The sequence below is a fragment of the Millionella massiliensis genome, assembly GCF_900104655.1.
Classification (GTDB): Bacteria; Bacteroidota; Bacteroidia; order Bacteroidales; family Rikenellaceae; genus Rikenella; species Rikenella massiliensis.
In genome coordinates, this window is record NZ_FNWD01000002.1 from 459545 (window position 1) to 1382290 (window position 922746).

The window sequence follows — 922746 nt, forward strand, 5'->3', positions numbered from 1 at the left end:
GCATTTTTTGTCTATGCACAAGGCAAACAGAAAAAAGAAGTTGCGGAACTCATTGCCAGCGAGAACCTGAATGAAAAAGAGGCTCGGCATTATCTAGCTGTCTCCTTGAAGCGTGAATTTGCCAGTGAGAACGGGACTGACTTTAATAGTATTCTACCCAGAATGAGCCCATTGAATCCATTGTACCTATCAAAAAAACATCAAGTTTTTGAGCGAATTTCGGCTTTCATAGAAAAGTTTAAAGGCGTAGGAGGGGAGCTGTAGTTTAATATGTTTTCTTAATTAACACCTAATAGGGAAAGGACATGAAAGAAAGCATGTTTAGGGTAATTATTCAATTCTATCCGAAGATCACAGCCCAATTAACATACAATAGCTAACCTACCTCTCGTCAAATTTACTCATAGCCTCGGCTTTGATACGGTCGGCCACGTCGATATATGGTTTCATCGCCTTATAGTCGCTGTGGCCGGTCCACTTCATGACCACCTCGGCTGGGATCCCCATCGACAAGGCATTGCAGATAAACGTGCGACGACCGGCGTGCGTGGTCAGCAGTTCGTATTTCTTGTGGATCTCGTCATAACGTTTATTTCCACGATAGTAAGTAATAGTCACCTCACTGTCCAATCCGCACATCGCTCCCAACTCCCTCAAATACTCATTCATCCGTTGATTGGAGATCACAGGTAGCGCCCGGTCATTCGGGAAGGATGCACCCTGATACTTTTCCAGAATCGAACGAGAATACTTGTTCAGATCTATCCGCAACGAATCGCTCGTCTTCATCGTCGTTACCTCTATGTGGTCAGCATAAATATCCGATTTGCGCAGGTTCTCCACATCCGAATACCGCAACGAGGTAAAGCAACAAAAACAGAAGACATCCCTAACCCGCTGAAGGTACTTCTTGCTTTCCGGAATAGGGTAGTGGTAAACCGTCATCAGTTCATCCCAATCTAAAAAGATAACTTTTTTCTCGGCACTCTTCAACTTCGGAGCAAACAACGAATATGACGTGTTCGTGTTGTATCCTTTCTTCGTAGCCCATCGCAAGAACCATTTGAGAAAACCGAGTTGCTTTCCTATCGTTGAATTTCTCATTTGGCAGTTGTCCTTCAAATACCCAACCCACTCCGTCAGCTTGGATTCGGACAACACTTCAAAGGTCAGCTCCCGGTCAAAATCCCACAAATGTGCTCGCAAAGCCGCAAACTTCTGAATGGTTGCCGAAGTCCAGTCATTCAGTTTACCCTGTTCCTTAGTAAACTCATCGAAATACTCAAATAGCGTACGTCGCACCACGACAGGAGCCAACCCCAGGGAGTCCCGGTTGGCAGCATTGAAGCTCTCCCGCAACTGATCGGGAGTAGGAATTTCCTCTTGTACTTCCCATGCTTTAAACACATCGTCCATCAAAGTCTCTAACCGCTGAATCTCTTTATTGATCTCCGAAGCAGTCTGTTTGCGCCTATTGGTCGTGTTCGCCTTGCAGCGTTGTGTTTCCGTATTCCATTTTTCAATATCCACACGATACCCCACAGAGAATGCCACAATATGCCCGGCATACTTGATCCGATAACGCAGTTTAGCATCTGTTTTCCCGGGTTCTTTGTCGAGTAGGAATTGGCATTTACGTTTGATCTCCATGTCAGATAATTTTAGTCCCTGTTCTACAAAAGTAGGGACTAAAATCGGTATATTCTAATGAATTTTAAAGATTCGCACAAGGACGTGAAAAATGTAAATCACTCTGTTTTACAGAGTTTTGTATATTATGCTATGTTCTAAGATTCATAACGTTCGAGAGCCCCTCTCTCCGCAGAATTCAATCAATAAAGAGCCGTAAAACGAATGTTTTTACGGTTCTTCTCTTTTACCCCCAAACAATCTCTTCCCCAATAACATTACGTCCACATATCGATGCACTAATTTTTTTAGATTTAACGCATTCCCTCTGTAACAAGGACGCAAGATACTCCTAAATCGATCACCAAAGAGAAACTGCTACCGCAAACTCTCAGTCTACTTTTTTTCAGAAGATAATCATTACCCTTGAAACATCATATTCGTAGTGCAATAAGCATCACATTAATGATACTAATAATAGATGTACCGCGATGTTGACGAAACCATTCGCACTCACTCCATCTTGCTGAAGTATCGTAAATAGACGATCGGCATGGTGAAACGCAATGTTCTCACCATGCCGATCATTTTACGGTCTACCATTATCAATCTTACAAGGGATACCGCATCCATGGACTTTTCGTATCGGTTAGCAACGTGTCCGCCTTGCCCTTCATCACCGAATTGTAGGAGCGTTTTCCGCCCCACATCGAACGACCAAGAATGTAACTCATTGCCAGATCATTCCATGACGAAAAATGTTCACGTGCCAAACGATAGGCCTCTTCGATATAATGCCACGCTTCGTTTTCGGTCAAATAACCCATTTCGAAGCAGGCACGGGCCAGAAAACAGCCCCGCCCGGCATCCCAGCCGACCACTCCATAACGCTGTATATCTGCCTTCGACGCAATCACACCGCAAGTGATCAGCTCATCGTAGGTTTCCTGCAAATTGTGGAGTTGCGACGTCACCTTGTCGTAATCCTCCTGAGAGGTCATGTTTTGCTGGAAGACACGATCCTGGTGCTGAGGATCATCCAACAGAAAGGCCTCCCACACAAACGGGAAATAGTAGCGAAAACCTTTCCCTGCCAGATAATCAAGCTCCTCGACGGCATCGTCATGGTTTTCTATTCCCCACCAGTTACCCAGAATCTCCGGCAGCTCATCCCGAATACCCGTTTCGAGCGAATTCTGATAGGCACCCTGTTGAGCCGCATAGAGAGCTCCGACAGCCAGCATCTTACACTGCTCGGCATCGAGTGTTGAGTGGGGGTTGAGATAAACACTGCGATAGGCCCGACGGATTTTACGAGCCATCGCTACGGCTCGTTTCGCTTTTTTGAAAATCCAGACGCCAGCGCCAACGACCGCAATCGTCAGCATGATATAAAATTCGTAACTCATCAATTTCAGTTTTTAGTCAATTTGATTGTTAGCACAGACAGCTCTTCGTCGAACAAGTATCAAGCATCGCATGACCCCAAAGGAAGAGAGACCCGCGTATGGATTAAAACAAGGAGGCCGAAACAAGATTCCATAAAACAGTCCTCTTATCATATGGATCCGTCAATAGTAACCTCACCGACAGCATCCACAGCAAACAGATACACTATGAATACGAAGAACCTGATCCGCGATTCCCACAGTTTCTCCCTTTCAGGAGAATCGGCAAACCAATTCCGGCAGGCAAGCCGCGGGAACTTAGCTCTCAGACAGAAATTAATGACCGAGGATAGCTCGGAACTCTTCGAACTCCTCCCAAGAGTCGAAATACTTGGTTTCGAAGATGACGAATTTATCGGGCAGCGACACCTTGCACTGGTGTTCTTCGGCGTCGTCCTTAATGTATTCGATATCCGAAATGAGGAACGAGTCGTACTCGACCTTTCCCTTGTTGACAGACGGATAAGTGACACGACCTCCGTCAATAGTGATCGTTCCGCCCTGTGCCGCAAGCGTACGCGCCTTACGCATGCTGAAGAAGGTGAACAGTAGCAGCAATGCGCCCCCCACCATCAGAATTGTAGAGAATACGGCAGGCGAAAGAATACGCACCTGTCCGATCCGGATACCGAAGGGCCAAATGGCCGGCACAACGATCATGCCGATGCCGAAAGCCAGATTCGACCATTGATTCGTAAACATGCTTCCCGGGGTGTAGTTGAAACTTTTGTGAAGCGTTTCAAAAGGTTTGTTTTCCATAATTTATTACCGATTGGTCATTTTTAGTTTCAACAAAGGTATAATAAAAAAGCAAAAATATGACCCTCTGGTCATATTTTTGCTTTTACTATGAAAATTCGAGTTCCTAACGTTTGAGCAGACCGTATATATACCTGAAACGGCGACCGAGTTGCTCCGTGTCAAGCCCCGTGAAAAACGACATTTCGAACGAGAGTCCTACGAACACCTGCCTGAAAAGAGCAACCGCCTCATCCACATCCGTATCGGAACTGATCTCTCCACTCTCGACAGCTCGGCTGACCACCCGCCGCCAATGGTCATACTCCGTCGCAAAGAGCTGATCGATTTTTGTTTTGGAATCGGGATAGTAGGCCAGGACCTGTTGTATGAAATGGAAATAGCCCGCATTGGCCGAACGACCAGGCATGGTTTCGATATCGAAATTTCCCAGTCTGACAATCTCGGCCATCGTTCGTTTCACCCCCTGCACATACTTTTCGAGATAATCGGCCAGCGTTCCGTCCGAGTCATCATACTTTTTCTGAGGATCCTGCGCCACGAACAGAAACCGGTCGGCCACAGCCACGAAAAGATCCTGTTTGGTGGGGTAGTAGTTGAAAATTCCAGTTTTGGTCAGACCAACCTTTCGGGTAATCATCTGCAAACTGACCCGCTCGTAGTTCATCGACATGAACAACCGAAGCGCATTTTGCAGAATCTCTTCACGATTCGTTTTCATAACAATACCAACTTCATCAAAACAGAGATGGATAGAGTCAGACAACAGTCTGCACCTACTTTCACCGGCGCACCTGCAGCCAGTGGTTTACGTAGCGATCGGCCAATCGTCCCGTGAAGCCGACGCTCTTGCCGATCAGGATAGCCGAAATCAGCGTACCGACTCCCACACCGACCACTTTATGGGCGATAACCAACCCCGAAAGAATCGTAAACGTCACCAGCAAAATATCGAACCGCACACGCAGATACGAGAAGGGACGGTTCAGCGTTCGACACAACGTATCGACTATTCCGTTACCGGGGTCGAGCACCAGGTTGGCTTTGGTCATGCCATAGACACCGATTCCCGTCAGAATGTTCGACACGACGAGCAACACCAGCCCCAGTGCAAAAGGCGGATTTATTTCGGGTACGATCCAGTCGTACAGCCCAATGAAACAGCCGACCAGACAAGCCATCGGAATCTGCAACAACAGTTTCGGCGACAAAGATTTAAGAAGCAGTGCCTGGATGGTGATAAAAATAAAAAACAGAATGACATTCGCCGTTCCGAAAGAGATATGCAGGAATTTGGAGTACGAATAGGCTACCGAACTGATGGCTGCCACTCCCAGCAGCGAACGTGTACTTAAAAGGATGCCCAAAGCCATGACGTTCATCCCGAGCAGATACAGAATTGTACGTCGATTACAGAAATTACGCAAACTCATAATGACCTTTCAGATAACGTTCATCGCACACGCGCTTCCGTTTCGCCCAGCGACCTTCCACTCCTTTCAGACATTCACTCCCGCACGTGCCGAAACACCCCGCACAATATCCACCATCCGCCCATGCCAGAACGTTCAGATTGCAAAATTAACCATTGGAATCGATAAACCGATACATTTTCCGGATAATCAACGGTATTGTGTCGTCAATGCCACTTTCAACACCCGAAGAATACGATTATATACGATTGTTTCCGGGCCACAGGTACGTTATCGGACAGCCGCATTAATCTGTAGGCGATATTCAGACGGAGTGCGGCGCATCACCTCCCGGAACTGACGATTGAAATGCGAGAGGTTATTATAGCCCGACTCGTAGGCGATTTGCGAAACGGTCAGATCGGAGTGAGCCAGCAGTTTGCAAGCATATTCGATCCGCATCTCACACAAGTAGCGGAATATGCTTTTATCGGTCCGCTGCCGGAAAGCCCGACATAACGCTGCCGGGTTCATCCCGGCCACATCCGCCAGTCGCCCCAGCTCGATTCGTTCACGAAAATGGCTGACCAGGAATGCACAGACACGTTCCGTCGGGCCACTCCCCATTTCGCCCCCTCTACCTTCAGCACCGAACTCCACTTCCGACAACACGCAGTAATCCGACGACTGTGCCAACATATCCAACACCTCCAACAGCACCACCAGTTTTTTTACACCGGCACTGTGATCCAGAACATGCATCTGCTCGACGACACGACCTGCCAGCTCTTCGCTGCGAAAACGAAGTCCCTGGCGACTTTTATCCAGCAACCGCGCCACACGTGCATATTCAGGGATACTGCTCATCGCATCCGGAAAAATCGTCGGAGGGAATTGCAGTGCTTCACCCGAACTCGGCACCCCAGCCGCAGCCGACAACACCGTATTACACAGATGCAGATGCGGAATATTACTGCCAATCAACATCAGGTCACCCGCCGTGTAATCCGCAGCCGCTTCGCCTACAAACACTTTCCCGCTTCCGGCCGTAATCGCCATCAGTTCGAATTCCGCGTGACGATGGCGCGGCAACACGAACCGCGGATAGATCATGTGGCTGAACGACGATTCGACTCCATGCACGATTTTACGTTCCAATATAGCCATACGCAAATATACGCAGCAATGATGCAAAAATAGCATCATACAGAGAAAGATCACATGAGTAATTTTGTTACCTGAAAAAACAAACATCAAACTCAATCGCTATGAAACATACCCTGATTTGCCTGATGGCCGTTGCCGGTATGGCGACAGCCGGGCTGACGGCTCAGGCCGCGACTCCGCTTGAACCACAGACCCAGACCCTGCAACCGATCAAACTGAACACGCCGAACCTCAAACGCGGCGAATCGATCATGCAGGCCCTCTCGAAACGTCAATCGATCCGCACGTACGCCAACAAAGAGCTCAGCACGCAAGACCTTTCGGACCTGGTGTGGGCCGCCAACGGCATCAACCGGCCCGAGTCCGGCAAACGTACCGCCCCATCGGCCATGAACAAACAGGACGTAAAGGTTTACGTCTGCACCGCCAAGGGGAGCTACCTCTACAATCCGCAACAGCGCACGCTCGACCCGCTGACCGCCGGTGACGCACGGCCGACCCAGCAGGCACCGGTCGTACTGGTGCTCGTCACCGACACCAACGAAAGTTGGGCACCGCTCGATGCTGGGATTGTGTCGCAAAACATTTCGCTCTTCTGCGCCGGCACCGGACTGGGTACCTATGCCCGCGGCACCATGGATCGCAACAAGTTGAAAACGGCCCTGAAACTGACCGGCACACAAACCATCATGCTGTGCCACCCGGTAGGCTACGTCAAATAATCATGGAGACGAACGAACTGCTCGGCCGGTACGGTACACCCGCTGAAAGGGTCACACGCGCCGCAGCCGCCCTGCGGGAGGGTAGGGGCATCCTGCTCACCGACGACGAAAACCGAGAAAACGAAGGCGATCTGATTTTTGCTGCCACGACGATGACCACCGAACAGATGGCCCTGATGATCCGCTCGTGCAGCGGAATCGTCTGTCTCTGTCTGCCGCCCGACAAAGCCCGGGAACTGGCCCTGCCGCTGATGGTCGAGCACAACACCAGTCGATACGGTACCGCCTTCACCATCTCGATCGAAGCCGCCGAAGGCGTTACAACCGGCGTTTCGGCCTCAGACCGCATCCAGACAATCCGCGCAGCGGTCGCTCCGAACGCAACACCCGCCTCGTTGAGCCATCCGGGACATGTTTTCCCGCTGATCGCCCGCGCAGGAGGCGTACTCGAACGCGACGGGCATACCGAAGGGAGCGTCGATCTGGTCCGTTTGGCCGGTCTTTCTCCCTATGCCGTGCTTTGCGAACTGACCAACGAAGACGGCACCATGGCACGTCTGCCACAAATCGTCGAGTTCGCCGAACAGCATGACTACCCGGTGGTGACCATCGCCGACATTCAGGCCTGGCGAACGACCCACAACGACTAAACCTCACCGCCATCACGCAACAGAGCCAGACTCATCACATTGAGTCTGGCTCTGTTGTTTATTTCCTACGACAGAGGGTCAACACTGTTTTGAAACCATGTCACATCGTTTTGCCCTGAAAGGAGTAAATCGTTCCACCGACTATCTCTTTCCGCGCACCGCATTGCCGGCCGTCGGCTTCAGCAGCGCATAGCCGAACAGGTGCAGGAAACCGACCGCAGCAATCATCAGAAAGGCCAACCGGAAATCAGGCACGGTATAGTGTCCCGCCACCCCTCCGTCGAGGATATTGGCAAAACGCAACGCCACGGCCCCAACCGCAATTCCCATCCCGGTCGACATCTGCTGGATCGTGCTGTACAACGTATTGGCCGGCGTCATTTTGCGTTCGGCAATATCGGCAAAAGCCAGCGTCGTGAGCGAACTGAACTGCATCGACCGCACCATCCCGGAAAGGAACAGCGTCAGGACGATGATCCAAACCGGCGTTTCGGGCAGGAACAGCGCCGTGAAGACCGTAAAGAGTGCCACCAGCGCCCCGTTGACCAACAGAATCGTCCGGAACTTGAAATGACGGATAATCCACACCGTAGCCGATTTCATCGAGAGGTTGCCCACCATCGTGGAGAGGAACAGTAGCCCCGATTCAAAGGGGCTGAGGCCGAACCCCTCCTGGAACATCAACGGCACCAGGTACGGAAACGAACCGATCACGATTCGCGACACGGAGCCGGTCCAAATGGTGATGCTGTACGTACGGATCCGCATCACGGAGTAGTCGATCAGCGGAGCCTTCATCCGTTTCGACAGCCAAACGTTGACCGCCAGCACAGCCAGACTTCCGCCCACAGTCGCCAACGCAGCCCAATACGAAACATCGGTTTTGCTGAAAAGTTCGACTCCGTACATAAAGCCGGCCACCGCCACGCCGCTCAGCACAAAGCCGACCCAGTCGAACGGTTTTTTGACGACCGCCCGTCCCGTTCGCGGTTCCTCGTTGGGGATGTAGTGCCACGCCAACAGGATACAGGCGATACTGATCGGCACATTGAGGTAGAAAATCCAGCGCCACGACCAATAGGTAGTCAAATAACCACCGATCATCGGCCCCACGATCGGTGCCACAAGGGCAGGCACCGTAATGTAGTTCATGGCCGCAGCCAGCTCATCTTTCGGCGTAACCTTCAGCACCGCCAGCCGTCCCACGGGCACCATCATCGCCCCGGCCATCCCCTGCAACAGGCGATAGATCACGAACTGAAGCAGGTTCTGAGACGTGCCGCACAACACCGAGGCCAAAATAAAAAACGCAATGGCCGAACAGAAGACCCGCCGCGTACCGTAGCGGTCTGCAATCCAGCCGCTCATGGGGATAAAGATGGCCAACGCCATCAGGTAGGAGGTCACGCCCGTACTCAGGTGGACCACATCCGTTGCAAAGGCATCGGCCATGGCAGGAATAGCCGTATTGACCGCCGTGGTGTCGAGAAACTGCATGAAAAAGGCGATCGCCACCACCAGTGAGACCCGTATCGTCGTCCGTTTGTCCATTACACCCGATTTTTACCCGTCCGATTGTAGAAACGTCCCATCATCATGAGGCCCGCCGAGAGCAGCCCTATCGGGAAGCCCCACCAGATTCCGAAGATCCCCCCGTGCAGCACGAAACCGAACAGATAGCAGAGCGGCAGGGCCAGCACGAAATAGCCCAGAAGCGAGATCACCGCCATCGAGGTCACGTCGTTCATCCCGCGCAGCGCATTGGCATAGGTGACCTGGAACACATCGCCGACCTGCAACGTCAGCAGAATCAGCATCAGCACCGAGACGATCTCCGCCACTTCGGGCGGAGCATTGAAAATACGGGCCATGAAGGGACGGAGCGCCAGGAAGGCACAGCAGATCACCACGGACATCGCCGCCATGAGCTGCAGACCGGCCCGCACGGTTCGCCGCACCCCCGTCGAGTCGCGCCGTCCGTAAAAGTGGCTCACGCGAATGGAGATCGCCGCACCCGTTCCGTAGTAAAGCAGGATACCGAGCGTCGAGACCGAGAGAATCACCTGATGCGAAGCCAGTTCGACCGCGCCAAGCCATCCAATCATCACGCCAGCAATGCTGAACATACCGTTTTCAATCCCCATCTGCAGACCGACCATCGTACCCATACCGGTCAAAGTTCGTATCGACGGCCAGCACAAACGCCCGTCGCGAAACGCCGGACGGTAACGCCGGTAACGCTGCGTGTAAAAAAAGATGACGGCAAACAGCGCGGGCATCAGCACACGGGTCAGCAGGGTGGAGATACCGGCACCCGTAGCCCCCATGTCCGGCAGCCCCAGTTTACCGTAAATCAGGACGTAGTTGCCGAGGATGTTAAAGGCATTTCCCCCGATCATGATATACATCGGAAGCCGCGTATCGGTAATTCCGTCCGCAAACTGTTTGAATCCGTTGAACAGCATGACGAACGGCAACGAAGCCAGTTGCAGGGCGAAGTAGGGTCGGATCAGCGGCAACAACTCTTCGGGTTGCCCCATGCGATCCACATTCAGGTAGAGCACCCCCATCACCGCCATCATGACGACAGCCACAGCCATGTTTACCGCCAGACTGTTTTTCAACCACTGGCCGATGCGCGACGTATCGCCCGTGCCGTAGCTTTGGCCCACGAGCGGGGTCAGACCGTAGGAAAATCCCAGGCCGAAAAGAATGGGAATATTGAAGACACTGTTTACGAAGGATACGGCTGCCAGATGGTCCATCCCATAGCGTCCGACCATCAGCCCGTCCATGAACCCGACAATCACGATTCCGAGCTGGCCGACCATGATCGGCAGTCCGAGTTTGAGCAACTCGCGGTAATCGGAACGGTAGCGAACGAAATAAGACATGGCAACAAGCGGGAGCGGACCGGCCACCCCGAAAAAACGCCCCAAATTTACGCATTTTGCAGTAAAAAACGGCCTTTGTTCTTCCGAGGCATCAAGCTGCGGCGGGCGTACCGGAACAAAGGGGCAACAGGCAACCTGACAAGCCGACCAGCGATCCCCGACAACACCTCTCCGCCCCCAGAAAGAGCAACGGCGAATGAAACCGCAAGATTATGCTTCGGCCGGGACAGACTTCATCGAGAGGCTGATCCGTTTACGCGAGAGATCGACCTCCAGCACCCGAACGCGAACCGTCTGCCGCAATTTGACCACATCGGCCGGATTCTGGACGAAGCGGTCGGCCAGTTGCGAGATGTGCACCAACCCGTCCTGTTTGGCCCCCACATCGACAAACACGCCGAAGCTGGTGATATTGGTCACGATACCGGGCAGCACCATCCCCACCCGGAGGTCTTCGATCGAATGGACGTCGTCGGCAAAACGGAACTCCTGCGCCTCGGTACGCGGATCGCGGCCTCCCTTGGCCAGTTCAGCCACAATTTGCGTCAGCGTCTGCATCCCTACGCCGGGTGCAACGTAGCTCTCGAGCGGAATGCGTCGGCGCGTCGCTTCGCTTTGTATCAGTTCCCCGACGCTGACCCCCAGATCGGCCGCCATCTTTTCGACGATAGCATAAGATTCGGGGTGTACCGCCGTATTGTCCAGCGGATTGGCAGCCCCGTCGATACGCAGGAAGCCGGCCGACTGTTCGAAAGCCTTGGCTCCCAGCCGCGGCACCTTCAGCAACTCTTTTCGAGAGCGGAACGCCCCATTGGCGGCCCGGTAGGCCACGATATTACCCGCCAACACCGGCCCCAGACCCGACACATAGGTCAGCAGATGTTTCGAGGCGGTGTTGAGGTTGACCCCCACACGGTTCACACAACTCTCGACCACCGTATCGAGACTCTGTTTCAGTTTGGTCTGATCCACATCGTGCTGATACTGACCCACGCCGATCGACTTCGGGTCGATCTTCACCAGCTCGGCCAACGGGTCCATCAGCCGCCGACCGATCGAGACCGAGCCGCGAACCGTCACGTCGTAATCCGGGAACTCCTCGCGGGCCGTGGCCGATGCCGAATAGACCGAAGCGCCGTCCTCGCTCACCAGATAGACGCCGACCGGCCGACCGTCGGCAGTTTTCAACGCCAGCTCCTGCACCAATCGTTCCGACTCGCGCCCGGCAGTCCCGTTACCCACGGCGACCGCCTCAATGCGATAGTCGCGCACCAGGCGGCGGAGTACCTCGCCGGCTTCGGCACGTCGGTTCTGAGGCGCGTGCGGGTAGATCGTCTCGTTGTGCAGCAGGTTTCCCTGCGCATCGAGACACACCACTTTGCAGCCAGTTCGATAGCCGGGGTCGATGGCCAGCGTCCGTTTCTGTCCGAGCGGAGCAGCGAGTAGCAACTGACGCAAATTCTCGGCGAACACACGAATCGCCTCTTCATCGGCCCGCTCTTTCGAGAGCCCAAGCAGTTCCGTTTCGATCGAAGGACGCATCAGCCGTTTGTACCCGTCCGCAGCGGCCCGTGACACCACCTCGACCGCCTGACGATTACGGGCATCGCGCCGTACAAAAATCCGCGTCAGCCGTTCCAGCAGGGTACCTTCGTGGTCGGCGTCAGGTGCAAGCGACAGGCGCAGCACGCCGGCCTTCTCGCCGCGCACCATCGCCATCAGCCGGTGGCTGGCGCAACGCCGAATCGGCTCGCTCCAGTCGAAATAATCGGCATATTTGACCGCCTCTTCCGCCGCCGGATCGACTCCGCGTGCCAGCGTCGAGGTAATCACGCCGTTCGAGGCGAAACTCCGTCGCACACAGTCGCGCGCGGCTACCGATTCGTTGACCCACTCCGCAATAATATCCGACGCCCCGGCCACAGCCGCATCCGTATCGGGGACCTCGTCCCCCTTCACAAATCGACGGGCCAGCACCTCGGGATCGCTCTCCTGCCGCATGATCATCGCGGCCAGCGGTTCGAGCCCCTTTTCCCGCGCGATCGTTCCACGCGTGCGCCGCTTCGGCTTGTAGGGCAAGTAGAGGTCCTCCAGCACGGCACTCTCCCAGCAGTCGTCGATCGACCGGCGCAGTTCGGGGGTCAGTTTTCCCTGCTCCTCGATGGATTGCAGGATGGTGGCCTTGCGCTTTTCGAGCTCGGTATATTTCGAGTAAAGATCACGAATGCGCTCCACGGCCACCTCGTCAAGACCACCGGTAGCCTCCTTGCGGTAACGGCTGATAAAGGGAACGGTACAACCGTCGTCCAGCAGACGGATTGTATTTTCGGTCTGTGCGAGCGACGGAAGCGATAACTGACGGGCAATCAGCCCCGGAATAACGGACATAACAGAAAAGTAAAAACGAATGAGCCCCAAATGTACGTTTTTCCGGGGGAAGTGCAGACGGGTTTCGGATTTCGGCACAAAAAATGCTATATTTATTCCCGATATATTCCCACTATGAGAACACTTCCGAACACCACCGATCGCTACGGCGAATTGAGCGTGACGCCCATCGGCCACGCCTCCCTTTATCTGGACTATAAAAGCGAACGGATCGCCGTCGACCCGTACAGCGAAGTGGCCGATTTCTCGACCCTTCCCGAAGCTACGGTCATCCTGATCACACACGACCACTACGACCATTACGACCCGGAAGCGATCCGCCCGATCGCCACCCCCGAAACGACCTTCATCGCCCCGCCCCAAGTGGCCGAACTGTTGCGTAAGGATGGTTTCGAGCAGCCGATCATCACCCTGGCCAACGGTGACATTGCGGATTACAAAGACCGGATGCGTATCGCAGCCGTACCGGCATATAACATCGTCCGCGAACGCGCACCGGGCCAACCGTTCCACCCGAAAGGCGAAGGCAACGGCTACATTCTGACCATTGACGGAAAACGGATCTACATTGCAGGTGACACCGAAGTCATCCCCGAAATGCGCGAGATCAACTTCATCTTCATCGCATTCCTGCCGATGATGCTGCCCTATACCATCAACGAAGAGGAGTTCATCCAGGCTGCAAAAATCATCGAGCCCGAATTCCTCTATCCGTACCACTACACGTCGATCAACAAGCAGGAGCTGCAACAAGCCTTGCCGAACATCACGATTCGCTAAATCTGCCCGTTAGCCCCATGGTCGCATGTCCGTATTACGCCAAATCACCCTGGGAGCCGTCTGTTGCATCGGCTGGAGCTGCGTCGGCACACGCTGTCTGATCTGTGCGCCGCCTCCCGGAACGGAATCTCCGACGCAAGGCGACCCGGTCGCATACGTCGACACGCGCGGTGATACGATCATTCCCCGTGGAGAGGTTTTGTACTGTGGCGCCGATACAATACGCACGTGGGGATTCGTCATACTGCGCGACGAACAGCGCAAAGGCCCCCACGACCGCTGCATCGCCATCAACCGACGCGGACACAAACTGTTCAACGCCTATTGGTTCGACAACGGACCCGACCTTCCGCAGGAAGGGCTGTTCCGCATCCGGGACGATCGGGGACGCATCGGATATGCCGACACCGCCGGACGCGTGGTGATCGCTCCACGTTTCGAGGCCGCTTTCCCCTTCGAGCATGGACGGGCCCGAGTGGCCCTACAGGCCGAAGAGCTGTCTGATGGGGAGCACACCCGATGGGAAGCAAACAACAGGCTGATAATTGATCGACGGGGCAGGGTAGTCGCCCCATAACCGGCTGCCACTACCACGCTACCCGCACAGACGTGTCATTCCCCGGAAAATCGAGCCGCGGGACAGACAGAAATAAAAAATCTGTCTGCCCCGCGGCTGTTTCATAATTTAACGGTTCGGATACCGTCGGTTTGTTGCACCCGTAGTGTCTGTTTTCTCTCTGCACTAGAAGCAGGGATAGCTCTAAAGCCATGAACCGACACCATAGAGGTACGCCCAGCCGCCCCCGGAGTTATCGCAGAATGGCGTTTTTATGCACCCGGGCCAACATGCACACCAGACCCGCCGCATAGGTATCCCAGTCGGTAATTTCGCGCGTGGCTACGCCCGATTCGATGGCGGCCTTGGCCACAGCCACCGACACGGTAGTCAGCAGCCGTTTATCCAACGGCTTCGGTATCAGGTAGTCGCGCCCGAACGAGAGATGATCGAGGTTATAGGCATGCAGCACTTCGCCGGTCACGGGCTTTTTGGCCAAACCGGCAATCGCTTTCGCCGCAGCGATCTTCATCTCCTCGTTGATGGCCGTAGCACGCACATCGAGTGCCCCACGGAAAATATAGGGGAAACCGATCACATTATTCACTTGGTTAGGATAGTCGCTGCGCCCGGTGGCAAAGATCAGGTCGGGACGCGAAGCCTTGGCCTCCTCGTAAGGGATCTCGGGATCGGGATTGGCCAATGCGAAGACGATCGGATCCGCAGCCATCGTCTTGACCATCTCACCAGTCAGCACACCCGCTTTCGACACACCGAGAAACATGTCGGCACCGACAAGCGCTTCGGCCAGGGTCGAAATATTGCGATCGGTGGCGAACTGCGCCTTTTCGGGGGTCAGCTTGTCGCGCCGGATCGTAATGACGCCTTTGCTGTCGCACATGACCAAATTCTCGCGCCGTACGCCCAGCGAGAGGTAGAGCTTGGCACAGGCCGTGGCAGCAGCTCCTGCCCCGTTGACCACCACCTGAATCTGGTCGATCCGTTTACCGACAATCTCCAGTGCATTGAGCAGGGCCGCCGAGGTGATAATCGCCGTACCGTGCTGGTCGTCGTGCATCAGGGGCAACTTGACCTCCTCCTTCAACCGGCGTTCGATTTCGAAACACTGCGGAGCCTTGATATCCTCGAGGTTGATCCCGCCGAAAGTCGGCGCAATCATCTTGACAGTCTGCACAAACTGGTCCACATCTTCAGTATCGATCTCGATGTCATACGTATTCACACCTGCCAACACTTTAAAGAGCAGTCCTTTGCCCTCCATCACCGGTTTCGAGGCCAACGCACCGATGTTGCCGAGCCCCAGCACGGCCGTACCGTTCGAAATCACGGCCACCAAATTCTCTTTGGCGGTGTATTCATAGGCTTTTTCGGGGTCGTCGTGAATCTCCATACTCGGGACAGCCACACCCGGTGTGTAGGCCATCGAGAGGTCGTATTGGGTCATAAAAGGCTTGGTGGGAACCACTCCCAGCTTGCCTTTCGGCGCCGAGCTATGATAGCGCAAAGCTTCTTCTTTCAGATCTTTCATACAAAAATGGTTTGTTTATGGATTTGGGGTTGTTTGCATTGAATGAATAAACGGATCGATGGTCCGTTTATTTTAACAAATTATAGAATTATTTCCGGAATCACCATTCTTCGGGAAATTTGCACCCGCGAGAGACAGAAATGACAGCCGCTCAGGAAAAGTGCGACTGCCATTTCATCATGTTTCCAGAACAGAAAGGTCAGACGCAGGCCTTCTCCTGCTGTTTTAGGTTGTTGACCATCAGGTGGAGCCGGTTTAGCACGTTCACTTCGCTCACGCCGCTGTCGAAGTCGAGAAACAGCAGCCCCATCTGAGGGAACATGTCACGAACCTTTTTCTCAATCCCCTTCGAGATGATGTGGTTGGCGATGCACCCGAAAGGCTGGAGGCTGATCACATTCCGAACGCCGGAGTTGGCAAAACCGACCATCTCGGCTGCAATCAGCCACCCCTCGCCAAACTGGGCCGTCAGCGGCACCAGACGTGAGGCATGTTCGGCCTCCTCGAAGATCTGACCAAACGGGATGTGGTATCGGAATGCACTGCACGCCCGATTCGCCTTGTCGAGATAACCGTTGGCCCACTTGTAAAGCTGGTCGAAAACAAACTCCGGAATGATCGAACCACCGGTCAGGTGAGCCGCCTTGTTGACCTTGCGGTTAACGAAAGCCTGCATAAAGAAGTTGATGATCGTGGGGGGCACCACCTCGATTCCTTCATCGGCCAGCCAATGCAGGATATCCTTATGGCTGAACGAGTTGAGTTTCAGGTAAATTTCGCCGACCACCCCCACTTTGGGACGCGGGGTGGCGTCGGGAACGACAATCGCATCGAAAGCGGCGGCCGCCTCACTCAACAAGCGGAACAGCGCATCCGGATCGCGACGTTCAATATGGGGAAGCGCACGCTCGATATAGGTTTTACGCAGCTGTTCGGCCTCGCCCTGGATACGCTCGCGAATAACGGAGGCGAAGTAGAATTTGGCCATACAGTCGCCGTAGATCAGCCCGGCCAGGGCGATCGGCGCCATTTTGAACCAGTTGATTTTCAACCCGGACTCGATCTCGCCGCCCGACGTGAGCGAAATGACGGGCACCTGCGAGAATCCGGCATCCACGACCGCCTTTTTCAGCAACGTAAGGTAGTTGGTCGCACGACACTGACCGCCGGTCTGCGTTACGACCAGAGCAACCTCGTCGGGATTGTAACGCCCGGACTCCAGCGCTTTGACCAGATCGCCGACCACCAGCGTAGCGGGGTAGCACACCTCGTTGTTGGCATATTTCAGGCCGCAATCCACCGTAGCACCGTCGGGGCGGGGCAGCGTCTCAGCCTGATAGCCGGCCGCACGGAAAAGCGACTCGATAATCTCAACGTGGGCATCGGAGAAGTGGGGGATCAGGAATTTACGTTTTCGGTCGGCTTTCGTATAGGGCTTCGTCGTGACGAAAGGCTGAATGGCAGGCGCATCGGCTCCGGCCTTGAATTTCAGGCTCTCGATCAACGAACGTACGCGCAATTTCAACGATCCGATGTTGTTGACGTCGTCGATCTTGAGGATCGTCAACGTTTTGCCACGACGTTTGAGGATCGCCCGCACTTCGTCGAGCAGGAAGGCGTCGGGGCCACAGCCGAACGAGGTCATCTGCACAAAATGAACATCGTCGCCCTGTTCGGCCACCCACTGCGCCGCCTTCAGGATACGATTCACGTAGCTCCACTGCGGCACCGAGTGAACATGTGTAATATCGATGTCGTCATTGCCGCGAACGACATCCTCCGAGATAACATTCACACCAAAACCAGCGATCATGTCGGAGAGTTTGTGCTGGATCAGCGGGTCGGTATGGTAGGGGCGTCCGGCCAGCAGAATGGTCCGCTCGCCACGGCGTTTGCTGCGCTCCATGAGGCGGAGGTTCATGATTTTGACCTTCGACCGGTACTCTTTTTCAGCGGCCAACGCCTTTTCGACGGCCCGTTTGACGGTTGCATCGGCGACACCCAGCGTACGCAGGTAGTCCCGACAGCAGAGGTATAGCCCCTTGTGATCCTTGAACGTGATGGTGGGCGCATCGAAAGGAATACCGTACTTGCCGGCCGGGTCGATCGAGTTTTTCAGCACCTCGGCATACCCCGAAACTACCGGACAGTTGAAACTGTTATTCTCCTGCACGCCGTCACGCTGTTCGTATATGGTGAACGGGTAGAAGATGCGGTCGACTTTGCGGTCAATCAGGTCGAGCACATGGCTGTGAGCCAGTTTGGCCGGGAAACAGATGTTATCCGACATCACCGATCCGACCCCTTGTTCGTAGCGCCGCATGGTCGAAGGCTCCGACAGCACGACCCGAAAACCGCTCTCGGTAAAGAGCGTATGCCAGAAGGGGAAATCTTCGTACATCCCCAGAATACGGGGAATGCCGATGGTCACAGCGGGAGCCGGTACGATCGGCCCCTTAACGACACCGGTCGGTGCCGACGCGGGAATCGCAGCCGGGGGAACAACCGCCGCATCGGGTCTAGACGCAGCGGCAGCCCGTTCAAACAATAACTCGTACTTACGGGTATAAACGTTATCACCGGTACGACTCTCGGCACCGCGGTTGGTAAACACCTTTTCGCACTTGTTGCCGGAGTAGTAGACGTTACCGTTATTGAAGGTGTAACGGGTCACGAAACACTGGTTTTCGCACCCTTTGCACTGGGTCTGGCGCGACGTATAATCGGCCGTCTGCAGGATCTGGTTCAACGCCACCCCTTTTTCCCCCCGGGCCTGCTCACGAGCGTACAGGGCACACCCGAAGGCCCCCATCAGCTCCGGAATATCGGTAAAGGCAACGAGCACGCCGGCCAGTTTCTCGAAAGCCCGTACGATCGACCGGTTGCGCATCGTGCCGCCCTGTACGACCACATGGTCGCCCAATTCGGCAAGGTTTTTCAGTTTCAGCACTTTATAGAGACAGTTCTTGACAACCGAATAGGCCAGCCCGGCCGAGATGTCGGCCACGGATGCCCCCTCGCGCAGGAACTGTTTCACTTTGGAGTTCATGAAGACCGTGCAGCGCGTCCCCAGATCGCACGGGGCCTCGGCCGTACAGGCCATCGACGCGAATTCGGTCACCGAGTGTTGCAGCGAACCGGCAAAGGCCGAAATAAACGATCCGCAACCGGATGAACAGGCTTCGTTGATCTCGACACGGTAGAGCGCACCGTTTTCGACGAAGAGCGCCTTCATGTCCTGCCCGCCGATGTCCAGAATGAACGACACCTCGGGGTCCACTTTACGGGCTGCCAGGTAGTGGGCGATCGTTTCGATGATGCCACCGTTCAAGCCGAACGCAGCACGGAGCAGGTCCTCGCCATAACCGGTCGAGCAACTGCCCTGTATCTGAATCTCCCGACCGGCCGCAGCAGCTTCGTCAAGAAAACGCTGCAACCCCTTCTGAGCGGCTGCAATCGGGTTCCCTTCGTTATTCGCATAATACGAAAACACGATCCGCTCCTGCCGGTCGATGGCCACGATCTTCGTGGTGGTCGAACCGGAATCGATCCCCAGAAAGCAGGTCCCGTCGCATTCCGCCATGGGAACACGCGGAATGCAGGTCTCCTTTTTCGAGTCTTCCCACGCACGGAGCTCAGCCGCGTCGCGGAACAGCGGTTCGAGACGATGGGTCTGCACGAGATTCCCGTTCTGGTCGCCACGCCGCAGACTGCCGATAAAATCGGACAGGTTCAGCGACTGATCGGCTTTCGAAGGCGAAAGGGCAGCGCCCCAGGCCGAAATCACCGGAGCATTTTCGGGTACGATATACTCCTCGTCACGGAGTCCGAGGTAACGGACAAACGCTTCACGCAAGGCGGGCGTGAAGGCGAACGGCCCGCCGCAAAAGAGCACTTTGGGCTGAACCTGGAATCCGTGCGAAAGGGTGGTAATGGTCTGCACGGCGACGGCATGAAAAACGGATGCCGAGACATCGGCCTTGCTGACGTTTCGTGCAATCAGGTTCTGGATGTCGGTTTTGGAGAATACGCCGCAACGCGAGGCAATGGGGTGAATTTTGGTTCCGGGCTGCATGGCCAGTTGTCCCATCTCGTCGACCGAGCATCCCAGCAGGGTAGCCATCTGGTCGATGAAAGCCCCGGTGCCGCCGGCACAGTTGCCGCTCATTCGCATGTCGGGCAACGCGCCCTCGCGGAAAAAGACCATCTTGGCATCTTCACCGCCAATATCGATCAGGGTCTTGATCTCGGGGTAAACTGTCCGGATCAGGCTGGTAGCCGAAACGACCTCCTGTTCGAAGGGGAGCAAGAAACGTTCGGCGATCCCCATCCCGGCAGAACCGGTCACGGTCAACCGAATTCTCAGGTCGCCAAACCGCTCCATAACATCCGAAAACAGCGTTGCGGCTGTTCCCAACACATCGGCGTGATGGCGTTTATAGGCCGAATAGATAATCTTGCCCTGTTCGTCCACCAATACAATTTTGGCAGTAGTCGATCCTACGTCCAAACCGGCTCGGATCCAATCTTTCCCTTGTCCGCTCATACCTATTTTATCCAGTGGCGCCAAAATTAACAAAAATTTATTGAACTCGTTCCTATTTTTCAGATCTCAACCGACCCGTTTTTTGTCCACCGGAACCCGGATATTATCCTATTCACTGCGCGTCAATAAAGCCTACCCAGACCACACACGTACATATTGCGGCGACATACCAAACAGGAATTTCCTGCAACAAATCTTCAATTTTATATCACACAATCTTTTATTCATAACTCAAAAAGATTACAAAATATTACAACCTCTTGTAATCGAGTAAATTTGAAACACTAAACCGAGAAAAATACCCCATGAAATTACAATCCATTTCCGTATTAAGTCTATTGGCAGCACTGACCATGACTTCCTGCCGTCTGGACAAACCCAATCCCCTGCCCTCAGGAACCACCTGCACCGTTCAGCTCAGCCCCAAACACGAATCCGGCCTGACCGAGAGCGACGAACCGCTGACCATGGCAACCGGCGCAAAAGATCTGTACGCTATCCAGGTTTACAAAAAAGGCACTATCAACGAAGTGAAATATGCCTACGGTATCTTCGACAACGAAGACGACATGCAGCTGGAACTGAGCGCTGGCACCACATATCGCATCGAGATCTGCATGATCGAAGAAGGAACGAGCCGGATCGCGCAGGACGATAACGGCGGTTACCACGAACCGTTTGTTCTCAGCGGATCCAGCGGTGGCCCCGGCAAGATCACCAATCAATTCACGGCATCGATGACTCAAGGATTGAAAACCCTGACCACCGGTTACGCCTATGTCAACCAGGAAGGGGACGAAGCAGCAGGTTACAACCGTCCTCCGATAAGCCGATACTACGGGACGGCCGAAATCACCCCTACGGAAGACACCCGACTAACTATCGACCTGAAATGGGTATGTTTCGGGCTCACCGTCGTTCCGACAGACTTCACCGAAGGACGCATCGAAGTCGAAATGGAGGGAGCTCCGCTACTGACCGTCTCACCCGACGCTCCCGATGCCGTGACTAAACAGATTTTCACGTTCGACCACAGCCTCAGCAGCGACGACTGGACCGCAGACGACTACTCCGAAGAGGTTCCCATCTCCATTACATGGATCAAAGACGACGGCAGCAAGGTGCACTTCCGGTATGCCACCGATCCGACAACCATCAAACGCAAGACCAACAAGATATTCCAAATCTCGTGCGGCAGCAGCTCCTCGGACGGCAACATGACGATTACGAAAGAGGACCCGATTCTGACCGATGAGATCGAGACCCTTGCACTTCCATAAAAAAATCGTATATTCGCCCAGTAACCCTTATTTATAATCGTTACAGGACAAATGGAAATAGTCATAATCGTCCTGCTGCTCCTTTTGAACGGAGTGTTCGCCATGTACGAATTCTCTCTGGTATCGAGCAGCAGGGCGCGCCTGAAGAACGAAGCGGCCCGAGGCAGCCGCAGAGCTGAAAAGACCCTCCGGTTGCTCGACGAGCCGGAAAAAATTCTCTCCACCATCCAAATCGGCATCACCCTGATCGGAATCGTATCCGGTGCATTCGGGGGTGTTTCGCTGGCCGACGACGTCAAACCGCTATTTGAGAAAATCTCCTTTTTGGCGCCATACGCCAACGACCTGGCCATGATCACGGTCGTCGCGCTGATCACCTATCTTTCGCTGATTATCGGGGAACTCGTACCCAAATCAATTGCCCTGGGAAACCCCGAACGGGTCGCTACGTTGCTGACTCCCATCATGATCGGCCTGACCAAAATCTCGTATCCGTTCGTATGGCTGCTCAGCATCTCGACCAAGGTCGTCAACCGCCTGCTCGGTATCAAGAGCGGCGACGAACGTTCGATGACCGAAGACGAAATCAAAATGATAATCCGCCAGAGCACCGAACAGGGAATCCTCGAAAAGGAGGAGACCGAGATGCTTCAGGACGTCTTCCGTTTCACCGATAAACACGCCAATGAACTGATGACCCACCGCAAGGACCTGGTCTATCTGTTCACCCGGCAGAGCCGAGAAGAGGTGCTCGAAACCATTGCCACTGCCCATTACAGCCGTTATCTGCTCTGCGGCGACTCGACCTCCGACATTGTCGGGATGGTATCGGTCAAAGACATCCTTGAACTGTGGCGCGACGGCAAAACCTTTGACCTGCGCGCCATTGCCACCGAACCGCTGCTGGTGCCCGAGAACCTGCAAGCAACACGCGTTCTGAAACTCTTCAAACAACATAAATGCAGCTTTGCAGCCGTCATCAGCGAATACGGCATGATCGAAGGCGTCATCACCCTGCACGACCTGGCCGAAAGCATCCTCGGCGAAGTACCGGACGAAAATGACACCGCCGAACCGGCCTACATCAAACGCAACGACGGGTCGATTCTGGTAGACGGAACCTACAGCGTCGATGATTTCATGGAAGAGATGGGCATCGTTGCAATCGATGACCTGCAAAAAGAGGATTTCAACACGTTGAGTGGTCTGGCCATGTTCATGTTAGGACGCATCCCGACCGAAGGCGACCAGTTCGACTACCGCAATCTCCATTTCGAAGTAGTTGACATGGATGCCAGCCGCGTCGACAAACTGCTGGTCACCGTCAAACCCGAATAATTCATCTCCGGCCGTTTGGCCAGTTCCGCGGAGAACGGTTCTTGAAATCGCAAGCCGAGAACGAAATCTTGCCGCTTAACGGAACCATACAAGCAACAAAGTAGGGAGCGGGATTTCCGTAAAAGGGAAATCCCGCTCCCTATTTCATATCACTAAAGGTTAGCCGGAGATCTACATATTATACTCTTTTCGAGCCATTGAAAATAGCCCCACTCTCATATCAATAATTCACCCCCAAGGAGGCCACCCCCAGCAAACCTTCCGGTCATATTATCATCCCGTTAGAAACATTAACCCTACATGAGAAGGGTTTGTTTCCGGGCCAAATTTCCCGGGAAGGAGATAGGCCTAAAGGTGAATAGCCTCTTCGTGAGCAGCAGCCGCCGCTTCCATCATCCCTTCCGACATGGTCGGGTGCGAATGGATCGTGCGGATAATATCCTTGGCCGAAGCACCGAGTGTCAGGGCAAGTGAAGGCTCGGCCACCATCTCCGTAACGTTCAGCCCGAAGAGGTGTGCCCCCAGCAGCTGGTCGGTCTCTGCGTCGAAGATCAACTTGACCATCCCGTCGCGATTGCCGGCCGCCGTGGCCTTACCCGAAGCCGTATAGGGGAACTTGCCGATCCGAAGCGAATAGCCCTTTTCGCGTGCCTGCGCTTCGGTCAAACCGACCGACGAAACCTCGGGAGTCGTGTAGATGCACGACGGGATCACCCGATAATCGACCGGAGCCGGATTTTTTCCGGCGATAAACTCGGCACAATGGATTGCTTCAGCAGTAGCCACATGGGCCAATGCGGCCGTCGGAATCAGGTCGCCGATGGCATAGACACCCTCGGCAGAAGTCCGATAGTGCTCATCGACCACCACTTTTCCGCGTTCGACCTGAACACCGGCAGCCTCCAGACCGATATGCTCGATATTGGCCGCAATGCCGACAGCCGAAAGCACCACATCGGCCTCCAGTTCCTGTTCGCCCTTCTTGCCGGCCACCAGCACACGACACCCCGTGTCGGTTGTCGTCACACCTTTGACTTCGGTAGCGGTCATCACGGCGATTTTCGCCTTACGGAACGAACGTTCCAACAGTTTGGAGATCTCCTCGTCTTCGAGCGGAGCCAGCGTAGGAGCATACTCCACGATCGTCACCCGCGTCCCCAGTGCACTGAAGAAGGTGGCAAATTCGGAGCCGATGGCACCCGATCCGATTACGACCATCGAAGCGGGCAGCTCGGTCAGCGTCAGGGCATGGCGCGAGGTAATCACCCGCCGCCCATCGACCGGAATAAACGGAAACTCACGCGGACGCGCGCCGGTAGCCAGAATGATATGCGATGCCTCGTACTGTGCGACAGTTCCGTCAGCCGCCGTTACGGCCACCGTATGAGGCGTGTCGGTCAGCGAGCCGGTTCCAACGATGACCTCCACCTTGTTCTTTTTCAACAGGAAATCGATCCCCTTGCTCATCTGCTCAGCCACGGCACGGCTGCGGGCGACCATCTTCGGCAGATCGGCCCGGCAGGCACCTTCGGCAATTTCTACGCCGTAATCGGCAGCATGGGAGGCATAGCGATAGACTTCGGCACTTTTAAGAAGCGCTTTTGTAGGAATACAGCCCCAGTTCAGACAGGTTCCCCCCAGTTCGGCCCGTTCAACCACGGCCGTACGGAGACCCAACTGTGCACAGCGTATCGCCGCGGCGTAACCGCCCGGACCGCTGCCGATGACAATCACATCGTATGACAACATAGTTTCGTTCGTTTTTTATTGAGTGGGTTATTTCGGTAAGATATTCTGTTTCGACCGCGGGTTGTAGAGCGGGTTGATCTCCAGTTTGCGTTTGGGCTTGGGCAGATCGTCCAGGTAGTCGGGACGCCGCTTGTACACCTCGCTGTAATCGAAATAATAGCCTTTGTTCTTTTTGTTAGGCATGTTGTAAACCGGAGCGTACTCCACGGTGCTACTCAACACGATGAATTTGGTGAATCGCACGTCCATCAGGTTCAGCAGGTCTTCGGCGTCGTTCATATAGATGATATACCACGGTGACTCTTCACTCAGACCGGTGCCGGTGGAGCGGATCGCCTCCATGATGCCGCGGATTTTATACATCTGAACGGCCGCCTTATCCTGCTCGTCAAGCATCTGATAGGCAAAAGCCAGTACATTGAGGTCACGCATGCTGAACGGGGCGTCTTTCAGAAGTTCATGGGCAAAACCGGCCACCCGACGATAATCGGCCGCCTCGAGGCGCGTCTTCTTGCCGAACGCCCGATTCAGGCTGTCGGCATAAGGCGAGGTCCAAAGCGGTTTGTATCCCGGTTGTTCGGGATAGCCGTAGTAGAGGTACCGGAATTCATCGACCGTGAGGGTCGTATCGCCGCGCTGATAGCGTCCCATCAGCCGGGGGTAGTAGTAAGGCGAAGTGGGGTTGGAGACTTCGGCCGCAATTTGTGCGTAATCGACGGGGATGACCGCCAATGAGTCATCCGTCTGAGCATGAGCAACACCACACAGGGTTACCATGACGAACAAGATCAGTTTCCGCATAGACAAAATTCAAAAAGCCCTGCTCGCAGAGGGCGGGGCAGGGCAAATATACGTAAATTATGCGACTGGGAAAGTCGCCGGCGGCATCTCTTCGGGATTAGAGGCCGTACTTGTCGATCTGATAGCGAATTTTGGCAATCAGCGCATCGCTGGCAGGTACGAGCGGCAACCGGAGGTTGTTTTTGATCATTCCTTTGATCGACAGGGCCGCTTTTGCTCCAACGGGGTTTCCTTCGGCAAAGAGCAGGTCGGTCACTTCGTGGAGGCTGAGGTTGAGCGGAGCAGCCTCATGCGTATTCCCGGCCAGTGCGGCGTGGATCATGCAGCAGAAGGTGTCGGGGAAGACGTTTGCCGATACGGAGATCACACCGTCGCCCCCCATGGCGATCATGGCCAGCGAGAGGTTGTCCTCACCCGAAAGGACGAAGAATCCTTTGGGCCGGTCGCGAAGAATATAGGCAGCCTGCGACAGATTGCCCGAAGCCTCTTTCACGGCAATGGCTTTGCCGGGGAATGCGTGCGCGAGTTTGAGCGTGGTTTCAGCAGTCATGTTGACCCCCGTACGACCCGGTACGTTATAGAGGATCACGGGCAGCGGCGAGGCTTCGAAAATGGCACTGAAGTGAGCATAGAGCCCATTCTGGTTCGGTTTGTTGTAGTAGGGGGTTACCGACAGAATGGCGCTGACGCCGCTCAGGTCGAAGGTCTGAATGGTACGGATCACTTCGGCCGTATTGTTGCCGCCGATACCCACAATGATCGGCAGGTTGCCGGGGTTGTTTTCCACACAGTGACGTACGACGCGGTGTTTCTCTTCGGCGGTCATGGTGGCCGGTTCACCGGTAGTGCCCAGCACGATCATGTAATCGACGCCACCGTTCGTAATATGCTCGATAAGCGAAGTGAGGGCAGGGTAGTCCACCTGTCCGCCGTCCGTAAACGGCGTCACCAATGCTACGCCGACGCCTCTGAGGTTGAGTGCCATAATCTGATTTTCGTTTTTTATGATTCCGCAAAGTTAAATTTATTCCCGCGCGCTCGCTTCGCTGGGTCGTTTTTTCAACTAAAACAGGGTCTGTTGTTTAATTTCCAACATCCCATCCGTTTTTTCGACCGATTTTTCGCCGATCATCTCCATAAATTCCTCTTCAGAAATGATGCGAACACCCAGTTTCGTAGCTGTCTCGAGCTTCTTGGGGCCTATTCCGGCACCGGCCAGCAGGTAGTCGGTCGTTTTCGAGACGCTGCTCTGATTGGTCCCCGAGTGCAACTCGATGAGTTCCTTGAGTTCCGGCCGCGAATGGTGGTCGAACGTCCCGGAAATAACGATTTTCTTACCGGCCAGCGTGGCTGACAGTTTTTCGGTCTGCGCGGCCTGGAGTTGCACACCGGCCCGACGCAACCGTTCGATAATCTCGACATTACGCGGATCGGCAAAGTAATCGATAATGCTGTCAGCGATTTTGCCGCCCACCTCCTCGACTTCGAGCAGCGCCTCGCGCGAGGCCGCCATCAACGCATCGATCGAGGGAATGGCTGCAGCCAGTTTCTTGGCAGTCGTTTCGCCGACATAGCGGATACCGATGGCAAACAACACACGGGAGTAGGGCACTCCTCGCGACTTGGAAACACTGTTGAGAATATTCTCGGCCGACTTCTGTCCAAGCCGGTCGAGCGGCACGAGATCCTCCAATCGGAGATCATACAGATCGGCGACGTCGTGCAACAGACCGTGATTATAGAGCAACTGGACGGTTTCGTCACCCAGCCCCTCGATATTCATCGCCTTGCGCGAGATGTAGTGCACGATACGCCCCACAATCTGCGGCGGACAACCGGTCGCATTCGGACAGTAGTGTTTGGCTTCGTCCTCGGCACGCACCAGTTCGGTTCCGCACTCGGGACAGTGGGTAATATACGGGAACGGGACGCTGTCCGCCGGGCGCTGCTCGCGGTCGACCCCGACAATCTTGGGAATAATCTCACCGCCCTTTTCGACCAGCACCATATCGCCGACACGAATATCGAGCAGTTCGATCTGTTCAGCATTGTGGAGCGAGGCCCGTTTGACGGTAGTCCCGGCCAGCCGCACCGGCGTCAGGTTGGCCACCGGAGTAATTGCACCGGTACGTCCCACCTGAAAATCGATCGAAACGAGCCGCGTAGCTGCCTGTTCGGCTTTGAATTTGTAGGCCACGGCCCAACGCGGAGCCTTGGCCGTTGCGCCCAGGTCACGCTGCAGACGGGTGTCGTCCAGTTTGATGACCGCTCCGTCCGTTTCGTAGGGCAGTTTGTGCCGTTCGGTATCCCAATAATGTATGTACTCCATAATCTCTTCGACGGAGTGGCACAGCCGCACGGCCGACGAAGTCTTGAATCCCCACTCTTTCAGTTTCTGCAACGTCTCGTAGTGAGACGGCGCAACCGGGGCATCGGCCTGCAACGCATACAAGACGGCATCCAGGCCCCGTTGCGCCACAACGGCCGAATTCTGCTGTTTGAGCGTCCCGGCCGCCGCATTGCGCGGATTGGCAAAAGGCTCTTCGCCGATGTCGGCCCGTTCGGCATTGAGCCGCTCGAAACTTTCGTGAGGCATATAAATTTCGCCGCGAATCTCCATATACTCGGGCCATCCTTCGCCCATCAGGGTCATGGGGATGCTCCGGATGGTGCGCACGTTGGCCGACACGTCGTCGCCCACGGCGCCGTCACCACGGGTCACAGCCCGCACGAAACGGCCGTTTTCATAGGTCAGGCTGATTGCCGTACCGTCGAACTTCAATTCACAACAGTAATTTTCCTGCCGAGAGGTCTCACGCTCGATCCGCCCGACGAACTCACGCACCTCCTCCTCGGAGTAGGTGTTGGCCAGCGACAGCATGGGGTAGCGGTGGCGCACCTGTTCGAATTCACGCGTCAGGTCACTGCCCACGCGGCGGGTCGGCGAATTGGGATCGTCGTACTCCGGATGCTGCGCCTCGAGTTCCGACAGTTCGGCCATCAGCCGGTCGTACTCGCGGTCCTCGGCCGAGGGGGCGTTTAAAACGTAGTAATTATAGTTCAAGCGGTCGAGTACCCGACGCAGGTGGTCGATTTGGAGCTTTACATCATTCATAACCAGAGATTCCGTTCCGCCATACGAATTAATGGCTCCCAAAGGTAGGGAATCGGTTGTTGAAAGAAAAATAGCCCGACCTTTTGGAGGTTCTAATTTTTGCTTATACTTGCAGAAAATTTCCAACGACAAGACTATACTCACAAGAAGAATTATGGCAAGCAAAGCTGCTAATGCAAAGAAGCGTGTGATCGTCAGCTATTCGAACCTGAATCCGGATCTGCTCGAGGAATTCAAAGCCACCTATCCCCATGGATACAGCGAGGTATTGATCCGGATCGACAAACCCAACGGTGATTTCTTCTATGCCGTGCCGTTCGAGACCGAAGAGATCAGCTACCTGGTCAAAGTCGACGTCAAGATCGACACCAAGCCGGACGAAGACCTCGACAAAGATTACTACGGCGACGAAGACGAGATTACGGGTGCCGACCAGATTGCCGACACCGCTGCCGACGACGAAGACGAAGATGAATAGTCGGAACCGTACATACAGTAACGGAACCATCACCGTGGTGTGGCAGCCGGCCGAGTGCATACACGCCGGCGAATGCTTCACTACGCTGCGTAAAGTTTTCGACCCAAGCAAACGTCCGTGGGTGCGGCTCGACGGTGCCTCGACCGAAGAGATCATCGGCGCTATCGAGATGTGTCCGTCCCGAGCCCTCACCTTTTATTGGAACGACCCCCAGCACCCCATTCCCGGCAAGGAGCACTCCCCGAAACTGTTCGACACCACACAGTTGGCCAGACTGTTTCCCCAATCCGAAAACGAGGGCCCGGCTGCCGTCACCGACGGTGCCGAAACGCTGTCCACGACCTCTGTATCGGACACCGCCGCCCAAGCCGCGAAAACCCGAATCGTCTACCGTCCCGGATGTCCGTTGGTCATCGAAGGCGAGTTTACCCTTATTGACGAAAACGGGGCCCCGATTCACCCTCAAATGAAAATGATGTCGCTCTGCCGCTGCGGCCACTCCGATAATCAACCCTTCTGCGACGGAGCACATTTCAAAGCCGGTTTCCGTCGCTGACCAACCGATTCCACGGTATTCAAATCCGCTTTTCCCACAAAAAACTTCACACTTTTCAAACCGTACCGCTCGCTTTCCGCTCCCCATGATGAGCACGATTGTGAGGCGGTATCATTTTTTATTTCATAAGATTCCCGGTGAGTTTCCATCGGGACACATGGATCGTTCCCTTCCCGAACCTCCGAACATGTAGCGAAAACTCCAAGGCGTCCTTATCAATAAGCGCCCCGACCCCCTCTTTTCAGTCCCCACAAGCCCTCACACATACACAACTTTTCGAGGTATCCCCGATCGGTGGCACCTTTGCATTCAAAAGATTTGTACCTGCACGATAATTCGCCAAAAACATTTCCAAATTCGCCCAAAATGAAGTAACTTGGCACACATGGAACAGAGCAACTATTCGATCCGCATCACCCCGCATCAGTGTGCGGGGTGTTATCGTTGCGTTCGATCATGCAGTGTCGGCGCCATCACCGTCCGCAACCACCGAGCCTCCATCGCCCAGGACGAATGTACCCGTTGCGGGACCTGCCAACAGGCCTGTCCCCACGGCATGATCTCGATCCGCGACGACATCGACACCGTCCGCCGGATGCTCAAAACCTCCGACGATGTCTTCGCCTCGCTCGACCCCACATGGGCCGGCGAATTCGCGGGCATCACCCCCCAACGACTGATCGAAGCTCTGAAACTGCTGGGATTCAGCGGAGTGGGGGAAACCCTGCTGGGACAGGTCAAATACGACGAAGCAACACAGGAACAACTCCAGCGTCATCCCCGCACCGTCATTTCGACCACCTGTCCCGTGATCGTCCGCCTGATCCGCCACCACTATCCCCGGCAAGCCGAAAAACTACTGCCGATCGCCCATCCCGCCGTGTTGCACGCACGGATGATTCGCCTTTGGAAGGGACAGCGTACCAAAGTCGTCTATATCACCCCCTGCATCGCCGCAAAAACCAACCCCGACGAAATCAGCGAACTGGATGCCGTCATCACCTTCGACGAGTTGCGTCGCTGGATGCATGAAGACGGAGTCGAATTTGACCTGATTCCCGGCAACGACAGCTACCGTTTCGAACCCGGCGAAGCCGACTACAAGCCTCACCGTACGCTCGACGGAATCGCCACCCATTTCACCTACTCCGGACTGCCGGTCATCCGGGAGTTGCTCCGACAGATCGACACCGCACCCGCCACCGAAAGCCGTGAGCCAATCCTGCTCGAGCTGTTCGGTTGCACCGGCGGCTGCACCGGATCACAAGCCCAGTTGGCCCCTGCCGCCTCGGCCATCTCCAAAACCATCGCCTGCCGACACTACTACGACGAGCGCACTCCGCACAACGCCCTCTACAAACTGCCCTACATACCGACCGTAGCAGCATACCCTGCCCAACCTGCCGAGCGATTCCAGATAGCCGCCTCGCAAATCAAGGCCGCCCTGGCCTCGATCGGCAAGTTTACCGAGCGCGACATGCACAACTGCAACGGCTGCGGCTACGAGACCTGCCGTGAATTTGCCGCCGCCCTCTGCATCGGCCGGGCCGAACCCGAAATGTGTCTGAGCTACACCCGCAGCATCGCCCAAAAAAAATTCTCCGCCCTGCTCAAACGCATGCCCTCGGGCGTGATGCTCGCCGACGCCGATCTGCGCGTGCTGGAGGCCAACCGCAACATGGCCCAACTGCTCGGCCCTCAGGTTGAACAGCTCTACGACTCACGCCCCGGCATGAAGGGGAGCGACCTGCAAAAACTCACCCCCTTCGGATCGCTGCTGCGACAGGTACTCGACAGCGGCGAAGAGCTCGCCGAACAGGATATCCGTCTCAAAGGCAAACTGTTGCACGTATCGGTCTTCACCGTCGAACCCCACAAACTCATCGGTGTGATGGTCAGCAACCTGATGCTCCAGGGCGTACAGAGCGACGAGATGATCCAACGTACCCGTCAGGTTATCCGCGAGAACCTTGCCACCGTACAGCAGATCGCCTGCCTGCTGGGCGAAAACGCCTCCCGTACCGAAGCCATACTCAACTCCATCGTCACCGCAGCCGATGAAAGCAAACCTCAGTAAATACTTCATCGAAGCGGAGAGCTGCCAGCGCACCGAAACCGGCTCCTTCGCCAGCGGCGACGTCTGCATGAGTCGCCGTACTGACGACGGCCGTACGCTACTGACCCTGATCCACGGCCGCGGCAGCGGCATCCAGGCCAACGTCACCGCCACGGTCATCTCGTCAATGATCGTCAGCTACGCCCTGCGCAATGCCCCGATCGGTCAGGCCGTGCGCTCCGTACTGAACACCTTCGGCGGCCACGGCAGCACCACCGATGCCACCTTCGTTGTGGCCGACATCCAGCCCGACGGCATCGTCCGCATCGCCGAGTACGACTTTCCCCCCTTCCTGCTGCTGCGGCAGGGAGCCCCCTGTGACAGCCCGGACATCCAGTACGAAACCCAGACACTGACCACCGACAACGGCCGGGAACACACCATTCGCCTGACCCGTTTCCAGGCTCAGCCCGAGGATCGTCTTCTTTTCTATACCAAAGGTGTACTCCGATCCGGTTCCGGCACGCAGCGTCTGCCCGAAGGATGGAGCACCGAAGGAGTAGAACAGGCCGTCATCCGACTGCTCGAGCAGACCCCCGGCCAATCGGCCCGCGACATCGCCACCGCCATCGTCAACCAGGCCGAAGCCAACGACCTGTTCATCGCCAAAAGCGATCTGAGTTGCCTCTCCGTCTATTTCCGCCAGCCCCGTCGACTGTTGCTGTGCTCCGGCCCCCCCTTCAACGAAACCAACGACCGGGTTCTGGCCGAAAAGGTCGCCCGGTGGGACGGCACCACCGTCATCTGCGGCGGCACGACGGCCGCCATCGTCGCCCGCGAACTGCGCCGCGAGATCAGTGTCAACCTGCGCCGCGACATCTCCGGCCTGCCCCCCACCTCGACCATGCCCGGCGTCGACCTCATCACCGAAGGGGTGCTGACGCTGGCCCGCGTCAAGAGCCTCCTCGAACAGACCCCCACCTCCGATCTCCCCGGCCAGGGCACCGATTTCGAGCTGGCCCGCATCCTGCTCGAACACGACCGGATCGATTTTGTCGTCGGCACCCGCATCAACCCCCAACACCAGGACCCCGCGCTGCCCGTCGAACTCGAACTCCGCCGCAACGTCATCAAGGAGATCGCCCGCCTGCTGGCCACCAAATTTTTGAAAGAGATCCGCATCGAATACCTCTGATACCCGCCACCTTCGGCCACACCTTCCGCAACGAGCGGCAGCGATGGCCGGATGGAGGTCGAAAATCGGTCGGAAAATATTATCTTTGAACCCACACAGACACATAAAGATCACCCCTATGGAGAAACTGACCGTGCGCATCTGTACCGGAACCCTCTGCTACATCATGGGCGGAGCCGAACTGCAACTGCTGGGCGACTACCTGCCCGAATCGCTGGCCGACAAAGTCGAAATCCGCGGCGCCACCTGCCTCGACTTCTGCAATCAGGAAGGTAAAGGCAAAGCCCCGTTCGTGCTGGTCGGCGACCAGCTCATCACCGGTGCCACCGTCGCCAAAGTAGTCGAAGCAATCAAACAGAAACTCGGATAATCCCCCCGCGCCATGGCCGTCACCAACAACACCATGATCCTGCGTCGCGAACTGCTCACGCGGATCATCAAACTCCTGCACGAAAACACCCTCGAAGAGAACATCGACCGCATCCCCTACCAAATGCGGCCCAAAGGCTACGAAGAGGTCTCGCGCTGCTGCATCTACAAAGACCGCGCGATGCTCAAGTACCGCGCCATGGGCGTACTCGGATTCGGCATCGATGAAGAAGAGGACGAAATGACCACCCTGGCCGAATATACCCGGATGGCCTTCGCCCGCGAACACGTCTCCGAAAATCCCCTCTCGGTGATGACCGACGCCTGCTCGGCCTGCGTCAAGGTCAACTACGTCGTGACCAACATGTGCCGCGGCTGTGTGGCCCGTCCCTGTGAAGTGAACTGCAACAAAGACGCCATCCACTTCGTCAACGGACAGGCCCACATTGATCCGGCCAAGTGCGTCAACTGCGGCCTCTGCATGAAAAACTGCCCCTTCCACGCCATCATCTACATTCCCGTGCCGTGCGAAGAGTCGTGCCCCGTCGGAGCCATCAGCAAAGACGAACACGGCAAGGAACACATCGACCCTGCCAAATGTATCTATTGTGGCCGGTGCCTTTCGGCCTGTCCGTTCGGCGCCGTGGTCGAAAAGTCCCACCTGATCGAGATCTTCAAAGCTTTCCGCTCCGACAAACCCACCATTGCCCTGGTGGCCCCCGCCGTAGCCGGACAGTTCAAAGCCCCGCTGGCCAGCATCATGGGCGCCATCAAACAGCTCGGCTTCGACGACGTGATCGAAGTAGCCAAAGGAGCCGACGTGACCACCACCAACGAAGCAGCCGAATTTGCCGAAAAAGTGCTCGAAGAGGGGCAGGCCTTCATGACCACCTCCTGCTGCCCGTCATACTACATGTTGGCCCACAAGCATATCCCCGAGGTAGCGCCGTTCGTGTCGCACACCCGCAGCCCCATGTACTACGCCGCCGAAATCGCCCGCAAACAATATCCCGACGCCACGATCGTTTTTGTAGGGCCGTGCGTAGCCAAACGTAAGGAGGCCTATTCGGACCCGAACGTCGATCTGATGCTGAGTTTCGAAGAACTCGGCACCATGTTTGTAGCCATGGGCATCGAAGGCTTCTCGGAAGAGACGGCCGTCACGCTCGACGACAAGATCATGCCCAGCAGCCGCGGTTATGCCGCCAGCGAAGGGGTAATGAGCGCCGTAGCCGGCCAGCTGCCGCCCCAATACAAGGAACGGATCAAACCGATCGTCATCAACGGGATCGACAAACAAGCCATCCGCGACCTGCGGAACTACGCCAAAAACTGTCCCGGCAACATGGTCGAAGTGATGGCCTGCGAAGGCGGCTGCGTAAACGGCTGCAACGTGATCGCCAATCCGAAAATCGCCACCCGTCAGGTCAAGGAGCTGGCCAAATAGGGGAGAGTACCCCCCCGGACAACCCGGAGCACACTGCGTTATGAACCGCTAAAACCGTAAAATATTCAGACAGACAACACAAAATATGAACCTGAAAGTCAAAGTCAGCGACCGGATCTACTGGTTGGGAACCAACGACCGTCGCAAAGCGCTTTTTGAAAACCTGTGGCCGCTGCCCGACGGGGTAAGCTACAACTCATACCTCATTGCCGATGACAAAACCGCCCTGCTCGACACCATCGAAATGGGCACCGGCGGCGACTATGTCGGCTGGATCGAGCACCTGCTCGGCGAACATGGCCGGACTGACCTCGATTATCTGATCATCAACCACATGGAACCCGACCACTCGGGAGAGATCGGCGACATCGTGCGCCGCTGGCCCAACGTTCAGATCATCGGCAACGGCAAAACCTTCAAAATCCTCGAAGGATACTACGGCATCACCGAAAACCTCGTCGAAGTCAAAGAGGGCGACACCCTCGCGCTCGGCCACCACACCCTCCAGTTCGTCATGACCCCGTGGGTACACTGGCCCGAAACCATGATGACCTACGACACCACCGAACAGATCCTCTTCTCGGCCGACGCCTTCGGGACCTTCGGGACCCTCGACGGTGCCATCTTCGACGACGAAATCGACTGCTTCGACGAAAAATACCTCAGCGAAATGCGCCGCTACTACTCCAACATCGTGGGGAAATACAGCAACATGGTGCAGAAAGCCTTCTGCAAACTGGGCACCGTACCGTTGAAGGCCATTTGCCCGCTGCATGGTCCCATCTGGCGCACCAACCCCGCCAAAGTCGTCGAACTGTACGACCGCTGGAGCCGCTACGAAGCCGAAGACGGCGTGGTCATCATCTACGGATCGATGTACGGCAACAACGCCGCCACGGCAGACTACATCGCCCGCAAATGCGCCGAAGCCGGCATCCGCAAGATCAAAGTGCACGACGCATCGAAAACCCACCTGTCCTACCTGATCAACGACATCTGGCGCTACCGCGGCGTGATACTGGGCAGCTGCGCCTACAACACCAACATGTTCCCCACCATGGAACACCTCACCACCGAACTGCTCCACATGGGCGTCAAGGAGAAACACCTCGCCCTGTTCGGCTCCTACAGCTGGAACGGCGGCGGCGTACGCAACCTCAAATGCTTCGCCGAAACCATTGGCTGGCCGCTGGTAGCAGAGCCCGTTGACGTCTTCGGCACCCCGACTCCCGACAAACTCACCGCCTGCGACGCCATCGCCACCGGCATGGCTGCCGCCCTGGCCCAACACGAATAAGCCATGCAGCAGATCGCCATCGGCACCGCCCACACCTCACACCTCACCGTGGAAGAGCGACACACCGCTCAGGCCCTCGGTTCGGGCAACCTGCCCGTGCTGGGCACCCCGGCCATGACCGCCCTGATGGAGCATGCCGCCATGGAGGCCATCGCTCCGCAACTCGATCCGACAGAAAGCAGCGTCGGCATCGCCCTGAACATTACCCACGACCGGGCCAGCCGGGTAGGGGAGACCGTCAGCGCTACCGCCACGGTCAGCACTACGGACGGACGCCGGATCGACTTCACAGTCAAGGCCGTCGACTCCGCAGGCCGCGTCATCGGACAGGGCACCCACAGCCGATTCGTCATCGACGTCAAAAAATTTATGAGTAAAATCGAAAAATAATCGTAAATTTGAGGATAGATTCCCAACCAAGGAACAACACACTTAAACATACAAGAACCATGAGCGACAAAAAATTTCCGGCAGGAGTTCTCACCGGCGACAAAGTAGGCCAACTCTTCGCCTACGCCAAAGAAAAAGGTTTTGCCATCCCCGCGGTTAACGTAACCGGCACCGACACCATCAATGCCGTACTCGAAGCCGCTGCAGCCGTCAACTCTCCGGTCATCATCCAAATTTCCAACGGCGGCGCCGCATTCGTTGCCGGTAAAGGACTCAAACTCGAAGGCCAGGAATCTCAAGTACTCGGCGCTATCGCTGCCGCCAAACACGTTCACACCGTAGCTAAAGCCTACGGCGTACCCGTTGTGCTCCACACCGATCACGCAGCAAAAAAACTGCTGCCCTGGATCGACGGCCTGCTCGACGCCAGCGAAAAACACTTCGCCGAAACCGGCACCCCGCTCTTCAGCTCGCACATGCTCGACCTGAGCGAACAGATGCTGGCCGAAAACCTCGAAATCAGCTCGAAATACCTGACCCGCATGGCCAAAATGGGCATGACCCTCGAAATCGAACTCGGGATCACCGGTGGCGAAGAAGACGGTGTCGACAACTCGCACGTTGACTCTTCGAAACTCTACACCCAGCCCGAAGATGTGTGCCAGGCTTACGAAACCCTGATGAAAATCAGCCCGAACTTCACCATCGCAGCCTCGTTCGGTAACGTACACGGCGTATACAAACCCGGTAACGTAGTCCTCGAGCCCAAGATCCTGCGCGACTCGCAAGCCTACATCCACGAAAAGCTCAACACCGCCAGCGACAAACCCGTTAACTTCGTATTCCACGGCGGTTCGGGCTCGGAACCCGAAAAAATCGCTGAAGCCATCAGCTACGGCGTCATCAAGATGAACATCGACACCGATACCCAATGGGCCTTCTGGAACGGTATCCGTCAGTTCTACCTCAAAAACGAAGCCTACCTGCAGGGTCAGCTCGGTAACCCCGAAGGTCCCGACAAACCCAACAAAAAATACTACGATCCCCGCAACTGGCTCCGCGCAGGCGAAACTTCCATCATCGAACGCATGAAAGTCGCCTTCGAAAACTTGAACTGCATCAACGTTCTGTAAGCCGCAGCGTACGGAATTAACAAAACCCACGAACAGCCCCGTCCTCACGGGGCTGTTCTCTTATAGGGCTGTCAATTCAAAAATTTTTCACTAACTAACCTACAACCTAACCGTTATGAAAAATGCAGTAGCTATCCTTTGCGCCGGAGGTCCCGCCCCCGGAATCAATACCGTCATCAGCGCCGTGACCAAAATCTTTACCCAAAACGGATATAAAGTCATCGGTTTGAACGGCGGTTATAAAAGCCTCGTGAGCGACGAACCCGACTTCGTATACCTCGATTTCGAAACCGCCGACAATATCTACTGCCGCGGTGGATCGGCCCTGGTCATGAGCCGCTACAAACCCAGCGACAAAGAATTCCGTACCGACTTTTTCGAAAAATACAACGTCAAGGTCCTCGTTACCATCGGTGGCGATGACACCGCCTCGACCGCCAACCGACTCACCAAGTTCCTCAAACAGAAAGGACTCAACGTCTCCAGCATCCACGTACCGAAAACCATCGACAACGACCTCCCCCTGCCGGCCGGTTACCCCACCTTCGGCTACAACTCGGCCAAGGAAGAGGGCGTAAAACTCGCCACCACCCTCTACGAAGACGCACGCACCAGCGGCAACTGGTTTGTCGTATCGGCCATGGGACGCGAAGCCGGACACCTCGCATTCGGGATCGGAGCAGCCTGCCACTATCCGATGATTGTCTTCCCCGAAATGTTCAACAAAACGCCGATCACGTTCGACAAGATCGCTCGTCTGGTCATCTCCTCGATGGTCAAACGCCGCCTGATGGGCATCCCCTACGGCGTGGCCATCATCTCCGAAGGCGTGTTCCACTTCATGACCGACGAAGAGGTCATCAATACCGGCGTACAGTTCACCTACGACGAACACGGCCATCCGGAACTCGGCAACGTCAGCAAATCACATATCTTCAACATGCTCGTACAGCAGAAACTCAAAACGCTGCGTATCAAAGTCAAGAGCCGCCCGAACGAAATGGGTTACGAACTGCGCTGCTGCCGTCCGATCGCCTACGACCTCTCGTACGCCACCCAACTCGGTCTGGGCGTATATGAACTCTACGAAGCCGGCCATAGTGGATGTATGGTTACCGTCGGTCGCGACGGTTCAGTCGAGCCGCTCTTCATGGATAGTGTGGCTGACAAAGACGGCAAGATCATGCCCCGTTTGGTCGACATCAACTCCCGCAAGGTGCAGCAGATCATCCAAAACAACCTGCACTACATCACGCCCGAAGACTACAAGGGAGCAGCGAAATATGTCGACAATCCCGAAGAATACGACTTCATGAAGATTCTCGAATGGGACAAATAGGTCATCGACCGTTCATGCCTTCTACAAACAAAAATCCTTTCCTCGAAATGAGGAAAGGATTTTTTGTAAACTGTATTACGTTCCGTAGATTATCGCAGATGAGTTATAACGCGTTCCAAAATCACCTCGGGCTTCAAATCATTCAGGCAGGCATAATCCCCGCGCCAACACTCCTTATGTCCATAAACTGAGCAGGGACGGCACGGCATATCCAGTTGCACGGCATCCTCCACACTCTGACCGAGCCCCAGGAATCCCGCATAGGGATGTGTAGCTCCCCAAACCGAAACCACGGGAACGCCAACCAACGACGACATGTGCATCGCCGACGAATCCATCGACACCATCAGATCAAGATTCGCGATCAGATCGATCTCCTCGCGTAACGAGAACCGCCCAACCACCGACACACACCGTCCGGCAGGAGCTTCACCTGCCGCTTCGTCGGCCAACTGTTTCTCTTCCTTACCACCTCCGAACAGGAATATCGTCACCGACGGATCGCGGTCAATCAGCATTCGGGCCACAATCCGCATCTTTTCCATCGGATAGACTTTTCCCTTGTGCTGAGCGAAGGGGGCAATGCCCACCCAGCACTCACCCGGGGCCTTCACTCGCCCGAGTCCGGCTGGAACAGGACGCTGCTGCCGGTAACTGGACAAGTCGGTTGAAATCGGAGGAAGTTCAAAACCGGCCGCACGGAATACGTCGGCATAACGTTCAACGCTGGTTCGCAGCTGTTTGAGTACCTTTCCTTTACCGGGCTGTGCGGTAAGCGCCTTTTTCTCCGAACGCCCTTTGTCAATCGACCAGGTACGCACCCCATGCCATGCATAGGCTTTACGCAACAGTTTGGAGTAGATCTTATCTTGCAGATCAATGATCCCGTCAATATCGGGATGCGCCGCCCGCAACTCACGCCACAGACGCTTCAACCCTTTCCATCCGCGGTGGTAGTCAGCCAGATCGACCGGATGGAACTGAAGACCGGTGAGATGATCGAAAAAGGGCTGGAAAAACTCCCGCGTCAGCAACACCATCTTCGTTTGGGGATAGCGACGCGCCACTTCGGCCAGTACCGGAGCGGTCATCGCCACGTCGCCCATGGCCGAAGAGCGAATTACCAATATGTTGGTCGGAACGTTTTTCACTGCCTGGCGATCCTATTTTTTCGCATACAACACCGGATTCAGTGCCGGATCGTTGTACATTTTCATCTGTTTGTAGAGTTTCATGTATTTCCGCCCGGCCTCAATGTCGGCCAACAACTCTTCGATCGCCTGCGAAAGATCGGTCCGCTGGGTCAGCAGCACATCGAGTTTCGCCTGACAGGCCTGACGGTGTTCGGGAGCAACATCGCTGCGCAACACCTCCTGTTGCATGTGGTAGATTTTCAGCGCCAGGATCGACAAGCGGTCCACAGCCCAAGCGGGCGTTTCGGTGTTGATCCGGGCATCGGGTGCCGGCACTACCGCTTTATAGCGATCAAGGAAATAGCTGTCGATATATTCGACCATATCGGTACGCTCCTGATTCGACGCATCGATCCGCCGTTTGATGGCGAGCGCCTCTACCGGATTGATTTCCGGGTCACGGATGATATCTTCGAGGTGCCACTGCACCGTATCGATCCAGTTTTTATGGTAGAGCAGATGTTCGATGCTACCGGCCGAATAGGGATTTTCGATGGGGGCGTCCACCGAATCGGTGCGGTGATAATCGTCGATGGAACGTTGAAAAATCTGATTACAAAGGGCGGTGAACTCCATAGTTTTTTCGTTTGCAGGGCAAATATAAGACAATTTTGACGGAAAGCTCCTTATTTTCTAAATTTGCCCGGCACCATCATGCACAAATTCATGCAGCTACATCGCATCGGTCTGTGTGCCTTGCTGTTGCTGATACCGGCAGCGGCACAGGCACAATACAAAATGACCACTCAGGAATACATCGACACTTATAAGGAACTGGCCATACGCTCGATGGAGGAGTACGGCATCCCGGCCAGCATCACCCTCGCGCAGGGTCTGCTCGAATCGGGCAACGGAGGTAGCCGCCTGGCCGTGGAGGGCAACAACCACTTCGGCATCAAGTGCAAAAGTAACTGGACGGGAGGGCGTATCTACCACGACGATGATGCGAAAGGGGAGTGCTTCCGCAAATACCGGAACGCCGAGCAGTCGTACCACGACCACTCGAAATTCCTGACCGAATCGCCCCGCTATGCCGATCTGTTCAAACTCGACATCACCGACTACAAGGGTTGGGCCTATGGGCTGAAAGCCGCCGGTTACGCCACCAACCCCCGCTATCCGCAACTGCTGATCGACCTGATCGAAAAGAACCGACTCTACCAGTTCGACCGCGAAAAGAGTCGTGGCGGAATCCTGGCCCGCCGCACGGAGCGCAAAGAGGCACGTGCCGAACTGAACGAGCCGCTGCCCGAAAAACATACAATCGAACGTAACAACGGAGTCCGCTACATCGTCACGTTGGAAGGGGAAAGTTTCGCCTCGATTGCCGCACAGTACAATCTGTCGGTCAAACGGCTGCTCAAGTACAACGACCTGCGCAATTCGTTCCCGCTACCCGCAAGGACAGCACTCTACATTGAGCCCAAGCGTAACCGCTCATCGTCGGCCGCGATGCACACCATCGAAAACGGCGAATCATACCACTCCGTGTCGCAGAAGTATGGGATCAAGCTCAAACGTCTGCAGAAGATGAACCCGGTGACCCGTCAATCTGCGCCTCGTGTGGGTCAGCAACTTCGCCTGCGCTAACCATGCGCGTAGCGAAGGGTAAAACCATCCACCCCGCACGTTTTTCCTAACAATGCCCATAGCAAAAATGACGGAGGCGTCGATTCTTTTGATCGACGCCTCCGTTTAGTATTCCCTCAAAAAAGGATTTAGTTTTTCCCGTAGTGGAAAATGACCGTCTGTTTCAGATCGGGATGCAGCGAGTTGGCCACCGGACACTCGTGAGCTGCCACCTCCAGAATCTTCTTCACTTTCGGATCGTAATCCGACGGGAAGGTCAGTTCAACAACAACCTCCACAATTCGGCGCGGAGCGGTGCCCATAATCTTGGAGATATTCACCTCCGTTCCGTCAATATTGAATCCGTGAGCTTCGGCTGCCTTGCCCATAATGGTCAGCATGCAGCTGCCCAGCGCAGTGGCCAACAAGTCGGTCGGCGAGAAAAATTCGCCCTTACCCCCATTGTCAACCGGCGCATCGGTCGTAATTTTGTTTCCGGACTGCAAATGTTCTGCCTCGGTATGCAAACCGCCCAAATAGCGGGTATGAACCGTGATTCCCATAATTCAATGCGTTTAATTGGTTTCAGACACCAAAGATAAGGTATATCTTCGTATCTTTGCAACCCTTTTTTCCACCGAAAGACTGCCGTATGAAGCAATACAGCTACCGGAACATCTGGCAAGTGGCCTTCCCGATTCTGCTGAGCCTGCTCATGGAACATATGATCGGGCTGACCGACACCGCCTTTTTGGGACGTCTCGGCGGACACGCCGGCGAAGTGGCCCTCGGCGCATCGGCCCTGGGCGGAGTCTATTACATCGCCGTATTCATGCTCGGCTTCGGCTTCAGCGTCGGCGCCCAGATTCTCATGGCCCGCCGCAACGGCGAACAACGCTACCGAGAGATCGGGCCTATTTTCCAACAAAGTGCCGTATTCCTGATCTTTCTGGCCGCCGTCGTATTCACCTTCTCCAAGCTCTTCGCGCCCCGCATCCTGAGCAACCTGATCTCTTCGAGCGAGATCTACCACGCCACACTGCAATACCTCGAATGGCGCGTTTACGGTTTCTTCTTTATCTTCCTGGCCGTTATTTTCCGTGCCTACTACGTTGCCATCACACGTACCAAGATACTGACCATCAACTCGATTGTCATGGTACTGAGCAACGTGGTACTGAACTACGGCCTGATTTTTGGCAAATTCGGTCTGCCGGCCCTCGGCGTGGCCGGTGCAGCCATTGCCTCGTCGGTAGCTGAACTCGTCTCGCTGCTTTTCTTCGTAATCTACACGTCGCAGAAGATCGACTGGCGCAAATACGACCTGTTCCGCCGCACTCGTTTTAACTTACGACAGCTGGGCCACGTGCTGAGCCTATCGTCCTGGACCATGGTTCAGCAATTCGTGGCCGTCAGCACCTGGTTCATGTTCTTCATCGCCATCGAACACCTCGGCGAACGACCGCTGGCCGTGACCAACATCGTGCGGAGCGTCTCCTCGCTGCTCTTCATCATCGCCAGTTCGTTCGCCACCACCAGCAGCTCGCTGGTTAGCAACATGATGGGCGCCGAACAGCCCCAGCAGGTCATGCCTACGGTCTGGAGGGTCATCCGGCTTTGCTACATGATTATCCTGCCGCTGCTGGCCGTAATCTTGCTCATCCCGCACCTGGTACTACGCATCTATACCGACAACCTCGAACTGATCGACGCCTCGGTACCGGCCCTGATGGTCATGTCGTCGGCCTACCTGATCCAGACCTCGGCCTTCATCTGGTTCAACACCGTCTCCGGAACGGGCAACACCCGTGCTGCTTTTACCCTCGAAATGGCCGCCATCATCAGTTACGCCCTCTACGTCTATTATGTAGTGATCCACCTCAAGGCCGACGTCGCCTGGTGCTGGACCTCGGAACACCTCTACGGCATCGTGATGTTCACACTGGCCTTCCTCTACATGTGTAAGGCCGACTGGCGAAGCAAAAAAATATAACTACCTTTGAGCCATGAACATCGCCTCCGCAACCTTTCAGTGCAGCAGCCAGAAGGCCTCGCAATGTCCGGCAAGCTCGATGCGTGAATTCGCCTTCATCGGCCGCTCGAACGTCGGGAAATCATCGCTCATCAACATGCTCACGGGTCGCCCCGGCCTGGCCAAAGTCTCCAGCACCCCCGGCAAGACAAGACTCATCAACCACTTCATCATCAACGAAGAGTGGGCACTGGTCGACCTGCCCGGCTACGGCTATGCCAAAGTCTCGCGCCGCGAACGGAGCGGATTCTCGTCACTGATTACGGACTACGTACTCAACCGCGAGCAGCTCTACTACCTGTTCGTGCTGGTCGATTCGCGCCATGAACCGCAAAAAATTGACCTGGAATTTATCCGTTTTCTCGGAACCCATGGCGTACCGTTCGGCATCGTCTTCACCAAAGCCGACAAACTCTCTCAGGCACAGCTGAATCGAAGCATCACCACCTACAGCCGCCAACTCAGCGAAGAGTGGGAAGAGCTGCCCCGAATGTTCGTAACCTCGTCGGAGAAGGGTCGCGGACGCGAGGAAATTCTGGATTTTATCGAAATTTGTTTAGAACAGAGTTAAAAAAAAGTTACCTTTGCGGCTGTCGAAACGACACCTTGATATACAACAACACCTAATATCCGAAGCGTAAATCATGGGCGAACCTCACAAAATCAAATTCTTCACCTGCCGTAACTCGCGTTACCTGGCCGAAAAGATCGCAAAACACTATGGTTCTGAGTTGGGTAACTCCGTCGTACTGGAATTCAGCGACGGTGAATTTCAACCGGCCTATGACGAAAGTATCCGCGGTTGCACCGTATTTATCGTCTGCTCGACCTTCCCGCCGGCAGACAATATGATGGAACTGCTGCTGATGGTCGATGCGGCCAAACGTGCCTCCGCAAAACGCGTCGTTGCCATCATGCCTTACTTCGGATGGGCACGCCAGGACCGCAAAGACCGTCCGCGCGTGTCGATCGGTGCCAAACTGGTAGCCAACCTGCTCCATGCAGCCGGCGTTGACCGCATCATGACCATGGACCTGCACGCCGACCAAATTCAGGGCTTCTTCGACGTTCCGGTCGACCACCTCTACGCCAGCGGCGTCTTCGTTCCCTACATCAAGAGCCTGAACATCGAAAACCTGACCGTTGCAACCCCCGACATCGGAGGTTCGAAACGTGCCAATGCCTACGCACAGTACCTCGGTGCCCCGATGGTCATCTGCCACAAACACCGCTCGAAACCCAACGTCGTCAGCGAAATGACCGCCATCGGCGAAGTCAAGGGACGTAACGTCGTGCTCTTCGACGACATGATCGACACCGCCGGTACCATCACCAAAGCGGCCGACATGATGAAAAACATGGGCGCTCTCTCCGTGCGTGCCGTCGTCACCCACCCGGTGCTCTCCGGCCCCGCTTACGAACGCATTGCAGCCAGCGCACTCGACGAGATCATCACCACCGACACCATCCCGCTGAAAGAGGGTAAAGACATCTCGAAATTCAAGGTTCTCACCGTAGCCGACATCTTTGCCGACGTGGTGGAACGCGTATACAACTACAAGGAAATCAGTTCGATGTTCATCTTCTAACGCGCAAGAGAGACATCGTTCCCGAATAAACACCTGTTTTCCCGTCGGCACATACTTTCGGTTCACCCGCCCCCACTGAATGAACCGGAAAGCCGACGGGATTTTTTATACCCGCCTGCTCCATGATAGAAGTACTTTACGAAGACAACCACGTGATCGTGGTCAACAAACGCCCCGGCGAACTCGTGCAGCCCGATCCCACCGGAGATCCTGCATTGGAGGATACCGTAAAGGCTTATATCAAAGTTAAATACCAGAAACCGGGAGCCGTATTTCTGGGCGTCGTCCACCGCATCGACCGCCCCGTCGGCGGAGCTGTGCTGCTGGCCCGTACCTCGAAAGCGCTTGTGCGGCTCAACGAGCAACTGAAACAGCGTCAGTTCCGAAAAATCTACTGGGCCATTGTCGAAAACAGACCGGAGCAGAACGAAGGCGAGTTGCGGCACTTCATTGTCCGCAACGGGAAGACCAACAAATCAGTAGCCTACGCCACGCTGAACGCCGTTCCACGGAATCTGCAATCCGACGCAAAGGAGGCGATCCTGCGCTACACGCTGCTGGCATCGAGCGACCGGTATCATCTGCTGGAGATCGAACTGCTGACCGGTCGGCACCACCAGATCCGGTGTCAGCTGTCGAAAATCGGCTGCCCGATCAAAGGCGACCTGAAATACGGAGCCAGCCGTTCGAACAAGGACGGAGGGATTTCGCTGTGGGCGCGCCGCCTGACGTTCGAGCATCCCGTTACGCACGAAACGATCACCGTCGAGGCGCCCACTCCGCGTGAAGACAAACTCTGGGCCTACTTCGAAGAGTCGGTCAAAAAACAATAACCGCGCCCCCTAATAAGCCACAACGGGACGACAGAAAGAAGAGGGGAGAAGAAGAGAAAGGGAGAGAGAAAAGGAAGGGAGAAAGATAAAAACTGCGGAGAACTAAAACGGCATCCTATGATTAATGGCGAGGCCAGTCCCCGGAACAGCCCGGCCATCGCACGAATTCCCTACGCACAAAAAGAGCAAAAGGCCGCTTTAGGTCAGCGCAACCGTCGGATAATACGAGCCGGATTGCCTGCCACCAGCACATCGTCGGGGACATCTTTGGTCACCACGGACCCTGCCCCCACGACACAACGGCTGCCGATCGTCACGCCGGGACAGATCACCGCGCCGCCTCCGATCCAGCAATCGTCACCGATCGTGACCGCTTCGCCCCACTCCTGACCGAGCCGCCGCGTGTCCGCATCCATCGGATGAGTCACCGCATAGATCTGAACATTAGGACCGATCAGCACATGCGACCCGATCCGTACACGCCCCACGTCGAGAATCGTGCAGTTAAAATTCAGAAAAACTCCTTCGCCGCACGAGATATTATAGCCGTAATCGCAATAAAACGGCGGTCGGATCCTCGTTCCCCGCGGACAGTTCGGCAGAATTTCGGCCAACAGCTCTTCAGCCTCATGCAGCGGACGGGCCGCAAATTCGGTATTCAGCCGGTGCAGTCTCGGCAACAGATAGGCACGATCACGGTCGAGTTCAGGCTCCCTGGGTTCAAACGGTTCACCCGCCAGCATCTTTTCCTTTTCGCTTTTCATAAGGGGATTACGTTTACGACTCAACAAACGGAAGGCACGTACCGAAGAAAACTATTTAAATTCAAAAGCGAAAGGCAGCAACTCGGTCGCCATCGCCTCACGGCACAATTCGCCGGTCCGATCGGCCATCACCACACGGATATCACAATTGTGCTGGGCGCGCACCGCCTCCAGCAACACCTCGCGACACCCACCGCACGGAGTGACCGGCACTGCCGAATCGGGCGACGCGATGGCAATGGCCTCGATTTTCAGAGCAGGGTAGGTGGCCCGCGCAAAATTTACAGCCACACGTTCCGCACAACTCCCCAGCGGATAGGCACGATTTTCCTGATTATTCCCGCACACGACCGTTCCATCCTCCAACAGCACGGCCGCACCCACCCGAAAACCGGAGTAGGGTGCCCAGGCTCGTTGTGCAGCTTCCAGCGCTTTGGCAATCAACTGTTTGTTTTCCATGTCGTTCAAAGATTTTCGGCAGTTCTTCGCCGAATCGCTTACTCCATCGGTCGAACCGCCCGCACCATGTGGCGTTTGCCCAGCGCACCCGGCAGACGTGTCACCTCGAACCCCGCAGCACGCAAAGCCTGCTTGACCGTTCCCTTGGCGGAGTAGGTCACCAGCACGCCACCGGGCCGCAAAAGCGTGAACATTCCGCCCATAATCTCCTCGGTCCACAGTTCGGGCTGGGCATCGGGAGCGAAAGCATCGAAATAGACCAGATCGAAACGCTCGGCCAGCCGAGTAAAATCAAACGTCGTCAGGTCTGCGGCATATTTCGTCAGCGAAACGCCCTCGGTCCACTCGTGCGCAATGCCATCCCACGGAACAGCGTGCATCCGTACAAACCGCGGATCATCGGTATAGTGCATCCCGCGGAGCGTCTCTTCGTCCAGCGGATAGAGGTCAATGGCATGATAGTCGATCTGCAGGCCCGATTCCTGAGCACGTCGGGCGGTGAGCCACGCATTCAGCCCCGTCCCGAAACCGACTTCGAACACCGCCACCTGCCGACGACCCGTCATCGCGACAACCGCGTCCAGCCCGGCACGGAGATAGACATGCTCCGCTTCGCCCACCGCCCCCCGGTCGGAGTGGTACAACTCACCCAGTACCGCGTGCCGCAGGGTCAGCGATCCGTCGTCCGTTTCGATCCATTCCGCCATGTGCACCCCTCCTGTCTCAGCCAACTATCGACGCACCAGCTGCACCACATTTTCGACATGGTGCGTATGGGGGAACATATCCACCGGCTGTACGCGGGTCACGCGATAGGCTGCATCGAAGATGGCCAGGTCACGCGCCTGCGTGGCCGGGTTGCAGCTGACATAGACCATCCGTTCGGGAGCTGCCGCCAGAATGGTCGCCGCCACATCGGCATGAATACCGGCACGCGGCGGGTCAAGAATTATCACGTCGGGACGACCGTGACGCTCGATAAACTCCGCGTTCAGGACATCCTTCATGTCGCCCGCAAAGAACAGCGTATTGTCGATTCCGTTCAGTGCGGAGTTCTGTTTGGCATCTTCAATCGCCTCGGGCACATACTCGATACCGACCACCTTCCGGGCACGCGCCGCCACGAAGTTGGCAATCGTCCCGGTTCCGGTGTAGAGGTCGTACACCACTTCGCTACCGGTCAGTTCGGCAAACTCACGCGCCACTTTGTAGAGGTTGTAGGCCTGTTCGGAGTTGGTCTGGTAGAACGATTTGGGATTCACGCGGAAGGTCAGATGCTCCATGCGCTCCTCCATATAAGGCTTGCCGGCGTAACAGAAGACCTCCTGGTCGCCGATCGAGTCGTTCAGTTTTTCGTTCACAATGTAATTAAGCGACGTGATCTGCGGGAACTCCCGGATCAGTGCATCGAGCAGCGCTGCGCGCCGTTCGGCATCGTCCCGCGCGAAAACGACCGTCACCATCACCTGACCGGTCGTCGCGGTACGGATAATGATGTTCCGCAGGAAACCCTGATGGTCGCGCAGGTTGTAGAATTCGAGTCCCTGCTCTTCGGCCAGCCTTTTCACCGCCAACCGAATGGCGTTCGAAGGCTCGGCCTGCAAGTGACACCACTCCACGTCGAGCACCTTGTCGAACATGCCGGGAATGTGGAACCCCAGCGCATTACCGTCGCCGGTAGCCGCACCGGCCGCCACCTCGGAACGGGGCACCCAACGCTTGTTGGAGAAGGTGAACTCCAACTTGTTGCGGTAATATTCACTCCGCTCCGACCCGATAATGGGCGAAATTTCGGGGAGTTCGATTTTTCCCAGCCGACGGAGCTGATCCTCGACCTGTCGCTGTTTGTATTCGAGCTGCATCGGGTAGGGCAGCGCCTGCCATTTGCAACCGCCGCACTCGCCGTAGTGTTTACAGAAAGGTTCGACCCGAATGGGGGAACGCTTCACGAAGTTCACCACATAACCCTCCATAAAGCGACGCCGTTTGTTGTTGATCTGCACATCGACCACGTCGCCCGGCACGGTGTGGGGCACGAATACCACAATGTCGTTATACTTTCCGAGCGATTTGCCCTCGGCAGCTATATCGGTAATTTCCAGACCGTCGATCTGGGGATACTTGCTCTTTCTCGGCTTCATAAATGATGGCTATCGGTTCAGATACGGGCAAAGATACGGGTAAAATTCGTAAATTTGGAACCGAATAACCTTATCCTCGTCCCTTATGATCAAACTGGCAACGCTCACCTTCAACCCTTTCGGTGAGAATACCTATATCCTCTTCGACGAAACCCGCCAGTGCGTGATCGTCGATGCCGGATGCAGTTCCGACAAAGAATGCCAAACACTGGTCAGCTTCATTGAGAAAAACGAACTGACCCCCATCATGGCCCTCAATACCCACGGGCACGTAGACCACATCTGCGGCGTGGACTTCGTCAAACGGCAATGGGGCATCCCGTTCGCCCTGCACCGTCTGGACAAACCGATCCTCGAGCTGGCCCACGCATATGCAGACTGGGGATTCGACGTGGAGCATATTCCCGTCCCGGAGATCGATCTGGCCGATACCCCTGAAATCGAGGTCGGCAACAGCACCCTGCGAATCTTCCACACACCAGGCCACACGCCGGGCCATGTCGTGATCCACGCCCCCGAAGCCGAACTGCTGCTGACGGGCGACCTGCTGTTCAAGGAGAGCATCGGTCGTACCGACCTGCCCGGCGGGAGCTATCCCGACCTGATGGAGAGCATCGTCGAACGGGTCATTCCGCTGGGAGGCGACACCCGCATCTTCCCCGGCCACGGTCCGCAGAGCACCATCGCACACGAAGAGATGTTCAATCCGTTCATCGTGGAAGCCCTGCGCGGCGACGTGAACTACAAAGCCCGTCAGACCCATGAGAATTGACATCATCACCCTGCTGCCCAAACTGTTGGACGGCGCCCTGAGCGAATCCATTATCAAACGGGCCCAGGACAAAGGGCTGGTCGAGATCCACATCCACAACCTGCGCGACTACTGCGAAGACAAGCACCGCACGGCTGACGACTACCCGTTCGGAGGCGAAGCCGGGATGGTGATGAAAGTCGAACCGATCTACAAGATCATCACCCGGCTCAAGTCCGAACGCACGTATGACGAAGTGATCTATACCTCGCCCGACGGAATCACCTACAACCAGAAGGAGGCCAACCGTCTCTCGACACTCGGCAACCTGATCATCCTCTGCGGCCACTACAAAGGGGTGGACTACCGCGTGCGCGAACACCTCATCACCCGCGAGATTTCGATCGGCGACTACGTGCTCACCGGCGGGGAACTGGCCGCCGCCATCATCACCGACAGCGTCGTGCGGATCCTGCCGGGCGCCATCGGTGACGAATGCTCGGCCCTGACCGACAGCTTCCAGGACAACCTGCTGGCCCCGCCCGTCTACACCCGTCCGGCCGAGTTCAACGGTTGGCGTGTACCCGACGTACTGCTGTCGGGCAACTTTGCCGAAATCTCCCGCTGGCAGGAAGACCAAGCCTACGAACGGACGCAACGGTTGCGCCCCGACCTGTTGGAAATCAAATAGAACGGTATGAGATACTACATCATCGCCGGCGAAGCCTCGGGCGACCTGCACGGGTCGAACCTGATCAAAGGGCTGCTGCACACCGATCCCGAAGCCGAGATTCGCTTCTGGGGCGGCGATAAAATGATTGCCGCTGCTGGCTCGCACGGAACGCTGGTCCGCCACTACAAAGAGGCCTCGATCATGGGCTTCTGGGAAGTGCTCAAAAACCTGCGGCGCATCGGCCGGCAGATGCGCTTCTGCCGGGAAGACATCGCCGCATGGCATCCCGATGTACTGATTCTAATCGACTATCCCGGATTCAACCTGCGGATGGCCCGCTTCGTCCATACCCACCGCTGGCCCGATCCCGACAAACGTCCCCGCGTGTTCTACTACATCGCCCCAAAAGTGTGGGCCTGGAAAGAGAAACGCGTGGTCAAGCTGCGGGAATACGTCGATAAACTCTTCATTATCTTCCCGTTCGAGATCGAATACTTCCGCCGCCACGGCATCGAAGCCTTCTACGGCGGCAACCCGCTGATGGACTCCGTCTCGCAACGCCCCGCCGTCACACCCGAAACAGCCGCTGCGTTCCGTCGCGAAAACCACCTCGACGAACGCCCCATCATCGCATTGGTTGCCGGCAGCCGGACCTCCGAAATTCAGTACAACCTGCCCAATATGGTCGCCGTTTCGCGGTTTTTCCCCGACTATCAGTTTGTCGTGACCGGTGTGTCGTGGCTCGACCGTTCACTCTACGACCGTTACCTCGGCGGAAGCGACGTCCGTTTCGTATGCGACAAAACCTACGAAACCATTGCCCTGTCGGCCGCCGCACTGGTCACCTCCGGAACGGCTACCCTCGAAACCGCCCTGCTGAACATTCCGGAAGTAGTATGCTTCCGAGGTTCCGGCATCAGCATTTGGATCGCAAAAAAACTGGTCAAACTGCGCTTTATCTCGCTGGTAAACCTGATTATGGACCGCGAAGTGGTGCGTGAGCTGATCCAGGAGATGTTCACCCCCGCCATTGCCGCCGACGAGTTGCGCGCCGTACTGCCCGGCGGGTCGAAACACGAACGCATGCTGCAAGACTACCGCGACCTGCGTACCGCCATGGGCGAAGCCGGCGCATCGGAACGCGTCGCCGCCGAAATGGTCCGCATCCTAACCGAAAAACAACCCCAATGAAAATCATCTGCATCGGCATGAACTATGCCGAACACGTCAAAGAACTGCCGTCCGTGTGGGACGGCAAAGAGCGGCCGATTCCCCGCGAACCGGTCTTCTTCATCAAGCCCGACACGGCCCTACTGCGCAACAACGACCCCTTCTACATTCCCGACTTCAGCGAAGACCTCCAGTACGAATGCGAAGTCGTGGTACGCATCAACCGCCTCTGTAAACGGATCGAAGAGCGTTTCGCCCACCGCTGTTACGAAGAGGTCGGACTCGGCATCGACTTCACCGCTCGCGACCTGCAACGCAAATGCAAGGCCGCCGGTCTGCCGTGGGAGATCGCCAAAGGGTTCGACTACTCGGCAGCCATTTCGCCCACCTTCATCCCGAAATCGGAACTCCCCGACATCCAGAGCCTCCACTTCTCCATGGACCTGAACGGAGAGCGGAAGCAGACCGGATTCACCGGCGACATGATCTTCAGCATCGACCAGATCATCGCCTACGTTTCGCGTTTCGTGACCCTCCGCATCGGCGACCTGATCTTCACCGGCACCCCCGTCGGAGTGGGGCAGGTCCACATCGGCGACCGGCTGACCGCCCAACTCGAAGGCCGCACGCTGCTCGATTTCGATATCAAATAGCTGCTTCAGACATGATTTGCGACCCACAACTGCAACAGATCGAGCTCATACTGGCCAGCGGTTCGCCCCGCCGACGCGAGTTGATGGCCGGCCTCGGCCTGCCGTTCCGCATTGCCGACGCCTACTCCGTCGAAGAGCGCTATCCGGCCGATACCGAGCCTCATGAAGTGCCGCGCTACCTCTCGCAACTCAAATCGAAGGCCTATCCCGACACGCTGGGCGAGCACGAGATTCTCGTAACGGCCGATACGGTCGTCATCCATAGCGGCCAGGTCATCGGCAAGCCCCGTGACCGGGCCGATGCGCTCCGTATCCTCGGCATCCTCTCCGGTTCGACCCACGAAGTCGTCACCGGACTGACCCTGCGCAGCGCCCGGGCCGCGACCACCCTGTCCGAGACCGCCCGCGTCACCTTCGGCCCCCTCAGCCCGGAACAGATCGCCTACTACGTCGACAACTACCGTCCCTACGACAAAGCCGGCGCCTATGGCATTCAGGAATGGATCGGATATGTCGGCATCGAACGGATCGAAGGTTCGTTCTACAACGTCATGGGCCTTCCGACCCGGCTGCTCTATACCGGCCTGATCGATTTTCTTCACACCCAACAAAACATTTAGACAACCGCGATACATGAGAAAACTGACCTATCTTGCCCTCACCCTCTCGCTGCTGTTCACCCTGCCGGCCAGCCGTGCCGACGAAGGGATGTGGCTGCCCAGCCTGATCGAACAGGGCCGTATCAAAGACATGCAGGCCAAAGGGTTCCGGCTCACCGCCCAGGACCTCTACGCCGTCAACCAGGCCAGCCTGAAAGATGCCATCGTCCGCTTCGGCAGCGGCTGCACCGGCGAACTGATCTCCGACCAGGGACTGCTGATCACCAATCACCACTGCGGCTACGGCCAGATCCAGCAACACAGCTCCGTCGAACACGACTACCTGACCAACGGTTTCGCCGCCATGAACCGCTCCGAAGAGCTTGCCAACCCCGGTCTGGTGGTTAGTTTTCTGGTCGAGATGCGGGACGTGACCGATGCCATCCTGAAGGGCGTCAAACCCGATATGGATGAAGCCGAACGTACAAAAATCATCGACCGCAACAAGAAAAAAACCGTCCAGACAGCCACCAAAGGCAACCACTATAAAGCCTCGGTAGAAGCCTTGTACTACGGGAACCAATATTTCCTGTTCATCTACGAAGTTTTCGAAGACGTTCGCCTGGTCTTCGCTCCGCCGTCGGCCGTCGGCAAATTCGGTGGCGACACCGACAACTGGATGTGGCCCCGTCACACCGGCGACTTCTCGATCTTCCGCGTCTACGCAGGCAAGGACAACAAACCCGCCCCTTATTCGCCCGACAACGTTCCCTACAAACCCCGCAAATCCTTCACCATTTCGCTGAAGGGGGTAGAGGAGGGTGATTTCACCTTTGTTTACGGTTTTCCCGGCCGCACCTACCAATACCTCCACTCCGAAGCCGTGCGCTACACCCAGGAGCTCGGCGATCCCCATAAGGTACACCTGCGCACCCTGCGGCTCGAGGTAATGAACCGGGCCATGGCCGCCGATCCCGCCGTCCGGATCCAGTACGCCGCCAAAAACGCCAGCGTATCGAACGCCTGGAAAAAGTGGCAGGGCGAGATGAAAGGTCTCCAACGCCTCGGCACCGTCGCCAAGAAACAGGCCTTTGAAAAAGAGTTCGAAAGCTGGGCCGCCGACAAACCCGCCTACAGCGGTGTCACCCGCCGTCTTGCCGCCCTCTACGACACACTGGAGCCCTACGCCTTCGCCCGCGACTACCACACCGAAGCCGTGATGGCCATCGAACTGCTCAAATTCGCCGGTAACTTCGCCAACGTAACCCGTTTCGACGACGAAACGATCGACAAGCTGCAGGCCGCGGCAGACAAGTTCTTCAAAGACTATGTACCGGCCATCGACCGCCAGACCGCCCAGACGCTGCTGGTGGAATACACGAAACACATCCCCGTACGTTTCCGTCCCGAAGGGATCAACCCCGGCACGCTGACCACCACCGTGTTCGACAACAGCATCCTGACCGATTCGACCAGCGTGCGCAACCTGTTGGCGAGCGGCGATACCACCGCGATCCGTCAGCAACTCCAATCCGACGCAGCCATTAAGGCCTACAAAGCCTTCAACGACACCTACAAAAACGAAATCGAACCGCGCTACAACCAGCTCAACAAACAGATCGACCAACAGTACCGCACCTACATGCGCGGCATGATGGAGATGCTCGAAGGGCAGCGCGAATTCTACCCCGATGCCAACTCCACGCTGCGCATCGCCTACGGCAAAATCGACGGCTACCGGCCGATGGACGCCGTCTACTACGAACCCGTGTCGACCCTCGAAGGCGTCATGCAGAAAGACAATCCCGAGATCTACGATTACGACGTTCCGGCCCGTCTGCGCCAGATTTACGAAACGAAAGATTATGGCCGGTGGGCCGTAAACGGCACCGTGCCCGTGGCCTTTATCGCCACCAACCACACCACCGGCGGTAACTCCGGCAGCCCCGTGCTCAATGCCGACGGCCAGCTGATCGGCGTCAATTTCGACCGCTGCTGGGAAGGAACCATGTCCGACCTCGAATACGACCCCACCGTATGCCGCAACATCGCGCTCGACATCCGTTACGCACTGTTCCTGATCGACCGTGTCGGTGGGGCAGGGTACCTGCTCGATGAAATGAAATTCGCAGAATAACACGCCATGGAAACAGCGAACACCATCCGGGAACGTCTGGCCGCCCTCCGCGCATGGATGCGCACCCAAGGGATCGACGCCTTCATCGTTCCCTCCAACGATCCCCACTTCAGCGAATACGTCGCTCCGCACTGGGGTTGCCGTGCCTGGATCAGCGGTTTCGACGGTTCGGCCGGCACCGTCGTTGTCACAGCCGAACAAGCCGCCCTCTGGACCGACTCGCGCTATTTTCTGCAAGCCGAGGCCCAGCTCCAGGGAACCGGCATCGAGCTGCAACGGCTCGCCCTGCCCGACACCCCCACGATTCCGGAGTGGCTCAACACTACCCAAGCCGCACGGGTTGGGGTAGACGGTCTGCTGTTCAGCAAATCGGCCTTCGATCGTTTGCAGCAGGAATTGAGGGGTTTCAGTATCACATTGAGTTCGACAGACGATCCGTTCGACACCATCTGGACCGACCGTCCCGCACTGCCGAAACAACCGGCCCGCCTGCTGGCCCCCGAATACAGCGGCGAAACGGCCCTCAGTAAACAGGAACGCATCCGAGCCGCACAACCCGACGGAGCCATCCGCCTGATCGCCGTACTCGATGAGATTGCCTGGACGCTCAACCTGCGTGGCCGTGACATCGAATACAATCCGCTTACGGTCAGCTATCTCGCCATCGAGCCCGGCCAATCGCTCCTCTTCATCGACCGCGACAAACTCACACCGGCCGACCGTGAACAACTGCTGCTCAAAGCCGGCGTAGCGATCCGCCCATACGACGAGTTCGCCGAGTACCTCGCTTCGCTGAGCAACCGACCGGTCATCGCCAACCCCAACGGACTCGACATTCGCCATTGGAACATCCTCGAAAAGGCCGGTGCACGGCTTCAACCCGAAACCACCCCATACGGACTGGTCACCGCTCTGAAAGCCGTTAAAAACCCGACCGAAATCGCCGGATTCCGCCGGGCCATGGAGACCGACGGCGTCGCCCTGGTGCGATTCGAAATGTGGCTCGAATCGAGTCTCAGCAACGGCGAGCACCCCACAGAACTGGAGATTGCAGCCCGGTTGCACGCATATCGTGCTGCCGGCGAAGGTTTCCAGGACGAAAGTTTCGAAACAATTTCAGGCTACGGCACCCACGGAGCCATTGTCCACTACAGCGCTACGCCCGAAAGCGACATCCCCGCCGGACAGGAGAGTTTCCTGCTGATCGACAGCGGAGGCCAATACCTGTACGGCACAACCGACATCACCCGCACCTACCACTTCGGCCGACCGACCGCCGAACAGCGCCGCGACTATACGGCCGTCCTGCGCGGAATGATCGACCTCTGTGCCGCCCGCTTTCCGGTCGGCACGCGCGGAGCACAACTGGACGTGCTGGCCCGCCGCTACCTGTGGGAGATCGGCCAGAACTACCTCCACGGTACGGGACACGGCATCGGACACTTCCTGTGCGTCCACGAAGGGCCGCAATCGATCCGAATGAACGAAAACCCCGTTCTGCTGGAGCCGGGCATGGTGCAAAGCTGCGAACCGGGTCTCTACCTGGCCGGCAAGCACGGCATCCGCATCGAAAACCTGACCCTCGTGACGACCGAAGGGTGCCCCGACGGATTCCTTCGCTTCGAACCGCTGACTCTGTGTCCCATCTCGCTGACCGCCGTCGATATCGATTCGCTCGACCGTGCCCAGCGCGAATGGCTCAACGCGTACCACACCGAAGTCTATCGTCGTCTGTCGCCCTACATGACCCCGGACGAGCAAAGATGGCTGCAAACGAAGACTTGTCCAATTTAGGCACACTTCTTGATCATTTCTCTTATCAGAGTATTCACCCTTTAAAAATGCCTGATGAGATGAAAAATGATACGATCAAAAACTTCGACCTGAACCGGTTTTTAGGTAAATGGTACGAGATTGCACGGTTGGACAACCGCTTCGAACGCAACCTGCATGCCGTAACCGCAGAATACACACTGCGCAAAGACGGAAAGATCCGCGTAGTCAACAGCGGCCACAAAGGGTCACCCGAGGGTCCGCTCTCGATGATCGAGGGACGGGCCAAGCTGAGCGCTCCCGACGATCCGCAACACCCCGGTGCCCTGTTGGTTTCGTTCTTTTGGATATTCTACACGCCGTACAATATCCTGGAGATTGATCCCGACTACCAATACGCCCTGATCGGCGGCAAAAAGCAGAAGTACCTGTGGATTCTCTCCCGCACTCCGGAACTTTCCCGGGAGATCACCCAGAAGCTGCTGACCCACGCACGTTTGATGGGATTCGATACCTCGACCGTACTGTTCCCGCAAGCTGCCAAGAAGTAAACACAAGCGGGGCGAACGGAAATAGATCCGTTCGCCCCGCTTGTGTAATGTCTCTCCCTCCCCCGGGATCAGCCCCTCCGTACTTCTGCAGCCACCTCTACTATCGTACCGTTCAGGTAACAAACAAGGCTCATTTCCCATTTTCGAATACCTACTCATTGCTTACCCGCAACGCAGAGACATTCGACAAATCTGTCTGAATCAGGGGTTATAAATATCGAAATTACGGAAGTTGAAAATCGCCTCGGTCATCTCCCGCATCTGACGGGCCGCCGTATGGCAGGGATCGAGTTCCAGAGTCCGGTTGAAATCGTTGATCGCTTTCCCAAAGTCACCATGCTGGTAATGCAAACGCCCCCGCTCAAAATAGTGATTGGCCACATCCGGCTCTTTCTCGATCAGTACAGTCCATTGCTCAATCGTCTTGATCATACGCGATACAGGTTTTTGTTCCGGATATACTCCTCGACCGACACCGGCAGCAGACCGTTCCGGAGTTCCTGTCCTGTCGCCACCGCCCGGCGAACCGAAGTCGAATCGCCTTCGAACATCGGAGCCTGAGCCATCTCGGGCGAAGCCGTGCCGTTATTACGAGGATATATCAAGAACTGTACCATTCGCTGCAATTCATCCGCCCGATACCACCGGGACAACTGATCGGCAATGTCACTCCCGGCCAGCACAACAAACTGCACATCGGGATAGAGCCGTTGCAGATGCTCGATCGTATGGATCGTATAGGAAGGCTGGGGGAGGGCAGCCTCCACATCACAGGCCTTGAGTCGCTCATCGCCGATCCCGGTCAGTGCCAGCCGCACCATGGCCATACGGTCTTCGAAAGGAGCCAGATCGGCCGGATTCTTAAACGGATTCTGCGGCGAAACCACCAGCCACACCTCATCGGCCAACTGACGCGCCACGACGTAGCGAGCCACGGCCAGATGTCCGTTGTGCACGGGGTTGAACGACCCCATCAACAGAGCCACCCGTCTCTTCCGTCCGTTCTCCATTACGGGTACTGAACTATTGAGCGCTGAGAAAATCGCCGACCACACGCGTAGCCTCGGCATAGGCCGTTTCGAGGTCGTCATTGACAATCACCCGGTCGAAACGATCGGCATAGGCGATCTCCTGTTCGGCCTTGGCCAGACGACGTTCGATCGCTTCGGGAGAGTCAGTGCCTCGTCCCTCGAGACGCACCCGCAGTTCGGCCACGGAAGGCGGCATGATAAAGACCGAAAGGGCCTGATCGCCGAAAAGTTTTTTGATATTCAGCGCCCCGACCACGTCGACGTCGAACACCACCACGTGGCCACGGTCCCAAATCCGGTCGATTTCGGCCCGCAACGTTCCGTAACAGGTTCCTTTGTAGACCTCTTCCCACTCGACGAACTCACCCTCTTCGACTCGGGTCATAAACTCCACGGCATCCATGAAATAGTAGTCCACACCGTCACGTTCCTCTCCTCGGGGAGCACGCGAGGTGGCCGAAATCGAGAACTCCAGCTCCGGAAAACGTTTCAACAGGTGTTTGACGATGGTCGTCTTGCCCGAACCGGACGGCGCCGAAAATATCAATACCTTCCCCATGTGGCAATCGTATTATAAGAGATTGAGTAACTGTTCTTTAATTTTTTCCAACTCGTCTTTCATCCGCACCACGATCTTCTGAATTCCGGCGTGGTTGGCTTTCGAACCGGTGGTGTTGATTTCACGCCCCATCTCCTGGGCAATGAATCCCAATTTGCGCCCGACGCCTTCCGATTCACCGGCCACGGTACGGAAATAGTCGCAGTGCTGTTTCAAACGCACCTTCTCTTCCGTGATGTCGAATTTTTCGAGGTAATAGATAATCTCCTGCTCAAAACGATTGCTGTCGACATTGACCTGCAGGGCTTTCAGATTCTCCATCAGACGGGTGCGCACGGTTTCGATCCGTTCGCCTTCGAGCGGAATGATCTGAGCAGCCAACTCCTGAATCGTATCGATCCGCTTGAGCAGGTCCTTAATCAACACTTCGCCCTCCTGGATACGGAATTTATTCAGGTTGTCGACCGCTTCGTTCACCGCGTCGGTCAGGGCCTGCCACTCCTGGTCGCTGACTACCACCGCTTCGGTCTGCATCACGTCAGGCAGACGCAATACGGTCGTAATCAACGGCTCGGTGGCGTTTTGGTCGCCCAGTTCACGCTGCAATTCCACCAACTGCGTATAGTAGGTTTTGAACAACTCCTTGTTGATCGATCCGCCGGCAGTCTTTGCACCTGCGATATTTTCCACCGTAACAAACAGATCGACCTTGCCGCGTCCGACGGCTTTGCTCACCGTGTTGCGAATCTCGTACTCTTTTTCGCGATAGATGGAGGGGATGCGGGTCGAAAGGTCCAGTTGTTTGCTGTTCAGACTTTTGATTTCGACAGTTATCTTGCGTTGGTCGGTGTGCCGTTCGGCACGCCCGTAACCGGTCATTGATTTTATCATGCTTCGGATGCTTTTTTCTTTTGCTTAGCAAAGATAGAGTGATTTTCCCATTTTCCACTCCTATAATAGCCATAGACGATCGCCAGACCTACTCCCCATCCGAACGGAACAGCCCACCAGATGCCCTGTTCACCCATCAGATGGGAGAGCCACATGGCCGCCGGAATACGGACAGCCCACAGCGACACAAGGGTCGAGAACATCGGCAGAATCACCGCCCCGGCTCCGCGCAACATTCCGTTCACGACAAACATTGCACTGAACACCAGATAAAACGAACTGACAATCACCAGGTACTCGGTCCCTACATGCACCACGGCCGGATCGTTCGTAAAGATTCGCAGAATATCGGGCCCGAACAGCACAATCACGGCCGTAATGGCCAGACAGGTAAGCGAAGAGTAGAGCAGTGTCATTTTCAACCCGCGCCGCACGCGATCCATCCGCCCGGCTCCCACGTTCTGTCCCGTGAAGCTGGTCAGTGCCATGGCAAAATTCATCGACGGAATCACCGCCAGGTTATCAACCCGGATGGCCGCACTGTAACCGGCAATGACGTCGGTTCCCCAGCCGTTCACAATCCCCATCAGGGCCACCATCCCGAACGCCACGAAAGATTGCTGCACACCGGTCGGCAGTCCGTAATTGATACACTGGCGAAATATCTTTCGGTCGAACTTCAGGTGGAACAGATCAATATGGAAAATCGACTTCCCGGAATTGATGTACCAGATGGAGGCAAAATAGGCCAATCCCTGCGCAATAACCGTAGCCCATGCAGCACCGGCTACCCCCCAGTCGAACCCCAGAATAAACAGAAAGTCGAGCCCGACATTCAGCACAGCCGATATCAGCAGGAAATAGAGCGGTGTTTTGGAGTCCCCCACACCACGCAGAATGGCGGCTACCGTATTGAAGCCGAACAGCAGGAACACCCCGCCCAGATAGATTCTCAGATAGCTTGCAGCCAGTGGAATCAGCTCTTGAGGTAGCGCAATCAGTCGAAAAATGGCCTCACTGAAAAATATCCCCACCAGGGCGATAATCAACCCCGCACCCAGCAAAAAGATATGAAGCGTATCGCTCGTCAGCCGGACCTTGTCGTACTGTTTGGCCCCGAAATATTGCGAAATCACAACACTGGCACCACTGCCGACCCCGATCACCATCGCAACCACCGCAAAAACCACCGGCGTACTGGCTCCGACTGCGGCCAACGCCTCCTTCCCGAGGTAACGTCCCACCACGGCACTATCGACAATCTGATAGAGCTGCATCACAAAGTTACCCAATATTATAGGTAACGAGAACAGTATGATTTGTCGCCCGACGGGGCCTGAAGTAAAGTCTTTCATAAAATTAACGGAGAAACAAAATTCGCATTTTTTTTCATTTCAAAATAATTTTTCCGATATTTGGTAGCCGCTTTCGTCAGTCGACAAAGCGGCATCTTGCTTAACGAAAAACAATAACCAAACCTCTCGAATATGAAAAAGCACAACTTCTCAGCAGGCCCTTCGATCCTGCCGCGCGTGGCAGTCGAAAACGCTGCCCAAGCCGTTCTCGACCTGAACGGCATCGGCCTGTCGGTGCTCGAAATCTCGCACCGTACCAAAGACTTTGAAGACGTACTCAACGAAGCCATCTCCCTGTTCAAAGAACTGCTCCATATCCCCGAAGGATACAGCGTACTGTTCCTCGGCGGCGGTGCCAGCATGCAATTCTGCATGGTGCCGTTCAACCTGCTCGAAAAGAAAGCCGGGTACATCAACACCGGCGTATGGGCAAAAAAAGCCATGAAAGAGGCCAAACTCTTCGGTGATGTGGTGACCGTCGCCTCGTCCGAAGACAAGAACTTCTCCTACATTCCCAAAGAATACACCATCCCGACCGATCTGGACTACCTCCACATCACCACCAACAACACCATCTTCGGGACCGAATACAAAACCGACATCGACTCGCCGGTGACCCTCGTGGCCGACATGTCGTCCGACATCCTGTCACGCCCGGTCGACGTTTCGAAATACGGTCTGATCTACGGAGGAGCACAGAAAAACCTCGGCCCGGCCGGCGTAACCTTCGTGATCGTACGTGACGACATCCTCGGCAAAGTGTCGCGTGCCATCCCCAGCATGCTCGACTACCGTACCCACGTCAACGGCAACTCGATGTTCAACACCCCGCCTGTATTCCCCATCTACGTCGTACGCGAGACCCTCAAATGGCTCAAATCGATCGGAGGCGTGCCCGCCGTACAGAAACTCAACCAGGAAAAAGCAGCCATTCTCTACGAAGAGATCGACCGCAACAGCATGTTCCAGGGAACCGCAGCCAAAGAAGACCGCTCGCTGATGAACGTATGCTTCGTGTACAGCGAACCGTATAAAGATATGGACATCACCGAGTTCGTCAACTTTGCCAAAGAACGCGGCATGGTCGGCATCAAAGGACACCGCCTGGTGGGAGGTTTCCGCGCCTCGATCTACAACGCCATGCCCAAGGAGAGCGTACAGGCCCTGGTAGCCTGCATGCAGGAGTTCGAAAAGCAATACGCCAAGTAGAGTAGGCGATACGCAGTATCGCCCGCTCCACCGCGAGCACGCGGGGCCCGCCCGGCGAGGGCAGTCGCCTCACAGTCAGGCCCCATATCCTCACAACAGTGTAATTATCCGATTTTAACCTGTGTTAAAATCGGATAATTCACCTTGCAGGCCACCCACTCAAATTTCCCCAACAAACCCGGGAAAAGCCATCTTTCATACAAGGAAGAAAGCCAAGCCCTAAAGCCCGCAATCTCGCGTATTGATACAGATTGACTTTACCCCTTAATTTGCATCCGGCCGTAGAGAAGCAGCCCAACACAGCCCATCCATTGCGATTCGGCAGTACAACGACCTGTTTTGAATACCCCGCACGCAAAGTTCTCCCGGTATCCCATGCCACTATCAATCAGGCATCCTGTTGTAGCAACAACTCCCACTCAGGAGCACCCCTGCAACCAAGTTGCCACAAAACCACAACCCACCCCATACGGCGTTCGTTGGAATCGGTACCCGGTCCGCCTTTCCCGAAGTTGAGTTCCCGCAACCAATCTGCGCTCAAGGACTCCGCCCTCGCGACAAAAACCACCGACACCCACCACAGAACCCGTACAGGACTAACCCTCAAACCATAACCCAACCATGAAAATCCTGGTAGCAACCGAAAAGCCCTTCTCGAAAAAAGCCACCGACGGCATTGCAGCCATCGCCCGCGAAGCCGGATATGAATGCGCCCTGCTCGAGAAATATACCTCCGTCGACGAACTTAAAGCCGCCGTGGCCGATGCCGACGCACTGATCGTGCGCTCCGATAAAGTCACCGCCGATGTGATCGCCGCCGCACCGAAACTCAAAATCGTCGTTCGTGCCGGTGCCGGTTACGACAACCTCGACCTGGCCGCCTGCACCGCCCGCGGCATCGTGGCCATGAACACCCCCGGCCAAAACTCCAACGCCGTAGCCGAACTGGCCCTGTCGATGATGATCTACATGGCCCGTAACCAATACACCCCCGGCACCGGCTCCGAAATCAGCGGCAAACGCCTCGGCATCCACGCCTACGGTAACGTGGGACGCATCGTGGCCCGCTACGGGAAAGCCCTCGGAATGGAAGTGTCGGCCTTTGACCCCTTCATCACCGATCCCGAAGTCTTTGCCAAAGACGGCGTGCAGATGGTCACCTCGGCAGCTGAATTGTACAAAAACAGCGACTACCTCTCGCTGCACATACCCGCCACGCCCGAGACCAAAGGTTCGATCGGCTACGAACTGCTCACCTCCATGCCTCAGGGCGCAACGTTGGTCAACACCGCCCGCAAGGAGGTCATCGACGAAGCCGGTCTGGCCCAGGCACTGAGCGAACGCACCGACCTGAAATACATCACCGACATCAAACCCGATACTGCCGATCAGCTGAGCGAAAAGTTCGGCAAACGCTTCTTCACCACCCCGAAAAAAATGGGTGCCGAAACCGCCGAAGCCAACGTCAATGCCGGTTTGGCCGCTGCACGTCAAATCGTCGGCTACCTCAAAGAGGGTATCACCAAATTCCAAGTAAACAAATAGTCCGCCCCCTATGGTCAAGATAAAACCGTTCAAAGGCATCCGTCCGCCTGCAAACCTCGCCAAAGAGGTCGCCTCACGCCCCTACGACGTACTGAACTCGGTCGAAGCCAAGGCCGAAGCCGGCGAAAAATCGCTGCTGCACATCATCAAACCCGAGATCGATTTCGCCCCCATCATAGACGAGCACTCCTCCGAAGCCTACGACCGTGCCGTCGAAAACTTCAAACGGTGGCAGCAAAACGGCTGGCTCGTGCAGGACCCCGCCGAACACTACTACGTCTATGCCCAAACCATGGACGGCCGCACGCAATACGGTCTGGTGGCTGCCTGCCACTTCCAGGACTACCTCGACGGCAAGATCAAGAAACACGAACTGACCCGTCCGGATAAGGAAGAAGACCGCATGATCCACGTGCGGAACCAGAACGCCAACATCGAGCCCGTATTCTTCGCCTACCCGGCCGACGCCGAAATGGATGCCATCATCCACGACATCGTCACCGCCAAAGCCCCCGAATATGACTTCGTAGCCGACGGCGACGGTTTCGGCCACCGTTTCTGGGTGATCGACGACCCGAAAACCATCAGCCGGATTACCGAGATCTTCGCCCGCATACCCGCCCTCTACGTAGCCGACGGTCACCACCGTACCGCCGCTGCAGCCCGCGTGGGTGCCGAGAAGAAAGAGAATCTCCTCAAGAGTGGCGCTCCCTACACCGGTGAAGAGGAGTTCAACTACTTCCTGGCCGTGATTTTCCCGGACAACCAGCTGAAAATCATCGACTATAACCGCGTAGTGAAAGACTTGAACGGGCTGACGCCCGACCAACTGGTCGCCGCACTCGAGAAGGACTTCGTCGTAACCCCCAAAGGCTCGGCCATCTACAAACCCACCCAGCTGCACGACTTCTCGATGTACCTGGCAGGACAGTGGTACGACCTTCAGGCCAAGGCCGGTACGTATGACGACAACGACCCGATTGGTGTGCTGGATGTGACCATCCTGTCGAATCTCGTTCTGGACAAGATCCTCGGCATCAAAGACCTGCGGACCGATAAACGCATCGACTTCGTGGGCGGTATCCGCGGTCTGCAAGAGTTGGCCGACCGGGTTGACAGCGGCGAAATGGCCGTTGCCTTCGCCCTCTATCCGGTTTCGATGAAACAGCTGATCGACATTGCCGACACCGGCAACATCATGCCTCCGAAAACGACTTGGTTCGAACCGAAACTCCGCTCAGGCCTCGTTATCCACTCGCTCAAGGATTAGGAGTTGAATCCAAAGAATATTTAAAGTTCAATAAAAAGAGTAACAGACTGTTACTCTTTTTTTATGCACTTTGGATATCGTAGAGAAAAACCAAAGAGATTTCACTTTTCGGATTCGACAGAATACCTTTGGGATAGCATCGAGCAACACAGAAAATTCAATATGGGAAAAATCAAAGGGAAGATCGTTGTAGACACCGAACGCTGCAAAGGCTGCGGCGTCTGCATCGAAGCCTGCCCGACACAAACCATCAGCCTGAACCCCCAAGTCAACTCGAAAGGGTATAACTACTGCTACATGTCCAATCCCGACAGCTGCATCGGATGCGCCGGCTGCGCCATCGTCTGCCCCGACAGTTGCATCGTCGTTTACAGAGAGAAAAAACAAGCGTAATGGAAGATATCAAACTGATGAAAGGCAACGAAGTGCTCGCCTACGCCGCCATCCGCTGCGGCGCCGACGGATACTTCGGATACCCCATCACCCCCCAATCGGAAGTGCTCGAAACACTTACCGAACTACGCCCGTGGGAAACCACCGGCATGGTCGTCCTACAAGCCGAAAGCGAAGTCGCCGCCATCAACATGGTCTACGGAGGCGCCTCCGCCGGTAAACGCGTACTCGTCTCCACCTCAAGCCCCGGTCTGTCACTCATGTGCGAGGGGCTTTCTTATTTGGCCGGCGCCGAACTACCCTGCGTGGTGATCGACGTATCGCGCGGCGGCCCCGGACTCGGCACCATCCAGGCCTCACAGGCCGACTATTTCCAGGTCGTCAAAGGCGGCGGTCACGGTGACTATCACACCCCCGTGCTCGCCCCGAACTCCGTCCAGGAGATGAACGACTTTGTCGATCTGGCCTTCGACCTCGCCTTTAAATACCTCAATCCCGTGGTGATCCTCGCCGACGGCGTGATCGGGCAGATGATGGAAAAAGTCCACCTCAGCCCCCAAAAGCCCCGCCGCACCGAAGAACAAATCCGTCAGGAATGCCCTTGGGCAGCCCTCGGGAAAGGCAGCCGCACCCAACGCAACATCATCACCTCGTGTTACATCGACCCCGAAACGATGGAGCACCACAACCACAAGTTGCAGGCCAAATATGACCAGATGGTACGCGAAGAGGTACGCTACGAAGCCATGGAAACGGCCGACGCCGAATACATACTGGTAGCCTACGGAGCCTCGTCGCGCATCTGCGCCAAAGTCGTCGAAGACGCCCGCCGCGACGGACTCAAAGTAGGGTTGATCCGCCCGATCACCCTCTTCCCGTTCCCCAGCGCCCCGATCCGCGAAGCAGCCGCCCACGCCAAAGGCTTCCTCTCCGTGGAACTCAGCATGGGACAGATGATCGAAGACGTCCAACTGGCCGTAGGCAACGCCTCGATCCCCGTCCGCCACTTCGGACGCACCGGCGGCATCATCCACTCGCCGCGCGAAGTATATACGGCCCTCAAACAATTTATGACCGAAACCGGAGGATTGTAAACCATGGCAGATACCACACAATTCGAAGTGGCCGAAACGGAAGCCAACCTCGTATACAGCCGTCCGCGGCTCCTGCTCGACACCACCATGCACTACTGTCCGGGTTGCTCGCACGGCACCGTCCACAAACTCGTGGCCGAAGCCATCGACGAACTCGGCGCCGAAGACAAAGCCATCGGCATCACCCCCGTGGGTTGTGCCGCCTTCCTGTATAACTACATCGACATCGACTGGGTACAGGCCTCGCACGGCCGGGCACCCTCTGTGGCCACCGCCATGAAACGGCTGTGCCCCGACAAACTCGTCTTCACCTACCAGGGCGACGGCGACCTCGCGGCCATCGGTACCGCCGAAGCCATCCACGCCGCCAATCGCGGTGACAACATCGCCATCATCTTCATCAACAACGCCATCTACGGCATGACCGGCGGACAGATGGCCCCCACAACCCTGCTCGGCATGAAAACCGCCACCACCCCTCAGGGACGTGACGCAGACCTGAACGGCTACCCCTTCAAAGTGGCCAACGTGCTGAGCCTGCTCGACGGCGTCACCTACGTCACCCGGCAGAGCGTCAACACCCCCGCCAACGTCCGCAAAGCAAAGAAAGCCATCAAGAAAGCATTCGACAACTCCATCAACAACCGCGGTTTGTCCTTTGTCGAGATCGTGGCCACGTGCAACTCGGGGTGGAAAATGTCCCCCATAGCCGCCAACCACTGGATGGAAGAGAACATGCACGCAGCCTATCCGCTCGGCGACCTGAAAGACCTCACCGGCGACAAATAAACCGCACTTACCACAACCATGAAAGAAGAGATCATCATAGCCGGATTCGGCGGCCAGGGCGTCCTCTCGATGGGAAAAATCTTGGCCTATTCGGGTGTCATGCAAGGTCAGGAGGTCAGCTGGATCCCCTCCTACGGCCCCGAAATGCGAGGCGGAACGGCCAACGTGACCGTCATCCTGAGCGACAACAAAATCAGTTCACCGGTACTGCAGGAGTTCGACACCGGGATCGTTCTGAACCAACAGTCCCTCGACAAGTTTGAAGAGACGATCAAACCCGGCGGCACCCTGTTGTACGACCCCAATGGCATCACCCACCCGCCGCACAGAACCGACCTCTCCATCTACACCATCGACGCAGCCGTCGAAGCCGCCCGCAGCGGAAATGCCAAAGTATTCAACATGTTCGTACTGGGCGCATTCCTCAAGATCAAACCCCTCGTGACCATCGAGAACGTCATCGAAGGGTTGCGGCACTCGCTTCCCGAACGGGCCCACAAAATGATCCCGGCCAACGAAGCCGCCCTGCGTCAGGGAATGGAGCTCGTCAAGAAAGTCCGCTAACCTCCGCGAGGGGGAGCCGAAAGAAGGGCCGGAGACCGAGAGAGTGGCGGCAAGAGAGGCTAGGGGACCGAGAGGGTGGCCGCAAAAGAGGCAAGGGGATCGAGAGAGGTCGAAAGAGGAACCGAGAGCCGAAAGGAACGCCGAGCATCTCAAAACGCCGAACCGGGAGAAAACAGGCGGTGGCAAGAGACGCGGGAAGACGAACGGAAAGAAAAGCGCAAAGGAAGGGTAGGAGAGGGGACCGAAAGGAGACACAGAAACAGGCAGACAGATTCGTTGTGATATGATCCGTGGATAGAACGACACTCCATCCGGACCCGGCTCTCCCGCACGCAAACACAGCACGGCAATACATACAGCCAGATGAAATGAAGAGGCAGCAGGGAAAGAGAACCTGCCACAACAAGTGCTCGGCCATACCCGCCACAACCACCAGTAAATCCAATCGACTGAAAGGCGATAATCATCCATCGATTATCGCCTTTTGTCGCCTCATACCATCTGCTGATAAAACTGAAATTCACCGTCATGGAACCCTATCTTGCACTGGCCGAACAGAACCAAAAGAAAGCCCGCGACATCATCCGCCGCACAGGAATGATCGAAACGTGGCGCTCCATCGGCGCCGAGCCCCGCCTGGTCGGCTCGCTCAGCATGGGGCTGCTCGTCAAACATCGGGACATCGACCTCCACATCTATTCCTCCCCACTGAATCCTGCAGCCAGTTTTCAAGCCATGGGGCAGATTGCAGCTCACCCCGCCATCCGCAGCGTCGAATACACCAATCTGATGCACACCGAAGAGGCCTGTCTGGAATGGCACGCCTGGTACGAAGACGAGGACGGAAAATTATGGCAAATCGACATGATCCACCTACTCAAAGGATCGCGTTACGACGGATACTTCGAACGAATGGCCCAACGCATCACCGCCGCCCTGACTCCTGAGAGCCGACAGGCCATCCTGCGTCTGAAGTATGAGACCCCGGACGACACGAAAATCCCTGGTATAGCCTACTACCAGGCCGTATTGCGCGACGGAGTCCGCAGCTATGCCGAATTTACCATGTGGCTCCGCGAACACCCCATCGAAGGCATTGTCGAGTGGATGCCATAGAAGTTTGTCCTACATCCGCCCCCGAGTCGACCGAAACACGGCGAAAATACGAAATAAGCCTCCTTATAAAGTTGTCCAGACCGCTGTAACATGCCCCTTGCTGAATGCTTTTTCAGGCAAGATACCACTGCAGACAGGCGATTCATGCACGCCAAAACACCTAAATTTTCCCGGCTGCCATCCACCATTCTTCCCAGAAAGCAACCGTCTCAAATAAAGTGAGCGTCCGACAAAGGAAATTATGATTTCCCTGCCGGACGCTCCTTCATTTCAGATCAACCGTGCGACCTATTCGGCCGTCAGTTCAACGATCGTACTGGTCAGATGAGAGGCCGAGAAGAGCGGCAGCCCGACCTTCATAAGATAGTCGCCCGAGAAACGTTTGCCGTCTGAATGGGCTCCCGGCATCAGATTGGTCTCGCGGACGGTATAGATTCGCTGCGGATCGAGCCCCTGCAGACGTACATTCCGCACCGGTTCGGCATAACGGGGGTTCAGATTGAAGGCAAAGACTACGGCACGATCCTGCTCCTTCGAGGCATACATCAGCGAGGCGTGTTCCCCGGAGTAGGGCGACACCAGACGGTAGAGATCGCCATCCAGAATCACCGGTTTCAGCCGGTTGTAGTTGGCCACAGCCGACTGTGCAAACTCCCGGTCCGACTGCGAAAGTTCGTTCACCCGGATATCGAAACCCAGTTTACCCATCATCGCCACATCGACACGGAACTTGAGCGACTGACGTCCCCACGAAGTCACATGCGCAGCCACCGCCTTGGACGGGAACAGATAGGAATAACCCCACTGAATGTAGATTCGTTCCAGCGGGTCGGTATTGTCGCTGGGCCAGAACTCCGTGAAATATTTCAATGCTTTGTAATCGGTACGACCGCCGCCGCCCGAGCAGAGCATCATCGGCAGAGCGGGGTACTTCTCCGCAATGCGGTCGAGTACCCGATAGAGCCCGCGCACATGATCGACATAAAGGTTCGACTGTTTATCTTCCTGATAGGGCGAATAAATATTGGTAATCGGACTGTTGCAGTCCCATTTGAAATAGGCGATCTGCGGATACTCGGTCAGCAGCCGATCGACAATCCCGAATACATAGTCCTGCACTTCGGGGTTGCTCAGGTCAAGCACCAATTGATTCCGGAAATAGTAGGTATCCCGGTTGGGCAGCTGAATCACCCAATCCTTGTGTTTTTCGTAGAGTTCGCTCTTGGGATTCACCATTTCGGGCTCGATCCAGAGACCGAACTTCACACCTTCACGTTTGGCCGCATCGGTCAGCGCACCGATTCCGCCGGGTAATTTCGTAGCTGTCACATCCCAGTCGCCCAAACCGGCATTGTCCGAGCTGCGCGGATATTTGTTGCCGAACCAACCGTCGTCCAACAGAAACATGTCGACACCCAGATCGGCCGCATCGGCAATGATCTTTTCCAGTTTGGCCTCGTCGAAATCGAAATAGGTTGCCTCCCAGTTGTTGAGCAGCGTCATGCGGTCGCCCGCGCCGTTTTTGAGTTGATAACGACGTGCCCAATCGTGAAAATCTCGGCTGGCAGGCCCCGCTCCGGCCGTGCTGTAGGTAAAAATAAACTCCGGCGTGCGAAACACCTCGCCCTTGGGCAGCACATATTCGGCTCCGACAGGATTGGCTCCCGACACCAGGCGCAGGTTGTTCACGTTATCGACCTCGAACGTAAACCGGAAGTTCCCGGTCCAGGCCAGCGTACCGACCACCACGTCACCCGTCGTTTCGGCCACCGGAGCATCAAGCCCCAGCAGGAAGAAGGGAGAAACGTGCATATTGGCCCGCGATCCGAGTTTCGTGTCGACAACCTTCTTCCCAAAATTCAACTGTTGTTCCGACATGTTGACTTCGCGAGCCCAGTCGCCCGAGAATTCGGTCATCCAGTAGCCGTTCCGGCTGAAATGGAGCATGGACGAAGCATAGTTGTAAAGCGTCACGGGACGTTTCTCCGCATGTTCGATCTCGGTCCACATCCGAATGATGTTCTCGTGTTTGTATGCCTGATAGAAGAGGCGCACCTCGAACGGATACTTTTCGTCCTGCATCACGATCCGCGTAGTCTGCACCGAGTCGTTCTCCTGCTGGTCGCTCTCCTTGTAGGTCAGCAGCAGCGAAGGATTGCCGTCGGCATGCAGCACACGAATGGCCGATTCGAAGTAATCCTCCATGCCATAAGTAACATACGCTTCGAAACCTCCGCCGGATCGAGCGAAGTGTTCCAAATCGACGTCATTCATCAGTTTCGGTCCCAGGTAGGTCTGCCGCAGACGATGGTCGTCGCCCACGCGCAAAATCAGATCGGTCCGTTCGGTTCCGATCCGGATCAGATTGTCGGGTGTCTCAGCAGCCCGGCACGTCGTTCCAATGCCCATAGCCATAAGGCCGGCCATCAACAGTTTTTTCATGCTTATATCGAATTTAAGGTTTGGGTTATTACACTTCTAACGGGCAAAGATGTTGCGGAAGGCGTCGCCAATCTCACCGAACACGAAACGCCAGCGCGTGGCGATACCGATCAGCAGAGCTACGATCAGTACATACATCAGTTTCTCGTTCAGCGTCTGTCTCTTCCACCACAGTTTTAAACGATTCATTCTTAATTTCTTCAGCAAGGTTAATGAAAGGCCACGATACCGACCGCCATGACCGCCATGCCGACGATCAACCCCCAGATGGCTACGTGATGTTCACCGTATTCGTGCGCTGCGGGGAGCAGCTCGTCGAGCGAGATGTAGACCATGATACCGGCAATCACGGCAAAGATATAGCCCAGCATGGCCGGTGTCAGGAACGGAGCCAGGATCAGGTATCCGACCAGTGCCCCAATCGGTTCGGCAAGTCCCGAGAGGAACGAGAATTTAAACGCTCTACGCCGGCTCCCCGTGGCATAGTAGACCGGCACGGACACGGCGATACCTTCGGGAATATTATGGATAGCAATGGCCACGGCAATGGCGATCCCCATCTGCGTATCCTGGAGCGAAGCCATGAAGGTGGCAATCCCCTCCGGAAAGTTGTGTATACCGATCACCAGCGCGGTCATAATCCCCGTCCGCAACATGTGCTTCGAGTGCGGGTGTCGGCCGGCCGCTGGCAAATCAACTTGCAGACTCTCGATGCTTCGCATCTCATGGGGGTTCTCGACCGACGGCACCAACTTGTCGATCAGGGCAATGAAAAGAATCCCGCAGAAGAAGGCAATCGCCGTTGCGATCTGCCCACCCCGCGCTCCATAGTCTGCCCCGAGAATTTCGATCGACTGCGGGAACAGATCCACGAACGAGATGTAGATCATCACACCAGCCGAGAAACCGAGCGAGAAGGAGAGAAACTTCCGGTTGGTCCGTTTGGCCACCAGAGCGATCAGACTGCCGATCCCGGTCGAAAGCCCGGCCATAAGGGTCAATAAGAAAGCGTATATTGCCTGTTGTTCCATGTGTTTTCATCATTGGACAACCGGATTCACCGTAATGTAAATCCGGCCACAAAAGTGAACCATCTTCGAAAAGAACGGGGAGATATCGTGTCTTCGTATCCGGAGTTCTTCGCCGCTTATCACGCATCACCTCAACCGAAAAGCTGCCCATCCCCGATAGCGTATAGGTTACAATCAACAAATATAACAAAAGAGACACTGTCATCAAAACAAACCGAACGCTGATCCAAAGATAAAAAGCCGCTTCCCGACACAGAAAACTCAGTTCGGAAAGCGGCCCAACATAACACCTGCGATCAGCGAGATTCGCCCGATTTATCCGCTGACCACCCTTTTAATTCCCCGCCCAAGCACTCTGAGTCGGCCGACGATATGAATCAGACCCGTAATCAGAAAGAGCAAGGCACCGACACCATGCCATCGCTCCAGAAGAAGCGTTTCACCGACGGGTTGGTCAATCAGCAGCCGCACCCCGGTGACAGTTAATACAACGCAACTCAGGGCGAGCAGGGTAGTGGTCAGTTTACGCCGCCGCAGGAGTCCGACCGGCCGGCGAAACCACGCCTTATGATCCCACAGATGTAGCAGAATACACAAGACAAATACCAGAGCGACCCCCGCATGCAGCGGATCGGCACCACCGATCATTCCTCCGGCCCGATGAAAGACAAAGCCAGAATACAGGGTCAAGACGAACAATACGACGAGTCCCGCGTCGGTTATGAAAATTCTTCGTTTCATCGCACCGGTTTTTGAGGTTGGGAGATCCATCGAAAAACGTGCAGCCGACACGCCTGCACACAGGTCCCGCATCCAACACAGCGATCCGCGTACCGAAACACCACATGGCGATGTCCAGGAAATATCACCCGACCGATTACCTGTCGGGGACAGGCCGGGATACACTCCCAGCAAGCCTCGCAAAGCCGCGAAACCAGTTTAACGAATTCCGTTTGTTTTCTGCTCATCGTTTTTTCGACAAAGGAACAACCTTCGGCGTGCAAAAAGAATGGAGCAAACGAGGAAAAGGCGGGACTAACCGCGGTACTTTTTCCGGAAATCGGTCGGCGAGAGTCCAACCGCACGGGTAAAGAGGCGTGAGAAATAGGCACTGTCGTCGAAACCGAGTGCTGCAGCTATCTGCTGCACCGAATCGGAGGTATAATAGAGCTGCCGCCGTGCACGCAGCATGATCTCCGTCCGGATATAAGCCGTCACGTTCATCCCGGTAACCGAACGCACCACCTCGTTCAGATATACGGGCGATATGTTCATCTTGGCCGCAAAGTAGGCCGGTCGGTGACGAATGGGGACATCCTCCCCGAGCAACTTCCGCAGTCGCACGACCAGTTCTACCGCCCGACGAGACGCAACACGCGACGACATCACCCTTTCCAGCGCTTCGACCACAATACCGACCGCAGCCTCGGCCAAGGAGCGCACAATTTCCCGACCGGTTGGTGTCTCGGCCGTGTGCAGCCTGCATTCCAATACTTCGACCAGGGCACGAAAATTCCGTTGTACTTGGTCGCTAACGGGAATTGTTCCCGGATTCAACATGTACTCAGCAATACTCCTTCGAAACGAGTCGTTGATAAACAAGGCATCGACGATCAGCAACACTGCCGTAAGCCCACCGGCCCGTACCAGCGCATGCACAGCTCCGGGCGCCACACAGATCGTTTCACCCGGCGTGAGGCGATACTCCCGAAAATCCACGTTCATCACACACGACCCTTCGACAACCATTCCGAACATGTAGTAATCGTCGCGATGGGCATAGTGCAGGAGCTGTGCGGGTTCCTCGGGACGAATCCACTTCAGGGAGACGCCGCACGAGGTAAGGCGTGACATTTCATGGGGCGGGATACGGGTCATGACTCGTCGTTACGATTATTCTTTCACAGGATATACGGAAACGCTCCGCTGCGGCACGACAAGATACGAAAAGAGCCGTTTTGCACATACAAAACGACTCCCTTTTTTCGATTCATGCGGGTCACTCGGAGAAGCATACAGCCACAGGCATTCCCGCTACCGATCGACCGGCCTCTAACCAACCCGGTTTTTGAATTTGACCTCGGCCAGTTCCTGGTTGGCTTTGGCGATTTTGTCGGCCAGTTCGGATTTGAATTTCATCATCTTTTCGTGCGCCTCGGGCTCACCGGTAGCGATGATTTGCAGGGCCAGAATCGCAGCGTTCTTGGCTCCGTCAAGCGCCACGGTAGCGACCGGAATCCCCGAAGGCATCTGCAGGATCGAGAGAATGCTGTCCCACCCGTCGATCGAGTTCGACGATTTGATCGGCACCCCGATCACAGGCAGCGGAGTCAGTGCTGCGATCACTCCGGGCAGATGGGCTGCTCCGCCCGCACCGGCAATAATCACCTTCACCCCGCGCGTGTGGGCCTTTTTCGCAAAATCCAGCACCAGATCGGGCGTGCGGTGTGCCGACAGTGCGTTGATCTCGAACGGGATATTCATTTCGTCGAGGAATTTGGCCGCTTCGGACATGATTTTCAGGTCCGAGGTGCTGCCCATGATGATCGATACTTTCGGTTGCATACGATAGGGTATTTTGTTTAACTTTGCGAAGTTATAAACTTTTCGGAAAACACGCTCAATCTTTTGGAACCAACCCTTACGATCCGCGATCTCCGCTTCGAACCCTACATCCCGGCGGAAAAGATCCATGCAGCCATCACCGCGCTGGCCGAACGGATCAACCGGGACTACGGCACGGCCCACCGTCCGCTGCTGCTGGTGACCCTCAGCGGAGCCGTCGTTTTTGCCGGCGAACTCTTCCGCCAGCTGGATGGCCCGTTTGAAATCGCGTTCGTCAAGCTCTCCTCCTACGGCGCAGGAACCACCACTTCGGGCCACGTCGCAGTCGATGTGCCCCCGACGGCCGATGTTCGCGACCGCGATGTGATCGTCGCCGAAGATGTGGTCGACACCGGAACCACCATCTACCGGCTCCACACCCTGCTGACCCAACAGGGGGCCCGCAGCATCCGTGTGGCGACGCTGCTGCTCAAACCCGCCATCTACTACCACCAACCGACACGCCCGAACCCGCTCCCGATCGACTACGTCGCCCTGGAGGCCGAACCGAAATTCATCGTCGGCTACGGCATGGACTACGACGAACAGGGACGCAACCTCGGCGCGCTATATACCTTGTGCGAAGACAAATAACATGACAACAGACCTGTACGCATTGCTCGACGGCGGCCGTCGGTTACCGCTGGTCGAAGACTTCTACACCATCCAGGGCGAAGGGTACCACGCCGGGAAACCGGCCTATTTCATCCGCCTCGGCGGATGCGATGTAGGATGCCGCTGGTGCGACGCCAAATTTACCTGGAACGCCAAACTTTATCCACCTACGCCCATCGAAGAGATCGTCGAACGAGCCGCCTCGCTTCCGGCCCAAGCCATCGTCATCACCGGCGGCGAACCGACGCTCTATCCGCTGGAGCCGCTCACCACAGCCCTGAAGGCCAAAGGGCTGGAAATCTTTATCGAGACCTCCGGCACCAATCCGCTCTCGGGCGAGATCGACTGGGTATGCCTCTCGCCGAAACGACAACAGCCCCCTCTGCCGGAGATGCTCAGCCGCGCCGATGAACTGAAAGTCATCATCGAAACCGAAGCGGATATTGCGTGGGCCGAAGAAAATGCCCACAACGTATCTGCTACCTGCCGGCTCTACCTCCAACCCGAATGGAGCCGCTACCAACAGATTATTCCGGTGCTGGTCGAGTATGCCAAGGCACATCCGCAGTGGAACATCTCGATCCAGAACCATAAATTCATGCACATACCGTAAGCCATGTTCACATTTCAGGAATTTTCGGACTTCATAGAGTCCCTGACCCCCACCATCCGCGAGACCGTGGGAAAATATATCGGCAAGGTCCACGTGGACTACAAGGCGGACGATTCGCCGGTCACGCTGGCCGACAAAGAGATCGAACGTTACATTGTCTCCCGCATCGAGAACCGCTTCCCGGACAGCGTGATCGTAGGCGAAGAAAGCGGCACACACCCCGCAGCCAGCACCTCACCGGCCGATGGCCCACTGATCGAATGGATCGTCGACCCGATCGACGGTACCAAAAGTTTCATCCACAGTGTACCGCTGTTTGCCACGCTGATCGGTGTCATGGTAAACGGCGAAGCGGTCTACGGTGCGATTTACAATCCGCTGCTGAACGACCTGGTGGTGGGCGACAACACGGTCACCCTGTGGAACGGTACTCCGACTCAGATGCGCCCCTGCGAGTCACTGTCCCAGGCGACCCTGCTTACGACCGATATTCTGGATGTGGACAAACACCGCAACATCCACGATTTCATGGCGCTTTCCCAGCAATGCCGTCTGTTGCGCACGTGGGGCGACGCCTACGGCTACTTCCTGCTGGCCACGGGACGCGGCGATATTATGGTTGATCCGATTATGAGCCGTTGGGATCTGGCCGCACTGATTCCCGTGATCCGGGGCGCTGGCGGTGTCATCACCGACTACTACGGCGGAAATCCCGCTACGGGTGATTCGATCGTGGCCTGCGGTCCGGCCCTGCATCGTGACGTGATTGAAGCCCTTAACCGATAAAGAACGGTCTGCACGTGTCCCTCGATTTTGCGAACGAAGAAAAAAACACTACCTTTGTTGCTCGAAAAATTCGGGGTGTAGCGCAGCCCGGTTAGCGCACCTGCTTTGGGAGCAGGGGGTCCCAGGTTCGAATCCTGGTACCCCGACAAAACAAAAAGCCTTTATAATCAGCACACTACGGCGATTATAAAGGCTTTTTTCTTTGACAAACACAAGCATATAAAGCCGATTTATCCCGATATTTCCCTATATTTACGAATAAAAGCGTGATAAAAAAATGATAGATCATGGCCAGTTCCAAAGTGTATTATGATAGCCGCAACCGCAAAGGAGAAGGGCTACTATCAATTATCATTCGGCACAAAGGCGGAATGTTTACGGTTCCTCTGAATATTCACCTAAAGGCAGACCAATGGGACAAACAAAAACAAGAGGTTAACCGCAAACATCCCCAAAATCGCCTGTACAATAATCACATCAGGAGCATATTGGCGAAAACTGAAGCTATATTTCTGGCCCTGACTGAGGAAGGACAACTCGATGGATTAACCACCCAACAATTAAAACGCATCGTCCTCAGCAAGCTGCAAACGAAGACAGAAGCCACGGCCATCAGCGTACAGGATTTTGCTGCCTCCATAATTGCCAACATCGCAACGAAAGGGACAAGGGAAATATACCAACAAACTATCCAAAAACTCAACGATTATACAGGTTCACGGGAGATCTATTTTGCCGATATTACGCTGGCTTGGTTGGAGAATTTCGATGCATGGATGAACCGGAACGGAATGTCCACCAACGGGAAATCCGTTCATTTGCGAAATATTCGAGCACTATTCAACAAGGCCATCGACAAAGAGATCATCCCCCAGGGCATGTACCCATTCCGCCGATTCAAGATCAAAAAAGAATCGACCCCCAAACGATCGCTGACCGTCGAAGAACTCCGCATGCTCCGAGACTATCCGTGCGAAGAGTGGCAGGAGAAATGGCGCGATATGTTCATGCTGATCTTTTACCTGATCGGGATCAACACCGTGGACTTGATGGCTTTGACCGAAGTACAGAAGGGCAGAGTAGAGTATCGCCGCGCGAAGACGCACCGTCTCTATTCCATCAAAGTCGAACCGGAAGCACAAGCCATCATCGACAAATACAAAGGGACGAATCACCTGCTGGTTTTCGCCGACAAATACGCCGACCACGGAGACTTCCGCCGACGAATGAATGCGGCACTGAAAAAGATCGGTCCGCTGGAATGGGTGGATAACCGGAGCCAGACGCATCCGAAGAAAAACAAAAAGCAGTACAACGCCCTCTTCCCCGGCCTCACCTCCTATTGGGCGCGTCACACATGGGCCACCATTGCCGCCTCTCTCGACATCCCAAAGGAGACGATTGCCGCAGCACTGGGCCATGGGGGCAATACCGTGACTGATATCTACATTGACTTTGACCAGCGGAAAGTGGACGAGGCCAACCGGAAAGTCATTGACTGGGTTCTATATGGCGAAAAGAATTAGAGGTGCACTTTTTACTTAGAACCTCCACAAACTGTACTGTACACCTATTCCGATATACGGGCCGGGCTTTTCGGAACCGAAGTTATAGCCATACCCGGCCTGTACCCCGATGCCCCAGCGTTTCTTTTCCGTCACCGTTCGTTCGACAGTGTTGGTGATAGTCTTGTAGATCGTTCGAGGATAGACCTCCAGGCGGTCGAGCGTAACATTGAATCCGCTGACGTCAAGCGAGTAGAGGCTGTCTCGGAAGCTGTACTGCCGGATCGGAACCGGCACATACAAGGTGTCCGTGCCACGATAGACGGTCAGCGTGTCGGTCCTCTTCTCCACAACCTTCACCGGGGTAGGGCGTTCTACGACCACCGTATCAATACGCGTGACGGTCACCGTGTCTGTCGAGGTCACTTCGATCACCTCTGTCCGGGAGCGCGAGCAGCCCCGGCCTAAGAAAAAGCCCGCCAGGATGGCGAGCCCTGCTGTCATCCAATAAATCGCTTTCATCACAGATGCAGGATTTGGTTTCGGTTTTTACCTGAGCGGTAGGAGACGTGAACCCAGGCGTAGTTCGACTCGTCGATCAACTGGTCGAAAGCAATCTTTCCAGCCTTCTGGAGCTCGACAATCTTATCGAACAGCCGCTTGTTGTCTCCCGCTGAGCCGACGGTAATATCCGCCGCCTCACCCTTCAGATGCTGGGAGGTAGCTACCCCGCCCACAGCCCGGTTGAGTTCTGGACAACGGTACCCGCTGTTCACCGTGATCGGGCCGCCCCAGGCAGCCCGGATCGGGTCGAGCAGCTGTTCGATTAACCGTTGCATACGCAGCCGAGCATCAGCATTCGGCGTGTTGTCAATTTTCTTTCTCTCTGCGATATCCGAGGCGCAGAGCTCGTCGATGGTAAAGTATTTCATGTGTGTGATGGAATCAAAAGGGTTCTACTTGTATTCGGGCAGGATGTACTGGATGTTCACCGCAGCCTCGTGCAACACGGCTTGCGTCACCTCCTGCGTGACGTTCATCGGGTGGGTAAACTCGCAGAAGATACTGCCCACCCAGTCGTGTTTGTTGTCGCTCATTCGTTTGATCGCCACCTGGACGCAACCGCACGAAGAGAGCAGGGCTTTGGCGTACTTGTCACTCACCTGCTCGTCGATATTGGTGATGTACATGAACAGGTTTTTACTCAGGTCGGCACTGAATCTGGCGACCTCCGACATCTTGAGGTCGTGGATCATATCCTTCATGCCTTCGACTCCCTTACGTTTCACCTCGTAATAGATCGAGAGCATGCACTCGTTGCCCAGCGGGTGTGGCTGTACGATATAGACCCGGTCGGCTTTCAGCTGGTAGAGGACGTTCCACAGTTCGCCGAATACGGTTGCCGAGCTGTCATTCCGCCGCCGGTTTTTGGCCTCCTCGTCCTGCTTGAACTTCTCGATCTTGAGATCGGTCAGCTTGTCTTTCGACTTCTGGTTATACTTGAAATAGAGGCCGAGTACGCCCGTAATGATGGTTCCGATTGCACTGATGATGACTGCTATGTACTCCATGTTTGAGATTCTCGATATCTACGTTCGCGGATGATTGATCCGGAGGTTGGACTCACTTAATATTTCACGTTACCCGATCTGCAGAACTTCCACCAGGCAAAGAGAGGTCGTTCGGCCGGATAGTCGCTGTTCCAGTCGTTCCGGTAGGCTTCCTGCTCGAAGGATACGGAGCGATAGGCGGATCGTCGGTCGATGCAGTACCGCACCAGCCACTCGAGGCCGTACCACACGAAGAACAGCACCCAGAACAGTTCGAGTTGCTGGCGGGCGTGGATTTGCTCGTGGGTGAGCAGCTGCCGGGTGACCGCCGTGTCGGTTCGGACGAAGACGAAGGGCCACACCGTGACAGCCGCAAACCCTCGGGCAACGATTCTGTCCGCCCATTTGTTTTGAATGACTTTCATGGTCAGGCAGGGTGGATCAGGTTTAGAATCGGCTCATGTCGATTCCCTCTTTGCGCGCATTGTAGACCTTCATTCCCCAGCGGGCGGCGAGAAAGGTCACCGAGGCGAGCGCCACGATCAGGATTCCGATGACAAAGTCACGGGATGCGATGGTGTCCTGGTAGTGTCCGATGGTCGCCACCACGTCCTGAGTGGCGAGTGCGACCGTGTCAAAGATTTGTTCTTTCATGGTTGTTTGGTAGATTATTATTGAACTGTTGTGATGTTGAGATTTGCGGTTTTCGACGTGGTGTCTACCGACATTTGTCCGTAGAATTCAACTGCGGAAGCACCGAGGTAGGATGTATCACCGGACAGCGTCAAGCCCGAACCGGTAAACTCTATCGAAGCCATCTTTACGGGGGTTACCTGGCCCGTAAATTTGAAGTAGATGGTCCGACCAGAGGCCATACTTCCCAGGGAGACCGTTTTTCCAGTGGTTGTAATATTGGAAGCCGTCAGGGTCTCCGAATTCGAATACGATCCCGCGGTAGTGCCCCATGCAACGGTGAGTGACGGGACAGAACTGTTACCGACGGTAACCGAGTCTGCCATGATCTTCAAGTATTGCGGTTTCGTTGTAGTTCCTCCTCCGGCACTTTGCGTACAGGAAGCCGTCACTTTGTCTCCATTCGGGAAGGTGAAAGTGACCGTTGCACTTCTTGAAGAAGATGAGGAGTTGGCGGTGACCGTAATACCAAACATATATTCGGGAACAGTCGGATTCCCGCCATAGTCCGTTGCATCTTTGACGGTAAAATACCCGCTGGATGATGCGAAGGAGGGTTTTTTCGATGTATCGACCACCTCGGTCGCTCCGGAGGTGTAAGAATAATTCTGTTTCTGCCTCAGCCTCAGATACTGTGTCGATGCGGCATTTCCAAAGGAAAGAGATTTGCTGGTTGCCTGCGATCCGTTGACCAGGATATAAGTCGACCCCGCCTTTGCCGCATTGGCCGCTTGGGTAACGGTAACGGAATTTGAGGTCAGTCCGTTGTACTTGCATACAACGGATATTGAGCGTGCGGTTCCGACCGTAGTTCCACGCCCTGCCGCAGTGACCGTCCACCCCGAGACAGTGAAGCCTGTTGCAGATCCGGACAGGGTTCCATATCCCGATCCTCCGACAGCCCGTGTGCCTGAGGCGTACATGCGATAGATGGTAGCGGTCAGGGTAACGCTGCCGCCAGCTGCTCCGATAGAGGTTGAATTAGCCGAGAGTACAATGTCATGGTCATACCACGTATTGGCTGCCTGATAAACGGTGGCCGAGCATGAACCCTGTTTTCCGTTGCAGGTGTAGTAATGGGTGAGGGTGCCCTTAGCTGTTCGCGAAGTTACGGTCGTGCCCAGGTTGGCCCCGCTGACGGCCGCAGAATAGGAGCTTGCCGATACCGTCGGGTTGGTCAGCGTGTCCGAAGCTCCGGAGGTAAAGGTTCGGGATTGGGTGATGGTTCCGCCGAGTGTACCGCTGGAGACGGAACCCCCGGAGGCCGGGATGTCGGCCACGGAGAGCGTTCTGCCGGTCGGGGTACCGTATCCGGTCACGGCATTGGCCGCCTGAGAACAAGTGCCGGTGGCTGTAGTGTCCCACGAGACGCTGCTGCCTCCGTATGCAGCATTGTTCGTAAACTTGCATGTTTGAGTAGCCGTAATTGTGGGGCTGCTGGTCACTCCGTTTACCGTAGTACCTTTGGACGATGCCGTCACCGCCCCGGTCGAAGTGTTCAGAGCCGTGAAGTTTCCGGAAGCCCCGGCCCATTTATAGCTCATGCCAGTTTGAGCGTTTGATCCGCCCAGTTTAGCTTGCGACCAGGTTCCATTTGCACCGGATGCCCAAGTGAATCCCCACAGTTTATCTATATCCGCATCAGTCGGATAAGCATCCCATTGTACATTCGAGGTACCACCTCCGGCACCTATTTGCGGATAGGTAAGAGTTCTTGTTTTCAATGCACGTGCCGCGGTAACGTAATTCGCCGCCTGCGTTATGGCAAGTGTTTTCCGATTCGTCGAGACCGTATCGGATGCCGTTCCAGCACCGATTAGAATCTGTGTATCCGTCTTGAAGGTCGTCCCCAGTGAACCTACGGTGAGGACATCCGCACTGACAGATGCGATTGTATCCGACACTGTGACATCAGCCGGTTGTGCCCAATTGGTCTCCGATCCCCCGCTTCCGGCCACACCGTTCCAGGTCCATGTTCGCTCAACCACCATGTGGATTTTAGCCGTTCCGCCACCGGCAGCAAACGAAGTGATATTACCTTCGGTTTCGAGACGTACGTTTTGCCAGGCCCCGTAGACCTTGGCGCCGGCCGTTTGCGAGAGCGAGCAGGCTGCCGACAGGTCTTCGGAGTTCACGGTAAGGGCTCCCGTTCGGGCAGTCGTCGAGGTGTTATTGGCGGCCGTGACCGTCACCGTAGCCGGTCCCGTGCCGGAGGAGGCCGACACCGAGAACCCGGCAGGGAGTGCAGCGATGGTCCATGCCTGCCCGTCGTTTACGGTGATGGCCAGTTGCTGCGCCTGTCCCGCCGCGGCAAAGCTCAGCGACGAGGCCGACAACTCCAGAAAGCTGTTCGGATAGACTTTTTCCGAGCCCAGCCAGGCCGCTTTCACCTTTTTGTCGCCGAGGTAGAGCGTTACATTTCCACTTCCGAGTTTAATCATCCCGAGGGTCTCCTATTTCGTGATAATGTAGAGTGTGTTCGCATCTTTGGTGGCGATGGCGTTGTATTCCGCTTCGGAGCCTTTCCAGAGGTGCAGGCCGTCGACCGTATCAGCGGGGACTTTTGTTTTACTCGTGTAGACCTCCACCCATTCTTTATCGGGAGTGAGGATTGTGATTCCGCCGACACCGTAAAAAACCATCTCGGCTCCGCTTTCAGACCCAAAACATACGTCTCCATCAATGGAAGCTATTGTCGCTGTTCCTCCGGAGGTGAGTTTAATCTGCGGCACAGTCAATTCTCCCGTCATCGTGTCGCCCGCTTTGTTCACCTTTCCCTCCAGCGCGGCATTCATCGTCTCGGTGGTCACCCGCTCGCCGATCATCTGCATCACCGTGGCCGAGAAGTTCGGGTCGTTACCCAGCGCCTCGGCCAGTTCCTGCAGCGTATCGAGCGCCTCCGGACTGCCGTTTACCAACTTTGCAATCGCGTTGTCCGCATAGCTTTGGGCATTGCCCAGCACCGCCTCGTCGCGTCTGTCCACCTCGGTCAGGATAGCGGTTTCACGTTTGTCGGTATAGTCTTTGGCATTTTGCAGCGTCGAGGCGTCGGCAGCGACCAGCTCTTCGCGGAGTGCACGATCCTGCCCGTCGGCATACTCTTTGGCTTCGGTGAGCGTCTCATCCACGGCCAGTTCCAGATCGGGCGCAAAGACCAGCTCGGCCGTACGCCGGGCGATCTCCAGCGTCAGGATGGCGCAATCCGTAAACGTTGCATGGAGGGTCACCTCGCGCAGCAGTTTGGCATCCCAGTCGACGGCATACGCCGCGACGCTCAGGATCCCGCTGGAAGCCAGTGCCACCAGTGCCACATGGTCGAGCCCGTCGTCCCGCACCACGACCATCGCTTCGTTTTCTGCTTCCAGCGCCCGGATCGCCGGCCACACCTCTTCACGTTGCAACTCCCTGTCGTCACCCGCCAGATCGAGGTTCACATAGGTCGCAGCACCGGGACCCTGCGGTCCGGCGGGGCCTCTTTCTCCGGTCAGTCCCTGTTCGCCGCGATCACCCTTGTCGCCTTTTTCTCCCGGCATTCCCTGTACGCCCTGGTCTCCCTTTTCGCCCTGCGGGCCGCGTGGACCGGTCTCTCCCTTTTCGCCTTGCGGACCTTGTGGTCCGCGCGCACCCTGTGCCCCCTGCGGGCCAGTTTCGCCCGGAATCCCCGGAATACCCTGAGGTCCCTGCGGTCCCACATCTCCCTGCGGGCCAGTTTCGCCCCGTTCACCCGGGTCCCCTTTCGGACCGCGCCATATCTCTCCGCCCAGCAGGAGCACATCGACATCTGTTACGAGGGGGTGGTCTTCCTGCGTTTTTCCGCCAATTTTGAATCCCATAAGCCTAAATATTAAAGGAGGTTTCGCCACGCGTCGAGCGGTGTACCCGGAACCGTTCGCGCGCGAGCATGTAAACCGTATCGGAGCAGGTGCACCAACACTCGAGTCCGTATTCGCCCAGCAGGCTGGCCGTAAGGGTCGGGGAGAGGTGGAAGCCCCATTTGCCATCCGTCAGTTTTTGGATCTTCAGTTCATCGTCCTCGGCCTCCGACGAAAAGGTGGCCACCACATTTCCCGAACGTTCCACCACACGGGCTTCGAACGAATGGGTTTCGGTCACTTCGCCCCGCGGTACGATGACGAACCAGGCTGTTTCGCCCTGAAAAATCTTTCTCATGCCTTGTCGTTTTGGTTGTCAGTTGGCCCCGCCGTAACCTCCACCGTGCGTGCATTGCTGCGCAGCAGTTGCAGCAGCGGTTTGGCCAGCGCGTAGGGCAGTGCTTCGATCTGTGCCACCAGCAGTTCGTAGGCTCCCGGCGGCAGCATCACCTGTTGTTTTTTGTCCATAATTCCATACTATGCGTTGCTACCCACCAGCAGCAGTTCAAAAGCCCCCTCGTTCATTTCATTTTCGTTTCCGATGTCCACGATGATCACATCCACGTAAGTTGTCGTGCAGTCCAACACCAAAGCGTTGTATTTCCACCATCCCCGGTCCGAAGTCGTCCGCGCCATGGCGAAGGCACTGTAATTCGTATGACCTATGTTGTGTTTGCACCGGAAGATCGGCCCTCCTTGCTCCCCCGACGAGAATACCCGGCTGACAGTTCCAAGAGTATAATATCCCCAGCGTTTGTATGCAGTCGTATTCGACACGTAGGCGCACAGCAGTACCCCCGGCATATTGGTTGCGCCCTGCACCCAGAGCGCCGTCCCCGACGAAGCCTTCAGGTAGGCGATCACGTCGCCCAGTCCGGCTTCGGCCGGCATGGCCTGTCCCAGTCCGACGATGCTGCCGTCTTCTCCATTCCAGGCCAGTCCTCTCCCGTTTGCATAGAAGTAGCCAAGTGTAAATCCTTCCGTGATGTCCACATTGCGAAGCGTTACGCGGTTTCCGTCCGACGACGCCTCCAGCAGCTTCACCCCGGATGTAGAGGCGGAAACGTCGAACATGTCGGCGGTGACGTGCACGCCCATGTCGTTCCCGTCGATTTCGATGCCCACCTTGTACAAGTCGTCTTTGGTGATCTGTAGTGTTATCTTGTCGGAGAGTTGCTGAATCGTACTTTCCATGGTCGTCACCTTGCCATCGATCTCCGTTGTCGTTTTCTTGACGGACATAAGCTCCTCGGCAGTGTTAGAAAGCTCGCTTTCCAGGGTCGTCACCTTGCTGTCGATGGTCTCGGTTTTCGTCGTCACTTGGTGCAATCCCTCGGCCGTGACGGTAAGCTCATTCTCCATTACCACCACCTTACCGTCGATGGTTTCGGTTTTCGTGACCAGTGCCGATATGCCCTCCGCCGTCACTTCGAACTGCGTTCCAACATCTGAGCTCACGCCGTTCACCTTCACCCGCAGCGACCCCGCTGCATAGAGGTTCCCGCAGTAGACGCCGATCCCTTCGAGCGGTCCGAACGCTTCGGTGGTGAGTCCGTCGAGCACGCCGGCCTGGTAGATGATCTGGTCCGCTTCGAAGTCCGGCGTATCGACCCCTTTCAGGATTCGTTCGTACCCGTGATAGCCGTCCAGATAGATTGAGTTCTGACGGTCGGGATCGGTGTAGTTCCCCGTGCGGACCACCGTCATGGCCGCCTGGGGTTGGCACCCTTCGACGATCGAGACCCGGACGCTGGAAGTGTCGAGGTACTCCGTGACCCGGTATATTCCAGTTTGGAACCCCGTCGGAGTGTGGAACACCGCCCGCAGAATGTCGTCTTTGTCGAATTCGTGAACTTCGCCCTCTTCGAGTTTGAAGACGAGGGTCCACGTTCCGTTCCCATTGTCCGTGACGGAGCGCACCGTTCCGGCCGACGTCACCCACAGCTGACCGCCCACGGCCGTGATGCGGTTGTATCGGAGTTCCGGCACCTCCAGAGAGTCGTGCAGGACGAGGCTTCTCATTTCGGCGCTACCGTCCCCCAGGATACGGAACCCCCGTCCGATGAATCCCGACACGAAATCTTCCGAGCGGATCGCTTCACGGACTACCATGTTACGGCCCGTGATGGTGTCCGATGCGGTCAGGTTGCGACACTCGATGTCACGGGCCCAGAAGTCGCGGTCCAGACGGCCCGAAGGGTCGCCGAACGATGCAACCACCGTATGGGCATTGTCGGGCAGTCCCTGTCTGAAAGTTACTTTTGCATACATGGCGTTTCTACATCAAAGCACAACTCAAAACACAACTACTTCAGTTGACAGCAGGGCTCGAAAGCCGCGATTCGGGACTCCACCAGCAGGAATGCCGCTTTCGATGCGATGAACGATTCGCCCGTGGCGCGGCTGGTCAGCCGGATTTCGACACGCACCACGCCCGGGTCGAGTCGCGCAGTCAGCGTCTGGGGGATGGTAGCTTCGAGCGTACCGTCATCATTCAGTGCCATTGGCAGCCATTCCGTTCCGTCGGCCGCATCGGACGACAGGGCGATGTGCTCCTCGTCGTCGCTTGTGAAGAGCAGCACGTCGACGCCGTAGCCGTCGAAGCTGCCCGGTGTTTCGAGCGTTTCGTCGAGGAAAGCTCCGATAGCCAGGTGAATGTCTTCTCCTTTGTAAAAGCGTGCCGTGGGTATCATGGTCAGAAGCAGTAAGAGGGTCGTTTGGCGGGGCTGTTCATCAGCGTGATGTGGTTCAGTTCTTCGGTTTCGCGTTCCATGTCGATGGAGGCGTTCAGTTCGGGGTGGAACCGGAGCCAGGCAGCCGTCACCCAGGTGGTGAGGAACCGTTCGACGGCTCCGGGCAGCAGCCCCTCCTGAGTGGGTGTTCGGCACACGACGCGGAAGATCAGTTCTTCGTCGTTTTGCTCGGCCTGCGGTCGGTCGGTGATGGTTTTGGCGAGGCGTTCCAGCAGCATGGCCGCCCGGTCTCGTGCTTTGCGGATCTGTTCGCGCGCCCAGGGAGCCTCGTCCACCGACAGAGCCGCATCGGGCGTTGCGTCGGGCATGGCGCCGACGATTTCGAGCGTCTGTCGGCAGGCATGTTCGAAGACCCGTCCGAGGTCGATGCGTATTTCCGTGATGGGGGTATTAGTGTCGAGCATGATCTCTGTATCTTTTGATAAGTGTTACTCCTCATTCGGGGTGCCCGGAGGCACCGCCCGCCCGGCGTGAGGGCAGTTCCGTACTGTTTTTTTGATTGGGGGATGGATCGGTCGGTTGGCCTTGCGGCGAACCGTCCGATACGTTCCCGGTGCCACGTTCTTCGACTGCGCTGCCGCGCGGGCCCCGCGTGCTCGCGGTGGAGCGTGCGATACTGCGTATCGCTTGTGGCGTTAGAAACTCCTCATTCGGAGTGCCCGGAGGCACCTTCTCGCAGCAGCCCCATCGACAGGTCGTACCGCTCGCGTGCCTTAGCGGCCGCCTGCGGCTCGCCCGTTACCGACAGCACCATCGATGCCGTCAGCCAGCACAACGGATCGGCCAGCATGTCCGGCAGGTCGGTGGGCGCCATCCGCACCACACACAACGCCTCCTCCACCTGGCGCGGCCACCCCGGCGGCAGGCTGAACCACCGTAGCTTCATCCCTCCGGCATCACGCACCAGCGCCACGACCGGTTTGGCAATGCCGCCCCGCGTGGTCCGGTTCAGCTGACGGGCGAAAGCCGCCCCTTCCGTACCGATTGCCCGCAGCGCAGGCCGCAGCCATCCCCGCATCCGGAACGACGCCAGCCGCACAAACCCTTCCGGCAGCGCCACCGTACCCGACCCGTCGCCCATGTCCGCGAGTTCACCCGCGCTGAAATCCGTCAGCGGCAGCAGCTCCAGCGGAGCCGTGCGCAGCATCTCCATCGTCGCCTCGCGCATAAACTCCGCTATCGGATAACGGGTCCCGATCCCCTCGATCTGGTTCGGGGTGGCCTCGTCGATCCGCATCAGTACGCCACTCAGCAGGTTGGTTTCGTTCATCGGTCACACAGCGTTATTTCCAGTCCGGGAACGATACACCGTGCAGAGCGGCCGCATTGCGCACCGCTTCGGCCCGGCAGGTCGGTTTGAGGCCGTCGATGCCGCGGTTTGCCGCCAGCCATTCGATCGCCTGCTGTTTATTGGTGACCCCGCTGACCACCTCCGGCCCGGTAACCTCCGGCGCAGCGTCTTCAGCCTCAGCCGCCACTGGTGCGATGCTTTCAGCCTGTGAGTCATCCATTTTCGCAGCTTCAGCCTCAGCCGCCACTGGTGCGGTGATTTCAGCCTGTGAGTCATCTATTTTCGCAGCTTCGGTCTCTGCACCGTTCAATTCAGCGCCGTCTGCGCCCTGCATCTCTACCGGTTGGGATTCATCGGCCGGTTTTTCCGGTTTCGCCTTCGGCACGGGGGTGATGCAGCGGAACACCCGGCCGTAACCGCTGTCCGCCTCCAGCGCCTGCTGCAACGCCTCGTCGCCGGTGGTGAACCATCCCCGTCGGATGTCCTCGCCCGTGTTCCGGCTGCCGCCCGCGAACGAGATCATTACGATACTGTTCCCCAGGCGCACCGGGGTGGTCAGGTTGATGTCTTTGATCAGTTTGTATGTTTTAATCATGGTTTTCGGATTTGTGGATTTTAGAAAGGGGCGTCCCGGATGAGAGAACACCCCTTGCGAATCGGCCCGGCGTTACTACGCCTTGGGGCGGATGATGGCGTGACAGTCCGGATAGCGGAGCGTGAGACCGCTGACCTCCTGCAGCACCTTGCCTTCGGCGTTTTTGGCACCGGTTTTCTTGAATTCCAGTTCCGTAGCGGTGAGCGGCACGAACTCGCGCTTGCACAGATACTGGATGTCGAGCACCAGCCCGTTGTCGCTCCAGCCGCTTTCGTCGAAGAGCGGGCTGTGCGCCACGCGGAGGGTACCGAAGGTCGAGAAGATTTTGGTGACGCGGACACCGAGGTACTCTTCCGACGAGGAGTTGATGGCCACCTCCTTGACCTTCACACGGAACAGTTCGAGCGCCTTGATCAGTCCGCTGCCCGCCAGCAGGATGCGTTCTTTGGAGCCGCTGTTGCCGGTGAAGATGTCACGCAGCCAGCTCATGTACATCTCGTCGCTGATCGAGCGGTCGGAGCCGCCGGTACCGTACTCCAGCACTTTGGAGATACTGCGGACGATACCGCCGGTGAAGTAGGTTTTGTCGTTTCCGTTCTTGATGACCCGTTTTTCGCCGAAGAGCATCGACATTTCCATCTCGGCGCGCATCGCTTCGATGCTGTCCACCTCCATGTCGTTGAAGGTGAAGTCGATTTTCTTTTTCTGCAGTTTGTGGAAGGTCGATTCTTCGATCTGCGCCATGAAGTTCTGCAGATACTGTTCGGTCGGTTCGGGGTAGATGGCCAGCGGGTCGGTTTGCATGGCCATTTCGCTTTTGGCCTGTCCCATACGGTAGAGTATGGCGGTTTTCGGGAAGTCCGGCACGACAGGTTTCCCCTTGTTTGCCCCGGTGCCGTAGAGGCCGCCCAGCGGGGTCAGCTCCAGCACGTCGCCCTGTTTGTCGCTGACGTAGAAGGCCACGTCGTATTCGAAGGTTGCGTCAGCCGAAGCCACCACCTCGACCGTCGCTTCGTCCGGCGTGCCCGGCAGGGTCAGGGAACGCATGACCAGCGTGTCGTGTTTGCGCCACAGCTGCGGCGTGGCCGGCTTGATGTAGATTTTCTGCAGCCCGTCGCCCGACGCGTAGGTGTAGGAGCAGGCCGGAGTGCCGAACGAGGTACCGTTGCCCGCCTCTTCGGCGATCGAGTCCGAGAGTGACTTGGCCGAGCGCTGATAGAAGACCACCTCCTGACTTTCGGCCTTCTGCGACTTGGCATATTCGCGCAGAATGGTGTCGAGCGGGTAGCGGTCAGGGTTGAGCTTGGTTACCTCTTTGGAGATGTCCTGTTCGAAGATTTCCGCATCTTCGAGATGGGCGGTGGTCGGGGTTTCGCCACCGGCCACGACGGCCGGAGCCGCCAGTGCCAGGGCCACGATACCGGTGGCCGTGAGGGCTTCCGGCGCTGCGGCGGCATCCAGTGCCAGGCAGAGCGCAGCCAGCAACAGGACGGGAATCAGTTTGATGAGGTTCTTTTTCATGTTGTGTTGGTTGATTGTTTGGTGATTGGAGTCTGTTTGTGTTTTCGAGGCGCCCGGGGAATTATCGGCTGCCCCAACTGTCCGTGTCGATGATGCGTCGCCGGGGCTTTGCCGGCGCGCCCGTGCCGCTGCCCGCATCAGGCAGACCGTCCGTGGCTTTGGCTCTGGCGCGTCGTGTCTCGATGGTCTCGTTGCGTCCGGCCACCTCGCCGGCAGCGTGCGCCGCCTCCATGTCCTCGTTGTATTTGTAGGCCTGCCACAGTTTGCCGAGTACGACTTTACCCATGTTGCCCTCGAACACATCATCGAAGAGCCCTTGCAGGAAGTCTGCAAACCCATTCTGTTCCTCCTCGTCGGCACCTACTTTCTCGAAGAAGTCATCGATCTCCACACGCGACCGGGCCTGGTTCTCTTCGATACGCTTGCGATGTTCGGCCACCTCAGCCTGCCGTTTTTTGAACTCTCCGGCCTCGCGCATGAAGTCTTCGTAGTCGGGATCCCCCTCCTGCGGACGTGCCGCGTCAAAATCGATCACACGGGCCAGCGCCACCCGCAGCGGCATCCCGTCTCGAATCAGGGCGAACACCTGGGCAAACTCCGGATTCTCCTGCAATAGATTGATCATCCGTGCGTTATCCTCGCGCAGCGCACCGTAGTCGTCCATCGTTTTGTCGTAGTCCTCGTAGAACTCCTTTTCGGCGGCCTCGGCGTCCGGGAACTCTCGGTCCGGGAAACGTTTCTGCATCCGTGCCATCCATCCCGGCACGGGCTGTTCCTCCGGACGGGTGTCTACCGGCGGTATCCGCTTTTCGTTATCCATCTTTTCCATGACGATTTATGATTGATTGCTACCGGCGAAAGTACTATGATTCAGGCCTGTAGAACAATAAAGATTACACGGATTCTTGCTATCTTTACATCAATCGATGTAATCTTTACATATGGCCGCCCGCAAGAAACACCATTATTCCACCAGCATCCGCCATCGTCAGGTATACAGCCGTTATAAAGAGCTGGTCGCCGCCGACCGGGACCGTCTCGCGTCCTTTCCCCAGATGATCTACAAGAACCATTATTACTGTCTGTTGAGTGACGAGTTCGGCTACGATTGCAACTACATCTGCCGAATCGTCAATGAACAGGAGCAACAGGAAAGGGAATCTAACTGTGGCAATCGACTTTGACGACATACCGGCCGTGTTGCGCGCCAACGCCGCACGGCGTGAGCAACTGTTTGGCCACTACAACCCCATTACCGGCGAGGGTTCTCCGCTGCCGCGTGTGAAACTGTGGTGGGACGACCAAAGCTATATCCTCATTCCGGAGCCAATGGCCGCACTGCCCCACGTGCACAGCATTCTTGACAGCGGCAGCGTGGCCGCCTTTGCCGCCCGCCACCGTTTGCCCGCCTCGAAACTCGAACAGGCCATTCTCCGGCTGCGCATCGAGTACGATTTCGAGTTCTGGGCCGCCACCTGCGCCCGCATTCAGGACAAACTGACCAAAACCACCGTCCCTTTCGTGTTGCGGCGCCCGCAGCGGAAGCTGCTGAAGGTGCTGCTGGACCTGCTCCATGCCCGTCGCCCGATCCGCGTGATTCTGCTGAAAGCGCGACAGTGGGGCGGTTCGACCCTCGTGCAGCTCTTCATGGCGTGGATCCAGCTCTTTCACAAGACAGCCTGGCATTCGGCCATCGTAGCCGACGTCGAGGACCAGTCGCGCAACATCAAAGCCATGTATTCGCGCATGGCCGAGAACCATCCGCGGGAGATTCTCCCCGTGCGCTTTCGGTCGTTCGAAGGCTCGACCAAAAACAAACAGATCGAAGGGCGCGACTGCGTGATTTACATCGGGTCTATGCAGCAACCCGACTCGATCCGTTCGGCCGACGTGATGATGGCCCACCTGTCGGAGGTCGGGCTGTGGAAAGAGACCAAGGGCAAGAAGCCCGAGGACCTGATCCAGTCCATCGCCGGCACCGTCCCGAACGAGCCGTGGTCCGTGATCGTTCTGGAGTCCACCGCCAAGGGGGTGGGCAACTATTTCCACCGGGAGTGGCAGAAAGCCGTATCGGGCGAATCGGGCTACGTGCCGGTCTTCGTGTCGTGGTACGAGATCGAGATGTACTTTTCGGAGTTTGGCGACGATGCCGAGCGACGCGCATTCATCGCATCGATGACGGACCGCGAACGCTACTATTTCGAGCTGGGGGCCACGCTGGAGGGGATCAAATGGTATCGGGAAAAGAAACGGCTGGAGAGTTACGACGACTGGCGGATGGGTTGCGAGTTTCCGACCACGCCGGACGAGGCGTTCCAGTCCACGGGTCGGCGCGCCCACGCGCCGGAGTATGTGAATCGCATGCGCAGCGGGGTTCGTCCGCCGCTGTATGTGGGCGAGCTGTATGCGGGTGCACGCACGGGTCGCGGAGCGATCGATGCGTCGCTGGAGTTTCGCGAGCAGCCGGGCGGCAGTTTGTGGCTGTGGGCGCTTCCCGACCGCGAGACCCCCATCCGCGACCGTTATGTGGTATCGGTGGACATCGGCGGTCGCAGCGACGGTGCCGACTGGTCGGTGATTTCGGTGATCGACCGTTATTTTCTGATGGAGGGCGGGGTAGAGGAGTGTATCGGCACCTGGCGGGGGCACCTGGACCAGGACCTGGTCATTTGGAAGGCGGTACAGATTGCCCGTTTTTTCTGCTCGGCAATGTTGGTGCCGGAGTCCAATTCGTTAGACGTGAAGGGCGACGAGGGCGACCACTCGCTGACCATACTGGATGAGATCAAGGACGAATATCCCCGGCTGTGGTGTCGGACCGACCCGCAGAAGATACGCGAGGGTTATCCGGCCCGTTACGGGTTTCATACGAACGTGGCCACGAAGACAGACCTGGTGAACCAGATGAACAAGCGGTTTCGGGAGCAGGGTTATATCGAGCGCGACGGTCGTGCGTTGGACGAGGTCGACTGTTACGAGGTGAAGCCCGACGGGAGTTACGGTGCCGTTGACGGCGAGCACGATGATATTTACATGAGTCGTGCGATCGGCCTGAAGGCCTCACAGCTGATGCCCGTCCCGGCCTATATCGATTCTCGCCCCGCCCCTCGCCCCGTCACTCGGCTCCTCACAGAAAGTAGCATATAAAAATACGAGTTTAGAGACTGCTTTTTAATTCCGTAATATGAGTCAGTTAGTAGACTGTCCTGTCTTTTCACATTAATTTAAATCGTTGGCTTTGGTTAGAGGATGATTTTTCTTTTAATTATAAATAAAGAATTCATGTGAAAATTACATTACCCATGATCCGCCTATATATCTCCAAATAATCAAACTCAAAAAATGAAAGATATGTTGATATTTTTAGAAAAATTCTGTATCTTCGCCTTGCAGATTCATTTTTGCGATACCCTAACGTATTCTGAACCTTAAATCAATAAACTATGGGATCTACACAACCTAAAACCAAGGCTGAGTGTCTTCGGCAGATCGAAAATTTGAAATCTGAAAACGAAAGAGATAAACGGTCTATTGAAAACACACAGATGCTTATAAAGACCTGCAAATCAGCCTCACCGTCCTGCATAAAGAGCTATAAAGATCACATCGCCTCACTTAAGCTCGACATCGCAAAAAGAAAAGCCGCGATTGATAATTTGAAAGCCCTGAAATCAACGTTAAAATAAAATTATGGGAGCACCTAAATCAAAGGCAGAATGCCTTCGCTTGATTGAACTGAAAAATAATCAAATAATCTTAGAAAAAAGAAATTTAGCAAGAATGAAAGCCAATCCCAAGAAAAGCGCTCAAGATAAAAACAATATTCAACATAGCAAATTCTTGTTAAGCAGATACATGAATGAGTTAAAAGAGCTCAAGGATCAACTCAAAAAGGCAAAATAACGTGAATTCTTTTGCTCGGGAGATTCATGCACTAACCATATCTGGAGGCAACATTCGTTGGGAAATTTATCGCAAACAAGAGCCTGTTTGTAGTCAATTTTCTATTGATACGTGGCATTTGATTGCGTCGGATATTGACACGGATCAACAATGGAACGAATTTATCGAATCTTATAGTGATGTTGTCGCTTGTTTTTTTCTGTATCATGCCAATGCCAACAAGCCGTTAGGTTTTGTGTATATTCTTTTCGAAGATCCTAAGAAAAGAATTGTATCATTGCATGGGGGTGGATGGGAACAATCAATCCGGGCTTCAATCACTTACTATATTGGGTTTATTCAATTAATTCGAACATTGATGATGCACCATATTAAGGTTCGCACGCAGTGCTTGATAGTCAACACAAGAGCTTACAGATTCTTACATAGCATCGGTTTCGTAAAATATCGCCAAGATGAGCAATGGTTCTATTTTTATATATCTGAAAAACGATTACAAAATAGAATACCTTCTCGATATTATAAGATTTAGTCCTAAATAGGGATAATTGCACAAAGTGAAAAATGACCAACGCACTGATTATCAATGAGATGAATTAGCGTCTTAATTAAATTTTACATAGAGGACAGACGTGGATATTGGTTTTAGTTGTCACTAAAAATGAAATCATCAGTTTCTAATCGAAGCCGATGATTAAAATTAATGCAAAAAGACAGGACAGTCTACTAACTGACTCATATTACGGAATAAAACGGCAGTCCTAAATAATACCTACATTTACGAATGAAAAGTGCCCATGTCGGCAGGTCTCGATATCTGCACTATAAAAAAGGATAGCGGAGTCCGACGTTTTGTCAGACTCCGTTTTTATTTTGGGTTTGAAACGGGAATTTACCTCAGAAACCGTCCCGCCAGCGCCAGGGCACGCGGATCAGCAGCGCCGGCACCGGCTGACTGTTGTTCCGTTCCGGAAGGGACAGTGGCGCCACCTTCAGCAGGTGCAGCCTGTCCGGCCACCTGTGCGGCCAGTGCCGGATCGACCTGTCCCTGCATGGCCTGTTCCTTCAGTTGTTTGAGGTCATTTTTCAGTTTGTCCGCAAAGGGCATCGACGTGTTGTCCAGAAACATCTCCAGCGGAATAGCCCCCGCCTGGAATAGCTGCAGCAGCATGTCGTCCGTGGCAGCCCGGAACACTGGCGTATCTGTCGATTGCGTCACCGCCAGGTTGAAGTCAACGATCTTGCGAGCCATCTGCGGATCGTAGAAGCGCGCCGTTTCCGTGTAAGCATCGCCCGACACATCCACATGTCGGCGATCCGTATAGTACTGCATCAGCACCTTGAGCAGTTTTTCATCACGGTCCTCCTTGAACCCCTTGAACGCCTCGAACACCACCCGGTAGTTCAGCATGCTGTTTTGGGCCTCCTGCGCATAGAGCGAGCTGGGCGTCCCCGATCGCGGCGTTTGTCCCTGTACTGCCCCGGAGATGCCCGCGATCTGCTGGAGCAGGTTCATTTCGAGTTTGAGCATGTCCCACGCCCCGATATTGGTAGCGTTCGTTGCGATCTGCTGCGGCATGGCACCGGTACGTGTCGGGCGGAAGACGATCACCCCGTTTCCCTTGACCCACTCCGCCGCGAAGTCATCCACCGTCATTCCCTCCGGGATGGCATCCTCCGGCACCATCAGCACCCCTTTGGCGCTCGCCCCCATGATGAAGTCGATCATCACGATCAGCCGGTTGATGTACCGCTGGATATCGATCAGGTCGCACAGCGCCCCGCGGATCGTACCGTCCACCATCGGCAGCACGCCGAACGAGTAGGGGTGTTCCTCGTGGGTGTAGGGCGACTCCATCTGGCGGATGCAGACCCCGTTCGGGGTGAGGAACTTCACCGACCAGAAGTACTCATAGCGACGTTCCGCATAGAGCAGTGCCACGTTGTCCGGGTCGAGACCGAGAGCCGTTCCCTGCGCGATTCGTTCAGCATTGATCCGTTCGACCTCCTTCAGCGGGAGCTCCGTGACCTGTTCCGTACCGTCCGCATAGTCGTGGACATAGGTGACCCACCGTCCCAGCCGCTGCCACACCTCGAACACCCGGCATTTGTAGGGATCGCGGGGTCTGAGGAACGAACCCGGTTCAGCCGCCTGCAAAACATCCCGCCCATAGAGCGATTCCGTTTCGCGGTAGCATCCCGCATAGAGGTCGCGCAGCACCTGTTCATCAGCCGGTGTGGTGGCGAAGAAACCGACCAGCTCGTCCGGCGTATAGTCGTGGATTTCGCCCACGCGTCTGAGGTCGAACAGTCGGGGGTCTTCGACGTCCGTGTTGAAGAAGAGCCGGTTTGCGCCCACCAGGTCCAGTCGTCCGTCGCCCCGGTTTTTGGTGGACCAGAAGGCATATCGGGTTTTCATGCAGACGAGTCCCCCCATGAGCAGCTCTTCGATGGCCGAGACATCCATTCGGGAGGTTCGGTTCAGCTGGTGGCACGCCTGGAGGGTATTGGTCAGCATATCTCCCAACTGCGCATCGTCTCGCGAGCGTGCATAGACGATACTTTTGGAGGGGTTTGCCAGGAGTTGTCCTTCGATGTTTCGGACGAACTGCTGGATGAAGTTGTGTTTGAGCGGCACCCGTCCCTTGGAGGAGAGCAGCACATCTTCGCGGATCTGTTTTCCGGTATCGGGGTCGGTGACCGTATCGCCCCACTGGTCTCCGTTTTTGTATCGGAGGTTTCGGGTTCGTTCGCGTCTGAACGGTTCGAGGTGGTTCCAGTCGTTCTGGCATGCCATCAGCAGGTCGAAGTTTTCGGAAGCCGCGTCGAAATTATCGGAGAGTTCGCGCACGGTAGCCTTCACCGAGCGGGGATGCGCGAACTGCGCCTGGGCGCGAAGGGTTTTGTTGTCAGTTTTCAGTAGCATGGTATAATAGGGTTAGGTAGTGTGTCATGTGGGGGCAATGCTTTCTGCCACTCCGAATAAGAGTTTTCCGGACTATGCCGGAGCCGCCCCCTAATCGTCACGGTTTCGCGTCCACCGCCTCAGCTCGTCATCGTAGTATCGGACGAACGCCGCGCGCATACGGCTCGCTTCGTTCAGTAGTCGGAAACGTTCTTCCGATCCCTCGTCGTAGGTGTACGCCTGATTGATCACCTCCTTGATCTCCTTGTCGGACTTCTTGAACTGGGGCCCGATGTAGTTCAGCCACTCCACATCCTCCTGTACCGCCTCCGGCGTGTCGTAGTAGGGAGGCAACTCGCCGTCTTTGAAGTTTTTTTTCAGCAGCTTTGTGCGCGTCTCGATCTGGTCACGCAGGTCGTAGTACATGCTGTTCTCGCCGACGCCCTGACGCATCTCGCCGAAGAAGCGGTTGATCACCGGAATGTCCCGTATCTCCCTTTGCTCCGACGGTCCGGCAATGAACTGCACCGTGCGCGTCAGTTCGCGACCGAGGCCTCCCGTGTAGGAGGTCCACACATGCTCCAGCGTGGAGGGGCTGATGTCCAGCAGGCTCAATGCCCAGTTCCGCCGCAGGTTGCCCTCGTCGTCCAGATAGTATCCCGCCGGGGTGTTTTCGTTGCCGCCGCCAAGCTCGTTCAGGTTACGCGACACCCATTGGGCTATGAAGTGCGCGTTGCGGCTGCCGAGGCTCGCGTCGGGCACTACTTCGCCGGGGAACGGAACGCGGTTGATTCGCCGCCCCGCGAAGTCGGTGTTCCACACGTTGATCTCCACGATCGGCTCGACGACCGTCGGCGTGACGGCCCGCATCGGCTGGTCGGGGTTGATCTCCAGCGGCGAGAACGCCTGCGCCAGCGCCGAGCCGAATTCCTTCATCGCCTCGTCCGCCCCCTTGCGTCCGGCCGTCACGTCGCGGATCAGCACGCCTGCGATCCAGAACGGCCTCAGTTCCATCGGCACCGGGATTTTGAAATACTTGTCATCCAGTCCCACCAACCGTCCCGGGATGATCAGGTTTGTGTAGCGTTCGTATTCCGACACCGACCATGTACCCTCGCCGTCGTCGCCATCCGAGAGGGCCTCCAGCGCCCAGTCCAGCATCAGGGCCGCCATATATCCCATGGCTCCCGCCGTGAGTATCATCACCGTTCCCGCCCGCGGATTGCGCTTCACGAGTTTGTACAGGTTGGCCACCCCCTGCACCGAGGCGTTGAAGAACATGAACAGCGAGTTCAGTCCCCGTCCCCACTCACCGCGCGTGTTGAAGTTCACCGTGATGTTTCGGGCGTAATTCACCGCCACGCGCACGTCGCGTCCGGCCTGCACCTGCGAGAGGAAGGTGGCGAAACGAGTCGAGACCTCCGTAAGGTCGCCAATGAGCTGGAACCCTTTGGCCAACTTGTGTGCCGCGGCTTCGCGCACCGTGCCCATCCGGTTGGTGTCTCTCTCCATTTTCGCCGCAATGTCGCGCGGCTCTTGCATGTAGGAGTAGCCCGTTAGGCCGCCCTCCATCCGGAAGTCGTCGTAGAGCGAGTCCATCACCCGCTTGTAGCCGAACCGTTCCACCGCCCGGGTGAAACCCTCTGGCGAATAGATGTTCACCTCCGCCCGTTCGTTGAGCGTCAGCGGATGGGCATGTCCCGACCCGGCACGGGCAATGGCCGCGTAGGAGTGGTGCACGTTGCGCACGAACCCCCGGAAGTTCCCCTCGCTGTCCACTGCGTTGTAGATGCCCGCCCAGACCATGTCGCGCAGGTTGTTCGGGATGAAGAACGCCGGGTTCCACTGCGTGCTCAGCGCCCCGACACGCCGCGTCCAACGGCGCGTCCACTCCACGGCGTTGGCCAGCGCCCCCTCAATCAGCTCTTGCCCGGCGTGGGTTACCGCCTGTGCTACCAGGGGATCGGAGAGGCGGATCACGGTTCGTGCCCCGTGGCGGAATACCACCACCTCGTGCGCCCGGTCGGCCATCTTCGATTCTCCGGCGTAACGCGCCCCGCGGGGCATCGTGCGTACCGCCGTGATGCGCTCGAAAGCGGCCTGTGCTGCCTCCGAGAGTTCGCGGCGACGCTCCAGCAGGGCCTCCAGCTTGTCGGCGTCCCGCTTCTCGACCTTCGATGCCTCCCTGTCGCAGTCGCGCTCGGCCTGCTCCAGCTCCTTGACGATCCGGGCGTGCTCGGCGCGGGCTGCGTTCGACGCCTCAATCTCCTCGCGGGAGGGAGCCTGCCGCACCCGGTCGTACCAGAGTCCCGCCTCGCGTTCCTCCTCCGTCATACGTGCCGGGTCACGGCGCACGTACCACTCCTCCTGTATTTCGAAGATGCCGCGGCGGCGATTTTGCGGCTCCGGCAGCGGAGGATTCTCGAAACTTTTGACTATCTTTGTTGCAGAAGCAACGGCCTCGGCGGCTGAGGTTCCCGCAATTGGAGCGGAGGGACGCAGACCGCTGTCGGTTTCTGGCCCTTCGTTCGCTGCATTTCCCGCAATCGGTGCGGAGTGATTGTACAGGAACGCAAGGGCCTTTTCTTTATTGACATACGTTGCGTATCCTTTATTGAACCAGTTAATCACCGATTCGTCCGCTTTCCCGAATACGGAAGAGACGACATTCAGGTTTGCGTCCGGCCCCGACCCGGTATCGATCGTTACCAGAAAATTCCCGTTATCCGTTCTCAGTTCCGTGAGTATCGACCGGTTCCCGTCCCGGTTTTTGTTGTTGAACACCGCTATCGGATCGGCCACGGCCCGCGGAAGGTCTCTCAACTCCTCAAGCTTGAACCCGTGCTTCTTCATCTTCTTGATCACTTTGTTCCCGTGGAGCTTCATCGGCCGGTCACCGACCCCTGCCGATTGCAGCGCGGGCGACGGCACGCCCAGCCACAGCACGGTTTTGTCCGCGTTCTCCTCAGTCAGAGATTGCAGTTTTTGGTTGAAAGCGTCGTTGACCTTTTCGAGTTCGGCGGCCCGGTTTTCCCTGCTCTCCTGCCGGTCGGCTCCCAGAGCCGCGCGGGTGTCTCCCTGCAACTCCGGGTTCTGTTCCACAAGGCGCAGCAGGAACAGTCGGGCTTTGTTTCGTTCGCCCGTGATCACCGTCGCCGCCAGGTTGGCCCGGAGCGTCGCCAGCACGTTTTCCGCCTTGGTAGTTCGCCCCATGGCACGTCGGAACAGATTGCTGACGCCGCGGCGTATACTCGGGTTTGCAGAAATCACCTTACCGAAAAGCTCCTCCGGCGAGGTGATGCCCTCGAACTCCGCATCTATGCCCTGCAAAGGGACATAATATTTCCAACCCCGGTTTTCCATCTCACGGTATTGCTGCGCCGAGATCAGGCCACTCTCCAGAGCCACGCGGCGCTGCTCGCGGCTTATGGCGCGTATACTCTCCCACAGTTCCTCCACAGCCTCTTGCGAGAACTCATCCTCGAAGTCCCGCACGATTTGGAACACCCGTTCCCGGTTCCACGGGTCGAGCGGGTTCTCGCTGTATGCCGTCACGCCAGACGCATGACGTTCGATCGAAGCCTTGGCAGCCGCATAGGCGTCAATCTGCTCCACAGTGAGGGTCTCCCTCATCTCGGCCTCGCTGCCCATGGCTCGCCGTGCGGCGTTTACGGCTCGCGTCACCCCCGGCATGAAGCGTTTGCCCCGCTCGCCGCGGAGTGCGTCTATGGCCCTGTCCATGCGGCGGAAGATCGTTTCGTTGTACCGCTGCATCTTTGCCGTCGCGATACCCGTGGCCCGGTTCATTGCCGAATGGGCGTCGGTCTCTATGCCCGTCTGTCCGCCGTGTTTGCGGACATAGTCCTGCAACTGGCGCACCGGCAGCGTGTCGTCCTGAAGGCGTCGCGCTGCGGCAGAGCCGAAGTTGCGTTTTGCCGTGAGTTGCGGATCGTTGGGGTTGGTCTGTTTGCGGCGAAAGCGCACCTCTTCCGCGTCGCGCGCAGCCATCTCTTCGGCCACCCGATCGACATACTGCATCGGGGTTTGCGGCTCCTGCTGTGCGTTTTTTGCGCTTTTCTGTTGATATTTCAGCGGTTCCGGTTGCAAAATCTGCAACAATCGCTTATCTTTGACAGTAGCAACGGGAGTTCCCGTTACCGCATTGGCGGCTTTATCATCATACACTTGAGCTTTTACCAAGTCCCTTTGATCGATAAGGTCGCCTTTCTCTATTTCAGTCAGGGCGGGTTGCAAAATTGATGGCAAACGCTTATCTTTGGTATCGGGAATAGGAGAGATGCTTTGCAGTCGATTCCCCGTTTCCGGTCGCCGGATGTTAGGCTCCGCCTCTCCCGCTCCGACCATTGAAGACAAGCCAGACGACGCGGAAAATCCCATTGGGGAATCTTGATTTTCGGTTACAGAGTTCGATAATCTGTACAGATCGTCTATCAAGGTTCCCTTTTCTATTTGGGTCAGTTTGTGGTCGTAATATCGATTCCCGTTATCATCCTGCGCCACGACTGCTTTTACAGTGTAGTCTGTATCTCCGATTTTGAGCCCAACCACATAATAGTCGTATTGTTTTACGTCAGGGTTTACTCTCCGGTCTTGATTCTGTTCTGAATCAATCAAGATTGAGTTTTCGATAATTTGCGGAATAGCTGCAACAGATTGTAAATGCTCCGGGTCCTTATAGTCGTGTTGGAGAACCTCTTTGATACCGCCGTTTTTACCACCAGCAAACAGGCTTATACGTTCGCCGCTATCCTGATTCACATACTCACCACGCAGCGTCTTGCCATACTCCAGGGCATTCTTCTTATACTGTTTCAGATCTTCGGATGGCTTGATTTCTTCTCCGGTTATTTGTATCGGCTCGCTGGCGCGGAGTTTTTCAAGCTGCTGCGCCTTACGTTCGCGAGCGGCCTCCCGTTCGGTCTGTGCACGCATGCGGATGTCCTGAGCGATCGTGTCCATCGCTTCGCTGACCGTCCGAGCCCGCGCGAGGTTGTTTTTGCTTCGCCAGAGGATATACCGCATCTCGGCATCCGTCACCTTCAGATCGATGCCCAGCACGTCGCGGAAGAAGCCCCGGATAGCGGCCATGATCCGTTTCCATACGCTCGGCGTGACGTCTCCTTCGGCCATCTCGGCCAGGTACTCGTCTCCGGCCACGGTTTCGGAGCCGTGCTCCGCCAGCAACCGGGCCTGCGTCGCGTCGTCCAGCGAGCGGAACACACGTCGGTAGAATTCGTCCGCGCGTTCCCGTCCCAGAAGTTCGGGGATTCCGTAGTGGCCGACGGCTTCGTGGAGAATGGTTTTCTGTACTTCGGCCGCATCCCGACAGTTGGGCAGCACCACGGCGATCTCGCCGCTTCTGCGGTCGTGCCAGCCTTCAGACCCCCGCTTGTCGCGAGCCATGCTTTCCGTATCCCCGATTTCACTTCGGTCGCGGACGATGCGCACCGGAACGCCGAGTTCTGCGGCCATTTCCTCTGCCGCCGCAACTTTTTCGCCATCCAACCGTGTCGGATTCTCAAAATTTTCGAGTATATTTGTTGCAACCTCTAAACCGTGAACCAGTTTGTCCACGTCAGCGGAATTGGACCGCTGTTGAGTCAACCGTTCAGCGGCATCGCCGCCGGTATTTTCTCCGTTTCCAAGGTAATTGGGCCCTTGAACCAAGAGAAAATCGGCGGCTTTTCCTTTATCCACCCACCGGAGTAACCCGTTATTGATCCAATCGATAATTCCGCCAACCCGGTCTTTGGGATAGAGACTTCGAATGTCATTAATTTCTATCTCCGTCCACCCTGGTCCTTTCTTTTGTACACGAAGAATTGCTACGAAATTATGTCCTTTGCTCTGCAACTCCGTAAGAATCACTTTGCTGTCCAGTCTGGTTTTGCTATCGAACACCGCGATGGGGTTTTGCAATGCCTGCGGCAGGTTTTCCACCTCATCCAGCGCGAACGGATGGTTGCTCGAATATTCGGGACTGGCCTTTTCTGCCAGTCTCGATGCGCTCAGTTCAATGGGTAGCTCCGGCACGCCGGCAGAGCGCAGTGCCTCGCTCGGCATTCCCAATCGATACACATGTCCTTCAGGCAGGGTTCCGTCGATCTGCTGTTTCAGCTCCTCGTTAAACCGTTCGTTGATCTCTTCGGGCGAGAGGGTAGCGGACTCTGCTCTGCGGAACCGGATGTTAAGTTCCTCCGTAGCATTCGCCACAATTTCCCGGCGTTGTTCCTCATTTCCTCTCTCGTAAGTCCGCACAGCAATGCCACGTCGTTCCAACTGCCGGATCAGTTCTGCATCGGTATCGACGGGAACAACAGCCAACCGCACCTCGTCGAAGCCTACAGCCCGCTGCGGTTTGGCCTCAAAATATCGCGAACTCATCTGTTGAATGTCCCGAACGATGTCCGCAATCTCTTCGGCCACCTCCATCGTCATTCCCGAATAAAACTCTTTCAAGTATCGGTAAATACCTTTGGCGGTGTGCGATCGCGCAACGGCATCCTTGATATTCTCCGCCATGTCCATCGTATCGGAAAAGCTGCTGCCGACACCCGGAATTTTCACATCGGAAAGACGGTCGGTAATGGCATTTTTCTGAGCCTCGATCTCATCATTGCTGATGTTTTTGATGACCCTTTTCGCCTCCTCGCGAATCTCATCTATCGACGGGTATTCCTTTTGTGAAGCCCCGAAAATGCTTCCGCCGAACAGCCCCTGACCGCCGCGTGCTGCCTGACGCTGCATAGCCTTGACAATATTGTCGAGCGTCACTTCGTCATAAAGAGCCTCCCATTTCCGACTATTGCCGGAAGGAGTGAAGGCATCCCGGTCGTTCCGAATACCTTTTTTCTCCACAACGCCATTGAACAGCTCGTGCAACCACGCTTCGAATCGCTGCTGGTCTATCCTTTCATCGATTTTCTGTTTGGTCGCCTCAACGTCAATTTCCGTTTTCTTATTCCCGTTTTCTGCATAATCGAGAGCCGCTTTGATCGTGTTGTTTACGCGAACTCCAACAACGTTCGGCTTCATTTGAGACAGGCCGACGCCGTGCTGCTCAAGAATCTCCCTTACCTCATCCCTCACGGAGTCAATATCGCCGTTCACAATTCTTTCGACGCCGATTCTCTTTAACACATCTTCATAGATGGGGATTTTGTCGGCCGGGTATTTCTCGACTTCGTGCTGTTCGTATTCTGTTATAGCATTCCCGTTTTCTGCCAGGTAGAACTGTTTCGCGTCGTAATTGTCTTTGAAATGCTCTACAAGACCTCCCGTGTCGAGCCCGTTGACATGGCGCTCGTAGTTGTCCGGATGGAACGTCACGGGGTTAAACAGCGGTAGATTTTTAACCTTGTTGGCCCGATGATAAATAGCACTCGTTTTATCCTCGTTCAACTTATAGCCTACACTTGGGAACGTAGGCGTCCATGCGTCACCGCCGTACACTTTGTTCTGCCTATTTACGGGATCTATGCTCGTGCGGTCGAAGAGCAGGGATATTTCCCCAAACTCCGTATGTCCCATCTCTGCATGGGTGATGGCGATGCTCGGCATGGGGAATCCGCCGAGTTCCAGCGACTTTTTCAGCTGGTCTTCAGTAGTATTGTGCACCGCAATCAGCGAGGCAGTTTCCTCTTGCGGCTGCTGGGTTCTGCGGAACCGGATGTCATCATTTCTGGTCGCCGGTCCGTCGTCTTGGGTTACAGTTTCCCCTGCCGGTAGAGTTCCCGGCTGATCTCGATCAACTCCTGTGTCGTCTTGCCCGGATACTGATCCTTGATGTTCTTCCGCGCCTGTTCCTCTGCTTCCGACGGATCCATTCCCTCCCTCATCAGCCGACGCTCTTCCAGGTATGTTACCAGCGGCATTCGGCAGTGCATGGTCAGTTCCTGACCCAGGAACTCCATCGGGTCTGCTCCTGCCGCTATCTGCCGTTTGACCTCCTCCGGATAGACGGTCAGCGTTCGATGTACCCAACCCCGCAGTCCCGTCTGCTCTCCGATAACCGGTTTCTGTTTCAGTTTGTTCTCCCATTCGGCCTTGGCCTTGAGAAACGCCTCGTCCTTGTCTGCTGTTTGCATAATGGATTAAATCGTTTAAGGTGTCAGTTGTGATGAACTCCCGATACGAAGGTAACGAAAAATCACCTTCGTAATCCGCCTCGTACAAATCGCCGGCATTGCTGTTTTCAGTCAGGTAAGCGATGTATTCACGCCCCAGCGCATACTTGTTTCTGGCGTCTGGATTTGCGAAATAGGCATTCACGCAATCCATGAATCCTGTGTCGTCAATATTTTCCGCCATCTCACTCACCCCGATGTCATCCACCAGCCGATCGCAGAACGCAGCAAAAGACGTTCTGTCCGAGAATGCCGCTTCCACATTTTTGTGTCCGGCCAATTCGTGTGTATAGACGTAATCGGCCGTTTGTTTGTCCGTGATCGCCGGCGCATACAGGTAGCATACATGGTTGAACGTAAGCCCCTGCACCATATATCCATCCTCCATAGCTTTTCGGACGTCGTCCCGTACCTTTTCGGGAAGTTCCTCCAGCTCGGCAAATACAACCACGTTTTCACCGAGTTCTTGGTTCAGCTCCTCGACCATCTCTTCGACGGCCTGCCGGTGTTCGGGCGAGAAGTCCAGCCCGATAGCCTCTCCTTCCGCTTCAGAACGGCGGAAGGGGAAATCGGGCACTTGCGCATCCATCCCGGCCTCTTGTTCCGCTGGCGATTCGACCTGCTCCGTCGTGTTTTCAACAGGTTTGGTCTCTTCCTGCTGCACCTCCGGAACAACACTGGCTCGTGAGGCATTGTACTCGGCTTGCAGTCGGGCCTCTTCTTCGGTCATGGAGCTACGCGGATCGTCTTCACGCAAAGCCATTGCCGCATCGAAAGCCTCCCGGTTAGACCGCACACGACTCAACACGTCCAGTATCGCGCTGCGCATATCGGCATCCATGGCCATCGGAATAACTCCGCGGTCCATGTCATGTTCGAGCGATTCGGCATAACGGTCCACGGTGGTTCCGTCATTCGACAGGATGTTGAATCGTGCCTTTCGTTCTGCCGGGCTATCCGAGAATCCCAGCTCGGTACCTAATCCTCGTTGTGCTCCGTTGTCGCTCCATCTGAACTTTAACCCTTCGGCTATGTCTCGGAGGATTTTATCCTCCACGGAGAGGTAGTCGCCCAGTCCCCTGGACTGTTCGCGCAACGTTGCTCGTCTTCCGTACTCAGTCTTTGTCTTGGGCGCAGTTTCGGTGGTTTCCTCTTCAAAGATGCCGGTAGCCTCGCGCAGTGCGTTGACCTTTTCCTGCAGCTCTTTAATTTTGGTCAGGTTTTCGAGCCGGGTATTGATATTTTCGGAGCGACTGTTCGAGAGTTTTTTGATTTTGCCTTCGTAGATACTGATTTGTTGTGCGACCTGCTCCCGTGCCACGTCTTCGCCGAAATCTTCTGCAATAGCCCGGAACATCGCATGGGGTTCCATGGAGCCATAGTCCGGTTTCCCATCTTTTTTCCGAGGTATCTCTTGCTCCGACGGTACGGAATTTATATCTTTGTTTACAGAAAGTTCAGACGAATTGACACCGAGCAAGGCAGGCTGATTGTCAGTTGCAGTAGGTCTGTTCGAATCGTTAAGAGGGACTGACCCCTCGACTTGTGCTGTCGGATACAAGCTGAACGCAGAATCTATCCAAGCTACATTGCTTTGTTGCAGTAGCTTGGATATTCTGTTTTCAGAGCGTTCCTGTGAAGATATTACAACCTCTCTGCCATTTTTACTTACTGTGACAGACGTAAAGTAGTAATAACGCGAACCATCTTGTTTTGCAAACGGTTTAACAAATACATACGATGTGTCTCGCTCGGATTTACCATCTTTTGCCGGTCGTGCGTCTTCCAAAATGATCGCAGGACTTTCAAGAGTAGGCTTGACCATGCCGAGTTTGCCATTTCTGCCTTGTTGTGCAAGTTTCAGATATTGGTTCTCGCCCTGCTTTACGTCGCCTATAGGAGTATTTATTATTCCGTTTTCTCCGAACTCCGCCATCCAGTTTTCTGGAGTCAGTTCCAGTTCCGGCGCAGGTTGCGCACCATTCTGCATTTCCCGAATCAGATCGTCGGCCTCTTCGGGGGTCAGCGATCGGCCGATGCGCGGGTCGGATACAGTATGCACCCCGGATGTAGTAGTATTACCCAGCTCCGGATTCATGCCGGGATTTTCGGCGCCGACCTGCCCCATAGGGCCTATAGCCGCATTCTCCATGCCGGCGTTTTGAGTTCCTACCGGCGTTCCGTCTTTTTCCCGGGGTATTTCTTGCTCCGACGGTACGGAATTTGTATCTTTGATATTGGAAACGGTTGGCTTACCGTTGGGTTCTGAAGACGTAATGCCCTCATGCCCGGCTTCAGAAAGCGAAGAGCCAGTCGAAACGGCATTATTCGGTTGTCGAGGTTCGGTCTTGACGACCGTTTCTTTTTTGTTTGAATATCCTTTGCGGAAAATCCCCGCACTATTCACATTCCAATACGATCCGTCTTTCGACAATTCAATAAACAGCGTATTGTCATGGGTGTCGGTAACCTGCAATAAATAGGTCGTACTACCGTCATACCTGCGTTTCCCGACACGAATATTGTCCTCGTCGTAATTCGTGGCGACAAACGACACAAAATCCACTACCGAAGAAAATCCAGCATTACGTATCTGTTGTCCATGATTGGCTTCGATATGCGCAAGTCCGTACCCTTTTCCGTTCTCATCTTGGAAACCTTCGCTCAATTTGATAGGTGCCGAAGGCAATCCGCTCTCTTTCCGGATTCCGCCGAATACGGTTGTTCCGTCAGAGGCTTTAACGAACGGAAGATTGTTTTCGTCTCTTTCTACCGTATTTGCTGCAGTCTGCTGTGTGGTAAGTTGTGCGGTTTGTGTCTGTACTGGGGGCGTGCCGGCGTTTTGAGTTCCTACCGACATTCCGTCGATAGCACCCCCTTGTGCGGGATCGATGTTAGTCTGCTCTCCGTCGTCGAGCGTTCCCTGCTGTCCATTCTGCAATTCAGGCGTCTGAGATGCCACCCCTTCGCCCTCGGATGACGTCGTCTGCACAGCAACGGTTTCGGGTCCCACGGGCACGCCGTCCACCGCCGTCACGTCCGCCACGTTCAGCAGACGATGTATCTCTTCCCCGTTCTCGCCCGTTCGGGTCATGCCGGTGGTCGGATCGAGCGGTACGATGTCGATCTCCGTAAAGTCATTTCCATTGGCCGTGACGCTGTTCACGAAGGCCGTCGATCCGTCACGCAGAGTGACCGTTTTCCCGGAGAGCGTCGAGAGGTCGATACCCTTGTAATCCGCAATCATCGGCATCGGGTCCGAATGGGTGGCGTCCGCCTCCTGCATGATCTCTTCCACGGCCTCCGCCTCGGCCTGTGCCTGAGACACCTTTCGAATCCTTTCCAACTCCTCCTGTTCGTACGCTTCGTAGGAACTTGTTTTTCCCCGTTTCAGTTCATCGATGCTTTTCTGGGATAGCACTCCTGTTTTCGGATCGACAACAAACACCGTCCCGTCGGCCGTTTCCTCGCCGCTGCGTTCGATCGATCCGCCCAGTAAGTAGAATCGGTTTCCCTGGGTGTCGAACACCTCTTCGAGCTGCCCGGTATTCCTGTTTTTGAACAGCTCGAATTGTAACGTCGCCTTCTTCGCCTCCTGCTGTTCCTGCATGGCCCGTTGCATCTCCTGTGCGACCCGGCCCTGCGTGCGGTGCATGATGTAATCCGTCGTGGCGGCCATATCGTGCAGCGAGGCATTGTCCCAGTCGATATTCGAAATCGCCTTCGCCTGCTGTTGTTGGGTGAAGTGTCCCATGGCCTGTGACACCTGCTGTCTGATGTCAGGGTTTTGGATGTGTCCGAGCAGCTCGGTCGAACGTCGACGGGATTGAACGTGGTCGTATGCGGTCATCCCCATTCCCACGCTCTGGAACACCGTACTCATGGAGAGAAGCCCCAGCAGCATCTCCAGTTGGGCCTCGCTGCTGAAATTCTCGCGGATCCGTTCCGGTTCGCCGGTCATCAGGGGTTGCAGCACGTTGTTCAATTCTTCTTCCATCGCCTCCATCGGCAGGCCGTCCCACCGGTGAACGTCGCCCAGATAGCGGTAGAGCCGCCGCATGGCGGGAGCTTCGGCGAGACGGCGGAGTGGGGCAGTGAAGCGATACACGCGCGTGCCGCGCAACGCCCGAGGAAAGAGGCGGCCCATTCCGGCGAACGTGCCCCACGCCTCCGATCCTCGCTCGGTCGTGCCCGTAACCAAACTCTTGTAGCGCCGTTCCAGCTCGGAGGTAGGACGTGCGTGCTCGGCCTCAATGCTTCCGTCCCTATTCATACGTACATCATACTCGCCGACAGTCCGGTCGGCATAGTCACGCGCCGTGACGGTTGATAGCGGCGAGGTTACCGCTCCTTCGGCCATCGCCCCTACGAGGTTTGCCCCCTGTTTGGCGACATATCGTCCCACACGGTTGCGCAGCGTCTTGCCGACCGCTCCGCGGATGCCTTTTTGCGCCGCGTTCTTTATCCCACGAGCTACGCCACGGCGGATCAGTCCTCGTGCCGCAGCTGCCGCCGGAGCTCCGAAAAATCCAGTCGTCGCCATCTCTAGCATAAACGGTGCATTGTCGCTGACGAACGCCCCCGTCTTTTCCCATCCGGTGGCTCCGCCGAGGCTTTCCAAGTCAGCCTGCGCGTTGCTGTATACGATATAGGCCCCCATCAACGCCTTTTCGGGATCGCTAATTGTCCTGCCCTGTGAGAGTTTCTCAGCAATATCGGCCACGTAGCCCAACACTCCCGATTCTCGGAACATGTCCACGTTATCCGCCGAGCGGGGCATTAGTCCGTGCAGGAAACGGCCCGCGGCTGTTTTTCCCGAACTTCCGTTCTGCGCATCGGCAATGGCCTGTTCCAGCGCTCCGACCGACTCATTGGCATACTGTGCGTAATCCAGCAGGGTATTGGCCCGGCGGTAGTGACTTTCTCCTCCGGGCAACTGCCCGATGGCATTGCCCGAGAGTCGCTCTTGCTGTTCGCGAGCGAAGGCTGCGTTGTTCTCGTTCCGGGCCTGTTCGATGTCCGCGGCGGTAGAGCGGCGGTTTGCCCATGCCCGCTGCCCGGCAGGAGAGGCCATCGCTTCGGTCACAGCCCGTAAGTTTTCCGGCGAGTCGTCATTTATCCATTTGCTAATACGGTCTCCCAGTATTTGTTCGGCCTGATAGTCCCGGACGGCATTCTCGGCCTCTTCGGGGTTTTGCTCGGCCCACTGCCGAACCAGGTCGTTTTCCTGTTGTTCCCGGCGCGATTGCCGTTGTTGCAGTTCCATGCCCAACTGCTTTACCGACGAGGTGGGGGATTGCATTAGGTTCTGCGCAAAATCCATCTGCTCCGCCTCGGTCAGTTTCCGTTGCTTCGGGTTCTTGTCGTCGCTATGCCACCCTTTCAGAAACTCGTCGCGAAACTGCTGATGCGCAGCATTCTCCGCCTCTATCTGTTGGAGCTGCTGCGCCTGCCAGTCAGCCTCCCAATCGTAAGTCCCTTCGGCAGGAATGATGTCTCCCGCGTCGGTCTGCACCATGGGTGTACCTTCCGGTACGGAGGCCGTGAAGTCCCGCTGTGGAGCCGCCACCGTCCCCTCTGTTTTCTGAGTCGTCGACGGGGTCCCGGAATGGTATCCCAGCAGAGCCGCCATATCGACGCGGTTGTTTTTTCCCGAACGGTCTTTGTGTCTTTCTTCTCCCGAGCCGTATCCCAGCAAGGCTGCCACATTCAGCCGGTTTCTGTCCGTCCCGGCATACGGTTCCAACGACCCCCTCTGCACATTACCGTCCGAAGCGACGGAGCCGCCATTCGCCGCCGCACCCTGCGCTCCCGGCAGGGCATTTCCATTGCCGTACACTCCCTCGGCAGGCGCCGCAGCACCGCCGTCCAGCCCCAGCAGGGCCACCATATTCAATCTGTTCCGGTTACTCATCTCGACCCGTTTTGTTCATTAGAAAATCATCCAGCGCCTCTCCGTACACCGTTTCCCACTCCTTGTCCGTGAGTTTGGTATCCATATTCGCGTTGGTCCGTTTGATGTCCTCGATCGTAGGGATGCCCCCTCCGAGTAGCTCGGCCACTTCTATTTGTCCGCGTACCGTGTAGGCTGCCTCATCAAGGAACTTTTGGACGCTCTTATTGACCTGGTCAACCTCTTTTTTGTTTTCGGGATTCGTCGGGGTCATCTTCGGTCGCTTGGGCAGGTCGGGGACCCCGAAGTCACTCATGTCGCCGTTTAGGGCTTTGGAATATGCGCCTGCGATTTTCGAATAGGCTGCGCTCGCCGTAGGATTCATGGTACCGTCCTTCGTGTATTTGTCCAGCGCAATCCACTGTTCATCCGTGAGCATATTATTGAGCACCTTCGGTTTCCGTCCCGCGTAGCCTCCCGGAGAATAATTGACCCCGCCCGATGTGATGGACAGGCCTCCGCTCTTGGTATCTCGCGTGCGCCCGTCGACGAGGTAACCCACCATCATGTCGAGCATCGCCCGTTTCTCTCGGGTCAGTTTAACCGGCTGTCGTGTGGTTCGATCTATGATAACAGGAGTGCCGTCCTCCATCTCCTTTTGCAGTCTTGCCCATTGCAACCCTTCGATGGCCCGGTTATGCTGTTGGGCCTCGCGTTGTGCTGCCTCTTTGAAAGCCACCTCCGTTTGATACTTCGAGGCTTCGAGTGCTTTGTCCGCCATTTTGCCGGCGATCTCGCGGTTGTTTTTGACAGCATCCGCGTACAGGTCCGCATAGGCCTGTCGACGGTTCTGGAGTTCCGCCACCGTGTTTTGTGCCGCCTGAGCGTTTGCCTGGTCTTTGCGGAGTGCCGCCAGCAATCTGTTTTGGTCATATCGTTCCCCCTCCTGTCGATAGATGTCGTCCAGTCTCTGGAGCCGATTTTGGATGTCGTATATGGGTTTGTTGTCGATGGGGCCGGGGCGTACACCGCCCGAAGCAGCGATTCCCCGACCGATCAGCGACAGCACGTTGTTCAGAGCCAGCAGTTTGGCATTTTGTCGCAGCCGTTCTTCCTCGTCCTCGTTGCGTTTTGGCTTCATCCCGGCCAGCACGATGTCGGCCAGCGGATTCCGTCCCGTTCGCCGATACTCTTCGATTGCCTGGGGGAGCAGGGCATCGATCTGTTTCAGTTGGTCGGCATAGGGTTGCGGGTCCGTCATTTGGCTATTCATGGCAGCGAGGAACGGCCCCATATCGGCCGTGTATCCCGACGTGGCAACCCGTGCCGCCTGTTCCGTACGCTGAGGGTTGATTCCGGGAATAGCCGCCTCGGCATTCCCCTCATTCGGAGTGCCCGCGGCACCGCCCGCCCGGCGTGAGGGCAGTTCCGTACTGCTCTTTTGATTTGGGGATGGATCGGTCGGTTTGCCTTGCGGCGAACCGTCCGATACGTCCTCTGAGCCACGTTCTTCGACTGCGCTGCCGCGCGGGCCCCGCGTGCTCGCGGTGGAGCGGGCGATACTGCGTATCGCTGCGCTGTCCTCTGTCGAGGTGGCCGAAGGCACCGTGCTCGCGAGTGGAGCAGATGATGTTTGCGGCGACTGTTGCTGCTGTTGTTGCTGCTGCGTGCCGGCGGATAGATCGTTCGCACCTCGCCCGTCTCCTCGTCCAGCAGGGCAAGATGGCCTTTGATGCCGCGCAGGAATTTTTCGCGGGTCTTGATGCGCTCTTTGAGAGCGTCGGCCTCGGCCTGGAGCCGTTCGATCTCCGGGTCTCCGCATACGGAGTAGTCATAGCTTACGCCGGCTTCGCCTATCTTGGCCGAGCAGTCTCCGATCTGCATTTCCCGGTTACTTCCGTGCGCTTCGACGTAGTCGGTGGCCAGTCGCAGGACCTCTTCGTGCTTGACCACTTCGTCAATCACACGCTTTGCTTTGCTGAGGTTTACATAGGCGATCAGCGGATCTATTTCTCCGTCGATGATGGCCGCTACCGCCTGTCGGGCATATTCCGATACGCTCTGCGGGTCGGTCAGCAGTTGGATGGAGTGTTCCATTTTGTCAGTGTTTTTGAGTGTATTTGTTGTATTCCGATACGACCCAGTCTATTTGCTGCGGATTGATTTCGAACCAGTAGGTCAGGTAATCGGACGGATTGAACTTCTGTCCCCGCTCAGAGGCTTCTTTGGCGGCCTGCGCCATCAGCCTCAGCAGCCGCGTGTCGCACATGCTGGCTTCGAAGGGGGGCTTACCGGAGGCCTGTGGCTGTTGCGGTGCGGGAGGTGCGGAGGCAGGTCGCCGTGTGTCGGGGGGCACAGGTTGAGAGGCCAGGTTCCCGTCGTCATCCTCTTCGGTGGTCAGGTTGAGCATCGTGACCAGCGAATAGCGGCGGCAATAGGTGATTCCGCTCCCGATCTGCTGGATGCTACCGGCCGGGATGGCCATCCGGCTGCTGATGCTCTCGCCGCTGGCCGCGTGCACCAGTTCGGTGATCACTTCGCCGCTCTCGATACGGCTTTTTACGGTCAGCCCGCAGTCGGTCAGCGGTTTGCGAACAGCATCCCACACACTTGACAGCGTTGCATACCGGCTTTTGAAATGCGGGTTCACCCCGTCCTTGCTGAGTTTACCCACCTGTCCCTGGAACATCAGAAGAGCTTCGTTCAGATTCTTTGCGGTTTCCATAATCGGTTGTTTTTCGGTTGTTTTTCGGTTGTTTGTCAGTGTTTGAAGTCGGGAATCATGTGAGCCGGGGCTACCACGGCCGCGCCCACAACGGGCACACCTATGCGGAAGTAGAGCGGTTCGTTACGCGGAGCGGTATCCATCATCGTATCTTCGCGTGCCACGATGCGTTTGCCATTGGCGAGGGTCCAGTAGACGTAATCCCCATCCACCAGTTTACGCAGCTCGGCGTGGGTGAACTGCACTCCGTTTGCCGGCGAAATACATTGCGTCGTGTTGTCCGAGCGGAAATAGGTTGCGCCCGTTTGGATGTTTTGAATCGGTTCCATAATTTTGTGTTGCATTTTCTATTGGGGGCAAAGCCCCGTGATTCATATTTTGTCCCTCGGCCGGCCGCCGGGGGATTATTATTTCAAAGTGAGTAGAAGTATTCTTCGCCGCGGGCCTCGGCCTCAGCGTCCAGTTCTGCGATACGGTCGAACAGTTCGTCCGCCAGGGCGATGTCGAAATCTTCGCGGTAACGGATGATGTCTTCGGCAACAGGACCGACCTCCGCTTCGTACATGTCGAGGTGACGGTAGGTGAAAGCGGTCATACACGCTTCGTGCACGTCGTATCCTTGAGAGGTCCGCACAGTGTGTTCGCGGTCGTGCGATTCGCCACACAGGGGGCACACCCAGTACGATGGGGTATCTTCGCCCGCGCCGAGCCATTCGGTGTACCGGGCGGTGTCGTAGCTTACGCTGTCAGGGCTGTATGTTCTCATGGCTCAGATTATTCGGTTAGTACTCTCCCAGTGTCTTTCACGGCGCTGGTTATCAGGGCGTGCAAACCGTTGTCGTCCGCGTCGGCAACCACCGGGATGCTGGCCGTCGATCCGTAAAAGCCGATCGACTTGCGCAGTTGCCTGCAGATGTATTGCCAGTTTCCCACCAATCCCCCCCGGTTGCTGCACTCCTTCAGCGAAATGCCCTCGTCGCACTTTCCGACGAACCAGTCCTGCGGGCGGGCATCATCGTTCTGATAGAAGGTTACTTTATCTCCAGTTTTCAACCCCAGAGCTTCACATGCAGGACGGTTGATCGAGATCCTCCCCCGGTTGCTGAATGTGATGGTCGGCTTCCCCTTGGGGACCAAACCCGGTATGTATTTTTTCATGCCTGTTTCGTTAAAAGAGTCTCCCGCCCAGTGATCTATCTTTAACCCAAACCTAATTGATACTATGGCAGCGGGCAGGAGACTCGGTGTTATCTGTATTTTTCTGTACTGTTGTGCCGTGCGGCCTCATTTTCGGCCTCTCGCAGTTTCGACGTATCGCGGTATCCCTGCTTTTCGGCCAGCGTCCGACACCATGCAGCGACTGCCGAGAACAGGACTACGAACAGCACCGCGAACAACTTCAATTCATCACTCATCATAGTCGGTTCTTTCTTCGTTATCGTCCATTTTTCGGGTTCCGAATCTCAGGCGGATACGTGGTAACTCCAGGAAATCCACCACACAGAGAGTGAGCCACAGGACTATTCCGATCAGCACCACGATTCCAGTAATCACGATTGCCATGGGAGAACAATTTTGTGTCGTTCGATGAATTCATCTACCTCTTTGACCTTGTACAGGATTTGATTTCCGAGGGCATAGTAGGGCAGTAGTCCCTGTTCTCTCCACTCTCGCTGTTTGTCGTCGGATCCGAATCCGACATATTCACGCAATTCGGCTGTTGTCAACCACCTTTTTTCGCAGTTGATCATGCGTCGAGTAGGTGTGCGTGGTGAATCCTTCGTGCGTTTCATAGGGATTATGCTTTATGTTTGCTCCCGCCCCGGTCTCGCTCCGGGTGGCGGTCTTGCTCCGCGGCGGGAAAACACTTAATTTTGAAGTGCCTAATCTTAAAATCAAGTGTTATGGAACTATTCATGTCATTCAACCTGGCGGACGGAACCACGCTTACATGCCGTACCGATTCCATTATTGCACTCCAGTCTCATCCTGATCTCCCCCGCTGCGCGAATCTTTGGGTTCGTGGTATCGACGCTCCTTTTGTCGTGGATGAATCCCACGACGATATTCTGTTGTGGATTGAACAAGCGTCTGATAAAGGAGAGGAGTAGCATCGTTGCGACCCTCGATGTAGTCATCCAGTTTCTTGGCCGCGTCGATAATTTGCTGAGTGTCCATTTTCAGTATGTCGATGTTCCGATTCCTAAATAGGAATAGCAGCAGTTCTTCGCGGCGTTTCTTCCGGTTCGTCTGCTCGACGAGGGGGACGATGCAGAGCCGGTGGTAAACCCACATGGCGACCAGCGAGGCGGCGACGACCGAGGTGGCAAGGAGTATGGATTCAATGTTCATAGCGTTTGTTGTGTTTTCTGTTCCCCGCCCGGACTCGAACCGGGTTGCCTGCCTGTCGGGGAAAAACGCTTAATTTTAAGGCGCAAACAAAATCAAGCGTTTATGTACACTCATCAGGATTTTCAAGACGACAAGGCTCATTTTGCGGAATTGACCCAGAAAGAGGTTGAGACACGATGCGGGTGGTTTCGACACATTCTGTCCGTAACCATAACTCTTCTCGCAATCCTGGTGCCTCTCCAATGGATGTCCGAACTTCCCCCACTCGTCCGTTATGGCTTGGCTCTTTCAGAAACTCTATTGTCAATCGGAACTCTGGGTGTTGCCATAGCTCTCTATATGTACGGAGCAGGTCTCGCACGCAAGGTTCGGTCAGCATTTCTTCGTGAACTGAAAGAAGCACATCAATCGGGTCGGAAGATGCAGCACGTTTCCGCCTGCCTGCCAGACTGGTTTTCAACTTTTGAAAAATGGGCATATGGTTTTTTGATAGCAGGTTTCGTCTTGCTGATCGCGACCAGTGTCGTGTCGCTGGTCGCTTTCTGACGATTACGCGATTCGGGTGACCTTCACCTCATCTTTCACCAACTCTACCGTCCAGACTCCTTTACCTTGGGCGTTCAGGCGACAAGAGGCGGTACGCATTCCGCCATACGTGTGGACTGTCGCTCTGAAACACTGTGTCTCTCCGACCGGAATTGCTTTCAGCGTTTCCGAGTAGCTCGGTCTGAGAATCACCCGTGAGCGTTTTATGCGTTCATTTTTCTCTCCCATTGCTTGCGTTTCAACTTATTATCGTTAAATTTGAGTGTTACGGCGTATGTTTGCCATCCGTTTACATGACAAATGTATGAACAATATTTGTCATTGCAAAACAAAATAATGACAAATAATTCACACGAAGCTTGCGCTTTTACACTTAATATTTGATTATGAGCAATATAGATGTAAGAGAAATTAGAACCAAGTTGGGAATAACGCAAGAAGAGCTTGCCGATATGCTAGGAGTTTCTCGTAACACAATAGGAAACTACGAACGCGGCGGTGTCATACCCGAATCAAAAAGTTCAATATTGTGCAAACTTCTCGACAAAATAAAGACAAAAGGAGAAGCTTCACCTGCAAAAACAGAGAAGAAAGTTCCATTTTATGATTTGGATGTGACGGCATCCATTACCGAAATTTTCAACGACATATCGGAAACTCCGCAGTACTATATCGACTACCCTCCGTTAGCAGATTGTACAGCCGCGTTCCCTGTGTACGGCGAAAGCATGGAACCCGACTTCTTTGCCGGCGAGGTAGTACTCGTCAAAGAGATCAAGAACGTAGACTCCATGCTTTGGGGTGAACCGTATCTCGTGATAACGAATGCAAACTGTGACAACCTGAGGACGCTCAAAAACGTCTATCTGTCAGACGACCGTAAGAAGTTTATCCTTCGCGCGACCAATCCACGCTTTAAAGGAGACACTTTTGTGCCATTGGAAGACGTGCTAAAAATTTTCCTTGTCAAGGGGAAAATAAACCGGAGACAACTCTAACCAACACGGAATATCAGGGTAAAAGTTTTATGATGGATTGCTGTTCTTCCTGCTGCTATAGCCGCCGCTGCTATTGGTTATGTACTGGCTATGCTATTTAATATGCTTATGGAGTACGTGTATTCGCTTGTTGGAACAAGTAATTCATGGTGGCTTCAGATTCTTCGATATGTGATTTCAGATACGATATTTGGTGCAGCTTTCGTATGGGGAGGCGTTTATGTAGCTCCTGCATACAAAAAAATCGCAGCTGTTGCTTTGTTGGTTCTATTGGGTATTTTAATTGGAATTTCGATAGCCTTATCGTTTGTCACAGGCTCATGGATAGAAGTGTCTATTGGCGCAATCCTGGCACTTGTCGGAGGAGGAATCATTTGCTACCAAACGTCAGACAAAAAAGTGGAAGACTAATAATACATCAAACCCTGCGACCATCCGCAAACTCTTCGTTGTGGAAAACGTATTGTCAGTGAAAACTGTTCTCTAATAAAGTTAGCTCGATTTATTTCTATATTCTATATTTGTAATAAATGCATACGACAAAAAATGACAGCAATACACACACCAGAAAATATAGTACAACTGAGGGACTTTTCTTCAGCATTCTCTCGTAAGGCATTTGTTGATATTTTAAATTACAATGACTATTCACACTTCAACTGGCTTTTGTCAAAATATGAAATATCAAAATGTACAACATATTTAGGATTAATCAATAAATTATACTCCTTAATCTCAAAACACTACAGATGTGAATATGTATATAAAAATGAACTAATAAAACTTCTTTTACAAAAGTACAGTACGAGCAACTCTGTATATTTTAGTGAATTTAGAGTTGGGAATTCTATTGCAGATATGGTAATGTTTAACGGAGAGAGCAAAGCGTTTGAAATAAAAACCAACTATGACACACCTCGCAGATTAAATAAGCAAATGGAAGACTACAAGCGTTTTTTTGACAAATGCTATATAGTTATTCCTGAAAATAGATTGGAAGAGTACTATAACATAACTGAACCTACAACTGGCATCATAACGATGAGCCATGATAATGGGCGTATTGTTCCCAAGGAAGTAAGATTGGCATATCAGAATACACACTTTGATCCAAAATCATTAATGTCTTGCCTCAGAATGAATGAGTATATGAATATAGCATTATCATTAGGTGCTTCCTTAGAAGGGGTGGCCAGTTATGATATATATACATATTGTTACAACATTATTTCAACAACAAATTCAGATATTTTAAGACAGTTATTCCTAGAAGAAGTAAAAAAACGCAAAAACAACACAACACTACTGCGAAAATACCCTATGTCAATTAGGCAAATGATGTTGAGTTTAAATTTGGCAGAAGCCAAGGCAAACAAATTGTTAGGGCAATTGAATGTTAACATAAATCAAGCATAGGTATGTATTATCCATATTTTCGAGCCAAGCAATATGAGCTGAAAGCAATAAAAGAGTTCTTTGCAGAACATAGCGAGCAAAGGTATATTGTCCCAATCTTAGAGCCGGTAAAACAGCAAACGAACGCTCTCAATCTTGCAATAACAGAGATGCTTAATAATGCTACAAGCATAAAATTTGCTCTTATTCTGAATCCTCATGACGGAGACTTTAAACACCCCACAGTTCATTTTGATGCTTGGCATCAGAACAATACTTTAAGTCAAAATCGTGACTATTGGATTCCAGCCTTTCTTTATTCCAAGCTTCATGCCAGTGAGATAGATCAAATGATAAAGCAACATTCCCTTAAGAATGTTATGATTATTTTCCAAACTTGTATGGATATAGATGATACCAATGCGTGGCAAATTATCAACTCACCAAATGTCAACTATGTTGTCAACTTTTTTGGATATAACCTCTCAAGAAGACTAAAAACCAAATTAAAACAAACCGGCAAACAAATTATTCGATTAGACGATTGTTTTAACTCAAGAATTCGTAATGCTGACTATGCCCTTCAAGTAGATGAATTATTTTCTGAGATACCGTTCTTCTATAAAGAAGATCAATTAGACGGATACTCGGACTATACGACATTACCCTCCGAATATGTGGAAGGAGGGATGATGCCATATGCCTTGGCTATTCATCTCTCGTACAAGAAGAACGAAGAGCAACTCTATGTTCATCATTTTGTATCGGACAGTAACGAGACCAATAGCGACATTCATGGAAAGTTTAAAGAAGCTGCAAGTAAAGTTGCTCCATTCTTTAACGACAAATATCAGACAAAAGCAGTCAAAGAAATCATAGAAAAAGCTAATGACCGTGATGGATATCCAGGCCTTGGATATTTGAAAAAATTGTCCATAAAGAATCACTTAGAACTAATACTATCATTATAAAAGAATATTGTGTATGTACGTATGTCAAAATTGTTTTTCTGATCAGGAACTCAAGTCCGACATAGCCTCTAATGCGACGAGAACTGGTGTATGTGATATATGTGGCACAACAGAAAAACTGATAGATTTCTCTGAGTTATATGATTTTTTCAGTGCATTACTTTCATTATTCACAGGGTCTAGCAATGGAAATAAAACCATTGTAGATCTAGTCCAAGGTGAGTGGTGTATTTTTAAAGATAAAAAAGTTGCGGACGCTTTATTAAGAATTGCTATATCTGCATGTAATTGCAATTACTCAATAAATACCATTGTAGATTATACAGATGATATTAAATATCGTATCGCGATTTGGGATAGACTAAAAAAAAGCATACGAGAAAATTCTCGTTTTTTTACCAATATAGATGAATTTGCTCAACATAAATACCTCACACCAGGAAAAAGTTTAAGTACAGGACACAAATTATATCGGTCTCGTATTCTGCCTATTGACAAAAAAAAAATAACTCGTAATCATATGGGGTGCCCTCCCAGAGAATACGCAACTGCAGGACGTGCTAATCCGATAGGAATACCATACTTATATTTGAGCGATTCAGCAAAAACAACATATTTTGAAGTTCGTGCTGTATACTTGGACAAATTATGCGTTGGTTTATTTGAAGTACAGCGCGAATTAAAACTCGTTGATTTTATATATGACGTAGATTTATATCTGGCTTATAATGATGCATCAACATCCCTAAAAGAGGTTGTTATCAAGAAAAAAGTAATTGATGCAATAAGTAATGATTTGTCCAAACCTCTTCGCAGATATGATTCTGAACTAGAATATGTCCCGACTCAATTTATTTGTGAATATTGCAAACAAATTGTTGGTGCTGACGGGATAAGTTTTACCAGTTCATTATTTAAAGAAGGGCGCAATTACGTTTTATTTGATGACAGCGCAGCAAAATGTATGACCACGAGAATACATGAAATAACACATATTGATATTGATCGAAAAAATACTAAAGCGAAGCGATACTAGCTTGCAAAAAAGTCAATGCCCAATACAATACAAGTGATAAAAACATGATAAAACCTCACTAACAGCACCATAGAAACATAATTATCAATATATTATATATTTCAAATCCTTTTCTTTGGGAGCAGGGGGTCCCAGGTTCGAATCCTGGTACCCCGACAAAACAAAAAGCCTTTATAATCAGCACACTACGGCGATTATAAAGGCTTTTTTCTTTCACATGTCTACCGAATCAACCTTCACACGTGTATTCCGAGAGATTGGAGCTCTTTAGCAATGAGAGCACTTACAATTCGTCTACCCACGAATGACTTTAAACAACACCTCGGCAAGCGTTATCCGAACAAAACATAGACTTGCGACTGGTATTGTCCCTAAAGTGGCGTTCCTCAGATAAAGGAATACCCACAAGAGTACAACTAACATTTGAAAACGAAAAACACGAATTAGGTTTGCAGTTTTTTACAAGCCGTCGATTCTGTCCAGATTTCACCTAAAATATCCGCAGAATCACAGTATATCTCGAATTATCGGGCATTACATTCTACTTGTTTGTGGACTATAATTTAGGGACATCCCCACACAACCTCCACGAAGAGAAACAGGCAAAGACTTATTGTAAATTCCTTTGATTTTCAGTGATATATTCACTGGCCCATTGACCAAAATATACGTCATCACTCCTTGTAAATGTTAACAAATTTTGCGATTATTGTATAAACTACGGTGCATGCTATGACTGTCAAGGCACAGATCGACCGTCTGTAATTGACCGGACATTCGCGCACACGTATTTTCACATATTAATTCCCTTATTTCTCCACCAACAGGTAAACGCTATGAGATTCTTTAAACTATCCGTCGCTTGCTTGTGCGTGGCTATGGCATCAGCGGGAGTTGCTTGGGGACAAGCCGACAACTACAAGGCTCACAAGAACGATACCCAGGAGCACGTCTCACAAGAAGAGATGGCCTTCTATCTCGTTTTCAAGAGCCACTTCGACATCGGCTATTCGGCTCTGGCTCGTGACGTCGTACACGAGTACCGGACCTCGATGATCGACAAAGCGCTGGATGTGATGGATGCCAATGCCAACAAGCTATCCGACAACGTTCATTTCGCATGGACAGTCCCCGGTTGGCCCCTGGTCCAGATGCTGTGGGACAAGCAATCGCCCGCCCGACGTCAACGCATCGAAAAAGCCCTGACGGACGGTAACCTGGTCACCCACGCCCTGCCGTTCACCACCCACACCGGTACGCTGGAATTGGAAGACCTTGTACGCGGACTGGGTTACGGATCCACACTGGCTCGGCAGTACAACCTGCCACTGCCCACCGACGGCAAAATGACCGACGTCCCCGGCCACACGTGGGTACTGCCGACCATCATGCACCATGCCGGCATCAAATTCTTCCATTTCGGTTCGAACCCCACCAACCAGGTTGTCAAAGTTCCCCTGCTTTTTTGGTGGGAAGGTCCCGACGGTTCCCGCGTTCTCACGATGTTCTCACAAGGATACGGAGGCGGTCTGTTCCCCCCCGAAGGCTGGAACCAGAAGGCGTGGTTAGCCTTTATCCATGCTGGTGACAACGCAGGTCCGCCCACGGCCGAGGCCGTCGAAGAGGTTATCGCCCAGATCAAATCGAAATATCCGAAAGCCACCATCCACATCGGCAAGATGTCCGACTTTGCCGACGCCATTCTGGCCTCCAATCCGGACCTTCCCGTCGTACGTGGCGACATGTCGGACAGCTGGGTACACGGCGTGATGTCCAGCCCGCAGGCTACCAGTACAGCCCGTCGCGTGCGCCCCATGCTGCCCGTGTACGACATGCTCCATACCGAGAATCAGGAGTGGGGTATCGCACACTATTCCATCAAGAAGGAGCTGGCTCACCTCTACGACCAGAGCCTGCTCTACGGCGAGCACACCTGGGGGCTGGCCAATCAGCACTTCATTCCCGGTAAAGTCGGCGAAAAATGGGACGTGGAGTACCGTGGAGGACTTGCTCCCAACTACGCCCACATGGTCAATTCCTGGAAAGAACATGCCGGGTATATCCAGGAGGTGGAGGACAAACTGCGCCCCGAATGGGAAAACGAGTTGTACACATTGGCCGAAAACGTTGCTCAGGAGGGATTCCGCTTCGTGGTTTACAATCCGTTGCCTTGGGAACGCGACGGTTTCGTCACCTTCCGTTTGCCGTCACAAGGCTCCATTAGCGAACCTTCGGTCAAGGACGTATCCACCGGAAAAGTCTATAAATTGAAGACTTACGGCGGTGATTCTCAACGCAACGGTTCGTTCTTTGCCGAAGACATTCCGGCAGGCGGATACAAGACCTTTGTTCTGACCCGGGAAGAAGCAACAGGCGAAAGTTCCCTGAAAGGCGACGTACAGTCCAATACGATCGAGAACCGCTGGTTCAAGATCACCTTCGACCCCGAACGCGGTTCCATCAAGAGCATTTGGGACAAAGTAAACGGCCGCGAATGGGTAGATCAGGCGGCTAAAGACGGTTTCAGTTCGTACGTGTACGAGCGCTACGACAAACAGCAGTCACTCGCATACCTGAAGGAGTATATCTTCAGCACCTACAAAGATTCTCACTACCGCATTACGGGCAAGTGCGAATACCTCAACGACAGCACCCCGGGCCGCCATGAATCGCCCCGCAACCTAAAATTCTACGTCGAAGATCACAAGAACAACATCCAGGGCGTATTAATTCCGCAGGGTGACGAACAGCAGCATACCGCAGGTATTCGCGTCACGCTCTATGAAGATGAACCCTACATCGACATCAAACTCAACGTAATCAATCACCCGGCCACCGAAGAACCCGAAAGCGGATGGATAGCCTTGCCGTTCCAGATGAAGAATCCGACCTACCGTATCGGCCGGCTCGGCTCCGTCATCGACCCGTCCAAAGATATTCTGGAAGGAAGCCAGTTCAACTATATCTGGTCGAACACCGGCGTCATGCTCAAAGACGGTGACTACTCGGTGGGCATCTGTTCCATCGATGCACCGGCCGTACAGTTGGGCAACCTGAATTTCATGCACTTTGCCGGCAAGTACGAAAACCCGCAGCCCCATCTCTATTTCAACCTTTTCAACAACCGTTGGAACACCAACTTCACCTCCTTCTGGAGCGGCAATCTACAAGCCGAAGTGCGGTTATGGGCCAACGCCAAGGGAGCTGACGACGAAGAGGGGCTGATTACACCGGCCTGGGAAACCCGTCTGCCGCTTCAGGTAGGTATCGCTCAATGCGGCGCCGGCAAACTTCCCATCGCCAGCGAAGGCGTGAAAGTGTCTCGCAAAGGGGTGCTGGTCACCGCCTATGGCGAGAATCCCGACGGTGACGGTAAACTCATCCGTGTTTGGGAGAATGGCGGCAAGAGTGGCGCTTGCGAAGTATCGCTTCCGACCAAACGCGATGGCGTAGCTCAACCCGTGAACCTCCGGGGTGTCCCCGAAGGAGCCCCGGTGAAGATTGTGAACGGATCGTTCAGTTTCGATCTGGGCGCTTTTTCTCCGGCCAGCTTCTTAATCTATTAGCAGTTAGTTTAAATTCACCGGTTGCCCGGCGTGTCACCCGAAAACCATTCGGTGGCACGCCGCGCTTTTTGCAAATGACCTCAGAGTGGAGCAGCTGCATACCTTTCTACAACTCCTCATGGCATGTTTATATCAGCTCTGCAATGGAGAGTAGAGTAGCACTATTCGCCAAGAAGGGTAACATATCCACGGTCTGTTTACTCTATACGCGGATAATCACTGTCGGATTTTTACCAAAACCAACACGGGTGGCTTACGTCCATCGTTCGATCGGAACCTATATCTCCTCCAGACCTATTGACTTGAGGTATTCGTAGGTGCCATTATAAAACTCAGGTAGTCGGGTTGCATCTTCCGGAAAACCGCCGACAGTCGTGTTGGGATTGCCTTCCGGGACGCAGATGACCATACCGATGCGGGCGCGTGTCAGGAGAACACGGTAGGCATTCAACATGTATTTCCTTCGCTCAATGCTGCTTTCGGTATGGCCTGTCTCTTCGCGCCAGGCCGTCCGACCGTTGAAGTTATAATATCGCCACTGCCCGTTTTCGCATCTCAGGTCAGCATCCCACAGGACGCAGGTGTAATCCAGTTCGAGACCTTGAACCTGAATTTCAGTTGCGGCATCCTCAAGGTAGTTGGAAGAACGAATGTCATTTTTGTCCTCCAGAAACCAGTGTACGGCATTTTCATCGCCTTGATCCAGAATATCGACGGCCAATGGTTTGAATCGAGCCGCGGCCTTGCTGACCAGCACACCTGATCGTTGCGAACCTCGGGTGTTCTTGCGCAGCCATGCCCTTGCCTTGGCCATATCTCTTGTCAGAACAATCGGATATCGCTCTTTTATCGTGTTGTACCAAGTGGAAGCATCCGAATTGAAAGAGAGTAGAGAGTGTACAAACGCAGAAAGGTTTTCAGCTCTGAACGAACGCAGACTAACTCCCAGATGGAGTTCCGGAGAGAATGTGACTTTGTCATTGTCGGCCAAAAGTTCATTGACCCGACCTTCGGCATATTCAGCCTCGGTTAACTTGTCGGAGATGTAGATCTTCCAGTGTGTAAATTTCTCGTTGAGGGCTTTGATCCATTCCGAAATGCCGGCCTCCCCGGTATTGATCTCCTGACCGCCGCCTACCAAACATACGATCGTTGCCCAGTCCTCCCGCTGATCCAAAGACCAAATTAGGAATGCGGCTTCAGAGTAGGGGAAGTTCGGCACCTTGAGTTTGTTCCCATAGGTACCGCCTCGTTTAAGGTAGTCTGCGAGCCTTTTATGCGTCCATGAACGCTGGGCTTCGTCAAAGATGGCCACATGCTCCACTTCTCCGTAACCGGATTTTGCCAGTTTCATCGCTTTCTGCGGGTCGATCTCGAGGACTCCGTTCTCAACGGGGTTCTTGATCTTGGCCAGCATATTATCGCGGTAGCGGTGAATCATCTGTATGAATTTGCCTACCTCCCTCCGAGCGTCCGACATATTCTTTTTCTCACCCCGGGCTTTGCATTTCTTGTGGCTGTCTATGGCCAAAGCCTCGGTAAGCACTGCGACCAGTGGTCCGTTGCCGGATAGGTAGACCGCACCCTCGTCCTCGACCAATTTATCACCATTCTGATAGGACTGTTTGACGGCGACATCTAGCCCGACTAAGGTCTTCCCCGCTCCGGGTACACCGGTTACAAAGCAGATGCTCTTCTCTCCTTTCTCACGACTTGTCTTGATCACATTGAGAATATACGCAATGGTGCGATCGGTCGATACCTTGTCGGCTTCGTGGCGGGTGATGTCCTCTACCGAGTGGTTTTCATAGAGCCTCTTGGCCGCTTCTATGATGGTCGGGGTGGGTGAATAAGGGCTAATAACCCAGTCGGCTCCCAAGCTGGGATCCGGGGCTGTCGCTCCGGCATGAACCAAAACATCCCCAATAAGTTTTTGCAATCCATTGGCTCCAGTCACCAATGGGTTGTATATGGAATCATCGTATACCGATGGAATGAACTCGCTTGAGCTTGTTCGGAATCGGGTAGGCACGAGAATCGGGACAATGATCCTGTTTTGGCTCAGCAAATGAAAGTTTTTCAGGTCAAGTGCATAATCCAGGACCTGTTCTATGTTGGATTGAAGCATCTCCCGCTCTCCGACCTTGAACTCGAGGCAGAAGATCAATCCACGGAGCAGAAGAACGACATCGATTCGTTTCCCCAGTCGCGGAATATCGTACTCGAAGATCACTTGTCCATCTTCATCCTTCCACGGTTGCAGAACTTCCTGCATGATGTGAATCTCGTTGGCCCACGCTTCATTGGTTGTGGTAAGTGCAGCCCCGTGGTAATTGTTCACGAAACGTCCTAACAGCGCCTCGGGGGACAACTGCAGAAATTCGCGGATTGTGGAATTATATAGACATCGTGCCATACGAATCCATTCACAGGTTTAAACAGCCCACCATGACATAGAAAGGCTGTGCGTACTCAACTGGCAGGGAATTTAATCTAATTACTTGATCTTCAACTCCTGTAAAATAAAGGGAACTGTGTATGTTTCCCAAGCCAATTTTTTCGGATGCAGACCATCCGGCACGTAGGTTCGGAAATGCTCTTCTCCCTGCTCCAGTACTTCGGTCCAATACGAATAATGATCGATAAGTTTCAACTTTCTTTTGCGCGCAATCTTGCGGTAGACATCATAATACTGCTCGATATTCGGGCGACTCTCCAGGTGCTCCCGAATCGGCATATTCATCACTTGCAGAACTATTTCACAATCGGGATAGCTCTCCTGTATGCGGTCAATCATGTATTCGACGTTGATACGGCAGGTCTCCACGGAGGTTTTATACGGGAGATAGGCATCGTTGATTCCGAATTCAATCAATACCATATCCGGTTGTTTCTCCAGCACCCGCGCATCCAGATTCTGCACGCCCCAAGTCGACCACATGCCGCTCTGAGCCGCATTAATCACCTCCACGGAATTCGGATACATTCGGTTGATGCTGTCCTGCAGCATGGCAGGCCATGTCAGGTCTCCGTCCGGCAGAGCACAGAGACTGGTCCCGTAAACGACAATCGTCTGTTTATCTCCGTTCTTGATTCGTTCAACTACGCTGTTCTGTGCCCAGGCCGACAACGCGAGGGGCAACGCCAGCAGCAGGAATACAATTCGTTTCATAGCAATAAATGGGGTTACTTTGGATTCTTTCCAACAAATATAGCGAAAACAACCGTCATACTGCCCCAAGCCTCCCTCCCCATACACCTAACCAAAGAACTGACAATTTCAGGCAATTATTTCGGCTGTTATTTTCCCATCGCTTATATGTACAGCCTTAGAACATCGGAACAAACATTTATAACAAGAGCCATATACCCTGAGGTGGTATATGGCTCTTGCCATTGAGTATGTATGAGTTCATGCTATTTAGAAAAACCGTCCCGATCGATACTGGAACTGTTTTTCTGCCTCAACAACGGCGACAGGTTTCAGTCTCAGAAAAGCATCATTGAAGCTGCCACCTGCCGGATCAATCAATCTGCAGGGTAAAGCCACCGCCCGGTGCCATATGTATTTTAATGGGCTGAGCGGCATTGACGGTAATCTGTTCCCGTTTATAGTCACGAGCCGCGCGATGAGCATTTACACCATCCTTGAAAAGGACAGCCTTGCGGTCACCGGCCGACAGGAACGAGAGGTCTACTTCAATGTCACGGGCCGTCCAGTTGTTCAATCCGCCCACGTACCACGTATTCCCCTTGCGTCGTGCCGTGATAATATATTCACCCATTTTACCATCCAGAATAATGGTTTCGTCCCACACTGTAGGAATCTGAGCAATGAACGAAGTCGATTCCTCCTCGCGCATATAATTGCTAGGCGAGTCGCAAAGCATATTGAGCGGCGACTCCAGAATAATATACAGGGCCAGTTGGTGACAGCGGGTACCCTGACTCATGGGTTCACTGTTGCTGGGGTAATAGTTTGCGCGTGTGGCATTGTGCATGGCCCCTTGCGTATAATCCATCGGGCCGGCCACCTGCCGGATAAACGGTATCATCACTTCGTAAGTAAGTTGATCGAAACCGGCCGGACGCCACTTGAGCTGTTCCATACCGTGAACTCCTTCGCAGTTCAGCACATTGGGATACGTACGATTCAGACCGGCAGGTTTGTGCGTTCCGTGCAGATCGAGAACGAGATGATACTTGGCACACATAGCGGCAGCACGATGGTTGAAGTCAGTCATGAGTTGGTCGTCACGATCCATGAAATCGACCTTGAACCCTTTGACTCCCATTTCGGAATAGTGGCGGCAGACATTTTCCATATCACGGTCGAAAGCGTAATAGCCTGCCCACAGAATAATCCCCACATTGCGTTCAGCAGCATAGTCGACCAACTCCTTCAGGTCGATCTCATCCACCACCTGCATCAGGTCGGCCTTCAGGTTGACGGCCCATCCCTCATCCAGAATGACATACTCTATGCCATACTTGGAGGCAAAGTCGATATACGCCTTATAGGTGGCGTTGTTTACTCCGGTTTGGAAATCCACCCCATACAGGTTCCAGTTGTTCCACCATTCCCAGGCTACTTTACCCGGTTTGATCCACGACAGATCGGCCACCTTGGAGGGTTCGGCCAACAGATAGCTCAGATTCGAGGCTGCCAGTTGGGCATCATTCGTGGCCACAACCGCAACGCGCCAGGGAAAGTTTCGCGGGCCGTCTACCTTGGCAATGTACCCTTCGCGTTCCTCCACTCTCATTTGCAGGTTATTATGTCCTCCCTGCTTCATCGTTTGGGGGTAGGGCGCCTGCACGCCGCTCAACGAATGCGTACCCCTGGCATTGGTCAGATACAGTCCGGGATAATTGTTCAGGTCGGTTTCCGTGATGCAGACTTTCACCTCGGGGGTCGCCTGAACTACCAACGGCAGGAACATCAGACGTTGTTTGTTGAGCTGCGATATCTTTTCCGTAGTGTATACATTCTCGAACGAATTGTGAAACTGGCTGTTGTAGTCTCCGTCCTCGCCGGACTGCACATAAGGAACGGTAGCATCGACGTCGGACGGAAAACGATAATCGACCTCCTCGCTGACAATGCAGAAAGGCTGCTTGGCGTGGTTGACGAATCGATAGGCAATCCCGTCATTATAAGCACGGAAAATAACGCTGTAATCACCCTTAAAGCGAAGGGTCAGTTCGTTGTAGTTATCCCGTATTTGCGAGGCCCGATAGAAGGGGGCTTCCACCTGCGCATCGTTGTTCTTTTCCGACGCTTTCGACAGACGCGCATTGTCGCCCCACACCTCTCCGTTGTCCAGACGGGCCGAGATGGGCGACGGAGCCAGGACTTGCTGTCCATTGCACAATATATCATACGTAAGTTTATCGCCTATGGTAATGGTAGATTTCAGTTTGTTGTCGGGCGACGCGAGTTGAAACTGTTTCTGAGCCTGCACGGAGAGTGCAAACAGGGCACAGCCACAGGTTAACCAAAGGTTAAGTCTCTTCATGGCGGTAGGGTAAAAAAGTTATTAAATGGGCTAGATGTTGATTTTCCATATAATTACAGGCAGACCGGAACTTTCTACGACTCCGAGTTTACCCGGATCACATACGCGACCTGTACACAATATATGAATTTTTCCCAGACATCTGCAAACACTTGAATATAAATTAAACAAACAGAGAAGGAAAATAACTCATCAAAATGTTATTTTTCAACCGTTTGTTCACACATACCCATATTGTACTTTATGCCCAAAACCTAACATTCTGCCTTTGCCTCAAAATGGTCTGATAGGGCAGTGCTGTCTCATAAGGAAGTAATTCTGTTCCAACCGCCTCAAAGTATTTCACCACCTCCCGGTAAGGCCACTGGCGCTTGCCCCCGTACCACAACGTACACAGACCGCACATAACCTCCGGCAAGCGCAGACCACGCAACCTAACCCTGTCCTCACGCACATTCCCTCATACCTGTCAATGAAAAACGCCCCGATACCCGGCAAACGGGTATCGGGGCGAGAAGCAACAGGTTCAGTCGGTTTATTGACACATCACTTCGATCGTGCCGGTTTTCAGACCTTCACTTTCGGCCTTTATGACGATTTTGCCCGTCTCGCCCTTTTTCGCCTTCACGATCACCAGCGCCAAACCATTGTATGCATGCCGCTCGTGGCTTTTGAAGGGGGTAAAGTCGATCGCATTACCGTTGTCGGTCGATACGATCTCACCGGCACCCTCCACCGAGAAGCGAATCAGCGGATGGGTCCGGGGGACCGTCTGATTGCGGTTGTCCTGTACGGCCACCGTGACAAAAATCAACTCCGAACCGTCAGCCGGAATCACCGAACGATCGGCCGATAGGGCCAGTCGGGTCGGTTTGCCCGTGGTGCGCACCTCGGCCTCGGACCATTTCTGGCCATCCTTGTATGAGACGACCTTCACCACACCCGGCTCATACTTCACGCTGTCCCATACCAGCCGGAAATCCTCGCCCGGGGTTTTCGTCTTGCGACCCTGGCTTTTGCCATTGACGAAAAGTTCAGCTTCGGTACCGGAGGTATAGACATGTACGGGCGTAATCTCACCCTTGCGTTCGGGCCAGTTCCAGTGCGGCAGGATGTGGGTCATCGGAAGGTCGGGACGCCAGTGCGACTGGTAGAGGTAATAGCGGTCTTTCGGGAAGCCGGCCAGGTCGATGATCCCGAAATAGCTGCTGCGCGAAGGGGGATTCTGTTTGGCCAGTGAATCCAGAATCGCCTCGAGTTCCTTTTTCTTGGCCGGGTCGTTACGGAAGTTGAGCAGGTTGGTCGCCGACGAATTGTAGGGGGTCGGTTCGCCCAGGTAGTCGAAACCGGTCCAGACATATTCGCCCAGCAGGTGGGGAAAGCGGGCCATCGTGCGGAACTGCACATCGGGAGCACACCCCCAGCCCGGCGACGCACGGTCGTACGAGGTAATCTGCCAATCCTGCATATCGGTACCGAAGAAATATTCGCCGCGCGAGGATACGCACGAAGAGGTTTCACTGCCGATGGTCGGCATGTTGGCGTAGCGCGGATCAGCATCCCAGCGGGCCTGCTGGCCGAAGAAGTAGTTGACCCCCATAATATCCAGTGCGGCAGCGGCTCCAGAGTTACGCCCGCCGTCCGGATCGTTGTACCCGTTCGAGACCGGTCGGGTAGGGTCGGCCTTGCGAACGATGTCCACCAAATGTTTGGTCAGGATCAGGTCCTGCTGTTCCATCACTTCGTTGCCGATGGACCAGATGAAGACCGACGGATGGTTTCGGTCGCGGCGCACCAGCGCCAGCAGATCCTTTTCGTGCCACTGTTCGAAGAGGCGATTGTAGTCATATTTGCGTTTACCGTTTCTCCAGGCATCGAAAGCCTCGTCCCATACCAGCAGTCCCATCTTGTCGGCCATCTCCAGCAGTTCGGGAGCGGGCGGGTTGTGGGAGGTACGGATCGAGTTGCAACCCATCTCCTGGAGCATTTTCAGCTGACGCACCAGGGCGCTTTTGTTGAAGGCGGCCCCGAGCGATCCCAGGTCGTGGTGGTTGCAGACACCTTTGATTTCGACCCGCCGACCATTCAACAGGAAACCGTTGCGAGCCGTAAATTCGATGGTACGGATACCGAACGGCGTGCGATAGGTGTCCATCACCTGTCCGTCGACTACGACCTGCGTTTCGGCCAGATAACGGTTCGGAGATTCAATGTCCCAGCGTTTGGGGTCGGCAATTTGAGCCGTCACGACGGTCGAAGCCGAACCACAGGCATGAATGTCGAGCGTTGTCGAGTTTTCGGCCACCTGTTTTCCCGGCACATCGTCCGCCCCGAGTTCGTAATAACGGGTGCGCAGTTCGGCCACGACCGGCATGGGCTGGAAGTTCTCGACCGAAATCTCGGTACGCACCTCGGCCGAACGGTCGGTAATCTCAGGGGTGGTGATATAGGTACCCCAGTGAGACACATGGACGGGGCGACAGCTCACCAGCCAGACGTGACGATAGATACCGGCTCCGCTGTACCAGCGCGACTCCCACTTTTCAGTGTCCAGCCGGACGGCCAGTACGTTCTCCTCGCCGGGTTTGATATAAGGGGTCAGGTCGAGCCGGAACGAAGTGTAGCCATAGGGCCATTCGCCGACATAGCGGCCGTTGAGCCAGATTTGAGCATTGGCCATGGCGCCGTCGAAATCGATGTAGGTGCGCTCGCCTTCGGCCGGATTGATCGTAAAGTGCTTCCGGTACCAACCAATACCCTGATAGGGAAGTTTGCCCGTTTCACCGGCGAGTTCAATCCGGAAAGGGCCATCGATGGCAAAATCGTGGGGCAGGTCGAGCTGCTGCCAGGCGGAGTCGACCGCCTCGGGTTTGAACAGTCCTGACGGCTCGGGCAGGGAAGTGCCGTCGGCCTGCAACCCGTAACGTGTGAACAACCACCCCTCATCGAAGGAGCGCACATTGGCATTCCCCATCCGGACGATCGGTGCGGAGGTCGTTTGCTGACCGTCAGCGGAGAAGGCCTGAAGGCTGAAAAACGCACATATCAGCGCCAGCCACGTTTTTCGAAAAACTGTCATGGATTTATGAGTTTGGTGTTAGTGTATTGACCGCATCAGAATGCGCAACATATTGACGCACGAGTCGTGTACACTGCTGATATTTAGCGAACTAATGCCATCGAGCTTTTAGTAAACAAATATCAAATGCACAACATCCATGCAATATTCATAAAATTTATCAAGAAATGCAAACGGACAGCCGGCGATTGGGCCACTGTGGGAAACCATTCATCAGCCCGGGATTAATCATAAAGGGATAATAAAAACGGCAGCTGAAAAACCTGTTTTCAACTGCCGTATCCTCCGTCAAAGAGTCCGCGGCTATAGTTTCTAATCTACTGCCAAACTAATATCCACGTGACGAGGAATAACTCGATCACTTTGATCATTTTCTACGGTTGATTCAAAGCATCGATAGATTCATCCATCCGGAAACACCCGTGCGTGTTCCCACGGATCAGAATTCACTCAACAACCGGGTCAACTGTCTGAAACGGGGCAGAATCTGCTCCTGATAAAAGGCAGCCCGATCGGCATCGGGTTCAAAACGTTTCTCGATCCGATGCAGTTGTGCAATACGGTCGTATCCCGACCAAAGCCCCGCGCCTTTGAGGGCCAGAGCTGCCGCACCCAACGATGCCGCCTCCTGATCGATGCAGGTTTTAACAATGGGCAGGTTATAAATGTCGGCAAAAAGCTGCATCCAGAAAGCACTTTTGGCCCCTCCCCCCACAATCAGCATGTCGCGCGTCACCGGCGCATAGGACTGCAACAAATCCAGCGCAATCCTGAGGTTCAGGGCAATCCCCTCCATGGCAGCCCTGATCAGATCGGCACGCGTATGCCCCAACTGCAGGCCGGCAAAGGCTCCGCATATGGTAGGCGAGGGTTCCAGCATCGACCCACCGGCCAGACTGGGATTAAAAAAGACCCCGTTGGCCCCCGCCACCGAACTCCCGGCCAACTCTCCCATCTGGTCGTAAGCATTACGCCCGGTCTCCTTTTCCTGTTGGAGCAGATCGGCACAGAGGGTGTCCCGAACCCAACGGAAGCTGTTTCCAGCGGAGAAGATACAGGTTGCCGAGGTATAAAGACCCGGAATGAGGTGAGCAAACACATAGGGTTTGCGCTCAAAATCGATCACCGGCGCATCGCCGATCGCGGCAATCCACGCCGAACTGCCCAGCGAGGTGTAGATCTCGCCCGCACGTATGCCGCCGGCTCCCAGCGCCATACAGGAGTTGTCGACCCCTCCGGCCATAACTTTGGTTCGGGGATTGAGTCCGGTTTCCCGGGCTGCCTCCTCGGTCAGCGTACCGACAACGGCATCGGAGGGGAGAATCTCCGGGAAAATGGAGGGATCCAACCCGGCAGCCTGGATATAGGCCGGTTCGTACTGCCAGGCACGCAGATCGAAAACGCCGCTCCCCGAAGCATACGATGCATCGGTACAAAGACGCCCCGTCAGCCGGTAGTTACAATAATCCTTCGTACCGATCACACGATCGATGGCCGCAAACATCTCGGGCTCGTGCGTCCGGTACCACATGATTTTGAACACCGAATAGCAGGCCGGCGGAAATCCGTTTCCGGTGCGTTCGTACCAGGCGCGGTAATCAGTCCGCGAGAAGAACTCTTCCGCCTCACGCACGGCCCGCTGGTCGGACCAGATCGGAGTGGTCCGACGCAACAGCTGCCCCTGCTTACCGATCGGCACAACGCCAAGGCTGTGGCCCGAAATGGCCAGCGAGACAATCTCATCAGGCGATACTCCCGACTTTTTCAACAGTTCGCGCGTGGAGCGGACCACAGCATTCCACCAGTCGTCCGGAGCCTGTTCCTGCCAGTCAGGCTGCGGGAAGTGGGTAGGGTAGGATATGAAAACCGACTCCAGAATTTCGCCCGCAGCCGAAAACAGGGAGGCTTTTATTCCCCCCGTACCCAGATCATAGGCAATTACCTTCGGGCCGTTCATAACCACCCCCGTTCTTCGGCCTCGCGCATGATGCCGAGCGCCGACTTATAACCGATTCCGAAACGCGACACTCCCATGTCACGCATCTTCAGCAGCGTATCCAACGAACGGACGCCGCCGGCCACTTTCAACGGGATGGTGTCACCCACAGCCGCCTTGATGACTTCAATGTGGTGTTCGGTGGTCGCACCGGCCCATCCGGTTCCGGTCTTGACAAACGCAGCCCCGGCATCGCGGATAATCTTCGACGCGGCAGTAATCTCCTCGTCGGTCAGCAACACCACCTCCATAATCACTTTCAACGGCAGGGGGCTGACCACCGCCTTGATTTGCTCAATCTCGGCCTTGACTTCGTCGAGCATGCCCGATTTGAGTTTACCGATGTTCAACACCATATCGACCTCGTCGCACCCTTTCTCCTTCATCTGCCGGGCCTCGAACAGTTTGGCTTCCAGCGTCTCGCCCCCCGACGGGAATCCGACAATACCGCCGATGCGCAGGTTCGGAATCTCGTTCCGGTAGGGCAGTATGCGATCGATCATGCCCGGCATGGAGAACACACAGATGAACGGGTATTTGGCGGTCGCCCGCAGAATATCTTCAATTTCGTTCCAGGTCGATTCAGCCCGTACCGCACTGATGTCGATCATGGATGCAATCTCTTTTATCGTCATTTTATCTTCTTGTTTTTAGATTATACCATTCAAAGATTCCGGATCGAAGTCACGCGGTTCGAGGCTCCCGGAATCAACCATGCCGAACCGGATGGCGACAGGAACCAAACAGATACCTTTTCCCTGCCCATGCCATCCGGATCCGGCAATTTGGAACCGCTACAACACCCGGCTCAGCACCTGGGCAATATCCTCCTGCGAAACCGGGGGGTTGCAGGCCAGATAGCCATCGCTGCCGAAGCTGACCTTCACCACATTTTGGACAATCAGCGGAATATCGGGCTGCGTTACCTTCATATCGGTCAGCGACAACGGGGTACCAATCCGTTTCAGGAATGCCCGGAAGGCTGCGATCCCCTCGCCAATCACCTCCTGCTGCGTCTTGCCGGCGGGCTGAACACCCATCACGTTCGTGGCAAAACGGACATAGATCTCCGGTTTGCGCGGTGCCATCACCTCCATCCAGGCCGGCATCAGGATCGACAGCGAAGCTCCGTGGGGCACCCGGTAGAGGGCCGTCAATACGTGACCCACCTGATGGATCGGGGTCCAGGCATCGCCCGGCGACGCCCAGCCGTTGATGGCGCAAGTTGCCGCCCACTGCAGGTGCGAACGAGCCGAGATGTTCTTCGGATCGGCCAGCACCTTGTCCACGTTATCAATGACCGTCCGCATCACCCCCTCCTGGAAGTAATGCTGCAGATCGCTGTCATCCTCACCGTTCAGATAGATCTCCAACACGTGTGAAATCGTATCGGCTGCGGCACAGGCCGTCTGGAACGGGGGCAGCGAAACGGTCAGTTCCGGGTCGATGATCGAGACTTTCGGATAGAGGCAGGGGGCCCAGATGTACGACTTTTCCTGCAAAGCCCGGTTGCTGACCACGGCACACAGGTTCATTTCGCTCCCCGTGGCCGGCAGCGTCGGAATCATCATGGTCGGCAGCGAACGTTCGGGCGGAACGGCCGACACCACACTGTGCCGGCTGTAGACCATATTCCAAAGGTCACCCTCGTAGTACACACCGGCAGCAATGGCCTTGGCGGCATCCATGGCACTCCCGCCACCGACACCGATCACCAGTTCAACCCCCTTCTCACGGCAAAAATCCGCACCGGCCGAAACGACCGTAATCTCCGGATTCTCTTCGATTTCATAGAAGGTAAAAACCGACAGACCTTCGGCGGCCAACAGCCGTTCGATGCGCTCCATCAGCGGCGCTAGAAAGGCCAGTTCCTTGTAAGAGACCAGACACACCTTTGTCCCCAGTTTGGCAGCCTCCTTGCCGCACCGTTCGACTTCGCCGGCTCCGAAAATCACACGGACCGGATTGTAATACTCAAAGTTTTTCATCTTGACTTACGATTTATCTTAAACTATTACTTTTCCATTTAGACTACTTCACATACCCCAGTTTCGAAGAGATTGCCATGGAAGCCTCCTGCAATTTGGCCGCCGTCGCCGGAAAATCAGCCTCACGCAGACGCCCCGACGGACCGGAGGTCCACAACGCCGCAATCAACATTCCGAACTGATTGTAGATTGGCGTAGCCACACAGTGTACACCCGCCATCTCCTCCTCGCGATCGACGGCATATCCCGCCGCACGCACCCGTTCGATCTCCTCGAGCATCGCCTCGCGCGAAGCGATGGTCCGCTCGTTATAGACCCGGAAATCGATGGTATCCAGCAACTGTTCCTGCTGGACGGGATCCTTCGTGCAGGCCAGGAACACCTTGCCAGGCGCCGAAGAGTGCAGGTCGAAACTGTTGCCTGCACGCAGCAGGAAGGTAAAGTTGTGTGAACCGATCACCTGTTCCAGCAGCACCACGCGGTTGTTGATCAGCACCCCCAGCATGACACTCTCACGGATCTCGTCCCGCAGAGCCTGCATCACCGGCAGGGCCAGTTCGACCAGGTTGGCTTCGCCCAGGGCCTTCAGCCCGAGGCACAGCAATTTCTTGGTCAGGTAGTAACGCGCGTTCGTCTCGTTTTTGTTCACGTAGCCCATCTGGTGCAGCGAACCCAGCAGCCGATAGATCGTCGTTTTCGATACCCCCATCGCCTGAGTCAGTTCCAGCATGGTGACCCCTTCCGGATACTGCGTCATGAGTTCCAACATATCGAATCCCTTTTTCAACATCGGAATCGTATAGTTAAATTCGGCCGTCATACTATTCTCTTGGTCCATGGTAGAAGTTTCAAATATGAATATTCGGTTTTGTATTTGCAAATGTATGAAATTTCTGATAAGATTGTCCTCCGTGATGCAAAATCCCCCGAAATTCGCTCCGAAGCACCGGAGAGGATGCCGCGATGAGCATTTGCAGAGGTCGCACAGCCCAACCGCCCCACATTCTCCGGACCGCATTTGATCCATAAGCAGAGAATCATTACTTTTACTGACCTAACATATAAACCCATCCGACTACACCCCATGAATTTATTGAAAACCGGTCTGCTACTCGCAGGCCTTGCCGTCGTATCGTCCCAGGAGGCTGCCGTCGCCAAAACCCGCTGGCAAATCGCTCCGGACAGCAGCATCGTTTGGAACATCGACAACTCAACACCCCATCAAGACCACATCGAAATGAGCGGGAAACGCGTATCGGTCGTCCTGCGCTACGGAGTGGACAGCGACGGAGCCTTCCGGCTCAACAAGAGTATGGTTTGGCCGTTGCTGCGGACCATTCCGAACAACACCCACGCCAGCCTGATGCGCCGCTACGACTGGAACCCGCTGAGCAGCGTGACCATCAACGGCCGCAGCCTCGACGGCGAAAAGGTCCGCTCCATCCGGATCAAAGGCGACCTGACCGTCGAAAGCCGCTTCGACCACGGCTCGTTCGGAACGTGGAAGCTCACCCGCCAATATTTCCCCTCGACGGATCAACCCGCGCTGGTCGAACGCTACCGGATCGTCAACACCGGCAACAGCTCGCTGGCCGTTGAAATTCCCGACGAACGGTTTACCGCCAGCACCGATCCGGCCCAGGGCGTCCAGGGGAGCTACACCATCGAAGGCCGCATCGACCGTTCCGGCTTCTTCACCCTCCAACCCGGCGATACGCTGCAATTCGCAGCCTCCCTCACGGCCCACACCGCCCAAAGTCCTTCGATCGAGCTGGACGCACGGGCCGAAAGCAGCAAACGCGCCGCAGCTGTCGATTTCTGGATGAGCCACCTGGTACTGGAGACCCCCGACCCGGTGATCGACCAGATGTTCGCCTTTTCGAAAATCCGAGCCTGTGAAAGCATCTACGAAACGCAGGGCGGCCCGATGCACGGTCCGGGCGGCGAATCCTACTACGCCGCCATCTGGGCCAACGACCAGGCCGAATATGTCAATCCCTACTTTCCCTTCACCGGCTACCAGTACGGCAACCAGTCGGCCCTCAACTCCTACCGTCACTTCGCCCGCTTCATGAACGACCGCTGGGAACCGATCCCCAGCTCCATCATCGCCGAGGGGCTCGACATCTGGAACGGAGCCGGCGACCGCGGCGATGCTGCCATGATTGCCTACGGAGCAGCACGCTACGTGTTGGCCCGCGGCGATGCCGAAGAGGCCGAGAGCCTGTGGCCGCTGATCACCTGGTGTCTGGAGTATTGCCACCGCAAACTGAACGCCGACGGGGTAGTGGACTCAGACACTGACGAACTCGAAAACCGTTTCCCGGCCGGCAGCGCCAACCTCTGCACCTCGACCCTCTACTACGATGCGCTGATTTCGGCAGCCTACCTGGCCGAAGAGTTAGACAAAGGCGCCAAAATTGCCCGCAGCTATCGCCAACAGGCCGAGACGCTCCGCCGAAACATCGAAAACTACTTCGGTGCCAAGGTCGAAGGATTCGATACCTACGCCTACTACAAAGGCAACGACGTCCTGCGTTCCTGGATCTGCATTCCGCTGGTAGCAGGCATCCACGAACGGGCCGAAGGCACCATTCAGGCTCTCTTCTCACCGCGTCTGTGGACCAAGAACGGTCTGCTGACGCAGGCCGGCAGCGAAACCTTCTGGGATCGCTCGACACTGTACGCCCTGCGCGGCGTATATGCAGCCGGCGCCACCGAGAAAGCGACCGACTACCTGCACCGTTACTCGACGACCCGTCTGCTGGGCGACCACGTGCCCTATGCGATCGAGGCTTGGCCCGAAGGCGAACAACGCCACCTTTCGGCCGAGAGTGGCCTCTACGGACGCATCATTACCGAGGGGCTGTTCGGCATCCGTCCGACCGGTTTCCGCACTTTCACCCTCACGCCGCGTCTGCCCCAGGCATGGGATCGCATGGCCCTGAAAAAGATCGGGGCATTCGGTTCGGAATTCGACATCACGGTCGAACGGGCCTCGGCCGGCAAACTGAAAATCACCGTTGCCGAAGACGGCAAACACCAAACCCATACCGTCACAGAGGGGTCGACGACTGAAATTCGATTGAAATAAATCCGCGACGCTCAACCCCATAAGCATTCCGGACACATTTCCTCCACAATTCCACAACAAAAAGAGGCTGTAATTCCACTTACAGCCTCTTTTTTATTGTACAACGCGCTTTCAGTCGGTCTTTCCGATTGCATTTCCACTCCGCAGCCCGAATTCCAACCATATCGGAGTATTGAATACAACGGCTTCACTCCGCTTCGCTCAACTTCCGCAGGACACGGCCACGAAACAACCACACCGTATACAAACAATCGTTTGAAACCACCCCTCACTTGCGTTCTAATTTTCGTCTTTACCCAAAAAGCATTCTGCGCCCCGGAAGGAACGTAATCCCCATAGGACCATACGCCGAATTATGGGTGTCAACAGGCAAACTCTCTTCCGATTCTTTCGGGTGCATTCCGACATTCCATTTCCGACAAGACAGCAAGGCTTTCACCCCGTCAAAAAGCAGGAGCGGGATAAACCGTTGGGTTCATCCCGCTCCTGCATATCATCCGAACCAGCCGTTACTGGACAAAGACCTCATCCATAAAGAGCCAGTTTTTCTGCCCGGCCCCCTTCATTCCGGAAGGCGTTACACCGTTCACCCCGACCACACGCACATAACGGGCCTCGAAATCGCCTCGCACGGTGAACGGGCACCGAACTTCAGCCACCTCTCTCATCTCTTCCGGCCGTTCGACACGCCCCACCTCGGTGAAATTCGTTCCGTCGTCCGAGAGGCTCACGGTCACTGCCTCGGGCAGGTAGATCCACGAGCTGGCAGCCTGCAGGAACGATCCGGTCACCTCCGAAAACTTCGTTTTCTCGCCCAGATCGATCACCACGTCGAAATCCTGTCCGTTGCATCCCTGATAACGCCCGCTGCGGGCATCCAGCGAACCGGTCAACCCGTCCACCAGCGTAATCGGTGTACCTTTATATGCCGAGCCCAGCTTCGTGTGATAGATCACCCGTTTGCCGGCTGCCTTGTGCCATCCGATACGCTGTTCGGTCACTGCTTTGGAGAATCTACGGCCATCCTTGCCCGCAATGGCCCGCACGGTCATGGTCGAGTCGATGCGGATCGTTTCGCAGTACACCGGCGACTCCATCGTCGGTTCGCTGCCGTCGAGGGTATAATGCACCTCGCCCCGAAACAGATCGGTGGTCAGCGTCATGAAAAAGGCACCTTCGACCGAATCGTAAACCGTGGAGACAACGATCCGATCGGCCCCCGGGTGGAAATTGGCACCCATCGCCCGATAACGATCGTTCTGGGTTTCGAGACGGGTCGCGAAATCCTCGTAATCGCGGCTCTCGCGCGGTGACCACACCACCTCGGAGAGGGCTGCCATACGCGGCAGCACCATGTATTCGACATGCTTCCCGTCCGGAATGTGCTCACACCACACGTTGGCCTGCGCGCCGAGAATATGCCGGGCCTCTTCGGCCGACAGTGCCGCAGGCACCGGTTCGTAGCTATATACGTGCTGGGTGGTGGAGAGTCCTCCGGCCGCACGCGGTTCGACCTGCGGGTCGTTCTGGTAAAAATCGAAGTAGAGGTAACTGTCCGGCGTCATCACCACATCGTGCCCCATCTGAGCAGCCCGAATGCCGCCTGTTTCACCGCGCCAGCTCATCACCGTGGCATTCGGCGCCAATCCGCCCTGCAAAATCTCGTCCCAGCCGATGATGCGTTTCCCCTTGGAATTGATATACTCCTCCATCCGGCGCATGAAGTAGCTCTGCAACTCGTGGGTATCCTTCAGTCCCAACTCCTTCATCCGTTTCTGACATTTGGGACACTGCGACCAGAACTTCATATCCACTTCGTCACCTCCGACATGGATATAGGGTGCATTCGGGAAAAGCTCGACCACCTCGTCAATCACCCCTTGCAGGAAGAGGAACGAGGAGTCGTTGCCAGCACAGAAACAGGTGGCCAGGTCGTCCGGGAAATAACCTCCGGGGGTAACGAACTGCTCCTTACCCAGGCACGAAAGTGATGGATAAGCGGCAAACACTTCGCTCGAGTGTCCCGGCATTTCGATCTCCGGAATAACGGTCACGCCGCGCGCCTCGGCATACTTCACCACGTCGCGCACTTCGTCCTGCGTATAAAAACCGCCATACGTAGCCTTTTCGCCGGGCATGGGCGGCCGGTTGGTATCCCAGCCGTCGGCTTCGCGATCGACACGCCAGGCCGACTTTTCGGTCAGCAGCGGGTACTTTTTGATCTCCAGGCGCCACCCCTGATCGTCGGTCAGGTGCCAGTGGAAGCGGTTGAATTTGTGCATGGCCAGCAGATCGATGTAGCGTTTGACAAATTCGACCGGGAAGAAGTGGCGGCTCACGTCGAGGTGCATGCCGCGCCATCCGAAACGGGGATAGTCTTCGACCGTCACGGCCGGAATCTCATAGGCACCCGCTCCGTTATCCCGCCCACTGTACACCTCGGTCGGCAGCAGTTGCAGGATCGTCTGAAGGGCATAAAAAACGCCATTATAATCGTTGGCCCGGACCGTCACCGCATCGGGGGTCACCTCGAGCGTATAGCCTTCGGCATGCCACCCGGTGGTGTCAGCGGGACGCTCCAGCCGGATCGCTTCGGAGGAGGCGACCGACGTCAGTTCCAGCGTGGTTCCGACCGCAGCACCGAGTGTTTCGGCCATCACCTCTCCCGCACGGGCCAGAATCGAGTCCCCTTTCGGATAGGTCACAACCGTGGACTTGTCGAGCGTAAAGCACTCCTCGCCAGTGGTCATGTGAACCGGCACCGGAATAATAGCGATGGTTTCGGCTCTGCGTCCGCCGGAACATGCCGTCAGCAGCGCCGCAACCGATAAAATCAACAGGGTCCTTTTCATCGCGTGTATAGTTAAAGATTTACATTTCGATACCACGGCCGCCCCTCCGGACCTGATAAAATCCAGGACGACCATTCATTACAGCAACCGATTAAAACGGCGGTTCGCTTTCGAATCCGCTCGAAGCAGCACCCATCGCCCCTCCAAAGGGATCCCGCGCCGCTGTTTCGGCCGTAGCGACCCGTCCGGCCGAGTCAAAATCGCTGTCGAAACCGCTCGACACAATAGTGCTGTATCCGTTGGGATCGTTCGCCGCCACGCTGCCGAAACCGGTATCGTCCCAATCGACAAATTTCGCCTGTTCGCTGCGGAAACGAAGCTTGATCGTATCGACCGCCCCGTTACGGTGCTTGGCCACGATGATCTCGGCCAGCCCCTGCGTCGGCTGGCCGTCTTCGTCCATTGTCATGCCGTAATACTCGGGACGGTGGATGAAGGCCACAATGTCGGCATCCTGTTCGATGGCCCCCGACTCACGCAGGTCGGAGAGCTGGGGACGTTTCGTTCCGCCGCGCGCCTCAACGTTACGGCTCAACTGCGACAGGGCCAGAATCGGCACGTCCAACTCTTTGGCAATTGCCTTGAGCGTTCGCGAGATGGTGGCCACCTCCTGTTCGCGGTTTCCGCGCGTGTCGGTCGTGCCGACGGTCATCAGCTGCAGGTAGTCGATAATCACCAGCTCGATGTTGTGCTGCGCCTTGAGGCGTCGAACCTTCGACCGGAACTCGTAGATCGAGAGGGCAGGGGTGTCGTCGATAAACATCGGAGCGGCCGCCAGCGGTTTGATGGCGTTTTCGAGGTGTTTCCACTCGTCGGGCGAGAGACGGCCGTTCTTGATATTGTGCGAGTCGAGGCCCGATTCGCCGATAATCAGACGGGTCATCAGCTGCACGGCGCTCATTTCGAGCGAGAAGATGGCCACGGCTTTCTGATAGTCGACCGCAATGTTGCGGGCCATGGTCAGCACGAAGGCGGTTTTCCCCATCGCCGGACGCGCCGCGATAATCACCAGGTCGGAGGGCTGCCAACCGAGGGTCAGCCGGTCGAGGTCGGTAAATCCGCTCGGAATACCGCTCAGTCCGTCAGGTTTCTGCGAAGCCTCCTCGATCTTCTGGATCGCCTTGCTGACAATGTCGCGGGCACTCTGGACGTCGCGCCGGATGTTCCCTTCGGCAATCACGAAGATGGCCTGCTCGGCCTGGTTGATGAGTTCTTCGACGTCGATCGAGTCGTCGAACGACTGCTTCTGAATCTCGGTCGAGGCGGCAATCAACTGACGCTGGACGTATTTCTGCGCCACGATCTTGGCGTGGAACTCCAGGTGGGCGGCCGAACCCACTTTCTGGGTCAGTTCGGCCAGGTAGGCCGGTCCGCCGACCATGGCCAGCTGCCCCTTTTTCTGCAACTGCTGACCGACGGTGTAGAGGTCGATGGGTTCGATGCGTGCCGAAAGGTCGAGAATGGCCTGATAGATAATCTGATGGGCCTCACGATAGAACGATTCGGGGACCAGAATCTCCTGAATCCCCAAGATGGCATGTTTTTCGAGCATCAGCGCCCCGAGCACGGCCTCTTCGAGTTCGACGGCCTGCGGCGGAGTGACGCCCATCTGCTGGCTCACGGCCGTTATCTCCTGCGTCTTCTGACGTCGGGTGGCTATTTTCTTGGCTTCCGGGTCTTGTTTGTATTCTGCCATGGTCTTTCGTGTCGTCGTTTGGGACCCGACGCCGAACGGCTGCCGTCGGCTGCGGGCTTCTTATACCAGAAAAAGTAGGCCTTCTGCCGCTCTTTCTCTTCACGGGTGCGGGCTACGTAGAGTTTTTCGCCGGTGTAGGGATTCATCCCCGTGTAGAACATCACCGAGCTGAGCGTCATGGGGGTCGGCGTGAGGTCCTGGACCTGTTCGAGGCGGAAGTGAAGCCGCCGCGTAATCTCGGCCAGTTGTTTCATGTCGGCTTCGGTGCACCCCGGATGGCTCGATATGAAGTAGGGGATCAGCTGGTAGGGCAGTCCTTCGCGCGAGCAAATGTTCCGAAACCGCTCGTTCAGTTGTTCGAACAACCGGAACGAGGGCTTCCGCATCAGGGTGAGCACCCGGTCGGAGGTGTGCTCCGGAGCTACCTTGAGCCGCCCGCTGGTGTGGTATTTGACCACTTCGTCCAGGTAGGGCGAGTCGTCGAACAGGTCGTAACGGATACCGCTCCCGATATAGGCGTGCCGAATTCCCTTCATGCCCCGGATCTTGCGGTAAAGCTCCAGCAGAGGACGGTGGTCGTTGTTCAAATTTGGACAAACTTTCGGGAATATGCAAGAGGGTCGGCTGCACTTGGCACACGCAGTCCGATTACGTCCCGCCATTCGGTACATGTTGGCCGACGGGCCGCCAATGTCGGAGAGATTGCCGCGAAAATCGGCCATCTGCGTAATCTGTTCCACTTCACGCAGGATGGAGGCTTCGCTGCGGGAGCTGATAAACTTGCCCTGATGGGCCGAAATGGTACAGAAGCTGCACCCGCCGAAGCACCCTCGGTGCATATTAACCGAGTGTTTGATCATTTCATAAGCGCTGATCGCCCCCTTGCCGTTGTAACGCGGATGGGGCAGACGGGTGTAGGGCAAATCGAAACTATGGTCGATTTCGGCCTCCGTCAAATAGGGGTAGGGTGGATTGACCACCACGTAGCGGTCGCCGGTCTTCTCGACCAGCACCTGTGCTTCGATCTTATTGGATTCTGTTTCGATGCGGGTGAAATTCTCGCCGAACTTTTCGGGCGACTCCACACACTCCTCGTAGGAGTGGAGGAGAAGTGCCCCCTCGGGGACCCGGTCTGACAGGTAGGCCACCTGCCCCAGTCGGGACAACCGTTTGAGGTTAAATCCATTATGAAGCGTCCGTGCAATTTCGACAATCACGCGGTCGCCCATGCCGTAGGTCAGCAGGTCGGCACCGCTCTCGACCAGAAACGACGGCCGTAAGCGGTCCTGCCAGTAGTCGTAGTGGGTCAGTCGCCGCAGCGAGGCTTCGATACCGCCCACAATCACCGGAACCCCGGGATACAGCTGTTTCAGAATCCGGGTATATACAATCGTCGGATAGTCGGGTCGTTGTCCGGCCCGGCCTCCGGGAGTATAGGCATCGTCGGAACGCAACCGCCGCGTGGCGGTATAGTGGTTAACCATCGAATCCATCGCTCCGGCCGTAACTCCGAAAAAGAGGCGCGGTTTGCCGAGTTTGCGGAAGTCCCGCAGATCGTCACGCCAGTTGGGCTGGGGCACGATCGCCACACGATACCCCTCGGCCTCGAGCAGCCGACCGATAACGGCGGCCCCGAAAGCGGGGTGATCGACATAGGCATCACCCGAGAAGAGGATCACATCCAGTTCCTCCCAGCCACGTGCGGCGACCTCTTTGGCCGACGTCGGCAGAAAACGATTCGTAGAATGAATATCGGACATGCTCACAGCACTTTCATTTTCCGGTTGCACGCATATCGGATTCGGGCATTAGCAGCGACGAATCGCCGTAGCTCAGGAATCGGAATCCGTGCTCCAGCGCATACTTGTAGACCTCCCGCCAACGATCGCCGATCAGAGCCGACACCAGCAGCAACAGGGTGCTCTGGGGCTGGTGGAAGTTGGTGATCAACCCGCGGAGCGTACGCCACCGGTAGCCCGGCGTAATCATGATCTCCGTGGCCGAATGAAGCCGGGTCATCCCCTGTGCCCGCATCCATGCCGCCAAGGCTGTCAGCGGCGACGGGGCATTCTCGGCCGTCGCCCCGTTCCGGTAGGCTTCCCACTGTCCGATAGTGCACTCCGGTTCGGCATCTCCGCCGAGCAGCACCCGTTCACCCAGCACGGCCAGCGACTCCAGCGTCCGCACGGAGGTCGTCCCGACGGCCACGATCCGTCCGGCATCGGCGGCTGCGGCCAGCCGCTCCAGCGTATCCAGTTCGACCTGGAAAAACTCCGTGTGCATGTGGTGATTCCGCGCATCCTTTTCCTTCACGGGCAGGAAGGTACCCGCCCCCACGTGGAGCGTCACCTCGGCCGTCTCGAAACCACGCTCGGGCAAGGAAGCGATGATCTCCGGCGTGAAATGGAGACCTGCTGTCGGCGCCGCCACCGATCCTTCCCACCGGGAATAGACCGTCTGATAACGCACCGTATCGATCTCCTCGCTCTCGCGACACAGGTAGGGCGGAATAGGCGTACGGCCCAACAGTTCCAGCAACTGTCCGAAAGTATGTTCCGAACTCCACGCGAAACGGATCACATCGCCCGCGGGGAGCCGTTCGGCCGACAACACCCCTCCGTCGTATTCGATCTGCAACGGGCCCTCTTTCCACTTTTTGGAATTCCCCACAATGCAGTGCCACTGGCAACTGCCCGTCACGGCAAACGCCCGCTCGTAATCGGCCGGTTCATGGGGTTCGAGGCAGAATATTTCGATTCGCGCCCCGGTCGCCTTATGAAACAACAGGCGTGCCCGGATCACCTTCGTATTGTTGAACACGACCATCGCACCGGCCGGCAGATAGTCGGCCACGTTTCGGAAAACGCTCTCACCGATGGTTCCGTCGCGGAACAGCAGCAGTTTGGACGCGGCCCGATCCTCCAGCGGAAAACGGGCGATCCGCTCGTCAGGCAACGGGTAGTCGAATTCCGTAATGTCTATTGCCTTCTCCATCAAAAACAGTTAAATTTGCGCAAATTTAACGATAAACAATGATTAAAGCAGGCAGCCGAGTGAAATTCATCTCCGACACAGGCGTCGGCATCGTTCGCTCCATCAAGGGCAACATCGCCTATGTCGAAGTGGAAGACGGATTCGAAATTCCGGCACTCATCAGCGATATAGTGGAAGTGGAGATCGAGGAAGAGAATGCGGCCATCGTCAAGATCGGCCCCAGCGATCCCAAACCTTCGGCCGGAGGCGCCGCCTCCGCCACCGCACCGGCCGGTTCCCCGCGAAAGCAGAAAGCCACCGTGCGCGGACTGAACAACTACGGCCGGGTGACGCTGGCCGACGACTACGAAGACGACGAACCGATCGACCTGTCGAAACTGCGCCGTTCGTTCGCCAAGAGCGCCGAGGAGCAGGTCGACCGCACCCCCGCCGCCCCCGAAAAGGCACCGTGGGAAGTGACCGACTACCAGGTTAAACTGCTCTTCGTACCGGCTCCCGACACCGACAAACCGGCCGAAACGGCCGACCTCGAAGCATGGCTGGTCAACGACAGCAGCTACACGCTCTTTTTCAACATCGCCCGCCGCGAACAACGCGCCGCAGGGGCCTACGTGCGGACCATCGAAAGCGGTACGCTGAACGCCGATTCCAAACAGAAAATCAAGCTCTACCGCCGCGCCGAACTGGCCGAAATATCGACCCTGCACATCAGTCTGCTGCCCTATAAGCCGACCGCATTCGTTCCGAGAGCCGTCGAAGCGTTCGACCTGGAGCTCCACCCGCTGAAATTCGTACGGGCCTCTAATTTTACCGAAAACGACTACTTCGACGCACCGGCGTTGGAGTTCATTCTGGCCTCCTCGGACGAACTCTCCGACAACGCCGCTCCGGTCATTCCGGCCACACCGGCCAAACCGGCAGCCCCGAAACCTGCTCCGGCCCACAAACGTTCGACCCGCGACGAAGAGGTGGTTGACCTTCACGCCGAAGCCATCCTCGACTCGACCGAAGGCATGAGTTCGGGCGAAATCCTGCAGGCACAACTGGCCCGTTTCACAGTCGCCCTCGACGGCGCCGTCAAAAGCGGTCACCAGAAACGGATCGTCTTCATCCACGGCGTCGGAAAAGGCAAACTGCGCTACGAGATCGAAAAACTGCTCAAACGCAACTACGCGCGTCTGCGTTATCAGGATGCCTCGTTCGCCGAATACGGCTACGGAGCGATCATGGTATTTTTGAAATAACGTTTCACCGCCACCGACCTCACCCAGTATGCCTGAAGCAGACAAGCAGTGGATCGCCGCATGCGGGCTCTATTGCGGCACGTGCCGAGCGTTTCTGAAACATAAATGTCCTGGATGCTCCTCGCCCCGAAAAGAGGCGAAGTGGTGCAGCCTGCGGAACTGCTGCCGGCAACGCGACATTCTCAGTTGCGCCGAATGCACCGAATACGGAGGTAACGCTCCGAAGACACTCCGGGATTGCAGGAAGTTCAATAACACGATGGGTAAAATCTTCGGTCTGATCTTCCGTTCCGACCGTTTCGGCTGCATTGACCGCATCCGCGAAGTCGGGGCCGAAACTTTTGCCCGCGAGATGGCCGAGAGCGGCAGTTACAACCGTCCGGCCAACCGCAAATAGCACCGATACACCGGTCCGAACGCTCCTCCTTTGTGCCATCGGCCCGCCAGTCGACACAAAACCGGGCAAGAGCAAGAACAGAGCGGGGGAGCATACCGGGCAGGTACAGACGTTTCGAGGCAGCCTTACCGAGAAACGCACAACGATATACTGAAGAGAAATACAAGCAAGGGGGCTCTGCCGCTGCTCCCGGCGCCCACGGGCGAACCGGGAGGGGAGGAAAGTCCGGGCAACACAGGGCACCGCACTGGTGAAACTGCCAGACGGGCGTAAGTTCGTGCCACCGTAACAGAGAACAACCGCCGCAGCTGAGCGCCTCGCCCTCCACGGGTGAGACCGGCCAGGCAAGGGTGCAAAGGTGGTGTAAGAGACCACCGGTGCCGGCAGCAATGTCGGCAGCCGTACGGACTGCGGGTTGCAAGACCATGTACACCGATGCTGCTCTGCGCAAGGGTTTCGATCCGGGCGCGAGGCTGAAGGGCGGCCCGTCCGAGTCGGGGGGTAGGTTGCTGACGATCCGTCGGGAGACCGTCGGGCTGGATAAATGGCAGAGGCTTGAAGGGGGGGACAGGTTGTTTCGGTTCTCCGGAGCAGGAATGACACCCCTCGAAAAGTACAGAACCCGGCTTATACCCTTTGCTTGTTCCCATCAACGCGGGGTTGCAATCGAAAATTGCAACCCCGTTTTTTTACTTTCTCCTCACCACCTTGCGCGATTGCAAAGATATTCGTACCTTGCTCCCGAAAACCATACCCTTTGATATAACAAACCAGACAAGACAATATTGATACATACATAAGAAGCGTTAGCTTTTCTTCTTGCTTTCCGAAACTTCGACACTTTCCCAAAAGCAACCAAGAGTAAAGCGGTAACGCTCACGTGGTGACACGTGGGCTTTACTTATTTGGTTGCACAGGTAGTCGAAGACCTCGGAAAGCAAATAAGATTCAAAGCCCACGCTTTTTGTTTGTAATCAGCGACTTCATTTTTCCACCAAACAAACAAAACACCATGAAAAAACTATTCGTATGGCTCAGTCTCGGGCTCACGCTGCTCAGCAGCTGCAACGACAAAAGCAAGGACACCCCTTCACTGATTACCGACCCCGTTTTACCACCCGTTACGGAAGAGTTCACCCCCGGGACAAGCGTCACAATCAGCGGTACCGGTTTCACTGCCTCAGACGAGATCTGGCTCCGTCTGCCGGTCAAAGCGACCGGAGGAGATATCCAGGCCACCATCACCTCGCAGACCTCCACGCAGATCACCTTTACAGTTCCGGAGGGCGTAACACCGGGAGAATATACCCTGATCCTCAAACGCGGCAGCGAAGAGATGCAACTCGGCGCCATCACCATCGGCGAGAGCAGCAGCGTGACCGATGCCAAGCTCTACGGACTGGGACCCGACGGAGTATACGGTATCGACAAGCAGACATACGCGCTCAACACGTTGGTCGAAACCGGCAACTGCAGTTTCAGCGGACGCAACGTGTATGACGCTTCGAAAAACACGATTTACAGCATCGAATGGGACGAAGAGTCAGCATCACAGGACGACGGTGACAAGTATGTCACGAAAAGCTGGCTGGGAATCCTTAATCTGAACGCCAACACCTACACCCGGCTCGATTTGCCCGACGACATCGACTTTTTTGTCCACTTGCAGGACGGTCAGCCGACCCTGCTGGCGCAACCGGACGAAAACGACGACCACATCCGAATCTACACGATCAATCTAGCCACGGGAGCGCTGACCGAGACCCTCGACCTGGGCTCGTGGAAAAGTGCTTTCGAGGTATCGGGCGACTATTCATTCCAAATTCTGGGGAGCTACCTCAAAGGACAATCGATCTATATGGCCGTCTCCATCACCGAACAACAGACCTATCAATCTGAATACCGCTACCTGGCTCTCGACCTGAGTTCACCCGCCATCATCCCCGGCGACACGATACAAAGTGACAATACGGAGAGCGACATCTATTTCTTTGAACGGCAGGGACAACTGTACACCACCCTCACCGTACATACCGGGACGGACGGTTCCGCTCCCTATTTCAGCCGCATCCAGCTTTTCGATCCGGCCAACCTTACCGTAACCGAAACGTTCTGTACATTGGAAGAGATGGACTGCTATGCCCCGCAGTACGATGCAGCCACCGACCGGCTCTACTGGCCGAGCTACTGGGAAAACGTCGAAGAAGGTACGGAAGACGTGACAACCCGTACCGACCTGTACGGTTTGGATTTTACCACCCGCACAGCCACTAAAATATACACCTGGGATGAGACAATCTGGGATTTGGTGCTTGCATATTAACGAAAGCTGACCGCAATTAACAGAGAAGGGATGGCACGATTGCCATCCCTTCTCTGTTTCTGGGGTTCGATACGTTAGAACTGAGATAGCATCGGGTAGTCCAGCGAGAAGTGCAACCCGACACTCTCTTTCATCTGCTGCGCCTGCTTGATGATCAGATACCCGACTGCGATCATGTTTCGCAGTTCGCACAGGTTTTTCGACAGCGTCGAACGCTTGTAGAGGTGCTCGGTCTCTTCGTAGATGATCTGCAGACGGTGCATGGCCCGTTCCAGACGGATGTTCGACCGCACGATCCCCACATAGTTCGACATAATCTGCTGCACCTCCTTGACACTCTGGGTAATCAGCACCATCTCTTCGGGATGTGAGGTGCCCTTGTAGTCCCAGTCGGGCAGCCCGTCCTGCCAGGTCAGGTTGTCGATCACCGACAGTGAATGCCGTGCAGCCTGCTCGGCATAGACCACAGCCTCGATCAGTGAATTGGATGCCAGACGATTGGCACCGTGCAGACCGGTCGAAGCCGTTTCCCCGATGGCATAGAGTCGCTTGATGGAGGTTTCACCGTTCATGTCCACCTTCACCCCGCCGCAGCAGTAGTGGGCCGCCGGAACCACCGGTATGAAATCTTTCGTAATGTCGATCCCGATCGACAGACACTTCTTGTTGATGTTCGGGAAATGGTCGCGTGTCAGTTCCGGATCCTTATGGGTCACGTCAAGATAGACATACTCTTCGCCGCGCAGCTTCAGTTCATGGTCGATGCTGCGTGCCACCACGTCACGCGGCGCCAGCGACCCCATCGGATGGTACTTCTGCATGAACTCTTTTCCATCCTGGGTCCGAAGAATAGCACCGAATCCGCGGATGGCCTCAGAAATCAGGAACGAAGGCCGTTCGCCCGGATTGTAGAGCGAAGTGGGGTGGAACTGGATAAACTCCATATTCTCGATAATCCCTTTGGCACGGTGAACGAGGGCGATGCCGTCACCGGTCGCACCGGCCGGATTGGTCGTGGTATGGTAAACGTTCCCGGTACCGCCCGTCGCCAGGACGGTAACTTTGGCCCGCACGGTAAACACCTCCTGTGTGTCGAGTTTCAGGATATAGGCACCGTAGCATTCGGTTCCGGGAATCGACCGTTTGACGAGTTTGCCCAAATGGTGCTGCGTAAGCAGGTCGACTGCAAAGTGGCGTTCCAGAATTTCGATATTGGGATGTTCGCGTACCCGGTCGATCAGTCGGTTTTCGACCTCGGCTCCCGTGTAATCTTTATGGTGGAGAATTCGGTGATGGGTATGGCCACCTTCACGCGCCAATTCATAACGGCTGCCGTCTGCGACCCGGTCGAAATCGACGCCCCAGGCTATCAGCTGTCGGATCTGGGCAGGAGCGTTACGGACAACCAATTCCACGACTTCGCGGTTGTTTTTGTGCGAGCCGCAGATCATCGTATCTTCGATATGCTGTTCGAAGTCATCGGGTTCATAGGTTACACTGGCGATACCGCCCTGTGCATGATAGGTATTGGCGTCGTCCAGGCGACTTTTCGTCACCAACAGCACCCGGCCATGGTCGGCCACCTTCAGGGCAAAACTGAGTCCTGCGATACCGGAGCCGATCACCAAAAAGTCACAATCTCTGTTCATTAGATTTATGCTGGGTAAGATGTTCTGAAATTGAATGAGTAAAGTTACACACAAATTCTGAAAATCGGTCGATATTTTTCAGATAATCTTCCGTCGGCCGTGAGTTTCTGTATGTGAGATAACTATTTTTGCGGGAGATTTTTTCACCGTATGACGACCTTAAATCCACACTGCAACACCTCGGAACGGCCCGCCGCGCGACGCCGTTCATCAAGCCATCTGGTACTTGGCTCGCTCGTCAGTCTTCTGACCCTTCTCCCGTCCCTGAAGGCCTCCGCCCAATGGAGTGTCGGACTGAACGGCGGTTACGCCCGCAACATTCTCACAACCAGCCAGGAGTATGCCGACGAACAACGCTACGAACCGCACAACGGCTTTACGATCGGCATTCCGGTTCAGTACGACTTTCGTTCGTGGTTCGGTCTGCGTGCCGAACTCAGTTTTGTGCAAAAAGGGCAGTCCTCCTACCGAACGGGATATTACGAAGGGATCTACACCGATACACGCAACAACTACCTGCAACTGCCCGTGATGGCGCACTTTTCGTTCGGGGGCGAGCGTCTGAGGGGGTTCCTCCACCTGGGCGGTTATGTCGGCTACTGGCTCTCCAGCCACCGACAGGGAGTTACGGCCGTACTGATGGGTTCCAACCCCGAGACCGGAGACCTGCCGTATCCGTTTGACGAAAAAGTTCCGTTCGATTCACGCCGCGACAACCGTTTCGAAGCCGGATTGGCCGGCGGGATCGGTCTCTACTACCGCATAACGCCCCGCATCCGCATCGAAGCCGAAGGGCGGTGCTATTATGCGCTGACCGACATGCAGAAAAACTACATGAAATTCCTGATCCCACGCTACAACACGACCTTCACAACGCAAATCGGATGTGTCATTACCCTGGGTAAACTCAACAAGTAAACTTGCCATGAAACACATATATCGCCTGATTCTTGTCGCCACCGTCATCACCCTGACATCGGTATCGTGCCGGCGTCAGTCGCCCGAACTCACCAACCCAAACGAGATACGGGTAAACACCGGAACCCCCTCGCAAGTTTTCCTCGCCTTCTGGCAGGGGATGAACAACTCGTACGGCTTTTGGGATATCGACCCCACAGACTGGGACGCCGTGTATGACCACTACCTGCCTGTATTCAAACGTCTGGATACCGAGCTGGCCGAACTGCCCACCACCGAAGATCGCATGAACCGTCTCCAAGAGGTGTACACCGAAATGTGCAAAGAGCTGATCGACCACCACCTGACCATCACCTTCTATCCGGAGACCGACTCGGCCTTTCGCATTTCGCCCGGCATGCTGGAAGCCCAGAGCCGTGATTATGCCCACCAAAAGCAACTGATCAACAACACGCTGCGCACGGTGTACGAGGCCAACAAGCAGGCCGGCCGCATCACGGACGACGTGGTAGGAATCTACAATGACCCTTCGGGCGAAAACTCCATACTGGCCATCTCATATCGAATAGACGGAGTTATATATCTGCATTTTACCTCTTTTTCATTTACGGGCGCCATCGAAAACAACCCGGGTAATCCGGCCGAAGAGGCCCTACGCAACTTCCAGCGGCTGATCCTCGAGACTCCTGACATCCGGGGCGTTATCATCGACGTGCGCGACAACGGCGGAGGCTACCTGGACGACATGAACGAATTACTCGCCTACATGATTGACTCCCCGCTGCACTTTGCCTACACGCGGGTCAAAAGCGGTCTGGGACGTTTGGACTACGATCCCTGGGTACCCGCCACGGTAGATCCCGCACCCCGACACCGTAAAATAGAAGCTCCGATCGTGGTACTGACCAACCTCTATTCGGTCAGCATGTCCGAACTGACAGCCATGGCCGTTTCGGCCCTGCCCAACGGATGCGTCATCGGCGAACGCAGCTTCGGCGGCACGGGTCCGCTGACCGGCGACTTCCTCTATTCCTATAATGGTTCCGTCTCCAACGCGGCGGTCAACATCTACTGCGCCACGGCCATGACCAAAGATATTCATGGCGAGATTCATGAAGGAGTCGGCATCGTACCGGACATCGAGGTACTGCAGGATGCGACCATGGAGGCCCAGTTGGCCAACGGCGTCGACCTGCAACTGGAACGGGCCCTGGAGTACATCCGCACGGGGAAATAACCCGTCCGGACACCCGTTTCCGACTGGCAGCTTCGACCGCTCACCCACCTACCGGCTCCCCCTCGGGGGAGCTTTTTCTTGACTATACCGTAAATTTTCCATTCGCATACACCGAAAAACTTGTTACTTTTGTGACCGCAACCGCCAGCGATTGCTCCCACCGATTCACACTAACCCAAATAAATGACCCACTCATCAGGAACCATTCGCCAAAGCGCTACGGTTATTCGCGTCGATGCGACCCAAATCGAGGTCGAAGTGTGTCGTCCCGAAGCCTGCGCCGCCTGTAAAGCGAAGAGCGTATGCAGCGAAGGGGGAGGGCAGGGCAAACGCATGACCCTCGCCAACGACGGACAAGGCTACCAACTCGGCGAACAGATCACCCTGGTGATGCGCCGTTCGGCCGGTCTGAAAGCCGTCGTAATCGCCTATCTGGTCCCCGTCATTCTGGTTGTGGCCGCCCTGCTGGTATTCCAGACCGTGCAAATCAAGGAAACCGTGGCCGCCATTTCGACCCTCGTGCTGCTGGGTCTCTATTTTCTGGTCATTCGACTGCTGCGCTGCCGCCTCAATCGTGAACTTACCATCGAAATCGAAAAAGAAATCGGACAATAATGAACGTAACACTAATCTACACCATCGCCATCCTGGTAGGGCTCGGACTCATAGCAGCCGTCGTGCTCTACTTCGTTGCGCAGAAATTCAAAGTCTATGAAGATCCCCGGATCGACGAGACTGAAGCCAAACTTCCCGGTGCCAACTGCGGCGGCTGCGGATTCCCCGGCTGCCGGGGGATGGCCGAAGCACTGGTCAAAAACGACGACATCTCGAACCTCTACTGCCCGGTGGGCGGCGCCCCGACCATGAAGGTCATCGCCGAATACCTCGGTAAGGCCGTCGCCGAAAAAGAGCCCATGGTAGCCGTGGTACGTTGCGGCGGCTCGCACTGCAACCGTCCCCGCACCAACACCTTCGACGGAGCCCGTTCCTGCGCCGTCGAAGCCTCGCTCTACGGCGGCGAAACCGGTTGCGTCTTCGGCTGCCTCGGCAACGGCGACTGCACCACCGTCTGCAACTTCGGCGCCATCCGCATGAACCCCGAAACCGGCCTGCCCGAAGTCGACGAAGAGAAATGTACCGCCTGCGGTGCCTGCGTGAAAGCCTGCCCGAGAAACGTGATCGAACTCCGCAAAAAAGGCCCCAAAGGACGCCGCGTCTATGTCAACTGCATCAACAAAGACAAAGGCGCCATCACCCGCAAAGCCTGCACCGTCGGCTGTATCGGCTGCGGCAAATGTGTCAAGACCTGTCCCTTCGGCGCCATCACGCTCGAAAACAATGTGGCCTACATCGATCCGGCCAAATGCCGCATGTGCCGTAAATGCGTAGCCGTTTGTCCGACCGGCGCCATCCAGGAAGTGAACTTCCCGCCGCGTCCCGCCGAAAAATCGGCCACGACCGACAACAACGCAGCCCAGCCTGCCGCCAAGCCGGCAGCAGCACCGGCTCCAGCCGCCGCACAACCGCAGGCAGCACCCGCTAAGGAAACCAAAACCGCAGAAGAAGGAGGGGAACAACATGCTTAAGACCTTCAGACTGGGTGGCGTTCACCCGCACGACTATAAAATCAGCAAAGACGCAGCCATCCGGGTATTCGACATTCCGAAAACCGTAACCATTCCGCTGGGCCAGCACATCGGCGCACCGGCCACCGCCACCGTCCAGAAAGGCGACAAGGTGCTGGTGGGCGACGTAATCGGCACCGCGACCGGTTTCGTATCCGCCAACATCCACAGTTCCGTATCCGGTACCGTCACCAGCGTGGATGCCGTGCCCGACGGAGCCAACCTCCGCAAACCGGCCGTGACGATCGCCGTCGAAGGGGATGAATGGAACCCCGCCATCGACCGCACCGACACGCTGGTCAAAACGTGCAACCTGGAACCCAAGGAGATCATTGCCAAAATCGCCGCAGCCGGCATCGTCGGCCTCGGCGGCGCCACCTTCCCGACCCAGGTAAAACTCTCCGTCCCGCCCGGCAAGAAAGCCGAAATGCTTATCATCAACGGCGTCGAATGTGAACCCTACCTGACCGCCGACTATCGTCTGATGCTCGAACACGCCGAAGAACTGCTCGTCGGATGCGAAATTCTGATGCGCGCCCTCGGAGTGGAGCAGTGCTACATCGGTATCGAAAACAACAAGCCCGCCGCCATCAAACACCTGAACGAAATCCTCGGCAGCGGCCAGTACAATAAAGGAATCAGCGTAGTTCCGCTGAAAATGCGTTACCCGCAGGGCGGTGAAAAACAGCTAATCGCCGCCATCTCCAAACGCGAAGTGCCGAGCGGAGGCCTGCCCATCGACGTCGGCGCCGTAGTTCAAAACGTCGGCACCACCTATGCCGTTTACCAGGCTGTTCAGAAAAACCGCCCGATCGTCGATCGCGTCGTTACCGTCACCGGCAAACAACTCGCCCAGCCGTCGAACCTGCTGGTACGTATCGGTACCCCGATCAGCGCCCTGATTGAAGCCTGCGGCGGACTGCCCGCCGATACCGGCAAAGTCATCAACGGCGGTCCGATGATGGGTCGCGCCATGGCCAACATCGACGCTCCCGTCACCAAAGGTACCTCCGGTGTGCTGCTGATGAGCGAGAAAGAGTCGCTCCGCACGCCCGAAATGCCCTGTATCCAGTGTGCCAAATGTGTCGACGCCTGCCCGATGGGACTCGAGCCCTTCCTGATCTCGAAACTCTCGCGGCTGCGCCTCTACGACCGCTTGGAGCCCCATCACGTGACAGACTGTATCGAATGTGGCTGCTGCGCGTTCACCTGCCCCTCGCACCTGCCGCTGCTGGACTACATCCGTCTGGGTAAAGCCGAAACCATGAAATTAATCCGGGCACGAAAAGCCAAATAAAGAAATTCCAGATTATGAGCAATAGAATAGTAGCCCCATCGCCTCACCTGCACGGGGAGTTGTCTACACCTCGGATCATGCGCGACGTGGTGATCGCCCTGATTCCGGCCTTCGCCTTTTCGCTTTTCATCTACGGTCTGAACGCCCTGGTGGTCACCGCCATCGCCGTCGTCTCCTGCATGCTCTTCGAATGGCTGATCAATCGATTCATGCTGCGACGCGCATCGACCCTCGGCGACTGGTCCGCCGTAGTGACCGGTACGTTGCTGGCCTTCAACCTTCCGGCCAACATCTCGCCGTGGCTGATCGTGCTTGGTGCACTCGTAGCCATCGGCATCGGTAAAATGTCGTTCGGCGGACTCGGCCGCAACCTCTTCAACCCCGCCCTGGTGGGTCGTGTCTTCCTGCTGATCTCGTTCCCGGTACAGATGACCCTCTTCCCCGACACCCCCGGTGTCGATGCCATCACCGGCGCCACCCCGCTGGCCTTCGTCAAAGAGGCCATGAAAACCGGAACCCCCGTTGCCGACATCATGCCCAACATCGACCTCGGCGGCATGCTCCTCGGTTTCAAAGACGGTTCGATGGGTGAAATCGGCGCCCTGGCCCTGCTGATCGGCGGCATCTACCTGCTGATCCGCAAAGTCATCACCTGGCACATCCCCGTATTCGTATTGGGCAGCATCTTCGTCTTCGCCTCGATTCTGTGGCTGATCGACCCCGCCCAATACATGAACCCGCTGTTCCACCTCTTCGCCGGCGGTGCCATGCTCGGCGCCATCTTCATGGCCACGGACTACGTCACCTCGCCCATGAGCAAGGCCGGACAGATCATCTACGCCATCGGGATCGGCGTAATTACCATCCTGATCCGCGTATGGGGAGCCTACCCGGAAGGGATCTCGTTCGCCATCCTGATTATGAACGCCACCGTTCCGCTGATTAACATGTATGTGAAACCCAGCCGTTTCGGCGGCCGCAGCCCTAAAAAGAAGTAAGAGATATGGCCATGCAAAGCTCACTCAAAAATATGGTGATCGTGCTGGGATCCATCACCCTGGTATCCAGCGCAGCGGTCGGCGGCATCTACCTGCTGACCAAAGAACCGATCGAAGCGGCACAGATCAAGAAAGTCAACGACGCCATCGCCCAGGTGATGCCCGAATTTGACAACGTTCCCTCGGAAGAGGCCATCGTCAAAGAGGCCGACGGCGAAAACGTCAACGTATATCCCGCCACCCTGAACGGAGAACCCGTAGGTTACGCCATCGAAACCTTCTCGAAAAACGGTTTCGGTGGTAAAATGTCCCTGATGGTCGGCTTCCTGCCCGACGGAACCATCAAAGACATCTCGGTGATCTCGCAGAACGAAACCCCCGGTCTGGGCGATAAGATCCAGAAATCGAAATCGAACTTCGCCGTACAGTTCGAAGGCAAGAATCCCGCCACCTTCAAACTGGCCGTCAAGAAAGACGGTGGCGATGTTGACGCCATCACCGCCTCGACCATCTCGTCGCGCGCCTTTACCGACGCCGTGCAACGTGCCTACAACATCCTGCAAGCCGTACTGAACGACACCCAGGTGGAAGCTACCTCCGGAGCAACTGCCAAAGCCGAACCCGAACCCAAAAAGGAAAAAGCACCCGTGTCGAAACCCAAGCCGCAGGAACCCGAAGAAGAAAAATTCGAGTTTGACCCGACCGCTGTCAAAGGGGCGCTTCCCTACGATGCCAACAGCGGCGCCACTGCCTCGGCAGAAAACAGCGACTCAAGTAGCACCCAGAAAGGAGGAGAATAACCATGACAAAACTTCAACTGATAACCAAAGGGCTGATTAAAGAGAACCCGACATTCGTTCTGATGCTGGGTATGTGCCCTACGCTGGGTACCACCACCTCGGCCATCAACGGCATGAGTATGGGTATCGCCACGATGTTTGTGCTCATCATGTCGAACATCGTGATCTCGCTGGTCAAAAACGTCATTCCGGCCAAAGTCCGCATCCCGAGCTTTATCGTCATCATCGCCTCCTTCGTGACCGTCGTGCAGCTCGTCATGCAGGCCTACGTCCCCGATCTCTACAACACCCTCGGCGTCTTCATCCCGCTGATCGTGGTGAACTGTATCATCCTCGGGCGTGCCGAAGCCTTCGCCTCGAAACACGGCCCCTTCGCCTCAATGCTCGACGGTCTCGGCATCGGACTGGGTTTCACCTGCTCGCTGACCCTGCTCGGCATCGTCCGTGAGGTTCTCGGCTCGGGTTCCATCTTCGGCTCGAAATTCCTTCCCGCCGGAGTCGACGGCATTCTGGTCTTCGTTCTCGCCCCCGGTGCTTTCATCGCGCTGGGCTACCTGCTGGTTCTGTTCAACAAATTCACCGCAAAATTGCGATAATCCGATCTTTCTCTCTCGACTATGGAATATTTCGTAATCATCATCAGTGCGATCTTCGTCAACAACGTCGTACTGGCCCAGTTCCTGGGTATATGCCCCTTCCTGGGTGTTTCCAATAAAGTGTCCACCTCGCTGGGGATGGGCGGTGCGGTGACCTTCGTGATGACCATCGCAGCACTGGTCGTTTACCCCCTCCAGTACGGAGTGCTCGTGCCGCTCGGCATCGAGTATATGCAGACCATCGTCTTCATCCTCGTGATCGCAGCCCTCGTACAGATGGTGGAAATCGTACTCAAAAAGGTCAGCCCCGCCCTCTATCAGGCACTAGGGATCTTCCTGCCGCTGATCACCACCAACTGCGCCGTGCTCGGTATCGCCATCCTGCTCGTCCAGAAAGAGTACAACCTGGCCGAAAGCGTCGTATTCTCCGCCGCCACCGCCATCGGCTTTACCGTCGCTCTGGTACTGTTCGCCGGCCTGCGCGAAAAACTGGAGATCACCGATGTCCCCAAAGCCTTCAAAGGTGTACCGATTGCCCTGATCGTTGCCGGTATCCTCGCCATGGCCTTCATGGGCTTCTCCGGGCTCGTATAAGCCAGTACACGGGATTCTACGAATCAGGAATATTTTGTATCTTAGCCAGACTTTTTTCAAGTCTGGCTATTTTTTAACCCCAACCCTACTTTTTATGAACTCTTTACTCAAAACCGGTATCGCCCTGCTGGCCCTCGGACAGTGTGCCTTGCCCGTCTGCGCCCAACAACGCATGGACCAGATGTGGGGCGAACAACAAGCCAAACAAACCGACACGACTACCCAACGGGGCCACCGCTTCGAATGGGGCAACTATGCCATGTTCATCCACTGGGGCCTCTTCTCCCACCTGGCCAACAAATGGCACGGCAGAACCTACTACGGCATCGGTGAGTGGATGATCGACGTGAACATGGCCAACGCCAACCGCGACGAATATAAAGCCACCGCCCGCGAATTCAACCCGAGCGAATTCGACGCCCTGAAAATCGCCCAACTCGCCAAGGATGCCGGCATGAAGTACATTATCGTGACCAGCAAGCACCACGACGGATTCGCCATGTTCCACTCGGCATGCGATCGGTTCAACATTGTCGATGCCACCCCCTTCGGTCGCGACCCGATGCGCGAACTGGCCGATGCGTGCAAACAGGTCGGAATCGGTTTCGGTTTCTACTACTCGCACAACCAGGACTGGACCACTCCGGGAGCCGCCGGCGCCCCGTGTGTCGATTATGAAGGCAACCCCAAAACCTTCGACGACTATTTCAAGACCAAATGCCTCCCGCAGGTCGAAGAACTAACCAAAAACTACGGCGATATCGAGCTCATCTGGTTCGACACCCCGGGCGGTATCCCGCAGCAATACGCCGAGCAACTGGTCGACGTGGTTCACAAGAACCAACCCAAAGCCCTCGTATCGGGGCGAGTAGGCTACAACCTGGGCGACTACCAGACGCTGGGTGATATGGAGGTGCCGCTGGAGAATATCGACGGTCTGTGGGAAAGTGTCGATGTGACCAACGACGTATGGGGCTACGCCTGGTATGATCAAAATTGGAAAAGCCCGACGCAAATTCTGCAGAACCTGATCTCGACCGTCGCACGCGGTGGCACCTATATGCTCAACGTGGGGCCCGACCAGCTGGGCAACGTCCCCGAATACGCCCAACGTGCCCTCCGTTCGGCCGGGAAATGGATCGCCCGCTATCCGCAGGTTATTTACGGAGCTCAAGCCTCGCCGTGGCGCCACGCACTACCCTGGGGCGATGTTGTGCGACAGGGCAACAAACTTTACCTGACTGTCTACGAATGGCCCAAAACCGGGAAACTCTACCTGCCGGGACTGCTCACAGAACTTCGCTCGGCTGCACTGCTCACGGAACAGAAAGCACGCAAACTGTCATTCAGCCGCACCGATGACGGATGGACGGTCCTTGAACTTCCGTGCGGACAACCGGATCCGATGATCTCGGTTATCGAACTGACCTGCGCCGACGAGGATATCCAGGTAGACAACACCATCGCGCTGGATCCCGAAATTGGTACCAACGAGTTGTCGGTTCACTTTGCTAAGGCCGATGGAGCCTCCATTTCGAAAGAGAGCTGGATGGAGAAATTCGGCGAATGGAAACACGCTGCCCGCACGAACGACCTGTACAAAGGGGGTAAGGTTACCTGGGAGGTCATGGTGAAGGAACCGGGGACATACCATGTGGAACTGAAGGTCAAAGGGAGTGGCCGACAAGTTTGGGAAATCGAAACCGACGAGGGGGTACTGCTGCACAACCAGCAGGGTTCTTCTTCGATTTACACATTCCGCCCGATGGGATGGCTCCGTTTCGACAACCCCGGGAAACACACCCTGACGGTTCGGTTGACCGATGGTGATCGGCAAAACGCCAGCCTCAGTGCCATTTCGCTCAAACCGGTGCTGTTCTAACACCGATCGCAAATCGCTTTCCGCAGTTTCAACAGCACTGACGATATAACGGAGTTCTTCTCTGTAAAGAACCACCTTCTATGGGCACCCAGCGTGCTAACGTTGCAATTCCCAATTATATTCGTATCTTACACCGGATTTTCGCATGAGGCGTGAATCCGGTATTTTATTTTGACTCACAAGCCCATTATACACTAAATACATGGATCTGTTTCTGCTGATTCTCGCTTTCGTTACGCTGGTGATCGCCATGGTCGGCTCGATCGTACCGGCCCTGCCGGGCGTACCGTTGGCCTACCTGAGCCTGTGGCTGGGGCGGTGGAGCGAATATACGCCTTTCAGCAATACTTACATGTGGATCATGGCCGGTGTAACGGTAGTGGTATTTCTGGCCGATTATTTCCTGCCCCCTATGATTCTCAAACGTTTCGGCGGAAGCAAGGCCGGAAGTTGGGGATCGGTCATCGGGATGTTTGTCGGCATTATCTTTACACCGATCGGGATGATTCTCGGCATGTTGCTCGGCGCCTTTCTCGGCGAAGTGCTCTATGCCAAAAAATCCGGAACGGATGCTTTGGTCGCGACCATCGGCAGTTTTATCGGTTTTTTGGTCGGTACAGGGCTGAAGTTAGGGCTTTGCTTCTATGTGCTGTATGAATTGATCTTAGCACTGATAGATTGACAAGTCGGTGTTTATCACTTTTTCAGTGGCGCTCCCAGCACATTGCCTTTCCCTCTGAAGGATTCTTATATCATGGTTACGACGTAAAAATATTTGCCCTACCAGTCGCCGCAGTCAACAAATCATCGCTCCGCCGCGAGCACGCGGACGCCGCCCGCGCAGGGCAGTCGATGAACCGTTTTATCTGAAAATAAAGCCTGCTCAATGAGAAGAACGATTCGCCGTTGTGCGAATCATTCGTTTCTGTTTTTTTCGCTTTCGCGGGCTTTTTGAGTATAGTATTGCGTACAGTACAGAACTGCCCTCACGCCGGGCGGGCGGTGGCTTCGGCCACCCCGTCAGAGGGGTATTGCCTCGAATAATTGCCTTAACAAAGTTTATGTAGTACGGCTGTTAGAGGCTTGGCCTGATTTCTGGGTTTGACAACTCTTAGAGGAACTACCAATCATCGCTCCGCCGCGAGCACGCGGACGCCGCCCGCGCAGGGCAGTCGATGAACGATTTATCTGCGAATACAGCCTGCTCAAAAAGAAACAAACGATCCACTTAACACGCTCTCATGTAGGTACTCTCAGACATTTACTACATTAAAACAGTACGAGTTACCTTGGTACTTAAAATAACCAAAGAGCGAGGCTAAACTTTTATGAAGTTTAGCCTCGCTCTTTGGGGAAGAATATAACCGATCGTGGTTACATGTTCTGTACGGAATCGGGATCAGAAATAAAGTGTTTCTGAGCTTTCAGCAAGTTGCGCGACTGAAGAACCATCGTCTTGGTCTCGTTGATAATCTCCAGGTACAACATACTGCTGCGAGAACTCGATGCGTTGTCGCGAACACGGTAAATCTGATTCTTGATCGCATGGGCAAGGGTTTCGAACAACTGGTCACGATGCATCAACGTTTCGTCCAGTTTGCTGAAATCCTTGGTTTGCAGCATGCGGATAATCTCGTCATAGATGGCCGATACGCGTTGGTTGATCTCCTGGAGGTCGGCCAACTGAGCGGGACTCAGCCCCTCGTGGTTGTTATCGATGTGCTCGAAGCTGGGACGAGTTATGTGAACCAACGCTTTGGCTACTTCATTCACATAGTCAGCCACCTGAACGTAATAGTGTCCGGTGTCGATATTGTTCGCTTCCAGTTTACGGAGAATCGGCAACAGGCGGTACTTACGTTCGTGCGCCTCCTGATACATCCGTTCGGCGGCTCGCATGGTGTCTTTCAGTTTGCGACGGTCTTCGTTAGCCAGGCCTTCGAGGGTGTCGCTGTAGAGTTTAGTCATGGTCTGCATGGCGTTGCAGATCTCCTGAGTCGATTCGTCGATGATGTTGACTTCTTTATCATCGGCTTTGTAGTAGGCCTGACGTGCAGCTTCTTTCTTCTGACGACGCGAGAAGAGGACTTTGCTCTGGAAGAGGATGAAAGCGCAGACGGCTGCCAGTACGAAGATGGCGATGTTACCACCATACATCAGGATCAACCCAACGACAAAGGCTACGGTAAACGCCACGGCTGCAGTGAGGAACCAGCCTGAGATGACGGTCAGCACGCCAGTGATACGGTATACGGCGCTTTCACGTCCCCAAGCGCGGTCGGCCAGCGACGACCCCATGGCTACCATGAAGGTGACGTAGGTAGTCGAAAGCGGCAGGCGCAGCGAGGTGGCCGAAGCGATGAGGATCGAGGCTACCGAAAGATTGACTGTTGCGCGGATCAGGTCAAACGGAGCTTTGTCTTCGGTTTCGGAGACGGCCATCGGTTCAAAACGACGTTCGATGAAGCGTTGCGCCCGTTCGGGAACGTATTTGGCGAATTTCTTGTTGAAGTTGACGGCGCCACGGACGATGGCACGGGAGAGTGAAGTCGAGCCGAAACGTTCCACGCCGTCATCCTGACGGGCGAGGTTAATTTCGGTATCGGAAACCGAACGGGCTTTTTTCGAGAGCCAGATGGTCACCACCATCACCAAACCACCGATGAACAGGATCAGCGGGTTGGCGGGAACTGCACCAGCCAGGCCCGACATTTTGAGTGTGGAGACATCGACACCGGATGCTGCGGCTGCCGAAGCGATATTATAAGAGTCGAAACCGGCCACAAATACGCCGATGAAGTTTACCAGGTCGTTACCTGCGAAGGCCAGTGCCAAAGAAAGGGTCCCGGCCAGCACGGTCAGACGCAGGATATTCAACTTCAACAGATACTGGATCAGCGCCATCAGGATGGTCCATCCGACGAAGCAGTAGATCAGCAACTGGAAGGTATGGGCATTCATCCACTCCATGGCCGCATGAGGCATGATGGAGGTATCTTTCAGCCCTTTGAAAATGGCGAAATAAGAGATCGCAGTCAGAGCGATACCGCACCACAGCGGACCGATGTAGCGGAACGACCGCTGGTAGTGGAACGAGAAGATCACACGGGTGATATACATCACCACGGTTCCGGTGATAAAGGCGATGATGACGGATGTCAAGATCCCGGATATGATCCCCAAAGCCTTTCCGGAGTTAATGTAGATGGGAAGCTCGGCCATACTGCCCCCTGCGTTCCAGATTTTGACCAGTGCCACGGCTACGGCCGAACCCAGCAGTTCGAAGACGAGCGACACGGTGGTGGAGGTGGGCAGTCCGAAGGTGTTGAACATATCCAGCAGGATCACGTCGGTAAACATGACCGCCAGAAAGATCATCATCATCTCCGGAAAGTAGAAGTTTTCCGGATAAAAAACTCCCCGGCGTGCCACTTCCATCATACCGCTGGAAAAAATGGAGCCGAGGAGAATACCTGCCGATGCTACAAGAAGAATAACGTACCGCGGAGCGGCTTTGGAGCCGAGTGCGGAATTCAGGAAGTTGACTGCGTCGTTCGAGACCCCTACGATCAGGTCGGAAACGGCGAGCGCCATCAATATGACGACGACTACCAGGTAGATATTATCCATATGGTGGAGGTTAAGATTTCTCTGTACTCAGCGCCCGGTCCGTTGGGCGCAAAATCTCAGGCGAAAGTACCTAATTAATCTTAAATTAACAATTATCGTGCGCTGCTACCGGTACTTTCGAGACACGTTAAAGTTGGGTAAGAGCCTGACGAATAATCGATTCCGCGCTGAGTGACGGATTTTCGCGACAGATCGATTTAACAATTTTTTCACATGCCGATTTCGGGTAACCGAGGATGGTCAGGGCCGAGATGGCCTCTTCGATGTTTTCGGTGACTTCGGCGAAGATACCCGGTGCGGCGTCGGATACGGCGGCGACGTTCAGCACTTTGTTCTTCAGATCAACAATGGCGCGTTCGGCGGTTTTCGCTCCGATACCCTTGATGCTTTTGAGGGCGGCTATGTTTCCGGTTGCAATAATCTGAACCATCTCGTCGACGCTGTACGACGAGAGCATGATCCGGGCCGTATTGGCTCCAATCCCCGACACAGTCAGCAGCAGGCGGAACAGCTCACGCTCTTTGGGTTGCGAAAATCCGAAGAAGAGTTGGGCGTCTTCGCGGATGATGTGATGGATATAGAGAGTCGCTTCGGTACTGTTGTTCAGTGCCGTATAGGTCTGAAGCGAGATCTGAAGCAGATAGCCGATCCCGCCGTTTTCGATCACGACGTAGGTTGGGGTCAGTTCTATGATTTTCCCTTTGATGTATTCGTACATGGCACGCGGATATGATAACCGAATGCAAAGGTAAATTTTTCCGGCCTGATTTTGGGGAGCAGGGTGTTGGAACGAATATTTTTCCCATATTTGTATCCTAAAACTGGAAACTCAACAATTTTTAACGGAAATATGAATCGAACTAAACTCAACATTGTATCTTTTGCAGCGATTGTGGCTGCTGGTTTGATGACGGTCGGTTGCGGCTCGTCGGAAAAAGGCGGTGCTGCCGCCGGCAATGCCGCCGATTCGGCCAAAACCGCTACCGTTGAAGCCGGTATCGACTATAACGGTAAGATCGTTTACATCCAGATCGACTCCATCATGCGCGGTTATGATATGGCGATCGACCTGCAGGCTGCCTTTGCTTCGAAAAGCGAAAAGGCTCAGAACGAACTGACTACCAAAGGTCGGAGTCTCGACAGCGAAGTGCGCAGCTATCAGGAAAAAGTGCAGAAAGGGCTTGTGACCCGTTCCGAAGCGCAGAACATCGAAGCCGGGTTGCAACAGAAACAGCAGTCGGTTATGGAGTATCGTGATAAAATGATGCAGGAACTGGCTGAAGAAGAGGCCGTGATGATGAACAAAATCAGCGATGCCATCATGCAGTATGTAAAGAAATACAATGCTGAGAAGAAATACAGCATGATTATCAGCACCCAAGGGGCCAATACGGTACTGATCGCTGATCCCGCACTGAACATTACCGACGATTTGCTGAAAGGACTGAACGAAGAGTATCGTGCTCAGCAGAACACTGAAAAAGCGAAAAAATAGTTTTAGATAACCCTGATAGATAACGGGGACTTCTCGATTTGAGAAGTCCCCGTTTCGTTTTTGATGCCCGGCGGTTATTTTTTAAATAAACCATCAATAATTTCGATAATGCTATTTATTACAGGTGTCGAAAGTTGGTAGCACCTTTAATTGCCAACATACTTAAACTTTCGTATTGCCTTTGTTTAAGGCAATACCCCTCATTCGGGGTGGCCGAAGCCACCGCCTGCCCGGCGTGAGGGCAGTTCCGTACTGTTCACAATGCTGTTTTTCAAAAAAACGCGAAGGCGATAAAGAAAGGAACGAATGATTCGCTCAACGGCGAATCGTTCGTTTCTCTTTGAGCGGGCTTTATTTTTAGATAAACCGTTCATCGACTGCCCTGCGCGGGCGGCGTCCGCGTGCTCGCGGCGGAGCGATGATTGGTAGTGCCTCTAAGTGTTGTCAAACCCAGAAATCAGGCAAACCTCTAACAGCCACACTACGTAAACTTTTGGATGACAATTATTCGAGGCAATACCCCTCATTCGGAGTGGCCGAAGCCACCGCCCGCCCGGCGTGAGGGCAGTTCCGTACTGTACGCAATATTGTACTCAAAAAGCCCGCGAAAGCGCTAAAGAAAGAGACGAACGATTTGCACAACGGCGAATCGTTCGTCTCTCTTTGAGCAAGTTTGATTTGTCAGATAAACTGTTCTCCGACTGCCCTGCACGGGCGGCGGCCGCGTGCTCGCGGCGGAGCAATGATTTGTTTGTGACAACCTCAATTCGAAGTAATCCCCCTCTGACAAAATATCCTAACACTCCGTGTTCGCTACGGAGCGATGAAGGGTAGTACTTCCAACTTCAGCAATTCAAACGATTAACAAGCTACTGCTAACCGTCTATATGCGTTCACTTATTTGAACAGGAAGAATTGCGGACGTCCGTACAAAACAAAATCCTTGACATTACCAGCCATCTTCGGATCGCGCTGACGCAGACGTACCGCTTTAACCGTCGAAATCTCACCCAGATCGATAATCACATGGTGGGGGAACGGTTTGGCTTTACCCTGCCATTGCGAATGCCAGTAGGTTTTCAGATCACCATCAAACAGATATTCGGCAATACCTTCGTTACCTACGGTCTCCTCCGTATCGACATAGATAACCTTCCAGGCATCCTTCTTCAGGGGTTTCCCATCGGCACCGATCAGTTCGATCTCGGTCAGGCAAGAATAGGTGCTGTCGTACGACGACATAACCTGCAGCCCCAGGTGACGCAACGTTGCCGTATTGGCCAGATCAAAGGTCTGCCAGTCATCTACTGCCTGCATCGTACCGCGCAAAATGATGTCACCGGCATCGAGAATCGGTTGTTTGCTGAGGTCGCGTTTGGGAGCCTTCACCGCATTGGGATCTTCGCCCAGCGAGTCCAGAATCGGCTCGGTCAACCCTTGGATCGTCCGTTTACCAGTGTTCTCCATAGCGAAAACGACAATCTCGTTTTTACCTTTTTTCAGCCACGGAGCCGGCAAATAGAGGGTCTGCTGCGGACCGATGTTCCAATACTTACCCAGTGAATGACCGTTCACCCAAACGGCCCCTTTGCCCCAGCCACGGGTATCGACAAAACAGTCGCCCACGCTGTCCATGGTGAACGTACCGCGGAAAAAAGCCGGTTGGTCGGTCAGATCTCCATCTTTGAACTTAAACTTACCGGTTTCGGCTTTGTAAAGGGGCAGGGGAGTGATGGTCCATCCGCGCAACTCCTGACCATTGAGCGTCACTTTTCGCGTGATCCCTTTACGGTTGTTCAGAATGTCAGGCCCATAGTTGACACGGCCTACGTTTTCAACCAAAATTTCCAGTTTGGCCGGGACCTGTTGAATGTCGACCTCCAGACGGTTCTGACGGTGACGGCGGTCGAGGCTTCCGACCTGTTGGCCATTGACCAGCACCACGGCATAGTCGCGCAGTTCGTCAATCACGAGCGAACCTTTCACCGGCCGATCGATCGTCGTTTCGTAATGGATATAGCCGAAGTCCTGATCCAGATCTTCCATCGTCAGAACCGTATCGGACTCTACGCGCGTGTCAAAAGCAACCGACAACGGTGCACATTCATCGAGGGTTACCTGCGCAAAACCGGCTACCGGGTTGTTTGCCGGGACATCGGGCAGGATAGTCCCTTCGGGCAAGTGGCGCTGGATCATCTCGCGGAAAGCCATGTATTTCGGATAGGCATTCCCCCATTCGCCCAGCGGTGCGTCGTAGTCGTAACTGGTGGGCTGCGGAGCGTAACCGTTGGCCGTATTGGCCCCATTGGTATACTGGAAATTCGTACCCCCGTGGAACATGTATATGCTGATGCTGATGCCGTGTTCGAGCATCCATTCAAGCTGTTGCACGGGGCTGTGATAGTCACGATAAGAGTGATGCTGGCCCCAAACGTCGAACCAGGCAGGATAGAACTCCGCTACGAAATAGGGGCCGCCTTTTTGGAAACGGTCGATCGTGCGGATAATATCTTCGCCCACGGCTCCATTCACGGTCGGCAGTGCACCATCAACATAACCGTTGGGCATCTGTCCGGCACCGTCGCAGGTAATGAGCGGCACGTTGAATCCGGCGTTTTTCAGCATGTCACGCAGAGCAGCCAGGTACTCTTTGTCGTTGGAGTAGGAGCCGTATTCGTTTTCGACCTGTACCATCAGGATCGGACCACCGTTTTCGATCGTAAGCGGTGCGAGTTCCTTGCCGAGTCGGTCGATGTAACGTTTGCAGGCTGCCAGGAATTTGGGGTCTTTGCTCCGGACAGTCATATTCTCTTTCTGGAGCCAGTAGGGGTAACCGCCGAAATCCCATTCAGCACAAACATAGGGCCCCGGACGGAGCAGCACGAAGAGTCCTTCGCGCTGAGCGGTGCGTACGAATTCGGCGAGGTCGGCCTGTCCGCTGAAGTCGAACTCACCGGGTTTACGCTCATGGAAATTCCAGAAGACGTAAGCCGAAACGGTGTTGAGCCCCATGGCTTTGGCACGCCGCATGCGATCGGCCCAGTACTCTTTGGGGATACGGGGATAGTGCATTTCGCCGCAGATGAGCTGAACGCTTTTTCCGTCGAGCAGGAACTTACCGTCGGCGATTTCGAACCGTTTTCCCCAACTGTTTTGTGTGAGCAACAGCAGAGCCGTCGCACAAAATAGCAGGATTTTTTTCATGATAAAAAGGAGTTTGGTAGGAAGTTGGCGAAGATAGTAAATAACCCGGTAAAAGCCAAACCAAAAGGTATTTCAAGATGCTTAACAGGGAATTATGCGGACTTCGACAAACCCGTTCATTGACTGCCCTGCGCGGGCGGCGGCCGCGTGCTCGCGGCGGAGCAATGGAGGGGTAGTGCCTGAAATAATTGTCAAGCCAAGAAATTAGGCAGAACCTCTAACAGCCGTATTCCGCAAAACTTTGGTATGACCGCTATTCGAGGTAATACCATTCATTCGGAGTGGCCGAAGCCACCGCCCGCCCGGCGTGAGGGCAGTTCCAGACTGTTCGCGATGCACTGCATCAAAAAGCCCGCGAAACGCGATAAAGAGAGAAACGAACGATTCGCCGTTGCGCGAATTGTTCGTTTCTCTTTGAGCGGGCTTTTGTTTGCGGATAAACGGTTCATCGACTGCGCTGCCGCGCGGGCCCCGCGTGCTCGCGGTGGAGCGTGCGATACTGCGTATCGCTTGTGTCGTTAGAAACCCCTCTGTCGGGGTGCCCGCGACACGTGCTCGCGGTGGAGCAGTGAGGGGTGGTGCTTCCAGGAAATATCAAAGTCAACAAGTTATTACCTTTAATAATCCATACTCAATTATTGGACGCCCCCAATACCTGAAATTCCCATATAAAGTATCAAGGGCAACCAATGTGGTTGCCCTTGATACACGTTTTAATTCTCAGTTATAACAATAATATTACTCTTTTATTCGCACCGCACGGACATGCTTCATTCCTACACGTTTTGGAAACCATTCGCTACCAGAAATACCACCCGGTATAGTTTCTCGTTGCTCCTCCCCATCAATAGCAGCTTTAGCAACTTTTGTATAATAAAATTCGCTATCTGGGCTGTTTATATAACCTTGAATCCAAGACCATACCAATCCCGTAAAGTCCCAAAACAACCACCATGGTTTCTTATTCACCTCTTCGAATGAAGGAACAGAAGCACTCCAATATCCTTTCCCAACCATTGATTCAGGTTTCCATGACGCATTATCAGTTGTAACAGAAAGTGTCAACGGCTTCAACTCATCAATAGCAGGGAGATACCACTTATGTTCAATAATTTTACCGTTTTTATCTCGTTTATTTTTATTATCACAATAACGAGCTGCATAATTGTTATATATAGAATTCACATCAACGCCATTAAAAGCACTATTTCCTGCTGCCTCATAGGTTATTATCTTTAAAGTATTTCCCATTCCATCTTGATTAGACGTAAGATCATAGGTGGCATCGTCAAAATTGTTTTTAGGAGTAAACGCTTCTACACCTGACCATCCCCACTGGAGCCCCTGAGTCGGTTGATCCGAACTGTAGGGGTCGAGGTTCATCCCGTACTCTTCATAGCTCTCCACCCACAAACCGTTGGCCTCGATCATTCCGGCCTGCGTATAGGTATAATAGCGCGAAACTGGATTCTTGACAATTTCAGAACTTTCGGAAGCAGGCGTGTGCGTCACCTTCAACACCACCGACCGCGAAGTGGTCGACAAATTCTCATCCGTATAGACATAAAAGCGTTGTCGGCTAATATCCGCATACGTGGCTTTTTGTACGACATTTTCATCCGGATCAATATCGATATTATAAGTATTCATCTTGGACAGACTGATCCAATCCACCGCGGTAAGCGGATTAGTACCATCTTCCGCGTCTTTCATAGTGGGGTAGAACTGCAACTCCAATTCACCTGCCGAAGCCGTAATATCGAGATAACGTTTGTCGAAATGGGCGTCCATCCGCTCGCTCTCCGGCGCGCTGATCTGCAACGCATAGGCTTCATGTACCCGTGAATCGAATGCATCGACCGTAATATCGTTATAGGTCGTTCCATTAATCCCGATATTGTAGACATAATTGTGGTCGCGGAGCAGGTTGTAATCATTGGTATTGTTCGCCCCAAGCGCAATCTTGTAAGTAAACGACGCCACATTCTGGGTGACCTGGTCACGGATCAGACCCGTCAACACCAAAAACGCAGCATTGGCCGGGGCATAAAGGGTTTTAAACCTCGGATCAGTTCCCGTAGCGTCTGTTTTATCCTTGATTTCCTGGGCATAATCCCCCGCATCACCTTGCAGATTCCCTATATTAGGGGCGCCTAAACGACCTCCGCGACGATTTTCGTAGGTATAAAATCCACCGGCTGCAGCACTAAGATTCGCATCAGTCAACCACGCACCTACACCCACCGTTACCAAATTACTTTCGTCTACATTCGAGGGATAATACGGATTGTAAGGGTCCGTAATACCCTGATTATCATCGGCATAGTCATGATTTACGCCTTGGTCGGCCACATAGGTGTAACGCGAAAGCCCCTCGACGCTCCAGTTGTTGAAATAGAATTCAAGCCCCTCCTTAACCGAGATATTGAAGCTGACTTTTGCTACGGCCCGTTCCATCTTAATACTTAGTGGACGCCCAATCGAAGTGGCCTGCGTCAAATCGACCTTAAGCGCCGATCCGGTCATCGGCAGACATTTCCGGGGCGAAGAAGCCGTACCCGAACCGTTGTCCTGCAACAACCGGTAGGCATACAACTGATTGAAATCATCCAGAGTCGTAACACTCTCAAAATCGTACGAGCCTTCGGCGCCGTCGTATTTACCCACATTGGCCAACACCCACACCGTACATTCTTTATACTGATCGCCCGTCTGTTTGGGAATAGCCAGCGCACGGTGGGCATCATACGGTTTGTTGGCCTCGAAACCGTCGTGCACAGACTCTTTGTAAAAACACGTTCCATTTTGGTCAAAAGCGAGTATCCATACCGAATAGATCACTTTCTCAATGTCGGAAGCCATGGCCCGCGTAACGACCACCTCTTCGATCTCAGGTACCGCCATACTCAAATATATCGACTGGCCGTCGCCAATGTCCAAACCATCGGAATCCCGCTTCTGACATGCGCTAAAAAGCGTCAACGCAGCCAAAAACAAGCCGGTCCAAATCGCTGTTTTCTTGTTCGTTTTCATATCCGTACACTTTTGCATATACTTATTCAAAATCGACACCCTCATTCCCCAGATTACCGTCCTGCCAGTCATCGCTCTGCAGCACCACACTGGCATTGCGCGGTCCGATCACAATGGTGTAAAGGACACCTTTTCCGGCCTGCCAGGGGGACTGTCCGACCAGCGATATCTCGACCACGTTGTCGATGTAACGATAACCGGGATCGCTTTCTGCCAACCCGTTGTTCAACCGATACGCAATCCGGATCCCGTTACCCGTGACACCCGTACCTTCCGAGGCAGAAAACTGGATCATCTTCTGCGGTACCATAAACAAATCGTAGCCCGCAGCGGTAATATTCACCGCCTCACGCGGCGTCGCTGCCGTGATACCCGTGTTATTGACCATTCCGGAAGTCAGATTGTAATAGTTCCAACTGTTTTCATCCAACGTCCACGTCGGGGTATCGCTCGGGGTGGCTGGGAAAGTCAAAGTTCCCTTGTCATGACCCGATATATATAATTCCTTGATATCCACTTTGTATCCATCGGGCACATCATCCGCAAACTTGACCGCGAAGCGAACGCGGGTCAATGCATGATTAAACTTAAATTTTACCGGATCTTGATTAGCATAGTTATTCAGCGGCTCGGTGACTCCATACAGCAGATCGACCTGCTCGGGAACGTTTTGAGCCACCTGAAAACTTAACCGAGGAGGCGTTACGGTTTGTTCGGAAACCGTCCCCGCATCGTAGGGATACCACCCGAAGAAGCGAATACAGATATTCGGATCCACCGGCCAGTAGACCGGGTTATCGTAATAATAGGTACTGCCACTTCGTGTAACAGCGGTATTGTAGAAGGCCGGTTTATACCCCGCGTAATAGCTTCCGTCAGGATTGGGTTTGGCGTACCAGGCCGAGACTCCAAAGGCCTTGCCATCCGCCACTTCTGTAATTTCGGTACCTTTTGTCACCGGGACGTCGGCCGAGCGAAACTCGATACGACGGTCCGAATTGATGGGCGAGGTGTTGTTCTGTTCCTTGGAGCAGCCGGCAAGCAAAAGGAGCGACGCCACCCCCACCATAACCGGGAGTCCCATATCTTTTCGTTTCATGGTAACTTGTTTGACAGTTTGAATAGTGACCGGGAGGGGAACATTCAACCCCGCCCGGCCTAAATGTCGGGATAGCTCCTAATAGGGTTTGTCAAAGATGATTTTGGAATTTTGGAGCTAGTCCGGCAAGACAGTACAATTCATTTTACGTTGGAGAACAACGAATGTACTACTGAGCTTGGATTTCCGACGTTCCACCATCTCCAATTCCTGATACTTCGGGAGCACCAAATACAATCGGTTTCAGACCGGTATCATCCCCTTCCAGAACGATCGTATAATTGTATCGATTACCTTGTGCCCAGTCAGTAGTAATTTTAGCAGTCAACGTTTTATCTGCCCCTACCTGGAGACCTGCTTCATTGAGTACTTGCACTTTGAATGACACGGTAACATTGTTGGTACCTGCGTTTTGCGGAATCACAGCAAAATCAGGGGTTTCACTCGAAGCGTCGCCCATGCCACCCGGTTGAATCTGAGTATTTTTAATATCATTAATGGTTGCGGTGAAAGGAGCTCCCTCAGCTACCAGTTCCGATTGGCCCGACCATGCAGTTCCATTGAAGGTACCTTTAGATGCCACATTATAGAGTTTGAAATCACTGATTTTCACAGTAATTCCGGCAGCGAACTTACTTTTGAATGTTACTTTAACCATCGAGAGAATATGGCTAAAGTTAAATTTCACCGGTTCTGCATAACTTTCATTAATCTGGCTACTCTCTACAGCGTATTCAGCGTAAATCAAGTCATTCTGAATGTCAGGTGAAGCCACATAATCAGTTATGGTCAAATGGCCTGAAGTGAGATCTGCAGTAACGGAGCCAGCACCGCCTGCGATTTCCGGAGCATATGCCGCAAACTTGTACGATTCACCAGGAGCCCAATAACGAACCGGCGGTTGGTATGTCCACTGACCATCGCTTTTAGAAATCTCAGCGTTTTCAAAGACATGCGTCATATTGTCTTTATAACCGGCAAAGACATAGAATTTGTCGAGATTCCCTTTGTTTACTTCAGATACAGTAGCTTTCGAATCAACAGAGTTTCCGACCCATGAAGCAGCAAAGTCAATCGTCCGCGAAGGTGCCTGTTCGACCGTTTCGGTCTTGCTACAACTTGCCAGAATCGCTGCGACTCCGGCAAGCAGATAAAGTTGTTTTTTCATCATTAGTTAAGATTTAGTGTGTTTGTGAGTATTTCGACATCTATTTTCGACTGCTATAAAGGCAATTCAATATCTTCATAATCGCCCCACCCGTCAATATCCACCTCGAAACCGCCGTTCACGGAAGCCTCTTCATCCGTGATTTTCAAGCCGCTGACCGTAATCACACCACCGCGGGGCTGGTCGGCCAACTGATCGGTCACATCGAAATCGAAAGTCTTCATCGTTCCGTTGGCCAGCATCACCTCCAGGTTCAACCCGAAACGCGCATCGGCGCGAGTCGTATATTCACCCGACGAGGTGCTCGGTACACCAAACGATGTCACCTGGGCTTCGACACCATAGTCCGTCAGTTCGCAGTCGTAGAGCAACGTAGCCACCTCGTCACTGGTGTGTCCGTCCTGCAGATACACCGCCTGAGCCATCCCCGAGAGTGCCCCACGAGCCAAAGCGACATGCTCGGCTCCTTCGTCAAACTCGTACCGAACCAGATAGGTATATACCAGCGGACGCATCGTAATCGGAAGGGCAGTGGGCTCGACGGTCTGTTTGGCCTCATGTTCCTCGATCCACTCGCCGTAAAGCATGTCAGGCGTGTTGATGGTCTGTTCGTCGGCATGGGTCTCGCTGTAGGTGACGCGCGTACGAGTACGGGTCGTTGCGGCAGCCGTCGCCCACGAATTCAAATCATTGAATACGATGTAGTGCGTATCGTCGTTGTAAAACAACAACTTCTTGATACCCGGAGTCATCGGCAGCTCGCCACCTTCGGCCGGCAGGTGCTGCTCGGTCGAGGAGCCGTCTTCGTGGTAGACAAAAGCGGCGATGCCGGTGGCAGCACCGGGACACAGATCTTCGTACTCCTGACGATACTCGTCGGGCCAGTTCTCCTGCCAGCTCCGACCGTAATCGCGTTCCCATTCGCACTCCCAGGAGGATTGTACCTGCGCTTTGGCGCTTCCTGCATGTGCCGTATGATCGTAACACAAATCCTTGCGGCAGGAGGTCAGACCGACCAACAAGGCTGCGGCGCATACGGCGCCTACGTGTGTGGACATGTTTTTCATAGTGATAAATCCTGTCTTCATTTCCCGCCTCCTTTCGTCTTGTCGGTGTTCCACAGACGCCATGCCAGTGCCAGTTTCAATTTCAGCGGACCGAAGTAGTTCAGGCGACTGGTCTTCTGATAGACGTAATGCGTGTCACCCATATAGGATACGGGTTGATATTCCTCGTATTTACTGTGCATGTATCCGATTCCGATACCGGCCTCCAGCGAAAGCCGACGTCCGATAGGGAACATGTAGCCGTAGCTGAGGCCGACCATCTCGGCTTCACCCTGATAGCCGCGTTTCCCGTTTTCAAGGTCGTACCACGTGTAACCGCCGAACAGACCGAGATAGTGGCCGTGCCAGGTATTTTCTTTCTGGCCGAACCACCAGCGTACTTCGGGGCTGATGGTAGCCACCTGATAGTACTTGTGTTTGCGGTCGTTGTACCACCAGGCCATGTCGCCCTCGAGGTTCACCGTCCAACGGTCGTGGAAACGATACTCTATTTCCAGTGACGGCATCAGAATTGCATCGTAAAGCAGGTTCGTCTTCAGAGCCAGTCGGTGGTTAGGCTCCACGGCAGTCGAGGAAGCCTGCAATGAAGAGGTCCCTGCAGCGGTTCCCTGAGCGGCTCGTTGGGCTGCACTCGATGGTGAATCATTGTCGTTAGCATTGGTATTCGTGTCGATACCGGTCTCAGTCCCGGTTGCCGATTGCTTCGACAGATCGTTGTCATCGGCAAGAGTACAGGTCAACACAAGGGTGCTGTTACGCAACTCCGGAAAGATGTGCTCTTCGATATAGCGATACGGAACGCCGCCTTTCAGATCCATCAACTGCTTTTTACGACCATCGATAATTTTACCTTCGTCGTCAAAAATCCAGATCGGCGTATTGCGAATGATGTCCACGATTTGGTCGCCATACGGAACATTCGGGTCAGCTTCGACACGCTGAGCCAAACCGCCCCAATCGATACCGTTGGCTTTGGAGCTAATCACAGAGTCGGGTAGGGTAACCCGGCTGCGGATATACTCCAGCGTATTGGCCACACGATTGTGACACAAACGTTCATTCGCATCGGATGCCCCGTCGGGCGATGCGTTACCTTCAATCCGGAACGACGAAACGGAACGTCCGGTACCAGCTAACGCTGCACGCAGACGTTCAATCAACTGATCAAGCGTCCGCTGGTTATTCCGAAACGAGGGTTCGAGCGTAGAGTAGCCTCGACGGAAATAGATACGGATCGTGTCGACCGTTTGAGCGCTTGCGCACTCACAACAAAAAGCGAGGAGGAAGAGCAGTAGACGGCTTTTCATGTCTCTATATATTTCTATAAACTGTTAAATCCAGCCAAGAAAATCCAAATAAGTATTTGTTTATAAATACTTTAACCGATCAATCTAAGCAGAATATTCGTTGGTTAATTCTTTAGTGATGAAAAAAGCAGGTTATAAACCTATAGTAGAATGAGATAGGCCACACATAATTATTTGTAAAATAAATTTTTATACAGGAATATTTGTATATATCACCAACAGTTACTACCTTAGCATTTGTAAACCAACGATTTAATCAACGTATTATCAGACTACAAAAAAGAATATTCTTAAAAACAGATAGCGCATCTTATCATATAAACAACTATAAATCAACTTATTAATTTAATATATAATTTATAACACTATAATATCACAATTTAAAACATTACATAAAAATTATAATTGCAACACATCATAGAACACTACAACTCTCGACTGAAACAGATGTACAGTCCTTATAACAACGTCACACTAATAAACTAATTATCAGTTATATATAAATCACTAATATAACGTCATACATATTTTAAAAAATTAAAATCTTAAAATACAACTAAATAATTTTCGATTTTCAGATAAAAAATAAAGATAAAAGACATCGAAAATTTCAGAACACCCCCAACATTACACATCCCTCCACGAATCAAAAAGAAACAAATCGCACAACACCCAATCCACCACACACCATATCAAAAGAATATCATACTACGCCAAGCCACAACAACCAACTACCATCACTCATTATACCTATCCTATATAAAAGCAAAGCGGGAATCTCTTGGGATTCCCGCTTTGCGATACCATTATTACTAATCCTTTTTAAACCCAGCTATACGTCTCGCCTCCTTGGCTCGCAGCGCCCGACCGACAGAAGGGTACATCTCTCGGAATTTTGCAAAGGTATCACGCGAAACTTCAAAGCGACGGCATATATCGGTAATCGATTTATCGTTGTTCAACATCCTCACCACAGCCGGACGATTCTGGATCAACACATTCATTTTCGTAAAACTGCCTTTCCGCCGCCCCAGGATTTTCCCTTCAGCCTTACGGAGAGCCAGTGCCTCCTTCGTTCGCATCGAAATCAAATTACGCTCAATTTCAGCCACAAGTCCGAATGCAAAACAAAGCACCTTACTGTTAATCGTATTATCAAAAGAGTACCCCTCTTTGGTCGTGTAAAGATTGATTTCGCGATTCAGACACTTTCCCATAATCGCCATAATATCAGTCAACGTTCGACTCAGACGGGAGATCTCCGTCACAATCAGAGTATCCCCTTTACGCATTCGCTTCAACAAAGTCCCCAGTTTACGATCCTTTTCCTTCTTTTTGCCACTGACGACCTCCGTAACCCATGCGTCTATTTTAATGTTTCGACTCTCCGCAAAGCGTTGAATTTCGTCCTGCTGGTTAGCCAGATTCTGCCGTTCCGTACTAACCCTCAAATAACCCACAACCATATTATACATCAATAAATATACGACGGAAATATAACTCAAATCCCACGTACCACAGCCTTTACAAAGCTATATGGATTATAATAACGACAAATAACACTATTATCAAATATAATACAAAAAGCAATAAGTCATCCAGCAGACGATAAATTACCCCGAGGCTCGTCAGATCCACGATACCGCCCCATCATAATACCTACAATCTGCAACGAGATACATGCCACACCCGCAATCCCCATCCCAAAAGTAAAGCAATAAAGAAAGAAGAAATAGAGAAGCGAGGGACCCGAAGATCATAATACACACAGCCAAAGCACCCCTCCCCAAAAAAACTACACTATATTTCCTGACCGGGAGCCACTATCCATTTTGCCCCCTTAGTCCTGTGTTTTTTGTATCTTGAAAAATGACATAAACGCACACCACCATGAGCACTCACTCAACAGGTATCAAACTATTGCAATACATGCGAACCGTATTCATACTATTATTAATGATATGCCTATGGCCCATTTTGATCTTCGCGATCAAGTTCATACTTCGCGAACACACCTCTGAGAAAAGCTATCCGGATATTTGCCGAGAAACAATCAGATCATTATGAACCTCACTTCCCAGGTTCACTCTTCAAGGAATCACCTCTTCTTTGGAGGGGGGAAAACAAAAAAAGTCCCGATAGGTGAATCTATCGGGACTTTCCGTAAAGAAGCGGTGCGGACGAGACTCGAACTCGCGACCCCCTGCGTGACAGGCAGGTATTCTAACCAGCTGAACTACCGCACCAGTATTTCAAAGCACTCCGTCGCTCCGGAATTGCGAGTGCAAATATAGCGCTTTTCTCCATACTTGCAAACCTCAAAACAAAATTTTCAAAAAAAATATTCGATCAACAACCCATCACAACCGACCGACTCTCTTGCACAGCCCCCCCCAACACACTGTTCGTCACTTTCTTGAATACAATCATTAACCCAGACTCCACTTAGTACGTTTTCGCCCCCCGTACAGGTTGAACTATTTGACTCGAAAAGTGGCCAGCACTCCTTTGTGATCCGTCGGCCAGTTGTCAGTCGCAGGAAGCAGGAATGGATCCTTCGACGTTTCGACCATCCGCTCACCGCGACACACCGAACCCTTCGGCCCGAAAATCACAATATCTTTTAGTTTCAGGCGCCGATCCGGGCGATAGAAGATAAAATCGATCCGTTCACGCTCATCCGCCTTTGGGGCCCACAACAACTGGCTCATCTTCGCACCGGGACAGTCGGCCGGATAGGTATACCCGGGATGGGTCACCGGATTGGGATACTTCACCCGGTAAGAGTCGGCATAGCCAGCCTCTTCGAGCAACGTAGTCACCGTCCAGGGTACCACCATCCCGTGATGGTCGGCGCTGTCGCGCGTGGCCTCGGTCCAGTCCAGGTGCGACGGCTCGTTGAAATCGCCCGCCAGAAATATCAAATTCCCTGCAGCCGCATCGCGAGCCGCATCCTCGATAAAGAGCCGGATCGCATCGTCGCGTTGCGAAGCGACATTATCGGCCAGCACGCTCTCCAGATCGGTGTCCGGTCCGGGAAGCTCCTTCCAGGTCGTTCCGTCATATCCCCGCACCCGATAATAGGCACAATTCAGATAGTCCAGGTGAGCCGTATAGACACTCACGCGCTGTCCCTCGGGCAGTGTGGCTACCAGTTTGTACAGACTGCCGTGGTCATCCTTTTCGGGAAAAATCGTAACACTGTCCGAGATCGGGTATTTGCTGAGCAACCCCGAGTCCTTGCTTTTGAACGAGTAGTAGGTCAGCCCCTTTGCCCGGAGCGACTCGATCATCCGGTCGCAGAGACGCGTAGCGTTGTAGTTACGCACCTCGCTCAACATCACAAAATCGGCATCGGCATAGGCAATCTCATCAATCATCGACTCATAGCCGCCAGGAACCGACGTTCCCTCCTGCCAAATGTTGAGTTGCAGCACCTTGATCTCGCGTGCCGCCGCCGTCTGCCACATCAGGCCGGCCAAAAGCCCGACCGTCAGCATCCATACTTTTTTCATGCTATATCGTTTGGGTAAATAGTCAATTCACTCGATTCATTACGCGAGGTGCTCGACCAGCACCTTCACCCCGATCAGGATCAGAATCACACCGCCGATCAACTCAGCCCGCTCGCCAAGCCGTCCCCGGCTGCGCCGCCCCAAATACAGGCCGGTGAGCGACGAAACCAGCGTCACCAACGCGATGACCACCACCGCCGCCAGCATGTTGAGCAGCTGCGATTCGACCGGAATAATCGTGAGCGGCAACAGCGCCATGGCAATACCGGCTACCAGGGCATCAATGCTGGTTGCCACACCAAGCATCACGTTTCGCCCCAGTGCGAAGGGGTTTCCCTTGAGGTGTTCGTCATCCTCTTCGCCGAACGACTCCCAGATCATCTTCCCGCCCAAAAACAGCAATAGCGCGAAAGCAATCCAATGGTCATAGGCTTCGATAACGGTGCGAAAATTGGTAGCCACGGCCCAGCCGATCAGCGGCATCAGCCCCTGACTGAGACCCAGCACAGCCGCAAAACGAAACAAGCGGCGCCGCGTGCAGGCACAACACGACATTCCGCACGAGAGCGACACGGCAAAGGAATCGAAACAGAGACCGACAGCAAACAGGAAAAGAGTGATAAAATCCATAGAATGAGGCGAAGTCGTGATTTTGAAGGCGCTAATTTAGGGATTATTCCGCAGCGTCGCAACCCTCCTCCGGCCGCCACACCAGTTGCAGCAGCGGATAGGGCATCCCCTCGCCATCGCGGGCCAAACGTCCCACAGGAACAAAACCCATTCGTCGATAAAATCCTGCTGCCTGTTCATTCTGTTCGTTGACCTCCACGCATCGGCAACCCAGCGCATGAACGGCATGGATGATCAGCCGTTTCCCGATACCACAACCTCGGTAAGCAGAATAAACGAACAGCATCTCGATCCGATCCTCGTCGGTCCCCAAAAACGCCACGATACGACCGTCCGCCGTTCGGGCAGCCGTCAGACAAACGCTGCGCAGATAGAAAGGCATCCGTGTGCGATAAAACTCCCGGTCGGCCGGTCGCAGAAAATCGTGTGTGGCTCGCACCGAATCCTCCCACACCTCAACCAACAGCGGATATTCCGCCTCCCCGACCGATGTCAGTTCAATCTTCATCATGTGCGAAAATACAGATTTATTGATGTACATTTGCGCAAACCCACAATCAGCACCCGTGACCATGAAAATCGGATACGATGCCAAACGGCTTTTTTTTAACGGCAGCGGTCTGGGCAACTACAGCCGCAGCACCGTCGAGATGGTAGCACGCCAGCGCCCCGACTGTGCCATCGCACTCTTCTCGCCCAAAGAGGGTAACACGCAAGGCTTCGTACTCCCGCCTAATGCCGAGACACACACGCCGGAGAGCATCTTTTGCCACGGCCCGTTGCGAAGCCTCTGGCGCACGTACCGCATGGGACGCGACGTTCAACAGGCCGGGTGCGATCTGTTCCACGGTCTGAGCCACGAACTGCCGACCGACATTCGTCGCAGCGGCGTACCGTCGGTGGTGACGATGCACGACCTGATCTTTGTCCGGTATCCCGAGCTATACAAACCGGCCGACCGGGCACTGTACGTCCACAAATACAAACGCAGTTGCGAGATCGCCGACCGCATCATCGCCATCAGTCGCCAGACGCGCGACGACCTGGTAGAGTTTTGGCACGTCGATCCCGACAAGATCGACATCGTCTATCAGGGTTGCAACCCGATGTTCTACGACCCGATCGACGAGGCTGCCATCGAGACCGTCCGCCAACGGTACGGTTTGCCGCAGGGTCCTTTTATCCTAAGCGTGGGCACGGTCGAACCGCGTAAGAATCTGATGCTGACCGTCCGGGCCATGGTCGAGGGTTCTATCGATCTGCCGCTGGTCGCATGCGGCCGCTGGACGCCCTACAAAGAGCAGATCGAAGCCTATGCCAGCGAGCACGGGGTAGGCGAGCGGCTCTATTTCCGCAACAACATCCGTTTCGAGGACCTGCCCGCTATCTACCACATGGCGACTGTTTCGGTCTACGCTTCAATTTTCGAAGGATTCGGCATCCCGATTCTGGAGGCACTCAACTGCGGTACTCCGGTCATCACCAGTGCCGGCGGCGTCTTCCCCGAAACCGGTGGCGACGCTGCGCTCTACGTGGACCCGCAATCGGTCGGCGAGATGCGAAACGCTCTCGATCGAGTGATCAGCTCAGAGAGTCTCCGCCGCGAAATGATCGAACGGGGTCACCGCTATGCGTTGAATTTCCGCGAAGAGGCCCTATTTCCGCCCCTGTGGGCCAGCTACGAACGTACCCTTAACCGATAATCGTCGCCACAAGCTGCCGTCCCGACGCCCGGTTGCGGAACTCGCACAAATAGATTCCCTGCCAGGTTCCCAGGTTCAAACGTCCGCGCGTAATCGGTATCGTGACCGATGCACCGACAAGGCTGGTTTTGGCGTGTGCCGGCATATCGTCGTCGCCCTCGAGCGTATGGCGATAGTAAGGTTGCCGTTCGGGAACCAGCCGGTCGAAAATCGTACCCATATCGATCTGCACGTCCGAATCGGCATTCTCGTTCAGCGTCAGGGCTGCCGACGTGTGGCGGATAAACAGGTGGAGCAGTCCCGCATCGGGCAGAGCAGGGAGGTGGGCCAACACTTCGTCGGTTACCAGATGAAAGCCGCGTCCCCGCGGACGCAGCGTAAAACTCGTTTGTGTTACCATGTCCCGAAGGTAACAAATTCATCGCTGCCGGCATCCGCTCTGGCGCAAATCTTGCACTGTTACCGGAGAAACGACACTCCCCATGATTGCACATTACCTCAACATGATCGCCACCGGCATCAGCATTATCAGTCTGATAATCGTCACCTATGGGACTTTGGTTGCCACGATTGCCTTTGTCCGCAACGAGATCGGCCGGGCCACGGGCAGTTACTCGGGGCTGAACATTCGACGACTGCGGGCCTCGTTTGGCACGTATCTGTTACTTGGGCTGGAATTTCTGATTGCATCGGACATTCTGAAAACCGTTCTCGAACCGGGTCTCAACGAACTGGCCATACTAGGCGGGATCGTGGTATTGCGTACCGTATTATCGATTTTCCTAAATCGTGAGATCCGCGATCTGCAAACCGAAGAGCGGGGACAGCAAAACGAATAAGGGAGGTAAGACCATAATAATAACATACAACGGCTGTTAGAGGTACTATCCCTCATTGCTCCGCTACGAACATGGTGCCTTCGGGCACTCCGTCAGAGTGGTTTCTAACGTCATAAGCGATACGTAGTATCGCAAGCTCCGCCGCGAGCACGCGGACGCCGCCCGCGCAGGGCAGTCGGAGAACGATTTTATCTGAAAAATAGAGCCTGCTCAAAGAGAAACGAACGATTCGCCGCTAAGCAAATCGTTCGTTTCTCTCTTTTTCGTATTCGCGGGCTTTTGAAGCACAGCATCGCGAACCGTACGGAACCGCCCTCACGCCGGGCGGGCGGTGCCGCGGGCACTCTGAATAAGGAGTTTCTAACGATACAAGCGATACGCAGTATCGCCCGCTCCGCCGCGAGCACGCGGACGCCGCCCGCGCAGGGCAGTCGGAGAACGGTTTTCTCCGAGAATAAAACCCGCTCAAAGAGAGAAGAACGATTCGCCGTTGCGCGAATCGTTCTTCTCTCTCTTTCGCATTTCGCGGGCTTTTGAGAACACGGGTATCGAGGACAGTCCAGAACTGCCCTCACGCCGGGCAGGCGGTGCCGCGGGCACTCCGTCAGAGGGGTATTACCTCAAATAAACGTAAGCCGAAAGTCAATGTATTACAGGCTTTCTATGAGCACAATATACATGTTCCCACCCGCCCCCATAAGCCGTGACTAACGTATCTCCTCAGCCTTGAAACCCGCCTCGGTCACAATACGTACGATCTGGTCCGGAGTGAGCGAACTCTCTACCGTCAGCACCCTTTCCGGCACACTGAGATCCACCGACCAACTGCCGGCCGATACCCCGTTCTGTTCCAGCGCCGCCCCGATCTTCGCCGAGCAGCCGCCACATTTCGCATTGGTTTTGAATTTACAAGTAGCCATTTTTCATTTTGTTTTAACTGTCAAACACTAAGATTTACGCCATTTGAGCCGCAGGCTGTTGGTCACCACCGATACCGAACTGAAAGCCATGGCCGCACTGGCCCACATCGGGTCGAGCAACACCCCGTAAGCAGGGAAGAGCACACCTGCCGCAATCGGAATCCCGATCACATTGTAAATAAAGGCCCAAAAGAGATTTTGCCGGATCAGCCGTACCGTCCGATGCGACAGCGTGATGGCCGTGGGCAACAACGTCAAATCGGAGGTCATCAACGTCACCATGGCCACATCCATCGCAATATCGGTTCCTTGTCCCATCGCCACGCTCACCTCGGCACGAGCCAGCGCCTGTGAATCGTTGATACCGTCGCCCACCATCGCCACCCGCGCACCTGCCGTCTGCAACCGTTTCACATACTCCTCCTTGTCGCCGGGCAACACTTCGGCCTCAAAATGGTCGATTCCCAACTCACGTGCAACAGCGGCAGCCGTTTTGCGCCCGTCTCCCGTCAGCATATGCACCTCAATACCCATCCATTTCAATGTGCGCACCGCCTCAATCGAAGTTCGTTTGACCGGATCGGAAATAGCCGCCACAGCCACCAGTTCACCATCTCGCCCGTACCAAATCACGCTCATTCCAGCCTCCTGCCACCGTTCAGCCTGTCCCGTCGCTCCGGCCGGCAGTGCAGAAAGCCGTTCTTCGGCCAACGCCCGACTACCCACCCAATAGGTTGCCCCACCACTTTCGACTTCGAGTCCCCGACCCGTCACACTGCGAAACGTACTGAGTTCCGCTGTCATAACCTGTACGCTTTCACTTTCCAACGCCCGTACCACAGCCGTCGCTAACGGATGCTCCGACCGGTGTTCGGCAGCCAGTAAAACGGCCTGTGCTGACGGCCGTTCCGAATCCGGAACCAGCCACAGCCAATTCGTAACCGTCGGACGCCCTTCGGTCAGTGTCCCCGTTTTATCGAGCACCACCGTATCGACGTGGCAAAGATTCTCCAATGCATAAGCATCCTTAATCAGAATATGCCGTTCGGCCGCCTTGCCGATACCGACCATCAGGGCCGTGGGCGTGGCCAGCCCCAACGCACACGGACAGGCGATCACCAACACCGAAACAGCCGAAAGCAGGGCACTGGTCAACACCGCCGTGCCACCGATTGCCATCCACACGACGAACGTCACCAACGACAGCCCAATCACCGTCGGAACAAAGACCGCACTCACCCGGTCCACAATACGCTGAACAGGAGCCTTGCTTCCCTGCGCCTGCTGCACCATTTCGACAATACGAGCCAATACCGTCGCCATCCCCACAGCCTGAGCTTCGAGCACAAAGGCCCCCTTCTGGTTGATGGTTCCGGCCAACACGCGATCTCCGGAGGATTTCCCCACAGGTAACGGTTCCCCGCTAATCATGCTCTCATCCACATACGAGGCACCCTCGATCAACACACCGTCCACCGGGATTCGCTCACCGGGACGCACCCCTACACGATTGCCGGGGCGCAACTGTGCAATCGGAACCTCACGTTCCGTACCGTCCGCTTCCACCAGACGTGCCGTCTTGGGTTGCAACCCCATCAACTTGCGAATGGCCGACGAGGTACTGCCCTTGGCCCGTTCTTCGAGCGTCTTGCCCAACAACACAAAGGCTACGATCATCGATGCCGCCTCGTAATAGACATGCGGTTCGAGCCCCCGTTCAGACCACACCTGCGGGAAGAGGGTATTGAACAGACTGAAAAGAAAAGCGATCGAGGTACTGAGTGCCACGAGCGTATCCATATTGGCTTTGCCGTGTCGGGCCTGCCGCCAACCGGTAAGATAGAAACTGCGCCCCGAAAACAGCAGTACGGGCAGCGTCAGCACCAGCTGCACCCACGGTGACCACGCCTCGTGCATCCACACCATGCCGCACAACATCAGCGGTACGCAAAGTCCCCAGGCCACGATGGTTCGCCGCAGGAGCGAACGGTAATGCTTGCGTTGTTCCTGCTCCTGACGCTCAGCGACATTCTCCTCTTCGACGATCAAATCGTAACCGGCAGCCTGCACGGCCTGCTGCATCACGGCGGGGGTAATCACCGCCGGATCGTACTCGACCTGCAGGGTCCCGGCCGCAAAATTGACATTTGCCGCCTGCACCCCTTCGAGCCCCCGGACGGTGCTCTCCACATTGGCCGCACAGACGGCGCAACTCATCTCCAGCACCGGGATGGTTCGTTTTTCAACATTTTTCATAACTTCGTGAAGGGCAAAGATAACCCCGGACAAATTTATGGAAATTCTGCACAGTTTCGACCCGGTCGTTACACCAGCCAGCCGCATCCTGATCCTCGGCACCATGCCGGGCGTGGCGTCGCTGCGCAAACAGGAGTATTACGGTTTCCCGCATAACGCTTTCTGGAGAATCATTGCAGCACTGGCCGATCACGACACGGTGCCTGACGTTTACGAAGAGCGACTGGAAATGATACGCCGCGGCGGCATGGCACTATGGGACGTTTGCCACAGTTGCCGGCGCGTGGGTAGCCTGGACAGCAACATTTTGGACGAGGTTCCGAACGACATTGTCGCTCTGCTCGACAGTCACCCCTCCATCCAGACCGTCGTGTTCAACGGCACTCCGGCCCACAAGCTCTTTAAACGACACATCGGAATGAAAACATTGGAGGGTAGGGAAGTGTTGGTGATGCCCTCGACCAGTCCGGCCAACGCTTCGTGGTCCTACGAGCGCAAACTCGCCGCATGGTCAGTACTCAAAACACGTTTTTAGAGCCATTTTACGCTACGCCAGACTATTTGCAGACACAAGAAATCAGCGAACCACCACCGCCGGAGTACGAAAACTTTCGTATTCTGTTTATTTTGAGGTAATACCACTCTGACGGGGTGGCCGAAGTCACCGCCCGCCCGGCGTGAGGGTAGTTCCGTACGGTTCTTTTGATCGGAGGATGAATCGTTCGGTTTGCTTCACGGCGAACCGTCCGATGTGCTCCCGGGCCACGTTCTTCGACTGCGCTGCCGCGCGGGCCCCGCGTGCTCGCGGTGGAGCAGGCGATACTACGTATCGCTTGTATCGTTAGAAACTCCTCATTCGGAGTGCCCGAAGGCACCGCCTGCCCGGCGTGAGGGCAGTTCCGTACGGTTCTTTTGATCGGGGGATGGATCGGACGGTTTGCCTCACGGTGAACCGACCGATATGCTCCCGCGCCAAGTTCTTCGACTGCGCTGCCGCGCGGGCCCCGCGTGCTCGCGGTGGAGCAGGCGATACTGCGTATCGCTTGTGGCGTTAGAAACTCCTCATTCGGGGTGCCCGAAGGCATCGCCCGCCCGGCGTGAGGGCAGTTCCGTACTGTCCGCGAAGAACAGCAATGTATTTAGAAAAGCCCGCGAACGCTTTAAGAGAGAAACGAACGATTTGCCCAGCGGCCGAATCGTTCGTTTCTCTTTGAGCGGGATTTGTTCTCAGATAAACCGTTCTCTGACTGCCCTGCGCGGGCGGCGACCGCGTGCTCGCGGCGGAGCATGCGATACTACGTATCGCTTATGCGTTAGAAACCACTCTGTCGGAGTGCCCGCAGCAGAACAATAAAGATAACACCCCGTTACATGATATGAATTCCAACACACCCCAATGTTAGGCTGCCCGTTTTTTACGAATTCGCGGCAGTTTGGGAAACAACTTCCGGAAACGGAGCAGATACGCACCAATCCGTCCACCGGCAATAATCATGGTCACAGCTACAACAATCAACACAATCCCCCCGACAATACGAGGCGTAAGCGCTTCGCCAAAAATCATCACTCCGAAAAATACAGCCGTCAGAGGCTCCAAAGCACCTAGAATGGCCGTCGGCGTCGATCCGATATATTGAATGGCAATGGTGGTCGATACGAACGACACGACTGTCGGCAATACAGCCAGGGCGACCAGATTCAGCCAATGGTACCAGTGTGCCGGTACGCAGAGCCCGGAACCTACTCCAACCCGCACCACAAAGACGGAAAACCCGAATAACAGGGCGTAAAATGTCAATTTAACGGTAGGAACTTCTCGCACCCGCGGCAAATTGACCCCAACCATATAAATGGCATAAGAGAGCGACGAAGCCATCACCAGCGCCACTCCGGCCAGACTGAGCGTCGCATCCCCGTCACCTTTGTACAGCATGGCAATACCGACCAACGCCAGAGCAATACACATGACCGTCAACAGCGAGATCTTCTCCTTGAAAAAAATCGCCATGATGAGCGCCACCAAAATCGGATAGACGAAGAGCAGGGTAGAGGCAATCCCGGCCGCCATATAGGTATAACTCAGAAAGAGTGTCAGCGACGAACAGGCCATCAGCAAACCAAGTACAACCAGTGCCGGCAATTCACGCCGAGTCAACCGGAAGTCACGGCCTCGCCAACGAATCATCGCCCACAGGATCGGAATAGCCAACAGATAACGGAAAAAGAGAACAGAATCGGCATCCATCCCATCCTGATACAGAGGGAGGGCAAATAGAGGGTTCATCCCATAGGTGGCGGCAGCCACGGCCCCATAAATGTATCCTTTGGTCTTATTGTTCATGGTTCTTGCGGATTTTCGGGCGCAAAGATAAGCCTTGGCACGGTTATCCCCTCCCCACAGAAGCATATTTGACTCAAAAAGCGCATAATTCACATGGGGACCATCCTCGACTGTCCTTTTTGCGCGACACAGAAAGTCAAGAAAATAGGTGTGAGCCTCAATCAGCCGTATTACATAAACTTGGGTATGACATTCATTCGAAGTAATACCATTCATTCGGTGTGGCCGAAGCCACCGCCTGCCCGGCGTGAGGGCAGTTCCGTACTGCTCTCGATACTGTATGCAAAAAGCCCGCGAATACGGAAAAACGAGAGCAACGAACGATTCGGCCGTTGGGCAAATCGTTCGTTGCTCTATAAGCGGGATTTATTCTCAGATAAACCGTTCTCCGACTGCCCTGCGCGGGCGGCGGCCGCGTGCTCGCGGCGGAGCGTGCGATACTATGTATCGCATGTATCGTTATAAACCATTCATTCGGAGTGCCCGAAGGCACCGCCCGCCCGGCGTGAGGGCAGTTCCGTACTGTGCGCAATGTTGCTTCAAAAAGTCCACGAAGGCAATAAAGAGAGCAACGAATGATTCGTCGTTGCACGAATCATTCGTTGCTCTTTAAGCGAGATTTATTCTCAGATAAACCGTTCTCCGACTGCCCTGCGCGGGCGGCGGCCGCGTGCTCGCGGCGGAGCGATGAGGGAAGGGTACTGCCCTAAGATCAAAGACACAAAACACCCTCATCCAAGACATACGCTTCTCGGGCATTCTCCCCCAGGGAGCATCACCTGTTCGCGACACGCACAGCCCAAACAATTTTAAGTACATTTGTGCCGATTATATCATCCGCTTATGAAACGTAACCTCCTGTTGATCGTTTGGTCCATCACCTATGTGATCATACTGACCGGTTGTCGACACGCCAACCCGCAACCTCACCCCACCCCGACAGCTCCGGACTACGCCTCGGCCGAGAACTGGTTCGAAGGCGAGAGCATCGACCCCACTAAAAAATACGATGTGTTCTACATCGTTCCGACATGCGTATTCGACTGGACCGACGAAACAGGAAACGTATGCCACTACATGGATGTCCACAACGTTTCACACCGCCAGCAGGTTTCCGGTCCGCTCCATCTGGCACGCGGTATCTTTGCCGACGAGGCTAACTTTTTCGCTCCATACTACCGCCAAATCACCCTCGAATCATGGATGGAGAGCGACAGCGTGATCGAGTCACGCTTTCAACTCGCATACGACGATATTCAGGCCGCTTTCCACTACTTTCTAGAACACCTTAACCAGGGACGTCCTTTCATTCTGGCGGGACACAGCCAGGGCGGCAAGGCCGTGATCGAACTGCTCAAACGCGAAATGACGGACGAAACCTATCACCGCATGATTGCGGCCTATCCACTGGGTTACCCGGTCCGAACGACAGACGTTTCACCCTATATGGTTCCTGCCACGGATGCGGGGAGCACCGGTGTGTTCGTTACGTTCAACTCCGTATCGGCTCCCGACCGGCTGCCTCCATTGTTGTCGGGCAGTCGGGCAGCCATCAACCCGCTCAACTGGCGCACCGACACCGTCACAGCACCTGCGAGCGACCATCTTGGTTCCGTGTTCATGTCCTCCGACGGCACCATTACGTCCGAAGAGCAACATGTACTTTCGGCTCGTTTGGATACGGCAACGCAAGCACTGATCGTATCAGGCGCTGACCCGATGAAATATTACGTACCGTCATTGGCCGATCTGTTTCCGCCGGGCAATTATCACGTGGTAGAGCTCAACTTCTTTTACCGCAACCTGCAACAGAACGTAAAGCAACGTGCTACAACCTATTTTGGACGTACCGCAACTCTCTATAACCACCAGAAACAAGAGATAGGGATAGGGATGTCTTCAACAGCCCGATAAGATTAACTTGTGGTATTACATCTATTCGAGGCAATACCCCTCTGACGGAGTGGCCGAAGCCACCGCCCGCCCGGCGTGAGGGCAGTTCCGGACTGTCCGCGAAGAACAGCAATGTATTTAGAAAAGCCCGCGAACGCTTTAAGAGAGAAACGAACGATTTGCCCAGCGGCCGAATTGTTCGTTTCTCTTTGAGCGGGATTTGTTCTCAGATAAACCGTTCTCTGACTGCCCTGCGCGGGCGGCGGCCGCGTGCTCGCGGCGGAGCGTGCGATGCTCTGCATCGCCTGTTACTGTCTTTGTTAAGGGAAATGCTATCTGAAGTGTCCGGAAACGATAAAGTACTTCCAGTAGCGCAAAAACAAAAAAGAGGCAATCATAAGACTGCCTCTTTTTTGCGTGATCCCGCTGGGGCTCGAACCCAGGACCCCAACATTAAAAGTGTTGTGCTCTACCAACTGAGCTACGGAATCATCCTCTTACATTAGAGCAACTGTTCCCTTCAATTGCGGTGCAAAGGTATGCTTTCCTTTCCGTTTTTCCAAATATTATCGAAAATTTTTCAAAAGAAAAAATCGGCTGGCGCATCGACTCCGATGAAAACCAACCGATTATCACTTTAGCATTTCAATGCAACGATCCGCTATTCGTAAGCTCCCGACTTGAGAGCCGCCACCTCACGCGGTGTCAGGTAACGCCAGAAACCGCGACGCAGTCCCATCTTGGTCAGGCCTGCAAAATAGACACGGTCCAGCTTGACCACCTCGTACCCGACCGCCTCAAACATGCGGCGTACGATACGATTTCGTCCGGAGTGTAGCTCGACCCCCACTTCACGCGGGTTACCGTCCACAAAACTTACCTCATCGGCATAGATCGGTCCGTCTTCCAGCTCGATTCCGGTAACCAACTGATCCAGCACCTCTTCCGTGCAAGGCTTGTCGAGGAACACGTGGTAAATCTTCTTTTTCGAAAAACTCGGGTGAGTCAATTCCTTGGTCAGGTTGCCGTCGTTGGTCAGCAACAGGACACCGGTGGTATTCTTATCCAACCGCCCGACCGGATAGACACGCTCCTTGCATTCGCCTTTCAGCAGGTCAATCACCGTGCGATCGGCATGCGGGTCTTCGAGCGTAGTAACGTAACCCTTCGGCTTATTGAGCAGGATATAAACTTTCTTTTCCCCTTTGAGCAGTTCACCGTTCAACCGCACTTCGTCGCGACCCGGGTGAATTTTCGCCCCGAGCTGATCGACCATCACCCCGTTGACCGTCACCTCGCCCGCTGCGATCAGTTGATCGGCTTCGCGACGCGAACACACGCCCGACATGGCAATAAAACGGTTCAGACGCATCTCTTCGGGCATCACCGGAGCAGCCTCTTCGGTACGGAACTTGCGGTCACGTTTAGCAAAGGCAGGACGTTCACCATCGCGCTTGTCGAAACGCTGAGAGTAACCCTCGCGACGAGATCCGCGCTCATCGCCACGGTCAAAACGCTTTTTACCGCCCTGCACCGGACGTTCATCGCGACGACCGGCATGTGACGGACGCTCATCCCGTCGCCGTTCGTCGGAAGCGACACGGGGAGCATACGATTTCTTGTAACCGGGTCGAGCATTGGCCTCCTCGGCCGCATCCCGGCGGTTTTCTTCACTGCGGATGGCGCCTTCGCGGCGGATCCGGAAAAACGAGCGACCACTACGTTCATCCCGACCAAATGGGCGCTTCTTGTTGGAATCCTGATTATCCATGATTGTACGTTATCGCCTGATTGTTAAAATTTAGGCACATTTAATGAAAAACGTTGCAAAGGTACCCCTTATTTTCTAAATTTGCGCAACTTTTAAAAAATTCACCCCATGAAAGAATACGACTTCGACACATACATCGACCGGATCGGGACCGATTGTGAGAAATACGAAGACATGAAATCCGTCTTCGGCACCGATCAGGTGATCCCGCTCTGGATCGCAGACATGGACTTCGCAACGGCCGACTTCATTGTCGAAGCGATGGAACGCCGGATGAAACATCCGATCTTCGGCTACACGTTCCGCCCGCAATGCTACTTCGACGCCATCCGCGGCTGGGTCTACCGCCACAGCGGCTGGGATATCGACACCTCGTGGATTGCCTTCTCGCCCGGCGTAGTAGCCGGCGTGACCTTCGGCATGCTGAGCTGCACCAAAGAGGGCGATGGGGTAGTGATCCAACCGCCGGTCTATCATCCCTTCGGCAACACCATCCGCTACAACCACCGCACGGTGCTCAACAACCCGCTGATCCAGGACCCCGCCACCGGTGAATACCGGATCGACTTCGATGATCTGGATCAGAAACTGGCACAGGCCAAAGCCTTCATCCTCTGCAACCCCCACAACCCCACGGGGCGAGTCTTCACCCGCGAAGAGCTGCTGAAGATCGGCGAACTGTGTAAGAAGCACGATGTGACCATTATTTCGGACGAGATACACTGCGACTTCATCTTCCAACCGCACGAGCACATCCACATCGCCTCGCTCACCGAAGATCTGGCCAACCGCACCATCACGCTGATTGCCCCCAGCAAAAGTTTCAACGTAGCCGGTTTCTCGACCGCCGCAGCCATCATCCCCAGCCCCGAACGCCACGCCGCCTACCAGGCCGAAGTCGACAAAATCCATATCGAAAACGGCAACATCTTCGGATCGGTAGCCTTGAAGACCGCCTACGAACAAGGCGACGAATGGATGCGCCAGCTGCTCGAATACCTGCAGGGCAACGTCGATTTCGTGTACGACTTCATGACCGCCAACATCCCCTCGGTACACTGCTACAAACCCGAGGCAACTTTCCTCATGTGGCTCGACTTCCGCAAATGGGGCATGACTCAGGAGGAACTGAACCGTTTCCTGGTTCAGGAAGCCGGCCTCGGTCTTGGCGACGGATCAGTTTACGGCATCGAAGGAACCGGATTCCAGCGTCTGAACATCGGCACTCCGCGGTCAGTGTTGCAACGCGCCATGAACCAACTGCTCGAAGCCGTCCGCAAACACGGTTTGTAAACGCGAATTTTTACATAAAATTACTTCCGAGCCGTACCGATTTCGACCGGTACGGCTTATTTTTGTCTTATAATCCCTGTAATTATTACCAACAGAGATCCAAAATCAGCACCTAAAACGTCTATACAATAGCACTCCAACTCAAATACCTATGAAACATATCGCGATTCCCGTTTTGCTGATCTTGACCGGACTCACAACGTGGGCTCAGTCGTCCCGCACCATCGTCGTCGAAGGCCGCGTCGTCGATCGCCCGTACAGCCACACGGTGCTGATTTCTCCGTTTGGTCAGGATATGCGGGCCACCCCTCCCCAGGAGGTTTCGATCCACGACGGCCGCTTCCAACTGACGCTCGAAGCTCAACCGCAAGCCTACGAACTTACCTTTGCCGACGAGTGGCAACAGGGCGTCTGGCAACCGGTCGTATTCTTTCCCGATGCCGATACAATCCGGATGACCCTCTTCCCGATGGACAGCGCCTCGATGAACCGTATCGATGGCGGGGCGGATAACGCCGATCTCGCCCACATGGATTCTGTTTATACCTGTCGGACACCCGTTTTTATGGCCTGGGACTCCTTGCAACAGAGTCGCTACACGAACCATACTTTGTTCAATGCAGAAGCCGCTGCATTGCTCGATCGGATAAACCACGAAGAGGATCGTGCGACCCTTGACAGCCTTCTGAAGATTTGGGACGCAAAACAAAAAGCCCGCACCCACATGACTCCCGAGGCTACGGCTACCGACCGATTGATGTGCGCCTATCGCGACTCGGTGAACGAGGCTCGTTACGAACATATCCGCCGCCATCCCTCATTGGCCGGATATTACCGGCTTTATAGCGAACAATTCTTCAAACAGCCGGGAGATGCTGCGCGCGAAGAGATCTATCGCACGGTCTATGCTGTACGCTATCCGGAACATCCGTACACCAAACAGCTAGATCAGATGTTCTACCATCGGATCGAAACCGGCAAGCCGTTTGTCGATTTCGAAGCACCCGATCTCAATAACCACATGCACCGCTTATCGGAAAAAATTGCAGGGAAAATTGCCCTTATCGACCTTTGGGCATCGTGGTGCGGTTCATGCCGTCGCAACAGCATAGCGGTCATTCCGATTTATAATGAATTTAAGGACAAGGGGTTTACTGTTGTGGGCGTGGCACGCGAGAGCGACAATACCAATGCGATGCGCCAGGCCATTGAAAAGGACGGTTATCCGTGGTTGAATCTGGTGGAGTTGAACGATCGGGCGGGCATCTGGCAGCTATATGGTGTCAGCAATGCGGGTGGCGGACAATTTTTGGTCGATCGGGACGGAACGGTGTTAGCCATCAATCCGACGGCTGCCGAACTGCGCAAAATACTTAGCGAGAAGTTAAATTGATTAGCCGTAGACACGGTGCCTTCGACCACTCCGTCAGAGGGGTATTACCTCGAACAGATACCATCCCAAAGTTTATGTATTGCGACAGTTAAAGGTATTGCCTAATTTTCTGGTTTTTCAATTATTAGAGGCACTACCAATCATCGCTCCGCCGCGAGCACGCGGACGCCGCCCGCGCAGGGCAGTCGGAGAACGGTTTATCTGAGAACAAAGCCCGCTCAAAGAGAAACGAACAATTCGTGCAACGGCGAATCGTTCGTTTCTCCTTTTTTCGTCTTCGCGGGCTTTCTAAATACAATGCCATTCATCGCGAACAGTATGGAACTGCCCTCACGCCGGGCGGGCGGTGGCTTCGGCCACCCCGACAGAGTGGTATTGCCTCAAATAGATGTCATTTCAAAGTTTACGTATTACGGCTACTAGAGGTAGTACACGATTTCTTGTTTTTGCAATGTTGGAGTTGCCACCCAGTCATCGCTCCGCCGCGAGCACGCGGACGCCGCCCGCGCAGGGCAGTCGATGACGTTTTATCTGAAAACAAAGCCCGCTCAAAGAGAAACGAACAATTCGCGTAACGGCGAATCGTTCGTTCCTTTCTCTCTATTTCGCCATAGCGGGCTTTTTGATGCAGTGCATCGCGAACTGTATGGGACTACCCTCACGCCGGGCAGGCGGTGCCTTCGGCCACACCGTCAGAGGGGTATTACCTCGAATAGCGGTCATCCCAAAGTTTATGTAGCACGGCTGTTCAGTGCTGCTCCAACTTTCGTGATTGCAAAACCAAATCACCAATCATTACCGATCCCTCACTTGCCGTATCTGCTCCAAAAACTGTAATGACCGTTCGATCGTCTTGCGATACCGTTCCTCTTCGACACAATTCCGATTCTCCTCGGGATCTCGTTTATGGTCGAACAACATCCGCACTTTCCCGCCTTTGCTTTTCGGCCACTCGGCATAGTTGTAACGCCGATCCACTGCATTGTCACCCCCGGCCCACTGTACATAAACATGTTCCTTCGCGCCGCGGCCACCTCCCCGCAATAACGGTACGAAACTCGTGCCGTCGAGTTGCCCCTCCGGCTCGTCCAACCCACACAACTCACACAGAGTGGGGTAGAGGTCTACAAATTCCACCACCCGACGTACCGTTTTCGGCCTTAGGCCTGGCACCCGCACAATCAACGGCACACGTGTAGCCCGATCCATCAGGTTGTGCTTACCCCAAAAGTTATGCTCCCCCAAGTGCCAGCCATGATCACCCAACAGAACCACCACCGTATTATCGGCCAGCCCCAACGAATCCAAAGCATCCAAAATCAATCCGACCTGGGCATCCACATAGCTGACCGATGCGTAATAACCGTGTTTCGCTTCGCGCTGGAAATCCTCGTCATCAGTATCGCTGACTCGGGCATAGGAGAAAATCTCCTGCGAGCCCTGCACCTGTTTGGGCAGTCCTTCGGGACGGAAACGATTGTCAGCCAGCGGGATATCATCACGCCGGTAGAGGTCCCAATACTTTTTGGGGGCATTAAAGGGCAGGTGAGGGCGCCAAAAACCACACGCCAGAAAAAACGGTTCCCCGGCATCGCGCAACCGCGCCAGGTCGGCCACCGTACGCAACGCCCCTTTCCCATCGTCGTAAGCCGAATCAGGGACCTCGGCCGCCTCACAGAAGGGGCCACGCATCGTCTTCGGATTAATCGTCCGCCCCGAGGCATCGTTCATCCAAAGTTCCCACTTATTGTACTCGGCCCAGTCCTTGCCGTATCCTTCAGGGTGGACACGCCACGGGTATTCGCTCCACGTATCGTCGTGATCTTTCAGATTGTGAAAAACCTTGCCATTGGAGACCGTATGGTATCCGTTGCGGGTAAACCACTCCGAGATCGGAATCGCATCGGGAGCATCACGACAAGCCCAGGCATCGAACGCCACGAAACGATCCGGGTAACGCGGATAAATTCCCGTCAACAGACTCGCACGCGAGGCCCCGCTCACCGGAACGTTGCAATAAGCATTTCGGAACAAAATACCTCCGGCTGCCAGCCGATCGATATTGGGTGTATGGATAGCCTCAACGCCGTAACAGCCCAGTTCAGGCCGCAGGTCATCGGCTATCAACATTAAGACATTAAGCGGACGAGAAACCTTTTGCTGAGCAAGCGCGGCACCGGACACGGATGCGAGACCGGCCATAATCAACCCGAAAGAGTATGGATTCATATGCATAAACATACAGTAAGAAACGTCCTGCCCTCAAGAGGGGGCCAATTTGGAAACCTCTCTACGGACCGAACCTTTCCGCCAAGGATTAACAAACAGTATTTCGGGGATAGTTGATTGTAAAAATACAATAATTCTGCGATTCTCCCACCTAATACTCCCTGTCGGAAGATGATTTCCTACTCTTAACACTACTTATCGGAGCGGCCGAAGCCACCGTGCCCGTGGCAAAGCAATGAGGGGTAGTACTCCTAATAATTGTCATGCCAGACAATTAGACAATACCTCTAATAGCCACACTACATAAACTTTGGAATGACATTTATTTGAGGTAATACCACTCTGACGGAGTGCCCGAAGGCACCGCCCGCCCGGCGTGAGGGCAGTCCCAGACTGTTCGCAATGCTCTGTGCTCAAAAAGCCCGCGAAAGCGAAAAAAGGAGGGATGAACGATTCGCCGTTGCGCGAATTGTTCATTCCTCTTTAAGCGGGCTTTATTCTCAGATTAAACCGTTCTTTGACTGCCCTGCGCGGGCAGCGTCCGCGTGCTCGCGGCGGAGCAAGGAGGGGTAGTACTTCTAATAATTGTCATGCCAGACAATTAGGCAGTATCTCTAACAGCCGTATTCCCCCACAACTTTGGTACAACATCTATTCGAGGCAATACCACTCTGACGGTGTGGCCGGAGCCACCGCCCGCCCGGCGTGAGGGCAGTCCTGAACTGTTCTCAATGCTGTTTTTCAAAAGTCTGCAAATGGGAAAAAAGGAGAGACGAACAATTCGCCGCTGGGCAAATCGTTCGTCTCTCTTTGAGCGGGCTTTATTTTTTAGACAAAACCGTTCTCCGACTGCCCTGCGCGGGCGGCGTCCGCGTGCTCGCGGCGGAGCAACGAGGGGTAGTACCTTTAATAACTGCCAAACCAAAAAATTAGGCAATACCTCGAACAGCCGCACTACATAAACTTGGTATAACATCTATTCGAGGTAATGCCCCTCTGTCGAAACGCCGATACTTCACACCCTCTAATTGCTATACCTGAAAACAATTATCTCCTTGCAGCACAAACCTTCGAATCCGAAAAGCTCCAACAAAGAACGATCGGCATCCAATAAGATGCCGATCGTTCTTTGTATTCTGAGTTTAGACTCCCTACACCTTGCCTCAATCTACAATGGGGAAATCTATATTTTCACTGTTTTCGTTCCAGTCATCATAGGTGAAGTCACCGGGATTACCATCAGGCAAAATCTTCCCGATACTGATATTGAGCGTCAAACGCGTATTCGGCGACAGAGTAGTATTCAAATTCTGAGTCAACTTGAATTCCGTACCGTCGTAGAGGGTAATCAACAACTCGAGCGGAGGGTTCTCAGCCGAAGGGAAGAGCATAACCGTAGGGTTTTCATACGTAAGGCCGTCTTCCGAACGGGTCAACTCGAACTGCACGGTTTTCGTCAGATTCTCCGCTTCACCCGTGTAGAAATTAATCTTTTCGGCAATACCGCCAATGTTGACTTTAACATTAGCAATTTCGGGAATAAACACACTACCATCCGACTGTTTGACAATCACCTTCAGCCCCGAGCCGACCCGCGTCAGTGACGTTTCGAGCGCATCGGTTCCAATATGGGCCGTTTTGACCGCATGTACCAAGTCGTAAACCGGCGAATAGATGCCGTCACCGATACTGCGCAGACTAAAATAGAGCTTCGAGACATCGGCTCCAGCAGTCAGCCCCGGCGAAACAATCTGCGGCGCGTTGTGGATCGGCTCGTCATATTTGGGCGTTCCCCAGTAAACCATGTTATAATCACCCGTGGGCAGATGAATCTCACGATTGTAGTTGCCGAACACATCGCCACCCACAATCATGTAGAAACCGTAAAACACGCTGAGCCGCCCGTTGACATAATTGCCGAAATAGATGGGCGAATCGTCGCGGCAGGGATAAATTTCCAACGCACCGGTGAAAGGTCGTTGGTCTTTCGATTCGATGATGCGCGCGCTGACCTCCGGCGTAATCAGATCGGCTTCGGCCACCTCGTCGTTGTTACTCTGCGTATAGCACTCACGTTTGGAGCAGGAAGAGGAGACCATCGCCAACAGGAGGATCGCTGCAGGGAGGGAAAAATACTTCATATTGATCGAAATTTAATATTAAAACAGACTGCAAGCATCGTGCCAAGTACCGAAAAATTCTGGACATAATCAAGTCTTTTTTCGCCTCAACCGTCGGTACGATTCGTCTCCGCTTTCGTCACTTTCCGCCTACAAAGGTTGATATTCCCGAAAATAAACATTAACTTCGGACTGTTTTGATCTCAAAATTAACCGACTAACTCAAACTTTTACCATGCTCAAAACACTCAAAGCCATTACGTTGTTCGTACTGACAACAGCCCTGATCTCTGCCTGCGGCGACGCATCGGCCAAAGCTCCACGCATGAAACACGTCGTACTGATCGGCAGCGACGGTTTCAGCGCCGAAGTAATCGCCAAAAATCCCGGCAAATTTCCCAACCTCGAACGAATGATGCAGGAGGGTTCCTACACCCTGCATGCCCGCTCGGTGCTACCCTCGTCGAGTGCCATCAACTGGGCTACGCTGCTCATGGGAGCTGGGTCCGAAATGCACGGATTTACCGAGTGGGGCAGTCAGACCCCCGAAGTCAAACCGATCTATGTCAATAAATACGGATTCTTCCCGGGTATCTTTGGTGAAGTGCGTGAACAGATGCCCGACGCCGTAACCGGTGTGATTTACTCGTGGAACGGGATCGGATACCTCTATGAAAAAGAAGCCGTCGACTTCAACCAAGCATTTCCGGACGATGACGATGCAGTAACCCGTACAGCCTGCGATTTTCTGAAAGAGAAACAACCTACGCTGGCCTTCATTTATTTGGCTCAACCCGACGGTGCCGGACACACCAAAGGCTGGATGACACCGGACTACATTGCAGCCTGTGAAAAAATCGACTCGCTGGTAGGCGTGATTTATGATTGCGTAAAAGAGAACATGGACCCGAAATCGACTGCTGTTATTTTCGTCTCTGACCATGGTGGAAAGGGGACTGGTCACGGTGGAAAAACGATGGAAGAGATGGAAGCGCCCTACATCGTTGTCGGCCGCGGCATTCCGGCCAACCACGAAATCGACCGGATCGTGATGCGTTACGACAACGCGCCGACCATTGCCGAGCTGCTGGGCATCCAGGCACCCGAACAGTGGTACGGTAAATCCGTGCTGCGCTAACCATCCATTGCTCCGCCGCGAGCACGCAGACGCCGCCCACGTAGGGCAGTCGATGAATGGTTTTATTTGAGAATAAAGCCCACTTAAAGATAAAGGAACGATTCGCACAACGACGAATTGTTCCTTTATCTCTTTTGCGCTTTCGTGGACTTTTTGATATAGCATCGCGAACAGTACAGAACTGCCCTCACGCCGGGCGGGCGGTGGCTTCGGCCACTCCGAATGATTGGTATTACCTCGAATAAGTGTAATACTAAAGTTTATGTAATACGGCTGTTTGCCGTACATCTTAATTTATCGATTCTGCAATTATTAGAGGTACGACCCCTCCTTGCTCCGCCGCGAGCACGCGGACGCCGCCCGCGCAGGGCAGTCGGAGAACGGTTTTATCTGAAAACAAAGAAGAGCGGTCAGGACATAAAGTTATGTCCTGACCGCTCTTTTTCGGTTCCAACAGGATCGGATAGGGCTGTTAGAAAATCGGGTATTTTACGAATACCTCGATAGCCTGATATTCAGCCATACCGAGTTTGTCGTACAGTTGTGCGGTAGCCTGAGTACGGTCTTCAGCACGTTCCCAGAATTCACGTTTGTCGTCACCGGGGAAGGGCACAATGTCTTTCTGCGAGAGGTGGCGATAGATGGCGTGACGTTTTTTGATCACTTCATCCGGGCTCAACGGCACAGCCATGTCGACCATATCGAGATCCCATTCCTGCCATGCCCCGCGGTAGAGCCACATCACGCAATCGTTCAGCCATTTGTCGCCTTCCTGTTTGATCTGGTTGACAGCAGCCAGAACGATTTCGATGCAGACACGGTGCGTACCGTGCGGGTCGGAGAGGTCACCGGCAGCGTAAATCTGATGGGGTTGAATCTTACGCAACAGCTCAATTACGATGTCAATGTCGGCCTGCGAAATGGCACCTTTCTTCACGGAGCCCGTTTCGTAGAACGGGAGGTTCAAGAAGTGTACGTTGGTATCATCATTGAGGCCGAAACTACGGTCTGCGGCACGAGCCTCGCCACGACGGATGGCACCTTTGAACATGCGGAGTTCGAGCGGTTCGGGCTGACCTTTAACCTTGCTTTGGATCAGTTTCTTGAAGTGTTCGTATTTGTCTTCGAAGCCGCATTCGCGAGCGGTGTCGAGGGTTTGGAGGACCACGTCGTCATGCACGGCAATGTTACCAGAGGTCTGGTAAGCCACATGCACATCATGTCCCTGGTCAGCCAGACGAATAAAGGTACCACCCATCGAGATCACGTCGTCATCGGGGTGCGGGCTGAAGATAACCACCCGTTTCGGGAAGGGGAACGAACGGGCCGGACGGGTCGAGTCGTCGGCATTGGGTTTTCCACCGGGCCAACCAGAGATCGTGTGCTGCAGGTCGTTGAAAACCTGAATATTGATCTTATCGTAGGTCAAACCGGTTTCATCGATCAGCTGACCGAGGCTGTTGTCAATATAGTCCTGATAGGTGACTTTGAGGATCGGTTTTTTCACCTTCTGGCAGAGCCACAGCACGGCTTTACGGATAAAGCGGTTGGTCCACACGCAGCTGCCCACGAGCCACGGAGTTGCCACACGGGTCAGGTGCGAAGCGGAGTCTTCGTCCAGCACCACTTCCACATTGGCATGGTTCTGAAGGTAGGAAGCAGGAATCGAGCCGTCCACGCTGCCTTCCACCACTTTGGCGGCCACTTCCGATTTGTCTTCGCCCCAGCCGATGAGCACGATCCGTTTTGCCTGCATTACGGTAGCGATACCGATGGTCAGGGCACGGGTCGGCACGTTTTCGATGCCGTAGAACGAGGAGGATACCCGTTTACGCGAAGCGTTGCTGAGGGCTACGACACGCGTGCGGGTGTTCTGATACGTACCGCCTTCGTTGAGCGCGATCTGACCCTGGTCGCCCATGCCGAGCAGCAGGATGTCGATACCGCCGGCTGCATGGATCTCGGCTTCATATTGTTTGCAGTATTCGCTGACTTGACTGGCCGGTACGGTCCCGTCGAGGGTATGGATCTGGTTGGCCGGAATATCCACCTGATTGATCAGTTCTTCGTAGAGCGAGTAGGTGTAGCTCTGCTGTTCGGTGGGGTTGATCGGGTAGAATTCAAACAGGGTAAACAGCACCACGTTTTTGAAGCTCAACCCTTCGCTTTTGTGACGGCGAACCAGTTCGCGGTAAACGCCGATCGGCGATTTGCCGGCGGTCAGTGCCAGCACGCATTTCTGACCGGCAGCAGACTTGGCTTTGATCGTTTCGGCGATCTCGGCGGCTACCCGGAAAGCACCGTCTTCGGCCGTAGCGGCGATATAGGTCGGGATACGTTCGAAACGGGTAATAATGTCCATCGGTTCGGCCCCGACTTTGAGACCGCCTTCGGTTTTGAGTTTGTAATTGGTACTCATAACACTTTGTTTATTTTGATGTTTCGTTGATAATCATCTCAAAAGCCTGCCCCATGGTGAGACCGGCGGCACGCCACTGCTGCGGCACGATGCTGGCGGCACTCATGCCCGGCGTAGTATTCACTTCGATGAAGTAGGGATCGCCCGTGGTGCGGTCGATGATGAAATCTACCCGGACCACCCCCCGGCACCCCAGCACGTGATAGGCCGTGGAGGTAGCACGGTTCAGACGTCCGACAATTTCGGCAGGCAGTTCAGCCGGCGTCACTTCGCGACAAGCACCTTCATATTTGGCTTCGTAGTCGAAAAATTCCTTTTCCGAGATCAGTTCCGTCACCGGCAACACCCACTCTTTCCCGCCGGCCACCATAATACCGCAGCTGACTTCGCGACCGTCCACAAACTGCTCGAGCATCACCGCGTCGCTCTCCTCGAAAGCGGCTTCGATAGCCGGAGCAATCTGTTCGGGCGATTTGATCTTGGTCACCCCAAAGCTGCTTCCGCTGGCGTTAGGTTTGATAAAGAAGGGCAGTCCCAGTTCGGCGATAATGGTTTCGGCAGCGGGAACAGCCTCGCCCCGGCGCAGCATGATCTCTTTGGCCAGGTGGATTCCGGGTTGCCCGCGAAGCGCCATTTTGCAGAGCGATTTATTGAAAGTCAGGGCCGAAACCTCGGCGCTGCAAGTGGAGTAGGGTACACGCATCAGATCCAGATACCCTTGCAGGATTCCGTTTTCACCCGGCGTACCGTGTATTTCGATCAGCGCATATTCGAAACGGACATGTCGTCCTTCGGGGGTCGTAAAGCTGAAATCATTCAGATCGACCGGCAACACGGCACCGGCCGCATCGGCTCCCGTGGGGTTCACACGCCACGTCGTTCCGTGCAGCACCACCAGATAGGGTTCGAAACGTTCGCGGTCGAGACACTCCCACACCTGGGCTCCACTCTTATATGAAATCACATCTTCGGAGGAGTCTCCTCCGGCAATGACGGCAATGATTTTCTTTCCAGACATCGATACAGACGCTATTAAAACGGGCAAATCGCGGCACCACTTCATGCAGCTGACTTGCATCATACAAATTTATAGATTTTTTATTATATCTTTATCGAATAAATGACCAAAATCGGCAACGAAGATGAAAACAGCTGTCACAGAACTATTTAACATAGAGCACCCGATCATCTCGGGAGGCATGGTCTGGTGCAGCGGCTGGCGACTAGCCGCCGCCGTATCCTCCTGCGGCGGTCTGGGGCTGATCGGAGCAGGCTCCATGCACCCCGAAACGCTCGCCGACCACATCGCCAAGGCCCGCGCCGCACTGGCCGGAAGCGGGAAACCGTTCGGCGTAAACGTTCCCCTGTTCTATCCTGAAATCGAGGCCATCATCGACCTGCTCATCGCCGAGCAGGTTCCGATCGTCTTCACCTCAGGCGGAAACCCGTCCCTCTACACCGCGCGCCTCAAGGATCACGGCATCCGGGTGGCCCACGTGGTCGCCTCAGCCCGATTCGCCCGAAAGGCCGCTGCAGCCGGTGTGGATGCCATCGTGGCCGAAGGGTTCGAAGCCGGTGGCCACAACGGTCGCGAAGAGATCACCACCCTGGCGCTGATCCCGCAGGTTCGCGAAGTCACCGATCTGCCGTTGCTGGCAGCCGGAGGCATCGCCACCGGACGCGGTATGCTGGCTGCGCTGAGCCTCGGTGCCGACGGCGTGCAGCTCGGCACCCGGTTTGCCCTCTCGCAGGAGTCCTCGGCCCACGAAGCGTTCAAAGAGCGTTGTGTCGGCCTCGGCGAAGGGGACACCATGCTCTGTCTCAAGAAGCTGGGCCCCGTGCGACTGGTTAAAAACGAGTTTTACCAGCGTGTGGCAGAGGCTGAAGCTCGTGGTGCTTCGGCCGAAGAACTACGTGAACTGCTGGGCGCAAAACGCTCCAAACGCGGCATTTTCGAAGGCGACCTGATCGAAGGCGAGCTGGAGATCGGACAGGCCGCATCGCTGATCCACCGGATCGAACCCGTCGCCCAAATCATGCAAACCCTGCTGGATGAGTTCCGGACAGCCGTAAACGAAGTGAAACAATGGGAAATCTGAGACGAGAGTCGCTCGAGCTCTACCTGGTGACCGACCGGGCTCTGTCGCTGGGCCGGTCGCTGCGGGAGATTGTCGCCGCAGCCGTGCAGGGCGGCGTTACGATGGTCCAACTGCGCGAAAAGGAGTGCAACACGCGTGAGTTCGTCGAACTGGGCCGCACCCTCCACGACCTGCTCCGACCCGCCAGAATCCCGCTGATTATCAACGACCGGGCCGACATTGCCCAGGTCATCGGCGCCGAAGGGTTGCACATCGGCCAACACGACATGGCCTACGCCGACGCGCGTCGGCTGCTGGGAGCGGAAGCGATCATCGGGCTGTCGATCGAAAACGAACATCAGGCCCGTGAATGTCGGACATACGACGGACTGGACTACATCGGAGCCAGCCCGGTCTTTGCGACACCGACCAAGACCGACACCGCCGAAGCCCTGGGACTGGCCGGCGTGACACGCCTGCGCGAGATCGTCGGACCGATCCTGCCGATGGTAGCGATCGGCGGTCTCAAAACGACCAACATTCCCGACGTGATTCGAGCCGGAGCCGACGGCGTGGCCGTTGTGAGCGCCATCTGTTCCGCCGCATCGCCGGCCGAAGTGACCCGCCAACTGCTGGATTGCGTAAAACAAGCGAAAAGATGAAAATCAACGAAATAGGAGAATTCGGACTGATCGGACGCATTGCCCGCGAGGTTGAACAGCTTGTCCCGACCGGATGGGAAGGCATCGGCGACGATTGCGCGGTGATTCCCTCGGGCGACGACCATTCGCTGCTGGTCACGACCGACCTGCTGGTCGAGAACGTCCATTTCCTGCGCGACCGCATCACGGCCCGCGAACTGGGAGCCAAATCGCTGGCCGTGAACCTGAGCGACGTGGCCGCCATGGGAGGCCGGCCGATCGCCACCTTTCTGAGCATCGGCCTGCCCTCCGACACGGTCGAAGTAGAGTGGTGCGACGCCTTTTTCGACGGTTATCGCTCGTTCGGCGTGCCGCTGTTGGGCGGTGACACCACCTCCTCGCCCGAAGGGATCGTCATTAACATCACGGTGCTGGGAACCGCCGAAAACCGCCATATCAAACGGCGCAACGCAGCCCGCGCGGGCGACATCATCGCCGTGACCGGTCCCCTGGGTGATTCGGCCGGAGGCCTTCAATGCCTGCTGCACCCCCTCCCCGCCGATGCCGACACCGAAGCACTGATCCGGCGACACCACGCCCCGCGCCCCCATTTGGCCGAAGGGGAGTGGCTCGGTGCGCGTCCCGACGTGCACGCCATGATGGACGTCTCGGACGGCGTAGCATCGGACCTGCTCCACATTCTGCGGGCCTCGTCGCTCGCGGCCGCCGTCGATGTTCGCCGACTGCCCCTGTCGCCGCTGCTGCTGAAGATGGCCGACCGCTGCGGCTGGGATGCCCACCGGCTGGCCCTCACCGGAGGCGAGGACTACGTCCTGCTGCTAACCGCCGACCGGGAACGGTTCGCCCGGTTGCAACAGGATTTTCAGGCACAGTTCGGCCGTACACTCCACCCGATCGGGGAGTGCATGCCCGGCCAGCCGACCATCCAATACCGGGGAAGCGAGGGGACCTTCACCGGGTTCAACCACTTCTGACCCACCCACCAAACAGAGCTTAACCAATAGAGAGCATACCCATGAAACGAGTACTCACCATAGCCGGTTCGGACAGCGGCGGCGGAGCCGGCATCCAGGCCGATATCAAAACCATATCGGCCATCGGTTGTTATGCCGCAAGCGCCATAACGGCCGTCACGGCCCAAAATACGCTCGGCGTCGTGGCCGTCGAAGCCCTCTCGCCGGAGATCGTCGAACAGCAGATCCGCGCGGTGCTCGACGACATCGGGGCCGATGCCGTAAAGATCGGGATGCTGGCCAATACGGAGATCGTCGAACTGGTCGCCTCGCTAATGCACGAGTACGATCCCCCTTTCATTGTGCTCGACCCGGTGCTCGTGGCCACGTCGGGCGACCGGCTGACCCGCAGCAGCGCCACCGAAGCCATCCTCACCCAACTGATGCCGCTGGCCACCGTCATCACCCCAAACATTCCCGAAGCCGAGCAGCTCACCGGCGTGGCGATCGAATCTCCGCTCTCCTACGATGCCGCCTGGCAGGTGCTCCGCCAACAGGGAGCGCACGCCGTACTGCTCAAAGGCGGCCACCTGGACGGCCGTCAACTGACCGACACGCTCTTCACCGTGAAGGATACCCTGCCGCACACCTACCTGCACGAACGGATCGACACACCAAACACCCACGGAACAGGTTGCACCCTGTCGTCAGCCATTGCCTCATACCTGGCTCTGGGCCATCCGTTAAGCCGCGCCGTGGGCCATGCGACCGACTTCATCCATCAGGCCATCGCCGCCGGCAGCGACCTGCACATCGGCGAAGGGCACGGTCCGGTGGACCATTTTTTCCGATTTCGTGACCGTTAACCCTCCGGCCCGGGACACATCCCGCCGCAAATCCGTATCTTTGCGACAGCAACCATGAAAATCGAGCACCTTTTTTCAAATCGTAACATTATGATTCTCGCGACATTGGTCTTTGTCGCGTGGGTGCTCTTTTTCGACCGCAACAACTACCTCGACTCGATGGAACTCGATCGCAAGATCAAGGCAATCGAAGCCGAAAAGGAGTTTTACAAACAAAAGATTCGGGACGACAGCATCGTGATTGCCGGGATGAAAGACAGCGCTTTTCTGGAGAAATTCGCCCGGGAGAACTTCCGGATGCACCGCGACGGCGAAGAGATCTACCTGATCGACGAGAAATAGACGACAGCAGCGCCCCCTCTTTGGTCCGGCACAAGAAGCACACACCGGGAAAGTCACCCCGGCAAACCGTCAGGTCCGTAAACGCAATTCCGAATAGAAACATCCTCCCATATCCCCATTTCATCCCCATAAAACAGCGCATTTCAAAATAAGGAGGGCCGACGAGCATAAACTCGTCGGCCCTTTTCCTTTCTTCTTCTGAAGAAGATAACCCACCGTACCTACGGCAAAACGATGTCACTGCGACGACTCGCGGGGAACACCTTCAGGTTTTCCACCTTCCCGTCCCGGATTTCGCCTTCGACCACCGTGTTCTGCGGAGCATGCAGTTTGAAACGGCAATTCCACTCCCTGGGCCAGGCCGGAGCCAGATAGATCCGCCCGTCGATCACCTGCATCAACATGTCCTGCAGGCCGACCATCGCCGCACCTCCGTGGTCGATGTCAGGCGTATGACAGAAACCCGGATTCGACCAGAAAGCGGGGAAACGGTTGGCCGGGACACCGGGATGACACCCCTCGGCCGTCGGATGGAGGAACTTACGCACCGCGTAGCTCTTCGCCTCATCCGTCAGACCCAGCCGCGCCGTGTAGATTCCGCCCTGGAACCAACAGATATAGTTCTTCTGAGCGGCAGCCTTGGAATTATAGAGCCAGGTATTCTTCGGAATATCCAGATCGGGACTCTCCAACGTATAATAGTCGAACGGGAAGAGCGAATAGAGCTGCGGAAACTCCATGTTGCCCTGACTCCCTTCCAACTCCCAACTTTCGGCCGGCGGCAGCACCTTGTGACCATTCACCTGTGTCACCGGCACATCGGGCAACCGTTGCTCCAACGCTTCGAAATAGCTGCGCCGATCCTGCGGAAGGTCAGCCTGTTCCAACAACCGACGAACGATCATGTGCAGACCGCACACCACGTCGGTCGGATTTTTGGCCCCGGCATAGAGTTCCAGCGCACTGGCCGGATAGAGCACCAGTTTGCCGTCAACCAACGGACTTCCGTTCCGTTCGAGCGAACGTTTCTGGTAGTAGTTGTCGAAGAAACGGACCGCATTCTCGATAAACGGCAGGTAATCCGCCAGCTTTCCGCCCCCATACTCGACATAGTTGAGCGCCATGTAGGCAAAATCGAGCATCGACGTATAGTGGTACTCGAGGTGGATCAACCCGCTGTGACCGTCTTCGGTACGCGGCCGATCGGGACAGCGGCCGAAGCAGTCGGTCATTTTCGTCGGGTCGCCGTAAACGCCGTTCAGCCCATAAACCATCAGCGCCTCGGGGAAGGCCGCCCCTTCGATGTTCCAGAATTTCCGCGACCGGGCCAGTTGCAGCGGCAGCATCCGGTTATACATATCCAGCGCCGGCCGCATCAGATCGAAGTCGCCGCTTTTGAGCATGGGCCAATAGACCAGGCGTTGGTTTTGTGCCATAAATTCGCAACCGTCCCACATACGTCGTTCGGGCGGTCCGGAGGGCGAATCGACGTTGAAAATACCACCATTGAAGAGCACCGGCAGGGTATTGCGCGACGCACAACCCAGCATGTAACGGAAGAGCTGGTAATTTCGTCCGACCTCCCACGCCTCGCGGGTCGCCCGGTCGGCCCACCAGGTCGTGTCCTTCACCTCCGGTTCGATCACGATATAGCTGCGGTCCCAAAACTCCCGCCACCATGCCTTACGCTCCTTGGCAATCTGCGAGCGGTGTTCGGCGGCATAACGATCCTCCTGACCGACCTCCTCTTTCCAGATCGGCACCGAAGCATCCTGTGCAATCCGGACTGCCACCCGGCCTTCAATCCGCCGCGTGGGGGTTACCGATTCGAGCTTGCAGGACTCGTAATCCGTATTCATGTAGGTCCCGCTGCCTCGACCGGCCGGCTGCATCCCCTCAACGGTCAGGATTCCGCCGTTGATCGACCCCGTCACCGGGTCGGGAATCAACTCGCGGAACGATTCGACTCGCTGATCCCGAATCGCCTGCTGCAACAGATCGTTACACGTGTCGTTGGCATAATAGAAGAAGACCTGGTCGGCCTGAGGCTCCATCCGGAAATGGTTCCAGGTCTCGTAGATCACTTCGGCACGCACGGGTACCTTCGAGTCGGCCTGAAAAAAGACCACCGGCTGTTCGATTCCAGTGCTGAGGGTGAAACGGAACCCGTTGTCACCGGTATAGACAACTTCAGATTCCTCCAGGTTCAACTCCTGCCGGAAAGTATGTTCAAACGGATTCGGATAAAACCGTACACGCACCCGGCCCAGTTTGCCAAGTGTGAAACTGTTGTCCATACGACAGTCCGTACTGCCGATATAGAACAGGATGTCGTTCTGCTCGCACCAGGTATTGAGTTGGAGCGATCCGCCGCCGACCGGCATCGAACCGCCGGCATCACGACTGGGCGAGTTCCATACCACCCGGTACCGATCGACGTAATGGTCGGCACGAGCCGTCCCGCTCCCCACGCAGAGGAGACACGCGCAGGCGGAAAGGATGGCAAATCTGCGAATATGTTTTCTCATGTCTGAAATATTTGTAAAAGTACGAGACGGCAGGCCTCTCCACACAATTGCGAAGGAGAGACCTGCCACATGGACACCCTAATTATTCAATCGTCACGTGAGCACCCGGGGGCAACAACAGGTCGTCGCCATAACGGGTAATCTGTTCACCGGGAGCCGGAATACAAATGTCGGCATATTCGGGCCAACCGCCCATCTGTTCCACCCGGTCGGTAATCTCCTTCACCAGCCGGTCGAGCGGTTCGCGCCCCTCGACATCCTCATACCACGTTCCCTTGGTCTCGCGCTGAATACGCTGTTCGAACTCCTTTTTGAAGTTGACCCGGATATTTCCAGAGATAACATTGCCACGTTCTTCGGGCCGTGCCCCCACGCCGTTCAAAATCGGACCTTCGATCCAGTAAACGTTATCCCGAACGGTCGTGTATTCGACCACATTGTCCAGTGCATAGATCGACGATGCGGGCATCCCGGCCGATTTGAAGGTCACGTTTTTCATCCACTTGTTGCCCACACCTACACTATAAGCATAGATGGCACCACCTTCGTTCAATTTCGTGTGCGGTTCCGAGATGATGTTATATTCAGCCCGGTTGTTACGCGTGTGAAGGTAGGGTTTCGCATTCTCGCGGTCGAAACGGAAGGTGCCTTTGCGGATTCCCTCCTGAATCTCCGGCGAAAAATCCTGCCACCGGATCGCATGCTGACTCCATACGTGAAAGAGTCCGTCATACGTTCCCGGGAAAAAGCATTTTGCCTCGGACATGGTTTCGGGATTGACCCCAACCATCGAGATACCGTTATAGGCCGAACGTTGCAACAGATTGTATGCGATGTAATTATCGCCGCTCTGATAGACCTGCACGGAAGGGGAGTGCCAATAGTTTCCCAAACCATGGTCGTGAATATAGTTGCGCACAATGCGGTTACCGCGGCTGACGTCGAGCGTACCGGGGCCGTATCCTTCCAGGAAGACACCACCGCTGCCTGTCCAACCAATTTCGCACTTTTCAACGATGTTGCGCTGTCCATAATGGTTGATCGTCACCCCGTAACTACCACTGTGCAACAGCCGACAATCGTAAAGCCGACACGCCTCGGTTCCGGTCAGATAGACCATCGCATCGACATTCTCCCACTGACGTGTCAGCCACTCGTCGGGCCACTCGTTTTCGGGCATCCGGTCGGTATAGATGAGGGTGAGCCCTTCGAGCGACACGTTTCGAACGTATTCATTCTGCGCCTCGTTACCCTGCAACCGGACCAGTTCATAGAGTTTCGGGGCAAGCACCTGCGCCGTGGCCAGGTTTTCGTCCTCCCGCGGCCAGTAATAGACCTTGCCGTGCTCCGAATCGACGGCCCATTCGCCCGGACGGTCAATCAGACAGAGAGCGTTCTCGAAACAATAACCCCGTTCATAAGGATCGCGTGAGTCGTTCAGTCCCACCTGTTTACTGTTCCAACGCACCGTACCGGCCTCGGGATCGATATCGGTCACCACACCGTTCCCCATCACGCCGTACTGCGCCATAATGCAGACCATCTCCAGGTCGCCGTTCGAGGGCAAATTGGCCAACTGGGCCTTGTTTTCGAAACGGATCACCTGCCGGTCGGTCGAATCGGTTCCAAACTGGTGATCCTTGGGCCACTGACGCCACGGAGTGTGAACCGCCTTCGACCGTTCGGCCCGACGCCCGTCCACGAACATATAGTGGAACCGCCAACCGGGCTGCACATCGGCCACCCACAATTTACCCTCAGCCTCAGGAGTCATACCGGTCAATTTGCCCGTTACGGGTTTCCACCCCTCGATCCGACGTGCACCGGAGAGCACCGGCGTTTCGTTTTCGCAGGCTTTAAATACAATATACGAATCCTGAGGTTCGAGCACGAAAGGCTGTTCCATCCAGTAGGTTCCTCCGCGGAGCCACACGGTTGCCGAGTCGGCTTTCCCTTTGGCCCGTAATCCACGAATCGCATCGCGGGCACGTTCCAGTGTTTGATAAGGAGATTTTGAAGTCCCGCGTCCCGCATCATTTCCCTGCGGCGAGACAAAAATTTCTACCGGTTTATCCTTGGCCGAAACGACCGCGCAACCGGAAAGAAGGGCAAGCAATAACAGTGTTTTTCTGATTATCGTTACCATAGCAAAAAATACAATTAGGTGGGTTAGTAAACTTTATAAAGTTACAAAAACCAGCCCCAACATCCAAACAGTAAACGATTTGCATAATGAAGTCCCCACATGATTGCCTGGTCGTTAAAGTTGCTTGCTATGGGTTCGAATCGTACCGGGTTCGACTCAGAATTTACATCACTAATTGAATCGCTTCTCACATAAAATCTCGTTCACTTTTCCCATATTCATCAGAACACTTTAGCAGCTGTATTTCACAAACTTTGGTACGACATCTATTCGAGGCAATACCATTCATTCGGGGTGGCCGAAGCCACCGCCCGCCCGGCGTAAGGGCAGTCCTGTACCGTTCGCGATGCTGTATTCAAAAAACTGCGAAGGCGATAAACGAGAAACGAACGATTTGCTCAGTGGCGAATCGTTCGTTTCTCTTTGAGCGGGCTTTGTTTTCAGATAAAATCGTTCTCTGACTGCCCTGCGCGGGCGGCGTCCGCGTGCTCGCGGCGGAGCAATGACTGGGTGGCGCCTCTAATCATTGCAAAAATAAGAAATCAGGTACTGCCTCCAACAGCCGTATTGCACAAACTCTGGCATGGCATCTATTTGAGGTAATACCCCTCTGACGGAGTGGCCGAAGCCACCGCCCGTCCGGCGTGAGGGCAGTTCCGGACTGTTTACGATGCTCTGTGCTCAAAAAGCCCGCGAAACGCAATAAAGAGAGAAACGAACGATTTGCTCAGTGGCGAATCGTTCGTTTCTCTTTGAGCGGGCTTTGTTCTTAGATAAACCGCTCTTCAACTGCCCTGCGCGGGCAGCGGCCGCGTGCTCGCGGCGGAGCAATGACTGGGTGGCAACTCTAATCATTGCAAAAACAAGAAATCGGGTACTACCTCTAACAGCCGTATTCCCGCACAACTTTGATACGATACCTATTCGAGGATATACCACTCTGACGGAGTGCCCGCGGCACCGTGCTCGCGGCGGAGCGATGACTGGGTGGCAACCCTAATCATTGCAAAAACAAGAAACCAGAGTACTCCCTCTAAAAACGGTAGCCGCGCAGAAACTCTTCGGTCTCCATAGCCCGTTTTCCGGCCAACTGCAAACGATCAACATACAGCCAACCGTCGGCACACCCCACACGCAACCAGTGTTTACCATCCGACTCGAAATCGGTGGTTTGGGGCACCTCGCCGGCCGCGTAATTTTCGCAGTGAGCCGTGAGCACCTTCAACGAGGTTCCCCGGAAATCACACCAGGCACCGGGGTAGGGGCTCAGCCCACGAATCTTGTCGTACAATTCCCGAACGGGATACTCCTGCCAACGTTTTCCGTCAGCCACAAGCCGCCCATCCTCCTTGAAAATCTTGGGAGCCGGCTTCAGCTGCGCCGCATCGACCTCGGGCTGAACAATCGGCCGAACACTGCCGGCAGCCAAAGCATCGACCGTCTCGACCACCAACTGCGCTCCGATCTCCATCAGCGCATCGTGGACCGTACCGGCCGTATCACTCGGCGAAATGGGCAGTTCGCGCTGCATCAGAATCGACCCGCAGTCGATTTCGTGGTTCAACAGGAAGGTAGTCACACCCGTCTTGGTTTCGCCGTTGATGACAGCCCAATTAATCGGGGCCGCCCCTCGGTATTGAGGCAGCAGTGACGCATGAAGGTTGAAAGTCCCCATCGGCGGCATGCCCCAGATAATCTCGGGCAGCATACGAAAGGCTACGACGATGGCCAAATCGACCTCCAGCGCCCGGAAAGCCTCAACGAATTCGGGATCCTTGAGTTTCACGGGTTGCAACAGGGGGACATCGGGCAGCACTTCTCGGGCGTAACGTTTAACGGCCGACTCCTGGACTTTCAGCCCGCGACCGGCCGGTTTGTCGGGCACGGTCACCACGCCGACGATGCGGTATCCGCCTTCGACCAGACGTCGCAACGGCTCGACGGCAAAGTCGGGCGTCCCCATATAGACGATCCGCAGTTGTTTTGCGTCCATATCGGTCAGCCTATTTTTTGTTCGTAAAGAGACCCAGCGTATGACCCATGTCTTTCTCCTTGGTTTCGAGATAGTGGGCGTTGTAGGGGTTCGGAGCGATCACGATCGGCACGTTTTCAACGATGCGCATCCCGTATCCTTCGAGTCCGGCGCGTTTCTGGGGGTTATTGGTCATCAGTCGAATGTTCCGCACGCCAAGGTCGTGCAGGATGCTGGCCCCCACGCCGTAGTCGCGTTCGTCGGCCTTGAATCCGAGTTTGAGGTTGGCTTCAACGGTATCGAGCCCTTCGTCCTGCAGCTTGTAGGCACGGATCTTATTGAACAGCCCGATGCCGCGGCCCTCCTGATTGAGGTAGACGATCACACCTTTGCCGGCCTTTTCGACCATCTCCATCGCCTTGTGGAGCTGGGCCCCACAGTCGCAACGGCACGACCCGAGGATGTCGCCCGTAGCGCAGGAGGAGTGCATGCGGACCAGAATCGGCTCGTTCTCGTCCCACTCGCCCTTGACCAGCGCCATGTGTTCCAGCCCGTTGCTTTTCTGACGGTAGACAATGATGTCGAAATTGCCCCACTGGGTCGGCAGCGTGGCACGTGCACCGCGTTCGATGATCGAATCCTGTTTGAGACGGTAGGCGATCAGGTCAGCGATCGAGATGATTTTCAGATCATATTTCTTGGCGATTTCGAGCAACTGGGGCAGACGGGCCATCGTCCCGTCTTCGTTCATGATTTCGATCAACGCACCGCCCGGCTGCATGCCTGCAAGACGCGAGAGGTCGATCACAGCTTCGGTATGGCCGGGGCGACGCAGCACCCCTTTATCTTGTGCCCGCAGCGGGAAGATGTGGCCGGGACGACCGAGATCCTGAGGGCGGGTGGCGGGATCAACCAGCGCACGGATGGTTTTGGCACGATCTTCGGCCGATACGCCGGTCGTACACCCGTGGCCGAGCAGATCGACCGAAACGGTGAAGGGGGTTCCGAGCAACGAGGTGTTGTCACCGACCATCATATCGACTTCGAGTTCCTTGCAGCGCTCGGCCGTGAGCGGGGCACACAGCACGCCGCGTCCGTTATGGACCATGAAGTTGACGATTTCGGGCGTGATCTTTTCGGCCGCACAGACAAAATCGCCTTCGTTTTCGCGGTCTTCGTCATCCACGACGATCAACAGTTTGCCTGCCCGGAAATCCTCCAGAGCTTCTTCTATGGTATTCAGCATTTTAGCCATAACTGTATGAGTAGTTTTTTAATTTTTGCTTTTCTTCAGACGCCCCCGCACCTTGCGGAAGAGGGCCAGAATCGGTTCCAAACGTTTCTTATAGGCATCGGCATTGAAGAGCGCCGAATCGTTGGTCGACTTATAGGTGAGGAAAATGGCGATCGGGAAGAGGATGAAACTCGAGATCCAGATTCCCCAAAAGGCAGGCCATGCGCCATCCTTGACGAACTTCTCGCCTGTGATGCTGATGATGTAGTACACGACAAAGAAGAGCACCGAGACGACAATCGGCATTCCCAGCCCCCCCTTGCGGATGATGGCTCCGAGCGGCGCCCCGATCAGGAAAAAGATCATGATCGAAAAGGGGAGTGATATCTTACGCTGATAGTCGGCCTGCGCACGGTAGAGCAGTTGGGAGGTATAGCTCATGTATTCCGATTCGTAATCGGCATAGCTGCGTGCCTCTTCGGCCCAGGTAGAGGCCTGACCGAATACCGCATTACGCTGCTGGACGCTCATCGTGTCGAGCCGCCCCATCACATACACGGGGTGAAGCTTGGGCAGCGTATCGAGTTCAGTGTAACCGAGATTCCGGAAGATGTTTGACTTGACGAGTTTGGTCCCGAAGTTGGTGACCATCGAGTCCTGTGCATGCCGCAGCGAGTCAATAGTATAGGAGAGCTGGCTCATGTTTTTGGTCTCGCTGCGCGAGGCGAACTCGCTCTGGTCGGAACGCTCAAACGCAAAACCGGAGAGAGGGATCACCAGGTCCTGACGATCGAAAATATGGTGACTCAGCGTGTTTTGCGTAAACCACTGGTAGTTTCGGTTCTCTTCGTAGATCTGACCCTGGAACAGCGTAACGAGCAGATACTTGCGGTCGTCCGAAATGCGGATGTAGCCCGAATCGGCCACAGTCGTCTGCATCTTGCTGTAAGTCTTGTTATTATAGATCAGAATATCGGTCAGTTTGTTGGTCTCGGGATCCTGATGCCCAATGCGGATACTCATGTCGGGAATCCCGTTGAAGAAGATGCCGTCCTGAAACTTCATCTCCTGTTTCTGTTTGGAGATGTCGCTCAGCAGCGAGAACATCTTCTGATAGGAGTACGGCGTGAAGTTATTGATAACAAAGAAACTACCGACACAGACGAAAACCATCAGAATAATCAGCGGTTTCATAATCCGGGGCAGGGAGATACCGGCGGCTTTCAAGGCCAGCAGTTCGTTGTTCTCGCCAAGGTTACCCATGGTCATGATGGAGGCGAGTAGGGTAGCCAGTGGCAATGCCATCGGAATCAGGGTGGCACTGGCATAGAAGACCAGTTCGATGATCACACCGGGCCCGAGTCCTTTTCCGACGAGTTCGTCGATGTGCATCCAGAGGTAGTGCATCAACAGGATGAACATCACGATAAAGAACGTGAGGACCATGGGTCCCACGTAGGCTCTCAGTACAAAACGGTAAACTGTCTTCATTCGGTGTCCGTATCCTTCTTGGCTGCGTCCGGGAGACAAACGGTCCCGTGGGCAGATTTATTTCCCGCCGGGTCCATCGCCGACAGAGAATCAGTTAAGAAGGTACAAATTTATCATTTTTTCGGACAACCGATCGCCCTTTTGAGTTTATCGACCTGCATATCCCACAGCGATCGACATTCGTCACGTTCGTCATCTTCGGCAAAATCGATGACTGTCAGCACAATATCCCCGGTGAGTTCCTGACTGGCGATGCGCATTTCGAGGTAATCACCTTCGTCCCACTGATAACGGACATACGCGTTGGTTTTGCGGTGGACCAGTCGGGCTGCCTGGGTTATTTTTCGCCAGGAGAATTCATACCTGTCGTCAGTCGCAGTAACCTGATCGGCAAACCAGCGTTTCAGTCCCAATGGTGTGGCGATGGCGCGGAACAGAGATCCCGGCGTACAACGGAATGGGTATTCCAAAACAACTTTCGTTTTCATATGGCGAACGATCTTTCCGTATGTGTTCGCAATATAGATATTTCGCCCGTAATTTCCTATCAATCAACACTATTTTTAACATTAACTTAGCATACGTACAGCGCGCCCACCAATCCGTAGCTCCGCATTACTGCGGATGCAGCCAGTCATTGTTTCGTTTCTTCCCGGCCTTTCAGAATCATTCAACCGGGAAATTCGCCGATCTCTCGACTACAACAACCCCCAATCCTTGGCTTTTCGGCAGGCCTCGGTAGAGTTGGCCACCTGGAGACGTTCGAGAATATGTTGTCGATGACGGCTGACGGTATGAATACTGATGGCCAATGCCTGCGCAATCCCTCGACTGGTCATTCCGCTGTCTATGAGCCGAAGCACCTGGATCTCACGAGAAGTCAGGAGTCGGGTAGTGCCCTTCGTTTCCAAAGCCCAGCATGCACCGCTCTCGGCATCGACCACCAACCCTGTCGGAGGTACTTGTCCCACCAACGGCGTGTAAAGACACAAGGTGAGCCACAGGGTATCGTTTGCCGGATGTGAAATATAGAACAGCCTGTGCAACACCTCGCGATAATATCCGTGCGCATCGCGCATCCGTAACCGAGCTGCCAGATAGAAACGGTCACGCTGGGAGCGGTGTTTGCGAGCCATCAGCCAAAAGAACCGCAATTCATGGAGGTATTTATGCCGGAGGTCGTCAGGATGTACCCGTTGCAAAAGTTCCTCCTCCCACACCGAATCCAGATACTGTTCGGCGGGTACTTTGTCAACGAGTCCCAGGGCACGCCCAAAGCCGCCGCAACACAAATAAGCCGTATTGCTACGCATGTCACTCAACACAGCCACAGCCTGTTCCATCCCCGCATACCCCCGTGCCACCTGCCGATATTCGGCCCACAACCCTTCCAAATCAGCAGCCTCTGCCTCGGTGCCGAAATCCTGACCGAAAAAGGCCCGGTTCAATCGATTGACCATCCCCATGGTGTACCCTACCGTTCGTGAAAAATGGTTATTTATAATCATTGCCTTCCTGCGAAGCACCCTCTACCTTTGCAAAGGTATATCAATGGAACGAGACCACACTGCACGTGGTCTGGTGAAACTCCCAGAATACGAACTGAAACATACCATTCAAAATACAAAAACAGCAATGAAAAAAGGACTTTTGATGCTCGGCTGCTGCGCCTTAAGCCTCACTTCCGGAGCCCAAACGCTCGAAAAAATGATCTGGTTCAACGAACCTGCGAAATGGGAGATCAAGGACTCGACACTATCAATGTACGTGACACCCCATAGTGACTATTGGCGCATTGCCCACTACGGTTTTACGGTAGACGACGCCCCGTTCTACTACACGACCTATGGAGGAGAATTCGAGGTAAAGGTCAAAGTGCGTGGCGATTACAAGGAACGGTTCGACCAGGCGGGCCTGATGCTCCGCATCGATGCCCAAAACTATATCAAGGCCGGTATCGAGTATGTGGACGGACGCTACAACATCAGTACGGTAGTGACTCATCGGACTTCAGACTGGAGCGTCATCACTCTGGATCGACCGGTACCGTACATTTGGATCAAGGCCGTCCGTCGACTGGATGCAGTGGAACTTTTCTACTCATACGACGACAAGGAATACACCATGATGCGAACAGCATGGTTTGCGGACAATACACCGGTATCGGTGGGTTTGATGGGAGCTTCACCTGACGGAGAAGGTTTTTGGGCTCACTTCGATACATTTCGGGTGACACAACTTCCAGACAGCCGTCGCATGGAGTGGCTCCGAAAACAAGCGCAATAAGTTGATCGACAAATAATGTATTGGTTACTTACGCCGCATCGTAAAGGGATGATCGATGCGGCGTAATTCATTTTCGTTTCGCATTTGTCATCAGTAAAAGAGGAATACATATCTAATTTAACATAATATAAATATCAATAAAATAATACATCACAAAAATTAGGGCAATTTATTACCATACAGACTCCATGCAAAACGTATAACTTTTACCATCCATTTACAGTAAATAACAATCTGTCGAAGTGCCCGCGGCACCGCCTGCCCGGCGTGAGGGCAGTTCCGTACTGTCCACGATGAACTGTCATGTATTTTGGAAAGCCCGCGAATGTGTGTGATAGCGAAACGACCAATTAGCCGCTGAGCTAATCGGTCGTTTCGCTGTAAAGCGGGCTTTAGTTTTATATAGCAACCGTTCTCCGACTGTCCTGCGCGGGCGGCGTCCGCGTGCTCGCGGCGGAGCAAGAATTTGTTCACGGCAACTGTTGATAAGCATACATTTACAAATTTGGAGTAAGACCACTCATTTCAAAAGCGTTTCGCCGTCACCCGGTCTCTTCTCCCACTTGTGATACGACTCACCCACAATAATCAATACCCTTCCAAATATTCATAGTCCATCGTAGCGTCTTTGGGTAAAGATAATGTTTTACCGGATACACCTTGAATATCAGCGCACAGATCCAAACAAGCAAGCACTACCTCCCTCCGGATATCACCCATACACCGCTCTCCCCCACCTTTTTCATAAGGATTATTGATAACTATATCCAAAATCATACCAACAACTGGCAAATCCCTCCTTCAACCGGTTGGAAAAGACTAACTTAAAGGGATGTACTCCTTGTTCCAGATAAATTTGCCTTTTTTGTGCCCGGAAGCGCGACGACGTCGGGTTATATACCAGCCGTCTCCCGGCTACCCACAGCTCGTCGGAATTGGATTCGAACGTATAGATTCGCGTTTGAGGCACCTCCAGGTAACCCGAATAGACAGCCAACGACGGATTTCGAAAATCGAACCGTGTCTGATCGTAATCCTGCAAAGCTGAAATCATGGTATCAGTTCGGAACACCGCCCGCGCATAATCCTGCTCCGAAGCGAATACCCCGTCCGCGATTTGAAGTCTGATTTGGCGCGGACAGTCGATCCGACAGGCTGCAATGGGCTTTTCCTGGCGCTCGATTTCGATCGTCCGCGTCGGACCGAGTATGAACCCGGAGGCAAGCGTCGCCACTTTCAACACACCACTTTGCCGCAGCACCAACCGCGCCGGCAATGAATCGGACAGAACGGTCGGTTCACTGCCATCGAGTGTATAAACCATCGGCATGCTACGTGAATTGGTCAGCTTCAGCACCACCGAATCGTCCCGAAAGACAACATTCTGCGTAGGGATTCCTTCCGGCATGGGGATATGGAACCGGACACCGTTATAGAACAATCTGACCTGCATATTATCCAGCCGACGCAGGAAATCGGTCCAATTTTTCTGCCCTTCGTCACACCACGCATTTTCGGCCAAAGCAACCAAGCGCGGATAAAGCAACGTTTCGAGATGCTCCACGTCCGGACACCACTCCGACCAGGCACAAGCCTCGAGTCCGTCGATGCGTCGGCGCGCCTCATCCGGCAACCCTTCCGGTATCGGCCGATAGGTATAGAGATCCTTAAGATAGGCCCGCTCGCCACTGGCGGCCGGTTCCACTTCGATACCTCCCTGATAATCACACAGGTAAAACCCGGCCGGCATCGGGGCCAGAATAACATGATACCCGGCCTGAGCCGCAGCCAGACCGATATTCGGATCCCGCCAACTCATGATCGTGACCTGTTTGTCAATCCCCCCTTCGAGAACTTCGTGCCACCCGATCATCTTTTTGCCCAATTCGGTCGAAACAAAACGCTGTATGCGTTCGATAGCATAACTCTGCAACTGCTCGCCCACCGAGTGTTCCGGAGTCGGAACCAATCCCAATTCTCGCGCCTTCGCCTGACATTTGGGGCACTGGTCCCAATGTTTTTTGGAACATTCGTCCCCCCCGATATGGATGTACTCCGACGGGAACAGTTCGGCCACCTCCGACAACACATCCTGCATGAAGCCATACACCTTCTCGTTCCCCACACAAAAGACATTCTCCTCGAAACCGAAGACCTGCTCACTGACGAACGGCCCTCCGCTGCACGAAAGTTCGGGAAATGCCACCAGAGCCGAAAGCGAGTGCCCCGGGAATTCGATTTCGGGAATCACCTCAACCTGATGCTGCGCCGCATAAGCAATAATCTCTTTCAGATCTTCCTGTGTATAATAAAATGGTCCATATTTCGATCCGTTATAGGTTTCAGCCACGGCCGATTTCTGAATCAGTTCCGGATATTTGCGGATTTCGATCCGCCACGCCTGATTATCGGTCAGATGAAGATGAAGTTTATTCAATTTCAGCATCCCCATAATCCGGATCTGCTTTTTGATCTCCTCCACGCTGAAGAAGTGGCGGCAAACATCGATCAACACACCTCGATACTTCAGACTCGGATAGTCATACACTTCCACACAAGGCAATCGATACTCCTTGGGATGACTTCCCTGACGACTCTCGATTTCGGCCGGGAAGAGTTGCAAAAACGACTGCACGGCATAATACATTCCGGCATCGCTCGACGCTGTGATCCGTACCGAGTCCGGAAAAATTCGGATACGGTATGCATCGCTTCGCATTGTATCGTCATATTGCAAAAGAATATCTGCCGATTCCCCTTGGTCAGCCAAACGTACCCGAGCACCTGACGAACCTTTGATTCGTGCCGCCAGAGAGTCGCACAAATACTTTTCTGCCGGACGAGTAGATCCGATGCTTGTTCCCCTTTTGAGAGTAAATTCTCCGCTTTGGAGTTTCATTTCTTTGGGTTGAGGAATCACATGCAATCCCTCATTATATGTATAAGTCGAACGCGATTCCCGGTCGCCGCACCCAATCAATAAAAACAGCAAACAGCCAATCCAGTATTTCATTGTTACTTTTCGTTAGTCAAAATGTATAGCTTCAGCCCGTCCGACAAACTCCGCGTTTAGCAGGATAAGCAGAATTTCCGCATTGTGAAGCGAAATTACTCGATCGCTCCCGACATATACTCTTTCCATTCCGATTTATACAATCAATCGAAATTGTGATTCCCAAATCTGCACTTACCCTTCATGATTAAAGATTCAACGATTGGTAGCCATTTATCCTCTATTCCTTGTTCCGACGATTAGTTAAGAGCAATACCACTCTATACTCCGCCGTGAGCACGGTGCCTTCGGGCACTGCGTCAGAGTACTGGTGACCGATCATTTCTGTCAGTTGTCACCTCAAACAAACCATTGCTCCGCCGCGAGCACGCGGACGCCGCCCGCGCAGGGCAGGCGATGAACATTGTGTTCGCACGAAATCAAAGCCCGCTCAATGAGAAACGAACGATTCGCTGTTGCGCGAATTGTTCGTTTCTCTCTTAAAGCGTTCGCGAGCTTTCTAAATACAATGCTGTTCTTCGCGGACAGTACAAAACTGCCCTCACGCCGGGCAGGCGGTGCCTTCGGGCACTCCGTCGGAGTGGTATTACCTCAAACAGAAACAGGAGTTGTGGCAAACTCTTTACGTCAGTCGGCTCTCTGTGTTAACCGATCACTTCTGTCAGTTGTCACCTCAAACAAGCCATTGCTCCGCCGCGAGCACGCGGACGCCGCCCGCGCAGGGCAGTCGATGAACATTGTGTTCGCACGAAATAAAGCCCACTCAATGGATAAACGAACTATTCGCTGTTGCGCGAATAGTTCGTTTATCTTTTAAAGCGTTCGCGGGCTTTCTAAATACAATGCTGTTCATCGCGGACAGTACAGAACTGCCCTCACGCCGGGCGGGCGGTGCCGCGGGCACTCCGAATAAATATCTCCCAAATCACAGATCATACTCATCTCTGAAAAATACGCTCGCCTCCTCTAAAAACCAATAATCGGCACCATCACCGACACTTATTCCAATCAACCATTTTCTAAACAAAAACAATATCTTTGTCATCATACCATAAACCCACCATTTATGCACCTAACCAAACTTTTAGCCCTTCCGCTGCTCGGTTTGGCCCTCACGGCCCAAGCCCGTCAGCAAACCATCCTTGTCTCGCCTGACGGTAGTGATCGCGGCGACGGCACTCTACGCAAACCTTTCCAAACCGTCGAACGCGCCCTCTCGGAAGCTGCCACCCACCCGGGCGACACCATCCACATCCGCCTGCGCGGCGGCACGTACGCCCTCAGCAAAACCGTCGACGTTTCGAGCGCCAGTCAGATCATCATCTCGCCTTGGAACGGTGAAGCGGTCACCTTCACCGGCGGCACTGCCGTCCCCGTTAAACAACTTCGTAAAGTCACCGACCCCGCCATGCGCGACCGTCTCCGCCCCGAAGTACGCGACCGCGTGCGAGAGATCGACGCCCAGGCACTGGGAATCGAACTGACAGGACTCATTCCCAAAGGATTCGGCCGTCCATCGCTGCCCAGCTGGAGCGAACTTTTCATCGACGGTCAGCCCCTGACCATCGCCCGCTGGCCCAACGACAGCACCGCCCCCATCGGCAAGATCCACTGCACCGGCGACATTCCCCGCACCAACACATACGGGATTGGCGACCCCGTCTTCGAATATGCCGAAGACCGCCCGTCACAATGGAAATCGGCCGAAGGGATGTGGATCGGCGGATACTTCGCCCACGGCTACGCCGACGACATGATCCCCGTACGCAGCATCGACACCACCGCCCGAACCATCACCGCCGCCATGGCCACCCAATACGGATTCATGACCGGAGCGCCGTGGCGTCGCTGGTTCGCCCTGAACCTGCCCGAAGAGATCGACCTCCCCGGCGAATACGTCATCGATCAGACCGGCGGCAAAATCTACTTTCTGCCTCCGGAAGATGCAGCCCTGAATGAAATTTACGTCTCGACGCTCGAAACCCCCATGTTCTCGTTCGCCGGCTGCCGCAACGTCATCCTGCGCGGCGTGACGCTCGAATATTCACGCGGCATGGGCGTCTATATCGAAGAGTCCGACGGCGTACGGATCGACAGTTGCGTGATCCGCAACCTTGGCTACGTGGGCGTCTGCATCGGCCGCGGCGACACCGATTCCAACAATCTCGACGGCAAAAACCAGCCCACCCATCCCGATGGTGTACCCGGCGTGGTCGGCACCATTCAGAACCGCATGTACGGCGATGTGCTCTTCAACCGCCGCGGCGGTACCCATAACGGCATCAGCAACAGTTATCTCTACCAACTCGGCGCAGGCGGTGTCAACGTCGGCGGCGGCGACCGCGCCACGCTGACCCCGGCCGGAAACTACGTCGAAAACTGCCGCATCCACGACTTTAACCGTATCGAAAAATCGTACCGTGCCGGTGTGGGCATCAACGGCGTCGGCAACCGCATTTCGAACTGTGAGATTTTCGACGCCCCCAGCATGGCTATCCTGCTGAACGGCAACGACCACCTGATCGAATACTGCGACATCTACGACGTCTGCCAGGAAGTCGACGATCAGGGGGCCTTCTACTACGGTCGTGACCCGTCGGAACGCGGCAACCGACTGCAATACTGCTATTTCCACGACTTTTCGTCGGCCCACCGTGTCTCGGCCACCTACCACGACGACGGTGCCTGCGGAACCGAAGTCTTCGGATGCGTCTATTTCCGTTCGGGTACCATTCCCGTGCTGATCGGAGGCGGACACGACAACATCTACCGCAACAACATCTTCATCGACATGCCGATGGCCATCCACATCGACAACCGTATGCAGGGTTGGGGACGTTCGATGCTCGATGCCGGCGGCATCGCCGAACAGCGCCTCAATGCCGTCCGCTACAACGAACCGCCCTACGCCACGGCCTACCCCGCCCTGCCCCACTATTGGGAAGGAACCCCGCGCGTACCCCGCGGCAACGTCTTTGCCGGCAACCTCTTCTACAAGATCGGCCGTCTGCTGAACGGATCGCCCTCGTGGGCCGACTGGAGCAACAACTGGGTCACCAATCAGGATCCCGGTCTGGTCGACCCCGAAAACCCGCGGGCCGGTTTCGTTCCCGACGCTGCCATCTATCGCATGATCGAACACTTCACCCCGATCCCCTTCGATCGAATCGGCTGTAAACTGCCCGACATTCGAACCATCGAACAGTAACTCTTCCGGCTCACAGGAACGACCTACCAATTCCTTTCTCCCAACGACTTATTTCCACGGCTTCCGGCATACTCCGGAAGCCGTTCTTCTTTTCCAGCCTGCTGATTACTCCCTCACAAAACAGATTCAGTGTCTCCGACAGACCAATCTACCGGATCAAACAAGCCCGTTCCCGTCGCAGACCTGCGGACCGGAACAGGCCTGAAATGTCCCTTTACGCTTCGTCGGAAATCACTCTAATGCTCAACTTGAATACACAGGTCGATCTCCACCGGAAAGTGGTCCGAAAGGTAATCGGCCGACCCTTCGTTGTAGATAAATGCGTCGGCAACGCTTGTCCGCAGCGATGGAGAGATCAGCATGTAATCGATCCGTTCACCGATGCGGGCCAGCACCTCGCGATTTTTTGAAAGATACATTAGGATCGGCGTCGGAAACGATCTGCGCCGTTCCGGAGCCACATAGTATGGGAAAACATCGACCAACGGCACCGAAAGAAATGTCGCCACCACCGAATAGTCGAACCGGCCGTCCAGCAAATTCGGACTTTCCGTTCCACCATACTTCAGCAGCAGTTCGCCCGAGTGCTCCTGCATGTAATCGGCATCGAACGGCGAATGAGCATTCATGTCACCCATCAGAATACATTTTTCGAGGCCCTGAGCTGTGATGTAATCGGCAATCGTGTGCGCCTCCGCACGCCGACGGTCGGTCGAAGCGGGATTCAGGTGGGTTACCAACAGATCTAGTCCGTAGCTCTCCACATGCAGCAGGCCGTGTCCCGTATTTTCGAGTACCTTGGCTTTGATTCGGATCGGCCGTTTGGAGGTAATCCCTACCGGGTAGCCCCCCTCCTTGACGATGGCGGCATAAGGATGTCCCCACTCGCGGGCCAACTCCTCAAGACTTTGCTGCGTAAAACCGCACAACTCCTGCCGAGCCAGTATTTCGGGATCCTGCGACCGCACCCACGCAACCATCCGCGCACGACGATCCGGATCCTTGCCCCAGTCGAAACCGTTAAAGATGTTATAGGAGATGATCCGTATTTTTTGGTAACCGGCCTGCCAATGACGTTCATAAACGGAGTCGGCCGCAACCTGCCCGCGCAGTTGCCGGGGGATCAGGAACAGGACCAACAGAATCAATAACCAGCATGTTCTTTTCATCTCTGTTCGGGTTTTTATTTGGGGTTAATATTACCTGTTTCCATATTGGAGCGTTACACGGAAAAACATACGCGGAGGACGATACAAACCTTATCCCAATCACGGGGAAAGGGCCCAACGCACCTATTTCTGTCACCCGTCATATAATCACCTGCCGCTCAGCAACGCAACCGATTGCACAAATATAGCGACTAAAAAGTATATCATGCAATAATAAACAATAACCCCCACTAAAGATACTAACCCAAATAAATTGATTACATGCATCTTACACAAAAGATCATACTTATCACAATTGGAAAAATTTGGAATATTGCGATAAGTTTTTACATTTGCACAAACGATTGCGTTGATCTTCAAATCTAGGTTGACACACCCAGTAAAACACCCCCTGAGATGATGAGATCCGTACCCTTGCTTTTGTTGAGTATGTTGCTGTTCGGTTCCTGCAACACGACACGCCGGACGGTACGATTCGGCGTGTTGACCGACATCCACTATGCCGAACGCGACCCGCTCAACGACCGGTACTATGCCCAGGCAATGAACAAAACGCGCGAAGCCATTGATGTGTTCCGGCAGCATCCGCTAGACTTCGTCGTCGAGTTGGGAGACCTGAAAGATCAAAGCAGCGATGCCGACAAAACGAAAACGCTGAACTACCTGAACCGCATCGAACAGTGTCTTCAGAACTGTGGCAAACCGGTTTACCACGTACTGGGCAACCATGACACGGACTGCATCTCGAAACAGGAATTTTTCTCGCAAATCACCAACCCGTCGACAGGAAAAGACACAGGCTTTTACAGTTTTCGCACCAAAGGGGTGAAATTCATCGTGCTGGATGCCAATTTCAATCCCGACCAATCGGACTACGACAGTGGCAACTTCGATTGGACAAAAGCGCTCATCCCCGACCACGAGTTGCAATGGTTGGAAAAAGAGTTGAAAAAAGGAGATGAACCCGTGATTGTCTTTATCCACCAACTTCTGGACGCAGGGAGCGGCCTCGATTCCGGACTATATGTATCCAATACTGCCACCGTTCAACAGATATTGGTTCGTTCGGGGCGTGTTCTGGCGGTTTTCCAGGGTCATCACCACGGCGGTCATTACAGCCACAAAGAGGGAATCCATTACTTCACCATGCCGGGTGTTATCACCGGTGCACGTCTCGACAGCAACGCTTACGCCATCGTAGAAGTGGCTCCAGACGGGACCGTAACCATACACGGCTACCGCAACTGCCCTTCCCGCACGCTCCTCCCGCCGTCCCAGCGGTAAACAACTTACTTAGCTCCGAGAACCAACTCTACCCAACTCCATCCACCACTAACCCACAACACCCCATGACCACCACCTTCCTTTTCCGCCTGCTACTGCTCGGTGCTGGCTCGCTCGCAGTCGGATGCCGTTCCGCCGCCGAACGCTACGTCGGCTCGGCCAGTTTTCCCGACTCACTTCCGCTCGAAGAGAAATGCCGCATCGCTGCTCATGTGGTCCCCTCCGAACGTCAACTTCAATGGCAACAGATGGAGTTCACCGGATTCATCTGCTACGGCATCAACACCTTCACCGACAGCGAATGGGGCACCGGCCGGGAGGATCCGAAACTGTTCGCCCCCACTGAACTCGACGCCCGCCAGTGGGCACGAACGGCCCGTGAAGCTGGCATGAAAATGCTGTTGCTGACCTGCAAACATCACGACGGTTTCTGCCTGTGGCCCTCGCGCTACACCGACTTCAGCGTCGCCTCCACCCCCTGGCGAGACGGCAAAGGCGACCTGGTGCGTGAAGTGGCCGATGCCTGCCGGGCCGAAGGGCTCAAATTCGCCGTTTATCTCTCGCCTTGGGACATGAACCACCCCAGCTACGGCACCGATGCCTACAACGACTACTTCGTCAACCAGCTCGAAGAGTTGCTCACCCAGTACGGACCGATCGCCGAAGTGTGGTTCGATGGAGCCTGTGGCGAGGGCCCCAACGGCAAAAAACAGGTCTATGATTTCGAACGGTACTTTGCCACCATCCGCCGCCTGCAACCCGAGGCCGTGATCGCCATCATGGGGCCCGACGTGCGGTGGGTAGGCACCGAGAGCGGCTACGGCCGCGACACCGAATGGAGCGTCATTCCGGCCTCACGCAACATGTTGGAACGCATCGCCGCCTCGTCGCAACAGGAGCGCGGTACAGGCACCTTTGTCCCCGAAGGCGACATGATGGTTCAGAACCTCGGCGGACGCGACAAACTCGCCACAGCCGACGGCGTCATCTGGTATCCCTCCGAAGTGGACGTTTCGATCCGCCCCGGGTGGTACTACCACGCCGCGCAGGATACGTTGGTCAAGAGCCCCACCAAACTGATCGACATCTATTACAGTTCGATCGGCAAGAACTCACTGTTATTGCTCAACCTGCCGCCCGACAAACGGGGGCTCATCCACGAAAACGACATTCGCTCCCTGAACGAGATGCAACGCATCCTGCGTCAGACGTTCCGCGACAACCTGCTTCGGACAGCCACCGCATCGCCCCACCCTGTCAGCGAATTGACCGACTCGCTGCTGACCACCTGCTGGACAGGCCGCGCGACGTCCGACACCCTGGAATTCACGTTCGATCGTCCGCAGACCTTCGACCGACTGCTCCTGCAGGAAAACATCACCGAAGGGCAGCGCGTCGAATCATTCACCCTCAAATACCGACAGGGCGAAACGTGGCTTACCGCCGCCGAAGGAACCACCATCGGTTATAAACGTATTCTCCGTTTTCCGGGCATCACGACCCAGGACATCCGGATTGTAATCCGTCAGAGTCGGGATCTCCCGCAGATTGCCACTGTGGGTCTCTACCAATCCTCGCCCGAAGAGGTCGAGACTACGAAATAGAAATAGCCCTGTACAGCCCCCAAAACATTAACTCTCACATTACCTGTATTCGAGGTAATACCACTCTGACGGAGTGGCCGAAGCCACCGCCCGCCCGGCGTGAGGGCAGTTCCGGACTGTTCCGCATGCTAATACGATAAAATACTTTTAAATTCATCTATTTGCATTTTTGCAAATAGATGAATTCCACAAGAAGAGCATCCGCAAACCGTTCTTCGACTGCCCTGCGCGGGCGGCGTCCGCGTGCTCGCGGCGGAACGAGCGATACTGCGTATCGCTTGTGGCATTAGGAACCACTCCGGCGGGGTGCCCGAAGGCACCGTGCTCGCGCGGAGCAATGAATTGTTTTTGACCGCTTTCGAAAGAACAAAATTGCAACGACCTGTAACAAACCCGAAACCCCTTTTCCACCCAAACTCAACCTACCATGAAACCACTCGCCCCAACCCTTGCCCTGCTGGGCCTCGCCAGCCTCGCCCAGGCCCAAACCACCGACCGCCCCAACATCATCTTCTTTTTGGTCGATGACATGGGATGGCAGGAGACTTCCGTCCTCTTCCATACAGAACGCACCCCGCTGAACGACATCTACCACACCCCCAACATGGAACGGCTCGCCGCACGCGGGATGAAGTTCACCCAGGCCTACGCCTGTCCACTTTCGTCCCCCACTCGGATCAGCATCATGACCGGCCAGAACGCCATGCGCCACCGGGTAACCAACTGGACCCTCTTCCGCAACACCTCGCCCGACCGACACTACAAAAGTTCCGTGGTTGAAGTGCCCGCCTGGAACGTGAACGGCATGGCGTGCGAACCCGGTGTCGAACGCACCGTCTATGTCCGCGAGACCCTTCCGTCCATCCTGCGCGAGGCCGGTTACCGGACCATCCATGCCGGCAAGGCCCATTGGGGAGCCCGCGAGACCCCCGGAGCCGATCCCACCACCCTCGGCTTCGACATAAACATCGCCGGCCATGCCGCCGGCGGCCCCGGCAGCTACTACGGGACCAACAACTTCAGCGCAGCATTTCGCAACGGCGGTCCCGAGTGGGACGTTCCGGGACTGGAGAAGTACCACGGCAAGGATATCAACCTGACCGAAGCGCTGACCATCGAAGCCTCGAAAGAGATCGAACGCGCCGTGGCCGACCATCAGCCCTTCTACCTCTACATGTCGCATTACGCCATCCACGCCCCCTGGGAGCCCGATCTGCGTTTTCTGGACAAATACCGGAACATGGGGATCTCGGACTTCCAGGCCAACTACGCCTCGATGCTCGAAAGCATGGATAAATCGCTGGGCGATCTGATGGCTCTGGTGCGCCGCCTCGGCATCGAACAGAACACCATCATCATCTTCATGTCGGACAACGGCCAGCCGAGCCAGAGTGTCCGCAACGAACCTCTCCGCGGCCATAAAATCTCGGCCTACGAAGGGGGCATCCGAGTTCCGATGATTGTCGACATTCCGGGCACCACCGCTCCAGGCAGCCAGTGCGACCAGCCCGTCATTATCGAAGACCTCTTTCCGACCATCCTGAGTCTGGCCGGCGCCACCCCCTATATCGACGCCGACACCCAGCTGGACGGACAGGACATCAGCCCCTTCTTCCGCGGCCGCAAGATTCCGCACTATCGCCAGCGCGCCTTCTACTGGCACTATCCTCACATCTACGACCAGACCCCGTACAGCGTCATCCGACAGGGAGACTACAAGCTGATCTACCGCTACGACACCCAGGCCATCGAACTTTACAACCTGCGCGAGGACCTCTCCGAGCAGCACGACCTGGCTGCGACCGAGCCCGAAATTCGCCGTCGAATGCTGGACATGCTCCGCAACCGGCTGGCCGAGACCCACGCCGATATTCCCATCTCCAAACAGACCGGCAAACCGGTCGAAATCATCGATCTGACCGATTAACCCCCTAACCGACATAATTTTATGCATACCTATCCCATACTCGCACTGATCAGTAGCATCGGTCTGGAGCTTGCCTCGCTCAACGGAGCAGGCACCCCCACTCCGCTCCACCCCGCGTCACTTTTGTCGGCCGATGTCTGCCAATCAGTTGCACCCGGTACGGCGGGAACTGTCCAAGCCGATCGCGATACAACCATCCGCTTCACCTTCGAAGGCCGGGACGCTTTTCTGAAAGTTCCCCGGCAGCCCCTGCCCGGCAACCCGTGGGTATGGCGCGCCTACTTTCCCACGTGGCACACCGAGATCGACGACAGCCTGTTTGCCAAAGGATACCACATTGCCTACGTCAACACCTCCGACATGTACGGCTCACCCGAATCGATGGCCATATGGGATCGGTTCTACGCCCACATGGTGAGTCACTACGGGTTGGCCAGCCGCGTAGCCCTCGAAGGGGTGAGCCGCGGCGGCCTGTACGTCCACACCTGGGCCAAACGCAACCCCACAAAAGTAGCCTGCCTCTATGCCGAGGTACCCGTGTGTGACTTCACCACCTGGCCCCGCCAGATCGACTCGACCGAATGGGCCCGTCTGAAAGCCAGCTACCGTTTCGCTTCCGACGACCAGGCCCTTGCCTACACCGATATGCCGATCCACGGACTCGAAGGCATGGCCGCCCTCCGGATTCCGGTGCTCCACACCGTCTGCAACAGCGATCAGATCGTTCCGCCGGCCCGCAACTCCTACGTCTTCGGAGCCAATTACCTGAAAGCCGGCGGCCCCTACGGCGCCATTCCGATGGATCGGGTGTTCAACGTCGAGAGCATGAAAGGCCATCACTTCCATCTCGACCGGCCGGAGCGAGTGGTCGATTTCATCCACCGCAACAGCTACCCCATCAAGCCCGAACTCCGCTCGGAGAGCTACCACCACCTCCACGGCACCCGCATCCTGCGGAGCAAGGTCAAGGCCGAGACCCGAAAAGAACTGAACATCGTCTTTCTCGGCGGATCGATCACCTACAACCCCGGTTGGCGCAACCACCTCGAAGCCTATTTCCGGTCACGTTTCCCCGATGCTAAACTGACCTTTTTGGCCGCCGGCATTCCTTCGCTGGGGAGCGTTCCGCACGCCTTCCGGTACCAGACCGACGTACTGGATCGGATCACCCCCGACATTCTCTTTTACGAGGCAGCCGTGAACGACCGCAGCAACGGATACCCCGTCGAGGCACAGCAGAAATCCATCGAGGGGATCATCCGGAACACACGTCTGCGCAATCCCGAAGCCGACATCATCCTGATGCACTTTGCCGATCCCGACAAACTGGGTGACTACGAAGCCGGACGCGAACCGGCCGAAATCACGGCCCACAACCAGGTCGCGGCCCACTACGGTGTACCGGTAATCGACCTCTCGCGCGAAATAGCCGACCGCATTGCCAACGGTGAGTTTACCTGGGCCGACGATATCAAAGACCTGCATCCCTCCCCCTTCGGGCAGGAGTACTACTCCCAGTCGATGAAAACCCTGCTCGACACCCTGATGGCCCACACGCCGAGCGATTCCACGCAACTCGACGCCCCGGCCAGTCTGCCCGCCCCACTCCACCCGGCCTGCTACGACCACGCCAGCTACGCCTCCGTCGAAACGGCCAAAGGAACCTTTCGTTTCGACGGCAGCTACGTCCCAACCAATGGCCAGCCCACCCGTCCCGGCTTCACCGACGTTCCGATGCAGATCGGCGAACAACCCGGCCAACGACTTCGTTTCACGTTCGAAGGTAACGCCGTGGGTATCTGCATCATCTCGGGCAACGATGCCGGCCAGATTCGCTACCGGGTCGATCGGAAGCCGTTCCAGAGTGTCGATCTGTTCACCCCGTGGAGCGAATCGCTGCACCTGCCCTGGTACCTGGTACTCGACGACCAACTCAAACGCGGGAAGCACACCCTGGAGATCGAAATTCTGAACAATAAAAACGAAAAGAGCCAAGGGAACGCTTGTCGGATCGTACATTTTCTGGTCAACCAATAACCACCCGCTGTTTCCCCGGCACAGTCCATTCATCTCCAAGTCCCAACCCAAGCCAACATACCCATGAAACGATTTATCCGCACTCTGAAACGCCTGTTGACGGCCATGGCACTGCTGACAGCAGGTACCGCCTCGGCCCAGCAGCCAATCGACGTCATCCTGATCGGCGGCCAGTCGAACGCCACCGGACAAGGCTACGTCCGCAATATCCCGGCCTCTTTCCGCATCGACACCGGAGTTCTCTTCTACTACTCCCGCTACCTCAATCAAGGGAAAGGGGGCGATCAGTGGCGCAGGCTCTGCCAGGCCTCCGAAACCCCCGACAAGTTCGGTGTTGAGCTGAGCCTCGGCACGGCACTCCAGGCCTACTTCCCCGATCGGAAAATCGCCCTCATCAAACACGGTCTTTCGGGTTCCAACCTCTACGAGCAGTGGAACCCTGGCAACCGCCCCGGCGAAAAACAGGGGAGCGAATACGCCAAATGGATCAGCACCGTGCGTCAGGCACTCGACGCCCTGCGTGCCAACGGCTACACCCCCGTTATCCGGGCCATGGTCTGGCAACAGGGCGAAGCCGATGCCCGTGACATTGCCGGCATGGAGAACTCCCGCGCCTACGGAGCGAACCTGCGCAACCTGATTCTCCACATACGCGAAGAACTCGACGCCCCGCAAATGCTGTTCGTTTACGGCGAAGTGATGCCAATGGCCGCCGAACGGTTCACCGGTCGGGAACTGGTGCGCCGGGCACAGGTCGAAGTATCGGAAGGAGCCTGCACGCCGCTATCGGTGAAAAACGCCTTTCTGGTCGAGGGCGACGACCTGCAGATGCGCCGCAACGACTACCGCACCCCGATGCCGCAGGACGACGTCCACCTGGGGACCTACGGCATCCTGACCCTCGGCGAACGTTTCGCCCGGGTCATCTATGACAACCGAGAACGATAATCGATAGTCCGCACCATGAAACAGATTCTTCGCCACAGCCTGCCCGTACTGTTACTGGGCTGCTGTTTGGGAACAGTCACAGCCCGCACTGCCTCGGACTCCGCCCCCGAAACCACCCAACAGACCCTCATCGAACGCTGCGATACGACCTCCGCGCCCGATTCCGTGAAGAGTTTTGCCGACCACTGGCAATTCTGCGGCGTCGCCGTCGAAGAACCCGGCTACTACCTGTGGGGAGCCTCGCCGATTCGGGACGACGCTGGCCGAATCCATCTGTTCGTAGCCCGTTGGCGGATCGAACACGCATTCGATCCAGGTTGGCGTTCCCACAGCGAAATTGCCCACTATGTGGCCGACACTCCGGAGGGCCCGTTTCGTTTTTCGGACGTAGCCCTGACCGGAACCGGTCAACAGAGTTGGGACCGATACGGCGTCCACAACCCGACCATCCACCGCATCGGCGACAAATATTACCTGCTTTACATCTCGAACGACGACTACCACCAGCCGCCACATCCGGCCAACCAACGGATCGGGATGGCCGTAGCCGACAACCTCGCAGGGCCTTGGAAACGCGTAGGCGAAGACGGGTGTATTCTCCGCCCCTCGGATAATCCCGCCCACTGGACCTACCACGCCCCAAACGGGGTGGTTAATCCAGCCTTGTTGGTTCACCCCAATGGAGGTTACCTGCTCTACTTCAAATCGGCCCAGGCCAGGATGGGGGTTGCATTCGCCGATCAACCCGAAGGTCCCTATGTTCTGTATCCTCATCCGGTTACACAAAACAACCAAACCATCGAAGACGGTTTCGCCTTCATGATGGACGGCGACATCTGCCTGCTGACCACCGACAACCACGGCATTCTGGAAACCGGAGGCGGAATCCTGTGGAGATCGAAAAACGGAATCGAGTTTGACCGCTGTGAACCGGGATTCCATCGTTTCGAGCGCTACCTGCCAGACGGAGCCCTCAACCATGCCCGCCAAATCTACGGTGCAATTCCGAAGTTCGAGCGTCCCCAACTACTTATGGAAGCGGGGCGTCCCGCCTATCTGTACGTCCCATCGGGTGCCAACATAAAGGGAGGCAAGGAGACACTGGTGCACGTACTGAAATACTGCGAATAACCGTGAACACTCTTAGAATAATTAGGTAAGATACCCTTCCCTTCGTTCCAAAAACACCATCATGAAAACCCTGCTGACCACCCTGCTGTTTCTGTTGGGAACGCTGCTGCCCACAACTGCCGGCACGATCGATTATACAGCCCGGCAACCCCATCCGCGCCTGCTGATGCGAGCCGGTGCCGAGGCTAAAATACGTGACTGCCTGACCCGCAGTCCCGAAATGCAGCGAATCTACACCGCCATTCTGGAGGGGTGCGACACCCTGCTGACCACTCCGACCCTCACCTATCAAAAGATCGGATTCCGTCTGCTCGCCGTCTCGCGCGAAGCTCTTCGACGGATCTTTTACCTCTCGTTTGCCTACCGCATGACCGGCGACGACCGTTACGCCCTGCGTGCCGAACAGGAGATGATGGCCGTCTGTTCGTTCAGCGACTGGAACCCCTCCCATTTTCTCGATGTGGGCGAAATGACGATGGCCGTAGCCATCGGTTATGACTGGCTCTACGACCGCCTCACCCCCGCCAACCGGGAACGGATTCTTCGGGCAATCTGCGACAAAGGCTTCGCTCCCTCGCGCGACAAACGCTACAACTGGTTTCTCCGTTCCACCAACAACTGGAACCAGGTGTGCAACGCCGGACTGGTCTTTGGCGCACTGGCCGTCCTCGATCAGGAAGAACAACAAGCCATCGAGATCGTCGAACGGGTCCGCACGTCGATTCTCCACTCGGTGGGCGTCTACGCACCGGACGGCAACTATCCCGAAGGCTACAACTACTGGGGGTACGGCACGACCTTCAATGTGCTGCTGATCGCCGCCCTCGAATCGGCCCTCGATACCGACTGCGGACTGGGCAGCGTCGAAGGTTTCATGGAGTCAGCCCGCTACATGGAGTACATGGCCGGAACGACGGGTCGGGCCTTCAACTACAGCGATGCCCGCGAAACGGCACAAGCCTTTCCTGCACAGTTCTGGTTCGCGGCCAAAGCCAACGATCCCTCCCTGCTCTGGAACGAATTGATGTTCCTGCGCGACACGACCAACCGCTTCACAGACGAAGAGAGCCGTTTCCTGCCCCTGGCGCTGATCTATGGTGCCGACGTCGATTTCAGCCGCGTGGCTCCGCCTGCGGAACTGATGTGGACGGGAGGCGGCAATAACCCCGTGGCGTTGATCCGTACCGACTGGACCCCCGGTCAGGGATGCTATCTGGGCATCAAAGGCGGTCGCGCCAACGTCAGCCACGGCCACATGGATGCCGGTTCATTCGTGTTCGAAGCACTGGGCGTGCGCTGGGCCCAGGATCTGGGCATGCAGGAGTACCACTCGCTGGAAAAAGAGAAGGTCGATCTGTGGAATTTCGGACAACAGAGCCAACGTTGGCAGGTGTTCCGCTACAACAACCGGGTGCACAATACCCTGACGGTGAACGACTCACTCCACCGGGTGGGCGGTTTCGTCCCGATCGTAACCACGTGGCAAACCGACAAACGGGTAGGAGCCCAACTGGACCTGAGTGAACTGTTCGGAGGCGACGTAAAACGGGCCATACGCGACATCACACTGGTCAACGGCACTACAGCCGAAGTGACGGATCGAATCGAAGGAGGCTCGAAAGACGCCCGGGTGGTCTGGACCCTCTGCACGTCAGCCGAGGTTCGCTCCATCAACCGGCGCACCCTGGAACTCACCCAGTCCGGGAAACGGCTGCGACTGGAAGCCGACATCCCGAGCGATTGCCGCATCAACGTCACGGAGAACACTCCGCCCCACACGTACGATGCGCCCAATCCAAATTCGCGCCGCATCACCCTCGAATTTACGGCTCCGCACGACCGAACCACTCAAGTTCGTGTACGTCTGGTTCCGCAATTCTAACACACGAAACCTTTTACCCACGCTCAAACAGTTCCAAACGTAAAACAGGGGATACCGTTAGGTCATTTTCCCTCCGACTGTCTCCCTCGGGAACCGTTCCATATGAGCCCATCCAACGGCATGTAAAGTGCAACAACATACATGGCATGTTGTACAACCGCCCCATACAGAGCAAAAGGAGCCGAACCTTCGAAAAACACAACCTGTAAAAACAAGTCAGCGGAATAACCCGAGTTATTCCGCTGACACAAAAAGCAGCCAAGGGCCCCGGTACAGAATGCGACCGAGCCCCTTGGCTGTTTTCCATTCCCTCTTTCGTGGGGTTACAGGAGCCAGTTGAAGAGGTATCCCGACAGGATAATGAAACCGGCCACCGTACCGAAAAATATCCCGATCAACCGCCAGGTCATCACCTTTTTGAGCAGCGTCGCTTCGGGCAGCGACAACCCCACCACCGCCATCATAAAGGCAATGGCCGTTCCCAGCGGAATTCCCTTGGCCACGAACACCTCGACCACCGGCACGATACCGGCCGCATTGGCATACATCGGCACCGCCAGCAACACCGACAAAGGCACCGCCCATCCGTTGTCACGCGCCAGGTATCGTTCAAAGAAGCCTTCGGGTACAAACCCATGCATGAAAGCCCCCACACCGATACCCAGCAACACGTAGGGCAACACCCCGCGGACGATCCGCCAGGCACCGCGCACCACTTCGGGCAGCCGGGCGGCAAAGGTTGTGTGGTCGCGCTGCCACTCCTCCGACTGTGCCGAGGCATCGCACTGGAGTTGACGAACCCAATCGCTGAGATAGCGTTCGAGCCGCATCCGCCCCAATACGATTCCTCCCACGACCCCCAACAGGATTCCGCTCAACACATAGACCAGCGTTGCCCGCACACCGAATGACCCTAAAAACATGGCTACCGCCACCTCGTTGACCAACGGCGAGGTAATCAGGAACGAAAAGGTCACCCCCAACGGAATACCGCCCTTGACAAAACCGATAAAGAGCGGGATCGACGAACAGGAGCAAAACGGGGTAACGGCGCCGAACAGAGAGGCCAACAGGTACTGCAACCCGTACATCCGGTGAGAGAGCAGGTAGGCCCTAAGCCGTTCGATCGGGAAGTATGCATTTACGATCCCCATCACCACGCTAATCAGGAAAAGCAGGATCAGGATTTTGATCGTGTCGTAGAAAAAGAAGTTGACGGCTGCCCCGACAGCACTGTCCGCCCGGAGGCCGAACAGCCCGTACACCAGCCAATCGGCAAAATCTTGAATCATCGTCAAAGGTTTTTATTGAGGAAAAAGAAAGTGGCAACAAGCCACAGAAAAGAGATACGGGAGGAACGCACCGCAACGGCTGCCATGTGACCAACCGATGCACCGCCCTCCCGACACATACACGGTCCTCGGGGAGAACGCTCATTTGCACTCTTTCCGGCACAAAAATCTTCACCCATAGAGGGCAAAAAAACAAGTACAACTACAGGAGAAGTACCCTGATTTTCCTCTCCACGCAACTATAACATTCAGGAGTCACACTCCTGACATAAAGCCGCTATGGAGCGACGTAAAGATGCTTTACCGATCCGAAAACACCTGTTCCGCACGCCAGTTCCAACCACCTTCGATTTCGACCGGCACCAGCCAGAATCAATGTCCCAGGAGTTGTTTCACCTCCTCTTCAGACGGCACGTGGCCTTTGATCCGCACCTCACCGTCGACCACCACCGCCGGCGTTGTCAGAATCGGATACCGCATCATTTCGACCACATCTTCCACTTTCGACAACTGCACGTCGAGTCCCAACTCGCGGACCACCTTTTCCACGACCCGATAGGTCGCTTTGCACCGGGAACACCCGGGACCCAAAACTTTGATTTCCACAGGATTTAATGTTTTATGAGATTACACATTTAAGTTCAGAAGTAGATCACCACACAGTAGTAGAGGCCGACCAACAGAAAAAGTACGCCCGCCAGTCGGTTGAGCCACCGTTGCAGGCCAACCAACCGTCCGTACAGCGTTCCGATTCGCTGGACGCTGAACGCCAGCACCCATGCCACGACCAACACCGGAAGCGCCGTAGCCACGGCAAAGACCACCGGCAGCAGATAACCCGCCGTGGCCCCGGCGGCCATCGGGATCAGCATTCCGAAGTAAAACAATCCACTGGTGGGACAGAAAGCCAGAGCAAAGAGCACCCCGACCAGCAGGGCTCCCCATCCGCCACGCCGAGCGATCCCCTCGGCATGGCCGTCAAAGCCGAACTTCGGTAGTTTGAGCCGCTCTCCGAAGAGCATGAACAAGCCGATCAGCACCAATGCCGGTCCGATCAGCCGCTCGCCCCAAAGCGCCACGGCCTGTTGCACACCGAACATGCTCGCCCCGCTGCGGAGGATCAGAATCAGCACCGCACCAAGCCCGGCATAGGCCAAGACACGCCCCAACGTATAAAGCAATCCGTTTCGGAAGATCCGCCGCCGGCTCTCGATGTCGCGACCGATGAAGCCCACAGCGGCAATATTCGTAGCCAGCGGACAGGGCGAAAGAGCGGTCAGCAACCCCAACAGGAGGGCTGCCACGATCGGCGTCGAGCTGTTGTCCAGCCAAGTCTGCAACCACTCCATACGACTACTCCTCCAGCATGCGGTTTACAGCCTCGACCACTCCCCGGCGAAACTCCTCGGGCGATTTGCGAGCCTTGCCGAAAGCAAACGAAGTCATGTCGCGCGTCGCCTCCTCTCCGCCACGGTGGGCCACCACCAGCAACGAAGACCAACTCACACCATATTTTTCAACCAAAGCAGCATTCTCCTCACGGCTGATGTCGATCATCCGAAGCACCACCGTCCCCGCGCGCAGCCGATCGGCCAGAGTCGTCTCGACCGCCGTGCGGGTCTCCTTTTCAATAGCCAGACACGTAGCGCATCGCTGCTTGCCGTAGAAGTAAAGCAGCTCGACACTATCAGCCGACCCGGTAAAAGGCTTTGCCACGGAAGGTTCCGAAGCGTTTCCACCCTCGGCCAACGTTGCGGCCTCACCGCACACGCTCTCCGAAGTACACGATGCACGGTCCTGCGAACCGGACGATCGACCGCACGATATGTGTACAACAGCCAGCATCGCCAAAGTCATCACCCATCTTGTTTTCATCTGTTTTCGATTTAACGGTTATTTGTATGTAGTTCGCCAAACTACGAACATTATATCTAAAAAAATTTGCCAGGCCACCATCCGGATTATTTCGAGCAACACTCTCCGCCACGACAGGGCGCCTGTCCCAGGAAACGCCCGAAAAGCTGACGTGCCCGCTCCCAGTTTTCGCGATTGATACAATATTTCACTTTGGGGGCTTCGATTTCACCCTGAATCAAGCCGGCCTCCTTGAGTTCCTTGAGGTGCTGCGACACGGTGGCCTTGGCTATGGGCAGCACTTCATGGATGTCACCGAAAAAACAGCTCTGCTGCCGGAGCAAAAACTCCAGAATGGCAATACGGGTCGGGTGCCCCATCGCTTTGGCCCATCGGGCGATCTGTTCCTGTTCGGTCATCACGTGTCTGTGGTTACGCTCGGGTTACGCTCGTTCCGGCAATCATGCCGGGATTACTTGTTCGCAAAATTACGAACAATCTGCAAAAATGCAACCCCCACACCGAAAAATTATCACTGGTCGAACAATTCGCTTTCTCACAAGGCGTCTCAAAACCACCCAATAGTATCCTTTCACAGAAACAACGCCCTCGGGCACCTGCACATTCAGATACCCATTTTCCCCTTCATTACACCGCCCTCCTGTCACCACCATTTCCAAACACGGGTCCCACTTAGAACCGTTTCAACCTCCCCCTCCTCGGCCGCGAAAACCGTTTCCGACAACCGAACTCACATCCCGTCACTTCTTCGACAGCACAATCCTCTTTTTAGACAATAAGCCCCGACGATTCTGGAGAAATTCACTATATTCGCAAATTAACTTACCGATCGGAGAACCGCACCGGGAACGATGCTCTCTTTGCGGCAGCCCCGACACCTGTACCCCCTGAAACCCCATAAAATTAATATATGCTAAACAAACTCTTTACCCCACTGTTGCTGCTTGCCGCACTGGCCGGCAGCCAATCCGCCGCGGCGCAGAAAGACATCCACCGCGAAAACACCGAATGGGCCAACTTCTGGATGGAAAACGTCAATCAGGACGACCGTCCGCACGTACTTTTTATCGGAAACTCGATCACCCAGCGCTATGCACCGATCGTGGCCCAGACCCTCAAGGACAAAGCCTATTTTTCGCGACTGACCACCTCCAAATCGCTCGGTGACCCGCTCTACCTGCAGGAAGTCGAGATGGCCCTCTCGCACAACCGCTACAGCGTGATCCACTTCAACAACGGGCTGCACGGACGCGACTACACCGAAGACGAATACATCCGCGACTTCGCCAAACTCTACAAACTGATCCGCAAGTACGCCCCCGACGCCAAACTGGTCTGGGCCACCATCACCCCCGTACGCAATGCCACGCAGCTCGACCGTTTCGAACCTTTCAACGATCGGGTAGCCGAACGTAACCGCCGCGTACTCCGCTTTCTCGAAGGCAAAGGGGTGATCATCAACGACCTGAACGCCATTTTGGCCGACCGGCCCGACCTTTACGACACCGGCGACGGCATCCACCCCAACGGCCAGGGCACCCAAATGCTCGCCACGCAGGTTGCCAACACCATCCGTCCCCTGCTGGAACAATAAATCCGTCTTACTATTAAATTGATAATACGAAAACACCCCCGGAGGAACCCCTTTTCCCTTCGGGGGTTCCACACTGCCATCGTGTTTACCAACACCCCCTCCATGAAACATCGCTATACCCTCGCCCTAAGCCTGCTTATCGCCCTGACCGGATGCCGGCAGAAAGAGTTGTCGGAAGCCGTCTATAACCAGGGGCTCAACCTGATTCCCGTTCCGCAGCAAGTCACCCCGCAGAACGGCCGCTTCGAACTGACCCGCGGCACACAGATCGCCCTCTCGCACGACTCGCTGCAACCCGTGGCCAACTTCTACGCCGAGAAGATGCGCCGCTCGACCGGTCTTCCCCTCGAAATTACGGAAGAGGCACTATCCGGCAACCTCATCCGACTGGCCATCGACCCGACGGTCGGCACCTCGCCCGAGGCCTACCACCTGCAAGTGACCCCTGACAGCGCCACCCTCACCGCCCCCACCCTTCAGGGCCTCTTCTACGGCATGGCCACCTTCATGCAGCTGCTCCCCGCCGAGATCGAAAGCCCCGAGACCCTCCCCAACTGTCGATGGAGCGCTCCGGCCATCGACATTCAGGACCAGCCGCGCTTCCCCTATCGCGGTCTGATGATCGACGTGAGCCGCCATTTCGTCAGTGTCGACGGGCTCAAAAAACACATCGACATGCTCGCCACGCTCAAGATCAACCGCCTGCACCTCCACCTGAGCGACTACCAGGGCTGGCGCGTCGAGATCAAGAAATACCCCAAACTCACCGAAGTAGGCGGCCGACGTATCGACGAATACGGCAACGAATACAGCGGCTACTATACGCAGGACCAGATCCGTGACCTGGTCAGCTACGCCGCAGAGCGTTTCATCACCATCATCCCCGAGATCGACGTCCCGGGCCACAGTCTGGCCGCCATTGCCGCCTATCCCGAACTCTCCTGCACCGGCGAACAGTATCCCGTCATGAACCGCTGGGGACCGTTTCCCGTCGTTTTCTGCCCCGGCAAAGAGGCGATGTTCGAACTGCTGGACGGCGTGTTTGCCGAATTGAGCCAGCTCTTCCCGAGCGAATACTTCCACATCGGCGGCGACGAGTGTCCCAAAGAGGTGTGGAAAGAGTGCCCCCACTGCCAACAGCGAATCCGCACCGAAGGGCTGTACGGCGATGCCCAGCACCCGGCCGAGCATAAACTCCAGAGCTACGCCATCTCCCGCTGCGAACAGATTCTCCACAAGTACGGCAAGAAGATGATCGGCTGGGACGAGATTCTGGAAGGCGGTCTGGCCCCCAACGCCACCGTGATGTCGTGGCGCGGCGAGAGCGGCGGCATCGCCGCCGCCATGATGGACCACCCGGTGATCATGACCCCCACCAGTGGCGGCATGTATCTGGACCACTACCAGGGCGATCCGCAGGTCGAACCCTTCGCATGGGGAGGATACGCCCCGATACGCACCACATACAGTTACGACCCCGTACCCGACACACTGGTGAAAATGGGTAAGGCCAACTATGTGCTCGGCGTACAGGCCAACGCATGGTCCGAATGCATGTATACCGAAGAACTGGTCGAATACCGCGTCTATCCGCGTATTCTGGCCGTTGCCGAGACCGGCTGGTCGGACCCCGCCCGCAAGGATTTCGACGACTTCTCGCGCCGGCTCAACAACGCCGCCGTGCGCATGGACCTCCACGGTCTGAACTACCACATTCCGCTGCCCGAACAACCCGGCGGTTCGCGCAACCACATCGCCTTCACCGACACGACCAGTGTCGCCTTTACCACCTCCCGACCCATGAAGATGGTCTACACACTGGACGGCAGCGAACCGGGTCTCGAATCACCCGAATACCGTTCGCCGCTCCATTTCGACGAATCGGCCACGATCCGAATCCGCAGCGTGCTGCCCTCGGGACGGATGAGCCCCGTGCGCACGGTCGAAGTCGAACGTCAGAGCTTCCGCGACGCTCGTGACGCCGAACCTGCCAACCCGGGACTGAAACTCCGCTTTGCACTGCAACGCTGTCTGTACGCCAAGGAGATCGACGGCATCAGCGAGTGGAAAGACAGCACCCTGTCGGCCATTGAGCCCATCGTCCGCCTGCGAACCAACCCCTACCGCAATGTCGAGTTTTACGTGGCTGTGGCCGAAGGCTACCTCTACATCGAGCAGGACGGTATCTACGAGTTCACGACCAACAATACCCGGGCATGGATCGGCGACCGGATCGTAGTTGACAACGACGGTAAACCTCAAATCAACTCGAAATACGGCCGTTCGCTGGCACTGCGCAAGGGGTGGCACCCCTTCAGGGTCGAGGAGATCACCAACTCGATCGGCGGCTGGAGTGCTCAGCACCGCAACGACGGCTCGGTATCGATCCGACCGGCGGGTGAGTCGAAGTGGACCAAAATCACGGGCGACCGCCTGCGTTTTGACTAAACCATCTTTCTACCGACCGATCGGTAAAACCGTTGACAGAACGCTTCGACAGATCGCATCAGTCCGCATTCTTCATCCATTCCGGATCGACAAAAGGGGTACCACCGCACCTCTCTTCATGGGATAGCGGGGTACCCTTTTTAACAGGTAAAAAACGATTCCCTGTAATCCAAGAGGTAAAGAAGATACGAAAACCTCAACTTGTGATGTCAATATGCCGAACGCGCTGCCTAAAGAAAACGATACGATTTGTAGAAAACCGTATTTTCTGCCCAAAATACATACACATGAAAAAAGAGACTATTATATGGATGGGAGCCGGACAAATCGGACTGGCCATCGTACGACGAATCGCTTCCGGCCGGAAGATAATCATCGGAGACCAACGCAAAGTCAACGCACAGATTGCTGCCGATCAGCTAAATCATACTGGGTTCGACGCCGTAGCATTGGAAGCAGACCTTTCGTCACGAGAGTCCATCCGTTCAATCATATCCGAAGCTCAGCAGTACGGCGATATCCGATATTTGGTGAATGCAGCAGGAGTATCTCCGAGCCAGGCATCCATTGAAACGATATTGAGGGTCGACCTGTACGGTACTGCTGTCCTGCTGGAAGAAGTCGGCAAGGTTATTGCAGCCGGCGGAAGCGGCGTAACGATCTCCAGCCAATCGGGCTACCGTATGCCAGCCCTCACGCCGGAAGAGGATAGGTTACTGGCCACCACTCCAACAGAAAAACTACTTACGCTGGATATGCTGCAAACGAAGAATATTCGGGACACCTTGCATGCATATCAGATAGCCAAGCGATGCAACGTGAAGCGGGTAATGGCTGAGGCTGTCAAATGGGGCACACGCCATGCCCGACTCAATTCTATCTCTCCGGGTATCATTGTCACTCCACTGGCAATCGATGAGTTCAACGGTCCAAGGGGGGAATTCTATAAGAATATGTTTGCCCAATGTCCTGCTGGACGCCCCGGTACAGCGGACGAAGTGGCACACGTAGCAGAATTGCTGCTAAATGAAAAAGGTGCATTCATTACGGGATCGGATTTTCTGATCGACGGTGGAGCCACAGCCTCGTATTTTTACGGACCGCTTCAACCGAGAAACATCGTATAATAAACCTCCATCTTCTCCCCGCCTATACACTGCTACTTCGGGCACTCTCCGCATAGCCTAACTAAGACAAACGCCCCTGTAAATACACAATATACCTGTACAGCCGCAGAATGTAGTGCATTCTACGGCTGTACAGGTATTTGAGATAAGCCCCACCCCGAGGGCCCTCACCTTGAAGTGTGTTCGCTACCAAGTCTTGTTCCACCGAACAATCGCCCCGATTTACATATCATTTTTGAAAATCGTCAGCTCATCCATGCTCTTCGGATCGGTCCAATAACGGAAATATTCGATTTCGAACTCTCCGCCTTGATCCTGATCACTCGGCAGACCCCACCAGGTCGGAAAAGCCTCGCTGTCGAAGTTGATCGTCTCGGGCGAATGCCAGTAGTCGTTTTTCCGCCGCCGGATCTCCTGACCGTCGACATACCATACCAGTTCGTCTCGCGTCCACTTGAAACCCGCCACGATGGTCCGGTCGGGCCACGGTACGTCGCTCATGTGCGCCACGTGGTCGCTGATCTGTATCCCTTGTGGTTTGAGGATATAATGCGACGTGGCAAAATAGGTTCGCGGATAGGTCGAATCGGTGTCGTGCCGGCCACAAATTTCAAAAATATCGATCTCTTCCTGTTTGACCGAATCCTGGATATAGAGCCAAAAGGCACTCGAAAGAGCCGACCGCATCGGCCTGCAACGAATCTCGAAGAAACCGTACAACACCTTGTGCGTGCTCTGCACGGCAGCCGACGTAAAGGTATGGTACCCCTCCGGAGCATCCTTAACCTCCTCGCGGCGCCCTGTCAGGATCAACATACCATCCTCGACACGCACGTTTTCGGGACGGAAGAGCGACGGTTGGCGACCGGTCCAGGTGGGATTGTGGTCGAACCATTTGGTCGTATCGAGCGACGTTCCGTCGAATTCGTCGCTGATTGCCTCGTTATAGACCCATCTTTCGGGGCCAGCCGGCGCCATCGGCATCGGTCGTGCCGACTCCGTCGTCGAAGAGCAGGCGACCAATGTCCCCGCCAACCAAGCCACAAGACCAACACGAAGCCCAATCCGGGCTTTCTGTCCAAGTAAAAACTGTTTTTTCATACAAAATACATCTATGGGGTTTTCTACAAAGATATCCTCTTTTTCCCGAGAACCTTACCAAGCTGCTGTACATTAAGCATAAAAAATCCTAACTTTACCGGACCCAAACCCAAATCCGTCATGAAACCCCACCATCGCTACCCCGCCCCTCCCCGGTCGGAATGTTCTGCCACACAACATGTGGTCAGCCCTGCCCACTCCCACACTAACTGCAACGACACATCCGATCCACATTCGCCCGCCCCGAAGCCAGCCTTCCGTTTCAGCCCCGACAGGACACAGCTCCACCACCGAATGACCATCTTTCTGCTGCTCATCGTTGCGTTCGCTCTTCTGCACACCCCCACCGCGCGAGGCCAACGGCTCGAAACCCTCCTCAGCGGCTCCACGAAGGATTGGAAAGTGTGGCTCGACCAAAACGCGCCATGGCAGGAAGACACCCTCTACCTGCCCCAGGAAATGAACCTCGAACGACTCCCCATCCACGCCCCCACCTGCGGCTGGGACAGCCTCTACACCCGCAAAGGCAAGGCCTGCGCAGTGCCCACCACCGTCGAACAGCAATTCGGGACCGCCCGAGACTGGACCTACCACGGCGTCAGCTGGTTCTGGCGCGAATTTCACCTGCCCGACAACTGGCAGGGCCGCAAAGTGCTACTGCAAATCGAACAGTTCAACCAGCGCATCGAAGTCTTCGTCAACAACCGGCTGGTTGGCTACGACGCCGTCGGGATGCTGCCCTATCAGTGCGACGTAACCGCAGCCCTGCGGTACGGTGCGACCAACACCCTGGCCATCCGCGTCACCTCACCGGGCGGGACTCGCGGCTGGGAAGACTTCAAGGAGGTCAAATGGGGTAACCAGCGCGTCCTGCCGACCAAAGACTACTCCGGCATCGGCGGCCGCGTCCGCCTGACCGGCGTTTCCAACCCCTACATTGCCGACATCTTCGTCAAGAACCTGCTGCCCGCCCTCGGCAACCGCATTGAGATTCAGACCACCGTCGAAAACGACCGTCCGGACGACATCCCGACCGACTATCGCGTGAGCATCATCGAGCGCAGCAGCGGTAAAACCCTCTTCCAACACCAATACGCCTGCGTACTCCAATCCGGGAGCAACACCCTGCGTCGGACAATCACCGTTCCCGAGGCTGAAGTATGGTCGGCCAGCAATCCGGCGATGTATGACTGCCGCATCGAACTGGGTGCCCCTTCGGGCGACGCACGCACACAATCCTTCGGATTCCGCGTCTTCGAAATCCGCGAAACCGACGGTAAACACGACTTCTATCTGAACGGTCAGCGGCTGCGGCTGCGCAGCGCGATCGACTGGGGCGTTTATGCCTTTAACGGACTCTTCCCTACCCCCGACGCCGCCGAACGGTCCATACGCGGAGTCCGTGCCGTCGGCCACAACAGTCTGAACTTCCACCGCCGTATGGGCGATACCCCGCTGTTCGAAAATGCCGACACGCTGGGTGTCTACCTCTACGAAGAACCGGGCTCGTTCCACAGCGGTGGACAACTCTACAACATCGACAACGACCGGTTCATGCGCGGCCAGATGTTCGAACGCCTGCGCCGACTGGTGCTCCGCGACCGGAACCACCCCTCGCTGCTGATCTACTCGCTGGCCAACGAAGACCTGGAATGGACGCCAGCCCGCGAAATGGGTATGCGCATCATCCACCGAATGGACGACAGCCGACTGATTCTGAACTCGTCGGGAGGCAACAACGGACAGATCTACAAAAACGGTCAATACCACATTCCACCGTACGGCGACCGGATTCGCACCGACTATGCCGACCACCACACGGCTCAATCGACGATTCAACTGATGGAGAGCGACCTGTGTCCGACCTCCGAGCACAACCACCACTCCGTGGCCGACTCGACCATTCTCTACTGGGGCGAGATGCGTTGCTACGCCGGGACGTTCAACTACCCGCTGCTCGACCAACAGGGAGCCGCGTGCGGAGGCTACGACCGCCCGATCTACCAATCGCAGAGCCGGAAACTGAACGACCTGTTCGACCGATGCCGCTTCGGCCTCGAAGACGACAGTCCGATCCGCAGCGTCTTCGACATCACGCGACAGGCCGGGAAAGGCCAGTACTACACGAACGGCCGTCTGGGGCAGGTGGTCATGACCAACAACCATACCGACGGATATGCCCAGAACGGCTGGTCACCGGGTCCGGACATGCCGGACGAATGGGCCTCAGCCATCCTCGACCAAAACCGGAACCTCAATGCTCCAGCCGAAGAGATGGCCTACTGGAACCGTCCGCTGCAGGTGGCTATCCTGCGTCAGAACGGCAAGTATTTCGACGTCGGCGACACTGTAGCCGTACGGGTCTGCCTGGTGAACGAAGGCATCCTTCCGGCGGGTGATTACGAATGGTCACTGCGGATCGAAGACGGAGCCGGACGCGTCCAACTCCAAACCGAACCGCAAACGATACACGTCGCAGCGGGAGCCGTTTTTGCCCAAACCCTGGCCGACCGCTACGCCTTCACCACGGCAGCAGGCTGGAGATCGGGCTACATCACCATCACGGGCCAACTGCAACAGCATGGAAAGACCGTAGCCGAAGGCGTAGAACAGGTGCTGCTGCGCAACCGTCCCTCGCAGGGCGAACGGTTCGAAGGATGCCGTATAACGGTGATTGACTGGCCGGCCGCCACCCAGGCTCTGACCGACACAGGGATCGCTACAAGCCAAACGCTCAACAACTCCACCCAACGAAACGATCGCGCCCGAACTCTATTCCTGGTCGGGAAATCAGCAGACCGAAGCACTCTGGAGCCAATTTTACGTGAAGTACGGAACGGTGCCGATCTGATTCTGCAAACGGATTCGCTGATGGGCGAACAACTCTATCGGCTCGGACTGCTGAACCAACGCATCGAGGTATGGGGCGGTACCCAAACGGGACACTGGAACGGCAACGGCAGTTCATACATCGAATGTTTCGCCGGCCAACGGGCCTTTGCCACGGCACACACCATCAGTACCCGGTCGTGGGAGGCAGAAGGTGAGCCACGTGGATTCTATCCCTTCTCGAGCCGCCATCCATTGCGTCTATACGGCGTATATGTAGCCAACCAATTCGAACGAAACCCGCTATTCCCCGAAAGCAAAAACGTACTGGTCACCTATGGCGAAATCAGCTACGGACGGGGACGGATCCTGCTGAACAGTTCCTATTGGGTGGATGAAGCGACGGTTTTCTCCGATCTGCTTTTCTTCAACATGTTGGCTCACTACGGTTTGGAGAACGACGATGAACAACCGGGACCGGTTCCCAGCGTCCCAACAAACGCCACAACACAGGAGGCGAAACACTAAAAACTGAGCCGGATGGAGACCTACTAAGTCTCCATCCGGCCCTCTCATATCATTCTTTTCAATTTCACCCTTTCCCTCCACCGATACCGTTTTGACAGCGAACTCCCGCAGGTACATTTTTTACAGCCCGGGAGTTCGCTTTATTTTTCGTACGCCATATTCTTCTTCGTTGAAAGGAAATACTCGCTTCATTTTCTCCAATCGATAACCTGCGACATTATATTTTGACAATCACACCGAACGTCGGAATGATCGTCCCGCCAACTTCGTTCGGATAGGTCACCATTTTGTAGTGTCCCGGTCGCGACGGATCCAGCACATAGGCCCCCGTGGCATCGCGTTCGGGCATCAGTCCCGGCTGACCGTAAGCCTTGTAATTATACAAGTTCTGAATGTCCAGATAAATACCCAGTGTCCAACGTCTGAAATACCAGGTCTTGTCGACCCGCAGGTCGAGTTGATGAAACACCGGCAACCGTTCGCTGTTGACCAGCGAATAGTCCAGCACCGGTTGGTGCGTAGCGTCCCACGAAGCGACGCTCGACGACAGCTCTACATCATAGGGGGTATAGGGTGCTGCTCCCGCAAAACGCCACCGCACTCCTACATCCCATCCACGTGGCAGGCTCCGCATCAACACGAGCGACACCAGATGACGATAATCCCAGTTCGACGGAGTCCACGCTCCCCGCGGAGCCGGTGTCCCACTCTCCCACCGACGAAAATCAGAATAATAGTAAGTATAGGCAGCCGTGAGCATAAAGCCCCACAAGTCGTCATTGCGGTACTCCAACTCGAGCCCGTAGGCACGCGCCAGACCATCCGAAACAGCAGCCTCGGCCCCCACGGGAAAGACCTCGGAGCCTTTCGATCCGATAGCCGTGCTGTCCACCAGCGACATCGGATGGTCACGATAGTATTTGTAGAACCCCTCCAGCGACACACGCGAACGGGCATTGGGTTCATAGGCCACGCCGACCGTCACCTGGTCGCTCTGGATGTAGCGCAAACGATCACGGTTGACCAGTTGATCGTTCTCTCCCCGGTACCCCATCGAAGTATAGGCCGGCTCCTGGAAATAACGGCCCGCGCTGGCCGAAATCACCCACTTCCGGACAGGCCGGTAGCTGATCCCCAACCGCGGCGAGAGTTGCTGCAACGGATTGGCCATACGGTCGGAATAGCTGTTTCCGTCGAGCCTCAGTCCCAGGTTGACATGCAGTTTGCCTTCGGCAATCGACTTGTCGACCGAGGCAAAGGCCGCGTAACGCACCAGCGACAGATCGGTCGAATAAATATCGTCCACCTCCTGACCATTGAAAGAGAGCCGGCGGAACGTGTGGTTGTCGTAAGCTGCACGCTGCACACCGCCCCCGGTGCTGAGCGAAAAGCCACGCCCCAGGTAGGTATCGTAATCGGCACGCAACTTGATCTCGTCCTCGTTGGAGCGGTAGTCGATGTTTTTGCCCTGCGCTTCGTCGTTGTTTTGCCACTTTTGGAGACTGTTATTCAAGTGGTTGGTACTGGCCACGAGATTCAACGAACCGTTATCCGTATAGCGGGTGTAGACCGCTCCGAGCACGTAGCTCCACTGATCGTTTTCGGGCAGATAGTCGAGAATCTGCTGACGATCGGGCTCCAGATCCTTCATCGAGAAATTCAACCGGTTACGATCCCACGATCCGAGCCCGATAATGTAGAGGTGGTTACGACTGTCGAAATGGTGGGAATATTTGATCTGGGCATCGTTGTAAGTGGGCAGGAAAGGCAGTTCGAGCAGGCTGAAAAGCACCTGAAGGTAACTTTGACGAACCGAGGCGATAATGTTGCCCTTCTTGCCAACCGGCGAATCAACAGTCAGCGCCAGATCCGAAGCGCCGACCGTGGCCCGAAAGTGGAACTTGTCGGCATTGCCTTCGGTCATGCGCAGATCGAGGATCGAACTGAGGCCCGAGCTGAGGCTCACCGGGAAGGTCGACGTGTAGAGACGGGCTGCGCTGAGAAAGTCACTGTTGACAATGCTGGCATTTCCGCCGGTAGCTCCCTGTGTAGTGAAGTGATTGATAATCGGAATCTCGATGCGGTCGAGATAGAATTTGTTTTCGTTGGGTCCGCCGCCGCGCACGATCAGGTCGTTGCGCTGGATAGGCGTGGCAACCACTCCGGGCAGATTCTGAAGCACCTTCGAGATGTCGCGCGTACCTCCGGGACTTTTTTCGATCTGCTGAAGGCTGAGCGACCGGTTGCCGAGGGGTTGGTTTTCGGCATGACGCCGCATACGGCCGCTTACCTTCACTTCTCCGGTTTGCGTGGCCACCGACTCCAGCACGACATTCACCCGGCTCTCCTGGGCGACCGTCACCAGGAACGAAGGGGTGATCTGTTCGCGATACCCTACACTGGCCACCTGCAGACTGCGATAGCCAGCCGGCACCCGCTCGATCCGGAAATGGCCGGCCGAGTCGGCAATCGCACCGATCGAGGTTCCGTGGACAATGACCTGCGCAAAGGGAACCCCTTCATGCGTAGCGGCATCAGTCACCGTACCGCGCACCGATCCCCGCGGTTGATCTCCACCCTGGGCATACAGGCCCACAGGCATCAACAATAATAGAAAGAGTTGGATAAATTTTCGCATAGGCAAAACATCTAATTTAGTCAACTGACAAAAGCCGTTACAACGATCCACATCGCAGATTTTCGTACCGTTCTTTCGGGTTTTGCACAACCACCCGACGCATCATCTTCGGATATTCTTTTACAAACGCCCCAAAGACTCCGACAACGTGATTACAGAAATGATCAGAAAGATACAAAAAATAGATAAAAAATCCGTTTTTCATCCCTTTCATCCACTTCACCATCGCCGTTTTGGCCCTCGCTTCTCCAAACGACGACAAAATTAACGGTTCATCCCGGCATTTCGAAGCCCGCCAGCAAAGATTCGGGTATCGGATTCTCGTCGTGCTCTTGTAAAAATAAAAATTAATACATAACTTGCTGATGTACAATACCGTTAGAATCACCCGCAAACTACAGTAAGCCCACTCCCGATACCCCAACCGGAAAAGAGTATTGTAACGGCTGATTTTTAGACGATTGCACGAGAAATTGCGCAGAAAGGAAGACCGACCCGAAGAATTTGTCTAACACCGTAAAAATAACAAAATCATGAGGAAAACCTGGTTGTACGCCGTATCCGCCCTGCTGTTTTTCAGCTGCGCCTCGAACAACAAAACGACTTTCCGAACCGATTTTTTTGAAGTAAAAATCAATCCGGAAGGTTACCTCGTCGAATTCAGCGACCCGTCTCGCCACAACTTCAGCCCCAAGGAGAAACCCTCACCGCTGATGACCCTCTACGATGACCAGACCGGCCAGTACTACTACCCGCAACGGGCCGACTACAACGCCGAGCAACAGGTGATCCGGCTGGAGTATCCCAACGGCGCCATCGCCTCCGTAAAAGTCGAAGAGAAAGGACAGTATCTGAAACTGACCCTTGAATCGCTCGAGAATCGTGACGGTATCGATGCCATTGCCTGGGGCCCCTTCGCCACCAGCATCTCCCAGCACATCGGCGAAACCGTAGGCGTGGTGCGCGACAGCCTCTATGCCATCGGCGTGCAGGCCCTGAACCTCTATACCACCGAAGGGCAGCCCCACCTGGGTGACGATGCCGGCGGCGGTTTCTACGTCGACCCGCTCCCCGGACAGGAGGTGCCCGACGAATACAAAGACAAGATCGGACAGAAGATCGACCCGATCAACGTCAACGAAACCGGCGACATGCCCGATTTCGTCCGCCAATGGCGGGGCAGTGCGGCCGCCAAAACACCCTACGGCAGCGACATCCAATTCTTCGCCCGCGACTGGCGCACGGGCCGCACCGTTGACCTCTACGGCCGCCGCCAGCAGATCGCACCGCTGGAACAGGACTTCGTCGGCAGTTCCATCGCCCTGTTCGGCGTTCCCACCGCCCAGGTGCTTGACGTGATCGAGACCATCGAACTCAACGAAGGACTTCCCCACCCCGAAATCAACGGCGTATGGATCAAACGCCTCCCGCTGAACAAAGCCTACATGCTCTACGAAGGCGGCTCGCTGGACAACGCGCTGAACTATGCCGACTCCTGCGCCTTCGACCTGATTCACATCGGCGACGTATTCAAGAGCTGGGGTCACTTCGACCTCCACACGTCGCGATTCCCGGACGGCGCTCCGCAAATCAAGGCCTTCACCGACCGGGCCCGTCAGCGCGGCAAGGAGATCGGCGTCCACACGCTGACCATGTTCACCTCGCAGCATGACCCCTACGTAACGCCCGTCCCGAGCGACAGCCTCTGCATCGCCGGCAGCAGCCAGCTGACCCGCGACATCAGCGCCACCGATACTGAAATCGAGATCGAATCGCCGGAATTCTTCCGCAACCCCGACCTCACTCACACCGTCAAGATCGGGAAAGAACTGATCCAGTACCGCGAAGTATCCGCCGAAGCCCCCTACAAACTGCTGAACTGCACCCGCGGCCAGTTCGGTACCCAACCCGCAGCCCACACCAGCGGCACACAGGTCGACAAACTGGTCAACGACAGCTACAGCGGCTTCTACCCCGACATTCACCTGCAGAATCGTTACGCCGACCGTCTCTCGACCGTCTGCAACGAGACCGGCATCGGTCTGATGGACTTCGACGGCTATGGCGGCGGTTCGCCCACCGGCCACGGCGTCTATGGCGCCGGCCTCTTCGTCGACCGTTGGTACAAGGGGTTAGACCATTACCGCTTAACCTGCGGTGCCGGCACCTTCCACTACTACTGGCACATCTACTCGTTCATGAACTGGGGTGAACCCTGGTACGACAACCTGCGCCAAAGCCAGGTCAACTACCGCACCGACAACCAGCGTTACTTCGAACGCAACCTGATGCCCGGCATGCTGGGCTGGTTCAAACTCGAACCGACCTACCGTCCCGAAGACATCGAATGGATCCAGGCCCGCAGCGCCGCCTTCGACGCCGGTTATCTGCTGCGCGTCGATGAAGGCATCGAACAGAACGGATTCAAGAGCACCCTCTTCAGCGCCATCCGCGAGTGGCAGCAGCTCCGCAAACTCGGACTGTTCACCCCCGAACAGCGTGAACAGATGAAAGATCCGAACCACGAATACCATCTCGAAAAGAACGGCGACAACAGTTGGCAACTCTATGACGTGACCCTCGACGGCAACCACGTCCACAAATTCCGCTCCGTACAGACCGGCGAACCGCTGCTCAGCAAATTCACGTTCCAGAACCCCTACGAAACGCAGGCCGTACAGTTCTACGCCACCATCCTGCCGGGCGAGAAAGGTACCGGCGAGATCCGCAACCTTCGGATCGATGTAGCCGGAGCAGCCAGCATCGAGATTCCGGCCACCCTCAAGGCCGGCGACAAGATCTACAGCGACGGCCGTTCGGTTTATGTCTGCGACGGATGCTGGAAACCGCGCGCCCAATATCCGCTTCCGGCCACCAGCCTGTGGAGCAAGGGCGACAATACGGTGACCGTACAGTGTGACTTCTCATCAGCGACGGCACCGGCCATCGAACTCGAATTCAAGGCGCTGGGCAACCCGCAAACCATTACCGCCCAGAAATAGACGTCTGCTGACGAGATTCTCATTCCCGGGTCTATTCGGATCAGCAGGAGGTGGAACGCGCTCCCAAACCCACCGTTCCACCTCCTTTTTTAATGCTCGTTCTATTGCCCCTATCCTATGGAATCTCAACATTTCCTCAAAACAGCCTACCTCCAAACCTCCGATTTATGAAAAAACTCATCACCCTGTGTCTCACGCTGCTGCTGGCAGCCACGGCTCGTGCCCAGCGCGAGGAGACCAACTTCGACCGCGACTGGCTCTTCGCCCGTTACGGTCTGCAGGCCGACGGCTCCCGGATCGACGAACCCGCCTCGCTCGAACGTCCCGATCTGGACGATACGGGATGGCGGTCGCTGGACCTGCCCCACGACTGGGGCATCGAAGGCCCCTTCCGCCCCGACCTCGAAGGATACACCGGCAAACTCCCCTGGCGCGGTATCGGATGGTACCGCAAACATTTCGTCGTACCCGCCAAAGAGTCCGACAGACGGTTTTACCTCGACTTCGACGGCGCCATGGCCAATGCCGAAGTATTCATCAACGGCCACAAGGTCGGCGACCGCCCCTACGGCTACATCTCGTTCCGCGTGGACCTCACCCCGCACCTCCGGTGGGGCGAAGAGAACGTCGTCGCCGTACGGCTGAATACCGAGAAACTCGGATCGCGCTGGTATCCCGGCGCCGGCATCTATCGCCACGTGCGGCTGGTGAAGACCGCTCCCGTGCATATCGCGCAATGGGGCGTTTTCGTCACCACACCCAAGATCGACCCGGAAAGCGCCACCGCACAGGTCAATCTGTGGATCGAGAACCACCGCCCGGCCAACGCCGAGTGCAGCTACACCGTATCCCTCTACGAACTGGACGAAAACGACCGCCCCGGCAAACGGGTAGCCACCTCCGACCGACACTCCCTGAACGTCGGCTCACAACAGACCGGTACCGACAGCATTACGCTGGAGATTCCTCAGCCCCGTCTGTGGAGCCTCGAGGAGCCGAACCGCTATCTGGCCCGCGTGTCGGTCTATGACGGCAAACGCCTCGTAGATCTCTACGACACCCCGTTCGGCGTCCGCACCATCGAGTTCACCCACGACAACGGATTCCTGCTGAACGGCCAGCGAGTGCCCATCAACGGAACCTGCAACCACCACGACCTCGGTGCCCTCGGCGCGGCCATCAACGAAGTCGCCCTGCGCCGGCAGCTGACGATTCTGAAAAGCTTCGGCTGCAACGCCCTCCGCACCTCGCACAACCCGCCCGCACCGGAACTGCTGACGCTGGCCGACAAGATGGGTTTTCTGGTGATGGACGAAGCCTTCGACTGCTGGAACCACGGCAAAAAAGAGTACGACTACGGTTCGCTGTTCGCCGAGTGGCACGAACGCGATCTGGAGAGCCTCGTCTGCCGCGACCGCAACCACCCCTCGATCATCCTCTGGAGCACCGGCAATGAGGTCGAAGAGCAGTACCACCCCGAGACCGGCGTGGCCCGCCACCTGACCGAGGTGGTCCACCGTTACGACCGGACCCGCCCCGTCAGCTTCGGCGCCTCGTACCCCAGCAAATCGGCCGTGAACGGGACAGAACTGCAAGTGGATGTCCACGGCATGAACTACGCGGCCGGCTGCTATGGCGGCCCCCACTTCTACGGCGAGTTTCTCAACAAGGAGGGGCACGAGCACCTCTCGGGCTACTCCAGCGAGAGCAGCTCGACGATGAGTTCACGCGGCGAGTACTTTCCGCGCCGTTTCCACGTCTCGTCCTACGACCTGACCCAGCCCGGCTGGGGCGGCCTGCCCGACGAAGAGTTCGCCGCGCTGGATCGCTACCCGGCCATCTGCGGCGAGTTCGTATGGACCGGCTTTGACTACCTCGGCGAACCGACCCCGTTCAACTCTGACAACTCCGTGCTGCTGAACTACGGCCAGAACGCCAGCCTGAAGGAGGAAGAGCGCCGAAAACTGGAACAGATCGAAAAAGACCGCCCCACCTCGCGCAGCAGCTACTTCGGCATCGTGGACCTGGCCGGCTTCCCCAAGGACCGCTATTACCTATACAAAGCCCGCTGGATGCCCGACACACCGATGGTACACATCCTGCCCCACTGGAATTTCCCCGATCGTGTCGGCCAGACGACCCCCGTATTCGTCTACACCTCGGGCGACGAAGCCGAACTGTTCCTCAATGGGAAGTCGCTCGGCCGCAAGACCAAGCAGCCCCTCGAATACCGCCTGCGGTGGGACAGCGTCGTGTACGAACCGGGCGAGCTGAAAGCCGTTGCCTACCGCGACGGGAAGCTCTGGGCCGAGACCTCGGTTAAAACGACCGGCGAAGCGGTCAAACTGAAACTGACCGCCGACAAATGCACGCTCCGAGCCGACGGCGAAGACCTCGTATTCGTCCGGGTGTCGCTGATCGACAGCGAAGGGAACGAAGTTCCCACGGCCGAACCCGTCATCACCTCGACCGTCGAGGGCCCGGGCCAGGTCGTTGCGACCGACAACGGCGACCCGACCTGTCTGATCGCCTTCCAGGAAACCACCCGCCCGGCCTTCAACGGGCTCTATCTGGCCATCGTGAAGGCCAAACGCGGCGAACGCGGCAAACTCCGTTTTCGTGCCACAGCCGACGGGCTGGAGGGTGCCGAACTGGAAATCAAGGTGAAATAACACTTCCGGCCCACCCGTGCCGAACCACTCGTTTACCGGCACATTCTTCCCGTTACCCGTCCATTAAAAAAACACTAAACATAACTCAACTTACGCAAAAGGAAATCATCCGAAATGAAAAGAGCCCTGATTTCATGCGCCGCATTCGCCCTGCTGCTTTGCAGTTGCGGATCGGGTCAGCAAGAGACCTTCCAAACCGACTATTTTAAAATCGCGGTCGATCCGCGCGGCTACATCGTCGGCATGTGGAACAACACCAAAACCGACCGCAACTTCAGCCCGTCAGACCAGCCCTCGCCCCTGCTGTCGCTGTACAACAGCCAGTTGAAACGTTACTACTACCCGCAGAAAGCCCGTTACAGCCAGGGACGCTACACACTGGAGTACGAAAACGGAGCCGTGGCCACCGTCCAGCTCGAAGAGAAGGACAAATACCTGAAAATGAAGCTCATCTCGCTGGAAAACCGGGAGGGGATCGACGCCATTCAATGGGGTACCTACTACACCAATATCGACAACCTGCTGGGCGACGTGATCGGCGTAGCCCGTGACACGTCGGCCGCCGTGAACTATGCCATCGGCGTGCTGTCGCTGGACGACAACACCATCGGCGGCGAAGCCCGCTACACCTCCGAAACCGGAGCCAGCGGATATATCGTCCACTCGCCCGACCATGTCAACCACCCGCTGCCGCTGACCCTCCACGAAGGCCAACAGTTCACCATGGGGGGCGACGGCCACAACGACGTTGCCTTCTACAACCGTAAGGAGCCCTACTTCCGGATGGTTTACGGTGCCACGGCCGGGGTAGACTGCAACGGTCGGATCAACATCCGCTACCAGTCACGCGACCGTCGCAAAGGTGACCTAATCTACTCGCCCGAGGGGGTTCCGGTCTTCGTAAACAACGAGCCGAACCACCTGCAACGGCAGGATGTTCCCGGCGTCGACTACATCGGCTCGTCCATCGCCCTGTGGGGAAGTCCCGACAGCCTTGCACTGATGGACGTGATCCAACGCATCGTGTTGGACGAAGGACTGCCCTATCCGACCTACCGAGGCCGGTGGGTCAAAGACCCCACCGCTTTCGCCCCCGACGTATGGGTCTACGGCGGTGAGTACGACAGCATCGCCTCCTACACCAAACAGATGGGGCTCCACGGCGTGCATGCCTACGATTTGGGCTTCCTGAACCCCGACCGCAACACCGAAGGGTATATCGACGGCCGAAACGGCGAACGCAAACCGTTCCACCTGAGTTCGGGCGATCTCACGCACCGCGAATATGCCGACCTGCTGGCCCGTGACAGCATCATCCTCGGCCGCACGACCATCACCAACTCCATGGCACCCGGCACGAAGGACTGCAGCCCCGTACCGTCGGACAGCGCCTGCATCCAGCATCGCCGTTTCCTCACCGCCGACCTCTCGGCCACCGACACGATGATCTACATCGACGATCCGACCTATCTGGAAGAGATCGCCTGCTGGGAAGGACACTGCCCCGAGCTGAATATGGTCAAAATCGGCAAAGAGCTGATCCACTACCTCGGCGTATCGAAAACCGCTCCTTACCGCCTGCTCAACGTGACGCGCGGCTACTGGAACACGACTCCCGCGGCACACTCAAAAGGCGATGCCGTTGACAAACTGCAGGTGACCGTGGGCTGGGCCTACGCCGGTCTGGTACCGAATCTGGAGTTGCAGGACGAATTGGGTAAACTCTACGGCGACATGGCCGCTCGCTGCGGGCTGGGTATGTACGACCTCGACGGACAGGAGTTCCTGTTCCACAACGGATTCGGCACCTACTCCGTCAAACGTTTCTTCCGCAACGTGTTCGAACAGGCCGCCAAACATCAGTTACCCTCGCTGCGTTTCACCGGCGCCACCCTCTCCGAAGGGTCGTGGCACTACCAGAGTATCTGGAACGTGGGCGGCGGGCTGAACATCTACGATGCCGACAAGCGCGTCTGGGGAAGCACCACCAGCCAGGGCAAAGACCTGCGTGATGTAACCTACGCCAACTTCTTCCCCTCGTCGTTCGGCGTAAACTTCCCGATCACGGCCACCTCGACTGTCGAACAGTACGAGCACATCGAAGCGACCGCCGTCGGATACGGCGCTACCTACTTCCTGAAACTCGGCCAAAAAGACGTTGAAAGTTGTCCTCAGAAATACGCGATTTTCAACGTCATCAAGACCTGGGAAGAGGCACGCTGGGCCGATGCCTTCCCGCAGCACATCAAGAAACTGCTTCAGGATCCGACCCTCAGTTGGCGACTGGAAAAACGTGCCGACAACACCGGTTGGACCCTCCACCAAATGGAGAACGGACAATCGGTACGCACCTACGACCTCTATCCCAAAAAGTAATTTTCTCCTCGACCGGCCGAGGCTTTACGCAAACGCGAAGCCTCGGCCGTTTTTTCATACCCCATTCGGTCAATCCACCTGCGAACGTACGGAGCCATCTTGCAGACCAACAGTCTCATGCTCACTTTGGATACCCCACACACGAACATGGACGTTCAGACAGCCTCCTCACCGCATAGCCTAAATAAGAGTACCCACCTTAAACCATCCTCGCTCAACAATACACATTCTCTCATAACACCCCCTAAAATCATCCCAAAATCAAAATGAAAAGAACTTTGATTTCATGCGCCGCATTCGCCCTGTTGTTTTGCAGTTGCGGATCGGGTCAGCAAGAGACCTTCCAAACCGACTACTTCAAAATCGCGGTAGACTCCCGCGGTTACATTGTCGGCATGTGGAACAACACCAAAAGCGACCGCAACTTCAGTCCCTCGGATCAGCCTTCTCCTCTCTTAGCGCTGTACAACAGCCAGTTGAAACGTTACTACTACCCGCAGAAAGCCCGTTACAGCCAGGGACGCTACACGCTGGAGTACGAAAACGGAGCCGTGGCCACCGTCCAGCTCGAAGAGAAGGAAAAGTATCTGAAACTCACCCTGCTGTCAGTCGAAAACCGGGAGGGAATCGACGCTATCCAATGGGGTAACTACTACACCAATATCGACAATCTGGTCGGCGGGGTCATCGGCGTAGCCCGCGATACGTCAGTCGCCGTGAACTATGCCATCGGAGCCCTGGCTTTGGACGACAACACCATCGGCGGCGAAGCCCGCTACACCTCCGAAACCGGTGCCGGAGGATACACCGTTCACACCTCGGACCGCAACAAACATCCCCTTCCGCTCGAACTGCACGAAGGCCAACAGGTAACCCTGGGGGGAGACGGCATCAGCGATGTCGCCTTTTTCAACCGCAAAGAGCCTTACTACATCATGAGTGGTGAAACCGCCAGTGTAGATGGGAACGGCCGGATCAGCATCCGTTACCGATCCCGCGACCGGCGCAAAGGCGATATGATCTACTCTCCCGAAGGTGCTCCAATTCTTGTCAACAACGAACCGAACCACCTCAAACGACAGGATGTTCCCGGTGTCGACTACATCGGCTCGTCCATCGCCCTGTGGGGTAGCCCCGACAGCATCGCACTGATGGATGTGATCCAACGCATCGTGCTGGACGAAGGGTTGCCCTATCCGACCTATCGCGGCAAGTGGGTCAAAGATCCCAGCTCTTTCGCTCCCGACGTATGGGTTTATGGCGGCCTGTACGACAGCATCGCCTCCTACACCAAACAGATGGGGCTCCATGGGATCCACGCTTACGACCTGGGCTTCTTGCGTCCCGACCGTAACACCGAAGGGTACATCGACGGCCGAAACGGCGAGCGCAAACCGTTCCACCTGAGTTCGGGCGACCTTACGCACCGCGAATATGCCGACCTGCTGGCGCGGGACAGCATCATCCTCGGCCGCACGACCATCACAACCTCCATGGCACCCGGCACGAAAGACTGCAGCCCCATGCCGTCGGACAGCGTCTGCATCCAGCATCGCCGTTTCCTCACCGCCGACCTCTCGGCCACCGACACGATGATCTACATTGACGATCCGACCCACATGGAAGAGATTGCCTGCTGGGAAGGACATTACCGCGAACTGAACATGGTCAAAATCGGCAAGGAACTGATCCACTACCTCGGCGTATCGAAGACCGCTCCATACCGCCTGCTCAACGTAACACGCGGCTACTGGAATACCACTCCCGCAGCGCACTCAAAAGGCGATGCCGTCGACAAAGTGCAGGTAACGGTCACCTGGGGATATGAAGGCTTGGTGCCGAACCTCGAACTGCAGGACAAACTTGCTGAGCTCTATGCTGATATGGCCGCCTACAACGGGCTAGGTATGTATGACTTGGACGGTATGGAATTCTTGCTCCACAGCGGATTCGGCAACTACTCCGTCAAACGTTTCTTCCGAAAAATCGCAGAACAGAGCAAGAAGCACAATCTGCCCTCGCTGCGTTTCACCGGAGCCGGACTGTTGGAAGGCTCATGGCACTACCAGAGTATCTGGAACGTGGGCGGCGGACTGAACATCTACGACGTCGACAAACGCGTCTGGGGAAGTACCACCAGCCAGGGCAAAGACCTGCGCGACATGACCTACGCCAACTTCTTCCCCTCGTCGTTCGGCGTAAACTTCCCCATCACGGCCACCTCGACCGTCGAACAGTACGAGCATATCGAAGCGACCGCCGTCGGGTACGGTGCCACCTACTTCCTGAAACTCGGCCAAAAGGATGTTGAAAGTTGTCCTCAGAAATACGCGATTTTCAACGTCATCAAGACCTGGGAAGAGGCACGCTGGGCTGACGCCTTCCCGCAGCACATCAAGAAACTGCTTCAGGATCCGACACTCAACTGGCGACTGGAAAAACGTGCCGACAACACCGGTTGGACTCTCCACCAGATGGAAAACGGACAATCGGTACGCACCTACGATCTCTATCCCAAAAAGTAACTTCCCCGCGGCAGGCCGAGCCACTTCCGCAAGATACTGAACCTCGGCCTGCATGCTGACACACAGTATTCCCGTCCGTGCATCATGCACCATAACGGGACAACGTCTAAAAACACAGGAGGCTATATCGAATTCGATATAGCCTCCTGTCGTTTACGTACATACCGTTGTGTTCCATACGTTCACTTCCGAACGCCGGTCCTAGACGACCAAACCGGTAGATTATTTCGCAACATCGGTACGGAACGGAGCTACCGGCATGCCTTCGCCGTTAAACAAGTTACCGATCGTGGCATCGTCGAAACAGTAGCGCACGGCAACCGGGTTCTTCACCTCAGGCGACGAAACGACCAGCCGGTTCTCCCGAATCTCGGCCTTGGCCGAAACGAACGCTCCATCTTGGCCGGCAATCTGAACGCCATTGATCGTCTTGTCGGGACATACCAAACCGCTCTCGGTCTGCGTAAAGGTTACGATCGCTTTACCCTTCTCGATCTCCATCCGTTCGAACAGCGGACTTTCGTACCCCTTTTCCAACACCTTGTAGTGTCGTCCGAGGGCCAGATTGGCCAGACGCGTACCGACTTCGACCTTCTTGGCCGGATGGATATTCCCCGGATCTCCAACGTCCACCGTCACCACCATACCCGTATTCGGCACCTCGCGTGCCACACGATCCTGCGCCTCACGAATCAAGGCCGGCCCGTTGTCAGTAGCCCCGTATTTGAAGGGCGCAATCTGAACCAGATAGAACGGAAACTCCTTACCGAAGCCCTTGCGCCAGCTTTCAATCATCTTCTGCATCAGCACGTAGTAGGACGAGGGATTTTCGCGGTTCGACTCGCCCTGGTACCAGATGGCCCCCGCAATTTCGTAGGGCATCAGCGGGAAGATCATGCTATTGTAGAGCACACCCGGTGCAACAGGCCACCACGGGTAGGTCTTGTCGAGCATGGCATTGGCAATTTCGGGCGTACCCATTACCACCTCGCGCGGAGCCCAAACCTCGGCCGGAGTTCCGCCCCATGCCGATACGATCAGGCCAACCGGAACCTTTAGCTCCTCTTTCAGCCGTTTGCCAAAGAAGTAAGCCACGGCACTTCGCCGACGCATCACGTCGGGCGAACAGGTCTCCCACTGCGCGATGCAATCCTCCTGCAGATAGTCGCTACCGCGTTTGTTCAGGCTGAAATAGCGAATTGTCGGATGATCGGCCGATGCGATTTCGTTATTCTGATTCTGGATGCCGTTTTTCGGAGACCACTCCATGTTCGACTGCCCGCAGCACAGCCACACTTCGCCCAGCAAGACATCTTTCAGCTCGATGCGATTGCCCGGCATATTGTCGGAGAAGATATGCAACGTGTAGGGACCTCCGTAACGAGTCGTAGGAATTTCGGTTTTCCACCGTCCGCAGTCATCGACCTGTGCGGTCACCGTATCCTCGGGCATCCAACTACCGACGATCTTCACCGTCGTACTCGCTTCGCCCCAGCCCCATACCGGGACCGAACTCTGCTGCTGGAGCACCATACCGTCGGAAAAGATCGCCGGCAGGTGTAACGGGGTTTGGGTCTGTGCCATCAGGGCAGGTGCGCAACACAACGCCCAGCCGACCGATGCACATTTCAAGAGTGTCTTTTTCATTTGAAAATCGAATTATAATAAGTAATGGGGTTATTCACGGGTGTCGGAAGGCGACGCATCACCCAGTCGCGACACACGAATGCAATATTAGCAAAATATCCGGGTACGTACAATGCCGATTCGACGCGCCGGTAAATATTCTCCCCCCCAAAACAAACAGCCATCCCAATCACCACGAACAAATACACCACCGCCGGCCGCACATCGTCGCCGCCCCGATCCGGCAGACATTCCACTCTTTTCGCCGTTTTTCGTGAATATTTTCCGTTCCAGGGCTTGAACTTCCGAGCTATTTTTCATACCTTGCAAAAGATTTTTGACTCAGGTAAGCCGGGCTCATCGTTCGGATCGCTCGTTTCAATAAACCGAACAACCGAAGTTCTCTGCCCCACGAACCTGTAAATCATGTGTTTTTAGACGAACGCAAGGGGTTTGCGACGTTTTCTTAATGTATTTTTTACAATAAGAAACGGTCTGCAAGGCCCGATTTATGCCCTGAAAAACCCCATAAAAACGCCCGACACGACGGGCCGAATAGAAGAAACAAGTAACAAAAACCAACCACTCAGCCTCGGGGCGGTCTGTCGACGGTCATCTTTTGCAGAGCAGACCGCGCAGCCGCCTCCCCAAACCGACCCAAACCCATGAAAACCCTAGGAATCGACATCGGCAGTTCCTCGATCAAAGTGTCGCTGCTGGACCTCGCCACCGGCGAATGTGCAGCCTCGATCGCCCTGCCCTCCACCGAAATGCCCATCGACTCGCCCCGTACCGGGTGGGCCGAACAAGACCCCCGTATGTGGTGGGACTACGTCTGTGAAGGCATTCACACCCTGTCGGCCAGCTGCCCGATGAGCGAAGTGGCCGCCATCGGCATCACCTACCAGATGCACGGTCTGGTATGCCTCGACGCAGCCGGCGAACCGCTCCGCAAATCGATCATCTGGTGCGACAGCCGCGCCGTCGAAATCGGAGCCGCCGCCCACGCGGCACTCGGCCACGAACGCTGCCTGACCCACACGCTCAACTCGCCCGGCAACTTCACCGCCTCGAAATTCGCCTGGGTCAAGGCCAACGAACCCGAACTCTTCGCCCGGACCGCCCACTTCATGCTCCCCGGCGACTACATCGCCTACCGCCTCTCCGGTCAGATCCACACCAGCAGCAGCGGTCTCTCCGAACAGATCCTCTGGGACTTCAAAGAGAACAAACGTGCCGACTTTGTAGCCGACTACTTCGGCATCCCGCTCGATACGATCCCCGACGACCTCCCCTCGATCGGTGTCCAAAGCCACACCAACGAGGCCACGGAACGTCTGCTGGGCATCCCCGCCGGGACCCCCATCTCCTACCGTGCCGGCGACCAGCCCAACAACGCCTTCTCGCTCAACGTCATGGAGAGCGGCGAAATCGCAGCCACGGGAGGCACCTCGGGCGTTATTTACGGCGTGACCGACACCCCGAAAGCCGATCCCCTGTTCCGGGTCAACACCTTTCTGCACGTCAACCACACCGCCGCTGCACCCCGCTACGGCGTACTGCTCTGCATCAACGGCACCGGCATCCTGAACGCCTGGATTCGCCGCATCGCTGCCCGTGAAATGAGCTACGACCAGATCAACGCCCTGTGCGAGACCGTACCGGCCGGCAGCGAAGGGGTCGTGATGCTCCCCTTCGGCAACGGCGCCGAGCGAATGCTCGAAAACCGTTTCACCGGCGCCACCATCGCCGGCCTCGACCTCAATCGGCACACCACAGCCCACCTGCTGCGTGCCGCCCAGGAAGGGATTGCCTTCGCTTTCCGCTACGGTATCGACATCATGAAAGAGACCGGTCTGGCTCCCCAGGTTATCCGCGCCGGCAAAGCCAACCTCTTCCTGAGCCCCCTGTTCCGGCAAACCCTTGCCACGCTGACCGGTGCACGCATCGAACTCTACAACACCGACGGAGCACTCGGAGCGGCCCGCGGCGCCGCCCTCGGTGCAGGACTCTATGCCAATCGTGACGAAGCCTTCGCCTCGCTGCGCAAGCTGGAGACCATCGATCCCGATCCCGCCCAACGCGAAGCGCTCGAAAACGCCTACCAGCAATGGAAACTCCAGCTGGAATCCCAACTCGAACTGCAAAACAAACAATAAACTAACCAAACCAACAACACCATCATGGAATCGATGTTTTCGAAAATCGACAAAATCAAGTACGAAGGTCCCGAATCCAAAAACCCGCTGGCATTCCGCTGGTACGATGCCGACCGCATCGTGGGCGGTAAAACGATGAAAGAACAGCTGCGATTCGCCATCGCCTACTGGCACTCGTTCTGCGCCGGCAACAACGACCCCTTCGGCGGTCCGACCCGTTCGTTCCCGTGGAGCAACATCAGCGACCCCGTAGCGCAGGCCAAAGCCAAGATGGACTCCGCCTTCGACTTCTTCACCAAAATCGGCGCCCCCTACTACTGCTTCCACGACGTCGACCTGATCGCCGAAGCTCCCACCGTGGCCGAATATGAAAAGAACCTGCACGCCATCGTGGAATACGCCGCCCAGAAACAGGCCGAAACCGGCATCAAACTGTTGTGGGGTACCGCCAACGTCTTCGGTCACAGCCGCTATATGAACGGCGCCGCCACCAATCCCGACTTCGCCGCCGTCGCCTACGCCGGCACCCAGATCAAGAACGCCATCGACGCCACCATCGCGCTCGGCGGTGAAAACTACGTCTTCTGGGGTGGTCGTGAAGGCTACATGTCGCTGCTGAACACCGACATGAAACGCGAAAAGGAACACCTGGCCCGCATGCTCATCATGGCCCGCGACTACGCCCGTAAAAACGGCTTCAAAGGCACCTTCCTGATCGAGCCGAAACCGATGGAACCGACCAAACACCAGTACGACTACGACAGCGAGACCGTCATCGGTTTCCTGCGCCACTGGGGTCTGGATCAGGACTTCAAACTCAACATCGAAGTGAACCACGCCACGCTGGCCGGCCACACCTTCCAGCACGAACTGCAGTGTGCCGCCGACGCCGGTATGCTGGGCAGCATCGACGCCAACCGCGGCGACTACCAGAACGGTTGGGACACCGACCAATTCCCGCTCGATCTTCAGGAAGCCGTCGAAGCCATGCTGGTCATCCTCGGCAACGGCGGTATCGGTAACGGCGGTTTCAACTTCGACGCCAAGGTTCGCCGCAACTCGACCGACGTCGAAGACCTCTTCATCGCCCACATCACCGGTATGGACATCTTTGCCCGCGCTCTGCTGATCGCCGACAAGATCCTGAACGAAACCCCGTACAAAACCTGGCGCAAAGAGCGTTACGCTTCGTTCGACAGCGGCAAGGGTGCCGAATTCGAACAAGGTAAACTGACCCTCGAAGCACTGCGTGACTTTGCAGCCGCCAACGGCGAACCTGCCACCATCAGCGGCAAACAGGAACGCTACGAACAACTCCTCTCCATGTACATTTAGTCCCGTCCGGTTGTTATCCGTCAGCGCCGCTACCAACGGCACCGCGTAAGCAGGCCTCACTGCAACGTGTCCGCCTGCCACGCAACGGGAACGCCACCACCGAATGTACCCCCGGAAACAGGTAAAAATGGGGACGAAAGACCTTTCGCACGGTTCGACGTCCCCTTCCATTCGTCCTGTTTTCCGCCCCTACCCAAACACCTAAAACTCTCTGCGAATGGAACCTAAATCAAAGACCAACCCCTACCTGATATTCGTCACGCTGGTAGCCACCCTCGGCGGTCTGCTGTTCGGTTACGACACGGCCGTCATCTCCGGCACCGTGAAATATCTGGGGATCAATTTCATAGAACCTCTTCACCTGAGCGAAACCGCCGCCAGCTCGCTGCTCGGTTTCCTCGTGTCGAGCGCACAGATCGGCTGTGTCATCGGCAGTATGATCGGAGGCTTCATGGCCTCCCGATTCGGCCGTAAACGGAGCCTGCTGTTCGCCGCCATCCTCTTCATCGTCTCGGCTGTCGGTTCGGCCTACCCCGAAATGGGATTCCACTACGACGGCGGAACCATGGAAGCGTTCGCGACCCACTTTGTGATTTACCGAATCATCGGCGGCGTCGGTGTCGGCCTGGCCTCGATGCTCTCCCCGATGTATATCGCCGAAATGGCACCCAGCGACAAACGAGGCAGCCTCGTCTCCTGGAACCAGTTTACCATCATCTTCGGTATGCTGGTCGTATACTTCGTCAACTACGGCATCGCCCTCAGCGGCGATGAAAGCTGGATCACCACCACCGGCTGGCGTATGATGTTCCTCTCGGAAACCATCCCCGCCGTACTGCTGTTCGTACTGGTGATCTTCATCCCCGAAAGTCCCCGCTGGCTGGTGATGCAAGGCCATGACGCCAAAGCCGCAAGCATCATTACCAAAGTGACCGGCTACGACCCCCAACAGGAGATCGCCAGCATCAAAGAGTCAATCCACGGCGGCGGTAAATCGCGTCTGCTCACCTACGGTATCGGGATTATCATCATCGGCGTGCTGCTGTCGGTTTTCCAGCAGTTCGTCGGGATCAACGTTATCCTCTACTACGCGCCCGAGATTTTCCGCAACATGGGTATGAACACTGACGGAGCACTGGCCCAGACCATCATCGTCGGAATCATCAACCTGTCGTTCACCGTGCTGGCCATCTTCACCGTCGATCGCTTCGGCCGCAAACCGCTGATGATCATCGGTAGCCTCGGTATGGCCATCAGTACGCTGACCATGGGCTTCTCGTTCTACACGCAGCACATGGGTCTGACCACCCTGATCGCCATGCTGACCTATACGGCATCGTTTGCCGTCAGCTGGGGTCCTGTCTGCTGGGTGCTGCTGGCCGAAATCTTCCCCAACAAAATCCGCGGACAGGCCATGGCCATCGCCGTTGCCGCCCAATGGATTGCCAACTACCTGGTATCCTGGACTTTCCCGATGATGGACAAATCGACCTATCTGAACGACCTCTTCCATCACGGTTTTGCCTACTGGGTATACGGTTTGATGGGGATTCTCTCGGCCCTGTTCATTTGGAAGTGTGTACCCGAGACCAAAGGAAAAACCCTCGAAGAGATGAACAATCTTTTCCCGCCGAAGACCAAGTAACGAGTTACGTTTTCGGCTGAAAATTCCGGTCAACGCTCAACATCCCTCTTGCGTACTTGTGATGCAAGAGGGATGTTGTTTTCTTAACCACCGCGTATTCTTAGCCGAATGTCATGTAAAAAACACGATAAGGTTACAGTTTGACTATCGCGATTTCGTGTGTTAGAGGCAATACCACTCATTGCTCCACCGCGAGCACGGTGCCTTCGGGCATTCCGTCAGAGAAGTTCCTAACAACATAAGCGATACGCAGTATCGCCCGCTCCACCGCGAGCACGCGGACGCCGCCCGCGCAGGGCAGTCGATGAACGGTTTCATCTGAGAAAAAAGCCCGCCCAAAGAGAAACGCCCGATTTGCCGTAAGACAAATCGGGCGTTTCTTAAACAACAGCCTATCGCTCACTAATATTCGAGGCGTAATGTAACCATTCCATACGGATCCAACGTCAGCCGACCATCAGTCTGCTGACCGGCTACCTCCTCGAGTTCGCAAACAGCCATACGAGCCGGTTTTTTCCCGGGGAACGACACCGTCACGTTTTCAGCCTTATCCGACACCGAACGCAGACGGACAATCAGAGCATTGTCACGATCGAGCGACTTCACGATCGTGGAATAAACCTTCGGGTTGTCGATTCCAACCACAGCCTGTACCTGCGGATCTTTATCAGCCGTGACATAAACCAGCGGCTGTGCCTGCTCCATCCCAAACCGGTTGGCTTCCACCACATCGTAGCCATCGTGCGGCAACAGACGGTAACGGAACTCTACGGGACCATCCTGAGTCAGCGGGAAATTGGTATGCCAGTGGTTGTTCATCACCCACGAATAGACCGTGGCGCTGGGATCGAGACGTTCGATCCAGTTACCCTGACTACCCCATCCCATAGCGATATTGGCATGACGACCGCCATACTCGAACAACGGAGCATCCAGCGAGCACCAGGTCACCCCATGGGTCGCATTCGAGACATCCAGCCAGCGCTGCATGGCCAGCCAGTTGCGGTTTGCCTGCGGCCACTGGTCTTTTTCGACCTCCATGACCCCCCAGGGGATATCAACCCGGGTCTGCGCCTGCGGTACGTTGAACGAGAAGCCGAAATGGATACCGTCCTTGGCTACCCAGGGCAGTTTGTCTACAACATTCGAAAGTTCGACCCACGGTTGGTTGGCCAGCAGGCGCACCGAACGGGAAACGCTTCGGCAACCGTGCGCTTTGGAGGAAACGCGGAGTTCAACCGCCAGCGGACCATTTTCCACCACCTCGACCGAAACGACCGTATCGCCTCGCGGTGCATCCTCATTGGCCGGCAGCCAGGCAAACGTATTGGCACCCTGGTCGATATAGTTATAATCCGCACCTTTTTTCGTCAGTGAAACCAGATTACCCGAAGCCGGATCGATATGAACATTCAGAGCCCCGTTTTCAAGGGTCGTTCCGTCGATACGGCAGGGACCCGTAAGGCTGCATTCGCCTTCGACCACGCGGAAATGACGCGATCCCAGCGCAGGAACATCAGCCGCAAAGAAGAGCAGTTCACCGGTCGAGAGACGCTGAGCGAGCACCTCCTCGCCTTTTTCATTGACTACTTTGTTGCCCTTCAGGCTTTCGCTTGCCGACAGACGCACCACACCGCTCTGGGGCCAGGAGTGGGTATTGAAGACCGCAATTCCCCCGTTGGCCGGTCCCTCTTTGGGTCCCAGCGCACCGTTCGATTTCTCGGTAGCCGGAGCCAGCGACTCGTTCAGCATATCGATCGAGCGATCCTCCGCTTCATGGAAATAGGCCTGTTTCACCTTCCAGATAGCATCCTGGAAATAAGGCTCAGTGGGATTTTCAAAGCACCAGGTGTGTTCCGACCCCAGCAGGATATAACGCCATGCTTCGTCGAAATCGGCACGCGGAGCCTTGGCCCCGCCGGCCAACATCGACCATACCGTTTCGGCCTGCACCAGACGCTCCTTGGCCCGACGATTACGGGCTGTCAGATCGGCCGCCGTACCCAAACCATCGGTCCAGTACTCGGTATAGTCGCCCGTTACGACCGGAAGTTGATCGCCGTACTTCTCTTCGATCATCGACATGATTTCATGCCCGCCGCAAATACGGATTTTCGGGTAGGCATACTTTTCGTTCCACTCCTTCACGGCAAACGGCACATCCGCATCGAGCGGGTTATTGTCCCACAGCGACCACGAGAGGACTGCAAAATCATACGGATAGCCCTCTTTTTCCATCGCTTCGAGTTTGCCCGTGAAATCAACGTTGGCACTGCCGGTACGGATCACCGGGGGTACTTTTTTCGGGTCACGCTGTCCGAACCACGGACGCCCGGTCGTTCCCCCTTTGGTCATACTACCGCTATTGGCATACTGACCTGGCTGGAAAAACAGAACTTTCGACTTACCGTCCGGACCGACCCACCAGAAGGGTTTTCCGTCAAGGTTCTTATGAGCATGACCGGCACGATCCGAGTTCGGCCACGAGATGATGTAACGCACCCCCTCCTGAGCCATGACGGGAATCAATCCCCACGACATGCCCGGAATATCGAACTGCTGGAACACATCGGCCGGCTGCCCGCTCAGGCGTTGCATGAGGCGCGTAAAGCGAAAGACATGGAACAGTTCCTCGTCGGAACAGGTACTGGTATTGAGGTTCAGATAGCTGGCGTCCACACAGATCTGCCCCTTGCGGATGGCATTGATCAGCGTGTCGCGATACTCGGGACGCGACTCCCACAGCCGCTCGATCGGCCATCCAACTTCGGGATTCCATACAAAACGCGACCCGTCGGGATGGTTTTTGGTCTCTTCAGCCAGTTTGATCCCCTCGACGACGTTAGTTTTGTGGAGAATCTCAACATTTTTGTGCGTGTTGGTATATCCTACATCCACATGGGCGTGGTTATAGAGATAGACATTCCAGTGACGCATCGGCGACACGTTGATCTGCCGTTTGAGGGTCGGCCCGTTGCCGCGCACCATTAGCGTGACCACCGTAGACTGGTCGGTCGGCAGGGTCGAGGGCAACATCAGTTCCAGCTCGGTCGAATCCTGAGCCGCAATCGTGAACCGATTGCTCTCCTTGGCCCCTTTGGCCACCACATCGATTTTCAGTTCACCGTTCAGTTCCGTGCCTTTGAGCTTGAGTTTCACGATACGGCCGGGCGTACCGTCTGCGCGGTATCCGTACACCGGACGCACCACACAATCGACCGTCGTGGGCCTCACATCCGCATACACGGCCGACGAAAGGACCGATGCGAACAGCAGAGCACCTATTTTTCTTCTGATCATATTTGGGTTAGTGTTATTGGTTTAAAATTCACTTTATTACAGACTCAGTACAACTCACTCAGTTGTACCTTGATCCGCCGAAACCCCGACTTCGTCGGAATCCCGTCACAGCCGAGGCGAGCACGAGTACATCGCTCCTATACGGCCCCTCGCCTTACCACGTCAGTGCTTTTTGACTTTCAGGGCAATCACGCCGAGATAAGCCATGCAGACCAGCAGCAGCGACAGCGCAGCCACCTGTCCGAAAGCATCGGCCAGTACGCCCATCACGGGGGTAATCAGCGCTCCGCCCGATACGCCCATAATCATCAGGGCCGAAATTTCATTGTCGCGTTCGGGCATGTGTTGCAGGGCGAAAGCAAAGAGGATCGAAAAGACGTTGGCGCAGGCCAGCCCGACAATCACGATCATGGCCGCCATGGGCCACAGCGAACCGAGACTAAGCAACGCGATGAATGCAACCACGGAGACAATCATGCTGTACAACAGGAAACGGTCGGAAGCGACACGGGCCAGCACAAAAGCCCCGATGAACGACCCGACTGTTCGGGCCAGGAAGTAGAGGCTGGTTCCGAGGCCGGCATCATCGAGCGGCATGTCGAGCTTCTCCATCAACAGTTTTGGGATGGTCGTATTGAGCCCCACGTCGACCCCAACGATGAAGAGAATCCCGAGGAAAAGCATCAGGATATAGCGGTCGCGAAACAGCGAGCAGACGGTACGGAAACCGGTCCGTTGCGTATCGGGTTTGCTGTCGGCGGGTACGACCAGCAACAGCCAGAGCAGCGACAGGAGTGTAGTGACGGCATAGACGGCAAAGATCCACTTCCAGTCGCCCCACAGTGCAGCCACGGCGCCGGCGATGACCGGACCGAGCAGCGAGGAGATCGCTTTGATGAACTGTCCGAGTGTCAGCACACTGGTAATGCGCTTGGGCGCAACGACAGCCGCCACCATGGGATTGAGCGACACCTGCAGCATCGTATTTCCGATACCGAGCAGGGCAAAGGCGACCAGCACCACTCCGAAATCGTAGCAACACAGCGGCAGGAGCATCGTTCCGATGGTGACCACCAGCGCCCAGGCAACGGTATTGCGTCGTCCGATACGCCCCATCAGCAGGCCGGTGGGAATCGAGAAGACAGCAAACCAGAGGAATACCATCATCGGGATCAGGTTGGCCAGTGTGTCGGAGAGCGCAAAGTCCTGCTTGACATAGTTGGTCGCGATGCCGACGACATCGACGAACCCCATGACGAAAAAGCCGAACAGAATCGGCAGAATCACGCCCCCGGAGGAGGTTTTATTCGTATTGTTCTCCATTGTATTCGTTTTCAATCGTAAGACAAGTCGGCCCCAACGTTCTTTTCACCTTTGCCCTCCAACTTTCCGTCCCACCCTCGGCCTGTATCCGCCGTGTGAAGGAGGCATGCTGTTCGACAAAGAGGGAACGGTGTTCGCCGCATTCGGTACAGAATGCCGGCCGGAGAAACGGTCGCCTACCGACGTCGCACCATGACGTTTCAACCGTTTCTGTCCCGACCGGCCCTGTTTCCGAAATGGATTTTATCAATAGTTGTCTTTCGGTTCGCTACCCAGTTGGATCTCGAGTTTTCCACCCGCAGCCACTTTCGAGAAAGGCAGGCGAACGCCATGCAGCGTCTCTCCGTTGAGGCGGTATTCCGAGACATAGGGATGCTGACCGTCGTTACCGGTGGTGGTGATGACAAACTCCCGACCGGGATAGTAATCGCCGTTCAGACGGATCGTAATCTTGTCGAAGAGCGGCACGCCCAACCCGAAGGAGGGTTCCTGACCGGTCAGCCCCTTCACGTCGAACAACCCCATCGACGAGATTACGTACCAGGCACCAAGCTGTCCCTGGTCTTCGTCCTGTCCGTAACCGTAACCGTGGATACCGTCCGTACCGTAGAATTCGTTGAGGATGGCGCGCACCCACTTCTGGGTCAGCGACGGCCGACCGGCTTCGTTGAAGAGCCACGAAATATGCAGACAGGGCTGATTACCGTGATTATACAGGGTTTGCAATCCGGCAAAGGCATCAATCTGGGTGCCGCCGCTGAAGATCTTCTCACGCGAGAGGGTGAAGATGCTGTCCAGACGAGCGTTGAAGACCTCTGCTCCTACTTTGGCAACCAGTCCGGGAACATCGTGCGGTACGTAGAAGGTGTACTGCCAGGCATTCCCTTCCTGGAATCCGCGCCATACCTGCATCGGGTCGAACGGTTCGATAAAGGTTCCGTCGGCCAGCCGCGGACGGACAAAGTTGCAGGTGGTATCGTAGAGACGTTCCCACCCTTTCGAGAGGTCCATCAGCTGCTCATATCGGGCCATGTCGCCCCGCTCCCGTGCCCATTGGGCCACGGCCCAGGCGCTGTACGAGTACTCCAGCGTATGCGAGGCCGAGAACTTGAAGGCTTCGGCGGGACCTTCGCCCTGATCGCGGTGAGGCACATAACCGTACTGCACGAACTCCCGGGTATCGACCTTACCGGCACCGAGCGGGCGGTTTTCGCCATCCAGTTCGTTTTTCAGACAGGCTTCATAGGCAGTCGTGGTATCAAAATCGCGAATGCCGCAGGCATAGGCTCCGGCAATGACCGTGCTGAGCAGGTTGGTACCCACCCCGGAGACATAGCGGCTGTTGGCCACACCGTCGGCCAGCCATCCCCCGTCGCGATAGATCTGCAGGTGGCTGCTGATGTAGTCGGACATATATTCCGGGTAGGCCAGCGCCCAAACCTGAGCCAGGTTCCATTGTCCGCCCCAGATACCGTCCGTGTTGTAAAGGTTGTGAACCGGTTTGCCGGCCTTCATTTCGAGTTGTCCGACACTGCCGTCGTGACGCGGATAGGCTCCATTCACGTCGCTGGCCAGACCGCGGCCCAACAGGGCGTGGTACAGACCGGTGTAGAATTTGACTTTGTCGTCACGGTTGGCTGTTTCGACCCGAATGCGTCCCAGATATTCTTCCCATGCGGCGTGCGACTGTTCACGGGCCTGATCGAAGGTCAGGGCCGAAGCCTCCTGGTCCAGGTTCAGGCGGGCATTTTCGACCGAAGTGTAGGAGAGACCCACCTTGGCCGTAATTACCTTACCGGCCGCCGGACCGAAGGTCAGATAGAGTCCGGCTCCGACACCACTCGCCTGGCGTACACCAGCCTCCTGTCGGTTACCATGGAAGACCCCGAACGCCTCTGGCTCGGCATCCAGCACAGCCGAGAAATAGAGCGGCACGACTGCTCCGGGTTGATATTTCTGTACGTATATAGGTTCGGTGATCACCCACCCTTCGACACGTCCGTCTTCTGTGTACGTAACCGAAGCATCCCGCACGGGGCCACTCTCGCCCTGCCGGTTCCCGATGTCGAACAGGATATGATTTCCTTCGCTTTGCTCAAACGTATAACGTTGGAAGGCGACACGGGGTGTAGCGGTCACTTCGGCCCGAATGCCGTAATCATCCAGCAGCACGGAGTAGTAACCGGCTGTGGCGATTTCGTTCTGACGGTCGAAACGGGAGCGGTAACCGGTCTTCACGCTGTCGTCCGGTCGGCCGGGAACGGTCACAAGCTCGCCGCTGGTAGGCATCAGCACAATACCGCCCACCTGAAACTCATGCAGACAGGGGAAACCTTCGATCGAATTGTCTCGATAATCATAACCGGTTGCTTCCCAACCTGTTTTATTTCCCAAACTACCATTGGTCGCCGGGCCGGGTTTAGCCATCCCGAAAGGCATCGCACCGGGCGTAAAGTGAAACCACCGACAGTGGGCTGTTCCAATCCGTGGTTCAACATATTGTGAAAGTTCCTCCTGATCCTGCTGTTGCGACGACGAACCGCAGGCCGTCAGCATCGCCGCGGCAACGGCACACAATGAAACTAGGTATCTGTTTTTCATGGTACGCATGGAAACGGGTCCTTTTCCCGGCTCTTATTTCTTCGATTTATTGAGTTGGTTGATCGCAAACCAGTAGGCTCCCAAAGCAATCGAACGGCTGGTGCCCTGACGCGATATGGCGATGCCGATGCGGCGAGCCGTATCGTAGTTCACCTCACGGTCGGTGCCCGGGACGGTCACTTTCGTTGCGGAATTTTCGAGGAATGCAGCCATATCGTCCGGGTCTTCCAGATTGTAAGGGGTCATCTGGAGCCGACTGAAGCGCGTTCCGTCCATCATACCGGTGGTTGTGCGCAACTCCTTCATCAGGCTCGGCAGGATATACTTCGCTGCTCCCGACAGACCGCCGCCGATCACCACCAGTCCGTCGACCACCGTAATGACCGCCGCGATGGCGTAGCCGGCCATTTCGCCCAACTCGGCAAATGCCGCAACGGCCGCTTCGCGGTCGCCGGGCACGATTCCTTCGGCGATTTCAAAGATCTCCTTCGGTGTCCGTTCGGTCGTATCGCCTGAACGCTCGGCATAGACGCGGCGCACGGCACGGATACTGACGCTCTCTTCGACGATATACTCCGGATATTTCTTGTTGCTCTGACACCAGATACATCCGCCGACCTGATTGTCGCCGCGCAGCAGCTCGCCATTGATGACTACCCCGCTGCCGAAACCGGTTCCCAGCGTCAACCCGAGCAGGTTGCGATAGCGTTTCGGGTTACCGGCCGCCTCCAGCCGTGCGTTGATCTCGGGCAGCATGCCGCTCAGCGCTTCGCCATAGGCAAAGAGGTTCCCGTCGTTGTTGATAAAGACCGGGATCCCGAAATGCTCCTCGAGGAAGGGCCCCAGTGCCACTCCACCCCGGAAGGCCTTGAGATTAGGGACGTTGCCGCCGATAATCCCGCCTTCGTAGTCGGCCGGGCCGGGGAAGGCAAAACTGATGGCGGTAGGCGGAGCGGGCAACAGCCGTTTGACGGCTTCGAATCCCGCTACGATGGTTTGCAGGCACCCCTCCAGATCATCGGTCGATGAGGGCATGTGAACCGGTTCGACGATCTCTTCGCCGCGACAGATGGCCGAGAAAACGAGGTTGGTTCCCCCGGCATCCAGTGTCATAATCAATTCGTTGTTTTCCATGGTTTTATTCGTGAGTCTTTACTTCCGTGCCGGATTGCCCCGGTAAATACCGAAACGTTCCTGACACGGAAGGGGTTAGTTTCGAAAACGGACGTAGGCTTTGATGGTCCCGCACTGCCGGCCCTCCGAACGACCGTAGGGACGGATGGTGTAGGTTCCCACCGAGGCCGGAATGATAAACGTTTCGGCATAGTGAACCACAAACGGCTCGAATGCTCCGGTGGGGCTCTCGACGATCGCTTCGTCGCCCTCCACCAGATTGAATACGTTCACGCCGCCATCCGTGTGGTGTTCGACGGGAGCGGTGAACCAGTGGCGCCGGGTCTCGATAAATTCGTTCTCGTGGAGCCCGGTACGCTCTTCGCGCCATCCTTCGCCTTCAGCCACCGGAGTGACCTGATTGACCAGCTGGTTACGGGTAAATTCGGTCTGCCGCTCCCACTGGATGACGTGCGAGCCGTGACCGATATTGATCGGACGGGGCAGCCCGTCGAGTCCCAGCCGTCCCCAGTCCCAAAGCTTGAAAGTAAAGATACTAGGCGTGGCGCTAATTTCCAACACCATGGCCCCCGCACCCGAACAGTGAATCGTACCGTTCGGTATCAGGAAGTGATCGTGTTTCCGGGCGGGCCAACGGTTCACGTACTTCTCGGCATCGAACGGCCGTCCGGTCTGCTGCGACTCGTTCAGCGCACCGATCATCTCCTGCGGATCGACCCCGGTTTTCAGACCGAGGAACACGGTCGCACCCGGCTCGGCATCGAGCAGGTAGTAGCTCTCATCCTGCGTATAATAAATGCCGAACGTATCGCGGATATATTGCGTGGTGGGGTGAACCTGCAGGCTGAGGTTTCCGCCGCCCATGGTGTCCAGGAAGTCGAAACGGATCGGGAAATCCTGACCGAACCGCGATTCGACGGGCCCTCCCAGCAATTCGCGGGTCCGATAGAAGACCAGGTTGTTGGCGGGCATCTCGAAGAGCACACCGCCCAGGTCGAAGTAGAGGCTGTTCTCTTCCGGAACGCAGTCGAAACACCAGCCGTAGTTGTCGGGTTCGGGGTCGAGTCCGCAGACCGACTTCATCCACTGTCCGCCCCAGGGCGCAGGATCGAAGAAGGGAACCACACGGAACGGTTGGTGGGCTGTTTTGTCCAGCCCGCTGCGCAGGGTATCCCCCGTGATCATTTTCGGCTGGCCAGACTGATGGGTATCGAGCCAGTAGTCGGCCTTGGGGAGAAGCGTTTTTTTCAGTCCGTCGCAAACGATCCAGTCGACGAAATAGCCACGTTTATAATGGTACGAGGCCCCCTCGTCACGATTTTCGACCCCCAGGCCGCACACTTCGTGGCGTCGCGAACGTTGCTGAATTTCCCAGCGTGCCATATCGACATAGAGGATCAGATCGGCGTCCGGAGCCACATAAGCGGCACCGTGACCATACACGATCGAGACCCCGGAGGCCTCCCGCAACTGACTGCGCAGCGCCTCGACCCGCTCGCCCACCAGAAAATCGGCATAGGTGAAACGGGCCCGGAAGCCGAACAACCGGTCGTCCGTAACGTATGGATAGGTCATCCGTTCGATCTCTTCGACCGGTTTGAAAAGCTCGGCGGTGTTGAACCAACGGATCGGTTCCAGCGCTTTCAGCTCCGGTTCGAGCTCCTCGTGGTACACCCCCTGATAACATTCGATCGCCACCACACAGCGCTCCCTGTGGAGACTCTGAATTTTGCGGGAGATCTCGTCTCGGATGGCTGCCCATCCTTTCCAAAGCGTTGCATCGAGCCGTGTGGCCGGATATTTATCGTAATTCGATTCTCGATTCGTTTGCATGGTTTTCAAGCAATTTTTGTCAGGCTGATTATATCATTACAGGCCAGAGACATTCCCTTCGGACAGTCCGGAGACGCTCCGAAGGGCTTTCTCTGACTGGGTTTTACGTTCGATTTTTCATTCGGGCACCCGCACGATTCAAACCTTCGACGGACCACCACTGGCCGATTTCCAAACTCCAGGAAACACAGGCCACCGGACAAACGGAATTAGAGGCGCACGCGCATCGCACGACCGGAATAGGTCACCGTGCGATCGACCGTACCCTGCTCCATTCCGACACCTTTTCCGGTGCCGACCTTAACCAGGTTCAGTTTGCGCTTGGCCACCATTCCGTCGAACGAACCGCTGCGGTCACTGATCGTCAGCACCTGTTTGTCGTCGTCCCACGAAAGGTCATAGGTCGCATAATGACCCTCTTCATAGTTGTAGTTGGTACCTTCGTCCTCATAAATGGTGTAGTGTGCGTCGGCTCCGGGATAGATACGGATCTCCCACGCGTCGTCCGGACGTTCTGCGGTGCTCTGCTTCGGTTCGCCAAGCGGCAGGATCGAACCGGCCTTGACAAAGATCGGGATTTTCGCTTCCGTAACCGGAACTTCAACCGTTTGGCCTGCACCAAGCCGTTCGCCCGTCCAGAAATCGTACCACCCGGCCGCAGGCTTCGGCAGATAGACCGCCCACTGCGTCACGTTCGGTTCGACCACCGGAGCCACCAGCAGCGCCGGTCCGAACATATAGGAATAGCGGCAGCGCAACGCCTGTTCATCCTCGGCAAAGTCCATCACAAAGGGGCGCATGAGGGTCGAGCCGCGGAACGTAATGGCGGCCGCCTCGGAATAGGTGTACGGAAGCATCCGGTAACGGAAATCGAGATAGCGGTTGGCCACTTGCGTCACCGTGTCGCCGAAATTCCAGAATTCGGTGTCCGTACCGAACCCGTGGACACGTTGCAACGGCAGGAAGGTGGCCGTCTGGAACCAGCGCAGGAAACATTCGTGGTAAGCCGGATCGTCATACTGTCCACCGGGACGGAAGAAACCTCCCGCATCATAGGTCCACCAGGGAAGCCCCGATGCCATATAATTGAGTCCTCCGGCAATTTGTCGACGCAATGTTTCCCAATCGTAGCCCACGTCGCCCGACCAGGTGGCCGCGGCATAACGCTGCATGCCGGAGAATCCGCTGCGGGTCAGAATCATCGTCCGTTTTTCTGGCGTATCGCGACGCGACCCCTCGTAAACGGTCCGGCAAACAAACAGCGGATAGACATTGCGCACCTTTTCACCGGGCCAACGACCGCCATTGACCCGCCGCCCCATCAAGTCGTCGTTTTCGGGTTCCGTGGCATCCTGCCACCAGGCGTCGATCCCGAGTTTCAACAGGTTTTGACTGAAATTGCGCCAGTAATAACCGGCCGCATCGGAGTTGAAAAAGTCAATCCAGTCGGTGCCGGGAATATAGAAACTGCTGTCGGCTGCACCTTTTCCGACCTCGGAGGTACGGTCGATCTTCGACCATACGGAGAGCATCAGCCGCATATCCATGTCGTGCAGTTCACGCACCATGGCGGCCGGATCGGGATAGTTCTGTTCGTCGAACTTCATCGCGTTCCAACCGTAGCGTCCCCAATACATCCAGTCCTGCACCATCAGGTCGACGGGCAGCTCGCGTTTGCGGAATTCACGGGCCACGCCGAGCAGTTCGTCCTGCGTTTTGAACCGTTCACGACAGTGGACATAGCCCAATGCCCAACGGGGCATCATCGGCGCATCACCGGTCAGGTGGCGATAGGTGGCAATCGCCTCGTCACCCCGACCGCTGAAGACCGTATAGTCGATTCCGTCGGCCACAGGCGAACGGAATACCGTCTCATCGGTCACTTTCCGGAAAAATACCTCCGGTTTGTCACCCGCCTCGGATTCAACCAGTATATCGTGCGATCCTGCCTCCAAATCGATCAAAAACGAGGTCGTCCGCGGCAACCAAATGTTATTGACCTCCACAATCGGCTGACCATCGACACGGACCTGATGTTTGCGAGCCATTGACTGCCCCACATCCATCAGCAACGAATAGGTTCCAGCTTCGTCGACCTGAAGGGTCCCCTGAAACAGATTGGCCCGACGCACTTCGCGTTTGGTCCCCTCCGTGGTGGTCACTTCGACTGTTTCCGACTCTCCGGCCTGCTGCATGTTTCGCAAAATCACTTTGTTATCCGCCGGATTGAAGTAAGTCAACCCGTAATTGTGCCACAACAGACCGTACCCTTTGCTCGAGAGAATGAACGGGATGGAAATCTGGGTGTTCAGCTGGGTCAGCCGCCGGGTCAGACCGCGAATATTCAGGTAACCGTCCTGAAACTGGCCGGTACCGAAAATGTATTCGTCGGCCGGCGATTCGAACCGCTGTTCGATGCCGTAACCATACTCGCCCTGCACATCGACAGACTGCACCCGCCGCCCGTCGACCTGCTCGGCCAACAGAACACGGCCCGTGCTGTCCCGAAAGACGATATGCCCCTCTTCACGGTTGATACAGGCCCGCAGTGCCGGCGTAGCAACCTCCAGCACCGCCCCGTTTTCCGCAACCCGATACGGGACACTGTCCTGCCGCGAGAGGAAGATGAACTCGGGCAGCGTTGCGGCGGCATTGCTGCGCAGATACTGGATCCGAATGGCATTACGCGCCATGGGGGTCACAAGCAGTTTACCGTCGGTCATTGTCACTTCGACAACCCGACCCCGTTGTTTCCACGAGCGGACCTGTTCCGCCGTCGCCATCAGGCTGCCACCACAGATAAAGGCGGCAACACATACCATCCATTTTATTTTCATGCTGTACTACCGTTTTGGAGCGGACGACAATCGCCCCTAAGTCCCTGCTGACGCTCCGTCACATACATTTCGATCGGAACTTCTGGCAGCATACGACCGGAGATGAGCTGCTCGTCCCCGGTCGTTGTCCTCACTTTTTGATTCGTACTAAATTTCAACTTCCTGTGATTCGCCAGCACCCAACTGAATAGTTTTCAGGTTGGCAAACGGAGCCTTCATCAGGGTTTTACGAGCCTCTTTCGAAGTTTCGGCACAGATGGTCACTTCGGCCGGATAGTCGGTCGGGTTGGTGATCGTGAGCACCATCCGTCCGTTTTCGCTCTTCCGGTGTTCGACCTTCATCTGGTCGAATACGGCCACTACCTGACGGTCGGTCTGCACGTAAATACTCGGCAACTGGGTCACGGTCAGCATCGTAGCCACTTCGCACCAGGAGCAGGACCCGAAGATGCTGCCGCCAACGCCGCCTTTACCTTCCCAGTCACTCAGGTTGACGCGCTCGCAAATTCCACCCGGAGGCATGCTTCCGATCTGACACTCTTCGCGGCTGACATACTGAGGCAGATTGTGGGCAATATCGGTCAGCAGTTCCAGCGCACGGCTGTCACCAGAGGCACGATAATAACGGAGCAGACAGTCGCCCGACCAGGTACAGATACCCGGAGCTCCATGTTTGTTGGCCACGCTGGCCCACACGGCTCCACACGAGCGGGCACCGATCCGCCCCATACTCGATTCTGCCGGGAAGTTGAAATCGTAGGATACGGTCCAGCTGGCGCAGATAGGCAGCAGCTCCGAAGCGTAGGTGAGCCACTCCTTATCGCCGGTGGCCTCGTACAACACGGTGTAGGCTTCGAAGAGCGCAAAGGCCGACTCACTGTCCGGAGCCGACAGGATTTCGCCCGGACCGCCGGTCGTGTATCCTTTCGACACATAGTCGCGATAATATTTACGTCCGGCTTCGCAGGCCACTTCCAGGTAGCGCGGTTCGTCATAGGCGGCAGCAGCCAGTGCAAGACCTGCCGGAACGATGGCACCGGCCGTCGAGTTACCGACCTGAAGTTCACCGGTTTCGACATTCACGAACTGACCAAACTGACCGTACCGATCCCACAGCCCCACAAACGCATCGGCCAGTTTTCGGCTGCCTTCCTTCCAGCTCTCCTTGACCTTTTCTCCGCGAGATTCGAGCAGGTTGAGCTGTTGCAGCGACATATAGAGCCAGTCGCCCTGCGAGCGAACCATCGTCACATTGTTTTCCAGGGGTTTGAAATAACCGAAGCCATAGAACTCTTTTCCGTCGCCGTAGGCATAAAAGAAGCCGGCCGGAGTTTGCGTACGGCTGTAGATAGCCTCCAAATTGCGCATGGCACGCTGACGGTCGCTATCGTTTCCTTTCAGTAGGATGGGAAGCGTACTTTGTCCGCCTCCGCACCAACCCAACTGCCATACAAAGTTCCAGGAAGCACTCTCGCGTACGTCGCTCAACCAGTACATATCGATACGATCGTCCCAGCGACGGGTCTGGTAAAGGTTGTTCATCAGTTTCCACACGTGGCTGTAGGGAACGACCTCGTGCGACTGGCTCTCGTTGAACGTCTTGCGAACGTCCACAAAGCGGCTCATCATATCGTTCAGCCGTTTGGCCTTGAAATCGTACATGCGGCAACGAATCGTCACCTGCTGCCCCTGTTTGACGTTGGCCGGCAGGTCGGACATGTTGCCGGTACGAGTCACGGGCGCCAGAATCGAGAAGACGGCCTGCGAACGGTCGTCATTCTCCGCAATTGAGAGTCCATAGTCGCCCAGCTGGTTCCCCTGATTGGTCTGCACCATCCAGGCACGACGATCGCGGGCCGAGAAGAAGGCCATCAGCGGAGTCGAGGCATTACCCGAGGTCAGTTCGATCCGCGAAGGTGCGGCATCCTTCTTACCCAGCGTGGGTTGTACGGTCGTGGTGGTGGGCATATCGAGCCGCCACTCGCTCGGCTCGTACCAGAAAGGAGGATAACCGATATTTTTCACATCGAATCGGTTCCCATCATATACGATGGCGGGCACGAAGACATAATTGTCCGGGGTCCAACCGTCGAACTGGAAATCGACGGCGAACGAAACATCTTTGGCTTCACCGCTCTTGAGTTCCCAGGTGAAGGTATAATCCTGCGCCGAGGCGTCGCCGGGCACAGGCTGCTGATCGACGGTCAACTGCCATTGACAACCGTTCGCGTCGGTTTTCGTCGGATTCTGGAGGTCAAAATCGGTACGCGAGACAACCTGTCCCTCCCGATGGTAACGGACTGCCGGGACGATCCGGCTGGCGGCCGTCGCTTCGCACCACAGGGCCGAAGCGGCAAGCAACCATATCATCTGTTTGATTTTCATTGATATATTTTGGTTTGGATTAGTGATTCAAACGAATTTTCTGTTTCGATTTGTGGCCCAGCGTCGGTTTTTCGACCCATTTGCCGTTTTCGTACACTCCGGTAACGGTATTATTCCCCAGTGTATAGAGTTTGAAACGCACGTTCCAATCCTTGGGGAAGGCCGGCAGTACGTAGATCGATTCACCGTAACTCTGCAGAATCATATCCTGAAGGGTGGTCAGCAGGTTGCCACCGTGGTCTTCGTCGGGCGTCCAGTCGTTGTTCGGCCCCCACGATACGGGGAAGCGATGGTTCGGATGGCTGTTCTGCAGTTTGGCCAGCACATTGTCGCGAGCCTCGTCGGTCAGCCCCAAACGGGCGGCCAACTGTCCATCCTGCCACCAGCAGGTCGTGTTGTGGAGAATACGTCGATTGTAGCTCTCGATGCCGACCTTCAGGTCCGGTGTGCCGACGTGGCAAAGCGGGAACGGGAAAATGGCATAGAGTTCGGGAGCCTCCATATTGGTACGGTTAGTCCCGAACTTTTCGGCCGGGACAAAAACGGTCTGGCCTTCCACCTCGCGGGTAGGCACGGACGGCAGGATCTGCTGCATGGCGCTCCATCGCTGACGGTCTTCGGCCGAAGTCAGCTCTTCAGGCAGGCTCATCAGCCCGTCGAGCACATAGTGCAGCCCCGCTACGTTGGGCAGGTCGTTTTCCACATTGTCCCAATAGGTTTCGAGCGAATGGGTCGGGGTGATACGGAGAAGCCCCTGATCGTCGCGCGGGAAGAAGGAGTCGTAGAATTTCAGCACTTCGCGTGCCATGGGCACCAGCGTGTCGGCAGCAAAGGCACGGTCTTCGGTGTACAGATAATAATCGTACATCAGCGCCGCAATTTCCAAACCGGAACTCCAGTAGTAGCGAACGTAGGAATTTTCGATCTCTCCGGTTTTGAGTTCCGAGCGATCCCAGCCGTAGTCACGATTGGTGAAGGTTCCGTAGATGGTCGAAGTCTCGGGATTCACGGCACCCTCGGCTCCAAAGAAGACCTCGGCGTTTCGTTTGAGCATCGGCAGGTTCGAGAAATAGTGGCGGAACAAAACGCGCATCATGTCGAAATCGCCGCTTTTCAGCATCGGATGGTACATCAGGCGGGTATTCTGCCACCAGTATTCGGCTCCCCAGGCCCGGTAATCGGGATTATAGGCTTTCCCGTTGGTATAGACCGGATCAACCGTAAAGATCGAACCGTTGAACTTGATCGGATAGTTGCCGCGACCGCCGCAAGCGTTTTTCCAGTTTTGCAGAATATAGGCCTGGGTCAACCGATCGCCGGTCTTGCCGTCGGGGGTTGTGACCGTGACGTAGCTTTTGTCCCAAAAGGCACGCCACCACGAGGCGGTACGGTCGGCCGATGCTTCGAACGAAGCGGCATTGCCCAGGGTCTGCTCAATGCGATCGACCCACTGCTGCTCGGTATCGGTCTGAGCCGTCAGCACGGCAATCTTCAACCCGAAACTTTCGACAGGCGCACTGCTGCCGAGCAGGGTCGGGGTTAATTTGACAAATCCTTCACCGGCCACGTCATATCCCATCGTGCGGTGCATCAACGGGTCGTGTTTCAGGTTCTCTTCGGTGGCCAACTCCTGATGACGCAGCGTGAAGGGGTAAATCGAGTGTTCGTTGCGATGATAGACGATCAACCGGTCCCCGCGGTCAGCGATTCGGTCGGGATATTCAGTAAGCAGGGAGTCGTGCGGACAACGCTGCACGGCAAAAGCCCGCTCGTCGACCTGCGGCAGACGGGCCTGCGTGCGCCAGATTTCGGACGACACGGTGACCTGAACCGGACGGGTCGACTCGCCCTGAAGGTACACCACGGGCGACTGACTGTCGACCCAGAAGTCAAGATCGACCTTTTGCTGCTGGTTGCCGACTTCGATTTCGATTTTCCCCTCCTCGAGGTTCAGAAACTGACGGAACGACACGTCGCCTCCTTCGGGGAACGGATAGAGCGATACGCGCAGCCGCCCAACCTTGTACAGGGCGCTGTTTTCGGCCCAGGAATCGGTCCGGGAGAGGTAAAACACCAGATTTCCATTGGGTTCCATCCATACGTTGGCCCCGACTTCACCGTTGCCGATCGGCATGGAGCCGGAGGCGTTTTCGGAAGGAGTCTCCCAATTCACCGTATAACGGTTGACCACGTCCGATTGGGCGCAAACCGATGCCGGGAGCATCGCGGCACATAGCGCGGCAAGCCACAGATTATGTTTCATGAGTCAAAAAATTTTATCTAAAGGGTTACAACTCTTTGTCGTTTTCAGTCTGTCTTCCCTCCGTACTCTCCGCGCTGTTTTTGCGTACCTGATGATGTGTGACTCGCCCTCTCCACGCCATTCTAGCACCTACACAACACAAAGTACGTTCGGTTTACACACAAAGCACACTAAGTTTTCCTGCCATCCGTCGATTTACACGCGCCCCGTTTGTTTTCATGTTTTCGCTTCACTGAAGCCCTGTCATAACTTTCCGCAGGAACCCATTACTGTGTTATGTACACTGTCGGATCGGAACCGGAAACGCATCCCTTTCATCTCGCAACTCACTCACCCTTAGCCGCCACAATCACTTTTCCAATCACATTCCGACAGACGATCTTATTGTAGTTTGATACAAATCCTTATCATAATGTGGTTCAGCAAGTTAAAAATTTGGAACCAAATTTCCAAATTCTTTTGCCTCCAAAAAGCCAAACCGATCATCCTTCGAAAAACCCCTCAAAAGACAACAACCCTTCACACTCATTCCCTGCACTGATTTTACTCTCCCCCGTTCACCGCTCCCTGCCGCTTTTAGATCGCCCCTCCCCACCGCATACACAACAGATACGTTTTCTCCAAGCCTGCCCCTACTTTCCCGGTTAAACAACGCTCCCATGTTCCCATTCGACTTTATTACTACCGAACCTACAGCCCGCACCCATTGCCTACTTTTCCTAGCTCTCCAAACCTCTTCGTCCGGACTTTCACCTCTCCATCCACTCTCGCGAAGAGTTATTGATTGTCGGCCACCTGCTTTTCGGCCCACTGCCGCATCATCTCGATCGCCTTGGCCAGCACACCGGCCGAACCTTTGAACTGACCGCTACCGCTAGGCACACCTCCCATCCCGTACCATTCGTAAAAACCACCGTTGGCCAGCACACGGTCGATCATGGGACGCACCTCGGCATAGGCCTCCTCCACCATTCCGTTGGCCACCAACTGCTGAATCATGCGGCCGCCGAACCAGGTCCAGTCTCCGCCATTCTGATAGACATACGGTTGCGCCATGCCGCCGTGGAAAAACCCTTCGGGATAGGGCGGATAGAGCGTCAGCCCGATACTCGGCATCCCCGAGAGACGTACGTTTTCGAGCATCTGTGCATTGACCGTCCGAATCTCCTCCTCGGAGAGCAATCCGGCCTCAATGGCCACCGCCGTACCGCCGTGATAATGTACCTGCCGTTCGTCAAACTCCTCGGGCACGGGCGACGGATCAATATAGACATGGGGGCGGAATTTGCGTAACTCCGTATCCCACAGATGGGTTCGCACGTTTTTCGCGATCCGGTCATGCAACTCGGCATAGCGGTTCCGGACGTAGGGATCGTCCGTGAGGGCCTGTAAATGGTCCAACGCAATCAGAAACATCGCATTGTCGTACACATCGATGGCCCGCACCGAAAGTTCGTTCATGTCACACCCGAAATCATCGTTGGGCTGCACATCGCCCCAGTCGGCCGTCATCGCCCCGAAGAGCAGACCGTGCGACTCGTCGAAACGCTCCCGCAACAGGTACTCCACCATCTCGTCCATCCGTTCGAGCACAGTGCGTCCGGCAACCGATTCATACAGAATGGTACTGTCTCCCGTCCTGTCCACATACTTGCCGACAATCTGTATCAACGAAGATTCCTGGTCCGTTTCGACCGTATTTTTAAAAGCGACATGGTCGGGCGCGGCATCGGAATAGTATGGCGTATCGTCGTGCCACGTAAAGTCGGGTTTGAGCACATACCCGTCGATCATCTCACCGTTCGGCTGCTGAAGGGCAAAGAAGAGCAGAATGGCCTGTCGCAGCTGCGCGGGGTCGTTCTCCTCACAAGCCGTTTCGATAAAGGTATTCATATCCCGGGCCCAGATCTGAGAATATCCACTGCCGGCATTGAATCCTTGACGGATGACACTTCGGGCCATGCTGTCGACCCGTATCAGCGTCGAATCGCCGAGAATCGTTTCGGCCAGTTGCATTTCAGGAGTTTGCGTAGCACAGGCACAGCAGATACACCCCGCCATTCCGGCAAAAAACAGACGGTTCCACTTAATTTTCATACAAAATTTCTTTGATTCACGAAAATAGTGTATCTTAGTTAGACTAGAGTGTATTTATGTTTTGATTTACTTATACAATCTTACGATTTCATACGATGGTCAGAATTAAAGAAGGTTTCAAAAATGAGCGATTCGTATCCCTGTCCGACAGCCTGCTCGAAACGTACAGCCAGGATCCGCTGATCGGGAACCTTTACCCCCGGAAAATCGGCTATTTTCCCCGCGTAAAATACCATTATGTACGCAAGGAACAGGGTTGTGACTACATGATGCTGATCTATTGCACCGAGGGAAAAGGGTGGTACCAAATCGAAGGCCACACCTACCCCGTCCACCAGGACGAATACCTGCTGATCCCGAGCGACACCCCCTACGCCTTCGGCGCAGACGAGACAGATCCTTGGACTATCTACTGGTTGCATTTCAAGGGCCACACCAGCCGTCAATTCCTGCCGGCATCGCCCAATCCACGCGAAATCACCCCCGGCGAACACTCCCGGCTACAGGACCGCCTGCAACTCTTCGAAGAGATCTATCACGCCTTTTCGCAAGCCCATCACCGGGAATACATGCTTTACGCCTCTTTGTGCCTCTATCAGTTTCTGGGTTCGTTCATCTGTCTGGAGCCCTACCGATCGATTCTGACGGCCAATGCCGGACAGGACACGACCTTCTCCGAAAAAGTCATCCGATACATGCACGAAAACGTCCAGCACCGCCTGACCCTCGAACAGCTCGCCTCGTACTTCAAATACTCCCCGTCACACTTTTCGACCCTTTTCCAACGCGAAACCGGCGTCTCGCCGATCAACTATTTTCTGCGCCTGAAGATCCAGAAGGCTTGCCGATACCTGGAGATGACCAACCTGAAACTGAACGAGATCGCCCCCCTGCTCGGATTCGACGAACCAGCCTACTTTTCACGCTCCTTCTCGAAAATCATGGGCGTCTCGCCGTCCCACTACCGCCGCAAGGAGATCGGACGCTAACCCTGTCGCCACGTCCGTATCACCCCTTCGCTATTCCAAAATTTCTCCTTTCGTTTTTTTGACGAATTCACATTTCTATATACATTTGTGCTCTATCTTGTTGTAAACTAACAAGATAAACTACCCAGTCTTACTGTATTCAGAATATCATTTTAATTCCTGCACAATGATACGCCCAAACCGAATTTTAACCATTTTCTTATTGTTTTTACCTCTGTTTAATCTTCCGGCAGTTCGGGCCGCCGAGACGCCGACAGAGGCATCCGGAAAAAACATCGAAAAACAATTCGCCCATCCGGAACGAATCCGCTATGACGGCTCATGTATGACCATCGAAGGAGAAGATGTCTTTATATATAGTGCCGCATTCCACTATTTCCGTTGTCCCGAAGCGTTGTGGCGCGACCGTTTCCGCCGCATCAAAGAGGCCGGTTTCAACACCGTGGAGACCTACGTCCCGTGGAACTGGCACGAACGGACCATGCCCAGCAGCCCGGAAGACACCACCCACTTCGACTTTTCCGACCTGCGTCGCTGGCTGACCATGGCTCAGGACGAATTCGGCTTCTATACCATCGTCCGCCCCGGTCCCTTCATTTGCGCCGAATTTTCGGGCGGTGCCTATCCGCGCTGGCTGGCCAAATTCCGCCCCGAACAGCATCAGGGACTGTGGCTACGCAGCGCCGACCCCACACACATCCGCTGGTGCGTCCACTGGTTCGACGCCGTGTGCAAAGAGCTGGCCGACGAACAGATCACCCGTAAACCTAAAGGGTCCAAAGGGATCATCATGATCCAAATCGAAAACGAATACAACGCCCACGGATGCGAAGGCAAGGATCGTTTCCTGAAAGAGCTCTACCGCTCCGTGCGCCGCAACGGGTTCGACGTCCCGGTTTTCACCTGTCTGACCGGTGAATGCCGCGGCAGTCAGGATCCCGAGTTATCCCAGGTGTTCGACTGCGACAACTATTACGTCGGTCTGTCCGACGCCCCCAGCTGCGCCCACCGCATGTCCGACCTGCGCCGCAGCCAGCCCGACGCCCCCGGATTCGTCACCGAACTTCAGGGCGGCTGGTTCTCGCTCGTGACCGGCACCCTCAGCGAAGACCACTATTCCGACGAACGCCACTTCAAAGCCATTGGCCTGATGTCCATTTTGGGCGGCGCCACCGGTATCAACTACTACATGTTCTTTGGCGGTACCCACTTTGCCGGATGGGGAGCACGCGGTATGACCACTAGCTACGACTACAACGCCGCCATCCGCGAAAGCGGAGCCGTCGGCCCCAAATACTACGAAGCGCAGGCTCTGGGCGATTTCATTCACACCTTCGCCCCGCAACTGACCCGCTCGACCGGTGGCCCCTGCGAACTGGAAGGAGCCCCGAAAGAGTTGTTCGGCGGCCTTCGGATCGCCGTCGACGGCACCCGCTTCGTCTTCCTGCACAACACCGATCCCGACCATCCGCTCAAGGGTCGTGTGACGCTGAACCCCGGCCGCATGAGCCGGCCGACCGCCCCGATGTACAACATCGACCAGAACGGCCGCAAAGTGCTGATCACCTCGTCAGCCACCGCCCCAAGCGACTCGACCTCCATTCCTGCGTTCGAAGTGGAATACGACCTGCCCGCACTGGGGTGCCAGGTGCTGGTCATCCCCGCCGGCAAACGCCCCTCGCAAGGCGAGTGGTGGCCCCGAGAGCCCCAACCCAAAGTACGTCCCGCCCACCTTCCGGCCCCCGTTCGCATCACCTCCGTGCTGAGGAAAGAGGATGCCTACGACCAGGCCCGCTGGCAGTTGCTGCCCCGTCTGGTATCGCTTTCCGATTTGGACGTCAATGATTTCCGTTACAACCTCTACCGGGCGCAGTTCGACCTCACAGCACAGCAGGCCAAGGATGAAAGATACCTGCTCTTCAACATGTTCACCCGTGACATCGTGTCGGTACTGGTCAACGGACATCCCGCTCCGCGGCTCTATCCCGACAAGGCCGACGCGCAGACCTGGACGACCCGCCAATGCTTCGAACGCATCCGTCCCGACGAATATGACAACCGATTCGACGTCAACGGATTGCTGAAATCGGGCAACAACGAAATCCTCGTCGTTTACGAAAATCTGGGACACGCCCACGGCTACGTGCCGATGGAAGAGCTGGCCGGCATCCGCGAAGGCGGCCTCTCGGTGACCGAAAGCGCCATGACCCATCCGTTGGAGTGGTCGTGTGCCAAAGATGCCGCCGGCATCACCCTGGGCTGGCACCAACCGCAATTCGTACCGACCGACTGGCAGACCGTGACGCTGGACAGCACCGGCGACATTCCCCGCAAAGGCAACAACGTGCAACCCCACGCCACGCCGGATGGACTCTTCACCTGGTACCGGGTGGAATTCGCATTGCCCGCAAACGATCCATCGGTCTGGATTCCGTGGCTGCTTCGCATCCAGGCCTCAGGTAACGGCTACATGTGGCTCAACGGCCACAACATCGGCCGCCACTGGGAAGCCGGTCCGCAGCGTGAATTCTACCTGCCCGAATGCTGGCTCAATTTCGGCAAGAATGTACTGGTGCTGGGACTGCGCCAAACCGCCAACGGAGCCAAAATCCAGGCCATGGAGATCGCCCCATATGCCGACGCGGCCGAAGTACGAAAATAAATACCCCGGGAACTATGAAAATCAGAAGCATTGGTATCCGAATAGCAGCCCTGATGGCGCTATTCGGACCGGCCGCATACGGCCAAAGCGGATGGACAGCCGATAACGAAAACGGCACCTTCACCAATCCGATTCTGTGGAGCGACTGGCCCGACCCGGACATCATTCGGGTGGGCGACGACTTCTACCTCGTCTCGACCAGCATGCACTACGTTCCGGGGTGCCCGATCGCCAAATCGAAAGACCTGGTCAACTGGCAGATGGCCGGTTACGCCGTCGATCGCTACGACGAAGACCCCCGCTACGACATGCAGGGCGGCACCCTCTATCTCAACGGCGCATGGGCCACATCGATCCGCCACCACAACAACAAATTCTACGTTGCCTTCTGCACCCCCTACGGCTGGGGCACCGAGAAAGGGCATTTTTCGGTCTGCGAAGCCGAACGGCCCGAAGGCCCGTGGCGACGCACCATCTTTCCGGAATACCTCTACGATCCCGGCCTCTTTTTCGACGACGACGGCAAAGTCTACGTCGTACACGGTCAGGGCAAACTCTACATCACCGAGCTCACTTCGGACGTCCGTGCCGTCAAGGGAAAACCCGTCGAGATCTGGAACAAATCCTTCCGCGACAGCCACACCTGGGGGCCCAACTTCGGCATGGAAGGCTCCCACATGTACAAGATCAACGGCAAATATTACATCACCTGTCCGGCAGGCGGAACGACCGGCTGGCAGGTCTGCCTCCGCTCCGACAACATCTACGGCCCGTATGAGCACAAAATCATCGTCGAAGACAGCAGTTCCTATCCGCCCAACGGACTGCACCAGGGCGGTATGGTCCAGCTTCGGAATGGCGACTGGTGGTTCGTCATCATGCAGGACCGCGGCCCCATCGGGCGCGTACCCTGTCTGCTTCCCGTCACCTGGGTCGACGGCTGGCCGATGCTCGGCGACAACGGCAAAGACCTGATCACCTACCCCAAACCCGACGTCGGCAAACGCCCCCAGCGTCCTTCGACGCCTGCCACCTCGGACGAATTCAACGGCCGCACCCTCGGTCTGCAGTGGCAGTGGAACCACAATCCCGACCCCGCCCGGTGGTCGCTCACCGAGCGTCCCGGCCATCTCCGTCTGAAAGCCGCCCAGGCCACAGACCTGAAAAACGCCCGTAACACCCTCACCCAGCGTGTACAGGGTCCCAGCAGCGAAGGTAGCGTCGAGATCGACCTCAGCGGACTGAAAGACGGCAATACTGCCGGTTTCGGTGTTTTCCAATTCCCCTACGCCTACGTCGCCGTACAACAGGAGGGAGGTACGCGCCGCATCGTGATGTGCAACGACGGTACGATCGTGGAGAGCGTCCCCGACCTGCAGAGCGACCGCATCTGGATCCGCAGCCGCGTGACCGATAAAAACTTCACCGCGCGCTTCTACTACAGCCTGGACGGAGAGGACTTCCACCCGATCGGTAACGAATTGAAAATGGGTCTGGGGCTGGCATGGACCGCCAACCGCTTTGCCCTCTTCAACTTCAGCACCCAAAGCGAAGGAGTCGACGGATATGCCGACTTCAACTGGTTCCACTTCACCAACAAATAATCTCCGCCATGCATCGCATCAACCATTTCACCAAATACCTGGCGTTCATCGGCGGGTTAATCCTGCTGAGCGCCTGCCAATCGCAACACTCGCCCCGCATCCGGCTCGACATGAACACCGACTGGGCCTTTTATCGCGGCGACCTGTCCCACGGCGAAGACCCCGCCGTCAGCGACACCGCATGGATGCCCATTGCACTACCCCACATCATGCAGCTCGAAAAGAAACACTGCGGCGGCAACACCATCTATGACGGTGTCGGCTGGTACCGACGCTACTTCAAGCTGCCCGACGCCTACCGGGACAAACGGATCAGCATCCACTTCGAAGGGGTCATGAACGCCTGCGAACTCTATCTCAACAACCGTAAAATCACCGAACACCGCGGCGGATACGTCGGTTTCACCGCCGACATCACCGATGCCGTCAACTGGGGTGGCAACAACCTGTTGGCCCTGCGCGTATCGGCCGAATACGACTCCCTTACTCCTCCCGGCAAGCCGCAGGACCGTCTCGACTTCTACTATTACAGCGGCATCTACCGTGACGTCACGATGATCGTCACCGACCGACTCCACATCACCGACGAACTGGCCTCCAACCAGGTCGCCGGCGGCGGGCTGTTCGTCACCTACCCCCGGGTCACCGACCAGGAAGCCCTCGTACAAGTCCAGACCGAACTACTCAACGAACACCCTGCAGCCCGCACCGGCGAAGTGGTAACCCTGCTGAAAGATCCGCAAGGCCAAACGGTAGCCCGCCACAGCACCCCGTTCACCTTGGAATCCGGCAAACGCCTTACCCTCACCGACACCCTCAGCGTCACCCAACCCGCTCTGTGGCACCCCTACACTCCGAACCTCTATCAACTTGAAAGCCAGGTTTGGAGCGACGGGACCTGTGTCGACAGCCGTACCGAAGCGATCGGCATCCGTACGATCCGATACACCCGTGACGGCGGCTTCGAAATCAACGGCCAGCGGCTCTACCTGGTCGGAGCAAACCGCCACCAGGCATTCCCATACGTAGGCGACGCCGCTTCGAACTCCATGCAGGAACGGGACGTAATCGACCTCAAACGGGGCGGTTTCAATGCCGTCCGCGCCGCCCACTATCCGCAAGACCCCGCCTTTCTGGCCGCCTGTGACAAGTACGGCCTGGTGGTGATCGAGTGTATTCCCGGCTGGCAGTACTTCAACGACTCGCCCGTCTTCACCGAACGTCTCCAGCAGGTCGCCCGCGAAATGATCCGCCGCGACCGCAACCACCCCTCCGTGGTGCTGTGGGAGACCGCCCTGAACGAGACCCACTATCCGCTCGAGGTGGTGCGGTCGATCTACGAGATCGCCCACAGCGAATATCCCGGCGACCAGATGTACACCTCGGCCGACTACTTCAGCCACGAAGAGACCGAGCCGTACTACGACGTCTTTTACAAACAGGTGGGCCGCTTCCCGAAGGACGGAAACGTGATGAGCAACTACCTCGAAGATCAAATCGCCATCAAACCGCTCCTGACCCGCGAATGGGGCGACGGAGTGGGTGAAAAGCCGCGCGTTCGGTTCGACGAAGACGAGCAGGAGCAGATGCGCCAGTGCCGCGGACGCTACCAGCAGCTGCTCGGCCACGGCTACTTCGACTGGTGCATGCTCGACGCCAATCCCCGCATGGGAGGCCATTTTCTCTGGAGCTATAACGACTACAACCGCGGCGCCGAAGAGTACACCATGTTTTGCGGCGTGGTCGATGTCAACCGTTACCCGAAACCGAGCTACTACATGATGCAGAGCATGCGCCCGCGTACAGTCTCCCAACCGGGACTCTACAACGGCCCGATGGTCTATATTGCTTCGCGCAACAGCTCCGCCACGTTTGCCACCTCGACCACCGCTATCCCCGTCTTCTCGAACTGTGACGCTGTACGCCTCTACCGCAACGGTCGGCTGATCGGCGAGCAGAGCCGTCAGGAGCGGGGCAAACTCTTCGGTCCCATTATCGAAAAGGGAGGCAGCCCCTATTATGAATTCGACGCAGGCGGCTATGAAGCCGGCGAACTTCGTGCCGAAGGGTTGATCGGCGACAGTGTCGTCGTAACCCACACCGTCCGCACCCCCGGTACTCCGCACCACGTCGAAGTGTTCGTTCCCGACCACCCGATTCGCCCGGTTGCCGACGGCAGCGACATGATTCCCGTCTATTTTGTGATTTGCGACGAAAACGGCACCCGTATCAATACGTCCGACACAGAGATCGAGATCACCGTATCGGGCGAAGGAACATTGATCGGCGACGGCATCCGTCGCGTCGGGATCAACCCGCAACGGGTCGAAGGAGGCGTTGGTTTCGCCTTTATCCGCACCACATGTCAGGCAGGTACCATCCAGGTTACGGCCCGCTCAAACGGCCTGAAAGAGGGGCATACCACGATCCGTACCGAGGAGTTCCAAGGGCAGCGACTTCCGGACGGCGACCACGGCACGTTCGGCGGCCACGAAGAAGACGGTGTAGTCGTCAAACCGACCCGCTGGGACAGCTACATTCTCTCAAAGCCCCAGATACCGATCGCTTCAGTCGAAGTCACCTCCTCGCAAACCGACTACCCGAAATCAAACATCACAGACGGCGACGATTTCAGCTGGTGGATCGCCAGTTCCGACGCCTTCCCGCAAACGATCACGTTAACGCTGGACAAACCGACCCGCGTTGTCGCCTGCCGCATCCGCTTTCAGAAAGACAGCTCCTCGTACAGGCACCGTATCGAAGGATCGACAGACGGAGAACACTGGGAAGAGCTCTACGATCGCGAATGCACCGGATGGGACTTCAAGCCGCTCTCCATCGGCAAGGAGCTCCGCTACCTACGAATCACAATCGATTCGGCCACGGAAGGTCACGCAGGACTGGCCGAAGTCACGCTCTACGCCGATTAGCTCCCTGCGGCTCACGCAATATCTATTTCCACCCACTCAAAAAATCCCCGAGTGTTTTTACATGCACTCGGGGATTTTTGTATCGATCCTTGAAAGGGGGATGCTGACGACAAAACTCCGCACCGCCAACAACCCGCATTTTGACTTCTCGCTAAGCGACGGAAGAAGAACTGAAGAAAGTAAACGCCACAACCGAACAGTCGAAAACCGAACAGGCCACCCAAAGATTTTTGTACATGATTCTAAAACTTCGCTCCATCATTACGCATTCATCATAAAAAGTCCTTTTATATTTAACATAATTAAATATCCATAAAATAATTAAACAGAACTCACACGAAAGGAAATACGACAAATAGATTTTAGACGTGTAAACAGATCAACGAGAAAAAGCAGACTTTTGAGCCCAGGAAAAATGCCCTTACGGTTACGCAAAAATTTTTTTAAACCCGCGCTCAGCGATTATGGTACTCCTCGAACGAACCATTATCGAAAAATAGGATAACCCTTATAACTCGCTTGTCCTCAGCAGCTACTGGTATTGAATTAGAAATAGGGGCTGATTGGCTTTGCGAGTCGTTTACACCTGTAACATCATTAATTTCCGCCTTGTCATCACTTGTATCTAATTGAAGATCAACTATATTTACATCGTTTGCATCCGTAATCAGCTTCTCATTCGTCGATTTTGGCTCTTCATTTACATTTGTAATTGTTTCCTGGTTTACTTCGCGTGTCTTCTGCTCTACCTGCTTTGGTTTACTTTTGTAAATTTCGCCAATTCCATTAATCATCCAATCTGGATTCAGATCCGGAAAACGTAGTAACAACCGTGAAATAAAGTCAAAATTCGGCTTATTACGCCCAGAGAGCAAATGAGATATACTGGAGGGCTGAACCTCCATGATTTCTGCGAATTTTACAGCTGTAAGACCCTCGGATTGTAAAAACTGGGCGAGTCGCTCTTTCATAGTTGTAACAATTAACATCACAAAGATAAACTATTCATCGTGATTTACAAAAGTATGACAACGATTCTTTTTTCGTTCCATATTAATGAACCTCTAAAACATGTGTAATTATAAAATCATATAAAATGCATAAAATTATGATTGACATACTTTTAAGCATTTAGCTTATATTCATTTGCTGATACATATAATCTTGGTGATTATATAATTACATATATCAGGAAAGTTATAGCTTATATAAAAATACGTAAAACACTGGGATACATAGTATTGTATATTTACACATTAAGTAATACAAGCGATTGAAGCCACACTTACATACCTTAAAATTACAATTGTAATCTCTATCTTAACTAAAAAAGCAGGGCAAACTCATCACTGAGCCTACCCTGCCCCACAGAAAATTCAAAAAAAAATCAAAATCACTGCACTTCGGTAACTCCCTGCCTCAGCCCCCTTCATAGATCAAACAGGGAAGCCTTCCGCTCAAGACCAAAGTGTAAAAGACGAAAAAAGGGCTTCGCTGACCCAACGGTCACGCAAAGCCCTAAAAAGATTCTCCCGAGGCGCGCTCGTCCGACTAAACGCTATTCATCACCTTTCTATCGAACAAGCTCACTTTGGCCGCCCCAGAACTCGAGCGATCAAATAACAAAAGCGCGATATCCTCAGAATTGAATCTTCGCCTGGATCGCTTTAAATTCATCCGGCGTCAGTTTCAATTTCGGACGGCTGAAGTCCAGGTCGCCTCCTTCGCTGATCGGAACCAGGTGGATATGCGCATGCGGCACGTCCAATCCGATCACTGCCATCCCGATCCGTTTGCACGGCACAGCAGCACGGATATGTGCGGCAACCTTTTTCGCAAAAGCCATCATCCCGGCCAGTTCCTCGTCGTTCAGATCGAAGATGTAATCGACCTCACGCTTCGGAACCACCAGCGTATGTCCCTCAGCCAGAGGATTAATATCCAGAAATGCGTAAAAATGCTCGTCTTCTGCGATCTTGTAACTGGGGATCTCCCCATTGATGATCTTCGTGAAAATCGTAGCCATGCTCTGTTGTCTGTTAATTATGTTAAACGTTTAATACTCCAGATATTTCGGTTTCAACAGCTCGCTGGAGATAATGATCGTCCGCAGATCGGTCACCACCTTCGGACGTTCCGCTTGCCGTTCCACAACATCAGGCGGCGCCTCTTCGGGCCTCTGCTCGGGAATCGTCAACCACTCCTCCTCACGTCCGACGTAACTGTCCAGGAATGACACCGCAGGCTCCCGCTCCGGAGGCCGGTCGATCGGCAACGGCTCGACAGCCAAAGATTCCACGGAATCCAAAGCCTGACTTCTCGCAGGCTCCACCACCTCCTCCTCAACCATCATCCCTTGCTCATCCGGCTCATTTCGCGATTCGGGCACGGGCACTGATGCGGAACTCGGGAAAGGAAAATTCTCGCCATTGGGCGACTGATCCGGCGAAGCGGACTTGCCTTTCGCCGTCTTTTGCACGGTACTCCAAATACCGAATACCGATATGGCGATAACGATCAACAGTTGCAGCAATACTCCATTATCCATAACAAGCTATGCGATTAATCGACCATCGAGGCCTCCGTACGATTGACTTTTTCCACCCCTTTGACCGATTTGACCTTGTCCATAATCACCTTCAGATCCTCGCTGCTGCGCACATAGAGGCTCAAGGTGCCTTCGAAAATTCCGTCGTGGCTGTGTATATGGAGTTCGCGGATATTGACATTCAATTCACCGCTGATAATCTTGGCCAGGTCATAAAGGATGCCCACGCGGTCGATGCCGCGCACCTCGATAATCGCCAGGTATGACATCACCTTCTCGCTCGACCACTTGGCCGGAACGATACGGTCGCCATGCTGGGCCGAGAGTTTAACGGCCTGATGGCAGTTCTTTTTGTGCACTTCGACCCGCCCGTCGTCCATCTTGAATCCGACCACCTCGTCACCCGGAATGGGGTTACAGCATTCGGCCATAACATACTGGTAATCGGTGTGTTCTTCTTCGTTATCCTCTTTTTTCCGGTCGCCGGAACCGAGGAAACGGAACGGGTTGGCAAACTGCAGGGTCCAATATTTCATCAACTTGCTGGCCGAGTTCTGTTTCAGAATCTTGTCCAGCCCGTCGAGTTGAATGATGCCTGCCCCCAGTTTGCTGTAAAATTCATCTTTACTGGTCGAATGGTAGGCCGGCAGCACCTTGCGGAATACGCGGGCCTGAAGAGGTACTCCGCGCTTTTTCATCTCGGCTTCAAAAAGTTCCTGCCCCTTCACAATGTTATTTTCACCCTCGCGTTTGAGGAACTGTTTGATGTGCGTACGCGCCTTGGCGGTTGTGATATGGTCGAGCCACTCGACCTGAGGCCGGGCGTTCTGCGAAGTGAGAATTTCGATCTGGTCGCCGGTATGAATTTCGGCGTACAGGGGGGTGATTTTATAGTTGACTTTCGCACCGATGGCCCGATTCCCAATCTTCGAGTGAATCTCGTAGGCAAAGTCGAGCACGGTGGAACCTTTGGGCATGGTCCGCGACTCTCCGGTGGGGGTGAAGACCACGATTTCGGAGACCTGTAGGTTCATTTTGAAATTGTCCATGAACTCCACAGCATCCTCCGAAGGGCTGTTCAGCGCTTCGCGAAGTTGTGCCAGCCAGTGGTCCAGGTCCTTATCCTTGCCGGGTTCGCCTGTCTCTTTGCCGTCCATCTTGTATTTCCAGTGGGCAGCGAATCCGCGTTCGGCGATTTCGTCCATGCGCTGCGAACGAATCTGCACTTCGGCCCAGATGCCTTCGGGCCCCATCACGGTGCAATGGAGCGCCTCGTAACCGTTGGCCTTGGGGATATTGACCCAGTCGCGAATCCGGTCGGGTTTGGGCTTGTAAATATCCGTAATCAGGGAGTAGATGTGCCAGCACTGCGACTTTTCGGGAATCAGCGGCGAAGGCTTGAAAACGATACGAATGGCGAACAGGTCGTAAATCTCTTCGAAGGTGACCTGTTTGCGTTTCATCTTCTTCCAGATGGAATAGACCGACTTGACGCGCCCCGAGATTTCGAACTCAATGTTGTTTTCCTTGAGTTTCTCGATGATGGGCGGATTGAATTTCTCGATAAACTGGAGGCGCTGAGGCTCCGTATCGGCCAGTTTCTGTTTGATCTGGTTGTATTCGTCGGGGAATCGGTACTTGAGGCTGAGATCTTCGAATTCGGTTTTGATGGCGTAGAGCCCAAGACGGTGTGCCAGCGGAGCGAACAGATAGATCGTCTCGGAGGCGATCTTCATCTGTTTGTGTTTGGGCATGGAGCCGAGTGTCCGCATATTGTGGAGGCGGTCGGCGATCTTGATAAGGCAGACCCGGATGTCGTCCGAGAGGGTCAGCAGCATCTTTTTGAAGTTCTCTGCCTGTTTGGAGCTATCCTGAGCGAATGCCCCTTCGAGTTTGGTGAGCCCGTCGACCATCGAGGCGACTTTGGCGCCGAATCGGTGTTCGATATCCTCAACGGTATAGTCCGTATCCTCGACCACGTCATGCAGCAGCGCCGCCATGACCGACTTGACACCCAGTCCAATCTCGACCACCACAATACGGGCCACGGCCAGCGGATGGGTGATATAGGGTTCTCCGGAGTGGCGTTTGACGCCGCGGTGAGCTTCATTGGCAAAGTAGAATGCCGCCCGGATACGGTTATAATCTTCTTCGTTTTTGCAGATGGGCGCACACCGCTCCAACAGTTCGTCGAACTGCTGTTGGACCATCTGTTCATCCTTGTCAGCGCTGCTTTTCTGAGGGGCTGAACCGGGCATCGGTTCGGTCTTCGCCGCTGACGACGTTTGCATGGAGCCGGAAGGGAGGATAGAGTCAGCCATAGTCTGCAATTTTCGAAAACTAAGATACAATTTTTCCTCCAATATTCCGTTCCTTTCCCACAAAAAAAGCGGGTATTCGTCAGCAAAACGAATACCCGCCGGACTTTCGCTCTATTCTGCGTCGCCTACTCGTTCACCTGAGCGAGTGCTTCACGAACTTTGGCTTCGAGTTCGTCGGCCAGTTCGAGATCCTGCAACAACAGGGTTTTCACAGCATCGCGTCCCTGACCAAGTTTGCGGTCACCGTACGAGAACCAGGAACCGCTCTTCTTGATGATATTGAACTCGACACCCAGGTCGATGATCTCGCCGACTTTGGAGATCCCCTCGCCGAAGACAATATCGAATTCGGTTTTGCGGAAGGGGGGCGCCATCTTGTTCTTCACGATCTTCACTTTGGTGCGGTTACCGGTCGCCTCGTCGCCGTCTTTCAGGGCGGTTCCCTTGCGGACATCGACACGCACCGATGCATAGAACTTCAGCGCGTTACCGCCGGTGGTGGTTTCGGGGTTGCCGAACATCACGCCGATCTTCTCACGCAGCTGGTTGATGAAGATACAGAGGGTATTGGTTTTGCTGATCGTGGCGGTCAGTTTGCGCAGGGCCTGCGACATCAGACGGGCCTGGAGTCCGACTTTGGAATCCCCCATATCGCCTTCGATTTCGGCCTTCGGGGTCAGGGCGGCCACGGAGTCGATCACGATAATATCAATGGCGCTCGAACGAATCAGATGGTCGGCGATTTCAAGGGCCTGCTCGCCGTTGTCGGGCTGCGAAATCAGCAGGTTATCGACATCGACGCCCAGTTTTTCGGCATAAAAGCGGTCGAAAGCGTGTTCGGCATCGATAAAGGCGGCGATACCGCCGTTTTTCTGAGCTTCGGCGATGGCATGGATAGCCAATGTGGTCTTACCGGAGGATTCGGGACCGTAAATTTCCACGATACGGCCGCGCGGATAGCCGCCGATACCAAGGGCGTGGTCGAGCCCGATCGAGCCGGACGAAATAACGGGAACGTCGGCCACGACACGGTCGCTCATACGCATGATGGTTCCCTTGCCGAAGTCTTTTTCGAGTTTATCCATTGCAGCCTGAAGCACTTTGAGCTTTTCGGCCGGAATTTCGGGGCGTTTCTTGACGGCGGGCGCCTCGGCAGCCGCGGGGGTCGCCGGGGCTTTGTCCTGGGTCTTTTCTTTTTCTTCTGCCATGTGTATTTTGTTATGTTGTTTACCGATTCTGACCGCGATACCACTCAAGGATCTGTCCGAAGTGGTCCTTGGTATTGACCTTCTGGAACAGGTGCTCGATGGTACCGTCGGGAGCGATGATGTAGGTCGTACGGATCATCCCCATATAGGTGCGTCCCATCATCTTTTTTTCGCCCCACGTCCCGTAAGCCTGGGCAAGCGCATGGTCGGCATCGACCAGCAGAGTGAAGGGGAGCTGGTGTTTGGCGATGAACCGCTGATGCGAGGCCGCGCTGTCGCCACTCACCCCGACCACCATGAACCCCTCCTGCAGCAACTCCGCATACCCGTCGCGGAGCGAGCAGGCTTCGGCCGTACAGCCGGGGGTATTGTCTTTCGGGTAAAAATAAAGAATGATCCGCTTCCCCTGACTCAGCAGGTCGGCCAGCGTGATCGTATTTCCGTTTTGGTCCAGCGCCTCAAATGCGGGCGCCTGATCTCCTGTTTTTAACATATTCTCTGATGCGTTTTTATGATGAACGCGATTCTGTCCATTATCGTATTTTCCCGACAGGTACTTTTCAGCAGGTAATTCTGCGACGGGCTATTTCCGGCAAGCAAATTCCCGGCAAGCGCTTTTCATCCGCTTCAATCCCGGCCACACGCAACACACTCCCATACCGGATAGTCTCCATTCCTCCGCTCACTCTTGTCCCTTGCACTCGCTGCCCACTCTCTTTGGCAGACTCTTCTCCAACTCTCGGTGCTCTCCTGCCACTCCCCCCCTCTCTACACACCTTTCATACCCAATCCGATCGTCTCGACAGAGGCAACCAACAGACCTCGGGTCACAATCAAATACGGCCCCTGTCCGGGAATAGCCGCTATTTGAACGGTGAATCGGGTTCCTTAGCCATGTGGCTGTAATAGAGTTTGTCGAGCAGACCGGGAGCAAAGAATTTCAGAATACGGGTAGCTTTCCCGTCGAAATCCATCAGCAGGGTCCTTTTGCGTTTGGCAACGGCTCGAACGATACGCCGTGCGGCTTCGTCGGCAGTCATCATTTTCCCCTCTTCGCGGGGCGAGGCTCCCTGTTGCGACCCGTCGGCCGTAAGGGCGGCGAAACGCACATTGGAGGCCGTGAATCCGGGCGCCACGATCAGCACATGCACTTTTTTCTTGAGGTTTTCGATGCGGACGGTCTCCAGCAGGCCGTGCATGGCGTATTTCGAGGAGGAGTAACCGGTCCGTCCGGGCAGGCCGTGGAAGCCGGCTACGGACGAGATGCCGACGATGCTGCCGCGGCTTTGCTGGATATGGGGAAGCGCATATTTGGTACAGTAGACGCACCCCCAGAAGTTGGTATCCATCAGCCGGCGAAGCACGTCCAGATCGACGTCGTCGAACAGGGCACGCATCGAGATCCCGGCATTGTTGACCAGAATATCGACACGCCCGAATTTCTCTACGGTTCGTTCGATCAGCCGTTTACAGTCCTCCTCGCGGGAGACGTCGCAGGCAACGGCGAGTCCTTCGACGGGTAATTGGGCGACTACTTTTTCCAATTTGTCGAGGCTCCGGGCCCCGGCGGCAACGTGTGCGCCGAGCGATGCGAAGCGTTTGGCCAGTGCCTCTCCGATTCCGGACGAGGCTCCTGTCACGATAACTACCTTATCTTTAAAATCCATTCGTTAAGCTTTGATCTTCAATCCGTCGTATGCGGGATAGACGTTTTCGGGCAACTCGCCACAGAGGTCGCGATGCAGCCCCAGTTGGTGTGACATGTGGGTCAAATAGGCCCGTCCGGGGCGTGCCCGACCGATGATGTCGAGAGCCTGGGTGAGCGTAAAGTGCGAGAGATGTTCTTTCCGACGCAGTGCATTGATTACCAACACATCTACCCCTCTGAACTTATCGATCTCGTGCTCTTCGATCGCGTTCATGTCGGTCAGGTAACAGATGTTCCCGATCCGATAGCCGAGCACGGGGAGTTTATAGTGCCGCCCCCGAATGGGAACGACCTGAACACCGCAGACATCGAAGGGTGTCTGATCCGAGAGGATGGGATGCAGCACAACGTCGGGCACTCCGGGATACTTCGGCTCGGCAAAGGCGTAGTCGAAGATGCGTCGGAGGGTCTTTTCGACGCGGGGCTCGCAATAGAGATCGATGGCCCGCTGCATGACGTAGTTGAATGCGCGCACGTCGTCCATTCCTCCTACGTGGTCCATGTGCTCGTGGGTGTAGAGGATCGCATCGATTTCGGAGATGTGCTCGCGCAGCATCTGATAACGAAAATCGGGACCCGAATCAATAACGATGCGCACGCCGTTCTGTTCCACCAGCACGGACGAGCGCAGCCGTTTGTCACGAGGGTCGGTCGAGCTGCAGACTGCGCAGCCGCAACCAATAATCGGCACCCCTTGCGAGGTGCCGGTTCCCAGAAATGTCAGTTCAGTCTCAGGCAAGGTTCAACTCTTTTTTGATCCGTTCGATTTTCTCGCCGAGCTGTGCGTTCACCTGATCGTAGTGTGCCTTGTCGGCCAACGGTTCGCGTACACCGAAATAGAACTTGATCTTCGGTTCGGTACCGCTGGGGCGCACCGATACGATGGTCGAATCTTCGGTCACAAATTGCAGTACGTCGGACTTGGGCAGGTGATCCATCGTCTCTTTCACACCGTTCACGATCTTATACTGTTCTTTGTAGTCGCGCACTTCGACAACTTTCGAGCCGGCCAGCTCCTTGGGAGGCTGGTTGCGGAAATCGACCATCATCTGTTTGATCTCGGCCTGTCCGTCTTTGCCTTTGCGCACTACCGAAACAAGCCCTTCCTTAAAGAAGCCGTACTTCACGTAGATCTCCTTGAGCAGGTCGAGCAGCGAGCCCTTGCCGGTCGATTTGGCCCAGGCGGCACACTCGGCCACCATCGAAGCACTGGCCACGGCATCCTTGTCGCGCACGGAGTCACCAACCAGATAACCGTAACTTTCTTCGCCACCGCCGATGAACTGTTTTTTACCTTCGTTTTCACGAATCACGGCCGCAATGAATTTGAAGCCAGTGAGCACGTCGTAGCATTCCACGCCGAACGAGGCGGCAATACGGGCAATCAGTTCGGTCGTCACGATGGTTTTGACCATGAATTCCTGGCCTTCATTGGGATGAAGTTTGCCGAGTTCTTTCCAGCGTTCGAGCAGATAATAGGTCAACAGCGTGCCGGTCTGATTGCCGTTCAGCAGCAACATTTCACCACCCTCGGCTGCAGACTGCCGCACGGCGATTCCGATACGGTCGGCATCGGGGTCGGTGGCGATCACCAGGTCGGCTCCGGTTTCGTCGGCTTTGGCCAGGGCCAGTTTCAGCGCCGAAGGCTCTTCAGGGTTGGGCGACACCACGGTCGGGAAGTTCCCGTCGTTGACATCCTGTTCGGGCACGTGGATCACGTTTTCAAAGCCGTACCGTTTCAGCGAAGCGGGCACAAGCCGCACGCCGGTCCCGTGAATCGGGGTGTAAACGATCTTCATATCCTTTTCGGCCTTCACGGATTCGGGCGAGAGCGACAGGGCGGCGATCATATCGAGATAAGCCTTGTCGACCTCCTCGCCGACGGTGATGATCTTACCGTCGCCGCCAGAGAATTTCACCTGCGAGATGTCGGAGATTTTGTTGACCTCGTCAATGATATTGGTATCGTGCGGTGCGATCACCTGCGCCCCGTCGTTCCAGTAGGCTTTATAACCGTTGTACTCCTTGGGGTTGTGCGAAGCGGTCACCACCACTCCGCTCATGCAACCCAGGTGACGGATCGCAAAGCTCAGTTCCGGGGTCGGACGCAGCGCGTCGAACAGATATACGGTAAAACCGTTGGCTGCAAAAACATCGGCGGTGGTTTTGGCAAACAGGTCGCTGTTGTTGCGGCAGTCGTGCGCTACGGCCACTTTGATTTCCTGTCCGGGGAACGACTTTTTCAGGTAGTTGGCCAACCCCTGAGTCGCCATCCCGACAGTGTAGATATTCATTCGGTTGGTTCCGACCCCCATGATACCGCGCAAACCGCCGGTACCGAACTCCAGCGTCTGATAAAACGACTCGGTCAGTTCTTTGGGATCTTCGGCCATCATTTTGCGGACAGCCGCTTTGGTTTGCTCGTCGTATTCCCCATCGAGCCACTGCTGAGCGCGTTGGGCAACGATTTTGTCCACTTGATTTTCCATAGTATGCTGATGTATTTAGTTTCGACTCAAAAATACACACCTTATCTTTTACAAATTTAATACCTTTTCCCGGGATTCACAACCCCAAAAATTCAAGATCCGGACGGCCCAACAACCCCATGCCGGAGACTGATTTCTTAACCTTCTGATCTACAATACCGATCGCAATACAAGAAGATATAATTAATTGATTTTGTGAGTCTTAAAATTTTCATCAGTACCAAAAATTCATAAAAATCGCCGTAAATCTTATATTACCAAAACATTACCGCTACCCGTCCGGGACCTATAATGAAACAATCTGAAAAAACAATCCCGAGACGTTTTTTTTATTCCAATTTATTCCACACTTTTGTACGGAAAATCAGCCCCCAAAAGGCACTTTCCAAGACCGTAAACTATCGAGAAATCTTTACATTAAATGGCCTCCGGCGAGTTTTTAGAAGAGCAATGCAATGCCATTTGGCAGAATTGTCTGAATCTGATAAAAAGTCAGACTTCGGACGATGAGTTCGTCAAATGGTTCAAACCCATGGTACCGCTGAGTTTCGATGGGGAGAATCTTCGTATCCGGGTGCCGAACCAGAGCCACGTCCAGTACATCGAGCAAAACTACATCTCGATGCTGCGACCCATCATCCGCGAAGAATTCGGTCTGAAAACCCGGCTCCACTACGCTATCCCGAATGCAGCCCCCGCCTCCCCGCAACACGCCGGGAACCAGGCCGCACTCTATAGCCAGACCGACACCTCGACCATCAAGAACCCCTTTATTATCCCCGGGATCAAGAAGGTCGCCTTCGACTCGCAACTCAATCCGGAACTGACCTTCGAAAACCATATCGAAGGCGACTGCAACCGCTTGGCCCGCTCGGCGGGGATTTCCATCAGCGTGGCACCCGGTAAAACCTCGTTCAACCCGCTGTTCATCTACGGCAACTCCGGATTGGGCAAAACCCACATCGCGCAAGCCATCGGCCTCGCCATCAAAGAGCGCGATCCTGAGTGCAAAGTACTTTACGTCAGCTCGAACCGTTTCCAGAACCAATTCCAGACGGCAGCCTGGCGCGGCGAACTGAACGACTTCATCCAATTCTACCAGATGATCGACGTACTGATCATCGACGATATTCAGGAACTGGCCGGGAAACCCGGAACCCAAAATATCTTCTTCAACATCTTCAGCCACCTGCGGATGCTCGGCAAACAGTTGATTCTGACCTCCGACCGACCGCCCGTGGAGCTGACCGATATCGAAGAGCGACTCATCACCCGTTTCAAATGGGGCCTCTCCGCACAGCTGACCCCTCCCGATCTGCCTACGAAGATCGAGATTCTGCGTCACAAGTGCCGGAAAATGGGACTCGAAGTCGGCGATGACGTGATCCACTTCCTCGCCCAGAACATCAAAGCCAACGTCCGGGAGATCGAAGGAGCGCTGACCTCACTTGAGGCACACTCGCGACTGCTCGGCAAACGCATCACGCTGGAGTTGACGCGCAACGTCATGCGCGACATCGTGAAGATCGAGACCCGCGAAATCACCGTCGAATCGATCATCGACCTGACTTGCGCCACCCTTAAGATCGACAAGTCCGTTCTGCTTTCGTCCAAACGGACCCGCGAAGTGGCACAGGCCCGACAGATCGCCATGTATCTGTGCAAACAGCACACCAAGACCCCGCTGGCCGGGATCGGAGCGGCACTCGGCGGTAAAAACCACGCCACCGTACTGCACGCCTGCAAAACGATTCCGAACCTGATCGAGACCGACAAGATCATTCGCCAACAGGTTGAAGAGATCGAGCGGCAACTTCAATAAGACCCCGCCTGTAGAAGTCTCCCCAACACAAAAATATCCAGCCCGAGAGCCACACGACTCCCGGGCCTTTTTTGTTTAGGATGCGTAGCATCCTCGAAAAGTTCTTTGGGTCCCTTTCTTACAAGAAAGGGACAGTCCCCTGCCTGCACGCTCCCCAAAAAAACAAGAATATCCGAACGGCGAAAACCGTTCGGATTATTCTCCTCCCCCAAATTCCTCTTTCATACAATCAATAAATCCCCTCCCAAGGAGAGAGAGGCTACTTATAATACACAAACCATCCCCACGGCGGGAGGTAGAAATTTGCATCGCGATGCAACGTCGCCATCTCCGGCGACCCGACCTGTGCGAACACCCCTTCAAAATCCTCATCCCCGACCGAGAAATCGACATGCTCGCCCGAGAGGTTGAAAAGCCCCATCACCACGTCGTCGCCAATTTTTCGTTTCAACGTCAACACCTTATCCGACAACGAATTATCCATTGCATAGAGATCTCCCCCATCCGTTCCTCCCCACAAAGCCGGATGCGCATGTTTCAGGCTGATTAACTCTCCGTACAACGCCGTCCACTCACCGTTCAGCCCCTGCCAATCCACACAATCCTTCTCGAAAAACAGCAGTTGACGGTTCGACCCAGCCTCCTGCCCGTTGTAAATCAACGGTACACCCGGCAGCAGGAACGTGAGCGCCGCCATTTGACGCACCGCAGCACCATAACGCTCGAATTCAGAGCCATTCCACGAATTTTCGTCATGGTTCGACGTGAAACGCATCCGCAATGCTGCGGGAGCGTACTCCCATGCCTCGTGTGAGAGCCTGTCGCGCAACGCCGCCGCCGGCGACACTACCCGCCCCTGTGCGATGTCCACCGTCAGGTGGTGCATCTCCCAGGAGTAGGTCGCATCGAACGCCACCGTGTGGAACTCCGGCCCCTCGGCCTCGGCCAGCATGAACAGGTCGCGCGATTTTTTCGACATGAAGGCCTCCAGCTCCGGCACACAGGCGTTCCAAAACTCCAGCGGTTCGAGCATCGCCATATCGACCCGGAATCCGTCGATTCGTGTCTCACGCAGCCAGAAGAGCATCGCATCGATCATTCCCCGCCGCATCGCCGGATTGTCATAATCCAGTTGCGCCGCATCCGTCCAGTCATACGGCGTCGCGATTTCGCCCGACGCAGGATCGTGCTTGTACCAATCGGGATGCTCCACCGTCCACACCGCATCGCGCGAGGTGTGGTTCGGAACCCAATCCAGAATCACCCGCATCCCCAAACGATGAATCCGATTAATCAGCAGTTTCAACTCCTTGAACGTACCGAATTCGGGATTCACCGCACAGTAGTCGCGCACCGCATAATAGCTGCCGAGCGACCCTTTTCTGCGCTCCTCACCGATCGGAAAGATCGGCATCATCCAGATCACATCCACCCCCAGCGCCTTCAATCGCGGCAACTGTTCCGCCACACCGGCAAAAGTTCCCTCGGGCGAAAACTGGCGGACGTTCAACTCGTAAATAACGGCCTGTGAGGCCCATTGCGGATGCCGCTTGGAGAGTTGCGGCTGACAACGATATAACAATTGTGCCATACTATGCTTCTATTTTGACATGAACGGGACGGTCATTGACCAGACATTCCACCTGGCCGATCACCACCTCGACAGCAACCCCGTTGGTCGACGCGACGCAGACCTCATCACGTCCGATCTCGAAGCGCAGAATCGCCCCGCGGTAGTGGATTTCGAAGGTCAGCGCACGCCACTGACGCGGCAAACGCGGCCGCACGTGGAGCCGTCCGTCGGCCCCGACACGCACACCGCCAAACCCTTCGATCACCGAGAGCCACGAGCCGGCCATACTGGTGATGTGCAGCCCTTCGTGTACCTCGTTGTTGTAATCGTCCAGATCGAGCCGCGCCGTACGCAGATAGAGTTCATAGGCTTTTTCGGTACGTCCCGTGAGCGATGCCAGGATCGAATGCACGCAGGGCGAAAGCGACGATTCGTGGACGGTGCGGGGCTCGTAGAAATCGAAGTTCCGCGCGATCGTCTCGAGGTCAAACATCTCCTGGAAAAAGTAGAGCCCCTGCAACACGTCGGCCTGTTTGATGAAACAACTTCGCAGAATCCGGTCCCACGACCAGTGCTGATTGATGGGGCGCTGTTCGGCCGGAATATCCTTGGCAAGGCGTTGCTCCTTATCCATATAGCCCTCCTGCTGCAGGAAAATCGGCCCGGCCGGGGTCGACCATTCGGGCAGGAACAGTCCGTCGGCCACGCGCCGCCACCGGGCAAACTCATCCTGCCCGGCATTCAGATGCGTCACTTCGACAATACGGCGATAGTGTTCCGGATGGTGTTTAGCCACATATCCGGCCGCCAGCAGGGCGTACTGCAGACACCAGCCGGCCAGAAAATTGGTGTACCAGTTATTGTTTACGTTATTTTCGTACTCATTGGGGCCCGTCACACCCAAAATCACGTATTGATCCTTGGGTTCCGAATAGGTGGCCCGCTGGGCCCAGAAGCGCGCGATACCGATCAGTACCTCCAGACCGCCTTCGAGCAGATAGTCGCGCGTACCGGTGTAACGGCAATAGTTGTAGATCGCATAGGCGATGGCTCCGTTTCGGTGGATCTCCTCGAAGGTAATTTCCCACTCGTTGTGGCACTCTTCGCCAGTCATCGTCACCATCGGATAGAGCGCCGCCCCATCCCGGAAACCCAGTTTCGCAGCATTCTCGATTGCCTGCGGCAACTGGCGATAACGGTACCGCAACAACTGTCGAGCCACCTCTTCGCCGCTAGTACAGAGGTAGAAGGGCAGACAATAGGCCTCCGTGTCCCAATAGGTGCTGCCGCCGTATTTTTCGCCTGTGAAGCCCTTGGGCCCCACGTTCAACCGGCTGTCGCGCCCGGTGTAGGTCTGCAAAAGCTGGAAGATACAGAACCGTATTCCCTGTTGAGCGGCATCGTCACCGTCGATGGCCACGTCACACCCGCTCCACTTCTCCTCCCATGCGGCTTCGTGTGCCCCGAGTTCCTGTTCGAATCCTTGTGCAGCAGCCTTTTCTGCTACTGCGCAGGCTGCCTGCGTCAGCTCCTCTGCAGCGTGGTTCATCGAGGTCGCAACCCCAACAAATTTATCGATCCGCAGACTCTCGCCCGGCTGAAGCGTGCACACAAACCGTTCGGCCACCCGTTCGGCCTGCGCAAACCGTTCTCCGGCCACCGGATTTCCGGCCGCTACAACCGCAACGCGCTGTGCCCAGGACACTTCGAATCCTGTTTTCCGGGTCCGCATCGTGAGCGTCGCACGCTCCCGATCTACGCCGCAGAGTTCCCAGAATTTCTCGTCGTAGTTGGCATCCTCGTTGCGCACATCCCCTTCGACAAAGGGGGTTGCGACCACTTCGACCGCCTCTTCCGACAACAGTTTCAACTCATAAGCGAGCGCCCCGAGTTCGGGATCGGCCATCGAGACGAAGCGCCGCACGCAAACTTCGACCCGCACGCGGTCGGACACCCGGGCAACGAAAGTGCGCGACAGAAGCCCCCGCCGCATATCGAGTTCACGGCGAAAAGCCTCGACCGGACAGACGGCCAAATCGAGTCGCTGCCCGCCGATACAAATATCGACGCCGGGCCAGAAAGCCGAATTGAGCACTTTGGCGAAATATTCGGGATAGCCGTTTTTCCACCACCCCACGCGGGTTTTATCGGGGTAGTATATGCCTCCGAGGTAGTTGCCGGGGAGGGTCTGTCCGCTGAAATGCTCTTCGAAATTGGCCCGTCCGCCCATCGCACCGTTACCGATGCTGAACAGGCTCTCCGAAGCCATGCAGGTACGCCCGTTCCGGGGGTCGAAACCGGTTTCGACAATCTTCCAGGGGTCGATTTCCAACTTACGCTGTTCCATTATCTGATCGTACAAAGTTGCGTTTTGATCTGCGACCACGATACGCCGGCGAATCCGGGGATTACCCGGTCAGCCTGCCCCAGCCGTTCGGGACTGCCGATGCCGACGCTGTACATACCGGCAGCGCGGGCCGCTTCGATACCGGCTTCGGCATCCTCGAAGACCACGCAGGCAGCCGGCTCGATACCGACCATCCCGGCACATCGGAGAAAGACCTCGGGATCGGGTTTGGTGCGGGTCACCATCGTGCCGTCCACCACCGCGTCAAAATATCGGTCAATCCCCAATCGCCCGAGAATCAACGCCGTATTGCGGCTGGCGGAGCCCAGTGCCGTACGAATGCCGTCGGCCCGCACCTCATCCAGGAAGGAGAGTACACCGGGCAGAATCTCGTCCGGGGTCATCTGCGAAATATACGCGACATACCACTCATTCTTTTGAGCGGCAAGGCGTTCCTTCTCTTCGGGGGTAAAACGGTCGCTCATTCCGCCGACTTCGAGCAGAATATCGAGCGAACGCATGCGACTGACCCCCTTGAGGCGTTCGTTGTCGGTCTCCGCAAAACGGAATCCCAGCCTGTCGGCCAGCCGCCGCCAGGCAAGGTAGTGATATTTGGCCGTATCGACGATCACGCCGTCGAGGTCGAAAAGTGCAGCACGAATCATAGCATGCCAGGTTATTTATCTGTCGGGAACTGCTTCACCTGCACCCCATCTTCCCCTCCCCATCCGGTGAACTTCCCACGCATTATTATACCGCATTCCGGACCTCCGTCCCGGCTTTCGCTGCTCCTCTTCGTCCACCACTCGCCGGCACCCGGTTCGGTCCATGAATATATTGTGTAAAAATACAAAAAAGGCTCACCGATACCAAATATCCCGGCGAGCCTTTCGAGAGTAATTTTACCTCCGGAGGGTCTTTTACAACAGTTTGTTGAGCTTTTCGGCCAGAGCAGCCTTGGTGGTGGCACCGACCTGTTTGTCTACGACCTGTCCACCCTTAACGAAGATGATCGTCGGGATGTTGCGGATCGAGAATTGTGCGGCGATTTCGTCGTTCGAATCGACATCGCATTTACCGATAACGGCCTTATCGGCGTAGTCGTTGGCCAGTTCTTCGATGATGGGCCCCACCATGCGGCACGGACCGCACCACTCTGCCCAGAAATCGATCACTACCGGTTTGTCCGAGGCCATGATTTCGCTGAAATTGGCCGAATTGATTTCCAATGCCATAATGTTTTTGATTTTTAATGTGTTATCTAAATAAAACGGTCTTTCGCGTTGTATGAAAAGCATACAAATCTAATCAATTTATCCGGTATTTGAAACCGTAATCGTCGAGCAGCCCCACCACCTGTGCATTCAGTTCGACTTTCGGGGTGCGGGTGCGCAGAGCCACCTTGACGCCGCTGTCCGGATCGAAGATGTGGAACAGCAGCGAGACGGGGCCTCCGGACGAAGCGGCCGTACTCGACAGGTCGGCAATGAATCCGGTCGAGAGGTCGTTGACGGGGATCGTAACGACCAGTTCCCGAATGTCGTTCTCCATCACTTCGGAGAGGCTTTTCATGCTTTTGATAACGATCTCCAGCTCGCCGGGGCGGAAACGGCTCATCTGCACACGCCCTTTGACCAGAATCGAGTTCTGCTCGAAACAGAACGAGTGGAACGTTTCCCAATCCTTGCTCCAGAGGGTGAAGGTATGGCTTCCGCTGAAGTCCTCGATGGTGAAGCGGCCGTAAGGCTTGCCGGTCTTGGTAGTGAGGTACTGGGCCGAAGTGACCATGCCGGCCACCGTGAAGTCACGTTCGCGCAGAGCCTGCAGGTCATCCAACTCGCTGACGGTGTTGGAACAGTACTTTTCGATCAGAATCCGGTAGTCGTCGAGCGGGTGCGACGAGAGGTAGATGCCGACCACGGCCTTCTCCTTTTCGAGGGTTTCGAGTTTGCCCCAGGTTTCTGCATTCGGAATTTCGGGTTTCTGCACCATCACGCCGGACATCATCTCGCCAAAGAGGCTGTTCTGCTGCTGGGCCCGCTCGGCCTGCACCAAGCCGCCGTAACGAACCAGCGACTCGATAAAGGTCCCACCCTTGCCGTCCTGCGCAAAGAACTGGCTGCGGTGGAACGGCGAGATGGAGTCCAGAGCGCCGGCCAGCGCCAGACACTCGATATTTTTGCGGTTGACGGTTTGCAGGTTAACTCGCTCCACGAAGTCGAAAATGTCCTTGAAGTCGCCGTTCGCGTTCCGTTCGTCGAGGATAGCCTGCACAGCATTCTCGCCGAGCCCCTTGATGCCGCCCATCCCGAAACGGATGTTCTGCTCGCTGTCAACCGAGAAGTGATGGCGGCTCTTGTTCACGTCCGGCCCTTTGACCGGGGTCCCCATCCGTTTGCACTCGTCCATAAAGAAGCTGATCTTCTTGATGTCAGACAGGTTACGGCTCAAAAGGGCCGCCATGAATTCGGCCGGATAGTGGGCCTTGAGGTAGGCGGTCTGGTAGGAGACGTAGGCGTAGCACGTGGAGTGCGACTTGTTGAAGGCATACGAGGCGAAGGCTTCCCAGTCGCCCCAGATTTTTTCGCATATCGCGCGGTCGTGGCCGTGGGCAACGGCTCCGTCCAGAAAATCGCCCTTCATCTTATCCAGCACATCCTTTTTCTTTTTCCCCATCGCCTTACGCAGCGTATCGGCCTGCCCTTTGGTGAAACCGGCCAACTTCTGCGAAAGCAGCATCACCTGCTCCTGGTAGACCGTAATGCCGTACGTATCCTCCAGATACTCGGCCATGTCGGGCAGGTCATAGGTGATCGGTTCCCGGCCGTGCTTGCGGGCGATGAAGTTCGGAATATACTCCATGGGGCCGGGCCGATAGAGGGCGTTCATGGCGATCAGGTCCTCGAAACGGTTGGGCTGCAGGGCGCGCAGGTGTTTCTTCATACCGGGCGATTCGAACTGGAACAACCCGGTGGTTTCGCCGTTGGAGTAGAGTTCAAAGGTCTTTTTATCGTCGAGCGGAATGGAGTCGATATCGAGGTCGATCCCCTTCGACTCCTTGATGTTCTGCACGGCGTCCTTGATGATGGAGAGGGTTTTGAGCCCCAAGAAGTCCATCTTGATCAGCCCGGCATCCTCAACGAGACTCCCTTCGTACTGGACGACAAAGAGTTCGGCATCCTTGGCAGTCGAGATGGGGGCAAATTTTTCGAGGTCGTCCTGCCCGATGATGATCCCGCAGGCGTGGACGCCGGTCTGGCGCACGGAGCCTTCGAGCTTTTCGGCATAACGGAGCGTATCGCGAATCAACGGGTTTTCGGATTCGCGTTCGGCAGCCAGTTCGGGCACCTCCTTATAGGCTTTTTCGAGGGTCGTACCGGGTTTGTCGGGCACCATTTTCGACAGGCGGTCGCTCTCGGCCAGCGGGAGTTTCTGCACACGCGCCACATCCTTGATCGACGACTTTGCGGCCATCGTACCGAAGGTGATGATGTGCGCCACCCGTTTCTGACCGTATTTCTGCACCACGTAGTGCATCACGTCTTCGCGTCCGTCTTCGTCGAAGTCGATATCGATATCGGGCAGCGAAATACGCTCCGGATTGAGGAAACGCTCGAACAGCAGGTCGTAGGCAATCGGGTCGATATTGGTGATTTTCAGACAGTATGCCACTACCGAACCGGCCGCCGAACCACGTCCGGGCCCGACCGAGACGCCGATTTCACGCGCTGCGCGGATAAAGTCCCACACAATCAAGAAGTAACCCGGGAACCCCATCCATTCGATCGTTTTGAGTTCGAAGTCGATGCGTTCACGGATGGCCGGAGTCAGTTTGTCGCCGGGATAGCGTTTCGCGGCTCCCTGCCACACGATATGGCTGAGATACAAGAACTGACGGGCGGTCAGCAGGAAATCGGAGACGGGGGCGCCGAGCGCGCGGATCTCCTCTTCGGAGGCGCAGGCATTGACCTTCTCCTTCACGGCAGCCAGTTCGTCGGGTTTGTCCTTGTAGATTTTGCCGAGCCCCACCTCAATCGACTTTTTGAGCGGTTCGAGCTCGACGACAAAATCGTCGGGCAGCAGGAAGTTCGGCATATAGGGTTTGTGGCTGAGCGAATAGTCCTCGATCTTGGCCACAATCTCCTGGGTGGTTTCGAGCGCTTCGAGATGATCCGGAAAGAGGGCGGCCATCTCGTCATAGTTCTTCAGGTACTCCTGTCCGGTGTAGCGCATGCGCTGGGGGTCGTCCAGGTCACGGCCCGTACTGAGGCAGATCAGCCGGTCGTGGGCCGCCGCATCCTCGGCCAAAATATAGTGGACGTCGTTCGTGGCGATATACTTGATGCCGTACTTGGCAGCCAGTTTCAGCAGTTCGCGGTTGACCGTCACCTGATGGTCATAGACTTTGGCGTCGCGCTGCGGATCGCCCGTGCGATGCGCCTGCAACTCCAGGTAGTAGTCCTCGCCGAACAGGTCGCGATACCACTTCACGGCCGCATCGGCCCCCTCAAGATCGCCGTGCATGATGCGCTGCGGAATCTCGCCCCCGAGACAGGCCGAACAGCAGACGATCCCTTCGTGATACTTTTCGAGCAGCTCCTTGTCGATACGGGGGTTGTAGTAGAACCCTTCGGTCCAGGCATAGGAGACCAGTTTGATGAGGTTGTGGTACCCGTCAAGGTTTTTGGCCAGCAGGATCAGGTGATCGCCGCTGCGGTCCTCCTTTTCGGTCTTGTCGAAACGGCTGCGGGCGGCGACATAGACTTCGCACCCGAGGATCGGTTTGATGCCGGCAGCATGGGCGGCATTGTGAAACTCTTTTACGCCGAACATATTGCCGTGGTCGGTGATGGCCAGCGAGGTCATCCCGAGCTCTTTGGCGCGCGCGAGCAGTTTTTTGATAGCCGCCGCTCCGTCGAGGATAGAATATTGTGTATGTACGTGTAAATGAGTAAATTCAGGCATAACGATCGTTCTTTTCCTACGCAGTTGGATTCCTGACAAAGATAGATTTTTCCTACCGCACGACGAAGGGAAAAACGAGAAAAAAACGGTATATGCTGAGGGTCAGCATATACCGTTTTTCACAATCCGTTTCCACCCACGAACACCCCAGTTGAGAGGGTAACGACGGGCAGTCCTGTTTTCGAACGACAGGGAGCAGAAAAGGGCACAAAGTTTCTCTCTGACAAAAGAGACCTACCGGTCCTTCAATCGAGATTACACGTCGGCTCCACCTCCCGCTCCACTCAGCAGGCCGTGGATTATACCAGTCGGCGCACCAGATCTTCGCGTTCGCCGTAGAGGTAATCGATCAGCGGAATCTCGATCATGGTGTAGGCACCCGGTTTCTGGAGCAGCGAGGCACGAGCCGAGCCGACCATGATCTGAGCCGTCAGAGCCGGGTTGTTGATGCTCATGTTGAACTCAAAGCGCTGGTTCGGCGTTTTGCCCGACACCCCTTTACGGGTAAGGTTCACCCCGTGACCCATGTCGAGGAGGCTGTCCACCGATTCGACCTGCATCACGTGGGTTTCGTCATGTACGAAGTAGGGATCGGCTTTGATTTTGGCCGCAACCGTCGCGAAATCGTAACCCTCCTTCACTTCGATATAGACCATTCGGCGATGGATACCGGTACCGGTGGGGATGGTCATCGACAAAGCAGCCTTGACCCCTTCGATCGCTTTGACGGCAACGGTATGTCCCATGCTCATGCCAGGACCGAAGTTAGTGTAGGTCAAGCCTTTCGGAGCGCATACCTCCAGCAGGGCACGCACCATCGAGTCCGTACCGGGGTCCCAGCCGGCTGACAGCACGGCCACAGCGGTATGTTTGCGCGCCACGGCATCGAGCGCCCGACGGGTCTCAACGATATCGGTATGGATATCGAAACTGTCCACGGTGTTGATTCCCAGTGCAAGGGCCTTTTCGGCATACTCCTGAGCGCTGCGACTGGGGGTGCAGAGGATGGCCACCTGCACATCGCTGAGCGCTTCCAGCGAGTTCACCACCTGATATTTGGCCAGTTCGGCGGGGACGTTCGACGCATCGCGCCGCACGATACCGGCAATCTCGAAGTCAGGCGCCGTTTCCAGCGCATCCAGCACGTAGTGGCCAATATTTCCATAGCCGACGATAGCTGCACGTATCTTTTTCATTTTCCTGTAAGTTTTGATTTTTCCAAACACAAAGAAAACGAATTCGCCGCTTATCACCATAAGCAGAACGGGAAAAAAAGTTACCTTTGGAGGAATCAAAACCGCGACAGCATGTCTATGATCTTCAAATTCAGGATGCTCAGCGACGAGGCCGAAGATTTCGTCCGCGACTACGAAGTCCCGTACGACATGAATCTGGCCGATTTTCACGTCTACCTGCGTGAATCGATCGGCTACAGTCCCGCCGAGATGGCATCGATCTTCACCTCGGACTCCGAGTGGGAAAAGATACGCGAGTTCACCTCCGAGGATATGGGTTTCGACAACGACGAGGATGAGTTCAGCCCCGTCCACATGGCCCGCGTCACGTTGGGACAGCTCATGCACGAGAAATTCGGCCGCCTGATCTACGTTTTCGATATCTTCAACGAGCGTCAGTTCTTCATCGAGCTGCTCGAAGCCAAATTCGCCGAAGAGGGCGTCAGCTACCCGCGCATCGTCACCGAAGCGGGCGAGCCGCCGCTGCAACGGCGTGCCGACGACGGCGACGACGACCAGCGGTCGATGTTCGACGAGGCGATGGACGAATTCGGAGACTTCACCGGCGATGACAACTACGACGACGAATAACCGACGCCTGATTGTCGTCCAGGGTCCCACCGGCGTGGGCAAAACCGCCGCCGGCATCGTCCTGGCACAGCACTACGGCATCCCCGTGCTGTCGGCCGATTCGCGGCAGCTCTACCGCGAGATGACCGTCGGCACCGCCGTCCCCACACCCGCCGAGCAGGCGGGTGTCCCCCACTATTTCATCCAGAACAAAAGCATCCACGAGCCCTTCACGGCCGGCGATTACGAACGCGAAGCACTGGCTCTGCTCGACGGAACGCTCTTTCCGCAAACACCCGACGTACTGCTCGTGGGCGGGTCGGGACTCTACGTCGATGCGCTGCTCAACGGATTCGACGACCTGCCCGAATCCGACCCCGCACTGCGTGCCACCCTGGCCGCCACTCCGCTGGAGCAGCTGGTCGAAGAGTTGCGGCGTCTTGATCCGGACTACTACGAAACCGTCGACCGGCAGAACCCGCAACGCGTGATCCGCGCCGTCGAGGTATGCCGACTGAGCGGCCGCCCCTACTCCGACCAGCGCAGCGGCTCGGCCAAACCGCGCCGTTTCGCCGTCCTCAAGATCGGCATCACGCTGCCCCGCGAGGAACTCTACAAGCGGATCAACCGGCGCGTCGATCAGATGATGGAGAGCGGCCTGCTTGACGAAGCCCGCGCCCTCTACCCGCAGCGTGCCCTTCCCGCCCTGCAAACGGTCGGCTACCGGGAGTTGTTCGACCACTTCGACGGCACGACGTCACTGGATGAAGCCGTAGCGCTCATCAAACGCAACACCCGGCGCTACGCCAAACGTCAAATGACCTGGCTCCGGCGCGACCCCTCGATCCGGTGGTTCGCACCGACCGAAACAGACCAAATGATCGGTTATATCGATGGGAATCATTAAGATATTGTTCCACGGCCGGCCGCCGCTCGTGCGGCGTGCCCCCGTCGATGCCGCCCGCAAGAGGGCGACACCGATCCACTCGGTGCGCCGCAAATTTCTGTTGCGCGGCACCGAATATTCCGTCACGCTGAAACCCGCCGCCCTGCGCAACGGACTGACCCTTCAGGAGCAGACGATGGTCGTCGCACTCCATCCGCCCACGCGTGAGAACTTCGAACAGTTCATGACCGGCTGGTACCGCCGTCAGGCACGACAGGCCTACGAAGAGGCCATATCGCGCTGGCTGCCGCAATTCCACGCCGCCGGCTATCCGCTTCCCCCGCCGCGGCTGAAGATTTTTGCCATGCGACGCGCCTGGGGTCGTTGTTACTACACGAAAGGGCTGATTACCATGAACCTGCACCTGGTCAAAGCCCCCGATCCGTGCATCGACTACATCATCCTGCACGAACTGTGCCACTTCGTCGTAAACAACCACTCCCGCGAATTCTACCGGTTGGTCGAACAGTTCATGCCCTCGTGGCGAGAGGCCGACCTGCTGCTCAAGAACTTCGCCCGCGAAAAACGCATCATCCGCTGATCCGTCCGGAGCTATTGCCCCTGCCTCGAACCCCGGCAAACCGGTTGGCATTCGCGCAATACCCACAAAGCAACTCATCCGCAAAAGGGAGCAACCTCAACCGAAAAACCATTAACCGTTTCAATCAAAACCCACCCGTCTGCCAACGCCCGGCGACCCACAACACCTGCAAACCTTCATCCCTCGCAGCACGTACGGCCCCCCAACCGCCATCCGCAGGCAGACTCCTTACGAAAAACCATGCAAAACATCTGTTGGAAAGGCCACGGCGCCATGTTTCTGGCCAATGTTTCGTGGGGGCTGATGTCCCCGCTGGCCAAAATCGTCCTGACCGGCGGCATCGTCACCCCGCTGGTACTGACCGACCTGCGAATCATCGGTGCGATGATCCTCTTCTGGATCGGCTCGCTGTTCCAAAAGCCCGAACGCGTCGCCCCGCGCGACCTGGCCAAACTGTTCGGCGCCTCGCTGCTGGCCATCGTCTTCAACCAGGGCTGTTTCATCTTCGGCGTGGGGCTGACCTCGCCTGCCGACGCCTCGATCATCACCACCAGCATGCCGCTTTGGGCCATGATCCTCGCCGCCTTCTTTCTGAAAGAGCCGATCACCGGCAAAAAGGTCGGCGGTATCGCCTTCGGAGCCTGCGGCGCACTGCTGCTGATCCTGGGCAGCAGCCAAACCCAGGCCGCCACCGCCAGCGGCGATAGTCCCGTGTGGGGCGACCTGCTGGTCCTCACCGCCCAGCTGAGCTACGCCTTCTACCTGGTGCTGTTCAAGAATTTCGTGGGTAAATATTCGCTCTTCACCATCATGAAATGGATGTTCACCTACGCCTTTATCTGCACCCTTCCCTTCTCGTACGACGACCTGATCGCCACGCAGTGGAGCGCACTCGACGCCCGTGCTCTCGGTTCCATCGCTTTTGTGGTGGTGAGCGGCACCTTCCTCAGCTATATGCTGATCGTCATCGGACAGAAGAACCTGCGTCCGACGGTGGCCGGGATGTACAACTACCTCCAGCCGATCGTGGCCTGCATCGTATCGGTATGTCTGGGGCTGGATACCTTCAACCTCAGCAAACTGGCCGCAGTACTGTTGATTTTCGGCGGAGTCTATCTGGTGACCACCAGCAAGAGCCGCCAGCAGATGGACGACGAAGAGAAACGCTCGACGGATCCGCAGGCAGCCTAAGCCTCACCTCGACCCTCACACTTAAAATACCGTCCCCGGCAAACGGTTCGAACCGTTTGCCGGGGACGATGTCTATGATAGGAATGACAACCTGTACTACCCTTCTCCACTCCGCCCATAACCCACACACAATATTTCGCTGCCGTGCCAAAATTGCAGGCACTACCCTCTCCGACGTCGGCTGTCGCGGTATTTCCGCTGGATAATCTCGGCGATAGGGATATTCTTGATTTTGCTTTCCAACCACGAAATAATGTCGAGGTAAAAGAAGGGACGCCGCTCGTAAGGATGGGTCTCGAACGGTTTCAGATGCTCATACAGACGAATCAGCTCGCCCTTGAAGTTCGAAGCATAGGTGTGCGGAATGCGTTTGAGGAAGGTGATAATCTCGTGCTGCACGGAGTGCATATCGTTGACCTTGACCACAAAAGCATAGACGTTTTTGATCTGATACTCCAGCGAATAGTCTTCGCCCGCCTCGTATGAGGCAATCAGGTGGAGGATACGCGCAAACACCTGCAGGTCACGTCGGAACTCGGGATTCGGCATCGAGATGATGGTGTGCAGATAACTCATGCACTTCTTGTACTCGCCGTTACCGAAGTAGAGACAGGCAATTTTGTAGTGGAGCAACATCCGGTAATGTTCGTCCACACTGCGTCCGTACTCTTTGAGGAAGGCGTCCACATCGGCCGCCAGCGAAACCCCTTCGGCAAAGGTTCCCTCCATGAAATGGATGTTGATTTTGGCCTGCAGCAGACAAAGGTTCGAGACGATAATCAGGTTATCGGTCATCGGTTTGATTTTCGGCAGTTCACGTTCAAACTTTTCGACCACCTGGATCATTTGATCGTGACGACGTGTCATAAAGAGCACGTCGAGCAAACGGGCCACAGCCCGCACATAGTGGTCGTAATAGACCGAGATCAAATCGGGTTTTTCGTCGAAAAGGCCCACCCACCGACGGGCATAACGGTAGCACATCACAAAGTCGTGCCGGATGTAGCTGTACCAGACACGGGCCTGATAGAGGTACAGCCGCTCGTGAAAGCTCATGCCGCGATCGGAGTATCCGTCCAGACGCGCCTTGAAGAAATCGGTGACCAGTTTTCGGTCTTTTTCGCTGCGGACGTAACCCAACTGGAGATTCAGGCTGTACAGTTGCACCGAAAGGTTCGAGAGGGCATTGATGTTGGCGATCCGTTTGGAGAGCATCTCGGCCTGTTCGCTGAGCCTCTCGGCACGGTCCGAAGCACTGCGGTTCATGTGCAGCGACTCGACCCGCTTCTCAAACTCCACGATTTCCAGCGCCAGGGTGAAGTTCTGCAGTTCGAGGGCCATGGTTTTGGCCCGGTCCAGCATCTGCAACACCTGCCGGAACATGCTCTTGTCGTAGAGGATGCGGGCGAAGTCGATCATCTGACGGATCTCCATCACCCCAATGTGCTGCACGTTGAGCAGGCGCACACTGACCAGAATCTGCCGATAGAGATAGGATTTCATGTTGGGGAGCTGTTCCTTTTTGATCCCCGACTTTTTAAGCACCTTTTCCTCGTCATATTCGTCCAGAGCATCGAGAGCGTCGAACAGGGCAATGAATTTGGCCCCCTGGTTGGCCGAATGACGCGCGGCGAAGAGTTTGAAATTTCGTTTTTCCGCCTTGCTCATGGCATGGACCAGTTCGAACACGGCCTCCTGTTTCTGATTCGAATTCATGACGCAACAAACTTCCGGTTAGTATTGAGCTAACAAAGATACCCAAATTCCGCGCACTCCGTTCGCCACGGCCCATAGAAATCAGAAAACGACAAATAACTGTTAAAACATTCACACGAAAAACAAAAAAATTAAATAACTTTGCGGACGTCAAAAAAAGGTATACCAAATGGCAGACCATTCACGTTACGCAGGCCGCGGCGTATCGTCCGGCAAAGAAGACGTCCACAAGGCGATCAAGAACATCGATAAAGGCTTGTACGACAAAGCCTTCTGTAAAGTAATCCCGGACTATTTCACCGGCAGCGAAGACCACTGTCTGGTCATGCACGCCGACGGTGCCGGCACCAAATCATCGCTCGCCTACATGTACTGGCGCGAAACCGGCAACCTCGACGTCTGGAAAGGCGTGGCACAGGACGCCGTGGTGATGAACACCGACGACCTGCTCTGCATCGGCGCCACCGACAACATCATCCTCTCTTCGACCATCGGCCGCAACAAACGGCTCGTCCCGGGCGAGGTCATCTCAGCCATCATCAACGGCACCGAAGAGTTCCTCCAGACCATGCGCGACTACGGCGTCAACATCCGCTCCACGGGCGGTGAGACCGCTGACGTGGGCGACCTGGTGCGCACCATCATCGTCGATTCGACCGTCACGGCCCGCATGCGCCGCGACGAAGTCATCACCAACGACCACATCGTTCCCGGTTCGGTGATCGTGGGCCTCGCCTCCTACGGACAGGCCAAATACGAAACCGGCTACAACGGCGGCATGGGCAGCAACGGACTCACCTCCGCCCGCCACGACGTCTTCGGCAAACGCATGGCCGAACAATATCCCGAATCCTACGACGGCGGTATCCCCGACGAACTGGTCTACACCGGCTCGTACGGTTTGACCGATCCCGTTCCGGCCAAATACGGCGCCGGCGTCCCGGCCTATATGGACATGGGCCGTCTGGTCCTCTCCCCGACCCGGACCTACGCCCCCGTCATCACCCGCATTCTGAACGAAGTGGGCCGCCAGCATATCCGCGGCATGATCCACTGCACCGGCGGCGCGCAAACCAAGATCCTACACTTCGCCAACGCCGGCCTGCACATCGTAAAAGATAACCTGCTGCCCGTACCGCCGCTCTTCGCCGCCATCCAGGAACAATCCGGAACCCCGTGGGAAGAGATGTACAAGGTCTTCAACATGGGCCACCGTATGGAACTCTACGTCGCCCCCGAAACGGCCGCCGACATCATCGGCATCTCCGAATCGCTGGGCATCGCCGCCCAAATCGTGGGCCGCGTGGAGGCACTGGCCGACCCGACCGCTCCGGCCCAACTCGACGTGACCGGCGCCGACGGCAACACCTATCACTACACCCGCTAAGGGCGGGGTCACTCACAAGCGAGAGACAATCCAAAACAACAACTCAATAACCAATATGTCGAAAGTAATCAAACTACGCAAAGGTCTCGACATTAACCTGGTCGGCGCAGCCGAACGGGTGCTCACCAAAAGTGCTGCGGCCTCCAGCTACGCGCTGGTACCGGACCACTATCGCGGTGTGACCCCGAAGATGCTGGTCAAGGTTGGTGACAAGGTCAAAGCCGGCAGCCCGCTGTTCTTCTCGAAGGAGAACCCCGAGGTGCTCTTCACCTCACCGGTGAGCGGCGAGGTCAGCGCAGTCAACCGCGGCGAGAAACGCAAAATCCTGAGTGTCGTGGTGATCCCCGACGGACAGAATCAGAGCGAAAACTTTGACGTATGCCCGCTCACGGAGCTCACCCGCGAACGCGTGAAAGAAACCATGCTCAAAGCCGGTTTCTGGCCGATGATCGTTCAACGTCCCTTCGGCGTGATCGCCCAGACCAACGTAACACCCAAAGCCATTTTCGTATCGGGTCTGGACACCGCCCCGCTGGCTCCCGACATGAACTTCGTGGTACAGGACCAGGGCGAAAACATCATCGCCGGCCTGGAAGTGCTCAAGAAACTGACCGACGGCAAAGTCCACCTGACCGTGGGCACCGACACCACCGCCGGTGTGCTGAGCCGCATCAAACAAGCCGAAGTACACCACATCGAAGGTCCCCACCCGGCCGGTAACGTCGGCGTGCAGATCGCCCAGATCGACCCGATCAACAAAGGCGACATCGTCTGGACCCTCGACCTGCAGCACGTAGCCATGATCGGCCACCTGTTCCTGACCGGTACCGTCGACATGAGCAAAGTGATCGCCCTGACCGGCTCGGAAGTGGCCAAACCGCGCTACTTCAAAGTCATCAGCGGCGCCCAGATCGGTTCGGTGATTGACGGCAACCTCCGCCCGCAGAACGACACCGACAAACACGACGTGCGCATCATCAGCGGCAACCCCCTGACCGGGATCAAGGTTACGCCGGACAACGTGAACGGCTACCTCGGCTTCTACCACAACCAGGTGACCGTCATCCCCGAAGGTAACACCTACGAATTCATGGGCTGGGCGATGCCTCGACTGAACAAATTCTCCGTATCGCACAGCTACTTCTCGTGGCTCTTCCCCAAGAAGAAGTACAACCTCGACACCAATATGAACGGCGCGCACCGTGCCTTCGTCCAAACCGGGATTTACGACAACGTAGTACCGATGAACATCTACCCGCTCTACCTGATCAAAGCGATCCTGGCAGGCGACATCGACAAGATGGAAAACCTCGGTATCTACGAAATCCTCGAAGAAGACCTGGCCCTGTGCGAATTCATCGACCCCTCGAAAAACGAATGGCAGGCCATCGTCAGCAAAGGGATCGAACAGATGATCAAAGAACTCAACTAACGGCGCAGTATGAAAGGATTAAGAAACTATCTGAACAAGATAAAGCCCAATTTTGAACGGGGCGGGAAGTACGGCAAATTCGCCTCTACTTTCGAAGCCTTCGAATCGTTCCTCTACGTGCCGAACACCGTGACCCGAAAAGGTGCGCACATCCGCGACGCCATGGACCTCAAACGTACCATGACCGTGGTGATCGTGGCCCTGCTGCCCGCACTGCTCTTCGGCATGTTCAACGTGGGTTACCAGCACAACCTGGCCCAGGGCGTCGAAGCCACCGTGATGCAAAACTTCTGGTTCGGCTTCCTCAAAGTGCTCCCCATCATCATCGTCTCCTACGTAGTCGGCCTCGGCATCGAATTCATCTTCGCCGAAATCCGCAAGGAAGAAGTCAACGAAGGCTTCCTGGTCAGCGGTCTGCTGATCCCCATGATCATGCCCGTCGACTGCCCGCTGTGGATCATCGCCGTGGCTACCGCCTTCGCCGTGATCGTCGGCAAAGAGATGTTCGGCGGCACCGGGATGAATATCTTCAACCCCGCACTGCTCGCCCGTGCCTTCATCTTCTTCGCCTACCCGACCTCCATCTCCGGTAACGAAGTGTGGGTGGCCGGTCTGAAAAACGGTCTCCAGACCATCGACGGCTACTCGGGTGCCACGCCGCTCTCCGACGCCGCAGCAGCCCTCTCGAGCAACGCCCAGTCCATCGACTGGAGCATGGGTACCACCCCGCTCGACTGGTTCTTCGGCTTCATCCCCGGCTCGATCGGTGAAACCTCGACCCTGGCCATCCTCATCGGTGCCTTCATTCTGATCTGGACCGGCGTAGGTTCGTGGCGCATCATGCTCTCGTGCGTACTGGGCGGTCTGGTGATGGGCGGTCTGTTCAACCTGATCGGTTCGAACGTAATGATGGACATCCCGGCCTGGTACCACCTGATTATCGGCGGTTTCGCCTTCGGTACCGTCTTCATGGCCACCGACCCCGTTACCGCAGCGCAGACCAACCGCGGCAAGTGGATCTACGGATTCCTGATCGGCGTACTGTGCGTGATGACCCGCGTGCTCAACCCCGGCTATCCGGAAGGCATGATGCTCGCCATCCTGTTCATGAACGCCATGGTACCGCTGATCGACTACTACGTCGTACAAGGCAACATCAAACGCCGTCTGAAACGGGCCAAAGCCAACGCATAACCATTCATTACCGAAACGATGAACAAGCAAAGCAACACCTATATAGTCACCTACGCGACCATCCTGGTGGTTCTCGTCGCCGCGGTGCTCTCCTTTGCCGCCATTAAGCTTCAGCCCATGCAGCAGGCCAACATCATGACCGAAAAGATGGGCGCCATCCTCAGCACCATCGGGGAAGGCAAAGAGGCCGACACGGCACCGGACAAAAACAAATACATCGAAGCCGAATTCGCGAAATATATCACCCGCGCATTCTTCGTCGACTCCACCGGCAAAACCACCGATGCCACCTCGGAAGAGGTTCTGGAGTCGCTGAACGACCTGCCCGGCGTATTCGCAGCCCGCACCGCCATGCCGGTATTCGAAGCTACCGTCACCAAAGACGGCGCATCGAAAACCGAGTACGTCATTCCGATGACCGGTAAAGGTCTGTGGGGCGCCATTTGGGGCTACATCGCCCTGAGCGACGACTGCAACACCGTACTGGGCGCCGTTTTCGACCACAAGGGCGAAACCCCGGGCCTCGGTGCCGAAATCGCCACCCCGGCATTCCAGCAACAATTCGTCGACAAACAGATCTTCAACAACGAAGGACAATTCGTATCGATCAACCTGCTCAAAGGCAAAGGTGCGTCGGCAGGGAACCCCTCGGCCGTTGACGCCATCTCGGGCGGCACGCTGACCTCGAACGGCGTGAAAGCCATGCTGAAAGATTGCCTGGGCGACTACGTCCCGTTCTTCGAACAAGTACAGTCCACCGCCAAGAGCGTCCCGATGACTGACCTCGTCCCGGCCGCCGACAGCACCGCGACTGCCCAAAATACGGAAGGAGGAGCCAAATAATGAGTACCCAAGAAAAAGAGCCGCTCTTCTCGGCTAAAAACATGAACACGCTGCTGGGCCCCCTGGGACGCAACAACCCGATTCTGGTTCAGATTCTCGGTATCTGTTCGGCCCTGGCGGTGACCGCCAAAATGAAACCGGCCTTCGTGATGGCCCTCTCGGTGACCGTCGTGACCGCCTTCTCCAACCTGATCATCTCGCTGATCCGCAAAGGGATCCCCTCGCGTATCCGTATCATCGTCCAACTGGTGGTGATCGCCGCGCTGGTAATCCTCGTCGACCAGGTGCTCAAAGCCTTCGTCTACGACATCAGCAAACAACTCTCCGTGTACGTCGGCCTGATCATCACCAACTGTATCCTGATGGGTCGTCTGGAAGCCTTCGCCATGGGTAACAAACCCTGGCCCTCGTTCCTGGACGGTATCGGCAACGGTCTGGGTTACGGTATGATCCTGCTGATCGTGGCCTTCTTCCGCGAACTGCTCGGTTCGGGTACCCTCTGGGGCTACCAGGTTATCCCGCAGTGGTGCTACGAACACGGCTACGTCAACAACGGTCTGATGATCCTGCCCCCGATGGCCCTGATCATTGTGGGTATCATCATCTGGATCCACCGCAGCCGCAACAAAGAACTGCAGGAGAAATAGCACCCACCCTATCAACATAGAGATCAATTATGGAAAACATACTGAACATCTTTGTCAAGTCGATCTTCATCGACAACATGGTCTTCGCCTTCTTCTTCGGGATGTGCTCCTACATCGCCGTGTCGAAGACCGTCAAGACCGCCATGGGTCTGGGGCTCGCCGTCATCTTCGTGATGACCGTCACCGTACCGGTCAACTACCTGCTCAACGAATACGTCCTCAAAGCCGGCGCCCTGAGTTGGGTATCCCCGTCGATGGCCGACGTGGACCTGAGCTTCCTCAGCCTGATCGTCTTCATCGCCGTGATCGCCTCGATCGTCCAACTGGTCGAAATGGTCGTTGAGAAATTCGCCCCCAGCCTCTACAGTTCGCTGGGTATCTTCCTGCCGCTGATCGCCGTGAACTGCGCCATCATGGGTGGTTCGCTCTTCATGCAGGAACGTGCCTACGCCAACATCGGCGAAGCTACCGCCTTCGCCCTGGGCTCGGGTATCGGCTGGTGGCTCGCCATCATCGGCATGGCCGCCATCCGCGAAAAACTCACCTACTCCAACATTCCCAAACCCCTCAAAGGAGTGGGCATCACGTTCATTATTACCGGCCTGATGGGGATCGCCTTCATGATCTTCCTCGGTATCCAACTCTAACGCATTACAGACAGACACGATGATATCATCAACCATTCTTTCAGCAGCAGCCGCGAATCTGACGCCCACGCTCGTCGCGGCCATCATCGCCTTCGTGGTGATCACGCTGATCCTGGTGGCCGTGCTGCTCTTCGCCAAGAAGAAACTCACCCCCTCAGGCAACGTGACCATCACCATCAACGGCGAAAAAGAGATCACCGCCCCGACCGGATCGAGCCTGCTCTCGACCCTGAGCGAACAAGGTATCTACCTGCCCTCCGCCTGCGGTGGCGGTGGCTCGTGCGGGATGTGCAAATGCCAGGTGCTCGAAGGCGGCGGAGAGATCCTCCCCACCGAAGTCAACTTCTTCAGCCGTAAACAACAACAGGACCACTGGCGCCTCGGTTGCCAGGTCAAAGTCAAGAACGACCTGAAGATCCAGGTACCCGAATCGGTACTCGGCGTGAAGAAATGGGAATGCGAAGTGATTTCGAACCGCAACATCTCGACCTTCCTCAAAGAGTTCGTCGTGAAACTCCCCGAAGGCGAACAGCTCAAATTCCGCAGCGGCGGTTACATCCAGATCGACGTTCCGAAATACGACGAGATCAAATTCTCGGATATGGATGTCGATGAACAATACCGCGCCGACTGGGACAAATTCAAGATGTGGGATCTGGTGACCAAGAACCCCGAGCCGACCTTCCGTGCCTACTCCATGGCCAACCACCCGGCCGAAGGGAACATCATCATGCTCAACATCCGTATCGCCACTCCGCCCTTCGACAAGGTTAACGGCGGCTTCATGAAGGTGAACCCCGGTATCTGCTCGTCGTACATCTTCAGCCGCAAACCCGGCGACAAGGTGACCATCTCCGGTCCTTACGGCGAATTCTTCCTGCCGGACAACCTGCCCGACACCCAGGAACTGATCTTCATCGGCGGTGGTGCCGGTATGGCTCCGATGCGCAGCCACATCATGCACCTGTTCAAGACCGAAAAGACAAAACGTCCGGTATCGTTCTGGTACGGTGCCCGCGCCCTGAAGGAAGCTCCGTACATCCACGAGTTCCACGAAATCGAAGAGCAGTTCCCGAACTTCTCGTTCCACCTGGCTCTCGACCGTCCCGACCCGGATGCCGACGCAGCAGGCGTACCCTACAAAGCAGGCTTCGTACACAACGTGCTCTACGAAAACTACCTCAAGAACCACGAAGATCCCGAAGGCTGCATCTACCTGATGTGCGGACCGCCCATGATGATCTCCTCCGTAGTCAAAATGCTCGACTCGCTGGGAGTTCCGCCCGAAAACATCCTGTACGACAACTTCGGATCCTAATCGATCCCACATATTCTCCCGAATCAGAGAGAATTACACGAAAAAACGCTTCGGTTTCGAAGCGTTTTTTTTGTACATTTGTTTGTTAATTCACACCATAAATGATCGCCATGAAACGAGCCCTCTGCCCCATCCTGCTGAGCAGCCTGGTACCAACGCTGGCCGCAGCCCACTCCGCCAACAAAAACGACCGCCCGAACATCATTTACATTCTGGCGGACGACATGGGGTACGGCGACGTGTCAGCCCTCAATCGCGACTGCAAAGTCCAGACACGGCACATCGACAGCCTCGTCGCACAAGGGATCACCTTCAGCGATGCCCACACCTCGTCCGCCGTCTCGACCCCGTCGCGCTATTCGATCCTCACCGGCCGTTACAACTGGCGCTCACGGCTTCAGTCCGGCGTGGGATGGTCCTACACCCCCGCCCTGATTGAACCCGAACGGATGACCGTGGCCACCCTGCTCGGTTCTGCCGGCTACCACACCGCCTGCATCGGAAAGTGGCACCTCGGCCTCGGCTGGCAGTACCGTTCCGATTCCCCCAAAGAGGTTGACTTCACCCAACCGCTGACCGCCTGTCCGAACGATAACGGCTTCGAATACTCCTACATCATGCCCGCCTCGCTCGACATACCGCCCTACGTGTACATCGAGAACGGACGCATCACCGCCCCCGTCACCGACACCATCGACGGCCACAATGGCTATGCCTTCTGGCGGAAAGGCCCCATCGCGCAGGATTTCGACATCGCCAAGACCCTCGACCACTTTACCGACAAAGCCGTCGAATACATTCGCCAGCAGGCCGCCGGAAACGAACCCTTCTTCCTCTACTTCCCGCTGACCGCTCCCCACACCCCGATCATCCCCTCCGGCCGGTTTGCCGGTAAGAGCGGAATCGGCCCCTACGGCGACTTCCTGCTCCATGTGGACGATGTCGTGGGACGCGTCATGGAAGCCGTACGTGAAGCCGGCATCGAGGAAAACACCCTCATCGTTTTCACTGCCGACAACGGTTGCTCCCCGTCGGCCAACTACAAAAACCTCAAAGCCCACGGCCACAACCCCAGCTACATCTTCCGCGGCACGAAAGCCGACATTTACGACGGCGGCCACCGCGTTCCCTACATTATGCGCTATCCGGCGCTGATCGCCCCCGGCAGCCAAAGCAACGCCCCGGTGTGCCAAACCGGCCTGATGGCCACTTGTGCCGAACTGCTCGGCCTTCGTCTACCCGATGACGCCGGCGAGGACAGCTTCAGCCAACTCTCCATCCTGCGCGGCCGGGAACGTGCTTCCGACCGCAAGCACATGCTGATCCACCACTCGATCGAAGGCTTCTTCGCCATCCGTCAGGGCCAGTGGAAACTCTGCGTCTGCCCCGGATCGGGCGGTTGGAGCGCGCCGGTTCCCGGAGCCGAAGCCGCCGATGCCCCCCGGATGCAGCTCTTCGACATGGCTGCCACCCCGGGCGAACCAGCCGAAGCGAACCGCTACACCCCCGGCCAGAAACAGAGCAGCCGCATGCTTCGCGAGCTCGAAAAAGCCATCCAGCGCGGCCGCACCACCCCCGGCAAACCGCAGTCGAACGACGTTCCTGTGGTACTGTACAAATAGCCCGGCCCTCCGAGTCCAGAAAGAGCGCACAGAATTTGCGAGTGTCGGCGAAAAGCCGTATCTTAGTAGCTTAAAAAGCTAAGAAAGGAAACTCCAACAACCCATGGAAGAACAGCAAGCCAGAATCATCAAAATCAATATCGAGGAGGAGATGAAGAGCGCCTACATCGACTATTCGATGTCCGTGATCGTCTCTCGTGCCCTTCCCGACGTGCGCGACGGCCTCAAACCGGTCCATCGCCGCGTGCTCTACGGGATGAGCAACGAGCTCTCGCTCTACTCCGACAAGCCCTATAAAAAATCCGCCCGTATCGTCGGCGAAGTGCTCGGTAAATTCCACCCCCACGGCGACTTGTCCGTCTACGACGCCATGGTCCGCATGGCCCAGGAGTGGTCGATGCGCTATCCGCTGGTCGACGGACAGGGTAACTTCGGTAGCGTCGACGGCGACTCCCCCGCTGCCATGCGTTACACCGAAGCCCGCATGCAGAAGATCACCGACGAAGTGATGGCCGACATCGACAAAGAGACCGTCGATTTCACCCTCAACTTCGACGACACCATCTACGAACCCACCGTACTGCCCACCAAAATCCCGCTGCTGCTGGTCAACGGCAGTTCCGGTATCGCCGTGGGGATGGCCACCAACATGCCCCCCCACAACCTGAGCGACACCGTAGATGCCATCGACGCCTACATCGACAACCCCGACATCGAAATCTCGGAGCTCATCGACAAGATCAAAGCCCCCGACTTCCCCACCGGCGGTATCATCTACGGATACGAAGGAGTACGTCAGGCCTATGAAACCGGCCGCGGCCGCGTCGTGATCCGCTCCAAGACCGAAATCGAACACACCCCCTCGGGTCGCGAATGCATCGTCATTACCGAAATCCCCTACCAGGTCAACAAGGCCGAAATGATCCAAAAGATCGCCAGCCTCATCAACGAAAAGAAGATCGAAGGGATCTCGTACATCAACGACGAAAGCGACCGCAACGGGATGCGCATCGTGATTATCCTCAAACACGACGCCGTAGCCAGCGTGGTGCTCAACACCCTGTACAAATACACCCAGCTACAATCCACCTTCGCCGTCAACAACATCGCCCTGGTGGACGGCCGTCCGCGCTCGCTGAACCTCAAACAGCTCATCAAATACTTCGTCCGTCACCGCCACGACGTGATCGTGCGCCGCACGAAATACGACCTGCGCAAAGCCGAAGAACGTGCCCACATCCTCGAAGGGTTGCTCATCGCCCAGGACAACATCGACGAAGTGATCCGCATCATCCGCGCCGCCAAAAACGCCGACGAAGCCAAAGCAGGCCTCATCAGCCGCTTCAGCCTCAGCGACCTGCAGGCCCAGGCCATCGTCGACATGCGTCTGCGCGCCCTGACCGGACTCGAACACGAGAAACTCCAGGAAGAGTACGACGAGCTGCGTAAAATGATCGCCTACTACAACGAGTTGCTCGCCAGCGAACCCATGCAGATGCAGGTCATCAAGGACGAGCTCAACGAAGTCCGCGAGAAATACGGCGACAAACGCCGCACCGAAATCGTCCTCAGCGCCGAAGAGTTCAACCCCGAAGACTTCTACGCAGACGAAGAGGTCGTGATCACCATCTCCCACATGGGGTACATCAAGCGCACCCCCCTGACCGAATATCGGACCCAGTCGCGCGGCGGCGTGGGCTCGAAAGGCTCCGCCACCCGCGATGCCGATTTCATCGAGCACATGTACGTGACCACGATGCACAACACCATGCTCTTTTTCACAGAAAAAGGGCGGTGCTACTGGCTCAAGGTATACGAAATCCCCGAAGGAAGCCGTTCGTCTAAAGGGAGAGCCATACAGAACGTTATCCAGATCGAACCCGACGACAAGGTACGCGCCTACATCAACGTCCGTCGCCTGAACGATCCGGAATACGTCAACAACAACTACATCGTGATGTGTACCCGCGAAGGTATCATCAAGAAGACCCTGCTCGAAGCCTACTCCCGTCCGCGCCAGAACGGTGTGAACGCCATCACCATCAAGGAGGGTGACCAGCTGATCGACGCCGCCCTGACCAGCGGCAACGCCCAGATCGTGATCGCCGCCAAAGACGGTAAAGCCATCCGCTTCGAAGAGAACAAAGTACGCGCCATCGGTCGAACCGGCGCCGGCGTACGCGGCATCAGCCTCGACGAAGGCGACGAAGTAATCGGCATGCTGACCGTCGAACCCGGCCAGAAGCCCGAAATCCTGGTCGTATCCGAAAACGGCTACGGCAAACGCACCGACCTGGACGACTACCGCATCACCGGCCGCTCCGGTAAGGGTGTCAAGACCATCCAGATCACCGAAAAGACCGGTAAACTGATCTCGATCCAGGCCGTCAGCGACGAAAACGACCTGATGATTATCAACCGCTCGGGTCTGACGATCCGCACCCCCGTATCGGACATCCGCGTCACCGGCCGTGCCGCTCAGGGAGTCAAGATCATCAACCTCCGCGGTAACGACGCCATCGCCTCGGTGATCGCCGTACCCAAAAGCGACGACGAGACCCCGGCCGAGACCGAAGGGGAAGGCACCGCAGCTACCCCCGCCGAAGAGCCCGGCAACGAATAGAAACAACTAACAACCAACAGATACCATGAAAAAACTCTTTTTGATCCTTGCCGCAGCAGCCATCACGCTCAACGCAAGTTCCCAGACCAAAGAGCTGGACAACCTGAACAAACGGTTGACCAAAAGCGATGAAGCCATCGCCGATGCCAAGAAAGCCGGCCTGGCCGCTACTTGGATCGACCGTGCCGATGCACTTCTTGCCGCCTCGAACGCCTACACCAAAGAGCTGATCGCCGGTTTCTCGATCGAACAATCGCTGAACCTGATCGGCGAAGAGCCCAAGGAAGTTGTCGACATGGAAGTGGGAGGCAAACCCCACAAAAAATATGTTTTCGAAAACTACGACATCTATGTTGACGAAAACGGTTCGGTAGCCTTCTGGAACACCAAGAACGAATTCCGTCCGAACGCCCTCAACGGCGCCTTCGAAGCCCTCCAGAAAGCATACGAACTCGACCCGAGCACCTTCAGCAGCAAAGGTTACATCGTCGCCTCGAACGTGCTGAACCAGTTCAACACCAACGGGATGAACCTTTACAGCCTCGACCAGAAAGGTGCAGCCGCCGACATGTTCGTCAAAGCAGCCGAAACCAACCAGATGCTCGGAACCGTTGACTCCGTAATGATCTACTACGCCGGTGTTGCCTACAACGAAGCCGGCAACTACGACAAAGCCCTCGAATACCTGAACAAAGCCCGCGAAATCGGCTACGACCAGGAAGGTACCGTAGATTCCTACATCGCCTACATCCAGCAGCAACAGGGCAAAAACGAAGACGCTATCGCCACCCTCGAAGCAGCTACCCTGAAATATCCGGGCAGCAACCAGCTCATCACCCAACTGATCGACCTGTACGTTCAGACCAAACGCGATCCCGAGAAGGTAGTCGCCACGCTGGACAAAGCCAAAGCTCTCGATCCCAACAACGGTGCGCTTTACATGCTCGAAGGTACCCTGTGGGAACAAATGGGTAACTCTGAAAAAGCCGAAGCAGCCTTCCTCGAAGCAACCAAAGTAGATCCGAACAACTACATCGGTTATATGAACGCCGGTATCATGAAAGCCCGCAAAGGTGACGCCCTCGTTCAGGAAGCCCAGAAACTCGACATCAACGACGTCAAAGGCTACAACGCTCTGATCGACCAGGCCATCCCGTTCTACGACAGCGCCATCGAACTGCTCGAAAAAGCACACGAACTCAACCCGAAAGAGATCGGTGTAGTCGAAATGCTCAAAGGCCTCTACTATCAGAAACAGCAGGACGGCGGTCCCGAAATGGAAGCCAAATTCAAAGAATACAACGACCTGCTCAAACAGATGCAAGGCGAATAAGCGTCTCCTTTAGGAAATACAGACATTTGATTTAGAGAGTCGGGAACGGATGAACATCATCCGTTCCCGATTTTTTATACCATCCCGCGAGCTATTATCATTACACCCAATCCCCCATGAACCGCAATCCCATATAACTACTTTGCAATCCCCGAAAAAAACAAAGACCCTCAATCGAATACATGCCGTTTTTACCGCACCAATTCCCTGATTCCATTTTCCAGCCTTCGCAGTTTATCTCGCAAAATAACAATAACCACATCAAAATCAAATCTATTTATCTTATAAAATGATGCGAATTATTCGTATTAGCATAATTTTGTAAAGTACAGAGAGAGGCATGGTCACCGACCCTCTTTTCCACAAGTCATCCATCTGTTTAACCCATAAAACCAAGATTATGCAAAAGTATTTAACCCTGGTTTTCGTGCTTGTGCTCTGCTGCCATATGGCAGTCACTCCAAGTTCGGCACAAGTCGGATACCCCGATCGAGATTCACGTCAGGACGCACTGCCCGGATTCAGAAGTCCGCCAGCCGGTTATGGCGAAGTTCCCTTTTACTGGTGGATGGGCGACACCCTGACACGGGAACACCTCACCGCCCATCTGGACCTGCTGAAAGGACGCGGCATCAGCAGTCTGCAGGTAAACTACGCCCACAGCGACAAAGGCGGGAAGCTATGGGGACTGACCTATAAGTCGAAGCCCGAAATCTTCACCGACGAGTGGTGGGAACTGTTCGGATGGTTCATGCGCGAAGCCAGGAAACGCGGCATGACCGTCAGCCTGAGCGACTACACCTTAGGAGTGGGCCAGGAACAATACGTCGACCACATACTTGCCGACCATCCGGAAGTCACCGGATCCGAACTGCGATTTCTCAAACAGCGGGCCCAGGGTTCACTCCACTGGGAGCTACCGGCCGAACCGCTCACCGTACAGGCCTATCGGATAGACTCCGACAGTTCACTCATCGCCACATCGGTCATCGATCTTACCCCCCACTGCCAGGCCAAAACACTGAATTGGGACGTTCCCGAAGGCGACTGGATGATCACCGTCGTCTATGCGTCCCCCAAGATACCCTCCTATGACCCGATGCACCCTCAGTCCGGCCAGCTGTACATCCAATACTTCTTTCAGCAATTCGAAGACCGCTTTCCCGAAGACTCCAAAGGGGGTCTGAACTTTTTCTTTTCCGACGAATTGAACTTTCAACTGGGAAATCTGATCTGGAACTCCTACTTTCAGGAGGAATTCAAGAAACGCAAAGGATACGACATCGTTCCCCATTTGGCCGCTTTGTTTGTGGACCTCGGCGACAAGACTGCCAAATACCGGCTGGATTACAACGACGTGATGGTATCCCTGAGCGAAGAGAACTTTTTCGAACCCGTCTACCGCTGGCATGACGAACGTGGTCTGATCTACGGTTGCGACCACGGCGGTCGCGGACTGGACGTAGCCGAATTCGGCGACTACTTCCGCACCCAGCGCTGGAACCAGGGGCCCGGTTGCGACCAGCCAAAACTGGCAAAGGATATTATTAAGAACAAGGTAGCCTCTTCGATCGCCCACATGTACGAACGTCCGCGAGTCTGGCTGGAAGGATTCCACAGCAGCGGCTGGAGCACCTCGTCCGGTCAACTGCTGGACGCCATTTTCGCCAACTTCGTACAGGGACAGAACCTGCTGAGTCTGCACGGTCTCTACTACTCGACCCCCGGCGGATGGTGGGAATGGGCTCCGCCCTGCAACCACTTCCGGATGCCGTACTGGGCCGAGATGGACAAACTGCTGGCCTGCACCGAGCGACTGAGCTATCTGCTATCGCAAGGGTATCACCGTGCCGACGTAGCGATTCTCTACCCGGTGGAGCCCGTCATAGCCGGAGACGGCCGACACTCTGTTGACTGTGCATTCGCCATCGGTACCGAGCTTTACCATCAGGGGATCGACTTCGACTTCATGGACTACGAATCGCTGGCACGTGCCGAAATTGACGGCAACCACCTGAAAGTCTCGGGCGAGACCTTCCGTATCCTGATCATCCCGGCCATGGAGACCATGCGAAGCAGCTCCATCCAAAAAGCCCTCGATTTTCAGCAAGCAGGCGGGACAGTACTCTGCATCGACCGCCGCCCTGAAGCTACGGAAGCCGGGAAAGCCGATACCGCGATGCTCGAACGGATCGGCCACCTCACCATTACGCCCCGTTCGCGCGTGCTCAACGCCGTTGAACGTGCGACCGTTCGGGATTTCCGCATCGTATCGGGCACGATAGACGAGCCGAACGTCATGCACCGCAAGATCGGTCCGCGCGATGTTTACGCCGTTTATCACGTGGACAAAGATGCCCTATGTTACTTCCGCAGCACAGGCAGAGCCGAACTGTGGGACCCCTGGACCGGTGAAGTACGACCGCTCACCGTAAGCCGAACCGACTCCGCAGGCAGCTATCTGCGGATGCCGCTCGAAAAGACGGAAATTCAGCTGATTGTTTTCAATCCGGACCAGCCCGCCATCATCGGAGACAGCGCACCGTCCAAGACACTGACCGCCCTCCCGCTGACCGGTGTCTGGGAGACCGAATTGATTCCCGTACTGGACAACCGTTGGGGCGATTTTCACTGGCCCGCCACCGCAGAGAAGATCGGTGCAGAGATTCGTAAAATGGAGCACACCAACCATGTCAGTGCCGGTTGGCAAGGCACACTCTGCCAAACGCAAGGCTGGGAGATGCAGAGTCTGGGATTCGGAGACTACATGCTACAACTGGCGGCACTGCCTGAAGCCCTCGACACCGCCGAACTGCTGCAACACATCGATCGCCAGCCGTGGCAGCCATACGCTTTTTCGTGGCGCTGGGGTGTAGAGAACGACTACGGCCATCAGGGATACCACGGGTTGAAAAGCGAGATGTACGCCGACTTCATCCGCTTGGGGCAGATCAAGGACGAATTTACGGAGCTGAAGCGTGTCGCCGATCCGAAAGGGTCGCATTACTACCTGCTGACCGACGTTATCGCACCCGCAGCCGGAAGCTATGAGATGCTTTGCGGCACCACTCGCCCGACCGACCTTTGGATCAATGGGCAAAAGGTTCCGACCTTTTCCAACGGCAACCGCATCACGTTGCAAGCCGGCGCCAACCGCCTCCTGCTTCACTACGACGGAGCCTGCACCACCTACTTTCTGATCCGCGATCCGGCCCAAACGGGTCAGATCGTTTCGGAGACCCTTGCGGAACGCCCTCTTTCGATGCCGTGGAACGGCGACCTGTCGCTGCTACCTTTCGTATCGCCCTCCCACACCGCCAAGCAGTACTTCCGTTTTCTCTCCGCTCCAGGCCTCGAAGCGCTCGATTTTTCAGCCTACGCCTCGCAAATCCAGGTCTGGATCGACGGTGAACCCGCCCACATAACTCGTGGAGCGATGCGCCCCGACAGTCTGGTATCCTACCGGGTCGAAACGCCTCGCAGGGAGAACCCTGCACTGGTAGCCATCGAACTGGAAAGCCCCTATCCCGGCGGCGCAGTCTTCCCCTATCCGATCCGTCAACAATGCGGTCGCGGCAAGTTGGAGCCGGGCGACTGGAGCCGGCAGCCGGGGCTGAACTGCTACTCCGGCGGCATGTGGTACCGCCAAGAGATCGACCTCGACGAGACGACCTGTCGGCAAGTCGTTGCACTTGATCTGGGCGAAGTGGTTTCGACCGCCGAAGTGTTTGTCAACGGTCAGTCGGCAGGGCTGCGCATGGCCGCCCCGTGGAAGTTCGACCTCACCGGACTGCTGAAACCCGGCAAAAATCGACTGGAAATCCGGGTCTATAATACCGCAGCGACCCACTACATCTCCATACCGACCATGTATCGCGGCGACATCACTTCCGGTCTGTTGAAAACTCCCAGTTTACTTCTGCAAGAAGAGTAGACCGTTTAAACGCCAGCCGATCCGATCGGCCCGTTCGCCATACTGCTGCCGGACGCTCCGGACCGCCTTGTCCCGTTTTCCGGGAGACCCGACTGCGGCCCGACCGAGAAGTCCGACAGCAGTATGCTTTTCTTGCGGACATACCCCACACCGCCACCAATACCCCGCCGACCAGGTGTCCAAGGGAGCGCCACGCCGAAAAACTCCCGGACGACATGCAGAAAATTCAGCCGTTCTCCGTACCTTTGTGAAATTTACAACCCCGGGATTCCGTTTATAGAAGGATACCGATACCACCGAACATGGAAGAAAAAGAGATCATTGCCAACGCCGCCCAAGGCGACTACAAATACGGCTTCACCTCCGACATCGACACCGAGACCATCGGCAAAGGACTCAGCGAGGAGATCATCCGTAAAATCTCCGCCCTGAAAGGAGAGCCCGACTGGCTGCTCGAGTTCCGCCTCAAGGCCTACCGGAAATGGCAAACGATGACCATGCCCGACTGGGCCCATCTGGATATTCCGCCCATCGACTACCAGGACATCATCTACTACGCCGCCCCGCGCAAGGATAAAAAACTCAAAAGCAGCATGGACGAAGTCGACCCCGAGTTGCGAGCCACCTTCGAGAAGCTCGGCATTCCGCTCGACGAGCAGAAAGTACTCGCCGGAGTAGCCGTCGATGCCGTCATCGACTCCGTGTCCGTGAAGACCACCTTTCAAAGCACCCTCGCCGAGAAAGGAATCATCTTCTGCTCCTTTTCCGAGGCCGTGAAGAGCTATCCCGACCTGGTACGCAAATACATGGGCACCGTCGTTCCCTACACCGACAACTTCTTTGCAGCACTGAACTCCGCCGTCTTTTCCGACGGGTCGTTCTGCTATATTCCCAAAGGCGTTCGCTGTCCGATGGAGCTGTCGACCTACTTTCGGATCAACGCTGCCGGCACCGGACAGTTCGAACGGACCCTGATCGTCGCCGACGAAGGAGCCTACGTCAGCTACCTCGAAGGGTGTACGGCCCCCATCCGCGACGAGAACCAGCTCCATGCCGCCATCGTCGAGATCGTGGTCGAACGCGACGCCGAAGTGAAATACTCCACCGTCCAGAACTGGTACCCCGGCGACAAGGACGGCAAGGGAGGCGTCTTCAACTTCGTGACCAAACGCAGCATCTGCCGCGGCGATAACGCCAAGATCAGCTGGACCCAGGTCGAAACCGGTTCGGCCATCACCTGGAAATACCCCTCCTGCATCCTGGCCGGCGACAACAGCGTCGGCGAGTTCTACTCCGTGGCCCTGACCGGCAACCGCCAGCAGGCCGACACCGGGACCAAGATGATCCACCTGGGGCGCAACAGCCGCAGCCGCATCGTCAGCAAAGGGATTTCCACCGGCTACTCGCAGAACTCCTACCGCGGTCTGGTTCGCGTGGCCAAGAATGCCACCGGCTGCCGCAACTACTCGCAGTGCGACTCGCTGCTGATCGGCGACAAATGCGGCGCCCACACCTTCCCGTACATCGAATGCGGCAACACGTCGAGCACCGTCGAACACGAAGCCACCACCTCGAAAATCAGCGAAGACCAGCTCTTCTACTGCAACCAGCGCGGCATTTCGACCGAAGAGGCCGTCGGGCTGATTGTCAACGGCTACGCCAAGGAGGTGCTGAACCAACTCCCCATGGAGTTCGCCGTCGAAGCCCAGAAACTCCTCTCGCTCTCGCTCGAAGGGAGCGTGGGATAGCCGCCGGGAACCCCGCGCACCACAGCCCCCTACCTGCTTAACCACCACAAACAGACACGACAGAACATTATGAGCCAAAATATCATAGAGATCAAGAACCTGCGCGCCACCGTCGCCGAAGAAGGAAAAGAGATACTGAAAGGGATCAACCTGAGCGTCAACGCCGGCGAAGTGCACGCCATCATGGGCCCCAACGGCTCCGGCAAATCGACCCTCGCCTCGGTGCTGGCCGGCAACGAACGCTTTGCCGTCACGGGCGGCGAAGTCACCTACCTCGGTCAGGACCTGCTGAAGATGAGCATCGAAGAGCGAGCCGCCCGCGGTCTGTTCCTCGGCTTCCAGTACCCGGTCGAAATTCCCGGCGTCTCGATGGCCAACTTCCTGCGCCTGGCCATGAACCAGCAGCGCGCCTTCCGCGGCGAAGAGCCCATCTCGTCCGGCGATTTTCTGCGTCTGATGCGTCAGAAAAGCGAGATCGTCGAACTCGGCGACCGGCTGATGAACCGCTCCGTGAACGAAGGCTTCTCGGGCGGCGAGAAGAAACGTAACGAGATCTTCCAGATGGCCATGCTCGAACCCCGTCTGGCCGTGCTCGACGAAACCGACAGCGGCCTCGACATCGACGCCCTGCGCGTGGTGGCCACCGGTGTGGCCCGCCTCAAACGCCCCGACAACGCCACTATCGTCATCACCCACTACCAGCGCCTGCTGGACTACATCGTCCCCGACGTGGTACACGTGCTCTACCACGGACGCATCATCTACTCCGCCGGCAAGGAGCTGGCCAAAGAACTCGAAGAACGCGGCTACGACTGGCTCATCCGCGAATACGGAAACAACGAGGAGTAAGCGCCATGGACAGAATACAGAAAGAACGCTACCGCTACACGCCGAAGAGCCGCCTCGACGCCCTTCTGGACAACGCCTCCTCCGTCCCCGGCACCACGGCACTGGCCGAGATCGACATCGAAGCCGACAACACCCTGTGCCACAAGAGCGCCGCAACGGCCGCCGACGCGACCGACCTGATCGCTCAGGCCGACGCGACCACCCACGCCGAGATTCTCAGCGACCCGCTGGTGAGCGACAACCTCGCCGCCGGCGACCATCAGATACAGGGCGTCCAGATCGACATTCCCGACCGGTTCCAGACCGACGGCATTCTCTACATTCACCTGCGGTATCCCGAAACCGGCACAGCCAGCATCAAATACCGCCAGCGCCACACCATCCGCGTGGGGCGCAACGCCAACGTTCGCGTAGCCATCTACCACCATCCCGCCGCACGGCCCGAACAGACAACCGTCAACGCACTGTTGCTGGTCGACACTGCCCCCGGTGCCCGGATCGAGATCGTCGAAGTGGCCGAGACCCGTGCCAACTACCTCAGCACGACACTCATCCGGCAGCGCCGCGACTCGTACGTCAAGTCGACCACCATCGACCTCGACAACACCCTGATGCGTCGCAACCAGTTCATCTGCCTGGCCGAGGCCGGAGCCGAGTGTCAGCTCGAAGGGACCTACATCACCGACGGAGAACAGCACTGCGACAACTACATCCGGATGCACCACGCCGTGCCGAACTGTACCAGCAACCAACTCTTCAAAGGGGTTGCCGAAGATCGTTCGCACGCCGCCTTCACCGGTCATGTCTACGTAGCCCCCGGCGCGCAGCAGACCGTCGCCCTGCAGGAGAACCACAACATCGTCATGGGCGACGAAGCCCGGATTGACACCCGTCCGCAACTGGAGATCTACGCCGACGACGTGAAGTGTAACCACGGCGCCACCATCGGTCGTCTCGACCCCGAAGCCATCTACTACATGCGTCAGCGAGGCATCAGCCTCGACGCCGCCCAACGGCTCCAGATCGAAGGTTTCATCGACGAAATCATCGACCACAGCCACATCGAAGAACTGAGCCACCTGCTCCACGAAAAAGTATCGAAACGGCTCCAGACCCTCTGATCCGCCCTCGTCCTATGAAAACCCTCGCAGAGATACGCTCCGATTTTCCGATCCTCACGGCCACCGTCAACGGCAAGCCCCTGGTCTATCTGGATAACGCAGCCACGGCCCAGAAGCCCGAATGCGTGATCCGCACCGTCGATGAGCTCCACCGCACGCTGAATGCCAACATCCACCGCGGCATTCACTACATGGCCGAAGAGACCACCACCCGATACGAACAGGCCCGTGAACGGGTACGGGCACTGTTGAACGCCGCCTCGACCCGCGAAATCGTCTTCACCAGCGGCGCCACACAGTCCATCAACCTGGTGGCCGCCACGTTCGGCGAAAAATACATCCACGCCGGTGACAACATCCTGCTCACCGAGCTGGAACACCACTCCAACATCGTGCCGTGGCAACTCGTCGCCCAGCGCAAAGGAGCCGAGATCCGCGTCCTGCCGTTCGACGACAACGGCGCTCTGCGGCTCGACCTGCTCCCCACGCTGATCGACTCCCGCACCCGCATCGTCGCCGTCAGCCAGGCCTCGAACGTGCTCGGTACAGTACCCGACCTGCCCCGCATCATCGACGCCGCCCATGCCCACGACATTCCGGTGTTGGTGGACGGCTGTCAGGGCATCGTCCACCAACAGACCGACGTGCAGGCACTGGATTGCGACTTTTACGCCTTCTCCGGGCATAAGATCTACGGTCCCACCGGCATCGGCGTACTCTACGGCAAAGAGCGGTGGTTCGAAGCGCTCCCCCCCTACATGGGCGGCGGCGACATGGTCGGCACCGTCACCCTGCCCCAGGGTACCACCTACGCCGAGCTTCCGCTGAAGTTCGAAGCCGGCACCTCGAACTACATCGGCGCCATCGGACTCGGCACCGCCATCGACTACTACAACAGCATCGGCCAGCAGTGGATCCACGACCACGAAACCGCTCTGCTGCAACAGGCTACCGCCCGGCTGAGCGAAGCCGTCGACGGCATCCGCATCTATGGCGAGACGCCCGGCAAGAGCCCCATCGTATCGTTCACGGTCGACGGCACCCACCCGGCCGACATCGGTATGATTGTCGACAAGCTCGGCGTGGCCGTCCGCACCGGCACCCACTGCGCCGAACCGGTCATGACCCACTACGGGCTGACCGCCATGTGCCGCCTCTCGATCGGCCTCTACAACACCGAAGAGGAGATCGAGACCGCCGTAGCCGCCATCCGGCGTGCCGCCGACATGCTCCGATAGCCCCCTGCCCGCCGCATTTGCCAAGGCGTACTGAACCATGCACACAGCGGCAGGAACGGCATCCTGCGACATCTCCCGCACAGTAACCGCCCCGGTCCTTCGGCGAGCAACACTTCGGGAGGAGCCGCGCCCGCCGCACGTTACGCCCCCCCTCCCGGTCGGACAGCAATCCGCACAAACGGACCTCCGCACCGGCCAAACCGTACCACCAAACCACGAAAAAGCCATGTTTATCGTCATCGAAGGGCTCGACGGAGCCGGCAAATCCACCCAGGTAGCACGCATGCGCCAACTGTTCGAAGAGCGCTACGGAAAACAGGTCGAATACCTCCACTTTCCGCGTTTCGACGCCCCGGTCTACGGCGATCTGGTCGCCCGATTCCTGCGCGGCGAGCTCGGTGCACTGGATCAGGTGAACCCTTATCTGGTGGCTCTGATCTACGCCGGCGACCGGCAGCAAGCCGCCCCGATGATCCGCAACTGGCTGGCCGACGGGAAGGTCGTCATCGTGGACCGGTACGTCTACTCCAACATCGCCTACCAGTGTGCGAAGTTCTCCCCCGACTCCGGCGAACGCGCCGCCCTGCGTCAGTGGATCCTCGATCTCGAATACCGCCACAACGACATCCCGCGGCCCGATCTGTCGCTCTTTCTCGACGTACCCTTCGACTTCACCCGGAGGAAACTCACCGAGCAACGCGAAGGCGACGACCGCAGCTACCTTCAGGGCAAGACCGACATCCACGAAGCCTCTCTCACCCTGCAACAGAACGTACGCGAAGTCTACCTCTCGTGTGCGCAGGACGATCCCGACTTCCACGTCATCGACTGCGGCGACCCCGAAACCGGCGCCATGCTCAGCCCCGACACGATATTCAACAAGATAGCCGATGAAATCAATCGATACCTTTAAAGAACACCACCCGCACGCTGCACGCCTGCTCGGCGGCCCGGCCGTCGCCGTCTCGCGCTACCTGTTGGCGGCGCTGTTCATCTTCTCCGGCGCATCGAAAGCCATCGACCCCTTCGGACTCTCTGTCAAACTGGGCGAATACCTCTCCGCCTTCGGTCTCGACGCCCTCCAGGTGCTGGCAGGCGTGGGCTCCATCCTGCTGCCCACGTTCGAGATGATGGTCGGTCTGATGCTGCTCGGCGGTCTTTCGCGACGCGTCACCTCGTGGCTCACGTTCCTCAGCATGAGCTTTTTCACGCTGCTGACCCTTTGGCTGGCCATCTCCAACCCCGTCAGCGACTGCGGCTGCTTCGGAGACCTGATCCACCTGACCAATTGGGAAACCTTCTTTAAAAACCTGATTTTCTGGCCCCTGTCGGCACTGCTGTTCGTGACGCGCAACAGCCAGCGCCAGTTCAACCCCTCGCCGCTGCGCAGCATCGTCACGTACGCCGTACTGCTCGCCGCCAGCCTCGGCCTGACCCTATACTGCAACAGCACGCTGCCGCCCATCGACCCGACTCCGTTCCGGGTGGGCGTCAACATTCCGCACGCCATGACCGTGCACGAAAACGAAGCCCAAACCATCCTGGTCTACCGCGACAAGCAGGACGGCAGCCTCCACGACTTCAGCATCGAAGACACCACGTGGTACGACTCCTCGCGCTGGGAGTATGTCGATACGCGCACCGTCGGCCAAAGCACCGTGCCGGAGATCAAGGCCGTACCGATGTTCGACGGCAACATCGAACGGTCGGCCGAGATCCTGCAACGCAAAGGCTACACGCTGATCTTCGTGATCAACGACTACGACCCGACCTACGAGCCGCAGATGTTCGCCCTCTCGGCCTATATCCACGCATACAGCGGTCGTGCCGTTGCCCTGAGTGCCAACGACCTGCCCGCCTCGCTGGCCGAGAACGGTATCGAACCGATGGGCAGCGACTACACCATCCTGCACACCATGATCCAACACCGAAAGGGGGGTGCCCTGCTGCTCCACGATGGAACCATCCTGGGCAAATGGTCCATGAACCGTCTTCCCCGCTGGCAGGAGGACGACCACGACCCGCTGAACCACGTTCTGACCGCCGCGGGGGCGGCACACGAACAACTGCTGATCGCCCTGTTCCTGCTGGCCGTAGGAGTAATTGCCGTCTGCATCGTGCGTACTCCGGAGTGGCGTTAATTCAACCCCGACAAGCATAAGGAAAAAGAGAGACAAGACGGGCGCAGGAATATTGGGAAGTGTAAAAACTGAAAAAAGAATAACGGACAGCCTCGACAGATCCTTTTTCGGCGACCAGGATTCCATTCTGGTATTCATTTTCCTCAAAGAGTCAATACTTTTCGTCCCGTCCTTCCCTGCGAAGGTCGCGTCTTTCCGATCCGCCACACACCATCGGGATGGTCTCCGCCATCCCGATGTTTCATTTTGAGCGTTCAGACTACCGGTTTTCACTCCCTTATACATTCATAAGTTCCTCACGAAACCCGCAACCATCCCCCTCGCAGAATCGTCCCTCTCATCCATACGCAATTCACTCGCTACCCGCTTCACGGAAGCATAACCACACCTCCTCTCCGGAAACTTCGCAGGGGCATAAGATCGCATCAACGCCCCTGCCGCCATCAGCAAAGTCGACTTCCTTCTGCCACTCCCATTATCGATTCGAACACACAATTTTCCGCCTCCGGATACGTTCTCTCATACATCAACTCAGCAGTCCCCACAAGCTGAATCACCCCGGACTTACATTCGCATAAATTTTGCTAAATTTGTCCGTATTCACACATTTTCAAGAACCTACACCAAATGAATATCACCCCCGGCAACGTTATTCTGATTGGCTCCATATTACTATTTATCAGCATCTTAGTCGGCCAGCGGGCCTATAAGTTCGGCATTCCGGCCCTGGTCCTGTTTTTGGGCGTCGGGATGCTCGCCGGGACAGACGGAATCGGCGGCATCAACTTCAACAGCCCCAGCATCGCTCAATTCATTGGCGTAATCGCCCTGAACTTTATCCTCTTTTCCGGGGGTCTCGATACGGAATGGAAATCGGTCAAACCGGTCATGTGGCCCGGGGTAACACTCTCCACCCTCGGAGTGCTGCTGACGGCCATTGCCACCGGCCTCTTCGTACACTGGGTTGTTCCGGGATTCTCGCTCTTCGAAGGGTTGCTGTTGGGCTCGATCGTCTCCTCGACCGACGCCGCCGCCGTCTTCTCCATCCTACGTTCCAAGAGTCTGCGTCTGAAACATAACTTAAGGCCGATCCTCGAATTCGAAAGCGGTAGTAACGACCCGATGGCCTACCTGCTGACCATCACCTGTCTGAGCCTGGTGATCGACCCCACCACGTCGGTCCCCGAAGCCATCGTCAACTTCGTCACCCAAATCCTCGTCGGAGGCGCGGCCGGGATCCTGTTCGGCATCTCCATGGTGTGGATCGCCCGCCACGTCAAACTGGGCTACACCGGACTCTACTCCGTGATGATCATCGCCCTGATGTACTTCACCTATGCCGCCACCGACAAAATCGGAGGCAACGGTTTCCTGGCCGTCTATCTGGCTGCTCTGTGGTTCGGTAACCACAAGATTCCGCATCGCGCGTCGATTCTCAACTTCTTCGACGGTTTCGCTTGGCTCATGCAGATCATCCTCTTCCTCACGCTCGGCCTGCTGGTCTTCCCCAGTCAGATCGTACCCGTTATCGGCATCGGGATGCTCGTCTCGGCCTTTATGATTCTGGTGGCCCGACCACTCAGCGTCTTCCTCTCGCTGAGCCCGTTCAAGATGCCCATCCGCAGCAAACTCTTCGTCTCGTGGGTCGGCCTCCGCGGCGCCGTGCCGATCGTATTCGCCACCTACCCCCTGATTGCCGGGATCGACAAAGCCGGCATGATCTTTAACATCGTATTTTTCATCTCGCTGACCTCCATTCTGGTACAAGGGACCACCCTTCCTCTCTTCGCCAAATGGTTCCGCGTATCGGCCCCCGAAGAAAAGATGATCGGCCAAAAGCCCGAACTGGATCCCTCGGAAGTATCGAATCTGATCGAGATCGAAATCGCCGAAGGCAACGAGCATATCGGCCAGAGCGTCTCCGAGACCCGTTTCCCGGACGGCGCCCGCATCACGCTTCTGCTTCGCGGCGGCACCAACGTAGTGGTCACCGGCTCGACCCGTCTGGAGGCCGGCGACCGGCTGATTGTGGCCAGTCAGAACCGCTCAGACGCAGAACAGGTCTACGAAATGTTCACCTCCGGCAGCGGGGAGAAAAATTAACCCGATCAATATTCTCGGAATAGATTGGGTTCGTTCAAAAAAATGTTTACTTTTGTAGCTGTTTTTGAAACGCAAAAGACCCTAATAAAACATGAAAAGAGTTTTAGTTGCAACCAGCGGCGGTGACTGCCCCGGATTGAACGCAGTGATCCGCGGCGTCGTAAAGCGCGCAGCACAGGAAGGCGACTGGGAAGTGCTCGGTAGTATCCAAGCCTACAACGGTATCCTGTGGGAGCCCACCGAAGTAAAAGTCCTCGACGAAGCAGCCGTAGCCGGCATCCACTATCGAGGCGGTACGATTATAGAAACCACCAACAAAGGGGGCCCCTTCGCATGGCCCGTATACAACAAACACCTCGGCCAGTGGGAGTACGTCGATCGTTCGGACGAAATGATCCGCAAACTCCAATACATGGGTGTTGATGCAGTGATTTCGATCGGCGGCGACGGTTCGCAGCGCATCTCGCAGCAGCTCCAGAGCCAGGGTCTCGACATCGTCGGGGTACCGAAAACCATCGACAACGACCTCTCGGCCACCGACTTCACCTTCGGTTTCCAGACTGCCGTACAGATTGCGACCGACGCAGTCGACAAACTCGTCACCACTGCCGCATCACACAACCGTACCTTCATTCTGGAAGTGATGGGCCGCAACACCGGTTGGATCGCCCTGCACGCAGCTATCGCCGGTGGTGCCGACGTCTGCCTGATCCCCGAAATCCCCTACGACCTGAACGTCGTACTCGATAAGCTGAAAAAACGCTACAACTCGAAAGGTCGTGGTTCGGCCATCATCGTCGTAGCCGAAGGCGCCCGTCCCAAAGACGGTACCGTACACGCCGCAGCAGCTACCGAAGTTGGTTACGAAAACGTCCGTCTGGGCGGTATCGCCTACGACCTGAGCCGTCAGCTCAAAGCAGCCGGCTTCGAACCCGATATCCGTGAAACCGTTCTCGGCCACATCCAGCGCGGGGGCGTGCCCATCGCCTACGACCGTGTACTGGCTACCCAGTTCGGTGTCAAAGCCTTCGAATATGTCCTCGAAGGTAAATTCGGCCACATGGTATCGTATCGTCACCCCGACATCATCGCCGTACCGTTCGAAGAAGCCGTCGGACAGTGCAACTACGTACGTCCCGACAGCGACATCGTCAAATCGGCCCGCGGTTGCGGTATCAGCTTCGGCGACTAATACAACAGGTCCGGCCCCAACGGCAAGACCGACCCTATCGAGACCCGTCCCCCCGTTTTCGGAAGGACGGGTCTCGTTTTTGTTGGGGAATCCCCGGAAAAAACCTAAATTTGACCTTATGAAGAGAAACTATCGCCATGTACTGCTCCTGCTCGGTCTGCTCAGCCTGCTGCTGATCGGTCCCCGCAGCTACGCCCAGGAGATTCGAGAAAGCGAGCCCCTGCCCCCCTTCACCGCCCTGAACGTGGAAGGTCCCGTCAAGATCGAACTGATCCCCGCCGACGAGAACAAACTGCAACTGATGCTGTGGGATCTCGACGAACGCGAGATCCGCTGGCAGGTCAAAGACAACACCCTGTACCTCATCGCCCGCAAAGGCCTCGTCAACAAACGCGCCTACGCCGACGTCAAGCTCTACTACGCCACCCTGAACCACATCAACATCAGCGGTGGAGAAGTCATCACCCAAGAACCCATCCAGTGTCCCCACCTGACCCTGACGGCCGAAAGTTCCATCGGAAAGATGGATCTGATCACCGAATGCAAGGAAATCACCATCCTCACCAGCGGCGACAACACCGTCAAGGTACGCGGCACCACCGAACAAGCCTCCTACCAGGCCAAACTCGGCAGCCGCATCCAATGCCTCGAGTTGAGCGCCCAGAACGTCCTCGCCACCGCCTCCGGCAAAGCTGAAATCCAACTACAGGTGAGCGACCAGCTCGACGCCCGCTCTGTCACCGGCGCCAACATCTTTTTCCGCGGCGACCCCGTCACCCTGAACATCAAGAAATCCACCCTCGGCGGCGTCGAATCGGTCAACAACCTCTAACCGCGCCGCGCCCATGCTCGTCAAGACCTACTGCAGCACCGTCGAAGGGATCGACGCACGGACCATCACCGTCGAAGTCAACCTCTCGCCCGGCATCCGTTTTCTGGTAGTCGGTCTGCCCGACAATGCCGTACGCGAAAGCCAGCAACGCATCACCGCCGCCTTCGCCAACAATCGGCTCCGCATGCCCGGATTCAACATCCTAGTGAATCTGGCCCCCGCCGACCTGCGAAAAGCAGGCTCGCACTACGACCTGCCGATCGCCATCGGCATACTCGCCGCCTCGCAACAGGTCGCCGCAGAGCCCCTTGCCCGATACATCCTCATCGGCGAACTCTCCTTGGACGGTACCCTGCTGCCCGTCAAAGGCGCCCTGCCGATCGCCATCCAGGCCTGGAAAGAGGGATTCGAAGGGATCATCCTTCCCGCCGCCAATGCCCCCGAAGCCGCCGTGGTACAGAACCTCAAAGTCTACGGAGTCGAAAATCTGATGCAGGTCATCGGGCTACTGAACGGCGAATCGGAGATCGCCCCCACCGTGATCGACACCCGCGCCGAATACTTCTCGCGCCTCGACCATTTCGACCTCGACTTCCGCGACGTAAAGGGTCAGGCCGACGTCAAACGCGCCCTGGAGATCGCCGCAGCCGGCGGCCACAACGTACTGATGATCGGCCCTCCCGGAGCCGGAAAGAGCATGCTCGCCAAGCGTATGCCCACCATCATGCCCCCGATGACCCTCTCCGAGGCCCTCGAAACCACCAAGATACACTCCGTAGCCGGCAAATTGCACGACAACGTCGGTCTGCTCACCGCCCGCCCCTTCCGCGCGCCGCACCACATCACCTCCGAAGTGGCGCTGGTCGGCGGAAGCATTCCCCCACAGCCCGGCGAGATCTCGCTGGCCCACAACGGCATCCTGTTTCTGGACGAGCTGCCCGAGTTCAACCGACGCACCCTCGAAGTGCTACGCCAGCCGCTCGACGAGAAACGGATCACCATCTCCCGGGCCAAATACAGCGTCGACTACCCGGCCAATTTCATGCTGATCGCCGCCATGAACCCCTGCCCGTGCGGCTACCGGACCCATCCCGAAAAGGTTTGCACCTGCACCCCCGCGGCCCAGGCGCGCTACATGAATAAAATATCCGGCCCGCTGATGGATCGGATCGACCTCCAGATCGAAGTGATCCCCGTGGCCGTCGAGAGCATGACCGGCCGCCGTGAGGGGGAGAGCAGCGCCGAGATCCGCCAACGCGTGATCGCCGCCCGCGAGCGTCAGACCCGGCGTCTGCAACGCGACGGGTACACTCAGACCCACAACAACGCCATGCTGACCCCCGAACAGATGGAACGCTACTGCCAGCTCGACGACGAGAGCATCGGCCTGATCCGGGAAGCCATGACCACCATGGGCCTGTCGGGCCGCGCCTACGACCGTATTCTGAAGGTCGCCCGCACCATCGCCGATCTGGCCGGTTCGGACAACATCCGGATCGACCACGTTGCCGAAGCCATCCAGTACCGCAGCCTCGACTGCAACCACCTCGCCGGCAACCAGTAAATCTCCCCGTATCTCTCCACGCCCCCACCGCATGGCACGTTTCACCCGGTCCAATACCCCGCTGCTCGAGCCGACACTCGCCTTCGCGGCCGGTATTTTGGCCTTCGCCCTGCCCGACCGGGCCGATCACATCGTGCTGCCCTTCCTGGTTTTCGGCATCGTGCTGGCGGTTCTGCTACCAGTCAAACTGTGGTTCGCACCCCGAATCGCCTCCTGGGGGCGGATGGTAGCATGGAGCCTCTTTTTCTGGACCGGCACGGCACTGGCGGCTCTCCACCGCGTCGATCCGGAGCCCACGCTCCGTCACCACGGCGAGCGGCTGACCTTCATCGGACGCATCGAGAGCGTTCCCGAAGCACGTGGCCGCTGGTACCGCAGCGACGCGACCCTCTTCTGCTATGCCGACAGTACGACCCAAGCGTGGCAACCGCTCGAAAGCCGCATCCGCCTCTACATCGACACCACGTCGCGCAATCCCCGTCTCCGCATCGGCGACGTGCTCCGTTTCCGGGGACGGATCTACGCTTCAGACTCCTCCGGCTACGACCTTTACATGCGCCGAACGCGCGGATTTACGGCCCGCTGTTTCGCCTGGACGGCCGTGCGCATCGGCACCGACACCACCCTCACGACCCGTATCGAACAACTCCGCCACCAGTGGGGCAGCCGGCTGCTCGCCCGCGACACGCTGTACCGCGACGATGCCGGCCCCATTCTGCAGGCGCTGGCCGTGGGCGACCAGTCGGACATCACCCCCGAACTGCGCGACAGCTATTCGCGCACCGGCGTGGCCCACCTACTCTCCGTTTCGGGGCTGCACGTGGGGATCGTCTTTCTGATACTGAATCTGATGTTCGGATGGATACGACTCTTCCGACACGGAACCGTCGTATTGGGAATCGTGGTGATCCTGTGCCTCGTCTGCTACGCCGCCCTGACCGGACTCTCGCCCTCGGTCATCCGCGCCGTGACGATGTTCTCGCTGCTGCAGATCGGACTGATGCTCTCACGCTACACCAACAGCCTCAACACCCTCTGCGCCGCCGCCCTGCTCCTGCTGATCTGGAACCCATACAACCTCTACCACATCGGTTTCCAACTCTCGTTCGCCGCCATGGTCGGCATCATCACCCTCTACCAACCCATCGCCCGCCTCTGGATGCCCCGCCACGTGCTGCTGCGCTGGTTGTGGTCGCTCAGTCTGGTCGGCATCACGGCACAAATCGGCACCTTCCCGCTGGTCATGTACCACTTCGGGCAGTTGCAGCTCGCCGGACTGTTGCTCAACCCGCTGATCTGGTTCACCGTGCCGGTCATTATCGGCGGGTCGCTGCTCTACCTGGCCGGCGGCTGGGAATGGGTCCTCGCGCTGACCCGCACCGTTGCCGAATGGCAGAACTCGGCCATCACCTGGATGGCCGGCCACTCATGGGTAGCCGTCACCGGTATCCGGCTCGAAGCGTGGCTATGCGCCGCCATGTATCTCGTGATTTTAATCCTGATTGTGTGGGTCAACCGACGCAGCAACCTCAAGACACGCTCCTACCTGCTCCGCTCGGTCGATGCGGCCGATCTGCGGGCCGCGAAGTGACGCGAATCGCCCCACACGTTATCCAACGCCACGTCGAATCCCCGCAGGTCCATATCCTGCAACGGTTTGTTGTCGTAGAGTTTATAGTTTCCCCGGACCACGGCCGGCGTCAGGTTCGGCATCATCACATTGGCACCGGCCGCAATTCCCAGCTCCCGTCCCTGCGGATGGAGGGCATGGAGGGCCGTTGTCGAAGCGATATTGATGTCGGGCATCAACAGCCGCAGCAGCGCTATCATCCTCAGTGCCAACTGCAAACGTTCCTCCCGCGAAAATGCGCTCGGCACCTCGGCCAACGGCGTACCGGGGAACTCGATGTAGGGCCCCATGCCGCACATGTCGATATCCAACGACCGGAAAAAGAGCAGATCGTCGGCCAGATCGGCAATCTGCTGGTACGGCAGGCCGATCATCACCCCCGTCCCCACCTGGTAGCCCTCGTCCCGCAACGCGCGCAACGCCTCCAGCCGCCTGTCGTAGCTATGGTCGGCCGGATGGATCCGACCATACAGCTCCGGCGACGAGGCCTCGATCCGCAGCAGGTAACGGTGTGCTCCGACCGCAAACCACCGTCGGTAGGTCTCACGGCTCTGCTCGCCGAGCGAAAGGGTAATGCCCAGCTCGCCGTTCGATTCGCTTTTGATCCGTCCGACCAGCCGTTCGATCCGCTCGACGAACTCCCGGTCGGTTCGTTCGCCGGCCTGAATCACCACCGACCCGTAACCCGACCGCCACGCGTACTCGGCCGCCGCCATCACCTGTTCGTCAGTGAGTTCGTACCGCTCGACGGCGCTGTTCCCGCTCCGAATGCCGCAATAGAGACAGTTCTTGCGACAGCGATTCGACAGCTCGATCAGCCCGCGCAGATAGACCTTCGGCCCGACGGTCCGATTCCGCAGCTCCACAGCCTCGTCATACAGTTCGCGGTCATCCGCCAGATCGCCCAGCGGAGCCCCCAGTCTTTCGATCAATTCGTTACGTGTCATCATAAAACCACTTCATCGACGGCTCCGGCAATCTTGCGACTATCTTCCAACGCCTGCCGAAAGCGAAGGTTGGTCAGGCTGTCCATCCCGATCTCCGGGCCGGAAACATAGGCGGGCACGACATAGTAACGCCTGCGCCCCCGCTCGAACGGCAGCCACACCCAGTGGGGCAGGCTCTCGATCACGGGGGGGTGCGAAAACGAAAGCGTCACACGGACATTCAACCCGCCCTCCTGGTACCGTTTTCGCTGATTGGAGACGAAGTTGCCGAGCGACCACACCACCCGCTGCGCCGTATCGATCGGCTGCGCCACATGGGGGTGCGAACCGATCACCGCATCGACCCCCTGCCGCTGGCACCATGCCGCCAGTTGCCGCTGTGCCCCGTTGGGCCGAAGCTGATACTCTTCGCCCCAATGCACGAACAGCAGGATATGCGTGGCCGAATCGCGCCGGGCAAGCCGGATCTCCTCCGCCATACGCAGCGTGTCGATCCGGTTGACGGCCGCTCCCCGCGGCACGGGGATGCCGTTCGTTCCGTAAGTGGCATTGAGCAGCGCCACCCGATAACCGTTTTTCTCCAGCATCAGCGGCGCACGAAGCGTCAGGGTATCGTCATACACCCCGGTGCGAAGCATGCCGAGCGAATCAACAGTACGAACGGTGGTTCGAATGCCCTTCAGCCCCCGGTCGCAACAGTGGTTGTTGGCCAAAGCCGCCACATCAACGCCCGACCGCTGCAACGCCACGGCCAGTGCCTTGGGCGATGCAAAGCAGGGATAGCCGCTATAAGGCCCGGTCTCAGCCAATGTGGTTTCGAGATTGACCACGGCAAAATCGGCACGTTCCCAAAAAGGGCGGATATACCGGAAACAGGGTTCATAATCGTAGGTACCATCCTCCTGCCGTGCCGCCTCGACCTGCGGCAGATGCTGCATGACGTCGCCCGAAAAGACCAGCGTCAACTCCGGCCGTTCGACCACCGAGTCCAGCGCGGCAGCGGCCCCGATGTCGGGCACGTTCTGGGGTGCCCGGGCACATGACAGGCAAACAATGGCCCACAATATGATTCCTGCATTCTTCATGATATAGATTATATAGGATAAAGATAATGAAAACTCCGGATTCATGCTTATACACGGCCACTCCGCTGCCCGATAAACTCAAAAATGACACCCGGAGGGCCTCATCGAAGCCATGCGCCATTCAGCCCCCCTCCATACTTGAGATATTCCGTTACCCAGCCCACACACAAACGATCCGGCATTTGGTCGGCAGTATAGATACTTCTTTTTCAGTTCCATGTACTCATCTGAATAGAAGAGCGGGACAGATACAATCTATCCCGCTCTTTTCCACTGAAAATTTCGATCCATTCGACAGGGCCGGGGCTATTTCATGTCCCATACCTCCGCTTGTGAGACCCGACTACACCACCCTACCGGAAACAGCTCTCGGCCGGAGCAGGCCCCATCTCGAGCACCAGTTCACCGCCCGCCGTGACCGACCGGAACGGAATTCGCGGTTCCCGCAGCGGCTTTCCGTTCAGCAGGGCACGCTGGATATAGACATTCCCGGCACTGTTGTTTTCGGTACGAATCGTAAAGGTCCGCCCCGAATAGTAGTTCGGATCGAGCCGGATCGTGATGCGATCGAAGAGCGGACTCCCGATCTCCAGCATCGGGTCGGCCGAGCACCCGCCGTCCATTTCGAAAAATCCCATCGCACTCATGACGTACCACGCACTCATCTGCCCCTCGTCCTCGTCACCCTCCCAGCCGTGGTAAGGCGTCGAACCGTAGAAACTCTCCATGATGGCACGCGCCCACTTCTGGGCCAGCCACGGTTTACCCGAATAGTTGAACAGATAGGGGGTACACATATTCACCTCGTTCCCGTGGTTGATGTAGAACTCGCCCGACTGACCGCTCGTCCGGTCGAAGAGGTGAGCGGCGAAACGAAACTCGGCCGACTTTTCGAAACCCTCCTCCAGACGGCGGTTGAACTCATCCACACCGATCAGCCCCACCAGCCCCGGGATATCGTGAGGCACATACCACGAATACTGCCAACTGTTCCCCTCGATGAACCCGGCGTTCGAGAAACGGTCGAAATCGGTATCCCAGCCCCCCGTCGTATCGCGCCGCACGACATACCTGTACTCCGGGAGGAACACGTTCCGGTAGTTCATGGAGCGGGTTTCGAGCCGCTTGGCCTCCTTCCGGTCGCCCATCGCCCAGGCCATCTGCGCCACACACCAGTCATCGTAGGCATAATCCAGCGTTTTGGACACCACGCCGTATTCGCGCGGCATATACCCATACCGGTCGTACACGTCGAGCTGCGGATTGCCGGCAACGCCTCCACCCGGATGGTTGATGCCGGGTTCCGTCACCGTTTTGCGGATCGCCCGATAGATCTCCTCGCCATCCTTGCGGATTCCCTTCTGGTAGGCGGCCACCATCAGCGCCGTCTCGTGCGACCCCTCCATAATGCCGGAATACTCCAGCCCGGCCGGCCCCTTGCAAGTCCACCCCGTATGGCGGAACATCTCCAGCTGGGTCGTCACCCAGTTATCGACGATCTCCGGCGAGACGATCGACCACAGGCCGTTCAGGTTCCAATAGGAGTTCCAGAAAGCGTCCCCGCCGTACATCTTGCCCCGTTCGACCGTCCGGACGCGCTCCATGGCATCCACATACTGTCCGTTCACATCGCTCCAGGTCTGCTTGCCGGCATAAGCACGGTAGAGATTGGTGTAGAACTTCACCTTGTCGGTTTCGTCCGTTCCCTCGACCTCGACCCGTCCGAGCAGTTCGTTCCACTCGTCCCGCGTGTGAGCGGCCACCCGGTCGAAATCGTAGCCCAGCGGCCCCAGCTCCGTCTCCATATTGAGCCGAGCCTGCTCGATGCTCACCAGCGAAAGCCCCGTGCAGACGACAATCTGTTCGTCGGCTTCGGTTTCGTAGATGGCATACGCTCCGATGTCCCCCTCGCCCTGCAACTCGTCGATGTTTTCCGACACCCGACCCTCGTTCCAGCCGTTGAGCTGTTTGAACGGCTTGCTGAAACGGGCCACGAAGTGCAATTTATAGTGATTCCAGCCGCTCCAGGGGCCCGACTGACAATCGGCATACCCCTCGACCTCCGTCGGGCTGACCCGCACGATGCGGGCGTCCTGTACGCGGAAACCGTAGTCCCACTCGGTCGGGAAGAGCAGGTCCATCAGAATCCGCGACTCCCGTCTCTTCGGGAAGGTGTATCGCTGCACGCCGCAATGGGTCGTGGCAGTCATTTCGGCCCGTACCTGATGGTCGTAGAGGAAGACCGAGTAGTAACCCGGCGAGGCCTGTTCGCTCTCCTTCAGGATACGCGAATGGTAACCGGCATTGGCCCCCTGATAGGGCGAATCGGTCGAAGGGTTGCTCAGCGCCAGGTCGGCCGTCGTGGGCATCATCATCAGTCCGCCCATGGTCCAGGCATGGATGTGGCTGAATCCCGACACGTTGTTGATCGAATACTCGTAGCCGCCCATCCAGACATCGCCCTGGTTGTCGGGGCCGAGCTGCACCATTCCGAACGGAGCCTGTGCATAGGGTCCAAGCATCCAACGCGAGTTGGAGGTTCCGATAAACAGATCGACATAATCGACCGGCTGCCGTTCGGCCAGCGCCGTGGGGAGCCCCAACGCCACCGAGCCGAGCACCACACCGAGAGATTTCAAAAGTTTCATTCCGACAGTTTGTTTTGCGAGGTGTATCAGGGGGAGCCATCCCGTGACTGGTGCCCGGCGATGGCTCCCCACATTCAGTTTTTACAATGACCTAGCGCCAGTTGATTTCCAGCGTAATACTTCCATTGGCGGGAATCACAATCGCGTCGGGCGAAACCGTTTTGCGTTCGCCCTGACTGTCTTCGGTAACGGCCACCACTGACGCGGGTCGAACGGCCCCGAAGCGCAGTGCTACGGTTTCGTCACTCCCCGACTGCGACAGCAGCCGCACGAGCGAACGGTCGCGGTCGATCGTACGGTAGGTGGAGAGGAAGACCTCGTCCGCCCCCGACAGCGTGACAGGACGGGCTATTCCGGTGAAGTTCTCACCGACCGGTACGGCCACCAGCGGCCGGAAGCTCTCCATCCCGAACCGGTTGGCCGACGCCGCGTCGTACCCTCCGGCATGGGGCCGCACGCGATATTCGAAGGTGATCTTACCGCTTTGGCTCAGCGGGAAGTTGGTGTGCCAGTGGTTGTTCAGTGCCCAGGAATAGACGATCGACGAGGGGCGAAGCTGGCGGATCCACTCGGGCGACCCCGTGGCGCCCCCGATGATGTTGGCGGTCATGTCCCCGCTCTCGAAATTGACGGCGTTCAGCGGACACCAGGTCACCCCTTTGTCCGCACTGGAGATGTCGAGCCAGCGCTGCATGGCGATCCAGTTGCGGTTAGCAGCCTTGAGTTGATCCTTTTCGAGCTCCATGACACCCCACGGCACATTGACCCGTGTCACGCCCTGCGGCACGTCGAATGCGAACCCAAAGTGGATTCCCTCCTTGTCGAGCACCGCCCGCTTATCGACCACGTTGCGGAAATAGACCGTTTCCGAGCCGTTCAGGAGCATCACCTCTCGGGTCAGCCCTTCGCACCCCTCGGCATCGGCCTCCACCCGAAACGACTGTACCACCGGCCCCCACTCCTTGCGGATGATGCGAACATTCACCGGTTTGGTCGCCGAGCCCGTCGTCTGGCCTCCTTTGAGGTACCGGAAGCTGTTCCAGCCCACCAACGCAGCCCGATCGACATACTCGGCCCCGCCGTAGATCAGGCTGACCACATCACCCGTGAGCGGATCGAGCGTCAGTCGCACCCGGCCGTTATCCAGCACATAGGCAGAGTCGGCCACAGTCGCCGGTTTCGTTTTGGGTCCGGCGCTGAGGCGGAAGATCGCACTTCCCAAAGCGGGCACCTCCTCAGCCACGAAGACCAGTTCGCCCGAGGTGAGCCGCTGCGAGGGAATGACCCGCCCGGCCGCATCGGTCACACGGTCACCCGCAGCGGAACGTTCGGCCGACAGACGAACCAGACCGCTCTGCGGCCACGAATTGGTATTGAAGACCGCAATGCGATCCGCCCCCTCCTTCGCCACACCGGCCACGGCCATCTCCACGGCCCGGTCGGTCAATTCGGCCGCCCGGTCGAAGTAGCCGTATTTGGTGCGGTTGATTTCATCGCTGATAGGTTGTTTGTCGGGCTGCATGAAGGCCCACGTGTGTTCCGTACTGAGGATGATGTTCCGCCACGCCTCGCGGTAGGTCTCATCGGGCATCGGTTCACCCGGATGGAGCATCGCCCAGAGAATCTCGGCCTGCACCAGCGTCTCCTTGACCACGCGTCCGCGTCCGGTCTTGGCCGCCCCCGAACCGAGACCGTCGGTCCAGTACTCCGTAAAGTCACCCTTCATCTGCGGAATCCGGTCACCGTAGGCCGCGAAAGCCTCCATCATCTCGGTTCCGGTACAGATTTTCAGGTGCGGGAAGGCGTACTCCTCGTTCCAACTGCGCACCGCCTCGGGCAGGTCGACATCGATCGGCGTATTGTCGGCCATGCACCAGGTCATCGGGAAAATCGGATAGATATACTCCGGATCGGCCTCGAGCTGGGGGAGTTTCTCGGCCAGATAACCGTCGATAAAGTTCGCACGCGGGTTGTCGGTCCGAACCACGCGGAGCAGTTTCGACGTGTCGGTCTGCCCGGCCATCAGCGGCCAGAAGTCCTTACCCTTGGCCAGCGCTCCGGGGGTGTACGATCCGGGTTGCAGGAACAGTACTTTCGAGACCCCGTCCGGCCCGATCCACCAGAATGGTTTGAAGTTCAGCATGCTCGACAGCCCTGTCCGGTCATAACCGTTGAACAGCGACAGGCAGTAACGGATTCCGTAGTGGTTGGCGGCCGGCACCACGCCCCACGACATGCCGGGAATATCGACCTGCACCATGGTTTCGACCTTCACGCCGGTCTGCCGTTCGAGCTCCTTGCCGTAACGGAACAGTTCGAGCAGCTCTTCGTCGCTGCACGCGCTGGTGTTCGTATTGACGTAACCGGCATCGACGGCAATATCGCCCCGGCGAATCGCATCGAGCAGACGCTGCCGTTTCGCTTCGGGGGCCGACGCCATGTAACGCTCGATGGGCCAGGTCACCTCCGGATTCCAACGGAAACGGGCATCCTCCGGATAATTCCGGGTCTGCTCGGCCAGTTCCATCGCCACCTCCAGATTGCGCTTGTGGATGAACTCCACGTTCTGCTGCGTGTTGGTATAGCCGATATCCACGTGCGAGTGGGGATAGATATAGACCGTCCAGTGGCGCATGGCCGGCACCACCGTACGACACTCGCACTGCTCGCGCCCGGCCATCAGTGCGATGGTCACCGTATCGCGGGCCGAGACTCCGATCCCTTCGGGCAGCAGCAACGGAATCGAGTCGTTGCGCTGCGTCGTAAACGCCACCGTCTCCGTGCCCTGCCGCGAGACGATGCGGAACTTGCCGGACCGCAACTGACGCGGCCCCCGGTAATCGACAAAGACCTCGCGACCGGGTTTCCCGTCGTCGCGGTACTTGTAGCGGTCCGAGACCTTCACTTCGATAAATGCCTCGCCGGTCTGCACCGCAGCCGACGCACCCTGTATGCACCACAGGGCGGAGATCATAAGAATCAGTGTACGTTTCATTCCAGTGGTATGTATTTTTAGCGTTTCGCGCCCCGGTCTATGGTCCGGGACGCACAATCGATGAATTTTCCGCACAAAAACCTAATTTTGTTCTCGACACGCCATGCTCCCCACGATCGACATCCACACCCATCACCTGCGCCCCGGCCAGCTGAGCCTGCCGAACGTCCGGATCCAGGACGAACACCCCTGTCTTCCGGCTTCGGGCCCCTACTCGGCCGGCATCCATCCTTGGGACACGGCCGAAGCCCGTGAAGCCTGGCTCGATGTGTTCGTTTCGCCCCCCGCAGGACTCGCCGCCATTGGCGAGACGGGGCTCGATCTGCGTCCTCCCTATCCGCCGCTCGAGGTACAACGGCCGTGGCTCGAAGCACAGCTGCAGGCCGCCCGACGGCTCGACCTGCCCGTGATTCTGCACAACGTCCGCGCGACCGCTCCGCTGCAAGCCATCCTCTCTCGCCATTCCGACCTCCCCGTGCTACTGCACGGCTTCACCGGTTCGCGGGAACTGGTCCGGCAGTGGATCCGGCAGGTCCCAGCGGTCCGTTTCTCGTTCGGCTCCACACTGATGCGCTCGCCGAAGAGCCAGGACGCCCTGAGGTGGATAGCCACACAGTGTCCTGAGCGGCTGTTCCTGGAAACCGATGATGCACCGCAGATCGACATCCGGGAAATGTATATCTTTGCATCCGCGTCAATCGGTTGGGAGACCGACCGGCTCAGCGAATGCCTGTACCACAACTTCAACACCCTTTTTCCCCGCCTCTGCCCATGACCTCCGCAACTCGCCCCTGGTGTGAACGAACAGAACTGCTGCTCGGCCCCGAAAAGAACGAACGTCTGCGCCAATCGCACGTGCTGGTCGTCGGACTGGGCGGCGTGGGGGCCTATGCCGCCGAGATGATTGCCCGCGCCGGCGTCGATCACCTTACCATCGTGGATGCAGACTGCGTGAGCCCGAGCAACATCAACCGCCAGCTCGTCGCCCTGCACTCGACCGTCGGACAGCCCAAGGCCGAAGTGCTGGCCGCCCGCCTGCGCGACATCAATCCGGAGATCCGCCTCACCGTACTGGAGGAGTACATCAAGGACGACGCTACGGACCGACTGCTGGACGCCACGCCGCGCTACGATTTCGTCGTCGATGCCATCGATACGCTCGCCCCGAAGGTCAACCTCATCAAAGGGTGCCTCGACCGCTCCATCCCGCTGGTCAGCTCGATGGGTGCAGGGGCCAAGACCGACCCTACGCTGGTCGAAATCCGCGACATCGGCAAGTCGCACCACTGTCCGCTGGCCCACATGCTCCGCAAAAGACTCCACAAGCTGAACATCCGAAGCGGTTTTCCGGTCGTGTTCTCGCCGGAACCGGTCCGCGAAGGGTCGATGATCCTCTGCGAAGAGCAAAACAAGAAATCGAACGTCGGGACCATCTCCTACATGCCGGCCGTTTTCGGCTGTGCCTGTGCATCGGTCGCTATCCGCACCCTGCTCGGCGAGATGCAATAACCTGCCCCGTCGCCAATATTTATTCAACGTCCGACGCTCTCTCCGCTTCCCCCCTCTTCTCCAACCATTACGCCTCCGTTTCGGAGAACTTGTTCAAGGACAAATATAGTGCATCCTTTTCGGGATAAAATACAACTTTATCCCGAAATACTTATACTATATTACGATCCATACGATCTCGCCCGTTTGATTCCGTAAGACCGTCCGCAGAGAGCCATTCAGCACCTCCCCCAATAGCAAAAACCGTTCATGCTTCCCGCCCGAAACGAAACCGCCAATGGATGAAAACCGTTCACGCCCCGAAAAGAATCGGCAAAAAGTTTATCTTTGTTTTTTCATTCACACACAGAGTCATGAGAAAAAGCGCACTGACACTCCTGCTGACCTCACTCGCCGCGGTCACAGCCTGCAATACGGAGAAAGGCACCCAAAATCCCCCGAAATCGAAATGGATCTCCGAGATCATCGCATACCACCCCGCACCGGGACAGTTCATCAACACCACGCAAGGTAACGAAGAGGCCGCTGCAGGCATCATCGGCGGCAAACGCGGCTGTCTTTCGCTCGGCGGCTTCGGCGGTTACGTGATTTTCGGATTCGACCACGAGGTACGCAATATCGACGGTACGGATTTCGTGATTTTCGGCAACGCCTTCGACGGGAGTTCCGAACCGGGCATCGTGGAAGTAAGCCCCGACGGGACAACCTGGTACCGTCTCAAAGGTTCGGACGATGCGGCACCGACTCCCTTCACCATTACCTACACCCGTCCTGCACAGACCGAAACGGCCGAAGACGTCGCCTGGACCGACGGAAACGGCAACCCGGGTGTCTTGCAAACCGTTCCGGCCCATGAGCAATCCTACTGGCCGCTGTTCCTGTCCGGCTCGCCAGCCGAACTGACCTTTTCGGGTTACCTGCTGGCCAACAATTCGTCGTGGAACGCCTCGACCAACCGTTACGTACAGGCCGCCTACGAATGGGGATATGCCGACAACTGGTCGGCCGACTACGACGCCATGGCCGGCAACGACAGCGACACCCGCGGCAGCAACAAATTCGACCTCGACAACGCCGTGGACAACAACGGGAACCCTGTCACGCTGACCTCGGTCAAACAAATCAAGGTCTATTCGGCCATGAACCAATGGGTCGGTGCCGGTGTGGGCGAGACTTCGACCGAAGTGTGCGGAGCCCTCTCGCTCTCGGCCGCAATCGACGATTAATCCCACTCCTGTACACGACCACACGACCAGTTTCCACACAAACCCGCATAACAAAAGGGGTACGGAACCAGAGTTCCGCACCCCTTTCATTTTTCATCAGTGGATTTTGATCGGTCGTCCAGCGTGAACCGGAACCAACATTCACCCCTCCATTCAAAACGCCTGGACAATCAGATTATCTCGGGAATCAGAAGCCTCAACATACTTTTGTTCTTCGAAAGTACCGTTTTCCACGTCAGCAATCATCCGTCGGTACAGATCGGACAACGCCTTCAACTCGCCCTCCGGCATCAGACACTTCAGCGTCAACACTCCGTTCTCTTCCGTTTTACAACGGAACGTGAGTTCATGACCTCCGAGACAAGTGACCTCCACCGGTCCGGGCAATGCCGATCCCACCTGTTCGACCGTTCGGGCATACAGTTGTTTCGACCAATCGTCCGAGACCGGGATTCGCCGGCTTTCAATCCGATACTGTTTCAACTGCTCCGCTGCGGCAGACCTGACCATTTTTTGGTTGTACTCGGCATTCTGCTCAATCTCCTCCTGCGACATGGAGGAGAGTTTGTCCGCCGCAATTCCCCGGAGAGGAAACTCCTCCGCCAGTTGCTCATCCACCTCTTTCTGGTTGGTCACTCTTTTGACCTCCAGCACCCACGAACCATCAGACTCCTTGAAGAGGCGCATACCACAAGTCGGTTCGAGGAGGAACTCCACCTCTGCATTGAAATCCCCGAAGAAACGTTCGTCCCAAGCCGTTTTGGCAAGTGCCATCGGATCGGCCTCGACCGTTTTCCTGTACCGATTCGTCGTATCGGGAATCCATTGTTGTGCCCAGGCATTCTGAGCGCTGCTTCCGGCCACCAGGCCGCATAGCATCATCGACCACGACAAAGCTTTCATAATCAGGTGTATTTAGAGGATGAAACATCGTCAGGGACACCCGGCCCCGTCGCTCTACAACGCCATGATGTAGAGTTTATTGGCCGGCAGATCGGGGATGAAGAGGTAGCCGTCCGAGATACAGATATCAGCCGGGCCCTGCAATTCGACCCCGAGGTCCAAAATCGTCACTTTGTTTTTCTTTCCGGCAGCCAAATCGACATACCCCACCTCGGCCTTTCCGTCGGCATTCATCCAGTTGCTGAAATAGAGTCGCGAGCCGTCGGGCGTCACGGCCACCCCGTCATACTGGCCGGGACGCGAACCGATCAGGTTGACCGGTTTGGTGCCGGGCACCGTCATGTCGATCACATAAATCACGTTCTGTTCTCCGGGCTGTCCTTCGGGATTGTACGACGCCACATAGAGTTTGCCTTCGCGTTCGGTCAGTCCGTTTGCACCCGGAATATCCGCCACCTTCTTCGGTTTGGGTTTCTGTGCAGTCCAAATCTCGTCACAGTTCTTCACGTCGAGCGAATAGAGGTGGCCGCTGTTGGTCACCGACACCAGCAGAAAATCGCCCAACGCCTCGATGTCATTCACGAAGACCTCCCCTTCGGGGAACGGGATTTTGACCGGAGCCAGCTCCGGCCGTTTCATGTTATAGACCACCACACAGCCGACGTCGGCAATAAAGAGGCAGTTGTCCTTGACGGCCATTCCCTTCGGCGCACTGAGCACACCCGAAGCCGGGAACAACACACGGGGTTCCTTGTCGAGCAGCACGATATAGCCTTTCCCCTCCTGGTTGAGCGGATCGCAGGTTTCGGTTCCGAAATTCGACAGCAGGATTCCGCCGTTTTTCAGCGGCAGTGTTCCCTCGTTAAACCGAATACGTTCCGTTACGGTATATACTTCGGCTTTTGCCTGAGCAATTTGCGCCTTTCGGGCAGCGGCTGAGCCCACCATGCAACAGAGAGCAGCACCCGCTGTGACGATAAAAGAGAGGTGTTTCATTGTTTTTTCTATCACAATATATGCAGTAAAGATAATTAATTTTCTTTAAATTTGTCAATCAAAGAACCATCTACACTACAAACCTAAAGCATACCCTAAACCCTTATGAACCCAAACATCAAAATCGTATCGGCCGACGAAGCCGTCCAGGTCGTTAAAAGCGGCGATCACGTCCACCTGAGCTCCGTAGCCAGCGCCCCCCAATGCCTGATCAAGGCCCTCTGTGCGCGTGGAGACCGTGGCGAGCTGAAAAACGTACACATCCACCACCTCCACACCGAAGGTCCGGCGCCCTATGCCGATGCCAAATACGAAGGAATCTTCCAGTCCGACCAGTTTTTCGTGGGCAGCAACCTGCGCCGTGCCACCCAGGAAGGCTATGCCGACTATATTCCGGTATTCCTGAGCGAGACCCAGAAACTCTACCGTTGCGGCGCTCTGCCCATCAACGTGGCAATGATCCAGGTGTCGCCGCCCGACAAACACGGCTACGTATCGCTCGGAACGTCGGTCGACGCCACCCTGGCCGCCGTCGAATGCGCCGAAACCGTCATCGCCGTCATCAATAAACACGTACCGCGCGCCTTCGGTCAGGCCATGATCCGCATGTCCGAAATCGACATCTGGTGCGAAGACGACACCCCGCTGATCGAAGCCCCCTTCACCGCCCCGAACGAAATCGAAACCGCCATCGGGAAACACTGTGCCGAACTGATCGAAGACGGCGCCTGCCTCCAGATGGGTATCGGAGCCATCCCCAACGCCGTGCTTGCACAGCTCAAAGGCCACAAAAACCTCGGTATCCACACCGAAATGTTTGCCGACGGCGTGCTGCCGCTGGTCGAATCGGGCGTCATCAACGGGATGAACAAAGTGACCGACAAAGGCAAAATGGTCTCCACCTTCCTGATGGGCTCGCAGAAAGTGTACGACTTCATCGACGACAACCCCGGCGTGATGATGATGGACGTGGGTTACACCAACGACCCGTACATCATCGCCCAGAACCCCAACTTCACCGCCATCAACTCCGCCCTGCAGGTCGACCTGACCGGTCAGGTGTGCGCCGACTCGCTCGGAACGAAACACTACTCGGGCGTAGGCGGCCAGATCGACTTCATCTACGGTTCGTCGCTTTCGAAAAACGGGAAAGCCATCGTCGCCATGCCGTCGACCACCAACAAGGGGATCAGCAAGATCGCCCCGGTGCTCAACCCCGGTGCCGGTGTGGTAACCACCCGTGCCCACATGCACTGGTTCGTGACCGAATACGGTGCCGTGAACCTCTACGGCCGCACCCTCCAGGAACGCGCCCGTCTGATTATCAGCGTCGCCAACCCGGCTCACCAGGAAGAGCTCGACAAAGCGGCTTTCGAACGTTTCGGCCCGCACCACACCTACATCAAAATGACCTGCGGCCAATAACACTAGCCTAACCGCAACGTCAGAATACAGCAACAGCCTTTCGCTGCCCTACGTAGGGCAGCGAAAGGCTGTTTTGGTATGAAAATACAGATCATATTTCCCCATCCCCCGCCACTTCCGATTTTTCCGGCGCCGCTTTATTCCACCCGCCTCCTCAAAAAACCTGTACCTTCGATTCTCGTAATCTACCTGCCCCGCTCAAAAGAATCCAGACCTCCTCCCCATCCCTCCCAACTCACAACAATACCCCGAAAACAAACGGCGGTGTCCTGCAACCAAAACAGGACACCGCCGCATAAAATCGAGACAGGCAGGGACTACCAGCCCAAAATATAAGCGAACATCAACGGCGCTACGATCGTGGCATCGCTTTCCACGATGAACTTCGGCGTATCGACGTCAAGTTTACCCCACGTAATCTTTTCGTTCGGCACGGCACCCGAATACGAACCGTACGAGGTGGTCGAGTCCGAGATCTGGCAGAAGTAGGCCCAGAACGGGGTTTCTTCCCAGCCGAGGTCCTGATACATCATCGGCACGCAGCAGATCGGGAAGTCACCCGAGATACCGCCGGCGATCTGGAAGAATCCGACACCTTTGCCGCCGCAGTTGTTTTTGTACCAGTCGCACAGGAACATCATCGTTTCGATACCGCCCTTGACGGTCGAAGCCTTCAGTTCGCCTTTAATCACATACGAGGTGAAGATGTTCCCCATGGTCGAGTCTTCCCAGCCCGGCACGATGATCGGTAGGTTCTTTTCGCAGGCAGCCAGCATCCAGCTGTCTTTGGGGTCGATTTCGTAATACTGTTCGAGTTCGCCGCTGCGGATCAGCTGATACATGAACTCATACGGCAGGTAGCGTTCGCCCTTGGCATCGGCCGCTTTCCAGATTTTTTCCATGTGTCCCTGCAGACGGCGGAAAGCCTCTTCTTCGGGGATGCAGGTATCGGTCACGCGGTTCAGGTGGTTGTCGAGCAGTTCACGTTCCTGTTCGGGAGTGAGGTCACGGTAATGCGGCACCCGTTTGTAGTGCGAGTGAGCCACCAGATTCATCAGGTCTTCTTCGAGGTTGGCACCCGTACAGGTGATGATCTGCACCTTGTCCTGGCGGATCATTTCGGCCAGCGAAATACCCAGTTCGGCCGTGGACATCGCCCCGCCGAGGGTGATCATCATTTTACCGCCGGCATTGATGTGTTCTTCGTAAGCCTTGGCGGCATCCACCAGCGCAGCCGCGTTGAAGTGGCGATAATTGTGCGTAATGAACTGTGAAATCGGTCCTTTGCTCATTTTTGACAAAATTTAAGATCAATAACTGGCTACGAAGGTACGAATTAATTACCGGAATATATCTTATGAATTTCGGACAGAAAGCCGTACCTTTGTTTGCACCGAAAAAAGCGAGAGCCTGCAACGCCGTTTTACAGCCATCGACACGAGCGGTTTCGACAGTCCGCAGACTGTGTCAGCGTACGGTTGGGAGCGGAAAGAACCCCCGATTTCGAACGCCACAACGGATGGATTTTCCCCTACAACGGTCTGCTCAACTGGATGAAATTTTCGCTACGAACCCGCTGGGGCCCGCGCAGGTCTTCCCGGCACCGTGACACGCCCAAGGAGAGGCAATGCCCCGGTGCAACACGGGTACTTTCCTTGAAATGACGATAAAAACAACCAGATAATGGAACTATTAGACAGAATCAGAGAACAAGCACGGTCTGCCAAACAGCACATCGTGCTGCCCGAAGGCAACGAAGAACGCACCATGCGTGCCGCCAACGAAGTAGTCGAACAAGGCATCGCCGACATTACCCTGATCGGTAACCCCGACGAACTCAAGAGCCTGGCCGCCGACTGGGGACTGGAACACGTCACCAACGGCGACATCCGCATTGTCGATCCCGCCAACCACCCCAAGAAAGAGGCCTACATCGAACTGATGCTCCAGTTGCGTGCCGCCAAAGGGCTCACCCGCGAACAGGCCGAAAAGCTGATTCTCAATCCGCTCTACCTGTCCGTGCTGATGATCAAGGCCGGTGACGCCGACGGCGAAGTAGCCGGTGCCGGCAACGCCACGGGCGACGTCCTCCGTCCCGCCTTCCAGTACGTGAAGACCAAACCGGGCATCTCGGTCGTATCGGGCGCCTTCATCATGCTCCTCAAGGACAAACACTACGGCGAAAACGGCATGATGGTCTTCGCCGACTGCGCCGTACACCCCAACCCCACCGCTCCGGAACTGGCACAGATTGCCGTCGAAACCGGTAAGACGACCCGCGCCATCGTCGGCATGGAGCCCCGCATCGCCATGCTCAGCTTCTCGACGAAAGGATCGGCCAAAAACGAAATGGTCGACAAGGTGGTCGAAGCGACCAAACTCGCCCAGGAGATGGCTCCCGACATGAAGATCGACGGCGAACTGCAGGCCGATGCCGCCATCGTTCCCGGCGTAGGTGCCAAGAAAGCTCCCGGTTCGAAGATCGCCGGCCGTGCCAACGTGCTCGTCTTCCCGACCCTCGAAGTGGGCAACATCTCCTACAAACTCGTGCAACGTCTGGCCGACGCCGAAGCCATTGGCCCGATCCTGCAAGGGATGGCCGCCCCGATCAACGACCTTTCGCGCGGCTGCTCCGTCAGCGACATCGTCAACCTGATCGCCATCACCGCCTGCCAGGCCCAGGCCGAACGCAAATAACGACCACCGAGCGCCCCACGCCAAAGTTTCGGATGCGCCAGCATCCGCGAAAAGTTCTTTGGGTCCCTTTCTTCCAAGAAAGGGACGGTCGCCTGCGGGTAAGTTCCCTTATATAAACACTACACAACACACCAAATAATGATTATTCTCGTACTGAACTGCGGCAGTTCATCCATCAAATACCAGTTGATCCAGATGGCCAGCCAGACCGAGCACAAACTGCTCGCCAAGGGGCTTATCGAACGCATCGGCCTGACCGACGGTATCCTCACCCACAAACCCACCGGGAAGCCCAAATTCGAATTCGTGCAGAGCATTCCGGACCACTCCGTGGGTATCAACCTGATCCTCGACGCGCTGACCGACGAACACCACGGCGTCATCAAGAGCCTGAGCGAAATTTCGGCCGCCGGCCACCGCGTGACCCACGGCGGTGAATACTTCTCCGACAGCGCCATCGTCAACTCCACCGTCAAACAGCAGATCGAAAGCTGCTTCAAGCTCGCCCCGCTGCACAACCCCGCCAACCTGAAGGGGATCCTCTCGATCGAACGTCTGCTGCCGACCATTCCGCAGGTAGCCGTCTTCGACACCTCGTTCCACCAGACCATGCCGCGTGAGTGCTACCTCTACGCCATCCCGTACAAATACTACGAAGAAGACCGCATCCGCCGTTACGGTTTCCACGGCACCAGCCACAAATATGTAGCACAGAAGGGATGTAAGATGACCGGTCTGGACTTCGAAAAATCGAAAGTCATCACCTGCCACATCGGCAACGGCGCATCGATCACCGCCATCAAAAACGGCCGTTCGTTCGACACCTCGATGGGTTTCACCACCGTCGACGGTCTGATGATGGGTACCCGCAGCGGCGAGATCGACCCCGGCGTACTGCTCGAAATCATGGACCGCGAAGGGCTCAGCACCCAGAAAGCTACCGACCTGATTAACAAACAGTCCGGTCTGCTGGGCGTGAGCGGTATTTCGTCCGACTGGCGCGACGTGCGCGAAGCTGCCGAAAACGGCAACGACCGTGCCCAACTCGCCCTGGACATGTACATGTTCCGTCTGAAACGCTTTGTCGGCGCCTACATGGCTGAACTCGAAGGCGTGGATCTGATCGTCTTCACTGGCGGTATCGCCGAAAACGTGGCCAAACTGCGCCACACTGTATGTAAAGGGATGGAGTCGATGGGCATCTACCTCGACAACCAGGCCAACGAAGCTGCTTACGGCGAAGACGCCATCATTTCGCTGCCCAATTCGCCCGTGAAGGTCGTAGTCGCCACCACCAACGAAGAGCTGGTGATTGCTTCGGACACCTTCCGTCTGCTGCGCAAGCGGCCCGAAAACGCCGCCGAATAAGCCCGGTTACGCGTTTTATCGACCGACGGTCGAGAGAGCAACAGAAAATAAAAGCGGCCGAAACGCCGAAAAACCCACACGAGGAGATGTGTTCCTAAGACACGACGCACTACCCCTAATAAGGTTTTTCGAGTTATTGTGCCATACGTTTACAAAAGACGCGGTTACGTTTTTGAATGTAAAACGTAACCGCGTCCTTATTTTACAGCCCCTTTATACAGTTTCTATCACGTAAATCCGGCTATTCCTATACCGATCTTTTCTCCGCAGCAGTTATCGACCGTAAAACCCCGCAAAAAACAACAGACCATTCACCACAACAAGGCAACATTATACACCTTGCAAGCTCTTATACGGGTCAAATTTCATACAACAACAATTCCGCCTTTATCCCCTCTTCCACAACAAATACGCTATCTGATATTCTTTCCTATTCCAATATTTCGATCTTTTCACACGGCCCCTATCACTTTCACTTCTGATTCAATAGATCGGTCTTTTATAAAAGCACTATCTCCTCCCAATACACCCTTGCGAGATCCATAGACTCTATATCCTGCCCCACACCATAACGTCATTGCACACGCAAGGCAACGGAAACACTCCACGACAGCTTTCTCCCACCAAACACCAGTAATCCACCACCCGCAAAAACGACAGACGCGGGACGATCCTTTGTCCGGATCGTCCCGCGTCTGATGATTTATCGAGGAACGGAGTATACTAAGAGCGATTTTCTCTCTGACTCACTCCCCTTCTCTATTCCCATTCGATCGTTGCCGGCGGTTTCGACGAGATGTCATAAACTACGCGGTTGATCCCGCGCACCTTGTTTATGATGTCGTTCGACACCTTGGCCAACAGTTCGTAGGGCAGGTGTACCCAGTCGGCCGTCATGCCATCGGTCGAAGTCACGGCGCGCAGAGCAACGCACGACTCGTAGGTACGTTCGTCCCCCATCACCCCTACGCTCTGTACGGGCAGCAGCATTACGCCGGCCTGCCATACCTTGTCGTACCAGCCCCACTCACGCAGCGCGTTGATGAAGATGGCATCTGCTTCCTGCAGGATGCGTACTTTCTCTTTGGTCACCTCGCCGAGGATGCGGATTCCGAGACCCGGCCCGGGGAAGGGATGACGTCCCAGCAACAGGTCAGAGAGACCCAGTTCGCGACCGATGCGGCGAACCTCGTCCTTGAACAACAGACGCAGCGGTTCGACGATCTTGAGGTTCATCTTTTCGGGCAGACCACCAACGTTGTGGTGCGACTTGATCGTCACGCTGGGTCCATTGACCGACACCGATTCGATCACATCGGGATAGATGGTTCCCTGTGCCAGCCACTTCACCTCTTTGAGTTTCTGAGCTTCGCTGTCGAATACTTCGATGAAGTCACGACCGATGATCTTGCGTTTCTTTTCAGGATCGGTAACCCCCTTGAGGTCGCCCAGGAACTTGTCGCCGGCATCCACGCCGATCACGTTCAGCCCCATGTTCTTGTAGGAGTCGAGCACCGAGCTGAACTCGTCCTTGCGCAACAGGCCCATATCCACGAAGATACAGGTCAGGTTCTCACCGATGGCCTTGTGGAGCAGCACGGCGGCCACCGACGAATCGACCCCGCCCGACAGTCCGAGCACGACCTTGTCGTCGCCCAGCTGTTCGCGCAGTTCGCGGACCTTGGTTTCGATATACGACGCAGGGGTCCATTCCTGTTTGCAGCCGCAGATATCGACTACGAAGTGTTTCAACAGTTTGATCCCTTCGGTCGAGTGATAGACTTCCGGGTGGAACTGAATGCCCCAGGTATCCTCGCCGGCGATGTGGAAGGCGGCCACGCGGACATCTTCCGTACTAGCGATAATTTCACATCCGGTGGGTTCCTTGACGATTGTGTCGCCGTGCGACATCCACACCTGGGTGGGATCGCTCAGGTCGCGGATCAGGGCGTTATCGGGCTGCACCTTGGAGAGCATGGCCCGACCGTACTCGCGGGAGTTGGAGGGAGCCACTTCGCCGCCAAAATGGTGGGCCAGGTATTGCGCCCCGTAACATACGCCGAGCAGGGGGAGTTTCCCTTTGATTCCGCTGAGTTCGATCTGCGGAGCCTCCTGGTCGCGCACCGAGAACGGACTCCCCGACAGAATCACGCCCCGAACCGACGCGTCGATTTCGGGATAGTGGTTGTAGGGGTGTATCTCGCAATAGACGTTCAGTTCGCGTACGCGCCGCGCAATGAGCTGCGTGTACTGCGATCCGAAGTCGAGGATCAGAATTTTTTCCTGCATACAAAAAGATTTATGGTTTTACAAAGTTACACCATTCGACCGAGAATTCCGCTATCCCAATGGTCTATTTCTCCTCGATTTTCAACGAATGATCCTTTCCGAGGGTCAAAATCATGCCGTCGTGCCCTAAAACGGACTCCGGGAACTCGGTTCGGGCTTCATCGAGCAGCGGTTCGATATCCTTGTAACGCGACGAATAGTGGCCCAGCAACAGGTGGTGCACCTGCGCCCTGGCAGCCAGACGCGCGGCCTGTCGTGCGGTCGTATGGCCGGTCTTGAGCGCCAGCTCCTTGTCGGCGTGCAGATAGGTCGCTTCGTGATACAACAGATCGACGCCGGTCACCATCTCCGCCACCTTGCCCGAAGGGGTCGTGTCGCTGCAAAAGGCGTAACTGCGTGGCTCATAGGGCCGGTAGGTCACCTCCTCGTTGGCCAGTTCGAGCCCGTTGGCCAGCGTGATCGCTTCACCCCGTTTGAGGGCCGCGATCTGCAGCGGGTCGAGACCGTACAGTTCGACCTGCTCCTTGTGGACATTCAAAGCGGGCTGTTTTTCGCGGAAGAGATAGCCGCAACAGGGTACCCGGTGCCGCAGCGGAATCGACGTCACGGTCATCACCCGGTTTTCCCACACCTGAACCGTCTCGCGTGCATCCACTTCGCGGATTTCCAACGGATAGGGCAACTCCACCTGATAGAAGGAGAAGTGACTGCGCAACATCTCGGCAAAGGGTCGCGGTGCGACGATCTCGAGGGCACGCTGCCGCCCCATCATGGCCATCGTCGAGAGCAAACCGAAAATACCGTAGGTATGGTCGCCGTGCAGATGGGTGATGAATATGACGTTCAGTTTCAGCGGATTGATTCCGTACCGGGCGAGCTGGTACTGGGTTCCCTCGCCGCAATCGATCAAAAAAAACTGCTCATGTACGTTCAGTACATGAGCAGTATGGTGCCTGGAAGGAGCCGGACGTGCCGAACTACATCCCAGTATGGTAACCTGGAAGGTCATTAGTTTTTACCTTCGAGCTGTGCTTTGAGTTCAGCCAGGCCGGAGATGTCACCGAGCGTGGTTTTTTCCATCGACGAAGAGAGTTTCTTAACGGCTTCCTGGGTCGATGCCTCTTTCACTGCATCTTCTTTGGCTTTGGCTTCTTCGAAGGTGCGGGTGTGCGAGAGGATGATCTTGCGGTTGTTTTTACCGAATTCGAGCACGCGGAATTCGAGGGTTTCACCTTTGGTAGCGGTGGTACCGTCGGCTTTCACCAGACCGCGCGAGGGAGCAAAACCTTCGCCGCCTTCGTTCAGGGTAACAACGGCGCCTTTATCGGTCAGTTCGGTAATCGTACCGGTGTGGATCGTGTCTGGTTTGTAGATAGTTTCGTAAACATCCCACGGGTTTTCTTCGAGCTGTTTGTGACCGAGGCTCAGGCGACGGTTTTCCTTGTCGATTTCGAGCACCTGCACTTCGATCGGAGCGTCGATCTGGGTGAATTCCGACGGATGTTTGATTTTCTTGGTCCAGCTCAGGTCGCTGATGTGGATCAGACCATCGACACCTTCTTCGAGTTCAACGAACACGCCGAAGTTGGTGAAGTTACGCACACGTGCGGTGTGGCGCGAACCAACCGGGTATTTGGTTTCGATGTTTTCCCACGGATCGGGGGTCAGCTGTTTGATACCGAGCGACATTTTGTGTTCGTCGCGGTCGAGGGTCAGGATCACGGCTTCCACTTCGTCGCCGACTTTCATGAAGTCCTGAGCCGAGCGGAGGTGCTGCGACCAGCTCATTTCGCTGACGTGGATCAGACCTTCGACACCCGGAGCGATTTCAACGAATGCACCGTAGTCAGCCATCACAACGACTTTACCTTTGACTTTGTCGCCTACTTTGAGTTCCGAAGCGAGGGCATCCCACGGGTGCGGGGTGAGTTGTTTCAGACCCAGAGCGATACGTTTCTTGGCATCGTCGAAGTCGAGGATAACGACATTGAGTTTCTGGTCGAGTTGAACGATCTCTTCGGGATGGTTCACGCGGCCCCACGAGAGGTCGGTGATATGGATCAGACCGTCTACGCCGCCCAGGTCGATGAATACGCCGTAAGAGGTGATGTTTTTAACGGTCCCTTCGAGGATCTGGCCTTTTTCGAGTTTGCCGATGATGTCTTTTTTCTGCTGTTCGAGTTCGGCTTCGATGAGGGCTTTATGCGACACAACCACGTTGCGGAATTCCTGGTTGATTTTGACCACTTTGAATTCCATGGTTTTGTCTACATAGATATCGTAGTCGCGGATCGGTTTCACGTCGATTTGCGAACCGGGCAGGAAGGCTTCGATACCGAAAACATCAACGATCATACCGCCCTTGGTGCGGCACTTGATGTAACCCTTGATGATTTCGTCTTTTTCGAGCGCTTCGTTGACGCGATCCCACGAGCGGAGCTGACGGGCTTTCTTGTGCGAGAGGATCAGCTGACCTTTTTTGTCTTCGGCCGATTCCACATACACTTCCACTTTGTCACCGACTTTGAGGTCGGGGTTGTAGCGGAATTCGCTGCTGGGGATCACCCCTTCGGATTTGAAACCGATGTTCACGAGCACTTCGCGTTTGTCGATCGAGGTAACGGTACCTTCCATTACTTCGCCGGCCTGGATGTTCGAGAGGGTCTGGTCGTACTCTTTGGCGATCTGTTCTTTCGATTCGCCACCGTAGATGGCAGCTTCGGTTTCAAATGCGTCCCAGTTGAACTGATCGACGGGGATCGAGGCGTTCGAAGGTTTCTGAGCCTTCGTTTCTTCTGCGTTTGTAGTCATTTTGTTGTTTGTTGGAATGAAACTAAACGGGTTAGACATTATGTATTGACACCTTGCAACAGCACGCGACTGCCGAAAGGCGTGGCAAAGGTACGATATTTTTTTAATTTACAAGCCGTTGCCGATATTTTTCCCGGGACAAAACGCCTTGTTGCAACCTTTCGCTGGCGACCCGAAATTTTCACGGACAACATTTTCGGGACAGGAGTCACCCGAGGTCAGGTACCCGCTAAGGTTCCCGTTTTTCGACTCCGATACGGACCACCCAATAGTGCGGCATCCGATCGAAAGCCGTGTTGGTCATTTCCGGATCCAGTTCAGGTTCCATGCAGAAGCGGCTCACCGGAGCACCATAGGCTTTTGAGAGATCCGCGTCGTACCAATAGGCACCGAAAAGCATCACCGGCACCATTTCGCCCGGTTTCAGGCCACAGGGTGTGAACGGTTTCGGCCTATAGGAATTGTAGTATTTGAAATCGGGTTCGGCCTTGCGGAATCTCAGGAACGTTCCCACCTGTCCACGCTCCTTCATCCCACAATGCAGCGAGGCTGTCGAATCCGACAGCGGCACGAAATGAAGGCTCAACGTCGTCACATAGGTCGAATCCCAGGCCGAATAGACATTCCCCAGCACCGCACGCCTCAGGGTCTTGACCGAGTCGCGCCCGATGTACTCATCAATCTGACAAACCACCCGCAGGGTCGTATCCCGAAGGCCCGAGAGGTCGTACTTGTAGACCTACATTTATTCTTTTCCAGCAGTTCCTGCCAGTCGGCTACGCCGACCGATGCGGGTCGGGGAACAAAACTCCCGATATCGACCAGTGAATTTTGTAACGCCATCCACTCCGTTTTCGCTGTCGCAAGCGCTCCATGAAATCCGAAAATCAGCAATGACCCGATCAAAATCCTTTTCATAATCTTTCGGGATAAGTCCAATAGCATAAAAAACAGGAACCCCTGCGAAGGAGTTCCTGTCAGAATATACAAACGTTCGCCACCGACCGGTTACGCCCGGACTTGTGCACCGGTTGCCTTGGCCAGCGCCGCGGCGATATTGCCCATGATCCGTTCAATTTCGGTATCGGTCAGCGTCTTGGTGGTATCTTCGATCACGAAGTTCAACGCATAGGACTTCTTGCCTTCGGGCAGTTTGTCACCTTCGTAAACGTCGAACAGACCGACCGACTTAAGCAGTTTCTTCTCGGCCTTCGAGGCGGCTTCGCGCAACTGCGAGAAGGTAACGTTCTTGTCAACCAGCAGCGCCAGGTCGCGTTTCACCTCGGGGTACTTCGACAGTTCGGCAGCCTGCACCCGTACCGTTTCGACGATTTTCTGCAGGTGGCCGACGTTCATCTCCATGAAATAGACCGGCTGTTTCAGGTCGAACGTACCCCGCGCCAGCTTCGGAGAGACAACCCCCATCTCAAAGAGTTTCTTACCGCGGATCTTGTAGGCAACAGCCTCACTGTACAGATCCGACTCGATAGTTTCATAGAACCCCTCGTAGATGTTGACGCCGAAACGCTGCAGAAGTTGCTCGGTCAGGTACTTCACGGTGAAGAAGTCCGACATCTGCGGCTTCGGGGCGTTCCAGTTGGGCTGACGTTCCAGCCCCGTAACAGTCAGAGCCAAACGCCGTTCTTCGCTGTAGGGTTTGAGCGTACCCTTGGCACCTTCGGCGGCAGCCGCAGCGGGCGAGAAGAAGTAGCAGTTTCCGAACTCGAACAGACGCAGGTCACCGTTCCGCCGGTTCACATTCAGCGCCACAGCTTCGAGAGCATTGAAGAGGAGCGTTTGCCGCATCACGTTGAGTTCGTTGCTCAGCGGGTTGAGAATCTTGACGCAGTTTTCGGCCGGATATGCCACCAGACCTTCATAATAGGCTCCCCGGGTCAGCGAGTTGCTCATGATTTCGACGCACCCCTGCCCCACCAGCAGATTCGATGCAGCCTCGATCAGCCGGTTCGGTGTCTTCTGGTTACCGTACGTAATGACGTTCTTGATATAGTGGGGGTTGGGAACATTATTGAAGCCATAGATACGCAGAATCTCTTCGGCAATGTCGGCTTCGCGCTGCACATCGACACGATAGGCCGGTACGGCAATCGCCAATACGGTATCGCCATTCGCTTCGGTCCGTTCGCTGCGAATTTCGATTTCAAGACCGGTCAGGATGGCTTTGGCCGTTTCGACCGGGATGTCAGCTCCGATCAGTCGGTTGATGCGACCGAGATTGACCTCGAATTCGAACGGCCCGATCTTCTGGGGATAGAGATCCACCACCTCGGAAGCGATCGTTCCGCCGGCCAGTTCTTTGACCAGCAGCGCTGCACGACGCAGAGCATAGGCGGGCATATCGGGGTCGGTACCGCGTTCGAAGCGGAACGAAGAGTCGGTGCTGAGCCCATGACGACGGGCACTCTTGCGCACGGTCACGGGGTTAAAATAGGCCGCTTCGATAAAGATGTCGGTGGTGGTGTCGGACACGCCACTGTCCAGACCGCCAAACACGCCGGCCAGACACATCGGGCGCTGCTCGTCGCAGATCATCAGGTCTTCGGCCGAGAGTTTGTGTTCCACGCCGTCGAGCGTAACGAAGGGTTCGCCCTCCTGGGCACGCCGCACCACGATCTTATGGCCGGCCACCTTGCCCATGTCGAAAGCATGAAGCGGCTGTCCACATTCATACATCACGTAGTTGGTGATGTCCACGACGTTGTTTTTGGGATTCAGACCGATGGCGCGCAGACGCTGCTGCAGCCAGTCGGGACTGGGGGCGATTTTCACTCCCTTGACGGTCACGCCGCTGTATCGGGGCGCGCCGGCCGGATCTTCGACCACCACGTTTACGGGCAGTGCGGTCGGATCATCCACACCGAAAGCCGACACGTCGGCCAGTTTCGCCTGAGTCGGCTGCCCGTTGGCCGTCAGATAGGCGGCCAGGTCGCGGGCCACGCCGTAATGCGAAGCGGCATCGATACGGTTCGGGGTCAACCCCACTTCGTACACATAGTCGTCCTGCATATCGTACACTTCGGCTGCCGGCGTACCGGGTTTCGTTGCCGGGTCGAGCACGATGATGCCGTCGTGTGCGGTTCCGACGCCGATTTCATCTTCGGCACAGAGCATCCCGAAGGATTCCACCCCGCGGATTTTCGATTTTTTGATTTTGAAGCCCTCCTCTTCACCGGTCGGATAGAGCACGGTGCCGATTTGAGCCAGGATCACCTTTTGACCGGCAGCTACGTTGGGTGCGCCGCACACCACCTGAAGGGGTTCGGCTCCGTCGCCGACCGATACGGTGGTCACGTGCAGGTGGTCGGAGTCGGGATGGTCGGTGCAGGTGAGCACTTCGGCCACGACCAGCCCCTGAAGCCCGCCGCGGATGCTTTCGACCTTTTCGATCCCTTCGATCTCCAGCCCGGCAGCGGTCAGTATCGCTGCGGCCTGATCGGCCGACAGGTCGGTTTTAACGTATTCTTTCAGCCAGTTGTAAGAAATCTTCATCTTGCGTACTATTTTTATCGGAACGATCTCTCCGCCGGACGCCAGACAGTCTGCACACTGCCCCGCCCTGCTGCGAACATCCGCACGAAAGCGTCCTACAAGACAACCTCCGGTCTGACTTCCGCCACCAGGCCGGCACCCTCGGCAGAGACCTTCAACTTTAGTTATTCCTCATTTACAGGGGCAACCTACGCCCCACACCTGCATCACACGCTACGGGGTCTTCACTCCGCACCGGCACTCTCCGACACAGGAACCCTCTCAAACAGAGGCTCCGCACCCTTCGGAGAACAACAAACGGTCGCGTGTATAAAGGAGTGTAAAGATAGGAATTTTATTTCAAACGCTCACCCAACTCTTCCAGTATCGTCGCATTGTTTACAGAAAACTGGGCGACGCGGACGTGATTGACAATTCTGGCAGCCGCATTTCGAGCCTCCTTGTCGCCCCTTTCTGCCACCACCTCAAGCGAGATGGCCAGCGGCAACTGGTACGATTCGGGCACCTGATCCATCAGCAGCCCCAACCGGGCCACATACAGTGCCAGCTCGTCGGAGCCGCGTAATTCGGCCACTTCGGCCATCGATTGCAGGAGCGGCTCAGCGGAGAGGCCGAGATTATGGGCACTCGTCACGATTTTCTGCGTCGCCTCGGCCTGGAACGGAGCGCTGCCGACCGTATAGGCCAGCATCGCCCGCAAGAGCGTTTCGGTCAACACGGGATCGACCTTACCGGCCCCGAGCTGCTGACGGAAAACCGAAACATGTTTTTCGAGATAGTCGAACGCAGGCGAGCCAAAACGATTCACCACCCCGTTTTCGAACAGCGGCCAACAGATACTGGTCGCCACGTCCGTCGGCAACTGACCGGCCAAAAACTCCTCCATGGCCTGATCAGTGGCCAACGTGTCGCCGTTCTCGGCGGCCGAATAGACCTGCCTCATCTGCCAGGCTCCGGCTCCCTGTGTGGTCATCAGAATCGCCTGCAGACGCTGCTCGAAATCTTCGGCATCGAGGGTCGTATCGATTTTGTCCACCACATCGCCGTTGGTGTTGAAGACCACAATGCTGGGATAGGCAGTCACCTGATACATCTGCGCCAGATCGGCTCCGTCCGGGGTATCGGTCGGGACCTGCACGGCCAGGAACTCGGCTTCGATCAACGACCGCACGGTCGAGTCGCTCAACACACGCTCGGACATCCACCGGCTGCGGTAGTCCCAGTCGGCATAGAACTCGACAAGCAGCAATTTGCGTTGCTGTTTGGCCACGGACAGAGCGGCGTAAGGGTCGTTTCCCCAATATTTCAACCCGCGTTTGGTCTCCTGACCGTCGGACGTACCGGCCCTCGCCGTGCCTAATGCCAGACACAGCCCGCTGAGGAGAATACCTATACGCCAACCTGTTTTCATCTGATGTTCATCTTTTGCGGGATGCTCGACCACCCCGTGCGCTTCGCCACACGTCCTACAGGCGAAAAAGCAAAAAGGGTTCCCGCGGGACAGCATAGCTTACCCTTGCCGCGAGAACCCAGAGTGCGTCGAAAATCAGTACCGGTCTAGTGGTGGCAACCGCAGCCGTCGCCGCAATCTCCGCCATCGCAGTCGCCGCCGTCGCATCCGCAACCGCACGAGCAACCGCCACCCATCGGCATCATGTCCTCGGGCGTAGCTTCGCGCACGCCGAGTACGTCACCGGTGAAGTTGAGCGTTTTGCCGGCCATGGGGTGGTTGAAGTCCATCGTCACGTCGTTTTCGTTGACGGCTTTAACCGTACCCATCAGTCGGTTACCGGCCTGGTCGGCCATGGGCAGCACGTTGCCGACGATCAACATATCGTCCGGGATGGCGCCGTCCACCATAAAGACATCCTTGGGCAGGTTTACCACCGCCTGCGGATTGATTTCGCCGTATCCTTCGGCGGGAGTCAGCACGAATTCGAATTTGTCGCCCACCTCTTTGCCGGCGATAAACTCTTCGAATTTGGGCAGGAGCATCCCCACGCCATACACGAATTCCAACGGCCGATCAGCCGTAGCCTGGTCAGCCACCTGACCGTCCACGGTCAGCGTATATGCCAACGATACGAATTTGTTTTCTGAAATTTTCATCTATTCTTTATTAGTAATTCACATTCACCTTTCTTCAGCAGGCAAAGTCATGAGATGCGCAGCATCTCCGAAAGTTTTTCTGGTTCTCTTTGTTCACAAAGAGAACAGTCGTCTGCCCTTCCGAGTCTTTTGGCGGCCCTCATCCCGTCCGTCCCAACTGTCCCTCCATCTCATCCACCTCATCCACCCCATCCGACCGCTCCCACACCTATGCCGGGCCGCTATCGGTACGACTCCAGCGGTTCGCAGGTGCAGACGAGGTTACGGTCGCCGTAACCCGCATCGATCTTCGACACGTAGGGCCAGAATTTGTTTTCGGCCACCCACGGCAGCGGAAAAGCAGCCTGCATCCGCGAGTAGGGATGGTTCCAACCGCCTTCGCCATCGGCGCCGCAGCATTCAACGGCCGTGTGCGGTGCGTTTTTTACGATATGGTCTTCCTGCCCTACCGACGCCTCGCATTCGGCCTTGATGGAGATGAGCGTTTCGAGGAAACGGTCGAGTTCGGCCTTGGGCTCGCTTTCGGTCGGTTCGACCATCAGCGTATCGTGTACCGGGAACGAAAGGGTCGGTGCGTGGAAACCGTAGTCCATCAGACGGCGCGCAATGTCACCCGTTTCAACTCCGTAGTCGGCGCGGAAGTTGCGGCAGTCGACGATCATTTCGTGACCGACACGTCCCGTTTCGCCCGTATAGACAATGCCATAGTGTCCTTTCAGGGCACAGGCCATGTAGTTGGCCGCCACGATCGCCATTTCCGATGCGCGACGCAATCCGGCCGCTCCCAGCATCTTGATATAACCGTAAGAGATCAGCTGCACCAGCGCGCTGCCCCACGGTGCGGCCGATACGGCCGTGATACCCTCCTCGCCGCCGGTTTTGACGATCGAGTGCGAGGGCAGGAACGGGGTCAGGTGTTTGGCCACACCGATCGGGCCAACACCGGGACCACCGCCGCCGTGCGGGATGGCAAAGGTTTTGTGCAGGTTCAGGTGGCAGACGTCGGCACCGATGTAACCGGGCGACGAGAGGCCGACCAGTGCGTTCATGTTGGCACCGTCGAAGTAGACCTGCCCGCCGTTGGCATGGACGATCTCCATGATCTCCTTGATCTTGCTTTCGAAGATCCCGTGGGTCGAGGGGTAGGTAATCATCAGGCAGGCCAGGTTGGCTGCGTTTTCTTCGGCTTTCTTGCGGAGGTCATCGACATCGACGTTCCCGTTCTGGTCAGTGGCCACGACCACGACTTTCATGCCGGCCATGGCTGCCGAAGCGGGGTTCGTACCGTGTGCCGAGGCGGGGATCAGGGCGATGTTGCGGTGGTAATCGCCGCGGCTATGGTGGTAAGCCCGGATCACCATCAGACCGGTATATTCGCCGGCAGCACCGGAGTTGGGTTGCAGCGAAACGGCATCGAAACCGGTGATAACGGCCAGATCGTGCTGCAGACCGCGGATCATCTCCAGGTAACCTTCGGCCTGATCGAGCGGCACGAAGGGGTGAACGTTGCCCCATTCGGCCAGCGAGAGAGGCATCATCGAAACGGCGGAGTTGAGTTTCATGGTGCACGACCCGAGCGAAATCATCGAGTCGGCCAGCGAGATGTCGCGACGTTCCAGCTTTTTGATATACCGCATCAGATCGGTTTCGTTGCGGTATTTATGGAATACCTTTTCGGTCAGGATTTCGCTCTGACGGGCAAACGCTCCATCGAACCAGGTTCCTTCGGCGATTTCATCGAGTACGGGTGCGGTTTTGCCGGCTGCTTCGGCGAAGATGGCGGCCACGGTGTTGACGTCGGCCAGCGTGGAGACTTCGTCGAAACTGAGGTGAACGGTATTTTCGTTCGGATAGAAGAGGTTCAGCCCCTTCTTCACGGCAATGGCTTCGATCTTTTCGGCGTCGGCGGCCACTTCGAGGGTATCGAAGTAGTTGTCCGAAGCGAGTTCATAGCCGAGCCCCTTGATCAGTTCGGCTGCGGCATACGCATGCGAATGGGCGTGCAGGGCGATCCGTTTGAGCCCTTCGGGACCGTGATATACGGCGAACATACCGGCCATCGTGGCCAGCAGCGCCTGAGCCGTACAGATATTGGAGGTTGCGCGTTCACGTTTGATGTGCTGTTCACGCATCTGGAGCGCCATGCGCAGTGCGGGATTGCCCAGACGGTCGACCGATACGCCGATGATACGGCCGGGCATGTTGCGTTTGTAGGCATCTTTGGTAGCCATATAGCCGGCGTGCGGACCGCCGAATCCCATCGGAATACCGAAACGCTGGGTCGAACCGACCGCGATGTCGGCACCCCATTCGGCGGGAGCCTTCAGCAGCACGAGCGACAGAATGTCGACATCGGCCGTCACGAGCATTCCACGTTCGTGGCAGGCTGCGGTAAAGGCGGTATAATCGGCGATATGGCCGTTGGCTGCCGGATACTGGAGCATGGCACCGAACTCTTTGCCGGTGAACTCATACTCTTCGAAGGAGTCCACTGCCAGCTCGATACCGAGGGGTTCGGAACGGGTGAGCAGCAGGTCGAGGGTCTGCGGGAAGATGTTTTCGTCCACGAACAGGATGTTGCGTCCCTCTTTCTGGGCCTCACGCGAGCGGAGGTTGAACATCATGATCATGGCTTCGGCAGCGGCAGTCGCTTCGTCAAGCAGCGAGCAGTTGCTCACGGGCAGCCCGGTGAGAGAGCTGACCATGGTCTGGAAGTTGAGCAGCGCTTCGAGACGGCCCTGCGAGATTTCGGCCTGATAGGGAGTATACGAAGTGTACCAGGCGGGATTTTCGAAGATGTTACGCAGAATGGCGGCCGGCGTGGCAGTACCGTAGTACCCCATCCCGATCAGGGTGCGGAGGGGTTTGTTCTTGCGGCCGAGTTCGCGGATGTGTGCAGCGAAGTCGTTTTCGCTCATGGCCTCAGGGAGGTCGAGCGGTTCGTGAAGTTGAATTTGCGGCGGAACGACCTGATCGATCAGTTCACCGACCGATTTTACTCCGATCACGGAGAGCATCTCTTCGACCTCTTTGGGGCCGTTGCCGATATGGCGATTTACAAATTGATCCTGAGCCATGGGTTAGAAAATTTAGCGTCTTAAAGTAACAAAGGTACGGACAAAAGCCGAGATTCAAAAATCTGCCGTCCGGATAAATTCATTGCATGTTGTTTCCCCGCTTTTTCCCCGATTACACAGCCCCTGCCTCAACCTGTCGCTCCGGCTATCACCGTTCGAAAATGGTCCGGCGTTCCCGTTCGGCGATCGAGCGCACCCACCGTTCGGGACCGGCCGACCAGTTGTCACGCGCACGCGGCCGGAGTTCCGGATGCTGCACCAACCACCGGGCCAGCGCCAGCCGATAATCCGCCGCCACCGTATCGACCCGCACGCCCATCTGCTGCAGGTCACGGGCACGGAACGAATTAAGCACCACGGTATAACTCTTTTGAGGATCGAACGGCTCGCCCTGCTCGTTCTCATAAACGGTCACCCGGTGGCCGTAGTGCGCCGTCAGGTTGACCCGGAACCGGATTCCCGCCACATCGTCATGGAGATAGTACGGCACCTTGAGCCGCACCAGATCGGACTCTGGCCCCTCGATCCGGAAAAAACGCATACCGAAGATCTTTTCCAGCCACTCGTCCAGCTGTTTCCCGGTGATTCGCGCCGTCACCAACGCATTGTCGTATCGGAACAGCCGCAGCACGTCGCCCAGACACACTTCGCCGGCGGACAGCGTGGCATCCAGCACCGGAGGCGCGAAGAACGACACGTTGGCCGTGGCGGCCGCCGTGAAATGGAAACGATGGAACAGATCGGAAAAGGCCGACGGCCCGAAAAGAGCGTCGCGCGTCGTGACCGTCGTATCCAGCCGCGCCACGGGAGTCAGAAAGAAACGGCGCACCCGGTCGCCATCCGCCCCGAAACGCTCCTCCACTGCCCTTGACACGCGGAGTTCTTGAAAATCAAACCGCCTCGCTTCAACCGCCGCATGCCCTTCGACCACATAACGGTCCACCACGAGCCACTCCGTCTCGCCCAGCGAATCGACCGCCCCGCGGGTCACCCGGAAACAGTTCAGCACCGAGTCGCGCTCCGCCGCAGCGACATACCCAGCCCGCTGCATGGCACGCTGCCGCAGGGTACTGTCGGCCAACGCCAGGTAGATTCGATCGCCGAGCGAAAGTTCCCGGAGCGGAACGTCTACCAGAAACAGATTCTCTTCGCCCAACTCTTCCCGCCACCGATCGGCAAACGCCGTCACGGCCTCGATCGACCCGGCACGATAACGGTTCGTGAGCGGATCGAAGGCCGTCAGACCGGCATCGCCGCGAGTGACGATCAACCGGGTATGCACCTGTGCTTCTGCCTTGCCCACTGCAAGCAGCAAAAACAGCAAAAGTGTAGTTAGTCCACGCATGGGAGAATCAAAAAACAAAGCACAAACAGACTGTCGTCCGAACATTCGGGGGAAGAGCCCCGTACGCTGAATAGTCAGGCCGGACACCAAACCCGAAAATCCTCAACACAGATATGCTCCAACCCGCTCAGGCGCACCTCACGCAGCCCGCACCTCCACAGCCTGCCCTTCAGCCCGGCAACAGATTTGCCCCGGTCCTTCCCAACAGACTCGCCAATCGCCGTTTCGGAACCACCGGGACACAACACGCATCAGTATTGAAAACTGCTTCCCCCCAGGAACTCCCGGAGAATCGACGTAGGCGGCAGCTCATGGTCGGGAATATCGACAAAATAGTCCAGGAACTTCATCAGCCTCATGGCCTCGGCATACTCCGGCGTATTGGCCGGCACACGCCGCAGCAACGGCAGGGCATACTGTTTGAGGATCGATATTTCGAAGAAAAGCGCCGTATTGACCATCACGTCGGCCTGTTCCTGGTAGGGGAAGATGTATTTGTCCTCACCGCGCCGGACGCTGCCCCATCCCTTAATGGTGTCGTAAGCCGTGCGGCCGCGGTACTTGCTGTCGCGGACAATCCGCCGCAACAGACGGTTGTCGGTCGTCGACACGACACTCATGTTGTCGAGCGACAGGGTGGTCAGGGCCGAAGCATAGATTTTGTATTTCAACCGGTCGTCCACATGGGGCGTCAGGGCCGGATTCAGACCGTGGATCCCTTCGACAATCAGAATACTCCGGTCGCTGAGTTGCAGCGTGGTTCCGTCGTAATACCGTTTCCCGTCGGTGAAGCGGAATTTGGGCATTTCGACCTTCTCACCGGCAAACAGGCGATTCAGGTCGGCATTGAACGCCTCGACATCGACAGCCTCGAGCGCTTCGAAGTTATAATTTCCGTTCTCATCGAGCGGCGTATGTTCCCGATCCACGAAATAGTTGTCGAGCGAGATGGTCTCGGGTTCGAGCCCCAGGACCCGCAGCTGGATCGACAGCCGCTTCGAGAGGGTCGTTTTGCCGCTCGACGAAGGACCCGCCACCAGCACGATTTTAACCCCGTGCTTGTCGTGACGTTCGAGGATGACGTCGGCAATACGGGCAAGCGTTTTTTCATGGAGCGCCTCGCCCACTTTGATCATTTCGCTTGCCTGACCGGCCAGCACCCGCGAGTTGAGCGATCCCACGTCCGAGAGTTGCAGGATGTCGGCCCACTCCTTGTTCTGCTGGAACACCGAAAAGAGTTTCGGCTCGAGTTTCATGGGCTCGACCTGCGTACAGTCGTCGCGCCGCGGCATCTGCAACACGAACCCTTCGCCAAAGGCCTGCAGGTCGAACACCTTCAGGTAGCCGGTCGAAACGACCATAGCCCCGTAAAAATAGCCGGGCAGGCCGCCCATGTTATAGACCGTGATAAAGTACTGCGGCCGGGTGCCCAGCAGCGCCAGCTTGTCTTCGTAGCCATACCCGTGGTAGAGTTTTTCCACGTCCGAGAGGAGCATCTTGTCCCGCACGATCGGCAGATTCATGTCGACCAGCACGCGCATCCGTTGCTTGATGGTCTCGATCTGTTCGGCTCCGACGGTACCGATGCCGGAAATCTCGCCGTAGTATCCCCTTGCCGCGGTGTGCAGAATACGCAGCTGGGCGTCGGGATAGCAGTCGAGGACGGCTTTCTGAAGCAGGAAAAAGAGCGACCGCGCATAGACCCGCATCCCGTCGGTGGAGCTCATCTCCACATACCGCAGGTTTTTGGGCGAATAGATCCGGGAGTTCAGCTCCTTCAGCCGGTTGTCGACGAAACAGGCAATGACCGGCGATTCGGTGTGCAGGGCCAGCATGTCGAGCACCTCTCCCAGCGAGGTTCCCTCCTCCACGTACAGCGTGGCCTGATTGTTTTCGCAGTAGATTTGTATGGGTTTGGTCGTCATGGCAGTCGAGGATTGGTGTATACTAAGAAACGCACTTTAAAGTTACCATATTTTCCGCTGATCCGCAAAATCGGTCCTCCGGACAACAATTCCCGAAACAGAGAACATACCCACCCTTTCCTGCCGACCCCGCTCGAAACTTTTCACTGTCTTTCAAAATCTCCTCCGCAGCTCATTTTCAAACCGGTTTCGCCTGCCATTTCCAGATTCTCCCGCATCTGCTTCCACTTTTCCTCCCCGACCACTCCCGGAACTTCTCATTCTCCCCCTCAAAATCTTCTTCGCAGGTCTTTTTCTGCCAGTTCCGCCTACCATTCCCAAATTTTTTCTGCAACTGCTTCCACATTTCCTCACCATATATTTCACGCCTTCCCCCCCCAATCATTCCACGCAGGGAACCACTACTCCGCCAATGGGACGAGCACCCTGCGGCACTCTGTCGAATTTCCGTTTACAGCCGAAATTCCACGTCCGATCCTGCCCCAACCGTCGATCCCACCAATGAATTTCCCAGCCACCGCACCCCGCCATTACCACTATCCCCCCTCTTCGAATCGCCCCCCCCATTCCGTCTACGCTGCCGCGTAAACGAACGGCCGGTGTAACGCTCCCGAAGAGCGTTACACCGGCCGATACCGGAGAGGATGTTTCCCAAACGGTCTAATGTTTGGCGTTCATCACCTTGTTCTGACGGCTGATGCTTTCCATGTGGATCGAGTTCAGCAGAATGCTCAGGAATTCACGGCTGAGTTTCAGTTCGTCGGCCATGGCCAGCACACGTTTTACGATATCGTCCCAACGGGCGCTCTGCAGGATCATCACCTCGTTGTCGCGTTTGATCTCGCCGATCTTTTCGGCAACGTCCATACGTTTGCTGAGGATCGTGAAGAGTTCGGCATCGTACTGGTCGATCTGGCTGCGGAGTTTGTCCATCGACATCTGGAATTCGGGTTTGTCGACCTGCGGTTTGCGCCATACGATGCTGCGCACCAGTTCGGCCAGCTCTTCGGGCACCACCTGCTGAGCCGCGTCGCTCCAGGCCTTGTCGGGGCAAATGTGGCTCTCCATGATCAGACCGTCGTAGTTCAGGTCGGCGCACTCCTGAGCCACCTCTTTGAGCAGCGAGCGTTTACCGGTGATGTGCGACGGGTCGCCGATCATGGGGATGTCAGGCATACGCATCTTCATCTCGATAGCCAGCGGCCACATGGGGTTGTTGCGGTATTTCGAGAGTCCGAAAGACGAGAAGCCGCGGTGGATCAGGCCGACGCGTTCGATCCCCACCTTTTGGAGGCGCTGCACGGCACCCATCCAGAGGTCGAGGTCGGGGTTCATCGGGTTTTTGACCAGCACCGGGATGTCCACGCCGCGCAGGGCATCGGCAATATCCTGTACGCTAAAGGGATTAACGGTGGTACGGGCACCGATCCAGAGCAGGTCGACGCCGAATTCGAGCGCCCCTTCCACGTGTTTGGCATTGGCCACTTCGGTCGCAATGGGCAGGCCGGTCTCCTTTTTGGCTTCGGCCATCCACGAGAGGCCGGGCAGCCCCACCCCTTCGAAGGTTCCGGGTTTGGTACGCGGTTTCCAGATGCCGGCACGCAGCACGTCCACCACACCGGTGGCTGCCAGACGGCGGCAGGTTTCGAGGGTCTGTTCTTCGGTCTCGGCGCTGCACGGCCCCGAGATAATCAGCGGGCGTTTGCCCTTCAAGTCGAATTTTTTAGTTTCCATGTATGTGGGTTTTTATTATTCTCAGTTTCAGTTTCTCCCCCATCGGGAAATCACACGAGAGGGATCGGTTTTTGTTTCACGGTTCGCAGCAGCATCCCGACGGCAACGGCTCACGGCCACATCTGTGAGTATGCCCGCTTCGCCGCCGACCGGGTCAATGGATAATGCGCCGGATCGAATTGGCCTTCTGTATCGAGGTGCGCAGCCCTTCGGTATCGTCGCGTTCGATCATGCGCCGCATCACCTGCAACTGGTGGATATGTTCACGCAGCACGTCGAGCACGTTGTATTTGTTCTTGAGCAGGATGGGAATCCACATGTCGCCCGAACTCTTGGCCAGACGCACCGTACTTTCGAACCCCCCGCCGGCCAGTGCGAAGATCGTATCATCCTCACGTTCCTTTTCGAGCACCGTCAGGGCCAGCGCATAGGAGGTCACTTGCGAAATGTGGCTCACATAGGCGGCGTGTAGGTCGTGTTCTTCGGGTTCCATCGAGATGATCGGCATGCCAAGCGTGCGGTAGATATCCTCCACGATGCCTACCGCTTCGGGGTCGCTCATTTCGCGCTGGCAGATCACGACGGAGCGTCCAGCGAAGGCTCCCTTGACAGCCGCTTCCGGGCCAGAATATTCGGTACCCCACATGGGGTGGGTCGCCACAAAACGGCCCCGTTTGGCATGCTGGGCAATCACTTCGCACAGCTCCTCTTTGGTCGAGCCCATGTCCATGACGATCTGGTGTTTCACGCGGTTGAGCACCTTCACGGCCAACAGCGGAATGGCGTTCACGGGGATGGCGATGGCCACCAAGTCAGAGGCATCGACAGCAGCCTCCATCGGCAGCAGTTCGTCCACCAGTCCCAGTTCCAACGCTTTGGCCGCATTAGCGGGGTTATTGTCGACGCCGATCACACGGTCGGCCAATCCTTTATCTTTCAGTGCTAGGGCGAACGATCCGCCGATCAGCCCCAGCCCGATTACCGTAGCAATCATTTTTTCGGGTTATTTGTCATTCGTCGAGTCCGGATGTGCACGCCCGCTGCCGATCCGATGACCGAAAACCGCAGAAACGCTCCCCCTCTCGACGCTGTCCTTAATTCTCGTGAACCGCCACTTATCGCGCGATTCGTTCCAGTGCGCGTTGCAGGGTGGCCTCATCGGCGCACAAAGATACGCGAACATATTTTTCTCCGCCACTGCCGAAGATGCCTCCGGGGGTGATGAAGATATATTTTTCGTCCAGAATACGATCGATAAAGCCGTAGCAGTCCTGCCCGCCAGCCAAAGCCTCCTCGGGTAGACGGCCCCACTCGAAGAGCCCCATCTGACCGGGACGCACGGTGCAGCCGAGCGTCTCGAGGATCTTCACGGCCAGTGCCTCACGGTTGCGATAGGTGCGGTTGACCGAAGCGTACCACTCATCGCCAAGCCCGAGGGCGACGGCTGCCGCCTGCTGCATCGGGATGAACATAGCGTTGTTCAGGTTGCTTTTGCAGCGCAGTACGGAGGCCAGGATATCCGCCCGTCCGACCATCATTCCGACACGCCAGCCGGCCATGTTCTGACTCTTGCTGAGTGAGTTCAACTCGATGGCCACCTCACGGGCGCCGGGTACGGCCATCAGGCTCTGCGGATGGTCGTTGCGGATGAAGCTGTAGGGGTTGTCGTGCACCAGCAGGATGTTGTGACGACGGGCAAACTCGACAAAGCGTTCGAAGAGACCCGGTGCGGGAGCGGTGCCGGTGGGCATGTGGGGATAGTTCAGGAACATCATCTTCACGCCGCTGAGATCGCTCTTTTCGAGTGCCTCGAAGTCGGGCATCCAGCCGTTTTCTTCCGTCAGAAGGTAGTTGTCGATCACACCGCCGGCCAGTTTGACAGCCGATGCGTAGGCGGGGTATCCGGGGTTGGGCACGAGCACCTTGTCGCCGGGGTTGATGTATGTCTGACACAGGTAGCTGAGCCCCTCTTTCGAACCGTAGAGGGTCAGGATCTCGGTGGCAGGATCGAGCGTGACGCCGTATCGGGTGGCGTACCAGTCGGCAATCGCCTGCAGGAGCACCTGTTCGCCTTTGTAGTTGGCATATCCGTGAACGTGAGCATTTTGGGCTCCTTTATAAAGGGCTTCGATCACGGAGGGGTGCGGGGGCAGGTCAGGGCTGCCGATACCGAGGTTGATGACGTCGTGTCCGGCACGGCGCATGGCGTCGACTTGAGCCAGTTTTTTCGAGAAGTAGTATTCTTTGACTTGGCCGAGCCGGTCGGCCACTTCGATCTGTGTCATGGTATTTGGTGCGTGGTTGGTTCTTGTTGGTGTGTTGGCGTTATTTTGGGCAGTAGAACGCTTGGGGCAGGGGTGGCGTTATTTTTTTGAACGACTTTTTTCGAGGGAGGCACATCCGGGAGTCCGGGGAGCGGTTCTCTGCGGACCGTAGGCGACTGCCCTGCGCGGGCGGCGTCCGCGTGACCGCGGCGGGACGTGCGAAACTGCGTTTCGCCGGACTGTTCTCAGATGTGGATGCCGCGGGTATATTCACCGTAAACGGTGAGGTTGTCGCTCAGTGCGCTCATGTGCAGCACGGCCTCGCGGTACTCCCAAACGTCCTGAAACTCCATGTCGAGGTGAAACAGGTAGTGGAACGGGTCGCTGGGAATGGGATAGGACTGCAGTTTGGTCATGTTGATGTTATAGCGTTCCATGGTGTTGAGCACGCTCACGAGCGACCCTTTGTGGTGCCCCACCTGGAAATACATGGAGGCTTTGTTGATGGCGTCCCGGTTTTCGTCCTCCTTGCAGTCGGCGCTGCGACGCAACACCATGAAGCGGGTGTAGTTGGTTTTGATGGTGTTGATTTCGGGGGCGATCACCTTCAGTCCGAAGAGTCGGGCGGGCAGTTCGCCGGCAATGGCTGCGGCATGACGGGCACCCTGCTCGGCAACCTGACGTGCCGAAAGGGCGGTGTCTTCGGTCTCGACCAGCCGCCAGGGTTTGTCGTCGAGGTAGTCGGCACACTGGAGCAGGGCCATCGGATGGGACCACACTTCGCGGATATCCTCGAGTTCGACATCAGGTAGCACCAGCAGGTTTTGCCGGATCTGGAGGTAGAGCTCGCCGACGACGCGCAGACGCCGGTCCTGCAATAGCCCGTAGTTGGGCAGGATGCTTCCGGCGATGGAGTTTTCGATGGCCATCAGGGCTGCATCGGCACTCCCCTCTTCCAGAGCTTTGACCACTCCGCGGAAGGTGGCGCAGGGAACGATTTCGATTCCCTGGCCGAAGAATCCTTCGGCGGCGATGTGGTGGAAACACCCTTCGTAACCCTGTATGGCAACTTTCATAGGTTTCATCTGGTATTAAGTTTCATCGTATACCCGGTGACCGGGCTGTTTTGCCGCGACTCTCCGCAACGTGGATCCTCGAAACGGACCGGGGCAAAACAAAAGATCCGGCCTTCATCGGAGGAGGCCGGATCTTTGTGTATCAAAATGTCGTTATCTGCAATTTTCTACAAGGACAAAGAAGATTCGGTCCGCTCCGCGTGTGCACAGCAGTAATAATAAAAAGGCGAATAAAAACCCTCCGCGATTCTATGTCCGAACGTATGCTTCATCTTTGTTTCGGTGTTTCCCGTCCCAATGCGGGAATGACGTTGCAAATATAGGCTTTTTTTCAAAGCGGCAACATTTTTTTAGATATAATTTTTGCAGTACCTCGAATACTGGGCCATGACCTTGTCGACGAACTGGACGGTTTCGGTACCGTTGAAGGCACCGTTCCGCACGGCATCGTCGCCCACCCACTCGGGCGTTCCCTTGAGCACGACATACTGACGCAGTTGCGCCCAGGAGTTGTGGTTCACGCCCTGTTTGACAGCCAGCCGACGGGCGTCGAGAATATGGCCCGTTCCGGCGTTGTAACAGGCCAGCACGATCTGGATTCGGTCTTCGTCAGAAGTTGAATTTCCGAACCGCAGCGTACTTTCGATCTTTTTGATCAGTTTTACGGCCGTTTCGATGTTGGTTTTCGGGTCGCTGATCCGGTCGGCAGGGATGCCGAAGTCGCGTGCCACGCTTCCCATCACCTGCATCAGCCCCTGCGCGCCGCGGCGTGAGCGGGCCTGGGGATTGAATCGGGATTCCTGGTAGGCGATGGCTGCCAGCAGGCGCCAGTCCATGTTCTGCTCCTCGGCGACCTGACGCATGATCGGGTCGAAGGGGGAGATTTGTCCCCGGCTGGCGATTTCGAGCTGTCGGGCATCGGGCGCAACGGAGGCGGCGCTGCTTTTTCGGGTTGCCGTACAGCCCGTGAAGGTTAAATCAGAGATCAGCAGTAGTGCAAAAACAAAAACAATTTTTTTAAGGTTCATAAATCGACTTTTGGTCGGGCGAGCTTTCCCATGCCATGCGAGCCATTAATCGTAGAACGACCACGACAGTCCGATCTTGAACATCATCCGGTTCTGCGGATAGTTCACCACTTCGAAGTAGCGGTTACCGCCGAACAGGTTGCAGTTCCAGTGTTGCAGTTTGAGCAACAGCCTCAGTCTTTTCCACTTCGCCGACACGAATGCGTCCATCGAAGGGTAGTTGCCCAGTTTGACCTGGTTTTGGGTGTAGAATTGTCCGATGGCGGGGTCGTAGGCATAGGCATAATACTCGGTATTATAGCGTCCGTCCACGCCGATCTGCATATACAACACCTTCTTGACCACGTCAAAGCCGAAGAAGTAGGAAATGTCGGCACTGAGCAGAGGCACCGGAGCGACCGTCTGGTCCGAACTCCATTGCATGAGCACCCTGTGATTCAAGTGAAATCCGCCGATGCGGAAATCCTTGCGCAGATACAGTCCCATCACGCTGAGCACTTCGCCGTACTGTTCGGGCACCACGTTCAGACCATAATAGACCTTGTCCTTGGTCAGTTCGTAGCTTCCGCCCAGTTCGAGTCCCACGTCGGGGACCTTGAATGCCGCGGTGATGAGCGTACTCTTCTCTTTCGAGAAGCTGTTCGACCACGCATAGTGGTTCGAGAAGTAGTTCTGCTGCCAGAAGTCCGGCTCGCGCAGCCTGAAGCGCACCGATGCGTCCAACGTCAGAGGCTTGTTCTTGATATAAGCCGAGAGCGACAGGTGGCCGCCCGCGTCGAAATCTCCGCTTCGGTACCCGATCATGTGCAGTTTGGCATCGGCCGACCAACGCATGTAGCGGCTGACGGCCCCCTCCAGCTTCCCGTACACATAGACCGAATTCTTACTCTGTTTTCCTCCCGCGCCGTACATCTCCCTGTAGGCTTCCGGCACGTAATAATTGTAGTTGTTATGCTCGTTCCCAATACCGGCCGTCACCAGACCCAACGCCCCGTTACGGTTATAGGGCTGGAGCTGCATGAAGAGTTTGACGTCGGTCATCGACTGGCGGATCGAATCGCCGGTGCCGTCGGGATTGATATAGAAATGGCTGTAGTAGGCGGTCTCTTCGGGAGTGGTTGGAGCCTTGACCGCGTCGGAATAGATCTTTTTGAAGGTGGTATGTTCGAACGACTGGCCGATGAAGATGGTCGGAATTTTGGAGAGGGTCAACTCGTCCGACACACGCTGGCGACGCAGCGGGATAGCGTACGACTGCGTCCAGTAGAAAGTATTTCCCTTGTAATAGTTGCTCGCATCGGCGCTTCCATCGAGCCGCACGGGGATGTTATCGGTCATGTCCATCACCGTATCGGTCACATCGCGCATGTCCTGGATACCGCCGTTCTCCTGAATGTCGCCCACATTATAGATGTATCCGCCGTGGATGGCGTAGCGTTTCCCGGTATGGGCCACGTTGGCCGAGAAATAGCGGTCGAGGGCCTTCTGCTGGGCATACTGTCCCTTCATCCCGTCGGCGTTGTAATCCAGATTGAACGAGGTCGAAGGCGATATATTCTGCGAAATGACGGCATGAAAGAGCTGCTCTTCCTTGGAACGCTGGCCCGACATCTGGTACGAAATGTTGGTATAGGGCATCCGGGCGTTGTAGAAGAGGATCTTGTCCGGACTCATCAGGAAGGGAGCCCAGGCCTGCAGAAACGAAAAATTCCGGAATTGGGGACGGTCGAAGTAGTTGAGCGGGATGCTCGCCCCGCCGAGGTTGCCGAGGCTGGCGCTCCCGACGTTTTCCCGCATGAAGGGGTAGTCGCGCTGGAACTCGGCAATGGTGGTATCCATGTCCCGGAGCGTAATGTTGTTGTCGTCCATCGAGACGGTCCAGGCGAAGATACGTCGCGCACGGGTCGAGTCGTCGAAATAGAACGATTCGAGCGGTTTGCGCGGACGACGCGCCTTGTCGATGGTGTCGCGTTCGATCATCTGGCTGGGCAGCAGTCCCGAAGAGTTACTGGAACTGTTGTCCACCGGATAACGGATAACGGTCGAGCCAGGATTCTGCCCGAACCCGGAAAGGGTGAGCAGCGCCAGCGCAACGACCAGCATGCAACGCAAACAATATGTCCGGACCGGGGCAATTCTCATGCTACGTCGATCGGTTTTTTAGAGTTCGTTAAAGGCTCATTTCTAAGGGAGCTGGGCTGTTCCAGCCGAATTGGAGCAAACGCCCGACCACATCCGGCCCTATTCGCCGCCCCCATTTTGCCGTTCCCCACACACCCACACACAGTTCCCTTCGCCTCCACAGCTTCGGGCCTTTCGGCACATCCACGCCGCCATCACCAGCCCTCAATCTCACAACAGGTTCCAGCAAAACATCCGCACACTTTCACGACACGGTGACTACCCTTTTCCACCTCCGCCCCCATGCATCAACACTCCGTTTGGCAGTCGCCCCCGCCGCAAATTCCGCTCCGCATTTAACGAACGGTTATTCATTCAAAAACGGGGCAAAGGTACGGATTTTTCGTTAAATCCGTACTCCGCACAAAATCAACCCTTTACAGCGGGACGAAAAAAGAGTGTCCGACCGGTCGAGATGACAATGTAGGCCAGAATGATCAGAGCCGGGGCCGCCATCCGCAGCCACACGATAAAAATAACGGCGAGAAGCAGAAAAACGTATCTGAGTCGGTTGTTTCCGAAGTCAAAACTTTTGAATTTCAGCGAAAACATGGGCATATCGCACACCAGCAGCGCAGAAAAGACCACCGTCAGTCCCAGCAGCAGGGCGGGCGTTGCGATCCACTCCCATCCCAGCATGGGCAGCGCCACGAAGAAAAGCGTACAGGCCGGCGTAGGCAGTCCGCGAAACTCTTCGTGCTGCCGTTCGTCGATATTGAACTTGGCCAGACGCAGCGCCGAAAAGGCTGCGATCAGGAAGCCTCCGAAGCGGAGCCATTCGAACGAGGTTCCGGCCAGCGACTGCGTGAGCATGGTGAAGACGACCACTGAGGGTACAACCCCGAAACTGACCATATCGGCCAGCGAGTCAAGTTCCTTGCCGATCGGCGAACTGACATGCAGCATCCGGGCGACGAATCCGTCGAAGAAGTCGAAGACGGCCGCCGCGATCACCAGCCAGAAGGCTGCCACGAAATCGGCCCCGAGGAAAAGCATGGAGACAGCGACACACCCCGACAACAGATTACAGAGTGTCAAAAGATTGGGAATAAACGCGATCACTTTTTTCATGACCAGACAGATAGGATTTTTCCATTCGGTGAATGACAAATGTACATATTTTCCGACGAAAGTAACCTTTCGGCCCACGAAACCTCCCTTCGGAACACTTCGGGAACACCCTTCATAGCCGCCACCGTTTCACCCCTTCCCCATCCCGACATCACCGACAGTTATAAACTGCTCTCCCATTCTGTCCACCCGTCGCATCACTCACCGTCCCCCATCCCTAAACAGCGTCCCTTTCAGCTGGTAAATGACCCGCAACAACTTCTTCACACCCCAGCACACCCGTTTCACCTGATACAAGGAAACGGTATAAAAAATTCCCGGCAGGTGATGAATACCTGTCGGGAATCTGCAAAAACTACACTTCGATCTTTCCGGACCAGCCGTCACGTCCGCAACACCTCACGGCACTACCGACATTCCGCAAAACAACGTCTCGGCATAAACCGCCTCACTTCGTTTTCCGGAGGCAAAATACCCGGTCGGACCTTGGATATATAATGATAAATAATAAGATTTTCTTCTTCCGAACCAGCTCCCCGGACATCACTCCCTGAACTGCATATGCGCCGACGCTCCACTCGGGACACAATTTCAGCCGCAGGTTCAGAGCCCCGCCTTGAATGCAAGCCAAAGCCACACGGAACCAGCAACCCACAAACATTTCCTCCCCCCTCAGCACAAACCGCCCTTTCGCGCTCTCTCCAGCCTCTTACAGTTCGAACAACCCTTCGGGCAGTTCGGCAACAAGCCGTCGTTTGCGTTCGTTGGCCTCGACGATGACCCCTTCGACTGCGGGCACCATCACTTCGTGTCCGTCAAACTCGACACCGAGCAACGGGTTGCCCGGATAATCGTAGAATGCCGTCACCTGCCCCGTGCGACCGGTCGCACGGTCGGTCAACTCGAAACCGATCCAGAGCGAAAGGTCGATCTCGTCCTCGTCACCTTCGGTTTCGGCCTCTTCGTGGTAGAGTACTTTGCCGATCAGCATCCGGGCTTCCTCCTCACGCTCAAAGTCGTCGAAAAGGATAACGGCCGACGACTGTCCCTTGGGCTCGAACGAGGCAATAAAAAGCGGAACCGCCAGTGAGTCGATCTCGACCCACAGCGGTTCCGTTGTATCGACGGATTCGGGAAAAGTATCGTAGAGCGTTACAAGCAACTCTCCGTTCATCGTATCGTCCGCAGCACGGGTTCCATAGGCCTTTTTGATGCGTCCCACTGCATGGGCAGGGTCGGCGATCACGGCAGCCGCACGGTCGGCGTAGGCGAATGAACGATTTTTTCCCATCTTACTCTCTCTGCCTCATGCGGACAGAGCGGAATCCGGTTCAGAAAAATTATTCGGCAGCAGCTTCGGTTTCAGCAGCAGCTTCTTCAGCGTTTTCGCCTGCAGCTTCAGCGGCAGCGGCTTCAGCAGCGGCAGCAGCTTCGGCCAGTTTGGCAGCCAGTGCGGCAGCTTTGGCTTCTTTCACTTTGGTTTCAGCTTCGAGGCGTTCTTTAGCCGTTTTGGCTTTGGCAGCTTCGGCAGCGGCTTTGGCAGCAGCGGCTTTGGCTTCTTTTTCAGCTACCCATTTAGCGAATTTCTGTTCGGCCACTTCTTCGGTGAACGCGCCTTTTTTCACGCCGCCGTTCAGGTGGTGACGCAGCATGACGCCTTCTTTGGAGAGGATCGAACGAGCGGTGTCGGTCGGCTGAGCGCCTACGCTGATCCATTTCAGAGCGCTTTCGAAGTTGAGCTCGATGGTAGCGGGGTTGGTGTTGGGGTTGTAGGTACCCAGTTTTTCGATGAAGCGACCGTCACGCGGTGCACGGCTGTCGGCCACTACGATGTGATAGAAAGCATACCCTTTTTTACCGTGGCGCGCCAGTCTGATTTTGGTTGACATTTTGGATGTATTTATTTATGAGTCAATCCCTTGCCTACCCACAACGTTCTTCGTAAATTTGAACCGCGGAGAGTGCATCTCCCTCGTTTCTCTGGTTTGTTCAAAACCCTCGTTGTTTCGGACAAGCGGCGCAAAGGTACAAAATGTTTATCTTTACACCAAGTTTCAGCATCGTTTATGGAGAAAAAAGCCATTTTCGCCGGATCGTTCGACCCGTTTACCGTCGGCCACGAGGACATCGTGCGCCGGGCGTTGCACTTGTTCGACCACGTTATTATAGGTGTCGGCTACAACATCAAGAAGAAGGGATTCCTGCCGATGGAAAATCGCGTGCGGCTGATCCGCGACACCTTTCGCGACGAGCCCCGCGTCAGCGCCGAAGCCTACGAAGGGTTGACCATCGACTTTTGCCACCGCCAGGGAGTACACGTCCTGCTGCGCGGTCTCCGCTCGGTCGACGACTTCGAGAGCGACCGCACCATCGACGCCATCAACAAACGGCTCGATCCCCGTATCGAGACCTTCTACCTGCTGACCGACCCCTACCTCGGGGCCGTCTCTTCGGCCGTAGTGCGCGAATTGCATGCCCACAAGGCCGACATCTCGCGCCTGCTGCCGCACGGCATCCGGCTCGAAGATTACCTCTAACCGCTTAATAAAATCGTGTATCTCGACGCACCCGGAGCCGGCGTATTGTCTGTTCCGGTGGGCGAAACATCGCACGGACGTGGCCGAAACAAATTCACAAAATTTCACAAACCCGTCAATAAATTAACAAACCCGCTTTCCGATGGGCTTTATCTCGCCCGAATTTGTACCTTTGCCCACTCGGAACCTTCTGAAAAAAATACAAACGAGAGATATAAAGACATGTTTCAGATCCTGAAAAAGACACAACTGGCCCCCTCGATCTACCTGATGGAGGTAGAAGCACCGCGCGTGGCTCACGCCGCCCAACCCGGCCAGTTCCTGATCGTCATCGTCGACGACAAAGGCGAACGCATCCCGCTGACCATCTGTGATTACGACGCCGAAAAAGGTACCGTGACCATCGTGATACAAGCCATCGGCGCATCGACCATGCGCATCGTGGCGCTCGAAGAGGGCGACCACTTCGCCGACTTTGTCGGTCCGCTGGGCCACACCTCGGAATTCATCCACTACACGCCCGAAAAACTCGCCGCCACGAAATTCCTCTTCGTAGCCGGAGGTCTGGGTGCGGCCCCGGTCTACCCCCAGGTCAAATGGCTGGCCCAACGCGGCATCCAGGCCGACGTCATCATCGGAGCCAAAACGGCCGACCTGGTCCTGCTCGAAGAGGAGTTCCGCGCGCTGACCCCGAACGTCCACATCGCCACCGACGACGGTTCGAAAGGCTACAAAGGGCTGGTAACCAACCTGCTCAAAGAACTGGTCGTGAACGAAGGCAAACACTTCGACCTGGTCGTGGCCATCGGTCCGATGATCATGATGAAATTCGTCGCCCTGACCACCAAGGAACTGAACATTCCGACCATCGCCAGCCTCAACACCCTGATGGTGGACGGTACCGGCATGTGCGGGGCCTGCCGCGTGACCGTCGGCGGCAAGACCCGCTTCGCCTGCGTCGAAGGGCCTGAATTCGACGCCCATCAGGTCGATTTCGACGAAGCCATGCGCCGACAGGGCATGTACCGGACCATCGAAGAGCGCAAACGCGCCATCGAAGCCGAACGTGCCGCCGGCCACAAATGCAACATCGGTCTTTAAGTCTTTAGGACAACCCCGACTCTATTAAATAAGGTCACCCCAACCCCAAATTCAGACGCGGGGGCACGCCGTTCCCGGCACATCAGCCGTGAAACACCGCCAGAGAGCATCTCCCCACCGGGAATCCTCTCCGCCCTACGCCTCCCCGCGCCGCCCGACAAGAAACAACAACCATGGCAAACAAAATACCCCGAGTTCCCGTGCGGGAACAAGATCCCAAAATCCGCGCCACCAATTTCGAAGAGGTGTGCTACGGTTACAACCTGGACGAAGCCACCCGTGAAGCCTCGCGCTGCCTCAACTGCAAGAAACCGCGCTGCGTCGAAGCCTGCCCCGTATCGGTCAAGATACCCGACTTCATCCACCACATCACCGAAGGCGACATCATCGCTGCCGCCAAAACCATCGCCCAGGACTCGCTGCTGCCCTCGATCTGCGGCCGTGTCTGCCCGCAGGAGAACCAGTGCGAAGGATCGTGCATCCTCGGCGTCAAGGGCGAACCCGTCGCCATCGGCAAACTGGAACGCTTTGTCGGCGACTGGGGCCGCGAACACCAGCTCGTTCTGGCACAGGCCGCTCCCCACAACGGCCATAAGGTAGCCGTGGTCGGTTCCGGTCCGGCCGGTCTGGCCTGCGCCGCCGACCTCGCCAAACTGGGCTACGAAGTCTCTATCTTCGAAGTGCTCCACCGTCCGGGCGGCGTTCTTCAGTACGGGATTCCGGAATTCCGTCTGCCGAAGCAGGAGGTCGTCGAACCCGAAATCGACAACGTGCGCCGGCTCGGCGTCAAAATCGAAACCGACGTGGTGGTGGGACGCACCGTCACCATCGACCAACTGATGGACGAAGAGGGCTACGAAGCCGTATTTATCGGTTCGGGTGCCGGTCTGCCCCGCTTCATGGGCATCCCCGGCGAGAACCTCAACGGCGTGGTGTCGGCCAACGAATTCCTCACCCGCACCAACCTGATGCACGCCTACGACGAACAATACGACACCCCGATCTACACCGGCGACCGCGTCGTTGTGGTCGGCGGGGGTAACGTGGCCATGGACGCCGTGCGCACCGCCAAACGTCTCGGTGCCGACGCCTCGATCGTTTACCGCCGTTCCGAAGCCGAACTTCCCGCCCGCCGCGAAGAGGTGCACCACGCCAAAGAGGAGGGTATCGACTTCCAGATGCTGACCAATCCGGTCGAAATTCTCGGCGACGAACGCGGATGGGTGACCGGTATCCGCTGCGTGCGAATGGAGCTCGGCGAACCCGACGCATCGGGTCGCCGCTCGCCGATCGCCATTGCCGGTTCGGAATTCGACATTCCGTGCGACGTCGTAATCATGGCGCTGGGCACCTCGCCCAACCCGCTGATCGCCGCCACGACGCCCGGTCTGGAAGTTACCCGCCGCGGCTGTCTCGAAGCATCCGACGAAGGAGCAACCACCCGCGAAGGGGTCTTTGCCGGAGGTGATGCCGTCACCGGTGCCGCCACCGTGATCCTCGCCATGGGTGCCGGTCGGAAAGCCGCCGCAGCCATCGACAAATACATCCAAAGCAAAAACTAAACGCCGGCCCCGAAAGGATTAACTGTCGGGGCTGATACAAAAGCGCGTCGGGAGGTAGAATTGAAATCTACCTCCCGACGCGCTTTTTATAATCCGTATTTTTCTACACAGCCTTCGATCCACCCGCTGCAAAACCACTCCTTCGCCTTCCTCTCATAGGGCGCTACCACTCGAGCTGCCACCCGGTTCCATCCCGTTCGACATAAGCCCGACCGTCGCGTTTCGAACGGGCATAATCGAATTGCGGTTTAACCAGCCACCTACCCCGTCGATCGATATAGCCGTACAGTCCTGCCACCATCACACAGGCAACCCCTTCGCGAAACCCCTGCGCAAAATCGTACCGTACGGGGATCGCCAGCCGTCCGTCCAATCCGACATAGCCATACAGTTTACCCCTTCGCACCAACGCCCGCCCCTCGGAGAAGGGCCACGCATCGTCGAATCGCGGTCGCGACAAGAGTCGGAACGTAGTGTCCACATAACTCCACCGGCCATCGATGCAGACCGCTACAATCCCTTCCGAGAAATCGCCGCAATCGGCATACTCCGGCTTCCGGAGCCACACTCCGTCCGGACCGATAAAGCCCCATCGTCCCTCCACACAGACCGCAGCAGCCCCTTCCGAGAACTCCCGCGCCCGGTCGAAACAACACTCGGCCACCACCCGACCCTCCGTCGTCACATAGCCATACTTCCCGTTGCGCCGCACCAGCCGAATCCCGTCCCGTCCGGCTTCACCCACATAATCATACCTATTCAGGCTCTGCCCGGCCTCCGTATCGGGCAGATGCGCAGCCAAAGCTGCCGCCAGACCGGGCAGACGCTCCTGTCCCGATCCCAGCAGCGCAAAAAGCGGATCATGGGCCAGTTCCGTTCCCATCAGCCAACGGTAAGCCGGACACTCGCCCCCGGCCAGTTTCACCGGATCGAACAACAGCGACCCATCGCCACCGAACCGTTCGTACAGCTCCGGCCAGCGCGCCAATGCCCGCAGGGCCATACTGAGCAGCGCAATCGGAAAATCGTCGATCTGTTTCCCGAAACCGCACTCCGTCCGTTCCGGATGGCGAAACCCCTCGGTACCGGTCTCGCGAGCCCGTTCCCCAGCCATCTCGGGCAGGTAGAGCCCGTCGTAATCGACCAGCGTCAATGTTCCATCGGGCCGCACGATCAGATTATCCGGCTTGATATCGCCATGCGCAAAGGGCTGCTCCAACAGCCACAGGGCCATCCGGTCGAACGCTTCGGAGAGCCGGCCAAGACGTTCACGATCTCCCCCTCGCGCGGCCTGTTCGATCGCCCGGGCCAACGGCTCCCCATCGGCCCACTCCATCCATAACACAGGCTGCACCGACACACGGTCATCATGGTCGAAAACCGTTATCTCCTCCTCGAGCCAGCGAAACCGCACCAAATGGCGCGTCCCGGTACTCCAGACCGGCTTCAGGGCACATTCCATACGTCGATAAGCCTCGGCACGTCCCGGTTGATGACGGGTAAAGCATTTCAGCGCAGCGGCCCGACCCTGCACCTCGACCCGGAAGACGACACCGTAAGCCCCCGACGAATATTCGGGCGGCAGGCATGAAGAAAGCCCCGGCAGGTTGCGAAACAGCCCGTCGGGGTTTAGAATGGTCTCCAGATATCGCAGTGCGGTCGGATATTGCATGACTGGTGGAGGTATAACCGGTAAAACTGATGAGCCCTTCCACAACATCGCCCCTCCTTCGGACAGTCGCCCGCCCCTTCTGCCCCCCATCTACCTACGGGACGGAGCCGGAAAGTGAATCGGGCCGGGATTGTCAACTAGCTCAAGGGCTTCTCATCGCACAGCCGGCGGTTCTCAAATCGTACGGCCGGGGTAGGCTTTCAGGGCCAGTTCGAGGGTCTCCATCGCCCCGCGCAGGTCGTCGATATTGAGCACGTAGGCCAGACGCACCTGATGACGCCCGGTTTCGGGTTCGGCATAGAAACCCGAAGCGGGGGCTACCATCACCGTCTTCCCGTTGTGTTCGAACGACTCCAGCATCCATTGCGCGAAACGGTCGGCATCATCCACAGGTAGCTCCGCAATGGCGTAAAAAGCACCACGGGGCATCGGACACCGCACGCCCTCCATCCGATTCAGTGCAGCGATCATGAAATTTCGCCGAGCCTCATACTCGTCGTGAACCGTCTGGAAATAGCTTTGTGGCGTATGCAGAGCCGCTTCGGCCGCCACCTGTCCCACATAGGGTGCACACAGTCGGGCCTGCCCCATGCGCAGAGCGGCATCAATCACCTCAGGGTTGCGGCTGACAAGCGCCCCGACCCGCGCCCCGCACATGCTGAAACGTTTGGAGATGGAGTCCATCATGATCACATGCCGGTCCATCCCTTCGAGTGCCAGCACGGAGTGGTGTTTGGCTCCGTTGTAGCAGAAATCGCTGTAGACCTCGTCGGCCATCAGGAAAAGGTCGTGCTTGAGCACGATGTCGCGCAACTGGAGAATCTCCTCCTCGCTATACAGATAGCCGGTCGGGTTATTGGGGTTACAAATCAGGATACCGCGCGTTTTCGGGGTGATGAGTTTTTCGAAATCGGCAATCGGCGGCAGCGCGAAGTCATCGTCGATAAACGAGCGCACGGGCACGATCTCGACGCCGGCTTCTGCGGCAAAGCCGTTGTAGTTGGCATAATAGGGTTCGGGGACGATGATCTGGTCGCCACGGTCGCACGTGGCCAGCATCCCCATCAGGATGGCTTCGGAGCCACCCGTGGTGACGATCACCTGATCGGCCGTGAGGGGGAGTCCCCGCCGGGTATAGAATTGCGCCAGTGCTTCGCGGTAGCTCACGATCCCCGCCGAATGGGTATAGGCTATCGTCCGCACATCGATCGCTCGGATGGCCGCCAGCGCCTCGTCCGGAGTGGGGATATCCGGTTGCCCGATGTTCAGGTGATAGACATGCACGCCCCGTCGTTTTGCCTCTTCGGCATACGGGACGAGCTTTCGGATGGGTGAGGCCGGCACTTCCTGACCGGTCCGCGAAATTTTCGGCATAACAGTTTTCGATTTTGACTGAACAGACAAAGATAATGCTTTTTCGGCGACGCCGAACAGGAAATCGCCGTCCCCACTCCGACGGCCAACCGGAATCTCAATCCCAAATCGATCTTCTGGCCTGTTTTCGCAACGCTCAGCCCTACGCAAAAAGGCGCTTTAGACACACTTCCGTTCCTTCCTGCCTCCCCCGCCCTTACGTTTCCGTGAATGACCAGCAGCTCCAAGCACACCACTCCCCGCCTCCGATTCGCACCTCGCGACAAAAATCCCGCTGAAAACCGTTATCTTTGGAGCCACAGCGGCATAGGCCCCGAGACAAAACCGACAGGTTCAGACGCCTCAGAAACTGCTGTCGGGACGATTCCGACAGTTCCAATGCACAGACGTCGCAATCCGTTCGGGAATGCAGAACACCTGCCGGGAACAACCGTGCGGTCACGTAGAGCCCCCTCACGGGGCGGGGATACACTTTATCACCGTATTTTCGCACCGGGTCCCATCCGCTGCCGAACAGCACATACAATCTATGGAAGAGAAGACTCCGAAACAGAAGACCCGCGTGGTGGTCGGCCTCTCGGGCGGCGTCGATTCGAGCGTCGCTGCGTGGGTACTCAAGGAACAGGGCTACGACGTGGTGGGCATGTTCATGCGCAACTGGCACGACACGACCGGCACCCTGGCCGGCGACTGTCCGTGGTACGACGACCGCGTTTTCGCCGAACTCGTGGCCAAGAAACTCGACATCGAGTTCCACTTCATCGACCTCAGCGACCAGTACCGTCAGCGCGTAGTGGACTATATGTTCGCCGAATACGGCCGCGGACGCACGCCCAATCCCGACGTACTCTGCAACCGCGAGATCAAGTTCGACGCCTTTCTGAAAGCCGCCCTCGACCTCGGAGCCGACTACGTTGCCACGGGCCACTACTGCAAGACCGACACCGTCGTAAGCCCCGTGGACGGCAAACCCTACCACCGGCTCATCGCCGGCGACGACCACAACAAGGACCAGAGCTACTTTCTGTGCCAGCTGAACCAGGAGCAGCTCTCCAAAGCCCTTTTCCCGATCGGCGACCTCGAAAAGCCCGAAGTGCGCCGCATCGCCGCCGAACAGGGGCTGGCCACCGCCGAACGCAAGGATTCGCAGGGGATCTGTTTCGTGGGCAAAGTCGACCTGCCGGTCTTCCTGCAACAGAAACTGGCCGCCCGCCCCGGCGGTTCGATCATCGAAATTCCGGCCGACTGGAGCGGCTATTCCGAACCCACGCACGCCCCCTACTCGCCCTACACCTACCGCGAGACAGACGGCGTGAAGGTCGGCGAGCACAACGGAGCCCACTTCTACACCATCGGCCAGCGCAAAGGGCTACACGTGGGCGGCAAACCAGAGCCGCTGTTCGTCATCGCCACCGACGTCGAACGGAACGTGATTTACGTGGGGATGGGCGACCGCCATCCGGGCCTCTACCGGCGCGGTCTCCGCATCCGTCCCGACGAGATGCACTGGATCCGTCCCGACCTGACCATGACGCCGGACAGTGCGCCTCGTCCCTATCTGGTACGCATCCGCTACCGTCAACCGTTGCAACAGGCCACGTTGCACGTCGACCGCGACGGCTGGGGCGTGATCGACTTCGCCGAGCCGCAGCGTGGCGTCACCGCCGGCCAGTTTGCCGCATGGTATGCCCCCGACGGTGAGCTGATCGGCTCCGGCGTGATCGACGCCTGACAAGCCCCTCCACCCGAAAAGTTTCTGACTAAACATACCCATAATCATGAAACATCCGCTTGCACTACTGAGTTTGCTTTCGCTCTTTCTGGTCGGCAGCGTCTCGGCCGAAGAACTGAAGACAGCCAAACTGGTTTTCGACAGCTACACCTACGATTTCGGCACCATCCGTGAGGTGGACGGCGACGTGACCCACACCTTTCGGTTTACGAACGAAGGCAAACTGCCGCTGGTCATCACCAGCGTCGGCGTATCGTGCGGCTGCACCTACCCACAGTTCAGCAAAGAGCCGCTCATGCCCGGCCAGAGCAGCGAGATGAAGATTACCTTCGACCCGACCAACCGCCCCGGCAAGTTCGAAAAGATTATCAACGTCGCCAGCAACGACCCCCGCGGCAGTGCCCGGCTGACCATTACCGGCACCGTCGAAGGACGGCCGCGCACGATTCAGGACGACTACCCCTATTCGGTGGCCGACGGACTGCGCATCGTCGACCGCAACCTGGTGCTGGGAACCATGCCGCGCGGCAAGACAACCGTCGAAAGCATAGGGATCGCCAACGGAGGCAAACAACCGGTACAGATCGGTATCGACGGCTCGTCGCTGCCGGCATGGCTGACTGTCAAACCGGCCAAAACCACCCTCGCCCCGGGCGAACGTAGCGAGATACAACTGACCTTCGACGCCTCGAAAGCCGACCTGTGGGGTAAATTCCAGCCGCAATTCGGTCTGATTGTCAACGGCCAGAAACAACCCGACCCGGTCAAAATGAGCGTCATTTTTGTCGAAGACTTTTCGACCGTATCGCGCACCGCGCTGAAAATGGCTCCGCGCGCCGATTACTCCTCGTTTTTCTACCACTTCAGCGACCAGCCCCAGGGCAAAACGCTCACCCGTGAGTTCCAAATCACCAATGGCGGACAGAGCGATCTGATCATCCGCCACATCGGTCCGACCAGCAGCCGCATCAAGACCAAGATCGACAAAACGGTCATCCGCCCGGGCGACACGGCCACACTGACCGTGACGCTCGACTCGAAAGGGGTTACGGGGCGTTTGGGAGAAGGAGTGACCATCGTGACGAACGATCCGGCCCGACCGGCTCGCGACATCCGGGTGCTCGCCAACATCGTCGAATAGGCAGCCCTCGCAAGCCGACACCGGATTCTACAACGAGTGATAAAAAACCGTCGCGCCATCCATTCAATCGAATGGAGAGCGCGACGGTTAACTTTTTGATCCTGCATGATCGGGTTATCCGGCTGTGGCAACCGGGTCTCGCAAAGGCGTCCGCTGCATCAACCCAGCACCCGGTCGATCTCGGCCAACTCTTCGGCCGTAAACGCCGGAGCCGAAAGGGCACCGAGATTCTGCAACAACTGCTCCTGCGAGCTGACTCCCACGATCACCGACGTAACGGGCGACCCGGGGCGGAACTGCCAGGCAAGCGCCATTTGCGAGAGACTCTCGCCGCGTCGGCTGGCAATATCGTGCAGTTGTTTTATTTTCGGAAGGTTGTGCTCCACATCTGCCACCTTCAGGAAACCGTTGTGCGCTGCCCGCGAGTCGGTCGGGATACCGGCCAGGTAACGTTCCGAGAGTTGTCCCTGTGCCAGCGGAGAAAAGCTCACTACTCCCGTCCCGTATTCGTCGAACAGCGGGAAGAGTGCCTTTTCCGGTTCACGCACCAGCATCGAATAGCGCAACTGATGAACCACGCAGGGCGTTCCCAACTGACGCAGAATATCCATGGCACGACGGGCCGTTTCGGGTGGATATTTCGACAGACCGACATACAACGCCCGCCCGCTGCGGACAATATAGTCAAGGGCCTGCATGGTCTCTTCGAGCGGCGTTTCGGGATCGGGCCGGTGGGAGTAGAAAATATCGACGTAGTCGAGACCGAGGCGTCGGAGACTCTGGTCGCACGCAGCAATCAGATGTTTGCGCGATCCCCAGTCGCCGTAGGGTCCGGGCCACATCTCGTGACCGGCCTTGGTGGTGATGAGCATCTCGTCCCGATGGGCGGCCAGGCTGTTCCGCAGAATCCGGCCGAAGGTCTCCTCGGCACTGCCGGCCGGAGGCCCGTAGTTGTCGGCCAGATCGAAGTGGGTAATCCCCTGTTCGAAGGCGGTCAGCACGATCTGCCGCGCCCGGCCGAAATTACACCCGACACCGAAATTGTGCCAGAAGCCCAATGATATGGCGGGCAACCGAAGCCCGCTCCTGCCGCAACGTCTGTATTCCATATCCTGATTGTTTTAGCAGTTTCACGCACAATTTTACTGCACACCTAATGCAGTACGCCATATTTTATCACGCCGATATCTGCAGTCCGCCTCTCAACCGAAGCGGCACGACCGCCCCGGAGCGAGCCCCTGCGCAGGGGCGAACATCGGCACACATTAATCCATCTTGAGCACGGCGAGGAAAGCCTCCTGCGGCACCTCAACGCGGCCGACTTGACGCATCCGCTTCTTACCGGCCTTCTGTTTTTCGAGCAGTTTACGCTTACGCGAGATGTCGCCGCCGTAACACTTCGCCGTCACATCCTTGCGCACCGCCTTGACCGTTTCGCGGGCGATGATCTTGGCCCCGATGGCCGCCTGGATAGCGATGTCGAACTGCTGGCGCGGGATCAGCTCCTTCAGTTTTTCGCACATCTTACGCCCGAAGTCATAAGCATGGTCGAAATAAATAAGCGACGAGAGGGCATCCACCTGTTCACCGTTGAGCAGGATGTCCAGTTTCGAGAGTTTCGACGGTTTGTAATCGGTCATATGGTAGTCGAACGAGGCGTAACCGCGTGATACGCTCTTCAGCTTGTCGTAGAAGTCGAACACGATCTCGGCCAGCGGCATGTCGAAGTTGACCTCCACACGGTCGGTGGTGATGAAGTTCTGGTTCAGCAGTACGCCGCGCTTGTCGATGCAGAGTTTCATGATCGCACCGAGGTACTCCGTCTTGGTGATGACCTGAGCCAGGATGTAAGGCTCTTCGATGTGGTCAATCAGCGTGGGTTCGGGCAGCCCCGAGGGGTTGTGGACCATCACCTGCTCGCCCTTGGTCGTAAAGACCTTGTACGAAACGTTGGGCACGGTCGTGATGACGTCCATGTTGAACTCGCGGAAGAGCCGCTCCTGAATGATCTCCATGTGGAGCAGTCCGAGAAAGCCGCACCGGAAACCGAACCCCAGCGCGAGCGACGATTCGGGTTCGTAGGTGAGCGAGGCGTCGTTGAGCTGGAGCTTTTCGAGCGAGGCGCGAAGGTCTTCGTACTGGTCGGTTTCGACCGGATAAAGCCCCGCGAAGACCATCGGTTTGACATCCTCGAACCCTGCGATGGCCTCCTGACAGGGGTTCGCCACGGAGGTGATCGTATCGCCGACCTTCACTTCGATCGAGTTTTTGATACCCGAGATGATATACCCCACGTCGCCGGCACGGATCTCGTCGCGCGGCGACATTTTGAGCTTCAGCACCCCGATTTCGTCGGCGTCGTACTCGCTGCCGGCGTTGAAGAACTTGACCCGCTCGCCCTGACGCAGCGTACCGTTCATCACCCGAAAATAGGCGATGATGCCGCGGAACGGATTGAACACCGAGTCGAAGATCAGCGCCTGCAACGGGGCCTTGTCGTCACCCTGCGGCGCGGGCACGCGTTCCACGATGGCCCGCAGAATATCCTCGACCCCTTCGCCGGTCTTGCCCGACGCGGCGAGGATCTCCTCCCGTTTGCAGCCCAGCATATCGACGATTTGGTCCTTGACCTCTTCGACCATGGCCGATGCCATGTCGATTTTGTTGAGCACGGGGATGATTTCCAAATCATTGCCCAGCGCCAGGTAGAGGTTCGAGATGGTCTGAGCCTGAATGCCCTGCGTGGCGTCGACCACCAGCAGCGCCCCCTCGCACGAGGCGATGGCTCGCGAAACTTCGTACGAGAAATCGACGTGCCCGGGGGTGTCAATCAGGTTCAGGATATATTTTTCACCGTCCTGCACATACTCCATCTGGATCGCGTGGCTTTTGATCGTGATGCCTTTCTCTTTCTCGAGGTCCATGTCGTCCAGCACCTGAGCCTGCAGTTCGCGTTGGCTGACGGTTTTGGTCACCTCCAGGAGGCGGTCGGCCAGCGTCGATTTACCATGGTCGATGTGCGCGATGATGCAAAAGTTGCGGATATTCTTCATACGTAAACACTATTCTGCTAAGGGTACAAAAATACGGATTTTTTCCGGAAAGCCCGACTTGTCAAAAAGTTAGACACCGGGTGTCTAATTTTTTGACACTCCACCTCTATGTATTCACAAATACACCACTGATTATCTGCACATTGCACTTTTGGCACGCCATTCGCATTTTCCACAGACAGAAGAGCCGTCATCCAAAATCGGTGTTCCGAACGTCTTTACGTCAACATCGACACCGGACCGGTCAAAACAGACACCCCAAAAAGAATGATCCTGCCATGAAACACGAATGGACACCCCCAGCCGCTCGACACCACCGCCGACGGCTTCCGCACACGGAAAACCGCAGCCCCACAGAAGCCCCTTCACCCCACGCACAGCCCGACTCGCCACCCCACAGCCGTCCCCGCTACACAACCCGCTGTGCATGAACTCCGCCCACGCCTTATCCGCCCCGCTGCTGGAGCGAAATAAAACGCTATAAAAAGAGACAAAAAATCGTTATATTTGAGAACCTGCCAAACCAGAAACACCATGAAACGCCAACTCCTCGGCCTGGGACTCGCCCTGGGTCTTTCGATCTCCACCGCACTGGCCGCATCGACCACCCTCAAATCGGCTCAAGGGCTCGGCATCCACGGCCTGGATGCCGGACATACCTTTACCGTAACCCTGCGCCAGAGCACCTCGCAAGAGCAAAATGGCGTGACCGTCACCATCGACGAACGCCTCAAACCCTACCTCGACGTGACTCTTCGTGAGGGGATTCTCCACCTCGGCTTCGACGACCTGCCGCGCGAGCTGCAAAGCTCCGATAAGTGGTGTTGTCCCGCCACGGCCGAAGTGACCCTCAGCAGCATCGACCGGCTCTCCACCTCGGGGCTCGCCTCGGTAAAACCCCAGGGGAGCTTCTCCGGGGCTGCCCGGGAATTCTCGGCATCGGGCTCCTCGCACATCGACCCGATCACCGTCGCCGTCACCGGTAACCACGACACCGAAGTGGACCTTTCGGGCCTGAGCACCATTACCCTCACCCTGCAGGGTGCAAACAGTGCCGAAATCGACGTCAGCGGCAACTCCAGTCTGACCCTCGACTGCGGAAGCGTCCAGGAACTCGACATCGACGTCAGCGGATTGAGTTCGGCCAGCATCAAAGGCAACGCCACTGTCGTACAAACCGACTGCGGCGGCAACTCGAAACTGACGCTCGAGTGCGGTGCTACCCGTACCCTCACCGCCTCCACGTCGGGCCTTTCCTCGGCCACCATCAGCGGCAGTGCCGACCGACTGGAGACCGAAGCCAGCGGCAACTCACAACTCAACACACAGAAACTCAAGACTAAAGCAGCCGTTTGCGACGCCAGCGGCATGAGCAGCATCAGCGTCTGGATCACCGAAAGCCTCGACGCGTCGGCCAGCGGCAACAGCAGCATCCGCTACCGCGCCGACGGTAACATCAAGCAGACGATCAATACTTCCGGCCTGAGCAGCGTCAACTCCATTCAATAATCCGTATCACCTCCGACAGCCATGAAAAGAATCGCACTTTTTTTGTTTGCAACCCTCCTGTTCGGCACCACCTTCGCACAGGACAAACAGGCCTCACAAACCATCCAAACGGGCCATCTTTACGGCGTCTCGGCCCACAGCGGATTCGAAGTAACGCTGACCCAGGGCACCACCAGCCGGGCCGTCATCTCGATCGACAGCCGACTGGAACCCTATCTGAATGTCCATGTCCGGGACGGTATCCTCGAACTCAATCTGAACCAGTTGCCCCTTAACCTCCAACTCCGAAAACTGGCCCGCAAAGCCGAAGTCACGGTGAACGGTCTGCAGACGATCGAAGCCCACAGCGGTGCAGAAATAGTCGGCAGCGGCTCCTTCACCGCCGACCATTGCACCATCGAAGCCCAGAGCGGTGCCCAGATCACGGGCATCACGCTCACGGCAAAATCGGTCACCGTAGACAACCAATCCGGAGCGGACATCACCCTGAGCGGCGAAACCGAAAGCCTCACGGCCACCGCCTCATCGGGCTCGGACACCAATCTGGCCGACCTGAAGGCCCTCTCCATATCGGCAAGTGCATCGTCCGGCAGCGACCTCTCGTGCTGGCCGACACAGAGTCTCGACGCCTCGGCCTCGAGCGGTGCTTCGATCCGTTTCCGCGGCGGGCGACTTACCAACACGTATATGCACTCTTCGTCCGGCGGCTCGATCCGCCCCATACGAGAAAAATAGCACCGAATTCCAACTCCAAATCGCCTCTACCCATGCGTACCATCCCTGCCTCGGAACTGATCCTCAACGACGACGGCTCCGTATTTCACCTCCACCTTCGCCCCGAAGCGCTGGCCGACACCGTAATTTTGGTCGGCGACCCGGCCCGCAGCGACATGATCGCCGAACGTTGTTTCGACCACATCGAGCACTCCGCCACCAACCGCGAATTCCACTGCCATACCGGGACGTTGAACGGCAAACGGATGACGGTGGTTTCGACCGGGATCGGCTGCGACAACATCGACATTGTGATGAACGAACTCGATGCGTTGGCCAACGTCGATTTCGCCACACGCACCGTCAAGCCCGAGCACCGCAGTCTGCGTATCCTGCGCCTCGGTACGAGTGGAGCCGTACGACCGGATATCGAATTGGGGAGCCTGGTCATGTCGGCCGTATCGGGCGGGATCGACGGGCTGCTCAACTTCTACGCCGGGAGCGATGCGGTGTGCGACCGACGTATCGAGGCGGCATTCACGGAACAGACACAGTGGGGCGACCGTCTGGCCCGTCCCTATTTTGTACACAACGATCCGGAGCTGATTGCCCTCTTCCGAGACATTGCGATTCCAGGTCTGACGCTCTCGGCACCGGGATTTTACGCCCCACAGGGACGTGTTATCCGTCTGCCGCTGGCCCAGACCGAATATTTGGAACGCATCGAACGGTTCGAGTTCGAGGGAATGCGCGTGACGAATTTCGAAATGGAGAGTTCTGCGATTGCCGGCCTTTCGGCGTTGATGGGGCATCGTGCGCTGACCATTTGCGCCATCATTGCGCAACGGGTCGCCGGCGAGAGCCGTCCCGACTATGCAAATTCAGTTCGGCAGATGGTGCGGATAGCCATGGAGAGGTTATCGCGTTAAATTCGACAGTTCGATCACCCGATTGTCCAAGCAAGAATAAAAACCGAAGCGATAAGTTGTATTACCTCGAACAGCCGACAAACGTTAATATTCGGTTTGACCTTTATTCGAGGTAATACCATTCTGACGGGGTGCCCGAAGGCACCGCCCGCCCGGCGTGAGGGCAGTCCCGGACTGTTCGCTATGACTGATGATATGATAGGGAGAGTTGACCTGTTCGCCGCGCGGTGAACAGGTCGCTCTTTAACAAGACTTTCTTTTCATCCAGAACACTCTTCGACTGCGCTGCCGCGCGGGCCCCGCGTGCTCGCGGTGGAGCGTGCGATGCTCCGCATCGCCTGTTTCATCTTCGCTGTGGCGGAGTTATGAAAGGTATTACCTCAAACAGCCGTCGAACGTTAGTATTCGGTTCGACCTCTATACGAGGTAATACCATTCTGACGGGGTGCCCGCGGCACCGCCCGCCCGGCGTGAGGGCAGTCCCGGACTGTTCGCTATGACTGATAATATGATAGAGAGTTGAGCTGTTCACCGCACGGCGAACAGTTCAACTCTTTAACAAGACTTTCTTTTCATCCAGAACGTTCTTCGACTGCGCTGCCGCGCGGGCCCCGCGTGCTCGCGGTGGAGCGTGCGATGCTCCGCATCGCCTGTTTCATCTTCGCTGAGGCAAAGTTATGAGAGGTATTACCTCAAACAGCCGTCGAACATTAGTATCCGGTGCGACCTTTATTCGAGGTAATACCACTCTGACGGAGTGCCCGAAGGCACCGCCCGCCCGGCGTGAGGGCAGTTCCAGACTGTTCGCTATGACTGATGATATGATAGGGAGAGTTGGGCTGTTCGCCGCACGGTGAACAGCCCAACTCTTTAACAAGACTCTCTTTTCATCCTGAACACTCTTCGACTGCGCTACCGCGCGGGTCCCGCGTGCTCACGGTGGAGCGTGCGATGCTCCGCATCGCCTGTTTCATCTTCGCTGAGGTGGAGTTATGCGAGGTATTTCCTCAAACAGACGTCAAACATTAAAATTCAGCCCGACGCCCCAATAGTACACTCACAGCGCGCAGCTACTCCCTCACAACCCCAATCGCCCAAACACTTATATGATGTTAAAGCAAAAAACATTATCTTTGTTTGATTTATCATTAACCCTAAGCTAACGAAAACCCTTTTACCCATGAAGTTCATCATATCCAGCACCCTGCTGTCGAATAACCTGCAATCGATCGGGAAAGTCATCAGCAACAAAAACACCCTCCCGATTCTTGACTACTTTCTGTTCAACCTGGCAGGTAATCAACTGAAGATCACAGCATCCGACCTCGAAACCACCCTTATCTCCACCCTCGAAGTGGACAATCAGGGCGAAGACGGCATCGTGGCCATCCCTGCACGCCGCATCACCGATTCGATCAAAGAGTTTTCGGAACAGCCGCTGACCATCTCGGTGGACAAAGAGAGCTGGGAAGTGACCATCAGTTGGAAAACCGGTAAACTCAGCATCCCCGGTATCACCGGTCTGGGTTATCCCGAACTGCCCTCGGTCGATGAAACTACGGCCACCATCTTCTACATCCCCGCGCCCGCACTCGGCGACGGCATCATGCAAACCCTCTTCGCCACAGCCGACGACGAACTGCGCCCCGTCATGAACGGTGTGAACATCGCCCTTTCGCCCAAAGAGATCACCTTTGTGGCCACCGATGCCCACCGCCTGGCCCTCTTCAAAAACAGCAACGTCACCTCCGACAAAGACGCCTCGTTCATTCTGCCGAAAAAACCGGCCAACCTGCTCAAGAACCTCCTCTCGCGCGACGACGAAGAGATGATTACCGTTACGTTCGACAGCAAGAACGCCATCTTCACCCTGCCCAAGCACAAGATCGTCTGCCGGTTGATCGAAGGAAACTACCCCAACTACAACGCCGTTATCCCCACCAACAACCCCAACAAGGTGCTGGTTGACCGCGTCGAACTACTCAACTCCATCAAACGCGTATCCGTCTGCTCGAGCCAGGCCAACCAGCTCATCAAGATGGATCTGAGCGCCGGCAACATCAACCTGTCCGCCCAGGACATTGACTACGCCGCCTCGGCCGAAGACAACATCACCTGCAGCTACGAAGGCACCCCGATCGAGATCGGTTTCCGCGCCTCCTTCCTGCTCGACCTGCTCGGCAACATCCACTCGCCCGAAGTCTCCATCGAGTTGGCCGATTCGACCCGTCCCGGTCTGTTCTTCCCCTCCGAAAACGACGTCGAAGGCGAATCGCTGCTGATGCTGCTGATGCCCATGATGATCAACGCTTAACCGCCACACTGGAGATGGAACTCAAGCTGAAGCGCCCCCTGATCTTTTTCGACATCGAATCGACCGGTGTCGATCCCGCGAAAGACCACATTGTCGAGATTTCGCTGATCAAAGTGCACCCCAACGGCGACGAAGAGAGCAAGACCCGCCGGATCAACCCCGGCGTCCACATCCCCGAAGCATCGACCGCCATCCACGGCATCACCGACGACGATGTGAAAGATTGCCCCACCTTCCCGCAGATAGCCAAATCGCTGGCCGCATTCATCAAAGGGTGCGACCTGGCCGGTTACAACTCCAACAAGTTCGACATTCCGATCCTGGTCGAAGAGTTCATGCGGGCCGGTGTGGAGATTGACCTGAGCGGTAAAAAGTTCGTCGACGTGCAGAACATCTTCCACAAGATGGAACAGCGGACCCTGGCCGCCGCCTACAAATTCTACTGCGGCGCCGAGATCGAGAACGCCCACTCCGCCGAGGCCGACATTCGCGCCACCTACGAAGTGCTCAAAGCGCAGCTCGACCGCTACCCCGACGACCTGCAGAACGACGTCGATTTTCTGGCCGACTTTTCGCGCATGAACCGGAACCTCGACTTCGCCGGTCGGATCGTGCTCGACGACCACGACGTTCCGGTATTCAACTTCGGCAAACACAAAGGCCGTCCCGTAGCCGAAGTATTCGCCACCGAACCGAGTTACTACAACTGGATGCTGAACGGCGATTTTCCGCTCAACACCAAACAGGTATTGACCCGTTTGCGGCTTGAAAACGCATCGAATCCCGCGAAAAAATAGATTCTCCGCCCATGACCCGATCCTTGTTGCGCATACTGTTTCTGTTGTTGATATTCGCCAGCAGCCCCGTGATTCAGCCGGCCGAGGTGCAGGCTCAGACCACCGTGCGCATTTCCAACCGCAGCATCACCATTCGCGGTGAAGAGTACCTGATCCACAAAGTCCGCAAAGGCGAGACCCTGTACTCCATTTCGCGGGCCTACAACGTGAGTCAGGAAGAGATCATGAAAGCCAACAGCCTGACCCGCGACGTGCTGCGCAACAAACAGACCCTGCTGATCCCCACCAGCAAACGCCAGGAGGGGACAAGCAGCGCACAAACCGAGCCCCGCTCCACCGAGACCGACGAGCAACGTCCTGACCCCGTAATGGAGCCCGTGACCCCCTCGATTCCACCCCGCAACCGCGGCGGACTCTTCGGATCACGCAACAAGACCCCGAAACAGCCGACCACCACACAGAAAACCGAATCCGTCAAACCCGGCACCACGACCTCCGTTACCGAGCCCCAGACCGAAGAGCCAGACACGCTTGCCACGAATCACCCCCTCACCGACACCCTCAGTGATGGAATGAACGACGAGCAGCCGCTCGAATTCGGCGACGGTCAGCTCAAGGAGATCGACCGCGATGCTCCGCTTGACATCGCCGTGCTGCTGCCCCTACAGGCAGGTCTGAAGACAAACGACCGCTTCTCGGAGTTCTACAAAGGGATTCTGATCGGTCTGAACGCTCTGAAAAGCGAAGGCATATCGACCAACGTGCGGTTCCACAACACCGGCGCATCGGAAGATAAAGTACGCACACTCGTTGAGTCGGGTGAATTGCAAGATGCCGACCTCATCATCGGCCCCGTATATGCCGAAGCCTTCGGCCCCATCGCCGAATATGCTTCTCGCACCGGCACCCCCGTGGTCAGCCCGCTCGGAGCCGTCGGAGCCGCCGACAACCCTTACGTATTCGAAGTATCGCCCGTGGATGACTACACCTACCGACAGATTCTCGACCGATTCAGCGGTCGCACTGGCACCCCCAGTGCCGAGGCCAATCTGGTGCTGATCGACCACGCCGAATACCCCGACACCGCCGCCCTCTCCGTTTTTGAGCAGGCCCTCGGCGACCGGGCCTCGTCCCTGCTTTTCTCCGGAGCTCGCAGTCAGAGCCAGGCCATGGACATCCGGCTCAACACCGCGCTGGACAAAGACCGCGACAACATTGTTTTCGTCCCCGTCAGCCGCGTCGACGCCCTCGAAGGGATCCTCTCCCACCTGAGTTCGATCAACACGACCGGCAAATACCGCATCACGGTGATCGGGACGCCCCGTTGGGAGTGGCTTTCAAACCTCAACCTCGACCTGTTCTACAAACTGAACGTCCACTACCCGGCCTCCTACCATGCCGACCGGGGTAATCCAGCCGTAGCCGCCTTTTACAGCGAATACATGAGTGCTTTCGGCAGTCTGCCCAGTCCCTATGCCTTCCGCGGTTACGACGTGATTCGCTATTTCGGCGGTGCCCTCAAGCACTTCGGATCCGACATGCCCGACCGCATTGCCAACCGCGGCTACGATCCGCAATTGTTGCAGGTGGGATACGATTTCCGCCAGTCGAACGACACGGGCAAATATCGGAACATCGCCTGGCCGATCGTCAACTACACGCCCGACTACACCATTCAGGTGATACGCTAGGAAGCCGTTCCACTTTGTCCGGCATCTTTCCGCGACAACGGGAAAGTAGGAGGCTGAAGTAGCAGCGATTTTTTTGAAATATGGAAGTGTTTGTTTAATGCCATCGTTCCACTTCGAGGAACGATGGCATTAAATTTGTGCGGACATGGTGCGTAGGGGGTGCGTGCTGCGCACGGGGAGTATTTATTGGATTGAGATGAATTGAGATGGAGTCGAACCCTATTTTTTCCGCTCGTCGGGACGGGTGATCCCGCCCCTTGGCGCGGGCCGCTCCCCGAACAATGAATTAATTTTACATCGACTCTTATGAAACGTCTTTTTCGTCTGCTGTTCCGCATCGTAGTCCTGCTAAGCGTACTGTTGCTGGTCGCATTCGTCATCATCTGGATTCGCGAATGGCGACCGGAACCAGTTGAAAACATCCTTGAAACCGATTCAAAAGCTGTGCTCCGGCAGGGCGACACGCTGCGTATCGTCTCCTGGAATATCGGTTACGCGGGTCTGGGCGACGACATGGACTTTTTCTACGACGGCGGTACCCGGATGCGCACCTCTCGCGAACGGACGCTCCAAAACCTGCACGGCATCATCCGTTACCTGCAAGAGCAGGCCGATGCGCACCGTGCCGACCTGATCCTGCTCCAGGAGGTCGATTTCGACTCGCACCGCAGTTACGGTCTCAACGAGTACGATTCGATCCGCAACGCCTTGAGCGGATATGAAAGTTGGTATGCCCTCAACTACAAAAGCGACTTTGTCCCCATTCCGCTGACCCACCCGATGGGTGCCGTCGAAAGCGGGATCGTCATTCTCAGCCGCTGGTCACCCTCGCGCGTGACCCGGTACGCCTATCCCGGCGGATTCTCGTTCCCGGTACGCCTCTTCAACCTCAAGCGCTGCCTGCTGAGCGCCGAATTTCTGCTGCTCGACTCCACCGGCAACCCCAGGACCCTCTACCTCAACAACACCCACAACACCGCCTACGACACCGGCAACATGCGCAGCGGCGAACTCGCCTTTATGAACCGCTATCTGGCCGACAAACCGTATGCCGTCACCCTGGGCGACTGGAATTGCAATCCGCCGGGCTACACGGCCAGTGCAGCGGCCCTGGCAGATGCGAATTTCCGCCCCCTGCCGATCGACCGGGGCACCTTCCCCGACGAGATGACTTTCGTATACGACCCGACCACACCATCGACCCGCTACGGATACGAGCCCTACAATCCGGCAACCACCACAACCACCCTGCTCGACTTTGCACTATGCGGCTCGGGCATCGAACCGATTGCCTTCGAGACCGTCGACCTCGGCTTCAAAAACAGCGACCACAACCCCGTAATCGCCACATTCGTGATTCGATAGCCATCCGCGCTCCCCAGATGGACAATCGCGGGAGCCTCGTTATGGGGGTAAAACGGTAAAAACGCGGTCGGCTAAATACTCAATGAAGAGCATTTAGCCGACCGCGTTATATGATTTAAAACAGGAAGAGACTAATGGGATTCGGGTAGTTGACTTCGGATAGAGGAGACGAGCACTTAACGCTACTCGCACGCCATACTACTCCCCATCACCAAACAAAGTTACGACCAGGGTAAGTAACGACTTCTCCGACTAACAGAGCCCCTTCTTTCCCCCGCTACTCGTTCTCCTCGCTTCGGGTACGTTGGCGCGAAAGGCCGCGTTCCCCACGCAACAGAGCCATCACACCGGTAATGAAGGTCATCGGATGGGCCGGGTTGCCGGGGATATAAAGATCGGGTCGATGAATGTCGAAGAACTGCCGGTTCACAGCCGGCGAGTCGGCAAACAGACCGCCCGAAATCGCATCCGCCCCAACGACGATCAGCACTTTGGGGTCGGGCACCGCCTGCCAGGTGGACTCCAGTTCCCGAGCCATGTTGGCGGTAACGGGTCCTGTCACCACCACGCCGTCGGCATGGCGCGGCGAGGCTGTGAATGCAATCCCGAAGCGTCCCATGTCGAAGTTGACGTTACCAGCCGCACCAAGTTCCATTTCACAACTGTTGTCCCCCCCAGCCGATACCTCACGCAGGTGGAGCGAACGGCGGAACATCCGCCGGATTTCGGGTCGGACAGCCTCGTGACCGAAGTTCCAGCGGGGTGCATCCCCCTCGCGGACGATCAGGCCCTCGCGCGTCGAGGCAGCCAGACGATAATCGTTCGTAAAGCGGACATTTTCGGGGAACTGCGCAGCACACTCCCCGCAGAAGAGACACCGCCCCAGGTCGAGGCGAAGCCCCTTCTGGTCGTAAGTAATCGCACAGGTCGGACACAGCGAGCAGAGCGTCTGCCGCGCCATTTCGGTCATTCCGGCCGATTGCAAAACGGGACGGCCGCGAAACTCGTCACAGAGTTTCACGCGGTCGAGGTGTTTGATATACTGGGTTCCGTGCTGCTTGAGCACCCGCAAACTCGTCAATAACATATCGAGTTGATCTTTTTCCGGATATTTTTTTGAGGTTATCTCCAACGCACCCGCCTCCTTTCGTCTAATACCGGGTACCTTGTGTTGTTACGCACTACCGCGTACAGTTCGGCAGTCAAAGGTCTCTCCCTCCCCGCATCCACCCATCGAAGAACCGACAAGGCACACGCTTGCCGTCCCTCTACCCCCCCACTCACATACCGTCTTCAAACCTTTGGACAAACTACGAACGCCGGGAACGGTGGATTAAAAAACGCCGTTCGTTTCGAGAACGGCGCTGTAAGTCTCGGCCATCGGCCAGCGAACGCGGAGTTTAGTCGCTGTCGATTTCGTCTTCGGGCAGCGGCAGTTCGTACTTCGTATCGATAATCTCTTTATCTGTGAAGAAGAACGAGGCTTCCCAGGCAGCATTTTCGTCGCTGTCCGAAGCGTGAATGGCGTTACGGGTTTTCGAAGCGGCGAATTTCTTGCGGATCGTACCTTCGGCGGCCAGTTCGGGGTTGGTTTTCCCGATCAGTTCGCGGAATTCGGCCACGGCATCCTGAGCGCCCTCTTTTTCGAGCACGGCGGCCACGATCGGACCGGAGGTCATGAAGAGGTAGAGGTTGCGGAAGAAGGGACGTCCTTTGTGGACATAGTAGAATTTCTCGGCATCCGAACGGCTCAGGTAGGTCATCTTCAGGGCGATGATCCGGAACCCGGCCTTTTCGATCATGGTCAGGATCTCACCGATGTGGTTCCCGCCTACGGAGTCGGGTTTTATGATGGTGAAGGTTCTTTGTCCCATAAACTAAAAAGAATTATGTGGTTAAATTTTGGATAAAGTTAAGACTTTTTTCGGGTTTCTGAAACTTTGAGCACATTCGCCAGCCAAAATCCCCCCGGAGGGTCACACTACTCGCCGCTTTCGATCTCATTTCGGGCCGCCGTATAGCCTCTCCACTTGGCCAGACAGGCGGCGAAGTCGGCCGGATACTCCGATTCGAAATAGATTTCCCGGCGGGTGGTGGGATGCACGAAACCGAGGCTCATGGCATGGAGCCCGTGGCGCGGCATCAGCGCAAAACAGTTTTCGACAAACTGCTTATACTTGCTGAAAGTGGTCCCCTTCAGAATCCGGTCGCCTCCATAACGTTCGTCGTTGAAGAGAGGGTGCCCGATCGACTCCATGTGAACCCGGATCTGGTGGGTACGGCCCGTTTCGAGCCGGCACTCGACGAGGGTCACATAACCGAACCGCTCAAGTACGCGGTAGTGGGTCACGGCGTGTTTGCCGATCGGTCCGTCGGGCGGATAAACGGCCATCCGCAACCGATCGGTGGTACTGCGGGCGATATTCCCCACAATCGTCCCTTCGTCCTGCTCGAAATTGCCCCACACCAGGGCGTGGTAGATGCGACGGATCGTGTGGTCATAAAACTGACGGGCCAGAAAGGCGTGGGCGCGTTCGTTTTTGGCTACGACCAGCAGACCGGAGGTATTTTTGTCGATACGGTGAACCAGACCGGCCCGCATGTCGCCCTGTTCAAAGAGAGGGAGTCCCTGCAGGTGAAAGGTCAGGGCGTTGACCAGCGTCCCGGTATAGTTTCCATGGCCGGGGTGGACCACCATGCCGGCCTCTTTGTTGACAACGATCAGATCGTCGTCTTCATAGACGATATTCAGCGGAATCTCCTCGGCCACGATCTCCAGTTCACGGGGCGGATAGGGCAATACGATGGAGATCTGGTCGAGCGGTTTGACCTTATAGCTCGATTTGGCAGGACGGCCGTTGACGAGGATATTCCCGGCGTCGGCTGCTGTTTGGATTCGGTTTCGGGAGGTATTTTCGAGACGGACGGCCAGAAATTTATCGAGGCGGATCATCCCCTGCCCCTTGTCGGCCGTGACGCTGAAGTGCTCGAAGAGTTCATCTCCGGCCTCCGTTCCTTCACTCTCCTCCAACTCCTCGCCATCCTCCAATTCCGCCGCCACTTCGGGCTGCTCATATTTTTCCTGCTTCCCCTCACGCTCGCGCCCTCCCCGTGCAGTCTGCTCCTCAACGGGTCCCTTTCCCGACGGATCGGTCTCCGCACAACGCCCGGTTTCGAGACCGGACACTGCGGCATGCTGTTCTGCACTACAACTCATCGACACCCTCCTCCATCAGGCTGTCGGCCGCCATCTCCTCCTCTTCTTCCACATACTTCCGCGCCGCAGCGTCGGACTCTTTGGACGAGGTGGCGATTTTCTGCGTATCGAGGGTCAGCCACAGCGAGATTTTTCCGCCATAGTCAGTGCGGCTCTGCTGATTGGGTTCCTGACGATAGACGCGGGCATCGTCCATATCGGCATCGGCAATTCCGGAGTCGTAGCGGACGCGACCGACGTTCAGCCCCACTTCCCAGAGGCGGCTTTTGGCTTCGCGCAGCGTCAGCCCGATCACTTTCGGGATGCGGGGCAGCGGCGAAGACTGGTTCACGCCGACCACCAGCGTGATCCCCGATCCGAGTTCGGCTTCGGTACGCGAGCCTTCGGTAATGGATTTACCCTCGAAGAGTTCATCGAGGACGTTATTGGTGGCCATATCCGACCGATAGACCAGTTTTTCGATCTCGAAGCCGCGGGTTTCGAGCATGTTTTTGGCCTGACGCAGGGAGTACCCGGTCACATACGGGATCACATCCATACGGGGACGCGAAGCGTTGATGGTCAGGAACACACGACGCCCGGACTTCACGCCCATACCGGGTTTGGGGCTCTGATCGAGGATCACGCCGGGCTCCTGTTTGGGCATGTAGAGCGAGTCGATCACTTCGAGTTTCAGTTCACCTTCGGTGCTCATGGCACGCGCCTCGTCGATCGTGTGGCCGATCATGGCGGGAACGATGAACTTCTGCCCGTGCCGCGTATAGATGTTCAGACACAGGTTGACGATGAAATAGAGAATGATCCCCAGACAGACAGCCATCACGATGTTGCGCAGCAGGACATTGCCACGGATCGTATCGTAGATGCGGGTCAGGATCGAGTCGTTATTTTTTCTCGGGCCGCGTTCGGGATTGGGCCGTACAGGCCGGGGCGGCATGTTACGTCGTTGTGGTGTCGGCATAATGCACAAAGATACAGCTTTGTACGGAACTCCCGCGAATATCCGCACATTTTACCGTTCGTCGCGCAGTGCGCGGACCGTACTGCGCCTCTCTCCCAGGCATACCTCATTCGCTGAAAAGAGCTGACGGGGAGCACAACAAACCCGCGGGATGTCCGTCTGCGGCTCCGGACGAATCAGAGGTCGTGTCCGCAGTAGGAGAGGTTGAAACTCTTGTTGCTCACCGGGAAGTCCGAGATCTGGGCACCGCGCACCGACAAAGCCAGCATCATCCAGTTGTGAACCGAAGGGTCATAGACTTTGTAGGTGGCCACCTGTCCGTCGGGATCGGTCAGCGCCGCATGGCAGATTTCGCCGCGCCACCCCTCGACCAGCGAGAAGACCAGCGAAGCAGGAGCCAGCGTTTTACCGTAATCGGGGGCAGGGTATCCTTCGAACCACCGTCCGGCCAGCGACTTGCAACCCGCCATGATCATGGCGTAGGAGACCTCCGCTTCGCGCAGCCGCATTTTAAGACGCGCCAGCAGGTCACCGTTGACCCCGTCGGCCTCGGCATCGATCATCACCGGTTCGAAATCCGCCAACGGGTAGAAATTGTGTGCGATGCGGACGTCACGGCGCACACCCGCCATACGGGCAGCCGGTCCGACAGCCCCGACCCGCAGGGCCTGTTGCCGCGTCACGGGACAGATGCCTTCCAACCGGGCCAGCACCGAAGGGGTCGAGAGCAGGTCGCGCCCCACGGTCCGGTAACGTTCGATCACTTCGGTCAGTGTCGTTTCGATATACTTGGCACGCTCCAGCGTCAGCCGATAGTTGGCGCCGAAGGGACGCACCAGCCCCTTGCCGAAGCGATTGCCGCACCACTGCTGCATCGAGTTGATAACCAGCGTACGCAACGCTTCGCAGGCCACGTGACCGGTCTGATAGGCAAGGTCCATGCACAGGGCCGCGGTGTCGCCGATATGCACGGCCATCCGCTCCATCTCCAGCGCGATGGCCCGTTCGCAACGGATCACCTCGCTACCCTCCCAGCCATCGGGCGCCACGCCCGATTCGAGAATCCCGGCCATCGCCGTTGCGTGGCCGACCACCGTATCCCCGGCAATGCTTTCGCCCAGCAGGATCTGCCGCAGCCGGTTCGGCGTGGCGGCAATCAGCGACTCCACGCCGCGGTGCTGGTAGCCCAGGGCGATCTCCAGATGAACGATCCGCTCGCCGTCGCACAGGAAACGGAACGCTCCGGGTTCGATGATGCCGGCATGGACGGGTCCCACGTGCACTTCGTGCAGCTCTCGGCTGTCGATCGAATAGAAGGGATAGGTGTCGATCGAGTCGTCGCGATGATGGCGGTTGAAAGGATAGCGCAGCGGCTTGTCCCACGGCGCCCCGCTGAAATGCACGCCGTAGAGTTCGGCGATTTCACGTTCAAAAACGTGCAGCGCCGGAATATCTTTGGCCAGCGATTCGGGAAATCCCTCGTGATAGTAATCGAGCACATGGCCGGCGACCAGTACGTCGGCCTCGGCATCGCGCGCCACCAGCACATAAAAGGCGAGTCCGCCCGACTGCTCGTCGCGCACGGCGAAATAGGCCACACAGCGATTCGTCTCGCTGAACGACCCGTCGGCCTCGATCAGCAGGGCGCGCATGCCCTCCGCAAAGGCCGGATAGGGCAACATCGGCACGTCGGCCAGCGCCACTCGTCCCACACCGCCGGTCTGTGCCGGACGGCAGGCGAGCCATCTGTCCAGAATCTTGTTTTCCATCATCAGTAAACGATCGTATCAATCAGTTCGACCAGCGCAGGCGCCTGCCACACTCCGGCCACGAAGGTCAGCAGCACCAGCAGCAGGAGGATGACCGACAGCAGCGGATTTCGGGCGTCGGTATTAAGTTTTGACAAGTTTGCCGGCCGCGACACCAGCGGCAGCATCTTGACGCAAAGCCAGTAGATCACGGCCACCAGCAGCAGCGCCACGGGGATCATCACCCACCACAGCCCTTCGGCCAACATGCCGGTGAGGATCAGGTATTCGGTCCGGAAAAGCACCGAAGGGGGCATGGCGATCAGCGCGATCAGGCAGCAGACGAGCACCAGCGCCCCGAGCGGGTCGGCCCGGAAATAGCCTCCGTTGCGAGCCGCCTTGTAGCTGCCGTACATTTTACCGACCACGCTGATTTGCAGCATGAACGACCCCTTTATCAGGGTATGCGCCAGAGAGTGCAGTACGGCGGCCCACACGCCGAGTCCTCCGATACCAAGTCCCAGCATCATCAGCCCGCTGTTTTCGACCGTCGAGTAGGAGGCGAGCCGTTTGAGGTTTTTGGTACGTCCGAGATAGACGGCCGCCATCAGCAGGGAGAGCCCGCCCAACAGCAGCAGCACATGTCCGGCCCAGGCAGCCAGCGCGTCGGATCCCTGAAGGGTTTTCCAAACGCGGAACACGGCAACGAAACCGCCTCCGACCAGCGCCGACGAGATAAAGGCCGACGCGGGCGTCGGGGCGCTGTGGTTGGCATCGACCCCGACCGTGCAGAAGGGGAAAATCTCCAGTTTCGAGCTGTATCCGATCAGGATAAAGAGAAACGCCAGTTTGATATAGAGCGGATTTCCGGCTCCGGCCGCGATGGAACGGGTCAAACCTGCATAGGAGAGATCGGCAGCGGCTTCGTGCGTTCCGGGGAGCTCAACGGCCACGACGGCACTCAGCAACAGGATCCCCAGATAGGCGATGGCAATTCCCACGGAGCTGACGAAGATGTATTTCCACGTGGCCTCCAGACTGCGCATCGTCCGGCGATGGTAGGTCAGGCCGGCCGCAGCCAGCGTGGTGGCCTCGAGGAAAATCCAGGTCACGGTGATGTCATTGGCAAAATAGACGCCGGTCAGGGCCAGGTTAAGCGCAATGAACGAGATGAGGTAAATCTTGCACTCGCGGAGCGACTCCCGGTCGAGGTACCGACTGCTCTGCCAGCAGGCGATCCACCCCACGAGGGCCATCAGCACATAATAGGTCACCCCGAGGGTGTCGAGCGTAAAGTAGGTCAGGATCGTTGTTCCGCGGTTCAGCACGGCCCACGTTGCGAAAGCGGCCTGCACCAGAAAAAACAGCTGCGCACAGAACTGCACGTAGGCGCGCCGCCGGGCCAGGGCAACGAACAGGATGACAACCAGGGATACGATCAGCAGGTTTATCAACATGGCGGGTAAGGGATCAGTCTTTGATGGAAGAAAGTTTTTCGTTGTCGAGGTTGGGCAGCCGGTCGCCGATCTTCGAGAGGAAGAGGCCGAGCATCAGCACGCCCATCAGGATGTCGAGCAGGATGCCGACGTTGACCAGCATGGGGAGTTCGGCGCCGACGGCCAGCGAAAAGAGGAACACGGCGTTTTCGATAATCAGGAATCCGACCAAATGCGAAAAGATACGCTGACGGGTGGTGATGAGCAGCAGACCGGCGAGCAGTCCGAAGAGCGACACCCCGAGGAAGAGCGTGTTAGCCTGCGAATCGCTCACCCAGTGGGTCAGCGAGAGACTGGCCACGAGGGCCACCACCGACAGCAGGATCGACACGAAGGCCGACATCGATTTACGGCTCACGCGGTTGATTTTCGTATTCCGGATGATCCGGAACAGCAGGTAAGGCACCAGAATCCCTTTACACAGGAGCGTTTCGGCCACGACAAAGATCTTGGCGCCCCAGCTTTCGCCCGGTCCGAGCTGCATCAGGGCGATCCCCATCAGCAGCCACCCCTGGAGCCCGACGAGCCAGGCATAGTGGCGGAAACGTTCGGTCACAGCCAGGTAAAGCAGCGACACGGCGTAGATGATAATGAAAAGCAGTAACATATCCGTTTCTGTATTTTATTCCTTCGCGGGTCGATCGTCCAATCCGGAGTTTCGATCCTACTATCTCTTTATCAGCCCCTTACAGACCGAAATTCAAGTCCTGACCGATTTTTCCACACAGCAGGAGTTCAGACCCTCCCCCACTCGCCTTCTGCCCCACCGGCGGAATCGACAACCGCTTCGTGATTTCTTTACATACCACTGGTCATCAGCACATAGGCCACAGCGAAGCCCAGCAGGCCAATGGCCGAGACCGTCACCAGATAGGTGGCGTTTTTGGTCATTCGGTTGCGGGCCATGAAAGACTCGATGGCCCCGATCACCACCCCGTACACCACCATCGCGGCCAGAAACCACCCCACCAGCATCCACCCCGTCGTTCGGGCCGGGATCAGCGCATTGACCACCAGCATGCCCCACATCGAGAGTTTCAGCCAGCCGGCGGCATGGATGAAGGCCAGGTCGACCCCCGAGAGGTCCAGCACCATCGCCTCGTGTACCATGGTCAGCTCCAGGTGGGTCCGCGTATCGTCCACCGGCACGCGCCCGTTCTCCACCAGCGCCACATTCAGGAAACCGTAGGCCAGAATCAGAGACAGCATCAACAGGTTGACCGACATGTTGTCGAATTTGGCGAAGATGGCACTGAAGGAACCGTAGCCGGTCACCATGGCCAGCGTACCGATCAGCAGGAAGAAGCAGGGTTCCACCAGCATCGAGAAAAGCACCTCGCGGGCCGATCCCATACCCTGGAAACTGCTGCCGCTTTCGAGCGCCGCCAGCACCAGCGCCAGTTTCCCGAACGCCAGCAGGTAGGAGAAGACGATGAAATCGCCGTCGAAACTGATCGCGGCCGGGAAGACGCCGAGCGGCAGCATCAACGACGCAGCCACGGCCGAAGCCAGATAGATGGCCGGAGCCACACGGGTCAGGACCGTGGCCGAGGTGCTGTAAATTTCGCCTTTGCCCAGCAGCACCCCCAGCGTCAGCAGGGGCTGGAAAAAGCGCACCCCGGTGCGACCGGCCAGCCGTGCCCGGGTTTTGTTAATCACCCCTTTCACGAACAGGGCACTCACCAGTATCAAAACAAAAGGTATCATAGCGTCAAAACGTTACAATGCGCCGCAGAGCGACAGGATCAGAATCAGAATCAACAGCAGCAGACCGTGTAACACATAGTGGTTCGTCTTACCGGTCTGGAACAGGGCCAGCCGGGCGGTCCAGCGGCGCAGCTCGTGGGCAAACCACTTCGTCACGGCACGCGCCGTCGTATCGCGGTCTTCGGTAGCGAAGGTGTGTCCCGCGGGGAAGATCTCCTCTTCGGCCAGTTCGCGCACCTGCCGTTCGGCACCGCGTTCGCCCCACATGGTCTGCAACTCACGGTTGTACGACGAGGCGGTATATTGCATCCGCTTGCTGGGCACCGTGAAGGCACATCCCCACGTCGGCCGCCGCAGCGTCGCCACGCGGGCACGACGGTTCAGACACCACTTCAGCCCCAGCAACAACACCGTGAAGAGCAGTACGCCGCCCATCACCCACTCGATGGAGATCATCGTACCGATCACCGGCTCGGCGTAATAACGCGCCCCAAACAGCGCATCGGCATTTTCGAGCACCAGATAGGGATAGAGGATCGGGCCGACCAGAATTCCGGCCAGCGGCAGCACCTGCGCCAGCAGCATCACGGCATTGACCTCACGCGCATCGCGTGCCGAGCAGGCCCGCGGATTTCCGAGGAACGTGATTCCGAAAGCTTTGGTAAAGGCCATCAGGGTGAGTCCGCCGACCAGCGCCAGCGCCACGATCCCGGCAGCTGCCACCACGATCAGTTCGCCGCGTGCGATCGATCCGAACAGGCCGTCGTAGAGCACGAACTCCGACGTGAAGCCGACCATTCCGGGCACCGTGCAGATGGCCAGCGTGGCCAGCAGGAAAAGCGCCCCGGTCACGGGCATCCGTTTCAACAGACCGCCCAGACGGTTCATGTCGCGGTGGTGGGTGGCCGACATGACCGAACCGGCCCCCAGGAAGAGCATCGTCTTATAGTTGGCGTGCCCCAGCACATGGAGCAGGGCCCCGCCGAGACCGGCATAGGCGATGAAATCGCTGTTCATAGCACGTCCCAGCGTACCCAGTCCGATACCGATACAGATGATTCCGATATTTTCGATCGAGGAGTATGCCAGCAGCCGTTTGAGGTCGGTCTGCACGGCAGCCCGCGCAATCCCGAACACGGCGGTCACGATTCCCAGCACGAAGACCAGCAGACCGGCCGCAGCGATCGCCTCGGGCGACAGGGCCAGCGCCGCCCGCACAATCCCGTAAATCCCCATCTTGATCATCACGCCCGACATGAGGGCCGAAACGTGCGACGGAGCGGCCGGGTGTGCCACGGGCAGCCACATGTGAAGCGGAAAGATACCGGCCTTCATGCCGAAGCCGGCCAGAAAGAGCAGAAAGATCGGCAGGCTCATGCCCCCACCGGCAAAGAAGGCTTCACCGCCGCCGGGAGCGGCAAAACCGCCCAGCAGCAGGAAGAATCCGATGTGCATCAACACCAGGTACCCGACAGCGGCATGGAGCACCTCTTTGCGGTGGCCGTCGAACATGACCAGCACGAACGAACTGAGGGTCATGAGTTCCCACCAGAAGAGGAATTCGTACACACCGCCGGCCCGCACTACGCCCAACATGGCGTAAAACATGGCCACGAGCGAGGCAAAGTGGAGCCCCACCTGCGACTGGCTCTTTCCGCGGGCATGGTCGGGGAGGTAGCCCACGGCATAGACGGCACAAGCCACGCCGCTAATGGCGACGGCGAGCGCAAAGACGCCCCCCAGCGCATCCAGTCCAGGGAGCCAGCCAGCCGAACCGCCCGTGGCTCCGGGCATAACGATATGCGTCACGCCGGAGACCGCGGCCACGACCGCGCCCACAGCGATGGCGATTGCCGCCACGATTCCCTTGAATCTCGTTCCCGGCACCACGAACGCCAACAGGGCGCTCAACGCCAGAAATGGAAAAATTTCTCCGATTGTCATATACCTGTCGTTCTCCGTATTTATTCCCCGCCTCGCAACCCTCTACTCTTATATATAGGTGTTTCTTCCCCCACCGGGCACTACCGTTCGCCGGCCATCTGAGCCATGGCGGCCGCCATCACGCCGGCCGTTTCGGTCCTCAGCCGGCTTTCGCCCAGCGTCACCGGCACAAAACCGGCCGCCCGCGCCCGTTCGATCTCAGCCGGGGAGAAATCCCCCTCCGGACCGATCAGCACACAAAAGTTTTTCCGGCCGTCAGCTGCCGACCGGCACATCGAGTCAAAAAGTCCGACCCGTGCTTCGAGCGGCGTCCCTTCGTCGCAATAGGCGACAAAACGTTCGACCGTCTCGCCCCCTCCCGCCGCACCGGCTACCGAAGCGATAAATTCGCCAAAGGGGGTCAACTCGTCCAACTGCGGGACGTAGGCTTTAAGCGACTGCTTCACGGCACTCAGGACAATCTTTTCACCGCGGTCGCGCCGCAGCACCTTGCGTTCGGAATGTTCACAGAGCAACGGAGTGATGCGGTCGATCCCGATTTCGGTCGCCTTTTCGAGGAACCATTCGTAGCGATCCGTATTTTTGGTCGGAGCGATGGCCACATGCAACCGATAGGGACGCCGTCCGTGCCCCTCCTCGCGCGAAACGATCCGCACCAGACACGCCCTGGCCGTACTGCCCTCCATCACCTGCGCCACACACCAGGCACCCCGACCATCGGTCAGCTGCACCTGTTCACCGGCCCGCAAACGCAACACCCCAACCGCATGACGCGACTCCTCGGGGCCGAGTTCATAGAGCCCAGCATCCGTCAGATCAGGAGTATAGAAAAGATGCATCGTCTTTTTGAAAGTAAAAATAAGTCGTACTTTTGTCCTATAATAGTGCCAAAAGTACAATATAAACCTCATAAAAACCAAAAAAAGTGAACCGACTGACCCTGTCCGCCCTCGGTGCGGCCGCTCTGCTGACCGCCTGCGGTAGCGGCAAGACCGACACCACCAACCCCTTCTTCGGCGAATGGACCACCCCCTACGGCGTTCCACCCTTCGAGCAGATTCGCCCCGAACACTACATTCCGGCCTTCAACGAAGGCATGGCCCGCGAAAAGGCCGAAATCGACGCCATCGTGAACAATCCCGAGGCACCGACCTTTGCCAACACCATTCTGGCCTACGACAACAGCGGCGATTTTCTGACCCGCGTGAGCTCCGTCTTTGGCTGCGTCACCGGCACCGACATGACCCCCGAACTGGAGGCCATACAGGGCGAAGTGTCGCCCCTGCTGACCCGCCACAACAGCGACATCAGCCTCAACCCCCAGCTCTTCCAGCGCGTCAAAGCGGTCTATGAAGGTCGCGACACCCTCTGTACCGACAGCCTCCAACGCCGACTGACCGAAAAAATGTACCGCAACTTCGTCCGCAGCGGTGCCGAACTCTCCGCCCAGGATCAGGCCCAGCTACGCCAGATCGACGAACAACTGTCGCTGCTCTCGATCCGCTTCGGCCGCAACCTGCGTGCCGACAACGGCGACTTCGTACTGATCATCGACCAGCAGGACGACCTGAAAGGACTGCCCCAGAACGTCATCGATGCCGCAGCCGCCGAAGCCACCCAGCGCGGCCAGAACGGCAAGTGGGCCTTCACGCTCGACAAACCGAGCATGATTCCCTTCCTGCAGTACGCCGAGAACCGCGACCTGCGCGAACAACTCTATAAAGGATACCTCACCCGCTGCAACCACGACGACGCGAACGACAACAAAGCCATCCTCGACTCGATCGCTAACCTGCGTCTCCAGCGAGCCAACCTGCTGGGCTACCCCACCCACGCCGCCTATGTGCTCGAACGCCAGATGGCCCAAAGCCCCGAAGCCGTCTATGCGCTGCTCAACGAACTCTGGACTCCGGCCCTCGACCGCGCCCGGGGCGAGCTGGCCGAGATGCAGGCCATCAAACTGGCCGAGACCGGCGACAGCAGCTTCGCCAGCTGGGACTGGTGGTTCTACGCCGAGAAACTCCGCAAGGCCAAATACGACCTCAACGAAGACGAACTGCGCCCCTACTTCGCACTGGACAGCGTGCGTAACGGCGTCTTCGGCCTGGCCACCAAGCTCTACGGCATCACCTTCCGCGAGCTGACCGACATGCCGAAATACAACCCCGAAAACCGCGTCTTCGAAGTGATCGACCGTGACGGTACCACCCACCTCGGCGTGCTCTACCTCGACTTCCACCCCCGCGCCGGGAAACGCGTCGGCGCCTGGTGCACCACCTTCCGCGGCCAGAGCTACGACTCGACCGGCCAGCGCGTAGCCCCCATCGTATCGATCGTCACCAACTTCAGCAAACCGACCGCCGACGCTCCGGCCCTGCTGACCCTCGACGAGACCGCCACCTTCTTCCACGAATTCGGCCACGGCCTGCACCAACTCTTCTCGATGGTTCCCTACCGCGGCCTGCGTGGCGTCGAACGCGACTTTGTGGAACTTCCCTCGCAGATCATGGAGAACTGGGCCATGCAACCCGAAATGCTCGCCCTCTACGCCCGCCACTACCAGACCGGCGAACCGCTCCCGGCGACACTGGCCGAAAAGATCCAGAAGAGCGGTCTCTTCAACCAGGGTTTCGCCACGGTCGAATACCTCGCCGCCTCGCTGCTCGACATGGACTACCACACCCTGACCACGCCCCAGCAGCTCGATGTCACCGCCTTCGAAGCCGCTTCGATGGGCGGTATCGGACTGATCCCGCAGATCGAGCCGCGCTACAAATCGACCTACTTCCAGCACATCTTCAGCGGCGGCTACTCGTCGGGCTACTACAGCTACATCTGGTCCGAAGCGCTCGACGCCGATGCCTTTAACGCCTACGTCGAGTCGGGCGACCTGTTCAACCCCGAAATCGCCGCCCGCTTCCGCACCCTGCTCAGCCGCGGCGGCACGGCCGACGGAGGCGTGCTCTACCGTGACTTCCGCGGTGCCGATCCCTCGAAAGAACCGCTGCTCCACCGACGCGGACTGAAATAAGTTTTCCGACACCCTTTTTGACAGGCAGCCCGACGGACAGATGGTCCGTCGGGCTGCCTGTTTTTCCCCTGTACTCGTGCCGGACATGGCACAACTTTTGTTGTAAAAATGTCGATAAATAGACCCATTCCCACCGGAAAAAACGTATATTTGTTCAATACTACATTTATAAACCGGCCGGCGGCCCACAAATCCGCAACTACCATGAAAAAACCGATCCTACTGTTCACCCTTCCGGCCATGGCCCTGAGCCTCGTGATTCCCACCGCCTCCGCCCAATCCGTGGAAGTGAGTGACACCATTCTCGACAACGGCCAGGAACTCGTTATTCGTAAAATCGGCAGTTCGACCTCCGAATCCTCCGCCTCGACCCAAATCACCGAAAGCCCCGAAAACCGCAACCTCGACATCAAATCGGTTCTGAAGGGCGACAACTCCAGCTACAGTTCGACCAAGCCCCCGAAACGATGGAAATGGCGCGGCGGACACTGGGCCGGCGTGGGCATCTATTATAACGGTCTGGTCAAAAACCTCGGGAGCCTCAGCCTGCCCGACGGCGCCGAATACATGCGCCAGACCCCGCAATCCATCGGCGTGAACGTCAACTTTGCCGACCTGACCATCGTCTCCAACCGCCACTTCGGGCTGATTACCGGTCTGGGCATGGAGATCAATAACTTCCGCTTCGAAAACAACATCGGCCTGACCCAAAACAGCGTCGGTCAGATCGTGGCCGACTACAGCTACGACGAAGCGGGCATCACCCTCAAAAAGTCGAAACTCACCACCGTCTACCTCAACGTACCGCTGCTGGCCGAATTCCAGTTCGGACGCAGCAAACGGAGCGGCAAATGCCCCGGATTCATCAACTTCGGTATCGTGGGAGGCGTTCGTCTGCAAAGCCACACCAAAGTGCAGTACCGCGACAGTGACGGCAAAATGCAGACCGACAAACAACACAGCGGTCTGAACCTGCGCAACTTCCACTACGGAGCCGAAATCAACGTCGGTTACAAACACATTGCCCTCTCGGCCCGGTACTATCCGCAGAGCATCTTCATGGCTGACAAAGGTCCCGACGTGCAACAGGTCAATATCGGTCTCTCGATTCTGTTCTAACCTCCTTTGGCCCCACACACGAAGCGCCCGGGAACAGTCTGTTCCCGGGCCTTTTTATTGGCTAGACATTACATTCAACACGAAAACAAACTTTCCTAAGACATACCACTCAATGTATTCGGCTCTGAGCCAAACCGCGTAATACGTCAACCAGCGTAAAAGCAACATGAGACAAGCCCCTGCTGTTCGGGCAAAGACGACTTATCCGGATACCGATAAAAACCACCTGAAACCACTTGCACTGTTCCATACACGACACGCCGACAAAACGTTACACCAAGCCGTAATTTTCAACACACTCACTTTTGCACCCTATCAATTAAACGCCTTTCATAAGTAAGTTTCCCCAACGTATCTCTATCCGAAATTCCTGTCAAATTATCTGATTAAGCTCTATGCTAGCAACATTTCCACACAAAACTCCACCCCATTACCATATAGAGCAGTTCACAGCCTGCGGCCCTACCAACCAGAAATCTTCGCCAGCATTTCGACACCGCAACCTCCCATTCACGGCAGTCCTCACCCCGACCCACGTCCCACTTTTTACCGGCCCGGCGAAAATAAAACACAAAACCTCACCACATTGCGCATTAACCGTATGGTAATCTAAAAATAAAATCGTATCTTTGCCCTGCATTTCCCGGTATAAAACCGGTAAAATCTTGAAAATTAAGATAATACAGAAATAACCATGAAAAGGACTTTCCAACCCTCGCAGCGCAAGCGCGTCAACAAACACGGTTTCCGTGAACGTATGTCAACCCCGAACGGCCGCCGGGTGCTGGCCGCACGCCGGGCTAAAGGTCGTAAAAAACTGACCGTATCCGACGAATTCCGTCAGGCATAACCCCACGCGAGGGAGAAATCCCCACGTCAGACCGAAATAACAAGCCCTCTTTTCCCCCGTTGGAAAAGAGGGCTTTTTCGTACCTTTGCGTCACTATGACAGACCAACTACTCCACCAACTGAACCTGAGTCCCGCCGTCGAACAGATCGCCGACGCACTCCTGCATACCGATATTCCCCACCGGCTCACCGACGCCGAAGCCCTGACCCTGATGCGCGAAGCCCCCATCTCGCTGCTCGGCACCCTCGCCGTAGCCCGCAAACGCCAGGTCTCCGGCGACAACGTGTACTACAACCGCAACATCCACATCGAACCCACCAATATCTGCGTCTTCAAATGCCGCTTCTGCTCCTACCGGCGCGGAGCCGGCGAACCCGACGCATGGTACCACGATCTGGATGCCGTTGAACGTCTCGCTGCCGAACGGCAGGGCGAACCCATCACCGAAGTGCACATTGTCGGCGGCGTTCACCCCAACCACGACCTCGACTACTACTGCGAGATGATCCGCCGCGTGAAACGAGCTCTGCCCCACGTCGTCGTCAAAGCCTACACCGCCGTCGAACTCCACTACATCATCCGCAAAGCTGGTCTCAGCCTCGAAGAGGGACTCCGAAAACTGCAGGAAGCCGGCATGGAGGCCATTCCCGGAGGAGGCGCCGAAATCTTCGACCCCACGATCCGCCAACAGATCTGTCCCGAAAAGCCGAACGCCGAAGAGTGGCTCGCCACGCACGAAGCCGCCCACCGGCTGGGCATCTCCACCAACTGCACCATCCTCTACGGCCACATCGAACAGTACGAGCACCGCATCGACCATCTGCACCGCCTGCGCGAGTTGCAGGACCGTACCCACGGATTCGACGCCTTCATCCCGCTCAAGTACCGCAACCTGCACAACTCCATGTCGGCCATCGGTGAAGTATCGCTGCCCGAAGACATGAAGATGATGGCCCTGTCGCGGCTCTACCTCGACAACATCCCCCACATCAAGGCCTACTGGCCGATGCTGGGCATCGGAGCCACGGAGCTGGCCCTCTCGTTCGGCGCCGACGATATCGACGGGACGATCGACGACACCACCAAGATCTATTCCATGGCCGGTGCCGAAGAGCAGCGTCCCCGCCTGACCACCGAACGCATGGAACAACTCGTTCGCTCGGCCGGCTTCGTACCCGTCGAACGCGACACCTTCTACCGACCCGTCGTCCGTAACAACTAAGCGACAACGATCGACACCGCATACCAGTTCTGTGTGCGGTCGATTATCGCTTCCTATAACTGTCGGAGCAGCAGCTCCCCAAAGACCATAGTAAAGACAAGTGCGGCGTGTATTTGCCACCGCGCAACCTCGCCACAAACACCACTTCACGCCATGAATACCCCCAAAACCGCCCTGATCACAGGAGCCACCTCCGGCATCGGCGAAGCCACCGCCCGCCGGCTCGGCGCCCTGGGCTACCGGCTGATCCTGACCGGTCGCCGCAGCCACCGTCTGGAGAGCGTCAAACGCTCCATCGAAGCCGAATGCGGCGCTGAGATTCTCGCCCTGACGTTCGACGTGCGCGATCGTGCCGCGGTCGAAGAAGCGATCAACCACCTGCCCGAAGCATGGCACAGGATTGATCTGCTGGTCAACAACGCCGGTCTGGCGGCTGGCCTCGAACATATCGACGAAGGCGACCCCGACGACTGGGACCGCATGATCGACACCAACGTCAAGGGGTTGCTCTACATCACCCGGCACGTCGTTCCGCTGATGCACGCAGGCAGCCACATTGTCAACATCGGATCGATCGCAGGACGGCAAACCTACGAAAACGGCGCGGTCTATTGCGCCTCGAAACATGCCGTGAACGCTCTCTCGCAAGGGATGCGTATCGACCTGCTGAAGCAGGGTATCCGCGTGAACCAGATTCGCCCCGGCATGGTCAATACCGAATTTTCGACCGTTCGTTTCCATGGCGACCGTGACCGTGCCGACTCCGTATATCGCGGCGTTACACCGTTGACAGGTGACGACATTGCTCGCGTCATCGAATGGATCGTCACCCTGCCCCCTCACATCAACATCAACGATATCGAAGTGATGCCCGACCAGCAGGCCGATGCCTACTACACCTACCGAAAAGAGCTGTAACGAAAGGAGTTGTAAAATTCCCCGTTCATCAAAATAGTCTCACTATTCCGCCGCAAGCACTCCGAATGAAGAGTTTCTAACGATACAAGCGATGCGAAGCATCGCACGCTCCGCCGCGAGCACGCGGACGCCGCCCGCGAAGGGCAGTCGGAGAACGGTTGCATTCACACGAAATAAAGCCCGCTCAAAGAGAAACGAACGATTCCGCCATTGGACGAATCGTTCGTTTCTCTCTTTATCGCGTTTCGCGGGCTACTGAATGCAGCACATCGAGAACAGTACGGAACTGCCCTCACGCCGGGCGAGCGGTGCCTTCGGGCACTCCGACAGAGGAATATTACCGCGAATAATGGTATTGCCGAATAATCATGTAATACGGCAATAAAAGGCCATACCCATACAAGGTTCTACCGATGCCCCCACACAGTTCACCCACCTATTTCTTCGGCAACACCAGCACCTTTTTTGTCTCAAAAAACTCTCCGTCGAACCAGGTCGAGACAGGCAGTTGCTCCGTATGGCGTCCGGCTTCGGCAATTTCAGCCTCCAGATCGCCCCCCTTCAGATAAAGGATTCCGTACGTCGTTCGTCCCCAGGTCCATCCCACAAAAGTCTTCAGATCGGTCACCGCGCGGCTGACCACCCAATCGAAACGGCTCTTACCACCGTCCAACTGTTCGACCCGGCAATGCTCGGCCCGAACGTTCGTCAGCCCCAGCGCCGAAGCCACCTCACGCACCACCTTGATCTTTTTCCCGATACTGTCCACCAGCGTAAACTGCACGTCGGGATAATAGACCGCCAACGGAATGCCCGGGAAACCTCCCCCGCACCCAACATCCAGCACACTTTCACCCGCTGCGATCAGGTCTGTTTTGGCAATGGCCAACGAATGCAAAATGTGATGCTCCTCCACCTGCTCGATATCCTTGCGGGAAATAACATTGATTTTGGCGTTCCACTCTTTGTAAAGATCGGGCATCGCCACAAACTGCTCTCGCTGTCGCGGTGTCAGGTTCGGGAAATAACGGTCGATGAGCATCGTATAAAAAGTTTATGGATTAACAACAATCAGTGAATACGGCAACCTCACACTTCAACTCTATTTTTCTTTTCAGTTGACAAAAACCGCCCTGGGTCAATCGGTTTCTATCCTTAAAAACTCCCAATTGCCACCCCCTGGCCACGCACATTCAGAGCAATTTTCGAGCCGTAATAAGGGCGCACAACTTTTCCCGCGCACGGTGGATCTGCGTTTTTACCGTTCCGATCGGCATGGCCAGCTTCTCGGCAATCTCTTCGTAAGAGTATTCGCCCACAAAACGCAGTTCGATCATGGTGCGATACCGCGGCGGAAGCTCCCCCATCAGGCTGTCGAGCAACCGGCTCCGCTGACTGGAGATAATCCGCTCCTCGGGGTTGGGCATGTCGCACGGAGGATTGATCTCGCAACCGTTCCGGTTGTCGATCGACACGGTGGTTCCGGCCGACCGTTTCCGCCGTGTGTAATCGATGAACAGGTTGCGGGCAATGGTATAAATCCACTGTCCGAATGTAAACTCGGCATTGTAACGGGGCAGGTTGAAATAAGCCTTTACGTAGGTCTCCTGAATAATATCCCCGGCATCCTGCTCGTCGCCGCACTTGCTGAGGATCGCGGCGTAGAGCTGCCTCCGATAACGATCGAAAAGGGTCTCGTAACAGATGGTATTACCGGCCAGGGTCTGTTCGATCAGTTGCTGATCGGTCCGGTTGTCGGGCATTATATCCATAGGCGCTGGCTGGGTCTGAGCTTACGGCTAATCCAAAGGAAAAGTTCGGCAACGGGTGCATACAGGTCGTACAGAAGGTAGGCCCATAACAGGCCTCGTTCGCCGACCCTGCGGGCAATCATACGCACGGAGAGGATCATGACCAACTCGCGCAGTACGAAGAGCGTGACGGCCACGATCCAGAATACCGGCGGCAACAGCACAATCAGCCATACAGCGCAGATCGTCAGCAGTGACCGTGAGAGCAATTCGCCGAAAACGCTGAAGCGCACGCGGCGCGGATAGAGGTCAAAAGCGGCCGTTCTGTAACGTTGCTCGGCATGCCACTCCTTCAAGCCGCCCCACTGGAATTGGCGGACCGTGGCTGCCGGGTTCAGAATGACGCTGGTCCGGCGTGCACAAACGGGAGCCACCTTCTGTACAAAGAGGTCATCCTCGCCCAGCGTCATCCGCAGGTGCGTGTACCCCTTGTTTCCAAAGAAAAGTTGCTTCGTGTAACCGATGTTGTTGTAGATACCGCGATAGACATTACCACGAACGGCGGCATTGAGGTAACGGATCGCGCTGGTCAGCCGCTGGCTCCGGATCAGCCGATTGGCCAGTCCGGGTTTTCGTTCAACTCCCGTGTAGCCGATCACCAGCTGCCCGCCATTGAAGCCGTGAGCCATGATCGAGAGCCACTTGTCCGAAGTGGGGATGGCATCGGAATCGGTAAAAATCAGATTTTCGTACTTGGCCGCCTTGATTCCGACCGTCAGAGCCAGTTTTTTACTGTGGCGAAAGACCGGGTCAGCCTTAATCGTGGTGAAGCGCAGATGCGGATAACGTGCCTGCATGGCGAGCAACTCGTCAGTCAGGTCGGTCTCGCTGCCGTCATCCACCACAACGACTTCATATTTGGGATGGTTCTGTGTCAGCAGTTTGGGCAGATGCTCTGCAACATAGTCAGGATCGTCGGCCACGACGACAATTACGGACACGGGCTGCACGGAGGCCCCTTCCCGTTCGCGCCAACTGTGCCGATGGGTTGCCACACAGGTATAGCGCATCCAATAAATCAATTGCGTCAGCGCGCTTACGATCAGCAGTAGGAAAATAACAATCTGATATAGAGGATAACTGGCGAAAAATTCTTTCATGCAGCGGGTTTGGGTAGTCGATACATTCCGCACTCCCGAAGGGGTGCCGTCTGGTATGCAAATATACTATATTTCCGCTCGAAATTTACAGCATAAAACGATGTTCGAGCCGCAATAGTTCGGCTTTTCGCCCCACGCCGCCACTATAGCCGGTGAGACTGCCGTCGGCACCGATCACGCGGTGACACGGCACCAAAATAGGGAGCCGATTCCGTCCGTTTGCCGCTGCCACGGCACGTACTGCAGCCGGATTACCGATCATTCGGGCCTGCTGAGCATACGTAATGGTCGTACCGTAGGGAATTTGTAACAACGCCTGCCACACACGAATCTGAAAGGGGGTCCCCACTAAATGCAGCGGTATCTGAAATTCTTTTCTTCTGCCATCAAAATACTCCTCAAGCTCAGCACGCAACCGATCGAGATACGCATGTTCTCCGTCGACCACGCGACAACCGGGCAACAACCGCATCAATCCACTCATCTCTCGCGCAATTTCAGAGCGGTCCACAAAGTCGCACATGACTACTCCCTTTTCCGAGACAAGTGCCTGCATATTTCCCAGCGACGTTTCAACAACACCTCTGATTAAATGACAATTGGCTGATATATCCGTAAATATTGGTCCCATCATCTTTGTTGCGTCAAAACCCAGCATCATAACTTCTGCAAAGAAGCCTGTACAAAGATATACCTTGCACAGTCTCCATCTCTCCTCCCGTAACGGGAAAATTTCACCCTAAAACGACTGCGCTATAAACATTATTCCTCCACCAACATCAATAACCATTGAGGCAAAGGGTACAAACAATGTTTCTTACGACTACTACACGATCGCTATAGGAGCAGCACCACAACACAATATATATCAATGATGTGGCAATGCCACAAATACTGAATACAATTCCTTCACTTCAAATTCCACTTACAGGGAAATGTCCCGCTGGCAGTTGTCATAGTTGGAGAAAACTGACCACATATTAAACGACAAAGAGGGAAGTGGGGTACGCCCACTTCCCTCTTTCATTATTAAACTATCTTTAGAATAAGTAACTAATATCTGCACATACTTATGCCTTCTTACCTGAGGATAAGTAAAACAAAAAAGGGGTTCATCGAGATGATGAACCCCTTGAAGGAGGCGGCGACCTACTCTCCCACATAAATATGCAGTACCATCGGCGCGGGCAGGTTTAACTTCTCTGTTCGGAATGGGAAGAGGTGGAGCCCTACCGCTATTGCCACCTGAAAGGTAGTGACTATTGCTAGTCCTGTATCATTATGAACCATCGCTGATTCATATGTTAACACAGTCTTAAGAACCAGTAAGAGATCCGATGCAAAGAAAGGTCTTTCGGGCGATTAGTACTACTCGGCTTTGACATCACTGCCTTTACACCTGTAGCCTATCAACGTAGTCATCTTCTACGACCCTCAAGGGAGATCTAATCTTGGGGTGGGCTTCGCGCTTAGATGCTTTCAGCGCTTATCCCGTCCCGACATGGATACCCGGCGATACACCTGGCGGCATAACCGGTAAACCAGAGGTCAGTCCAACTCGGTCCTCTCGTACTAAAGTCAGAACCCCTCAAATCTCCTACGCCCGCAACAGATAGGGACCGAACTGTCTCACGACGTTCTGAACCCAGCTCGCGTGCCACTTTAATCGGCGAACAGCCGAACCCTTGGGACCTTCTCCAGCCCCAGGATGTGACGAGCCGACATCGAGGTGCCAAACCGCTCCGTCGATATGAGCTCTTGGGAGCGATCAGCCTGTTATCCCCGGAGTACCTTTTATCCTTTGAGCGATGGCCCTTCCACTCGGAACCACCGGATCACTATGCCCTGCTTTCGCACCTGTTCGACCCGTCGGTCTCGCAGTCAAGCACCCTTGTGCCATTGCACTCTACATACGATTACCATCCGTATTGAGGGTACCTTGGGAAGCCTCCGTTACGCTTTTGGAGGCGACCACCCCAGTCAAACTACCCACCAAACGGTGTCCCCATAAGGGTTAGGATCCGAGCACAAAAAGGGCAGTATTTCAACGGCGACTCCTGAACGCCTGGCGACGCCCATTCATAGTCTCCTGCCTATCCTACACATCTTGTACCCAAATCCAGCGTTAAGCTGCAGTAAAGGTTCACGGGGTCTTTCCGTCCCGTTGCGGGTACCCGGCATCTTCACCGGGACTACAATTTCACCGAGCTCACGGTTGAGACAGTGTCCAGATCGTTACACCATTCGTGCAGGTCGGAACTTACCCGACAAGGAATTTCGCTACCTTAGGACCGTTATAGTTACGGCCGCCGTTTACCGGGGCTTCGATTCAATGCTTCTTCTTGCGAATGACATCCCCTCTTAACCTTCCGGCACCGGGCAGGTGTCAGGCCATATACGTCGTCTTTCGAATTTGCATAGCCCTGTGTTTTTGTTAAACAGTCGCCTGGACCTTTTCGCTGCGCCTCACATCGCTGTGAGGACCCCTTCTCCCGAAGTTACGGGGTCATTTTGCCTAGTTCCTTAACCGTGACTCACTCGAGCACCTGAGGATACTCTCCTCGACCACCTGTGTCGGTTTACGGTACGGGCCGCTTAACTGTTAAGCTTAGAAGATTTTCTCGGAAGCCTGCTTGGGATCACTATCAAATTCCCCGAAGGGTCTCTGTACTGTCGGCTTTCAGCAAAGTGAAGCTGTTAACCTCACTCTTTACCTACGACCTTTAACCTACTATTCCGTCAGTAGGCGGATCTTACGCTCCTTCGTCTCTCCATCGCCAATTAAGCGGGTATCGGAATATTAACCGATTGTCCATCGAGCATCGCCTTTCGGCTGGCCCTTAGGTCCCGACTAACCCTGATCCGATTAACGTTGATCAGGAAACCTTGGTCTTGCGGTGGGCAGGTTTCTCGCCTGCCTTATCGTTACTTATGCCTACATTTGCTTTTCCATAAACTCCACGATACCTTACGATACCGCTTCGACGTCGATGGAATGCTCCCCTACCACTCCCGAAGGAGTCCAAAGCTTCGGCAATACGCTTGATGCCCGTTTATTATCCACGCACAACCGCTCGACTAGTGAGCTGTTACGCACTCTTTAAATGAATAGCTGCTTCCAAGCTAACATCCTAGCTGTCGCTGCAGTCGCACATCGTTCGTTCAACTTAGCGTATGTTTGGGGGCCTTAGCTGTTGGTCTGAGTTGTTCCTCTTTTGTCACCGGACATTAGCACCCGGCGGCTCACTGCTGACGATCATATATCTGGCATTCGGAGTTTGTCAGGATTTGGTAGGCGGTGAAGCCCCCGCATCCAATCAGTAGCTCTACCTCCAGTATACTCCGTCAACGCTGCCCCTAAAGGCATTTCGGGGAGTACGAGCTATTTCCCAGCTTGATTAGCCTTTCACCCCTACCCTCAGCTCATCCGAAAACTTTTCAACGTTTACCGGTTCGAACCTCCAGTGAGTTCTACCTCACCTTCATTCTGGCCAAGGGTAGATCGCAAGGTTTCGCGTCTACCACCACCGACTTTGGCGCCCTGTTCAGACTCGCTTTCGCTTCGGCTTCGAGCCTCTTGGCTCTTAACCTTGCCGGTGATGAGTAACTCGTAGGCTCATTATGCAAAAGGCACGCCGTCACCCCACGTAGGGGCTCCGACAGGTTGTAGGCGTACGGTTTCAGGTTCTTTTTCACCCCCCTGTTCGGGGTACTTTTCACCTTTCCCTCACGGTACTGGTCCACTATCGGTCTTATGGGAGTATTTAGCCTTGCGGGGTGGTCCCCGCAGATTCAGACAGGATTTCACGTGTCCCGCCCTACTCAGGATACCACTGTCACATAACTAACTTACCTGTAAGGGGCTTTCACCCGCTATGGCTCAACTTTCCAGTTGATTCCAGTTCGTTGTCATGATCGTTTGTGGTCCTACAACCCCATCCATGCCGTAACATGAATGGTTTAGGCTATTCCCTCTTCGCTCGCCGCTACTAAGGGAATCGAGTTTTCTTTCTTTTCCTCCGCCTACTTAGATGTTTCAGTTCAGCGGGTTGGCTCTCACATTGCTGTGAGTGACAGGCCTTCAGCCTGACAGGTTTCCCCATTCGGAAATCGCCGGATCAATTCTTTTTTGCAGATCCCCGGCGCTTATCGCAGCTTAACACGTCCTTCGTCGCCTCCATAAGCCTAGGCATCCCCCGTACGCCCTTGCATACTTTCTTTGCTACCATGCTCAAGCATGGCATCCGATATCTCGCGATATCGAACTAGTTTATTCTCTTCCTCGCTCATCTCTCAATGAGCAAGGTCGTTTCTCTTACTCGTTCTTAATCCGTGTCAATGAACTTTGTTGGGTGTCTCGTTGCCGAGACTATTACGTCGGAATTGCTTCCGAATCAATTCAACAAAAAAGTATTGCAGTGTTTTTTTGTCTGTGAGACAAGGCTCCAGAAAGGAGGTGTTCCAGCCGCACCTTCCGGTACGGCTACCTTGTTACGACTTANGCCCTAGTTACCAGTTTTGCCCTAGGACGCTCCTTGCGGTCACGTACTTCAGGCACCCCCGGCTTCCATGGCTTGACGGGCGGTGTGTACAAGGCCCGGGAACGTATTCACCGCGCCATGGCTGATGCGCGATTACTAGCGAATCCAACTTCATGCAGGCGAGTTGCAGCCTGCAATCCGAACTGAGACCGGCTTTCCGAGATTCGCTCCATATCACTATGTCGCTGCCCTCTGTACCGGCCATTGTAACACGTGTGTCGCCCCGGACGTAAGGGCCGTGCTGATTTGACGTCATCCCCACCTTCCTCGCGGTTTACACCGGCAGTCTTCATAGAGTCCCCATCACTACATGCTGGTAACTATGAACAGGGGTTGCGCTCGTTATGGGACTTAACCCGACACCTCACGGCACGAGCTGACGACAACCATGCAGCACCTAGTTTCGTGTCCCGAAGGAAAGACCCCTTTCAGGGTCGGTCACTAACTTTCAAGCCCGGGTAAGGTTCCTCGCGTATCATCGAATTAAACCACATGTTCCTCCGCTTGTGCGGGCCCCCGTCAATTCCTTTGAGTTTCAACCTTGCGGTCGTACTCCCCAGGTGGATAACTTATCGCTTTCGCTTGGTCACCGACTGTCTATCGCCGACAACGAGTTATCATCGTTTACTGCGTGGACTACCAGGGTATCTAATCCTGTTCGCTCCCCACGCTTTCGTGCATCAGCGTCAGATACAGATTAGCAAGCTGCCTTCGCAATCGGTGTTCTGAGTAATATCTAAGCATTTCACCGCTACACTACTCATTCCGCCTGCTGCATCTGCTCTCCAGTCCGACAGTATCAGAGGCAGTCCCAGGGTTAAGCCCTGACCTTTCACCTCTAACTTACCGAACCGCCTACGCACCCTTTAAACCCAATAAATCCGGATAACGCTCGAATCCTCCGTATTACCGCGGCTGCTGGCACGGAGTTAGCCGATCCTTATTCGTACGGTACATGCACATCCCTACACGTAGGAACCGTTATTCCCGTACAAAAGCAGTTTACAATTCATAGAACCGTCATCCTGCACGCGGCATGGCTGGTTCAGGCTCTCGCCCATTGACCAATATTCCTCACTGCTGCCTCCCGTAGGAGTCTGGTCCGTGTCTCAGTACCAGTGTGGGGGACCTTCCTCTCAGAACCCCTAGACATCGTTGCCTTGGTGAGCCATTACCTCACCAACTAGCTAATGTCACGCATGTCTATCTCATACCGATAAATCTTTCACTTATCAAAGATGCCTCCGATAAGCATATGGAGTATTAGTCCGGATTTCTCCGAGTTATCCTCCAGTATGAGGCAAGTTGCATACGCGTTACGCACCCGTGCGCCGGTCGCCGACAACAAAAGCAAGCTTTTGTCTCGCTGCCCCTCGACTTGCATGTGTTAGGCCTGCCGCTAGCGTTCATCCTGAGCCAGGATCAAACTCTCCATAGTAAAATGAAAATTTGTTTGACTTGTTTCCAAGTCGTATCCTTAGCTCTTATCTCACTAACTTACAAAAAAAAATTGACTAAGCTTTGTTCGCCTTTCGTCGTTCATCGCTGAACTTCGAAAGAAAACTTGTACTACACTGCAATACTTCAAAGAACTTATCTTATCGTTCTTCCGTCTCTCCTGTCATCCCGACTCTGCCGAAATGCCCTCAAAACGGAGTGCAAAGATAATTCAAAATTTCAAAACCACCAAACTTTTTTTTGACTTTTTTTCATCGTCGCCTTGCGGCCATTTCTGAAAGAGCGTCGTTGTTTCGTGATTGCGGATGCAAAGGTAGGCACAATTTTTACTTCTGCAAATTTTTTCGAAACTATTTTTTCACGAAAATTCAATCCGCCCTCATATCTTACATTCATTCAATCACTTATATCCCGAAAAAATTTTCACTTTTTTTAGCCCATACCTCCGCCACAGCCCAAAATTCACCTAAATCCGCACCACTTCCATACCACACCACCCAACTACATTAAACCCTAAAAAAGGGAGAAACCACCCCACTCCACCGCCAAGTATACCACACAAGCTCCCTCCACACTACATTTCTGAAGCAATCCCCGCCAAACGCCAAACATATATTTAATTTATATACTGCAACGGGAAGCCATTCTATTTTACTCAACCTATCGGAGTCATTCGCTTCTCACACAAAGTCAACTCCAGGCCCCACACAACACCTCGCTCCACTATATAGAGACAACCTGCTTTCATACGTTCCTGCCACGCAACACCCCCACAAACCCCATCAATCCCAAAATTCTGAACACACAAAATAAAGCCACAAATGCTTTTAGTTTCACCCGCACCGTGCCATATATCGACCAAAGCGGTTAAATTTGCATAGACGAGACGGAGCAACCGCACACCACACCCGCGACAGATCCGTCATATGAGCCCACATTTACGCCAATGAACACGAAAGAAGAGAAACTGGCCGCATTCGGCCGCCTGCTCGACGTCATGGACGAGCTCCGCGAGAAGTGCCCCTGGGACCGCGAACAAACCATGCTATCGCTGCGCAACGCCACCATCGAAGAGTGCTTTGAACTGATGGATGCCATCGTAGCCGGCGACCCCTTATATATAAAGAAAGAATTGGGCGATCTGCTGCTGCACATCGTCTTTTACTCGAAGATCGCCCAGGAAGAGGGGCAGTTCGACATCGGCGACGTAGCCACCGCCCTGTGCGAGAAACTCATCTACCGCCACCCGCACGTTTACGACGCCACCACCGTCAAGAACGCCGGCGAAGTGCTGCAAAACTGGGAGATGCTCAAGCAGAAAGAGAAAGACGGCAACAAAACCATCCTTTCGGGCGTTCCCCGCGGGATGCCCGCCCTGCCCAAAGCCTGCCGCATTCAGCAGAAGGTATCGACCGTCGGTTTCGACTGGCCCGAGCGAAGCGCCGTATGGGAGAAAGTAGCCGAAGAGACCGCCGAAGTGCAGGCCGAGATCGACAGCAAGGATGCCGACCGCCTCGAAGCCGAATTCGGCGACCTGCTCTTCTCCGTCGTGAACGCCGCACGGCTCTACGGCGTGAACCCCGACCTGGCTCTGGAGCGGACCAACCGCAAATTCATCCAACGGTTCAGCTACATGGAGCAGCAGACCATCAAACAAGGCATTCCGCTGCAAGAGCTCAGCCTCGACCAACTCGAAGCGCTCTGGCAGGAAGCCAAAACCCACGACAACCAATAAAAACCCCATCCGATGCGACCGACTCAGTTCCACCGACTCGCCCTGCTGTCGCTGCTTGGCATCGCGCTGTGCGGATGCACCTCCCGCAGCGGAGGCAGCCAATCCTCCGACGATGCCACTGTTTACGAAGCTGAAACGGAGGCAGAAGCCATTGCGACCGAAGGGAGCGACCCGTGGGCCCTGTTCGACATGCCCACCCCTACGCTCGACACCTCCCGACGCTTCATCCGCACGGCCGAGTTCAGATTCCGCGTCAAAGATCTGCAACAGAGCATCCGGTCCATCGAAACCACCATTCGTCAACAGGGCGGCTTTGTTGAGAGCAGCGACCTGAACAACACAGTTCTTTCGCGCCAGACGGTCCCCATCAGTGCCGATTCGCTGGTCGAAACCACGACCTACGAACTCTCCTGCACCATGACCCTGCGCGTGCCCGCCGAACAGTTGGACACCACTCTGCACGCCCTGGCCCGTCACATTGACTTTCCAGACTACCGGCGCGTACAAGCCAAGGACGCCACGATCGACCTGCTGGAGCAGCGCCTCACAGGCGACCGTTACCGGAAATACGAACCCGACCTGCAGCGACAGGCCCGCAAAGACTCCTCCGTCACCCCGCTCATCAACCATGCAGCAGAGGCCGACCGAGCCCGTCTGCAACAGCTCCGACTGAACGACCGGATCCGTTTCAGCACCATTACGCTCGAAATCTACCAACGCGAGCAGACCCGCCACGAAGTACTCCCCAATCAGGAAGACATTCGCGCCTACAAACCAGGTTTCTGGTCCGAGGCCGGTGATTCGCTGACAGCCGGCTTCCGTGGTCTGCAAGTGGTCATTCTGCTATTGCTCCGCATCTGGTGGCTGTTCCTGATCGGAGCGATCGTCCTGCTGACGATCCGCTGCGTCAAACGCCGCCGCCAACACCGACAAACCCCAAAACAATAGATACAATATGGCACTGATCCGCCCCCTGAAAGGCATCACCCCCACAATCGGCGACAACTGTTTTCTGGCCGAAACCGCCGCCTTGATCGGCGACGTTACGATGGGCAACGACTGCTCCATCTGGTACGGCGCCGTCCTTCGCGGCGACGTCAACCCCATCCGCCTCGGCAATCGCGTCAACATCCAGGACTGCGCCGTACTGCACACCCTCCACGAGAAATCGGTAGTCGAACTGGGCGACAACGTTTCGGTCGGCCACAACGCCACCGTTCACGGCGCCCGTGTCGAACACGACTGTCTGATCGGGATGGGTGCCACCCTGCTCGACAACGCCGTCGTGCACAGCGGCACCATCATCGCCGCCGGCGCCCTTGTCCTCTCGAACCAGGAGTGCGATCCCGGCTGCGTCTATGCCGGCGTACCCGCCAAGAAGGTCAAGACGCTCACCCCCGAAGAGCAGCACCGCATGATTACCCTCAACGCCGAACACTACCTCACCTACTCATCGTGGTACACCGAGCCGGAAGAGTAACCCAGCCGCCCCATATTTCCGACGCTCTGCAGGAGAAACAACCACCCCGTACGCCCGGCCGGTCAATAAAAAGGGAATAAGCCCCTCTCAACGGCCGATTTTCCCATCAAATCCCACTTATTCTCCGACGGAAGCGATCTATACAAACAAGGAGCGAGGTTCCGAATGGTTCGGAACCTCGCTCCTTCTATTATTCCCAACACATCCATTCCAAACTCCGCACCACCCTATCGACACCCTTCGCCTTCGAATTCCCGCCTCCCCATTTCACAAACCACACACCACACTAACCACAGCGCTCCATCCAATACCCTATTCGCCCAACCCGGCAAACCAATATCCATAACGACGCACATCACCGTTATCCAATTTCACCTCAAAACTACGGTAGAGCGGTTCGCCCAACGTAAACGGCACCGGTTCCGAAAAGATCGGGCCATCGAAACAGAACGTATGATACTCCCCGTTCTCACCACAGCAGTCCACCCCCTCAGGCAACTCCCGCACAAATCGGTCATCGATCACCCGTCCCACCCGTTCGCGCCCCAGCCGCTCCTCCACCGTTACCACAACCGTCCGAAAGCCCCGTTTCAAGAACTCCTCCACCGCTTCATGCGAAGCGACTCCCCACAACGGTTCAACCACTTCGATCCCGCACCGCTCCAGTCGTGACTCGCGATAGCGGCGCACATCCTCCAGGAAAATATCCCCAAACACAAAGTGCGTTACCCCGCCACGCCGGAAATGCTCCACAGCCCGCTCCATCGCCGCGTCGTACCCCTCCGCCCCACTACCCACCCCGACCCTCACCACATGCAACGGGATTCCAATCCGCTCCGCCTGACACCGCAACAGCCCCTCCGGAATGGCATGCATGGTCGACTCGCCATTCTCGGCACTGACCGTCGACAGCAGAGCCACCACCTCGAAACGTTCCTCCTGCAAAATCCGATACAGAGCCAGCGCCGAATCCTTTCCGCCGCTCCAGTTGAAAACCGCCTTCAAACAATCCATATTCCCAGCAATTAGTTCCACAAAAATAACATCCCCGCTCCACCCCGCAAAGGGCTCCAGTGCTTGCACAACTCCGAGAAAAGTCGTATATTTGTCAGTTATTGAACAAACGGCACGATCCGAAACAGATTATGAGCGAAGAAGAAGTAAAAACCCCCAATAACGGAGAATACTCGGCCAGCAGCATCCAAGTGCTCGAAGGCCTGGAAGCCGTACGCAAACGTCCCTCGATGTACATCGGCGACACCGGCGAGAAAGGTCTCCACCACCTGGTCTACGAAGTCGTGGACAACTCCATCGACGAAGCGATGGCCGGCTACTGCAACACCATCGACGTCACCATCAACGAAGACAACTCAATCACCGTGACCGACAACGGCCGCGGTATCCCCACCGACTATCACCCCAAAGAGAAGAAATCGGCCCTCGAAGTGGTGCTGACCGTGCTCCACGCCGGCGGCAAGTTCGACAAAGGATCCTACAAAGTATCGGGAGGTCTGCACGGTGTGGGCGTATCGTGCGTGAACGCCCTTTCGACCGACCTCGAAGCCATCGTTCACCGTCAGGGCAAGATATTCCGCCAATGCTTCAAACGCGGCGTTCCGCAGGGCGACATCGAAGTGATCGGCACCACCGACCATACCGGTACCACCATCACCTTCAAGCCCGACCCCGAAATCTTCACCCAGACCACCTCATACAACTACGACATACTGAACTCCCGTCTGCGTGAACTTGCCTACCTCAATAAAGGCATCCACCTGAACATCACCGACAAACGCGAGAAAGACGACGAGACAGGCGAATACCGCCACGACAACTACTTCTCGCAGGAAGGTCTGAAAGAGTTCGTCAAGTACCTCGACGGCAACCGCGAACCGCTGATCGAACACATCATCCACATCACCGGCGAACGCGACGGCGTGCCCATCGAAGTCGCCCTGCAATACAACACCGGCTTCAGCGAAAACGTACACACCTACGTCAACAACATCAACACCATCGAAGGCGGTACCCATCTGACCGGTTTCCGTCGCGGTCTGACCCGTACGCTGAAAAAATACGCCGACGACAGCGGCATGCTCTCGAAGCTCAAATTCGAGATCAACGGCGACGACTTCCGCGAAGGCCTGACCGCCATCATCTCCGTGAAGGTAGCCGAGCCGCAGTTCGAAGGCCAGACCAAGACCAAACTCGGCAACAGCGAAGTGGCCGGCGCCGTGGACAACGCCGTATCGGCCGCCCTGACCAACTACCTCGAAGAGAACCCCAAAGACGCCAAAGCCATCGTCCAGAAAGTGATTCTGGCCGCCACCGCCCGTACCGCCGCCCGCAAAGCCCGCGACCTGGTACAGCGCAAGACCGTGCTCTCCGGCTCCGGTCTGCCCGGCAAGCTGGCCGACTGCTCCTCGCGCGACATGGAGATGACCGAGATGTTCCTGGTCGAAGGGGACTCCGCAGGCGGAACCGCCAAACAGGGCCGCGACCGTACCTTCCAGGCCATTCTGCCGCTTCGCGGTAAGATTCTGAACGTCGAGAAGGCCACCGACCACAAGATGTACGACAACGAGGAGATCAAGAACATCTTCACCGCACTGGGCGTGACCATCGGCACCGAAGAGGACAGCAAGGCCCTCAACCTGAGCAAGCTGCGCTACGGCAAGGTGATTATCATGACCGATGCCGATGTGGACGGAAGCCACATTGCCACCCTGATCATGACCTTCTTCTTCCGCCGGATGCCCGACATTATCCAGAACGGTCACCTGTTCATCGCCACCCCGCCGCTCTACCTCGTCAAGAAAGGCAACCAGAAACAGCGTTACTGCTGGACCGACGAAGAGCGCATCGCGACCATCGAAGAGTTCGGTACCAAAGGCGTACACACCCAGCGATACAAAGGTTTGGGTGAAATGAACGCCGAGCAGTTGTGGGAGACGACCATGAACCCCGCCACCCGCATCCTGCGTCAGGTAACCATCGAGAGCGCCGCCGAAGCCGACCGCATCTTCTCGATGCTGATGGGCGACGACGTACCGCCCCGCCGCGAATTTATCGAACGCAACGCCAAATACGCCAACATCGACGCATAGCGCGTCCAGCGCATACCGATAAAAGGAGTCCCCGCCATTACACGTAAATGGCGGGGACTCTTTTTTATATATGGAATTACCATCCGAAAACTACGGGAGAAGATACCACGGCCGCCCGCAACAGCTGTACCAACCAACCTGTTCAATCGTCCCATGCCGGTTTTGCACAATCAGTTTGACACGATCAAATAATGACGTTCCGATCACAGACGCCGAAAAATCCGCAGCCAATACCCTCCTCAACAATTCTCCTTCCCAGCCACCAGCACACACATCCGCCTTACCCTGGAGACAAAACGCACTTTGCAGGACATTTTTCTCCTGACTACCGTCCCATTTCTCCATCAGGCAGGCAACCCGCTACGCCCACTCAAGATTACGTTCCTTTTGCAGACACCCTATCCCACCCCACCACCCCATTCAAAAGCCTCAACAACATTCCGCCAGTGTCCCGCCTGCCGCCACATAAAAAAAGCGTCCTTTCCACAACAGGAAAGGACGCTTCGCTATTCCAATAAAATCGCTTGCAGGAACGGGCTCGACCGACCAGACTACTGCGCCTTGCGAGCCGTCGTGCTGCGGGCAGCCGGAGCTTTCGAATGACTTTCGGCCTTCTGCACACGCTGAGCAGCCGGAGCCACGTTGCGTTTGGCCGGAGCCTGTTTTTTCGGCACAGCCACTTCGGCAACCTCATCCGCACCCGCTTCGCCTTCTTCAGCCGATTTGAACGACGTCATGCCGGCAGCGACCAGTGCGTTGTACCACTGAGCGATCTTTTTGATATCCGAGTTGTGGACCCGTTCGGTATCGTAGTCCGGGAGGATCGACACCATGAACGATTTGAGTTCGTCAGGCGATGATTTCGAGGTGAGCGACACCGGTTCACCCGCATGTTTGTCATAGGCCGACTGAAGCACGTCGCCCAGCGCCACCTCCGACGACTGCGTGAAGACCGCAATATCGCCGAGAGCACTTACTTTCGTCGCACCGCCGACCATGGTCCGACGGCCATCCGCCAACGATTCGACAATAATGCCGCCTTTACCCTGAGCCACATATTTATAGAGCCCCGGGGCGCCCGATATTGCCAAAATCTCCTTTAATTCCATATCAATTTTCAGGTTTATGATTATCCATTTACACGATCCATCGATCGTGAGGGCAAATGTACACAAAAAATCCTATATACGCGCCCTCCAGCCGCACAAAGCCCCATGCAGTTCGACCACCTGGGGGATCAGGAGATGCCTGTCGTCGGCCACCACCACACGATCGGCGAACGAGAGTCGCTTTTGCTCGTCCATTTGCGCCGCGATACGCGCCAGCGCCTGCTCACGCGAAGCCCCGTCACGCCGCATGACCCGCTCCACCCTCACCTCGACAGACGCCGTGACGGCCACCAGGCAATCCATCCTCCGCCAGCCGCCCGACTCGATCAGCACGGCCGCCTCCTCAACCACATAGGCCGGTCGCCGCGCCGCACCGTCGCATCTTTCGGCCCACGCCGCAAAATCGCGTTCGACGGCCGGATGCACCAGCCCGTTCAGGCGTTCCAGCAGCGTCGCATCCGAAAAGACACGCCCCGCAATCATCTGCCGATTCAGCGTTCCGTCCGCACCGTAGGCATCTGCACCGAACAGACCGACGATACCGCGTCGCAGTTCATCGTCGTCGACCATCAGCGCTTTGGCCCGGTCGTCCGCCACATAGACCGCCGCACCCATCATCTCCAGCAGACGCGCCACGGTACTCTTGCCGCTGCCGATACCTCCGGTCAGTCCGACCCGTAATAATCTGTCCACTTATTTAATCGTAAAAAAAGGTTCCACGAATTGCGGTTCGACCCGCAGGATTTCGGTTCCGGCCGGCAGCGAGTCGATCCGAACGGCACATTTTCCGCTCTCGAGCGCCCGAACCTGGCTGTAATCGACACAGGCATGCAGCTGCTCCTCCCGGATGCGTTCATAGTCGCGCAGCGGCACGTTAACCACCACCTGCACCCGCGACGGCACGATGGTCGCCTGCACCCCTTGGGGCATATGTTCGACCTTGACAGGCAGCTCAAGCGTATGCTGCGTGAAAGGAAGCACCTCGGCCAGATAATCGACCTCGGTGATCGGGAGCATCACCTCATCGTTTTTTTCCAATGCCACACGTCCGACCACATTCGACTTCACATTCTTATATCTGCGTCGCGCAGTCATCACGGCCTCCATCGAATCCAGCACCACCTTGGGGCCGCGCACCTCCACCGAATCGGGACCACACTTCACCCCGCCGACCAGCATGTATTGCTGCGCCGTTTCGATTTCGATCCGGCTGCGCACCGGCATTCGCCGAATTTCGACCGGCGACACCGCGATTGTCAGCGCCGTATCCAGAATTTCGTGAATCCGCATATCCTTGACCGCCCCGGCGAGCGCTCCCGTCAACGAACCCTTATCAACGCGGAACATGCGCTCCGTACCTTCTATGGGGAGCAGGGTCAGTTGTGACATGGGAATCACGATCCGTTCGCCCAACTTAAGTTTATAGGCCATCAGCCTACCACCCACTCCCTCCACGCGACAGTTCACCTCGCCGGTAGGCTTTTCGATCCACAGTTTCGACGAAAAGTCATTCTGCACCTCGACCGGCAGCACAACCTCGGTCGTATAGCGGTTTCCGAGTTTGTCGCCGTACCACAGCAGGATAGCGATCAGCAGAAAGACCCAAAAAGAGGGTTTTATGTAATGTGACAGTTTGCGTTTCATACCTCACACAAAGATACGTAAAAAGGAGTCGGATTCACCAGCCCGAAGCGGTGTTCCCGGCAACTTTCCGCAGGCAGAGGCACCCACGGGTCATTCCAGTGAGCCGTGAGGTGACAAAACGACGTTTTGATTTTTGGCACGCATTTTGCAAGGATTATACCGCACCGGGGAGATCGCCAGGATTCGAAAATCCCCCCGATTTTGCAAGAATGAAAAAAAACAACTATCTTGCAGCAGTAAATTAACCAGAAAAACCCATCGCCTATCGACAGACATCTACTCGAAACCAAATAAATACAAAGGAGTAGACGCAATGAACAACGAAATCAGAAGCGACAATGACCAAATGTTGCTGAAGTCATTCATTGGAGGCGATGAATCTGCGATCACGACCCTTATCGAACGTCACCGGAAGAAGGTATATAACTATATTCTGATGTTGGTCAAAGACCAGCAGACAGCCGATGACCTCTTTCAGGAAACCTTCATCAAAGTCATAGCCAGCCTGCGCGCCGGTCGATACTCGGAGAACGGGAAATTCATCTCGTGGGTTTTGCGTATTGCCCACAACCAGGTCATCGACCACTTCCGCGGCAACAAGAAGCCGACCCACATCACCAGCGACGATGCAGGTTACGACATTCTGAACAACAAGAAGCTGGCCGACCGCAACATCGAAGAGGAGATGATCCACGAACAGATCGAGCAGGACGTTCGCAACCTGATCAACCACCTGCCCGTCGAGCAACGCGAAGTGGTGGTCCTACGCCACTATTTCGACCTCAGTTTCAAAGAGATCGCCCAGCAGACCGGCGTAAGCATCAACACCGCACTGGGCCGGATGCGCTACGCACTGATCAACCTGCGCAAACTGATCGACGAAAAGCAGATCGCCTTCGCCTAAGACCACGCGCACGGGTATTCCTGTGCCACAGCAACAAATCAGCAGGCGCGTTCCGTCACGATGACGGAACGCGCCTGCTGATTATAAAGAATGCCCCTCGGGAGATTTTCCCGCTCCTACCTACCCAACCCGTACCTGCCCGCTCCGCCCGGCCCGTCTGCTCCCAATTCACACAACGCGTTTTCGATCGGGCACAGTCACTACCCTTCCGCGCCATTTGAGCCCCCGGAAGTATTCATTCCCGCCCGCACTTTTCCCTGCCAAAATCACCATCGGCACCAACAGGAAACGCCCCCGCTCCCGCTTCGCGCAGACATGAACGGAAGTTTCAGTCAATCACGCCGAAATGGCGCAGTGCCCGTGCGATTCCATGATCGTCCACCGAAGTGGTAACATAGCTCGCCGCCCGCTTCACCTCCTGTTCGGCATTTCCCATGGCCACTGACAACCCCACATGCTGCAGCATCGGAATATCGTTTCCGCCATCCCCGAAAGCCATCGCTTCGTCAAGCGCAATGCCGTACGATTCGAGCATACGATCGATTCCCTCCGCCTTGCTCACACCCGCCGGCACCACATCCGCAAACAGCGGACACCACCGCATCGCACGACAATTCGGCAGCACGTCGCGCATCAACTGCGGCTCCACATCGGTTCCGAAAAAGGCTATCAACTGCAACACCCCTTTGCGAGCCTTCGCACACCACTCCTCGAACGGCACGATCTGCGCCCGGTTTTCCGTCTCGACCAGTTTGCGCACCCGCGTAACACGGTCATCGACAAAATTGATACACATCTCCCGCTCACCGGCCAGCACACAGGCAAAACGGCCATCACCCCGCTGCCACTCGATCAGCCGCTCGATATCGCCGCGATCGATCTCGCGTCGGAAGATCACCTCACCCTCGCGCGTCATGCACAGCCCGCCGTTCAGCGCCACATAGCCGTCAAACGGAAAATTCACACACGGAAAAATATCCAGCGGGTGACGCCCCGATGCAATAAAGAGTTTGACACCCCGCTCGCGCAGCGCGGCCAGGGCTTCCCGCGTCGAAGCGGGTATTTCATGCGTCCGGAAACTGATCAACGTTCCGTCGATGTCGAAAAAAATCGCTTTTACCATACAAATACATTCAATGCGAAGGCTCCACGTACAATAGATTCCGCCGGCGAGCCGTTCATAAGATACGTATCATCAAAAAAATCCCCCATGACCGAGTTTCTACAAGACGATGCGCTCCTGATGCAGGAGGTCACCGACGGCGATCCCGAGCTTTTGGCGATCGACCTCTGGTTACACGACGCCTTCGAGCGACTGCGCGAGCAGGAGGAATCCTCGTCACCGCAGCCGGACGCACTGCCTCAGTAGCGTCGCCAGTTCCCGACAGTTGTCCGCCGTCGCCGACGAACTCCGTCCGAGATTCGTCACGATAAACCTTTCATCCGGCAACACCTCCACCTTCGCCACTGCATCCGCCGTCTCCGTCACCAGGCGAAAACCACACCGTTCGGCCACCCGTTCGGCCCACCGGGCGAGTTGCCGATCCGATCCCGTCTCCATCACCACCCCCCACTCTATCGGCCGTTCCAGCCGTACGCCACCCTCCGTCGTGAGCGTCAGCGGCGTTCCCTCGAACATGGCATTCAACGCCCCGCCGCGCATCAGGTCTTCCGGCGCACCCGCCGCTACGCCACGAGCCGTCATCACCCACAGCGCATCGCACAACTGCACGGCCGTCGAGAGATCGTGCGACGAATAAACCACCGTTTTACCCGTATCGTGGGCCAAGTCACGCAACAGCAGAGCCACCTGGTAGCGGTTCGGCAGATCGAGAAAAGCCGTGGGTTCATCGAGCAGCATCAGCGGCGTATCCTGCGCCAGTGCCCGGGCAATCATCACCCGCTGTCGCTCGCCATCGCTGAGCGTTTCGAGCGGTTTGTCGCGGAAAGCGGCCATTCCAACCCTCTCCAAAGCCTCATCCACCACCCGACCGTCCTCCTCCGAGAGGGTTCCGAACCACCCCGTATAGGGTGCCCGTCCCATGGCCACCACCTCACGCACCCGCAAGTGAGCCACCGTCACCTGCTCCGTAGTCACGAAAGCGATCCGCCGCGCCCGGTCACGGGCCGTCATCGCCGAAAGCTCCAACCCGTCGAGACTCACCTCGCCGTGCAGCGGACGCCGCACCCCAGCCAGAACGCGCAGCAAGGTACTCTTCCCCACGCCGTTTCGCCCCAGCAGGGCGATCAATTCGCCCTCGGGCACCTCCAGCGAGAGGTGTTCGGCCAGCAAACGCCGCCCGCCCTGCCGCTGTACATATCCGAGTGTAATATCCTGAAGCTGCAGTTTCATTACATCACCCTCCCCCGTTTACTGTTCACCACGACCATCACCACCACCGGAATGCCGAGCAGTGCCGTAATGGTATTGACCGGCAGCACCAGGTCCGTCCCCGGCAGCTGAGAGATCAGGTCGCAAAAGAGCATCATATCGGCCCCTACGAGAACAGCCGCCGGAAGCAGTATCCGGTGGTCTGCCCGTCGGAAAACCATGCGGGCCACGTGCGGCACGGCGATTCCGACAAAACCGATCGGCCCGCAGAAAGCCGTCACACTGCCGGCCAGCAGCGAAGTGGCCAGAAAGATCACCCCGCGGACCTGCCGGATCGAGACCCCCATGCTTCGGGCATACCCTTCGCCCAGCAGCAGCAGGTTCAACGGTTTGACCGACAGGGCCGCCAGCAGCAGACCGGCCGCCACACAGGCCACCATGATGAGCAGTTGCCCGTGCGAGAGACCGCCGAGGCTGCCCATCGACCAGATCACGAACCCCTTGAGGGCCGCATCGTTGCTGAAGTACTGCAACACATCGACGAAGGCCGAGGCTGCGCTGCCGAACATCATGCCGAGGATCAGCACCGCCATAATATCCTTGATGCGTGCCGAGACGGCCATCACCAGCAGCAGGATGGCGGCAGCACCGATCCACGCCGAAGCCGCGACACCGAGGTCCCTGGCCAGACCGGCCGATCCGAGCATCGGCAGCCCCAACAGAAAGATGGCGACACCGAGGCTTGCACCGGAGCTGACCCCGAGCACATAGGGCCCGGCCAGCGGGTTCCGGAAGACGGTCTGCATCAGTAGGCCGCTGGCCGAGAGGGCGGCACCGGCCAGCAGGGCAACGATAGCCTTGGGGAGCCGGAAGTCGAAGAGGATGCGGCGCGTGATTTCGCCCGCGGCCTGATCGCCCCAGGGCCACACCACACCGGTCGACCCGACGATGACATCGGCAGCGAAGAGTGCCACGAGCAGCACCAGAAAGAGGGTAAATTTCAGTTTCAAAGCCATTCGATTCTGCGGCCTCAACCGTACGGGAGCATGCTCCACAGCGCACCATCCGCCGTCTGACCGCAAGAGGTCCGTAACAACAGAGAGCGGCCCGGTCGTACCCGCTCACTCCCGTGAACCGGGCACACCGGGCCGCCACTCATTTTCCTGTTCAGGTTCCCGTTCATGCGGCCGCCCACCAAAGACCGACTCACACGCCCCCGGAACCGTACCAAAGGGGAACTACATCTGGGTTACCGTAGCCCCATCGGCACTTTTTTCGATTTTCAGCACCACGGGATAGGGGGTATCCAGGCTGAATTTGCTCTTGTTGAGCGGGGTATTGAGCGACGAAGCCGAACGTACGAAACGTTCCGTTGCAATCGTCTGATCACCGAGCACGACCGTTACCGGTTCGTCCAGGTTGAGCAGCTGGTCGTTGAGACCGATCAGCACCACCGGCGAATCGCTCTGCTCGATGCGCAGGGTCTGACCGTCGATTTCGGCCACGATTTTATTGCCCTGCTGGCGGCATTCGGTCGGAACACCCACCCAGTAGAAGTTGTCGCGCAGCACGTCGTCCTGCACCCAAACGACCCGTTTGGGATAGAGGTTGCGGGTAAACTGAGCCATCCACGGCACAGCAATCGTGTCGCGGCGCAGCATCCAGTGGCCGCAGTCGTCGTAGATGTGCGTATCGTGAACGTAAGAACCGTCGCCTTCCGCCGTTGCGAGGCTGTCGAGCAGCGCGCTGTATTTCTTAGCTAGGTTGTTGCGGTCGTATGCAGCATCCTGTCCGCCCATGTAGATGGCGAAGGGCAGGTTACGCAACGACTCCATCCGAGCATCGCCCGGGTGACCGGCCATCATCGAAGCGGCTGCCCAGTGGTCGGCCAAACGCGGAGCCAACTGATACAGACCGTCGCCGCCGGCCGAGTATCCCAGAATATAGACTTTGTCGGGGTTCACGTTTTCGAACAACACGGCCGATGCGATCGTTTTACGCAGGAAGTCGTCCATGTACTCCTGGTGCCACATGTTCCAGCTGTCGGTTGGGGAACGCGGCACGAAGTAGAGGCCTTCGGCCGGAGCATAAAGCACCTTCTGGTTATCCCACTGCTGGTCGTTGACTTCGGGCGGAGCTCCGCCGCCACCATGCAGCGAGATATAGAGGCTGCGTCCGCCCTGGGGAGCCTCCGTCGGGCCGTAGATCGTGTCCCAGAACTTCATGCGATAGTCGCCGTTGGTGAACTCGTGGTTCTGCCACTCCTGAGCCAGCACCTGACGCAGGCTGTCTTTCCGAGCGTCGAGAATGGCCTGAGCCTGAGCATCGCTCTCCTCGCGGCTGAGCGACGGAGTCGACGAACAACTCGTCAACGCGATGCCGCCGAGCATCATGCCGACCGCCATCGCGGAAAAGAAACGTTGGGTATTCATCGGGTATTCGTTTAACGTATTTTAAAAAGGTATCGGTTGTTTACTTGTTTGTCAGCCCATACATCCCCGCCACTGCTCACCCCCATCGCCTCATGCCACCGCCGAACTCCCGAACCGCGACCGTTTACAGTCCGCCGAGTCGGGAATTGTCATTCGGGCTACCTCTCCATCTCCCCAATCGCCATCTTCACGATCTCCGTCTCTGCAATCGCCGTCTCCGCAATCGTTCTTCGCTCCGCCCCCCTGCCGGTCGTCCGACTATTCGAACTCTACTTCGCCAAAGAATTGGGGCACGTGGAAGTTCGGTTTTTCGGTACGGATCGGCTGCCACGACAGGAAGTGGGGTTTCGACAGGTTGTCGCCGCACTTATATACATTAGCCCGTGCGCGCACACCGTCCAGCGACTGGAAGTTGTGAGCAAAGAAGGCGGAAACAGGAATGGCCACATTCAGTTCCCACGAGTTGTCGCCGCGCCGCTCTTCGAAATTGGCATCGCCGAGCGACGAGCTACGCAGGATGGAGGCCATCACCTCCGGCGTGGCATGCGTCACGTCGGGTTTCGTTTTGCGGAAGCCGAGCAGCGCCTTGCCGATGCAGGAGAATTCGAAATTGTAGTAGCCACGGTCGTCGAACGAGATGAAGAATTCGACGGCAGAATCGGTCCACACCGGGCCATTGTCTTCGGTCACCACCGCCATCGTGCACTCCTCCTCGACGCGGAACGTGAGCAGCAGGTGCGTACCGTTGTGGGCCGCAGCGAAGGTCACTTTCGGAGCATAGGGAAACTCCTGCGCCCAGTTGTTGCAGGCCACCGGCTCGGCCGGCACGCCGACCAGCTCCCTGGGAGCCGCCGGCACTTCGATTTTGCGAATCTTAAGCATAGCGTTCCAACTCCTCTTTTACGATGCGCTGCATCTCGGGATACTGTTCCTCCATGCTCTGCAGGAGTTTGTACTGCGCCCGCGTGCGGACCAGGTTGTGGTCCGGCGACTTGGTTTTGTAGTAGTGGTCGCCGTCGATGTAGTCCATCAGGAAGCGGAGCACCTGTTCGTAGGTGATGTATTTGGCCGAGAAGGCGAGGTATTCGGCCTCGGCAGGAGTCAGGAAGGTGTGGGTCTCCGAGAGATAGCCCTGGGTGTAGGCCTTGAAAATGTCGAGACTCATGGAGACGCGGTCGAGGTTGGGATCGTCTTCCAGACCCGTGTTGGTGTAGGAGCGCATGGCGTCGCCGTAGTCGTTCAGACAGGTCGCCGAGAGCACCGTATCGAGGTCGATCACGCACAGCACGTTACCCTGCTTGTCGAACAGGATATTGTTGATTTTCGTATCGTTGTGGGTCACACGGGTCGGGATCGTGCCGTTTTCGACCAGCGTCCAGAAGGCGAGCATCTCTTCGCGGCGTTCTTCGATCCAGCGGATCTCTTCGGCCACCTCGGCGGCGCGTCCCACGGGATCCTTGGCCAGCGTTTCATCCCACTGTTTGAAACGGAAACGAATGTTGTGGAAGCCGGGCAGAATATCGGTCAGCGGCTCCTTGAAGTCGGCCAGCATGGCCTGAAACATGCCGATCCCTTTGCCGCCCTGGTAAGCGAGTTCGGGCGTATCGGCTTTCTGATAGGCCACCGTATCGTCGATAAATTCACACACGGCCCAATATTCGCCCTGATCGTCTTTGTAGTAGAGTTTTCCGTCGCGGGCGGGGGTCACGGTCAGCGCTTCGCGACGCGGATTCCCGCCGCGGGCGATAATCTTGTTCTTGAGGTGGTTGGTCACCCGCACAATGTTCTCCATCATGGCGGGGATGTTGGTAAAGATATTCTTGTTTTTCCGCTGGAGAATATAGTTGGGATCCTTGGCCGAAACCGTTTCGATGATGAAGGTATCGTTGATAAAGCCTTCGCCCAACGGGCGGACGACAGCGATTTCGCCGTCAATCTGGAACTTCTCGGCGATAGTACGTAAAGTTTGGTTCATGGGGTTCAGGTTAGTTTTAGTCGTAATTGTACCGTTCTCAGAGATCGGTTCATCGGATAAAGGTAATTGTTTTTTGCGAATTTTCGCGAACGCTCCGGAGAATCGCCCCGCTTTTGACCGCATTTCTTCCCCTCCTCGCCTCCACTCCGATGGTCAATCCACCGACCGATCCCTTTCTAAAGAGCGCAGTTTCGGTTCCCATGCTTCCCCACCCGCACGCCGCTCAAGACATCGAAAAATGCTGCGTCAAAAAACAAAAAGACCGCCCCGGCATATTGTATGCCGTGGGCGGTCATTCATTTTTAGGCCGGGGCGGGGTTTCGTTACAACGTATCCTCGTAGCGTTTTTCGATCACGCGCCAATCCACCAGATTCCAGAGACCGGCCAGAAAATCGGGACGGCGGTTCTGATAGTCCAAATAGTAGGCGTGTTCCCACACGTCGGCCGTCAGCAACGGAGTAGCTCCGGTCTTGAGCGGATTCAGCGCGTTGGATCCTTGGGAGATCTCCAGTGAGCCATCGTCACGCGCCGACAGCCACACCCATCCGGAACCAAACAGTGTAGCGCCAGCCTTAACGAAAGCCTCTTTGAAGGCGTCGAACGACCCGTACGTATCGTCGATAGCCTTGGCCAGTGCACCGGAGGGTGATTTCTGGCCGTTGGGCGCCAACTGGAAGAAGAAAAAGATGTGGTTCCACGCCTGTGCCGCGTTGTTGTAGACCGGTCCTTCGGCCTTGCGGACGATCTCTTCGAGGGTGTCGTTTTCGAGCGGCGTACCCGCGATCAGACTGTTCAGATTATTGATATAGGCCGCTTCATGTTTGCCCCAGTGGAATTCAATCGTGCGGGCGCTCATGGCCGGTTCCAGTGCGTTGACGGGATATGGCAGGGCAGGAAGTTCGAATTTCATGATGTATCGTTTTTAAGTGTTAAACGAATGTTGATTCATTGTTTTATATGAAATGCAAAATCCGTTCCAAAGCCATTACCTTTGCCCACATAATCAAAACGAACCGCGCATGATACGCCATACCATACTATCGATCAGCCTGTTGGCCTCCCTCTTTATCACGACCTCCTGCGGCAGCGGCTCAGGCCGTTCAACCGCCACGGAGGGCGACACCCTCCGTCCGCTGTATGAAGCCCGCCACGCCGAGCGCTTCGAACTGTTGACCGACGACCGTGGTCCCGTTCTGCGCGTCCGCTCGCCCTGGCAGGGTGCCGACAGCATCTGCTACGACTACCGGCTGGTCGCCGACACCACACGTGCCCTGCAGACCGACGAGATTCGCTGGCCGCTGCGCCGCGTCGTCTGCATGTCTTCCACCCACATCGCCTTCCTCGACGCCGTGGGGCAGGTCGACGTGGTAAAAGGTGCCTCGGGACTCGACTTTATCACCAACCCGGCCATCCACAGCGGCGATGTGCGGGAGGTGGGCTACGACAACCAGCTCAACTACGAAACCATCGTGGCTTTGCGTCCCGACGTGGTGTTTGTCTACGGACTGACCGGCGAGAATGCTGCCGTCACGAAACTTCGCCAACTGGGCATCCCGGTCGTCTACATCGCCGACTACCTGGAGAACGACCCGCTCGGACGTGCCGAATGGATCGTGCCGTTCGGGCTGATGACCGGCCGCATGGAGGAGGCAGTGGCCCAGTTCATGCACACCGAGAATGAATATTCGGCCCTGGCCGAAAGCGTAGCCGGTTCGACCGATCGTCGGCCCCGCGTGATGCTCAATGCTCCGTATAAGGACGTATGGTATCTGCCGGGCGACCGGAGTTACATGGTCCGGTTGCTGAACGACGCCGGCGGCGACTACCTCGGCAAAGGCGAAGACACCGACGTGAGCCGTCCGGTGAGCGCCGAGAAGGCTCTGCTGCTGATGGCCGAAGCCGACTACTGGCTCAGTCCCGGCATGGCCCGCGACCTGTCGCAGCTGCGTGCCGACAACCACCGTTTCGCAACGCTGCCGGTGGTTCAGGACGGCCGGGTGTACAACAACAATGCCCGCATCACCCCGATGGGAGGCAGTGATTTTTGGGAATCCGGAGCCGTCCACCCCGACATCGTGCTGGCCGATCTGATCCGGATACTCCATCCCGACCTGCTTCCCGCCCACGAGTTGTACTATTTCCATCAGTTGAAATAGAGTTTTGCAGAGGGATTTCCGACACAGACTGTGGTTTCAGGTTCCATTCAGACATTTCAACCTGTTTCAGAATCTACCACAATCTCGAACAGCCGCAATACATAAACTGTGGGATGACCTCTATTCGAGGCAATACCACTCTGTCGGTGTGGCCGAAGCCACCGCCCGCCCGGCGTGAGGGCAGTTCCATATTGTTCACGAAGTGCTGTATTCAAAAGCCCGCGAACGCGATAAAGAGAGAAACGAACGATTTGCTCAGCGGCGAATCGTTCGTTTCTCTTTGAGCGGGCTTTATTATTTTAGATAAAACGTTCTTCGACTGCCCTGCGCGGGCGGCGGCCGCGTGCTCGCGGCGGAGCGGGCGATACTGCGTATCGCTTGTTTCATCTTCACTGCGGCGAAGCATTGAGAAGCATTACCTCAAACAGCCGTATTCGCACAATTTCGGAATGACCACTATTCGAGGCAATACCACTCTGTCGGTGTGGCCGAAGCCACCGCCCGCCCGGCGTGAGGGCAGTCCCGTACTGTTCACGAAGTGCTGTATTCAAAAGCCCGCGAAACGCGATAAAGAGATAAACGAATGATTCGCCCAGCGGCGCGAATCGTTCGTTTATCTTTGAGCGGGCTTTATTTCGTGCGGACAAAAACGCTCTTCGACTGCCCTGCGCGGGCGGCGGCCGCGTGCTCGCGGCGGAGCGGGCGATACTGCGTATCGCTTATGGCGTTAGAAACCTCTCTGACGGGGTGCCCGAAGGCACCGTGCTCGCGGCGGAGCAATAACTTGCTTTGCATCGACAGCCAACAACGGAATTTACCTCACCTCGAATATCTCCCAAGGAACGATTTACAAACATCCGACCGCTCAATACTCTTTTTCACTATCTTTGATTCGTTTTCGAAATGTCGCATCTTCTAATCCCGCTGTCTTCTTTCAACCACAATAATCCACCACTAACCCCAAATTCACCATGAAACTGCATCCCCTCAAACTATGGCAACTCAGCCTGGCACTACTGCTGACAGGCTGCGGCTCCACCCCTACCGAACCGACCTTCCCCGAACAACCCTCCCGCGCAGCCAACGAAGGCTTCCAATGGGAAGAGATCCGCGGTGCCGGTCTTCGCCTTTGGACCCAGTACAACGACCACCTGCAAGTCGTAGCCGACAACCGTCTGCCCGGTCTGTGGGTCGAGCGGAACAGTGACCCGTCCACCCGTACCCTGGCGGTCCGCATTTTCGAACTGCCCGGCAACGACATCAACAGCCTGCTCCCGCTACTGCAACAAGAGCCGGGATGGGACGCCAGCCAGACCTGCACTTTCGAGGAGACCCCGTGCGACCGCCCCGGCGTCAAACGCTACCGGCTCGTTCCGACCGGTTCGTATGCCGACTCGATCCGCCAGCGCAGTTCTCAAGAACCGATTCCGGTCACCTGCAACGGTTGGGGCATGGGCAACAGCGGCATCCGCTACTTCGAAGTACACGCCAACCGTCCCGACCGGGCGCTGTTTCTCGAAATCGGTCAGGACGCCCCACTGTATGACGAGCAGAGTATCGTTTTCGACGACTCGCCGATTCCCACCGCCGACTCCGTTCAGCGAGTCACAGGCCAACTGATCATCGGCCACGAAGTACGTTCCTTCACGGCTGACAACGATACTGTCGAATATTGGGTCGTTGACCGGAGCGGACGACTGGCCGAAGCCTACGACAGCCTGACGGGCGGCGTAAAAAATGGCACCCCCGTCCACGCCGAACTGCGGGTGATCGACCGCGGAACGACCGACGAAGGGTTCGCTGCCGAATATGCCGGCGTTTATCAGGTCGTGGAAGTGATCGGCCTGCAACCGCTCCAAAAGTAGCGCCGACACGAAACAACCGACCGCCATCGGCACCGATTGTCAGCGGAACCGCCCCGACGCATAGCCATGCAAACACGCGCCGAATACACGCTGACCGCAAGCTAAAGATTTCGCCCCACCCCACCACATTCGGATTCCGACAGCTACCCATCTCGTTTCCACGTGTAGCGTTTCACTAACGGCAACCGATAGCCCATTATGCCGGCGCTTTAAAATTTTCGTTAACTTAGCCCGTCCAAAACGGGTTGCCGCCAGTCTGGACCGAGCATCCGGACTGGCGGTTTCGTTCGGCTGCTACCACAATATTAGGGACAACACTGCCGACCGACATCCACCCCGCAACATTCGGCAACGGAGCGCCAACTCGCCACAAGAGGACACGACGAGCACTCCGTCCACCACCCAAAGCATCCACCCACCATGGCAGAAGGAGTACGCATCGACAAATGGTTATGGTCCGTTCGGCTGTTCAAAACACGCAGCGACGCGGCCGAAGCGTGCAAAAGCAATCGAGTGCTGATCGACGGCAAACCGATCAAACCGTCGCGCGAAGTGCGCGTCGGCGAAGTCGTATCGATACGGAAGATGCCCGTTGTATATAGTTTCCGGATTTTGGAGTTGGTCGCCAACCGCCAGCCCGCGAAAAACGTTCCGCGCTACATCGAAGACGTCACCCCGCAGGAAGAGTTGTTGAAACTGGAGATGGCCCGTGCCGGAGCCTTTGCCGTCCGCGACCGCGGTATGGGACGCCCCACCAAGAAAGAGCGTCGCGACATCGAAGAGCTGCTGGCCGAGTTGGGCGAGGACGACGCATTCGACGACTAGCCCTCGCCCACGGGACCTCCCGCCGAAGAAACTCCCCCAAAAAACACAGAAGGAGAGGAACTCTGTCAACGAGAGATTTCCCCCGGAATTCTTCACACAGGATCTTCCCTTTCCTCCGTTTTCGACACATTCCGCAGTTTGTCCTCCGATCAACAATCACAACAAAAGAGGCGGGGCCGGGCCTGCACGGACCCCCCCCTTTTTTTTGCTTTTCCACCCGTCTCTTTTTTACACCAAAAGTGTATAAAAGAAAAGCCCCACCCCCCCCCAACCACACAAAGTAACGCCCGCCCTAACGCAAACCCCCTTTAAAGGCTCCAAAGACCCCCACCTCTCCCCGATATCCCCTTGCCCTGCCCCGGGGGGGGGGGTCTGTCCGCTGGGGTGCCACAAAAAAAAACAGAAGAAAAGGAACTCTACCACGGATATATTCCCCCCGTATTTCTCCACACAGGCTCTCCCCTTCCCTCCTTTTCCCACACATCCCGCATTTTCCCCCCCAAACAAAAACCAAAAAAAAAGGGGGGGGTCCGTGCATGCACGGCCCCGCCTCTTTTGTTCGCTTTACAGCAGGTTACTTCGCCTGATGAGTCAGCTGAGTCGGAGCGACTTTGACGTAACGATCCGACGAAGGAGCTTTCACATAGAAGGTGATTTCGTTCCAGCCATTGGGCCATCCGTGTTTGATCATATCGTTGAATACCAGTTTGAACGGATGTTTTCCGGCCGCCATGGCACGGGTAGTTTTGTGACGCTGGAAGCGGCTGGCGCACTCCTGACCGTTTTTCACGAGCAGTTCACCATCGATCCAGAGTTCGTCCATATCGGTCGTGAAGCCATAGACACCGTCTTCGGGCAGATCCACAAAGCCTTCGTAAACGAGCAGTGCATTGTCATCGGGACCGGCACCCGGTACGCGGCCATGTTTGAAGTAACGGATCACGGTATCCTGGCCGAACTGGGCCGCAGCGACCTGTTCGTCGGTCACGAACAGACCCGGAGCGATACGCATCACGATACCCGAATCGGCCTGAGCCACTTCGGTAGCGGGTTTGAGCGACTGTTTTTCGACGCGGATGGTGCGTACGTTGCTGAGTTTGCCCTGAGGCAGGAGCGTAGCGATGTTGATGGTCACGGGTTGGTCGCCGCCGATCATCAGCGTATCGGTATAGCGTGCGGACTCAGCCGTAGGCATCGAACCGTCGAGGGTATAGACCATCGGCAGGTTGCGGGTGTTGTTGAAGGGCACGGCCACCGAGTCACCGGTGAAGGCTACCAAGTCAACCAGCGTACCTTCGGGCATCGGGATGTGGTAGGTGATGTCGTGGTAGTCCAGACGCACCTGAGCATTGACCAGACGACGCTGGAAGTCGTTCCAGTCCTTGTTGCCGGCCGGCGACCAGTCCACTTCGGCCAGAGCCAGCGTACGCGGGTAGTACATATACTCGCGCTGGGTATCCGAAAGGATGTATTCGGCCCAGAGGTTACCCTGCACACCGATGATATATTTGCCGATTTCGGCCGGCATCGTGTCGGGCACGGGGTTGTAGCTGTAGACTTTTTCCACGGTCGAATAACCGCCGATCGCAGCAGGTTCCACTTCAGCGGCACCCTGCAGGTGGTCGAGGTAGAAACCGGCGCTGTTCGGGGTCATGATCACGTCGTGCTGCTGTTTGGCAGCGGCAATACCGCCAGCCTCGCCACGCCAGCTCATCACCGTGGCCGACGGAGCCAGACCGCCTTCGAGAATTTCGTCCCAACCGATAATCTTCTTACCGTGTTCGTTGGCAAATTTTTCGATACGGGTGATGGTGTAGCTTTGGAGCAGCTCCTCGGAGCTGTGTTTTTTGCCGTTGGCATCCGCTACGCGCGATTTCACATCAAGTCCCTCTTCTTTGATGCGTTTCTGGCAGTCGGGACACTCTTTCCAACGCCCTTTCGGACATTCGTCGCCGCCGATGTGGATATACTCGCCGGGGAAGAGGGCGAATACTTCGGTCAGCACATCTTCGAGGAAGTTGAAGGTAGCCTCTTTACCGGGGCAGAAGACATCCTCTTCGACACCCCAGATGATACGGGGCTGATCGAACGGGCCGCCGGTGCAGGAGAGTTCGGGATGCGACACCAGAGCAGCTTTGGCGTGGCCGGGCATCTCGATTTCGGGGATGATCGTAATGAAGCGTTCCTGAGCATAGGCAACCACCTCTTTGATCTGTTCCTGGGTGTAGAAGCCGCCGTGTTTCGAGCCGTCGCCTTCGGTGCGGATAGCGCCTTTTTCGGTCAGTTCCGGATATTTCTTGATTTCAATGGTCCACAGCTGGTCTTCGGTCAGGTGCCAGTGGAAGACGTTCATTTTGAACATCGCCAGCACGTCCAACTGTTTTTTGATGAAGTCCACGCCGGTGAAGTGACGGCACGGATCGAACATCACACCGCGGTACTGGAAGCGGGGCTGGTCCTGAATGGCAACAGCCGGGATGGTCCATTCAATGTTTTTGATTTTCTGCGAGCTTTCGATTTCGGCCGGAAGCAGTTGCAGCAGGGTCTGTGCCCCATAATAGGCACCTGCGGGAGTAGCAGCGGCAATGGTCACGCCCTGCGGGGTCGAGGTCAGCGTATAGCCCTCTTTGTTGGCGATATTGCTGTCGACCACAAAGCTGATATAGTTTTCGGCCGGAGCTTCCTGAGCGACTTTGAGGTCGTAACCGGCAGCGGTTTTGACTTTGGAGGCCAGCAGTGCGGTAGCCTGAGCGAAGTCGGGCGTAGCGCATGCGATGACGGTCGAGCCATTGAGGGTGAACGAGCCCTCGTTTTGGGTCATTTGTGCCGGTACGGGGATGATGTTGATCCCTTCGTTCCAGCTTCGGTTTTCGGGTGCCGAGCAGGCCGTCAGCACGAGCGCGGCAGTGGCGCAGGCCAACGTGGCAATACCCGACAGGCGAACTTGTCGTTTCATGTTGAGTATGGTTAGTTTTAGTGGTTAATAAATTTCCGTTTTGAAGCGGTGCCACAGGTTTTCGCGGGCCGGGCCACGAACCCTCTCGGACACCTTTGCATTGTTTACAGGTTTGGGGAAGAGCTCGTCACAAACTCTTCCCCAATCACCTTTCGGGGCTGTTTTTCGCCTCCCCTCCTCCGGACCGCCATGCGGACCGGGCGACTCACACTACCAGGCAAAAAGCGGGTAGTTGGCCATCAGGGCGTTCACCTCTTTGCGAACGGCAGCGATCACCTGTTCGTCTTCGGGAGCGTTCAGCACGCGGTCGATCAGCTCCACGATCACGGGCATCTGTTCTTCCTTGAGGCCGCGGGTCGTAATGGCGGGCGTACCGATACGGATACCGGAGGTCTGGAACGGCGAACGGCTGTCGAAGGGGACCATGTTTTTATTGGTGGTGATGTCGGCAGCCACGAGCGAGCGTTCGGCCTGTTTCCCGGTGAGTTCGGGGAATTTCGAGCGCAGGTCGATCAGCATCAGGTGGTTGTCAGTACCGCCGGAGATAATCTTGTAACCTTTGGCCACAAAAGCGGCAGCCATGGCCTGTGCGTTTTTCTGCACCTGTTTCTGGTAGGTTTTGTATTCGGGCTGGAGGGCTTCGCCGAAGGCTACGGCCTTGGCGGCGATCACGTGTTCCAGCGGACCGCCCTGCGCACCAGGGAATACGGCGCTGTTGAGCATGGCCGAAATTTTTTTGGTTTCGCCTTTGGGCGTTTTGACGCCCCACCAGTTTTCGAAATCCTTGCCGACGAGGATGATCCCGCCACGCGGGCCACGCAGCGTTTTGTGGGTGGTCGAGGTGACGATATGGGCATATTTAACCGGATTTTCGAGCAATCCGGCGGCGATCAGCCCGGCCGTGTGGGCCATGTCGATCCAGAGCACGGCGTTCACTTTGTCGGCGATTTCGCGCATGCGCTTGTAGTCCCATTCGCGGCTGTATGCCGAGGCACCGCCGACGATCATTTTGGGTTTGCATTCGAGCGCGAGGGCTTCCATTTTATCGTAATCGATCGTTCCGGTAGTTTCATCTACCTGATAACCAACCGGATTGTACAGAATCCCGGAGAAGTTGACGGGCGAACCGTGGGTCAGGTGTCCACCGTGTGCCAGGTCGAGTCCCATGAAGGTTTCGCCGGGTTTCATCACGGCCAGGAACACGGCCATATTGGCCTGCGCTCCGGAGTGGGGTTGCACGTTGGCATATTCGGCCCCGTAGAGTTGGCATACCCGGTCGATGGCCAGTTGTTCCACCTGGTCGATGACCTGACAACCGCCGTAGTAACGTGCATTGGGGTATCCTTCGGCATATTTGTTGGTGAGGACGGAACCCATGGCTTCCATGACCTCGTCGCTGACGAAGTTTTCGGAGGCAATCAGTTCGATGCCGTGCATCTGACGGGCGCGTTCCTGCCCGATAAGGTCGAAAATGGCTGTGTCGCGGTTCATTTCCAGTGTTATTAGTTTAGGTTAATCAGTATTCACAGAAGGGTAAATGATGGGGTAAAGGTATGTAAAATTTCAGAGCCATCCCACACTCACGTCCGATATGCGGGAAAAATATTATCTTTGCCTTAATTCGTATAACCAAACAACACACCGAAACATGAAACTTCTCGAAGGTAAAGTCGCCGTCATCACAGGCGCCGCACGGGGGATCGGTAAAGCCATCGCCCTGAAGTTCGCACAGGAAGGGGCCAACATCGCCTTCACCGACCTGAACGCAGACGACAACTTCCTCAATACCGAAAAAGAGATTGCCGCTCTGGGCGTGCAGGCCAAGGGTTACACCTCGAACGCCGCTGACTTTGCACAGGCCGGTGCCACCATCGAACAGATCGTCAAGGATTTCGGCAAAGTCGACATTCTGGTCAACAACGCCGGTATCACCCGCGACGGCCTGCTGATGCGCATGACCGAACAGCAGTGGGACATGGTGATTAACGTCAACCTCAAATCGGCCTTCAACCTGACCAAAGCCGTTCTGCCCTACATGATGAAACAGCGCTCGGGTTCGATCGTGAACATGAGTTCCGTAGTGGGTGTCAGCGGCAATGCCGGACAGGCCAACTACTCCGCATCGAAAGCAGGTCTGATCGGTCTGACCAAATCGACCGCCAAAGAGCTGGGTTCGCGCGGCATCCGTTGCAACGCTATCGCTCCGGGCTTCATCATCACCGACATGACCGGTGCTCTGCCTGAAGACGTGCGCAAAGACTGGGAATCGAAAATTCCGCTCAAACGAGGCGGTACCCCGGCCGACGTAGCCAACGTCTGCACCTTCCTGGCCTCCGACTTGGCAGGTTACGTGACCGGTCAGGTGATCCACTGCTGCGGCGGGATGAACATGTAACATGCACTCCCCGGCAGGAGTTATGTTAGAGGTAATACCCCTCTGACGGGGTGCCCGAAGGCACCGCCCGCCCGGCGTGAGGGCAGTTCCATACTGTTCTCTTCTCTATTATAGAAAACGAGCGATTCGCCACACGGCAAATCGCTCGTTTTTGTATACCACTTTTACTGAGAAAAAGCTCTTCGACTGCCCTGCGCGGGCGGCGGCCGCGTGCTCGCGGCAGAGCGGGCGATACTGCGTATCGCTTAGGTCTTTAGAAACCCCTCTAACGGGGTGGCCGAAGCCACCGCCTGCCCGGCGTGAGGGCAGTCCCATACTGCTCTCGATGCGCTGCATCAAAAGCCCGCGAAGCGAAAAAGAGAGAAACGATCGATTCGCCGCTGGGCAAATCGGTCGTTTCTCTTTGAGCGGGCTTCATTCTCATAAAAAACGCTCTTCGACTGCCCTGCGCGGGCGGGGCCGCGTGCTCGCGGCAGAGCGGGCGATACTGCGTATTGCTTGTGCATTAGAAACCCCTCTAACGGGGTGGCCGAAGCCACCGCCCCGGCGTGAGGGCAGTCCCGAACTGTTTAATAACGATAGAAATCAGCCTTGTAAGGCCCTTCGACCGGCACACCGATATACGCAGCCTGCACCGGAGTGAGCTGCGTCAGATGCACCCCGATCTGCTCCAGGTGCAACCGCGCCACCTCTTCGTCCAGGTGCTTCGGCAGACGATAGACATTCACCTCATAATCCTTCTGCCACAACTCGAGCTGTGCCAGCGTCTGGTTCGTGAACGAATTGCTCATGACGAACGACGGATGACCCGTTGCGCACCCCAGGTTCACCAGACGCCCTTCGGCCAGCACAAAAATCGAATGGCCGTCTTCAGCAAACGTGTACTTGTCGACCTGCGGTTTGATTTCGGTACGCACAGCCCCTTCGAAAGCGTTGAGCCGATCCATCTGGATTTCGTTGTCGAAGTGACCGATGTTGCAGACAATCGACTGGTCACGCATGGCCCGCATGTGTTCTAGCGTAATGATGTCACGGTTTCCGGTCGTGGTGACGTAGATATTACCGATCGGCAGCACATCTTCGACCGTTTTGACCTCGAAGCCCTCCATCGCCGCCTGCAATGCACAGATCGGGTCGATTTCGGTAACAATCACCCGCGCCCCGTAATGACGCATCGAAGCCGCACACCCCTTGCCCACGTCACCATAGCCGCAAACGACCACCACCTTTCCGGCAATCATTACGTCCGTAGCGCGTTTGATCCCGTCAGCCAGCGATTCCCGACAGCCGTACAGGTTGTCAAACTTCGACTTCGTTACCGAGTCATTCACGTTGATGGCCGGGAAGAGCAGCTCGCCCCGCTCCATCATTTGATAGAGACGATGCACACCGGTTGTGGTCTCTTCCGACACCCCGCGCAGCTCTGCCACCGTCGCATGCCACTTGCCAGGCTCTTCGGTCAGCGTCTGTTTGAGCAGTGAGAGGATGACCGCCTCTTCATGGTTGGCCGGCGTCTTGTCCAGCGTCGAGGGGTCGTTTTCGGCCGCATAGCCCTTGTGGATCAGCAACGTCGCGTCACCGCCGTCATCGACGATCAGGTGCGGTCCCTTGCCGCCGGGGAAAGTCAGCGCCTCACGCGTACACCACCAATAATCTTCCAGCGACTCGCCCTTCCAGGCGAATACCGGCACGCCGGCAGCCGCAATGGCCGCAGCGGCATGGTCCTGGGTCGAGAAGATGTTGCACGAGCACCACCGTACTTCGGCACCGAGTTCGACGAGCGTTTCGATCAGCACCGCCGTCTGGATCGTCATGTGGAGCGACCCCATGATCCGCGCGCCTTTGAGCGGTTTTTGCGGACCATACTTTTTGCGCAGAGCCATCAGCCCCGGCATTTCGTGTTCCGACACTTCGATCTCCTTTCGGCCCCAGTCGGCCAGTGCCATATCGGCAACCTTATAAGGCATACTCATTGCTATCTATGATTTTAAGTGCTTGTTTTCTATCATTTTCCATCGCCCCGCGTAACGCCTCGACCGAATCGAAGCGGGTTTCGGGACGCAGGAAGCGGAGCAAATCGATACGGATCTCGCGGCCATACAGGTCACCCCGAAAGTCGAGCAGCCACGCTTCGGCCTTGCAGGCCCCCTGCTCCTCGATCGTCGGCCGACGTCCCACATTCACCAGCGCCCAGTAGCGTTCGGCCGTATCTTCGAGCACAACGCGGGCCAGCCACACGCCGCCCATCCGGTGTTCGTCGAACTCCTGGGGGTCGACCCTGACGTTCGCCGTCGGAAACCCCAACGTGCGTCCGAGCTGTCGGCCCGGGAGCACCACGCCTCGTATGGTGATCGTCTTTTGCATCCGGGCGTCAAAGATACGGAAAAAATCACTACCTTGGCAGACGGAAACGAAACCGAAACACAGGCATGACCGACCCAAAGAAGCCCTCCCGTAAGATGTTTTTCAGCATGGGCGAAGTATCCGAGATGTTCGACGTAAACCCGTCGCTGATTCGCTTTTGGGAGAAACGGTTCGACGTGCTCAAGCCCCACAAGAACGCCAAGGGCAACCGGATGTTCACCCCGGAAGACGTCGAGAACCTGAAACTCATCTACCACCTGGTCAAAGAGAAGGGTATGACCCTGGCCGGGGCCGAGAAATACATCAAGGACAACAAGAACGCCCTTCAGCGCGACGTACAGATCCTCGAACATCTGGGACGGATTCGCGCCGCCCTGCTCGAGATCAAGTCCGAGCTCGGCAGTGAGACCACCGACACCGAGATCGTGGTACGCACCGAGGCACTGGCCGAAGCCGTCAACGAAGCCCTGCCCGAACCCGTCACCATCGAGGAAGCCCTCGACCAGCAGAGTGAGGCAGAGACTTCGACCGACGTTCAGCCCTCCGTTCCTGAAGCGGCAGCAGCAACCGAGACCGCACCGCAAACGGAGCCTCAAACAGCACCGGGACCCAAACCGCGTTACATCGAGCCCACCCTGTTCGATCTGTAGTCGTCGGAGCCCGCCGTGCCGGCCCATCAAATGAGCCCGATAGATGAATATGGGCACTTATATATTTAGAGAGATGGGATATTATTTAGGAACTATTTGCACCGGCCTCCAACAACAGGAAGATACCCCCGCCCAACCCGTCGCTCCTCTACTCTCCTGCATAGGTCTACGACCTGCAGAAAGTAGTATATTATAATAAGTAACCGGGCTATATATAGGTAACCGACATCCGGGCATGCGCAGCACACGTCCATCGACACGCCGCATCACCGGAGGCAGTCACAAGCCTGCTCCGTAAGCCCCACGCGGCCAAGCCCCCTCCGAATTTTGCCATCCGCGGAAGGAGTATCACAGCCTTCCGACCGATATATCGCCATGCCTACCCTTCACGACATCATCGCCCCGATCGAAGCCGCCGCCCCCCGCGCGTGGCAAGAGAGTTGGGACAACGCCGGCTGGCAAGTCTGCCCCGCCGATCCCCATACCACCGAATGCACCGGCGCCCTGTTGATGCTGGACATCACCGAAGCCGCCGTCGAAGAGGCCATCCGCGAAGGATTCAACCTCGTCATCAGCCACCACCCGCTGCTCTTCAAAGGGATCAAACGGCTGACCGGCAGCACCCCGCAGGAACGCATCGTCGCCACCGCCCTGCGCCACTCCATCAACCTCTACTCCGCCCACACCAACATGGACTCCGCCCCCGGCGGCGTCAACTACCGACTCGCCGAGCGGCTCGGACTGCAAAACATCCGCACCCTGGCCCCGCGCGCCAACGACCTGCTCAAACTCGTCGTCTACACGCCCCACGCCCATGCCGACACCGTTCGCGACGCCCTGTTGCAGGCCGGCGCCGGCCACATCGGCCGGTACGACTCGTGCAGCTACAACGCCGAAGGCTACGGCACCTTCCGCGCCGCCAGCAGCGACTGCCATCCCTATGTGGGCGAGATCGGCCAGCTCCATCGCGAACCCGAGACCCGCACCGAGACCGTCGTACCGCGCCACCTGCTCGGCAGCGTGCTTACAGCCCTGCGACGCGTCCACCCCTACGAAGAACCCGCCTACGACCTGATCCCGCTGGAGATGCCCAACCCGACCGTCGGTCTGGGATGCGTCGGCGACCTCGCCGCGCCGCTCACCACCGCCGACTGCCTGCAACAGATTGCCCGGGCACTCGACATCCCCTGCCTGCGCCACAGTCCGATTGCCACCGACCATGTCAGCCGCATCGCCCTGTGCGGCGGAGCCGGCGGCGAATTTCTCGGTGCCGCCATCGCCAGCGGTGCGCAGCTCTACCTGACCGCCGACCTCAAATACCACGAATTCCAACAGGGGAACGGCCAGATCACCCTGGTCGACGGAGGCCATTTTGAGACCGAACAACAGGTAATGGATGTTTTTTCTGAGCTCATATCGAAAAAATTGCCTAATTTTGCCATCCATCGGGCCACTGTGCCCTCCAATCCGGTGAGCTACCTGGTCCCGTCCCGATAACAGCAAGTTATACAAAGCGATACAGATACATGGCAACCAAAAGCAAAAGCACCGTCGAAGATCTCTCGACCGAGGAGAAAATCAGCGTTCTCTACGGCCTCCAGCAGATCGACTCCAAAATGGACAGCATCAACCACATCAAAGGTGAGCTTCCCTACGAAGTCCAGGATCTGGAAGACAACATCAGCGGTCTGGAGACCCGCATAGCCGGCTACACCGCCCAGACCGACGAGCTGGCCAAAGAGGTGAAGACCAAGAAAGAGGAGATCGAACAGGCCAAAGCCCTCATCAAGAAATACGAAGCCCAGCAGGACGACGTTCGCAACAACCGCGAGTTCGACTCCCTCTCCAAAGAGATCGAGTACCAGAAACTCGAGATCGAGCTGGCCGAAAAACGCATCAAAGAGTTCAACGCCGAGATCAAGACCAAGAAGAAACAGATCGAAGACACCAAAGAACTCCTCGAAGACCGTAAGGTAGCCCTCGAAGCGAAACGCGCCGAGCTCGAAAGCATCGAAGCCGACACCGCCAAAGAACTCGCCGAACTCCAGGCCCAGGCCGACGCTGCCCGTACCAAGATCGACGAACGCCTGCTGGCAGCCTACGACCGCATCCGCCACAACGTCCGCAACGGGCTGGCCGTAGTGACCGTCAAACGCGACGCCTGCGGAGGCTGCTTCAACCGCATTCCGCCGCAGCGTCAGCTCGATATTCGCATGAGCAAGAAAATCATCGTCTGCGAATATTGCGGCCGCATCCTCGTGTCCGACCTGCTCGACAAGGATACCGCCAACGAATAACCCCGTCGGGCGGAGCCGCAGAGAACCCAGAGGCCCAGAGAACCCAGAGAGCCTTGAGGGCCACAAAGAGCCACAGAGGATCCAGAGAGCTTTGAGAGCTGCAAAGGAGTCAGAGAGCCAGATGGACCCGGCCGCCGACCCGATTCTCTTCGCCGCCGGGAGCGGATAGGAGAGAACCAGACATTCACACAACATGACGATCTATCCCAAGGATTTTGAACAGCGTATCGGATTCGACAAGATCCGAGACGCTGTTTCACTTTTGTGCAACACCCAGGCCGCCCGCGAACGCGTACAGGCCGCCACCTTCACCACCGACCTGCCCACCCTTCGGCGCCTGCTGGGTCAGACCGCCGAGATGCGCGACATACTGATGCTCGAGAGCGACTACCCCGGCGCCACCAGCACCGACATCAACCTCTACCTGCGTAAGATCCGCATCGAAGGCACCCACCTCGACCCCGCCCAGATGGTCGACCTGCAACAAGCCCTCGAACAGCTTGCCCAGCTCACCCGGTTTTTCCGCGCCAAGCGTCAGGAAGGCAGCGACCCCTACCCGCTGCTGAGCGACCTGACCGATCCGGTCGAAGACTTCACACCCCACCAGCGTGAAATCAACCGCCTGATCGACCCCGACAGCGGCACCCTGCGCGACAACGCCAGCCCCGAACTGGCCCAGCTGCGCCGCACCCTGCGCGAGAAGGCCGGACAGGTCGACAAGCGGCTTCAAGCCATCCTGCGTCAGGCACAGGCCGCCGGTCTGGTCGACCCCGACAGCGAGATCTCTGTACGCGACGGCCGCACCGTGATCCCCGTGGCCGCCGTCAACAAACGCAAGATCAAGGGATTGGTCCACGACGAGTCCGCCACCGGCCGCACCGCCTACATCGAGCCCATCGAAGTGGTCGAACTCAACAACGAGCTGCGCGAACTCGAAAACGAAGAGCGTCGCGAGATCATCCGCATCCTGACCGCCTTCGCCGACCGCCTGCGCCCCGACCTGCCGCTGCTGCTCGCCGCCGGCGAGTACCTCGTCGAGATGGACTTCATACAGGCCAAAGCCCGTTACGCCCTCTCGACCGACTCCGTTCTCCCCGAGCTCGACGAAGCGCCCCGGATGCACCTGCGCCAGGCCCGCCACCCGCTGCTCGAGGCGACCCTCCGACGCGAGAACAAACCCATCGTGCCGCTCGACCTGACCCTCACGCCCGAGAAATACATTCTGCTGATCTCCGGCCCCAACGCCGGCGGTAAATCGGTCTGCCTGAAGACCGCCGGACTGCTCCAGTACATGCTCCAGTGCGGATGGCTCGTGCCGGCCGACAGCGACACCCGGATGGGGCTGTTCGACAGCCTCTTCATCGACATCGGCGACCAGCAGTCACTGGACAACGACCTCTCCACCTACTCGTCGCACCTGATCAACATGAAGACCCTGCTGCGCCACGCCAACGACCGTTCGCTGGCGCTGATCGACGAGTTCGGCTCCGGGACCGAGCCCGGCACCGGCGGAGCCATCGCCGAAGCCGTCCTCCAGAAACTCGAGGAGCGCCATGTGTGGGGCATCATCACCACCCACTACGCCAACCTCAAATACTACGCCGCCGGTGCACAAGGCATCGAGAACGGCGCCATGGCCTTTGACCTGCAAAACATCCGCCCGCTGTTCCGGCTCGAAATGGGACGTCCCGGCAGTTCGTTCGCCTTCGAGATCGCCCGCAAGATCGGCCTCCCCGAAGAGATCATCCGTTCGGCCGAGGGCAAGATCGGCTCGGCCCAGGCCAACGCCGAAAAACACATCCGCGAAGCCGCCCGCGACAAACGCTACTGGGAGTCGAAACGCGAACGCATCCGGCTGGCCGAGAAGAACATCGACCGCACCGCCGCCCAATACGAGCTGCAACTCTCCGAGATTCAGTCCGAGAAGGCGAAGATTCTGAAAGAGGCCCGCGCCGAAGCCGAAAAACTGCTGGCCGAAGCCAACCGCCGCATCGAGAACACCATCCGTGAGATTCGCGAGTCGCAGGCCGAGAAGGAGCGTACCCGCACCGCCCGCGCCAGCTTCGACGAATTCCGCAACCTGATCGCCGGCAGCGAGACCGCCCCGATCGCCGAAAAAGAGGACGCCATCGAACGCAAGATGCGACAGCTTCGCGAACGCGAAGCCCGACGCAAGGAGCGTAAAGCGCGTCACGCCGCCGAACGTGCCGCCGAGCAGGCCCCCAGTGAGCCCGCCAAGCCGCGCGAGATCGAACCCGGTTTCCATGTCCGCATCAAGGGACAGCAGACCATCGGCGAAGTACTGTCGCTTCAAGGCGCCAACAAAGCGACCGTCGCCTTCGGCCACATTACTACCGTCGTGGACAAATCGCGCCTCGAGATCGTCCCCCACGCCGAATACAAAAAGATGCAGCGGAACACGGCCGGCACCTCGCCCTACACCCTCGGCAACACCGACAACTACACCACCTCGAAACGCCGCCTCAACTTCAAACAACAGCTCGACATCCGCGGCATGCGCGCAGCCAAAGCGCTGCAGGAGGTGCAGACCTTCATCGACGAAGCGATCATGCTCGGTTTCCCGCAGGTCACCATCCTGCACGGCAAAGGGACCGGTGCACTGAAAGAGGAGGTGCGCCGCTACCTGCGGACCGTACCGCTGGTGCTCTCCGCCACCGACGAGCACGAAGAGTTCGGCGGCGCCGGCATCACCGTCGTGAGCCTCGATGTCTGACCCCGCCGCAAAACATGAGGCAGGCAGCCTGCACACGACACGAAGCCCCGAACCACCTTCGGCCCGTAGGTCCGAAGCACCCTACCTCAGCAAAAGCCGTCAGCACGAACCCGCCCCAAGGAGAACAAGCACCGACACGCCATTGCCGTATCGGAAAAAACCTTATCTTTGCGGGGTAATGTGCTCAGAGCACATCAAAGCGAAAACAAGAGATTTACATTCAGGAAAACACAAGAGAGAACACTATGCGTGGGATAAGGAAGAGCTACCTGGGCGTAGCAGCCGCATTGGGACTGATGATCCTCGGTTGGTCATGCGCCAAAGAATCACCCTCCATCAGCGGGCAACTGTCCAGGAAATCGTTCGAGTCATGGGTTGAGAAATATGCACCGGCAGCCTATGCCAATCCATACAAAGACATCTACATCGAATACATCAAACGCTCGGAAAGCGGCAGCCGTCCGGTACTCGGCTACTCGTGGCTGACCCTGAACTACACCGGCAAACTGCTCGACGGAACCGTCTTCACCACCCGCGTCGATTCCGTATCACGCCGCATCGGCACCTTTGCCTACACCACCCACTATTGCGACGATTTCGTCGAATATTCCAGCACCTCGACCAAATTGTGCGAAGGGCTGCGCCAAGCCTTCGAATGTCTGCGCGTAGGTGACTCGGTCCGCATCTACATCCCCTACGACAGAGGGTACACCTCATCCATGGGTACCACCTCGGCCTACCTTTCTTCGGCAACCTACACGTCACTGCCGATCGTTTTCGAGTTGGGCTTCAACGCCTCGACTACCGAGCCGTTCGTGTGGGAGCGTGACTCTGCCCTGCGGTATGCCCAACAGAACTGGGGTACCGACTTTTCGACCGATACCGTCGGGATGTACCGCCACATGGTCAAGACCAACCCCGAAGGCAACGAAATTACGGCCGACTCCACCGTCTCGGTATACTACGAAGAGTACTTCATGGACGGTTTCCTGGCTTCGACCAACATCGACACCGTAGCCGCCAAATGGAACGTCTACGACAGTTCGGGAGAGACCTCCTACGATGCGATGACCGTACAACCTGCTTCCGGAGCCAACTACAGTGAACATAAAGCGATCTTCATCGCCGTAGAACATATGCGTAAAGGCGAAGTTGCCGACATTGTCACCGTTTCGAGCTGGGCACAGGGTGACAGCGGAAACACCAACCAGACTCCCGAGGTACTTCCCTACCAACCGATGCGATACCGCATCTATGTCGTCGACGATACCCAGGAAGACGAAGAAGAGGGTTCCGAAGATCTAACCGAATAGGCCCTCCTGAATAGTATAAAGCAACAGCGCTTCGCCCATACGGACGAAGCGCTGTTGCTTTTATTTCGTAACTCAAACGGAAAGCACGAACGACACACCCGCGCGGGCACAGCCGGAACAGGATGAGTCACCTCTACCGATCCAAATAAACGATCAGAACAAAATAAAGATCGCCGGACGTTTGTCAAAAGCCGGAGCACCGCTCTTTTTCCATTCGGCCACACTTTTCGATCCGATCAACTGTCCCGGTTCCAACACATCGCACGCCACGCACAGACGGGTTTGCGGAGCACAGGCGGTCAGAATATCCTCGAACAATTTTCGATTGCGATAAGGAGCCTCGATAAAGATCTGCGACTGCCCCTCTGCCGCGATTCGGCGCTCGAAGGCGCGAATCGCCTTCACACGTTCGGCCGGCTTGACCGGCAGATAGCCGTTAAAAGCAAACGACTGGCCATTGGCACCGGAAGCCATCAGCGCCAGCATGATCGAACTGGGCCCCACCAGCGGTACGACCTCCACGTCATGCCGATGAGCCGCCGCCACCAGCCATGCGCCGGGATCCGCCACACAGGGAAGTCCCGCTTCGGACATCAGACCGATGTTTTTCCCCTCCGATAGCAAGGGTTTCAACAGTCCCTCAACCTCCTCGGGATGCGAATGTTCGTTCAGTTCGGCAAAAGTCAACGCATCGATCGGTCGTGCGATTCCGCTGCGAGCCAGGAAACGGCGTGCCGTCCGGATGTTTTCGACCACGAAATAGTCGATTTCGTCCAGCACGCTTCGATTGTGTGCCGGCAGGGCGACATCCCACGAAGCCGTCTCTCCCAGCGGAGTCGGAATCAGATAGAGTTTTCCCATAAACTGCATGATGAGGCTAAATACAAGATCATAACCAGCGGGGGTCCCGGTTCGGAAAACGGAAAGGCTCGCACGCACGGCATTCCCCCCACCCACACTCCATCAAACACGCTCCCCCCTAACCGCCCTCGCATTCTCACTCTCTTTCTTCACCCTCCCTGCACCCTCCGTGCTTCCACACTCGCCCTCCTCCATATTCGTCCTCCCCCACATTCGCCCCCGCTCACCGCCCAGAGGGTCGGGACCGGGCACTTTTATTTGATCTTCTTTCCGAAAACCGAGAAGTGAATGTATCGTCCGGGGTTTTCTTTCATGTCCTGCAACAGGAGCGTCAGGCTTTGCGAAGCCTCCGTCAGATTGTTGTAGAGCTCCTTGTCATAGATCAGTTTGCCGGCGCTACCCTCGGCATCGTTGATGGCAGCCATGGCATTGTTCAGACGCTCGACAGCTTGCGACGCATTGCTCATCAGCGCAGGAACCGACGTGCTCATCGAATCGGCCATCACTTCGACGCGGCCGACGATTTGCGTAATTTTGGGAGCTGCCGTATTGAGTTCGGCCGAAAGGGCATTCAGGTTGCTCATGGTTCGCTTGAGATCCTGAGCCACCATCTGATCGAGGTTGCCACTGATCGAGTTGGCATGGGCCAGAAGCTGCGAGAGATTGGCCACGTTCTCGTCGCTCAGTACGGCATTGATTCCGTCGAGCGCTTTCGATACACGTTCCACCAGCGAGGTAGCCATCTCTTTGATCTTGTCGTACTCCGAGTTGACCAGCTGCATCAGCCCGGGTTCCATCAACGACTGCACCGTGTCTTCATCGGTCAGATACTGCGCCGCGGTTCCGAGTTGCAGATCGATCACCTTGGAACCCATCAGCGAGGCGCTGGTAATTTTGGCACGCGTATCGACCGGCAGCGGATAATCTTTCTTGACCGAGAATTCGGCGATTACCTTGCCCGAAGGCACGTCGTACCATACGTTATCGACCGTACCTACGCGGAAGCCTTTGATCGTGACGGGCGAAGAGGCTTCGATTCCGTCGGCATTTTCATAAACGGCGTAATAGGTGTTGTCACCGCGGAAAATATCCTGACTTTTGATAAAGTTGATTCCGAGATAGAGCAACAAAATCATCGTTATGCCGAACACCCCAATTTTGGCTTCGCGCGAGAACTTTCCTTTTTTCATAAAAACAGATTTTCTGAACAAACGCGGCAGTGCACTGCGATATTATTTCCCGATGACCTCGGCCAACGGCACAGGCAGGCCCCGGCGGAACGCTACCATGAATGCGTCCGGGAAGGCACGCCGCACTTTACGCTGCAAAATTAACGCATCTTGGTAAGAAAAACTTGTGCCACAGTAATATTTATAGCGACCGTCGATTCTTTTTTCGATCACTTCATTCACGTAATCGCCAAAATTAGAACGAGTTATCGGTATCCGCGAAAGCGAACTCTTCACCTGTATGCGAAACACCGTCTGGGTGCCCGCGGCAGCCTTCGACTCCTCCTTACCGGTCGATCTTCCGCCCGACCCGCCTTCGGTCACCCAACGCGGTTCGGTCGTCGTTTTTTTCGACTCGTTTCCGGTCGATTTGGCTCCGGTGGTTGTTTTCTGCGTAGTCGTCCGCTCCGAAGCGACAGATGAAGAGGAGCTGTGGCCACTTTCGCTCCGCCCGGAGGTCGCTTTACCTGTGCTCGCGACACTGCCTCCGGCAACTGCAGCTCCACTCGACGTTGAGCCTCCACTGCTCGGTCCCTTGGCCAGGGTCCGGCTGTCGGTACGTTGTTTATATTCTTTCACGGCCCGGAAGATCGACGCCGCTATCTTTTCCTGGCCGTCGGCCGACCCCAGGAATTTGGCTTCGGTCGGATTGGAGATGAAACCGACCTCGGTCAGCACGCTGGGCATCGGGGTACGCCACAGCACCAGGAAACCGGCCTGCTTGACCCCCTTGTTACCGCGCCGGGCATATCCGGCATACTGGTTCTGAATCAGTTCCGCCAGCGAGAGGCTTTGGCTCTGGTAGGCGTACTGCATCAGCGAGAAGAGGATCAGCGATTCGGAGGAGTTGGGGTCATACCCCTCGTAACGCGAGGTGTAGTCGGCCTCGAGGCTGATGACGGCATTCTCGCGCATCACCACCGAGAGGTTCCGGTTGCCTTTGTCCTCCCCCATGACATAGGTCTCGGTACCGGAGGCCGAACTGCTGGTGCTGGCGTTCGTATGGATCGAGATAAAAAGATCGGCGCCGGCCTGCGAAGCGATTTTGCTGCGGTCGGCCAATGCGATAAAACGATCGTCCTTACGGGTGTAAACCACCTTGACCCCCGGCAGCTGCTGTTCGATCATGCTCCCCAGTTTCAGCGCCACGCCCAAATTGATGGCCTTTTCCTGCTGTCCGTTTCCGACAGCTCCGGGGTCTTTTCCTCCGTGCCCGGCATCGATCACAATGCAGCGCAGCACACCCTCGCCACCCGAAACGGCCCCAAACAGAGCGACCGGCATACCAAACACCAGAAACACTACGTTACATATCGCCGATAGAAGCTTCATTGTCTGCTTTGAGGTTGCTTATTTTTGATTAACTTTGCGGGTCGCTCTTATGCGCCCAACGCAAAGAAAGACAGACAAAATTAACCTATTTCATCGGATTTTGCGCCCGGCACAACGAAAACGGATATTTTTTTCACTTCTGCTCCTCTTTTGGGCAGCAGTCGTGTTCTCCGCCGCACCGCACCTGCCGGCCGGGTCGTATCGTACCCTGCCGGACAGCCTTGCAGCGCAAACCGACAGCCTTTTCCGGCCCGACTCACTCACCCTCTCCGACACGACACTCCGCACCGGCCGGAACGACAGCCTGCCGACACTCGACACCCTTCAGCCGCGCCGCCGCGGTTCGTCGCTGACCGAACGCGTCACCGGTTCGCAGCAAGACTCGCTGGTCTACGACGTGCGCAGCGGTAACCTTTATATGTACAAGGGGGGCAAGGTCGAATACACCGACCTGAAGATGGAGGCCGAACAGATCACCCTTAACCTCGACACCAAAAACGTCTCGGCTCGCGGTGAGATGGACACCATCAGCGAAAAATATATCCGTCCGAAATTCATCCAGGACCAGACCACCTACGAACTCGACTCGGTGCGTTACAACATCGACTCCAAGAAAGCCCTGATCTGGGGAGCCCACACGAAAGAGGGCGAAGGGATCATCACCGGCGGACTGGTGAAAAAGATGCCCGACGACGTGCTCCACATGAAGGGCGGCAAATACACCACCTGCGATGCCGAGTGCCCGCACTTCTACCTCCAGATGACCAAAGGTACCGTAGAACCGAAAAAGAAAGTAGTCTTCGGTCCCGCCTACATGGTGATCGAGGACGTTCCGTTCTACCTGCTCGGTCTGCCGTTCGGCTTCTTCCCCCAGCAGGAGTCCCGCCACTCCGGATTCATCCTTCCCCAGGTCGGCGAGGAGACCACCCGCGGTTTCTTCCTGCGCGACGGGGGTTACTACTTCGTATTCAACGACTACCTCGACCTGAAGGTGACCGGGGGCATCTATACGCTCGGTTCGTGGGAGACCGGTCTGGCCTCGAGCTACCGTAAACGCTACAAATACAACGGGAGCCTCCAGTTCGACTTCGCCAAGGACATCTTCGGCGAGAAGGGCAGCTCGGACTACGTCAACCAGCAGAACATGCAGATCCGCTGGACCCACCAGCAGGACTCGAAATTCCGTCCGAACTCCACCTTCTCGGCCAGCGTCAACTACTCGACCAGCAAATACAACCAGTATAACGCCACCGACATCAACGACTACGTGTCGGCCCAGACCAGTTCGTCGATTGCCTACTCGAAGAGCTGGACCGGCACCCCCTTCTCGCTGTCGATCAATGCCAGCCACAGCCAGAGCCTTCGCGACCGCATCATGTCGCTGACCCTGCCCAGCTTCGTGTTTAACGTGACCCGCATCAACCCCTTCAAACGCAAACACGCCACCGGCAAGGAGCGCTGGTACGAAAAGATCTCGTTCACGTTCCAGACCAACTTTTCGAACAGCGTCAGCGGGTTCAAGCAGAATGACTTCATGAAGAAGGAGATGTTCGACCAGATGAAGATCGGCTTCCAGCACCAGCTGCCGGTCAGCGCGTCGTTCAACGTCCTGAAATATATCAACGTCACCCCGAGTTTCACCTATCGCGAACGGTGGTACTTCCGCAAGATCGACCAGGACTGGAATCCCGAAACCGAACGCGTCGAATACACCGACACCACCCACGGATTCTACCGCCTATACGACTACAGCGCCTCGCTGTCGGCCAACACCACCCTCTACGGGAGCTACGAACTCGGCCGCAAAGGCAAGATCAAACTACGCCACGTGATGACCCCCAGCGTCAGCTTCAGCTACGCCCCCGACTTCGGTAAAGCCAGCTACGGCTACTACCGCACCATCCAGAGCGATAAACATGGCGGTACGACCACCTACTCGCCCTTTGCCAACGAGATGTACGGGGTGCCGAGCAACGGCGAAAGCATGAGCCTCAGCTTCGGGATCAACAACACCCTGCAGATGAAGGTGCCCAGCGCCAAGGACACCAGCGGCTACCGGAAGATCAAGATCTTTGAAGCCTTCAACATCAACTCCAGCTACAACTTCCTGGCCGACTCGCTCAAGTTGAGCCCCTTCACGGTCAACATCCGCACCACGCTGGTCAAAGGTCTGAGCCTGAATATCAACGCCACCTTCGACCCCTATATGGTCGACGCCAACGGACGACGCATCAACAAGTTCGTCGCCTCGCACGGCAAGGGTCTGGCCCGTCTGACCTCCTTTACTACCGGTTTCAGCTACGGGTTCAGTTCCAAAGCCCGCAGCTCCTCGTCGAGCAACACCCCCGCCAGCAACAACCCCAACAACAGCACCCTGTCGGATGTAGAAGCCGCACTGAACGACCCCACCCAGAACGGAGGCTTCTTCAACCAGACCCAAAACCAGTACGCCACCGCCATGCGCCGCGCCCAACTGCTGGCCTCGCAATACTATGACTTCAGCATCCCGTGGAGTTTTTCGTTCAACTACAGCTTCAGCTTCAGTCGACCGGGCAACACCATCAGCCGCTCGCAGACCGTCAGCTTCAACGGGTCGGTGAACCTCACCCAGAAATGGGCCGTCGAGTTCGGTGCCGGCTACGACTTCGAGATGAACAAGATCACCCCCGGTACAATCCTCATCCGCCGCGACATGCACTGTCTGCAGGCCACCTTCTCATGGGTACCCGTCGGATTCCGCCAGAGTTGGACCTTCTCGATCCGCGCCAAGAGCTCCGTGCTCGCCGACCTGGTCAAATACAAGAAGACCAACAGCTTCATCGACAACCTGTACAGCTACTAATCCGGTCCGCACACTACCCCCGGAACCTACTCCCCCCACAAGAGATCCAGCCCACTGTTTAACAGTCCGCCACCAATACCTCACCTTCATGCAACCAACCATCAAAACCATCGTCACGCTTATGAGCGCCACTACCCTGCTCGCCGGCTGCACCGATACCCCCGAGACCGGCAATCCCCTGCTGACCGAATGGAACACCCCCTATGGAGTCCCCCCCTTCGAACAGATCCGTCTGGAAGACTACCGTCCGGCCATCGAACGTCTGATCGTTGACGGTCGCCGTGCCATCAACGACATCACCACCAATACCGACAGCGCCACCTTCGACAACACCATCGTGGCACTGGAATTTGCACAGCAGCCCCTCGACCGGGTACTGAACGTATTCTACAACCTCAACAGCGCCGAGACCAGCGATTCGATGCAGGCCCTGGCCATGGAGCTGTCGCCCATGCTGACCGACTTCAGCAACGACATCATGCTGAACGAGCGGCTGTTCGAACGCGTCAAAAGCGTCTACGACCAGGCCGTCGCCAACGATTTCCACGGGTTGGTCACCGAGCAGCGCACCCTGCTGACCGACACCTACGAAGGTTTCGTCCGCTCGGGCGCCAACCTCACCCCTGAGCAGAAAGAGGAGTACCGCGCCCTGACCGGCGAACTCTCGCAGCAGACCCTTCGATTCGAACAGAACGTACTGGCCGCCACCAACGATTTCCAGCTCCAGCTGACCGACACCGCCGACCTGGCCGGCCTGCCCGAGTCGGTTCGTGAGAGCGCCGCAGCCGAAGCCCAGGCCGCCGGCAAGGAGGGATGGCTATTCACGCTCCATGCACCGAGCTACGTTCCCTTCATGACCTACTCCGAGCGTCGCGACCTGCGTGAAAAGATGTACCGCGCCTACAACAGCCGCGCCTTCGGCGGTGAGCACGACAACTGCCCCGTACTGGTACGCATCTCGAACCTTCGCCTGCAGTTGGCCAACCTGCTCGGCTACAAGACCTACGCCGACTACGCACTGGTCGACCGGATGGCCGGCAGCGTCGACCGCGTGAATGCCCTGCTCGACGAGTTGCTGATCAAGACCAAGCCCTGTGCCGACAAAGAGGTGGCCGGCATCCAGGCCTACGCCGCCAAAGAGGGGTTGCAAGGTCCCCTGATGCCGTGGGACTGGTCCTACTACACCGAGAAATACAAGGCTGCCACCTATGACCTCGACGACGAGATGACCCGCCCCTACTTCCAGCTCGAACGTGTACAAGAGGCGATGTTCATGCTCGCCGGCAAACTCTACGGGCTGAGCTTCAAGGAGAATCCCGCCATCCCCGTCTACCATCCCGACGTACACCCCTTCGAAGTCTACGACACCGATCCGGCCACCGGCGACAGCAGCCTGCAGGCCATCCTCTACATCGACTACTTCCCGCGTGCCGGCAAACAGGGCGGCGCCTGGATGACCTCCTTCCGTCAGTCCTACGTCGATCCCGAGAGTGGCGAACAGGTCATACCGGTCGTATCGCTCGTCTGCAACTTCACCAAACCCACCGGCAACCGTCCCTCGCTGCTGAGCTTCAACGAAGTGACCACCATTTTCCACGAGTTCGGCCACGGTCTGCACGGCATGATCGGCCGCGGCAGCTACCCCAGCCAGACCGGTACCAACGTGCGCCGCGACTTTGTCGAACTCCCCTCGCAGATCATGGAAAACTGGGTCAGCGAGAAAGAGTTCCTCGACCTGTGGGCCGCCCACTACCAGAGCGGTGAGAAGATGCCCGCCGAGATGATCGACAAGATCGTCGCCACGAAACGCTACCTGGCCGCCTACTCCTGCGTGCGTCAGCTGCAATTCGGCATCAGCGACATGGCATGGCACAGCATCACCACGCCGCTCGATACGCTGTGCGACGTGGCCGCCTTCGAACGTGCTGCCACCCGACGCACCCAGGTGCTTCCGGTTGTCAACGGGACCTGCTTCGCGCCCAGCTTCAGCCACATCTTCGGCGGCGGCTATGCAGCCGGCTACTACAGCTACAAGTGGGCCGAAGTACTCGAAGCCGACGCCTTTGCGCTCTTCAAACAGAACGGTATTTTCGATCCCGCTACCGCCCGCTCGTTCCGTGAGCACATCCTCACCCCCGGCGGTTCGCAACACCCCATGATCCTCTTCAAGCAGTTCGCTGGCCACGAACCCTCCGTCGAGCCGCTGCTCGAAAAGATGGGCGTCAGCACCCGATAATATCACCGTCCAAAGAGACCAAAGAGGGTGCAGCAACCGGACCCAAGGACCGAGCTGCACCCTCTTTTCATTTTCGGCATTTTTGCCAGGCACCACGCTTGCGGCCCGCCCTCCCTTCAGACACACCATCCTCACGCACCCTACACCCCATTCCGGCACTCCGCACGCTCCCCCCACGTTCGCCAGTTCAGCCCGCCTCAGAACGTCACCAAAGAAGCCTGTACGAATTTGGGAAATTGCAGAAAAACAACTACCTTTGCCCCGCTTTCGGGGAAACACCGAAAGAAGGATGTGATGGGGGCGTCTCTCATTGCCGGGAGGCGACTGAGTAACATCCGATAAAAAACGTTTTTCAAACCACACACAACACTATGAAAACACTGGAAATTCAAGGTACCCTGCGTACCGAATTCGGCAAAAAAGGCACCAACGCAGTACGTCGTGCCGGTAACGTGCCCTGCGTCATCTACGGCGGCGGCGAAACCGTACACTTCTCGGTTCCGGCTCCCGCATTCAAACAGCTGATCTACACTCCCCACTCCTACCTGGTGAACTTCGATATCGACGGCAAAAAAGAACTGGCCGTTATGCGTGAAGTACAATACCATCCCGTGAGCGGCGACGTTCTCCACGTAGACTTCTACCGCGTGAACGAAGCCAAACCGGTAGCCATCGACCTGCCCGTCGTACTGACCGGTAACTCCGAAGGTGTGAAACTCGGTGGTAAACTGATCCTCAGCAAACGCAAACTGCGTGTAGCCGCTCTGGTGAAAGACCTGCCCGACACCGTCGAAGTAGACGTAACCGAACTCGGTCTCGGCAAATCGATCTTCGTAAGCGACCTGCACATCCCGGGTCTGACCATCCTCACCCCGGCCTCGACCGCTGTCTGCGCTGTCCGCATGACCCGTGCCGCTCGTGGTGCACAGGCTGCTGCCAAATAGTCATCCCCGACCACAACTCTTCGAACCACCCGGGCGGATCCCGCAGACACCCGCGTCCGTACCGCAGCCGACAAAAAGGTCTCAGACCCAAGGCTGGCGATCGATGGATGAATGGAGCGACGCACAAAATCCCCGCCGGGTCAGTTCGAGACTTCACATATCAGTTCCTGCTTTCAAGGTTCCTCAGAGAGCCGGAAAGCAGGAATTTTTATAAACCCGCCACTCCATGAAATACCTCATCACCGGATTGGGAAACATCGGTGCAGAATACGCCGAAACACGCCACAACATCGGATTCAAAGTGGTCGATACGCTGGCCGCCGCCACCGGTTCGGTCTTCAGTTCCGACCGTTACGGCGCCATCACTACCCTCCGCCACCGCGGTCAGGAGCTTTTCCTGCTCAAACCCTCGACCTACATGAACCTCAGCGGGAAAGCCGTGCGCTACTGGATGCAAAAGGAGCGTATTCCGCTCGAAAACGTGTTCATCGTGGTAGACGACATTGCCCTGCCCTTCGGACACATCCGCATCCGCAAAAACGGCTCCGACGGCGGACACAACGGTCTGAAAAGCATTGCCGAATGCCTTGGTGGACAGAACTATGCCCGTCTGCGCTTCGGTATCGGCGGCGACTTCCCCAAAGGTGCGCAGATCGACTACGTGCTCGGCGAATGGACTGCCGACGAGAAGGCACAGCTGCCCGAACTGTTGAAAACAGCCAGCGATGCGATTCTCTCTTTCGTAGCCGAAGGGCCCGACCGCGCCATGAACAAATTCAACACCCGGAAATAGGTTTTCCATCTTGCGCCGGATATTTTCCTCTGACGCAAGCCTTCGGAGAGATTTCCATGCCGCACCGCATAAAAAAGCAAGATCCGTTCTGTTCCTCCGGAGGAACAGAACGGATCTTGTTTTAGCCCAGTCAGGAGAGGCTACTGCACTGCTAATACTTCAGGACCGTCAGCACCGGCAGGTGGTCCGAAAGATAGGGCACCCCATATCCCGAGGTGATAATTTCATAGGTTTCGGGAACGAATTTCTGGCAGAAAATGTGGTCGATCAACTCGCCCTGCTCACCGTGACCGAAACCGCGATAAGTAATCGCGGGCAGCGAATCGCCCTGCGGTTTAACCTTGGCAGCAGCACGCGCTTCGCAGAACGTGGGGGCATTCACCAGCGGCGCCAGCGAGGAATCCGAAACGGGGAAGTTGAAGTCTCCCATAATCAGGGTCGGAATCGAATCGCCGAACTCGTGAACCCGACTCAGCAGCAGCTTTGCACTCTCGCGACGTGCCACCACGCCGATATGGTCGAAATGGGTGTTGAAAACCAGGAACTCGCGTCCCGTATCCTTCTCGCGCAGCTTCACCCACGTTGCGATTCGCACGCACACGGCATCCCACCCCAAAGCGGCACTGTCCGGTGTTTCGCTGAGCCAGAAATGGCCGTCGGCAACGGGCGTATAGAGCGAATCGCGATAGAATACGGCCGCATATTCACCCGCTTCGTGACCGTCGTCACGCCCCACACCGACATACGAATAACCGGTCAGCGCTGAATCAAGAAACTTCACCTGCTGCACCAACCCTTCCTGAATACCCATCACGTCGGGCTTCACCTCGTTCACCATACGCACCACAGCTTCGCGACGGTTATCCCAATAGTCGGGCCCGTCATCGGGGTTGGCGTAACGGATATTGAAGGTCATCGCCCGCAGTTCCGACGAGTCAGCAGCATTCTCCGTCGACTTCGGAGACGAACCGCACGAAGCCATCGACAACATCCCAGCACAAACCGCCAGAGACAAAATCAAGGGTAACTTTCCTGTCATATAATCAAAATCTTAAGTGAAACATTAGATGTGTTAAAGGTACGGAAAAAAGAATTTAACCTGTTGTTTTTTGCTCTGATTTTCATCGTCATCGTTAGCCCAGGACGTGCATAATGAATAGTATGGAACTGCCCTCACGCCGGGCGGGCGGTGCCTTCGGGCACCCCGATAGAGAGCGAACAGTTGTAGTACAAAAGTTTATGTATTACAGCGATTAAAGGTATTAGCAGATTGAATCGGGAACACCAATATTGAAGGTAATACCCACTCATTGCTCCGCCGCGAGCACGCGGACGCCGCCCGCGCAGGGCAGTCGAAGATCAATCTGCTAAAAATGAAATCTACTTAATGAGAGATGCTCGATTTGTCGTAAGTACAAATCGAGCATCTATTCATCCCCAGGATAAAAACAGTACGGAACTGCCCTCACGCCGGGCGGGCGGTGCCTTCGGGCACTCCGACAGAGTGGTATTACCTCGAACAGTTGTAAGACAAAAGTGTATGTATTGCGGCTATTAGGGGTATTAGCAGTTTTGTCGGGAATACCCATATTGAAGGTAAGACCACTCACCGCTCCGCCGCGAGCACGCGGACGCCGCCCGCGCAGGGCAGTCGATGATCGATCTGCCAAAAATGAAATATGCTTAATGAGAGATGCTCGATTTGTCGTAAGTACAAATCGAACATCTATTCATCCCCAAGATAAAAACCGTACGGAACTGCCCTCACGCCGGGCGGGCGGTGCCTTCGGGCACCCCGATAGAGAGGTATTACCTCGAACAGTTGTAGTACAAAAGTTTATGTGTTACAGCGATTAAAGGTATTAGCAGGTTGAATCGGGAATACCGATATTGAAGGTAATACCCTCTCATTGCTCCGCCGCGAGCACGCGGACGCCGCCCGCGCAGGGCAGTCGAAGAACGATCTGCCAAAATGAAATCTGCTTAATGAGAGATGCTCGATTTGTCGTAAATAAAAATCGAGCATCTATTCATCCCCAGGATAAAACCAGTACGGAACTGCCCTCACGCCGGGCGGGCGGTGCCGCGGGCACCCCGACAGAGGGGTATTACCTCAAACAGGCGTAATTACGAATGTTAATGTATTGAGGCTATTAAAGGTACCAGCCATCGCTCTTAGAGTAATCCCCCACCAAACGTCTTAACCTATCTCGTTGGGACTCCAGGAGCAGGCTGCCCGGCAAAAGCGTATAACTGAGCGATTTCGTCCGGCCAACGACTCTCATCTGGCGTTTCGAGAATCAATGGCATATCATCGAATCGCGGATCGGCTGCTACGTATCGAAACACTTCGAGCCCCAGCGTCCCATCACCCAGCGGCGCATGACGGTCGACCCGGCTTCCCTGAGCCTTCAGATCATCATTTAAGTGCATTCCACGCAGATAACGCAACCCCACAACGCGATCCAGTTCCGCAAAGGTACGTTCACACGCCTCGGCCGTGCTAAGGTCGTACCCGGCCGAAAAGGCATGACACGTATCGATACAGATTCCGACACGACTTTTATCCTCCACCCGATCAATAATATAGGCCAAATGTTCAAATTTCCAGCCGAGATTGGAGCCTTGACCGGCCGTATTTTCAATCACGGCGGTCACCCCCAAAGTTGCCTCCAAAGCCAGGTTGATCGACTCCGCAATGCGTGCCAGACACTCCTCCTCACCGATCTCTTTCAACGTACTACCGGGATGGAAGTTAAGCCGGTCGAGCCCCAGCAACTCACAACGTTTCATCTCATCCGTAAACGCCTGCCGCGACTTCTGCAACCCAGCCTCATCCGGATGCCCCAGATTAATCAGATAACTGTCATGAGGCAAAATCTGGAACGGACGATAACCGTATTCCTCACACCGAGCCCGAAAAGCATCAATTTGAGCTGGCGTCAACGGCGCAGCGACCCATTGCCGCTGATTCTTCGTGAAAAGGGCAAACGCACCGGCCCCAATCATATGAGCATTGAGCGGTGCGTTTTCGACACCGCCCGATGCACTGACATGTGCTCCAAAATATTTCATGCGAATCGTTATTTTTTGTAAATTTGCAAATACAACCGCCGGAAATTCAACGGCCGAACACTATGGTTACAAAGCTACACATTCTGCTCAAAAATCCACTGCTGGCCGCACTGCTTCTGGTACTGGCCGTGGGACCGGCATCGGCACAATTCAATCCGCGGAAACAAGCTGTTCGTCTCGAGGCCATACCCGATACGATGATCAAAGCTCCCAAACCCACCACCGAACTGAAGTTTGAACTGTACAGCGACGCCTACGACAAATATCTGCGCAAATTACGGACCAAACAGCGCAACAGCTACGTCATCAAACCCGGTTTGAGCATTACGCAGGTGAGCTTCACCAACTGGCAACAGGGGGGGGACAACTCCTATTCCGGTTTAGCGTCTCTCAATATGGAGCACAACTATACGGCCCCCGTATTCAGTATCAAGACCGTGATGAACGCCCAGTACGGTCTGATCCGTACCTCGGGACAGACGCGTAAGAATGTGGACTTTTTCGATGTCACGACCACTCCCAGTTGGAATATATCGACCCGGTGGAAACTCTCCGCATCGTTGATCTGGAAATCACAATTCACCAAGAGTTACGACTATCCGGCCGAGGCTCCGAAAGTATGGAAATCGTCGTTCATGGCACCGGGTACCGTTGAAATCTCCGGCGGTTTCACCTACGAACCCCCGAGTAAGAAAATCAACATTTTCATATCGCCGATCGCCGGGAAATTCATTTTCGTACTGAACGACTCGCTCTCCCGGAAGGGGGGCTTCGGGATCGACCCCAACACCGAGAACCCGAAATTCAAAGCTCAGATCGGTGCTCAGGCACGCGTGATATACAAAACCCAGTTTGCCAAAAACAAGATTGAATACGCCACCCAACTCGACGGATTCTGGAACTACGAGCTCCCGCCTTCGGCTACGTGGAATAACACAATGACCTTTAAATTTACGAACGTCATCAGTGCCTCCATCGTTGTCAATATGATTTACAACGACCAAATCGCTACCCCCAAAGCGCAGGAAAAACGGAATGAGGGGCGTATCCCCAAGCCGTGGGATTACCTACAGGTTTATCAATCAGTCGGTTTCGGATTGAACTTCAACATCGCCTCCAAACCGCACGACCCGGTCAAGGAGAGCACCATTACCCGTTCCCGTCTGAAATACCTGAAATAGATTTAGAGAGTGATTTTCAAGCAAACGCCCGGCATCTGACGACTGTCGGGCGTTTGCTTTTCCAATTTTCCTGCATAAGGTTCTCATACCCTCCGTCCCAATAACAGCTTAATAGCCACGTTACATCAACTTCTCTGTATTACGTTTATTCGAGGTAATACTACTCTGACGGGGTGCCCGCGGCACCGCCCGCCCGGCGTGAGGGCAGTTCCATACTGGTCTCGATGCTTCGTACTCAAAAAGCCCGCGAAACGCGATAAAGAGAGAAACGAACGATTAGTCCAACGGCGAATCGTTCGTTTCGCTTTGAGCGGGCTTTATTCTTAGATAAACTGCTCTTCGACTGCCCTGCGCGGGCGGCGGCCGCGTGCTCGCGGCGGAGCGGGCGATACTGCGTATCGCTTATTTCATCTTCGCTGCGGCGGAGCAATGAGAGGCATTACCTCAAACAGCCGTATACACACAATTTCGGAATGACCTCTATTCGAGGCAATACCACTCTGTCGATGTGGCCGAAGCCACCGCCCGCCCGGCGTGAGGGCAGTTCCATACTGTCCGCAATGCTGTACTACAAAAGTCCGCGAACACGAAGAAAGAGAGAAATGAATGATTCGCCCAACGGCGAATCGTTCGTTTCTCTTTGAGCGGGCTTTATTCTTAGATAAACTGCTCTTCGACTGCCCTGCGCGGGCGGCGGCCGCGTGCTCGCGGCGGAGCGGGCGATACTGCGTATCGCTTATTTCATCTTCGCTGCGGCGGAGCAATGAGGGCTATTACCTCCAATATCGGCATTCCCGTCCAGACTTGCTAAACCCGCCAACAGCCGCATTGCATAAACTTTCGCATCACGCTCGTTCGAGGTAATACCCCTCTGACGGGGTGCCCGCGGCACCGCCCGCCCGGCGTGAGGGCAGTTCCGTACAGTTCTCTCACATAGCGCCAAACAGAGGCAGGGCGGAGTATAAAATACTCTGCCCTGTTTCTCAAATCAGAACTACCCCGAAAATTACAGGATACTGTAAGCCACGGTCAGCCCCGCCATCACGATAGCGACCATACTCATCAGTTTAATCAGGATGTTCAGCGACGGGCCGCTCGTATCTTTAAACGGGTCGCCCACGGTGTCGCCCACAACCGTAGCCTTATGGGCATCCGACCCTTTGCCTCCGAGGTTACCCTCTTCGATATACTTTTTGGCGTTGTCCCACGCACCGCCCGAGTTGGCCATGAAGATAGCCAGCACGAAACCGGCCCCCAGACCACCGACCAGCAGTCCCAGCACACCTGCTACACCGAAAACGATACCCGTCACGATCGGCGCAACGATAGCCAGAATCGACGGCATCAGCATTTCGCGCTGAGCACCCTTGGTCGAGATGGCGACACAACGAGCATAATCCGGCGTAGCATCACCCGTGAGGATCCCCTTGATTTCGCGGAACTGGCGACGCACCTCTTCGACCATCGACTGTGCGGCACGTCCCACGGCATTCATGGTCAGCCCGCAGAAGACGAAAGCCATCATCGAGCCGATGAAGACACCGATCAGCACTTTGGGATTCATCAGATTCACCTGGTAGTACTCCATGAAGTCAGGCAGCGTAGCCGTTTCAACCGGCACTGCATTGCCCAGTACCTCGATGGTCTTCACCCCGATATGCTGGAGACCCATTTTGATCTCTTCGAGGTAAGAGGCCATCAGCGCAAGTGCCGTCAGTGCAGCCGAACCGATGGCAAAGCCTTTACCCGTAGCCGCCGTCGTATTGCCGAGGGCATCGAGAGCATCGGTACGCTTACGGACTTCCGGCCCGAGACCGCTCATTTCGGCATTACCGCCGGCATTGTCGGCAATCGGCCCGTAAGCGTCCGTAGCCAGCGTGATACCCAGCGTGGAGAGCATCCCGACGGCCGCGATACCGATACCGTAGAGCCCCAGCGACAGATTTTGAGCCGTCAACAGGTTGGCCACATCGAAGTGGATGGCACACAGGAATGCGAGGATAATGGCCGCAGCGATCGTAATCACCGGAATGGCCGTAGAGAGCATCCCCAACCCGATCCCCGAGATGATCACCGTTGCAGGACCGGTCTTGGAACTTTCGGCCACCTTCTTCGTAGGCTTATACGATTGCGAGGTGTAGTATTCGGTCGATTGCCCGATGATGATACCGGCCACCAGACCGCAGATCACCGAGAACGAGATGCCCAGCCAGTTTTCGAGCCCCAGCAGCCAGAGGATCACGAACGTAGCGATGGCGATCAGCACAGAACTGGTATTGACCCCCAGACCGAGCGCCTTCAGCAGCGACTTCATCGAAGCCCCCTCTTTAGTCTTGACCAGGTAGATTCCGATGATCGAGAGCAGAATACCGACCGCAGCGATCAGCATCGGAGCAAGCACCGCCTTGAGCTGCATTTCAGGCGCAATGGCAAAGGCCGACGCCCCGAGTGCAGCGGTAGCGAGGATCGAGCCGCAGTAGCTTTCATAGAGGTCGGCGCCCATACCGGCCACGTCACCCACGTTGTCGCCCACGTTGTCGGCGATGGTAGCGGGGTTGCGGGGGTCGTCTTCGGGGATACCGGCTTCGACCTTACCGACCAGGTCGGCACCGACGTCAGCGGCTTTGGTGTAGATACCGCCGCCGACACGTGCAAAGAGCGCCTGTGTCGAGGCACCCATCCCGAAGGTCAGCATGGTGGTGGTGATGATGACAAGTTTCTGGGTCGTTGTAATATCGTTATAGAACCATTCGAGCACCAGGTACCAGACCGAGATGTCGAGCAGGCCGAGGCCCACCACGACCAGCCCCATCACGGCACCGGAGCGGAAGGCGACCTTCAGTCCGCGGTTGAGCGATTCGGAGGCAGCCTGAGCGGTACGTGCCGAGGCATAGGTAGCCGTTTTCATGCCGATATAACCGGCCAGACCGGAGAAGAAACCGCCGGTCAGGAAAGCGAACGGCACCCACGGGTTCTGGACGCCGAAGCCGTAGGCCAGGACGGCAAAAAAGATACACAGTACGAGGAATACGATTCCGACGATTTTGTACTGTTGTTTGAGGTAGGCCATGGCGCCCTTACGGACATGGCTGGCGATGGTACGCATGGTTTCGTTTCCTTCGCTTTGACGCTTCATGTTGACGAAGAAGTAGCGAGCAAAGCCAAGTGCTACGAGTGCGGCAATGGGTACGAGCCAAAAGATCAGAGGAATGTTTGCACACATAAGCGGATGGGTTTAGTGGATATTTTCGTTGAAAGGTAGCGATTTTTTGCGATTTATTTCACTCAACTCGGATTTTTCGAGCAAGAATTTTTATTATTAAAATAATATTCAAATATATTTAAATATTTTTATATTCCGCGTTTTATAATTATTATTTTTTCATTACCTTTGTTCAAACGATTCACAAACCCGCCGAGAACGCAGGCAGGTTCCGGTAAGACCACAACGATCGACAACACGACACGCTGACCGCCTGCCCGGCGCTCGGAGAACGACAGATACACAGCAAGAGACCACCGATATGCAAAAAATAACGAACGAAGAGTTGGGACGCCCGACCCCTGAAGAGTTTGCAGCCCAGACGAAACTGCCGCTTACCGTCGTACTGGATAACGTACGGAGCTCCAACAACGTGGGAGCATTCTTCCGTACGGGCGACGCTTTCGGTATCGAACGACTGGTTTTGTGCGGCATTACCGGCACGCCGCCCTCGCGCGAGATCCACAAAAGCGCGCTCGGAGCCGAAATGACCGTAGCCTGGGAGTACGAAAAGGAGAGCACGACGGCCGTACAGCGGTTGCGGGAAGCGGGTTACACGCTGCTGGCCGTTGAGCAGGTTCACGGTGCGATCCAACTGGACCGGTTGGATCTGACCACTTTTGCTCCCGACACCAAATTCGCCCTGGTGTTCGGCAACGAAGTCGAAGGGGTCAGCCAACAGGTTGTGGACCTGTGCCACGGGGCTATCGAGATTCCACAAGTGGGCACGAAACATTCGCTGAATGTTTCGGTCAGCGGAGGCGTCGTCCTGTGGGAGTTTTTCCGACAGATGCGCTAACCGGGCCATCACCTCAACCTTCCCCCTGCCGCCACGAACAGGCTCGCAGCGACAAACCGGCCGGGGATTTCGACCCGCCGCCGACCGGACTTCCCGGAATCACTCAGCGCAACCCCACTTTCTGGCCTCATTTATCGTTAATCCCCGCCTACAAAAAATCCCGTCAAAGCCTCAACGGCTTGACGGGATTTTTTGAATCAATCTACTATGTATGATACGCGGCGGCTGGAATCAGCCGAACCACTCGCGTTATTTGTTCATCGTGGCGAGGAACTCCTCGTTCGAAACCGTACCCTCCATCTGCTTTTTGACCAGCTCCATCGCCTCGACGGAGTTCATATCGGTCAAGTGACGACGCAGGATCCAGATCTTCTGCAACGTATCGCGGTCGAGCAGCAGGTCGTCGCGACGGGTCGAAGAGGCGGTAATGTCCACCGACGGATAGATGCGTTTGTTGGAGAGTTTGCGATCGAGTTGCAGCTCCATGTTACCGGTACCTTTGAATTCTTCGAAGATCACCTCGTCCATTTTCGAGCCGGTATCGATCAGCGCCGTGGCGATAATGGTCAGCGAACCGCGCTCTTCGGTATTGCGGGCCGCACCGAAGAAACGTTTGGGTTTGTGGAGCGCATTGGCATCGACCCCACCCGAAAGGACCTTTCCGGAAGCAGGCTGCACGGTGTTGTAGGCCCGGGCCAGACGGGTAATCGAGTCAAGGAAGATCACCACATCGTGACCGCATTCGACCATGCGTTTTGCCTTTTCGAGCACCATTTCAGCCACCTTCACGTGACGCGAAGCCTGCTCGTCGAACGTCGAGGCGATCACCTCGGCCTTGACGCTGCGGGCCATATCGGTCACCTCCTCGGGGCGCTCGTCGATCAACAGCATAATCATGTAGGCCTCGGGATGGTTGTCGGCAATGGCATTGGCTATCGCCTTGAGCAACATCGTCTTACCGGTCTTCGGCTGGGCCACGATCAGTGCACGCTGCCCTTTGCCGATGGGCGAAAAGAGGTCTACCACGCGGGTCGACAGGTTGTTATGCCCGTTTGAGGTGATATTGAATTTGGTTTCGGGGAAGAGCGGGGTCAGGAATTCGAACTGAATCCGGTCACGCACCATTTCGGGTTGCAGACCGTTGACTTCCAGCACCTTGACCAACGGAAAATACTTTTCGCCTTCGCGCGGCGGTTTGATGATCCCCTTGACCGTATCGCCCTGTTTGAGGCCGTAGCTTTTGATCTGCACGGGCGAAACGTAAACGTCGTCGGGCGAGTTCAGGTAGTTGTAGTCGGCCGAGCGCAGGAATCCGTAACCGTCGGGCATCACCTCCAGAGCACCTTCGCAGTTGATGACGCCGAGAAAATCGTTCTGATGATCAATCTTGCGGGGTTGCGGAGTCTGTTGGGGCTGTGCCGGCGCTTGCTGAGCGAACTGGTTTTGCTGTGCGGGAAGTTGCTGGGGCACAGCCGGAGAATTTTGAGAGGACTGAGGCTGAGCCTGCTGAGCCATCACCGTCCCCGCTGGTTGCGATTGAACGACCGGAAGATTCGGATTGGCCGAAGACTGCGGACGGGCCATAGCGGACTCTTCGGCCGCAGCGGGCTGTCCGCCATTTGCGTTCTGTTGATAGCGCCCGCGATTTCCGTAACGGTTTTGCCCCTGCGACACATAACGATCGCCGTTTTTTTCAGGGCTTGCGCTGAACGACTGCGCAACGGGAGCCTGCGTTGTCCCCGTCGCATCGGCGTGGAAAGGCTGTTCGGGACGCGCCGTATTCGCGTTATCGTTGTCGGCCGCTATGCGGCGACGTTTTTTCCGTCCTGTAGCCTGTTGTTGCGACACATTGGGAGCCGTTGCCGAGGGAGACTGAACCGCCGACTGCTGTGCCTGGGTCTGTGTCTGATTTTGCGGCTCCGATGGTTGCGGCTGTTGATTTTGAGGCTGTTGATTTTGAGGCTGTTGATTCCGCGATTGAGACTGCTGGTTCTCAGACACTTGCGTTGGTTTTTGAGCCACGTGTTCTTTGGCTGCATTGGGGGAGTGACCAGCTTCTGCCGAACGTTTTGCACGTCCACGTTTTCCGGTCGGTGCCGGAGCAGGTGTCGTCGCAGGAGTATCGACCGGAGCCGTTGTCTGAGCCGGCACTGCGGGCGCCGCCTCAACAGTGAGCAACCGTTCGATCAGCTCCTGTTTTTTGACATACCCTTTGCCTTTAACGACTCCTGCGGCTTCGGCCATCGAACGCAACTGACCGAGGGTCATGCGTTCCAGTGTCTCTTTATCTTGCATGTAATCAAGAATATAAGGTATATTCGGACTCGTCACGCAGACAAACATGGGGAACAACGGAGAACCTTTCATCATCAGGGCGAATGGTTCTGCCGTGCGTGGGTCCGTAAAATTTAAAGAATTAATGTTTTCTACCTGGATTCGCTGTTAGGCTGCGTAGAAAATTTACGTTCCAAAGGTAAACACTTTTTCTTTCATTGCAAATCTGATGCCGAAAAAACAAAACGATTTTTTCTACATTTTGGACCGCGGTCAATCGGTCAACAAGCAGGTGACGGCACCGACAACCTGCCACGAAGAGATAGCCGCATGAAGTACTGTCCGGCAGATATGATTTCAGGCTAACAATCAGAATATTGTACCGCAAACAGATAGTCTGCTATCCTCACCGCTTCGGCTTCAACAGATCGCACATTCTCTTGCTCACACATACCATCATGCCCCACCGCCAGCCCACCCCGGGCCTGCCGAAAATGACAAGAACAATCAGCACGGTTTGGGACGGGAGCAAATGCCCGCCCAAAACCGTGCCAGAACATTAATCCCCACTCGCACTTCCGCACAAAAATTCACCCGGACGTGCCAGTCGGGACAAGAGAGACTTTATCAATTTAACGACATGCCCCCCTCTTTGAGGTAAGTACAGCGATTTTAAGCCTCTTCCGCAAAGAGCCGAAGTACGCTTTGCAGATCTTCGGGCGTATCGATGGCGTGACTTTCGAGGGTCGTGACGGCCGTACGGATACGATATCCGTTCTCGAGCCAACGTAACTGTTCGAGCGACTCGGCCTTTTCGAGGGTCGACTGCGGCAGCCGCGTCACGGCGCGCAACACATCGCTGCGGTAGGCATACAGACCGATATGTTTATAATAGGTGTGCGACTGCTGCCACTCTTCGCGCGCCACGCCACGCAGGAAGGGAATGGGGCTGCGGCTGAAATAGAGCGCGTCGCCGGCAGCAGACAGGACTACCTTGGGCGAGTTTTCGTTAAAAATATCCTCATCAGCTCCGAACGGTTTGACCAGTGTAGCCAGCTCCACGGCGGGATCATCAAAGCAATGGCGGATCTGTTCCAGCTGTTCGGTGGCGATAAAGGGCTCGTCGCCCTGAATGTTAACCACGATGTCAAACCGTTCGCCGGTCTGTCTTTCGACCGTATCGAGTGCTTCAGCACAACGGTCTGTCCCGGAGCGGTGAGCAGTCGAGGTCATGATCACGCGACCGCCGAACGCCCGGACGGCTGCCTCGATGCGGGGATCGTCCGTAGCCACATAGCAGGCTTCGCCAAATACGCTGGCACTACGCTCATAAACGCGCTGGATCATCGGTTTGCCGTGAATGTCGGCCAGGGGTTTGCCGGGGAATCGGCTGGAGGCATATCGGGCGGGAATCAGGGCTAAGAATTTCATGGGTGTTTATCTGCTTTTTACTGTTCTTGTTTTTGGATATTGCGTATTATCTTTGGCTGCACGGGTGCTTTCTCGGGAGAGACTTTCGGGAGAGACTTTCGGGAGAGACTTTCGGGAGAGAACCGTCCCTTTCTTGTAAGAAAGGGACCCAAAGAACTTTTCGAGGATGCTGCGCATCCTAAAGCCGTGCGGGCCACACTTCTTCACACAAGAGTCGCCGAACGACGTGTTAAAAGTAGGAAAAAGATGGGAAATTGGAGAATCGAACCTCTGATGAAATTGGCCGACTGTTTCCAGGGGGCCGAATGGGAGAAAGCGGTTACAGCTGCCGGTAGTAAAAACGAGTGGTTCACACCCGGTCAAATCGCTTCGGCTGTCGATGCGCTGCGCCACGAGATGCTCACACGTGAGAGCCTGACGGAATGGTTATCCGCCTATCGGTTTCCCGACCATTGGCACCCGGGCCGCATCGGGATCGTCATGGCTGGTAATCTGCCGTTGGTCGGATTCGCCGATCTGGCCGCTGTCGTCGCCACGGGGCACACTCCCGTAGTCAAACCTTCGTCGAAAGACAGGCCACTGATGCAATTCGTCGTCGAAAGGCTTCGAGACGAAGGGTGTACCATCGAATGGGTCGACCGCCTGCCCGAACAGGGGCTCGATGGAGCCATCGCCACCGGAGGCAATGCCGCCCACGACCATTTCGCCCGGGAACTTGCCGCCATCCCCACCTTGCTGCGCGGTGCCCGGCAAAGTGTCGCCGTACTGACCGGCAACGAGACGGACGAAGAACTGAAAGGACTGACCTGTGACCTGTTTCTCTACTGGGGCTTGGGTTGCCGCAGCATCGTCCGCCTCTTCGTTCCGACGGGCCACGACCTCGCCCCCCTGACCCGACATCTGGCCGCCCACCTCCCGTTTTCACCCGCCGAAGCCACACGCTACGCCCAGTGTTACCGCTACGCACGCGCCATGGCGGCCATGAGCGGTTGCCGGTGGCACGACGGCGAGAGTTTCATTCTGCGCCACGTTCCGATCGAGGAGGGCCCCGAGACGCCGAAAATCGCCGAAGTGCTGTGGTCGGAATACAGCGATCCGGCCCAGGTCGAGGAGTGGCTCACGACCCACGAGACAGAGCTGCAATGCGCCGGAGGTGCCATTCCGCCCACCTTTCCCCGCCGCGTGAAGCTAGGTCAGGCACAACGTCCCGGATGGCACGACTACGCCGACGGCATAGACACGGTCGATTTTCTGCTACGCATCGGACAACACTGACCCCTTCTCTACCCCACTGCCACGGGAATCAGCCAAACACCTCAGCGAACGATCCCCTCGTTCACCTTCAGCCGCCATACATACAGATCCGGCCGAAACAGGTATAAACACCGTTTCGGCCGGATCTGTATTTTTCAGACGGACCATTTGCCACAAACGGGACACAAGCCAAAAGTCTCGTACTTCGCCCCGCAGAGATAGCGGATCGTTTTTCGACTGCCCTGCGCGGGCGGCGTCCGCGTGCTCGCGGCGGAGCAATGAGTGGTCTTACCGCCAATATTGGTATTACCGACAAAACTGCTAATACCTCTAATAGCCGCAATACATACACTTTTGTCTTACAACTGTTCGAGGTAATACCACTCTGTCGGGGTGCCCGAAGGCACCGCCCGCCCGGCGTGAGGGCAGTTCCGTACTGTTTCTATCCCGAGAATAGGCGCGACTACTTCCAAAGATGCTGCAATCCCGCGAGCGTCACGTCGTGGAAATTATCCGCCAACCAGTCGTAACCGCCTCGCTGTTCGATCATCTCGCGCGTAAAGGTCGAAGCCAACGCGACCACTTTAGCCCCGGCTCGGTGAGCAGCCTCCATCCCGACGAAAGCGTCTTCAAAAACAACGCAATCGGCCGGAGACACCCCCAGTTTTTTGGCGGCGAGCAGATAGACCTCCGGATCGGGTTTGCTGTGCGAGATTTCGGAACCGCAGGCCACCGCATCGAAATAGCGGGCGATGCGGCACCTTTCCAGCACGAAATCGACATTGACCCGGGGCGCCGAGCTGCCCACGGCAATCCGTACACCCGCGCTGCGGAGCGTTTCGAGCAGATCGACCAGTCCGGAAGCCGGAGCCATCACCGGGTCGTACAGGTCGCGATAGATCTGTTCCTTCTCCTGCGAGAGGCGTTCCACCTCATCGGCCGGGATGTCGTCGCGTCCGAACACGAATTTCATAATCACCTCGTTGGTCGAGCCGAAATAGGGAAGCAGGCTCATCGGGTCGAAATTGGCGATGCCGTAACGTTTTGCAAATAGATCGAAGGCCTGTAAATGGGCGTCTCGGTTGTTGACGATCACGCCGTCCATATCGAAAAGGGCTGCCTGAAGCATGGTTCGAATGTTGGTAATGAAAAACTGCCTGCCGCATATCAATTACGAAAAGCAGTCGCAAAGATAACGTCTTTCACCGTAATCTCGACATCCGGTCAAAATCCGATTTACTCCGGCAATACGATGTCGTAGAGAAAAATCACCGGATTGTCGTTCTCCTCCAGCTCGTCGATCAACGCTTCGACCTCCGGGGGCAGAGGTTGCTCCATGCTGCCAGCCTTATCCAATATCTCCGCCGCGCTCATTTCGGTAACCAATGTATTCGTCCCCCTTCCGCTGAGCAGGTAACCGTCGCGGAAGAAGCTGCACAGGCCCTCCTGCTTCGGCGCTTCGATCCGATAGCTTTTTCCTGTTACTTTATTGTAAAAAACCGGATAGGGAGAATAAGGCGCCAGACCGAATGCGGCATAGCTATCGGTTTCGACGAAATTACCGTTAAAATAAGGCGTTTTGTTCATTAAGTCGGCATATTCCTGCACGGTAACATCATATCCCGGACGTTCCGCTCCTTCAATGTCGATGGCGTATACGGCTTGCAGAGCCGTCGGAGATACACGATAAACAGTATCAGTCAGCGAAGGGATATAATAGACCGTATCGCCGTATTTGCGGAGGCTCCCGACTGGATTAAGCGGCATTAGGCCGTTTTTGAAGAGGTATGGGAATAGTTGGGTTCCCTCGCTGCCGGTCGTGCCGGAGATAACCAACATGCCGGACTGTTCGCCTTCTCCGTTGAGATAGACGTTGCCAAAATTGGTGGTGGCGATGGTGTCCGGTGCCAGAAATTCAAAACCGCAACCCCGCCAGAAAATATCGCTGCTGTGGTCGAAGGTACCGTCCAACCGGTAATAGTGATAACGTGCGGCAGCATAGTCGGCGATAACCAAGCGATCACGATCGGGAGTCAGCGCAACGGCACTGAGTTCGGAGTATTCGCCGGGGCCTCTTCCATAGGCTCCGTAGGTGTAACGGTGGTTGCCGTCGAGGTCGAAACCGACGGCCCGCGGCGAAAACCGATTATCCGCTACGATCACCAGACTGTCGATAAAAAACGTTTGCACGGGCTGCCCTATCAGGCTCTGTTTTTCGGTCTCGAGTTTGACATACCGGACTTTGCTGACGATACTGTCGAGCGGAAGAGAAAGGGTATTTTTGTCGATCCGTACGGTACGCAGCCCGCTGGTACCGATCACCGTCTCCTGTTTGTGCGGAGCGCCGCAGGCAACGAGCAGACACGCTGCAAACAAGCTGAATAATCCTGTTCGATTCATTATCCTCAAGATATAAAAACTTTTTCCCGCTATGCGGGAAAAAGTCGAAAATTTATAACCTAATTGTTATCTACAGCAACTCAACATTCATGACCGGAGCCTGCACAAAACTTGTGGCCAGGGTTGAAATGATCAGGCACCCAGGCATTGCGATTTTCACCTGGCGGCGGCCAAAAAGGGTCTATGAACTCCAAATCTCCTAAAGAAGCCCCCATGGCTTCGAGATTGGCAAGGGTAAGATCGGAAATCTCCGTTTCGGACTGCGCCAGACGATACGCCGTAAATGCACCCGAACCCAATGACAGGATGGCAACAACCGTCATTAACCCAAGTTATTTTTTCTTCCTCTTAATCGAACGATTTTATGGTTTTGTTTTGCAATAATACAAAATATATCACACAAAAAAACACACCTAAAATACTCTCAACATCTGATTTGTTCCTGCCGGACTCCTACTCCCGGACGTAAATTCGTTTGATACGGGCCGACACCGAAGTCAGCACCTCGTAAGAGATCGTATCCAGCACCCGCGCCACCTCCTGCACCGTGGGCCGTTCGCCAAAGATCACCACCTCGTCGCCCTCCTGCGCTTCGGGCAGCGCCGTGATGTCGATCATGCAGGTATCCATACAGATATTGCCGAACGTGGGGCACAACACCCCGCGGATGCAGACCTGTCCGGCACCGCGACCCAGACCGCGGTCCATGCCGTCGGCATATCCGATCGGGATGGTCGCCGTGCGCATCGGCCCGGTGACCACTCCGCGGCGGTTGTAACCCACCGTATCGCCCCGGTCGAGCGTCTTGATCTGCACGATTTGCGTTTTGAGCGTCGCCGCCACCTGCAACTCCGGATTTTCGATGCCGTAAAGCCCCACGCCCAGACGCACCATGTCGAAATGGGCCTCCGGGAAGCGGGCGATGCCCGCACTGTTACAAATGTGGCGCAGAATCGAGGAGTCGCCCAGCGCCTCGATGATACGACCGCTCATCCGTTCGAAGAGGGCAATCTGCCCGCGGGTGAAGTCATCCTCGGCAGGATCTTCCGAAGCCGCCAGGTGCGAGAAGATCGACCGTACCTTCACGGCCGCTTCCGCCTTCAGCTCTTCGCACAGGGTTTCGATCTCGTCGGGCATGAAACCGAGGCGGTGCATCCCCGTATCCATTTTCAGGTGGATCGGCGCACCGGTAATCCCCCGGCTGCGCATCTCGGCGGCGTAGTTCCGCAGCGACGTGAATGAATAGATTTCGGGTTCGAGGTCATAGTCGGCCATCACCGCGAAGCTGCCCGGGTCGGAGTTGAGCACCACGATCGGCAGGTGGATGCCCGCCTCACGCAGCGCGATACCCTCGTCGGCAAAAGCGACGGCCAGATAGTCGACCCCTTCGTGCTGCAGCATGGCAGCGACTTCGCCCGAACCGGTACCATAGGAGTGGGCCTTGACCATCACCATCACCCGCGTTTCGGGACGGAGCATGGCGCGGAAATGGGCCAGGTTGGCCGCCATCGCGCCGAGGTTGACCTCCAGCGTCGTGGTGTGGGTCCGTTTTTCAAACATCCGGCTGATGCGCTCGAAACCGAACATGCGACTCCCCTTGACCAGAATCGCCTGACCGGCATAACGTTCCTTGTCGGTATGGCGCAGGAATTCGTCCGTCGTCGCATAGAAACGGGCGTGGTCGGGGCCGAGCAGCGCAACGAAGTGGTGAGCAGCCGAGGTAATCTCGGGTCCGATGCCGGCCAGATCGGCCACACCGTGCTCCTGCACCAGTGCGGCCACCTGACGATAGAGTTCGTCGGTTTTCAACCCGGCCTGAAGAATATCGGAAAGGATCAACGCCTTGGGCCGTTCGCCGGCATTCTGATCGAGATAGTCGAGCGCAATGCCGAGCGCCGTAAGGTCGCTGTTATAAGCGTCGTTGATGACCGTACTGCCGAGGATCCCTTCGCGCTGTTCGAGCCGCATGGCCACGGGTTGCAGTACCGAGAAAGGCTTGGGCGTGATACCCAGCAATTTGTACAGTTGTGCAACGTGCACCGCGTTCTCGCGCGAGGCATAGTCCGAGAAGTGCGACGCCGTGTCAATCACCTCGTCGGCCCGCCAGCCGTGCAGCCGTTCGGACGACTTGCCGAACCGTTTGCCGACATGTTTGGCGATCAGCGGGCTGTCGGCATGATAGATGATTGACTCGGCACGTTGGAAGAGTTTGAGTTTTTCGTCAAGTTTCTGCTCGTCGGAGTTGAAGTTTTCGCTGTGGGCCGATCCGAGGTTGGTCAGGATGCCGATCTGCGGACGGATCATCGCTTCGAGGCGTTCCATTTCGCCGGGACGCGAAATGCCGGCCTCGATCACCACCAGTTGCTCGTCGCCGCGGATCATCAACAGCGACAGGGCCACGCCGAGTTGCGAATTGTAACTGCGCGGACTGCGGAAGAGGCGGCCCGCACCTTCGGGCCAAAGCTGGGCGATCCACTCTTTAACGACCGTTTTGCCGTTGCTGCCGGTCACAGCGACCACCGTACCGTTGTACTGGTTCCGATGATAGGCGGCCAGCGCCTGCAGTGCGGTGAGCGGATCGGGCACGGTCACAAACGAAGCGCCGGGCAGCGTCTCGGCCGCATGAAGCGGCACACTTCCCACCAGGAAACTGCGGACACCGCGCCCGTACAGATCGGGGATATAGTGGTGTCCGTCGTGGCTGGGACCGGCCAGGGCGACGAACAGTGTTTCGTCGGGCCGTGCGATATGGTTCCGACTGTCCGTGGCAATGGCCGTCATCCGCCGGTCGTCGCCATGAAGGGTGCCGCCCGTGATGGCGGCTATCTGGGATAAGGTATAATCCATCGTAGGGTCTCTTTTTTCAGTTACGCAAAGGTAACGGTTTCCGTGGCAGATTGGAACCTGTTTTTTATTGTACCCGACGCTCGAAATTCCACGCCGGGATCGTCGGTCGCTGACCGGACAATCGAGCCACTAAGGGTTCACACCACTACGGGCCACATGCCCGACACGCCGTTCAACGGGCCGCTGCCGAAGCAACGGATTACACGACTGACAGCCACCTCTGCCAGTCACCTGACAATTTGAGGATTTCGCCTGCCATCCGGTCGAATTGTACGATTTTTGCTCTCTGTTCGTCGGCAGCGCGTCGCCCCGGAGACACAAAAAACGTGACATCCGGCACTGACACGCCGCCCTGCGAGAGCCCATCTCGCACCGTACACAGAGTTTCACATCAATTCATACACACCATGTTAAGCACCAAAATGCAGGAAGCGCTGAATGCGCATATCAACGCCGAGTTGTGGTCGGCCTACCTCTACCTTTCGATGTCACTCGATGCCTCGGCCAAAGGATACAAAGGGATGGCCAACTGGTTTGCCATCCAGTTCAAGGAGGAACAGGACCACGCCCAACTGTTCATCGACTACGTACAGGCTCGCGGCGGCAAGGTTACGCTGAGTCCGATTGCTGCCGTTCCGACCGAATGGGAGTCTCCGCTGGCCATGTTCCGCGACACGCTGGCCCACGAACAGAAGGTAACGGCGCTGATCGACGGTCTGTGCCGCACGGCCGACGACGAAAAGGATTACGCCACGGCCAACAAACTGGTATGGTTCGTGAACGAGCAGGTCGAGGAGGAAGAGAACGTACGCGACATTCTGGATCAGCTCAAGATGGTCGAAGACAGCAAGATGGGTCTCTACATGATCGACAAGGAGCTGGGCGCACGGGTCTACACGGCTCCGGCTGCACAGTAGGTCGTTGGCAAGAGCGATAGTATCACAGAGCGCAGGCCGATGTCTGCGCTCTGTTTTTTTCGCTAAAGGGCAGGAATGTGCCTGCCGGGGAGACTGGAACTGAAGACCGCCGGAAGAGACACGTGGTGTAAGCCATCCGGGGAGGCTGAACAGAAAGATACGTTTTTTCTGTTCAGCCTCCCCGGAATATTGGGAAAGCGCTGAAGACGATTGGGGTATATTTTTTAGATTTTCCGCTCGTCGGGACGGGTGATCCCGCCCCTTGGCGCGGGCCGCTCCCCGAACAATGACTCTATTTTACGCCGATTTTTTATTACGCAAAGTGTCCGACCGACTACATGAATAATTGCAATAGGGATACACAAGTCTATTTCCCGATTGACGGAACAAGTGATCCTCATCCCTCACGCGGGCCGCTCCCCGAGCAGTGACTGCCTGCTGCGCAACAACAAAAAAGCGCAGGAAGTCCCCCTCGGGTCCTGTCTGCGCTTAAAAATGTAGATCGGATCGCTAGTTCACAACGGAACCACGTCCCGATGCTGCAGCTTCACCATTATCTTCCAGTTCCATCTCGCGTTGCAGTGCGACCATCTTAATGGCCGTAGCAGCAGCCTCGTCGCCTTTGTTGCCGAGTTTTCCACCGGCACGGTCCAATGCCTGCTGCTGGTCGTTGGTGGTCAGCACGCCGAACGCAATGGGCATGTTCCAACTCAACTGCATCTGCTGCACACCCTGGGTCACCCCCTGGCACACAAAATCGAAGTGCCGGGTATCGCCCTGGATAACGCAACCGAGCACGATCACGGCATCGACATTGGTATATTCGGCGAAATACTGAGCGCCCATGGCGAGTTCAAAGGTCCCGGGGACCCATTTGACGCTGATTTTTTCCTCCGGACAACCGGCGGCACGCAGCGTAGCGATCGCACCGTCGAGCAGTGCGCTGGTGATCGCGTGGTTCCACTCCGCCACGACGATCCCGAACGACATTTCGGCTGCCGAAGGCACCGGACGGTCGAAAACGGAGAGATTTTTCAGATTAGAAGCCATTGAATATGCTGTATTAAAAGTTTTTCGTATGAAAACCGCGCTGTAAGGTCTTACCCCTAGCCGTTCCCCGGCAACATCTTCACTCCCGGGAACACCCCCATTTGCTGTTGCTCCCCCACACTAGGCGGGAAACCAACCAGACATCGGAGGAACAAACGTTTTAACCCCTTCCACCCGACAGTTCCGCCCATCAACATATGCGCTGCACCGACACCTGAGCCACTTTTCCTTTCACTTCCTCACTATTTGTCACTCACCCCACTGCCTCCCCACTTTCCTAGACCCCAGCCTTGCGGCAATCGGACCTAGTCGGTAGGAACAAAAATACGGCCCCAGTCGTTTCCAACCTTCGGGGCCGTATAGGGTATCCTTACAACCGGGGACACACGGTCACCTCCCGGCACTCCCCGCATTGCCCGGGGCCGGACGGGATTAGAGTTGCTGCTGCACGCGAGCGATGAATTTATCGATATCGCGAGCCTGAATGCTTCTGGGATAGTTGTTGCGCACGGTCTGGTACTGTTCGAGCGCTTTGGCAAGGTTGCCCAGTTTTTCGTTGATAAGGGCGGCCTTTTTGAGGTAAACCGGCGTGGTAGCGATGTTGTCGCTGTTGGCGGCAGCACGTTCGTAATATTTCACGCCCTCTTCGGGTTGACCGAGTTCGACGTATGCATCGCCAGTCAGACCGATATTCTGAGTAGCGATCAGTTCACCGGCAGCGTTGTCTTTCGTAGCGTCATAGGCTTTGAAAGCGTCGATGGCTTCCTGGAACTGGCCCATATAGAGGTAGCAGAGGCCTGCATAGTGGTTGGCGATGTTACCCTGCGGCGTGTTGCCGTATTCGTCGGCGATGGTCAGGAATCCGTCGAACGAGGCGTTGCCGTTGAGTGCCAGGGCGAACGAGTCGCGTTCGAACTGGTTTTGTGCTGCGAACATGGCAGCCGACGCTTTGTCTGCACGCGGAGCGAGGTAGAGGTATTTATACGAGAAGTAACCGCCCACGAGGACGACGATCGCGCCCAGTACGATGAGCATTGCTTTTCCGTTGCGTTCGATAAAGAGTTCAAAACGGCCCAGGCCCTGTTCGATAACCTGTTCAGGGTCTTGCGTTTGGCGGTTTTTATTGGTTTCTGCCATGGTTAAAAAAATCAGTTTTTAGAAAATCCGATGGCAAAAGTAATGGTTTTTTACCGAAGTTAGAAAAAACCGGACCGGAATTTTTTACCTTCCGACATCGTTCGGGCGGGTTGCCACGCTGCGCTGCGGGAGTCGGGGTGCGAAAGAGCCCGAAAAAAGGAGTATCTTTGTCCTCAAACCATTGGTGAAAGGCACGCAGGATGTATCTGGAACGGATTTCGATACTGAATTTTAAGAATATCGCAGAGGCCGAGCTGGCCTTTTCGGCCAACGTGAACTGTCTGGTGGGCGACAACGGCACGGGCAAGACCAACCTGATCGACGCAGTGTGGTACCTGTCAATGAGCAAGAGTTCGACCGGGCTGACCGACGGCCAGTCGATCCGTCACGGCGAAGACTTTTTCATGCTCGACGGTCGTTATTCGCTGCGCGAGGGCGAGCAGCGCGAAGCGGTAGTTTGCAGTTTCCGGCGCGGCAGCGGGAAGGTCATCAAGCGCAACGGCAAGGAGTACGACCGCATCACCGAGCACATCGGCCTGCTGCCGATCGTGATGGTTTCGCCGGGCGACACGGCGCTGATCCACGAATCGGGCGACGAGCGTCGCCGGTTCCTCAACTCCTTTCTGTCGCAGACCGACCGCGAATACCTGACCGCCATCATGAAATACAACCACCTGCTGCAAGAGCGCAACCGACTGTTGAAAAGCGGCATCGGGGGCGGCTTCGGCGAAGTGCTCGAAGTGCTGGACATGCAGCTGGCCGAGAACGGCACGCTGGTTCACCGCAAGCGGGCCGAGATGATCGAACGCCTGGCCCCGAAGGTGGCCGAGTACTACGCCCTGCTCTCGTCGGACCGCGAAGCGGTGGAGGTCTCCTACAAGTCCGAACTGACGGAACGGCCGTTCGAAGAGCTGCTGGCCGCCTCGATGGAGCGCGACCGGATCTGCGGATTCACCAACTGCGGCGTCCACCGCGACGACATGCGGCTCGAGATACTCGGCTTCCCGATCCGCAAATACGGCTCGCAGGGACAGCAAAAGTCGATGTTGCTGGCTCTGAAGCTGGCCCAGTTCGACCTGATCCGGGAGCTGCGCGGCGTCAAACCGATCCTGCTGCTGGATGACGTTTTCGATAAGCTCGACATGGAGCGCGTAGAACAGTTGATCGGCATGGTCTCGTCGGACCGCTTCGGTCAGATTTTCATCACCGACTGCAACAAAGTCCGTCTGGAGGGAATCCTCGCCAAGATGACCGAAAACTACAAACTCTTCAGCGTCAGCGCCGGCACATTTCAAGAGATTTAGCCCTGCCGGCCTCTGCCCCGCCCCATTGCTTCCCCTCCCGACTCAGCACATAACGGAAGTTCCCCGAAGCCGACACGCCCCGGTTCCGTTCTCCTTGTGTTGTTAGACCACCTCGGCGATTTCGGCCTCTTCGACTATTTTCGACGATTTCGGCTGCTCCGACGACTTGGGCACACCACCCCACTCCTTCACTTCAGATTATTTCCGCAGGAGGAGCCGCCCTTTGAACCGCAGCAGAGCACCCTTCGCCAGGTCTTTCATCAGTTTGACGAAAGCCCGCATCCCCCGCGAACAGAAATACATCGCCCCGCCGCAGACCACGGCATAGAGCGTCGGCACCACCAGTGCACTGACCAGCCATCCGCCCCAACTCTTCGTAGAGGGGAGCCAGCCGAGGCTCACGACCCAACCTACCAGCAGCCACGAGGCCGCGATAATGGCCATATATTTCAGAATGGTGATCCAGTATTCGAGCGACGACGTGCGGAACCCGCGACGGTAGAGGAAGATCGGCCGCCACAGGATCACGATCAACCCGGTGCTGACCAGCGTCCCGGCAATGACCCCGGCCACTCCGTAATGTACGCAGGCCCAAATCGAGATAACCACGTTCAGCCCCGCTTCGGTCCAGGCAGCCCACACATCGTGGTAGAGCCCGTAGGCGTTCAGGAAATACTGGACCGTCTGCCGCACGATCCCGATGAAGAGCGTCCCGACCAGCATCAGCACCACCGGCCGAGAGAAGATTTCGTACCGCTCGGCCGGCAGCCACAGCACGATAAAGGGGTCGATCAGTTCATAGAAAGCGAAGGCCAGAATGCCGGCCATCCAAAAGTACATGGCATTGAACTGCCAGAAAACCAGCCGTATTTTTTTCGAGTCGCCCTCGGCCACCAGGTTGCCGACCCCGGCATAGCTGTTTTGGAGGGTGCCGGTGATGAAGGTCGTGACGCGGTTGATGATCGTCGAATAGTTGGTATAGAAGGTGACCATCGAGAGCGAGAGCAGCTGCGAGATGATGAGTTTGTCGGACTGCACCAGCAGAAAACCGGCGATGCGGTGGGCAAAGATACGCCGCACCCCGGCAAACACCTCGCGATACTGTTTCACCAGCCCCCGTCCGCGCACGGCCGACGACCGCAGCCAGGGGTAGATGCGCCGCACCACTGCCTCGAGCCACACGGCGAACACCACGCCGAAGAGCACCTCCAGCGCCAGCCACGTCAGGTAGCCCGCTCCGGCCCACTTGAGCAGGGCCATCTGCAGCAACACCTTCAGAATCAGGCAGAGGTTGAGCACCTTGGTAACGGCATACCCCTTTTGGTCGGCCATCAGCAAGTTCTGCTTGTAGTTGACCAGGTAGCTCAGCAGCGTCGTGGTGAGGAAGGTAAAGTAAGCCGCATAGATCAGCCCCGGGTCGAGTCCGCCGGCAATGTCCTTGGCAAAGATCCACGGAATGAAGGCCGCAAAGATCAGCCCGAGCACCCCGATCAGGATGCCGACCAGCCGGAAGAGCCACCCCAGCAGCGACACCAGTTCCGTCACCTGTTCGCGGTCGCCGCGGAAGAGCGGCGCGTAGAGCACGTTGGCGATGGCCACGGAGATACCCATTTCGGCCAGGTTCAGGAAGCCGATATAGCCCATGACCGTTTCGGAGAGGCCGACCAACTCGTTTCCCAGGGTTTCGAGAAAGACGCGCCGCGAAAAGAAATTCAGCAGCAGCACCAGCATGTAGAATACCAGTGAAACCTTGACGTTCTTGACGCTGTATGAGATTCTCGACATGATTCGTTTTCTGCTCTGACTGGAGTTTCGTTTCCGCCCCCTCCGATTGCACGCTATTCGCCGCACGGACAGGCGCCCCGTGCACGTTTACCCGATTTCGTTAAAACCGCCGAAGCAGCGCGAAACCCGCGCTCGTCCAGCCGTATAAATATAGAGCCTGCACTCCATTCCCGACCAACCAGTACCACCGCGGGCCCGCAACGTCCTTTTCCAAACCCAATTTCCGAAACGCCTCGCCCGGGCACCCTTCTCCGGCCACCGCTCATCCCTCCGTACCTTTACCTCCTCAACCTCTTCCGAAAAACACCCCACGCATCCGCACCTTTACCCCCTCAACCTCTGCCGGAAAACACCCCGCGACCCCGCACACTGCCAAGACCTTACGACCGACGCCGCGCCTGCCACACCTGCGCATTCACCTCAGCCCACTCGCGATAGCGGTCGCGTTTGGCGGCATTGCCGGTCATCCGCCCCAGCCACTCGTGAATCCGGTAGCCCAGCTGGGTCAGACGATAGACCCAACCGCTGTAAGCCGCACCGCGCGTCTTGTCGTAATAGAGGTATTTGGCCTGCTGCATCCGTTCGAACTTCTGCCGCGAGACGGTGCACGACTGGCCGCCCAGGTGCACGATCCGCGCGTCGGGTACCGACCACACCTCGTATCCGGCACGGGTCAGCCGCACGCATATCTCGACATCCTCGTAATACATGAAAAAATCGGGATCGAACGGCTGCCGTCCGCCCAGCGCCTCGCGCCGCACCATCAGGTCGGCTCCCGAGATATACCCCACCCGAATCGGCTCCATACCGTAGTTGAACCAGGTTTCGGGCGGCCACACACGCCGTTTGACAGCGTTGGGCATCAGCCGGAGCAGTTCCCAGTCCAGTCCGTGGACCGGCGAGAAGGATTGGGCGGGGGTCACCCTGTCGGCCGCGTAGAGGTTGCCCCCGGCCGCCGCAGCGCGGGGCGTGGCATCCAAAAAGTCGGCCAGCCGACCGACCGCGTCGTTCAACAGCAGGGTATCGGAATTCAGAAAGAAGAGATACTTCACCTCGCCGCACTCGGCCACGATCCGCTCGACCCCCAGGTTATTGGCCCGGCCGAACCCGAGATTTTCGCCGGCCTCGATGCAGAGAACCGCCGGGAACTCCTCGCGGACCATCCGCACCGAGTCGTCGCTCGAAGCGTTGTCGACGACCACGACGCGAAACTCGTCGGCCGCCATCCGGGTTTTCCGGAACAGCGACGTCAGACAATCCCGCAACAAGGCGCAGGTATTGTAGCTGACGATAACCACAGCGACGCGAATCATGCCTCTTTCCTCCGTTTTTTCATGCCCAGAAAGACACCGTAGGCCCAGAGCAGCAACCACAGATAGGCACGCGCCCAGAGCAGGTTCAGCCGCAGGGCACGGGCCACGAGCCGGCTGAGCGGTTGCAGCGCCCCATAGTCGATCTCCATGTGCTGGACGCCGGTTTCCCAGAGCGCCTCGGTCCACTCGCGCCGGTAGGCCTTGCCGAACGACCCGAGGTAGAGGTTTTTCAGCCCGTAGACGGCGTTGATCACGGCCTGATGCTCGATATTGATGTCCCGCGGAGCCTCGCTCAGGTACTTCACGATGTAGAGCAGCGAGTCGAGTTTGAGGCACGTCATGGCGCTGCGCATGGTCGACCCCTCACGCAGGTTGTGGCGATAGGTTACCGGGCCAAGCGTGGCGATCCGTTCGACCACTTCGTAGGCCTGCATACACCACAGCGCGTCTTCGTAGATCAAACCGGCGCGGAACTCCAGTTTGTTCTCCTGAATGAAGTCCAGCCGGATCAGTTTGTTGGTCGTATTGGAGAAGTTGAGCCGGCCGAAATGACGCACGATCTCGGCATGGTTCTCATAAACGGGCTGTTCGGGGTGGTAATAGAGGGTCTCTTCCTTCACCGTGCCGGTCGGTGTCACCCGCCGGTAGTTTCCCTGCACCCAGTCCGGGAAGTCGGTTTCGACGGCCACGGAAGCCATTGCCGCCAGCGCCCTCGGTTCGAGACGGTCGTCTCCGTCCAGGTAGAAGATGTAGTCACCGGAAGCCACGGCCGTCCCGGTATTGCGGGCAGCGGCCTGACCCCGGTTATGGATGTGACGGAGAATGTGGAACTCGACACCGTGCTCACGGGCCTCGCCGGCCATCGCCTCGACACGGACCATCGACCCGTCGGTTCCGCAGTCGTCCACCACGATACACTCCAGTTCACTGTCCGGAAACGCTTCGCACTGCGCGAAGACGGACCGCAGACACCCTTCGATCCAGGGCTCCACGTTGTAAACCGGAATGACAACACTAATTTTCATATTTCGTTTTTACTGACTGTTCGATCCCTCAACGGACCACGATATTGCGCACCACCTGTGCACGGATGCGTGCGTTGAGCTGTGCCACGAGCCACCGGCGTCGCATGAACACCTCGGCCCGCACGGCCGCCGACGAAAAGCTGACGTAGAGCACACCGGCCCGGATATATACATCCTCGGTACAGCGCGCCACGTAGTCGCCGACCACCTCGGCCCACAACTCCACGGCCCGTCCCTCCATCGAGGCAGGTCCCATGGCCCGGTCGCGAAGGTACTCCTCGAGCAGGTCGCCAACACGCATTGGTTCCGTTCGTCGCATATTCGTTGTTATTCAGGATTCTCGCCCCTCACGGAAACGAATCCCAACATCCATTCATCCTATTTTCTCCGCCTCGATTCCCCCACATGAATTTCCGCACATGGCCGGGCGGGCCTCGCCTTCGCTGTAGTCCCGTTCGAGCCGCAACACCTCGGGCCGCAACTCTCCACTGCCCCCGTTCGGGCCGCAACACCACAAGCCGTCCCTCCATCGCCCCGTCGCGAATCCCGAGCGGCTTGTATCCTGACTTTCTCCCCCGGGGAGGAGAAAAAACGTTATCCGCCCTCTCCACCAGCTCCTTTTCGTTCCACAGAGCCACTCGCTGAACCGCCGGTCTTCCGACCGACCGGGCCGAACCCATACAACACGAAAAGTCCGCCATGCCGGTCGTCCGACGGACGGGGCATTCAACGGACAACGACTCGCCCCGCCGGCTCTGCTAAGCCTTGTCTTTATAGAGGTCGAGTTCGCCCCGCTCGGCCGCCCGGTGAATCGCAGCCAGCCGTGCCACAACCGGCGAAACGACCTCCAGCACGTCGCGGATGTAGCGTTCGGCCGCCTCGGTGGTTTTGGTTTTCTGCTCACCGGCCGTCGCACCCTGCAAACGGTACAACATGGCCAGATACAGCGCCCGGAAGCAAGCCTCCATATCGCTGATCTCGTCAGCCGCCATGCTGCTGTCTCGGGCAATGGCCATCTTGAGCCGGGGCAACTCCGGCGCCAGCGCTTCGAACACCTTGACGTAGCCCTGCTCACGCCCCACAGGGGCCTGCAGCAGATGCAGGTGCAGGTCGTTCAGATCGGCGATCAGGTGCAGCGTATGCTCCAGGTGGCCGGCCTTCTCCTTGCCCTCGGTCCGCAACAGGTTGACCATATCCATGTACCAGAAAAAGAGCGACTGACGCTGCTCGTCGTCCAGTTCCCGGTGCGGCTCCACCAGGGTCGAATAGATCTTCTCGGGCGAAAACTCCAGCGCCCGCAACATATCCTCCAGTTGCCAGAGATAGAGAATGTACTCTGCTATATTTTCGCGTCTCTTTTTTTTCGCTGTCAACATATTCTGTAAAGTTATGATTATTTCCGGAACGCCACCAAGCCCCGTCGGAAAAATCCGTTTATACGTCCACCGCGGCTGCCGACCGTTCCGAGCTCAGGAAACGCCCCCCGGTTACTGCAATTTCGACACCGGTTTGCACGGGCGGTATGCCGGGCGCCTCAACAGTTTGTCGAGCAGCATGCCCCACACAAAACCGACGTGAGCCACACCGGTGCGCCACAAGCCGTAATGGTGCCGCATGATCCGCCACCGTTCGCGCAGGCTGGCCCGGCGTCGGCGCGTCGAGACGCCGCCCGTCGTGAAACAACTCAGGATCAGCCCCGTGTCAACGATCCGTTCGGCCCGTTTCAGGCATTCGATCACCCAATCGATGTCAGCCGCCAGCCGGTACCGTTCCGTATCATAAAGCGGCGCGATCGACCGCCGCACGATAAAGGACTGGTGGCACACCACCATTCCCCGCTCCAGCGACCGCCAGGTCAGTCCCCCCTTCGGAAGCCGCTTCTTGCGCAGCCCGAGCACCTCGCCTTCGGGACTCACCACCAGCGTTTCGCCGTAATAGATGTCGGCCGGCCCGACGCTGGCCACCGGAGAGTCCGCCCCGAAAATACGGGTCAGCACATCGGTCCGGAACACCGTGTCACCGGCATTCACGAACCACAGATAGTCGCCCGTTGCGGCACGGATTCCCTTGTTCATCGCGTCGTAAAGCCCGCTGTCGGGTTCGCTCACGCCATACGAAATCAACTCCGCATAACGTTTCATAACCTGCGGCGTCGAATCGGTCGAAGCTCCGTCGATCACCAGCACCTCCAACTCCGCAGCCGAACGATCCAGCGCCGCAAGATTCGCCAGCGTCCGTTCGAGCTCCGCCGCTGCATTCCAAACTACCGTGATGACCGAAACTTTAACCATAACGTAAACGGGATAAATCGGTGCAAAATTACTATATTTGGCGCGACTTCGCGCCATTTGCGCAAAACAACCTCCACGAACCGTCATGAGCAACTACAAAACCTCCATACGCATCAGTCTGTTTATCGTCACCGCCCTGCTGATCGGCGCCGCCCTGGGCATCATGCTCGAACGCGCCGCCCTGCGCGACACCTACACCGAAGTCCGCCGCGGCGACAAACTGAGTTGGGCACTGAGCGAAATCGAAGAACGCTACGTCGATCCCATCACCCGTGACTCGCTGGCCGAACTGACCCTGCCGCTGCTGCTGCAGGAACTCGACCCCCACTCGGTCTACATTCCCGCCAGCGACTTCGCCGCTACGAACGAACCCCTAACCGGATCGTTCGACGGAATCGGCGTGATGTTCAACATGCTGACCGACACCGTGCAGATCACTAACGTCATCTCGGGCGGCCCGAGTGACGCGGCTGGTATCGTGGCCGGCGACCGGATCATCACCGTCAACGACAGCCTGATCGCCGGCGTGAAGATGGATCAGGACAAAGTGGTCAGCATGCTGCGCGGCGAACGCGGCTCGAGCGTCAAACTCGGCATCCTGCGTGCCCCGTCGAAAGAGTTGCTGCCCATTACCGTCGTCCGCGGAGCCATCCCCCTGAAGAGCCTCGAAGCCGCATTCCTCGTGCCGGGCCATCGCGACATCGGCTACATCCGCTTCGGCCGTTTCGCCGCCTCCACCTATAACGAAGTGCTGGCCGCCTTGATCCGGTTGCGCGAACAGGGAGCCCGTAAAATGATCCTCGACCTGCGCGGCAACGGCGGCGGCTACCTCGACCAGGCCATTTTCATCGCCAACGAATTTCTGCCCAAAGGACGTAAGATCGTCTATACCGAAGGCAACGCATCGCCGCGCGTTGACCAGAACGCCGACGGACGCGGACGCTTCCAGGACGTCGATCTGGCCATCGTGATCGACGAGAACTCGGCCTCTGCTTCTGAAATCGTCGCCGGAGCCATCCAGGACAACGACCGCGGCGTGATCGTCGGTCGTCGTTCCTTCGGCAAAGGACTCGTTCAGGAACAGATACCCTACCCGCTCGACGGCTCGGCCATGCGACTGACCATCGCCCGCTACTATACGCCCGTAGGACGCTCGATCCAGAAACCCTATACGCCGGGCGAAGAGGAGGAGTACGAAACCGAGCTGCTGCGCCGCGAAGCCCATTCCGAACTCTTCACCGCCGACAGTATCCACATGGCCGACTCACTGAAATTCGTCACCCCCGGCGGTAAGATTGTCTACGGCGGCGGTGGGATCATGCCGGACGTCTTTGTGCCGGTCGACACCACCGGGCTGACCCCCTACTTCATGAAACTCTTTCAGAAAAACCTGATCTTCCGCTACGCCAGCCAGACTACCGACCGCTACCGCAGCCAGATTAACGCTATCAAGAGTCTCGACGAGCTCGACCGTTTCTTTGCCGACAAAAACCTTTTCTACGACTTTGTGGCCTATGCCGAGCGTCAGGGCGTCCGCCCCACCGAATCGGAAATGAGCCTGTCGCGCCCGCTCATCACGGCCCAAATCAAAGGATACATCGGACGCAACACCTCGCTCGACGAAACGGCATTCTACTACTACATGCTTCCGGAAGACAAGACCCTGCTCCAGACTATCGAAAGCCTCAGCAAGGCCCAGTAACGGAATGCAGAGTCCGGGGGGGGAGGAAACTGAGAGAGGAACCGAGAGAGACTGAAAGAGAGTAATAATGACCGAGAGGGCGACCGGGACGACTCTTTATTAGGAGGTTAGGACAACGGTTTTTCACAGTCTGACTAGAAATACCCTCTCACGGCCGATCCCTGTTGAGCGTAGGCTTTTCCCATCGCGCCACTTATGGTTTCCGGTATCACTCTGTTTATCAAACAGACACGAACCACCGCACTTCACGCTTTTTAATCTGAAATCCATACGCCGGGCGCCTGTTCGTTTGGAGAATAGGCGCCACTTGTATAATATCGTAAATACCCTTTTTTTACCACAGCATCTCACTCTTTTCGGATCACATTTTATTGTTGTTCTAGTCCAACTCCTCACATGCAAGCAGGCAAAGTTACAGTCTGCCTGCAACAGACGGATTTCCTAATACAGTATTTGGAAGAAGCATACGACCGGCAGCCATGCCGGACGGGTGGAGTATCTCCTAGCCATGATCGAGACCCTGACCGCGCCGGACGAAGTGTGGCTCAATACGAAACGGGGGAAAGCGTCTACGATAATTATACCTTGATTCGCTATTATCGAGATTCGGTTGTTGTCGTATGCTGTAAAATTGCAGGTGGGAAAGTAAATGAAGTCCGGACCTGGTTCCCTTTGATGGCAAAAAAAGCGTACAGGCGAACCACAGGAGGGAATTGTTAATCTATAACAAAAAGACCTCGGAATAACCGAGGTCTTTGCGAGCTGACTTGGTTTGCGCTGTTATCGTGTCAGACTTTAGTCGGTCCCCATCGCTCGCTGGGTGCTGGCCGATTCGATTAACCGCAAACGTTCGCTTATTGCAAATATACAAAACCTCAAGAAACATCACTAAAGTTACTTGGAGTACAACAAAAAAGCCTCCGAATAAATCGGAGGCTTAGATGAGTTCATAATCCCCTACGCTGGTTCACCAGCCGTCTCAGGCACCCATCACTCACAAGGGTACGTAAGCACTTACACCCGCAGGGAAATCACTTACTGCAAATATACGAAACTTCGGGATAAGATCACCGACAAGATACTAATATACAATAAATAAAGCCTCCGAATAGATCGGAGGCTTTATGCGAGCTGACTAAACCTGCGCTGGTGATCCAGACTTCTCAGTCCCCATCGCTCGCTGGGTGTTGGCCGGTCATTAACCCACAGGTTTTCGCTTACTGTAAATATACGTAAATTCGATACAAAATGGGAGACTTTGAAACCTTACGTCGAAAAATAGCCGTCGCCTCAGAGCGAGTGCAGCTGAACGACACCCGGATCATCGCCGAAACGGCGACCGAATATTACAAGCAGTGATTCACGACCAAATATCCATTATTTCACACCCCATATGCTTACACGGGGCTGCATCCATAAAGAACGAGTACACCTATTACCTTCATAGAAATTTATCCCTGTAAAAAATTGGGGTCTGCCCTCATCAAAGGACAGACCCCGTCAAAAAGTTGTTTGTTTATCTTATCTAAATTAAATAGCCGTGCTGATGAAGAAGACGGCAGCCACACCGAGGATGGCATAGAGTTCCGGGAATGCCAGCAGGATCAGTGAGTTACCGAACACGTCATGACCGTTACCGATTGCCGTGATGGCGTTGGCAGCCACCTGGCCCTGACGATACGAGCTCCAGAGGCTCACCAGTCCCAGCGCCAGACCGCCACCGAAGATAGCGGCTGCCTGTGCCATGGTGATTTCGGGAACGAGGAAGCCCTTGAGCAGGAAGTAGCCCAGGAAGCCGTACAGACCCTGAGTCGAAGGCATGGCGCAAAGAATCATGTAGCTACCGAAAGCCCCTTTGTTCTTTTTCATGGCTCCCACTGCGGCGTTACCGCTGATGGTCGTGCCGTAGCAACTTCCGATACCCGAGAAGACCAGCATGATCGCGATCCCGAGATAAGCAAGCAAGATTGGTTCCATAATTGTTTTCTGTTTTTTGGGTTTTTATTTGTTTGTTTAATTTTTCATTTCGTGCAACGGGTCGGGAGTGGTTCGATTCCAGGAGTCGGAATAACGCCGACTCACCCGGAACCTGCCTCCCCGCACTCCCCCGGTGCGTTACTTTTCGGCGTGTTTGAAGGGGGTGAATTTACGCCCACCGCCTTCGAAGCCGGCATTCTTGTAGAACTCCACGAAGGTCAGACGCACCGGATGGACAAAGGCGCCCAGCGCACTGATAAAGATATTCAGTCCGTGACCGATCAACAGGATCACGGCCATGAAGATCCAGCTCAGTACGGGGATATTGCCGCTCAGACCGACTGAAAGCGCGTTGAACACCTGCCCGATGATCGCACCGCAGAGGCCGATGGCGAACAGCCGGACGTAAGAGACGAGGTCGCCGACCACGCCGGTTGCCATTTCGTAGCAGCTGTACAGACCGGCCCCGACGTTGATAAACGGGTTTTTGTGGGGCGAGTTGAAGAAGAAGATCAGCACTCCGGCGATGGCGAGCAGCACGTAGAAAAGGATGCTCGTTCCGGGTATTACGCCGAGCAGCACCAGAATACCGCTGATCATCAGGATGACCCACCCAAGCGTCGAAAGCCCGTAGAGGAAGCTGCCATTCTGTTTGGTACGGTTGAAGATGCGGACGATCTGGCCGAAGAGGATCTGGGCGGCACCCAGTCCGACAGCCACGTTGAACATGTTGTCGTTCGACACAAAATACTGTTTGAACTCAACGAGCGCAGGCATCTTGGCCAGTTCGAGACCGAAAAGGTTTCCGGTGAGCAGGCCGAAGAAGACGGCCGCAATGTTCAAGAACAGGGCCAGCCAGGCGAAGTCGCGGAACTTGACCGGGATCTTGCGCCACAGCAGTACGATCGCCAGGATGAAGAGCAGCCCGTAACCGGCATCGCCGAAACACATCCCGAAGAAGAGCATGAAAAAAGGCGCAAAGAAGGGCGTCATATCCAGCTCGTTGTACTTGGGCAACATGTAGAGCGATCCGATCGGTTCGAACAGACGGGCAAAGAAGTGGTTCTTGAGTTTGATGGGCGGATTCTCTTCGGCTTTGGCCTGAGCCGATTCGTAGATCACGCCTTCGGCATCGAGGAAGGCCTCGACCTGCTGCCGGTTGGGAGCCACGGACCACGCTTCGACGATTTTGATGGTTCCATCGGCGAAGGATTCACCGGCATTGACCGCATCGTCAAACATGACCTGGTCTTTCATCTTCAGGTAGTCGGCCCAGATGGCATCGCGCGACAAAGCGGCACGGGCCACCGTGGCCTGCTGTTCGGCCTCCTCCTTCAGGTAACCTTCGATCTGGGCCTCTTTCTGCGAGAAACTCATCTCGGGGGCTTTGAGTTCGACCACGGCACTGCCCAGGTCGAGCGGTTCGGGGAGGGTGCCGACGGGGGTCGGCTGAGCCACGACGAAGTAGGTCTCTCCGCCGGCGGTCTGCGCTATGACCTGAATGGCATAGTCACGTTCCCACTCGGAGTTGTACTGTTTGGTGGCTACTTCGAAAAAGCGCAGCGCGATACCGTCCTGCTCGCGCAGACGTTTGATTTCGTCGGGATCGAATTCACCCCACAAGGCAAGTTCGTCGAGTTCGGCGGTCGCTTTGGCACGCATCGTTTCGAGTTGGTCGATGCGTTCGGCGGCCGCTTCATAGGCTTCGACGGCCTGGGCTACGGTGTCGAACGGCGCTTCGGGACTCTGCCCATCGCCAGCCTCGGCAGGCTTGATGGAGCCCAGACGCTGCCAGACGGTCCGATAGCGATCCGACTCGGCCACCAGGTCACGCACCTGTTGGGGTGCGTCCCAGTCGCGGAGCGTGATATCGACCATGCCCAACTCGCGGAGCTTTTCCATAAAGGGCTTCACATCGCCGTGGTACAACAACAGGTCGTACCGTATCATCGGTTCTATCATATCGCTGCCTCCGCTTCAAGTCTGGATTTAACAATCTTTTGCGACGATTTGGAGAGGTTCTCCTCGTCTTCGAGGAAGCGTTTGATCTTTCGGATCGCTTCCTGATAGCCCGGGATCTGCACCTTTTCGTAGAGGTTCACCTTTTGGGTGGTTTTTTTGCGGGCTTTTTCGAGCAGTTCCATCTTCCGCTGGTAGAAGTCGCTCTCGACGCCCAGGCGGGCCAGCTCCTTGAGAATCCGCACCCCGTCGGCAATCCACAGCGGAGCGCTGAAGAGGTTGTAGGGTTTCTCGATGTACTGGATGTCCTCCAGCACGGGGATCTGGACGCCGGCAATCTTCTGGGTGCCGAATTTCACGTCTTTGACCTCGATCAACGAGCGGTCGAACTCGCCCCACAACTGCACCATGTAGTCATACTCGGCCATGGTCTTGTCCAGTTTCGCCTTGAGGCGGGTCATCTGGTCCTTGGCCTTTTTGACCTCGGAGCGCAGGGCGGATTCTTTGCTCTTGATGGTGGGCAAAGCCTTCTGCCGCATGGTGAGCTGTTTACCCAGCTCGCCGAGGGCGGTTTTGTTATATTGAAATTTTATCATCTCTCTTCCCTGGTTGTTATCCGTCATTCGGGGCAGACCGCGGCGCGCGACGACGGGGGTTCCGTCCGGTCACGCCCTCCGGTCGGGTTCTGCCGGACGTTTAATTTTCGGGAGCGGCTTCGAGCGCATCGCCGGTCTTGGCGGCCGCTGCTTTCACATTGCGCCCGGCATCCACTTTGGGCCAGTATTTCTTGAGGATCGACTCTTTGATGGCCACCTCGCTGGGCGAGAAGTATTTGGCAAAGAGTTTCCACGCGGTATCGAGCATCTGGTTGATGTCGATGTTGATGTCGATGGCCAGCAGCTGTTCGGAGTACTCCTTGGCGAAGGAGAGGGTACGCTGGTCGTAGTCCGAGAGGTCGAAACCGTTTTCGAGTTTGGTGCGGGCGTTGGCGGCGTCGGAGTAGAGACGCACGGCAGCGTTCATCACCTGCGGGTGGTCTTCGCGGGTCTTCTTGCCGATCACGAGCTGTTTCAGACGCGAGAGCGAACGGAACGGGTCCACGATCACCTTCCCGATTTCGGCGTCGTTACGCAGGAACAACTGACCTTCGGTGATGTAACCTGTGTTGTCGGGGATGGCGTGGGTAATATCGCCGTCGTTCAGGGTGGTCACAGCCAGAATGGTGATCGAACCGCCGCTGGGGAGCTGCACGGCCTTTTCATAGATCTTGGCCAGGTCGGAATAGAGCGAACCGGGCATGGAGTCTTTCGACGGGATCTGGTCCATACGGTTCGACACGATGGCCAGCGCGTCGGCATAGAGGGTCATGTCGGTCAGCAGCACGAGCACCTTCTCGCCTTTGTCCACGGCGAAGTATTCGGCGGCGGTCAGCGCCATGTCGGGCACCAGCAGACGTTCCACCGGGGGATTGTCGGTCGTGTTCACGAACGAGACGATACGGTCCAGCACGCCGGCGTTGTCAAAGACGTTTTTGTAGTAGAGGTAGTCGTCGTTCGTAAGGCCCATCCCGCCGAGGATGATCTTATCGACCTGCGCACGGAGGGCGACCATGGCCATCACCTGGTTATAGGGCTGGTTGGGGTCGGCGAAGAAGGGGATCTTCTGTCCGGACACGAGGGTGTTGTTCAGGTCGATACCGGCGATACCGGTGGCGATCAGTTCGGAGGGTTGCTTACGTTTATAGGGGTTGACGGTCGGACCGCCGATTTCGCGTTCTTCGCCTTCGATCGGGGCACCGTCGAGCGGCTCGCCGTAGGCGTTGAAGAAGCGCCCGGCCAGTTCGTCACTTACCTTGAGCATCGGGGGATGGTGCAGGAAGACCACTTCGGCGTCGGTCGGGATCCCCTCGGTTCCGGAGAAGACTTGGAGGGTCACGCTATCGCCGGCCACCTTCACCACTTGCGCCAGACGTCCGGCCACGGTGGCCAGTTCGTCGTTGGCGGCGCCTTCTGCTTTCAGGGTCACTGTGGCCTTGGTGATGGCCGACAGTTTGGTATATATTTTCTGAAATCCTTGAGTCTCCATATCCTGTTAGTTCTGTTGTTCTTTAAGAATATCCTGCACGGCGGCGTAGTGACGTTTGAAGTCGTCGCTCTCGAAGGCGGAGAAGTTCATCTGCCGCAGTTCGTTGATCAGACGTTTATAGTAAGTCACACACGCTTCGAAGTCGTCGAAGTGGAACGTGCGGCCACAGATGTCCATCACCAGATTGAACATGTAAACCTGACGCTCCATCGGGCAGTTGGCGTCGGTGGGGTCGAACGAGTCCTGCTGCAGGATGATGAAGTCGAGCAGTTCGGATTTCCAGTAACGGTCGTGATACTCGACGGGCACACCGTCGTCGCCCAGGATGTTGATCTGTTCGAAGGCTTCCTTACCGCGCTGCACCATCGATTTGGAGGCGAGCACTTTGGTTACCCAGTCGTCGCCGTAGTTTTTGTCGAGGTACTCGATGATTTCGGGATATTCGAGGTATTTCGAGTAGCTTTCGAGGGGGTCGATGGCGGGGTAGCGTTTGGAGTCGGCACGTCCCTGCGAGAGGGCGTAGAAGCATCGGGCTGCCTTTTTGGTCGACTCGGTCACGGGTTCCTTGAGGTTACCGCCAGCGGGCGATACGGTACCGATAAAGGTGACGGAACCGGTCTCCCCGTTATTGAGGAAGACGAAGCCGGCACGGGCGTAGAAGTTGGAGATAATGGCCGAGAGGTCCACCGGGAAAGCGTCCTGACCAGGCAACTCTTCCAGACGGTTACTCATCTCACGGAGGGCCTGTGCCCAACGCGAGGTGGAGTCGGCCAGCAGCAGCACTTTATAACCCATGGCGCGGTAGTATTCGCCGATGGTCATGGCGGTGTAGACGGAGGCTTCACGAGCCGACACGGGCATGTTGGAGGTGTTGGCGATGATGGTGGTACGCTCCATCAGTTTACGGCCGGTGCGGGGGTCGTCGAGTTCGGGGAATTCGACAAAGGTTTCCACCACTTCGTTGGCACGTTCACCGCAGGCGGCCACGAGGATCACGTCGGCATTGGCCTGTTTCGAGATCCCGTGCTGCAGCACGGTCTTACCGGCACCGAACGGGCCGGGGATAAAGCCGGTACCGCCTTCGGCGATGGGGTTGAAGGTGTCGATGGCGCGGAAACCGGTCTCCATGGTTTTGAAGGGACGCGGTTTATCCTTGTAGGCCGTAACGGCCACCTTCACGGGCCATTTCTGGATCATCGTGATGTTGTGTTCGCCGCCGTCGGCGTCGACGATCGTCGCGACGGTATCGGTGATTTTGTAGTTACCGGCGGGTGCGATCCACTTGAGCCGGTAGGTTCCTTCCATCTTGAAGGGCACCATGATCTTGTGCTGTAGCCATCCTTCGGGCACCCAGCCGAGCCAGTCGCCGGCGCGCACTTCCTGATTTTCGGCAGCCACCAGCGGGGTGAAATCCCACCGGGACTCGAAATCGAGCGGGTCGTTGTACTCGCCGCGTTTGAGGAATACGCCTTCCATGGCTTTGAGGTCGTTTTGCAGACCGTCGTAGATGCGGGTCAGGATACCCGGCCCGAGGGTCGCTTCGAGCATGTGGCCTTCGAATTCGACGCGGGTTCCGCCGCGCAGACCGCGGGTGCTTTCGAATACCTGTACATAAGCGTTGTCGCCGTTCACTTTGATTACCTCGGCCATCAGCCGGACACCGCCGTCCATCAGGATGTAGCAGATTTCGTTCTGCGACACCGGACCGGAAGTCTTGACTGTCACCAGGTTGGCAATGATGCCGATTACTTCGCCCGTTGTTTTCATTTATGGTCGTTTTTACTTTTTGTTGTCGTTTGCTTGTTGTATGCCTCACGCGGGGTGAGGCTTCCGCCTCGGAGAGACGCTCTGTGCCGAAGCAACAGACAGGCTCCGGAGGTTACCGGTTTGTCGGGAGCAGCGGTTTGAGCCCAAGAAAGATCTGCATCGGGTACCGGACGGGATTGTATCTCAGCCGTAAATCGCAGGTGCACGCCGGACAGTTTCGCGGGCCTTATTCTACCTCGCCAGCCCTTTCCTGCACCCTCCAGCCTTTCTCCACCAACCCCATCCACTCTTCCCCTCACACAATTTCGCTGCCTTCTAAAGGCTTGCCCCTTCCACTCGGCAACTTCCACTGCTCACACGGGGTATTCCCTCTTCAATGCCTTTTCGGACCATTCTCCAAAAGCCTCTCCGTTCACCAGTCCCCTTCTCGCCGTTTTTGGTTGGCCCCACACGTTCACCCTCTCTCACTGCATTCATCTCGAATGACTGCATGCCTTGCGGCTTCGGACATCCCCCACGTCAGCTTCAATCCCGTACACATTGCCGTCTGCATTGTTTTCCTCCGCACCACGCACCTCTGCCCTCTCGTCCCTTTCACCTTCTCCTTCTCCGTGGCCTCCCCTCTCTCGTCCCCCGTACGGCCGTCTTTATTACCGGCCCACCGGGGACAGACAGGGATTAGTATTGAACTCCGACGGACGCTGCGATCTTTTCGGGATCGGTCAGTCCGGACACCATGTCGCGGAAGTTCGTGCGTCCGCGTTCGGTGTCGAGCGAAGCCCAACGATGGAGGATATTGAGTCGGATCAGGTAGTTCATGACGCGTCCGATGCCGAAATAGTCGTGTTCAGCCAGGGAGTCGGCCATGACACACCGAAGTTCGTCCATCTTGCGTTCGCGTTCCACGAAATCTTCGGTGTCGAGTACCTGAAGCAGGGGTTCGGTATAGATAAAGTGATCTTTCAGCCCGAAATCGGCAGCCTGACTGTTGATCAGGGCTTCACGCACTTCGCGGTTTTCTTCGACGATCATCGACTCTTTGGCTTCGGCCGGGAGTCCGAGCTGACGGGACTTGTAGGCAGCCACGATGTTCCGCGTCATGCGGTCGCAATCGGCCCACATGCGCAGGTACAGAGGCACGGCTCGGCGGGGACAGAGGTCCGAGAGCGAAAATCCCTTGCCGTCCGACACGGCTCCGCAGGTTTTGTAGAAACTGAGGTAGAGTTCGCGCTCGAGGTCTTCGATAGCGAGCGGCGCGATCTCTTCGGTTGCAGGATTGATCTCATCGGCGTTCGTCCGGTTCCGAAACCGGTCGATCACGAGTCGCAGGGCGCTCGGTACGGCCAGTGCCTGTTCGCGTTCGGCCAGCTCTTCGGGCAGGAGCTGCGACGCTCCGTCCTGCCCCTCCACGGTGCGGTCGACCAGCAGGGCGATATCGGCCGGGGTGAGGTTGCCGAGTTCGTTGAAGGGGAGTTTGGTCCCTTTGATGTATCCCACGATGTTCTCTATATCGTAGTAGGTATAGAGCAATTCCACCGCTCGTCGATCCTGGGGCGAGAGTGCGCCCATGATCTGCTTTTTGATCTCGGGAACGTCGATGCGCAGCCCCCCGGTGACGATGCCGTCAATATCGAAGGGGTACTCGGGCAGTCCCGCGACCAGATAATAGTATTGCATACGTCTGATTTTACTGATGGGTTTGGATGGTCGGGTCCGTGCGCGAGGCGCCTATTTTGCAGCCTCTCCGTAGAGCAGTTGCGCCACTTTCGGACGCAGGTAGGACTGGAACAGGGCGTCGAAATCGGCGTCGGTGAAGCTGACGTAATAGCCGCCCTCTTTCACCTGGATGCGGAACGGTACGCGCACTTTGGCGTCGGTGATGACTTCGACTCCACCGTCGGCACCGAGACGTTCGGCGAGGGCCTGTTTGACGGCTTCGACGAGTTCGGCTCCGCGGTTTTCGGGCAGTACGACGCTCAGACCTTTATCGGTTCCGACGGCTTGCACGGCCGTAACGGCGAGGTTTTGGATGAAGCTGTTGTCGCGCCATGCTTCGGAGACTTTGGGCGAGAGGACTTCCAACTGTACCATTCGCTCGATCTGCTGACGGAGTGCGCTTTTGAGCTGAGCGGCCACGAGCTTCACTTCGTTTTCGGTGTTGGTTTTGAGCTGTTCGGCACTCTTTTCGGCCTGTGCAGCGATGGCCCGGGCTTTGTCCTGCGCTTCGGCTACGATTCGTTCGGCATCGGCGTGGGCTTTGGCCAGAATGGCTTCGGCTTCGGCACGCCCTTTCGACAGCCCTTCGTTATACAGTTTTTCAGTCAGTTGTTGCAGTTTGTTTTCCATGACCCCTGTGGTTTATATTTTTTCTTTCTGAAGGTTTCTTCCGATGGTTTTCCATCCGGCGCCGCGCGGGTCCGTCGTGGACAGAGCGGCGACACTGTACGGCGAAAACTGAGCTTATTGGTGTTGCGGACGCAGCAGATCGGCTACGGTTTTGACCGGGGCGAAGGTCGTGATGGGCACTTCGACGAAGACGGTCGTCCAGTCGGCCATTGCGCCATTCCAGAGTCCGGGCAGTTCGAGTGCCTTCAGACTGCGACCCTCTTTACTTTTTTCGGAGATAAAACCGGTTTTCTTGTCGATATATTGTGTGAGATCGAACTTTTTTCCCTGGAAATTCCGAACGGCGCACACCAGGTCGACCGGATTGAAATGCGTACCGCCTCCCATCAATTCTTTGCGCACAGCGGGATCGATCTGCGACGATTCGGCGATCTGAAGCGAGAGTGCGCCGGGGATTCCGAGCGAGGTCTGTGCCCAGAAGGGGCCTCCGCCGGGTTCACCTTCGTTGCGCACCATACCGCACACGCGCAGCGGGCGGTCGAGCACGCGACGCAGATCGGCCAGCGTCGGTTGCGCATCGGCCGGGAACCGGTAGCAGAGTTTCTGTTCGATAAACTGGCGCACGTCAGCCTGGAAAGCGGCGTCGCTAGCCTTTTCACCCCCTCCGTCAATGGTTTTGAGGTAAGAGAATATCTGCTGTTGCAATTCGAGAGCGATGGCAGCCAGCGCTTTCTTATAGAGGACGGTATCGCCTTTCAGATGATCGGGAACCACGTTGTCGACGGTTTTGATAAAGATCAGGTCGGCATCGATACGGTTCAGGTTTTCGATCAGCGCGCCGTGACCGCCGGGACGGAACAGGATGTCGCCGGTTTGGGCATCTCCCTCGCGGAAGGGGGTATTGTCCGGATTCACAGCCACGGTATCGGTCGAGGGCTCCTGTATGGAGTAGGTTATTTCGTATTCGACTCCATATTTGGCCGAGAAGGCTCCGATGCGTTCATCGACCAACCGTTTGAAGTCGTCCATGTGTTCGGGCGACACGGTGAAGTGTATACGGGCGGGATTGCCGCCGTAGAGGGCCACTTCGACCAAGTGTTCTTCCATGGCGGTTCGTCCGCCATTGGCGTATTTATGGAATTTGATGAGTCCTTTGGGTTTCTTGCCGAGGCCGAGACCGGTTCCGGCCGCGGGATCACCTTCGATGATGGCTCCGATCACGGCTTTCGGATCTTTCATATTGATGTTCAGAGCCGCCAGATCTTCATAGAAGGCAAATTTTTCCAGCCCCGAGAGAACGGTTTCGATCATGGTGCTGGCTTTGTTTTCGCCCACGTATTCATACAGATCCTTGAACATGCGGGAGGCCGCACCGGAGGCGGGTACGAACTTTTCCACCGTCAGACGGCATACCGACTTTCCGTACATGGCGGCCAGTTCGACGGCCTTTTCGGGATCGAGTTTGACGATACCGTCGGCGACCACCGCAGCCCGGTCGATCGTCAGGTAGGGGAAGCCCGTGCGGAACGCTTCCAACTGTTCTTCGACCCGCGCCGGCTCTATGTTTCGGCTGGTCAGCTGTGCCAAATCTTTCTGAGTAAACATAGCTCGAAAATTCGATGGTGATAACAGAGTTTAAAGTTAGGTATTATTTTTAATTTTGTGCAAACAATCCGACTCGAAGCGACAAGATGACCAATTTTATCGACAATTTCGCACTTCGCTCCTACAACACGTTCGGCCTCGAAGCATCGGCCCGATATTGGGCCGAATTCCGCTCCACGGACGAGCTGCGTGACATTCTGCTCACCTGCCGCGAACGCAGCCTCCCCTGGTATGTGCTCAGCGGCGGCAGCAACATTATCCTGACCGGAAATTTCCCGGGCGTCATCATCCACCCGGCCGCAACGGCCATCACCCGCCCCGAACCGACCCTCGTGCGGGCCGAAGCCGCCGTGGTGTGGGACGATCTGGTGGCATGGACGGTGGAAAATGGACTGGGAGGACTGGAGAACCTGTCGGCCATTCCGGGTCTGGTCGGCGCGGCGCCCGTTCAGAACATCGGCGCCTACGGGGCCGAGGCGAAAGATACGATCGAGACGGTCGAGTATCTGGATGCCGAGACCCTCGAAACGGTGCGTCTGTCAGGTTCGGAGTGTGCGTTCGGCTATCGCGAGTCGATTTTCAAGGGAGCATTGCGCGGCCGTGCGATCGTCACGGCGGTGGAATTCCGACTCACGCCGGAGGAAATTGGGAAATATACCTATAATATAGGATACGGAGATTTACACAATCGGGTGATGGAACTCGGCGGCCCCACGCTGGCCCACATTCGACAGGCGGTGACCGCCATCCGTAAGGCCAAACTGCCCGACCCAGCCGTTACGGGCAACGCCGGCAGTTTCTTCAAAAATCCGGTCATCCCGGTCGCACAGGCCGCTGCACTGCGACAGCAGCACCCCGACATGCCGGGCTACGACTGCAACGGCGGAACGGAGGTCAAGGTGCCGGCCGCGTGGCTCATCGACCAGGCCGGCTGGAAAGGATTCCGCTGCGGCACTGTGGGCGTTCACCCGCGTCAGGCACTGGTGCTGGTGAATCTGGGCGGCGCTACGGCACAGGAGATCCTGAACCTGGCCCGCCGCATCATCTGCGACGTCCAGCAGAAATTCGGGATCACCCTCTCCATGGAGGTCAACGTACTCTGACCTTCGCTGCCAAGCTACCACCGTTATCCGGCGGTCAGGCACACCTGCGGGGCACCCTTCAGGCCGACACTCCAGACAGTCTGACACCCCGTTCCGATCGATACACCATTCAGGAAAACACCCCCGCCGGACTGGCATATCCTTCGCACCGGCACACCATGTCAGACCGGCAGCCTTTTGGGGACAGGTGAGACAAAGGGGTAACTCGTCTATAAGCGACCCGCAACAATAACAAAAAACTGTTTCAACGGTTTATCAACACAGCAGGAGGGATTCGCCCAGAGCGAATCCCTCCTGATAGATTTTACCGATAAAAGACCCGAGGCGGAACCCATGCTGCAATCCCCATCCTCAACCAACGAGTCCGATAAGAGTTACCAATCCGAACTTGGTGGCAACCACTTCCACCGCACTTCCCTCGCGCTGACGCCTCGCCTTCCTTGCACCACTGCGGAATCATCCGCCGTATCACACCACGAGTCCGCTACCCGGCCCGTCCATCGTTCCTCACCGCCACACGCGATCTCCCCGCCACCTCAGTAAAGTCTATTCAACGACCCGCCCGATCATAAATTCATCGCCGCCGGCATAACCCGACGCCTCGGGGGCAGCGGAGGCCAGTTGCCCCAGCTCGACCGGAACCACCCGATTGACCCACTCGCGCCGGTAGGGCACCACCACCCGGATGTAGTTATCCGTGAAACCGGCCATTCGTCCGCCGCGGACCGTCGATTCGAAGAGCACCGACCGCACCGTTCCGGCATAGCGGGCACAGAATTCGGCATGAAGCCGCGCCGACAGTTCGCCCAGACGGGCCACCCGACTAGCCGCCACATCGGGCGGCACCTGATCGGGAAACTCCGCAGCGGGCGTACCGGGCCGCACGGAGTAGGGAAAGATATGCAGATAGGCCGGCCGCACCGTCTCGGCCAGAAAACGGTAAGCATCCTCGAAGTCCTGCTCCGTCTCACCGGGGAAACCGACAATCACGTCAATACCGAAGAAGACGTCGGGCATCGCCTCCCGCACCCGCTCAATCCGCTGCGCGAAACGGGCCGTATTGTAACGCCGACGCATCTGGGCCAGAATCCGGTCGCTGCCCGACTGCAACGGAACGTGGAAATGGGGGACGAATTTCGAGGAACGGGCACAGAAATCGATCACCTCGTCGGTCAGCAGGTTGGGCTCGATGGACGAAATTCGGTAACGCTCGATCCCCTCCACAGTGTCGAGAGCCTGGATCAGTTGCAGGAACGTTTCGCCGGTCGTCCGCCCAAAGTCGCCGATGTTGACCCCCGTCAGCACCACCTCGCGAACGCCGCGTGCGGCAATCTGTCGGGCCTCCTCGACCAGATCGGCCACCGGGATATTCCGGCTGACGCCCCGCGCATCGGGAATCGTACAGTAGGAGCAGCGGTAATTGCACCCGTCCTGCACCTTCAGGAACGCACGGGTACGGTCGCCGGTCGAAAAGGCGGCAAAGAAGTTGCGGATCTCCTCCACGGCACAGGTGTGCACCTCCAGCGTCCGCTGGCCGCTTTGCAGCATGGCGACAACCTGCTCATAGAGCGATCCCTTCTCGTTGTTGCCCACGACGATATCGACCCCTTCGATGGCGGCCAGATCGCCCGGGCGGAGCTGCGCATAACAGCCCGTGACAGCAACCAGCGCGCCGGGATTTTCACGGATGGCCTTGCGGACAACGTTGCGACACTTCTTGTCGGCGTGTTCGGTCACGGAACAGGTGTTGATCACGCAAATGTCGGCCTGCTCGCCGCGTCGGGCGCGTTCGAAACCGCCCTCCTCGAACTGACGGGCAATGGTGGCCGTTTCGGAGAAGTTGAGCTTGCATCCGAGGGTATAAAAAGCGACTTTGCGTGGTGGCTGCGTTCCCATAGTGAGCGATATTTTATGCGTTTGGTGCCGCATGGGGCACCGAAAATTCGTGGTACTCGATTCATTTGCCTGCCCGGTCCGGACTGACTTCGTATAATATCGGCGCCGACAGAGCGCGTGTTTATTCAGCAATGCCGGCCTTGCAACTTACGCTCCACCCAACTCCTCAGCGCGGTCAATTTCGAAGAGGAGCTGCCTGCACGACCCGATTTTGAGAGGTGCCGCATCAGACAAACCCGACCTTCACTGCCTCAACCCCCTCCATGAAAAGTTCCCCCCGCGTGCGCAAACTTCGGCGGGAGAGAAACCTGCCCTCATCGCCCCGAGCATCCACAAAAACCGTTCCGGAGCTGCGTATGGCAACTCCGGAACGAAGAGAATTTCTGTCCGAGAACGATATGCTTCGGACGCCGCGCCTGCCAGAATCGACAGTCGGTCGGTGAACCGCGCAACAGCCACGGCCCCTACCTACCGTCCCCGGCACAGGCACGGATTATTTGGAATAGATGGCGCCTTTGGCGGCCAGCAGGGTGTTCTTCATCAGGCTGACGATGGTCATCGGGCCTACGCCGCCAGGAACAGGGGTGATGTAGCTGCATTTGGGAGCCACCTCGTCGAACTTCACGTCCCCGAGGAGTTTCCAACCGTTACGGGTCTTGTCGCTGGGCACGCGGGTAATACCAACGTCGATCACCACGGCTCCGGGTTTGACCATATCGGCGGTCACAAACTCGGCCTTACCGAGCGCTGCAACCAGAATATCGGCCCCGGCGCACACCTCCTTGAGGTTTTCGGTGCGGCTGTGGCAGAGGGTCACCGTGCAGTTGAACTCCTTGTCGGAGAGCAGGTTGGCCATCGGTCGGCCTACAATGTTGCTTCGGCCGACAATCACGCAGTTTTTACCTTGGGTCGGGATTTTGTAGTAGCGCAGAAGTTCGCAGATGCCTTCGGGCGTAGCCGAGATATAGGCGGGCAGCCCGAGAATCATGCGGCCCACGTTGACGGGATGGAAACCGTCGACGTCCTTGCGCGGGTCAATCGCTTCGATCACCTTCTGCTCGGAGATATGCTTGGGCAGGGGCATCTGGACGATAAAACCGTCGACCTGCGGATCGGCATTGAGTTTGGCGATTTCGCCGAGGAGGGCCTCTTCGGTGATATCGTCTTCGAAGCGGAGTACGGTGGAGTTGAAACCGATTTCGTTGCAGGCTTTCTCCTTGTGGCCCACGTAGGTTTCGCTGGCGCCGTCGTGTCCGACGAGGATGGCCACAAGCGTCGGTTTACGCTCCATCGTGGCGACCTCTTCTGCCATTTTGCGTTTGAGGGCGGCAGCGACCTCTTTCCCGTCTATCAGTTGCATATGTCAAATATCGTTAGGTTAGTTTGTTCTTACGCGTTCGGCCGTATGGGACCGTTCTTTCTTTGAAAAGAAAGAACCAAAGAAACTTTCCAGAGGCTGCCGCAGGACAACTGTGTTCAACTATACTCTCTTCCCCCCCAGCGGCTGCACGGAAGGCGGCGTCCCGTAGATATGTGTTCCGCGCTCGGTTTTCTCTCCCTATGCTGCGTTTGTATCCTCCGCTCACCTTGGCAAGCAAACAAACACGGCCGCACCGGTTATTTCTCAAAGGAGTTACACCCTCCGGCACAAAATCGGGAAAACGGTATTAGCGTTTGCGGCGCATCATGGCGGCGGCACCGGCCATGCGGGCCATGGCTCCGCCTCCGGCCACGAGCTTCATCATCTTACGGGTCTGGTCGAACTGTTTGAGCAGCCGGTTCACGGCAGCCACGTCGGTACCGCTACCGCGAGCGATACGTGCCTTGCGCACTCCGTTCAGAATGGCCGGATTTTCGCGTTCGGCCGGGGTCATGGACTGGATGATGGCTTCGGTCTGCTTGAAGATGCTGTTGTCCATGTCCACATCCTTGAGGGCTTTGCCCACACCGGGGATCATCGAAGCGAGGTCCTTGATGTTACCCATCTTCTTGATCTGCTGGATCTGGTTCAGAAAGTCCTGCATGGTGAACTGGTCACGGGCCAGTTTTTTCTGGAGTTTGCGGGCCTCCTCTTCGTCGAACTGTTCCTGGGCCTTTTCGACCAGCGAAACGATGTCCCCCATGCCGAGGATACGGTCGGCCATACGTTCGGGGTGGAAGACGTCGAGAGCCTCCATCTTTTCGCCCATGCTGACGAACTTCAGCGGCTTGTCGACCACCGAGCGGATCGAGATGGCCGCACCGCCACGCGTATCACCGTCGAGTTTGGTGAGCACCACGCCGTCGAAGTCGAGACGGTCGTTGAACTCTTTGGCGGTATTGACGGCATCCTGACCGGTCATCGAATCGACCACAAAGAGGGTCTCGGTCGGCTTAACGGCCTCCTTGATGGCGGTGATCTCGCGCATCATCTGCTCGTCGATTGCCAGACGGCCGGCGGTATCGATAATGATGGTATTGAAGGTCCCGCCTTTGGATTTGGCGTATTTGATCCCGTTCTGCACCAGCGCGACGGCATCGGTCTTGTTTTCGGGCTCGGAATAGACCTCGACGCCGATCTGCTCGCCGAGCACTTTCAGCTGGTCGATAGCGGCGGGACGGTAGATATCGCCTCCGATCAGCAGCACGCCGCGCCCTTTTTTCTTGAGGTGGAGGGCGAGTTTGCCGCTGAAGGTGGTTTTACCGGAACCCTGCAGACCGCTCACGAGAATAATGGCGGGATTATCTTTCAGGTTGATGGGCGTTGCTGTACCACCCATCAGGGCTGCCAGTTCGTCGTGGACGATCTTGACGATCATCTGGCTGGGGTTGACGGCCTTGATGACCTCCTGACCGATGGCTTTCTGCTTGACTTCGTCGGTGAAGGATTTGGCCACTTTGTAGTTGACGTCGGCCTCGATCAGCGCGCGCCGGATCTCCTTGAGCGACTCGGCAATGTTGATCTCGGTGATACGGCCCTGGCCTTTCAGTATCTTGAATGACCGCTCCAGGCGATCGCTCAGATTTTCAAACATGGTATTTATCTCGTTTTTTGTTTATTCTCGTATATCGGTTGCCACGGCCGGAGGCCGGACGGCAGTTGCGGGGTTACTCCTCGTCGCTCCGCATGGCATCGTAGACGGCTCGCCGCAGGGAGCCCTGCTGGTCGTCCGAAGCGTACTCCCAGTACATCACCCCGCGCAGTCCGTTCTGATGCACATAGCGGCACTTGAGCCGCAACGAACGGGGATCGTCGTACACGCAGAGCATCTGTCCGGTACTGTCCTCGACATAGGGCACGCCGGCCACCGTATCGACTACATAGCGGGCACCGGGAAAAATCGTGGTCGCCTGGGTATAGCTGACAAAGTCCGAGTAACCGAGGCGGGTGTTGGCGTGGGCGTAGAAAGGTACGCCGACAACGATCTTCTGGTCGGGCACGCCGGCTTCGCGATGGGCCGCCACAGACTGGTCGATGCTCCACCGCGCACGGGGCGAGGGATAGAGGGCCGAATGGTGCATACCGTAGGAGGGACGCCCCATATCGTAACACATCAGGTTAACGAAATCGACATAGGGCATAACGGCCGGGAAGTCAACGTGCTGAGCCGACGCAGCCGAAGCGAAAGTGAGCTGTTTTTTCTTCCCGAGCGCCTTCCGCAGTTCCCCCATCAGGCGGGTAAAGTTATCGACATCCTCGGGCGCAGAAGCGATTCCGGAGGCCGAACTGCCGGGATATTCCCAGTCGAGATCGATGCCGTCAAGGCGGAAATCGCGAACGATCTGCTGGCAATCGCGGACAAAAGCGGCACGCAGCGTGTCGTTGGAGGCCATCTCCGAGAATCCGCCGGCTCCCCATCCGCCGATCGAGAGCAACACGCGCAGGTCGGGATTCTGCTCCTTGAGCTGCACAATCTGTCGCAGATACTCGGGACGCTGGATGTTGACGCCGTCGAAGGTCGGTTTGACGGTTCCGAAGGCGTAGTTGATGTGGGTCACGACGGTCGGATCGACCGGGATGGTGGTCCCGGAGGTAACGTAGGCCAGAATCACGGGTTCGCAACTCTTCTTCCGGGCTTCGACACCGGAAACGGTCAGCCCGAGGGTCAGGCCGATCGCTGCAAGCTGGATCAATCGCAGGAACCGTTTTTTCATATCGTTCGGATTTCTATCGATGGTTCATTTTCGTACGTCCTCCCACTCTCCCTCAATCTCCTTCTCCCCCTCCATCCGCCTACTCCTCCGCTCCGCGACCTTTCCCGCTCTCTGGCTTCGGTACCACGGCGGATGGCTTGGCGACACGCGACATCGCGATGTGCGCTCCCCTTGCCATACACCCTTTTCGTGCACCACGTGCTGCCGAGCGTTCAGCAGACGAGGTGTTCGCACGTGCAAATAGGGCAAGGGCGCGAATCTTATCGGAGGGCTTTGCGGGGAGGGCCGGACACTACATCCGTTCGGGCATCTCGATGCCGAGCAGCCCCATGGCTTTGTTCAGCGTCAGGGCCACCTGCGAAGCGAGCGTAAGGCGGAACTTGCGGTCGGCTTCGGCCACGCCCTCTTTGAGGATCGGGTAGTCGTGATAGTATTGGTTGAACTCTTTGGCCAGATCGTAGGCGTATGCAGCAACAACGGCGGGCGAGAAGTCGGCCCCGGCCTGCGCCACAACGCCGCCGAACTCGGTCAGGTGTTTAATCAGTTCAATCTCTTTGGGTTCGGGCAGACGACCGGCATCGAAGTCACCGGCCGTCGTGGCGGCTGCAATCCCCTGCGCCTCGGCCCGACGCTGCAGCGAGCGGATACGGGCATAGGTGTACTGAATGAAGGGACCGGTGTTGCCGTTGAAGTCGATCGACTCTTTCGGGTCGAAGAGCATGGTCTTCTTGGGATCGACCTTGAGGATGAAATACTTGAGCGCACCGAGACCCACGATTCGCGAGATTTCGGCCTGTTCCTCTTCGGTGAGGTCATCGACCTTGCCGGCCTCCTGCGCCACGGCACGGGCAGTGGCCGCCATCTCGGCAATCAGGTCGTCGGCATCGACAACGGTGCCTTCGCGCGATTTCATCTTGCCTTCGGGCAACTCGACCATCCCGTACGAAAGGTGGAAGATGTTGTCGGCCCATTCGTAACCCAGCTTGCGCAGGATGAGTTTCAACACCTGGAAGTGGTAGTTCTGTTCGTTGCCGACCACATAGATCATGTCGCCGAAGTGGTATTCGTCGTGACGCTGTACGGCGGTTCCGAGGTCCTGCGTCATATAGACGCTCGTACCGTCGCCGCGCAGCAGCAGTTTCTGATCGAGACCGTCGCCGGTCAGGTCGGCCCAAACCGAATTGTCCTCCTTGCGGAAGAAGATCCCGGCGTCGAGCCCTTTCTGTACCAACTCCTTACCGAGCAGATAGGTGTTCGATTCGTAATAGACCTTGTCGAACGAAACGCCCATGGCACGATAGGTCTCGTCGAAACCTTTGTAGACCCATCCGTTCATCTTCTCCCACAGGGCGTACACTTCGGGATCCTTGGCCTCCCACTTGCGGAGCATGGCCTGAGCCTCCTTCATGATGGGAGCCTCGCGTTTGGCACTCTCCTCGTCCATACCGCCGGCTACGAGTTCCTTGATTTCGGCTTTGTAGGCTTTGTCGAATTCGACGTAGTATTTACCGACCAGGTGGTCGCCCTTCATGCCGGACGATTCGGGGGTTTCGCCGTTACCGAAACGCAGCCATGCGAGCATCGACTTGCAGATATGGATACCGCGGTCGTTGACCAGGTTGACTTTCATCACGTTGTGGCCGTTGGCCTCGAGAATCTTTGAGACGGAGTATCCGAGCAGGTTGTTGCGGATGTGGCCCAGGTGGAGGGGTTTGTTGGTGTTGGGCGAGCTGTATTCGACCATCACAGTCCGGCCGCTGTCGCACACGAAGCCGTAGTTGGGGGTCTGCATCAGGCTGCCGAGGCACCCGAGCCAGAAGGCGGGGTTCAGCGTGAGGTTCAGGAACCCTTTGATGACGTTGAAGTCGCTGACGGTCTCGGGACAGTTGGCTACGATCCACTGCCCGATCTCCTGTGCGGTGGCTTCGGGCGATTTGCGGCTCATTTTGAGCAGCGGGAAGGTCACCAGCGTATAGTCTCCGGCAAACTCCTTACGGGTTTTGGAAACTTGCAGTTCAGGCATCGTGGTGTTGCCGTAGAGGGCTGCGACGGCCCGTTCACAACATTTCTTTATGGTAGTTTCTGCGTTCATATCTGCTTGTGTATCGTGTTCTGATGAGGAGAAGGGGACTCTCTGATTCGATCCCTACACTCTCCGTTTGTGTTCCTATTTTTCACTCTCCGCACGTCGGACAACCGGGAGCCTCGCCTTTCATCCTCTTTCACCCTTCGGTCTCCCTCTTTCCCTCGCGGTTCGCCTCGCGTAGTTCACCGCCCCGCCGTGGAGGCTGTCGCCTCACGAGCCTCAGACAGGGGACTATTCGGGCGCGGTGGCCAGCACCAGTTTGTATTTGTTGTCGCGGGCGATGTTCATTACCTTCACCACTTCGTCGACGGGCACCGTGCGATCGCAGTGAAGCGACACAGTCGGATCCTCCACACCGTTGAGCCGTGCCTGCAACCGCGAGGCGAGCTCCGAGAAGGGTACCTGCTCCGTTTCGACAAAGTATTGCAGGTCGGCCGTGATCGAGACCGTGGTGTAAGGTTTCTCCTTGTTGGCATTGCTGCTCTTGGGCAACAGCAGTTTGAGCGCGTTGGGGTTGATGAGGGTCGTCGAGATCATCAGGAAGAGCAGCAACAGGAAGATCAGGTCGGTTTGCGACGCCGAACTTCCGCCCATGTCGATTTTGGAACCCCGTTTGATGGCCATGGTCTGCTATCGATTAATGTAGTTACCCCCGATCATCGGGTTTTCATGCGCCGTGACGATATCCATGAAGGCGATGGTGTTGGCCTCCATCTGGAAGACCAGTTTTTCGATCCGCGCCACGAGGTAGTTGTAGCCGAAGTAGGCGGGAATCCCCACGACCAGACCGCCGACGGTGGTGATCATGGCGGTGTACATCCCGCTGGCCAGGATCGACAGGTCGACCGATCCGCCGGCAGCGGCCATATCCATAAAGGCCTGCACCATCCCGAGCACCGTGCCGAGGAACCCGATCATCGGCGCACCGCCGGCCGTGGTGGCCAGGAAGGGGAGCCCGTTTTCGAGCCGCGACACTTCGAGGTTGGCGACGTTTTCAATGGCAGCCTGGATGTCGGCTTTGGGCCGACCGAGGTTCATGATCCCTTTTTCGATCATGCGTGCCACAGGGGTGCGGCGCGAACGGCAGTACTGGATGGCCTGGTCGTATTTCCCTTCGTAGATCAGGTCACGCACTTTGGTCATGAATCCGGAATCGGTTTTGCCCGACGACTGGCGGATCATCCAGAAGCGTTCGAAAAAGATGAAGATCGTAACGGCCAACAGGATCGACAGCGGGATCATCAGCCAGCCCCCGGCCAAAATCAGCGAGCCGAGGCCAATGGTTTCGGGTTTGGCCGCCACCTCAGCGGCCTGCAAAAGGATCATAATCTCAGAAAAAGTTTGATAAAAAACGTTATGCCGACAAAGATAGTGATTTTTGGCGATCTCTGCGCCTGCAAGCGCGTGTGAGCGGCCGAACCGTTCTCCGTCCCGGGCGATCTTGCTTGCCGGTCGAACAAACGCCATGTACTGCACACAGATTTACAGCCACTTGCCGGAAAATTGATTCCGTTCGACAACCCGGTCTGCACCAAAGAGTCCGGTTCGGGACATTTCGTTCTTCACAGCACATTCCGCAGCGCGCCTCGGGTCGCAGAGAAGACACCGCATCACCTCGCTCACCGTATTCCCTACCCCGCTTGATCCGCAACGCCGTATTACCCACGCCGCATTGCCCGCAACACCAGCCCTGTCACCCTACCCGCAGCACCGGCCCTGTCACCCCCCGCATCAAAATAGCGCAGCACTAAAAATAGAGATCGCGTTCGCCGGCACGCACCCGTTCGAGACGTTCACGCGTCAGCTCGGCCGAAGCGGCCGGCAGTTCGGCCAGTGCCGCCTCGATCGCCTCCCACCCACGGCGGGCCACCTCTTCGGAAGCGTAGTCCGAAAGATATTCGGCCAGGGTCAGGATAGCATTCGGGCCGCAAAAACGTTTGATAAACCCGGGCACGGAGAACTCCATGAAGTGTTCGCCGGTACGCCCGCGGCGGTAGCAGGCCGTGCAGAACGAGGGCAGATAGCCGTTTTGGGTGAGTTTGCCGATGATTTCATCCAGCGAGCGGTCGTCGTTGATGGCGAACTGACGCGTTCCCTGCTCCTCCTGAGGCTCTTCCGAGTAGCTGCCGATTTCGAGCCGCGTACCGCCGTCGATCTGCGACACACCGTAACGGATGGCCGCATCACGCACTTCGGCCGGTTCGCGTGCCGTGAGGATCAGCCCCGTATAAGGGACGGCCAGCCGCAGCACGGCAATGGCGTAGACAAAGTCCTCGTCGTTCACGGGCGACGCGGCGGGCAGCGAGGCCGACGACTCCTTGATGCGCGGGAACGAGATGGTGTGGGGCCCCACGCCGAAGCAGGCCTCGAGGTGGTTGGTGTGCCGCACGAGGGCCATGATCTCGAAACGCCAGTCGTGCAGCCCCAGCAGCGCACCGAGGCCGACGTCGTCGATTCCGGCCTCCATCGCCCGGTCGAAGGCGGTCAGCCGCCAGTCGTAATCCATCTTTTTACCCCCCAGGTGATAGTGTTTGTAGGTCTCGCGATGGTAGGTTTCCTGGAAAATCTGATACGTTCCGATACCGGCTTCGTGAACCGTGCGGAACCCCTCGACCGTGAGCGGCGCCGCATTGATGTTGACCCGCCGGATCTCCCCGGCCGGTGCCGTCTTCACACCGTAAGTGGTTCGGACAGTCTGGGCAATGAACTCAGGGTTATAGAGCGGGTGCTCGCCATAAACGAGGATCAGCCGTTTATGACCGGCGCGTTCGAGCGCCTCGACCTCCTGCACCAGTTCCTGCTGGGAGAGGGTCTTACGCACAGTCTCCCGGCTGTCTGCCCGGAAGCTGCAATAGGCGCAACGATTCGTACAGTGGTTGCCGACGTAGAGCGGCGCGAAAAGAACGATCCGATTGCCGTAGACCTCACGTTTAAGCAGCGAGGCAGCCTCCTTGACCCGTTCGCGGTCGGCAGCCGAGGCACCGAGCAACGTGGCCACCTGCGTCAGGTCGAGCCGTTCACGCTCCATGGCGTGGGCAATCACTTCGTCGATCTGAGCCGACGTGGGGTGTGCATGGTCTGCCAAAAGGGATTCGATCTCCTGTTCGTCGATAAAAGGTTGACCGATTCGGTCTTCGATTCGATATTGTTGCGGTTTGAAAATCATGGCTGTAATGAAAAAGCGGAGGCACAGACACCTTCCGCTTCGCAAATTTACACTATTTTTGTATTGGTAAACATATCCGTTTTCGCCCGATTTTGGGTGGAGATCTCGCGAATCGTCCCTTCTCCCGAGGCGGCAACTCCGTTCCGGAAGAGGGGACGAGAAGTAAACGCCGTTGAGAATCAGACTCCCGAAACCACACGCAGAAATGCAGGATATCGTTACCTTTGCATTTTGATACGGTCGGAATCGTCCACCAGCGGCAGCACTCCCCCCTGCTGCCCTCCTGTTCCGCACCGGGAGCACAACCCGCCCCCTGACCGGCACACCCCCGTGACGATTCCCATTTTTTCACTCCACCAACAAAAATTTGACATGAAAGAACAGCGGGGCGCATTCAGCAGCAATTTCGGAACCATGATGGCCGTGGTAGGCTCGGCCGTCGGACTGGGTAACATCTGGCGATTCCCCTACCTGGCCGGAGTCAACGGCGGCGCCGCCTTCCTGCTTTTATACCTGTTTCTGATTCTGCTGGTCGGCCTTCCACTGATCCTGTCGGAGTTCGTCATCGGACGAGCCACCCACCGCGGTGCCGTCGGCTCGTTCAAACAGCTCGCTCCACGCAGCAAATGGTACCTGGTAGGCTACATGGGCGTCGTGGCCGGCTTTTGTATCCTCGGTTTCTACAGCGTCATCGCCGGATGGAGCGTCCGCTTCCTCTACGACTCGATCATCAACGCCAACGTCGGCCTGAGCCACGACGAGATCGCCGCCAGCTTCAACGCCTTCAAAAACACCGGCTGGCAGCCGATCCTGCTGAGCGCCGGTTTCCTTGCTCTGACCGCCTTCGTCGTTCTGAAAGGGGTCGAAAAAGGGGTCGAACGGTGGAACAAAATCCTCATGCCGCTGCTGATCTTCATTCTGCTGCTGCTCTGCATCAACTCCTTCACCCTCGACGGGTTCGGAGCCGGCATGAGCTTCCTGTTCAAACCCGACTTCTCGAAAATTACGGCCAATACGGTGCTCGACGCCCTGGGACAGGTCTTCTTCACGCTGAGCCTCGGCATGGGCGTGATGATCACCTACAGTTCCTACGTGGTCAAACCCGAGAACATGCTCCGCTCCAAAGGCATCGTCACGATGATCGACACCTCGATCGCCATCATCTCCGGCATCGCCATTTTCCCGGCCGTCTTCACCTTCGGCATCAGCCCCACCCAAGGCCCCGACCTGATCTTCCTCACGCTGCCCAACGTCTTCGGACAGATGGCCGGTGGACAGTACGTCGGCATCCTCTTCTTCCTGTTGATCACCATCGCCGCCCTCACCTCGATGGTATCGATCTTCGAGATGATGACCAACTACATGATGGAAGAACTCAAAATGACCCGCCGACGCGCCGTGCTCTGGCTGCTCATTACCCTCTGCCTGGTGGCCGCGCTGTGCGCCCAGTCGCAGGTCGAAGGCTCGCGCCTGATGATCGGGGACTACAACGTCTTCGACTTCCTCGACATGCTGTCGTCCAACTACCTGATGACCATCGGCGGGCTGCTGATCGTCATCTTCGCCGGCTGGCACATCTCCGAGAAACGGCTGCGCAAGGTATTCACCACCAACGGCATGTACAACAACCGGATATTCCCCGTTTTCCGTTTTGTGATCCGCTACGTATCGCCCATCGCCGTAGCCATCATCTTCCTGAGCAAAATCGGACTTATCAAAGGCTGATCGCCCCGCCCTCCGGAGCCGGGAACGCCCGCAGTACCGTCCGATCCGACGCCGCCCCACAGACCCGACACCGCCCGCCGCTCTGCACTTCCGGCAGATTCGACACCTCCGACAAGCCCTGCGCAACGAGTCAGCCCCCACACTCGCCGACGGAGAATACCCCGCGAAACACACATACCGCGACGGAGTGCGCCACCCTTCCGCTTCCGCACCTCCTGCTCGCTTAACCCCCTAAAACCGCATCAACCATGCTCGAAGAGTTTCGCCAATACATTCGCTCCCGTCGGCTGACCACACCCGACGACCGGCTGCTGGTCGCTGTGAGCGGCGGCATCGACTCGATGACCCTGCTCGACCTCGCACGTCGCGTTTTCGAAGGCCGACTGGTCGCCGCCCACTGCAACTTCACCCTCCGCGGCGAAGAGTCCGACGGCGACCAGCAACTGGTCGAAAGCTACTGCCGCCAGTACGGCATTCCGCTGCACACCATCCGTTTCGACACCGAAACCGAAGCCCGTACCCACGGCGAATCGATCCAGATGGCCGCCCGCCGACTGCGTTACGAGTGGTTCGACACCCTCTGCGACCAGCACGGATACACGAAAATCGCCATCGCCCACCATGCCGACGACTCGATCGAGACCTTTTTCATCAACCTCGTTCGCGGCACCGGGCTGCGCGGGTTGACCGGCATCAGCGACCGCCGCGGACGCATCATCCGGCCGCTGCTCTTCGCACGGCGCGACGACATCACCGCCGGCATCAGCGCCCGCCGCGGACGCATCACCCGGCCGCTGCTCTCCGCACGGCGCGACGACAACACCGCCTACGCCGCCCGCCACGCCGTTCCCTACCGCGAGGATTCGACCAACGCCACCCTCAAATACCTCCGCAACCGGCTGCGCCACGACATTCTGCCCCGCTTCGACAGCGCCTCGAACAACCGTTTCGCCCGCACCATGGAGGAGAACCTGCTGCGCCTGCAGCAGACACAGCGGTTCATCGACCTGCAGATCGCCCGGCTTCGGGCCGCCGCCCTCGACGACCACACCATCGACCTCGAACGGCTCGACCCCGAGTGCCTCGCTTTCGAGCTCCACGAACTGCTCCGACCGTATGGATTTGCTTCCGAAACGGTAGCCGACCTCGCCGATCTGCTGCTGGGACACGACGCCGACAACGATCTGACCGCCTCAGGCAAGCGATTCGAAGCGCCGCTCTGGAGCGCCGTAGTCGATCGCAACCGGCTGCTGCTCGTTCCCCGCACCGTCGAGCCTTTCCGCGACGAGCAGATCGCAGCCGACGACCCGCGCATCGAATGGCTCACCGTGGGAGAGCTTCCGGAGAGCCTCGCCACGCCCGCCAACGTGGCCTACCTCTCAGCCGATGCGCTGAAGTTTCCACTGACCCTGCGCCTGTGGCAGGAGGGCGACTGGTTCATCCCGCTCGGAATGGTCGGCCAGAAAAAGGTGAGCGACTTTCTGATCGACGCCAAGATACCCGTCACCGAAAAGGCCCGACAGGGGGTGCTGCTCTCCGGCGAGACCATCGTCTGGCTGGTCGGCCGACGCATCGACGACCGTTACAAAGTGCGTCAGGACGCTCACCGCGTCATACGAATCACCCTTTAGCCCATTCAACACCCCTTTACAGCTCCCGTCACCCCGTCGTAAATACCACCATTCCGGCACGCCGCCCGCCCGCAGACCCGACGCCGACATGACCTCACTCCCCTCCCAAGAAACACAACACCCCATATAAACTCGCCATGCAACGTATTCTCCTCCTCGCTCTGCTGGGACTCTCTGCCTGGGTTTCGCAGGCCCAACGCCCCTCGGTCGTGGTCCGCTACCACGGTCAGGACAGCGTCCACACCAGCCGCATCCCCGGCATCGCTACCACCCCGGCCGGTACCCTGCTGGCCATCTACGACGCCCGCTACGAATCGGCCCGCGACCTTCAGGGACGAATGGCCATCGGCCTGAGCCGCTCGATCGACGGCGGCAGCACTTGGGAACCGATGCGCATCGTGCTCGACATGGGACGCTGGGGCCGCCTGCCCGCTAAGTACAACGGCGTGAGCGACGCCTGCATTCTGGTCGACAGCGCCCGGAACAAGATCTATGTGGCCGGTCTTTGGATGCACGGACTGCTGGACAGCGAAGGCCGGTGGATCAAGGGGCTGACCGAAGAGAGTACCCGGTGGCAGCACCAGTGGGCCGGCCGCGGCTCGCAACCCGGTCTAAGCCCCTACCAGACCTGTCAGTTCCTGATTGCCGAAAGTTCGGACGACGGCCAGACCTGGTCCTACCCGCGCGACATCACCTCCGCCACGAAGGATCCGTCGTGGTGGCTCTACGCTCCAGCTCCCGGCAAGGGGATCGTGACACGCGACGGCGTACTCGTTTTCCCGACACAGGGCCGTGACAGCACGGGAATGCCCTTTTCGAACATCACGTGGAGCCGCGACGGCGGCCGCACCTGGCACGCCTCGGCACCGGCCGCAAGCAACACGACCGAATGCGCCGTAGTCGAGCTCAGCGACGGCCGGCTGATGCTCAACATGCGGAACAACCGCCGGACGGGCCGCGTAGTCTGCACCACTTCGGACCTGGGGGCCCACTGGGAGGTACACCCCACCTCGGAGAGCACCCTGATCGAGCCGGTCTGTATGGCATCGCTGCACCGCCACACCTATACCGAGAACGGTACTGCCCAGAGTCTGCTGCTCTTCTGCAACCCGGCCTCCCGGACCGAGCGTCGCAACATGACCCTTCGGGTCAGCCGTGACGACGGCATGACCTGGAGCCACGGCATCCTGCTCGACTCGACGGCCGGATACGGCTACTCGTGCATCACTTCGATCGACCCGCAGACGGTCGGGGTATTTTTCGAGAGCAGCCAGGAACGGATTCTCTTCCAGCGCATCACCCTCGACGAGCTGCTCCGCGAAGAATAACCCGCACACCCCATCGGTCACTCCCTTGCCCGCACAACATCGACCACGCAACATCGACCGCATAACATCCTTTTCTACACAAAAAACGGCGACGAGCACCCAACCATGCTCGTCGCCGTTTTCGTTATTCCATTAGCCCATTTTCCCGACCGTTCCGCCATCTTCCCTCTCCACACATCATTGTAACACACCGTCTCCTCAACACATTCGGTTCGGCACACACCCTCTCTTTCGAATTCGTATCTCTTCGCCAACCGCCCCTCTCTGCACCTCAACAAACATAAACAGTCCATCCCCTCGCCGTCCACAACAAAACCCCTCACACAGCACGCAATCACCCCGTCCCGCAGAGCCATCCTATTTCGCTCTACGCGCCCCATCACCCGAAACAGGAGCCCCCACGCGAGTCGTATCCGAAGGCAATACCGCATCGACGGCCACCGTATCTTTTGCCTCTTCGGGCACGGAACCGGACGTGTCCTCCGGCTCGAAACGCCCGGCCTTTTTCAACTGCCGCTTTTCAAACCGTTTTTCCTGACGCACAGCCCGTCTCAAACGGACCGCCTCACGCCAGGCCCGATAACGCTGCTGAAGGTCCTTCCAGCTCTGGAACTCCTGCCGGTAGTAGATCCCGACACCGTTGTCCTGCAACCCCTGCGACTCATCGAAACGGTCGATCGTACGGGTAAATCCCTTGAGTTTCAGCGAGCCCGACTTGTTCAGCACCCACGTTACATAACCATCCACCGACAGCGGGTTGTTGGTCGTGGTGTAGGCGCCGCGCTGCCCCACGTCGTAGTTACCACCCACCTCGACCGACAGTTTGTTGGCAATGATGTCGGCTCCGACGTCGAAAGTCACCTCTTCGGAGGTCAGTTCGCTCTGCGGACGATAGCCGAAACGGATGTTGTAGTTCGACCCCGAAATCAGGTTGCTGATCTGGTTCGAGAGGAACTCCAGCCCGGCAATACCGGCCAGCGAACCGCTCATCGTACCGATGGCGTTGGTCTGGTCGTCGGGCATGAAGCTGTTCGAGAGCATCAGGTAGGCAAACTGCATGGTGGTCGACTCCTCGGTGTTGAGCAGGTTACGCAACAGGTTTTTCGTTTCGGGGTCGGCTCCGGGCGCCGTGATCGACAGCTGCACCGTGGGGTTGAACAGGTGTTCGGTCAGGTGGATTCCGCAGTTGACACTCACGTTACCGTTCCCGGTATTGCTGCCCTGCGTCTCACCCAACAGAGGTTTGAGCGAGGTACGGACCCGATAGACGGCGTCGATATTGACCAACGGATCGGTCGGATCCCCCATCCACTGGATCGAGCTGCCCGGTTGGATCACGAAATACTTGTTGGCCAGCACCCCGTACAACGTATAGAGATACGTCCCTTCCGAGATATCGAACTGTCCGTCCATCGTAAAGATATCCCGGTCGGGCACCACATTGATGCGGAAACGGCCGTTGCCACGCCCCTTGATGGCATCCCCCAGTTTGGGATCCATCACGATCTGTCCTTCGGTATTGGGCAGCACCGAGACGTTCAGGTTCACGTTGAGTTCGCTTTTGGTCCGACGCCGGTTGACAGCCTGCTGGAGGTTCCGCCGGAAAGCCGCCACATGATCGGCCGGCTTCTCCTGCTCGGGTTTGGGGCGGGCAAAAGAGATAAAGTCCGCCTCGGCAATGGTCGACACGTCGGACAGCGGCAACACGAAGGTTGAGCTTCGCGCCGTCTCGGCCCGTACGTCGAGCATGGTTTTAAAGTCATCGCCCGTCACCGAGAAGGCTCCCGTACCGTACATTTTCCCGTAGAAGTCGGGATTGTCGCCCGCCGATGTATTCAGGCACAACATGTCCCGGAAATCAATCTTCACGCCGAACCGCAGATGACGGAAATACTGGCTGTCGAACCAGGCAGAGATCACCCCGCCGCCACCGTTGCCGTCCGAGATGGGCACCTCGGGCAACTCGAAACGGTTGTTGCGCACCGTCACCGGCCCCGCCAGCCGATAACGCGCACGGGTATAATCGACCGTCGCCTCGTAGTTCTCGACCTGAATCGTCCCGTTGAGCAGCGGGCCGCCTTCGGGACCGCCGGTCATGGTCAGTTTGGTGTTGGCCGTCCCGGCCGTCTGGATCAGCACTCCCTGCAACAGGGGTTCAAGCAGAGCCATATCGAAACGGGGAAAATTGAAATCGACCCGATAGCGTTTTCCCCGACTGTCATAGACGCCCGAAATGGGGGTCTCGCCCTGCCGTGTCGAGGCCATAAAGCGTACCCAGCGCCGCGGCCGGTCCCATTCACTGCGGAAATCGACCGTCCCGAGCGCATAGTCGTTCAGGGCCAGCGAATCGATCGTCATGTCGGCCTGGAACTGCATGGCTCCGAGCGGCGCGACGAAGGTTGCGTCGCCACCCATGCGCCCCGCCACGCGATAACCCTGGCGGGAGACCAGACGGGTCAGCGGCGAGAGGTCGAAATTCTGCATCCGAATCTGAAGCGTATCCTCTTCCGAGGCAGAGGCGCGTCCATTGATGGACAACTCCTGCCCCTCGCCCCACAGCCGGAAACGGTGGAAATCAATGCCGGTCGAATCGAGCACGACGTGGCTCGGCGTAATGTACCACAACTGACCGCCGACGAAGAAGGTCGTCGGATTGAGCGCCACATCCATCTGGGGCAGCCCGTCGACCGACCGTCCGAACGTCGTACTGGTGCTAATCAGGGCGTTGGCCCCGTTGTCGGGATTCCGGAACCGCGTTGCCAACGCAATCCGGTTATCCCGGATGCCGCCAACAACCGATAGATTGGGCAGGTCGAGGTTCCCCACACCGAATTGGTCGGCCGACGCATAGATCGACACCGAGTCGGCCTGGTTGCGACACTCCACGACCAGATTACCGATATAGAACTGACGTTGCAGAATATAGTCCGACTTGACGCTCAGACTGAAATCGTTCAGATAGGGATTGAAGAGGAATGCCAGCGACGACCCTTCGGCAATCTCCAGCCCGGGCACAAAGATCGCCGCCACGTTGTTGGCCTGTTTCACATTCAGTTTGACCAGGTAGTAACCGTTTTCGGCCTCAGCACCCTCCCCGGCGGAATCGCCCTCCGCAGGCGACGGCTGACTGCCTTCCTCCCTTTGCTCCTCCGCTGCCGTGCCCTCCCCGGCAGTCGGCGAAGCTGTCCCGGCCGGCATGGAGGGAAGGTACTGCTTCAGGGTCTGCCCAAAGAAGCGGAAAATGTGATTGTAGCTGTTGCTGCCCCGCAGTTCGGAATCGGCAAAGTCGGAACGCATGATGAGGCGTTTGCTTTGGGGCGTATTCTGCGCTTCGAAATGGATCACTCCGGTATGGACCGTATCGATGTGGTTGACGTAGCTGAGGCTGTCGATCGCGGCCGTTCCGTTGATGTTATCCAGCGTGGTACCGGTAGCGTGGGCGCGGAAACGCATCGCCAGTCGCGACACGGAGTCGCGGCGATTGAGCTTTAGGGCCACCAGATCGGCATTGTTCAGATCCATCTCGAAGTCGTAGGCGGGCACATCCTCGGCCAGCGAGAAACGACCGCTGGTCACAAAGTCGAGGTTCGGATCGGACGAGCTGATTCTCCCTTCGAACGTGCGCCCGGTAAAACGGCCATCCATCCGGATGCCGGAATAGGTGTAGTTTTTGAAATCGAGCCGTCCAATCTCTACATCGGTCGTCAGGGACAATTCGCCCATCCGGGCCAGCGCATCGACCTGCGCAGAGAGGCTGAGCAAGCCCAGTTGCCCGGAGCCGAGCAGTTCGCCGAGCCGGAACTCTTCGGTCTCCACACGCCCCTGCAAACGAACAGCGCCAGGCTGCGTGGCGGGCATGAATTTCAGTTCGGCACGGGCACTCCCGAGAGCGGTGGTCAACAGTCCGGTGGCTTTAAAATCTTTCAAAAGTCCGTCGAACGTCCCCGCAAAACGAACCTGACCGGCTCGTTCCAGAATCGGAGCGAGTCGCCCGGGCGACCGCCCGTCGCTGACATCGGAATAGGTGGCGAGGATGCTCTGCGCATCAGTCTCCAACCGTTCGACCTGCACGCGCAGCCACGTTTGGCTCACGTCGGGCAGACCCGTCACTTCGAACGAGGCGTCGAGTTGCGTCCCTCCGGTGTGGGCACTGTGAATCTGCCCGCGAAGCGAGGAAACGGGTCCTTGCACAACGGCGCTCTCCATGCCGAGCGCAAGCCGTATCGACGTCGGTTTCTTCGAGAAGGCCGCCAGTGTTCGATAGGCGAGCGTCGAGGGACCGAGCGCGACATCGAGCCGCACCTGATGGGCAAAGTCGCGGAAGGCCGACCAATCGTCGTACAGCAGGTTGAGACGGTCGAACTGGAGCACAGACAGAGGCGTCTCGACGCTCAGATCGGCAAAGCGTACCCCGGTCTGTCCGACCGACACTTCTTCGGAGGTGAGGTGTTGCAGATAGAAACCGCTCTTTTCGTGGAAGGTCAGGTGCTCGATCCGGCACGCGACGGAGTCACCGCGAACAGCAATCCCGCGAGCCTGAAAATGGAGATTCTGCAGGTCGAGATCGCGAAAGTTGACCCCATGCTCCCGCACGGGAGAGGCATAATCGCGAAGCGTGAAACGCATCCCGATCAGGTTGAGTTCGCGGGCCGAGAGATGGAGCCGGATTTTCCGCGGGACCTTAGGTTTGAAGCGATCGATGACCCGTTTGAGGTTGGTCACACCGGTCGAATCCTTGGCCACATGCAGCACCCCGTCGGAGAGCGACACGGCTCCCAGCGCGGTATTCCCGTTGAAAAAGTTGATCCCGTCAATCCCAACGCTCAGACGCTGTGCATAGAGCAACGTATCCTGCGACACCTGGGGATCCTGGACGTAAACCCCTTCCAGTACGGCACGGTTGAAGAAGGCTATATTGACATGATCGATGGTGATGGTCGTTCCGCTTTTTTCGGTCAACCACCGGGTCAGGCGATCGACGGCATAGTTCTGAACGAAGCCGACCTGTAGCAGAAGCCCGGCGAGAATGGGCAGTGCCACAACCACGATCAACATGGTGGAAAGCACCGTCAAACTCACTTTGACTATTTTTTTTGCGATACGGACAATCACTGCGGAAAGAGAAGCGGATCGGGTTTCCCGGCCATCGTGTCCGGGACGCCTGCGACAGCACAGCGCACGACAAATTTAGCACTAATTCGTTTACCGAAGGAGGGCTTTCCCACGATTTTTCGTCCTCGCGTCCGTCACGGGGAGACACCTTTGTCGCCATCACTGAAACTGCGGCACAAAAACCGAACCGCACCACATTCTCTGTACCATTACCGACGGCATTTCCCCTCCATCTTTAACTGCTCCCTCTCTTAAACGCAACCTCCGAACGTACCCACCCTCTCGTATCACATCGCATTCGTCTTTTACTTCCACAGCATACAAGTTCAAACATTTCCCTCTTCGTAAGAAAAAACGCAAGCCGGGCGACCATCTGTTATGATGGTCGCCCGGCTCGGTTAACGGTTCGACGAACAAGTCGCCGAATCAGGATTCAATTACTTTACGACGGCAACTTCAGCCTCAGCTGCGGTTTCGGGCTGATACTGCATCGAAGCGTAGCGTTTGTAGCTGTTGTAACGCCATTTTGCGTTCTCTTCCGAAGCGTTGAAGAGTTCCTGAGCTTCCTGCGGGAAGGCTTTCAGCAGCGAAGTGTAGCGCACTTCCTGGTGGATGAATTCCTGGAACTTGCTCCAATCGGGTTCTTTGGAGTCGAGGGTGAAGGGGTTCTTGCCCTCTTTTTCCAACAGCGGGTTGAAACGCCACAGGTGCCAGTAACCGCACTCTACAGCGCGTTTTTCGGTCAACTGCGATACGCCCATGCCGTTCTTGTTACCGTGGTTGATACACGGAGCGTAGGCGATGATGAGCGACGGTCCGGGGAAGGCTTCGGCTTCCTTGAGGGCCTGCATGTACTGGTTGTGGTTTGCACCCATGGCCACCTGAGCCACATATACGTAACCGTAGGTCATCACCATGGCGCCGAGGTCTTTCTTGCGGATGCGTTTACCGGACGATGCGAATTTGGCTACGGCACCGACAGGGGTAGCTTTCGAAGACTGACCACCGGTGTTGGAGTAAACTTCGGTATCGAGTACCAGTACGTTGACGTCTTCGCCCGAAGCGAGCACGTGGTCCAGACCACCGTATCCGATATCGTAAGCCCAACCGTCACCACCGAAGATCCACTGCGATTTCTTGATGAGGTATTGTTTCAGTTCAACGATCTGCTTGCAGTAGTCGCAGTTGCATGCTTCCACGAGCGGGAGCAGTTTGTTGGTAGCTTCCACCGATGCGGCAGCGTTGTCTTTGCCGTCGATCCAGGCCTGCATGGCGGCTTTGGTTTCAGCCGAGCAGCAGTCGCATTTTTCGATGGCTTCGGTCATGATCTGTTTCAGACGGTCGCGGAGTTTTTCGACACCGATGTGGATACCGAGGCCGAATTCAGCGTTGTCTTCGAACAGGGAGTTCGCCCAGGCGGGACCGTGACCCGAAATGAGGTCTTTGCAGTAGGGGGTCGACGGAGCCGAGCCACCGTAGATCGACGAGCAACCGGTAGCGTTGGCCACCATCATGCGTTCACCGAAGAGCTGGGTGATCGACTTGATATACGGGGTTTCACCGCAACCTGCGCAGGCGCCGGAGAATTCGAACAGCGGCTGAGCGAACTGCAGGTTCTTAACCGATTTGGTTTTGTCTGCAACGGTCGATTTGTAACCGACTTTGTTGTGCATGTATTCCCAACGGGGAGCCTCTTCGGCGAGCTGAGCTTCCATCGGTTCCATAACGAGGGCTTTGCCTTTGGGAGCCGGGCAGATGTTGGCACAGTTGCCGCAACCGGTACAGTCGAGCGGCGACACCTGAATTTTGAACTTGTACTCTTTGAACGGGCCGATGGCTTGTACCATGGGGGTACCTGCGGGTGCTGCGGCAGCCTCTTCTTCGGTCATCAGGAAGGGACGGATGGCTGCGTGGGGGCAGACGTAGGCACACTGGTTACACTGGATACAGTTTTCGGCTTTCCAGGCGGGAACGTTGGCAGCGATACCGCGTTTTTCGTAAGCGGCGGTACCGGCTTCCCAGGTTCCGTCTTCGCGACCGGTGAAGGCCGATACGGGGAGGTTGTCGCCTTCCAGTGCGTTGATCGGGTCAACGATCTTGGTGATGAATTCGGGACGGTTCGGATCAACGGCTTTCGGAGCCACGGTGATCGAAGCCCATTCGGCGGGTACTTCTACCTTGACAACGTTCTTGCCACCGGCATCAACGGCTGCGTAGTTTTTGTTAACGACGTCTTCGCCTTTTTTGCCGTAGGATTTGTAGATCGCTTTCTTCATCTCTTCGACGGCCTTGTCGTAGGGGATCACTTCCGATACCTTGAAGAAGGCCGACTGCATGATGGTGTTGGTACGCGAACCCAGACCCAGTTCAGCAGCGATCTTGGTGGCGTTGATGATGTAGAAGTTGATGTGGTGTTCTGCCAGATATTTTTTCATATCGTCCGGCAGGTGTTTCTTGGTGGTTTCTTCGTCCCACACGGCGTTGAGCAGGAACGTACCGCCGTCTTTGAGGCCTTTGAGGAGGTCGTATTTACCGAGATACGAGGGCACGTGGCAGGCTACGAAGTTCGGGGTAGTCACCAGGTAGGTCGAACGGATCGGTTCGTCGCCGAAACGCAGGTGGGAGCTGGTGTAGCCGCCCGATTTTTTCGAGTCGTAGGAGAAGTATGCCTGGCAGTATTTGTCGGTCGAGCCGCCGATGATCTTGATGGAGTTTTTGTTGGCGCCGACGGTACCGTCCGAACCCAGACCGATGAAGCGGGCTTCGTAGGTCGAGCCGTGTCCTACGCTGACCTCTTCGCCCACGGGGAGCGATTTGAAGGTAACGTCGTCAACGATACCCACGGTGAACTGGTTTTTGGGTTCGTTCTGTGCGAGGTTTTCGAACACGGCGATCATCTGGGCGGGGGTGGTGTCTTTCGACGAGAGACCGTAGCGGCCACCGATGATGAGCGGGCGTTCGTTTTCAGGCATCGAGTAGTATACTTCGCGTACGTCGAGGTAGAGCGGGTCGCCGTTCGCACCGGGTTCTTTGGTACGGTCGAGCACGCAGATGCGTTTCACCGACTTCGGCATGGCCTGCAGGAAGTATTTGGCCGAGAAGGGGCGATAGAGGTGTACGGAGATCAGACCCACTTTTTCGCCTTTGGCGCGGAGCATGTCGATCACCTCTTTGAGGGTTTCGGTCACCGAACCGATAGCGATCACGACGTTCGTGGCTTCGGGGTCACCGTAGTAGTTGAAGGGATGATATTCACGACCGGTGATTTCGCTGATCTTGGCCATGTAGTCGGCCACCAAGTCGGGCACGGCGTTGTAGAAGCGGTTTGCGGCTTCGCGGCTCTGGAAGTAGATATCGGGGTTCTGAGCGGTACCGCGGGTAACGGGGTGCTCGGGATTGAGGGCGCGTTCGCGGAAGGCGCGCACGGCGTCCATATCGATCAGCGAGCGGAGGGCGTCGGTATCGAACTCTTCGATTTTCTGGATTTCATGCGAGGTGCGGAAACCGTCGAAGAAGTTGATGAAAGGCACACGGCCTTTGATGGCGGTCAGGTGAGAGACAGCCGAGAGGTCCATGACTTCCTGAACGGAGCCGCTGGCGAGCATGGCGAAACCGGTCTGGCGTGCGCTCATGACGTCGGAGTGGTCGCCGAAGATCGAGAGTGCCTGGGCAGCCAGGGCGCGAGCCGACACGTGGAAGACGGCGGGCAGCAGTTCGCCGGCGATTTTGTACATGTTCGGGATCATCAGCAGCAGCCCCTGCGATGCGGTGTAGGTAGTGGTCAGCGCACCGGCCTGGAGCGAACCGTGTACGGCACCGGCCGCACCGGCTTCGGATTGCATCTCCTGCACGCGAACTGTTTCGCCGAAAATGTTCTTCTTACCTGCAGCAGCCCATTCGTCCACATACTCGGCCATGGTCGAGGACGGGGTGATCGGGTAGATCGCCGCCACTTCGCTGAACATATAAGCGATGTGGGCGGCGGCGTAGTTACCGTCGCAGGTGATAAATTTCTTCTGATTTGCCATTGCTATCTAAATTGTTGAATTTAAATTGTAAGCCGTTGAATGGGAACGCCTTCCGGATTTTCCCGAAGCCGGTGTGTCCCCCTTAGGATGCAAAGTTAGCGTTTTTTTCGTTACGCGGACAAAATCCGGGCCAGTTTTTCTCCGAGCGTTTCCGGATCGTTTACGGTGGTAATTTCGCCGCTCTCGACGATCGAAATTTTGCCCCGCTCTTCAGAGACGACCACCACCACCGCATCGCTGTGTTCGGTCAGGCCGATCGCGGCACGGTGACGCATGCCGTAGTGCTGCGGAATGTGGGGATTGTCGGACGAGGGCAGAATGCAGCGGGCCGCGTGGATACGCCCCTGTTTGATGATGATGGCGCCGTCGTGCAGCGGACTGTTCTTAAAGAAGATGTTTTCGATCAGCCGCACGTCGATGCGGGCGTCGATGATGTCGCCGGTCGAGGCATAGACCCCCAGGTCGCCCTGGCGTTCGATACAGATCAGCGCACCGGTATAGGTCGCCGCCATGTCGCGGCACGCGCGGGCCACGTCTTCGGTCCACTGCAACTGCGCGTTGCGTCCGGCCGAGCGGAAAATGTGGCGCACGAAACGGTTTTTGGCCTTGGAATAACGACTGCCGAGCAGCAGCAGATAGCGGCGCACCTCCTGTTGGAAGACGATGATGAGCGCCAGCACGCCGACCCCGATCACCTGCCCCATGATGGAGCTGAGCAGGGTCATGTTCAGCGCCTTGACCACCACCCACAGCAGATACACGATAAAGATCCCGGCAAAGATGGTCATGGCGGCCGTACCGCGGATCATGCGGTACACCTGGTAGCACAGCAGTGCCACCACCAGCACATCGATTACATCCAGCAGACTGATACTGATAAAGCCCATACGGTTCGTTCGGTTAAACCATCCAAAGATGGCGTAAAGGTAACATTTTATCCCGTACGGCGCACTGCGAAAAATCGCGCCCGGAGACGCCCCCGTTCAACAGTTTCGCCCCCATTCCGGACATTTCAGGCCACACCCACCCGAAAAACGAACAAACAGACGACCGTTTCAGTAAATTTACCCACGATTCCTCGGTGAAAAAATACTATATTGCGCAGACAAACCAAACCCAGTAACCACCATGCGTATTTTGAGCGGATTGGCAGCCACGGCGCTGCTGGCGGCCACGGGCTGCGCTTCGTCACCGAATTTCGCCACCGGCGTGATCGACCGTGCGGCGGACAACACCCTGACACTCGTCACCGGGCAGGGTGACACCCTGATTTTCAGCACACCGGGAGCCGATACACTCGCGCGGCTCGACTCGGCAACCGTTTTCTGGCGCGGCAGCTACACGGCCGGTATGAAGGTCGAACGGATCGCGGTCACCCCCGGCGGAATGCCCGGCAGCGACCGCGACGCACACGGATGTATCGGCTCGGCCGGCTACATTTGGAGCGAGGTTCGGCAAGATTGCATCCGACTCTTCGAGCAGGGCATCCGCACGGTCGACACGGCGGGTAACGCGGCCTACATCGTCTTCAGCCCCGACTCGTCGCAAGTCGAGCTCTTCTTCTCCGACGGCACCCCGAACGAGATTCTCGACCGTCGCCGGCTGCCCAATGGCGGCTCGGCCTGGAATGTCGAGGACGACGATACGAAAAACGTCCGTCTGATCGACGGCCGGTGGGACATCAGCCGCCGGGGCAAAACCGTCTTCAGCGAAGAACAGAAAGGCGGCTCGGAACTGGGCGCCCTGCAAAACCTCACCTACGAAGGGCTGCTGCCGGCAGCCTCCTGCCCGGGCATCCGCTACACGCTCACGATCAGCAGCCGAGAGCACAGCGGCGACGGCACCTTCACCCTGACGATGACCTACCTCGAGGCCGAAAACGGCGAGGACCGCTCGTACACCTATACGGGTCGCCGTTTCACGCTGCGCGGCATGGCGGGCGACGAGAATGCGACCGTCTGGCAACTGGTGGCCGACAGCGACAAAGGGACCTTCAACTTCCTGCGCGAGGACGACACGACCCTCACCCTGCTGAACGACCGGTTGGAAAAACCCGAAACAACCCTGAACTATTCGCTGCGACTGAAGAAGTAACCTCTTCTCCTGCGCCAACCTTTTCTGTATAGCATCGGCTCGCCGCATCCGGAAACAACCGTCCGGATGCAGCGGGCCGAAATACTTTTATACCTGCAAACCACGGAGATCACCGGATCGCTCCCGACATTGTCACACCATCTCCCTGCTGTCGCTTTCCACAATACAACCTTTTGGGAGCAACCTCTCCCCCACGCCTCAACAAACCGCCGGACAAAACCTCCACATGGCCCCTGCGGCTGCCGCCCATAAACGACGCAGTGCGGGTTTCCGTTTCCGGACAACCCGCACCGCACATACGGAAATATATTTCAGAAACTGAGAACTCTGAGCCCTCCCGGGTTACATAATAACATCGTCACTGACGGTACCCTGATCGCCCCAGCCCGAAATAATCGCATCTTTGAGTTGCAGTCTGCCATCCTTGATGGCCAGGTTCAGCGTCAACTGCTTGCCGCTTTCAAGATCGTCGCCGGTCGTCACCACATCCCGTAGTGCCAACTCCTTCACATCCTCACCGGCACGAATCTCCAACATGACATCCGATGTACTCTGAGGCACGATCAGGAACGACGCCGTACGTCCGACCTCCGTGAACGAAGCCGTCCGGGCGCTGGTATTATCGAGCGTACCATCAAGCAGGTTCACCTTGCAACTCGACTTCGCCGTACAGGTTATCTGTATCTCATCGGCCGACACATAGGATTGGTCACTCGTAAAGTTAACCACCAACCGGTGCATCGCGTGATGGAATCGCAGTTCCACCGGTTCTTCCGTGCCCGACCGGATACCTTTGGTCGTTGCCAACAGCAGATCTTGATCGGCTGCACTCTCCAGATCGAACATAAAGGTACCGTCACTGAGCGTCTGCTTCGGATAGCAGGCGTAAAAATCGACCAGCCCGTCATCCGAAGCCAACGGAAGGTCCTCCCAAAAGAGACTTGTCTCTCCCACCTTATAATCATAAGTAGTCGATTGCGGCACCCGATTGGCCAGGTGCAACGTAAAGATATCCCCTGCAGCAAAGGAACCACTGCCATCGCCACCCAACTGAGGAGCCTTTGTCCGCGCATCAATGCTGGCCGAAATAGAGATTCGCGTATCGGTCGAACCGTTATCTCCCGGCGCAGGATCCGGTTCAGGGGTGGACGTACCCCCGTTGCATGCATTCAAAAGGGGGAACACCATTGCTACCAATATATAAGCTAAGCTTTTCATCGTTTATCCGTTTTTATGTTCTTAATTATTCTACTACAACCGAGGGGAAATGACGCCGCCACACATCACGACGCAGATCGACCGAATAGAGGGCCGTAATCTTGAACTTTTTAAACTCGATTGAACCATCTTCGCTATCCAGTGCCTGCATGTACGTGTATTCATTATTGTTCATTGCAGGATCTTTAGCATAGACTATTTTCTTACGAACAATCATTGCACCATTGGCATCCTGATCTGCCATATTGTTATCACAATAATAGAAATGGGAAGCCATGCCGTTTTCATCAAATTCAAACCCCCATATCACCATGGAATGATTGCCCGTATTTGTTCCAGCTATATCATATACTGAGAACCCAATCGCCTTCCGATTGAGCAGGGCATCGATTATGAATTCATTGAACGCTGCAGCATCAGGCATACGCTGGGATTCGACAGCAACCACATCGTCCTTTTTGAACACCTCGGAGAAAAATCCCGGGAATCCCAGAATCGCGGGTGATCCCATTTGAGGCGCTTGATAACCCGAAATAAACCAGTTCACCCCACCGGCATCCCAGTTTCCATTATCACGGAAAGAGCTTTTGAAGAACTCGAATACCGGCGCCCGGTTCACCACCACCGATGAGCCCGTGGTCCCATTGGGATAGAGCGGTTTGAATTCATCCGACGGGCGCTCGAACATCCGCCCCGACGTAACCGTCGACTCAACGCTCGACCCATACAGCTTCGTGTAAGCCTCGATGTACGGACGGTTATTCACCATCCACCAGATCAGCAGACTCGAAGCACTCGCAGCCCAGCATAAATTACGGTCATTTTCATCATAATTATATGACTTATTGCAATCGTACCACCCACAGTCCTCGGCCCAGGTCAGCCATTGATTTTCCACATTCGTCCAGCTCTGCCGGAACCACTGGCCAGCCGGAAGCTGGTACATTTTATGAGGCGGATAGGTCGGAATACTCTCTTTGCCGGGGAAATCGGGAGCATTCACGCCATAGACCCACAACGTTTTGTTCGCCACGTCAGGATTCGACTGTTTGATCGACAATCGAAACGAAGTCTGCTTGCCCGACTCGAAAGCGGTAAGCGACTGCCCTTCGTCCGTCTGCTTCGGTGCATCATATAGCACCTCCTTTTCCGAATTGGCAATCCGAAGCAAACCGGCCCCATCCCGATACGGCGTGGCAGACTGCGGAAGAATGATCGCCTCCATGCTGCCATCGCTATTGAGGTGCGGAGTGATCCATTGAACATCCTCCGAAACGACCTGCGTCTGACCAGTCAGCAGATTGACCGAACCGTCGGCCACGCTGCGCACAGCCACCTCAGCCCCATCATCGGCCCCGATCAACTCGACATGGAGCCGGTGCAAGGCATGCTCAAAGCGGAAGCTGGCCTGATATTCACCAGCGGCCAAAGCCACACGTGCGAACAACAGATCGGCAGCCGACAGTGCCTCGCCGCTTTGGTCCAGCGGCAACTGAACAGCGTAAGCCGCCGGATCGATCGCCTCGGGATCGGCCACGGCCGGATAATGAGCCGACATGGTCAGCGTACCGACCCCGAAATCACTCCGTTTCAAACGCGGCATCCACTCACCGCCCTGGTAGATCAATTCACGATACTGCACCTCGCTTCCATTGTCGATGTACAGTCCAATACGGTCACCTTCACTGAAGGTGCCGGAACCGTCCGAGGCCATCTCGGCACGAGTCTCGAGCCGCGAAAAGGTTAACCGCATGTAACCATCCGCCCCGGCGCCCAGATCGTCGTTTCGATCAGCGCGACAGGCCGTCAGCACCAGCAGCACAACCATTACGGTGGCTGCGAGGACGGTTTTTCCGAAATTATAAAATCTGTAACGCATAATCATGATTGCTTTGGAACCGAAAAGAGACAGACACGCATCGTACAACCTGGTAGGTCAGTCGAACGAACATGCCGTTTCCGTTTCGAGGTTCATCCATTATTCTCTGCTCATCTTTACATATTGGCGCACAAAGATAGAGCTAATAATCAATTTTTTACATTTAAGGCTTTATGTGTCAAAAATCACACATAATCTTTCATGTGCAACGTTTCGCACCGTCCCAAAACGTCCGGAAGCAACGTTTTTCAGTACAACGTTTTTATGACTAAAATATTCTTGGATTCACATTAAATTCGTAAGCGATTCAAAATTTCATTCAAAAATCATTCCAAAAACTCTTTTACACCTATTCTTAAGTACAATTCTCGACCCAGACCTATCACTTTTAAATATACGCACCTGATTATCTACACTTTACCTAAACCAGAGTCATCCCCAAATTTTTATCTTAAGTTCACCCCCCCTTATTCTCCGTTTTTCACAAATTTCCCCCACCACCCGCCTATCTTATTGTATTTCATAAACAACGAATCGACCGCCCTCCCCTACCAAATCTCGTCCAAACCAACCAATTCCCACAATTATTATTTTACTATTTTTCTGAATAATATTTTTTCATGAATTTACTTACCAACAAAAGAATAATTTGTGTATATTTATCATACTAAACAGATAATAAATACTGTAAAAAATATACAGCAAAAGCATATGAAAAATTTCATCATCCTATTGGGATTATGCTTGTGGGGATGTCAACTATACGCACAACAAACTTTGCCCTCCCGGGACAATTCCGCCATTTCACTATCTGACAGCACTTTATTTAATCAAGAAGAGTATCCTGACAGCCTTTTTGTGGTTGCCGGACCTTTCATGACACCGGTAGTTTTCGAGGTCAATCAATACACAATCAAACCGAACCAGCGACTTAACGAAGCTATTGATTCTATCAAAAAGTACAACAGAAACATTATTTTCATATGGGTTGGCGGCAGCGCCTCCCCCGAAGGCCCCGACAGGTGGAATCGGCAGTTGGGGCAATACCGTGCCGAAGCACTCTCGAAATACATTATTCAGGAGACCGGGCTGGAAAACCAGAAACTCCGAATTCACAATCTCGGAGAAGACTGGAGCACCCTGGAGAAAATCATGGAAGAGCAAAAAGGGTTCCCCAACCGGGATCGCATTTTGACCATCCTGTCGGAAGAGCCCAACAACGAGACACGCAAACAGAAAATCCAGGAACTCGATCACGGAGCCACCTGGCACAAGTTAATCACCGAGGTCTTTCCACCGCTGCGCAATGCCCGCATGACCCTCGTATCATGCTACCCCAAGGCCACCCCCATAGCTCAGGAGATCTCGCCCTGGAACGGCACGCTGGCAACGGCCGAGCCTCCCAAAGCAATCCTGACCAGACCGGCGGCACCCATACCGACGACCTACGCCGCACGACACTCGAACTGGAAGATCGCCGTAAAGACCAACCTGCTGTTCGACGTGCTGCTGACCGCCAACCTCGGCGTCGAGATCAGCCCGTGGACCCACTGGTCGCTCGACATACCCGTGTGGTACTCGCCCTACAACATCACCTCGACCCGGAACATCCGACTTCTGGCCGTACAGCCCGAAATCCGATGGTGGGCCAAGGAGGCCATGAACGGCCACTTCGTCGGCCTGCATACCCACGTGGCCGGCTTCAACATCGCCCTCAACGACTACGCCCGCTATCAGGATCCGAACCATGCGCTTTGGGGGATGGGGCTGAGCTACGGTTATGCCCTTTCGCTCGGCAAGAGCAGACACTGGGGCATGGAATTCAACATTGGCGCCGGTTTCGCCAAATACAAGTATGACGCCTACCGCAACTGGCACAACGGGCCGAAATTCAAATCCGGATCAGACTGCTACTGGGGCATCACCCGCGCAGGAGTCACCCTCTCGTATAAATGGAATCTATCGCGTAAGGATCGGAAAAAATGACAATCATGAATATGCGTCATATATATCATACATTCATATTTCTAAGTGGCACCACACTACTTGCCGCCTGCGACAAGACCATACACGAGTATCCCTCGAGCGGTCTGACCACCATATCGGTCGAACTCAACGTCGACCGCACCCCTCCACGCTACTACAAGGAGCTGACCTACGACAACAACGGCGAATATACGGAGACCTCTCTCGACCCCTCGCTGTCGGAGAGCTACACCGCCGATGAACGGCTGAGCATGCGCATCATTACGGAGCTGTACCGGGTGTCGTCACTGGAAGACCGCATCGACAAAGGCACACTCGTCGCCCGCCGCGAGATCGCCGTCGAGCGACTCAAGGAAGCGCCGCAGGACACCCTGCAATTCCAAGTGCCGGAAGGCATCTACCGAGCCCTCTCGTGGGCCGACTATGCCCCCACCAACAACCTGCAGGACTGGCACTTCAACACCGAGGCACTGGATGCCGTCGAGGTCAACATCGACCACAAGCCGCAAGACAACCACCACAAAAATTCCGCCACCGGTTCGAGCAACTTCGCCGTGGACTTCAACCAAAGCCCGACAGGCAGTTCGATCCTGCTCGACGGGACACGAGCCACCCCCACCGACGACAACGTCGTCCCGGTCTACATGGAACGTGCCGAGGGAAGGTTCCGATTATGGGCCACTGACCTTCAGGATTTTCTGAACGGAGGCAACAGCATCGATGACCTTCGCATCAAAATCATCTACAAGCAATACATCAGCGCCGGGTACAACGTCGACACGGAGACCCCCAACCGGTTCGTCCAGACCCGCACCATGGAGACCACTCCGACCACCGTCCCCGGCGACGGCAGCATCCTGCTCGCCTACGACTACGTGCTGACCTCGAGCGACCGGGAAGACCACATTCTGGTCGACATCTTCATCTACAAGGGCGAAGAGGAACTGAACCACTATCAGGACATCACCATTCCGCTTCAACGAAACCACGAGACGGTTGTCCGCGGCCCCTTCCTGACCCGGGAGATCGGGAGCGGAGACATCGGTATCGATGACAACTTCGACGACGAATTCGTGGTCGTCATTCCGGACTAAGCCTCGTACAAAATATCATACATCACATAAAAACCACACACTATGAAAAAGTTAACTAACCTTATGCTGGGTTGCCTGGCAGGCATAGCCCTTGCGGCATGCAGCCAGAAGCCAGACCAACCGGGGCTCAACCCCGATGGCGAGATGGTACGCATCCAACTCGAAGCTCCCGAAGCGCTGCAGCTGACACGCAGCATTCCCGGCACCAACAGTGCTCAAGGTGGCCTGACGAACGTCGACTGGTCACAGTATGATCTGCGCTACCTGCTGGCTGTCTACTCGGCAGACGGCAGCGAACTGCTGACCCGCCTGTCCAAAACCTACGACACGTACAGTTCCGCCGTATTTGAACTGCGACTGACCCCGAACAACAGCTACAAGTTTGTTGCCTGGGCCGACTTCGTCGCCGAGGGCGAGGACGAAGACCTCCACTACAACACCACCGACCTGGCAAACATCACGCTCAAGAGCTACGAGGACGGTCGGCAGAACCAGATTAACGACGAAAGTCGGGATGCCTACTTCGCCACCAAAGTGATCAACGTTACGCAAACGTTCGATGAACCGCTGACGCTGAAACGCCCGTTTGCCAAGATACGCATCGTCACCACCGACTGGGAGGGAGACAACAAAGGCGTTGTCAAACCGGACAATTTCAAGGTCACGTACCACGATTGCACCCGTTTCGCAGGGTTCAACGCCCTCACCGGTGACGCTATCGGCGAGACGACAGCCGACGGCACAACGGTTTACACCGCCACCCTGGCCACCGACGGCGCCAACGGCAAGTTTTACGAAGGAGGCTACGATGCGAGTGCCAACAATCGCACCCTGCTCGTCGATTATCTGATTGCAACCCCGGACCAACAAGCCATCCATTTCAACCTCGAAATGCTGAATGGCACAACTCCGATCGGCAGCAGCCCGCGCGACTTCACAACCGAGATTCCCATCCAGCGGAACTATCTGACCACGATTCTCGGCAATCTGTTGTCCGTGGGTGGAACGATGCAGATCAGCATCGACGAAAGCTTCACCAACGAGTGGATCGAAGGCGAAGAGTGGTGGAATTCCCAATCCATCACCCCGAAAGAGCCGGCTTACGACGAAGCAACAAAGACTTACACGATCAACACCCGAGAAGAATTTGCCTGGCTTCCTGACCATATCACCGAAATGGTTGCCACTTGGAAGATAAACGAAAAAGGCGAGGGATATTGGGACCCCAAAGGTGTCACTTTTCAGTTAATGAATGACATTGACATGAGCGGTGTAGAATGGAAACCCATCTATCCCGCAGGAAGCGCACTAACCTATACATTCGAAGGGAACGGTCATACCTTGCGTAATTTCTCCATGAGCGGAGCATTCGGGGCTATTTACGAATATAAAATTTTGTGGTTTGTTTACACATATGAAGCATATACAGGCGTTTGGGGCAAATTCGACGGGATCATGCGGAACCTGACTTTCGAAAATATCACCATCAACGGGCTTGCTCATGCGGACTTCCCGGTCAAAGATGTCAATGGCGAGCCGGTTGATCACAACAAGGAATACGCCTACTTCGCTGGCTGCATCGGATACACCGGAGGCAACCAATGGAGCATGGACAGTAAATTCGAGAACGTACATGCAAAACATGTACAGATCAAATCCTCGGCGAGCTCCCAAAACCTCGGCGGCCTGGTTGGCTGGGTCGGTTCAGGCGGAGGCAGCACCGGAAATCGAGTCGCTGCATTCAAGGATTGCTCTGCCACCGACATACATATGACCGGATATCAAGCAGGAGGCCTCGTCGGACAAGTATTGGGTGACCGCGGCGTATCGTTTGACAACTGCAAAACCGAAGATATTTACATCCGATATAGCTCCATTATGTCATCTTCCGGATTTATCGGAAATATCGGCGACGGAGGCATCAACATCTCATGGTATGCTACCATTGAAATTAACAATTGTACTCCCGCCCAACACGTTTACTACATCAATGACAGAACCGGCGAACCCAACACCACCTATCAACCTCAAAGCCCGTACTACGAACATAAGAATCTAAAAGGAAATGATAAGTTCCCGGATGGCGACAAGGTAGTGATCACCCCTGCCGAAACTACAGAACCTTAAGCCAACCGAAATCGGCCACACAACAGGCTAATAATCAGAAACGAGATGCACCCGTACGGTGCATCTCGTTTCTGATATAAATACCCGCGCACGAACTTTATCACGGGCGTAACACACGTTTCCCTTCACCTCACAACACAGTCTACCCCCTCCAATCACGCAATTCGCACAAAGCTCGTACAACTTTAACCATATTCAAGAGAACCAAGAAAGTGCATACCCCCAAACCACGTTTCACATCCCACAAAAATCCATCTTTTCTAAGCTGACTTTCATAATCGTTTCTGTAAAACATTCTGTGAAACATTTTGGGTCAAAACAGTCTTTTTTAGGAAATTTTTGTGGGTTTTCAGCGGGATGAATTGTACCCTGAGCCAATAGAATAGAAATTAAGACTCAATTACAACTCGCTGATACACAAAAGAAGAAGGCAGTCTTTTCGGACTGCCTTCTGAAGAGCGGAAAACGAGACTCGAACTCGCGACCCCAACCTTGGCAAGGTTGTGCTCTACCAACTGAGCTATTTCCGCATTACCTTTTAAGTCTGACGAAATTGTTTCCGATTCCGCCGTCCCGTAAGGGGTGGAGCTGTTGACGAGGATTGAACTCGTGACCTCTTCCTTACCAAGGAAGTGCTCTACCACTGAGCTACAACAGCAACTTTTCGTTATCACCGCCGGGGCAACCCCTGAACGATTAACGAGTGCAAAGGTAGGCAAAAAATCATAACCTGCAACCCCTGCGGCAAAAAAATTGCAACTTTTTTTGACGACCTTTCACCCACCTAAGCGTATCAGTCTGCATATCACAGCATTATACGAGGGCTTGCAGAATATCTTTTTTCAGGTCTTCGGCGTCCTCCAGCCCCACCGACAGCCGAATCGTGCAGGGTGAGATGTCCATATCGCGTCGGGCAGCCTCACTGAACGGGCCAAAAATCGTACTCCAGGGGTGAATCGCCAGCGATTTATTGTCAAACAGATTCGTCGCGCGGCGGATCAGCTGCAAACGATCCAGAAAAGCATAGCAAGCCTCCTGCGACGCCAGGTCGAAGGTCAACATCGCCCCCGGTGCCGAGCCGAACTGACGCACAGCCACCTCGTGAAAACGATTCGAGGCCAGCCCCGGATAGTTAACCGACACGACGCCCGGCATCGTCTCCAGTTCCTGCGCCAGCCGGAGTGCCGTCGTCGAGGACCGACCGTAACGCACCTCGAGCGTCTCCAGACCCAGCGACTGCTGCCAGGCAGCCTGAGGTGTCATGTATGCGCCCAGATTCCGATGAATCTCGCGCCGCAGTTTGGCCGTAAACGCCTCGCGCGGCGCGACGCCGTAACCCGCGGCCGCCGCAGAGAGTTTCGGCGAACGGTTCCAGTCGAACGTCCCGTAATCAATCAGCAGTCCGCCCAGACCGGTCGCCCCGCCCGACAGATACTTCGTACTGGAAACCACCTCCAAATCAACCCCAAAGTCCGATGCCCGGAAAACATGGAACGGCACGACGGTCGTATCGGCAGCCAGCGGCACCCCTTGTGCCCGACATACCGCCGAAAGCGCCGCCAGGTCGGCCACCTCCATCTGAGGATTGGTAATGATCTCAAGGAAAACGAGACAAGTGTGGTCATCGATAGCCGCCTCGACCGAAGCCGGGTCGGTCATCTCCGCAAAACGGGTTTCGACCCCGAAATCGGCCAGCGTCGATCGCAGCAGCGAATAGGTATTGCCGAACAGATGGGGCGAAGTCACCACATTGCTGCCGGCCCGAGCCACCGTCATCAGCAGGTTGGTGATGGCTGCCATACCGGAGTTGAAAGCCGTGACACTCAGCGCACCAGTCACCTGCCGGACGCGCTGTTCGAAATACTCCACCGTCGGATTGGTGATGCGCGAATAGGCATGATCGGCCGAACGCCCCGTAAATGCCAGTTCCATCGATTCGGCCGTCGGAAATTCGTAGGCGGCATTCTGATAGAGCGGCATATTCAGCGCCCCGTGGGGATCCGGTTTGGTACTGCGCGCGGCGAGCACTTCGGTCGTAAATCCTCTTTTATTCTTGTCCATTTTCCTGAATATCTTGAAAATGCAAATGTAAATATTTTCAAAACAATTTTTCAGACACAATCCACCCTCGCCACGCACCTCTTTTACTCCCGACACACTTCCGTTCTTCACCTCCCCTCACTTCAGCCACCTCATTGCGACCATTACCGACCACTGCGTGCTGGTTGACGAATTCCATCCGCCAACAAGAACGAGGCACTGCCACCTTTTCATATGTTTCGCCGCGATTTCCCGTTTCTTCTACTCGCACCCTTTTTTCGTCGACAAGCCTGTGGATAGTGCCTTAATTCGACTCACCCGACACGACAACCGGCGCTGCCGCACCTGTCAACCTGCCGACATCATCCCTCTTCACTCTTCACTCTACCCGTTTTCCTTCCGCCACAGCCATACCCTGCCTGAAAAACCTTCCGCAGATATTCCGTATTTTTGTCGAGCCTCCCCGGAGGAAAAACCCCGAACTCAAACACCAGACCATCATGACAAAAGCACATACCCCCTCGGAATGGACGTCCCTGCTGGAATGGGACAAAAACCACCTGTGGCACCCCTACACCTCGGCCGCCGCTCCCCTGCCCGCCTATGCGGTGCGAAGAGCCGAAGGCGTCCGCATCGAACTGGAGGACGGCCGGCAACTGATCGACGGCATGTCGTCGTGGTGGTGCGCCGTCCACGGCTACAACCACCCGCGTCTTAACGCCGCCGCCGAACGACAGCTCCACGAGATGTCGCACGTGATGTTCGGCGGGCTGACCCACCGCCCCGCCGTCGAACTGGGACGCCGACTGCTGAAGATCGCCCCCGGTGCCAACCGGCCCGCCGGAGACCCCGACCGACTGGATTACGTCTTTTTCGCCGACTCGGGGTCAGTCTCGATCGAAGTGGCGATGAAGATGGCCATGCAGTGGCAGATCTCGCAGGGCCACCCCGAACGCAACGAATTCATGACCATCCGCGGCGGCTACCACGGCGACACCTGGAACGCGATGAGCGTCTGCGACCCCGACGGCGGCATGCACTCCCTGTGGCAGGGACGACTGGCCGTCCAGCACTTTGTTCCGCGACCGACGATCCCCTTCGGCGGCACGTGGGATCCCGCCGCGCTGCAACCGCTGCGCGAGGCCTTCGAACAGCACCAGTCAACACTGGCCGCCTTCATCCTCGAACCCGTGGTGCAGGGTGCCGGCGGCATGTGGTTCTACCACCCGGAATACCTGCGAGCCATCGCTGCCCTGTGTCGTGAATACGGCGTTTTGCTGGTGGCTGACGAGATCGCCACCGGTTTCGGCCGGTCGGGACGTCTTTTCGCCTGCGAGTGGGCCGACGTCGTCCCCGACATCATGTGCGTCGGCAAGGCCCTCACCGGAGGCTACATGACGCTGGCGGCCGTATTGGCCACAAACCGCGTGGCCAAAGGGATCGATGGCCCCTTCATGCACGGCCCCACCTTTATGGGCAACCCGCTGGCCTGCGCCGTGGCCTGCGAATCGGTATCGATGCTCACCGAAGGGTGGCTGCTGCCACGCGTGGCACAAATCGAAGCGCTGATGCGCGACGAACTCGCCCCACTGCAGGAGCTGATCCCGACCGCGGTTCGCGACGTGCGGGTACTCGGCGCCATCGGGGTGGTCGAGATGGAGCGACCGGTCGAAATGGCCTCGATCCAACGGGCGTTTGTCGAAGCCGGCATCTGGGTGCGTCCCTTCGGACGGCTCGTGTACATCATGCCGCCCTACATCATCTCGGACGACGACTTGCGAACCCTCTGCCGCGCCCTGGCTGCTGTCGTCCGCCGTACGGTCGGCTGCTGACCACTACCTTCGGGCGACGCCATCGAACCACAATCATAAACAAAACACGCCGGGCGAACGAAATATGGTTTCGTTCGCCCGGCGTTTCAATAACCGGCATATCCGCTGCAGGTCTTATGGAAGTGTACGACCGGTGAATCCAGTGCACAACACACCGTTCACACTTCAGCCCCACAATAGGAGGAAAGCACGCACCATTCGCGTTCCGCCTCTCTGCAGGAGTAAAGTGCGCACCGGTACCAGACACACGTCATCAGCCCTCTCCCCATCATATGCAGGAACCACAGAACTACTGCCCAACGGACCACAGCCACCGGGTCCTTACAGGATCACCCCGCCCATACAGCGACGCTTCCCGATTTTGATTCGCGGTTCATAGTCCGGGAACTCATCGGGATGAGCCTCCACATACTCCACCGCCACACGCAGAAAGAGACGCGCATCGCGCAGCGCCTGACGCGCCATCAGCATCCACTCGTAGGCCGAAGCTGCCTTGGCCGTCTGTTGCGAGGTGGTTCCCGTGCCAGAGTTTTCGGTCGAGGCCGAAATTTCGACCGTCGTATCGACCGTTGTCACGTCGCTCTGCTCCGAGCTGGTCGTTTCGGAGCCCGACTCCGTGCCGTTCACGGTCTCCGAAACGGTCGAAGTATCGGTCTTGACAGCCTGGGTCGTGACCTCCTCCGACTCGGTCGTCTCGTCGGTCGTCTTGACCGAACCACTCGTCTGCTCGACCGTCGAGCTGCTTCCGACCGTGGCTGCCAACGCTTCATCGACCTGTTCCGTGGTGTCGGTGTCGGTGGACACCCGATCCGAATCCGTTTCGTTGATCGTTCGCTGGGTCGTCGTCTCGGTGATCTCTGACCCGTCGGAGGTCTGCTCACCGTTGGACTGCGTCGTCGTGACACGCTCGGTCGTGCCGGACGACGTCTTCTCGACCACCTGCGTACCGGTCAACTCGCGACGCTCGGTGTCCGTCCGATCCTGCTGTTCATTTTTGGTTGCCGAGGTGGTCTGGGTGCTCTCCTCCGACGAAGCCCGCACCACGCCGCGATCCGAAGCCCGCACGGCCAGCTCGCCGATCATCTCATAACGGATATAGTGGGCCAGCGCCGGACGAATATAGGTGAAGACAAAATCGGCATGCCGCTCCAGAATCATCTGCTGATACATCTTATCGCCGAATACGGGTCGGATGTAGCGCAGCTGCGCCGCCTCGATCCGGTAGACCCGGATGTGGCTGACGTCGATCGCATCGTCGGGCGAGAAAGCCAACCCAAGCACCTCTTCAGGAGTTATCAGTTGCATAATCGAATCCTAAATAAATCAGGTTAATAGTTTCATTGAATAAGCGCACTCGTCCTCTGCACGTCAGATCTGCGACAGGAAGAGCTGCTGTGCCGGATCGTCCGGGTCGTAGTCGTAGCCATCGGCCTTGCGCGCCTCCCAAACCCGCATGTACTCGGGTTTCACCTCGAACGGCGGCTGGTTCACGAAGGTCAGCGAACGGGTCTGCTCGCCGAAAATATCGGCACACACCGCCCGCAGCGGTTCGATCAGCTCCTGCTGCTCGACGCGAATCAGCGTGTTCAGCGCGATATTGTACTCGTAACGGACACGTTCGGCCGAAAAACCGGTCGTATACTCCAGCCCGCTCAGGGTCCGGAACCAGCTGTGGGCCACGATCATGTCCGACACCGCCTGATCGTGAAGCGACTTCCAGTCGCCGTCGCTCGTGGTGGTGATGGGCACGAATTTGGTCGAGTCGCTGTCGATGCCGTTCTTGACCAGGAACATCACCTGCCCCGGCCGACCCGCAAAACGCTCCTCGGCCATCCGGACAATCTCGTCGGCCTCCTGCTCGGAATCGGTATCCCCGTCGAGCACCATGACTCCGGAGGGCTGGAAAGCGTTGTCCAGACGCGAGATATTCCACCGGTCGGTTTTCCAGATGATGGCCGAAGCGCTCAGACCGGCCATATACTTCGGAACGCCATAATGCCGGAACATCGGTTCGTAATCCTTGTAGTGGATCACCGAACGCAGCGTCCCGTCGGGCTGCGGTTCGAAGCGGGGGTACAGCGGCAGCACTACGGCTTCCGATGCACGATACTGCCGCCAGTCGTGATGCAGCACCACGTGGGCACCGTCACGCGCCAGCCGGCACTGCGTGGCATCCTGATGGTACAGAGAGAGAAAACCGTGCTCCGCATCGGTCACGATCTCCAGGAAGGCGTTCCCCAGCAGACAGCGATCGAGCGCCAGCCGCTGAACGATCGTTCGCAGGCTCTGCCCCTGCCCGTTGGCCGCCTTGACGAGAGCGGCCGTGCGCGGACACGACGGATCGACCGTCAGCCCGCTGCCGCTGATGTAGTCGGCCTTGTCGTTGATGATTCGGCGGTGGATGGTCGAGCTGCGGGCCAGTGTGGCCAGCGCTTCGGGCAGACGGTTGTCCGACCCCCAGCGCCACACGTCGCGCCGTGCCGCCGGAGCCACCGACACCGAAGCAGGCAGAGCCGCCTGTCCCACGACAAAGACCCGACCGCCGATATTTTTATCAGATTTCATAAAACCTCCATGTGTTGTTAACGGAAAAGAGAGAAGGCGACCATGCGCCCGCCGCCGAAAGGGCAGAAGGAGAACCGTCCGGGTTAGCATCCGGCAGGAGCCGAATTACCACCCCTCCACAGAGGGGGCGAGTCCGAAGCCCTCCACCGCCCACGGCAGACCACCCCCCGATCGAGGTGAGTCCACGGTTGCGCATGATCGCCAGTATACAGGGGGAGAGACTATACGCCCGGGACAGCCGAGTACGAAGCCACGATCAGCTCAGGCAGCAGGTAGTCGCAGCCGGCCATGAAGGTAGCGCGCTGACGGTTCTCCATCTGGTCCGGGTTGTACCACATCGAGACCTCAGAACCGGGGAAATCCGACGTATTGACCGCCACGGCCAGGTTTCGGCTGTCGGTCAGGATCGCCCACGAGGTGGGTTGGTCGGCCACGCCGCTCAGGTAGGAGTCCACCTGGATGTCCACCACCGGAATACCGCGGAACAACAGCCGGTCGATGCCGTTGATTTTGGCCGCACGCACGCTGTCAAGCGAACCGCTGAGCAGGCTCTCTTCGTAGTTTTCAGCCACGTCGCCGGTCACCAGCAGCACCAGATGGCCGTCGCCCTTCATGGCGCGCAACTCGGCCGGAGCAGCCGCATACATGGCCTGGAAGAGTTTTTCGGCATTGCCCGCCGTATCCATGGTGGTCATTTCGACCTTCTTGACGTCGTCGGCCCCGGCGCCGGTATCGTCGATGAGTCGTTTGAAGAAGCCGTCGAAGGTGTTGAAGCCACTTTCACGGTCGGTGTCGCCGACCCACATGGTGGCCCGCACCGACTCGGCGATCGCCTCACGGAACAGGGCGGTTTCGGCCTCTTCGAGCTCGGTACCGGTGAGGTCACCCAGGTTGACGTCGGGTCGGCCGACGATACGCTCGTAGACCATAGAGAAGTAGTCCTCGGCCGCATAGCCCATCTCGGCCTTCACCTTGTGGAGCTCGATGACCTTCTGGAACTTGTCCGAAGCCGCCGACCCGTTCCAGCCGGCCGCATATTTTTGCAACAGGTCGGTACCGCGTTTCCAGAAGTTCAGGGTCGTGGGGACTGGCATGTTGTACATCATGCGGATCCCGAGGTCGAGCGCATTGGGTCCGGAGATCAGCGGACGGAAGAAGATGTTTTCGAGATCGTTACCCGTGTAGTTTTTGGGGTTTGCAATAATTTTTCCCATAGTTTTTGAAGTTTGAATAAGAGGATGGTCACCGACTCGGGAGTCCTCGTTCCCGTTGCGAGGGCCGCGCCGGACGACCGGATTTTGTTAATAATTTTGTTAATAACCAGAGTCGTTCCCACCTGTCATGGGCCGTAACGGACCATACAGCAATAACAACTCATCGGGATTCGCCCTGCGGCAGCCCACAGACGGGAGCGGCCGACCGACAGGTCGAGGTGCCTGGCCGGGGCGACAAGAGCCATTCGTACATCCTTTTGATTGCATGCGAGCCTCCGAGAATCTTCAGCAGCCTTCGAGAATCTTCGAGAACCTTCGGGAGCTTTCGAACGGCAAGGAATCGACGCAAGGAGAGACAATTCACTCACAGACAAAGTAATACAAAACCAATACAGACGGAAGTCTGCGAAATACACAGAAACCTCCAATCGGGAAAAGCACTTCTGCCGCTCTACGCACAACAGGGTCCGTCTCCTTTGAAAGTCCAAATAAGGGAAACAGCAATCCCCTGCCGAAGAAAGGCCCGCAAATTGTTAATAATTTTGTTAATAATTTGGACGCAAATAGGCCGCATCACGCTCGTAAGCCTCACCATTGCGCGACAGTTCGGCCTGCCCGGGCAACGGAGCACCCAACAACCCCGCCGGAGCGACCGACGGGTCTTCGCGCTCCAGCGTCATCGACGCCACCACCCGTTCCCGACGCTCCTCCTCGCTCAGCACAGTCCGGCCATCCGGTTCCCGGAGCGCATCGGCAAGCACCACTCCCGTATCGCCGCCCGCCGGAGCCACCCGGCTCACAACGTCGACCTCTCCGGTATCTGCATCAGTACCCGTTCGGGCAACCGGCGCGGCCAACCGTTCCGCCCCTCCGACCGTCTCGCGACGGAACAGATCGCGAACCCCCTGCACCATCCGGTCGCAAACGGCACTCAACGAGTTCGAACGGTTCACCCGGTCGGCCAGCCCCGCTTCGACCGCCTCTTCGGCCGAGAGCCACACGCCCCGTCCGGCATTCCGGGTCATCAGTTCGCGAAACTCATCCGCCGGACGCCCCGAATGCTCCGCATAGATCCCGGCCATGCGTTCGTCGGTTTTGTCCAGCAGCTGTGCCGCCCGTTCGGCATCGAGAAGATTGCCTTCGAGCGCCGTGACCGAACGATGGATCAGGTAAAGCGCATGGGGCGAGACCAGCCGCCGTCCGGGCGATGCCGCCTGAGCCACCAGCGTCGCCGCCGACGCCGCATATCCGTAACAGAGGGTCGTCACCTCGGCCCCCTCGGCCACCCGCTCACGGAGCGTCTCGTAGATCAGCAGCGCATCGTTCACGTCGCCTCCCGTCGAACGGATATTGACCAGAATACGCCGGGCACCGCTCCGCCCGATACGTTCAATCTGGGTACGGAAATTTTCATACGTCGCCGCACGCCGGGCCTCGTCATCGGGTTTCCACCACTCGGGAACTCCGATCATGCCCTCGATATCGATCGTCAGCCGACGGCCTCCGCTGACGCGAATTACACCTGGTTGTTGCATACTTTCAATCATTTAAAAACATAAATAAAAACAGGATAAATAGACTTTTTTCAACCGGCACGGCCGCCCGCTCCGCAGCCAGCGGGCTACCGCTTTGTGAAGCCGCCCAGCCGGATTTTACCCCCACGCGGCGTGAGTTCCGACTCGACGATTCCGGTCAGCGCATCCGGCGCGTCGTCGTGGGCATTGGCCCGGAACACGCGCCGGAACCCGCACACATCCGCCGCAAACTCCGGCCAGCGCACCCGCCAGTCCTCCGGCACCCGCACCATCCGGCGCACCGTGGCGGCATGGGTCAATATGCGCGACTCCTTGTTGCCGTTCTGATGGAAGAGCCGCACCGTACAGTTTCGCACCCCATCGTCCCGCAACCGGGCCTCCACGGCACGCCCGAAACCGCGCCCGCCGTTGTTGCTCTCGATCAGCGCCACATTCACACCGTTTCGGTTCAACATCGCGGCGACAGCCCCTTCGGTCACCTCCATCGCCTCATCCGTGTAGATCACATCCGTCACGTAACACAACCCGTCCTCGGCCACCGCGTAGCAGATCGAGCACAGACGGTCACGCCCCGTGTCGGCCGTATCCGTATAGTTGGCCCGCTTCAGACGTCCGGCAGGCAGCGTGCGGTAGGTCTCGAGCGAACCGTAGAGCAGCCCTTCGCGCACCACGGGATTCCCCTGGAAGAGCGCCTCGAAGAGCGCGGGATCGGCCCCGCGTCGCTGCATGAGCCACCGTTCGGAGTGTCGCTCGGGCCACAGCGCCTGTCCCACCGGCCGCGGGTCCACCTCCGACGGATCGGAACACTTCAGCGCCTCGAACGTAACGGCCACCCAGGTTCCTGCATCCAGCCGCTCGATCTGGCTCCACGACTGCAGTTCCACGACCCGCTCCGTCCGTTTCAGTCGACCGATCAGGTCGTCCTCGTGCCATCGGGTGCAGACGATCAGCTCCCGGGAACGGTCGTGCAGACGGGTGCGTACCACGGCGTGGTACCACTCCCAGACCCGTTCCCGAACCAGCGGCGAATTGGCCTCCAGCGCATCCTTATAGAGGTCATCGGCCACCACCACATCGACCCGGTTCCCGGTGAGCGATCCGGTTCGGCCGACCAGCTTCAGCCCCCCGGCCGCCTCCAGACAGTCGAACTCCTGAGCCGTCCGCCGCGCCGTCCGCTCCTGCCGGCTGTCGGCCCCCATCCCTTTCAGCCGCGTGGCCGGAAAGATCGCCCGAAAGGGAGGCTCCTCCATCAGTCGCTGCACCTGCTGCCCGAAACGACCGGCCAGCGCAAACGAATAGGAGGCCACGGCGACCCTCAAATCGGGATCCAACCCCAGCAGGTAGGCTGGCAACAGCACCGACGCCCCGAGACTCTTCCCGTGCTGGGGCGGCACGCTGACCATCATCCGTCGGATTCTGCCTCGCGCAAACTCCTCCAGCAGCCGGAAATAGGCTTCGTGGAAGGCCGTCCGCTCCAGGGCGGGTACCACCGCTTCGGCAAAAGCGTCGAACGCTCTTCGCGCCCGCTCTACGGCCGGTTCTCGCATCTTCAGCCTCACACTGCGACCACGCCCCAACCGCCTCAGATCGATCCCCGTTCCGTATCGTTTCCGTTGCGGTGCCTCCGGCAGTTGCTCCCGAGACCACTCCAAGGAGTGTTCCAGGGGAGGTTCCGGGCTCTGTTCCAAGGGTTCTTCCCGGGGCAGTTCCGGGGATTGTTCCCGAGGCTGTTCACGGAGTGTTTTCCGGGAGTACCCCGCCGGCCGAGCAGGCAGCAGGGCACTCGTCGGGCACTGTCCCGAGACAACCTCAACGGCAGCCGAATCCTCAACGGTATTTCCATCCGTGGAATGTCCCGGACACTTCGCACCTTTACGCATCATTCACCTCCTTTCCTCCACGATTTTCGGATTCCCGTTCCGTCTCGAGCGGGATCAGCGCCGTTTCCACCTCACGCAGGGCGTCGTCCGAGAGGCGGCTCAGGTCGATCGTCGCCATCGGCTCCTCCGGTTCCTCGCCGGGCAGACGCCCGGCCTCGCGGATCAGTTTAAGCCGCAGTTCGACACACCGCTCCAGACCCCGGAGGGCCGCCAGATAGACCCTTGCCGAGGCAGTCGGATTCTCCTCGAGTTCGGCCGGCGCAACCATTTCAGCCACCTTGCGATAGGCCATCTCCAACGCTCCGACGTTCCGAAGTTCCTGCTCCACAAAATCAGTTTTCATCCCCACCTCCTTTCTCCCTTCGGTGCGGCCATCGGAGGCGACCCAAGCGCGCTTGATTATGCTCCCCACCTTCCGCCGAACGCATATACTCGACCGGGGTGTACAAGACACGTACACCATTCAGACAGGTTCGTTCATAAAATATCATGACTCAATAATAAGAAAACAAATAATTATATTGTTCACATCTTTTGCAGTATTAAATATCGACAAATACACCACACGCAGTTATCCTCATCATCATTATCAACAAAACACGTGTAATAACAGCGATTTCTATAATAAAATTTCAGACTGCACGTTGCACAACCCGTCGATTATTTATATATTCGCAACATATAATCCATCATTCGTATCGTTTGCAAAGATATACGGAGCCCTATCCGAATAAAAACGAAAGTGCAACCTATTACACGATTTAATTATTGCCTATGATCATTCTGCCGCTATCTACAGTGGAAGAACCACAATTCGCGACTCCATATTCCCCATCCAACGCGATTTATTACCAGCCTTCCCTCACGGAAGCCTCTATCTATATTTTCCCCATAACCTATTAAAAAACAAGACTTATGAACCAGACCGAATCTTCGATTATTTTCCACCATCAGTCGGCCACCGACATCGGCATCCAGACCGTTCGCTACAGTCGCAGCACCATCGGCTACGTATGGCAGGGAAGTAAACGCATCCACCTCGGCGACCGCTACATCACCATCCACACCGGCGAGTTGTTCCACCTGGACCAGGGGACGCACTACATCGAGAACGTTCCGCAGGACGCCGACCACCCCTTCGGACAGACCCTCTTCTTCTACACCGTATCCGACCTGCGCAACGAATTTATCCCCAAGCACCACGTCGAGCAGCGCCACCAGCAATGTCTGGGGTGTAAAAATCCGACCGGAGTCTTCACCTATCCCGCCTGGCCCGTGGTCAAGGATTTTTTTCGTACCGTCCACCGTTTGATCGACAGCCGTCTCCACCTGACCAATCCCGAGCTGGAACACATCAAGTTGTGCGAATTGTTCCACCTGCTGCTGACCCATCCGAGCTGTTGCATCTGTCACCCGATCTGCGACATGCTCACCGAACAGCCTCCCCAGCTGCCCGAAGTTGTCCGCAACAACATTCTGAAAGAGGCCGACGTACAGGAGATGGCCCAGCAGTGCGGCATGAGCCTGAGCACCTTTAAGACAGAATTTCGGCGCTACTACCACACCTCGCCCCACAAATGGTTCACGGCACAACGGCTCTCCCGGGCACGTTTGCAGTTAATTACGACCCGCAAGACCGTCGCCACCATCGCCGCCGAGACCCGGTTTAACACCCCCTCACACTTTATCAAGCTGTTCCACGCCCAGTATGGCATGACCCCGGCCCAATACCGCCGTCAATACGGGACACATCCGAATCCCGACCCGTCATACGAAGATTTTGCAGAATAACCCCGCTCCCCCGCCGTTTGATTCACCGATGCGGGGGAGTTTCTTTATCCCCCTCCGATCCCAACGCCAACCGTTCCCCCACGCCGGAACGATCACAGCCGACAGCCCGCAACGAACTTCCGAAAAATCCGTTATCTTTGTTTCACAGTATTGTAAGATTCTATGAAGCTGATCACCTTTTACGGTCTATTGCTCGGTGCGATGGCCAGCCTCATGCTGTCGTGCAAGAAGACAGAACCCAATCCCGATCCCGACCCTGAGCTAACACAGCGGAATCGGGCCGTGATCGAATACATGATTGCCGACAACAACCTGTACAGCTACGCCCTCGAAGACATCAACGAGATGGAGAGCGCATGGGACGACGGTTATGACGGCTACATGGTTGTTTTTCTCTATCCGGTCGCCTCGACCAGCAGTTACGCATCGGCCACAGACCACGACGAGACCCCGCGGCTGCTGCTGATCCAGTCCGACGAGGACAGTCGAACCATCCGCAGCACCACGCTCAAGAGCTACAGCCGCGACGAAGACCCCACCGATCCCGCCTTCATGGGACAGGTGATTGCCGACGCCATGGAGCTCGTTCCCGCGAGCCGCTACGCCCTGGCCTTCTGGTCACACGGATCGGGATGGCTGCCCGACGGTACTTCGCAACCCCTGAGATCCACCCTTCCGGCCGCAGACGATCCCGCATGGGCCGGTTCCAAACTGGCCGGCATCATCCCCGAAACCGATTCTCCGATCCTGTCATATTCATTCGGCCAAAGCAATAGCCACGGTAACAGCGAGATGGAGATCGACGCCATGGCAGCCGCCCTGCCCGCCGGCATCCAGTTTGACTTCATACTGTTCGACGCCTGCCACATGGGTTGCGTCGAACTGGCCTGGGAGTTGAAAGACCACACGCAATACCTGATCGCGTCGGTTGCCGAGACACTGGCCGACGGATTTCCCTACGCCCAACTGATGGAACCGATGTTTTCGAGCACGGCCGACGTAACCTCCATGGGGCGTCTGTTTTACGAGCACTACAGCCGCCTCAGCGGTTCCATGCAGAGTGCCACCGTGGGGGTAGTTCGCACCGACCGGCTGCCCGCCCTGGCCTCGAGCGTCAAGGCACTGTGCGAGGCAGGCCTGCCCGGCAGCGGCATCTCGTATGCGGGCCAACAGTTCAGACGCCGCCCGATGGGATTCGGCGACACCTTTTACGACCTGGAGGACTTCGTACATCAGACCTGGGGCACCACCGATCCGCTGGTCACCGCCTTCGAGACAGCCCTCCACGAAGCAGTCGAGTACCAGGCTGCGACACCCTGGTTATTCCGCAACGAGAGCGGAGCCATTCAGGTCAAAACGCACTGCGGTCTTTCGTGCTACCTGCCCCGCACCACGACCCCGCTGTCACTCGAAGCCTACCGCACCCGTTTCGGTTGGAGCACAGCCTCCGGCATGGGAAGCCTGCTCGGCGAAGAATAGTCCCCTGCAACTTGTCACGGCCCTTCCCGACACAGCGTTTTCCGACATGCACAGAGAGTTTTAACCACACATCCTTACAGAAATAAAACAGCATCGCCGTTCCGGTCATGACCGGAACGGCGATGCCACTTAATATACTCCAAGAGAATGCGCCACAAATCCTTCGCCCCCTAACTTTCCCCTCATACCATACCGGTTACCGGATGCAACATTCAGGTTTCACCATCATCCTCAAGAGTGCACCGGTGAGCCCAGGCACGAACCACGGCCAAATTTGAGATCGAGACCATTTACCACAGCCCTTCCCAAGCAGCCTTCACCTCCCCTCCGTAATCTTCACTCACCTCGCCCCCCGTAACAGCATCAATTCACCCGGAAAGCCCGCGTCACCTCTTTGATTCTCTTCAATTTGTAGAGCACCATGTCGACCACCTGCGCACTGTTCACCTCGATCGACAACTGGCCTTCCATCACGCCACGCTGAGCCCCGAACGACATCGACCGTATATTCAACTTCAGTTCCTGTGAGATCAGATCCGTAATCCGTCCGGCCAACCCGGGCACGTCATCACCCTGCACCCGGATCGTCGCCCGGAACGCCCCGGACGAAGAGGTCTGGCGCCATTTGGCCGTAAGCACCCGGTAGGGGTACTCTTCCCGGAGACGTTTGGCATTCGGGCAGTCGGTCCGGTGGATGGTGATCCCGCTGTGGATCGTCACGAAACCGAACACCGGGTCGCCATAAATCGGGTTGCAGCAGCGCGCGAGTTTGTAATCGACGTTTTTCAGCGTCTCGTCGATCACCAGGCAATCGTCCGAGCTGTTTCGTCCCGACTCCTGATCATCCGTCTTGGCTTTGCGGGGGCGCACCTCGGGAGCCGGGGCAATTCCCTCGGCATAGTTGGTCAGCACCTCCTTCAATTCAGCCGTCGAGGCACGCTGCTCGGCAATCAGGGCATAGACCTCGAAACCCGTCTTGATTTTATAGTATTTCGAGAGCGCCGTAACAGCCTCCTCGATGGTGAGCGGCAGTTTCCAGTTCTTCACCTTCCGTTCCAGCTCCTCGCGACCGAGTTGCGAGCTTCGCGCCTCGTCCTCGCGGAGAATCTGTTTGATTTTGGCCTTCGCCTTGGAGGTCACCACATACTCCAGCCAACCCGACTTGGGGCGTTGCGACTTGGAGGTGGCAATCTCGACGACATCACCGTTGTGGAGCTTTTCGCGCATCGAAACGTTGCGTCCGTTCACCTTGCCGCCCGTGCAGCAGGCCCCCAGATTGGAGTGAATGTCAAACGCAAAGTCAAGCAGCGTGGCCCCCTCGGGGAGTTTCCTGAGGTCGCCCGTGGGCGTGAAGACAAAGACCTCGCGACTGCTGAGGGCCAGGTCGAACCGTTCCTCGATGGTTTCCGAGGCCGAAGTCGTTTCGACAATCTCGCGCAGCCGGGCGAGCCACTGTTCGCTGCCCATGCCGCCGCCACCGACCCCTTTGTAGCGCCAGTGAGCCGCCACCCCGCGTTCGGCCACCTCGTCCATCCGGAGGGTTCGGATCTGCACCTCGACCCAGCGTCCCTGCGGCGTGACGACCGTCGTATGGAGCGATTCGTAGCCATTCGATTTCGGGATCGAGATCCAGTCGCGCATACGGTCGGGATTGGGCGTGTAGAAGTCCGTCACCACCGAATAGACCGACCAGCACTGCATTTTCTCCTCCGCCGGCGGACAGTCGATGATGATGCGGATGGCGAACAGGTCATAGACCTCCTCGAACGGCACCTTCTGTTTGCGCATCTTGCGCCAGATCGAGTAGACCGACTTGGTGCGGCTTTTGAGCTTGTAGTGGATGCCCAGCGCATGCAACTTTTCCTCGATCGGTTTGAGGAACTCGGCAATGAAGCGTTCACGTTCGCCGGCCCCTTCGGAGAGTTTCCGCACGATGTGGGCGTACTCTTTCGGTTCGAGGTACTTCAGCGAGAGGTCCTCCATCTCCGACTTGATGGCATACAATCCCAGTTTATGGGCCAGTTGGGAGTAGAGGTTGAGCGTCTCCCACGATTTTTTGTTCCGTTTGAGTTCGGGGAAACTTTCGAGCGCCCGCATCACCTCCAGCCGGTCCGCCATTTTGATCAGGATGACACGAGGGTCGGTCGAATAGGATACGATCAGTTCCCGGAAGTTATCGGCCTGGAGGGTCGAAGTTTTAGGATCGACCTCCGAGATATTGTTCAGTCCGCAGACAATCGTTTCGCACTCCGCCCCGAACTCTTTTCCGATTTGCTGCGGGGACATCAGTCCCAGCCGCGCCACGTCGTGGAGCAGCGTCGAGACCACCGAGTTGCGTCCGAGTCCGATCTCTTCGGCGACGATACGCGCCGTCTTGACGCTATGGAAGACGAACGGCGATCCGTCATAGCGTCGTTGTCCGGCCAGCGCCCTGACCGCCACATGCATCGCTTTGCGAATATCCCGACGCGACGCCTCGCTGAACGAACCGTCGATCAGAAGCAGAAAATCCCGATATAAACTCATAATACCAAATATATAACCCTTGTTTCGGAACACCCGGCATCACCCCCGCCAGCCGCTCTCCTCATCAACGACTCCACCCCCTCCATTCCACCCACTCTTCCATCCCCCCCGCACCGTTTTCTCTGCCACTTGTACCACATTCTCCACCCCTCAGAGCCCTCCCCCCTACTCACACGACTGCCCTGCAGTTTTCCTCCTTCCCAGCACAAAGCGGCAAAGGTTTACACGCCGAATGCCTCTTTAAAAATAATCAAATTTCGTAACTTGCCGACAAAATCCGCACGAAAAAAGAGTCCGAGGATGAAAAAACTCCCGTTATATGCCCTGACAAGCGCCGCAGCCCTGCTCGGGCCGTCGGCGTGGGGCCACGCTCCGCGACACGACACCCCCTCGCCCCGACAGGGCGACCGTCCCAATATCCTGCTGTTTCTGGTCGACGACATGGGGTGGCAGGACACCTCCGAACCCTTTTGGAAAGATACTACCCCCCTGAACCGGACCTACCGGACGCCCAACATGGAGCAGATGGCCCGCCGTTCGGTCAAATTTACAGCCGCCTACGCCAGCGCCATCAGTTCCCCCTCGCGGGTCAGCCTGATGACCGGCATGAACCCGGCCGCCCACCGCGTCACCAACTGGACCCTCCATAAAGATAAAGGGCCCGATCCCTCAAGTCCGCTGCTCGAATGGCCCGAGTGGAGCATGAACGGCATCAGCACCACCCCCGGCATCCCGCACACCACGTACGTCACCCCGCTGCCCGAGCTGCTCCGCGGAGCCGGCTACCGCACCATCATGATCGGCAAGGCCCACTTCGGAGCCATCGACACCCCGGGAGCCGACCCGCTGACGCTGGGTTTCGACGTCAACATAGCCGGCCATGCGGCCGGCGGACCCGCCTCGTACCTCGGCGAGCAGAATTTCGGCAACATTCCCGGCGCCAGCCAGCAGCCCCCGTTTGCGATACCGGGTCTCGAAGCCTACTGGGGGAAAGACATTTTCGCCACCGAAGCCCTCACACTCGAAGCCAAGAAGCAGATCGACACCGCGCTGCTGCAAGACCGCCCGTTTTTCCTCTACATGAGCCATTATGCCGTCCACGTGCCACTGAACCGCGACATGCGTTATTATGAGCAGTACATCGAGCGCGGGCTCGACCCGACGGAAGCGGCCTATGCGGCACTGATCGAAGGGATGGACAAGAGTTTGGGCGACCTGCGTGGCTATCTGAAAGAGAAAGGGATCGACCGCAACACCATCGTGATCTTCTGTTCGGACAACGGCGGTCTGTCCGTATGGGGTCGTGGCGGCAAGCCCGGCACCCAGAACTGGCCCCTGCGCAGCGGCAAAGGGTCGCCACTGGAGGGAGGTATCCGGGTTCCCCTGATGATCGAATGGCCCGGAGCCAGCGACCCGGGCACCCACTGCACCGAACCGGTAGCGATTCAGGACCTGATGCCGACAATTCTGGAGATGGCCCAAGTCGACAAAATCCGCACCGTGCAGCCGATCGACGGCCAGAGCATCCTGCCCCTGCTGAGCGGCTCGCCCCTGAAGCGGAAACACCCTCTGGTATGGCACTTTCCGAACATGTGGGACGCAACGGGTGACGGTATCGGTCCCCACAGCGCGATCCGCATCGGCGACTGGAAACTGATCTACTACTACGACACCGGACGCACCATGCTGTTCAACCTGCGCGAAGACATCTTCGAAAAGATCGACCACGGCGAGAACCCCCGCCAGCAGAAACGGCGTGAAAAGATGGCCAAACGGCTGACACGTGAACTGCGTCGGATGGATGCCCAGGTACCGCAAGTCAAGGCCACCGGGAAGTGGTGCCGCTGGCCCGACGGGACCCCGTTCCGCGAGCGGACCGGGAAAAACGACGGCATCCACTACTGACAAAGAAGTTCCGCAGACCTTCGCCCTCCCGATTCGTACCCCCCGAACACCCGCATCGAGAAATACAGGACAATAAGTCGCCCCCATTCAGTACAATAAGGTAATTTTCCCGACCGAACGGAAACCTATTTTTTCCGTTCACACTCTTTGTGATTCGAAAGATTGGCTATAACTTCAAGGCAACCTTTCGGAAGTGTAACGCTTTTATTTCCACGGTACTGCACCAACGCGAAACACATCGCTGCCGATACCCTGCGCCGTCCGGAACAAAAGGGAACACCCCCGAGGCAAGTTCGCCTTCCACCGAGCCCACCCCGCACAAGAACCCACCACACCGAACCATATCAAAATGAAAATCAGAGAATTGATCATCGCAATCACTCTACTGCACGGCGTCAGTCTCGGGGCACAGGAGCGCGACATTTTCGAGCAATTCGCTCTGCAGAAACGTATCGAGACGCCTGGTCTGGAGAAGAACGAAGCCCGCCCGCTACCCAACATCAAGCTGCCCTGGGACGAAACGTGCCAGAAAGGTTTTCAGCCCTCGGTCAAGATGACCACCCAGTCCCAACTGGAGCAAGCGCTGGCTGCGATGCGAAAAAGATACGCTCCATTTATGCGGGATTTGGCACCGAAGTTACCGCAGACCCGAAAACAATATGTATTGAACGAATTTCAATGGCGTCTGCTCGCCTCCGAAATGCGTACCGACTCGGCAGGGAATCTGTATCCGATACCGCAGGTCGAACCCACGACCGATACGACCTACCAGACCGTGACGATTCCGCACTACACGGGTCCGATCAACAAAGCCGAAGGAGTCTACCGCAAGCAGCTTCGGATCACCGCAGAGCAGTTGGAATCCGACCACCTGTATCTCCACTTCAACGGCGTAGACTACACGGCGGCCATATACCTGAACGGGAAAGAGGTCGGACACCACACCGGACTTTTCGGAGCCTTTGAATTCGACATAAAGCCCTATGCCCACCCCGGCGAGAATCAGCTCGAGATACACATTTTCAACGACTCCCCGATGATGGGAGACAACTTTTTTCTGGGTCCCAACCGTAAATTCGGCAAGAAACTGGCCGCCTGCGGCGGTCCCGGATGGGACGAACCAGGCTTGGGCCGGGGTTGGACCATGTGCCCGGTCGGATTCGGCATTTGGCAGCGCTGTTACCTGGAGACCCGCCCCGACGCCTATATCCGCGACATATACATCCGTCCGCGGCTGGAGGAGTCCAAAGCAGACGTTTGTGTCGAGGTGGCAAACGCACGGGGAAAGGAGCTGACCCTATCCTGCTCGCTGTACGGTCAGAACTTCAAAGCCACAGTCGTCAGAGACCGACTGCTCGGAGCGGTCGATCGCATCGGGAGAGACAGTTCGGGGCTGACGGTCTGTCGCTTCACGCTCGACCTTGCAGGGAAACCCCTGAAAGTATGGTCGTTGGACGAACCGTGGCTCTATCAGCTTCAAGTCAGGCTGGAGGAAGACAATCGGCTGGTGGATGCCGCGGGGCAGCAATTCGGCATGCGTTCCTTCACGGAATCGACGACAAGCACCCCCAAAGGACGCTTTTACCTGAACGGCCAGGAGATCAAGCTGCGCGGAGCCAACATGATGGGTAACCTGATGCAATGCGTGATCCGTCAGGATTTCGACCAGTTGCGAGACGACATTCTGCTGGCCAAGCTGGCCGGCATGACCTACTGGCGGATGACGCAGCAGCCCTGCCAGCCCGAGGTTTACGACTATTTCGACAAATTGGGAATGCTGGCCCAGACCGACATGCCAGCCTTCAACGGCTACCGCCAGGATGCCGTGGAAGAGGTGAAGCCGCAGTTTATCGAACTGATGAAGCTGGTGCGCAACCACCCCAGCAACGCCGTGATCTCCTACTGCAACGAGCCGGATTTTACCAAGCCCATGATGTTGAACCGCGCACAGCACGAAGCGCTGTTCAGCCGTTTCGACGACGTGGCGTCAGCCATGAATCCCGGCCAGGTGACCAAATGGATCGACGGCGACTACATCAACCTCTCCCGCAAGCATTCGGATCACCATTGCTACGAGACCTGGTACGGCAACAGCATGCGCACACAATATTTCGGAGGCTGGTTTTCCACCGTTGCCGGATGGATGTACTCATGCGGAGAGTTCGGTGCCGAGGGGCTGGACCGGATCGAACTGATGGAAAAATACTTTCCGCCCGAGTGGCTGACGATCGATGCCGAGAACAAATGGGATCCGAATCGGATTCCGCGCTGCCAGACCGCCACGACCGGCAAACACTGGCTCAACATCCAGACCGGCACCCGGGAGGAGTGGGTACGCAACAGCCGGGAGTATCAGATGTGGGCGACCCGCCTGTTTACGGAGGCTCTCCGGCGCCAGCCCAAGATGAACTCCTTTGCCATCCATCTGCTGATTGACGCCTGGCCCTCCAGTTGGTTGAAAGCCATTGTCGATACGGAGCGAAAAGCGAAACCGGCCTACTTCGCCTACCGGGATGCACTTCGTCCGATAGCCGTGAATCTTCGTCCCGACGCATTCTACGGCTTCTCGGGCGATACGGGACGCGTAGCGGTCTTCGTGTGCAACGACACCCCGGAGGCGTGTCAGGGCGGCGAACTTCGCTACCAGACCGAACTCGACGGAACACTTCTCTCGACCGGTCGCGCACCGGCCACGGTTCCGGCCAGCAACCCGCAGTTCCAGGGGTATCTGGATTTTCCCCTGCCGACCGTGACGACACCTACAATGCTGACCGTTCGCGTCGCACTTTTCGACGCAAAGGAGCAGTTGATCCACGACAGTTCCTACGACATCGAGGTTTTCCCGGCGAGCGACAAGGGGAAAAAGTTAACCTTTCCGGGCGGTTACCCACAGTCCCTGATCCAATAAAACCCAGTGCGTCTCGGAGCAGAACCCTTCATACGAACCCGCCCACCTGGCCAAAGCCTCGGTTACCCGTATCCTTCGTTCTCACCGAGCACCGCCCAACCGATAATACACAAAAAACACACAAAAACAACCCCGCCATGAACAAAAAAATCTTCTGGGGCATTCTCTGCCTGTCCCTTACAGGGATAGCGCAAGGACAGACATGCCACCAAACGCCCCACGGACTGAAAGCCTCGCTGCCCGACATGGAGGTCGAGATCCGCATGTACTCGCCAGGCATAGCCCGGATTCTGAAATCGCCGGATCCGATCCAGCAGGAACCGAGCAGTTTCGCCGTCGTCAAGGAACCGGAGTCCGTCGATTTCGACCTTCAGAAAAAAGACGGACACGCCATCCTCACCACACAGGCCATGCGAATCACGCTCGATTTACAGACCGGCCAGCTGATCTACTCCGACCCCACCGGGAAACGTCTGTTGGCAGAGACCGAACGCGGCACCCAGTTCACCCCCGTCCGGTACAATCAGGTATCCACCCACAAGATCCGCCAGGCCTTTTCCCTGTCTCCCGACGAAACGATATACGGACTGGGCCAGCAACAGCAGGGGCGCATGAACCAGCGCAACCAGGCGGTATATCTCCGGCAGGAGAACACCTCCATCGCCATACCCTTTTTCCAGTCCATCCAAGGGTACGGCGTCTTTTGGGACAACACCTCCTACACCATGTTCACCGACAACCCGACCGAGACCGCATTTGACTCACAGGCCGGCACCTGCGTGGATTACTACTTCATGTACGGAGGGAGTGCAGACGCCGTCATCGGCCAGATGCGCGACCTCACCGGCCAGGTTCCGATGAATGCCCTGTGGAGCTACGGGTTCTGGCAATCCCGCGAACGATACACCGGTCAGGACGAGACGCTGGACGTTGTGAAGAGATACCGATCCCTGCAGGTTCCGCTGGACGTGATCGTTCAGGACTGGCAATATTGGGGGACCGATCAGGCCGACTGGAACGCCATCGAGTTCAACAACCCGAAATTTCCCGATGCTCGGAAAATGGTAGAAGAGGTCCACAACCTGAATGCCCATATCGCCATTTCCATCTGGCCCACGTTCGGCTACAAGACCTCGCTATATCAGACCTTCAAGGAAAAAGGCATGCTGCTCGACCTGGAAGGATGGCCCGCAGAAGCACGTCCCTACGACCCGTTCAATCCGGAAGCACGGCAAATCTATTGGTCAGCCATCCGCGACAACATGTATTCGATCGGCATCGACGGCTGGTGGCTGGACGCCACGGAACCGGAGCTGAACCAGAAAGACTACTACAAGATCAAACAGTCGACCCACATCGGTCCCTACCAGGAGGTAGCCAATGCTTTTCCGATTGCCTCAGTCGGAGGGGTGTACACCAACCAGCGACAGGAATCTAACGACAAACGCGTATTCATACTGACCCGTTCGGCCTTCGCCGGCCAGCAGCGCTACGCAGCCACCGTTTGGTCCGGCGACATTGCATCGAAGTGGGACGTCCTGTCCAATCAGATTTCCGCAGGGTTGAACTTCTCGCTCTGCGGCCTGCCCTATTGGAACACCGACATCGGCGGTTTTGTCTCCTGCGAGGCCTACCCCGGCGGTGTCAGCGATCCGGCCTATCACGAACTGTACGTCCGCTGGAATCAGTTCGGCGCCTTCACCCCGCTCATGCGTTCCCACGGGACCTGCACCCCCCGCGAGATTTACCAGTTCGGCGAGCGAGGCACCTGGGCATTCGACGCAATCGAGAAGTACATCCGTCTACGCTACCGGCTGTTGCCCTACATCTACTCCACGGCCTGGCAGGTAACGAGCCACCATGACACCTTCATGCGGGCGCTGATCATGGACTTTCCCCAGGATCAGCAGACCCACGACCTGGGGAGCGAGTACCTGTTCGGACGTTCTCTGCTGGTCGCTCCGGTTACGGAACCGATGTACGTAAAGGGCAAAACGCCGAACTTCGACACCATCGGAACCAAAACAGTCTATCTGCCTGGCGATTGCGTCTGGTACGACTTCTGGACCGGAGACAAAATAGCCGGAAGCCAGACGATCGAGCGGGAAGCCCCCATCGACATCCTTCCCCTGTACGTAAAGTCAGGGAGCATCCTTCCGATCGGTCCTGACGTACAATACGCCTCGGAAAAGCCATGGGACGAGCTGGAGATTCGCATTTATCCCGGCGCCAACGGCGAATTTGTCCTGTACGAAGACGAAACAGACAGTTACAACTACGAGAAGGGGCAATACTCCACGATTCGTTTCTGTTGGGACGACGCCTCCCGGACGCTGACCATTCAGGATCGGGAGGGTGAATTCCCCGGTATGCTGAGCAAGCGTAAATTCCGTATCGTCAAAGTCTCCAACGGACACGGCATCGGCGGCGACCTGTGTGCCAAAGCCGATAAGACAGTCACGTACTCCGGAAAATCCATTCGGGTCAAGCTGAACTAACCGGGACCATCGTCCCCCCCGATGGTCCCGCCTACTCAAGCGGCCGATCCGACCGCAACAGGCGGGGACAGCCTCAACCGTTTCGACAGTGTCCGGCTTATTCCCCGCCCGGTTCGGACCCGACCACTTTTTTACAGCACGATCCTTTTCACGCTCTACCATCATCAAACGGAAGGGCTCCGTCCAATCCTCAGGTTGAGGATTGGACGGAGCCCTTCGCTTGCAATTCAGAGTAAACTGAGACTACTTCCCTTCGCTCCAGAGTTGCGCCAGGTTCAGGATGGTCTGCGTTGCCAGCACCATCGTATCCAGCGAACAATACTCATAGCGTCCGTGGAAGTTGGCCCCACCTGTAAAGAGGTTCGGACAGGGCAGTCCCATGTAGGAGAGCCGCGCACCGTCCGTACCGCCGCGGATCGGTTTGACCGTCGGAATCACCCCGGCCATCTCCATCGCGCGTTTGGCCTTTTCGATAATGTCGGGATGCGGTTCCACCATTTCACGCATGTTGTAGTACTGATCCTTCAGCACCAGCGTCACCGTACCTTCGCCGTAACGGGCATTGATAAAGGCCACGGCCGCTTCCATCACCGACTTTTTCTGTTCGAAGCGTTCGCGCAAATGGTCGCGAATGATATACTCCATCGTGGCGCTGTCCACGTCGCCCTTCATGACGATCGGGTGGAAGAACCCGTCGTAATGATCCGTATGCTCGGGACGTTCCCAAGCCGGCAGCATCGCGTTCAGTTCGCAGGCCACCTGCACCGCATTGACCATCTTATCCTTGGCGTAACCCGGGTGGATTCCCCGGCCGCGGATGGCAATCTTGGCCGACGCCGCATTGAAGTTTTCGTATTCCAGTTCGCCGGCCGCACTCCCGTCGAGCGTGTAGGCCACCTGGGCACCGAAACGTTCGACGTTGAAGAAATCGACCCCGCGGCCGATCTCCTCGTCCGGCGTGAAACCGATTCGGATTTTGCCGTGTTTGATCTCGGGGTGGGTCATCAGGAACTCGGCCGCCGTCATGATCTCGGCCACACCGGCCTTGTCATCGGCACCGAGCAGCGACGTCCCGTCCGTCGTGACGATCGTATGGCCCTTGACCGCGAGCAGCTCCGGGAAATCCTTCGGGCTCATCGTCAGGCCGGCCCCACGCAGCTCGATATCGCCGCCATCATAGTTTTCGATCACCTGCGGACGGATATTAGCACCGTTCATTTCGGGCGACGTATCGACGTGCGAGATGAAACCCACCACCGGCCCGTCGCATCCTTCAGAAGCCGGGATCGTACCCATCACATAGCCGTGTTCGTCGATTTCGACCTCCTGCAGGCCGAGTTGTACCATCTCTTCGAGCAGGTGGTTCAGCAGCAGAAGCTGTTTGGCCGTCGAGGGGAACGTTTCGCTTTCGGGATCGCTCTGCGTGTCGAACGACGCATAGCGCAGCAAACGTTCCAACAGTTTTTCTTTCATATCTTGTTGACTTTTAATAATTGTACCTTACCCGTTCGGCCCGACCGGCCGCATCGGGAAAAATGCGGAAGAGAGGGAAACGACGCCGTGCCCGCGGCACACCTTTCGCCCCCCCCACTCTCCGAGAGCTTACTCGCCCACTTTGGCCCGTTTGCTGTCCCAAATGAAGTAGCCGATCAACGCGGCATACATCACCAGACCGAGCACTTCGGCACCCGTGGTACCGTTCCACCCTTCGGCGAACCAGTCGAAGCCGAAGTAGCGCAGCATGGCGCTGACCACACCCATCAGTGCACCACCGGCGATGAAACCCGAAGCGATGAGCGTACCCCGTTCCTTGCGAGCGTTATTGACCGCCTTGTCTTTCGAACGGGTCGTCACGAACCAGCTGATCAGACCGCCGATCAGCAGCGGCGTATTGAGTTCCAGCGGGATGAACATACCGAGGGCGAAGGCCAGTGCCGGCACACCGATCATGGTCAGGATCAGCGCCAGCGCCGCCCCGGCCCCATAGAGCAGCCACGGAGTGGCGCCTCCTTCCATCAGGGGTTTGATCACGGCAGCCATAGCGTTGGCCTGAGGAGCGACCAACGCCCCCTCACCCGTGAAACCATAGGTTTTATTGAGCAGAATCATTACTCCGCCGACCGTTGCAGCCGAGACCACCGTACCAAGGAATTTCCAGGCCTCCTGTTTGGCAGGCGTCGTACCGAGCCAGTAACCGATCTTCAGGTCGGTCACGAAACCACCGGCCATGGCCAGCGCCGTACAGACCACCCCGCCGATTACCATCGAAGCCACCATGCCGCTCGTCCCGTGGAGCCCCACCCCGGCCAGAATCAGCGAACTGAGAATCAGCGTCATCAGGGTCATCCCCGACACGGGGTTGTTCCCCACGATGGCGATGGCGTTGGCCGCCACGGTCGTAAAGAGGAAGGCAATCACGAAGACGATCAGGATACCGATCAACGCCAGGGTCAGGTTTTGCACCACGCCCAGTGCGAAGAAAATCAGCAGTGCAACGAGCGTCACGAGCAGCCCGATGAGGATAATTTTCATCGGGATATCGCGTTGCGTACGCCGGTTGTCGTCCGCTCCGGCCCCGGTTTTGCCGCGCAGCTCGCTGACGGCCAGCCCGACGGCCTGACGGATGATTTTCGACGAGCGGATAATACCGATCACACCAGCCATGGCGATACCGCCGATCCCGATGTGACGGGCATAGTTGCGAAATATCTCTTCGGGCGACATTTGGCTCAGCAGCGTGGTCACGCCCTCACCGACAGCCACCGTTTGCCCGTCGGCAAAATAGCTGATGAAGGGAATCAGCACGAACCAGACGGTGAACGAGCCGGCGCAGATGATCGCGGCGTATTTCAGTCCGACGATATAACCCAGCCCGAGCACAGCGGCACCGGTATTGACCTTGAAGACCATTTTGGCCTTTTCGGCCAGCACATCGCCCCAGGCACAGATACGGGTCGAAACGGTTTCGGGCCACCAGCCGAAGGTGCTGATGATGAAGTCATACAGACCGCCGACCAGCCCACTGACAGCGAGCAGTTTGGCCTGATTTCCCTTCTTTTCGCCGCTGACCAGCACTTCGGTCGTAGCGGTCGCTTCGGGGAAGGGATATTTGCCGTGCATGTCCTTCACGAAGTATTTGCGGAACGGAATCAGGAAAAGAATTCCGAGGAATCCACCGAAAAGTGATGAGAGGAATACCTGATAGAAAGCGGCATCCAATCCCAGAATATAGAGGGCGGGCAGCGTAAAGATGGCTCCGGCCACAATCACGCCGGAGCTGGCTCCGATGGATTGGATGATAACGTTTTGGCCGAGCATGTTCTTTTTACCGGTGAGGTTCCCCACACCGACGGCGATGATGGCGATCGGGATGGCGGCTTCGAACACCTGCCCCACACGCAGCCCCAGATAGGCAGCGGCGGCCGAGAAGATAATGGCCATGATGATCCCGAAGGTCACCGAGTAGGGGGTCACCTCCTTGGGTCGCGGGCCCTTGTCGTTCATCACGGGTTCGTAGGTCTCGCCCGGAGCCAGTTCGCGGTAGGCGTTTTCGGGCAGCCCTACGGTTTTCTCCTGCGAGAGATCCTGTTTCGGGTCGTTTTGTTCCATGTAGTATTGAGTTTGAGGTTTTTATGATTACTTATACAGAACCGTACATTCCAACACCCGCTTCCCCTTCATGCACTGCACCGGGCCGTTCCGGGCTACCGGATACACATCGAGTAAATCCTCTTCCTCCTCGGACGACTATCCAAAAAGGGCCGGCCGGAGAGGGCCGGCCCTTCGGAAAGCAAGTCAGGCTGTACGGCTGAGTGGGACCAGCTTCTGCGGCCTACAAACCACGGACATGTTTTTCCCACGCCCATGCCGAACGGAGGGTATCACCCAGGTCGCGTTCAGCACGCCAGCCGAGTTCGGTATTGGCCAGATCGGTCGAAGCCCAGATTTTTTCGACATCACCGGGACGACGCGGAGCGATTTTATGCGGCACGGGCACCCCGTTGACTTTTTCGAAGAGGTTGACCAGTTCCAGCACGGAGACGGGTTTCCCGGTTCCGATATTGAAGATTTCGTAACGTTCTTTGGTTTTACCCTGTACCATACGGTCAACGGCCACTACGTGGGCACGGGCCAGGTCGACCACGTCGATGTAGTCGCGCAGGCAGGAGCCGTCCGGGGTGTCGTAGTCATCGCCGAAGACGGAGAGTTCCTTGCGAATACCGGCAGCGGTCTGGGTAATGAAGGGCACCAGGTTGGCGGGCACCCCCTTGGGCAGTTCGCCGATCAGGGCCGACGGGTGCGCTCCGATGGGGTTGAAGTAGCGCAGGGCGATGGCGTTGAAGAAGGGAACGGCTGCCACCGTATCCTGAATAATGTCTTCGCTCATCTGTTTGGTCAGGCCGTAGGGCGAGTTGGCACGCTGACGGGGAGTCTGCTCGGTAGCGGGCAGCACTTCGGGCTGGCCGTAAACGGTGGCCGACGAAGAGAAGACGATGTTGTGCACTTCGAACTCCTGCATCAGGGTGAGCACGTTGAGCAGCGAGTCGAGGTTGTTGCGGAAATATTTGAGGGGTTCGGCTACCGATTCGCCAACGGCCTTATAGGCGGCAAAGTGGATCACGGAGTCGAACTCGTATTTGGCGAAGACCTCTTTGCGGAGCGCTTCGATATCGCAGCAGTCCACCTGCACGAAGGGGACGGCGTGTCCGACGATCTTTTCTACCCCTTGCACGGCAGAGAGTTCTGAGTTGGACAGGTTATCGGCGATCACCACGTCATAACCGGCGTTGATCAGTTCAACGGTGGTATGCGTACCGATATAACCGGCACCGCCTGCCACAAGCACTGTTTTGTTTTTGTTTGACATATTATTCTTGTTTACAGAATTAACCATTCCAAATTGTTCATTGCGCACCAGCACCCCCATCTCTTCTCCCTCCGCCCCTTTTCACCTGCACACACCTTACTTTCCCCGCACCTCTCACATCTACCCCTTTCTTCCGCCCCTCACTCCAGCACTCTTTACTTCTCGGGGTCCTCTTCACACAAACACTCCGTTTTTCCGCGGCAGCTCCCGCTGTTGCACCGGGCTATCCACTCCTCTTCTCACCATGCCCCTCCTCGTCCTCTCATTCGAACACCACACTCACGCTCCCCTCTCACATCAGCCCCTCGGGGATTGCGATCGTCACGGTTTCTGCATCACCTCGTGTTCGCCCAATTCACGTCCGAACCGCGCAATCATGTAGTTCAGAGTCATATTCACACCGATTCCCAAAGCGATATCGATGAGCAGCACCCAGTTGATATTCAGCCCGCCGAATTCCGCCAAGACGAAGTTCAGCACAATGAATCCGACCTCAACCAGCAGCAGAATACCGGTACTCTGCAAATGGGTACGATTCAACTGAAGGAGCTTATGATGCACATGATTCTTATCGGGATAAAACGGAGAGCGTCCACGGGAGATTCGGCTGACGAACACCCGACATGTATCAAATACGGGGACAAACAACAGCCCCAACAGGATCGCGAGGGTCGAGTTGAGATGGAGCGCAATGAAGGTGGTATTTTCGAGGTTGGCGAATTTCAGCCCGAGGAACGAGATCATATATCCCAGCGTCAACGACCCGGTATCGCCCATAAAGATCTTCAACCGAGTTCCCAATACGTTGTACTGGAAGAATGCGATAAGTACGCCGACCATACCGAAAGCGAACATCGCATAAACAAACAGTTCGTAATAGATAAAGAAAGCCCCGAGCACGGTCAGGATAATCGTCCCCAGTCCGGAGCACAGACCGTCCACCCCGTCAATCAGGTTAAAGGCATTCACCACGAGCACAACGAAAAGCACAGTCAGGATTGCATCCACGGGTACCGGCAACCGATACACTCCGAACAGTCCCTGCATGTCGAAAATAGTCACCTCACCGAACACCATACATATCGCAGCACCGATTTGTGCCACGAACTTGTTGCGATAACCGACACCAATCAAGTCATCGGCCATGCCTACAAAATAGAGGATCAGCATACCTGACACGACAAACAGGAATTCCAGCAACAGGTTTCCCTGCAAATCGAGCGACACCTCATACCCATAATAGTAGCGCAACCCGAGCATAAATGCAAAGGAGAAGAGTGCCGCCGGAAAGAACGACAGTCCACCGAGCCTCGGGATAGCCCCTTTATGAACTTTTCTGGCATTGTTTTCGTCGAACAGACGTTTTATCTTGGCCACAATGACAATCCGCGGGATCACGAACCAGCCGATGACAGCCGACAAGGCAAACGTCAGGATCACGAACCAAATATACATCATGATAATTACATAAATTATCACAAATATAGCGATATATTCAGAGCCCGCCAAGACGATTTCCGCGCAAGTTTTTCGATCCGCTCTTTTTCGTTATCTTTGTACGCCACTCCCCATGGGAGAAGATTTAAATCGAGTCAACAGAGTTTCAAAGAGATATGGAAATTACGGAACTGAGCGAACAGGAAATCCTGCGCCGCGAATCGATGAAAAAGCTGCGAGAACTGGGAATCGAGCCCTATCCCGCCGCCGAATATCCCGTCAACACGACCACGGCCGAGATTCGTGCCGGTTACACCCCCGAGAATCCGAACTACCAGGATGTCACCATTGCCGGCCGCATCATGAGCCGCCGGATTATGGGCAGCGCCGCCTTTTTCGAGCTGCAGGACCACACCGGCCGGATCCAGGTATACATCCGCCGCGACGACATCTGCCCCGAAGGCGACCCCACGCTCTACAACACCGTATTCAAAAAACTCCTTGACATCGGCGACATTGTCGGCGTCAAGGGATATGCCTTTGTCACCAACATGGGCGAGCTCTCCGTACACTGCCGCGAATTCACCGTCCTAAGCAAGTCGCTGCGTCCGCTGCCCATCGTCAAGGAGAAAGACGGTCAGGTATTCGACGCTTTCAGCGACCCCGAACAGCGTTACCGTATGCGTTACGTCGACCTGATCGTCAACCCGCCGGTCAAAGAGGTATTCCTCAAACGGTCGAAAATCATCGCCACGATGCGCCAGTTCTTCAACGAACGCGGCTACGTGGAGGTTGAGACCCCCATCCTGCAACCGATCCCCGGCGGAGCCGCTGCCCGTCCGTTCATCACCCACCACAACTCGCTGGACATTGACCTCTATATGCGTATCGCCACGGAGTTGTACCTGAAGAAACTGATCGTGGGCGGATTCGAAGGCGTATACGAATTCGGTAAGAACTTCCGCAACGAAGGGATGGACCGCACCCATAACCCCGAGTTCACCTGCATGGAGATCTACGTTGCCTACAAGGACTACCGTTGGATGATGAACTTCACGGAACAGATGCTGGAGACCGTGGCCAAAGCCCTGCACGACGGCAATACCCAGGTAACCATCGGCGACCGTCAGATCGAATTCAAGGCACCGTTCCGCCGCCTGACCATGACCGATGCGATCCTCGAGAAGACCGGCTACGACATCACCGGCAAAAGCGAAGAGGAACTTCGCGAGGCGTGCGACCGGATGGGAATCGAGACCGACGAGACGATGGGCAAAGGCAAACTGATCGATGCCATCTTCGGAGCCAAGTGCGAAGAGGATCTGATCCAGCCCACCTTCATCACCGACTACCCGATTGAGATGTCGCCCCTGTGCAAGCGCCACCGCGACAATCCCGAACTGACCGAGCGTTTCGAACTGTTCGTAAACGGCAAGGAGCTTTGCAACGCCTACTCCGAGTTGAACGACCCGATCGACCAGCTCGAACGGTTCCAGGACCAGTTGCGCCTCTCCGAGAAGGGCGACGACGAGGCCATGTTCATCGACATGGACTTTGTCCGCGCGCTGGAATACGGAATGCCGACCTGCTCCGGCATGGGGATCGGGATCGACCGTCTGGTCATGTTCATGACCAACCAGCCGACCATCCAGGACGTCCTGTTCTTCCCGCAGATGCGCCCCGAAAAGAAAGCCACCCGCGACGAAGAAAGCGCCTATACGGCACTGGGCATCGCAGCCGAATGGGTACCCGTCCTGCAAAAGATGGGTTACATCACCGTCGCCTCGCTGAGCAACCTGGCCCCCGGTAAACTGTTCAACGATCTGTGCGGCTTTAACAAGAAGAACAAGTTGGGACTGAAAAATCCGACCGCCGACGAAGTCAAGGCCTGGGTTGCCGCCACCCAACAGTAACCTCCCTCCCGGAGAAGCCATCGGGCGAAGGAAAGAGGTCGGCTGCCTGGTATCGGGAGCAAGAATAAAGCCCGGAGATGCAGAGAATGCAGAAGAAATAACACATATGTTTGCATCGGAAACAGCAACCTGCCCGCAATAACCCGAAAACCCGACCTTAAGGTGAAACCATAAAAAAGGACGCCGCCCGCGGATAACGATTATCCGCGGGCGGCGTCCTTTTATACGCTTCTGTTACGCACATCTCCACAGCAGTCAGTCTCCCCTCTCCTCAGGTCAGACATAACCAGAGACGGGAACTCGCTGACAACAAACAGCAAACACAACATGCAACAGACAACAACACTGCGAGCATTAAACGGCAGCCAAACAATCTCCACCCACACCCTTCAATTGGGGCGCAATTCTCCCACATTGATAGCGCAAATCACGGATCCAATCCTGCGGACGTATTTTCCCCAAGTCTTCTAGCCAGTAAAGCCTGACGACACAATCACCATCCATTCTGTTCTCCTCTACCAGCACTTCTGCCCCTTCAACATCGCCTGACTTTCCCCTCCCACACTTCGTCTCCCTGATTTGCCCCCCGTTTCACACCTTCTCACCCAGCACGAAGCCCTTTCCGTTTTCGCTCCCTTCCCCGCCTTTCGCCTCAACGCCTTACCCTCTCCTGCCCCCTCCCCGAAACGATCGACTACCGTATCGTCATCTGCCCCCCTCTTACTGTCTCCCCTCCCCATTTGCACGCTACTCGCAGCGGCACCCGGTAAAATGAGCGCGGGGGGCCGGCCTTTCGGCCTCCCCCCGCGAATCATCAGGCTGCCCCGTGGCAGTTCTTGTATTTCTTACCGGAACCGCACGGACAGGGATCGTTTCGTCCGACCCGTTTTTCGGCGTGGGCCGGTGCCGGTTTGGCACTCGACGAAGCCGCCGATCCTCCACCCGCCGCTACGGGCGTTTCGCTGCGCGAAGTCTGCATCCGGCTCATATCGGGCCGATTCCGCGCCGGAATAGCCTGCTGGGGCTGGGCAGCTGCCTGCGGCTGAGCCTGCTGCTGCGGTTGTCCGGCACCGGGAGCGGTCCCGGCCGGAGCCATCGGCAGGTAAACCTTCAACAACATCGACAGCACCTCGCGGTTGATCTTCTCGATCATCTTGCGGAAGAGTTCGAAGGATTCGAACTTGTAGATCAACAGCGGGTCTTTCTGTTCGTAAGCGGCGTTCTGAACCGACTGTTTGAGGTCGTCCATTTCGCGCAGGTGCTCTTTCCAGTCATCGTCGATCGTAATCAGCATCATGATGCGGCTGAAGGCCTTGTGGATTTCGAGCCCTTTGGTTTCGATCACCCGTTTGAAGTTCACGGGCACGTTCATGCCACGCTTACCGTCGGTCAGCGGAATCGAAACGTTTTCGAAGCGGTCGCCCTGTTCCTTATAGATGGCTTCGAGCACCGGATAGGCCTGTTGGGCGATCTGGCTGGCGCGGCGTTTGAGGGCGCTGCGCATGTCACCCAGCAACAATTCGGCGAGCTGCTGATCCTTGAGGTCGTTGTATTCCTCCTCGGTGAATGACGGTTCGATCGAGATTTGACGGATCAGTTCGACTTTGAATTCGTCGAAGGGCAGTCCGCGGTAGTTTTCGATAAAGGTCTCGGCAAAGTCGGTCATCATGTTGTTGACATCGACTTCGATGCGTTCGCCGAATACGGCATTGTGGCGACGGGCGTAGATCACTTCACGCTGCGAGTTCATCACGTCGTCGTACTCAAGCAGCCGTTTACGGATACCGAAGTTGTTCTCTTCGACCTTTTTCTGAGCGCGTTCGATGGCACGGCTCATCATGCCAGCCTGGATCACTTCGCCCTCCTTGAGGCCCATGGAGTCCATGAGTCGGGCGATGCGTTCGGAGCCGAACAGACGCATCAGGTCGTCTTCGAGCGAAACGAAGAACTGCGACGAACCGGGGTCGCCCTGACGACCGGCACGACCACGCAGCTGACGGTCGACACGACGCGATTCGTGGCGTTCGGTACCGATGATGGCCAGACCGCCGGCCTCGCGCACTTCGGGGGTCAGTTTGATGTCGGTACCACGACCTGCCATGTTCGTTGCGATGGTCACCTGACCGGGACGTCCGGCTTCGGCCACGATCTGCGCTTCGAGCTGGTGCTGCTTGGCGTTCAGCACGTTGTGCTTGATCCCGCGAAGCTTGAGCATCTTCGAGAGCAGCTCGGAGATTTCGACCGAGGTGGTCCCGACCAGCACGGGGCGTCCTTCGCCGACCAGTTTGACGATTTCGTCGATCACGGCGGCGTATTTTTCGCGTTTGGTCTTATAGATCAGGTCCTGGTAGTCTTTTCGGATCACGGGTCGGTTGGTGGGGATCACGATGACATCCAGCTTGTAGATGTTCCAGAGTTCCGATGCTTCGGTTTCGGCCGTACCGGTCATACCGGCCAGCTTGTGGTACATGCGGAAGTAGTTCTGGAGCGTAATGGTGGCGAAGGTCTGGGTAGCAGCCTCAACCTTGACGCGCTCCTTGGCTTCGATGGCCTGGTGCAGACCGTCGGAGTAGCGGCGTCCGTCGAGGATACGGCCGGTCTGTTCGTCGACGATCTTGACCTTGTTGTCCATCACCACATATTCGGTATCCTTTTCGAAGAGGGCGTAAGCCTTGAGCAGCTGATGAACGGTGTGGACGCGTTCGGCCTTGAGGGCATACTCGCTGAGGAGTTTGTCTTTGGCCGAAAGACGCTCTTCGACCGTGAGGTCGCTCTTTTCGAGGTTGGCGATTTCGGTTCCGATGTCGGGCAGGATGAAGAAGCGCTTGTCGTTGATATTTCCGGCCAGCGCATCGTGTCCCTTGTCGGTGAGTTCGACGGAGTGAAGTTTTTCGTCGATGATGAAGTAGAGGTCGTCGGTCACCTCGTGCATGCGTTTGCTGTTGTCCTGCATGTAGAAGTTTTCGGTCTTCTGCATCAGGGCCTTCATGCCGGGTTCCGAGAGGAACTTGATCAGCGGTTTGTACTTGGGCAACCCTTTGTGAACGGCCAGCAGCAACTTGCCGCCTTTAGCTTCGTCACCGTCGGCGATGACTTTGCGGGCTTCGGAGAGCAGCGAGGTGCAGAGGTTACGTTGCAGGTTGTAGAGCGACTCGACCTGTCCGCGATACTCTTCGAACATCTGGTCTTCGCCGCGGGGCACGGGACCGGAGATAATCAGCGGGGTACGGGCGTCGTCGATCAACACGGAGTCGACCTCGTCGACGATGGCGTAATGGTGTTCGCGCTGTACGAGGTCGCCGGGTTCGATGGCCATGTTGTCACGCAGGTAGTCGAAACCGAATTCGTTGTTGGTCCCGAAGGTGATGTCGCAGTTGTAGGCGCGGCGGCGTTCGTCGGAGTTGGGCTGGTGTTTGTCGATGCAGTCGACGGTCAGGCCGTGGAATTCGTAGATCGGGCCCATCCATTCGGAGTCGCGTCGGGCGAGGTAGTCGTTGACGGTCACCACGTGGACCCCTTTGCCGGCCAGGGCATTGAGGAACACCGGGAGGGTCGCCACGAGGGTTTTACCTTCACCAGTCGCCATTTCGGCCACGTTGCCTTTGTGGAGTGCGACGCCGCCGAAGAGCTGCACGTCGTAGTGGATCATGTCCCACTTGATTTCATTCCCGCCGGCGAGCCAGTGGTTCTGGTAGATGGCCTTGTCGCCGTCGATCCGCACGAAATCCTTGCCTTCGGCAGCCAGTTCGCGGTCGGCGTCGGTGGCGGTCACGGTGATGGTTTCGTTCTGGGCGAAACGACGGGCCGTATCCTTAACGATGGCGAACACTTCGGGCAGAATCTCGTTCAGCACGGTTTCGATCGTCTCGTTGACATGTTTTTTCAGCCGGTCGATTTCGGTAGCGATGCGTTCCTTTTCGTCGATTTCGACGTCAGCGGCTTCGAGTTTGGCTTTGAGTTCGGCAATGCGGTCTTCGTCCTCCTTGAGGCGTTCGCGGATCAACTCTTTGAAACCCGTCACGCGGGCACGCAGTTCATCGTCGGAAAGCTTTTCGATCTCGGGATAGATGGCCAGGATTTTGTCCACAATCGGTTGGATCGCCTTGCGGTCTTTGTCCGCTTTGCTTCCGAAGAAGATCTTCAGCAGACTTGCTGTTACACTCATATTTATGTTAGTCTCGTTTTAATTTTCTGACACACAACAGATTGCCCGAGCAAAGCCTCAGGCCGTCCGTTTGAAAGAACCAAAGATACTAATATTTCACGGATTTACAGCGATTCGGCACACGAAAGTTGTTTCGGAGCCCCCTGACAACCGTCCGAGCTCCGTGGGCTCCATCCGTCAGAATCGGAATACCCCTTCAATCGGGCAACCTTATTTGTTGGAACCGAGCTTTTTCCAGAGCCGCACCAGCCGCAGCACCCCCACGGGGCACTCGGCGCAGCGCCGTCGGGCACAATACTCCGTGCAAAGCTGGATAACGGCCTGCGAATCGGCTGCGCTCATCAGGTCGAAAACTTCACCCCAATGCCGCGTATAGCGATTGACTTCGGGAGCCACCTCTTCGTAGAGCGCCAGCGCACGGTCGCGCAACTCGGCATCGCCCGCCTCCATTCCGATGGCCGTGAGCAGCGGAATGACCAGGTTGATGATCCGCAGGTCGATCTTTTCGGGCGACACCCCCATACCGGTCTGCCCGAAGAGGTCACGCAACGCCGTCATCCCTCCGTCGACAGCCTGGCGGATCGCACTGGCCAGCAAGGGAGTGGAGGTCAGGAGTGCCGCCGCCTGCCGGAGCATCGCGGGAGGCAGCGAAGCGGGTCTCACTCCCGCACCGCCCCACGCCACCACCGGCCGGCGCAAACCATACTCCTGTTTCAGCGTCAGATAAATATCCTGCAACTGGCGGATTTCGGGATCGGACGAAGGTGCCGCCGTCAGGTAACCCGACTGTCCGAGCAGCAACGCCTCGGCCTGCTGCCGGTTGCCCGCACACCGGACGAAACAGCGCAACGGGATCGAGCGGGCCAACGCTTCGTAGGATTGCTTGCGATCACCCATCCCCAGCGAACGGAGATAGCAGACGTAAGCCGTCTGTTCCCAGTCGCCGCCCAACTCATGGCACAACCGTTCGACCTCGGCCGTTTTACGTCGAAGCCTGTCGGAGAGCAGCCGCGCCAGAATCTGCTCCTGCTCGACCGGCTCGAGAGCCCCGAAAAAGCCGACACAACCGTCGGCCCCTGCGGCTGCCTGGTCGAGCATCTGCGCATGAAGCAGTTCCAGTTCGGGAGCCGGCGTGAGTACCAGCGTCCGGACCGGATGCCCGTCACGCACCAGCACCCGGTCGCGCTCGCCAACCACGTGGAAAGCGACTCCATCGAAAGCCGGATCGGTCATTCGACCGGTTTCTCGCCACTCCGACGCCCGACCGTCGACTCGCACCCCGCCGTAAATCACCGTATCGCCATACCGAACAGCGGCGTTCAGAAAATCAGGGCCATCGCCATCCGATGCAGTTCCCGACGACTCGGAGACATATCCCGGACTCTCCACCGTGACATTCCTTTCGGGAGCCCACACCTCCTCATCCCGAAACAAGCGGTGTCCCCAGACCATGGCAAGTAATTTAGTATTCGGACAATGGGTCATTACACAGATCAGTTCATCGGTTACACGTTTACGGTGACCGCACCGCGATCCCCCTCCCTGCCCGCACGCCCAGACGAAATCGGACGTTTCCGGGGAAGCACTCCATCCGGAATCGGGCCCAGACTTTCAAAGATAGCATATTGCAGGAAAAGTTCGCTTTTCAATTTCGCCGAAAAGCCCTACCTTTGCGACAATTATAAAAACTGATACACTTTACCACTGAACCGAAAAGAGTTATGGGAAGAGCTTTCGAATTCCGCAAGGCGCGTAAATTCAAGCGCTGGGGCAATATGGCCAGAACTTTCACCCGCTTGGGCAAAGAGATCGTGATCGCCGTCAAAGCCGGAGGTCCCGACCCGTCAGGCAACCCTCGTCTGCGTATGCTGATCCAGACGGCCAAGTCTGAAAACATGCCCAAAGAGAACGTGGAACGCGCCATCAAGCGGGCCATCTCGAAAGATACCGACGCCGACTACAAAGAGATCCAATACGACGGCTACGGTCCCTACGGGATCGCCATCGTGGTTGAAGCCGCCACCAACAACAACACCCGTACGGTAGCCAACGTCCGCAGCTACTTCAACAAAGCGGGCGGTTCGCTGGGCACCACCGGCAGCCTCGACTTCATGTTCGAACGCAAATCGGTCTTCAAGATCAAGGCTCCGCAGGGCATCGACCTCGACGAACTCGAACTGGAACTGATCGACTACGGTGTTGATGAAGTATTCTCGGAAGAGAACGAAGACGGTACCCAGGAGATCGTAATTTACGGTGCCTACGAATCGTTCAGCAAGATCCAAAGCTACCTCGAAGAGAAAGGGTACGAAATTCTGAGCGGTGAGTTCGAGCGCATCCCGAACGACCAGAAAGAGGTTACCCCCGAACAGCGCGAAGCCATCGAAAAACTGATCGAGAAATTCGAAGAAGACGAAGACGTGCAGCGCGTATACCACAACATGAAAGTCGAAGACTAACCTCTCCGCCCACAGATAGGGGGGACGGAAACCTTCCGAAACATACACAATAGCAGAATCGCCGGCTGTCCGTGGGGACAGTCGGCGATTTTTTTGCATATGGAGCATTTAAAATTGTCCGAACACAGTGCCTCTCTGGCGCAGAGCCCACCTAAGGGAAACTCGGATTATACTTTAGCCTCCGCATCCAATGCTCTCTTGCTATGGGGATTAACCGGTTCTACAAGCATATAAAAAGATTTCCACTCCCCGCACGTTTCCACCCCCTGCGTCACACTTTCGCCTCGCCGCAACAGATACTCACGCACGCAAAGGCCCCCTCAACTCCTGTCGCAGGCAAACAGAGAAAATACCTCAATAGGCATTCACCCCCCAAGAAACAGCACCGAAAGATAGAAAGAAAAAATAATCGACTAAAGATCAATAGCCGAACGGCAAAAACAGACAACAGATCGACAAACGTCAACCTAGCCTTCCGCAGAGACATCGCTCACCATCACATCTTAACATTTTCCCATACTCACATTCCCCCGTTCTCTACCCACCGAAATATTTCGCCCACAGACGACCCGCTCTTTTCCACATCCATCGCCGCAGGTTCACAATCAGCCACACACCTCTACTCCTGCACTCCCCCCGAAAGGTCCACCCCGGAGATCACACCCGCTGACGATTCCGAAGGGCATGCGTGATGGTCAACTCATCGGCATACTCCAACTCGTCCCCGAAACCGATCCCGCGCGAGATCACCGACACCGTCACACCCGTAGGCTGCAATTTTTTGGTCAGGTAATACGAAGTCGTCTCGCCCTCGATGGTGGTTCCCAACGCCAGGATCACCTCTTTGACCCCCAGTCGGGCAATATTGTCGATCAGCAGATCGACATGCAGATCGGAGGGCGACACCCCCTGAATGGGCGAGATGACCCCACCCAGCACATGGTATAATCCGTTATACTGCCCGGTATTTTCGATCGACAACAGGTCGCCCACCTGCTCTACCACACAAATTGTCGTGTGGTCACGTTTGGGATCCGAGCAGATCGGACACAACTCCTCGTCCGAGAGGTTCCGACACTGTTTGCACCAGCGGATGTCACGGCGAAACTGGTAGATCGCACCGGCAAACAGATCGACATCCTCAACATCCTGCTTGAGCAGGTGCAGAGCCAGCCGCAGAGCTGTACGCCGTCCGACGCCGGGTAGTTTGGCGAACTCGCCGACCACGTTTTCGAGCAGTTTCGACACTATCGGGCGCCTCCGTCGTCGGTTTTGACAATCGCCTCGATGGCATTGGAAGTGATCCAGCCCTTGTTACCGTCCGAGAGGACGATTTCGGTCCAACCGTCGAGCTGTTCGAGCATCCGTACCCGGGTTCCCTCATGCAGTACGAAGATATCCTTGCTGCCGGCCGAAGGCGAGCTTTTGACCGGAGCCACCAGATTCATGACGATGGCTTCCGTGTTGTGCAACAGTCTATTCCGTTGGAAATTGGCGTAGAACGTGGTTCCAAGGCAAAGCACCAGCGACACTATCCCGCCGTAAAAACCGAGTTTTCGCAGCCCCATCGTCCCGGCAAGGAGCCAGAGAATGATCGCCGCAAAGGTCACTGCCAGGAAGAACAGTCCCAGCGCCGCCCACGTATCCGAACTGAACATCAGTCCGAGATCGCGCAGCCACGTCTTGAGGAAGAATTCGGGAACCGAGTCGATTTTGTCGACAATGCGCGCATTGGCCATCGCCAGGTTGTACTGCGTATCTTCATCCGTGGGGTCGAGCAACAGAGCACGGTTGTAGTTCAGGATTGCCTTCCCCATGCGTCCCTGCTTGAACCAGCTGTTTCCAAGGTTATAATACAGTTTGCTGCTGTGCACGCCCTGCTGGAGCAGCGTCTCGTAGCGGTCGACCGCCAGACGATAGTTGCCGTTGCTGTATGCGGCATTTGCCTGAGCCCAAATCGAGTCCAGAATCATTTTTCCGCCCTCGGCCACATCTACCGGCGACTCTGCCTTCAGCAGCGCGGAGGTATCGGTAGTAGCCACAGCCACCGTGTCGGAAGCCGCATTGGCCTGTTCGGCATTGGCCGGCAGTACCGCGATCGAGGCCGACAAAATTCCCGCCACGCACCACATCCGCGCTCCATAGCCGCGCCGTACTGACGCTGCTTTTTCGTACGTGCGGACCGGAACGGGCTGCACGACCGGAGTCAATGCCCCTTCGGTACGTTCCGCCTGGTTTCCCATGTCGAGACGCGCGGCACCACGCCATGCACGGCACACACGCCGCCACCAGGCAACCATCCGATTCAATTTGTTTACTTGACTGTATTTATTATATATCGTTCTCATAACCAGCATCATATTTTGGATTCAAACCGCCCGATCAGATCGAGTGCCGCGTTGTAGGCCTTGTCCATCTGGACCCCAGCCGCAGGCGAATACTGCGCGAATTCACACTCCGAGATCAGGCTCAGGAATTCACGCGCCTGCTCTTCGGGCACGCCACGACCTTCGACCAGTTCACCCAGGACACGTTCTTTGGTCAGGTTGGCCACGTCGATCGCCAGTTTGTCTCCCATATAGCCCCACAAAGCCCGGAGCAGCTCTTCGAAGAAGGCGCTCTCCTTACCGGCATTCATATAACCTTTGGCACGTTTAAGACGACGCAGGGCCACTTTGTTCGCCTTTTTGGTCTTCACCCGAACGATGTCGGCGCGTTCGCGGATGTTCTTCTGCAGGTAGAAGAGCAGGCCCGCAAAAGCCGCTGCCAGCAGGAAGACGATGAGGAACCATTTCCAGGACCAAAGCAGAGCGTTACCCTGCGGCACCAGTTTCGGGTTGCCCATCCGGATAAAGCGGATGTCGGAACCCAGCATCTTGAGGTCCTCTTTGGTTACGCCCGAGACCATGCCCAGCCCGGAGGTTCCGCCCCCTTCGTCACGCAGGATTTCCACCGGGAAGTCAGGTGTCTTGACCGATTTGTACTGACCCGACACGGGGTCGAAATAAGAGAACGAGACGCCGGAAATGTCGTATTTCCCTTCGGCACGCGCAATGAACGGGAATTCGAAAGTCTTTTCGCCGGTCGTACCGTTTGCCGTGTTCGTCAGCCGTTCGTTGGTCTTCATGTCGAACTGTTCGAAGGCTGCGGGCAGTGTGATGCGCGACGCCTCGACCAGCGGAAAGTTACCGGTCCCGGTGAGCCGCAGGATGATCGAACCGGCGGAGTTGGCCGAGAAGCGGTCGCCGGAGATCATGCCAGCCAGTTCAAACTGTCCGACCGCTCCGGTGAAATCGGCCGGCTGCGGCTGAGGCAGCTCCTTGACGCGGATTTTTACGGCCGACGAGGCGAGTCGGCTCGATACGTTTTTAACCTCGGGCGCACCGCCGAAGAAGATATCGTAGGGCGACCCGGTCGTCGGGGTTTGGGTCACGAGTTGAGCAATGGCCGTAAACTGGGCCTGTTCGATTTCGAGCGTTCCGGTACGCTGCGGATAGAGCAGCCACTGGCGCAGGGTCTGCGTATGGTAGACCTTTCCGCCGAGCGTCGTGCGGTTGTCGCCCTGCTGACCCGAAACATCCATCTCCTGGGCCCAGAAACCGTTCAGAGCCGGATACTTGACATTTTCGAAACCGACAATGTTGACCTGTGTATAGATTTTAAGGCTGGCCACAATGGGTTCACCTTTATAGACATCGGTTTTATTGACCTCCATCCGGAGCAGGATATCGTCCGAGTTGAGCGTGGCTTTTCCAACAGGCTGGGCGTTTCCTCCCCCCTGATGCTGCCCGCGCCCACCTTGAGCCCCCTGAGGATTCTGCTGACGCGCCTGATCGGGGGTCAGACATTCGATGCTCGTGGGTTTGGTCTGGTAGGTTTTCCCGGCAACCGTGGCCGTAGCGGCAGGCAGATCGATCTTGCCGGCCTTATCGGCCTGCACCCAGAAGGTGTAGGTCACCGTAACGCGGGTCTGCGACACCCCGTTGATGAAGGAGGAGAAGACCCCGTTCGAAGGCACCGGCCCGGCCAGCACGTTCAGACCGTTCATGGCAGGCTGCGTAAACTGAACTGCATTGACGTCCAGATTGGGGGCGCTGACCGAGAATTCGATTCGGAACTGGTCGCCCTGAACGACCTTCAGCGGCGCATGGACTTCGAACTCAACGTCGCCCTGCGCGCGAACCAGGCTCAGGCTTCCGGCCAGCAGCAGGCAGACCAACATCGTGATCCGACGTAAATATCGATTGAATGGCTTTGTATTCATACAATATGCAAAGTTAATCTTTTGCTGTGTAATCTTTTTACTATGCTTTCGGCCGTCTCGACTGCACCTTCATCGGTGTCATGCTCGATCTGCCGTCCGTTTTTCATTTCGTTTCCACATTCGCACACTGCACCGTTTTTACAGTGGAAAACACCTTGTCTCCCCCCCAAACAGTCCAATTCCTTTCATACTACCCCACGCTGCTCCACTACACTATAGCGTTCTTCTCTCTCGCTCTCTCAGTTCCACCTCACACTGCCCCCCCTTCTCCCCTGCTTCTACACCCCACTCGCACCCTCTCGTCCTACCGTACGCCCATCCGTCCGCTCTCCCGAGGGTCTACGACTTGAAGACCGAAATCCGGGCCAACAGGCGGTTCTTGCGGTCGAGCATCAGGAACTCGAACAGCAGGATCGCCAGCGCCGCAGCCAACAGGTAGTGGAACTGGTCGTTGTACTCGGCAAAAGCCATCGAGGAAAACTCCTTTTTCTCCATCTGGCCGATCTGTTTGAGAATTTCGTCCAGTCCGACGGTACGGTCCGAGGCCCGCACATAACTGCCGCCCGTGAGGACCGCAATCTGTTGCAGGGTCTGTTCGTCGAGCTTCGAGACGACCATCTGCCCGTTTTCATCTTTCATGGTCTCACCACCGATCGTGATCGGCGCCCCCTCGGGCGTACCGATGCCGACCGTGTAGATCACCACGCCGGCCTCCTTGGCCATCTGGGCAGCCGCGATCGGGTCGTCATCGTGGCTCTCACCGTCCGTCACCAGAATAATGGCGCGGCTCTGGTGGCTCTGTTCCGAGAACGAACGGGTGGCCACTTCGATGGCACGGGCGATCGAGGTGCCCTGACGCGGGACCATATCGGGATTCAACCCGCTCACGAAACTTTTGGCCGAGATGTAGTCCGACGTGATGGGCAGCTGGATATAGGCATCGCCCGCAAAGACAACCATCCCGACACGGTCCTTGTCGAGCTGTTCGATCAGCCGGCCCACCGCATTTTTGGTTCTCTCCAACCGGTTCGGAGCGTAGTCTTCGGCCAGCATACTGTTCGAGACGTCGACGGCCAGCATGATCTCCACCCCTTTGCGAGTGACTTCGTGCAGTTTGGCACCGAACTGCGGCTGGCCGAGCGCCAGAATCATCAGCGTCAGCGCCAGCGTCGTCAGGATAAATTTGTTACGGATCCGTTTGGGCGACGCTTCGGGCATCAGCTGACGGATCACCTCAATGTCACCGAAACGGGCCAGGCGCCGTTTCTGCGCACGACGGTAGAGGATATAGACGACAACAGCCAGCGGCACCAGCAACAGGAGCCACAGGTAGTCGGGTTGTGCAAATCTGAACATGTTCATGGTACACTTGTTTTTCAACGCGTTTCACTGCATGGCCGGGCGCCGGGCCACACACGAAACAAACGGTCATACACTCCTCATTTTCGGCCGCTCCGTTTCAGTCATCCCCTGATTTCAGCCAGCCCGGCGTGACCACTCTGGTTTCAACCGCCCCCGTTTCAGCCCCCCCGCTCCACTCGGGCTACGGAATCTGACGCAGGAAGATGTATCGGCAGAGCATCTCCACAAAGAGCAGTCCGACGGCCAGCAACAGCCACAGGTGATAGACTTCGGAGTATTTGACGAAGTTTTCGACTTCGACTTTGGCTTTTTCGAGTTGGTTGATTTCGGCGTAGATTTCAGCCAGTTTGGTATTGTCCGTAGCGCGGAAATAGCGTCCGCCGGTCTTGTCGGCAATCTCGCCGAGCATCTTTTCGTCGATCTCGACCTTGGCCTGTACGAACGAGATACCGCCCCAGGCGTTGAGCGTCGGCGTGGGGGCCACCCCTTCTGTCCCGACTCCGATGGTATAGACGCGGATACCGTAGTCGGCGGCGATCTGTGCAGCGGTGAGGGGGTCGATCTGGCCGCTGTTGTTCACCCCATCGGTGAGCAGAATCACGACCTTACTGGGCGAGTCGCTCTGCTTGAGCCGGTTGACGGCTGTCGCGAGACCGTTCCCGATGGCCGTACCATCGGCGATCATGCCGCTTTCGATCTGGTTCATCAGGTTCACCAGCGAGACGTGGTCGGTGGTGATGGGCGACTGGGTAAAGGCTTCGCCGGCAAAAACCACGAGACCGATCCGGTCCGTTGGGCGCTCGATGATGAATTTCGAGCCGATATCCTTGGCGGCAGAGAGACGGTCGGGCTGAAAGTCGCGGGCCAGCATCGAACCGGAGATGTCGAGGGCCATGACGATGTCAATCCCTTCGGCATTGACGTTCTGATGGTCTTCGGAGGTCTGCGGCCGGGCCATGGCGAAGATGACCAGTGCCACGACCAGACACCGCAGCAGGAAGGGGGTATGGCGCAGCCAATAGCGATAGGTTCGCCCGAGCCGCTGGACTCCGGCCACCGTGGAGACCTGCATGGCGGCACGCCCCTGGATGGTGCGATAGACGTAGTACGCAATCATGGGCGCCAGTACGACCAGCAGCCACAGGATACGCGGGTTTTCAAATCTTACTATATCGAACATCTAAGCTCTATTATGTAATTCGTACTGTGAGGCGTCACGGCTGTCCGTTGCGGGGACGTTCCGCCATGCTCTCCCGGACAATCCTCCGCGGACACACCGGGCAGCGAATGACGCACTACCACTGTTTGCCGGAGCCGACACCGACGGCCTGGGCCTTCTGCTCGTCCACCTTTTTCTTGGTGTTGTCGTCACTGGCCTGAATGGCCTGCAACATACGCTCGGCCTCGTCGCGCGAGGTGGAAGGCTGCTGCTGAGGCTGCTGGCCGCCCTGATTCTTGTCTTTCTGGTTGTCGCCCTGGTTCTTGTCCTGGTTGTTTTTATTCTGATTCTTGTTCTGGTCCTTGTTCTGGTTCTTGTCGTTCTGATCCTTGTTTTGATCCTTATTCTGGTCCTTGTTTTGGTCCTGATTGTTCTGACCTCCACCACCATTCGGATTGTTCTGATCCTGATTGGGGTTGTTCTGATTATTCTGGTTCTGGTTGTTCTTCTGGTCTTCGTCCTGTTTCAGTTTCTTGGCATAGGCCAGGTTGAACTTTGCCTCCTTGTCATCGGGCACCAGACGCAGCGCGTTTTTGTAGGCTTCGATCGCCTCGTCGAGTTTGCGCTGTTTGACCAGCGTGTTACCCATGTTGTAGTAGGCCGAAGCCTGCCGCTCGAGATCGGTACCATCCTGCACCAGCCGCTGATAAGTGGCCGCCGCATCATCGTAACGGCCCTGTTTGTAGAGCGCTCCGGCCAGGTTGAAGTTGGCTTCGTAGGAGCTGATATTCTTTTCGAGCGCCCGTTTATAACCGACCTCGGCTTCGGGATATTTGCCTTCGTAGTAGGCGCGGTTGCCCTGCCGGATGTCGGCACGCTCCTTCTGGGCCCACACGGCGGCGGGCATGAGCAGCAGGGTCGGAATAATCAATAGCCTCCGCATCATTGGTTCGCCTCCTCTTTATCTTCGTTTTCGGGATCGGGTTCAGGGTCATCGCCCGGGATTTCGGTAGCGTCGGTCGCGGTGGCACCGGCTGCGGCCGGACTCTGGGCGGGATCGGGAATCTCCTTGGTCTCTTCGACGTAGAAATAGGCGTCGAAGTAGGCCTGTTCATTGTCTTCGGGGCTGGGGGTCATCTTGGCAAATTTCACCAGGTCGGCCAACGAGAAGAGTTCGCGGAGTTTCTCGCGGAGCCGCTCGTCGTTGACCTCACGCATCGCGTCGAGAATCTGGTCCGAGGTCATCTCCATGGCCCCGATACTGTAGCGACCTTCTATATAGATACGCACGATGTCAGCCAGTTGGGAGTAATACTCCTTGTGTTTGCCGTTTTGCCAAAGTTTCCGGCTGTGGAGTTTCTCCAGCGCCCGGATAGCCTGTACGTGGGGCGGCACGACCCGTTTGGGACCGGTGCGTCCTTTCCGGCGACGGATATATTTGATGACCAAATAGATAATTACGGCCAAAAGTACGGCAGCCGCTGCACCCCAATAGACATACTCTTTGATTTCGTCGAAGATGAGCGGGGTGTTGATGGGGCGTTTGATATCGAAAATCTGCTGTTTGGTGGTGTCAATATCAAACGTTCCGACGGTGAGCTGCATGGTTTCGGGCGCGAAGACGGTATCGGCCTTACCGGCCTTGGCGTCGTTGAGCGACGAGGACCACACGACCGGGAATCCGCCGAGGGTGTGCGTCCCCTCGTCGAAGGAGGTGAGGCGGTACGACACGCAGAGTTTGATCCGCCGACCGTTTTGGCTGAGGGTATCGATACGGTCGATGCCAAGCACTTCGATCTGCGGGGTGAGCTGGTTTTTCTCGAACTGGGGCAGTTGAATCTCCTGCGCTACGTCCTTTTCGATATTGAGGTGCATCGCGAACTGGTCGCCGATCATGATGGTATCGCGCGTGAAACGGGTATGGATTTCGGGCGCCCGTTCCTGAGCCAGTGCGGATTGGAAGTTGATCGGCCCGAGCAGCAGACCGGCCAACAACATAAGGTATATTTTCTGGTATCGTTTCATCCCCTATCGGTTATCTCATTTTGAAGAGCCTCAGCAGGGCGGCCACGTAGTCTTCGCCGGTGGCCACATTCACGCTGTCGACCCGGCATTTGGTCAGCACATGGGCGATAGCGGTCGAGGCGAGCTCCCAGTAGCGGGCATAGTTGTCGCGTGTCTTCTGCGAGGCGGTATCGACCCACACTTTGCGACCGGTTTCGGCGTCCTGCATCTCGATGATTCCGACGTTGGGCAACTGGCTCTCGCGGATGTCATAGATGCGCAGCCCCACCACGTCGTGGCGCGAGGCGGCGATTTTCAGCCCCTCTTCGAAGTTGACGTCTCCGGCGTCGGGCGTCAGGTCCATAAAGTCCGAGAGCAGGAAGGCGGTGCAGCGTTTTTTCATCACGTTGGTGAAAAAGCGCAGCGCACCGTTCAGATCGGTTCCGCGCCCTTCGGGCTGGAAATCGACCAGATCGCTGATGATACGCAACACGTGCTGACGCCCCTTCTTGGGCGGAATATATTTTTCAATGCGGTCGGAGAAGAAGATGCAGCCGATCTTGTCATTGTTCTGTGCGGCGGAGAAGGCGAGCACGGCGGCAATTTCGGTAATGAGGTTCTTCTTGAGCTGGCCCTGCGTACCGAACATGCGCGAGGCGCTGACGTCCACGAGCAGCATCATGGTCAGCTCGCGTTCCTCTTCGTAGACCTTGATATAGGGTTTGCGATTTCGGGCCGTGACGTTCCAGTCGATGTCGCGGATGTCGTCGCCGATGCGGTAGTCGCGCACTTCGCTGAAGGCCATACCGCGTCCTTTGAAGGCCGAGTGGTATTTCCCGGCAAATATGTCGTTCGAGAGGCCGCGGGTCTTAATCTCGATCTTGCGGACCTTCTTCAGTATGTCTTCTTCGTTTTCTTTCATCGGGTTCGCCTTGGGTTAGGTTCGAACTTTCGGGTGGGGGCATCTGGGGTGCACGATCTGAACGGGAGTGAGCGAAGGGTTCTGATCTTCGGATGCTTTTCGCACGCCGCGCGGGGAATGGCTTTCGCCATTACGCTCGAAGAGGGGCTGCGGACCAGCGTGTCGTTATTTTTTCGGGCATTATTTTCCGAGCCACCTCACGTAAGCGGGATTGCCGGGACTACGCCACACAAGCGGGCTTTCCCCACGCCACTCACATCGCGGCATTTTCGGAAACTACCCTGCCACTCGAGCCGTATTTTCGGGGACTGCCCTGCGCGGGCGGCGTCCGCGTGACCGCGGCGGGACGGGCGATACTGCGTATCGCATGACCGAGCACTGCATCCCTTCCGCAGAACGACTACGGCACTTCGACGGTGTTCAGGATTTCGGTGATGATGTCTTCGGAGGTGATGTTCTCGGCTTCGGCTTCATAGGTGAGACCGATACGGTGGCGCATCACGTCGGGACATACGGCACGAACGTCTTCGGGGATCACGTACCCGCGGCGTTTGATAAAGGCATAGGCTTTGGCGGCCTTGGCCAGCGCGATGGAGGCACGCGGCGAGCAGCCGTAGCCGATCATGGTGGCCAGCCGGTCGAGTCCGTAGCTCATCGGTTCACGGGTAGCGAAAATAATATCGACGATGTAGCGTTCGATCTTTTCGTCCATATAGACTTCGCTGACCACTTCGCGGGCCTTGAGGATCGCTTCGGGCGTAACGACTTTCGATGCTTTGGGGAACTTGGCACCGAGCATGTTCTGGCGGATAATCTGCCGTTCTTCCTCCTTCTGGGGATAGCTGATCTTCACCTTGAGCATGAAACGGTCGACCTGCGCTTCGGGCAGCGGATAGGTACCCTCCTGTTCGAGGGGGTTCTGCGTGGCCATCACCAGGAACGGACGGGGCAGCTGATAGGTATTGTCACCGATGGTCACCTGGTGTTCCTGCATGGCTTCGAGCAGTGCCGACTGCACTTTGGCCGGCGAACGGTTGATTTCATCGGCGAGCACGAAGTTGGCGAAGATCGGGCCGAGTTTGACGGTGAACTCTTCGTTTTTCTGACTGTAGATCATCGTACCGGTCAGGTCGGCCGGCAGGAGGTCGGGGGTGAACTGGATACGGCTGAACTTGGCATCCACAGCATCGGCCAGCGTATTGATGGCCAGGGTTTTTGCCAGTCCGGGGACCCCTTCGAGCAGGATATGCCCATCGCTGAGCAACCCGATGAGCAGGCTCTCGACAAGGTGTTTCTGACCGACGATCACCTTACTCATTTCGAGGGTCAGCAGGTCGACGAAAGCGCTCTGCTGTTCGATCCGGGCATTGAGCTCCTGGATATTTACGACTGTGCTCATATAAAATGTCTCTGAAGTTGGTTACTTGGTTGAAAATTCTGTTCTATTTCCCGCTTTTTAAAGTAGTATCAACTACTTTAAACGACTGCGAGCCGTTTTTATTATATCCGGCTAACAAAGGTAACAGATTTTTTCACTCGAAAAAGGATTTTTCGAGGTCACGGGGCCGTACCAGTCAAAAACGCCGTGGATCGGGGTGATATCCCCGCTCCACGGCGTTTGAATGACAGAATTTTATGAGGATTTCTGCGGAAAGCCCGGTGATTTTACAGACACCGGCGGCAGGTCGGACATCGGTCGGCTGCATGAGCGTTCAACCTACATCTGAACTCCTGGCCGCAGTCCCCTCCTGTGTACGGACTTACTTGGTTTCGGCGTCAGCGGCGTAAACTTCGTTCAGTTTTTCGATCAGTGCCTTGCCGGTCACGTTACGTGCCACGATCGTACCGTCGGGGCCGATCAGCAGGTTCGAGGGGATCGAACGCACGCCATAGGTCTGTGCGGGTGCGCAGTCCCAGAATTTCAGGTCGCTGACATTGGTCCAGGTCAGGCCGTCGTTGTTGATGGCTTTGATCCATGCATCGCGTCCGTCGGGACGGTCGAGCGATACGCCGAACACCGTGAAACCTTTATCTTTGAACTGGTTGTATGCAGCCACCACGTTCGGGTTTTCGCGACGGCAGGGGCCGCACCACGAAGCCCAGAAGTCGAGCAGCACATAGTTACCCTGGCCGGCTACGGACGACAGAGCCACCGGCGTACCGGTCGTATCGGGCAGCGTGAAATCGACGAATTTATGCCCCGGGCTGGTCATCTCCAGACGGTTTGCCATATCGTCGACCAGTTTCAGGTAGATCGAGTTGGCACGCAGGGTCGAGTCGAAACCGGCGACAAATTCGCGCATTTCGGAGAAGTTCATACCGGGAGTCACGCGACGGAAGAAGACATAAGCGGCAGCAACGCTGTTCGGGTGCTGTTTTACGAAATCACGCCCGAAGACGGTGTACTGGGCATAGTTTCCGAGCGTATCGACACCGGTCAGGTAGCTTTTGTAGAGGTCCTGTTCGGCCGACCCGGTCACCTGGATGCTATCGGCTTCGGCCAGCGAACCGCTCACACTGATGGGGCTGTTTTCGAGGAAGAACTGAACGGCAGCCTGAGCCGAGCTGTCGCCGACGGTGAGTTGGGCCAGCATCGGCAGGGCGATTTCGCCAGCGAAGGTAACCTGACCGCCGCTAACGGTTGCGGTGTCGATCACACGCGGCACTTTGCCCTGGAGAACCGACAGGTAAACGGTCTGTCCATCTTCGAGACCTTCGAGATCGGCTTTTACTTGGTACCCTTTGGGTGCGCAGGCCGCCAAAGCCAGAGCGGCGATGCTCAACAGAAGTTGTTTTTTCATACTGGTTTATCGTGTGTTTTTTGTTTTCTACTTCACATTACGTTTTTTGCCCCCGTTTGGTTTCATTAAGTTCCCCGATTCGGAAGCATTTTTTCGAATCGGCCGGCCTCACCGCACACCCGCCTCCTTCCATGTAGGGTCATTCACGCCTTCGCCGCAACTCTACCTTGCCCACTTTTTCGCAATGTCACAGCGCCTAACGTAAGTTCGCCGACACGCCCTGACTGCACGGATCTGAAAGCCCCCCATACTCCCCTTTGCCCGCTTCCTTGTTCGCCCTCTCCTTCCACTCTCCTCACCGTCCCCCGGGTTATTTGACCCGATCGGGATTGCTGTTAACGTAAGCGGCCCAACTGCTGGCTCCGCCGCTGACCTCGCCCGAGTTGCGACGCTCGCCGACCGTGGTCCCCAGCGGACTGGAGGAGATATAATAGTGACAGAGGGCTACGGCCAGTCCATCAGTCGCGTCAAGCTCCTTAGGAGTGGTTCCGATGCCGAGAATTTTCTGCAACAGAGCGGCGACCTGCTCTTTCGACGCTCCGCCCTGCCCCGTGATGGCCTGTTTGACCCGCCGGGGCGAGTATTCGAACACGGGAACATCCTGCATCAGCGCAGCAGCCATGGCCACCCCCTGGGCACGCCCCAGTTTGAGCATACTTTGGACATTATCGCCGAAGAAAGGGGCTTCGAGCGCCATTTCGTCGGGGCGGTACTCCCGCACCAGCGCACTGACCCGTTCGAAGATGTGTTTGAGCTTTTGGTAGGGGTTACGAAACTTTCCGAGCGAGACGACTCCCAGTACCTTACAGCGGGGGACTCCCCCGCTGATGTGCAGGACTCCATAGCCCAGCACATTGGTTCCGGGGTCGATTCCGATCACGGTTTTCCCCTCCAGCGGGTCGGGTGTAACGCACTGTTCCTCGCGTTCTGCGCGGCTGCGACGGACAATCATCGTAGAGTATTTCGCGGCGGACGGATCGAGCGGAACGGAGAAAAATCGAAGCCTTCACTTCTCCCTCTCCGCCCCGCTCGGTCCATCGAATGAATGAGTGGATTACTTGTTGACGGCAGCCAGTTGTTCCTGGAGTGCCTTTACCTGTTTGGCCAATTCGGTCACCTGTTTGCGCAGCTCGGGCAGCTGTTTGACGGAAGCCTGAATGCGGTGGCCCTCAAGACCGGGATAGGCAGGGGTCCCGAAGACCGTGATGCCGGGCTTGAGGATGTTGTTCGGGATACCGGACTGAGAACCGATTTTAACGCCGTCGGCAATGGTGATGTGTCCGACGACTCCGACCTGTCCGCCCATCATCACGTTGCTTCCGACTTTGGTCGACCCGGCGATCCCGACCTGAGCGGCCATCACGGTATTTTCGCCAATCACAACATTATGGGCAATCTGAATCAGGTTGTCGAGTTTAGCGCCCTTACGGATCCGGGTGGAGCCCATGGTGGCACGGTCAATGGCACAGTTGGAGCCGATTTCGACGTTGTCTTCGATCACAACATTGCCGATCTGAGGAATCTTTTGGAACGTTCCGTCCTCGGTGGGGGCAAAACCGAAGCCATCACCGCCGATCACGGTTCCACCATGGACGGTGACGTGGTTACCGATCACGCACTCTTCGTAGATCTTCACCCCGGGAAAGAGTTTCACGCCCTGGCCGACGCGCACGCGATCACCGACATAGACCTGAGGCCAGATTTCGGTTCCGTCACCAACGATGGCACCTTCGCCGATCACGGCATATTCGCCAATGTAGACGTTCTGCCCGATGGTTGCCGTCGGATGGATCGAAGCGAGGGGGCTGATGCCGCTTTTGCGGGGTTTGTTGGCGACGTACAGATCGAGCAGCGACGCGAAGGCCTTGTAGGCGTTATCGACACGCAACAGGGTGAGTCCTTCGGGCAGGGGGTGCTGCACGTGGAAGTCGCGATTGACGATGGCGATCGTAGCGCCGGTGTGGTAGAGGTGTTCTTCGTACTTGGGGTTGGAGAGGAACACGAGGTCTCCGGCCTTGGCCTCTTCGATTTTGGCTACGGAGCTGACCGCAGCGTCCTTATTTCCTTCGACGGATCCACCGAGGAATCCGGCGATCATCTCGGCTGTGAATTGCATGGCTGTGGGGGGTATTACTGTTTATTAACCAGTGAATCCAGTGTGGTATAGAAGGCAGGGTCTTCGCCGTTGAAACGGGCTACGATGGTGCCCTGCGGATCGAGGATCAGTTTGGTGGGGAAACCCTGAATGCCGTAGCTGACCGATACGTCGTCGTTCTGGGTCCATACGTTGATCCATTCGAGTTGAAGGCTGGCAACGCCCTGTTTCCAAATATCCTGTTTGTCGCCGCAGTCGACTCCGACGAACTCGACTTTGGCTTTGTTTTTGGCATAAGCCTCTTTCATGGAGGGCATCCCTTTCATGCACCAGCTGCACCAGGTGCCCCAGAAATCGATGACGGTATATTTGCCTTTGCCGTAGAGCGACGAGAGGGTAAACTCCTTGCCTTCGAGGTCGGGCAGTGTGAAGTCGGGCGCTGCGGCACCGACCTGTACGGTTTCACGGGCCTTTTCGGCTGCAAACATATTGCCGACGGCCTCTTTCTGGAGGTCGAGCCACTCGCCAAGGGGACCCGTTTTGAGCTGATCTCCGACCAGGTTATAGAGGCTGTCGAAAGCGTAGCCGTCGTTGATGGAGGTCAGGTAGTAGGCCGAGACCAGATCGTCGGGATGCGACCCGATATAATTGGCCTTGACTTTCAGGATAGTATCGGCCAGTGCCTGGATTTGAGTCAGGAGCGAGTCCTGCGGCGCACGGTCGGGCGAGATCATCATGGCGGTCATCTGGAGCATGTCGAGACGCAGTTCGAGCGGCTCGATCTCCTTGCTAGCTTCGACCCAACGCTGTTGTTCAGGGTCGTCAAAGCTGTACTCGATGGTTTTCTTTTTGGCTTCGTAGGTTGCGTCGATGTGCGTTTTCCGGTCGGGGAGCAGGAAGAGTTCGATGGTCTGACGAGGGCCGTCGCCACGGAAGCTCTGCGGAGCGAGAAGCACCTTGTAGAGCTGATCCTTATCGGGCATGTCGATCGAAAAATCGACCCGCGAACCGTCACGGGTACCGCCGACCATGAAAGTGGCCATATCGCCACGCTCACGAATCGTCTGGGTACTGAAGTAGGAGCAGATCAGGCTGTCGTCGGGCAGGCCTTCGATGCTGACCGTCAACCGTCCTTTACCACTATTGCAGGCACTAAACAGAAGTGCCGCGAAGAGAGAACCGAGTAGCAGTTTTTTCATTATCAGGAATTAATTTGTTACGGAACTTGAAATAGGAATCACCCGGCATAGGGCATTGACCGGCGACAATCGCCCCGGCCCCATTCCACCGGGTGGAGTGGAACCGGGATCGGTTGGTTAGAAGCGGACGCCGACACTGATCGCCCAGTTGCTGTTTTTGGCATGGTTTTTCCGGTCGGCGTTGACGCGCACGGTCGAGATATCGTACCGCAGGCCGACATCGAACATGTGGGCGAACTGATAGTTGATACCGACAGGGATCGAGAAATCGAAGCTTTTGCTGTTACCCATCAGGTTTTTGGTATGGCTGGCCATTCCGACCTCAGCGCCGCTGTCGTCATAGTAGGGTTCGCTCCATTTTTCCTGAGCCTTGATCAGCCAGTTGAACGAGATCCCGGCTTCGATGTTCAGCCCGCCGACCAGATAGACTTTGGCCAGCACCGGAATTTTGAAGTAGTTGTACGAATAGACGTGGTCGCTGTTGGTCATTTTGCTACCCTGCAGGGAGTAGAGGGCTTCGGCCTGCACACCGACGATATCGCTGATTTTATAGCCGGCCATCAGTCCCAAATGGGCACGTGCACGGGCTTTGGAGTATGTGGTTTTGGTCAGCGTGCTGACGTTGAGCCCGACACGGGGGCCCCAATAGAAACCCTGGGCGGAGGCGTTTTGCTGCATGCCGGCCCCGAACAACACGATGGCAACAGCTATCAAAATACGTTTCGTAATCCGCATAATTTTCGAGTATTGGTTTTTAACTGTCAAAGATAATATTAATTCGGCAGTTTAGTCTCATTCGGCCTATTTTCGGCCCGATCGGGGACATTTTTCCGGTCTTCCGGCTCAACAGCCTCTCGACCGACTGAACGCAGAGACCGCACATCGCACCTTCGGGACCTGAGTGGCGAAACCTGACGAATGCAGCAAATTACCTGTTTCGGCGTACATTCACTGACAGACAATCCCCTATAAGAACCCACCGGAACACCCCGTTTCCCCCTCCCCGAATATCTGCGGTACATTGCCGAGGTCATGCGCAACGCCGAATCACTGTCCGAAGTCCGCACCTCCGTACAGTCCCTGTCTTACACCAGACGGGTTCCCGGGAATCATTTTGTTTGATTCCCGGGAACCCGTCTATTTTCATCAACTTTGTTCACGCCCTGCGGCGTTACATCTGTGCTCCGTCTTCGGCCCGTTACCCGCTCAGGCAAGCAACCACGCCTCAACACTGCGAGCACCACCCGCCCCCCCCCGATACCGGGCCCCTCCCGCAGCACTACCGATACGTCCGCGAGTGGGTTGTCGACTTGTCGTCACTCGTGAGGGTCGACACTGGCAGTACCAACTGCTTGCGCACCGTAATTTCGGTTTTGTCCCGTGCGCCCGAGACGGGATCCACGGCCTCGACCGTATTGGCTCCCCACTTCAGTTGCAGGTCTTTCCACTCAAAACGTCCGAGCCCGTCGTTGGTCCGCATGCCTTGCGAGACTCCGTTCACGAAAAGTTCAACCTCTTTTTGATTCGAGAAAACGCGCAGGGTCTGTTTGCGTTCGGGCCGCAGATCGTACCGTTTGCCAACGATATGAACAAACGTATCGACCGGATTCCAGTTGGCTTTGTAGAAGTAGAAGGCATCCTTCCGCACGCTTCGGTCGAAGGTGACCAACCCGTAATCGGCCACCCCGGGTTGTGCCCCGTCCTTATGGTGCGCCGCACCGTAATCGAACATCGTCCAGACGAACGTTCCCCAGAAATTGGGCTTGGCGGCAATCGTTTTCCAATAGTTTTCGTGGAGCCAGGTCTGCCACCGTTCCGGATGCCAGTCTCCTTCATAATCGGGACGGGACAGCGTGTCACTCCACTGGTAGATGCTGCCTCCGGCTCCATATTCACTGACACCGCTCTTGAGATCGGGGAATCCTTTGCGCAGGTCGTTCGTCCAGTCAGCAAAGTCGGTCGGCTGACCCGACAGCCACCCCAGGAATTGATTGAAGGCGATCAGGTCGGTCACGAAATTCAGGTCTCCGTCCTGGTTGCTGGCCGCCACCGTCAGGCGGTGTCCCCCCTCTTCCGAGGCAATCACGTCCAGCTCGCGGATCAACTCAATCGGGTCGTCGCCACGCTGGTCGAGCTGGTCAAACAAGCCCCACCATACCACACTCGGATGGTTGTACTGCTGGTGGATCATCTCGCGCAACTGCAGACGGGCATTGTCCCGAAACGCCTCACTGTCATTATACCCCTTGCCGCGATAGAGTCCGGCTCCGACCATCGGAATTTCGCTCCACACCAGAATCCCGGCCCGGTCACAGAGGTCCAGAAAGTATGAATCGTTCGGGAAATAGGCACATCGCACGGCGTTGACGCCCATCTCTTTCATCAGTTCCACGTCGCGCCGATGGTTCTGTGGACGAAGGGCGCTGCCGATCCCGCTCCAGTCTTCGACCCGGCACACTCCGTGGATCTGGAACGGCTGTCCATTCAGCAGAAACCGGTTCTGGTCGTCGACCGAGAACCAGCGGACACCGAAACTCTGCCGCACGGTATCATACCCGCCGGAACCCTCAACACGGGCCACCATATCGTACATATAGGGATCGGAGGGGGCCCACAGGTGGGGCTGCGCGATGGTGAACGTGGCGGCGACATCGCTCCGGCCGTCGTTGCCGAGTTTGATGCGGCGGGTCAGCGAGTCAACCAGATTTCCTTCGGCATCACGCAACAGGAAGGTGGCGTTAGCAATCTCCCCGCTGCCCCCCCGAATGACCGTCATCACGTTGACGTCGGTCTGCTGTTCGGATCCCTGCGTCGGCGTCACGTAGAGACCGCACGAGCCATAGTGGTCCATGGCGATATGTGTGGCGGGAGTGGTAATCAGTTCGACGCTGCGGTAGAGTCCGCCGTAAATATTGAAATCACCGGTCAGGGGCGGGACATCCAGATAGGGGGCATTGCTCACACGCACCCAGAGCACGTTTCGCCCTCCGAAGGTGACATACTGTGTAATCTCCCACGCAAACGCGGTGTATCCGCCTCGGTGCTGACCGACGTGTTTGCCGTTGACATACAGGTCGCACACGGAGTTGGCTCCGCCGAAACGCAGGAAGATACGCCGACCCTGCCAACTTTTGGGAATCTCCACGGCCCGCAGATAACCGCCTTGTCCCCGATAATAGTCGGCTTTCCCGCCGAGCGCATCGGTGTTCCAGGTATGGGGCAGGTTGACGGGTTGTTCCCCTTCGGTGAGGCTCATCTCCCATCCGGGCGTATAGGTCCATCCACGGTCGAGCAGGACACTTTGCCGTTGGCCCCGGGCGGTCGCGAACACCGCCAACAGCAGTCCGACAGCAAACAGATTCAACAAGCTACGTTTCATGGCGTTACAATGTGTATAAGACAAAGATACGAAAAAGCCGGCGGCGTTGTAATCCCCCGTCGGGTTATTTCACCGAACCGGCCGCCCCCGTCGTTTCGATGCCAGCCGGAGTACCAACGGGTACAGGGCGTCACATAAATTTCACCTCCCGCTGACAATTTTTCCGAAGCCTCTCCCGAACGATCGCTCGGCCGTACTCCGAGACAAAAAGCCCGGTATTCTGCAGTCAGAATACCGGGCGATACCGATAAAGTTCGAGGCTCTTTCTCCCACTCTCCTGCTCCGTTCTCGTCTTTCCGGCTCTCTCCTTCGTCGGGACTCTTTCCCCCCCTCTACACTCCCCTCCTCACACTTTCCATTTCGTTCCCTTAGCCTCGCTGCCTTTCTTCCCTTCTGCTCCCTTATCCAACTGTTTCCCTCAACACAGCCCGGCCCACGCTTCTTCTCACCGATTTCACTCACGCCCCCCCGCACTCAGCCTCTCTCACCCTTGGTTTCCTCCAGCTCCCTTTACCCCTCACCTTCTGCCCTCACACACCATCACTCAGCAGGAGGAGATGTTCGAACTATTTCTTGGGCGGCTGCTTCTGAGCGCCGTTCGTGGCACGGCGAAGCAGGAAGTTTTTGAAATCCTCGTCGGCAACGAATACCTTGGCTGCCTTGTCGGCCGGAAGAATCTGACGAAACTTGGCGATATACTCGACCATCACTTTGCGTTCGTCATCGATCACTCCCACCAGATCCTGGAACTGCTGCTCACCTGCCTGACCGGTACGGATCACTTTATAGAGGTCGCGGCGTTTGCGTCCCACCTCGCGGCGTGCGTCCCAATAGGCATTATAGACGGGCCAGAACTTTTGCGACTGCTCGGGAGTCAGTTGCAGGGCGTCCGTCAGGTAGGCAATCTTCATGTTTCGGATCTGTTCGCCGTGCTGCGTTTTGCTCTGTCCCTGCGGGCAGTGGGGTCCCTGGGGACCGTGGGGCGAAGTGGCTGCGGCACCCAGCGTGCAAAGACAGAAAACAGCCGACAGCATGAACAATCTGACGTTTCGGATATTCGTTTTTTTCATGATACAACGTGTATAATCTCACATAGGACCGCCCGACCCATTACCACTCGATATCGATTTCGGTCAGCGCAGCCAACAGGTCTTCACCGTAGAACCCATAGGTATCGAAGTACTCGGTAACGGCCTGGGCAAACAGCGCCTGATTTTCGACCTGGGTCACCGAATCGGGATAGGCATACTCTTCGAGGGCCACGAGATCGTCGGTATAGAGCTGATAGCCCAGCATCATGTCGGAGGTCTCGGTCTGCATGGCGAGCTGCTCACGCTGCTGCGCCTTGTAACCGGTAAAGTAGTATCCGACCGTGGCAAACAAAACCAGACATCCGAACGCGGCCGAGAGACCGACAAGTCCCCTGACCCGCTGCCAAAGCGTCGGTTGCGGTGCGCTTGCCTCCGCTGCCACGCGGTCGCGCAGGGTGTTGCGCAACTCGGCAAAATAGCCGTCCGGAACCCGATAGGGGTTGCCCGGTTTGATGTTTTTCGGTGTATCCATGGTTGCCTCCTCTCTTGTTATGGGTTCGGCTTTCTTTGCATATTGGATGCACGAAGGTCGGATAGGTTTAACATCCGTCACGAATATTTTTTCGACATCGGTACGGCATGCACTGCAACACACAATCCAAGCCGGCCTGTCCGACACTTCCAACCGTAGCAGCGGGGGGATCGGCCTCAGGCTCGATCGGCATCGTCGTCCGGCACGAAGAAGTCGGCTCCCGAGGCGTCCTGCCGCACCCACTGCTCGACTTTGGTCACAGCATGGTGGTACGACGCCTTGAGCGCCCCGACCGAGGTATCGAGTATGGCGGACATCTGTTCGTAGGGCATCTCGTCCCAGTAGCGGAGGGTGAAGACCGCCCGCTGTTTGGCCGGGAGTCGCCCGACGGCACGGGCCAGCGCACGTTCGGCCTCTTCGCCGTCGAAGAGCCCTTCGCTGCTGACAATCCGATCGAACGAAGCACCCCCGTCATCCAGTGAGCTGAAGAGTCCGGTGCGGCGGCTGCGAATCAGGCTCAGCGACTCGTTGACCGCAATGCGGTAGAGCCACGTGAAGAGTCCGGACTCGCCGCGGAAGCTGCCGGCCGAGTTCCACACCTTGAGAAAGACGTTCTGCACCACGTCGTCGGCATCGTGGTGGCTGACGACGATTTTACGCACAGTCCAGTATATCCGCTGACTGTACCGATCGACCACCTGCATAAAAGCAGCTTCACGCTCTCCGGGGTCGGAGGCGCGAAGCTGTGCGATCAACTGCATGTCGTCGGTTTGAGTCATGATATGTGCGACACAAGGTGCTGTTTACGGATCGGAAAGGGGGAGCGGACAAACCGGTTGTCCGGAACACCGGGCAATTTTCGCCGCCCGGGTCGCAGGGCCGAAAGGCCGAACGGGGTACGGTTTTCTTCCCCACCCCGCCGACTTTAACGCTCCGGTTAGTGCTTGCGTTCCATGACGCGGCGCACGGCAGCCACCACGTCGGGCACGTCGAGGTGGAACTTGACGAGCAGATCGGCCGGCGTACCGCTTTCGCCGAATTTGTCGTCCACGGCTACGTACTCCTGCGGAACGGGGCAGGTGCGGGCCAGCAGCTGTGCGACGCTGTCACCCAGCCCGCCGTTCATCATGTGCTCTTCGCAGGTCACGACGCAACCCGTCTTGCGGACGGAGGCGAGGATCGCTTCGCTGTCAAGCGGTTTGATGGTGTGGATGTTGAGCAGGTCGACGCCGACGCCCTCTTTTTCGAGCTGTTCGGCAGCCTGGATGGCACGCCACATCAGGTGACCGGTAGCGAGGATGGTCACGTCGCTGCCTTCGCTCCACTGCACGGCTTTTCCGATCACGAACGGTTCGTCTTCGGGGGTATAGATGGGTTCCACCGGACGGCCGAAACGGAGGTAAACCGGGCCGTTATAGGCTGCCGCTGCCAGCGTGGCCGCTTTGGTCTGGTTGTAGTCGCAGGGGTTGATCACCACCATGTTGGGAAGCATCTTCATCAGTCCGAGGTCTTCCATGATCTGGTGGGTGGCACCGTCTTCGCCGAGGGTCAGACCGGCGTGCGATGCAGCGATTTTCACATTCGTATTGGAGTAGGCTACGCTTTGCCGGATCTGGTCATAGACACGGCCGGTGGCGAAAGCGGCAAAGGTGCTGACGAAGGGGATTTTGCCTCCGACAGCCAGCCCGGCTCCAACACTAATCATGTTGGCTTCTGCAATCCCGGCCTGGAAGAACCGATCGGGGTTCTCCTTGATGAAGGTGCCGAGTTTCAGGGACCCGACGAGGTCGGCGCACAGGGCCACGACATCGGGATTGGTGCGTCCGAGTTCGGTCATGGCGTCGCCGAAACCGGAACGGGTATCTTTTTTTCCTGTAATGGTATAGGGTCTCATGTGGGTATTCTTGTAGGTTAAGAGTTTCCTCGTGGCGCGCCGGCCATCAGCCTGCGGCACACGCAAACGATCTTTCGACGAACGTTCCGACAGGCCGTTCCCGCCGGGCGAAACACGCACAAACGGAAGCGGGTCTGCGGTGCGGAGACACGGAACGGACTGCGAGGCGAACACGAAAAACGTTCCCGCGGCCCGCCGTCTCCCGCGCGCTGCTAATAGTCGCCCAGTTCGGTCACAGGCAGTTGGGCGAGGGCTTTTTCGGCCTGTTCAGCGCTGGGGGCCTTGCCGTGCCATTCGTTGGTACCGGCCATGAAGTCCACGCCGTGTCCCATGACGGTTTTGGCCAGCACGACGACGGGTTTCCCGTGGCCGCAGGCATCGTTTTTGGCAAAGCGGAGCGTATCGACAATCTGCTGCATGTTGTGGCCGTCCATATCGATCACGGTCCAACCGAAGGCTTCCCATTTGGCACGCAACTGGGCATGGCAACCCATACCGAGCACGGCGTCGCACGTACCGTCAATCTGCTGGCCGTTCATGTCGACGATGCAGACAAGGTTGTCGACACCGCGTGCTGCGGCGAACATGGCAGCTTCCCAAATCTGGCCCTCTTCGAGCTCACCGTCACCGGTCATGACGAAAACGCGGTGATCGTTGTCGCCGGTGAGTTTTTTAGCCAGCGCGTTACCCACGGCCACGGAGAGGCCCTGACCGAGCGAGCCGGAGGCTACACGAACACCGGGCAAACCTTTTGCGGGGGTGGGGTGTCCCTGTACGCGGGCGCCGATACGACGGAACTCGGCGAGTTCGGCCACGGGGAAATAGCCCCGACGTGCCAGAACGCTGTAAAAGAGGGGTGAAATGTGGCCGTTCGAGAGGAAGAAGAGGTCTTCTCCGATCCCGTGGTCGGTCGCGGGTGCGAAGTGGTCGATGCGTTCCTGGGGGATGTCCATAACGTCGAAGTAGAGTGCGGTGAGCACGTCTGCGGCGCCGAGCGAACCGCCCGGGTGACCCGAAGCGGCGGAGGCGACCATCCGGATAATGTCACGACGGACCTGTGCGGCGATGGTCTCCAGTTGTTTGATCTCTGCCATTGTTTTTGTTTGTAAGTCTGGTCTTAGTATGTAGTTAAAATTCTTTTCCTTTTCGGTCAACAGCTCTGCGGACTCAGCAGTTTTTCTCCCGTTTTCCTATTGTTCCTTTCCACCTCATCCTTCCTTCCCCCCCCCTGTTCCGCTCCTGAGCCGTTCTTCTCCCGACCTCCAGCCCCACTCCACCGCCGGTTTGTCAAATGCTCCCCAAGGGCACCCACACCGCAAGCTAAATCTTTTCGGTCAGTTTCTGTACCACCCGCAGGTTGTTGAAAAACTCCTTGGCGAAAACACGGATAACCGTATAGGCGGGTATGGCCAGCAGCATTCCCAACACGCCGGCAATGTAACCGGCCATCAGGATCACGATAAAGATCTCCAGAGGATGGGCCTTTACGGAACTGGAATAGATATAGGGTTGCAGGATGATGTTATCGATCAGCTGGAAAATGACGAACACGATCACCATCTGAAAGAGGACGCTGCCGATAGGCACGTCGGGCACGGGGCTGAGCATGGCGATCACACAGCCGGCAATGGCACCGATCAGGGGGCCGATATAGGGGATGACGTTCAACACGGCGGCAATCAGCCCGATCACCACAGCCGTATCGAACTCGAGACCGATAAAATAGAGCGGTACGGCGATACAGATCAGTTTGATAATCATCTCGATACAGATCCCGATAAAGTAGCGCACGAGCAGCGTGATAGCCGAGTTCAGGGCCCGTTTGATACCGGCTTCGTATTTCGAGGGGAAGAGGATCACGACTCCTTCGAAAAAGAGCCGGTCATCCTTGAGGAAGAAGTAGGTGATAAAGCTGACCGAGAAGATGGCGATCACCAGGTCGACGATCCAGCCGGTGACCGAAGCCAACGAACTGCCGATATTCACGGCGGCGAACATCGGTCCGATCTGGGTGTGGATATACTCGCGGATCGAGAAGTTATTGTCGGGCAGGAAGCGGTTGATATACTCTTCGACACGGGCGATGGGAGCCGCCAGCGCCTGGGTGAGCTGGTCGAGGTTGAAGGAGGTGAGCTGGTCGATCTTGTCCAACACGACGGGAATCAGGCTCACGGCCAACACGTAGATCACCACGAGCATGGTGATGAGGGTCACCATGGCGGCGAGCCACTTCGGAACGACCCATTCGCGGATCCGAATACTGCTGAGCAGCGTCACGAGGGGTTTGCCGATCAGCGACAGGACGGCAGCGATCAGGATATAGAAGACGATGGCCTGGAAATACCAGACGAGGAATCCGGCGACCAACAGGCCGGCTCCGGCTGCAATCCATCGGTATATGGGGCTCATCTTCTCTCCGAGAGTTATATCTTGACAAATTTCGTTTCAGGGGTGCACGCCGTGCTGTGACCGGCATCATCTTCGCGACCGATCCTCGGCTGCCGCGTGGCGGACGGGACCAACAAACCGTCCCCTCCCCACTGCACACCGGTCTCGGTGCCGCCGGCCGCAACCCTTATTCCGCCTTGGGCGCCACTTCGGGCATCCGGGCAATCATCGTCCGCATCCCCACCGTCTTGTCCCCCAGAGCGACATGGATTTCGCTGCCGAGCGGCAAGAAAACATCGACCCGCGAGCCGAACTTGATGAATCCGCACTCACGCCCCCGGTTGGCTTCGAGTCCGTCGTGCGAGTAGCTGACGATGCGCCGCGCCACGAAACCGGCAATCTGTCGGAACAGGATCCGGTGACCGAGCGTGGTGCGCACAACGGTCGTGGTTCGTTCGTTATCGGTCGAGGATTTGGGGTGCCAGGCGACGAGGAACCGTCCCTGATGGTGCCGGAAGTACTCCACCAGTCCGGAGACGGGATACCAGTTGATGTGGATGTTCCAGATCGACATGAAGATGGAGACCTGGATACGTTTTTCGGAGAGGATTTCGTCTTCGTATACCTCTTCGATGGCCACGATGGTTCCGTCGGCGGGGGCGAGCACGGCATAGGGATCTCCGTCGTAGTCGGCCGGCACGCTACGGACGGGGACGCGGAAGAATCGGCACACGAAGAGCACTTTCAGCAGCACGAGCACGACAATGGCGATGCTCAGCCACAGCGGCAAAAAGCGAACGGCAGCCACGGCGGCTACGACGGCGATGAGTGCACTGGTTGTGATAATCCGGCGTCCTTCCCGGTGTAAAAGTCTTCGCATCTGTTGTTATATCTATGCTTAACAGTTGTTTCGCTAATATCCGTTTCTTTCTCACGCATCAATCCCGGCCGTATGCCTTTGTTCAAACCGAACAGGGAAATCAGTCTTTGCGACGGATCGATTCCGCCTGCGCCCCCCTGTTACACTCCGCTACACACGGGGTCGCGTTTCCACAGCCATCCACAGTACCCACGCAACGCTCAACTCATTTCGCTGCAATCCCTCTACGCCCTTCCCCCCTCTCTGTCCTTCAGTCTCGCACTCAACTCGCCCCAGTCCCCTTCGCGCACTTCTGATTACACAGCGGCTCCTCCTTCTCCTCCCAAACACGGTCTCCTACCAGCTTCCCCGCTGCGTTCTCTACTTTCTGCTTCCCCCCCAACTCCTCGCCTCCCTCACTTTGCCCCCCGCTCTCGGCCCCGGCGGTTAACCTAACAGGCCGGTGAGCAGTATATAGCCCCACGCGACCGGAACTGCCAACAGAAGGGCATCGAAACGGTCAAGCATTCCGCCATGCCCCGGGATGATTCCCCCCGAGTCCTTGATACGGATGGTACGTTTGAATTTCGATTCGATCAGGTCTCCCAGGGTGGCAGCCAATCCGACCACGACCCCAAAGCCGGCCCACTTGAGCGAACCGATCACGTGGTCATCATAGGCAGCTTCGCCCCAGGTCAGTATGGCACCGTCGAACTGTGTGCTCCAGTAGAGCGAGAACCAGACCAGAGCCGTTCCTACCGCAAAAAGCATCCCTCCGGCAAATCCCTCCCAGGTTTTCTTGGGCGAGATGGTCGGAGCCATTTTATGGCGACCGATGGCGCTACCGATCAGATAGGCGCCCGTATCGGAGAGCCATACGACGGTCAGCAGCGTCACGACCATCATGGGGTCGAGCAGCATGACCAACACGATGGCCTGCGCGATGTAGAGAAGACCGATCACATACCAGGCCACACGTGCACCGGCTGTGCGATCGGCAAGATGTCGTTTGACCAACCGGGCATATTCCCAGACCGTGAGCAGTCCGACAATGGTCCAAAGCACATAAAAGGTAGTACCCGGCACACCCGTAGCAGGATCGTACCAGGCCAGCGTCATTCCGACCATCACCAGCACCAGCACGATGCCGCTCAGGCTGCGTATGAAAAGCGAATTCGATTTCATGTTCAAGGTTCTATATCAACACGTTCGTTCGACGCGAAGACCACACTCGCCCCCCCGCAGCAGATTACTCTGCGGATTCACCGGCCGACTGGCGGGTCTCCTCCACCGCATCGGGCAGCGTGGCCACCCGATCTTCGGTTTTGGCCAGACCTTCGGCCGATTCGGCAGCCGTATCCGACTTCGACGGCTCGGCAGGATGCTCCGCGGTTTTGTCGGGATTGACCGAATCCAGCGGGTTCCGGGCTCCGGCCTGACGTTTGCCGAAGATCTGCTCGAGGTCTTCGGTGAAGATCACTTCACGCTCCAGCAACAGTTCGGCGAGTTTGTGAAGCCCCTCCCGGTTTTCGGTCAGTATCTTTTTGGCCAGTGCATAGCACTCTTCGATCAGCGCATTTACCTCGGTGTCGATCAGCTGCGCGGTCTGTTCGCTGTACGGTTTGCCGAGCATCATCTCGCTCTGACCGGTACTGTCGTAGAAGCTGCGGTGACCGATCTTGTCGCTCATGCCGTAGTAGGCCACCATCGCATAAGCCTGTTTGGTGGTCCGTTCCAGGTCGTTGAGCGCACCGGACGAAATTTCGCCGAAGGTCAACTCTTCGGAAGCCCGTCCGCCGAGCAGAGCGGCCATCTCGTGAATCATCTGTTCACGGGTGGTAATTTGCCGTTCGTCGGGCAGGTACCAGGCGGCGCCGAGCGCCTTGCCGCGCGGGATGATGGTCACCTTGAGCAGCGGATTGGCCCATTTGAGCATCCAGCTGACCGTCGCGTGACCGGCTTCGTGGAAAGCGATGGTCCGTTTTTCGACGTCGGTGATGATCTTGTTTTTGCGTTCCAACCCGCCGACGATTCGGTCGATGGCATCCATAAAGTCCTGCCGTTCGACCTGATTCTTGTTCTTACGGGCAGCGATCAGCGCCGCTTCGTTACAAACGTTGGCGATATCGGCACCGGAGAAACCGGGGGTCTGCCGGGCCAGGAAATCGGTATCGAGTTTCGGATCGAGTTTCAGTTTCTTGAGGTGCACGGCGAATATCTCGGCACGCTCCTTGATGTCGGGCAGCCCCACTTCGATCTGCCGGTCGAAACGTCCGGCACGCAGGAGGGCCTTGTCGAGGATATCGGCACGGTTGGTGGCGGCCAGAACGATAACCCCGGCGTTGGTTCCGAAGCCGTCCATCTCGGTCAGCAGCTGATTCAGGGTATTTTCGCGTTCATCGTTCGACGACCAGCCGCTGTTTTTGGACCGGGCACGACCGATGGCATCGATCTCGTCGATAAAGACGATACAGGGGGCTTTATCCTTGGCCTGTTTGAAGAGGTCACGCACACGCGAAGCGCCGACACCGACGAACATTTCGACGAAGTCCGAACCGCTGATCGAGAAGAAGGGAACGTTGGCCTCGCCGGCCACAGCCTTGGCCAACAGGGTCTTACCGGTACCGGGAGGGCCTACGAGCAGAGCACCTTTCGGGATCTTGCCGCCGAGTTCGCTGTACTTCGAGGGGTTGCGCAGGAAATCGACCACCTCCATCACTTCGACCTTGGCCTCTTCCAGCCCGGCCACATCCTTGAAGGTTACTTTCTGGTCGTTATCCTTGTCGAAGAGGCGAGCCTTGGCCTTGCCGACGCTGAAGACGCCGCCACCGCCGCCTGCACCGCCACCGGCACCGCCGGACATGCGCCGCATGATGATCACCCAGAAGACGATAATCAACAGGAAAGGGAAGGCCTGCCAGAAGAAGGTCATCCAGCCCGAGTTTTCGTTTTCGAAGGTCAGCACCGGCACGGTCAGATTCGAGCTGAGCTGCCCCCGTGCGACCTGCTGCTCGATCGAGTCGCGGGCAGCCTGGTAGTCGGTTTCGAACTTGTCGAGCGAACCGATGTTGAAAAAGAACTGAGGCCCCTGATCGGGGATGTAGCGGTAGCGTTCCTGGCTCTTGTAGTAAGCCACGGACGAGGGTTCGAGGTAAACCTGAGCGACCTCTTTGTTGAGTACCTGCACCCGCTGGACATTGCCGCTGGGCAGGAGGGTATCGCGCAGGATGTCCCAGTTAATTTTGCTCTGCTGGCCGCCTCCGCCGAGGTATGCCCACCCCAGGATGACGGCTATAATAATACCCCACATCCAATAGATATTGAATCTGGGGCGCAGGGTATTGCGTTTGTCGTTTGCCATATTTTATTCGGAGTCCCGCCGTGCGGGACGGAGATTCATTAAAAGGGTTTTACGAAAATATCGCTTCGGACCGGGTCTCAGTCTTCGCTGGCATACTCGGTCGCGGGTGCATCGGCCCAGAGTTCTTCAAGACGGTAGAAATCGCGCATTTCGGTCTGGAAGATGTGGACCATCACGTCGCCATAGTCCATGGCCACCCACAGGGCGTTATCGAGCCCCTGCACACGCCAGGGTTTTTCGCCGAGTTCCTTGATGGTAGCCTCTTCGATACCGCCGGCGATAGCGGCCACCTGGGTGGTGGATTCGGCATTGCAGATGACGAACGTATCGCAGATGGTTCCGTCGAGGGAGCCGAGGTCGAGGCTGACGATTCGAGACGCTTTTTTGTCCTGCATGGCGCGGACAATCGTTTCGGTGAGGCTTTGGGTGTTATCGCTCATTCTGAATCAAAAAGTTCGGTTCGTTTCCGGAGCGTTGTTTCGCACCGGGTCTATTAGGGGACAAAGGTAAGTATTTTTATTTTATTTCGGGCTGTTTCGCGACCCGCGTTCTTTGCCGGACGACTGCGCACGGGGGCAGACAAAAGCCTCCTCCCCACCCTGCACACCGCCCCGTCCAACTTCTCCGCAGTATCGTTCTCCTTCAGACCGGCTGCCGTTCCACCCGACCTCTCCGGATGTTTCGGGCAAAACTCGCTCCTTCGCCAACGGCGAAGGAGCAGCCCTAAGAGCCGGCAGCATCACAGCCCCGTATAAGAGCAGACCTCCTTCGGTCAGAGGATTTCGGGATTGATGGCCGTGGGCTGCCCGGCCGGGATGGGTTCGATATTGCCGAGGAACTGCAGGTGCTGCGTGCCGCTGCCCTGAATGGTCAACGAAGCTTCGCCACTGTCGAATACCTCGAAAGTCAGCACATAGACCCGCTGGTTGAACTTCTCACGGGCAGTAACGGTCACCCAGGCACGCTCCTTGCCCGCAGCGGTGCCCTCTTGCGAGATTTCGGGATTCGCGGCCGTGAAGTAGAAAGGCGAACGGTCGGGATTGGAGATCGTGTTATAGACATAGCCGTAGTACGGCAGCGTGCAGGCCACGCTGTCGGGCGTCACGGCCACCTCGTAATAGGTGGTCAGGGTAACGTAAGGGGTACCGGGCAGTTGGGTCACCACCCTGCTCGGCACGAACAGGAATCGCCGGGAGGTGAGCAGCGAATCAACCCGACGTGCGGCAGCCTCAGCCTGCTGGGCCCGCTGCTGCTGCCGTTTGCTGCGACGGTCATCGGCAGGAACCGCAACGGCATCACCAGTAGCCGCAACGACAACGGCGGGATCAGTGTTCAAGAGGTAAACCGGCTCAGCCTCCACATCCGCCAGTCGATCGGGAACAATCGCATTGAAAGCAGGCCCATTCAAGGGTTCCGAAACGGATTTCATCCCCTCAGGGCGAGATGGCGGGAATGGCTCGGCTGCAACGGCAACGCCCTCGGCATGAGCCGCGTATCCGGAGAGCAGTCCCAGCGAACCGAACAGGGCCGCTGCGGACACAAAAAGTTTCGTTTTCATAACAGAATGATTCTATTTATACGAAATATCACAAAATATATGCCAGCGGCCTACGCCAGCTACCGACACGTTAATATAACGAAGCGGGACCCCGAAATCATATACGGGATCCCGCTCGAAGGGGGTCACAATGTATGCAGAAACGGAGCGCCTGCCTTTTTCTGACTTATTCGTTCGGCTGTTCCGGAGTCTCTTTCCGGATCGCTTCGCGGGAATCCCGCTGAGCCTTTTGCGCCTCTTTCCGGGCGGCCTCCAACTCCCGCTGACGATGGCGGCACCAGGGGGCGATACCGCAGGCGGGACACTGCGGGGCACGAGCCGTGCAGACGTATCGGCCGTGCAGGATCAGCCAATGGTGGGCACGCCCCAGCAGATTTCTGGGGATATGCGAGACGAGGGTACGTTCGGTTTGGAGCGGATTTTTGGAACGGGTCGTCAGCCCGATACGCTCCGCCACACGGAACACATGGGTATCGACCGCCATGGCCGGTTTGTCGTAGATGATCGAGACGATGACGTTGGCCGTCTTGCGTCCCACGCCCTGCAGCGTGGTGAGCTCTTCGACCGTATCGGGGATACGTCCCCCGTAAACCTCTTCGAGACGCTGGGCCATCGCCACCAGATGTTCCGACTTGGCGCGGGGATAGGATACCGAACGGATATATTCGAAGACCTCGTCCGACGAAGCCGCCGCCAGACGGGCCGAGTCGGGGAAGCGTTCGAACAGCGCCGGGGTGACCAGATTGACCCGCTTGTCGGTACACTGGGCCGACAGCACCACGGCCACCAACAGTTCATAAGGCGTACGATAGTGGAGTTCGGTCGCCGCATCGGGCATGTTTTCCGAAAACCAGCCGATCACTCCGGCATATCTCTCTTTGACAGTCATAACGGACAAAAACAGGTTGCAGGAACAAAGGTAGCGAAAAGGGCGTTACCGCAGACACTCGCTCCGCATCACATGTGAGACGATCCGACCATCCATGTACGCAGAGAGGGTTCCCGGTCGATCCTCAACAGGAACCGGACCGGGAACCCTCAAAATCTACATTTACGGAGCGGCGGCTCGCCACCGCGCCTGGGCAGCAATGCTGCTGCGTTCTACTGGCCGTCGAATTCCAGATGCACGGAGCCCTGAATCCGATCGCCCTTGTGGAGCGGCTTATAGCCTTTCTGCGCGTGCGACACCAGGAAGCGGTCGCTGCCCGCATTGTTGTAGTCGGCCACCAGGAACCGAACCGTGTCGCCATCGACCCAGCTGCGGAAATGCTGGCTGCCGTCCGAAACCACCGTCAGCCGTTCGTCGGGCGAAGCGGTCAACGTCGCACGGTAGATGTTCTCTTTGGTCGAGCGGAAAGCATTCGAGCCGTTTGCCGTCTGGTCGAGCCCCCACGCCACGTCGGGCTGACGCGACGGGCCGGCCAGTCCGGAGATCGGCAGCCGTTTGTCGAACGCGCGGGCATGGCCGCTGAGCGCCCCGATATGGTCTTCGGGATAGACGCTCCAGTAGCCGCGGCGGGTCCAGTCGAGCTGGTCGTACCGTGCCGGAAGGTCAAACACCAGACCGACCTGACGCGGCGACACCGCCTGCTCCATCGTGAAGTCGTAGCCCACCGTCAGCGAGCCGTCGGCAGCGATCCCGTAGGTCAACGTACCTTCGGCCTCGGCATAGCGACCGCTCACGGCAATTTCGACCCGATCGTTTCCGGGAGTGCATACCACCCGTTCGGCCGTCCAGTTGCGGCACACCGGGTTGTAGGGCGCAAATTTCTGATCCTTGCCCGTCATCTGGATTCCTTCGCCTTCGGCGTTCAGCGGGAGCACCATCAGCGACGGATCCCCGGTCAGCAGCGGCTGGCCGTCACGCTCGACCGTCAACAGGCCGTTGCGTTTGTCCACCGTGAACCGACGTCCGCCGGCCTCAACTTCAAATGCATCGGACTGTTCGCTGCATTGGATTTTGGGCATACGTTTCGGTTTTTCGGCCGTGCAGAGTTCCACTTCGGGCGCGATACGGAAACTGTACCGATCGACCTCGAATCCACGCACACCGACCACCCGCAGGTCAAGAGTTTTGCAACGCTTCAACGAGTCGGGCAACCGGATTTCGATCACCCCCTCGCCACGCGGTTCGATGTCGGCCTGCACCGTACCGCTGCCTCCGCCGGCACGCCACTCGATCCGGCACTCCGACAGGTTGGAGAACAGGTGGCGGTTTTCAGCCTCGATGCGCACCGTGCCGTCCGCGCCGACATTACCGGCGAGTTTGAGTTTCACGGGGCTGTAGGCCTTTTTCATGCCCCAGTATTCGGGTTTTTCGCGCCGCCAACCGTCGATCACGCCCCAGGTTCCGTAGCCGACCGCCTTGTCGCCCGGCAGGAAGAAGGTGTCGTCGATTCCGACCCAGATGGCACCGCCCAGCACGCCCTGGCTGTGGTACATGTCGTTCCACATGACGTCGAGCAGCGGCCCCCACATGTTGCGCAGACCGGGGTCGGCGGCCAGTTCCAGCCGGTTGTAGGCATTCAGGTGGCAGTACTCGTCGAACACCACCGGACGGGCATAGTTGCGGTACTGATCCGGTCCGCCGGGTCCGGGATAGTGGTGGTTGGTCACCTCGAGCATCCCTTCGTCGGCTTCGGGGCCCCACTGGCTGAAGTTGCGCGGACGGGTCGAGTCGATAGCATGCACCACCTCGCAGGCCCGCTTGAAGAATTCGTTGAATTTCATCGATTCGTTACCGATCGACCAGATCAGCACCGAGGGGTGGCTGCGGTCGCGGTTCACCATCTCGATGTGCTGGTTGACCAGCACCGCGTCGTGCAGTTTCTCGGGCACCTCGCTCTCGTGGGCCCAGCAGAAGGGAGCTTCGACCTCGACGAACATACCCAGTTCGTCACAGGCGTCGAGCAGCGCTTCGTCCGGCGGATAGTGCGACGTGCGGATATAATTGACGTTACCGCGACGGAAGAGTTCGACGTCCTGACGCCAAATGTCGCCTTCGAGCGAGCGGCCGCGCAGCGGCATCACTTCGTGGCGGCACACGCCGCGCAGTTTGACGGGATGGTTATTGACGAAGAGTTGGTTCCCGCGAACCTCGATCTGACGGAAACCGACCCGCCGCGACGAGGAGGTCACCACACGGTCGCCGTCGCGGAGCTCGCAGACGAGCGTATAGAGATAGGGGTGTTCGGGGTCCCACTTTTCGGGACGGGCCACGGCCATCGGCACATCGATTTTAGCCGTCTGGCCAGCCTCCACCTGCTGCACGTTGCACACGGCAGGGCTCAGCGCTACGCTCTGCCCCTGGGCATCCTTCAGCGTGAAGGCGAGCTTCAGTCCGTCGGCAGCCGCCTTCGCTTCATTGGCCACGGAGACTTCGGCGTGGAGCACGGCGTTGGTATAGGTCGAATCGAAGGTGGTGGAGACGTGGAACTGCGCCAGATTGACCTCGGGCAGGGCCATCAGATAGATGTCGCGCGTGATGCCACCGAGCGGGTGGACCGCATAACGCGAAGCGCTGGAGGTGGCATCGGCCACGCTTTCGGAGGTCACGGCAACCACGATTCGGTTCTCCTCGCCAAACTTCACCCAATCGGTAATGTCGAACTCAAAGGGGGTGAAACCTCCCAGGTGCGAGCCGACCCGATGGGCATTGACAAAGACCGAGCAGTCGCTGTACACCGCGTTGCAACGCAGTTTGATGCGCCGTCCCTGCCAGTCGGCGGGCAGTTTGAAATCACGGGCATAACCGGTCTGTGCACCGGGTTCCACTTCAAAGCCCTGCATGACCCACTCGCCGGGCACCTGAATGGTTTTCCAGTCGATCGAGCCGTTGGGCAGATGTTTTTCGCCGAGGGCGGTAGTGAACTGCCACTCGCCGTTGAGCGAGAGTTTCGCATCGGACGGAACGAGCGGTTGCGGCGAGAGCCGCGGAACAACGATTTCGGCCGCGCCACCTGTCAGACAGGCCAGGGCCGAAAGGGTTAAAAACAGTAATTTTCGGAGCATGGGTTTTTTATTTACAAATTTAGGGAATTCCCTCCGAAGAGCGTACCTGTCTGCACCGGTTGTAGTTATTCGATGCGGCACCGCCGACTGCTCAAATGTGCACAAAACGGAACTCGACGTTGCCTCGGCCTCGATTCACCGAGGGCAACCCACCGACAGATCACCGCCCACGCCGACAGTTTTCCCACTTCGCACCTCCACTCATTTCAGTCTACACCGAAGCCACCTCATCCCCCGCGCACGGGCCATTCATTAGACTACCATCCAAGCAACACGCTCACGTCCCTGCCCCCTTGCCAAAAAGAGAGCCCGGGCACTCCTCCACAGAAGGATTGCCCGGGCAGCACATTCTCTGAGCACAACAAAACGCCCCGTTAGGCCGAAACGCCGAAGTCACGCAGCGCGTCGTTCAACGACGTCTTACGGTCGGTCGACTCCTTACGCTGGCCGATAATGAGCGCGCAGGGTACCTGGTATTCGCCGGCCGGATAGTGCCGCGTGTAGGAGCCGGGAATCACCACCGAGCGCGGCGGGACGTACCCTTTGTAGTGTACGGGTTCCGGGCCGGTCACATCGATAATTTTGGTCGATCCGGTGATCACCACATTGGCTCCCAGCACGGCTTCGGCCCCGATGTGAGCCCCTTCGACGATGATGCAGCGCGAACCGATAAAACAGTGGTCTTCGATGATGACAGGCGCCGCCTGGACCGGTTCGAGCACACCGCCGATTCCGACGCCGCCGGCCAGATGGCACCCCTTGCCGATCTGGGCACACGATCCGACCGTGGCCCACGTATCGACCATCGTACCGGAATCGACATAGGCGCCGATGTTCACATACGACGGCATCATGATGACACCGGGAGCCAGGTACGACCCGTAGCGAGCCACACCGTTCGGCACGACGCGCACACCGAGCGATTCGAAATCCTGTTTGGTTTCCATTTTATCGAAGAATTCGATATCGCCACATCCCATTTTGCGCATTTTCTGGATGGGGAAATAGAGAATCACGGCCTTTTTGACCCATTCGTTGACCTGCCAGGTACCGTCCTCTTTGGGTTCGGCCGTGCGGAGGCGACCCTTGTCGAGCAGTTCGATCACCTGTCGGATGGATTCCTGCGAAGCTTCACAGTCGAGCAGTGAGCGGTCGTCCCAGATCTTTTCGATCGTTTGGCGGAGTTGTGTGAGTTCCATGTTTTCAGTCATTTGTTCGATTCGATTTCTGAACCTCTTCTCCTGCCTTCCGACCCGTCTGCGACCAAGCCTTTGTGGGCAGGATGCTACTTTTTCGGTTCGTCGTCATTCGTGGTGGGCGGCACCGCACGACGCAACCGCACGAAGACCGGATTGTGGTCGGACCAGGGCAGGTCGTCGGAACGGTAGGCCACACTTTCGAACGCTGGCGAGTGGAATATGTAGTCGATGCGGAGCATCGAGAAGAGGCGGTTGTAGGTATAAGCAAACCCCGTGCCGACATTGATAAAGGGATCCTCGAGCGTTCCCCTCATTTTCTTATAGGTGTAGGAGACGGGGGTATCGTTGAAGTCGCCGACCACGATCACCGGATAGGGCGACTGGGCAATCATTTGCGAGACGGTATCGACCTGCGCTGCCCGACGGCGGTAGTTGGTTCTGAGGCGCGATCCCAGACTCCGCACGAATTTTTGGGCTCCTTCCTGTCCACTGACCTCCAGCCGTTCGACCCGCTCCTGGCTCTGCTCATCGACCTGGGTCGACTGGAGGTGGTTGTTGAAAATACGCAACGTATCGCCCGAAGCCGTCAACAGGTCGGCCCGAAGCATCGAATTGGCGGAGTGTTCAAAGCGCAGCCGCTCACTGCCAAGAATGGGCAGACGACTGAAGATGGCCGTCCCGTAACCGACGTCGCCGTTGCCGCCATAGATGAAGTTGAGTGCCCGGTACGGCCATTTGCGGAAAAGGCTGTCGATCCTGCTCACGTCCTCGGGCATCATGGTTTCGTACTCCTGGAAACAGACAACGTCTGGCTGCATGCGCTCCACATAGGCACTGACACTGTCCAGAATGGCGATATAACCGCTGTGTTCACTCTGCTCGCGGTTGAATCCGTGAATGTTATAGGTCATCACGGCGATCTGTTCCGGATCCTTGCGACGTTCGGCCACGGCGCCCGGATCCTCATCGGCATGGTACTCTTTGCGGAAGTCGACCTGCACGAGAGTTCCGAGGTGTCCGAGCCCGCAGAGCAGCGTGAGCAGCGGGATCAGCACCCACCACCGCCAGCGGATGATCCAGACCAGCAACATCACGAAGTTGCCGAGAAACAGGAAGGGTGCACCGAGACCGAAAAAGGCGAAAATCCAGACCCGCTCGGGACTGATTCCGGTCGACAAATAGGCCATGATAAGCCCTGCGCTGAGCGCCAGGGTCACCAGCACGAGCAGAATATCGAGCAGCACCCGCCACAGACTGACGGGCTGGCTTTGGTCGATGTAGTAGTATTCGTTTCCGGCGCTGTTACGGTTGGCGCTCATGATAAAGAGTAGATTCTTACATTACAGGCCGAGGGGGCGACCCTGCGGGTCACGTCGGCCATCTCGGGTTTGGCGTTGCGTCACCGGCCTCGCAGTATCCGCATGATACCGCTGGTCCGTCGCCGCTGAGGCCTGCACCGAACAATCAATAGTATATTTTTCCGCTTCGTTTCCAGAGTACGAGCAGGAGCAGTCCGAAGAGCATCCCGCCCACGTGGGCAAAGTGGGCAATATTGGAACCGGTCTGGGTCACTCCGAGGAACAGTTCAAGTACGCCGTAGGCCACGACAAACCATTTGGCTTTCATCGGGATGGGCGGAATCAGCAGCATGATCCGATCGTTGGGGTGGAACATGCCGAAGGCCAAAAGTACGCCGAAGACAGCGCCCGAAGCACCGATGGTCACCACGTAGTCGGCCCACTGCTGGCGAACCATCGTAATGGGGTAGCCTTCCGAAATGAAATGCTGGAACTCGAACCAGTTGACAGCGAGGTTACATAGCCCGGCGCCTACACCACAGATCAGATAATAGGTCAGGAAACGCCGCGAGCCCATGTCGTATTCGAGGATGCGTCCGAACATCCACAGGGCGAACATGTTGAAAAACAGGTGCGAGAATCCGCCGTGCAGGAACATGTAGGTCACCGGCTGCCAGATCTGGAACTTGTGCCCTTCCCAAAAATGGAGACCGAACAGGTCGACCATGCGTTCGCCCCCGGTGCCCTGCGGCAGCAGGGTCTGCGCCAGGAAGACGATGACGTTCAGAATAATCAGGTTCATCACGACGCTCTGTCCCCACGACGAGCCGTTGTTCGTACCGAAAAAGTTATTGTTCATACGTTCTTGTTTTCTTCATTCAGGTCGGTTCGACCGTTTTCGGAAGAGATAATCTCCCCGCTTCTACAGGCCGCTCCGTTTGCTGTACCAGGGTACACGCTGCCATTCACAAGGCTTTCCCCCTGCACCATCATCCTTCCATCTTTCCATCATTTCGCCCATCATCCCCCATTTCGCTCTTCTTCACATTTCCCCATCAACCCCTTCCCTCACACTCCTCCGCCCCTCCGCACAATGGTCTCCTCCCTTCCCGACTTTTCCCGCCAATTTCCCCACATATACCTTCCACCACACCTCCTATTGCGCTCCCCGAACTCCCGTTCACTCTCCCCGCCCGGTCGCACACCGGCTATTTTTTCAGCCGTTTTTCTGCCTCGACAGCCGATACGACCGTCATCACAGGACGACCGTCGGGCGTATAGTTGGGCTCATCACAGGCAAAGAGCTGCCGCACCAGCGCATCGGCCTCAACCGGGGTGACGGTCGCCGAACCGCCGGCAAATAAGGCTCCGCAACAGCTGCGGGCCATGGCCAGCGCCAGTTTTTCACGGTGATTGTCCCGCAGGGAACTGCCCTCTTCCTTGATTTGAGCGAGCAGCTCCTCGAGCGCCTGCTCGGGCGAGGTTTGTTCTCCCATTTCGACCGGCAGCCCATAGACCACCACCGTCGAACCGCCCATGTCGCGCAGGTCGAAACCCATTGCGGCAAGTTCCGACGCGTTTTCCATCAACAGGAAATGGTCGGCCGGAGCCAGTTCCACGGTGCGCGGGAAGAGTTCGCGCTGTCCGACCACCGAGAAGTCGTTCTCCATCCGGCGAAGGAACTCCTCGTATACGACACGCAGCCGGGCCCGCGCCCGATCGACAATGACCACACCGTCGGCCGTCGTGGTGACGATGTATTTGCCGCCGCCGAAGACCAGACTGCGCGGTACGACCGCCGCTGCGGCCGCCATCGGCGAACTGCTATCGGTCGATGTTTCGGCAGGCGCCTCCGCCAGCGGCAACTGGGTCTGAAGCACGCGGGGTTCCTCTTCAGCCGGTGATTCATAGTCGCTGTAGGTCTCCTCGCCGGGCAGCAGGGAGGTCGGCGCGGCGGTCGGATTGCTGAAATCGGGTATCGTGAGCGACGGAGGGATCATCTCCGTAAAGGGAGCCTGCTCGGGGTCGTCAAACGCACGGGCACGCGAGGCTCCGTAGCCGGACGAGGCCGAGGCCGACGGACTGTCCCACTCCTTGCGGTCGTAGCTGTGGAACGGGTTGTAGTTGTCACGCACCGACACGGGAGGCGGAGCGGGCATCTCGCGACGGGCTGACGTTGCGCCCTGCGTATTATATATCGGTATTTCGAGGCCGGGCACGGGGTTGTCGAAGTCGAGCATCGGCACGACGTTGTGTTTGCCGAGACTCCGCGCAACGGCCGAAGCGAGCATCTGCCACAGAGCCTGCTCGTCGTCGAATTTGATTTCGGTCTTCTGGGGATGGATATTGACATCGAGCCGCGCGGGATCGACATCGATATAGACAAAGTAGGAGGGCGTATATCCGAACGGCAGCAGTTTGCTGTATCCGTTCACGACGGCCTTTTGCAGGTATGCACTGCGGAAATAACGGCCGTTCACGAAAAAGAACTGTTCGGAACCGCTCTTCTTGGCGGTGGCGGGCAGACCGATATAGCCTCCGATCCTGACAATCGGGGTATCGACTTCGATATCGAGCAGTTTGTCTCCGGTCTTGCGTCCCACGATGGCCGAAATACGCTGTCGCAATCCGCTGGGGATCAAATTAAAGAGTGTCTTATCATCGGCCACGAGCGTAAAGGCCAACTCGGGATGGCAAAGGGCCACCCGCTGAAATTCGGCGATGATCTGTTTGGTTTCGGTGCTGTCGGCCTTCAGGAATTTCCGCCGCGCGGGGGTGTTGAAAAAGAGGTTCCGCACGGTGATCTGCGTACCGCGCGGACAACTGACGCATTCGGCCCGGGCATCGGCCTCGGTGCCGCCGGCAATGGTCACGAGCGTGCCGACTTCGTCCTCGGCTCGCCGGGTGCGCAGTTCGACTTCGGCGACGGAAGCGATCGAGGCCAGCGCCTCGCCGCGGAAACCGAAGGTCCGCAACGCAAATAAGTCGCCGGACTTCCGGATTTTGGAGGTAGCGTGCCGGGCAAAGCAGACGACGGCATCGCCGGCCGCCATGCCGCACCCGTCGTCAATCACCTGAACGATGCTTTTCCCGCCGTCACGGACAATGACGCTGATGTGCTGCGCACCGGCGTCCACGGCATTTTCCATCAGCTCTTTGACCATGGAAGCGGGACGCTGCACCACCTCGCCGGCAGCGATCTGGTTGGCTACGTTATCGGGTAATATTTGAATCAGGTTTCCGGACACGAATTATCTTCGAAAAAACTAATATCTGTTTGAACAAACCGTCCCCCATTTGGGTTTATCCGCACGCATCGGCCCTCAGGCCTGCGACCGCACCGGCCGCAACACGGGTCCCGCCTGCACACGCTCCCTGCCGGGGCATCTCTCAGCAAGGCCTATCTCTGCGGTCACACTCGCCGAACGATCAGAAGGCTCGCCCGAAATAGGTGAACATCAGATAGAGCACGAGCACCACACAACCGAGGAAAATGACGGTACGAATGGCGGTTCGCTTGCTGCGTTGTGCCCGTTCGCGTTCGCGTTCCTGCATGCGCAGCAACCGCCGCTCACGGATATACATCCCGGGTTTGTACTCGCCTTCGGCATACTCTTCGCCGAGCAACATCCGGCGACGGGCTTCGCGTTCTTCGGCTTCCGGATCCCAGTAGCGGGGTTTGTATTCGAATTGGCGCGGTTTGCGACCGAAACCTTTGAATCCTAACATGGTTGTGCGAAGTGTATTAATTGGACAAAGATAGTATATTTTAAACGTTCATAGTCGGATTTTCATTATACGGAATCACATTTTTGTATTCGTCGCCCACCCTGCACATTTTCCCCAGGAAGGCGCTTCGACCGCCCTTGCACCCCCTCACCGATTCTCTCGGGCTCCATCCGTTTCGCGGTTCCCTACCCTCTGCCCCACAGGCACGCCTTCTTCTCTCCCTACAAGCGAGCACGGGGTGTCTCTCCGCCTGGAGAGACACCCCGTGCTCGGGTATTGCCCTGTTCTGTCGCCTTAGAGGCGTTTGCGAAGTGCTTCGCCTTCGGCTTCGTAGCCCGGTTTGCCTAGCAGCGCGAACATGTTTTTCTTGTAGGCTTCGACACCCGGCTGGTCGAAGGGATTGACTCCGAGTGCATAACCACTGATACCGCATGCCTTTTCGAACATGTAGAGCAGCGCTCCGATCGAGTGGGCGTCGATCTGCGGAATTTCGACCGCAATGTTCGGCACGCCGCCGTCCACGTGGGCGAGCATGGTACCGAGGATAGCCATCTGGTTGACTTCGCTGATCCGTTTGCCGGCCAGGAAGTTCAGCCCGTCAAGGTTCTCGGCATCGGCTTCGATCTTGAAGGTGTGGGCCGGCTGAGCCACGCGGATCACCGTTTCGAAGAGGGTGCGTTCGCCCTGCTGGATATACTGGCCCATCGAGTGCAGGTCGGCGGTCAGGGTCACCGAAGCGGGGAAGATACCGCGACCGTCTTTACCTTCACTTTCGCCGTAGAGCTGTTTCCACCACTCGCCGATGTTCTGGAGTTTCGGTTCGTACGAGGCCAGGATTTCGATCTTCTTGCCGGCACGATAGAGGGCGGTACGTGCGGCGGCATACTGCATCGAGGGGTTTTCGGCAAACGGAGCCGTAGCGGTGAGTTTTTCCATTTCGACCGCACCGGCCACCAGTCCGCGGATGTCGACACCGGCCACGGCCAGCGGCAGCAGGCCCACCGGGGTCAGCACCGAGTAACGTCCGCCGACGTTGTCCGGAATCACGAAAGTTTTGTACCCTTCGGTATCGGCCAGCGTGCGGAGTGCGCCTTTCGAGGCGTCGGTCACGGCCACGATCCGTTTGGCAGCTTCGGCTTTGCCGTAGCGTTTTTCGATCTGGTCGCGGATGATGCGGAAAGCGATGGCGGGTTCGGTTGTGGTACCCGACTTGGAGATGACGATCGTAGCAATATCGTAGTCCTTGACGGCTTCGAGCAGTTCCCAGGTGTAGTCTTCGCTGATGTTCTGGCCGGCAAAGAGCACTTTGGGGTTGGTGCCTTTTTTCGGAGCGGTAAGGTTGTCGAACGAGCCGCTGAGCGCTTCGAGAACGGCTTTGGCTCCGAGGTACGAACCGCCGATGCCGATGGCGATCACAATGTCGGCTTCGTCGCGGAGCGTTTTGGCCGCAGCTTCGATTTCGGCAATCTGGCTATCGGTGATCGACGAGGGGAGGGTCACCCAGCCCAGGAAATCGTTGCCTTTTCCTTCACCGCTGTGCACCAGCTGGTGGGCAGCTTCGATTTCGGGTTTGAGGGCTTCGATGTCGGCAGCGGTCACCGTGGAGGCCGGAGCCAGGATTTTGTCGATCTGTACGTTTACACTTTTCATGGTGTGCATCTATTTTAGTTGATCCAATATGCTTTTGATTTGGGCGGCAGGATTTTTCCGCTCGTAGAGGATGCCGTAGACCGCCTCGGCAATGGGCATCTCGATGCCGAAACGGGCGCGGAGCCGGTGGATACAGTCGGCGGCATAGTAACCTTCGGCAATCATGTTCATCTCCATCTGGGCGTTTTTGACGGAGTACCCTTTGCCGATCATCACGCCGAAAGTGCGGTTACGGCTGAACTGCGAGTAGCAGGTCACGAGCAGGTCGCCCAGGTAGGCCGAGTTGCAGACGTTCCGTTCGGCTTCGAACGTAGAGGTCAGGAAGTGCTCCATCTCGAGGGCCGAGTTGGAGATCAGCACAGCCAGGAAGTTATCGCCGTAACCGAGCCCGTGGGCAATACCGACCGCGATGGCGTAGATATTTTTGAGCACGGCGGCATATTCGGCGCCGTAGATATCGGCCGACGTTGTGACGCGGATATAGTCGTTGGCAAACTTGTCGCCAAGCATCCGGGCGATTTCGGGATCCTTGCAGACCATCGTCAGGTAGGAGAGCCGTTCGAGGGCGACCTCTTCGGCATGACAGGGGCCCGTAACGATTCCGATCCGGTCGAAGGGGACGCCGTAGCGCTGGTTGAGCCACTCGGCCACGGTCAGGTAGCCGTCCGGGACGATGCCTTTGATGGCCGAGATGATGAATTTCCCGTCGAGTGCGTGGCGGTCGAGCGGTTCGAGCGTAAGGCCGAGGAAGGCCGAGGGTACGGCAACGATGATGACATCGCTGTCGCGCACGGCGCTGGCAATGTCGCTCGTGACGGTGAGCCGGTCGGTAAAGAAGTGAACCTGGCTGAGGTACTTGGGATTGGTACGATGGGCGGCCAGGTGGGCCTTGACGTCGGGATTACGCACGTGCCACCGCACGGTGTTGCCGTTTTCGAGCAAGATCTTGACGATGGCCGTAGCCCAACTGCCGTAGCCGACGACGGCACAGATGGAGTCTTTATGGATCCGGGGTTGTGACATCTCTACGATTTAGTAGAGGTAAAGGTAATACTTTTTCGGGACAATCTTTTGCATTTCCGGCAGACATAGCCTCCACCGCCCCATTTTGAACATCCCGATCACCGTCGTATTGTATGCAGAGCGGCCGGACGGGATCGGTATGGATCCCGTCCGGCCGCTCTTATTCGTTCCATTCCCTCCCGTTCGACACGCTCCGACAGGGCCGGCCATCCGCCGAAGAGAGCCCCTGCCGGCCGCTCCGCTTCCCTAAACGTTACAGCAGTTTTCGGGCGTTTTCGTCATACTGCGAAGCGTCGAGCCGGATGGCCACAAAGAGCAGCATTGTGAAGGCCAGCAGCGACGACCCCCCGTAACTGAAGAAAGGCAGCGGAATGCCGACCACGGGGAAGAGTCCGATGGTCATTCCGATGTTGATGGCGAAGTGCACGAAGAAGATGGCGGCCACAGAGTAGCAGTAAATTCGTCCGAAGGGTTCTTTCTGCCGTTCGCCCATGCGCATCAGGCGCAGGATCAGGAAAAAGAAGAGCGCCACAACGGCCAGCGACCCGACGAATCCCCACTCTTCGCCGACGGTACAGAAGATGAAGTCGGTACTCTGTTCGGGCACGAAGCTGAAGCGGGTCTGCGTACCGCCAAGGAATCCTTTGCCGAAGAAGCCGCCCGACCCAATGGCGATTTTGGACTGGATCACGTTGTAGCTCCATCCGTGGGGGTCGTTTTCGATGCCGAGCAGGTCGAGGATACGTTTTTGCTGGTGGACCTGCAGGATGTTGTTGAAGGCGTAGTCGACCACCTCGGTAAAGATCACGGCACCGGCGAACAGCAGCACGAACTGCCAAAGGTTGGCCAATCGGTGACGCACCCCGTAGCGCACCAGCCACGGGATCGAAAGCGCCACCCCGATCAGCATGGCATAGTTGAATCCGAGGCTGACACCGAAACAGGTGGTCACAACGAACACCCCCACAGCCAGCAGCAGCACGAGCGCCAGGTAGCGCACGGCGTCACGCCAGTTCCGGTTCACGAACCCCTGCACCACCAGACACAGCAGCAGCACGATGAAGAGGATGGGCAGCGGCTCGAGCAGAAACGAGATGATGAACAGGAAGGCCAGCATCAGCACCACCACATAAAGTGCCGAGCCGAATCCTTCGCGATAGAGCATGATGAAGAAGGCGGCGAAGACCATGGCCGACCCGGTATCGTTCTGGGCCAGAATCAGCAGCACCGGCAGCCCGATAATCAATCCGATATAATAAAGCGCCTTGGCCGAGTGGAGGTTGAAGTTGTAGGCGCTCATGTACCGGGCCAGAGCCAGGGCCGTGACGAACTTCATGAACTCGGCGGGTTGTATCTGGGCGGAGCCGATCACCAGCCAGGCTTTCGCCCCGTTGATCTCCTTGCCGAAAAAGAGCACAAAGAGCATCACGGCGAGCATCAGCATATAGAACGGATAGGCCAGCATGTGCCAGTACTTACCGTCAATCAGCAGGATCGAGATGGCCAGACAGAAGCTGACACCAATCCAGAGGGTCTGCATCCCGTAACGCTGGCTCAGGTCGAAAATACTGGCCTGCTCCTCGTTATAAACGGCGGCGTAGATATTGACCCAGCCGAAGAAGACCATCAGCACATAGATGCCGACCGTCCACCAGTCGATGTCGGCGGCAAAAAGCCGACCGCCGGAATTGCCTTCGCCCGGTGTGATTTTACTGGCCTCGTTTGTCATACATCGGATAGTTTAGGATCATCTCTTTGATTTGCCGTTCCATATCGGGTCGGGTGACGGTATCGGTCAGGTACTTTTCGACGAGCAGGCTGGCGATCGGCGCTGCGGCCGTAGCTCCCCAGCGGCCGTGCTCGACGTAGACCGACACGACGATCTTGGGGTTGTCGCGCGGGGCGAAACAGAGGAAGGTCGAGTGGTCGGGACCGGCCGGGTTCTGGGCCGTACCGGTCTTGCCGCAGATGTCGAGTCCCGGGACGGCGAATCGGGTGGCCGTACCGGCCACGTTCACCGCTTCGTACATCCCCTCGACGATCGGCTCGAAGTGTTTGGGATCGACCATCGTGTAGTTCTTCTTGTAGAAGCGCGCATCGATGGAGTCTTGACCGGCGATCTTTTTCACCACGTGAGGAATATAGTAGTAACCGCGATTGGCGATGGTGGCACCGAGGTTGGCCAGCTGAAGCGGCGTAACACCCAACTCGCCCTGTCCGATGGCCAGCGAGATGACCGTGAGCGAGTTCCAACTGCCACGGTAGCGACGGTCGTAGAAGTCGGACGTGGGTACATAGCCGGCCAGCTCGTCCCAAAAGTCCGATTCGAGCTTGCGTCCGAAGCCGAAACTTTCGACATACTCGTGCCATTTGTCGAAACCGCCCTTGGTGATGCCGCCATACTTCCGGTTGTCGAGAATATCGCGCAGTACATAGCAGAAGTAGGCGTTGCAGGAGTTGGCCGTAGCCTGCACCAGGTTCAGCGGCGAGAAGTGGCTGTGGCACTTGACACCACGGCCGATGGTGTACCCGTTGTAACACGGGTGGAGATCTTCGGCGCGACAGACGCCCTCCTGCAGGCCGATCAGCCCGTTGACCACCTTGAAGGTCGATCCGGGTGGGTAGCGCGACATGACGGCGCGGTTGAAGAGGGGGTGACGGCCGTTGCGCAACAGCTCCATGTAGTTGTTACCGAGGTCGCGGCCGACGAGTTTGTCGGGGTCGTACGAGGGGCTGCTGGCCATCACGAGGATTTCGCCCGTGGCGGGTTCGATAGCCACCACCGAACCGACCTTGCCGGCCATCAACTGCTCGGCATACTCCTGAAGCCGCGCGTCGATCGTGCAGGTTATGGCCTTGCCGGGAATGGGGAGGGTGTCGTAGCGGCCGTCGGCATAGGAGCCCTGCGGCATCCCGTGAACGTCGACCAGTTCGACCTTGACCCCTTTGGTCCCGCGCAGGTACTCTTCATACGACTTTTCGATCCCGCTCTTGCCGATATAGTCGCCCATGCGATAGTAGGGGTCGCGTTTGATGGTGGCCTCGTCGACTTCGTTGATGTAGCCGAGCAGGTTGCCGGCAATCTTGCGGGGGTAGGTCCGCGAGGTGCGGTACTGGGTGTAGAAACCGACCAGGTGGCGCTCGTCGAGTTTGAGTTTGACCTCTTTGGGCAGCTGCTTGAAGATCATCGAGGGACGACGACGGGAGTAGCTGCGGGCCTTGTCGAGGGCCTTGCGCACCTCTTCGACGGTCACGCCGAGCGTATTGGCCAGGAAGGCAGTGTCGAAAGGTTCGACGTCGCGCGGCACCACCATCAGGTCGTAGGATTCGGTACTCTGGACCAGAAACTCGCCGTTGCGGTCATACACTTCGCCGCGGGGCGGATACTGCACCATGTAGCGCATGGCGTTGTTGCGGGCCGAGTCTTTGTAGTCGCTGTCGATCACCTGGAGCCAGAAGAGGCGGCCGACGATCAGCAGTACGACGATCAGCAGGCTGAGCTGCAATATTTTCTGACGGTTATATCCGGAGTTCATATTTGGTTTTTCGTTCGGTTCGGCAAGCGATCGCGGATCGCGTCGCCGAACCCTGGGGGGATTTCAGTACGAACAGCACGCTGCTGTCCGCCACGCTGAACGATGCAGTGCGGCACCGCCCGCGACCCGTCGGGGCAAACAGCCCGAACGTGCGCGAAGAACCGCAGGGTTCCAGATTCCACCGCCCGCCGGGATCACATTTTAATCTCCGCGTGGGCGAAGGGCAGGTGGAGGAAGTAGATAATCACTACACTAAAGAGCGAGCTGAGCAGAATGCGCAGGGCAATGGCCCAGGCTTCGCCGGAGAAGTCTTCGAGAATGAAGAAGGGGATGTTGAACAGCAGCACCATGACGGCGACGTAGCGGAAGAACTTACCCAATCCGACTCGGGCCGCAGTGGGGATACCGCCATCGTACACCATCTCTTTGCCCAGCAGCAGTCCGGCCACCGTCGGACGCACGAAGGCGAGCCAGGTGGAGGCCACGGTTTGCAGTCCGGCTGTTCCGGACATGAAATCGACCGCCCCGCCGGTGATAAAGCCGAGCAGGAGCAGGCTCCAGCCGGGCGTATCGAGCGGCAGCAGGATCAGGAACATGATGTAGATATAGGGGTTTACGATCCCGCCAAGGTTGATGTTGTCGAAGACAAACTCCTGCAGCACGAGCAGCAGCAAAAAGATCGCACAGTATTCCAAGAATCGGATCATTGTTGGCCTCCTCTCTTTTGTCCGCCGATTTCGGCATTGCCGACGGTCGATTCGAGTGCGCGACGCTCTTCCTGTTCGAGGTACCGCACGACGTAGACGTGGCGCACGCGGGCCAGATCGGCAAAGAGTTTGACTCGCACCTTATAGAAGGTTCCGTTGACCATTTCGAAACTCTCGACCGTACCGATGGGCTGGTCGGGAGGGAAAATGTAGGAGTAATTGGTGGTCACGACGGTGTCGCCGACCTTGAGTTCTGCATACTTGGGAATCTCGTCAAGGATCACTTCGCGGTGGTTCAGACCGTCCCAATAGATGGCCCCGGCGAAATCACTTCCTTTGATACAGCCGCTGGAGCGAAACTCCTTGGTGTTCAGCAGCGAAACGGCTACGGCAAAGTGATCGGAGCAGTGTACAACATACCCGACGATACCGTCCTCGCTGACTAGCGCCATCTCGGGTTCGACACCGTCCACGGTTCCGCGGTCGATAGTCAGGTAGTTTTCGCGTTTGCTGATGCTGTTACGGATGACACGGGCGGGCTGGTACTGGTAGTACTGGAGGCTGGGCAGGGAGTCGGCTGCGCCGAGCGTATCGGCTGCCTGGCGGGCGCTGAGCTGGCTGCGCAGCCGTGCGATTTCGGCCACGAGGCGCTCGTTTTCGGTCCGCAGACCGAAATAGCCGTTGATGTCGGCGATCTTGTCATACACGCCGCTGACCAGCCGGTTGGATGCACCGGCGATTTTCGCCTTCTGGTACACGTTGCCGTGGAGGAAGATTCCGATGGCAATCGCTTCAAGGGCGATAAACAGCAGTCCGAAGTGGATCCGCTTGAGAAATAATAATAGCTTCAGCAACTCTCGGTGTTTTTAACAAGGTTGCCAGTCCACGGTATCGCAGACTGGCATAAGTTCAGGCCACCCGCATCTGCGGGACAGCCGACCATCTTCGTTACGCCCGGGACGAAAACCGTTTCAACCGGCGTGACACAGAACCGGGGGCTTTTCTGTCGACAGCACAATAAAGCGTATCGGTGCCACACAGCGCAGGCCACGAGGGCCCACACCCCATCCTCTCACTCTGTTACCGCCCTGCTTCTCACTCTGCACCCTCTCGGTTCTCTCCGTACGCGTTCCATGTCCACGTTCTACTTCGCCCCTTGCTCCAACTCCCCCATCGGGCTCGCATCGACTCACACTCCGTCCCCCGCTCCTTCGCTTGCTTCCAGTCGACCTGCACTTCTCACCCTCACCCCACGCAGGTTTCCCGCCGACCTACTCTCGCCCCCTACTCCCCAACCTGTTTTCTGTCGACCTACTCTCCGCAACTTGCTCTCCAAGCGGGTCCCAGGTGACTCACACTCCGCCCTCCGGGGTGAAGGGCTATCGCATCAGGAACGAGAAGCGGCCGATGTTTTTCAGAGCGATACCGGTACCGCGTGCCACGGCGCGAAGCGGGTCTTCGGAGACGTGGAACGGGATACGGGTCTTCTGCGAGAGGCGTCGGTCGAGGCCCCGGAGCAGCGCACCGCCACCGGCCAGATATATCCCGTTTTTGACGATGTCGGAATAGAGTTCCGGCGGGATCTTTTCGAGCACTTTCATGATGGCAGCATCGACTTTCATCAGCGATTTGTCGAGGGCGTGTGCCACCTCTTTGTACGAGACGGGTATCTCGAGCGGCAGCGAGGTGATGATGTTCGGCCCGCGGACGATGTGGTCGTCCGGCGGATTATCGAGGTTGTCGATGGCGGCGCCGACAGCGATTTTGATCTCTTCGGCGGTACGTTCGCCGATTTTGATGTTGTGCTGCTGACGCATGTAGGTCTGGATGTCTTCGGTGAAGACGTCACCGGCCACGTTGATCGATTCGTTGCAGACGATCCCGCCGAGCGAAATGACGGCCACTTCGGCGGTACCGCCTCCGATGTCGACCACCATATGTCCTTCGGGGGCTTCGACGTCGAGGCCCATCCCGAGGGCGGCGGCCATCGGTTCGTAAATCATGTAGACTTCGCGTCCTCCGGCATGTTCGGCGGAGTCGCGCACGGCACGGATTTCGACGTTGGTGGAACCACTGGGAATACAGATGACCATGCGCAGCGAAGGGCTGAACATCTTGTTGCGCGATTTAATCATCTTGATCATCCCGCGGATCATCAGCTCGGCTGCGGTGAAGTCGGCGATCACACCGTCGCGCAGCGGGCGGATGGTTTTTATGTCCTGGTGGGTCTTACCGTGCATCTGCCGGGCCTGGTTGCCGATGGCCACCAGCCGGTTGGCATGCTGGTCCACAGCCACAATCGACGGCTCGTCCACCACGATCTTGTCGTTGTAGATGATGATGGTGTTGGCCGTGCCGAGGTCCATGGCCAGTTCCTGGGTAAGGAATGAAAAGAGTCCCATATTAATGTTTCGTATATCGTGTTTACTTGTCGTTCAGGTTGTCGGCAGCGGGGTCTCCGATCTCGAGCAGGCGACTGCGCAGAGCGGCACGCATCTTCTGCACCACACGGGGGTGGGTTGCCGCCAGGTTCTGAAGCTGCTGCGGGTCGTTTTTCCGGTCGAAAAGGTACTCGTCGACCTGATTCCCGCCGACACAGCGCACGGCATAGGTGTAGCGGGCGGTTCGCCAGCCTCGCCAGCCGTCTGCGGGTTGGGCCCCGTCGAAACCTCCGGGTCGGGTACTGTCGTTGGCCCAGAATTTCACATAGAGCTGCCCGTCGGTTTTGACTCTCCGCCGACCGGTGACGGCGGCGCTCAGATCCCGGGTCTGAACGGTGGCGGGAATGTCGTCGCCGTAACCCAACAGACTGAGGATCGTGGGGGTGAAGTCTTCGAGCGAGATGAGCAGTTCGTCGTCCTGCCGGTGTTCGATACCGCCGCCTCCGATAATCAGCGGCACGCGCATCGCCTCCTCGTAAAAGGTGTTCTTACCGATCATTCCGTGGACGCCCATCATATCGCCGTGGTCAGAGGTAAAGACCACGATGGTATTATCGAGCAACCCTTGCCGTTCAATCTCGTTCAGGATTCGGCCGAACTGTTCGTCGACTCCGCTCATGCAGGCATAGTAGTCCCGCAAGACGTGGGGCATGCTGCCAGCCTGTTTGGGGTCGATACCGGGGTAGCGCGCGGCTACGGAATCGGCATCGAGGTCGGCATACAACTCGCGGTAGCGTTCGGGCACTTGGTTGTAGCCGGGGTGGGGCGGATTCATCGAGACCATCAGCGCAAAGGGTTCGTCGGCATGCTGACGGATATAGTCGACAGCCAGACCGGCCTCGTACTCGGGGCCCCAGCAATCGACATAGCTCCAGTCGTCGCGGTCGGTGGCATTGTTCCAGTACATGGGCCGGAGGTGGACGTCGTAGGTCCCGTAGGCGACCCAGTAGTCGAAGCCGTGGCGACGCTCGGGCGGACACCATTCGTTCCAGGCTACGGGACCGCGGTTGTTGCTGCAGTCGATGTAGGGCTCGAACGGGGCGTCGAGGTGCCATTTGCCAATGTATCCGGTGGCGTAACCTTTCTCTTTAAGAACGTCGGACCAGGTGCGGATATCGCCGCGAAGTTCCACGCCGTAAGGGGCGGTACGGGAGTTGCAGTTGGCCGTAACTCCGTTCGCAAGCGGATAGGCTCCGGTCATGAACATGGCGCGGGCGGGCGACGAGACGGGATAGGCACTCACGCACTGCGAAAAGAGGATTCCCATCGAGGCGAACCGGTCGAGGTTCGGAGTCCGGACGGGTTCCCGTCCAAGTATCCCGAGCGCCTCTCCACGCCACTGGTCGGCCATCACGACCACCAGATTCTTCGGCCGAGGGTTATTGCGAGTCGCAGCAGAAGCGTCCACGTTTCGGGCCGCCGCCGGCACGGGCACAAGCCCGGCAGTCGCACTGGCCAGGCCGAGCGCGACTGCGGTGACGGGGCGAAAGACGTTTCGGCTCATCGCTCGAGTTGCTCTCTGCCTAGTGTTTGAAGTGGCGCAGGCCGGTGAAGACCATGGCCATCCCGTTGGCGTTGCAGTAGTCGATGGTATCCTGATCGCGTACCGATCCACCGGGCTGGATCAGGGTATCGATACCCTCCTTGTGTGCGATTTCGGCACAGTCGGCGAAGGGGAAGAAGGCATCCGACGCGAGCACGGCACCGCGCAGGTCGAAGCCGAAGGATTTAGCTTTGGCAATGGCCTGTTTGAGCGAGTCCACGCGCGAGGTCTGACCGATCCCGCTGGCCAGCAGCATTCCGTTTTTGGCCAGCACGATGGCGTTGGATTTGGAGTGTTTCACGATCTTGTTGGCGAAGATCAGGTCTTTCAGTTCTTCGGCGGTGATAGCCTTGTCGGTCACCTGTTTCACTTCGGAATCCTGACCGCCGACCTTGGCGTCGCGTTCCTGAACAGCCACCCCGCCGAGCAGCGAGCGGAACTGTTTGTCGCAACGGGCCACCTCTTTGGTTTTGAGGATGATGCGGTTCTTTTTGGTTTCGAGGATAGCGAGCGCGTCGTCGTCATAGCCCGGAGCCATGATAACTTCGAAGAAGATTTCGTTGATTTTTTCGGCAGTAGCCTTGTCCACGGGGCGGTTGGTGATGAGCACGCCGCCGAATGCCGAAACGGGGTCACCGGCCAGGGCGTCTTTCCAAGCCTCGACCAGGGTCGGACGAACGGCCACGCCGCAGGCATTGTTGTGTTTCATGATGACGAAGGCGGGATCGCTGTCGCCGAATTCGGCGATAAGGTTCACGGCCGCATCCATGTCGAGCATATTGTTATAGGAAATCTCCTTACCGTGGAGCTGTTCGAACTGTGCCGAGAGGTCGCCAAAGAAGGTAGCGGCCTGATGGGGGTTTTCGCCATAACGCAAGTGGGTAGCCTTGGCTTCGGTGAAACTCTGTTTGAAGGCGGGAATACCTTCGGTACGGTTGAAGTAGTTGAAGATAGCCGTATCGTAGTGCGAGCTGACGTTGAAGGCTTCGGCAGCCAGGTGGCGGCGTTGTTCGAGGGTGGTGCAGCCGTCCTGACGGGTAATCAGGTCGAGGATGTAGCCGTACTGAGCAACGCTCGGCACGATGGCCACGTCCTTGTAGTTTTTGGCAGCGGCACGGATGAGCGAGATACCTCCGATGTCGATCTTTTCGATGATCTGCTGTTCGGTAGCACCGGGCGTAGCGACGGTCTGTTCGAAGGGATAGAGGTCGACGATCACCAGATCGATATCCGGAATTTCATATTCGGTGGCCTGCTGCTGGTCGCCGTCGTTGTCGCGGCGGTAGAGGATGCCGCCGAATACTTTCGGGTGCAGTGTTTTGACGCGGCCGCCGAAGATAGAGGGGTAGCCGGTGAGGTCTTCGACCGCATGGGCTTTCACGCCGAGGCCTTCGATGAAGGTCTGCGTACCGCCGGTCGAGTATATTTTGACTCCGTGTTTATCCAGTTCCTTAACGATCTCTGCCAGGCCGTCTTTGTAGAAGACGGAGATCAGCGCGCCTTTGATTTTTTTCACTGCTGTATGTCGTTATGTGGTTTCGTTGTTTTTAAAGGACAAAGATAGCGTTTTATTTTCTTAGTTTCCACAAATTGAGGCGGATTTTCGCCGTTTTCTCCACCGCAAACTTCCTGACCCCGGGTCATTTCCGTCCGGCCGCCCCATTCCCAGACAACCTGCACCCTTACCCGACTCTCCACCGATACGATTTGTAATCCCGACCACAATCTCCCATCGAATGCCCCGCAAGAAAGCCATACCATCCTGCTCTCACAACACCCCACTCCACCACTCCGCAATCCAGCAGCACTTTCACTTCACAAGCCCCTCAGTATAATTCAGCAAAATAATATTTTATGTATTATTAAAAATCATCACCTCGCAACACAAAGTACTTCCGACACACTGCTTATATTTAACTATACCACTGATTATCAATATATATAACAAAATAATGCCATACCTTCACATATTTTTCATCACAATGTATTTTTCAAATACAAAATGTATTATATTTGCCCCGTAGTTCAATTACAAAATGTATGACAAATTCACTTTAATCCACAAGACTATGAAAAATGTATGCCATCTGCTCCGGACCCGCCTCGCCGGCCGCAGCAACCGACACCCCCGGGCCGAACAGTTCTGCCGGCGACTGAACCCGACCCGCAAGATCCACCCTTCGTCCGACTACAACTGATGAGCTGGACATTCGAAGAGGTCAACGAGCGACGCGTCGAAGCGCAAACCGTTCTCGACCGGGTCAAGGCACTCCGCCGTCCGCTGGCCGTTCACTACGAACGGATCGACGAGTGCACCTGGGTCGAACGCCGCAACAACCCCAAACCTTTAAAAACAGACACCATGACCACCCCCATTACTCGCGAAGAGGCCGAACAAGCCATCGCCCTCTACCGCACCGCCAAAACCGCCAAACAACACTCCGAATCCCAAATGGCCGAAGCCGAACGCATCATCGAAGCCTACGGAAACAGCCACTTGGACCAGTTCGTCGAAGGACGTCTGGCGCTGGACAGCGGCACCCTCGCCCTGCGTGCCGGCGCCGCCAAACCGCTCCAGAACGGCCTCCCGATGAATACCTCGGCCCGCAACGAACTGGCTGCCCGTCTGCCGGCCGCCTACGTGCGACTCGCATGCGATTTCGGCAAACTCTTCGGCTGCGCCGACAAAAACGTCCGCCGACTGCTGACCACACAGGGCATCGAGATCGTACGCGAAGACCGGATCGTCGTTCTATAAAACCGCCCCCTACTCCAGAGAGCCACAAAACATTCACCCACGAATCACCCCCCAAAAACTACCACCATGAAAGTAACCGCCATCTACATGAAAGCCAATGCCAACCCGTTCCGCGTCCGTCCGGGCGACTACAAACGCGTCATCGGATTCCTGCCCGCCACGCTCAGCTGCGAACTGATTGCCAGCTACGCCCGCGAAGCCACCCCGAACGGCTACATCTTTGTCGGCATCGAACGTACCGAAGTCAAAGCCTAACCCTCACCGCTACTTTATTAATAAGTAGCAAACCGATTTCTTTCCGAAAAGCCACAACCGCCGGCACGCGCTCCCCCAGCCTACCCCAACAGCTGCGACAATACATAAAAAAGACATGCCCCGGATTCGGAGAGAGACAACAAAATATCTATTACATATATTATTCAGAGGAAAGGGAATATGTGCGGCCGGTCAGCCCAGCCACCCCGACACAACCGGCCCGCACCGCCCGATTCGGCCCGGTTCCCCGGGACATACCCGCATCACGACCGCCGGAACGGACACCCCACCCCTCCGCAACACCTATCCCATCATGGCTTATAATAAAAAAGGATATTACAAACGGGCCAAGGCCCTCCAGGAGCTGACCGCCCAGCACTACGAACCGGAACGACACGACCGATGTTACAAATGGGTATGGCGCAAGTTCGTCTATCCCCAGTTCGGCATCTGCTACCACAGCTACCTGCGGTATCTCCACACGCCCGTTCCGGCCGAGACCCGCTGAAACGGTCTCAGTTTCCGCCCCGTCCCCGCACTCACCACCCCGAGTGCGGGGATTTTCTGTTCAAAAACACCCGGGCAGAGCCATTCGCAAGAAAAAGGAGACCAAAAAGCGCATCCGCCCAATGAAAATCCCGAAAAATAGCTTACATTTGCGGACAGACCCCAGCGCCGTCTTGCGGCCGCAGGGATTGGATTTTATTGATATTCAGCCAATTAATTCATAAACTAAAACACACAATGTCCAACGTAAAACGCGTTTATTCGTTCGGCAACAAAAAAGCCGAAGGTAACGGCAAGATGAAAGAACTGCTCGGCGGTAAAGGTGCGAACCTGGCCGAAATGAACCTGATCGGTATCCCGGTACCGGCCGGCTTCACCATCACCACCGAAGTATGTACCGAATTCTATACTCACGGCAAAGAAGGCGTGATCGCCATGATCAAGCCCGACGTGGAAAAAGCCATGAAAGAAGTAGAAGCCCAGATGGGCATGGAATTCGGTTCGACCACCAACCCGCTTCTGATGTCGGTACGCTCGGGCGCCCGCGTTTCGATGCCGGGTATGATGGACACCATCCTGAACCTCGGTATGAACGACCAGGCCGTGGAAGCCGTCGCCAAACGCAGCGGCAACCCCCGCTTCGCATGGGACTCGTACCGTCGTTTCGTACAGATGTACGGCGACGTGGTTCTCGGCATGAAACCGCAGTCGAAAGAAGACCACGACCCGTTCGAAGAGATCATCGACGAGATGAAAGCCGCCAAAGGCATCGTCAACGATACTGAATTCAACGCCGACGACCTGAAAGAAATGGTCGCCAAATTCAAAGCCGCCGTCACCAAACAGACCGGCAAAGACTTCCCGAACGATCCGTGGGAACAGCTCTGGGGAGCCATCTGCGCCGTGTTCGAAAGCTGGATGAACGAACGCGCCATCCTCTACCGTCAGATGCACAAATACCCCTCCGACTGGGGTACCGCAGTGAACGTGCAGGCCATGGTATTCGGTAACATGGGCGACAACTCCGCAACCGGTGTAGCCTTCACCCGTGACGCCGCTACCGGCGAAAACATCTTCAACGGCGAATACCTCGTTAACGCACAGGGCGAAGACGTGGTAGCCGGTATCCGCACCCCGCAGCAGATCACCATCGAAGGTTCGCGCCGCTGGGCCAAACTCCAGGGGATCACCGAAGAAGAACGTAAAGCCAAATACCCCTCGCTCGAAGAGGTAATGCCGGCCGTTTACAAAGAACTCGACGAAATCCAGAACCACCTCGAAACCTACTTCACCGACATGCAGGACATCGAGTTTACCATCCAGGACGGTAAACTGTGGATGCTCCAGACCCGCTCCGGCAAACGTACCGGTGCCGCAATGGTCCGCATGGCCATGGAGATGCTCGAAGAAGGCCTGATCGACGAAAAGACCGCCGTACTGCGCGTCGAACCCGCCAAACTCGACGAACTGCTCCACCCGGTATTCGACAAAGACGCCGTTAAATCGGCCAAAGTGCTGACCAAAGGTCTGCCCGCATCGCCGGGTGCCGCCACCGGTCAGATCGTCTTCTTCGCCGACGACGCCGAAGCCTGGAAACAGAACGGCAAGGAAACCATCCTCGTCCGCATCGAAACCTCGCCCGAAGACCTCAAGGGTATGAACGCCGCCAACGGTATCCTCACCGCCCGCGGTGGTATGACCAGCCACGCAGCCGTAGTTGCCCGCGGTATGGGTAAATGCTGCGTATCCGGTGCCGGCGCCCTGCAGGTAGACTACAAAGCCCGCACCCTCACCATCGGCGACACCGTACTGAAAGAAGGCGACTGGATCTCGCTGAACGGCTCGACCGGCGAAGTTTACGCAGGTCAGGTAGCCACCCAGGCCGCAGACCTCTCCGGCGACTTCGGCAAACTGATGGATCTGGCCAACAAATACGCCCACCTGAAAGTTCGCGCCAACGCCGACACCCCCCGCGACGCTAAACAAGCCTTCGCATTCGGTGCCCAGGGTATCGGTCTGTGCCGTACCGAACACATGTTCTTCGAAGGCGACCGCATCAAAGCCGTGCGCGAAATGATCCTCGCCGACGACGAACAAGGCCGTCGCAAAGCCCTCGCCAAACTGCTCCCGATCCAGCGTGGCGACTTCGAAGGCCTCTTCGAAGTGATGGAAGGCAACCCCGTTACCGTTCGTCTGCTCGACCCGCCGCTGCATGAATTCGTACCCCACTTCGAAAAAGAACAGCGCGAACTCGCAGCCGAAATGGGTGTAAGCTACGAAAAGATCAAAGAAAAAGTAGAATCGCTCGCCGAAGTCAACCCGATGCTCGGTCACCGTGGCTGCCGTCTGGGCAACACCTACCCCGAAATCACCGAAATGCAGACCCGTGCCATCATCGAGGCTGCCATGAACGTGAAAGCCAAAGGCATGCCCGTACACGTTGAAATCATGGTACCGCTGGTCGGCAACCATAAAGAGCTCAAATACCAGAAGAAGATCATCGACGCTACTGCCGAAGAAGTATTCGCAGAACGCAACGACAAGATCGACTACATGATCGGTACGATGATCGAAGTTCCGCGTGCTGCCGTTACCGCCAACGAAATCGCCGAAGTAGCCCAGTTCTTCTCGTTCGGTACCAACGACCTGACCCAGATGACCCTCGGCTTCTCGCGCGACGACATCGGTAAATTCCTGCCCGAATACCTCAAAAAAGGCATCCTGAAACAAGACCCGTTCCAGATCCTCGACGTCAAAGGCGTTGGTCAGCTGATCCGTGAAGCCGTCTTCAAAGGTCGCGGCGTACGCGAAGGCCTCAAATGCGGTATCTGCGGTGAACACGGTGGTGAACCGAGCTCGGTAGAGTTCTGCCACTACGCCGGTCTGAACTACGTATCCTGCTCGCCGTTCCGCGTGCCGATCGCACGTCTGGCAGCTGCCCACGCAGCCCTCAAACAGGAAAAATAGTCAGTCACCCGACTACTGAAAACCCAAGGGAGGCGGATGCCGATGGCATCCGCCTCCCTTTTTTATGTTCCGCACATCCTTGTACGACTCATCCACCCTACTCGCCCCCACTTAGCCCGCCAGCTCCCTGCCCAACACCTCTTCCCTGTCTGATTGCAACCCTGCCTGATGCAACGCATACCCGATAGTGACGCCCAACGCACCACCCCCCATTCCCCAATCGCCCGGCAAAACGCCGTTTGCCTCCTTAGCACACCATTTCCCGGACACCATTCACAGAGGAGCGGCTCCATATCGATTCCGCCCCGATTCATACCTCGCAACGCCACGCAACCCTGAGCAGAGAGACACTCGTGCGCCGGAGAGAAAGCACCTTCACACGCCACATATCCGGCCAAACCACTAACTTTGCAGGAAAAGCGTCCTCACAGATGGAGAACCACACCGCATTACTCACCAAAGCCATCGCCGGCGACCCGCTCACCTTCCACGAAGCCCTCACGCTGTGGAACGACATTCCGCTGGCCAAACTGATGGCCGCGGCCGACGCCCGTCGCCGCCAGCTCCACCCCGGCAACATCGTCACCTGGCAGATCGACCGCAACGTCAACATTACCAACGTCTGCATCAGTTGCTGCAAATTCTGCAACTTCCACTGCCGCCTCGCCGACCGGGACCGCGCCTACATCACCACCCTCGACGAATACCGTCAAAAGATTCGCGAAACCATCTCCCTCGGCGGCGACCAGTTGCTGCTCCAGGGCGGTCTGCATCCGAAACTCGACCTCAGCTGGTACGAAACGCTCTTCTCTACCCTGAAGAGCGAATTCCCCAACATCAAGCTCCACGCCCTCGGTCCGCCCGAGATTGCCCACATTACCCGCATTTCGGGCCTCAGCAACGACGCCGAAGGGTACCGCACCACCCTCGAACGACTCTGTCGTGCCGGTCTCGATTCGCTGCCCGGTGCCGGCGCCGAGATCCTCGACAACGAGATCCGCCACGAAATTTCGCCCGGTAAATGTTCGGCCGACACCTGGCTCGAAGTGATGCGCGTCGCCCACCGCATGGGGCTCTGCACCTCGGCCACCATGATGTACGGCCACATCGAGAAACCCGAGCACCGCATCCTGCACCTGCTGAAGATTCGCGATCTGCAATCGCTGAAACCCGACGACGCTCCCGGTTTTCTGGCTTTCATCGCCTGGCCCTACCAGGGACGCGGCACGCAGCTCGAACGCGAGCGAGGCCTCTCGGGCGGAGCCAACACGGCCGAATTTCTGCGGATAATCGCCCTCAGCCGGCTGGTACTGAACAACATCCCGAACATACAGGCCTCGTGGCTGACCACCGGGCTTCCTGCCGGTCAGATGGCGCTGCACGGCGGGGCCAACGATATGGGATCGATCATGATCGAAGAGAATGTGGTCAGTTCAACCGACTTTTCGGGTCGGACGACCATCGATGCCGCCCGTATGCAGGAGGCCATTCGCGCCGCCGGCTTTACTCCGGCGCTTCGCAACCAGCGGTACGAGCTGCTTTAGCCCCCGTAGGGCATGCCTTCCCCCATAGGAATTCCCCTACCCGACAACAGGCGCAGTCCCCGCTACACTTAGCCCGCGTTCGCCCCTAACAGCACAAGACCGATCCGCTTGACCACAGCACGACTCATACTATACGTAATAAAAAGGCCAGCGGCAGACACTGTTAATTGTGTCTGCCGCTGACTTTTGCAATCGTGCGAGAATAATCAAGCGGGAAATAATCGTACAGGAAATAATTGTACGAGAGCTTTCGTCTACAATCCCGACAGTTTCTTGATTTCGTTCAATTTGTTCAGCGCCTCGAGCGGGGTCAACGAGTTGATATCGAGCCCGCGAATCTGATCCCGAATTTCCTTGAGTACCGGGTCGTCGAGCTGGAAAAAACTGAGCTGCATCGCCCCGTCGGAACTGTTCGGATGACCTTTTGTCCCCTTGCGCCCTTTGGCGGTCGAGACTGACGACATGTCGGGCGAATCGGCCCCCGACAGCGCCCCTTTCCCCCTGTTCTTCCCTCCGCCGGCATCGGAACGCCGCTGACGTTCCAAGTCCTCGAGCACCGCCTTGGCCCGATCGATCACCCTCGGCGGCATGCCGGCCATCTTGGCCACGTGGATACCGAACGAGTGTTCCGTTCCGCCCGGCACCAGTTTCCGCAGGAAGATCACCCGTTTGTCCACCTCGCGCACCTGTACGTTGAAGTTCTTGATCCGCTCGAAACGCGACTCCATCTCGTTTAGTTCGTGATAGTGGGTCGCAAAGAGAGTTTTGGCCTTTCCGTTGGGATGTTCGTGGAGGTACTCCACCATGGCCCAGGCGATCGAGATCCCGTCGTAGGTGCTGGTACCGCGTCCGATTTCGTCGAGCAGCACCAGACTCCGGCCCGAAATGTTGTTCAGGATATTGGCCGACTCGAGCATCTCGACCATAAAGGTCGATTCGCCCTGCGAAATGTTGTCCGACGCCCCCACACGCGTAAAAATTCGGTCGATCAGCCCCACGCGTGCCGACGTTGCCGGCACGAAACATCCGATCTGGGCCAGCAGCACGATCAGCGCCGTCTGCCGCAGCAGAGCCGATTTACCGGCCATGTTCGGCCCCGTGATGATGATGATCTGCTGCGTGGTCGAGTCCAGATAGAGGTCGTTCGGGATGTAGGGTTCGCCGATCGGCAGCCGCTGTTCGATGACGGGGTGACGTCCGTCCTTGATCTCCAACACATCGTCTTCGGTGATTTCGGGACGGCAGTAGTGGTGTTCGATCGCCACGTGAGCAAACGACTGCAGACAGTCCAACTCCGCCACAGCCATGGCATTCCCCTGAATCGTGGCGACCATCGGCTGCAGAGAACCGACCAGCGCGCCGTATAGCTGTACTTCGATGGCGTTGATCTTATCTTCCGCCCCGAGAATCTTCTCCTCGTACTCCTTCAGCTCCTCGGTGATGTAACGCTCGGCATTGACCAGCGTCTGCTTGCGGATCCACCCTTCGGGCACCTTGTCGCGGTGGGCGTTACGCACCTCGATATAGTAGCCGAACACATTGTTATAACTGATTTTCAGCGGGATGCCTGCCGCTTCGCTTTCGCGTTGCTGCAGGGCCAACAGGTAATCCTTTCCGCCGGTGGCAATGTCGCGCAACTGGTCCAGTTCTTCGCTAACCCCGCGGGCGATCACCGGCCCCCGACCCGGAATCAGAGCCGGTTCGGGCAGTATTTGCCGTTCGATGGCCTGCTGCGCGGTCGAACAGTCGGCAAAGCGCTCGGCAAACCGCCTCAGCTCGGCATTGGGACTCTCGGCGCACAACGTGCGGATACGCTCCGTCGCGGCAATCCCCTTGGCCAGCTGCACCAGTTCGCGGGGGTTGACACGTCCGACGGCGATTTTGGAGACGATTCGCTCCATATCGCCGATCTCCTCGAGTTCGGCCATCAGCCCATCGCGCAGTTTGGCGTCACGCATCAGGTGGCCGACCACCTCCAAACGCGCATCGATCGCCGCCTTGTCCTTGAGCGGCAGCGAGATCCAGCGTCGCAGCAGACGCGCTCCCATCGGACAGAGCGTACGGTCGATCACGTCCGTAAGCGACGTTCCGTTTTCGCTCAACGGGTGGAACAGCTCCAGGTTGCGGATCGAATAGCGGTCGAGCCAGACGTACTTGTCCTGGTCGAGCCGCGAGATGCCCCGCACGTGCGACAGGTCCTTGTGTTCGGTGTACTCCAGGTAGTAGATCACGGCGCCGGCCGCGCTCACGACCAACGGCAGCAGGTCGATCCCGAACCCCTTGAGGGAGGTGACGTCGAACTGCTTGAGCAGTTTCTCGCGGTTGCTGTCGTAGTTGAAGGCCCACTCGTCGAGCTTGTAGGTATAGTAGCGGTCGCCGAATGCGTGATGGAACTGATCGTCGTCGCCCTTGCGGTAAACGATCTCTTTGGGCATCAGGTTGGCCAGCAGTTTGTCGATGTAGTCCAACGACCCTTCGGCGGCATAAAATTCGCCGGTCGAAATGTCGATAAACGCAACTCCGGCACGACCCTTGGGACCGAATGCCACACTGGCCAGGTATGTGTTCTCGCGGTGGTCCAGAATATTGTCGTCGAAGGTGATACCGGGCGTGACCAGCTCCGTGACGCCGCGCTTGACGATGCCTTTAGCCTGTTTCGGGTCTTCGAGCTGCTCGCAGACGGCCACGCGCTGTCCGGCCCGCACCAGTTTCGGCAGGTAGACGTCCAACGCATGATACGGGAATCCGGCCAGCTCGACGCTGGCAGCGGCACCATTGGCCCGCTTGGTCAGCGTAATGCCGAGGATGCTGCTGGCGGTGATGGCGTCGGGACCGAAGGTTTCGTAAAAGTCCCCGGCGCGGAAGAGCAGAATGGCATCCGGGTGCTGCGCCTTGATGGCATAATACTGCTTCATCAGGGGGGTCAGCGCATATTTTTTGTCGGTGTCCGCTTCGGGACTCGCTTTCTTAGCCATAGTTTCTATGTGTATCGCCGGCTGGAGAGCCTTTCAGTAGGGCGGTCCGGGAAGGAGGTGCGACGATCGGCCGGCGTTCGATCGAACCGAGTTCAAAGATACGCCAAAAACGGAAATTTTCCGTCGTTCCTGCCCTCCATTCCGTCGTTTCGTCTGCGTGCCCGCCTTCGCCATGACGATACCGGGACGCACCTCGCGTACACCGGCCTGCATACACGGATTGCATCGTTTCCCGCCCTGCCCGACACGAATAACGAACGTGGCGCTCTCGCTCGGCTCCCGTGTTCTATTCCGGTTATCGAAAAATCCGCCCTCGGGTCCGATTCACGAAAAGCGTTCGCCCGCCGTTTGCAGAAACCGCCGCTGCGCCCCATTTTTGCTCACGTTCCCCCGGGCCTGTACACACGGATACCGCCTGCTGCCTTCCGCGCAAGGTCGGAACGATTATCGTTTCGGCCCACCCGTCTGTCGAACCGTACAGCCGCCGAGGGGAAGAAAGATTACCTCAGCCTATCATTTATTCAACCACTTATATTCGTATCAATATGACAGACACATGGATCACCTCGGTCATCGCGCCGATCGCGGTCGCGCTGGTGAGCTGGATTCTGGGTAAGAACAGCCGCCGGATCGACGAAACATCGAAAATCGTCGCGCTGCTGCAGGACGAAATCAACCGCCTGACCGTCAAGGTCGAAAAGCTCGAGACGAAACTCGAGACCCAGGACGAGACGCTGGAACGAAAAAGCATGATCATTCAGGAGGCGTTCCGATGCCGGACGCCGTCGATGAAGTGCCCGGTACTGCTGAAACAGGCCGAGATGAGCCCCTTTGCTCCATCGTCCGCCCCTGCTGTGGACGAGGGCCCGGCCACTCCTGTCCAATAGTTTTTGAACACCCCCTGAAACTGGATGACAATCCCCGACTGTTCACCGGCTCGATTCGGAACCATCCCGCCGGCATCGCCCCGGACTCCCTTATCAGACTCTCCCCATCACCATGTGGACAAAAAAATCCGAGCGGAGTTTCACATGAAAACTCCGCTCGGATCAAACTCTAAATTTCAATATTCATTTCACGGGCTTCGAGTGCTGCGACCGACGCTGGATACGGGATTCGCCCCCCCCTCCACCTTCTTCCCCAATCCGTCTCCCCAATCCTTTTCCTCAGCCCCTCGCCGCGATCCCTTGTCTTCGGGCCCCCACTTCCGGTCTCTCCCAGCTCCCATCCATCCCTCATCCTACCTTTCCTTCTTCGTCACCCCCGTTGCACACTCACCTTCGCAACCTCTCAGTCGTGGGCCTCAATCCCCGGACCTCAATACCCATCGGACGTTACGCCGACATTCAGCCCCCACGCCCTGTGAGTATTCTGCGCCTACTCCATCGGGTGTGCATCGATAAAGCGACGCACTTCGGCACGCATCTCTTCGTTCATCGCGTCGAAGGTAAAGAAGGCAATCCCTTTGGCTCCGGCCGAGATGGCAGCTCCCATGGCTTCGGTCAGGGTCGGTTTCCCATCCTTACCACCGCTGTAAAAGTCCGGAACGTGCAAACCGCAACATATCATCGTTTCGGGTTTCACGGTGACACATTCGCGCACACAGTTCGCAATCCAGGTAGTATCGCCGTTATAGAATCCTTGATAAATCATCGGGAAAGCGACGTCCAGTTTCCAACGACCCCAATCCTGACGTACCATACGACGGGCCATGGAGGGCGTCGGGAAGGGCGAGGCACTGATGGCGATAGAGTTGCGGTGGGCGATGTCGGCCAACATGTTGGCCACTTCGGTCACCTGATCCAGTCGGAACTGGAGCCACACGCTGTCCTGCGACGGGTCTTCGAGTTTCGAAGGATCATAGCCGTATTTCTTTTCGAAAGCCTTGAGCATTTCAGGGTGGTAGCCGTAATCCCACTCGGCATACTCTTTGTCCTGCACGATCCCGTACTGGGCCCAGAGGGTCGTGGGCAGAATCTGGTCCACATAGCGGCAGTAGTCCAGGCTGATGCCTCCCAGTCCTTCGACCTTGGCGACCTCTTCGATTTTTTCAGCAATCGCTTTCCGCACGCCGGGAATGATCGGCGAGAGGAATTTATAGTAATCGACGTAGGCTTTTTTATCTTTGAGCGATTCACCGTTCCGGTTGTAGTCGAGCCATTCGGGGTGCTGATGAGCGATGCCGCCATCGTTGATCACCCACAGCCAGGCATAAACCGTAACGCCGTGCTTCTTGGCAATCGGAATCACTTTGCGCAACTCGTTGGGCCCGCACTGCAGGACGATCCCGCGAATGCCGGTTTCGGTCATTTTGGTAAAGTAGTCATCCCAATCGACATCGGCCGAATAGTGACGCCAGGTCCAATAGTGCGGTGTATTCGCGTCCAGTTTCTGAGCAACCGCATTCCCGGTTGCCATGAACAGAAGCAACGCCGGGAGCAAAATCCGTAAAAGTTTCATAACATGGGGTTTGGTTAGTTATACAAAAGTAGCGAATGACTCAGAAAAATCCTCAGCAAAAAGGACCAAAAAACACGACAACTCCACCAACATCCGTAAAATTCGAAGATTGACCACCCACCGTACACCTTACTTTAAGGTGGCCGCATCCTCCTCGCTTCGTTCAAAATACTGAATTTCAAACCAGAAGCACACGGTTAGTGAACTACGGAGAATGACACGCCCTCCAGATGCGCAGCTTCAAAAAACCACACTTTGTACGTTTCGCTCCGGCCCATCATCAAAAAAAGAAAAAATATCGGTCGATTTTTTTGGAAAAGGCAGAAAAGTGACTTACCTTTGCACCGCATTCGGGACAAGAGCCCGGGTGAGTTTGGCGCCGTAGCTTAATTGAATAGAGCATCTGACTACGGATCAGAAGGTTACAGGTTTGAGTCCTGTCGGCGTCACTCCACAAAGAGCAGTTGCGATGAGCGACTGCTCTTTTGTTTTTCTCCTGCTGCCGTTCTGCCCACCGTCTGATACTTACGACGAAAAAACAGTGAGAACGCTTTACGCCGATTCTCTGCGGGGCTGCAAATGCCCGCACATATGCCCCTCGTCGTACGAACGCATCTGACTTACTTGACAATCACCACAACTCGATTTGCTACATCCGGGGAACCTCGTGAATCTTACCCTGTCATCCCATCACATACCTGGAGGCCAACGTAAAAGATGATATGGGCAGCATAATCAGCCTTTCCGATAAACCGATCCGCCCATAGAAAAACCGACACGCTTCACTATGTGGAATTCAGGTCGAGACACAACCTCTTTTTCAGACACTTCGGATTGTAAAACTACGTCATTTTGATTAACTTGCGGGAAAGAATCCCTTTAAACTCCGACACCATGAAAATCGTAGGAAGTTACCAACAGTCATTTGACGCTTCGCTGGCTCAGAGTCAGTTGGAAGCGGCCGGCATTGAATCCTGCCTGCTGAACGACACGGTCAACAATGTTGTCTCCTACTTGTCGTCAGAGGTTCGCGAGATTCGCCTGGGCGTGGCCGACGAGGATTACGACCGCGCCATGGAGGTCCTCAACCAACCGGTCGAAGAGAAAGGCAAGACCTGTCCCTTCTGCGGATCGCACCAAATTGTTTTCGGCACCCAAGGAGCCTCGAAATGGCGGATCATTTGGACCACCATACTCTCCACCCTGACCATGAGTGCCGGGAACGTCCGCTGTCACTACTACTGCAAAGATTGCCGGCAAGAGTTTTAACAACCCTACTCCACATACTCAAACAGCCGTATTGTACAAACTTTGGGATGGCATCTATTTGAGGCAATACCCCTCTGACGGTGTGGCCGAAGCCACCGCCCGCCCGGCGTGAGGGCAGTTCCGGACTGTTCGCAATGCTGCATACAAAAAGCCCGCGAAACGCGATAAAGAGATAAAGGAACGATTCGTCCAATGGCGCGAATCGTTCCTTTATCTTTGAGCGGGCTTGATTCTCAGATTAAAACGTTCTCCGACTGCCCTGCGCGGGCGGCGTCCGCGTGCTCGCGGCGGAGCAATGACTGGGTATTACCTCTAATAATTGTCAAACCAGCAAATGAGGTAATACCTCTAACAGCCGCAATACATAAACTTTGGGATGGCATCTATTTGAGGTAATACTCCTCTGACGGTGTGGCCGGAGCCACCGCCCGCCCGGCGTGAGGGCGGTTCCGGACTGTTCTCAATGCTGCGCACAAAAAGCCCGCGACGGCGAAATAGAGATAAAGGAACGATTCGCGCCATTGGACGAATCGTTCCTTTATCTTTAAACGGGCTTAATTCTCAGATGAAAACGTTCTCCGACTGCCCTGCGCGGGCAGCGTCCGCGTGCTCGCGGCGGAGCAATGACTGGGTATTACCTCTAATAATTGTCAAACCAACAAATAAGGTAATACCTCTAACAGCCGCATTGCATAAACTTTCGTATGACATCTATTTGAGGCAATACCCCTCTGACGGTGTGGCCGAAGCCACCGCCCGCCCGGCGTGAGGGCGGTTCCGTACTGTTCTCAATGCTGCACACAAAAAGCCCGCGACGGCGAAATAGAGATAAAGGAACGATTCGCGCCATTGGACGAATCGTTCCTTTATCTTTAAGCGGGCTTAATTCTCAGATGAAAACGTTCTCCGACTGCCCTGCGCGGGCAGCGTCCGCGTGCTCGCGGCGGAGCAATGACTGGGTATTACTTCTAATAATTGTCAAACCAGCAAATGAGGTAATACCTCTAACAGCCGCAATACATAAACTTTGGGATGGCATCTATTTGAGGTAATACCCCCCTGACGGTGTGGCCGAAGCCACCGCCCGCCCGGCGTGAGGGCAGTTCCGGACTGTCCTCAATGCTGCACACAAAAAGCCCGCGAAACGCGATAAAGAAAGAAACGAACGATTCGCGCCATTGGGCGAATCGTTCGTTTCTCTTTGAGCGGGCTTTTGTTTGCGAATAAAGCGTTCATTGACTGCGCTGCCGCGCGGGCCCCGCGTGCTCGCGGTGGAGCGGGCGATACTACGTATCGCTTGTGTCGTCAGGAACCCATCAATCGGGTGCTCGTGGCGAAGCAGGCGATGTCCGCATCGCTTGTGCCGTTAAAACCGCCCTGCCGTAGTGCCCGCCAACACAGGCACGAACCCGTCAAAGATATTTCTTCAGAATCCTCGTAATTTCGGGAGTCTCAATCAGAAAACCGTCGTGCCCGTAATCAGAATGAATAATGTGATAATCGGCCCCGATCATCACTGCCATTTCACGCACCTCGGGCTCGGTGAACATGATGTCAGTATCGACCGCCATGACAATCGTCTGCGCCGTGATGCGCTTCAGTGCAGCGGCAACTCCGCCACGCCCGCGTCCCACATCGTGTGAGTCGAGCGACTGCAACAAACGGTAATAGCAGTGCGCATTGAAGCGTCGGCAGAGCTTCGATCCCTGATAACGCTGATAGCTCGAAGCCCGAAAATCGTCCAGTTTCTCTTCGGGATCATACTGCGTGCGGTTGAACGTGAGCGAATTTCGATAAATCAGCATCGACACGGCTCGCGCCGCAGCCAAGCCCCGCTCCCCGCCATCGATGCGAGGTTCAAAGAAGGTAGGATCAGCTTCGATCGCCATGCGCTGCGCCTCGCTGTCAGCCACGATCCAAGGCGTAGTTTTGGGCAGCGTAACCGTCAGGGCCACCGTTTCGAACAGTTCAGGTTCCGCAATGGCCCACTCCATCGCCTGACAACCGCCCGTCGAGCCGCCGATAATCATTCGGATTCGCCGGATGCCCAACGCCTTTCGCAGCAGTTGATAGGCCCGCACCATGTCACGCACCGTGATCTGAGGGAAGTCGAGGTACCACGGCTGGCCGGTCGCCGGATTGACCGTAATGGGCGAGGTCGATCCGTAGGGTGAGCCGAGTTTGTTGGCACACACAATAAAATAGCGCGTCGGATCGAGCAGTCCCCCTTCGACCACCGTACCGGGCCACCATTCGGCCACGTCGGAACTGGCCGTCAGCGCATGACACACCCAGATGACATTATCGCCCGTTTCGTTGAGCGTACCATAGGTATGGTAGGCCAGCGTGAGTTCGGGCAGCACGCCGCCCGCTTCGAGCGAGAAGGGATCGTCGGAATGAAAAAATTGCGGCGCATGGCCGGCATATTCGGCATAGTACATGGTCAGCAGGGATATTTTGGGAGGTGGCCAAAGGTAGCGAAAAATCCGCAAAGGCTAAAGTACGAAAAAGCCTGCCGCTGTCAGTCGGCAGGCTTTTGAATGAATGGCTATTTCCGGAGGATCGAAGCCGTGCTTTCTTAGGTTCAGGCCTCCGGCACACTCGCACGGCCGGGCAGAACTATTTCCGAGCTTCGGCAACGGCCGCCGCGAAGTCGGGATCGGTCTCGGCATTGATGACCCGGTAGTAGGCCGTCGTATCCCAGAGTCGTTGGGCAATCAGCGCTTTGATCTGAGCGGCGATCAACCGACGCGAACGCTCCAGCCCTTTCTGGTCGAGTTCGACCCCGCGCGAACGCCCCAGTTCCACCAGTCGAGCCTCCTGCTCCGGCGTGAGCGAGAATCCGCTGGCAAAGGCGTCGAAATCCTTATATTTTTCCTTGTATTCGGCCCGATGTGCATCCAGTTCCGTCACGGCAAACTCCAGCAGCACCCCTTTGCGGACCAGTCCGCTCCAGTATTCCGAATAGCCCGTCGTGTCGATCGGCACATAGACGTCGGGCGTGATTCCGCCGCCGCCATAGACCGTCCGCCCTTTGACCAGCGTTTTGAAGACCTGCGACGAATCGACCGCAGCCGCCTTGCCGTCGGTCAGTTCGCCCGAATTGTAACGGTCAGCAAAGTCCCGGTAGTAACTCATGGCATCGCCCTGCTTGTAGGGGCGCTGAATCGAGCGTCCCGAGGGGGTATAATAGTGGGCGATGGTCAGCCGGATGGCCGATCCGTCGTTGAGCGGCACCTGTTGCTGAACGAGCCCCTTGCCGAAGGTGCGTCGGCCGACGATCGTCGCGCGGTCCCAGTCCTGCATGGCTCCGGCTACGATCTCCGAAGCCGATGCCGAGCTTTCATCCACCAGCACGACCAGTTTTCCGTCGCCGTACAGCGGCTGTTCATCCGACGTTTTGGCCTCCTGACGCGGCATGTTGAGTCCCTCGGTGTAGACCACCAGGCTGCCCGGTTTGAGGAAGTTCGAGGCCACGCGGAAGGCCTGGTCGAGCAGCCCGCCGCCATTGCCGCGCAGGTCGAGCACCAGCGACGAGATGCCCTTCATCTCGCCGAGCGCCTTCTGCAATTCGTCGTTGGTAGTGGCCATGAAGCGGTTGAGTTTGACGTAACCCGTATTCTTATCGACCTTGTAGGCCGCGTCGAGGCTGTACATCGGAATCTTGTCGCGCACGATGCTGAACTCCAGCGTATCGGCCACTCCGGGACGCACCACCCGCAGATCGGCGCGCGTACCCTTCGGCCCGCGCAGGAATTTGGGCACGTCGTTGAGTTTGACCTTCGTTTTCAGCTCGCCGTTCACGTAGACGATGCGGTCGCCCGACATCAAGCCGACCTGCTCGGACGGGCCGCCGGGAATGGTGTTCACCACCACGATCGTGTCACGCAGCACGTTGAACTCGATACCGATCCCTTCAAAGTTGCCTTCGACCTCCTCCTCTTCGGTCTTGAGTTCCTCGGCGCTGAGGTAGGTCGAATGGGGGTCGAGCTGGCCCAACATGTTGACGATGGCCCCTTCGACCAGCTTCGGCATATTGACCGTATCGACATATCCGTTGGCGATCAGGTACATCACCTGATTGATTTTCTGGAACTGGGTGGCCTGGTCGGCCGTGATCTTCTGGGCATGTGCTGCGCCGCCCAGCAACACGGCCGCAGCCGCCAGGGCTGTTCTGAACGTATGTTTCATCTTCGTGAGAATAGTATCAGATTTCAAAGTTACGATTTTCAAGCTAACGGCAAACCACCCCGACGCATTGTGTCCCCCCTTTGTCCTTACTCCGGAAAGCACACTTTGTCCCCTGCCCCCCGGCAACCTCCCCGCTCCACTCCGGCTGCCTCACCCACTGGCACCCCGACTGCCACACCGGTTTCTACCCCTCCCTGTTTCCACACTCCGGGCACCGCACTGCCCCCCTGTCCATACAGGCCACTTCCCCTTCGCACACGCGCCCATTCCCTGCCCAGCGGCCGCCCGACTGCATGAAATATGTAAAATTAACCGTATCTTTGGGCTCCGAAAACAGCGAACATTACAGTCAATTCATAGCGAAAACATACCATGGCACTCCAATGCGGCATCGTGGGCCTGCCGAACGTAGGCAAATCCACGCTTTTCAACTGCCTCTCGAACGCTAAGGCCCAGGCGGCGAACTTTCCGTTCTGCACCATCGAGCCGAACGTGGGCGTGATCACCGTCCCCGACGAGCGGCTCAACAAACTGGTCGAGATCGACAATCCGAAACGGGTCGTACCGACCACCATCGAGATCGTGGACATCGCCGGTCTGGTCAAAGGGGCCTCGAAAGGCGAGGGTCTCGGCAACAAGTTTCTGGCCAATATCCGTGAAACCGACGCCATCATCCACGTGCTGCGCTGCTTCGAAAACGGCAACATCACCCACGTCGACGGATCGGTCGATCCGGTGCGCGACAAGGAGATCATCGACACGGAGCTCCAGCTGAAAGACCTCGAAACGGTCGAAAGCCGCCTTGGCAAAGTCCAGAAACAGGCCCAGAGCGGCGGTGACAAAAACGCCAAACGCCTCTACGAAATTTTGGTCCGCTACAAAGAGGCCCTCGAACAGGGACGCTCGGCCCGCACCGTGACGCTCGACAACCGCGAGGACGAAAAGCTGGTGGCCGACCTCTGCCTGCTGACCAGCAAACCGGTGCTCTACGTCTGCAACGTCGACGAAGCCTCGGCCGTCGACGGCAACGCTCACACGCGCGCCGTGGCCGAAGCCATCAAGGACGAAGGAGCTCAGATGCTGATCGTGGCCGCCGCCACCGAAGCCGACATCGCCGAGCTGGAGAGCTACGAAGAGCGTCAGATGTTCCTGGCCGACCTCGGGTTGCAGGAGTCGGGCGTATCGCGCCTGATCCGCGCCGCTTACGCGCTGCTGAACCTGGAGACCTACTTCACCACCGGCCCCGACGAAACCCGTGCCTGGACCTACAGCAAAGGGACGAAAGCTCCGCAGGCTGCCGGCATCATCCACACCGACTTCGAACGCGGCTTCATCCGCGCCGAGGTCATCAAGTACGACGATTACGTGGCACTGGGCTCCGAAAAGGCCTGCCGCGAGGCCGGCAAAATCGGTATCGAAGGCAAAGACTACGTCGTGCAGGACGGCGACATCATGCACTTCCTGTTCAACGTCTGATCCTCCACCGCCTCGTCCGGATAGACACAAAACGCCCGTCGATCGAGCTTTCGATCGACGGGCGTTTTACATTTACCCCGGTTTCAACCGTGAAGGATGACCCCGTTCCCTCTCTGCAAACCACCTCTTCAGTGAGCCGCCTTTGCGATCGCCAGGCAGCCGCCCACCGGCCCATACACTTCCCGCCCCCCCCTCGTAGCCAGCACGCCACACACCTCCGCAGAACAACCCCGCCCCACACAGACCATCCGACGGCTCGCCGCCATCCGCTCACCGGCTATCCCACGACCGACCGGCCCGACCACACTCACGCCTCTCCCTGCACCGCCGCATCAAGCCGCGTCAAGCTGCACCAAACTGCGCCCGAATGGGTTTCCCGGCATGCGCGGGTTCTCTACTTCCGCTCCTGGTAATAGCGCACCCAGTCCACCTCCATTTCGACAGGCACATCCTGCGGGTCGATCGCGCCGACCCAGCTGCCGCCGAGCTGCATGTCGACCAGCAGGTAGTAGGGACGATCGAACGGGAACTGCTCCTCGGGGCCGTTCTCCAGACGCGGATACATGAACGTCCGGCGATCGTTGACAAAGAAGACCAACGAATCGGGATACATCTCCACCCCGTACACATTGTAGTCGTCGGGGCGAATCGGAGCCGTTCCACCCTGCGGCGGATCCTGTTTTTTTCCCAGATTGTGGGTATAATAGGAGTGGATCGTCTGATAAACGATCGTATCGTAATTCAGGTGCTCCATGATGTCGATCTCACCGCCGGTCGGCCACGGATACTTCTCCTCTTCGAAGGGTTTCAGCCAAATGGCAGGCCAAGCCCCGCGCGCACCCTGCAAACGGGCACGAATCTCGAGCCGTCCGCCGTGAAAAGCCCGTTTCTTTTTCGTATAGAGGCCTCCGGTCAGGAATTTCACCGAATCCGTTTCGTCGGGATTCACAATGGCCCGCAATATCAGCCGACCATCCTGCACATCGTAACATAGCGGATTGGAAGACATTTTCTGGGCCCACTCGGGTTTTCCCCGGGGAATCTTCGACCACGTGGTCGAATCGATCGGTCCGTCGAAGTCATCCTCCCAGACCAGTTGCCATTTCGACGTCGTCTCCGACGCGCAGCCCGCCAGCAACCCTGCAGCTGCAACTGCCAATAACAGAGATTTTAACATGGGGTGAAAGTTTTTCAATCCGGCGCCTGACGCGCCATGATCCATTATAAATATACAGGGTCGCACCATCTCCAGCCCGCCCTTTCGAACAAAGGTACATATTTTCCCGGCGGATGCGCCGCCCGATGATCCCGAGAGAGACCTCAGCCATACGCCCTGCACGACTTTCCCGGTCACACCGGACCGTCCGCAACGCCCACACCCGCAGCACTCCACCCCTTCCCAATCACACCCCTCTCCGTTTCATACCCTTCGTGTGTCACACTGCCTAAGCCATCTCTTGCGATCATTTTACCGACCATCCTTCCCCCTTCGCCCCTGTGTTCCAATCCCCCGGCCGTCTTCCCGTTTCCCGCACGCCGCTGAAACTGGACGCACGCCATCGGTTCCGAACCGACAAAACGACAGACGCCCCGATCCGAGTAAAGTCGGATCGGGGCGCCCGTTCAGGTACCTCTACTGAGGTGTGAAATTATTTCACTTCCTCGAATTCAACGTCTTTCGGTTCGTCGTTACCCTGCGACTGTGCGTTCGAGCCTGCACCTGCCGCACCGGCACCCGGATTGGCATTGGCACCGCCCTGTGCACCGGCAGCATTGTACATATCCTGCGAAGCAGCCTGCCATGCAGCGTTCAACGCTTCGGTGTATTTGTCGATGTCGGCCAGGTTCTGAGCCTTGTGAGCCTCTTTCAGACCGTTCAGCGCCGATTCGATGGCCGATTTCTTGTCAGCCGGGATCTTGTCGCCGTACTCTTTGAGCTGTTTTTCGGTGCTGAAGATCATCGAGTCGGCAGCATTGATCTTGTCGATCCGTTCACGTTCGGCTTTGTCCTTGGCTTCGTTGGCTTTGGCTTCGTCACGCATCCGCTGGATTTCGGCTTCGCTCAGACCCGACGAGGCTTCGATACGGATGCTCTGTTCCTTACCGGTACCGCGGTCTTTGGCCGATACGTTCAGGATACCGTTGGCGTCGATGTCGAAGGTCACTTCGATCTGCGGCACACCACGCGGTGCGGCGGGGATGCCGTCCAGGTGGAAACGACCGATGGTCTTGTTGTCGCGGGCCATCTGACGTTCGCCCTGCAGGACGTGGATTTCCACCGAGGGCTGGTTGTCCGACGCGGTCGAGAAGACTTCCGACTTGCGGGTCGGGATGGTGGTGTTGGCGTCGATCAGTTTGGTCATCACGCCGCCCATGGTTTCGATACCCAGCGACAGCGGGGTAACGTCCAGCAGCAGCACGTCTTTGACCTCACCGGTCAGCACACCGCCCTGGATAGCGGCACCGATAGCCACCACTTCGTCGGGGTTGACGTTTTTCGACGGTTCCTTGCCGAAGAACTCTTTCACGATCTGCTGGATGGCCGGGATACGGGTCGAACCACCCACGAGGATCACGTCGTCGATCTGCGAAGCGGTCAGACCGGCATCCTGGAGCGCTTTGCGGCAGGGTTCGATGGTGGCGTGGATCAGATGATCGGCCAGCTGTTCGAATTTGGCACGGGTCAGCGTGGTAACCAGGTGCTGCGGAATACCGTCGATCGGCATGATGTACGGCAGGTTGATTTCGGTCGAAGCGCTGCTCGAGAGTTCGATTTTGGCTTTTTCGGCAGCCTCTTTCAGACGTTGCAGTGCCATCGGGTCCTTACGCAGGTCGACGTTGTGCTGTTTCTGGAACTCTTCGGCCAGCCAGTCGATGATCACGTGGTCGAAGTCGTCACCGCCCAGGTGGGTATCACCGTTGGTCGATTTCACTTCGAAGACGCCGTCGCCCAGTTCGAGGATCGAGATATCGAACGTACCGCCACCGAGGTCATATACGGCGATCTTCATATCCTTGTCGGATTTGTCGAGGCCGTAGGCCAGTGCGGCCGCGGTCGGTTCGTTGATGATACGGGCCACTTTCAGACCGGCGATCTCACCGGCTTCCTTGGTAGCCTGACGCTGCGAGTCGTTGAAGTATGCCGGCACGGTGATGACGGCTTCGGTGACTTCCTGTCCGAGGTAGTCTTCGGCGGTTTTCTTCATTTTCTGAAGGGTCATGGCCGAGATTTCCTGCGGGCTGTAGAGACGTCCGTCGATGGCGATACGCGGCACCCCGTTTTCGTCTTTGACTTCGTAGGGGACACGTTTGATCTCTTCGCCGACCTGGTTGTAGGTTTCACCCATGAAACGTTTGATCGAGAAGATGGTCCGTTTGGGGTTGGTGATGGCCTGACGTTTGGCCGGGTCGCCCACTTTACGTTCGCCGCTTTCGGTGAAAGCCACGATCGAAGGAGTGGTGCGGTGTCCTTCGCTGTTGGGGATCACGACGGGTTCATTGCCTTCCATTACAGCTACGCAAGAGTTCGTGGTCCCAAGGTCGATACCTATGATTTTTCCCATAATATTGTGTGTTTTTTATTTGTTCGTTTTTGGTTTGAAATCCGCAATGAGTATTAACAAGTGGTGTGCCAAAGGCGAGTTTTGACAAAATGGCAGAATTTTCTGCCACACACAGGGCCGACACCGACTGACACGACGGCGGAGTATTCCGGGACTTTTTGTACTTTTGCAGGGTAAATTTCGTTCCCTGTCATGGAGTACAAGCACCTATTTTTCGACCTGGACGACACCTTCTGGGACGTCCGCAGCAACCAGGAAGCCGCCCAGCGCGAACTTTTCGCCACTTTCGGCATGGCGGACCACTATCCGGATTTCGACACCTATTACCGTACTTTTCGGGAGATCAACCAAAAACTCTGGACCGAATATCGCGACGGCATCGTCAGCCGGGAGACCCTGCGCAACCAGCGTTTTGTCCGGCTGCTCGAATCGGCCGGCGTACACGACGAACCGCTGGCGATGGACATGAGCAACGAGTACCTGCGCATCTCGCCGACCTTCAACGCCCTGATGCCCCACTCGAAGGAGGTGCTGGACTACCTCTACGACAAGGGCTACGCCATGTCGCTCATCACCAACGGTTTCAACGAGGTGCAGTTCCACAAGGTGGAGTACAGCGGTCTGAAAAAGTATTTCCAGCGGATCACCACCTCGGAGTTTGCCGGCATCGGCAAACCCAATCCGGGGATCTTCGAATACGCCATGCGCAAGGCCGAGGTATCGCCCGACGAGTGTATCATGATCGGCGACGACGTCTACACGGACATCTACGGATCCTCGACGGCGGGCATGCCATCCGTTTTTGTCAACCCGTCAGGCATGGAGCACGACCAGCATCCCCGCTACGAAATACGCAGTTTGCTGGAGCTGAAAGATATTTTTTAGAGGTCTGACGCTGAACGAATTGACACAACAGGAGTCATTTTTCACGCAATATTTTTCACAAAAAATTTGCAGGTTCCGAAAAAAGCACTACTTTTGTCTCCGCATTCGAAAGGGTGCTCGTTCCTAAACGATAATGGAATGCCCAGGTGGCGGAATAGGTAGACGCGCACGTTTCAGGTGCGTGTGCCGCAAGGCGTGCAGGTTCGATTCCTGTCCTGGGCACCGAAAAGGTTGACAGTCAATGATTGTCAACCTTTTTTTATTTGCATATAGAAACAAAAGGGGAGCAGGGCGATACGCCCGGCAGCAGAGACCGGCACGAAACAGCGGAATACTACCCAACGGCACAGAGATGAGGAACGGCGGGAAAAGATCGGCTGAGAAGATAGCGAAGCGAAAACAGAAGAGAGGGCACTCACCGGCTCGTACTGCCACGCCAAACCGATCCCAACAGACGAAACATCACATAATAAAGAAGAGCTGACCAAACTTGCATTGTCAGCTCTTCTTGTTTCCAATCCATTACCCACTCCACAAGCGGAAGACCCGTTACTAAAGCACTCATCCCGGCACCCTTTCCCGCAGTGCACATAATCCGAAACCTCTGAGTTCCGGGGACACGCACCCGCCAACAGCAACTTCGTTTCAGACAGGCGATCACCACGCGAAACCCACTACGCCCCCTTCCTCTTTCTCGTACGCCCGTTTCACCATACCATCACGCCGGCCATTCCCTTCATTTACGGCACACATCTCAACGTCCGGACCGGCGCAAAATCCCCCTCTAACTGTTCCGGTACTGCTGCGGACTCATGCCCACGTAGCGTTTGAAATACTTTCCGAAAAACGAAACGTTCGGGAAATTCAACGAGATGGAGATCTCCTTGATTGGCATGTTGGTCGATTTGAGCAGTGCCTTGGCATCCATGATAACCACCTCGGCAATCAGGTCGGCCACCGTTTTTCCAGTCTGCTGTTTGACCGTCGTGCAGAGGTGCTGCGCAGAGAGGCGCATCTGTTCGGCGTAGAACGACACGCGCCGCTCCTGGGCATAGTGCTTCATCACCAGCCGCAACAGCTCCTTGCAAATCTCCTCGCCACGGCTCAGCCGGTGGTTTCCGTCCTCGTTTTCGACCCGCTGATACATTCCCGAGATGCCGCACAACATCGACTCCAGCACACAACGCTGCATGTTGGGCTGGGTCAGCATATCTTGCGAGAACATCCGATAGAGAAGCGAGAAGTAGTCCCGATAGATTTCCGCCATCTCCTCCTTGAGCGGGACGACCGGATTTTCGATCATCACCGGAAAGAGGTCCATGGTCGACTTGAAGAGGTTGACCTCGCCCATGAACTTGGACGAAAAGCCCACGAACGAAAGGCGGAAATTGGACTCCGATCCGCGGAACTGAATGACGCTACCCGGCGCCACAATAATAAAGTCGTTTTTCTTAATGCTGCACTCTTTCAGGTTGATCGTCGCGGTCAGCTCCCCCTCGACACACAGCACAAAGATGCCCGCCTTGATTTTACAGGGCACCTGATACCACCCCAGCACCTCACGGGTAATGTCCACCCACGCAAAAAAATCCACCGGCAAGTCAATATCCGGCAGTTGATCCGACGCACGGTCCGTCTCAAGCAAACGATTCTTCATGTTCTCCGTTTAACAATGGATTATAAGAATAACGGAAATTTCCCAAGATTCGTCTACAATCTGAATAAATGACCTCTTTTTACAACAATTAGACCGACAACCCTCCGTTTTTCCCAATAATTTCCGGTTCCACGGCCATACCATCCAACCACGCCACTCCCGACAATCCACCCCCGCATCACCAGAAACAACCACCCCAAGACATTTCTACGAAAGCACCCGACAGACACACTTCACGCCCCAAAATACCGCAACGAAAAGACGCAACCGGACGCACAGACCGTTTTTCGTCCCCCAAAAAACCGTTTTTTCTAAACCTTGACTTCGAAAAGCTCGTCCCAGGAAGTCGTATAGTTGGGGGAGACATGATTCCGGTTTGAACGCAGCGGATCGAACCCCTGAGCAGCCGTAACCAGCGTATGCCGTCCGAAACGTTCATTCACCTGGTCGAGCATCTCCATGAGTCGAGCCTGCCGTCCCCGGTCCATCGGATCGAAAAGCGAAGTCTGCACGGCGCCCCGCGGCACGATCTCACCCAGCACCACCCCGGCCTTCTTGTAACCAAACCCCGACGTAAAGATACTCTTCAACGCCCGGTCGGCAGCCGCTGTCAGTTCGAGCGTGCTGTCCGTCGGCGTCGGGAAAGCGACGATCCGGTTGACATACTGCTGCGGCTCGTCGGGACGGTGACGGTTCGTGGCGATAAAGACCTGCAACTGGCCGCAGACACTCCCCTGCCGACGCAACTTTTCGGCACTGAGCGCCGTGAAAAGGGCAATCGACTGACGCAGTTCGTTCAGCTCGGTCAGCTCCGTGGCGAAGCTGCGCGAAGTGCATATCTGCTGTTTGGCCGGCGGCGCCTGCTCGAAGCCGATACAGGGTTCGCCCTGCAACTCTTTCCAGGTACGCAGCCCGGTGATCCCCATCCGACCGCGGACCCATCCCTCGGCCATCCGGACAAACTGACCGGCCGTAACGATCCCGGCCTGTTGCAGCATCCGGGTGTGCCGCCGCCCGATCCCCCAGACATCCTGAATCGGGAAGCTGCGCAGCACCTTGTCCACATCCTGGGGGCGGTACATCAGGCAGCTGTTTTGGAGTTTCGAGTAGCGTTTGCAGAGTTTGCTGGCCACCTTGGCCAGCGTTTTGGAGGGCGACATGCCCAGACTGATCGGAATGCCGGTATGACGCCGTACCGTGGCGGCGATGCGGCGGCCGGTGACAGGAAGTTCCTCCAGTGCAAAGCCCGAAAGATCGAGAAAGGCCTCGTCAATGGAATAGACCTCGGTGCCGGGCACCAGGTTCCGCAGAGTGGTCATCACCCGGTGCGACATGTCGCTATAAAGGGTGTAGTTCGACGAAAGGACCTGCACATCGTACTGCCGGATCAGCGGCGCCGCCTGGAAGAGCGGCTGTCCCATCCGGATACCGATTGCCTTGGCCTCGTTCGAGCGCGAGATGATACACCCGTCGTTGTTACTCAGCACCACGACCGGCACCCCCTCGAGGCGAGGGGCGAAAACCCGCTCGCAGCTCACAAAGAAGTTATTGCAATCCGCAAGTCCGTACATATTGTTTTCAACAAAAATCACTGCAATTTCCTGCCCATCTCCGCCCCCTCAAGCCCCCCCCTACCCCAAAAGCAGATCAGGGAGAAGGTCAGATTTTTTCATTAACGCGCCACACCTCACTCCGGATTCGGAAGCGCACCTCCCGCGAGACCCGGATAGAGCGATAATCGGGGAAAAGGCAGAGTGGAGAGATCAGAATTTCTTAATCACGTATCGCACCACACCCCGGATTCGGAAGCGCACCTCCCGCGAGACCCAAACGGGGCTATATTCAAAAACAGACAGACCGGGGAGGTCAAAATTTCTTAATCACGTATCGCACCACACCCCAGATTCGGAAGTCATCCTCCTGCGAGACCCGGATGGGGCGATAGTCGGGATTGGCCGGGACGAGCCACAGGCATCCTTCACCCCGATCGACCCGCACCCGCTTGAGCGTAAAGTCACCGTCGATGCAGCAGACGGCCAACACGCCGTCGCGCACCTCGGCCGCACGGTCGATCACCAGCAGGTCGCCGTCGCCGATCCCCTCGTCGATCATGCTGACCCCGCTGACCCGCGCAAAGAAAGTCGACGCGGGGTTTCGTACCAGCTCCTTGTTCAGGTCCAGCGACATTTCGGCATAATCCTCGGCCGGCGAAGGAAAACCAGCCGATACGCCGCTTCCGGCCAGGGGCAACTGCACAGCCTCGCCCGAAAGGTCCGGCGTCATGAACTCCAACGATTCCCGATGTTTGTATTCCATAGTATCCGATTCTTCGGACAAAGATAACGGACAACCGCCCTGAAAAGTACGCCCCGTCCGCAAGTTCTTCCCGAGAACATCCGGCGACAACCCGCCGTCGTCTCCGTACACCACCGTTCCGCGGGCCCTACTCCCCACCGAGACCGCCCCACACATTGTCCCCTCCGACTCCATCTCCCGACCTCACCCACAACCGCCCTTCCCAAAAAACAATCGGGCGGGAAGCCCTCCGGCACCCGCCCGAAAACCATACAGGTTCAGCCCCCGGTTTGTCCGTAGCCCAACCGCTATGAAACCGTTCTACTTAAAGACAGACATCGGCACCTCGCCCGTCCAGGCGGCCGGTTTTTCGACCCGGAACAGGTAGAGAATCGTAGCTGCCGTGTTGACCGTATTGTTCGGTTCCTCGATCTTCATGCCGGAGCGCACGCCGGGACCGACGATCCCCCACGGCACAATCATCTCATCCGAAGTCGTCCCGCCATGGCCGTAGTTGATGCCGCCATGGTCGCTCAGGAACAGGATATGCGTATCTTCATACAGCCCTTCGGCCTTCATCTTATCCAGCAGCAGTCCGATCTGCTGGTCAGCCTCCTCGATCGAACGGATATACTCGGACGACATCCACTTGTGGTTGTGTCCGGCGTGGTCGGTGTGCACCGAGTAGAGGAACACCACGGTCGGCTCGTCGCGATGGTCTGCCATGAAGCGGAGCGCCTTCTCGTAATTGGGAACATAACCGTCCTCCTCCAGGAAACTTACCTCATCCAGGTACTCTTTGTTATAGGGGTAGAAGAGATTGATCCAGTTGTAATAGAAAGCCGTCCGGACCCCTTCGACCTGCTCCTTCAACACCTGAAAGACCGACGGATAGTAGCCCTTTGCGTCACGCGCTACGGCCGGGTATTTCGTTTTGGCCAGTTCCCAGCCGTTGTCGAACACCCCGTGCTGTTCCGGGCCGCTGCCGGTCAGATGGCTGGTCCAGTTGGGGAGGGTCACCGACGGCATCACCACCCGCGTATCGAGCGACAGCGCCCCCTGAGCCAGGAGCGCATCGAGATTGGGCGTCTTTGCCGTCTGAAATCCCGGCACGGAGATGCCGTCCAGAGCGATCATCAGCACCCGTTTGGCCTTCGGGCGAGCCTCCAGAGCACTCACCCCGGCAAAACATACCGATAATAATAGGAGGAGAAGTTTTTTCATGATTCAATCCGGTTTAGGTTAGCAAATAGGTCCAGGCCGACAACCAACATCGGCATTACCCCGAGGATACAGTATCCCGGCCCGGAACAGGATGCTAAGATAGCATTTCCACACCCCGGATAGAATGGATTTTTTATGGAATCACATGGACAATCCAGCGGTTTAAATCCGACACGCCCTGTTAAAATCAATCGAATAGTCCATGTAAATTGAAAATTTATCCATTCCCTTCCCAGAATCTTCTTCCCAAATTTGCGAATACCTCAAAATACACAAAAACCAATGTTCCGGATCCCACTCTCCAAAACCCTCCTGGCTCTATGCGCCGCCGGCCTGCTCGCCTCGTGCGGCACACCCCAGAAACCCGTCACCTTCGCCATCGCCTCCGACTTCCACGCTCAGGACATCCCCGATGGCGGCGACCGCCTCAACGCCTTCATCGACACGGCCATCAGCCGTCAGGTGGACTTCATCATCGAGCTGGGCGACTTCTGCCGTCTGGACAGCATCAGCAAACCCTACCGCGACAGCTGGCAGCGCTTCCCGGGCGACAAGTACCACGTCATCGGCAACCACGACATGGACGTCTACGGCCCCGACGAATACACCGCCGGCATGGGCATGCCGGGTCGCTACTACTCGTTCGACCGCGGCGACTACCATTTCATCGTGCTGGACGGCAACAACATCTTCGACGGCGAGAAATACACCCACTACGACCACGCCAACTACTACGCCAACCCCAAATTCCGCGCTTTCATCGACCCGGAACAGATGGAGTGGCTGCGTCAGGACCTGGCCGCCACGACCAAACGCTGCGTACTGTTCTCGCACCAGAGCCTCGACCAGGTGGTCGGCAACCGCGAAGAGGTGCGCAAGATTCTCGAAGAGGAGAACGAGCGTGCCGGTTTCACCAAAGTGGTCGCCGCCTTCAGCGGGCACAACCACAGCAACTACCAGAAAACGATCAACGGCATCACCTATATTCAGATCAACAGCGCCTCATACGTATGGGTCGATCAGGACTCCGGAACCGAACGCCGCTACCCCGAAGAGATCAACAAGAAATACTCCCTGCTGAAATACTCCATCACCTACGACCGTCCACTGTTCGGCATCGTGACCCTCACCGACGACGGCCTCACGATGGAGGGTGTCGACGGGCAGTTCCTGCCGCCCATGCCGCAGGAGGTAGGTCTTGGCGACAGCCTCGGCCCCTTCCCGCTCGTTCCCTGGATCCGCGACGTACAGATCGAATATTAGCCCTCCGACCGGCTCCGGCCGGTTATCGTCACCACGACACGGAACACAGACGGGGAATCCGCGTCGTTCCCGGTGCCGTCTTTCAGAGAGGCGGCACCATTTACCCCGCATCTTATTATACCCCCGGCGGAGCTCCGCACCCCCTTTATCCCTTATTTACTTAGTCCCGGCAGCAGGCCGACCAACAGCCCCGTTGCCAAACACACCCAACCACCCAAACCAACAACCCACCCTAAACGACCATGAAACGCCATCACCTCCACTGGGCACTGCTCAGCACCCTGCTGCTGACCCTGCACGCCTGCAAGGGGCCCACCTCGATCGACCTGTCCGGTTCGTGGCGCTTTGCCCTCGACCCGCAGGACGTCGGCACCGACCAGCAATGGCAGAGCCAAACCCTGAAAGACACCCTTCGCCTTCCCGGTTCGCTCCAGGAACAGGGCAAAGGCGACGACATCGGTCCCGACACCAAATGGACCGGAAACATCGTGGACCACTCCTGGTACACCGCCCCCGAATACGAGAAATATCGCCAACCCGGCAACATCAAAGTCCCCTTCTGGCTCAATCCCGACAAGCACTACGTCGGCGCAGCCTGGTACCAGCGCACGATCGACATCCCCTCCGACTGGGTCGGTCGTCCGGTCATTCTGGAACTGGAGCGTACCCACTGGGGCACCACCCTTTACATTGACGACGAACGGATCGGTCAGGAAGAGTCACTGCAGACCCCGCACCGCTACGTGCTGAACGGACTCTCGGCCGGCGAGCACACCCTGACCCTGCGGGTCGACAACCGGCTGCTGGTCGACGTCGGCGTCAACGCCCACAGCGTCTCGGACCACACCCAAAGCAACTGGAACGGCATCATCGGCCGCATCAGTCTGAACGTCAAACCCTCGCTCTACATCGAGTCGATGCGCATCGACCCCGACATCCGCACCAAACAGGCCCAGGTAACGGTCCATTTCGGCGGTGACATCGGCGCCGCTCCCGCCACGCTGGTACTCCAGGCCGAGACGCAGACCGGCAAACGCGTCGGCCACGCCATTGAGGTTCCCGTCGCCACCGGCAGCCAGCAGGTCGAAGCCACGGTCGACCTGGGAGCCGACGCACAGCTTTGGTCCGAATACACCCCCGTCGTGTACCGCATGACAGCGAAACTCAAGGCCGCCGACGGCACCGACGAATCCCAATCCCTCTTCGGTCTGCGCGAATTCAAAGCCAACGGCACCCGTTTCGAAATCAACGGCCACCCCGTCTTCCTGCGCGGCACACTCGAATGCTGCATCTTCCCGCTGACCGGCTACCCGGCCATGGAACCTCAGTACTGGACCAAGATCTTCAGCAAATGCCAGGAGTACGGTCTGAACCACGTCCGTTTCCACTCGTGGTGTCCGCCCGAAGCCGCCTTCCGTGCCGCCGACAGCATGGGGATGTACCTGCAGGTCGAATGCGGCGGGTGGGCTGAAGTGGGCAGCGGCAAACCGCAGGACGAATGGTTTATCCGCGAAAGCCAGCGCATCATGCGCGAGTACGGCAACCACCCCTCGTTCTGCATGATGGCCTACGGCAACGAACCCTCCGGCGCCAAACAGGCCGAATGGTTCACCTCCCTGATCACCGAATGGAAGGCCCAGGATACGCGCCGCGTCTATAACAGCGCCGCCGGATGGCCCTTCGTCGAAGTCACCGACTACTGGAACCCGATGGATCCCCGCATCCAGGTCTGGGGCGCAGGCCTTAGCAGCATCATCAACAGCGAAGCGTCGCGTACGGACTACGATTTCGCCTCGATCATCCGCAAAGACCGCCCCACCGTCAGCCACGAAATCGGCCAGTGGTGCGTCTACCCCAACTTCGCCGAGATCGACAAGTACACCGGCGTACTGAAGGCCAAAAATCTGGAAATCTTCCGCGAGACCCTCGCCGAACACGGCATGGCCGACCTCGGTGAAGCATTCCTCTACGCCTCGGGACGCCTGCAGACCCTCTGCTACAAAGCCGACATCGAAGCGGCCCTGCGCACCCCCGGATTCGCCGGATTCCAGCTGCTCGACCTGCACGACTTCCCCGGCCAGGGCACCGCACTGGTGGGCGTGCTCGACCCCTTCTGGGAAGAGAAAGGGTACGTCACGGGCCAGGAGTACAGCATGTTCTGCAACCGCACCGTACCGCTGGTACGCTTCCCGAAGATGGTTTGGCTGAACAACGAGACCCTCGAAGCCCCGATCGAATTCGCCCACTTCGGCGAACAGCCGCTGACCGCCACCCCGATCCGCTGGACGGTGGCCACCGCCGACGGTCGTGAACTCGCCTCGGGCGAGCTCAACCGCGACCTGCCCATCGACAACTGCATCCCGGCCGGTTCGGTTCGCTGCGACCTCTCGAGCCTCGACCGCCCCACCCAACTCGTGGTAACGGTCAGCGCCGAAGCCGCCAACGCCCGCAACCAATGGAACGTATGGGTCTACCCGGCCCAGAAACCCGCCGTCGAAAAACAGCCCTACATCACCACCCGCCTCGACCAGGCCGCCCTGGCCCGCCTCGAAGCCGGCGAATCGGTTCTGCTGCTCCCCTACGGCACCCTCACCCCGGAACAGGGCGGCAATATCGCCGTCGGCTTCTCCAGCATCTTCTGGAACACCGCATGGACCAACAAACAGCCGCCTCATACGCTCGGCATCTACTGCGACCCGGCCCATCCGGCTCTGGCCTCCTTCCCCAACCAGGGGGTGAGCGACTACCAGTGGTGGGACCTGATGAGCCGCTGCCAGGCCATGAACCTGACGAGCTACCCCGACGATTTCCGCCCCATCGTACACATCATCGACGACTGGTTCACCAACCGCAAGCTCGGCCTGCTCTATGAAGCCCGCGTCGGAAACGGTAAACTGCTCGTCTGCAGCGCCGACCTGCAAAACGACCTCGACCAGCGTCCCGCCGCGGCCCAGTTCCGCCAGAGTCTGCTGGAATACATGGCCTCGGACAGCTTCGCCCCGACCCAGACCCTCCCGGTCGAAACCATCACCGGCAAATAGCCTCCACCTGCCGACCACTCCACCAATTTCGGCCGGCCGATAAATGCAGTCAGGCGGTTTGCTCCACCATAGAGCGAACCGTCTGACTGTTTTCGGGTCCTGCATATTCCCGCAGAAATAAGTAACTTTACGCATCGATAAACCACCCCGACCATGATCGAAATACGCCCCGCAACCACCGACGATATCCCCGCCATTCAATCCGTAGCCGAAGTGGCCTTCCGTTCCACCTACGCCGAGATACTGACCCCCGACCAACTCGACTACATGATGGATTGGATGTACTCGACCACCTCGCTGCACAGCCAGATGGAAAACGAAGGGCACCGCTATTACGTCGCCTGGGACGGAGCAACACCCGTCGGTTACGTTTCGATCCAGCAGGAGGGCGACAATCTGTTCCACCTGCAAAAGATCTACGTGTTGCCCGAGCGTCAGGGCGAGCGTCTCGGCCGGCGGCTGTTCGAGCAGGCATGCACAGCCGTCAAGGCTCTACACCCGGCCCCCTGCACCCTGGAACTGAACGTCAACCGCCACAACCGTGCCCTGGGCTTTTACGAACGGATGGGGATGCAGATTGCCCGTCAGGGCGACTTTCCGATTGGCAACGGCTACTACATGAACGACTACATCATGAGCTTCAGCCTCTGACCCGGCTGCCGACGACGCCTTCACATTGACTTTCGCTTCCTCAGCCGCCGCAACCCCCACTGCGGAAGACACGGGTTTACCTAAACACAGACCTGCCCGAGCGCTATTTTCCTGACCTATCGTCCCCCACGCATGCCCATCGGGGTTCCTTACCCACCCTCAAGTTGCATTCGTCGGAAACCTTCCTCCCCCCCTGCCTCCGTCCAACATTCCACATACCGAGGCCCCGCGTCCCCTTATCTTTCCCCACACACCACATACGTACATAAAAAAAAGTCTCCACGGAGTACGCGGAGACTGTAGGTCTATGACCTTCGGCATATAGCCTTATTGTGGTAAGATGTAGAAGTCTTACACCGCAAATATAAAAATTATCTTGTCATAACCCAACTTTTATCCTAAATTTACACAAAACAACACATTAAACATGACAAAAGTATTAGGATTGGACCTCGGGACCAACTCTATCGGCTGGGCCGTGGTCGAAGAGAGTGAAAACGGTTATCGCCTGCTCGATCAAGGCGTCGATATATTTCAGGAGGGTGTCGCCCGCGACAAAAACAACGAAAAGCCTGCCGTACAGGACCGCACCACAGCACGCGCCTCACGTCGCCACTACTTCCGCCGTCGGCTGCGCAAGATCGCCCTGCTGAAAGTCCTCATCGCGCACGATCTCTGCCCGCCCCTCAGCGACGAACAGCTGCAAACGTGGCGCACCCGGCAGATCTACCCGCAGACCGAGGCTTTCCTGCAGTGGCAGCGCACCGACGACAACCGGGACAAGAACCCCTACCACGATCGTTACCGCGCCCTGACCGAACGCCTTGACCTCAACCTGCAGTCAGACCGGTACGCCCTGGGACGCGCCCTCTACCACCTGGCCCAGCGGCGCGGTTTCCTCAGCAACCGCAAAGAGGCCGGAAACGAAAAAGAGGACGGCCAGGTCAAAAGCAGCATCAAGGAACTGACCGTCCAGATGCACGATGCCGGCTGTCGCTATCTGGGGGAATACTTCTACAAGCTGTACCAGCGAAAAGAGAAGATCCGCAATCACTATACGGCCCGCAACGAGCATTACCTGGCCGAATTCCAGGCCATCTGCGACAGGCAGCAGCTGCCCGAAACGTGGGTCGCCGCCCTGAAAAAGGCCATTTTCTTCCAACGCCCCCTGAAATCGCAGAAAGGACAGGTCGGCCACTGCACCTTCGAACGCCGGAAAAGCCGCTGTCCGCTGTCCCATCCGCGGTACGAAGAGTTTCGGATGCTCGCCTTCATCAACAACATCCGCGTCACCACCCCGCAGGACGACCAGCCCCGGCCGTTGAACGACGCGGAAGTGTCAGCCATCCGCCCGCTCTTCCTGCGTAAGTCCAAGCCCCACTTCGACTTCGAGGAGATCGCCCGAAAAATCGCCGGCAAAGGAATGTATGCCTGCAAGGACGACCGAAACGAAGCCCCCTACGGATTCAACTTCTCCCGCACGACCACCGTCAGCGGCTGTCCCGTTACTGCCGCGCTGGCGTCTCTGTTCGGCGACGAATGGCTCACCACCATCGCCAGCCTCTACACCCTCGCCGACGCGAAAAACGAGGAACAGATCCTGAACGACATCTGGCACGCACTCTTTTTCTTCGACGACGAAGAGCGGCTGCAGGCCTGGGCCGCCGAAAAGCTCCAGCTATCCGCCGCGGAGGCCGCCACCTTCGCCGCCATCCGTCTGCCGCAGGGATACGCCTCGCTGAGCCTCAACGCCATCAGCAAGATGCTGCCCTACCTGCGCCGCGGCTACCGATACGACGAAGCGGTCTTTCTGGCCAACCTCAAGGCGGTACTTCCGGCCACGCTCTACGCCGACCCGCAGAAACTTCAGACGATCGAAGCAGAGATCGCCTCCATCATCGATGACTACCGTTCCGACCCGATGAACCGGCATCTGACCAAGGAGCAGTGCGTCAAAGACTACCTGCAGAATACATGGGACATCGACGCGACCCGTCTGGAGCGACTCTACCACCCCTCGATGATCGAGACCTATCCGGCCGCCCAGCCCGATGCCACGGGTCAGTTCCGGCTCGGCTCGCCGCGTACGGCCTCCGTGCGCAATCCGATGGCGATGCGCGCCCTGTTCCGCCTGCGCGCCCTCATCAACGCCCTGCTCAGGGAGAGAACCATCGACCGTACGACGAAAATCCGGATCGAGTTTTCGCGCAACCTCAACGATGCCAACAAACGCAAAGCCATCGAACAGTATCAGCGAGAACGCGAGAGGGAACACCAGAAGTTCGCCGACGAGATTCGCCGCCTCTACGCCGAAGCGACCGGGCGAACCATCGAGCCCAGCGACGACGACGTGCTGAAATACCGGCTGTGGGAAGAGCAAAAACACACCTGCCCCTATACCGGCAAGCGGATCGGTATCACGGACTTCATCGGCGGTGCCACCTCGTTTGACATCGAGCACACCATTCCGCGTTCGCGCGAGGGCGACGATTCGCAGATGAACAAGACCCTATGCGAAAACCGCTTCAACCGCGACGTCAAGCAGGCCAAACTCCCCGCCGAACTGGCCAACCATGCCGAAATCATAGCCCGCATCGAGGATTTCGGCTGGCAGGAGCGAATCACAACCCTGCAAAATCAGATCGAAGGCCAGATCCGCAAGAGCAAAAACGCCGCCACCAAAGCCGAACGAGACAACGCGATCCAACGCCGCCACTACCTGAAACTGCAACTCGACTACTGGCGCGGCAAATGCGACCGTTTCACCATGACCGAAGTACCGGAGGGTTTCAGCAACCGCCAGGGGGTCGACATCGGAATTATCGGCCGTTACGCCCGCCAATATCTGCACACCGTTTTCGAACACATCTACACGGTCAAAGGGGCCACCACCTCCGATTTCCGCCAGATGTGGGGCATTCAGGAAGAGTACACGAAGAAAGAGCGCTCCAACCACGTCCACCACTGCATCGATGCCATTACCATCGCCTGCATCGGTCCCCGCACCTACGCCCAATGGGCCCGGTACGCCGCCCAGGAGGAGTACTATCGAAGGAATCGTGCCACCCGTCCCATCGTCGAGAAACCGTGGCCGACCTTTACGGAGGATGTCAAAGCGATTGCCGACACCCTGCTGATTTCGCACCACACGCCGGACAACATGGCCAAACAGAGCCGCAAGCTGCTCCGCCTGCGCGGCAAAGCGAAGCTGAACGCCCGGGGCGAGAAGGTTTACGTTCAGGGCGACACGGCCCGCGGAGTTCTCCACCAGGAGACGTTCTACGGAGCTATTTCTCGCGATGAACAGATCCAATACGTGGTACGCAAGTCGCTCAACCAGCTCATTCCCGGCGAAGTTGAGAAGATTGTCGATGAAACGGTAAAAGAGCGGGTCAAGGAGGCCATAAAGTTGCACGGTTTCAAAGCCGCAATGGACCCGACCCAGCACACCATTTGGATGAACCGCGACAAAGGGATTGCGATACGCAAAGTGCGCATCATTGCCAAACTGACCGAACCGCTTCCCTGGGATAAAAAACAACGCGACCTTTCCAAACATGACTACAAACAGCACTACCACGTAGCCAACAAGAGCAACTACGGGATGGCTGTTTACGAGGGAACGGATGCCAAGGGGCAAACTATCCGCACATACGAAATCATCAGCAACTGGCAAGCCGCGCAATATTTCAAACGGAGCTCCGACAAAGCCGCCCGACCGGATATGGTTCCGCTGACGGATACCCACGGCTATCCGCTGCGATGGTTGCTGAAAACGGGGACCATGGTACTGTTTTACGAACAATCACCGGCTGAGCTGTATGAGTGCTCACCGCGCGAACTGGCTAAACGACTCTACAAGGTCAAAAAAATGAGCAAAGATGGCCGCGTTACATTTATGCATCACCAAGAAGCTCGCAATGACGACACCTTGAAAAACGATTACTTTAAATTTCACGGACACACCGCTCCAAACGCCCTTACGGATGGATATTCTTCGGTAGATTTTCAATACCCACACCCAAAGTTGTTATTAAGCAGACAAAAATTCAACATGTACGTCGAAGGTTACGATTTCGAGCTGTCGGTCACCGGAAAAATCACCTTCAAACACTAAGCCCGCCATGCTGAAACGCGCCCTGTACTTCTCGACACCGTACGACCTGAGCCTGCGCAACGGACAACTGATTATCCGAACGCGCGAGGCTCCCGACATGCACAAAAGCATCCCGATCGAAGACATCGGTGTGATCGTACTGGAACACCAGCAGACCAGCGTAACGCTACCGCTGCTCAATGCCCTCGCGGCCAACAACGTGTCGGTCATCCTTTGCGGCGAGAACCGCATGCCCCATGCCATGCTCCAGTGTCTGGACTCCAACAGCACCCAGGGCGAAAGTTTCCGCACCCAGATCGAAGCCAGCGAACCCCTCAAAAAGAACCTTTGGAAACAGATTGTCGAGGCCAAGATCCGGAACCAGTCGGCCCTGTTGCAGAAGACAGGACGGGACGGCAACAAACTCAAACCGTACTATATGAATGTCAAGAGCGGGGACTCGGACAACCGGGAAGGTACGGCCGCCCGAATCTACTGGTCCGAACTGTTCGGCCCGGATTTTATCCGCACCCGCGAAGGCCATCCGCCCAACAACCTGCTGAACTACGGTTACTCCATTCTTCGTGCCGCCGTCGCCCGCGCGCTGATGGGGTCGGGACTGCTTCCTGCTTTCGGCATTTTCCACCGCAACCGTTACAATGCGTTTCCGCTGGCCGACGACCTCATGGAACCTTATCGCCCGTACGTGGATGAACTGGTCTACGGTCTGTACCGTGAGGGCGCCACGGAACTGACCCGCGATGTCAAAAGCGCCCTGCTGCGCCTGCTGTTTGTCGACACGCGCTTCGATCGTATACAGCGTCCGCTGGATGTTGGCCTGACCTTTACCTCCTCGTCGCTGGCGAAATGCTTCGCCGGCACTCGCAAAAAGATCGTCTTTCCCCAAATGGAATAAACGATGTCCGAACTTCGCCTGAACGCCTACCGAGTAATGTGGCTATTCGTATTTTTCGATCTTCCGACGAACACCAAGCGTGACCGGCGCCATGCGATGCAGTTCCGCAAGGCGCTGGAAAAGGATGGCTTTACGATGATGCAGTATTCGGTTTATGTTCGCCACTGCGCCTCGCGGGAGAATCTGGAAGTTCACATCCGCCGCGTACGTCGTTCGATGCCTCCGGCAGGGCGTACCAGTATTTTGAGTGTGACGGACAAGCAGTACGGTGAGATTTTGAATTTCTGGGGAAAAATCGAGTGCGAACGGCCTGAGATGCCTCAACAGTTGGAGCTATTTTAGTATTTTTGTGAAGGGTTCTTTGACATGCCAAAAACGCATCAAATCGACTTCGTCGGAGTGGTTAAATTGCATTTTTCATTACGTGTAATCCCGATAACAATCAGTTTATTAGATCAATACCTGCCCGACGTTGTGGTTTGATGTAGAATCCTAATATGATACAACAAGATTGCAGTATGGGCACTGCGGAAAGTGGTTGTGGTTTGATGTAGAATCCTAATATGATACAACGCTCTGCCGTGACCATCGATACGGATTATAGTTGTGGTTTGATGTAGAATCCTAATATGATACAACGGTCCTGTCGTTCGAGCTGCTATCAAGACTGTTGTGGTTTGATGTAGAATCCTAATATGATACAACAAAACGCTCTGTAAGACTCGACCACTCTCAGTTGTGGTTTGATGTAGAATCCTAATATGATACAACTGATAAGCACACCAATGTGCAAACCAATATGTTGTGGTTTGATGTAGAATCCTAATATGATACAACTGGTAAGCAAGGATAGGAAGAATGTTCACGTTGTGGTTTGATGTAGAATCCTAATATGATACAACTGAACGGGAGAATGTTAAATATGTTGCTCAGTTGTGGTTTGATGTAGAATCCTAATATGATACAACTAGTTGGTTTTTTGGGACCCCGTCCCCGTCGTTGTGGTTTGATGTAGAATCCTAATATGATACAACGACGAACTTCTCTCAGACAGCGCGGAGATCGTTGTGGTTTGATGTAGAATCCTAATATGATACAACAATTCTCGAATAGGGATTGTGAATTTTTTGTTGTGGTTTGATGTAGAATCCTAATATGATACAACCCAGCCACTCCAGCCAATGGGCCTCCAGCAGTTGTGGTTTGATGTAGAATCCTAATATGATACAACGTATCGTCCGGTTAACATTACAACCGAAGAGTTGTGGTTTGATGTAGAATCCTAATATGATACAACGCTACCGTCATGGCCGTCGATGAGCAGCGGTTGTGGTTTGATGTAGAATCCTAATATGATACAACAAATTTTATAATTTCATCATGATATATTGGGTTGTGGTTTGATGTAGAATCCTAATATGATACAACTGGTTGAAAAAATTCTGTTTGAGAAGTACCGTTGTGGTTTGATGTAGAATCCTAATATGATACAACAATGATTCATTCAAGTACTTTGTGTGCGGCGTTGTGGTTTGATGTAGAATCCTAATATGATACAACGAGAGAGTCAGTGTACCGGAGCCAGACTTGTTGTGGTTTGATGTAGAATCCTAATATGATACAACACAAAGGAAGCGACGGGAAAATGTACCACGGTTGTGGTTTGATGTAGAATCCTAATATGATACAACGATAGTACCGCGGAGAATAACCGATGTACGTTGTGGTTTGATGTAGAATCCTAATATGATACAACAACACTGGCCATAATCTGACCAACGCCGGAGTTGTGGTTTGATGTAGAATCCTAATATGATACAACGGATCGGTGTTAATCATGTCCGTCCAAAGCGTTGTGGTTTGATGTAGAATCCTAATATGATACAACATAGTAATAATAAACCGAAATGCAAGGTATGTTGTGGTTTGATGTAGAATCCTAATATGATACAACGGGAGAAACAAAAGAGTTACCTCGACCAGGGTTGTGGTTTGATGTAGAATCCTAATATGATACAACATCGTGATGGGGCGTCAGGATTACCAGTGGGTTGTGGTTTGATGTAGAATCCTAATATGATACAACGTCGGACAGGGAGTTTACTTCGACTGCGGAGTTGTGGTTTGATGTAGAATCCTAATATGATACAACAGGCTATGATTGCTCAATGGGCCAGCGATAGTTGTGGTTTGATGTAGAATCCTAATATGATACAACAAACGCAAAGTAAACACATTGACCGTCGGCGTTGTGGTTTGATGTAGAATCCAAATATGATACAACCTGCTTGTAAACGTTTTCTTGATGCAAGTAGTTGTGGTTTGATGTAGAAACCCCAATGGATACAACACCCTCTGCTGAATCGACATAACTTTCCTGCTATCAGACTCGGAACAAGGTCGGCGTAAAAGCAACATAGAAGAAATTCATGCTGCAAGTTGCCCGACGTACACGCCAAGAAACTTTAAGTAAGAAATAATCCGAAATGAAGATTCGCAGGGAAAATTGACGATATTGTGCAACCTCAGACACCTCAGCTCGGCAAAGGGTCCCGTGGGTCCATTGCATAAAAGACTTCGCAACAGTATCCCTTTCGGAGTTCTCCCCAAAAGCAAAACAAAAAAGGTTGACAACCTTTCGATTATCAACCTTCTCGTGTGCCCAGAACAAGACTCGAACTTGCACGCCGTAAACCGGCACTACCCCCTCAAAGTAGCGTGTCTACCAATTTCACCATCTGGGCAGTCGTATGTAAGAACTACCTTCGCTGCGGAAGGCGTAGATTCTTCGGATGAAAAAGACGTTCGGCAAATTTCAGAAGACTCGCTCCCTCCGTTTTGCCCAGCGACCCCTCGGCCGCCCGTCTTTTCAAACTAACCTAAAACCTAAACTACTCTCGAACGAATAGCGGCACAAAGGTAACGCTTTTTTCATTCCGTGCAAACAAATCCACAAAAAAATTTAAAAAAATTTCTCCAGCCTGCCCAAACGCACCAAACAGAAGAAAAATACATAAATTTGCAATTCACACATTTTTCGACAGAATACCAACACAGAACCAAACACCCAACGGTATGATCAATATCACCTTCCCCGACGGCAGCAGTCGTAAGTTCGCCGCGGGCACCACTCCGCTCCAGATCGCCGAATCGATCAGCCCCCGGCTGGCCGAAGAGACCTTCGCCGCCACCGTGAACGGAGAAAGCTGGGACGTGCAGAAACCCATCGACACCGACGCCGAAATCAAACTGCACAAATGGGACGAACCCGAAGCCAAACACGCCTTCTGGCACTCCTCGTCGCACCTGCTCGCCGCAGCCCTCGAACAACTCTACCCCGGCATCAAGTTCGGGATCGGGCCTGCCATCGACAACGGATTCTACTACGATGTCGACTCTCCCACCCCCATCACCGAAAGCGACCTGCCCAAAATCGAGCAGAAAATGCTCGAACTCGCCCGTCAGAAACAACACTTCGTCCGCCGCGAAGTCTCCAAAGCCGAAGCCCTGGAGACCTACACCAAGAAAGGCGACGAATACAAATGCGAACTGATCGGCGACCTGGCCGACGGCACCATCACCTTCTACACCAACGGCGCCTACACCGACCTCTGCCGCGGGCCGCACATCCCCAGCACCGCCCCCATCAAGGCCGTGAAACTGACCTCCGTGGCCGGCGCCTACTGGCGCGGTGACGAAAAACGCCAAATGCTCACCCGCATCTACGGCATCACCTTCCCCAAGAAGTCGATGCTCGACGAATACCTCGCCCTGGTCGAAGAGGCCAAGAAACGCGACCACCGCAAACTCGGCAAAGAGCTCGAACTCTTCACCTTCTCGCCGCGCGTGGGCCAGGGTCTGCCGCTGTGGCTGCCCAAAGGCGCCGCCCTGCGCGAACGACTCGAAAACTTCCTCAAAGGCGTACAGAAACAATACGGCTACGAACAGGTCATCACCCCCCACATCGGGATGAAAGACCTCTACGTCACCTCAGGCCACTACGCCAAATACGGCAAGGACTCCTTCCAGCCCATCCACACCCCGGACGAAAACGAAGAGTTCCTGCTCAAACCCATGAACTGCCCCCACCACTGCGAAATCTACCGCAGCAAACCCCGTTCGTACAAAGACCTGCCCGTGCGTCTGGCCGAATTCGGCACCGTCTACCGCTACGAAATGAGCGGCGAGCTCCACGGTCTGACCCGCGTGCGCGGCTTCACCCAGGACGACGCCCACCTTTTCTGCCGTCCCGACCAGCTCAAAGACGAGTTCAAGAAGGTGATCGACATCGTGCTGTACATCTTCAAGACCCTCGACTTCAAGGAGTTCACCGCCCAGGTATCGCTGCGTGACCCGAACAACAAAGAGAAATACATCGGCACCGACGAAAACTGGCACAAAGCCGAAACCGCCATCATCGAAGCCGCCGCCGAAAAAGGCCTTCAGACCACCGTGGAACTCGGCGAAGCCGCCTTCTACGGTCCGAAACTCGACTTCATGGTCAAAGACGCCCTGGGCCGCAAATGGCAGCTCGGAACCATCCAGGTGGACTACAACCTGCCCGAACGGTTCAACCTCACCTACAAAGGCTCGGACGACAAGGAACACCGCCCGATCATGATCCACCGCGCACCGTTCGGATCGATGGAACGCTTCGTGGCCGTACTGCTCGAACACACCGGCGGGAAATTCCCGTTGTGGCTGACTCCCGAGCAGGCCGTCGTGCTCCCGATCAGCGAAAAGTACAACGACTACGCGAAAAAAGTTGCTAAATTGCTGAATAATTGCGATATTCGCACCCGCGTTGACGAGCGCAACGAAAAAATCGGCCGCAAGATTCGTGACAACGAACTGGCCCGGACCCCGATATTGCTGATCGTCGGCGAAGCCGAACAGGCCAACGAAACCGTCACGGTCCGCATGCAAGGCGAAGGCAAAGACCGCGGCGCGATGACCCTGCCCGAATTTACCAAGATGGTAGCCGACAAAGTGGCCGAAGAGATCCGCCCGATCTCGGAAAACCTCTAAGACGGCACACAATTTGCAGCATACGCAACCCGTACATTAACCACACACACTTAAGGAGGACACAGCCATAGCACTACCACCCCGCCCCAAATCGCCGCGCACCCCGTTCCGGGGCCGCGTGCAGAAAGAGAACCCGCACCGCATCAACCGGGAGATCACAGCACCGCAAGTCAGGCTTGTGGGCGATAACATAGAACGGCCGGACATCTACCCGCTGCCCGAAGCACTCCGTATGGCCCAGGAACAGGAACTCGACCTGGTGGAAATCTCCCCCAAAGCCGAGCCTCCGGTATGCCGCATCATCGACTACCAGAAATTCCTCTACCAACAGAAGAAGAAAGCCAAAGAGATTAAAGCCAAATCCGTGAAAGTCGTCGTCAAGGAGATCCGTTTCGGACCCCAGACCGACGACCACGACTACAACTTCAAGCTCAAACACGCCGAAAACTTCCTCAAAGAGGGAGCCAAAGTGAAGGCATACGTCTTCTTCCGCGGTCGCCAGATCGTCTTCAAGGACCAGGGCGAGATACTCCTGCTGCGGTTCATCCAGGACCTCGAAGAGTGGGCCAAAGTAGAACAGATGCCCAAACTCGAAGGCAAACGCATGAGCATCCTGCTGGCTCCGAAGCCGAAGAAGTAGGCCCCGAGACACAACCTCGGCCTGCCCCTACCTGCCAGAACACACTATTAACCAACCTTAAATAATTTCGACCATGCCGAAAATGAAAACCGTCGCCGCCGCCAAAAAGCGTTTCACGCTGACCGGCACCGGCAAAGTGAAGAGGAAACACGCTTTCAAAAGCCACATCCTCACCAAAAAAACGACCAAACAGAAACGCAACCTGACCCACACCGGGACCATGAGCGCTATCGACACGCCCGCAGTAAAACTGATGCTTGTCAAATAACGCCCACACAGGCCGTTTCCCAACCGTCGTAACATCCGCGAGGCCGCTGCTCCCGAAGGCCTCCCAAAACAAAACCCGGGAACAACTACTTTAATTAACAAACCAAGATCGCGCCCGGCAGAACCCCCGTCGGTTCCGTCAAGCGTCCTCCCCCAGCGGAAGACCGCCGGCCGTTCGAAAAACGCATCATTATGCCAAGAAGTGTCAACGCGGTAGCCAGCCGTGCTCGCCGCAAAAAGGTCCTCAAGCTCGCCAAAGGTAACTTCGGTTCGCGCTCGAACGTATGGACCGTAGCCAAAAACACGGTAGAAAAAGGTCTGACCTACGCCTACCGCGACCGTAAAAACAAAAAACGCAATTTCCGCGGCCTCTGGATCCAGCGTATCAACGCTGCTGTCCGTGCCAACGGAATGACCTACTCCGAATTCATGGGTAAAGTCAACGCCAAAGGTATCGCCCTGAACCGCAAAGTTCTGGCCGACCTGGCAATGAACCACCCGGCAGCATTCGCCGAAATTATCAAAACGGTTAAATAGTGACCCAGAGGCCGCGGCAAAACCGCGGCCTCTGCTTTTATCAGGCGGGTCGGATGACATGGGAAATGTCACCCGACCCGCCTGTTTATACCCCTTCAGCACCCATTCCCCTTCCACTCCACCACATTCACCCCCCGCATTTCGCAGCCTAACATCAATCAGCAAGCGTGATACAGTGGCAGTGAGTGTCCATTTCTCCCCATTCTACTGCCTCAACCAACCATACTCAAATCGACAGCGTGACTTACTCAAGTTCTCACCCCCGTTCGATAAGATCCTCCCCTACTACGCTCCCATATATTCACCCTTCATCACACATTCTGCATTCACAGCAAACAACCTCCACAGAGTTTTCGCCCTACCACACTCAACAACACTGAATCTATTACCGTCCTCGAATAAAAAAACCGGTGCTGCACAAACTGCAACACCGGGCTATCATTTACAAATCATTTTCAGTTGTCCAGCCCCATTCGCACCCAGTCGCGTTGACGCAAAACTCACCGCACAAAAGCGACCCAAGCGACAGGCCGGGACAAAACGGGCCCTACTCGGCCGTCTTGGGAACCGCCATCAGCAAGGCTACCAGATCGCCTTCAGCGTTGAGCATCAGGAGCCGTTCGCCCTCGAATTTGAGGCGCTTCACCGTGCTGAGATCACGGGTAAAGCCATCTTCAATCTCCGTATCGGGGCAAAACTTACGCGTTGCACCTACGTTGCTGACATCGATATTGTGGTCCGCGTCTTCAAACAGGCTGTAGCCCGCGAAGAAATTATTACAAGGCGCCTTCCCGTAGATCGTTTTCTTCTCGGCATCGAAGGTCAACGTCACCGTCTTGTCCGACGGCACCGCTTCGCCGCGGAACTCAATCAGTTTCCAGTTGTCATTTTCGAGGTTTCCGATCTTCGGACTACCCTTGCGGCACGAGCAGCAGGAGCTCAGCGCCACGGCGGCAAAAGCTGCGGCTGCCACTGCAAACATCTTTCTCATAGTGTGGTTTTATTATTGTTTTTTTGGGTTTTCGTTGCGGGGACGAACATCAGCAGCACCGTACCCTTGTCGTCCATCAAACGGAGCTGTTCGTCACTCACAGCATAGCGGCGCGCCCGTTTGAGTTGTTCGATATAAAACTGCTCACGTTCGCTGTCGGGACACAAAGATAGCGTTATTCCCTCAATCGTAATTCCGATCTCAGCGACCGAATCGCGACGGCGCGTCATGTATGAACCGTGAAAGTTGTTGCACGAGGTCATGCCGTTGAGTTGTCCGTCGTGCTGGAATTCGATCGAGAGCGGCGAGGCGGCCTTTCCGGCCGAGGGGTTTCCGAACGACACAGTATCGACCACCACCCAGATGTCGCTGTCGAGCACCAGCGACGAATGCGGCACACCACGACACGCTCCCAACGACCCGGCCGCCAGAAGGAGTATTGCTAATCTGATGATATTTCTTTTAATTTGCATAGCGTCAAACTCCGTAATACGCCTTACCAAAATTGATACCAAACACGTCACAAGCATGAAAAAAATTATCGCCACGCCTGAAGCACCGGCCGCCGTCGGCCCGTACAGCCAGGCCATCGAGGCCAACGGAACCCTCTACATATCCGGCCAACTACCGATCGATCCGGCCACCAAGACCATGCCCGAAGGGATCAAAGCCCAGACGGCCCAGAGTCTGAAAAACATCGAAGCCATTCTTCGCGCCGCAGGCTACACCAAGAACGACGTGGTCAAATCGACCGTTCTGCTCGACCGCATCGCCGACTTCAGCGCCATGAACGAGGTGTACGCCGAATTTTACACCGAGAATCCGCCGGCACGCGTCGCCTTCGAAGTTGCCGCACTGCCCATGGGCGCACTGGTCGAAATCGAGACCATCGCCGTCAAGTAACACCCGCGGGGGGCGGCAGCGGCTCCGCCCGAGCGGGCGACAACCGCATCGGTTCGGCCGGAACGTGCTCCACGACGCACGCCCCCAGCCTCGAATGGCCGTGCCATAACGCCCGAGCTACAAACGCCCGCAGTACGAGTGAGTGGTCAGACCACAAACGGCCACCACGAAACCAAACAATTTCCACGTACTTTACCTCTAAAACGGTTCCGTTCCACGAAAACGGAACCGTTTTTGCATATCATGAGGGAGAACCAACAACCCATTCGACGATGAAACTTACGGAACTGACCTATACCGAGTGGATCGAACGGAGCGCCGCTCTGTCTTCGGTCTCTTCTTCAGCCTCTCCCTCCGCCTCTTCCACCCCGGTGCAGGAGCGACCGGTCGTAATCGACTTCTACGTACCGTGGTGCAACCCCTGCAAGGCATTTCGCCCGCTGCTCGAAGAGGCCGCCGAGAGGTATGCCGGACAGGTCGACTTCTATCAGGTCGACATCGACCGCGAGCGACGCATGGCCGTTCTGTTCCGTGTTCGGAATGTTCCCGCGCTGGCCTTTGTTTCCTCCGACGGATCGTACCGCATTGTGGCAGGTGCCATGCCGCCGGCCGAACTACACGAAGCCGTCGAAAAGTTGCTCCACGCCTCCGCCACGCCCACGAGCGAATAATTCTAAACCTCGCCCATACGGGGACGCCTGAGAAGGCTACCGTCGGTAGCCTCTGAGAGTGTTACAGGGCAAGGCAGCCGTCCACGGGAATAGTCGCAATTGGCGCACTTACCCACTCCGGGTTTCCCCTCAGTGTAGATTCCGCATCCTCACTTCGCAAATCCACATCCCGCGCCCTGCGTTAAAAATAAAGATGGAGCGCTCTTCCTCTCGGTTCGGGGAAGAGCGCTCCATGCTTTTCAGTCCATCGGTCCCGGGCGGAGCCGCCGGAAGGGACTATTTCAGATTGGGGTTAACCTGGCTCCACTCCGAGATGGCCGGAATGATACCCATGGCAATCACCTCGTCACGCAGTTTGCAGAGGTGACCGTAGCTCTGGTTCAGCGATTCGGTCTCTTCGGCGGTACCCTGCGGCACTTTGTAATGAACGCCGTCACCGTCGATGGTGGTTTCCATAGCCATCAGAATGTGGTCGTAGGCCCCTTCGGACACATAAACCCCGGCCGGCCAGCGGAAAGGTGCCCCTCCCATCGCGCCGCGGATCATCTCAACCGAAATGTAGGCCGGGCTCTGGAAAGACGAACGGCCGCGCAGGTCGATGATGCGTTTGCCGCCCTGGATCACATGCTGACGGATCGCAGCCCACTGCTCGTCGCTCAGGGCCGGCGTGCCGATCAGGTCAGTCAGCGGTTTGCCGTCGACCTTGGTGGTCGAAGCGAATACGGCCATCTGTTCGCCGTGACCGCCATAGGTACGGGCGTCGGTCACGCGGTCATGCTCGATGCCGAAGTGCTGGGCCAGTGCCGTGCGCAGACGGGTACTGTCGAGTGCGGCCAGGGTGCTCACCTGCGAGGGTTTCAGCCCCGAATAGAGCAGCGTGATGAGACCCGTGATGTCGGCCGGGTTGAAGACAACCACCACGTGTTTCACGTCCGGGCAGTAAGTGCGGATATCTTTCCCGAACTGAGCGGCGATTTCGGCATTGCCTTTGAGCAGGTCTTCGCGGGTCATGCCGGCCTTGCGGGCTGCCCCACCCGACGAAATGATGTATTTGGCACCCTTGAGGGCCTCTTCGATATTGCTCGTCCAGGTCAGGTTGACGCCTTCGAAACCGCAGTGGTACATCTCTTCGGCCATCCCTTCGAGCGCCGGAGCAAAGGGGTCGTATGCACAGATGTTGGGGGTCAGGCCCATCATAATGGCGGTCTGAACCATATTGGAGCCGATCATACCGGCAGCGCCCACGATGGTGAGCTTTTCGTCAGTCAGGAAGTTCATAGCGTTCGTTGTTTATGGTTTGTTTTTTTATGTTTATCTCTTGCTTTGCGGCGAGCCCTGCATCGCGTTTGCCCGCCCATTTACTTCGGCCCAGCGCTGCGCCGAGCACCACCCCCTACACAGGACACTGGTAATTCGGCCCATCCGCCGCCCGATATGTCACCCGGTCAGCCCCAGGCCATCCTTCAGTCCGCCGCCCGGTCAGCCGCTACAGCAGGCACGGAGCGAGGTATTTGGCCAGCAGCCATCCGCCCACCATCAGCCACACGAAGAGGATCGTGGCCAGCAGGAAGGGTTTGAAGCCTGCCTTTTTGAACTTTTCGATGCTCGTTTCGGCACCGAGCGCCGTCATGGCCATCGTCAGCAGGAACACGTCCAGCTGTTTGATGAAGGCGATCACACCGGCCGGGAGCAGCCCCAGCGAGTTGAACCCGATCACTGCCAGGAAACCGATGGCGAACCACGGGATCGAAATCTTGCCCCCCGCATCGGTAGCTCCCACAGTACCTCGTTTCTGCAATTTTCGTGCCCGAACGCGCGCAATGGTGAAACTGATAATCAGCAGCACAGGCACCAGCAGAATCACACGGATCATCTTGACGATGATGGCCGCATCGGAGACCTCCTGTCCCATGGCGTTACCAGCCCCGACCACGTGGGCCACCTCGTGGAGGGTCGAACCGGTGTAGAGCCCCATCTGGGCAGGATCCAGCCCGAGTACACCGCTCCGGTAAAGGGCCGGATAGATGAACATGGCCAGCGTGCCGAAGATCACGACGGTCGAAACGGCCACGGCCGTTTTATAGGGTTTGGTGCGGATCGTAGCTTCGGCACCGAGCACGGCTGCTGCGCCGCAAATGCCGCTGCCGACCGACGTCAGCAGAGCGATACCGCGGTCCATCCGGAGCAGGCGACCGATGAGCACGCCGCCGTAGATGGTCACCGTCACGACGATGGCGTCGATCACGATGGCAGGCAGCCCGACCCGAACGATGTCCTGAAACGTGAGGTTGAAGCCGTAGAGAATAATACCGACCCGCAGCAGCCGTTTAGAACAGAAGAGAATCCCGGGGACCCAGGTGGCGGGCAGCCGGTTCCGGAGGCTGTTGGCGTAGAGCATCCCGAGCACGATCCCGACGATCAGCGGGCTGAGCGAGAGACTGCGGATCACCTCAGTTTCGGCAATCCAGAAAGCGGCACACGAAAAGAGTGCGATCAGCAGCACTCCGTGGAGCATGTTGCCCCTGTTTTCACTTAATTTCATATTCAATCTGTACGGTTATGTTCTAACGTATCTCGTGCGGTTTGTACCTCCCGGTCCAAGGAGGGGGGCCGTCTGAAGATTCCATCCGGCTCCGTCTCCCCGGCGCAATCCGGAGTGCGTTCCGGCTTCTCGGGGAACTTCCGCCCCTGTGATCAAGGAGGTTGTCCATCAACGACCGTACAAAAGAACAAAATCCCGCCTAAAAAGACGGGATTGAAAAAATTATACGTTATAACAAAAAGTTATAACCGACAGATCCGATAAAAACATCTCCGGCGCCCTGCACCGGAATCGCGCCGCATCAGCCGCCCGAATTATAACAGATCGACCACCAGAGCGTCCAGTTCCTCGAGCGACATGCGCCGCCGAACAGCCCGGCCGATACCCTCCATCAGCACGTAGTCGATGTGCGCGGCTTCGCGTTTTTTGTCCGAGGCAACGGCAGCGAGCAGTTGTTCCGGTCGAACTCCGGTCTGCGGATCGACCTCGGTGGGAAGCCCCATGGCTCCGACCACGGCAATCACCCGATCCCGGTCGCCGGCACTCAGGAGCCCCAGTTTGTGCGACACCTTGGCCGCCACACAGAGACCGATCCCGACGGCTTCGCCGTGCAGGTACCGCCCCGTGCACTTCTCGACGGCATGGGCCAGCGTATGCCCCAGGTTGAGCAGTTTGCGTTCGCCGTGTTCCTTTTCGTCGGCCGTCACGACTGCCGCCTTCAGCTCGACGGACGCCACCACGGCCCGATGCAACAGTTCCGGATTGCCCGTGAAGCTCTCGAACGTGTGGTTTTCGAACATTTCGAAAAGGGCGCGGTCGCGGATCAAGCCGCATTTGATGACTTCGGCCAGACCGGCCCGCAGCTCGCGTACGGGCAGGGTGCGGAACATTCCCTGATCGCAAAGCACGAAATCGGGCTGGTTGAAGACGCCGACAATATTTTTATAGCCGTCCAGATTGACGCCGTTCTTACCGCCGACACTGGCATCGACCTGAGCCAGCAGCGAGGTGGCCACGAAGCCGAACCCGCTCACGCCGCGCATGTAGGTCGAAGCGACAAAACCGGTGATGTCGGTGACGATACCGCCCCCGATACCGACCAGATAGCAGCCGCGATCGACCCCCAGCGCCAGCAGTTCGCGGTAGATTTGAGCCACCGTATCGATGGTTTTATGGGTTTCGCCCAGCCCGATCACCACGTGCGGATAACGCCCGATCAGTTCGGGATAGGCCTCAGCCAGATTCGAATCGGTAATCACCACGGGGCGTTTGCCTTCCAGGAGCCCCTCCAGGCGGGCCAAAGCCTCGCCGATCACTACGCGCGACGGAGCCTCAGGCCGTCCGGTGCGCGGTACGAGTATCTCTTGTGTCATAGTCTGACAAAGTTATTAACTTTGCACGATATGGCACGGAACATTTTCAGAACTCTCTATATTCTTTTGCTCAGCCTGGGACTGAGCGCCTGCGACAAGGCCAACGAACAGAACCAGCTGGCCATATACGTTTGCGACAATCCAGCCGCCTACAGCAGCATCAGCCTCTACGTCGACCGGCTCGAAGTGCGCGCCTCGGGCAGCGAAAACTGGACACCGATACCCGTCACCGAGAGCCACATCCCGCTACTGACGCTGGTCAACGGCACCATGCAGGAAATCGGCCGCACGACGCTGCCCGAAGGAACCGCGTATGACGCCATACGCTTCACCTTCTCGACCGAGAACGCCACGGTCACGGCAGGCGGCGCCACCACTCCGCTGAGCATCGACGACGCCGACGCCACGGTGACCGTCTCCTGCCCGGCCTTCACCATGAGCGGTCCGAATACCCCGCTGCTGTTCGACATCGACGCCGCCACCTCGGTCGTCGAAGACGCCTCGGCTGCCGACGGCTACCGATTCCGTCCCCAAATCTCGTATGTAGACACCAACAACTGCGGCGTGGTGCAGGGCGGCCTCCAGATCGGTAACAGCGCCGTCACCACTCCGCTCCTGATCCGCTTCACCGAACAGTCCACCGGTACGGTCAGCACCACCTACTGCTCGACCACCACGGCCGGCGCCTTTTTCAAACGCCTCGCTCCCGGCAGCTACACCATGGAGGTAGTGCCTGCCGAAGACTACGGCATCGCCCCCTACACCACCTCGATTACAATCACCGGCCAACAGGTCACCGACCTGGGAACCATCATCCTCGAAAGCGCCAGCCTCTAACCCCCACCCTCGCCCCATGCGGTCCACACCCCACATACTCGGATGGACAACAGCCCTGCTGACGCTGGTGCTGAGCCTCGCCTCGTGCAACACGATGCGCTACGTGCCGCAGGATCGGGCCCTGCTGCGCCGCAATGTGGTCGAGATCGAAGGCGACCAGCAGAAGACCTCGCGCCGCCAGCGTGTCAGCGCCAAAGACCTGGCCCCCTACGTCCAGCAGCGTCCCAACAACCGACTGCTGGGCATCGGTCTCTACCTGGGCGTGTACAACATCACCGACACCGCCAAGCACAACGGCTGGCAGCGTTTCTGGCGCGACAAGGTGGGCGAAGCCCCCGTGCTGTACGATTCGACACTAGCCGCCCGGTCGAAAGAGATGATGGAGGTATACCTCTCCTCGCGCGGCTACCTCGACGCCACGGTCACCGACACCGTCGAATACCACCCCCGCAAACGCAAAGCCACCGTTCGGTACATAGCCCGCATGGGACGTCCGTTCACCGTCTCCGAGATCCGCTACCGCATCGACGACAAGTTTCTCGAACCGATCATCCTCGAAGACACCGCCTCCAGCCTGCTGCGTACCGGCATGATCTACGACCGCGACCTGTTCGACGCCGAGCGCGACCGGATCAGCAACCGCCTTCAGGACATGGGTTTCTGGAGCTTCAACAAAGGTTACATCACCTACACGGTGGACACGGCCGGCTATGACCACTCCATGCGTCTGACCATGCGCATCCGCAGGCGCGTGGCGCAAGTTACCCCCGACGGGCAGCAGATCCGGGAAAACCACCCCGTCTACCGGCTCAGCCAGATCACCGTCAACACCGAATACGACCCCACCAAAGCCCCCGAAGAGCTGGAACGGATGCCGTGGGACACGCTCAACTACAACGGAATCGACATCCTGTACCTCGACAAACTTCGGCTGAAAGAGCAGATTCTGGTCGGAGCGCTGCGCCTGTCGCCCAACGAACTCTACGACCGAAGCAGCGTCCAGCGCACCTACAACAGCATCCGCAACCTGCAGTACAGTTCGAACATACTCTTCAACGAGCTGCCCGACGACACGCTGCAACCCGTCGAAGTGACCCGTGCCTCGGCCAGCGGAGCCCCCGTCTCGACCACAGAGCGAAACCTCTCGTGCCTGATCCAGTGCACGCCGAACATCCGGCAGAACTTCAATGTGGACGCCGAAATTTCGACTACCGCCGACTACTATTCAATGGCCCTGACCCTCGGGTACCAGAACCGGAACCTGTTCCGCGGCGCCGAGAACTTCACCGTCAACTTCCGCGGCGCCTACGAGCTGATGAAGAACCAGGGCAAACGCAACTCCTACGAATTCGGCGTGAACGTGGGGCTCGACATTCCTCGCTTCCTGCTGCCGATCCGCGCCGACAAGCTGGCCAAGTTCCCGCAGCAAAAGACCAACATCTCCATATCATACGACATCCAGCGTCGCCCGGACTACAACCGTACCATCGCCGGCGGAACGTTCGGTTACTCGTGGTCACTGCGCAACGGCGCCCGGTTCCAGATCAACCCGATCGACATCAACGTCGTGGACGTTCCCTGGATCGATCCCGAATTCAAGAACAGTATCGAAAACCCCTATCTGAAAAACAGCTACGAATCGCAGTTGATCGCCGGGCTGTCGGCCGGTTACTACTACCAAACCAATCCCAACCCCAGCCCGAAGTCCAACAACCTCGCCATCCGCGTGACGGCCGACGTGGATGGGAACCTGCTCCGGCTGCTGACCGGCTGGTTCGGCCGATCGACCACCATCAATGCCGGACAAAGCGATCAGGAGAGCTACTACAAGATTTTCGGCATCCGTTTCGCCCAATACGCCCGGATGAGCTTCGACATCAGCCAGCGCACCAACCTGTCGGCCACGACCCAGTTGGCCTGGAGGTTCCTGATCAGCGGCGGGATTGCCTACGGCAACTCCAAGACCCTGCCGTTCGAACGGCTCTACTTTGCCGGCGGGTCGAACAGCATGCGCGGCTGGCAGGTACGCACCCTCGGCCCCGGCGAGTCGCTCTACAAGAAAGAGACCTACCCGAACCAGCTGGGCGACTTCCGGCTCGAAGCCAACCTGGAGTACCGATTTAACGTGGTGGGTGACTTCGGTATGGCCGTTTTCCTCGACGCCGGCAACATCTGGATGAACTCCAAGGGAGCCGCTCCGGAGGCCCGTTTCAAATTCAACAGCTTCTACAAACAGATCGCCCTGAACACCGGCCTCGGATTCCGCTACGACTTCGGGTTCGTGCTGCTGCGTCTGGACTGGGGGCTGAAGCTCCACAACCCCAACGTCCCGAAAGCCGAACGCTGGACCAGCGGATTCGACATCAAGGAGACCGCCCTCCACTTCGCCATTGGTCTGCCCTTCTAATGCGGCCACCCAGTCACAGAGCCGCCGACGCTTTATAGCCCCCCAGGTACCCCATGGTCGGCACTACACAGTCGGCACCCAACGACCCGCACCATGCGGCGATACCCCCGCACAGTCCCGATTCCCTGCTATATTTCTCCGGACTTTTTCCTGCACCGTTTCCGCAGGCAATCGTCCGCTTCGGTCTTCGCTCCTTTGATAAATACACCGGAGCACAGCACCGAATACCCGACCGTTCGCTCCGTTTCCCATCCCGACAAGAATGCGTATCTTTGGGGCACTATGATCGAATTTCAGAAAAAGACCCTCGCCAACGGACTGACCGTCATCGTCCACGAAGACCCCTCGACCCCCATGGTCGCAGTCAACGTGCTCTACAAGGTGGGTGCACGCAACGAAGACTACGACCACACCGGGTTTGCCCACCTGTTCGAACACCTGATGTTCGGCGGATCGGTCAACATACCCAGCTACGACGAGCCCGTCCAGCTGGCCGGCGGCGAAAACAACGCCTTCACCAACAACGACTATACGAACTACTACCTGGCCCTGCCGCGGGAGAACATCGAGACCGCCCTCTGGCTCGAAAGCGACCGGATGCTGTCGCTCGCCTTCAACGAGCGGAGCCTCGAAGTACAGCGCAAAGTGGTGATCGAAGAGTTCGCCCAACGCTACCTCAACCAGCCCTACGGCGACATCTGGCTGCTGCTGCGTCCGCTGGCCTACGAACGCCACCCCTACCGGTGGGCCACCATCGGCCGCGACATCGACCACATCCGCAACGCCACCATGGAGCAGGTGCGCGCCTTCTTCAGCCGCTACTACAAGCCCAGCAACGCCATCCTGTCGATCGCCGGCGACATCCCCGCCCGGCGCGTCTTCGACCTGGTCGAAAAGTGGTTCGGTCCGCTGCCCGGCGGCACCCCGCCCCGGGACAAGATCCCCGCAGAGCCAGTCCAGACGGCCCCGCGACGCCTCGAAGTACGCCGTCCGGTGCCCGCTTCGGTCATCTACATCGCCTTCCACACCGGACCCCGAATGAGCCGCGAGGTGACCGTCTGCGACGTGATCTCCGACCTGCTCAGCAACGGCACCTCGAGCCGTCTCTACCAGCGGCTGGTCAAGGAGAACCCGCTCTTTTCGAACGTGAACGCCTACATCTCGGGCGACGTCGATCCCGGGCTGTTCCTCGTGACTGGTCACGTCATGGAGGGCACCTCGCTCGAGACGGCTGAAGCCGCCCTCTGGAACGAACTCGAACGGATGAAAAACGAGCCCGTCGGCGACTATGAGCTCGAGAAGGTCAAAAACAAGTTCGAAGCCAACAACGTTTTCGGCGAGATCAACGTGCTGAACAAGGCGATGAACCTGGCCTACTTCGAGATGCTCGGCGACGCCGCCCTGATCAACGACGAAGTGGCTCAGCACAATTCCGTGACCCGGGACGAGATACAGGAGGTTTCGCGCCGCATTTTCCGCCCCGAGAACAGTTCGACCCTGCTCTACATCGCCGATCCCGAGGCTCCCGACACCGCCCCGACCGAATAGCATTACCACCCGCCGTGCAACCGTACGGCACCACACGCAGCCCGTTCGACGACCGATCCGCGGCAGACATTCCGCCACCAGCCGATCGCCAGCCAACCGCCGGAACCCGCACCGCACAAGTGGCCGGGAGACCCCGTTCACACAAGTCGCCGAAACCCGGCCCTCACCGGCCGTCTCCAGCCACCCGACGACGTAACACCAGCCACCCGACGCGACACCGGCCGGACACACCGCGCCTCCGCTTACCCGGCCGCACCCAACCACCACACAAACCGACCCTATATGTTAGACCGCACCATACAGCCCCCCTTCCAGCTGCCCGACCGGCTCACCATTCCCGCCGCCCGGCAGACCACCCTGCAGAACGGCATCCGTTTCTGGACCATCGATGCCGGCACCCAGCCGCTCGTCCGGCTGAGCCTTGTCTTCAACGCCGGCACCCGCTACCAGCCCGCTCCGTTTGCCGCCTCGGCCACCCTCAACCTGATGAGCGAAGGGACCGCCCGCCACACCGCCGCCCAGATTGCCGAACTCTTCGACTTCTACGGCATCTACTACGACACCTCGATCGACCGCGACTACTCGGTGCTGACCGTCAGCTGTCTGAGCCGTTTTCTGGACACAACGCTCGAACTGCTCGACGAGATTCTGTTCGGGCCCCTCTTCCCCGACCACGAACTCGAGCTCTACGCCTCGAAACGGAAACAGCAGCTCACCATCGAACGCGAAAAGCCCTCCTACCAGGCCCGCGAGCTCTTCTCCGAGGCGCTCTTCGGACGCGAACACCCCTACGGCCGGGTGGCTGCCGCAGCCGAATACGACCAACTCACCACCGACACCCTGCGCACCTTCTACTCCGGTTACTACACCGCCGGCAACCTCTTTGCCGTGGCCTCCGGCGCGATCACTCCGCAGGCAGCCCGCTCACTGGAGAAGTTTCTCGGCCGCATCCCCGTGGCCGCACCGCCGGCCGACCCCGGCATCCCGCCGACCAGTTCCACCCCGCTGATCCGCACCCGGCGGGACGGCGCACTGCAATCCTCGATCCGCATCGGCAAGGTGCTCTTCCCCAAAGGACACCCCGACTTCAACGCGCTTCAGGTGGCCGCCACCGTGCTGGGCGGTTACTTCGGGTCGCGACTGGTGAAAAACCTCCGCGAAGAGAAGGGCTACACCTACGGCATCTACTCGGCCATGCTGAACATGCAGCACTCCGGCTACTTTGCCATCGCCACCGACGTGACGGCCGCTGCCACCGATGACGCCGTGGCCGAGATCCTGCGCGAAATCGAACGGCTGCGCACCGAACCGATCCCCGCGACCGAGCTGGAGATGGTCCGCAACATCATTGCCGGCGAGATGATGCGCATCCTCGACGGACCGTTCGGCATTGCCGACGTGACGATCGAAAACGTGCAGTGCGGCACCACGAACGACGCCGTGACCGCCTTCTTCAACGAGATGCGCACCGTCACCCCCGAACGTCTCCAGCAGGTGGCCCGCGAGTGGCTCGACCCCGCCACCCTCTCGACCGTCATCGTCGGCGCCTGACCCCATCCCCTCCAATCAACGCCCCACACATCATGATCTACTGCGACGAAGCGACCCTCGAACTGATAGCCCTGCACCACGTGGGCAACCGCGCCAACGACGACGGCATCCGCCTCTCGGACCGGCTGCTCGACGTGAGCGACACCGTGCTGCGGCTGCTGTCCACCTACTTCACCACCCCCTTCACGCGGGAGGGAACCGTGGCGGCCAACGAATACTACCGTCTCTACCACGACAGCGACCTGTCGCTCAACGAAGTCTACGCCTACGCGAGCCAGATTTTCGACGCCGCGCCCGATCGGCTCGACACGCAGTTTCTCGACCGTTCGGTCGCCCTGGCCCGCCACCTCTACGAACAGAGCGGCCATCCCAAGATCAAAGGCGGCGAATTTTACGTCGCCCTGCTGCGCAACTGTGTCGTGGACGGCGAGACGGTCGATGCGCTGGGGCTGTTCAAGTCCGAGAACAAGGAGACCTTCCTGCGCGTATGGCCCCAGGGCGACGGATTCGAAATCGACAGCGAGCAGGGGATCGACATCCACCGGCTCGACAAAGGATGCCTGATTTTCAACACCGAACGCGAGAACGGTTACCTGGTGGCTGTGGTGGACAACACCAACCGCACCGAAGCGCGCTACTGGATCGACGAGTTTCTACACCTGCGCCAGCGGCAGGACGACTACTACCAGACGGCCGCTACGCTGGCCCTGTGCAAAAGTTTCGTCACGCGCCAGCTGCCCCAGGAGTACGAAGTGACCAAAGCCGACCAGGCCGACCTGCTCAACAAATCGGTCGCCTACTTCAAAGAGAACGAGGCGTTCGATCTGGGGAGTTTCGCCGCCGAGGTGATGGAACAGCCCGAAGTGATCGACAGCTTCCGCAACTACAAGGCCGACTACGAGAAGCAGCACGACATCGAGATCGCCGAACAGTTCGACATCTCGACCCCAGCCGTGAAGCGCCAGTCGCGCAACATCAAGAACGTCATCAAACTCGACAAGAATTTCCACATCTACGTCCACGGCGACCGTCAGCTGATCCGCAAAGGATTTGACGAAGCCACCGGCATGCACTACTACCAACTCTTTTTCAACGATGAAGCATAACCCGCCATTCGCCCCCCTGACTCTGTTTATCCTCAGCCTGCTGACCACCGTCGGCAGCCTTACTCCGGTTCACGCCAGCGGACGCCGCCCGCTGGCCAACGTCACCTACGTTCCCTCCACCGGACAGATCGAATATTTTCTCCGCAAAGGCCCGGAGCGTCCGTTCCGCGTACTGTTTCTGGCCGACCTGCACTTCACGGTCGAAGACCGCCGCGGACTGCCCTATATCGACTACACGCGTCGCATGGGCGGTTCGGCCGTCGAACCCGAGAACTACGGCCGCACGAACGGTCGTGAGAGCGGTCTGCTGAGCGCCCTCGAACAGGCCCGCACCGACAGTGTCGATCTGGTGATCCTCGGCGGCGACATCCTCAACTTCCCGTCACAAGCCTCCGTCGAGTGGATCACCCGCACGATGGACAGCAGCGGGCTGGAGTGGTGCTACATCGCCGGGAACCACGACTGGCACTACGAAGGCGAGCCCGGAAAGGCCGACGACCAACGCGACCGATGGACCCGGAGCAACCTCGCGCCGCTCTACCAGGGAGCCGATCCGATGGGGTACTCGCGAGTGGTCAACGGCGTCAATTTCCTGATGATCGACAACTCGACCAACGAAATTCTCCCCCAGCAGCTGGCCCTGCTGAAACGCGAGCTGCGTCGCGGCCTGCCGATCGTGCTGTGCGTCCACGTACCGCTCTACATGCCCGGCACCAACATCGACTACAGCTGCGGCAGTCCGGAATGGAACCAGGCCAACGACATCTACTACGAGATCGAGCGTCGCGAGCCGTGGCCCGCCGAAGGCCATACGGCCACGACTTACGAATTCTGCCGCACCATTTGGGAGTCGCCGCAGGTGATCGGCATCCTGGCCGGCCACACCCACGAACAGGCCATCGGCTTCCGCAACGACAACCCCCAGTTCGTACCCGCCGCAGCCTATCAGGGAGCCACCCTTCGGCTCCACTTCCAGCCGGCTCCGACCCGACAGCCCGCCCCCGCACGATAATCCGCCCCGACCCGGTAGCGGCACCGTACCATCTCCGCTCCGGCAACAGGTGCTTGTACGGCGATCCGGGCCGTCCGCAACGGCCCCAAGCACGTTCCCGCTTCGATACCCGGCACCTGTTCCGGCCCCGCACCCGACATGCGAAGCGTTCGACGCCTGCCTTCTTCGGCCTGCCGGGAATCGTCTGAGGTTCCGCCGCCTGCCTGCCGGACGCAGAGGAACATGATCCTTTGACACACGCCTGATAAGATAAAGAGATTACGGGGATGCCTCGGACAAATTCGGACCTGCCCGCAATCGTCGTTTTCTACCACCACCGCCCCCACCGATGCCCATTCCTGCACCACACACCACCCGGCAAGACTACACCGTCGAGATCATCGCCGATCCGCAACACAAACGTGCCCACCTGGAGCTGTTGCTGCTGGCTGATCCGGAGATCGGGATGGTGGAGCGCTACCTCGACCGCAGCGAGATGCTCGTCTGGCGCGCCTCCGACGGGACCGTCATCGGCGAGGCCGTCGTAGCGCCCGACGGAGAGATCAAGAACCTGGCCGTCGTTCCCGCGCGGCAGCGGCAGGGCTGGGGACGCGTCCTGCTGGAAGAGCTCTGCCGCCACTATCGCGGACGGTTCGAGGCACTGACCGTCGGTACCAGCAACTGCGGCATCCCGTTCTACGAACGGTGCGGATTCCGCTACTGGCGGACCCTGCCCCGTTTTTTCGCCGACCACTACGCGGAGCCCGTCATCGACGAAGACGGCAGCCGCTGCATCGACATGCACCTGTTGCGCCGCCCCCTCTGAAAACCAGTCTCCCGACCCGGTCCCTCCCGCTTTCTCCGGGTTTTCCTCCACCGCCCATACCCTTCGACTGCCCCATACTCTCCGTCTCCCCCATATCTTCCGCCTCTCCATACCCACCGACTACTCGATACTCCCCGTACCTGATTCGCCGGTCAGCCTTCTTCGGTCTTCATCGTCCCACACCCTCACCCTGCAACAAAAACATCCGGCACCTCACGGATTTCTCCGCCCGGCACCGGATGTCACCACTACTCAATACATTCGAATAATTCATAAACCGACGCAATCCGCAGTTCGGCCGCCATCGCCAGCCGTCGGCACCTCAGCCGTCGGGTTGCTGTCCCCGAACGGCCTAGCATTCGCGCCGAAGCCCAACGATACTCCGCTCACCCAACTCCGATCACTGACGGTGATCCATAATCCTTTTACATCGCCGGCTCACTCACCCGGCTTCATAACTTGTCCCCCGATACCGCATGCGGAGAGATAGAGATACAGGACGCAGACTCTCCTCCGCAAAACCGTCACTACCGCAGTACCGACACGGGTGCCACCCCCGCACGGGCCAAGATCATTCTTCAATAGATTTTTCAAATTTTCAACCGGCAGCGGGGACCATTCCCCGCGCCTGTATGCTATTCGCCGGTCTTCTCAATATACATTCGATAGTTGTCGCAGACCGATGCGAAGTACTCTTCAGCCTTCGTCTCCGAGAAACGTCGCTGCAGAGAGTCACGCAACTGCTCATATTGCGTTTTTCTCGGTTCCGTTTTGTACAACCATTGGGTCTGCGTCCCGGCGAGAGCCGCGAGAGCCATCTGACACCGAGCCTGCAACTCCGGATTCCGACTCGAATCCCGCAGCCGCTGCCAAATATCGGTACACTTCGCCTCGTACCGCACAACAGGCGAAGTGTCCCTACCCAGCACAATCCATGCACTCCTGTGGTAGGCGGTCAGTGCCCAGCACCGTTCGAAGGAGTTGCAGATCCCCGTCGCATAGCGGAAGGACGCCTCTTCGCTGCGGACCGGATCGTCCGAACGCATCTTCTCCTCCAATTCGCACATCCGCGTGGCGAAGTTCAGTTTATAGTCGAAATCGTCCTGCAAATCGTGACCGGCACGCACCCATGACTCTTCGAAGGGGTCGCGCCACATGTAGACATCCGTATTGAGCCTCCGCTGATAACCAGCCGACACCCGGGCCAGATATTTCCGTGCCTGCGGGTAATCCATCTCACGCAGGCAGCGCGTCCCGATCAGGTCGTACAGATAATCGGTATCGACATAGACCCGATCCCGCAGAAAACGCTCGAACGCCGATCCGCCCCGTTTGCCCACCAACATCTCCACATGGGCAATCAGTTCACGCAGCGGAACGGTATCCATCAGACGGAAATAGTCGTTGGAGTAGTCAAACGAATTACACTGGCGCCAATCTTCCTGCCCCGCCGGCACATAAGGGTACACCATATCGCGCGAGCCGAACACCAAATCCCGGGGATACCCAAAACACCCGTGCACACAAGATTCCTGCTCCCGCATCCGCAGGAGTACCGACAACCGGTTGTCGCCATAGTTGGCGGCCAATAGCGCCAGCGACAGATTTCCCTGCTGCACGCTGCGCGGCACGATAACCGCCAGCATGATCTTGCGGATCATGTCGTTCGGATAGAAACAGCTCTGATTCGAGCTCATCCCGCTAAACAGAGCCAACGTATCCACCCCGCGCCGGATACCGTCGGCCATACGCTTCTCGATCCACTCCAGCTGTTTGCGCAACCGTTTTTCGTAAGCCGCATTGTAGGTCGCCGTTTGGGCCTCCAGATAGATGTCGAGCATCCGGATGCTCTCCTCCACCAGTTCGTTGCGTTCCATGCGTTCGGTTTGGGCGAGCAACCGTCTGGCCTCCTTCGGGTCACCCATCATCTCGGTCAGATAAGCCGCAGCATACTGCCATACGACCGGTTCGGCCACCCGGTTCTCCCCGACCACCCGCAGCGCAAACTGTTTCAGCCGCTCACACTCCACGCGCGTAGCCGAATCCAGTTCATAGGGACGCCCCCAGTCCAAGCGCGTTTCGAGGCCATCCTCCCACGACGTAATCAGTCGCTGCAGTTTCCGGGTGAGTTCGGCAGCCCGAGGGTAGTAATTGTAGATACACTCCATCTGCTCCACCGCAGACCGGGCGGGATAACGCTCGCCCAGACACCAGGCCGCATTGTCCACATCGTCGCATTCGATATACAGCGCCGCCGCCCGATCCGCATCGCGCAGCCGGAAACAGGCCCCGGCCGCATAGCTTCCCGTCATGTTGCGAATCACCGACGGGTGCATCGTCCCGGATTCGCGATTCCAGAGCGTCACACACTCGTCGTAACGCCCCATCGAGAAGAGCGCCCGCATGGCCTGCAACAGGTAACGGTCGCGAAAACGCGTCCGGCGCGGAGCCATCGCCACCCGGTAGATCGAATCCAGCGCTCCGTGCAGTTCGTCCTGCCCGTCGGGATAGTACCACGGGTCCTGCATCTGCCACCGCACCGCCTCACACTGTTTGGCCAGGATGAGCAGGTCGAGGGCATCCGTATCGCGGTTGTGCACGAGCCACTGGGCAAAGCTGTTCCTGTCGCGCGCACTCTCGCCCGCAGCGGCATGCGCCCGGAGCCGCCGCATCTGATCGACCGAATACTTGAACACCACCCGGGCAATCGCCTCGACCGGCAGGGTGTCGCACGTCTGCCGCTGCCACAGTTCGCAGTTCCAGTCGTTGTTCAGTTTGGGACGCCCGTTCACGCGGTCGCCGATCCACATCGTATCGACCCCGAACGGCTGGATACGGAACGTGCGATAGCCGCGCGGAAAAAACGTTGACCCGATGCAGGCGGCAGCCTCCCACACTCCGGCCAGCAACAGCAGACTAACGAAGAGAATAGAGCGAATCGATTTCATGTGCGGTATATTTTTCGAGGTTGTTTTTTTCCAGATGATAGAGCACCACGGAGGCCGATCCCGGCCGACGTTTGGCCTCAACGGCCCGTTTCACGGCACGGACCAACTCGAAGGGGGCCGTTTCCAGCCGCAACACGTCGCCGGCCCGGAGCTGTTTTTCAACGATGTAGTGGTCCCGTACCACACGGTAATTATTGTCGCCAATCGGTTCGTAGAGCGACCGGTCGGAGCACTCCGTGAGCCGGACCAGCGCCCGGAACTTGCCGTCGCGGAACCACACGGCCCAGCCGAACGTGGGATAGGCATAGTCGAGCGGCAGGGCATACCGGGGCAGGTAGTCGAGATAGGGTCGAATGCGTTCCAGATCGATGATGGAGTTCCGCTCGTCGGGATGGAGGACATTTCCGGTGTTGTAACACATCAGCATGCCGCGATCGACCGGAGGCAACGAAGCGGTCAGCTGCCACAGCCGGATGGTGGCCGAAAGGGCGATGCCCTCGGAGGCAAAGAGCGAACGAACCTCCCGCAGAAACTGAAAATAGGGCGTTTGGGTGGACTCAGTCCAGTCGCAGTCAATCTGGACCTCGTGCACGTTCCGAATCCCGTTGGTGCGGATCATCCGCTGCAATCGGTCGGCCACCCGACGCGCATACTCGACAACCTTGCCGGAGGAGACAATCGTGCGGAACGCTTCGATGGTGATATAGACCGTCGGCACGATCTCCAGCGTGGAATCGGGCCGCTGGCGGAAAATAGCCGTGGCAATGGGAATGACCGGCTGCTCGCCGTCGTCATCGAAATTGCGATCGACATCGAAAAAACGGATGTAGAGCCGCCGGACCTGATGGTCCCGCAGAAATTCGGTCTCTTCGGCCGAGGGATCGAAGACCGTCCGCCAGTAATAGATTCCGTTCGCGGGCCGATGTTCCGCCACTGCGCGAAGAGCCGCGCTGTCGGCGCTCAGGGTATCGCGTCCTGCGCTCCCGGAAGAGCCGGAGAAGCAACCGGTCGAACCAAAACCGGCCACGACCGCCAGCACAGCGAGTGAATGGAATAAACGGGAAAAATGCCTCATGGATGCTTTGCTTTTTAGGGGTGTTTCTTGAGAGCAAAGCTCCAAAAAAGAGTTCGTACCGCCTCGCGTTTCGGGCGCGGCTGTACGAACTCAATCGGATGAGGTATGAAATGAAGATCGGGATGCGATTACCTACTCCGCACAGAGGCGGAAAAGCACCCGACAAGGGGGGAATGACCGGGGAGCACCGTTAGCGGCTCCGCCAAACGATATAGCTGGTGTTGGCCGGCAGATCGCTGTTCTCGATGCCGAACTCGTGGCGCCTGCCGTCACGGTCGACGGCCCAACCGTAGGCCGTACTGCCCACCAGATAGATGGCGTTCCGGAAACCGAGGTCGGCCAACGCCTGCGCGAAATCGTGAAACGACTCGGCCGAACGGCTTTCGACCATCACGATCTCACCCCGCCGTTCACCGATGGCACGACGAATGGCCTTCCCTTTGGGTTTGTTTTCGACCGGCTGACCGTTATCCACCAGCGGATACTGCCGGAAAAAACAGCCCCCGCGTTCGAGCGCCTCGTCGAAGAGGGGCGTATCAGGACTGACCCCGATCTCGATGCGATCGTCAAAAATAGCGCAATAGCCCTGTTTGGAGAGGGCACGGGCCAGTTGCTCGCCCCGCAGAATAAATGCACCGATAATTTCGCCGCGGGTACCGACATCGGCCGCCTGGGCCACAAAGACAATGGTTGAATCCTGCCGGTCGGGCAGCCCGAGCTCCAGGGTGGGCCAGGCGTGGTGGGGCGTGTAGAGGTAGAGCGGCACATCGTTGACGGTCTCTTCGGTTATGACCACATAACCGGCCGTATCGGACGACTGTTGCGCGGGAGCGGGGATCCGGTCGGGTGTCGAGAGCACGGGGGTCACCTCGCGTTCGGGCTGCGGTTCACCTTCGGCGCGTCCGAGCAGATAGGCCGCCGCGGCGACCAGCACGACAAACAGCACGGCTGCCGCCACAACGGGCCACTTTCCGAGCCGGCCGAAACGTCCGTTCCGGTCCGGGGCACCGGGCCGGTCGTTGCCGATGATCCGGATTTCGTCGTCACGTATCTCATTTTCAGTTTTCATGCTATCGGCCCTCCTTTTCGATCAACTCCTTCAACTGTTTGAGCGCCTCGCGCGATGCGCTGACGGTGTAGTTCACCGAGCAGGCGTCCGAGAGCGTAAGGCGCTGTTTGGGGACGTTGATGTAATAGATGTAGTTACGATTGATGATCAGGCACTTCCCGATTCGGATAAAGTGATTGCCTGCGACTCCGAGCTGCTCGGCGATCATCTTTTCGATCTGCCCGAGCTGGAACGTGAGCAGACGGGTTTCGCCGTCGGCCTGGATGAGCGTGGAGTAGTTGCCGTCGGAAGAGATGTACACGATCCGCTCCGGGGCAATACGCACCAGATCGTTCGTCGTACTTATAATCAGATACTTTTCCATTCGCGGAGCACGCTATCCGAAAACAAAGATAATGGGATTTGCCGATGGCCCGACCTTTTCCGGAGCCGGAATGTATGAACTTCGGGGTGGAGTGTATGAAATTTCGGCCCTCTGTAGGAGTTCTCCCCACCGGCCGGAGAACGGGCTCCGCCTCTTTCCGCAACACTCCCGCTCCAGCTCCCCGACACGAAAACCCGCGTCCCCCCGTGCGAAACCCCGTGCGCGATGACGCTGTCGCCGAGACTTTTACCGTCAACCCGCTGTCGGCTCGGAAACTTTGTCGCGTTCCTCCGCCCTCCTCCACCCCTTTTCTCAACAATCCACAACGAAAAAAGGCTTTCACCCATTGGGTAAAAGCCTTTTCGATTCTTAGTAGCGGGGGGAGGACTCGAACCTCCGACCTTTGGGTTATGAGCCCAACGAGCTGCCAACTGCTCCACCCCGCGATCTCATTACGGGTGCAAAGGTAATGCTTCCGGCGACAAAAACAAACAAATCGACAAAAAAAATTTTTTGCTTCCTATCCGGATTTTTCCGATCATCCCGATAAAACGCCAATTTTCAGACTTATAGCCCCTTTGCACAGAGCTGGGACTACACTTCGCGCTCTACCCTACAACATGCCGCCCGCCGAGACAAGCCACCCCCGACGCCCTCCATGTGTACCGCTCCTCACCCCAGGATCCGGGCAATCCCCCCGTTGGGATACGACCGTTTACCGCTACCCCTCCGTCCGCATCCGCCCATTCTCCGTGACGTTCGCCCTCGCGCCCGGCAGCTCATTTTTACCCCGTGATGCCAGCGTGTCATAATAATTCGTATCTTTGCGCCGTTCGTAAGGACAAACAATCCGAACCGTGGAAAGATTTGGTCGATTGCAACCACGCGAAAAAATGCTAAAGCACACCCTTCAATCGCAGCCCTCGCGGCCCTACCGTGCGCTTTCACATTGATTCGTTTCCCACCAGGCGGCGCACCTCTTCCGAAACTTTCCCGACGGCAGAACCCGATTATTCACAGTCAAAAAGCAACACATACATGGGATACCTGTTCACATCGGAATCCGTGTCGGAAGGACACCCCGATAAAGTAGCCGACCAGATCTCGGACGCCATTCTCGACGAATTTCTGCGGAACGACCCCGAATCGAAAGTCGCCTGCGAAACCCTCTGCACCACCGGTCTGGTGGTAGTCAGCGGCGAAGTGAAATCAAACGCCTACGTCGATATTCAACAAACCGTCCGCGGCGTGATCGAACGCATCGGCTACACCAACGCCGACTACATGTTCGAATCGAAATCGTGCGGCGTACTCTCCGCCATCCACGAACAGTCGCCCGACATCAACCAGGGCGTCGAACGGGCCGAAAAAGAGGAACAAGGCGCCGGCGACCAGGGAATCATGTTCGGCTACGCCTGCCGCGAAACCAAAGAGCTGATGCCCGCCTCGCTGATGCTCTCCCACATCCTACTGATGGAGCTGGCCGACATCCGGCGCGAGATTCCGCAGACCGGCGTGATGCCCTACCTGCGTCCCGACGCCAAGTCGCAGGTGACCGTCGAATACGGCGACGACCATCGTCCGCAGCGCATCCACACCATCGTCATCTCGACCCAGCACGATCCCGAAGCCACCCAGCAGCAGATCGAAGCCGACGTGCGCAACATCCTGATGCCTCGCGTCAAGAAACGGCTCGAAAAACGCGGCAACAAGCTGCTGTTGAGCCTGATCCACGACGACTACATCCTGCACGTCAACCCCACCGGCAAATTCGTCATCGGCGGACCGCACGGCGACACCGGGCTGACCGGCCGCAAGATCATCGTCGACACCTACGGCGGTCGCGGTGCCCACGGCGGCGGCGCCTTCTCCGGCAAAGACTCCTCGAAAGTCGACCGCTCGGCCGCCTATGCCGCCCGCCACATCGCCAAAAACATGGTCGCTGCCGGCATTGCCGAAAACGTGCTGGTACAGGTGGCCTACGCCATCGGCATCGCCCGTCCGGTGAGCGTCTTCGTCGACACCTACGGCACCTCGCACGTCGACCTGACCGACGGCCAGATCGCCGCCAAAATCGCCGAACTCTTCGACCTGCGCCCCGCCAAGATCGTGGAACGCTACGGACTGAAGAACCCCATCTTCTCCCCGACAGCCGCCTACGGTCACTTCGGCCGCGAGCCCTACGTCGAAAACGGCATCCAGTTCTTCAGCTGGGAAAAACTCGACGAAATCGACCGACTCCGCACCGCATTCGGGCTCTAAACGCCCCGACCGGGGCAACGCCCGTCACGCTTTTCCCCACCGTCACTCCCGGTTCCGGCGCACACACAGACAGTTGCCGGCACCGGGAGTCTCGTTTCGTCCCCGCCGCAGCCAGCGCCCGGAGACCTGAGCTGAAAAATGTGCAATTTTTTTTGCAGCAATATACCATTGAGCGAACATGTCACGTTCTTAATGTGTAAATTCGCAGAAACAAACCGGAAAAACAGAATACCTTGCCCGTGAAATAAACATCTACTCACAGCAACCACTTAACAAACAAAAAAGTTAACACAGTAACTATGAGAAAAGGATGGATTATCCTGAGCGTGTCGCTCTCGGTAGTGGCAGGCTCGATCGCGGCCTACGGCGTCAGCCGCCTGACCGCAGGGCAGAATCAAACGGCTACCACCGTCACCTATACCGATCGTCTGGCCGAAAACCACTTCACATCGGCACCCGACGGTTCGACCCAGAATATCCTGCCCGACTTCACCACCGCAGCCGAAAATGGCGTAGAAGCCGTGGTCAACATCGAAAACCGACAGAAATACACCGTCCGCCAGTACTCCAACCCCTTCGGCGGAGGCGGTTTCGATCCCTTCGAATTCTTCTTCGGCCCGCAGCAGGGCCAACAGCAGCAGAGCCAGCCCCAGCAGCAGGAACGTCGCTCGGGCGGTTCGGGCGTCATCATCTCGGCAGACGGCTACATCGTATCGAATAACCACGTGGTCGAAGGCGCCGACGAACTGATCGTCACCCTCCACGACGGAACCACCTACAAAGCAACCCTGGTGGGTACCGACCCCTCGACCGACATTGCGCTGCTCAAGATCGACGCAAAAGACCTGAAGACCATGCCGTTCGGCAACTCCGAAGATCTGCGTCTGGGCGAATGGGTACTCGCCATCGGTAACCCCTACGGACTGACCTCGACCGTCACGGCCGGTATCGTCAGCGCCAAAGGCCGCAGCCTCGGGGTAATGTCCTCGCAGATGGGCATCGAATCCTTCATCCAGACCGATGCCGCCGTCAACCCCGGCAACAGCGGCGGTGCGCTGATCACCACCGAAGGCAAACTCATCGGCATCAACACCGTCATCAAATCGCCGACCGGTGCCTATGCCGGCTACTCGTTCGCCGTACCCTCGTCCATCGTGCGCAAAGTGGTCACCGACCTGCGTGAATACGGCGTCGTACAACGCGCCATGCTCGGCATCTCGTTCCAGGCCATCACCCCCGAATGGATCGAACGCTACGGCAAGGAAAAAGGCATCGAAGAGGTCGGTGGCGTCTACATCGCAGAAGTGGCCGCCGACGGAGCCGCCGAAGCCGCCGGCATCAAAGAGGGCGACGTGCTGACCCAGATCAACGGCGCAGCCATGAACACCACCGCCGACGTACAGGAGACCATCGCCAAACTGCGTCCCAACGACAAGATCAAAGTGACCGTCAAACGCGACGGCTCGACCAAGACCTTCGACGTGACCCTGCGCAACCGCGCCGGCAAGACCGACCTGGTGAAGAAAGACGACGTGAACCTGATGGAAGAACTCGGCGCCACCTTCCGCGAAGTGAGCGACAAACAGAAGAAAGAGCTCCGCATCCGCGGCGGCATCCAGGTAGTGGAACTCAAATCGGACGGCCTGCTGGCCCGCTCGCGCGTACAGCGCGGCTACATCATCACCGCCATCAACGACACCCCGATCTCGAGCGTCAGCGACCTGAACCGCATCACCGACAAAGTACAATCCATCGACGGGGTATATCCCGACGGCCGGATCGTCAGCTACCAGGCACTGACCCGATAGCCACCACCCCTTCGTCCGTCGGCGGCCGTAACGACCCCGACGGCGAACATCAAAGCCTCTACTCCTTGGCCACCTGTATATCCACATGCGTACAGGTGGCCTCTTTTGTAAACAGCCTCCTCCGGGACAGGAAGTTCATACCGACGCCACCCCTTGAAAGTTACCCGCAGGGGTCGTTCGGTGCAGGAAAGATTGCCCGGAACGGCGCAAACCGACGCAACGCGACGGCCGCGTCTCCCACCCGAGGCACCATCCGTCCGGAGCGCACGCGAAAATAATTTTGTAAGAAAATACGATCCGACGAAACAAAAACGCGAATCGAACGTATATTAAAACGCCTACCATTCCGAAGATACAAATCGTACAGTATAAATGAGACAATTAAAAATTACCAAATCGATCACCAATCGCGAAAGCGCCTCGCTGGACAAATACCTGCAAGAGATTGGCCGTGAAGATTTGATAACCGTCGAAGAAGAGGTCGAGCTGGCCCAGCGAATCAAGAAAGGTGACCAGGCCGCCCTCGAAAAACTCACCAAAGCCAACCTGCGTTTCGTGGTATCCGTGGCCAAGCAGTACCAGAACCAGGGGCTGACCCTCCCCGACCTGATCAACGAGGGGAACCTGGGGCTGATCAAAGCCGCCGAGAAATTCGACGAAACCCGCGGTTTCAAGTTCATCTCCTACGCCGTGTGGTGGATTCGCCAGTCGATCCTGCAAGCTCTGGCCGAACAGTCGCGTATCGTCCGGCTGCCGCTCAACCAGGTCGGCTCGCTCAACAAGATCAACAAAGCCTTCGCCCGCTTCGAACAGGAGAACGAACGCACCCCGTCGCCCGAAGAGCTCGCCACGGTACTCGACCTGCCCAAGGAGAAGGTGGCCGATACGCTCCGTGTATCGGGTCGCCACGTCTCGGTCGACGCCCCCTTCGCCGAAGGCGAGGACAACAGCCTGCTCGACGTGCTGGTCAACAACGACTCGCCCAACGCCGACCGCAGCCTGATCAACGAATCGCTCTCGACCGAAGTTGAACGTGCGCTGGCCACCCTCACCGAACGCGAACGCGACATCGTCAAATACTTCTTCGGCATCGGCACCGCCGAAATGACCCTTGAAGAGATCGGCGAAAAATTCGGTCTGACCCGCGAGCGCGTCCGTCAGATCAAAGAAAAAGCGATCCGCCGGCTTCGCCACAGCTCGCGCAGCAAACAACTGAAAACCTACCTTGGTTAGCATACTTTCCGGCCCCGCCGGACAACAGCCCGTCTTCGATCACCGAAGGCGGGCTATTTGTTTTTTCAAGGGATTGGAAGGTATGAGACAGATGAGTGCGACAGGGAGTTGTGAATTGCGTAAGAGCGAGAGGGGCCTCATGGACGCTCGTCGGGACGGGTGGTCCCGCCCCTTGGCGCTGGCCGCTCCCCGACCAATGAATGGTTTTGCACAGCCCGGCTCTGGCATCGCGACTGAAAACGACGCGATCTCACTTCACGCGTTTCGGCCTGCCATACCCTCTCTATCCGACGCGCCCAGTGCCTGCAACGCTTTTCGACGTTCGATTTCCGCGCTGGAAATTGGCAGTTTGATTTTTTTTTTGTAACCTTGGGACAAATTAGACGTACTGTCCATGGATAACAACTTACTGAAACAACTCGTAGCGCAGCACCGCAGGGTCGTCATCCCCGACTTCGGCGCATTCCTCAAAAAGGAGACACCCGAAGGTGAAGAGCTGGTATTCAGTCCGTTCCTGCGCAAAGACGACGGAGTGGTCACCAACGCCGTCGTCAGTGAATACGGAGTCGAACCCGAAGACGCGCAGGCCATGATCTCCGAGTTCGTCATCTATCTCCGCCAAGCCCTCGCCACCTCCGGACAATACCAGATCGATGGCGTGGGGACCCTCACCGCCGATGCCAACGGAACCATCTCGCTCAAAAAGATCGAGACTCCCGAGCCCGCCGTCGCCGAACCGGTTCCCGTTGAGCCCGAACCCGTTCCCGAGCCTGCGCCTCAGCCCGAACCGCAACCCATACCCCAACAGATACAACAGACTCCGGCCGGTTTTCCCCGACCCGCACAGCCGCAAGCTGCCGCGGCCGCCCCGGGAATAACCCGTCCCCAGTCGATCCAGGTACAGGGACAACCCGCCGTACAGCAGCCCGTGCGTCAGCCGCAACCCGTCGCTACGCCCCCGATGCCCGGTCAGATGCCTACCCAAACGGCACCCTACCCCGTACGGAACCAACCCGCTCCCGCGGGTTACCAACAACCCGTACCCGGAGGCCAGCCCCCGTTCCCGCGGAATCAACCCGTTCCGCCGCAGCCCGTGCGTCGCCAGCCCGTTCCCGGACAGATGCCCCTCCAGCAGGGACAGCCCCTTCGGAACCGCCAGAGCCCCATGCCGCCCCAGCCCGGACAACCCGCTCGGAACGGACAACCGCCCGTACCCCCCATGCCTCGCCAGACCCCTCCGCCCATGGGAGCCGGCGTACCGCCGCGCGGCCCCAAAGACCCTGCTCAGGCCCAACGCATGGGGAATCCCAATCGTCCCGCGGGTCCGGCAGGTCCCGGTGCACCCGGCGGACCGGGAGGCCCCAACGGCCGCCCCGGACGTACTCCGCGTCGTCCCGTTCCGCCCCGTCGCCGTCCGCCCAAAACCAAGACCGACATTTGGCTGATTGTTGCCATCATCGCGGCCCTGATCGTTATTGCCATCATGATCTACGGATTCATCAACACCGGCAAGAACGAAATCGACATGGACGCCATCAACGCAGCGATGGAGCCCCTGCAGGACACCACGACCGTGATCGACATCGAGCAACCCGAGCCCTAACCAACGATCCGAGGCGGCCGCCATTCGGCCGAACCGGTGCGCAGGCACCGAACCGCATATCCGACAAAAGGGTGGAACTTGCTCCGCCCTTTTTGTTTATCGACCCACCATTCGCCCCCCACGAAGCCACCACAGCCCCCCAACCCAGGCTGACCCCACGATGAAAAAGCACCTCATAACGCTCCTGCTGGCCCTTGTACCGCTACTGGCTCAGAGCCAAAGCCAGAACCCGATTCGAAACACCGGGATTGACATTCGCACCCTCAGTTTCGACGATCGCACCCCCCACGATCACAGCGTATCGCTCGCCCCGTACACCCTTTATCCCGACGGGATTGTCGGCCAGGCTCTGGACTTCAGCTCCGCAGCCCCCAACCGTCAACCGATCACCCTCGACTCGATGACCTTCACCCTCAACGGCAAACAGGTGTACAGCATCGCATTGTGGGTACGCGTTCCCAGCGGCGAAAAGGCGAGTGAAAACGGGAACGTTATCGCCACGAATGTCAACAAAGAGACCCAGGCCGGCGGATTCACCATCGGCGCCGCAGCCAACGGTTCGTGGTACGCCGGCTTCACCGACGACAACGGCAGCAGCCTGTGGTACGAGCCGACCCATGCCCGACAACCGATCGACGACGGTCGATGGCACCTGCTGGCCCTGACCTACAACGGCCGTATGGGCAAAGCTTGGCTCTACTACGACGGCCGCAACGTGGCCATCTACAACCTCCGCGAAATGGCCGGTTTCAACGGTCGCGGCAAGATCCGGATCGGAGGCGCCGACAGCACCGAATGGAATGCCTTCAACGGCCAGATCGACGAATTTTCGCTCTACGAACAGCAACTCTCGCCCGAAGCGATCTTCCGCATCTACTCCTCATACTACACCCTGGCCCGGTGGGAACAGCTACCCGAGCGATGCGACAAGTTGCGCCTGATGGGCTTCAACATCTGGCACGGCGGGAATGAGACCGGCTCCGAAGCAGGTCCGCGACGGGTGGCCGAGATCATCCGGGACTCGGGCGCTGACATCGTCGGCCTGATCGAAACCTACGGATCCGGAGCCAAAATTGCCGACCAGCTCGGCTACTGCCTCTACCTCCACAGCTCGAACCTCTCGATCCTGAGCAAATACCCGATCGTCGAACCGGTTGACTTTTTCCAACCGTTCAACTGTTCGGCCGCAAAGATCCGCGTCAGCCGTTCACAGACCATCAACTACATCAACCTTTGGCTCCACTACCTGCCCGACACCCGGCAGCAGCTCAAGGACCGGATGAGCGTCGATTCGATTGTAGCCAGCGAATGGACCACCCGTGCCGCCGAGCTGGAGAAAATACTGCGCGAGGCCAGCGATGCCGGTTTCATCAACGGGTCGGTACCAACCTTCGTATCGGGAGACTTCAACATCGACTCCCACCTCGACTGGATCGAAGCCACGCGCGACGAACACGAAGGATACGTGATTCCGTGGCCCACCAGCCTGCTGATGGATCAGGCCGGATTCACCGACTCTTACCGCAAGCTGTACCCCGATCCGAAGACCTACCCCTGCAAGACCTGGTCGCCGGCCTACAAGCCCGAAGAGAACGGATTTTACTACCGCATCGACTTCATCTACTACAAAGGAACCGGCGTAGAACCCGTCGATTCGAAGATGATCGATACCCATCCGGTTCGTTTCCCGTCGGACCACGCAGCCGTGATTACCGAATTCAAGCTGTAAGCCGCGCAATTATCCTCATAGCGAGAGCGCCCGTGAACTGTTCATATGAACAGTTCACGGGCGCTTTGCATGAAAGGTTACAGACTCGACTATTCGGACGGGAAACGAACTCCGTACCGCTTCGGGGAACAACAGGGAGAGCCGTCAGAAGTAGTAGGGCGCAGAATCAGAAAGGTATAGAGCAGCGACTCCCCGTAACAGAAACGGGAAACAGGGAGCCTGGCATTGGAAATAAAGACTGGGCACTAAAAACTGAAAACAGGGGACTAAAGTACTGTATCAAATCCTCGTTTACGTCCTTCTCACCTTCGATCCGGCCGCCCCGCGCGATACGCCCCAACTGCCAACACGTCCTTACCGCCGCGATACGTCCGACCGTCCGACGACAGTTATTTCTCCCGTCCCAGCCGCCAGGTGACAAAACCGGTCGAGGTATTGGCCAGCACCAGCGAATCGGCATCGAGTTTGACGATTTTCAGCGTATCCTCGCTTTCGCACGTCACACCGTTACCGATGCTGACAGTGGAGAGCACCAGCAGATCGGACGAAGGTTGTTTCCAGCTGTTGATTTGTAGCGTAGCCATCCCGATGGACGTAGCGGTGCCGTCGGCATTAAGTTGCATGCCCTGTTCGGCGTCCTGGGCAATCGGAATAGGCTCGACCCAGGTTCCGGCAATTTCGGCTGACGCGGTCGACGAGGCGGTGGCTCTTTCGCCCGCGTTCTGTCCGGCGGGTTGCGAGCCGCACGCTACGAGGGCAGATGCCGACAGAGCAAGAGCCCATACGGCGATCGATTTGTGGTTCTTTTGCATAAAGAGTGGGTTTGTGACCTTGCGGTCGGGTTAGACAGAGCAAATATAAGTCACAAAACGACACGATCCACCCCGAAACCCCAATAAAATATAGGGGTACGAGAAAAAAACAGGGATGTTCCCGCATGAAAAATCACACAGGAACACCCCTCGGTATCCGTTTCCCTACAGCCAGGGGAATCAGTTTTTCCGGGCTGCGACCTCGGCCAGAAAATCCTTCAGAATGGCGAGCGATTCGGCAGGTTGTTCGACAAAGCCCATGTGTCCCGAGCCATCGAGCCAGGCCACACGCGCCTGGGGCTGTGCCGCAATCATCGTTTCGGCAGCCGCCACGGGGATATAGTTGTCGCCCCGACCAAAAATCATCAGTTCGGGGATCGTGAGGTTGCGCATCTCTTCGTTGCGGTCTTTGCGGCGCGACATCCCCTTGAGGATGGCTACGATCGCTTCGTCTTCGGTCATCATCACCTGTTCGGCCAGGTCTTCGATCGCCTCGGAGCAGCGGCGCAGGTTCTCCTGCGCGAACCCTTTGCCCGGATTGACGCGCGAGAGCATCTCTTTTTTGCCGGCCTCGACCAGTTCGATTTCGCGCTGACGGTTGGCCGCCTTTTCGGGCGAGTCAGCGTTGGGCGAAGAGTGGAACAGCACGAGTCCTTCGACCTTTTCGGGGTGGTTGGCCGCCAGCGCCAGCGCCACATAACCGCCCATAGAGTGGCCGACGACGGTACATTTTTCGACCCCGGCGATCTCCAGCACGGCCGCGGCGACGTCGGCCATATAGTCAATGTCGATCACCTCGCGACCGCCCCAGTCCGAGAAGCCGTGTCCGGGCAGATCGAGCCGGAGCACGCGGTAGGAGGTGCCCAGCTGACCGGCGAAGTCATCCCAGACTTCGATCGATTCGAGGTAACCGTGCAGCAGCAGTACCGCCTGCGTTCCCTTGCCGGCGTCGGCATAACGCACCGCGGTACCGGCAGCCATGACGAATTTTTCCATATGCGTTTGATTTGAGAGGTTCAAGGTTTACAGCGAGCCGTGCGGAGCGACGCCCGGCGAGCATGGAAAACCCTGCGGGTCACCGACCGGAGGGGGCGGGAAGACACCGCAGGGTAGGCCGAATGTCGGGTCGCACATCGTAGAGTGCGGAGCCGCTCAGGCTTCCGCCTCTTCGTCTTCTTCGCCGTCGTCCAGATAGTCCAGTGCAGACTCCCGTCGACGGAGCGAAAGCAGTTCGGCATCCTCATCCTGGTCGTCACCGAGCGACTTGTAGAGGGAGTGGCGCTCCTTACCGCTTTTGCGGATCGGGTTGAGCCGCGTTGCCTTACGGGTTGTCTCTTCGCTCCTGTCCGAGCGGAAATCTCGTGTCGATTTCATAAGGTTTGGAAAATGAATAATACTTCGGGTTTATCCGATGCAAGTATACGATTTTTTTCAATTCCCACGCATCCGCGTGAATTTTTCATATTCCGTGCACCGGAGTCCGATTTCAGCAGACCGACCCGCAGGCTCAGAGTTCGATCGTACCGGTGAAGACACGCCGGGCGGGCCCCGTCAGCATCACCTCGGAAAAGCCGCCTTCGGGAAGCACCGTGAACGCGACCTCAAGCCGGCCACCCATGGCCTGAATCCGGAAATCGCGACACTCGGGCTGCAACAGCGCGTGTGTCACGATGGCCGAAGCGGTCACCCCGGTGCCACAGGCCAGCGTTTCGGCCTCGACCCCGCGTTCGAAGGTGCGCACGCGGATCGCCCCGAGCCCCGTCACCTCAACGAAGTTGACATTCGTTCCCCCCTGCGCCTCGAACTCCGGACGGTGACGGATTTCTGCACCGCGCCGCGCCACATCGACATCCATCACCCGCTCGACAAACTCAACGTAGTGGGGCGACCCGGTAAACACGAACCACGACCGACCGTCGGCCAGCGGTTCGACCCGCGCCACATCGATCATCCGGAGCCGCAACCGGCCGTCATCGAGCAATTCAGCCTCGTGCAGTCCGTCGCTGCTGTTGAAACGCTTCGTTCGGCCGCCGATGCCGAGGTGTTCGGCAAACAGGGCGATGCACCGCCCGCCGTTGCCGCACATGGTCGACTCACCGCCGTCCGAGTTAAAGTAACGCATGTAGAAGTCGCTGCCGTCCGGGTCGCGTTCGAGAGTCATCAACCCGTCGCCGCCGATGCCGAAACGACGGTCGCACAGGAAACGGATCTGCTCCCGGTCCAGACAGATCTGCCCGTCGCGGACGTCGATCAGCACGAAATCGTTGCCGGCGCCCTGATATTTCGAGAAATTCACAGTTTTCATCGACGCAAATATAAAGCAATATCCGGGTCAGCAAACAGCCTCCGCCGCAGAAATTTCACCGGCATTCCAAGCTGACATCCGCCCCGAAATTCCGGCACAGGGAACCATTCGCGACACAACCGCATCCAGCCTCGCACGCCCCCATCCAAGCGTATCGCAACGGAGCACACACCCCCACACAGCCCGGCCGTCTACGACAAAATCGCATCCTGGAGGATTCCGTCAAGCGCCGTTTTTTTACCGCGCAATTTTGCTATCTTTGTGTATTATGATACCTACAATACAGAACCACCGCTCCGTGCGGAACTTCCAACCCGGCCGGGCCATTCCCGACACCCTGATGAACGAACTGCTGGCGGCAGCCACCCGCGCTTCGACCGTCGGCAACATGCAGTTGTACAGCATTGTCGTCTCGACGGCAGGCTCGCCGACATTCACCGAACTGGCCCCCTGCCACTTCAACCAGCCGGCCGCTACGGGCGCCGCGGCACTGGTCACCTTCTGTGCCGACATCCACCGTTTCAGCCAGTGGTGCCGCCAGCGGGAGGCCGAACCCGGCTACGACAACCTGCAATGGTTCGTAAACGCCGCGATCGACACACTGCTCGCATCGCAAAACTTCTCGCTCGAAGCCGAAGCCCACGGACTGGGCATCTGCTACCTCGGCACGACGACCTACACGGCGGCCGACATCGTGCGCATCCTGCACCTGCCCAAAGGCGTCGTACCGGTCACCACCGTAGCCGTCGGCTACCCGGCCGAACCGCTGCCTCCGCTGACCGATCGGCTGCCGCTGGAGGCCGTCGTACACCACGACACCTATCAGGACTACACGCCCGAGCAGATCGACGCCCTCTGGGCCGAACGCGAAGCCTCGGCCGAAACGGCCCAGCTGCTCCGCGAAAACGACCTGCCCAACCTGGCCCGGATCTTCACCGAACGGCGCTACACCAAAGCCGACAACCTCCACTTCTCGAAAGCCTACCTCGACGTACTTCGGGAACAGGGGATGTTCGAATTCCCGCTGGCCCCGGCCGAGTAGTACAGCCCGCGAAGCCGGAGAGCATAACGTCGGTCGCGTACAGCCACCGGCCATTCCAAGCCTCTTCGGTCTCCTGCTTTTCAAAGCACCGACCATTGTTCACAACCACCAACAACCGCACCCTCGGGAGAGCAGCCACGCCTCCCGCCCACTAACCTGCCAACCCTGCCCCGAACATGAAAAAGTTCCTCCTGACGCTCGCCGCCGTTGCAGCCGCACTGACCAGCGTCACCGCACAGACCGTTTTCGTCCACGAGCCCACCATCCCGATGGTCACGGGCCGTGCCAACAACATCGTCTTCGACCTGCGCGTGACCCCCACCCGCGAAGGCGAACGCATGACCAGCGTGACCGTCGACCTGCCGCAGGCCGACCAGCCCTACGTCCGTGCCGTGCGGATCTTCTACACCGGCACCACCTCCATGCTGGTGTCGCGCAGCGCCTCGTCCGGACTGGCCCACGCCGCAGCCGAATACGGCGGCGGACAGACCATCTTCGACAACCCCGCCTACGCCATTCTGCTGGCCGAAGAGACGAATCCCGGCACCTCCGTGACGCTGAACTTCGATCAGGAGCTTTTCCCGTGGACCAACTACTTCTACGTCAGCTTCAGCATCGCCGACACCACGCCGCTCGCCCGCCGGTTCACCCCCACGATCACCAAAGTGGCCTTCAACGGCGGCCAGTTCGCCCAGCTCCACCGCGACCATAAGGCCGACGGCCACCGTCCGGCTGTCTCCGTGCGCACCGCAGGCGACGACGGCGTCAACTCCTACCGCATTCCCGGTCTGGCCACCACGCCGGCCGGCACGCTGCTGGGCGTCTACGACGTGCGAAACCACAACAGCATCGACCTGCAGGAGGACATCCAGGTAGGGCTGAGCCGCAGCACCGACGGCGGTCAGACCTGGGAACCGATGCGCCGCATCATCGACATGACCGGCTACGGCTCGCTGCCCCGGTCGGAAAACGGCGTCGGCGACCCCTCGATACTGGTCGACCCGCTGCGGGATCGCGTATGGGTCATGGCCCTGTGGACCCACGGGATGGGAGGCGGTCGCGGCTGGTGGGCCTCGCGCAACTCCGCCATGACCCCCGAAGAACAGACCGGACAGGTCGTACTGGTCCACAGCGACGACGACGGACAGACCTGGTCCGAGCCGGCCAACATCACCGCCCAGATCAAAGACCCGTCGTGGCACCTGATCCTGCAGGGACCCGGTCGCGGCATCGTGATGCAGGACAGCACCCTCGTTTTCCCAATCCAATGGACCGACTCCGCCTATATGCCCTACGCCTCGATCGTCTGGAGCCGCGACAACGGCAAGACCTGGACCATCGGCGCCCCCGCCTTCAAGAACACCACCGAAGCCCAGGTGGTCGAGCTGGAGCCCGGCGTGCTGATGCTGAACATGCGGCGCAACGAAGGCGACAGCCGCGCCATCTGCGTCACCCGCGACATGGGGCGCACCTGGGAAGAGCACCCCACCTCACGCAAAGCCCTGCCCGAGCCGGTCTGCATGGCCAGTCTGATCAAAGTACCCGCCGCCGAGAACGAACTAGGACGCGACATCCTACTCTTCGCCAACCCCGACACGACCAAGACCCGCAGCCGGATCACCATCAAGGCGAGCCTCGACCACGGCCAGACCTGGCTGCCGCAGAACGAACTGCTGATCGACGAAGAGCCCGGCTGGGGATACTCCTGCCTGACAATGATCGACCCGCAGACCGTCGGCATCCTGTACGAGAGCAGCGTCGCGCAGATGACCTTCCAGGCCATTCCGCTGCGTGACATCATCAAACAGGAAGAAGAATAACTCCGCTCGCGCCACAACCGCTGCGGCGACCAGGCAAGTTCCCTTCCCCGGAAAGACCAGTCACGAAAAGACCTATCCCGGGAAGGCTTGCTACCGAAAAAGCCTGTACCGGGAAAACTGGTTCCCGAAAAGAGTGGTCTCCGGCACACGCGCCCCACAGGCTCGTTCCTGAGTCTCCCCGAAACAACCCACAGGCTCGTTCCGAAGGCCCCCAGAACTACCCGCAGGCCCGTTCCCGGAGCACCAGCACCCGAAGCCACGCCCCCACACAGGAGCGCACCCAAAGAAGCCCCCCCGGGCCCCCTCCCCTCGGGCGCCGACATCCGCTCGCAGCCGCGCAGAGCACAACCATAAGTCAACAAGATCTCCGAAAAACCATGGAAGAACAGGTACAGCAGGCACTTGAAACACTCAAACGCGGTGGCATCATCCTCTACCCGACCGATACGGTTTGGGGCATCGGATGCGACGCCACCAACGAAACGGCCGTCGCACGGATTTTCGCCCTCAAACAGCGCGACGACGCCAAAAGCATGATCGTACTGCTCGATCGTGCCGAACAGGTCGTACGCTGGGTTCCCGACGTTCCCCCCATCGCGTGGGAGCTGTGGGAAGCCGCCGAAGGGGCCAATCCGCTGACCCTGATCCTGCCCGGCGCCACGGGTCTCGCCCCGAACCTCATCCCCGCCGAACGGACCGTCGGCATCCGGCTCGTCCAGAACCTCTTTTGCCAACGGCTGATCCACCGTCTCGGGCGTCCGCTCGTCTCGACCTCGGCCAACATCAGCGGCCAGCCCACCCCCGCCACCTTCGACGCCATCCCCGACGCCATCCGTCAGGGCGTAGACTGGGTAGCCGACCCCTCGATGGAAGAGCCCACCGCCACCCACAAATCCTCCTCCATCATCAAACTCGACATGGACGGTTCCTTCACCATCCTCCGTCCGTAACCCGTCCCTGCCCCCATCGAAAAGAGCGGCCGGGCAGCTGTCCCTACATCCAGACCAACTGCCCCTTCGCAGGCAATACGTCCTTCGCCGGCAATACCGACAAACACACGCCGCACCCCGAAAGGTTCGGCGTGTGCCGCATTTTACCGCAAACCTCCCATTCGGCCCGCCACCTGCTACACAGAAAATAAACAGGTCGCAGGCACAATCCCGCTCAACGGTTTACCGTTCCTATAAAAAACACACAAAAGGCATCGGCAACCGACAGCGCTACGCCCCGGGGTACTTCGGCCTCTTCCGTAAAAAGCAGACGTCGCCCCCGCGCAACGGCACGGAGTTTGCTACTCCCCATCAGGTTCCCTACCTTTACCCGCCCGGTAAAGCGGGGACCCCGGCTTCACCCGCCAACCGCTGCCCGGCGACAACCGCCCGCCGTACGACAAAACACGAACCTCTCAACAAACCATGATTACAACACCGATCCAACTCCGCTTCAACGACATCGACATCCAGGGCCACATGTACAACGGCCAGTACCAACACATCTTCGATCTGGGCAAAAACGAATACTTCGAACGCGTGCTGGGCATCGAACACATGGACGGCGAACAGACCGTCGTCACCGCCAGTTCGACGACCAATTTCTACATCCCGGTGAGCATGAAAGACAAGATCATCATCCACACCAGCATCGAACGCGTCGGCACCAAGAGTTTCACCGTCTTTCAGGAGATGATCGACCAAAACAGCGGAGCCGTCAAGGCCGACAGCCGCACCGTGCTGGTCGGATGGAACGCCGTGGCCAAAGAGAGCTTCGCCATTCCGACCGAGTGGCGCGAAAAAATCGAACGCGAAGAACGGTTTACCAAATAAAATAGCTACCTTCGCGGTGGCAAATTATTGTTTCATCAATCCCTATCCCTATGGGTGACGACCCCGGTGAGAATTACTGCTGTATCCTACCTGAACACGCTGCCGTTCATCTACGGCATCGAACAGCAGGTTGCGCTTCCGGTTTCGACGGCCTCCACTGCGACGGCCAGCGAAGCGGAACGGCGGCCCGCAGGGTCGGATATTGCCCTTTCGCTTAGGGTCCCGGCACTGTGTGCCGCCGACGCCATCGCCGGCCAGACCGACATCGCACTGGTCCCCACGGCCGCCATCCCACTGATTCCCGGCTTCCCGACCGCCGCCACTAAAGTTGCCACCCAGACCGATACCACCGACACAAGTATCGCAGGCACCGACGGTCAGCCCACCCCGTTCACCCCCCACGTCATTACTGACTACTGCATCGGCGCCGAAGGTGCCGTCGACACCGTCGTACTGCTGTCCGACACCCCCCTCGACCAAGTGCGCAAAGTCTACCTCGACTGCCACTCCCGCACCTCCGTACAACTGGTCCGCGTGCTGGCCCGCGAACACTGGCACATAGTCCCCTACTGGGTCGATTTTGCCGACTGCGCCTCGACCTTCGCCACCGAAGGCCACGCCCTCGCCCCCGGCGAAGCCATGGTCGCCATCGGCGACAAAGTCTTTGCCCTGCGCGCCGCCCACCCCTACGCCTACTGCTACGACCTGGCCCAGGAGTGGGCCAACTTCACCGGCGGTCTTCCCTTCGTCTTTGCCGCCTGGGTCGCCTGCACCCCCGCCGGAGCGGCCTTCGCCCCCCGGCTGAACCAGGCCCTCGCCTACGGCGTCGACCACATCGCCGAATCCATCACCGGCACGGTCAACCGTTCACGCAACTTCGACTTCGACACCGCCTACCGCTACCTGACCCAGTCGATCAAATTCCGACTCGACGCCCCGAAGCGACAGGCCATGCACCTCTTTTGGGAAAAAATCATCTCGCCCGGCTGACTGAATCCCCTTTAATCCCCCGACTCATCCATCGTTCTTTGCCGCAGTCCCACAGACGCCCGCCCCCGACCACACCCAGGCGAAGCAGGCGCCACCATCGGACCCGCCACCGGCCCGGAGACTTCCGCCGCAACGCGCAGTGCCCGCCTCGAAAGAGACACCGACAGAAGCACCGGTCCTCCCCCCGCAAAGAACTGTTTACTAACGATTAAAGAGGAGCGAGCGAAATGATTATTCTCTATCTGAAGTCCATCAACAAGATTATCCGCGATCCCGACCCCAAAGTGTTCGAAGAGCTCGGATACGACGATCTGTTGTGGATCGACCTGGTGGTCCCCACCGCAAAAGAGCGCAAACTCGTAGAGAGTTTCCTCGACGTGAACCTGTTGACCCGTCAGCAGGCCGAAGAGATCGAAACCTCGTCGCGCTACTCCGAACTCGAAGACTCGATCATCTGCAACACCAGCTTCACGATCCTCAAGGACGGCCGCTTCGAAGTGGAGACCGTCTCGTTCATCCTGAGCGAAGGGCTGCTCGTGTCGGAACGAAACTCCGACCTGCGCACCTTCAGCGAAGCCAGCCGCAAGATCCAGATGAACTACCGCTCCTACACGACCGGTTACCACGTACTGGTGTCGATCCTCGAAGCCCGAATCGACCTTGACGCCGACATGGTCGAAATCATCTCGCGCCAGATCGCCGCCCTGAACGCCACCAACAACGACGTCGACAAGAGCGTCGACAAAGAGGTGCTGTTGGAGATCAACCGCCTCCAGGAGAACACCATGATCCTGCGCGAAAGCATCTTCGACCGTCAGCGTCTGCTCTCCGGCATCCAGCGCAGCGAACGCTTCCCGAACGACATCTACCCGCGCGTCACGATCATGATCAAGGACGTCGGCTCGCTGCTCAACCACGCCGACTTCAGTTTCGAGCGACTCGAGTTCCTGCAGGACACCTTCATGGGTCTGATCAACATCGAACAGAACAAGATCATCAAGATGTTTACCATCCTCTCGGTGATCTTCATGCCCCCCACGCTGATCGCCGGCATCTACGGCATGAACTACCGTCTCGCGCCGTTCGACGAGTGGGAGTACGGTTTCCACTTCGCCATCCTGCTGATGCTGCTCTCCATCGGGCTGACCCTCTACTTCTTCAAACGCAAGAAGTGGATGTAACCCCTCGCCTGAACAGACCCCAACCGTTCGCCGACGGGACTCCACACCGTGCGAAGTCCCATCCGTCCGAACTGCCCCATACAGACAAAGCCCGCCTTCTCCGGCGGGCTTTGTCATTCAGAGAGGAAGCATAACACCCATTTCTCCCTGTCTTCGCATTTTTCCATACAAATCTTCGGGCAGATTTCCACACCACCGCACTCCATGCCGCACGCCTTGGATATCTCGGGAAATTTTACAATTTTTGTAAGATAAGGTTCGCAGTCACCCCGGACAAGCATGCCACCGCACCCCGCATTCCGCACGTCTCGGGCAGGACTTCGGCACCACACCCCAAACCCCAACTCTTTACACCCCGAATCATGATGAACGCTGTCAAAAAAATCGGACTCCTCGGACTGGTATGTTCCGCCCTGCTGTCATGCAGTTCGAACGGAGGTAAAAACATCGCCGAAGAGCCCATACAGGCCTTCTGCATCGACTTCAACTGGAGCGGCAAAGGCTACGCCAGCCTCTCGCGCCCCGAAGACTTTTCGAATGCCGATCCCCGCACCCACCTCGAGTGGTACAAGGCCCACGGCGTGAATACGATCCAGAGTTTCTGCGTGAGCCACAACGGTTACGCGTGGTACGACAGCAAAATCGCCCCGAAGGTTCCCGGGCTGAAATCCAACTTCTTGAAAGAGCTGGTCGACATGGGCCACAAGGAGGGGATGCGCGTGATGGGCTACTTCTCGCCCGGCACCAACGTCCGGTGGCTGGAGGAACACCCCGACGAAGTGTACGACAACCAAAGCATGTTCCACATCGTCTACACCTCCGAGTACCTCGACTACCTGGGCAAAGTGATCTACGAAGCGGTGAAAGAGACCGGGATCGACGGATTCATGATCGACGCCCTGTTCACCGCCCCGCGCGACTCGGCCGAAGCGATGAAGTGGATGCCCTGCGAACAGGAGATCTACGCCGAGCTGTTCGGCGAGCCGTTCCCCGGCCAGGACAAAATCACCTACGACCAGGTGCTGGAGTACAAACGCCGCTCGGTGGAACGCTGCTGGGACACCATCTACCAGTCGGCCAAGCGTGCCAATCCCGACTGCATCGTGTGGCTGACCTGCCACGACCTCACCCATCCGCAGATCCGCCCCGGCAGCCGGATCTTCAAACAGGCCGACTGGCTGATGAGTGAAAACTCCGATGCCGAATACCTGAAAAAGGTACGCAATGCGATCGGCCCCCAGACCCAGTTGATCCAGTGCATTTCGGGTTGGGCAACCCACGACGCCAAATCGCTCATGGAACAAAAAGACAGCATCAAACGGGGCTGGTACGGTTTTGCATGGCCCGACTCCGCCACCACCCTACCCTACACGCTCGAGAGCGCCGGCGAAGACGCCCGCTTCAAACAGAACGCCATCAATATCGAAGAGATGGCCAAATTCTACAAAGGCGAACATTAGCCTCCCGGGGCGGAACGTTCAACTTTGAGCCGGCCGTATGCTTGTGACAAATTTTTATTTCCTACATTTGTACAATAACCCGAATCGTTTTAATACGACCCACTATGAGTTACAATACTGACCAACGTACGGTCATGACCCTCGACGCCGGCGGCACGAACTTCGTTTTCGGAGCCATCCGCGGATGCGAAGAGGTCGTCGAACCGATCCACCTTCCCTCGGCCGCCAATAACCTCGAGCTGAGCCTGGCCAACCTCATCAACGGCTTCCACGCCGTCCGCTCGCGCCTCAAAGAGCCCCCCGTGGCCATCAGTTTCGCTTTCCCCGGCCCGGCCGACTACCCCAACGGCATCATCTGGAACATCGGCAACCTCCCGGCCTACAAAGGCGGCGTGGCCGTGGGCCCGATGCTGGCCGCCGAATTCGGCATTCCGGTCTTCATCAACAACGACGGCGACCTCTATGCCTACGGCGAAGCCATCAGCGGCTACCTCCCCTGGGTCAACGCACAGCTCGAAAAAGCCGGCAGCCCGAAACGCTACCACAATCTGGTGGGGCTGACCCTCGGAACCGGATTCGGCGGCGGTATCGTCCGCAATGGCAACCTCTTCCTGGGCGACAACTCGGCTGCCGCCGAAGTGTGGCTGCTCAGCCAACGCTACCACCAGGAACAAAACATCGAAGAGTCGATCAGCATCCGTGCCGTGCGCCGCGTGTACGGCGAACTGACCGGCACCCCCGCTGACCATCTGCCCACTCCCAAGGACATCTACGAAATCGGGATCGGCGCAAAAGAGGGTGACAAGGCTGCAGCCCTCGAATCCTTCCGCCGCATGGGTCAGGCACTGGGCGATGCCCTCTGCAACGTACTGACCATCGTGGACGGTATCGCCGTCATCGGTGGCGGTGTGGCCGGCGCACGCTCGCTGTTCGTACCGGCCATGATGGAAGAGATCCACAGCCACTTTACCGGTGCAACGGGCGCATCGTTCCCGCGTCTGGCCCAAAAGGCCTTCTACCTCGAGGACGAGGCCCAAATGGCCGAATTCCTCCAGGGCGAGGTGAAACAGATCCAAATCCCGCACACCACCGAACGCGTGACCTACGATTCGATGCCTCGCGTCGGGATCGGTTTCTCGCACATCGGCACCAGCAAAGCCATCAGCATCGGCGCCTACGCCTTCGCCCTCAGCGCACTGGACCGTCAGGCCCGATAAGTTCTCATTCCGAATCATTTTTCCAGCCCGCGTTCCCCCTCCGGAGCGCGGGCTTTTTGCAGTCTTAGGGGTTGCAGGTGAAAGGAGAAAGGAGAAAGGAGAAAGGTGAAAGGAGAAAGGTGAAAGGTGAAAGGAGAAAGGAGAAAGGTGGAGGTGGAAACAAGTGACAAGGGAAATGCGACGATAAGAATCCGGAATGAACAATAAACGTTGCCACACCATTTCACTAAACCGTAACCCAATAAAAAAGCGTCTCCCCGGGAAATCGGGAAAACGCTTTTTCCTATAAAGAGTTATTTACGTCTTACCTTTCAAGAGGCACAACATTTATCAGAGGAATCTCTCAGCCGGCCCTCCCCATACACATTCCACCACTTCCCCACCGCTGAACAAGCCAACCCTGCTCACCTCTTAACTACACCCCATCAACCGCTAGATATATTCTGGGGGATCACCCGGGCAACCACCCCTACTCTCGCATAACTCCTCGCACACTACCCTTCGACCACCGCCGCGAACACACCCTTAATCCTTGCCTCCACATCCCTCACGTCCTCACACCCCCACCCACGGACTCACGATCGCAACTTTCCTCATCCCCAACGACCGCCTCCCGAACTCACAATCAGTAGCCCAGAATACGCATCATCGAACGGTAGCTCTGCTCCTTGGCAAACAGACGGGTATAGTATTCGTTGTCGTCCTTATCGCGGTCGATGATAATGTGCTTGGGCGCGGGAATCAGACAGTGCTGAATGCCACCGTAACCGCCCAAAGACTCCTGGTAGGCCCCCGTGTGGAAGAAACCGATGTACTGCGGATCGCCGGGCGTCAGTTTGGGCAGGAAGATCGCATTCTGATGGGCCTCGGCGTTGTAGTAGTCCTCGCTGTCGCAGGTCAACCCGCCGAGGAACACACGCTGGTACTCCTTGTCCCAGTTGTTGATGGGCAGCATCATGAAACGCTGGTTGATACCCCACGTATCGGGCAGGGTGGTCATGAACGAACTGTCGATCATGTACCACAACTCACGGTCGTTCTGCTGTTTCTGGTTGATGATCGAATAGAGCGTTGCGCCGCTTTCACCCACAGTGAACGATCCGAATTCGGTGAATATGTTTGGTTCTTCGATTCCGTTCGTATTGCAATAGTTCTTGATCTGGGCTACGATCTCTTCGGCCATGTACTCGTAGTCGTAGTCGAAAGCGAGCGAGTTTTTGATGGGGAATCCGCCGCCGATGTTGAGCGAATCGAGGTCCGGACACACCTTTTTCAGTTCGCAATAGACGGCCAGACACTTCGAGAGTTCATTCCAGTAGTAGGCCGTATCGCGGATGCCGGTATTGATGAAGAAGTGCAGCATCTTGAGCCGGAACTTCTTGTTGGGCTTGATCTTCTCGAGATAGTAGTTCTTGATTTCGCGGTAGCGAATACCGAGACGCGAGGTGTAGAAGTCAAACTTGGGTTCCTCTTCCGATGCGATTCGGATACCAACGAAGCAGGGTCTTTCGATAGCGGCATCGAGCAGATCGTGTTCTTCCTTGTTGTCGATCACCGGAATCGTATTAATAAACCCGCTGTTAATCAGCCCCGCAATGTTTTCGGCATACTGGGGCCGTTTGTATCCGTTGCATACGATGAAGGTGTCCTTGTCGAGCATTCCTCCGTCATACAGGGCGTTGATGATGTGAATATCGTATGCCGACGAGGTTTCGAGATTGATTTTGTTTTTGAGTGCCTCTTCGAGCACAAAGGAGAAGTGCGAACTTTTGGTACAATAGCAGTAATTGTACGAACCTTTGTAATCGACCTTGGCCATCGCCACATTAAAGAGTTTCTTGGCCCGTTGGATTTGCGAACTGATTTTGGGGAGATACGAGATCTTCAGCGGGGTTCCATACTGCTTGATGATGTCCATCAGGGGCACTTCGTGGAACTGGAGACTGTTATCCACCACCGAGAATTCGTCCTGGGGGAACTCAAAAGTCTGTTCGATAAGGTCGATATACTTATTTTTCATCTACGTCGGATTGGACGGTTTATGGTTAAGTAACTTCACTACATTGGCCCCGGGAGACAAATCCGCACAAGCCGGATTCCTCGAAATTGCCAAATGCGTTACAAAGATGCAATGATTTTTCGGTTTCGCCATCATAGACAGCTATAAATTTGCATCAACATTTTCGAGGCAACACAACCGTTGTTTTAGCAGGATTCTTCGGAAAGATACGCCCTCCAACGCATCATGTTGCGAGCCTTTAAAGATTACCATTCGGAACCACCTTTATTCGAGGCAATACCAATCTGACGGAGTGCCCGAAGGCACCGCCCGCCCGGCGTGAGGGCAGTCCCAGACTGTTCTCCGCGCCAAACAAAAAAAACACGTTGAAAAAAGAGAGAATCGACCGATTTGCAACGCGGTAAATCGATTGATTCTCCGAACGCGTTTTTTCATACTATCCAAAACTGCTCTTCGACTGCCCTGCGCGGGCGGCGTCCGCGTGCTCGCGGCGGAGCAATGAGAAGTAATTACACCCATAGATACCGCCCGTAGCACCGGCATATACCGACAAACTTCTATTCGAGGCAATACCAATCTGACGGAGTGCCCGAAGGCACCGCCCGCCCGGCGTGAGGGCAGTCCCAGACTGTTCTCCGCGCCAAACAAAAAAACACGTTGAAAAAAGAGAGAATCGATCGATTTGCCGCGTTGCAACTCGATCGATTCTCCGAACGCGTTTTTTCATACTATTCAGAACTGTTCTTCGACTGCCCTGCGCGGGCGGCGTCCGCGTGCTCGCGGCGGAGCAATGAGAAGTAATTACGCCCATAGATACCACCATTCACTACCGTAACACTGGCATATCCCGACAAACTTCTATTCGAGGCAATACCAATCTGACGGAGTGCCCGAAGGCACCGCCCGCCCGGCGTGAGGGCAGTCCCGGACTGTTCGCCTCGCCAAACAAAAAATGCGTTAAAAAAAGAGAGAATCGACCGATTTGCAACGCGGCAAATCGATCGATTCTCCCAACGCGTTTTTTTCATACTATTCAGAACTGTTCTTCGACTGCCCTGCGCGGGCGGCGGCCGCGTGCTCGCGGCGGAGCAAAGAGGGAGTATTACGGCCAACTATGTTGTGCGTAAATCTTGAAGGCAAATCTCTCGTGGCTACAGCCACCGTATTCGCAGCAGTGCGATGCGGTTTATTGCCCATGCCTTTTCAAAACCCCGACACATTTCTCCATAAGCCACTCACGGTTCCACCGGGTGCACATCATCCGTCGAACTGACCTTAATCTGTACACTCTCCCGATAAGTCGTCACCACTCCCACCAAATCAACCTTTCCTTCGGGCAGCACATAGTCCGCAAACGTCGCATACGGACTGGTATAGACCTTCACCGAACGACCATAACCGATCGAATAAGTTTGCTCACCACTCCAGGTATGCCGTCCCCCTTGGGTAAAACTACCGTCCACGACCCGCACCAAACGCCCAGCCAACGCCTCCGTCACCTCGGGGATCGTCACCTCCAGCGTATCGATCTCCGGCATCGGCTCTTCGGACCGAAACATCATCTGCCGCAGCACCACATCCGACGAAATATAGTCGATTCCCTTGGGATAGTCCGATTCGGGCACACCGACAGCCAGCATCCCGTCCCACAAGCCGAGCCGCAACCCGTCGAGCCGCACAACGACACGCTCCCCCGGCCGATAAGCCGAATAGGTATCATATGTGCCCGTCAGAACGGCGAGCGACGCGTCGCCCTGCTGAATGACGATCATTTTGTAGAAATTCCCCGCCGAATCGGACGTAGTGACCCGTCCACCGACAACGACCCCCTCCGGCATATCCACCTCGCCCCTCTCGTAATAGCTGCGCACACTGGCCAGCGTGGTATTGGCGTGAGGCGCCGTTTCGTCCGGTTCGGGCAACGCGTCGAAACGATCGTAGCCGCAACCGCCCATGACGAGCAGCAGCGGCGCAAGAAACAGATATTTCAGACGCATTACAACCATAAAGCTAACCAATCGGACAGCGGACAAGATAACGACAAAAGCGAGGACACAACCCCGCATCGAACCGCCCATAGCCATACATGCTCCAGCACTCCTTCTCCCCTCCGACACCATCGACACCGACCGGCGACCACCCGCAGGCGGTTTTATTGATCGAGTTTGAAACGGATACGCAGAATTCCGCTCTGCTCGTCGTAGTCAGTCGAGATGATGCGCAGGTGGCCGATCTCGGAAGTGTTCGTCACATGCTCACCAATACAGGGGCAGCGGTCGTAATCGCCGACGCTGACAATCCGCAACTGCGCATCGGGCCCAGACGCAGCACTCTCCGGCAGGCGCGAGAGGTCGAACTCCGCAGCCGCTTCGGCATAAGGCACCATCCGGAAAGTGACCGGCAGGTGAAGATCGATCTGATTATTGACCACCCGCGTCAGGTCCTCGACCTCTTCGGAGGTCAGATTGCGGCCGATGCTGCGAAAATCGAAATCGACCTTCGACTTTTTACGTTCGAGGTGAGTGGTTACAGCCCGGCCGCAACCGAACATCCGCACCATCGTACCGCCCAAAATATGTTCGGCAGTGTGCATCTCACGCGGATATACTTTTTCGCTCATGAAATCAAAGAGTTTATCAGTGGTTATATTGAATTATTCATAACGGGAAAAAGGCTCAAAAACGTACATCAAGCGTCCTTTCCCCGAATACCGAACGCCTCAACTGCCCAGCCGGCGGTCGTCACTCCACAAGGCAGGGAAGGTCCCCATAGCACACGTTCCGGTCGGGAGGCCCCGACCGGAACGTGTACAGCAGTCAGGCCCGGTGCGGACTAAAACTCACGCACCCCGGCATTCCACAGGAAGAACGACCAGATGTCGGCCTGTTCCTGGATGGTTTTCGAGATCGGTTTGCCCGCACCGTGACCGGCATCGGACTCGACACGCAGCAGAATCGGCTGGTCGCAACCCTGTGCCGCCTGGAGCGTGGCACCGAACTTGAAGGAGTGGGCCGGCACGACACGGTCGTCGTGATCGGCCGTCATGATCAGCGTCGGCGGATAGCAGGTGCCCGGCTTGATGTTATGCAGCGGCGAGTATTTGTAGAGGTACGGAAAATCGGCGGCATTGTCGGCCGAGCCGTACTCCACGACCCACCCCCAACCGATCGTAAAGCGGTGGTACCGCAGCATGTCGAGCACGCCGACCATCGGGAAGGTGGCGCAATAGAGGTCGGGACGCTGCGTCAGGCAGGCCCCCACCAGCAGCCCGCCGTTCGAACCGCCGGCGATGGCCAGTTTTTTCGGCGAGGTATATTTTTCGGCGATCAGGTACTCGGCCGCAGCGATAAAGTCGTCAAAGACATTCTGTTTCTTTTCGAGCATCCCGGCACGGTGCCAGGCCTCGCCATACTCGCCGCCACCGCGGATGTTGGCCAGCGCGTAGATCCCGCCTTGTTCGAGCAGCAGGATGTTCGAGGGCGAGAATCCCGGCGTACGGCTGATGTTGAATCCGCCGTAGGCATAGAGGTAAACCGGGTTGTTGCCATCGCGTTTGAGGCCTTTTTTGTAGACCAGGAACATCGGCACGCGCGTACCGTCTTTCGAAGTGTAGAAGACCTGTTCCACCTCGAAGGCCGAGACGTCGAAGTTGACCTTGGTCTGGCGATAGAGGGTCGAGGTTCCGTCGGCCAGCGAGTAACGGTAGGAGGTCGGCGGCACGTTGAAGCTGCTGAAGCCGTAGAAGACCTCCGTATCGTCCTGCTCGCCGTCAAATCCACTGACGGTACCGATGCCGGGCAGGGTGATTTCGCGCACCAGTTTACCCGAGCGGTCGTACTGGCAGACCCGGCTCGACGCATCCTTCAGATAGCCGGCCATGAGCGACCCGCCGGCCGTGGTGACCCACTGGAGCAGGTTTTCGCTCTGCGGGATGACATCCTCAACCGCGGGCACAGCGGCACGCAGATCGACCGACACCAGCCGGAAGTTCGGAGCCTCGTCGTTGGTCAGCACCAGCGCCCGGTCGTCCCGGCAGTCGACGATGGCGTAGTCGTTGGCAAAGCCCGGGAAGAGCGTTTTGAAACCGGCACCGGGAGCGGTGAGGTCCTTGTAGAGGATTTCGGTGCCGCTGGTTCCCTCGGAAGCGACGATAAAGAGCCACTTGAAGTCGTCGCTCACCTGGCCCGAGAAGTAGCGCAACGGGTGTTCCTTATCTTCATACACCAACTGGTCTTCGGCCTGCGAGGTGCCGAGTTTGTGGAAATAGACCTTCTGGTACTCGTTTTTGGCCGAATAGGCGCTGGCTCCGGGAGCGGGTGCATCGTAACGGCTGTAGTAGAAACCGTCCTTACCCCAGCTGGCCCCGCTGAACTTGACCCACTCGATCTTGTCGGCGAGCTGTTTGCGGGTGGCCACCTCCATCACGAAGATTTCGACCCAGTCCGACCCCGACTTCGAGACCGAATAGGCCGCATAACGATCGTCTTTCGAGAAGGTGACGGTGTTCAGCGCCACGGTCCCGTTCTCGGAGAGGGTGTTGGGGTCGAGGAACACTTCGGGCGTTCCGTCCAGCCCCTTCTGATAGTAGAGTACGCTCTGGTTCTGAAGCCCGTCGTTCTTGTAGAAGAAGTAGTACTCACCCACACGGAACGGGGTGCCCTCCTTCAGATAGTCGTAGAGCTGGGTGAGCCGCTCCTTGATGCGGTCACGGTAGGGAATTTGCGACAGGTAGTCCTGCGTCACTTCGTTCTCGGCCTTGACCCAGGCAGCCGTTTCGGCCGAATTGTCGTCTTCGAGCCAACGGTACGGGTCTTTGACGATCGTACCGTGATAGTCGTCCTGCACGGTGGTGTCCATGCGGGCAACCGGATAGGGTTTCGTCTTGATGGTCATGGTGTTCTGGCAACCGGCGAACGCCGCGGCAAGGGCGGCGACACCGCATAGGGTATAGAATTTCATAGGCAACAAATTTTTCTGCTCTTTTTGGGGCGCAACACTTTCTGGAGCGCAACGCTTGGGGGTACACATTTTTGGGAGTGCAACACTTCCCGTCGTTCCAACTCACGACACCAAGGTCGTTACTGCCAAATTGCCCGAAAGCTTGCCCACACTCGTTTCAGGGCCGATTATCAAGCCTTTTGACCCAAAGCAAGGCGATGTTTCCGTCACGGAAGTCCGCTTTTCGCCAGAAACACAGCCTCTACATCGCAGCAAACACTTTCAGAGGAGTGATATCTATAGACCACATATTTCCTCTCCGTTTTCGCTGGGGTTTCCGGCTTCCATCGCAACAATGTGACGCCCTTTTTCAGAGAGTAAATGTACTATTTTTTTGCGATTCACGGGAGTCGCCGGCCGACATCCTCTCTTTCTGCTCCCCTACCCCACCATCGTCCATCGACCGGAACCTATCAACAACGTTCCGTCTCGGCCGTTGCACCCGCCGCTATCCGGATTACAGGACGAGGGTGAGATTTTTTGCCCCGTGCCGGTTTTTGTATGTATCTTTGTAGAGACGGCTCTTCCCGTCGCCTTCTGCGCGTGCAGTTGGGGCCCGTTCGTTCCCGCCGGATTTCTCGTTCCGGGATTGATCCTCCGCCGATCATCCCGCCTCCGACCGAAGTCCCGACCCGAACGAGACACCACCGCACCGGCAACCCCTATTCACCCAACACCCCACTCCATGAGTTACCTGGCCCGCATCACCCAGACCTGCCCCACTGCCATCGTGCTGCTGGTCGATCAATCCGGCTCGATGGCCGAACCGACCCGATGGAACGGTCGCGACGTCACCAAGTCGCAAGCCGTCGCCACTGCCATCAACACCCTGCTCGCCGAACTGGTCGCCCGATCGCGACGCACCGCCGGCTACCAACACTACTACGACATCGCCGTGGTGGGCTACTCGGCCTCCGAAGTGCGTTCGGCGCTGCCCACCATGGGCGACGAATGGTTTCTGACTCCGGAAGAGTTGGCCGACAACCCCGTCGAGGTGCGCGACGTGCAACGTTTTCGCACCCTGCCCGACGGACGTCAAATCGCCACCGTCATGCGCGAACCGGTGTGGGTACGTCCGGCCGCAGAGTGGAACACCCCGATGGTGGCCGCTCTGGAGAAAGCCCACGAGTTGCTGCACGCATGGTGCGCCCGTCACAAGGGATCCCCCTGCTACCCGCCCACCGTCATCAACATCACGGACGGCGAGGCGACCGACGGCACTCCGGAAAAGGTAGCCGCAGCAGCCGCACGACTCCGTTCACTGGCTACGGCCGACGGCAACCTACTGCTGCTGAACATCCACATCAGCCATTCGGAACATACACCGATTCTCTTCCCCGCCACGGCCGACGAGTTGCCCGAAGATCGTTACGCCCGGCTGCTGTTCGACATATCGAGCCCGATGCCGCCGCTCTACCGCGACGAGATTGCCCGCACGACAGGCCGCCCGATGACCGTTCCGGTGCGCGGCATGGCCTACCACGCCAACGTGACCGACCTGGTCCGCATGATGAACATCGGCACCGCCACATCCGACCTGCTGCTATGACGCTCCACCGCCCCTATCCCTCCATCGGCGACTACATCGAGACAATCGCCAACCCTTCGGGCCGTTTTGCCACCCTCCGCGACCTGCATCCCGTGACCGATCCGACCGGTCTTCCGGTCTATGTCTGCGGTACGGGGCGGGTTACCTTTCGCGTCACGCTGAACGGCCACGCCCACGACCTGACCTGCTTCACCACCCCGGCCGCCCTTCGGAACGCTCACCGCTACGGACAGTTGCTACCCGACGAAGCCTTTGTCTTCGGCGAGGATGGTACCGGCGCCTACTATCCGGTCGCGTTGCGTGCCGTGGAAACACCGGCCGATACCGATTCTTCCTCGATTGAGCCTGAGGACACACCTGCCACAGAGGATTCTTCGACCGACGTACCTATCTCTGACGAACCCGACAGCGCGGGCGAACTATACGAAGGATTGCGGGTAGTGGTCCGCGGTGATCTTTTCGGCTATGCTGATGCGGCAGGACACCTCGTGATCGAAGCACAGTATGTTTGGGCGGGCGACTTCGGCGAAGGCCGGGCCGCCGTGGCTGTCGCCGCACCGGGTGACGAACAGGGAACACTGATGGGCCTTATCAACCAGGAGGGCCGTCAGGTGATCGCTCCGATTTACGATGACCTGTCGTGGGACGGTTCGCGGTTTGCATACGTCGAACGCGACGGTCGTTACGGCTGCCTCGACCGCATGGGACACACGGTCGTTCCGCTGCAATACGATTGGATGGGTGAATTCGACTACGGCTATGCACTGATTCGTCGGGGCGACTGCTGGGGATACGTCAGCGAACAAGGTGAAGAGGTCGCCCCCGGAGCAATATACGCGGATGCCCGCTCGGTCTCGGCCGACGGTACAGCCCAGGTTCTCCCCGCCGGAAGCGACACGTGGGAGACTATCCGCCTGCCCAGAATCAAGAGCTAACCACTTATTCCCCACTATAATCCCCTCTATCGGATTCCCGCAGCGGAGCTGCAATTGATTTGCGGTGACAGCTGACAGACATAAAGTGTACGGCACAGCCCCGGTTCGAGGTAATACCACTCTGCCGGGGTGGCCGAAGCCACCGCCCGCCCGGCGTGAGGGCAGTCCCGTACTGGTTCATTGGCAGATGATAGAATATATGATACACAATCTATTCCAACGAATAGATTGTGTGTCGATCAAAAAAAACGTTCATCGACTGCCCTGCGCGGGCGGCGTCCGCGTGCTCGCGGCGGAGCGTGCGATACTCCGTATCGCTTACGTTGTTAGAAATCTCTCTGTCGGAGTGCCCGGAGGCACCGTACTCGCGGTGGAGCGTGCGATACTGCGTATCGCTTACGTCGTTAGAAACCCCTCTGACGGAGTGCCCGGAGGCACCGTGCTCGCGGCGGAGCGTGCGATACTACGTATCGCTTATTTCGTTAGAGACCTCTCTGACGGAGTGCCCGGAGGCACCGTGCTCGCGGCGGAGCAGGCGATACTGCGTATCGCTTATGTTGTTAGAAACCCCTCTGTCGGAGTGCCCGGAGACACCGTGCTCGCGGCGGAAGCAAGGATTTAGTAACTTTACACCCCGAAACCCCATATGATTACTAACCCTAAACCCTATTCACCCATGACACCCAGTACGATCGGTGCCGCCACGTCCCAGCAACAGCCGACAGCCCCGGAGACCCGTAAACCCCGGGACCCAAACCCCAACCACCGCATCGAAGTGGTCGACGCCCTGCGAGGCATTGCCCTGTTTGCGATCGTCATCCTGCACTGTTTCGAACACTACAACCTGTACCACATTCCCGAGAACTATCCGCAGTGGCTCACCGCACTCGACCGCGGCGTGTGGGACACCACCTGGTTTCTGATGGCCGGCAAAGCCTTCTCGACCTTCTCGCTGCTGTTCGGACTCAGCTTCTACATCCAGCTCCGAAACGCCGAACGACGCGGACTCCACTTCCGCGGACGGTTCGTCTGGCGGATGCTCCTGCTGGTACTCTTTTCGCAGTTCCACTCCCTGTTCTACAACGGTGACATCCTGTTGCTTTATGCCGTGATGGGGCTTTTCCTGGTGGCCGTGTCGCGTCTCTCGACCCGCGCCATGCTCATCCTGGCCGGCGTGATGATCCTCCAGCCCGTGGAGTGGATCCGGATGCTCTGTGCCCTGGGCGACATTCCCCTGCCCGAGTACGGAAACCACTGGATGGAGTATGCCCGGCTGGCCAAACCTGTCATGGAGTCCGGCAGCCTGACCGAAGTGGTGGGCTCGAACATCACCTACGGACAGCTCTACGGTAACCTGTGGCAGATCGAAAACGGACGCATATTCCAGATCGGCGGACTCTTCCTGTTCGGGACGGCGGCCGGGCGGCTCGACCTATTCTCCGACACCCCGCGCTCCATCGCCCTGTGGAAAAAGATTACCCTTTACGCCGCGTTGCTCTTCGTGCCCGTCAATCTGCTGCGCATGGTGGTGCCCGACATGGTGCAGGGCGACCCCCGGTTGCTGATGCCGGTGGAGATTGCGCTGCCCTCGATCACCAACTTCCTGATGATGTGTTTCCTGGTGGGCTGTTTCGTACTGCTGTGGTACGACCGCGGGAAAGGGTACCGATTCCAGCGCCTTTTCATCCCCTTCGGTCGGATGAGCCTGACCAATTATATTGCTCAGTCCATTATCGGCGTGACGCTCTTCTACGGTTTCGGCCTGGGGCTGTACCGCACCACCGGCGCAACGGCCTGTCTGCTCATAGCCGTGGGAATTTTCGCCCTGTTGTGGGGTTTCAGCCGGTGGTGGTTATCGCGTCACCGTCAGGGGCCGCTGGAGTGGATTTGGAAACGCCTCACGTGGATAGGGGTTCCTTCGCAACGGAGAGCAGACTCAACCGCCGCGAAGCAGTGATTTGTTAGCCGCAACAGCCGACAGACCTAAAGTGTACGGCACGGCCCCGATTGGAGGTAATACCCCTCTGACGGGGTGCCCGAAGGCACCGCCCGCCCGGCGTGAGGGCAGTTCCGAACTGGTTCATTGGTAGATGATGAAATGTATTTGATACACAATCTATTCGCCGGAATAGATTGTGTATCGATCATAACAACCGTTCATCGACTGCGCTGCCGCGCGGGCCCCGCGTGCTCGCGGTGGAGCAGGCGATACTGCGTATCGCTTACGTCGTTAGAAACCCCTCTGACGGGGTGCCCGAAGGCACCGCCCGCCCGGCGTGAGGGCAGTCCCGTACTGGTTCATTGGTAGATGATGAAATGTGTCTGATACACAATCTATTCGCCGAAATAGATTGTGTATCGATCATAACAACCGTTCATCGACTGCGCTGCCGCGCGGGCCCCGCGTGCTCGCGGTGGAGCAGGCGATACTGCGTATCGCTTACGTCGTTAGAAACCCCTCTGTCGGAGTGCCCGAAGGCACCGCCTGCCCGGCGTGAGGGCAGTTCCGTACTGGTTCATTGGTGGATGATGAAATGTATCTGATACACAATCTATTCGCCGGAATAGATTGTGTATCGATCATAACAACCATTCATCGACTGCCCTGCGCGGGCGGCGTCCGCGTGCTCGCGGTAGAGCAGGCGATACTCCGTATCGCTTACGCCGTTAGAAACTCCTCTGACGGGGTGCCCGAAGCCACCGTGCTCGCGGCGGAACAATGGATTGTTAGCGGCGCCGGTGCAACGAAAACAAACGCGCGTCACCCGATAATACAAATAGCAACTCATGGAACAACACGAAACCGAAGAACAGATCCCGCATCGGGTCTTTGTGGTGGCCGGCAGCGAACCGCTCGGCTCGGCCGGTATGCAGGCCGACATCAAGGCCATCGCCGCCTGTGGCGGTTACGCGGCCGCGGCGCTGACCTGCGTGGTGAACGAAGATACACGCCACGTCCGGGAAGTCTTCCCGATCCCCGAGACACTGGTGGTGGGTCAGATCCGCTCCTTCATGGAGGACGTGGGGGCCGACTGCCTCAAAACCGGGATGCTCTATTCGGCCACTCTGGTGGAGAGCGTGGCGACCGTGCTGCGCAGCTACCCGACCGTACCGCTGGTGGTCGATCCGGTGATGGTCAGCTCCGGAGGCGACCCGCTGCTCGAGGCCGACGCCGTGCGTTGCTACCGGGAGCACCTCGTGCCGCGTGCCACGGTCATCACCCCCAACCGCCGCGAAGCCGAACTGCTGCTGGGGCACGAACTGAGCCCCGACGCCTGGCGCGACGAGCTGCGGGAGCTGAGCCGGGACGGTGCCACGGCCGTAGTGGTCAAGTCGGCCATCGTCGATCAGGGCCAGCGCACCGACTGGTTCTACGACCCGCAGAGCGACCTGTTCCGCGAGTTCCGCAAGCCCGACGTGCCGACACGGAACGTCAACGGTTCGGGCGACATGTTCGCCTCGGCCATCGCCACCTACCTGGCCCGCGGCTGGCGGCTGGCGGATGCCGTGGCACGGGCCGAGAAATTTATCCACGAAGCCCTGCTACAGGCCGTACCGTACCGCTTCGGGTCGGGTTACGGTCCCGTGCAGCCCTTCGGCAGTCAGCGCATCGCCACGCAGAAGGAGAACCTCCGCTACCGAATGCTGCGTCAGCTCCGGGAACAGACGCCCCAGCGGCGCAAGAGTGCCTCGGAAGCCGTCCTGCGCCACCTGGCCGAGGACGAGCGTTTTCGCGCGGCACGGGTCATCCTGCTCTACCACTCGCTACCCTCGGAGGTCGACACCCGCGGACTGATCGAACGGCTGGCAGCCGAAGGTCGGGAGGTGCTGCTACCCGTGAGCCTGCCCGAGGGGCTGCGCCTCAAACGCTACGACCCCGCCCGGGGCTGGACCCAGGGGGCATTGAACATCATGGAACCGGTGGGCGACTATTTCGACGACTACGACCGCATCGAGCTGGTTGTGGTTCCCGGCGTGGCCTTCGACCGGTCGGGGTTCCGGCTGGGGCGCGGCAAGGGATACTACGACCGGCTGCTGGCCTCGCTGCCCGAGGTCTGCCGGATTGGCATCTGTTTTGATTTCCAGCTGGTCGACCGGGTCCCGACCGACGACCACGACGCCCGTATGGACCGCGTGGTCACCGACCGCGGGTAGCGCCATCTTCGCTCCGCGTCCTCTTCCTCCTCCCCGTTCCCCCGTCTCCTGTTTCGGGTTCCGGCCATCTCCCCGCCACTTCTCCGGTCAGATCGGATTCCGTCCGGCCGGCCGGACGGTCGGTCGGGGGGCGTTTCGCATCGGTTTTCAACCGGTCTCCATTCAGATTTCCGGCCCCCGTTTTAAGTCTCTTCCGGGCCGTTCCATTCACGCTCCGGCCGGGGAACCCTCCCGCGCGGGGCGTTCATCCTACCCGAAGGGCCCATCCGCCCCTTCTGGTTTGTCGTTATCGGCACTCCCGACACGGTTCTCCGGATTGTTTTTCGCCCGAGGCGGTTCCCTCGGGGGACGGGGAGTGTCCCGGGTGTCAGGCGAGGGAACCTCTCACCCCCCGCCCCGCGCCGTTCTCCCCGCCGACCGAAGGAGCGGCTATTCGTTCCGGTTCTGTCCGCCGAACTCGCCCAGCGAATCGGCCGGTATGTTGCCCGGATCCGATTGGTCGCGTCCGGAGGGCATCAGCAGCCGTTTGTAGGTCATGTCGATACCGAAGGCCCCGAGCGGCGCGGTGATCAGGATGGCCAGGACGGCCACCGTCAGGACAATTTTGCCGCAGGGGAGTCCCATGGCCAGCGGGAGCGACCCAATGGCCGCCTGAACCGTAGCTTTGGGCAGGTAGGCGATCATGCAGAAGAGCCGTTCGCGCAGCGTGAGGTCGGTGTGTATCATGCAGACGAAGACGCCCACCATGCGGAAGAGCAGCACGATGAAGATGACCCCGACGGCAGCCAGTCCGGCGGCGAGGGCGAACTTGATGTCGACCGTTGCGCCCACCAGCACGAAGAGCAGGATTTCGGCGGCCACCCAGAGTTTGGAGTATTTCGGCGAGATGCGTTTGGCCAGCAGAGGGTATGTTTTCAGGAGGGTGGCGCCCATGGCCATGACGGCGAGCAGTCCGGAGATCGGAACGATGCCCTTGAGCCACCCTTCGAGACCGAGAAACAGGAAGGCCAGGCTCATCATGATCAGCACCTTGATGGAGTCACGCATGTGGAAGCGTCGGAAGTAGCGCGACAGGAGCCATCCCACGCCGATGCCGAGCGCCAGTCCGGTGACGATCGAGACGGGGATCTGCACGAAGCTGGCGGCCGAGACTTCGCCGCCGAGCGAGAGGGTGGTGAAGGCCGTGAAGAGGACGATGACAAAGACGTCGTCGACCGATCCGCCGGCCATAATCATCTGCGGGATGCTTTTGCGCGTACCGATCTGGTTTTCCATCAGGTAGAGCATCTTGGGGACGATGATGGCGGGCGAGACGGCCGCCACGACGGTTCCCATCACGGCGGCGTCGAGCAGCGAGATGTCGAGCAGGGCGGGTGCCACGAGCATCATGCCGGCGATCTCGAAGCAGGCCGGGACGAAGCACATCAGCAGGGCGGGACGTCCGACCCGTTTGAGGTCGTTGATGTCGAGGGCCAGGCCGGCGCGCATCAGGATGATGACCAGCGCGATCTGCCGCAGTTCGACCGACACCGACAGCAGCGAGGGCGAGAGGGCGTTGAGCGCATAGGGGCCGAGGATGATCCCCGAGATGAGCATCCCGAGCAGGGCGGGCAGCCGCAGCCGGTTGAAGATGTAGCCCATCGACAGGCCCAGCAGGAAAATGTAGGCAAAGCTGACTAACATGGTATTGGATTTAGTGTGTAGTGAATGAATCGGGTCGGACGGAGCGTCGGCGGGCAGAGGTTCGGGCCCTGCGGTCGGAATCCGGGCAGACACGACGCGACGCCCCGCAGTGCGAGTCTGCGGAGTGGTGAGGGTTGCGAGGTCTGCGTGGTGAAGTGTGTGGAGTTGTTAACCGCCATAATGCCTGCCGACAATAGTTCCGTGTGACTATTTATCTTCCGCAGGTATCATCAGCACATCCCGATCGGGCGGCGGTTCGAGGCAGATACCATTGCCTGTGTGCGTTGCGGCAAAGGTACGTTTTTGGTTCGAAAAAACAAAAGGATCTTTGGTTAGGGCAAATTGCCCCAAAACGCTTTCGCCAATAGAATTTGTTTAGTCAATTATCACCCTCATAATCAGCTCAATATAATTACACATGCAAACAAATCGAAAAAACCGTAATTTATAACGGTATGATTGGTTGCTGGTAATGTATTCTGCCGTCATCACTGACGGAGCGTACTTCAGCATATCCAACAGAGACATTGGGTCCTTTGATCGCAGCGGCTACCGTTTTCAAATAATCAATATTAGGGGTAACCGGGATGAGTTGATATAACTCTTTCCCTGCACGTGTAAGCACATTGGCGGGCAAAAAAACTTCTTTTACTCCAGGGTCTAGGGTTATCGACAATAGCTGTTTGTTTTGATATAAAATTACACTTGTGGACTTTTTATCGGGCAATGATTTAAATGATTGTCCCACAAATGTTCCCGCCTGTAAGAGCCCAATTTCCGTCAAATTTGCTATATCTGAATATGAAATTCCAAATTCGGGCAAACCGCCTCCACGACCTTCTAAAATGAAGTATCCATTTCTGTATAATACAAACTGCGCAACTTTAACAAAGGTTTCTGCCTCCTCCTTCGTGATGTTACGCAACAACTCGAGGGTCCGCAGAGTATATGATCCTGGGGGATTTCACCTCGCCGGCAAGGATCTGGCCCCACAGTTTTTTCATATCTTCATCCGAAATATCTTGCACAATATCAAAGAATCTTGTTGTCCAGTCTGGATGGACCGGTACGTCGGATACGGTCGGTTGGGATTCAAGCGTTTTTGCTGCAATTTCAACCACGTCATCAATATTGTCTTGGCGTTTTTTTTCCTTAGCGATGAGCCTATCATTGATTCTATCCCATGTCTCCGTCTCTATTATTTTTCCTTCAGCTTGGGCTTTATTCTTGGCTCGTTCTATTGTTTGGATTGCATATGCTTTGGCATCAGCCTCCTTTCGTATACGGCGGGGACGATACAATACGCTCAATCCTGCACTGATTACTTCGATCAGTTTTTCTATAGGTTTGCTATCAATCTTAATTAAACTGTCCATTGGGTGTCTGAAGCCGGGGGAATAACGGCATAATACAAAGATGCAAAGAATCGGGAAATATTAATAATTATCATTCCCATACATAATAAAGTGGAATATATATACTGTTTGGCGATCTTGGGAGTTGTCGCTTATTGTTCCTTTTTTCCCGGCATTTGAATTGCCCGTGCAAAACGATCCCGGCGGCGAACCGCCTCAGGAGAGTGCCTGTGCGGCCCGTCGCCGGGGATATGGAGCATCAAACGGGGGACGTGAACGGAGCGGGTTACGGCCGCGGGATCACGTCAAAACAGTAGCTGCCCGAGCCGAGCCGGGCCACGGTGCGGTTTTCTTCGCGACGCACCTCCGTGACCCCCTCCACGCGCTCCAGCGGACAACCCGCTTCGGAGATCGAGTCGGGCGAGGCCTGACGGAACCACACCTCGGCCGTGGAGTTGGCCGGCACCTCGAACTGCAGCTGCAGGGTGCCGTCGGCCCGACGCGTCCAGCCGCTGCGGATCGTGCCATAGGGGCTTCGGGTCGTGGCCTGCACCGTGTCCAGCGGCAGGTCGTAGGCCGGACACAGCCGGAAATGCTTCATGCCCGCCACGTCGGTCGAGGCGGGACTGATCCCCGCCACACCCTGGTAGAACCACCCGTCGAGCGACGTGAAGACCGAGTGGATGTGCGAATAGTAGCCGTTCCACTGCTCCCACCAGGTCGTGGCCCCCTGGGAGAGCATGTAGCCCCAGCCGGGATAGTTCGTGTGGTTCACAAGACGGTATATCAGGTCGTTGCGGTCGTTCTCCTGCAGGAAGTTCAGCAGGAAGTAGGTCCCCAGCATTCCGGTCTGGAACGTGCCGCGGCTGTCGATGTTCGCCTCGAGCCGCTGCCAGATCGCGTCGCGCAGCGTGTCGGGAACCACGCCGGCCATCAGCGGCATCAGCAGGTAGGGCTGTTCGTCGCTGACGTAGCAGCCCCGTTCGGGATCGTAGTAGGCGGCGTGGACCCGTTCGCGCAGCCGGTCGATCTTCCGGGCGCAGGCCGCAGCCTCGTCGTCCAGACCGAGCGCCTCGGCCGAGCGGCGCTGCAGGTCCCACAGGTAGATGATGTAGCAGTTGTTGAACAGGGCGGCCATGGTGGTGTCGGGCCAGTTGTTGGTGTCCATGCCGCGCCCCGGGGCCAGCCAGTCGCCGATCGAGTTCCACTCGCCCGGCTCCGACCGGTAGACCTCGTCGACGCTCAGCGTCTCGAGGTATTTCAGGTAGGCGTACATGGCCGGATAGGTCTCCTCGAGCAGCGTGCGGTCGCCGTAGTAGAGGTAGTTTCGCCAGGCCGCCGAGGCCACCAGACCGGCCCACGCCGGACCGCCCCCACCGCTGGCATTCGGGGCCACGTGGGGCATGTGGCCGGTCTTCGGGTTCTGCCGCAGGGTCCAGTCCTTCACGAACTTGCGGTAGAACGAGGGCATGTGGTAGTTCATCACCGAGCTTTCGATGGAGACCTGCCCGTCGCCGTAGCCGAGACGCTCGCGCTGCGGACAGTCGACGTAGAAGCCGCCCTGGTTCAGACACCGCATCGTCCAGTCGTTCACGCGGTGCATCTCCGTCAGCAGCTCGTTCGAACACTCGAAGCTGCCCACGCGCTGCAGGTCGCTCTCGACCAGTGCCGCTTCGGCCCGTACGGGGGCCTCGCTCAGCCCCTCGACCACGATGTACTGGAAGCCCAGCGGGTTGAATTTCGACTCGATGTACTCGCCGCCCTGCTCGGCACCGGAGGCCACGTAGAGGCTGCGCTGGTTGTAGGTGGGATAACGGTAGGGCTTTCCGTCGCGGGTGTATCGCAGGCCCATGGTCGCCACCCGTCCGGCCGGGGTCTCGACGGCCTCCTCGCCGCTCCAGCGGGTGTCGGCAAAGTGGAGCACCACCGTGTCGCCGGCCTTCAGGGGCGGAAAGTAGACGCGATAGTTGCCCGTCAGGGCACGCGCAAAGGCGATTTCGTAGCTGCCGTCATCGAGCCGGGTGATGCTCCGGGCGGGTTCGAACTCCTGCTGCCGGTTCAGCTCGCAGGGCTGTGCCACCAGCCGGGGCGAGGGGCTCGCGACGGTTTCGGCGTGGTCCCACGCGGTGTCGTCCAGTCCGCAGGCGTTCCACTCGGCCAGGGCGCGGCGCGCATCCTGACACTCGCCGCCGAAGTTGCCCCACGACCAGGTGCCGATGGTGGCGTAGTGGCTCTCGCGGGCACGCCACGTGGAGTCGGTCTGAAGGCTCACCACGCTGCCGTCGGCCTGCGGCACGTCGCACCGGAAGGCCACCGGAATGGGGGCCGTGCCGCTCCAGCCGCGTCCCACCCACAGGGCCACGGTGTTCGGGCCGGCCTGCAGCAGGGGCCGGATGTCGTAGCTCACGTAGAAGGTGCGCCGGTCGCGTCCCGACACCGAGGGCGAGAGCAGGTCGCTGCCGACCTTCTGCCCGTTGACGTAGAGTTCGTAGTAACCGGGTGTGGCGACTTCGGCGTAGAGCGGCCCGTCGGGCAGCTCGCCGAGGGTGTAGCTCCGGCGGAACCAGACGGAGGCGACGTGGTCGGGCCGATCGGTTGCGGGGCGGTATCCGATCCAGCTGAAGGTGGGGTTCGGGGCCACTTGCCGCCACATGGCGGGCTCGCTCCAGGGCGACTCGTCACCCTCCTGGTCCCACACTTTCACTTTCCAGTAGTAGCAGCGTCCGGGCAGCAGCGAGTCGCCGCCGTAGGCCACGTGGACCGATTCGTCGGAGCCGACCTGTCCGGAGTCCCAGACGTTTCCCTCGTCGCGGTCGAGCAGTTCGGGTCGGTCGGCCACCAGGATACGATAGGCGCTCTGTGACGAGGCACGTTGTCGGGCGAGCAGGTTCCAGCCCAGCGCGGGGCGTTGTGTTTCGACGGCCGGCGGATCGGTTCGGTACTCGCAGCTGAGCTCACCGACCTGCAGATCGGGCGTGCATCCCGCCAGCAGCAGACCGCACAGCGGGAGGAGGGGTTTCCAGCATTTCATGGCAGAGGTGGGTTTGGTTTTGGGTAATATATGGGCAGGGGAGCTTCTCAATCGATTGCACAACTGCAAATATACCCATAATTATTCCGTTTTGCACGGGTATATTCGCCTCAATAGATGTCGTACTTCTGGAGAATTGAATATCTCTTGATGTGGCTGAAAATAAAAATCGGCTCCTGATAGAGCCGATGATACAAAAAGCAGGTGTTGAGTCCGGGAAATATGAGGTACGTCAATTGATCAACTCAGAACAGGAAAGCGCATAACCCTATAATAATTTAGACCTTAGCTGTTTATTTGCATATATGGAAGTATTCATGGATACTGCAATCTAGTTTCTTACCACAATGACTTCAGCTCTTCTTATTAAGCGATTACCACGCATATATCCGTTTTTTTCTGTTGAAAGAACGAATCCATCCTCTTTTTCCGGGTCAGGTTCTGTTTCGACAACTATACATACGTTATCATCAACCATTTTGCCATCAAGGTCTATTGGCGTAACATTATATTTCGAGAGTATCGACATGGCGACTTTTTTAGGCTGTAACATTCTTTTTACAGCCTTTTGTGCATTCTCTGTTTCACATAGACCACTGTCCTTGACCTTAGCCTCCGCTTTCTCAAATGCGTCGATTATTTGAATGACATCACTGATTAGAGCATCTACCTGACGCTCGTTTCCAAGTGTCAACTCTTCAATGTCATTTCTCTGCTTGAGATTCTCCTTTTTAATTTTTGTAATCTCGCTTTCAATCTGAGCTAGTTTGGTATTCATACTTACAATGAACTGTGAATTTCAGGATCAATGGAATTGATGTCAATGATTTCAGGCTGTAAAGTTGCCTGAAGTGGAGCCATATCATCAAATGGCTCAAAAATGGGGAATGTAAAATCTGCAGCCAACCTCGTAGCAGGTTTGCATAATTGTGCCCGAGCTTGAGCGATGTCAGTATTTGGATAAATTCTCTTCCTCATTGCTACCGTCATAGCTTTGAGTATTTGAGCATTATTTGCATCCTGCGGGACTTCAAGTATGATATATGGATTCTTCATATCGATTCATTGATTAAAATGGAAGATCAAAACTGCCCAATTGGGAAGAGTCTGTACTGGTAAAACCTCCAAGTTTTTTCATCAGATTCAATCCTGTTTTAAGGGCAATACCTTTCGCAGTCAGGGAGTGTCTAATGGCGGTTAAATAATCCTCGTCTCTCAACAATAATTGGGTGCTAGCGGGCAATTGATTCCATATATCACTGTAAGCTTTTCTAAACACTGCCGATTGATTCCTAAACTCAACACTCTTGTTGCTGATAATTCCATTCAAAATCGTCTTAACCGAATAAGAATCAACATCGTCACTTATGATATACTTCAAGACACAGATTTCTGCCAATTGAGCTAAATTCCTGCAGATCCCTTTATGTTCAGGATTGCTTATATACATTGCATACACCTTTTTAAGGGCTTCTTTTTCGGACAAAGAATGATTGTTTACTCCTTCTACAATAGAATTTAGATTCTTCGTAATAGTCGTTTCCTGGTATTCAGCATAAAGAGAACGATAAAACGCTACATCCCGGGGTTGAACCTTGGAGAGAATCTCACTTACTGCGGTATTACTTTCCGTATTGTTTTCTTCGCATAGCATCTCAAATAACGTTTTCAAGTTTTCCTTTATTCTTGAATTTGACGTATCTAATGTGTATGCAGAAAGAAGGTATTCAGATGCTTCAGATAGTTTTATCTTTTTGTCGTTTACTTCTCCAACCACATAAGACAGGATATACTTGGAGAATATGAATGAGAGCGTTTTATCCTTCATACAATCACAAACGACAAAGTAGAATCTGAAATTCGTCTTAAACTCAGTCTTGTTGTGCGACGTTAGTGCAGAAATCCTGCTATTAATGCTTGACACCAACGCAGATTGCAATTTGTCGAATGGCTTGATAAGAGAGACTCTTGTGCCAACGAATTTTGTGGCATCGAGCGTGGTTAATGCCGTCATACATTCTTCAAAGTAGGTTTTTGCCTTACTGTAATCGGTGTAAATAGCCCCAGCCAACTGATATGCTGCACCAACAGCGAGCACATCTTCCCAATTGTCATACTCTTGTTCTCTTTCGAATTCTAGAGCACTTGTTATATCGTTAAAAACATCTTCATTGTTTTTTGCGATATACGGAGCCACAAGTCTGCATTTCACGTCAAGGTTAAGCGCAATGAAAGCATCCATTGCATCCTTCTGCGACGCATAGAAATTGTGATATTCCTGTTCTTCGCCGATTGCAGCTTCAAATCTGTCAAGAAGTGAACGCTGTACCTCTTTTATTGAGACCAAAGTACTGTCATCAGAATCGTCAAAAGTGACATTATCTGGTAAATCTCCATATTCTTCCTCGCTGAAATGCCCATAAGCATCATACAGCGTAAAGGTGTATTGATCGTTCCAGCTGGTATAATCTAAAGTCTTGACAAAAAGACGTTCTTGATAGATGGCAGTAAGCCAAACAGCTATTACCTCCTTGTAGTTGCTTCGGGTAATCTGTTTGGACTCGGCCATATTAAGACAGGTAAGAGCAATGTTCCTTAAGGCCGAAAGATCATCCAGATAGTCTGCGTGTTCCTTCAACATTTTCTCAAAAGCGACATTATACCGTTCCTCCTCAAATAGTTTGAAGATGGCATAATTCTTCAACTTGTTCCTGTACTTCACCAATGTGCTTCTGGGGATGTTGAGAATCGGCCTGATGACGTCTGCGTACTCTAGCATATGATTGATAAAGTATATCGCATCATCCGATGAGAGAGTCTGGGTCTTAACAGCCTCTATTTTGTTGTTGAAGTCTGCTAATTTGGCCTGCGCTTTTATGATTTCTCCTTGCTCGCAAGCCTTCTTCAAATACTCCTCTGATGGGAGAAATTCATGGAGGACTGCTAGAGCTTCTTTATCTGCACCGGACTTCAGTAATATGAGTGCGAATCGGTATGCAATATCTTCTTTCTCAGCACGGAAAGTAGTTACAGCTTTTCTGAGCAGATTATAAATCACATCCTTATGATCCAGGATGTCCTGATTGTTCTGCATTTTTAGTCTACAGATGATAAACCTTAATGCAGCCAGGGTAGGCTGTCGCTTAGCTTCTAAACGGCTAATCTCTTTGTACAGGTTTGCGGCCTCCAACAGTTTGTTCGAGCGTTCCTGGTCACGAGCAATTAGATACTTGCGCTTTATTATTTCCGCCAATACATTCCCCTTTTTGGCAGCAATCGTAGCAGAATCAAATCCCGAGGACTCGATCTCACTCACAATACGTTCCAGCTCTGATACAGCAGCAGCATGGCTGGTCCCCCTGAGCCATTCCAATGCAGCAGCAATCTTTATGTCCCAAAGAGTTTGATATACAGGATCCTGTTTTACTTCCTGAATACCATAACTGTCAATCTCCCTGACCGCCAGGTTTGAAGCTTTGAGTCTGTCGGATGCTGCGGAGAGGGCCTTAATTTCTGCCTCTCTGTGCTCCATTATCGAAGAAACAGCCCTCTTGACCCCTTCTCGCCCCAGCTTGTCCAGAACTTTGTACGCACGATCCTTTTCTTTTGATGCATAATACAAATCTGCAAGCTCGACTAATGATTCCGTTATCGTATTATTCAGTTGGGCTGCATAATGGTCAGAAACATGTTTTATCGCTTCAAATGCTTTAAATAAAAGAACTTCCTTCTCGTCTGCAGCCTTCTCAATAATGGCTTTATGGAAATAAGCTTTTGCTTTTACGAAGTAAGCCTTATTGCATTTCCCAATAATAGAGTCAGCCACCGAGATGGCTTTATCGTACTCTTTCCGGGATTCATACTGTTGGGCACACTCCAGTTTGTCCTCGATGATTGTCGTTGAATTGGGAAACAGTGCCTGCGCGTGATCCAGACGCACGATGCGAGCGTCATTTGCTAAAGTCACAATCCAACCATGCAGTCTCTCGACATATAATTTCTCTATATTATAACCTAGCGCATGTAATTTTTCGAGATTCCTGAGTGAAGAGTCAGGGTCGTTATCTTGGCTCAACCATGTAGCGAACTCCGCCAACAGCTGCCGATCTGCAAGAAATTCTCTCGGATTGTCCAATATGGCATTGCGTAGAGCATCCTTGACACTTTCCGATTGGGCATGCGTCAAAGAATCCATTAATACATGGACATCCTTCGATACTTTCCAACAATTCTTAAAGATCGAGACCGATTCTTCAACAGAAATGCCCTCGCGTAAAATAATCGCTTCTCCGTAAGTTGATACCGTCTTCGCCAACGCAACGGAAGTAGCTTCCGAGTCATTCCCGCTGACTATTTGAGTCGCATTATCCCAAATGCAGGGTTCCTCTTGTTTACCGCCGGTAATGGCCAGCAATTCATTAGCTGCATAAAATCTCTTTTGTTTGATCAGATCGTTAATACAACTTTTTACAACATCGCCAACACCTTGAATCTGCTTCCCTCGAGACCACTCTTCTTGCAAGACGGCGACATGCGAACCAAATGACGGATCCGATATCCTGGTTCTGAAAACATCATTGAGCGCTTGGTTGATTCTTGATGCACAATATAAGTCGAGGGTGTTCTCTGTTTTGTGTCTTGAGTCATTCAGCGCTTTCAAAACAATACAACAGTCTGCAAAAGAACCGGCCTTGAATAATGATGCGGCTCTTTGGTATATATATTCTGAAATCCGTTGTAGACTGGCATTGTAGGAGACTATATCATATACACCATTTGCTGCCGTTTCCAGATTTACGATTTTGTTAAAAAGACCATTAATACGGTTCGCATCTGCATTTCTTGCCAGTGAAAAATAGTAATCTGCAAGTCGGACAGCTGCAAATGGCTGTTTTTTGAGAAGTGCAAGATAAATTTGTTCAGCTTTAGCCGAACGGTTTGCACGCATCAACCGGTCAGCCTTGTGAAGCTTATAGTTGTAATACCGCTTTTTTATATATGATATCAATCCCATTTTGGCGGAAGTTATTGTTCTTTATTAATCTTCAGAATCTGGCCAGGATGAATTAGTTTCCACGACTTGCTTTCGGCATCCCATATCCCGTTATCTTCAGCTATTCTTTGCGCGATTTCCTTCCAATCCGAACGATTTCCGTACAGCTTATGGACGATCCTCCAAGGCCCATCATTAGGTACAATGATGTATTCCCTTGAATTGTTTTTTGCCTGGGTAGTTGTGAGTTCCAGTATCTGCGCCTGAAGCGCAGATACTGAATCACAAAGCGTGGAAATTGTTTTGTCTTTCTCAACCAGAATGCCATCGTAGTCATTCGGCTGTTGGGGATCAGGATACAAAAGACATGTTGCCCCAATTGCAATTATTGCTGAAACGATGGGTAAAACAATCGACAAGGTCTTGAATCTTTTGACACCATTACCAGCAGTTGCATTATCTTCACCAAGATCTGCAACTGTTCGGTAGATTCTCAAGTCACTACCACAATGGGGACAAATGACATCCTCTTTTCTGTAATTGGAAATACCTGGATTTCCGCATACCGGACATTTGATGGTTTCCATATTACAAACCGATTCCGACACCCCAATCCTTAATTTCAGAACCGTTCTCTCTGAGCAGGTCACTGTTCTCGTTCTGAATACGTCGGATAGCTGCGACATCACCCGTTCTTAGAGCCTGCATCATTTCGTCAAATGCACAGTTGGCTCTGGCAGCATCTTGCGGAGAGGTAGCTCTGTTCGCAATAATTTTGAAAAGGAAGATGTTCAACAGGAGACCATACCGGTTTGCAGTATCTTCCAAATCTTGATTGATTCTCTTTGGAACTTGTCCGAAGCTGACTCGTACCGTTTGAGATTGGTCGACATTTGGTCATAATCCGCAGGATCGACGTATTGACGGAAATTCTTGACCAGAATTGTTGCGAGGATAACACCGAGTTTGACAGTTGCTTCATCCTGCTCTATTGCAAACTGCTTGGCTGTCTTAACCTGCTGCTCAAGTTCCAACCATTTGTCATCTTCAGACTTTAAGCGGCTCTTTTCGATAACGTCAATGATGTTTTGAATCTTGGACATAAATGTAGCTTTCTTATTGTCTGAGATACTGTCGTCATTCATGACGTCTTCTATTGAGCTTGAGATTTCACTGAGACAACTGGAGTCTTGGTTCCCTCGCCCAAGTACCACTCGCGATATCTTGCCTGTCTGCACAACCTTTACCTTCACGCGCAATGTTTCATCCTCATCCAGATTAAACGTGAAGTTAAGTTTACTCCCTGCGGGCAGATTTTCATTGATATTAAAGAACCCTGATGTAATTTTTTCGTATGTACCATCTTCAGCATCATTGAACAGACACACCTCGACAATCTTCTGGTCATTGACGGTTGTACTGAACTGACGATTTATCGAATACGGGAGGGGTGTCTGGTCTTCAATCAACTTGTCCAGCTCTTTCCTGCCGTTTCTTTGCAGTTGGATCAAATAGTTATGTTTTGCCGTATAAACAATGGGGCCGTCGGATGGAGCAGCATTTTCGTCAAAGTCGTCATCGTCGTCGTCATCCTTCCATTTCGAAGTATCCATGGAGGCTGCAAGAATGGCTGCACCATGAGCTATGGCCAACATGGGTTTTTCTGAAGAAAGGATCTTTTCTTCGCCATACTTTTCAACAAGCATTCTCTTAACAAGAGGGATACATGAAGAACCTCCCACGAGAAGAATGTTCGAAATATCATCCGCAGAGATGCTGGTCTTGGCCAGTAACTCTTCAATTAAGTCAATCGTTCTTTCAATCAGAGGCCTGATAAGCGCCTCAAAAGTGTCTCTTGAAACAACAATATCATCAATTGGCTCACCATCTTCATCTTCAAGATATTGACTGACAAAAATGGTTGCAGATGTACTTTGGCTCAATGTCTTTTTGGCATTTTCTACGTCGGCCTTCAGACCGGCCGTGAATTCCTTGACCTCCTTATCCGTTTTCTGACTCAAAAGATCCTGAAGATCAAGATTGTTTTGGGACTCGATTTGTCCTTTGATATAATCGGACAAGATTATATCGATGTCATCACCGCCCAACCATCTGTCGCCACCGGCGCCGGTCTCCACGAACTGACCGCCGGCGGCAGTAAGAATAGAAAGGTCAAAGGTACCACCTCCAAAGTCATAGATCAGAAGCGTTTTGTCCTCGTCTGGCTTAAGGTTGTCAAAACCATATGAGAGAGCGGCTGCCGTAGGTTCGGCTAACAGCTGCAGAACCTTAAGGCCGGCAAGTTTGGCTGCCTTCTTGGTAGCAGACTTCTGCTTTTCATTAAAGTATGCAGGAACGGTGATGACTGCATACTCAACATCTCCAAGTTTCGTACTAGCGTCATTTTTCAGAGCTCTGAGTATCTCAGCGCTGATTTGCTCTGGCGTAAACTCTTTGCCGTGAAGAAGGATAGCCACAGCGTCTTCTGTACCGCTGGACAATTTTTGAATACCAAAAGGATATGCCTGTTTATCGGCCTTCATCTTCTGGACGTTGGAATCATTAATAGAGGCGCCCATCAAACGTTTGGCAGATACTACGATGTTGGGTACGTGTCGTTTCCATGCGTTGAATACCGAATTACCTACGATGAAATTACCATTTTTGTCCATGGCAACACATGAACGACATAAATCTTCATTATTCGCCCCTGTCTGAATCGTTCTGACAGAAACGTCTTTGAATGCAACAACAGAGTTGGTTGTTCCCAGGTCTATACCAATTGCTTTTCCCATATGCCTATGATTTGTAATTACCAATTTGTAACCGCTAACGAAGACGTGTCCCCGTCATCTTTTGCGTTGTTTGTTAATGCTGCCTCATTCTCAGCCATCTCATTTTTAACTGTGAACTTCCAGTCTTCAAGGTCCTTGTTTTTTGTCTCTAATGTTTGCTCCAGTTCCTCGATTTCTCTTTTGATAGTAGACACAGAGACTTCGATTGACTCAAGCTCTTTTTCTTTCATCTTAAGTCCATGCCTGATGCCCTCCAATTCGGTTTGCTTTCCAAAACGCAATTCTTTTCGCATCTCATACTTTATTCTGAGATGATCTATTTTTTCTTTGATAGCATTTATTTCTGATTCCCGGGCTCGGTAATCGGACTTTATATTTCTGTTCCTCTTTTTGATTTCGAGTTTTTTTCTTAGCCCTTCGGTGTCAATGTCCTTCAGATCGACAAATCCGGAAATCGAGACGTCATCTTTGTTGCCGTCTTTGCTAACCTCCGGGAGACAACTACTTAGTTCTTCCTCCACATCATCACCGTCAAGGAATAGTCCGATAATCTGTTCATAGAAATCCTGAAGATTATCGTCTGTTCTCACAGAACCGTCTGCTCCGTCCGAACACAGCATGACCGCAAACGGCTGATCTCCGTTTCCACTGAAGGCATATCTGAATTCGCCTAATGGATTATTGTCGCAAAGCGAAGTTGTGTAATTCAAGAAACAGGTGCAGTCTTCTGGAACGGGGGTGGTCCAGACCAAGGAGCTGTCACATACTAATATCTTTCCATCACCTATATGAAACGACAGCCAATAGTCCGGGGTCTTCATGAAAGCCAAAAGCGTACAGCCATACGCCGTTTCAATTCCTTGGCCGTTTAGAATATTCCTTTCCTGCTTGCTGAGAGGATTTGCTTTTTCATCCCTAAGGATTTCTCTTTTCCACTCCTCGTAGATATCGTTCAGAAGAGCTTCCATACAGGCCCGTTGTTCCTTGCACTGTCCTTCGGCTTCAACATATGCCTGGGCTTGACGAGCATATCGTCGTTGTTCTTCGTTCAATTCTTCATAGCGTACACGCTTGCCTTCAGAGTCAATGAACGGATTACGTTTAGGTTTTGCCGTTATGGCAAATTTCTTATTGGCGAAGGTCTCAGGTGGAATGTCTCGAGCAAACTCCCTTAACTGATCAAGTGTGACCTCTGCAGCAAGTCGTGAGCCAACATCACTTCTGAAATAAGAGCTGCCGCCGTGACCGTCACAAACCACCGCGATGACTATACCACACCCATCATAGGAGATGGAATAGTCCTGACAAGGTTTTCCTGATGCAATATGACTTGCACCTTTGACCGATTTATTAAATGCAGACTTCACAATGCTATCCCTTCTTACCAATTCGTCCAGTCATCAGAACCTTTGTTATCATCGGCATCTGAACCGACATCAACCGTTTTCAGACTGGAATCCTGTTTGATCGCTTTTTTGATATCTTGCATCACCTCCTCCTGGCGAGATTCAGGAGCATCAATGCCAACAGAAATCCCCTTGGAAGCCACCTGAGAAGCTGTTACTGACACCAGATAAATCATCTTTTTTAAGTCTGTAACATTATGCACGGTCAATACCGCCTCGCTATTATTATTCACAAACTCCTTCAGAACATCCTTATTCGTATCATCACCAATTGCTACTGCAATTTTGATGGCTGCCCTATACCAATTATTACCTTTGAGATACTCAAGCCCATGTTTAGCATCATCTGTCGGGACTCCATCTGAGAATAAAATCATCACGGGGGCACAAGACGCATTCGCTTCTTGCATAAAGCCTGATGTATGGGATAACTTTTTCTGAAGTTCCAGATAGGCGGCCCCCAAACTGGTCAGTCCAGCTGCTTCAAGGTCATTCCACTCGAAACTTTCCACTGGAAGAGGACGAGGATACATCCAATCACATCCACTTGCAAATTGAAGAGCTGCAATTTTTATTTCAGTATCAGTATTTTCAGAAGAGATTTGTTCCAACATGGGCAATGTATCTCTTATGGCGACATTAAGACTTGAAATTTTGCCTCCAGCCATACTTCCTGATGTATCAATCAAGAAAAAAAACGGTCAGCGTTTTTCTCGGCAATTTATCGACAGGTGCGTTTAATTTCCCCATATTATCTAACAATCAATGCGTTAATTCCCATTCTGAATTTAATCTTCATCTCATTCTTGATCGGCATACCCGCTTCTGGAGCCACATTGTGTACGCTTCCGATAGGATCCACCGCCTGCCAGGTAAATGAAGAATAGTTTTTTATGCCTAATCTTCCAGTAACTGTATTTCGCACGACCTCACCAACTACAGCATTCAAATCCCCTTCAATCGGCAACTGCACGTTGTATATCTTCTGACCTTCAAAAAGAGGTATCCTATACTGATCAACCTTGAGAAGCATAGGCTTTGGAATGGGCATTTCACAATCTACGCAAGCTTGGTTGACGACATCTGGGACAATGAAGGTCTCCTCATTGCAATGGGGACAACGACCGAGCACGGACCGCAATTGAATCATACGAGTCATCCATTCTCGATCAATAATCCTTTTTTCAGGAAACAGAATTGCCTGCCGACTAAAAGCCTGGACAAACAGGGACTCTATAAATTGGGGGAATAACCCCCAACGTCGTATTACATTAGTATGAAGACCTTCAACCGGACGATTCGAATCATCCGAGGGATCCATAATGAATACCGCATTATGTCCGAATAGTTCTTTCTCAAGGTCTTCAGTCATACAGCTGCAACTCGCATATTTCTTTCCTTCAAATGGACGATTATAGTAAAACAGAATAAACAAAATTACCGCCATTGAGAAGTAGTCAGAATATCTATTCGGCATGGATTGCCGATCAACTATTTCGGGAGCGAGGTAACCAGCCTTTCCTATAATTCCGAGGTTCGTCCTGTCGGGTGCCACATTGTCATTGTCACATATGAGGACATCTCCACTTTTTGGATTGATAAAGAAATTGCCATCATTCATGTCCTGATAACTAAGACCTCTGATATGCAGTTTCTGAAAAGCATCACAAATACACAAAGCGGCGTGGATGTTGGCAGCCATACTGGAAAAATGAGTCTTTGCAAGCATGAATTCGCCGAACTCCCTGTAACCTCTTGGGCGGAGAGGCATCACATATCCAAAGCTACCATATTGGCGTTCGGTTACGGCCAATGGCCATAGGAAAGCCTTACTTGGCGCACCTGCGTTTGCATTACTCTTCAAATTTTCATAGAAATCATCTGAGTACTCCTTCGTATACCATTTCAGTGCATAGTCTCCCCCGCAATAATCCACGAGATAAACAATGCCCTGCCCACCTCTGCCCAATTCAGAATCAATCGTACAGGTTTTGCCATTTAGCAACTTTATTTCTGTTCCTTCCGTTAGTTCCATAAATGAAAACCGCTTTTATGCAAAACCGATTTTTCTACGCACGGTTTTATTTGCGCTGGCACCTAATGAAGAGGGGCGGTTCTTTATCGAGTCAAGCAACATTGACTGCTCAATTGGAGAATCTTTAAAGGCCGCTACAAGAGCTGCATCATTGACAATGAATGCAATATCGCTGGAGGAATAATTGTCTGTTTTATCAGCAAGTTCTTCAGTGTTAACTTCCACACAGGGTCTATCCTTCAGATACAAATCAAACATTTTCTTTCTTGTAGCCTTGTCGGGTGCGCCAACTTCAATATGGATGTCAAGCCTACCTGTTCTAAGAACTGCCGGATCGATCAGATCCTTCTGGTTGGTGGTACCGATGACAAATATCCCTCTTTGGGAGCAATTGTTCATCTGACTCAAGAACTCATTCACCTCTGGATTCATCAATGTACTTGCTTCAGCAGAAGTTCTCTTTGGCACCATTGCATCAAACTCATCGAAGCATATCACAGAAGGAGCCTGCTGCTCGGCTTCTTCAAATAATTGCGCGATCTTGCTTTGTGACCCATGTATGTAGGAGCTGCCGACATCGGAACCTTTAACGCATATGTAATTCAGACAAGCTTCTTCTGCGAATTTCTCCGCAAAGAACGTCTTTCCGCATCCTGGAGGGCCGTAAAGCAGCATGCCGTTGGGCAAAGTGAGTTTGTATTTTTGTACTTTCTCCGGATTTTTGAGCAAGAACAATACTTTTTGCTGGAGCATGGCTTTGATATCATCCATGCCAGCTACGTCCGCAAAACCATTCCCTGCCTTGGGTGATATTTTATAAATACCACGTTTAGACTTCGCGTCGACTGGGGCAAACTCTGTCTTTACGGGTGATCTTCCATGTCCTGGGGCATTCCTCCCGCTCCAATGCCTGCAAAAAATCTTCTGCAGTTTGTATTCGTCTGTTCGGATCAAACGAAAGACACATTTTAAGTATGGCTTGGAGCCAGGGTGGACATTTGTCTAACGAACCTGAAAAAGAGAGTCGTTCAAAGGTGACTTCCTTCATCTTTTCGTAGCTCAAGTTCTCCTCAGATTCCGAGTACCACGGAGCCTTGCCAAAAAGCATGGCATATAAGACTGCTGCCATTGCGTAAATATCTGAACGCTCGTCAAATACATAGTTATATGTCTCCGGTGCGCGAAAGTAATTTGTGAGGTCCGAGGTCTCAAATGAATGAACATCTGTGCCGGGCGCAGATACGTGTGCAAGATCTATTATTGTTGTGGTTGAAAGGTTCTTTGGATAGTATATGATATTTCGAGGCGTAATGTCATTGTGGACAAGTCCCAGCGAATGTATGTGAGCCAGCCCTTTCAGCGCGTTCTTGACAATGTTCAGCGCCATATCCAGAGAGAATATCCTTCCTTTTGTCAAAGGATCTGCCACCAAACTGCCTTGAACATACTTTGTGACAAGATATGGATAATTGGTCTCATCTTTAACAAACACGCCCTTTTCTACATAGCTAATTACATTAGCATGATTCATCTATTCACAGTAGCTTATCTCTGTGATGATTGAATCTGAATTCAACACCTTTTCAGGTACCTTTTGTAAATCATAAATTTTTAAGAAAAACAACTCGTCCGAGTTATTTTTAACTCTGTACGATTCATTATACGGTCCTTCTTTCAAAAAGGACTCTACAGAATACGAACCTATTTTCTGGTTAACTTCCAGAATTGCCATGTTGCTTAACTATTTAACCCACTCGTCGCAAAGCAGGATGGATTACCATTGTATTTTATTTGCTAATTAGCACTGAAATAGACACTTAATATCGAACACCCTATTAGATAATGTTTGCAAATCAGGCCTTGTGACGTTTGTCCCTCATTTGAAAACGGTCATAAAAACCATTCCCAATTGTTCGGCAAATCACTTATCGAATTCTACCATCTTTTGCAAGTACCACTTAAATTTTGTTGATATTGTCCATAATTACTCTGAATGTAAAGTTAATAATTCTGGACAAAGAATTATACTACCGATCATTTTTTATCGTTGTTATGGAAAACGAATACAGCAGGTATAGTCTATTAGGCACTTGACGCTCGATTCCTTGATGTTTTCAATATTATAGAGTTATCAGCGTTTCTCTGTGATGGCGTTATAATCGCCCCTATTTCTTTATAAACATATCTAATCTTTCGCAAAAATTTTCGATCCAAATATTACGTTAGCACGATCTCAGCCGCTCCTGCAAACCTTCAATTGAAGGTTTGCAGGACACATTAGGCTTCTACCTACTTTTACGGAAGATTATACCCGGGAGCCAACCCGAGGCCACACTACTCCCGGGGCCTCAAATCCCAATCGCTACTTGCGGATCCGAATCGGCCCCTATCAAACTAGACTCCGACAATGGCGGTGCGCCGTGAAGATGTAACGGTCCTGGAGATGCGGCTGACCATAAAACAGTCTATCTATTCTATCTGATTATGAACGTAACATACTATAACGAGCGCGCCACAAAGTCCCAGGTCACCCCCATGCTGCCCAGGATTGGCGCCGTCTGTCAGCAATCGGAATAGAAGTCCTCTTCACGTCCAAACCTCCACGGCCGACATAAAGAGCTTTGAACACGGGCGTCGGAAATGACGAAATAAGTCGTTTCAAAAAACGGTCATTTTTTGAGACAATACGACACCGGCAGGAATCAGCCTCGAAAGGGCGAAATTTTGGGGTCCGCGGTGTCTCAAATACCGTTTTGTTTCATAAATTCACAAAACAACATTTTTTGAGACAACCATGGAGATCGGATATGTCCGGGTCAGCACCGAGGCCCAGAATCTCGACCGGCAGATCGATGCGCTGCTCGCGCACGGCATCGACCGGCGACACATCTACGAAGAGAAATTCACCGGGACATCGCTGAACCGTCCCGTGCTGCAACGGATGCTCGAGGGGCTCAGACCCGGCGACACGGTGGTGGTGACAGACCTCTCGCGCATCAGCCGCTCGCGGAACGACCTGATGGAGCTGATCGAACGGATCGGTCGGCAGGGAGCCTCGCTGCGGTCGCTCTCGGACAGCTGGTTCCGCATGGACGCCGGCGACGCCTTCTACAAACTGTTGCTCGACTTCGTGCTCTCGATCAACGAATTCGAACGGAATCTGCTGGCCCAGCGTACCCGAGAGGGGTTGGCAGCGGCCCGTGAGCGCGGCAAACGGCTCGGTCGTCCCCGGGGGATCGACCCCACGACCCTGCGGAAGGTGCAGGCCATCCGGCAACTCATCGCGAGCGAGGGCATCGCCGTGGGCGAAGCCTGTCGGACGTTCGGCGTTCCGCGTTGCACCTACTACCGCTACCTGAAGGCCCTGGACACCCACGGCGCAGTCTGATCCATCCGATACTTCCGCCCCGCCGGAGCCGCAATCGTCCCGCCCGCACAGTCTGCCAGTCACCAAACTTCAACCACGGTCTCCGGGCACACTCTTACCGGACCGGCTCTTACAAATTTGGCGGGCAAGGGCACGGTACGAGTCCGATTCGAGGCAATACCCCTCTGACGGGGTGGCCGAAGCCACCGCCTGCCCGGCGTGAGGGCAGTTCCAGACTGGTTCATTGACAGATGATAGAATATATCTGATACACACAATCTATTCGTCGGAATAGATTGTGTGTCGATCAAAAAACGTTCATTGACTGCGCTGCCGCGCGGGCCCCGCGTGCTCGCGGTGGAGCGGGCGATACTGCGTATCGCTTATGTCGTCAGAAACCCCTCTGTCAGGGTGACCGGAGACACCGTGCTCGTGGCGGAGCAATAAGTGTTTGAGAAGACAGATGACAGAGTTGATAAGTTAGCGCCAACAGCCGACAAACATGAAGTGTTCGCTACAACCTCTGTTCGAGGTAATACCCCTCTGACGGGTAAGCACTCGACCAGACATTGCCATCAAAAAACTTGTTGCTGAAAATTTACGATACCCACAGACCGACTGCAGAATTATCCCTATTTTTAATGTTCCGAGAATCATCCGTCAACCCCCACCCCGCCGTGCTCATGCAAAACATCATCCGCTCGATCCGCAGCTACTACCCCGTATCCGACGCATCCATCCAACAGCTGACCCAACACTTTACGGTCCACCGCTTCCCAGCCAAACACCTGATCATCCGCGGAGGCGTCATCGACCGTAACGTCTACTTCATCGAACAGGGGCTGACCCGCTCGTACTGCCTGGCCGACGGTGTGGAACACACAACCTGGTTTTCCAAGGAGGGCGACATCACGTTCGGTCTGCTCTGTCTGTACCACAACACAGCCGGATTCGAGTTTGTCGAGACGGTCGAACCGACCCTGGCCTACTCCATCCCGATCGGAACTCTGAACAGTCTCTACGCCACAAACATCGAACTGGCCAACTGGAGCCGGGTGATCCATCAGGAGTGTCTGCTGACCCTTCAGTGTGTCCGCATCGACAACCTGACCATGACGGCCCGTGACCGATACAACGTGCTGCTGAAGACCTTTCCGGACATCTGCCAGCGGGTCAACCTGGGATATATCGCCTCGTTTTTGGGCATCTCGCTGTCGACCCTGAGCCGGATCCGCGCCGAACGGTAGGCGGATCGGAACAGGTTAGAAGGGGATCGAGGGACTGTACCACAAGAAGCCGTGCCATCCGGTCGCCAAACTGAGGAGTGCCGGTGAACCGCAAGGAGGATGTCGAACCGTAGGAAGCCGAAACCCGACACGGAAGGAACCGTGCTGGAGCATGGGCGCAGTGCCGGCATAGAGAGGCGGATAAACCAACAAACTCGCACCACACGCCCGCGCATCGGCACGAGGAACCACGACGGAAGCCCTATACGCAAAAACCGGTTCCCGTGCCTACCCCATACAGGCATCCGCCGAGGATAACCAAACATGGGAAATCATCGGGCGGAATCAAATACATGAAACTTTCACAACGAAAGCCAATGCCGGAGAGATACCCAGTACAAGAAACTCGCAGCCAGAAGCTCCAGCAAGAAAACCGTCCGGAAGTATATATCTTAAGAACAAGGAGACAGACCACGGAACACGCATACAGCCACTTTCCAACCCGGAAGATAGAGGAACATACAGGCCGGAAATCATACCGAAAACAGAGCATACGTTTTTTGACTTAGGTCAAAAAACGCCTTCGTGCCGAAAGCTACATTTGTGCAAAAAAAGGCATGAAAGGAGTATCCGTCGATAACAATCGCCCACGAATCGTCTGGCTCGACGTGGTGAAAGTGATCGCCATCTTCATGATGGTAGCCGTACACTGTACCGACAATGTCACGCCGGCCGAACGTTCCGAACCCTGGTACAACCTCTGGGGAAGTCTGTACGGGTCGCTGATGCGACCGGCCATTCCGCTGTTCGTGATGGTCACCGGGGCACTGCTGCTGCCCGTGCGCGAAACCTTCACCGCCTTCTACGCCAAACGGTTGCCCCGGGTAGTGGTTCCGTTTCTGATCTGGTCCGTGGTCTACAACCTCTTCCCGTGGATCACGGGGCTGTTGGGCCTGCCGACCTCGGTGATCAACGATTTCTTTGCCTGGGCCGAACCCGACGCATCATTCGCCGGCGCACTGCACCGCATCGGAATGATCCCGTTCAACTTCTCGATGCTGGCCGTACAGATGTGGTACGTCTACCTGCTGATCGGGCTCTACCTCTACATGCCGATCTTCTCGGCCTGGGTCCGCAGCGCCACGCTCCGTGAACAACGAATCTTTCTGGGTCTGTGGTTCGCCTCGCTCTTCATCCCCTACCTGCGGGAGTACCTCACCGGCGACCTTTGGGGCACCTGTTCGTGGAACGAGTTCGGACTCCTCTACTACTTTGCCGGCTTCAACGGCTACCTGCTGCTGGGATACCACCTGGTGAACCATCCCGTGAAGATCAGTTGGAGCCGACTGGCCGCCATCGGCATTCCGGCCTTTGCGATCGGATACGGCGTAACGTTCTTTGGCTTTAAGTCCATCACGGCCGTACCGGGTCAACCGGTCGAACGGGTCGAGCTGTTCTTCACCTACTGTTCGCCGAACGTGCTGCTGATGACGCTGCCGATCTTTCTGGCCGTACAGAAACTCCGCATCGGGTCGTCGCGGGTGTCCCGGGCGGTAGTCGGTCTCTCGACCTGTACGTTCGGCATCTGGATGTCCCACTACCTGTTTCTGGGACCGTGCTACATGCTCATCGAGTCGCTCCCGATACACACCATGCTGAAGATGGTACTCTGTACGGTGGCGGTGCTCACGGTCACCTGGGGTTTCGTCCATCTCGTCCGCAAAGCGGGTCGGACAGGACGGTGGATCATGGGTTGATCGGCCCGGCAGCCGAGTTGTGAGTGCCCATAGCGACATCCGACAAACATGAAGTATTCGCGACAACCTCGATTCGAGGCAATACCCCTCTGACGGGGTGGCCGAAGCCACCGCCCGCCCGGCGTGAGGGCAGTTCCGTACTGTTCGCGATGAACTGTCTTGTATTTAGGAAAGCCCGCGAATGCGTGTGATAGCGAAACGACCGATTAGCTGCTGGGCTAATCGGTCGTTTCGCTGTAAAGCGGGCTTTAGTTTATATAGCAATCATTCTTCGACTGCCCTGCGCGGGCGGCGTCCGCGTGCTCGCGGCGGAGCGTGCGATACTACGTATCGCTTATGGCGTTAGAGACTCCTCTGACGGGGTGGCCGAAGCCACCGCCCGCCCGGCGTGAGGGCAGTTCCGGACTGCCCACGATGAACTATTTTGTATTTTGGAAAGCCCGCGAACGCCATAAAGAGAGAAAAGATCGATTCGCTGCAAGGCAAATCGATCTTTTCTCTTTGAGCGGGCTTTAGTTTATATAGCAATCGTTCTCCGACTGCCCTGCGCGGGCGGCGTCCGCGTGCTCGCGGTGGAGCGGGCGATACTGCGTATCGCTTACGTCGTTAGAAACCCCTCTGACGGGGTGGCCGAAGCCACCGCCTGCCCGGCGTGAGGGCAGTTCCGGACTGTTCGCGATGAACTGTCTTGTATTTTGGAAAGCCCGCGAATGCGTGTGATAGCGAAACGATCGATTAGCCCAACGGCGAATCGGTCGTTTCGCTGTAAAGCGGGCTTTAGTTTATATAGTAATCGTTCTCTGACTGCCCTGCGCGGGCGGCGTCCGCGTGCTCGCGGCGGAGCGGTCGATACTGCGTATCGCTTACGTCGTTAGAAATCCCTCTGTCGGAGTGCCCGGAGGCACCGCAACGACTCAGTCCCTATGTCATTCAATCGCCTTATTCGATCACGGCAGCAAAACTACTCCACCCCATGGCCGATCGGTAGGCCTCGGCGCTGCCCGCGGGTACCCGGATCGACTCCACGGCCGACGGGAAACCATACCACTGGCCCGACACCGTTTCGGCCACAGGAGGTACGGTCGGGTCGAGCGTCACCTCGCGCACGGCCGAGTTGTCGAACGCACCGAACTCGATACGCTTGACGGCGGCCGGAATCCGGATCGACCGCACCTGTTGATTGCCGCTCAACAGGTTACGCCCGACGGTCGCCACCCCCTGGGGGAGATTCAGCGTCGCCAGCTGCGGACAGTGCACAAAACAGGAGGCCTCCACCACCCCCGTCGGATCGGCCGGCACCGCTCCCGCCACATTCACCTCGCGCAACGCGCTGCACTGGTAAAACGCCCGGCTGCCCAGTTGCTGGATGGCATTGGGGAGCGTGATGCGTTGCAGGGCACTCTCGCGGAAAGCCTCCCGCCCGATGTTCCGCACCGTGGCGGGGAGTTGCAGTTCGGTCAGGCGCGAGGTGCAGAGAAAAGCCTGGCTTTCGATCCCGACCAGTTGTGCCGGCCACACCACCTCTTCGATGGACGTGTAGGCAAAGAGACCCGACGGGAGGGTCGTGAGGGACGTGCGACTGAGATCGACCCGCCGCAGCGCGCTGCAACGGTAGAACGCCTCACTGCCGAGCTGTTCGAGGCTGGCCGGCAGCACCACCTCGGTGAAGGCCGCGCCGTAGAAAGCCATACTGCCGATCGAGCGCAGGCCGTCGTTGAAGACAATGCGCTCGGCGTCGCAGAACATGCCGGCACGGTCGGCCACCGCCACCACGCCATCCGGCAGACGCAGTTCGCCGCCCCCGACGGATTGGATCTCGGTCAGCACACCTTGTTCGATGCGCAGCGGCAGCACCCGAACCGGGAAGGTCACCCGGTGGCCGTCATACTCGACCGTGAGGGTCAGCGCCTCGGCAGCCTGCTCGGACGAGAAACCGCTCACCCGCTCGGGACCGATCTCGAGCTGACGTACCGCGCCGTCGGAGTAGATCCCCTCGACGGACAGCCCCGACAGATCGAGCGCCTCGCCCAACATATAGGTGGTTCGGGTCGGAGCCTGACGCAGCGACAAACCGGTCAACATACCTTCGGCCGGAGTGCCGGGATTCGCGGGGTCAGCCGGGTCGGTCGGCTCCTCAGGATTGGAGGGCTGCTGCGTGCCGGTATCTTCGGAACCAGTGTCGGAACCACCGTCACCCCCCGTCGTGGAGGAGTCGTCCCCGCCGGTCGACGAAGGGTCATCACCTCCCGGTGTACCGGGTGCTGCGGGATCGGAGAAGTCCGACGGGTCGCCCGTCACGCGGAAATCGAGTTTCATCCGGTCGCCGGGCCGGACGGTACGCGTTTCGGACCACAGCGAGTAGTTTCCGGGCACGCCGACCCGCACGGCGAAACACACGTCGCGTTCCTTACGACGGGTGAACCATCGTGCCGGTTCGAGCGTATAGATCGCCGTTCCGTGTTCGTCGGTCATCAGCACGGCGAGCGGTTCGGCAAAGGGGTTTTGGTCGAGGGCCAGCTTCCCGGCCTCGTCGAACACCAGCAGTGGGTGCGTCGCCACGGGTGAACCGTCCGGCAGCGTCACGGTCACCGTGACGACAGCCTCTTTCATCGTGTCGTTTTTTTCTTTTTTGCAGGCGGCCAGAACGCCTCCGGCCAGCAGCAGGAGAACAGCGTTCCGGACCCATACGGACGCGAAGCGTAGCTCTTTTTTCATCGTGTGTTCAGGAATCGTGAGTGGTGAAAGGAGAAAAAGTTTGAAATTTATTTCACAAACATCGTGCCATTTGTTAATTACACAACATTCTTTTTGTCATTTTTTCACATTTCACGCGAACCTTTTGGGCGAGAAAAACAGACCACCAGAACGGCCGCCCACCTCTTTGCAGCAGACATACGAACTGCCCGAACGGGCCACAGGCTGGCCGAATCGAGAGCTGCATCATTAGATGCGTCAGGTATTCGAGCACGATACAGGCACGGACACAGGCGACTGGCACGGGCGGAAGCAACTTCGTTGCCAAGAGACAGCTATTTAACCTGCCGCGAGTCTTATACAGACAAGGCTGCAAGTTGCCTGCATGGACCGCAGACCGCATCGACAGACATACACTACCTAATTGGGCGGGACGGGAGGAATTGGTTATTGGAACGTGCCACAGGGGTACTTGAATGGGGTACGGCCACCGTCACAACCAACGATCCGAATACCTCCCCCAACGACGATATCCCACTCCTTATGCCCGCGGATCGGGCATTCCGAGCCCGTCATACCGGAATCCACCGCACCTCCGGTTAAAATTAAACATCAGATATGCAAAGTTATACACACAAATACTAACGTTACACATAACGACAATACTATCCGTACCAATAGCACCAACCAACACATAACATTGATTATCTGCATTTTACAATTTAAAAAACATCTTTAAGTCTAATATTAACCTCCATAAGCATACTAATCACACAATTATACTATCGATACTAATGATAATAATCTAAAATTTCGGACGCGCACACCCCGATCAGAAAGCGGCAAGACCCGCTGCACATACTATCCACTTTCCCCCTGCTCGAACCACACTCGGCGACCTGCCTGCGGCAACTCGCGCCTCCAGCCCATCAGGGGATCACCCGCCCACATTCGTACCCAGACTCACCTCTCGCAGCATCCGATTCGCAGGAAACTGGGACCACAACTGAGGCCAACTGTAACAAACCGTCGCAGCCTGTCGGCAAAAGCCACCGCAGCCCGTGTGAGGGCAATTCAGGACTATACGCAATGCAGAACTCAAAAAGCCCGCGAGTGCAAAAAGAGAGAAACGAACGATTTGCTTAACAGCGAATCGTTCGTTTCTCTTTGAGCGGGCTTTGTTCTCAGATTAATCGTTCTCCGACTGCCCTGCGCGGGCGGCGTCCGCGTGCTCGCGGCGGAGCAATGATTTGTTTGCATCGACAGCTAACAGCCGTAAAGTGCACGGTCTAGCTTCGGTTCGAGGTAATACCAGTCTGACGGTGTGCCCGAAGGCACCGCCCGCCCGGCGTGAGGGCAGTTCTGTACTGTTCGCAGTGCTGGACTCAAAAAGCCCGCGAGTGCAAAAAGAGAGAAACGAGCGATTCGCGCAGCGGCGAATCATTCGTTTCTCTTTGAGCGGGCTTTGTCCTCAGATTAATCGTTCTCCGACTGCCCTGCGCGGGCGGCGTCCGCGTGCTCGCGGCGGAGCAATGATTTGTTTGCATCGACAGCTAGCAGCCGTAAAGTGTACGGTATAACTTCAGTTCGATATAATACCACTCAGACGGAATGGCCGGAGGCACCGTGCTCGCGACGGAGCAGGGGGGAGGGCTTGCTCATAGCCGTTATCTCTACCTCACCATCGGAAGGTCACGGCAAACTGGATCGCAATCGACTCGGACAACCGTCGGAAGGTGTTGCGTGTGGTCTCGGTCAACTCGACGGAGTGCATCTGATAACCAGCCGACAGACTATAGGCTATGTCGCTGCGGTCGACGTAGGCAATGCCGGCTCCAATCCGCATCAATACACCTTCATCCGAGAAATTGCGCGACTCGGCGGCAGGATAGTTGCTGGTCGCAAAGTTGTAGCCGACCCGGAGATCAGCGAATGGACGTATCCCGCGGTTGCGGAAATAGCCGCGCATGTTGGCGAACAGCGCACAACCGGTGGTGTTGGTCGAATGTTCGAAGAAGGCGTCGCTGAGGGCGTAAACATCGCGAATGCTGTTGATTCCCACACCGGCACCGACGAAAAGGTACTGGTTGATACCGTATCGGACATTCAACCCCACTTCATAGCGGTCCAGTCCTTCGTTACCTATGCCGAAACCATAGTCGCCGTAGAAGCCGAATTCCCATCGGGTGGCATCTTTCCAATTGGGATCATAGCGTTGGCAGAGGATGTAGGGATGGGGACGTTGGCGCCAGCGTTTGTTGTCACGGTCGCGGCGTACGGCAACAACATCGTTGTACCAGACGGCCTGTTCGGTACCTTGCGGAGTCTGGAGCTCCACGATTTTTCCGTCCGGAGTGATGTAGGTGATCTGTCCGGTTGCGATAGAGCCATTGCGGAGTCGCATCTGGATGTTTTTGTTGTCGGTCCGGTTCTGAGGAGGCGAATCCTGCGCTGAGGCGGGCTGGCAGAGGGCCAGAGCGAACCACACCGATAGAAGGGGGAGCAGTTTCATGGCTTCAGGATTTAGGATTGCAATAAAGGTAGTAAAAAAAACGGAGCAATCCTAATGCTAAAGACGATGTTGTGAAAATAATCCGGAGAAAAGAATGAAAATAAAAAAGTCAGACGTTTTCTCGATGGTAATTCCGAAAAAACGTCTGACCTGAAGTGGGTGGTTGAAAGCCAGGAAATCGTGCTTGTTTAGAAGCGGATACCGGCCGTCAGTTGGAATACGTTATTGCGGGAGTCGCCGGCTTTCAGAGCATGGCTGACGCCGAAGTTGTAGCGGGCGTCGAGTACGATCGGGCCGAGGTCGTATGAGATGCCGACCGGGATGGATACGTCGGCCGTATGGAATGCGTTTCCGACTCCTAATTTGGTTTTGTTCCCGTCAACCTTTTCAATCGAGCGTGCGCCGAGACAGAAACCGGCTTGTACCCCGGTTTTCAAGGCCAGGTTTTCGGTCACGTAGAAATTGGCCAGCACCGGGACATTCAGGTAGTGGCTTTTGAGACGATCTTTGATTTTGATACCTTCTTCGGTGTATTTGTCCGTTACACCCTGGCGGGAGTAGAGCAGTTCAGCTTGCACACCAATCCAATCTGCAACGCGGAGTTCTCCGAATACACCGGCCGTGAAGCCAACTTTGGCATTCATGTCGCTGTGGCTCATACTGGATACGTTGAAACCTACTTTAGGACCCCAACTGAAATTTTGTGCCGAAGCGGCACCGGTTCCCACGAACAGGGCGGCTGCGGCGGCTACCAGTGTTAAAGCAAATCTTTTCATAACCGTAAAATTTAAAAGGTTATCGATTGTCACTAAGTTATACTTTTTTTTCGGAAAGAACCGCAAACGGCGATTAAATCCTTCCAAAAGAACACCTCAAGCGAAATATCGTTCATATTTACGGTTAATAGCAAAGTCTGTGCCGTGGTGCTGTGCAGCCGGATTTGTTGTCGAAAATCGATTCCGGGAGTGCCAAGGGCTTTGTAGGCAGCCTCTTTGGCACACCAGACCACGAGGCCGGGATTGGACGGCAGAAACGGGGTGCCGAGGGCGATTTCGTCGGGGGTGGCGATGCGATTGGCAACACGGGCGGCGGGGCGGGAGGCGTGTTCGATGTCGACGCCGCAGGGACCGTAGGGGCTGGCCATCAGGGTAACCCAGCCGGTGGTGTGGGAGATCGAGAGGTGGAGATCGTTGCGATCGAGTGCGCAGGGACGCCCTTCGGGGGTGTAGCCAATCGAGGTGGCGAGGGCTTCGCGGGCGATGACACGGCTGCCGAGCCACTCTTTGCGGCGTTGTTCCTGACGAGGATCGATTCGCTCGAAGCGGGCGGTGTCGGCGGCAGTGAGGTTGGCTCGAGCCGTCAGCTCGGTTTCGGTAACGGCGTCGAGCGGTAGCAGATAGAGGGTTCCGTGGCGGACGGTGAGCTTAGTTATCGGTGCTGTCGCCATCGGATGTGTCGTCGTTGTGGAGGGTGATTTCGACCTGGGTGATGCGTCGGTTTTCGACCTTGAGGGCCTTGAATTCGATGTTGTCGTGGTTGACGCTGTCGCCTTCGTTGAAGAATTCGCCGCGGATCTCGAGCATCAGACCAGCCAGCGTATCAGCGTCGCCGCGCACCGGGTCGAGAAAGGTGTCCGGAAGGTCCAGCACGCGCAGAAAGTCGCCCAGGTGGGTACGTCCCTCGAAGATGTAATGGTTGGCGTCAATTTGCTGGTAGGGGGCGGCTTCGGTGTCCGATTCGTCGGCAATCTCACCGACGATCTCTTCGAGGATGTCTTCGAGCGAGACGATCCCCAGCGTACCGCCGTATTCGTCCACCACCACGGCGATGTGAATCTTGCGTTTCTGGAAATCTTCGAGCAGGTCGTTGATCTTTTTGTGCTCGGGCACAAAGTAGGCAGGACGCAGCAGTTGCTGCCATCCGAAGTCGTCGTTTTCGCCCAGGTGCGGGAGCAGGTCTTTGACGTAGAGGATTCCTTTGATGTCGTCGAGGTCTTCGGCGTAGACGGGGATGCGCGAGAATCCGCTTTCGAGCACCGTGGTGCGTACTTCGGCGAAGGTGGCGGTCTGTTCGATGGCCACGACGTCGATACGGGGTTTCATGATCTGGTCGACTTCGGTGCGGACGAAGCGAACGATGCCGGTGAGCATCTTTTTGTCGTCGGCCGAGTCGGCTTCGGCGATCTCGATGGCGTCGGTGAGTTCGCTCATCGAGAGGTTGGCCTGTTTGCGGGCCAGGGCCGAGGTGATCGACCCGCCGGCTTTGATGAGCAACGTGGCCAGCGGACGGAAGGCGCGTTGCAGGGTGAGTAGCGGCAGTGCCATCTTCCGGCTGAAGCTGAGGGTGTTGTAGGCGGCGAAGATTTTGGGCATGATCTCGCCGAAGAGCAGCAGCAGGAAGGTCACCAGGATAACCTTGACGATGAATTCCACGGCGGAGGCCTGACCGAAGAGGATGATATGGTCGATGATGGAGTTGGCCATCAGGATGGCGCCGATGTTGACCAGGTTATTGGTGATGAGGATCGTGGAGAGCAGCCGGTCTTTGTCTTCGAGCAGGTGGAGGGCTGCCTGCGATTGTCGGTTGTCCGACTCTTCGAGGTCGCGGAGGTCGCCCGGCGAGAGGGAGAAATAGGCGGTTTCAGAGCCTGATACCAGCGCCGAAACGGTTAGTAGTGCGGCCAGTACCAGCAGCATCCAGATCAGATTCGGGTCGAAGGCCAGAATTTCGACCCCTTGAAAATAGTCGTCCATAGATGCCGCAAAGATAGTGTTTTTTGTCTATTCGGATGATGTTCTTCGGGTAAGTGGCTTGAAAAGGGGACATTGGCGGGCTATGTAAATAAATCACTGCTCCGCCGCTGCGAGCACGGTGCCTCCGGGCACTCCGTCAGAGTGGTATTACATTGAACCGAAGCTGGACCGTATACTTTACGGCTGTTAGCTGTCAATGCAAACAAGCCTCTGCTCCGCCGCGAGCACGCGGACGCCGCCCGCGAAGGGCAGTCGGAGAACGATTAATCTGAGAACAAAGCCCGCTCAAAGTGAGACGAACAATTCGCCGTTGCACGAATCGTTCGTTTCTCTCTTTTTCGTGATCACGGGCTTTCCAAAACAAGACAGTTCATCGCGGACAGTACGGAACTGCCCTCACGCCGGGCGGGCGGTGGCTTCGGCCACTCCGTCAGACTGGTATTACCTCGAACCGAAGTTGTACCGTACACTTTACGTCTGTCAGCTGTCACCGCAAACCAACCTCTGTTCCGCCGCGAGCACGCGGACGCCGCCCGCGAAGGGCAGTCAGAGAACGATTAATCTGAGAACAAAAGCCCACTCAAAGAGAAACGAACAATTCGCCGTTGCGCGAATCGTTCGTTTCTCTCTTTTTCGCAATCACGGGCTTTCCAAAACAAGACAGTTCATCGCGGACAGTACGGAACTGCCCTCACGCCGGGCGGGCGGTGCCTCCGGGCACTCCGTCAGAGTGGTATTACCTCGAACTGAAGCTATACCGTACACTTTACGTCTGCTAGTTGTCGATGCAAACAAACCTCTGCTCCGCCGCGAGCACGCGGACGCCGCCCGCGCAGGGCAGTCGGAGAACGATTAATCTGAGAACAAAGCCCGCTCAAAGAGAAATGAACAATTCGCCGTTGCGCGAATCGTTCGTTTCTCTCTTTTTACGCTCGCGGGCTTTTTGAACACAACACTGCGAACAGTACGGAACTGCCCTCACGCCGGGCGGGCGGTGCCTTCGGGCACACCGTCAGACTGGTATTACCTCGAACCGAAGTTGTACCGTACATTTTACGTTTGTCAGCTGTCACCGCAAACCAATTGCAGCTCCGCTGCGGGCACTCCGATAGACTGGCAGTTCATCGAAAGAGAGCCGCCACCAAATACAAAGGCGCAACGCCTCCAACAACAAAAAAGGCAGGCTCTTCCGAAAAGAGCCTGCCCCAAAGCGTGACGGGAAATGTCTTAGAATGCTTTTGCAATAGCGATGAAGTCAGCAGCTACAAGCGAAGCACCACCGATCAGACCGCCATCAACATCGGCTTTGCTGAAGATTTCAGCAGCGTTGCCCGGTTTGCAGCTACCACCGTAGAGGATCGGAGTCTGGGCAGCAGCAGCTTCACCGAATTTTTCGGCCAGCACCTGACGGATGAAGGCATGGATTTCCTGAGCCTGGTCAGCCGTAGCGGTTTTACCGGTACCGATGGCCCATACGGGTTCGTAAGCGATCACCAGTTTGGCGAACTGTTCGGGGGTGAGGTTGAATACCACCTCTTCGATCTGAGTACGTACAACGTCGAAGTGTTTGCCGGCTTCGCGTTCGTCGAGTTTTTCGCCCACGCAGTAGATCGGAGCCAGACCCTGAGCATAGGCCAGAGCCATTTTCTTGTTCAGCGTTTCGCTGGTTTCACCGTAGTATTCGCGACGTTCCGAGTGGCCGAGGATCACGTACTGTGCGCCAAGCGAAGCGATCATTTTGGCCGAAACTTCACCGGTGTAGGCACCCGATTCGTGGTCGGCGCAGTTCTGGGCCGAAACGGCGATGCCGGCAGCTGCGGCTTCGTCTTTCACGCAGCAGATGTGGGTGAACGGTACCCCGACGATCAGTTCAACGTCAGCCGGAGCAGTGCTTTTCAGCGCAGCTACGCCTTTGAGGAGTTCAACGCCTTCGGCGGGCGTGGTGTTCATTTTCCAGTTGCCAGCAACGATTTTTCTTCTCATGGTATTTCGTTTTTTAGATGGTTTCTGTTTTGGGGGGAGGAGCCGCGGCCGACAGGGTTACATCATTCCCAGTTCGAGCAGCGCCTCTTCGCTCATCATCGAGCGGTCCCACTGGGGGTCGAACGTGAGGGTCACATCGACCCGCTCGACGCCCTTGACCTTCAGCACATCGTCGTGGACCTGCTGCACGAGCTGATCGGCCATCGGACAGTTGGGCGCCGTGAGCGTCATCCGGATATTGGCCGTCCCTTCGGGGGTCATTTCGATCTCGTACACCAACCCCAGGTCATAAATATTGACCGGGATCTCAGGGTCGTATATGTTTTTGAGCGTATAGACGATATCTTTCTCGATGTCGAGGATCTCTTGCGGTGTCATCATTTTCGTGCCTAAAGATAGGATTTATTTTTGCATCGAGGCATATGCCGTGGCAAAGAGTTTCATCTGTTTGATCATGGCCAGCAGACCGTTGGCCCGCGTCGGGGAGAGGTTCTGCGCCAATCCGATCCGTTCGATGAAGTAGAGGTCAGCGTCGCGCACCTCGACCGGCGTGTGACCGTTCATCACACGGATCAACAGGGCGATGATCCCTTTGGTGATGATGGCGTCGCTGTCGGCCGTGAAGTACATCAGACCGTCGTCGCCGAGACGGGCGTCGACCCACACGCGGGACTGGCACCCTTTGATGAGAAACTGTTCGGTGCGGTGTTCGGGTGCGATCGCCGGCAGTTCGGAACTGAGTTCGATCAGGTAGTTATAGCGGTCGAGCCATTCGTCGAAGATGGAAAACTCTTCGATGATCTGATCCTGGGTCTCGTTGATAGTCATATATCGTAATTACTCTTGATATTCAACCGTTAATTCTCTGTGGCGGGTCATGCCACACGCTCCATACCGAAGGGCGGCACGCTCCTCACCTACTCCCCTTTTGCACTCCGGCACCCCCATCACGTTCCTCCGACCGGTTCACTCCCCCCCAAGCGGTTATTTCACCAGCACTTCGGGGATCGGGGTACCCGTAGCTGCGGGCGGAGGCGCGATACCGAGGATATCGGCCATCGTGGGAGCGACATCCGTCATGTTCACTTCGCGTTCGACATCCGTATTGCCGACCACGCCGCCGTACCAGATCAGCGGCACGTGGGTGTCGTAGTTGTAGGGCGAGCCCGAATCCGAGAGTCGACCTTCGGTGAGTTCGATCCATCCGGGCATCAGGTTAATCATCACGTCGCCCGAGTTGCGGGGGAAGTAACTGTTCTGCATGCTGGCCATCACCCCATCCGTAAAGTGGCCGTTCTGTAGGGCCGTAGCGGTAATAGCCTGCGACACGCCGCTGAACTGAATGGCGAAGTTGGCCACGAGGTTCTGAATTTCGGAGAGTTTATGGCCTTTCTGGTAGATTTCGCTCCGGTTCAGGTAGATCTGTTTGTTTTCAAACTTGAGCAGCCAATCGCCCTGACCGAGCTGGGCACCCAGGAAACCGGAGATGATGGCCGTAAACTGGCCATTATCGAAGAAGCCGGCCGGTACACGGCTGTTGGCCCGGATCGGATCCGAGGCACCGTGGTCCGAGCTCAGCACCACCAGCAGCCGGTCGCGTCCGACCTGTGTATCCAGGAATCCGAGCAGTGCGGCGATGTCCTCATCCAAACGGTAGTAGCTGTCTTCCAGTTCGACCGACGCCGTTCCGTACTTCTCACCGATGTGACGCGATGCGTCGAAGACAATGTTCAGAATATCCGGTGCATCGTCATTGCCCAACCCTTCGTAGATGATGGCCTGCACGGCAAAGTCTTTGACCAGCGTGTTTCCGGCGGGCGAAGCACACAGACGGTCGTAGTCATATTTCTTGCGGGTCAGGAAATCAAAGCTGATCCCTTTGGCCGAGTCGACGGCAATGTCGGTATATTCCGTGCTGTGGTACGATTTCAGAGGCCGTGAGATCTCCCACTGCTGCGACGAATAGCCGACCACCGATTCGTCACTGTTAAACTTGTCGACCCACTGGGGCAGCGCCGAAACGTAGTAGTTGCTGGTCACCCATTTCCCGTTCTTGCCGTTGAGCCAGTAGGCCGCATCGGCCGAGTGGCCGCCGAGCACCACCGAAGATACGGGGTCGAGCGCCACGCTGATCACTTTCGAATCCTTGACCATGGCCTTAAGCTGGTCGCCCACACCGGCGGCAATCAGGCCGCGCGGCGAGTATTGGCCGTCATATTCGTCACTGCCGACCGTAAAGGCTTTCTTGTCTGCGGCCAGTTCGATCTCCTCGCCCGTGGTGTAGTTGAACCAGCGTTCGCCGACCACTCCGTGCATGGCCGGATTGGTACCGGTAGCGATCGTGGCCAGCCCCGAACCGGTTCGGGTCAGCGCATAGTCGTACATGGCGTGGGTACAGAGCGCACCTTCGCGCACCAGCGCATGGAATCCCTTTTCGCCGAAGTTGTCGGCAAAGCGGAGCAGATAGTCGTAACGCATCTGGCTGACAACGATGTTGACCACCAGACGGGGACGCAGGCGGCTGATGGCCGAGGCCGCACGGACAGCAGGCGCAGCGACTGCCGCAACCAACAGGGAGAGGAAAAATTTACGGAGCATAGGATCGTCTAAGAAAGTTCAAGCGACAAATTTAGCCAAAAAATTGCAGTTCCTCTGCGAAATCGACGTTTTTATAGCGTTCTTGCAGCGTCAGCGCCCTTTGTCGCATCTTCGCCCGGAAACGTTCATACTCCGGCGAATCGGGGTGCAGGGGTCGGTGTTCCATCGCACGGCGCAAATCGCCCGCCGCCCGCATCAACTCCACGGCTTCGGGTTCGAGCAGCGTCGCGGCAAAGCGTTCCCGCACACAGGCTACGGCCAGCGGCGAGGGGTGACACATGTCCTCGGCATAGAACCGATAGTCCCGCAATTCGGAGGTGACGATCTCGTAGCTCGGGAAATAGAAGACCCGCTCAGGGAAACGCTCCGCCAGAGAGTGGGCCGCCACAATCAACGAGGCCTTGCTGAGCTGGTTTTCGACCAGCCCGTCGCCGCGGTGGATCACGGGGCTGACCGTCAGAATCACCCGCAGCTCGGGTCGTGAAGCGATACGTTCGGCCAGCAAACCGACCATCTCGTCCACCGTCAGCCGCCGCCGCACGAAGGTTTTTGCAGACAGTTTGTGGCAGTTGGCCACCACCTGCCCCTCCCGTTCGTAGACCCATGCCGTACCGAGCGTGAGCATCAGGTAGTCGGCCTTGCGCAACGCTTCGGCTCCGCTTTCCCACGCCGTGCGGATGCGCCGGAGCACCGTCTCCCGGTCCGGTCCCGAAAAATCGCCGTGATGCAGGAAGCTGTGCCACAATCCGTTGTGTTCCACCAGTTCGTCATCGGCAAAAGCGGGCCCCGCCTCGAGACGCAACCACGCCTGTGCAATACTGGCCGGGTTATAAAGCACCCCGAACGGATTGACACAAACAGGCATTTTCCCGGCCCGGAGCCAGCCGCCGACATGCTCGGCAAAGCAGGAGCCGAGCACGACTCCGCGGTTCGACACGCCGATCCGAAACGGCGGATCCGCTATTTCGACAGGTATTCTGAATTCCATGATTACATTTCACAAATCAACCACGGTTCCGCCCCTCCCGCCGTCACAACTACCCCGACGGAACCCCTCCAAAGGTAGTTAATCCGGCCGGATTCCAAAAACCGCACAGATTAGTTGATATTTTTAATTTTACCCTTGTAAGTTTAATATTTTTTCAATATATTGCACACACTAACACCACAACCACTCAGCAAATTATCCCCAATTACTTCTTTTTGTTTTACACGGGTTTTCATGTATTAATTTTTAAATCTTTTTTGCCATGAAACCGCAAGCACTTTTCATCTCGGCATTGGGATGCGCCATGCTGCTTTCGGCCATCCCCGCACACAGCCAAACGACTAATTTGGAAAAAATACTGACCAGCAGCATTAAAGAACGTGTGCAAATGCCGCTGCTATTCTCCACACGTGACACAACCTTTGCCCTCTCGCTGCCCGACGACGAACCGGCCGAAGTCTATCTCCATGTGACTGTCGACCGTAAAGGGCGCGTCAAGGAAAAACTCACCCGCGTCAACGCAAATCACCTCGGAGCCTATGTGGCCCCGACATTTGCCGACGCCACGAAAGAACTCCGCGTTCCGAACGAAACAATGCCTGCACTCGCCGGGAAAGACACCTCTCTGTTACTCACCTTTTCGCTTGAGTATCAATGCATGCTGGATACAGTCAGCGCAGCACAGCCGAACGCAGTAGAAGAACTAAACAAACGACTCAAACTACTCAATACCGCCGACTATCCTAAACGTGTATACCCAGGGAAAGAGATATTCATACCCATGACGATTTCCGACATCGAAAAACACTCGACGTTCCTAACCATCGCAAGTGCAGAACGCGCCATTGATCCAAGATACCGCGACATCGCAACTCCTATTTGGTACTACTTGGCATTCTTTAAAGAGTAGGGGAAATACTGCATAAGTGGTGCAATCAAATCGCACCACTTATGCAGTTCAATCATTAAATCCGACAGTCATGAAACCGCAAGCACTTTTCATCTCGGCACTCGGATGCGCCATGCTGCTTTCGGCCATCCCTGCACACAGCCAAACGACTGATTTGGAAAAAATGCTGACCAGCAGCATTAAAGAACGTGTGCAAATGCCGCTGCTATTCTCCACACGTGACACAACCTTTGCCCTCTCGCTGCCCGACGACGAACCGGCCGAAGTCTATCTCCATGTGACTGTCGACCGTAAAGGGCGCGTCAAGGAAAAACTCACCCGCGTCAACGCAAACCACTTCGGATCCTATGTGGCCCCGGCTTTTGCAGAAGCCACGAAAGAACTCCGCGTTCCGAACGAAGCAATGCCGGCTCTCTCCGGGAAAGACACCTCGCTGATGCTCGCATTCGAAGTGGCATACTGCCATTTGGGAGACACAACGCTCGTGGCATCACGCGCCTATGAACACCCGTATCGCTCCCCGATAACATACTTTAACGTCATATCGCCATGGGACCGACACCAAAAAGCGTTCAAACAGCAATTTCCGGGAACATTCGTATACCTCGGCACACTCGGTATAGAAAATCCCTACGTTGCGATTGAACGTTTACCAAAACCGGACGCCTACTCCGGCACGGTGAGCTATTTCGTCGCAATGCTTGCGGAGTAACCCACACTCCGACAGCGAACGACACCCCAACAAAGCCTGATCCGTTGGACGCGGACAGAAGATACCAGCCGGGGGAGAGGAAACGGGCTTTCCCGATTCCGCAGTCCGTCGCGTGTTGAGCGTGGCCCGTCTGGAGAAAAATTTGACCGGAAAAACCCTCTCGCAATTTGGAAACCCAAAAATAATTCCTACATTTGCCGAGGTCAATCCGCCCGAGACATGATTCTGAACAACCATATCCATCACGGCCATCACCACCATCGCACCGATGAGGGGAGTTCGCTCGTTGCCGTTACGGAATAGGGTATTTCACGATCAGAAACGCCATAACGTCAAAAAGCCTGCTTCCCCACATTCGGGAGCAGGCTTTTTCGGTACATACCCTCCCGGATGCGGCGCCCGGCAGCCCCACCGCAGACGACACCGACCCGGAAACAACGACCATACAACCGAAAAAACAAAAAACTCAATATACCCATGATACGCATCGCACTCCAATCCAAAGGACGGCTCAACGAAGACAGCCTCGCGCTGCTCGCCGAAGCCGGCATCGGCATCGAACCCAGCAAACGCAAACTGCTCTCGCGGTCGGACGACTTCCCCATCGAGGTCCTCTACCTGCGCGACGACGACATTCCCAACACCGTCGAACGCGGCGTGGCCGACATCGGGATCGTCGGCCTCAACGAATACGAAGAGCGTCAGTGCCGTGCCGAAATCGTACACCGTCTCGGATTCGGCAAGTGCCGCCTGTCGCTGGCCATCCCCAAAGCCGAAGCCTACACCGACACCACCTACTTCGCCGGCAAACGGATCGCCACCTCGTACCCCGTGATCCTGCGCAAATTCCTGGCCGAGAAGGGGGTCGAAGCCGAAATTGAAGAGATCGCCGGATCGGTCGAAATCGCCCCGGCCGTCGGACTCGCCGACGCCATCTTCGACATCGTCAGCAGCGGCGGAACCCTCGTCTCCAACGGGCTGAAAGAGGTCGAAACCGCCATGCACTCCGAAGCCGTGCTGATCGCCACCCCCGGACTGGACGCCGAAAAACAGGCCCTGCTCGACCAGCTGCTCTTCCGCATCGAGTCGGTGGAACGCAGCCGCGGCAAGAAATACATCCTGATGAACATCCCGACCGAACGCATCCCCGAAGCCGCCGCCATCCTGCCCGGCGTCAAGAGCCCCACGATTCTGCCCCTGGCCGAAGCCGGCTGGAGTTCGATGCACGCCGTAGTCGACGAACAGGTCCTCTGGCAGAAGATCGAACAACTCAAGGCCATCGGCGCGGAAGACATCCTGGTACTGGCCCTGGAGAAAATGATTCTCTAACGCCCCGCTCACGCAACCCGCGGGGACAGGCAGCCCCTCTTTCTTCAGAAACAGACCGTCTGGCTCCGCCCCACATCAAGCATTCGAGACCATGAAAATCTATACCGAACCGGCCCGCGACCAATGGGACAGCCTCCTGTCGCGACCGTTGCAACAAGAAAACGCCACGATACGCGAACGCGTCGAACGGATCATCGATCGCGTGCGCACCGACGGCGACCGGGCCCTGCGCGAACTGGCCGAGGAGATCGACGGCGTGCGGCTCGACCAACTGGCCGTCACCGACGCCGAGATCGCCGCAGCCGACACCCGGCTCGCCGAATCGTTGAAAGCCGCCATCCGGCAGGCACAGGAGAACGTCGCCGCGTTCCACGCCGCCCAAAAGATGGAACCGATCCGCGTCGAAACCATGCCCGGCGTTGCCTGCCAGCAGCGCAGCGTGCCGATCCACCGCGTGGGGCTCTACATCCCCGGCGGCAGTGCTCCGCTCTTCTCCACCGTGCTGATGCTGGCCGTACCGGCCCGTATCGCCGGCTGCAAGGAGGTGATTCTCTGCACACCGCCGCAACGCGACGGTAGCGTCGCCCCCGAAATCCTCTGGACCGCACAACTCTGCGGCGTCACCCGCATCTACAAAGTCGGCGGCGCACAGGCCGTGGCCGCCATGGCCTTCGGCACCACCGAAATTCCGCGCGTCAACAAGATTTTCGGCCCCGGCAACCGCTACGTCACCACCGCCAAACAGCTCCTCGGTCTGAGCGCCGTGGCCATCGACATGCCCGCCGGCCCCTCGGAGGTGATGGTGCTGGCCGACGACACGGCCCGCGCACCGTTCGTTGCCGCCGACCTCCTCTCGCAGGCCGAACACGGCCCCGACAGCCAGGCCCTGCTGGTAACCACTTCCGCCACGCTGGCCGCCGCCGTCGAAAGTGAGGTAGAACGGCAACTCCGCCAACTGGGACGTGCCGAAATCGCCACCCGCGCACTGACCGAAAGCCGCATCATCGTCGTGCGGAGCACGGCAGAGATGATCGAGATGGCCAACCTGTATGCCGCCGAACACCTGATCGTCGAGACGGCCGATCCCGAAGCGATCGCCGAACAGATCGAAAATGCCGGCAGCATCTTCCTGGGGCACTACTCGCCGGAGAGCGTGGGCGATTACGCCTCGGGCACCAACCACACCCTCCCCACGAGCGGCTGGGCGACGGCCTACAGCGGCGTGAACCTCGACAGCTTCTGCAAGAAGATTACCCTGCAACGGCTCTCCGCCGAAGGGCTGAAGGCCATCGCACAGACCGTCACCAGCATGGCCACCGCCGAAGGACTCGACGCCCACCGCAACGCCGTGACCGTCCGCCTCGGCGAGTTGCAATAACCCTACCCGGAAGGGCGCCGTTGCGGGCAAAGCGACCTCAGCGTCTGAGCCAACATCAGAGCCAACGACAGAGCCAGCGTCAGCCAATGACAAAGCCAGCGTCAGTCGGCCAAGATACCCCGTAACAACCGACCCCGGATCGCGGTCCTCGCCCCTCACAAACCGTTCAGACCGGCCTCGCACCGCACTGACCCCACCCAAACCGAACCATAACCCCACAGACTCTATGGACATCACATCGCTCCTGCGCGAAAATATCCGTCAGATGGCCCCCTACTCCACGGCCCGCGACGAATACGAAGGCGACCTGGGCATCTACCTCGACGCCAACGAAAATCCCTTCGACAACGGTTTCAACCGTTATCCCGACCCCCACAACAAACGGATCCGGGCCAAGGTATCGGCCATGCGCGGCATTCCCGCTGAGCAGATCTTCGTCGGGGGCAACGGCAGTGACGAACCCATCGACCTGCTGTTCCGCGTCTTCTGCGAGCCCCGCCAGGACGAAGCCCTCTCGATCGCGCCCAGCTACGGCATGTACCGCGTCGCCGCCGCCACCAACGACATCCGGCTGACCGAGGTACCCCTCGACGCCGACTTCCGGCTCAGTGCCGACGCCCTGCTGGCCCACGCCACCCCCCGCACCAAGCTGCTCTTCCTCTGCTCGCCCAACAACCCGTCGGGCAATCTGCTCGACCCGGAGGAGGTCGAAAAGACGATCCGCAACTTCGGCGGTATCGTCGTGCTGGACGAAGCCTACATCGACTTCGCCGACCACGAAGGCTTCCTACCCCACCTGTCGGAATTTCCGAACCTGGTAGTACTGCAGACCCTCTCGAAAGCGTGGGGCATGGCCGGCATCCGCATCGGATTCGCCTTTGCCGGGCCCGAAATCGTGGCCGCCATGGAACGCATCAAATACCCCTACTCGGTCAACGTCATTACCGAACGGCTCGTGCTGCGCGAACTCGAACGCGAAGCCATCCGGCGCGAACAGATCGCCACGCTGATCGACCAGCGTCGGAAACTGGTCGCCGCACTGGAACAGATCCCCCTGATCCGCCGCGTCTTCCCGTCCGACGCCAACTTCGTGCTGGTGAAGGTCGACGAACCGCGAAAAATATACAACCACCTGATCGAACGAGGCATCATCGTCCGCGACCGCTCCCGCATTGCCGGCTGCGAAGGGTGCCTGCGGCTGACGGTCGGCACCCCGGAAGAGAACGCAGCCCTGATCGACGCCCTGCAAAACCCCGACCAGCCGTTCGACCGTTCGACCCTGCCGGTCGGAGGCGGTGAACGCTGCGTGACCGTCACCCGCAAGAGCCGCGAGACCGACATTTCCGTAACTTTGGACCTAGATAACGCCGCCCCGTCGCAGATTTCGACCGGACTGGGCTTCTTCGACCACATGCTGGACCAGATCGTACACCACGGCAAATTCTCGCTGCGGCTCACCGCCACCGGCGACCTGCAGGTGGACGAGCACCACACCATCGAAGACACCGCCCTGGTGCTGGGCGAAGCATTCCGGCTGGCCCTCGGCGACAAACGAGGCATCGGCCGCTACGGATTCGCCCTGCCGATGGACGAGAGCCGGGCGCTGGTGCTGCTCGACTTCGGCGGACGCATCGCCACCCGCTGGGACGTGGAACTGAAACGGGAACGGATCGGCGACGTACCGACCGAGATGTTCGAACACTTCTTCGACAGTTTCGCCCAGGCCGCACGTTGCAACCTGCACATCGCCGCCCGCGGACGCAACGAGCACCACATGATCGAGGGGGTCTTCAAGGCCTTCGCCCGTGCCCTGCGCATGGCCGTCGAACGCCAGACACTCGACTTCGACCTGCCCAGCTCGAAAGGACTGTTATAACAAAGGCTGTGATGCCCGCTCCCGGATCACGTTTCGAACCGAGCGCACCTCGCACGGTCGTCGTCCGAGACCTACGACCCGGGATAACAAAAGAGGGAAAAGATTCGCACACCGGTTCTGACACCGTCTACAAGAGGTCCTCCCGCAAGAAGGCCCGCCCACACCCGGTATCCCTCGCCGCCAGATACGGCACCGAACCGCCCGGGACAACACCACACCACCCGGCACCCGCACCAACAGTAAAGAAAAGACAACACCCCATATGGTAACCATCATCGACTACGGCACCGGCAACCTGCGATCGATCACCAACGCGCTGGATCGTCTGGGGGCGACCTACACCCTCACGGCCGACCCTGCGGCCATCCGGAGCGCCGAACGCGTCCTGCTTCCCGGTGTCGGTGAAGCCGCCACCGCCATGCAACAGCTTCGCGACAAAGGGCTGATCGAGACCCTGCGCAGTCTGAGCTGCCCGGTGCTCGGCATCTGCCTCGGCATGCAACTGCTCTGCACCCACAGCGAAGAGGGCGACACCCCCTGTCTCGGCATCTTCCCCAACCACGTGCGCCGCTTTCCCGCCCTGCCCGGTCTGAAAGTTCCCCACGTGGGCTGGAACTCGATCCACGACCTGCGCTCCCCACTCTACGACGGCATCCGGGAAGGCGAATACGTCTACTACGTCCACTCCTACGCCGCCGAGATCAACGACTGCACCGCCGCCGCCACCGACTACGGCATCCGCTTCAGCGGTTCGCTCTGCCGCGACAACTACTTCGGCTGTCAGTTCCACCCCGAAAAAAGCGGCTCCACCGGCAGCCGGATTTTAGCCAACTTCCTGTCGTTATGAACATAGAAATCATTCCCGCCATCGACATTATCGGCGGCCAGTGTGTCCGGCTGACCCAGGGCGACTATGCCCAACGGACCGTATACTCCTCCGACCCCGTCGAAATCGCCCGCAGCTACGAAGCGATCGGCATCCGCCGCCTGCACGTGGTCGATCTCGACGGCGCCAAAGCCGCCGCACCCCGCAACCTCGACACCCTGCGCAAGATAGCCACCTCGACCCGCCTCGACATCCAGTACGGCGGCGGCATCAAGAGCGACGATGCGCTGAAGACCGTCCTGGAGGCCGGAGCCAACCGCGCCATCTGCGGCAGCATCGCCATCACCGCCCCCGAAGAGTTCGAACGGTGGCTGGCAGCCTACGGCCCCGACCACATCATCCTGGGGGCCGACACCAAAGCCGGCCGCGTGGCCATCAACGGATGGCAGGAGTCGTCCCAAACCGACGTGCAGACCATCATCGGCCGTTTTGCCGTCCACGGCCTGCGCCAAACCATCTGCACCGACATCTCGCGCGACGGGATGCTCGGCGGCCCCAACTTCGACCTCTACGCCACCCTCCAGCGCGACTTCCCGGCCATCGACATCACCGTCAGCGGTGGCATCTCGTCGATGGACGACCTGCGGCAGCTGGACCGCATGGGGCTGCGCAGCGTCATTGTGGGCAAAGCCATCTACGAGGGACGCATCACGCTAAAAGACCTGGAACAATGCTTGCAAAACGAATAATCCCCTGCCTCGACATCAAGGACGGACAGACCGTCAAAGGCATCAACTTCATGGGGCTGCGCAACGTCGGCGACCCCGTGGAGCTCGGACGGAAATATGCCGACGAGGGGGCCGACGAGCTGGTCTACCTCGACATCAGCGCCACCTTCGAAGGACGCAAGACCTTCGCCGAGCTGGTCAGCCGGATCGCCCGCGAGATCGACATCCCGTTCACCGTGGGCGGCGGCATCTCGACTGCCGACGACGCCGGAGCGCTGCTGCTGGCCGGGGCCGACAAGGTGACCGTCAACAGCGCCGCCGTCCGTAACCCGGCACTGATCGACGAAATCGCCGGCCGCTACGGCAGCCAGTTCATCGTCGTGGCGATCGACGCCCGGATGAACGACAGCGGGCGTTGGGTGGTGACCACCCACGGCGGCCGCACCCCCACCGAGAAGGAGCTCTTCAGCTGGGCCCGCGAGGCTCAGGAACGCGGTGCCGGCGAGATCCTCTTCACCTCGATGAACCACGACGGCACGAAGAACGGTTACCCGTGCGACACCTTCGCCGAGCTGGCCGACATGCTATCGATCCCCGTAATCGCCTCGGGCGGCGCCGGTACGATCGACCACATCGCCGACGTGCTGACCCAGGGACGAGCCGACGCCGCACTGGCCGCCTCGATCTTCCACTACGGCGAGATCCCCATCCCCGTGCTCAAGAAAGCGCTCGACGAACGCGGCATCCCCGTCCGGATATAGCCCCGGAGGAGCGGCAACGGGTGCGGAATGAAGGCCACCCGGCACCGGCTTATGGCACGCAGCGCGCACTAAGACTACCCCAACGATGGGAATAAACCGGCCCGGCAGGAGATCGGCCATCTGCAACCGGAGCCTCCGCTGCTCGCCCGCCCTGTCCAAAGGGGAGGAGCACCATCAGACAACCCGACAAATAGAACTAAAAACCAAAATACCATGAAACCGGAGATTGAAAAACTCGACTTTACGAAAAACGGCGACGGTCTGCTGCCCGCCGTCATCCAGGACGACCGCACGCTGCAAGTGCTGATGCTGGGCTACATGAACCGCGAGGCCTACGAAAAGAGCATGGCCGAAGGGCGCGTCACCTTCTACAGCCGGACCAAGAAACGCCTCTGGACCAAAGGCGAGACGAGCGGTAACTTTCTGAACATCGTCTCGGTGGCGATGGACTGTGACGCCGACACGCTGCTGATCCGCGTGATCCCCACCGGCCCCGTCTGCCACACCGGCAACGCCAGCTGCTTCACCGAAACGCCCCACGAAACCGAAGGGTTCATCCGCTACCTGCAGACCGTGATCCAACAACGCCACCGCGACATGCCCGCCGACTCCTACACCACCAAACTCTTCCAGCGCGGGGTGAACAAAATCGCCCAGAAAGTGGGTGAAGAGGCGGTCGAAACCGTGATCGAAGCCGTTGCACAGAACAAACCTGACCTGATCTATGAAGCCTCCGACCTGGTTTACCACCTGCTAGTACTGCTCGAAGCGAACGGACTGACGCTGGCCGATCTCGAAAAAGAGCTGGCCCGCCGCCACAAATAGCCTGCCCCGATCATACCACAATACAAACGAGAGCGCCCGCGACAAAACCGATTGGTTTGTCGCGGGCGTTCCGCATTTTTCGCATTTTTCTAGCCTTACCCGGCCTCTTTTCCCCCGGCCGAGATAAACCAGGAGAAACGCATAGAACAGCAACAGCAGCAGACTGTCCCCGTCTCATGACCGACGGTCTGCACAGATCAGACGGATCTGCGGTTCATGGTTGAACTGTTCCCAGCCAGCACCTCGAGGTACAGTTGTTCAGGTAAGCGGTCGTGATTCAACAGTTCAGCCCGTGATTCACTGTGCCACTATTTCCTGATCATCAGTTTAGTCATTCGTCGCCTCAACCCACAATTCGTGACTCAGCTGTTCCGGTTCCGTAGTTCGCGGTTCCGCTGTTTCTGGCCGGCAACTCGCGATTCAACGGTCCCCGGATCAACAGTTTGTGATTCAACTGTTCAGCTTCGCAATTCGCAGGGCCACTGTCTCTGATCAACAACTCGAAGCTCTATTGTTTCAGAGCTGCCCTTCATGGTTTGTGGTTCAACAGTTCAATCATTCGGGAGACCGCGCTATTTGTCGAACATGTACATATTGACACCGTCGGTCCAGGAGATCTTCTCATTCTTCTCCCACCACGACCAGTGGTCGCCTTCCGGACGATCCAGGTCGCAGAAGTCGTTGGCCTGACGCATCTCCTCGTTCAGCATCTTGCGATACTTTTCGGCCAGTTTCAACGCCTTTTTGGAGGGAGTTCCTGCCAACAGGTTGGTCATCTCCCACGGGTCGTTCTGCAGGTCGAACAGCTGTTCGGTGATCGTTCCGTTCACATTATAGATGATGTACTTCAGACCATCCATCACCAGCGCGCGGTGGATGCTCGAATAGGCCAGCCACAAGCGATTGCGCTGCGTTTGGCCGCGTCCCTCCTTGCGGAATGCCGGCGCGAGCGAACGTCCCGTCACCGACTCGGCCGGAGCGATCCCCAGCAGGTCGGACAGCGTCGGATTGATGTCATACAGGTAGCACAGGCCGTCGTTGCGCACCCCCTTGGGCACGCCCGGCGCCCACACTACCAGCGGCACCTTGACGCTGTGGTCGTAGAGGCTCTGTTTGCCCATCAGCCCGTGCTGCCCCATCGCCAGCCCGTTGTCGCCGGCAAAGACCACGATCGTATTCTCCAGTTTGCCGCTCTCGCGGAGCGCCTCGATCACCCGTCCGATCTGGGTGTCGACCTCGTTGATCATGCCGTAATAGTCGGCCAGCTCCTTCCGCACCGTCTCCTTCGAGCGCGGAGCCGGAATCACCACCTCGTCGCGAACCGTCAGCTCGCCGTTGTCAAACGCATGGCGGGGACGATAGTTAACGGGCAGCGCAATCGTATCGGGATCATACGTACGGCCATACTCCGGATGACGGTTGCGCGGGTCGTGGGGCGAAGTGAAGGCCACATAAGCGAAAAACGGCGTCGTATCGCCGGCCGACTTCTGCAGGAACTCGACCGCCGCGTCGGCATACATCTCCGACGAGAACTTGTCGCCCACGAACGGTTTCTGGTTTTTGTAGTCCCCCTTGGGGTCGTAGTGCATCAGGAGCGGCATCGTGTGCCCGCCCGTCTCGTAGGGGTGCATCCCGCCGAAAAAGATATTCTCGCCCTCGGAGAAGGCCCGGTTGAAAGCCTCGTAATCGGAGTGCCACTTGCCGGTCTCGAAGGTGCGATAACCCAGCGAGCGCAACTGCTCGGGGAGCATCGTGTGGCGCGGCGAGATGACCCATCCGTCACGGGCGATGTCGAACATGCCGCGGCCGGTCATGATCATCGCGCGGCTCGGCATCGAAAGCGCCCCGCCGATGGCCCCATTCGTGTAGCAGTTGGTGAAAGCCGTTCCCTGGCTGAAGATGTAGTCGATATTGGGAGTGTGGACATCGGCGCAACCCAACGCATGGATCGACTTGCTCTGCAGGTCGTCCGTAAGGATGAACAACACGTTCATGCGCTGCTGGGCCAGTGCTCCGGTGCCGGTCAGTGCCAATGCCGAGAGAGAGAGGAGAGTTTTTTTATCCATACCGAAAAAGTATAAGTATTGGGGTTAGTCTGCCGACAAATTTACAAAAAGGGTGTTATATTCCATCCCCTTTTTTGACCGATTCCGCCCGAAAAAACCGACGGTTCGCGCCACCTCCTGGCCGACCGTCGCACTACAGGAAGCGACGCACCACCCGCCAGATACCAACTCCGACAGCCGCCAGCGCCACCCAGAAACACCACCAGAAGAAGCGCGGCACGTAGCGTTCCCGTTCGACTACCGTCTGCACATCGACCACCGTCACCGTGTCGTGCACCTCGCGCACACGATCCACATAGCGGGTCTGCCAGCGCGTCACCACCTGCAACTCGCCCTCCTCCAGACGGGTCTCCATCTCGGCCATGCGTCCCTTCGCGTCGTGCAGCTCGGCCAGTCGGACGTTCCCCAGCGAGTCGCATTCGAACAGCGCCCGCAGCACCGCACTATCGGGCGCCGTACACACCACCGTATCGACCACCCGTTCGGACCGCACCACCGGTTCATAAATCGTCCGCGTACAGGCCGTCACCCCGCAGCCGGTAGCCACGGCCAATAACAGCCACCATTTTAAGTTTTGATTTTTCATAATTTATAATACCTTTGTAATTATATATGCTGCAAAATTAATACATTTTGTATTAGCAAAATATCGTTACCGAAACATATTACGCCAAGGCTATGCACAAAATCCAGCCCCAGACCGACGCCCAGCGCATCGCCGCCCTGCTCGACTACACCCACCTGAACGGCAAGAACTTCGCCCTGCGGATCGGCTTGCGCTATCCCGACTCGATCTACCACATCCAGCGCGGCCGCAACGGCATATCCGACAAACTGGCCGACCGGATCGTGATGGCCTTCCCGGAGATCGACAAAGGGTGGCTGCTCAGCGGCGAAGGCGACATGCTGCGCAGCGAGCGCAACCGCACCCCGGTCATCACCCCCACCCCCGGCCGCCGGATCGACACCCCCATCGAACGGCAGCGCGTACCGCTCTACGACTTCGAGGCGGTGGCCGGTCTGGTTCCGATCTTCACCAACCAGAATACCCCGATCGACTACATCTCGATTCCCGACCTGCCGCGCTGCGACGGCGCCGTGTACGTGCGCGGCGACTCGATGTACCCGCTGCTCAAGGCCGGCGACATCGTGATGTATAAACAGATCCAGGACTACTACAACATCATCTGGGGCGAGATGTACCTCATCTCGTTCAACTACGAAGGCGAAGAGTTCATCACCGTCAAGTTCATCAAGAAGGTCGAAGAGCATCCCGACCGGGTGCTGCTGGTGAGCCACAACCCCCACCACGCCCCCAAGGAGATCCCCATCGCTTCGATCCGCGCGCTGGCCATGGTCAAAGCCTCGATCCGCTTCAACACCATGGGTTAACGTCCCCGCCCCCCAGCCAGCATGCTCCGCCGCCCGCACCATGGACGAGCCGCCCGGGACAAGGACAACCCCTCCGGAATACGAACGCCCCCTCCGTGCGTCAGCCCAACCGATCACCCACCACAACCTAATACCAAGCCACACACCATGAACAATATTCTGATTCTCATCATCCTGCTCCTGCTCGTAGCCGCCGTCGCCGCCCTGTGGGTACGCTACCGCGCCGAACGTGCCGCCGCCCAGCAAAGTGCCGATGAGTCGGCCGCCCTGCGCATCGAAAGGGAAGAGCTGCAGGAGACCCTCCGCCAAACCGAGTCGCAACTCATCGAACAGCGTGCGGCAGCCGAGCGCGAGCGAGCCGTAGCCCTGGCCGAGACCGCCCGCCAACTGGCCGCCCAGCAGGCCGAATCCGACAAACGGATGGCCGCCGCACAGGCCCAGGCCGAACAGCGTCTGGCAGCGGCACAGGCCGAAATCCGCATCTGGTCGGAACGTTTCGAGACCCAGACCGCCGAGCGGGAGAAGCTGCAAAAACAGTTTGCCGACCACTTCCGCAACCTGGCCAACGACATTCTGGAGGAAAAGACCCGCCGCTTCACCGACACCAACCAAAAGAACATCGGCGAGCTGCTCCGTCCGCTGGGCGAGAACATCGAACGGTTCCGCCAGCGAATTGAACAGGAGGCCGCCGAGCGCAAAGTGCTCGAAGCCGAGATCAAACGGCTCCACGAGATGAGCAACCAGGTGAGCCGCGAGGCCAACAACCTGGCCACCGCCCTGCGCGGCAACAGTAAGACACAGGGTGACTGGGGCGAGATGATCCTCGAGACGCTGCTCGAGAGTTCGGGTCTGAAACGCGGCATCCACTTCCACGTTCAGGAGGATTTCCGCACCGAAGAGGGGAACCACGTCCGCCCCGACGTGGTACTCAACCTACCCGGCAACAAGCAGATGATCATCGACTCGAAGGTGTCGCTCACCGCCTACGCCCAGTACACCGAAGCCTCCGACCTGGGCGACGAAGCGACCCGCAAATCGGCCCTTGCGGCCCACGTCGCCTCGATACGCAAACACATCGACGAGCTGGCCGGCAAGAGCTACCAGCGTCTGACCGCCGCCTCGCCCGACTTCGTCATCATGTTCGTCCCGACCGAGCCCGCCTTTCTGACCGCCCTCCAGTACGACCCGAAGCTGTGGGACGACGCCTACCGCAAGAAGGTGATCCTCAGCAATCCGACCAACCTGTTCGCCATCCTCAAGATTGTCGACGACCTCTGGCGGCGCGACAATCAGGACCGCAACGCACTCGAAATCGCCCGTCAGGGCGGTGCGCTGTACGACAAGTTCGTCGGTTTTGCCGAGAATTTCCTGGCCGTGGGCGACGCACTGGGACGTACCGACAAAGCCTACCGTGCCGCACTGGGTCAGCTTCGCGACGGCAGCGGCAACCTCATCCGCCGCGCCGAGAACCTGCGCAAACTGGGCGTCAAGGCCACCAAGAAGATGCCCGCACCGCTGGCCCCCGCCGCCGAAGATCCAGCCGACGCCGACCTCGATCCGCAAGAGAACGGCACCTCTCCGGCCGCACCCTCCATCGAAAACGCATAACCGCCCCCGATACCGCCCCTCTCATTCTTCCCCTCGTTCCAGCCCCCCTCGCAGGAAAAACCTTCCCCGATTCACTTCTCAACCGTCCTTCGCATGATACTGTTTCCTCACTGCAAGATCAACCTCGGCCTCCATATCATCGCCCGCCGTCCCGACGGTTACCACGACATCGAGACCCTCTTCTACCCCGTCCGGCAGCTCCGCGACGCACTGGAACTGCTCCACGGCTCCACCGCCCCCGACGAACCGGCCGCCCCGACCGACATCGCCTTCAGCTCCAGCGGACTCACCATCGACTGCGCTCCCGAGAAGAACCTCTGTGTCAAGGCCTGCCGGCTACTCCAGACCGACTTCCCCGACCGATTTCCGGCCGACGGTCTCCGGCTCCACCTCCACAAAACAATCCCCTTCGGCGCCGGACTGGGCGGCGGATCGGCCGACGCCACCGCCACCCTCCAGGCCCTCAACCAACTGCTCGGGCTCGGACTGACTACCGAACAACTCACCCCCTATGCCGCGCGGCTCGGCAGCGACACCGTCTTCTTCCTGCACGACACCCCGATGCTCGGCAGCGGCCGCGGCGAACGGCTCACCCCCTACCCCGACCTCGACTTGAGCGGCTGGTGGTTGAAACTCGTCAAGCCCGACCTCAACATCTCCACCGCCGAAGCCTATGCCGGCGTCACCCCCCACCTGCCGACCGCTCCCCTGAGCGAAATTCTCCGACAACCCGTGGAGCAGTGGCGCGAGACCCTCGTCAACGACTTCGAAGAGCCGCTCTCGGCCCGCTACCCGCAGTTGAGAGCCATCCGCGAAGCGCTTTACAGCGAAGGAGCCGCCTACGCCGCCCTGTCCGGATCGGGCTCGACCGTCTTTGGTCTCTTCCGCCAGGAACCCGCACAAAAAAGCCGGAGTGTGAACTATTTCACACACGTCGAGCGGTTATAACGCAGGAAAACACTATATTTGCCTGAATCTTTAACCTAAACTTACCCTATGGCAGTAGATAAAAAAATACTCGACCTTAAACAAAGGCGAGAAAAAGTCTACAACGGCGGCGGCATGAAAGCCATCGAAAAGCAAAAAGCGATGGGAAAAATGACCGCCCGCGAACGCATCATCGCGTTGCTGGATGCAGACTCCTTCTATGAATACGACATCTTCGTCGAACACTCCGGCACCGAATTCGGCATGCAGAACAAAGAGCTGCCCGGTGACGGCGTAATCATCGGTACCGGTTCGATCTGCGGCAACCCCGTGGCCGTCTTCGCCCAGGACTTCACCGTGGCCGGCGGCTCGCTCGGTCTGATGCACGCCCGCAAGATCGCCAAAATCATGGAATACGCCCTGAACATGCGCATGCCCCTGATCGGGATCAACGACTCGGGCGGCGCCCGTATCCAGGAAGGCGTCAACGCCCTGGCCGGTTATGGCGAAATCTTCTTCCGCAACACCCTCTCCAGCGGTGTGATCCCCCAGATCTCGGTAATTCTCGGCCCCTGCGCCGGCGGTGCCGTCTACTCGCCCGCCCTGACCGACTTCGTCTTCGTGGTGGACAAAATCTCCAAAATGTTCATCACCGGCCCCGAAGTGATCAAAACCGTCCTCGGCGAAGAGATCTCGATGGAAGAGCTCGGCGGTGCCCGCGTTCACTGCGAACAGACCGGTAACGCCCACTTCTTTGCCGAAACCGAAGAAGAGTGCTTCCACCAGATCCGCCAGTTGCTCTCGATCATCCCGCAGAACAACCAGCATCCGGCCGAACGCACCAACCCCGAAGAGCCCCTCAAGAAATACAACATCAGCAAAATCGTTCCGACCGACCCGGCCCAGCCCTACGACGTGCGCGACATCATCCGCGCCGTGAGCGACGGCAGCGAATTCGTCGAAGTGATGGAACTCTTCGCCGGTAACATCGTCGTTGGCTTCGGCCGCGTGAACGGCGAGACCGTCGGCTTCGTCGCCAACCAGCCGCTGGTGATGGCCGGTGTACTGGACTGCGACTCTTCGGACAAAGCCGCACGCTTCATCCGCTTCTGCGACGCCTTCAACGTGCCCATTGTCACGATCGAAGACCTGCCCGGCTACCTGCCCGGTGTCGACCAGGAACACGCCGGCGTGATCCGCCACGGAGCCAAACTGCTCTACGCCTACTCCGAAGCCACCGTGCCCAAGATCACCGTCATCCTGCGCAAAGCCTACGGCGGCGGCTACATCGCCATGAACTCGCGCCACCTGCGCGCCGACTTCGTCTTCGCATGGCCGCAGGCCGAAATCGCCGTGATGGGTCCCGAAGGGGCCGCCAACGTGATCTTCCGCAAAGAGATCATGGAGGCCGAAAACCCCGAAGAGATGCGTCAACTCAAAATCCAGGAATACAAAGACAAATTCGCCAACCCGTACGTCGCCGCAGCCAAAGGCTACATCGACGCCGTGATCGAACCGAGCGAAACCCGCAAATGCCTGGTACACGCCCTTCAGGTCGCCCAACACAAAACCGTGCTCCGTCCCGAAAAGAAACACGGGATTCCGCCGTTTTAATCGGCCCAACCGCCACGCCGGAATACACCCCGTCCGCCCGCTGCCAACAACCATCTGAGCCGCCCGGCGCCCAGCCCGCGCCCCGACGAACAGCCATCGACAGCCCGGGGCGGGGAACCACTCCCGGTTTCACCGCGGCCCGGACTCCGCCCGACAAGTTGCGCCGGCAAAACGACCCCGTCGTTCCGATCCTCACCTTGACACGCACAGATCCCGCCCCGCACAGAGACCGGAGAACCCCAACGGCACGAGCCACCCGTCCGCCCGAAAGCCATTCGGACACAGAGAGGGGCGAATCCTCCAGGAGGATTTGCCGCGGCCCGTTCCCCGGCGCGGTCACCCGCCCAACACCAGATCAGTAAACGGAACAGAGACTATGAACAAGAAACAGGAAGCGGCACCGGAGTGGGAAACGCTGGCCACCATGCACGGCACCTACAAAACCACTCTGAGCGCCAAATATAAGAACCGCACCCCGTGGCACGCCAAAGATCCGCGGCAAATCTACTCCTTCATTCCCGGCACCATCACCACCATCGACGTGAAAGTGGGTGACACCGTGAAAGAGGGCGATGTGCTGCTGACCTTCAAAGCCATGAAGATGCACAACACCTACCGCTCCCCCATCAGCGGGAAAGTGGCCCGCATCCACGTCAGCGTGGACGAAGTCGTGGCCAAAGGAGTGCTGTTGATCGAGTTTGAATAGAGCGTGAAGAGAACGACCCCCAAAATCGAGATCTGCACCCGGTCGATGAACTACCGACTGTATGCCAGCGCCATGCAAACGCTGGCATCGTTCGGTTATCCCCGTCGTCGACTGCTCGGAACCACAGCCGACGGCTACATCAAACAAGTGCTCCACTCGAAAGCCGACTACGTCATCAACATCGACGAAGACGCCTTCGTGACCGACCCAGAGGCGCTGGCCGATCTGCTGGACTATTGCATCCGGAACGGAATCGTGAACTGCGGCATGCCGGATGGCGGCGTGTCTCGCATGAGAACACACAACCCACTGGTAACCAACCCGTTTTTCAATATCTTTTCCATTCGGAATCTCCGAGCGGGATTTTCGGAAGCCAAACTGCGGGAATACTCCGTCCACCGACCCGAATACGAAGCCAAGGCACCGAAAGAGCTGTTGAAAACAGACGTGGCACACTGCTACGACTATTTCGAGCCCTACTGCCCCTTCTTCGTATGGACCAGTCAGGAGTGCAAGACCCTCTACCTGGATGCCCGTCAGCACGCCGACGGATGGTCCACCGTCCTGCTCAACCACGAAGGAAAACCCTTCCTGGTACACACGTGGTACTCGCGTGCCTACGGTCAGGATCCGTTCCACACCGCCCGCATCGACGCCATCATCTCGCAATACTCGCAACGCACCCCATCCAACCGGTTCAAAGCATTCGAAGACTGGTTTGCATACCAGTGTCTGCTGCCGGTTCGAAAGAAAATCGAAAAATACCGCGCCAAGCTGTCATCCGGCAACAGGCTGCGGTAACACGTTTTTCTCCATATGCAACAGGGTCGGTTTTCGCTTTCGAAAGCCGACCCTGTTCGTATTCTGAATACCGCCAATTACGCTTCAAGAAACTGTACAAATTCCGGCAACTCCCGCCGCAACGGTTCGGTGTGGAGCCACAGTCGACGCGCCTGTGCAGACGGCGAAGGACGACGCGAAGCGATATCCTCCTGATAGCGGGGCGAGATTTCGTGCTCCCGACCACTCCACTCCCCGAACAAAGCCGGATCGTCACGTTTCATCTGATCACGCAACTGCTCCCGCCCATCGGGATGGCGCATAAAATCGGCCCAGTAGCGGGCCAAACGAACAGCCGGATCATCGGTCGCCAACTGTTCCGCCGTATCATCGAAGAGTTCCCACTCCTGCAACGCGATGTAACAGTAGATCAAGAGCGCCGAAGCATTCAGGTGATCTTCGGGGTCACGATCCTGCAGAAGCTCGAGCATGGCGGCCGCCATCTCGAAATCACCGATCATGAAGTGATCTTCGGCCGAATCATAGACCATCGTGAGCGCCTGCGCCGTGTACGGATCCTCCCAGTCGAGCGTCACGAACTCATCGTCGGTCGCATCCATCAGTTCGCACACCAGCATGCACCCGTCGAGACGAACCTGGCAGGCCTCCTCGATGCGGTTTTGAGCGACCAGCCGATCGGCCAGTGCTTCACGAGCCGCGAAGTGCGCCGGATTTTCAGCCACTATCTCTTTGAGTTTTTCACTATCGAGTTCTTCGCTCAGACGTCGCGCGGGGCGCGCAGGGACCAGTTTATAAACCGTATCGATCACCGGTTCAAGACGGAGAGGCAGTTTCATATGAATATTCGATAAAAAGTTCCAATAAGGCAAATATACCGAAACAATTTGGAAACTTACCGTCGAAATAGTACTTTTGTAGCCAGCGTTGGTCCCGTAGCTCAGCTGGATAGAGCAACAGATTTCTAATCTGTCGGCCACAGGTTCGAATCCTGTCGGGATCACTACCCCATACGGTCTGGCGGATACGCTTATGGCCAGCCCCTGTGGCAACAACACCATCAAAAGGAGTCCTTCTGCTGTCGGACTCCTTTTTCGTATCAACCGTCCCCACGAGGCGGACACCTCCGTTCCTTGCCAGAGCAAATAAAGTTTGCCCCAATACCCTTCCGGCAGACCGCTACTCTCTTCCATGTATGCCTCGCCCCGCTACACCCGAGAGGGACGCGATACCCCACCACCGTTTCCTCCAGACCTTGCAACGTTTTCCGGCAGGTCTACACCCTTCAACGCTCCCCATCGGACCGAGACACACCTGAGATCGCCGCACCTGCCACCCCACACCGAACCCCTACTGTTATAATACATAACCCCAAACATCTATCCCCTACCATGAAAAAATTGTTCACCCTCTTGGCCCTACTGGGCACCACGGGCAGCCTCTCGGCCCAGTACCGACTCGACCTGCGTGACGTCAGTGTTCCCGAGATCCGCTATTTCCAGATGGGAGACCCCGGCCCCGCCGGTCGGGAGATCCGCATCAACAACCTTTACCTCGAGGAGGGAGGCGTTCCCCAGCTCCCCGTGATGGGCGAATTCCACTACAGCCGCATGGACCACCGCTACTGGAAAGACGCCCTGCTGAAGATGAAAGCCTCCGGCATCAACATCGTCGCCACCTACTGTCTCTGGTCGCTGCACGAAGAGTTCGAAGGTCAGCTCTCGTGGGAGGGGAATCTGAACCTGCGCCGCTTCATCGAGTTGTGCCGCGAAGTGGGACTCAAGGTACACCTGCGCATCGGCCCCTACTGCAACGCCGAGATCCGCCACGGTGCCCTGCCCGACTGGATCGTACAGAACCCCCACCTGAAACCCCGTACCAACGATCCACTCTACCTGCGTTATGTCGAGCGGTGGTACCGCGCCATCTACGACCAGGCCCGGGGGCTGCTGTACAAAGATGGCGGCCCGGTGATTGCCATCCAACTGGAGAACGAATACGTCACCCCCGGGATGGTCGTCTCCCACATGACGAACCTCAAACGGATGGCTGTACAGATCGGCTTCGACGTACCGGTCTATACCATGACCCACTGGATGGGCGGCGAATATCCGAAAGGCGAGATCGTCCCCTACGCCGGTTACTACATCGAGACCCCCTGGACCGCTACCGGCAAGGAGGAGATTCCGACCTCGAACTTCGAGTTCTTCTCCTACAACCGCATCTCGGACAACATCGGCACGGACATCATCAAGATTGACGGCGAAGTCGAGTCGCTGAGCGGCGAGGCGAACGACTCCCCGTACTTCACCTGCGAGGTGGGCGTGGGAACGACCGCGTTCTACGGCCGCCGCGCTGTCGTTCCACAGGAGATGGCCGGCGAGAACATCAACCTGCGTCTGGGATGCGGCGTCAATCTGATGGGCTACTACATGTACGTCGGCGGATCGAACCCCGTGGGGCGCTCCCACACCAACCAATCGTCCGGCCCACGCGTCAACTATGACTATCAGGCCCCAATCCGTGAATTCGGTACCCTGGGGCGCGTCATGCCCGAGACCAAGAAGTACAACTACTTCATGAACGACTTCGGCAGCAGTCTGGCTCCGGCCGTGGCCTACCTGCCCACCAGCAATCAGGACACCGCCAACCTGCAGTGGGCCGTCCGCGCCCACGGCAACAGCGGTTACCTCTTCTGCTCGAACCGCCTCTACAAACACGACCGGAACGACTACCCGGACGTGCAGTTCACCCTCGCGCTGGAGGGTGAGCGTCTGACCCTGCCCCGCCAAAAAAGCACCGTCCGCAACGGGGCCTACTTCCTGTGGCCCTTCAACCAGACCTTCGGAGGAATCACCGTCCGCTACGCCACGGCGCAACCCATCTGCCGCATGGACGACCACGGTACCGAGACCGTCTTTCTGTTCGAAGACGACGCCATACCGGCCGAATACCTCCTCGCCGCCGAAGGCATCCGACAGGTGAACGTCACCCACGGCCAATGCCGGAAGGAACGAAACGGCTACTTCATCGACCAACTGGAGGCCGGTCGGGAGTGTATCATCAGCATCGAGAAAAACGACGGTACGACCGTCCGGCTGGTCACGCTGACCGAGCCCGAATCCGACCTGCTTTGGAAAGGCAAGCGCAACGGCAGTGAATTTGTGGCACTGACCCCGGCCAGCCTGATTTACGACGACCGTGCAATCACCCTCATCAGCGAGGAACCCACCACCGAACTGTGGCTCTACCGCAACGGCGCGTTCGAACACAGCCGTTTTCAAGAGTCCCCGACAGAACTGACCGCCACCGTGCGCCAACTTTCGCCCATGTCCGGTGCCGAACGAATCGCCCCGGTTGCGGGCAACTGCCTCAGCCGGGAATTTGCCCTGCACAGCCTGTCGACCATCGAACGCGCCTACCTGCGCTACACGGACGACACACCCGCGACCTTCCGCATCAATGACCAGACGATCGAGAGCCAATCCGTCACCGGTTATCGTCTGGCCGACCTCACCCCGCTGCTCACCCTCGGAAACAACCGTATTGAAGCCACGCTCGACGATCCCGCACGGGGGATGGCGGCTGAGATCGAGATCCTGATGAAGAACGGCGAACGGTTCGTTTGGAACACGGACGGCACCTGGACCGGCGACGACCAACAGACCCCCGCGAACTGTCTGAGCGACAAACGTCTTCCCTCCGCTTACGCTCCCGAGGAGCATTTGGCTCTCTACGAGGTCTACACCCCGACCGTTCTGCACGACGACCGCGAAACCCGGATGTACCTCTCCTATCTGGGCGACGTGGCCAATGCCTACCTGAACGGGCAACTGGTCGGCGACTCCTTCTTCGACGGTACGGAGTGGATTTTGAGTCTCAGCCGCTTGAAAAGCGGGACTTCGGACACTCCGTTCACCATTCGTATCGACGGGCTGAAGTCAGCCGACGCACCGATCTACTTTGAGAAAAACGTTGACCCGAGCCAATGTGTCGATCCACGCATTTCATCCGTCCGGATCAACCGCGAGCACCGCTTCACCGTACAATAGTAACTCCGAGGCTCCGTACGGAACAGCCCTCACGCCGGGCAGGCGGTGCCTCCGGGCACTCCGAATGAGAGGCTGATACCTCCAACCAAGGTAAAACCGAATACCAACGTACAACTGCGGTTGAAGGAAACACCCAATCTGTGCTCCGCCGCGAGCACGCGGACGCCGCCCGCGCAGGGCAGGCGATGAACGGTGATATTGAAAATAAAAAGACAAGCGACCGATTGGGCAAATCACAATCGGTCGCTTGTCTCACTTTATTAATCTTTCAACAAACCGTACGGAACTGCCCTCACGCCGGGCAGGCGGTGCCTTCGGGCACTCCGAATGAGGGACCTATACATCCAAGCAAGGTAAAACCGAATACCAACGTACAACAGCGGTTGAAGAAAACACCCAGTCTGTGCTCCGCCGCGAGCACGCGGACGCCGCCCGCGCAGGGCAGTCAATGAACGGTGATGTTGAAAATAGAAAAACAAGCGACCGATTGGGATTTTGCCCAATCGGTCGCTTGTCTCACTTTATTAATCTTTCAACAAACCGTACGGAACTGCCCTCACGCCGGGCGGGCGGTGCCTTCGGGCACCCCGAATTAAGGGGATTCTCAGCCTCAGTTCCGTTTGTCCTTATCAATCTCTCCGACAAAGCAATACACATTACCGGAAAAATCAACCGCGTATAACGCATTGCCCGAAACAGCCACCGTCCCGAGCACGGGAGCACCCGTGCAATGGCTCCATCGCAACAGCCCCGTCCGACGATCCAAGGCATACAAATAACCGTCCGAGGCACCGATAAACACATTGTCACCCGACAGTACCGGACTAGTCTCAACCACAGCGCCCGGATCGATATGCGTCGGAACCGTATAAAGCATCGCCCGGCCGGTCCGGAAGTTCCACTTCACCTCCAGACTCTCGCGGTCGACCGCCACAACCCCACGATCCGTCGTCCCGAAAATAATCTCGGAATCCGTCACCAACGGCGTCGAAGTATTTTTCAACGGGAAATCATATTGCTTCTGGACGATGGGTTTACCGCTCCGACTGTCGAGTATAATCAGAGAATTCCCGCTGATCATGTACTGGTACTGATCGTACATGGCCGCAGACGAAGAACTCATCGTCATCTGTCCGTCGTAATCATACCGGTCGATGCGCCAGAGCCGCTCGCCCGTACGCGCATCGTTCGCATAGTTGGCTTCCCAGAAAGCGTGCCCGGTGATGATGCCGTTACGGACGGCAAAAGTGATCGAGCTGCCGTGATCCGTACCCCAGCCACTGTTCTGCCACAGGGTCCGCCCCGTCGCAGCCTCCACGGCACACAACGACGAACCGGTACCGGCATACACCACGCCATCGGTGGTGACCAGGCCGTTGTCCAGCGGCACATGTTTATCCATTTTCAGATCCTTCTCCCACTTCAAAGTCCCCTCGCGCGCGTCAATGGCATAGAGGTAACCCTGAATATCCTGTGCAAAGACCACTCCCGCAGTGGCGGCAATGCTGCTGCGGACCGAGTTACGAAGCGGATACTTCCACCGGATCTCCCCGCTGGCAGCATCCATACAGGTGACACTCGCACGACCGCTTCCATTGTCATCCATCGACCCGGCGTAGACCATGCCCTCGTAGAGGATCGGCGTGGTCAGGAAGAGGTTCGCCCCGACATTCTGTACCCACGCCAGGCGCAGTGGAGTCGAGAGGGTATCCAGCACATCCGTCACGTGGCTCGAGTTCTGCAACAGATTCGTCCAGTCCTTCGCCAGACGCACCGTGTCGGCCGGTTGACGGTGATAGACGAACACCTCCCGAACGTTGGAAACCTCGCCATTTCCGAAGAGCGCCTGCACATCGACCGTAACCGTCTGGCCGTCGTGAGCAGCCTCGAGCGGCAAGGTACCGTACCAGTTGAAATCGGTCCGACGTTCCAGCCCCGTGCGAGGTGAATAGGTTTTGCCGCCGACCATGTAGCGACAGCGGACGGCCGTTACCGGCGAGACCGACGAATAGGCATTGACGGAGAGCGGCACTCCGCCGTCAGGCAGAACCGGTGCCTGCATGTTTCCGATCGAAGCGATAGCCACGCGCTTATCCAGATAGGGGTAACGGAGCTCGGAAGCCAACGTACCGTCGGGCGACACGCTCAACACGCGATACGAAGCCGGCGAGTGGTCATAGGTCACCCCGGCCACGCCGTTCGAGCAGATCATCTGGACGTCGGAGCCGTCGTACTTGAACATCCGATGGTTGTGCCAGTGGCCATACAGCCACGCCTTGAGGTTGCGGTCGGCCAGGTCGATAAAACCTTTCTCCTTGCTTCCGAAGCGGAAATGGCCGTCGCCACTGTGGACGCTGTGGTTGAAGGCAATGATCGGAGTTCCTTCGGGCACATACTTCAGGTCGTTTTTCAACCACTCACCGATACTCTCGTTGTTGTAGGTCGGCCGGCCGTCGCCCACCGGCATCGGGGTGACGATATAGTGAACGTTACCGACATTAAACGAATAGTAGGTCGGTCCGAAATATTGTTCGAACCGCTCTTCGCCATAAGCCCCCTCACCGAGGTCGTGGTTGCCCACGCAGAAAAACACCTGCGAGGTCGGCATATTCCGGTTATTCAGGAAGTCACGGTAGGTGGCAAAACCTTCGCGGGTGATGTCGCCCGTGTGGACCACGAAAGCGATGTGCTCGTTGGCCACATAGTCACGCAGCTGGCGGGTGCTGACGGCATGACCGTCGGCCGCCGTCCGCTCAATATCGAAGATATGGGTATCGGAGATGTGCACGAAGCGGTGAGTTCCGTCGGCCTTCACCGAGGCCGGATCGGCCGCCTGAAGAGCAAAGTCATAGTGGGCCCGGGTGGAGTCGATGCGGAGATAATAGTCTTCGCATCGGTACCCGTTGGGGAGCGAGATATAAACGAAACGGGCATTGGGGTGGCCGTCGAGACTGAAGTTGCCCGACGCATCGGACTGGACGACATTCAGCCCGTCGGTGACGGAAACGCCCGGGAGCAGTTTTTCCCCCTTGTCGTATCGGCGGTTGGCGTTCGCATCGACGTAGACACGTCCGCCGTAGGGTGCGGCCCAGAGGCCGACGCTGCAAAACAGCAGCAGAGTGGTAAGGGCTATTTTCATAATGGAGCGAATTTGGGATTATTTCGTATTAGCAAGCATCAGTACGTACAGGCGGAATTCGTTTCCCCGGGCACGCAGACATTCATTATTGGCGTAAAACACGCCCCCACTGCATGTTGCATCGAAACACGCAGGGAGCGCTGTTGGCATCCGTGAGGTCAATGGCGCGGCGTTGGGGCAGGCCACAGATGGCGCACACATCCGAATGCCCCCCGAAGAGACACATCGCCACCACCGGATGACAGCGGGCCAACCGTCACAACTTCAGGCTACTCGGCCAAATACCAATCAGCAAAGCAATGACAGTCAAAACGATTACACAGACCATCCATTACACGGCATAACCGGTTTAATGTAACAAGTACGATATGTAATTCTAACAAAGATAGGATTCTTTCTTTCGATTTTCCAGCCCATTTTTACGTTCCCGGGGCCAGATTCACAATAACCCCCCAGCCCCACACACAACGAATCTACAATAACCCTTCCCCGGCAAAAGACAAAACCACCAAATCATCACACATTCAAACAGTTATTCACTATATTTGCTAAACATATCCATACCCTTCCCCTATGAAAAACACACTTTTCCCATCCGTATCGATTTGCAGTCTGTTGCTTTTGCTCGGAGCCTGCGGTCAGAATCCCGGACAAAAGACCCTGGAGAGTGACTACCTGTCAGTCACCATCGACTCGAAAGGTTGCATCCGCAGCCTGCTCGACAAAGACAATAAACAGGAATACGCACCGGAACAATATGCCGCTCCGCTTCTGAGCCTGTACGTGGGCAACGACTCGGCGATCACCCCCACCTCCGCCCGGTTCGATGACGACCTCATCATTCTCTCCTACCCCGGCGGCAAGACAGCCCGGGTCGAAGCCACCGAAAATGATACCCACATCCGGTTCCGCCTGGTCGAACTGGAGAACCGCGGCGATGTTGACAACATCGTCTGGGGCCCCTACCACACCACCATCCGGGAGTACATCGGCGACATGATCGGCGTAGTGAGCAACGACCACTACACGCTCGGGCTGGTGGCCGGCGACGACAACACCACCACCGGGCTGCCGTGCGACGGCGACTGGTCGCAGATGTACTACTACGTCCACTCGGTCGACCCCGAGAAGCAGCCGCTTCCCGACTCGTTGTACGAAGGACAGAAGTTCCGGATCGGAGGCGACGGCTGGAGCGACGTGGCCTTTGCCTCCCGCTCCGAAGAGTTTTTCTACATGAGTGCTGGCAACGGTGCCAGCTTCGACCCCGCCACGAACACCTCATCGTTTGTCATGCACGCCCGCGACAGACGCCGGCCGCAAACGATTTTCTTCACCCTGCTCCCCGGCTTCACCGGGATCAACGAACCGCGACACCACGACGTGGAGACCATCGACGTCGATTTTCTCCCCTCGACAGTCGCCCTGTTCGGCTGCCCGAAAGACAAAACCCTCAAAACCATTGAACAGATCGTCAAGACCGAAGGTCTCCCCTACGTCACCCAATACGGGAAGTGGGTCCGCGACCCGGAGAGCTTCCGCGCCGACATCGCCTGGTGGGGGCCTCACGACAGCCTGATCTCCTACGCCAAACAACTCGGCATCCGCGCCATTCAGGACGAAGGCATGGGTGAATATTATCCCAATCCGGCCGATCGGTGGGCCGGCAAGAAGATCCGGTACGGCGGCGAGCAGATCCCGATCGAAGCATTCACCGCCCGCAGCAATCCGGAAGGGATCGCCTACGGTCTGCACACCCTGTGCGAATTCCTGCAACCGCACTGCAGCGACGTCAGCCCCGTCCCGAGCGACAGCCTCTGCCTGGTGCTCCGGACCCGGATCACCGACGCGATCGACGCCACCCAGACCGACAACATCCGTGTGGCCGACACCAGCTGGCTCAACGAACACGGCACCTGGCACTGCAACAAGCTGAACGTGCTGAAGCTGGGGAAAGAGCTGCTGACCTACGAAGGCGTCACCACCACACCGCCCTACACCCTGACCGGCGTGACACGCGGCGCCTACAACACCCAAGCACAACCCCACCCGGCCGGCGAGACCCTCGGCAAACTGCAGATGAACTGCTACAACGGATTCGTTCCGAACATGGCCCTGCAGGATGCGTATGCCGACTACTACGCCCGCCTGCTGACCGACGGCGGGATGAACTACGTCGATTTCGACGGACAGGAGAGCTTCATCTACCCCGGCCACGGCTTCTACACCATGAAACGCTTCTACCGGCTGCTGATGGAGAAATTCCGCGAATACGGCGGCAAAGAGTTGCGCATCATGGGGTCGGGCGTCACCTACGGCAACTGGCTGTTCATGGCCAACAGCAACACCGGCGGCGGCAACCACGTCTTCAACCCCGTCACCAACGAGTGGGGCATACAGGGCAAGGATGTCCGCAACATCAACATGAACAACTTTGTACCGCCGACCTTCGGCATTCAGACCTTCGATCCGGCCTGGAGCCTGCAGACGATCGAGAACCTGCAATCCAAAGCGATTGCCTGGGACGCCATGTACATGCTGGGGCTGAGCGAAGAGGCGGTAGAGAAATGCGCATCAAAGTACGAGCTGTTCCGGGCATTCCGCACCTGGGAAGATGCCCGCGTGGCCTGCGCCTTCCCGCAGGAGCTGAAAATCGAGATGCGTGAAGCCGACAAACTGTATCACCTGGAGCAAAACGATGCGAACTCCTGGACCCTGTACCAGGTATCGCCCACCGGTGAGTACACCAATCCCCGCACCCTGGAAGCCAAATACGAAGCGGAATAGACCCGTCTGGGCAAAAACGAAGGAGGCGGTTCCGGAAACCTCAGTGCGAGGTTTCGGAACCGCCTCCATTCGTAATAAACCCGTATATCCACGGGGCACGCTCAGCCACCACCTTTCAGAAAAGCCCCGCAATCGCCAGACCGACCGCACACGGCCATCAACTGATCTGGCTCAGATCGAACACCGTCTCTTTCTTGCGGTTCAGCCGCTCCAGCGCAGCCAGCAACAGCCGGTTGTCCGGATGCTGAAGTTGCGGGTCTTCGGCCAGGATCCGCTCGGCCACCGACCGCGCGTGTTCCAGTATATCGCCATCCTTGGCCAGATTTGCCACCTTGATGTCAATCCCCTGACCGCTCTGCGCCGTACCGTCAATGTCGCCCGCCCCACGCAGTTGCAGATCGAGTTCCGACAGCCGGAACCCGTCGGTGGTCGACACCATCGCCTCCATCCGCAGCCGCGCATCGCGCCCCAGGCGATCCTTCGTCATCAGGATGCAGTACGACTGTTCGGCCCCGCGTCCGACGCGCCCCCGCAACTGGTGCAGCTGTGACAACCCGAACCGTTCGGCGCTCTCGACCACCATCACCGTCGCGTTGGGGACATTCACCCCCACCTCGATCACCGTCGTCGAGATCAGAATCTGCGCCGTGCCCTGCTTGAAAAGTTCCATCCCGTAGTCCTTCAGTTTGGCCGGCATCTTGCCGTGCACCACCACGCTCGTATAGCGGGGCGGCGGGAACTCGCGGGCAATCACCTCGGCCCCGGCCTCCAGATTGGCCACATCCATCTTCTCCGACTCCTGGATCAACGGGTAGACGATATAGACCTGCCGTCCGCGTTCGATCTGCTCCCGCAGAAAGCCGAAGAGCCGCAACCGGTGCGACTCGGTGGCGTGCGACGTGTGGATCGGTTTACGGCCGGGCGGCAGCTCGTCGATCACCGACACGTCCAGATCGCCGTAGAGGGTCATCGCCAGCGTGCGCGGGATCGGCGTGGCCGTCATCACCAGCACGTGCGGCGGCAGCCCGCGGCTCTTGAGCCGCAACCGGGCCCGCTGCATCACCCCGAAGCGGTGCTGTTCGTCGATCACGACGAATCCCAGTCGGACAAACTGTACCGCATCCTCGATCAGCGCATGGGTACCGATCAGCAGGTCGATCGTACCGTCCAGCAATCGGCGTGCAATCTCTTCACGTTTTTTCTTGCGCGTACTGCCCGTGAGCAGTTCGACCCGCAAGCCGGTCCCTTCAACCTGTTCGGCCACCGACCGGTAGTGCTGCATGGCCAGGATTTCGGTCGGCGCCATGATTGCGCTCTGAAAACCGTTGTCGGCCGCAATCAGCACGCACAGCAGCGCCACGATCGTCTTGCCGCTGCCCACGTCGCCCTGCATCAGACGGTTCATCTGATGGCCGCTCACCATGTCGGCACGGATCTCCTTGATGACCCGCTGCTGGGCGCCGGTCAGCGCAAAGGGCATCCGCTCGCGGTAAAAGGTATGGAAACGCTCCCCCACGCGGGGCATCAGGTAGCCCTCGCTCTTCTCGGTGCGGACGCGCCGCTGGCCGAGCAGCTGGAGCTGAATGACGAACAGTTCTTCGAACTTCAGCCGCCGGATGGCCGCATGGAGCGCCTCGGCCGACGGCGGGAAATGAATGTCGTGCAACGCCCGCACGCGCCCCACCAGCCCCTCGCGTTCGAGCAGTCCGGCCGGGAGGGTCTCCGGAATGGCCTCCTTCACGGCCGCCCACAGGTTGCGCATCGTGTGGAACAGCGCCTTCGTCCCGAGCCCGATGGCGCTGAGGCGTTCGGTCGTGCTGTAGATGCCCTGCATCCCGACCGGCTCCTGCCCCTCGACCACGATGGGCGGTTCGAACTCCGGATGGACCATGTTCGGGCTGCCGTTGAAGATCGTGGGACGGCCGAAAAAGATATACTCGCGCCCGACCTCCAGTTTTTTCATCATATACTTGACGCCGCGGAACCAGACCATCTCCATCTCGCCCGTGTCGTCGGCCACCACCACGACCAGCCGCGCCTTGGGGCCGTGTCCGACGATCCCCATGTCGCGCACCCGCGCGCGGACCTGCACATACTGCGAAGCGAGCTCCTCGCCCACCTCGCCGATGCGATAGACCTTCGAACGGTCCACGTATCGGAACGGGATGTGCATCAGCAGGTCGCCGAAGGTCGATACGCCGATCTCCGAAGCGAGCACTTCGGCCCGTTTCTGCCCGATCCCGGTCAGGTACTGTATGGGTCTGTCGAGTATGCTGTCCATAGTCCTACGACAAAGATAAGATATTTCGGACGGTTTCCTTTTCGACCGGAGGGATGTATAAAAAGTGCGGCACGAAGGTTGCACCGGATGAAAAACAGTTATATTTGTAGGGAAAGCACCCCCCGGCCGGCCACCAACCACAGTCGCCCGGGCGCCCTGCCCGACCTCACCCAATCAGTTTTTCCGACCATGAAACGACTGACACTCCTCCCGATCCTGGCTATCCTGCTGTGGGTGGCCCACAGCACCCCGGCTCAGTCCCAGACGGTCCAGACCGCCTTCCAACCCGGCGAAGAACTCTCCTACACCGCCAGTTACAGCGCCGCCATACTGACCACCGACGTGGCCACCATCACCTTCCGCACCACGGAAGACAAACTCGACGGCATCCCCTGCTACCGCATCTACGCCCACGGCCTGACCCAACCCTTCTACTCCGTCTTTTTCAAGATGGACGATGTCTACGAGACCTGGCTCGAACAATCCACCCTGCGCCCCGTGCTGGCCACCTCCGAAATCAAGGAGGGCAGCTACCGCTACCGCAGCCGTCTGGCCTTCAACTGGAAAGCCGGACTGGTCTACACCTTCGGCAAGAACCTCAAAAAAGGATACGAACGCGGACGCACCATGAACGTCACGACCGCCGACTTCGACCCCGTGGCCCACTTCTTCAACCTGCGGAGCATGGCCTCGACCGGCAACATGCAGGTCGGCCAAAAAGGACGGCTCAACCTGGTGATGGTCGACACGATCCGCACCGTCGAATACAAATTCCTGGGCCGCGAGATCATCGACGCCCCCGCCACCGGCCCCGTGCGGTGTCTGAAGTTCACCTGCCAGCTGGCCCCCGGCGATGCCGAGTCGTTTCAGGAAGGGACCGACTTTTTCATCTGGATCTCGGACGACGAGAACCGCATTCCCGTCTACCTCGAGACCCCGATCCGCGTGGGCAGCGTCCAGGCCACGCTGACCGGCTGGAAAAACCTGGCCCACCCCTTCAGTTCCCGGCTCAAGCCGTGATCCCGCGCAACCCGCAACCGTGCATCTCGGGCCACGTTTCCGCCCGACACGCCCACTGTTCGCTTCGATAACCCCATACCACCACACCCAACGATGTCACTGACCAATACGTTACTTACCACCATCTACTCCAAACGCCTCCGAGCCATCGAACGCTTCAGGCGCCACCCGTGGGACGTGCAGCTCGAACAGTTCCGTCTGCTGATGAGCTACGGCGCCCGCACCGAATACTTCCGGCGCTACGACCTCAACGAATTCTGCACCGTCGAGAAGTTCCAGCAGACGCTACCGGTGGTCAGCTACGACGACATCCAGCACGACGTCGAACGGATCCGCAGCGGCGAGTCCGACCTCTTCTGGCCCGGCAAGGTGGAGTGGTTCGCCAAATCGTCCGGCACCACCGGCGACCGCAGCAAATATATCCCCATCACCCGCGACTCGCTCAACCAGTGTCACTTCCGCGGCGGGCGCGACGCCATGGCCCTCTTCGCCGACAGCAATCCCGACAGCAAGGCCTTCAGCGGCAAGACCCTCACCCTGGGCGGCAGCCACCGGCTCGACACGCTGGGCGGCGGTGCCCAGTGCGGCGACCTCTCGGCCATCCTGATCCACAACGCCCCCCGATGGGTCAACTGGGTGCGCGAACCCTCGCTGCGCGAGGCGCTGATCCCCGACTTCGAGAAGAAAGTCGAAGCCATCTGCCGCCGATGCTCGCGCCAGCATGTTACCGCCTTTGCCGGCGTACCGTCGTGGAACCTCGTGCTGATGAGCCGCATGATCGAATACGCCGGTGCCGACACCCTGCTCGACGTCTGGCCCGACCTGTCGCTCTTCATCCACGGCGGCGTCAGCTTCACCCCCTACCGCGAACAGTACCAGCGCCTGATCCCCTCGGACCGCATGCGCTACATGGAGACCTACAACGCCTCCGAAGGGTTCTTCGCCATGCAGGACGACCTCGCCACGCGCGACATGCTGCTGATGCTCGACTACGGCATCTTCTACGAATTCCTGCCGATGAAGGATCTCCACGACCCCACCAAAGCCATTCCGCTCTCCGAAGTGCAGACCGGCGTCAACTACGCCCTCATCATCAGCACCAACGGCGGGCTGTGGCGCTACATGATCGGCGACACCGTGGAGTTCACCAGCCTCAACCCCTACAAAATCCGCATCACCGGCCGTACGAAGAGCTACATCAACGCCTTCGGCGAAGAGATCATCATCGACAACGCCGAACGCGCCATCGCCGCCGCCTGCCAGGTCACCGGAGCCAAAGTGCTCGACTACACCGCCGCGCCCGTCTTCATGGAGGGCAACGCCAAGGGCAGCCACGAATGGCTCGTCGAGTTCGATACCGACCCGAGCGACGTGCTGCTGTTTGCCGAAGTGCTCGACCGCACCCTACAGGAGGTCAACTCCGACTACGCCGCCAAACGGTTCAAGGACACCACGCTGCGTCCGCCGCGACTGGTCGTAGCGCGTCGCGGCACCTTCTACCGATGGATGGAAGAGCGTCAGAAACTCGGCGGCCAAAACAAAGTGCCCCGCCTGGCCAACGATCGCCGCTACATGGACGAATTGCTCCGTATCAACGCCCTCTAAGCCGGGCCGACCGGGAACTGCCCCGGCACCCTGCCACCGAGCAGAACACTGAGCAACACCGATACGCCCCCTGGAGCGCCTACGAGTGACGCTGAGAGCGGCAGATGACAAGGTTTAGTCCCGGTGCAACACCCGACGCCCTATCCGAAGCGACACTCGGAGCAATACCCGGAGCAACACCCCGGCCGACACTCAGCTCGGCACACCAGGAAACATTTTCGGTGTTTCCTCAGGGAGATGCCGCCCCTTTTGTACTGTTGCAGTCGTGAGCGCTGCAACCCACCAGCCCCGCACTGCCCCTCCGGCCCGCCGGACGCGGCAGATGCAGCCACCGTGTCCCATACGGCGGACACCCCGAACCATACCCACCCGAATCATGTACATAGCCATAGCCGGAAATATCGGAAGCGGGAAGACCTACCTCACCGAGCTGCTCAGCCAGCGACTCGGTTGGGAAGCCCGTTACGAAGAGTCCGAGAACCCCTACATCGGCGACTTCTACGAAGACATGCGCCGCTGGGCCTTCAACCTGCAGATCTACTTCCTCGGCAAGCGCCAGCGGCAGATCGACAGCATCGCCGCCCTTCCCGCCGACCGCCACGTGGTGGTCGACCGCACGGTGTACGAAGACGCCTGTGTTTTCGCCACCAACCTCCATCAGAGCGGTCTGCTCTCCTCGCGCGACTACAACACCTACATGCAGCTCTACAACTTCACGGTTGCCAACCTGCTGCGCCCCACGTTGCTGGTCTACCTGCGTGCCTCGGTTCCGACCCTCGTGAGCCAGATCCAGCGTCGCGGCCGCGTCTACGAAACCGCCATCGACAGCACCTACCTCGAAGGGCTCAACCAGCTCTACGAAGCGTGGATCGGCACCTACGAAGGCCCCAAACTCATCGTTGACGTGGACCACGAAGATTTCGTCACCGACCCCGCCGCCCGGGAAAACATCCTGACCCACATCGAACAGCTGATCCATGGCCACCACGAATAACCCCATCCCCCTGCCCGCCGCCTTCCTCGAAACCACCGCCTCCCGCCTGCCCGGTCTGGCCGAGAGCCTCGACAGCGAATCGCCCGTCAGCATCCGGCTCAACCCCTTCAAGCCAGGCCGCTCGATGCCCGAAGGCCGTCCCGTTCCGTGGGCCGAGCCCGGCGAAGCCCTCTACCTCGACAGCCGCCCCCTGTTCACCGCCGACCCCGTCTTCCACGGCGGCGCCTACTACGTGCAAGAGGCCGGTTCGATGTTCATCGGTTGGCTGCTGCGCCGCCTGCTGCCTGAGCTCGACACCCCCGCACCCCGCCTGCTCGACCTGTGCGCCGCACCCGGCGGAAAAACCACCCACCTGGCCTCGATCGCAGGGCCGGAGAGCGTCGTGGTCGCCAACGAAGTGATCCGCACCCGCGCCAAAATCCTGGCCGAAAACGTCCAGAAGTGGGGTACCGGCAACGTAGCCGTCACCTCGGACGACCCCGCGGCATTCGGCCAGCGTCTGCCCGACTACTTCGACCTCATTCTGGTCGACGCCCCCTGTTCCGGCGAGGGGATGTTCCGCAAGGACCACACCGCCCGCGCCGAGTGGTCGCCCGACAACGTGCAACTCTGTGCCGCACGTCAGCGCCGTATCGTCAGCGACGTTTGGGAGGCCCTACGCCCCGGCGGCATTCTGATCTACAGCACCTGCACCTTCAACGACGCCGAAGACGAGGCCAACGCACAATGGATCGCCGACGAGCTGGGCGGAGAGTTTCTCACCTTCGACGACCTCCCCTCCGGAATCGTCACCGGCCCCGACGGCACCGCCCCGGTCGGCTGGCACTTCTACCCCCACCGCGTTGCGAGCGAAGGGTTCTACGCCGCCGTCATCCGCAAGCATGACGCCCAGCACCGATCCGGAGGCAAAGTCAAAGCCGCCAAAAGCCTCGTCCCGGTCTCCCGGGCCGATCTGGGAGCCCTCACCCGATGGCTCGCACCGGAGAGCGCCCTAAGTCGCTTCGCCACCGGTCGCGACGGCATGACCTACGGCTTTTCCGAAGCCCTGCACGATACCGTATCGACGCTGCTGAACGGACACTTCACGCTGCTCTACTCGGGCGTTCAGCTCGGCACCCTGATCCGCGGCGAACTCAAACCCGAACACGCCCTGGCCCTCTACTACGCCGTCTCACGCAAGGCCATACCCGCCGCCGACCTCCCGGAAGCCGCCGCCCTCGAATACCTCCGCAAGGGCACCTCGACCGAACTGCTCCCCGTCTCCACCTTCGCCCCGGGACTGAACCTCGTCACCTGTCGCGACATCGCCTTGGGCTGGGCCAAACGCATCGGCAACCGATACAACAACCTCTACCCCGCCCCCTGGCGTATCCTGCATTACTAAGTCTCCGGAGTGGCCGACACACCCAAGGCAGGGAAACGGCAGAAACCCGTTTCCCTGCCCTATCTCGCAGCTCACCCCATTCGGAGACATGTACACCCACGCGACAGGCGGGACTCCATCCCCTCTTTTTCCCGACTCCCCGTCGGCACACGACACACCAAACAACCGAAAAAAGTGTTACCTTTGAAGGAGGTATGGCAAAACAGAATTTCAAAGAGGTACAACAGCAGGCGCGACAGATCCTGACCGCCCTTTCGGACGGTCGTTATGCGCCGCTCTACCTGCTGATGGGCGAAGAGGGGTTCTATACCGACAAAATCGCCAACTTCATCGCCACCCACGCGCTGAACGAGATGGAACGGGAGTTCAACCAGACGATCGTCTACGGCAAGGACACCGACGGAGGCGCCGTGGTCAACCTCTGCCGCCGCTACCCGATGATGAGCCAGCGTCAGGTCGTCATCGTACGTGAAGCCCAGGCGCTACGGAACTTCGACGCGCTGGGCCACTATGCCGCCGCGCCGCTGTCCAGCACCGTACTGGTTCTCTGCTACAAGGGCAAAAGCCTCGACAAACGTTCGGCCGTCTACAAACAGCTGTCCGGCTGCAAAGGCGCCGTGGTGCTCGAAAGTACCGCCCCGCGCGACTACGAAATGGACGGTTGGATTCGCGACCTGTTTGCCTCTCGTGGGTGCAAAATTGAGCCCAAAGCGGTTCAGATGATCGCCGACCACCTGGGTACCGAGCTGCAAAAGATCGACAACGAGGTCGAAAAACTCTTCACCCGCCTGCCGGAGGGTACGCGCGAGATCACGGCGACCCACATCGAACAGAATATCGGTATCAGCAAGGATTTCAACAACTTCGAACTGACTCACGCCCTCTCGGAACGGAACATGGCTCGCGCCCTGACCATCGCCGAGCACTTCGCCGCCGATCCGAAAGGGAATCCGCTTCCGGTGACCCTCGCCACACTGTTCAACCACTTCCAGCGCATCGTCACGCTCGGTATCGCCAAGTGGGAGAACCAACGCCAGGGTCGTCCCGCCATGAGCGGCCTGTCGGAGATGGAGATCGCCCGACTGCTGAAACTCCCGGCCCCGTTTTTCGCCCGGGAATATATCACGGCCTCGGCCAACTATCCGAACACCAAGGTGTTCACCATCCTGGGCTGGCTGCGGGAATACGACATGAAGTCAAAAGGGATGAACGGCGGCTCGGCCGATCCCGGCGAGTTGCTCCGCGAACTGATTCTCCGCATCGCCACGATTTAAATCCCCCCAAATCCGTTCACAGCTTCCGTCTGTACATTTCAATTGGCAACAATTTTTCACATAAAACAGCAACAGACCTTTCCGAAATAAATTCTTTTTGAGGGTAACAAACAACCGGATGGCATACTGAATTTCTTCCCGCCTTACTCCATCCTCCCAAATCCTCTCGACCGTCACTGATCTCGCCTCACTCACGAGCCTGCACAGGCCATAATTTTCACAGTCTACAGCCATAAATCCTAAGGAAAAAGCTACCTTTGTAAAAATTAACGGGACGGTTGGCAGCGACAAATCTTCCCATATCTTTGGCGGTCTCTTCCAAACCTACCGACCGGCAAAAGAATAAGAAAACCTACTAACGATCCCGACAAAACTCATAGACGTGGACTATCAACAGATCATACAACAAATTCGGGAAATCTACCCGACATATGCCGCCCAGGGTTTTGTGCCACTCCACGCGGCCACCTTTGCCGGCAATGAAAAAAAATACCTGAACGAATGCATCGACACCACCTTTGTTTCCAGCGTTGGTGAATTCGTCAATCGCTTTGAACGCGAAGTAGCAGCCTACACCGGAGCGGCACGGGCTGTCGTTTGCGTCAGCGGCACCAACGGCCTGCACATGGCATTAATGCTGGCTGGCGTGGAACGCAACGATGAGGTCATCACCCAACCCCTGACTTTCATCGCCACCGCCAATGCCATCTCCTACTGCGGAGCTCATCCGGTTTTCCTCGATGTCGATCGGGATACGATGGGACTCTCGCCGGTCAAAATGCGCCAATGGCTCGAGAACCACGCCGAAATCCGCGACGGACACTGCTATAACCGCAATTCCGGACGACGCATCCAAGCCTGCGTCCCCATGCACACCTTCGGTCACCCGGTACATCTGGACGAATTGGTGGAGTTGTGTCGAGAGTGGCACATCGAACTGGTGGAAGATGCCGCTGAAAGCATCGGTTCACTCTACAAAGGGCGCCACACCGGAACCTTCGGGCGGGTGGGCATTCTGAGTTTCAACGGCAACAAGACCATCACGACCGGAGGGGGAGGCATGTTGCTCTTCAACGAAGAGAATATCGCACTTGCCGACCGGGCCAAACACCTCACCACTCAGGCCAAAATCCCGCACCGGTGGGAGTTCCGTCACGATGCTGTGGGGTACAACTACCGCATGCCGAACATCAATGCAGCCTTGGGATGCGCCCAATTGGAGACCCTGCCGCGCTTTTTGGCTTCCAAACGAGCCGTGGCTGCCGAATATCAGGCCTATTTTAACCGTCCCGAAGTAAAGTCCGCTACCGGGATCGAATTCTTCAGCGAACCGGCAGAGACACGCAGCAACTATTGGCTGAATGCAGTCATTCTGCCGTCACACGAGGCTCAGATTGACTTTTTGACCCAGACCAACGATAACGGCGTCATGACCCGTCCGATATGGGAACTGATGAACCGTCTGCCCATGTTCAGCGAAGCAGAATGCGGCGACCTCACCCAGGCCGAATGGTTCGCCGACCGTGTTGTGAACATCCCCAGCAGCGTCAGACTCTAAAAGCAATCCACAATATGGAGTCACTTATTCTGGTTGGCGGTGGAGGACATTGTAAATCCGTGATCGAAGCCATTGAATCGACCGGCCAATGGCAAATCATCGGGATTCTCGATGCTCCTCAAAACGTTGGAAAAACGGTACTCGGGTATCCAATTATCGGAACCGATGACCGTATTCCCGAACTGATCAGTCAACACCCCGGAGTACGCTTCGTGATCACCGTGGGGCACATCAAAACGGCCTCCATTCGAAAAAAAATAGCCGAACGCATCGTTCTTGCCGGAGGCTGTTTTGCGACCGTTATTGCATCAACAGCCCACGTATCAAAACACGCCTCTGTTGCACCCGGGACTGTCGTTCTTCACGGAGCCATGGTAAATGCCGGAGCGGAGATTGGAGAACAATGCATCATCAACACACTGGCCAACATCGAACACGATGCAAAGGTCGGTGCTTACTGCCACATATCGACCGGAGCCATGGTGAACGGAGACTGCCAAATCGAATCCGGCGTATTCCTGGGTTCACAAAGCGTCATGCTGAACGGAGCCCATATCGAAGGCGAAGGGTCCATCATCGCAGCCGGAAGTTTTGTGCGAAAAACACTGAAAGAGTCGGGAATATATGCCGGGAACCCGGCCATATTGATGAAAAAACTGTAAACAACCATGTCCGGACAAACCCTTATCATTGCCGAAGCTGGTGTCAATCACAACGGCTCGCTCGATCAGGCGCGCAAACTGATCGACGCCGCTGCTGCAGCCGGAGTGGACTACGTCAAATTCCAAACCTTCCGGGCAGAAAAGCTGGTTACGCAAGCGGCACGACAAGCTGAATACCAAAGCCGAAACATCGGAAGCGAAGATCAGTCTCAGTACCGGATGCTGAAGGCACTCGAACTGTCCGAGGAAGACCACCTCCAACTGATAGACCATTGTCGGCAATGCGGCGTGCACTTTCTTTCGACCGCTTTCGACCTCGACAGCATCGCATTTCTCGACACCCTGGCTTTACCCCTGTGGAAAATACCCAGTGGCGAGATCACCAACTTTCCTTATCTACGGGCCATCGGACGCTCAGGCAAACCTGTGATCCTATCGACCGGCATGGCTTCGCTCGACGAAGTCGGTCAGGCAATCGAAGTACTGACCCGCTTCGGTACACCTCGCGAGCAAATCACCCTGCTGCACTGTACCACCGAGTATCCGGCTCCCAAAGACCAGATTAACCTGCGAGCCATGCAAACCCTGTACCGACATTTCGGACTGCCCGCCGGGTATTCCGACCACACGCAAGGGATCGAGATACCGGTAGCTGCCGTAGCCATGGGCGCCACGGTGATTGAAAAGCATTTCACACTCGACCGAAACCTTCCCGGTCCTGACCATAAAGCATCGCTCGAACCCGACGAACTGGCCGAAATGGTACGACAGATCCGCAACATTGAAGCCGCATTGGGCAATGGCGTGAAGGAACCTTCAGAAGCCGAAAAGCCCAATATCCCGGTAGCCCGTAAATCGATCGTAGCCGCCCGCCCCATTACACGCGGTGAACTGCTGACCGAAGAGAACCTCACCGCCAAACGGCCCGGGAACGGCATAAGTCCGATGCTGTGGGAAACTGTCGTAGGCCAACGTGCCGTGCGAGACTTCGCCACCGACGAAGCCATTGAATTAGTATAACCAGCCCGGTTTATTCTGCATGATGACACACCGTAGAAAGATTTGCATTGTTACAGGTACCCGGGCCGAATGGGGACTACTGAGTCGTCTGGCCGGTCTGATCCAGGCCGACCCCGACCTCGTGCTGCAAATCGTAGCCACCAATATGCATTTATCTCCGAGGTACGGCGAGACCTATCGCGAGATTGAGGCCGACGGTTTCAACATCGACTACCGCGTCCCCATCATCGACGAATCCACCACCGACGATACTGCCCACACTACGGTACTGGAAATGAGTCGGGCCATATCCGGATTTGCCTCTGCCTATGACACCCTGCGTCCCGATCTGCTAGTCGTTTTGGGTGACCGATACGAGATTCTGGCAGCCGTAACGGCCGCTTTGATTTATAAAATTCCGGTCGCTCACCTGCACGGCGGGGAGATTACCGAAGGGGCCTTCGATGACGCCATCCGCCATGCGGTAACCAAAATGAGCTACCTGCATTTCACCTCGACCGAGACCTATCGCCAACGTGTGATTCAACTGGGCGAATCGCCCGACCGGGTGTTCAATGTAGGCGCCATCGGAGTCGATAACATCCGACAAATCCCCCTATGGTCCCAAACACAAACAGAGGAGAGTCTTGGCGGTTTCGTCCTTGACAAACAGACCGTACTGGTAACCTTCCACCCGGTAACGCTCGAAAACAATACGGCCGAACAACAGATCGAAGCCCTGCTGTCGGCCCTGGAGAGTTTTCCTCAACTCCGCGTACTCTTCACCATGCCCAATTCTGACACCGGAGGACGCGTAATTGCAGACCGCATTTGCCAATGGTGTGAAGAGCATCGCGACCGCTCCGTGTGGTTTACGTCACTGGGGCTGAAACGTTATCTCTCCGTACTGCAATATATCGGCGGAGTAGTCGGGAACTCCAGCAGCGGCATCCTCGAAGTCCCGAGCTTCCATATTCCGACCATCGACATCGGTGACCGCCAAAATGGTCGGCTTGCTGCTCCATCGGTAGTACATTGCCCACCTAAAAAACAGGCCATAATCGAAAAATTATCCTTACTTTTACAAGGAATGATTCCCGTCGAAGGCCAAAATCCGTACGAGCAACCCGACACGGCTCATCATATTTACCAGACCTTGAAAACAATCCCGTTAGAAGTCCAAAAACACTTCTACGACCTTTTTCCCAATCGATGAAAGATCATAAACGACATATAATCTATAACACCGAATCCATTCTCACGGGAATCCGGATGCTCAACGAGATCGCCGACGCGTTGTCATTAACTCTGTTTGTCGTTGATCCCCAGAGTATGCGGATGGTGGGTACCGTAACCGATGGTGACATCCGACGCGCACTGGCCCGGGGTTGTGGCCTGGACTGTTCGATCTGCGAAGTCATGAATCCCCGCTTTACGTTCATCGAAGAGGGGAATTTCGATCCGAACATTTTACGCTACATTCGTAAAATGCTGTTCAAGTTGGTCCCGATTCTCGATGCCGAAGGACATATAGTTCGGATTCTCAGTTTCGCAGACGGCCATTCCTATCTGCCTATCGATGCCGTATTGATGGCCGGAGGAAAAGGCGAGCGATTACGCCCCATGACCCTCACCACTCCCAAACCCCTGCTCGAAGTAGCCGGAAAACCGATCATCGACTACAACATTGACAATCTTCTCGGCCATGGAGTCGATCATATCAATGTGACGGTCAACTACCTTGCCGAGCAGATCGAGAATCACTTTGCCCAACCGATAGGCAACGGCGTACAGGTGAAATGCGTTCGCGAGCCGCAATACCTCGGTACAATGGGCTCGATTAAATTCATCACCGAATGGCACAACGATACCGTATTGGTGATGAATTCCGACCTGTTTACCAATATCGACCTGGAGGACTTCTATCTCCACTTCAAGAAGCACGACGCCGAGATGAGTGTCGCTGCCGTTCCCTATAACGTGAACGTACCTTACGGCATTTTTGAAATCGAGAATACCCGCGAGATCAAGGGCATTAAAGAGAAGCCCAACTTCCACTACTACGCCAATGCAGGCATCTATCTGATCAAGCGCAGTGTTCTGGATCGCATTCCGGAAGGCACGTTCTACAACGCGACAGACCTGATGGAACAACTGATTGCCGACAACTGCAAGGTAATCCGTTTCCCGCTTTCGGGCTACTGGATCGACATCGGCAAACCGGACGATTTCCGCAAAGTACAGGAACTGGCCCAACACATGAGTAAACTATAATTCACACAGGATGAACCTGCTGATCACCATCTGCGCCCGGGGAGGCAGTAAAGGGATCCCCGGCAAAAACATCAAACCGCTCTGCGGCCGTCCTCTGATTGGATATACCATCGAGACAGCCCGCAAGTTCGCGGCCCAATTTCCCGAAACCGACATCGCCCTCTCGACCGATTCAGAAGAGATCAAACGAGTAGCCGCTGAATGTGGGCTGGTTTCGGAATATACCCGTCCCGAGACACTGGCAGGCGACACCGTCGGAAAAATCGACGCCATCGCCGACATCGTCCGATTCAGCGAAGAACATCACCATAAACAGTATGATTTCATTCTGGATATGGACGTTACGTCCCCCCTGCGAAATGTCGACGACCTGAATGCCGCCTTTGCCCTGCTTCAGGCGGATCCCCAAGCCGTCAACCTGTTTTCAGTCAGCCCGGCAGGCCGCAGTCCCTACTTTAACATGGTAGAACGGAAAGAAAACGGATACTATGATAAAGTAAAATCGGTAGGTAATGTACTGTCCCGTCAGGCTGCTCCCAAAGTTTACGATCTAAACGCTTCGTTTTATTTCTACCGCCGCGCATTTTTTACCCTGGGATACAAGGGTGCCATAACGGATCGTTCACTCATCTACGAAGTTCCCCATATCTGTTTCGATCTGGATCATCCGATCGATTTCGAGATCATCTCCTATTTGATGGGGAACGACAAACTCGATTTCACATTATGAAAGTCGGCATTATAGGACTCGGCTCAATTGCCCGTAAACATATCGCAGCCCTGCGGTCTATCGATCCGCATACCCAATTCTGGGCATTGCGTCATCGACCGGGCAGTCCGGTCACCCCCGGAATTTCCGACCTTTACACCTTGCCTGACCTGGTAGCCGTTCGCCCGGACTTCATTATCATCTCCAACCCAACTGCTGCCCACTACGAAACCGTAAACGCCTTGGCCTCGAGTGGGATTCCGCTGTTCATCGAGAAACCCGTGTTCGACAGCATCACTCACCCGCTGCCCCAAGTGCAAGGCATGACCTACGTTGCCTGCAACTTACGTTTTCTCGACAGCTTGCGCTGGGTAAAACAGCATCTGACCAACCGAAGCATCAATGAAGTAAACGTCTATTGTGGTTCCTACTTGCCAGAATGGCGTCCCCAGGCTCCCGACTGGCGTAAGATATACAGTGCCAACCGCGACATGGGAGGAGGCGTACATATCGACCTGATACACGAGATAGACTATGTTTACTGGCTGTTCGGAGCCCCGCAAAAGGTTCACAAAACCTTTCGCAACGTATCCTCGCTCCAGATCGACGCCTGGGACTATGCCAATTATTGTTTGGAATACCCTACCTTTGCCGTAAGCATTGTACTAAACTACTACCGGCGTGACTATCGCAGGACCTTGGAAATACTTTTGGATGATGCAACGTGGCAAGTTGATTTGGCGAAGAACACAGTCTGCAACCTTACAACGGGCCAACTGTTATTCGAGAGCCAACAACGGTTTCCCGAAACCTACGAAGCTCAAATGCACGATTTTTTACATCGCATGCACACCAAGCACTCCGAACCATTCAACACGATCGCCGAAGCATACGATGTTTTACGAATTTGCCTAGAATAAAAGTTAAGATATGAAACTTGAAGGAAAGATCATCCTGATCACAGGTAGCGGAGGACTGATCGGTCGTGAAGTAACACGATACTGCCGCGAAAGCGGTGCGACGGTGATTGGGGTTGATTATGCAATTAATCGATGGGGAGAATCTCCGGATATAACAGCAGACATAACCGATCCGTCAGTTATAGAGCAACTGGTCCATGATGTTCACGCCCGGTATGGCCGCATAGATGGCTTAGTGAATGCCGCTTATCCGAGAACAAAAGATTGGGGAACAAAATTCGAAGATGTTCCCTACGAGAGCTGGCAGCAGAACGTCGAGATGCAGTTAAACGCCGTATTCCTGATTTGCCAAAAGGTACTGGCCATCATGAAAGAACAGCAGAGCGGTTCGATTGTCAATTTCGGATCAATCTACGGCGTGGTAGGCAACGATTTTACAATCTACGAATCGTATGGAGGGACCTCTCCTGCGGGTTATTCTGCAATTAAAGGAGGGATTATCAACTTTTCACGATACCTGGCCTCCTATTTCGGGAAGTACGGCATCCGCGTCAACTGCGTATCACCAGGGGGCGTATTTGACAACCAGCGTCAGGAATTCGTAGAAGCATACTGCCACAAGTCTCCCCTCAAACGCATGGCCCGCCCCGAAGAGATGGCTCCGGCCGTAGCCTTTTTATTATCCGACGAGGCCAGTTTCATCACCGGCCACAATTTAATGGTCGATGGCGGCTGGACCGCAATATAAACTATTACAAAGAAGAACCATGGAACTATCAATGCCAATCAGTAGCATTAAGCGACTGACAGGTCGTCAGATAGATACGTTATTTATGGGAAGTGCTGATGACAATAGCTTAATAGACCACTACATTCAACAAGCAATCATTCGATGTGAGCAATGCTTTAGTCGAACCCCCAATAAATACTATCAAAAGAACGGCACTCCTTATTTCAACCCTTACCACTCTGTCCAATATATGATATATCTATATTATTTAGCCAACAGTATATATCAAGAAAAGGGTTGCTGCGCCACATGTGATAAACTATACTATTTAAACAAAGTACTCAATGGACTAGATCTATTTTATGCGGTTCAGATGCCCGTTTTTTTTATGGCAGAGCATCCGGTGGGAAGCGTTATCGGAAGAGCTACCATAGGTAACGGCTTTATGTTTTACCAAAATTGTACAGTAGGAGGTTTTCACTTACCCAATAAGACAATAGCCTACCCAACAATAGGGAATAACGTAAAAATGTTCGCAGGTTCGTCCATTATTGGTAATTGCCACATTGGTAATGAAGTCAATGTTGGTGCAGGTGCCTTAATCAAGAACCAAGATGTGCCCGACTGTTCAAATGTTTTTGGACAATCTCCAAATTTAATCATAAAACCGATAAAAAAGGAAGGTAATCCTCCCTCACACCTTCATGAAAACTTCAATGATTACAAATGTATATAATGCAATGATTTCAGCCATACTATGACTTGCTTCTACACTTATAGTTGTCTTTTCATTGACTAAAATTACATTAACACGGAAGCCGCCTTCCATGACAAACAAGGGAAGCTATTCAATACACTAAGTATTTTCAAATCAAATAACGGGAACCTCATGACAAGAAGGAATGATATTACACATCTTTACGAACAAGAAACATATATACACAGAGGCCTCAAGGAACAAAGAAACACAACGTGATACCCACAAAAGAATCAAATAAACCTCGATGGATACACCTATCAATAAATAAATGAATAATTTTCAGATAGGTGATGAAAGACAATATATACCTAGTCTTTTAATTCACAAGATTCTAACTCAAAAGCAAACACCTCACATGGAAGTTCAACATATTGCAATCATCGGTGCCGGTCAATTGGGAAGCCGTCACCTGCAGGGATTAAAACTCGCACAGATACCCATGCGTATCCAAATTGTCGATAATTCCGAGCAATCACTACAAATTGCTCGCGAACGCTACGAACAAGTCGAGCCCAATCCTAAAATCGAATCAATCGAATACCAGACAGCCATTGACTCGCTCTCGCAAGATCTCGACCTTGTCATCATTGCGACAGGTTCCAAACCTCGCGCAGCCATCATATCGGAGTTGCTAGCTAAAAAAGCTGTTAAGAACTTGATTCTAGAAAAAGTACTTTTCCCCACTCTCAACCAATATGAACAAGTCCAAGACCTGCTCCAAACACACGGGCTACTGGACCATACGTGGATCAATTGTACCCGCCGTACATTTGAAGGATATAAAAAATTAAAAGCAGAATTAGCGGGAGCAAAAGAAATAAACTACACCAAAAGCGGTACCGACTGGGGTTTAGGATGTAATGCGATTCATTTTATCGATCATTATGCATTTCTGAGCGGAGATACCGAATTGCCCCTATTTGACGTAACCCAACTTGATCCGATAGTCCACAACAGTAAAAGAGCTGGATATGTTGAGTTTACAGGCACCATCAAGGCCACTACATCCAAAGGAAATCAAATAGCGATTACCTCGGCCTCGACAGAAACTCCGAATAAACTTATGCTTATTGCAGATGGAGTACGCTACGACATTGATGAGACAACCGATCAAATTACGCGTAACGGACAGTTGTGGGGTAAAATCGGAATGAAATTCCAGAGTGGACTGACTGGTATAGTAACAGAAGACATTTTATTACGCCAGCATTCCGACTTAACCCCCTACTTGGAATCCACCAACTACCACTTAGCCTTATTGAAACCGTTAATTCAACTTTACAACCAATTAACCGGTAAAAACGAAGACAACTGTCCCATAACATAAACAGAAATCAGTATGACACAACAAAAAATATGGCTTATCGGAGCAGGAGGGATCGGCTATGAATATGCACGTATTCTAAGTTCGTTACAGGTAGATTACATTGTTATCGGTCGTGGAGAAGAATCTGCGCAAACTTTGGAAACAAAAATGGCCGAACATGGCTACGTGTTACCTGCACCCGTGGTTCGGGGAGGGCTAACTGCATTTCTGAAGAGTAAGCCTCAACTACCTACATCTGTAATTGTTGCCCTACCAATTGACCAACTACAACCAGCCGCTCTTGAGTTACTGAATTATGGAGTTAAAAGGATTTTATTGGAAAAACCGGGTTTCGGAGCGTTAACCGAATTGGAGGAACTAGTCGCCGCAACGCGTCAGCACGAGGCTACAGTTTTACTGGCCTATAATCGCCGTTTTTACAGTTCTGTACTGAAAGCCGAGGAAATTATCGCCACTGATGGCGGAGTAGTTTCGTTCAATTTTGAATTTACGGAATGGACCCATACTATCAACCCAAACAACTATGCAGCTGTAGCGGCTTCACACTGGTTATTGGGTAATTCGTCTCATGTGATCGACACGGCTTTCTTCTTAGGGGGACAACCAAAGCAAATAAGTTGCTATCGTGCAGGAGAAGGAAACTTATCATGGCATCCAACAGCCTCCATATTTGCAGGTGCAGGAGTTAGTGATCGAGGAGCACTCTTTTCCTACCAAGCAGCATGGCAGTCTCCGGGGCGATGGGTAGTAGAGGTTCTGACCCGTAAACATCGACTCTACTTTAAACCAATGGAAACTCTTCAAGTACAAGAATTAGGATCTGTAGCAATAGCTCCGGTTGAAATAGACAACCAACTTGACTTGAATTATAAGCCAGGTTTTTACTTACAAACACGAGCATTTATCTCGGGAGATCATACCAGATTCTGCACCATCGAACAGCAACTGACCCATTTAGACAGTTATTACAAGGCTATGAGCGGGTATATCAATTAAATTTTCTCATCTTCCCTGCCTTTGATTATCCTCTCCTTCTCACGTGATACTTCATTGAAGTTCTTGGGAAGGAGAGTTGTTTATTTAAAGAAACCAATCTTTTTTATTTAAAAAACCTATTACATACCATAGTATACAATCGCTGGGTTAGCGTGCGCATTCCATCGGTCAAAAAATACAACCCAGCCCAGAACAAACAAGCCATCACACTCGTAATCACCGACGCATAGAGTAGCCACCCTCCCCATCCATGTGCAGAAGGGTCAAATGCAACGATGTGGTCAATAAGACATACGCCTGCAAACAAAGGGATCAAGATAGCCAAGTGTCGCGCGACCCGTTTCCAATAATGCCACACCGAAAGATGAAAACCCTTGGAGTATAAGAAGTAGGGTTTCCAAATAACAACTATGGCCAGCATACTGAATGTCGTTCCGAGCAGGACACCATTCAGTCCCCAGAAGTGTCCCAGCAGAATGGAAAAACCGGCATTCAGCGCTGCTTCGGTAATAGGTGCCCATATGTCGTAAAAAAGTCCATAAGCAGCATTGAAAGTGTCAGCCACTCGCGTAAACATGATAAACAAGTTCAGCAGAATGAGTGCGACCGTAGTAGCGGGGAGCACATATTCCGCACCAACCCAGAGGGTGATAAATGGATTAATTGCAAACCAGAGTGCCCCCACCAATACGGCTGCCACCCAATACCTCAAGGCAAAGATTTCGGCAAATACCTTCAGTACCTGCGAAGTATTCCCTTCCGCGACGAGTTGCCCTACACCGGCATCGGCGCTGCCGAGCAGTTGTGAAACCAGTTGTTGTACTTTAGCGATGATGAGGGTGTAGTTGGTGTAGAATGCCACCATGGAGAGTGAAGTATATGCATAGACAAAGACCGGAGATAAATTAAAAAGCACTGTTCCGGCCATTTTATGCACAAAAATTTGCTTGGTGTACTTAATAAAATCGGGATACTTTTTGAGTAGTGTTCTCCCTTCTTTAAGCGTAGTTTTCAGCCAGGGGTAGGTTTTATTAATCCGAACATTAAGAATCAAACTATAGATAATGGAGAATGAAATCTCAATGGTAACCCACCAATATGGATTTGCGGTTTTGTAGAGCACCAACATCTGAATAAAAAGCCTCAGAATATTGGCACTTTGGTAATATGCCGTCACCACATACTGCCGTTGGTCAGCATTGAGCAAAAGTTGTCTATAGTTGATAAAGTAGCCTAATACGGCACTGACAAGGTAACAGAGAAACGTATAATATATCAATAGATTATCGAATGGAAATTTATCGAGAATCCATGGTAGAAATAATGCCAAAATAGATGCACCCGCGATAACAATCCACCCGATTTTTCGGTACACATACCCCAGCACGGAGACAATCTCATTGATTTGTTGCCTGTCTTCATTGACTAAGGGTTTATAGAGCATATATCCGATAGCCGCTCCAATGCCAAGTTCGGCAAGGTTAAGCAACCCCAACAGATTGGAGAGAGTTGTAGTAAGCCCAACAAAATCAGCCCCAAGTTTTTCGAGAAAAATACGTCGGGAGAAGAACGTAACAACCAATACCAGTACGTAGAACAATAGATTCATCCGGGCATTTAGGATGCTTTTATGTACTCTGGATTCTCGAACCATGTTAGCTGTTTATCACTTCATTGTATAGCTTGACCCACTGCTCTCCAATGGCTTGGCGGGAGAATCGACGCATACTCTCAGGGCCCTTATATGCCATTCGAATGCGTACTTCGGGCTGTGTTATCAATTGATTGACTCGTTGGATAAACATTTTCAAATCATTATTACGCACAATATAACCGTTTACTCCATTGGAAATCAAATCATGCACGCTTTCGAAACTGTCCATCACTACTGGAACACATCCTTTTTGCATGGCTTCGCATAGTGTCATACCCCACCCTTCGAAAGCTGATGTCATGACAAATATTGCAGCCTTTGTATAAAAAGGTTCAGGGTTTTGCTGTCTGCCTTCAAAAATAACCCGTTCTAATTGCCATTGTTGAACTAGTTTTCTATACAGATATTCATCAGGGCCAAAACCGACTACTTGCAAATTCCAATCCGGATGGAGGAACTGCAACGTTTTCCACATCTTTAGAATTAAACTGATTCGTTTATGTCGTTCGTCAAAACGAGCAACAACAAGAATTGTCTTTTCTTTGTGTATGATCTCCTCTGCAGAGGCTTCATTTTCCCAAGAAACCGCATTACCAATTGCTCTCATTTTATTCGTCGACGGTAATTTATACCATTTACGATATGGCTCGAAGAAAGCCGAAGACAATAGAACGAATCTATCCGCCAGCAAATAAGCATTTCTAAAGTTAGAACGTTGAAGCTTTCTAATGTGGAGCCAATATAAAGGCCACACAATCATCTTAATTGCAGTCTTGAGTTGTTCCGCTCCCCCTAATTTGTATTGTGCTTTCATCACCTCCCACATCCCCCGCATTTCATAACCGGGCCGGGTATGAAATTCAGTTATAACTTTACAAGTTGTTCCAACTACAGCTTCCCGAGCTAATTTTGACTGCCATCTTCCTACAGGAACTGACAGGATGTCAATTCCTAAAATAACAATTAATTGATGGACCTTTTCTGCAACTACCTCCTCTGCAGTTGATACTGAGGTAAAGGGAATTTCGTGTATGCGAGGATGGATAGATGGCGTGCAATGAAACGCAACATAAATTTCCATCCCTGGCTGATCAGCCAAATAACGCAGTCTATTGTAAATCGTACGAGACTCACCTGAGTCATCCATGGTAATATCACGATTGTAGAGGACAAGAATTTTCATAACAACCAATTGACTGTGTGATTCAAATAATTATATCGTTAATTTTACAGCAAAAATAATAATTACCGAAAAGCAACAACGGAAAGTTTCTCTTATATCCCGCCTATACATTTATCCCCGCCATTTATCTACGAGTCTTGACAACGCCGCAAAAACGGGTCACGTTGTAAAAGGGGATTATGACAGATGCTTTTATTAAAATAGTGCTCATGCCTTGCGTGATAATGAAAAGGGTAAACGTTTACGAACGGCATTCGCCAATACCGATGTATAGGCACAACAGGTCAGCCACCAGCCGACGGCATTAGCCAGATGGAGAGTCATCGACTTTATGTTAGAGGTACTTCGAGATGATAAAGCGGCTCCCGCTGCCAGCCGTAGATAACGATACACCAACTCCTTGTGCATCTCTGCTCCCATTTGCGGGGCGTAATACTTGGCTATGAAAAAATGGTCGTGGAAGTAGTGCCACGTGGTACGATTTTTGGCCGAAATATCCCGAACCGTATGCTGAAAGCTGTCGCAGTAGTAGTCGTACCCGGACAACAAAATACGCAAATATAAATCGATCTCCGGGGCATATTCAAAGTCGCGGTCGTTGTACAAAAACGGTTTGTCGTTGATATCAGTTCGGATAAATATCGTTTCAGAAGGCGGGGGAACCTCTTGGAGCGAGTATATATGTCGGGCTGCCTCCTGGGCTGCCATCAAACCCTGATATCCACGCGGACGGAGTTGGTTACCGGTAGCGTAAACCCCGATGTTCGGTTGTTCAGAGAGCTTCTCGTAGGCTGTCTGCAGATAGGCCGGAAGAAATTGGTCGTCTCCTTCGAGCATAGCAACATAACGTCCAGTCGCTAACCGTACCGGTTCATTCCAATCTTCCACCGTACGAGGCACATAATTTCGAACTTCATATCGATAGGGAAAGGCATAACCTTGAAAAGTTTCTGAAGCAAAAAAACGTTCGATTTCTGCTCGAGAATTATCCGTACTACCACAATCAACAATTATCAACTCGAAATCCCGAAACTGCTGATAAGCAACCGAGCGAAGAGCTCTAAAAATGGTTGTCCCACGATTTGTTACGGGCATGCATATACTGAAAAAAGGTACATTAGCCAACATAATCCAAAATGGTTAACAGATTATCAACCAGAGTAATACCAGACGTGGCATATTCTCCGGTTTTAAGATGTTTACTGTACAAGTACACGGGTATTCCTTTTTCAGCCACAGCTTGAGCATATTTCATTTCAACTTCAATGTGGAACTCAATATCCGGATACAGATCAATAAATTCCACCGAGCTATCTTTAAATAATAGAACTTCAAAGGGAAGATTATTTTTTAACAACCAGCCACGAGTCAAGTTATACAAATCTGGATACAGAGGATTATTTATAGGCCGTGAAGTGGCAAAAATAATACTGTATCCCCGATCGACTAAAGCATGTAACAAGTCAGCACCTTCTGTCCGCACGGGCAAATTGCCCTTAAAGTCACTCCGGCGATAGTCGGCTTTATACTCTTTATAGAGAGGCTCATAGTTCTTAGCCTCATGTACAGTGGTGTATCTTGTTCCGCAACGTTGAGCCAAATAGTCTAACCAACACTCTGGATAGTAGTTGAGAATACCATCTATATCACAACTGATAATACGTTTAGCAGTCATACTTTGAGAAAAATCGCATTATTTATATTATGCAAATATAAATATTTTTTACCACATTTAACATAACGACCTACCATTTCACATGATAAACACAAACAGCACGTACTATCTAAAATTTGCATAAGCCTTAGATCCAGTCTATCTTTGTAAAAAAATCCAGCTGCATGAAACGGATTATCATTATCGACCATGAACCGCTGACGCTGCGACGAGAACAAATTTTCCATATGGAGGAATTTCTAGCAGCAGGATTCGAGTTGGAACATTGGGACATGTCGCAGTATTTCTTCCCAGGAATGACACTCCCTAATACACTCCAGAAACCTTATGGCTATTCATTGAACTCACTCGAAGAGCTTGAAGAACGACTGCGTGAACAACCCCTGGATCAAACGCTCTTTATCGTAGAATTTTTTAACCGATGGTGTAATCGCAAAGTGTTCCGTTTGCTGAATCAGTATGGATGTTTCACTGTGAAACTGGAACTCTACTCCACAGCGACCTTGGACGAGTTGCCCTTTTGGCAGAAAGTGAGTCTCTCGTCTCCCAAACAAATAGCAAATGGGATATTCCACCGTATCGAAGAGGCAGCATATCGTCTTTACCAATTTCAACATCATTTTAATCCCTATCAATACGCGATTCGTTCGGGATGTAAATTTCCAGCGGACCTCTACATCAACCATCCCGACTGGGAACAATATATGACAATCAAAGATGAGACATCAAAACCTCAAAAGCCATATGCGGTCTTTTTGGATGAATACTTTCCATTGCACCCCGACTTGCGATATTTTTTGGGCCAAGACGGTAGCGGTGCAGTGGAATACCAACACAGTATGAATCGTTTTTTTGAACAAGTCGAACAACGCTACGGAGTAGAGGTGGTGATAGCAGCACATCCCAAATCCGATTACAACGAGCAAACCTTCCAAGGACGTCGGATTATTAAATATCAGACTGCAAAATTGGTCCGTGATTCATCAATGGCGTTGATGCATAGCAGTGCAGCCTTTTCGTTTGTGGTGATGTTTGACAAACCGCTTACATTGCTCACGACTCAGGGTTACCATCGTGCCAAGCACCAATATCAACATCTGCAACGATTGTCTCGTATGAGTGGTCTTGGTATAGTAGATGTAGATGGAACTGTGAAATGGAGTTCGGTAGGTTGTCGTGTGCCAAGTTCGGTGCGTGAACGCTATATCTACGAATACTTGACGGTTCCGGGAATTGAGCACCTGACAACGCGAGACATTCTACAGGCAGCGTTTTCGGAACTGACCTATGCTTCTCGTATAGGCAAGCCTTAACGGAGCAATTAATGGGAATTTATATTGTCATAGCTTTTGTATGTATTCTGTTCAGTCTGCTGGAAAATGTGGCCGCTGGACGTGCACCTTATCGAATGGTGCATCTCTATTTTTATGTAGCGATATGTCTGTTGTTGTTTTTTGTGGCGGGAACGCGTGAGTGTGGTTTCGACTACTATAACTATTACCGATACTTTGAGGAACTCAATAATCCCCATTGGCTGAGTCGTGGGCTGAAAATTGGCTCGGAACCTGGGTACTCTCTGTTGAACTATTTGACGGGGAATTATGTGTTTGTTATTCTGGTGATGAGTGGGCTGATTGTGGGGATGCAATGCCTCTTTTTCTGGAAATATTCCCGATTACCCATCTTATCCCTGGTTTTTTATTTGGGGTTGTTTATGTACCCCTCCACGATGGGGCAGTTCCGACAAGCTTTGGCGATGGCGTTTGTTTTGTGGGCTATTGTAAACCGAGAGAATAAAGGAAAATTCTTTGGTTGGATTTTACTGGCCATGATGTTCCATTTTTCGGCTATTATAGGGATATTGTCTTTATTTGTACCTAAGAAAGTCCAATCATTCAAGTTTTACGTCATTGTTTTTGGACTTGCAGTTGTATGCAGCGTAACAACACAAATTGCATATTTACGATTCATTGACATGATGCCAACTTATGTGGCAACAAAATTAGCACATTACGCATCCGTCGAAGGAACTGCACTAGGTATTAATTCCGCTGTCATGTTGCGGGGATTTGTATTTTTCGCATGTTACTATTATCGTAAACGATTATTTACTATCCCCCACATGGAGTTTTTTCTGAACATCTACTTTTTATCGTTAATTATTTATACGGCACTTGGGTTTGCCCCCCAAGTTGCGGGACGAGGTAGTATATATTTTTCTATCTTTGAGATAATTATTATTGCTAACCTTGTATTTACCCTCAAAGGTATTCGACGATATGCAGTGATGTTATTGTTCATCAGTTTCTCCATATATAGGCAATGGAGTTTTTTTGCAGAATGGGAACAGGATTATATCCCATATAGAACGTGGTTACTTAATATGTTTGGATAACTATGAAAGTTGTATATTGTATACTGGGAACATTTAATTCGGGAGGGATGGAACGAGTGTTGTGCAACAAGGCTAACTGGCTGGTGAATAACGCTGGCTATGAAGTTAGTATTGTGACCACTGACCAAAAAGGACGAAACCCATTCTTCGATTTTTCTCCGAAAATCCGGATGTGTGATCTACAAGTGAACTACACGGATCTGCAGGGTAAAAATTTTGTGGCCAAAACCATCGGATTCCTCCGAAAACAAAAACTCCATCGACAAAAACTCCAATCCTTGCTCGATGAAATTCGGGCTGATGTGGTGGTCTCCATGTTTGGTCATGAAGTCAGTTTCTTATATCGAATGCGCGACGGGAGTAAAAAAGTACTGGAGATTCATTTCTCCAAATACTTTCGACTTCAGCAGCAGCGGGGAGGAGTGTGGTGGTTGGCTGACAAATGGAGAACCTGGAAGGACCAGAAATATATCCGACAGTACAATAAATTTGTTGTACTGACGCATGAAGATAAGGCCTACTGGGGTAACCTTCCGAATATTGAGGTTATATACAATGCGGCGACGTTCACTCCCTCCGAAACAGCACGATTAGAGAATAAACGTGTACTGTCAGTGGGGCGATTGACATTCCAAAAAGGATACGATATGCTTCTGGAGGCGTGGGCAAAAGTGTATGCACTCCATCCCAACTGGAAACTGACAATTGTCGGCGGTGGTGAGGAACATGACGCTCTTCAGCAACAAATCAGTCGTTTAGGCTTAACTGATACTGTCGAATTAAAAGCACCGACCTCCCAAATACAGGAAGAATATTTATCCAGTTCTATCTATGTGCTCAGTTCTCGGTTTGAGGGCTTTGGCTTGGTTTTGGTAGAAGCCATGCGCTGTGGTCTCCCGGCTGTTGCTTTTGCCTGCAAATGTGGCCCTCGGGATATTATTTCTCACCAACAGGATGGGCTTTTAGTCACAGAAAACGATATTATTGGATTAGCTAATGCTATCTGTCAACTTATCGAACACCCTCTTCTGCGGAAACAAATGGGACAGGCGGCTATGTGCAAAATATGTGAGAATTTTAACGAGCAGAACATAATGGAACAATGGCGTCAGTTGTTCATGCGATTAACAACAAATACAAATAATCTGTAATTCATGAAAAAAAAATTAAAAATACTAATATTGACAGCATATCCCCCCTGCCGGAACACGGCTGGCCAAAACTATACTCGGTTGTTAATTGAGGATATGATACTTCATGGAATGGAGGTCGATGTAATTTATTTTGATTATCCGGGACATTCAATTGAATTGTCTCAGCAAGTAACCATTCTCCAGAAGTTAGCTTTAAATAAAGCTCAAAGAATCAAATCATACCTATCAAAGATATGGATATTTCCATTATTTATTGTTCGTTATCGAAGGAAACTGCATCAATACATACAACAAATTGCAAAAGATTACGATATTTTATATTTTGACTTTAGTCAAACCTTCTTATATGCCTCTCGCATAAAACATCCACATAAACTTTTCATGGCTCATGATGTGATTTTTCAGCGTTATCAACGAAAAAATACGCTATTGGGATTATGGAGCCGAGTAACTGAACGGAGCCTACTGAAAAATGCCACCAACATCTTCTGCTTCAGCGAAAAAGACCAGAAACTATTGAATGAAAATTACCTAGTATCTGCAAAAACGATCCCATTTTATATTGACAAAAATATTATTACAATTGATTATCTCAACGTATCCGTTGACAATTATTTTGTAATCTATGGAGCATGGAACAGGCCGGACAATAGTAATGGGCTACAATGGTTTCTCCATCACATATATCCGTACGTTTCTCATATTCATATCCAGATTGTTGGAGGGGGAATGAGTCCCTCACTACAAAAAGAAATTACGCAATATGCTAATATCAAATATGCGGGTTTTGTAGAAAATCCATATGAAATTATTGCTTCAGCACAAGCACTTATAGCTCCCTTATTACAAGGTGCCGGAGTTAAGGTGAAAGTAATCGAGTCACTAGCCACAGGCACTCCTGTAATTGGAACCTCGATTGCCTTAGAAGGAATTCCAAGAGTATTTTATGATTGTGTTCCCCCATGCCTTTTCCCGGCTGAAACAGCAGAAGATTTCATTGAGCAGCTTATGGGCTACAATTCCATAGAGGCTGCTTATAAAGCAAACTTGAAAAAACAGTTCCAAACACACTATGCTTCTTCGAACATGGTGGACTTTTTAACTTCCATTGATTCAAAATGATTGTTGCCAGTATCGTAACTTATAATACTGAATGGGAACAACTGCAAACCGTTCTGCAGTGTGCACTCCGGGCGGATGTGGGCCATATCTTCGTGGTGGATAATTCTCCATGTGACTCGCTCCGAAAAAAGCTCGACAACTTTTCCAATAAAATAGAGTATATCTTCGGTCAAGGTAATGTAGGATATGGTGCCGCACATAATATAGCCATACGACGAGCAATGGAATGTCAGGCTAAATACCACATCGTTTTGAATCCCGATATTGAATTCAAATCCGATGGAATTCAAAAATTGGCACAATACATGGAGCAACACCTCAATGTAGGATGGGTCATGCCTAAAGTAATATATCCCGATGGGAAATTACAATACCTGTGTAAACTTCTCCCAACACCGTTAGATCTCTTCGGAAGACGTTTTTTAGGTTTTATGCCGATAATCCAAAAACGCGATGAACGTTTCGAAATGCGAATTACAGGGTATAACAAGGAAATGGATGTTCCTTTTTGTTCGGGATGTTTCATGTTCCTACGCGTAGAGACGTTGCAAGAAGTAGGGATGTTCGATGACCATATTTTCATGTATGCTGAAGACTTGGATCTATCGAGACGCATTCATACCTCAGCACATTGGGTCACCCGTTTTTACCCGGAGGTCACAATCATACATGCTCATAACAAAGAGTCTTATCGAAGTAAAAAGATGTTATGGGTTCACATAAAATCCATTATTTACTACTTCAACAAATACGGATGGTTTTTTGACCGTCAACGCAGGCAAATAAACAGAAAAATTCAAGAACAAGCATGTTTCACCTCGCACAATTCATAAAAGACCACGTGACCGGACGGCAAACCAGCATGTTTGCCGCAGATATTGAAGCTAACCGAAAACGACTGACTGACGAAATCGCAGGTAAATCCGTTCTGGTGATCGGTGGAGCAGGTACCATCGGCTCTTCCTTCATACGAGCCATTCTGCCCTTCCGCCCCGCTGCACTAACCGTCGTCGATATCAACGAAAACGCACTCACAGAGCTCACCCGAGACCTACGATCGACTCCGGGAGGCTTCGTCCCCGAACAATACGTCACCTACCCCATGAACTTCAACGATGCGGTATTTGACAAGATGTTCCGTGCCCACCGGGGATTCGACATTGTCGCCAACTTCTCGGCACACAAACACGTCCGCAGCGAAAAAGACGTCTATTCGGTCGAAGCACTGCTCGAAAACAACGTTCTACGCGCCCGCAAGCTGCTGCGTCTGCTCGAAGAGTACCCGCCACGACACTACTTCTGCGTATCGACCGACAAAGCCGCAAACCCGGTGAACATCATGGGCGGCTCGAAAAAAATCATGGAAGACATGATCATGGCCTACAGCGACAAGTTCCCCGTTACCACCGCCCGATTCGCCAACGTTGCATTCAGCAACGGCTCGCTACCCGACGGATGGATGCAACGCATCGCACGCCGGCAACCCCTCTCGGCACCGAACGACGTGACACGATACTTCGTATCCCCCGATGAGAGCGGTGAAATCTGCATGTTGGCCTGTATGCTCGGCAACAGCGGTGAAATCTACTTCCCGAAACTCAGCAAGGAACAGGTCAAGACCTTCTCGTCCATCGCCTCCGAGCTGCTGCAAACACTCGGCTACCGTGTTGTTGAATGCCAGTCGGAACAGGAAGCCATTGACATGGCAGCCCGTCTGACCGATACCGACAGCGATTACCCGGTTTACTATTCGGGCAGCAACACCACCGGAGAAAAGTCCTACGAAGAGTTTTTCACCGAAACCGAAACGACCGACATGACCCGCCATGGAGCACTGGGTGTTGTGACCGGCCTTCAACCCCGCCCGATGGCCGAGATAGACCAGCTGTTTGAGGAATTGACAGCAGCATTCGAGAAACCCGATACGACAAAAGCCGAGATCGTCGTAATTATGAAACGTTTTCTCAAGAATTTCGATCATCAGGAAAAAGGGCTCTATCTTGATTCGAAAATGTAACGAATCCTATCAGAACATACAACGCGGCATGTCTTCAACATTGAAGGCATGCCGCTTATTTTTAATAGATTATTTCGATAGATTAATTCCATAAATAATATTTTCATTACATACCCGCGACAGGTACTCCACCATTCCATATTCCAATGCCGCATTCGGATTCAATCAACCATCGCTTGCCTCACACCTATCCTCCCCGATCCGCATATTTCGCACACTCACCCAAAACTCTTCGATACTGCGATATATCCGCAAGAAACCATCTATAATATTATGCACACCTCCGGATCCTTACAATGTAAGGATCATAGCATTCCATTCACTCCACGAGGTTGACTACGTTCATCGCACTTCCTATTAAATGATGGTTCTTCTCAATACACAGCTATTACCAAACTCAGAATACCCTATCCATGGCATTTTGAGTGAAAAGATGATTGAGTTTCATGCGGTAAAATTACCTTCACAGTATGCCAAATCATGACATACACCAGGCACATTAAACGCACTGCCAAAATATATTCCTCACCAAACAACAGATACAGCCCAACACCACGCCATCAATCGAGCGATTATATTCCACTTCTGCCCGGCTGGAATGATTCAACTACAAACGGGGGTACACTTATTGAGTCAGTTGACAATAACCCAAAAGGAAGAGAGATAGAACGTGAGGCTATTGGCAGGCTACATTGCCAATCCAAGAAATACAAATACCCCGCCACAACAAATCACACCACACGGGTAACATGCGATAAATCAAGAAAAAAGACACACAGATAAGTACAAAATCACGAGTTAAAATCGTACCTTTGATAACCTCCAAACCCAAACCGACCATGAAACGTTACCTGTTGTTACTGGCCCTGCTGCTGGGCAGTCTGTGTGCCCGTGCTGCCGGCGAGCCCCGCATAATCCGCCTGCCGGAAAAACCGACCGACGTTCAAACCTTTGCCGCTTCGGAGCTCCAAAAGTACATCTACCAACGCACCCACCGCCTGCTTCCCATCCGCACAGGCAGTTCCGCTTCGACACCTGCACTCAGGCTTGCCACCGACACCACCCTCGGCACCGAGACCTACGCCATCTCCCGTGAGAACAACAGCCTCACGATCTGCGGCGGATCAGACATCGCGCTGCTCTACGGAAGCTACGCCTATGCCGAATACCTCGGTGTCCGCTTTGCCCTTCACGGCGATATTCTGCCCGACACCCCCTTCGACCGCTCGCTGCTCGACTGCCCCACCGGCCGTCACACCCCGCTGTTCGCCATCCGCGGACTGCTTCCCTTCCACGACTTTCCCGAAGGGCCCGACCTCTGGGACGAAGACATGTACAAAGCCTGCCTCAGCCAGATGGTCAAGATGAAGATGAACTTCTTTTCGCTGCACACTTACCCCCACGTCGAGCCCAACGTATGGATCGGACAGCCCGGCGACGTCCGTGCAGACGGCACCGTGACCCACTCCTACCCCACCACCCTGGCCAACACCGCCCGGGCCGGAGCCTGGGGCTACTCCGCCATGGACACCCGCACGTACAGCAGCGGAGCTGCCACACTCTTTGCCGACTCCGTTTACCAAAGCCCGCTGCTCGACGGCGCCTCGCCCTGGCCCCGGACACCGGAGCAGATGAACCTCATATTCGACCGCACCGGCCAGCTGTTCCACAACGCATTCAGTCTGGGACGTGACCTCGGAATCCGATTTTGCGTCGGAGTGGAGACCCCGCTCTCCGTACCCAAAGAGGTTGCCGACCGGCTTCGCGAACAAGGCCGCGACCCCTACGCACCGGAGACCATCGCCGACCTCTACCGCGGTATCTTCACCCGCATCACCCGCACCCATCCCATCGACTACTTCTGGCTCTGGACCCCCGAAGAGTGGACCTGGGGCACCCCCTCCGACGCCTCGATCCGCAATACCATTGCCGACGTCCGGATCGCGCGAGAAGTCCTCAGCAAAGAATTCGACAGCCTCGGATTCGGACTCAGCGGCTGGGTGCTCGGCCCGCCCGACAACCGGTGCCTGTTTGACACCATCCTGCCCTCCGGCGACTTCCTCGCCTCGCTCAGCCGCCTCTGCGGCCAAGAGCGTCTCGACCTGGGTTACGCCCAGCTGCCCGCCCAGCGGAAACGCGTTCCCGTGCTCTGGCTCGAAGATGATCCTGCGCTGACCACCCCCCAATTCTGGGTCGGCCGCCTGCGCAGCGACCTGGCCGAGTGCCACGGCATCGGCTGCCACGGCGTGATCGCCAACTTCTGGCGCACCGGTTCCATCGCCCCCAACCTAATGGCCTATGCCCAGGCCTGCTGGGAACAGCAGGAGTGGAATCCCGACTTCGGCAAACCCTATACACCGGCGCCGGAGACCAAGAGTGACCTTCGCCTCGGCGGCGTCGGCACCAACTACTACCACTACATCCGCGGCACCGAAGACCAGTACCTGTTCAACACCCAGCGCTACGACCTCGAAGGATACCGGATCAATCTTCCGAACGGAACCTACCGAATCACCTTCCTGTTCAGCGAGACCCGTTACAAGAGTGCCGGAGAACGCATTTTCGACATCTCCATCGAAGGAGAGCCGCTGTTGACCGACATCGACGTTTTTGCGCGTGCCGGCAGCGACAGCGCCTATGCCCTGACCACCCCCGAATTCCGCGTCGACGACTACACGCTCGACATTCGGATGATTCCCCGCGTGGGCCCGACCTTTCTCTCGGCCTTCGTTATCGAAGGACAGACCGACGACGTCAATCAGGTCAAAGGCGAGCCCTACAAACGCAGCATCGACGTGGGCGGAGGACTCTACAAGGAGTTCGAAGCCGACCTGAACGAGTTTCAGACCAACACCCCGGCCAAACCCCGCGACCTGCCGAGCGAAAGTTTTTATGCCGACTACGCCCGCGCCATGTTCGGAGCCGAGGTGGCGCCCCGTGTCGCATCGATCTTCGCCTCGCTCGACGGCACCCGCGGCAACGACGGCTTCCGCGACTTCCGGATGCCCCGTCCTGCCACCTGGATCACCGGCCCCGGCGTCATCAACCCCAACGAGACAGACTGGGCCGAAGAGTCCGCCCGCTATGCCTTTGTCGACACCCTGATCCAGTTGCGCGATGCGGTGCACGGCACCGGCAACCTCGAACGCTACGACTACTGGCTCAACACCTTCCGCGCCCTGCGGACCATGGGGCATCTCGGCTGCCAGCGGGGCCTGCTGGATCGTCAGATGAAGCAACTCGCCGCACTGCCGACCGATCAACGTGCGGCCTTCGCACGTGAGAAGATCCTGCCCGAGCGAATCGCCCTGGCCCGGCTGTGGGAGGAGATGATCCGCTACCTGCTCCCCACGGTCAGCAACACCGGGGAACTCGGCACCATTATCAACCTCGAATCGCAGACCCGCGGCACCTACAGTTTCGTGACCCGACACGATGCCCAGATCGAAGCAGCACTGGGTACGACACTGCCCGCCGAAGCGCAGCTCTCCACCGCGTACACCGGTTCTCCGCGGATGTTCGTTCTGAACGAACGCTCCACGCTGAGCCGCGGCGAAAGCTACACGCTTCGGGTGAACCTGCTCGGCAGCGACCGACTGACCCGTGCCCCGGTTCTGAAATACCGTGCCCTGGGCGAAAAGCGCTACCGCCAGTTACCACTAAAGCGGCAAACCGACCGCACCTACGAAGTGACCGCCCCGGAGCTCGACGACCAGACCATCGAATACTATATCGAAGCCGAGTTCGACGGGGAGCCCATAACCTACCCCGCCACCGCACCGGAACTGAACCGCACCTGGAGCCGATTCTAAGACGACAAAGGTTTCCCTGCAGCGGCCTTGCTGTCCGCAGAGACAACGCCCGGCAGGGAAACCCCAACCAGTCCTCCGGGGCCTTCTAAGCCAAAACATAACCACGATTTCAGCCCCGCCGAAACAACTTTTCCACCAACAGACCCTCTTACTCTCACACCACCACGACCCGACTCACACCATGACCCCACGACACAACCGCCTTTCGTTCAGCCCCGGCCGCCCGCACCACCTTCGGCCGACCACATCGAGCCAACCCCAATCCTCATCATGCGTCTCCGCCCGCGCCATCAACCACCGGCCGGGATGGATGCGACGCAACATTACGCTGTTACTGAGCTGCGCATCCCTGCTCCTCGCACCGGCCTCAAGCCACACCGCCCCCCTTTCTGACCATACCCCAGTTCAAAACACCTCCCAAACAACAGCCGGACCCAAGAGCGACATCGTCGATTACATCAACCCGATGATCGGAGCCTCGACCTCGACCGAAGCCGGCAAGAGCGGCCACGGCCTGGGCAAAACATTCCCCGGCCCGGCCACCCCGTTCGGACTGGTGCAGCTCAGCCCCGACACCCGCACCGGCGGCGACAACGGCCCCGGCTACTCGTGGCACCACCCCACCATCGAAGGTTTCAGCTTCATCCACATGAGCGGCATCGGCTGGTACGGCGACTTCGGCAACCTGCTGGTGACCCCCAGCGTCGGACCGCTCCACACCTACGTCGGCGACGAGCAGGTGCCCCGCAGCGGCTACCGCTCGGCCTACTCGCACGACACGGAGGAGGCCAGCGCCGGTTACTATGCCGTGACGCTCGACGACTATGACATCCGCGTCGAACTGCCCTCGGCCCGCCGCGCCGGGATGATCCGGATGACCTTCCCCGAGAGCGACACCTCGCGCATCAGCCTCGATCTGGCCCGCCGCATCGGCGGTTCGGCCACCGAACAGTTCGTCCGCGTGGTGAACGACACCACCATTCAGGGGTGGATCCGCTGCACGGCCCGCGACGGCGGATGGGGCAACGGCGACGGAAATGTCAACTACACCGTTTACTTCTACGGCCAGTTCAGCCGGCCGATCACCCAGTGCGGTACCTGGAGCGCCACCCTGCCCATGGAACAGGTACGGCTCCAGACCCTCGGCGACAGCGCCTACCGCCACGCCGCGGCCCATGCAGCCGTGAAACGGGGCAACAAAAGTGCCATCGGCCGCCACATCGGTTTCTTCAGCGAGTTTCCGACCCGCGCCGGCGAACAGGTGCTGTTCAAGGCCGGTATTTCGTTCGTGAGCGCCGAAGGGGCCCGCCGCAACCTGGAACACGACATTCCCCACTGGGACTTCGACGCCGTCCACGAAGCCAACCGTTCGGCGTGGCGCGACGCCCTCAGCCGGATGGAAGTCACCGGGTCCGACCGCGACAAGACCATCTTCTACACCGCCCTCTACCACACGATGATCGACCCGCGCGACGTGGCCGACACCAACGGCGAGTATGTCGGCGGCGACGGACAGATCCACCGCAACACCGACTACGTCTACCGGTCGATCTTCAGCGGCTGGGACGTCTTCCGGAGCCAGTTCCCGTTGCAGACGCTCATCAACCCCCGCATGGTCAACGACCAGATCAACTCGCTCATCAGCCTGGCCGACGTCAGCGGCCGAGGCTACTTCCCCCGCTGGGAGATCATGAACTCCTACTCGGGCTGCATGCTGGGCAACCCGGCCGTATCGGTGCTCACGGACGCCTACCGCAAGGGGATCCGCGACTGGGACATCGACAAGGGCTACCGTTTCAGCCGCAACTCGGTCGAACACACCGGCAACGACCGCCGGCTGGGTTACACCCCGATGGACATCTCCCGCACGCTCGAATATGCCTACAGCGACTGGTGCGTGTCGGCACTGGCCCGCGAACTGGGCGACAGCCTCAACGCCCGCCGTTACCGCGCCTACTCGCTCGACTACCGGAACATCTGGAACGATACGATCGGCTGGTTCTGCGGACGCGAACGCAACGGCCGCTTCGGTCCGTGGCGCGGCGAAACGGTGCAGGACCAGTACTGCACCGAGTCGAACCCGCTCCAGCAGGGGTGGTTCGTGCCGCACGACGTCTATGGTCTGATCGACCTGCTGGGCCACGACGCGTTCGTTCGGAAGCTGACCGACTTTTTCGACCGTTCGTCCGAGGACTTCCTCTGGAACAACTACTACAACCACCCCAACGAACCGGTCCACCACGTACCGTTCCTTTTCCCCTATGCGGGCGAAGCATGGCTCACGCAGAAGTGGACCCGCCGCATCTGCGATCGCGCCTACGGAACCGACGTGCTGGGGCTGTGCGGTAACGAAGACGTCGGCCAGATGAGCGCCTGGTACGTACTGGCCGCATCGGGCATCCACCCCGTATGCCCGGGCGATAACATCTACCTGCTCACCTCGCCGGTATTCGAACAGGTGACGATCCGCCTCGACCCCGATTTCTACCCGGGCGGCACCTTCACGATCCGCGCCCACGGCAACTCGCCCGAGAACATCTACATCCAGTCGGCACGGCTCAACGGCCAGCCGATCGACCGCGCATGGCTCACCCATCAGGAGATTGTCGCCGGCGGTACGCTCGACCTGGAGATGGGTCCCGAGCCGAACCGCTCGTTCGGCTCTGCCTCGCTGCCTCCGTCGGCCCTCGACCGATAGTCCGTTCGGCACCGTTTTCCTCGCCCCTGCGGCCGCGTGCACTGACCACAAGTTTCGCACAGCCACAACTACGGGCACAACCGCACAATGAGCCTCAGCCACAACCGAGCCACCCATCTACGGGTCATCCTTTAAAGACATGCTCACACATGAGAGAAGCCTCGGATGCAAACAGAGTTTGCATCCGAGGCTTCTTTTTTTACAAGCAACCGATCCCTATCGGTCTTCGGCATCTGCGCCGCACTTCAGGAGTGGTTGCAGGATCGGCGGACACTCCACCTCGCTGCAACAAATCGAATCGATCAACGCACGTCCCGCCGACGTAAGCGCAAAATACATCTGCCGACGATCCTCCTGCCCCAGGAAACGTTCGACCAGTCCTTTTTTTTCAACGGCAGCAATCACTTTCGAGATATTCGACGGGGTCAGCCCCAACAACTCGCCCAACTCGCCCGACGCAAGCCGTTCGGCGTGTGTCAGCGAACAGAGCACCATTCCCTCGTTCAATCCGATTCCGTAACGCTGCGAAAAGGAGTGCTCGAAAGCCGCCACCCCCCGCTGAATATCGCGAATACGGCACAACACCGCAACCCGTTCAGAAGATTTGTTTTCACTCATAACCTAAATCCGTAACATAAACTTATCCTCCCCGCACCTGCCCTCTACCGATTCATTCCGCCCCAGCGAAACAACACCTCGGCCGCCGTCAGGCAACCCGGGGTAAAACGGCCGAACCTGCCGGACGGATGAGTTCGGCTGGTTCGACTCGTCGCAAGCCGCTATCGATTCAACAGAATCCGATCGATCAACTGTTTGAATTCCGCCTTTCCCATGGCTCCCTGCGCCATCTGAGGCTGTCCTTCCATCGGCACGAACAGCAGCGACGGGATCGAACGAATACCAAACACAGCAGCCAATTCGGGTTCCGTTTCGGTATTGACCTTATAGATACGGATCGAGTCGCCATACTCCGCCGCCAGCTCCTCCAGGACGGGAGCCACCATGCGGCAGGGGCCGCACCACGAAGCGTAAAAATCGATCAATGCGGGCCGGTCGCCCAGATAATGCCACTCATTCGGCGAGGATTCGAAGTTAGCTACTTTTTGCAAAAATTCGGCTTTGGTCAGTTCAATAGGTTTCATAATGGTATCGGTTTGTATTTGTGTTTTCGTATCCGTATCGGTTTCCATTTGGGCATCGGAGGGCGCCGGCGAACCGCAGGCTGCCAGCAACAGAACTGCCGCCACTCCCGAGGCAAGTTTGACTTTCATTTTCAAAGGCATGTTGTTCATATGTAAAATTTAGGATCCAGCCCGGGCGACATCACCCCCTCCGAATGCCAGCCATTGTGGGGGAGAGCCACCCGCAGGATGTGGATCAGATAAACAGATTCACGTTTGCCTGCTCGGCCCGTTCCATATAGGTAGCCACCCCACCTACGCTCACCTCGTCGATCAACTCCTCGCGCTGGATGCCCATCACCTCCATGGACATCTGACAGGCAATGAACTCGACCCCGTTGTCCAGCGCCTGCTGACGGAGCGACTCGAGCGAATCGATACCCCGGATCTTCATGACGTGCCGCATCAGCCGGTCGCCGATGCCAAACATGCTCATCTTCGAGAGGTGGAGCCCCAGCGACGACGAGGGCAGCATCATGCCGAACATCCGGCCGAAGAGATCCTTGCGCACTTTCGGTTTGCGGCGTTTTTTGAGCAGGTTCAAGCCCCAAAAGGTAAAGAAGATGGTGGTTTTCCGTCCGGTTGCAGCCGCACCGTTGGCCAGTACGAAGGTGGCCAGCGCCTTGTCGAGGTCGTCGCTGAAGAGGATCAACGTTTTGCCAGCCCCCTCATCGCCGCTGCCGACCGCAGCCGAAGTGCAACCGCCTCCCTTTTCGACAACTACGGTATAGGTACCCCGTTCCTGGTGCTGCTCCACGAGCCGGTTCCCGGTCGTGTTGCACCAGGCCTGGGCGTCGCGGGCAAAACCGGCATCCGTCGCCACAATCTCGAGCTGCTGACCGGGTTGGAGCTGTTCCATCGCCTGCCGCAGCTTCAACACCGGACCCGGGCACTGGATGCCGCAGGCATCGACCCGCAGCGTCGGCCGCGCAGTTGCCGTTGCCTCAGGTTGCGGCTGTACAGCAGCCGATGAGCGGGCGGAGGTTTGCGAAGCGGCGGAATCCGGGCCCGACAAGGGAGCCGTAGCGGCCGCATAGGTTTTGTAGCCGCCCGAGAGGTTCCACACCTGTCGGAAGCCCCGTCCCAGCAGGATACGGGTTGCCAGGTAGCCCCGCAGACCAATGGCGCAGAAGACGTAGATCGGCCGGTCGGCAGGCAGTTCGGCGAGACGCTCACGCAGCTCGTCGAGCGGAATGTTCACCGCCCCCGGAATGGTGCCGAACCCGAACTCCGCCTCAGTACGCACGTCGAGCAACAGAGCTCCGCGCCGTTCGGCCTCCGCCACGTCGCGCCACCCGATCACCGGCATCGCGCCACTCAGAATATTGGAGGCCGTATAACCGGCAATGGCCACCGGATCTTTGGCCGACGCAAAGGGCGGCGCATAGGCCTGTTCGAGACGGGTCAACTCCTGGACGGTAGCCCCGCGCTTGATGGCCAGCGCCAACTGGTCGATTCGCTTGTCGACACCGTCGTAGCCCACGCCCTGAGCTCCGTAGAGTTTTCCGTTCCGGGGGTCGAAGGTGAGCTTCAGGGTCATCATCGTCGCACCGGGATAATAACCGGCGTGCGAACTCGAATGGGTCGTCGAGCTGACATATTCGATGCCCATCTGGCGCAGCCGCTTGGCGGGCAGGCCGGTCGTGGCCACGGTCATGTCGAACACTTTGGCTATCGCCGTACCGATGGCCCCCTCGTATTCGGTCGTATTGCCGAACACCATGTTGTCGGCCACGATACGCCCCTGACGGTTGGCCGGACCGGCCAGATAGTTCAGCCAGGGACGCCCGGTGAGCGGATGGGGATATTCGATGGCGTCGCCCACGGCATAAATATCCGGAGCCGACGTTTGCAGGTAACGGTCTACACGGATTCCGCCGGCCTCACCAATCTCCAGGCCGGCAGCACGAGCCAGCGTCGTCTCGGGACGCACCCCGATCGAGAGCATCACCAGGTCGGCCTCCAGCATCTCGCCCCCTTCGAGCCGAACGACGAGGTGACCGTCGCGACGTTCGAACCCTTCGACACGACGCGACAGGTAGAGCGCGGCCCCCTTCTGCGTAAGGTGGGTATGGAGTTGTGCGGCGATCGAGAAATCGACCGGAGCCATCACCTGGTCCCCCATCTCGACAATCGATACGTGGGCTCCGGCCTCGTGGAGGTTTTCGGCCATCTCCAGCCCGATAAATCCGGCTCCGACCACCACCGCACGCCGAACGGCATGTTCGCCGAGGTAACTCTTGATGCGATCGGTATCGGCCACATTGCGGAGCGTGAAGATTCCCTCGAGGTCGATGCCGGGCAGCGGCGGACGAACCGGCGCAGCCCCGGGCGACAGGAGCAGCTTGTCGTAACTCTCGACATAGGTTGTACCGTCAGCACGCCGAACGGTGACGTTTTTGGCCACAGGATCAATGGCCACCACTTCGCTCTGTGTCCGCACATCGACGGCAAAACGGCGACCGAAGGCTTCGGGCGTCTGCACAAAAAGCCGGTCGCGATCGGCTATCGTACCCCCGATATAATAGGGCAGTCCACAGTTGGCATAGGAGATATGAGGCCCCTTTTCGAACAGGATGATTTGGGCCATTTCGTCGGCCCGACGGATTCGTGCTGCTGCGGTGGCTCCTCCGGCCACTCCGCCGATAATCAGGTGTTTCATGGTGCGTTGCGTTGTTTCTCGATCAATCTTACCGGAGCTGCGCCCCAAACCGGGCGGCCCGAATCCTACCCTCCCCACACCCTCCACCGTGCTCCGCTTCCCGGTCGGGTCACTTGATTCGGATTGCTCCCGGGACAAAGGTATACATATTTTCCATTGAAACAAATTTCCAATGGAAAATAATTTAAATTTTTACTCCTTTCACTTATTACAATACACCACCCATCACTTTTCATTGACTCATACACACGAACCGCCACCCACTTCTCTACTACGACAGCCTCCCTGATTTACCCCTGAAAACGAGCGATTTTTTCATTTTCCTGTTCAACCGAAAGAATATCTAGATAATACAATAAGCTATGCCATGGAATCCTTATACAACCAAGAATATACCCCTTTCCAACACCGGACCGGAACAACAAATAGCCAGACACACGCTCACGTTCGACCCACACAACAGGCAAAAAATCATACATTTCTCGCTAAAAATTCAGGCTATATATTGTACCTTTGACACAACCCAAACCCACCGAAGGAGAAGCTCGCCTCCCCGCCCCATTCCGTCACCGTCGTTTTATCTTCCGGCGGGGAGGTGCAGCTCGCTCCCGCTAACCCCGCAAAACCCCAATTCACCATGCGATACAAACACTTTGGAATAGCACTGGGGCTGCTGGCACTCGTTTCGTGCGGCGGCAGCAGCAAATGGCACTTCGAGACCGACTATCTGAGCGTCGGGCTTGACGGCCGCGGCTACATCACCAGCCTCAAGAACCGCACCTCGAACCCTCAACACGAGTTCAGCCCCGCCGACAAACCTTCGCCCCTGCTGACCCTCTACAACAGCACCTCACGCCAATACACCGCCCCCGACGGCGCCGACTACGACCCGGCCACCGGCGTCGTTACGCTCCGCTATCCGAACGGCGTCGAAGCCCGCGTACGGATCGACCAGAAGGCCAAATACCTGCGCATGGAGCTGCTGGAGGTGACGCCCCGCGACTCGGTCGACGCCATCCAGTGGGGTTCGTACCACACCACCATCACCAACCTCTTCGGTGAGATCATCGGCGTAGCCCGCGACACCAGCGAAGCCGTCAACTACAGCATCGGCCTGCTGGCACTCGACGACAACACCCTCGGCGGCACGGCCGACCTCGAAGGCGACGCCGCCCCGTTCCAGTACGTCATCCACACCCCCGACGCCGAACGTTTCCCGCTGCCCGACAGCCTCCACGAAGGACAGATCTTCACCCTCGGCGGCAACGGCATCAGCGACGTGGCCTTCTATGCCCACAAAGAGCCCTACTACCGCATCCTCTACGGCAACGCCGCCGTGGTCGACACGCTCGGTCAGATCTCGATCAACTACTTCTCGCGCGACCGCAGCAAACCCCGCCAGGTCTTCTACTCGCTGATTCCCAACATGCCGGCCAACATTCCAAACCACATCGACGTGGAACCGCTGCCCGGCGTGGACTACATCGGATCGTCCGTAGCCCTCTGGGGAAGCCCCGACAGCACCGCCCTGATGGACGTCATCCAGACCATCGTTCTGGATGAAGGACTGCCCTATCCCACCTGGCGCGGCAAATGGGTCAAAGACCCCACCGCCTACAAGCCCGACGTGCTGACCAGCGGCCTGCAATACGACAGCATCGTGTCGTATGCCGACCAGCTCGGATTCGCCGCCATCTCGGCCTACGACCAAGGTTTCCTGCGTCCCGACCGCCGCACCGAAGGCTACATCGACGGCAAGTTGTTCGAGCGCAAGCCCTTCCGCATGAAATCCGGCGACCTCTCGCACCGCGACATGGCCGCCGCTGCACGCCAGCACGACATTCTGCTGGGCCGCACGCCCATCACCAACTCGCTGGCTCCCGGCACCCTCGACGCCTCGCCCGTGCCCAGCGACAGCCTCTGCTACCAGCAGAAACGGCTGCTGACCCGCGACATCAGCGCCACCGATACGCTGATCTACATCGACGACCCCACCTACCTCAACGAGATCGCCAGTTGGGAAGGCCACTGTGAAAACCTGAACATGGTCAAGATCGGCAAAGAATTGATCCACTACCTCGGCGTATCGGAGAGCGCCCCCTACCGCCTGCTCAACGTGACGCGCGGCTATTGGGGCTCCAAAGCCACTCCCCACGCCGCGAACGATACCGTCTACAAGCTTCAGGTGACCATCAACTACGGTTACGAAGGGATCATCCCCAACTGGGCGCTTCAGGAGAAGATCGCCGAACTGTATGCCGAAATCTGCCACGTCAACGGGCTCGGCTACTATGACTTCGACGGCCAGGAGTTCCTCTTCAACAACGGTCACGGCTACTACTCGGCCAAACGGTTCTTCCGCCGGATGTTCGAGCACGCCGCCGAACTGGGCGTACCCTACATCCGCTTCACCGGGGCCACCCTTTCCGAAGGGTCGTGGCACTACCAGAGCGTCTGGAACGTGGGCGGCGGCCGCAACCTCTACGACATCGACACCCGCGAATGGGGCAGCGCCACCAGTCAGGGCAAAGACCTGCGCGACGTGACCTATTCGAACTACTTCCCCGTATCGTTCGGCGGCAACTTCGCCATCAAGGACACCTCGACCGTCGAACAGTACGAACACGTACAAGCCATCTCGGTGGGCTACGGCGCCACCTACAGCCTCGGCATCAACCAGGCCGACGTCGAAAGCTGCCCCCAGAAATACGCCATCTTCAAGGCCATCCGCACCTGGGAAGATGCACGCTGGGCCGACGCCTTCCCGCGGCAGATCAAAACCCTGCTCAGAGACCCGCGCTACGACTGGCACCTCGAAGCCGGCAGCGAAGCCGGAACGTGGACCCTCTATTGCAGCGAAGCGGGACGTCAGATTGCCACCTATCAGCTGAAAGGCCGCACCGACTCCGCAAGCCGATAAGCCACCCCGGAGCGTTACCGGGAGAAGGCAAACCCGAACGTTTTCCCCTCCGGGTCCCAACCGGATCCGTACCGAAAGGTATCCGGTGCCCGACACCCCTCAGCAGAAAAGAAGGGACTTACAGATCCACGATTCCGAGCCGGTCACCGACAAACCTCCAACGGTTTCGCCCCGGTCTGAGTTCCCCGGAACCGAGCAGAGCTGTCCGAGTCCGGAGTTACCCCCGGCAACGCATACAGCGACCCGACCTACACAACGGGGGAGAGACACAGATGTTCTCCCCCGTTTTTATATTCCCCCTCGGCATATAACGGCCATCGCCCCCGTAAAACCTGAACATACACCCCAATCATTATATCCCCAGCTTATGTTTAAAATCGTTTCACGCTTCACCCTGGCCGGTGCACTGAGCCTCGCTCTGCCAGCCCAGGCCATCCATTCGGCAACGGCCCGCGTGGCTGAACATCCCACCCCGGATGCCACCACCATTGACGTCACCGCCTGGGGCGCACGTCCCGACGACGGGAAAGACGACACCAAAGCCCTTCGGCGTGCCGTAGCCCACGCCGTCGCCCACCCCGGCACGACACTCTACTTTCCGGCCGGCGTCTACAACCTGAAAGACGACGCAGCGGTCGAACTCGAACGACAGGTACTCGACGGCCAGATGGGCGAAAACCCGGAACGCGTCATCTACACCCCTTACTATCCCTACTCCCGGGGGCTCGACTTCACCGGCGCACAGAACGTGACCGTCGAAGCGCGCCAGGCCACGCTGCTCTGCGAAGGGTGGATGGAGCCCGTTTCGATCGACAGCTGCCAGGGGGTAACCCTGCGCGGCCTGACCATCGACTACAAACGCAAACCCTTCGTCTCGGGCGACATCGTCGCCGTGGCCCCCGACCACTTCGATGTCCAGTTCGGCCCTGAGAAGATCGTCACCGACCGCATGCCCCTCACCCGCATGACCATCTGGAACAAAGTCGAAAACCGCCTCTACCCCGAACCGATCTACTTCCCGCGTCGCGAACTGCTCGGCGACAACCTCGTACGCTTCCACCACACGATCCCGGCCGAATTGAAGGGGAGCAATGCCACAGTCCTCAATTCGTTCCACTTCCGCCCCGCCATCCTGATCTACCGTTCCCAACAGACCACGCTCGAAGACGTGACCATCCGTTCACAAGCCGGCATGGGGATCGTCGGGTTCGACAGCCGCGACATCTCCATCCTCCGGCTGACGATTGCCCCCGCGTCCGGCTACTACGTCTCGACCAACACCGACGCCACCCACTTCGCCTGCTGCGAGGGGACCCTCCATTTCCAGGGGTGTTACTTCCAGGGACAGGGCGACGACGCCACCAACGTCCACGGCTACTACCAGACCATCACGCAGGCCAACGGGCGGCAAGCTAAAATCGAGGTACGTGCCGGCACCTACACCCATGCCCAGGTGGCCGACGTGCCGTGTGCAGGCGACACGCTCGAGCTGGTCGAGATAGCCACCCTGCGCCCCGTACGCACCTACACCGTCGAGTCGCCCCGCCACACCCCGCCGCAGACCACCGTCGAAGTCACCCTGTCGGACACCCTGCCGGCCCGCAGCGGCGACTATTACCTGATGAACATCTCGAAGCTGCCGCGACTGATCTTCGAAAACTCGGTCATCAACAGCCATCTGGCTCGCGGCATTCTGGTCAAGACGCGCGGCGTGACGATCCGCAACAACGTTTTCCGCAACTGCACCGGCACCGCCATCCACATCGGAGCCGAAGCCAACTGGCACGAAGGAACCCACGCCCGTGACGTATTGGTGACCGACAACGTGATGACCGGTTGCGGCCAAGGAGCAGGCAGTCAGGCCGGTGCTGCCGGCATCGCCGTCATTATCGAGGCGGCCAACACCTCGGCCACCTACCTGCATGACGGAATCCGCATCGAACGCAACCTGATCTCCGGAGCCGGCAACGACTGCGGCATCTATGTAGGAAACGCACGCAACGTCGAACTGAGACAGAACCAGGTGATCGGCTGCCGTCAGGCATATCGGTTCCATAGCACCGACCAGCTTCTGCTCGAGGAGTAGCCATCCCCGTCCGCGTACCCACTATCTCGCGCACCCACTATCTGAAAAAGACAAATGCTCATACGGCCAGTGGATCAATGATTGATCCACTGGCCGATGTTTAATACCACGCCCCATCCACCCCACAATTCACACCCCTCGGCTCACTTCAGGGGTCCCTCATCCCACTGCCCGACCCGCCCCAGCGTCAGGCCGCCTCTGATCTTTTCCTTCAATAACAGCCTCCTTGGGGGCCTCAACATCCAATATTCATTCAACCCCCTCCCCCTCACAATTCCCCGAGACTCGTAAACTGCCCCAAACGCTCCGCCTGCACTACCCCAAGTACAATCCCTTTTCACTCCAAAGCTGAAAGCAAACCAGGCACACGAAGTTGCGTCCCAGTCGTCGGATAAAAACGTCACGCGACCTGTCAACTAAAATCGACAGGTCGCGTGACGTTTCATATCTGACACCCCCATACCTTCCCCTACACCCCACAAGACATTCCCCATATTCATAGCCCAAGCCCCCTCCCGCACCTCCTCGCCACTCATATATCATTCAATCATATTCATCATTCCCCCCCGCAAGGATCCTCGCAGCACTCTCCCATTGTACACACTCTTCACGTACACGCATAACACGGTTTGTCCCCATCCGAACATTCCCCATCCTCACCCGTATCGACACGCCATGCCGAGATATTTACAATTTGATATCTATACATACTAAATTCTCAACATTACGCCTTTTTTGTTACATTTGCAACTGTATATAGAGTGCTGAAAAATTACTAATTCCCGATTACGGAAAATATGGCAATCGGTATACAACCCACCACCATGGACACCCGGAAACATACTTTATACAGATCTGACATCCAAAACATTACAGATCTGTTTTCACTCGAAGGATCAGCCTCTTCCACGGAGTCAGACATCACGCAAATCCTCCCAATTACACCTCCGAGATATACATATTGCACAAACCGAAAGTCCCGCATTCAACCTGCATCGCAACCGGTTTTCCACCCAAAACAGTTCTAAAACCATTACAAATATTCACACCAACAATATACGGCAATAAAAAGACATTTTTTATCATTTCCACAATGCCACATCCGCGAAAGTTCCCGTCCTCTGACCAACTCCCCATGCAACGGCCATGAAGTTTCGCCAATGCCGACCATTACCACCACGCCAATGACAAACGCACAATACACTATGACCACAATCATGAAAAGAATCTGTTTGCAGGCTGCTGTCGTACTGATAACAGCCCTGGTATCCTTGTCGTGTACCAAGGAGCAATCGGGTTATGACCAGGACAAAGTCATCCCGGTGACCTTTACGATGAGTACCCCGGCCGGAGAGGCTATCCCCTACTCCTCCGTGACGCGCGCCACCCATGACGAAGCCGAGTGGACCATCCACCGTCTGAGCCTCTACGTTTACGCAGTCGACGCGGAAGGTAACGGCACCTTCCTGCGGCGCTACGCTACGGACGAAACGGGAGACAAACAAATCACCATCGTTCCGAACGGAGCCGGGACCTACAATTTCACCCTCAAGGCTCCCGTGAGCGACCTGAACGCCCAGCGCCGCTTCGTCTTCGTAGCCAATGACGCCTTTACGGAACCCGGCGAAGGCGAATCGCAGGACGAACTGCAAAACAAGCTGGCGACTATCGCCCTGTCCGAAGGCAATTCGGCCGACATGCTGGCTGCCAACGGCACGGGTATCGCCATGTCGGGTATCGCCAAGAGCAACGAGAATGACATCGTAACCATCACGCCGGGCGTGAAATGCGAAGTTCACCTCCAGCGTATCGTAGCACGCGTAGACGTGCAGAACAACACGCCGAATCTGGTCATCAGCTCCATCCAACTGGAGAAAACAGCCCCCAAAGGCTATCTGTTCCCGCATGAAACGATTGCAGCGGCCGACGAAAGTTATATTACCGAGGCCATGAACGCACAGGTGAGCCTCGGCACGACCTACGACGAACAGACCAACCTGAAAAAGGTATTCTACCTCTACGAGCGAGCCAACGAAGCGGGCGACTGCGCTCAGGTTCGCATTGCCTACACCATCAACAACAGCAAGGGCGAGGTAGTCGTGCCCTTCCGCAAGACTTCGGACGACCTGGCATATATCGACATCGCCCGCAACACGCTCTACACGATTATTTTGGGTAACGGCGAGCCGATCACCACGAACCCGGTAAGTTTCACCCTGAAAGTCGAAGAATGGAACACGGTAGATATGGACGAGGCCGTCGATCCGGACGAAGACGCCCAGGATGCGCTGAATGCCGCCCTTAAGGTCAACATGTTTACGCCCTACAATGTGAAGAGTTTGGAAGGGAACAAAGTAACCTTCTTCGACAAGTTGGCCGTATCTGCAGAGGACTGTCCGGTTGATTCCTATTTCACCTTTACGGAATTGAGCGCAGCTGGTCTTACGGGTAATACCACTGATGCTTATTTGACCGACGATGCAGGAAATAAGTATCGTATGCCTACAGCTGGAGAACTCAATCTTTTATTACCTATGTACACTGAGCCATCTGAGCAACCAGATGTCGATGGGAAAAAAGGATTCTACCACCCATGGTGGAACAACAATCCTTCGAGTAATTCGACATTCACAATGGTTACAGACGCTTTTACTGAAACAATCTACTTAAAAAATGGTGTCGACGGCTACCCTGACCGCAGCACTATGCCGGATGAAAACGATGGAGAATATGTTATCAAAGGACAAAGCCAATTGATACGCGGAACACAAACCGAAACGGTACACTATTATACTGAGCTGCCTGATGATGAGGAAAAAGGAAACTTTAATATTGCTCCAGTCTACGGCCTACGTTTTAAAGGTACAAGTCAATACGCAGCCTATCGTTGGGAAACGTGCAAAATGGACAACAATCCATTGGAACGCTACTTCTCAATTAAAATCAAAGCATTAAAAAAAGACGACCAGAACACCACAATCGACATGATAGCTAACGAGTCTTTCTGGTCTGATGGTTTTATAGAGTTCACATTACCCGCTTCTGGTCATTATGTTTCCGGTGTAACACCAGGCGATTCTCCTGCCGAATACAGGGGCGTCAGTGGTTACTGTTGGTCGTCTTCACTTTGGACAGGAGGTTTAGAAGCACGCTTCATGTATTTCAGTCTCCACGACTCCCCCGTACATCACACTGTTCTAGACAGCAGGCTCCCGCTACGTTTGGTTCGCGTCCAGGAAGCAACATCCGGCATCCTGGGGAACAACACCATCGCTGGCTGGGAATCTCAAGGCACGGTTGACGTTAGCGAAGACAAACTGCAATAAAATACAACATTGCCGAAACTTAAAAATTCACACCTTATGAAACGATATTTTTGGGGGCTGGCACTGACCCTTGCAGGAATGCTGCTGAACGGTTGCAGCAAAGAACAGGTCGGTCCTGACGGCAGCGACGGCCAAGGCCTGCCCATCACCTTCACGCTCGCCACACCCGGCAGCGATGGGGTCATTTATCCCAAAACCAAAGCCACGCACGATGCGCCCGAATATGCCATCAAGCAGATGAGCCTGCTGGTGTATGACGCAACGGAAGAGGCTTCGCCGAAGTTCCTGCGCAAACACGACCTCACTTCGGACATTAAACTCTATGACAACGGGAACGGAACCTACAACTTTTCGCTCGAAGCTCCGATCTCGGACATGAATGCCAAACGCAAGTTTGTCTTCGTGGTCAATGACGACGCAGCTGTGGCTGCGACCGAAGTCGGTTCGACCGAATCCGATCTGCACACGAATACCACCGCCTCGATTGAACTGTCCGAAGGCGCCACGGCCGACCAGTTGGCAGTCGAGACAGCAGGTATCGCCATGTCCGGCACGGCTACTGACGAGGGCGGCAGTAACGAAGTGCTATCCATCGTTCCGGGCTTGAAATGCGAAGTAAAACTGACCCGTATCGTGGCCCGTGTCGATATTCAGAACAACACTCCGAACATGACCATCGAGAGTGCCGTTCTCGTCGGGGCAGCCACTAAAGGTTATCTCTTCGGTCAGGAGCAGCTCGCAGCCCCCGCTCCCGATCGGATTATCCTCGGAAGCAACACCAATGTGGATATCACCGAAGAACATCCCGCTGATGCCGGCGTGTTTACCCCCAAAAACTTCTCGAAAGTATTCTACACCTATGAGCGTCCGAATACACTCGAAGACTATGCCGCTGTTCGCGTAACCTACAAGATCAACGGCGAAAACACGACGACCCTCGAAATTCCGTTTATTCGCACCGAAGCAGCAGGCGGAGCACAGACTCCGGTTGACATCACGCGTAACCACCTGTATACCATCGTACTCGGTAACGGAAAGCCGGTGACGACCAACGAGATTAAATTCTCCTTCGTAGTTGAAGACTGGAACGAGGTTGAGATGCCCGAGGAGATTGGTCCGGGCGACGAGCTTGATCCCGAAGCGCAGGCCGCACTCAACGCCAAACTCATGGTGAACATGTTTACGGAGTACAACGCCAAAGAGTTCAGTCTCGACGGCAAAACCATCACCTCATTCTATGATAAACTGACTGTTGATTTCGCAGAATGTCCGACCTCCTCGTATGTTACTTGGAGTGACCTGGAGGCAGCCAACGACGCGCTGACTGCCGAATTTACCGGTCCTGATGGAGTAAAATACCGATTACCCACAGCAGGAGAATTAGCACTTCTTTCCCCCATGTATAGTACAGAACATGCAACTGTCAATAAAGAAAATGACGGAGTGTTCTATCCATTTTGGAACGACAATCCTGCAACCAACGAATACCCTATGGTAATGGTTCCCACACCTTTTACGGAGACGATCTATCTCAAAAATGACGGGAACCACTATCCGGATAAAACACACCCCAACGATATAGAATACACACTCACTGGTGTTTCTCAATTAGCAATAGGGGAACAAACAGAAGAAGTAACCAGACCCGGGAATAGCTACAATATTCACCCAGCATATGGACTTCGCTTCAAAGGCACAGACCAATATGCTGCATATCGCTGGGAAATGTGCAGAATAAAGCCCGAAGAAGATAAATACTATTTTTCAATTAAAATAAAAGCACTTCACCCACAAGACAACAAAACTACCATCCAAGATGTGGCTCAACAGTCATTTTGGACAACTGGTAGTTATATCGAATTCCAATTCCCAGCCGCCGGTGCATATCAACTCGGTGTAACTCCAAATCCCGACAGCGACAATATCCATGAACGTGGAGACATTTGCTACTGCTGGTCATCATCAAAGGTAGATGAAACGTATGCGTACTCATGGAAAGGATACCTCACCAGTACGTTTGTGACGCCAAACTACGAATTCGGTTTTAGATTTCCTCTTCGTTTTGTCAAAGTCGATGCGCAACAGTAGAAGACCCTCTAAAAATCAGAAATAAAAGACACAACATATGAAAACGAGAATTTTCACAATGCTGTTGGCCGGCACGGCGCTCCTGAGCAGCTGTAGCAAGGAGATCGACGACGACCCGCAGCTCACGGACGGTAACCGGGTGGTCTTCACCCTTGGCGGCGCCGTGACCCGTGCTGCCGGCGATAACGATTCCGCTACGCCGACCGCAGCCACTGCCGAAGAAAAGAAAATCGAGAGCCTCTTGGCTGTAGTCTTCGGCGAAGATGGCAGCTACTACAAAACTTTCGAAACCAATTACAGCGATGCCGACCAAACCGCTTCGTTCGACCTTGGCAAGAACGGCACCTACGACATTCACTTCGTGGCCAATGCCGACGAAACGTTGAAAAACGCTGTGATGACGCTGACCGACCAAGACGCCAACTCGCAGGTGACGGACGATGACCTGCTGACGCTGATCACCTCACAGGAGGTCGGCAAACAGGACGACGCAGATGCCTGGCATCCGTTCCTGATGCTTTCGACCGAAGCCGCACACGTGGTTTCGAAAGCCGGTGTCGTGACCGACGGCGGACAGGTTATCATGCGCCGTCTGGCTGTCCGCATCGACCTGGTGAACGCTGCCGAAGGGGTGACCATCAACTCGGTGAAGTTCATCAACCGCACCAAACAGAGCCGTCTGGGTGCCTCGAACGACATGAACTTCTCGACCGAGGACGATCTTTACGAAGAGAAAACCTACGATAATATCGATCTGGTCGGAGATTTCGACACCCCCACCGAGTACAAGACCACCATCTACAGCTATGAAAACGTAGATGTTACGCCAGGTGGCGCTCATCTTCCTGCACTGGAGATCAAGTACACGATGGACGGTATGAAGTTCACCCACACGGTGACTTTCATGGATTCCAAAGACGATACCGGTAAAACGCCGCTGGCACTGAAACGCAACTACCTGTATCGTATCGTGCTGACAAAACCGTTGGATCTTGATTTCGATATCATTGTGGATGACTGGAACACGGCCGAGGCCTTCCAAATCGACGAACTTCCGTTCGACAAACACGACCAGGCAGCTCTTAATGCCAAACTGAAGGTCAACATGTTCACAGAGTACAACGTAAAGACGCTCGATCCGATTCAGAAGAAGGTTACCCTTTTCTCTGATCTTACTCTTTCCGCTGATCCGACATCATATTTCAGCTACACATGGTTATCTGGTCAAGACCCTGATGGCTCGACTTCGGCAAATGGAGTCAATGAAACAGATTTGCGTAAAGAGACATTCTTAGATGAAGCAGGTAACCAATATCGAATACCGACTGTTGGCGAATGCCAACTGCTGTTACCTATGTACACTAATCCTAAAGATCGGGTGCCAGTTGAAGATAAAGGGAATGTGGGAATATATTATCCTTGGTGGAATGATAATGCCATATCCAATACGGAGGGATTGATCATGATGACCACGGAATTTCAAGAAAAGATCTATCTTCAAGATGGCGCAGACTTTAACCAAGACATGAGTCATTCGGATGAAACTGACAGCGAGTATACACTTTCCGGTTTGTCGCAAATGAAACAAGGCAAGCAAACCGAAGAGATTGTATACAATACTTTGGTGTATCCCATACGGCCGGTTTATGCGATTCGCTTTAAAGGTACAAGTCAATATGCTGCTTACCGTTGGGAGTCATGCCCCATTGCTGATAACCCCTTGGAACGTTACCTGTCAATCAAGGTTAAAGCATTACCGCAGGATTCTAAACTCACAGTAGATGATATTACGGATAATGCTTCGTTTTGGAATAACGGATGCATCGAATTCAAATTCCCAGCTACGGGATATTATACAGGCAAACCGTCTGAAGATCCTGAAAGCGATAATCGTCTATCTTTTGGAGTGTTTGGAGCTACTTGGGCTTCTTCATATTGGACTGTGCAGGTTCGAGCATTCCAACTGCGTTTTGCTGCTTACGCTGCCTTTACTGGGCATGATCTTGACACTCGCTTGTACCAAATGCGCTTGGTAAAAAAAGTATCTGAATAATAACATCTAGCAGATACAATACAACAAACCGAGAAAATTTAGATAACAATGAAATTTCGAATCATATCAACCCTCGCACTGCTGGGCACGCTCGTACTGGGCAGTTGCTCGCGCGAGACATTGCCGACCCCCAATCCTACGGGGGAAGGTAACCGTGTGGTATTCACACTGGCCGGGATTACCCCCGAAACAAAAGGTGCAGTGACCCGTGCCACCGGTGATAACGACCAAACGACCACTACGGCTGCTACCGATGCAGAAAAGAAAGTCACCTCGCTGCTGGCTGTAGTCTATGAGAAACAGGCATCAGAAGAGATGGGTCTTTATAAGGTCTTTGACGTGACGGTAACCGATGGCGGTTGCTCGTTCGACATCGCCAAAGACGGCAGCTATGACATGTACCTCGTGGCCAATGCCGACGAAGACCTCACCGCCGCTATTGAAGCCCTTGGTGCTACCACGCCGGTAAGCCAACTCGAAGAGCTGATCGTCAGCCAGGCTCCCGATGCCGATAATGCTTTCATCATGACCACTCCCGAAGCGGTCAAAGTGATCTCGTACAGCGGCGAAGAGGCCAACTGTGGTGAAATCTCGCTGCGCCGTCTGTCGGTACGTATCGACATCCTGAACAAGGCCGAAGGACTTACCATCAACAAAGTCATCTTTAAAAATCGGGCCGTCAAGAGCCAACTTTTCGTCCCGAACGCCATGATCGACGAGGCCGGCACGCTCGAAGACAAAGAGTATGCTGATGTCAACCTGGTCGGAAACTTCAACGTTCCGGCCGAATACACGTCGAAAATCTACAGCTACGAAAACCTCAGCAAGAAAGGCGAAGCCTCGGTTCCGACGCTCGACATTGAATATACCTATGACGGCGAGACTTACACCCACACGATCGAGTTTCTCGATGCGAACGATCCGGAGGGTCTCACGCCGCTGGCGCTGAAACGCAACTACCTCTATCGCATCACGGTAGGTCGCAAGGTGAAACCCGAATTCAATCTGGAGGTGCTGGACTGGACCAACGATGAGTCGTTCAATGTTGACGACGTACCTTTCCAGGCCGAGATGAATGCCAAACTGGCCGTTAACAACTTTGCCTCAGCGAACGTGGCCTCGCTGGATGAAGCCCAGAACAAGGTAAGTTTTGTTACGACCGATCCGAACAACACGTCAGCCTATCTGGCATGGAGCGACAAGTGGGCTACGGCCGTCTACTACAATGAAACGGACAAGACTTACTACCGTGTTCCGACCAAGGACGAAATGTATCTGCTTTTCCCTGATGTCACCAATAGACTTATCTTCAATGAAGTAATGGACGGAACCACGGAAGTAACTGAAACGCTCCCTAAGAACCTGTTTGGCAGTGCAGAAGTGAATGGTGGTGAAGGTAAATCTCGCTTCAAAAATGCAGCCGTAGCCGGTGGTACAGGCACTCCGGCTTACCCGATTGTTTATGCCATCCGATTTAAAGGTACGGCGCAGTGTGCTGCATACCGATATGAACATAAAAACAGCGACCAACCCAATAGTGGGGAGGTCGAAATTCGTATCAAGGCTCTGCAGCCGAATACATTGCTGACTATTGATGAGGTTGCCAATGAAACCTATTGGGGTAAACCTTACGAAGAAGATGCAGACGCTGCAAATCAGTTGATTTACCATATTGCTGGCACTGGCTATAAAGCAACTATAGAATCCGAAGATATTATTAGACCTAATACGGATTCTTTCCTATGGACCTCAACTGAAGTGGATGGATCGACAAGCAATCATGCAGGCTATACGATCAGCAATGCATATGTATCAGCCGGCATAGCTAAAGTTAACGCAGGTTCACTTCGTTTGGTGAAAGCGACGGAAGATGAAATTCAGAAAGGTCTGAATGCTGTTCTCAAGGTAAACAAATTCACCCCGTATAACGTACGGTCTATCGCCGGCACGACGGTGACTTTCTATTCTGAACTGGACAATACTGTTCCTGCAAACCCGAAAGAGGTCTATTTCACCTACACCGAGCTGCAGACGATGAACTTGACGAAATCGGACGGATCGGAAATTCTTCAGGATGCAAACGGCAACAAGTACCGTCTCCCGACCGAGGGCGAACTGAATCTGCTGCTCCCCATGTGGACAGAAGCTGAACAGCGAGTTGAGCTCAATGCGGATAATAAACATTACGGCGTCTTCCATCCGTGGTGGAACGACAACACAACAACAAATGATCCTACCAACGGTAGTAGTATGTCCTACGAGATTGCCCCGATTGCCTATACTACGGGTTGGATCGAAACAATATATCTGAAGAACAACGATGGTGGTTATCCTGACAAGACTACGAACGCCGGCTCAGAGACCGACGGCGATTATATTGTTTCAGGTAGAAGTTGGATAAAACGCGGTACGACAAGCGTCACAGACCTTGCCTATCCGACCAATCCCGGGACACGCAAATACAACCTTGCTCCAGTCTACGGTCTGCGTTTCCACGGTACCAGTCAGTATGCTGCCTACCGTTGGGAATCATGTTCTATTGATAGTGATCCGCAAGAACGTTATTTATCGATTAAGATTAAAGCTTTGAGAAAAGACGATAGAACAACAACAATCGATGACGTAGCAACGGAATCTTTTTGGACGGGTGATTACATCGAGTTAAAACTTCCCGCATCAGGTTACTACAGAGGTGCAAATGCGGATAATCCCAGTTCAGACAATATATCGGACCGGGGAGCCAATGGCTGTTATTGGTCCTCGTCACTTTGGAATGATGGTTCCCGTGCCCGAAGCTTGAGCTTTTACCTCAATGATGCGGACGTGGACCATCATACCCTTGACTTCAGGGTTCCGTTGCGTCTGGTACAGGTCAAGGAATAATTCACGGCCAATCCTATTAGTGTATAAAAAGAGAGCAGAGACCCTTGCAAGGGACTCTGCTCTCTTTTTATAAAGCATACCAATCTTGAACACAAAGTCAACGCAAATAGACCTGATGAATTGTGTATATCCGAAGTCATCTGAAAACTACGACGATCAAAGTTTTCCTCCGACACAATAACCAATCACCTATAAACACAATTACACCAGTTACAATAATGTACCATATCACCGCAGAAACTACCACCATAACACTGTCAATCAAAGGCATCCATACCCACACATCTGGGAGACATCAATAAAACAAGAATCTACACTCAACACAAGACGTACGACAGGTTGACATACCCTCACTTCTCTTTCACAACTATCACTATTTACAGGAGAGATAAAAGACTAGAAGCTACGTCCTAGCAAAAAATATCCCTCCTCGAATAAATTCCCTTACTCCGGACATCAATAGAAAAGGCCGCGGCAGAACGATTTGTCTGCACACGGCCATTGATTTATACCGCAACCAAACGTCTTCTCCAGACGCATTTACTGGACAACCGGTTTTTCAGGCAACGTGGCCCCTTCGTTGTAATGCTGGTTATTGGGTAAACCACGCCGACCGACACCGGCTTTCATCAGCGCCTTGAGTTCCGGCAGATGGTAGCGATAGATGTCGCGCGGCAGCACGGCATGACGCTTGCACAGCGATGCCGCCATCCCCACCACTTCGCCCATCATACCGGTCGTACGCATCACGCGAACCGTACCGAGCGCAACATGGGTTACACTGATGTTGCGACCCGCCATAAAGAGATTCTCGACATTGCGCGAATAAAGGCATCGATACGGGATAGGGTAAGGATGGATATTAATGTGCTTGGCAATGGATTTGAACTCCTGACCGCCGAAGTGACGAGAATTGGCCGGATCCGGATAGTGGAGGTCGATGGACCAGGTGGTCGCGGCCGAGCCATCCTCGTGCACCACATAGCGACGCAGATCGTCCTCCTTCAGAATATAGTCCCCCAACAGACGACGCGACTCCCGCTTGCCGGAGATATAGGCTACCCAGCCCAGCTCCCGGTTTCGGTACTTCTCGTTCTCCTCCAGACCATTTTTCAGAAAGCTCCAGTTGGAATAGACCACCAGCAAACCATAGTCACGAATACGTTCAAAATCGCGGATCTGATCGAGTTGCATCCCGGTCTCCCAGGTCCACTCGCCCATAGTTACCCGCTCGCAGTTCCCGGCATTGAACTCAACACCATAGCTGAACTCCGGAAAATCACTTTCGGCATCGGTTTCGACCGAATACCATTGAACCGAAGCCCCCATCGTCATGCTGTCGGCCACTTCAGGAGCGGTACTTTCGCCGAACTCGTCGCGGCTTTCGCGTCCCATCCGATAGTCGGCGCCGGCCAGATAGCCAACCGTACCGTCACCCGTACAGTCACAGAAAAGAGGAGCCGTAAAGCACAGTTCGCGACCAGTCTCGATGTGCCGTGCCACGACACCCGTAATACGCGAGTCCTCTGTTTCGACAGCCAGCGCCCGGTAATTTGTGAACAGGGATACATTCTTCTCATTCTTCAGCCAGTCCATCTTCTTGGCATCCTCATAATACTCCGCAGGCTGAGCATTACCACCGCGCGCCGGTCCAAACTCTTTCTGCAGGCTGCCGAGCTCCTTATAGGGCCCCACTTCGATACGTCCGCCGAGGTGTACGCGCACTTCGGAACTGTTATTACCCCCCAGCACGGGACGATCGTTAATCAGCGCCACCTTGCAACCCAGACGGGCAGCCGAAACAGCGGCACTCATACCGGCGATCCCGCCGCCGACTACCACCAGATCGAACGTCCCGGCCGTCGGCGGATCGACATTCAGGCCGAGCCGTTCGCGCCGGAAGGCTTCGAGACCGGCCGGGTCGGACGGGGGCAACACCCCGGCCTCGGTCGTGAAATAGATCGCGTCGCAACGGCCGTCAAAACCGGTCAGGTCATGCAGCCGCAGGGTCGTCTCGGGCTCTTTGACCGTCACCTCGCCGACCGATTGCCACATCCATTTGTTTCCTTCGCAACCCAGTTCGGTACTGAGCCGCTTGTTACCGACCGACAGTGTGAAGCGGCCCGGACCGGCACCATCATACCAGGGCGAGGTCCAGTTGTAGGTACGGACATAGACGTGATAGGTACCCTTTTCGGGCAGCGTTATGGCTGTCTCGGCATCTTCGACGGGACGTCCCATGCCGTGAGCCAGCAGGTAGGGCGACCCCATCAGGTCCATAAACTGCTGGTCGACGACCCAACCGCCTTTGCGGTCGAAGTTTTCGGCCTCGACGAGCAGATCACCGGCCGAAGCAGTACCCACGGCAAAGAACACCGCCAGTGTAAGGAGTTTGATTTTCATAACTTGGGGGGAAATATTAATTGGGGGTGTAAAATATCAGGATAAGAAAACCGATTAAAAGGCCTGGACAGAGAAACACACCGGTGGAGAACATTACCCCGGGGGTTCTCCGCAAGAAACCTCCCGGCACCCGAAGAGACTGTGACAACGTTCATACGCGCACCACCAGCCGCTCAGTTTATCTGCAACACCGTCTCTTCTATCTCCCATCCGTGCAAGCAGGCACCACACGAGGGGTCTACTGTCACCCTGTCTATATGAGAAAGAGGAAAAGACCCATTGGCTTTTCCTCTTTTCCTGAGTCCTTCCGGTTTGGGCAACTACCGTTTCTCGCGACGGTTCACAATCAGGCGGATCAGTTCGCCGACCCACAGCACGATGGAGGTCGAGGCGATCACAATCAGCCAGTCGCGCAGCGACAGCGGCACCACACGGAACACTTCGCCGCCGAACGAAACGATCAGAATCTGCCCCACGACGATCAGCGATGCCACGATCAGGAAGCCCGTATCGTGCAGCAGCCCGTGGAAAGCGGTTCGGCCGCTGGCATAGGCCTTGGCATTAAACATGTTCCAGAACTGAAGCATCACGAACACCGTAAAGAAGAGCGAGAGTTTGTAGGGCGTCACCCCTTGTCCCGTGTGGCCGAAAACGTAGAGCAGCGCCAGGAGCACCACCACGAAGCTCAGCCCGGTCCAAAGGATCGAACGACGCATAAAGGGACTGATAATAAAGTCGCTCGTACGCCGCGGTTTGTGGGTCATTTCCCGTTTGTCGGGCGGCAGCGAGGCCAGTGCACCGGCCGCAAAGGTGTCCATAATCAGGTTGACCCACAGCATCTGCGTCACGGTGAGCGGCAGCGTGAAGCCGAGCAGCGACCCCATGAAGACGATGGTCAGCGCGGCCACGTTGATGGTCAGCTGGAACAGCACGAAACGCTGGATGTTGCGGTAAACCGACCGTCCCCACATCACCGCCGTGGCGATGCTGGCGAACGAGTCGTCGAGCAGCGTGATGTCGCTCGCCTCCTTGGCTACGGAGGTACCGCTCCCCATCGAGAGCCCGACGTTGGCGAAGTTCAGGGCCGGGGCATCGTTCGTACCGTCGCCCGTCACGGCCACCACCTCGCCGCGCCGCTGGAGCATCTGCACCAACCGCTGTTTGTCCATCGGCCGCGCACGCGACATGATCTTGATCGAGCCGACCCGTTCAAGGGCCTCTTCGTCGCTCAGCGCCTCCCACTCGACACCGGTGATCTCGTTCTGCGGCCCATCCGTAGCGGGATTCCACAGCCCGATCTGACGCCCGATCTCGCGTGCCGTACCCGGCGTATCGCCCGTCACGATCTTCACGGCAATACCGGCGCTCATACATTCGGCCACAGCCGCCGGCACATCCTCGCGCACGGGGTCCATGATGGCGGTAAAGCCGGCAAAGGTCAGGCCACCCTCCGACACCAGCGTCTTGATACGGTCCGAATCGTAATGCGAATAGTCGGCTTCGGGCAGCACCCGGTAGGCAAAGCTCAGCGTACGCATCGCCTTACCCTGGTAATCGAGCAGCTGGGCTTCGATCGTCCGTTTCTGTTCGTCGGTCAGCCCGGTGCAGTGGGCGAGCACCATTTCAGGCGCCCCCTTCACGTAGAGCAGCGTCGCTCCGGACTGTCCTGCCGCAGCCGAACGGACGATGGTCGCCATATATTTGTGACGGGTCGAGAAGGGCAACTGGGTCACAGTCTCGGCCGCGCCGCGCAGCGTGGCATACTCCTGACCGCGACGATCGAGCCAGAGCAACAGGGCCCCTTCGGTCGGGTTACCGAGCGGCTTCGGATGCTCGGCATCGTCGCGATTCAGATTGGCAGTCGTATTGACGGCAATTCCCTCATAAACAACCGCCTCGGGCACTCCGAAATCGAAATGGGCGGCTTCGACGCTCATCTGGTTTTTGGTCAGCGTACCGGTTTTGTCGGTACAGATCACGGTCGTGGCCCCCATCGTTTCGCAGGCGTGCATCTTGCGTACGAGGTTGTTGGAGCGGAGCATCTTGCGGATGGAGAGCGCGAGCGACAGGGTGACGCTCATCGGCAGTCCCTCGGGCACGGCCACCACGATCAGCGTAACGGCCACCATGAAGTAATTGAGGATACGCCCGGCGGCATCGAGCCCGATCCACGAATCGGCCGACAGCGGATTGACACCGAAGAGCAGCCCGATGGCGGCAATGGCTGCGAAGACCAGCAGCCCGAGCACAAGCCAGAACATCCAGCCCAGTTTTTCGACCGCAGCGGGCAGATCCTTATTCTTGCCGGCCAGATAGTAGGCATCGTAAAGGATCGGCACCCACACTTTGACCAGTGCCACGGCGGCTCCGGCCAGCACGGCCCCCACGAGCCCGAGTTGGCCGAGGGTGTAGTGATTCTGTCCGCCGAAAATATCTTTGAGGAAAAGCGAGAGGAAGGTAATCAGCGCCAGGGCGAAACCGACCACTCCGATCAGCTTGGCGAGGCGATCGAGCTGACGGTTCAGCGGGGTCACCTCTTCGGATTTGACGGTCGCCTGTCGGGCCACTTTCCCGAATTCCGTCGCATCGCCCACGCGGATCACCCGCGCAATGCCGTGGCCGTCGATCACGGTCGTCCCGCGCAACACATGGTTGCCGGGATAGGTGGCATCGGGTTTGAAGTCTTCGGGGTGGATGGTTTTCGAAGCGGAGGGTTCGCCCGTGAGGTTCGACTCGTTGACCTGCAGCGACACGGCCTCGATCAGTTCGGCATCGGCCGGAATCTCGTCGCCGGTCTCGAGCAGGATGATGTCGCCCACGACGATCTCCTTCTTGCCGACTTCGCGCACCTGGCCGTCGCGGATTACGCGCACGGGGCTGTCGTCATTGACCTGATTGAGAATATCGAACTTTTTGGCGGCATCGACCTCGAACCAGAAGGCGACGCCGGTGGCCAGAAAAATGGCGCAGAAGATACCGATGGTCTCGTAGAACTCGCCATGCACGAACGAGATGCCGAGCGACAAAAAGGCGGCGATCAGCAGGATGCGGATCACGGGATCGGAGAATTTCTCGAGGAAGAGTTTCCACAGTGGCGTGCGGGGCGGCGGTGTGAGGTTGTTGCTACCGTACTTCTCGCGGCTCTCGGCCACTTGCTGCGGATTGAGTCCTTGCAGTTCCATAAGGGGTTTGTCTGGGGTTATTAGGGGCTATGCCCGCCACTCGCGGCGGCGGGATTAATTGAATATGAGTTTCAGAATGTCATTCCCGTTGGCCAGGATCACGATACCGAAAACGATAACCATGCCGACCAGTTGGGCACGTTCCATAAACTTGTCGCTCGGGGCGCGTCGGGTAATCATCTCGTAGAGGATGAAGACCATATGCCCGCCGTCGAGCATCGGAATGGGAAGGATGTTGAGCACGGCCAGCATGATGGAGATCAGAGCCGTGATCTGCCAGAACGAGAACCAGTTCCACTCGCCGGGGAAGAAGTTGCCCATGGCAATGATCCCGCCGACGGACTTGTAGGCTTCGGTTTCGGGCGAGGCGATGAGTTTCAGTTGTTTGAGGTAACTGCCGATCGAGGTGAAGGTGCGGTTGAATCCGACCGGAATCGACTCCAGCAACGAGTACTGGCGGGTACTGATGGTGTAGAGGTCGGCGAGGTTGACTCCGGCCAGGTAGGCCCCGACCTGCCCTTCGGCCGACACGGGAACGGCAGCCGTCATCTGCTTGCCGCCGCGGATAAACGTCACGACGGCCGTATCGCCCTTATGCTGGGCAAAGGCTGTTCGGAATTCGTCGAACCAGCGCATCGGGATGCTGTCCACGGCCACGAGCGAGTCGCCAGGCATCAGCCCGGCCGCCGCGGCGCCTCCGCCGGGAGCGGTCTTCCCGACCACGAACGGGGTACGCAGCGAGATGAACTGTTTATCCTTGAGCATCGACTTGATGTACTTCTGGTCGATGGTGATGGTCATGGGCTGTCCGTTGCGTTCGATTTGGACTTCGCGGGCGTCGTCGAGCAGGATAACGGCCGGAATCTGGCCGTAGTTATCGACATATTCACCGCCGACGGAGAGGACTTTGTCCCCGTCGCGGAACCCGATTTCGTGCGCCACTTCACTGAACATGAAACCGTTATCCACATCCTTGGTCTTGATGTAGGAGTCGCCCCACGTGAAGGTGATACCGATATAGATCACGATGGCCAGCACGATGTTCATCAGCACACCGCCGACGATAATCAGCAGCCTCTGCCAGGCGGGTTTGGAGCGGTATTCCCAGGGTTGGGGTTCGCTTTTGAGTTGATCGGTGTCCATCGATTCGTCGACCATGCCGGCGATCTTGCAATATCCGCCGAAGGGGACCCACCCCATGCCGTACTCGGTTTCGCCGATACGGAACTTGAAGATCGAAAACCAGGGGTTAAAAAAGAGGTAGAACTTATCTACCCGCACGTGAAACAGCTTGGCAAACAGGAAGTGGCCGAATTCGTGGACCAGCACCAGCAGCGAGAAGCAGGCGATCACCTGCACGACTTTGATAAAGATCTCCATGGAGAGAGGTAAGTGGGTGTTTTTTTAACAGTTCAACTTCAGGGTGTGTATGGCATCGCGGGCGGTCTGACGGGCCGTGGCGTCGAGCGCCACATAATCGTCGAGCGTCCGGGGGGTGGCGACGGGCAGCGCATCGAGCGTCTGCCGGATCAGCCGGTATATGTCGGTAAAACGGATCCGCCCTTCGAGGAACTCCGCCACGGCAATTTCGTTGGCGGCATTCATCACGCAGGCGCCGCCGGAACCGTAGGCTCCGCCGAGCACCTCGTAGGCAAGTCCGAGGCAGGGATATTTCCGGGTATCCGGAGCGGCAAAGGTCAGAGCGCCGGCCGCTACGGGATCGTACGGCACGCCGCCCCCCACGGGCAACCGATAGGGGAACGTCAACGCATACTGGATGGGGAGCCGCATATCGGGCATTCCCATCTGAGCCTTGAAGGCTCCGTCCTCGAATTCGACAAAGGAGTGGATCACGGACTGCGGGTGGACCACCACGCCGATCCGGTCGGCAGGCATGTCGAAGAGCCAGCGGGCTTCGATCACCTCGAATCCCTTGTTCATCATCGTGGCGCAATCGACCGTAATCTTGCGCCCCATCTCCCAGCAGGGGTGTTTGAGGGCATCGGCCGCAGTCATCCGTTCGAGGGCATCGGCCGGTACGTCGCGGAAAGCACCTCCCGAGGCGGTCAGCACGAGCCGCTTCACGGAGGAGGACATCTCGCCGACCAGACACTGGAAAATGGCGGAGTGTTCGGAATCGACCGGGATGATGGGGGCCTGACACCGCTTGGCTTCGGCCATCACCAGTTCGCCAGCCACCACAAGGGTCTCCTTGTTGGCCAGGGCGATCTTCTTCCCGGCCCGCACGGCAGCCAGCGTAGGAGCCAGTCCGGCAAAACCGACCATGGCCGACACGACGGTATCCACCCCGGCCGAGGTTACCGACATGGCGGCAGCATCGGCTCCGGCGTAGACTTTGACCGGCAGATCGGCCAGCGCGGCCGACAGCGGTTCGTAGCCCGTTTCGTCGGCAATCACCACGCAGTCGGGTTCGAACTCGCGGGCCTGTCGGGCCAGCAGTTCCCAGTTCCGGCCGGCCGCCAGCATTTCGACTTCGAACAGTTCGGGATGGGCGCGGACCACGTCGAGGGTCTGGGTCCCGATCGAACCGGTCGAGCCGAGCAGGGCGATACGTTGCCGTTTATGTTCCATCTTTTTCTCCACGCCGACAGCTTTAGAATACGATATAGTTTTCAGGATCCACCGGAGTTCCGTTGTACCACAGTTCGAACGTAATGTACGGGACCTTGTTGTCGACCATCGCGCCGGTCACGGCGATCGACTCGCCGGCACGGACATGTTCGCCGGTGGTTTTCATCACCTTGGCGACCTGTTTATAGACCGACACCAGATTGCCGCCGTGCTGAATCACAACGACGTTCCCGGTTTCGGGGTTCCACGTATTGAGCATCACGGTGCCGTCGAGCACGGCCATGACGACCTGATTGGCTCCGGGGGCGATTTCAATCCCGTAGATCCCATCCTGAGGCGCAAACGCCTTGGCGATCAAGCCTTTGACCGGAGGAAGCATCTCGAACGTATTTTCGGAGCGAGTCGTCGTACCGGCTTCGAGCTGATAGGGCGATCCGTCGAGGGTCATCTGTTCGCGCAGCACGGAGTCGAGCGGAATCCGCGCGGCGACACTCCCCTTGATCCCTTCACGCCGGGCAGTATCGGTGTCGGGCTGGGGGACCTGCCCGTCGAGAATCTTGGAGAAATTGGCATGATACTCTTCCCAGCGCTGCACTTCGAGCGAGAGGGAGTCGAGTTTCATGATGTTGGCAATCAGCGCCTGACGCGACCGACTGCCGGGATAACCGGGGATCAGGTCGAGCACCGGGGTATAGGCTACGGTGGTCAGCGAGGCGATGAACACGACCAGCAACAGCGCCACAACGGCCAGGATCATATTGATACGGCTGACAAAGACGTGCCAGATCTCCTGCCCGGTGCGGACGTTCCGCAGCGAGAGTTTATTGCGTTCGCGGAGGTAACCGACGATATCCTTAAATTTCATGTATCTGTTTTAATCTTACAAAGATAGTTTTTTCCCGTGAAACCATCCCTTTCTTCGGTCATAAACCGCTCATTCCGCCGTAATTTACCGGCCGCCGTCTCCGCCCGACCACAGCGCTTCGGACGGGGAATCCGACGGGCCGCCGCCTCAACGATTTTGCCGCCGGATACAGAACATGCACTTTCCACCGGCAGACACGTCTCCCCAGAGCCTCACGACAGCCGCGACGACAGATCGTGATATTAAACGTAAATGAAGTGAAAATAAGATATGACCACGCGCACTTTTCGCTCTTTTATGCAGCTTCTGACAACAGCCCCACCCCATTTTCAGCAGCCAATCCATACAGCCGCCACACTTTCGCCTTTTACGGAGAGAATCCCCCGAAGCCATTGATATCCCCCCACTTTTCCACAAAACATCATTCGCAGAAACCGCCCATCCTCCCACGATACATTCTGCCCTGTACAACAGCCACCGGTCTTCTACCTTGCTGCATGAAACGGCTCTCCTCCCCCGATACTGCACCAACCACCCATTCCCTACGATATGATACAAAAAAGGCTCACACTCCCAGCAAGCCTCAACAGGCGTCCCTTGGAAAATGTGAGCTCCAAACATTCGGGCAGTCCCGACACACGGGAGACATGCCCTTCGGATTACCGGATATCTTCGTCGCGAATACCGAGTTCCTTGATCTTGCGGTAGAGCGTACGCTCCGAGATGAAAAGTTCGGCAGCCGCCTCCTTGCGCCGCCCGTGATGACGCTTCAGGGCCTGCACGATCGCCTCACGCTGAGCCTCCTCCTTGGTTTGCGGGAGACGTTGTTCGACCGGAGGTTCCTCGGCAGGAATCTCTTCGGCAGCCGTCTCGATATAGCTGTCGTTGTGGGAGGTGGCAAGCGAAGTGGGAAGCAGCGTATCGCCGATCTTGACCGGCAGCGACGAGGTCGGATAGGTCGTAACGGGATGGCTGCCGCCGTGGTGCTGGTTGGCCGAAAGTTCGGCGACCATACCTTTCAGTTCGGAGACTTCGCCCCGCAGATCGAAAAGCAGTTTGTAAAGAATATCACGTTCGGTCGTATTGGCATACTCGCCCCCACCGTGAGCCACCGGAACGGGCATCAACTGGGTAGTGGGCGCCGCATAATCGGGCAGATAACGCCGCAGGGTGTCGGGATCGATCTCGCGCTGCTCCTCAACGGCCGAAATCTGCTCGGCTACGTTTTTCAGCTGCCGGATGTTGCCGGGCCAACTGTAGGTCTCGAGCACCTGACGCGCCTGAGGGGTCAGGCTGATGGGGGGCATGCGGTACTGCGTCGCGATGTCCGCTGCGAACTTGCGAAACAACAGATGGATATCCCCCTGCCGTTCCCGCAGCGGCGGTACGGTGATGGGGACCGTATTGAGCCGATAGTAGAGGTCCTCGCGGAAACGGCCGGCTTCGACCGCCTGCCGCAGGTTGACATTCGTAGCAGCCACCACGCGCACGTTGGTTTTCTGGGCTTTGGAGGAGCCGACGCGGATAAACTCGCCGCTCTGGAGCACACGCAACAGACGCACCTGGGTCGTGAGGGGCAGTTCACCCACCTCGTCGAGGAAGATGGTTCCCCCGTCGGCCACTTCGAAGTAACCCTTGCGGCTCTCGGTCGCTCCGGTGAACGAACCCTTTTCGTGGCCGAAGAGCTCGCTGTCGATGGTTCCTTCGGGGATGGCGCCGCAGTTCACGGCGATATAGTTGCCATGCTTGCGTGCGCTGTAGGCATGGATAATCTGCGGGAAGAACTCCTTACCCACACCGCTTTCGCCGGTAATCAGCACGCTGAGGTCGGTGGGAGCCACCCGCAGCGCTACCTCCAACGCCCGATTGAGCGCAGCGGTATTACCGATAATGCCGAATCGTTGTTTGACGCTTTGTAGTTCCATAGTCTCAGACAAAGTTACGATTTTTTGTCACGTTGCGCTTCACTTTCCCTGCCGAAATGTCCACCGGGCGCCCAGACCGTTTCCGTGGCACAAACCTTGCAATTTATCGGGTGTATAACCGCCGGACATACGCGACGCACCCCGTTCCCGCCACTTGCAGAAACAACCGGTCGTCCACGTCCCGCAAAAAAATAACACCCTATGAAAGACCTGTTCATGAGAAAAATGGAGAGCACCGGCCGGGCCGTCAGGAACTGGTGGCTGCTGTTGCTGCTGGGAATCGCGGTATTCATCACCGGGATTTTCATCTTCACCTATCCGGGAGCCAGTTACGTAGCACTGGCCCTGACCTTCGCCGTACTGATTCTGGTGGCCGGAGTCGTAAACATCGCCCTGGCTGCCACCAACTCCAATGCCGCCGTCGGCCGAGGCTGGCTGCTGGCCGGCGGGATCATGGAACTGCTGATCGGGCTAATGCTGATGATCTACCCGTCGGTTTCGGCTGCCACACTCCCCTTCTTCCTGGCATTCTGGCTGATGTTCCGCAGCCTCGGACTGATCGGCACCGGCAGCGACCTGATGTCGCTGAAGGTGCCGGGCGGCCTGTGGACCATCATCGTCGGTTCGCTGTTGCTCCTGTGCTCGGTGCTGATTCTGGTTCACCCCGTACTGTTCGGCGTCGAAGCGGTTGTCATCTGGGTCGGCATCTCCTTCCTGATGGCGGGGATCTCCCTCTCCGTGCTCGCCTTCGAACTCAAGAGCCTGCACAAGCATTTTTCGGAGTAACGGGGCGGTACCCGCTTTTTAGAACTTTCCCTTGAACCAATCTCCGAGCGGTCGAACCGAAGCGGTCAGCCAAAGCCGTCGAACCCAATTGGCAAGCCCAATTCCACCCCAATCGGTATAAATCACCGCCCCCGTAACGTAGACAGGCACCCTTGCCCTGCTACCGCGCCACACGGTTGCCAACCTGTCACCACCTGCGCAGGGAGATCGAAAAAGTCGCGGGGAGCGTACGCTTCGAATGCGTATGCTCTCCGCGACTGTCAAAAATACCCTGCTTAATCGGAGCGGCGAGGTTCAAAAAGATTCGGGTCCGTGAAGTTTCACCGAAACTTCACGGACCCGATCTCTTTTCAACAGTCAACTGCAGGCACTATGCCAAGCGGCGTGCACCGTCCGAAATAACCACGGGGTACACTTTGCAGTCGATACCGAAGCGTTCTTTGTACTTCGCTTTGGCCGTGTTGATGAAGTCATCGTACTTGGGTGCGGGCACCACGTTGATGGTACAGCCGCCGAAGCCACCGCCCATCACGCGCGAACCGGTCACGCCACACTCTTTGGCCACTTCGTTCAGGAAGTCGAGCTCTTCGCACGATACTTCGTAGAGGACACTCATGCCGATGTGCGTACCGTACATTTTCCGGCCGACGGTTTCGTAGTCGCCGGCAGCCAAAGCAGCACAGGCGTCGAGCAGACGAGCCACTTCGTCGATCGCGTATTTGGCGCGGATGTAGTCTTCCTGCGAAATCTGGCCGATGACCTCTTCGAGCCACTGCGGCTGTGCGTCACGCAGGAATTCGACTTCGGGGTGTTTCTGCTGGATGGCCTTCACGGCACGTTCGCAGCTCTCGCGACGTTTGTTGTAGGGCGACCCGACGAGTTCGTGTTTCACGCAGGAGTCGATCAGCACGACTTTGTAGCCGTGCGCTTCGGGGTCGAAGGGCACGTACTGGAATTCGCCGGTTTTGCAATCGAGACGCATCAGGTGGCCGGCTTTGCCGTGGATCGAGGCAAACTGGTCCATGATGCCGCATTTAACGCCCACATAGTTGTGCTCGGTAGCCTGGCCCACTTTGGCGAGGGTCATCTTGTCGAAGCCGAGATCGAGCAGGTCGTTCAGTGCGAAAGCGTAGGTCGACTCGAGGGCGGCAGAGCTGGACATCCCGGCTCCCAGCGGCACGTCGCCGCTGAAGACGGTGTCGAAACCTTTGATCGTGGCGCCGCGTTTGGTGAGTTCGCGGCACACGCCGAAGAGGTATTTGGCCCACTGTTCCTTCGGGGCGTCGTCTTCGCTGAGACCGAATTCGGAGCTTTCACCCAGGTCGAGGGCGAAGGCACGCACTTTGTCGGTTCCGTTGAAGATGATTTCGGCCACCATGCCTTTGTCCACAGCGCCGGGGAGCACGAAACCACCGTTATAGTCGGTGTGTTCGCCGATCAGGTTGATACGTCCGGGCGAAGCAAACAGGGCGCCTTCGGTGCCGTAGAGTTCCTTGAATTTATTCCGTACTTTGGTAATATCCATAATTTCGAAAGCGAATGGGTTAGTCTATCGGGAATTAGTCTACCTTGATGTCTTTGTTGACGTTTTTGCAGCCGAGCAGGGCGTAGTAGAGGATGTAAGCCACGGCAGCGAAGATCACCCAGTAGGAGGCCATGTAGTTGCCGGTGAGGTCGGCCACGCCACCCTGGATCAGCGGCAGGATACCGCCACCGCAAACCATCACCATGAAGAGGCCGGAGCCCATGGCGGTGTATTTGCCGAGACCTTCAACGGCGAGGTTGAATATGCCGCCCCACATCACGGAGGTGCAGAGACCGCAGAGCACGAAGAACATCACCCCCATCGGCACGGCAGCCATTGCGAAGCCGGTACCGGTGAAGACGGGCATGCTGACGGTGATGGTCGAAGGAGTGTACATGCCGACCAGCAGGAAGATGAGGGCCAGCAGGCAGACGAAGGTGATCTGAGCTTTTGCGGAGAATTTACCGCCGAGGACACCGCCGATCAGACGGCCGCACATCATCAGGAACCAGTAGGTGCCGACCACCGAACCGGCCAGCGTGGCATCGAGTCCCATACCGGGAGTTTCGGCCGTGGGGGCGTTGGTCAGGAAGAGGTTCACGAAGTTGGGGATACCCACTTCAACACCGACATAGAGGAAGATAGCCACGGTACCGAGCACGAAGTGACGGAACGAGAGGGCGCTGTGTTTGTCTTTGACGCCTTTTTCCTTCTTTTCGACTTCGCGGTTGGGCTCCGGCAACTGCATGCTGGCGAGCACGATGAAGGCGAGGGCGAAGATACCCATGGCGATGAAGAGGGCGGGAGCAGCGTCGCTGATGGTAGCGTTAGCGGCGTTACCCATCAGGTAGCCGACCAGGATCGGAACGATGGTAGCCGAGATGGAGTTCAGCGTACCGCCGAATTGGATCAGCTGGTTACCTTTTTTGCCACCGCCACCGAGGGTGTTCAGCATGGGGTTCACGACGGTGTTCAGCATACACATCGAGAAACCGGAGATGAAGGCACCGCAGAGATATACACCGAAGCTGCGGGCTTCGCCGGAGAGGAACTGAATGCCGACGCCGACGAAACCGACGGCAATAGCCAGCAGCGCAGTTTTTTTGTAGCCGATTTTCTGGAGGAGCAGACCGGCCGGAATGCCCATAAAGGCGTAGGCGATGAAGTTGGCCGCATTACCGAGTTGGGACATCCAGTTCGCTACGGCAAACTGATTCTTGACGATCACGCCGATAGGGTTCGTCAGCCCGGTCACGAACGAGATCATCGCGAAGAGGGCGAACATCATTGCGATAGGCAATACGTAGTTCTTTTTCTGTTGAGTTTGAGTCATGTTTGATGATTTGATTGTTAATTAAGTATTGATGGAACCGCGGCGGAATTACCGGGTGCCGAATTCGTAGGCGATGTGCTGTTCGTAGGTCTCACCGGGCTGAAGCGCCACGCCGGGGAAGTCCGGACGGTTCGGCGTATCGGGGAATGCCTGACACTCCATGGCCACTCCGTAGTAGTCTTCATAGGCGAATCCTTCGGTTTTGGACTGGGGGCATCCGCTGAGCCAGTTGCCGGTGTAGATCTGGATACCGGGCTGAGTGGTGGAGGCCTTCACGAAACGACCGGACTCTTCGGAGTAGAGTTCGGCTGCGGGCAGCAAGGTGGTGTTGCCCAGCACGGAGTCGGTCTGAGGATAGTTGTCGATCACCCAGCAGTGGTCGTACCCTTTGCCCCAGATGAGTTGTTGGAAGGGCTCTTCGATGCGTTCGCCGATCACGTGGGGGGTGCGGAAATCCATCGGGGTGCCTTCGACCGATGCGGGGGCTTCGGGCAGCGGGATGGCGTTTTCGTCGGTGGGCAGGTAACGCGAGGCCTTGAGGGTCAGGGTATGGCCCAGCACCGAACCGCTATCGTGACCATTGAGGTTGAAGTAGACGTGGTTGGTGAGGTTGACGATGGTGGCTTCGGCTGCTTCGTCGTCGAGTTTGGCGAAGTAGGTGATTTCGAGGGTATTGTCATCGTCCCAGTCGAAGCAGGCTTCGACGTACAGGGCGCCGGGATACCCCTCTTCGCCGGCAGCGGAATGGTAGCCGAATACGACGCGGTCGCCTTCTACACGTCCTTCCCAGAGGCGGTTGGCAAAGCCGGTCGGACCGCCGTGCAGGTGGTTGGGACCGTTGTTGATGGCCAGCGAGTAGGTTTTGCCGTTCAGCGGGAAGTGTCCTTTGGCGATACGGTTGGCATACCGGCCGACGCTTTTGCCCATGGCGGGTCCGTCGGCGATGTAGGATTGCCATTTGTCATAGCCGAGAACGACGTCGGCCATTTTCCCCATGCGGTCGGGGACGGTGACGCTGACCACGGCAGCGCCATAGTTGGTGAGTTGTACGGTAGCGCCGTTGGCGTTGGTCATCGTGTAGAGGATGACCGGCTCGCCTCCGCCTTCGCCGGTGGGCGACGCGGGAGTGAAGCCCCATACTTGTTGGGTGATTTCGTTCATAAAAGTCGGTTTAGGTTAGGTTTCCCGCGCCCGGAATCCGGACGCGGGATGAGGTTGGTTTTCGCTGGTGCCTTCGGGAAGACCCCTCGAAGGGACTATTTACCCCACAGCGACTGCGGATATACGCCGGCAGCGATCAGGTCGAGCACTTTCTGGACGGTGCCCGGACGGTCTTCCTTGTAGGTTACGCCGAACCAGGGGCTGGAGGTGTGGAGGACTTTGAGTTTGGCGGTGCCTTCCGACACGAGTTTGTTCACCAGCAGCGGAATGAAGTATTCGGCTTTGAGGTTGCCCGAAGCGAGTGCTTCGTCGAGGAAGTTTTTGAAGAATGCCGTCGAGTAGCCGAAGTAGTCGGGGGTGAAACCGAACAGGTTCATCGACACGGGGGTGTTTTCGGCCAGCGGGTGGGTCCCGTCGGCTTCGATGTAGACGATCTGTCCGTTTTGGCGTTCGATTTTGGTCCGTTCGACGATGGAGTCGAGGTAACCGTCGGCGTTGATGGTGCAGACGCCGCGCGATACGGTACCATTTTCGGAGAGGGTCTTGCTCACTTCGTAGCCGACCATGGCGTATTCGCCTTTGGAGCCTTCGGGCAACGAGGCGAGGTATTTACCCATTTGGGCGATGGCGTCCTGGCCGTAGAAGTCGTCGGCGTTGATCACGGCGAACGGTTCGTTGATCACGGGGGCACCCATCATCAGGGCATGGTTCGTACCCCAGGGTTTTTCGCGGCCTTCGGGCACGCTGTAACCTTCGGGCAGGCAGTCGAGCTCCTGGAAGACGTATTCGACAGCGATTTTACCGCCGAAGCGTTCGGGGCAGAAGACCTCTTTGAACTCGGCGCCGAAGCTGTGGCGGATGACGAAGACCACTTTGCCGAATCCGGCGCGGATGGCATCATAGATCGAATAGTCGATAATGGCTTCTTTGTTGGGCCCGATGCCGTCCATCTGTTTGAGCGATCCGTAACGCGACCCCATGCCGGCGGCCAGTACCAAAAGTGTGGGTTTCATATCTGATATTATGTTTTTATTGTCGTGGGTTTAACCACACAAATATACTATTTCCTCAAAATATCCCACACTTTGGGGCCACTTTTATCAATTGGTTTTTGTCTTTTCTACCCTAAATCCCTCTCCCGACGCGCCGAAAAAAAGGAGCCGGGCGCAGGATTCTCCGGCGGCACCCCTTGCACTGACAAGAATCCATCCGCCATACGGCCTCCGCCGCCAGCACACACCATTTCCCATGCCATAGCTGCATTCCCCGACGTACCATAACCCCGAACGGCCCACTCCCACCCCACACAAGCACCTCAAAATACGCCAACCTCCACCCTCAAAAAAAGTTCCCCTGCGACGCACAGCTCGGGACGGCATTACTGTCGTCGGAGTACTTCGCAGGGGGAAAAAACGTACAAACTACGCCGCGTTCACGGCCAAAACTTTCGTCTGACTGCCGGGCGGCTCATCAGTAGGTGTAATACTTGGAGGCGCGACGGGAAATCCGGTTTTGCGCGGCAGACTGGGCACTCGACCGGCGTGTGGTAAAGAAGTTCAACCCGAGGCTGAAATTCGCGCTTTTGGTCCGGGTCAGCGTGAAGGCTGAAATGATGTTGTCGGTGGCCATATAGAGTTGGAAGCGGCCGGTTCGCATCACCACGCCGAGCCCGACGTTGACCGGATTGTTCGACTTATAGGTATAGTTGGCCATCAGCTGCCACGTACCGCTCAGGGTATGGTAGGCATAGCCGGCCGAGACGGCGTAGTGGAACTTGCCGTGGTAGGGAATCATGCCGACAAAGCCCAGACTCACGTGGTGGCGCATGTAGGGCCCCAGCGCATAGTCGGCCGCGGCCTGAAACGACACCGGCAGCATCTGCGTAAAACCGCCCGAGGTGGTATCGGCATTCAGCGTGCGGGAGAGCTCGGTGTAGGCCGAGTCGAGCACATGCCCCAGCGAGGTGGTTCCGTTAATCAACCCGTTCAGCCCGTCGACCCCCAGGAATTCAAACTCATTGCCACCGCTGTGGGTGCGGATCACGGACGAGTTGCGTTTGTTCCAGAACACCGCCCCCAGGTCCGAGACACTGGCGTTCACATTGAGCCGCTTGTCGTCCGAACGGTAGGTAGCCCCCAGGTCGAAGGCAAAACCGGGATTGGCCGACAGATTGTCCAGCATCTCGTCGAAGAGGTTTCCGCTGCGGGCGAAATCGACATTACCGCCCCGCAGCGTGTAGTCGCCCGACACCACGTAACGGTCATACTCCTTGCGGGCGGTGACATCCATATCGGTGCTCTGGAGCGACATCAGCCCGTTCACATACTTGACCCGGCCGCCGACCCGCCAGTTGTCGTCAATGTCGCGCGTGTAGCTGACCCCCAGCTCGAGCCAGCCGATGGCATTCGGCGTCATGCTCAGGTCGAAGGTCTTGTATTCGTTGATCGGGTTGTCGAGAATCATGCCGAAGAGTCCGTCGGGCAGCGAGGTCCCGACATGGGCCCGCGTACGGAGAGTAACCCCCATGTAATCCTTCGGCCCGACGAAAAACCCGGTGTTCACCAGATCGAGGTTGAATCGCGCGAGGGTCAGGTCTTTCCCTCCGGTGGCCCGAAGCAGCGCACGCGTATCGAGGTATTTCACGCCGTTGTCGTCCTTGTCGATCACCTGGTTGTAGCTGAAGCTGTTGTCGAATCCCAGCGAGAGGCTCCCGATCAGCGGAATCGAGACGAACCCCTCCGCAGGACGCATGGCCGGGTTGAAGAGCATCGACTGCGGCAGATCGCGCGCCGTCAGCGTAAAGTGGTCCTGAGCCACGGCCGGCACAACGGCACTGCCGCAAACAAAGGTGAGAAGCAAGATATATAATCGTTTCATAAGCACTGTTTTTCTTTATTGAGAGAAAGCCGATCTGAGGCTGAAGCTGGGGATGAGGATGGGGATGAGGCTCATCCGAGACATTCCGCCGAAGGGGCATTCCCGAGCCATCGCCCGTCCGCACCACCGCGCACCAACCGCCCCCCCGCCGACCGTTTCAGTCTATTTTTCGTTGAGCGTAAAGTCCAGTTCGGCACCGACCACGATACTCAGATCGAGTTCCGAGGGGGTGTAGATCTTCACCGCCTGCCGTTCCGAAGCCCCCAGCGTCGTTGCCGTCAGTTTGAGGTACAATTTCCGGGCATTGAGCAGCAGGTCGATCTGCTCGGCCGACAGCGACCGGACAATCAGATTACTCTGATCGACCACGCCGGGCCGGAAAGCCGGATCGTCGGGCGGAAGGTTGTTCTGCGACGAGGGGAATTCCACCGGGTCGTCGAACAGCGAAACCTGTCGCCAGCTGCCCTGCTCGCGCACCGACACCGAGATCGACCAGTCAATCGGCATGGTGTTGGTGCCTGAGAGCATGAAGGTCAGTTTCTCGTAATCCAGATCCTCTTTGTTCAGATCGCCCAGATCGACCTCGAGCTCCTGTTCGAACGACACGCGATCCAACACCCCATCCAACGGCAGCCGCATCGCGAACATGCCGCCCAGCGTATCGTCCACCACCATGCTGTTATGGTCGGGAGCTTGATAGTCAAACTGTTGTAGGTCCTGAGCCGTGGGATTCAGAATGGTATTCACCACCAGACTCAACTCGCTGAAGTCTTTCGTAAAAAGGTCAGTCAGCCCCGTCCCGCTCAACGTACTTTCGTTGTTGACGACCAGCTCCGACACCGCACGGGGAGCGATGTACAGCAACCGGCCGTCCTGTCCCTCCTTCAGGTCAATTTCGCGGCCGTCCACCCGGAGCGACTCGACAACGGCCAGCATCGGCGCATTGTAGGCGTTGCGGAGTTCGACCTTCAGTTCGGGACGGTCGAACCGCACATACTCGGCATCCTTGATGAAATCGCCGAAACCGGTGGCCCGGATCGTCCGCTCCACACGGCTCAGTTCCCGGCGGCCGAAAAATCCAGCAATGTATTCGGTCTCGCAGCCCCGCATCTCGACCGTGCCGACCAGTGTGTTCATCTGCGGCACACGACCTTCGAAAGCGATCCGGATGCGGTTACCGGCCTCGGGCACCAACACGTAGTCGGACGTGAGGATCAACACCTCGCCCGGGGTCAGCACCACCGGCCGTTCGTCCCGAAGCAGACTCGGGACCACTACCCTCAACTCCGATTTGTCGTATCCGGCGATTCCCTCCAGCCCATCGACCGACACACGGAACGTACCGCCGTCGAAAATGACCGTATCGAGTGTCACATCGGCCTCAAGACCACTCAGTTCGAACGTTTCGGAGAGCTGACCGGCCGGAATCTCGACAAAGCCGTCGCCACTCCGGAAAGCAGCCAGCGACGCATCGAAGTCAAAAAGCTGTTCGTCAAACGTCACCGGCGCCACACCGATCTCCGACGCCGCGAGCGTCAGATCGCTGCTGTCCACAAACGTAAGCACACCGTCCGACCCCTTCACCATGCTCTCCTGAATGCCGGCCAGCTCGAACAGCGACGAGTCGGATGCCTCGATGCTGCCCACCGGCAGAGTCGTCGTGGGGCGAATATGAATATTGTCGAACATCCCTTTCTCGACACATCCGACAGCGAGCACTGCCATCAACAACAAACCCGTAATTCTTCCTTTCATAAAAAACGATGATTGTTTCACATAATCCGTCCGACTGTGGTCGAAGAGGCCTGCGCCCCTTTCCATCCCGAACCGCACGGTCTACAATAAGCCACCGTCGGCCGACGAATGCCATCGGGCCAGGAAATCGCCCCCGGCAGACCGGGTTTCAACCTCCCCGAGCCGCACGACCGGCACCGTCAACGCTTCTTCGGTGGTGGCGCAAAGGTAGAATTTTTTGTTCAAAAAGCCCTCTGCGCCACCACAGTAAGACCAACGGTCGAAAAGCTTGATTTCTTGCCAAAAAAAGTTAAATTTGTAGGAGAACTAACCATCCCTAAACCGAGCCGCTATGAACGTCCAGCATACCCTCACTCCCCTGCCCCGCATGGTCGAACGCGACGCCTGGCTGCGTCCCGCCGCCCCCGAAATCATCGCCCGCGGCGAACGATTCCGCAACCGGCTGAACAACATCCGCAAATGGAGCCGTTCGCTCTCAGACTATGCCAACGCCCACCTCTACTTCGGCATCCACTACGACCCAGTCCGGCACGGTTGGTGGTTCCGCGAATGGCTTCCCGGCGCCAAAGAGGTCTTTCTGTTCGGCGACTTCAACGACTGGGAACGCACCCAATACCCGGCCGAACTGATGCCCGACTCCAACGGCATCTGGTCGCTCTTCCTGCCCGACAAGACCACCCACGGCAAACTGCGCCACGGCAGCCGCGTGAAGATGTACGTCCACGGCGCCGACGGCACGTGGATGGACCGCATTCCGGCCTACATCCGCCGCGTGGTGCAGAACGAGACCACCAAAGACTACTGCGGCCAGGTATGGGAACCCCCGACGCCGTTCGACTGGGGCGACGACCACTACAACCTCAACATCTACACCGCCCGCGACGGCGGCCCCCTGATCTACGAAGCCCACATCGGCATGGCGCAGGAAAAAGAGGGAGTCGGCACCTACGACGAATTCACGGAGAAAATCCTGCCGCGTGTCAAGGAACTCGGCTACAACACCATCCAGCTGATGGCCATCGCCGAACACCCCTACTACGGTAGCTTCGGTTACCACGTCAGCAACTTTTTCGCCCCCAGCTCGCGTTTCGGCACCCCCGAGGAGCTCAAACGACTCGTCAAACGGGCCCACGAAATGGGCATCGGCGTGGTAATGGACCTGGTCCACTCCCACTACGTAAAAAACGTCAACGAAGGGATCAACCGCCTCGACGGTACCGACCACCTCTACTCCCAGCCCGGCCCGGCAGGCGAACACCCCCAGTGGGACTCGATGCTCTTCGACTACGGCAAATACGAAGTGCAGCATTTCCTGCTCTCGAACATCAAATACTGGCTCGATGAGTTCCACTTCGACGGCTTCCGCTTCGACGGCGTCACCTCCATGCTCTACCACCACCACGGCATCAACGCCCCCGAGTGGAACATCGACGCCTACTTCGGCGACGGAGCCAATCGCGACGCCATTCTCTACCTGACGCTGGCCAACGAGCTGGTCCACGAGATCCGTCCCGGCGCCATCACCATTGCCGAAGACGTGAGCGGCATGCCCGGCGTGACCGTCCCCATCTACGACGGCGGCATCGGCTTCGACTACCGGCTGGGCATGGCCATCCCCGACTTCTGGATCGAATACCTCAAGGACGTCCCCGACGAACAGTGGAACCTCTACCGCATGTGGGAGGTGCTCTGCAACCGGCTGCCCGGCGTGCGGACCGTGGCCTACTGCGAATCGCACGACCAGGCCCTGGTGGGCGACAAGACCATCGCCTTCCGCCTCATGGACAAAGAGATGTACTTCTCCATGAACCGCGAATCGCAGAACCTCGTCATCGACCGCGGCATCGCCCTGCACAAGATGATCCGCCTGATTACCGCCACCCTCGGCGGCGAAGCCTACCTCACCTTCATGGGCAACGAATTCGGCCACCCCGAATGGATCGACTTCCCGCGCGAAGGAAACGGATGGAGCTACGCCCACGCCCGCCGCATGTGGTCGCTGGCCGACGCCGACTACCTGCGCTACATCGACCTGCAGCGCTTCGACCAGGCCATGATCGAGCTACTCAAACAGCACCAGATTCTGAGCGCCGGATACGGCTACCAGCTCAAGGTCGACGAGACGAACCAAACGCTGATCTACGAACAGGCCGGTCTGCTGTTCGTCTTCAACTGGCACCCCACCGCCAGCATCCCCGACTACGAGCTGCCCGCTCCCAAAGCCGGCAAGTGGCGCGTCATCCTCAGCAGCGACGAGACCCGTTTCGGCGGAACGGGACGCGTCCACGACGGTGCAGCCAGCGAAGAGTACTTCACCTATGCCCGCACCGACGGCGACGGGATCACCCGCAGCTACATGCGGATTTACAACGTAAACCGCACCGCACTGGTTTTCGAAACCGAAGATTAGAAAAGATTACCACTCCTTGGGAAAATCGAGAAATTTTATTATAAATTTACGGTCGAAGATTACTAACACCACACAACAAACCAACCAAACTAAAAACCCTACCTTTTATGAAACCAACCCTTTCTTTGTTGTATGGCAGTGCCTTGTGGACCGTGCTACTGCTGACCGGCTGTAAAAGCAACAAAACAGTCGAAGACCCCTATCTGACGACCGATCCGGCCGAAACCGTTCTGTTCGAAGCCGAAGAAGCCAGCAACACCATCACCATCAACACCAACCAACCCGTATGGAATTTCTCGGTCGAAGAAGGCCAAGAGTGGTGTGATGCCTCCAAAGGACAAGGCAACAAGTTAGTCATCTCGGCCAATTACAACTACGGCGACGCCGAACGCACCACCACCATCACCATAACCGCCGGTTCGCAGGAAGAGCCCGAACTGCTCAGCCAGACGCTCACCATCACGCAAAGCGGTACCGTCAACAAAGCGGCACGCCTGCTTGACCGCACCGCATACTTCGAGAAATACCCCGAGGACGTCAGCGGCAGCCCGGCCTACACCGTCTCGACCGAAGCCATCAAATTGGAATTCTACGGTTGGGGCGAAGCAACAGACAAGACCTTCACCGTGAACTTCCCCGAAAACTCCGAAAACTACAACCGTGCCATCCTTAAATACCGCATGGGAGCATGGAACGAAGGGTGCTCGTCGTACGACAACACCACCATGTTCTTCATCAAGAACAAAGCCGACGGGCAGTGGTACGAAATCACCCGCGCCATGACTCCGTTCGGCAACTCGTTCGGATCGACCTGGGAACGTTACTACTACTTCGACGTAACCGACTACCTCTCGATGATGGAAGGCGCCACCGAATTCAAAGTCTACTACGGCGGGTTCGATGCCACCTCCACCCGTGCCCATACCGCTACGCTCACCTTTGACCTCTACGCCGGGGAACAGGCCCGCACGGCTGTCTACTACGCCAAAGTCTATGACAGCAGCCGCGACGGCAACTCGGGCTACCGCGGTTTCGCCTATGGCGTTGCCGGTCACGACATCGAGGCACCGGAACGTATGGGTGAAAAGGCTTTCCAGATCCCGGCCGATGTGAACGAACTCGAAATGAAGGTCACCATCACGGGCCACGGCCACGACCAGGGTAAATTCCCCGATCGTCCGAACTACTCGACCAAAAACGCTGCCGAATTTGACGAAAATACCTATACCGTAAAAGTCAACGGTGAGGCTGCCGCCTATCCCGGTTCGATCTTTATCGCCTGCGGCAACAACTACTCACAGGCCGGAACCTGCTACTACGACCGTGCCAACTGGTGTCCGGGCAATCCTGCTCTGGTTCATTGGTGGCGTATCCTGGACGTACCGCAAGGCGGCGGCGAAATCACGCTCGACCTGGATCTCGAACGCTTCATCTCGGCCAGCTCGGCTCCCAACGCCGAAGGTACGGCACAATACATCGTCGAAGTCGATCTGATCGGATACAAAACCGCAGCGGCTCAATAATCCGAAGGTTTGGTAATCTTCGGGGATGCACCCCAAAAATGAGACAAGGACTGTCAGACATCTGACAGTCCTTGTTCTTTTAGACTGATCGTATGAAGCGGAACATAACCGGGTCCCTATATTACCTGAGCTCGAACAACGATATGTTTTTTCGCTCGTCGGGACGGGTGGTCCCGCCCCTTGGCGCTGGCCGCTCCCCGACCAATGAGATATACTTTGCTTATACCGCCACGGACAAGGGGTCTATCCCCTGAAACAAGAACGGAAACAGGCGATACGCAGTATCGCCCGCTCCACCGCGAGCACGCGGGGCCCGCGCGGCAGCGCAGTCGAAGTAAGATCTTATCAAAACAGCCACCACACTGCTACAAACGCATACATCACGTTCCCAACTTCTACCACAACAATATCCAAATAAAGTAAAACGTGCTCTCAGCATTTCGCTGAAAGCACGTTTTACTTTATTTAAAAACCTTCGAAAAGGGGCTTCTTGAGTATGTATCCGCGACTCTCTCTCACCCCTTCACCCTATTCCCGGTTTTCTCCCGGCCCCGCGGGATAATTATTTGGCGGGAGCGGCTTCCTGAGCCGGTGCCGGAGTGGCAGGAGTTTCGGCTGCGGGAGCCTCTTCGGTAGTTGCACCCGGAGTCTGGAGCTGGAAGTTCTGGATGCCATCCGTTTGATTTTCGATCGCCCGTTGCAGTTCATCGTTGCTGCGCGAGATGTCAGC

At 56.6% G+C, this 922746-nt stretch carries 662 protein-coding genes, 10 tRNA genes, 3 rRNA genes, 1 other RNA gene, 3 pseudogenes, 1 CRISPR repeat array and 1 riboswitch (2 of these 681 only partly in view); of the genes and pseudogenes, 302 read left to right on the forward strand and 377 right to left on the reverse strand.

Translation table 11 applies throughout. From position 1 onward, the window contains the following. On the forward strand, positions 1-264 hold the 3' end of the coding sequence (locus BQ5379_RS01995) for a type I restriction endonuclease subunit R (protein WP_071133888.1). Its footprint begins 2844 nt before the window's first position; only the last 264 of its 3108 coding nucleotides appear in the window; its start codon lies beyond the left edge, outside the window; it ends in the stop codon at positions 262-264. Positions 265-381: 117 nt separating this feature from the next. Here the strand turns inward: BQ5379_RS01995 and BQ5379_RS02000 are convergent, their stop codons facing one another. From BQ5379_RS02000 to BQ5379_RS02025, 6 genes are all read right to left on the reverse strand, one after another. Then, complete coding sequence (locus tag BQ5379_RS02000; protein ID WP_071133889.1) at positions 382-1650, reverse strand: site-specific integrase; 1269 nt, start codon at positions 1648-1650, stop codon at positions 382-384. A 590-nt stretch (positions 1651-2240) separates the two neighbouring features. Beyond that, positions 2241-3038: a DUF1266 domain-containing protein gene (locus BQ5379_RS02005; RefSeq protein WP_071133890.1), complete on the reverse strand. Its 798-nt coding sequence runs from the start codon at positions 3036-3038 to the stop codon at positions 2241-2243. 315 nt (positions 3039-3353) lie between these two features. Further along, positions 3354-3836, reverse strand: coding sequence for a hypothetical protein (locus BQ5379_RS02010; protein ID WP_071133891.1), 483 nt, complete (start codon positions 3834-3836; stop codon positions 3354-3356). A 106-nt stretch (positions 3837-3942) separates the two neighbouring features. Continuing rightward, on the reverse strand, positions 3943-4557 hold the full coding sequence (locus BQ5379_RS02015; RefSeq protein WP_071133892.1) for a TetR/AcrR family transcriptional regulator: 615 nt from the start codon (positions 4555-4557) through the stop codon (positions 3943-3945). 61 nt (positions 4558-4618) lie between these two features. Further along, positions 4619-5269: a YczE/YyaS/YitT family protein gene (locus BQ5379_RS02020; protein WP_262493651.1), complete on the reverse strand. Its 651-nt coding sequence runs from the start codon at positions 5267-5269 to the stop codon at positions 4619-4621. A gap of 270 nt (positions 5270-5539) precedes the next feature. Next, positions 5540-6454 (reverse strand): AraC family transcriptional regulator, encoded by a 915-nt coding sequence (locus BQ5379_RS02025; RefSeq protein ID WP_235846018.1) that lies wholly within the window; start codon positions 6452-6454, stop codon positions 5540-5542. A gap of 62 nt (positions 6455-6516) precedes the next feature. Here BQ5379_RS02025 and BQ5379_RS02030 point away from each other — a divergent pair, with 62 nt between their 5' ends. Both BQ5379_RS02030 and ribB read left to right on the forward strand, forming a co-directional pair. Next, on the forward strand, positions 6517-7137 hold the full coding sequence (locus BQ5379_RS02030; protein WP_083377525.1) for a nitroreductase family protein: 621 nt from the start codon (positions 6517-6519) through the stop codon (positions 7135-7137). A 2-nt stretch (positions 7138-7139) separates the two neighbouring features. Beyond that, complete coding sequence (ribB, locus tag BQ5379_RS02035) at positions 7140-7787, forward strand: 3,4-dihydroxy-2-butanone-4-phosphate synthase (RefSeq protein WP_071133894.1); 648 nt, start codon at positions 7140-7142, stop codon at positions 7785-7787. A 141-nt stretch (positions 7788-7928) separates the two neighbouring features. Here ribB and BQ5379_RS02040 read toward each other — a convergent pair whose 3' ends face one another. The 3 genes from BQ5379_RS02040 to BQ5379_RS02050 form a co-directional block, all read right to left on the reverse strand. Continuing rightward, a complete protein-coding gene (locus tag BQ5379_RS02040; protein ID WP_071133895.1) occupies positions 7929-9338 on the reverse strand; it encodes a DHA2 family efflux MFS transporter permease subunit in 1410 nt (469 codons plus the stop codon). Next, positions 9338-10681, reverse strand: a complete 1344-nt coding sequence (locus BQ5379_RS02045; RefSeq protein ID WP_071135504.1) for an MATE family efflux transporter — start codon at positions 10679-10681, stop codon at positions 9338-9340. Before BQ5379_RS02045 ends, BQ5379_RS02040 begins: the two co-directional genes overlap by 1 nt. 210 nt (positions 10682-10891) lie before the next feature. Beyond that, the gene (locus BQ5379_RS02050; RefSeq protein ID WP_071135505.1) at positions 10892-13069 is read right to left on the reverse strand and encodes a Tex family protein; all 2178 of its coding nucleotides are present in this window, start codon (positions 13067-13069) and stop codon (positions 10892-10894) included. A gap of 114 nt (positions 13070-13183) precedes the next feature. On the opposite strand from BQ5379_RS02050, the gene BQ5379_RS02055 reads away from it, so the two are divergent. After that, positions 13184-13849, forward strand: coding sequence for an MBL fold metallo-hydrolase (locus tag BQ5379_RS02055; RefSeq protein ID WP_071135506.1), 666 nt, complete (start codon positions 13184-13186; stop codon positions 13847-13849). A 25-nt stretch (positions 13850-13874) separates the two neighbouring features. Continuing rightward, a complete protein-coding gene (locus tag BQ5379_RS02060; RefSeq protein WP_071133896.1) occupies positions 13875-14426 on the forward strand; it encodes a WG repeat-containing protein in 552 nt (183 codons plus the stop codon). A gap of 235 nt (positions 14427-14661) precedes the next feature. Here the strand turns inward: BQ5379_RS02060 and BQ5379_RS02065 are convergent. Together BQ5379_RS02065 and BQ5379_RS02070 are read right to left on the reverse strand one after the other, a co-directional pair. Continuing rightward, positions 14662-15954 (reverse strand): annotated as a pseudogene (locus tag BQ5379_RS02065) (malic enzyme-like NAD(P)-binding protein); the annotation flags it as partial. Positions 15955-16153: 199 nt separating this feature from the next. After that, a complete protein-coding gene (locus BQ5379_RS02070; protein WP_071133898.1) occupies positions 16154-20500 on the reverse strand; it encodes an acyl-CoA dehydratase activase-related protein in 4347 nt (1448 codons plus the stop codon). Between the two features lie 305 nt (positions 20501-20805). Here BQ5379_RS02070 and BQ5379_RS02075 point away from each other — a divergent pair, with 305 nt between their 5' ends. Continuing rightward, entirely contained in the window at positions 20806-21780 is a 975-nt protein-coding gene (locus BQ5379_RS02075) for a hypothetical protein (RefSeq protein WP_143039366.1), read from the forward strand. 51 nt (positions 21781-21831) lie between these two features. Then, a complete protein-coding gene (locus BQ5379_RS02080) occupies positions 21832-23118 on the forward strand; it encodes a hemolysin family protein (protein ID WP_071133900.1) in 1287 nt (428 codons plus the stop codon). Positions 23119-23466: 348 nt separating this feature from the next. Here BQ5379_RS02080 and lpdA read toward each other — a convergent pair whose 3' ends face one another. The 4 genes from lpdA to ligA all read right to left on the reverse strand — a co-directional run bounded on the left by lpdA (position 23467) and on the right by ligA (position 28783). Beyond that, on the reverse strand, positions 23467-24864 hold the full coding sequence (lpdA, locus tag BQ5379_RS02085; protein WP_205408207.1) for a dihydrolipoyl dehydrogenase: 1398 nt from the start codon (positions 24862-24864) through the stop codon (positions 23467-23469). A 30-nt stretch (positions 24865-24894) separates the two neighbouring features. Continuing rightward, on the reverse strand, positions 24895-25668 hold the full coding sequence (locus tag BQ5379_RS02090; protein WP_083377526.1) for a DUF4919 domain-containing protein: 774 nt from the start codon (positions 25666-25668) through the stop codon (positions 24895-24897). A gap of 97 nt (positions 25669-25765) precedes the next feature. Continuing rightward, on the reverse strand, positions 25766-26653 hold the full coding sequence (dapA, locus tag BQ5379_RS02095; protein ID WP_071133903.1) for a 4-hydroxy-tetrahydrodipicolinate synthase: 888 nt from the start codon (positions 26651-26653) through the stop codon (positions 25766-25768). A 78-nt stretch (positions 26654-26731) separates the two neighbouring features. Beyond that, positions 26732-28783 (reverse strand): NAD-dependent DNA ligase LigA, encoded by a 2052-nt coding sequence (gene ligA, locus BQ5379_RS02100; protein ID WP_071133904.1) that lies wholly within the window; start codon positions 28781-28783, stop codon positions 26732-26734. 154 nt (positions 28784-28937) lie between these two features. Between ligA and BQ5379_RS02105 the strand changes: the two genes are divergently transcribed. The 10 genes from BQ5379_RS02105 to BQ5379_RS02150 all read left to right on the forward strand — a co-directional run bounded on the left by BQ5379_RS02105 (position 28938) and on the right by BQ5379_RS02150 (position 39043). After that, a complete protein-coding gene (locus BQ5379_RS02105) occupies positions 28938-29261 on the forward strand; it encodes a hypothetical protein (RefSeq protein WP_071133905.1) in 324 nt (107 codons plus the stop codon). Next, complete coding sequence (locus tag BQ5379_RS02110; protein WP_071133906.1) at positions 29254-29817, forward strand: (4Fe-4S)-binding protein; 564 nt, start codon at positions 29254-29256, stop codon at positions 29815-29817. The genes BQ5379_RS02105 and BQ5379_RS02110 overlap by 8 nt, the downstream gene beginning before the upstream one ends. Positions 29818-30202: 385 nt before the next feature. After that, positions 30203-31894, forward strand: coding sequence for a [Fe-Fe] hydrogenase large subunit C-terminal domain-containing protein (locus BQ5379_RS02115; protein WP_071133907.1), 1692 nt, complete (start codon positions 30203-30205; stop codon positions 31892-31894). Further along, positions 31875-33068, forward strand: a complete 1194-nt coding sequence (locus BQ5379_RS02120; protein WP_071133908.1) for a SpoIIE family protein phosphatase — start codon at positions 31875-31877, stop codon at positions 33066-33068. Before BQ5379_RS02115 ends, BQ5379_RS02120 begins: the two co-directional genes overlap by 20 nt. A 118-nt stretch (positions 33069-33186) precedes the next feature. Then, complete coding sequence (locus BQ5379_RS02125) at positions 33187-33438, forward strand: NADH-quinone oxidoreductase subunit NuoE family protein (protein ID WP_071133909.1); 252 nt, start codon at positions 33187-33189, stop codon at positions 33436-33438. A 12-nt stretch (positions 33439-33450) separates the two neighbouring features. Beyond that, complete coding sequence (locus BQ5379_RS02130; RefSeq protein WP_071133910.1) at positions 33451-34884, forward strand: monomeric [FeFe] hydrogenase; 1434 nt, start codon at positions 33451-33453, stop codon at positions 34882-34884. An 85-nt stretch (positions 34885-34969) separates the two neighbouring features. Further along, on the forward strand, positions 34970-36181 hold the full coding sequence (locus BQ5379_RS02135) for an FprA family A-type flavoprotein (RefSeq protein ID WP_071133911.1): 1212 nt from the start codon (positions 34970-34972) through the stop codon (positions 36179-36181). A gap of 3 nt (positions 36182-36184) precedes the next feature. Next, complete coding sequence (locus BQ5379_RS02140; RefSeq protein ID WP_071133912.1) at positions 36185-36571, forward strand: thioesterase family protein; 387 nt, start codon at positions 36185-36187, stop codon at positions 36569-36571. 59 nt (positions 36572-36630) lie between these two features. Beyond that, positions 36631-37704: a class II fructose-bisphosphate aldolase gene (gene fbaA / locus BQ5379_RS02145; protein WP_071133913.1), complete on the forward strand. Its 1074-nt coding sequence runs from the start codon at positions 36631-36633 to the stop codon at positions 37702-37704. A 115-nt stretch (positions 37705-37819) separates the two neighbouring features. Further along, positions 37820-39043, forward strand: a complete 1224-nt coding sequence (locus BQ5379_RS02150; RefSeq protein ID WP_071133914.1) for a 6-phosphofructokinase — start codon at positions 37820-37822, stop codon at positions 39041-39043. Between the two features lie 89 nt (positions 39044-39132). On the opposite strand, the gene BQ5379_RS02155 is transcribed toward BQ5379_RS02150, so the two are convergent. After that, the gene (locus tag BQ5379_RS02155; RefSeq protein WP_235846019.1) at positions 39133-40194 is read right to left on the reverse strand and encodes a glycosyltransferase family 9 protein; all 1062 of its coding nucleotides are present in this window, start codon (positions 40192-40194) and stop codon (positions 39133-39135) included. Between the two features lie 12 nt (positions 40195-40206). Beyond that, entirely contained in the window at positions 40207-40812 is a 606-nt protein-coding gene (locus BQ5379_RS02160; RefSeq protein WP_071133915.1) for a DUF4254 domain-containing protein, read from the reverse strand. 90 nt (positions 40813-40902) lie between these two features. On the opposite strand from BQ5379_RS02160, the gene BQ5379_RS02165 reads away from it, so the two are divergent. Continuing rightward, a complete protein-coding gene (locus tag BQ5379_RS02165; RefSeq protein WP_235846020.1) occupies positions 40903-41826 on the forward strand; it encodes a glucosaminidase domain-containing protein in 924 nt (307 codons plus the stop codon). A 128-nt stretch (positions 41827-41954) separates the two neighbouring features. On the opposite strand, the gene BQ5379_RS02170 is transcribed toward BQ5379_RS02165, so the two are convergent. After that, on the reverse strand, positions 41955-42368 hold the full coding sequence (locus BQ5379_RS02170; RefSeq protein ID WP_071133916.1) for an OsmC family protein: 414 nt from the start codon (positions 42366-42368) through the stop codon (positions 41955-41957). Between the two features lie 89 nt (positions 42369-42457). Between BQ5379_RS02170 and BQ5379_RS02175 the strand changes: the two genes are divergently transcribed. The 4 genes from BQ5379_RS02175 to BQ5379_RS02190 all read left to right on the forward strand — a co-directional run bounded on the left by BQ5379_RS02175 (position 42458) and on the right by BQ5379_RS02190 (position 46259). Beyond that, positions 42458-43798 carry an MATE family efflux transporter gene (locus BQ5379_RS02175; protein WP_071133917.1) on the forward strand — a complete coding sequence of 447 codons (1341 nt, stop codon included), beginning with the start codon at positions 42458-42460 and terminating at the stop codon, positions 43796-43798. 13 nt (positions 43799-43811) lie between these two features. After that, positions 43812-44408, forward strand: coding sequence for a ribosome biogenesis GTP-binding protein YihA/YsxC (yihA, locus tag BQ5379_RS02180; RefSeq protein ID WP_071133918.1), 597 nt, complete (start codon positions 43812-43814; stop codon positions 44406-44408). A 73-nt stretch (positions 44409-44481) separates the two neighbouring features. Next, a complete protein-coding gene (locus tag BQ5379_RS02185; RefSeq protein WP_071133919.1) occupies positions 44482-45426 on the forward strand; it encodes a ribose-phosphate pyrophosphokinase in 945 nt (314 codons plus the stop codon). Positions 45427-45548: 122 nt separating this feature from the next. After that, the gene (locus BQ5379_RS02190; protein WP_071133920.1) at positions 45549-46259 is read left to right on the forward strand and encodes an RluA family pseudouridine synthase; all 711 of its coding nucleotides are present in this window, start codon (positions 45549-45551) and stop codon (positions 46257-46259) included. A 203-nt stretch (positions 46260-46462) separates the two neighbouring features. Here the strand turns inward: BQ5379_RS02190 and BQ5379_RS02195 are convergent, their stop codons facing one another. From BQ5379_RS02195 to rlmD, 4 genes are read right to left on the reverse strand one after another with little or no spacing between them, the layout of a single operon-like run. Then, positions 46463-47023 carry a sugar O-acetyltransferase gene (locus tag BQ5379_RS02195; RefSeq protein ID WP_071133921.1) on the reverse strand — a complete coding sequence of 187 codons (561 nt, stop codon included), beginning with the start codon at positions 47021-47023 and terminating at the stop codon, positions 46463-46465. A 51-nt stretch (positions 47024-47074) separates the two neighbouring features. Continuing rightward, positions 47075-47482, reverse strand: a complete 408-nt coding sequence (locus BQ5379_RS02200) for a cytidine deaminase (RefSeq protein ID WP_071133922.1) — start codon at positions 47480-47482, stop codon at positions 47075-47077. Positions 47483-47520: 38 nt separating this feature from the next. Beyond that, on the reverse strand, positions 47521-48189 hold the full coding sequence (gene mnmD, locus BQ5379_RS02205; protein ID WP_071133923.1) for a tRNA (5-methylaminomethyl-2-thiouridine)(34)-methyltransferase MnmC2: 669 nt from the start codon (positions 48187-48189) through the stop codon (positions 47521-47523). A gap of 24 nt (positions 48190-48213) precedes the next feature. After that, positions 48214-49623: a 23S rRNA (uracil(1939)-C(5))-methyltransferase RlmD gene (rlmD, locus tag BQ5379_RS02210; RefSeq protein ID WP_071133924.1), complete on the reverse strand. Its 1410-nt coding sequence runs from the start codon at positions 49621-49623 to the stop codon at positions 48214-48216. An 85-nt stretch (positions 49624-49708) separates the two neighbouring features. Between rlmD and BQ5379_RS02215 the strand changes: the two genes are divergently transcribed. The 8 genes from BQ5379_RS02215 to BQ5379_RS02250 are packed head-to-tail and all read left to right on the forward strand — an operon-like array spanning position 49709 to position 57930. Further along, positions 49709-50395: an MBL fold metallo-hydrolase gene (locus BQ5379_RS02215; RefSeq protein WP_205408188.1), complete on the forward strand. Its 687-nt coding sequence runs from the start codon at positions 49709-49711 to the stop codon at positions 50393-50395. Next, entirely contained in the window at positions 50385-51065 is a 681-nt protein-coding gene (gene trmD / locus BQ5379_RS02220; protein WP_071133925.1) for a tRNA (guanosine(37)-N1)-methyltransferase TrmD, read from the forward strand. The genes BQ5379_RS02215 and trmD overlap by 11 nt, the downstream gene beginning before the upstream one ends. Before the next feature lie 6 nt (positions 51066-51071). Beyond that, complete coding sequence (gene lpxB, locus BQ5379_RS02225) at positions 51072-52238, forward strand: lipid-A-disaccharide synthase (RefSeq protein WP_071133926.1); 1167 nt, start codon at positions 51072-51074, stop codon at positions 52236-52238. Next, positions 52235-52870, forward strand: a complete 636-nt coding sequence (locus BQ5379_RS02230) for a fumarylacetoacetate hydrolase family protein (RefSeq protein WP_071133927.1) — start codon at positions 52235-52237, stop codon at positions 52868-52870. Before lpxB ends, BQ5379_RS02230 begins: the two co-directional genes overlap by 4 nt. An 11-nt stretch (positions 52871-52881) precedes the next feature. Continuing rightward, complete coding sequence (locus BQ5379_RS02235; RefSeq protein ID WP_071133928.1) at positions 52882-53490, forward strand: Maf family nucleotide pyrophosphatase; 609 nt, start codon at positions 52882-52884, stop codon at positions 53488-53490. Positions 53491-53503: 13 nt separating this feature from the next. Then, on the forward strand, positions 53504-55606 hold the full coding sequence (locus BQ5379_RS02240) for a S46 family peptidase (protein WP_071133929.1): 2103 nt from the start codon (positions 53504-53506) through the stop codon (positions 55604-55606). Between the two features lie 6 nt (positions 55607-55612). Then, complete coding sequence (locus BQ5379_RS02245; RefSeq protein ID WP_071133930.1) at positions 55613-57400, forward strand: aminopeptidase P family protein; 1788 nt, start codon at positions 55613-55615, stop codon at positions 57398-57400. Between the two features lie 59 nt (positions 57401-57459). After that, entirely contained in the window at positions 57460-57930 is a 471-nt protein-coding gene (locus BQ5379_RS02250; RefSeq protein WP_083377527.1) for a lipocalin family protein, read from the forward strand. Positions 57931-58131: 201 nt separating this feature from the next. On the opposite strand, the gene BQ5379_RS02255 is transcribed toward BQ5379_RS02250, so the two are convergent. From BQ5379_RS02255 to BQ5379_RS02275, 5 genes are read right to left on the reverse strand one after another with little or no spacing between them, the layout of a single operon-like run. Beyond that, complete coding sequence (locus tag BQ5379_RS02255) at positions 58132-58362, reverse strand: tetratricopeptide repeat protein (protein ID WP_071133932.1); 231 nt, start codon at positions 58360-58362, stop codon at positions 58132-58134. Next, complete coding sequence (gene nadD, locus BQ5379_RS02260; protein ID WP_071133933.1) at positions 58359-58940, reverse strand: nicotinate (nicotinamide) nucleotide adenylyltransferase; 582 nt, start codon at positions 58938-58940, stop codon at positions 58359-58361. The genes BQ5379_RS02255 and nadD overlap by 4 nt, the downstream gene beginning before the upstream one ends. Before the next feature lie 13 nt (positions 58941-58953). Then, on the reverse strand, positions 58954-59520 hold the full coding sequence (gene gmk / locus BQ5379_RS02265) for a guanylate kinase (RefSeq protein WP_071133934.1): 567 nt from the start codon (positions 59518-59520) through the stop codon (positions 58954-58956). A gap of 12 nt (positions 59521-59532) precedes the next feature. After that, positions 59533-60411, reverse strand: a complete 879-nt coding sequence (locus tag BQ5379_RS02270) for a YicC/YloC family endoribonuclease (protein WP_235846021.1) — start codon at positions 60409-60411, stop codon at positions 59533-59535. Next, complete coding sequence (locus BQ5379_RS02275; RefSeq protein WP_071133936.1) at positions 60408-61766, reverse strand: MATE family efflux transporter; 1359 nt, start codon at positions 61764-61766, stop codon at positions 60408-60410. Before BQ5379_RS02275 ends, BQ5379_RS02270 begins: the two co-directional genes overlap by 4 nt. A 132-nt stretch (positions 61767-61898) precedes the next feature. Here BQ5379_RS02275 and serC point away from each other — a divergent pair, with 132 nt between their 5' ends. The 8 genes from serC to BQ5379_RS02315 all read left to right on the forward strand — a co-directional run bounded on the left by serC (position 61899) and on the right by BQ5379_RS02315 (position 69746). After that, the gene (serC, locus tag BQ5379_RS02280) at positions 61899-62975 is read left to right on the forward strand and encodes a 3-phosphoserine/phosphohydroxythreonine transaminase (protein WP_071133937.1); all 1077 of its coding nucleotides are present in this window, start codon (positions 61899-61901) and stop codon (positions 62973-62975) included. A 621-nt stretch (positions 62976-63596) separates the two neighbouring features. Next, a complete protein-coding gene (locus BQ5379_RS02285) occupies positions 63597-64520 on the forward strand; it encodes a 3-phosphoglycerate dehydrogenase (RefSeq protein WP_071133938.1) in 924 nt (307 codons plus the stop codon). A 10-nt stretch (positions 64521-64530) separates the two neighbouring features. After that, a complete protein-coding gene (locus BQ5379_RS02290) occupies positions 64531-65790 on the forward strand; it encodes a DUF1015 domain-containing protein (protein WP_071133939.1) in 1260 nt (419 codons plus the stop codon). 162 nt (positions 65791-65952) lie between these two features. After that, entirely contained in the window at positions 65953-66183 is a 231-nt protein-coding gene (locus BQ5379_RS02295) for a 4Fe-4S dicluster domain-containing protein (protein ID WP_071133940.1), read from the forward strand. Then, entirely contained in the window at positions 66183-67277 is a 1095-nt protein-coding gene (locus tag BQ5379_RS02300) for a 3-methyl-2-oxobutanoate dehydrogenase subunit VorB (RefSeq protein WP_071133941.1), read from the forward strand. Before BQ5379_RS02295 ends, BQ5379_RS02300 begins: the two co-directional genes overlap by 1 nt. Before the next feature lie 3 nt (positions 67278-67280). Further along, the gene (locus tag BQ5379_RS02305; protein WP_071133942.1) at positions 67281-68066 is read left to right on the forward strand and encodes a thiamine pyrophosphate-dependent enzyme; all 786 of its coding nucleotides are present in this window, start codon (positions 67281-67283) and stop codon (positions 68064-68066) included. Positions 68067-68084: 18 nt separating this feature from the next. After that, the gene (locus BQ5379_RS02310) at positions 68085-68630 is read left to right on the forward strand and encodes a 2-oxoacid:acceptor oxidoreductase family protein (protein ID WP_071133943.1); all 546 of its coding nucleotides are present in this window, start codon (positions 68085-68087) and stop codon (positions 68628-68630) included. Positions 68631-69158: 528 nt separating this feature from the next. Further along, positions 69159-69746 (forward strand): hypothetical protein, encoded by a 588-nt coding sequence (locus BQ5379_RS02315; protein WP_071133944.1) that lies wholly within the window; start codon positions 69159-69161, stop codon positions 69744-69746. Positions 69747-70034: 288 nt separating this feature from the next. Here the strand turns inward: BQ5379_RS02315 and BQ5379_RS02320 are convergent, their stop codons facing one another. The 7 genes from BQ5379_RS02320 to purE form a co-directional block, all read right to left on the reverse strand. Beyond that, the gene (locus BQ5379_RS02320; protein WP_071133945.1) at positions 70035-72188 is read right to left on the reverse strand and encodes an alpha-galactosidase; all 2154 of its coding nucleotides are present in this window, start codon (positions 72186-72188) and stop codon (positions 70035-70037) included. 36 nt (positions 72189-72224) lie between these two features. After that, complete coding sequence (locus BQ5379_RS11190) at positions 72225-72377, reverse strand: hypothetical protein (protein ID WP_159431197.1); 153 nt, start codon at positions 72375-72377, stop codon at positions 72225-72227. 20 nt (positions 72378-72397) lie between these two features. Beyond that, the gene (zupT, locus tag BQ5379_RS02325; protein WP_071133946.1) at positions 72398-73219 is read right to left on the reverse strand and encodes a zinc transporter ZupT; all 822 of its coding nucleotides are present in this window, start codon (positions 73217-73219) and stop codon (positions 72398-72400) included. Between the two features lie 315 nt (positions 73220-73534). Beyond that, the gene (locus tag BQ5379_RS02330; RefSeq protein ID WP_071133947.1) at positions 73535-73960 is read right to left on the reverse strand and encodes a hypothetical protein; all 426 of its coding nucleotides are present in this window, start codon (positions 73958-73960) and stop codon (positions 73535-73537) included. Further along, a complete protein-coding gene (locus BQ5379_RS11425; protein ID WP_083377529.1) occupies positions 73957-74187 on the reverse strand; it encodes a 4Fe-4S dicluster domain-containing protein in 231 nt (76 codons plus the stop codon). Before BQ5379_RS11425 ends, BQ5379_RS02330 begins: the two co-directional genes overlap by 4 nt. 67 nt (positions 74188-74254) lie before the next feature. Next, complete coding sequence (locus BQ5379_RS02335; RefSeq protein ID WP_159431198.1) at positions 74255-75073, reverse strand: helix-turn-helix domain-containing protein; 819 nt, start codon at positions 75071-75073, stop codon at positions 74255-74257. Positions 75074-75271: 198 nt separating this feature from the next. Continuing rightward, positions 75272-75784, reverse strand: coding sequence for a 5-(carboxyamino)imidazole ribonucleotide mutase (purE, locus tag BQ5379_RS02340; protein WP_071133949.1), 513 nt, complete (start codon positions 75782-75784; stop codon positions 75272-75274). Between the two features lie 63 nt (positions 75785-75847). Here purE and BQ5379_RS02345 point away from each other — a divergent pair, with 63 nt between their 5' ends. The 5 genes from BQ5379_RS02345 to BQ5379_RS02365 all read left to right on the forward strand — a co-directional run bounded on the left by BQ5379_RS02345 (position 75848) and on the right by BQ5379_RS02365 (position 79363). Beyond that, positions 75848-76417, forward strand: coding sequence for a phosphoribosyltransferase (locus BQ5379_RS02345; protein WP_071133950.1), 570 nt, complete (start codon positions 75848-75850; stop codon positions 76415-76417). 1 nt (position 76418) lies between these two features. Further along, positions 76419-77051, forward strand: a complete 633-nt coding sequence (locus BQ5379_RS02350; RefSeq protein ID WP_071133951.1) for a 7-carboxy-7-deazaguanine synthase QueE — start codon at positions 76419-76421, stop codon at positions 77049-77051. Between the two features lie 3 nt (positions 77052-77054). Next, positions 77055-77837, forward strand: a complete 783-nt coding sequence (locus BQ5379_RS02355) for an inositol monophosphatase family protein (protein WP_071133952.1) — start codon at positions 77055-77057, stop codon at positions 77835-77837. A 71-nt stretch (positions 77838-77908) separates the two neighbouring features. Then, positions 77909-77983 (forward strand) — tRNA-Pro (locus tag BQ5379_RS02360). 141 nt (positions 77984-78124) lie between these two features. Then, entirely contained in the window at positions 78125-79363 is a 1239-nt protein-coding gene (locus tag BQ5379_RS02365; RefSeq protein WP_071133953.1) for a site-specific integrase, read from the forward strand. A 15-nt stretch (positions 79364-79378) separates the two neighbouring features. Here BQ5379_RS02365 and BQ5379_RS02370 read toward each other — a convergent pair whose 3' ends face one another. The 16 genes from BQ5379_RS02370 to BQ5379_RS02440 all read right to left on the reverse strand — a co-directional run bounded on the left by BQ5379_RS02370 (position 79379) and on the right by BQ5379_RS02440 (position 92446). Continuing rightward, positions 79379-79864, reverse strand: coding sequence for a DUF6808 domain-containing protein (locus BQ5379_RS02370; RefSeq protein WP_071133954.1), 486 nt, complete (start codon positions 79862-79864; stop codon positions 79379-79381). After that, complete coding sequence (locus tag BQ5379_RS02375; RefSeq protein ID WP_071133955.1) at positions 79864-80274, reverse strand: D-Ala-D-Ala carboxypeptidase family metallohydrolase; 411 nt, start codon at positions 80272-80274, stop codon at positions 79864-79866. The genes BQ5379_RS02370 and BQ5379_RS02375 overlap by 1 nt, the downstream gene beginning before the upstream one ends. Before the next feature lie 24 nt (positions 80275-80298). After that, positions 80299-80913, reverse strand: a complete 615-nt coding sequence (locus BQ5379_RS02380; RefSeq protein WP_071133956.1) for an RNA-binding protein — start codon at positions 80911-80913, stop codon at positions 80299-80301. Positions 80914-80969: 56 nt separating this feature from the next. Beyond that, on the reverse strand, positions 80970-81317 hold the full coding sequence (locus BQ5379_RS02385) for a hypothetical protein (RefSeq protein WP_071133957.1): 348 nt from the start codon (positions 81315-81317) through the stop codon (positions 80970-80972). Positions 81318-81339: 22 nt separating this feature from the next. After that, complete coding sequence (locus tag BQ5379_RS02390) at positions 81340-81546, reverse strand: hypothetical protein (protein ID WP_071133958.1); 207 nt, start codon at positions 81544-81546, stop codon at positions 81340-81342. Between the two features lie 17 nt (positions 81547-81563). Further along, a complete protein-coding gene (locus tag BQ5379_RS02395; protein WP_071133959.1) occupies positions 81564-84026 on the reverse strand; it encodes a BACON domain-containing protein in 2463 nt (820 codons plus the stop codon). Between the two features lie 12 nt (positions 84027-84038). Next, positions 84039-85418 (reverse strand): phage upper tail fiber protein, encoded by a 1380-nt coding sequence (locus BQ5379_RS02400; protein ID WP_071133960.1) that lies wholly within the window; start codon positions 85416-85418, stop codon positions 84039-84041. A 4-nt stretch (positions 85419-85422) separates the two neighbouring features. After that, positions 85423-85755, reverse strand: coding sequence for a hypothetical protein (locus BQ5379_RS11245; RefSeq protein WP_071133961.1), 333 nt, complete (start codon positions 85753-85755; stop codon positions 85423-85425). Then, entirely contained in the window at positions 85752-85925 is a 174-nt protein-coding gene (locus BQ5379_RS11195) for a hypothetical protein (protein ID WP_159431200.1), read from the reverse strand. Before BQ5379_RS11195 ends, BQ5379_RS11245 begins: the two co-directional genes overlap by 4 nt. A 9-nt stretch (positions 85926-85934) precedes the next feature. Then, positions 85935-87728, reverse strand: coding sequence for a hypothetical protein (locus BQ5379_RS02410; protein WP_071133962.1), 1794 nt, complete (start codon positions 87726-87728; stop codon positions 85935-85937). Between the two features lie 35 nt (positions 87729-87763). Continuing rightward, entirely contained in the window at positions 87764-88150 is a 387-nt protein-coding gene (locus BQ5379_RS02415; protein ID WP_071133963.1) for a hypothetical protein, read from the reverse strand. A gap of 2 nt (positions 88151-88152) precedes the next feature. After that, positions 88153-88614, reverse strand: coding sequence for a hypothetical protein (locus BQ5379_RS02420; RefSeq protein ID WP_071133964.1), 462 nt, complete (start codon positions 88612-88614; stop codon positions 88153-88155). Positions 88615-88856: 242 nt separating this feature from the next. Then, positions 88857-89480, reverse strand: coding sequence for a hypothetical protein (locus BQ5379_RS02425; RefSeq protein ID WP_071133965.1), 624 nt, complete (start codon positions 89478-89480; stop codon positions 88857-88859). Positions 89481-89493: 13 nt separating this feature from the next. Continuing rightward, on the reverse strand, positions 89494-90096 hold the full coding sequence (locus BQ5379_RS02430; protein WP_071133966.1) for a hypothetical protein: 603 nt from the start codon (positions 90094-90096) through the stop codon (positions 89494-89496). Between the two features lie 75 nt (positions 90097-90171). Further along, the gene (locus BQ5379_RS02435; RefSeq protein ID WP_071133967.1) at positions 90172-91617 is read right to left on the reverse strand and encodes an SU10 major capsid protein; all 1446 of its coding nucleotides are present in this window, start codon (positions 91615-91617) and stop codon (positions 90172-90174) included. A 61-nt stretch (positions 91618-91678) separates the two neighbouring features. After that, a complete protein-coding gene (locus tag BQ5379_RS02440) occupies positions 91679-92446 on the reverse strand; it encodes a hypothetical protein (protein ID WP_071133968.1) in 768 nt (255 codons plus the stop codon). Positions 92447-92558: 112 nt separating this feature from the next. Between BQ5379_RS02440 and BQ5379_RS11265 the strand changes: the two genes are divergently transcribed. From BQ5379_RS11265 to BQ5379_RS02455, 5 genes are all read left to right on the forward strand, one after another. Further along, complete coding sequence (locus BQ5379_RS11265) at positions 92559-92801, forward strand: hypothetical protein (protein ID WP_205408189.1); 243 nt, start codon at positions 92559-92561, stop codon at positions 92799-92801. Continuing rightward, positions 92785-94764, forward strand: a complete 1980-nt coding sequence (locus tag BQ5379_RS02450) for a terminase large subunit (protein WP_143039367.1) — start codon at positions 92785-92787, stop codon at positions 94762-94764. The genes BQ5379_RS11265 and BQ5379_RS02450 overlap by 17 nt, the downstream gene beginning before the upstream one ends. Before the next feature lie 296 nt (positions 94765-95060). After that, on the forward strand, positions 95061-95303 hold the full coding sequence (locus tag BQ5379_RS11100) for a hypothetical protein (protein ID WP_143039368.1): 243 nt from the start codon (positions 95061-95063) through the stop codon (positions 95301-95303). A 4-nt stretch (positions 95304-95307) separates the two neighbouring features. Continuing rightward, positions 95308-95520 carry a hypothetical protein gene (locus BQ5379_RS11105; protein ID WP_143039369.1) on the forward strand — a complete coding sequence of 71 codons (213 nt, stop codon included), beginning with the start codon at positions 95308-95310 and terminating at the stop codon, positions 95518-95520. Position 95521: 1 nt separating this feature from the next. Beyond that, a complete protein-coding gene (locus BQ5379_RS02455) occupies positions 95522-96052 on the forward strand; it encodes a hypothetical protein (protein WP_071133970.1) in 531 nt (176 codons plus the stop codon). 360 nt (positions 96053-96412) lie between these two features. Here the strand turns inward: BQ5379_RS02455 and BQ5379_RS02460 are convergent, their stop codons facing one another. The 3 genes from BQ5379_RS02460 to BQ5379_RS02470 all read right to left on the reverse strand — a co-directional run bounded on the left by BQ5379_RS02460 (position 96413) and on the right by BQ5379_RS02470 (position 113738). Next, positions 96413-98446, reverse strand: a complete 2034-nt coding sequence (locus tag BQ5379_RS02460; protein WP_071133971.1) for a portal protein — start codon at positions 98444-98446, stop codon at positions 96413-96415. A gap of 90 nt (positions 98447-98536) precedes the next feature. Next, positions 98537-112486, reverse strand: a complete 13950-nt coding sequence (locus BQ5379_RS02465) for a MuF-C-terminal domain-containing protein (protein WP_143039370.1) — start codon at positions 112484-112486, stop codon at positions 98537-98539. Then, entirely contained in the window at positions 112479-113738 is a 1260-nt protein-coding gene (locus BQ5379_RS02470) for a hypothetical protein (protein ID WP_143039371.1), read from the reverse strand. Before BQ5379_RS02470 ends, BQ5379_RS02465 begins: the two co-directional genes overlap by 8 nt. Positions 113739-114082: 344 nt before the next feature. Between BQ5379_RS02470 and BQ5379_RS11200 the strand changes: the two genes are divergently transcribed. Further along, positions 114083-114628 carry a hypothetical protein gene (locus tag BQ5379_RS11200; RefSeq protein ID WP_159431201.1) on the forward strand — a complete coding sequence of 182 codons (546 nt, stop codon included), beginning with the start codon at positions 114083-114085 and terminating at the stop codon, positions 114626-114628. Here BQ5379_RS11200 and BQ5379_RS02480 read toward each other — a convergent pair. The 7 genes from BQ5379_RS02480 to BQ5379_RS02500 all read right to left on the reverse strand — a co-directional run bounded on the left by BQ5379_RS02480 (position 114567) and on the right by BQ5379_RS02500 (position 117542). Then, entirely contained in the window at positions 114567-115190 is a 624-nt protein-coding gene (locus BQ5379_RS02480) for an ERF family protein (protein ID WP_071133975.1), read from the reverse strand. The two genes, BQ5379_RS11200 and BQ5379_RS02480, sit on opposite strands and share 62 nt — an antisense overlap. A gap of 35 nt (positions 115191-115225) precedes the next feature. After that, positions 115226-115519, reverse strand: a complete 294-nt coding sequence (locus BQ5379_RS02485) for a hypothetical protein (protein WP_071133976.1) — start codon at positions 115517-115519, stop codon at positions 115226-115228. An 83-nt stretch (positions 115520-115602) separates the two neighbouring features. Next, entirely contained in the window at positions 115603-115956 is a 354-nt protein-coding gene (locus BQ5379_RS02490; RefSeq protein WP_071133977.1) for a hypothetical protein, read from the reverse strand. An 8-nt stretch (positions 115957-115964) separates the two neighbouring features. Further along, positions 115965-116348, reverse strand: coding sequence for an AbrB/MazE/SpoVT family DNA-binding domain-containing protein (locus tag BQ5379_RS02495; RefSeq protein ID WP_071133978.1), 384 nt, complete (start codon positions 116346-116348; stop codon positions 115965-115967). Between the two features lie 249 nt (positions 116349-116597). Further along, positions 116598-116753 (reverse strand): hypothetical protein, encoded by a 156-nt coding sequence (locus tag BQ5379_RS11205; protein ID WP_159431202.1) that lies wholly within the window; start codon positions 116751-116753, stop codon positions 116598-116600. Next, positions 116741-116983, reverse strand: coding sequence for a helix-turn-helix domain-containing protein (locus BQ5379_RS11430; protein ID WP_083377534.1), 243 nt, complete (start codon positions 116981-116983; stop codon positions 116741-116743). Before BQ5379_RS11430 ends, BQ5379_RS11205 begins: the two co-directional genes overlap by 13 nt. 175 nt (positions 116984-117158) lie before the next feature. Then, a complete protein-coding gene (locus BQ5379_RS02500) occupies positions 117159-117542 on the reverse strand; it encodes a hypothetical protein (protein ID WP_071133979.1) in 384 nt (127 codons plus the stop codon). 102 nt (positions 117543-117644) lie between these two features. Here BQ5379_RS02500 and BQ5379_RS02505 point away from each other — a divergent pair, with 102 nt between their 5' ends. The 7 genes from BQ5379_RS02505 (at position 117645) to BQ5379_RS02530 (ending at position 126054) form a co-directional block, all read left to right on the forward strand. Continuing rightward, positions 117645-118088 (forward strand): hypothetical protein, encoded by a 444-nt coding sequence (locus tag BQ5379_RS02505; RefSeq protein ID WP_071133980.1) that lies wholly within the window; start codon positions 117645-117647, stop codon positions 118086-118088. Positions 118089-118474: 386 nt separating this feature from the next. After that, a complete protein-coding gene (locus tag BQ5379_RS02515; RefSeq protein WP_143039372.1) occupies positions 118475-119086 on the forward strand; it encodes a helix-turn-helix domain-containing protein in 612 nt (203 codons plus the stop codon). Positions 119087-119194: 108 nt separating this feature from the next. Then, a complete protein-coding gene (locus tag BQ5379_RS11110; protein ID WP_143039373.1) occupies positions 119195-119497 on the forward strand; it encodes a hypothetical protein in 303 nt (100 codons plus the stop codon). Between the two features lie 135 nt (positions 119498-119632). Beyond that, complete coding sequence (locus tag BQ5379_RS11115; RefSeq protein WP_143039374.1) at positions 119633-120502, forward strand: sce7726 family protein; 870 nt, start codon at positions 119633-119635, stop codon at positions 120500-120502. A 2-nt stretch (positions 120503-120504) separates the two neighbouring features. Further along, positions 120505-121452, forward strand: coding sequence for a sce7725 family protein (locus BQ5379_RS02525; RefSeq protein WP_071133984.1), 948 nt, complete (start codon positions 120505-120507; stop codon positions 121450-121452). Between the two features lie 13 nt (positions 121453-121465). Next, positions 121466-122488, forward strand: coding sequence for an RES family NAD+ phosphorylase (locus BQ5379_RS10975; RefSeq protein WP_083377536.1), 1023 nt, complete (start codon positions 121466-121468; stop codon positions 122486-122488). 878 nt (positions 122489-123366) lie between these two features. Continuing rightward, a complete protein-coding gene (locus BQ5379_RS02530) occupies positions 123367-126054 on the forward strand; it encodes a glycoside hydrolase family 38 N-terminal domain-containing protein (protein ID WP_071133985.1) in 2688 nt (895 codons plus the stop codon). 277 nt (positions 126055-126331) lie between these two features. On the opposite strand, the gene BQ5379_RS02535 is transcribed toward BQ5379_RS02530, so the two are convergent. The 8 genes from BQ5379_RS02535 to BQ5379_RS02570 all read right to left on the reverse strand — a co-directional run bounded on the left by BQ5379_RS02535 (position 126332) and on the right by BQ5379_RS02570 (position 139474). Beyond that, positions 126332-128470 (reverse strand): DNA/RNA helicase domain-containing protein, encoded by a 2139-nt coding sequence (locus tag BQ5379_RS02535; RefSeq protein WP_071133986.1) that lies wholly within the window; start codon positions 128468-128470, stop codon positions 126332-126334. Positions 128471-128551: 81 nt separating this feature from the next. Further along, entirely contained in the window at positions 128552-129226 is a 675-nt protein-coding gene (locus BQ5379_RS02540; RefSeq protein WP_071133987.1) for an SGNH/GDSL hydrolase family protein, read from the reverse strand. Positions 129227-129578: 352 nt separating this feature from the next. Continuing rightward, entirely contained in the window at positions 129579-131573 is a 1995-nt protein-coding gene (locus BQ5379_RS02545; RefSeq protein WP_071133988.1) for a glycoside hydrolase family 97 protein, read from the reverse strand. A 535-nt stretch (positions 131574-132108) separates the two neighbouring features. Then, positions 132109-134652, reverse strand: a complete 2544-nt coding sequence (galB, locus tag BQ5379_RS02550; RefSeq protein ID WP_071133989.1) for a beta-galactosidase GalB — start codon at positions 134650-134652, stop codon at positions 132109-132111. 439 nt (positions 134653-135091) lie between these two features. Then, positions 135092-136609 carry a xylulokinase gene (locus BQ5379_RS02555; RefSeq protein WP_071133990.1) on the reverse strand — a complete coding sequence of 506 codons (1518 nt, stop codon included), beginning with the start codon at positions 136607-136609 and terminating at the stop codon, positions 135092-135094. Beyond that, entirely contained in the window at positions 136606-137283 is a 678-nt protein-coding gene (deoC, locus tag BQ5379_RS02560) for a deoxyribose-phosphate aldolase (protein WP_071133991.1), read from the reverse strand. Before deoC ends, BQ5379_RS02555 begins: the two co-directional genes overlap by 4 nt. A 159-nt stretch (positions 137284-137442) precedes the next feature. Continuing rightward, positions 137443-138636, reverse strand: a complete 1194-nt coding sequence (locus tag BQ5379_RS02565) for an iron-containing alcohol dehydrogenase (protein ID WP_071133992.1) — start codon at positions 138634-138636, stop codon at positions 137443-137445. Positions 138637-138679: 43 nt separating this feature from the next. After that, positions 138680-139474, reverse strand: a complete 795-nt coding sequence (locus BQ5379_RS02570; protein ID WP_071133993.1) for an IclR family transcriptional regulator — start codon at positions 139472-139474, stop codon at positions 138680-138682. A gap of 246 nt (positions 139475-139720) precedes the next feature. Here BQ5379_RS02570 and BQ5379_RS02575 point away from each other — a divergent pair, with 246 nt between their 5' ends. Then, positions 139721-141730, forward strand: a complete 2010-nt coding sequence (locus BQ5379_RS02575; RefSeq protein ID WP_235846022.1) for a glucosidase family protein — start codon at positions 139721-139723, stop codon at positions 141728-141730. 509 nt (positions 141731-142239) lie between these two features. On the opposite strand, the gene BQ5379_RS02580 is transcribed toward BQ5379_RS02575, so the two are convergent. From BQ5379_RS02580 to BQ5379_RS02595, 4 genes are all read right to left on the reverse strand, one after another. Beyond that, positions 142240-144582 carry a glycoside hydrolase family 20 protein gene (locus tag BQ5379_RS02580; protein WP_071133995.1) on the reverse strand — a complete coding sequence of 781 codons (2343 nt, stop codon included), beginning with the start codon at positions 144580-144582 and terminating at the stop codon, positions 142240-142242. A gap of 91 nt (positions 144583-144673) precedes the next feature. After that, positions 144674-146278: a replicative DNA helicase gene (gene dnaB, locus BQ5379_RS02585; RefSeq protein WP_083377539.1), complete on the reverse strand. Its 1605-nt coding sequence runs from the start codon at positions 146276-146278 to the stop codon at positions 144674-144676. Further along, positions 146239-148038: a YgiQ family radical SAM protein gene (locus BQ5379_RS02590; RefSeq protein ID WP_071133996.1), complete on the reverse strand. Its 1800-nt coding sequence runs from the start codon at positions 148036-148038 to the stop codon at positions 146239-146241. Before BQ5379_RS02590 ends, dnaB begins: the two co-directional genes overlap by 40 nt. Positions 148039-148051: 13 nt before the next feature. Then, positions 148052-149272 (reverse strand): S-adenosylmethionine:tRNA ribosyltransferase-isomerase, encoded by a 1221-nt coding sequence (locus BQ5379_RS02595; protein ID WP_071133997.1) that lies wholly within the window; start codon positions 149270-149272, stop codon positions 148052-148054. Between the two features lie 38 nt (positions 149273-149310). Here BQ5379_RS02595 and BQ5379_RS02600 point away from each other — a divergent pair, with 38 nt between their 5' ends. The 4 genes from BQ5379_RS02600 (at position 149311) to BQ5379_RS02615 (ending at position 153236) form a co-directional block, all read left to right on the forward strand. Further along, the gene (locus tag BQ5379_RS02600; RefSeq protein ID WP_071133998.1) at positions 149311-150516 is read left to right on the forward strand and encodes a Smr/MutS family protein; all 1206 of its coding nucleotides are present in this window, start codon (positions 149311-149313) and stop codon (positions 150514-150516) included. 28 nt (positions 150517-150544) lie between these two features. Next, positions 150545-150913: a DUF3795 domain-containing protein gene (locus tag BQ5379_RS02605; RefSeq protein WP_071133999.1), complete on the forward strand. Its 369-nt coding sequence runs from the start codon at positions 150545-150547 to the stop codon at positions 150911-150913. A 164-nt stretch (positions 150914-151077) separates the two neighbouring features. Continuing rightward, an RNA gene (gene rnpB / locus BQ5379_RS02610) (RNase P RNA component class A) lies at positions 151078-151559 on the forward strand. 366 nt (positions 151560-151925) lie between these two features. Further along, entirely contained in the window at positions 151926-153236 is a 1311-nt protein-coding gene (locus tag BQ5379_RS02615; RefSeq protein WP_071134000.1) for a DUF4784 family protein, read from the forward strand. A 74-nt stretch (positions 153237-153310) separates the two neighbouring features. Here BQ5379_RS02615 and nadB read toward each other — a convergent pair whose 3' ends face one another. Next, entirely contained in the window at positions 153311-154885 is a 1575-nt protein-coding gene (gene nadB / locus BQ5379_RS02620; protein ID WP_071134001.1) for an L-aspartate oxidase, read from the reverse strand. A gap of 150 nt (positions 154886-155035) precedes the next feature. Here nadB and BQ5379_RS02625 point away from each other — a divergent pair, with 150 nt between their 5' ends. The 11 genes from BQ5379_RS02625 to BQ5379_RS02675 all read left to right on the forward strand — a co-directional run bounded on the left by BQ5379_RS02625 (position 155036) and on the right by BQ5379_RS02675 (position 165514). Further along, complete coding sequence (locus tag BQ5379_RS02625) at positions 155036-155803, forward strand: porin family protein (RefSeq protein WP_083377540.1); 768 nt, start codon at positions 155036-155038, stop codon at positions 155801-155803. 7 nt (positions 155804-155810) lie between these two features. Beyond that, the gene (locus BQ5379_RS02630) at positions 155811-157040 is read left to right on the forward strand and encodes a S41 family peptidase (protein ID WP_071134002.1); all 1230 of its coding nucleotides are present in this window, start codon (positions 155811-155813) and stop codon (positions 157038-157040) included. 183 nt (positions 157041-157223) lie between these two features. After that, positions 157224-157655, forward strand: coding sequence for a SoxR reducing system RseC family protein (locus BQ5379_RS02635; protein ID WP_071134003.1), 432 nt, complete (start codon positions 157224-157226; stop codon positions 157653-157655). Then, positions 157655-158626, forward strand: a complete 972-nt coding sequence (locus BQ5379_RS02640) for a Fe-S cluster domain-containing protein (protein WP_071134004.1) — start codon at positions 157655-157657, stop codon at positions 158624-158626. The genes BQ5379_RS02635 and BQ5379_RS02640 overlap by 1 nt, the downstream gene beginning before the upstream one ends. Then, positions 158619-159962, forward strand: a complete 1344-nt coding sequence (gene rsxC / locus BQ5379_RS02645) for an electron transport complex subunit RsxC (RefSeq protein ID WP_071134005.1) — start codon at positions 158619-158621, stop codon at positions 159960-159962. Before BQ5379_RS02640 ends, rsxC begins: the two co-directional genes overlap by 8 nt. A 14-nt stretch (positions 159963-159976) precedes the next feature. After that, positions 159977-160960, forward strand: coding sequence for an RnfABCDGE type electron transport complex subunit D (locus BQ5379_RS02650; protein WP_071134006.1), 984 nt, complete (start codon positions 159977-159979; stop codon positions 160958-160960). Positions 160961-160965: 5 nt separating this feature from the next. Beyond that, positions 160966-161760 carry an RnfABCDGE type electron transport complex subunit G gene (locus tag BQ5379_RS02655; RefSeq protein ID WP_071134007.1) on the forward strand — a complete coding sequence of 265 codons (795 nt, stop codon included), beginning with the start codon at positions 160966-160968 and terminating at the stop codon, positions 161758-161760. Between the two features lie 2 nt (positions 161761-161762). Continuing rightward, positions 161763-162356 carry an RnfABCDGE type electron transport complex subunit E gene (locus tag BQ5379_RS02660; RefSeq protein WP_071134008.1) on the forward strand — a complete coding sequence of 198 codons (594 nt, stop codon included), beginning with the start codon at positions 161763-161765 and terminating at the stop codon, positions 162354-162356. 21 nt (positions 162357-162377) lie between these two features. After that, positions 162378-162950, forward strand: a complete 573-nt coding sequence (gene rsxA / locus BQ5379_RS02665) for an electron transport complex subunit RsxA (RefSeq protein WP_071134009.1) — start codon at positions 162378-162380, stop codon at positions 162948-162950. Positions 162951-163044: 94 nt separating this feature from the next. Continuing rightward, on the forward strand, positions 163045-164832 hold the full coding sequence (locus tag BQ5379_RS02670) for an alpha-L-fucosidase (protein WP_205408190.1): 1788 nt from the start codon (positions 163045-163047) through the stop codon (positions 164830-164832). 202 nt (positions 164833-165034) lie between these two features. Continuing rightward, the gene (locus BQ5379_RS02675) at positions 165035-165514 is read left to right on the forward strand and encodes a DUF456 domain-containing protein (RefSeq protein ID WP_071134010.1); all 480 of its coding nucleotides are present in this window, start codon (positions 165035-165037) and stop codon (positions 165512-165514) included. A 692-nt stretch (positions 165515-166206) separates the two neighbouring features. Here BQ5379_RS02675 and BQ5379_RS02680 read toward each other — a convergent pair. Together BQ5379_RS02680 and ruvA are read right to left on the reverse strand one after the other, a co-directional pair. Next, positions 166207-168462, reverse strand: a complete 2256-nt coding sequence (locus BQ5379_RS02680; protein ID WP_071134011.1) for an inorganic phosphate transporter — start codon at positions 168460-168462, stop codon at positions 166207-166209. 127 nt (positions 168463-168589) lie between these two features. Beyond that, on the reverse strand, positions 168590-169180 hold the full coding sequence (gene ruvA, locus BQ5379_RS02685; protein ID WP_071134012.1) for a Holliday junction branch migration protein RuvA: 591 nt from the start codon (positions 169178-169180) through the stop codon (positions 168590-168592). 132 nt (positions 169181-169312) lie between these two features. Between ruvA and BQ5379_RS02690 the strand changes: the two genes are divergently transcribed. Next, entirely contained in the window at positions 169313-169957 is a 645-nt protein-coding gene (locus tag BQ5379_RS02690; protein ID WP_071134013.1) for an OmpH/Skp family outer membrane protein, read from the forward strand. Between the two features lie 897 nt (positions 169958-170854). On the opposite strand, the gene BQ5379_RS02695 is transcribed toward BQ5379_RS02690, so the two are convergent. The 11 genes from BQ5379_RS02695 to BQ5379_RS02745 form a co-directional block, all read right to left on the reverse strand. Beyond that, a complete protein-coding gene (locus BQ5379_RS02695) occupies positions 170855-173161 on the reverse strand; it encodes a beta-galactosidase (protein ID WP_071134014.1) in 2307 nt (768 codons plus the stop codon). 738 nt (positions 173162-173899) lie between these two features. Beyond that, positions 173900-176194: a DUF4906 domain-containing protein gene (locus BQ5379_RS02700; protein WP_071134015.1), complete on the reverse strand. Its 2295-nt coding sequence runs from the start codon at positions 176192-176194 to the stop codon at positions 173900-173902. Positions 176195-176216: 22 nt separating this feature from the next. Further along, the gene (locus BQ5379_RS02705; RefSeq protein WP_071134016.1) at positions 176217-177293 is read right to left on the reverse strand and encodes a fimbrillin family protein; all 1077 of its coding nucleotides are present in this window, start codon (positions 177291-177293) and stop codon (positions 176217-176219) included. Positions 177294-177462: 169 nt separating this feature from the next. Beyond that, the gene (locus BQ5379_RS02710) at positions 177463-178461 is read right to left on the reverse strand and encodes a fimbrillin family protein (protein WP_159431203.1); all 999 of its coding nucleotides are present in this window, start codon (positions 178459-178461) and stop codon (positions 177463-177465) included. 53 nt (positions 178462-178514) lie between these two features. Further along, entirely contained in the window at positions 178515-179519 is a 1005-nt protein-coding gene (locus tag BQ5379_RS02715; RefSeq protein WP_317039294.1) for a DUF5119 domain-containing protein, read from the reverse strand. Positions 179520-179545: 26 nt separating this feature from the next. Then, positions 179546-180835, reverse strand: coding sequence for a DUF3575 domain-containing protein (locus BQ5379_RS02720; RefSeq protein WP_071134019.1), 1290 nt, complete (start codon positions 180833-180835; stop codon positions 179546-179548). A gap of 812 nt (positions 180836-181647) precedes the next feature. Next, on the reverse strand, positions 181648-182301 hold the full coding sequence (locus BQ5379_RS02725; RefSeq protein ID WP_071134020.1) for a recombinase family protein: 654 nt from the start codon (positions 182299-182301) through the stop codon (positions 181648-181650). A gap of 706 nt (positions 182302-183007) precedes the next feature. Then, a tRNA-Asp gene (locus BQ5379_RS02730) sits at positions 183008-183081 on the reverse strand. A gap of 231 nt (positions 183082-183312) precedes the next feature. Continuing rightward, positions 183313-184350, reverse strand: coding sequence for an endonuclease/exonuclease/phosphatase family protein (locus BQ5379_RS02735; RefSeq protein WP_071134021.1), 1038 nt, complete (start codon positions 184348-184350; stop codon positions 183313-183315). Between the two features lie 39 nt (positions 184351-184389). Then, complete coding sequence (locus BQ5379_RS02740; protein ID WP_071134022.1) at positions 184390-184980, reverse strand: manganese efflux pump MntP; 591 nt, start codon at positions 184978-184980, stop codon at positions 184390-184392. 43 nt (positions 184981-185023) lie between these two features. Beyond that, entirely contained in the window at positions 185024-185491 is a 468-nt protein-coding gene (locus tag BQ5379_RS02745; protein ID WP_162841066.1) for a GNAT family N-acetyltransferase, read from the reverse strand. 61 nt (positions 185492-185552) lie between these two features. Between BQ5379_RS02745 and BQ5379_RS02750 the strand changes: the two genes are divergently transcribed. Further along, on the forward strand, positions 185553-186683 hold the full coding sequence (locus BQ5379_RS02750) for a glycosyltransferase family 4 protein (RefSeq protein ID WP_071134023.1): 1131 nt from the start codon (positions 185553-185555) through the stop codon (positions 186681-186683). On the opposite strand, the gene BQ5379_RS02755 is transcribed toward BQ5379_RS02750, so the two are convergent. Continuing rightward, the gene (locus BQ5379_RS02755; RefSeq protein WP_071134024.1) at positions 186673-187083 is read right to left on the reverse strand and encodes a secondary thiamine-phosphate synthase enzyme YjbQ; all 411 of its coding nucleotides are present in this window, start codon (positions 187081-187083) and stop codon (positions 186673-186675) included. The two genes, BQ5379_RS02750 and BQ5379_RS02755, sit on opposite strands and share 11 nt — an antisense overlap. Positions 187084-187165: 82 nt before the next feature. Between BQ5379_RS02755 and BQ5379_RS02760 the strand changes: the two genes are divergently transcribed. Continuing rightward, positions 187166-187522 carry a DUF1622 domain-containing protein gene (locus tag BQ5379_RS02760; RefSeq protein ID WP_071134025.1) on the forward strand — a complete coding sequence of 119 codons (357 nt, stop codon included), beginning with the start codon at positions 187166-187168 and terminating at the stop codon, positions 187520-187522. Positions 187523-188229: 707 nt separating this feature from the next. Here BQ5379_RS02760 and BQ5379_RS02765 read toward each other — a convergent pair. Then, positions 188230-188442, reverse strand: a complete 213-nt coding sequence (locus tag BQ5379_RS02765; RefSeq protein ID WP_071134026.1) for a heavy-metal-associated domain-containing protein — start codon at positions 188440-188442, stop codon at positions 188230-188232. A gap of 27 nt (positions 188443-188469) precedes the next feature. Beyond that, positions 188470-190698: a heavy metal translocating P-type ATPase gene (locus BQ5379_RS02770; RefSeq protein WP_071134027.1), complete on the reverse strand. Its 2229-nt coding sequence runs from the start codon at positions 190696-190698 to the stop codon at positions 188470-188472. Between the two features lie 37 nt (positions 190699-190735). Between BQ5379_RS02770 and BQ5379_RS02775 the strand changes: the two genes are divergently transcribed. Next, positions 190736-191233 carry a DNA-deoxyinosine glycosylase gene (locus BQ5379_RS02775; protein WP_071134028.1) on the forward strand — a complete coding sequence of 166 codons (498 nt, stop codon included), beginning with the start codon at positions 190736-190738 and terminating at the stop codon, positions 191231-191233. 864 nt (positions 191234-192097) lie between these two features. Here the strand turns inward: BQ5379_RS02775 and BQ5379_RS02780 are convergent. Further along, complete coding sequence (locus BQ5379_RS02780) at positions 192098-193039, reverse strand: DMT family transporter (RefSeq protein WP_071134029.1); 942 nt, start codon at positions 193037-193039, stop codon at positions 192098-192100. An 843-nt stretch (positions 193040-193882) separates the two neighbouring features. On the opposite strand from BQ5379_RS02780, the gene BQ5379_RS02785 reads away from it, so the two are divergent. After that, the gene (locus tag BQ5379_RS02785; RefSeq protein ID WP_071134030.1) at positions 193883-194953 is read left to right on the forward strand and encodes a DUF3089 domain-containing protein; all 1071 of its coding nucleotides are present in this window, start codon (positions 193883-193885) and stop codon (positions 194951-194953) included. Between the two features lie 397 nt (positions 194954-195350). On the opposite strand, the gene BQ5379_RS02790 is transcribed toward BQ5379_RS02785, so the two are convergent. Together BQ5379_RS02790 and BQ5379_RS02795 are read right to left on the reverse strand one after the other, a co-directional pair. Then, positions 195351-195423: transfer RNA gene (locus BQ5379_RS02790), tRNA-Lys, on the reverse strand. A 170-nt stretch (positions 195424-195593) separates the two neighbouring features. Further along, a complete protein-coding gene (locus BQ5379_RS02795; protein WP_071134031.1) occupies positions 195594-196703 on the reverse strand; it encodes a pseudouridine synthase in 1110 nt (369 codons plus the stop codon). A 108-nt stretch (positions 196704-196811) separates the two neighbouring features. On the opposite strand from BQ5379_RS02795, the gene BQ5379_RS02800 reads away from it, so the two are divergent. Together BQ5379_RS02800 and BQ5379_RS02805 are read left to right on the forward strand one after the other, a co-directional pair. Then, a complete protein-coding gene (locus BQ5379_RS02800) occupies positions 196812-197996 on the forward strand; it encodes a MalY/PatB family protein (RefSeq protein ID WP_071134032.1) in 1185 nt (394 codons plus the stop codon). Between the two features lie 151 nt (positions 197997-198147). Then, a complete protein-coding gene (locus BQ5379_RS02805) occupies positions 198148-199389 on the forward strand; it encodes a peroxiredoxin family protein (RefSeq protein ID WP_071134033.1) in 1242 nt (413 codons plus the stop codon). 795 nt (positions 199390-200184) lie between these two features. Here BQ5379_RS02805 and BQ5379_RS02810 read toward each other — a convergent pair. Beyond that, positions 200185-201591: a sulfatase gene (locus BQ5379_RS02810; RefSeq protein ID WP_071135514.1), complete on the reverse strand. Its 1407-nt coding sequence runs from the start codon at positions 201589-201591 to the stop codon at positions 200185-200187. Between the two features lie 1190 nt (positions 201592-202781). Then, a complete protein-coding gene (locus BQ5379_RS02815; RefSeq protein WP_205408191.1) occupies positions 202782-203759 on the reverse strand; it encodes a FimB/Mfa2 family fimbrial subunit in 978 nt (325 codons plus the stop codon). A 214-nt stretch (positions 203760-203973) separates the two neighbouring features. On the opposite strand from BQ5379_RS02815, the gene BQ5379_RS02820 reads away from it, so the two are divergent. Next, entirely contained in the window at positions 203974-204876 is a 903-nt protein-coding gene (locus tag BQ5379_RS02820; RefSeq protein ID WP_071134035.1) for an alkaline phosphatase family protein, read from the forward strand. 472 nt (positions 204877-205348) lie between these two features. On the opposite strand, the gene BQ5379_RS02825 is transcribed toward BQ5379_RS02820, so the two are convergent. Both BQ5379_RS02825 and BQ5379_RS02830 read right to left on the reverse strand, forming a co-directional pair. Then, positions 205349-207295: a 6-phosphogluconolactonase gene (locus BQ5379_RS02825; protein WP_071134036.1), complete on the reverse strand. Its 1947-nt coding sequence runs from the start codon at positions 207293-207295 to the stop codon at positions 205349-205351. A 10-nt stretch (positions 207296-207305) separates the two neighbouring features. Beyond that, the gene (locus BQ5379_RS02830) at positions 207306-208313 is read right to left on the reverse strand and encodes a D-alanine--D-alanine ligase family protein (RefSeq protein ID WP_071134037.1); all 1008 of its coding nucleotides are present in this window, start codon (positions 208311-208313) and stop codon (positions 207306-207308) included. A gap of 124 nt (positions 208314-208437) precedes the next feature. Here BQ5379_RS02830 and BQ5379_RS02835 point away from each other — a divergent pair, with 124 nt between their 5' ends. The 5 genes from BQ5379_RS02835 to BQ5379_RS02855 all read left to right on the forward strand — a co-directional run bounded on the left by BQ5379_RS02835 (position 208438) and on the right by BQ5379_RS02855 (position 212196). Further along, positions 208438-209394: an NAD(P)H-dependent flavin oxidoreductase gene (locus BQ5379_RS02835; protein WP_071134038.1), complete on the forward strand. Its 957-nt coding sequence runs from the start codon at positions 208438-208440 to the stop codon at positions 209392-209394. Then, a complete protein-coding gene (thiE, locus tag BQ5379_RS02840) occupies positions 209382-210035 on the forward strand; it encodes a thiamine phosphate synthase (protein WP_235846023.1) in 654 nt (217 codons plus the stop codon). Before BQ5379_RS02835 ends, thiE begins: the two co-directional genes overlap by 13 nt. After that, a complete protein-coding gene (gene thiL / locus BQ5379_RS02845) occupies positions 210032-211009 on the forward strand; it encodes a thiamine-phosphate kinase (RefSeq protein WP_071134039.1) in 978 nt (325 codons plus the stop codon). Before thiE ends, thiL begins: the two co-directional genes overlap by 4 nt. A 41-nt stretch (positions 211010-211050) precedes the next feature. Continuing rightward, positions 211051-211854 carry a bifunctional hydroxymethylpyrimidine kinase/phosphomethylpyrimidine kinase gene (thiD, locus tag BQ5379_RS02850; protein ID WP_071134040.1) on the forward strand — a complete coding sequence of 268 codons (804 nt, stop codon included), beginning with the start codon at positions 211051-211053 and terminating at the stop codon, positions 211852-211854. A 90-nt stretch (positions 211855-211944) separates the two neighbouring features. Then, complete coding sequence (locus BQ5379_RS02855; RefSeq protein ID WP_159431204.1) at positions 211945-212196, forward strand: FtsB family cell division protein; 252 nt, start codon at positions 211945-211947, stop codon at positions 212194-212196. 221 nt (positions 212197-212417) lie between these two features. Here the strand turns inward: BQ5379_RS02855 and BQ5379_RS02860 are convergent, their stop codons facing one another. The 7 genes from BQ5379_RS02860 to BQ5379_RS02890 all read right to left on the reverse strand — a co-directional run bounded on the left by BQ5379_RS02860 (position 212418) and on the right by BQ5379_RS02890 (position 223027). After that, a complete protein-coding gene (locus BQ5379_RS02860) occupies positions 212418-214724 on the reverse strand; it encodes a DUF5703 domain-containing protein (protein ID WP_143039375.1) in 2307 nt (768 codons plus the stop codon). An 82-nt stretch (positions 214725-214806) separates the two neighbouring features. Continuing rightward, positions 214807-216840 carry a right-handed parallel beta-helix repeat-containing protein gene (locus BQ5379_RS02865; RefSeq protein WP_071134043.1) on the reverse strand — a complete coding sequence of 678 codons (2034 nt, stop codon included), beginning with the start codon at positions 216838-216840 and terminating at the stop codon, positions 214807-214809. A 1063-nt stretch (positions 216841-217903) separates the two neighbouring features. Continuing rightward, positions 217904-218863, reverse strand: a complete 960-nt coding sequence (gene fmt / locus BQ5379_RS02870; protein ID WP_071134044.1) for a methionyl-tRNA formyltransferase — start codon at positions 218861-218863, stop codon at positions 217904-217906. A gap of 10 nt (positions 218864-218873) precedes the next feature. Further along, positions 218874-220097 carry a bifunctional 3,4-dihydroxy-2-butanone-4-phosphate synthase/GTP cyclohydrolase II gene (locus tag BQ5379_RS02875; RefSeq protein ID WP_071134045.1) on the reverse strand — a complete coding sequence of 408 codons (1224 nt, stop codon included), beginning with the start codon at positions 220095-220097 and terminating at the stop codon, positions 218874-218876. 18 nt (positions 220098-220115) lie between these two features. Further along, the gene (locus tag BQ5379_RS02880) at positions 220116-221567 is read right to left on the reverse strand and encodes an LptF/LptG family permease (protein ID WP_071134046.1); all 1452 of its coding nucleotides are present in this window, start codon (positions 221565-221567) and stop codon (positions 220116-220118) included. A gap of 113 nt (positions 221568-221680) precedes the next feature. Then, complete coding sequence (locus BQ5379_RS02885) at positions 221681-222055, reverse strand: START-like domain-containing protein (RefSeq protein ID WP_071134047.1); 375 nt, start codon at positions 222053-222055, stop codon at positions 221681-221683. Positions 222056-222265: 210 nt separating this feature from the next. Then, positions 222266-223027, reverse strand: coding sequence for a helix-turn-helix transcriptional regulator (locus BQ5379_RS02890; RefSeq protein WP_235846024.1), 762 nt, complete (start codon positions 223025-223027; stop codon positions 222266-222268). Positions 223028-223202: 175 nt separating this feature from the next. Here BQ5379_RS02890 and BQ5379_RS02895 point away from each other — a divergent pair, with 175 nt between their 5' ends. Beyond that, entirely contained in the window at positions 223203-223853 is a 651-nt protein-coding gene (locus BQ5379_RS02895) for a DUF1349 domain-containing protein (RefSeq protein WP_071135516.1), read from the forward strand. Between the two features lie 751 nt (positions 223854-224604). On the opposite strand, the gene BQ5379_RS02900 is transcribed toward BQ5379_RS02895, so the two are convergent. Further along, entirely contained in the window at positions 224605-226866 is a 2262-nt protein-coding gene (locus BQ5379_RS02900) for a family 20 glycosylhydrolase (RefSeq protein ID WP_071134049.1), read from the reverse strand. Between the two features lie 1066 nt (positions 226867-227932). Between BQ5379_RS02900 and BQ5379_RS02905 the strand changes: the two genes are divergently transcribed. Further along, entirely contained in the window at positions 227933-230074 is a 2142-nt protein-coding gene (locus BQ5379_RS02905; RefSeq protein WP_071134050.1) for a right-handed parallel beta-helix repeat-containing protein, read from the forward strand. 236 nt (positions 230075-230310) lie between these two features. Here the strand turns inward: BQ5379_RS02905 and BQ5379_RS02910 are convergent, their stop codons facing one another. Then, positions 230311-231243: an endonuclease/exonuclease/phosphatase family protein gene (locus BQ5379_RS02910; protein WP_071134051.1), complete on the reverse strand. Its 933-nt coding sequence runs from the start codon at positions 231241-231243 to the stop codon at positions 230311-230313. A 396-nt stretch (positions 231244-231639) separates the two neighbouring features. Between BQ5379_RS02910 and BQ5379_RS02915 the strand changes: the two genes are divergently transcribed. The 7 genes from BQ5379_RS02915 to BQ5379_RS02945 all read left to right on the forward strand — a co-directional run bounded on the left by BQ5379_RS02915 (position 231640) and on the right by BQ5379_RS02945 (position 242056). Next, on the forward strand, positions 231640-232527 hold the full coding sequence (locus BQ5379_RS02915; RefSeq protein ID WP_235846025.1) for a metallophosphoesterase: 888 nt from the start codon (positions 231640-231642) through the stop codon (positions 232525-232527). Between the two features lie 65 nt (positions 232528-232592). Further along, complete coding sequence (locus BQ5379_RS02920; protein ID WP_071134052.1) at positions 232593-234131, forward strand: alpha-L-fucosidase; 1539 nt, start codon at positions 232593-232595, stop codon at positions 234129-234131. Positions 234132-234558: 427 nt separating this feature from the next. Beyond that, a complete protein-coding gene (locus BQ5379_RS02925) occupies positions 234559-236058 on the forward strand; it encodes a sulfatase (protein WP_071134053.1) in 1500 nt (499 codons plus the stop codon). Positions 236059-236079: 21 nt separating this feature from the next. Continuing rightward, complete coding sequence (locus BQ5379_RS02930) at positions 236080-238095, forward strand: SGNH/GDSL hydrolase family protein (protein WP_071134054.1); 2016 nt, start codon at positions 236080-236082, stop codon at positions 238093-238095. A 63-nt stretch (positions 238096-238158) separates the two neighbouring features. Continuing rightward, positions 238159-239043, forward strand: a complete 885-nt coding sequence (locus BQ5379_RS02935) for a sialate O-acetylesterase (RefSeq protein WP_162841067.1) — start codon at positions 238159-238161, stop codon at positions 239041-239043. A 15-nt stretch (positions 239044-239058) separates the two neighbouring features. Then, positions 239059-240174 (forward strand): glycoside hydrolase family protein, encoded by a 1116-nt coding sequence (locus BQ5379_RS02940; protein ID WP_071134055.1) that lies wholly within the window; start codon positions 239059-239061, stop codon positions 240172-240174. A 61-nt stretch (positions 240175-240235) separates the two neighbouring features. Further along, positions 240236-242056 carry a heparinase II/III domain-containing protein gene (locus tag BQ5379_RS02945; protein ID WP_071134056.1) on the forward strand — a complete coding sequence of 607 codons (1821 nt, stop codon included), beginning with the start codon at positions 240236-240238 and terminating at the stop codon, positions 242054-242056. 323 nt (positions 242057-242379) lie between these two features. Here BQ5379_RS02945 and BQ5379_RS02950 read toward each other — a convergent pair whose 3' ends face one another. The 5 genes from BQ5379_RS02950 to BQ5379_RS02970 all read right to left on the reverse strand — a co-directional run bounded on the left by BQ5379_RS02950 (position 242380) and on the right by BQ5379_RS02970 (position 245621). Next, positions 242380-243348, reverse strand: coding sequence for a permease (locus BQ5379_RS02950; RefSeq protein WP_071134057.1), 969 nt, complete (start codon positions 243346-243348; stop codon positions 242380-242382). Positions 243349-243720: 372 nt separating this feature from the next. After that, positions 243721-243954 carry a thioredoxin family protein gene (locus BQ5379_RS02955; protein ID WP_071134058.1) on the reverse strand — a complete coding sequence of 78 codons (234 nt, stop codon included), beginning with the start codon at positions 243952-243954 and terminating at the stop codon, positions 243721-243723. A gap of 35 nt (positions 243955-243989) precedes the next feature. After that, positions 243990-244697 (reverse strand): aromatic aminobenezylarsenical efflux permease ArsG family transporter, encoded by a 708-nt coding sequence (locus BQ5379_RS02960; protein ID WP_071134059.1) that lies wholly within the window; start codon positions 244695-244697, stop codon positions 243990-243992. A 4-nt stretch (positions 244698-244701) separates the two neighbouring features. Continuing rightward, positions 244702-245223 carry a nitrophenyl compound nitroreductase subunit ArsF family protein gene (locus BQ5379_RS02965; RefSeq protein WP_235846026.1) on the reverse strand — a complete coding sequence of 174 codons (522 nt, stop codon included), beginning with the start codon at positions 245221-245223 and terminating at the stop codon, positions 244702-244704. Between the two features lie 86 nt (positions 245224-245309). Beyond that, a complete protein-coding gene (locus BQ5379_RS02970) occupies positions 245310-245621 on the reverse strand; it encodes an ArsR/SmtB family transcription factor (protein WP_071134060.1) in 312 nt (103 codons plus the stop codon). 512 nt (positions 245622-246133) lie between these two features. On the opposite strand from BQ5379_RS02970, the gene BQ5379_RS02975 reads away from it, so the two are divergent. The 3 genes from BQ5379_RS02975 to BQ5379_RS02985 all read left to right on the forward strand — a co-directional run bounded on the left by BQ5379_RS02975 (position 246134) and on the right by BQ5379_RS02985 (position 250392). Continuing rightward, positions 246134-246817, forward strand: coding sequence for an SGNH/GDSL hydrolase family protein (locus BQ5379_RS02975; protein ID WP_071134061.1), 684 nt, complete (start codon positions 246134-246136; stop codon positions 246815-246817). Positions 246818-246919: 102 nt separating this feature from the next. Next, entirely contained in the window at positions 246920-249265 is a 2346-nt protein-coding gene (locus BQ5379_RS02980; protein ID WP_071134062.1) for a family 20 glycosylhydrolase, read from the forward strand. 287 nt (positions 249266-249552) lie between these two features. Continuing rightward, positions 249553-250392 carry an SDR family oxidoreductase gene (locus tag BQ5379_RS02985; protein WP_071134063.1) on the forward strand — a complete coding sequence of 280 codons (840 nt, stop codon included), beginning with the start codon at positions 249553-249555 and terminating at the stop codon, positions 250390-250392. Positions 250393-250614: 222 nt separating this feature from the next. On the opposite strand, the gene BQ5379_RS02990 is transcribed toward BQ5379_RS02985, so the two are convergent. Next, complete coding sequence (locus BQ5379_RS02990; protein WP_083377547.1) at positions 250615-251493, reverse strand: family 16 glycosylhydrolase; 879 nt, start codon at positions 251491-251493, stop codon at positions 250615-250617. A gap of 294 nt (positions 251494-251787) precedes the next feature. On the opposite strand from BQ5379_RS02990, the gene BQ5379_RS02995 reads away from it, so the two are divergent. Continuing rightward, positions 251788-254850 carry a glycoside hydrolase family 2 gene (locus BQ5379_RS02995; protein WP_071134065.1) on the forward strand — a complete coding sequence of 1021 codons (3063 nt, stop codon included), beginning with the start codon at positions 251788-251790 and terminating at the stop codon, positions 254848-254850. A 217-nt stretch (positions 254851-255067) separates the two neighbouring features. Here the strand turns inward: BQ5379_RS02995 and BQ5379_RS03000 are convergent, their stop codons facing one another. Continuing rightward, positions 255068-257488, reverse strand: coding sequence for a TonB-dependent receptor (locus BQ5379_RS03000; RefSeq protein WP_071134066.1), 2421 nt, complete (start codon positions 257486-257488; stop codon positions 255068-255070). Positions 257489-258021: 533 nt separating this feature from the next. On the opposite strand from BQ5379_RS03000, the gene BQ5379_RS03010 reads away from it, so the two are divergent. The 4 genes from BQ5379_RS03010 (at position 258022) to BQ5379_RS03025 (ending at position 268063) form a co-directional block, all read left to right on the forward strand. Further along, positions 258022-260490 carry a hypothetical protein gene (locus BQ5379_RS03010; protein ID WP_143039376.1) on the forward strand — a complete coding sequence of 823 codons (2469 nt, stop codon included), beginning with the start codon at positions 258022-258024 and terminating at the stop codon, positions 260488-260490. A gap of 167 nt (positions 260491-260657) precedes the next feature. Then, positions 260658-263162, forward strand: coding sequence for a beta-galactosidase GalB (gene galB, locus BQ5379_RS03015; protein WP_071134069.1), 2505 nt, complete (start codon positions 260658-260660; stop codon positions 263160-263162). Between the two features lie 114 nt (positions 263163-263276). Further along, positions 263277-265538, forward strand: a complete 2262-nt coding sequence (locus tag BQ5379_RS03020; protein ID WP_071134070.1) for a hypothetical protein — start codon at positions 263277-263279, stop codon at positions 265536-265538. 266 nt (positions 265539-265804) lie between these two features. After that, on the forward strand, positions 265805-268063 hold the full coding sequence (locus tag BQ5379_RS03025) for a hypothetical protein (protein WP_071134071.1): 2259 nt from the start codon (positions 265805-265807) through the stop codon (positions 268061-268063). Positions 268064-268285: 222 nt separating this feature from the next. Here BQ5379_RS03025 and BQ5379_RS03030 read toward each other — a convergent pair whose 3' ends face one another. Next, positions 268286-269710 (reverse strand): sialate O-acetylesterase, encoded by a 1425-nt coding sequence (locus tag BQ5379_RS03030; protein WP_071134072.1) that lies wholly within the window; start codon positions 269708-269710, stop codon positions 268286-268288. Positions 269711-270354: 644 nt separating this feature from the next. Between BQ5379_RS03030 and BQ5379_RS03040 the strand changes: the two genes are divergently transcribed. From BQ5379_RS03040 to xylE, 3 genes are all read left to right on the forward strand, one after another. Beyond that, a complete protein-coding gene (locus BQ5379_RS03040) occupies positions 270355-271848 on the forward strand; it encodes a xylulokinase (protein WP_071134074.1) in 1494 nt (497 codons plus the stop codon). Positions 271849-271872: 24 nt separating this feature from the next. Then, on the forward strand, positions 271873-273183 hold the full coding sequence (gene xylA / locus BQ5379_RS03045; RefSeq protein WP_071134075.1) for a xylose isomerase: 1311 nt from the start codon (positions 271873-271875) through the stop codon (positions 273181-273183). Positions 273184-273400: 217 nt separating this feature from the next. Further along, positions 273401-274828 (forward strand): D-xylose transporter XylE, encoded by a 1428-nt coding sequence (gene xylE / locus BQ5379_RS03050; RefSeq protein WP_071134076.1) that lies wholly within the window; start codon positions 273401-273403, stop codon positions 274826-274828. A 402-nt stretch (positions 274829-275230) separates the two neighbouring features. Here xylE and BQ5379_RS03060 read toward each other — a convergent pair whose 3' ends face one another. The 9 genes from BQ5379_RS03060 to BQ5379_RS03100 form a co-directional block, all read right to left on the reverse strand. Further along, a complete protein-coding gene (locus BQ5379_RS03060; RefSeq protein ID WP_071134078.1) occupies positions 275231-278128 on the reverse strand; it encodes a glycoside hydrolase family 38 C-terminal domain-containing protein in 2898 nt (965 codons plus the stop codon). 162 nt (positions 278129-278290) lie between these two features. Then, on the reverse strand, positions 278291-279451 hold the full coding sequence (locus tag BQ5379_RS03065; RefSeq protein ID WP_071134079.1) for an MFS transporter: 1161 nt from the start codon (positions 279449-279451) through the stop codon (positions 278291-278293). 246 nt (positions 279452-279697) lie between these two features. Continuing rightward, complete coding sequence (locus BQ5379_RS03070; RefSeq protein WP_143039377.1) at positions 279698-282052, reverse strand: GH92 family glycosyl hydrolase; 2355 nt, start codon at positions 282050-282052, stop codon at positions 279698-279700. Positions 282053-282085: 33 nt separating this feature from the next. Continuing rightward, positions 282086-283186, reverse strand: coding sequence for an ROK family protein (locus tag BQ5379_RS03075; RefSeq protein WP_071134081.1), 1101 nt, complete (start codon positions 283184-283186; stop codon positions 282086-282088). Positions 283187-283261: 75 nt separating this feature from the next. Next, entirely contained in the window at positions 283262-285019 is a 1758-nt protein-coding gene (locus BQ5379_RS03080; protein WP_071134082.1) for a class I mannose-6-phosphate isomerase, read from the reverse strand. A gap of 209 nt (positions 285020-285228) precedes the next feature. Then, positions 285229-287856, reverse strand: coding sequence for a glycoside hydrolase family 31 protein (locus BQ5379_RS03085; RefSeq protein ID WP_071134083.1), 2628 nt, complete (start codon positions 287854-287856; stop codon positions 285229-285231). A gap of 147 nt (positions 287857-288003) precedes the next feature. Further along, complete coding sequence (locus BQ5379_RS11270; protein WP_071134084.1) at positions 288004-290241, reverse strand: glycoside hydrolase family protein; 2238 nt, start codon at positions 290239-290241, stop codon at positions 288004-288006. 19 nt (positions 290242-290260) lie between these two features. Beyond that, positions 290261-292504 (reverse strand): DUF5703 domain-containing protein, encoded by a 2244-nt coding sequence (locus BQ5379_RS03095; protein WP_143039378.1) that lies wholly within the window; start codon positions 292502-292504, stop codon positions 290261-290263. Positions 292505-293281: 777 nt separating this feature from the next. Beyond that, on the reverse strand, positions 293282-294601 hold the full coding sequence (locus tag BQ5379_RS03100; protein WP_235846027.1) for a glucosidase family protein: 1320 nt from the start codon (positions 294599-294601) through the stop codon (positions 293282-293284). A gap of 95 nt (positions 294602-294696) precedes the next feature. Between BQ5379_RS03100 and BQ5379_RS03105 the strand changes: the two genes are divergently transcribed. The 4 genes from BQ5379_RS03105 (at position 294697) to BQ5379_RS03120 (ending at position 302786) form a co-directional block, all read left to right on the forward strand. Further along, entirely contained in the window at positions 294697-295590 is an 894-nt protein-coding gene (locus tag BQ5379_RS03105; RefSeq protein ID WP_071134086.1) for an AraC family transcriptional regulator, read from the forward strand. 325 nt (positions 295591-295915) lie between these two features. Further along, positions 295916-298252 (forward strand): beta-galactosidase, encoded by a 2337-nt coding sequence (locus BQ5379_RS03110; protein ID WP_235846028.1) that lies wholly within the window; start codon positions 295916-295918, stop codon positions 298250-298252. 53 nt (positions 298253-298305) lie between these two features. Beyond that, positions 298306-299856 (forward strand): glycoside hydrolase family 43 protein, encoded by a 1551-nt coding sequence (locus BQ5379_RS03115; protein ID WP_394332056.1) that lies wholly within the window; start codon positions 298306-298308, stop codon positions 299854-299856. An 8-nt stretch (positions 299857-299864) separates the two neighbouring features. Then, positions 299865-302786, forward strand: coding sequence for a glycoside hydrolase family 2 TIM barrel-domain containing protein (locus BQ5379_RS03120; RefSeq protein ID WP_071134089.1), 2922 nt, complete (start codon positions 299865-299867; stop codon positions 302784-302786). Between the two features lie 455 nt (positions 302787-303241). Here the strand turns inward: BQ5379_RS03120 and BQ5379_RS03125 are convergent, their stop codons facing one another. The 9 genes from BQ5379_RS03125 to BQ5379_RS03165 form a co-directional block, all read right to left on the reverse strand. Then, on the reverse strand, positions 303242-303757 hold the full coding sequence (locus BQ5379_RS03125) for a helix-turn-helix domain-containing protein (RefSeq protein WP_143039379.1): 516 nt from the start codon (positions 303755-303757) through the stop codon (positions 303242-303244). A gap of 668 nt (positions 303758-304425) precedes the next feature. Next, entirely contained in the window at positions 304426-304812 is a 387-nt protein-coding gene (locus BQ5379_RS03130; RefSeq protein WP_071134091.1) for an HIT family protein, read from the reverse strand. Between the two features lie 30 nt (positions 304813-304842). Next, positions 304843-305334 carry a hypothetical protein gene (locus BQ5379_RS03135; RefSeq protein WP_071134092.1) on the reverse strand — a complete coding sequence of 164 codons (492 nt, stop codon included), beginning with the start codon at positions 305332-305334 and terminating at the stop codon, positions 304843-304845. Between the two features lie 14 nt (positions 305335-305348). Then, positions 305349-307592 (reverse strand): RelA/SpoT family protein, encoded by a 2244-nt coding sequence (locus tag BQ5379_RS03140; RefSeq protein WP_071134093.1) that lies wholly within the window; start codon positions 307590-307592, stop codon positions 305349-305351. 188 nt (positions 307593-307780) lie between these two features. Continuing rightward, entirely contained in the window at positions 307781-308863 is a 1083-nt protein-coding gene (gene recA / locus BQ5379_RS03145) for a recombinase RecA (RefSeq protein WP_083377549.1), read from the reverse strand. A gap of 19 nt (positions 308864-308882) precedes the next feature. Next, positions 308883-309356 (reverse strand): thioredoxin-dependent thiol peroxidase, encoded by a 474-nt coding sequence (gene bcp / locus BQ5379_RS03150; RefSeq protein ID WP_071134094.1) that lies wholly within the window; start codon positions 309354-309356, stop codon positions 308883-308885. Between the two features lie 370 nt (positions 309357-309726). After that, positions 309727-310530, reverse strand: a complete 804-nt coding sequence (locus tag BQ5379_RS03155; RefSeq protein ID WP_071134095.1) for an SDR family oxidoreductase — start codon at positions 310528-310530, stop codon at positions 309727-309729. 3 nt (positions 310531-310533) lie between these two features. After that, complete coding sequence (locus BQ5379_RS03160) at positions 310534-311310, reverse strand: MBL fold metallo-hydrolase (protein WP_071134096.1); 777 nt, start codon at positions 311308-311310, stop codon at positions 310534-310536. Continuing rightward, a complete protein-coding gene (locus BQ5379_RS03165; protein ID WP_071134097.1) occupies positions 311303-313060 on the reverse strand; it encodes a phospho-sugar mutase in 1758 nt (585 codons plus the stop codon). Before BQ5379_RS03165 ends, BQ5379_RS03160 begins: the two co-directional genes overlap by 8 nt. 421 nt (positions 313061-313481) lie before the next feature. Between BQ5379_RS03165 and dnaA the strand changes: the two genes are divergently transcribed. Next, positions 313482-314882: a chromosomal replication initiator protein DnaA gene (dnaA, locus tag BQ5379_RS03170; protein ID WP_071134098.1), complete on the forward strand. Its 1401-nt coding sequence runs from the start codon at positions 313482-313484 to the stop codon at positions 314880-314882. A gap of 259 nt (positions 314883-315141) precedes the next feature. On the opposite strand, the gene BQ5379_RS03175 is transcribed toward dnaA, so the two are convergent. The 6 genes from BQ5379_RS03175 to BQ5379_RS03200 all read right to left on the reverse strand — a co-directional run bounded on the left by BQ5379_RS03175 (position 315142) and on the right by BQ5379_RS03200 (position 324963). Continuing rightward, positions 315142-316473: an alpha-amylase family glycosyl hydrolase gene (locus BQ5379_RS03175; RefSeq protein ID WP_071134099.1), complete on the reverse strand. Its 1332-nt coding sequence runs from the start codon at positions 316471-316473 to the stop codon at positions 315142-315144. Position 316474: 1 nt separating this feature from the next. Beyond that, positions 316475-318802 carry a family 65 glycosyl hydrolase domain-containing protein gene (locus BQ5379_RS03180; RefSeq protein WP_071134100.1) on the reverse strand — a complete coding sequence of 776 codons (2328 nt, stop codon included), beginning with the start codon at positions 318800-318802 and terminating at the stop codon, positions 316475-316477. Further along, a complete protein-coding gene (gene pgmB, locus BQ5379_RS03185; protein WP_071134101.1) occupies positions 318802-319467 on the reverse strand; it encodes a beta-phosphoglucomutase in 666 nt (221 codons plus the stop codon). Before pgmB ends, BQ5379_RS03180 begins: the two co-directional genes overlap by 1 nt. 255 nt (positions 319468-319722) lie before the next feature. Then, on the reverse strand, positions 319723-320037 hold the full coding sequence (gene trxA, locus BQ5379_RS03190) for a thioredoxin (RefSeq protein WP_071134102.1): 315 nt from the start codon (positions 320035-320037) through the stop codon (positions 319723-319725). A gap of 73 nt (positions 320038-320110) precedes the next feature. Continuing rightward, positions 320111-323767, reverse strand: a complete 3657-nt coding sequence (gene dnaE, locus BQ5379_RS03195; protein ID WP_071134103.1) for a DNA polymerase III subunit alpha — start codon at positions 323765-323767, stop codon at positions 320111-320113. A 299-nt stretch (positions 323768-324066) separates the two neighbouring features. Then, entirely contained in the window at positions 324067-324963 is an 897-nt protein-coding gene (locus BQ5379_RS03200) for a diaminopimelate dehydrogenase (RefSeq protein WP_071134104.1), read from the reverse strand. Between the two features lie 111 nt (positions 324964-325074). On the opposite strand from BQ5379_RS03200, the gene BQ5379_RS03205 reads away from it, so the two are divergent. From BQ5379_RS03205 to BQ5379_RS03220, 4 genes are all read left to right on the forward strand, one after another. After that, positions 325075-325593 (forward strand): IS1096 element passenger TnpR family protein, encoded by a 519-nt coding sequence (locus BQ5379_RS03205; protein ID WP_071134105.1) that lies wholly within the window; start codon positions 325075-325077, stop codon positions 325591-325593. Then, positions 325571-326479, forward strand: a complete 909-nt coding sequence (gene miaA / locus BQ5379_RS03210; RefSeq protein WP_071134106.1) for a tRNA (adenosine(37)-N6)-dimethylallyltransferase MiaA — start codon at positions 325571-325573, stop codon at positions 326477-326479. Before BQ5379_RS03205 ends, miaA begins: the two co-directional genes overlap by 23 nt. After that, positions 326466-327059, forward strand: a complete 594-nt coding sequence (locus BQ5379_RS03215; protein WP_071134107.1) for a M48 family metallopeptidase — start codon at positions 326466-326468, stop codon at positions 327057-327059. The genes miaA and BQ5379_RS03215 overlap by 14 nt, the downstream gene beginning before the upstream one ends. Before the next feature lie 240 nt (positions 327060-327299). Next, positions 327300-328250 carry a DMT family transporter gene (locus tag BQ5379_RS03220; RefSeq protein ID WP_071134108.1) on the forward strand — a complete coding sequence of 317 codons (951 nt, stop codon included), beginning with the start codon at positions 327300-327302 and terminating at the stop codon, positions 328248-328250. Positions 328251-328412: 162 nt separating this feature from the next. Here BQ5379_RS03220 and BQ5379_RS03225 read toward each other — a convergent pair whose 3' ends face one another. Then, entirely contained in the window at positions 328413-329966 is a 1554-nt protein-coding gene (locus BQ5379_RS03225) for a hypothetical protein (RefSeq protein ID WP_071134109.1), read from the reverse strand. Between the two features lie 169 nt (positions 329967-330135). Here BQ5379_RS03225 and BQ5379_RS03230 point away from each other — a divergent pair, with 169 nt between their 5' ends. From BQ5379_RS03230 to BQ5379_RS03335, 22 genes are all read left to right on the forward strand, one after another. Further along, positions 330136-331353, forward strand: a complete 1218-nt coding sequence (locus BQ5379_RS03230; protein WP_071134110.1) for an AIR synthase related protein — start codon at positions 330136-330138, stop codon at positions 331351-331353. Positions 331354-331408: 55 nt separating this feature from the next. Further along, positions 331409-332785 carry a Na(+)-translocating NADH-quinone reductase subunit A gene (locus BQ5379_RS03235; RefSeq protein ID WP_071134111.1) on the forward strand — a complete coding sequence of 459 codons (1377 nt, stop codon included), beginning with the start codon at positions 331409-331411 and terminating at the stop codon, positions 332783-332785. A 9-nt stretch (positions 332786-332794) separates the two neighbouring features. After that, positions 332795-333979 (forward strand): NADH:ubiquinone reductase (Na(+)-transporting) subunit B, encoded by a 1185-nt coding sequence (locus BQ5379_RS03240; protein ID WP_071134112.1) that lies wholly within the window; start codon positions 332795-332797, stop codon positions 333977-333979. Positions 333980-333997: 18 nt separating this feature from the next. Further along, a complete protein-coding gene (gene nqrC / locus BQ5379_RS03245) occupies positions 333998-334822 on the forward strand; it encodes an NADH:ubiquinone reductase (Na(+)-transporting) subunit C (RefSeq protein WP_071134113.1) in 825 nt (274 codons plus the stop codon). After that, entirely contained in the window at positions 334822-335469 is a 648-nt protein-coding gene (locus tag BQ5379_RS03250; protein WP_071134114.1) for an NADH:ubiquinone reductase (Na(+)-transporting) subunit D, read from the forward strand. The genes nqrC and BQ5379_RS03250 overlap by 1 nt, the downstream gene beginning before the upstream one ends. Before the next feature lie 29 nt (positions 335470-335498). Then, the gene (gene nqrE, locus BQ5379_RS03255) at positions 335499-336116 is read left to right on the forward strand and encodes an NADH:ubiquinone reductase (Na(+)-transporting) subunit E (RefSeq protein WP_071134115.1); all 618 of its coding nucleotides are present in this window, start codon (positions 335499-335501) and stop codon (positions 336114-336116) included. A 19-nt stretch (positions 336117-336135) separates the two neighbouring features. Continuing rightward, positions 336136-337434 (forward strand): NADH:ubiquinone reductase (Na(+)-transporting) subunit F, encoded by a 1299-nt coding sequence (nqrF, locus tag BQ5379_RS03260; protein ID WP_071134116.1) that lies wholly within the window; start codon positions 336136-336138, stop codon positions 337432-337434. 110 nt (positions 337435-337544) lie between these two features. Further along, entirely contained in the window at positions 337545-339056 is a 1512-nt protein-coding gene (locus tag BQ5379_RS03265; protein WP_071135522.1) for a sulfatase family protein, read from the forward strand. A 103-nt stretch (positions 339057-339159) separates the two neighbouring features. Beyond that, positions 339160-341679 (forward strand): DNA gyrase subunit A, encoded by a 2520-nt coding sequence (gene gyrA, locus BQ5379_RS03270; RefSeq protein ID WP_071134117.1) that lies wholly within the window; start codon positions 339160-339162, stop codon positions 341677-341679. Between the two features lie 25 nt (positions 341680-341704). After that, a complete protein-coding gene (locus tag BQ5379_RS03275; protein ID WP_071134118.1) occupies positions 341705-343012 on the forward strand; it encodes a tetratricopeptide repeat protein in 1308 nt (435 codons plus the stop codon). A 400-nt stretch (positions 343013-343412) separates the two neighbouring features. Then, positions 343413-346946 carry a glycosyl hydrolase gene (locus tag BQ5379_RS03280; RefSeq protein ID WP_071134119.1) on the forward strand — a complete coding sequence of 1178 codons (3534 nt, stop codon included), beginning with the start codon at positions 343413-343415 and terminating at the stop codon, positions 346944-346946. Positions 346947-347248: 302 nt separating this feature from the next. Continuing rightward, positions 347249-348694 (forward strand): Fe-S cluster assembly protein SufB, encoded by a 1446-nt coding sequence (gene sufB / locus BQ5379_RS03285; RefSeq protein WP_071134120.1) that lies wholly within the window; start codon positions 347249-347251, stop codon positions 348692-348694. Positions 348695-348775: 81 nt separating this feature from the next. Then, positions 348776-349543: a Fe-S cluster assembly ATPase SufC gene (gene sufC, locus BQ5379_RS03290; RefSeq protein WP_071135523.1), complete on the forward strand. Its 768-nt coding sequence runs from the start codon at positions 348776-348778 to the stop codon at positions 349541-349543. Positions 349544-349548: 5 nt separating this feature from the next. Further along, entirely contained in the window at positions 349549-350664 is a 1116-nt protein-coding gene (locus BQ5379_RS03295; RefSeq protein WP_071134121.1) for a SufB/SufD family protein, read from the forward strand. Between the two features lie 14 nt (positions 350665-350678). Next, on the forward strand, positions 350679-351902 hold the full coding sequence (locus BQ5379_RS03300; protein ID WP_071134122.1) for an aminotransferase class V-fold PLP-dependent enzyme: 1224 nt from the start codon (positions 350679-350681) through the stop codon (positions 351900-351902). A gap of 226 nt (positions 351903-352128) precedes the next feature. Beyond that, positions 352129-352815, forward strand: a complete 687-nt coding sequence (tmk, locus tag BQ5379_RS03305; protein WP_071134123.1) for a dTMP kinase — start codon at positions 352129-352131, stop codon at positions 352813-352815. Next, complete coding sequence (locus tag BQ5379_RS03310; RefSeq protein ID WP_071134124.1) at positions 352793-354043, forward strand: BT_3928 family protein; 1251 nt, start codon at positions 352793-352795, stop codon at positions 354041-354043. Before tmk ends, BQ5379_RS03310 begins: the two co-directional genes overlap by 23 nt. A 627-nt stretch (positions 354044-354670) precedes the next feature. Next, the gene (locus BQ5379_RS03315) at positions 354671-356146 is read left to right on the forward strand and encodes a potassium/proton antiporter (RefSeq protein WP_071134125.1); all 1476 of its coding nucleotides are present in this window, start codon (positions 354671-354673) and stop codon (positions 356144-356146) included. A gap of 91 nt (positions 356147-356237) precedes the next feature. Next, a complete protein-coding gene (locus BQ5379_RS03320) occupies positions 356238-357338 on the forward strand; it encodes a 6-phosphofructokinase (RefSeq protein ID WP_071134126.1) in 1101 nt (366 codons plus the stop codon). A 118-nt stretch (positions 357339-357456) separates the two neighbouring features. Beyond that, positions 357457-358170, forward strand: coding sequence for a GIN domain-containing protein (locus tag BQ5379_RS03325; protein ID WP_071134127.1), 714 nt, complete (start codon positions 357457-357459; stop codon positions 358168-358170). A 13-nt stretch (positions 358171-358183) separates the two neighbouring features. Next, positions 358184-359734 carry a YifB family Mg chelatase-like AAA ATPase gene (locus BQ5379_RS03330; RefSeq protein ID WP_071134128.1) on the forward strand — a complete coding sequence of 517 codons (1551 nt, stop codon included), beginning with the start codon at positions 358184-358186 and terminating at the stop codon, positions 359732-359734. A gap of 31 nt (positions 359735-359765) precedes the next feature. Continuing rightward, complete coding sequence (locus BQ5379_RS03335) at positions 359766-361325, forward strand: ComEC/Rec2 family competence protein (protein WP_071134129.1); 1560 nt, start codon at positions 359766-359768, stop codon at positions 361323-361325. Here BQ5379_RS03335 and hydE read toward each other — a convergent pair. The 4 genes from hydE to BQ5379_RS03355 form a co-directional block, all read right to left on the reverse strand. Beyond that, complete coding sequence (hydE, locus tag BQ5379_RS03340; RefSeq protein ID WP_071134130.1) at positions 361277-362314, reverse strand: [FeFe] hydrogenase H-cluster radical SAM maturase HydE; 1038 nt, start codon at positions 362312-362314, stop codon at positions 361277-361279. The two genes, BQ5379_RS03335 and hydE, sit on opposite strands and share 49 nt — an antisense overlap. Next, positions 362311-363396, reverse strand: coding sequence for a CapA family protein (locus BQ5379_RS03345; protein WP_159431205.1), 1086 nt, complete (start codon positions 363394-363396; stop codon positions 362311-362313). The genes hydE and BQ5379_RS03345 overlap by 4 nt, the downstream gene beginning before the upstream one ends. A gap of 353 nt (positions 363397-363749) precedes the next feature. Continuing rightward, a complete protein-coding gene (locus BQ5379_RS03350) occupies positions 363750-366044 on the reverse strand; it encodes a GH92 family glycosyl hydrolase (RefSeq protein ID WP_071134132.1) in 2295 nt (764 codons plus the stop codon). Positions 366045-366135: 91 nt separating this feature from the next. Continuing rightward, positions 366136-369039: a glycoside hydrolase family 38 N-terminal domain-containing protein gene (locus BQ5379_RS03355; RefSeq protein WP_071134133.1), complete on the reverse strand. Its 2904-nt coding sequence runs from the start codon at positions 369037-369039 to the stop codon at positions 366136-366138. Between the two features lie 103 nt (positions 369040-369142). Between BQ5379_RS03355 and BQ5379_RS03360 the strand changes: the two genes are divergently transcribed. The 3 genes from BQ5379_RS03360 (at position 369143) to BQ5379_RS03370 (ending at position 371774) form a co-directional block, all read left to right on the forward strand. Next, positions 369143-369814: a TatD family hydrolase gene (locus BQ5379_RS03360; RefSeq protein WP_071134134.1), complete on the forward strand. Its 672-nt coding sequence runs from the start codon at positions 369143-369145 to the stop codon at positions 369812-369814. Further along, the gene (locus BQ5379_RS03365) at positions 369811-370548 is read left to right on the forward strand and encodes a tRNA threonylcarbamoyladenosine dehydratase (RefSeq protein ID WP_071134135.1); all 738 of its coding nucleotides are present in this window, start codon (positions 369811-369813) and stop codon (positions 370546-370548) included. Before BQ5379_RS03360 ends, BQ5379_RS03365 begins: the two co-directional genes overlap by 4 nt. Before the next feature lie 353 nt (positions 370549-370901). After that, positions 370902-371774 (forward strand): hypothetical protein, encoded by an 873-nt coding sequence (locus BQ5379_RS03370; protein WP_071134136.1) that lies wholly within the window; start codon positions 370902-370904, stop codon positions 371772-371774. A 153-nt stretch (positions 371775-371927) separates the two neighbouring features. On the opposite strand, the gene BQ5379_RS03375 is transcribed toward BQ5379_RS03370, so the two are convergent. Together BQ5379_RS03375 and BQ5379_RS03380 are read right to left on the reverse strand one after the other, a co-directional pair. After that, on the reverse strand, positions 371928-372677 hold the full coding sequence (locus BQ5379_RS03375; protein WP_071134137.1) for a hypothetical protein: 750 nt from the start codon (positions 372675-372677) through the stop codon (positions 371928-371930). A 54-nt stretch (positions 372678-372731) separates the two neighbouring features. Then, positions 372732-373673 carry a PQQ-binding-like beta-propeller repeat protein gene (locus BQ5379_RS03380; RefSeq protein WP_071134138.1) on the reverse strand — a complete coding sequence of 314 codons (942 nt, stop codon included), beginning with the start codon at positions 373671-373673 and terminating at the stop codon, positions 372732-372734. A gap of 105 nt (positions 373674-373778) precedes the next feature. On the opposite strand from BQ5379_RS03380, the gene BQ5379_RS03385 reads away from it, so the two are divergent. Continuing rightward, complete coding sequence (locus BQ5379_RS03385; protein ID WP_071134139.1) at positions 373779-375098, forward strand: acetyl-CoA hydrolase/transferase family protein; 1320 nt, start codon at positions 373779-373781, stop codon at positions 375096-375098. A 317-nt stretch (positions 375099-375415) separates the two neighbouring features. Here BQ5379_RS03385 and BQ5379_RS03390 read toward each other — a convergent pair whose 3' ends face one another. After that, a complete protein-coding gene (locus tag BQ5379_RS03390; protein WP_071134140.1) occupies positions 375416-376390 on the reverse strand; it encodes a deoxyhypusine synthase family protein in 975 nt (324 codons plus the stop codon). A gap of 391 nt (positions 376391-376781) precedes the next feature. On the opposite strand from BQ5379_RS03390, the gene pta reads away from it, so the two are divergent. Further along, the gene (gene pta, locus BQ5379_RS03395; RefSeq protein WP_071134141.1) at positions 376782-377795 is read left to right on the forward strand and encodes a phosphate acetyltransferase; all 1014 of its coding nucleotides are present in this window, start codon (positions 376782-376784) and stop codon (positions 377793-377795) included. 138 nt (positions 377796-377933) lie between these two features. Next, positions 377934-379163, forward strand: a complete 1230-nt coding sequence (locus tag BQ5379_RS03400) for an acetate kinase (RefSeq protein WP_071134142.1) — start codon at positions 377934-377936, stop codon at positions 379161-379163. 759 nt (positions 379164-379922) lie between these two features. Here the strand turns inward: BQ5379_RS03400 and guaA are convergent. The 19 genes from guaA to BQ5379_RS03500 form a co-directional block, all read right to left on the reverse strand. Continuing rightward, complete coding sequence (gene guaA, locus BQ5379_RS03405; protein WP_071134143.1) at positions 379923-381452, reverse strand: glutamine-hydrolyzing GMP synthase; 1530 nt, start codon at positions 381450-381452, stop codon at positions 379923-379925. 64 nt (positions 381453-381516) lie between these two features. After that, positions 381517-382461: a ribonuclease Z gene (locus BQ5379_RS03410; RefSeq protein WP_071134144.1), complete on the reverse strand. Its 945-nt coding sequence runs from the start codon at positions 382459-382461 to the stop codon at positions 381517-381519. Further along, the gene (gene rpsA / locus BQ5379_RS03415) at positions 382461-384263 is read right to left on the reverse strand and encodes a 30S ribosomal protein S1 (protein WP_071134145.1); all 1803 of its coding nucleotides are present in this window, start codon (positions 384261-384263) and stop codon (positions 382461-382463) included. Before rpsA ends, BQ5379_RS03410 begins: the two co-directional genes overlap by 1 nt. A gap of 229 nt (positions 384264-384492) precedes the next feature. Further along, a complete protein-coding gene (locus BQ5379_RS03420; protein WP_071134146.1) occupies positions 384493-384957 on the reverse strand; it encodes a DUF5041 domain-containing protein in 465 nt (154 codons plus the stop codon). A 314-nt stretch (positions 384958-385271) separates the two neighbouring features. Continuing rightward, positions 385272-387773 (reverse strand): phenylalanine--tRNA ligase subunit beta, encoded by a 2502-nt coding sequence (gene pheT / locus BQ5379_RS03425; RefSeq protein ID WP_071134147.1) that lies wholly within the window; start codon positions 387771-387773, stop codon positions 385272-385274. Between the two features lie 334 nt (positions 387774-388107). Beyond that, on the reverse strand, positions 388108-389184 hold the full coding sequence (locus BQ5379_RS03430; protein ID WP_071134148.1) for a thioredoxin family protein: 1077 nt from the start codon (positions 389182-389184) through the stop codon (positions 388108-388110). Between the two features lie 146 nt (positions 389185-389330). Next, positions 389331-389882 (reverse strand): FKBP-type peptidyl-prolyl cis-trans isomerase, encoded by a 552-nt coding sequence (locus tag BQ5379_RS03435; RefSeq protein ID WP_071134149.1) that lies wholly within the window; start codon positions 389880-389882, stop codon positions 389331-389333. Between the two features lie 221 nt (positions 389883-390103). After that, the gene (gcvP, locus tag BQ5379_RS03440; RefSeq protein ID WP_071134150.1) at positions 390104-392959 is read right to left on the reverse strand and encodes an aminomethyl-transferring glycine dehydrogenase; all 2856 of its coding nucleotides are present in this window, start codon (positions 392957-392959) and stop codon (positions 390104-390106) included. 148 nt (positions 392960-393107) lie between these two features. Continuing rightward, the gene (locus BQ5379_RS03445) at positions 393108-394274 is read right to left on the reverse strand and encodes a 5'-nucleotidase (RefSeq protein ID WP_159431206.1); all 1167 of its coding nucleotides are present in this window, start codon (positions 394272-394274) and stop codon (positions 393108-393110) included. Between the two features lie 281 nt (positions 394275-394555). After that, positions 394556-396229, reverse strand: coding sequence for a nucleoside kinase (locus BQ5379_RS03450; protein WP_071134152.1), 1674 nt, complete (start codon positions 396227-396229; stop codon positions 394556-394558). 660 nt (positions 396230-396889) lie between these two features. Further along, positions 396890-397963, reverse strand: coding sequence for a chorismate mutase (locus BQ5379_RS03455; RefSeq protein WP_071134153.1), 1074 nt, complete (start codon positions 397961-397963; stop codon positions 396890-396892). A 154-nt stretch (positions 397964-398117) separates the two neighbouring features. Next, positions 398118-398957 carry a prephenate dehydrogenase gene (locus BQ5379_RS03460; protein WP_071134154.1) on the reverse strand — a complete coding sequence of 280 codons (840 nt, stop codon included), beginning with the start codon at positions 398955-398957 and terminating at the stop codon, positions 398118-398120. 121 nt (positions 398958-399078) lie between these two features. Then, positions 399079-400248: a pyridoxal phosphate-dependent aminotransferase gene (locus tag BQ5379_RS03465; protein WP_071134155.1), complete on the reverse strand. Its 1170-nt coding sequence runs from the start codon at positions 400246-400248 to the stop codon at positions 399079-399081. A gap of 224 nt (positions 400249-400472) precedes the next feature. Then, positions 400473-401303 (reverse strand): prephenate dehydratase, encoded by an 831-nt coding sequence (locus BQ5379_RS03470; RefSeq protein WP_235846029.1) that lies wholly within the window; start codon positions 401301-401303, stop codon positions 400473-400475. Positions 401304-401653: 350 nt separating this feature from the next. Beyond that, positions 401654-402331, reverse strand: coding sequence for a transglycosylase SLT domain-containing protein (locus BQ5379_RS03475; protein ID WP_071134157.1), 678 nt, complete (start codon positions 402329-402331; stop codon positions 401654-401656). A 45-nt stretch (positions 402332-402376) separates the two neighbouring features. Then, positions 402377-404473 (reverse strand): putative porin, encoded by a 2097-nt coding sequence (locus BQ5379_RS03480; protein ID WP_083377554.1) that lies wholly within the window; start codon positions 404471-404473, stop codon positions 402377-402379. 408 nt (positions 404474-404881) lie between these two features. Beyond that, a complete protein-coding gene (gene pssA / locus BQ5379_RS03485) occupies positions 404882-405583 on the reverse strand; it encodes a CDP-diacylglycerol--serine O-phosphatidyltransferase (protein ID WP_071134159.1) in 702 nt (233 codons plus the stop codon). Positions 405584-406292: 709 nt separating this feature from the next. Further along, complete coding sequence (locus BQ5379_RS03495; RefSeq protein WP_083377555.1) at positions 406293-406874, reverse strand: ribosome maturation factor RimM; 582 nt, start codon at positions 406872-406874, stop codon at positions 406293-406295. A gap of 49 nt (positions 406875-406923) precedes the next feature. Beyond that, positions 406924-407472, reverse strand: coding sequence for a 30S ribosomal protein S16 (locus BQ5379_RS03500; protein WP_071134161.1), 549 nt, complete (start codon positions 407470-407472; stop codon positions 406924-406926). A 177-nt stretch (positions 407473-407649) separates the two neighbouring features. Here BQ5379_RS03500 and coaD point away from each other — a divergent pair, with 177 nt between their 5' ends. The 3 genes from coaD (at position 407650) to gltA (ending at position 410783) form a co-directional block, all read left to right on the forward strand. Further along, positions 407650-408120, forward strand: coding sequence for a pantetheine-phosphate adenylyltransferase (gene coaD / locus BQ5379_RS03505; protein ID WP_071134162.1), 471 nt, complete (start codon positions 407650-407652; stop codon positions 408118-408120). 222 nt (positions 408121-408342) lie between these two features. Continuing rightward, positions 408343-409221, forward strand: a complete 879-nt coding sequence (locus tag BQ5379_RS03510) for a sulfide/dihydroorotate dehydrogenase-like FAD/NAD-binding protein (RefSeq protein WP_071134163.1) — start codon at positions 408343-408345, stop codon at positions 409219-409221. Between the two features lie 173 nt (positions 409222-409394). Beyond that, a complete protein-coding gene (gltA, locus tag BQ5379_RS03515) occupies positions 409395-410783 on the forward strand; it encodes an NADPH-dependent glutamate synthase (protein WP_071134164.1) in 1389 nt (462 codons plus the stop codon). Positions 410784-410946: 163 nt separating this feature from the next. Here gltA and BQ5379_RS03520 read toward each other — a convergent pair whose 3' ends face one another. After that, complete coding sequence (locus BQ5379_RS03520) at positions 410947-412455, reverse strand: WG repeat-containing protein (protein ID WP_071134165.1); 1509 nt, start codon at positions 412453-412455, stop codon at positions 410947-410949. Between the two features lie 174 nt (positions 412456-412629). Next, positions 412630-413829 carry a pyridoxal phosphate-dependent aminotransferase gene (locus tag BQ5379_RS03525; protein WP_071134166.1) on the reverse strand — a complete coding sequence of 400 codons (1200 nt, stop codon included), beginning with the start codon at positions 413827-413829 and terminating at the stop codon, positions 412630-412632. A gap of 529 nt (positions 413830-414358) precedes the next feature. Here BQ5379_RS03525 and mnmA point away from each other — a divergent pair. Continuing rightward, positions 414359-415561 (forward strand): tRNA 2-thiouridine(34) synthase MnmA, encoded by a 1203-nt coding sequence (mnmA, locus tag BQ5379_RS03530; RefSeq protein WP_071134167.1) that lies wholly within the window; start codon positions 414359-414361, stop codon positions 415559-415561. A 46-nt stretch (positions 415562-415607) separates the two neighbouring features. Next, positions 415608-416702 carry a DUF1573 domain-containing protein gene (locus tag BQ5379_RS03535; protein WP_071134168.1) on the forward strand — a complete coding sequence of 365 codons (1095 nt, stop codon included), beginning with the start codon at positions 415608-415610 and terminating at the stop codon, positions 416700-416702. Positions 416703-416860: 158 nt separating this feature from the next. Here the strand turns inward: BQ5379_RS03535 and BQ5379_RS03540 are convergent, their stop codons facing one another. Both BQ5379_RS03540 and lepA read right to left on the reverse strand, forming a co-directional pair. Beyond that, positions 416861-417811, reverse strand: coding sequence for an aldo/keto reductase (locus tag BQ5379_RS03540; RefSeq protein ID WP_071134169.1), 951 nt, complete (start codon positions 417809-417811; stop codon positions 416861-416863). A 156-nt stretch (positions 417812-417967) separates the two neighbouring features. Continuing rightward, the gene (lepA, locus tag BQ5379_RS03545; RefSeq protein WP_071134170.1) at positions 417968-419755 is read right to left on the reverse strand and encodes a translation elongation factor 4; all 1788 of its coding nucleotides are present in this window, start codon (positions 419753-419755) and stop codon (positions 417968-417970) included. Positions 419756-420289: 534 nt separating this feature from the next. Between lepA and BQ5379_RS03550 the strand changes: the two genes are divergently transcribed. The 7 genes from BQ5379_RS03550 to BQ5379_RS03580 all read left to right on the forward strand — a co-directional run bounded on the left by BQ5379_RS03550 (position 420290) and on the right by BQ5379_RS03580 (position 429074). Next, a complete protein-coding gene (locus BQ5379_RS03550) occupies positions 420290-421264 on the forward strand; it encodes a GIN domain-containing protein (RefSeq protein WP_071134171.1) in 975 nt (324 codons plus the stop codon). 21 nt (positions 421265-421285) lie between these two features. Beyond that, on the forward strand, positions 421286-421999 hold the full coding sequence (locus tag BQ5379_RS03555; protein WP_083377557.1) for a GIN domain-containing protein: 714 nt from the start codon (positions 421286-421288) through the stop codon (positions 421997-421999). A gap of 32 nt (positions 422000-422031) precedes the next feature. Continuing rightward, positions 422032-422907, forward strand: a complete 876-nt coding sequence (locus BQ5379_RS03560; RefSeq protein ID WP_071134173.1) for a nucleoside phosphorylase — start codon at positions 422032-422034, stop codon at positions 422905-422907. 1180 nt (positions 422908-424087) lie between these two features. Beyond that, entirely contained in the window at positions 424088-425221 is a 1134-nt protein-coding gene (gene dnaN, locus BQ5379_RS03565) for a DNA polymerase III subunit beta (RefSeq protein ID WP_071134174.1), read from the forward strand. A gap of 14 nt (positions 425222-425235) precedes the next feature. Further along, positions 425236-426018 carry a 3'-5' exonuclease gene (locus BQ5379_RS03570; RefSeq protein ID WP_071134175.1) on the forward strand — a complete coding sequence of 261 codons (783 nt, stop codon included), beginning with the start codon at positions 425236-425238 and terminating at the stop codon, positions 426016-426018. Between the two features lie 11 nt (positions 426019-426029). Next, entirely contained in the window at positions 426030-427709 is a 1680-nt protein-coding gene (locus tag BQ5379_RS03575; RefSeq protein ID WP_071134176.1) for a LysM peptidoglycan-binding domain-containing protein, read from the forward strand. Between the two features lie 306 nt (positions 427710-428015). Continuing rightward, on the forward strand, positions 428016-429074 hold the full coding sequence (locus tag BQ5379_RS03580; protein ID WP_071134177.1) for an endonuclease/exonuclease/phosphatase family protein: 1059 nt from the start codon (positions 428016-428018) through the stop codon (positions 429072-429074). A gap of 277 nt (positions 429075-429351) precedes the next feature. On the opposite strand, the gene BQ5379_RS03585 is transcribed toward BQ5379_RS03580, so the two are convergent. The 10 genes from BQ5379_RS03585 to BQ5379_RS03630 form a co-directional block, all read right to left on the reverse strand. Continuing rightward, positions 429352-430161: an NADH-quinone oxidoreductase subunit B family protein gene (locus tag BQ5379_RS03585; RefSeq protein ID WP_071134178.1), complete on the reverse strand. Its 810-nt coding sequence runs from the start codon at positions 430159-430161 to the stop codon at positions 429352-429354. 313 nt (positions 430162-430474) lie between these two features. Continuing rightward, on the reverse strand, positions 430475-430948 hold the full coding sequence (gene ndk, locus BQ5379_RS03590) for a nucleoside-diphosphate kinase (protein WP_071134179.1): 474 nt from the start codon (positions 430946-430948) through the stop codon (positions 430475-430477). Between the two features lie 107 nt (positions 430949-431055). Continuing rightward, positions 431056-432135, reverse strand: a complete 1080-nt coding sequence (locus BQ5379_RS03595) for an RluA family pseudouridine synthase (protein WP_071134180.1) — start codon at positions 432133-432135, stop codon at positions 431056-431058. Between the two features lie 145 nt (positions 432136-432280). Then, the gene (locus BQ5379_RS03600) at positions 432281-433252 is read right to left on the reverse strand and encodes a PASTA domain-containing protein (protein ID WP_083377559.1); all 972 of its coding nucleotides are present in this window, start codon (positions 433250-433252) and stop codon (positions 432281-432283) included. Between the two features lie 176 nt (positions 433253-433428). After that, positions 433429-435021: a hydrogenase large subunit gene (locus BQ5379_RS03605; RefSeq protein WP_071135526.1), complete on the reverse strand. Its 1593-nt coding sequence runs from the start codon at positions 435019-435021 to the stop codon at positions 433429-433431. A gap of 2 nt (positions 435022-435023) precedes the next feature. Then, complete coding sequence (locus BQ5379_RS03610; protein WP_083377560.1) at positions 435024-436457, reverse strand: complex I subunit 5 family protein; 1434 nt, start codon at positions 436455-436457, stop codon at positions 435024-435026. 13 nt (positions 436458-436470) lie between these two features. Continuing rightward, a complete protein-coding gene (locus tag BQ5379_RS03615; protein WP_071134181.1) occupies positions 436471-437103 on the reverse strand; it encodes a hypothetical protein in 633 nt (210 codons plus the stop codon). A 191-nt stretch (positions 437104-437294) separates the two neighbouring features. Then, on the reverse strand, positions 437295-438203 hold the full coding sequence (locus BQ5379_RS03620; protein ID WP_071134182.1) for a respiratory chain complex I subunit 1 family protein: 909 nt from the start codon (positions 438201-438203) through the stop codon (positions 437295-437297). A 12-nt stretch (positions 438204-438215) separates the two neighbouring features. After that, a complete protein-coding gene (locus BQ5379_RS03625; RefSeq protein ID WP_071134183.1) occupies positions 438216-440147 on the reverse strand; it encodes a proton-conducting transporter transmembrane domain-containing protein in 1932 nt (643 codons plus the stop codon). Positions 440148-440227: 80 nt separating this feature from the next. After that, on the reverse strand, positions 440228-440986 hold the full coding sequence (locus BQ5379_RS03630; RefSeq protein WP_071134184.1) for an RsmE family RNA methyltransferase: 759 nt from the start codon (positions 440984-440986) through the stop codon (positions 440228-440230). Positions 440987-441072: 86 nt separating this feature from the next. Between BQ5379_RS03630 and BQ5379_RS03635 the strand changes: the two genes are divergently transcribed. From BQ5379_RS03635 to BQ5379_RS03655, 5 genes are all read left to right on the forward strand, one after another. Continuing rightward, positions 441073-443178: a M3 family metallopeptidase gene (locus BQ5379_RS03635; protein WP_071134185.1), complete on the forward strand. Its 2106-nt coding sequence runs from the start codon at positions 441073-441075 to the stop codon at positions 443176-443178. 204 nt (positions 443179-443382) lie between these two features. Then, positions 443383-444297 (forward strand): porin family protein, encoded by a 915-nt coding sequence (locus BQ5379_RS03640; RefSeq protein WP_071134186.1) that lies wholly within the window; start codon positions 443383-443385, stop codon positions 444295-444297. 694 nt (positions 444298-444991) lie between these two features. Further along, positions 444992-445147 carry a 50S ribosomal protein L34 gene (gene rpmH / locus BQ5379_RS03645; RefSeq protein WP_027290172.1) on the forward strand — a complete coding sequence of 52 codons (156 nt, stop codon included), beginning with the start codon at positions 444992-444994 and terminating at the stop codon, positions 445145-445147. A gap of 95 nt (positions 445148-445242) precedes the next feature. Further along, a complete protein-coding gene (locus BQ5379_RS03650; RefSeq protein WP_083377562.1) occupies positions 445243-446370 on the forward strand; it encodes a CofH family radical SAM protein in 1128 nt (375 codons plus the stop codon). A gap of 153 nt (positions 446371-446523) precedes the next feature. Then, entirely contained in the window at positions 446524-447288 is a 765-nt protein-coding gene (locus BQ5379_RS03655) for an SDR family NAD(P)-dependent oxidoreductase (RefSeq protein ID WP_071134187.1), read from the forward strand. Between the two features lie 436 nt (positions 447289-447724). Here the strand turns inward: BQ5379_RS03655 and rsmG are convergent, their stop codons facing one another. The 7 genes from rsmG to BQ5379_RS03690 form a co-directional block, all read right to left on the reverse strand. Beyond that, positions 447725-448330 (reverse strand): 16S rRNA (guanine(527)-N(7))-methyltransferase RsmG, encoded by a 606-nt coding sequence (rsmG, locus tag BQ5379_RS03660; RefSeq protein ID WP_071134188.1) that lies wholly within the window; start codon positions 448328-448330, stop codon positions 447725-447727. Between the two features lie 151 nt (positions 448331-448481). Continuing rightward, complete coding sequence (locus BQ5379_RS03665) at positions 448482-449060, reverse strand: RNA polymerase sigma factor (RefSeq protein ID WP_071134189.1); 579 nt, start codon at positions 449058-449060, stop codon at positions 448482-448484. Then, entirely contained in the window at positions 449051-450199 is a 1149-nt protein-coding gene (locus BQ5379_RS03670; protein ID WP_083377563.1) for a glycosyltransferase, read from the reverse strand. The genes BQ5379_RS03665 and BQ5379_RS03670 overlap by 10 nt, the downstream gene beginning before the upstream one ends. Before the next feature lie 85 nt (positions 450200-450284). Next, complete coding sequence (locus BQ5379_RS11390; RefSeq protein WP_317039296.1) at positions 450285-450860, reverse strand: methylated-DNA--[protein]-cysteine S-methyltransferase; 576 nt, start codon at positions 450858-450860, stop codon at positions 450285-450287. Positions 450861-451335: 475 nt separating this feature from the next. Continuing rightward, positions 451336-451448 (reverse strand): 5S ribosomal RNA (rrf, locus tag BQ5379_RS03680). 92 nt (positions 451449-451540) lie between these two features. Next, positions 451541-454419: ribosomal RNA gene (locus tag BQ5379_RS03685) — 23S ribosomal RNA — on the reverse strand. 229 nt (positions 454420-454648) lie between these two features. Continuing rightward, positions 454649-456178: ribosomal RNA gene (locus BQ5379_RS03690) — 16S ribosomal RNA — on the reverse strand. Together the 16S, 23S and 5S rRNA genes form the textbook arrangement of a ribosomal RNA operon. Before the next feature lie 966 nt (positions 456179-457144). Here BQ5379_RS03690 and mazG point away from each other — a divergent pair. From mazG to BQ5379_RS03705, 3 genes are read left to right on the forward strand one after another with little or no spacing between them, the layout of a single operon-like run. Beyond that, positions 457145-457933 (forward strand): nucleoside triphosphate pyrophosphohydrolase, encoded by a 789-nt coding sequence (mazG, locus tag BQ5379_RS03695; protein ID WP_071134190.1) that lies wholly within the window; start codon positions 457145-457147, stop codon positions 457931-457933. A gap of 12 nt (positions 457934-457945) precedes the next feature. Continuing rightward, entirely contained in the window at positions 457946-458881 is a 936-nt protein-coding gene (locus tag BQ5379_RS03700) for a DUF4349 domain-containing protein (protein WP_071134191.1), read from the forward strand. 7 nt (positions 458882-458888) lie between these two features. Continuing rightward, the gene (locus BQ5379_RS03705) at positions 458889-459413 is read left to right on the forward strand and encodes a gamma carbonic anhydrase family protein (protein ID WP_071134192.1); all 525 of its coding nucleotides are present in this window, start codon (positions 458889-458891) and stop codon (positions 459411-459413) included. A 312-nt stretch (positions 459414-459725) separates the two neighbouring features. Here BQ5379_RS03705 and BQ5379_RS03710 read toward each other — a convergent pair whose 3' ends face one another. Beyond that, positions 459726-460427, reverse strand: a complete 702-nt coding sequence (locus BQ5379_RS03710; RefSeq protein WP_071135531.1) for a Dph6-related ATP pyrophosphatase — start codon at positions 460425-460427, stop codon at positions 459726-459728. 131 nt (positions 460428-460558) lie between these two features. Here BQ5379_RS03710 and gyrB point away from each other — a divergent pair, with 131 nt between their 5' ends. Further along, positions 460559-462520, forward strand: a complete 1962-nt coding sequence (gyrB, locus tag BQ5379_RS03715) for a DNA topoisomerase (ATP-hydrolyzing) subunit B (RefSeq protein WP_071135532.1) — start codon at positions 460559-460561, stop codon at positions 462518-462520. A 551-nt stretch (positions 462521-463071) separates the two neighbouring features. On the opposite strand, the gene BQ5379_RS03720 is transcribed toward gyrB, so the two are convergent. The 3 genes from BQ5379_RS03720 to BQ5379_RS03730 form a co-directional block, all read right to left on the reverse strand. Further along, complete coding sequence (locus BQ5379_RS03720) at positions 463072-463629, reverse strand: DUF5606 family protein (protein WP_071134193.1); 558 nt, start codon at positions 463627-463629, stop codon at positions 463072-463074. Positions 463630-463701: 72 nt separating this feature from the next. Next, on the reverse strand, positions 463702-464322 hold the full coding sequence (gene coaE, locus BQ5379_RS03725) for a dephospho-CoA kinase (RefSeq protein WP_071134194.1): 621 nt from the start codon (positions 464320-464322) through the stop codon (positions 463702-463704). Next, complete coding sequence (locus tag BQ5379_RS03730) at positions 464323-465273, reverse strand: YbbR-like domain-containing protein (protein ID WP_071134195.1); 951 nt, start codon at positions 465271-465273, stop codon at positions 464323-464325. A 313-nt stretch (positions 465274-465586) separates the two neighbouring features. On the opposite strand from BQ5379_RS03730, the gene BQ5379_RS03735 reads away from it, so the two are divergent. Beyond that, positions 465587-466177: an RNA polymerase sigma factor gene (locus BQ5379_RS03735; RefSeq protein WP_071134196.1), complete on the forward strand. Its 591-nt coding sequence runs from the start codon at positions 465587-465589 to the stop codon at positions 466175-466177. Between the two features lie 328 nt (positions 466178-466505). Here BQ5379_RS03735 and BQ5379_RS03740 read toward each other — a convergent pair whose 3' ends face one another. Next, complete coding sequence (locus BQ5379_RS03740) at positions 466506-467300, reverse strand: Cof-type HAD-IIB family hydrolase (protein WP_071134197.1); 795 nt, start codon at positions 467298-467300, stop codon at positions 466506-466508. An 87-nt stretch (positions 467301-467387) separates the two neighbouring features. Between BQ5379_RS03740 and BQ5379_RS11210 the strand changes: the two genes are divergently transcribed. Next, positions 467388-467546, forward strand: a complete 159-nt coding sequence (locus BQ5379_RS11210; protein WP_159431208.1) for a hypothetical protein — start codon at positions 467388-467390, stop codon at positions 467544-467546. Here BQ5379_RS11210 and BQ5379_RS03745 read toward each other — a convergent pair. From BQ5379_RS03745 to BQ5379_RS03770, 6 genes are all read right to left on the reverse strand, one after another. Beyond that, on the reverse strand, positions 467517-468530 hold the full coding sequence (locus tag BQ5379_RS03745; RefSeq protein WP_071134198.1) for an ABC transporter ATP-binding protein: 1014 nt from the start codon (positions 468528-468530) through the stop codon (positions 467517-467519). The two genes, BQ5379_RS11210 and BQ5379_RS03745, sit on opposite strands and share 30 nt — an antisense overlap. Next, positions 468530-469519: an iron chelate uptake ABC transporter family permease subunit gene (locus BQ5379_RS03750; protein WP_394332050.1), complete on the reverse strand. Its 990-nt coding sequence runs from the start codon at positions 469517-469519 to the stop codon at positions 468530-468532. Before BQ5379_RS03750 ends, BQ5379_RS03745 begins: the two co-directional genes overlap by 1 nt. Positions 469520-469747: 228 nt before the next feature. Continuing rightward, positions 469748-470941, reverse strand: a complete 1194-nt coding sequence (locus tag BQ5379_RS03755; RefSeq protein ID WP_071134200.1) for an alpha/beta hydrolase family protein — start codon at positions 470939-470941, stop codon at positions 469748-469750. A 258-nt stretch (positions 470942-471199) separates the two neighbouring features. Further along, the gene (locus BQ5379_RS03760) at positions 471200-471823 is read right to left on the reverse strand and encodes a carbohydrate-binding family 9-like protein (RefSeq protein ID WP_071134201.1); all 624 of its coding nucleotides are present in this window, start codon (positions 471821-471823) and stop codon (positions 471200-471202) included. Next, entirely contained in the window at positions 471816-472916 is a 1101-nt protein-coding gene (locus BQ5379_RS03765) for a phosphotransferase enzyme family protein (RefSeq protein WP_071134202.1), read from the reverse strand. The genes BQ5379_RS03760 and BQ5379_RS03765 overlap by 8 nt, the downstream gene beginning before the upstream one ends. Positions 472917-473239: 323 nt before the next feature. After that, positions 473240-473827, reverse strand: a complete 588-nt coding sequence (locus tag BQ5379_RS03770) for a superoxide dismutase (RefSeq protein WP_071134203.1) — start codon at positions 473825-473827, stop codon at positions 473240-473242. A 109-nt stretch (positions 473828-473936) separates the two neighbouring features. On the opposite strand from BQ5379_RS03770, the gene BQ5379_RS03775 reads away from it, so the two are divergent. The 3 genes from BQ5379_RS03775 to BQ5379_RS03790 all read left to right on the forward strand — a co-directional run bounded on the left by BQ5379_RS03775 (position 473937) and on the right by BQ5379_RS03790 (position 477763). Continuing rightward, positions 473937-475073 (forward strand): ABC transporter substrate-binding protein, encoded by a 1137-nt coding sequence (locus BQ5379_RS03775; protein ID WP_071134204.1) that lies wholly within the window; start codon positions 473937-473939, stop codon positions 475071-475073. 971 nt (positions 475074-476044) lie between these two features. Beyond that, a complete protein-coding gene (locus tag BQ5379_RS03785; RefSeq protein ID WP_071134206.1) occupies positions 476045-476938 on the forward strand; it encodes a hypothetical protein in 894 nt (297 codons plus the stop codon). 420 nt (positions 476939-477358) lie between these two features. Further along, the gene (locus BQ5379_RS03790; RefSeq protein WP_071134207.1) at positions 477359-477763 is read left to right on the forward strand and encodes an RNA-binding S4 domain-containing protein; all 405 of its coding nucleotides are present in this window, start codon (positions 477359-477361) and stop codon (positions 477761-477763) included. A gap of 574 nt (positions 477764-478337) precedes the next feature. On the opposite strand, the gene BQ5379_RS03795 is transcribed toward BQ5379_RS03790, so the two are convergent. Together BQ5379_RS03795 and glyA are read right to left on the reverse strand one after the other, a co-directional pair. Further along, positions 478338-480719 carry a family 20 glycosylhydrolase gene (locus BQ5379_RS03795; RefSeq protein ID WP_071134208.1) on the reverse strand — a complete coding sequence of 794 codons (2382 nt, stop codon included), beginning with the start codon at positions 480717-480719 and terminating at the stop codon, positions 478338-478340. Positions 480720-480929: 210 nt separating this feature from the next. Continuing rightward, positions 480930-482210 (reverse strand): serine hydroxymethyltransferase, encoded by a 1281-nt coding sequence (gene glyA, locus BQ5379_RS03800; protein ID WP_071134209.1) that lies wholly within the window; start codon positions 482208-482210, stop codon positions 480930-480932. Positions 482211-482367: 157 nt separating this feature from the next. Between glyA and fabG the strand changes: the two genes are divergently transcribed. Next, positions 482368-483114, forward strand: coding sequence for a 3-oxoacyl-[acyl-carrier-protein] reductase (fabG, locus tag BQ5379_RS03805; RefSeq protein ID WP_071134210.1), 747 nt, complete (start codon positions 482368-482370; stop codon positions 483112-483114). 569 nt (positions 483115-483683) lie between these two features. Here fabG and ahcY read toward each other — a convergent pair. Continuing rightward, the gene (ahcY, locus tag BQ5379_RS03810) at positions 483684-485087 is read right to left on the reverse strand and encodes an adenosylhomocysteinase (RefSeq protein ID WP_071134211.1); all 1404 of its coding nucleotides are present in this window, start codon (positions 485085-485087) and stop codon (positions 483684-483686) included. Next, on the reverse strand, positions 485071-485478 hold the full coding sequence (locus BQ5379_RS03815; protein WP_071135533.1) for a riboflavin kinase: 408 nt from the start codon (positions 485476-485478) through the stop codon (positions 485071-485073). Before BQ5379_RS03815 ends, ahcY begins: the two co-directional genes overlap by 17 nt. Before the next feature lie 65 nt (positions 485479-485543). Between BQ5379_RS03815 and BQ5379_RS03820 the strand changes: the two genes are divergently transcribed. The 5 genes from BQ5379_RS03820 (at position 485544) to BQ5379_RS03840 (ending at position 492472) form a co-directional block, all read left to right on the forward strand. Continuing rightward, positions 485544-486128, forward strand: coding sequence for a MerR family transcriptional regulator (locus BQ5379_RS03820; RefSeq protein ID WP_083377565.1), 585 nt, complete (start codon positions 485544-485546; stop codon positions 486126-486128). 375 nt (positions 486129-486503) lie between these two features. Continuing rightward, the gene (locus BQ5379_RS03825) at positions 486504-487625 is read left to right on the forward strand and encodes a Nif3-like dinuclear metal center hexameric protein (RefSeq protein ID WP_071134213.1); all 1122 of its coding nucleotides are present in this window, start codon (positions 486504-486506) and stop codon (positions 487623-487625) included. 29 nt (positions 487626-487654) lie between these two features. After that, on the forward strand, positions 487655-488425 hold the full coding sequence (locus tag BQ5379_RS03830; RefSeq protein ID WP_071134214.1) for a zinc ribbon domain-containing protein: 771 nt from the start codon (positions 487655-487657) through the stop codon (positions 488423-488425). Between the two features lie 193 nt (positions 488426-488618). Beyond that, the gene (locus BQ5379_RS03835) at positions 488619-491159 is read left to right on the forward strand and encodes an endonuclease MutS2 (protein ID WP_071134215.1); all 2541 of its coding nucleotides are present in this window, start codon (positions 488619-488621) and stop codon (positions 491157-491159) included. A 245-nt stretch (positions 491160-491404) separates the two neighbouring features. Continuing rightward, on the forward strand, positions 491405-492472 hold the full coding sequence (locus BQ5379_RS03840; protein WP_143039380.1) for an FKBP-type peptidyl-prolyl cis-trans isomerase: 1068 nt from the start codon (positions 491405-491407) through the stop codon (positions 492470-492472). A 153-nt stretch (positions 492473-492625) separates the two neighbouring features. Here the strand turns inward: BQ5379_RS03840 and BQ5379_RS03845 are convergent, their stop codons facing one another. The 3 genes from BQ5379_RS03845 to BQ5379_RS03855 form a co-directional block, all read right to left on the reverse strand. Next, positions 492626-493333, reverse strand: coding sequence for an SAM-dependent methyltransferase (locus BQ5379_RS03845; protein WP_071135534.1), 708 nt, complete (start codon positions 493331-493333; stop codon positions 492626-492628). Positions 493334-493587: 254 nt separating this feature from the next. After that, positions 493588-494523 carry an MlaD family protein gene (locus BQ5379_RS03850; protein WP_071134217.1) on the reverse strand — a complete coding sequence of 312 codons (936 nt, stop codon included), beginning with the start codon at positions 494521-494523 and terminating at the stop codon, positions 493588-493590. A 42-nt stretch (positions 494524-494565) separates the two neighbouring features. Next, entirely contained in the window at positions 494566-495894 is a 1329-nt protein-coding gene (locus BQ5379_RS03855) for an N-acetylmuramoyl-L-alanine amidase family protein (protein ID WP_071134218.1), read from the reverse strand. A 163-nt stretch (positions 495895-496057) separates the two neighbouring features. Between BQ5379_RS03855 and BQ5379_RS03860 the strand changes: the two genes are divergently transcribed. From BQ5379_RS03860 to pth, 4 genes are all read left to right on the forward strand, one after another. Further along, a complete protein-coding gene (locus tag BQ5379_RS03860) occupies positions 496058-498736 on the forward strand; it encodes a putative LPS assembly protein LptD (RefSeq protein WP_143039381.1) in 2679 nt (892 codons plus the stop codon). An 88-nt stretch (positions 498737-498824) separates the two neighbouring features. Then, positions 498825-500972 (forward strand): M3 family metallopeptidase, encoded by a 2148-nt coding sequence (locus BQ5379_RS03865; RefSeq protein WP_235846030.1) that lies wholly within the window; start codon positions 498825-498827, stop codon positions 500970-500972. Positions 500973-501343: 371 nt separating this feature from the next. Then, the gene (locus tag BQ5379_RS03870; protein ID WP_071134220.1) at positions 501344-501916 is read left to right on the forward strand and encodes a 50S ribosomal protein L25/general stress protein Ctc; all 573 of its coding nucleotides are present in this window, start codon (positions 501344-501346) and stop codon (positions 501914-501916) included. Positions 501917-502142: 226 nt separating this feature from the next. Continuing rightward, positions 502143-502709 (forward strand): aminoacyl-tRNA hydrolase, encoded by a 567-nt coding sequence (pth, locus tag BQ5379_RS03875; protein ID WP_071134221.1) that lies wholly within the window; start codon positions 502143-502145, stop codon positions 502707-502709. Between the two features lie 151 nt (positions 502710-502860). Here pth and BQ5379_RS03880 read toward each other — a convergent pair whose 3' ends face one another. Together BQ5379_RS03880 and nfo are read right to left on the reverse strand one after the other, a co-directional pair. Continuing rightward, on the reverse strand, positions 502861-503748 hold the full coding sequence (locus BQ5379_RS03880) for an endonuclease/exonuclease/phosphatase family protein (RefSeq protein ID WP_083377568.1): 888 nt from the start codon (positions 503746-503748) through the stop codon (positions 502861-502863). Between the two features lie 1166 nt (positions 503749-504914). Next, positions 504915-505784: a deoxyribonuclease IV gene (gene nfo / locus BQ5379_RS03885; protein ID WP_071134222.1), complete on the reverse strand. Its 870-nt coding sequence runs from the start codon at positions 505782-505784 to the stop codon at positions 504915-504917. 62 nt (positions 505785-505846) lie between these two features. Between nfo and BQ5379_RS03890 the strand changes: the two genes are divergently transcribed. Beyond that, positions 505847-506965 (forward strand): DUF3078 domain-containing protein, encoded by a 1119-nt coding sequence (locus BQ5379_RS03890; protein WP_071134223.1) that lies wholly within the window; start codon positions 505847-505849, stop codon positions 506963-506965. 1006 nt (positions 506966-507971) lie between these two features. Here BQ5379_RS03890 and BQ5379_RS03895 read toward each other — a convergent pair. After that, positions 507972-510188: a sodium-translocating pyrophosphatase gene (locus BQ5379_RS03895; protein ID WP_071134224.1), complete on the reverse strand. Its 2217-nt coding sequence runs from the start codon at positions 510186-510188 to the stop codon at positions 507972-507974. Between the two features lie 301 nt (positions 510189-510489). Here BQ5379_RS03895 and BQ5379_RS03900 point away from each other — a divergent pair, with 301 nt between their 5' ends. After that, complete coding sequence (locus BQ5379_RS03900) at positions 510490-511026, forward strand: RNA methyltransferase (protein WP_071134225.1); 537 nt, start codon at positions 510490-510492, stop codon at positions 511024-511026. Positions 511027-511275: 249 nt separating this feature from the next. Here BQ5379_RS03900 and rho read toward each other — a convergent pair whose 3' ends face one another. Both rho and kdsB read right to left on the reverse strand, forming a co-directional pair. Continuing rightward, the gene (rho, locus tag BQ5379_RS10985) at positions 511276-513321 is read right to left on the reverse strand and encodes a transcription termination factor Rho (RefSeq protein WP_083377569.1); all 2046 of its coding nucleotides are present in this window, start codon (positions 513319-513321) and stop codon (positions 511276-511278) included. A gap of 651 nt (positions 513322-513972) precedes the next feature. Beyond that, complete coding sequence (gene kdsB / locus BQ5379_RS03915; protein ID WP_071134227.1) at positions 513973-514731, reverse strand: 3-deoxy-manno-octulosonate cytidylyltransferase; 759 nt, start codon at positions 514729-514731, stop codon at positions 513973-513975. A gap of 246 nt (positions 514732-514977) precedes the next feature. Between kdsB and BQ5379_RS03920 the strand changes: the two genes are divergently transcribed. Continuing rightward, the gene (locus BQ5379_RS03920; RefSeq protein WP_143039382.1) at positions 514978-516006 is read left to right on the forward strand and encodes an aldehyde dehydrogenase family protein; all 1029 of its coding nucleotides are present in this window, start codon (positions 514978-514980) and stop codon (positions 516004-516006) included. A gap of 442 nt (positions 516007-516448) precedes the next feature. Here the strand turns inward: BQ5379_RS03920 and BQ5379_RS03925 are convergent, their stop codons facing one another. From BQ5379_RS03925 to alr, 4 genes are all read right to left on the reverse strand, one after another. Beyond that, complete coding sequence (locus BQ5379_RS03925; RefSeq protein WP_071134229.1) at positions 516449-517114, reverse strand: HAD family hydrolase; 666 nt, start codon at positions 517112-517114, stop codon at positions 516449-516451. A gap of 107 nt (positions 517115-517221) precedes the next feature. Continuing rightward, positions 517222-518385 (reverse strand): 6-bladed beta-propeller, encoded by a 1164-nt coding sequence (locus tag BQ5379_RS03930; protein WP_083377570.1) that lies wholly within the window; start codon positions 518383-518385, stop codon positions 517222-517224. A gap of 80 nt (positions 518386-518465) precedes the next feature. After that, positions 518466-518708, reverse strand: a complete 243-nt coding sequence (locus tag BQ5379_RS03935) for a hypothetical protein (RefSeq protein WP_071134231.1) — start codon at positions 518706-518708, stop codon at positions 518466-518468. 130 nt (positions 518709-518838) lie between these two features. After that, positions 518839-521232: an alanine racemase gene (alr, locus tag BQ5379_RS03940; RefSeq protein ID WP_071134232.1), complete on the reverse strand. Its 2394-nt coding sequence runs from the start codon at positions 521230-521232 to the stop codon at positions 518839-518841. Positions 521233-521639: 407 nt separating this feature from the next. On the opposite strand from alr, the gene BQ5379_RS03945 reads away from it, so the two are divergent. Continuing rightward, positions 521640-522149 (forward strand): ferritin, encoded by a 510-nt coding sequence (locus tag BQ5379_RS03945; protein WP_083377571.1) that lies wholly within the window; start codon positions 521640-521642, stop codon positions 522147-522149. A 510-nt stretch (positions 522150-522659) separates the two neighbouring features. On the opposite strand, the gene ribH is transcribed toward BQ5379_RS03945, so the two are convergent. Both ribH and BQ5379_RS03955 read right to left on the reverse strand, forming a co-directional pair. Beyond that, positions 522660-523199: a 6,7-dimethyl-8-ribityllumazine synthase gene (ribH, locus tag BQ5379_RS03950; RefSeq protein ID WP_071134233.1), complete on the reverse strand. Its 540-nt coding sequence runs from the start codon at positions 523197-523199 to the stop codon at positions 522660-522662. A 432-nt stretch (positions 523200-523631) separates the two neighbouring features. Then, positions 523632-524336 (reverse strand): tetratricopeptide repeat protein, encoded by a 705-nt coding sequence (locus BQ5379_RS03955; protein ID WP_071134234.1) that lies wholly within the window; start codon positions 524334-524336, stop codon positions 523632-523634. Between the two features lie 200 nt (positions 524337-524536). On the opposite strand from BQ5379_RS03955, the gene recF reads away from it, so the two are divergent. After that, the gene (recF, locus tag BQ5379_RS03960; RefSeq protein ID WP_071134235.1) at positions 524537-525640 is read left to right on the forward strand and encodes a DNA replication/repair protein RecF; all 1104 of its coding nucleotides are present in this window, start codon (positions 524537-524539) and stop codon (positions 525638-525640) included. A 198-nt stretch (positions 525641-525838) separates the two neighbouring features. Here the strand turns inward: recF and BQ5379_RS03965 are convergent, their stop codons facing one another. The 6 genes from BQ5379_RS03965 to BQ5379_RS03990 all read right to left on the reverse strand — a co-directional run bounded on the left by BQ5379_RS03965 (position 525839) and on the right by BQ5379_RS03990 (position 532054). Continuing rightward, positions 525839-527425 (reverse strand): lipopolysaccharide biosynthesis protein, encoded by a 1587-nt coding sequence (locus BQ5379_RS03965; protein WP_071134236.1) that lies wholly within the window; start codon positions 527423-527425, stop codon positions 525839-525841. A gap of 380 nt (positions 527426-527805) precedes the next feature. Further along, on the reverse strand, positions 527806-528738 hold the full coding sequence (locus BQ5379_RS03970) for a glycosyltransferase family 2 protein (RefSeq protein WP_071134237.1): 933 nt from the start codon (positions 528736-528738) through the stop codon (positions 527806-527808). After that, on the reverse strand, positions 528735-529763 hold the full coding sequence (locus BQ5379_RS03975) for a glycosyltransferase family 2 protein (RefSeq protein WP_071134238.1): 1029 nt from the start codon (positions 529761-529763) through the stop codon (positions 528735-528737). The genes BQ5379_RS03970 and BQ5379_RS03975 overlap by 4 nt, the downstream gene beginning before the upstream one ends. A 28-nt stretch (positions 529764-529791) precedes the next feature. Further along, a complete protein-coding gene (locus BQ5379_RS03980; RefSeq protein ID WP_071134239.1) occupies positions 529792-530082 on the reverse strand; it encodes a DciA family protein in 291 nt (96 codons plus the stop codon). 439 nt (positions 530083-530521) lie between these two features. Further along, positions 530522-531139: a DUF4924 family protein gene (locus BQ5379_RS03985; protein ID WP_071134240.1), complete on the reverse strand. Its 618-nt coding sequence runs from the start codon at positions 531137-531139 to the stop codon at positions 530522-530524. 111 nt (positions 531140-531250) lie between these two features. After that, positions 531251-532054 (reverse strand): glycosyltransferase family 2 protein, encoded by an 804-nt coding sequence (locus tag BQ5379_RS03990; RefSeq protein ID WP_071134241.1) that lies wholly within the window; start codon positions 532052-532054, stop codon positions 531251-531253. A gap of 85 nt (positions 532055-532139) precedes the next feature. Between BQ5379_RS03990 and BQ5379_RS03995 the strand changes: the two genes are divergently transcribed. After that, a complete protein-coding gene (locus tag BQ5379_RS03995) occupies positions 532140-533756 on the forward strand; it encodes a S41 family peptidase (protein ID WP_071134242.1) in 1617 nt (538 codons plus the stop codon). Between the two features lie 1530 nt (positions 533757-535286). On the opposite strand, the gene BQ5379_RS04000 is transcribed toward BQ5379_RS03995, so the two are convergent. The 8 genes and pseudogenes from BQ5379_RS04000 to BQ5379_RS04035 all read right to left on the reverse strand — a co-directional run bounded on the left by BQ5379_RS04000 (position 535287) and on the right by BQ5379_RS04035 (position 545495). Beyond that, entirely contained in the window at positions 535287-535733 is a 447-nt protein-coding gene (locus BQ5379_RS04000; protein WP_071134243.1) for a V-type ATP synthase subunit K, read from the reverse strand. Positions 535734-535871: 138 nt separating this feature from the next. Next, positions 535872-537695 carry a V-type ATP synthase subunit I gene (locus BQ5379_RS04005; RefSeq protein ID WP_071134244.1) on the reverse strand — a complete coding sequence of 608 codons (1824 nt, stop codon included), beginning with the start codon at positions 537693-537695 and terminating at the stop codon, positions 535872-535874. Further along, positions 537692-538288: a V-type ATP synthase subunit D gene (locus BQ5379_RS04010; RefSeq protein WP_071134245.1), complete on the reverse strand. Its 597-nt coding sequence runs from the start codon at positions 538286-538288 to the stop codon at positions 537692-537694. The genes BQ5379_RS04005 and BQ5379_RS04010 overlap by 4 nt, the downstream gene beginning before the upstream one ends. Positions 538289-538463: 175 nt before the next feature. Next, positions 538464-539777 (reverse strand): annotated as a pseudogene (locus BQ5379_RS04015) (V-type ATP synthase subunit B); the annotation flags it as partial. A gap of 6 nt (positions 539778-539783) precedes the next feature. Continuing rightward, positions 539784-541544, reverse strand: coding sequence for a V-type ATP synthase subunit A (locus tag BQ5379_RS04020; RefSeq protein WP_071134246.1), 1761 nt, complete (start codon positions 541542-541544; stop codon positions 539784-539786). Between the two features lie 678 nt (positions 541545-542222). Further along, positions 542223-543221 (reverse strand): DUF2764 family protein, encoded by a 999-nt coding sequence (locus BQ5379_RS04025; RefSeq protein ID WP_071134247.1) that lies wholly within the window; start codon positions 543219-543221, stop codon positions 542223-542225. Positions 543222-543272: 51 nt separating this feature from the next. Further along, positions 543273-543890 (reverse strand): hypothetical protein, encoded by a 618-nt coding sequence (locus BQ5379_RS04030; protein ID WP_071134248.1) that lies wholly within the window; start codon positions 543888-543890, stop codon positions 543273-543275. A 114-nt stretch (positions 543891-544004) separates the two neighbouring features. Further along, positions 544005-545495: a DUF4301 family protein gene (locus BQ5379_RS04035; RefSeq protein ID WP_071134249.1), complete on the reverse strand. Its 1491-nt coding sequence runs from the start codon at positions 545493-545495 to the stop codon at positions 544005-544007. 86 nt (positions 545496-545581) lie between these two features. Between BQ5379_RS04035 and murB the strand changes: the two genes are divergently transcribed. Next, positions 545582-546598: a UDP-N-acetylmuramate dehydrogenase gene (gene murB, locus BQ5379_RS04040; RefSeq protein ID WP_071134250.1), complete on the forward strand. Its 1017-nt coding sequence runs from the start codon at positions 545582-545584 to the stop codon at positions 546596-546598. Positions 546599-547144: 546 nt separating this feature from the next. Here the strand turns inward: murB and mtaB are convergent. The 8 genes from mtaB to hydG all read right to left on the reverse strand — a co-directional run bounded on the left by mtaB (position 547145) and on the right by hydG (position 557880). Then, positions 547145-548494 (reverse strand): tRNA (N(6)-L-threonylcarbamoyladenosine(37)-C(2))-methylthiotransferase MtaB, encoded by a 1350-nt coding sequence (gene mtaB, locus BQ5379_RS04045; RefSeq protein WP_083377573.1) that lies wholly within the window; start codon positions 548492-548494, stop codon positions 547145-547147. Positions 548495-548987: 493 nt separating this feature from the next. Next, entirely contained in the window at positions 548988-549854 is an 867-nt protein-coding gene (locus BQ5379_RS04050; RefSeq protein WP_071134252.1) for a bifunctional 5,10-methylenetetrahydrofolate dehydrogenase/5,10-methenyltetrahydrofolate cyclohydrolase, read from the reverse strand. A gap of 307 nt (positions 549855-550161) precedes the next feature. Further along, positions 550162-551508, reverse strand: a complete 1347-nt coding sequence (ffh, locus tag BQ5379_RS04055; RefSeq protein WP_071134253.1) for a signal recognition particle protein — start codon at positions 551506-551508, stop codon at positions 550162-550164. A gap of 73 nt (positions 551509-551581) precedes the next feature. Then, positions 551582-552628: a glycoside hydrolase family 18 protein gene (locus tag BQ5379_RS04060; RefSeq protein WP_083377574.1), complete on the reverse strand. Its 1047-nt coding sequence runs from the start codon at positions 552626-552628 to the stop codon at positions 551582-551584. Positions 552629-552920: 292 nt separating this feature from the next. After that, positions 552921-554720: an arginine--tRNA ligase gene (gene argS / locus BQ5379_RS04065; RefSeq protein WP_071134254.1), complete on the reverse strand. Its 1800-nt coding sequence runs from the start codon at positions 554718-554720 to the stop codon at positions 552921-552923. A 225-nt stretch (positions 554721-554945) separates the two neighbouring features. Beyond that, on the reverse strand, positions 554946-555338 hold the full coding sequence (locus tag BQ5379_RS04070; RefSeq protein ID WP_071134255.1) for an ExbD/TolR family protein: 393 nt from the start codon (positions 555336-555338) through the stop codon (positions 554946-554948). A gap of 6 nt (positions 555339-555344) precedes the next feature. Beyond that, entirely contained in the window at positions 555345-556043 is a 699-nt protein-coding gene (locus tag BQ5379_RS04075; RefSeq protein ID WP_071135539.1) for a MotA/TolQ/ExbB proton channel family protein, read from the reverse strand. 418 nt (positions 556044-556461) lie between these two features. Then, positions 556462-557880 (reverse strand): [FeFe] hydrogenase H-cluster radical SAM maturase HydG, encoded by a 1419-nt coding sequence (gene hydG / locus BQ5379_RS04080; RefSeq protein WP_071134256.1) that lies wholly within the window; start codon positions 557878-557880, stop codon positions 556462-556464. A 372-nt stretch (positions 557881-558252) separates the two neighbouring features. On the opposite strand from hydG, the gene BQ5379_RS04085 reads away from it, so the two are divergent. The 3 genes and pseudogenes from BQ5379_RS04085 to BQ5379_RS04095 form a co-directional block, all read left to right on the forward strand. Continuing rightward, positions 558253-559605, forward strand: coding sequence for a sodium-dependent transporter (locus BQ5379_RS04085; RefSeq protein WP_071134257.1), 1353 nt, complete (start codon positions 558253-558255; stop codon positions 559603-559605). A gap of 248 nt (positions 559606-559853) precedes the next feature. Beyond that, positions 559854-561236, forward strand: a complete 1383-nt coding sequence (gene tilS / locus BQ5379_RS04090; RefSeq protein ID WP_071134258.1) for a tRNA lysidine(34) synthetase TilS — start codon at positions 559854-559856, stop codon at positions 561234-561236. A gap of 191 nt (positions 561237-561427) precedes the next feature. Further along, positions 561428-562564: pseudogene (locus tag BQ5379_RS04095) on the forward strand (sialidase family protein); the annotation flags it as partial. Positions 562565-562921: 357 nt separating this feature from the next. Here the strand turns inward: BQ5379_RS04095 and BQ5379_RS04105 are convergent. The 3 genes from BQ5379_RS04105 to cdaA form a co-directional block, all read right to left on the reverse strand. After that, entirely contained in the window at positions 562922-567643 is a 4722-nt protein-coding gene (locus tag BQ5379_RS04105; RefSeq protein ID WP_143039383.1) for a translocation/assembly module TamB domain-containing protein, read from the reverse strand. A 470-nt stretch (positions 567644-568113) separates the two neighbouring features. Beyond that, entirely contained in the window at positions 568114-571704 is a 3591-nt protein-coding gene (gene nifJ, locus BQ5379_RS04110) for a pyruvate:ferredoxin (flavodoxin) oxidoreductase (RefSeq protein ID WP_071134262.1), read from the reverse strand. A gap of 110 nt (positions 571705-571814) precedes the next feature. Beyond that, the gene (cdaA, locus tag BQ5379_RS04115; RefSeq protein WP_071134263.1) at positions 571815-572591 is read right to left on the reverse strand and encodes a diadenylate cyclase CdaA; all 777 of its coding nucleotides are present in this window, start codon (positions 572589-572591) and stop codon (positions 571815-571817) included. Between the two features lie 241 nt (positions 572592-572832). On the opposite strand from cdaA, the gene BQ5379_RS11435 reads away from it, so the two are divergent. Beyond that, positions 572833-573798, forward strand: a complete 966-nt coding sequence (locus BQ5379_RS11435) for a copper resistance protein NlpE N-terminal domain-containing protein (protein WP_071134264.1) — start codon at positions 572833-572835, stop codon at positions 573796-573798. Positions 573799-574140: 342 nt separating this feature from the next. Here the strand turns inward: BQ5379_RS11435 and BQ5379_RS04125 are convergent, their stop codons facing one another. Further along, positions 574141-575016, reverse strand: coding sequence for a fimbrillin family protein (locus BQ5379_RS04125; protein WP_071134265.1), 876 nt, complete (start codon positions 575014-575016; stop codon positions 574141-574143). Between the two features lie 25 nt (positions 575017-575041). Continuing rightward, a complete protein-coding gene (locus BQ5379_RS04130) occupies positions 575042-576895 on the reverse strand; it encodes a fimbrillin family protein (protein WP_159431209.1) in 1854 nt (617 codons plus the stop codon). A gap of 1152 nt (positions 576896-578047) precedes the next feature. On the opposite strand from BQ5379_RS04130, the gene BQ5379_RS04135 reads away from it, so the two are divergent. The 3 genes from BQ5379_RS04135 to BQ5379_RS04145 are packed head-to-tail and all read left to right on the forward strand — an operon-like array spanning position 578048 to position 582102. Further along, the gene (locus BQ5379_RS04135; protein ID WP_159431210.1) at positions 578048-578881 is read left to right on the forward strand and encodes a DUF3575 domain-containing protein; all 834 of its coding nucleotides are present in this window, start codon (positions 578048-578050) and stop codon (positions 578879-578881) included. An 11-nt stretch (positions 578882-578892) separates the two neighbouring features. Next, the gene (locus BQ5379_RS04140) at positions 578893-579975 is read left to right on the forward strand and encodes a DUF6562 domain-containing protein (protein WP_143039385.1); all 1083 of its coding nucleotides are present in this window, start codon (positions 578893-578895) and stop codon (positions 579973-579975) included. A gap of 42 nt (positions 579976-580017) precedes the next feature. Beyond that, complete coding sequence (locus BQ5379_RS04145) at positions 580018-582102, forward strand: DUF6562 domain-containing protein (protein WP_083377576.1); 2085 nt, start codon at positions 580018-580020, stop codon at positions 582100-582102. 457 nt (positions 582103-582559) lie between these two features. Here the strand turns inward: BQ5379_RS04145 and BQ5379_RS04150 are convergent. The 3 genes from BQ5379_RS04150 to BQ5379_RS04160 all read right to left on the reverse strand — a co-directional run bounded on the left by BQ5379_RS04150 (position 582560) and on the right by BQ5379_RS04160 (position 584163). After that, positions 582560-582632, reverse strand: a tRNA-Gly gene (locus BQ5379_RS04150). A gap of 53 nt (positions 582633-582685) precedes the next feature. Beyond that, positions 582686-582760: transfer RNA gene (locus BQ5379_RS04155), tRNA-Thr, on the reverse strand. Between the two features lie 155 nt (positions 582761-582915). After that, entirely contained in the window at positions 582916-584163 is a 1248-nt protein-coding gene (locus BQ5379_RS04160) for a PLP-dependent transferase (RefSeq protein ID WP_071134269.1), read from the reverse strand. Positions 584164-584642: 479 nt separating this feature from the next. Between BQ5379_RS04160 and bioA the strand changes: the two genes are divergently transcribed. Then, entirely contained in the window at positions 584643-585974 is a 1332-nt protein-coding gene (bioA, locus tag BQ5379_RS04165) for an adenosylmethionine--8-amino-7-oxononanoate transaminase (protein WP_071134270.1), read from the forward strand. A 321-nt stretch (positions 585975-586295) separates the two neighbouring features. Here the strand turns inward: bioA and BQ5379_RS04170 are convergent, their stop codons facing one another. The 6 genes from BQ5379_RS04170 to BQ5379_RS04195 all read right to left on the reverse strand — a co-directional run bounded on the left by BQ5379_RS04170 (position 586296) and on the right by BQ5379_RS04195 (position 593511). Continuing rightward, on the reverse strand, positions 586296-587279 hold the full coding sequence (locus tag BQ5379_RS04170; RefSeq protein WP_143039386.1) for a DUF6712 family protein: 984 nt from the start codon (positions 587277-587279) through the stop codon (positions 586296-586298). Between the two features lie 63 nt (positions 587280-587342). Continuing rightward, the gene (locus BQ5379_RS04175; protein ID WP_071134272.1) at positions 587343-588539 is read right to left on the reverse strand and encodes a phage portal family protein; all 1197 of its coding nucleotides are present in this window, start codon (positions 588537-588539) and stop codon (positions 587343-587345) included. 221 nt (positions 588540-588760) lie between these two features. Beyond that, the gene (locus BQ5379_RS04180) at positions 588761-589753 is read right to left on the reverse strand and encodes a hypothetical protein (protein ID WP_071134273.1); all 993 of its coding nucleotides are present in this window, start codon (positions 589751-589753) and stop codon (positions 588761-588763) included. A gap of 545 nt (positions 589754-590298) precedes the next feature. Then, on the reverse strand, positions 590299-591288 hold the full coding sequence (locus BQ5379_RS04185) for a Clp protease ClpP (protein WP_143039387.1): 990 nt from the start codon (positions 591286-591288) through the stop codon (positions 590299-590301). 86 nt (positions 591289-591374) lie between these two features. Then, entirely contained in the window at positions 591375-592835 is a 1461-nt protein-coding gene (terL, locus tag BQ5379_RS04190) for a phage terminase large subunit (protein ID WP_071134275.1), read from the reverse strand. Positions 592836-593160: 325 nt separating this feature from the next. Next, a complete protein-coding gene (locus BQ5379_RS04195; RefSeq protein ID WP_071134276.1) occupies positions 593161-593511 on the reverse strand; it encodes a hypothetical protein in 351 nt (116 codons plus the stop codon). Positions 593512-594083: 572 nt separating this feature from the next. Here BQ5379_RS04195 and BQ5379_RS04200 point away from each other — a divergent pair. Both BQ5379_RS04200 and BQ5379_RS04205 read left to right on the forward strand, forming a co-directional pair. Further along, positions 594084-594959: an AraC family transcriptional regulator gene (locus BQ5379_RS04200; protein ID WP_071134277.1), complete on the forward strand. Its 876-nt coding sequence runs from the start codon at positions 594084-594086 to the stop codon at positions 594957-594959. Between the two features lie 162 nt (positions 594960-595121). After that, a complete protein-coding gene (locus tag BQ5379_RS04205; protein ID WP_071134278.1) occupies positions 595122-596438 on the forward strand; it encodes a clostripain-related cysteine peptidase in 1317 nt (438 codons plus the stop codon). 363 nt (positions 596439-596801) lie between these two features. On the opposite strand, the gene BQ5379_RS04210 is transcribed toward BQ5379_RS04205, so the two are convergent. Beyond that, positions 596802-598964, reverse strand: coding sequence for a RelA/SpoT family protein (locus BQ5379_RS04210; protein ID WP_071134279.1), 2163 nt, complete (start codon positions 598962-598964; stop codon positions 596802-596804). Positions 598965-599264: 300 nt separating this feature from the next. On the opposite strand from BQ5379_RS04210, the gene BQ5379_RS04215 reads away from it, so the two are divergent. The 3 genes from BQ5379_RS04215 to BQ5379_RS04225 all read left to right on the forward strand — a co-directional run bounded on the left by BQ5379_RS04215 (position 599265) and on the right by BQ5379_RS04225 (position 606275). Beyond that, entirely contained in the window at positions 599265-600869 is a 1605-nt protein-coding gene (locus BQ5379_RS04215; RefSeq protein ID WP_071134280.1) for a sulfatase, read from the forward strand. Between the two features lie 349 nt (positions 600870-601218). Next, a complete protein-coding gene (locus tag BQ5379_RS04220; protein WP_083377577.1) occupies positions 601219-603777 on the forward strand; it encodes a glycoside hydrolase family 2 protein in 2559 nt (852 codons plus the stop codon). Between the two features lie 137 nt (positions 603778-603914). Continuing rightward, positions 603915-606275: a glycoside hydrolase family 31 protein gene (locus BQ5379_RS04225; protein ID WP_071134282.1), complete on the forward strand. Its 2361-nt coding sequence runs from the start codon at positions 603915-603917 to the stop codon at positions 606273-606275. Between the two features lie 243 nt (positions 606276-606518). Here BQ5379_RS04225 and pepT read toward each other — a convergent pair whose 3' ends face one another. From pepT to BQ5379_RS04245, 4 genes are all read right to left on the reverse strand, one after another. Then, positions 606519-607748 carry a peptidase T gene (gene pepT / locus BQ5379_RS04230; protein WP_071134283.1) on the reverse strand — a complete coding sequence of 410 codons (1230 nt, stop codon included), beginning with the start codon at positions 607746-607748 and terminating at the stop codon, positions 606519-606521. 129 nt (positions 607749-607877) lie between these two features. Continuing rightward, positions 607878-609884 carry an OPT family oligopeptide transporter gene (locus BQ5379_RS04235; RefSeq protein WP_071134284.1) on the reverse strand — a complete coding sequence of 669 codons (2007 nt, stop codon included), beginning with the start codon at positions 609882-609884 and terminating at the stop codon, positions 607878-607880. A 223-nt stretch (positions 609885-610107) separates the two neighbouring features. Beyond that, complete coding sequence (gene galE, locus BQ5379_RS04240; protein WP_071134285.1) at positions 610108-611142, reverse strand: UDP-glucose 4-epimerase GalE; 1035 nt, start codon at positions 611140-611142, stop codon at positions 610108-610110. Between the two features lie 321 nt (positions 611143-611463). Beyond that, a complete protein-coding gene (locus BQ5379_RS04245) occupies positions 611464-612600 on the reverse strand; it encodes an MraY family glycosyltransferase (RefSeq protein WP_071134286.1) in 1137 nt (378 codons plus the stop codon). A gap of 155 nt (positions 612601-612755) precedes the next feature. Here BQ5379_RS04245 and lysS point away from each other — a divergent pair, with 155 nt between their 5' ends. Continuing rightward, entirely contained in the window at positions 612756-614492 is a 1737-nt protein-coding gene (gene lysS, locus BQ5379_RS04250) for a lysine--tRNA ligase (RefSeq protein WP_071134287.1), read from the forward strand. A gap of 814 nt (positions 614493-615306) precedes the next feature. Here the strand turns inward: lysS and secA are convergent. Both secA and BQ5379_RS04265 read right to left on the reverse strand, forming a co-directional pair. Beyond that, the gene (secA, locus tag BQ5379_RS04260; RefSeq protein ID WP_071134289.1) at positions 615307-618657 is read right to left on the reverse strand and encodes a preprotein translocase subunit SecA; all 3351 of its coding nucleotides are present in this window, start codon (positions 618655-618657) and stop codon (positions 615307-615309) included. A 210-nt stretch (positions 618658-618867) separates the two neighbouring features. Next, positions 618868-620109: a DUF2851 family protein gene (locus BQ5379_RS04265; protein ID WP_159431211.1), complete on the reverse strand. Its 1242-nt coding sequence runs from the start codon at positions 620107-620109 to the stop codon at positions 618868-618870. Between the two features lie 269 nt (positions 620110-620378). Here BQ5379_RS04265 and BQ5379_RS04270 point away from each other — a divergent pair, with 269 nt between their 5' ends. Next, a complete protein-coding gene (locus BQ5379_RS04270) occupies positions 620379-621116 on the forward strand; it encodes a YebC/PmpR family DNA-binding transcriptional regulator (RefSeq protein WP_071134291.1) in 738 nt (245 codons plus the stop codon). Between the two features lie 657 nt (positions 621117-621773). Here the strand turns inward: BQ5379_RS04270 and recR are convergent. The 42 genes from recR to purH form a co-directional block, all read right to left on the reverse strand. Continuing rightward, positions 621774-622364 carry a recombination mediator RecR gene (gene recR / locus BQ5379_RS04275; RefSeq protein WP_071134292.1) on the reverse strand — a complete coding sequence of 197 codons (591 nt, stop codon included), beginning with the start codon at positions 622362-622364 and terminating at the stop codon, positions 621774-621776. Continuing rightward, positions 622364-623464, reverse strand: a complete 1101-nt coding sequence (locus tag BQ5379_RS04280; RefSeq protein WP_159431212.1) for a tetratricopeptide repeat protein — start codon at positions 623462-623464, stop codon at positions 622364-622366. The genes recR and BQ5379_RS04280 overlap by 1 nt, the downstream gene beginning before the upstream one ends. An 8-nt stretch (positions 623465-623472) precedes the next feature. Then, on the reverse strand, positions 623473-625380 hold the full coding sequence (locus BQ5379_RS04285; protein ID WP_083377580.1) for a BatD family protein: 1908 nt from the start codon (positions 625378-625380) through the stop codon (positions 623473-623475). 339 nt (positions 625381-625719) lie between these two features. Further along, the gene (locus BQ5379_RS04290; RefSeq protein ID WP_071135542.1) at positions 625720-626736 is read right to left on the reverse strand and encodes a VWA domain-containing protein; all 1017 of its coding nucleotides are present in this window, start codon (positions 626734-626736) and stop codon (positions 625720-625722) included. Between the two features lie 187 nt (positions 626737-626923). Beyond that, on the reverse strand, positions 626924-627922 hold the full coding sequence (locus tag BQ5379_RS04295) for a vWA domain-containing protein (protein WP_071134294.1): 999 nt from the start codon (positions 627920-627922) through the stop codon (positions 626924-626926). 115 nt (positions 627923-628037) lie between these two features. Continuing rightward, positions 628038-628847 carry a tetratricopeptide repeat protein gene (locus tag BQ5379_RS04300; protein ID WP_083377581.1) on the reverse strand — a complete coding sequence of 270 codons (810 nt, stop codon included), beginning with the start codon at positions 628845-628847 and terminating at the stop codon, positions 628038-628040. Beyond that, a complete protein-coding gene (locus tag BQ5379_RS04305) occupies positions 628844-629926 on the reverse strand; it encodes a hypothetical protein (RefSeq protein ID WP_071134295.1) in 1083 nt (360 codons plus the stop codon). The genes BQ5379_RS04300 and BQ5379_RS04305 overlap by 4 nt, the downstream gene beginning before the upstream one ends. 10 nt (positions 629927-629936) lie before the next feature. Then, entirely contained in the window at positions 629937-630827 is an 891-nt protein-coding gene (locus BQ5379_RS04310) for a DUF58 domain-containing protein (protein ID WP_071134296.1), read from the reverse strand. Between the two features lie 400 nt (positions 630828-631227). After that, positions 631228-632226 (reverse strand): AAA family ATPase, encoded by a 999-nt coding sequence (locus BQ5379_RS04315; RefSeq protein ID WP_071134297.1) that lies wholly within the window; start codon positions 632224-632226, stop codon positions 631228-631230. Between the two features lie 361 nt (positions 632227-632587). Further along, a complete protein-coding gene (locus BQ5379_RS04320) occupies positions 632588-633628 on the reverse strand; it encodes a TlpA disulfide reductase family protein (RefSeq protein ID WP_071134298.1) in 1041 nt (346 codons plus the stop codon). Between the two features lie 310 nt (positions 633629-633938). After that, a complete protein-coding gene (gene ruvC, locus BQ5379_RS04325; RefSeq protein ID WP_083377582.1) occupies positions 633939-634580 on the reverse strand; it encodes a crossover junction endodeoxyribonuclease RuvC in 642 nt (213 codons plus the stop codon). 102 nt (positions 634581-634682) lie between these two features. Next, entirely contained in the window at positions 634683-635744 is a 1062-nt protein-coding gene (gene lpxD, locus BQ5379_RS04330; protein WP_071134299.1) for a UDP-3-O-(3-hydroxymyristoyl)glucosamine N-acyltransferase, read from the reverse strand. 14 nt (positions 635745-635758) lie between these two features. After that, complete coding sequence (locus BQ5379_RS04335; RefSeq protein WP_083377583.1) at positions 635759-636922, reverse strand: TlpA family protein disulfide reductase; 1164 nt, start codon at positions 636920-636922, stop codon at positions 635759-635761. Positions 636923-637039: 117 nt separating this feature from the next. Next, complete coding sequence (locus BQ5379_RS04340) at positions 637040-637657, reverse strand: porin family protein (protein WP_071134301.1); 618 nt, start codon at positions 637655-637657, stop codon at positions 637040-637042. A 544-nt stretch (positions 637658-638201) separates the two neighbouring features. Next, positions 638202-640301, reverse strand: a complete 2100-nt coding sequence (locus tag BQ5379_RS04345; RefSeq protein WP_083377584.1) for a glycoside hydrolase family 2 protein — start codon at positions 640299-640301, stop codon at positions 638202-638204. A gap of 566 nt (positions 640302-640867) precedes the next feature. Beyond that, the gene (locus tag BQ5379_RS04350) at positions 640868-641371 is read right to left on the reverse strand and encodes a periplasmic heavy metal sensor (RefSeq protein ID WP_143039388.1); all 504 of its coding nucleotides are present in this window, start codon (positions 641369-641371) and stop codon (positions 640868-640870) included. A 40-nt stretch (positions 641372-641411) separates the two neighbouring features. Further along, a complete protein-coding gene (locus BQ5379_RS04355; RefSeq protein ID WP_071134304.1) occupies positions 641412-641864 on the reverse strand; it encodes a hypothetical protein in 453 nt (150 codons plus the stop codon). A 176-nt stretch (positions 641865-642040) separates the two neighbouring features. Next, complete coding sequence (locus tag BQ5379_RS04360) at positions 642041-642643, reverse strand: RNA polymerase sigma factor (RefSeq protein WP_071134305.1); 603 nt, start codon at positions 642641-642643, stop codon at positions 642041-642043. Between the two features lie 158 nt (positions 642644-642801). Continuing rightward, entirely contained in the window at positions 642802-643758 is a 957-nt protein-coding gene (locus BQ5379_RS04365; RefSeq protein ID WP_071134306.1) for a transketolase family protein, read from the reverse strand. Between the two features lie 212 nt (positions 643759-643970). Next, on the reverse strand, positions 643971-644852 hold the full coding sequence (locus BQ5379_RS04370; protein WP_071134307.1) for a transketolase: 882 nt from the start codon (positions 644850-644852) through the stop codon (positions 643971-643973). A gap of 226 nt (positions 644853-645078) precedes the next feature. Next, on the reverse strand, positions 645079-646167 hold the full coding sequence (locus tag BQ5379_RS04375) for an AI-2E family transporter (RefSeq protein ID WP_071134308.1): 1089 nt from the start codon (positions 646165-646167) through the stop codon (positions 645079-645081). Positions 646168-646333: 166 nt separating this feature from the next. Further along, complete coding sequence (locus tag BQ5379_RS04380; protein ID WP_071134309.1) at positions 646334-647026, reverse strand: phosphatidylserine decarboxylase family protein; 693 nt, start codon at positions 647024-647026, stop codon at positions 646334-646336. Positions 647027-647452: 426 nt separating this feature from the next. After that, on the reverse strand, positions 647453-648190 hold the full coding sequence (locus BQ5379_RS04385; protein ID WP_071134310.1) for a phosphatidate cytidylyltransferase: 738 nt from the start codon (positions 648188-648190) through the stop codon (positions 647453-647455). Between the two features lie 64 nt (positions 648191-648254). Continuing rightward, a complete protein-coding gene (gene ftsH / locus BQ5379_RS04390; RefSeq protein ID WP_071134311.1) occupies positions 648255-650366 on the reverse strand; it encodes an ATP-dependent zinc metalloprotease FtsH in 2112 nt (703 codons plus the stop codon). 77 nt (positions 650367-650443) lie between these two features. After that, positions 650444-650806, reverse strand: coding sequence for a ribosome silencing factor (gene rsfS, locus BQ5379_RS04395; RefSeq protein ID WP_071134312.1), 363 nt, complete (start codon positions 650804-650806; stop codon positions 650444-650446). A gap of 332 nt (positions 650807-651138) precedes the next feature. Then, positions 651139-651924 (reverse strand): DUF4251 domain-containing protein, encoded by a 786-nt coding sequence (locus BQ5379_RS04400; protein ID WP_071134313.1) that lies wholly within the window; start codon positions 651922-651924, stop codon positions 651139-651141. A gap of 166 nt (positions 651925-652090) precedes the next feature. Continuing rightward, entirely contained in the window at positions 652091-652813 is a 723-nt protein-coding gene (gene nth / locus BQ5379_RS04405; RefSeq protein ID WP_071134314.1) for an endonuclease III, read from the reverse strand. A gap of 212 nt (positions 652814-653025) precedes the next feature. Next, positions 653026-655935, reverse strand: a complete 2910-nt coding sequence (locus tag BQ5379_RS04410) for a glycoside hydrolase family 2 (RefSeq protein ID WP_071134315.1) — start codon at positions 655933-655935, stop codon at positions 653026-653028. A 374-nt stretch (positions 655936-656309) separates the two neighbouring features. Then, the gene (locus BQ5379_RS04415; RefSeq protein ID WP_071134316.1) at positions 656310-657134 is read right to left on the reverse strand and encodes a 2,3,4,5-tetrahydropyridine-2,6-dicarboxylate N-succinyltransferase; all 825 of its coding nucleotides are present in this window, start codon (positions 657132-657134) and stop codon (positions 656310-656312) included. A gap of 86 nt (positions 657135-657220) precedes the next feature. Then, entirely contained in the window at positions 657221-658453 is a 1233-nt protein-coding gene (locus tag BQ5379_RS04420) for an endonuclease/exonuclease/phosphatase family protein (RefSeq protein WP_071134317.1), read from the reverse strand. Between the two features lie 145 nt (positions 658454-658598). Then, the gene (locus BQ5379_RS04425; RefSeq protein WP_071134318.1) at positions 658599-659291 is read right to left on the reverse strand and encodes a rhomboid family intramembrane serine protease; all 693 of its coding nucleotides are present in this window, start codon (positions 659289-659291) and stop codon (positions 658599-658601) included. A gap of 349 nt (positions 659292-659640) precedes the next feature. Beyond that, positions 659641-661680, reverse strand: coding sequence for a DNA mismatch repair endonuclease MutL (gene mutL / locus BQ5379_RS04430; RefSeq protein ID WP_071134319.1), 2040 nt, complete (start codon positions 661678-661680; stop codon positions 659641-659643). Between the two features lie 181 nt (positions 661681-661861). Next, positions 661862-662161, reverse strand: coding sequence for a hypothetical protein (locus BQ5379_RS04435; RefSeq protein ID WP_071134320.1), 300 nt, complete (start codon positions 662159-662161; stop codon positions 661862-661864). Positions 662162-662455: 294 nt separating this feature from the next. Further along, a complete protein-coding gene (locus tag BQ5379_RS04440) occupies positions 662456-663811 on the reverse strand; it encodes a glucose-6-phosphate isomerase (protein WP_071135545.1) in 1356 nt (451 codons plus the stop codon). Positions 663812-663820: 9 nt separating this feature from the next. Beyond that, entirely contained in the window at positions 663821-664834 is a 1014-nt protein-coding gene (locus BQ5379_RS04445) for an NAD(P)H-dependent glycerol-3-phosphate dehydrogenase (RefSeq protein ID WP_071134321.1), read from the reverse strand. Positions 664835-665087: 253 nt separating this feature from the next. Next, the gene (gene rodA, locus BQ5379_RS04450; RefSeq protein WP_071134322.1) at positions 665088-666563 is read right to left on the reverse strand and encodes a rod shape-determining protein RodA; all 1476 of its coding nucleotides are present in this window, start codon (positions 666561-666563) and stop codon (positions 665088-665090) included. Beyond that, positions 666544-668370 carry a penicillin-binding protein 2 gene (gene mrdA, locus BQ5379_RS04455; RefSeq protein WP_071134323.1) on the reverse strand — a complete coding sequence of 609 codons (1827 nt, stop codon included), beginning with the start codon at positions 668368-668370 and terminating at the stop codon, positions 666544-666546. Before mrdA ends, rodA begins: the two co-directional genes overlap by 20 nt. A gap of 194 nt (positions 668371-668564) precedes the next feature. Then, positions 668565-669077: a hypothetical protein gene (locus BQ5379_RS04460; RefSeq protein WP_071134324.1), complete on the reverse strand. Its 513-nt coding sequence runs from the start codon at positions 669075-669077 to the stop codon at positions 668565-668567. Next, positions 669074-669931 (reverse strand): rod shape-determining protein MreC, encoded by an 858-nt coding sequence (gene mreC, locus BQ5379_RS04465; protein ID WP_071134325.1) that lies wholly within the window; start codon positions 669929-669931, stop codon positions 669074-669076. The genes BQ5379_RS04460 and mreC overlap by 4 nt, the downstream gene beginning before the upstream one ends. 525 nt (positions 669932-670456) lie before the next feature. Then, on the reverse strand, positions 670457-671479 hold the full coding sequence (locus tag BQ5379_RS04470; protein ID WP_071134326.1) for a rod shape-determining protein: 1023 nt from the start codon (positions 671477-671479) through the stop codon (positions 670457-670459). A 22-nt stretch (positions 671480-671501) separates the two neighbouring features. Continuing rightward, positions 671502-673022, reverse strand: coding sequence for a sulfatase family protein (locus tag BQ5379_RS04475; protein WP_071134327.1), 1521 nt, complete (start codon positions 673020-673022; stop codon positions 671502-671504). Positions 673023-673041: 19 nt separating this feature from the next. After that, positions 673042-674577 (reverse strand): bifunctional phosphoribosylaminoimidazolecarboxamide formyltransferase/IMP cyclohydrolase, encoded by a 1536-nt coding sequence (gene purH, locus BQ5379_RS04480; RefSeq protein WP_071134328.1) that lies wholly within the window; start codon positions 674575-674577, stop codon positions 673042-673044. Between the two features lie 553 nt (positions 674578-675130). Here purH and BQ5379_RS11370 point away from each other — a divergent pair. The 6 genes from BQ5379_RS11370 (at position 675131) to BQ5379_RS04505 (ending at position 681092) form a co-directional block, all read left to right on the forward strand. Further along, the gene (locus BQ5379_RS11370) at positions 675131-675259 is read left to right on the forward strand and encodes a hypothetical protein (protein ID WP_262493654.1); all 129 of its coding nucleotides are present in this window, start codon (positions 675131-675133) and stop codon (positions 675257-675259) included. Next, on the forward strand, positions 675259-675819 hold the full coding sequence (locus BQ5379_RS04485) for a hypothetical protein (RefSeq protein ID WP_071134329.1): 561 nt from the start codon (positions 675259-675261) through the stop codon (positions 675817-675819). Before BQ5379_RS11370 ends, BQ5379_RS04485 begins: the two co-directional genes overlap by 1 nt. 66 nt (positions 675820-675885) lie before the next feature. After that, entirely contained in the window at positions 675886-676074 is a 189-nt protein-coding gene (locus tag BQ5379_RS04490; RefSeq protein ID WP_071134330.1) for a hypothetical protein, read from the forward strand. Positions 676075-676387: 313 nt separating this feature from the next. Further along, positions 676388-676582 carry a hypothetical protein gene (locus BQ5379_RS04495; protein WP_071134331.1) on the forward strand — a complete coding sequence of 65 codons (195 nt, stop codon included), beginning with the start codon at positions 676388-676390 and terminating at the stop codon, positions 676580-676582. Between the two features lie 236 nt (positions 676583-676818). After that, entirely contained in the window at positions 676819-679548 is a 2730-nt protein-coding gene (gene ppdK, locus BQ5379_RS04500; RefSeq protein ID WP_071134332.1) for a pyruvate, phosphate dikinase, read from the forward strand. Positions 679549-679979: 431 nt separating this feature from the next. After that, on the forward strand, positions 679980-681092 hold the full coding sequence (locus BQ5379_RS04505) for a CofH family radical SAM protein (RefSeq protein WP_071134333.1): 1113 nt from the start codon (positions 679980-679982) through the stop codon (positions 681090-681092). Between the two features lie 254 nt (positions 681093-681346). On the opposite strand, the gene mutS is transcribed toward BQ5379_RS04505, so the two are convergent. After that, the gene (gene mutS, locus BQ5379_RS04510) at positions 681347-684067 is read right to left on the reverse strand and encodes a DNA mismatch repair protein MutS (RefSeq protein WP_071134334.1); all 2721 of its coding nucleotides are present in this window, start codon (positions 684065-684067) and stop codon (positions 681347-681349) included. Positions 684068-684612: 545 nt separating this feature from the next. Between mutS and BQ5379_RS04515 the strand changes: the two genes are divergently transcribed. Next, complete coding sequence (locus BQ5379_RS04515) at positions 684613-684954, forward strand: hypothetical protein (RefSeq protein WP_071134335.1); 342 nt, start codon at positions 684613-684615, stop codon at positions 684952-684954. A 490-nt stretch (positions 684955-685444) separates the two neighbouring features. Here BQ5379_RS04515 and BQ5379_RS04520 read toward each other — a convergent pair whose 3' ends face one another. Then, on the reverse strand, positions 685445-686527 hold the full coding sequence (locus tag BQ5379_RS04520; RefSeq protein ID WP_083377585.1) for a family 10 glycosylhydrolase: 1083 nt from the start codon (positions 686525-686527) through the stop codon (positions 685445-685447). Positions 686528-686902: 375 nt separating this feature from the next. Between BQ5379_RS04520 and BQ5379_RS04525 the strand changes: the two genes are divergently transcribed. Together BQ5379_RS04525 and BQ5379_RS04530 are read left to right on the forward strand one after the other, a co-directional pair. Continuing rightward, positions 686903-686976, forward strand: a tRNA-Arg gene (locus tag BQ5379_RS04525). 445 nt (positions 686977-687421) lie between these two features. Then, positions 687422-687796, forward strand: a complete 375-nt coding sequence (locus tag BQ5379_RS04530) for a putative signal transducing protein (protein ID WP_071134337.1) — start codon at positions 687422-687424, stop codon at positions 687794-687796. A 1412-nt stretch (positions 687797-689208) separates the two neighbouring features. Here BQ5379_RS04530 and BQ5379_RS04535 read toward each other — a convergent pair. Together BQ5379_RS04535 and BQ5379_RS04540 are read right to left on the reverse strand one after the other, a co-directional pair. Next, complete coding sequence (locus tag BQ5379_RS04535; RefSeq protein ID WP_071134338.1) at positions 689209-690237, reverse strand: homoserine O-acetyltransferase family protein; 1029 nt, start codon at positions 690235-690237, stop codon at positions 689209-689211. 178 nt (positions 690238-690415) lie between these two features. Further along, positions 690416-691987: a S41 family peptidase gene (locus BQ5379_RS04540; RefSeq protein WP_071134339.1), complete on the reverse strand. Its 1572-nt coding sequence runs from the start codon at positions 691985-691987 to the stop codon at positions 690416-690418. A 372-nt stretch (positions 691988-692359) separates the two neighbouring features. On the opposite strand from BQ5379_RS04540, the gene ychF reads away from it, so the two are divergent. After that, positions 692360-693463 (forward strand): redox-regulated ATPase YchF, encoded by a 1104-nt coding sequence (gene ychF, locus BQ5379_RS04545; RefSeq protein WP_071134340.1) that lies wholly within the window; start codon positions 692360-692362, stop codon positions 693461-693463. A 394-nt stretch (positions 693464-693857) separates the two neighbouring features. On the opposite strand, the gene BQ5379_RS04550 is transcribed toward ychF, so the two are convergent. Both BQ5379_RS04550 and dnaK read right to left on the reverse strand, forming a co-directional pair. Continuing rightward, positions 693858-694640 (reverse strand): glycoside hydrolase family 16 protein, encoded by a 783-nt coding sequence (locus tag BQ5379_RS04550; protein WP_071134341.1) that lies wholly within the window; start codon positions 694638-694640, stop codon positions 693858-693860. Positions 694641-695112: 472 nt separating this feature from the next. After that, a complete protein-coding gene (dnaK, locus tag BQ5379_RS04560) occupies positions 695113-697026 on the reverse strand; it encodes a molecular chaperone DnaK (protein WP_071134343.1) in 1914 nt (637 codons plus the stop codon). Between the two features lie 192 nt (positions 697027-697218). Here dnaK and BQ5379_RS04565 point away from each other — a divergent pair, with 192 nt between their 5' ends. After that, positions 697219-697911 (forward strand): YjjG family noncanonical pyrimidine nucleotidase, encoded by a 693-nt coding sequence (locus BQ5379_RS04565; RefSeq protein WP_071134344.1) that lies wholly within the window; start codon positions 697219-697221, stop codon positions 697909-697911. A gap of 140 nt (positions 697912-698051) precedes the next feature. After that, positions 698052-698133, forward strand: a tRNA-Leu gene (locus tag BQ5379_RS04570). A gap of 562 nt (positions 698134-698695) precedes the next feature. Here BQ5379_RS04570 and BQ5379_RS04575 read toward each other — a convergent pair. The 4 genes from BQ5379_RS04575 to BQ5379_RS04590 all read right to left on the reverse strand — a co-directional run bounded on the left by BQ5379_RS04575 (position 698696) and on the right by BQ5379_RS04590 (position 703087). Continuing rightward, a complete protein-coding gene (locus BQ5379_RS04575; protein WP_071134345.1) occupies positions 698696-699568 on the reverse strand; it encodes a helix-turn-helix domain-containing protein in 873 nt (290 codons plus the stop codon). 311 nt (positions 699569-699879) lie between these two features. Continuing rightward, a complete protein-coding gene (locus tag BQ5379_RS04580; RefSeq protein WP_071134346.1) occupies positions 699880-701139 on the reverse strand; it encodes a Y-family DNA polymerase in 1260 nt (419 codons plus the stop codon). Positions 701140-701434: 295 nt separating this feature from the next. Further along, on the reverse strand, positions 701435-701884 hold the full coding sequence (locus tag BQ5379_RS04585; protein WP_083377586.1) for a LexA family protein: 450 nt from the start codon (positions 701882-701884) through the stop codon (positions 701435-701437). A gap of 300 nt (positions 701885-702184) precedes the next feature. Continuing rightward, positions 702185-703087 (reverse strand): alkaline phosphatase family protein, encoded by a 903-nt coding sequence (locus BQ5379_RS04590; RefSeq protein ID WP_071134347.1) that lies wholly within the window; start codon positions 703085-703087, stop codon positions 702185-702187. Positions 703088-703369: 282 nt separating this feature from the next. Here BQ5379_RS04590 and BQ5379_RS04595 point away from each other — a divergent pair, with 282 nt between their 5' ends. The 6 genes from BQ5379_RS04595 (at position 703370) to cas2 (ending at position 713396) form a co-directional block, all read left to right on the forward strand. Continuing rightward, complete coding sequence (locus BQ5379_RS04595; protein ID WP_071134348.1) at positions 703370-704350, forward strand: metallophosphoesterase family protein; 981 nt, start codon at positions 703370-703372, stop codon at positions 704348-704350. 242 nt (positions 704351-704592) lie between these two features. Beyond that, on the forward strand, positions 704593-707391 hold the full coding sequence (locus BQ5379_RS04600; RefSeq protein ID WP_071134349.1) for a sugar-binding domain-containing protein: 2799 nt from the start codon (positions 704593-704595) through the stop codon (positions 707389-707391). Positions 707392-707544: 153 nt separating this feature from the next. Beyond that, positions 707545-708042 carry a GNAT family N-acetyltransferase gene (locus BQ5379_RS04605; protein WP_071134350.1) on the forward strand — a complete coding sequence of 166 codons (498 nt, stop codon included), beginning with the start codon at positions 707545-707547 and terminating at the stop codon, positions 708040-708042. Positions 708043-708469: 427 nt separating this feature from the next. Continuing rightward, positions 708470-712159 carry a type II CRISPR RNA-guided endonuclease Cas9 gene (gene cas9 / locus BQ5379_RS04610; RefSeq protein WP_071134351.1) on the forward strand — a complete coding sequence of 1230 codons (3690 nt, stop codon included), beginning with the start codon at positions 708470-708472 and terminating at the stop codon, positions 712157-712159. Positions 712160-712166: 7 nt separating this feature from the next. Then, entirely contained in the window at positions 712167-713054 is an 888-nt protein-coding gene (gene cas1, locus BQ5379_RS04615) for a type II CRISPR-associated endonuclease Cas1 (protein WP_071134352.1), read from the forward strand. 3 nt (positions 713055-713057) lie between these two features. Further along, positions 713058-713396, forward strand: coding sequence for a CRISPR-associated endonuclease Cas2 (cas2, locus tag BQ5379_RS04620; protein WP_071134353.1), 339 nt, complete (start codon positions 713058-713060; stop codon positions 713394-713396). Positions 713397-713525: 129 nt separating this feature from the next. Continuing rightward, positions 713526-715404: direct repeats of the CRISPR family, unit length 36 nt; unit sequence GTTGTGGTTTGATGTAGAATCCTAATATGATACAAC. A 309-nt stretch (positions 715405-715713) separates the two neighbouring features. On the opposite strand, the gene BQ5379_RS04625 is transcribed toward cas2, so the two are convergent. Further along, positions 715714-715798: transfer RNA gene (locus BQ5379_RS04625), tRNA-Leu, on the reverse strand. Positions 715799-716129: 331 nt separating this feature from the next. Here BQ5379_RS04625 and thrS point away from each other — a divergent pair. From thrS to rplT, 4 genes are all read left to right on the forward strand, one after another. Next, entirely contained in the window at positions 716130-718082 is a 1953-nt protein-coding gene (gene thrS / locus BQ5379_RS04630) for a threonine--tRNA ligase (RefSeq protein WP_071134354.1), read from the forward strand. A 118-nt stretch (positions 718083-718200) separates the two neighbouring features. Then, positions 718201-718722, forward strand: a complete 522-nt coding sequence (infC, locus tag BQ5379_RS04635; protein WP_071134355.1) for a translation initiation factor IF-3 — start codon at positions 718201-718203, stop codon at positions 718720-718722. A 73-nt stretch (positions 718723-718795) separates the two neighbouring features. Then, on the forward strand, positions 718796-718990 hold the full coding sequence (gene rpmI, locus BQ5379_RS04640) for a 50S ribosomal protein L35 (RefSeq protein WP_027290766.1): 195 nt from the start codon (positions 718796-718798) through the stop codon (positions 718988-718990). A gap of 191 nt (positions 718991-719181) precedes the next feature. Then, positions 719182-719526, forward strand: coding sequence for a 50S ribosomal protein L20 (gene rplT, locus BQ5379_RS04645; protein WP_071134356.1), 345 nt, complete (start codon positions 719182-719184; stop codon positions 719524-719526). Between the two features lie 547 nt (positions 719527-720073). Here the strand turns inward: rplT and BQ5379_RS04650 are convergent. Next, positions 720074-720517, reverse strand: a complete 444-nt coding sequence (locus BQ5379_RS04650) for an META domain-containing protein (RefSeq protein WP_083377587.1) — start codon at positions 720515-720517, stop codon at positions 720074-720076. Beyond that, a complete protein-coding gene (locus BQ5379_RS04655; protein WP_159431213.1) occupies positions 720514-720990 on the reverse strand; it encodes an META domain-containing protein in 477 nt (158 codons plus the stop codon). Before BQ5379_RS04655 ends, BQ5379_RS04650 begins: the two co-directional genes overlap by 4 nt. 55 nt (positions 720991-721045) lie before the next feature. Here BQ5379_RS04655 and BQ5379_RS04660 point away from each other — a divergent pair, with 55 nt between their 5' ends. After that, positions 721046-721420 (forward strand): RidA family protein, encoded by a 375-nt coding sequence (locus tag BQ5379_RS04660; RefSeq protein ID WP_071134359.1) that lies wholly within the window; start codon positions 721046-721048, stop codon positions 721418-721420. A 272-nt stretch (positions 721421-721692) separates the two neighbouring features. Beyond that, positions 721693-722091: a thioredoxin family protein gene (locus BQ5379_RS04665; protein WP_071134360.1), complete on the forward strand. Its 399-nt coding sequence runs from the start codon at positions 721693-721695 to the stop codon at positions 722089-722091. Between the two features lie 276 nt (positions 722092-722367). Here BQ5379_RS04665 and BQ5379_RS04670 read toward each other — a convergent pair whose 3' ends face one another. The 3 genes from BQ5379_RS04670 to aroB form a co-directional block, all read right to left on the reverse strand. Continuing rightward, positions 722368-723369, reverse strand: coding sequence for a malate dehydrogenase (locus tag BQ5379_RS04670; RefSeq protein ID WP_071134361.1), 1002 nt, complete (start codon positions 723367-723369; stop codon positions 722368-722370). 208 nt (positions 723370-723577) lie between these two features. Further along, on the reverse strand, positions 723578-724606 hold the full coding sequence (locus BQ5379_RS04675; protein WP_071134362.1) for a YeiH family protein: 1029 nt from the start codon (positions 724604-724606) through the stop codon (positions 723578-723580). Positions 724607-724947: 341 nt separating this feature from the next. Then, entirely contained in the window at positions 724948-726006 is a 1059-nt protein-coding gene (aroB, locus tag BQ5379_RS04680; RefSeq protein WP_071134363.1) for a 3-dehydroquinate synthase, read from the reverse strand. A gap of 30 nt (positions 726007-726036) precedes the next feature. Here aroB and BQ5379_RS04685 point away from each other — a divergent pair, with 30 nt between their 5' ends. The 7 genes from BQ5379_RS04685 (at position 726037) to BQ5379_RS04715 (ending at position 735272) form a co-directional block, all read left to right on the forward strand. Further along, the gene (locus tag BQ5379_RS04685; RefSeq protein WP_071134364.1) at positions 726037-726843 is read left to right on the forward strand and encodes a DUF4382 domain-containing protein; all 807 of its coding nucleotides are present in this window, start codon (positions 726037-726039) and stop codon (positions 726841-726843) included. A gap of 16 nt (positions 726844-726859) precedes the next feature. After that, on the forward strand, positions 726860-729250 hold the full coding sequence (gene tamL, locus BQ5379_RS04690; RefSeq protein ID WP_083377589.1) for a translocation and assembly module lipoprotein TamL: 2391 nt from the start codon (positions 726860-726862) through the stop codon (positions 729248-729250). A gap of 282 nt (positions 729251-729532) precedes the next feature. Then, positions 729533-730798 carry a M16 family metallopeptidase gene (locus tag BQ5379_RS04695; RefSeq protein ID WP_071134365.1) on the forward strand — a complete coding sequence of 422 codons (1266 nt, stop codon included), beginning with the start codon at positions 729533-729535 and terminating at the stop codon, positions 730796-730798. A 282-nt stretch (positions 730799-731080) separates the two neighbouring features. Then, the gene (locus BQ5379_RS04700; protein ID WP_071134366.1) at positions 731081-732349 is read left to right on the forward strand and encodes a M16 family metallopeptidase; all 1269 of its coding nucleotides are present in this window, start codon (positions 731081-731083) and stop codon (positions 732347-732349) included. A gap of 32 nt (positions 732350-732381) precedes the next feature. Then, positions 732382-733455 carry a nucleoid-associated protein gene (locus BQ5379_RS04705; RefSeq protein ID WP_071134367.1) on the forward strand — a complete coding sequence of 358 codons (1074 nt, stop codon included), beginning with the start codon at positions 732382-732384 and terminating at the stop codon, positions 733453-733455. Beyond that, the gene (locus BQ5379_RS04710; RefSeq protein ID WP_071134368.1) at positions 733445-734467 is read left to right on the forward strand and encodes a metallophosphoesterase family protein; all 1023 of its coding nucleotides are present in this window, start codon (positions 733445-733447) and stop codon (positions 734465-734467) included. The genes BQ5379_RS04705 and BQ5379_RS04710 overlap by 11 nt, the downstream gene beginning before the upstream one ends. A 328-nt stretch (positions 734468-734795) precedes the next feature. Then, positions 734796-735272, forward strand: a complete 477-nt coding sequence (locus BQ5379_RS04715; RefSeq protein ID WP_083377590.1) for a GNAT family N-acetyltransferase — start codon at positions 734796-734798, stop codon at positions 735270-735272. 635 nt (positions 735273-735907) lie between these two features. Here BQ5379_RS04715 and BQ5379_RS04720 read toward each other — a convergent pair. The 5 genes from BQ5379_RS04720 to BQ5379_RS04745 form a co-directional block, all read right to left on the reverse strand. Continuing rightward, positions 735908-738220, reverse strand: coding sequence for a hypothetical protein (locus tag BQ5379_RS04720; RefSeq protein WP_071134369.1), 2313 nt, complete (start codon positions 738218-738220; stop codon positions 735908-735910). After that, a complete protein-coding gene (locus BQ5379_RS04725; protein WP_071134370.1) occupies positions 738189-739295 on the reverse strand; it encodes an ATP-grasp domain-containing protein in 1107 nt (368 codons plus the stop codon). Before BQ5379_RS04725 ends, BQ5379_RS04720 begins: the two co-directional genes overlap by 32 nt. A gap of 190 nt (positions 739296-739485) precedes the next feature. Beyond that, positions 739486-740364 carry a phosphodiester glycosidase family protein gene (locus BQ5379_RS04735; RefSeq protein ID WP_071134372.1) on the reverse strand — a complete coding sequence of 293 codons (879 nt, stop codon included), beginning with the start codon at positions 740362-740364 and terminating at the stop codon, positions 739486-739488. A gap of 1 nt (position 740365) precedes the next feature. Next, complete coding sequence (locus BQ5379_RS04740) at positions 740366-740728, reverse strand: LytTR family transcriptional regulator DNA-binding domain-containing protein (RefSeq protein WP_071134373.1); 363 nt, start codon at positions 740726-740728, stop codon at positions 740366-740368. A 373-nt stretch (positions 740729-741101) separates the two neighbouring features. After that, positions 741102-741174: transfer RNA gene (locus tag BQ5379_RS04745), tRNA-Met, on the reverse strand. A 592-nt stretch (positions 741175-741766) separates the two neighbouring features. Between BQ5379_RS04745 and metK the strand changes: the two genes are divergently transcribed. From metK to BQ5379_RS04775, 5 genes are all read left to right on the forward strand, one after another. Next, positions 741767-742990: a methionine adenosyltransferase gene (gene metK, locus BQ5379_RS04750; RefSeq protein WP_071134374.1), complete on the forward strand. Its 1224-nt coding sequence runs from the start codon at positions 741767-741769 to the stop codon at positions 742988-742990. 299 nt (positions 742991-743289) lie between these two features. Further along, positions 743290-744798, forward strand: a complete 1509-nt coding sequence (locus BQ5379_RS04755; RefSeq protein ID WP_071134375.1) for a Do family serine endopeptidase — start codon at positions 743290-743292, stop codon at positions 744796-744798. Positions 744799-745170: 372 nt separating this feature from the next. After that, on the forward strand, positions 745171-746031 hold the full coding sequence (locus tag BQ5379_RS04760; RefSeq protein ID WP_071134376.1) for a sigma-70 family RNA polymerase sigma factor: 861 nt from the start codon (positions 745171-745173) through the stop codon (positions 746029-746031). Between the two features lie 394 nt (positions 746032-746425). After that, on the forward strand, positions 746426-747634 hold the full coding sequence (locus tag BQ5379_RS04770) for a hypothetical protein (protein WP_071134378.1): 1209 nt from the start codon (positions 746426-746428) through the stop codon (positions 747632-747634). A gap of 160 nt (positions 747635-747794) precedes the next feature. Further along, positions 747795-749363 carry an endonuclease/exonuclease/phosphatase family protein gene (locus BQ5379_RS04775; protein ID WP_071134379.1) on the forward strand — a complete coding sequence of 523 codons (1569 nt, stop codon included), beginning with the start codon at positions 747795-747797 and terminating at the stop codon, positions 749361-749363. A 389-nt stretch (positions 749364-749752) separates the two neighbouring features. On the opposite strand, the gene BQ5379_RS04780 is transcribed toward BQ5379_RS04775, so the two are convergent. From BQ5379_RS04780 to dapF, 4 genes are all read right to left on the reverse strand, one after another. Further along, a complete protein-coding gene (locus tag BQ5379_RS04780) occupies positions 749753-750175 on the reverse strand; it encodes a lipocalin-like domain-containing protein (protein WP_071134380.1) in 423 nt (140 codons plus the stop codon). A 180-nt stretch (positions 750176-750355) separates the two neighbouring features. Then, positions 750356-751171, reverse strand: a complete 816-nt coding sequence (locus tag BQ5379_RS04785) for an alpha/beta fold hydrolase (protein ID WP_071134381.1) — start codon at positions 751169-751171, stop codon at positions 750356-750358. Positions 751172-751327: 156 nt separating this feature from the next. Next, positions 751328-751549: a hypothetical protein gene (locus BQ5379_RS04790; RefSeq protein ID WP_071134382.1), complete on the reverse strand. Its 222-nt coding sequence runs from the start codon at positions 751547-751549 to the stop codon at positions 751328-751330. A 133-nt stretch (positions 751550-751682) separates the two neighbouring features. Next, positions 751683-752480 carry a diaminopimelate epimerase gene (dapF, locus tag BQ5379_RS04795; RefSeq protein WP_071134383.1) on the reverse strand — a complete coding sequence of 266 codons (798 nt, stop codon included), beginning with the start codon at positions 752478-752480 and terminating at the stop codon, positions 751683-751685. 268 nt (positions 752481-752748) lie between these two features. Here dapF and BQ5379_RS04800 point away from each other — a divergent pair, with 268 nt between their 5' ends. The 8 genes from BQ5379_RS04800 (at position 752749) to BQ5379_RS04835 (ending at position 762013) form a co-directional block, all read left to right on the forward strand. Beyond that, positions 752749-753522, forward strand: coding sequence for a nitroreductase family protein (locus tag BQ5379_RS04800; protein ID WP_071134384.1), 774 nt, complete (start codon positions 752749-752751; stop codon positions 753520-753522). Positions 753523-753698: 176 nt separating this feature from the next. Further along, positions 753699-755342: a sialidase family protein gene (locus BQ5379_RS04805; RefSeq protein WP_071134385.1), complete on the forward strand. Its 1644-nt coding sequence runs from the start codon at positions 753699-753701 to the stop codon at positions 755340-755342. Between the two features lie 377 nt (positions 755343-755719). Beyond that, positions 755720-756292: an L-threonylcarbamoyladenylate synthase gene (locus BQ5379_RS04810; protein ID WP_071134386.1), complete on the forward strand. Its 573-nt coding sequence runs from the start codon at positions 755720-755722 to the stop codon at positions 756290-756292. Positions 756293-756757: 465 nt separating this feature from the next. Next, complete coding sequence (locus BQ5379_RS04815) at positions 756758-757165, forward strand: acyl-CoA thioesterase (protein ID WP_071134387.1); 408 nt, start codon at positions 756758-756760, stop codon at positions 757163-757165. Positions 757166-757231: 66 nt separating this feature from the next. Next, complete coding sequence (locus BQ5379_RS04820; RefSeq protein ID WP_159431214.1) at positions 757232-758155, forward strand: menaquinone biosynthetic enzyme MqnA/MqnD family protein; 924 nt, start codon at positions 757232-757234, stop codon at positions 758153-758155. Positions 758156-758382: 227 nt separating this feature from the next. Next, complete coding sequence (gene corA, locus BQ5379_RS04825; RefSeq protein WP_071134389.1) at positions 758383-759336, forward strand: magnesium/cobalt transporter CorA; 954 nt, start codon at positions 758383-758385, stop codon at positions 759334-759336. 365 nt (positions 759337-759701) lie between these two features. After that, positions 759702-760796 carry an alpha-amylase family protein gene (locus tag BQ5379_RS04830; RefSeq protein WP_205408192.1) on the forward strand — a complete coding sequence of 365 codons (1095 nt, stop codon included), beginning with the start codon at positions 759702-759704 and terminating at the stop codon, positions 760794-760796. A gap of 104 nt (positions 760797-760900) precedes the next feature. Next, a complete protein-coding gene (locus tag BQ5379_RS04835; protein WP_071134391.1) occupies positions 760901-762013 on the forward strand; it encodes an ROK family protein in 1113 nt (370 codons plus the stop codon). A 625-nt stretch (positions 762014-762638) separates the two neighbouring features. Here BQ5379_RS04835 and BQ5379_RS04840 read toward each other — a convergent pair. The 4 genes from BQ5379_RS04840 to BQ5379_RS04855 form a co-directional block, all read right to left on the reverse strand. Then, on the reverse strand, positions 762639-764033 hold the full coding sequence (locus tag BQ5379_RS04840) for a type III PLP-dependent enzyme domain-containing protein (RefSeq protein ID WP_071134392.1): 1395 nt from the start codon (positions 764031-764033) through the stop codon (positions 762639-762641). Positions 764034-765268: 1235 nt separating this feature from the next. Further along, complete coding sequence (locus BQ5379_RS04845; protein ID WP_143039389.1) at positions 765269-766030, reverse strand: DUF5689 domain-containing protein; 762 nt, start codon at positions 766028-766030, stop codon at positions 765269-765271. A 155-nt stretch (positions 766031-766185) separates the two neighbouring features. Beyond that, a complete protein-coding gene (locus BQ5379_RS04850) occupies positions 766186-766653 on the reverse strand; it encodes an alanyl-tRNA editing protein (protein WP_071134394.1) in 468 nt (155 codons plus the stop codon). Positions 766654-766865: 212 nt separating this feature from the next. After that, positions 766866-768992: a prolyl oligopeptidase family serine peptidase gene (locus BQ5379_RS04855; RefSeq protein ID WP_071134395.1), complete on the reverse strand. Its 2127-nt coding sequence runs from the start codon at positions 768990-768992 to the stop codon at positions 766866-766868. A gap of 724 nt (positions 768993-769716) precedes the next feature. On the opposite strand from BQ5379_RS04855, the gene BQ5379_RS11215 reads away from it, so the two are divergent. The 4 genes from BQ5379_RS11215 to thiD (BQ5379_RS11320) all read left to right on the forward strand — a co-directional run bounded on the left by BQ5379_RS11215 (position 769717) and on the right by thiD (BQ5379_RS11320) (position 775670). Next, positions 769717-770580 carry a vWA domain-containing protein gene (locus tag BQ5379_RS11215; RefSeq protein WP_071134396.1) on the forward strand — a complete coding sequence of 288 codons (864 nt, stop codon included), beginning with the start codon at positions 769717-769719 and terminating at the stop codon, positions 770578-770580. Further along, the gene (locus tag BQ5379_RS11220) at positions 770577-771515 is read left to right on the forward strand and encodes a WG repeat-containing protein (protein WP_071134397.1); all 939 of its coding nucleotides are present in this window, start codon (positions 770577-770579) and stop codon (positions 771513-771515) included. Before BQ5379_RS11215 ends, BQ5379_RS11220 begins: the two co-directional genes overlap by 4 nt. A 676-nt stretch (positions 771516-772191) precedes the next feature. Further along, positions 772192-773472 carry a DUF418 domain-containing protein gene (locus BQ5379_RS04875; protein WP_083377592.1) on the forward strand — a complete coding sequence of 427 codons (1281 nt, stop codon included), beginning with the start codon at positions 772192-772194 and terminating at the stop codon, positions 773470-773472. Between the two features lie 830 nt (positions 773473-774302). Further along, positions 774303-775670 (forward strand): bifunctional hydroxymethylpyrimidine kinase/phosphomethylpyrimidine kinase, encoded by a 1368-nt coding sequence (gene thiD, locus BQ5379_RS11320; RefSeq protein ID WP_071134399.1) that lies wholly within the window; start codon positions 774303-774305, stop codon positions 775668-775670. 429 nt (positions 775671-776099) lie between these two features. On the opposite strand, the gene BQ5379_RS04885 is transcribed toward thiD (BQ5379_RS11320), so the two are convergent. The 14 genes from BQ5379_RS04885 to BQ5379_RS04950 all read right to left on the reverse strand — a co-directional run bounded on the left by BQ5379_RS04885 (position 776100) and on the right by BQ5379_RS04950 (position 794499). Next, a complete protein-coding gene (locus BQ5379_RS04885; RefSeq protein WP_071134400.1) occupies positions 776100-777353 on the reverse strand; it encodes a cation:proton antiporter in 1254 nt (417 codons plus the stop codon). Positions 777354-777567: 214 nt separating this feature from the next. After that, positions 777568-777638, reverse strand: a riboswitch (Fluoride riboswitch). Positions 777639-777798: 160 nt separating this feature from the next. Next, complete coding sequence (locus tag BQ5379_RS11000) at positions 777799-778281, reverse strand: DUF2806 domain-containing protein (RefSeq protein WP_159431215.1); 483 nt, start codon at positions 778279-778281, stop codon at positions 777799-777801. Next, complete coding sequence (locus BQ5379_RS04890) at positions 778271-778729, reverse strand: DUF2806 domain-containing protein (RefSeq protein ID WP_071134401.1); 459 nt, start codon at positions 778727-778729, stop codon at positions 778271-778273. The genes BQ5379_RS11000 and BQ5379_RS04890 overlap by 11 nt, the downstream gene beginning before the upstream one ends. A gap of 265 nt (positions 778730-778994) precedes the next feature. Then, positions 778995-781739 (reverse strand): family 78 glycoside hydrolase catalytic domain, encoded by a 2745-nt coding sequence (locus BQ5379_RS04895; protein ID WP_071134402.1) that lies wholly within the window; start codon positions 781737-781739, stop codon positions 778995-778997. Positions 781740-782070: 331 nt separating this feature from the next. Then, a complete protein-coding gene (gene grpE / locus BQ5379_RS04900; protein WP_071134403.1) occupies positions 782071-782517 on the reverse strand; it encodes a nucleotide exchange factor GrpE in 447 nt (148 codons plus the stop codon). A gap of 2 nt (positions 782518-782519) precedes the next feature. Beyond that, positions 782520-782795: a hypothetical protein gene (locus BQ5379_RS04905; protein ID WP_071134404.1), complete on the reverse strand. Its 276-nt coding sequence runs from the start codon at positions 782793-782795 to the stop codon at positions 782520-782522. A gap of 13 nt (positions 782796-782808) precedes the next feature. After that, the gene (locus BQ5379_RS04910; protein ID WP_071134405.1) at positions 782809-786753 is read right to left on the reverse strand and encodes a tetratricopeptide repeat protein; all 3945 of its coding nucleotides are present in this window, start codon (positions 786751-786753) and stop codon (positions 782809-782811) included. Between the two features lie 11 nt (positions 786754-786764). Continuing rightward, positions 786765-787319, reverse strand: a complete 555-nt coding sequence (locus BQ5379_RS04915; protein WP_143039390.1) for a zinc ribbon domain-containing protein — start codon at positions 787317-787319, stop codon at positions 786765-786767. A gap of 204 nt (positions 787320-787523) precedes the next feature. Continuing rightward, on the reverse strand, positions 787524-789527 hold the full coding sequence (locus BQ5379_RS04925; RefSeq protein ID WP_143039391.1) for an Hsp70 family protein: 2004 nt from the start codon (positions 789525-789527) through the stop codon (positions 787524-787526). Positions 789528-789544: 17 nt separating this feature from the next. Then, positions 789545-790894 (reverse strand): PP2C family serine/threonine-protein phosphatase, encoded by a 1350-nt coding sequence (locus BQ5379_RS04930; RefSeq protein ID WP_159431216.1) that lies wholly within the window; start codon positions 790892-790894, stop codon positions 789545-789547. Positions 790895-790908: 14 nt separating this feature from the next. After that, positions 790909-791601: a vWA domain-containing protein gene (locus BQ5379_RS04935; protein WP_083377741.1), complete on the reverse strand. Its 693-nt coding sequence runs from the start codon at positions 791599-791601 to the stop codon at positions 790909-790911. A gap of 83 nt (positions 791602-791684) precedes the next feature. Next, a complete protein-coding gene (locus BQ5379_RS04940; protein ID WP_071134410.1) occupies positions 791685-792968 on the reverse strand; it encodes a serine/threonine protein kinase in 1284 nt (427 codons plus the stop codon). A 15-nt stretch (positions 792969-792983) separates the two neighbouring features. Then, positions 792984-793739 carry an ATP-binding protein gene (locus tag BQ5379_RS04945; protein WP_071134411.1) on the reverse strand — a complete coding sequence of 252 codons (756 nt, stop codon included), beginning with the start codon at positions 793737-793739 and terminating at the stop codon, positions 792984-792986. Between the two features lie 58 nt (positions 793740-793797). After that, positions 793798-794499 carry a protein kinase domain-containing protein gene (locus BQ5379_RS04950; RefSeq protein WP_071134412.1) on the reverse strand — a complete coding sequence of 234 codons (702 nt, stop codon included), beginning with the start codon at positions 794497-794499 and terminating at the stop codon, positions 793798-793800. Between the two features lie 1263 nt (positions 794500-795762). On the opposite strand from BQ5379_RS04950, the gene BQ5379_RS04960 reads away from it, so the two are divergent. The 3 genes from BQ5379_RS04960 to BQ5379_RS04970 all read left to right on the forward strand — a co-directional run bounded on the left by BQ5379_RS04960 (position 795763) and on the right by BQ5379_RS04970 (position 799318). After that, positions 795763-796356, forward strand: a complete 594-nt coding sequence (locus tag BQ5379_RS04960) for a recombinase family protein (RefSeq protein ID WP_071134414.1) — start codon at positions 795763-795765, stop codon at positions 796354-796356. A 662-nt stretch (positions 796357-797018) separates the two neighbouring features. After that, complete coding sequence (locus BQ5379_RS04965; RefSeq protein WP_071134415.1) at positions 797019-797582, forward strand: Crp/Fnr family transcriptional regulator; 564 nt, start codon at positions 797019-797021, stop codon at positions 797580-797582. A 596-nt stretch (positions 797583-798178) separates the two neighbouring features. Further along, complete coding sequence (locus BQ5379_RS04970; protein WP_071134416.1) at positions 798179-799318, forward strand: acyltransferase; 1140 nt, start codon at positions 798179-798181, stop codon at positions 799316-799318. Positions 799319-800257: 939 nt separating this feature from the next. Here BQ5379_RS04970 and BQ5379_RS04975 read toward each other — a convergent pair. From BQ5379_RS04975 to BQ5379_RS05020, 10 genes are all read right to left on the reverse strand, one after another. After that, positions 800258-802033: a leucine-rich repeat protein gene (locus BQ5379_RS04975; protein ID WP_071134417.1), complete on the reverse strand. Its 1776-nt coding sequence runs from the start codon at positions 802031-802033 to the stop codon at positions 800258-800260. Positions 802034-803690: 1657 nt separating this feature from the next. Continuing rightward, the gene (locus BQ5379_RS04980) at positions 803691-804524 is read right to left on the reverse strand and encodes a hypothetical protein (RefSeq protein WP_071134418.1); all 834 of its coding nucleotides are present in this window, start codon (positions 804522-804524) and stop codon (positions 803691-803693) included. Positions 804525-804712: 188 nt separating this feature from the next. After that, positions 804713-805300 carry a porin family protein gene (locus BQ5379_RS04985; protein ID WP_071134419.1) on the reverse strand — a complete coding sequence of 196 codons (588 nt, stop codon included), beginning with the start codon at positions 805298-805300 and terminating at the stop codon, positions 804713-804715. 32 nt (positions 805301-805332) lie between these two features. Continuing rightward, positions 805333-805971 (reverse strand): 4'-phosphopantetheinyl transferase family protein, encoded by a 639-nt coding sequence (locus BQ5379_RS04990; protein WP_071134420.1) that lies wholly within the window; start codon positions 805969-805971, stop codon positions 805333-805335. After that, the gene (gene gldE / locus BQ5379_RS04995; protein WP_071134421.1) at positions 805949-807277 is read right to left on the reverse strand and encodes a gliding motility-associated protein GldE; all 1329 of its coding nucleotides are present in this window, start codon (positions 807275-807277) and stop codon (positions 805949-805951) included. Before gldE ends, BQ5379_RS04990 begins: the two co-directional genes overlap by 23 nt. A gap of 1227 nt (positions 807278-808504) precedes the next feature. Next, on the reverse strand, positions 808505-809260 hold the full coding sequence (gene tpiA / locus BQ5379_RS05000; RefSeq protein ID WP_071134422.1) for a triose-phosphate isomerase: 756 nt from the start codon (positions 809258-809260) through the stop codon (positions 808505-808507). 57 nt (positions 809261-809317) lie between these two features. Then, complete coding sequence (locus tag BQ5379_RS05005) at positions 809318-809638, reverse strand: iron-sulfur cluster assembly protein (protein ID WP_071135550.1); 321 nt, start codon at positions 809636-809638, stop codon at positions 809318-809320. A gap of 24 nt (positions 809639-809662) precedes the next feature. After that, positions 809663-810088 (reverse strand): SufE family protein, encoded by a 426-nt coding sequence (locus BQ5379_RS05010; protein ID WP_071134423.1) that lies wholly within the window; start codon positions 810086-810088, stop codon positions 809663-809665. 156 nt (positions 810089-810244) lie between these two features. Then, complete coding sequence (locus tag BQ5379_RS05015; RefSeq protein WP_071134424.1) at positions 810245-811858, reverse strand: alkaline phosphatase family protein; 1614 nt, start codon at positions 811856-811858, stop codon at positions 810245-810247. Between the two features lie 31 nt (positions 811859-811889). After that, on the reverse strand, positions 811890-812846 hold the full coding sequence (locus BQ5379_RS05020; protein WP_071134425.1) for a GSCFA domain-containing protein: 957 nt from the start codon (positions 812844-812846) through the stop codon (positions 811890-811892). 262 nt (positions 812847-813108) lie between these two features. Between BQ5379_RS05020 and BQ5379_RS05025 the strand changes: the two genes are divergently transcribed. The 9 genes from BQ5379_RS05025 (at position 813109) to hisIE (ending at position 822191) form a co-directional block, all read left to right on the forward strand. After that, positions 813109-813756, forward strand: a complete 648-nt coding sequence (locus tag BQ5379_RS05025) for a hypothetical protein (protein ID WP_143039392.1) — start codon at positions 813109-813111, stop codon at positions 813754-813756. Between the two features lie 70 nt (positions 813757-813826). Further along, positions 813827-814468, forward strand: coding sequence for a hypothetical protein (locus BQ5379_RS05030; protein ID WP_071134427.1), 642 nt, complete (start codon positions 813827-813829; stop codon positions 814466-814468). Positions 814469-814945: 477 nt separating this feature from the next. Beyond that, a complete protein-coding gene (gene hisG, locus BQ5379_RS05035) occupies positions 814946-815797 on the forward strand; it encodes an ATP phosphoribosyltransferase (protein WP_071134428.1) in 852 nt (283 codons plus the stop codon). Positions 815798-815888: 91 nt separating this feature from the next. Then, entirely contained in the window at positions 815889-817175 is a 1287-nt protein-coding gene (gene hisD / locus BQ5379_RS05040) for a histidinol dehydrogenase (protein ID WP_071134429.1), read from the forward strand. Between the two features lie 226 nt (positions 817176-817401). Then, positions 817402-819051, forward strand: coding sequence for a histidinol-phosphate transaminase (hisC, locus tag BQ5379_RS11395; RefSeq protein ID WP_071134430.1), 1650 nt, complete (start codon positions 817402-817404; stop codon positions 819049-819051). Between the two features lie 262 nt (positions 819052-819313). Continuing rightward, the gene (gene hisH / locus BQ5379_RS05050; protein WP_071134431.1) at positions 819314-819898 is read left to right on the forward strand and encodes an imidazole glycerol phosphate synthase subunit HisH; all 585 of its coding nucleotides are present in this window, start codon (positions 819314-819316) and stop codon (positions 819896-819898) included. Continuing rightward, positions 819895-820626 carry a 1-(5-phosphoribosyl)-5-[(5-phosphoribosylamino)methylideneamino]imidazole-4-carboxamide isomerase gene (gene hisA / locus BQ5379_RS05055; protein ID WP_071134432.1) on the forward strand — a complete coding sequence of 244 codons (732 nt, stop codon included), beginning with the start codon at positions 819895-819897 and terminating at the stop codon, positions 820624-820626. The genes hisH and hisA overlap by 4 nt, the downstream gene beginning before the upstream one ends. Then, on the forward strand, positions 820608-821366 hold the full coding sequence (hisF, locus tag BQ5379_RS05060; protein WP_071134433.1) for an imidazole glycerol phosphate synthase subunit HisF: 759 nt from the start codon (positions 820608-820610) through the stop codon (positions 821364-821366). Before hisA ends, hisF begins: the two co-directional genes overlap by 19 nt. A 213-nt stretch (positions 821367-821579) precedes the next feature. Continuing rightward, positions 821580-822191, forward strand: coding sequence for a bifunctional phosphoribosyl-AMP cyclohydrolase/phosphoribosyl-ATP diphosphatase HisIE (gene hisIE / locus BQ5379_RS05065; RefSeq protein ID WP_071134434.1), 612 nt, complete (start codon positions 821580-821582; stop codon positions 822189-822191). A 572-nt stretch (positions 822192-822763) separates the two neighbouring features. Here the strand turns inward: hisIE and BQ5379_RS05070 are convergent. Together BQ5379_RS05070 and BQ5379_RS05075 are read right to left on the reverse strand one after the other, a co-directional pair. Next, complete coding sequence (locus BQ5379_RS05070) at positions 822764-824257, reverse strand: sulfatase family protein (protein ID WP_071134435.1); 1494 nt, start codon at positions 824255-824257, stop codon at positions 822764-822766. A gap of 133 nt (positions 824258-824390) precedes the next feature. After that, positions 824391-824843, reverse strand: coding sequence for a hypothetical protein (locus BQ5379_RS05075; protein WP_143039393.1), 453 nt, complete (start codon positions 824841-824843; stop codon positions 824391-824393). 92 nt (positions 824844-824935) lie between these two features. On the opposite strand from BQ5379_RS05075, the gene BQ5379_RS05080 reads away from it, so the two are divergent. The 6 genes from BQ5379_RS05080 to BQ5379_RS05105 all read left to right on the forward strand — a co-directional run bounded on the left by BQ5379_RS05080 (position 824936) and on the right by BQ5379_RS05105 (position 831305). Next, positions 824936-825649, forward strand: a complete 714-nt coding sequence (locus BQ5379_RS05080) for a S24 family peptidase (protein WP_083377596.1) — start codon at positions 824936-824938, stop codon at positions 825647-825649. Positions 825650-825796: 147 nt separating this feature from the next. Next, entirely contained in the window at positions 825797-827257 is a 1461-nt protein-coding gene (gene rmuC / locus BQ5379_RS05085) for a DNA recombination protein RmuC (protein WP_071134437.1), read from the forward strand. A 93-nt stretch (positions 827258-827350) separates the two neighbouring features. Beyond that, positions 827351-828205, forward strand: a complete 855-nt coding sequence (gene ispE, locus BQ5379_RS05090) for a 4-(cytidine 5'-diphospho)-2-C-methyl-D-erythritol kinase (RefSeq protein WP_071134438.1) — start codon at positions 827351-827353, stop codon at positions 828203-828205. A gap of 48 nt (positions 828206-828253) precedes the next feature. Beyond that, positions 828254-829798 carry an acyl-CoA carboxylase subunit beta gene (locus BQ5379_RS05095; RefSeq protein WP_071134439.1) on the forward strand — a complete coding sequence of 515 codons (1545 nt, stop codon included), beginning with the start codon at positions 828254-828256 and terminating at the stop codon, positions 829796-829798. 376 nt (positions 829799-830174) lie between these two features. Then, a complete protein-coding gene (locus BQ5379_RS05100; protein WP_083377598.1) occupies positions 830175-830504 on the forward strand; it encodes an acyl-CoA carboxylase biotin carboxyl carrier protein subunit in 330 nt (109 codons plus the stop codon). Positions 830505-830507: 3 nt separating this feature from the next. Further along, on the forward strand, positions 830508-831305 hold the full coding sequence (locus tag BQ5379_RS05105) for a hypothetical protein (protein ID WP_143039394.1): 798 nt from the start codon (positions 830508-830510) through the stop codon (positions 831303-831305). 77 nt (positions 831306-831382) lie between these two features. Here BQ5379_RS05105 and BQ5379_RS05110 read toward each other — a convergent pair whose 3' ends face one another. Continuing rightward, the gene (locus BQ5379_RS05110) at positions 831383-832141 is read right to left on the reverse strand and encodes a tetratricopeptide repeat protein (RefSeq protein ID WP_071134441.1); all 759 of its coding nucleotides are present in this window, start codon (positions 832139-832141) and stop codon (positions 831383-831385) included. Positions 832142-832231: 90 nt separating this feature from the next. On the opposite strand from BQ5379_RS05110, the gene BQ5379_RS05115 reads away from it, so the two are divergent. Both BQ5379_RS05115 and BQ5379_RS05120 read left to right on the forward strand, forming a co-directional pair. After that, positions 832232-832305, forward strand: a tRNA-Arg gene (locus BQ5379_RS05115). A gap of 388 nt (positions 832306-832693) precedes the next feature. Beyond that, positions 832694-835354 carry a beta-galactosidase gene (locus tag BQ5379_RS05120; protein WP_071134442.1) on the forward strand — a complete coding sequence of 887 codons (2661 nt, stop codon included), beginning with the start codon at positions 832694-832696 and terminating at the stop codon, positions 835352-835354. Positions 835355-835964: 610 nt separating this feature from the next. Here BQ5379_RS05120 and BQ5379_RS05125 read toward each other — a convergent pair. Continuing rightward, positions 835965-838493, reverse strand: a complete 2529-nt coding sequence (locus BQ5379_RS05125) for an outer membrane protein assembly factor BamB family protein (RefSeq protein ID WP_071134443.1) — start codon at positions 838491-838493, stop codon at positions 835965-835967. Positions 838494-839066: 573 nt separating this feature from the next. On the opposite strand from BQ5379_RS05125, the gene BQ5379_RS05130 reads away from it, so the two are divergent. Further along, positions 839067-841277 (forward strand): hypothetical protein, encoded by a 2211-nt coding sequence (locus tag BQ5379_RS05130; RefSeq protein WP_143039395.1) that lies wholly within the window; start codon positions 839067-839069, stop codon positions 841275-841277. A gap of 157 nt (positions 841278-841434) precedes the next feature. Here the strand turns inward: BQ5379_RS05130 and recG are convergent, their stop codons facing one another. Further along, positions 841435-843558 (reverse strand): ATP-dependent DNA helicase RecG, encoded by a 2124-nt coding sequence (recG, locus tag BQ5379_RS05135; protein ID WP_071134445.1) that lies wholly within the window; start codon positions 843556-843558, stop codon positions 841435-841437. 189 nt (positions 843559-843747) lie between these two features. Between recG and BQ5379_RS05140 the strand changes: the two genes are divergently transcribed. The 16 genes from BQ5379_RS05140 (at position 843748) to BQ5379_RS05210 (ending at position 860770) form a co-directional block, all read left to right on the forward strand. Next, positions 843748-844578 carry a DUF3108 domain-containing protein gene (locus BQ5379_RS05140; RefSeq protein ID WP_071134446.1) on the forward strand — a complete coding sequence of 277 codons (831 nt, stop codon included), beginning with the start codon at positions 843748-843750 and terminating at the stop codon, positions 844576-844578. 93 nt (positions 844579-844671) lie between these two features. After that, entirely contained in the window at positions 844672-846183 is a 1512-nt protein-coding gene (locus tag BQ5379_RS05145; RefSeq protein ID WP_071134447.1) for a GH3 auxin-responsive promoter family protein, read from the forward strand. A 376-nt stretch (positions 846184-846559) separates the two neighbouring features. After that, positions 846560-847177 carry a deoxynucleoside kinase gene (locus BQ5379_RS05150; RefSeq protein WP_071134448.1) on the forward strand — a complete coding sequence of 206 codons (618 nt, stop codon included), beginning with the start codon at positions 846560-846562 and terminating at the stop codon, positions 847175-847177. Then, entirely contained in the window at positions 847161-848561 is a 1401-nt protein-coding gene (locus tag BQ5379_RS05155) for a methyltransferase RsmF C-terminal domain-like protein (RefSeq protein ID WP_083377600.1), read from the forward strand. Before BQ5379_RS05150 ends, BQ5379_RS05155 begins: the two co-directional genes overlap by 17 nt. 194 nt (positions 848562-848755) lie before the next feature. Beyond that, positions 848756-849835 (forward strand): DNA polymerase III subunit delta, encoded by a 1080-nt coding sequence (gene holA / locus BQ5379_RS05160; protein ID WP_071134449.1) that lies wholly within the window; start codon positions 848756-848758, stop codon positions 849833-849835. A gap of 382 nt (positions 849836-850217) precedes the next feature. Continuing rightward, positions 850218-851393: a LegC family aminotransferase gene (locus BQ5379_RS05165; protein ID WP_071134450.1), complete on the forward strand. Its 1176-nt coding sequence runs from the start codon at positions 850218-850220 to the stop codon at positions 851391-851393. 14 nt (positions 851394-851407) lie between these two features. Continuing rightward, positions 851408-852055, forward strand: coding sequence for an acetyltransferase (locus BQ5379_RS05170; protein ID WP_071134451.1), 648 nt, complete (start codon positions 851408-851410; stop codon positions 852053-852055). A gap of 6 nt (positions 852056-852061) precedes the next feature. Further along, entirely contained in the window at positions 852062-853075 is a 1014-nt protein-coding gene (gene neuB / locus BQ5379_RS05175; RefSeq protein ID WP_071134452.1) for an N-acetylneuraminate synthase, read from the forward strand. A 22-nt stretch (positions 853076-853097) separates the two neighbouring features. Then, a complete protein-coding gene (gene neuC / locus BQ5379_RS05180) occupies positions 853098-854270 on the forward strand; it encodes a UDP-N-acetylglucosamine 2-epimerase (protein ID WP_071135554.1) in 1173 nt (390 codons plus the stop codon). Then, a complete protein-coding gene (locus tag BQ5379_RS05185; protein WP_071134453.1) occupies positions 854267-855328 on the forward strand; it encodes a nucleotidyltransferase family protein in 1062 nt (353 codons plus the stop codon). Before neuC ends, BQ5379_RS05185 begins: the two co-directional genes overlap by 4 nt. Before the next feature lie 10 nt (positions 855329-855338). Then, complete coding sequence (locus BQ5379_RS05190) at positions 855339-856058, forward strand: acylneuraminate cytidylyltransferase family protein (protein ID WP_071134454.1); 720 nt, start codon at positions 855339-855341, stop codon at positions 856056-856058. Then, positions 856055-856957 (forward strand): Gfo/Idh/MocA family protein, encoded by a 903-nt coding sequence (locus tag BQ5379_RS05195; protein WP_071134455.1) that lies wholly within the window; start codon positions 856055-856057, stop codon positions 856955-856957. Before BQ5379_RS05190 ends, BQ5379_RS05195 begins: the two co-directional genes overlap by 4 nt. Positions 856958-856967: 10 nt before the next feature. Beyond that, entirely contained in the window at positions 856968-857705 is a 738-nt protein-coding gene (locus BQ5379_RS05200) for an SDR family oxidoreductase (RefSeq protein WP_071134456.1), read from the forward strand. 19 nt (positions 857706-857724) lie between these two features. Then, entirely contained in the window at positions 857725-858423 is a 699-nt protein-coding gene (locus tag BQ5379_RS11010; RefSeq protein WP_083377601.1) for an LbetaH domain-containing protein, read from the forward strand. Between the two features lie 292 nt (positions 858424-858715). Continuing rightward, the gene (locus tag BQ5379_RS05205; RefSeq protein WP_083377602.1) at positions 858716-859774 is read left to right on the forward strand and encodes a Gfo/Idh/MocA family oxidoreductase; all 1059 of its coding nucleotides are present in this window, start codon (positions 858716-858718) and stop codon (positions 859772-859774) included. Positions 859775-859786: 12 nt separating this feature from the next. Further along, positions 859787-860770 (forward strand): Gfo/Idh/MocA family oxidoreductase, encoded by a 984-nt coding sequence (locus tag BQ5379_RS05210; RefSeq protein ID WP_071134458.1) that lies wholly within the window; start codon positions 859787-859789, stop codon positions 860768-860770. Between the two features lie 103 nt (positions 860771-860873). Here the strand turns inward: BQ5379_RS05210 and BQ5379_RS05215 are convergent, their stop codons facing one another. From BQ5379_RS05215 to BQ5379_RS05230, 4 genes are all read right to left on the reverse strand, one after another. Beyond that, positions 860874-862379 carry a lipopolysaccharide biosynthesis protein gene (locus tag BQ5379_RS05215; RefSeq protein WP_143039396.1) on the reverse strand — a complete coding sequence of 502 codons (1506 nt, stop codon included), beginning with the start codon at positions 862377-862379 and terminating at the stop codon, positions 860874-860876. Between the two features lie 46 nt (positions 862380-862425). After that, a complete protein-coding gene (locus BQ5379_RS05220; RefSeq protein WP_071134460.1) occupies positions 862426-863607 on the reverse strand; it encodes a glycosyltransferase in 1182 nt (393 codons plus the stop codon). Positions 863608-863814: 207 nt separating this feature from the next. Next, positions 863815-864735 carry a glycosyltransferase family 2 protein gene (locus tag BQ5379_RS05225; RefSeq protein ID WP_083377603.1) on the reverse strand — a complete coding sequence of 307 codons (921 nt, stop codon included), beginning with the start codon at positions 864733-864735 and terminating at the stop codon, positions 863815-863817. Beyond that, on the reverse strand, positions 864725-865282 hold the full coding sequence (locus tag BQ5379_RS05230) for an HAD family hydrolase (protein ID WP_071134462.1): 558 nt from the start codon (positions 865280-865282) through the stop codon (positions 864725-864727). Before BQ5379_RS05230 ends, BQ5379_RS05225 begins: the two co-directional genes overlap by 11 nt. Before the next feature lie 164 nt (positions 865283-865446). Here BQ5379_RS05230 and BQ5379_RS05235 point away from each other — a divergent pair, with 164 nt between their 5' ends. The 8 genes from BQ5379_RS05235 to BQ5379_RS05270 all read left to right on the forward strand — a co-directional run bounded on the left by BQ5379_RS05235 (position 865447) and on the right by BQ5379_RS05270 (position 878480). Continuing rightward, positions 865447-866595 (forward strand): hypothetical protein, encoded by a 1149-nt coding sequence (locus BQ5379_RS05235; RefSeq protein ID WP_071134463.1) that lies wholly within the window; start codon positions 865447-865449, stop codon positions 866593-866595. An 11-nt stretch (positions 866596-866606) separates the two neighbouring features. Beyond that, positions 866607-867677, forward strand: coding sequence for an EpsG family protein (locus BQ5379_RS05240; protein ID WP_083377604.1), 1071 nt, complete (start codon positions 866607-866609; stop codon positions 867675-867677). Between the two features lie 47 nt (positions 867678-867724). Next, positions 867725-868828 (forward strand): glycosyltransferase family 4 protein, encoded by a 1104-nt coding sequence (locus tag BQ5379_RS05245; protein ID WP_235846031.1) that lies wholly within the window; start codon positions 867725-867727, stop codon positions 868826-868828. Positions 868829-868831: 3 nt separating this feature from the next. Next, entirely contained in the window at positions 868832-869953 is a 1122-nt protein-coding gene (locus BQ5379_RS05250) for a glycosyltransferase (protein ID WP_083377605.1), read from the forward strand. Next, positions 869950-870786: a glycosyltransferase family 2 protein gene (locus BQ5379_RS05255; protein WP_071134467.1), complete on the forward strand. Its 837-nt coding sequence runs from the start codon at positions 869950-869952 to the stop codon at positions 870784-870786. The genes BQ5379_RS05250 and BQ5379_RS05255 overlap by 4 nt, the downstream gene beginning before the upstream one ends. Next, on the forward strand, positions 870762-871970 hold the full coding sequence (locus tag BQ5379_RS05260; protein ID WP_071134468.1) for a polysaccharide biosynthesis protein: 1209 nt from the start codon (positions 870762-870764) through the stop codon (positions 871968-871970). The genes BQ5379_RS05255 and BQ5379_RS05260 overlap by 25 nt, the downstream gene beginning before the upstream one ends. Positions 871971-872809: 839 nt before the next feature. Next, on the forward strand, positions 872810-875782 hold the full coding sequence (locus BQ5379_RS05265) for a malectin domain-containing carbohydrate-binding protein (RefSeq protein WP_143039397.1): 2973 nt from the start codon (positions 872810-872812) through the stop codon (positions 875780-875782). A 181-nt stretch (positions 875783-875963) separates the two neighbouring features. Continuing rightward, on the forward strand, positions 875964-878480 hold the full coding sequence (locus BQ5379_RS05270; protein WP_235846032.1) for a GH92 family glycosyl hydrolase: 2517 nt from the start codon (positions 875964-875966) through the stop codon (positions 878478-878480). Positions 878481-878696: 216 nt separating this feature from the next. Here the strand turns inward: BQ5379_RS05270 and BQ5379_RS05275 are convergent, their stop codons facing one another. The 3 genes from BQ5379_RS05275 to BQ5379_RS05285 all read right to left on the reverse strand — a co-directional run bounded on the left by BQ5379_RS05275 (position 878697) and on the right by BQ5379_RS05285 (position 882323). Further along, positions 878697-879098 (reverse strand): MarR family winged helix-turn-helix transcriptional regulator, encoded by a 402-nt coding sequence (locus BQ5379_RS05275; protein WP_071134471.1) that lies wholly within the window; start codon positions 879096-879098, stop codon positions 878697-878699. Positions 879099-879259: 161 nt separating this feature from the next. Then, a complete protein-coding gene (gene trxA, locus BQ5379_RS05280; RefSeq protein WP_235846075.1) occupies positions 879260-879670 on the reverse strand; it encodes a thioredoxin in 411 nt (136 codons plus the stop codon). Positions 879671-879857: 187 nt separating this feature from the next. After that, a complete protein-coding gene (locus tag BQ5379_RS05285; RefSeq protein ID WP_071134472.1) occupies positions 879858-882323 on the reverse strand; it encodes an FAD-dependent oxidoreductase in 2466 nt (821 codons plus the stop codon). A 637-nt stretch (positions 882324-882960) separates the two neighbouring features. Here BQ5379_RS05285 and BQ5379_RS05290 point away from each other — a divergent pair. From BQ5379_RS05290 to BQ5379_RS05320, 6 genes are all read left to right on the forward strand, one after another. Next, positions 882961-885243, forward strand: a complete 2283-nt coding sequence (locus BQ5379_RS05290) for a hypothetical protein (protein WP_235846033.1) — start codon at positions 882961-882963, stop codon at positions 885241-885243. A gap of 367 nt (positions 885244-885610) precedes the next feature. Next, entirely contained in the window at positions 885611-887329 is a 1719-nt protein-coding gene (locus BQ5379_RS05295) for a right-handed parallel beta-helix repeat-containing protein (RefSeq protein ID WP_071134473.1), read from the forward strand. A gap of 1205 nt (positions 887330-888534) precedes the next feature. Continuing rightward, a complete protein-coding gene (locus BQ5379_RS05305) occupies positions 888535-890655 on the forward strand; it encodes a hypothetical protein (RefSeq protein WP_071134475.1) in 2121 nt (706 codons plus the stop codon). A 36-nt stretch (positions 890656-890691) separates the two neighbouring features. After that, a complete protein-coding gene (locus BQ5379_RS05310; RefSeq protein WP_071134476.1) occupies positions 890692-892743 on the forward strand; it encodes a hypothetical protein in 2052 nt (683 codons plus the stop codon). A gap of 37 nt (positions 892744-892780) precedes the next feature. Then, complete coding sequence (locus tag BQ5379_RS05315; RefSeq protein WP_083377607.1) at positions 892781-894796, forward strand: fimbrial protein; 2016 nt, start codon at positions 892781-892783, stop codon at positions 894794-894796. Between the two features lie 48 nt (positions 894797-894844). Beyond that, positions 894845-897679 carry a hypothetical protein gene (locus BQ5379_RS05320; RefSeq protein WP_071134478.1) on the forward strand — a complete coding sequence of 945 codons (2835 nt, stop codon included), beginning with the start codon at positions 894845-894847 and terminating at the stop codon, positions 897677-897679. A 540-nt stretch (positions 897680-898219) separates the two neighbouring features. On the opposite strand, the gene BQ5379_RS05325 is transcribed toward BQ5379_RS05320, so the two are convergent. The 6 genes from BQ5379_RS05325 to BQ5379_RS05350 form a co-directional block, all read right to left on the reverse strand. Next, positions 898220-900082: an FAD-dependent oxidoreductase gene (locus BQ5379_RS05325; RefSeq protein WP_071134479.1), complete on the reverse strand. Its 1863-nt coding sequence runs from the start codon at positions 900080-900082 to the stop codon at positions 898220-898222. 320 nt (positions 900083-900402) lie between these two features. After that, positions 900403-903264 carry a calcium-translocating P-type ATPase, PMCA-type gene (locus tag BQ5379_RS05330; protein ID WP_071134480.1) on the reverse strand — a complete coding sequence of 954 codons (2862 nt, stop codon included), beginning with the start codon at positions 903262-903264 and terminating at the stop codon, positions 900403-900405. A gap of 54 nt (positions 903265-903318) precedes the next feature. After that, positions 903319-904644 (reverse strand): RIP metalloprotease RseP, encoded by a 1326-nt coding sequence (gene rseP, locus BQ5379_RS05335; RefSeq protein ID WP_071134481.1) that lies wholly within the window; start codon positions 904642-904644, stop codon positions 903319-903321. Positions 904645-904668: 24 nt separating this feature from the next. Next, positions 904669-905856 (reverse strand): 1-deoxy-D-xylulose-5-phosphate reductoisomerase, encoded by a 1188-nt coding sequence (locus BQ5379_RS05340; protein ID WP_071134482.1) that lies wholly within the window; start codon positions 905854-905856, stop codon positions 904669-904671. 22 nt (positions 905857-905878) lie between these two features. Next, a complete protein-coding gene (locus BQ5379_RS05345; RefSeq protein WP_071134483.1) occupies positions 905879-906721 on the reverse strand; it encodes a murein hydrolase activator EnvC family protein in 843 nt (280 codons plus the stop codon). Between the two features lie 659 nt (positions 906722-907380). Further along, positions 907381-908646, reverse strand: coding sequence for a sigma-54 interaction domain-containing protein (locus BQ5379_RS05350; RefSeq protein WP_071134484.1), 1266 nt, complete (start codon positions 908644-908646; stop codon positions 907381-907383). 201 nt (positions 908647-908847) lie between these two features. On the opposite strand from BQ5379_RS05350, the gene BQ5379_RS05355 reads away from it, so the two are divergent. Continuing rightward, positions 908848-909432 carry an HdeD family acid-resistance protein gene (locus tag BQ5379_RS05355; RefSeq protein WP_071134485.1) on the forward strand — a complete coding sequence of 195 codons (585 nt, stop codon included), beginning with the start codon at positions 908848-908850 and terminating at the stop codon, positions 909430-909432. 370 nt (positions 909433-909802) lie between these two features. Here BQ5379_RS05355 and galK read toward each other — a convergent pair whose 3' ends face one another. From galK to BQ5379_RS05385, 6 genes are all read right to left on the reverse strand, one after another. Then, on the reverse strand, positions 909803-910957 hold the full coding sequence (galK, locus tag BQ5379_RS05360) for a galactokinase (RefSeq protein ID WP_071134486.1): 1155 nt from the start codon (positions 910955-910957) through the stop codon (positions 909803-909805). A 34-nt stretch (positions 910958-910991) separates the two neighbouring features. Next, a complete protein-coding gene (locus BQ5379_RS05365) occupies positions 910992-912290 on the reverse strand; it encodes an MFS transporter (protein ID WP_071134487.1) in 1299 nt (432 codons plus the stop codon). Between the two features lie 48 nt (positions 912291-912338). Then, positions 912339-913451 carry an aldose epimerase family protein gene (locus tag BQ5379_RS05370; RefSeq protein WP_071134488.1) on the reverse strand — a complete coding sequence of 371 codons (1113 nt, stop codon included), beginning with the start codon at positions 913449-913451 and terminating at the stop codon, positions 912339-912341. 95 nt (positions 913452-913546) lie between these two features. Beyond that, on the reverse strand, positions 913547-914464 hold the full coding sequence (locus BQ5379_RS05375; RefSeq protein WP_071134489.1) for a glycosyltransferase family protein: 918 nt from the start codon (positions 914462-914464) through the stop codon (positions 913547-913549). Between the two features lie 457 nt (positions 914465-914921). Next, entirely contained in the window at positions 914922-916328 is a 1407-nt protein-coding gene (locus BQ5379_RS05380; RefSeq protein ID WP_071134490.1) for a DUF5723 family protein, read from the reverse strand. A 162-nt stretch (positions 916329-916490) separates the two neighbouring features. After that, on the reverse strand, positions 916491-918083 hold the full coding sequence (locus BQ5379_RS05385; RefSeq protein ID WP_143039398.1) for a hypothetical protein: 1593 nt from the start codon (positions 918081-918083) through the stop codon (positions 916491-916493). 331 nt (positions 918084-918414) lie between these two features. Here BQ5379_RS05385 and BQ5379_RS05390 point away from each other — a divergent pair, with 331 nt between their 5' ends. Together BQ5379_RS05390 and BQ5379_RS05395 are read left to right on the forward strand one after the other, a co-directional pair. Beyond that, complete coding sequence (locus tag BQ5379_RS05390) at positions 918415-920493, forward strand: alpha-amylase family glycosyl hydrolase (protein WP_071134492.1); 2079 nt, start codon at positions 918415-918417, stop codon at positions 920491-920493. Positions 920494-920600: 107 nt separating this feature from the next. Beyond that, entirely contained in the window at positions 920601-922016 is a 1416-nt protein-coding gene (locus BQ5379_RS05395; RefSeq protein WP_083377608.1) for a BACON domain-containing protein, read from the forward strand. 562 nt (positions 922017-922578) lie between these two features. Here BQ5379_RS05395 and secG read toward each other — a convergent pair. Further along, on the reverse strand, positions 922579-922746 hold the end of the coding sequence (gene secG, locus BQ5379_RS05400; protein WP_071134494.1) for a preprotein translocase subunit SecG. 219 nt of this gene lie beyond the right edge of the window; only the last 168 of its 387 coding nucleotides appear in the window; its start codon lies beyond the right edge, outside the window; its stop codon occupies positions 922579-922581.

Coding starts and splice junctions, on each gene's coding strand:
- BQ5379_RS02150 (WP_071133914.1), top strand. CDS start 37,820: ATGAAAAATGCAGTAGCTATCCTTTGCGCCGGAGGTCCCGCCCCCGGA.
- BQ5379_RS02435 (WP_071133967.1), bottom strand. CDS start 91,617: ATGAAAAAGAACCTCATCAAACTGATTCCCGTCCTGTTGCTGGCTGCG.
- BQ5379_RS04780 (WP_071134380.1), bottom strand. CDS start 750,175: ATGCAAAAGAACCACAAATCGATCGCCGTATGGGCTCTTGCTCTGTCG.
- hisC (WP_071134430.1), top strand. CDS start 817,402: ATGGACATCACATCGCTCCTGCGCGAAAATATCCGTCAGATGGCCCCC.
- BQ5379_RS02760 (WP_071134025.1), top strand. CDS start 187,166: ATGATTGCACATTACCTCAACATGATCGCCACCGGCATCAGCATTATC.
- BQ5379_RS05315 (WP_083377607.1), top strand. CDS start 892,781: ATGAAAACGAGAATTTTCACAATGCTGTTGGCCGGCACGGCGCTCCTG.
- BQ5379_RS03890 (WP_071134223.1), top strand. CDS start 505,847: ATGGTTACAAAGCTACACATTCTGCTCAAAAATCCACTGCTGGCCGCA.
- BQ5379_RS04385 (WP_071134310.1), bottom strand. CDS start 648,190: ATGAAATCGAATTCGCTTTTCATACGCAGCCTGAGCGGCATCGTGCTG.
- BQ5379_RS04675 (WP_071134362.1), bottom strand. CDS start 724,606: ATGCTCCACGGAGTGCTGCTGATCGCACTCTTTTCGTGTGCCGCTTTC.
- BQ5379_RS03820 (WP_083377565.1), top strand. CDS start 485,544: ATGACCGACCCAAAGAAGCCCTCCCGTAAGATGTTTTTCAGCATGGGC.
- thiD (WP_071134040.1), top strand. CDS start 211,051: ATGAAACGAGTACTCACCATAGCCGGTTCGGACAGCGGCGGCGGAGCC.
- BQ5379_RS02715 (WP_317039294.1), bottom strand. CDS start 179,519: ATGTCCACACACGTAGGCGCCGTATGCGCCGCAGCCTTGTTGGTCGGT.
- BQ5379_RS02335 (WP_159431198.1), bottom strand. CDS start 75,073: ATGTCACGCCTTACCTCGTGCGGCGTCTCCCTGAAGTGGATTCGTCCC.
- hisG (WP_071134428.1), top strand. CDS start 814,946: ATGATACGCATCGCACTCCAATCCAAAGGACGGCTCAACGAAGACAGC.
- BQ5379_RS02855 (WP_159431204.1), top strand. CDS start 211,945: ATGATTCTCGCGACATTGGTCTTTGTCGCGTGGGTGCTCTTTTTCGAC.
- fbaA (WP_071133913.1), top strand. CDS start 36,631: ATGAGCGACAAAAAATTTCCGGCAGGAGTTCTCACCGGCGACAAAGTA.
- BQ5379_RS02025 (WP_235846018.1), bottom strand. CDS start 6,454: ATGATGCTATTTTTGCATCATTGCTGCGTATATTTGCGTATGGCTATA.
- BQ5379_RS03775 (WP_071134204.1), top strand. CDS start 473,937: ATGATACGCCATACCATACTATCGATCAGCCTGTTGGCCTCCCTCTTT.
- BQ5379_RS05290 (WP_235846033.1), top strand. CDS start 882,961: ATGCGATACAAACACTTTGGAATAGCACTGGGGCTGCTGGCACTCGTT.
- BQ5379_RS03760 (WP_071134201.1), bottom strand. CDS start 471,823: ATGCTTAAGATTCGCAAAATCGAAGTGCCGGCGGCTCCCAGGGAGCTG.
- BQ5379_RS03065 (WP_071134079.1), bottom strand. CDS start 279,451: ATGGAGAACAATACGAATAAAACCTCCTCCGGGGGCGTGATTCTGCCG.
- BQ5379_RS03120 (WP_071134089.1), top strand. CDS start 299,865: ATGCATCGCATCAACCATTTCACCAAATACCTGGCGTTCATCGGCGGG.
- argS (WP_071134254.1), bottom strand. CDS start 554,720: ATGAACGCAGAAACTACCATAAAGAAATGTTGTGAACGGGCCGTCGCA.
- BQ5379_RS02890 (WP_235846024.1), bottom strand. CDS start 223,027: ATGGTCAATCGATTGAACCGGGCCTTTTTCGGTCAGGATTTCGGCACC.
- BQ5379_RS04060 (WP_083377574.1), bottom strand. CDS start 552,628: ATGAAAAAACGGTTCCTGCGATTGATCCAGCTTGCAGCGATCGGCCTG.
- BQ5379_RS04365 (WP_071134306.1), bottom strand. CDS start 643,758: ATGAGACCCTATACCATTACAGGAAAAAAAGATACCCGTTCCGGTTTC.
- BQ5379_RS03765 (WP_071134202.1), bottom strand. CDS start 472,916: ATGAACCAAACTTTACGTACTATCGCCGAGAAGTTCCAGATTGACGGC.
- thiL (WP_071134039.1), top strand. CDS start 210,032: ATGAAAATCAACGAAATAGGAGAATTCGGACTGATCGGACGCATTGCC.
- BQ5379_RS11210 (WP_159431208.1), top strand. CDS start 467,388: ATGACCGAGTTTCTACAAGACGATGCGCTCCTGATGCAGGAGGTCACC.
- BQ5379_RS02910 (WP_071134051.1), bottom strand. CDS start 231,243: ATGAAAAGAACATGCTGGTTATTGATTCTGTTGGTCCTGTTCCTGATC.
- neuB (WP_071134452.1), top strand. CDS start 852,062: ATGTCCGGACAAACCCTTATCATTGCCGAAGCTGGTGTCAATCACAAC.
- BQ5379_RS11195 (WP_159431200.1), bottom strand. CDS start 85,925: ATGGACAAAAAACAACAGGTGATGCTGCCGCCGGGAGCCTACGAACTG.
- dnaN (WP_071134174.1), top strand. CDS start 424,088: ATGAAGTTCATCATATCCAGCACCCTGCTGTCGAATAACCTGCAATCG.
- ppdK (WP_071134332.1), top strand. CDS start 676,819: ATGTCCAACGTAAAACGCGTTTATTCGTTCGGCAACAAAAAAGCCGAA.
- BQ5379_RS05005 (WP_071135550.1), bottom strand. CDS start 809,638: ATGACACCGCAAGAGATCCTCGACATCGAGAAAGATATCGTCTATACG.
- BQ5379_RS04170 (WP_143039386.1), bottom strand. CDS start 587,279: ATGCAACTGATAACTCCTGAAGAGGTGCTTGGGTTGGCTTTCTCGCCC.
- BQ5379_RS03250 (WP_071134114.1), top strand. CDS start 334,822: ATGAGTACCCAAGAAAAAGAGCCGCTCTTCTCGGCTAAAAACATGAAC.
- BQ5379_RS03585 (WP_071134178.1), bottom strand. CDS start 430,161: ATGTTATTGACGAGTTTGCGGGTGCTCAAGCAGCACGGAACCCAGTAT.
- BQ5379_RS03375 (WP_071134137.1), bottom strand. CDS start 372,677: ATGAAAGCTTTGTCGTGGTCGATGATGCTATGCGGCCTGGTGGCCGGA.
- dapF (WP_071134383.1), bottom strand. CDS start 752,480: ATGAAAACTGTGAATTTCTCGAAATATCAGGGCGCCGGCAACGATTTC.
- BQ5379_RS04985 (WP_071134419.1), bottom strand. CDS start 805,300: ATGAAAAGATTTGCTTTAACACTGGTAGCCGCCGCAGCCGCCCTGTTC.
- BQ5379_RS03140 (WP_071134093.1), bottom strand. CDS start 307,592: ATGCCCGGTTCAGCCCCTCAGAAAAGCAGCGCTGACAAGGATGAACAG.
- BQ5379_RS02500 (WP_071133979.1), bottom strand. CDS start 117,542: ATGAACATTGAATCCATACTCCTTGCCACCTCGGTCGTCGCCGCCTCG.
- BQ5379_RS04410 (WP_071134315.1), bottom strand. CDS start 655,935: ATGCTCCGAAAATTACTGTTTTTAACCCTTTCGGCCCTGGCCTGTCTG.
- BQ5379_RS03225 (WP_071134109.1), bottom strand. CDS start 329,966: ATGAATTCGAATCAGAAACAGGAGGCCGTGTTCGAACTGGTCCATGCC.
- BQ5379_RS02080 (WP_071133900.1), top strand. CDS start 21,832: ATGGAAATAGTCATAATCGTCCTGCTGCTCCTTTTGAACGGAGTGTTC.
- BQ5379_RS02315 (WP_071133944.1), top strand. CDS start 69,159: ATGGAACCCTATCTTGCACTGGCCGAACAGAACCAAAAGAAAGCCCGC.
- BQ5379_RS02285 (WP_071133938.1), top strand. CDS start 63,597: ATGAAAATCCTGGTAGCAACCGAAAAGCCCTTCTCGAAAAAAGCCACC.
- BQ5379_RS03455 (WP_071134153.1), bottom strand. CDS start 397,963: ATGGAAACTAAAAAATTCGACTTGAAGGGCAAACGCCCGCTGATTATC.
- nifJ (WP_071134262.1), bottom strand. CDS start 571,704: ATGGCAAATCAGAAGAAATTTATCACCTGCGACGGTAACTACGCCGCC.
- BQ5379_RS02245 (WP_071133930.1), top strand. CDS start 55,613: ATGGAAACAGCGAACACCATCCGGGAACGTCTGGCCGCCCTCCGCGCA.
- BQ5379_RS02555 (WP_071133990.1), bottom strand. CDS start 136,609: ATGAACGGCCCGAAGGTAATTGCCTATGATCTGGGTACGGGGGGAATA.
- BQ5379_RS02975 (WP_071134061.1), top strand. CDS start 246,134: ATGCTAAACAAACTCTTTACCCCACTGTTGCTGCTTGCCGCACTGGCC.
- BQ5379_RS04130 (WP_159431209.1), bottom strand. CDS start 576,895: ATGCGTTACAGATTTTATAATTTCGGAAAAACCGTCCTCGCAGCCACC.
- BQ5379_RS03385 (WP_071134139.1), top strand. CDS start 373,779: ATGAACCCAAACATCAAAATCGTATCGGCCGACGAAGCCGTCCAGGTC.
- ribB (WP_071133894.1), top strand. CDS start 7,140: ATGGAGACGAACGAACTGCTCGGCCGGTACGGTACACCCGCTGAAAGG.
- recG (WP_071134445.1), bottom strand. CDS start 843,558: ATGGACAGCATACTCGACAGACCCATACAGTACCTGACCGGGATCGGG.
- BQ5379_RS03040 (WP_071134074.1), top strand. CDS start 270,355: ATGAAAACCCTAGGAATCGACATCGGCAGTTCCTCGATCAAAGTGTCG.
- BQ5379_RS04475 (WP_071134327.1), bottom strand. CDS start 673,022: ATGAGCCGAAACGTCTTTCGCCCCGTCACCGCAGTCGCGCTCGGCCTG.
- BQ5379_RS05200 (WP_071134456.1), top strand. CDS start 856,968: ATGAAACTTGAAGGAAAGATCATCCTGATCACAGGTAGCGGAGGACTG.
- BQ5379_RS04925 (WP_143039391.1), bottom strand. CDS start 789,527: ATGGGAAAAGCAATTGGTATAGACCTGGGAACAACCAACTCTGTTGTT.
- BQ5379_RS03410 (WP_071134144.1), bottom strand. CDS start 382,461: ATGACCTTCCAGGTTACCATACTGGGATGTAGTTCGGCACGTCCGGCT.
- BQ5379_RS02965 (WP_235846026.1), bottom strand. CDS start 245,223: ATGAAAACAAGATGGGTGATGACTTTGGCGATGCTGGCTGTTGTACAC.
- hisH (WP_071134431.1), top strand. CDS start 819,314: ATGGTAACCATCATCGACTACGGCACCGGCAACCTGCGATCGATCACC.
- thiD (WP_071134399.1), top strand. CDS start 774,303: ATGGAACAACACGAAACCGAAGAACAGATCCCGCATCGGGTCTTTGTG.
- tmk (WP_071134123.1), top strand. CDS start 352,129: ATGTTTATCGTCATCGAAGGGCTCGACGGAGCCGGCAAATCCACCCAG.
- BQ5379_RS05020 (WP_071134425.1), bottom strand. CDS start 812,846: ATGGAATTCAGAATACCTGTCGAAATAGCGGATCCGCCGTTTCGGATC.
- alr (WP_071134232.1), bottom strand. CDS start 521,232: ATGGATTATACCTTATCCCAGATAGCCGCCATCACGGGCGGCACCCTT.
- BQ5379_RS05305 (WP_071134475.1), top strand. CDS start 888,535: ATGACCACAATCATGAAAAGAATCTGTTTGCAGGCTGCTGTCGTACTG.
- BQ5379_RS02670 (WP_205408190.1), top strand. CDS start 163,045: ATGAACTCTTTACTCAAAACCGGTATCGCCCTGCTGGCCCTCGGACAG.
- BQ5379_RS05385 (WP_143039398.1), bottom strand. CDS start 918,083: ATGAAAGGAAGAATTACGGGTTTGTTGTTGATGGCAGTGCTCGCTGTC.
- BQ5379_RS02005 (WP_071133890.1), bottom strand. CDS start 3,038: ATGAGTTACGAATTTTATATCATGCTGACGATTGCGGTCGTTGGCGCT.
- BQ5379_RS05195 (WP_071134455.1), top strand. CDS start 856,055: ATGAAAGTCGGCATTATAGGACTCGGCTCAATTGCCCGTAAACATATC.
- BQ5379_RS11245 (WP_071133961.1), bottom strand. CDS start 85,755: ATGAGAAAGATTTTTCAGGGCGAAACAGCCTGGTTCGTCATCGTACCG.
- BQ5379_RS03845 (WP_071135534.1), bottom strand. CDS start 493,333: ATGGGAAAACTCTATCTGATTCCGACTCCGCTGGGAGAGACGGCTTCG.
- dnaA (WP_071134098.1), top strand. CDS start 313,482: ATGGCCTCCGGCGAGTTTTTAGAAGAGCAATGCAATGCCATTTGGCAG.
- BQ5379_RS02370 (WP_071133954.1), bottom strand. CDS start 79,864: ATGAAAGCGATTTATTGGATGACAGCAGGGCTCGCCATCCTGGCGGGC.
- BQ5379_RS04435 (WP_071134320.1), bottom strand. CDS start 662,161: ATGTTAGGATTCAAAGGTTTCGGTCGCAAACCGCGCCAATTCGAATAC.
- BQ5379_RS03970 (WP_071134237.1), bottom strand. CDS start 528,738: ATGATTCGCGTCGCTGTGGTTATCGTCAGCTACAATACCTGCGCCTTG.
- BQ5379_RS04970 (WP_071134416.1), top strand. CDS start 798,179: ATGAAAGGAGTATCCGTCGATAACAATCGCCCACGAATCGTCTGGCTC.
- BQ5379_RS04910 (WP_071134405.1), bottom strand. CDS start 786,753: ATGGGATTGATATCATATATAAAAAAGCGGTATTACAACTATAAGCTT.
- BQ5379_RS03125 (WP_143039379.1), bottom strand. CDS start 303,757: ATGAAAGAGCGACTCGCCCAGTTTTTACAATCCGAGGGTCTTACAGCT.
- BQ5379_RS03085 (WP_071134083.1), bottom strand. CDS start 287,856: ATGAAAATAAAATGGATGGTATGTGTTGCCGCCTTTATCTGTGGTGGC.
- BQ5379_RS02785 (WP_071134030.1), top strand. CDS start 193,883: ATGAAACGTAACCTCCTGTTGATCGTTTGGTCCATCACCTATGTGATC.
- xylE (WP_071134076.1), top strand. CDS start 273,401: ATGGAACCTAAATCAAAGACCAACCCCTACCTGATATTCGTCACGCTG.
- hydE (WP_071134130.1), bottom strand. CDS start 362,314: ATGATGACACGTAACGAATTGATCGAAAGACTGGGGGCTCCGCTGGGC.
- BQ5379_RS05395 (WP_083377608.1), top strand. CDS start 920,601: ATGAAACCAACCCTTTCTTTGTTGTATGGCAGTGCCTTGTGGACCGTG.
- BQ5379_RS03995 (WP_071134242.1), top strand. CDS start 532,140: ATGAGCAACTACAAAACCTCCATACGCATCAGTCTGTTTATCGTCACC.
- BQ5379_RS05345 (WP_071134483.1), bottom strand. CDS start 906,721: ATGAAATTTAAGGATATCGTCGGTTACCTCCGCGAACGCAATAAACTC.
- BQ5379_RS04575 (WP_071134345.1), bottom strand. CDS start 699,568: ATGAAGAATCGTTTGCTTGAGACGGACCGTGCGTCGGATCAACTGCCG.
- rpsA (WP_071134145.1), bottom strand. CDS start 384,263: ATGACTACAAACGCAGAAGAAACGAAGGCTCAGAAACCTTCGAACGCC.
- metK (WP_071134374.1), top strand. CDS start 741,767: ATGGGATACCTGTTCACATCGGAATCCGTGTCGGAAGGACACCCCGAT.
- BQ5379_RS02930 (WP_071134054.1), top strand. CDS start 236,080: ATGCATACCTATCCCATACTCGCACTGATCAGTAGCATCGGTCTGGAG.
- gcvP (WP_071134150.1), bottom strand. CDS start 392,959: ATGGCTCAGGATCAATTTGTAAATCGCCATATCGGCAACGGCCCCAAA.
- BQ5379_RS02880 (WP_071134046.1), bottom strand. CDS start 221,567: ATGAAGACAGTTTACCGTTTTGTACTGAGAGCCTACGTGGGACCCATG.
- lepA (WP_071134170.1), bottom strand. CDS start 419,755: ATGAAGAATATCCGCAACTTTTGCATCATCGCGCACATCGACCATGGT.
- pheT (WP_071134147.1), bottom strand. CDS start 387,773: ATGAAGATTTCTTACAACTGGCTGAAAGAATACGTTAAAACCGACCTG.
- BQ5379_RS02215 (WP_205408188.1), top strand. CDS start 49,709: ATGATCAAACTGGCAACGCTCACCTTCAACCCTTTCGGTGAGAATACC.
- BQ5379_RS02770 (WP_071134027.1), bottom strand. CDS start 190,698: ATGAAAAATGTTGAAAAACGAACCATCCCGGTGCTGGAGATGAGTTGC.
- BQ5379_RS03665 (WP_071134189.1), bottom strand. CDS start 449,060: ATGGATATAATGCCCGACAACCGGACCGATCAGCAACTGATCGAACAG.
- BQ5379_RS04350 (WP_143039388.1), bottom strand. CDS start 641,371: ATGAAAAAAACGAATATCCGAAACGTCAGATTGTTCATGCTGTCGGCT.
- BQ5379_RS03175 (WP_071134099.1), bottom strand. CDS start 316,473: ATGGCACAATTGTTATATCGTTGTCAGCCGCAACTCTCCAAGCGGCAT.
- BQ5379_RS02350 (WP_071133951.1), top strand. CDS start 76,419: ATGACAACAGACCTGTACGCATTGCTCGACGGCGGCCGTCGGTTACCG.
- BQ5379_RS05120 (WP_071134442.1), top strand. CDS start 832,694: ATGAAAAAATTGTTCACCCTCTTGGCCCTACTGGGCACCACGGGCAGC.
- BQ5379_RS03025 (WP_071134071.1), top strand. CDS start 265,805: ATGAAAAGAACTTTGATTTCATGCGCCGCATTCGCCCTGTTGTTTTGC.
- BQ5379_RS04905 (WP_071134404.1), bottom strand. CDS start 782,795: ATGAAGAATCCATATATCATACTTGAAGTCCCGCAGGATGCAAATAAT.
- BQ5379_RS02485 (WP_071133976.1), bottom strand. CDS start 115,519: ATGGAACCGATTCAAAACATCCAAACGGGCGCAACCTATTTCCGCTCG.
- BQ5379_RS05270 (WP_235846032.1), top strand. CDS start 875,964: ATGACCCCACGACACAACCGCCTTTCGTTCAGCCCCGGCCGCCCGCAC.
- BQ5379_RS03670 (WP_083377563.1), bottom strand. CDS start 450,199: ATGAAAGAATTTTTCGCCAGTTATCCTCTATATCAGATTGTTATTTTC.
- BQ5379_RS02320 (WP_071133945.1), bottom strand. CDS start 72,188: ATGAAAAAACTGTTGATGGCCGGCCTTATGGCTATGGGCATTGGAACG.
- BQ5379_RS02640 (WP_071134004.1), top strand. CDS start 157,655: ATGAACGTAACACTAATCTACACCATCGCCATCCTGGTAGGGCTCGGA.
- BQ5379_RS05365 (WP_071134487.1), bottom strand. CDS start 912,290: ATGACTCAAACTCAACAGAAAAAGAACTACGTATTGCCTATCGCAATG.
- BQ5379_RS02940 (WP_071134055.1), top strand. CDS start 239,059: ATGAAACAGATTCTTCGCCACAGCCTGCCCGTACTGTTACTGGGCTGC.
- BQ5379_RS02410 (WP_071133962.1), bottom strand. CDS start 87,728: ATGTATGCAAAAGTAACTTTCAGACAGGGACTGCCCGACAATGCCCAT.
- hisA (WP_071134432.1), top strand. CDS start 819,895: ATGAACATAGAAATCATTCCCGCCATCGACATTATCGGCGGCCAGTGT.
- nqrF (WP_071134116.1), top strand. CDS start 336,136: ATGATATCATCAACCATTCTTTCAGCAGCAGCCGCGAATCTGACGCCC.
- BQ5379_RS04360 (WP_071134305.1), bottom strand. CDS start 642,643: ATGACTCAAACCGACGACATGCAGTTGATCGCACAGCTTCGCGCCTCC.
- kdsB (WP_071134227.1), bottom strand. CDS start 514,731: ATGAAATTCTTAGCCCTGATTCCCGCCCGATATGCCTCCAGCCGATTC.
- BQ5379_RS11265 (WP_205408189.1), top strand. CDS start 92,559: ATGGCCGCCCGCAAGAAACACCATTATTCCACCAGCATCCGCCATCGT.
- pth (WP_071134221.1), top strand. CDS start 502,143: ATGAAATACCTCATCACCGGATTGGGAAACATCGGTGCAGAATACGCC.
- BQ5379_RS02680 (WP_071134011.1), bottom strand. CDS start 168,462: ATGGATAATATCTACCTGGTAGTCGTCGTCATATTGATGGCGCTCGCC.
- BQ5379_RS02885 (WP_071134047.1), bottom strand. CDS start 222,055: ATGAAAACGAAAGTTGTTTTGGAATACCCATTCCGTTGTACGCCGGGA.
- BQ5379_RS03230 (WP_071134110.1), top strand. CDS start 330,136: ATGGCAGACCATTCACGTTACGCAGGCCGCGGCGTATCGTCCGGCAAA.
- gltA (WP_071134164.1), top strand. CDS start 409,395: ATGGCAAACAAAATACCCCGAGTTCCCGTGCGGGAACAAGATCCCAAA.
- BQ5379_RS02015 (WP_071133892.1), bottom strand. CDS start 4,557: ATGAAAACGAATCGTGAAGAGATTCTGCAAAATGCGCTTCGGTTGTTC.
- BQ5379_RS04280 (WP_159431212.1), bottom strand. CDS start 623,464: ATGAGAACGATATATAATAAATACAGTCAAGTAAACAAATTGAATCGG.
- BQ5379_RS03850 (WP_071134217.1), bottom strand. CDS start 494,523: ATGAAAAAAGGAAAGTTCTCGCGCGAAGCCAAAATTGGGGTGTTCGGC.
- BQ5379_RS04515 (WP_071134335.1), top strand. CDS start 684,613: ATGACAGACACATGGATCACCTCGGTCATCGCGCCGATCGCGGTCGCG.
- BQ5379_RS03010 (WP_143039376.1), top strand. CDS start 258,022: ATGAGGAAAACCTGGTTGTACGCCGTATCCGCCCTGCTGTTTTTCAGC.
- BQ5379_RS03325 (WP_071134127.1), top strand. CDS start 357,457: ATGAAGAGAAACTATCGCCATGTACTGCTCCTGCTCGGTCTGCTCAGC.
- BQ5379_RS02710 (WP_159431203.1), bottom strand. CDS start 178,461: ATGAAAAAACAACTTTATCTGCTTGCCGGAGTCGCAGCGATTCTGGCA.
- BQ5379_RS05190 (WP_071134454.1), top strand. CDS start 855,339: ATGAACCTGCTGATCACCATCTGCGCCCGGGGAGGCAGTAAAGGGATC.
- BQ5379_RS04225 (WP_071134282.1), top strand. CDS start 603,915: ATGAACAAAAAAATCTTCTGGGGCATTCTCTGCCTGTCCCTTACAGGG.
- BQ5379_RS05380 (WP_071134490.1), bottom strand. CDS start 916,328: ATGAAACGATTATATATCTTGCTTCTCACCTTTGTTTGCGGCAGTGCC.
- BQ5379_RS02460 (WP_071133971.1), bottom strand. CDS start 98,446: ATGCTACTGAAAACTGACAACAAAACCCTTCGCGCCCAGGCGCAGTTC.
- miaA (WP_071134106.1), top strand. CDS start 325,571: ATGACAACTACGACGACGAATAACCGACGCCTGATTGTCGTCCAGGGT.
- trmD (WP_071133925.1), top strand. CDS start 50,385: ATGAGAATTGACATCATCACCCTGCTGCCCAAACTGTTGGACGGCGCC.
- BQ5379_RS04715 (WP_083377590.1), top strand. CDS start 734,796: ATGCCCATTCCTGCACCACACACCACCCGGCAAGACTACACCGTCGAG.
- BQ5379_RS03575 (WP_071134176.1), top strand. CDS start 426,030: ATGACCCGATCCTTGTTGCGCATACTGTTTCTGTTGTTGATATTCGCC.
- BQ5379_RS03470 (WP_235846029.1), bottom strand. CDS start 401,303: ATGAAAGTTGCCATACAGGGTTACGAAGGGTGTTTCCACCACATCGCC.
- BQ5379_RS04425 (WP_071134318.1), bottom strand. CDS start 659,291: ATGAACAATAACTTTTTCGGTACGAACAACGGCTCGTCGTGGGGACAG.
- BQ5379_RS02045 (WP_071135504.1), bottom strand. CDS start 10,681: ATGTCTTATTTCGTTCGCTACCGTTCCGATTACCGCGAGTTGCTCAAA.
- BQ5379_RS04470 (WP_071134326.1), bottom strand. CDS start 671,479: ATGGGACTCTTTTCATTCCTTACCCAGGAACTGGCCATGGACCTCGGC.
- BQ5379_RS05320 (WP_071134478.1), top strand. CDS start 894,845: ATGAAATTTCGAATCATATCAACCCTCGCACTGCTGGGCACGCTCGTA.
- grpE (WP_071134403.1), bottom strand. CDS start 782,517: ATGAATACCAAACTAGCTCAGATTGAAAGCGAGATTACAAAAATTAAA.
- BQ5379_RS03370 (WP_071134136.1), top strand. CDS start 370,902: ATGAGAAAAAGCGCACTGACACTCCTGCTGACCTCACTCGCCGCGGTC.
- BQ5379_RS04850 (WP_071134394.1), bottom strand. CDS start 766,653: ATGAGCGAAAAAGTATATCCGCGTGAGATGCACACTGCCGAACATATT.
- BQ5379_RS11205 (WP_159431202.1), bottom strand. CDS start 116,753: ATGGCAATCGTGATTACTGGAATCGTGGTGCTGATCGGAATAGTCCTG.
- BQ5379_RS05310 (WP_071134476.1), top strand. CDS start 890,692: ATGAAACGATATTTTTGGGGGCTGGCACTGACCCTTGCAGGAATGCTG.
- BQ5379_RS03360 (WP_071134134.1), top strand. CDS start 369,143: ATGCTCCCCACGATCGACATCCACACCCATCACCTGCGCCCCGGCCAG.
- BQ5379_RS03315 (WP_071134125.1), top strand. CDS start 354,671: ATGAATATCACCCCCGGCAACGTTATTCTGATTGGCTCCATATTACTA.
- BQ5379_RS05015 (WP_071134424.1), bottom strand. CDS start 811,858: ATGCTCCGTAAATTTTTCCTCTCCCTGTTGGTTGCGGCAGTCGCTGCG.
- ahcY (WP_071134211.1), bottom strand. CDS start 485,087: ATGAGTATGCCTTATAAGGTTGCCGATATGGCACTGGCCGACTGGGGC.
- BQ5379_RS05125 (WP_071134443.1), bottom strand. CDS start 838,493: ATGAAAATAGCCCTTACCACTCTGCTGCTGTTTTGCAGCGTCGGCCTC.
- BQ5379_RS02300 (WP_071133941.1), top strand. CDS start 66,183: ATGGAAGATATCAAACTGATGAAAGGCAACGAAGTGCTCGCCTACGCC.
- BQ5379_RS04530 (WP_071134337.1), top strand. CDS start 687,422: ATGAAAATCGTAGGAAGTTACCAACAGTCATTTGACGCTTCGCTGGCT.
- serC (WP_071133937.1), top strand. CDS start 61,899: ATGAAAAAGCACAACTTCTCAGCAGGCCCTTCGATCCTGCCGCGCGTG.
- BQ5379_RS02125 (WP_071133909.1), top strand. CDS start 33,187: ATGGAGAAACTGACCGTGCGCATCTGTACCGGAACCCTCTGCTACATC.
- pgmB (WP_071134101.1), bottom strand. CDS start 319,467: ATGATTCGTGCTGCACTTTTCGACCTCGACGGCGTGATCGTCGATACG.
- BQ5379_RS03555 (WP_083377557.1), top strand. CDS start 421,286: ATGAAAAGAATCGCACTTTTTTTGTTTGCAACCCTCCTGTTCGGCACC.
- BQ5379_RS03215 (WP_071134107.1), top strand. CDS start 326,466: ATGGGAATCATTAAGATATTGTTCCACGGCCGGCCGCCGCTCGTGCGG.
- BQ5379_RS02235 (WP_071133928.1), top strand. CDS start 52,882: ATGATTTGCGACCCACAACTGCAACAGATCGAGCTCATACTGGCCAGC.
- BQ5379_RS11010 (WP_083377601.1), top strand. CDS start 857,725: ATGGAACTATCAATGCCAATCAGTAGCATTAAGCGACTGACAGGTCGT.
- ftsH (WP_071134311.1), bottom strand. CDS start 650,366: ATGGCAAACGACAAACGCAATACCCTGCGCCCCAGATTCAATATCTAT.
- BQ5379_RS02140 (WP_071133912.1), top strand. CDS start 36,185: ATGCAGCAGATCGCCATCGGCACCGCCCACACCTCACACCTCACCGTG.
- ruvC (WP_083377582.1), bottom strand. CDS start 634,580: ATGATTGTCCGTCGCAGCCGCGCAGAACGCGAGGAACAGTGCGTTACA.
- BQ5379_RS02105 (WP_071133905.1), top strand. CDS start 28,938: ATGGCAAGCAAAGCTGCTAATGCAAAGAAGCGTGTGATCGTCAGCTAT.
- BQ5379_RS04800 (WP_071134384.1), top strand. CDS start 752,749: ATGATACCTACAATACAGAACCACCGCTCCGTGCGGAACTTCCAACCC.
- BQ5379_RS04735 (WP_071134372.1), bottom strand. CDS start 740,364: ATGAAAACTGAAAATGAGATACGTGACGACGAAATCCGGATCATCGGC.
- BQ5379_RS02060 (WP_071133896.1), top strand. CDS start 13,875: ATGTCCGTATTACGCCAAATCACCCTGGGAGCCGTCTGTTGCATCGGC.
- BQ5379_RS04445 (WP_071134321.1), bottom strand. CDS start 664,834: ATGTCACAACCCCGGATCCATAAAGACTCCATCTGTGCCGTCGTCGGC.
- BQ5379_RS03500 (WP_071134161.1), bottom strand. CDS start 407,472: ATGTCAACCAAAATCAGACTGGCGCGCCACGGTAAAAAAGGGTATGCT.
- BQ5379_RS03830 (WP_071134214.1), top strand. CDS start 487,655: ATGGCAACCAAAAGCAAAAGCACCGTCGAAGATCTCTCGACCGAGGAG.
- BQ5379_RS02480 (WP_071133975.1), bottom strand. CDS start 115,190: ATGGAAACCGCAAAGAATCTGAACGAAGCTCTTCTGATGTTCCAGGGA.
- BQ5379_RS03880 (WP_083377568.1), bottom strand. CDS start 503,748: ATGACAGGAAAGTTACCCTTGATTTTGTCTCTGGCGGTTTGTGCTGGG.
- BQ5379_RS04760 (WP_071134376.1), top strand. CDS start 745,171: ATGAGACAATTAAAAATTACCAAATCGATCACCAATCGCGAAAGCGCC.
- BQ5379_RS02835 (WP_071134038.1), top strand. CDS start 208,438: ATGAAAACAGCTGTCACAGAACTATTTAACATAGAGCACCCGATCATC.
- BQ5379_RS03600 (WP_083377559.1), bottom strand. CDS start 433,252: ATGCCGACACCACAACGACGTAACATGCCGCCCCGGCCTGTACGGCCC.
- BQ5379_RS03790 (WP_071134207.1), top strand. CDS start 477,359: ATGGCAGAAGGAGTACGCATCGACAAATGGTTATGGTCCGTTCGGCTG.
- mnmA (WP_071134167.1), top strand. CDS start 414,359: ATGGAAGAGAAGACTCCGAAACAGAAGACCCGCGTGGTGGTCGGCCTC.
- BQ5379_RS03075 (WP_071134081.1), bottom strand. CDS start 283,186: ATGGAAAACAACGAATTGATTATGACACTGGATGCCGGGGGAACCAAC.
- recF (WP_071134235.1), top strand. CDS start 524,537: ATGTATCTGGAACGGATTTCGATACTGAATTTTAAGAATATCGCAGAG.
- BQ5379_RS03795 (WP_071134208.1), bottom strand. CDS start 480,719: ATGAAACGACAAGTTCGCCTGTCGGGTATTGCCACGTTGGCCTGCGCC.
- BQ5379_RS02250 (WP_083377527.1), top strand. CDS start 57,460: ATGAAAAATGATACGATCAAAAACTTCGACCTGAACCGGTTTTTAGGT.
- glyA (WP_071134209.1), bottom strand. CDS start 482,210: ATGAACCGCGACACAGCCATTTTCGACCTTATCGGGCAGGAACGCGCC.
- BQ5379_RS02130 (WP_071133910.1), top strand. CDS start 33,451: ATGGCCGTCACCAACAACACCATGATCCTGCGTCGCGAACTGCTCACG.
- BQ5379_RS02270 (WP_235846021.1), bottom strand. CDS start 60,411: ATGATAAAATCAATGACCGGTTACGGGCGTGCCGAACGGCACACCGAC.
- nqrE (WP_071134115.1), top strand. CDS start 335,499: ATGGAAAACATACTGAACATCTTTGTCAAGTCGATCTTCATCGACAAC.
- BQ5379_RS02010 (WP_071133891.1), bottom strand. CDS start 3,836: ATGGAAAACAAACCTTTTGAAACGCTTCACAAAAGTTTCAACTACACC.
- cas9 (WP_071134351.1), top strand. CDS start 708,470: ATGACAAAAGTATTAGGATTGGACCTCGGGACCAACTCTATCGGCTGG.
- trxA (WP_235846075.1), bottom strand. CDS start 879,670: ATGGAAACCGATACGGATACGAAAACACAAATACAAACCGATACCATT.
- gyrA (WP_071134117.1), top strand. CDS start 339,160: ATGGAAGAACAGCAAGCCAGAATCATCAAAATCAATATCGAGGAGGAG.
- BQ5379_RS02330 (WP_071133947.1), bottom strand. CDS start 73,960: ATGAAACGAAGAATTTTCATAACCGACGCGGGACTCGTCGTATTGTTC.
- BQ5379_RS02040 (WP_071133895.1), bottom strand. CDS start 9,338: ATGGACAAACGGACGACGATACGGGTCTCACTGGTGGTGGCGATCGCC.
- BQ5379_RS02255 (WP_071133932.1), bottom strand. CDS start 58,362: ATGATCAAGACGATTGAGCAATGGACTGTACTGATCGAGAAAGAGCCG.
- BQ5379_RS03240 (WP_071134112.1), top strand. CDS start 332,795: ATGAAAGGATTAAGAAACTATCTGAACAAGATAAAGCCCAATTTTGAA.
- BQ5379_RS03165 (WP_071134097.1), bottom strand. CDS start 313,060: ATGGAAAATCAAGTGGACAAAATCGTTGCCCAACGCGCTCAGCAGTGG.
- BQ5379_RS05350 (WP_071134484.1), bottom strand. CDS start 908,646: ATGGAACTACAAAGCGTCAAACAACGATTCGGCATTATCGGTAATACC.
- BQ5379_RS02355 (WP_071133952.1), top strand. CDS start 77,055: ATGTTCACATTTCAGGAATTTTCGGACTTCATAGAGTCCCTGACCCCC.
- BQ5379_RS04580 (WP_071134346.1), bottom strand. CDS start 701,139: ATGTACGGACTTGCGGATTGCAATAACTTCTTTGTGAGCTGCGAGCGG.
- rpmI (WP_027290766.1), top strand. CDS start 718,796: ATGCCGAAAATGAAAACCGTCGCCGCCGCCAAAAAGCGTTTCACGCTG.
- BQ5379_RS02175 (WP_071133917.1), top strand. CDS start 42,458: ATGAAGCAATACAGCTACCGGAACATCTGGCAAGTGGCCTTCCCGATT.
- BQ5379_RS02515 (WP_143039372.1), top strand. CDS start 118,475: ATGAGCAATATAGATGTAAGAGAAATTAGAACCAAGTTGGGAATAACG.
- BQ5379_RS02725 (WP_071134020.1), bottom strand. CDS start 182,301: ATGGTTGTGGGTTATTTGAGGGTTAGTACGGAACGGCAGAATCTGGCT.
- BQ5379_RS02390 (WP_071133958.1), bottom strand. CDS start 81,546: ATGAAAGAACAAATCTTTGACACGGTCGCACTCGCCACTCAGGACGTG.
- BQ5379_RS02990 (WP_083377547.1), bottom strand. CDS start 251,493: ATGAAAAAACAGTTTTTACTTGGACAGAAAGCCCGGATTGGGCTTCGT.
- neuC (WP_071135554.1), top strand. CDS start 853,098: ATGACACACCGTAGAAAGATTTGCATTGTTACAGGTACCCGGGCCGAA.
- BQ5379_RS02775 (WP_071134028.1), top strand. CDS start 190,736: ATGGAAATTCTGCACAGTTTCGACCCGGTCGTTACACCAGCCAGCCGC.
- BQ5379_RS11220 (WP_071134397.1), top strand. CDS start 770,577: ATGACGCTCCACCGCCCCTATCCCTCCATCGGCGACTACATCGAGACA.
- BQ5379_RS03465 (WP_071134155.1), bottom strand. CDS start 400,248: ATGACACAGATCGAAGTGGCCGACCGGCTCGGCCAAGTCAAAGAATAC.
- BQ5379_RS04285 (WP_083377580.1), bottom strand. CDS start 625,380: ATGAATACAAAGCCATTCAATCGATATTTACGTCGGATCACGATGTTG.
- xylA (WP_071134075.1), top strand. CDS start 271,873: ATGGAATCGATGTTTTCGAAAATCGACAAAATCAAGTACGAAGGTCCC.
- mazG (WP_071134190.1), top strand. CDS start 457,145: ATGAACACGAAAGAAGAGAAACTGGCCGCATTCGGCCGCCTGCTCGAC.
- BQ5379_RS03630 (WP_071134184.1), bottom strand. CDS start 440,986: ATGCATCTTTTCTATACTCCTGATCTGACGGATGCTGGGCTCTATGAA.
- deoC (WP_071133991.1), bottom strand. CDS start 137,283: ATGACGATAAAAGAGATTGCATCCATGATCGACATCAGTGCGGTACGG.
- BQ5379_RS02945 (WP_071134056.1), top strand. CDS start 240,236: ATGAAAACCCTGCTGACCACCCTGCTGTTTCTGTTGGGAACGCTGCTG.
- BQ5379_RS04305 (WP_071134295.1), bottom strand. CDS start 629,926: ATGAAACGATACCAGAAAATATACCTTATGTTGTTGGCCGGTCTGCTG.
- BQ5379_RS03945 (WP_083377571.1), top strand. CDS start 521,640: ATGTTAAGCACCAAAATGCAGGAAGCGCTGAATGCGCATATCAACGCC.
- dnaB (WP_083377539.1), bottom strand. CDS start 146,278: ATGGCAGAATACAAACAAGACCCGGAAGCCAAGAAAATAGCCACCCGA.
- BQ5379_RS02900 (WP_071134049.1), bottom strand. CDS start 226,866: ATGAAATACTGGATTGGCTGTTTGCTGTTTTTATTGATTGGGTGCGGC.
- bcp (WP_071134094.1), bottom strand. CDS start 309,356: ATGTTAAAAACAGGAGATCAGGCGCCCGCATTTGAGGCGCTGGACCAA.
- BQ5379_RS04005 (WP_071134244.1), bottom strand. CDS start 537,695: ATGATAGAACCGATGATACGGTACGACCTGTTGTTGTACCACGGCGAT.
- BQ5379_RS02465 (WP_143039370.1), bottom strand. CDS start 112,486: ATGAGTAACCGGAACAGATTGAATATGGTGGCCCTGCTGGGGCTGGAC.
- BQ5379_RS04725 (WP_071134370.1), bottom strand. CDS start 739,295: ATGAGGCATTTTTCCCGTTTATTCCATTCACTCGCTGTGCTGGCGGTC.
- BQ5379_RS03540 (WP_071134169.1), bottom strand. CDS start 417,811: ATGGAATACAGACGTTGCGGCAGGAGCGGGCTTCGGTTGCCCGCCATA.
- BQ5379_RS03390 (WP_071134140.1), bottom strand. CDS start 376,390: ATGAGCAAAGGACCGATTTCACAGTTCATTACGCACAATTATCGCCAC.
- BQ5379_RS04740 (WP_071134373.1), bottom strand. CDS start 740,728: ATGGAAAAGTATCTGATTATAAGTACGACGAACGATCTGGTGCGTATT.
- BQ5379_RS03205 (WP_071134105.1), top strand. CDS start 325,075: ATGTCTATGATCTTCAAATTCAGGATGCTCAGCGACGAGGCCGAAGAT.
- BQ5379_RS11370 (WP_262493654.1), top strand. CDS start 675,131: ATGAAAAATGTATGCCATCTGCTCCGGACCCGCCTCGCCGGCCGCAGC.
- BQ5379_RS04805 (WP_071134385.1), top strand. CDS start 753,699: ATGAAAAAGTTCCTCCTGACGCTCGCCGCCGTTGCAGCCGCACTGACC.
- BQ5379_RS04035 (WP_071134249.1), bottom strand. CDS start 545,495: ATGTTTACTCAGAAAGATTTGGCACAGCTGACCAGCCGAAACATAGAG.
- hisD (WP_071134429.1), top strand. CDS start 815,889: ATGAAAATCTATACCGAACCGGCCCGCGACCAATGGGACAGCCTCCTG.
- BQ5379_RS04235 (WP_071134284.1), bottom strand. CDS start 609,884: ATGGAACAAAACGACCCGAAACAGGATCTCTCGCAGGAGAAAACCGTA.
- BQ5379_RS05150 (WP_071134448.1), top strand. CDS start 846,560: ATGTACATAGCCATAGCCGGAAATATCGGAAGCGGGAAGACCTACCTC.
- BQ5379_RS04770 (WP_071134378.1), top strand. CDS start 746,426: ATGGATAACAACTTACTGAAACAACTCGTAGCGCAGCACCGCAGGGTC.
- BQ5379_RS04845 (WP_143039389.1), bottom strand. CDS start 766,030: ATGCGTCTGAAATATCTGTTTCTTGCGCCGCTGCTGCTCGTCATGGGC.
- BQ5379_RS03235 (WP_071134111.1), top strand. CDS start 331,409: ATGTCGAAAGTAATCAAACTACGCAAAGGTCTCGACATTAACCTGGTC.
- BQ5379_RS03985 (WP_071134240.1), bottom strand. CDS start 531,139: ATGTTGACAGCGAAAAAAAAGAGACGCGAAAATATAGCAGAGTACATT.
- BQ5379_RS03655 (WP_071134187.1), top strand. CDS start 446,524: ATGAATACCCCCAAAACCGCCCTGATCACAGGAGCCACCTCCGGCATC.
- BQ5379_RS02615 (WP_071134000.1), top strand. CDS start 151,926: ATGAAAAAACTATTCGTATGGCTCAGTCTCGGGCTCACGCTGCTCAGC.
- BQ5379_RS05130 (WP_143039395.1), top strand. CDS start 839,067: ATGAAAAACACACTTTTCCCATCCGTATCGATTTGCAGTCTGTTGCTT.
- BQ5379_RS04700 (WP_071134366.1), top strand. CDS start 731,081: ATGTTAGACCGCACCATACAGCCCCCCTTCCAGCTGCCCGACCGGCTC.
- BQ5379_RS05110 (WP_071134441.1), bottom strand. CDS start 832,141: ATGAAACTGCCTCTCCGTCTTGAACCGGTGATCGATACGGTTTATAAA.
- BQ5379_RS02165 (WP_235846020.1), top strand. CDS start 40,903: ATGCAGCTACATCGCATCGGTCTGTGTGCCTTGCTGTTGCTGATACCG.
- gmk (WP_071133934.1), bottom strand. CDS start 59,520: ATGGGGAAGGTATTGATATTTTCGGCGCCGTCCGGTTCGGGCAAGACG.
- BQ5379_RS04380 (WP_071134309.1), bottom strand. CDS start 647,026: ATGCGAAGACTTTTACACCGGGAAGGACGCCGGATTATCACAACCAGT.
- BQ5379_RS02275 (WP_071133936.1), bottom strand. CDS start 61,766: ATGAAAGACTTTACTTCAGGCCCCGTCGGGCGACAAATCATACTGTTC.
- BQ5379_RS11115 (WP_143039374.1), top strand. CDS start 119,633: ATGACAGCAATACACACACCAGAAAATATAGTACAACTGAGGGACTTT.
- BQ5379_RS03265 (WP_071135522.1), top strand. CDS start 337,545: ATGAAACGAGCCCTCTGCCCCATCCTGCTGAGCAGCCTGGTACCAACG.
- BQ5379_RS04400 (WP_071134313.1), bottom strand. CDS start 651,924: ATGAAAACGAAACTTTTTGTGTCCGCAGCGGCCCTGTTCGGTTCGCTG.
- BQ5379_RS03365 (WP_071134135.1), top strand. CDS start 369,811: ATGACCTCCGCAACTCGCCCCTGGTGTGAACGAACAGAACTGCTGCTC.
- BQ5379_RS04980 (WP_071134418.1), bottom strand. CDS start 804,524: ATGAAACTGCTCCCCCTTCTATCGGTGTGGTTCGCTCTGGCCCTCTGC.
- BQ5379_RS10975 (WP_083377536.1), top strand. CDS start 121,466: ATGTACGTATGTCAAAATTGTTTTTCTGATCAGGAACTCAAGTCCGAC.
- BQ5379_RS04885 (WP_071134400.1), bottom strand. CDS start 777,353: ATGTTAGTCAGCTTTGCCTACATTTTCCTGCTGGGCCTGTCGATGGGC.
- BQ5379_RS03560 (WP_071134173.1), top strand. CDS start 422,032: ATGCGTACCATCCCTGCCTCGGAACTGATCCTCAACGACGACGGCTCC.
- BQ5379_RS11270 (WP_071134084.1), bottom strand. CDS start 290,241: ATGAAAATCAAACAGATGATATGGTTGCTTGCCGCTTCGGCCCTGTGG.
- BQ5379_RS03155 (WP_071134095.1), bottom strand. CDS start 310,530: ATGGATTTTAAAGATAAGGTAGTTATCGTGACAGGAGCCTCGTCCGGA.
- BQ5379_RS02070 (WP_071133898.1), bottom strand. CDS start 20,500: ATGAGCGGACAAGGGAAAGATTGGATCCGAGCCGGTTTGGACGTAGGA.
- BQ5379_RS05375 (WP_071134489.1), bottom strand. CDS start 914,464: ATGAAACCCACACTTTTGGTACTGGCCGCCGGCATGGGGTCGCGTTAC.
- BQ5379_RS02605 (WP_071133999.1), top strand. CDS start 150,545: ATGCCTGAAGCAGACAAGCAGTGGATCGCCGCATGCGGGCTCTATTGC.
- BQ5379_RS02440 (WP_071133968.1), bottom strand. CDS start 92,446: ATGGAAAAGATGGATAACGAAAAGCGGATACCGCCGGTAGACACCCGT.
- BQ5379_RS04485 (WP_071134329.1), top strand. CDS start 675,259: ATGAGCTGGACATTCGAAGAGGTCAACGAGCGACGCGTCGAAGCGCAA.
- BQ5379_RS03770 (WP_071134203.1), bottom strand. CDS start 473,827: ATGAAATTCGAACTTCCTGCCCTGCCATATCCCGTCAACGCACTGGAA.
- BQ5379_RS04960 (WP_071134414.1), top strand. CDS start 795,763: ATGGAGATCGGATATGTCCGGGTCAGCACCGAGGCCCAGAATCTCGAC.
- BQ5379_RS11435 (WP_071134264.1), top strand. CDS start 572,833: ATGCGTATTTTGAGCGGATTGGCAGCCACGGCGCTGCTGGCGGCCACG.
- BQ5379_RS04220 (WP_083377577.1), top strand. CDS start 601,219: ATGAAAATCAGAGAATTGATCATCGCAATCACTCTACTGCACGGCGTC.
- BQ5379_RS02860 (WP_143039375.1), bottom strand. CDS start 214,724: ATGAGAAAACATATTCGCAGATTTGCCATCCTTTCCGCCTGCGCGTGT.
- BQ5379_RS02795 (WP_071134031.1), bottom strand. CDS start 196,703: ATGGATAATCAGGATTCCAACAAGAAGCGCCCATTTGGTCGGGATGAA.
- BQ5379_RS05075 (WP_143039393.1), bottom strand. CDS start 824,843: ATGAAAAATCAAAACTTAAAATGGTGGCTGTTATTGGCCGTGGCTACC.
- BQ5379_RS05185 (WP_071134453.1), top strand. CDS start 854,267: ATGAAAGATCATAAACGACATATAATCTATAACACCGAATCCATTCTC.
- BQ5379_RS03475 (WP_071134157.1), bottom strand. CDS start 402,331: ATGAACCTTAAAAAAATTGTTTTTGTTTTTGCACTACTGCTGATCTCT.
- BQ5379_RS02120 (WP_071133908.1), top strand. CDS start 31,875: ATGAAAGCAAACCTCAGTAAATACTTCATCGAAGCGGAGAGCTGCCAG.
- dnaE (WP_071134103.1), bottom strand. CDS start 323,767: ATGCCTGAATTTACTCATTTACACGTACATACACAATATTCTATCCTC.
- BQ5379_RS05340 (WP_071134482.1), bottom strand. CDS start 905,856: ATGGAACATAAACGGCAACGTATCGCCCTGCTCGGCTCGACCGGTTCG.
- BQ5379_RS03520 (WP_071134165.1), bottom strand. CDS start 412,455: ATGCAATATCCGACCGCACTGCGATATCTGGAGACCATTCTAAACCCC.
- BQ5379_RS03735 (WP_071134196.1), top strand. CDS start 465,587: ATGAACAACGAAATCAGAAGCGACAATGACCAAATGTTGCTGAAGTCA.
- nqrC (WP_071134113.1), top strand. CDS start 333,998: ATGAACAAGCAAAGCAACACCTATATAGTCACCTACGCGACCATCCTG.
- dapA (WP_071133903.1), bottom strand. CDS start 26,653: ATGGCACTCAACCTCAGAGGCGTCGGCGTAGCATTGGTGACGCCGTTT.
- BQ5379_RS11215 (WP_071134396.1), top strand. CDS start 769,717: ATGAGTTACCTGGCCCGCATCACCCAGACCTGCCCCACTGCCATCGTG.
- tamL (WP_083377589.1), top strand. CDS start 726,860: ATGCGGTCCACACCCCACATACTCGGATGGACAACAGCCCTGCTGACG.
- BQ5379_RS02385 (WP_071133957.1), bottom strand. CDS start 81,317: ATGAAAGTCATTCAAAACAAATGGGCGGACAGAATCGTTGCCCGAGGG.
- BQ5379_RS04710 (WP_071134368.1), top strand. CDS start 733,445: ATGAAGCATAACCCGCCATTCGCCCCCCTGACTCTGTTTATCCTCAGC.
- BQ5379_RS04160 (WP_071134269.1), bottom strand. CDS start 584,163: ATGGACAAGAATAAAAGAGGATTTACGACCGAAGTGCTCGCCGCGCGC.
- BQ5379_RS04375 (WP_071134308.1), bottom strand. CDS start 646,167: ATGAGCCCCATATACCGATGGATTGCAGCCGGAGCCGGCCTGTTGGTC.
- BQ5379_RS05155 (WP_083377600.1), top strand. CDS start 847,161: ATGGCCACCACGAATAACCCCATCCCCCTGCCCGCCGCCTTCCTCGAA.
- BQ5379_RS03990 (WP_071134241.1), bottom strand. CDS start 532,054: ATGGTTAAAGTTTCGGTCATCACGGTAGTTTGGAATGCAGCGGCGGAG.
- BQ5379_RS11105 (WP_143039369.1), top strand. CDS start 95,308: ATGGGAGCACCTAAATCAAAGGCAGAATGCCTTCGCTTGATTGAACTG.
- BQ5379_RS02495 (WP_071133978.1), bottom strand. CDS start 116,348: ATGAAAAAATACATACCGGGTTTGGTCCCCAAGGGGAAGCCGACCATC.
- BQ5379_RS05295 (WP_071134473.1), top strand. CDS start 885,611: ATGTTTAAAATCGTTTCACGCTTCACCCTGGCCGGTGCACTGAGCCTC.
- BQ5379_RS03400 (WP_071134142.1), top strand. CDS start 377,934: ATGATTATTCTCGTACTGAACTGCGGCAGTTCATCCATCAAATACCAG.
- BQ5379_RS02135 (WP_071133911.1), top strand. CDS start 34,970: ATGAACCTGAAAGTCAAAGTCAGCGACCGGATCTACTGGTTGGGAACC.
- BQ5379_RS02750 (WP_071134023.1), top strand. CDS start 185,553: ATGAAAATCGGATACGATGCCAAACGGCTTTTTTTTAACGGCAGCGGT.
- BQ5379_RS04355 (WP_071134304.1), bottom strand. CDS start 641,864: ATGGATACACCGAAAAACATCAAACCGGGCAACCCCTATCGGGTTCCG.
- BQ5379_RS05240 (WP_083377604.1), top strand. CDS start 866,607: ATGGGAATTTATATTGTCATAGCTTTTGTATGTATTCTGTTCAGTCTG.
- BQ5379_RS03000 (WP_071134066.1), bottom strand. CDS start 257,488: ATGCGAAAATTTATCCAACTCTTTCTATTATTGTTGATGCCTGTGGGC.
- BQ5379_RS04200 (WP_071134277.1), top strand. CDS start 594,084: ATGAACCAGACCGAATCTTCGATTATTTTCCACCATCAGTCGGCCACC.
- galB (WP_071134069.1), top strand. CDS start 260,658: ATGAAAAAACTCATCACCCTGTGTCTCACGCTGCTGCTGGCAGCCACG.
- BQ5379_RS04665 (WP_071134360.1), top strand. CDS start 721,693: ATGAAACTTACGGAACTGACCTATACCGAGTGGATCGAACGGAGCGCC.
- BQ5379_RS05070 (WP_071134435.1), bottom strand. CDS start 824,257: ATGGATAAAAAAACTCTCCTCTCTCTCTCGGCATTGGCACTGACCGGC.
- BQ5379_RS03200 (WP_071134104.1), bottom strand. CDS start 324,963: ATGAAAAAGATACGTGCAGCTATCGTCGGCTATGGAAATATTGGCCAC.
- BQ5379_RS04950 (WP_071134412.1), bottom strand. CDS start 794,499: ATGAATCATGCTAATGTAATTAGCTATGTAGAAAAGGGCGTGTTTGTT.
- gyrB (WP_071135532.1), top strand. CDS start 460,559: ATGAGCGAAGAAGAAGTAAAAACCCCCAATAACGGAGAATACTCGGCC.
- BQ5379_RS02190 (WP_071133920.1), top strand. CDS start 45,549: ATGATAGAAGTACTTTACGAAGACAACCACGTGATCGTGGTCAACAAA.
- BQ5379_RS11430 (WP_083377534.1), bottom strand. CDS start 116,983: ATGAAACGCACGAAGGATTCACCACGCACACCTACTCGACGCATGATC.
- BQ5379_RS04835 (WP_071134391.1), top strand. CDS start 760,901: ATGAGTTACAATACTGACCAACGTACGGTCATGACCCTCGACGCCGGC.
- galE (WP_071134285.1), bottom strand. CDS start 611,142: ATGTCAAACAAAAACAAAACAGTGCTTGTGGCAGGCGGTGCCGGTTAT.
- BQ5379_RS04270 (WP_071134291.1), top strand. CDS start 620,379: ATGGGAAGAGCTTTCGAATTCCGCAAGGCGCGTAAATTCAAGCGCTGG.
- BQ5379_RS03865 (WP_235846030.1), top strand. CDS start 498,825: ATGCAACCAACCATCAAAACCATCGTCACGCTTATGAGCGCCACTACC.
- BQ5379_RS03925 (WP_071134229.1), bottom strand. CDS start 517,114: ATGCTTCAGGCAGCCCTTTTCGATATGGACGGCGTGATCGTCAACAAC.
- cdaA (WP_071134263.1), bottom strand. CDS start 572,591: ATGGGCTTTATCAGTATCAGTCTGCTGGATGTAATCGATGTGCTGGTG.
- trxA (WP_071134102.1), bottom strand. CDS start 320,037: ATGGCATTGGAAATCAATTCGGCCAATTTCAGCGAAATCATGGCCTCG.
- BQ5379_RS03870 (WP_071134220.1), top strand. CDS start 501,344: ATGAAAACACTGGAAATTCAAGGTACCCTGCGTACCGAATTCGGCAAA.
- BQ5379_RS05325 (WP_071134479.1), bottom strand. CDS start 900,082: ATGAAAATCAAACTCCTTACACTGGCGGTGTTCTTTGCCGTGGGTACT.
- BQ5379_RS02625 (WP_083377540.1), top strand. CDS start 155,036: ATGACGACCTTAAATCCACACTGCAACACCTCGGAACGGCCCGCCGCG.
- BQ5379_RS04790 (WP_071134382.1), bottom strand. CDS start 751,549: ATGAAATCGACACGAGATTTCCGCTCGGACAGGAGCGAAGAGACAACC.
- BQ5379_RS05255 (WP_071134467.1), top strand. CDS start 869,950: ATGATTGTTGCCAGTATCGTAACTTATAATACTGAATGGGAACAACTG.
- BQ5379_RS03920 (WP_143039382.1), top strand. CDS start 514,978: ATGGGAAATTGGAGAATCGAACCTCTGATGAAATTGGCCGACTGTTTC.
- BQ5379_RS04655 (WP_159431213.1), bottom strand. CDS start 720,990: ATGCAAATTAAAAGAAATATCATCAGATTAGCAATACTCCTTCTGGCG.
- BQ5379_RS11425 (WP_083377529.1), bottom strand. CDS start 74,187: ATGAGCAGAAAACAAACGGAATTCGTTAAACTGGTTTCGCGGCTTTGC.
- BQ5379_RS04605 (WP_071134350.1), top strand. CDS start 707,545: ATGATCGAAATACGCCCCGCAACCACCGACGATATCCCCGCCATTCAA.
- BQ5379_RS03105 (WP_071134086.1), top strand. CDS start 294,697: ATGGTCAGAATTAAAGAAGGTTTCAAAAATGAGCGATTCGTATCCCTG.
- BQ5379_RS03300 (WP_071134122.1), top strand. CDS start 350,679: ATGAAAACCCTCGCAGAGATACGCTCCGATTTTCCGATCCTCACGGCC.
- BQ5379_RS02395 (WP_071133959.1), bottom strand. CDS start 84,026: ATGATTAAACTCGGAAGTGGAAATGTAACGCTCTACCTCGGCGACAAA.
- BQ5379_RS11390 (WP_317039296.1), bottom strand. CDS start 450,860: ATGATGCTGGGTTTTGACGCAACAAAGATGATGGGACCAATATTTACG.
- mutS (WP_071134334.1), bottom strand. CDS start 684,067: ATGGCTAAGAAAGCGAGTCCCGAAGCGGACACCGACAAAAAATATGCG.
- BQ5379_RS03825 (WP_071134213.1), top strand. CDS start 486,504: ATGCCTACCCTTCACGACATCATCGCCCCGATCGAAGCCGCCGCCCCC.
- BQ5379_RS02925 (WP_071134053.1), top strand. CDS start 234,559: ATGAAACCACTCGCCCCAACCCTTGCCCTGCTGGGCCTCGCCAGCCTC.
- BQ5379_RS03550 (WP_071134171.1), top strand. CDS start 420,290: ATGAAACGCCAACTCCTCGGCCTGGGACTCGCCCTGGGTCTTTCGATC.
- BQ5379_RS02820 (WP_071134035.1), top strand. CDS start 203,974: ATGCTCAAAACACTCAAAGCCATTACGTTGTTCGTACTGACAACAGCC.
- rmuC (WP_071134437.1), top strand. CDS start 825,797: ATGAACAATATTCTGATTCTCATCATCCTGCTCCTGCTCGTAGCCGCC.
- BQ5379_RS04205 (WP_071134278.1), top strand. CDS start 595,122: ATGAAGCTGATCACCTTTTACGGTCTATTGCTCGGTGCGATGGCCAGC.
- BQ5379_RS04595 (WP_071134348.1), top strand. CDS start 703,370: ATGTTCCGGATCCCACTCTCCAAAACCCTCCTGGCTCTATGCGCCGCC.
- BQ5379_RS03835 (WP_071134215.1), top strand. CDS start 488,619: ATGACGATCTATCCCAAGGATTTTGAACAGCGTATCGGATTCGACAAG.
- cas2 (WP_071134353.1), top strand. CDS start 713,058: ATGTCCGAACTTCGCCTGAACGCCTACCGAGTAATGTGGCTATTCGTA.
- BQ5379_RS04070 (WP_071134255.1), bottom strand. CDS start 555,338: ATGGCCATCAAACGGGGTTCCAAAATCGACATGGGCGGAAGTTCGGCG.
- BQ5379_RS03535 (WP_071134168.1), top strand. CDS start 415,608: ATGAAACATCCGCTTGCACTACTGAGTTTGCTTTCGCTCTTTCTGGTC.
- BQ5379_RS02895 (WP_071135516.1), top strand. CDS start 223,203: ATGAAAAAAGGACTTTTGATGCTCGGCTGCTGCGCCTTAAGCCTCACT.
- ribH (WP_071134233.1), bottom strand. CDS start 523,199: ATGGCTTCTAATCTGAAAAATCTCTCCGTTTTCGACCGTCCGGTGCCT.
- ligA (WP_071133904.1), bottom strand. CDS start 28,783: ATGAATGATGTAAAGCTCCAAATCGACCACCTGCGTCGGGTACTCGAC.
- galB (WP_071133989.1), bottom strand. CDS start 134,652: ATGACAGTTTTTCGAAAAACGTGGCTGGCGCTGATATGTGCGTTTTTC.
- BQ5379_RS03625 (WP_071134183.1), bottom strand. CDS start 440,147: ATGACAATCGGAGAAATTTTTCCATTTCTGGCGTTGAGCGCCCTGTTG.
- BQ5379_RS05215 (WP_143039396.1), bottom strand. CDS start 862,379: ATGAATCTATTGTTCTACGTACTGGTATTGGTTGTTACGTTCTTCTCC.
- BQ5379_RS03020 (WP_071134070.1), top strand. CDS start 263,277: ATGAAAAGAGCCCTGATTTCATGCGCCGCATTCGCCCTGCTGCTTTGC.
- BQ5379_RS02800 (WP_071134032.1), top strand. CDS start 196,812: ATGAAAGAATACGACTTCGACACATACATCGACCGGATCGGGACCGAT.
- BQ5379_RS03580 (WP_071134177.1), top strand. CDS start 428,016: ATGAAACGTCTTTTTCGTCTGCTGTTCCGCATCGTAGTCCTGCTAAGC.
- BQ5379_RS05025 (WP_143039392.1), top strand. CDS start 813,109: ATGAAACCGCAAGCACTTTTCATCTCGGCATTGGGATGCGCCATGCTG.
- nadB (WP_071134001.1), bottom strand. CDS start 154,885: ATGAACAGAGATTGTGACTTTTTGGTGATCGGCTCCGGTATCGCAGGA.
- tpiA (WP_071134422.1), bottom strand. CDS start 809,260: ATGAGAAGAAAAATCGTTGCTGGCAACTGGAAAATGAACACCACGCCC.
- BQ5379_RS04290 (WP_071135542.1), bottom strand. CDS start 626,736: ATGTTCAGATTTGCACAACCCGACTACCTGTGGCTCCTGTTGCTGGTG.
- BQ5379_RS04720 (WP_071134369.1), bottom strand. CDS start 738,220: ATGAAATCGATTCGCTCTATTCTCTTCGTTAGTCTGCTGTTGCTGGCC.
- BQ5379_RS02160 (WP_071133915.1), bottom strand. CDS start 40,812: ATGGAGTTCACCGCCCTTTGTAATCAGATTTTTCAACGTTCCATCGAC.
- corA (WP_071134389.1), top strand. CDS start 758,383: ATGATTATTCTCTATCTGAAGTCCATCAACAAGATTATCCGCGATCCC.
- BQ5379_RS02690 (WP_071134013.1), top strand. CDS start 169,313: ATGAATCGAACTAAACTCAACATTGTATCTTTTGCAGCGATTGTGGCT.
- BQ5379_RS02490 (WP_071133977.1), bottom strand. CDS start 115,956: ATGAGAACATACAGCCCTGACAGCGTAAGCTACGACACCGCCCGGTAC.
- BQ5379_RS04670 (WP_071134361.1), bottom strand. CDS start 723,369: ATGAACTTCCTGACTGACGAAAAGCTCACCATCGTGGGCGCTGCCGGT.
- BQ5379_RS02055 (WP_071135506.1), top strand. CDS start 13,184: ATGAGAACACTTCCGAACACCACCGATCGCTACGGCGAATTGAGCGTG.
- BQ5379_RS03815 (WP_071135533.1), bottom strand. CDS start 485,478: ATGCAAAAGACGATCACCATACGAGGCGTGGTGCTCCCGGGCCGACAG.
- pta (WP_071134141.1), top strand. CDS start 376,782: ATGGAACTATTAGACAGAATCAGAGAACAAGCACGGTCTGCCAAACAG.
- BQ5379_RS04085 (WP_071134257.1), top strand. CDS start 558,253: ATGAAAGAACAGCGGGGCGCATTCAGCAGCAATTTCGGAACCATGATG.
- gldE (WP_071134421.1), bottom strand. CDS start 807,277: ATGGACGACTATTTTCAAGGGGTCGAAATTCTGGCCTTCGACCCGAAT.
- BQ5379_RS04020 (WP_071134246.1), bottom strand. CDS start 541,544: ATGAAAACAACGGGCGAAGTAATCGGCATCATTGCCAACCTGGTGACA.
- BQ5379_RS02240 (WP_071133929.1), top strand. CDS start 53,504: ATGAGAAAACTGACCTATCTTGCCCTCACCCTCTCGCTGCTGTTCACC.
- BQ5379_RS02830 (WP_071134037.1), bottom strand. CDS start 208,313: ATGTCTGGAAAGAAAATCATTGCCGTCATTGCCGGAGGAGACTCCTCC.
- BQ5379_RS02735 (WP_071134021.1), bottom strand. CDS start 184,350: ATGAAAAAAGTATGGATGCTGACGGTCGGGCTTTTGGCCGGCCTGATG.
- BQ5379_RS04540 (WP_071134339.1), bottom strand. CDS start 691,987: ATGAAACATACGTTCAGAACAGCCCTGGCGGCTGCGGCCGTGTTGCTG.
- BQ5379_RS03080 (WP_071134082.1), bottom strand. CDS start 285,019: ATGCAAACGAATCGAGAATCGAATTACGATAAATATCCGGCCACACGG.
- BQ5379_RS02745 (WP_162841066.1), bottom strand. CDS start 185,491: ATGATGAAGATTGAACTGACATCGGTCGGGGAGGCGGAATATCCGCTG.
- BQ5379_RS03700 (WP_071134191.1), top strand. CDS start 457,946: ATGCGACCGACTCAGTTCCACCGACTCGCCCTGCTGTCGCTGCTTGGC.
- BQ5379_RS03610 (WP_083377560.1), bottom strand. CDS start 436,457: ATGTTGATAAACCTGCTGATCGTATCCCTGGTTGTCATCCTGTTCGTT.
- BQ5379_RS02825 (WP_071134036.1), bottom strand. CDS start 207,295: ATGAGTACCAATTACAAACTCAAAACCGAAGGCGGTCTCAAAGTCGGG.
- BQ5379_RS05210 (WP_071134458.1), top strand. CDS start 859,787: ATGACACAACAAAAAATATGGCTTATCGGAGCAGGAGGGATCGGCTAT.
- BQ5379_RS03350 (WP_071134132.1), bottom strand. CDS start 366,044: ATGAAACTTTTGAAATCTCTCGGTGTGGTGCTCGGCTCGGTGGCGTTG.
- BQ5379_RS03480 (WP_083377554.1), bottom strand. CDS start 404,473: ATGAGAATTGCCCCGGTCCGGACATATTGTTTGCGTTGCATGCTGGTC.
- BQ5379_RS05275 (WP_071134471.1), bottom strand. CDS start 879,098: ATGAGTGAAAACAAATCTTCTGAACGGGTTGCGGTGTTGTGCCGTATT.
- BQ5379_RS04185 (WP_143039387.1), bottom strand. CDS start 591,288: ATGCAACAACCAGGTGTAATTCGCGTCAGCGGAGGCCGTCGGCTGACG.
- BQ5379_RS03785 (WP_071134206.1), top strand. CDS start 476,045: ATGAAACTGCATCCCCTCAAACTATGGCAACTCAGCCTGGCACTACTG.
- BQ5379_RS02985 (WP_071134063.1), top strand. CDS start 249,553: ATGAAAAAAGAGACTATTATATGGATGGGAGCCGGACAAATCGGACTG.
- BQ5379_RS03755 (WP_071134200.1), bottom strand. CDS start 470,941: ATGAATACCCAACGTTTCTTTTCCGCGATGGCGGTCGGCATGATGCTC.
- BQ5379_RS02815 (WP_205408191.1), bottom strand. CDS start 203,759: ATGAAGTATTTTTCCCTCCCTGCAGCGATCCTCCTGTTGGCGATGGTC.
- BQ5379_RS04875 (WP_083377592.1), top strand. CDS start 772,192: ATGACACCCAGTACGATCGGTGCCGCCACGTCCCAGCAACAGCCGACA.
- BQ5379_RS04195 (WP_071134276.1), bottom strand. CDS start 593,511: ATGAAAACTGATTTTGTGGAGCAGGAACTTCGGAACGTCGGAGCGTTG.
- BQ5379_RS04890 (WP_071134401.1), bottom strand. CDS start 778,729: ATGGACAGTTTAATTAAGATTGATAGCAAACCTATAGAAAAACTGATC.
- BQ5379_RS02920 (WP_071134052.1), top strand. CDS start 232,593: ATGACCACCACCTTCCTTTTCCGCCTGCTACTGCTCGGTGCTGGCTCG.
- BQ5379_RS03620 (WP_071134182.1), bottom strand. CDS start 438,203: ATGATACCTTTTGTTTTGATACTGGTGAGTGCCCTGTTCGTGAAAGGG.
- BQ5379_RS04460 (WP_071134324.1), bottom strand. CDS start 669,077: ATGATCCGATTCTTGGAATACTGTGCGATCTTTTTGCTGCTGCTCGTG.
- BQ5379_RS04755 (WP_071134375.1), top strand. CDS start 743,290: ATGAGAAAAGGATGGATTATCCTGAGCGTGTCGCTCTCGGTAGTGGCA.
- BQ5379_RS04135 (WP_159431210.1), top strand. CDS start 578,048: ATGGAAGAGCAAAAAGGGTTCCCCAACCGGGATCGCATTTTGACCATC.
- ndk (WP_071134179.1), bottom strand. CDS start 430,948: ATGGGACAAAGAACCTTCACCATCATAAAACCCGACTCCGTAGGCGGG.
- BQ5379_RS02875 (WP_071134045.1), bottom strand. CDS start 220,097: ATGGCTAAAATGCTGAATACCATAGAAGAAGCTCTGGAGGATTTCCGG.
- BQ5379_RS05370 (WP_071134488.1), bottom strand. CDS start 913,451: ATGAACGAAATCACCCAACAAGTATGGGGCTTCACTCCCGCGTCGCCC.
- ffh (WP_071134253.1), bottom strand. CDS start 551,508: ATGTTTGAAAATCTGAGCGATCGCCTGGAGCGGTCATTCAAGATACTG.
- BQ5379_RS04140 (WP_143039385.1), top strand. CDS start 578,893: ATGCGTCATATATATCATACATTCATATTTCTAAGTGGCACCACACTA.
- BQ5379_RS03570 (WP_071134175.1), top strand. CDS start 425,236: ATGGAACTCAAGCTGAAGCGCCCCCTGATCTTTTTCGACATCGAATCG.
- BQ5379_RS02575 (WP_235846022.1), top strand. CDS start 139,721: ATGAATTTATTGAAAACCGGTCTGCTACTCGCAGGCCTTGCCGTCGTA.
- BQ5379_RS05220 (WP_071134460.1), bottom strand. CDS start 863,607: ATGAAAATTCTTGTCCTCTACAATCGTGATATTACCATGGATGACTCA.
- BQ5379_RS02170 (WP_071133916.1), bottom strand. CDS start 42,368: ATGGGAATCACGGTTCATACCCGCTATTTGGGCGGTTTGCATACCGAG.
- BQ5379_RS02960 (WP_071134059.1), bottom strand. CDS start 244,697: ATGGAGTGGTTGCAGACTTGGCTGGACAACAGCTCGACGCCGATCGTG.
- BQ5379_RS02505 (WP_071133980.1), top strand. CDS start 117,645: ATGTACACTCATCAGGATTTTCAAGACGACAAGGCTCATTTTGCGGAA.
- BQ5379_RS04315 (WP_071134297.1), bottom strand. CDS start 632,226: ATGAGCACAGTCGTAAATATCCAGGAGCTCAATGCCCGGATCGAACAG.
- tilS (WP_071134258.1), top strand. CDS start 559,854: ATGCTCGAAGAGTTTCGCCAATACATTCGCTCCCGTCGGCTGACCACA.
- BQ5379_RS03110 (WP_235846028.1), top strand. CDS start 295,916: ATGACCATCGAAGGAGAAGATGTCTTTATATATAGTGCCGCATTCCAC.
- lpxB (WP_071133926.1), top strand. CDS start 51,072: ATGAGATACTACATCATCGCCGGCGAAGCCTCGGGCGACCTGCACGGG.
- BQ5379_RS04830 (WP_205408192.1), top strand. CDS start 759,702: ATGAACGCTGTCAAAAAAATCGGACTCCTCGGACTGGTATGTTCCGCC.
- BQ5379_RS04415 (WP_071134316.1), bottom strand. CDS start 657,134: ATGGAACTCACACAACTCCGCCAAACGATCGAAAAGATCTGGGACGAC.
- BQ5379_RS02995 (WP_071134065.1), top strand. CDS start 251,788: ATGACCATCTTTCTGCTGCTCATCGTTGCGTTCGCTCTTCTGCACACC.
- BQ5379_RS02050 (WP_071135505.1), bottom strand. CDS start 13,069: ATGTCCGTTATTCCGGGGCTGATTGCCCGTCAGTTATCGCTTCCGTCG.
- BQ5379_RS05205 (WP_083377602.1), top strand. CDS start 858,716: ATGAATAATTTTCAGATAGGTGATGAAAGACAATATATACCTAGTCTT.
- BQ5379_RS03460 (WP_071134154.1), bottom strand. CDS start 398,957: ATGATTGCTACGGTAATCGGGCTGGGGCTGATCGGCGGATCGTTCGCC.
- BQ5379_RS02595 (WP_071133997.1), bottom strand. CDS start 149,272: ATGGAGAAGGCAATAGACATTACGGAATTCGACTACCCGTTGCCTGAC.
- purE (WP_071133949.1), bottom strand. CDS start 75,784: ATGCAACCGAAAGTATCGATCATCATGGGCAGCACCTCGGACCTGAAA.
- BQ5379_RS03895 (WP_071134224.1), bottom strand. CDS start 510,188: ATGTGTGCAAACATTCCTCTGATCTTTTGGCTCGTACCCATTGCCGCA.
- BQ5379_RS02905 (WP_071134050.1), top strand. CDS start 227,933: ATGCACCTAACCAAACTTTTAGCCCTTCCGCTGCTCGGTTTGGCCCTC.
- BQ5379_RS04335 (WP_083377583.1), bottom strand. CDS start 636,922: ATGAAAAAACTGCTACTCGGTTCTCTCTTCGCGGCACTTCTGTTTAGT.
- BQ5379_RS04345 (WP_083377584.1), bottom strand. CDS start 640,301: ATGAAACGTAGCTTGTTGAATCTGTTTGCTGTCGGACTGCTGTTGGCG.
- BQ5379_RS03965 (WP_071134236.1), bottom strand. CDS start 527,425: ATGTCGAGAATCTCATACAGCGTCAAGAACGTCAAGGTTTCACTGGTA.
- BQ5379_RS04550 (WP_071134341.1), bottom strand. CDS start 694,640: ATGTTAAAATCTCTGTTATTGGCAGTTGCAGCTGCAGGGTTGCTGGCG.
- BQ5379_RS04855 (WP_071134395.1), bottom strand. CDS start 768,992: ATGAAATTCTATACCCTATGCGGTGTCGCCGCCCTTGCCGCGGCGTTC.
- BQ5379_RS04565 (WP_071134344.1), top strand. CDS start 697,219: ATGGAGTACAAGCACCTATTTTTCGACCTGGACGACACCTTCTGGGAC.
- BQ5379_RS02000 (WP_071133889.1), bottom strand. CDS start 1,650: ATGGAGATCAAACGTAAATGCCAATTCCTACTCGACAAAGAACCCGGG.
- rpmH (WP_027290172.1), top strand. CDS start 444,992: ATGAAAAGGACTTTCCAACCCTCGCAGCGCAAGCGCGTCAACAAACAC.
- BQ5379_RS04650 (WP_083377587.1), bottom strand. CDS start 720,517: ATGAGAAAGATGTTTGCAGTGGCAGCCGCAGCTTTTGCCGCCGTGGCG.
- BQ5379_RS03495 (WP_083377555.1), bottom strand. CDS start 406,874: ATGGGAAAAAATCGTTCATTCGCCTACGCCGACCGTGCGGCTGCCGTG.
- hisF (WP_071134433.1), top strand. CDS start 820,608: ATGCTTGCAAAACGAATAATCCCCTGCCTCGACATCAAGGACGGACAG.
- BQ5379_RS04295 (WP_071134294.1), bottom strand. CDS start 627,922: ATGTTCGATATAGTAAGATTTGAAAACCCGCGTATCCTGTGGCTGCTG.
- BQ5379_RS04320 (WP_071134298.1), bottom strand. CDS start 633,628: ATGAAAAAACAACTTCTGTTGAGCATCGCCGCTCTGGCTTTGGCGGCC.
- BQ5379_RS05235 (WP_071134463.1), top strand. CDS start 865,447: ATGAAACGGATTATCATTATCGACCATGAACCGCTGACGCTGCGACGA.
- BQ5379_RS04975 (WP_071134417.1), bottom strand. CDS start 802,033: ATGAAAAAAGAGCTACGCTTCGCGTCCGTATGGGTCCGGAACGCTGTT.
- BQ5379_RS05225 (WP_083377603.1), bottom strand. CDS start 864,735: ATGTTGGCTAATGTACCTTTTTTCAGTATATGCATGCCCGTAACAAAT.
- BQ5379_RS03840 (WP_143039380.1), top strand. CDS start 491,405: ATGCGTGGGATAAGGAAGAGCTACCTGGGCGTAGCAGCCGCATTGGGA.
- BQ5379_RS11190 (WP_159431197.1), bottom strand. CDS start 72,377: ATGAATCGTTTAAAACTGTGGTGGAAGAGACAGACGCTGAACGAGAAA.
- BQ5379_RS05145 (WP_071134447.1), top strand. CDS start 844,672: ATGTCACTGACCAATACGTTACTTACCACCATCTACTCCAAACGCCTC.
- BQ5379_RS02540 (WP_071133987.1), bottom strand. CDS start 129,226: ATGAAACGAATTGTATTCCTGCTGCTGGCGTTGCCCCTCGCGTTGTCG.
- BQ5379_RS03720 (WP_071134193.1), bottom strand. CDS start 463,629: ATGGAATTAAAGGAGATTTTGGCAATATCGGGCGCCCCGGGGCTCTAT.
- nth (WP_071134314.1), bottom strand. CDS start 652,813: ATGACTGTCAAAGAGAGATATGCCGGAGTGATCGGCTGGTTTTCGGAA.
- BQ5379_RS03435 (WP_071134149.1), bottom strand. CDS start 389,882: ATGAAAATTTCAGAAAACAAATTCGTATCGTTGGCATATACGCTGACC.
- BQ5379_RS02935 (WP_162841067.1), top strand. CDS start 238,159: ATGAAACGATTTATCCGCACTCTGAAACGCCTGTTGACGGCCATGGCA.
- BQ5379_RS03975 (WP_071134238.1), bottom strand. CDS start 529,763: ATGAAAATTAGTGTTGTCATTCCGGTTTACAACGTGGAGCCCTGGATC.
- BQ5379_RS05170 (WP_071134451.1), top strand. CDS start 851,408: ATGGAGTCACTTATTCTGGTTGGCGGTGGAGGACATTGTAAATCCGTG.
- BQ5379_RS02650 (WP_071134006.1), top strand. CDS start 159,977: ATGAGCAATAGAATAGTAGCCCCATCGCCTCACCTGCACGGGGAGTTG.
- BQ5379_RS04600 (WP_071134349.1), top strand. CDS start 704,593: ATGAAACGCCATCACCTCCACTGGGCACTGCTCAGCACCCTGCTGCTG.
- BQ5379_RS05355 (WP_071134485.1), top strand. CDS start 908,848: ATGAAAGACCTGTTCATGAGAAAAATGGAGAGCACCGGCCGGGCCGTC.
- BQ5379_RS04520 (WP_083377585.1), bottom strand. CDS start 686,527: ATGAAACTTTTACGGATTTTGCTCCCGGCGTTGCTTCTGTTCATGGCA.
- nfo (WP_071134222.1), bottom strand. CDS start 505,784: ATGAAATATTTTGGAGCACATGTCAGTGCATCGGGCGGTGTCGAAAAC.
- pssA (WP_071134159.1), bottom strand. CDS start 405,583: ATGAAAAAAGTGATCGCGTTTATTCCCAATCTTTTGACACTCTGTAAT.
- BQ5379_RS04775 (WP_071134379.1), top strand. CDS start 747,795: ATGAAAAAGCACCTCATAACGCTCCTGCTGGCCCTTGTACCGCTACTG.
- BQ5379_RS03060 (WP_071134078.1), bottom strand. CDS start 278,128: ATGATCAGAAGAAAAATAGGTGCTCTGCTGTTCGCATCGGTCCTTTCG.
- terL (WP_071134275.1), bottom strand. CDS start 592,835: ATGCGAGAACCGGCCGTAGAGCGGGCGCGAAGAGCGTTCGACGCTTTT.
- BQ5379_RS05265 (WP_143039397.1), top strand. CDS start 872,810: ATGAAACGTTACCTGTTGTTACTGGCCCTGCTGCTGGGCAGTCTGTGT.
- ychF (WP_071134340.1), top strand. CDS start 692,360: ATGGCACTCCAATGCGGCATCGTGGGCCTGCCGAACGTAGGCAAATCC.
- rsmG (WP_071134188.1), bottom strand. CDS start 448,330: ATGCTCATCGACCGTTATTTCCCGAACCTGACACCGCGACAGCGAGAG.
- BQ5379_RS02700 (WP_071134015.1), bottom strand. CDS start 176,194: ATGAAAACGAACAAGAAAACAGCGATTTGGACCGGCTTGTTTTTGGCT.
- BQ5379_RS04695 (WP_071134365.1), top strand. CDS start 729,533: ATGATCGAATTTCAGAAAAAGACCCTCGCCAACGGACTGACCGTCATC.
- BQ5379_RS02230 (WP_071133927.1), top strand. CDS start 52,235: ATGAAAATCATCTGCATCGGCATGAACTATGCCGAACACGTCAAAGAA.
- BQ5379_RS11110 (WP_143039373.1), top strand. CDS start 119,195: ATGGAGTACGTGTATTCGCTTGTTGGAACAAGTAATTCATGGTGGCTT.
- BQ5379_RS03855 (WP_071134218.1), bottom strand. CDS start 495,894: ATGAAGCTTCTATCGGCGATATGTAACGTAGTGTTTCTGGTGTTTGGT.
- BQ5379_RS03730 (WP_071134195.1), bottom strand. CDS start 465,273: ATGAAACGCAAACTGTCACATTACATAAAACCCTCTTTTTGGGTCTTT.
- BQ5379_RS04505 (WP_071134333.1), top strand. CDS start 679,980: ATGGAGAACCACACCGCATTACTCACCAAAGCCATCGCCGGCGACCCG.
- BQ5379_RS03380 (WP_071134138.1), bottom strand. CDS start 373,673: ATGAAACACCTCTCTTTTATCGTCACAGCGGGTGCTGCTCTCTGTTGC.
- BQ5379_RS05330 (WP_071134480.1), bottom strand. CDS start 903,264: ATGGAACTGCAAGGACTCAATCCGCAGCAAGTGGCCGAGAGCCGCGAG.
- nadD (WP_071133933.1), bottom strand. CDS start 58,940: ATGGAGAACGGACGGAAGAGACGGGTGGCTCTGTTGATGGGGTCGTTC.
- rodA (WP_071134322.1), bottom strand. CDS start 666,563: ATGACAAACGAGGCCAGTAAAATCACACCGGGCGAAGGCAATTCCGGC.
- BQ5379_RS05100 (WP_083377598.1), top strand. CDS start 830,175: ATGAACAAGAAACAGGAAGCGGCACCGGAGTGGGAAACGCTGGCCACC.
- BQ5379_RS04810 (WP_071134386.1), top strand. CDS start 755,720: ATGGAAGAACAGGTACAGCAGGCACTTGAAACACTCAAACGCGGTGGC.
- BQ5379_RS04030 (WP_071134248.1), bottom strand. CDS start 543,890: ATGGAAAACAAACTGCAACAACTGACTGAAAAACTGTATAACGAAGGG.
- BQ5379_RS02020 (WP_262493651.1), bottom strand. CDS start 5,269: ATGAGTTTGCGTAATTTCTGTAATCGACGTACAATTCTGTATCTGCTC.
- BQ5379_RS05260 (WP_071134468.1), top strand. CDS start 870,762: ATGTTTCACCTCGCACAATTCATAAAAGACCACGTGACCGGACGGCAA.
- BQ5379_RS03280 (WP_071134119.1), top strand. CDS start 343,413: ATGCAAAAGTATTTAACCCTGGTTTTCGTGCTTGTGCTCTGCTGCCAT.
- BQ5379_RS02705 (WP_071134016.1), bottom strand. CDS start 177,293: ATGAAACGAAAAGATATGGGACTCCCGGTTATGGTGGGGGTGGCGTCG.
- BQ5379_RS03450 (WP_071134152.1), bottom strand. CDS start 396,229: ATGACGACCAAACCCATACAAATCTACTGCGAAAACAATCAGGCCACG.
- BQ5379_RS03900 (WP_071134225.1), top strand. CDS start 510,490: ATGCAAAAAATAACGAACGAAGAGTTGGGACGCCCGACCCCTGAAGAG.
- sufB (WP_071134120.1), top strand. CDS start 347,249: ATGGAAGAAAAAGAGATCATTGCCAACGCCGCCCAAGGCGACTACAAA.
- BQ5379_RS03310 (WP_071134124.1), top strand. CDS start 352,793: ATGAAATCAATCGATACCTTTAAAGAACACCACCCGCACGCTGCACGC.
- BQ5379_RS04785 (WP_071134381.1), bottom strand. CDS start 751,171: ATGGAAAAATTCGTCATGGCTGCCGGTACCGCGGTGCGTTATGCCGAC.
- recA (WP_083377549.1), bottom strand. CDS start 308,863: ATGGCAGAAGAAAAAGAAAAGACCCAGGACAAAGCCCCGGCGACCCCC.
- BQ5379_RS04535 (WP_071134338.1), bottom strand. CDS start 690,237: ATGTACTATGCCGAATATGCCGGCCATGCGCCGCAATTTTTTCATTCC.
- BQ5379_RS05030 (WP_071134427.1), top strand. CDS start 813,827: ATGAAACCGCAAGCACTTTTCATCTCGGCACTCGGATGCGCCATGCTG.
- BQ5379_RS03355 (WP_071134133.1), bottom strand. CDS start 369,039: ATGAAACGTACACTGATTCTTATGATCTCCGCCCTGTGGTGCATACAG.
- bioA (WP_071134270.1), top strand. CDS start 584,643: ATGACAAAAGCACATACCCCCTCGGAATGGACGTCCCTGCTGGAATGG.
- BQ5379_RS03510 (WP_071134163.1), top strand. CDS start 408,343: ATGTTTCAGATCCTGAAAAAGACACAACTGGCCCCCTCGATCTACCTG.
- BQ5379_RS02810 (WP_071135514.1), bottom strand. CDS start 201,591: ATGGCCGGTCTCGCATCCGTGTCCGGTGCCGCGCTTGCTCAGCAAAAG.
- aroB (WP_071134363.1), bottom strand. CDS start 726,006: ATGACACAAGAGATACTCGTACCGCGCACCGGACGGCCTGAGGCTCCG.
- BQ5379_RS04175 (WP_071134272.1), bottom strand. CDS start 588,539: ATGAAATCTGATAAAAATATCGGCGGTCGGGTCTTTGTCGTGGGACAG.
- zupT (WP_071133946.1), bottom strand. CDS start 73,219: ATGGAACAACAGGCAATATACGCTTTCTTATTGACCCTTATGGCCGGG.
- BQ5379_RS02915 (WP_235846025.1), top strand. CDS start 231,640: ATGATGAGATCCGTACCCTTGCTTTTGTTGAGTATGTTGCTGTTCGGT.
- BQ5379_RS02115 (WP_071133907.1), top strand. CDS start 30,203: ATGGAACAGAGCAACTATTCGATCCGCATCACCCCGCATCAGTGTGCG.
- BQ5379_RS04945 (WP_071134411.1), bottom strand. CDS start 793,739: ATGGATGATATCAAAGCCATGCTCCAGCAAAAAGTATTGTTCTTGCTC.
- BQ5379_RS02570 (WP_071133993.1), bottom strand. CDS start 139,474: ATGGACCAAGAGAATAGTATGACGGCCGAATTTAACTATACGATTCCG.
- BQ5379_RS04370 (WP_071134307.1), bottom strand. CDS start 644,852: ATGGCAGAGATCAAACAACTGGAGACCATCGCCGCACAGGTCCGTCGT.
- BQ5379_RS02780 (WP_071134029.1), bottom strand. CDS start 193,039: ATGAACAATAAGACCAAAGGATACATTTATGGGGCCGTGGCTGCCGCC.
- BQ5379_RS02805 (WP_071134033.1), top strand. CDS start 198,148: ATGAAACATATCGCGATTCCCGTTTTGCTGATCTTGACCGGACTCACA.
- BQ5379_RS02695 (WP_071134014.1), bottom strand. CDS start 173,161: ATGAAAAAAATCCTGCTATTTTGTGCGACGGCTCTGCTGTTGCTCACA.
- BQ5379_RS03070 (WP_143039377.1), bottom strand. CDS start 282,052: ATGAAAAACAGATACCTAGTTTCATTGTGTGCCGTTGCCGCGGCGATG.
- BQ5379_RS02075 (WP_143039366.1), top strand. CDS start 20,806: ATGAAATTACAATCCATTTCCGTATTAAGTCTATTGGCAGCACTGACC.
- BQ5379_RS03930 (WP_083377570.1), bottom strand. CDS start 518,385: ATGAATCGAACAGGATTATTCAGCTTGTTTGCAGCGTGTCTGCTCGTT.
- holA (WP_071134449.1), top strand. CDS start 848,756: ATGGCAAAACAGAATTTCAAAGAGGTACAACAGCAGGCGCGACAGATC.
- BQ5379_RS04420 (WP_071134317.1), bottom strand. CDS start 658,453: ATGAGCGCCAACCGTAACAGCGCCGGAAACGAATACTACTACATCGAC.
- BQ5379_RS03430 (WP_071134148.1), bottom strand. CDS start 389,184: ATGAAAACAGGTTGGCGTATAGGTATTCTCCTCAGCGGGCTGTGTCTG.
- BQ5379_RS03180 (WP_071134100.1), bottom strand. CDS start 318,802: ATGGAACAGCGTAAGTTGGAAATCGACCCCTGGAAGATTGTCGAAACC.
- secA (WP_071134289.1), bottom strand. CDS start 618,657: ATGAGTGTAACAGCAAGTCTGCTGAAGATCTTCTTCGGAAGCAAAGCG.
- BQ5379_RS04965 (WP_071134415.1), top strand. CDS start 797,019: ATGCAAAACATCATCCGCTCGATCCGCAGCTACTACCCCGTATCCGAC.
- ruvA (WP_071134012.1), bottom strand. CDS start 169,180: ATGTACGAATACATCAAAGGGAAAATCATAGAACTGACCCCAACCTAC.
- BQ5379_RS02295 (WP_071133940.1), top strand. CDS start 65,953: ATGGGAAAAATCAAAGGGAAGATCGTTGTAGACACCGAACGCTGCAAA.
- BQ5379_RS03115 (WP_394332056.1), top strand. CDS start 298,306: ATGGCGCTATTCGGACCGGCCGCATACGGCCAAAGCGGATGGACAGCC.
- BQ5379_RS02470 (WP_143039371.1), bottom strand. CDS start 113,738: ATGAATAGCCAAATGACGGACCCGCAACCCTATGCCGACCAACTGAAA.
- rsxC (WP_071134005.1), top strand. CDS start 158,619: ATGCTTAAGACCTTCAGACTGGGTGGCGTTCACCCGCACGACTATAAA.
- BQ5379_RS02290 (WP_071133939.1), top strand. CDS start 64,531: ATGGTCAAGATAAAACCGTTCAAAGGCATCCGTCCGCCTGCAAACCTC.
- BQ5379_RS05250 (WP_083377605.1), top strand. CDS start 868,832: ATGAAAAAAAAATTAAAAATACTAATATTGACAGCATATCCCCCCTGC.
- BQ5379_RS04310 (WP_071134296.1), bottom strand. CDS start 630,827: ATGAAAGAAAACGAAGAAGACATACTGAAGAAGGTCCGCAAGATCGAG.
- BQ5379_RS02565 (WP_071133992.1), bottom strand. CDS start 138,636: ATGAAAAACTTTGAGTATTACAATCCGGTCCGTGTGATTTTCGGAGCC.
- BQ5379_RS03095 (WP_143039378.1), bottom strand. CDS start 292,504: ATGAAACATAATCTGTGGCTTGCCGCGCTATGTGCCGCGATGCTCCCG.
- BQ5379_RS04300 (WP_083377581.1), bottom strand. CDS start 628,847: ATGATGCGGAGGCTATTGATTATTCCGACCCTGCTGCTCATGCCCGCC.
- BQ5379_RS03525 (WP_071134166.1), bottom strand. CDS start 413,829: ATGCCGAAAATTTCGCGGACCGGTCAGGAAGTGCCGGCCTCACCCATC.
- guaA (WP_071134143.1), bottom strand. CDS start 381,452: ATGCAGGAAAAAATTCTGATCCTCGACTTCGGATCGCAGTACACGCAG.
- rseP (WP_071134481.1), bottom strand. CDS start 904,644: ATGGAGATCTTTATCAAAGTCGTGCAGGTGATCGCCTGCTTCTCGCTG.
- ispE (WP_071134438.1), top strand. CDS start 827,351: ATGATACTGTTTCCTCACTGCAAGATCAACCTCGGCCTCCATATCATC.
- BQ5379_RS02545 (WP_071133988.1), bottom strand. CDS start 131,573: ATGAAGAGACTTAACCTTTGGTTAACCTGTGGCTGTGCCCTGTTTGCA.
- BQ5379_RS04000 (WP_071134243.1), bottom strand. CDS start 535,733: ATGGAACCAATCTTGCTTGCTTATCTCGGGATCGCGATCATGCTGGTC.
- BQ5379_RS02535 (WP_071133986.1), bottom strand. CDS start 128,470: ATGGCACGATGTCTATATAATTCCACAATCCGCGAATTTCTGCAGTTG.
- fabG (WP_071134210.1), top strand. CDS start 482,368: ATGAAACTTCTCGAAGGTAAAGTCGCCGTCATCACAGGCGCCGCACGG.
- BQ5379_RS02195 (WP_071133921.1), bottom strand. CDS start 47,023: ATGAAAAGCGAAAAGGAAAAGATGCTGGCGGGTGAACCGTTTGAACCC.
- BQ5379_RS05230 (WP_071134462.1), bottom strand. CDS start 865,282: ATGACTGCTAAACGTATTATCAGTTGTGATATAGATGGTATTCTCAAC.
- hydG (WP_071134256.1), bottom strand. CDS start 557,880: ATGATTTTCAAACCGCAACAATATCGAATCGAAGACCGAATCGGTCAA.
- rplT (WP_071134356.1), top strand. CDS start 719,182: ATGCCAAGAAGTGTCAACGCGGTAGCCAGCCGTGCTCGCCGCAAAAAG.
- BQ5379_RS05285 (WP_071134472.1), bottom strand. CDS start 882,323: ATGAAACACCTGATTATCGGCGGAGTGGCCGGAGGAGCCACCGCAGCA.
- BQ5379_RS02950 (WP_071134057.1), bottom strand. CDS start 243,348: ATGATTCAAGATTTTGCCGATTGGCTGGTGTACGGGCTGTTCGGCCTC.
- pepT (WP_071134283.1), bottom strand. CDS start 607,748: ATGAAAGAAAAACTGTTGGAACGTTTGCTGCGCTATGCGTCGTTCGAC.
- BQ5379_RS03295 (WP_071134121.1), top strand. CDS start 349,549: ATGGACAGAATACAGAAAGAACGCTACCGCTACACGCCGAAGAGCCGC.
- BQ5379_RS02110 (WP_071133906.1), top strand. CDS start 29,254: ATGAATAGTCGGAACCGTACATACAGTAACGGAACCATCACCGTGGTG.
- BQ5379_RS05390 (WP_071134492.1), top strand. CDS start 918,415: ATGAACGTCCAGCATACCCTCACTCCCCTGCCCCGCATGGTCGAACGC.
- BQ5379_RS03980 (WP_071134239.1), bottom strand. CDS start 530,082: ATGCGACGAACGGAACCAATGCGTGTTGGCGACCTGCTCGAGGAGTAC.
- BQ5379_RS02530 (WP_071133985.1), top strand. CDS start 123,367: ATGGCATCAGCGGGAGTTGCTTGGGGACAAGCCGACAACTACAAGGCT.
- BQ5379_RS04125 (WP_071134265.1), bottom strand. CDS start 575,016: ATGAAAAGCTTAGCTTATATATTGGTAGCAATGGTGTTCCCCCTTTTG.
- galK (WP_071134486.1), bottom strand. CDS start 910,957: ATGGATATTACCAAAGTACGGAATAAATTCAAGGAACTCTACGGCACC.
- BQ5379_RS02305 (WP_071133942.1), top strand. CDS start 67,281: ATGGCAGATACCACACAATTCGAAGTGGCCGAAACGGAAGCCAACCTC.
- lpxD (WP_071134299.1), bottom strand. CDS start 635,744: ATGCAATTCACAGCCGAGATGATCGCCGGATTCCTCGGTGGATCCGTC.
- BQ5379_RS02310 (WP_071133943.1), top strand. CDS start 68,085: ATGAAAGAAGAGATCATCATAGCCGGATTCGGCGGCCAGGGCGTCCTC.
- BQ5379_RS02755 (WP_071134024.1), bottom strand. CDS start 187,083: ATGGTAACACAAACGAGTTTTACGCTGCGTCCGCGGGGACGCGGCTTT.
- BQ5379_RS02375 (WP_071133955.1), bottom strand. CDS start 80,274: ATGAAATACTTTACCATCGACGAGCTCTGCGCCTCGGATATCGCAGAG.
- BQ5379_RS03320 (WP_071134126.1), top strand. CDS start 356,238: ATGAAAAGAGTTTTAGTTGCAACCAGCGGCGGTGACTGCCCCGGATTG.
- BQ5379_RS03705 (WP_071134192.1), top strand. CDS start 458,889: ATGGCACTGATCCGCCCCCTGAAAGGCATCACCCCCACAATCGGCGAC.
- BQ5379_RS02675 (WP_071134010.1), top strand. CDS start 165,035: ATGGATCTGTTTCTGCTGATTCTCGCTTTCGTTACGCTGGTGATCGCC.
- BQ5379_RS02425 (WP_071133965.1), bottom strand. CDS start 89,480: ATGAACGAAACCAACCTGCTGAGTGGCGTACTGATGCGGATCGACGAG.
- BQ5379_RS05080 (WP_083377596.1), top strand. CDS start 824,936: ATGCACAAAATCCAGCCCCAGACCGACGCCCAGCGCATCGCCGCCCTG.
- BQ5379_RS04815 (WP_071134387.1), top strand. CDS start 756,758: ATGATTACAACACCGATCCAACTCCGCTTCAACGACATCGACATCCAG.
- BQ5379_RS04585 (WP_083377586.1), bottom strand. CDS start 701,884: ATGGAATACAAACATCGGGAATCGTTGGAGTTCATGACGCCGGACCTT.
- BQ5379_RS03220 (WP_071134108.1), top strand. CDS start 327,300: ATGCAAAACATCTGTTGGAAAGGCCACGGCGCCATGTTTCTGGCCAAT.
- BQ5379_RS05140 (WP_071134446.1), top strand. CDS start 843,748: ATGAAACGACTGACACTCCTCCCGATCCTGGCTATCCTGCTGTGGGTG.
- rlmD (WP_071133924.1), bottom strand. CDS start 49,623: ATGAAGCCGAGAAAGAGCAAGTATCCCCAGATCGACGGTCTGGAAATT.
- BQ5379_RS04215 (WP_071134280.1), top strand. CDS start 599,265: ATGAAAAAACTCCCGTTATATGCCCTGACAAGCGCCGCAGCCCTGCTC.
- BQ5379_RS05245 (WP_235846031.1), top strand. CDS start 867,725: ATGGAACGAGTGTTGTGCAACAAGGCTAACTGGCTGGTGAATAACGCT.
- BQ5379_RS02030 (WP_083377525.1), top strand. CDS start 6,517: ATGAAACATACCCTGATTTGCCTGATGGCCGTTGCCGGTATGGCGACA.
- BQ5379_RS04340 (WP_071134301.1), bottom strand. CDS start 637,657: ATGCGGATTACGAAACGTATTTTGATAGCTGTTGCCATCGTGTTGTTC.
- thiE (WP_235846023.1), top strand. CDS start 209,382: ATGGGAAATCTGAGACGAGAGTCGCTCGAGCTCTACCTGGTGACCGAC.
- BQ5379_RS04935 (WP_083377741.1), bottom strand. CDS start 791,601: ATGGCTGGAGGCAAAATTTCAAGTCTTAATGTCGCCATAAGAGATACA.
- BQ5379_RS04010 (WP_071134245.1), bottom strand. CDS start 538,288: ATGATAAAATTTCAATATAACAAAACCGCCCTCGGCGAGCTGGGTAAA.
- rho (WP_083377569.1), bottom strand. CDS start 513,321: ATGCAAGATAAAGAGACACTGGAACGCATGACCCTCGGTCAGTTGCGT.
- BQ5379_RS02600 (WP_071133998.1), top strand. CDS start 149,311: ATGATTAAAGCAGGCAGCCGAGTGAAATTCATCTCCGACACAGGCGTC.
- BQ5379_RS03710 (WP_071135531.1), bottom strand. CDS start 460,427: ATGGATTGTTTGAAGGCGGTTTTCAACTGGAGCGGCGGAAAGGATTCG.
- mnmD (WP_071133923.1), bottom strand. CDS start 48,189: ATGGCGGAATGGATCGAAACGGACGACGGATCGCTGACCCTGCGGCAC.
- murB (WP_071134250.1), top strand. CDS start 545,582: ATGACCAATTTTATCGACAATTTCGCACTTCGCTCCTACAACACGTTC.
- BQ5379_RS02720 (WP_071134019.1), bottom strand. CDS start 180,835: ATGAAAAGCCGTCTACTGCTCTTCCTCCTCGCTTTTTGTTGTGAGTGC.
- BQ5379_RS03650 (WP_083377562.1), top strand. CDS start 445,243: ATGACAGACCAACTACTCCACCAACTGAACCTGAGTCCCGCCGTCGAA.
- BQ5379_RS04210 (WP_071134279.1), bottom strand. CDS start 598,964: ATGAGTTTATATCGGGATTTTCTGCTTCTGATCGACGGTTCGTTCAGC.
- lysS (WP_071134287.1), top strand. CDS start 612,756: ATGGAAATTACGGAACTGAGCGAACAGGAAATCCTGCGCCGCGAATCG.
- coaD (WP_071134162.1), top strand. CDS start 407,650: ATGGAGAAAAAAGCCATTTTCGCCGGATCGTTCGACCCGTTTACCGTC.
- BQ5379_RS02200 (WP_071133922.1), bottom strand. CDS start 47,482: ATGGAAAACAAACAGTTGATTGCCAAAGCGCTGGAAGCTGCACAACGA.
- BQ5379_RS04265 (WP_159431211.1), bottom strand. CDS start 620,109: ATGGTCTGGGGACACCGCTTGTTTCGGGATGAGGAGGTGTGGGCTCCC.
- BQ5379_RS04990 (WP_071134420.1), bottom strand. CDS start 805,971: ATGGCGACAGCACCGATAACTAAGCTCACCGTCCGCCACGGAACCCTC.
- BQ5379_RS04050 (WP_071134252.1), bottom strand. CDS start 549,854: ATGCAACTGATAGACGGGAAAGAGGTCGCTGCCGCCCTCAAACGCAAA.
- rsfS (WP_071134312.1), bottom strand. CDS start 650,806: ATGAGCGATAACACCCAAAGCCTCACCGAAACGATTGTCCGCGCCATG.
- BQ5379_RS03030 (WP_071134072.1), bottom strand. CDS start 269,710: ATGAAAAAGACACTCTTGAAATGTGCATCGGTCGGCTGGGCGTTGTGT.
- mtaB (WP_083377573.1), bottom strand. CDS start 548,494: ATGGGAACGCAGCCACCACGCAAAGTCGCTTTTTATACCCTCGGATGC.
- BQ5379_RS04840 (WP_071134392.1), bottom strand. CDS start 764,033: ATGAAAAATAAGTATATCGACCTTATCGAACAGACTTTTGAGTTCCCC.
- BQ5379_RS02415 (WP_071133963.1), bottom strand. CDS start 88,150: ATGATACCCACGGCACGCTTTTACAAAGGAGAAGACATTCACCTGGCT.
- BQ5379_RS02740 (WP_071134022.1), bottom strand. CDS start 184,980: ATGGATTTTATCACTCTTTTCCTGTTTGCTGTCGGTCTCTGTTTCGAT.
- BQ5379_RS03955 (WP_071134234.1), bottom strand. CDS start 524,336: ATGGCAGAAACCAATAAAAACCGCCAAACGCAAGACCCTGAACAGGTT.
- BQ5379_RS02765 (WP_071134026.1), bottom strand. CDS start 188,442: ATGGCTACTTGTAAATTCAAAACCAATGCGAAATGTGGCGGCTGCTCG.
- yihA (WP_071133918.1), top strand. CDS start 43,812: ATGAACATCGCCTCCGCAACCTTTCAGTGCAGCAGCCAGAAGGCCTCG.
- BQ5379_RS03130 (WP_071134091.1), bottom strand. CDS start 304,812: ATGGCTACGATTTTCACGAAGATCATCAATGGGGAGATCCCCAGTTAC.
- BQ5379_RS02655 (WP_071134007.1), top strand. CDS start 160,966: ATGGCCATGCAAAGCTCACTCAAAAATATGGTGATCGTGCTGGGATCC.
- BQ5379_RS04940 (WP_071134410.1), bottom strand. CDS start 792,968: ATGGAACTAACGGAAGGAACAGAAATAAAGTTGCTAAATGGCAAAACC.
- BQ5379_RS04440 (WP_071135545.1), bottom strand. CDS start 663,811: ATGAAAAGTGTAAACGTACAGATCGACAAAATCCTGGCTCCGGCCTCC.
- dnaK (WP_071134343.1), bottom strand. CDS start 697,026: ATGGGAAAAATCATAGGTATCGACCTTGGGACCACGAACTCTTGCGTA.
- BQ5379_RS04490 (WP_071134330.1), top strand. CDS start 675,886: ATGAAAGTAACCGCCATCTACATGAAAGCCAATGCCAACCCGTTCCGC.
- BQ5379_RS03330 (WP_071134128.1), top strand. CDS start 358,184: ATGCTCGTCAAGACCTACTGCAGCACCGTCGAAGGGATCGACGCACGG.
- BQ5379_RS02090 (WP_083377526.1), bottom strand. CDS start 25,668: ATGCGGAAACTGATCTTGTTCGTCATGGTAACCCTGTGTGGTGTTGCT.
- BQ5379_RS03135 (WP_071134092.1), bottom strand. CDS start 305,334: ATGGATAATGGAGTATTGCTGCAACTGTTGATCGTTATCGCCATATCG.
- BQ5379_RS04590 (WP_071134347.1), bottom strand. CDS start 703,087: ATGAAAAAACTTCTCCTCCTATTATTATCGGTATGTTTTGCCGGGGTG.
- BQ5379_RS02430 (WP_071133966.1), bottom strand. CDS start 90,096: ATGATTAAAACATACAAACTGATCAAAGACATCAACCTGACCACCCCG.
- mrdA (WP_071134323.1), bottom strand. CDS start 668,370: ATGAACTCCGGATATAACCGTCAGAAAATATTGCAGCTCAGCCTGCTG.
- BQ5379_RS03615 (WP_071134181.1), bottom strand. CDS start 437,103: ATGTTACTGCTTTTCATTATCATCTACGCCGTGTCGCTGCTTTACCTG.
- BQ5379_RS02660 (WP_071134008.1), top strand. CDS start 161,763: ATGACAAAACTTCAACTGATAACCAAAGGGCTGATTAAAGAGAACCCG.
- BQ5379_RS03740 (WP_071134197.1), bottom strand. CDS start 467,300: ATGGTAAAAGCGATTTTTTTCGACATCGACGGAACGTTGATCAGTTTC.
- BQ5379_RS04245 (WP_071134286.1), bottom strand. CDS start 612,600: ATGATGTATATTTGGTTCGTGATCCTGACGTTTGCCTTGTCGGCTGTC.
- fmt (WP_071134044.1), bottom strand. CDS start 218,863: ATGGACGCAAAACAACTGCGGATCGTCTATATGGGGACGCCCGACTTT.
- BQ5379_RS04025 (WP_071134247.1), bottom strand. CDS start 543,221: ATGCAATACTATTATCTGGTCGCGGGACTGCCCGAGTACCCCTTCGAT.
- BQ5379_RS03335 (WP_071134129.1), top strand. CDS start 359,766: ATGGCACGTTTCACCCGGTCCAATACCCCGCTGCTCGAGCCGACACTC.
- BQ5379_RS02970 (WP_071134060.1), bottom strand. CDS start 245,621: ATGACCGAACAGGAACAGATCGCCCGATGGGCCAAAGCGATGGGGCAC.
- BQ5379_RS02590 (WP_071133996.1), bottom strand. CDS start 148,038: ATGTCCGATATTCATTCTACGAATCGTTTTCTGCCGACGTCGGCCAAA.
- BQ5379_RS02185 (WP_071133919.1), top strand. CDS start 44,482: ATGGGCGAACCTCACAAAATCAAATTCTTCACCTGCCGTAACTCGCGT.
- BQ5379_RS04895 (WP_071134402.1), bottom strand. CDS start 781,739: ATGAAATGCTGGAAACCCCTCCTCCCGCTGTGCGGTCTGCTGCTGGCG.
- BQ5379_RS02580 (WP_071133995.1), bottom strand. CDS start 144,582: ATGAAAAGGACCCTGTTGATTTTATCGGTTGCGGCGCTGCTGACGGCA.
- BQ5379_RS04145 (WP_083377576.1), top strand. CDS start 580,018: ATGAAAAAGTTAACTAACCTTATGCTGGGTTGCCTGGCAGGCATAGCC.
- BQ5379_RS02635 (WP_071134003.1), top strand. CDS start 157,224: ATGACCCACTCATCAGGAACCATTCGCCAAAGCGCTACGGTTATTCGC.
- BQ5379_RS03935 (WP_071134231.1), bottom strand. CDS start 518,708: ATGACGGTTGTTGCCATCCTGTCATTGGGTTCGGGTGCATTTACGGCG.
- BQ5379_RS03100 (WP_235846027.1), bottom strand. CDS start 294,601: ATGAAAATTAAGTGGAACCGTCTGTTTTTTGCCGGAATGGCGGGGTGT.
- BQ5379_RS03345 (WP_159431205.1), bottom strand. CDS start 363,396: ATGAAGAATGCAGGAATCATATTGTGGGCCATTGTTTGCCTGTCATGT.
- BQ5379_RS02525 (WP_071133984.1), top strand. CDS start 120,505: ATGTATTATCCATATTTTCGAGCCAAGCAATATGAGCTGAAAGCAATA.
- BQ5379_RS04495 (WP_071134331.1), top strand. CDS start 676,388: ATGGCTTATAATAAAAAAGGATATTACAAACGGGCCAAGGCCCTCCAG.
- BQ5379_RS04685 (WP_071134364.1), top strand. CDS start 726,037: ATGGCACGGAACATTTTCAGAACTCTCTATATTCTTTTGCTCAGCCTG.
- BQ5379_RS04915 (WP_143039390.1), bottom strand. CDS start 787,319: ATGGAAACCATCAAATGTCCGGTATGCGGAAATCCAGGTATTTCCAAT.
- BQ5379_RS04660 (WP_071134359.1), top strand. CDS start 721,046: ATGAAAAAAATTATCGCCACGCCTGAAGCACCGGCCGCCGTCGGCCCG.
- BQ5379_RS02420 (WP_071133964.1), bottom strand. CDS start 88,614: ATGCTCGACACTAATACCCCCATCACGGAAATACGCATCGACCTCGGA.
- hisIE (WP_071134434.1), top strand. CDS start 821,580: ATGAAACCGGAGATTGAAAAACTCGACTTTACGAAAAACGGCGACGGT.
- BQ5379_RS02380 (WP_071133956.1), bottom strand. CDS start 80,913: ATGGAGTACATAGCAGTCATCATCAGTGCAATCGGAACCATCATTACG.
- BQ5379_RS05095 (WP_071134439.1), top strand. CDS start 828,254: ATGGCAGTAGATAAAAAAATACTCGACCTTAAACAAAGGCGAGAAAAA.
- BQ5379_RS04705 (WP_071134367.1), top strand. CDS start 732,382: ATGATCTACTGCGACGAAGCGACCCTCGAACTGATAGCCCTGCACCAC.
- BQ5379_RS11100 (WP_143039368.1), top strand. CDS start 95,061: ATGGGATCTACACAACCTAAAACCAAGGCTGAGTGTCTTCGGCAGATC.
- thrS (WP_071134354.1), top strand. CDS start 716,130: ATGATCAATATCACCTTCCCCGACGGCAGCAGTCGTAAGTTCGCCGCG.
- BQ5379_RS03275 (WP_071134118.1), top strand. CDS start 341,705: ATGAAAAAACTCTTTTTGATCCTTGCCGCAGCAGCCATCACGCTCAAC.
- BQ5379_RS04180 (WP_071134273.1), bottom strand. CDS start 589,753: ATGGGAAAAATTATTGCAAACCCCAAAAACTACACGGGTAACGATCTC.
- cas1 (WP_071134352.1), top strand. CDS start 712,167: ATGCTGAAACGCGCCCTGTACTTCTCGACACCGTACGACCTGAGCCTG.
- BQ5379_RS03605 (WP_071135526.1), bottom strand. CDS start 435,021: ATGGAAAACAAGATTCTGGACAGATGGCTCGCCTGCCGTCCGGCACAG.
- BQ5379_RS02400 (WP_071133960.1), bottom strand. CDS start 85,418: ATGGGATTCAAAATTGGCGGAAAAACGCAGGAAGACCACCCCCTCGTA.
- rsxA (WP_071134009.1), top strand. CDS start 162,378: ATGGAATATTTCGTAATCATCATCAGTGCGATCTTCGTCAACAACGTC.
- BQ5379_RS02630 (WP_071134002.1), top strand. CDS start 155,811: ATGAAACACATATATCGCCTGATTCTTGTCGCCACCGTCATCACCCTG.
- BQ5379_RS03745 (WP_071134198.1), bottom strand. CDS start 468,530: ATGAAACTGCAGCTTCAGGATATTACACTCGGATATGTACAGCGGCAG.
- BQ5379_RS03640 (WP_071134186.1), top strand. CDS start 443,383: ATGAAAAAACCGATCCTACTGTTCACCCTTCCGGCCATGGCCCTGAGC.
- BQ5379_RS02365 (WP_071133953.1), top strand. CDS start 78,125: ATGGCCAGTTCCAAAGTGTATTATGATAGCCGCAACCGCAAAGGAGAA.
- BQ5379_RS02980 (WP_071134062.1), top strand. CDS start 246,920: ATGAAACATCGCTATACCCTCGCCCTAAGCCTGCTTATCGCCCTGACC.
- BQ5379_RS05010 (WP_071134423.1), bottom strand. CDS start 810,088: ATGACTATCAACGAGACCCAGGATCAGATCATCGAAGAGTTTTCCATC.